General features: G+C 46.8%; 838 protein-coding genes, 6 tRNA genes, 29 pseudogenes, 10 riboswitches and 1 other annotated feature (2 of these 884 only partly in view). Of the genes and pseudogenes, 277 read left to right on the top strand and 596 right to left on the bottom strand.

Annotated features, from left to right (window positions below):
- The 7 genes from PAV_RS01995 to iolC form a co-directional block, all read right to left on the bottom strand.
- On the bottom strand, positions 1-379 hold the 5' end (the start) of the coding sequence (locus PAV_RS01995) for a solute:sodium symporter family transporter (protein ID WP_005543155.1). It extends 1,211 nt beyond the left edge of the window; only the first 379 of its 1,590 coding nucleotides appear in the window; it begins with the start codon at positions 377-379; the stop codon falls past the left edge of the window.
- 97 nt (positions 380-476) lie between these two features.
- A complete protein-coding gene (locus PAV_RS02000) occupies positions 477-1,535 on the bottom strand; it encodes a Gfo/Idh/MocA family oxidoreductase (RefSeq protein WP_005543156.1) in 1,059 nt (352 codons plus the stop codon).
- A gap of 15 nt (positions 1,536-1,550) precedes the next feature.
- On the bottom strand, positions 1,551-2,447 hold the full coding sequence (gene iolE, locus PAV_RS02005; protein WP_005543158.1) for a myo-inosose-2 dehydratase: 897 nt from the start codon (positions 2,445-2,447) through the stop codon (positions 1,551-1,553).
- Between the two features lie 286 nt (positions 2,448-2,733).
- The gene (gene iolD, locus PAV_RS02010) at positions 2,734-4,674 is read right to left on the bottom strand and encodes a 3D-(3,5/4)-trihydroxycyclohexane-1,2-dione acylhydrolase (decyclizing) (RefSeq protein WP_005543160.1); all 1,941 of its coding nucleotides are present in this window, start codon (positions 4,672-4,674) and stop codon (positions 2,734-2,736) included.
- 15 nt (positions 4,675-4,689) lie between these two features.
- Positions 4,690-6,141, bottom strand: a complete 1,452-nt coding sequence (locus PAV_RS02015; protein WP_005543163.1) for a CoA-acylating methylmalonate-semialdehyde dehydrogenase — start codon at positions 6,139-6,141, stop codon at positions 4,690-4,692.
- Positions 6,142-6,218: 77 nt separating this feature from the next.
- The gene (locus PAV_RS02020; RefSeq protein ID WP_005543165.1) at positions 6,219-7,067 is read right to left on the bottom strand and encodes a class II fructose-bisphosphate aldolase; all 849 of its coding nucleotides are present in this window, start codon (positions 7,065-7,067) and stop codon (positions 6,219-6,221) included.
- A gap of 45 nt (positions 7,068-7,112) precedes the next feature.
- The gene (gene iolC, locus PAV_RS02025) at positions 7,113-8,108 is read right to left on the bottom strand and encodes a 5-dehydro-2-deoxygluconokinase (protein WP_005543167.1); all 996 of its coding nucleotides are present in this window, start codon (positions 8,106-8,108) and stop codon (positions 7,113-7,115) included.
- Positions 8,109-8,498: 390 nt separating this feature from the next.
- Between iolC and iolG the strand changes: the two genes are divergently transcribed.
- From iolG to PAV_RS02040, 3 genes are all read left to right on the top strand, one after another.
- On the top strand, positions 8,499-9,503 hold the full coding sequence (gene iolG, locus PAV_RS02030; protein ID WP_040734875.1) for an inositol 2-dehydrogenase: 1,005 nt from the start codon (positions 8,499-8,501) through the stop codon (positions 9,501-9,503).
- Positions 9,504-9,560: 57 nt separating this feature from the next.
- A complete protein-coding gene (gene iolB, locus PAV_RS02035; protein ID WP_005543171.1) occupies positions 9,561-10,367 on the top strand; it encodes a 5-deoxy-glucuronate isomerase in 807 nt (268 codons plus the stop codon).
- A gap of 124 nt (positions 10,368-10,491) precedes the next feature.
- Positions 10,492-11,487 (top strand): LacI family DNA-binding transcriptional regulator, encoded by a 996-nt coding sequence (locus PAV_RS02040; RefSeq protein WP_040735205.1) that lies wholly within the window; start codon positions 10,492-10,494, stop codon positions 11,485-11,487.
- 129 nt (positions 11,488-11,616) lie between these two features.
- Here the strand turns inward: PAV_RS02040 and PAV_RS02045 are convergent, their stop codons facing one another.
- The 7 genes and pseudogenes from PAV_RS02045 to PAV_RS02075 form a co-directional block, all read right to left on the bottom strand.
- A complete protein-coding gene (locus tag PAV_RS02045) occupies positions 11,617-13,335 on the bottom strand; it encodes an adenine deaminase (RefSeq protein ID WP_005543175.1) in 1,719 nt (572 codons plus the stop codon).
- A 211-nt stretch (positions 13,336-13,546) separates the two neighbouring features.
- The gene (locus PAV_RS02050; protein WP_005543177.1) at positions 13,547-14,656 is read right to left on the bottom strand and encodes an ABC transporter ATP-binding protein; all 1,110 of its coding nucleotides are present in this window, start codon (positions 14,654-14,656) and stop codon (positions 13,547-13,549) included.
- 22 nt (positions 14,657-14,678) lie between these two features.
- Positions 14,679-15,470 (bottom strand): ABC transporter permease, encoded by a 792-nt coding sequence (locus PAV_RS02055; RefSeq protein WP_005543179.1) that lies wholly within the window; start codon positions 15,468-15,470, stop codon positions 14,679-14,681.
- A 16-nt stretch (positions 15,471-15,486) separates the two neighbouring features.
- Positions 15,487-16,305, bottom strand: a complete 819-nt coding sequence (locus PAV_RS02060; RefSeq protein WP_005543180.1) for an ABC transporter permease — start codon at positions 16,303-16,305, stop codon at positions 15,487-15,489.
- Between the two features lie 27 nt (positions 16,306-16,332).
- The gene (locus PAV_RS02065) at positions 16,333-17,352 is read right to left on the bottom strand and encodes a nucleoside hydrolase (RefSeq protein ID WP_005543181.1); all 1,020 of its coding nucleotides are present in this window, start codon (positions 17,350-17,352) and stop codon (positions 16,333-16,335) included.
- Between the two features lie 157 nt (positions 17,353-17,509).
- Positions 17,510-18,561: pseudogene (locus tag PAV_RS02070) on the bottom strand (ABC transporter substrate-binding protein).
- Between the two features lie 335 nt (positions 18,562-18,896).
- Positions 18,897-20,291: an NCS2 family permease gene (locus PAV_RS02075; RefSeq protein ID WP_005543182.1), complete on the bottom strand. Its 1,395-nt coding sequence runs from the start codon at positions 20,289-20,291 to the stop codon at positions 18,897-18,899.
- A 243-nt stretch (positions 20,292-20,534) separates the two neighbouring features.
- Positions 20,535-20,635: riboswitch (purine riboswitch) on the bottom strand.
- Between the two features lie 381 nt (positions 20,636-21,016).
- On the opposite strand from PAV_RS02075, the gene PAV_RS02080 reads away from it, so the two are divergent.
- On the top strand, positions 21,017-23,425 hold the full coding sequence (locus PAV_RS02080; RefSeq protein ID WP_005543183.1) for a S8 family serine peptidase: 2,409 nt from the start codon (positions 21,017-21,019) through the stop codon (positions 23,423-23,425).
- Between the two features lie 223 nt (positions 23,426-23,648).
- On the opposite strand, the gene PAV_RS02085 is transcribed toward PAV_RS02080, so the two are convergent.
- From PAV_RS02085 to PAV_RS02120, 8 genes are all read right to left on the bottom strand, one after another.
- Positions 23,649-31,211, bottom strand: a complete 7,563-nt coding sequence (locus PAV_RS02085) for a non-ribosomal peptide synthetase (protein ID WP_005543184.1) — start codon at positions 31,209-31,211, stop codon at positions 23,649-23,651.
- A gap of 562 nt (positions 31,212-31,773) precedes the next feature.
- Positions 31,774-32,196 (bottom strand): YrvL family regulatory protein, encoded by a 423-nt coding sequence (locus PAV_RS37470; protein ID WP_081505654.1) that lies wholly within the window; start codon positions 32,194-32,196, stop codon positions 31,774-31,776.
- 444 nt (positions 32,197-32,640) lie between these two features.
- A complete protein-coding gene (gene guaA / locus PAV_RS02095) occupies positions 32,641-34,182 on the bottom strand; it encodes a glutamine-hydrolyzing GMP synthase (RefSeq protein ID WP_005543185.1) in 1,542 nt (513 codons plus the stop codon).
- A 234-nt stretch (positions 34,183-34,416) separates the two neighbouring features.
- Entirely contained in the window at positions 34,417-35,382 is a 966-nt protein-coding gene (locus PAV_RS02100) for an ABC transporter ATP-binding protein (RefSeq protein ID WP_005543186.1), read from the bottom strand.
- The gene (locus tag PAV_RS02105; RefSeq protein WP_005543187.1) at positions 35,375-36,358 is read right to left on the bottom strand and encodes an ABC transporter ATP-binding protein; all 984 of its coding nucleotides are present in this window, start codon (positions 36,356-36,358) and stop codon (positions 35,375-35,377) included. The genes PAV_RS02100 and PAV_RS02105 overlap by 8 nt, the downstream gene beginning before the upstream one ends.
- A gap of 14 nt (positions 36,359-36,372) precedes the next feature.
- Complete coding sequence (gene opp4C / locus PAV_RS02110; protein WP_005543188.1) at positions 36,373-37,299, bottom strand: oligopeptide ABC transporter permease; 927 nt, start codon at positions 37,297-37,299, stop codon at positions 36,373-36,375.
- Positions 37,300-37,311: 12 nt separating this feature from the next.
- The gene (locus PAV_RS02115; RefSeq protein WP_005543190.1) at positions 37,312-38,268 is read right to left on the bottom strand and encodes an ABC transporter permease; all 957 of its coding nucleotides are present in this window, start codon (positions 38,266-38,268) and stop codon (positions 37,312-37,314) included.
- Positions 38,269-38,337: 69 nt separating this feature from the next.
- Positions 38,338-40,080 (bottom strand): ABC transporter substrate-binding protein, encoded by a 1,743-nt coding sequence (locus PAV_RS02120; RefSeq protein ID WP_005543192.1) that lies wholly within the window; start codon positions 40,078-40,080, stop codon positions 38,338-38,340.
- Between the two features lie 753 nt (positions 40,081-40,833).
- Here PAV_RS02120 and PAV_RS35765 point away from each other — a divergent pair.
- Genes PAV_RS35765 through PAV_RS02135 form a run of 5 tightly spaced genes read left to right on the top strand, consistent with a single transcriptional unit; the run spans position 40,834 to position 43,975 of the window.
- A complete protein-coding gene (locus PAV_RS35765; protein ID WP_005543196.1) occupies positions 40,834-41,019 on the top strand; it encodes a hypothetical protein in 186 nt (61 codons plus the stop codon).
- A 35-nt stretch (positions 41,020-41,054) separates the two neighbouring features.
- Positions 41,055-41,591 (top strand): hypothetical protein, encoded by a 537-nt coding sequence (locus PAV_RS02125; protein ID WP_005543198.1) that lies wholly within the window; start codon positions 41,055-41,057, stop codon positions 41,589-41,591.
- Positions 41,592-41,631: 40 nt separating this feature from the next.
- A complete protein-coding gene (locus tag PAV_RS02130) occupies positions 41,632-42,039 on the top strand; it encodes a BlaI/MecI/CopY family transcriptional regulator (protein ID WP_005543200.1) in 408 nt (135 codons plus the stop codon).
- A complete protein-coding gene (locus tag PAV_RS36780; RefSeq protein ID WP_274517656.1) occupies positions 42,039-42,485 on the top strand; it encodes a M56 family metallopeptidase in 447 nt (148 codons plus the stop codon). Before PAV_RS02130 ends, PAV_RS36780 begins: the two co-directional genes overlap by 1 nt.
- Entirely contained in the window at positions 42,458-43,975 is a 1,518-nt protein-coding gene (locus tag PAV_RS02135) for a M56 family metallopeptidase (RefSeq protein ID WP_274517657.1), read from the top strand. The genes PAV_RS36780 and PAV_RS02135 overlap by 28 nt, the downstream gene beginning before the upstream one ends.
- A gap of 222 nt (positions 43,976-44,197) precedes the next feature.
- Here the strand turns inward: PAV_RS02135 and PAV_RS02140 are convergent, their stop codons facing one another.
- Positions 44,198-45,376 carry a glycine C-acetyltransferase gene (locus tag PAV_RS02140; RefSeq protein ID WP_005543202.1) on the bottom strand — a complete coding sequence of 393 codons (1,179 nt, stop codon included), beginning with the start codon at positions 45,374-45,376 and terminating at the stop codon, positions 44,198-44,200.
- 48 nt (positions 45,377-45,424) lie between these two features.
- Positions 45,425-46,483: an L-threonine 3-dehydrogenase gene (gene tdh, locus PAV_RS02145; RefSeq protein WP_005543203.1), complete on the bottom strand. Its 1,059-nt coding sequence runs from the start codon at positions 46,481-46,483 to the stop codon at positions 45,425-45,427.
- 158 nt (positions 46,484-46,641) lie between these two features.
- Here tdh and PAV_RS02150 point away from each other — a divergent pair, with 158 nt between their 5' ends.
- Positions 46,642-47,211 carry a helix-turn-helix domain-containing protein gene (locus tag PAV_RS02150; RefSeq protein WP_005543205.1) on the top strand — a complete coding sequence of 190 codons (570 nt, stop codon included), beginning with the start codon at positions 46,642-46,644 and terminating at the stop codon, positions 47,209-47,211.
- Positions 47,212-47,484: 273 nt separating this feature from the next.
- On the opposite strand, the gene PAV_RS02155 is transcribed toward PAV_RS02150, so the two are convergent.
- The 6 genes from PAV_RS02155 to PAV_RS02180 form a co-directional block, all read right to left on the bottom strand.
- A complete protein-coding gene (locus tag PAV_RS02155) occupies positions 47,485-50,199 on the bottom strand; it encodes a transglutaminase-like domain-containing protein (protein ID WP_005543207.1) in 2,715 nt (904 codons plus the stop codon).
- Positions 50,162-51,628, bottom strand: a complete 1,467-nt coding sequence (locus PAV_RS02160; protein ID WP_005543209.1) for a DUF58 domain-containing protein — start codon at positions 51,626-51,628, stop codon at positions 50,162-50,164. Before PAV_RS02160 ends, PAV_RS02155 begins: the two co-directional genes overlap by 38 nt.
- A complete protein-coding gene (locus PAV_RS02165; RefSeq protein ID WP_005543210.1) occupies positions 51,625-52,818 on the bottom strand; it encodes an AAA family ATPase in 1,194 nt (397 codons plus the stop codon). The genes PAV_RS02160 and PAV_RS02165 overlap by 4 nt, the downstream gene beginning before the upstream one ends.
- A gap of 273 nt (positions 52,819-53,091) precedes the next feature.
- Positions 53,092-54,681, bottom strand: coding sequence for a polysaccharide deacetylase family protein (locus PAV_RS02170; protein ID WP_338010888.1), 1,590 nt, complete (start codon positions 54,679-54,681; stop codon positions 53,092-53,094).
- Between the two features lie 201 nt (positions 54,682-54,882).
- Positions 54,883-56,232 carry an FtsW/RodA/SpoVE family cell cycle protein gene (locus PAV_RS02175; protein WP_040734880.1) on the bottom strand — a complete coding sequence of 450 codons (1,350 nt, stop codon included), beginning with the start codon at positions 56,230-56,232 and terminating at the stop codon, positions 54,883-54,885.
- Between the two features lie 2 nt (positions 56,233-56,234).
- Positions 56,235-56,567, bottom strand: a complete 333-nt coding sequence (locus tag PAV_RS02180) for a PadR family transcriptional regulator (protein ID WP_005543216.1) — start codon at positions 56,565-56,567, stop codon at positions 56,235-56,237.
- A 247-nt stretch (positions 56,568-56,814) separates the two neighbouring features.
- Between PAV_RS02180 and PAV_RS02185 the strand changes: the two genes are divergently transcribed.
- The 3 genes and pseudogenes from PAV_RS02185 to PAV_RS02195 all read left to right on the top strand — a co-directional run bounded on the left by PAV_RS02185 (position 56,815) and on the right by PAV_RS02195 (position 59,522).
- Complete coding sequence (locus PAV_RS02185; RefSeq protein ID WP_005543218.1) at positions 56,815-57,591, top strand: ABC transporter permease; 777 nt, start codon at positions 56,815-56,817, stop codon at positions 57,589-57,591.
- Complete coding sequence (locus PAV_RS02190) at positions 57,588-58,379, top strand: ABC transporter permease (RefSeq protein ID WP_005543219.1); 792 nt, start codon at positions 57,588-57,590, stop codon at positions 58,377-58,379. The genes PAV_RS02185 and PAV_RS02190 overlap by 4 nt, the downstream gene beginning before the upstream one ends.
- Before the next feature lie 165 nt (positions 58,380-58,544).
- Positions 58,545-59,522, top strand: a pseudogene (locus PAV_RS02195) (ABC transporter ATP-binding protein).
- Here the strand turns inward: PAV_RS02195 and PAV_RS35770 are convergent.
- Positions 59,520-59,702 (bottom strand): annotated as a pseudogene (locus PAV_RS35770) (IS4 family transposase); the annotation flags it as partial. The pseudogenes PAV_RS02195 and PAV_RS35770 overlap by 3 nt on opposite strands.
- A gap of 550 nt (positions 59,703-60,252) precedes the next feature.
- Between PAV_RS35770 and PAV_RS02200 the strand changes: the two are divergent.
- Complete coding sequence (locus PAV_RS02200) at positions 60,253-61,077, top strand: hypothetical protein (RefSeq protein ID WP_005543225.1); 825 nt, start codon at positions 60,253-60,255, stop codon at positions 61,075-61,077.
- A 430-nt stretch (positions 61,078-61,507) separates the two neighbouring features.
- On the opposite strand, the gene bcp is transcribed toward PAV_RS02200, so the two are convergent.
- The 5 genes from bcp to PAV_RS02225 form a co-directional block, all read right to left on the bottom strand.
- Positions 61,508-61,987 carry a thioredoxin-dependent thiol peroxidase gene (bcp, locus tag PAV_RS02205; protein WP_005543226.1) on the bottom strand — a complete coding sequence of 160 codons (480 nt, stop codon included), beginning with the start codon at positions 61,985-61,987 and terminating at the stop codon, positions 61,508-61,510.
- A 154-nt stretch (positions 61,988-62,141) separates the two neighbouring features.
- Positions 62,142-62,945, bottom strand: a complete 804-nt coding sequence (locus PAV_RS02210; protein WP_005543227.1) for a hypothetical protein — start codon at positions 62,943-62,945, stop codon at positions 62,142-62,144.
- Between the two features lie 142 nt (positions 62,946-63,087).
- Positions 63,088-63,873, bottom strand: a complete 786-nt coding sequence (locus PAV_RS02215; protein ID WP_005543228.1) for an ABC transporter permease — start codon at positions 63,871-63,873, stop codon at positions 63,088-63,090.
- Between the two features lie 5 nt (positions 63,874-63,878).
- Positions 63,879-64,673, bottom strand: a complete 795-nt coding sequence (locus tag PAV_RS02220) for an ABC transporter permease (protein ID WP_005543229.1) — start codon at positions 64,671-64,673, stop codon at positions 63,879-63,881.
- Positions 64,666-65,778, bottom strand: a complete 1,113-nt coding sequence (locus PAV_RS02225) for an ABC transporter ATP-binding protein (RefSeq protein WP_040735210.1) — start codon at positions 65,776-65,778, stop codon at positions 64,666-64,668. Before PAV_RS02225 ends, PAV_RS02220 begins: the two co-directional genes overlap by 8 nt.
- Before the next feature lie 226 nt (positions 65,779-66,004).
- Between PAV_RS02225 and PAV_RS02230 the strand changes: the two genes are divergently transcribed.
- On the top strand, positions 66,005-66,994 hold the full coding sequence (locus PAV_RS02230) for an LCP family protein (protein ID WP_157266545.1): 990 nt from the start codon (positions 66,005-66,007) through the stop codon (positions 66,992-66,994).
- A 15-nt stretch (positions 66,995-67,009) separates the two neighbouring features.
- A complete protein-coding gene (locus PAV_RS02235; RefSeq protein ID WP_005543232.1) occupies positions 67,010-68,326 on the top strand; it encodes a glutamate-1-semialdehyde 2,1-aminomutase in 1,317 nt (438 codons plus the stop codon).
- Between the two features lie 112 nt (positions 68,327-68,438).
- On the opposite strand, the gene PAV_RS02240 is transcribed toward PAV_RS02235, so the two are convergent.
- From PAV_RS02240 to PAV_RS02280, 9 genes are all read right to left on the bottom strand, one after another.
- The gene (locus tag PAV_RS02240) at positions 68,439-69,305 is read right to left on the bottom strand and encodes a J domain-containing protein (protein WP_157266547.1); all 867 of its coding nucleotides are present in this window, start codon (positions 69,303-69,305) and stop codon (positions 68,439-68,441) included.
- Positions 69,306-69,323: 18 nt separating this feature from the next.
- Positions 69,324-70,007, bottom strand: coding sequence for a helix-turn-helix transcriptional regulator (locus tag PAV_RS02245; RefSeq protein WP_005543234.1), 684 nt, complete (start codon positions 70,005-70,007; stop codon positions 69,324-69,326).
- 280 nt (positions 70,008-70,287) lie between these two features.
- Positions 70,288-71,733 (bottom strand): PTS transporter subunit EIIC, encoded by a 1,446-nt coding sequence (locus PAV_RS02250; protein WP_005543235.1) that lies wholly within the window; start codon positions 71,731-71,733, stop codon positions 70,288-70,290.
- Between the two features lie 210 nt (positions 71,734-71,943).
- The gene (glcT, locus tag PAV_RS02255) at positions 71,944-72,801 is read right to left on the bottom strand and encodes a glucose PTS transporter transcription antiterminator GlcT (protein WP_005543236.1); all 858 of its coding nucleotides are present in this window, start codon (positions 72,799-72,801) and stop codon (positions 71,944-71,946) included.
- A gap of 249 nt (positions 72,802-73,050) precedes the next feature.
- Positions 73,051-74,784, bottom strand: a complete 1,734-nt coding sequence (gene ptsP / locus PAV_RS02260; protein WP_005543237.1) for a phosphoenolpyruvate--protein phosphotransferase — start codon at positions 74,782-74,784, stop codon at positions 73,051-73,053.
- 44 nt (positions 74,785-74,828) lie between these two features.
- A complete protein-coding gene (locus PAV_RS02265; RefSeq protein ID WP_005543238.1) occupies positions 74,829-75,089 on the bottom strand; it encodes an HPr family phosphocarrier protein in 261 nt (86 codons plus the stop codon).
- A gap of 58 nt (positions 75,090-75,147) precedes the next feature.
- Positions 75,148-75,624, bottom strand: a complete 477-nt coding sequence (locus tag PAV_RS02270; protein ID WP_005543239.1) for a PTS sugar transporter subunit IIA — start codon at positions 75,622-75,624, stop codon at positions 75,148-75,150.
- Positions 75,625-76,159: 535 nt separating this feature from the next.
- Positions 76,160-76,951 carry a DeoR/GlpR family DNA-binding transcription regulator gene (locus tag PAV_RS02275; RefSeq protein ID WP_005543240.1) on the bottom strand — a complete coding sequence of 264 codons (792 nt, stop codon included), beginning with the start codon at positions 76,949-76,951 and terminating at the stop codon, positions 76,160-76,162.
- A gap of 136 nt (positions 76,952-77,087) precedes the next feature.
- Positions 77,088-78,146 (bottom strand): SIS domain-containing protein, encoded by a 1,059-nt coding sequence (locus tag PAV_RS02280; RefSeq protein WP_005543241.1) that lies wholly within the window; start codon positions 78,144-78,146, stop codon positions 77,088-77,090.
- A 90-nt stretch (positions 78,147-78,236) separates the two neighbouring features.
- Between PAV_RS02280 and PAV_RS02285 the strand changes: the two genes are divergently transcribed.
- Positions 78,237-79,106, top strand: a complete 870-nt coding sequence (locus PAV_RS02285) for a class II fructose-bisphosphate aldolase (protein WP_005543242.1) — start codon at positions 78,237-78,239, stop codon at positions 79,104-79,106.
- 20 nt (positions 79,107-79,126) lie between these two features.
- Entirely contained in the window at positions 79,127-80,068 is a 942-nt protein-coding gene (gene pfkB, locus PAV_RS02290) for a 1-phosphofructokinase (protein WP_005543243.1), read from the top strand.
- A 100-nt stretch (positions 80,069-80,168) separates the two neighbouring features.
- Here the strand turns inward: pfkB and PAV_RS32080 are convergent, their stop codons facing one another.
- The 6 genes from PAV_RS32080 to ptsG all read right to left on the bottom strand — a co-directional run bounded on the left by PAV_RS32080 (position 80,169) and on the right by ptsG (position 87,652).
- Complete coding sequence (locus PAV_RS32080) at positions 80,169-81,311, bottom strand: methyltransferase domain-containing protein (RefSeq protein WP_005543244.1); 1,143 nt, start codon at positions 81,309-81,311, stop codon at positions 80,169-80,171.
- On the bottom strand, positions 81,308-82,255 hold the full coding sequence (locus tag PAV_RS02300; protein WP_157266549.1) for an alpha/beta fold hydrolase: 948 nt from the start codon (positions 82,253-82,255) through the stop codon (positions 81,308-81,310). The genes PAV_RS32080 and PAV_RS02300 overlap by 4 nt, the downstream gene beginning before the upstream one ends.
- 78 nt (positions 82,256-82,333) lie before the next feature.
- Complete coding sequence (locus tag PAV_RS02305; protein WP_005543246.1) at positions 82,334-83,554, bottom strand: aminotransferase class I/II-fold pyridoxal phosphate-dependent enzyme; 1,221 nt, start codon at positions 83,552-83,554, stop codon at positions 82,334-82,336.
- Positions 83,551-84,558 carry a biotin synthase BioB gene (gene bioB, locus PAV_RS02310; RefSeq protein ID WP_005543247.1) on the bottom strand — a complete coding sequence of 336 codons (1,008 nt, stop codon included), beginning with the start codon at positions 84,556-84,558 and terminating at the stop codon, positions 83,551-83,553. Before bioB ends, PAV_RS02305 begins: the two co-directional genes overlap by 4 nt.
- Before the next feature lie 83 nt (positions 84,559-84,641).
- Entirely contained in the window at positions 84,642-85,421 is a 780-nt protein-coding gene (gene bioD, locus PAV_RS02315; RefSeq protein ID WP_005543248.1) for a dethiobiotin synthase, read from the bottom strand.
- Positions 85,422-85,948: 527 nt separating this feature from the next.
- Positions 85,949-87,652, bottom strand: coding sequence for a glucose-specific PTS transporter subunit IIBC (gene ptsG / locus PAV_RS32085; RefSeq protein ID WP_005543249.1), 1,704 nt, complete (start codon positions 87,650-87,652; stop codon positions 85,949-85,951).
- A gap of 261 nt (positions 87,653-87,913) precedes the next feature.
- Here ptsG and PAV_RS34405 point away from each other — a divergent pair, with 261 nt between their 5' ends.
- Positions 87,914-88,066 (top strand): hypothetical protein, encoded by a 153-nt coding sequence (locus PAV_RS34405; RefSeq protein WP_005543250.1) that lies wholly within the window; start codon positions 87,914-87,916, stop codon positions 88,064-88,066.
- A 114-nt stretch (positions 88,067-88,180) separates the two neighbouring features.
- Here PAV_RS34405 and PAV_RS02325 read toward each other — a convergent pair.
- A pseudogene (locus PAV_RS02325) lies at positions 88,181-88,757 on the bottom strand (PTS transporter subunit EIIC); the annotation flags it as partial.
- 208 nt (positions 88,758-88,965) lie between these two features.
- Positions 88,966-89,841: an ROK family protein gene (locus PAV_RS02330; protein ID WP_005543253.1), complete on the bottom strand. Its 876-nt coding sequence runs from the start codon at positions 89,839-89,841 to the stop codon at positions 88,966-88,968.
- Between the two features lie 327 nt (positions 89,842-90,168).
- Here PAV_RS02330 and trpB point away from each other — a divergent pair, with 327 nt between their 5' ends.
- Positions 90,169-91,329 carry a tryptophan synthase subunit beta gene (trpB, locus tag PAV_RS02335; protein WP_005543254.1) on the top strand — a complete coding sequence of 387 codons (1,161 nt, stop codon included), beginning with the start codon at positions 90,169-90,171 and terminating at the stop codon, positions 91,327-91,329.
- A gap of 74 nt (positions 91,330-91,403) precedes the next feature.
- On the opposite strand, the gene PAV_RS02340 is transcribed toward trpB, so the two are convergent.
- The 8 genes from PAV_RS02340 to PAV_RS02365 all read right to left on the bottom strand — a co-directional run bounded on the left by PAV_RS02340 (position 91,404) and on the right by PAV_RS02365 (position 99,041).
- Positions 91,404-92,762 (bottom strand): ABC transporter substrate-binding protein, encoded by a 1,359-nt coding sequence (locus tag PAV_RS02340; RefSeq protein ID WP_005543255.1) that lies wholly within the window; start codon positions 92,760-92,762, stop codon positions 91,404-91,406.
- Positions 92,763-92,807: 45 nt separating this feature from the next.
- The gene (locus PAV_RS02345; RefSeq protein ID WP_005543256.1) at positions 92,808-94,160 is read right to left on the bottom strand and encodes an ABC transporter substrate-binding protein; all 1,353 of its coding nucleotides are present in this window, start codon (positions 94,158-94,160) and stop codon (positions 92,808-92,810) included.
- A gap of 80 nt (positions 94,161-94,240) precedes the next feature.
- The gene (locus PAV_RS02350) at positions 94,241-94,783 is read right to left on the bottom strand and encodes a hypothetical protein (protein ID WP_005543257.1); all 543 of its coding nucleotides are present in this window, start codon (positions 94,781-94,783) and stop codon (positions 94,241-94,243) included.
- Entirely contained in the window at positions 94,759-95,004 is a 246-nt protein-coding gene (locus tag PAV_RS35775; RefSeq protein ID WP_005543258.1) for a hypothetical protein, read from the bottom strand. Before PAV_RS35775 ends, PAV_RS02350 begins: the two co-directional genes overlap by 25 nt.
- Positions 95,005-95,025: 21 nt before the next feature.
- Entirely contained in the window at positions 95,026-95,760 is a 735-nt protein-coding gene (locus PAV_RS02355) for a hypothetical protein (RefSeq protein ID WP_005543259.1), read from the bottom strand.
- Between the two features lie 21 nt (positions 95,761-95,781).
- Positions 95,782-96,195, bottom strand: coding sequence for a DUF4367 domain-containing protein (locus tag PAV_RS35780; protein WP_005543260.1), 414 nt, complete (start codon positions 96,193-96,195; stop codon positions 95,782-95,784).
- A 113-nt stretch (positions 96,196-96,308) separates the two neighbouring features.
- Complete coding sequence (locus PAV_RS35785) at positions 96,309-96,554, bottom strand: hypothetical protein (RefSeq protein WP_005543261.1); 246 nt, start codon at positions 96,552-96,554, stop codon at positions 96,309-96,311.
- Positions 96,555-96,746: 192 nt separating this feature from the next.
- Positions 96,747-99,041 carry a sigma-70 family RNA polymerase sigma factor gene (locus PAV_RS02365; protein WP_081505657.1) on the bottom strand — a complete coding sequence of 765 codons (2,295 nt, stop codon included), beginning with the start codon at positions 99,039-99,041 and terminating at the stop codon, positions 96,747-96,749.
- Positions 99,042-99,226: 185 nt separating this feature from the next.
- Here PAV_RS02365 and PAV_RS02370 point away from each other — a divergent pair, with 185 nt between their 5' ends.
- A complete protein-coding gene (locus tag PAV_RS02370) occupies positions 99,227-100,603 on the top strand; it encodes a C39 family peptidase (protein ID WP_005543263.1) in 1,377 nt (458 codons plus the stop codon).
- Between the two features lie 114 nt (positions 100,604-100,717).
- Here the strand turns inward: PAV_RS02370 and PAV_RS35195 are convergent, their stop codons facing one another.
- From PAV_RS35195 to PAV_RS02435, 14 genes are all read right to left on the bottom strand, one after another.
- Positions 100,718-100,885 carry a hypothetical protein gene (locus tag PAV_RS35195; RefSeq protein WP_163974314.1) on the bottom strand — a complete coding sequence of 56 codons (168 nt, stop codon included), beginning with the start codon at positions 100,883-100,885 and terminating at the stop codon, positions 100,718-100,720.
- A gap of 205 nt (positions 100,886-101,090) precedes the next feature.
- A complete protein-coding gene (locus tag PAV_RS02375; protein WP_005543264.1) occupies positions 101,091-103,655 on the bottom strand; it encodes a DUF4179 domain-containing protein in 2,565 nt (854 codons plus the stop codon).
- The gene (locus PAV_RS02380; RefSeq protein ID WP_005543265.1) at positions 103,655-104,182 is read right to left on the bottom strand and encodes an RNA polymerase sigma factor; all 528 of its coding nucleotides are present in this window, start codon (positions 104,180-104,182) and stop codon (positions 103,655-103,657) included. Before PAV_RS02380 ends, PAV_RS02375 begins: the two co-directional genes overlap by 1 nt.
- A 198-nt stretch (positions 104,183-104,380) precedes the next feature.
- Positions 104,381-104,641, bottom strand: coding sequence for a hypothetical protein (locus PAV_RS02385; protein WP_040734884.1), 261 nt, complete (start codon positions 104,639-104,641; stop codon positions 104,381-104,383).
- Positions 104,642-104,696: 55 nt separating this feature from the next.
- Positions 104,697-105,554 (bottom strand): inositol monophosphatase family protein, encoded by an 858-nt coding sequence (locus PAV_RS02390; RefSeq protein ID WP_005543267.1) that lies wholly within the window; start codon positions 105,552-105,554, stop codon positions 104,697-104,699.
- Positions 105,555-105,654: 100 nt separating this feature from the next.
- The gene (locus tag PAV_RS02395) at positions 105,655-106,476 is read right to left on the bottom strand and encodes a sulfite exporter TauE/SafE family protein (protein ID WP_005543268.1); all 822 of its coding nucleotides are present in this window, start codon (positions 106,474-106,476) and stop codon (positions 105,655-105,657) included.
- Between the two features lie 146 nt (positions 106,477-106,622).
- Positions 106,623-107,393 carry an enoyl-ACP reductase FabI gene (gene fabI, locus PAV_RS02400; protein WP_005543269.1) on the bottom strand — a complete coding sequence of 257 codons (771 nt, stop codon included), beginning with the start codon at positions 107,391-107,393 and terminating at the stop codon, positions 106,623-106,625.
- A gap of 152 nt (positions 107,394-107,545) precedes the next feature.
- Complete coding sequence (gene uvsE / locus PAV_RS02405; RefSeq protein ID WP_005543270.1) at positions 107,546-108,547, bottom strand: UV DNA damage repair endonuclease UvsE; 1,002 nt, start codon at positions 108,545-108,547, stop codon at positions 107,546-107,548.
- A gap of 335 nt (positions 108,548-108,882) precedes the next feature.
- The gene (locus PAV_RS02410; RefSeq protein ID WP_005543271.1) at positions 108,883-109,311 is read right to left on the bottom strand and encodes a PaaI family thioesterase; all 429 of its coding nucleotides are present in this window, start codon (positions 109,309-109,311) and stop codon (positions 108,883-108,885) included.
- A gap of 62 nt (positions 109,312-109,373) precedes the next feature.
- The gene (locus tag PAV_RS02415; RefSeq protein ID WP_005543272.1) at positions 109,374-111,050 is read right to left on the bottom strand and encodes a long-chain-fatty-acid--CoA ligase; all 1,677 of its coding nucleotides are present in this window, start codon (positions 111,048-111,050) and stop codon (positions 109,374-109,376) included.
- Positions 111,051-111,087: 37 nt separating this feature from the next.
- Complete coding sequence (locus PAV_RS02420) at positions 111,088-112,872, bottom strand: acyl-CoA dehydrogenase family protein (protein ID WP_005543273.1); 1,785 nt, start codon at positions 112,870-112,872, stop codon at positions 111,088-111,090.
- Positions 112,873-112,950: 78 nt separating this feature from the next.
- Complete coding sequence (locus tag PAV_RS02425; protein ID WP_005543274.1) at positions 112,951-114,132, bottom strand: acetyl-CoA C-acyltransferase; 1,182 nt, start codon at positions 114,130-114,132, stop codon at positions 112,951-112,953.
- 34 nt (positions 114,133-114,166) lie between these two features.
- Positions 114,167-116,563, bottom strand: coding sequence for a 3-hydroxyacyl-CoA dehydrogenase/enoyl-CoA hydratase family protein (locus PAV_RS02430; protein ID WP_005543275.1), 2,397 nt, complete (start codon positions 116,561-116,563; stop codon positions 114,167-114,169).
- Between the two features lie 404 nt (positions 116,564-116,967).
- On the bottom strand, positions 116,968-119,139 hold the full coding sequence (locus PAV_RS02435) for a (Fe-S)-binding protein (RefSeq protein WP_193372975.1): 2,172 nt from the start codon (positions 119,137-119,139) through the stop codon (positions 116,968-116,970).
- A gap of 252 nt (positions 119,140-119,391) precedes the next feature.
- Between PAV_RS02435 and PAV_RS02440 the strand changes: the two genes are divergently transcribed.
- The 3 genes from PAV_RS02440 (at position 119,392) to PAV_RS02450 (ending at position 121,971) form a co-directional block, all read left to right on the top strand.
- Positions 119,392-119,943, top strand: coding sequence for a TetR/AcrR family transcriptional regulator (locus PAV_RS02440; protein ID WP_040734889.1), 552 nt, complete (start codon positions 119,392-119,394; stop codon positions 119,941-119,943).
- Between the two features lie 232 nt (positions 119,944-120,175).
- Entirely contained in the window at positions 120,176-120,934 is a 759-nt protein-coding gene (locus tag PAV_RS02445) for an electron transfer flavoprotein subunit beta/FixA family protein (RefSeq protein WP_005543278.1), read from the top strand.
- Between the two features lie 56 nt (positions 120,935-120,990).
- Complete coding sequence (locus tag PAV_RS02450; protein WP_005543279.1) at positions 120,991-121,971, top strand: electron transfer flavoprotein subunit alpha/FixB family protein; 981 nt, start codon at positions 120,991-120,993, stop codon at positions 121,969-121,971.
- A 228-nt stretch (positions 121,972-122,199) separates the two neighbouring features.
- Here the strand turns inward: PAV_RS02450 and PAV_RS02455 are convergent, their stop codons facing one another.
- A complete protein-coding gene (locus PAV_RS02455) occupies positions 122,200-122,523 on the bottom strand; it encodes a hypothetical protein (protein ID WP_005543280.1) in 324 nt (107 codons plus the stop codon).
- Positions 122,524-122,862: 339 nt separating this feature from the next.
- Between PAV_RS02455 and PAV_RS35200 the strand changes: the two genes are divergently transcribed.
- From PAV_RS35200 to PAV_RS32090, 3 genes are read left to right on the top strand one after another with little or no spacing between them, the layout of a single operon-like run.
- Positions 122,863-123,849, top strand: coding sequence for a hypothetical protein (locus tag PAV_RS35200; RefSeq protein WP_005543281.1), 987 nt, complete (start codon positions 122,863-122,865; stop codon positions 123,847-123,849).
- A 30-nt stretch (positions 123,850-123,879) separates the two neighbouring features.
- On the top strand, positions 123,880-124,623 hold the full coding sequence (locus tag PAV_RS02465; RefSeq protein WP_005543282.1) for a hypothetical protein: 744 nt from the start codon (positions 123,880-123,882) through the stop codon (positions 124,621-124,623).
- A complete protein-coding gene (locus PAV_RS32090) occupies positions 124,569-124,952 on the top strand; it encodes a hypothetical protein (protein ID WP_005543283.1) in 384 nt (127 codons plus the stop codon). Before PAV_RS02465 ends, PAV_RS32090 begins: the two co-directional genes overlap by 55 nt.
- A 127-nt stretch (positions 124,953-125,079) precedes the next feature.
- On the opposite strand, the gene PAV_RS02470 is transcribed toward PAV_RS32090, so the two are convergent.
- The 14 genes from PAV_RS02470 to PAV_RS02535 form a co-directional block, all read right to left on the bottom strand.
- The gene (locus PAV_RS02470) at positions 125,080-126,021 is read right to left on the bottom strand and encodes a hypothetical protein (protein ID WP_005543284.1); all 942 of its coding nucleotides are present in this window, start codon (positions 126,019-126,021) and stop codon (positions 125,080-125,082) included.
- Positions 126,014-127,402 carry a nucleotide sugar dehydrogenase gene (locus PAV_RS02475; protein ID WP_005543285.1) on the bottom strand — a complete coding sequence of 463 codons (1,389 nt, stop codon included), beginning with the start codon at positions 127,400-127,402 and terminating at the stop codon, positions 126,014-126,016. The genes PAV_RS02470 and PAV_RS02475 overlap by 8 nt, the downstream gene beginning before the upstream one ends.
- A 39-nt stretch (positions 127,403-127,441) precedes the next feature.
- A complete protein-coding gene (locus tag PAV_RS02480; RefSeq protein ID WP_005543286.1) occupies positions 127,442-128,248 on the bottom strand; it encodes a response regulator in 807 nt (268 codons plus the stop codon).
- Between the two features lie 28 nt (positions 128,249-128,276).
- On the bottom strand, positions 128,277-129,665 hold the full coding sequence (locus PAV_RS02485; RefSeq protein ID WP_005543287.1) for a glycosyltransferase family 2 protein: 1,389 nt from the start codon (positions 129,663-129,665) through the stop codon (positions 128,277-128,279).
- Between the two features lie 31 nt (positions 129,666-129,696).
- On the bottom strand, positions 129,697-130,890 hold the full coding sequence (locus PAV_RS02490) for a HEAT repeat domain-containing protein (RefSeq protein ID WP_005543288.1): 1,194 nt from the start codon (positions 130,888-130,890) through the stop codon (positions 129,697-129,699).
- 124 nt (positions 130,891-131,014) lie between these two features.
- On the bottom strand, positions 131,015-133,234 hold the full coding sequence (locus PAV_RS02495) for a hypothetical protein (RefSeq protein WP_040734891.1): 2,220 nt from the start codon (positions 133,232-133,234) through the stop codon (positions 131,015-131,017).
- A gap of 403 nt (positions 133,235-133,637) precedes the next feature.
- The gene (locus tag PAV_RS02500) at positions 133,638-135,176 is read right to left on the bottom strand and encodes a PH domain-containing protein (RefSeq protein ID WP_005543291.1); all 1,539 of its coding nucleotides are present in this window, start codon (positions 135,174-135,176) and stop codon (positions 133,638-133,640) included.
- Entirely contained in the window at positions 135,166-135,651 is a 486-nt protein-coding gene (locus PAV_RS02505; protein ID WP_040735244.1) for a PH domain-containing protein, read from the bottom strand. The genes PAV_RS02500 and PAV_RS02505 overlap by 11 nt, the downstream gene beginning before the upstream one ends.
- Before the next feature lie 32 nt (positions 135,652-135,683).
- Positions 135,684-136,532, bottom strand: a complete 849-nt coding sequence (locus PAV_RS02510) for a LolA family protein (protein ID WP_005543293.1) — start codon at positions 136,530-136,532, stop codon at positions 135,684-135,686.
- The gene (locus PAV_RS02515; protein ID WP_005543294.1) at positions 136,493-136,729 is read right to left on the bottom strand and encodes a hypothetical protein; all 237 of its coding nucleotides are present in this window, start codon (positions 136,727-136,729) and stop codon (positions 136,493-136,495) included. Before PAV_RS02515 ends, PAV_RS02510 begins: the two co-directional genes overlap by 40 nt.
- Before the next feature lie 5 nt (positions 136,730-136,734).
- Entirely contained in the window at positions 136,735-138,231 is a 1,497-nt protein-coding gene (locus PAV_RS02520) for a HAMP domain-containing sensor histidine kinase (RefSeq protein WP_005543295.1), read from the bottom strand.
- Positions 138,228-138,935: a response regulator transcription factor gene (locus PAV_RS02525; RefSeq protein WP_005543296.1), complete on the bottom strand. Its 708-nt coding sequence runs from the start codon at positions 138,933-138,935 to the stop codon at positions 138,228-138,230. The genes PAV_RS02520 and PAV_RS02525 overlap by 4 nt, the downstream gene beginning before the upstream one ends.
- A 313-nt stretch (positions 138,936-139,248) precedes the next feature.
- Positions 139,249-140,352: a D-alanine--D-alanine ligase gene (locus PAV_RS02530; RefSeq protein ID WP_005543297.1), complete on the bottom strand. Its 1,104-nt coding sequence runs from the start codon at positions 140,350-140,352 to the stop codon at positions 139,249-139,251.
- A gap of 60 nt (positions 140,353-140,412) precedes the next feature.
- Positions 140,413-141,417, bottom strand: coding sequence for an amidase domain-containing protein (locus tag PAV_RS02535; RefSeq protein ID WP_005543298.1), 1,005 nt, complete (start codon positions 141,415-141,417; stop codon positions 140,413-140,415).
- Between the two features lie 324 nt (positions 141,418-141,741).
- Here PAV_RS02535 and acnA point away from each other — a divergent pair, with 324 nt between their 5' ends.
- From acnA to PAV_RS02550, 4 genes and pseudogenes are all read left to right on the top strand, one after another.
- Positions 141,742-144,465 carry an aconitate hydratase AcnA gene (gene acnA, locus PAV_RS02540; RefSeq protein ID WP_005543299.1) on the top strand — a complete coding sequence of 908 codons (2,724 nt, stop codon included), beginning with the start codon at positions 141,742-141,744 and terminating at the stop codon, positions 144,463-144,465.
- Between the two features lie 481 nt (positions 144,466-144,946).
- Positions 144,947-145,557, top strand: a pseudogene (locus PAV_RS02545) (flavin reductase family protein).
- Positions 145,558-145,766: 209 nt separating this feature from the next.
- On the top strand, positions 145,767-145,961 hold the full coding sequence (locus PAV_RS37120) for a hypothetical protein (protein WP_005543301.1): 195 nt from the start codon (positions 145,767-145,769) through the stop codon (positions 145,959-145,961).
- A gap of 17 nt (positions 145,962-145,978) precedes the next feature.
- On the top strand, positions 145,979-146,851 hold the full coding sequence (locus PAV_RS02550; protein WP_005543302.1) for a glycosyltransferase family 61 protein: 873 nt from the start codon (positions 145,979-145,981) through the stop codon (positions 146,849-146,851).
- Positions 146,852-147,123: 272 nt separating this feature from the next.
- Here PAV_RS02550 and PAV_RS02555 read toward each other — a convergent pair whose 3' ends face one another.
- The gene (locus PAV_RS02555; protein WP_005543303.1) at positions 147,124-147,471 is read right to left on the bottom strand and encodes a hypothetical protein; all 348 of its coding nucleotides are present in this window, start codon (positions 147,469-147,471) and stop codon (positions 147,124-147,126) included.
- A complete protein-coding gene (locus PAV_RS02560; RefSeq protein WP_005543304.1) occupies positions 147,425-147,967 on the bottom strand; it encodes an S-layer homology domain-containing protein in 543 nt (180 codons plus the stop codon). The genes PAV_RS02555 and PAV_RS02560 overlap by 47 nt, the downstream gene beginning before the upstream one ends.
- Before the next feature lie 401 nt (positions 147,968-148,368).
- Between PAV_RS02560 and PAV_RS02565 the strand changes: the two genes are divergently transcribed.
- Positions 148,369-149,775, top strand: coding sequence for a hypothetical protein (locus tag PAV_RS02565; RefSeq protein WP_005543305.1), 1,407 nt, complete (start codon positions 148,369-148,371; stop codon positions 149,773-149,775).
- Between the two features lie 136 nt (positions 149,776-149,911).
- Here PAV_RS02565 and PAV_RS02570 read toward each other — a convergent pair whose 3' ends face one another.
- Positions 149,912-150,625, bottom strand: a complete 714-nt coding sequence (locus PAV_RS02570) for a nitrous oxide reductase accessory protein NosL (RefSeq protein ID WP_005543306.1) — start codon at positions 150,623-150,625, stop codon at positions 149,912-149,914.
- 211 nt (positions 150,626-150,836) lie between these two features.
- Here PAV_RS02570 and PAV_RS02575 point away from each other — a divergent pair, with 211 nt between their 5' ends.
- The 7 genes from PAV_RS02575 (at position 150,837) to PAV_RS02605 (ending at position 157,484) form a co-directional block, all read left to right on the top strand.
- The gene (locus PAV_RS02575) at positions 150,837-151,823 is read left to right on the top strand and encodes a YncE family protein (RefSeq protein ID WP_005543307.1); all 987 of its coding nucleotides are present in this window, start codon (positions 150,837-150,839) and stop codon (positions 151,821-151,823) included.
- An 18-nt stretch (positions 151,824-151,841) separates the two neighbouring features.
- The gene (locus PAV_RS02580) at positions 151,842-152,519 is read left to right on the top strand and encodes a response regulator transcription factor (protein ID WP_005543308.1); all 678 of its coding nucleotides are present in this window, start codon (positions 151,842-151,844) and stop codon (positions 152,517-152,519) included.
- Between the two features lie 4 nt (positions 152,520-152,523).
- Positions 152,524-153,927, top strand: a complete 1,404-nt coding sequence (locus PAV_RS02585; RefSeq protein WP_005543309.1) for a sensor histidine kinase — start codon at positions 152,524-152,526, stop codon at positions 153,925-153,927.
- Positions 153,928-154,007: 80 nt separating this feature from the next.
- On the top strand, positions 154,008-155,459 hold the full coding sequence (locus PAV_RS02590) for a right-handed parallel beta-helix repeat-containing protein (protein ID WP_005543310.1): 1,452 nt from the start codon (positions 154,008-154,010) through the stop codon (positions 155,457-155,459).
- Positions 155,456-155,914, top strand: coding sequence for a nitrous oxide reductase accessory protein NosL (locus tag PAV_RS02595; protein ID WP_005543311.1), 459 nt, complete (start codon positions 155,456-155,458; stop codon positions 155,912-155,914). Before PAV_RS02590 ends, PAV_RS02595 begins: the two co-directional genes overlap by 4 nt.
- Positions 155,911-156,750: an ABC transporter permease gene (locus PAV_RS02600; RefSeq protein ID WP_005543312.1), complete on the top strand. Its 840-nt coding sequence runs from the start codon at positions 155,911-155,913 to the stop codon at positions 156,748-156,750. Before PAV_RS02595 ends, PAV_RS02600 begins: the two co-directional genes overlap by 4 nt.
- Complete coding sequence (locus PAV_RS02605; protein ID WP_005543313.1) at positions 156,747-157,484, top strand: ABC transporter ATP-binding protein; 738 nt, start codon at positions 156,747-156,749, stop codon at positions 157,482-157,484. Before PAV_RS02600 ends, PAV_RS02605 begins: the two co-directional genes overlap by 4 nt.
- 278 nt (positions 157,485-157,762) lie before the next feature.
- Here the strand turns inward: PAV_RS02605 and PAV_RS02610 are convergent, their stop codons facing one another.
- Positions 157,763-158,512 carry an IclR family transcriptional regulator gene (locus PAV_RS02610; protein WP_040735265.1) on the bottom strand — a complete coding sequence of 250 codons (750 nt, stop codon included), beginning with the start codon at positions 158,510-158,512 and terminating at the stop codon, positions 157,763-157,765.
- Between the two features lie 339 nt (positions 158,513-158,851).
- Here PAV_RS02610 and PAV_RS02615 point away from each other — a divergent pair, with 339 nt between their 5' ends.
- The 3 genes from PAV_RS02615 to PAV_RS02625 all read left to right on the top strand — a co-directional run bounded on the left by PAV_RS02615 (position 158,852) and on the right by PAV_RS02625 (position 162,362).
- Positions 158,852-159,874 carry an alpha/beta hydrolase gene (locus tag PAV_RS02615; protein ID WP_005543315.1) on the top strand — a complete coding sequence of 341 codons (1,023 nt, stop codon included), beginning with the start codon at positions 158,852-158,854 and terminating at the stop codon, positions 159,872-159,874.
- Between the two features lie 186 nt (positions 159,875-160,060).
- Positions 160,061-161,347: a Fe-Mn family superoxide dismutase gene (locus PAV_RS02620; protein WP_005543316.1), complete on the top strand. Its 1,287-nt coding sequence runs from the start codon at positions 160,061-160,063 to the stop codon at positions 161,345-161,347.
- A gap of 187 nt (positions 161,348-161,534) precedes the next feature.
- Positions 161,535-162,362: a DNA adenine methylase gene (locus PAV_RS02625; RefSeq protein WP_005543317.1), complete on the top strand. Its 828-nt coding sequence runs from the start codon at positions 161,535-161,537 to the stop codon at positions 162,360-162,362.
- Between the two features lie 62 nt (positions 162,363-162,424).
- On the opposite strand, the gene PAV_RS34415 is transcribed toward PAV_RS02625, so the two are convergent.
- The 10 genes from PAV_RS34415 to PAV_RS02670 form a co-directional block, all read right to left on the bottom strand.
- Complete coding sequence (locus tag PAV_RS34415) at positions 162,425-162,568, bottom strand: hypothetical protein (protein ID WP_005543318.1); 144 nt, start codon at positions 162,566-162,568, stop codon at positions 162,425-162,427.
- 17 nt (positions 162,569-162,585) lie between these two features.
- Entirely contained in the window at positions 162,586-163,431 is an 846-nt protein-coding gene (locus PAV_RS02630; protein WP_005543319.1) for a PhzF family phenazine biosynthesis protein, read from the bottom strand.
- A 176-nt stretch (positions 163,432-163,607) separates the two neighbouring features.
- Positions 163,608-165,965, bottom strand: a complete 2,358-nt coding sequence (gene helD / locus PAV_RS02635; protein ID WP_005543320.1) for an RNA polymerase recycling motor HelD — start codon at positions 165,963-165,965, stop codon at positions 163,608-163,610.
- 223 nt (positions 165,966-166,188) lie between these two features.
- The gene (locus PAV_RS02640) at positions 166,189-166,704 is read right to left on the bottom strand and encodes a YcxB family protein (RefSeq protein ID WP_005543321.1); all 516 of its coding nucleotides are present in this window, start codon (positions 166,702-166,704) and stop codon (positions 166,189-166,191) included.
- Positions 166,705-166,938: 234 nt separating this feature from the next.
- The gene (locus PAV_RS02645; protein WP_005543322.1) at positions 166,939-168,003 is read right to left on the bottom strand and encodes a DUF7309 domain-containing protein; all 1,065 of its coding nucleotides are present in this window, start codon (positions 168,001-168,003) and stop codon (positions 166,939-166,941) included.
- 106 nt (positions 168,004-168,109) lie between these two features.
- Positions 168,110-168,703: a GTP cyclohydrolase I FolE gene (gene folE, locus PAV_RS02650; RefSeq protein ID WP_005543323.1), complete on the bottom strand. Its 594-nt coding sequence runs from the start codon at positions 168,701-168,703 to the stop codon at positions 168,110-168,112.
- A 44-nt stretch (positions 168,704-168,747) separates the two neighbouring features.
- Positions 168,748-168,966: a YneF family protein gene (locus tag PAV_RS02655; protein ID WP_005543324.1), complete on the bottom strand. Its 219-nt coding sequence runs from the start codon at positions 168,964-168,966 to the stop codon at positions 168,748-168,750.
- Between the two features lie 198 nt (positions 168,967-169,164).
- Positions 169,165-170,871: a tRNA epoxyqueuosine(34) reductase QueG gene (gene queG, locus PAV_RS36785; RefSeq protein WP_005543326.1), complete on the bottom strand. Its 1,707-nt coding sequence runs from the start codon at positions 170,869-170,871 to the stop codon at positions 169,165-169,167.
- A gap of 163 nt (positions 170,872-171,034) precedes the next feature.
- Positions 171,035-171,592, bottom strand: a complete 558-nt coding sequence (locus tag PAV_RS02665; RefSeq protein ID WP_005543328.1) for a DUF402 domain-containing protein — start codon at positions 171,590-171,592, stop codon at positions 171,035-171,037.
- 189 nt (positions 171,593-171,781) lie between these two features.
- Positions 171,782-172,219 carry a GNAT family N-acetyltransferase gene (locus PAV_RS02670; RefSeq protein ID WP_005543330.1) on the bottom strand — a complete coding sequence of 146 codons (438 nt, stop codon included), beginning with the start codon at positions 172,217-172,219 and terminating at the stop codon, positions 171,782-171,784.
- A 507-nt stretch (positions 172,220-172,726) separates the two neighbouring features.
- Between PAV_RS02670 and PAV_RS02675 the strand changes: the two genes are divergently transcribed.
- Complete coding sequence (locus PAV_RS02675; protein ID WP_005543331.1) at positions 172,727-173,344, top strand: superoxide dismutase; 618 nt, start codon at positions 172,727-172,729, stop codon at positions 173,342-173,344.
- An 83-nt stretch (positions 173,345-173,427) separates the two neighbouring features.
- On the opposite strand, the gene cysK is transcribed toward PAV_RS02675, so the two are convergent.
- Together cysK and PAV_RS02685 are read right to left on the bottom strand one after the other, a co-directional pair.
- Positions 173,428-174,360 carry a cysteine synthase A gene (gene cysK, locus PAV_RS02680; protein WP_005543332.1) on the bottom strand — a complete coding sequence of 311 codons (933 nt, stop codon included), beginning with the start codon at positions 174,358-174,360 and terminating at the stop codon, positions 173,428-173,430.
- Between the two features lie 45 nt (positions 174,361-174,405).
- The gene (locus PAV_RS02685; protein ID WP_157266553.1) at positions 174,406-175,044 is read right to left on the bottom strand and encodes a TVP38/TMEM64 family protein; all 639 of its coding nucleotides are present in this window, start codon (positions 175,042-175,044) and stop codon (positions 174,406-174,408) included.
- 415 nt (positions 175,045-175,459) lie between these two features.
- On the opposite strand from PAV_RS02685, the gene PAV_RS02690 reads away from it, so the two are divergent.
- The 3 genes from PAV_RS02690 to PAV_RS02700 are packed head-to-tail and all read left to right on the top strand — an operon-like array spanning position 175,460 to position 177,924.
- On the top strand, positions 175,460-176,140 hold the full coding sequence (locus PAV_RS02690) for a chromate transporter (protein WP_005543334.1): 681 nt from the start codon (positions 175,460-175,462) through the stop codon (positions 176,138-176,140).
- A gap of 52 nt (positions 176,141-176,192) precedes the next feature.
- On the top strand, positions 176,193-176,723 hold the full coding sequence (locus PAV_RS02695) for a chromate transporter (RefSeq protein ID WP_005543335.1): 531 nt from the start codon (positions 176,193-176,195) through the stop codon (positions 176,721-176,723).
- Positions 176,716-177,924 (top strand): ROK family protein, encoded by a 1,209-nt coding sequence (locus tag PAV_RS02700; RefSeq protein ID WP_005543336.1) that lies wholly within the window; start codon positions 176,716-176,718, stop codon positions 177,922-177,924. The genes PAV_RS02695 and PAV_RS02700 overlap by 8 nt, the downstream gene beginning before the upstream one ends.
- A 457-nt stretch (positions 177,925-178,381) precedes the next feature.
- Here PAV_RS02700 and def read toward each other — a convergent pair whose 3' ends face one another.
- The 3 genes from def to mutY form a co-directional block, all read right to left on the bottom strand.
- Entirely contained in the window at positions 178,382-178,906 is a 525-nt protein-coding gene (gene def / locus PAV_RS02710) for a peptide deformylase (protein ID WP_005543337.1), read from the bottom strand.
- 347 nt (positions 178,907-179,253) lie between these two features.
- Positions 179,254-182,028, bottom strand: coding sequence for an endo-beta-N-acetylglucosaminidase (locus tag PAV_RS02715; protein WP_005543338.1), 2,775 nt, complete (start codon positions 182,026-182,028; stop codon positions 179,254-179,256).
- 240 nt (positions 182,029-182,268) lie between these two features.
- Entirely contained in the window at positions 182,269-183,363 is a 1,095-nt protein-coding gene (gene mutY / locus PAV_RS02720; protein WP_005543339.1) for an A/G-specific adenine glycosylase, read from the bottom strand.
- A 204-nt stretch (positions 183,364-183,567) separates the two neighbouring features.
- On the opposite strand from mutY, the gene PAV_RS02725 reads away from it, so the two are divergent.
- Positions 183,568-183,945 carry a c-type cytochrome gene (locus PAV_RS02725; RefSeq protein WP_005543341.1) on the top strand — a complete coding sequence of 126 codons (378 nt, stop codon included), beginning with the start codon at positions 183,568-183,570 and terminating at the stop codon, positions 183,943-183,945.
- Positions 183,946-184,084: 139 nt separating this feature from the next.
- Positions 184,085-184,201 (top strand): ribosomal protein L7/L12, encoded by a 117-nt coding sequence (locus PAV_RS33100; protein ID WP_238555729.1) that lies wholly within the window; start codon positions 184,085-184,087, stop codon positions 184,199-184,201.
- Positions 184,202-184,541: 340 nt separating this feature from the next.
- Here the strand turns inward: PAV_RS33100 and PAV_RS02730 are convergent, their stop codons facing one another.
- From PAV_RS02730 to PAV_RS02745, 4 genes are all read right to left on the bottom strand, one after another.
- Complete coding sequence (locus PAV_RS02730) at positions 184,542-185,489, bottom strand: phosphotransferase enzyme family protein (protein ID WP_005543342.1); 948 nt, start codon at positions 185,487-185,489, stop codon at positions 184,542-184,544.
- Positions 185,490-185,507: 18 nt separating this feature from the next.
- Complete coding sequence (acpS, locus tag PAV_RS02735) at positions 185,508-185,909, bottom strand: holo-ACP synthase (protein WP_005543344.1); 402 nt, start codon at positions 185,907-185,909, stop codon at positions 185,508-185,510.
- A 165-nt stretch (positions 185,910-186,074) separates the two neighbouring features.
- Positions 186,075-186,905, bottom strand: coding sequence for an ABC transporter permease (locus tag PAV_RS02740; RefSeq protein WP_005543345.1), 831 nt, complete (start codon positions 186,903-186,905; stop codon positions 186,075-186,077).
- Positions 186,902-187,855 carry an ABC transporter ATP-binding protein gene (locus PAV_RS02745; protein ID WP_005543346.1) on the bottom strand — a complete coding sequence of 318 codons (954 nt, stop codon included), beginning with the start codon at positions 187,853-187,855 and terminating at the stop codon, positions 186,902-186,904. The genes PAV_RS02740 and PAV_RS02745 overlap by 4 nt, the downstream gene beginning before the upstream one ends.
- Before the next feature lie 250 nt (positions 187,856-188,105).
- Here PAV_RS02745 and bioA point away from each other — a divergent pair, with 250 nt between their 5' ends.
- Positions 188,106-189,479, top strand: coding sequence for an adenosylmethionine--8-amino-7-oxononanoate transaminase (gene bioA, locus PAV_RS02750; RefSeq protein ID WP_005543347.1), 1,374 nt, complete (start codon positions 188,106-188,108; stop codon positions 189,477-189,479).
- Positions 189,480-190,288: 809 nt separating this feature from the next.
- Here the strand turns inward: bioA and murB are convergent.
- The 6 genes from murB to PAV_RS02780 all read right to left on the bottom strand — a co-directional run bounded on the left by murB (position 190,289) and on the right by PAV_RS02780 (position 195,856).
- Entirely contained in the window at positions 190,289-191,206 is a 918-nt protein-coding gene (gene murB / locus PAV_RS02755; protein ID WP_005543348.1) for a UDP-N-acetylmuramate dehydrogenase, read from the bottom strand.
- 408 nt (positions 191,207-191,614) lie between these two features.
- A complete protein-coding gene (locus PAV_RS02760; protein ID WP_005543349.1) occupies positions 191,615-192,571 on the bottom strand; it encodes an ABC transporter permease in 957 nt (318 codons plus the stop codon).
- On the bottom strand, positions 192,564-193,490 hold the full coding sequence (locus tag PAV_RS02765; protein WP_005543350.1) for an ABC transporter ATP-binding protein: 927 nt from the start codon (positions 193,488-193,490) through the stop codon (positions 192,564-192,566). The genes PAV_RS02760 and PAV_RS02765 overlap by 8 nt, the downstream gene beginning before the upstream one ends.
- Positions 193,491-193,579: 89 nt before the next feature.
- Entirely contained in the window at positions 193,580-194,608 is a 1,029-nt protein-coding gene (locus tag PAV_RS02770) for a hypothetical protein (RefSeq protein WP_005543351.1), read from the bottom strand.
- Positions 194,598-195,473 carry an ABC transporter ATP-binding protein gene (locus PAV_RS02775; protein ID WP_005543352.1) on the bottom strand — a complete coding sequence of 292 codons (876 nt, stop codon included), beginning with the start codon at positions 195,471-195,473 and terminating at the stop codon, positions 194,598-194,600. The genes PAV_RS02770 and PAV_RS02775 overlap by 11 nt, the downstream gene beginning before the upstream one ends.
- Positions 195,470-195,856, bottom strand: coding sequence for a GntR family transcriptional regulator (locus PAV_RS02780; RefSeq protein WP_005543353.1), 387 nt, complete (start codon positions 195,854-195,856; stop codon positions 195,470-195,472). The genes PAV_RS02775 and PAV_RS02780 overlap by 4 nt, the downstream gene beginning before the upstream one ends.
- A 184-nt stretch (positions 195,857-196,040) precedes the next feature.
- On the opposite strand from PAV_RS02780, the gene PAV_RS02785 reads away from it, so the two are divergent.
- Both PAV_RS02785 and PAV_RS02790 read left to right on the top strand, forming a co-directional pair.
- Positions 196,041-196,955 (top strand): alpha/beta hydrolase family protein, encoded by a 915-nt coding sequence (locus PAV_RS02785; protein ID WP_005543354.1) that lies wholly within the window; start codon positions 196,041-196,043, stop codon positions 196,953-196,955.
- A gap of 90 nt (positions 196,956-197,045) precedes the next feature.
- Positions 197,046-198,419 (top strand): Na+/H+ antiporter NhaC family protein, encoded by a 1,374-nt coding sequence (locus tag PAV_RS02790; protein WP_005543355.1) that lies wholly within the window; start codon positions 197,046-197,048, stop codon positions 198,417-198,419.
- 219 nt (positions 198,420-198,638) lie between these two features.
- On the opposite strand, the gene PAV_RS35800 is transcribed toward PAV_RS02790, so the two are convergent.
- Together PAV_RS35800 and PAV_RS35805 are read right to left on the bottom strand one after the other, a co-directional pair.
- Positions 198,639-199,982, bottom strand: a complete 1,344-nt coding sequence (locus tag PAV_RS35800) for a metallophosphoesterase (RefSeq protein WP_338010896.1) — start codon at positions 199,980-199,982, stop codon at positions 198,639-198,641.
- Entirely contained in the window at positions 199,967-200,899 is a 933-nt protein-coding gene (locus tag PAV_RS35805) for a fibronectin type III domain-containing protein (protein WP_005543357.1), read from the bottom strand. Before PAV_RS35805 ends, PAV_RS35800 begins: the two co-directional genes overlap by 16 nt.
- A 262-nt stretch (positions 200,900-201,161) precedes the next feature.
- On the opposite strand from PAV_RS35805, the gene PAV_RS02800 reads away from it, so the two are divergent.
- Complete coding sequence (locus PAV_RS02800) at positions 201,162-201,584, top strand: hypothetical protein (RefSeq protein ID WP_005543358.1); 423 nt, start codon at positions 201,162-201,164, stop codon at positions 201,582-201,584.
- A gap of 144 nt (positions 201,585-201,728) precedes the next feature.
- On the opposite strand, the gene nadE is transcribed toward PAV_RS02800, so the two are convergent.
- The 5 genes from nadE to PAV_RS02820 form a co-directional block, all read right to left on the bottom strand.
- Entirely contained in the window at positions 201,729-202,538 is an 810-nt protein-coding gene (gene nadE, locus PAV_RS02805) for an ammonia-dependent NAD(+) synthetase (RefSeq protein ID WP_005543359.1), read from the bottom strand.
- 87 nt (positions 202,539-202,625) lie between these two features.
- On the bottom strand, positions 202,626-203,060 hold the full coding sequence (locus PAV_RS02810) for a BrxA/BrxB family bacilliredoxin (RefSeq protein WP_005543360.1): 435 nt from the start codon (positions 203,058-203,060) through the stop codon (positions 202,626-202,628).
- Between the two features lie 197 nt (positions 203,061-203,257).
- Positions 203,258-203,368 carry a hypothetical protein gene (locus tag PAV_RS35510; RefSeq protein ID WP_005543361.1) on the bottom strand — a complete coding sequence of 37 codons (111 nt, stop codon included), beginning with the start codon at positions 203,366-203,368 and terminating at the stop codon, positions 203,258-203,260.
- A gap of 55 nt (positions 203,369-203,423) precedes the next feature.
- Entirely contained in the window at positions 203,424-204,194 is a 771-nt protein-coding gene (locus tag PAV_RS02815) for a hypothetical protein (protein WP_278000066.1), read from the bottom strand.
- A 43-nt stretch (positions 204,195-204,237) separates the two neighbouring features.
- A complete protein-coding gene (locus tag PAV_RS02820) occupies positions 204,238-206,028 on the bottom strand; it encodes an ATP-binding protein (RefSeq protein ID WP_005543364.1) in 1,791 nt (596 codons plus the stop codon).
- A 175-nt stretch (positions 206,029-206,203) separates the two neighbouring features.
- On the opposite strand from PAV_RS02820, the gene PAV_RS02825 reads away from it, so the two are divergent.
- Positions 206,204-207,478, top strand: coding sequence for a BaiN/RdsA family NAD(P)/FAD-dependent oxidoreductase (locus PAV_RS02825; protein ID WP_005543366.1), 1,275 nt, complete (start codon positions 206,204-206,206; stop codon positions 207,476-207,478).
- Between the two features lie 44 nt (positions 207,479-207,522).
- On the opposite strand, the gene PAV_RS02830 is transcribed toward PAV_RS02825, so the two are convergent.
- The 3 genes from PAV_RS02830 to PAV_RS02840 form a co-directional block, all read right to left on the bottom strand.
- The gene (locus PAV_RS02830; RefSeq protein WP_005543367.1) at positions 207,523-207,942 is read right to left on the bottom strand and encodes a hypothetical protein; all 420 of its coding nucleotides are present in this window, start codon (positions 207,940-207,942) and stop codon (positions 207,523-207,525) included.
- A gap of 111 nt (positions 207,943-208,053) precedes the next feature.
- Complete coding sequence (locus PAV_RS02835) at positions 208,054-209,394, bottom strand: ABC transporter permease (protein ID WP_005543368.1); 1,341 nt, start codon at positions 209,392-209,394, stop codon at positions 208,054-208,056.
- Positions 209,394-210,092 (bottom strand): ABC transporter ATP-binding protein, encoded by a 699-nt coding sequence (locus tag PAV_RS02840; protein WP_005543369.1) that lies wholly within the window; start codon positions 210,090-210,092, stop codon positions 209,394-209,396. Before PAV_RS02840 ends, PAV_RS02835 begins: the two co-directional genes overlap by 1 nt.
- Positions 210,093-210,405: 313 nt before the next feature.
- On the opposite strand from PAV_RS02840, the gene PAV_RS02845 reads away from it, so the two are divergent.
- Entirely contained in the window at positions 210,406-210,879 is a 474-nt protein-coding gene (locus PAV_RS02845; RefSeq protein WP_005543371.1) for a MarR family winged helix-turn-helix transcriptional regulator, read from the top strand.
- 71 nt (positions 210,880-210,950) lie between these two features.
- Here PAV_RS02845 and PAV_RS02850 read toward each other — a convergent pair whose 3' ends face one another.
- The 7 genes from PAV_RS02850 to PAV_RS02880 form a co-directional block, all read right to left on the bottom strand.
- Entirely contained in the window at positions 210,951-212,300 is a 1,350-nt protein-coding gene (locus PAV_RS02850) for an ABC transporter substrate-binding protein (RefSeq protein WP_005543373.1), read from the bottom strand.
- 3 nt (positions 212,301-212,303) lie between these two features.
- On the bottom strand, positions 212,304-215,051 hold the full coding sequence (locus PAV_RS02855; protein WP_005543375.1) for an EAL domain-containing protein: 2,748 nt from the start codon (positions 215,049-215,051) through the stop codon (positions 212,304-212,306).
- A gap of 311 nt (positions 215,052-215,362) precedes the next feature.
- Complete coding sequence (locus PAV_RS02860) at positions 215,363-216,901, bottom strand: MDR family MFS transporter (RefSeq protein ID WP_157266555.1); 1,539 nt, start codon at positions 216,899-216,901, stop codon at positions 215,363-215,365.
- Between the two features lie 58 nt (positions 216,902-216,959).
- Positions 216,960-218,642 (bottom strand): ATP-binding cassette domain-containing protein, encoded by a 1,683-nt coding sequence (locus PAV_RS02865; RefSeq protein ID WP_005543379.1) that lies wholly within the window; start codon positions 218,640-218,642, stop codon positions 216,960-216,962.
- Between the two features lie 20 nt (positions 218,643-218,662).
- Positions 218,663-219,280, bottom strand: a complete 618-nt coding sequence (locus PAV_RS02870) for an ECF transporter S component (RefSeq protein WP_005543381.1) — start codon at positions 219,278-219,280, stop codon at positions 218,663-218,665.
- Positions 219,281-219,431: 151 nt separating this feature from the next.
- Positions 219,432-220,169 carry an energy-coupling factor transporter transmembrane component T family protein gene (locus PAV_RS02875; RefSeq protein WP_005543383.1) on the bottom strand — a complete coding sequence of 246 codons (738 nt, stop codon included), beginning with the start codon at positions 220,167-220,169 and terminating at the stop codon, positions 219,432-219,434.
- Positions 220,154-221,080: a TetR/AcrR family transcriptional regulator gene (locus tag PAV_RS02880; protein ID WP_005543386.1), complete on the bottom strand. Its 927-nt coding sequence runs from the start codon at positions 221,078-221,080 to the stop codon at positions 220,154-220,156. Before PAV_RS02880 ends, PAV_RS02875 begins: the two co-directional genes overlap by 16 nt.
- Before the next feature lie 234 nt (positions 221,081-221,314).
- Between PAV_RS02880 and PAV_RS02885 the strand changes: the two genes are divergently transcribed.
- Together PAV_RS02885 and PAV_RS37125 are read left to right on the top strand one after the other, a co-directional pair.
- Positions 221,315-222,565: an MDR family MFS transporter gene (locus PAV_RS02885; RefSeq protein ID WP_005543388.1), complete on the top strand. Its 1,251-nt coding sequence runs from the start codon at positions 221,315-221,317 to the stop codon at positions 222,563-222,565.
- A 7-nt stretch (positions 222,566-222,572) separates the two neighbouring features.
- Positions 222,573-222,941: a hypothetical protein gene (locus tag PAV_RS37125; protein ID WP_005543389.1), complete on the top strand. Its 369-nt coding sequence runs from the start codon at positions 222,573-222,575 to the stop codon at positions 222,939-222,941.
- Between the two features lie 188 nt (positions 222,942-223,129).
- Here PAV_RS37125 and asnB read toward each other — a convergent pair whose 3' ends face one another.
- Positions 223,130-224,980, bottom strand: coding sequence for an asparagine synthase (glutamine-hydrolyzing) (gene asnB / locus PAV_RS02890; RefSeq protein ID WP_005543390.1), 1,851 nt, complete (start codon positions 224,978-224,980; stop codon positions 223,130-223,132).
- A 555-nt stretch (positions 224,981-225,535) separates the two neighbouring features.
- On the opposite strand from asnB, the gene PAV_RS02895 reads away from it, so the two are divergent.
- Positions 225,536-226,600, top strand: a complete 1,065-nt coding sequence (locus PAV_RS02895; RefSeq protein ID WP_005543391.1) for an alpha/beta hydrolase — start codon at positions 225,536-225,538, stop codon at positions 226,598-226,600.
- 72 nt (positions 226,601-226,672) lie between these two features.
- Here the strand turns inward: PAV_RS02895 and PAV_RS02900 are convergent, their stop codons facing one another.
- The 5 genes from PAV_RS02900 to PAV_RS02920 form a co-directional block, all read right to left on the bottom strand.
- Complete coding sequence (locus tag PAV_RS02900; protein ID WP_005543392.1) at positions 226,673-228,415, bottom strand: glycoside hydrolase family 35 protein; 1,743 nt, start codon at positions 228,413-228,415, stop codon at positions 226,673-226,675.
- 182 nt (positions 228,416-228,597) lie between these two features.
- Entirely contained in the window at positions 228,598-229,872 is a 1,275-nt protein-coding gene (locus tag PAV_RS02905; protein WP_005543393.1) for a methyl-accepting chemotaxis protein, read from the bottom strand.
- 35 nt (positions 229,873-229,907) lie between these two features.
- Positions 229,908-230,324, bottom strand: coding sequence for a disulfide oxidoreductase (locus tag PAV_RS02910; RefSeq protein ID WP_005543394.1), 417 nt, complete (start codon positions 230,322-230,324; stop codon positions 229,908-229,910).
- 76 nt (positions 230,325-230,400) lie between these two features.
- Positions 230,401-231,192, bottom strand: a complete 792-nt coding sequence (locus PAV_RS02915; RefSeq protein ID WP_005543395.1) for a DsbA family protein — start codon at positions 231,190-231,192, stop codon at positions 230,401-230,403.
- Positions 231,193-231,547: 355 nt separating this feature from the next.
- On the bottom strand, positions 231,548-232,867 hold the full coding sequence (locus tag PAV_RS02920; protein WP_005543397.1) for a cell wall-binding repeat-containing protein: 1,320 nt from the start codon (positions 232,865-232,867) through the stop codon (positions 231,548-231,550).
- Positions 232,868-233,080: 213 nt separating this feature from the next.
- Between PAV_RS02920 and PAV_RS02925 the strand changes: the two genes are divergently transcribed.
- The gene (locus PAV_RS02925) at positions 233,081-233,641 is read left to right on the top strand and encodes an N-acetyltransferase (RefSeq protein ID WP_005543398.1); all 561 of its coding nucleotides are present in this window, start codon (positions 233,081-233,083) and stop codon (positions 233,639-233,641) included.
- 141 nt (positions 233,642-233,782) lie between these two features.
- Positions 233,783-234,927 (top strand): IS3 family transposase gene (locus PAV_RS02935; protein WP_085981350.1). Its coding sequence is split into 2 segments (ribosomal slippage): positions 233,783-234,056 and positions 234,056-234,927, totalling 1,146 coding nucleotides; the frame shifts between segments, so codons are not numbered across the junction.
- Positions 234,928-235,023: 96 nt separating this feature from the next.
- Here the strand turns inward: PAV_RS02935 and PAV_RS02940 are convergent.
- From PAV_RS02940 to PAV_RS02985, 10 genes and pseudogenes are all read right to left on the bottom strand, one after another.
- Entirely contained in the window at positions 235,024-237,348 is a 2,325-nt protein-coding gene (locus tag PAV_RS02940; RefSeq protein WP_005543401.1) for a heavy metal translocating P-type ATPase, read from the bottom strand.
- Complete coding sequence (locus PAV_RS02945; protein ID WP_005543403.1) at positions 237,320-237,760, bottom strand: ArsR/SmtB family transcription factor; 441 nt, start codon at positions 237,758-237,760, stop codon at positions 237,320-237,322. The genes PAV_RS02940 and PAV_RS02945 overlap by 29 nt, the downstream gene beginning before the upstream one ends.
- 264 nt (positions 237,761-238,024) lie before the next feature.
- A complete protein-coding gene (locus tag PAV_RS02950; RefSeq protein ID WP_005543405.1) occupies positions 238,025-238,963 on the bottom strand; it encodes a PD-(D/E)XK nuclease family protein in 939 nt (312 codons plus the stop codon).
- 288 nt (positions 238,964-239,251) lie between these two features.
- Entirely contained in the window at positions 239,252-239,926 is a 675-nt protein-coding gene (locus tag PAV_RS02955; protein WP_005543407.1) for an SOS response-associated peptidase, read from the bottom strand.
- Positions 239,927-240,016: 90 nt separating this feature from the next.
- On the bottom strand, positions 240,017-243,040 hold the full coding sequence (locus PAV_RS02960; protein ID WP_005543410.1) for a DEAD/DEAH box helicase: 3,024 nt from the start codon (positions 243,038-243,040) through the stop codon (positions 240,017-240,019).
- A complete protein-coding gene (locus PAV_RS02965) occupies positions 243,037-244,665 on the bottom strand; it encodes an SWIM zinc finger family protein (protein WP_005543411.1) in 1,629 nt (542 codons plus the stop codon). The genes PAV_RS02960 and PAV_RS02965 overlap by 4 nt, the downstream gene beginning before the upstream one ends.
- Positions 244,666-244,905: 240 nt before the next feature.
- Positions 244,906-245,961: a PTS sugar transporter subunit IIC gene (locus PAV_RS02970; RefSeq protein ID WP_005543413.1), complete on the bottom strand. Its 1,056-nt coding sequence runs from the start codon at positions 245,959-245,961 to the stop codon at positions 244,906-244,908.
- Between the two features lie 143 nt (positions 245,962-246,104).
- The gene (locus PAV_RS02975; protein ID WP_005543415.1) at positions 246,105-247,424 is read right to left on the bottom strand and encodes a Ger(x)C family spore germination protein; all 1,320 of its coding nucleotides are present in this window, start codon (positions 247,422-247,424) and stop codon (positions 246,105-246,107) included.
- Positions 247,421-248,521 carry a GerAB/ArcD/ProY family transporter gene (locus PAV_RS02980; RefSeq protein ID WP_005543417.1) on the bottom strand — a complete coding sequence of 367 codons (1,101 nt, stop codon included), beginning with the start codon at positions 248,519-248,521 and terminating at the stop codon, positions 247,421-247,423. Before PAV_RS02980 ends, PAV_RS02975 begins: the two co-directional genes overlap by 4 nt.
- Positions 248,522-248,547: 26 nt before the next feature.
- A pseudogene (locus tag PAV_RS02985) lies at positions 248,548-250,078 on the bottom strand (spore germination protein).
- Positions 250,079-250,608: 530 nt separating this feature from the next.
- Between PAV_RS02985 and PAV_RS02990 the strand changes: the two are divergent.
- Complete coding sequence (locus tag PAV_RS02990; protein ID WP_005543418.1) at positions 250,609-251,481, top strand: AraC family transcriptional regulator; 873 nt, start codon at positions 250,609-250,611, stop codon at positions 251,479-251,481.
- Positions 251,482-251,537: 56 nt separating this feature from the next.
- On the opposite strand, the gene PAV_RS02995 is transcribed toward PAV_RS02990, so the two are convergent.
- Both PAV_RS02995 and PAV_RS03000 read right to left on the bottom strand, forming a co-directional pair.
- A complete protein-coding gene (locus tag PAV_RS02995) occupies positions 251,538-252,728 on the bottom strand; it encodes a stalk domain-containing protein (protein ID WP_005543420.1) in 1,191 nt (396 codons plus the stop codon).
- A 180-nt stretch (positions 252,729-252,908) separates the two neighbouring features.
- A complete protein-coding gene (locus tag PAV_RS03000) occupies positions 252,909-253,712 on the bottom strand; it encodes a DUF2935 domain-containing protein (RefSeq protein ID WP_005543421.1) in 804 nt (267 codons plus the stop codon).
- A gap of 168 nt (positions 253,713-253,880) precedes the next feature.
- On the opposite strand from PAV_RS03000, the gene PAV_RS03005 reads away from it, so the two are divergent.
- Positions 253,881-254,243, top strand: coding sequence for a hypothetical protein (locus PAV_RS03005; protein ID WP_005543422.1), 363 nt, complete (start codon positions 253,881-253,883; stop codon positions 254,241-254,243).
- Between the two features lie 168 nt (positions 254,244-254,411).
- Here the strand turns inward: PAV_RS03005 and treC are convergent.
- The 11 genes and pseudogenes from treC to PAV_RS03060 form a co-directional block, all read right to left on the bottom strand.
- Positions 254,412-256,111: pseudogene (gene treC, locus PAV_RS03010) on the bottom strand (alpha,alpha-phosphotrehalase).
- A 75-nt stretch (positions 256,112-256,186) separates the two neighbouring features.
- Positions 256,187-257,587 (bottom strand): PTS system trehalose-specific EIIBC component, encoded by a 1,401-nt coding sequence (treP, locus tag PAV_RS03015; protein ID WP_005543423.1) that lies wholly within the window; start codon positions 257,585-257,587, stop codon positions 256,187-256,189.
- A 256-nt stretch (positions 257,588-257,843) separates the two neighbouring features.
- Positions 257,844-258,560 (bottom strand): trehalose operon repressor, encoded by a 717-nt coding sequence (gene treR, locus PAV_RS03020; protein ID WP_005543424.1) that lies wholly within the window; start codon positions 258,558-258,560, stop codon positions 257,844-257,846.
- A 230-nt stretch (positions 258,561-258,790) separates the two neighbouring features.
- Positions 258,791-259,273 (bottom strand): hypothetical protein, encoded by a 483-nt coding sequence (locus tag PAV_RS03025; RefSeq protein WP_005543425.1) that lies wholly within the window; start codon positions 259,271-259,273, stop codon positions 258,791-258,793.
- A gap of 381 nt (positions 259,274-259,654) precedes the next feature.
- Positions 259,655-260,479: an urease accessory protein UreD gene (locus tag PAV_RS03030; RefSeq protein WP_005543426.1), complete on the bottom strand. Its 825-nt coding sequence runs from the start codon at positions 260,477-260,479 to the stop codon at positions 259,655-259,657.
- Positions 260,480-261,091, bottom strand: coding sequence for an urease accessory protein UreG (gene ureG / locus PAV_RS03035; RefSeq protein ID WP_005543429.1), 612 nt, complete (start codon positions 261,089-261,091; stop codon positions 260,480-260,482).
- Positions 261,092-261,125: 34 nt separating this feature from the next.
- Positions 261,126-261,811, bottom strand: a pseudogene (locus PAV_RS03040) (urease accessory protein UreF).
- Positions 261,804-262,259 (bottom strand): urease accessory protein UreE, encoded by a 456-nt coding sequence (gene ureE / locus PAV_RS03045; protein WP_005543433.1) that lies wholly within the window; start codon positions 262,257-262,259, stop codon positions 261,804-261,806. The pseudogene PAV_RS03040 and the gene ureE overlap by 8 nt, the downstream one beginning before the upstream one ends.
- Before the next feature lie 10 nt (positions 262,260-262,269).
- Positions 262,270-263,982: an urease subunit alpha gene (ureC, locus tag PAV_RS03050; protein WP_005543434.1), complete on the bottom strand. Its 1,713-nt coding sequence runs from the start codon at positions 263,980-263,982 to the stop codon at positions 262,270-262,272.
- Positions 263,979-264,302 carry an urease subunit beta gene (locus PAV_RS03055; RefSeq protein ID WP_005543436.1) on the bottom strand — a complete coding sequence of 108 codons (324 nt, stop codon included), beginning with the start codon at positions 264,300-264,302 and terminating at the stop codon, positions 263,979-263,981. The genes ureC and PAV_RS03055 overlap by 4 nt, the downstream gene beginning before the upstream one ends.
- A 25-nt stretch (positions 264,303-264,327) precedes the next feature.
- The gene (locus tag PAV_RS03060; protein ID WP_005543438.1) at positions 264,328-264,630 is read right to left on the bottom strand and encodes an urease subunit gamma; all 303 of its coding nucleotides are present in this window, start codon (positions 264,628-264,630) and stop codon (positions 264,328-264,330) included.
- Positions 264,631-265,169: 539 nt separating this feature from the next.
- On the opposite strand from PAV_RS03060, the gene PAV_RS03065 reads away from it, so the two are divergent.
- A complete protein-coding gene (locus PAV_RS03065; protein ID WP_005543440.1) occupies positions 265,170-267,581 on the top strand; it encodes a S8 family serine peptidase in 2,412 nt (803 codons plus the stop codon).
- Between the two features lie 353 nt (positions 267,582-267,934).
- Here the strand turns inward: PAV_RS03065 and PAV_RS34420 are convergent, their stop codons facing one another.
- From PAV_RS34420 to coxB, 14 genes are all read right to left on the bottom strand, one after another.
- Positions 267,935-268,330: a DUF4367 domain-containing protein gene (locus PAV_RS34420; protein ID WP_157266557.1), complete on the bottom strand. Its 396-nt coding sequence runs from the start codon at positions 268,328-268,330 to the stop codon at positions 267,935-267,937.
- A gap of 264 nt (positions 268,331-268,594) precedes the next feature.
- Positions 268,595-269,209, bottom strand: a complete 615-nt coding sequence (locus PAV_RS03075) for an RNA polymerase sigma factor (protein WP_005543443.1) — start codon at positions 269,207-269,209, stop codon at positions 268,595-268,597.
- A 122-nt stretch (positions 269,210-269,331) separates the two neighbouring features.
- Positions 269,332-270,141, bottom strand: a complete 810-nt coding sequence (locus PAV_RS03080; RefSeq protein ID WP_005543445.1) for a protease inhibitor I42 family protein — start codon at positions 270,139-270,141, stop codon at positions 269,332-269,334.
- Between the two features lie 372 nt (positions 270,142-270,513).
- Entirely contained in the window at positions 270,514-271,800 is a 1,287-nt protein-coding gene (locus tag PAV_RS03085) for an ABC transporter permease (protein ID WP_005543447.1), read from the bottom strand.
- Positions 271,793-272,698 (bottom strand): ABC transporter ATP-binding protein, encoded by a 906-nt coding sequence (locus PAV_RS03090; RefSeq protein WP_005543448.1) that lies wholly within the window; start codon positions 272,696-272,698, stop codon positions 271,793-271,795. The genes PAV_RS03085 and PAV_RS03090 overlap by 8 nt, the downstream gene beginning before the upstream one ends.
- Positions 272,695-273,600: an ABC transporter ATP-binding protein gene (locus PAV_RS03095; protein ID WP_005543450.1), complete on the bottom strand. Its 906-nt coding sequence runs from the start codon at positions 273,598-273,600 to the stop codon at positions 272,695-272,697. Before PAV_RS03095 ends, PAV_RS03090 begins: the two co-directional genes overlap by 4 nt.
- 21 nt (positions 273,601-273,621) lie before the next feature.
- Positions 273,622-274,014: a GntR family transcriptional regulator gene (locus PAV_RS03100; RefSeq protein ID WP_005543452.1), complete on the bottom strand. Its 393-nt coding sequence runs from the start codon at positions 274,012-274,014 to the stop codon at positions 273,622-273,624.
- A 37-nt stretch (positions 274,015-274,051) separates the two neighbouring features.
- Positions 274,052-274,777 (bottom strand): hypothetical protein, encoded by a 726-nt coding sequence (locus PAV_RS03105; RefSeq protein WP_005543454.1) that lies wholly within the window; start codon positions 274,775-274,777, stop codon positions 274,052-274,054.
- A 354-nt stretch (positions 274,778-275,131) separates the two neighbouring features.
- A complete protein-coding gene (locus tag PAV_RS03110) occupies positions 275,132-275,596 on the bottom strand; it encodes a DUF420 domain-containing protein (RefSeq protein ID WP_005543456.1) in 465 nt (154 codons plus the stop codon).
- 86 nt (positions 275,597-275,682) lie between these two features.
- Positions 275,683-276,591 carry a cytochrome c oxidase assembly factor CtaG gene (ctaG, locus tag PAV_RS03115; RefSeq protein WP_005543458.1) on the bottom strand — a complete coding sequence of 303 codons (909 nt, stop codon included), beginning with the start codon at positions 276,589-276,591 and terminating at the stop codon, positions 275,683-275,685.
- A gap of 118 nt (positions 276,592-276,709) precedes the next feature.
- The gene (locus tag PAV_RS03120) at positions 276,710-277,030 is read right to left on the bottom strand and encodes a cytochrome C oxidase subunit IV family protein (RefSeq protein ID WP_005543459.1); all 321 of its coding nucleotides are present in this window, start codon (positions 277,028-277,030) and stop codon (positions 276,710-276,712) included.
- 4 nt (positions 277,031-277,034) lie between these two features.
- A complete protein-coding gene (locus PAV_RS03125; RefSeq protein WP_005543460.1) occupies positions 277,035-277,655 on the bottom strand; it encodes a cytochrome (ubi)quinol oxidase subunit III in 621 nt (206 codons plus the stop codon).
- Complete coding sequence (gene ctaD / locus PAV_RS03130) at positions 277,652-279,502, bottom strand: cytochrome c oxidase subunit I (RefSeq protein WP_051135070.1); 1,851 nt, start codon at positions 279,500-279,502, stop codon at positions 277,652-277,654. Before ctaD ends, PAV_RS03125 begins: the two co-directional genes overlap by 4 nt.
- A gap of 64 nt (positions 279,503-279,566) precedes the next feature.
- Positions 279,567-280,640: a cytochrome c oxidase subunit II gene (gene coxB, locus PAV_RS03135; RefSeq protein WP_040734902.1), complete on the bottom strand. Its 1,074-nt coding sequence runs from the start codon at positions 280,638-280,640 to the stop codon at positions 279,567-279,569.
- A 546-nt stretch (positions 280,641-281,186) separates the two neighbouring features.
- On the opposite strand from coxB, the gene PAV_RS03140 reads away from it, so the two are divergent.
- On the top strand, positions 281,187-281,936 hold the full coding sequence (locus PAV_RS03140) for a hypothetical protein (protein WP_005543463.1): 750 nt from the start codon (positions 281,187-281,189) through the stop codon (positions 281,934-281,936).
- 500 nt (positions 281,937-282,436) lie between these two features.
- Here the strand turns inward: PAV_RS03140 and PAV_RS03145 are convergent, their stop codons facing one another.
- Complete coding sequence (locus PAV_RS03145; RefSeq protein ID WP_005543464.1) at positions 282,437-282,625, bottom strand: hypothetical protein; 189 nt, start codon at positions 282,623-282,625, stop codon at positions 282,437-282,439.
- A 245-nt stretch (positions 282,626-282,870) separates the two neighbouring features.
- On the opposite strand from PAV_RS03145, the gene PAV_RS03150 reads away from it, so the two are divergent.
- The 4 genes from PAV_RS03150 to PAV_RS03165 all read left to right on the top strand — a co-directional run bounded on the left by PAV_RS03150 (position 282,871) and on the right by PAV_RS03165 (position 286,380).
- Positions 282,871-283,896 (top strand): serine hydrolase domain-containing protein, encoded by a 1,026-nt coding sequence (locus tag PAV_RS03150; RefSeq protein WP_005543465.1) that lies wholly within the window; start codon positions 282,871-282,873, stop codon positions 283,894-283,896.
- A gap of 79 nt (positions 283,897-283,975) precedes the next feature.
- The gene (locus PAV_RS03155; protein ID WP_005543466.1) at positions 283,976-285,151 is read left to right on the top strand and encodes an MFS transporter; all 1,176 of its coding nucleotides are present in this window, start codon (positions 283,976-283,978) and stop codon (positions 285,149-285,151) included.
- 177 nt (positions 285,152-285,328) lie between these two features.
- On the top strand, positions 285,329-285,934 hold the full coding sequence (locus PAV_RS03160; RefSeq protein ID WP_005543467.1) for a TVP38/TMEM64 family protein: 606 nt from the start codon (positions 285,329-285,331) through the stop codon (positions 285,932-285,934).
- Positions 285,935-286,098: 164 nt separating this feature from the next.
- Entirely contained in the window at positions 286,099-286,380 is a 282-nt protein-coding gene (locus PAV_RS03165) for a hypothetical protein (protein ID WP_005543468.1), read from the top strand.
- Positions 286,381-286,489: 109 nt separating this feature from the next.
- Here the strand turns inward: PAV_RS03165 and PAV_RS03170 are convergent, their stop codons facing one another.
- Positions 286,490-287,272: a sporulation protein gene (locus PAV_RS03170; protein ID WP_005543470.1), complete on the bottom strand. Its 783-nt coding sequence runs from the start codon at positions 287,270-287,272 to the stop codon at positions 286,490-286,492.
- A 310-nt stretch (positions 287,273-287,582) separates the two neighbouring features.
- On the opposite strand from PAV_RS03170, the gene PAV_RS03175 reads away from it, so the two are divergent.
- Together PAV_RS03175 and mscL are read left to right on the top strand one after the other, a co-directional pair.
- Entirely contained in the window at positions 287,583-288,506 is a 924-nt protein-coding gene (locus PAV_RS03175) for a diacylglycerol/lipid kinase family protein (RefSeq protein ID WP_051135071.1), read from the top strand.
- Between the two features lie 73 nt (positions 288,507-288,579).
- Positions 288,580-289,059 (top strand): large conductance mechanosensitive channel protein MscL, encoded by a 480-nt coding sequence (gene mscL / locus PAV_RS03180; RefSeq protein WP_005543473.1) that lies wholly within the window; start codon positions 288,580-288,582, stop codon positions 289,057-289,059.
- A 129-nt stretch (positions 289,060-289,188) separates the two neighbouring features.
- On the opposite strand, the gene PAV_RS03185 is transcribed toward mscL, so the two are convergent.
- From PAV_RS03185 to PAV_RS03195, 4 genes are all read right to left on the bottom strand, one after another.
- The gene (locus PAV_RS03185; RefSeq protein ID WP_005543475.1) at positions 289,189-289,500 is read right to left on the bottom strand and encodes a hypothetical protein; all 312 of its coding nucleotides are present in this window, start codon (positions 289,498-289,500) and stop codon (positions 289,189-289,191) included.
- Between the two features lie 241 nt (positions 289,501-289,741).
- Positions 289,742-290,524, bottom strand: a complete 783-nt coding sequence (locus tag PAV_RS03190) for a TrmB family transcriptional regulator (RefSeq protein WP_005543476.1) — start codon at positions 290,522-290,524, stop codon at positions 289,742-289,744.
- Positions 290,525-290,574: 50 nt separating this feature from the next.
- The gene (locus PAV_RS34425; protein ID WP_157266559.1) at positions 290,575-290,811 is read right to left on the bottom strand and encodes a hypothetical protein; all 237 of its coding nucleotides are present in this window, start codon (positions 290,809-290,811) and stop codon (positions 290,575-290,577) included.
- Positions 290,765-291,514 carry a zinc ribbon domain-containing protein gene (locus PAV_RS03195; RefSeq protein ID WP_040734904.1) on the bottom strand — a complete coding sequence of 250 codons (750 nt, stop codon included), beginning with the start codon at positions 291,512-291,514 and terminating at the stop codon, positions 290,765-290,767. The genes PAV_RS34425 and PAV_RS03195 overlap by 47 nt, the downstream gene beginning before the upstream one ends.
- 247 nt (positions 291,515-291,761) lie before the next feature.
- Between PAV_RS03195 and PAV_RS03200 the strand changes: the two genes are divergently transcribed.
- Positions 291,762-294,044 carry an ATP-dependent helicase gene (locus tag PAV_RS03200; RefSeq protein WP_005543478.1) on the top strand — a complete coding sequence of 761 codons (2,283 nt, stop codon included), beginning with the start codon at positions 291,762-291,764 and terminating at the stop codon, positions 294,042-294,044.
- A gap of 252 nt (positions 294,045-294,296) precedes the next feature.
- Here PAV_RS03200 and PAV_RS03205 read toward each other — a convergent pair whose 3' ends face one another.
- Positions 294,297-295,451 carry an IS4 family transposase gene (locus PAV_RS03205; protein WP_005543483.1) on the bottom strand — a complete coding sequence of 385 codons (1,155 nt, stop codon included), beginning with the start codon at positions 295,449-295,451 and terminating at the stop codon, positions 294,297-294,299.
- A gap of 234 nt (positions 295,452-295,685) precedes the next feature.
- Between PAV_RS03205 and PAV_RS03210 the strand changes: the two genes are divergently transcribed.
- On the top strand, positions 295,686-296,369 hold the full coding sequence (locus tag PAV_RS03210) for a GTP pyrophosphokinase (RefSeq protein WP_005543484.1): 684 nt from the start codon (positions 295,686-295,688) through the stop codon (positions 296,367-296,369).
- A 162-nt stretch (positions 296,370-296,531) separates the two neighbouring features.
- Positions 296,532-296,756 carry a small acid-soluble spore protein Tlp gene (tlp, locus tag PAV_RS03215; protein ID WP_005543486.1) on the top strand — a complete coding sequence of 75 codons (225 nt, stop codon included), beginning with the start codon at positions 296,532-296,534 and terminating at the stop codon, positions 296,754-296,756.
- An 88-nt stretch (positions 296,757-296,844) separates the two neighbouring features.
- On the opposite strand, the gene PAV_RS35205 is transcribed toward tlp, so the two are convergent.
- From PAV_RS35205 to PAV_RS03245, 6 genes are all read right to left on the bottom strand, one after another.
- On the bottom strand, positions 296,845-297,717 hold the full coding sequence (locus PAV_RS35205; protein WP_005543489.1) for a M15 family metallopeptidase: 873 nt from the start codon (positions 297,715-297,717) through the stop codon (positions 296,845-296,847).
- Positions 297,718-297,887: 170 nt separating this feature from the next.
- Positions 297,888-299,276, bottom strand: coding sequence for a dicarboxylate/amino acid:cation symporter (locus tag PAV_RS03225; protein WP_040734905.1), 1,389 nt, complete (start codon positions 299,274-299,276; stop codon positions 297,888-297,890).
- Between the two features lie 131 nt (positions 299,277-299,407).
- Positions 299,408-299,725, bottom strand: a complete 318-nt coding sequence (locus PAV_RS03230; protein ID WP_005543493.1) for a DNA alkylation repair protein — start codon at positions 299,723-299,725, stop codon at positions 299,408-299,410.
- A gap of 161 nt (positions 299,726-299,886) precedes the next feature.
- Positions 299,887-301,185 carry an ABC transporter substrate-binding protein gene (locus PAV_RS03235; RefSeq protein WP_005543495.1) on the bottom strand — a complete coding sequence of 433 codons (1,299 nt, stop codon included), beginning with the start codon at positions 301,183-301,185 and terminating at the stop codon, positions 299,887-299,889.
- 250 nt (positions 301,186-301,435) lie between these two features.
- On the bottom strand, positions 301,436-302,272 hold the full coding sequence (locus tag PAV_RS03240; RefSeq protein ID WP_005543497.1) for a carbohydrate ABC transporter permease: 837 nt from the start codon (positions 302,270-302,272) through the stop codon (positions 301,436-301,438).
- Entirely contained in the window at positions 302,272-303,153 is an 882-nt protein-coding gene (locus tag PAV_RS03245) for a carbohydrate ABC transporter permease (RefSeq protein ID WP_005543499.1), read from the bottom strand. The genes PAV_RS03240 and PAV_RS03245 overlap by 1 nt, the downstream gene beginning before the upstream one ends.
- Positions 303,154-303,320: 167 nt before the next feature.
- Between PAV_RS03245 and PAV_RS03250 the strand changes: the two genes are divergently transcribed.
- Both PAV_RS03250 and PAV_RS03255 read left to right on the top strand, forming a co-directional pair.
- Positions 303,321-305,207, top strand: a complete 1,887-nt coding sequence (locus tag PAV_RS03250; RefSeq protein WP_005543501.1) for a cache domain-containing sensor histidine kinase — start codon at positions 303,321-303,323, stop codon at positions 305,205-305,207.
- Positions 305,179-306,897, top strand: coding sequence for a response regulator (locus PAV_RS03255; protein WP_005543503.1), 1,719 nt, complete (start codon positions 305,179-305,181; stop codon positions 306,895-306,897). Before PAV_RS03250 ends, PAV_RS03255 begins: the two co-directional genes overlap by 29 nt.
- A 168-nt stretch (positions 306,898-307,065) precedes the next feature.
- Here the strand turns inward: PAV_RS03255 and PAV_RS03260 are convergent, their stop codons facing one another.
- The 3 genes from PAV_RS03260 to PAV_RS03270 form a co-directional block, all read right to left on the bottom strand.
- Positions 307,066-308,199, bottom strand: coding sequence for a GerAB/ArcD/ProY family transporter (locus PAV_RS03260; RefSeq protein WP_005543505.1), 1,134 nt, complete (start codon positions 308,197-308,199; stop codon positions 307,066-307,068).
- Between the two features lie 267 nt (positions 308,200-308,466).
- A complete protein-coding gene (locus tag PAV_RS03265) occupies positions 308,467-309,660 on the bottom strand; it encodes a Ger(x)C family spore germination protein (protein ID WP_005543507.1) in 1,194 nt (397 codons plus the stop codon).
- A 94-nt stretch (positions 309,661-309,754) separates the two neighbouring features.
- A complete protein-coding gene (locus tag PAV_RS03270; RefSeq protein WP_005543508.1) occupies positions 309,755-311,296 on the bottom strand; it encodes a spore germination protein in 1,542 nt (513 codons plus the stop codon).
- A 199-nt stretch (positions 311,297-311,495) separates the two neighbouring features.
- Between PAV_RS03270 and PAV_RS03275 the strand changes: the two genes are divergently transcribed.
- The 3 genes from PAV_RS03275 to PAV_RS03285 all read left to right on the top strand — a co-directional run bounded on the left by PAV_RS03275 (position 311,496) and on the right by PAV_RS03285 (position 313,315).
- Entirely contained in the window at positions 311,496-311,960 is a 465-nt protein-coding gene (locus PAV_RS03275; RefSeq protein ID WP_005543511.1) for a MarR family winged helix-turn-helix transcriptional regulator, read from the top strand.
- 128 nt (positions 311,961-312,088) lie between these two features.
- Entirely contained in the window at positions 312,089-312,487 is a 399-nt protein-coding gene (locus tag PAV_RS03280; protein ID WP_005543512.1) for a DoxX family protein, read from the top strand.
- 108 nt (positions 312,488-312,595) lie between these two features.
- Positions 312,596-313,315, top strand: coding sequence for a pirin family protein (locus tag PAV_RS03285; protein WP_005543513.1), 720 nt, complete (start codon positions 312,596-312,598; stop codon positions 313,313-313,315).
- Positions 313,316-313,426: 111 nt separating this feature from the next.
- On the opposite strand, the gene PAV_RS03290 is transcribed toward PAV_RS03285, so the two are convergent.
- Together PAV_RS03290 and PAV_RS03295 are read right to left on the bottom strand one after the other, a co-directional pair.
- Positions 313,427-314,059 carry an N-acetylmuramoyl-L-alanine amidase family protein gene (locus PAV_RS03290; protein ID WP_238555730.1) on the bottom strand — a complete coding sequence of 211 codons (633 nt, stop codon included), beginning with the start codon at positions 314,057-314,059 and terminating at the stop codon, positions 313,427-313,429.
- A gap of 194 nt (positions 314,060-314,253) precedes the next feature.
- The gene (locus PAV_RS03295) at positions 314,254-314,967 is read right to left on the bottom strand and encodes a response regulator transcription factor (RefSeq protein ID WP_040734906.1); all 714 of its coding nucleotides are present in this window, start codon (positions 314,965-314,967) and stop codon (positions 314,254-314,256) included.
- Between the two features lie 140 nt (positions 314,968-315,107).
- Between PAV_RS03295 and PAV_RS03300 the strand changes: the two genes are divergently transcribed.
- Entirely contained in the window at positions 315,108-315,872 is a 765-nt protein-coding gene (locus PAV_RS03300; RefSeq protein ID WP_005543517.1) for a class I SAM-dependent DNA methyltransferase, read from the top strand.
- Positions 315,873-316,052: 180 nt separating this feature from the next.
- Positions 316,053-317,771: a phospho-sugar mutase gene (locus PAV_RS03305; RefSeq protein ID WP_005543518.1), complete on the top strand. Its 1,719-nt coding sequence runs from the start codon at positions 316,053-316,055 to the stop codon at positions 317,769-317,771.
- 159 nt (positions 317,772-317,930) lie between these two features.
- On the opposite strand, the gene PAV_RS03310 is transcribed toward PAV_RS03305, so the two are convergent.
- On the bottom strand, positions 317,931-319,787 hold the full coding sequence (locus PAV_RS03310; RefSeq protein ID WP_005543519.1) for a cation:proton antiporter domain-containing protein: 1,857 nt from the start codon (positions 319,785-319,787) through the stop codon (positions 317,931-317,933).
- 196 nt (positions 319,788-319,983) lie between these two features.
- Between PAV_RS03310 and PAV_RS03315 the strand changes: the two are divergent.
- The 3 genes and pseudogenes from PAV_RS03315 to PAV_RS03330 all read left to right on the top strand — a co-directional run bounded on the left by PAV_RS03315 (position 319,984) and on the right by PAV_RS03330 (position 323,626).
- Positions 319,984-321,062, top strand: a pseudogene (locus PAV_RS03315) (M42 family metallopeptidase).
- A gap of 558 nt (positions 321,063-321,620) precedes the next feature.
- Positions 321,621-322,205: a peptide-methionine (S)-S-oxide reductase MsrA gene (gene msrA, locus PAV_RS03325; RefSeq protein ID WP_051135073.1), complete on the top strand. Its 585-nt coding sequence runs from the start codon at positions 321,621-321,623 to the stop codon at positions 322,203-322,205.
- Between the two features lie 95 nt (positions 322,206-322,300).
- Positions 322,301-323,626 carry an SMI1/KNR4 family protein gene (locus tag PAV_RS03330; RefSeq protein ID WP_157266561.1) on the top strand — a complete coding sequence of 442 codons (1,326 nt, stop codon included), beginning with the start codon at positions 322,301-322,303 and terminating at the stop codon, positions 323,624-323,626.
- Positions 323,627-323,725: 99 nt separating this feature from the next.
- Here the strand turns inward: PAV_RS03330 and PAV_RS03335 are convergent, their stop codons facing one another.
- The 3 genes from PAV_RS03335 to PAV_RS03345 all read right to left on the bottom strand — a co-directional run bounded on the left by PAV_RS03335 (position 323,726) and on the right by PAV_RS03345 (position 326,965).
- Positions 323,726-324,700 (bottom strand): diaminopimelate dehydrogenase, encoded by a 975-nt coding sequence (locus PAV_RS03335; protein WP_005543524.1) that lies wholly within the window; start codon positions 324,698-324,700, stop codon positions 323,726-323,728.
- Positions 324,701-324,821: 121 nt separating this feature from the next.
- Positions 324,822-326,261, bottom strand: coding sequence for a sensor histidine kinase (locus tag PAV_RS03340; protein WP_040734911.1), 1,440 nt, complete (start codon positions 326,259-326,261; stop codon positions 324,822-324,824).
- Positions 326,258-326,965 carry a response regulator transcription factor gene (locus PAV_RS03345; RefSeq protein ID WP_005543527.1) on the bottom strand — a complete coding sequence of 236 codons (708 nt, stop codon included), beginning with the start codon at positions 326,963-326,965 and terminating at the stop codon, positions 326,258-326,260. The genes PAV_RS03340 and PAV_RS03345 overlap by 4 nt, the downstream gene beginning before the upstream one ends.
- A 328-nt stretch (positions 326,966-327,293) precedes the next feature.
- Between PAV_RS03345 and PAV_RS03350 the strand changes: the two genes are divergently transcribed.
- Positions 327,294-327,632 (top strand): L,D-transpeptidase, encoded by a 339-nt coding sequence (locus PAV_RS03350; protein WP_005543528.1) that lies wholly within the window; start codon positions 327,294-327,296, stop codon positions 327,630-327,632.
- Between the two features lie 188 nt (positions 327,633-327,820).
- On the opposite strand, the gene PAV_RS03355 is transcribed toward PAV_RS03350, so the two are convergent.
- The 6 genes from PAV_RS03355 to PAV_RS03380 all read right to left on the bottom strand — a co-directional run bounded on the left by PAV_RS03355 (position 327,821) and on the right by PAV_RS03380 (position 334,620).
- Positions 327,821-328,822, bottom strand: coding sequence for an ABC transporter ATP-binding protein (locus PAV_RS03355; RefSeq protein ID WP_005543529.1), 1,002 nt, complete (start codon positions 328,820-328,822; stop codon positions 327,821-327,823).
- Positions 328,819-329,826 carry an ABC transporter ATP-binding protein gene (locus PAV_RS03360; RefSeq protein WP_005543530.1) on the bottom strand — a complete coding sequence of 336 codons (1,008 nt, stop codon included), beginning with the start codon at positions 329,824-329,826 and terminating at the stop codon, positions 328,819-328,821. Before PAV_RS03360 ends, PAV_RS03355 begins: the two co-directional genes overlap by 4 nt.
- Entirely contained in the window at positions 329,793-330,776 is a 984-nt protein-coding gene (locus PAV_RS03365; RefSeq protein ID WP_005543531.1) for an ABC transporter permease, read from the bottom strand. Before PAV_RS03365 ends, PAV_RS03360 begins: the two co-directional genes overlap by 34 nt.
- Positions 330,773-331,741, bottom strand: coding sequence for an ABC transporter permease (locus PAV_RS03370; protein ID WP_005543532.1), 969 nt, complete (start codon positions 331,739-331,741; stop codon positions 330,773-330,775). The genes PAV_RS03365 and PAV_RS03370 overlap by 4 nt, the downstream gene beginning before the upstream one ends.
- A gap of 109 nt (positions 331,742-331,850) precedes the next feature.
- Positions 331,851-333,551, bottom strand: a complete 1,701-nt coding sequence (locus PAV_RS03375) for a peptide-binding protein (protein WP_193372980.1) — start codon at positions 333,549-333,551, stop codon at positions 331,851-331,853.
- 301 nt (positions 333,552-333,852) lie between these two features.
- Entirely contained in the window at positions 333,853-334,620 is a 768-nt protein-coding gene (locus PAV_RS03380) for an N-acetylmuramoyl-L-alanine amidase (RefSeq protein ID WP_005543534.1), read from the bottom strand.
- A 354-nt stretch (positions 334,621-334,974) separates the two neighbouring features.
- On the opposite strand from PAV_RS03380, the gene PAV_RS03385 reads away from it, so the two are divergent.
- Positions 334,975-335,604, top strand: a complete 630-nt coding sequence (locus tag PAV_RS03385; protein WP_005543535.1) for a hypothetical protein — start codon at positions 334,975-334,977, stop codon at positions 335,602-335,604.
- 218 nt (positions 335,605-335,822) lie between these two features.
- On the opposite strand, the gene PAV_RS35810 is transcribed toward PAV_RS03385, so the two are convergent.
- The gene (locus PAV_RS35810) at positions 335,823-335,930 is read right to left on the bottom strand and encodes a hypothetical protein (protein ID WP_005543536.1); all 108 of its coding nucleotides are present in this window, start codon (positions 335,928-335,930) and stop codon (positions 335,823-335,825) included.
- Positions 335,931-336,108: 178 nt separating this feature from the next.
- Positions 336,109-336,216 (bottom strand): YjcZ family sporulation protein, encoded by a 108-nt coding sequence (locus PAV_RS34435; protein WP_005543537.1) that lies wholly within the window; start codon positions 336,214-336,216, stop codon positions 336,109-336,111.
- A gap of 289 nt (positions 336,217-336,505) precedes the next feature.
- Between PAV_RS34435 and PAV_RS03390 the strand changes: the two genes are divergently transcribed.
- Positions 336,506-337,336 (top strand): DUF2935 domain-containing protein, encoded by an 831-nt coding sequence (locus tag PAV_RS03390; RefSeq protein WP_005543538.1) that lies wholly within the window; start codon positions 336,506-336,508, stop codon positions 337,334-337,336.
- A gap of 1,601 nt (positions 337,337-338,937) precedes the next feature.
- On the opposite strand, the gene PAV_RS03400 is transcribed toward PAV_RS03390, so the two are convergent.
- From PAV_RS03400 to PAV_RS03420, 4 genes are all read right to left on the bottom strand, one after another.
- Positions 338,938-339,675, bottom strand: a complete 738-nt coding sequence (locus tag PAV_RS03400; protein ID WP_005543541.1) for a hypothetical protein — start codon at positions 339,673-339,675, stop codon at positions 338,938-338,940.
- Between the two features lie 15 nt (positions 339,676-339,690).
- Entirely contained in the window at positions 339,691-341,475 is a 1,785-nt protein-coding gene (locus tag PAV_RS03405) for a hypothetical protein (protein ID WP_005543543.1), read from the bottom strand.
- 645 nt (positions 341,476-342,120) lie between these two features.
- Positions 342,121-342,195 (bottom strand) — tRNA-Thr (locus PAV_RS03415).
- 162 nt (positions 342,196-342,357) lie between these two features.
- Positions 342,358-342,849, bottom strand: coding sequence for a GAF domain-containing protein (locus tag PAV_RS03420; RefSeq protein ID WP_005543545.1), 492 nt, complete (start codon positions 342,847-342,849; stop codon positions 342,358-342,360).
- A 158-nt stretch (positions 342,850-343,007) separates the two neighbouring features.
- Between PAV_RS03420 and PAV_RS03425 the strand changes: the two genes are divergently transcribed.
- The 5 genes from PAV_RS03425 (at position 343,008) to PAV_RS35820 (ending at position 349,106) form a co-directional block, all read left to right on the top strand.
- Complete coding sequence (locus tag PAV_RS03425) at positions 343,008-343,952, top strand: alpha/beta hydrolase (RefSeq protein ID WP_005543546.1); 945 nt, start codon at positions 343,008-343,010, stop codon at positions 343,950-343,952.
- Between the two features lie 98 nt (positions 343,953-344,050).
- Positions 344,051-345,061: an NADPH dehydrogenase NamA gene (gene namA, locus PAV_RS03430; RefSeq protein WP_005543548.1), complete on the top strand. Its 1,011-nt coding sequence runs from the start codon at positions 344,051-344,053 to the stop codon at positions 345,059-345,061.
- 377 nt (positions 345,062-345,438) lie between these two features.
- Positions 345,439-346,464 (top strand): carbohydrate-binding family 9-like protein, encoded by a 1,026-nt coding sequence (locus PAV_RS03435; protein ID WP_005543550.1) that lies wholly within the window; start codon positions 345,439-345,441, stop codon positions 346,462-346,464.
- Between the two features lie 147 nt (positions 346,465-346,611).
- Positions 346,612-348,204: a transglutaminase-like domain-containing protein gene (locus PAV_RS35815; protein ID WP_051135047.1), complete on the top strand. Its 1,593-nt coding sequence runs from the start codon at positions 346,612-346,614 to the stop codon at positions 348,202-348,204.
- Entirely contained in the window at positions 348,201-349,106 is a 906-nt protein-coding gene (locus tag PAV_RS35820; RefSeq protein WP_051135048.1) for a hypothetical protein, read from the top strand. The genes PAV_RS35815 and PAV_RS35820 overlap by 4 nt, the downstream gene beginning before the upstream one ends.
- Positions 349,107-349,248: 142 nt before the next feature.
- Here the strand turns inward: PAV_RS35820 and mgtA are convergent, their stop codons facing one another.
- Positions 349,249-351,927 carry a magnesium-translocating P-type ATPase gene (gene mgtA / locus PAV_RS03445; protein WP_005543552.1) on the bottom strand — a complete coding sequence of 893 codons (2,679 nt, stop codon included), beginning with the start codon at positions 351,925-351,927 and terminating at the stop codon, positions 349,249-349,251.
- Between the two features lie 603 nt (positions 351,928-352,530).
- Positions 352,531-352,700, bottom strand: a riboswitch (M-box (ykoK) riboswitch).
- Between the two features lie 257 nt (positions 352,701-352,957).
- Between mgtA and PAV_RS03455 the strand changes: the two genes are divergently transcribed.
- From PAV_RS03455 to PAV_RS03500, 10 genes and pseudogenes are all read left to right on the top strand, one after another.
- Positions 352,958-353,686, top strand: a complete 729-nt coding sequence (locus PAV_RS03455) for an amino acid ABC transporter ATP-binding protein (RefSeq protein WP_005543555.1) — start codon at positions 352,958-352,960, stop codon at positions 353,684-353,686.
- 113 nt (positions 353,687-353,799) lie between these two features.
- Positions 353,800-354,605 (top strand): annotated as a pseudogene (locus tag PAV_RS03460) (transporter substrate-binding domain-containing protein).
- 106 nt (positions 354,606-354,711) lie between these two features.
- A complete protein-coding gene (locus tag PAV_RS03465) occupies positions 354,712-355,383 on the top strand; it encodes an amino acid ABC transporter permease (protein WP_005543557.1) in 672 nt (223 codons plus the stop codon).
- Positions 355,383-356,033: an amino acid ABC transporter permease gene (locus PAV_RS03470; protein WP_005543558.1), complete on the top strand. Its 651-nt coding sequence runs from the start codon at positions 355,383-355,385 to the stop codon at positions 356,031-356,033. The genes PAV_RS03465 and PAV_RS03470 overlap by 1 nt, the downstream gene beginning before the upstream one ends.
- Positions 356,034-356,142: 109 nt before the next feature.
- Positions 356,143-357,396: an ATP-binding protein gene (locus PAV_RS03475; protein ID WP_005543559.1), complete on the top strand. Its 1,254-nt coding sequence runs from the start codon at positions 356,143-356,145 to the stop codon at positions 357,394-357,396.
- A 16-nt stretch (positions 357,397-357,412) separates the two neighbouring features.
- A complete protein-coding gene (locus PAV_RS03480) occupies positions 357,413-358,333 on the top strand; it encodes a response regulator (protein WP_005543561.1) in 921 nt (306 codons plus the stop codon).
- Positions 358,334-359,105: 772 nt separating this feature from the next.
- A complete protein-coding gene (locus PAV_RS03485; RefSeq protein WP_005543563.1) occupies positions 359,106-361,457 on the top strand; it encodes a ribonucleoside-diphosphate reductase subunit alpha in 2,352 nt (783 codons plus the stop codon).
- A 242-nt stretch (positions 361,458-361,699) separates the two neighbouring features.
- Positions 361,700-362,731, top strand: coding sequence for a ribonucleotide-diphosphate reductase subunit beta (locus tag PAV_RS03490; protein ID WP_193372981.1), 1,032 nt, complete (start codon positions 361,700-361,702; stop codon positions 362,729-362,731).
- Positions 362,732-362,963: 232 nt separating this feature from the next.
- Complete coding sequence (locus PAV_RS03495) at positions 362,964-364,832, top strand: bifunctional metallophosphatase/5'-nucleotidase (RefSeq protein WP_005543565.1); 1,869 nt, start codon at positions 362,964-362,966, stop codon at positions 364,830-364,832.
- Between the two features lie 316 nt (positions 364,833-365,148).
- Positions 365,149-366,738 carry an FAD-dependent oxidoreductase gene (locus PAV_RS03500; RefSeq protein ID WP_005543566.1) on the top strand — a complete coding sequence of 530 codons (1,590 nt, stop codon included), beginning with the start codon at positions 365,149-365,151 and terminating at the stop codon, positions 366,736-366,738.
- A 252-nt stretch (positions 366,739-366,990) separates the two neighbouring features.
- Here PAV_RS03500 and PAV_RS03505 read toward each other — a convergent pair whose 3' ends face one another.
- The 12 genes from PAV_RS03505 to PAV_RS03555 all read right to left on the bottom strand — a co-directional run bounded on the left by PAV_RS03505 (position 366,991) and on the right by PAV_RS03555 (position 379,685).
- Positions 366,991-367,731 (bottom strand): hypothetical protein, encoded by a 741-nt coding sequence (locus tag PAV_RS03505; RefSeq protein ID WP_005543567.1) that lies wholly within the window; start codon positions 367,729-367,731, stop codon positions 366,991-366,993.
- Between the two features lie 12 nt (positions 367,732-367,743).
- Entirely contained in the window at positions 367,744-367,965 is a 222-nt protein-coding gene (locus PAV_RS03510) for a hypothetical protein (protein ID WP_005543568.1), read from the bottom strand.
- A gap of 462 nt (positions 367,966-368,427) precedes the next feature.
- Positions 368,428-368,574 carry a hypothetical protein gene (locus tag PAV_RS35825; RefSeq protein WP_238555731.1) on the bottom strand — a complete coding sequence of 49 codons (147 nt, stop codon included), beginning with the start codon at positions 368,572-368,574 and terminating at the stop codon, positions 368,428-368,430.
- Positions 368,571-369,320 (bottom strand): extracellular solute-binding protein, encoded by a 750-nt coding sequence (locus tag PAV_RS03520; RefSeq protein ID WP_005543571.1) that lies wholly within the window; start codon positions 369,318-369,320, stop codon positions 368,571-368,573. Before PAV_RS03520 ends, PAV_RS35825 begins: the two co-directional genes overlap by 4 nt.
- The gene (locus tag PAV_RS36790; protein ID WP_005543573.1) at positions 369,317-369,895 is read right to left on the bottom strand and encodes an extracellular solute-binding protein; all 579 of its coding nucleotides are present in this window, start codon (positions 369,893-369,895) and stop codon (positions 369,317-369,319) included. The genes PAV_RS03520 and PAV_RS36790 overlap by 4 nt, the downstream gene beginning before the upstream one ends.
- 48 nt (positions 369,896-369,943) lie before the next feature.
- Complete coding sequence (locus PAV_RS03525; protein ID WP_051135074.1) at positions 369,944-370,819, bottom strand: carbohydrate ABC transporter permease; 876 nt, start codon at positions 370,817-370,819, stop codon at positions 369,944-369,946.
- Positions 370,820-370,991: 172 nt separating this feature from the next.
- Positions 370,992-371,948, bottom strand: a complete 957-nt coding sequence (locus tag PAV_RS03530) for an ABC transporter permease (RefSeq protein ID WP_005543576.1) — start codon at positions 371,946-371,948, stop codon at positions 370,992-370,994.
- Between the two features lie 159 nt (positions 371,949-372,107).
- Positions 372,108-373,805, bottom strand: a complete 1,698-nt coding sequence (locus PAV_RS03535) for a response regulator transcription factor (protein WP_005543579.1) — start codon at positions 373,803-373,805, stop codon at positions 372,108-372,110.
- A gap of 103 nt (positions 373,806-373,908) precedes the next feature.
- Positions 373,909-375,747: a cache domain-containing sensor histidine kinase gene (locus PAV_RS03540; protein ID WP_005543581.1), complete on the bottom strand. Its 1,839-nt coding sequence runs from the start codon at positions 375,745-375,747 to the stop codon at positions 373,909-373,911.
- Between the two features lie 8 nt (positions 375,748-375,755).
- Positions 375,756-377,420 (bottom strand): extracellular solute-binding protein, encoded by a 1,665-nt coding sequence (locus PAV_RS03545; RefSeq protein ID WP_005543583.1) that lies wholly within the window; start codon positions 377,418-377,420, stop codon positions 375,756-375,758.
- A gap of 137 nt (positions 377,421-377,557) precedes the next feature.
- Positions 377,558-379,036, bottom strand: coding sequence for a methyl-accepting chemotaxis protein (locus tag PAV_RS03550; RefSeq protein ID WP_040734922.1), 1,479 nt, complete (start codon positions 379,034-379,036; stop codon positions 377,558-377,560).
- A 91-nt stretch (positions 379,037-379,127) separates the two neighbouring features.
- On the bottom strand, positions 379,128-379,685 hold the full coding sequence (locus PAV_RS03555; protein ID WP_238555732.1) for a hypothetical protein: 558 nt from the start codon (positions 379,683-379,685) through the stop codon (positions 379,128-379,130).
- Positions 379,686-380,065: 380 nt separating this feature from the next.
- Between PAV_RS03555 and PAV_RS03560 the strand changes: the two genes are divergently transcribed.
- The gene (locus tag PAV_RS03560) at positions 380,066-381,109 is read left to right on the top strand and encodes a LacI family DNA-binding transcriptional regulator (RefSeq protein ID WP_005543589.1); all 1,044 of its coding nucleotides are present in this window, start codon (positions 380,066-380,068) and stop codon (positions 381,107-381,109) included.
- Between the two features lie 298 nt (positions 381,110-381,407).
- Entirely contained in the window at positions 381,408-382,397 is a 990-nt protein-coding gene (locus tag PAV_RS03565) for a glycoside hydrolase family 130 protein (protein ID WP_005543591.1), read from the top strand.
- A 177-nt stretch (positions 382,398-382,574) separates the two neighbouring features.
- On the opposite strand, the pseudogene PAV_RS03570 reads toward PAV_RS03565, so the two are convergent.
- From PAV_RS03570 to PAV_RS03580, 3 genes and pseudogenes are all read right to left on the bottom strand, one after another.
- Positions 382,575-384,520: pseudogene (locus PAV_RS03570) on the bottom strand (ABC transporter permease).
- Positions 384,492-385,265, bottom strand: coding sequence for an ABC transporter ATP-binding protein (locus tag PAV_RS03575; RefSeq protein WP_005543593.1), 774 nt, complete (start codon positions 385,263-385,265; stop codon positions 384,492-384,494). The pseudogene PAV_RS03570 and the gene PAV_RS03575 overlap by 29 nt, the downstream one beginning before the upstream one ends.
- A 32-nt stretch (positions 385,266-385,297) precedes the next feature.
- Positions 385,298-386,260: a D-alanyl-D-alanine carboxypeptidase family protein gene (locus PAV_RS03580; protein ID WP_005543595.1), complete on the bottom strand. Its 963-nt coding sequence runs from the start codon at positions 386,258-386,260 to the stop codon at positions 385,298-385,300.
- A gap of 244 nt (positions 386,261-386,504) precedes the next feature.
- Here PAV_RS03580 and PAV_RS03585 point away from each other — a divergent pair, with 244 nt between their 5' ends.
- The 5 genes from PAV_RS03585 (at position 386,505) to PAV_RS03600 (ending at position 390,525) form a co-directional block, all read left to right on the top strand.
- The gene (locus PAV_RS03585) at positions 386,505-386,744 is read left to right on the top strand and encodes a hypothetical protein (protein ID WP_005543597.1); all 240 of its coding nucleotides are present in this window, start codon (positions 386,505-386,507) and stop codon (positions 386,742-386,744) included.
- A 345-nt stretch (positions 386,745-387,089) separates the two neighbouring features.
- Entirely contained in the window at positions 387,090-387,218 is a 129-nt protein-coding gene (locus PAV_RS33125) for an aspartyl-phosphate phosphatase Spo0E family protein (RefSeq protein ID WP_238555733.1), read from the top strand.
- Between the two features lie 173 nt (positions 387,219-387,391).
- Positions 387,392-388,840 carry a helix-turn-helix transcriptional regulator gene (locus PAV_RS03590; protein ID WP_005543599.1) on the top strand — a complete coding sequence of 483 codons (1,449 nt, stop codon included), beginning with the start codon at positions 387,392-387,394 and terminating at the stop codon, positions 388,838-388,840.
- A gap of 268 nt (positions 388,841-389,108) precedes the next feature.
- Positions 389,109-389,738, top strand: a complete 630-nt coding sequence (locus tag PAV_RS03595; protein WP_005543600.1) for a hypothetical protein — start codon at positions 389,109-389,111, stop codon at positions 389,736-389,738.
- Between the two features lie 49 nt (positions 389,739-389,787).
- Positions 389,788-390,525 carry a hypothetical protein gene (locus PAV_RS03600; RefSeq protein ID WP_005543601.1) on the top strand — a complete coding sequence of 246 codons (738 nt, stop codon included), beginning with the start codon at positions 389,788-389,790 and terminating at the stop codon, positions 390,523-390,525.
- 102 nt (positions 390,526-390,627) lie between these two features.
- On the opposite strand, the pseudogene PAV_RS37475 reads toward PAV_RS03600, so the two are convergent.
- Positions 390,628-390,831: pseudogene (locus PAV_RS37475) on the bottom strand (hypothetical protein); the annotation flags it as partial.
- Between the two features lie 49 nt (positions 390,832-390,880).
- Here PAV_RS37475 and PAV_RS03605 point away from each other — a divergent pair.
- From PAV_RS03605 to PAV_RS03630, 6 genes are all read left to right on the top strand, one after another.
- Positions 390,881-391,435 (top strand): SMI1/KNR4 family protein, encoded by a 555-nt coding sequence (locus PAV_RS03605; RefSeq protein ID WP_005543602.1) that lies wholly within the window; start codon positions 390,881-390,883, stop codon positions 391,433-391,435.
- Positions 391,436-391,823: 388 nt separating this feature from the next.
- Positions 391,824-392,369, top strand: a complete 546-nt coding sequence (locus tag PAV_RS03610) for a hypothetical protein (protein ID WP_005543604.1) — start codon at positions 391,824-391,826, stop codon at positions 392,367-392,369.
- A gap of 351 nt (positions 392,370-392,720) precedes the next feature.
- Positions 392,721-393,422 carry a PTS sugar transporter subunit IIB gene (locus PAV_RS32105; RefSeq protein ID WP_005543606.1) on the top strand — a complete coding sequence of 234 codons (702 nt, stop codon included), beginning with the start codon at positions 392,721-392,723 and terminating at the stop codon, positions 393,420-393,422.
- A gap of 2 nt (positions 393,423-393,424) precedes the next feature.
- On the top strand, positions 393,425-393,688 hold the full coding sequence (locus PAV_RS03620; RefSeq protein WP_005543608.1) for a hypothetical protein: 264 nt from the start codon (positions 393,425-393,427) through the stop codon (positions 393,686-393,688).
- 745 nt (positions 393,689-394,433) lie between these two features.
- On the top strand, positions 394,434-395,234 hold the full coding sequence (locus PAV_RS03625) for a hypothetical protein (protein ID WP_005543610.1): 801 nt from the start codon (positions 394,434-394,436) through the stop codon (positions 395,232-395,234).
- 65 nt (positions 395,235-395,299) lie between these two features.
- On the top strand, positions 395,300-395,539 hold the full coding sequence (locus tag PAV_RS03630) for a hypothetical protein (protein ID WP_005543612.1): 240 nt from the start codon (positions 395,300-395,302) through the stop codon (positions 395,537-395,539).
- 494 nt (positions 395,540-396,033) lie between these two features.
- Here PAV_RS03630 and PAV_RS03635 read toward each other — a convergent pair whose 3' ends face one another.
- The 3 genes from PAV_RS03635 to PAV_RS03645 form a co-directional block, all read right to left on the bottom strand.
- Positions 396,034-397,158: a sensor histidine kinase gene (locus PAV_RS03635; protein WP_005543613.1), complete on the bottom strand. Its 1,125-nt coding sequence runs from the start codon at positions 397,156-397,158 to the stop codon at positions 396,034-396,036.
- Positions 397,139-397,843, bottom strand: a complete 705-nt coding sequence (locus tag PAV_RS03640) for a response regulator transcription factor (RefSeq protein WP_268594209.1) — start codon at positions 397,841-397,843, stop codon at positions 397,139-397,141. Before PAV_RS03640 ends, PAV_RS03635 begins: the two co-directional genes overlap by 20 nt.
- 104 nt (positions 397,844-397,947) lie before the next feature.
- Positions 397,948-398,823: a LysR family transcriptional regulator gene (locus tag PAV_RS03645; protein WP_005543615.1), complete on the bottom strand. Its 876-nt coding sequence runs from the start codon at positions 398,821-398,823 to the stop codon at positions 397,948-397,950.
- Between the two features lie 111 nt (positions 398,824-398,934).
- Here PAV_RS03645 and PAV_RS03650 point away from each other — a divergent pair, with 111 nt between their 5' ends.
- The 3 genes from PAV_RS03650 (at position 398,935) to PAV_RS03660 (ending at position 403,935) form a co-directional block, all read left to right on the top strand.
- Entirely contained in the window at positions 398,935-400,047 is a 1,113-nt protein-coding gene (locus PAV_RS03650; RefSeq protein ID WP_005543616.1) for a citrate synthase/methylcitrate synthase, read from the top strand.
- Between the two features lie 535 nt (positions 400,048-400,582).
- Complete coding sequence (locus PAV_RS03655; RefSeq protein WP_005543617.1) at positions 400,583-401,848, top strand: Glu/Leu/Phe/Val family dehydrogenase; 1,266 nt, start codon at positions 400,583-400,585, stop codon at positions 401,846-401,848.
- 272 nt (positions 401,849-402,120) lie between these two features.
- Positions 402,121-403,935 (top strand): glycerophosphodiester phosphodiesterase, encoded by a 1,815-nt coding sequence (locus PAV_RS03660; RefSeq protein WP_005543618.1) that lies wholly within the window; start codon positions 402,121-402,123, stop codon positions 403,933-403,935.
- An 82-nt stretch (positions 403,936-404,017) separates the two neighbouring features.
- On the opposite strand, the gene PAV_RS03665 is transcribed toward PAV_RS03660, so the two are convergent.
- The 8 genes from PAV_RS03665 to mug all read right to left on the bottom strand — a co-directional run bounded on the left by PAV_RS03665 (position 404,018) and on the right by mug (position 412,959).
- Complete coding sequence (locus PAV_RS03665) at positions 404,018-404,344, bottom strand: MTH1187 family thiamine-binding protein (RefSeq protein ID WP_005543619.1); 327 nt, start codon at positions 404,342-404,344, stop codon at positions 404,018-404,020.
- A gap of 21 nt (positions 404,345-404,365) precedes the next feature.
- Positions 404,366-406,003, bottom strand: a complete 1,638-nt coding sequence (locus PAV_RS03670) for a formate--tetrahydrofolate ligase (RefSeq protein WP_005543620.1) — start codon at positions 406,001-406,003, stop codon at positions 404,366-404,368.
- A 267-nt stretch (positions 406,004-406,270) separates the two neighbouring features.
- Complete coding sequence (locus PAV_RS03675; protein ID WP_005543621.1) at positions 406,271-407,464, bottom strand: iron-containing alcohol dehydrogenase; 1,194 nt, start codon at positions 407,462-407,464, stop codon at positions 406,271-406,273.
- 227 nt (positions 407,465-407,691) lie between these two features.
- Positions 407,692-409,575, bottom strand: coding sequence for an ABC transporter ATP-binding protein (locus PAV_RS03680; protein WP_005543622.1), 1,884 nt, complete (start codon positions 409,573-409,575; stop codon positions 407,692-407,694).
- Between the two features lies 1 nt (position 409,576).
- A complete protein-coding gene (locus PAV_RS03685; RefSeq protein ID WP_005543623.1) occupies positions 409,577-411,379 on the bottom strand; it encodes an ABC transporter ATP-binding protein in 1,803 nt (600 codons plus the stop codon).
- 54 nt (positions 411,380-411,433) lie between these two features.
- Positions 411,434-411,886 carry a MarR family winged helix-turn-helix transcriptional regulator gene (locus PAV_RS03690; protein ID WP_005543624.1) on the bottom strand — a complete coding sequence of 151 codons (453 nt, stop codon included), beginning with the start codon at positions 411,884-411,886 and terminating at the stop codon, positions 411,434-411,436.
- Positions 411,887-412,064: 178 nt separating this feature from the next.
- Positions 412,065-412,238, bottom strand: coding sequence for a hypothetical protein (locus PAV_RS34440; protein WP_005543625.1), 174 nt, complete (start codon positions 412,236-412,238; stop codon positions 412,065-412,067).
- 214 nt (positions 412,239-412,452) lie between these two features.
- Positions 412,453-412,959 (bottom strand): G/U mismatch-specific DNA glycosylase, encoded by a 507-nt coding sequence (mug, locus tag PAV_RS03695; RefSeq protein WP_005543626.1) that lies wholly within the window; start codon positions 412,957-412,959, stop codon positions 412,453-412,455.
- Positions 412,960-413,239: 280 nt separating this feature from the next.
- On the opposite strand from mug, the gene PAV_RS03705 reads away from it, so the two are divergent.
- Entirely contained in the window at positions 413,240-413,449 is a 210-nt protein-coding gene (locus PAV_RS03705) for a cold-shock protein (RefSeq protein ID WP_005543627.1), read from the top strand.
- Positions 413,450-413,585: 136 nt separating this feature from the next.
- Here PAV_RS03705 and PAV_RS03710 read toward each other — a convergent pair whose 3' ends face one another.
- Complete coding sequence (locus tag PAV_RS03710; protein WP_005543628.1) at positions 413,586-413,900, bottom strand: YbjQ family protein; 315 nt, start codon at positions 413,898-413,900, stop codon at positions 413,586-413,588.
- A 331-nt stretch (positions 413,901-414,231) separates the two neighbouring features.
- On the opposite strand from PAV_RS03710, the gene PAV_RS03715 reads away from it, so the two are divergent.
- Positions 414,232-415,047: a hypothetical protein gene (locus tag PAV_RS03715; RefSeq protein ID WP_005543629.1), complete on the top strand. Its 816-nt coding sequence runs from the start codon at positions 414,232-414,234 to the stop codon at positions 415,045-415,047.
- 89 nt (positions 415,048-415,136) lie between these two features.
- On the opposite strand, the gene PAV_RS03720 is transcribed toward PAV_RS03715, so the two are convergent.
- The 4 genes from PAV_RS03720 to PAV_RS03735 all read right to left on the bottom strand — a co-directional run bounded on the left by PAV_RS03720 (position 415,137) and on the right by PAV_RS03735 (position 418,147).
- A complete protein-coding gene (locus PAV_RS03720) occupies positions 415,137-415,784 on the bottom strand; it encodes a TVP38/TMEM64 family protein (protein ID WP_005543630.1) in 648 nt (215 codons plus the stop codon).
- Between the two features lie 302 nt (positions 415,785-416,086).
- Positions 416,087-416,287 (bottom strand): cold-shock protein, encoded by a 201-nt coding sequence (locus PAV_RS03725; RefSeq protein ID WP_005543633.1) that lies wholly within the window; start codon positions 416,285-416,287, stop codon positions 416,087-416,089.
- A 239-nt stretch (positions 416,288-416,526) separates the two neighbouring features.
- Positions 416,527-417,234 (bottom strand): ABC transporter permease, encoded by a 708-nt coding sequence (locus tag PAV_RS03730; protein WP_005543635.1) that lies wholly within the window; start codon positions 417,232-417,234, stop codon positions 416,527-416,529.
- The gene (locus tag PAV_RS03735; RefSeq protein WP_005543637.1) at positions 417,224-418,147 is read right to left on the bottom strand and encodes an ABC transporter ATP-binding protein; all 924 of its coding nucleotides are present in this window, start codon (positions 418,145-418,147) and stop codon (positions 417,224-417,226) included. The genes PAV_RS03730 and PAV_RS03735 overlap by 11 nt, the downstream gene beginning before the upstream one ends.
- Before the next feature lie 449 nt (positions 418,148-418,596).
- Positions 418,597-418,684: riboswitch (cyclic di-GMP riboswitch) on the top strand.
- 151 nt (positions 418,685-418,835) lie between these two features.
- On the opposite strand from PAV_RS03735, the gene PAV_RS03740 reads away from it, so the two are divergent.
- Both PAV_RS03740 and PAV_RS32110 read left to right on the top strand, forming a co-directional pair.
- Positions 418,836-420,782, top strand: coding sequence for a VWA domain-containing protein (locus PAV_RS03740; protein ID WP_005543639.1), 1,947 nt, complete (start codon positions 418,836-418,838; stop codon positions 420,780-420,782).
- 35 nt (positions 420,783-420,817) lie between these two features.
- Positions 420,818-422,842: an S-layer homology domain-containing protein gene (locus PAV_RS32110; RefSeq protein WP_238555763.1), complete on the top strand. Its 2,025-nt coding sequence runs from the start codon at positions 420,818-420,820 to the stop codon at positions 422,840-422,842.
- A gap of 79 nt (positions 422,843-422,921) precedes the next feature.
- On the opposite strand, the gene PAV_RS03750 is transcribed toward PAV_RS32110, so the two are convergent.
- On the bottom strand, positions 422,922-423,575 hold the full coding sequence (locus PAV_RS03750) for an anthrax toxin lethal factor-related metalloendopeptidase (RefSeq protein WP_005543643.1): 654 nt from the start codon (positions 423,573-423,575) through the stop codon (positions 422,922-422,924).
- Between the two features lie 63 nt (positions 423,576-423,638).
- Positions 423,639-423,724, bottom strand: a riboswitch (cyclic di-GMP riboswitch).
- A gap of 102 nt (positions 423,725-423,826) precedes the next feature.
- Positions 423,827-423,912, bottom strand: a riboswitch (cyclic di-GMP riboswitch).
- Positions 423,913-424,228: 316 nt separating this feature from the next.
- Here PAV_RS03750 and PAV_RS03755 point away from each other — a divergent pair.
- Positions 424,229-425,191, top strand: coding sequence for an NAD-dependent epimerase/dehydratase family protein (locus PAV_RS03755; protein ID WP_005543644.1), 963 nt, complete (start codon positions 424,229-424,231; stop codon positions 425,189-425,191).
- 178 nt (positions 425,192-425,369) lie between these two features.
- On the opposite strand, the gene PAV_RS03760 is transcribed toward PAV_RS03755, so the two are convergent.
- The 5 genes and pseudogenes from PAV_RS03760 to PAV_RS03780 all read right to left on the bottom strand — a co-directional run bounded on the left by PAV_RS03760 (position 425,370) and on the right by PAV_RS03780 (position 429,661).
- Positions 425,370-425,579: a cold-shock protein gene (locus PAV_RS03760; RefSeq protein ID WP_040734930.1), complete on the bottom strand. Its 210-nt coding sequence runs from the start codon at positions 425,577-425,579 to the stop codon at positions 425,370-425,372.
- Positions 425,580-425,781: 202 nt separating this feature from the next.
- The gene (gene rnhA, locus PAV_RS03765) at positions 425,782-426,429 is read right to left on the bottom strand and encodes a ribonuclease H (RefSeq protein WP_005543645.1); all 648 of its coding nucleotides are present in this window, start codon (positions 426,427-426,429) and stop codon (positions 425,782-425,784) included.
- A gap of 145 nt (positions 426,430-426,574) precedes the next feature.
- Positions 426,575-426,811 (bottom strand): DUF6953 family protein, encoded by a 237-nt coding sequence (locus tag PAV_RS03770; RefSeq protein WP_005543646.1) that lies wholly within the window; start codon positions 426,809-426,811, stop codon positions 426,575-426,577.
- Between the two features lie 149 nt (positions 426,812-426,960).
- Positions 426,961-428,483 (bottom strand): annotated as a pseudogene (locus tag PAV_RS03775) (serine hydrolase domain-containing protein).
- The gene (locus PAV_RS03780) at positions 428,480-429,661 is read right to left on the bottom strand and encodes an FtsX-like permease family protein (protein ID WP_005543649.1); all 1,182 of its coding nucleotides are present in this window, start codon (positions 429,659-429,661) and stop codon (positions 428,480-428,482) included. Before PAV_RS03780 ends, PAV_RS03775 begins: the two are co-directional and overlap by 4 nt.
- Before the next feature lie 145 nt (positions 429,662-429,806).
- Here PAV_RS03780 and PAV_RS03785 point away from each other — a divergent pair, with 145 nt between their 5' ends.
- On the top strand, positions 429,807-430,961 hold the full coding sequence (locus tag PAV_RS03785) for an IS4 family transposase (RefSeq protein ID WP_005543483.1): 1,155 nt from the start codon (positions 429,807-429,809) through the stop codon (positions 430,959-430,961).
- A gap of 583 nt (positions 430,962-431,544) precedes the next feature.
- Here PAV_RS03785 and PAV_RS03790 read toward each other — a convergent pair.
- The 3 genes from PAV_RS03790 to PAV_RS03800 all read right to left on the bottom strand — a co-directional run bounded on the left by PAV_RS03790 (position 431,545) and on the right by PAV_RS03800 (position 434,307).
- On the bottom strand, positions 431,545-432,621 hold the full coding sequence (locus PAV_RS03790) for a sensor histidine kinase (RefSeq protein ID WP_005543650.1): 1,077 nt from the start codon (positions 432,619-432,621) through the stop codon (positions 431,545-431,547).
- Positions 432,614-433,357, bottom strand: a complete 744-nt coding sequence (locus PAV_RS03795) for a response regulator transcription factor (protein WP_005543651.1) — start codon at positions 433,355-433,357, stop codon at positions 432,614-432,616. Before PAV_RS03795 ends, PAV_RS03790 begins: the two co-directional genes overlap by 8 nt.
- Positions 433,358-433,548: 191 nt before the next feature.
- Positions 433,549-434,307 (bottom strand): MBL fold metallo-hydrolase, encoded by a 759-nt coding sequence (locus PAV_RS03800; RefSeq protein ID WP_005543652.1) that lies wholly within the window; start codon positions 434,305-434,307, stop codon positions 433,549-433,551.
- A 134-nt stretch (positions 434,308-434,441) separates the two neighbouring features.
- Between PAV_RS03800 and PAV_RS03805 the strand changes: the two genes are divergently transcribed.
- Complete coding sequence (locus PAV_RS03805) at positions 434,442-434,858, top strand: Lrp/AsnC family transcriptional regulator (protein WP_005543654.1); 417 nt, start codon at positions 434,442-434,444, stop codon at positions 434,856-434,858.
- Positions 434,859-435,124: 266 nt separating this feature from the next.
- On the opposite strand, the gene PAV_RS03810 is transcribed toward PAV_RS03805, so the two are convergent.
- The 5 genes from PAV_RS03810 to PAV_RS03820 form a co-directional block, all read right to left on the bottom strand.
- Positions 435,125-436,189 (bottom strand): serine hydrolase domain-containing protein, encoded by a 1,065-nt coding sequence (locus PAV_RS03810; protein ID WP_005543656.1) that lies wholly within the window; start codon positions 436,187-436,189, stop codon positions 435,125-435,127.
- Positions 436,190-436,352: 163 nt separating this feature from the next.
- Positions 436,353-436,565: a hypothetical protein gene (locus tag PAV_RS35830; protein WP_238555734.1), complete on the bottom strand. Its 213-nt coding sequence runs from the start codon at positions 436,563-436,565 to the stop codon at positions 436,353-436,355.
- 77 nt (positions 436,566-436,642) lie between these two features.
- The gene (locus PAV_RS03815) at positions 436,643-437,527 is read right to left on the bottom strand and encodes a serine hydrolase domain-containing protein (protein WP_005543660.1); all 885 of its coding nucleotides are present in this window, start codon (positions 437,525-437,527) and stop codon (positions 436,643-436,645) included.
- Positions 437,528-437,555: 28 nt separating this feature from the next.
- Positions 437,556-437,768, bottom strand: a complete 213-nt coding sequence (locus PAV_RS37130; protein ID WP_081505664.1) for a hypothetical protein — start codon at positions 437,766-437,768, stop codon at positions 437,556-437,558.
- Positions 437,750-438,727, bottom strand: coding sequence for a serine hydrolase domain-containing protein (locus PAV_RS03820; protein ID WP_005543666.1), 978 nt, complete (start codon positions 438,725-438,727; stop codon positions 437,750-437,752). Before PAV_RS03820 ends, PAV_RS37130 begins: the two co-directional genes overlap by 19 nt.
- A 320-nt stretch (positions 438,728-439,047) precedes the next feature.
- Between PAV_RS03820 and PAV_RS03825 the strand changes: the two genes are divergently transcribed.
- Positions 439,048-440,871 carry a response regulator gene (locus PAV_RS03825; protein ID WP_372515314.1) on the top strand — a complete coding sequence of 608 codons (1,824 nt, stop codon included), beginning with the start codon at positions 439,048-439,050 and terminating at the stop codon, positions 440,869-440,871.
- 80 nt (positions 440,872-440,951) lie between these two features.
- Here PAV_RS03825 and PAV_RS03830 read toward each other — a convergent pair whose 3' ends face one another.
- The gene (locus tag PAV_RS03830; protein ID WP_238555764.1) at positions 440,952-441,941 is read right to left on the bottom strand and encodes a CapA family protein; all 990 of its coding nucleotides are present in this window, start codon (positions 441,939-441,941) and stop codon (positions 440,952-440,954) included.
- A gap of 134 nt (positions 441,942-442,075) precedes the next feature.
- Here PAV_RS03830 and PAV_RS03835 point away from each other — a divergent pair, with 134 nt between their 5' ends.
- The gene (locus PAV_RS03835; protein ID WP_005543672.1) at positions 442,076-442,852 is read left to right on the top strand and encodes a YheC/YheD family protein; all 777 of its coding nucleotides are present in this window, start codon (positions 442,076-442,078) and stop codon (positions 442,850-442,852) included.
- A 55-nt stretch (positions 442,853-442,907) separates the two neighbouring features.
- On the opposite strand, the gene PAV_RS03840 is transcribed toward PAV_RS03835, so the two are convergent.
- Positions 442,908-443,273 (bottom strand): SRPBCC domain-containing protein, encoded by a 366-nt coding sequence (locus tag PAV_RS03840; protein WP_005543675.1) that lies wholly within the window; start codon positions 443,271-443,273, stop codon positions 442,908-442,910.
- Between the two features lie 1,295 nt (positions 443,274-444,568).
- Here PAV_RS03840 and PAV_RS03845 point away from each other — a divergent pair.
- Positions 444,569-445,333, top strand: coding sequence for a DUF6597 domain-containing transcriptional factor (locus PAV_RS03845; protein ID WP_238555735.1), 765 nt, complete (start codon positions 444,569-444,571; stop codon positions 445,331-445,333).
- A 58-nt stretch (positions 445,334-445,391) separates the two neighbouring features.
- On the opposite strand, the gene PAV_RS03850 is transcribed toward PAV_RS03845, so the two are convergent.
- From PAV_RS03850 to PAV_RS03865, 4 genes and pseudogenes are all read right to left on the bottom strand, one after another.
- Positions 445,392-446,183 (bottom strand): exodeoxyribonuclease III, encoded by a 792-nt coding sequence (locus PAV_RS03850; RefSeq protein ID WP_005543679.1) that lies wholly within the window; start codon positions 446,181-446,183, stop codon positions 445,392-445,394.
- A 213-nt stretch (positions 446,184-446,396) separates the two neighbouring features.
- Positions 446,397-446,639 (bottom strand): annotated as a pseudogene (locus PAV_RS03855) (sugar phosphate nucleotidyltransferase); the annotation flags it as partial.
- Positions 446,539-447,051: a GtrA family protein gene (locus PAV_RS03860; protein WP_005543681.1), complete on the bottom strand. Its 513-nt coding sequence runs from the start codon at positions 447,049-447,051 to the stop codon at positions 446,539-446,541. The gene PAV_RS03860 and the pseudogene PAV_RS03855, both read right to left, overlap by 101 nt.
- A 112-nt stretch (positions 447,052-447,163) precedes the next feature.
- Positions 447,164-447,361, bottom strand: coding sequence for a mannosyltransferase YkcB-related protein (locus PAV_RS03865; protein WP_040734936.1), 198 nt, complete (start codon positions 447,359-447,361; stop codon positions 447,164-447,166).
- Between the two features lie 422 nt (positions 447,362-447,783).
- Here PAV_RS03865 and PAV_RS03870 point away from each other — a divergent pair, with 422 nt between their 5' ends.
- From PAV_RS03870 to PAV_RS03880, 3 genes are all read left to right on the top strand, one after another.
- Positions 447,784-448,236, top strand: coding sequence for a hypothetical protein (locus PAV_RS03870; RefSeq protein ID WP_005543682.1), 453 nt, complete (start codon positions 447,784-447,786; stop codon positions 448,234-448,236).
- Positions 448,199-450,151 (top strand): S8 family serine peptidase, encoded by a 1,953-nt coding sequence (locus PAV_RS36795; RefSeq protein ID WP_005543683.1) that lies wholly within the window; start codon positions 448,199-448,201, stop codon positions 450,149-450,151. Before PAV_RS03870 ends, PAV_RS36795 begins: the two co-directional genes overlap by 38 nt.
- A gap of 71 nt (positions 450,152-450,222) precedes the next feature.
- Positions 450,223-452,295 carry an S-layer homology domain-containing protein gene (locus PAV_RS03880; protein ID WP_005543684.1) on the top strand — a complete coding sequence of 691 codons (2,073 nt, stop codon included), beginning with the start codon at positions 450,223-450,225 and terminating at the stop codon, positions 452,293-452,295.
- 144 nt (positions 452,296-452,439) lie between these two features.
- Here the strand turns inward: PAV_RS03880 and PAV_RS37135 are convergent, their stop codons facing one another.
- From PAV_RS37135 to PAV_RS03920, 9 genes are all read right to left on the bottom strand, one after another.
- Complete coding sequence (locus PAV_RS37135) at positions 452,440-452,979, bottom strand: sensor histidine kinase (protein WP_005543685.1); 540 nt, start codon at positions 452,977-452,979, stop codon at positions 452,440-452,442.
- A 5-nt stretch (positions 452,980-452,984) separates the two neighbouring features.
- Positions 452,985-453,926, bottom strand: coding sequence for a HAMP domain-containing protein (locus PAV_RS37140; protein WP_005543686.1), 942 nt, complete (start codon positions 453,924-453,926; stop codon positions 452,985-452,987).
- Positions 453,923-454,606, bottom strand: a complete 684-nt coding sequence (locus PAV_RS03890) for a response regulator transcription factor (RefSeq protein WP_005543687.1) — start codon at positions 454,604-454,606, stop codon at positions 453,923-453,925. Before PAV_RS03890 ends, PAV_RS37140 begins: the two co-directional genes overlap by 4 nt.
- 157 nt (positions 454,607-454,763) lie before the next feature.
- Positions 454,764-455,663: an NAD-dependent epimerase/dehydratase family protein gene (locus PAV_RS03895; protein WP_040734938.1), complete on the bottom strand. Its 900-nt coding sequence runs from the start codon at positions 455,661-455,663 to the stop codon at positions 454,764-454,766.
- Between the two features lie 5 nt (positions 455,664-455,668).
- On the bottom strand, positions 455,669-456,901 hold the full coding sequence (locus PAV_RS03900) for a methyltransferase domain-containing protein (protein ID WP_372515339.1): 1,233 nt from the start codon (positions 456,899-456,901) through the stop codon (positions 455,669-455,671).
- Entirely contained in the window at positions 456,898-457,983 is a 1,086-nt protein-coding gene (gene rfbG / locus PAV_RS03905; RefSeq protein WP_040734940.1) for a CDP-glucose 4,6-dehydratase, read from the bottom strand. Before rfbG ends, PAV_RS03900 begins: the two co-directional genes overlap by 4 nt.
- Before the next feature lie 2 nt (positions 457,984-457,985).
- On the bottom strand, positions 457,986-458,753 hold the full coding sequence (gene rfbF, locus PAV_RS03910; RefSeq protein ID WP_005543691.1) for a glucose-1-phosphate cytidylyltransferase: 768 nt from the start codon (positions 458,751-458,753) through the stop codon (positions 457,986-457,988).
- On the bottom strand, positions 458,750-459,517 hold the full coding sequence (locus PAV_RS03915) for a glycosyltransferase family 2 protein (protein ID WP_005543692.1): 768 nt from the start codon (positions 459,515-459,517) through the stop codon (positions 458,750-458,752). The genes rfbF and PAV_RS03915 overlap by 4 nt, the downstream gene beginning before the upstream one ends.
- Before the next feature lie 201 nt (positions 459,518-459,718).
- Complete coding sequence (locus PAV_RS03920) at positions 459,719-460,786, bottom strand: SGNH/GDSL hydrolase family protein (RefSeq protein WP_040734942.1); 1,068 nt, start codon at positions 460,784-460,786, stop codon at positions 459,719-459,721.
- A 217-nt stretch (positions 460,787-461,003) separates the two neighbouring features.
- Here PAV_RS03920 and PAV_RS03925 point away from each other — a divergent pair, with 217 nt between their 5' ends.
- The 3 genes from PAV_RS03925 (at position 461,004) to PAV_RS03935 (ending at position 463,015) form a co-directional block, all read left to right on the top strand.
- A complete protein-coding gene (locus PAV_RS03925; RefSeq protein WP_005543696.1) occupies positions 461,004-461,297 on the top strand; it encodes an alpha/beta-type small acid-soluble spore protein in 294 nt (97 codons plus the stop codon).
- Between the two features lie 65 nt (positions 461,298-461,362).
- The gene (locus PAV_RS03930; protein WP_005543698.1) at positions 461,363-462,283 is read left to right on the top strand and encodes an NAD(P)/FAD-dependent oxidoreductase; all 921 of its coding nucleotides are present in this window, start codon (positions 461,363-461,365) and stop codon (positions 462,281-462,283) included.
- 81 nt (positions 462,284-462,364) lie between these two features.
- Positions 462,365-463,015 carry a class D sortase gene (locus PAV_RS03935; protein WP_005543699.1) on the top strand — a complete coding sequence of 217 codons (651 nt, stop codon included), beginning with the start codon at positions 462,365-462,367 and terminating at the stop codon, positions 463,013-463,015.
- A gap of 71 nt (positions 463,016-463,086) precedes the next feature.
- Here PAV_RS03935 and PAV_RS03940 read toward each other — a convergent pair whose 3' ends face one another.
- Positions 463,087-464,148, bottom strand: a complete 1,062-nt coding sequence (locus PAV_RS03940; protein ID WP_005543700.1) for a CAP domain-containing protein — start codon at positions 464,146-464,148, stop codon at positions 463,087-463,089.
- A 126-nt stretch (positions 464,149-464,274) separates the two neighbouring features.
- Positions 464,275-464,365, bottom strand: a riboswitch (cyclic di-GMP riboswitch).
- Between the two features lie 231 nt (positions 464,366-464,596).
- Between PAV_RS03940 and PAV_RS03945 the strand changes: the two genes are divergently transcribed.
- The gene (locus tag PAV_RS03945) at positions 464,597-464,899 is read left to right on the top strand and encodes an alpha/beta hydrolase (protein ID WP_262866398.1); all 303 of its coding nucleotides are present in this window, start codon (positions 464,597-464,599) and stop codon (positions 464,897-464,899) included.
- Between the two features lie 209 nt (positions 464,900-465,108).
- On the opposite strand, the gene PAV_RS03950 is transcribed toward PAV_RS03945, so the two are convergent.
- Positions 465,109-466,386, bottom strand: coding sequence for a stalk domain-containing protein (locus tag PAV_RS03950; protein WP_005543702.1), 1,278 nt, complete (start codon positions 466,384-466,386; stop codon positions 465,109-465,111).
- A 210-nt stretch (positions 466,387-466,596) separates the two neighbouring features.
- Between PAV_RS03950 and PAV_RS03955 the strand changes: the two are divergent.
- From PAV_RS03955 to PAV_RS03985, 7 genes and pseudogenes are all read left to right on the top strand, one after another.
- Positions 466,597-468,128 (top strand): annotated as a pseudogene (locus PAV_RS03955) (aldehyde dehydrogenase family protein).
- 233 nt (positions 468,129-468,361) lie between these two features.
- Positions 468,362-468,658: a hypothetical protein gene (locus PAV_RS03960; RefSeq protein ID WP_005543703.1), complete on the top strand. Its 297-nt coding sequence runs from the start codon at positions 468,362-468,364 to the stop codon at positions 468,656-468,658.
- A 108-nt stretch (positions 468,659-468,766) separates the two neighbouring features.
- The gene (locus PAV_RS03965) at positions 468,767-469,939 is read left to right on the top strand and encodes a response regulator (protein WP_005543704.1); all 1,173 of its coding nucleotides are present in this window, start codon (positions 468,767-468,769) and stop codon (positions 469,937-469,939) included.
- A 254-nt stretch (positions 469,940-470,193) separates the two neighbouring features.
- Positions 470,194-474,999, top strand: a complete 4,806-nt coding sequence (locus tag PAV_RS03970) for a SpaA isopeptide-forming pilin-related protein (RefSeq protein WP_005543705.1) — start codon at positions 470,194-470,196, stop codon at positions 474,997-474,999.
- 261 nt (positions 475,000-475,260) lie between these two features.
- Positions 475,261-475,644 (top strand): GntR family transcriptional regulator, encoded by a 384-nt coding sequence (locus PAV_RS03975; protein ID WP_005543707.1) that lies wholly within the window; start codon positions 475,261-475,263, stop codon positions 475,642-475,644.
- Positions 475,641-476,504: an ABC transporter ATP-binding protein gene (locus PAV_RS03980; RefSeq protein ID WP_005543709.1), complete on the top strand. Its 864-nt coding sequence runs from the start codon at positions 475,641-475,643 to the stop codon at positions 476,502-476,504. Before PAV_RS03975 ends, PAV_RS03980 begins: the two co-directional genes overlap by 4 nt.
- The gene (locus tag PAV_RS03985; protein WP_005543711.1) at positions 476,494-477,141 is read left to right on the top strand and encodes an ABC-2 transporter permease; all 648 of its coding nucleotides are present in this window, start codon (positions 476,494-476,496) and stop codon (positions 477,139-477,141) included. Before PAV_RS03980 ends, PAV_RS03985 begins: the two co-directional genes overlap by 11 nt.
- Before the next feature lie 115 nt (positions 477,142-477,256).
- Here PAV_RS03985 and PAV_RS03990 read toward each other — a convergent pair whose 3' ends face one another.
- From PAV_RS03990 to PAV_RS37480, 3 genes are all read right to left on the bottom strand, one after another.
- On the bottom strand, positions 477,257-480,325 hold the full coding sequence (locus PAV_RS03990; protein WP_238555736.1) for an ATP-binding protein: 3,069 nt from the start codon (positions 480,323-480,325) through the stop codon (positions 477,257-477,259).
- A gap of 513 nt (positions 480,326-480,838) precedes the next feature.
- Entirely contained in the window at positions 480,839-481,678 is an 840-nt protein-coding gene (locus tag PAV_RS03995; protein WP_005543715.1) for a protein-glutamine gamma-glutamyltransferase, read from the bottom strand.
- A gap of 25 nt (positions 481,679-481,703) precedes the next feature.
- Positions 481,704-481,826 carry a BBE domain-containing protein gene (locus tag PAV_RS37480; protein WP_081505666.1) on the bottom strand — a complete coding sequence of 41 codons (123 nt, stop codon included), beginning with the start codon at positions 481,824-481,826 and terminating at the stop codon, positions 481,704-481,706.
- Positions 481,827-482,431: 605 nt separating this feature from the next.
- Between PAV_RS37480 and PAV_RS04000 the strand changes: the two genes are divergently transcribed.
- Entirely contained in the window at positions 482,432-483,481 is a 1,050-nt protein-coding gene (locus tag PAV_RS04000) for a hypothetical protein (RefSeq protein WP_005543717.1), read from the top strand.
- A 172-nt stretch (positions 483,482-483,653) separates the two neighbouring features.
- Here PAV_RS04000 and PAV_RS04005 read toward each other — a convergent pair whose 3' ends face one another.
- Positions 483,654-484,373, bottom strand: a complete 720-nt coding sequence (locus PAV_RS04005) for a YebC/PmpR family DNA-binding transcriptional regulator (RefSeq protein ID WP_005543718.1) — start codon at positions 484,371-484,373, stop codon at positions 483,654-483,656.
- Positions 484,374-484,638: 265 nt separating this feature from the next.
- Here PAV_RS04005 and udk point away from each other — a divergent pair, with 265 nt between their 5' ends.
- On the top strand, positions 484,639-485,265 hold the full coding sequence (udk, locus tag PAV_RS04010) for a uridine kinase (RefSeq protein WP_005543720.1): 627 nt from the start codon (positions 484,639-484,641) through the stop codon (positions 485,263-485,265).
- Positions 485,266-485,325: 60 nt separating this feature from the next.
- On the opposite strand, the gene PAV_RS32120 is transcribed toward udk, so the two are convergent.
- The 10 genes from PAV_RS32120 to PAV_RS04055 form a co-directional block, all read right to left on the bottom strand.
- Positions 485,326-487,998: a DUF4855 domain-containing protein gene (locus tag PAV_RS32120; RefSeq protein ID WP_051135050.1), complete on the bottom strand. Its 2,673-nt coding sequence runs from the start codon at positions 487,996-487,998 to the stop codon at positions 485,326-485,328.
- 411 nt (positions 487,999-488,409) lie between these two features.
- On the bottom strand, positions 488,410-488,856 hold the full coding sequence (locus PAV_RS04020; protein WP_005543724.1) for a GNAT family N-acetyltransferase: 447 nt from the start codon (positions 488,854-488,856) through the stop codon (positions 488,410-488,412).
- Between the two features lie 299 nt (positions 488,857-489,155).
- The gene (locus PAV_RS04025; protein ID WP_005543725.1) at positions 489,156-489,914 is read right to left on the bottom strand and encodes a class I SAM-dependent methyltransferase; all 759 of its coding nucleotides are present in this window, start codon (positions 489,912-489,914) and stop codon (positions 489,156-489,158) included.
- Between the two features lie 29 nt (positions 489,915-489,943).
- Positions 489,944-490,687, bottom strand: coding sequence for a LicD family protein (locus tag PAV_RS04030; RefSeq protein ID WP_005543728.1), 744 nt, complete (start codon positions 490,685-490,687; stop codon positions 489,944-489,946).
- Between the two features lie 91 nt (positions 490,688-490,778).
- Complete coding sequence (locus PAV_RS04035) at positions 490,779-491,219, bottom strand: glycosyltransferase family protein (RefSeq protein WP_157266563.1); 441 nt, start codon at positions 491,217-491,219, stop codon at positions 490,779-490,781.
- A gap of 104 nt (positions 491,220-491,323) precedes the next feature.
- A complete protein-coding gene (locus tag PAV_RS34445) occupies positions 491,324-491,512 on the bottom strand; it encodes an NTP transferase domain-containing protein (RefSeq protein ID WP_005543733.1) in 189 nt (62 codons plus the stop codon).
- A 125-nt stretch (positions 491,513-491,637) separates the two neighbouring features.
- Positions 491,638-492,480 (bottom strand): pyridoxal phosphate-dependent aminotransferase, encoded by an 843-nt coding sequence (locus tag PAV_RS04040; RefSeq protein ID WP_157266565.1) that lies wholly within the window; start codon positions 492,478-492,480, stop codon positions 491,638-491,640.
- A gap of 121 nt (positions 492,481-492,601) precedes the next feature.
- Positions 492,602-493,204, bottom strand: coding sequence for a CDP-glycerol glycerophosphotransferase family protein (locus PAV_RS04045; protein ID WP_040734945.1), 603 nt, complete (start codon positions 493,202-493,204; stop codon positions 492,602-492,604).
- Positions 493,192-494,064, bottom strand: a complete 873-nt coding sequence (locus PAV_RS04050; RefSeq protein ID WP_005543739.1) for a hypothetical protein — start codon at positions 494,062-494,064, stop codon at positions 493,192-493,194. The genes PAV_RS04045 and PAV_RS04050 overlap by 13 nt, the downstream gene beginning before the upstream one ends.
- 370 nt (positions 494,065-494,434) lie before the next feature.
- On the bottom strand, positions 494,435-495,082 hold the full coding sequence (locus tag PAV_RS04055) for a 2OG-Fe(II) oxygenase (RefSeq protein ID WP_005543741.1): 648 nt from the start codon (positions 495,080-495,082) through the stop codon (positions 494,435-494,437).
- Positions 495,083-495,389: 307 nt separating this feature from the next.
- Here PAV_RS04055 and PAV_RS04060 point away from each other — a divergent pair, with 307 nt between their 5' ends.
- The 4 genes and pseudogenes from PAV_RS04060 to PAV_RS37485 form a co-directional block, all read left to right on the top strand.
- A complete protein-coding gene (locus tag PAV_RS04060) occupies positions 495,390-495,608 on the top strand; it encodes a hypothetical protein (protein WP_005543743.1) in 219 nt (72 codons plus the stop codon).
- Positions 495,609-495,729: 121 nt separating this feature from the next.
- Positions 495,730-495,865, top strand: a pseudogene (locus tag PAV_RS35850) (GNAT family N-acetyltransferase); the annotation flags it as partial.
- Between the two features lie 170 nt (positions 495,866-496,035).
- Positions 496,036-496,341 (top strand): hypothetical protein, encoded by a 306-nt coding sequence (locus PAV_RS04065; protein WP_005543745.1) that lies wholly within the window; start codon positions 496,036-496,038, stop codon positions 496,339-496,341.
- 383 nt (positions 496,342-496,724) lie between these two features.
- A pseudogene (locus PAV_RS37485) lies at positions 496,725-496,867 on the top strand (IS30 family transposase); the annotation flags it as partial.
- A 185-nt stretch (positions 496,868-497,052) separates the two neighbouring features.
- Here PAV_RS37485 and ribD read toward each other — a convergent pair.
- The 4 genes and pseudogenes from ribD to PAV_RS04085 form a co-directional block, all read right to left on the bottom strand.
- Positions 497,053-498,150, bottom strand: coding sequence for a bifunctional diaminohydroxyphosphoribosylaminopyrimidine deaminase/5-amino-6-(5-phosphoribosylamino)uracil reductase RibD (ribD, locus tag PAV_RS04070; RefSeq protein ID WP_040735413.1), 1,098 nt, complete (start codon positions 498,148-498,150; stop codon positions 497,053-497,055).
- Positions 498,143-498,848, bottom strand: a pseudogene (locus PAV_RS04075) (GTP cyclohydrolase II). Before PAV_RS04075 ends, ribD begins: the two are co-directional and overlap by 8 nt.
- A 134-nt stretch (positions 498,849-498,982) precedes the next feature.
- On the bottom strand, positions 498,983-499,624 hold the full coding sequence (locus tag PAV_RS04080; RefSeq protein ID WP_005543750.1) for an alpha/beta hydrolase: 642 nt from the start codon (positions 499,622-499,624) through the stop codon (positions 498,983-498,985).
- On the bottom strand, positions 499,621-500,043 hold the full coding sequence (locus PAV_RS04085; RefSeq protein WP_005543751.1) for a DoxX family protein: 423 nt from the start codon (positions 500,041-500,043) through the stop codon (positions 499,621-499,623). Before PAV_RS04085 ends, PAV_RS04080 begins: the two co-directional genes overlap by 4 nt.
- Positions 500,044-500,187: 144 nt before the next feature.
- Between PAV_RS04085 and PAV_RS04090 the strand changes: the two genes are divergently transcribed.
- Positions 500,188-500,739, top strand: coding sequence for a helix-turn-helix domain-containing protein (locus tag PAV_RS04090; RefSeq protein WP_005543752.1), 552 nt, complete (start codon positions 500,188-500,190; stop codon positions 500,737-500,739).
- A gap of 167 nt (positions 500,740-500,906) precedes the next feature.
- On the opposite strand, the gene PAV_RS04095 is transcribed toward PAV_RS04090, so the two are convergent.
- Positions 500,907-502,676, bottom strand: a complete 1,770-nt coding sequence (locus PAV_RS04095) for an oleate hydratase (protein ID WP_005543753.1) — start codon at positions 502,674-502,676, stop codon at positions 500,907-500,909.
- A 221-nt stretch (positions 502,677-502,897) separates the two neighbouring features.
- On the opposite strand from PAV_RS04095, the gene PAV_RS04100 reads away from it, so the two are divergent.
- Complete coding sequence (locus PAV_RS04100; protein ID WP_206703589.1) at positions 502,898-503,407, top strand: TetR/AcrR family transcriptional regulator; 510 nt, start codon at positions 502,898-502,900, stop codon at positions 503,405-503,407.
- 116 nt (positions 503,408-503,523) lie between these two features.
- Here PAV_RS04100 and PAV_RS04105 read toward each other — a convergent pair whose 3' ends face one another.
- On the bottom strand, positions 503,524-504,879 hold the full coding sequence (locus tag PAV_RS04105; RefSeq protein ID WP_005543755.1) for a PTS transporter subunit EIIC: 1,356 nt from the start codon (positions 504,877-504,879) through the stop codon (positions 503,524-503,526).
- Between the two features lie 461 nt (positions 504,880-505,340).
- On the opposite strand from PAV_RS04105, the gene PAV_RS04110 reads away from it, so the two are divergent.
- Positions 505,341-506,105, top strand: a complete 765-nt coding sequence (locus PAV_RS04110) for a MurR/RpiR family transcriptional regulator (RefSeq protein ID WP_005543756.1) — start codon at positions 505,341-505,343, stop codon at positions 506,103-506,105.
- Between the two features lie 172 nt (positions 506,106-506,277).
- Positions 506,278-507,711 (top strand): annotated as a pseudogene (locus tag PAV_RS04115) (glycoside hydrolase family 1 protein).
- A 494-nt stretch (positions 507,712-508,205) separates the two neighbouring features.
- Here the strand turns inward: PAV_RS04115 and PAV_RS04120 are convergent.
- On the bottom strand, positions 508,206-508,463 hold the full coding sequence (locus PAV_RS04120; RefSeq protein ID WP_005543761.1) for a hypothetical protein: 258 nt from the start codon (positions 508,461-508,463) through the stop codon (positions 508,206-508,208).
- Positions 508,464-509,084: 621 nt separating this feature from the next.
- Here PAV_RS04120 and PAV_RS04130 point away from each other — a divergent pair.
- Positions 509,085-509,375 carry a helix-turn-helix domain-containing protein gene (locus PAV_RS04130; RefSeq protein ID WP_005543764.1) on the top strand — a complete coding sequence of 97 codons (291 nt, stop codon included), beginning with the start codon at positions 509,085-509,087 and terminating at the stop codon, positions 509,373-509,375.
- Positions 509,376-509,442: 67 nt separating this feature from the next.
- Here the strand turns inward: PAV_RS04130 and PAV_RS04135 are convergent, their stop codons facing one another.
- The 4 genes from PAV_RS04135 to PAV_RS04150 all read right to left on the bottom strand — a co-directional run bounded on the left by PAV_RS04135 (position 509,443) and on the right by PAV_RS04150 (position 511,167).
- Positions 509,443-509,769: a DUF4064 domain-containing protein gene (locus PAV_RS04135; protein WP_005543765.1), complete on the bottom strand. Its 327-nt coding sequence runs from the start codon at positions 509,767-509,769 to the stop codon at positions 509,443-509,445.
- Between the two features lie 150 nt (positions 509,770-509,919).
- A complete protein-coding gene (locus PAV_RS04140) occupies positions 509,920-510,309 on the bottom strand; it encodes a recombinase family protein (protein ID WP_005543766.1) in 390 nt (129 codons plus the stop codon).
- Positions 510,310-510,324: 15 nt separating this feature from the next.
- On the bottom strand, positions 510,325-510,507 hold the full coding sequence (locus tag PAV_RS04145) for a hypothetical protein (protein WP_005543767.1): 183 nt from the start codon (positions 510,505-510,507) through the stop codon (positions 510,325-510,327).
- A gap of 435 nt (positions 510,508-510,942) precedes the next feature.
- Positions 510,943-511,167 (bottom strand): helix-turn-helix domain-containing protein, encoded by a 225-nt coding sequence (locus tag PAV_RS04150; RefSeq protein ID WP_005543769.1) that lies wholly within the window; start codon positions 511,165-511,167, stop codon positions 510,943-510,945.
- A gap of 159 nt (positions 511,168-511,326) precedes the next feature.
- Here PAV_RS04150 and PAV_RS04155 point away from each other — a divergent pair, with 159 nt between their 5' ends.
- Both PAV_RS04155 and PAV_RS04160 read left to right on the top strand, forming a co-directional pair.
- Complete coding sequence (locus PAV_RS04155) at positions 511,327-511,536, top strand: hypothetical protein (RefSeq protein WP_005543770.1); 210 nt, start codon at positions 511,327-511,329, stop codon at positions 511,534-511,536.
- Positions 511,537-511,686: 150 nt separating this feature from the next.
- Entirely contained in the window at positions 511,687-512,016 is a 330-nt protein-coding gene (locus PAV_RS04160) for a hypothetical protein (protein ID WP_005543772.1), read from the top strand.
- A gap of 109 nt (positions 512,017-512,125) precedes the next feature.
- On the opposite strand, the gene PAV_RS04165 is transcribed toward PAV_RS04160, so the two are convergent.
- From PAV_RS04165 to PAV_RS36800, 52 genes are all read right to left on the bottom strand, one after another.
- Positions 512,126-513,535 (bottom strand): N-acetylmuramoyl-L-alanine amidase, encoded by a 1,410-nt coding sequence (locus PAV_RS04165; RefSeq protein WP_005543774.1) that lies wholly within the window; start codon positions 513,533-513,535, stop codon positions 512,126-512,128.
- The gene (locus PAV_RS04170) at positions 513,528-513,806 is read right to left on the bottom strand and encodes a phage holin family protein (protein WP_005543776.1); all 279 of its coding nucleotides are present in this window, start codon (positions 513,804-513,806) and stop codon (positions 513,528-513,530) included. Before PAV_RS04170 ends, PAV_RS04165 begins: the two co-directional genes overlap by 8 nt.
- A 13-nt stretch (positions 513,807-513,819) precedes the next feature.
- Positions 513,820-514,071 carry a hemolysin XhlA family protein gene (locus tag PAV_RS04175; RefSeq protein ID WP_005543778.1) on the bottom strand — a complete coding sequence of 84 codons (252 nt, stop codon included), beginning with the start codon at positions 514,069-514,071 and terminating at the stop codon, positions 513,820-513,822.
- A 79-nt stretch (positions 514,072-514,150) separates the two neighbouring features.
- Entirely contained in the window at positions 514,151-514,306 is a 156-nt protein-coding gene (locus tag PAV_RS33155; protein WP_005543780.1) for an XkdX family protein, read from the bottom strand.
- Position 514,307: 1 nt separating this feature from the next.
- Positions 514,308-514,673 (bottom strand): hypothetical protein, encoded by a 366-nt coding sequence (locus tag PAV_RS04180; RefSeq protein WP_005543781.1) that lies wholly within the window; start codon positions 514,671-514,673, stop codon positions 514,308-514,310.
- Between the two features lie 67 nt (positions 514,674-514,740).
- Entirely contained in the window at positions 514,741-516,057 is a 1,317-nt protein-coding gene (locus tag PAV_RS32125) for a tail fiber protein (RefSeq protein ID WP_005543784.1), read from the bottom strand.
- Between the two features lie 3 nt (positions 516,058-516,060).
- Complete coding sequence (locus PAV_RS04195; RefSeq protein ID WP_005543786.1) at positions 516,061-516,624, bottom strand: phage tail protein I; 564 nt, start codon at positions 516,622-516,624, stop codon at positions 516,061-516,063.
- Positions 516,617-517,669 carry a baseplate assembly protein gene (locus tag PAV_RS04200; protein WP_157266567.1) on the bottom strand — a complete coding sequence of 351 codons (1,053 nt, stop codon included), beginning with the start codon at positions 517,667-517,669 and terminating at the stop codon, positions 516,617-516,619. Before PAV_RS04200 ends, PAV_RS04195 begins: the two co-directional genes overlap by 8 nt.
- 52 nt (positions 517,670-517,721) lie before the next feature.
- Positions 517,722-518,024 (bottom strand): GPW/gp25 family protein, encoded by a 303-nt coding sequence (locus tag PAV_RS04205; RefSeq protein WP_005543790.1) that lies wholly within the window; start codon positions 518,022-518,024, stop codon positions 517,722-517,724.
- Positions 518,021-518,413 carry a phage tail protein gene (locus PAV_RS04210; RefSeq protein ID WP_005543792.1) on the bottom strand — a complete coding sequence of 131 codons (393 nt, stop codon included), beginning with the start codon at positions 518,411-518,413 and terminating at the stop codon, positions 518,021-518,023. Before PAV_RS04210 ends, PAV_RS04205 begins: the two co-directional genes overlap by 4 nt.
- Positions 518,410-518,889 (bottom strand): hypothetical protein, encoded by a 480-nt coding sequence (locus tag PAV_RS32130; RefSeq protein WP_005543794.1) that lies wholly within the window; start codon positions 518,887-518,889, stop codon positions 518,410-518,412. Before PAV_RS32130 ends, PAV_RS04210 begins: the two co-directional genes overlap by 4 nt.
- A 2-nt stretch (positions 518,890-518,891) precedes the next feature.
- A complete protein-coding gene (locus PAV_RS37490) occupies positions 518,892-519,236 on the bottom strand; it encodes an XkdQ/YqbQ family protein (RefSeq protein WP_420798651.1) in 345 nt (114 codons plus the stop codon).
- Complete coding sequence (locus tag PAV_RS04220; RefSeq protein ID WP_005543796.1) at positions 519,146-519,904, bottom strand: phage late control D family protein; 759 nt, start codon at positions 519,902-519,904, stop codon at positions 519,146-519,148. The genes PAV_RS37490 and PAV_RS04220 overlap by 91 nt, the downstream gene beginning before the upstream one ends.
- Complete coding sequence (locus PAV_RS04225; protein ID WP_202950498.1) at positions 519,901-520,116, bottom strand: tail protein X; 216 nt, start codon at positions 520,114-520,116, stop codon at positions 519,901-519,903. The genes PAV_RS04220 and PAV_RS04225 overlap by 4 nt, the downstream gene beginning before the upstream one ends.
- Positions 520,100-520,801, bottom strand: a complete 702-nt coding sequence (locus PAV_RS04230) for a lysozyme family protein (RefSeq protein WP_005543800.1) — start codon at positions 520,799-520,801, stop codon at positions 520,100-520,102. Before PAV_RS04230 ends, PAV_RS04225 begins: the two co-directional genes overlap by 17 nt.
- Positions 520,798-522,999 carry a phage tail tape measure protein gene (locus PAV_RS04235; protein WP_005543801.1) on the bottom strand — a complete coding sequence of 734 codons (2,202 nt, stop codon included), beginning with the start codon at positions 522,997-522,999 and terminating at the stop codon, positions 520,798-520,800. The genes PAV_RS04230 and PAV_RS04235 overlap by 4 nt, the downstream gene beginning before the upstream one ends.
- Positions 523,000-523,147: 148 nt before the next feature.
- Positions 523,148-523,444: a phage tail assembly protein gene (locus tag PAV_RS04240; RefSeq protein WP_005543803.1), complete on the bottom strand. Its 297-nt coding sequence runs from the start codon at positions 523,442-523,444 to the stop codon at positions 523,148-523,150.
- Positions 523,445-523,458: 14 nt separating this feature from the next.
- Entirely contained in the window at positions 523,459-523,983 is a 525-nt protein-coding gene (locus PAV_RS04245; RefSeq protein WP_005543805.1) for a phage major tail tube protein, read from the bottom strand.
- 16 nt (positions 523,984-523,999) lie between these two features.
- On the bottom strand, positions 524,000-525,295 hold the full coding sequence (locus tag PAV_RS04250; RefSeq protein WP_005543807.1) for a phage tail sheath family protein: 1,296 nt from the start codon (positions 525,293-525,295) through the stop codon (positions 524,000-524,002).
- A gap of 102 nt (positions 525,296-525,397) precedes the next feature.
- Positions 525,398-525,910 carry a hypothetical protein gene (locus PAV_RS32135; RefSeq protein ID WP_005543811.1) on the bottom strand — a complete coding sequence of 171 codons (513 nt, stop codon included), beginning with the start codon at positions 525,908-525,910 and terminating at the stop codon, positions 525,398-525,400.
- Complete coding sequence (locus PAV_RS04260; protein WP_005543813.1) at positions 525,907-526,467, bottom strand: phage tail protein; 561 nt, start codon at positions 526,465-526,467, stop codon at positions 525,907-525,909. The genes PAV_RS32135 and PAV_RS04260 overlap by 4 nt, the downstream gene beginning before the upstream one ends.
- Complete coding sequence (locus PAV_RS04265; RefSeq protein ID WP_005543815.1) at positions 526,454-526,798, bottom strand: hypothetical protein; 345 nt, start codon at positions 526,796-526,798, stop codon at positions 526,454-526,456. The genes PAV_RS04260 and PAV_RS04265 overlap by 14 nt, the downstream gene beginning before the upstream one ends.
- The gene (locus PAV_RS04270; RefSeq protein WP_005543817.1) at positions 526,795-527,097 is read right to left on the bottom strand and encodes a hypothetical protein; all 303 of its coding nucleotides are present in this window, start codon (positions 527,095-527,097) and stop codon (positions 526,795-526,797) included. The genes PAV_RS04265 and PAV_RS04270 overlap by 4 nt, the downstream gene beginning before the upstream one ends.
- An 11-nt stretch (positions 527,098-527,108) precedes the next feature.
- Positions 527,109-529,124 carry a prohead protease/major capsid protein fusion protein gene (locus PAV_RS04275; protein WP_005543819.1) on the bottom strand — a complete coding sequence of 672 codons (2,016 nt, stop codon included), beginning with the start codon at positions 529,122-529,124 and terminating at the stop codon, positions 527,109-527,111.
- On the bottom strand, positions 529,090-530,547 hold the full coding sequence (locus PAV_RS04280; protein ID WP_005543821.1) for a phage portal protein: 1,458 nt from the start codon (positions 530,545-530,547) through the stop codon (positions 529,090-529,092). The genes PAV_RS04275 and PAV_RS04280 overlap by 35 nt, the downstream gene beginning before the upstream one ends.
- Positions 530,548-530,555: 8 nt before the next feature.
- Positions 530,556-530,777 carry a hypothetical protein gene (locus PAV_RS04285; RefSeq protein ID WP_005543824.1) on the bottom strand — a complete coding sequence of 74 codons (222 nt, stop codon included), beginning with the start codon at positions 530,775-530,777 and terminating at the stop codon, positions 530,556-530,558.
- The gene (locus PAV_RS04290; RefSeq protein WP_005543825.1) at positions 530,777-532,636 is read right to left on the bottom strand and encodes a phage terminase large subunit family protein; all 1,860 of its coding nucleotides are present in this window, start codon (positions 532,634-532,636) and stop codon (positions 530,777-530,779) included. The genes PAV_RS04285 and PAV_RS04290 overlap by 1 nt, the downstream gene beginning before the upstream one ends.
- A complete protein-coding gene (locus tag PAV_RS04295) occupies positions 532,608-532,913 on the bottom strand; it encodes a hypothetical protein (protein WP_005543826.1) in 306 nt (101 codons plus the stop codon). The genes PAV_RS04290 and PAV_RS04295 overlap by 29 nt, the downstream gene beginning before the upstream one ends.
- Positions 532,910-533,134, bottom strand: coding sequence for a hypothetical protein (locus PAV_RS04300; RefSeq protein WP_005543827.1), 225 nt, complete (start codon positions 533,132-533,134; stop codon positions 532,910-532,912). The genes PAV_RS04295 and PAV_RS04300 overlap by 4 nt, the downstream gene beginning before the upstream one ends.
- A 132-nt stretch (positions 533,135-533,266) precedes the next feature.
- Positions 533,267-533,515, bottom strand: coding sequence for a hypothetical protein (locus tag PAV_RS04305; RefSeq protein ID WP_005543828.1), 249 nt, complete (start codon positions 533,513-533,515; stop codon positions 533,267-533,269).
- Entirely contained in the window at positions 533,512-533,796 is a 285-nt protein-coding gene (locus tag PAV_RS04310; protein WP_005543829.1) for a hypothetical protein, read from the bottom strand. Before PAV_RS04310 ends, PAV_RS04305 begins: the two co-directional genes overlap by 4 nt.
- Positions 533,789-533,953 carry a hypothetical protein gene (locus PAV_RS34450; RefSeq protein WP_005543830.1) on the bottom strand — a complete coding sequence of 55 codons (165 nt, stop codon included), beginning with the start codon at positions 533,951-533,953 and terminating at the stop codon, positions 533,789-533,791. The genes PAV_RS04310 and PAV_RS34450 overlap by 8 nt, the downstream gene beginning before the upstream one ends.
- A gap of 40 nt (positions 533,954-533,993) precedes the next feature.
- A complete protein-coding gene (locus PAV_RS04315) occupies positions 533,994-534,194 on the bottom strand; it encodes a hypothetical protein (RefSeq protein WP_005543831.1) in 201 nt (66 codons plus the stop codon).
- Between the two features lie 15 nt (positions 534,195-534,209).
- A complete protein-coding gene (locus PAV_RS04320) occupies positions 534,210-534,452 on the bottom strand; it encodes a hypothetical protein (protein ID WP_005543832.1) in 243 nt (80 codons plus the stop codon).
- 51 nt (positions 534,453-534,503) lie between these two features.
- Complete coding sequence (locus tag PAV_RS04325; protein ID WP_005543833.1) at positions 534,504-535,259, bottom strand: DNA-methyltransferase; 756 nt, start codon at positions 535,257-535,259, stop codon at positions 534,504-534,506.
- A 224-nt stretch (positions 535,260-535,483) separates the two neighbouring features.
- A complete protein-coding gene (locus PAV_RS04330) occupies positions 535,484-535,999 on the bottom strand; it encodes a hypothetical protein (RefSeq protein ID WP_005543834.1) in 516 nt (171 codons plus the stop codon).
- Positions 535,996-536,352 carry a hypothetical protein gene (locus PAV_RS35855; protein ID WP_005543836.1) on the bottom strand — a complete coding sequence of 119 codons (357 nt, stop codon included), beginning with the start codon at positions 536,350-536,352 and terminating at the stop codon, positions 535,996-535,998. Before PAV_RS35855 ends, PAV_RS04330 begins: the two co-directional genes overlap by 4 nt.
- Positions 536,349-536,627 (bottom strand): hypothetical protein, encoded by a 279-nt coding sequence (locus tag PAV_RS04340; protein WP_005543838.1) that lies wholly within the window; start codon positions 536,625-536,627, stop codon positions 536,349-536,351. Before PAV_RS04340 ends, PAV_RS35855 begins: the two co-directional genes overlap by 4 nt.
- 19 nt (positions 536,628-536,646) lie before the next feature.
- On the bottom strand, positions 536,647-536,940 hold the full coding sequence (locus tag PAV_RS04345; protein WP_005543840.1) for a hypothetical protein: 294 nt from the start codon (positions 536,938-536,940) through the stop codon (positions 536,647-536,649).
- Between the two features lie 213 nt (positions 536,941-537,153).
- Complete coding sequence (locus PAV_RS34455; RefSeq protein ID WP_005543842.1) at positions 537,154-537,321, bottom strand: hypothetical protein; 168 nt, start codon at positions 537,319-537,321, stop codon at positions 537,154-537,156.
- Positions 537,314-537,970, bottom strand: a complete 657-nt coding sequence (locus tag PAV_RS04350) for a hypothetical protein (protein ID WP_005543843.1) — start codon at positions 537,968-537,970, stop codon at positions 537,314-537,316. The genes PAV_RS34455 and PAV_RS04350 overlap by 8 nt, the downstream gene beginning before the upstream one ends.
- A 37-nt stretch (positions 537,971-538,007) precedes the next feature.
- Positions 538,008-538,652 carry an Rcat domain-containing protein gene (locus PAV_RS04355; RefSeq protein ID WP_005543844.1) on the bottom strand — a complete coding sequence of 215 codons (645 nt, stop codon included), beginning with the start codon at positions 538,650-538,652 and terminating at the stop codon, positions 538,008-538,010.
- A gap of 18 nt (positions 538,653-538,670) precedes the next feature.
- On the bottom strand, positions 538,671-539,474 hold the full coding sequence (locus PAV_RS04360) for a DNA adenine methylase (RefSeq protein WP_005543845.1): 804 nt from the start codon (positions 539,472-539,474) through the stop codon (positions 538,671-538,673).
- A 20-nt stretch (positions 539,475-539,494) separates the two neighbouring features.
- Positions 539,495-540,448 (bottom strand): phosphoadenosine phosphosulfate reductase domain-containing protein, encoded by a 954-nt coding sequence (locus PAV_RS04365; protein WP_005543846.1) that lies wholly within the window; start codon positions 540,446-540,448, stop codon positions 539,495-539,497.
- 9 nt (positions 540,449-540,457) lie between these two features.
- Complete coding sequence (locus tag PAV_RS04370) at positions 540,458-541,060, bottom strand: hypothetical protein (RefSeq protein ID WP_005543847.1); 603 nt, start codon at positions 541,058-541,060, stop codon at positions 540,458-540,460.
- 103 nt (positions 541,061-541,163) lie between these two features.
- The gene (locus tag PAV_RS04375) at positions 541,164-541,958 is read right to left on the bottom strand and encodes a ParB/RepB/Spo0J family partition protein (protein WP_005543848.1); all 795 of its coding nucleotides are present in this window, start codon (positions 541,956-541,958) and stop codon (positions 541,164-541,166) included.
- Positions 541,959-541,963: 5 nt separating this feature from the next.
- Complete coding sequence (locus PAV_RS04380) at positions 541,964-542,749, bottom strand: ParA family protein (RefSeq protein ID WP_005543850.1); 786 nt, start codon at positions 542,747-542,749, stop codon at positions 541,964-541,966.
- Entirely contained in the window at positions 542,746-543,111 is a 366-nt protein-coding gene (locus tag PAV_RS04385) for a RusA family crossover junction endodeoxyribonuclease (protein ID WP_005543851.1), read from the bottom strand. The genes PAV_RS04380 and PAV_RS04385 overlap by 4 nt, the downstream gene beginning before the upstream one ends.
- 46 nt (positions 543,112-543,157) lie before the next feature.
- The gene (locus PAV_RS04390; protein ID WP_005543853.1) at positions 543,158-543,949 is read right to left on the bottom strand and encodes a rolling circle replication-associated protein; all 792 of its coding nucleotides are present in this window, start codon (positions 543,947-543,949) and stop codon (positions 543,158-543,160) included.
- Positions 543,950-544,184: 235 nt separating this feature from the next.
- Complete coding sequence (locus PAV_RS04395; RefSeq protein ID WP_005543855.1) at positions 544,185-544,385, bottom strand: hypothetical protein; 201 nt, start codon at positions 544,383-544,385, stop codon at positions 544,185-544,187.
- Positions 544,372-544,509 carry a hypothetical protein gene (locus PAV_RS35210; RefSeq protein ID WP_005543857.1) on the bottom strand — a complete coding sequence of 46 codons (138 nt, stop codon included), beginning with the start codon at positions 544,507-544,509 and terminating at the stop codon, positions 544,372-544,374. Before PAV_RS35210 ends, PAV_RS04395 begins: the two co-directional genes overlap by 14 nt.
- Before the next feature lie 16 nt (positions 544,510-544,525).
- Complete coding sequence (locus PAV_RS36800) at positions 544,526-544,654, bottom strand: hypothetical protein (protein ID WP_005543860.1); 129 nt, start codon at positions 544,652-544,654, stop codon at positions 544,526-544,528.
- A gap of 100 nt (positions 544,655-544,754) precedes the next feature.
- Here PAV_RS36800 and PAV_RS33165 point away from each other — a divergent pair, with 100 nt between their 5' ends.
- Positions 544,755-544,985 carry a hypothetical protein gene (locus PAV_RS33165; protein WP_005543863.1) on the top strand — a complete coding sequence of 77 codons (231 nt, stop codon included), beginning with the start codon at positions 544,755-544,757 and terminating at the stop codon, positions 544,983-544,985.
- On the opposite strand, the gene PAV_RS35860 is transcribed toward PAV_RS33165, so the two are convergent.
- The 3 genes from PAV_RS35860 to PAV_RS04405 are packed head-to-tail and all read right to left on the bottom strand — an operon-like array spanning position 544,951 to position 546,171.
- Complete coding sequence (locus tag PAV_RS35860; protein ID WP_005543864.1) at positions 544,951-545,769, bottom strand: hypothetical protein; 819 nt, start codon at positions 545,767-545,769, stop codon at positions 544,951-544,953. The two genes, PAV_RS33165 and PAV_RS35860, sit on opposite strands and share 35 nt — an antisense overlap.
- Entirely contained in the window at positions 545,766-545,891 is a 126-nt protein-coding gene (locus PAV_RS36805) for a hypothetical protein (protein ID WP_005543866.1), read from the bottom strand. The genes PAV_RS35860 and PAV_RS36805 overlap by 4 nt, the downstream gene beginning before the upstream one ends.
- Positions 545,892-545,904: 13 nt before the next feature.
- Complete coding sequence (locus PAV_RS04405; protein ID WP_005543867.1) at positions 545,905-546,171, bottom strand: helix-turn-helix domain-containing protein; 267 nt, start codon at positions 546,169-546,171, stop codon at positions 545,905-545,907.
- Positions 546,172-546,343: 172 nt separating this feature from the next.
- Here PAV_RS04405 and PAV_RS32140 point away from each other — a divergent pair, with 172 nt between their 5' ends.
- Positions 546,344-547,174, top strand: coding sequence for a S24 family peptidase (locus PAV_RS32140; protein WP_005543869.1), 831 nt, complete (start codon positions 546,344-546,346; stop codon positions 547,172-547,174).
- A 48-nt stretch (positions 547,175-547,222) separates the two neighbouring features.
- Positions 547,223-548,707, top strand: coding sequence for a recombinase family protein (locus PAV_RS04415; RefSeq protein WP_005543871.1), 1,485 nt, complete (start codon positions 547,223-547,225; stop codon positions 548,705-548,707).
- Positions 548,708-548,725: 18 nt separating this feature from the next.
- Here the strand turns inward: PAV_RS04415 and PAV_RS04420 are convergent.
- The 11 genes and pseudogenes from PAV_RS04420 to PAV_RS04465 all read right to left on the bottom strand — a co-directional run.
- Positions 548,726-549,616, bottom strand: a pseudogene (locus PAV_RS04420) (CpaF family protein); the annotation flags it as partial.
- A gap of 80 nt (positions 549,617-549,696) precedes the next feature.
- Positions 549,697-550,827, bottom strand: a complete 1,131-nt coding sequence (locus PAV_RS04425) for a nucleotide-binding protein (RefSeq protein WP_005543873.1) — start codon at positions 550,825-550,827, stop codon at positions 549,697-549,699.
- A 352-nt stretch (positions 550,828-551,179) separates the two neighbouring features.
- The gene (locus tag PAV_RS35865; RefSeq protein ID WP_238555738.1) at positions 551,180-551,707 is read right to left on the bottom strand and encodes a methyl-accepting chemotaxis protein; all 528 of its coding nucleotides are present in this window, start codon (positions 551,705-551,707) and stop codon (positions 551,180-551,182) included.
- Entirely contained in the window at positions 551,704-553,305 is a 1,602-nt protein-coding gene (locus tag PAV_RS04430; RefSeq protein WP_238555739.1) for a methyl-accepting chemotaxis protein, read from the bottom strand. The genes PAV_RS35865 and PAV_RS04430 overlap by 4 nt, the downstream gene beginning before the upstream one ends.
- Positions 553,306-553,436: 131 nt before the next feature.
- On the bottom strand, positions 553,437-553,724 hold the full coding sequence (locus tag PAV_RS04435) for a hypothetical protein (RefSeq protein ID WP_005543874.1): 288 nt from the start codon (positions 553,722-553,724) through the stop codon (positions 553,437-553,439).
- 369 nt (positions 553,725-554,093) lie between these two features.
- A complete protein-coding gene (locus PAV_RS04440; protein ID WP_040734951.1) occupies positions 554,094-554,885 on the bottom strand; it encodes an alpha/beta hydrolase family protein in 792 nt (263 codons plus the stop codon).
- An 83-nt stretch (positions 554,886-554,968) separates the two neighbouring features.
- Positions 554,969-556,528 (bottom strand): potassium/proton antiporter, encoded by a 1,560-nt coding sequence (locus PAV_RS04445; protein ID WP_081505688.1) that lies wholly within the window; start codon positions 556,526-556,528, stop codon positions 554,969-554,971.
- A gap of 564 nt (positions 556,529-557,092) precedes the next feature.
- Positions 557,093-557,737 carry an SGNH/GDSL hydrolase family protein gene (locus PAV_RS04450; protein WP_040735445.1) on the bottom strand — a complete coding sequence of 215 codons (645 nt, stop codon included), beginning with the start codon at positions 557,735-557,737 and terminating at the stop codon, positions 557,093-557,095.
- Positions 557,738-557,858: 121 nt separating this feature from the next.
- Positions 557,859-559,775: a heavy metal translocating P-type ATPase gene (locus PAV_RS04455; protein WP_005543879.1), complete on the bottom strand. Its 1,917-nt coding sequence runs from the start codon at positions 559,773-559,775 to the stop codon at positions 557,859-557,861.
- Positions 559,776-560,046: 271 nt separating this feature from the next.
- Entirely contained in the window at positions 560,047-561,408 is a 1,362-nt protein-coding gene (locus PAV_RS04460) for a DUF4097 family beta strand repeat-containing protein (protein ID WP_005543880.1), read from the bottom strand.
- Positions 561,405-561,725 carry a PadR family transcriptional regulator gene (locus PAV_RS04465; RefSeq protein WP_005543881.1) on the bottom strand — a complete coding sequence of 107 codons (321 nt, stop codon included), beginning with the start codon at positions 561,723-561,725 and terminating at the stop codon, positions 561,405-561,407. Before PAV_RS04465 ends, PAV_RS04460 begins: the two co-directional genes overlap by 4 nt.
- Before the next feature lie 397 nt (positions 561,726-562,122).
- On the opposite strand from PAV_RS04465, the gene PAV_RS04470 reads away from it, so the two are divergent.
- The 6 genes from PAV_RS04470 (at position 562,123) to PAV_RS04495 (ending at position 567,892) form a co-directional block, all read left to right on the top strand.
- Complete coding sequence (locus tag PAV_RS04470; protein WP_005543883.1) at positions 562,123-563,457, top strand: ABC transporter substrate-binding protein; 1,335 nt, start codon at positions 562,123-562,125, stop codon at positions 563,455-563,457.
- A 136-nt stretch (positions 563,458-563,593) separates the two neighbouring features.
- Entirely contained in the window at positions 563,594-564,541 is a 948-nt protein-coding gene (locus PAV_RS04475; RefSeq protein WP_005543885.1) for a carbohydrate ABC transporter permease, read from the top strand.
- 9 nt (positions 564,542-564,550) lie between these two features.
- Positions 564,551-565,381 carry a carbohydrate ABC transporter permease gene (locus PAV_RS04480; protein WP_005543887.1) on the top strand — a complete coding sequence of 277 codons (831 nt, stop codon included), beginning with the start codon at positions 564,551-564,553 and terminating at the stop codon, positions 565,379-565,381.
- 68 nt (positions 565,382-565,449) lie between these two features.
- Positions 565,450-566,622 carry a YncE family protein gene (locus tag PAV_RS04485; protein WP_005543889.1) on the top strand — a complete coding sequence of 391 codons (1,173 nt, stop codon included), beginning with the start codon at positions 565,450-565,452 and terminating at the stop codon, positions 566,620-566,622.
- Between the two features lie 93 nt (positions 566,623-566,715).
- On the top strand, positions 566,716-566,934 hold the full coding sequence (locus PAV_RS04490) for a hypothetical protein (protein ID WP_005543890.1): 219 nt from the start codon (positions 566,716-566,718) through the stop codon (positions 566,932-566,934).
- 88 nt (positions 566,935-567,022) lie between these two features.
- Entirely contained in the window at positions 567,023-567,892 is an 870-nt protein-coding gene (locus PAV_RS04495; protein WP_005543892.1) for a polysaccharide deacetylase family protein, read from the top strand.
- A 216-nt stretch (positions 567,893-568,108) separates the two neighbouring features.
- On the opposite strand, the gene PAV_RS36810 is transcribed toward PAV_RS04495, so the two are convergent.
- Positions 568,109-568,804, bottom strand: coding sequence for a BclA C-terminal domain-containing protein (locus tag PAV_RS36810; RefSeq protein ID WP_005543896.1), 696 nt, complete (start codon positions 568,802-568,804; stop codon positions 568,109-568,111).
- A 226-nt stretch (positions 568,805-569,030) separates the two neighbouring features.
- Complete coding sequence (locus tag PAV_RS04505) at positions 569,031-569,489, bottom strand: hypothetical protein (RefSeq protein WP_005543897.1); 459 nt, start codon at positions 569,487-569,489, stop codon at positions 569,031-569,033.
- 899 nt (positions 569,490-570,388) lie between these two features.
- Here PAV_RS04505 and PAV_RS04515 point away from each other — a divergent pair.
- Both PAV_RS04515 and PAV_RS34460 read left to right on the top strand, forming a co-directional pair.
- Positions 570,389-570,976 carry a chloramphenicol phosphotransferase CPT family protein gene (locus PAV_RS04515; RefSeq protein WP_005543899.1) on the top strand — a complete coding sequence of 196 codons (588 nt, stop codon included), beginning with the start codon at positions 570,389-570,391 and terminating at the stop codon, positions 570,974-570,976.
- 604 nt (positions 570,977-571,580) lie between these two features.
- The gene (locus PAV_RS34460; RefSeq protein WP_005543900.1) at positions 571,581-571,781 is read left to right on the top strand and encodes a hypothetical protein; all 201 of its coding nucleotides are present in this window, start codon (positions 571,581-571,583) and stop codon (positions 571,779-571,781) included.
- A gap of 323 nt (positions 571,782-572,104) precedes the next feature.
- Here PAV_RS34460 and PAV_RS33175 read toward each other — a convergent pair.
- A pseudogene (locus PAV_RS33175) lies at positions 572,105-572,395 on the bottom strand (helix-turn-helix domain-containing protein); the annotation flags it as partial.
- Between the two features lie 179 nt (positions 572,396-572,574).
- On the opposite strand from PAV_RS33175, the gene PAV_RS37495 reads away from it, so the two are divergent.
- The 7 genes from PAV_RS37495 (at position 572,575) to PAV_RS04535 (ending at position 576,094) form a co-directional block, all read left to right on the top strand.
- The gene (locus PAV_RS37495) at positions 572,575-572,763 is read left to right on the top strand and encodes a helix-turn-helix domain-containing protein (protein ID WP_085981352.1); all 189 of its coding nucleotides are present in this window, start codon (positions 572,575-572,577) and stop codon (positions 572,761-572,763) included.
- 407 nt (positions 572,764-573,170) lie between these two features.
- Entirely contained in the window at positions 573,171-574,040 is an 870-nt protein-coding gene (locus PAV_RS04520; RefSeq protein ID WP_005543903.1) for a hypothetical protein, read from the top strand.
- Positions 574,041-574,060: 20 nt separating this feature from the next.
- Positions 574,061-574,234, top strand: a complete 174-nt coding sequence (locus tag PAV_RS34465) for a hypothetical protein (protein WP_005543905.1) — start codon at positions 574,061-574,063, stop codon at positions 574,232-574,234.
- A gap of 21 nt (positions 574,235-574,255) precedes the next feature.
- Positions 574,256-574,642 carry a hypothetical protein gene (locus PAV_RS04525; protein WP_005543906.1) on the top strand — a complete coding sequence of 129 codons (387 nt, stop codon included), beginning with the start codon at positions 574,256-574,258 and terminating at the stop codon, positions 574,640-574,642.
- Between the two features lie 39 nt (positions 574,643-574,681).
- Positions 574,682-574,891, top strand: a complete 210-nt coding sequence (locus PAV_RS04530; protein WP_005543908.1) for a helix-turn-helix domain-containing protein — start codon at positions 574,682-574,684, stop codon at positions 574,889-574,891.
- 52 nt (positions 574,892-574,943) lie between these two features.
- Positions 574,944-575,258, top strand: coding sequence for an Arm DNA-binding domain-containing protein (locus PAV_RS35880; RefSeq protein ID WP_005543909.1), 315 nt, complete (start codon positions 574,944-574,946; stop codon positions 575,256-575,258).
- Entirely contained in the window at positions 575,147-576,094 is a 948-nt protein-coding gene (locus PAV_RS04535) for a tyrosine-type recombinase/integrase (RefSeq protein WP_238555740.1), read from the top strand. The genes PAV_RS35880 and PAV_RS04535 overlap by 112 nt, the downstream gene beginning before the upstream one ends.
- Before the next feature lie 72 nt (positions 576,095-576,166).
- Here PAV_RS04535 and PAV_RS04540 read toward each other — a convergent pair.
- The 8 genes from PAV_RS04540 to PAV_RS04575 all read right to left on the bottom strand — a co-directional run bounded on the left by PAV_RS04540 (position 576,167) and on the right by PAV_RS04575 (position 580,058).
- Positions 576,167-576,252: transfer RNA gene (locus PAV_RS04540), tRNA-Leu, on the bottom strand.
- Between the two features lie 49 nt (positions 576,253-576,301).
- A tRNA-Lys gene (locus PAV_RS04545) sits at positions 576,302-576,377 on the bottom strand.
- A 49-nt stretch (positions 576,378-576,426) separates the two neighbouring features.
- Positions 576,427-576,501 (bottom strand) — tRNA-Glu (locus tag PAV_RS04550).
- Positions 576,502-576,695: 194 nt separating this feature from the next.
- Complete coding sequence (mgtE, locus tag PAV_RS04555) at positions 576,696-578,078, bottom strand: magnesium transporter (protein ID WP_051135077.1); 1,383 nt, start codon at positions 578,076-578,078, stop codon at positions 576,696-576,698.
- A gap of 330 nt (positions 578,079-578,408) precedes the next feature.
- Positions 578,409-578,497: transfer RNA gene (locus PAV_RS04560), tRNA-Ser, on the bottom strand.
- Between the two features lie 5 nt (positions 578,498-578,502).
- Positions 578,503-578,578: transfer RNA gene (locus tag PAV_RS04565), tRNA-Asn, on the bottom strand.
- A 76-nt stretch (positions 578,579-578,654) separates the two neighbouring features.
- Positions 578,655-579,488 (bottom strand): uroporphyrinogen-III synthase, encoded by an 834-nt coding sequence (locus tag PAV_RS04570; protein ID WP_005543915.1) that lies wholly within the window; start codon positions 579,486-579,488, stop codon positions 578,655-578,657.
- 87 nt (positions 579,489-579,575) lie between these two features.
- Entirely contained in the window at positions 579,576-580,058 is a 483-nt protein-coding gene (locus PAV_RS04575; protein WP_040735450.1) for a SprT family protein, read from the bottom strand.
- Positions 580,059-580,291: 233 nt separating this feature from the next.
- Between PAV_RS04575 and cmpA the strand changes: the two genes are divergently transcribed.
- Entirely contained in the window at positions 580,292-580,411 is a 120-nt protein-coding gene (cmpA, locus tag PAV_RS34170; RefSeq protein ID WP_085981353.1) for a cortex morphogenetic protein CmpA, read from the top strand.
- Positions 580,412-580,611: 200 nt separating this feature from the next.
- On the opposite strand, the gene PAV_RS04580 is transcribed toward cmpA, so the two are convergent.
- From PAV_RS04580 to PAV_RS04600, 5 genes and pseudogenes are all read right to left on the bottom strand, one after another.
- Positions 580,612-582,840: a Tex family protein gene (locus tag PAV_RS04580; protein ID WP_005543922.1), complete on the bottom strand. Its 2,229-nt coding sequence runs from the start codon at positions 582,838-582,840 to the stop codon at positions 580,612-580,614.
- 318 nt (positions 582,841-583,158) lie between these two features.
- Positions 583,159-583,508: pseudogene (locus PAV_RS04585) on the bottom strand (type II toxin-antitoxin system PemK/MazF family toxin).
- A 3-nt stretch (positions 583,509-583,511) separates the two neighbouring features.
- Positions 583,512-583,793: a CopG family ribbon-helix-helix protein gene (locus PAV_RS04590; protein ID WP_019422582.1), complete on the bottom strand. Its 282-nt coding sequence runs from the start codon at positions 583,791-583,793 to the stop codon at positions 583,512-583,514.
- 264 nt (positions 583,794-584,057) lie between these two features.
- A complete protein-coding gene (alr, locus tag PAV_RS04595) occupies positions 584,058-585,257 on the bottom strand; it encodes an alanine racemase (protein ID WP_005543927.1) in 1,200 nt (399 codons plus the stop codon).
- A gap of 232 nt (positions 585,258-585,489) precedes the next feature.
- Entirely contained in the window at positions 585,490-586,671 is a 1,182-nt protein-coding gene (locus PAV_RS04600) for an outer membrane lipoprotein-sorting protein (protein WP_005543928.1), read from the bottom strand.
- A gap of 174 nt (positions 586,672-586,845) precedes the next feature.
- On the opposite strand from PAV_RS04600, the gene PAV_RS04605 reads away from it, so the two are divergent.
- On the top strand, positions 586,846-587,589 hold the full coding sequence (locus tag PAV_RS04605; protein WP_005543929.1) for a M50 family metallopeptidase: 744 nt from the start codon (positions 586,846-586,848) through the stop codon (positions 587,587-587,589).
- A 283-nt stretch (positions 587,590-587,872) separates the two neighbouring features.
- Here PAV_RS04605 and PAV_RS04610 read toward each other — a convergent pair whose 3' ends face one another.
- The 9 genes and pseudogenes from PAV_RS04610 to PAV_RS04650 all read right to left on the bottom strand — a co-directional run bounded on the left by PAV_RS04610 (position 587,873) and on the right by PAV_RS04650 (position 597,331).
- Positions 587,873-588,793, bottom strand: a complete 921-nt coding sequence (locus tag PAV_RS04610; RefSeq protein ID WP_005543930.1) for an N-acetylglucosamine kinase — start codon at positions 588,791-588,793, stop codon at positions 587,873-587,875.
- A gap of 41 nt (positions 588,794-588,834) precedes the next feature.
- A complete protein-coding gene (locus PAV_RS04615; protein ID WP_005543931.1) occupies positions 588,835-589,977 on the bottom strand; it encodes an exo-beta-N-acetylmuramidase NamZ family protein in 1,143 nt (380 codons plus the stop codon).
- Positions 589,978-590,011: 34 nt separating this feature from the next.
- Positions 590,012-590,716, bottom strand: coding sequence for a PIG-L deacetylase family protein (locus PAV_RS04620; protein ID WP_005543932.1), 705 nt, complete (start codon positions 590,714-590,716; stop codon positions 590,012-590,014).
- Positions 590,717-590,718: 2 nt separating this feature from the next.
- Positions 590,719-591,687 carry a GNAT family N-acetyltransferase gene (locus PAV_RS04625; protein ID WP_005543933.1) on the bottom strand — a complete coding sequence of 323 codons (969 nt, stop codon included), beginning with the start codon at positions 591,685-591,687 and terminating at the stop codon, positions 590,719-590,721.
- Between the two features lie 336 nt (positions 591,688-592,023).
- Entirely contained in the window at positions 592,024-592,884 is an 861-nt protein-coding gene (locus tag PAV_RS04630; RefSeq protein WP_005543934.1) for a carbohydrate ABC transporter permease, read from the bottom strand.
- A gap of 20 nt (positions 592,885-592,904) precedes the next feature.
- On the bottom strand, positions 592,905-593,807 hold the full coding sequence (locus PAV_RS04635) for a carbohydrate ABC transporter permease (RefSeq protein WP_005543935.1): 903 nt from the start codon (positions 593,805-593,807) through the stop codon (positions 592,905-592,907).
- Positions 593,808-593,897: 90 nt separating this feature from the next.
- Positions 593,898-595,323 (bottom strand): annotated as a pseudogene (locus PAV_RS04640) (ABC transporter substrate-binding protein).
- Between the two features lie 38 nt (positions 595,324-595,361).
- Positions 595,362-596,276 (bottom strand): N-acetylmuramic acid 6-phosphate etherase, encoded by a 915-nt coding sequence (murQ, locus tag PAV_RS04645; protein ID WP_005543936.1) that lies wholly within the window; start codon positions 596,274-596,276, stop codon positions 595,362-595,364.
- Between the two features lie 194 nt (positions 596,277-596,470).
- On the bottom strand, positions 596,471-597,331 hold the full coding sequence (locus PAV_RS04650; RefSeq protein WP_005543938.1) for a MurR/RpiR family transcriptional regulator: 861 nt from the start codon (positions 597,329-597,331) through the stop codon (positions 596,471-596,473).
- Positions 597,332-597,653: 322 nt separating this feature from the next.
- On the opposite strand from PAV_RS04650, the gene PAV_RS04655 reads away from it, so the two are divergent.
- Together PAV_RS04655 and PAV_RS04660 are read left to right on the top strand one after the other, a co-directional pair.
- On the top strand, positions 597,654-598,715 hold the full coding sequence (locus PAV_RS04655) for an oxidoreductase (protein ID WP_005543940.1): 1,062 nt from the start codon (positions 597,654-597,656) through the stop codon (positions 598,713-598,715).
- Between the two features lie 43 nt (positions 598,716-598,758).
- Positions 598,759-599,496 carry a GntR family transcriptional regulator gene (locus tag PAV_RS04660; RefSeq protein ID WP_005543942.1) on the top strand — a complete coding sequence of 246 codons (738 nt, stop codon included), beginning with the start codon at positions 598,759-598,761 and terminating at the stop codon, positions 599,494-599,496.
- A 72-nt stretch (positions 599,497-599,568) separates the two neighbouring features.
- On the opposite strand, the gene PAV_RS04665 is transcribed toward PAV_RS04660, so the two are convergent.
- On the bottom strand, positions 599,569-601,380 hold the full coding sequence (locus tag PAV_RS04665; protein WP_005543944.1) for a flavocytochrome c: 1,812 nt from the start codon (positions 601,378-601,380) through the stop codon (positions 599,569-599,571).
- A gap of 142 nt (positions 601,381-601,522) precedes the next feature.
- Positions 601,523-602,062 (bottom strand): GNAT family N-acetyltransferase, encoded by a 540-nt coding sequence (locus PAV_RS04670; protein ID WP_005543945.1) that lies wholly within the window; start codon positions 602,060-602,062, stop codon positions 601,523-601,525.
- A gap of 116 nt (positions 602,063-602,178) precedes the next feature.
- Here PAV_RS04670 and PAV_RS04675 point away from each other — a divergent pair, with 116 nt between their 5' ends.
- Positions 602,179-603,927 (top strand): ABC transporter substrate-binding protein, encoded by a 1,749-nt coding sequence (locus tag PAV_RS04675; protein ID WP_268598196.1) that lies wholly within the window; start codon positions 602,179-602,181, stop codon positions 603,925-603,927.
- A gap of 62 nt (positions 603,928-603,989) precedes the next feature.
- On the opposite strand, the gene PAV_RS04680 is transcribed toward PAV_RS04675, so the two are convergent.
- From PAV_RS04680 to PAV_RS35885, 3 genes are all read right to left on the bottom strand, one after another.
- On the bottom strand, positions 603,990-605,009 hold the full coding sequence (locus PAV_RS04680) for an alpha/beta hydrolase (RefSeq protein ID WP_005543948.1): 1,020 nt from the start codon (positions 605,007-605,009) through the stop codon (positions 603,990-603,992).
- A 134-nt stretch (positions 605,010-605,143) separates the two neighbouring features.
- The gene (locus PAV_RS04685; RefSeq protein ID WP_005543950.1) at positions 605,144-606,604 is read right to left on the bottom strand and encodes an alpha/beta hydrolase family protein; all 1,461 of its coding nucleotides are present in this window, start codon (positions 606,602-606,604) and stop codon (positions 605,144-605,146) included.
- A 56-nt stretch (positions 606,605-606,660) separates the two neighbouring features.
- Positions 606,661-606,831 (bottom strand): hypothetical protein, encoded by a 171-nt coding sequence (locus PAV_RS35885; protein WP_238555741.1) that lies wholly within the window; start codon positions 606,829-606,831, stop codon positions 606,661-606,663.
- Positions 606,832-607,112: 281 nt separating this feature from the next.
- Between PAV_RS35885 and PAV_RS35890 the strand changes: the two genes are divergently transcribed.
- Complete coding sequence (locus PAV_RS35890) at positions 607,113-607,217, top strand: DUF6254 family protein (protein WP_005543954.1); 105 nt, start codon at positions 607,113-607,115, stop codon at positions 607,215-607,217.
- A gap of 227 nt (positions 607,218-607,444) precedes the next feature.
- Here PAV_RS35890 and PAV_RS04695 read toward each other — a convergent pair whose 3' ends face one another.
- From PAV_RS04695 to PAV_RS04735, 9 genes are all read right to left on the bottom strand, one after another.
- Entirely contained in the window at positions 607,445-607,756 is a 312-nt protein-coding gene (locus tag PAV_RS04695; RefSeq protein ID WP_005543957.1) for a YerC/YecD family TrpR-related protein, read from the bottom strand.
- Between the two features lie 245 nt (positions 607,757-608,001).
- Complete coding sequence (gene nhaC, locus PAV_RS04700; protein ID WP_005543959.1) at positions 608,002-609,378, bottom strand: Na+/H+ antiporter NhaC; 1,377 nt, start codon at positions 609,376-609,378, stop codon at positions 608,002-608,004.
- A gap of 83 nt (positions 609,379-609,461) precedes the next feature.
- Complete coding sequence (gene thiD / locus PAV_RS04705; protein WP_040734958.1) at positions 609,462-610,289, bottom strand: bifunctional hydroxymethylpyrimidine kinase/phosphomethylpyrimidine kinase; 828 nt, start codon at positions 610,287-610,289, stop codon at positions 609,462-609,464.
- Between the two features lie 76 nt (positions 610,290-610,365).
- On the bottom strand, positions 610,366-612,237 hold the full coding sequence (gene tdc, locus PAV_RS04710) for a tyrosine decarboxylase (protein WP_005543962.1): 1,872 nt from the start codon (positions 612,235-612,237) through the stop codon (positions 610,366-610,368).
- Between the two features lie 77 nt (positions 612,238-612,314).
- The gene (gene tyrP, locus PAV_RS04715) at positions 612,315-613,727 is read right to left on the bottom strand and encodes a tyrosine-tyramine antiporter (protein ID WP_040734960.1); all 1,413 of its coding nucleotides are present in this window, start codon (positions 613,725-613,727) and stop codon (positions 612,315-612,317) included.
- A 1,038-nt stretch (positions 613,728-614,765) separates the two neighbouring features.
- Positions 614,766-615,479, bottom strand: a complete 714-nt coding sequence (locus tag PAV_RS04720) for a protein rep (protein WP_005543967.1) — start codon at positions 615,477-615,479, stop codon at positions 614,766-614,768.
- Between the two features lie 56 nt (positions 615,480-615,535).
- Positions 615,536-616,798, bottom strand: a complete 1,263-nt coding sequence (gene tyrS, locus PAV_RS04725; RefSeq protein WP_040735453.1) for a tyrosine--tRNA ligase — start codon at positions 616,796-616,798, stop codon at positions 615,536-615,538.
- 87 nt (positions 616,799-616,885) lie between these two features.
- Positions 616,886-617,110 (bottom strand) — a binding site (T-box leader).
- A 485-nt stretch (positions 617,111-617,595) separates the two neighbouring features.
- Entirely contained in the window at positions 617,596-617,841 is a 246-nt protein-coding gene (locus tag PAV_RS04730) for a hypothetical protein (protein ID WP_005543970.1), read from the bottom strand.
- A 120-nt stretch (positions 617,842-617,961) separates the two neighbouring features.
- Positions 617,962-618,297: a LytTR family DNA-binding domain-containing protein gene (locus tag PAV_RS04735; protein WP_005543972.1), complete on the bottom strand. Its 336-nt coding sequence runs from the start codon at positions 618,295-618,297 to the stop codon at positions 617,962-617,964.
- A 167-nt stretch (positions 618,298-618,464) separates the two neighbouring features.
- On the opposite strand from PAV_RS04735, the gene PAV_RS04740 reads away from it, so the two are divergent.
- Positions 618,465-618,812 carry a hypothetical protein gene (locus PAV_RS04740; protein WP_005543974.1) on the top strand — a complete coding sequence of 116 codons (348 nt, stop codon included), beginning with the start codon at positions 618,465-618,467 and terminating at the stop codon, positions 618,810-618,812.
- A 54-nt stretch (positions 618,813-618,866) separates the two neighbouring features.
- Here the strand turns inward: PAV_RS04740 and PAV_RS04745 are convergent, their stop codons facing one another.
- The 33 genes from PAV_RS04745 to PAV_RS35215 form a co-directional block, all read right to left on the bottom strand.
- Positions 618,867-619,637, bottom strand: coding sequence for an N-acetylmuramoyl-L-alanine amidase (locus PAV_RS04745; RefSeq protein WP_005543976.1), 771 nt, complete (start codon positions 619,635-619,637; stop codon positions 618,867-618,869).
- Complete coding sequence (locus tag PAV_RS35895; protein ID WP_238555742.1) at positions 619,624-619,851, bottom strand: hypothetical protein; 228 nt, start codon at positions 619,849-619,851, stop codon at positions 619,624-619,626. Before PAV_RS35895 ends, PAV_RS04745 begins: the two co-directional genes overlap by 14 nt.
- Positions 619,833-620,093 (bottom strand): phage holin family protein, encoded by a 261-nt coding sequence (locus tag PAV_RS35900; RefSeq protein WP_005543977.1) that lies wholly within the window; start codon positions 620,091-620,093, stop codon positions 619,833-619,835. Before PAV_RS35900 ends, PAV_RS35895 begins: the two co-directional genes overlap by 19 nt.
- Before the next feature lie 76 nt (positions 620,094-620,169).
- Entirely contained in the window at positions 620,170-620,313 is a 144-nt protein-coding gene (locus tag PAV_RS04755; protein ID WP_005543978.1) for an XkdX family protein, read from the bottom strand.
- Positions 620,310-620,861 carry an XkdW family protein gene (locus PAV_RS04760; RefSeq protein WP_005543979.1) on the bottom strand — a complete coding sequence of 184 codons (552 nt, stop codon included), beginning with the start codon at positions 620,859-620,861 and terminating at the stop codon, positions 620,310-620,312. Before PAV_RS04760 ends, PAV_RS04755 begins: the two co-directional genes overlap by 4 nt.
- Positions 620,862-620,873: 12 nt before the next feature.
- A complete protein-coding gene (locus PAV_RS04765; RefSeq protein ID WP_005543980.1) occupies positions 620,874-623,447 on the bottom strand; it encodes a hypothetical protein in 2,574 nt (857 codons plus the stop codon).
- Between the two features lie 11 nt (positions 623,448-623,458).
- On the bottom strand, positions 623,459-624,100 hold the full coding sequence (locus PAV_RS04770) for a hypothetical protein (protein WP_005543981.1): 642 nt from the start codon (positions 624,098-624,100) through the stop codon (positions 623,459-623,461).
- Positions 624,093-625,250, bottom strand: a complete 1,158-nt coding sequence (locus PAV_RS04775; RefSeq protein WP_005543982.1) for a baseplate J/gp47 family protein — start codon at positions 625,248-625,250, stop codon at positions 624,093-624,095. The genes PAV_RS04770 and PAV_RS04775 overlap by 8 nt, the downstream gene beginning before the upstream one ends.
- Entirely contained in the window at positions 625,243-625,602 is a 360-nt protein-coding gene (locus tag PAV_RS04780; protein WP_005543983.1) for a DUF2634 domain-containing protein, read from the bottom strand. Before PAV_RS04780 ends, PAV_RS04775 begins: the two co-directional genes overlap by 8 nt.
- Complete coding sequence (locus PAV_RS04785) at positions 625,599-625,976, bottom strand: Gp138 family membrane-puncturing spike protein (protein WP_005543984.1); 378 nt, start codon at positions 625,974-625,976, stop codon at positions 625,599-625,601. The genes PAV_RS04780 and PAV_RS04785 overlap by 4 nt, the downstream gene beginning before the upstream one ends.
- Positions 625,977-626,765, bottom strand: a complete 789-nt coding sequence (locus PAV_RS04790) for a phage protein (protein WP_005543987.1) — start codon at positions 626,763-626,765, stop codon at positions 625,977-625,979.
- Entirely contained in the window at positions 626,758-627,084 is a 327-nt protein-coding gene (locus PAV_RS04795; protein ID WP_005543989.1) for a phage baseplate plug family protein, read from the bottom strand. The genes PAV_RS04790 and PAV_RS04795 overlap by 8 nt, the downstream gene beginning before the upstream one ends.
- A gap of 8 nt (positions 627,085-627,092) precedes the next feature.
- Positions 627,093-627,740 carry a LysM peptidoglycan-binding domain-containing protein gene (locus PAV_RS04800; RefSeq protein ID WP_005543991.1) on the bottom strand — a complete coding sequence of 216 codons (648 nt, stop codon included), beginning with the start codon at positions 627,738-627,740 and terminating at the stop codon, positions 627,093-627,095.
- A gap of 7 nt (positions 627,741-627,747) precedes the next feature.
- Positions 627,748-630,756 (bottom strand): phage tail tape measure protein, encoded by a 3,009-nt coding sequence (locus PAV_RS04805; RefSeq protein WP_005543993.1) that lies wholly within the window; start codon positions 630,754-630,756, stop codon positions 627,748-627,750.
- A gap of 180 nt (positions 630,757-630,936) precedes the next feature.
- A complete protein-coding gene (locus PAV_RS04810; protein ID WP_005543996.1) occupies positions 630,937-631,200 on the bottom strand; it encodes a hypothetical protein in 264 nt (87 codons plus the stop codon).
- A gap of 58 nt (positions 631,201-631,258) precedes the next feature.
- Complete coding sequence (locus PAV_RS04815; RefSeq protein ID WP_005543998.1) at positions 631,259-631,657, bottom strand: phage structural protein; 399 nt, start codon at positions 631,655-631,657, stop codon at positions 631,259-631,261.
- Between the two features lie 17 nt (positions 631,658-631,674).
- The gene (locus tag PAV_RS04820) at positions 631,675-632,694 is read right to left on the bottom strand and encodes a DUF3383 family protein (protein ID WP_005544000.1); all 1,020 of its coding nucleotides are present in this window, start codon (positions 632,692-632,694) and stop codon (positions 631,675-631,677) included.
- Positions 632,691-633,164, bottom strand: coding sequence for a phage neck terminator protein (locus tag PAV_RS04825; protein WP_005544002.1), 474 nt, complete (start codon positions 633,162-633,164; stop codon positions 632,691-632,693). The genes PAV_RS04820 and PAV_RS04825 overlap by 4 nt, the downstream gene beginning before the upstream one ends.
- Positions 633,157-633,507, bottom strand: coding sequence for a hypothetical protein (locus tag PAV_RS04830; RefSeq protein ID WP_005544003.1), 351 nt, complete (start codon positions 633,505-633,507; stop codon positions 633,157-633,159). The genes PAV_RS04825 and PAV_RS04830 overlap by 8 nt, the downstream gene beginning before the upstream one ends.
- The gene (locus PAV_RS04835) at positions 633,504-634,019 is read right to left on the bottom strand and encodes a hypothetical protein (protein WP_005544004.1); all 516 of its coding nucleotides are present in this window, start codon (positions 634,017-634,019) and stop codon (positions 633,504-633,506) included. Before PAV_RS04835 ends, PAV_RS04830 begins: the two co-directional genes overlap by 4 nt.
- Entirely contained in the window at positions 634,019-634,585 is a 567-nt protein-coding gene (locus PAV_RS04840; protein WP_005544005.1) for a head-tail connector protein, read from the bottom strand. The genes PAV_RS04835 and PAV_RS04840 overlap by 1 nt, the downstream gene beginning before the upstream one ends.
- On the bottom strand, positions 634,585-634,977 hold the full coding sequence (locus PAV_RS32145) for a collagen-like triple helix repeat-containing protein (protein WP_005544006.1): 393 nt from the start codon (positions 634,975-634,977) through the stop codon (positions 634,585-634,587). The genes PAV_RS04840 and PAV_RS32145 overlap by 1 nt, the downstream gene beginning before the upstream one ends.
- Positions 634,978-634,987: 10 nt before the next feature.
- On the bottom strand, positions 634,988-636,148 hold the full coding sequence (locus tag PAV_RS04850; RefSeq protein WP_005544009.1) for a phage major capsid protein: 1,161 nt from the start codon (positions 636,146-636,148) through the stop codon (positions 634,988-634,990).
- A 45-nt stretch (positions 636,149-636,193) separates the two neighbouring features.
- On the bottom strand, positions 636,194-636,799 hold the full coding sequence (locus PAV_RS04855) for an HK97 family phage prohead protease (protein WP_005544010.1): 606 nt from the start codon (positions 636,797-636,799) through the stop codon (positions 636,194-636,196).
- Complete coding sequence (locus PAV_RS04860) at positions 636,759-638,087, bottom strand: phage portal protein (protein WP_005544012.1); 1,329 nt, start codon at positions 638,085-638,087, stop codon at positions 636,759-636,761. Before PAV_RS04860 ends, PAV_RS04855 begins: the two co-directional genes overlap by 41 nt.
- 15 nt (positions 638,088-638,102) lie before the next feature.
- On the bottom strand, positions 638,103-639,893 hold the full coding sequence (locus PAV_RS04865) for a terminase large subunit (protein WP_005544013.1): 1,791 nt from the start codon (positions 639,891-639,893) through the stop codon (positions 638,103-638,105).
- Entirely contained in the window at positions 639,874-640,359 is a 486-nt protein-coding gene (locus PAV_RS04870; protein WP_005544014.1) for a phage terminase small subunit P27 family, read from the bottom strand. Before PAV_RS04870 ends, PAV_RS04865 begins: the two co-directional genes overlap by 20 nt.
- A 111-nt stretch (positions 640,360-640,470) precedes the next feature.
- Positions 640,471-640,695 carry a hypothetical protein gene (locus PAV_RS04875; RefSeq protein WP_005544015.1) on the bottom strand — a complete coding sequence of 75 codons (225 nt, stop codon included), beginning with the start codon at positions 640,693-640,695 and terminating at the stop codon, positions 640,471-640,473.
- 37 nt (positions 640,696-640,732) lie between these two features.
- Positions 640,733-640,900: a hypothetical protein gene (locus PAV_RS34470; RefSeq protein WP_005544016.1), complete on the bottom strand. Its 168-nt coding sequence runs from the start codon at positions 640,898-640,900 to the stop codon at positions 640,733-640,735.
- Entirely contained in the window at positions 640,893-641,045 is a 153-nt protein-coding gene (locus PAV_RS37150) for an HNH endonuclease (protein WP_309145461.1), read from the bottom strand. Before PAV_RS37150 ends, PAV_RS34470 begins: the two co-directional genes overlap by 8 nt.
- The gene (locus tag PAV_RS37155) at positions 641,021-641,182 is read right to left on the bottom strand and encodes a hypothetical protein (protein ID WP_306416484.1); all 162 of its coding nucleotides are present in this window, start codon (positions 641,180-641,182) and stop codon (positions 641,021-641,023) included. Before PAV_RS37155 ends, PAV_RS37150 begins: the two co-directional genes overlap by 25 nt.
- A 233-nt stretch (positions 641,183-641,415) precedes the next feature.
- Positions 641,416-641,964 carry a site-specific integrase gene (locus tag PAV_RS04885; RefSeq protein WP_005544017.1) on the bottom strand — a complete coding sequence of 183 codons (549 nt, stop codon included), beginning with the start codon at positions 641,962-641,964 and terminating at the stop codon, positions 641,416-641,418.
- Positions 641,961-642,122 carry a hypothetical protein gene (locus PAV_RS35215; protein ID WP_167549024.1) on the bottom strand — a complete coding sequence of 54 codons (162 nt, stop codon included), beginning with the start codon at positions 642,120-642,122 and terminating at the stop codon, positions 641,961-641,963. Before PAV_RS35215 ends, PAV_RS04885 begins: the two co-directional genes overlap by 4 nt.
- Positions 642,123-642,455: 333 nt before the next feature.
- Between PAV_RS35215 and PAV_RS04890 the strand changes: the two genes are divergently transcribed.
- Both PAV_RS04890 and PAV_RS04895 read left to right on the top strand, forming a co-directional pair.
- Positions 642,456-642,659, top strand: a complete 204-nt coding sequence (locus PAV_RS04890; protein ID WP_005544018.1) for a type II toxin-antitoxin system HicA family toxin — start codon at positions 642,456-642,458, stop codon at positions 642,657-642,659.
- Between the two features lie 26 nt (positions 642,660-642,685).
- The gene (locus PAV_RS04895; RefSeq protein WP_005544019.1) at positions 642,686-643,102 is read left to right on the top strand and encodes a type II toxin-antitoxin system HicB family antitoxin; all 417 of its coding nucleotides are present in this window, start codon (positions 642,686-642,688) and stop codon (positions 643,100-643,102) included.
- A gap of 61 nt (positions 643,103-643,163) precedes the next feature.
- On the opposite strand, the gene PAV_RS37500 is transcribed toward PAV_RS04895, so the two are convergent.
- The 14 genes from PAV_RS37500 to PAV_RS04960 all read right to left on the bottom strand — a co-directional run bounded on the left by PAV_RS37500 (position 643,164) and on the right by PAV_RS04960 (position 651,888).
- Complete coding sequence (locus PAV_RS37500; RefSeq protein ID WP_051135051.1) at positions 643,164-643,598, bottom strand: sigma factor-like helix-turn-helix DNA-binding protein; 435 nt, start codon at positions 643,596-643,598, stop codon at positions 643,164-643,166.
- A complete protein-coding gene (locus tag PAV_RS35905) occupies positions 643,573-643,713 on the bottom strand; it encodes a hypothetical protein (protein ID WP_238555743.1) in 141 nt (46 codons plus the stop codon). The genes PAV_RS37500 and PAV_RS35905 overlap by 26 nt, the downstream gene beginning before the upstream one ends.
- Positions 643,713-644,342: a beta clamp domain-containing protein gene (locus PAV_RS04905; RefSeq protein WP_040734965.1), complete on the bottom strand. Its 630-nt coding sequence runs from the start codon at positions 644,340-644,342 to the stop codon at positions 643,713-643,715. The genes PAV_RS35905 and PAV_RS04905 overlap by 1 nt, the downstream gene beginning before the upstream one ends.
- Entirely contained in the window at positions 644,333-644,779 is a 447-nt protein-coding gene (locus tag PAV_RS04910) for a beta clamp domain-containing protein (RefSeq protein ID WP_040734967.1), read from the bottom strand. The genes PAV_RS04905 and PAV_RS04910 overlap by 10 nt, the downstream gene beginning before the upstream one ends.
- Positions 644,754-645,230, bottom strand: a complete 477-nt coding sequence (locus PAV_RS37160) for an ASCH/PUA domain-containing protein (RefSeq protein ID WP_005544022.1) — start codon at positions 645,228-645,230, stop codon at positions 644,754-644,756. Before PAV_RS37160 ends, PAV_RS04910 begins: the two co-directional genes overlap by 26 nt.
- 91 nt (positions 645,231-645,321) lie before the next feature.
- On the bottom strand, positions 645,322-646,008 hold the full coding sequence (locus PAV_RS04920; protein ID WP_005544024.1) for a hypothetical protein: 687 nt from the start codon (positions 646,006-646,008) through the stop codon (positions 645,322-645,324).
- A gap of 28 nt (positions 646,009-646,036) precedes the next feature.
- Positions 646,037-647,161, bottom strand: a complete 1,125-nt coding sequence (locus PAV_RS32150) for a DNA-methyltransferase (RefSeq protein ID WP_005544027.1) — start codon at positions 647,159-647,161, stop codon at positions 646,037-646,039.
- A 13-nt stretch (positions 647,162-647,174) separates the two neighbouring features.
- Positions 647,175-648,482, bottom strand: coding sequence for a replicative DNA helicase (gene dnaB / locus PAV_RS04930; RefSeq protein ID WP_005544029.1), 1,308 nt, complete (start codon positions 648,480-648,482; stop codon positions 647,175-647,177).
- Positions 648,475-648,783: a replicative helicase loader/inhibitor gene (locus PAV_RS04935; protein WP_081505648.1), complete on the bottom strand. Its 309-nt coding sequence runs from the start codon at positions 648,781-648,783 to the stop codon at positions 648,475-648,477. The genes dnaB and PAV_RS04935 overlap by 8 nt, the downstream gene beginning before the upstream one ends.
- Positions 648,710-649,672, bottom strand: a complete 963-nt coding sequence (locus PAV_RS32155) for a phage replisome organizer N-terminal domain-containing protein (protein WP_005542756.1) — start codon at positions 649,670-649,672, stop codon at positions 648,710-648,712. The genes PAV_RS04935 and PAV_RS32155 overlap by 74 nt, the downstream gene beginning before the upstream one ends.
- 178 nt (positions 649,673-649,850) lie before the next feature.
- Positions 649,851-650,378: a hypothetical protein gene (locus PAV_RS04945; protein WP_005544030.1), complete on the bottom strand. Its 528-nt coding sequence runs from the start codon at positions 650,376-650,378 to the stop codon at positions 649,851-649,853.
- Positions 650,379-650,406: 28 nt separating this feature from the next.
- Positions 650,407-651,321: an ORF6N domain-containing protein gene (locus PAV_RS35615; protein ID WP_005544031.1), complete on the bottom strand. Its 915-nt coding sequence runs from the start codon at positions 651,319-651,321 to the stop codon at positions 650,407-650,409.
- A gap of 151 nt (positions 651,322-651,472) precedes the next feature.
- Positions 651,473-651,661 carry a helix-turn-helix domain-containing protein gene (locus PAV_RS04955; protein ID WP_005544032.1) on the bottom strand — a complete coding sequence of 63 codons (189 nt, stop codon included), beginning with the start codon at positions 651,659-651,661 and terminating at the stop codon, positions 651,473-651,475.
- A 29-nt stretch (positions 651,662-651,690) separates the two neighbouring features.
- The gene (locus PAV_RS04960) at positions 651,691-651,888 is read right to left on the bottom strand and encodes a helix-turn-helix domain-containing protein (RefSeq protein WP_005544033.1); all 198 of its coding nucleotides are present in this window, start codon (positions 651,886-651,888) and stop codon (positions 651,691-651,693) included.
- 181 nt (positions 651,889-652,069) lie between these two features.
- Between PAV_RS04960 and PAV_RS04965 the strand changes: the two genes are divergently transcribed.
- From PAV_RS04965 to PAV_RS35920, 4 genes are all read left to right on the top strand, one after another.
- Positions 652,070-652,561, top strand: a complete 492-nt coding sequence (locus tag PAV_RS04965) for a helix-turn-helix domain-containing protein (RefSeq protein WP_005544034.1) — start codon at positions 652,070-652,072, stop codon at positions 652,559-652,561.
- A gap of 43 nt (positions 652,562-652,604) precedes the next feature.
- Positions 652,605-652,943, top strand: a complete 339-nt coding sequence (locus PAV_RS04970; RefSeq protein ID WP_326100594.1) for an ImmA/IrrE family metallo-endopeptidase — start codon at positions 652,605-652,607, stop codon at positions 652,941-652,943.
- Between the two features lie 84 nt (positions 652,944-653,027).
- Entirely contained in the window at positions 653,028-653,513 is a 486-nt protein-coding gene (locus PAV_RS35915; RefSeq protein WP_005544036.1) for a tyrosine-type recombinase/integrase, read from the top strand.
- A gap of 80 nt (positions 653,514-653,593) precedes the next feature.
- The gene (locus PAV_RS35920) at positions 653,594-654,232 is read left to right on the top strand and encodes a site-specific integrase (RefSeq protein ID WP_005544037.1); all 639 of its coding nucleotides are present in this window, start codon (positions 653,594-653,596) and stop codon (positions 654,230-654,232) included.
- Here PAV_RS35920 and PAV_RS04985 read toward each other — a convergent pair.
- The 3 genes from PAV_RS04985 to PAV_RS04995 all read right to left on the bottom strand — a co-directional run bounded on the left by PAV_RS04985 (position 654,229) and on the right by PAV_RS04995 (position 656,271).
- Positions 654,229-654,693 carry a phage structural protein gene (locus tag PAV_RS04985; protein ID WP_005544038.1) on the bottom strand — a complete coding sequence of 155 codons (465 nt, stop codon included), beginning with the start codon at positions 654,691-654,693 and terminating at the stop codon, positions 654,229-654,231. The two genes, PAV_RS35920 and PAV_RS04985, sit on opposite strands and share 4 nt — an antisense overlap.
- 111 nt (positions 654,694-654,804) lie before the next feature.
- Positions 654,805-655,803 (bottom strand): DUF3383 family protein, encoded by a 999-nt coding sequence (locus PAV_RS04990; RefSeq protein WP_005544039.1) that lies wholly within the window; start codon positions 655,801-655,803, stop codon positions 654,805-654,807.
- 6 nt (positions 655,804-655,809) lie between these two features.
- On the bottom strand, positions 655,810-656,271 hold the full coding sequence (locus tag PAV_RS04995; protein ID WP_005544040.1) for a hypothetical protein: 462 nt from the start codon (positions 656,269-656,271) through the stop codon (positions 655,810-655,812).
- Positions 656,272-656,626: 355 nt separating this feature from the next.
- Between PAV_RS04995 and PAV_RS05000 the strand changes: the two genes are divergently transcribed.
- The 3 genes from PAV_RS05000 (at position 656,627) to PAV_RS05010 (ending at position 663,890) form a co-directional block, all read left to right on the top strand.
- Complete coding sequence (locus PAV_RS05000; protein ID WP_005544041.1) at positions 656,627-657,091, top strand: ArpU family phage packaging/lysis transcriptional regulator; 465 nt, start codon at positions 656,627-656,629, stop codon at positions 657,089-657,091.
- A 172-nt stretch (positions 657,092-657,263) separates the two neighbouring features.
- Positions 657,264-658,448, top strand: coding sequence for an MFS transporter (locus tag PAV_RS05005; RefSeq protein WP_040735475.1), 1,185 nt, complete (start codon positions 657,264-657,266; stop codon positions 658,446-658,448).
- 333 nt (positions 658,449-658,781) lie between these two features.
- Positions 658,782-663,890 carry a S8 family serine peptidase gene (locus PAV_RS05010; protein WP_005544043.1) on the top strand — a complete coding sequence of 1,703 codons (5,109 nt, stop codon included), beginning with the start codon at positions 658,782-658,784 and terminating at the stop codon, positions 663,888-663,890.
- A 110-nt stretch (positions 663,891-664,000) separates the two neighbouring features.
- On the opposite strand, the gene PAV_RS05015 is transcribed toward PAV_RS05010, so the two are convergent.
- On the bottom strand, positions 664,001-664,765 hold the full coding sequence (locus PAV_RS05015; protein ID WP_005544044.1) for a TrmB family transcriptional regulator: 765 nt from the start codon (positions 664,763-664,765) through the stop codon (positions 664,001-664,003).
- A gap of 355 nt (positions 664,766-665,120) precedes the next feature.
- Here PAV_RS05015 and PAV_RS37165 point away from each other — a divergent pair, with 355 nt between their 5' ends.
- The 3 genes from PAV_RS37165 to PAV_RS05025 all read left to right on the top strand — a co-directional run bounded on the left by PAV_RS37165 (position 665,121) and on the right by PAV_RS05025 (position 668,645).
- Entirely contained in the window at positions 665,121-666,203 is a 1,083-nt protein-coding gene (locus tag PAV_RS37165) for a penicillin-binding protein 2 (RefSeq protein ID WP_338010891.1), read from the top strand.
- A 47-nt stretch (positions 666,204-666,250) separates the two neighbouring features.
- Positions 666,251-667,156 (top strand): penicillin-binding transpeptidase domain-containing protein, encoded by a 906-nt coding sequence (locus tag PAV_RS37170; RefSeq protein WP_338010892.1) that lies wholly within the window; start codon positions 666,251-666,253, stop codon positions 667,154-667,156.
- Positions 667,157-667,418: 262 nt separating this feature from the next.
- Entirely contained in the window at positions 667,419-668,645 is a 1,227-nt protein-coding gene (locus PAV_RS05025; RefSeq protein WP_005544045.1) for an MFS transporter, read from the top strand.
- A 134-nt stretch (positions 668,646-668,779) separates the two neighbouring features.
- On the opposite strand, the gene arcC is transcribed toward PAV_RS05025, so the two are convergent.
- The 11 genes from arcC to PAV_RS05080 form a co-directional block, all read right to left on the bottom strand.
- On the bottom strand, positions 668,780-669,715 hold the full coding sequence (arcC, locus tag PAV_RS05030; RefSeq protein WP_040734969.1) for a carbamate kinase: 936 nt from the start codon (positions 669,713-669,715) through the stop codon (positions 668,780-668,782).
- Positions 669,645-670,655, bottom strand: coding sequence for an oxamate carbamoyltransferase subunit AllH family protein (locus PAV_RS05035; protein WP_005544047.1), 1,011 nt, complete (start codon positions 670,653-670,655; stop codon positions 669,645-669,647). The genes arcC and PAV_RS05035 overlap by 71 nt, the downstream gene beginning before the upstream one ends.
- Positions 670,630-671,889 carry a YlbE family protein gene (locus PAV_RS05040; protein WP_005544048.1) on the bottom strand — a complete coding sequence of 420 codons (1,260 nt, stop codon included), beginning with the start codon at positions 671,887-671,889 and terminating at the stop codon, positions 670,630-670,632. Before PAV_RS05040 ends, PAV_RS05035 begins: the two co-directional genes overlap by 26 nt.
- A 113-nt stretch (positions 671,890-672,002) precedes the next feature.
- Complete coding sequence (fdrA, locus tag PAV_RS05045) at positions 672,003-673,790, bottom strand: acyl-CoA synthetase FdrA (protein ID WP_005544049.1); 1,788 nt, start codon at positions 673,788-673,790, stop codon at positions 672,003-672,005.
- A gap of 130 nt (positions 673,791-673,920) precedes the next feature.
- Positions 673,921-674,970 carry an ureidoglycolate dehydrogenase gene (allD, locus tag PAV_RS05050; RefSeq protein ID WP_040735478.1) on the bottom strand — a complete coding sequence of 350 codons (1,050 nt, stop codon included), beginning with the start codon at positions 674,968-674,970 and terminating at the stop codon, positions 673,921-673,923.
- A gap of 178 nt (positions 674,971-675,148) precedes the next feature.
- The gene (gene allE / locus PAV_RS05055; protein ID WP_005544051.1) at positions 675,149-675,916 is read right to left on the bottom strand and encodes a (S)-ureidoglycine aminohydrolase; all 768 of its coding nucleotides are present in this window, start codon (positions 675,914-675,916) and stop codon (positions 675,149-675,151) included.
- Between the two features lie 68 nt (positions 675,917-675,984).
- Complete coding sequence (locus PAV_RS05060) at positions 675,985-677,247, bottom strand: MFS transporter (RefSeq protein ID WP_005544052.1); 1,263 nt, start codon at positions 677,245-677,247, stop codon at positions 675,985-675,987.
- Between the two features lie 62 nt (positions 677,248-677,309).
- A complete protein-coding gene (gene allC, locus PAV_RS05065) occupies positions 677,310-678,542 on the bottom strand; it encodes an allantoate deiminase (protein ID WP_005544053.1) in 1,233 nt (410 codons plus the stop codon).
- Between the two features lie 332 nt (positions 678,543-678,874).
- On the bottom strand, positions 678,875-680,563 hold the full coding sequence (locus PAV_RS05070) for a PucR family transcriptional regulator (RefSeq protein WP_005544054.1): 1,689 nt from the start codon (positions 680,561-680,563) through the stop codon (positions 678,875-678,877).
- 247 nt (positions 680,564-680,810) lie between these two features.
- Positions 680,811-682,280, bottom strand: a complete 1,470-nt coding sequence (locus PAV_RS05075; RefSeq protein ID WP_040734972.1) for a sensor histidine kinase — start codon at positions 682,278-682,280, stop codon at positions 680,811-680,813.
- On the bottom strand, positions 682,273-682,935 hold the full coding sequence (locus PAV_RS05080) for a response regulator transcription factor (protein WP_005544056.1): 663 nt from the start codon (positions 682,933-682,935) through the stop codon (positions 682,273-682,275). The genes PAV_RS05075 and PAV_RS05080 overlap by 8 nt, the downstream gene beginning before the upstream one ends.
- A 165-nt stretch (positions 682,936-683,100) precedes the next feature.
- Here PAV_RS05080 and PAV_RS34475 point away from each other — a divergent pair, with 165 nt between their 5' ends.
- From PAV_RS34475 to rsgA, 3 genes are all read left to right on the top strand, one after another.
- Complete coding sequence (locus PAV_RS34475) at positions 683,101-683,268, top strand: hypothetical protein (protein ID WP_005544057.1); 168 nt, start codon at positions 683,101-683,103, stop codon at positions 683,266-683,268.
- Between the two features lie 17 nt (positions 683,269-683,285).
- Positions 683,286-683,972 (top strand): hypothetical protein, encoded by a 687-nt coding sequence (locus PAV_RS05085; RefSeq protein ID WP_005544058.1) that lies wholly within the window; start codon positions 683,286-683,288, stop codon positions 683,970-683,972.
- Positions 683,973-684,452: 480 nt separating this feature from the next.
- Positions 684,453-685,679, top strand: coding sequence for a ribosome small subunit-dependent GTPase A (rsgA, locus tag PAV_RS05095; RefSeq protein WP_005544059.1), 1,227 nt, complete (start codon positions 684,453-684,455; stop codon positions 685,677-685,679).
- A 208-nt stretch (positions 685,680-685,887) separates the two neighbouring features.
- Here the strand turns inward: rsgA and PAV_RS05100 are convergent, their stop codons facing one another.
- On the bottom strand, positions 685,888-686,997 hold the full coding sequence (locus PAV_RS05100; protein ID WP_051135080.1) for an MBL fold metallo-hydrolase: 1,110 nt from the start codon (positions 686,995-686,997) through the stop codon (positions 685,888-685,890).
- Between the two features lie 409 nt (positions 686,998-687,406).
- Here PAV_RS05100 and PAV_RS05105 point away from each other — a divergent pair.
- The 6 genes and pseudogenes from PAV_RS05105 to PAV_RS05130 all read left to right on the top strand — a co-directional run bounded on the left by PAV_RS05105 (position 687,407) and on the right by PAV_RS05130 (position 692,836).
- A pseudogene (locus PAV_RS05105) lies at positions 687,407-688,559 on the top strand (virulence factor).
- A gap of 223 nt (positions 688,560-688,782) precedes the next feature.
- Complete coding sequence (locus PAV_RS05110) at positions 688,783-689,175, top strand: GntR family transcriptional regulator (protein ID WP_005544063.1); 393 nt, start codon at positions 688,783-688,785, stop codon at positions 689,173-689,175.
- Positions 689,172-689,888, top strand: a complete 717-nt coding sequence (locus PAV_RS05115; RefSeq protein WP_005544064.1) for an ABC transporter ATP-binding protein — start codon at positions 689,172-689,174, stop codon at positions 689,886-689,888. The genes PAV_RS05110 and PAV_RS05115 overlap by 4 nt, the downstream gene beginning before the upstream one ends.
- Positions 689,889-689,890: 2 nt before the next feature.
- The gene (locus tag PAV_RS05120) at positions 689,891-690,646 is read left to right on the top strand and encodes an ABC transporter permease subunit (protein WP_005544065.1); all 756 of its coding nucleotides are present in this window, start codon (positions 689,891-689,893) and stop codon (positions 690,644-690,646) included.
- 56 nt (positions 690,647-690,702) lie between these two features.
- The gene (locus tag PAV_RS05125) at positions 690,703-691,626 is read left to right on the top strand and encodes an ABC transporter ATP-binding protein (protein WP_005544067.1); all 924 of its coding nucleotides are present in this window, start codon (positions 690,703-690,705) and stop codon (positions 691,624-691,626) included.
- Between the two features lie 58 nt (positions 691,627-691,684).
- On the top strand, positions 691,685-692,836 hold the full coding sequence (locus tag PAV_RS05130) for an ABC transporter permease (RefSeq protein WP_005544069.1): 1,152 nt from the start codon (positions 691,685-691,687) through the stop codon (positions 692,834-692,836).
- Positions 692,837-692,920: 84 nt separating this feature from the next.
- On the opposite strand, the gene PAV_RS05135 is transcribed toward PAV_RS05130, so the two are convergent.
- Positions 692,921-694,207 (bottom strand): Gfo/Idh/MocA family protein, encoded by a 1,287-nt coding sequence (locus PAV_RS05135; protein WP_005544071.1) that lies wholly within the window; start codon positions 694,205-694,207, stop codon positions 692,921-692,923.
- Between the two features lie 315 nt (positions 694,208-694,522).
- Positions 694,523-694,713: riboswitch (Lysine riboswitch) on the top strand.
- Positions 694,714-694,824: 111 nt separating this feature from the next.
- Between PAV_RS05135 and PAV_RS05140 the strand changes: the two genes are divergently transcribed.
- Positions 694,825-696,273: an amino acid permease gene (locus tag PAV_RS05140; protein WP_005544073.1), complete on the top strand. Its 1,449-nt coding sequence runs from the start codon at positions 694,825-694,827 to the stop codon at positions 696,271-696,273.
- A gap of 108 nt (positions 696,274-696,381) precedes the next feature.
- Here the strand turns inward: PAV_RS05140 and PAV_RS05145 are convergent, their stop codons facing one another.
- The 5 genes from PAV_RS05145 to PAV_RS05160 form a co-directional block, all read right to left on the bottom strand.
- A complete protein-coding gene (locus PAV_RS05145; RefSeq protein WP_005544075.1) occupies positions 696,382-697,584 on the bottom strand; it encodes a transglutaminase domain-containing protein in 1,203 nt (400 codons plus the stop codon).
- A 353-nt stretch (positions 697,585-697,937) separates the two neighbouring features.
- Positions 697,938-698,579, bottom strand: a complete 642-nt coding sequence (locus tag PAV_RS05150) for an alpha/beta hydrolase (RefSeq protein ID WP_005544078.1) — start codon at positions 698,577-698,579, stop codon at positions 697,938-697,940.
- Positions 698,566-698,844 carry a hypothetical protein gene (locus tag PAV_RS35925; RefSeq protein ID WP_005544080.1) on the bottom strand — a complete coding sequence of 93 codons (279 nt, stop codon included), beginning with the start codon at positions 698,842-698,844 and terminating at the stop codon, positions 698,566-698,568. The genes PAV_RS05150 and PAV_RS35925 overlap by 14 nt, the downstream gene beginning before the upstream one ends.
- Positions 698,845-698,947: 103 nt before the next feature.
- A complete protein-coding gene (locus PAV_RS05155; RefSeq protein ID WP_005544082.1) occupies positions 698,948-699,646 on the bottom strand; it encodes a bifunctional 4-hydroxy-2-oxoglutarate aldolase/2-dehydro-3-deoxy-phosphogluconate aldolase in 699 nt (232 codons plus the stop codon).
- Positions 699,647-699,695: 49 nt separating this feature from the next.
- On the bottom strand, positions 699,696-700,670 hold the full coding sequence (locus PAV_RS05160) for an ROK family protein (RefSeq protein WP_040735485.1): 975 nt from the start codon (positions 700,668-700,670) through the stop codon (positions 699,696-699,698).
- A gap of 279 nt (positions 700,671-700,949) precedes the next feature.
- Between PAV_RS05160 and PAV_RS05165 the strand changes: the two genes are divergently transcribed.
- A complete protein-coding gene (locus tag PAV_RS05165) occupies positions 700,950-701,159 on the top strand; it encodes a hypothetical protein (RefSeq protein ID WP_005544086.1) in 210 nt (69 codons plus the stop codon).
- A gap of 117 nt (positions 701,160-701,276) precedes the next feature.
- On the opposite strand, the gene PAV_RS05170 is transcribed toward PAV_RS05165, so the two are convergent.
- The 3 genes from PAV_RS05170 to PAV_RS05180 form a co-directional block, all read right to left on the bottom strand.
- Complete coding sequence (locus PAV_RS05170; RefSeq protein ID WP_005544088.1) at positions 701,277-701,981, bottom strand: YkyA family protein; 705 nt, start codon at positions 701,979-701,981, stop codon at positions 701,277-701,279.
- Positions 701,982-702,004: 23 nt separating this feature from the next.
- Positions 702,005-702,856: a polysaccharide deacetylase family protein gene (locus tag PAV_RS05175; protein ID WP_238555744.1), complete on the bottom strand. Its 852-nt coding sequence runs from the start codon at positions 702,854-702,856 to the stop codon at positions 702,005-702,007.
- A gap of 369 nt (positions 702,857-703,225) precedes the next feature.
- A complete protein-coding gene (locus PAV_RS05180; RefSeq protein WP_040735488.1) occupies positions 703,226-705,379 on the bottom strand; it encodes a DNA topoisomerase III in 2,154 nt (717 codons plus the stop codon).
- Positions 705,380-705,522: 143 nt separating this feature from the next.
- On the opposite strand from PAV_RS05180, the gene PAV_RS05185 reads away from it, so the two are divergent.
- From PAV_RS05185 to serS, 6 genes are all read left to right on the top strand, one after another.
- Complete coding sequence (locus PAV_RS05185) at positions 705,523-706,239, top strand: TraX family protein (protein ID WP_005544094.1); 717 nt, start codon at positions 705,523-705,525, stop codon at positions 706,237-706,239.
- Between the two features lie 70 nt (positions 706,240-706,309).
- Positions 706,310-706,603: a TraX family protein gene (locus tag PAV_RS37175; protein WP_338010893.1), complete on the top strand. Its 294-nt coding sequence runs from the start codon at positions 706,310-706,312 to the stop codon at positions 706,601-706,603.
- Positions 706,591-707,031, top strand: a complete 441-nt coding sequence (locus PAV_RS37180; protein WP_338010894.1) for a TraX family protein — start codon at positions 706,591-706,593, stop codon at positions 707,029-707,031. The genes PAV_RS37175 and PAV_RS37180 overlap by 13 nt, the downstream gene beginning before the upstream one ends.
- A 342-nt stretch (positions 707,032-707,373) precedes the next feature.
- The gene (locus PAV_RS05195; RefSeq protein ID WP_005544095.1) at positions 707,374-707,853 is read left to right on the top strand and encodes a glutathione peroxidase; all 480 of its coding nucleotides are present in this window, start codon (positions 707,374-707,376) and stop codon (positions 707,851-707,853) included.
- A 24-nt stretch (positions 707,854-707,877) separates the two neighbouring features.
- Positions 707,878-708,357, top strand: coding sequence for a MarR family winged helix-turn-helix transcriptional regulator (locus tag PAV_RS05200; protein WP_005544096.1), 480 nt, complete (start codon positions 707,878-707,880; stop codon positions 708,355-708,357).
- A gap of 329 nt (positions 708,358-708,686) precedes the next feature.
- Positions 708,687-709,970, top strand: coding sequence for a serine--tRNA ligase (gene serS / locus PAV_RS05205; RefSeq protein WP_005544097.1), 1,284 nt, complete (start codon positions 708,687-708,689; stop codon positions 709,968-709,970).
- Positions 709,971-710,036: 66 nt separating this feature from the next.
- Here the strand turns inward: serS and PAV_RS05210 are convergent, their stop codons facing one another.
- Both PAV_RS05210 and PAV_RS05215 read right to left on the bottom strand, forming a co-directional pair.
- Complete coding sequence (locus PAV_RS05210; RefSeq protein WP_005544098.1) at positions 710,037-710,555, bottom strand: VanZ family protein; 519 nt, start codon at positions 710,553-710,555, stop codon at positions 710,037-710,039.
- 13 nt (positions 710,556-710,568) lie between these two features.
- On the bottom strand, positions 710,569-711,534 hold the full coding sequence (locus tag PAV_RS05215; protein WP_005544099.1) for a copper amine oxidase N-terminal domain-containing protein: 966 nt from the start codon (positions 711,532-711,534) through the stop codon (positions 710,569-710,571).
- Between the two features lie 222 nt (positions 711,535-711,756).
- Between PAV_RS05215 and maa the strand changes: the two genes are divergently transcribed.
- Complete coding sequence (maa, locus tag PAV_RS05220; RefSeq protein ID WP_005544100.1) at positions 711,757-712,323, top strand: maltose O-acetyltransferase; 567 nt, start codon at positions 711,757-711,759, stop codon at positions 712,321-712,323.
- A gap of 90 nt (positions 712,324-712,413) precedes the next feature.
- Here maa and PAV_RS05225 read toward each other — a convergent pair whose 3' ends face one another.
- Positions 712,414-713,373, bottom strand: coding sequence for an MraY family glycosyltransferase (locus tag PAV_RS05225; protein ID WP_005544101.1), 960 nt, complete (start codon positions 713,371-713,373; stop codon positions 712,414-712,416).
- A 250-nt stretch (positions 713,374-713,623) separates the two neighbouring features.
- Between PAV_RS05225 and PAV_RS05230 the strand changes: the two genes are divergently transcribed.
- Together PAV_RS05230 and PAV_RS05235 are read left to right on the top strand one after the other, a co-directional pair.
- Positions 713,624-714,544, top strand: coding sequence for an aldo/keto reductase (locus PAV_RS05230; protein ID WP_005544102.1), 921 nt, complete (start codon positions 713,624-713,626; stop codon positions 714,542-714,544).
- Positions 714,545-714,763: 219 nt separating this feature from the next.
- The gene (locus PAV_RS05235) at positions 714,764-715,387 is read left to right on the top strand and encodes a nitroreductase family protein (protein ID WP_005544103.1); all 624 of its coding nucleotides are present in this window, start codon (positions 714,764-714,766) and stop codon (positions 715,385-715,387) included.
- Positions 715,388-715,450: 63 nt separating this feature from the next.
- Here PAV_RS05235 and pstA read toward each other — a convergent pair whose 3' ends face one another.
- The 7 genes from pstA to PAV_RS05270 all read right to left on the bottom strand — a co-directional run bounded on the left by pstA (position 715,451) and on the right by PAV_RS05270 (position 721,446).
- The gene (pstA, locus tag PAV_RS05240; protein WP_005544104.1) at positions 715,451-716,332 is read right to left on the bottom strand and encodes a phosphate ABC transporter permease PstA; all 882 of its coding nucleotides are present in this window, start codon (positions 716,330-716,332) and stop codon (positions 715,451-715,453) included.
- Positions 716,329-717,282: a phosphate ABC transporter permease subunit PstC gene (gene pstC / locus PAV_RS05245; protein ID WP_005544105.1), complete on the bottom strand. Its 954-nt coding sequence runs from the start codon at positions 717,280-717,282 to the stop codon at positions 716,329-716,331. Before pstC ends, pstA begins: the two co-directional genes overlap by 4 nt.
- 82 nt (positions 717,283-717,364) lie before the next feature.
- Positions 717,365-718,228 carry a phosphate ABC transporter substrate-binding protein gene (locus PAV_RS05250; RefSeq protein WP_005544106.1) on the bottom strand — a complete coding sequence of 288 codons (864 nt, stop codon included), beginning with the start codon at positions 718,226-718,228 and terminating at the stop codon, positions 717,365-717,367.
- A 24-nt stretch (positions 718,229-718,252) separates the two neighbouring features.
- Positions 718,253-719,698 (bottom strand): stalk domain-containing protein, encoded by a 1,446-nt coding sequence (locus PAV_RS05255; RefSeq protein WP_005544107.1) that lies wholly within the window; start codon positions 719,696-719,698, stop codon positions 718,253-718,255.
- 55 nt (positions 719,699-719,753) lie between these two features.
- Complete coding sequence (locus PAV_RS32170) at positions 719,754-719,996, bottom strand: hypothetical protein (protein ID WP_005544109.1); 243 nt, start codon at positions 719,994-719,996, stop codon at positions 719,754-719,756.
- Positions 719,997-720,101: 105 nt separating this feature from the next.
- Complete coding sequence (locus PAV_RS05265; RefSeq protein WP_005544111.1) at positions 720,102-720,731, bottom strand: HXXEE domain-containing protein; 630 nt, start codon at positions 720,729-720,731, stop codon at positions 720,102-720,104.
- Positions 720,732-720,849: 118 nt separating this feature from the next.
- Positions 720,850-721,446, bottom strand: coding sequence for a TetR/AcrR family transcriptional regulator (locus PAV_RS05270; RefSeq protein ID WP_005544113.1), 597 nt, complete (start codon positions 721,444-721,446; stop codon positions 720,850-720,852).
- A 254-nt stretch (positions 721,447-721,700) separates the two neighbouring features.
- On the opposite strand from PAV_RS05270, the gene PAV_RS33195 reads away from it, so the two are divergent.
- From PAV_RS33195 to PAV_RS05285, 4 genes are all read left to right on the top strand, one after another.
- Entirely contained in the window at positions 721,701-722,021 is a 321-nt protein-coding gene (locus PAV_RS33195) for a DeoR family transcriptional regulator (protein WP_081505675.1), read from the top strand.
- The gene (locus PAV_RS33200; RefSeq protein WP_157266573.1) at positions 721,991-722,458 is read left to right on the top strand and encodes a DeoR/GlpR family DNA-binding transcription regulator; all 468 of its coding nucleotides are present in this window, start codon (positions 721,991-721,993) and stop codon (positions 722,456-722,458) included. The genes PAV_RS33195 and PAV_RS33200 overlap by 31 nt, the downstream gene beginning before the upstream one ends.
- 22 nt (positions 722,459-722,480) lie before the next feature.
- Positions 722,481-723,755 carry an NUDIX hydrolase N-terminal domain-containing protein gene (locus PAV_RS37185; protein ID WP_005544114.1) on the top strand — a complete coding sequence of 425 codons (1,275 nt, stop codon included), beginning with the start codon at positions 722,481-722,483 and terminating at the stop codon, positions 723,753-723,755.
- Positions 723,756-723,844: 89 nt separating this feature from the next.
- Positions 723,845-724,423 (top strand): thymidine kinase, encoded by a 579-nt coding sequence (locus tag PAV_RS05285; protein ID WP_040735495.1) that lies wholly within the window; start codon positions 723,845-723,847, stop codon positions 724,421-724,423.
- 209 nt (positions 724,424-724,632) lie between these two features.
- Here PAV_RS05285 and PAV_RS05290 read toward each other — a convergent pair whose 3' ends face one another.
- A complete protein-coding gene (locus PAV_RS05290; RefSeq protein WP_005544116.1) occupies positions 724,633-725,871 on the bottom strand; it encodes a hypothetical protein in 1,239 nt (412 codons plus the stop codon).
- Between the two features lie 331 nt (positions 725,872-726,202).
- Here PAV_RS05290 and pepV point away from each other — a divergent pair, with 331 nt between their 5' ends.
- A complete protein-coding gene (pepV, locus tag PAV_RS05295) occupies positions 726,203-727,636 on the top strand; it encodes a dipeptidase PepV (RefSeq protein ID WP_005544117.1) in 1,434 nt (477 codons plus the stop codon).
- Between the two features lie 86 nt (positions 727,637-727,722).
- Here pepV and PAV_RS05300 read toward each other — a convergent pair whose 3' ends face one another.
- From PAV_RS05300 to PAV_RS05330, 7 genes and pseudogenes are all read right to left on the bottom strand, one after another.
- Positions 727,723-728,088, bottom strand: a complete 366-nt coding sequence (locus PAV_RS05300; protein ID WP_005544118.1) for a YybH family protein — start codon at positions 728,086-728,088, stop codon at positions 727,723-727,725.
- 160 nt (positions 728,089-728,248) lie between these two features.
- On the bottom strand, positions 728,249-729,340 hold the full coding sequence (locus PAV_RS05305) for an ATP-binding protein (protein WP_238555745.1): 1,092 nt from the start codon (positions 729,338-729,340) through the stop codon (positions 728,249-728,251).
- Between the two features lie 11 nt (positions 729,341-729,351).
- Complete coding sequence (locus PAV_RS35940) at positions 729,352-729,708, bottom strand: PAS domain S-box protein (RefSeq protein ID WP_005544120.1); 357 nt, start codon at positions 729,706-729,708, stop codon at positions 729,352-729,354.
- A gap of 212 nt (positions 729,709-729,920) precedes the next feature.
- A pseudogene (locus PAV_RS05315) lies at positions 729,921-730,849 on the bottom strand (siderophore ABC transporter substrate-binding protein).
- 151 nt (positions 730,850-731,000) lie between these two features.
- The gene (locus tag PAV_RS05320) at positions 731,001-731,759 is read right to left on the bottom strand and encodes an iron ABC transporter ATP-binding protein (RefSeq protein WP_005544124.1); all 759 of its coding nucleotides are present in this window, start codon (positions 731,757-731,759) and stop codon (positions 731,001-731,003) included.
- Complete coding sequence (locus PAV_RS05325; protein ID WP_005544125.1) at positions 731,753-732,703, bottom strand: iron chelate uptake ABC transporter family permease subunit; 951 nt, start codon at positions 732,701-732,703, stop codon at positions 731,753-731,755. The genes PAV_RS05320 and PAV_RS05325 overlap by 7 nt, the downstream gene beginning before the upstream one ends.
- Positions 732,693-733,646: an ABC transporter permease gene (locus PAV_RS05330; RefSeq protein ID WP_005544126.1), complete on the bottom strand. Its 954-nt coding sequence runs from the start codon at positions 733,644-733,646 to the stop codon at positions 732,693-732,695. Before PAV_RS05330 ends, PAV_RS05325 begins: the two co-directional genes overlap by 11 nt.
- Positions 733,647-733,761: 115 nt before the next feature.
- On the opposite strand from PAV_RS05330, the gene PAV_RS34480 reads away from it, so the two are divergent.
- Together PAV_RS34480 and PAV_RS05335 are read left to right on the top strand one after the other, a co-directional pair.
- Positions 733,762-733,977, top strand: coding sequence for a hypothetical protein (locus PAV_RS34480; RefSeq protein WP_157266575.1), 216 nt, complete (start codon positions 733,762-733,764; stop codon positions 733,975-733,977).
- A gap of 87 nt (positions 733,978-734,064) precedes the next feature.
- Positions 734,065-734,793 (top strand): endonuclease/exonuclease/phosphatase family protein, encoded by a 729-nt coding sequence (locus tag PAV_RS05335; RefSeq protein ID WP_005544127.1) that lies wholly within the window; start codon positions 734,065-734,067, stop codon positions 734,791-734,793.
- A 316-nt stretch (positions 734,794-735,109) separates the two neighbouring features.
- Here PAV_RS05335 and PAV_RS05340 read toward each other — a convergent pair whose 3' ends face one another.
- From PAV_RS05340 to PAV_RS05370, 7 genes are all read right to left on the bottom strand, one after another.
- Positions 735,110-735,835 carry a MerR family transcriptional regulator gene (locus PAV_RS05340; RefSeq protein WP_005544128.1) on the bottom strand — a complete coding sequence of 242 codons (726 nt, stop codon included), beginning with the start codon at positions 735,833-735,835 and terminating at the stop codon, positions 735,110-735,112.
- Entirely contained in the window at positions 735,771-736,184 is a 414-nt protein-coding gene (locus PAV_RS05345) for a DUF4870 domain-containing protein (protein WP_040734983.1), read from the bottom strand. Before PAV_RS05345 ends, PAV_RS05340 begins: the two co-directional genes overlap by 65 nt.
- 363 nt (positions 736,185-736,547) lie before the next feature.
- The gene (locus PAV_RS05350) at positions 736,548-740,135 is read right to left on the bottom strand and encodes a DUF5704 domain-containing protein (RefSeq protein ID WP_005544129.1); all 3,588 of its coding nucleotides are present in this window, start codon (positions 740,133-740,135) and stop codon (positions 736,548-736,550) included.
- Positions 740,136-740,157: 22 nt separating this feature from the next.
- Positions 740,158-741,375 (bottom strand): S-layer homology domain-containing protein, encoded by a 1,218-nt coding sequence (locus tag PAV_RS05355; RefSeq protein WP_005544130.1) that lies wholly within the window; start codon positions 741,373-741,375, stop codon positions 740,158-740,160.
- A gap of 566 nt (positions 741,376-741,941) precedes the next feature.
- Positions 741,942-742,784: a DNA alkylation repair protein gene (locus tag PAV_RS05360; protein WP_005544131.1), complete on the bottom strand. Its 843-nt coding sequence runs from the start codon at positions 742,782-742,784 to the stop codon at positions 741,942-741,944.
- A gap of 206 nt (positions 742,785-742,990) precedes the next feature.
- A complete protein-coding gene (locus PAV_RS05365; RefSeq protein ID WP_005544133.1) occupies positions 742,991-743,920 on the bottom strand; it encodes a manganese-dependent inorganic pyrophosphatase in 930 nt (309 codons plus the stop codon).
- A 117-nt stretch (positions 743,921-744,037) separates the two neighbouring features.
- A complete protein-coding gene (locus tag PAV_RS05370) occupies positions 744,038-744,670 on the bottom strand; it encodes an NAD(P)-dependent oxidoreductase (protein WP_005544134.1) in 633 nt (210 codons plus the stop codon).
- A gap of 203 nt (positions 744,671-744,873) precedes the next feature.
- On the opposite strand from PAV_RS05370, the gene PAV_RS05375 reads away from it, so the two are divergent.
- The 10 genes from PAV_RS05375 (at position 744,874) to thiE (ending at position 753,787) form a co-directional block, all read left to right on the top strand.
- Entirely contained in the window at positions 744,874-745,968 is a 1,095-nt protein-coding gene (locus PAV_RS05375) for an ABC transporter substrate-binding protein (RefSeq protein WP_005544136.1), read from the top strand.
- Positions 745,958-746,818, top strand: a complete 861-nt coding sequence (locus PAV_RS05380; RefSeq protein ID WP_005544138.1) for an alkaline phosphatase family protein — start codon at positions 745,958-745,960, stop codon at positions 746,816-746,818. The genes PAV_RS05375 and PAV_RS05380 overlap by 11 nt, the downstream gene beginning before the upstream one ends.
- A 129-nt stretch (positions 746,819-746,947) precedes the next feature.
- Positions 746,948-747,793: an ABC transporter permease gene (locus tag PAV_RS05385; protein WP_005544140.1), complete on the top strand. Its 846-nt coding sequence runs from the start codon at positions 746,948-746,950 to the stop codon at positions 747,791-747,793.
- Positions 747,790-748,647, top strand: a complete 858-nt coding sequence (locus PAV_RS05390) for an ABC transporter permease (protein ID WP_005544142.1) — start codon at positions 747,790-747,792, stop codon at positions 748,645-748,647. The genes PAV_RS05385 and PAV_RS05390 overlap by 4 nt, the downstream gene beginning before the upstream one ends.
- A gap of 1 nt (position 748,648) precedes the next feature.
- Entirely contained in the window at positions 748,649-749,665 is a 1,017-nt protein-coding gene (locus PAV_RS05395) for an ABC transporter ATP-binding protein (RefSeq protein WP_005544143.1), read from the top strand.
- Complete coding sequence (locus PAV_RS05400; protein ID WP_005544144.1) at positions 749,649-750,452, top strand: DeoR/GlpR family DNA-binding transcription regulator; 804 nt, start codon at positions 749,649-749,651, stop codon at positions 750,450-750,452. Before PAV_RS05395 ends, PAV_RS05400 begins: the two co-directional genes overlap by 17 nt.
- An 83-nt stretch (positions 750,453-750,535) precedes the next feature.
- Positions 750,536-750,639, top strand: a riboswitch (TPP riboswitch).
- Between the two features lie 130 nt (positions 750,640-750,769).
- Positions 750,770-751,465 (top strand): thiaminase II, encoded by a 696-nt coding sequence (gene tenA, locus PAV_RS05405; RefSeq protein WP_005544146.1) that lies wholly within the window; start codon positions 750,770-750,772, stop codon positions 751,463-751,465.
- A gap of 2 nt (positions 751,466-751,467) precedes the next feature.
- Positions 751,468-752,313, top strand: coding sequence for a hydroxyethylthiazole kinase (gene thiM / locus PAV_RS05410; RefSeq protein ID WP_005544148.1), 846 nt, complete (start codon positions 751,468-751,470; stop codon positions 752,311-752,313).
- Entirely contained in the window at positions 752,304-753,128 is an 825-nt protein-coding gene (gene thiD, locus PAV_RS05415; RefSeq protein ID WP_005544150.1) for a bifunctional hydroxymethylpyrimidine kinase/phosphomethylpyrimidine kinase, read from the top strand. The genes thiM and thiD (PAV_RS05415) overlap by 10 nt, the downstream gene beginning before the upstream one ends.
- Positions 753,125-753,787, top strand: a complete 663-nt coding sequence (gene thiE, locus PAV_RS05420) for a thiamine phosphate synthase (RefSeq protein ID WP_005544152.1) — start codon at positions 753,125-753,127, stop codon at positions 753,785-753,787. Before thiD (PAV_RS05415) ends, thiE begins: the two co-directional genes overlap by 4 nt.
- A 169-nt stretch (positions 753,788-753,956) precedes the next feature.
- Here the strand turns inward: thiE and PAV_RS05425 are convergent, their stop codons facing one another.
- The 4 genes from PAV_RS05425 to thrS all read right to left on the bottom strand — a co-directional run bounded on the left by PAV_RS05425 (position 753,957) and on the right by thrS (position 758,443).
- Complete coding sequence (locus PAV_RS05425; RefSeq protein ID WP_005544154.1) at positions 753,957-754,685, bottom strand: polysaccharide deacetylase family protein; 729 nt, start codon at positions 754,683-754,685, stop codon at positions 753,957-753,959.
- 1 nt (position 754,686) lies between these two features.
- Positions 754,687-755,274, bottom strand: coding sequence for a YkoP family protein (locus tag PAV_RS05430; protein ID WP_005544156.1), 588 nt, complete (start codon positions 755,272-755,274; stop codon positions 754,687-754,689).
- A gap of 267 nt (positions 755,275-755,541) precedes the next feature.
- Positions 755,542-756,480, bottom strand: a complete 939-nt coding sequence (locus PAV_RS05435) for a GNAT family N-acetyltransferase (RefSeq protein ID WP_005544157.1) — start codon at positions 756,478-756,480, stop codon at positions 755,542-755,544.
- 49 nt (positions 756,481-756,529) lie between these two features.
- Entirely contained in the window at positions 756,530-758,443 is a 1,914-nt protein-coding gene (thrS, locus tag PAV_RS05440) for a threonine--tRNA ligase (RefSeq protein WP_005544158.1), read from the bottom strand.
- A 744-nt stretch (positions 758,444-759,187) separates the two neighbouring features.
- Here thrS and PAV_RS05445 point away from each other — a divergent pair.
- Both PAV_RS05445 and PAV_RS05450 read left to right on the top strand, forming a co-directional pair.
- Positions 759,188-759,709 carry a TetR/AcrR family transcriptional regulator gene (locus PAV_RS05445; protein WP_005544160.1) on the top strand — a complete coding sequence of 174 codons (522 nt, stop codon included), beginning with the start codon at positions 759,188-759,190 and terminating at the stop codon, positions 759,707-759,709.
- A 106-nt stretch (positions 759,710-759,815) separates the two neighbouring features.
- Entirely contained in the window at positions 759,816-760,988 is a 1,173-nt protein-coding gene (locus PAV_RS05450) for a YhgE/Pip domain-containing protein (RefSeq protein WP_005544162.1), read from the top strand.
- Positions 760,989-761,090: 102 nt separating this feature from the next.
- On the opposite strand, the gene PAV_RS05455 is transcribed toward PAV_RS05450, so the two are convergent.
- From PAV_RS05455 to PAV_RS05470, 4 genes are all read right to left on the bottom strand, one after another.
- Positions 761,091-762,191, bottom strand: coding sequence for an iron-containing alcohol dehydrogenase family protein (locus PAV_RS05455; RefSeq protein WP_005544164.1), 1,101 nt, complete (start codon positions 762,189-762,191; stop codon positions 761,091-761,093).
- 5 nt (positions 762,192-762,196) lie between these two features.
- On the bottom strand, positions 762,197-763,048 hold the full coding sequence (locus tag PAV_RS05460; protein ID WP_005544166.1) for a MetQ/NlpA family ABC transporter substrate-binding protein: 852 nt from the start codon (positions 763,046-763,048) through the stop codon (positions 762,197-762,199).
- Between the two features lie 105 nt (positions 763,049-763,153).
- Entirely contained in the window at positions 763,154-763,819 is a 666-nt protein-coding gene (locus PAV_RS05465) for a methionine ABC transporter permease (protein WP_005544167.1), read from the bottom strand.
- The gene (locus PAV_RS05470) at positions 763,809-764,822 is read right to left on the bottom strand and encodes a methionine ABC transporter ATP-binding protein (RefSeq protein WP_005544168.1); all 1,014 of its coding nucleotides are present in this window, start codon (positions 764,820-764,822) and stop codon (positions 763,809-763,811) included. The genes PAV_RS05465 and PAV_RS05470 overlap by 11 nt, the downstream gene beginning before the upstream one ends.
- 93 nt (positions 764,823-764,915) lie before the next feature.
- A riboswitch (SAM riboswitch) is annotated at positions 764,916-765,023 on the bottom strand.
- A gap of 191 nt (positions 765,024-765,214) precedes the next feature.
- On the opposite strand from PAV_RS05470, the gene PAV_RS37505 reads away from it, so the two are divergent.
- The 5 genes from PAV_RS37505 (at position 765,215) to gntK (ending at position 770,540) form a co-directional block, all read left to right on the top strand.
- Positions 765,215-765,403 (top strand): putative holin-like toxin, encoded by a 189-nt coding sequence (locus tag PAV_RS37505; protein WP_372515325.1) that lies wholly within the window; start codon positions 765,215-765,217, stop codon positions 765,401-765,403.
- A gap of 365 nt (positions 765,404-765,768) precedes the next feature.
- The gene (gene gnd / locus PAV_RS05485) at positions 765,769-766,668 is read left to right on the top strand and encodes a phosphogluconate dehydrogenase (NAD(+)-dependent, decarboxylating) (protein WP_005544170.1); all 900 of its coding nucleotides are present in this window, start codon (positions 765,769-765,771) and stop codon (positions 766,666-766,668) included.
- A gap of 121 nt (positions 766,669-766,789) precedes the next feature.
- Positions 766,790-767,470, top strand: coding sequence for a GntR family transcriptional regulator (locus tag PAV_RS05490; RefSeq protein WP_005544171.1), 681 nt, complete (start codon positions 766,790-766,792; stop codon positions 767,468-767,470).
- A gap of 126 nt (positions 767,471-767,596) precedes the next feature.
- Positions 767,597-768,958: a GntP family permease gene (locus PAV_RS05495; protein ID WP_005544172.1), complete on the top strand. Its 1,362-nt coding sequence runs from the start codon at positions 767,597-767,599 to the stop codon at positions 768,956-768,958.
- Between the two features lie 34 nt (positions 768,959-768,992).
- The gene (gene gntK, locus PAV_RS05500) at positions 768,993-770,540 is read left to right on the top strand and encodes a gluconokinase (RefSeq protein ID WP_005544173.1); all 1,548 of its coding nucleotides are present in this window, start codon (positions 768,993-768,995) and stop codon (positions 770,538-770,540) included.
- Positions 770,541-770,631: 91 nt separating this feature from the next.
- Here the strand turns inward: gntK and fabF are convergent, their stop codons facing one another.
- A complete protein-coding gene (fabF, locus tag PAV_RS05505) occupies positions 770,632-771,867 on the bottom strand; it encodes a beta-ketoacyl-ACP synthase II (RefSeq protein WP_005544174.1) in 1,236 nt (411 codons plus the stop codon).
- A 332-nt stretch (positions 771,868-772,199) separates the two neighbouring features.
- Here fabF and PAV_RS05510 point away from each other — a divergent pair, with 332 nt between their 5' ends.
- Positions 772,200-772,739: a class I SAM-dependent methyltransferase gene (locus PAV_RS05510; protein WP_420798656.1), complete on the top strand. Its 540-nt coding sequence runs from the start codon at positions 772,200-772,202 to the stop codon at positions 772,737-772,739.
- A 204-nt stretch (positions 772,740-772,943) separates the two neighbouring features.
- Complete coding sequence (locus PAV_RS05515; RefSeq protein WP_005544181.1) at positions 772,944-773,798, top strand: helix-turn-helix transcriptional regulator; 855 nt, start codon at positions 772,944-772,946, stop codon at positions 773,796-773,798.
- 139 nt (positions 773,799-773,937) lie between these two features.
- On the opposite strand, the gene PAV_RS05520 is transcribed toward PAV_RS05515, so the two are convergent.
- From PAV_RS05520 to PAV_RS05570, 11 genes are all read right to left on the bottom strand, one after another.
- Positions 773,938-774,831, bottom strand: coding sequence for a DUF2268 domain-containing putative Zn-dependent protease (locus tag PAV_RS05520; protein WP_005544183.1), 894 nt, complete (start codon positions 774,829-774,831; stop codon positions 773,938-773,940).
- A gap of 132 nt (positions 774,832-774,963) precedes the next feature.
- A complete protein-coding gene (locus PAV_RS05525; protein WP_005544185.1) occupies positions 774,964-776,103 on the bottom strand; it encodes a Ger(x)C family spore germination protein in 1,140 nt (379 codons plus the stop codon).
- Entirely contained in the window at positions 776,100-777,209 is a 1,110-nt protein-coding gene (locus PAV_RS05530; protein WP_005544188.1) for a GerAB/ArcD/ProY family transporter, read from the bottom strand. The genes PAV_RS05525 and PAV_RS05530 overlap by 4 nt, the downstream gene beginning before the upstream one ends.
- A gap of 18 nt (positions 777,210-777,227) precedes the next feature.
- The gene (locus tag PAV_RS05535; protein ID WP_005544191.1) at positions 777,228-778,682 is read right to left on the bottom strand and encodes a spore germination protein; all 1,455 of its coding nucleotides are present in this window, start codon (positions 778,680-778,682) and stop codon (positions 777,228-777,230) included.
- A gap of 168 nt (positions 778,683-778,850) precedes the next feature.
- Positions 778,851-780,500: a methyl-accepting chemotaxis protein gene (locus PAV_RS05540; RefSeq protein WP_005544194.1), complete on the bottom strand. Its 1,650-nt coding sequence runs from the start codon at positions 780,498-780,500 to the stop codon at positions 778,851-778,853.
- A gap of 232 nt (positions 780,501-780,732) precedes the next feature.
- Positions 780,733-781,020, bottom strand: a complete 288-nt coding sequence (locus tag PAV_RS05545) for a hypothetical protein (RefSeq protein WP_005544198.1) — start codon at positions 781,018-781,020, stop codon at positions 780,733-780,735.
- Positions 781,021-781,245: 225 nt separating this feature from the next.
- Positions 781,246-787,980, bottom strand: coding sequence for a non-ribosomal peptide synthetase (locus tag PAV_RS05550; RefSeq protein WP_238555769.1), 6,735 nt, complete (start codon positions 787,978-787,980; stop codon positions 781,246-781,248).
- Positions 787,981-788,007: 27 nt separating this feature from the next.
- Entirely contained in the window at positions 788,008-788,253 is a 246-nt protein-coding gene (locus tag PAV_RS05555) for a hypothetical protein (RefSeq protein WP_005544200.1), read from the bottom strand.
- The gene (locus PAV_RS05560) at positions 788,250-788,726 is read right to left on the bottom strand and encodes a 4'-phosphopantetheinyl transferase family protein (RefSeq protein WP_005544201.1); all 477 of its coding nucleotides are present in this window, start codon (positions 788,724-788,726) and stop codon (positions 788,250-788,252) included. Before PAV_RS05560 ends, PAV_RS05555 begins: the two co-directional genes overlap by 4 nt.
- A gap of 82 nt (positions 788,727-788,808) precedes the next feature.
- Positions 788,809-788,895: riboswitch (cyclic di-GMP riboswitch) on the bottom strand.
- A 555-nt stretch (positions 788,896-789,450) separates the two neighbouring features.
- On the bottom strand, positions 789,451-792,561 hold the full coding sequence (locus tag PAV_RS05565) for a copper amine oxidase N-terminal domain-containing protein (RefSeq protein ID WP_005544202.1): 3,111 nt from the start codon (positions 792,559-792,561) through the stop codon (positions 789,451-789,453).
- Positions 792,562-792,903: 342 nt separating this feature from the next.
- Positions 792,904-793,932 carry a LacI family DNA-binding transcriptional regulator gene (locus PAV_RS05570; RefSeq protein WP_005544203.1) on the bottom strand — a complete coding sequence of 343 codons (1,029 nt, stop codon included), beginning with the start codon at positions 793,930-793,932 and terminating at the stop codon, positions 792,904-792,906.
- A 267-nt stretch (positions 793,933-794,199) separates the two neighbouring features.
- On the opposite strand from PAV_RS05570, the gene PAV_RS05575 reads away from it, so the two are divergent.
- The gene (locus PAV_RS05575) at positions 794,200-795,249 is read left to right on the top strand and encodes a 2,3-butanediol dehydrogenase (protein WP_005544204.1); all 1,050 of its coding nucleotides are present in this window, start codon (positions 794,200-794,202) and stop codon (positions 795,247-795,249) included.
- Between the two features lie 128 nt (positions 795,250-795,377).
- Here the strand turns inward: PAV_RS05575 and PAV_RS05580 are convergent, their stop codons facing one another.
- The 8 genes from PAV_RS05580 to PAV_RS05610 form a co-directional block, all read right to left on the bottom strand.
- A complete protein-coding gene (locus PAV_RS05580; RefSeq protein ID WP_238555746.1) occupies positions 795,378-796,211 on the bottom strand; it encodes a YdcF family protein in 834 nt (277 codons plus the stop codon).
- A gap of 361 nt (positions 796,212-796,572) precedes the next feature.
- The gene (locus tag PAV_RS05585; RefSeq protein ID WP_157266687.1) at positions 796,573-797,223 is read right to left on the bottom strand and encodes a DUF4855 domain-containing protein; all 651 of its coding nucleotides are present in this window, start codon (positions 797,221-797,223) and stop codon (positions 796,573-796,575) included.
- A complete protein-coding gene (locus tag PAV_RS05590; protein WP_005544210.1) occupies positions 797,187-797,678 on the bottom strand; it encodes a hypothetical protein in 492 nt (163 codons plus the stop codon). Before PAV_RS05590 ends, PAV_RS05585 begins: the two co-directional genes overlap by 37 nt.
- Positions 797,679-797,724: 46 nt before the next feature.
- Positions 797,725-799,311, bottom strand: a complete 1,587-nt coding sequence (locus tag PAV_RS05595) for a response regulator (protein ID WP_005544212.1) — start codon at positions 799,309-799,311, stop codon at positions 797,725-797,727.
- A gap of 25 nt (positions 799,312-799,336) precedes the next feature.
- Positions 799,337-801,139, bottom strand: a complete 1,803-nt coding sequence (locus tag PAV_RS05600; protein WP_238555747.1) for a sensor histidine kinase — start codon at positions 801,137-801,139, stop codon at positions 799,337-799,339.
- Positions 801,120-802,364: an extracellular solute-binding protein gene (locus PAV_RS05605; protein WP_005544216.1), complete on the bottom strand. Its 1,245-nt coding sequence runs from the start codon at positions 802,362-802,364 to the stop codon at positions 801,120-801,122. The genes PAV_RS05600 and PAV_RS05605 overlap by 20 nt, the downstream gene beginning before the upstream one ends.
- On the bottom strand, positions 802,361-802,645 hold the full coding sequence (locus PAV_RS35945) for a hypothetical protein (RefSeq protein ID WP_005544218.1): 285 nt from the start codon (positions 802,643-802,645) through the stop codon (positions 802,361-802,363). Before PAV_RS35945 ends, PAV_RS05605 begins: the two co-directional genes overlap by 4 nt.
- A gap of 213 nt (positions 802,646-802,858) precedes the next feature.
- Entirely contained in the window at positions 802,859-804,019 is a 1,161-nt protein-coding gene (locus PAV_RS05610) for an epoxide hydrolase family protein (protein WP_005544220.1), read from the bottom strand.
- Between the two features lie 244 nt (positions 804,020-804,263).
- Between PAV_RS05610 and PAV_RS05615 the strand changes: the two genes are divergently transcribed.
- On the top strand, positions 804,264-804,830 hold the full coding sequence (locus PAV_RS05615) for a CGNR zinc finger domain-containing protein (RefSeq protein WP_005544222.1): 567 nt from the start codon (positions 804,264-804,266) through the stop codon (positions 804,828-804,830).
- Positions 804,831-804,872: 42 nt separating this feature from the next.
- Here PAV_RS05615 and PAV_RS05620 read toward each other — a convergent pair whose 3' ends face one another.
- The 5 genes from PAV_RS05620 to aiiA all read right to left on the bottom strand — a co-directional run bounded on the left by PAV_RS05620 (position 804,873) and on the right by aiiA (position 809,394).
- Positions 804,873-805,490, bottom strand: a complete 618-nt coding sequence (locus PAV_RS05620; protein ID WP_040734998.1) for a TetR/AcrR family transcriptional regulator — start codon at positions 805,488-805,490, stop codon at positions 804,873-804,875.
- A 154-nt stretch (positions 805,491-805,644) separates the two neighbouring features.
- Complete coding sequence (locus tag PAV_RS05625; RefSeq protein ID WP_005544225.1) at positions 805,645-805,836, bottom strand: hypothetical protein; 192 nt, start codon at positions 805,834-805,836, stop codon at positions 805,645-805,647.
- Between the two features lie 29 nt (positions 805,837-805,865).
- Entirely contained in the window at positions 805,866-807,254 is a 1,389-nt protein-coding gene (locus PAV_RS05630) for an amidase (protein ID WP_005544226.1), read from the bottom strand.
- Positions 807,255-807,298: 44 nt separating this feature from the next.
- A complete protein-coding gene (locus PAV_RS05635) occupies positions 807,299-808,621 on the bottom strand; it encodes an MFS transporter (RefSeq protein ID WP_005544227.1) in 1,323 nt (440 codons plus the stop codon).
- 14 nt (positions 808,622-808,635) lie between these two features.
- Positions 808,636-809,394: a quorum-quenching N-acyl homoserine lactonase AiiA gene (gene aiiA / locus PAV_RS05640; RefSeq protein WP_005544228.1), complete on the bottom strand. Its 759-nt coding sequence runs from the start codon at positions 809,392-809,394 to the stop codon at positions 808,636-808,638.
- A 774-nt stretch (positions 809,395-810,168) separates the two neighbouring features.
- On the opposite strand from aiiA, the gene pdxR reads away from it, so the two are divergent.
- Complete coding sequence (gene pdxR / locus PAV_RS05645; protein WP_005544229.1) at positions 810,169-811,599, top strand: MocR-like pyridoxine biosynthesis transcription factor PdxR; 1,431 nt, start codon at positions 810,169-810,171, stop codon at positions 811,597-811,599.
- A 154-nt stretch (positions 811,600-811,753) separates the two neighbouring features.
- Here the strand turns inward: pdxR and PAV_RS05650 are convergent, their stop codons facing one another.
- The 6 genes from PAV_RS05650 to PAV_RS05670 form a co-directional block, all read right to left on the bottom strand.
- Entirely contained in the window at positions 811,754-812,497 is a 744-nt protein-coding gene (locus PAV_RS05650; RefSeq protein WP_005544230.1) for a YggS family pyridoxal phosphate-dependent enzyme, read from the bottom strand.
- Between the two features lie 26 nt (positions 812,498-812,523).
- Positions 812,524-813,852, bottom strand: coding sequence for a glutamate-1-semialdehyde 2,1-aminomutase (gene hemL, locus PAV_RS05655; RefSeq protein ID WP_005544231.1), 1,329 nt, complete (start codon positions 813,850-813,852; stop codon positions 812,524-812,526).
- A 177-nt stretch (positions 813,853-814,029) separates the two neighbouring features.
- Complete coding sequence (locus PAV_RS05660; RefSeq protein WP_005544232.1) at positions 814,030-814,566, bottom strand: pyridoxamine 5'-phosphate oxidase family protein; 537 nt, start codon at positions 814,564-814,566, stop codon at positions 814,030-814,032.
- 252 nt (positions 814,567-814,818) lie between these two features.
- On the bottom strand, positions 814,819-814,959 hold the full coding sequence (locus tag PAV_RS35225; RefSeq protein ID WP_167549026.1) for a hypothetical protein: 141 nt from the start codon (positions 814,957-814,959) through the stop codon (positions 814,819-814,821).
- 4 nt (positions 814,960-814,963) lie between these two features.
- A complete protein-coding gene (locus PAV_RS05665; RefSeq protein WP_005544233.1) occupies positions 814,964-815,785 on the bottom strand; it encodes a GNAT family N-acetyltransferase in 822 nt (273 codons plus the stop codon).
- Between the two features lie 107 nt (positions 815,786-815,892).
- On the bottom strand, positions 815,893-816,648 hold the full coding sequence (locus PAV_RS05670) for a cyclase family protein (protein ID WP_005544234.1): 756 nt from the start codon (positions 816,646-816,648) through the stop codon (positions 815,893-815,895).
- Between the two features lie 169 nt (positions 816,649-816,817).
- On the opposite strand from PAV_RS05670, the gene PAV_RS05675 reads away from it, so the two are divergent.
- Both PAV_RS05675 and PAV_RS05680 read left to right on the top strand, forming a co-directional pair.
- Entirely contained in the window at positions 816,818-817,291 is a 474-nt protein-coding gene (locus PAV_RS05675) for a GNAT family N-acetyltransferase (RefSeq protein WP_005544235.1), read from the top strand.
- Between the two features lie 104 nt (positions 817,292-817,395).
- Entirely contained in the window at positions 817,396-819,438 is a 2,043-nt protein-coding gene (locus PAV_RS05680) for an ATP-binding protein (protein ID WP_005544236.1), read from the top strand.
- Here the strand turns inward: PAV_RS05680 and PAV_RS05685 are convergent.
- Positions 819,432-819,611 carry a hypothetical protein gene (locus PAV_RS05685; RefSeq protein WP_005544237.1) on the bottom strand — a complete coding sequence of 60 codons (180 nt, stop codon included), beginning with the start codon at positions 819,609-819,611 and terminating at the stop codon, positions 819,432-819,434. The genes PAV_RS05680 and PAV_RS05685 overlap by 7 nt on opposite strands.
- A gap of 240 nt (positions 819,612-819,851) precedes the next feature.
- Between PAV_RS05685 and PAV_RS05690 the strand changes: the two genes are divergently transcribed.
- The 4 genes and pseudogenes from PAV_RS05690 to PAV_RS05705 all read left to right on the top strand — a co-directional run bounded on the left by PAV_RS05690 (position 819,852) and on the right by PAV_RS05705 (position 822,635).
- A complete protein-coding gene (locus PAV_RS05690) occupies positions 819,852-820,769 on the top strand; it encodes an ABC transporter ATP-binding protein (protein WP_040735001.1) in 918 nt (305 codons plus the stop codon).
- Positions 820,766-821,515 carry an ABC transporter permease gene (locus PAV_RS05695; RefSeq protein WP_005544239.1) on the top strand — a complete coding sequence of 250 codons (750 nt, stop codon included), beginning with the start codon at positions 820,766-820,768 and terminating at the stop codon, positions 821,513-821,515. The genes PAV_RS05690 and PAV_RS05695 overlap by 4 nt, the downstream gene beginning before the upstream one ends.
- 13 nt (positions 821,516-821,528) lie before the next feature.
- Positions 821,529-822,258 (top strand): annotated as a pseudogene (locus tag PAV_RS05700) (ABC transporter permease).
- 41 nt (positions 822,259-822,299) lie between these two features.
- Entirely contained in the window at positions 822,300-822,635 is a 336-nt protein-coding gene (locus PAV_RS05705) for a YxeA family protein (RefSeq protein ID WP_274517662.1), read from the top strand.
- A gap of 185 nt (positions 822,636-822,820) precedes the next feature.
- Here PAV_RS05705 and PAV_RS05710 read toward each other — a convergent pair whose 3' ends face one another.
- The 5 genes from PAV_RS05710 to PAV_RS05725 all read right to left on the bottom strand — a co-directional run bounded on the left by PAV_RS05710 (position 822,821) and on the right by PAV_RS05725 (position 827,627).
- On the bottom strand, positions 822,821-824,224 hold the full coding sequence (locus tag PAV_RS05710; protein WP_005544247.1) for a sensor histidine kinase: 1,404 nt from the start codon (positions 824,222-824,224) through the stop codon (positions 822,821-822,823).
- 4 nt (positions 824,225-824,228) lie between these two features.
- Complete coding sequence (locus tag PAV_RS05715; protein WP_005544249.1) at positions 824,229-824,885, bottom strand: response regulator transcription factor; 657 nt, start codon at positions 824,883-824,885, stop codon at positions 824,229-824,231.
- A gap of 287 nt (positions 824,886-825,172) precedes the next feature.
- The gene (locus PAV_RS32180; RefSeq protein WP_005544251.1) at positions 825,173-826,003 is read right to left on the bottom strand and encodes a stalk domain-containing protein; all 831 of its coding nucleotides are present in this window, start codon (positions 826,001-826,003) and stop codon (positions 825,173-825,175) included.
- A 62-nt stretch (positions 826,004-826,065) separates the two neighbouring features.
- Positions 826,066-826,599, bottom strand: a complete 534-nt coding sequence (locus PAV_RS32185) for an RCC1 domain-containing protein (RefSeq protein ID WP_157266581.1) — start codon at positions 826,597-826,599, stop codon at positions 826,066-826,068.
- 197 nt (positions 826,600-826,796) lie between these two features.
- Entirely contained in the window at positions 826,797-827,627 is an 831-nt protein-coding gene (locus tag PAV_RS05725) for a nucleotidyltransferase domain-containing protein (protein WP_005544254.1), read from the bottom strand.
- A gap of 230 nt (positions 827,628-827,857) precedes the next feature.
- On the opposite strand from PAV_RS05725, the gene PAV_RS05730 reads away from it, so the two are divergent.
- Both PAV_RS05730 and PAV_RS05735 read left to right on the top strand, forming a co-directional pair.
- The gene (locus PAV_RS05730; RefSeq protein WP_005544257.1) at positions 827,858-829,168 is read left to right on the top strand and encodes a helix-turn-helix transcriptional regulator; all 1,311 of its coding nucleotides are present in this window, start codon (positions 827,858-827,860) and stop codon (positions 829,166-829,168) included.
- Positions 829,155-829,961: a WYL domain-containing protein gene (locus PAV_RS05735; protein ID WP_005544259.1), complete on the top strand. Its 807-nt coding sequence runs from the start codon at positions 829,155-829,157 to the stop codon at positions 829,959-829,961. Before PAV_RS05730 ends, PAV_RS05735 begins: the two co-directional genes overlap by 14 nt.
- Before the next feature lie 80 nt (positions 829,962-830,041).
- Here the strand turns inward: PAV_RS05735 and PAV_RS37510 are convergent, their stop codons facing one another.
- Positions 830,042-830,608 carry a tubby C-terminal domain-like protein gene (locus tag PAV_RS37510; RefSeq protein ID WP_005544261.1) on the bottom strand — a complete coding sequence of 189 codons (567 nt, stop codon included), beginning with the start codon at positions 830,606-830,608 and terminating at the stop codon, positions 830,042-830,044.
- A 221-nt stretch (positions 830,609-830,829) separates the two neighbouring features.
- Positions 830,830-832,821, bottom strand: a complete 1,992-nt coding sequence (locus tag PAV_RS05745) for a methyl-accepting chemotaxis protein (protein WP_005544263.1) — start codon at positions 832,819-832,821, stop codon at positions 830,830-830,832.
- Positions 832,822-833,622: 801 nt separating this feature from the next.
- Between PAV_RS05745 and PAV_RS05750 the strand changes: the two genes are divergently transcribed.
- From PAV_RS05750 to PAV_RS05795, 10 genes and pseudogenes are all read left to right on the top strand, one after another.
- Entirely contained in the window at positions 833,623-834,024 is a 402-nt protein-coding gene (locus PAV_RS05750; RefSeq protein ID WP_005544265.1) for a hypothetical protein, read from the top strand.
- Positions 834,025-834,129: 105 nt separating this feature from the next.
- A complete protein-coding gene (locus PAV_RS05755) occupies positions 834,130-835,350 on the top strand; it encodes a hypothetical protein (RefSeq protein WP_005544268.1) in 1,221 nt (406 codons plus the stop codon).
- Between the two features lie 29 nt (positions 835,351-835,379).
- The gene (locus PAV_RS05760) at positions 835,380-837,293 is read left to right on the top strand and encodes an ABC transporter permease (RefSeq protein WP_005544270.1); all 1,914 of its coding nucleotides are present in this window, start codon (positions 835,380-835,382) and stop codon (positions 837,291-837,293) included.
- A gap of 92 nt (positions 837,294-837,385) precedes the next feature.
- The gene (locus PAV_RS05765) at positions 837,386-837,778 is read left to right on the top strand and encodes a hypothetical protein (RefSeq protein WP_157266583.1); all 393 of its coding nucleotides are present in this window, start codon (positions 837,386-837,388) and stop codon (positions 837,776-837,778) included.
- 5 nt (positions 837,779-837,783) lie between these two features.
- Positions 837,784-838,656, top strand: coding sequence for an ATP-binding cassette domain-containing protein (locus PAV_RS05770; protein WP_005544273.1), 873 nt, complete (start codon positions 837,784-837,786; stop codon positions 838,654-838,656).
- A gap of 499 nt (positions 838,657-839,155) precedes the next feature.
- Positions 839,156-840,421: a threonine synthase gene (locus tag PAV_RS05775; protein ID WP_005544275.1), complete on the top strand. Its 1,266-nt coding sequence runs from the start codon at positions 839,156-839,158 to the stop codon at positions 840,419-840,421.
- 1 nt (position 840,422) lies between these two features.
- On the top strand, positions 840,423-841,088 hold the full coding sequence (locus PAV_RS05780; RefSeq protein ID WP_005544277.1) for an amino acid ABC transporter permease: 666 nt from the start codon (positions 840,423-840,425) through the stop codon (positions 841,086-841,088).
- Positions 841,069-841,723, top strand: a pseudogene (locus tag PAV_RS05785) (amino acid ABC transporter permease). Before PAV_RS05780 ends, PAV_RS05785 begins: the two are co-directional and overlap by 20 nt.
- Before the next feature lie 43 nt (positions 841,724-841,766).
- Complete coding sequence (locus PAV_RS05790) at positions 841,767-842,534, top strand: amino acid ABC transporter ATP-binding protein (protein WP_005544280.1); 768 nt, start codon at positions 841,767-841,769, stop codon at positions 842,532-842,534.
- Positions 842,535-842,539: 5 nt separating this feature from the next.
- Positions 842,540-843,463 carry a transporter substrate-binding domain-containing protein gene (locus PAV_RS05795; RefSeq protein WP_040735512.1) on the top strand — a complete coding sequence of 308 codons (924 nt, stop codon included), beginning with the start codon at positions 842,540-842,542 and terminating at the stop codon, positions 843,461-843,463.
- A 176-nt stretch (positions 843,464-843,639) separates the two neighbouring features.
- Here PAV_RS05795 and PAV_RS05800 read toward each other — a convergent pair whose 3' ends face one another.
- From PAV_RS05800 to PAV_RS05815, 4 genes are all read right to left on the bottom strand, one after another.
- Positions 843,640-844,332, bottom strand: a complete 693-nt coding sequence (locus PAV_RS05800; RefSeq protein WP_040735514.1) for a YjjG family noncanonical pyrimidine nucleotidase — start codon at positions 844,330-844,332, stop codon at positions 843,640-843,642.
- A 95-nt stretch (positions 844,333-844,427) separates the two neighbouring features.
- Positions 844,428-844,919 carry a DMT family transporter gene (locus PAV_RS05805; protein WP_005544287.1) on the bottom strand — a complete coding sequence of 164 codons (492 nt, stop codon included), beginning with the start codon at positions 844,917-844,919 and terminating at the stop codon, positions 844,428-844,430.
- Positions 844,920-844,932: 13 nt separating this feature from the next.
- The gene (locus PAV_RS05810) at positions 844,933-845,634 is read right to left on the bottom strand and encodes a Crp/Fnr family transcriptional regulator (protein ID WP_005544288.1); all 702 of its coding nucleotides are present in this window, start codon (positions 845,632-845,634) and stop codon (positions 844,933-844,935) included.
- A gap of 26 nt (positions 845,635-845,660) precedes the next feature.
- Positions 845,661-846,086: a DMT family transporter gene (locus tag PAV_RS05815; protein ID WP_005544289.1), complete on the bottom strand. Its 426-nt coding sequence runs from the start codon at positions 846,084-846,086 to the stop codon at positions 845,661-845,663.
- Positions 846,087-846,347: 261 nt separating this feature from the next.
- Between PAV_RS05815 and PAV_RS05820 the strand changes: the two genes are divergently transcribed.
- The 3 genes from PAV_RS05820 (at position 846,348) to PAV_RS05830 (ending at position 850,590) form a co-directional block, all read left to right on the top strand.
- On the top strand, positions 846,348-846,998 hold the full coding sequence (locus PAV_RS05820; protein ID WP_005544290.1) for an ArsR/SmtB family transcription factor: 651 nt from the start codon (positions 846,348-846,350) through the stop codon (positions 846,996-846,998).
- Positions 846,999-847,028: 30 nt separating this feature from the next.
- The gene (locus tag PAV_RS05825) at positions 847,029-847,862 is read left to right on the top strand and encodes an MBL fold metallo-hydrolase (RefSeq protein ID WP_005544291.1); all 834 of its coding nucleotides are present in this window, start codon (positions 847,029-847,031) and stop codon (positions 847,860-847,862) included.
- Between the two features lie 118 nt (positions 847,863-847,980).
- The gene (locus PAV_RS05830; RefSeq protein WP_005544292.1) at positions 847,981-850,590 is read left to right on the top strand and encodes a TPM domain-containing protein; all 2,610 of its coding nucleotides are present in this window, start codon (positions 847,981-847,983) and stop codon (positions 850,588-850,590) included.
- A gap of 57 nt (positions 850,591-850,647) precedes the next feature.
- Here the strand turns inward: PAV_RS05830 and PAV_RS05835 are convergent, their stop codons facing one another.
- From PAV_RS05835 to PAV_RS36815, 4 genes are all read right to left on the bottom strand, one after another.
- A complete protein-coding gene (locus tag PAV_RS05835) occupies positions 850,648-851,058 on the bottom strand; it encodes a GNAT family N-acetyltransferase (protein WP_005544293.1) in 411 nt (136 codons plus the stop codon).
- A gap of 162 nt (positions 851,059-851,220) precedes the next feature.
- The gene (locus PAV_RS05840; RefSeq protein ID WP_005544294.1) at positions 851,221-852,093 is read right to left on the bottom strand and encodes a pentapeptide repeat-containing protein; all 873 of its coding nucleotides are present in this window, start codon (positions 852,091-852,093) and stop codon (positions 851,221-851,223) included.
- A complete protein-coding gene (locus PAV_RS37515) occupies positions 852,087-852,434 on the bottom strand; it encodes an AbrB family transcriptional regulator (protein ID WP_051135052.1) in 348 nt (115 codons plus the stop codon). Before PAV_RS37515 ends, PAV_RS05840 begins: the two co-directional genes overlap by 7 nt.
- Before the next feature lie 55 nt (positions 852,435-852,489).
- Complete coding sequence (locus PAV_RS36815) at positions 852,490-852,831, bottom strand: AbrB family transcriptional regulator (protein WP_005544295.1); 342 nt, start codon at positions 852,829-852,831, stop codon at positions 852,490-852,492.
- Positions 852,832-853,058: 227 nt separating this feature from the next.
- Here PAV_RS36815 and PAV_RS05850 point away from each other — a divergent pair, with 227 nt between their 5' ends.
- The 3 genes from PAV_RS05850 to PAV_RS34490 all read left to right on the top strand — a co-directional run bounded on the left by PAV_RS05850 (position 853,059) and on the right by PAV_RS34490 (position 854,150).
- On the top strand, positions 853,059-853,241 hold the full coding sequence (locus PAV_RS05850; RefSeq protein WP_040735008.1) for a hypothetical protein: 183 nt from the start codon (positions 853,059-853,061) through the stop codon (positions 853,239-853,241).
- A gap of 82 nt (positions 853,242-853,323) precedes the next feature.
- Positions 853,324-853,473 carry a hypothetical protein gene (locus PAV_RS33215; protein ID WP_005544296.1) on the top strand — a complete coding sequence of 50 codons (150 nt, stop codon included), beginning with the start codon at positions 853,324-853,326 and terminating at the stop codon, positions 853,471-853,473.
- Between the two features lie 530 nt (positions 853,474-854,003).
- Positions 854,004-854,150: a hypothetical protein gene (locus tag PAV_RS34490; protein WP_005544299.1), complete on the top strand. Its 147-nt coding sequence runs from the start codon at positions 854,004-854,006 to the stop codon at positions 854,148-854,150.
- A 587-nt stretch (positions 854,151-854,737) separates the two neighbouring features.
- Here the strand turns inward: PAV_RS34490 and PAV_RS05860 are convergent.
- From PAV_RS05860 to PAV_RS05870, 3 genes are all read right to left on the bottom strand, one after another.
- Positions 854,738-855,652 carry a DMT family transporter gene (locus tag PAV_RS05860; RefSeq protein ID WP_005544301.1) on the bottom strand — a complete coding sequence of 305 codons (915 nt, stop codon included), beginning with the start codon at positions 855,650-855,652 and terminating at the stop codon, positions 854,738-854,740.
- Between the two features lie 100 nt (positions 855,653-855,752).
- Positions 855,753-857,180 carry a PQQ-dependent sugar dehydrogenase gene (locus PAV_RS05865; protein WP_005544302.1) on the bottom strand — a complete coding sequence of 476 codons (1,428 nt, stop codon included), beginning with the start codon at positions 857,178-857,180 and terminating at the stop codon, positions 855,753-855,755.
- Positions 857,181-857,384: 204 nt separating this feature from the next.
- On the bottom strand, positions 857,385-857,831 hold the full coding sequence (locus PAV_RS05870) for a hypothetical protein (RefSeq protein WP_005544303.1): 447 nt from the start codon (positions 857,829-857,831) through the stop codon (positions 857,385-857,387).
- A 335-nt stretch (positions 857,832-858,166) separates the two neighbouring features.
- On the opposite strand from PAV_RS05870, the gene PAV_RS05875 reads away from it, so the two are divergent.
- Together PAV_RS05875 and PAV_RS05880 are read left to right on the top strand one after the other, a co-directional pair.
- The gene (locus PAV_RS05875) at positions 858,167-859,441 is read left to right on the top strand and encodes a Kelch repeat-containing protein (RefSeq protein WP_005544305.1); all 1,275 of its coding nucleotides are present in this window, start codon (positions 858,167-858,169) and stop codon (positions 859,439-859,441) included.
- Positions 859,442-859,545: 104 nt separating this feature from the next.
- The gene (locus PAV_RS05880; RefSeq protein ID WP_005543483.1) at positions 859,546-860,700 is read left to right on the top strand and encodes an IS4 family transposase; all 1,155 of its coding nucleotides are present in this window, start codon (positions 859,546-859,548) and stop codon (positions 860,698-860,700) included.
- A gap of 178 nt (positions 860,701-860,878) precedes the next feature.
- Here PAV_RS05880 and PAV_RS05885 read toward each other — a convergent pair.
- Positions 860,879-861,352 (bottom strand): annotated as a pseudogene (locus PAV_RS05885) (helix-turn-helix domain-containing protein); the annotation flags it as partial.
- 443 nt (positions 861,353-861,795) lie between these two features.
- On the opposite strand from PAV_RS05885, the gene PAV_RS35955 reads away from it, so the two are divergent.
- From PAV_RS35955 to PAV_RS35965, 3 genes are read left to right on the top strand one after another with little or no spacing between them, the layout of a single operon-like run.
- Positions 861,796-862,179, top strand: coding sequence for a helix-turn-helix domain-containing protein (locus PAV_RS35955; RefSeq protein ID WP_005544310.1), 384 nt, complete (start codon positions 861,796-861,798; stop codon positions 862,177-862,179).
- A 14-nt stretch (positions 862,180-862,193) separates the two neighbouring features.
- A complete protein-coding gene (locus tag PAV_RS35960) occupies positions 862,194-862,331 on the top strand; it encodes a helix-turn-helix domain-containing protein (RefSeq protein ID WP_238555771.1) in 138 nt (45 codons plus the stop codon).
- On the top strand, positions 862,295-863,212 hold the full coding sequence (locus tag PAV_RS35965; protein WP_238555748.1) for a hypothetical protein: 918 nt from the start codon (positions 862,295-862,297) through the stop codon (positions 863,210-863,212). Before PAV_RS35960 ends, PAV_RS35965 begins: the two co-directional genes overlap by 37 nt.
- Positions 863,213-863,351: 139 nt before the next feature.
- Here PAV_RS35965 and PAV_RS05895 read toward each other — a convergent pair whose 3' ends face one another.
- The 11 genes from PAV_RS05895 to PAV_RS32205 form a co-directional block, all read right to left on the bottom strand.
- Positions 863,352-864,083, bottom strand: a complete 732-nt coding sequence (locus tag PAV_RS05895) for an endonuclease V (RefSeq protein ID WP_005544314.1) — start codon at positions 864,081-864,083, stop codon at positions 863,352-863,354.
- The gene (locus PAV_RS05900) at positions 864,040-864,522 is read right to left on the bottom strand and encodes a toxin-antitoxin system YwqK family antitoxin (RefSeq protein ID WP_005544316.1); all 483 of its coding nucleotides are present in this window, start codon (positions 864,520-864,522) and stop codon (positions 864,040-864,042) included. The genes PAV_RS05895 and PAV_RS05900 overlap by 44 nt, the downstream gene beginning before the upstream one ends.
- 96 nt (positions 864,523-864,618) lie before the next feature.
- Positions 864,619-867,318, bottom strand: coding sequence for an RHS repeat-associated core domain-containing protein (locus tag PAV_RS05905; protein ID WP_051135053.1), 2,700 nt, complete (start codon positions 867,316-867,318; stop codon positions 864,619-864,621).
- Positions 867,319-867,427: 109 nt separating this feature from the next.
- Positions 867,428-870,238 (bottom strand): RHS repeat-associated core domain-containing protein, encoded by a 2,811-nt coding sequence (locus tag PAV_RS05910; protein WP_005544320.1) that lies wholly within the window; start codon positions 870,236-870,238, stop codon positions 867,428-867,430.
- Positions 870,239-870,253: 15 nt separating this feature from the next.
- Positions 870,254-873,532, bottom strand: coding sequence for a toxin TcdB middle/C-terminal domain-containing protein (locus PAV_RS05915; RefSeq protein WP_157266585.1), 3,279 nt, complete (start codon positions 873,530-873,532; stop codon positions 870,254-870,256).
- 129 nt (positions 873,533-873,661) lie between these two features.
- On the bottom strand, positions 873,662-874,567 hold the full coding sequence (locus PAV_RS32200) for a SpvB/TcaC N-terminal domain-containing protein (protein WP_005544325.1): 906 nt from the start codon (positions 874,565-874,567) through the stop codon (positions 873,662-873,664).
- A 62-nt stretch (positions 874,568-874,629) separates the two neighbouring features.
- On the bottom strand, positions 874,630-878,217 hold the full coding sequence (locus tag PAV_RS05920) for a Tc toxin subunit A-related protein (protein WP_005544326.1): 3,588 nt from the start codon (positions 878,215-878,217) through the stop codon (positions 874,630-874,632).
- A gap of 30 nt (positions 878,218-878,247) precedes the next feature.
- A complete protein-coding gene (locus tag PAV_RS05925; protein ID WP_005544328.1) occupies positions 878,248-881,550 on the bottom strand; it encodes a Tc toxin subunit A in 3,303 nt (1,100 codons plus the stop codon).
- A gap of 431 nt (positions 881,551-881,981) precedes the next feature.
- Complete coding sequence (locus PAV_RS05930; protein ID WP_005544329.1) at positions 881,982-882,731, bottom strand: hypothetical protein; 750 nt, start codon at positions 882,729-882,731, stop codon at positions 881,982-881,984.
- A gap of 110 nt (positions 882,732-882,841) precedes the next feature.
- Positions 882,842-886,435, bottom strand: coding sequence for a Tc toxin subunit A-related protein (locus PAV_RS05935; protein WP_005544331.1), 3,594 nt, complete (start codon positions 886,433-886,435; stop codon positions 882,842-882,844).
- Between the two features lie 30 nt (positions 886,436-886,465).
- Positions 886,466-889,675 carry a CBM96 family carbohydrate-binding protein gene (locus PAV_RS32205; protein WP_005544333.1) on the bottom strand — a complete coding sequence of 1,070 codons (3,210 nt, stop codon included), beginning with the start codon at positions 889,673-889,675 and terminating at the stop codon, positions 886,466-886,468.
- A gap of 301 nt (positions 889,676-889,976) precedes the next feature.
- Between PAV_RS32205 and PAV_RS05945 the strand changes: the two genes are divergently transcribed.
- A complete protein-coding gene (locus PAV_RS05945) occupies positions 889,977-890,732 on the top strand; it encodes an N-acetylmuramoyl-L-alanine amidase (RefSeq protein ID WP_005544335.1) in 756 nt (251 codons plus the stop codon).
- A gap of 18 nt (positions 890,733-890,750) precedes the next feature.
- Positions 890,751-890,990 carry a hypothetical protein gene (locus tag PAV_RS05950; protein WP_005544337.1) on the top strand — a complete coding sequence of 80 codons (240 nt, stop codon included), beginning with the start codon at positions 890,751-890,753 and terminating at the stop codon, positions 890,988-890,990.
- A gap of 203 nt (positions 890,991-891,193) precedes the next feature.
- On the opposite strand, the gene PAV_RS05955 is transcribed toward PAV_RS05950, so the two are convergent.
- The 6 genes from PAV_RS05955 to PAV_RS05980 all read right to left on the bottom strand — a co-directional run bounded on the left by PAV_RS05955 (position 891,194) and on the right by PAV_RS05980 (position 897,494).
- A complete protein-coding gene (locus PAV_RS05955; RefSeq protein WP_005544339.1) occupies positions 891,194-891,805 on the bottom strand; it encodes an ADP-ribosyltransferase in 612 nt (203 codons plus the stop codon).
- A gap of 75 nt (positions 891,806-891,880) precedes the next feature.
- A complete protein-coding gene (locus PAV_RS05960; RefSeq protein ID WP_005544340.1) occupies positions 891,881-893,125 on the bottom strand; it encodes an anthrax toxin lethal factor-related metalloendopeptidase in 1,245 nt (414 codons plus the stop codon).
- A 131-nt stretch (positions 893,126-893,256) separates the two neighbouring features.
- Complete coding sequence (locus tag PAV_RS05965) at positions 893,257-894,198, bottom strand: hypothetical protein (protein WP_040735011.1); 942 nt, start codon at positions 894,196-894,198, stop codon at positions 893,257-893,259.
- Positions 894,199-894,373: 175 nt separating this feature from the next.
- Positions 894,374-895,528: an IS4 family transposase gene (locus tag PAV_RS05970; protein ID WP_005543483.1), complete on the bottom strand. Its 1,155-nt coding sequence runs from the start codon at positions 895,526-895,528 to the stop codon at positions 894,374-894,376.
- A 236-nt stretch (positions 895,529-895,764) separates the two neighbouring features.
- Positions 895,765-895,992, bottom strand: coding sequence for a hypothetical protein (locus PAV_RS05975; RefSeq protein ID WP_005544342.1), 228 nt, complete (start codon positions 895,990-895,992; stop codon positions 895,765-895,767).
- A 203-nt stretch (positions 895,993-896,195) separates the two neighbouring features.
- The gene (locus tag PAV_RS05980; protein ID WP_005544343.1) at positions 896,196-897,494 is read right to left on the bottom strand and encodes an aspartate aminotransferase type Ic; all 1,299 of its coding nucleotides are present in this window, start codon (positions 897,492-897,494) and stop codon (positions 896,196-896,198) included.
- Between the two features lie 334 nt (positions 897,495-897,828).
- Between PAV_RS05980 and PAV_RS05985 the strand changes: the two genes are divergently transcribed.
- Positions 897,829-898,230, top strand: a complete 402-nt coding sequence (locus PAV_RS05985; RefSeq protein ID WP_005544344.1) for a RidA family protein — start codon at positions 897,829-897,831, stop codon at positions 898,228-898,230.
- A 149-nt stretch (positions 898,231-898,379) separates the two neighbouring features.
- Here the strand turns inward: PAV_RS05985 and hutI are convergent, their stop codons facing one another.
- From hutI to nadB, 6 genes are all read right to left on the bottom strand, one after another.
- Positions 898,380-899,630, bottom strand: coding sequence for an imidazolonepropionase (gene hutI, locus PAV_RS05990; protein WP_238555749.1), 1,251 nt, complete (start codon positions 899,628-899,630; stop codon positions 898,380-898,382).
- Between the two features lie 114 nt (positions 899,631-899,744).
- Complete coding sequence (gene hutU, locus PAV_RS05995; RefSeq protein ID WP_005544346.1) at positions 899,745-901,409, bottom strand: urocanate hydratase; 1,665 nt, start codon at positions 901,407-901,409, stop codon at positions 899,745-899,747.
- A gap of 48 nt (positions 901,410-901,457) precedes the next feature.
- On the bottom strand, positions 901,458-903,020 hold the full coding sequence (gene hutH, locus PAV_RS06000) for a histidine ammonia-lyase (protein WP_005544347.1): 1,563 nt from the start codon (positions 903,018-903,020) through the stop codon (positions 901,458-901,460).
- 224 nt (positions 903,021-903,244) lie between these two features.
- A complete protein-coding gene (nadA, locus tag PAV_RS06005; RefSeq protein ID WP_005544348.1) occupies positions 903,245-904,345 on the bottom strand; it encodes a quinolinate synthase NadA in 1,101 nt (366 codons plus the stop codon).
- A 24-nt stretch (positions 904,346-904,369) separates the two neighbouring features.
- On the bottom strand, positions 904,370-905,203 hold the full coding sequence (nadC, locus tag PAV_RS06010; protein ID WP_005544349.1) for a carboxylating nicotinate-nucleotide diphosphorylase: 834 nt from the start codon (positions 905,201-905,203) through the stop codon (positions 904,370-904,372).
- The gene (gene nadB / locus PAV_RS06015) at positions 905,185-906,954 is read right to left on the bottom strand and encodes an L-aspartate oxidase (RefSeq protein ID WP_005544350.1); all 1,770 of its coding nucleotides are present in this window, start codon (positions 906,952-906,954) and stop codon (positions 905,185-905,187) included. Before nadB ends, nadC begins: the two co-directional genes overlap by 19 nt.
- 172 nt (positions 906,955-907,126) lie before the next feature.
- Here nadB and PAV_RS06020 point away from each other — a divergent pair, with 172 nt between their 5' ends.
- Together PAV_RS06020 and PAV_RS06025 are read left to right on the top strand one after the other, a co-directional pair.
- Positions 907,127-908,272 carry an IscS subfamily cysteine desulfurase gene (locus tag PAV_RS06020; protein ID WP_005544351.1) on the top strand — a complete coding sequence of 382 codons (1,146 nt, stop codon included), beginning with the start codon at positions 907,127-907,129 and terminating at the stop codon, positions 908,270-908,272.
- Positions 908,262-908,804, top strand: a complete 543-nt coding sequence (locus PAV_RS06025; protein WP_005544352.1) for a transcription repressor NadR — start codon at positions 908,262-908,264, stop codon at positions 908,802-908,804. The genes PAV_RS06020 and PAV_RS06025 overlap by 11 nt, the downstream gene beginning before the upstream one ends.
- A 158-nt stretch (positions 908,805-908,962) precedes the next feature.
- Here PAV_RS06025 and PAV_RS06030 read toward each other — a convergent pair whose 3' ends face one another.
- The 5 genes and pseudogenes from PAV_RS06030 to PAV_RS06045 form a co-directional block, all read right to left on the bottom strand.
- The gene (locus PAV_RS06030) at positions 908,963-909,508 is read right to left on the bottom strand and encodes a stage II sporulation protein M (RefSeq protein WP_005544353.1); all 546 of its coding nucleotides are present in this window, start codon (positions 909,506-909,508) and stop codon (positions 908,963-908,965) included.
- A 170-nt stretch (positions 909,509-909,678) separates the two neighbouring features.
- Positions 909,679-909,846: a hypothetical protein gene (locus tag PAV_RS35230; protein WP_005544354.1), complete on the bottom strand. Its 168-nt coding sequence runs from the start codon at positions 909,844-909,846 to the stop codon at positions 909,679-909,681.
- 261 nt (positions 909,847-910,107) lie between these two features.
- Positions 910,108-911,271 (bottom strand): hypothetical protein, encoded by a 1,164-nt coding sequence (locus PAV_RS06035; RefSeq protein ID WP_005544355.1) that lies wholly within the window; start codon positions 911,269-911,271, stop codon positions 910,108-910,110.
- 262 nt (positions 911,272-911,533) lie between these two features.
- Complete coding sequence (locus PAV_RS06040) at positions 911,534-912,133, bottom strand: nitroreductase family protein (RefSeq protein WP_005544356.1); 600 nt, start codon at positions 912,131-912,133, stop codon at positions 911,534-911,536.
- 417 nt (positions 912,134-912,550) lie between these two features.
- Positions 912,551-913,412: pseudogene (locus tag PAV_RS06045) on the bottom strand (AraC family transcriptional regulator).
- A 404-nt stretch (positions 913,413-913,816) separates the two neighbouring features.
- Between PAV_RS06045 and PAV_RS06050 the strand changes: the two are divergent.
- Positions 913,817-914,896 carry an Atu2307/SP_0267 family LLM class monooxygenase gene (locus tag PAV_RS06050; RefSeq protein ID WP_005544358.1) on the top strand — a complete coding sequence of 360 codons (1,080 nt, stop codon included), beginning with the start codon at positions 913,817-913,819 and terminating at the stop codon, positions 914,894-914,896.
- 358 nt (positions 914,897-915,254) lie between these two features.
- A complete protein-coding gene (locus tag PAV_RS06055) occupies positions 915,255-916,616 on the top strand; it encodes an FAD-dependent oxidoreductase (RefSeq protein ID WP_005544359.1) in 1,362 nt (453 codons plus the stop codon).
- A 27-nt stretch (positions 916,617-916,643) separates the two neighbouring features.
- Here PAV_RS06055 and PAV_RS06060 read toward each other — a convergent pair whose 3' ends face one another.
- Both PAV_RS06060 and PAV_RS06065 read right to left on the bottom strand, forming a co-directional pair.
- Positions 916,644-917,516, bottom strand: coding sequence for a CPBP family intramembrane glutamic endopeptidase (locus PAV_RS06060; RefSeq protein WP_005544360.1), 873 nt, complete (start codon positions 917,514-917,516; stop codon positions 916,644-916,646).
- A gap of 107 nt (positions 917,517-917,623) precedes the next feature.
- Positions 917,624-918,418: a MerR family transcriptional regulator gene (locus PAV_RS06065; RefSeq protein ID WP_005544361.1), complete on the bottom strand. Its 795-nt coding sequence runs from the start codon at positions 918,416-918,418 to the stop codon at positions 917,624-917,626.
- Positions 918,419-918,995: 577 nt separating this feature from the next.
- On the opposite strand from PAV_RS06065, the gene PAV_RS06070 reads away from it, so the two are divergent.
- Entirely contained in the window at positions 918,996-919,931 is a 936-nt protein-coding gene (locus PAV_RS06070) for an MBL fold metallo-hydrolase (protein WP_005544362.1), read from the top strand.
- A gap of 98 nt (positions 919,932-920,029) precedes the next feature.
- Here PAV_RS06070 and PAV_RS06075 read toward each other — a convergent pair whose 3' ends face one another.
- The 3 genes from PAV_RS06075 to PAV_RS06085 all read right to left on the bottom strand — a co-directional run bounded on the left by PAV_RS06075 (position 920,030) and on the right by PAV_RS06085 (position 922,424).
- Positions 920,030-920,485 carry a hypothetical protein gene (locus PAV_RS06075; RefSeq protein ID WP_005544363.1) on the bottom strand — a complete coding sequence of 152 codons (456 nt, stop codon included), beginning with the start codon at positions 920,483-920,485 and terminating at the stop codon, positions 920,030-920,032.
- 203 nt (positions 920,486-920,688) lie between these two features.
- Complete coding sequence (locus tag PAV_RS06080) at positions 920,689-921,699, bottom strand: aldo/keto reductase (RefSeq protein ID WP_005544364.1); 1,011 nt, start codon at positions 921,697-921,699, stop codon at positions 920,689-920,691.
- Positions 921,700-922,052: 353 nt separating this feature from the next.
- Positions 922,053-922,424: an iron chaperone gene (locus PAV_RS06085; protein WP_005544365.1), complete on the bottom strand. Its 372-nt coding sequence runs from the start codon at positions 922,422-922,424 to the stop codon at positions 922,053-922,055.
- A gap of 253 nt (positions 922,425-922,677) precedes the next feature.
- On the opposite strand from PAV_RS06085, the gene PAV_RS06090 reads away from it, so the two are divergent.
- Positions 922,678-922,746: the start of a DinB family protein gene (locus PAV_RS06090; RefSeq protein ID WP_005544366.1), read on the top strand. It continues 429 nt past the right edge of the window; the window shows 69 of its 498 coding nt (coding positions 1-69); it begins with the start codon at positions 922,678-922,680; its stop codon lies off the right edge, out of view.

Here is a 922,746-nt window from a genome sequence, read left to right on the forward strand (position 1 = left end):
GCAAGAACAAAATTGAAATTATTTGGCGCGTACGCAAATCATAGCGCTGTTCCAGAAAATCCGGGATTGTCGTAATCCCTGACTTCAAATAACGCGGCAAGAAGATAAATGCCATGAAAATGAGCGCGATCGGCGACGTTACCTCCCAAGCCATTACAACCATAGATGTTGCATAGCTTTGCCCATTCAATCCAACCATTTGCTCCGTCGATAAGTTCGTCAGCAGCAGTGAGAAAGCGATTACAACACCTGACAAGCTGCGCCCGCCCAGAAAATATCCATCCGAGCTGTTCAAATCCACACTGCGCGTCTTGTACCAAGAGTACCAGGCAACAATTCCAGTATACAGTAAAAAGGTGATGACCGTGATGTAAGTCATGAAAGCCCTCCTCTATGCATAGAGAAATCTTGTGCTTATCTTTGCTAGTTCAAGTAAAAGGGACTGCTGCACCGAGAAGGAGTAAGAACCCCCGTTCTTACTTGATGGCAGTCACGGCAGCAGGCATTTGAACGTTTACCAGTTGGCCGCTTTCAAACGACTCCTTGCATGCATAGCCAAGCACGGTCGACAGCACCCCATCCTCTACCGTTACTTCTGGCTGTCTTCCTTCGAGGATTGCCTGTACAAATTCAATTGCTTCATCCATATAAGCCTGTTCAAAGCGTTCAAGGAATCCATTTGCACACTCTCGCACAACACCCCGATCATCGAGAATCATGACTTGATTTTTCTCTGGTACAGTTCCGATGCGCAGCGATCCTTGCGTACCTATAATTTCTGTCTCGATGTGATAGCCGTGAGCACAATTGCGCCCCGCGACAAATATCCCCATCTTATTACCTGCAAATTGAACAAGTGCCGCTCCGGTTTCCGCATCGTTCAGCTCCGCAAGCTCGGTATATCGATGAGAACCGCCGATCGCCCACACGCGTTCCGCTTCTACGCCCAAATACCAACGAGCCAAATCTAAATCATGAATCGCCATATCAAGGAACAAGCCCCCGCTATAGTTGCTCTTGGCAAATTGCATGAAGCCCGGCATCGCTTGTGCCGGATCGATTCCATAGCAGCGAATCAGCACGGGTTCGCCAATAGCACCCGCTTCAATTTGCTTCTTTGCATACGCATAAGAGCGGTCATATCTGCGCATAAAGCCAAGCATGAACACCTGATTCGGGTGCTTGCGCACAGCCTTCTGCACGCGCAGCGCTTCCTCCATGTACAGCCCAAGCGGCTTTTCACTAAATACGTGAAACCCGGCTTCCAGCGCTTGTTCAATCTGTTCACAATGATACGCAGATGGAGAAGCGATAAATATCGCATCTAGTTCTGGATTGCGCAGCATATCCTCATAATTTGTGTATCCGTAAGGAACTTTGAGCTCTTGCTGAGCCTCTTCCACCTCTTCCGGCTTCACGCTGCATACAGCCATCAGTTTGCAGTTCGGGATGCGATGCGCCAAATTGTCCGCATGCTGCCGTCCTAATCTCCCTAAGCCAACGAGTCCTACCGATATCTGCTTGTCCTGTTTCATCTATACGTCCCTCCGTTATACGCCTGCTTGCTGCAAAATGTATTGTCTGGCCTTCATTGCGTATTCGAGCGGATTTGCCCGAGCAGGATCCTGCTCTGCTTCCACCAACATCCAACCACGGTATCCAGCCGCCGCAAGCGATTGGAACACCGGTTCGAAGGAAATGCATCCATCTCCGGGTACCGTAAATACCCCTTCCTTCACCGCTTGCAGGAAGCTCAGTTGGTCTTCAATTACGCGGCGTGCTACATCCTTGCGCACATCCTTCAAGTGAACATGCTTGATTCGATCCATAAAACGATTCAATATGTAAAGGGGATCCTCACCGGAAAATACAAGGTGGCCTGTATCATACAGTAAGGACACCAGTTCCGGATCTGTGCTAGCCATCAGGCGCTCGATTTCCACCGTTGTCTGAACGCCAGTTCCCATATGATGATGGTACACAAGATGCATATCCTTGGCCCGAGCAAGCTCTCCCAATCGATGAAGCCCCTCAGTTAAGCGCTTCCAATCTTCGTCGTTGAATATCGGCTTATTATCAAAAAGCGGAGTATCCATTTCTCCCTGAATGCTGTGCCCCTGCTCGGATACAACGATGACCTTCGAGCCCATCGCATGCAAAAAGTCGCGATGCTGAATAAATGCCTCTACCGTTTCTTCAAGCGGCTTTACAGTCAGGTACGCGCTGAACCAGGCACTCGCTACCTCCAAGTTTCGCAAGTGCAGCGCCTTCTGCAGCACTTCTACATCACGTGGATACTTATTGCCGATTTCCGTCCCCGTAAACCCGGCAAGCGCCATCTCGCTCACACACTGCTCAAATGTATTTTCTCCGCCTAATTCAGGCATATCATCGTTCGTCCAGCCAATAGGAGCGATCCCAATCTTCACACTGTCTGTTGCAAACATGCCCATACCTCCCCAGAAGTCATAATCAAGATTCATGGAGTCAGGCGGCAAAGCTTGGAAGGGCAGCTCGATAACCTCGCAAAGTCATGTTCGAAAAAATCGTCTGCCGATTATTATCCTCTGCTGTCCGTCAAGCGACCCGAACATCGAACATTCCGATATCCGCCTAACGGAATGCTGTGCCCGACTATCTACCGCCTGCTCCATTACTGCTGTTTCCTGCTCTGTGACATGTTAATAAAAGTTATTGCCGTCGAACTTGCCATCGAATATACGAGTGGATTGGCTAATATGGTCGTGCCTGGCTCAAGAATTGGCGCCGCTCATCGTAGGCCTGCGCAATCGCTTTCTTGCCCGACACCTCCGCTACACCGACGTTCCACCATGCATCATAGCCATGGGTCATCGTCTTCGGGAGCACCTTAATATCGATCAACGTCGATTCCTTCTGGCGCTTAGCCGCCATCACGGCCTGTTCAAGCTCCTTCATGGTGCGAACCGAATACGTAACGGCTCCGTACCCCGATGCACTAAGCGCAAAATCGATGCTGACAAGAGGCCCATCCAGCTTGCCCGTATGCGGGTTACGCGAACGGAACTCCGTGCCGAAGCTGCCCATGCCGTTGCCCATCTGCAAATTGTTAATGCAGCCGAAACCATTATTGTCGAATAGCAGAACGTTAATTTTCCGTCCCTCTTGAATGCTCGTCAGTAGTTCAGAGTGAAGCATTAAGTAACTGCCGTCACCGGTAAAAGCGTATACCTCTCGCTCCGGTTCCGCCATTTTCACACCAAGCGCACCTGCAATTTCGTATCCCATACATGAGTAGCCATATTCCATATGGTACGAATGCGTTGTCTCCGCTCGCCACATCCGCTGCAAATCCCCCGGAAGGCTGCCGGCTGCGCCCACAACGATCGCATTGTCGTCGAGCAGTTGATTCAAGGCGGCCACAACCTGTGTCTGCGTCAGGCAGCTGCCAAGCGCTTCCGCGTATTCTGGCAGTGCCTCATCCAAATGCCCCTCAATTTCAGGGGTAAATGCGCCTGTTCCCTCTACGTAATGAATCCCGGCCAACCGCTGCCATTCCTTATCCCAAGCGTCGCGCGCTTCTTGAATCTCCCCTATATATGCTGAACGGTATCCTAGGGATTGAAGCCGCTGATGAAGCTCCTCCAATCCCACTTTTGCGTCAGCCACAATCGGAGTCGCATCGAGCTTAATCGCTTGGAATTCGGAGACGTTCACCGTCACGACATCCATATCGGGATTGCCGAAAAGTTCCTTAGATCCTGTCGTAAAATCGGTAAAGCGTGTGCCAACCCCAATAATGAGATCAGCATCCTTGGCAATCGCATTCGCAGCCGAATTGCCTGTCACTCCTATGCCGCCCAAATTGAGCGGATGGGAGCTTGCGACCGCGCTCTTGCCCGCCTGCGTCTCAGCGAAAGGAATATGGAAGGCTTCCGCGAATGCCGCCAGAGCTTCTCCCGCTTCGGAATAGCGAACGCCGCCGCCGCAGATAAGCAGCGGCTTGCGCTTGCGAGCGATCAGGCGAACCGCATCCTCAAGCTGCGCTGCTGATGCAGGCCGCCGATCGATTCGATGTACCCGTTTTTCGAAGAAGGAGACGGGATAATCATACGCCTCCCCCTGTACGTCCTGCGGCAATGCCAGCGTAACGGCACCGGTGTCGGCTGGGTTGGTCAGCACCCGCATTGCTTGAATCAGTGCCGTCATTAGCTGCTCCGGACGCACGATTCGATCCCAATACTTGCTTACCGGACGAAAAGCATCATTCGTCGATATCGTAAAATCATGCTGCTGCTCTATTTGCTGCAGCACCGGATCAGGCTGGCGGGAGGCGAACGTGTCTCCCGGAAGCAGCAGCACTGGAATTTGATTCGCCGTCGCCGTTGCCGCAGCGGTCACCATATTGGCTGCGCCTGGCCCGACCGAGGAGGTGCAGGCGCAAATTTGCTTGCGCCGCGTCTGCTTGGCAAATGCGACGGCAGCTTGGGCCATCCCCTGTTCATTGCGCCCTTGGTACACTTCCAAGCCGCCGCAGTCCTCTTCGAGCGCTTGGCCTAATCCAAGCACATTGCCGTGACCAAATATCGTAAATACGCCTTTAATGAAGCGCTGCTCCACACCGTCAAACTCCACATACTGCTGATCGAGGAACTTGACGAGTGCCTGCGCCATTGTTAAACGGATCGTTTCCATCCCGAACACCATCCCTTACCAGCGCGTAGTGACCATTTTTTTGCGGGTATAGAACTCTACTCCATCCGTGCCGTTCGCATGCAAATCCCCATAGAAGGAATCCTTGTATCCAGAGAACGGGAAGAAGGCCATCGGCGCAGGAACACCAACATTCACGCCAAGCATCCCTGCATCGATATGCTCACGGAATTGTCTCATATATGCGCCGCTCGTCGTGAAGATGCAGGCACCGTTCGCAAAGCGCGATTCATTCGCCCAAGCGATTGCCTCATCAATATCCTTCACACGCACGATCGACAATACCGGCGCAAAAATCTCATCCTGCCAAATTTTCATTTGCTGTGTCACTTCATCGAAAATCGTCGGCCCCATGAAGAAGCCCTCGCCATTGGTTTCTGCGTCCTGGCGGCCGTCGCGCACAAGCTTGGCCCCCTCCTGCACGCCCGCATCAATGTAACCGATCGCTCTCTCCTTATGACCTTCGCGAATGACTGGTCCAAGGAACACATCATCACGTTCGCCATTGCCGATGATAAGCTCATCGGAAGCCTTCACAAGCTGTGCAACAAGCTCGTCCGCAACCGATTCCTGCACAAGTACGACCGAGCAGGCCATGCAGCGTTCTCCAGCCGAACCGAATGCAGCATTGATAATTTGCGTCGTAGCGTTCTCCAGATTCGCATCTTCCATTACGATCGAGTGGTTCTTAGCTCCAGTTAAGGCTTGCACACGCTTCAAGTTGGCAGTGCCGCGCTTGTACACATACTCGCCGACTGGCTGGGAGCCAACGAAGGAGATCGCCTTCACCTGCTTATGATCAAGCAATCCATTCACGACATCATGCGCACCATGGACGATATTGAGTACCCCCTTCGGCAAGCCCGCTTCTTCCATGAGCTCCGCCAAACGGCAAGCCAGAAGAGGGGTGCGCTCGGAAGGCTTCAACACGAACGTGTTGCCGCAAGCTATCGCTAGCGGGAACATCCAGCACGGCACCATCATCGGGAAGTTGAACGGGGTAATGCCGCCGACGACACCGATTGGATAACGGTACATGCCAGATTCAATGTTGGTTGCAATGTCCGGCAACTGCTTGCCCATCATGAGCGTTGGCGCACCGGCTGCGAATTCCACGCATTCGATGCCTCGCTGCACTTCGCCGTATGCTTCTTTGAAATTTTTTCCGTTCTCAAGCGTAATCAGCTTGGCCAGTTCATCCCAATGCTCAACGAGAAGCTGCTGATACTTGAACATGATGCGCGCCCGGCGCGGCACGGCAGTTCGCGACCATGTGCGGAACGCTTCCGCAGCCACAGCTACCGCTTCGTTCAGTTCTTCCATGCTGGACAACGGAACTTGTCCGATAATGTCGCCTGTAGCCGGATTGTATACCGGTTCCGTTCTGCCTGATGTTGATTCCTTCCATTGTCCCCCGACATAGTTGCGAATGGTGATTGCTTCTGTCATGTTCCATTCTCCTCTCGTCATTTCATATATAGTAAGAACATCTGAAATCCGGATGTGAACCTAACAAACCGTTCCTTTTATACGTTCAAAGCTTGATGGGCATTCAACAGCAGCATCTTCTGCTTGGCGGCTTCCTTCACCGCCTCCATCGGGCGGGCGAATAAGGCAACGCGATCGAACTCATTCGGCTTTTCCTGCATTTCGCTGCGCAGTGTCTTGCCGAATGCCATGCGAAGCGCCGTTCCGATATTGACCTTGCTGATACGTGTGGCTGCAAGCCTGCGCAAATCATCGTCCTTCACACCTGTCGATCCATGCAGTACAAGCGGTACCGATACGACGCGCTCAATCTCCGCAAGCCGTTCGTAGTCGATCGGCGCGGATTGCTCTTCCATCCGGTGCAGCGTACCGATCGCCACTGCCAGCGCATCGACGCCAGTCTCTTCAGCAAAGACCTTCGCTTCGCCGGGCGCTGTCAGCCTAGCCTCCACATTCATGGACGGATCCGTATATCCAACAGCGCCAATTTCCGCTTCGACAGGAATGCCGCAGGCATGCGCCAGCTTCACGATTTCCCGCGTGTTGCGGATATTGTCTGCTAGCGGCAGTTGTGAGCCATCATACATAATGGATGTATACCCGCTCATAATTGCTTCGGCTGCCGACTCGAATCCATCGCCGTGATCCAAATGGATGCATACCGGTACCTTTGCGCGCTCAGCCAAGCTTCTGTACAGAGCTCCTGATACTTGAAGAGGCATATAGCGAAGCGCCACCTTATTCGTTGCCAATATGACCGGCGCTCCAACTTCCTCGGCTGCGGCAATGACCGCCGACGCATCCTCATAACCAAATACGTTAAATGCTGGCACGGCCGCATTGCGTTCCGGCAAGCCCTGCATCATTTCCGTTAGTGTAACGAGCATGAACCGTTCCTCCATATTGATATGACTTATATTCTGTAATCAGTTCTATTCCCCGCGCTCCGCGCTTCTAATGAATTCATCCAATTCTGCGGTCGTTGGCATCGCGTCTGAGCAGCTATGGCGCGAGATAACGATGGCTGCCGAAGCGCTGCCGTATTCCATCGCGCGCGGCAAATCCCAACCCTGCATCAACGCATAAATCATGGCAGATGCATAGGAATCGCCCGCTCCGAACGTCTTGAGCACCTTCGTTTTGAAAATGCCCCCTCTATGCGCTTCTCCGTCCTTTGTATAGGCAATCGAGCCTTCCGATCCGTGCTTAATGAGCACAACCTGCGCGTGATGCCCGAACCATTTCGCTGCAGTCAATCGATCGTCCGCTTGCTGACCAGAGAACTTCTCCATCATATCGAACTCTTCGCGCGTCCCAATGATAAAGTCGCATTTTTCCGCCGCAAGCTGATAATAAATCGAGGTTTCCGCAACATTTTTCCAGGTGTACGGGCGATAGTCTAGATCGAAGAATACGAATACCCCATGCTTGCGCGCATATTCCAAGGCAATGAATACCGCCTCGCGTGACGGGCTCGCAGCGAGCGCCGTTCCTGATATGAGCAGCGCCTTCGTCTGCTTGATATATTCCTCAGATACCTCTTCCGGCTTCAGGAGGAGATCCGCTACATGATCACGGTACATCAGAATGCTGCAATCCGTAGGACTTTTAATTTCAGTAAAGGCTAATCCTGTCATCGCTCCCGTATCATCTACAGCAAGCTGTGACGTATCTATCGATTGATCGTTCAAATATTGTCGTATGTAACGGCCCATCTGATCATCGGACAGCTTGCCGATGAATCCGCTTTTCATGCCGAGGCGTGCCGCCCCAATTGCAATGTTGGCTGGAGATCCGCCCACGTACTTCGTGAACGTTCTTGTCTCCTCCATTGGCCGATTGATTTCGTTCGCATTTAGATCGATGCACAGTCTTCCGATAGCAATCAAGTCGAATGGCCGATCCTTAGGGAATGATAGTGTACTCATATCCAGTCAGCACCTCCATGTTCTCTGCCTCATGCCCTCTTTCTGCAGGACTGAGGCCGCTATGATGCAGTCTCTTTCTGTTGCGAGTCGAGTTAAGCGCTTACCTTGTAGCTAATTATATGCACACCAATTTGGTAATGTAAACGCTTTTTTAATGATTTATTAAGTTCTTTTTTTCACTTGCACATCTTCTTTTCCTATTTAAAATAACTTGCCATTTTCCCTGTTACACAGCGAAATCAAACTCAATTATTGATTTTTTACCTTGCCAACCTCTGGAACATAGCCTATAGTTAAAATATGAGTTAAGCGCTTTCCCTACTTTGCCTAGTAAGTCGTTTTACTGTTCCATATACAGAACAATTTCGATCACACTCAGAGAAAGCAGGGATTATTATGCTGCAAGTAGGAATCATCGGTGCCGGACGAATTGGAAAGCTGCATGCCAGCCATATTCAACAAATGAGCAATATCCGCGTTCGTGCAATATCAGACGTCTATACGGAAGGGTTGAACGAATGGGCTTCCGCACATGGAATCCCCGTTGTCACGAATGATTATCATGACATTCTGCATGACCCGGATATTCAAGCGGTATTTATCTGCTCACCGACTAACACGCATGCAGACATCATTCGCGAGGCTGCCGAAGCCGGCAAGCATATTTTCTGTGAGAAGCCTGTCAGCTTCTCGATCGAAACGACAGAGAAAGCATTAGCCGCGGTTAAGAAGTCTGGCGTAAAAATGCAGGTCGGCTTTAACCGCCGCTTTGACCATAATTTCAAAAAAGCGCGTGACGTCGTACAATCCGGAGGCATCGGAGCCCCGCACCTGCTGCGCATTACGTCGCGCGATCCAGAGCCGCCATCGGCAGAGTATATCGCCAAGTCCGGCGGGTTGTTCATTGATATGACCATTCACGACTTCGACATGGCTCGCTATGTCATGCAAAGCGAGGTCGTTGAGGTATATGCGCAAGGCGCGAATCTGGTCGATCCGAAAATCGGGGAATTGAATGATATCGACACAGCCATTGTTAGTCTGCGCTTTGCCAACGGTGCGCTCGGCATTATCGAGAACAGCCGCAAGGCCGTGTACGGGTATGATCAGCGTCTGGAGGCATTCGGCTCTGACGGCTGTGTCTCAACACAGAATGACCGTCCTTCTACAGCGGTTGTTGCGACGGCTGGTGGCGTTCATATGGACAAGCCGCTGCACTTCTTTATCGAACGCTACACGCAGGCCTATATCCAGGAGATTCAGGACTTCGTCCATGCTATTATGCACGATGGCCCAGTCGTCTGTGATGCCAACGACGGATTGCAGGCGGAACGCATCGCACTAGCGGCCAAAGAGTCGCTGCGCAGTGGGCTGCCTGTTAAGTTAGCCCATTAAAATATAGGATTTGTATTTACAAAAACTATTCTCAACTTAGGCAAGGAGGCAGCCTTTATGTCTAAATTACTCGTATCGCCACAACCAAGAGATGAGCAAGGCAGGGTCATTTCCGTTACGCCGCAAAGCGCAGGCTGGAAGTACGTAGGATTCGAGCTGTATTCGCTGCAGCCGGGCGAAACACTGCAAAACGATACAAATGAGCAGGAAGTATGCCTTGTCCTGCTGAGCGGGAAGGCTGAGGTCAGCACTTCGAAAAAATCATTCGGTATGCTTGGACAGCGCATGAGTGTATTTGAACGCATTCCTCCGTATTCGGTTTATGTGCCGAACCATGATCGATATACCGTTCAGGCCGAGACGGCCTTGGAGCTGGCTGTCTGTGCGGCCCCCGGCAAAGGAACATATCCCGCTCGCGTCATCGCACCTGATGATGTCGGTGTAGAAACACGCGGCTCCGGCAGCATTGAGCGGCATATCCATAATATTTTGCCGGAACAAAAAGAGGCGGACAGCCTGCTCGTCGTAGAGGTGTTCACGCCAGGCGGCCATTGGTCCAGCTATCCGCCGCATAAGCACGATCAGGAAAATTTGCCGCATGAATCTTATTTGGAAGAAACCTATTACCATGAAGTCAATCCTGAGCAAGGGTTCATTATGCAGAGCGTATACAATGACGACCGTTCGCTGAATGAGACGATAGCCGTGCCGCATCGCCACGTTGTCCTAGTTCCTGAGGGATACCACCCGGTATCCGCGCCTCCAGGATACGATTCCTATTATTTAAACGTAATGGCGGGCCCTGTGCGTACATGGAAGTTCCACAATGATCCCGAACACGAATGGCTATTTGAAAAAAAGTGATGCTGCCGCTTATTTCGAGCAGTCTCTTACAGGAGAATGGCGTAGTCCATTCTCCTTTTGTTGTATAATGAGAAATAAAGAGAAGACATACGCAAGAAGTGCGAAGAACGATGAGGAGTTATCTATGAAATCAACTATTTACGACGTAGCCAAGGCGGCTGGCGTATCCATTGCCACCGTATCGAAGGTCGTCAATCAAACAGGCAATATCAGTGTCAAAACGCGTGAGCGCGTCCTTCATATTATGAAAGAACTGCAATACCAGCCAAGTGTAGTTGCTTCCGCGTTAACCGGGAAGAAAACGTCCACCTTCGGCCTGCTTATCTCCGATCTGGCCAACCCCTTCTTCGCTGAGGTTGCCCGCAATCTCGAGGATCAAGCACAAGCCGCCGGATACAGTATTGTCATGTGCAGCACAGACAATAAGGATGATAAAGGAATGAATTATATTTCCCTTCTGCAGCGCAAGCAAATTGACGGACTTATCATTGCCTGCCAATTTACGAAATGGTCGCATCTTGAAGACTATATTACCGAAAGTCTCCCCATCGTGCTATTCTCCAAAGACATCACATCCCTGACCATGCACACCGTGACCGTGGATGACTTTAAAGGCGGCTACGAAGCGATTCGCCACTTGCTCCAGTTAGGACATGCCGATATCGGCATCATTACAGAGGACAGCCCAAGCGGAGAGCATCGGGTTCGCGGCGCCAAGCAAGCGATGAAGGATGCAGGAATCGAGCCGAACGAACAATGGATCACAGTCGTCCACTCGTCTGTCGCAGAAGGATGTTCTGGCGCAAATCAAATACTGCAGCAGCCTTCCCGTCCGACTGCGATATTCACCTGCAACGATTTGCTAGCCGTTGGAGCTATGCAGTCTGCTCACCAGATCGGCTTGCAGGTTCCTAACGACTTGTCCATCATCGGATTCGACGATACAATCCTATCTCAAATCGTTGTGCCGCGTCTCACGACGATTGCACAGCCAATTCCCGATATGGCCAAGGAAACGATTCAATTGCTGCTCCGTCAAGCAGACACTCCGGACATGCCAAAGCAAAAGATCGTATTCCAGCCACAATTGGTCTCGGGAGATTCTACACAATTGCGTTAAACTGACAGGAATGATCCTACAAGCAAATTTCATAGTCGATAGTTTAGCTTAGACACGAAAAGAGTCGTAAGGATTCAACAACCCCTACGACTCTTCACCTATAAAAGACTCCCTAGCAGCCGATACGATTCAGGCTTTTTCCACGATCAGAGGAACAACCCGTCCAGCATGAACATCAATCAATCCCAAATCCGTTAGCTTCAGCGCCGGACTTACCGGCAAGGAATGCGTACACAGCGACATAATCGGGTTGTAATGCTCGTAGCCGAGTGATTCCATCGCCTCGCGCAGCCGCTTCACGGCTTGTCCGAACTCTTCGAATGGCTCCTCTGACAAAATGCCGCCTACAGGCAGCGGAATATGTGCAATCACCTTGCCATCATCAACGACACAGAAGCCGCCCTGATCCGCAATGACTGTATTGGCCGCAAGCGCCATGTCTGCCTGTGAATGACCTACGACAAGCAGGTTGTGATTGTCATGGGAATACGTCGTCGCAATCGCTCCGCGCTTAATCGTGTTGCCCGTAATGAATCCATAAGCACGGTTGCCGTTCTTGCCATAACGTTCGAAGGTAGCAATTAACCCATACGGACTTTCCTGCCACTTCAATTCCCCATCAGCTACACGTACCGGTTCATGCAGTTCCTTTGTATTCGTCGTTCCGTTCAACACCTGCATAACGCGGCAGAGATACTCGCCATCAGCAGCCTCTGCAGCTACCCGGAAATCTTCTGTCGTAAGCTTCTGCAGCTTCACGCTCTCATAGAAATGAGGCGGAAATTGGCGCTCTTCGCGCTCTTGCACATAGTCTGTATCTGCCTCATAAGCCAAACAGCCGTGCTTATATACCGATGCAATGCGGAATTGCTCAACGTCGCTGAGCAGCACGAAGTCCGCCACTTTATTCGGTGCAATTGCGCCGCGATCGTACAAGCGCATCCGTCTGGCTGGCGTATACGTCGCCGCATAAATCGCGCGTTCTGGCTTCATGCCCATTGCCATCGCCTTTTTGACTAGATGATTTAAATGACCGTCCTGAACGAAGGTATCCGCCATGACGTCATCCGTTACGAAGCAGAACAGCTCTGCAACATCCTCATGAATGAGTACATCCATAATGTCCGGTGTCATCGACTTCTCCTGAATCTCCAGGAACATGCCGTTCGCCATCCGATCGCGCATGCTGTCAACGGCCTGCTCGGTATGATCGGAGTCTACTCCCGCAAACATGAAGCGTGCCAATTCCAGATCAACCAGCTTCTTCGGCGTATGCCCTTCGATAACGAGGTTCGGATAATTGGTACGGATATGGTGCAGAATGCGGTTCGTTTTGCAGTCCGGATCGCGCAGAACATCGACCGAGTTCATAATCTCTCCCAAGCATACAACCCGCTCATCCTTCAGCAGCTCATCAATATCCGCAATGTCAATTTCCCCGCCTGTAGTCTCCAGCGGCGTTGCAGGCACCGAGCTCGGAATTGCATATAAGATGTCCGCCGTGCAGCCCTTGCTTGCATTGATCATTTCCTTCACGCCTTCAACGCCGAACACGTTCGCCATCTCATGCGGCTCGGATACAATCGTCGTGACTCCGTTTTGAATAAGGCCATGCGAGAACGTCTGGGGCGTAACCATCGTGCTCTCAATATGAAGATGGATATCGACGAGGCCTGGAATCATATACTTACCCGTTCCGTCCACGATCTGAGCCACCTCGAATGTATCCATTCCGCGAGCGCCAATGTAGAGGAATCGCCCATCCTTAATGGCGGCATTGCCTTGTATGAATCGTTTCAAATACACGTTGTACACACTGACGTTCGTTACCAACAAATCTATCTTCACGTTTCCACTCCTCGCTGTCCTTCGTTGGTATAGAGGTAGTTCAAAAAAACACTTTTGATCACGAAGTGATACGGGAAGTAGCCCCGCGTCGAATCTTGCATTCACTCTCGAAGTCCGCTGCTCATGTAGTCTAGCCTACACTCCGCTGCTCCTTCTTCGAGTTCTTGCAACCTTCTTGGTGCTGAAAAGCGTCTTTTTTGAACATGTACTATTAATTTGAACTTCTCACCAATACGACCTTTTCCTTCGGCAATACAAGCTTCACGGCTGTACCGCGTTCGAATGGCGTCTCCATTTCGCGATTTACCGTGAATTCGCCGAGCGGCGTTTCGACGATGTATTGATAGCTGCGACCGAGGAAGGTGCTGATTTTAACTTGACCGGCAATCAAGTTCCGTCCCGCTTCCACATCCTCAGCCGTTAAGCCGCCAATCCCGGCCGTACATTCGCTATCCGTAACTACCAGGAGATCATCCGGACGAATAGCGCCCTTCATCGAGCTGGACAATGGATGGCCCGAGCGATGGATGACCTGCATTCTCGTCCCTTCTGCGCCATGTATCATAATGGCTCTCCCATCATCATGCATTTCGCCAATGTCAATGAAGTTGTTGAAGCCGATGAACTGGGCAACGAATTCCGTAGCCGGGTATTTATAAATGTTTGCTGGCGCATCCAGTTGCTCAATGACGCCTTTGTTCATGATGGCAACTTTATCTGAGATGGAGAAGCACTCCTCTTGGTCGTGAGATACATACACGCTTGTAATCCCGAGCTGCTTCTGAATGCGGCGAATTTCTACGCGCATATTGACGCGCAGGTTCGCGTCCAGGTTACTGAGCGGTTCGTCGAACAGGAGCAGATCCGGCTGAATGACGAGCGCGCGGGCGATCGCGACGCGTTGGCGCTGCCCACCGGATAGTTCCCCGGGGAATCGCTTTTCGAAGCCTTTCAGGTCTACAACCTCCAGCATCTCATGCACGCGCTTCGCGATGGACGACTTGTCCACCTTGCGTAGCTTTAAGCCGTATGCGACATTGTCAAATACGCTCATGTGCGGGAACAGCGCATAACTCTGGAATACGAAACCGAAGTTGCGCTTATTTACCGGTACCCTTGTATAATCTTTACCTTGGAACAGGAACTTCCCGTCCTTTGCTTCCAGGAAGCCAGCAATCAGCCGCAATGTTGTCGTCTTGCCACAGCCCGATGGACCGAGCAAAGAAATCAGCTCGCCTTCATTCAGGCTCAAGTTGAAGTCTTTCAAGATCAGGTTTTTCTCGTATGCAACAGATATATTTTGAAGAGATAGCAATTCCATGATCGTTGGCCTCCGATGTATGCTAGTTATTTTTCGTGAAGTAGGAGAGTCCCATTAAGCGTTCAATGGAGAACATAAGCAATGCTGTAATGACCATTAGCAGCACCGAAATCGCAGCAATCGTCGGGTCAAAGTAATTTTCGACGTATGTCAGCATTTGAATTGGCAACGTGCTGACCCCTGGTCCTGTCATGAACACGGAAATATCTACGTTGTTGAACGATTCCAGGAACGCGAGCAGAACACCCGCGATAAGACCGGAACGAATGTTAGGCAGTACAACCGTAAAGAATGTTTGCAACCGGCTCGCACCTAAGCTCATGGACGCTTCTTCAACGGAATAGTCGAAGTTCGCCAAGCTCGATGCAATGACGCGAATGATAAATGGCAGCATGAGCACGATGTGCCCGATCAGCAAGCTTGTATAGACGGGCAATTCGAATTTCACAACTAAATACTTCAGCATCGTGAAGCCGAGCACGACCCCAGGAATCAAAATCGGCGAAATAAAGATTGCATTGAGCAGTCCCTTGCCCTTGAACTGATAGCGGCTTAGCGCATAAGCAGCAGGAACGCCGAGCAAAAGCGCAATCAGGTTGCCGACCAGCGCGACGATGATCGTAACTTTGAACGTGGACAAAAACATTTCGACATCAAAAATATTGCGATACCATTTCAACGAGAAGCCTTCTGGCGGGAACTTCAGTACCGAACCCTCTCCAAAAGACGTTGCCATAATAATGATGAGCGGCCCGAGCAAAAAGAGAAACACCAATCCCGTAAATACGGCGAGTCCGCGATGTTGTTCTTTCATAAGAAGTTAACCCCCGTTATCCCTTCGGATTCAATTTGCGAGCGAGCTGATTCATAAGACCGATAATGATGAAAGTAACGACAATCATGACGGTCGCAATAATCGAAGCCATATCCCAATCGTTGAGCGTCATTGCATTCTGATACAGGAACGTGGCGACGACTCGCTGCTTGCCGCCGAGCAGTTGCGGCGTCGTATACGCCGTTAGACTGCCAACGAATACGAGAATGCTGCCGACGATAAGACCCGGCACGCACAGCGGCACGATGACGGTCATAAAGCCCTTCATGCGTGATGCGCCAAGACTTGATGAAGCATTCAACAGGTCGCCGTCAATGTTCTCCATAACACCAACGAGGGAAATAATCATAAGCGGTAAAAACAGATGAATGAGACCGATCATCATTGCGGTTGGCGTATACATGATTTTTAACGGCTCATCAATCAATCCAATGCTGGTCAACAGCTGATTCACCAAGCCGTTCTTACCGAGAATGACCATCCAGCTGAAGGAGCGCACAATCGCACTGGTCATGAGTGGGAAGATTGCGAGCGCCAGCAGGATTCCTTTGATGCGAGCCCTCTGTCTTGAAATATAGTAAGCAGCAGGGAATCCAATCAAAATGCAGGCAAATGTTGTGACGACACTGACCTGCAGCGTAGTGCCCAATATTTTCAGCATGTATGGATCACCGAGCAGCTTTACATAACCGTCAATTGTAAATTGTCCTTCACGGAAGAAGGTTGAGCCAATCGTCATAAAAATCGGGATGATCATGAACAAGGTCAAGAATACGAGTCCCGGAAGCAGCAGCCATACGAATGGTTTTTTCATCAGTTCGTCTCCTGTTTCTCTTGATGTCTAAGCTTGCAATACGGAGATAAAACGATCCATGAACGTTTCTCCATCTACCTCTACACATACATTTGCGTTTGGCTCCCGGCCAAGGCGATTCTGAACGTCGCACACAGTTTGCCCGTCGCACAGGTCGCTTCGTGTCTCAACGTCCACATAATAGCGGCGCATCTTGACGACACTGGTGTCGATCACGATATAGGCAGCGAGCGGATCGTGCATCGCGCACGCCTCTACACCGTTGCGCATTCGGTAACGCTCCATGTACTGTGCCGTACATGTACGGACAAAACCTCCAAGCGGTGTGGAATCGAGCTTCTCCAAATGCTCTGGCCGCAGCAGCGCCTGACGCGTCACATCCAGACCGACGAGGGTCAGGTCGAAGCCCGCGTGCAGCACCATTTTGGCCGCTTCCGGGTCAACGTAGATGTTGTATTCCGCCACCGGCGTAACGTTGCCGAACGTTTGCACCGCGCCCCCCATCACGACAACCCGCTTAACGAGCTGCGGCAATTCAGGGCATGCCCGCAAGGCAATTGCCAGATTGGTGAGCGGCGCTGTCATCAGAAGTGTCAGCTCACCCGGACGCTTCTTCGCTTCTTCAATGATGAACTGTGCTGCATGCAGCAGCCCTTCCTCCAGCTCCGGTGGACTCGTATCGGATAGCGCTCCTCCCAAGCCATCATTGCCGTGTACGGCGTGCTCGAAAAATGTGGAGCGCATCAATGGCTCGTTGGCCCCCGGAATGATTGGAACATTGCGGATGGAGAGATCGGCTATTCCATTGCCCTCTCCTGCATTCGACCGTTCATTTTGAACGTCCAATTGTTGCAGCATATGCATAACTTTCCGTGTATTTAACGTTGCTTGTGAGAGCGAGACATTACCGTTCACTGTCGTCACGCCAACAAGATCTACTTGCTTGCTTTTCCAAATTAACGCTAATGCGAGTGCATCATCTACGCCCGTATCTACATCCATAATGACGGGAATCTGCTTCGAGTTAGCGGTATTCTTCTGCAGCATAATACCAGCCTCCTGACTGCTGTTGGGAATAAAAAAGGAGGGTGCGATAAACGGCAGCCCTCCTCTTTCTGAGGAAGTTCAAAAAAGTACCTTGTCGCCATGAAGTCGTCTTCCCTGCTGCAACGTATACGTTTTTGAACATTCGCTATTTTGGACTTTACTCGATTTCACGGTTCCAGCGGTCAATCCAACCGCTCATTTCTTTGTTCACTTTACGAAGGTCAAGCGTCTTTAGGTTCTCAACGACATCTGGGCCATATGTTAAGCCTTTTGCCTCGTCAGCTGTCAGCTTCACTTCTTTGTTCGTTGGCGAATCGACGCGAGCCTTGGCATTCGCTTCTTGTACTTGCTTGCTCAAGTGCCAGTTAATGAACTTTTCTGCCAGCTCTTTATGTTTCGAGCCTTTTACAATGTTGACCGTGTTCAACAGCGCATACGCGCCTTCTTTTGGCGTTACGTACTTGGCGGATGGCAGAGCTTCCGTCAGGCTGCCCAAGAATGTATCCTGCATTGGCGCAGCTACAACTTCACCTTGTGCGAACATATTTACCAAATCCGCGGACTTGGAGTAATACTTCACGACGCCAGGATTAATTTCTTTCATCGCTTTGAAAGCCGCTTCCGTATCCATGTCTTTGCTGCCCGCTACCTTCGACGCAAAATCCATCATCATAGGCCCTGTCGTAATCGTAATGTTTGGCAGGGCAATTTTATTTTTAATTCAGGCTTCCACAGGTCGCTCCATGATTCAATCGGCGTTTTTGCTTCATCGCTGTTTACAGCAAGCCCAAGCTGCGCTACCGTATGCGCTGGGCCATAGTCCTCACCGATCGGCGCTTTGGCGATACCATATAGCTGCTCGATGTTCGGAATGTTTTTCCGATCGATTTTCTCGAACAAGCCTTCCTCCGCACCTTGCAGCGCATAGTAATCAGACAAGTAGATCAGGTCCACCTTCGAGCTGCCTTGGCGAATTTTGTTCAAGCGATCCGTGTTGTTCCCGATTTCCGTCACGATCTTAACGTTATACTCTTTCTCGAACGGTTCGTACACGTTCTTCTTCATCGCATCCTCGGCAAATCCCCATGTCGAGATGACCAATTCCGTCGGCGCTTCCTTGCCGCCTTCAGCCGCTTTGTCTCCGCCGCAGGCTGCCAGTAGCGTGCCCATCGAAAGTACGAATGCAAGTGTTAACGCTAGTTTTTTCATGAAGTCCCATCCCCCTGATGCCATTCTAAGTTGAGTATTTCGTGTTGTAAGTGATCAAAAGTTCGCTTTTCAGCACAGTTACAATCAGTTCCACTTCGTCATCAAAAGTTCGCTTTTCAGCACCGAGAAGGTTGCTTGAACCCGAAGCCGATGCTTCCGAAGCGAGTTTTGCGATGCAAAACTTGTAAGGAGCAGCGGAATGTAGCTGAAACTACATGAGCAGCTACAATGTTTCCGTAAGGAAACATACGTCGAAAGCATATGCTGTTCGAAGGGTGAATGCAAGATTCGATGCCGAGTTACCCTCAGTTCCACTTCGTGATCAAAAGCGAACCCTAGTGCCCGCCCATTGCTACATAGCGGACAATAACCAGTACGAACAGAACCCACATAAGCCAGTGAATCTTATATTTCTCACCTTTGCCGAATACGTTCGCTACGAACGCCAGCAGAACATAACCAAGAATGCCGAAGGAAATACCGTTCGCAATGCTGTACGTGAACGGCATGAACGCAATCGTCATAAATGCCGGAATCCCAATCACCAAGTCTTTGAAATTGATTTCCGTAACGGCTTGCATCATCAATACACCAACGACGATAAGGGCTGCTGCTGTTGCAGGGCCTGGAATCAAAGCAACTGCCGGAGCCAAGAACAAGGACAACAAGAAGCAAATCCCTGTCGTTACTGACGTAAGTCCTGTGCGTCCGCCTTCGGCTACACCCGCGGAGCTTTCTACGAATGCAGTCACTGTGCTTGTGCCAAGTGCCGCTCCGCCCGCTACCGCAACAGAGTCGACGAACATCGCTTTCCCTACACGCTTGTTGCCTTCTTCACGATTTTTCATGAATCCAGCACGGTTGGCTGTACCAACCAATGTTCCAAATGTATCGAACAGTTCAACGAATGTGAACGTCAGGATGATAGATACGATACCCACGCCCATGATGCCAGCGAAATCGAACTCGAAGAAGCTCAATTGAGTCAAATCAGGAACCCATCTTGCACCATTCAGCGAGTTGAAATCAACGCGCCCCATCAAGATAGCAACGACTGTTGTTCCCAAGATGCCGAACAAAATCGCGCCGCGTACGTTCAAAATCATTAGAACTGAAATAAGTGCCAAACCGATAATCGTAAGCAGCACATCAGGATTGGAGAAGCTGCCTAAGCCGAATACTGTTTCAAATCCTAGAAGCGGTGTGAATGTACCCTTAGGAATATCATTCACGGTCTCAACGGACACGGACAACAGCCCGCTATTTTTCAAGCCGACAATCGTAATGAACAACCCGATGCCGACAGTAATCGCATGCTTCAGTGCATCAGGAACTGCTTCAAGCAGCATTTGACGTACATGTGTAATCGTAAGCAGGAAGAAGATAATCCCGGAAATAAATACAGCCGTCAAAGCCATTTGCCATGTGATCGGATGTTCCGAGCCGGCAGTCGATACGACTACAGTTGCAAAGTAAGCATTCAGCCCCATCCCTGGTGCCAAGGCAACCGGGAAGTTAACGAAGATCCCCATCGCAATGGTGAAAATACCGCCTGCAATAGCTGTTGCAAGAAATACGGGATACCATTCCATGCCGGTCTTGCCGAAAGCCGTTAGAATGTTCGGGTTAACGGCCAAAATGTACGCCATCGCCATAAAGGTCGTAATCCCTGCCATAATCTCCGTACTGATTGTCGAACCGTTCTCCTTAACTTTGAAGAAGCGCTCCATGTGTGTAACATCCTCCCCATGACATTCCATGAATGTGTGTTTACTGCTGCTTCTGTTTCCCCTAGCAACCTGTATGAGCACAAAAAAAGAACTCAGGTTGTGCTCCCGAGTTCTGGCGTCGAAAAGTAAGGCATTTCCTACTCGCACTGCCCGCTATATGGATGCATAGCAAGTTCCCATCCTGTCATTGCACACAGATTATGGGCAGCAAAGCGTACAAGACAAATCTGATATCGATTCATCCGGAAAGCCATTCCTCTTCGTAGCCAGATCATTTACGGTGATCTCGTAGAGACTCTCAGGCCAATTCCCGAGATTATACGAAAAAGTATTGCGTTATTAGATTATCTACTCACATTGTATCGTCACCCTGCCTCACTGTCAACTCTATTTCCGAACATTTAATAATATTTATCAATACTCGTTCGTGTTTTTAGATATAAATGAATCATTTTCCCCCTATATTGAAATTGAAATTGTATGATTCCAAACATACTAGAATCCAAAAAAAATTTCTGGAAATCACAGTAAAACTATTGAATTAATTCATTAATTTTTATAAAATGGGTTCATACATTTTTACCCAGTTCTGAAACTATTATGATTGCTTTATACAAATGGTAATTGGGTAAAGTGTACATCTAGCATTTTGGAGGTGAGGTTATTCGTTAAAAACCAGCTTTGTCAGACTAGACTATACCTTTTATACCGAGGAGGAATAGCATTTGGCGAACAAAAACAACAAAAAAGTGCTTTCAATGATCATGTCGATTGCCATGGCAATCAGCCTGATGTCACCAGCGGTGTCAGCCTATGAGGCCCCCGCGAACAACTCAACCGAGAAGCTTCTCTACTTGCGAACAGGCACCGTCAATCTCCAGAATGAAAATGAAAACTACGGACTGCAGCTTGATGAAGAAAGCACACAACGCCAATTGTACGTTGTTCAATTCAACGACGTCATCACAGATTCCTCCAAACAGCTCCTGCAACAGGCTGGAGCGGAACTCGGAGATTATCTCCCTGACTATGCTTATCTCGTACGCATGAACCCGCAACAAGCCGGCACCCTCGCCGCAAATGATCAGATTTACAGAGTCACCCTCTTTCAGCCGGAATGGAAGAACGGCAACCTCTCCACATCAGAAAACACTGCACCAAGCAACTATGTCATCTCGGTATTCAAGGGCAGTGAGGCAGATGTTGCCCAATCACTTCAGCAGCAAGCCATCCCTGTTACCGATGTGCAAGAAGGCTATATCGAAGCTGTAATAAGCAGTGAAACACTCCCGCTTGTTCTTAATCAGCCGGATGTCACCTTCGTCGAATCTAAGCCCGTCGATGAGATTTTCAACGACTTCGTTACTAATCAAGTTGGGGCTGCTACGTCGAATGGCGTATGGAGCAAGGGATTGACTGGAAAAGGTCAAGTGGTTACCGTAGCCGACAGCGGCTTGGATTCCGGTAATCTAAACACACTCCATAAGGATTTTGAAGGTCAGCTGCATAAGACACCTGTTCCTAACCCCGAAGGAACATGGGAGGATACAATTGGTCATGGCACTCATGTAGCCGGTACCGTGCTCGGCACAGGAGCAATGTCCAATGGGAAATATAAAGGCGTTGCCTATGGCGCCAAACTGTTCTTCCAAACAATCGGCTGCGGCGGTACTTCTATCTGCCCAGGCGACCTGCGCGACTTGTTCGGCTCTGCGAAGCAGCAAGGCACGTTCATCCATACAAACTCCTGGGGCGCACGCTTCAACTACTCCTACAATTCCAACTCTGCTCGTGCTGATGAATATACATTCAAGAATAAAGACTTCACCGTATTGTTCGCCGCAGGGAACGATGGCAGCGGGAACAACACCATTTCTTCACCTGGCAATGCCAAAAACACCATCACGGTTGGTAATCTTCAAAAAACAAATCCGAATCAAATTGCCCCAAGCTCCAGCAGAGGATATGCAGTAGATGGAAGAGTCAAGCCTGACCTCGTTGTTACAGGTACCTCAATTATTTCCGTTCGTTCCTCAGCTTCAACTAGACCTGCAAATCCAAATCAGTACTACACCAACATGACCGGCACCTCCATGGCCACACCAGCTGTTGCAGGGTCGGCAGCCATCGTTCGTCAATTTTATACCGAGAACAAGCATGTAACGCCTTCCTCTGCGCTCATCAAAGCTACGCTCATTAACGGAGCTGAAGATGTAGGATATGGGTGGATGAGCAGAGAGACAGGATGGGGACGCGTTAACCTCGTGAATTCACTCACCCCTACTGACGGAAGAACCAATAGCTTCATCGACAACACCGCAGGTATCAAAACAAACGATTCTATCTCCTACCGCGTCAAGGCCGAAGCCGGCAAACCTCTTAAGATATCTCTTGTCTGGAGCGATTACCAAGGCGCCGTTCAAGCTGGCAAGCAATTGGTTAATGACCTCGATCTTGAAGTAAAAGCCCCAACTGGCGAACTCTACAAAGGCAACTGCTTCGTACAAAATACAGGTAGCACAAGCTGTGCCAATTACGACCACATTAACAACGTGGAAAATGTATATCTTTCAACTCCAACTACAGGCGAATATACAGTTACCGTCAAAGGATACAATGTGCCGCAAGGCCCTCAGCCATTTGCATTAGTAGTATCGGGCAATCGTTCTACTATTCTTGGCCAAGGCCCTGAACAACCAGAACCAATTGTACTGAAGGCACCTGAGCAGCTCGCTGTAACAGCAGTCACGTATGATTCAGCGAACCTGAATTGGATCGATCCGAACACAGGAATTCAAGGTCTTACGTACGAAATCTATCAACAACAGCAAAAAATCGGAACCAGCAGTCAAACCAATTATACGGTAAAAGATCTTAGTCCAGGCAAAACGTATACCTTTACAGTCAAGATCATCGACGGAAAAGGCAACGCCTCGCCTCATAGTCAATCCGCAACGGTTAATCTCCCAAAACCTGAGGGGGATAAAGAGCCATGGCAGGTAGGCAAACCGTACAAGATAGGCGATCTTGTCTCGTATAATGGTGCAATCTATAAGTGTGTGCAACCGCATACAGCTTTGAACGGCTGGGAACCTTCGAACGTACCAGCACTCTGGTCACCTGTACAGCAATAGGTAGCCCCTTCGGACTAACCACCATAATGATATTCGTTTAACTACTTCTTCCTACATCTCGTTCACCACTAACGAGAAGGTTACCCAATTTCAATACCGTAACGCAAAAAGGCTATACCGCGGTTAAACGCGGTATAGCCTTTACTATCTTCTCCTCAGTCGATTCTAATTAACTTTTTTCATCTTTTTCCTGTAAATCAATTGCTGTCTGACGGCCATAGCTCTACACGTGCTGGATCAAGCTTCTCATCTCATTCACTGGTAAGTATCCGGAATTTTGCAAGTAGTTCACGATTTTTTGTACATACAGTGCATCAATTTGCGGCCAATAAAAGCCGGCCTTGCTTAAGACCATCTGTGTTTGTAACGAATCATGCTTGACAGTGGTATAATCGCCTTCAAGCTGTTCTCCTGCTGCCATTAACATTTGAATGTCATGAATGTACTTATCATCCTTGGATAATCGAAGCATAAGATCCTGGAACGCCGCATCATCCAACATAGCAATCGCATGACCCGACTTGCGTAGCAATTGCACGACCTCGCCGAGTCCAACTTTATGATGATTGTACAAATGGAAGACGTAGTTTTCCCCAGCGCTTGCATCTGCCTTTATTAAGGCAACGATGGCTCTGCTGCACGCATCAACAGGAGTAAACTCTATTTCATTTGATATGAATTGGTTTGAGGCAACCCCATATTGCAACATAAATTTGAAGCGGCTCATAAATGCATTGTCCGCGATATTATGTTGATGTTGCCCATCACTGTGCCTGTTGGTCAGATTGCCCACCCGGTAAATGGCAGCGTCCACCCCATTCGAGATCGCTTGGAATAGTGCATGTTCCGCCCAAAATTTACTTTTCACATACACATTATCCTCATAATTTTGTTGTACGTAAAAATCGTTTTCGGTAAATACATGCTGCTCCTTCCCAAATGAAACATGACCCGACACGCTCATCGTGGACATATAGTGCAGTCTTTTATTACGCCCTACGAACGATATAAGCTCTTCCAGCGTTGTCACATTCGCTTTTTCAAAATCAGCGTAATTACCGAAGTGTTTGGTCAACGCGGCAGAATGGATGACACTACTGATCGTACTGTCAAGTTGAGCATATTCAGCATCGCTTAGGCCGAATTGTTTCTCGGACAAATCTCCCTTTACGATAACAACCCGGCTGCTTAGCATAACTTTATACTTCTCAAACTTGTCATGAAAGTAAAAGGCAAGCTGTTCCAACAACCGATTCCGTGGGTCACTTCCCCGAATCAAACAGTATACCCTGCTATTGGTTCCATCCAGCAGCTCCGCTAGTAGATGTATACCCAGGTAACCCGTGACCCCTGTAAGCAATACATCACCGATAGGGTCGTAATTTGCATGAGCGATGTCTTTCTTCGGAGGCTTGAGAAATTGCAGCCTGGATGTATCGGAATGCAAGTAATCTTTGGAACCATGGTTAATCTTTTGCGCGATTTTTTGTATGGTTTGCAGATCGTAGTAATCCTTAACCGTTACATGCCATCCTTCTGTCAGCCCTTTTGCCAATGCCTCCATAATCTTCATGGAGTGCCCGCCTAAGTCAAAGAAGGAATCGTGGATGCCAATTGAAGTTTCCTTCATCCCTAACACGCTTGACCAAATCTGTACAAGTTTTCTCTCTGTTTCATGACGAGGCGCGATATAACTTGCAGGAGTTTGTAGTACACTGTCCATTTTCGGGAGAGATTTCGTATCGATTTTCCCGTTCGGCGTTAACGGCAAACTGTCCAGTTGCACAAAATACGTCGGCACCATATAGCTTGGCAATCGCTCGCTCAAGTATGTCCGCCATTCCTGCGCGCTGCCTTCTCCGACCAGATACGCCGCCAGTTGCTTTTCCCCCGGCCTGTCTTCCCGCACGATAACGACAGCTTGCTTGATTGCCGGCAACTGACTTAGCACCGTTTCAATCTCTCCGAGCTCAATTCGGAATCCTCTGATTTTCACCTGATCGTCGATCCTGCTTACATAGATCAGGTTGCCGTCCGGCATATACTTTACAGCATCTCCCGTTCTGTACATTCTCGCTCCAGACTCACCGCTGAAAGGATCCGGAAGGAATCGCTCCTCTGTCAGCTCTGGACGATTCAAGTATCCACGGGTGACCCCTGCCCCGCCAATGTACAGTTCCCCGGCGACACCGATTGGTACAGGTTGTTGATGGCGATCCAACACGTATAACTTCGTATTCGCTATGGGCCCTCCAATCGGCGGTAAGCCCTCCTGCAAGGGACTGACCTCTGCTGCGGTAGCCACGACTGTACACTCTGTAGGACCGTAGTTGTTGATGAGTGCAAAAGGCAATGAAGCTGGCGGAGACTGCCGCAGCAAATCCCCCGCCGTCAGCAAACAGCGCAACGATGTATGCGGCGGCCAGTGCAGATGAATCATGATTTCGGCCATCGGCGTTGGCATAAAACCGATCGTAATTTGCTGGTCAACGACCCAATCCTGCAACGCTACAGGATCCGTTCTTACGCTTTCCTTGCACACATGCAGACTGGCGCCTCTGCTCAAATAAGGCCATATTTCTGCCACTGCGGCATCAAATGCGATGCTTGCTATTTGACTTGCACGATCTTGCTCCGTAACTTGGAAAAATTGCTGGTGCCAGAACACCATATTGATCAGTGTGTGATGTTCGACCATGACCCCTTTCGGATTTCCAGTCGTTCCTGATGTGTAAATCAGATAGGCCATGTTGTGCGGCGTCGTGGCGATTGGCGGATTCTGATCGCTCTCCTGCGACAGCATTTCCTGATCGGCAGCGCTGTCCAGACAGATGCGCGTGACAGACTCCGGCACCCATCCGCTTGCCTCGCTCTGAGTCACCAGAAGCTCAATTCCCGCATCATGGATCATGTAAGTCAGGCGCTGCTGCGGATACGTCGGATCCATCGGCACATACGCGCCACCGGCTTTCAATATTCCCATGATCCCGACAATCAGATCCGCCGAACGATCCATGCAGATTCCAACCAGCGTCTCCGGCTTCACGCCTTTCTTTCGCAAGCAGTGCGCCAGTTGGTTTGCCCGCGCATTCAGTTCCCCGTACGTCAGCTGGCGGTCTTCGTCAACGACTGCCACCGCTTCCGGCCGTGCCGCCGCCTGCTCCTCGAACAGCTCCTGAATCACCTGATCCCGTGGATACGCCGTCTCCGTCCGGTTCCATATCTCCAGTTGCTGCTTCGTTTCTGCTTCACTAATCAACGGCATCTGGCCTATTGATCGTTCCGGATGCTCCGCCACTTCATGCAGCCATCGCTCGAAGTGTGCCGCCATCCGCTCGATTGTTGACGCGTCGAACAAGTCCGTGCTGTATTCGAAGCTGACGCGCATTCCCTCTTCGGCTTCTTGCATGCCTACCGTCAAGTCGAACTTCGCGACCGACATAAAGCTGCTTATCGTGTCCATCCGGCGTTCCGAGTCCATCGGCAGCTCGCTCGGACGGCTTTGCAGCGTAAACATCGTCTGAAACAATGGCGCATAGCTCGCCGACCGCTCCGGCTGCAGCGCCGCCACGATCTTCTCAAACGGGATGTCCTGATGCTCCTGCGCTTTCCATGCTTTCCCGCGCACTTGCGACACCAACTCCCGGAAGCTCGGATTGGCCGACACATCCGCACGGTACACAAGGGTGTTGACAAAAAATCCGATCATCCCCTCGGTTTCCTCGTAATGCCGGTTCGCAATCGGACTGCCGACGGCGATATCCGTCTGTCCCGTATAGCGGGAGAGGAAACCTTGGTAGGCGGCAAGCAGCGTCATGAATAATGTCGCTCCCTCTTGACGACTGAGTGCTTTGAGCTTGACGAGCAAAGCGGCCGGAAGCTCCACTTCATACCGCTCTCCCCGGTAGCTTTGCTGCGCCGGACGCGGACGATCTGTCGGCAGTTGCAGCACAGGCAGTTCCCCGCCCAGTTCTTCCTCCCAATACGCCAACTGACGGTTCATCACGTCTTCGCTCATCCAGTTCCGCTGCCAATGCGCGTAGTCGGCATATTGCAAGGATAGCGGCGCCAATGCCGCTGGTTGCCCTCCCGCAAACGCCTCATACAGCGCAAGCCATTCCCGGACGAAAATGTCCAGCGACCATCCATCAAAGATGATATGGTGCAGCGTGCACATCAGCACCCAATCGTTCTCTCCCATCGCGATGACCTGCGACCGGATCAACGGTCCCTCGGCCAGTTGGAACGGCTTGTCTGCCTCCGCTTGCATGAGCGACTTCATCTCGCGCTCCCTGTCCTCGCTTGCCAGATGGCGAAGATCCGTCACAGGCAGACGCTCAGGCTGGTGTTCGCGAATGATCTGCACCGGCTCGCCGTTCGCCTCGCCAATGACGGTGCGCAGCGCTTCATGACGCTGGATCAGCGCATCGTAGGCCTGTTCCAACGCGTCCAGCTTCCAGGCTCCCTGCAACCGCCATGCGCATGGAATATTGTACAGCGGACTGTTCGGTTCCAGTTGATCGAGGAACCAGAGCCGCTGCTGGGCATACGATGTCAGCATATGCACGCCTCGTTCCACCGCTTGAATCGGCGGACGTTTCTCCCCTTCTCCCCCTTGAGCTAACAGCGTTAATCGGCGGGATAAGCTTTCGATCGTCGGGTATTGGAACAGGTCGCGCACCGCCACCTCCATGCCGAACACCTCGCGCAGACGCGATACCGCTTGTGTTGCCAGCAGCGAGTGGCCTCCCAAGTCAAAGAAGGAATCATAGATGCCGATCCGCTCCACGCCAAGCAGTTGGCTCCATACCGCCGCAACAAGTTCCTCCGCCGGCGTTTGCGGCGCCGCATAGCCCTCTTGCGACGACACTGTCGGAATCGGCAGTGCCCTCGTATCGATTTTCCCGTTCGGCGTTAGCGGTAAACTGTCCATCTGCACAAAATACGTCGGAACCATATAGCTTGGCAATCGCGCGCTCAGGTATGCCCGCCATTCCTGCGCGCTGCCTTCTCCGACCAGATACGCCGCCAGTTGCTTTTCCCCGGGCTTGTCTTCCCGCACGACGACGGACGCCTGTCGCAGAGTCGGATGCTGGCTGAGCATCGCCTCAATCTCGCCGACTTCGATCCGGAATCCTCTGATTTTCACCTGTTTGTCCATCCGCCCTAAATAAACCAGATTCCCATCGGGCATCCACTTTACCCAATCCCCTGTCCGGTACATGCGTTCTCCCGCAACGAACGGATTGGACACAAATTTGTCTGCTGTCATGTCAGGCTGGTTCAAATACCCGCGCGCCACGCCGTCTCCGCCCAGACAAAGCTCCCCCGGCACGCCGACAGGATTTAAGTGATTTTGCTTATTGACCACATACGCCGTCGAGTTGCCTATCGGTTTACCGATAGGTATGTGTTCCTCATACGCACGGTCAATCAAGAAACACGTTGAGAACGTCGTATTCTCGGTCGGACCGTACCCGTTCCATAGCGACAATTCTGGAGAAGAACGCAGCACCTGATTGACATGAACCGGCGACAACGCATCCCCGCCGATGATGAGATGCTGAAGACCCGCGAACATGGCAGCGTCCTTTTGAACGAGTTGGTTGAACAATGGAGAAGTCAACCACATCGTCGTCAACTGATGACGATGTACAAATGCTGCCAGCGCAGGCGCATCCAGCAACGTTTCCCTTGGTATAGGATACAGCGATCCTCCGTTTAGCAGCGCGCCGAACACTTCAAACGTGCTGGCATCGAACCCGATCGCACCGGTTTGAGCCATTCTATCTTCGGCGCTGAAAGGGATGTAGCCCGCTTGTTTCACTAGACGAACCACGTTGCGCTGCTCCACAACCACGCCTTTCGGGTTTCCGGTAGATCCTGACGTATACATGACGTAAGCTGCGTTTTGTGGTGTCGTCATGACCGGCGGATTCCAATCGCTCTCCTGCGATAGCATCTCCTGATCGGCAGCGCTGTCCAAACAGATGCGCGTAATAGTCTCCGGCACCCATCCGCTTCCCTCATTCAGGGTCACCATCAACTCAATCCCCGCATCGTGGGCCATGTAAGTCAAGCGCTGCTGCGGATATAACGGATCCATCGGCACATACGCGCCCCCGGCTTTCAATATCCCCATGATCCCGACGATCAGGTCCGCCGAACGATCCATGCAGATTCCAACCAGCGTCTCCGGCTTCACGCCTTTCTTTTTCAAACAGTGCGCCAATCGATTCGCTTGCGTATTCAGTTCCCCATACGTCAGCTGGCGGTCTTCGTCAACGACCGCCACCGCCTCCGGCCGTGCCGCCACCTGCTCCTCAAACAGCTCCTGAATCACCTGATTTCGTGGATACGCCGTCTCCGTCCGGTTCCATTCCACCAGTTGCTGCTGCTCTTCATCCTGAGATAAAAGTCGAATGTTAGCCAAGCTTTCTTCAACATTATCCAGAACCGTATGAATAAAATGATCAAAATGACGAATCCATCTTTGAATTGAATCTTCATGGAAAATATCATTATTATATTCAAAATTCGCCACAATTGATCCATTACTTTCTTGTTCGACAAATAAAGTCAGATCGAATTTGGAAACCTTCTTTTCCAAAGGAAACGGAGCGAGCTTTAACCCGTGCAAATCAAAAACATTTGTAGCATTGCCCAGAAAAATAGCCGCATCTTGCTTGCAAGCTTTTTGCAATACAAACCCTGCTTGGAAAACCGCTGGAATACTCATATCACGCTGAAGACCGTGTTCTTTAACCATAAGCGAGAAAGGATAATCCTGATGTTTGGTGCAATCCGTTATTTCTTCCTGTACTTGCAGAAGCAATTGTTTAAAAGAGCAATTATCACTAAAACGCATCCGAATCGGAAGTAAATTCACAAAGTAACCGCAAGAATGATGGAAATCTCGATTCTTTCTTCCGTATCTGGGCGTTCCAACGATAATTTCGGTTTGCCCCGATAACCGATGTAAAAAAGCAAAGTAGAGCGCTAATAACACGCGATTCAAAGACATGTCTTCTTTGTTGCAAAATGCAGACAGCTTCTCGCTCGTTTTCACCTGCAAGGCAAAAGGCGCCAGTCCTCCGGCAAAAGCAGGAACAGGCGGACGCTTCTTATCAGCGGGCAGTTCCAGCACAGGAAGTTCTCCTGATAGTTTATCTTTCCAGAACTGTGCTGATGTTTGCCCTGCTTCGCTCTGTAACAGCCTTTCCTGCCAACTGACAAAATCCGAATACGAGTACTCCACGCATTGCAGTTGGGTATTCTCTTCCAGATCTCCGTTATATAAACGTTTATACAATAAACCAAACTCATCTAATGTCAGAGATAAAGACCAGCCATCAAAAACAATATGATGGAGCACGATGTACAGCACATAATGTTCCTCGCTCAAACACAGCAATCTGACTTTAAACAATGGCCCGTTGCTCAGGTCAAAACTCTCCTGAGACTCTGCCAACAGGTACTGGTTAACTTCCGACTCTCCCCAGTCCCCTACTGCGATCGACTTGAAATCGAGAACTGGTTCGCTGTACACTTTTTGCACAGGCTCTTCTTCCATTATAAAGACAGTTCGGTAACATTCATGACGTTTTACGATTTCAATAAAAGCATTTTGTACAGTTGCTGCATCCAGCTTTGAATAAATATGCCATGCAAACGATTCATTGTAGCAAGTGTTGTTTGGATACATCGACTCATGTGATAAAAACGGGATTTGTCCCTTTGACAACGGAATTGTTTTGATAAACGTTTTACTTGACAAGTAAACCATCCCTTTCCGAATATGATTTTATACGTGTTCCATACTCTGTTTCCTCACATCCGTACAGTACAGTTATTGAATTCATAATCAATGACGCTATTTTCACGATAGAAGGCATCACTTCCTTCCCTTGTAATTTGCTGGCACCTTGTCAGCCGAATCGTGGCGAATGATGGTACCTTTTGTAATTATATAAAGGAATTATTAAGAATCATGTCGAAATGTGTTAATTCTTTGTAATGCAATACTAAATGTTGTTTTTTTGACATAATTGTACAGTTTACAACCATATCCAAAATGTGCATCCACCATCCAAAATATGAGTTATGCACAGCTTCACTCCAGTAAAACTAAAGTAATACATAGAAAGCCCATACTTTAAAGGCACGAGCCGCCGACATTTATGCTTAAGCTTACCTCACTTAAAGAAACACAAGTTTAAGAGGAGCACATGAAGATACTCCCCTTATAGCTGCTTGCCTATTTATCTTTTTCCTAGAAATCAGTTGCTGCCTAATGACCACAACGAAAACAATTGCAAAGAGAAGATTGGATCAAAATGTCCGAATTTTTATCCACTTCTAGGATTACCGGAATCCCTCTTGTTTACAGTCATTGAGATATCAATTGTAGAGATAATAATTGCGAAAACTACCTCGGCAATAAAAGAGATCCGAACCGAAGACATACATTCATCTATCGTGTAAACAGCAGTAAAGTTAAGCACAATTCGTAGTATAAATTCATGCAGTCTCCGAAAATTGCACTCTACTTTAGAGCAATTCATCTTAATATACATGAGAACAATTGTAACAACAGCATCTGCAATCAGTGACAATCCATAAAACAAGAGTATTGACTTCCATGAATCATATTCGATTCCTAAGAGTTCAAAAATGCCGACATTGAAAAAAAGAATAAAGTGATTGATGTAATCACTGCAAATAACAACATTAGACTTACAATAGCAATAGGGATTATTTTCTCCATCAATTCTCTAGCTTGTTTCTTATATCTAAAGTACATCTAGTGCCTTTCATAAGTTCTCCGATTATTTTGTTAACCACTTCATCCAAATCCCCCTTCAAACCGCATTGATTAATCTATCTATATTTTACCATTTTATGAATAGCGTGTAAATATATGAATACTATGGGGTGAAACTAACATGAAAAGGACGAGAATATTCTTGTTTTCTAGCTATATCGGTAATAATTCGCCTTTACCTGTTCAAAATTTGGGGGGTTAACTTGAAAATCATTGTCCGTTCTTTAATTTTAGTCATAAAAAATACTCTCTTTTATTTGCTAACAACGCAAATAAAAGAGAGTATTTATATGCACTCTATTGTTGTATGCCTATTTGAACTCCGACGCCTCTATCGTTGAAGCTCCTTGCATCAAGGGTTCAAGGGCGTTTAACAACTAAATTCCCCAATCTACTCCCACTCGATTGTTGCCGGTGGCTTCGAGGTTACATCGTACACAATACGGTTCACGTTCTCAACCTCGTTGACGATACGTACGGAGATCTTCTCAAGAATATCCCACGGAATACGTGCCCAGTCAGCCGTCATGCCGTCGATGGATGTTACCGCACGGATACCTACTGTGTAGGAATACGTACGAGCGTCGCCCATTACGCCGACACTCTTCATGTCCGGCAATGCCGTGAAGTACTGCCAAATTTCATTGTCCAAGCCAGCCTTCGCGATTTCCTCACGCAAAATCGCATCGGATTCACGAACTATCGTCAGCTTGTCCTCTGTAACTTCGCCCAATACGCGGATCGCAAGACCTGGCCCTGGGAACGGCTGGCGCCATACGATTTCACGCGGCAAGCCGAGCTCTTCGCCGACTTTGCGAACTTCGTCCTTGAACAACGTGTTAAGTGGTTCAATCAGCTTGAACTTCATGTCTTCCGGCAAGCCGCCAACATTGTGGTGGGACTTGATCGTTTGAGCCGTATCTGTTCCGCTCTCTACGATATCGGTATACAACGTGCCTTGTGCCAAGAAGTCGAAATCGCCCAGCTTTGCGGACTCCTCATCGAAGCAGTAGATGAACTCATTGCCGATGATTTTACGCTTTTTCTCTGGATCGGATACGCCTGCAAGCTTGCTCATGAAGCGCTCGCGTGCATCGATTTTAACCACGTGCATATCGAATTTGCCTACGAACGTTTCCATTACGCCTTCTGCTTCGCCTTTGCGCAGCAGGTTGTGATCGATGAACATACATGTCAATTGATCACCAATCGCTTTATGAATGAGCGCTGCTACAACGGAGGAATCCACACCGCCGCTAAGTGCGCACAATACTTTACGATCGCCGACTGTTTCGCGGATTTCGCGAACCTTGTCCTCAATGAATGTTTCCATCGTCCAATCGCCCTTGCATCCGCAGACACGGAACAAGAAGTTGCGGATCATTTCATTTCCGTATACGGAATGACGTACTTCCGGGTGGAATTGAACCGCATAGAAGCGCTTTTCCGGATGGCTCATCGCCGCAATCGGCGCATGCTCCGTACCCGCATCAACGCGGAAGCCTTCTGGAAGTTCAACAACCAAGTCTGTATGGCTCATCCATACGGTTTGGTTCGCTTCCAAGCCATGAGCCAATTCGCTGTCCGGCTGGAATACAACATCAGCTTTACCGTACTCACGCTTGCCCGCACGTTCTACCTTACCCTTCAATTGGTGCGACATCATTTGCATGCCGTAGCAAATTCCCATGATTGGAAGACCCAATTCATAAATGCGCGGATCGACCAATGGTGAATTTTCTTCGTATACACTCGCTGGTCCGCCAGAGAAAACGATCCCCTTCGGATTCAACTCCTGAATACGTTCAATGGAAGTGTTGTATGGAACCAGTTCACTGTACACGCCCATATCGCGAATACGACGTGCGATGAGCTGGTTGTATTGTCCGCCAAAATCGAGGACAACGATCATTTCATGATGTTGCTTTGTCATTGCCGTGCCTCCCTATACATATTGTTCATTATTATAACGAAATCGAAAAACCAGAGTCAATGTGCAATCTGATTAAGATTGAGTACATCGTCCATTTTATAAAAAATATTTGGTAAAGTGTTATTATTTTTCTTCAATTAGGAAAGTATTCAAGTTGTTATTGGATCCTTTTAACCAAAATGAGAAAAGCCCCGAAGTCGCAATCCGACAGCCGGGGCATTTATGGTTATATGTTCAGACGAGGTGGCAGGCGACTTGATGATCATTGCCAACATCCCGGAATACCGGGATCTGCTCGCGGCAAATATCGGTTGCGAATGGGCAGCGCGTGTGGAACTTGCAGCCAGACGGCGGTTTCGCCGGATTTGGAATATCGCCTTGCAGCACAATTCGTTCGCGCTTCAGCTTCGGAATGGGAATCGGCACTGCCGATAGCAACGCCTTCGTGTAAGGGTGCAATGGATTGCGGAACAGCTCATCTCGCGACGCCGTTTCCATCATTGTCCCCAAATACATAACCCCAATCCGATTGCACAAATGCTCTACCACACTCAGATCGTGGGAAATGAACAAATAAGTTAAGCCGCGGGTCTTTTGCAGCTTGCGGAACAGATTAATAATTTGTGCCTGGATGGACACATCGAGCGCAGATACCGGTTCATCCGCAATGATCAGATCCGGGTCGAGAATGAGCGCTCTCGCAATTCCGATGCGCTGACGCTGACCGCCAGAGAATTCATGCGGGAAGCGATCATATTGATACGCTGACAAGCCGCATGCTTCCATGACCTCCAGCACTCGATCGCGAACTTCCTCTTTCGTCGTCATTCCATGATTCAGCAGCGCCTCGCCGATTGCATCGCCTACGCGAACGCGAGGATTCAGTGAGCTGTACGGATCCTGGAAAATAAGCTGCATCTTCGGTCTTATCTTGCGCAGTTCCTTCTCTGGCATGCTGTAGAGGTCAATGCCTTGGAACTTCACTTCGCCTTCCGTTTTCTCCAACAAGCGAATGATCGTGCGGCCGACCGTACTCTTGCCGCTGCCAGACTCCCCTACTAAACCGAACGTTTCTCCGCGCTTAATTGTGAAGCTGATATCATCAACTGCCTTTACATGGCCGACGGTGCGATTGAACAGGCCTGAGGTAATCGGGAAGTACTTCTTCAAATTCTTCACTTCCAGCAATGTTTCAGCCATGTTGAACTCCCTCCTCATACAGCCAGCATGCTACCTTGTGTCGATCAGCCATATCCTTCAGCAGTGGCTGCTTCGTTGTGCACAGAGACATGCAGCGGTCACAGCGATCATGGAAATAGCAGGATTCCGTTAAAGACAATGGATTCGGCACCTGTCCTGGGATCGAATACAAGTCATCCTGACGCTGACCGAGAACTGGCTTAGAACGCAGAAGACCTTGTGTGTAAGGATGCTTCGGGTTCTCGAACAGCTCGACGACCTCACCTTCCTCCACGATCTTGCCGGAGTACATGACGATAACATAGTCTGCAATCTCCGCAACGACACCAAGATCATGAGTTATAAGCAAAATGGACATATTGGAGTCTTCTTTGATCTGACGCAGCATATCCAAAATTTGCGCCTGAATCGTCACGTCGAGTGCCGTGGTCGGCTCATCCGCAATGAGCAGTTTCGGATTGCAGGACATTGCGATCGCAATCATGATCCGCTGCAGCATCCCGCCGCTCAATTGATGCGGATAGCTGTCTAGGATCTGCTCTGCCCGGGATATCCCAACTAGCTCGACCAGTTCACGCGCCCGCTCGCGCGCATCCCTCTTTGACAGCTTCAAATGCACCATTAAAGGCTCCATGATCTGCTTGCCGATCGTAAGCACTGGATTCAACGAAGACATCGGCTCCTGAAAAATCATCGCAATATCGTTGCCGCGAATTTGACGCAGCTCTTCCCGCGAAATATGGAGCAAATCCTTGCCGCCGAATTGGATATTGCCGTTCACCACTTTGCCAGCCGGCCCCTCGACAAGTCCCATAATAGACATGGCTGTGACACTTTTTCCGCATCCCGATTCCCCGACAATGCAGACCGTTTCCCCTTCGCGAATGCGCAGACTAACATCATTAACCGCCTTAACGGCTCCCGCCTCGGTATAAAAATAAGTACTGAGATGATCAATTTCGATTACATTTTTCATCAACTGTCATTCCCTTACTTCTTCTGTTTAGGATCAAGAACGTCCCGCAAACCGTCTCCAAACACATTAATCGCGATTACTGTAGAAAATATCGCAACGCCCGGCGGAATCCATAGCCATGGACGCTTCTCGAAATCCATCAAGCTGTTCGCCGCCTCAATCATATTCCCCCATGTAGGGGTAGGAGGCATAACGCCAAGACCGAAGAAGCTGAGCGCAGATTCACTCAATATCGCTCCGCCAGTGCTCAAAGTAGCAACAACGATAATAAGTGGCGCGATATTCGGAATCATATGATTGAAAAGCTTGCGCTTGTCATCAAGACCGAGTACAATCGCCGCCTGCATAAATTCCCGCTCGCGAATACTGAGCATCTGACTGCGCACGAGCCGTGCCAACCCAGGCCAGCCAATAAAGCTGAGCATGAACATCACAAGATACATCCGATATTCCGTCGGCACTTTCCACTCGGACAGCATCGCCCCTAATATAAACAAGATCGGCATGCCTGGAATCGTTAACAGCAAGTCGGCAAGCCGCATAATAATTTGATCCACAATGCCGCGATAATAAGCCGCGACCGCGCCGAGAATCGAGCCGATACATACTGAGATCACCATAGATGCAAAACCTACAGTCAAGGATATGCGACCGGCTTGCAGCAACCGTGTCAGCACATCTCGTCCAAGCCCGTCTGTACCAAGCCAATGCTTCAACGATGGAGCCTTATTCATCATGGCAAGATTGCTCTTCCCGTCCGCATATGGCGAGAATAAAGGCCCGATGAAGCAAGCCAAGAACATAAAAATGAAAAATATTAAACCGGATACGGCCAGCTTGTTTTTTAATAACTTCTGAAATGCCTGACGCCATAGCGACGTTCGAGCCGCTGCCGGCGCCGTCCGCTGAACCTTGGTTACTCCGCCGGTAATGGATGACATGTTGGTTCCCCCTTAATGCAATCTGACGCGCGGATCGGCGACATTGTACAAAATATCGGAAATAAGCGTCCCGATAATCGTCAAAATGGCGATGAACATCGTAAAGCCCATGAGCAGCGGATAATCTCGCGTACCGAAAGACTGGAGATACAATTGGCCGATCCCCGGCCAGTTAAATATCTTCTCAATGATCATCGAGCCGCTGAACAAGCCCGGCAGTTCAAAACCAACCAAGGTAATCGCCGGCAGCATCGCATTGCGAAGCGCGTGGCGATATAGAACGACTCGTTCCTTCATCCCCTTCGCCCTTGCTGTCCGTACATAGTCCTGCCGAATGACGTCAATCATATTGCTGCGGAAATATCGTGTCAACGAACCGACTCCAAGCAAGACCATTACCGCTACCGGCATAATCATATGATCGATGACTTCCCACACATGCGCCATGCCCGTGGAGTTGCTCCCTGTCGTAATCATTCCTCCAGGAGGCAGTATCTTCAAATCAACCGCCAGCATCTTGATCAGATACAATCCGATGAAGAACGATGGAATGGACATCGCAGCAAATAAAAAGACCATCACGGCGGTGTCAAAGAATGAATACTGCTTGTACGCTGAAACGACACCAATAATAACTGCCAACAACCATGTAAAAAAGGTTGAAACAATCGCCAGCAAAAATGAATTCCACACATAATCATTGAACAGCGTTATGATAGGCTTTTGCTGTGCTAGCGAGTATCCGAAGTTACCAAGGAAGGCATTAGTCAACCAATTCCAATACCGCTCCAATACAGGCTGGTTAAGGCCATATATAGCTCGAAGCTCTTCCTTCCGTTCCGGTGACAGCTTCGTATTGCCCGCTAGAAAATCGCCAGGCATCATTGCAAACAGTACAAAAATAAATAAGGATGCCGCAGACAAAATGAGGATCATGTACAAAAATCTTCGCAGCAAAAAGTTACTCATGTTCGCACTCCTTTTGGAAGTCATTCGCCCCTGGCTGCAATTGAATATGCAGGCCAGGGGCTCCTATGCTCATGATTTCAATTCCCAATCGAACACGCTTCCAGCTACACCAGTCAATGGAGAGATCTTCATCCCTTGAATACGTCCATTGTAGGCATATACCGACTTGCGATAGCTTGTGAAGATGTAAGGCATATCATCATTCAGAACTTGGAAAAGCTCCTTATAAATCTTCTTGCGTTCTTCAATGTCTGTTGCTGCCAAGCCTTTGTCGTACAGCTCTTTCACTTTTGGATTGTCATAGCCCTTCACTTCGCCGTTCACGAAGCGACGAACGCCATCCGCTGGATCTACCAGAACCGGCGTTGAGAAGGAAGCAAGATCATAATCGCCGCTGTCGGCTTTCGCACCTAGCGCATTAAAGTCTGCGAACAGCTCTGGCTCGAATTGAACCCCGATCGCTGCATAGTTTTCCTTCGCAATCGTGACGAACAGATCATTCCCCTTGCTCTTCGAGCCAATAAAGTGAAGCTTCAGCTTTTTACCGTCCTTCTCGCGAATTCCGTCGCTGCCAACCTTCCAGCCTGCTTCATCAAGCAGCGCTTTTGCTTTTTCTGCATCATAGCTGTAGGTGTTAATGCCTTCTTCTGTATAGGCCCAAGATGTCGGCGGGCATGGAATGTTTGCCACTTGTCCTGCACCCTGGTTCGCATCCACAAAAATCGATTGACGGTCAAGTCCGTAAGTCAGTGCCTGACGAACGCGTTTATCTTTGAAAGTATCGTGCTCATGGTTAAATGACAGGAATCCATAGTTGCTTGCTGTAGCTGGCACAAGATTCAAGAAGCCCAGAGCCTTCAGCTTATCAATATTTTCTTGCGTTGCAGTAAATGCACCATAGTCCTGCTCGCCTGTTTCAATGAACTGCCACGTGTCGCCTTCTGTTGTTTTATAGATAAAGTGCTCGGTCTTCGCCTTGCCTTTGAAATAGTTTTCGTTCGCAACAAAGCGTACCTCTTGGCCTGGAATAAACTTCTCCAGCTTGTATGGCCCTGTTCCCACCGGATTCGCATGCAGGTTCTTAATATAGTCCAGAGACTGTCCCTGCTTATAATCCTTGCCGTAATAAGCCTTGGACAGCACGTCACCGCCAAGGATCGAGAGCGCCTGAGAATTTCCTTTTTCCAAAGTGACAGAGATCGTATTTGGATCAATCACCTTGATGCCTGCAATCGAAGTCGCCTTGCCTTCTTTATATTCTTTTGCCCCAACGATGCCGATAAGGGACAAATCTTCTTCACCTGTGTATCCCTTGTCATTTACAAGCGTCCACGTGAAAGCAACATCATCTGCCGTAATCGGTGTGCCGTCACTGAACTTCAAGCCTTTGCGCAGATGGAACGTAAAGGTTCTTCCATCCTCTGTAATTTCCCACTTTTCAGCCAAGCCCGGAATCGGCATGCCTTTCTCATCATTCGTCACGAGAGGTGTATACAAAATGGAGGAAACGTTGCCGTCATATCCGCTTTGCTGGAAGTAAGGAGTAAATGCGCCGCTCGGGTCTGTCAGACCAACAATAATCGTATCTGTACGTTTCTTTGCTTGTTCTGGAAGCCTCGACATATCTGAAGCGCTAACAGGCTCTGTCAACACTTCCACAGGAGGTGTCTGTGTTTCTCCTGAGCTAGAATTGTTGGATGACACCTGACTTTGTCCTTTATCTGCAGTTGTCGCACTGTCATTCGAGCATGCTGCCAATAGCAAGCTGCTAGTCATCGTTAAAGATAAAAGAAGAAGCAATGTTTTCTTCATGTTGACCCTCCTGAAATGAACAAGTTTATTATCAACTATTCCTATAAGCTCAGTAGGAATTTTATAGGCCTTATTATAAGCCAGTGGTAAATTTATGTACACAGTAAAAATGCGTCAATTTTCAATTAAAAGTTCTGATTTTCTGGGAATTACCTATAAAAACCAAGGAAAACTCCACCACACATCCGATTATCTCTTTTTTTGCTTACTGTCTTTCTTTGTGAAGAAAAGGGGCTTGCTGCCAAAATCGTTTATGCTGGGTCGATGATGTTAGAATGGATTGGTCATTGGGTGAGGGCCGATTCTGCGTTGAAAGGGTTCATTCGTTTCCCGTCGAGTGATACATAATTATGCATTTATGAGGTATCGATAACTTCGTTCACGTCTGTCCGTAATGAGAAGTCATTAAGCGGTGTAATTCCACGGATTGTGTACATTCCCCGTTCCTTTATTTCCTCCATAATGCAGTCCTATCATGATGTATATGTATGTATTTCTACGTATTATACTGCACGATTCCACAGAATAATAGTTATTTTTATACATGAGTCTATAATTATTTTGAATTCACTACACAGAAGCATGTTTGAATATACAACGCTTACCTAACAGGCTGTAAGGAAGTTAAGTTCCATGTTTTCTTCGCAAAAAATTTTGCAATAAAGCATGTTGACACCATTAAACTACAGTTGTAGTATATTAGTTAACTACGGATGTAGTTTTTATAAACAAACATTAGAGAGGCGTGACAATGTGAAGGCAGCATCAAAGGTAGCAATCACAGCACTAGGCAGTATTTTATTACTGGGTTCTTCGGTAAACCTCGCGGCGGAGGCGGCATCCTCCCATCTGACCAAACAAACTGCAGCAAAGGAAACTACCAGCAAGGCTCCAAATACCGAAGAAAAAAGTTCGTTGAAAGTGAGAGAAAAAGAGTAAGAGAACTGCCCAAGGAACCGGGTGATCTTTACATCATGTATTACAAATACAAGAACCTGAACAACGGACTGGAATTTGAACCTTTTGGCAAGAAATTTGCATTCTCAACCTATGAGGATTACGTTAAAAAGGCTTCCACTTTGAACGGTCCCATCTTGCAGCAACCTTCCAACTTGCCGGAGGGATATACGTTTTCTAAAGCGGTCATTGAAAATCCAAGGGCGAATGTTAAAAGTGAAATCGAGAAAAAATTCTTTGATGATCTGAGAGCCGAAGGTAAAAAGAGCGGTAAACCCGTTTACACGAAAAGGCTTGATTGGAAAGAGCCGGGAGGCATACGTCTTGAGTATACGAATGGCAAAGACACACTAATCTTCAATCAGTATACGGCCGACGAGGAATTTTCCAAGCTGAAAGGTTTCAGTTACGAAACGCCGCCTACTACTGGTCAACATGTTAACAGATATGTTTTTTGGTATGGTACCGGCAAATACTATTACAGTATTACTACCCATTCGGATATGACAAAAGAGCAGATGACTGAAATATTGAAAGCAGTTGTGAAAAAATAACATTTATAGTCTGATTGAATTGACTTTGGAGGTTTCATGCATGAACCAAATCCCACCCATTACGGATGCAGAGCTGGAAATTATGCGTGTGTTGTGGACGATTCCAGATTGCCCTTCCAGTGAAGTCGTAAAACAAATGACGGATCACATGGGGTGGAGCCCGAATACGACCCGGACGCTTCTCAGTCGGCTGGTGCAGAAGGGAGCGGCAGGTGCCAAGCTTGAAAGGAGAGCAAAGCGTACCCGACTCTTTTTTCCTGTTGTCAGCGAACAGGAATATCTGCAATCCGAAACCAAATCTTTTATAAAAAAACTGTATGGCGGGGCATTAAAGCCGATGCTAGCTAATTTTTTGGAGGATAAAAAGCTGAATGCGCAGGAAATCGAAGATCTGAAGGCTTTATTTGACGAAAACCGCAGCGACGGTGAAGAAAAGAGAGAGCCCTGATGAGTCCTTGCATACATCCAACTTTGTTGTCGGTTTTTGGCTGGGTGATTCGCGGATCATTCATGGCCAGCATTCTGGTCGTACTTGTACTCATCCTGCAATTTCTACTGAAAAACAAGCTTGAAGCCCGGTGGAAATATTTACTTTGGATTCCTGTGGCGATTCGTTTACTGCTCCCTTGGGCACCGGAATCTTCACTTAGCTTGTACAATATTGTATCTTTGGAAGCCATAGTACCCGGTATTCATCAGCAGACTCAAGATCCATCAGCTTGGCGCGAATATTGGATAGATGCTGGGAGAAAAACGAAGCAGAAGTTCATGGAAAGCGGTCTTTCAACTCGGAGAAAAATAGCCCTATACGGGAGACTATCGTATCGAATCCACCTTATGAATCTGGAACCGTACAAGAGAGCCGCTTGGGGTGGAATAGGATCAAGCAAATGAACTTTGCCGATGTCTTGATGCTCATCTGGCTTGCAGGTGTTCTGCTTTTTGCCGCCAAAACGGTATTCGATCAGCTTCGATTGAAACAAGCTCTGCGAGCAGGGCACCCTATCGAAACACCTTATTTATCGGCATCTTTTCACGAGACCAAGCAGTTGTTGGGTGTGACGCGTAAAGTGCAATTCGTGGCTTCAGAAAGGATTTTTGGACCTGCCGTGGTCGGTTTTATTAAGCCTGCGATCGTCATTTCTCCAAGTCTGCTCATCACGTTAAAAGAGGATCAACTTCAGTATATTCTGGCGCATGAATTCGCCCATATCCGGCGGCGGGACGTGGCGGTGAACTGGGTTATGTTCATCATCCTGATCCTCCATTGGTTTAACCCATTATTGTGGCTTGCCGTACATAAAGCGAGAGAGGATCAGGAGATGGCCTGTGATGCATGTGTGCTGGATCGGATGAGTCCGCAGCAAAACAATGCATATGGGCAGACGATTATCCATGTGCTAGAGCATTTTTCAGGATACCGTCCTCAACCGGGACTTGCCGGCTTGTCAGCCACGCACAAACAAATGAAAAGGAGACTTACAATGATCAAACAATTTAACAAAAAATCATATCACCTATCCATTCTAGGGTTGGCGACGATTCTCACACTTGGTAGCGTGACGTTGGTTAATGCAAAGGAAAGCAAGGCAGAGAGCGTACCACAAGCGGCTTCCGTACAATCGGAACTGGGTTCAAACACTGCTGTGAATCATGAGCCAGATATTATCTATCCCGCGGGGGTTATCGATCGCGAGGATCGAGAGCTTTACAAGAAAGAAATGGAGAAGGCTATAAAAAAAGCGGAAGATGCAGCCAAAGCTATACCTGCGGATGAAAGAGAGTTTATCGCAAGTGAGAGAAAGAGAGTGAGAGAACTGCCCAAGGAACCGGGTGATCTTTACATCATGTATTTCAAATACAAGAACCTGAACAACGGACTGGAATTTGAACCTTTTGGCAAGAAACTGGAATTCTCAACCTATGAGGATTACGTTAAAAAGGCTTCTACTTTGAACGGCTCCATCTTGCAGCAACCTTCCAACTTGCCGGAGGGATATACGTTTTCTAAAGCGGTCATTGAAAATCCAATTGCGAACATAAAAAGCGAAATCGAGAAAAAATTCTTTGATGATCTGAGAGCCGAAGGTAAAAAGAGCGGAAAACCCGTTTACACGAAAAAGCTTGATTGGAAAGAGCCGGGACGCATCCGTCTTGAGTATACGAATGGCAAAGACACGCTAATCTTCAATCAGTATACGGCCGACGAGGAATTTTCCAAGCTGAAAGGTTTCAGTTACGAAACGCCGCCTACTACAGGTCAACCTGTTAACAGATATGTTTTTTGGTATGGTACCGGCAAATACTATTACAGTATTACTACCCATTCGGATATGACAAAAGAGCAAATGACTGATATTTTGAAAGCAGTGGTGAAAAAATAACATTGGACTGACCCCATAGAGTGGAATGAATCAAAACACCTTCAAGAAAATGCTCAATATCGGAAGATATAGAGACAACCTTGGAGGTGTTTTTGCATTTACAACAAGAGTGAGCTTATCGCTGAGCTGACCTTTCGAAATTGCATTCATCACATTCAAAAAATGAAATAACCAGTCGCCAATTGAATTTCGACGACTGGCTTCATAAATGGTGTTTTGAAATTAGATCATGCCAAATTCACTGCCCACTCTCTTCAGCGCTTCAAGCGCAAAAACCAAGTCCTCCGCTGTATGCTGAGCCGTCACAATCAAGCGAACACGCCCACGTTCCAGTGCGACTGTGGGATATACAATGCCTTGCGCACATATCCCCTCTTCCAATAATCGCTGTGAAAATGCCATTGTACGAGCAGGATCGCCAACGATAATCGGAATAATCGGTGTCTGGCTCTCACCCGTATCGAAGCCTGCCTGCTGCAAAGACGTTCGGAATGAATTCGCATTACTCCACAACCGCTCAGTTAGCTCTGGTTCATTCTGAAGAACATCAATCGCAGCAAGGCAAGTTGCGGCGACTGATGGCGGTAGAGAGGTGCTGAATAAGAAAGAACGCGCCGTGTGAGTCAAGTAATCCTTCAGCACTTGAGAGCTTGCCACATAGCCTCCAACTGCGCCGATTGCCTTCGATAAGGTTCCTACCTGAATATGCACGCGCCCGTGCAATCCAAAGTGATCCGTGGAGCCTTTGCCGCATTTGCCAAGCACGCCGCTTGCATGTGCATCATCGACATAGACGAGCGCATCATAACGTTCTGCGAGTTCTACAATGCTAGGCAGCGGAGCTATATCGCCATCCATACTGAATACGCCGTCCGTCACAACAATTCGCTGGCGGAATGAACCAGATGCCTTCAATGCCTCTTCAAGCTGATTCATATCTTTATGGGCGTATATTTTCTTATTTGTTTTTGTCAGTCTGATGCCATCGATAATACTAGCATGATTCAGCTCATCACTAATGACCACATCATCTGGACCCAGAATTGAAGATAGCACTCCTTGGTTTGTTGTGAATCCGGATTGGAATACAAGCGTTGCTTCTGTACCCTTGAATTCTGCCAAGCGCCGCTCCAGCCTGTCGTGGATGTCGAGTGTTCCTGTAATAGTTCGAACGGAACCTGCCCCAACCCCATAAGCCTCTATAGCCTCTATAGCGGCTTGCTTGAGCGCTGGGTGCTTCGTCAAACCTAAATAATTGTTCGAGGACATTTGCAGAACGCGTCGGCCATTCTGCAAGGTCATCCAGGAATCCGAGCCTCCCTCCCATACAGAGAGCGGGCGATAGCGACCTTCCTCCTTCAGGCTGTTCAACAGTCCTTCAATCACTTCAAACCCTGCCATTTTGCCAACCTCCTAAATTTGATATTACATACATTGCATTTGCGCCAGCTATATCGCTTGATCCCTGTCATGGGAAAACACAATTTTTCCGCATTTGCCGGAAGCCATCAGTTCGAAAGCCTCTTCATATTGATCAAGCCGAAAATGATGAGTCACGAGCGGCTCTAAATTCAAGCGACCACGACTCAACAGTCCCTTAATTTGATACCAGGTATCGAACATGCGCCGTCCTGTAATGCCTTCAATATGCAGGCCTTTGAAAATGATATCCCGTGCCAGGTCGAATGGCACTTCCTGTGTAGGTATGCCTAGCAGTGATACGCGCGCTGCCTGTGCAGCCGCTTTCAAAGCATCGCGAATCGCTCCAGGATGACCTGACATTTCAAGCACGACCTCGACGCCTTCGCCGCCTGTATGCTGCATCAAGCTCTCGACCATCGGCTCTTCCGCGCTATTAATGACAACATCGGCTCCCATTGCCTTTGCCATTTCCAACCGATACGGATTAATGTCAACGGCAAATACCGTTCCACTGCCGCACGCCTTCGCCACCGCAATCGCCATCATTCCAATCGGACCAACGCCGATAACTGCAACACTCTTACCGACAATGTCCCCGGATAGTGCGGCCTGTACCGCATTGCCAAGCGGATCCTGCAGACAAGCAAGATGCGGAGGCAGGTTTGGATCATTATGGATAACGTTGCTGTCCCGTACGACCGCATATTCTGCAAAGCAGCCCGGGATCGTAATGCCGAAGCTGCGCGTATTCGCGCACACGTGCGCATTGCCTGTTCGACATGCCTTGCACATTCCACAGACCACATGCCCCTCGCCAGACACGTAATCCCCTGGCTTCACATTCGTCACTTCACTGCCGACAGCAGTGACGATTCCCGCAAATTCATGTCCAAATACATTAGGTGTAACGACCGTACGGGCCGCCCAATCATCCCACTTATAAATATGGACGTCTGTCCCGCATATCGATGAAGCTTTTACTCGAACAAGCACATCATGGGGTCCATAAGTAGGTATAGGCACCTCTTTTAGAATTGCCCCAGGCTTGCGCTCTGCCTTTACTAATCCGATCATCGTTTGGGTCATAAACCGATTGCCCCTTCCTCGATTTTTTTTACAATAGAAGCAGCAAATATTTCTAACTTTTTCCTGTATAATATATTATACGAATGTGCGTTATATTGTATATGGTGATTTGTATGATTTTGGAATGGATCGTATAGACAACCAGAGAGGAGTATCCAATGCAAGAACCGATACATAAGAAAATCGGCAAGAATCTGCAAGAAATAAGGAAATCACGCGGCTTAAGCCTTGATCAAGTGTCCGAGATGAGCGGAGTCAGCAAGGGGATGTTGGGGCAAATCGAGCGCGGAGAATCGAACCCAACCATTTCCGTACTATGGAAAATTGTGAATGGCCTTCGTATCTCATTTGCCACCCTAATGGAGGAATCCACGCCAAATGTTACTGTTGTCCACATGGAAGAGACAACTCCCCTGGTAGAGGAAGAAGGCGCATATCGGGCATATCCGATTTTCCCGTTCGAGCAGGACAAAGGATTTGAAGTGTACAGTGTCGTCATTGAACCTGGCAGCAGCTATACCTCAGAACCGCATTACGAGGGGGTTGAGGAATTTATCTGTGTCATGAACGGGCAGCTTCAAGTCAGCATTGGCGGCGCAACCTATACCCTTGAGCCGAACATGGCGCTTCGTTTCACCGCGAATGAGAACCACACGTATACGAACAACACCAATGTTGCCATCCGCTATATTACACTGCTCCATTATCCAACTGTGGGCAAATCATGAGAGACCAAGCCCGCGTTTGGTCTCTCGCCACCTGCTGATGTCTTCTGGGCAGGGACAATGAATGCGGCTGGCAAGCGTGTCATACTCTGTTTTTATGCGGGTGAATCATCATCTGTTGCTCCCCTTTCACGATTACCCCCTTCGCTCAGGTGTCTTCCTATAAAAAAAGAACCTCCCCGATATGGGAAGATTCATCATTCATTCATTGTTTTGAGGTGGGTTTCTATTCGGTCTGCATTAGATTTAGCCGGTTTATTGCCGGTGATGGTCGGTTTATTGGCATCCGCATCTTTTCTTTTCTCTTGCACAGTCTCGAAGCACACCGTTGCAACCGTCAATAAACTGCTGCTGAACCGCCTGATCAGTAGGTCTGCCTGCGAAGAACAGGACGTTGCAAGCGGACACAAATTGGCTGATAGCTTCACGCGACTGTCCCGCGTCAACACGTTCCGTTATGGTAACCTCGCGATGTTCTTGTCCTGTACGATTAGACATTTTTGTCTGGCTGACATATTCCGTCCATGTCATTCCACAAGGCTTCGCGCCATACTTCCGCTCAACTAGCATCCAAGCGATACTCCCCATCTCCTGTACCCGGCTCATGCGAAACTGATTCTGCTGAGCTTGAACAAGCCTCCGCAGCCTGCGCTGTAGTGCATGGCGTCTCGAAATATAGCGTATCGCGAACAGAAGCAATAGACCCCCGGCAGCACCGCTGCATAGAAGCAGCGGCATACGAGTAACTACGTGGTAACTAACCACCATTATGGCCGTCCCCGTACCCTCCCGCTCCACGATCGCCTTCCAATCCGCTGAGAGATGCCGAAGTGCGAGCCATTCATTTGCCAAATAGGTGTTGATACTCTGCATACCGATATTCCACCAACGCGCTATTGTGCAGCTTATGGATCGAACAGCGTCCCAACTTCTTCCTGTATCCGCTTCAGGAGGATTGTTCAGCAGAGCAGCTACCTCAGGTGTTATACGGTATTGGGATAGCTTCTGTTCGCTCCCGGATATGGCTTCTCCGGATTCACTTCCCGCTTGGATTGCCGATGCCGCTACAACATCCGGATTGGATGCTGCATCCCCTCCTGGCACTCCAACGGGCGGCGTCGCTTCGAACGGCACCCAGCCTATTGCATCGAAATACACTTCCACCCAAGCGTGCGCATCTACACCCTTTATCGAGTATTGACCTGGCGAGGTAGCCTCTCCCGGCGCAAATCCCTTCACCCAGCGGGTGGGTATCCCTTGTGTGCGAAGCAGTACAGCCATGGCCGTCGAGAAGTGATTGCAATATCCTTGCCGAGCGTCAAAAAGAAAATAATCGACGAAATCTCGCCCTGACGGGGGCACAGCCGTGTTCACCTTAGTATAGGTATATTCCTGCTGTAAGAACTGCTGCACGTTGCGAACCTTGTCATATTGACTGTCCGCCCCTTCAGCAAGCCGCTTGCCAAGCTCGCGCACCCGATCCGGCAAGGTGCTTGGCAACTGTAATCCATCTCTGCCCACCATTTCCGGCCAATTTCCTTCGGCAGATGACCGCAGCAGACTTGCATTGAACCGAAATACTCGCGTATCGTATTGATAAGTTAAGGGAATCGCTTCTGATTGTCCTTCTGCCATGCTTGTATCCGTGCTATATCTCCCAGATGCAGAATCAAAGCGTATAAAAGATTGTGAATCAGATAACGCTCCCCCCGCACCAGCTTGCGGTGACCAAGAAGTTATTCGTTCGGGAATTCCGCCGAACAACAATGGATAGGCAGGACGGAACGACTTCCATATGACTGTCTGCTGGAAAGGCGCTGACCATCCTTGAGCCGTGTCCGCATGTTCCGGCTGCAATGCCCCCGATACATCAAGACGCTCTATTGCCGATTGTGACGACTCCCAGCCCCGGCCTGTGTAGATCGACTTGCTTTCTCCCCGCCAATACGTTGGCTCAGGGGATATTGCGGTGAACCATTCTGTATCATTGTCTTGAAGCGAGCCCCCGAGCTCCGAATCATCCATACTGTAGCCTGTTATTTTATCGATCGAGCGGTTATGCTCCGCTAGCTGACCGATGGCATCACGTTGTGCACGGCTCCCCCCGCCTGCTCGGGCCCTCGATTGTTCGGGAGACAGGGACTGCGTCAACGCTGCAAATGAAGCGAAAGGAGACGGCTTCGGCCAGGGATACACTTGTTTCATTCCTTCTGCCAAGCCCACAACAGCTAGGGACAGGAGCAGAGCGCATACCAGCCATCTGAGCGGCCATTGCCCTATTCGTGAATGTTCTGTATCCGATCCAAGCTGCTCATCCAAGTAGAGCGAAGCGGATAGCAGAAGTCCCCAGCCGACTGTACGTGCGATCGAACCTGTCACATCAAGTCCGAATCCCCATTCAAAGCCAAACAAGTACACGATCGTCGATATCGCAAAAAAGAGAACGGTTCTGCGGCTGAGCATGAGGGATTGAATCGAGGAAGCTAACATCGCCCACCCAATCAGCAGCAGCAAAGTCCGAAACTCCCCGCTTGTATGCAGCCATTTCCCATCCACCCAGCCATTTATGTCAGAACGAAGCGCTGACGCGATTCGCGCTAGTCCTACTAGCAGAGAACGAACAAATCCCTCTCCGGCCAACCAAGAATCGGAAGTATGAGGGAGAACGCGAATCGATCCAAACATCCAAGCCGTTGTCCCGAGAGCAACCATGCCATACAGCAGGGTAGACAGCACCGAGCTGCGAATGATCAGGCCGATAAGCAAATAGATGGCTACCGCAACAAGAAAAGGACGTACATCATTCAAATCAATATTTCGTCCTACCTCCTGCAGCGGATAGAACCATTCTGCGAACAAAGCGTACAGCAGCACCGTGAAGCCAGCTGCCTTCCAGCGCAGCAACCAGGTCCCCCGGACGCTCACAGCGGCTTCTGGAGTCAGTGAGCGTCCGTTATCCTTGCGCTGACGTCCAGTTATCGGAATATACATGATACTCACCTCGGTTTCCACTATCGTTCATTTGCCCATCAGACATCCGGGCCTCTCTGTTCATCGCCTCGGCGGATGTCACTTCCGTACGTTTCACGGTACTTCTAACGGATCGAGGAGCACCGATTCCCACCTTCTCCATCTGCCAGTCATCCACATGCAACCATTGATCGACTTGACCTAAACCTGCAAAAGACGTAACAGCCCCCCGCATTTGGGAAAACCGCTGCGCGCTCACAACTGCCAGCCGCCTATGAACCGATGTATCCGAGTGAAGCGAGCTGGGAAGTGTCTCGTCATACAGCCACCGCAGCTCCTTCCGTGTGCCCAACTGTTCAGCCGCCAATGCGATCATGGCATTTCGAGCTCCCTGTACAATCCTACCGTCGCTGATCCATATTAATCGAACAGTACGTCCGGCTTCTGTTTCACGCTGAATAACGGATGCTGCAACAGCAAGCGTCTCCTCCATCTTCTGTACAAGCTTTCTATGCTCGTTTTTCTTTTCACCCCTATCATCCATAGCATTCTTGCTGTTCTCGCCATTCTTGTTCTTGTCATTCGTGTTCAGATTCCATTCCAACCGCCATAAGGAATCATCAATAGCAATATCCCATTGTTCGCGCTGGCCTGATTCAGGAACACGAACCGATAGCGTTCGCCGTTTCGCATACACTCTCCAATCAATCGATCTCAAAGGATCGCCAGCGCGGAATGCCCGCAGCTCCGCGCTTCGATAGCCGCTAGCAATTTGTGCGTTGGGAATGCTTCCTGCGATATGGCCGCTCTCTGGCAAAATCATCGGATTGGATGCCTGATCATACAGTCCTTCGCCGCAGTCGTCCGCCTCTTGACCAGTACTTCCCTGGCTGGACTGCCACGCCTGCTCGCTTACGAATATATTCGACTGGGTCATCGCTGGCGGCATAATACAGATAGGAGCCGTATCCGCTACCGGGCGAATGATGACGTGATGCTTGAACCAGCCGAACAAATCCCCGTGCTGGAACTCAATACGTTCCAGTTCATACACACCTCGAGGAGCACCGACAAACGACGAGGTGAATGCTAATGTCCGGCGGCGGCGGGGGAACAGTAACCTCCGACACATCCATGTCCCACCCTCGCCTCCGGTTCGCGTCCAAAACTCCGTTACACGCAGCCATAATACGGGAAAAGGCCGATCCAGCTTAAGGGTGACGTGAAAGATCATATCTTCTCCATTTCCCTGCTTGGCGCTTAATGGCTGATGCTCAGCCCGAATGGAGCGCAGTCTCTGCCCTATCCAATAAAAACGAATGCTGCTTATCAGCATGACGGCTAGTATGGCTGCAAGAAAAAATCCCGCAGCGCTTGCGCGTACAACTCCCATCCATACTAACGCAATGCATCCGCCAACTGTAAATAGGTATCGCAGCGCCTGCTTCATCGAAATAATCCTCCGAACCATATTCGATTGTCAGCTTGGCGAGGAGTCGACTCAGCTCCATAAACAGGAGGAATAGACATCCCTCTGGAATCCGAAGCGCGATAGGCAGTTCCTTGCCTTGATCGTCCCGCCTTGGCCGCCGAAGCGTTGGAGCCCCCTCCCCCAGCTCTTCTGCTCACAGAACCAGTGGGGAAGCCAGGAACAGCAGTATGCTGAAGCACCTCAAGCACAATTTCCTCGGCCAGCACGCCACTTCGAACGGCCTGCGGCTGAAGCAGCAGACGGTGAGACATCACATGAACGGCCACCGCTTGTACATCATCCGGCACCGCATAGGTTCTGCCTTCAATCCATGCATGCGCCTGTGAGGCTCGCATTAAGGCGAGCGTCCCTCGTGGACTGACACCAAGCGTTGTTGCTTCATGGACGCGAGTTGCGAGCGCCAGCTCCGCCATATAGCGGCACAGCACCTCATCCACATGTACGGATTGAACACGCCGTACAAGCAAGCGCCATTCCTCTGGAGTCCAAAGCGGCTTCAGGCGCAGCAGCGGTTGCTCATCCTGATGACGCAGCAGCATATCCGCTTCCTGCTCAGCATGCGGATACCCGATAGACAAGCGCATCATGAACCGATCAGCTTCCGCTTCCGGCATGCGATAAGTTCCTTCAAAATGATGCGGATTTTGAGTTCCAATCAACATAAAAGGATCCGGCAGCGGACGTGTTGTGCCGTCCACTGTAACCATGCGCTCCTCCATTGCCTCAAGCAGAGCAGACTGTGTCCGGGCAGGGGCACGGTTCAATTCATCAGCCAGCACAACATTTGCCTGAAGGGCGCCTTCACTATAGCGCAGCTCACCCGTGCTTGGCTCCCATACCATACTGCCTGTAATATCTGCCGGCATCATATCCGGTGTCATCTGAATGCGGCGGAAGGTTCCGCCCGTAATCCGCGCAAGCGCACGTGCAAGCACTGTCTTCCCTACGCCTGGCACATCCTCAAGCAATATATGTCCGCCTGACAGCATCGCGATCCCTGCCATTTTCACGACCTCTCGTTTGCCGATAATGACTTGTTCCATGCGCTCAAGATAAGAAACCCAACCCCGCTGCGCGAACTCCGTCATCCATACATCGTTATCCGCCTGCGGACGCTGCCCGCTTCCTGCAATCCATTCATTCGTCATATGATTCCCTCCCTATCAACCACTATCAACCCTGACTTGCTTATATGATTCTTATTCTTCTGCACATTCATAGACAACAACACGACAAAAAGCCCGGAACGATTCCCGCGTGCAGCTGCACGTCTGTCATCGTCCCGGGCCGTTCTATATATCAGTGTCGCCCAAGCTGCTAGTTTTCAAACCTATCATGTCCGCAATCTCTTACATCATCTTGAATCTTTCATTCTTTCAATTGGATCTGCTTCAAAATGAACCTAATTCTAATGGAGAGCTCTATTCCTGCTTATTTTTATCTGTTAATTCGATCGGGGAAAGCGTATAGCTTGTCAGCTTCACACCGAATGCATCCAGCACTTGCCGCAAAGGAACCCATGAAACATACTTCTGTGTCACGACTTGGAGAGGCTGCACCTTCACTTCCCCATCCTCGCCTGATTGTCCTATCAATTCCAGCTTGCCCGCCCGTACATTTATGCCAACTGTGGTGTTATTCCACTTGATATTTACTCGTTCCCATTCCGTGTTCCATTCTACCGAACCATTTAGGCGCTCTACCAGCATGCGCAATGGAACATAGGTAAGATCCTGATAGCTCATAAATTGATCTGGAGTGAACTCGATCTCCCCTTGATCCGTCGTTATCTTCAGCAGCCTATCCAACTTTACGGGCTCTGCTGGTTTTGGATTCACCTTCGGATCCGTTGTACCGTCTGCTTTCGTATCTGGTTTTGGTTTCGGCTTCTGCTCTGGCTTTGGCTGCTTATCATGATTCGCCGTCTCCATCGGTTTCACATTTGCCTCAATCCATGCAGTGCTTACAGGTGATCTAGACCAGCGTTTTTTGGCAGCTAGCTTGAACTGCACGGGCTTTACATAGGAAGAAAGCACATCGAATGTATATCCCTTTGTTTTATAATAACGAATGATTTCTGGAAGTGCCTTTACAGTCTCCCCATGCCCTATTCCATCATGCATAAGCACAACAGTTGACGGGAGCAATCCCCCGTCCTTCACCCCTTGCACAATTTCCTTGGCAGGAACGCCGCGCCGCTTAGAATCGCCACTGTCTACATGCCAGTCGTATACGAGATACCCCGCTTGATTCATCAAGTCGAAATATTGCTTATCAAAGTTCAAAAAAGTACCGCCAGGCGCACGAACTAATTCGGGCTCAAAACCAACGATTTTCTCAATAATTTGCCCAGTCCGCTTAATCTGACTCCAGAAATTCCGGAAATCGCCATACAGCTCTGAATACTCATGATTGTAGCTATGATTGCCAAGCGCATGGCCTTCCTGCACAATACGCTCCACCAGCTTCGGATTCCGTTCTGCCTGCTGTCCCAACACGAAGAATGTCCCCTTCACCTTCTCTTTCTGCAAAATATCGAGTACATCCTTCGTATGTATGCTAGGGCCATCATCGAATGTCAAATACACAACCTTGTCCGGCTTATTGGCAGGCACCTCGGATTTGCCCTTGCTGCTTACTAGAACTGGCGCAGCCGCCGCTTCAACGCCAACTCGCTGACCCGCGAAATGTAAGGAATCAGTTGCAGACAATTCAGGAGTTGGGTCACTGGAAGATTCCAATGTATGAGAGCTGGATGATAGATTGCTATCCTGAACATGCCCCGATGAAGCATATGCAACATGTTCCGTTGACGAACGTCCATCAACGGAGGCTAAGCATCCAACCAGAACAAGCAAGGCGCTCAGCGCCGTAATCATTAACGTTCTTAACTTGCCATTCATCATTATCATCGTCTCCTTCTTCCCTTTCGTAATGCATTCAAGCGTGAACTTGTCCCTGTTTCTATTACCTATTGCTAGATTATATGGCGGAAATAAAAAAGATGACACCGAATGGCGCCACCTTTTTTCTAGTTTGCGGCTACTACTTGATCATACGATTTCACCAGTCGAATAACAACATTTTCCTATTCAAAAAAGGGGACATCGATTGAATGTCACCTTTTCCTCATTGCTGCTACTACGAGCATATGTAATTCTTCAACTCAAACTCTCTTAAACGCAATAGCCCACTTACTCTCACAACTCAGCTCATCGATTTAGAACCGATACCATGTCTTTGTTCCAATGTGAACTGGAATACAACCCCAGCAACAGCATCCACAGTACAATCTCACTCCAGTCGGATCCGAGCAGAGGAAGTCCTGCACCACCGTTCATGGGAACGACCCCGATAATTCCCCCGATATACAGCAAGCTCTGAATCCCCATCATCCCGCTCACCAAAAGACCAATTCCTCTAGCAAACGGATCACGAAATAGCAGCGCTGAATTGTACATCGTAACGATAATAACGCCAAGGCAGATTATTAATACCAAGCCTCCTGCCCACCCAAACATATGCACGATCGTCACAGTCAAATTTTCGCTATCTAGGTAAGGAAGAAGTCTGCGAATATTATTAACTCCGTTCCCGAACCATCCTGCTTCGCGAAATAACTGCTGTACCACTTTTTGAGTGTAACCCCCGTCTCTCCAAAAGCTATGAAACCATACTACTAATCTGTGATTGACCATAAAGCGAAGACTCTCTATAAGCCAATAGCAGAGTCCGCCTGCTATGAGTGTCACACCAGCCGCAATTGCCATATTCTTTCCCTTCACTCCTGCCAGCTTGAATACGATTATACCTCCGACAAGATAAGTGGACACTTGCAGCAGATTACAATTTACAAGAAATACAATGATCGGCAGTATAAAAAGAACGATTTTCAGGAAAATTGCACGATGCATGTTCTCTGGTTTTCTGCTCCACATCGAATACAAAGAAAAGAGGTATAGATACGGACTCATATAAAAGATATCGATGGGAATGTCACCAAGGATTGGGATTGCCTTTAGTCCAAATTGAGGGTACCCATTTATGGTGTAAACGGGAAATATAACAGTATACACACTAAGACACAACGTAATGCCATATATCCATGCTGCTTCTTGTTGCAATTTCTGATAACCTACCCATAATGCAAACAGAAAAGCCACCACCCCCGGTACTAGACGCCATGCATAACCTTCGGCAGATAAGCGATAAAGATCTTGAGGATTTCCAGCTTGCACGGCGAACAAGCTAACTACACAAATAGTAATCCACACCAATATGGAAATCCACAGCTTCCAAGGGGCCTTAGGACGATGCACCTGATTGAACTGCGCTGCTACAACGGAAGGCTCTCCCATGTTGCGCACCGCCTGCTGCGCAGACACTGCTTCATCCATACCATAATCCATCCCTGATTCCGTCTCATTCAGCAAATGATCCAGCAGTTCAACTCGAATCTCACTGTGCATCTGCTTGGCCTTCACGTGAGCAAGGACGTCGCCCACGAATTGTTCAAGGATCGAGCTGTGCTGCGTATCTCTAGATTTCTGATCACATGGCATCCCTATACCTCCCCAAGCACCTGATCGAGCGAACGACGGAATAAGCGCCATTCCTCCGTCTTCTCCTGCAGAAGCCTACGTCCTTGATCGGTAATCCGGTAATATTTGCGGGCTCTGCCATTTGCCTCATTCCAATAGGCTTCTACCTCGCCTTTGCTCTCGAGCGCATGAAGAATCGGATACAAAGTTCCTTCCTTCAGCGCAAACAATCCCGACGACGCAGCTTCCAACCGCTTGGACAGCTCGTAGCCGTACATTTCTTCCTTTTCCAGCATGGACAATATGAGCATCGCCGTACTGCCTTTTAACAGTTCCTTGCTCACCTTTGGCTGCATGATATCGATCATCCCTCCCACATCTATGTAATACCTAGATATACTATATATCGTAAATCTAGGTATTGGCAAGTATAGGAATATGAGCAATGGCTTTAAGCCGTTCCATCGAATCTCTTATGTTTGCTAAATAATGCTTGCCTTTCCATCATCCCATCTGGTATTATGTTCCTCGCTCTCTTTTTTTATTTCACCCAGCATCACTAGTATGGCACGCCGCAATACGAGAAGATGACGGAGGTGGAGAATGCTCTTTTTTACTTTGGCTCGCAAAAAATATCTCAGTAATTTGCAGTACCGAAGTGCACATATGGTGCACAACATCGCCAGCTTCATGTTCGGATTTATCTACATTTCGATCTGGACAGGAATTGGCGAAGGAAGGCCGCTTGGCGAGTACGGCTTGAACGGCATCGTAAGCTACGTCGCCTTCAATCAGGCAAGCTTGTGGGTCGCCGCCTTTCTTACAAATGGACTTGGCATCCAGCAGTCCGTTCGGACTGGGCAGATCGCCCTTGATCTTGTTCGTCCCGTTCATTTGTTCTATCAGCTGATGAGCAAGGAATGGGGGCAAATCGCCTACCAGTTTGTTTACAAGTTTTTACCGATCTACATTTTATATTTCTTCGTAATGCCGCTTCACGTCCCCTCTACGATTATCACTTACGTGTGGACCGCTGTAGCTTTGACGCTGGCCGCGTACATTTCGATATGCCTGAACTATCTGATCGGAGCCGCTGCGCTCTGGACGACAGAATCTGTCTGGCTGTACTGGGTCAATTATGCGTTCAGCATGCTGCTGTCGGGCTTTCTTATCCCGATCGAATGGCTGCCAACTTGGCTTGGCGATATTAGCCGTGCTTCTTTTTATCCGTTTTTGCATTATGTCCCTACCCGGATCTATCTCGGCATGGAATCTCCGTCCGCGCTGTTAGGTTCGCTGGTGTGGTGCATTGTATTCACTGCTGCATGTCTCGCCGTTACCGGGATTATGCGACGCAAGGTGGAGGTGCAGGGCGGATGAAGTGGATTCGTATGTATGTGCTTCTCGTTCGCGCAAGCATTCGCAGTCGTATGCAATACAAGTTTAATTTCTGGTTCTCTACGCTAATGGCGACCGTTATCAGTGTCGTCGAATTTCTTATGCTTGCGGTCATCCTGTTGAAATTTGGCCATATCCAAGGCTGGAGCTTAGCGGAAGCCGGGTATTTGTATGCCATTTTGTCCTTGTCTAAGGCGATGTACCGCATGGTTGCTTCTGACGTACACCATTTGGAGCATTATCTCGTAAATGGAGCACTAGACGGACTTCTGCTGCGCCCTATTCCTGTTCTGCTTGCGCTCATGTCCCAGAATTTCTCCATAAGGCTTGGAGAGTTCGTGCAAGGGACAACCATATTGACCATTAGCATGAGCACTATGATGCAGAACGGACAGATCGGATGGACAGCCGTTCCTTTGACAATCATCGTCATCCTATCAGGTGCCGTACTGTTATTTGCCATTGGGCTGCTCACCGCTTCTGCGGGCTTCTGGGTAACCCGGATCGAGGAATTGCAGAACATTACGGAGGATGCTGCCCGCACAGCAGCGCAGTATCCAATGACCATTTATCCGAAATGGATGCAAGGCGTCCTGCTCAGCATCATTCCGGTCGGGTTCGCGAACTATATTCCTTCGTTGTACATCCTGCGTCAGCAATCTGGAATATGGCTAGTTGGGCTGTCTATCGCAATTACGGCTGCCGTATTTCTGATTGCCCTGCGCGTATGGAAGCTTGGGATTTCCCGCTATCAGAGCACAGGAAGCTAAGCTGACGTCCATATCGAGCCGATATGGAGCCCATATGGAACTCGATATGAAATTCGAATGCAACTTGATATGAAGCTAGGCACAGAGCTAACTACAATAACGCCAATAACCAACCGGAATAAGAAGCTGCATCACACGTAACGATCGGAATAAAGGGGGATTTTCGTGATTACCGTAACTGATTTACATAAACGATTCGTCCGTCCCGCACCGAAGGAGGGGGCCTTCAAGGGCATCCGTACTCTTCTCTCGCGCGACAAGCTCGTCAAAGAGGCTGTCCAAGGCATCAGCTTTACCATCAACAGCGGCGAATTTGTCGGGTACATCGGCCCGAATGGTGCAGGCAAGTCAACGACAATTAAAATGCTGTCCGGCATTCTGCACCCGACATCCGGAGATGTGCGCATCTTCGGATTAAGTCCGTACAAGGCACGGCGCCAAGTAACCCGGCGACTTGGCGTGCTGTTCGGACAGCGCACGCAGCTGTGGTGGGATCTCCCGACACGAGATTCCTACGATATCTTGTCAGCCATGTATGGTCTTGATGCCGCAGATAAGCACAAGCGAATTCAACAGTTGACGGAACTGCTGGAGATGGATGAATTCATGAATACACCTGTACGCCAGCTCTCACTCGGACAGCGAATGCGCGCCGATATTGCGGCCGCGCTGCTGCATGATCCAGACATTCTGTTCCTCGATGAGCCAACGATTGGCCTTGACGTCATCGCCAAGCGGAATATTCGCCAGTTCCTGAAGACGATTAATTAGGAGCTCGGCAAGACGATTCTGCTGACAACGCATGACATGGACGATATCGAGCAGTTGTGCAATCGCGTCATCGTCATTAATCATGGCAAGCTCGGCTTCGACGGCACAATCGACGACCTGCGCAAGCGCATCGGCTTGCCGACTGTCATCTCGGTTACCTATCGAAGCAGCTGCCAAATCTCTGACCAATCTAAGAATATACCCAGTCCGCTTCGCTTCCGTGAGTTGAACGGCCAGACTTTAACCGTGGAATGCAATCGCGAGGAATTGAGTGCCATGGATGCACTCCGTATCCTGGGGCAATTCGGTGAAGTGGAAGACGTTCACATGGAAGAACCGGATTTCGAGGATGTTATCCACCGTGTGTACTAGGCATATGGCTTCATCAGAAATCACAAAGAACAGCCCGACTAAGAAACGACTATCTTGTTCACAGCGTCGTTCCCATTCCTTGACTAAATATCGTGCGAATACAATCGTGGTATGGCTGATGAGCATGTCAAAGGATCTACCTTGAAATTCTGTACCTAGCTTCAAGTAAGATATCGCTATTATTTAAAGGTGCAAGTTTTTATAAGAAAGCTCGCAAAAAACTTGCACCTGATCAAATTTCGAAACCCATAGTTTTCTTTGAGTATCTCATGATTTTCCGCGTTTATGCATTATTCAGCAATCCCTAGTTAGTAAGGGTTTACCTCGCTTTTATAGCTGCGAAAGTTGAGTTATTAGAAATAGTTTTATAAAGATTTTAATACTAGATTTTCGCTGGGGATTTAGTCGCTCATCCGAATACGCATAAAAAAATCCCCTACGTCTACAGTATTGAATTCAAAATAGCTTGAATTCTTTATTGCTGTCTGCGATTAGGGGAGCATAGTAGATAACATCACTTTGTATTGTTAGGTTTTAAGTCTATTAAATTACAGAGACACAATAGAAAAAACAACAAAAGATGAATAGGTTGCTTGCCTGACTTTATGTTGGAAATATATTGATTTAAATTTGTTCATTTATAGTTCATAGGTAGAAGCTATATTTCCACCCTAGAGTATAAGACATCAAGTATATGGTCTTACACTAAAACAAATTTCGGAGGTGGCGAATGTTTAAAAAATTAGTAATCTCAGTTCTCATTATTTCTTTAATCGGTAGTATTTCTGGACAAGTATTTGCTAAGGAATCAATTCAAGTTACAGAACATTCAATACAAAACATCTTAGCAATGCCAAAGAAGGATATCACCTTCATTAAGGGTGGCTTTGACGATCTGAGTGATATGGAATATACGTATACTAGTAATTCAAAGAAATATAAGGCAATTGAGAAAACTTCCCCTGATCTCACACATGTTGATAGTGAAATCTATGAAGAAACAACGACTGGAGAGTTTGAACTCATTGCTAATCTAATGGTCGAGGTAAATGGGGCTGTCGTTGAAACCACAATTACCCCATCCAATGGAGAGCCCAAATTTGTTGATACCTTTATTAAGCCTGAACCAACTGATGCTAATACCTTTTCACCGGAACTAAACACTCTTGGTGATCGTGGTGATTATCCAATTTCAAGTTGGACTCATTATGGAACCTTTAATTATTCCACAAAAATCAAAAAATATACCGTCGCTGCTGTGACTGCAGTAATCTCAGGAATTGTAGGTGCAAGTACAATGGGAGCTGGGGCTGCTGCAACAATTAGTTCTACCACTGGGTTAATTGCTTATATCGTGGACGATCAAATCGAGGATATTTGGTATACTGATTTTGTATACTATAAAACTTTGCTTCCACCAGACCCGAAAATGTTTAGAATGAAAGTAGCTGAAAAAACAGTTCATTATTTTTATTCTGACTCCAATAGAGATAATCTTATGAAAGGAAGCCCTATTACTTCTGAATTTTGGTTGGATGGGTATAAGAAAAATTAATTAATGATTTATCAAATTATGTTAAGCATTTTCCTAGTATCTATTGGTTTTACTAGTTACCATTTAATAAGTGGAAAAGATTTAATGTCAATTGATTGGTATGAAATGTTGTATCTGATCATGTTTTCAGTTGTCCCACAAGTTATAGGAAGGATTTTAAGAAAATTCAAGAAAAAACAATGAAGATAACTCCAATAGGCTATTGGTGAACTGTGACCCGAGAGATGGACACTTAAGAGTGCCCCTCTCGGGTTATTTACGTTGCTTATAATGATCCCCAAGTATGAAAAACAAAGCAAGAAAAAATAAATTAACTGAAACCATGGAGAAGAGCTCCATGGTTTTGGAAGCGTCTTTTCCTTACTTGCCGGACATATTCATTTGTAGCTCCCCTGATGGGGGCAGCCCTTCCTATATAGATGAAGCGACGTTATACGAGCTCGCGCACCGCTTCCAGCACTTGATCCGTATGTCCTTTCACTTTCACGCTCCGCCATTCCTTGATGAGCTTGCCTTCTTCATCAATGAGGAAGGTCGAGCGAACAATGCCGTAGTATTCGCGGCCGTACATCTTCTTAAGCTGCCATACTCCGAACAGATCCGCTACTTCATGCTCCGTATCAGACAGCAGCGTAAATGGCAGGCTGTGCTTCTCAATAAATTTGGTATGCGACTTGATCGGATCTGGGCTAATGCCCAGTACGACGGCGCCATATTTCTCAAAATCTCCATGATAATCACGGAAATCACATGACTCCTGTGTACAGCCTGGCGTCATATCCTTCGGATAGAAATAAATCACGACTTTCTTTCCCCGATAGTCGCTCAGCTTCACTTCCTGTCCGGTAGATGCCGGCAGCGTAAATTCAGGGGTCACTTGTCCAAGTTCAACTTGAGTGGATTGTGTCATTCGTATGAGGCTCCTTCCCGGCAGCCAAGACTGCCGTTCTATTGCTTTAAGCTTATCATCCCCCACTCTTTTTTTCAAAAATGATCAAGCTATCCCACTAAGAAAATACCTCTCTATATCATTACCAATAGGAAACAGCATACTCCTCCATTGACTAAAAATAGATCGTAAATAGCGGCGTTTCCTCTGTCACTTCAACAATTTTGGCTACTTCACTGCCGTATCGATCCACATTGAGCCAGTCGATAAAGTCCTCTGCCCCATACACATTGATATACCCCTTATATGAGAGCTCCCCAAATTCGATACACTCATTATGCTGCCTAAATGGATGATTCCCCGTAATATTTTGCAAAAAATCTAAAAATTCACCTGACAAAGCCTTGATGTTCTCCCCTACACACTTGGGAACATCGATATAAGTAATAATGTGGCGCGCTACTATGATTTCAACTAAAACAGAGTCTTCTCCTTGCGGATCTGCATGTTGATCCAACACCAGTAATCCCTCTGATAATTGTTCAGAAACTTCACCATGCCTCGAAAGAAATTCAATCATCCGCTCCCTCGTATGGTATCTGAAATATTTACTGTAGCGAAGCAGCAATTCTTCTGACGTTGCATGAATCGGAATATCATATCTGTTAACCATAATCAACGCTGGACCAGTTTCGGGAGATTCATAATGATACCCTCGTTCAGAGGAGCCAATGCGGAATACGGTTAGAATCAGCGCCAGCTCCTCTCTCGTCAGACTAATCAACAGCTTCATATACGGCTCAAGCAGATTATTGCACTCGTACTGGTGGTCTCGGATTGCATGACTGCCATTCTCTTCTGATACATACTGCCCCATTTCTATACGCGTATCATTCGCTATCTCCCATGCTCGAATCGATGCACTAAAATGAATCACTTGATGTATGATTGGCTTCAATCTAACTACTTCTCGGTACATGCCCTTGCCTCCCTCTACTTCTTCTATTTCTTAATTCGACTCCTGTGCAAACGCGACCTTTATCCTGCCCTCATATCTCGGCGAAAACAAAAAAATCGCCCTCCAAACCCATTGCTGAATTGGAAGGCGATAACCTATTCGATTAAGATCCCGCCCCGCGGTATCGCTTAACACCGATGTTCCACAGCGTTAACCCAAGGGCGAAGAAGATAACCCCCACAACCGGAGTCAGGAGCGCCATCTGCTGCAGTCCCTTGTCCTTCATGAAGTAGGAGGCCGGAATGATGCCCACGAATGCGAATGGCAGAATCCATGTGAGCAGCACTTGAATGAACCGATTGTAGATCGTTAACGGATAACGGCCATAGCTCTGAATGTTCCACACGAGCGGTAGAATGCCTGTCGGCGCATCCGAATAGAATGAAATCGATGTTAGTGCAGAATAAATGCCGAAGTACAGCATCACCGATCCGATCAGCATCACGAACAGCATGAGCAGCTCCATGATGCCGAAGTCGAGACCTAGCCTGTTCCAGCATATGCCCATCATGATTGCACCAACGATAGAACCGATAATGGAGGGGGGATCTACATTTTCAAGGAGAATCTGAAATAGATTATGCGCTGGACGCGTCAATATCCGATCCATTTCCCCCTTTACGATATATCGCTCACTGAACCCCCACAAATTGAAGAAGCAGCTAAATATGCCATATGGAATCATGAAATAGCCATAGACGAACACCATCTCATCACGCGTCCAGCCAGCCAATGTCGGCGTATGCATGAAGACGATGAAGATGAAGATTAAATTCGTGACCTGAAATAGCAGATCCGATGCGATCTCTATCCAGAAGTCTGCACGATAGGTAAGGCGTGTTTTGATATAGTTTTTCAAATACTCACTAACAAGTCCGAAGTAATACATCGTGATCAACCTCCCTGCACGAACAAGCGTCTGCGCGCGGAACGCCACAGCAGCACAATTGGAATAACGAGCACTACCGCCCACAGCAATTGGATGCCGAGCGCTGCCCACACTTGATCTCCTGCCACTCTGCCTGTAAATACAGAGCTCGGCAAATACGTGATCGCTTGGAATGGCAGCCATTCATTCAACGCGAGCAGCCAGCCTGGGAAGAAGCTGATCGGTACAATAACACCGGAGAACAAATCGACGACAACCCGCTTCATACGAATCATGCCCTCATTATTTTCGATGAAAAAGGCCGTCAATCCCGTCAGCATATTCAACTGTGAATTAATCAGGAAGCTCATAAACAGCATGACACCGAATACCGCCCACTGCTTCGGATCCTGTGGAAGCTTCACTGGGAAAAGAATGCATGCGATGACCATACCCGGCCCCATGAAGAGCAGCAATCGGAACAAGCCTTCGCCGAACGCCTGCATCAGCTTGACGAATAGGTAATTGTAAGGCCGAATAAATTGGATCGCTACGCTGCCATCTCGAATTTCCATGGCAATATCACGATCCATGTTGTTGAAGTAAAAGGCGCGCGCCATCCAAGAAACCGCGATGTAAGTCGTCATCTGGTCAGCCGTAAAGCCTGCAAGTGTTCCTTGTCCGCCGTAAATCGCCTGCCAGGTGAAATAATACACGCCGATGTTGAGCGTATAGATGAGAATACCGGAATAGTAATTAACTCGGTAAGCCAGCATCAACAGGAAGCGAATGCGGATAAATTCAAGATATGCGCTAGCCATGAGTCACCGCTTCCTTCTCCTTGTCGTTCTCTTCCTTGCGCTCAGCGTCGTCTGTCTCCGGCTCCTTCGATTGTATGGACAAGAGAGGGCTTAGCCCTTCTGGCTTCTCAGCCGTGCCCGCCTTGTAAATCTCACGAACGATATCATCGGTATTCGTCTCAATAATGCTCAAATCCGATATCGACGCACCGCCAACCACTCGTCCTATGACTTCCGATACATTCGTGGCAAATGGCACAAGAATCCCCGCTTCATAAGGAGATTCAACTGTCCATTCCACGTCAAGGCCGGAAGTAAGCGCCTCAACATCACCCGCTCGCATAGGCTTCGCAAATTGGAAACGAACCTCTCGTCCCTTGCCCCACGTAGACTTGAGCGTGTCCAATCCGCCGTCATAAATAATGCGCCCATCATCGAGCATAATGACACGCGTACATAGAGCTTCGATATCCTGCAAATCGTGGGTAGTCAGCAAAATCGTCGTGCCATGCTCTGCGTTCAGTTGCTTCAAAAACTCCCGAATTTCCGTTTTCACAACGATATCGAGGCCAATCGTCGGTTCATCCAAAAACAGCACGGAAGGCCGGTGCAACAGGGATGCCACCAATTCACAGCGCATGCGCTGACCAAGGCTCAGCTTCCGTACAGGCCGGTTCAGCAGCTCTTGCAAGGAAAGACGCTCGACCAGCTCATCCAGCCGCTGCTTAAATTCCTTCTCTGGAACGCGGTATACCTTGCGCAGCAGCCGAAAAGATTCGATGACCCCAATATCCCACCATAGCTGGCTTCGCTGCCCGAATACAACGCCGATGCCGCGAACGAACTTCTCCCTTTCCTTATGCGGGATGAAGCCATTTACATGAATATCCCCAGCCGTAGGTACTAAGATACCAGTCAGCATCTTAATCGTTGTCGACTTGCCAGCTCCGTTCTCCCCGATATATCCGCATATTTCCCCTTGCGGAATCGTAAAGGAAATATCCTTCACTGCCATGACCTCGTTGTATTCCCGCTTAAATAGATCAAGCAAGGCCCCCTTCAATCCATCGCGGTTTTTTTGTACTTGGAACGTTTTGCGCAAATCCTGCACATCAATGGCGTTCATATATGATTCAGTCACCCTTTCCCTGATCATTGACCCGATACGCGAGTACAACTCATTCAATTGATTCGATTCTGTAAAAATTCTATAATTGGTTAGACAAGATGCGGAGCATTTGCCCATAACCTTTACTATAGCACGTAGGACGACTTGAAAGAATGCTGAATGCACCGGATTCGACATCATGATTCTCGCCGCTTTGCCGCCGGATGCGGAAAGGACGATACATATGTTGAAAAAGTATTGGAAGCATGCCCTTATCTCTGTTTGTGTATTCCTTCTGGCAGGCGCCGGTTATTATATCTGGTCCATGTACAGCAGCTTGAGCACTTTGCAAAAGCCGCCCGAAGCATCCCGCTTCACTCCTGTTGTGCACCGTGTGCCGGAGAAGGTTAATATCGAGCCTCCCAAATGGCAGGGAGAGGAGCGAGTCAATATTTTGCTGCTGGGCGGAGACTCTCGTGGCTTGGAAGCCAATGAAGTGCCCCGTTCAGACTCGATTCTGCTCGCCTCCTTCGATCCGAAGACGAAGCGCGCCAACCTGTTCTCCCTTCTGCGGGATACATACGTTGACATTCCTGGCTTCGGCAAGGATCGTCTCAATGCCGCCCTCTCCTACGGCGGGCCGGAACTAGCAATGAAGACGGCAAGCACCTTAACGGGACTAGACATTCAATATTATGTGTATACAGACTTCGTTGGATTTATCAAGCTCATTGACGCTCTCGGCGGCGTGGAATTTGAAGTTGAGAAGGATATGAAATATACGAGCAAGGCAGATAAGCACCAATACGATATTGATTTGAAAAAAGGAAAGCAACTGCTGAACGGGGAAACAGCACTCATGTATGCCCGCTTCCGCTATGATGCCATGTCCGACTATGCCCGTACCCAACGGCAGCGCGAGCTGCTCGGGGCAGTGGCTGATAAGCTTAAATCGACTTGGAACCTGCTCCAGCTCCCCTCTCTCATTAAGGAAGTGTCGCCCTATGTGGAAACGAACCTATCGGCAGATGACATCGTGAAGCTGGCTGCACTGGGCTATGACAGCACGATTGGAGCGAGTCATCAGCTTCCGCCAATGGACAATGTTGCCGATGCGCGGATCAACAATGCAGCCGTGCTCAAGGTCATCGACGACAATAAGCTCAAGCTATACATTCAAGAAGCTTTGGAGGTCACAGACAAGCCCTCCGTATCTGAAACTATTTCACAATAAAGGGGATTCATCAACATGACAACGAATCGGAACCGTTCGGGACAATTGTACGAAGAAGCGCTCCAACATATCGTAGGCGGGGTCAACAGCCCTTCCCGTTCATTCAAGGCGGTCGGAGGCGGCGCTCCGGTCTTCATGGAACGCGCACAAGGCGCGTATTTCTGGGATGTTGACGGCAATCGCTACATTGACTATCTAGCTGCCTATGGCCCTATCATTACAGGCCATGCCCATCCGCATGTAACGAAGGCTATCGTTCGGGCAGCACAGAACGGCACCCTGTACGGCACACCAACCGAGCTTGAAATCAAGCTTGCTCGGATGCTGAAGGAAGCCGTTCCGTCCATGGATAAAGTCCGCTTCGTCAACTCGGGCACCGAGGCGGTTATGACAACAATCCGCGTAGCCCGCGCTTATACAAAGCGAACGAAGATTATTAAGTTCGCTGGATGCTACCACGGACATTCGGATCTCGTGCTCGTTGCAGCAGGCTCTGGCCCTTCTACACTTGGTATTCCAGACAGTGCGGGGATTCCAACCACGATTGCTAACGAAGTCATTACAGTTCCATTCAACGATCTCGGCAGCTTGAAGGAAGCATTGGAGCATTGGGGAGACGATGTGGCTGCCGTTATGGCCGAGCCTATCGTCGGCAACTTCGGCATGGTTATGCCTGCAGAGGGCTTCCTTGAAGGCTTGTGCAAGCTCGCTCGCGAATATGGGGCGCTTGTTATTTATGATGAGGTTATCAGTGCATTCCGCTTCCATTACGGATCTGCCCAAACATACCGCGCCTTCCCTGACTTCGCGGCAATTGAGCCGGATCTGACGGCAATGGGCAAAATCATTGGCGGCGGCCTGCCGATCGGCGCCTATGGCGGACGCAAGCACATCATGGAGCAAGTAGCTCCGCTCGGCCCTGCATACCAAGCAGGTACAATGGCAGGCAACCCTGCTTCGATCTCTGCCGGCATTGCATGTCTGGAGGTTCTACAAGCAGAGGGCGTATACGAGCAAATGGAGGAATTGGCGATCCGTCTGACGAACGGCATTCAAGAAGGTGCTGACCGTTATGGCGTACCGCTTACAATCAACCGTATTCGCGGCGCATTCTCAACGCACTTCTGCGATCATCCGGTCACGAATTATGCAGAAGCACAGGAAACGGACGGTGAAGCATTCGGCGCATTCTTCCGTCATATGCTTGACCAAGGCATCTGCCTTGCACCTTCGAAGTACGAAGCATGGTTCCTGACTACCGAGCATACCCCGGAAGACATCGAGCGTACGATTGAAGCCGCGCACGAAGCATTCCGCCGCATGAGAGGCTAGTTCGGCGAAGAGACGAATAAACAAAGAGCTATCTCTATCATCTAAAACAGATCCGTTATAGCACAGCGCCCCAACCAATGCAATAATCACAGGTCGGGGCGCTTCTTCTTTATCATCGTACAGTGTGACTTTCTCGACGAAGCCGGCTTGCTTGATACATGTCGTATGCTTCCTTTACCCATGTGAACAAATACGCGCTCCCGCCGTGATCGGGATGCAGCACCCGCAGCAGCTTGCGGGACTGCTTCCTCACCTGCTTCGCATCCGCTTCTTCAGGGACACCAATTAGCGTATGAAAGGACAAATCCTTACCGGCGGATGGTGCGATCCCTGTTGAACGCGAGCTGTCTCCATAGGTTCGGTTGTATGTATTCCTCTCACGAGATGCCTCTTCCTCCCATGCAGCCAGTTCCCGCAGCCATGTTGAAAGCACGCGCTCCAGCTCATTTTCATCTGTAGGCAGCATGCCCTGCCAGAAGTCATACTCCATTTGCCTCATTCGCTGTTCAAGCTGCTCCATAACATCATTTCGAGTAATTAGTACAGCCTTCACACGCTCTGCTTTGCGGAAAAGCTGAAGAATTTGCCGGGTCGCCCATTCCGGTATCTCGGCAGCAAAGGCATGCAGCACCTTCGGCATTTCCTGATCCCGAACATGAAAGTCCTGAAGAAACTCCATTAGCCACTCCTGTTGGCTTACGTTCAGGCTGGAGCCGATTTGAACGGCAAGCTGAAGCTTGATGCCGCCATTCTTCAGCTTAACAGACCAAGACTCTGTCAACTGCTCTAATGCATTTACAATGGAAATCAGATAAGGATCCGTAACTTCTATAGCTTTATTACCTTCTGTATCTTTATTGCTTTCATTACTCTTGATCCCGACTGTTGTCTCAACTCCGGCATCCTTCTGTTCACCCTTCCGCTTCATCATCATGCTCCTTTCCCCAGCAAGCTTCAACCCTACACTAAATTGATTCATGCTTGGGTGCCTGTATCCTTACACATCCGGTTCAGGTCTCTCAAGCAGTCCTCCTGGAACTGGCTCAACGATACGGAACATGCATTTCGTACCACCTTCCACGATGCATTCCGTCCGATCGACATCCGCATGAAGCACCGTGGCAAACATCGACTGCTCGCATCTGCAAGGAGAACCGAACTGAGCCGCAACTTGCGAAATCGGGCAATTGGCTTCTTCCAGCCAATAGCTTCCGTCCTCACATCTGCCCCATCTAACCATATAGCCTTCCTTGTCCTGTAGTGCTGCCAATGCACAGATACGTTCCTCTAAGGTGGCTTGATTTAATAACGGAGCATACCGTTTCTCTTGCTTCTGCCTGCGATAATGGAAAAGCTGCTCCACCGTATCTTCACCGGACTGTTCCTGCAGTTGCTCAAGAATATCGATGATCAGCGCATCATATGCACTGACGAACAGCATGCTTGCTTTATCGGTCAAACTATACTCATAGGTAGGTCTTCCTAGCTGCTGACGAATCAAATGAGCGTGTACATACCCGCCCTTTTGCAGCGCATATAAATGCCTGCGAACGGCTATAGCCGATAGTTGAAGGTGCTTCGCGATAGCGGGCACCCCGACTGTTCCCTGCTGCTTTAAAAACAATAAAATATTACGACGGGCTGAATGATTAATCATATTGGCTTGCTGCGTAATCGTCATCTTACAGCCTCCCTAACTTGCAGGCGATGCGGGTCTATTCTTTTCCTTTGTCCCAATTCCACCATCTCCTTATCTTCGGTCTGGAACAGCGGTTTGATTTACGCTCGATTCACGTATAGTATAGAAAATATTTTTCCTTAGATCAACTTTGTTTCCTCAAACAGATATACACCCAGCTTTATTGCCTGCTTCATCGAAATACGAAAAAGCCAGCGGAACGAATCCGCTGGCTTTCTGCCTTGCCATCTGGCTTATTTGAATGTACCAACCAAGAGGGTACTTACAGCTTTTTAATTTCTTCCTTCAAGAGCTCAGACTGGGTACCGAATACAACTTGTACGTTGCCTTTGCCCAATCTCATAATGCCTGCTGCCCCCAACGCTTTCAAACCAGACTCGTTAACCAAGCTGTCATCTTTCAGCGTCAGACGAAGACGAGTAATACAAGCTTCGTTTGTAATGATGTTATCTTTTCCACCTATATTTTCCAATACCTTAACAGCCTTTTCTTTGATCGTGCTATTAGCTGCACTGGCTGTTGCCGCATTAGACTCCTCTGTCTCTACTTCGCGTCCAGGTGTCTTCAGGTTCAGCTTCACGATAAGGAATCGGAATAAGAAGTAATAAACAACGAAGTATGCAATACCGATTGGAATGAGCAACAGTGGCTTAGTCGCAAGCGGGAAGTTCAGCGCATAGTCGATAAACCCTGCCGAGAAACCAAAGCCGTGCTTGATTCCCCACAATGCTGTAATTACGCCGGAGATACCGGACAACACAGCATGCACTACGAACAATACTGGAGCTGCAAACATGAACGCAAACTCAATCGGTTCTGTAACACCTGTTAAGAAAGAAGCAAATGCAACTCCCATAAAGATCGATGCTACAGCTTTGCGTTTTTCAGGACGTGCAGTGTGAATAATGGCAAGTGCTGCACCAGGCAAAGCAAACATCATAATCGGGAAGAAACCTGTCATAAACATACCAGCCGACTTGTCTCCTGCGAAGAAACGAGTAATATCACCCTTCACGACCTCGCCAGCGGCATCTGTAAATGTACCGAGTTGGAACCAAGCAATGTTGTTAAGGATATGATGCAAGCCTGTTGGAATAAGCAAGCGATTAGCCAGCATAAAGCCGCCAGAACCGATTGCACCTAAACCAACAACCCAGTTACCAAATGAATCGATAGCTTGTTGTACCGGACCCCAAACAATCGCAAAAGCAAGACCGATAATAATAATCGAAACGGATGTTACCATCGGAACAAATCGTTTTCCGCCAAAGAATCCTAGCCAATCAGGCAGCTTGATATTATGATACCTGTTGTACATAAAGGCAGCCAAACATCCTGCTAATATACCGCCTAATACACCCATATCCAATTTCAAGTCATCTGGGATGAAACTGAAAATACCAGGAGTGATCTCCAATATTTTCATAAGAATGATATGAGCAAGCACAGCTGCTAATGCAGCAACTGCATCTCCCGCTAATCCTATTGCAATGGCTACTGCAAATATGAGCGGTAATTGTTTAAAGATGGTATCCCCACCTGCAAGTAAAAATGGAGCTACATAATGGTTCAAAAACTCGCCTGCAGCGCCCATGTGAAAATCTTTCACGTAGTCAATAGCGCCGAATCGAAGTAAAATTGCCGCCGCCGGAAGAGTTGCTACCGGAAGCATCAATGCACGACCAATTTTTTGCAAAAAGGCTAGCATGTGTCGTTCCTCCTTGTGGTGAATAAGTAAAGTATGGATAAAAGGTCAAAGATTTATGCTTCGACCTGTCATCTCCATCGCCCAAATGAAAGCGCATTAGAGAAAATAAAAAAAGCATGAGCTTGCGACGAGCCGACATCCCAAATTGCCTTGGATGTTGTCTCTCAGCAAGCTCATGCCTAGTCGAACTAGTAACACGCTTGTATGGCTTTATTCTGAATCTTTATGGAACAAGCGATATAAATGCATTGCGATGTATGCCGTTTCATCTTCGGGGACTTCAATCTCCAGCTTCTTCGACATTAAGTCTGCACATTTCTGTGCTACGCTGAATTCATAGGGCGCCATATCCTTCAAATTTTCTCGGAATGGGTTCTTCGTCGCCTCCCCTTGGCGAATGCGTTCCATCGCAAAGCGCAAATGCGTTATCAACCGTAAGTAATCAATACTGTCCTTCGGAATGGCCCTGCTCCGTTCACGTTCGATAAGAGCAACCAAATCCTTCAACAGATGATTGTATTGTACAAAGCTCCCGACAGGGACATGAGCAACGGCAGATTGGATATGGATTGTCAAAAATCCAATTTCATCTTCCGGTACTACAACATCGAACGTCTTCCCGATCAGCTCAGCGGCTTGGGAAGCAAGTTTGAATTCCTTCGGGTTCAATGTGCGAATTTCCCATAGAAACGGATTCTCAATCGCAATATCGTTGCGAAGACGATAAAGCGCATATTCAATATGGCTCGGCAATGCGAGATGAATATGCTCGTTTAAATCCGGCGTTAACTGCTCCGACACCATCGAAATAATCTTCTCCGATACGACAATGACTTCTGCATCAATTTGTTCGAGCAGCATTTGATATTGCGATAAATGCTGCTTATCTTCAATCGCAAAAGTCTTCTCGATTCGTGTATCACCCATCTCCAGCGAACCTCCGGGCTTTGCGCCGAAGCCGAGCCCCTTACCCATAAGAATGGTTTCTTTGTTCGCCAACACATCGTTTGCCAATACGACATTGTTGCTTAATGCCCGTACGATTTCAAAGCGACGTTGTTCTGACAAAGTAAGGCTCCTTTCCCCTGAGAGTGCACATCGAAGATCGCGTTTTGAAAACGTTTTCGATTCTGCGTCAACTGTATCATTTATTCTAGGTGAATCTACAATCCTTGTCAACGAAATAAATCTAATTTTGTCGAATATGTACGAAAATTGCAGAATAATAATTCTTTGTCATTTTATAGACACATATGGAAAGGATGATGCAGCCAAGAGAGAATCTGATCCTCCCCCAATTGCATCATCCATTATATTTTAAATAGACATTTCTTGAACTGCAGATACGCGGTCAACGACCAGAACTTGAATCTCTTCAGCCGTCTCCAGCATCAGTGCTTCTTCCGCAAGCTTGCGCATTTCTTCACGGTTCAAGCGGCTGAGCAGCACACGTACCGGAAGCACAGAGCTTGCGCTCATGCTGAACTCATCCAGGCCAAGGCCTAGCAGAATTGGAACAGCCTTCAAGTTGCCGGCCATTTCGCCGCACATGCCGGCCCATTTACCTTCCTTATGCGCAGCATCAATAACCATCTTGATCAAGCGCAGAACGGCTGGATTGAATGGCTGAGTCAAGTGAGATACTTGCTCGTTCATTCGGTCAGCAGCCATCGTGTACTGAACGAGATCGTTCGTGCCGATGGAGAAGAAGTCAACTTCTTTTGCCAGCTGATCTGCAATAATTGCCGCAGCCGGAACCTCGATCATCATGCCGACTTCCATCTCTTTATTGTAAGCAATGCCTTCTGCATCCAGCTCTGCTTGGGTTTCCGCCAAGATTGCGTTCGCTTCGCGGAGCTCGCTTATCGCCGAAATCATCGGATACATCAGCTTAATATTGCCTTTCGCACTCGCGCGAAGAATTGCACGAAGCTGTGTCTTGAATAGATCTTTACGATCCAGGCACAAGCGAATCGCACGGTAGCCGAGGAATGGGTTCATTTCCTTCGGAAGCGGCAAGTAAGGCAGCTCCTTGTCCCCGCCAATGTCCAATGTGCGGATAACGACAGGCTTTTCTGCACCAAGCGTTTCACATACGGCAACATAAGAGTTGTATTGCTCCTCTTCAGATGGGAAGTTGTCGCGACCCATGTAGAGGAATTCCGTCCGATACAAGCCAACACCCTCAGCACCGTTATTGCGCGCACCAAGCGCATCTTGCGGGTTACCGATGTTCGACACGAGCTCAACCTCGTGACCATCCGCTGTGATTGAAGGTTTGTCCTTGTACAGCTTCATTTCTTCCTGACGCTTCTCGAACTTCATTTTCTTCTCTTGGTAAGTCGCAACCGTATCCGCATCTGGATTGATGAGGATAATGCCGCTAGAACCATCGAGAATGATCATGTCGCCGTTCTTAACGGTAGATGTAGCATCCTGCAAGCCCACTACTGCAGGAATCTCCATCGAACGAGCCATAATCGCAGAGTGGGAAGTACGTCCGCCAATGTTCGTCGCGAAGCCTGCTACCTTGCTGCGATCCAGCTGGGCTGTATCGGAAGGAGTCAAATCATGCGCGAACAGCACAACTGCCTCTTCGAAATCATTCAGAGAAGCAGATTTCTTGCCGGACAACAGACCCAATACACGCTTGCTTACATCGCGGAAATCCGCCGCACGCTCACGCATATATTCGCTGTCCATGCTGCTGAAGATGTCAACCAGCTGCTGAGTCACTTCCGATAGAGCAAACTCTGCATTGACTTTCTCACTGCGAATCTTTTCAATTGCCTGTCCAATAAACTCTTCATCCTGCAACACAAGGATATGTGTAGCAAAAATTTCAGCCTGATGCTCGCCTAATTTTTTTGCAGTATCTTCTTTAATCTGTTCCAGTTCGTTCATCGCCAACTGTACAGCTGTTTGCAAACGAGTTGCTTCTGCCTGCACATCGTCAATCTGCTTGCGCTCTACCTCGGACGTATCGTGTTCAAGGATGAAAGCTTGACCGATGGCGTAACCGGATGCAGCTGGGATACCTTGAAGTAGCATCGGTTCCTCCACTCCTTTTCCGCGTTAATGATTTACTGAATCTATTAGTCCAATACGGATTCGATTACTGCGCCTACCGCTTCAACTGCTTCAGCAGCCTTTTCGCCTTCCGCAGATACGGTTACGGTGTCGCCAGCTTTCATACCAAGCGTCAATACGCCCGTGATGCTTTTTGCGCTTACTTTGCGGCCGTTGAATTCGATTGTAATTTGCTCGCCTGCGAATTCGGCAGCTTTCTTCATGATTGCGCCCGCTGGACGAGCATGGATACCTTGTGGGTTTTTAATTGTAAATTGTTTTTCCATTATTATGCCCTCTCTTCTCATGTGTAGTAGAATGCGTTTTTCTTCTTTAAAAAACAATCTATTTCAATACAATTTCCAACAGCTCATCGGAGTCTGCTTTTACATTGCCTGTGTTCGCTTTCAACTCAGCGACAATGTCGCCGTTCGCGACAATAATCGGAGTAATAACTGGAAGACCTGCTTCTTTAATTTGTGCAATATCGAACTCGATAAGCGTTTGGCCTTTTTTCACTTTGTCACCGGACTTCACATGCGGCTTAAATGGCTTACCTTGCAAGGATACTGTGTTCACGCCGATGTGAACAAGCAATTCCAAGCCGGACTCATGCGCAAGAACCAAGGAATGGTGAGAGTCGATCAAATGCACGACATGACCGTCGAATGGAGAGACGAATACGCCCTCTGTTGGCTCAATAGCAATACCGTCACCAATAATTTTTTGTGAAAATGCTGGATCCGGTACTTGCTCCAATGGTACTGCTTGACCTGTAATCGGTGCTGTAATGGAAATTTTCTTTTCTTTTACCAAAACCAAACATATTGAGTTCCTCCTTGTAATTAACCATGTGAACTTTCGTCCGTCATTGTATTTGTCGTTATGACGTTTGAAAAAATGCCAATTTCTCTTATGAGAAAATAAAAAGGCATGCGCTAAAGCATGCAGTTCACCCCCGTGAACGGCCGCTTAGCTCATGCCTAGTCGTACTAGTAACACGCTAACTTCCTGTGTAAAATTCACACCCATTGTATCATGGTGGCTGCGCGGGATGCAAGCGAGCGGGCTATTGGTGAAATCTAGTCGATTCGCACCTTCCTCAAATGGCTGCTGAGTTATGCGGTATCCATAAGATGTGCGTTCTGGATACAATTCATACCGTCCGCACCTCATTATGACTACATTACATATATACCCACTATATCCACAAATGCCGCAAATGCACCACATGATTTATGGTCGATTATGATCTTATTTTATTCATACGCAGTTCTCGCCATAACGTTTCAAACTGCATATGCACAACTTTTCTCCTACTATGTACAATCCGAGATTCATTACGGGACATCATTGCTTATTCGCTTTGTTCTGCGTAGTAGCAAGAAACGCCTACTTTCAGCAATTTGCTGATCATATCGTCCGGCAGCGGACTGTCAGTGATGCATCCTGTCAATCCTTCAACAGAAGTAACCGTAAATAAGGAGGCCTTGCCTACCTTCGTATGGTCAAATACGGCAAAGGTTTGCTGTGCTTGGCGCATCAGCATGCGGGCCGTTTGCGCTTCCAGCTCCGAGTACGTTGTAATGCCCTTGGTTATGGAGAAGCCATCGATGCCCATAAATAATTTTTCAATATTCAAATGCTCAATTGTTCGTTCCGCTAAGGGCCCGCACAGCTCGAAACTGTTGCTGCGCATAACGCCGCCAATCACGACAACCTGTATTCCTTCACAGTCTGACAGCTCCATCGCAATATTTACAGCGTTCGTCACGACGGTAATGCCTTGACGCTGCTTCAATAACCGGGCAAGCAGGAATGTAGTTGTTCCCCCGGTCAAGCAAATACTGTCGCCTTCTTCAATGAAGTCCAAGGCTCGTCTAGCGATTGCTTCCTTCTCCAGCCACAGCAATTGTCTCTTCTCATCGAAGGAAACCTCTCTCACTGTGCCCGGCCCCTCAAGCAATGCTCCGCCAATCGTACGAATCAGCTCCCCCTTGCGCTCCATTAAATCCAAATCCCGTCGCGCTGTAGCTTCTGAGCATTCGAACTGCTCAATAATCTCTGCTATCGTAATGCGTCCATTCTGCTTCATCACTTGCAAAATTTGCTGGCGCCGCAATTCACCCTTGGATAACGATTCACTCATGCGTTACACTCCATCCGTTCCATATTCATACCTGTGTCGGGGTTTGCTTCTTTTGATGAAACGCGATCCTAACGAAAGGCGCCAGCTGCTTATAGTCCTTGGCTCTCAAATTCCAGACCAGAACAACTCGCCTACATTAAATAGATACAAACTGCGTCAGGTTCCGCGGATCGTCCGGATTCAAGCCCCGCTTGATCGCTGTATAATATCCGTTATATTGAACAAAAGGCAGGTACAACACCGCACGCGCTTCATCGCACGCATCCACATGGCCAAGCTCAATGACCTTATCTGCGAATGCCGTGTCGGCTCCCGCTTTTGCCGTTACAATCACAATCGTCGCTCCGTACTGCTTCATCTCTTCCGCTACCTTGAGCTCATAAGCACGAGCACATTCCGACAAGAGCAATACGACCTGCGCTCCCGGCTCCACAATCGACTTCGGGCCGTGTCGGAATTCCAGAGTTCCATATGCCTCTGTCCACATATAGGTCATTTCCTTCAGCTTCAAACAAGCTTCAAGAGCCAATCCATACAGCGCCCCCATGCCCAAATATATCGTTTTCTCAAATTGATGATTGTTCACCCACGCAGATGTCGTTTCATCCGCCATTGTAACGAACGCACTGCTGGATTGCAACACTGCCTGCAGCTCGGCCAATTCCTTCTCGCGCCCCGCACCAAGTGCAATAGCCGCCTGCATCATAAATGTCATGCTGCTGAGCGATTTCGTCATAACCGTACTCTTCTCTGCACCTAGTGGAGATACGAGGCATGGCGTCATTTGCGCCATCTTGCTGTTCGGATGACATGTAATGCCGCATGTTGTCCAATGCGTCAAGTCCTTGGCTGAATCCAGCGCCAGAATAACCTCATGGGATTCACCAGAACGAGACACCCCGACGAGCAAAGTTTTCTTCGATGGCGTTACGGTCTGCTCACGGAACAAGAACAGATCAGAGGATGGATGCGCAGCCGCACTTCTCCCTGTCCACTTGCGATATGTAGCCGCCATTGTCATTGCCTGGTACCAGGAAGAGCCGGAACCAATGAATATAACCTCTTCAAATTGATCGTTTCCTATATATTGATCTACCCAATCCTTCTGATTGTGCAGCTGATCCCAAGCCGCCTGGAGCGCCGCCGCTTGCTCGCTGATTTCCCGGTACGTATGTGTATCAAGTTGGTTTGACATCTCACAATTTCCTCCCTTATAATCAACTTAATGAAATTATAAATCATAATTATGATCGTTTCAATCATTTATATGCAGGAGGTTACGGAAATGGGACATCTTATCAGCTCTACATCCATGCTTCAAGCTGCACGTGAACAAGACTTCGGAATTACTGCATTTAATGTACATACACTAGAAATGCTGCAAGCGGTCGTAGAAGCAGCCGAGGACACGAATACACCGCTCATCTTGCAAACGACGGTAGGAACGGTTAAGCATTTAGGACCGGAATATATCGTTGCCGCTGCTCAGACAGCAGCGAAGCAAGCCTCTGTCCCGATCGCACTGCATTTGGATCACTGTACGGATTATGAGCTTCTCGTTCAATGCATCCGCGCAGGCTATACGTCCGTCATGATCGATGCTTCGATGTATCCTTATGAAGAGAATGTTCGCCGCACGCAGGAGGTTGTGAAAGTAGCGCTCGCTGCAGGCGTCAATATAGAGGCGGAACTGGGCAAAGTTGGCGGCGTGGAGGACGACATCGTCGTCGAGGAAGAAGATGCGCGTTTGGCTGTTCCAGAGGAGTGCGCTGCATTCGTAGAAGTTACAGGTGTTCCTACATTGGCCCCTGCCATTGGAACTGCACACGGTATATACAAAGGCGAGCCGAAAATTGCCTTCGATCGGTTGGAACAAATATATAAGCAAGTCGGCGTACCGCTCGTTCTGCATGGCGGCTCCGGCATCCCTGAGGAGCAGGTGAAGCGCTGCGTGAAGCAGGGCATGGCGAAGATGAATGTTGCAACTGAGCTGCGCATCGCCTTCTCGAATGCAATCAAAGATGTATTCACAGCGAATCCAAATGAGAATGACCCACGTAAATATATGGTGCCAGCGAAACACGCCGTAAAGGAATTGGCGATTCGCAAAATGGAAATGGCAGGATGCATCGGCAAGGCAAACGCCGTTCGCTAATGGCAATTGGAGGAACAAAAATGATTACAACGGTTACCCTAAATGCAGCGATTGATAAGACCTATTACATTCCCGGCTTCAACAGCAATGCGCTGTATCGGGTCGACCAGACGCTCGCAACAGCGGGAGGCAAAGGCATCAATGTCGCTCGTGTTATCCATGCCCTAGGAGAAATGGTAACGGCTACAGGCTTCGTAGCTGGCTACAATGGGATGGCAATCACGGATATGCTTCGAGAGGAAGGCATTGGAACAGACTTCATCTCCGTTCCCGGAGAGTCGCGTCTCTGCCTGAACATCATCGATCCAACGGGAGGCACACAGACGGAACTGCTAGAGGCTGGCCCATCGATCACCCCGGAATCAATAGACGCGATGAAGGCCAAGATTGAGGAGCTTGCGGCAAAATCTTCACATGTTGTCTTCTCGGGGAGTCTGCCGAAGGGCTGTGGCACGAACCTATACGCAGAACTCATCGACATCGCTCGCGGTCAGGGTGCAATTCCTGTTCTCGATACAAGCGGCGATGCGTTAATCGCAGGGATTCAAAGTCGGCCTTACTTGATTAAGCCGAACGAACATGAAGTTACGAAGCTAACAGGCGGACTAGCTGACAGTGAGGATGAGATTGTGCGTGCTGTACAGCAGCTCATGCAAAACGGAGTCGACAATGTCATTGTCTCCCTAGGGGAACGAGGTGCGCTCGCTGGCTGCGAAGAACAGTTATATGGCGTGTCCATTCCTCGTGTGGAAGCCGTGAATGCAGTCGGCAGCGGCGATTCCATGGTGGCTGGTCTCGTTGTGGCGGATCGTCGCGGTTTATCTCCTGAAGAAAAGTTAAAGCTTGGCGCAGCTTGCGGCACAGCCAATGCGCTTATGCCCTCAGCAGGTATGGTAAGGATGGCTGACGTAGAGTCGCTGCTTCGCGAGATACAGGTTACACCATTATCTTCATTCCTTTAACGCTTGTATCATTAAGTAAAAAAGTCGTGCGCTCCGTTTTAACGGCCAAAGCTGCACGACTTTTTATTTGCGGAATCAGCAAAAGTTATCTTAATCTCCCCTACAGGATTGGCGCAAGCACCTTGCCTTTTTGAACAAGGCAATAAGCGACCTCATAGGTAAGCGGAATAAGGCCATTCTCCTGTTGAAAGGTATCGGTATATGCTCGCTTCATGGCTTGCATCAATGTTCGATGGCTCGTTCCTTTTTTTCTGTCCCCACTCTCCGCTCCATTCCCTTGCTCGCTATGAACCGCATTTCCAGCACCAACCCGTCTCACCTGCGCAAGCGCTGCATGCACGTCTGGAAACGTGCAGCAATAGCTTTTGCTCTCCCATTTGATTGTTTGATCCTTGTTGCACTCTTTGCTATTCATAAGCCATGACACCCAATCATCCTGATTCGGATAACACTGGCCTCGCGGAACAAATGGGATCCCTAGCGCAGCTTCAGCTTGACGGAAGGACTTATGCAGTTCCTTCACCGTCCCCGGCAAAAAGGTCGAAAACGCCAGCATTCCGTCAGGCGCAAGCAATCGAAGCATGTGCTGGACGGTAATAGCTGGATGATTGAACCACTGAAAGGCGGCACTCGATGCAATCAAATCGAAGGTTGGCTTCTTCATCTGTGATTGCATCTCATCGAGCCATGCCTCGACATCTGCCGCTATGGGATACACCCTGTCAAGTGATACTCCCGCTCGTTCCAGCTTCGTACAGGCATGCTCCAGCATCCGCGGCGAGAGGTCAATCAATGTAAGTTCTACGTTGGGGAATACCTGCACTAATTGCTCTGACAGCATCCCTGTCCCGCATCCTACATCAAGGATGCGCATGGTGCGAGGTATTTCGCCGCCGCTCTGTATCGATTCAGCCGCATGGCTGCCTTGGGGATAAGGATGAAGGGATGGATAAGTAGGATTTGGAGCGTACTTTGGAACGGACTTTGAAGCGGATTTAGGGACATATTTTGAAGCAGACTTATGGGCAGACAGCACAGCTCCTTGACACGCCCCCCGCAAAGGTGCGAGCTCCACGGTGCGGCGAATCTGCTCTACAAGCTCATCCGCCATCACACGCTGCACTTCGGCATAGCTGTCATACTCCTTGGCATGTTTGTCAAATCGCCGTTGTACGAGCTTTTTGTCTACGTTTGCTCCCTGAAATCGCTCGGTATGTTCAACCTGTTGTTGCTTCCCGTTCATTCCTGCCCTCCTTCCCCATTGATGTGGTGGTAATGGGGGATATCTGTAGACGGTGCGCTGCACCACGTACGCACCGATTGTATCCATTGCGCCGTCTGCGTAGCGAACGGCGCGTGTCCGGCAAGCGGCAGCACCACGCAACGCGCAGCGTTCCGGCTGCCGCTTGCCGCTTGCGCCCGCTGCTGTGCAGCAAGCGGGCATACGCTGTCGTCCGCGCCATGCAGCCAGAGAAGGCGCGGACCATCCGGCGCGTCGGTGAGACGCGCCCAAGCCCGCTCCAGGTCGGCCTGCTGCAAGTAGGCCAAACCCGCATCAAGCCCCGCGGGCGTGAAGTCCTTGCCGATAGCTGCCGTGTGCTGCGCCAGCCAGCGACAGCTATCGGCGCTCGCGCGCTCCGCCGCAGATGGGATACACTCCGCGAATGCGCAGAGTGTATCCGCTGGCGCAGCTTGCGCCAATCGGCGGCGCATGCGCCGCACGACACGGTCTGGCCAGCCAGCCCGACCGGTGTCGTCAATAAAGCGCAGCGTCGTTCCCGTCAGAATGACGCTGCGTACAGCCGGCGGGCAGGAATCAGCAGCAATGTGCCTGCTGATTCCTGCCCCTTGTTCCTTCCGCATCCGCTCCTGTCCAGCATCCGCTTCCGCTTGCCAAACTGCCAGCGCCTCCAGCAGCAGCATCCCGCCCATTGACCAGCCGACTGCATGCCACTCTCCGTCAGGTTCTTCCAAAAGAGGGCGGTAAACCGCATCAAGCAGCGACGAAATCGAACTGGAACCCGCATATGATACATAGCGATGTTCAAATTCCGGAAGCAGCTTAGCGAGCCTCGACCATACAGAAGATGACATCCCCCAGCCATGCACCCACAAAAGCTTAGGTCTTGGCGACGGTGCAAGCTGTGCATCTCTCCTCTCATTCGCCGGCTCTTGTCTGTCCATCATGCCCAACCCTCTCTATCTTGCTTCGTAAAATATAACGAATTCAATTTTTCCCCAATAGTCCAACGCAAGCTAACCATCCTACAGCTCATCCGCAATACGCACGACTGCTTCTGCCGCTGTTGCCAAGTCCTCATCCGTATGCAGCGGAGACGGTGCAAATCGTATGCGCGCCGTGCCTTCTGGCACAGTAGGCGGTCGAATGGCCAAGCCCGCAACGCCCGCTTCAGCCAAGCCTTCACTTACCGCTACCGCCCTTCGATCAGAGCCCAGCATCACCGGCACAATATGACTGTCACCTTCCCCTGTATCCAGACCTCCTGCCTGCAATCGCGCACGGAAAAGCGATGCCTTGCGCATTAACGCCGAGCGCGCCTCTTCTGCGGCCCGCACCTCTTGCAGCCGCGCACGTACTAGCGCTGCAACGAGAGGCGGCAAACCCGTATTATAAATAAAGGTTCTCGCCTGATTCACCAAATAACGAATGACAATATCTTCAGCGGCAGCATAGGCACCGACCGCACCGAAGGCCTTGCCAAACGTTCCCATCATAATATCTACACGCTCATGGATACCAAGTGCATGACAGAGCCCTCTTCCTTCAATCCCATATACGCCGCCGCTATGCGCCTCATCCACCATAAGCATGGCACCATAGCGTTCCTTCAACGTTGCCAGCTCTGCCAGCGGAGCAAGCGTTCCATCCATGCTGAATACAGCATCCGTCACAATAAGCTTGCGCGCCGCCCTGCCTGCCCCTAGCGCGCCAACTGTCCATTTCTTCAGCTGATCCTCCAGCCGATTCAAATCACGATGGGGATATCGAATATGTTCTGCACGACTGAGCACAATCCCATCTACAATGCTGGCATGGTTAAGCCGATCACTGAACACCGCGTCATGGCGACCGACGAGCGCAGGGATAATTCCTGCATTCGCCATATAGCCGCTCGATAATACGAGACAGGCCTCCGTTCCCTTGAACTCCGACATTTCACGCTCTAGTGCTGCATGATGGGGATCATGGCCTGTAATGAGGCGCGAGGCTCCGGAACCGATCCGCAAACCGGGCTCCCCTAGCAACCTTGCTTCCTCGTTCAACGAGTTCCACAGAGCATCGGATATCCATGGGTACAGTCCTAAGTAATAGTTGGAGGCTAGATTAAGCATCCTCTTCCCTTCACGCATCATCCAGCCGTCTTCCAGCCATACGGTCTGTGATAACCAACGAAGTCGTCCTGCCTGTTCCCGTTCCGATAATTGATCCCGCATCCATGACCAGCGATCAGAGCTGACGGTCATAGGGCGCATCGTTCAATTTCGAAGCCCAGATCCTCGATCATCCGATGATCATCCGTTGCTTCTTGTCCTTCTGTCGTCAAGTAATCCCCAACGAAGATGGAGTTGGCTGCATATAGAGCCAGTGGCTGCAAAGAACCAAGGTTTACTTCACGACCGCCGGAAGCACGAATCTCCTTCGAAGGACAGACAAAGCGGAACATGGCGAGCGCCTTCAAGCAACGGCGCGGATCCAAATCATGCAAATGAGCTAGTGGCGTACCTGGAATAGCATTCAAAAAATTAACTGGTATCGAATCCGCATCCAGCTCACGCAAGGAGAAAGCGACATCAACCAACTGCTCGTCTGTCTCCCCCATTCCCATAATGACCCCGGAGCATGGCGACATGCCTGCCGCCTTGGCTGTACTCACCGTATGTACCCGATCCTCATACGTATGTGTGGATGTGATATGAGAATAATGATCAGAGCTTGTATTCAAATTGTGATTGTAGCGATCAACACCGGCCTGCTTCAGCCGAGCTGCTTGTTCGGGTGAGAGGATCCCTAGGCACGCGCATATTTTCATCGGCATCGTCGATTTAATTTCCTCGACAGCCGCTACGACCTGATCCAATTCCCGCTTCGTCGGCCCACGCCCACTGGCTACGATGCAGTAGGTTCCCACCTTCATCTCCATCGCTTTGCGCGCACCATCTATGAGCGTATCCTTTTCCAGCATGGTGTACTTCTCGATAGGCGCATCGGATCGAATCGACTGCGAGCAATACCCGCAATCCTCCGGGCAATGTCCGCTTTTTGCGTTAATAATCAGGTTCAATTTCACTTTGTTGCCAAAAAAGTGGCGCCGCACCTGATACGCCGCATCCATAATGGCTAGCAGCTCATTATCATCCGCACGGAGCACAGCGAGCGCCTCCTCACGCGTCAATGCCTTTCCTTCGATAGCTTGATCTGCCAGCCCGCGCCAATTTATGTCCTTCACCTTCACCAACTGCTCCTTCATAACCATCTCTCCCTTACAGATCATTATCCCGATATGGATTTATCCTTACATTCGTCGCTTCATTCCCGTAAAAATCCCATTGTTTATGCCCGTTCCTGAAGCCAAGCTGTCATCTTCTTCATGTGGACAAAGGATGCAAGCCAACGCTGCCTCCACGCCGTCCAGGCTGCCGTTTCCATGGCACGTGCATGGCTAGGCTGTACCAGCCAAGGAACAATCCCGCACACAGGTACTTCAGCCATTGCCTCAATCATTCTTGCATTTTCCGCAAGCTCACGGTCATCCGCCAATGTCGGTGGGCCGCTGAATACGACTGCCAGATCTGTAATTCCTCTTTCCCGTGCATACTGCACCGCTGTTACCGTATGACTTACTGTGCCTAAGCCCGATGAAGCCACGAGCAGCACGGGGAGACCTAGTTCACGAGCAGCATCAGCCATCGTATGCGCCGCATTGAACGGTACAGCAATCCCGCCAGCCCCTTCGACTAGCAAAAAGGAATCATCCTTCTGCCGTCTGCGCCCTTCCTCCAGCAAACAGCCGAAGGAAAATTCAATTCCTGCCCGCTCAAACGCCATCCATGGTGCCAGCGGGTCTTGCAATGTCCAAGTCGCTACCTCTTCTTCTGGAATATGTAACAGTCCACTCCCCAATCGCAGGCGATAGCTGTCTGCTTCCGGATCCCCTAAGGTCACGCCGCTCTGTACGGGCTTCCAGATCCGAATTCGGCGCCGGCAGATTTCATGATAGTACGCTCCGATTCCTGCGGTCACGATGGTCTTCCCTATTCCAGTTCCTGTGGAAGATACAAATAATCCTCTTGCGGTATGTTGTTTCCCGTCTGTATGCGAATGCGAGCTCATAGGTAGAACCTCTCTTGTGTAAACCATATTATAAATTATTAAGTTAACATTTCAAAAATACATTTTACATGATCATTTGTTGAAGGACAATCATTTGTTAACTATTGAATAAATTAACATAGTTAACGTTATCGTTATATTTCGATCCCCCCATTCACCCCCATTCCTCTATGGATTAACCTTGTTTCACTATCCCGCTTGCTCAGTTGCCCAGTTTGCTCTTTTGATGATTTCCTCCCCTGAGTGAAGGGGATAGCGCCGGCCGCAAAGGATTTACATACTGAAACGATGAGAAAGGCTGTTCAACTCTTGCGCAACATAAATACCCCCACAACCATGTTGTGAGGGTATAAACACTGTTGAACAGCACAGGAACATGCCTGCGATCCGATTGCAGTGGATAAATATAGCCGCAATCTTTGAGAGGATGCAACCGTTAGTCTTCCAATATCCTTTTCCGTGCTGATTTCTTCCGTATCCTTTTCTGTAGACACTACCGTCTTTATCCGTATCCTTCTCCGTTGATTCTACTGTTTTCCTTCTGTATCCTTCTCCGTTGATTCTACCGTCTTTCTTCTGTATCCCTCTTCGTAAATACTAACCTCTTTTTCTGTATCCTTTTCCGAGGTTGGCTCACCCTCTTTATCCTCGCGTCCGATTTCCATATCACGTCGATTTGCTGCACCGACATCGTCAGGCTTAAGCTCCATCGATTCCTGCGTAATGAGCTCATTAATCTGATGCTTAATGGTTTCAGAGCGCGTGCCGAATATCGCCTGTACGCTGTTGCCGACCTCAAGAACCCCTGAAGCTCCAAGCTCCTTCAGTCGATCCTTGTTCACATCGCCGGAATCCTTCACCTGTACACGAAGCCGCGTAATGCATGCATCGAGGGAAGCGATGTTCTCCTTGCCGCCAAGCGCATTCAGAATGCCTCGCGGCAGTTCATTGGAGGCGGTGGCTCCCGGTGCAGCGGCTGCTGCTGGAGCAGTAGCTTCACGTCCGGGTGTTCGCAAATTGAACTTGCGAATCGCAAAGCGGAAACCAAAGTAATAGATTACGGCAAGTACAAGCCCGACCGGAATAACGAGCCAGTAAGGCGTCCGATTTTGCAAGACGCCAAACAGCAGGTAGTCAATGACTCCGCCCGAGAACGTCATACCAATTTTCACGCCAAGCAAGTGCATCGTCAGGAACGAAATGCCCGCAAACAACACATGTACTGCAAATAAGAGAGGAGCTACGAATAGGAAGGCGAACTCGAGCGGCTCTGTAATTCCTGTCAAAAAGGAGGTTAGCGCTGCCGAGCCCATCAAACCTGCTACTATGGCTTTGTTCTCCTTGCGCGCCTCATGATAAATCGCCAATGCAGCGGCCGGAAGTCCAAACATCATGAACGGGAATTTACCTGCCATGAAGGTACCAGCTGTTAAGGGCACTCCATCTTTCAACTGGGCGAAAAATATTTTCTGGTCGCCGCGAATGAGCTGTCCCGCCTTGTCCATGTATTCCCCGAACTCGAACCAAAATGGGGCATAGAAAATATGATGCAGCCCAAACGGGATCAGTGCCCGCTCACAAATACCAAATATGAACGCGGCCAGCGCCCGGTTCGAATCAAGAAGCGAATGCGAGAAGGTATTCAAGCCGTGCTGGACAGGCGGCCAGATGAATACCATGATAATGCCGATAATGAGCGAGGTAACAGCCGTTATAATCGGAACGAAGCGCTTGCCCGCAAAGAAGCCTAAATAAGAAGGCAGCTCGATCTTGAAAAATCGCTGGTACAGTACGGCGGCGACGATCCCGATTATGATCCCGCCGAACACGCCCGTTTGCAGAGTCGGAATACCTTGAATCGTAGCATAGGCCGAATTGCCAGCCACAACGTCAGGTGTAACGTTCATCATGACCTTCATCGTTACGTTCATAACAAAGTAACCAACGATAGCCGCCAACCCCGCTACCCCGTCTCCGCCGGCAAGACCGATGGCAACGCCAACCGCGAACAAGAGAGACAAGTTATCGAATACGATGCCTCCCGCTTGCTCCATGACGTTCGTGATGACACTGACTACACTATTTCCAAGCCAAGGCAGTCTCGCAATCATATCCGGATTGCGCAGCGCATTGCCGATGCCAAGCAGAATACCTGCCGCTGGCAGGATGGCAACAGGCAGCATAAGCGCCTTGCCGACCTTCTGCAACACGCCGAACGCTGATTTGAACATAGATTTCATCCCCTCATCTAATCAAGGTATGTAAGTACACTAAGTACGCCTTACCTTTCCCTAGTGCAGGAAAAAGTATGCAATCCGATGTCAAGTGCCATGGAAACGCTTAATAATTTCTTCAAAACAAACACCTCTTCCATATGTATAATTTATACAAATCTCATAGTAATGAGAGTATAACTAAGCTATCATTACTAGTTAATATTAGAATATGATCAATAGCACTTAAAATAATTTAAAAGTCAAAGGAGGCTTTTTATGAAGATTAGAACCAGAATTTGGGATTATGTTGTGGTGTTTGTGGTTATGCCTGTACTGCAGCGCAAAGAAGCCCAGGGATTTTTCATCCTTGGGCTTCTTGCAATTAGAGGTTTCTCAATAATCTCCTTAAACGGAAATTTATCCCGATAAATCTTTTTTCATTCAAATTAAGAATGCAAAAAGTACAAATCAGACAGAAGCGCATTTAAAATGGGCGGAGAGTATGAAACTTTTATCTCTAATACCAAAAGGGTCTAATAGAAGCGAGAAGGTATTCAAGCCGTTCTGGACAGGCGGCCAGATGAACACCATGATCATACTGATAATGAGTGAGGTAACAGCCGTAATAATCGGAACGAAGTGCTTGCCCGCAAAGAAACCCAAATAGGAGGGCAGCTCTATCATAAAAAATCGTGGGTACAGTACGGCTGCGACGATCCCGATTATGATCCCGCCGAACACGCCCGTTTGGAGGGTCGGGATGTCCTGAATCGTAGCATAGGCCGAATTGCTTGCCACAATGTCGGGTGTCACGTTCATAACGAAATAGCCGACGATAGCCGCCAAGCCGGCTACCCCGTCACCGCCAGCAAGACCAATGGCAACGCCAACTGCAAACAGCAGGGACAAGTTGTCAAATACAATGCCCCCCCGCTTGCTCCATGACATTCGTAATGACACTGACTGCACTATTTCTGAGCCAAGGAAGTCTCGCAATCATATCCGGATTGCACAGCGCGTTCCCGATGCCAAGCAGAATACCTGCCGCAGGCAAGATGGCGACAGGCAACATAAGCGCCTTGCCGACCTTCTGCAACACGCCGAATTCTGATTTAAACATAGAATTCATCCCCTCATTGGACAAGGTATGTAAGTACATCTCACCTTTTCCCAAGGAAGCGAAATGTATGCAGCCATTGCCAATGAGGGGACAATCTCATGCTCATACAATCAACCTCATCTACAAAAAAAGCCGCCGGACACGGTTGTCCGACAGCTTTGCCATCTCACTTCTATGATGCGGCATGTATGGATGAATCCATCACATCCTATTTCAATGCTTGTACTGCAAGTGCTAGCGCACCTGTAATTCCTGCACGATCCTGCAATGCTGGAGGCACGATGTAATCCTCGTTCACTTCCAAAATAGCAGGATGCTGAACGTATCCGTTCAACAGTGTCTTCACCTGCTCGCGAATGCGCGGGAACAGATGAAGCTGCTTGGAGACGCCGCCGCCGAGAATGATTTTTTCCGGAGAAATCGTCAAAATATAGTTCATCAGCGCTTGCGCCAAATAGAAGGTTTGAAGCTCCCAAGCCTTATGATCCTCGCCCAATTGATACGCCTTCACGCCCCAGCGCGCTTCGATTGCCGGACCTGCAGCAAGGCCTTCCAAGCAATCTTTATGGTACGGGCATTTGCCCTCATACGTATCTTCTGGATGACGCTTCACCATAATATGACCCATCTCTGGATGAAGCAGCCCATGAACCAGCTTGCCCTCCACGACAGCACCTGCGCCAATGCCTGTACCTACTGTGATGTACAAGCAGCTGTTCAAGCCTTTGGCCGCTCCGAATGTCGCTTCGCCCAATGCCGCTCCGTTCACGTCTGTATCAAAGCCAATCGGCACATCGAAATGGCGCTTCAAATGCCCAACAACATCGTATCCGCTCCAATGCGGCTTAGGTGTTTTTGCGATATGTCCATATGTAGGACTGTTCGGATTCAGATCTACTGGCCCGAAGGAACCAAAGCCAATGCTGCTAACTCCTTTATCTTTAAAGAACGCAACCGTACGATCCATCGTCTCTTCCGGTGTCGTCGTCGGGAACGATTCGATTTGTTGAATTTGTCCATCTTCGGTACCGACACCAACGACAAACTTCGTGCCTCCGCCCTCAATAGCGCCTAACAATTTCATGTTTTCTCCCTCACCTTCTCAAGCCTGACTTTATCTGTCTCGTTCAGAGGAGATCCCTCATATGCCAGCTTATGATCGCGCTTACGAAAATCGAAAACGCAAATCGCAAGACAACGTTTTCATCATATTGATTATATCATTAGGTCATTCATGTTCCAATCATATGTCGCACATCATCTAAGATTCGGACACACATCCTGAGCTTTATACCCTTTTTCGTCTCTGTAAAGAGCTGATGCATCAGAAATAACATTAGACTTTAACACGATAGTGCGATAAAATATGAACAAATTATTGCTAATCATTGGAACCGAGGGGGTAATTCACATGACCGTATCAACAGAACAAGGCAGGTTCGGGCAGTTCGGAGGAAGCTATGTACCGCCCCAATTGCAAGGGGTATTGGAGCGTCTCGCAGAAGCCTTTTTCAAGTACAAGGACGACCCGGAATTTATCCAAGAATACAATATGTACGCACGCGAATACGTAGGTCGTGACAATCCGCTCACCTATGCGAAGCATCTGACAGAGAAGCTCGGCGGTGCCAAGATTTATTTGAAGCGCGAGGATTTGAATCACACCGGTTCCCATAAAATCAACAACGTGCTTGGGCAGATTCTGCTCGCTAAGCGCATGGGCGCACACCGCATCATCGCGGAAACAGGAGCAGGCCAGCACGGTGTTGCGACAGCAACGGTATGTGCCATGTTCGGCATGGAGTGCATCATTTACATGGGAGCAGAAGACATTCGCCGTCAGGCACTGAATGTATTCCGTATGGAATTGCTTGGAGCCAAGGTCATGTCGGTCTCAAAGGGGCAAGGACGATTGAAGGATGCGGTGGATGTAGCACTGGATGATCTGGTGGAAAACTACGCATCTACGTTCTATCTGTTAGGTTCTGCTGTCGGGCCGCACCCGTTCCCGTCTATCGTGAAGCATTTCCAATCGATTATTAGTGAAGAATCGAAGCGTCAAATCGTGGAGAAAGAAGGTCGTCTCCCAGATGCCGTTATCGCCTGTGTTGGCGGCGGCAGCAATGCAATCGGCGCTTTCGCCCATTATATTGAGGAGCCATCAGTACGTCTAATTGGAGTCGAGCCAGATCAAGCGCCAACCTTAACAAAGGGTGTGCCTGGTGTACTGCATGGCTTCAAATGTCTTGTCTTGTTAGACGAGGAAGGCAATCCTGCTCCAACTTACTCCATCGCAGCAGGCTTGGACTACCCGGGTATCGGACCCGAGCATAGCCACTTGAATGAGTCCGGCCGCGCGGAATATGTGACGGTAACGAATGAAGAAGTGCTTGAAGCCTTCCAAGTGCTGTCAAAGACAGAGGGCATTATTCCTGCACTCGAGAGCGCACACGCAGTTGCTCATACATTAAAGCTCGCGCCAACGCTTAGAGAAGAGCAGATCATCATCGTCAACATCTCCGGTCGCGGGGATAAAGACGTCGAGCAAGTATTCCATATGCTGAATAAGTAAGACTAAGGTAGGATACCTATCCTACGCAAACAAACAGCCATAGTCCGTTCTCTACGGCTATGGCTGTTTCTGCTTTATTTGTTCTTGCGGGCAAGATCCAGCTTCGCTTGCGCCTGCTGCTCCAGATCCGCAATCGCCTGATCCAATGTCATCTTATCTCCGGCTACAGCATGCAGCGCTTCATTCAACAGCTGCTCATACGCCTGATAGAAGCTGTCCGGAATGTTCTTCTTCCACTGCTCGTTCGTATGATGCTTCGATGGCTTCAGCATATAAATGGATTCAGCGCCTCTTTCCAAACTTCTCGGGATATATCCCGTCCGCGCTGGTAAATCACTTCTTCCTGAACGGGATATGATCTTCGCCATCCCTGTGCCGTTCATGAACTTGACGAGCTCCCAAGCATCATGTTTATTTGCCGAATCGGCAGCAATGGCGAATATTTGCGTGGCAGAGATTCTGTTGGACTCATCTGCGTGCGCCGGATTGATTGGGGCGGTCACCATGCCCCAATTTATCTTGGAAGAAGACCCGCCAATGTGTGCTGCAAAGGACGAATCATTGAGAATCATCGGGGATTCCCCGTTAACGAATTTGTTCATGGCCAATATATAACGCGATCCCGGATCGCCGCTCTGCTCTGGCGGGCGAACGGATACCGCCTTTTTCTTGATCGCATCGACCGTTAACTGAAACGCTTGCTTCCAGCCTTCGGACTGCAGCAGCACCTTCTTGCCTTCCGCGTCGAATAGCTGCAAATCCCTCGTAGCTGCGACTTCCTGCAATACATCAGAAGCTTGATTATCAATCAATCCATAGGAAGCATCTTCATCCGTCCTGCCGTTATGGAATCTTGCAGACAATTCAAAGAGATCCTTCCACTGCATTTTATTGACCGGCAGATCAATACGTTTCTCCTGGAACATATCCGCATTATAGTATAAGTACCGAGCCCTGAGCGTGGGAGCAAGCCCAAATAGAGAACCGTTTCCCTTCTCGCGCAGCATGTCGATCAAACCGGGCATATAACCATCCAAATCGAATTGCTCCTGCTTGATCACCGATTCCAAATCATACAGCTTGCCCATGCTGGATAAATGCTCGTACTCATCCAAATTGAGAACAAGGACGTCCGGCTTCTGGCGCTCCATCATGCGCTGCAACTTTTCCTGCGGGCTTAATTTGTCCGATGCGTCTTCTCCTTCATTCCCCGACTGGATGATCTCAATTTCAATGTCCGGGTACTGGCTTTTAAATAACTGGCCGTACTTGTTATGGAAGTCCTCCACATAGGGATAATACACCTTCAGCTTCCCGTTGCCTTCACCGCCAAGCCCATCTGGTACGGACTTACTCCCGAAGCATCCGCTTATGACCAGGACGATGCTGAGCAGAAGCAGTATAGCTGCCTTTCGTTTTCCGGTTCGCCTCATTTCTCCACTTCACTTCCCCTTTACATGCCTATTCATCGATCTCTTTTATTTCAATTTGTCTTGGCGCACCTTCTGAAGCGCTGCCTGTGCCTTCTGCTGTAGTTCTGCCAAGGCCTCATCCACGGTTTTCTCTTTGTCAATGATGGCCTTCAATGCTTCCTCCCGCAAAGGAGAGTATGCAGTGTTAAAGTCACTTGGAACTCGCTTTATCGCCCACTCGTATTTCTTATTTTTTATTTGCAAGGCATAGAAAGCTTCTGTACTCTTGCCCTGAATCGACTTGACGAATCCGGTTCGCGTCGGCAGCTTATAGTAGATGGCAGAGCTTGCCTTCGCCATCTCCGGTCCGTTGACGTACTTTACAAATTCCCAGGCGGCCCGCTTATTGCTCGAATGCTCGTTAATGGCAAAATACTCATAGGGCCTTGCACTTGTCGTTTCATTTGGGTGGGAGGGATCAATAGGAAACTGAACCATGCCCCAATCCATCTTGCTTGCCTTCTTGTTTTGCGGATCGCTAAACTCGCGAATAAAGCCTGAACTGCCGAAGGTCATGGCCGCGTTGCCTTGCAGGAAGAGATTGTCGGCCGCTAGGAGAAAACTCGAATCTCCCGGTTTCTTAACCTGCAGTGCGCGAGTGCGTATTGCATCCGCCACCATTTGATAGGCCTGCTTCCAACTCTCTGATTCGAGCAGGATATTCTCCCCCTTGGCATCGAATTCCTGTAGGCCCCATGTGTCCGCTATGCGATTCAGCATCCCAATTGCGTCCTCATCGCCAGCATATAGCCCAGGCATTCCCGTATCTTCGAAACGCACAGCCAGATCGAACAGATCCTTCCAGGTCATGCCGCCTTTGGGCAGATCTATTGCATTCGCTTTGAATAAATCGGCATTATAGTAGAGCACTTCCGTAAAGAAAAACGGCGGCAGGCCAAATAGTGCGCCTCCTCCCTGCTCTCTCACCATATCAATCAAGCCTGGCATGAACCCTTCGAGATCGAATTGCTCCTGCTTGATGATCGACTCTAGATTGTATAATTTGCCGTCCAATGCGTACTCTTCATAACTTGGAGCTGATAGAGTCAACACATCTGGCTGCTGTTCATCAATCAGCTTCGTTAATAGCGTCCCATAATCAACACCTTTTTGGATTTGCATCTGCTGGTATAATCCCTTGGTCTCGACCACTTCGATGTCGATATTCGGAAATTTGAGCGTAAATACATTTCCGTATTCTCGAAAGAAATCACCCTCATCAGAGTAAAGCACCTTTAATTTGCCATGGCCATCTTTTCCGAGCTCCTCCAGCACAGGCTTCGGTCCGAAGCATCCGCTCACCAGAGCCATAATGCTTACTAGAATCGTACCTTGCTTCAACCACGAACCCCATCGCATCTCGCCTATCATTCTCCTTTACTTCCGAATCCAAAGCCGCAGGCAACCCGTCCTGCAGCTTCTGCCGGCCTTAATCCCTATCATTTTTTAATCATCGTTTTCGCGAGCTCGATCAGCTCTTCCTTCGTCAATGGATTACCGGGATTCGTGGCAATGGTAAATCTTATCCCTTTCTCCGTCCATGACACCGAATTTCTAACGAATTGAGGATACTTCTTCTTTGTTTCTGCATCATATTCGTCAGCAGATTTGTAATTGAACCCTTCGTCTTTGGCATCCTTTCCTAGCTCTAGCGTGAAGAGTTCCATGAACAACTTATCATTTCCTTTGGCGTACTCCAGCTTGATCTCTCCCACCTCTGGCGATTCTATCTTTTTGGAATACACCACTTTGCCTTTAGCTTCCGCTTTCACTTGTGCCTCAAATTTCTTACGATCGATTGAATTCTCGATTTCTCCTTTGACAAAGGCATATCCCTCCGGCATGCCCTCTGGCTCCTGTATGATAGGCCCTTTTAATTTAGAACTATATTTTTCGTAGTCTTCATACTTGGAGAATGTCGGGAAATTTGTATAGTATAGAAACTCACTTCCGCCATTCAGCTTCTTATCGCTGACATACACGAGATAAACATCACCAGGATTTTTTTGAGCTTTACTATCCTTGCCTTCTCCGCTTCGATCATTTGCTTTTTCTCTGCATCAGTCGGCGCTTTGGCTGCTGCCGTCTTGAGCGCGATGCTGTTGCTTGATTGCGACGACGCTGCCTGTACAGCAGCGCTCATGGAACCTAGCAGCAGGATGCTGCAAAGTGTAGCGATTGTTACTTTCTTTGTGTTTTTCATGGGTAATGCTCCTCTCCAGAACTATTTTTTAATCATCGTTGTCGCAAGCTTCATTAAATCTTCCTCCGTCAATGGATTCTCGGGATTCACAGAGAGGAAAAATATTTTTCCGTTCTCCGACCAGGTAACTTGATTTCGATCAGTATGTAAGCTATCTGCGGCGGATTCGTATGTGTATTCTTTAGCCTCCTTCTCTTCGCTATAATCCGTTTGCATGTGGAGAATGATATTATCTTTTCCTTTTTTGTACTCCAGTTTGATCTCTCCCGCTTCCGTCCATTCCATCTTTTTGGAATATACCACTTTGCCTTTGGCTTCAGCCTTCACTTGTGCCTCGAACTGTTTACTGAACGAATTTTGGATTACTCCTTTAACAAAGGAATATCCTTCTGGCATCCCCTCTGGCTCCTGTACGATTGCTCCCTTCAATTTAGAAGTCCATTTCTCGTAGTCTTCGTATTTTTTAAATGTCGGGAACTCCACATAATACAAAAACTCACTATCGCCATTCAGCTTCTTATCGCTGACATACACGAGATAAACATCACCAGGATTTTTTTTGAGCTTTACTATCCTTGCCTTCTCCGCTTCGATCAGTTTCTTTTTCTCTGCATCAGTTGGAGCCTTGGCTGCCGCCGTTTTGAGCGTAATGCTATTGATTGATTGCGACGATGCTGCCTGTACAGCAGCACTCATGGAACCTAACAGGAGAATGCTGCAAAGTGTAGCGATGGTTACTTTCTTTGTGTTTTTCATGGGTAATGCTCCTCTCCAGAACTATTTTTTAATCATCGTTTTCGCAAGCTTGATCATCTCTTCCTTCGTCAAAGGATTCTCGGGATTTGTGGAAATCGTGCATCTTACTCCTTTTTCTGTCCATGACAGTGAATTATTGATGTCTGGAAGGATTTCATTCTTTGGCTGTTTAGCATTTTCTTCGGCCTTCTCGTCGGCAGACTTAAACTGGAATCCTTCTTTAGATTTCTTTTCCTCTCCGTTTTCTATCTTTCTCAGACTCAGCACCAATTTGTTTTTGCCATTGGCATATTCCAGCCTGATCATTCCCGCTTCATCCCATTCTATCTTTTTGGAATACACCACTTTGCCTTTGGCTTCAGCCTTCACGTGCGCATCGAACTGTTTAAACGGATTTTGGATTACTCCATTTACGAATTTATATCCTTCCGGCATCCCTTCTGGCTCCTGAATAACTGCTCCCTTCAATTTAGCTGTCCAGTTCTTGTAGTCTTCATATTTTGTGAATTTTGGAAACTCCGAAGAATATAAAAACTCACTTCCGCCATTCAGTTTTTTATCACTGACATATAGAACATAGAAATCCCCCGGATTTTTTTGATTTGAAATATCTTTTTCTTCTCCGCTTCGAACATTTTCTTTTTCTCTGCATCAGTTGGAGCTTTGGCTGCTGCCGTCTTGAGCGTGATACCGTTGAATGATTGCGACGACGCTGCCTGTACAGCAGCACTCATGGAACCTAGCAGCAGAATGCTGCAAAGTGTAGCGATTGTTACTTTCATCGTATTTTTCATAGGTTATTCTCCTCTCTAGTTCAAACGATATTGGTTGTTAGTCAGGCCGCACGATAGCGTTTATGGGATCCCTTAGGCGCAAGCCTCTATCCTAATTAACACAGCCGCCCTCATTTAGGTTCACTAATTTGGAAGGAATGCAAAAAAATGCTGCCCTTACGTCATATCCTGACGAGGACAGCATCGTTCATCCTATTGCAACTTTATTTTCAAATTCCGATCCCAATGTCGAATGTAGAACTCAAATAAGTAAATCTCTGTTTCGTTTCCCTTAAATCCACGATACACGTTTACGTACTTGTTGGAATTCTCCCAATCTAGCCAGTTCTCCTCCCATTGGAAAAACAGGACTTTCCCAAATATTCTCTCGTCTCCCTGTTTCATATACGTCTGAGAAACGCCGCTGAACTTTAAATTCTCGCTCTCGTTCTCGACATACAGATCACCGTTTTTGGTATAGTAGGTTACTTTGACCGGATAACCCTCTACGTTCACAAGCGTTTCTTTCTTTTCATCTGTAATAGCTGTCAACTTGATTGGCTTCTTATAGTCATTTATCTTCTCAATCTCACGTTCCAACAACAATTCTACCGGCATATCCGCGGTCAACCGCAGATCGGGCCTTACCGGAAACTCGAACACTTGCCGATATCCATAGAGCGGAGTATCGAAGTATTCCAATGTCAACTCCCACCCTTCAAGCTTACGTCCGTTCACCAGCAATGAAACTGATCGGTATGGAATTCCGTGGAATACTTTCTTATTCTCCACCTCCAATTTTATCGCTGTCGGCCTGATAATCAGCTTGCGGAGGATCGAGTCCCCTTGCGACGTGTGGAGCGGAATGTTTAATTCCCGGGTCACTGACGCCTTCATCGCCTTCTCCTTGTTCAAGGTGAACATGCCGATATTCCATTCTCCCTCGATATGACTTCCCTTCACGCCGTACACAAATTCGAATGAATTGCCGCCCTGCAGTAGTTCGTCCGAGCTATAGCCTTCTTGTACACCCCATTCTGGATGCCCATCAATCTCGATCGTTCTAGTCGACTTATCGCCTGATCGATTTACCACTTTCCCTTCCTTTTTCACCACAATTTGAGGCCCAACGATGTTGAAATTCGAATTATCCGTGTAGGACACAGAATATTTGAGGAGTGCTTGCCCTTGTCCGCCTTTTACAAACTGCACCTTCAATTCCTCAATCCCACCATCATGAACCGGAAAAGTCTGTACCTCCGCCTTGTGCGGATCCAAATCGATTGGTACACGAACGTAGTCATACGCTTGCAGCCCACGCGCAGACAATTGCACATTCGCTTCATTGCCGGGAACCGTCCAGGACGTCTCGAAGAAGCCATTGTAGGTTCGGCTTTCTTCATCCCATTTATCCCAATAATATCCATCCCTCCAGTGGTAGTTCAAATTCACTCTCTTCACATAATCCAGGCTTTCAATGGAATTTCCTTTCTCGTCTTTGAAATCAAATTGGTCGAATATCCATTTCCGCTCCTGCTTATCCCCTGTATTCAAGCTGTATAACAGCGTGGTTCCATTATCGTCGGACACCGCCGTATCGATAGCGAATGTGACGCCGCTATTCGTAACCTTCTTATTGATCGGTTGCCCAAATCCATGCTGGATCGCTGATTCCACACCTTTCAGATTTTTAAAATCCCACTTCATGGTAATATAGGCGAGAACTGGAGTAGCCAACAGCACAAACGCAGCCAATGACAGCACAGCCAACCTGCGCCCGCGGAACAACGGCTTCGTCTGTAACGGTGTGGCCGACGTTCCTTGTTCGTCCTGCTCACTTCTGGCCGCCTCAATCCGCATCCACATCGCCTCGAAGTCCGGGTAGGAATGGCTGCCTTCATCGCCCAGCTGCTGTGAAAGATTTGTTGCTTCGTTTGTTTTTTCTCCAAGTTCCTCACCTTCCTTTCTTCCCAAGCTACTGTTCCGCTTGACTGATTGCTCATCCGGCAGCTTTAAATCATCGTCCAACTCGTCCAATATGACCCTCATCATCTTCAATCCTCGGTTCAACCGGGATTTCACGGTTCCCACCGGAATATCCAGAATATCCGCGATGTCGGCAAGCGGCAGATCATTTGTATACCGCAGGGTGATGACGATGCGGATTTTGTCCGGCAGCTTCGCGAGGCGCCGCTTCCACTCGTCCTCTGACTCCTTTTGTTCGACTACCGTTAGGATAGAAGGTTCCACCTGCTCCCGTTGGAACAAGAGCAGCATCTTCTCCTTCATCCATCTCGACTTATTCTTGCGCAAGTGATTTAAGCAATGGTTGACCGTAATTCGCATGAGCCACGTCTTGAGAAACTCCACCTTGTCCCATCCCGACGTGAGCGCCTTCATGAACACCTCTTGGCACACGTCTTCCGCATCCGAGGCATTGCGCAGCATATAGTAGCAGGTCCTGTACACATCTCTGTTGTATTTTTCGAAAAATTCCCTGTCCGTCAACAGGTTCTCCACCTTTCCTACACATCGCTAGTTGCTGCTCCCCTTGAACATGCACTACTAGATTAACAACTATCTTCTATAAAAGGTTCATTTATTGGATAAATGGGGTAAAAAATTTAGCACCTAATGAAATCTCGGCAAATTGCCGATATAAGAAGGGAGTATGTCTGAGGAGGGTTTGAACTTTGCCGCGAATCGTCAGGCAGCTGAATCGATGGCTGCTGTTTCTTATATTGCTAGCTTTATGTGCATTTCCTTTTCAAAACTTTATTCTCTCTAAGCTCAAGGATGGCTCCTTACCCTTCTCCTTCGGGCTGCCCTCGGACGACATTGTACTGATGCTGTACAGCAATACCGCACGGGTAGGACGCTATCTGGTTCCACTTGCAGAATCCGAGCCGAAGGCTGCTCCTTATCAGGAGAAGGGGGAGACACTCGTACCTGTCCGCTTCCTGGCGGACAAGCTTGATGCAGATCTGGCTGTCGATAAGGGTGGCCGCACCCTTACGTTGTCAAGAGATGAAGCAAGAATTACGTATTCGCTCGAAAAAGGCAAGGTCAGCATCGCGACTCCATCCGGCAGCAAATCCGCAGCCTCTGTAAATGCACTGCCTGTTCAGAAGGACGGAGTTACCTACGTCCCGCTTCGGCCGGCTAGTGAAGCGCTCGGGCGGCATATTTATAGCAGTGGCGGCGTAATCGCACTGACCACGACTCCAAAAGCGCCTAAACAAGAGAAGTGGAACGAATGGAGAGAGGAATTGTCCTCCTATCTGGCCTACGATGCGTTTGGTTCGTATGCAGTCAAGATGGGAACAAGCTATACCGCACTGTTCCACCGCTGGGAAGACGCCGTCAATTATGCGAAGCAGATACCTGGCCGCAGAGTAACCTACCGCGGTCAGCATGTGATGTGGGATCCGAAGAAGCCTGCGCCGAAGTCGATTCGCTTGAATGGAGCTCCGCTTATTTTGCAGCTCCCTGAGTTGCCGCGCGGCTGTGAAGTGACTGCCCTAGCCATGCTCTTGCAATCCGCAGGTCAGAAAGTAGACAAGATGGAGCTGGCTAAAAATATCCGCAAAGATACAACGCCGTATGAGAAAAAGAATGGCGGCATCTATTTCGGCAATCCGCATCGCGGATTCGTAGGCGATATGTACACGTTCGCCAATCCTGGTCTCGGGGTATATCACGAGCCGATAGCAGAGGTCGCGGAGAAGTATTTGCCGGGACGAATCATTGATATGACCGGGACATCGTTCGGGCATCTGCTGTGGACGGTCGGGCAAGGAACGCCAGTATGGGTTATCCATACGACACTGTACGATTTCGTCCCAGCAGGAGCTTGGATAACGTGGAATACAGCAGATGGGCCAATCCAAGTGACCTACTATGAGCACTCCTTGCTCGTGATCGGCTATGACGAGCAATATGTATACGTACATGATCCGCTTGGTCGCCGCGATCGCATCTCCCGCGCCGCCTTCAAGCGCGGATGGGAGCAAATGGGCAGCCAAGCGATCACCTATACGAAGGCAGCGCCAACTGCACAAGCAACATAAGCGCACCGGCAATACAAAAGGAACTGTCCTCACTGCATCCAATTATGCAGAGAGTCAGTTCCTTTTTTCTGGCGTATTCAAACTTTGCCCCAATGATTCTTAGATAAACTCTCCCTAATCATAATTGCGTAAAATGAGGTAGAGGATGATCCCTACCGGACCAAGCAGGAATACTACGAGCGCCCATAAACAGCCAATCTGCTTCCCCTTGCGCGCTGATGCCTCGCCCCATATCCAGAACAGACACACCCAGCTTAACACCCATATCAGAAAGCCAATCAACCCGCATCCCCCCGTTTCAATTAAGAAACCTGGTCGTAATTGTTTATGCTGCAGCATCTATAAACTACATTTGATATGTACGCAGGAATCGCTGCAATTAGGATTTCTTTTTCATCATGCCTGGCTTCCCCTATGAACACAGAAAGCTGACCCACAAAGCGATTTCTGCTTCGCGGGTCAGCTTTTCTAACCTTTTTTCTCTTGTCTAATTTAGATTTATGTCGTTATTAGTATCAATATCCAGGCGGTAGAACTTCGAATAACGATTCATTTGCCCTTCAATCGTCAGACTGCCTTCTCTTTTGAAAATATACCAGTTTTGACCGTTATATCGCTCAACCGAATACCCGTTCAGATCAATGCTGAACAGCCTTTTCACGTCAGGCGCCGCTACGTCGAGCACCTGCTTATTCGAGAATTTGTCGAAGAGGGCCTCGGTTGCATTCGTTCCCGTTTCTAAAATGTCGGAATCATAAACGGACAGTATGCGTCCAGTGTTATAGCCAACCTGAATGGACAAATCACGCTCCTGATCCTCTAAATCGTAATAATCCTTCGCAATTCCGATACGGCTGTCATAGCGATACGTACGGCTTGCAAGCGCCATCGGGGTTTCTTTCCCTCTAACGGTGAGGGAAGCTTTCTTAGCCGACTCAAGCGCCTTAGCACTTACTTGATCCATCGGAATGTCATAAGACATGCTAAGGACTCGTTCTCCCTCCATCTCGATGTCGATATCTTTTCCTGTAATCCAGGTATGCACATCCCGATCGACCCTTGTCTTTGCCCGAGTAATGTCCTGAATACGGGCAGCCAGCTGTTTTTCATCCAGTCCTGTTTGCCCTTCAACAATCCGCTTAATCTTATCTGGCAGCTCAGCGTAATTCATGGAGATGTGAACATCATAAGTTCCACGTTTCACATCAAGAGCGGCATAGCTCTTGTTATCCTTGCTATAAACGGTAACATCATGATAAGACGATCCACGGTATTCCTCGACTCCATATAGCTCAATGTCACGACCAGCAACTTCTCGTACTGCTTGCTTCATACGCTCCACTATGGAAGAATCCAAATCCTTCACCGTCTTGCCATGCTTCGGCTCCGTCAAGCTGCCTACTTGATCGTGTTCTCCTGCGAGCGGCGGGATGGTAAACTCAATCTTCTGATTAACCTCAATCGGTTCATTGTATCTCCGTAGCGATATTTCATATTCGTCCAATTTCGGAGCCATAATCGCAATATCATAAACATCTTGCTTCTGCTTCTCCTGCCCCCATTTATCCTTATCTTCAAAAATCGTTCCCAATACCCAACTGAACGTAATATTTCTTTCATATTTTTCGTTTAATTGCTTGCCTGTCATTGGGATAGCTCTCGTCTCCGGTGTATCCAGATTCAAGTCATATTGCTTCCAAATCTCGTTCGATCCTGATCCCTGAAGCTTCAAGTAGTAAGGCTCATACGTCAAGAATGTACCCTGAAACGGATTATTCCCCGCTTGATCTGGCTGAACCTTGAGATGGAGGATTCCCTTATTGTCATACTCTGTGCCTAATATCGTTATATCCCTGCCCTGATATTGGATCTTCTTTGGATATTTATCTTCCGTGCGAAGACGGAACGTACGATTTGGCCGGGCTTGAGTCACATACAATCTCTTTAATCCCAGAGTCATGTGCTTCGGCTTGTTCTCGAAATAGACAGACGGGATAAACTCCCACTGGTTGCGGCTGACCCCATTCACCAAATCTCTGAATCCTGAAGACTGTCGAATCGGATACACTTTACCGGTCTCGTCTTTCAGTATAAGATTTTCTCGGACAATCTCATCCCAATCGTAACCTGGATGCAGCTCTGCCTTTCCTTCATCTTGAATTCGAGTTCGAGTCTCAAGCAGCATACGGGTAGGAGAGATCGTAATATCCTTAAGAGCAAACTGCTGCACAATCGAGTCTGCCTGCTCTGCCGTCCGCTCCAGATTGACCACGCGAGTTGGTTTTATATTATTGATACCGAGCGGAACCTGAATATCCTCTGATTCGGAGTAAATATTTTTATATTCGTCATTGCGCTTAATTTTTGTCAGCCGGATCGTAATTTTCCGATCCTTATCTTCTCGTTTCAACTGCTCGACGTATTCTGGCGGCAAAGGAATGTCATGTTTCCAAGTAACAATACCATCCGCTTTTGCTTTAGCCTGTTTACGCGACTCATCATCGGATTCAATATGATAGGAAGTCGTATGATTGCTTCCATCCGAGAATCGGTGTTCGTCAAATTCAGGGAGCGTAGCCGTATAATCCTCGAACTCGTCATACAATCGGCGGGAACGCTGCGCCTCGGCAATATCCTCGCCCTTGATTGTAACCGTGACGAACAGACGATCATCTTCCAAATACAAATTATCGACGCTTACTTCCCGCTCTCCCCACTTCGTACGGTAGGTTTGTACCGGAATGTAGCCATGCTCCTTGGCATTGCGGATGCCCATAAAGCTGCCTGCCCCTTCCAGCCACTTGACTGCGGCCTCCAGTCCGGGGATTTGCTTCGCATACGCGGCAAAGGAAGGCACAAACATGATCGAGCCAGAGAACAGCAAAACGCCGGCCGCAACCGTTCCTATGCTGCGCTGTACAATCTTCGTCCGATGGCGGCGGCGATCCATATTCTCGATCCGCTCCGCAATCCGTTGAGACAGATTAGGTGGAATAGGCACTTCGGGCAATTTTGCGAACATTGCTTCGATCTCCTCATCCCTAAATTCCATCAGCATCTAGCCTCCTTCATTTCTGGCATCATTTGCTTTTTAAACAACTTAATTGTGTTATATATTTTCGTTTTAACCGTGCCCAGCGGCATATCTGTCATCTCTGCAATTTCTTCTAGCGTATATCCTTGAACATACTTCAATTGGATGAGCATCCGCGTCATTGGCGGCTGCTGCTCCATAAGAGCCTGAAAATCCAGCATTTCGTCCGTCGGCGGACGCTTTGCGACTCCCATAACCTCTTCGTCCTCTATGTAGACTATCGATTTATTTTTACGCAAATAGGTTTTGCACTGATTGATGACAATCCGAGTGAACCAAGTGTTGAATTTTTCGGGGTCTTTCAATTTCTGTATATGAATAAGGGCCTTCTCCACAGCATCGCATACTGCGTCCATACTGGCGGCCTCATCGTGTAAATAACTATATGCGATTCGGTACGATCGGTCTTGAATTTGCTGTACCGCTAGTGCAAAGCTGTGTGTATCGCCCTGCTGCGCGCGGACAATCAGCATCTTCTGATCCATAGTTCCTCCCCCTTCGGTCACCACTATGATGCATGGAGGCCCTAAATAGTTTTGGAAACTAAAATATTATTTTACGTTGACGCTCCTTTAACAGTTTCATACGAGTTCATGATTATCGTTCCTCCTACTTTTGATGTCAATTTCAATAGTAAGATGCCTCACTTCGGTCAATTGTTTTGGTGCAAAAAAAATCCCGGACTAATTCCGGGACTCTCCATCGCGCTTAGCGCGTTTCATATATTGGTCATAACGGTCGTCTACTTCCTCAGCGATAGAGCGATACCGATTCGTTTCTTCTACGATTGGATCCAGCGTCGTCTGAATACGGATTTCGGTTCGCGGCGCTATTCGACGTCTAACAGCCTCGTCCGGCTTCTCTGTATCCATCTCTCCTGCCGTCAGCCGCTCGTGCAGCTCTGCCTCCAGCTGCTCTTGTCTTCCCTTGTCCCGTTCAGTCACAGGAACACCTCCCTCAAGCACATTCTCCCTCTAGTATGAGCTTGAATGACACTCTCTAGCCTTGAGCTTTTGCTTCTCTTAACGCTTCAATGAAGGAGCCGTGAATATGTCCGTTCGAGGCAACGACGTCCCGCACGCCTAGATGATATGGTCTGCCGTACGTATCTGTTACCTTGCCGCCGGATTCCGAGATGAGCAAGCTGCCCGCGGCCAAATCCCAAGCATTCAGGTTCAATTCCCAGAACCCTGTCAAGCGGCCTGCAGCCACATAAGCCATGTGGAGAGCGGCCGAGCCTGCGGTACGGATGTTGCGAACCTGCGGCGCAAGCGCGGTAATCCCCGCCAAATTCGCGGGCAACGCATGTTCTCGCTCCGTAGGGAATCCGCTTGCAATCAAGCTCGCCCCGAGCTGCTGCTCTGGTGCCACCTGCATTCGGCGTCCGTGCACATAGGCACCCTTTCCTTTTTCCGCCACGAACAGTTCATCTCTCGTCGGATCGTACACAATGCCGACAATCACTTCTCCCTTATGCGCCAATGCGATCGATACGGAGTAGAATGGGAACCCGTGAACATAATTTGTCGTTCCATCGAGCGGATCAATAATCCACACATATTCCTCCTGCAGCGCCTTCTCCAATGCCCGCTTGGCCGCATCCTTTCCAGGATCCACCGATTCCTCGCCGAGAATAGTATGCTGCGGGAAATGGGTCAGCAGCAAACGGCGGATCATCTGCTCGGCTCCTTTGTCAATTTCGGTAACAAGATCGTGCATAGAAGATTTTATATTCAGCGATATGTACTGCCCTAATTTACTCTTAATCCATTCACCCGTCTTAGCCGCACAGTTGACTGCTACCGCTGTATAACTTTTACTGGTGACCACATGAGGAGTCTTGTCTGAAGTATTCAAGGCTTCACGCTACTTTCTATTAAAAATTGCTTCCTTTTCTTCCAATATACGTAGTAATCCCTTAGAAGTTTCGTTCGAATATCCAAGCTATGCAAAATGTTCATGAGCCTGCAAATCCGCTCACAATCATGCGAATCGCAAGTATCAACAAGGTAATTCGCAGCACCAGCAGCAGCCCTTTGCCCGACATTCGATTCGCGATTGCTGCACCTAGCCTTCCGCCAATCCAGGCGCTCGGCGCCAATATTGCAACCAGCATCCAATCGACGGAACCATTCCATGCATGCACGGTTGTTCCCAGAATGGAGGACAGGAAGATAACGAACATGGATGTCGCCGAAGCAACATGCGGTGGGTAGCGAAATAACAGTACTATGAGCGGAACGAATAATGAACCGCCGCCTATGCCAAACAGCCCTGAAATGAAGCCGACCGCAAACCCGATAAACAACATCGGCACCACGCTGTACCCGTATTCGGTAGCTTGTCCAGACGGATCTACATATGTGCGAGTACTTCGCCATGCGATGTTCACTGGCTTCAACCGTTCCTTGACGACCATCAGGATCGCCATCCCGAGCATGAAGAAGCCGAACACTAGATTGAATACATTGTCCTTGAAATACTCTGTAAGTGCCGCGCCCAGCATGGAAGCAGGCCCGCTTGTAATGAAATAGATCGCCCCGCTTCGCCAATCGACACGCTTCACCTTCATATAGGCAATTGTAGACGAAAGAGCTGTAAAAATAAGCACCGCCAGCGATGTCCCTACTGCTGTCTGTGAGGTAACGGCTTCTCCCAGCAGGTGCGGGCCGAAGAAAATGAGCCCTGGCACAATAATGATTCCGCCGCCTAGTCCTACAAGGCTGCCGAACGTTGCTGCGATTAGTCCGATAAGAACAAGAAACAGAATGGTTGCCATCAAATGCTCCTACTTTCCTCGCAATAGTAAGTCCCTATTTCTGAACGATATATAAACTGTCGCCCATACGAATAAATAAAAATCCGCCCGCAGGCAGCTGCCGATTCAAGCAGTTTGCCAAACAAGGCGGATATAGAAGTCGAGTGTTACACGCCGACAATGTGATAACCGCTGTCCACGTAGATCACTTCACCCGTAATACCGCGTGAGAAGTGGCTCATCAGGAACATTGCAGTATCGCCAACTTCCGCCGTGTCTGTTGTGCGGCGCAGTGGTGCCTTCTCCTCAACCTGCTTCAAGATCGAGTTGAAATCGCTGATGCCCTTGGCAGCAAGCGTACGGATCGGACCTGCAGAAATTGCATTGACGCGTATGTTGAACTGTCCCAGATCTGCCGCCAAGTAGCGAACAGAAGCTTCAAGCGCAGCTTTCGCGACACCCATGACATTGTAGTTCTTCATTGCGCGCTCTGCGCCGAGGTAAGTCATTGTCATAATGCTTCCGCCTTCTGTCATGAGCGGATGCAGGCGCTGAGCTACAGCTACCAGAGAGTATGCACTGATGTCTTGCGCTAGCGCGAAGCCTGCACGGGATGTATCTGCATACAGTCCTGTTAATTCTTCTGTCTTCGCAAATGCGATACTATGCACCAAACCATGCAATGTACCGAATTCTTCACGAAGTTTATCTGCCAATTGATCAATCTCTTCATCTACCGTAACGTTGCATGGAAGAATGACTGCATTCGGAATCGTTTCAGCTAGTTTGCGCACACGTGCTTCCACACGGTCGCTTTCGTATGTAAATGCCAATCTTGCGCCTTGTGCGGCGAGTGATTGCGCGATTGCCCACGCGATGCTGCGATCGTTCGCGACACCCATAACCACGATATTTTTACCTGCTAACAATTGAGACATTACTAAATTTCCTCCTCTCGCCATTTCGCATCATCAATTTGGTTTCACGAACTATGCATGTCCCTTTTTGACTGTTGCGGAAAAGCTCTTTTTTCAACGTATCCTATTTTTGCTTGATTTTCAAGTAGCAACTAGCAATCTGCGACTAGACACTACGGATCAATCTTCACACTCGCTTGATTAAGAATCGTTACCCCTTCTCCCGTATAGGGTACAAGATCTTTCATAAGCTGGAATAAGGCTCCGTCCTTCTGCTTTGCCTCCAGCATAACATCAATGCGCTCTGTATAAGAGGCAATCGCTCTGAGGAAGGCGAGCAAAGGCTTCACTTCCACGTAGTCAGCGTGTCCTCTTATATCGGAGGAGCTTTTAGGGCTGGACACATGAATCTTCGGCGGAAGCGGATTTTCGTTTGTCGCATCTGCCTGTCCGTAAGGCGTAAGCCATGTCTTCAATATGCGCGGCCACAGCTCATCCCATGATTCCCCTTCATTATTCACCCATTGATGATGAATATCGAGAACCATAGGGACGCCGAGCCGTTCACTAATTTGCAGTGTCTCCACTGCATTGAATGTTTTGTCATCGTTCTCTAATGTCATGCGCTTCTGTATAGCTTCAGGCAGTGCCTTGAAGTTCTCGATAAATCGTTCGCCCGCAATCTCCTTGTTGCCATAAGCACCGCCGACATGAATGTTGTTCTTCGCCCGGGCATCCACTCCCATTGCCTGCAGCATGCGCACATGATGCTCTAAATCCTTCACGGACTTGACAAGCACATCCTCGCGCGGCGTGCTCAGTACGGTAAAGTGATCAGGGTGGAAGGACACGCGCATGTGATGCTCGTTCACATACTGCCCAATCGCTTGAAAACCCTTCTGCAAAGCGGGAAATGGATCCCAATCATTCAGCTCCGGATGCGTAGCCAGCGGAATTAACTTCGAGGAGAAGCGGTACAACTGAATGTCGTGTGCACGATTATGCTTTAGGAGCCGCAGCGTATTGTGCAGATTTTCTTCCGCTATGCGTTCCGCCTTGCGCAAAGCCGCAGCACGATCCTCCAGTTTGCGAAATGATGCGTATGTCATCGTACGCGAGGGCGAGGCATTCGCCACCGTGACCGACATCGCTACATATCCGAATCGAACCAGCATACTTCGGATTCCTCCCGACTGCTATTGTCATGCCGGCAAATACTTCTGCCCAATCTGACAAGCGTTTTCTCCTTCTAGCATTACCTTACTAGCGTGCGCTTAATCGACTAAACTAGGAGATGTTCGCCATTGTGGACATAACGCGCTTCCTTACTGTACTTTGTCGAATACTCTATCTAAACCTAAAACTATCTAAATCCTTTAAAGATTGCTTCACTATCGGCTGCAAGAAATAGATATGACTTATACAGATTAACCGATTTTGGCAATGCAAAAACCCCTGACCTATTTGGTGCAGGGGCTTGCTCTATTAAGTTAAGTATGCCTGAACACAGTCATATCACCCGGAACGTCGCCAGCGCAAGGGAACCAAGCTTGCCTTCCGCATCAATTACCCGTCCTGTGCAAGTGATTGAGCGGCGCGTTTCATGCACGATTTCCGCCGTAACTCGAAGTTCTCCGGCCTGCAGCGGCGCAACAAAGTTTACGTTCAAATTGGATGTAACCGTATTTTCATCGGGTCTAGCCAACATCGTAGCCAATCCCATCGCGTTATCTAATAGAGAGGACAGTACCCCGCCATGAACGATGCCTATGGCATTCAAATGATGCCGTCCAGCATCAAGTTTTAGAACGACATGCCCCGGCTCTGCCGTCAACGTTTCGCAGCCAAGGTAATCCCAGAAGGTTCCCTTCGCTTGCGCATACAATTGGTCGAGTCGCTCGCTTACGATGGATACAGGGGTTGCTGCCAGCTCCTCCATAGAAATTCCCACCTCCAAGCACTTCTTTATTCAACTTCATGCCAGCAACAAATACAGCCTTACTACTTTTTCACCAATTCATCCTCTTCCAGCAGCATGCGGCGCAGTACCTTGCCCGCAATGGTCTTCGGCAGCTCACTGCGGAATTCATATTGGCGCGGCACCTTGAAGGAGGCCATCCGCTCGCGGCACCAGACATTTAACTCATCTTCGGTTACTTGGGCTCCAGCGCGAGTCACAATATATGCTTTGACCGTCTCTCCTCGGTAAGCGTCGGGCACACCCACAACGACGGCTTCCTTTACACTTGGATGCTCGTACAGCACTTCCTCCACTTCCCGCGGATAAATATTGAACCCGCCGGCAATGATCAAATCTTTTTTTCGATCAATGATGGAGAAAAATCCTTCCTCATCCTGCCTTCCCAGGTCCCCTGTATACAGCCATCCATCCCGAAGCGCCGTTACGGTCTCCTCCGGCTTGTTCCAATACCCCTTCATCACCTGTGGGCCGCGGACAATCAGTTCTCCTACCTCGCCCTGCGGCAACTCTTCTCCCGTGTAGGAATCAACGATCTTCGCCTCCGTATCGGGGAACGGAATGCCAATAGAACCATTTTTGCGTTTGCCCCACAACAGGTTCGCATGCGTAATCGGCGATGCTTCCGTCAAGCCATACCCTTCGATAAGCACGCAGCCCGTCAACGCTTCGAACTTCTCCTGCACCTCCAGCGGCAGCGAAGATGCGCCGCTGATGCATGTGTGAATGGAAGACAGGTCATAACGGTTCGTATCCGGATGATTAATCAGCGAAATGTACATCGTCGGCGCCCCTGGGAACACGGTCGGACGCAGCTTATGAATAATCTGCAGCATTTCGGAGGCCTCGAACTTCGGCACAAGCACGTTCATCCCCCGACACAGCGTGCACAGATTCATCAAAATAGTCATCCCGAATACATGGAAAAATGGAAGCGCTCCCAAGAAGACTTCTTCTCCGCGCTTCACCTTATAGAACCATGCCGCCGATTGCATCGTATTGGCGACCAAGTTTCTATGGGTCAACATCACCCCTTTAGGTGTGCTTGTCGTCCCTCCGGTGTACTGCAGCAGTGCCAGATCGTTTTCTCCGTCGACTTCCGCACAGATAAATTTTGGCGGAACGCTTTTGAGCAATGGCGCAAAGGCATGAACGTGATCATCATACTTTACCCCGGCCGCCTGAACGTTTTTCTTCATCTTTAAGGAAAACAGCACGTTTTTCGGAAAGGGCAAGTAATCCTTAATAGAGGTTACGATCGCGTGCCGAAGCTGTGTGCGTGCCTGAACGGCACGCACACGCGGATATAATACATCAAGGGTTACGATCGCGGCTGCTCCGGAATCGGATAGCTGGATCGCCAGTTCACGTTCCTTATAGAGCGGGTTTGTAAGTACAGCTATACATCCGGCCATCAGCGTACCATAATACGCAATGACGGTCTGTGGACAGTTGGGCAGCATGATTGCCACTCGCTCCTTGCTGCCAATTCCAAGCCGCACAAGTGCATTTGCGAATCGGCAGCACTCTTCAAGCAATTGCTCATAGCTCAAACGCTTCCCCATGAATTCAAGCGCGGGCCGTTTCGGGTATTCCCGTGCCGCATCGATGAGGAATTGGGCGACATTATGTCGCGGGTAGTCATACGTCGGGTCAATTTCCTGCGGGTAATGACGGAGCCATGGCTTTTCCAATGGCATACCTAACCATCCCTTCCTCGCGGGGTTCTCCCGCGTATTACGAGACCACGTATTTTTCCGCTTGAATCACGCGTGCCGCTATCTCACGCTTTATGCCTACGCCGTCAATTGGCGAGCTCTTCGCCAGCTTCTTCAGAATCGACAGTTGTGTGCGCAATACGTCGCCTGACTCCATTACCGCCAGCGTTTCCTTGGCTGTACGTTCAATATCAGCGAATGCCTCATGCATGTATACAGTTGTCATTTGCATCGCAAGTTTCGCCTTTGCCTCGCCCTCCTTCGCCATCAGCTTGCGAGTGCGCAGCAGCGCGCTTTCCATTGCGTATACGGCAATCATTAAATCAGCAAGGTTGCTCAAAATTTCCTGGTGCTGCTCAAGCGATGTTCCGTATTTTTGAGCTGCTAATCCACCAAGCATAAGGAATATCTTTTTCGCCATCTTAACGATATGTTCTTCCTGCTCCATTGCTCCACCTGATTCCGGCATGGATACGATCGACATCAGATCGGCTTGGAGCGCCTTCGCCTTTTGCAGGAGCGGCAGTTCTCCCTTGGCAGCTCTCTTAAGCAGCGTGCCTGGGATAAGCAATCTGTTAATTTCATTTGTTCCTTCGAAAATGCGGTTAATGCGGGAGTCGCGGTAGATGCGCTCGATTTTATACTCCTGCGTAAAGCCGTAGCCGCCATGAATTTGAACGCCTTCATCGGCTACGAAATCAAGCACCTCTGAAGCGAACACTTTATTAATGGAGCATTCAAGCGCGTATTCGGTAATCGCCTTGGCCATTAACTGACCTGAATCCGGCTGCTTGTAATCGATGTCTTTCAGCACATTGTCCACCAAGCCAGAAGTCCGATACACCATCGACTCCGTTACATAAGTACGGATGTTCATATCTGCCAGCTTATTGCCGACAAGAGAGAATTCTGTAAGCGCCTTGCCGAACTGTTTGCGTTCGCCAGCATATTTCACGCTCAACTCGATCGCTTCCTTCGCTGCTCCGAGACATCCAGCCCCCAGCTTGAAGCGGCCGATGTTCAAAATATTGAACGCAATAACGTGCCCGCGGCCTACCTCTCCGAGTACATTCTCCACTGGAACCTTGACGTCCTCGAAGAAGAGCGGACAAGTGGAAGAACTCTTAATTCCCATCTTCTTCTCTTCCGGTCCAACCGTGAAGCCTTCCATTCCCTTCTCAACAATGAATGCCGTGAAGTCCTTGCCGTCTACCTTCGCATATACGACAAAAATATCGGCGAAGCCCGCATTTGTAATAAAAATTTTAGAGCCATTCAGCACGTAATGACTGCCATCCTCAGACAGCTTCGCTGTCGACTTCGCGCTAAGCGCATCTGATCCAGATGACGGCTCCGTAAGGCAATAAGCAGCGATTTTAGCGCCTGTCGCAAGGTCAGGCAAATATTTGGCCTTCTGCTCTGGCGTGCCAAAGAATACGATCGGAAGCGTCCCGATACCCACATGCGCGCCAACGGAGAGCGCGAAGCCAGATGCTTTGGTCAGCGTTTCGCCGATCAGCGTAGAGCTGACCTTGTCGAGCCCAAGACCGCCATATTCTTCTGGAATGTCCGCGCCGAGCAGCCCGATTTCCCCGGCCTTGCGCATCAGCTTAACCGTCAAATCGTAATTCAATTTTTCCAATTCTTCGTCGTGCGGCAGCACTTCTCCTTCTACGAAATCACGAGTTGTATCCACCATCATGCGCTGTTCTTCGGTGAAATCCTCCGGAGTAATGATCGCATCCGGAGTGATGTCATCAATGACAAAGCTTCCGCCTTTGATTTTCTGTTCCAACATGGTCATGGTAATCTTCTTCCTTTCGAAGTGGATTAAGAATGGATAAGTGACTCTGAACAATTTGAACAATACGATGCAAAAAGTTTAAGCAAACACCTCGAACACTCCGGCGGCTCCCATTCCACCACCGATGCACATGGACACGACACCATAGCCGCCGCCGCGGCGGCGAAGCTCATGCAAGAGTGTTGCCGTCAGCTTCGAACCTGTGCACCCAAGCGGATGGCCGAGCGCAATCGCGCCGCCGTTCACATTCACCTTGCTCTCATCCAGCCCCAAGTGGCGAATGATATGCAAACATTGCGAGGCGAAGGCTTCATTCAATTCAAATAGATCGACCTGATCCTGCGTAATGCCTGCCTTGCGCAGCGCCTTCGGAATCGCTTCTACAGGCCCGACGCCCATAATGTCAGGCGCGACGCCAGCCAACGCGAAGCTGCGGAAGGCCGCAAGCGGCTTCAATCCAAGCTCCTTCGCTCTGTCGGCGCTCATCATCACACAGGCTGCAGCCCCGTCATTCATCGGTGAGCTGTTGCCCGCCGTTACGCTGCCGCCCAAGGAGAACGAAGGCTTCAGCTTCGCAAGCACCTCCTCCGTCGTGTCCGGACGAACGCATTCATCCATATCGAAGGTCAGTTCCTTTTCCCAAGGACGGCCGTTACTGTCGACTCCTCTTTGTACCGTTGAGACAGGCACGATCTCGTCACGGAATTTGCCTTCAGCGATAGCTGCCGCAGCCTTGCGATGACTGTCAGCAGCGAATCGATCCTGTTCCTCACGGCTAATGCCGAATCGCTTCGCCACATTTTCCGCTGTGTATCCCATGCCCATATATACTTCCGGCATATCTGAGACCAGCTTCGGATGCGGCGCAAGCTTGAAGCCGGTCATCGGCACCGCGCTCATGCTCTCTACTCCGCCGGCAACAATCGTGTCCGCAGCGCCGGCCATAATCCGTTCTGCAGCGAACGCAATCGACTGCAGGCCAGAAGCACAAAACCGATTAACCGTAACCGCAGGCACCTCCTGCGGATAACCTGCATACAGCGACACAATGCGTGCCATGTTCAAGCCTTGCTCGCCTTCCGGCATTGCACAGCCGAGTATGACGTCCTCAATGTCCGATTTGTTCAAGCCTGGTGCGCGTCGAACAACTTCCTCCAGTACAGTTCTCCCCAGATCCTCGGCTCTCGTCTGCGCGAGGCTCCCTTTCTTCGCCCGGCCAACCGGCGTACGCGCTATAGATACAATGACTGCTTCTTTCATTGCGATCTCCCCTCATTCATAATTTGGAAGGATATTAATTGCGCAGCGGCTTGCCCTTGGAGAGCATGTGCTGCATGCGCGCCTGCGTCTTCGGTTCGCCGCACAGGCTTAAGAAAGCTTCACGTTCCAGATCGAGCATGTATTGCTCGCTCACCAAGCTGTTCGCCGGTACGTTGCCGCCCGCAAGCACATGCGCCAGCTTATTGGCAATCAGCCGGTCATGATCCGAGATATAGCCGCCGAGCTGCATCGTATAGGCTGCCAGTTGCAGCACAGATTTGCCTGGTTCACCAACGACACGGATGCGCTCCTCTTCTCTCGGCGCATATCCGGCCCGATCCATTTCCAGTACAGCCATCTTCGCCTCATGGATACGGCGATCCGGGTTGATAACGACGGAATCGTTAGGTCCCATATAGCCGAGCCGCTTCGTGTCATGTCCGCTCGTCGACACCTTCGCCATGGCAATGGTTTCGAAATAGCTGTTCACGTATGATTGCAGGTCTGGATTCGTCTTGCCGACGATCTGGCTTGAGCGCAAGGCCATCTCTTTGCAGCCGCCGCCCCCTGGAATCAAGCCAACGCCCGTTTCAACTAATCCGAAGTATGTTTCTGCGGAGAAAATGATTTTATCTGCCGGCAGGCACGCTTCTACCCCGCCTCCAAGCGTCATTTGATGCGGCGCAGCTACGACAGGCTTCTCCAGTCTCTTCAGCGTCAGCATCGCATTCTGGAACTGGCTGATGATGAGATCAATTTCATCCCATTCCTCTTCCTGAGCCTCCATTAGAAGTAGCATGACATTTGCGCCCACGCAGAAGTGGCGCCCTTCATTTGCAACAACGAGTCCGCGATAATTGCGGCGAACTTCCTCCACGCTTTTCAGAATCATCGTCAAAATGTCCGCGCCGATAGCATTGTTCGGCGAATGGAACTCCAGACAAGCTACGCCGTCTCCGATGTCGATCAAGCTAGCACCCGGATTAGACAGCACGACCTTGTTCTGCTGCTTAAGCTGCTTGAGGGAAATATGCTCCGCTGCCGGCTCCAGCTCAGTCCACGCCCCGCCATGAACGTAAAATTGTTGTGCCTCACGCTTCTCATAGAAGTGAGTATGTCCCTCAGCAATCCAGGCACTTACCCAATCCGGCAGCACGTCGCCCTCAGCCTCCATGCGTTTGGCTGCCGGCACCAGGCCGATCGCGTCCCACACTTCGAAAGGCCCGAGCTCCCAATTGAAGCCCCACTTCATCGCATTGTCGATATCGACAATCGAATCGGCGATTTCGCCCAGTTTGTGCGCCGAATAGAGCAGCACCGGCTTTAGCGTGTTCCATGCCAGCTCGGAATAACGATCCTTTGTTCCGAGCAGCGCCTTGATTTTATTCGCTGCACCCTTGGCAGACTTCGATGCTTCCAGGGAGGCGGATGAGATTTTACGTACCGGTTCATATTCCATCGTATCGAAGCGCAGTGCCTGTATGACCTTCCCAGAATCGGTTTTCACTTTCTTATAGAAGCCTTGGCCCTGCTTTTCGCCGATCCAGCCCAGATCAACCATCCGGTTAAGAACGTCCGGCGCACTGAATACATCCTTCTCTACTGTCGCTGCCGTTTGATCATGCACATTCGCCGCAACATGCACGAACGTGTCGAGCCCGACCAGATCGAGTGTGCGGAAGGTTGCGCTCTTTGGACGGCCAAGTGCAGGTCCAGTGACAGCATCCACTTCCTCTACCGTGTATCCAAGCTCCATCATATTCCGCAATGTAATCAGCAGCCCAAATGTGCCGATTCGGTTGGCGATAAAGTTCGGCGTGTCCTTGGCTACAACGACGCCTTTGCCGAGGCGACGCTCGCAGAACTCGTGCATGTAGGACACGATTTCCGGATCAGTCGTCTCACCTGGAATGATTTCTAGCAGCTTCATATAGCGTGGAGGATTGAAAAAATGAGTTCCTAAAAAGTGCTTTTTAAATGACTCTCCACACAAAGAAACCATTTCGTTGATGGATATGCCTGACGTATTCGATGTTACGATCGTTCCCGGCTTCCATACTCCCTCGATTCGCTTCAGCAAGTCGCGCTTAACGTCCAGTCTCTCGACGACGACTTCAATAATCCAGTCCACGTCTGCAAGCTTCGACAGATCATCTTCCAGATTGCCCGGTGTAATTCTGCCTGCGAACTCTTCACTATAAAGCGGTGCCGGCTTCGTCTTCTTCAGGCGTGCGATGGCATCCGTAGCTAAGCGATTGCGCACAGCAGGATGCTCCATTGTGAGCCCTTTTTTGGATTCAGCTTCTGTAAGCTGTTTCGGAACGAGGTCGAGCAAAAGGCAGCGAATGCCTGCGCCCGCCAAGTGAGCGGCAATAGCCGCACCCATTACGCCAGAGCCGATAACGGCGGCGTTTTGAATCGGTTGAACCATATGCGAGTTCCCTCCCAATTTGAAATGGTCTGTGTCACATGATGAGAACAACAAGAACCATATCGATATGAAATTGTTGGCTGATGACGCTACTCTGAGGTGTTCCCTGCTTCAGGAATGTTGGGTGCACTTCGTAAGATGTTCCCTGCTTCAGGGCTTGTAAGTGTGTGTACTTCGTGAGGTGTGTACTGCTTGAATGGTGTACTTCTGAGATGTGCAATGCTTCAGTTCAGGTCACTGCTCTAAGACAGGCACTTATCTGAACTTTGCTTGTCGTTGTGGTTGCAGATTCATAGAAGAAAGGTTTATGGAGTAGTTCATTGATGGTGAAATTAATGATATTTTGACCCCTGTTCAAAAAATGTGAAGCTGCTACTTTGATGTCTTTATTACAGGTTGTCTGATTATACTGATATCGGCTGTCTGTCATCCGTCTTAACCGAACCGAATACGGCTAGTTCAAGGATTTCAGCGATGTCGCGCGTCTGAACGGATTCATCGGCCTCAAGCAGCTTGGTGCCATCCTCCATCATCGTGAGACAATACGGGCATGCCGATGATATAACGGTCGGCTTCGTGGCCAGTGCCTGTTCGGTGCGCGCTAGATTGACGCGCTTACCTGCGGTCTCTTCCATCCACATCATGCCGCCGCCGGCTCCACAGCACATGCCGTTCTCGCGGCTTCGCTCTATCTCAAGCAGGGTAACGCCTCGGATCGCCCGCAGTATATTGCGCGGCTGCTCGTAAACGCCGTTATAGCGCCCAAGATAGCAGGAGTCGTGATACGTAATTCGTTCGTCCACTTCGTGCTGCGGCACAAGACTTCCCGAACGTATCAACTCGTCAAGCAACTCACTGTGGTGGAGAACTTCGGCTTCCAGCCCGAACTCGGGATACTCATTTTTTAACGTGTTGTACGTATGAGGACAGGCCGTAACAATTCTGCGTACCTTATATTTTTGGAATGTGGCGATGTTTTCCTCGCATAGCTGCTGGAACAAAAACTCATTGCCCATGCGCCGCGGAGTATCGCCCGAATTCTTTTCCTCATTGCCGAGTATGGCAAAGTTCACGCCAGCTTCATTCATTAGGCGCACAAGCGCCCTCGTCACCTTCCGGCTGCGATTATCATAAGAGCCCATGGAACCGACGAACAGCAGAATATCGAACTCTGGATTCTCCTTCACTGTCGGTACATGCAGCACTCCCTCAGGATCGACTTCCTTTACCCATTTCACCCGATCACTGCGGCTGATGCCCCACGGATTGCTTTGACGCTCAATGTTCTGCAGCGCCCGCTGTCCGTCATGCGGCATGCTGCCTTGCGTTAGCACCAGATAACGGCGCATATCTACGATCTTGTCGACATGCTCATTGCCGACCGGACATTGATCCTCACAGTTGCGGCAAGTCGTGCATGCCCATATTTCAGCTTCGGACATGACGTCGCCAATAAGCTCTAATTCTTCCGGCGGATGCTGTGCGATTTGCCAAGTGGCAGCCTGTGCCTGCATTGTCGATGCAATGTCGGTCATTCCCTGTCCCTGCCACTTCCCAAGTTCCGCTCCCTCAGGATTCATTCTGTGCGTGCCCGATGACTTGAATGCAAAAGCAGGGGCCCACGGCGATCGTGATGTAACGGCCGCCCCTTTCTCTGTCAGGTGATCGCGCAGCTTGACGATCATGTGCATGGGCGACAGCCATTTCCCTGTGCCGGCAGCCGGACATACATTCGTGCAGCGGCCGCACTCTACGCATGCGTACAGATCCATCAGCTGCTTCTGAGTGAACTCCTCCACTTTGCCCACACCGAACGATTCCGCTTCCTCATTTTCCAAGTCAAGCTTGCTCAAACGTCCGACCGGCTCTGTGCGCCGAAGCAGTAGATTGACCGGCGCCGACAGCAGATGGAAATGCTTGCTCTGCGGTACGTAAACAAGAAATGCAAGCAGAATCACCAAGTGCGCCCACCAGAATGTCATATAGAGCGCCTCGGCCACTCCGTGAGAGATGCCGGTAAATGCCCCTGCAATAAGAGAAGAAATTGGCGCGTATCCCGATGCGCCTTCTCCTTCGGCTAATCGATGGAATCCCATCGTCAATAAGACAGACAGCATTAGAGAGTAAATGAAGAAGACGACAATAGACGGCTTCCATCCACGCTTCAGCCTCCCCAGCTTCTCGCCGTATCTGCGATAGGCGGCATAGCCCATGGCGATGAGCACCAAGGTCACGGTTGCTTCTTGCAGAAGCTCGAATGCCTCATACCCGGGAATAGGCAGCGGCTTGCCCGACAGTCCTTTATAAATAATATCCAGCGCGCCGACTTGCAAAATGATAAATCCATAGAAGATGATAATATGCATCAGACCGCTTTTCTTATCCTTCAGCAGCTTCGTTTGCCCGAACACTTGAGCGGCAAATGCATGCAAATTGTGCTTCACACGTCCGCTCCAATTCACCGGCTGCCCAAGCTTGACATACATGAATCGGTGATAGACCGCTTTGGCAAACCAATACACGCCGAGTCCCGTGACGGCCAAAAACAGGACGAGCTGCACGATCGCTCCCGGCATCGGAACCATCCCCTTTCTCAGTATTGAAAATGAATGAACTACCCATAGGAAGCGTTTACATCCCATTAGCATCATGAGCTTATCATGTGCTTATCTACTGCCTAAACCCAGATCGATATCCAATGATTGACAATGATCTCAGTTCTATTTTATGATAGCAGCAGAAACTGAATGAGCATTCATTCATTTGTATTCCATATTCTAGCACCGAGGTGATTCCATGACAAGTCAGAAAAAGAAAAATATTCCCAAATCCTCGAGGCAGCGGTCAAAGTATTTGCAGAACACGGGTTTCACCGATCACAAGTTTCTAAAATTGCGAAAACAGCTGGGGTCGCTGATGGTACGATCTACCTGTATTTCAAACGAAAGGAGGATATTCTGATTTCGTTGTTTCGCGAGAAGCTTGGAGAGATGATCGCCAAATTTCACGCAAGCCTCGAAACCACGACCGGAGCCAAGGATGCGCTGCGCAATGTATGCCAAATCCATTTTACCGTGCTGGAAAACAATCCAGATTTAGCGTTCGTCACGCAAATCGAGCTGAGACAAAGTTCTCTTGAGCTGCGGAAGGAAATCGGAAAAATTATTAAGCCCTATATTGTACTTATTGAGCGTATTATAAAGCAGGGCATTGAAGAAAAAGTGTTTCGCGACGATCTTGACGTCAAGCTTACCCGCCTGCTTATTTTCGGTTCCATGGATGAAGTTGTGACGTCATGGCTCATTTCTGGACAGAAGTATTCCCTGGTCGGGCAGCTTGATGGCACAATAACATTTTTTCTAAAGGGGCTTGAGCCTTAGCTCTCTCCCCTTGATTTTCCGATTGCGCAGCCTGTCTTAGGTTAGACTTTTGTTCTGCCAAGCCTCGTCTTGGATTCCTTATCGTTTGATCGCCATAAAGGAAATGGACATCGATGTTGTCAATTCCCCTTCTTAGAGCTGCAGTTCTTCCAAATTTCCTGCATGGCAGTCCACTTGTTCAACAAGTCCGCTTTAGATTACAAGCCAAATAAAGCGAAAGGGGCAATGAACGATGAATATCATCGTATTAGTCAAGCAGACATTCGATACGGAGGAAAAAATCATCATCGAAGAAGGCAAGATCGCAGAAGACGGAGTCAAATTCGTCCTCAATCCCTATGATGAATATGCGGTCGAGCAAGCGATCCGCATTCGCGATGACCTTGGAGGCAAGGTTATTGTCGCCTCTGTAGGCCCGGAGCGTGCTTCCGAGGCGCTGCGCACGGCACTCGCCATGGGCGCTGACGAAGCCATACTGATCAACGACGAGCGAATCGGCAGCGATGAGCATGCCGTAGCGCAAGCTCTGCACGCATTTGTCGGAACGGAATCCTACGATCTCGTTCTTGGCGGCAACTTTTCCGTGGACAACGGTTCCGGCCAAGTGGCCGTCAGACTTGCGAAGCTGCTCGGCATTCCGCATGTATCGTCGATTACGAATCTGGAGATCGCAGATGGCCGTGCTGTCTGCACTCGGGACGCTGAAGGGGATGCAGAGGTGGTAGAGGTGCCGCTCCCGGCGCTGTTCACCGCTCAACAAGGGCTGAATGATCCGCGCTATCCTTCGCTTCAGGGCATTATGAAGGCGAAGAAGAAGCCTTTCCGTGAGCTCACGCTCGATGACTTCGGCGTAAAAGTCGAAGCTCGCACAGCCCAAACAGAGCTATTCCTTCCTCCGCAGCGTCAAGCAGGCAAGCTGATTTCCGGAGAGCCGGCGGATCAAGTCCAGGAGCTGTTCCGACTGCTTCGAACGGAAGCTAAGGTCATATAGTTCTGCATCGAATGCAACGAATCCGGTAAGTTCATATTCCAAGGAGGCGTATTGATATGTCCAGAACGATTCTTGTCGTAGCCGAAGCGAAGGGCGGCAATCTTCGCCAAGTGTCCTACGAAGCGATTGGGGCGGCTCGTATAGCTGCAGGCGATGGGGGCTCTGTAGCCGCTGTGATCATCGGCGCAGATGCAGCCCGCTATTCCAACGACTTGGCAGCCTACGGCGTTGATCATATTTATACTGTTGAGCATACCGCACTCATTCATTATCATCCGGAAGCTTATTTTGCTGCGCTGCAGGCTGTTGTGCAGGCTGCGAACCCGGACGGCGTGTTTTTCGGCCACACCGCATGGGGCAAGGATCTGGCACCGCAGTTGGCAGCTTCCCTGCATGGCGGGCAGATTTCCGATGTAATCGCAATCGAAGCAGACAGCAGCGGCAACGTATTATTTACGCGTCCGATCTATGCAGGCAAAGCCATGGAAAAGAAGAAGTTCCTAGCCGCACCGTGGATAGTTACCATTCGACCAAACAACATTCAGCCTCCAGCAGCAGAAGCTGGCCGCACCGTGCCTGTAACAGCTATTGCTTACCCGGAACCGCCGCTTACGGCCATTGTTCGCGAGGTCGTGCAAAATACGGTCGGGAAAATGGATTTGAGCGAAGCGAAAATCATTATTTCCGGCGGACGGGGCGTTCGCAGCGCCGATGGCTTCAAGCCGCTTGAGGAGCTGGCCTCTCTACTGGGCGGTGCTGTTGGAGCTTCCCGCGGAGCATGCGATGCAGGTTATTGCGACTACGCCTTGCAAATCGGACAGACGGGCAAAGTCGTCACGCCAGAGCTGTACATCGCCTGCGGCATTAGCGGTGCCATTCAGCATTTGGCGGGAATGAGCCAATCACGCGTCATTATCGCGATCAACAAGGATCCGGAGGCGCCTATTTTCCAGATTGCCGATTACGGCATCGTAGGCGACCTGTTCGAAATCGTGCCGCTTCTAACCGAGCAATTCAAGCAGGCGCTGCAAGCTTAACATAAAAGCTGTAAGCAGGGCATTCCGATTGCTTAAGACGATCGGAGTGCTCTTTTTTACGCAAAATGCCTGATTAACCATCCCCCAAGCTCCATCTCCATAGAATTTATTCAGTTCCTTCAACTTTAACTACCTATATAAATGTGTATATAAACGTCCATCACCGCATGCAGCGAAGATGCAAAAAGCCCCAATACCTCATGGTAATCAGGGCTTCTACTGACTTATTTATTTGCGGTCCGGATTTCCGAAGAACATTTCATCTGCCAACGCTGTCTGAACGCGTGATTCTTCCTCGTTCAGCTTGCGGACTAACTCCATTTCAACCTCGGTCACTTCATCCCCTTGGAAATTGATTTCCGCGATCGAAGCAACAATCTTCACGATAGCTACGGCCACATTATCCGGCGTGTACGCAATGACCTTCTGTCCTGTCGGAAACACTCGAAAGCCCTGCTTCGTCATTTTGCCTCGCCCGTACTCCAGCAGCTCATTTAGCTCCTGCTCTGTCTTAAATTTGCATACCGAATTGAACTCTGTTTGAAATCCCATGTTATCCGCTCCTTTGCCTGTAAAGTTTGAAAATAAAAGTGATTGCACAACCTAATATGCACTACATCCCCCAGAGAAGACGGAGATAAAGTCAGTCTTAATTCCGGGGGTTTATTATTTCGAAAGCCCCCTCCAAAAAGGATATATTTAGACTGCTGATGAGGCAAGACAAAAGTTAGAACTAGAATATCGGAACAGTCCGCAGCACAACACCTTCTAAGACTAAATAATAGTGATGATGTCACAAATGAGCGGATTGATATTGTTATATATTGTAGGCGATAGTAGGTGATACACCAGTGGTACACAATGAGAATATGAAACATAGGAGGATTTAGTATGAATTTAAAGAAAGTCATTCTAGCATCCCTGATCGTATCTAGTATGTTGGCCACATTGGCCGGCCCAATTCCTGCCGGAGCGAAGGCAGCGCAAGAGAATCAGCAAGAGCAGCAATCCGATAATAAGAAGGTTCCCATCGATAAGAAGTTGGCTCCCAAGCTGCAAAAAGCGGTAAATCAATATGCGGGGAAAGAGGTTAAGCTTAAGGATACCGGTGAACATATCAATAACAATGAGAGTTTGGTCACGGTTCAATCTGCAGATGGAAATTACGGTGTTGGCTTTGATCCCAAAAGAGGAAATATATGGTTTGTTTCCAACAAGACGACAATCGACAAAGTCGACAAAAAATTTCAAGACGAAGCTTTAAAAGAGTTAAAGAACGCCTATGCAAAGAAGAAATACGTATTTAACAAAGACGTTACACAGTCACGATCCTACGATAATAGCAAGGGCAAATTTGGAGATTATATGTTTTATGAGTTTTCCGGGAAGGATTTTACTGTTTCAGTAAATGCTAATATTTCAGAAGGTTATGTCATCCCCGTTGCGAGAATCGATATTGACAAAAAAGAACTTGATCTGAATTTGCTGAAATCGGCAACGGAAGCGATCAAAACGGCGTTCGATCATCAATTCGACGTGACGAAGGCGCAGATTGAGCAACGTACGTGGGTGCTTGAGGACGACAAAGTGACGGTTTACATGGAGAAGGGGAAAGCAATCAGCCTGATCAATAAACAAGGCAATCAGGTCACGACGAACAAAGAGATGACAGAAAAAGAAGCCAAAGAAGCGGTCGCCCCGCTCGCGAAGAAATTATTCAATATCGACATTACGGGATATGAAGTGAAATGGGACAGCTTATTTAAAGATTACCGCTTCATCGAAAAAAATGATGTTACGGCGGTGAGAGCGGCATTGGATGCCGAGAAAAACGTCGTGTATATAAAGTCCGGGAGCAGAGCGGCCGCAGGGAATTAAAAACACAAACAGATGCATAGGAGGATGATCATGTTTATGAAAAAAGCTATCATCGCAACATTGGTCGTATCCGGCATGCTAGCCGCATTGGGAGGATCGATTCCTGTCGAAGCCGCGGCTGCACAGGAACGGAAGCAACCGGAGAAGGTGAAAGTTCAAATCGACAAGAAGATGGCCGACAAGCTGAAAAAAGCAATGAAGGAATTGGCAGGCAAAGAGGTCAAGATGCAGGATGTTGGCGAGAGCTACTCCGGTTCGGGTGGGAGTGCAACAATCCGATCTGTGGATGACAAATATTCAATTGACTTTAATCCGAAAACAGGTGGAATATGGTGGGGTTTTGCAAAAATCTCGATCGATGAAGTCAGTAAGGAGGATCGGAATAAAGTCCTTCAAAGATTAAAAGAGCTGTATCCAAACAAAACCTATGTGTTGAGTAATGAAGTGGAAATGCAACGACGATATGATGACAAGCAGGCTAAATTTGTAGATACGAGATATGTTTTCACAGAGGAAGACTTTTATATCTCGCTCTATAAACCAGGTGCTGGATCTAAAGCAAATGATCAACTCAATGGGTACTCGATTACAGTTGATGCCAAAAAACTTGATCCAAAATGGACAAAAGCAGCAGCAGAAATCGTGAAAACAGCCTTCAATCATGAATTGAAAGAAGTGACGGAGGCAACACTCAGACATGGTAATTATGACTATAAAAAGTGCTGGCCATACCGAAGTGGGTATTGCAAGGTGACGGTATTTACGTTGAAATAGACACAAAGTCAGGAAAGGCGATAGAAGTCATTCACAAATCGCGTCTAAAGGAAAAGGTAACGACCGACAAGGAGATTACGGCAAAAGTTGCAAAAGAAGTGATTGCTCCACTGGCCCAAAAGGTGCTGGGTGTCGATATTAGCGGATGTGAAGTGGAGTGGGATAACAGACTGAAAGAGTACCGCTTCCACAATGACTATACGGACAAAAAGGACGGAAAGGTAGTTGCAACGAAGCTGAGAGCTGCATTGGATGCTGACAAAAACGCAGTGTATCTGGTGGGTGGGGAGCACGCGATACACGGTTCGATGGAGACGATGGTGAAGTAGACGTTACAACCTTTTTACCTTACACAGTAACGAGACGGTACGAGCCTGTGGATGCAGATCCACAGGCTCGTTACGTTTTCGATAATATGAAGGTTTTACTGCCGTTTATTGAATCGCGAGCAGCTCTTTACTTCACTCGGTCATACCACACGCGCAAATGATGAACCGCTGCTCCTGCGAAGGAGGAGTGGCTTGCGCCCAGTTCCTTCACATCGCGCAGTTGCTCCTCGAAATAGTCCAGCGGCTTGCCGTGGAAGGACAAGTAGCCTCCTTCATTGGTCTTGCCCAGTTCAAGACCAATAATAATCGGCTTGCCAAGCTCGTCCGCCTGTGAGAGCAGCTTTTTGGCCGAATCATAGATTGAATCGGAGTTGTCCCGGTACGCCATAATCGTCAAGGAGTCGAACTGGTCCAGCATCCAACTGCTTACCTTGCCGTTCCCAGTCGGCATGTCCACACGAGGCAGCCAGAAAGGTACATCAGCGGCCATGTACAGACCAGCCCTTCTCCCCTCCTGCAGCCACGTCTCCATGTTGTCGATCCAGCTTCGGACGATGCGTGCTTCATCTTGCTTCCACTCTGGCAGCAAATACGGCTCTACGTCCAGGTGAATGCCGGCAAAACGCTCCTCTGCCGCAACCTGCCGGTTGTAATCATTTACCCACTGAATGAAAGATTCCCCTTCTTCTTCATGCCGTTCCTTCGCCCATTCCGGCGCACCGTTCAATGCATGAACGTCAATTCCGGCTTCATGCGCCTTGCGAATGAACGAACGATACGTATCCGAGCCTACAGTGGAACTAGTTTGCAAATAGATCAGATTCACATGATTCGAGCGGCAGAATGAGACGATTTCCTCCCCTGAATCACGTATCCACTCTGTGTCCCAAAGCCATGTTGCCTTCGTTTTCCCCGCTTCAGAGGATCGAAACGTTAAAAGGATTAGTATTCCCACACAACAGCATAGCAGCAGTGCGATCAGCATCCTCCGTGAACGGAACGCTTGGCGCGGAATACTCAGCTTACGTTCTGCTTGTGCGCGAAACGATTTTTTGTCTGTTTTAGACAAAAGCCGCTGCCTCTTCTACTTCTCTAACAATCTCCTGCTCTCTTACAATCTCCTGCTCTGTATGCCCAAGCTTATGAATGTTCGGGCGTTGAATACCTTTGAACGCATTGCGCGTATCCAGAATCGGAATATTCAAATCCGCGAGCTGTTTGTAATCGAACGATTGATGGTTCGTAATCAGCACCATGCAGTCATATGTTTGGAACGTCGGCAAATCATAATCGATCGTATTCACCGTCTTGCCGGCCTTGTCCTTGAAGTGTGTCGCATGCGGATCATAATAATCGACCTTGGCGCCGCTCGCCTTAAACAGCTCATAGATTTCAAGCCCCGGGGATTCGCGCAAATCGTCAATATTCGGCTTATAGGCCATGCCCAAAATTAAAATTTTCGAATTTTTAATCGACTTCGAGCTTTGATTCAAAATACGCGATGTTTTCTCCATCACATGGTACGGCATATTGGCATTGGTTGCCTGAGCGATATCGATAAACTTGCTGTAGAAACGATACCCCTTCGCCTTCCAGGATAAATACATCGGATCAAGCGGAATGCAGTGGCCTCCAATACCCGGTCCTGGATAGAACGGCATAAAGCCGAACGGCTTCGTTGCTGCAGCGTCGATCACCTCCCAAATGTCGATGCACATCCGATCGCACATCATCGCCATCTCGTTAATGAAGGCAATATTTACGCTGCGGAATGTATTTTCCAACAGCTTTGACATTTCCGCCACCTTCGTTGAGGATACGGGTACAACACTTTCCACAATATTTCCATACAGTGCAGTTCCCAGCTTGAGGCATACTGGCGTTGTTCCGCCAATTACCTTCGGCGTGTTAAACGTATTAAATTTCGGGTTGGACGGATCCACACGCTCCGGAGAGAAGCAGAGGAAGAAGTCCTCTCCTGTCCGGTATCCTAAAGAGGCTTCGATTTCATGTTGAATCAGCTCCTCTGTCGTGCCTGGATACGTTGTACTTTCCAGTGTGATCAGCAGGCCCTTCCGCATATATTTCTTAATTTGTTCCACAACGCGTGTAATATAGGAGGTGTCCGGATCTTGATTCTCACTAAGCGGTGTCGGCACACAAATACTGACTGCATTCAGCAACTGAATATGACTGAAGTCGCTCGTAACGAACAATCGACCTGTGTTCATGCACTGTGTCAACGTGTCATCGCTTATATCCTTAATATAGGAATGTCCGTTATGGATACTCTCAATCTTGCGTGAATCAACGTCAATTCCGACAACCTGGAAGCCCTGCTTGCACATTTCAATGGCAAGTGGCAGGCCGACATAGCCTAACCCGATGACTCCGACTACAGAAGTTTTGTGTTCAATTGCGTGTTGTAAATTTGCAGCATACATGTTCACAGTTGTTCACCCTTCCATCCACTAGTTAATTGTATATAGTTATGACAAACAGCGGCTAAGCCGTTCATCAAGTTCTACCGGCGAAAATGGTTTTGTAATATAATCGCTGACGCCCTGCTCGAAGCAATAATCAATCGTCTTCCCTACCCGCTGTTCGGACAAAATCACGATCTTCGGCTGCTTCTCCAAATTCATCTTCTGAATGTGCGAAATGAACGGCAGACCGTTTATTCCATATAAATTCAACTCCGTTAAGATTAAATCGAATTGCCCTCCATCAATGAGATTCAACGCCGTCAAAGCATCCTCTGCCTCGTGCACCTCGTAGCCCTGCATCGTCAGCCATATATTCAAAAACTCTCTTACACTAGCATCATGATCCACGACCAGAATCCGCTTCGCAGCTTCGAGTTCAAGTTGATCATGGAGAATCCGAATATGGGAGGAGTCTGTAGCCGGCCACTCATTCCAGCGACCAAGAATAATGAGGTCTGCCTCCTGAGAATCCGCCACTGCTGCAACCGCACATACAATTGGCGTTCCTGCCAATTGCTCTTCTACCATGCTCTTCAGTACAAGCGCATAGTAGTGGGTCTGATCCAGCGTCGCGCGCGGCAGCATTACAGCAATGACTTGCTGGGCATCGGCAATCATTAGCTCGAATGGGATCTGCTCTCTCTCCAGCGCAGAGCGGAGCTCCTTCTCCCACGTCTTGCCGAGCGGATTCGCATGGATGAAAATAATGCCTACGTCATGTCCGGGATAGCTCATCACCAGATGATTTACGGTTTGCTTAAATGTCGGTACAAATCCAAATTCCGCATTTCGTTCCACCAATTGCAGCATGTGCCGTTTCCACCTTTCCCATCGCCTGTTAGGCGGTTTTCTTTTGTTCTCCTTCTTCCTTCCAGCTTTGGCGCGTCATGGCGCCCCAAGAATTGTTCTTCTGGAAAAATTGAATATGTCCTTGAATGCGCCACAGGCTGCCGAGCTGCCGGTATCCGAAGAACATCAGCACGCTGAACACAAGCATACGCACGAGATCACTGATGCGCGGATATCGCTTGAACGCAATCTCCTCCAACAGAAGTGAGCCTACAGCTAACAGTAAACCTGATAAGAAGTTTATTAGCATAAATATCAAGACAATTTCCCAATGGGTCATGTCATACAGCGCATAACCGATCAGGGACATCAATCCCGTCACTTTAAAATAAGGATTGAGCGCTTCAAAAATAATCGTGTATGGCATCGACAGAAGTCCAAATACCTTATATTTCGGCCTAAACGTCATATCATAGTTTTCGATCATGTTCTTCAAATTGCCTCGACCCCAACGCTTCCGCTGGTTTGATAGGATATGATACGTATCGGGCGCTTGGGTCCAGCAGACTGCCTCCGGACAGAAGGCAATTTTATAAGGCAATTTATTTTCCAGCATATAGCGGTGAAGCTTGATAATGATGTTCATGTCCTCGCCGGGATACCCATCTCGGTACCCGCCAACCTTGATTACGTAATCCTTGCGGAACAGCCCGAATGCCCCCGATACAATAATGAGTCCATTGAGCGCACTCCAGCCGATCCGCCCCCCAAGGAACGCCTTCAAATACTCCAGCGTTTGAAACATTGGCCACCATTTCTTCGGCAAACGAACTTCCTTCACCGTTCCATTTTCGATCGTGCATCCGTTGGCAATGCGCACATTGCCCCCAATCGCTACATATTGTTCCGGATCGGACATATACATGGTCGTCATTTGAATCAAAGAATCTTTCTCCAACAGCGAATCCGCATCAATTGAAGAAATAAGCGGATAATGCGAGAAGTTAATCCCTGCATTCAAGGAATCCGCTTTGCCCCCATTCGCCTTATCAATGACGTACAGGAACGGATATTCCGGATTATGATAAACCGCGTTAATCTTCGTGCAGTTCACGGCGTACCGAATAGACAGGTTATCCATCCGATATAAGCCAAACTCTTCAATCAGCACGTTCAAGGTCTCATCATTGGAGCCGTCATTAATGACAATGACCTCGTATGTCGGATAATTAAGTGTCATTAATGACTTCACATTTTCAATAATAGTCAGCTCTTCATTATAGGCAGGCACGAGCAGCGAAACAGGAGGAACATGCTCCGATCCCGCTATCGTTCCGCTTAGTGCGTAGCGCTTCCTGCGAACGATCGAGAATATATTTTTAAAAGAGAACAGCATAATGCCGAAATAAATACTATTAACGACGATGACATAATACATGGCGAACAGACCATATATCAGAAGCAAATCTCTAAGCAGAATAATCGCCTCCTACACTTCGGAATATCGGTGCGGCCGCTGCCTTGCCGAAATACTGTTCATACAGCATCCGCTTTGTCGCTTGGCTCGCCTTCTGCTTGCGTCGCTTGGCAAAATAGTGCTCGCGCAGCAGCTCCTCGTGGATGCGGTCTTTGGCCATATCCGATTTGTAAGGGTCGTCTTTTTCGAGCGCCGCCTCACACAATGCCCGGAAGCCCTCATCCCCCATCGTAGCTAAGCTCTTCGAACTGTAGTAACGAACCCACCAGTTGGTGTCGGTCAACGCTTCCTTCAAAATGACAATACTAACAACATGGTGGTATGTACCGAGCGACTCCGCAACCGCCGCCCGAACCTCCCATTCCGGATCCTTGAACCAACTGCATAATCTATCTTTCGTCAGTACGCTGCCAGTGCGAACGAGCAGTTTAATTGCCAAGGAACGAATATCCTTATCTTTGTTGTCCGCAAGCTTGAGCAGCGCCGGTGAAAGCTCCGGTCCCGCATGCCCGCGCAATGCAAGCAGAACCGTTTTGACCAAACAATTATTGTTATCACCTAAGCATTTGACAAGAAGCGGAGTAACATCTATAGATGATTCCTCTAATATTTCAGCGGCAAACAGCTCATTATGCTGCTCGCGACCCGCAAGCTCACGCAGCATCACTTCCAAGGAAGTTGCATCGTCCGCACATTTGGCTATCGCCCGGGCAATGACACGCACCAGTTCAGCCGCCTTCTCTTGTCTTAGCAGTTCCAGCAGCTGTGGTACCGCTTGGGGCGATCTCATGCCTCCCAAGCGGAAGGCTGCTTGCATTTGCTTCGCGTAGAACATACTGTTCAGTTTCTTCAAATCTGCTTGAACGAGCCCCATATCCTCACACAGCCTCGTCAGCTTTTCCCGCTGCTTTCCACGGAATCTCTCTATCCATTCCATCAGTTTGTCCTGGATGACCCTAGCCTCCAATTGAGTTACCGCCCCCTTCGGCGGCTGGAAGGAGCCTTCGTCCCCAATATGGCGCTGCAAATAAATGAAATAGGGTTTGAATTTCTTCATAATCGCGTCCTGTTGCTGCATTAGACGTATATTCCTAGCTTTCATGATGAGCAGTATGAATACGCCGACACTAATAAGGCCAAGGCAAACGTAGATGAAAGATACAGCAAAGTCCAACTTGGTATACATGTAACGTGTGCCTCCTTTGTTTCACGAAAATGACAGTCCTAAAGCTCCCTGTTGGCCTTGCAAGCTGCATGGAACTCAGAACATCATTAGGAAATCGTGTGCAGCCTACATATGGCCGCTTATGTCATGGAAGACGATGAAATATTTCCTTCATGTCGTAATAACTTTGCTTCAAGCGTTCAGTGTAACCAACTTTATCCCACTGTTTCCATGTGTAAACTTGGATATTGTGTAAGGAATAGTTCTTCAGTGCACGTGTCTGTGCCCCAGCCATGGATTTCGTTTCTTTGTCGACTACCCAAGGCAAAAATCGAATGCCTTCTGTCTGTATCGTTGACAGATCGCGCTTACGCTCTACTTTCCCGTAAGAAATCACTTGTTTCGTACTTGGGTCGGCGAAGCCAAGCAGCATCCACGGGATTCGAATTTCGACGATGTTATCCTTCGCATTCCAAGTTGCTAACGAATTGTATGACTTACTGTTCGGATCGTTCGTCCCTCTTATCAGCTTGCCTACGACGATATCCTGGAATGGATGGGCAGATCTCGTATCCGGCGGCTCCATTTTCAAACTGACGGCCAGCTTCCATGGATTGAACAGTCCTGAGTTATCCTTCATTTCCTCCGGCTTCGGTTCAACCATCCAATAGCCGGAAGGGCCATATAAACGGTTGTTAAAGTCATAATTTGAAGCGATGCGCACCTCGCTATTTTTACCGATAACGGTCAGCGTTTCCAGCCCTTCATCCAGCTTCAAGCCAGGAAGCTCCTTCATCGAGCGATTGCCGCCAGTCTGCGTATGCGCTCCGATGTACAAGGTCTGCTTCTCTGGATCGAACGGCTTATCCAACTTAAGCATCGTATATACATAGCCTTCGTCATGGGTCGCCCACATCTCCTGGACACCCGGCAAATCTGGCTTCAGCAGCATCTTCTCTTCGTCAGGAATTGCATCCCAATCCTTCGCGTCGCCATCAATAACAATGGCGTCTTCCTTGCTCGGATACATTCCTAGTAGCCCGAACATTTTCTCATTCGTCAATACGTTGAGCCAGTATGGCCTGCGATCAGCTGGAACTTCGATTTTCATCGTATTCCATGTCTTCTTAAACCACTCGTCCTGCCACATGAACAATATGGCTCCCGCATAATGCTCATCATAAATATCCTGCGTGAGCGAAGCATCGATACGCCCTTGTTCCCGCTCATCATGGCCGCCTTGATTGCGCCCACCCATGCCTAAATGGGAGATTCCAATCGAAGACGGTACGCCATATTCCGTTATCATGACTGGCAAGTCCTTGAACTCCGCCTTCAGCTTGCGCAAATAAGCCTTATACGTATTGAACTGTCCCTGCTTATCGCGTATCGTCTGCAATGAAGCATCCAAGTGGAAGAAGTCCGGGTAATACGGATAGACGTGATAGGCAGCAAAATATCCCGCATTCCAAGCCTTCGGCTGAATATGTCTTGCATCGACACTTACCATATCTTCCTGAAACAAGGGCTCTCCCGGATGCTTTAGCACATCCGTCGTCACCCAATTCGTGAATGTCATCGGATGATGCCAACCATATTCGTTCTCCACCGCGGCAGTGTAATCAAGCATTTCGGCGAGCCAACTCTCGAATGGACTCGCTTGCCTTGTGGCGCTAAAATGAGCGCCGGTATAGGCCTCCACTTTGTTATGCTTCTTATTCGTCTGATCAACCATCACAGGATCCCACTCTGTGCCGATATGCCAAGCCATCAAGTAGTCTCCTGCATTTGTTCGGTACTTGCCCTTCGCTGTCCCGGCATTGTCGGGGAGCGTGACATCTCCGTATACGGCGCGAACGACCTTTTCGATTTCACGCTTGAACTTATCCTTGATGTTCGGCAAATAAGCATCCTGAGATTCGATAAGCTCTTCTTCAGGTGACCATATGCCTTGAATAAAATAGAGCGGGCGCTCCGCCTTATCGCGGTTAAACTTTACAAGCGCTTCGTAGAATACCGGATTATGCACCGTGTATACCCGAATCACATTCGCGCCCATATCATGTATTTGTTGGAACCAGCGCAGATAATCCTCCTCTTGAATCGGGAATTCCCCGGGGAAGTAACCTGGCAATGTTGCGCCTAAGTTGACTCCCTTGGCAAAGATCGGCTCAAAGCCGCCTTCTTTGTATTCCAGAATGCGGTCGCCTTCCGTCTTGAATTTCAGCTTGATGCCATCCTCACCAGCATAGGCAACAGGCTTGGAAGACAGCAATTCCGGCATCCAATACAATCCGCCTGCAAGTATGATCACAATCGGCATCAGTATGCCTATTATTAGATTTCGTTTTTGTCTACGGTTCATGAATATTCGCCTGTTCACCCTCTCTGCGAGTGTTGTCCGCAACCTTATCTACTATCTAACCAAGTTTTTTCTGGAATAACATGGTTATTTAGTCGCGTTTTGAAAACTAGGACCCTGATTTTCCATGATTAATTGCAGCGTTGAAGTAGTGAAAAAGCCTATTGTAAAGCGATTTATCCCCTCCTTTCTCGATATGATAAATGGATCGTTTGGAGAATTTGTAAATCGACTTCATTTGTCATCATTAGACGCTGCAAAAGCAAAAAAGTTTCGTTTTTGTAACCATTTTACCAATAATATGTATTTCTCTCGGACTTTGGTCACCCCTTTTCGTAAAGATCCGTCCATCTGTACCACAGCCATTTGGTGCACACAAAAAAACAGGAGGACAGATCCTCCTGTTTTATTCACCCTTTTTCCGGCTGTACCACAGCCATACGCGCGCAACGTCCTGTTCTGAAAAACAATTCGCGGTATAGGAATGCCCGCTCATAATCGTAACCCGCAGAGAGCGGATGCACCGCTGCCGCTGAAAATAATTGTCCTTCGCCGAGATAGATACGATATGCGGTCTCAGCATGTAATGCGACTTTCTCGCGATCGCGCGAGTACGAATCATGAGCTGCTTGTCCTGAATCCCCATTCCCGCGTCCTTTAGTCGCAGTGTCCCCATTCCAAGCAATATCGGCATCAGGAGCCACAGCCAATGGGCCATCGTCCCCTGCCACCAATAGAGCAGGCCATAAGCAATGAAGAAGAGCAGCAGTTCCATGCGAACATAGTACCACCAAGACCGTCCAGGAGGCCGATGCTGCACTGTATTCTGATCCATATTGACTTGGGGTACAAAATGAGCTACTAAGTCCGGGATATCCCGAACTCGCACAAGCGGATGAAGCAACAGCGATTCCTTCTTGTCCGCCGACAGAACTCCTACCTCCACCTGCGCATAACCGAGCAGTTGCCGAAGCATGCCCTCTTTCACGATAATCTCTTGTACACGTCCTGGTTTAAAGGCGTTCACCTTTTTTTCGAACAGCCCATAGGAAATGACGATTTCCTCTCCCTGTACAACTGCCGTAAAGCGGTAGTATTTCGCAACGAAAAGCAGTGTTGAGATGAACCAGGCAAGGATAAAGCCCCCAACTCCGAGCACAATGTAAGTCAGGTGACTTGGAAGCAAGGACATGACCTGATCCATAATTTTTTTGAGAAGTCCTTCGGGCAAAATCAACTTCAACAAATCATCTGCGAAATTCGTAATCGCCACATAGAAGGCAAGCAGCATGCCCAGATGGATCGTTGTCGCCGAAGAGAGGAATAACGTTCCTATCCCCAGCCTTATGTCCCGTGCCGAGAAGCCCGTGCCCTTCGTCTGCCTGTCCTGATCCATCTGATCCACGCCCGCTGTCGCACGGACATTGTTACTAGACCGCGAATCAACGGCTTCCGCTATCGTCATAGTTGTAGGTACATCGCCGCGTTCCAGGCCGATATGCTCGGTTCCTTGCTTGCGCAGCATCAAGACTGTACGCAGCTCCTCAGCATGTGCAAGCGACAATGTAGGCAGCACGCCGTCTCCATCCGCCTCTCCGCCAGGCGTTTCGATCTTTAGTTGAGCCGTACGGCTTAAGCGCTGCAGGAAGGACTGCTCCAAGCGTACCGAGTGAATGCGCCGATAAAAAATCGTTTTTTCTTCCCGAACAAAAATTCCTTTATTGATGACGAGCTTATCTTCCTCAAAGCGGAAGGTAAACCTTCTCCAATCCAGCACCGCATCTATGAGCGCATAGACAACAATGGCAGCAAAAAGCATCTGTATCCACAAATGATCCTTAGCCTTCCATGCGTAGAGAATGAGGAAAGGCCATATGGCCTTGGCTACCTGTAGAATCGAAAATCCCATGTGCAGCGGATGAAGGCGCATCTCCTTATTCTTCATGGTCATCCACCTTCGCCAACTGTGCGATTCTTGCTTTCAACCACTGGGCCTCCTCCTCCTGCACTGCAAGAATATGATGCGTAGTGGCTGCCGTCACAACAGATACCTGCGACAGTCCAAACTTGCGGAGTAGTGGGCCGCGTTCTGTCTCCACATGCTGTACCCGATTCATAGGTACAATCGTATGTTTCAAATAAATGACCCCTGACTGAATATGCAATTCTTCCTCAAACACTTCAAATGCAAAATAACGATAGGTTAATGACGGCTCAATCCATACGAACCAAACGAATGATAATCCCCATAAGCCTGCTGCAATCCATGCAGGATACAATATCCAGCCCTGTATAGAAGCAATTATGGCATATGCAGCAATAATCGCAGCCAGTATGACGTGGGCAATTACACCTGCAATTCGAGATGCTTTCTTATAATCAGGATGCAGCCTGTGCCGTAGCTTGATGTCCATATCCATATCCATATCCATCCCCTTCACCAGCAGGAAACTTATTTGCTCATACCCTCTGCAATCTTGATCAACTCTTCTTGTCCCACATCCGGATTTGTAGGAATTAATGTATATCGGAAGCCGCCTTCATCCCAAGTTAGCGAGTGTATTTCATCCCAATACCATCCCGTCGTACCGCGTACCTCAACTGCCGTCCCTCGATCCCTTTTGGAGTCGGCAGGCGTTTTGAACAGACTTTCATTTATATAAGACACATTGTTTTTGTCATACTCCAAGGAGATTTCCGTGCGCTTCATTTCTCCCTCCAACTGCGTCAACTCCGTCTTCTTTAATGAAAATTCCTTATCTTTTATTTGTAGAAATGGGGCTCCTGCCGCTTGCTTCGCTTCTTCCAAGGATACCAGCTTCACCGGATTCAGCTCATTAATATCACGTACCGGAATGTCTTTCGGTATGCTCAACTGGAACGTACCTGCCGTAAACTTCGGCGCCATATCCAGCTTCGTATATTCGAACATGGATTTGACCGCACCGCTATCGATTTTGCTCTTTATCACCATCCAAGAAGACTGATCGACCCATAACTCCATTTGCTTCAGCAGGGCATCCTTCTTCTTGGATGCAGCCTTAATATGAACCGTTTGATGCTCGCCGACTTTCTCTTTCCCCATCGATTCAATATGATATGATTTGTTTAAATGCTCCAGCATACTTTTCAACTGCTCCCGCTGTGACATCGGCCGCATCCCGTCGCCTACTTCCATTTTGAACGCCTGCTGATTGTGCTCATCCCATACCGTAATCAGCTTGCCGTCACTCACAGATACAGCCCGTTCGTTATCCTTGATTACTTCTTCTCGTTTTTCTTCGTCTCTGCATCCGACCACTCCTTAATCGCATAACGCTCTGTTTCCTTCCCGTTCTCGTACGTGACCATGACCCCTTCCGCATAGTACGATAGTTCTCTTTTTCCTGCTTCCAGCGCCTGGCTAACGAGCTGCTCTCCGCTCCATTTCGCACTATCGGCACATCCGGTAAAGATCAAGCTGCTTGCCAGCAATAAGCTTCCTGTTATTCGGAACATCTGCTTCATCCTTCCTCTATTTCTGATTCCCGTTCGGACGAAAATCGACATGCTAACAACGTGCCATGCGGTGCGGCCGACCAAACGCCAATGCACCCGCCATGCCGCTCTGCAATCATGCTTGCGATACTAAGTCCGAGCCCCGATGATCCCCCAGTATGAGATTTTGTCCTTGCCCTGTCAGCCTGGTAAAATGGCTGGAACAGCTTCTCCAAATCCTGCGGCGCGATCGGCTCCCCTTCATTCTGAACGAGCAGCACTAATGAATTTCCTCGCCAAGCTTGTACACTGTCTGCAAATTCCGGGAACAACCATTCCGGCAATGCCTGATTCTCTGAAAAGGCCCCCAGCCAAATCCTCTGTTCGCACGGTGTATAACGTATGGCATTGCCCATCAGGTTATCTGTCAGCCGCACCATCTGCTTCGCATGGAACGGGTAGACACCCGACACCTCATTGCTCACTTCAAGATGAATGCTGCGCTGCGCGCATATCGCATCATAACCCGAAAACAGCATATCGAACAGTTCTTCTCCATCGACGAAAACACGCTCCTGCTCATTTCCTCTCTCTGAAGTACGAAGCGCTGTGTAGGTTGCCAAATCGTCCAGCATCTGTTGCATGTAGCCGATTTTGTCGAACATAATGTCGAAGTATTCCCGCTTCTCTTCCTCCGTTACCTGCTTGTCCTGCTGCAACGATTCTGCATACGCTCGAATCGAGGTAAGCGGCGTCTTCAAGTCATGGGACAACGATGCGATCATATAGTCCCGCTCCCGCTGTTCCGCAGCAATTTGCCCTCTGGCCTGCTCAATCTGCTCCTTCATGCCGTGAAAATGTGCGATCAAGGCCCCCATTTCGTCCTTTGTAGTGCGGCCCATATCGGGAACCGGTTCATTGCGGGCAAAGGCTGTCATTTGCCGCATCAGTTGCTTCATCGGCTGATTCAGCTTTCGCTGAATAACCACGAGCGCACCGCCATACAGGGCAATAAAGAACAGCACGGCACAGCCGATGACGGTATACGTGCGGTACTGGAAGGCATTAAGCCACTGTTCGCGCACCATCGTGATTTCATAGAACCCAATGAGGGTTCCTTTCTCGAACACCGGCTTTTTCACCATATACGTATCATGGCTTTGCTCCAGCTTGTACAGGTTCTCGTACAACTGCTCCGGATTAACACGGTATATAGAAGGAAGCAGCCTGTTCTCCATTGAAGTGAATACTTGAACACCATCTGCTCGATACAGCGTGATCTTAAGCGAGTGGCTTGCGGCTCTACTGACCGTTAGGAACTTATCCTGCGGCTGGATGTGATACAGCGAAGGTGATTCTATCACCTGCTCTACTTCACTTAGGCGCTTCATCACATCCATATATTCGGCTAGTCCCTTCGTCTCATCATAGGACTGCAGCAGCCCAAATAAAGCAGCGAATGCCACAAGGGGCAAAATCATAACGACAAGACAGGTGATCATCAGCCAATGAGTAATTTTCATGTGCACCGCTCACCAATGAATCGATAGCCCGTTCCCCATACCGTCTGTATATATGTGGGATTGCGCACGTCATCCCCGAGCTTCGTGCGCAGGCTCTTAATATGAACGGACACGGTATTGTTGCCTTCCGCATCTGCCTGCTTCCATACATGTTCATACAATTCCTTCTTCGTAAAGGCGCGCTGTGGATGATGAGCAAGAAGTACTAGAAGCGCCCATTCCTTGACTGTTAAGGCGATGGGCTGACCTCCCACGCTAGCGAGTTGCTGCTCTTCATCAATGGCGAGTCCGCCTTCGAAGGACAATCTGTTCGTTGAGACCTCAGACCCATCCGCGTACCGTTTGAATCTTCGCAGGTGCGAATCAATTCTAGCCGTAAGTTCGGACAGGCTGAACGGTTTTGTTACGTAATCATCTGCTCCGAGCTTCAAGCCCTGCACCTTTACCTCATCCTCAAGCCGGGCACTTAATATAAGAAGCGGAGCGTCGCTCGACAGCCGGATATTTTTACATAATGTGAACCCATCCATCTCCGGCAACATCAAGTCAACGATAGCCATGTCATACGCACCGCTGCGAAAGTCCTCCCAGCCCTCCAGTCCTGTGGAAGACCAAGTAACTTTGAACCCTTCCCGGCGCAAATGATCTCCAACAATTCTCGCGATTTCTCTATCATCTTCGACAAGTAATATGTTCGCTTTCATGTGTCCCTCGCTCCTTGTCTACATTATAGTTGTCTCTGTGCGCATTCTTTCGGATTTTATACTTTCTTTATAAGCGGTCCGAATTAGATGCTGACATAAATACCTGCGATCTCTTTTACTTTCGAGCAAAATAATAGATATAGCAGATCCAACTTTCGGTTCCTATTTCTGTAATTCTCTGATTTCCATTTCCAACCATAAGATATCCATACTTCCTATCATAAAAAATGGGCCCGCCCAGCAAGTAGATTCTCTACTTACAAGACAGCCCATTCGTATCTTCCTATAAATATGTTACATAAGTGCCGTATGCTTACACGTTCTCAAAATAAAGCTGCTGCTTTACCTCATAGCGTTCAAGCGCCAGTTGAATCAAGCGATCCAGCAGCGCACCGTACGCAAGCCCTGTTTCCTTCCACATGAGCGGATACATGCTGAACGGCGTAAAGCCTGGCATTGTATTTACTTCATTGATGAACACCTGCATATCTGAACGGCGTACAAAGAAGTCTACGCGAGACAAGCCGGAGCCATCTATCGCACGGAATGCGGTAACTGCCATCTCGCGAAGGCGATCCAACAGCTCTTCGTCCAGCGGCGCAGGAATGACAATTTGAGATTTGCCGTCGAGATACTTTGCCTTGTAATCGTAGAACTCACCCGAGGACACAATTTCCCCTGGCACGGATGCGTCTGCTTCGTCATTGCCAAGCACGCTTACTTCTACTTCGCGAGCATCTACGAACTCCTCTACAATAACCTTGCGGTCATAACGGAGCGCAACCTCAATCGCTTGTTGCAGCTCCACATCATTGCGCGCCTTCGAAATGCCTACCGACGAGCCCAGGTTAGCTGGCTTAATGAAGCATGGGAAGCCAAGCTCTGCTTCAATATTAGCCATAACATCAGTCTGATGATTCTTCCATTCACTGCGAATGAAATGGACATATTTGCACTGAGGCAAGCCCGCATGCGCAAATACCTGCTTCATCACGGCCTTATCCATACCAACAGATGATGCCAGTACGCCTGCGCCGACATAAGGTACGTTTGCCATTTCAAACAAACCTTGGATCGTGCCATCCTCTCCATTCGTTCCGTGAATCAGCGGGAACATGACGTCGATTCGCTGCTCCGCTATCCCATTGCGATCCACTCGAGCGAACAGCATTTCCATTGCATCCTTCGTGTGCCCAGCAGCCTCTTCTAATGTAAGTTCCGATTTATCGCTAAACGGTTGATGGCGCACTTCTCCTATGCGCCATTCCCCTACCTTCGTAATATAGAAAGGAATAATTTCATATTTCTCGTAATCCATTGCTCCCATAACGGCAAATGCCGTCGATAATGATACTTCGTGTTCTCCTGATTTGCCGCCGTACACCAAGCCGACGCGCATCTTCTGCTGTTGTCCCATAATTCCCTCCGTCAGCGCATCAAGCGCCTGTTGTCCCCCTACGCTGTCTTCATTGTCCTTTTATAAGGCATCGACAATATGAAGGAAGCGATATTGCGTCGCCTCTGTCCACGCGTAAGAATCCTGATAGTCCCAATAACGGTGGCGGCTATTTGTCGTATGTGCATTGATGAGCGGCATGCCGTTCACATCAAATGCGGTAACGATCGTTGTATGTTGGTAATGGCCGTTGCCATCCCAGTCATATGCGATAATATCGCCGAGCTGCAGCTCTGTTGGCTGTTCAACCAGTTCCGCCCGCAAACCAGTTCCACTATTCGCAAGCAAACGCTCCAGGCTGTTTGCAACTGCCCAGCTATAGCTCCAACCTTCTTGACCGTTGACCATCCCTTTATACCACCAGCCCGCTTCTCTTCTACCAGTATAGTTCATAGGCACTCCCCCTGCAAAGAGACATTGGGAGACATAATTGGTGCAATCGACCTCAAACGACAGAAAACGGGGATTGGGCTCATTCCACCACTGCTCTGCATATTGTACAGCCTTCTCCCGGCGATACGGAACTGATTTCTGAGGCCGCATATTACCTAACACATCACGATTTAATAAAGGTACAGAGCGGCTCTGCTTTTCGGCGTAACTTCTCGTCTCTACTAGTTCGCCTTCTACTTGATTGCCATGACGCTCATAGGCCGGTGTTTCTATACGAGTAATAATCCACCTGTCACCGTCACGGTTCAAAATTAACCGCTCGATATCGATTCGCTCATCGAATAAGGTCACGCCCTGCTGGTCATATTCGCGCTGGACATGAAACTCTAAATCAACAGCTACCTCTCCGTCGCCTTCATGCTTGCGCACAATCTTCGCCTTCGTCTCACTTTTCAGCGGTGTCGTTCCGCGTTCGCGATACCACAATTTCAATCTTCTAGCCCGCTCGCTTGCCTTCATGACATAATCCATATCTTCAATAGGAGCCTGAACTGCGTAATTCCGATCATCCACTTCAGATCGATTATGTTGATCTACATATAGGTACAGCGTATTCTTCCAATCTTGCCGCATGCTACTGCCTCCTTGTACGGGCGCGCCTCCGGCGGACAACCGTCCTTGAAAGCCGCGGTATATTGCTACCATTATATGCATCTATCACATCGCTCATGTCGTGAGGATATTTGAAGCAAAGAGCACGTACATTTAGGCATTTTTATGCAGAAAAACCTCTTTACGCTCATACGGGAACACGCTATACTGGAGATGTGAAGCAATTATGAAATTATGTTTCATCTGGTGAAACAGAAAGAAAACAACTACCTGTAATACCTACCAACATACTTTGATTCAGCATCACCAAGCAAGAGAACACAGAACCAAGAAGGAGGTTTCTCTATGGCAAGAACAGATGCTTTTTCTACAGCACGCGAGCTAACCGTCGGCAATCATTCCTACCGTTATTACAGCTTGGAGGCGTTCGAGGCGCAAGGCCACGATATTTCCCGCCTTCCATTTTCGATCAAGGTGCTGCTTGAAGCAGCCCTGCGCCAATTCGATGGCCGCGCCATTACGAAGGATCACGTGAACCAAATCGCCAATTGGGCAAATGGCCGTGATGAGAATAAAGAGATTCCATTCATTCCAGCACGTATCGTGCTTCAGGACTTCACGGGCGTACCAGTCGTTGTCGATCTTGCAGCGATGCGGGATACAGTGAAAAAAGCCGGTGGAGATCCGAAGCAAATTAACCCGCTTGTTCCGGTTGATCTCGTAATCGACCACTCTGTCATGGTTGATGCATTCGGCTCAAAGGATGCTCTCGAATATAACATGAACGTGGAATTTGAGCGCAATGAAGAGCGCTACCGCTTCCTTCGCTGGGCGCAAACCGCGTTCGACAACTTCCGTGCAGTACCGCCTGCAACAGGTATCGTTCACCAAGTTAACTTAGAATACTTGGCTTCCGTAGCTGCTACGAAGCAGGTCGATGGCGTTACCGAAGTATATCCTGACTCGCTCGTTGGCACAGACTCGCATACGACGATGATCAACGGTCTTGGCGTTGTAGGCTGGGGTGTCGGCGGTATTGAGGCAGAAGCTGGCATGCTCGGACAGCCGCTCTACTTCGTTACGCCAGAGGTAATCGGCTTCAAGCTGACAGGCAGCTTGGCGGAAGGCGCTACGGCGACTGACCTTGCGCTGACGGTTACCCAAATGCTGCGCAAGAAGGGCGTAGTCGGCAAGTTTGTTGAATTCTTCGGCCCAGGCCTTGGAAACATCAGTTTGGCCGACCGCGCAACTGTAGCGAACATGGCTCCAGAATACGGAGCAACGATCGGCTTCTTCCCAGTTGACCAAGAGACATTGAATTACATGAGATTGACTGGCCGCTCCGAAGAGCAAATCGAGCTCGTTAAGGCGTATTATACAGCTCAAGGATTATTCCGCACGGAGGCTACAGAAGATCCGGTGTTCACGGATGTCATTGAATTGGATCTCGGCTCGATCGTACCAAGCTTAGCAGGTCCAAAGCGCCCGCAGGATCGTGTGGAACTGACGAACATGAAGCAATCCTTCCTTGATATCGTGCGTACGCCGATTGATAAGGGCGGATATGGACTCAGCGACGAGAAAATCGAACAGCAAGTTACTGTTGCTCATCCGAACGGTGAGACAACACAACTGAAGACAGGTGCTGTTGTGATCGCGGCGATCACCAGCTGTACGAATACTTCCAACCCTAGCGTAATGATCGGCGCAGGACTTGTTGCGAAGAAGGCGGTAGAGCGCGGCTTGAAGAAGCCAGCTTACGTGAAGAGCAGCTTGACTCCTGGTTCGCTGGTCGTTACAGAATATTTGAACAAATCCGGCTTGATCGAGCCGCTCGAAGCGCTTGGCTTCCACGTTGCTGGCTACGGTTGCGCTACATGTATCGGTAACTCTGGTCCGCTTCCTGACGAGGTAAGCAAGGCGATCGCAGATGAAGATATGACCGTTGCAGCTGTCTTGTCCGGTAACCGCAACTTCGAGGGCCGTGTCCATGCACAGGTAAAGGCGAACTACCTTGCTTCTCCTCCGCTCGTTGTGGCATATGCACTCGCAGGTACAGTCAACATCGACCTTGCGAGCGAGCCACTCGGCTACGACAACAACAATGAGCCTGTATTCTTAAAGGATATTTGGCCTACATCTGAAGAAATTAAAGAAGCTGTTGCCCAAGCGATTTCGCCAGATATGTTCCGTGCCAAATACGAAAATGTATTTACGCAAAACGAACGCTGGAACTCCATTCCAGTTCCAGAAGGCGAATTGTATGAGTGGGATGAAAAGTCCACGTACATTCAGAATCCCCCGTTCTTCTCGAACCTCGGTTCTGAATTGAACGATATTGCAGATATCCGCGACGCGAAGGTATTGGCGCTGCTCGGCGATTCCGTAACAACTGACCATATTTCTCCAGCCGGCAATATTAAGGCAGACAGCCCAGCAGGAACATACTTGATCGATAACGGTGTTGCTCGTCAAGACTTCAACTCGTACGGTTCCCGCCGCGGCAACCACGAGGTCATGATGCGCGGTACATTCGCGAATATCCGCATCCGCAACCAGATTGCTCCAGGCACAGAGGGCGGCGTAACGAAGTACTTGCCTACGGATGAAGTCATGTCCATCTATGATGCTTCCATGAAGTATCAAGCGGAAGGGACGAACCTGATCGTTATTGCAGGTAAGGAATATGGTACAGGAAGCTCCCGTGACTGGGCTGCTAAGGGCACTTATTTGCTCGGCGCAAAAGCTGTTATCGCGGAAAGCTTCGAACGCATCCACCGTTCCAACCTTGTCGGTATGGGCGTGCTCCCGCTGCAATTCCAAGACGGAAACAGCTGGAAAACACTTGGCTTGACGGGAACAGAAACCTTCAGCATCGTTGGCTTGTCCAACAGCGTAGAGCCGGGACAAACCCTGCAAGTGCAGGCGACACGCGAAGACGGAACGCAATTCGAATTCCCGGTTACCGTTCGTCTCGACAGCATGGTTGATGTAGACTACTATCATAACGGTGGTATCCTGCAAACGGTGCTCCGCCAAATGATTGCGCAAGAACGCTCGCACGCATAACCATAAATAAGATCGGCCCAACATTGTAAATGAAAGAGCACCCCTTACAGCAATATTGGCAGGGCACCTTATGTGTTCATCCAATAAAGTGTAAGGGGTGCTTTTTAGTTCAAAGAAAAAAGAGAAGTATAACTCAACAATTTACGGCTGTAATGATGGTAATGAAAAGCTCAGCAATGGCAGCTTCAGCTATCTCCCTCTTCTGCAAGTTTTCTCTGTATGGAGAGCTGTTCACGTCTCAACTCCATCTGTTTTCTTTGAGAGTCACACACATCTAAACGCCGACCGAATCCGAAAGGAATCAACCTACGCCTTCTCGTTTCTATATAAACGTCAACCTGAGATTACTCTGTAGGAATCGTTAGGTCGATTCCGAGCGTTTCTTTCAAGCCTGCCGCCCCCGACTCCGTTATATGAATGGCCCTCGTATCCGGCAGCCTCTTTATCCAGCCCAGCTCCAGTATTCTTTCCGCATCAACCTATGGAAACGAGCAAACAAAAAATCGCAATAAAACACATTCAACCGAAAATCCTCTATTATGGAACACCCGTTATTTTATTAAGCACCTTAAATGAAGATGGAACTGTCAATATTAGCCCCCTGTCCTCCTCTTGGGCGTTAGGGAAATGCGTTGTGCTCGGAATCGGGCTAGAAAGCAAAGCAATTGAAAATCTACAGCGTCATCAAGAATGCGTCATCAATGTGCCAAGTCCTGATTTGTGGGGAAATGTCGAAAAGCTGGCGCCTTATACAGGAAAGCAGCAGGTTCCTGAATGGAAGCTGCCGGTAGGGTTTTCTTATTATAAGGATAAATACGAGGCAGGTGAACTGACGCCGATTGAGTCATTTGCCGTACAGCCTACACGCATTGTGGAATGCCCGATTCAAATTGAAGCACGGGTGAGACATATCCGTATCCCCGAGCATACTTCATTGTCGAGACGGAAGCTGTTCATGTGCATGCCCACCAGCATATCCTCATCGACGATAATCATATCGATCCTCGGAAATGGAGTCCTCTGATTTATAACTTCCGCCATTACTTCGGATTGAGTGCTGAGCTGGGTAAGACATACCGAGCAGAAACATAAATCAGCAAAAAAAGCCGCCGTACCGGAAAAGTAAGATCCTTTTTCCTGTCAGCGTATTTATCATTCCAAGTTGAACATGTATGTGAAAATTGTGCATCTTCCCCTTTGGAACTGCCCTCGCTGCCCCTTGTTCTTTTGCATACTCTATTCATAGAGTCTATTCACGGCATATTGCAACTGAAACAATCTGCAAAAGGAGGGCTGGAGTGATGAATATATTTCCGAATCAGACTTATAAACGAACCCGAGACTGGGCTGCCGGAACCGCTCTTAACCTTCAACAATTTCAAGAACGATATCGTGTGATTTATCCTAGTGAAACGATTATGCTGCCCCGCCCAAAGGAGTGGACACGCCTCGATGGGGATCTACCTGTCACTTTGATGAGGCATTCGTGGCAGTAATACCGGGAGGAAGGGTCATGACAGGGAGCGGTCACGTCGTAACCCCCGACCATTTCCGGCTTCAAGACGTTGAACTTCCCCCTTATCCTTACCCGTTCAATGAGCTTCCTGAGCCGCAATATACGCCAGAAACTGTAGCCACATTAATGTGGGGCTGGAATATTCCCGGCTATGCATATCACCAAGCTATTTTTGGGCATTGGTTTTTTGATTATTTGCCTCGCATTCATTTGCTGGAGCAGAGCGGAATCGCTATCGACAAGTATTTGGTTGGCCAACTGACGCATTCTTTCCAATATGAGTCGCTGCAAATGATCGGCTTTCCGATGGAAAAATTAATTCAAGTTGACCGCAACGATTTCCATTTGGTCGCAAACAAGCTGGTCGTGCCGGCCATCCCGTTCCTTATTGGCGGGTGTCCACGCTGGGCCAATCAATTTATTCTCACCCGTTTGAAAGATACTTCCATCGCTCCCCGTCCTGGCTATGAACGAATCTATGTCAGCCGCCAAGATGCATTCGCTCGTCACGTCATCAATGAAGAGGAAGTCATGCAGGTTTTGGCCGAGAAGGGCTTTGTCCGCATTGTGCTTACACCGCTGTCCACGGCGGAGAAGATTGCAATCTATTCATCCGCGCAAGTTATCGTCTCGCCGTTCGGAAGCGGAAGCATTAATACCGTGTTTTGTAATCCAGGCTCTACATTGATCGAACTGACGCCGATAACGGTTATGGATGGATACTTTTGGAAGATAAGCAATCATGCAGGGATGAATTACTATGAGGTTCTATGTGATATCGAGCAGCCGCCAAAACCGCTCGCTGGCTTTGATAATCTGATCGTCAACATCGACAAGCTAAAGCACGTGCTTCATATGGCAGGCATTTAAGTATCTAAGTATTTTAGTATTTAAGGCATGCCTGCCATATGGTGGGCCAAGATCCCAGTGAGGATTAGGGGCCAGCACAGGACAAGATCAATAAACGCAACATCCTTATCGATTACAAAAAAGAAAGCATTGCTTTATACCCACTGTGTGGAATGAAGCAATGCTTTCTCCTCTAATCGGCACCTTTCCGTTTCCGATCCTGAATCACTCATTAAAGAATGGGAACGGAAAAAACGTAATGCTATTAATCCGTAATTTCTACCACGACAACATTACCGCCAAACGGATCCAAGCGATATTGCCCTGAAGCCAAGCCCTGGGTTATGATCCCCGCCGCCATATACGTATGTATTTCCTTTGACCTTCACGTTGTTCAAATGAACATCGCCTTCACCAACTTGTTTGCCGATAATCAGGTCCCCGTCAATAACGGTGTTTTGCAGTGTTACTCCTGCCGCATTGATGAAAACCGTGCCTTTCAATTGCTGCTCTCCCGTTGTGGGACCGTGTACACCTTCCGCACCAATCCATGTGCCATAAGCATCGAAGACACGATCGAGCAGTGTAATTGCTTCAGAATCGCGTGATTCCTTGATTCGGGCGGAAGGAGCTATCTGCATATCCCTTCATCAGCCCTTGTTCGGTTACCGCGGCAACCGCCGCTTGCGCCCATGTCGCGATCCGCTTACTGTCCTTCCAAGGCAAGTTGCGCTCAGAGGATGCGAGCTTCATTATCGTTTGCAAGGACACTGCCGCCTCTAGGCGCGTTAATGTCTCTTGCGGTTTGAATTGCTTAGTGCCATGCCCTTTCATATAGCCTGCGTTGACAACTGCCGCTATATCTTGGGTGTACCATTTCTTCTCTGCCACATCGATAAAGCCCGGCTGCTTGCCTGGCTGTGGCTGGAACATGCGTCCTAGCAGCGCTGCCCACTCCGCTCGCGTCACCATTCGATTTGGGACAAAGGATTGCGCCTCATTGCCTTGCACAACACCGCGCTTGCTCCATTTTAGTGCCGTCTGCTGCGCCCAATGGCCTGACAAATCCGTGTACAATACCTTCGAATTGTCATTGTCCTCCTGAATGCCCCCCCATCCTACTATCCTTCGAGTCATTCATTGCCGCATGTGCCGGTGCAGCCATTGGTGAAGAGCAAGCTGCTGACTAGCAAGCTGGACAACCATGTTCTCCAATTGTCTTTCAATTCTTTCATCCCCTAACGTATATCTAAGCTGCTATATTAGTTCCAAATACTCATTTCATTCTTTTTTAACATTTATGAATAAGTATTTAGACCTTCTCACTCCGTACAGGAAGAGGTTCTTTAGATCTACCCCTTTTTGCCTTACTTGTTATTGGAAAGTAGATTGAAAATGTTAATATGATCGTTAAAATTTCAACCATTATCATGACCATATGATAGGTATTCGCATAGGATAAAACACATAATTCGAAGTGGCTTCACGCTTCCGAAATCTATGTTAACGCTTGCAATATTTTTTGGGGGGCGATTCCATTGGATGTCACGCTTGTCGGGATACACTGGTTGTATCTCTTGTTCATTGGGCTTATTATTGGCTTTCTCATCATGCGGAGGGATACAACAATCGTATGTATGGCGGGGATTTTCCTGCTGGGCTTGCTTGCGACTGCCTCAGTCAGCTCAGCGGTCAGCGGCATTTTCACCAGCTTCATTTATGCCATTAGAGAATTACTTGGCACCATTCTTATCATTTCTATTATTGTTGCGATGAGCCGCGTGCTTCTCGCATCCGGCATTAATGAAACAATGGTTTCACCGTTCACCAAGCTTATGCGCGGACCCGCGCTTGCCTACTGGACGGTCGGGATCGTTATGGTTGTCATCAGCACCTTCTTCTGGCCCTCTCCCGGCGTTGCCCTTATTGGCGCTGTCCTGCTGCCTGCCGCGATTCGCGTAGGGCTGCCGCCGCTAGCTGTAGCAATGGCTATGAACCTATTCGGTCACGGAATCGCGTTATCCGGTGACTTCATTATTCAGGGAGCTCCGAAGCTTACCGCCGATGCTGCCGCATTGCCGGTGAAAAGCATCCTTGAAGCAAGTGTCCCGCTCGTGCTCGTAATGGGAATTGCAACAACATTCGTTGCTTTCTGGATGATGCGCCGCGATATGGGACTCGGACGTCTGACTATGAGCACGGGAATCGCTAAAAACAACGACCGCAGCAGCTTCGAAGTGACCCGTATCCCCTTATCCCCTGTCGCAAAAATGATTTTAGCCATTCTTATTCCCCTCCTCTTCGTTATCGACCTCATCATGTTGTTCCAGCTAAATCTTCAGGGCGGGGAAGCAACTGCGCTTGTCGGCGGGACGGCTGCAATTATCCTCATCACGGTTACTCTACTTACGCATCGCTTGCAGGCATTAGAGCAGACGACCAGCTATTTGGTCGATGGCTTTCAGTTCGGCTTCAAGGTGTTTGGCCCCGTCATTCCGATTGCAGCCTTCTTCTATTTAGGCGACTCTGCCTTCTTCGAAATCTTCGGTAAAACCCTGCCCTCCGCTTCACACGGCATTGTGAACGATTTAGGGATTGCGCTTGCGCACAGTGTTCCTCTCCATCCGGCTGCCGGCGCAATTACGCTCACCATCGTTGGCGCAATTACAGGACTGGATGGCTCGGGATTTTCAGGCATCTCGCTCGCTGGCTCCATCGCAGCTCTATTCGGTACCGCCATTGGCGGCGGAACCGACACCCTGACTGCTCTTGGCCAAGTAGCTGCAATCTGGGTCGGAGGCGGAACACTCATCCCTTGGGCGCTCATTCCCGCTGCAGCTATATGCGGAGTCAGCCCATTCGAGCTGGCGCGCCGGAACCTCGTTCCGGTTATCATCGGTTTAACCGTGACGACATTTGTTGCGATGCTGCTGCTTTTCTTATAACAACAAGTCCCGCCTGCCACCACTTTACAGCAACGACAGGCGGGACTATATATATGTCTAATCCAGCATTATCTAGACTCTTTTCAGCGTATTCATTTCAATTATGCCTGACAGATTCCCAGTTTACTGTTCATCATCATTTATTGTGCTTATCCTCGCTTTTGTGTTTGCCATCCCCATTACTTCCATGATCCATTGACTTGTTCATACTGCCATTATGCATGCCGCCATTTTTCATTCTCTCTTTTCGCTTCAAATAGCGTTGGTGGGATATTTCATCAATTTCCTTCCACGTTGCTTCCTTGCCCTTTAGCGCTTGATTGTCCGACACGAACTTCTTTGCCGCGTCCTGTGTAGCGAACAACGCATAGCCATATTTCATCGGTGTCTTAATTTCCGCCTTTACCGGAGTTGAATCCTTCGCTGACACCCATTCCAAGGTACTATAATCTCTTACCCAGGATGCGGCCGGCTTCTCTTTCATATCTCGCTCATAATTCAATAAGCAGCCGACATCGTCAAAATAGAGATGCTGGCCATCTGCTGTCTGCATTTGCGCTGTAAACATCCCCATATCTTCTTCTCTCAAATAGATTTTCATTTGGCAAAAGGCGCATAAGTCCTCATGAGTTGGCTCCTCCGTATGTGGTGCAGCCAGCTCTTGCTTGGATTGTGTCTTATTTTCAGTTGATTGGCTAGCGAGTTCCTTCCCCGTATTCGAAATCGCTGCTCCTTCAACTGGTGCCGCAGCTTGTCCGCCCTTCTCTCCCGCATGGTCTGCACCGCCGCATCCAGCCAGCATACTCAGCATTATGATCGAACAAATAAAAATAGTTAACCCCTTTTTCATATAACACCCTCCACGATGGAATTCATTGACAAAACAAATGCTAGCAAGCAATTGTGAGGAGATTGTGAAGGAAGTGAAATGAATTGTTGAACTTTATGTTGCAATTTTCCAAAAAGAAGTACAAAACTTCATAGATTTGATCAGATTTTATGTCTAAAGCCGCTATAATGTTGCTATATTCCATTTTTTGAATAACAGGAGGAAGCGCCTTATGCGCCCTGCATCTCTCATACTCAAGCTGCTGCCTATGCTTGTGCCGCTCGCTCTTGCTTTTGTTCTTGCCGGGTGCGGCAAGGAGCATTTCCAGCCCGTAGAGCAGCAGCCTATTATCGCCAGCGCCAATGTGAAGGATCACAGTCTCACCTTCCTTGATCCTTCCCGTAATAAAGTGTCTGCAACCTGGCAGCTTGATTTTCCGCTAAGCGGCGCCCTATTCCTCGGACAAGATCAGTTACTTGTCTACGGCAAGCAAGCGGACAAGGCCCTTATTTATCAATTGTCTACAGGAAAGCAGATCAAGACGTGGAACGTAGGCAAAGGTGTGGCTAATGCGCTGCTGTCCCATTCGAAGCAGCTTGTCTATGTTGTCGATCAGCACCATAAATCCATTCGTGCTTTCCGCCTGGACGGCACGCTTGAGTACGAGGTGCCTGTCGGCAAGCAGCCCCTGCATATGTATGAAGCGAAGGACGGAAGCAGGCTGTACGTCATCAATTTTGATGATACGACAATGTCCATTATCGACACAAAATCACACAAGGTTGTACAAACTTTCGGCATTAATGAATCTTCAGCTGGCGGACTGCTCTTGGACGATCGACGTGAGCTGTGGGTTGGCGGCCACGGAACCGGAGCAGAGGTCGAGTCGGACATCCATGTGTACAACATGGATACTGGGTTGCTGATTCGACGCATCCCAGCTCCTTATATGCCCGTAAGCTTCGCTCAGACGAATACAGGCATATTTGCATTGAGCCACGGTTCCAATACGCTCCGCAAGTTCGATCGGAGCGCCGGCGCTGAGCTTGGCACGCTCAAAATTGGCGCCAATCCTTTTGAAATGAAGGCCATTGGCAGCTACTTATACGTCGCTAGCTATGACAGCAACGAAATCTATATTATCGATCCCGAGTCACTCACCGTCAGCTCAATCATTCCCGTGGGTCAGGGGCCATTCCAGATCCTGTCCAACTCATAAGCACAAGGAGGAGCAAGCATGAACCAAACTCGATTGCTCATCATTGATGATGAAGATGATATGAGAGCACTCGTGCAAATGTACTTAAAGAACTCCGGATTTGAGGTGCATCAGGCCGCGAACGGCGAGGAAGCACTGGAAGTCCTGTCTGCCATGCCCATCGATCTAATTGTTGCCGATGTCATGATGCCGGTACTCGATGGCTTTACGCTCTGTCTGAACATACGCCAGTCCTCTAACGTCCCGATCGTCTTCTTGACCGCAAGAGGAGAAGAATGGGATCGCGTCTATGGCCTAAAGATCGGCGCCGACGATTATATCGTAAAGCCGTTCAGTCCAAGCGAACTGATAGCACGTATCGACGCGGTTCTGCGCAGAGTGCACCGGGAATCCGCAGAAGACAAAACGGTTCAACAGTACGGCCAGATCGAAATTAATGAACGAGGAAGAACAGTGAAGGTATGCGGCGAACCCTTATCTCTTACCTTGAAAGAATTTGAGCTGCTGCTCTTCTTATGCCGCCACCGTGGACAGGCACTCAGCCGTGAGCAGCTTCTGGAGCACGTGTGGGGCATCGATTACGAGGGCAGTGTTAGAACTGTAGATACGCATATCAAAACACTGCGCATTAAGCTCGGCAATGTGGGGGAATTCATTCAAACGATGTGGGGCATCGGATATAAACTTGAGGTGTAAACGCATGAAGCAGCTTACCTTAGCACAGAAAATGTGGCTTATTGTGTGCGCGGCGATTATCGGAACCGTGTCTTTTTCGTATGCGCTCACTCACTATTTCTATGAAAAATACTATGTCGAAAAGGTAGACGAGGGACTGCGGCTGGAAGGGCTGCGCCTTGCAAGCAACTATAGCGGCGGAGAAGTAACCGCCAAGCTGCGCGATCAGATTGATTGGTACAACAAGATGTCAGACTCGGAGGTGTTTCTTGTCACGAATCCTCGTGAGTTAAGCGCCTGCCTTCCTTTTGAAATTGAATACGACTCTCTCATCAGCGAGCAGGATCGCCAGCAGCTCCTTCAGGGAAAACCCGTTACCAAATCGGGGTTCGAGGAACGATTCGGCCGTACGATTTTATCTGTCAGCATCCCGCTTCTGGACGAGAATCGCCTACAGGGCATTTTGTTCCTGTACATCCCGCTTGCAACCATTACAGAGATGAATAAGGAACTGACCAGTATTTTCATTCCGATCACCGTCTGCTTCGTGCTCCTGTCTCTTGTGCTGGGCAGAACATTAATCAATCGCATCACGCAGCCTCTTCGCCGCTTGGAGGCTGCCGCCCATGAGATGGCTCTCGGCAATTATGAGCAGCGCGTTCCAATTACGACACATGACGAAATCGGCAAGGTGGGACAAGCCTTCAATCAGATGGCGTGCGCTGTTGCCCAGGAGGATAATCGAAAGAAAGAGTTTCTCGCAAACGTATCCCATGAGCTGCGAACGCCGATCAGCTATGTGAAGGGTTACAGCGAAGCGATTCTCGATGGGGTTGTAGAATCCGTGCAAGACCAGCGCAGCTATCTTGGACTGATCCATCGTGAAGCTGGCCGCATGCAGCGGCTGGTTCATGATCTGCTAGAGCTGGCCAAGCTGGAGAACAATGCCTATCCGCTTGCCATCACCCATCTTGTGTATGCACAACTTATTGAGGACGTGCTGATGACATACAGGCCCTACCTGTCCCAGCAGCAAATTACACTGGCAACTGAGCTTGATCCGGAGCTTATCATTGAGGCCGACCAAAATCGAATTGAACAGGTTCTCCATAACCTGCTGGACAATGCCATAAGGTATACGCCTAAGCACGGGACAATCAGCATCGGATTGCGTGCAACCTCGAACACCCATTGTGAGCTGAGCATTAGCGATACCGGCATTGGCATTGCCCCTGAACATCTGCCTCACATAAGCGAGCCGTTCTATCGAGCCAATAAGGCGCGAACCCGCAAGGACGGCGGTACTGGTCTGGGGCTTGCCATCGTGTCTAATATTGTCGCTATGCATGGCGGCACGCTGGCTTTGCACAGCATCGAGCATGAGGGCACGACCGCGACGATTGCACTGCCGCGATACAGAGAGACATGAAGACTTGCGGGTTGTCATGCTCCGTTCACACATTCTTTCATCTTTTCACACAATTGTGTCGTAATGTAGGAGCCAAAGGAATGAAGATGGGAACAGGATGGTGGCCAATTGTGACTAATTGCAGGCAAATGAACAGAAAGACGCTGCTAGCCGCTCTAGCATTGCTATTGTTTCTCCTCACCTGCTTCCCAGGCACAAGCAAGCTGTATGCCGCTAACGCTAACGGGAAAATGCTAATCGTTCGTGCCGGAGATTCGATCCAAAAGGCCATTAATGAAGCTGAACGAGACGCAACCATTACCGTACAGGAAGGCAGCTATCATGAACAGCTTGTCATTAATAAGCCGTTGAAGCTGCAAGCTGCCAACAATGCCAAAGTTATGCTGAGCGGCAATCATCAAGGTCATGTCATCACGATTACCGCCTCCGGCGTTTCCCTGAGCGGATTTCAGATTAACCAGAGCGGAAATAAAAAGCAGGATGCTGGTATTTATATCGCCTCCTCGGACAATTTGATCGTGTCCAATACGCTGTCTCGCGTCCAAAATGGCATCTATGTCAACAAAGGACACGGCAATCAGATTAAGAACAACACGATAACGAGCAATAACAACCGTATCTCTAAGCGAGGCAACGGCATTCACCTGTTCTACGGAAGTGGCAATGTCGTGCGAGGCAATGATATTTATAATGTGCAGGATGGCATTTACATTGACTTCGCGGCCGACAGCACGCTAAGCAACAACACGATATCCGATTCGCGCTACGCTATTCATCTCATGTTCGGCAAAGGCGGTCTCGTATCGGGCAATCAATTCACGTACAACATTAATGGAATGATGGTCATGAGCTCCTCCTCCTTTCGAATTGAGCAGAACATCATGCAGAAGCAGCTTGATTATCGTGGTTATGGAGCGCTCCTCTATAACACCGATCACATCACTATGCGGGGCAACCGCATAATGGACAACAGCAACGGTCTCGGGCTGGAGGATGCAAGAGACAGTATGATTGCAGACAATGTCATTGCAGGCAATCATCTTGGCCTTAGTCTGCTGAAGGGCAATACCGGAACTACCCTATCAGGCAACCAGTTCATCGGCAATGTCGTACAAGCACGAAGCTTGGACGACAAGCAAGCCATTGATGACGGCACATTAGGAAATTACTGGGACGACTATTCCTCCTTCGATCTTACCGGTGATGGCATCGGGGAGCTTCCTTACTATGCAAGCTCCATCTATGACAAGCTTCTGCCGAAGCAGCCGCAGTTGCAATTCTACTTCGAGAGTCCTGCCATACAGCTGTGGAACGCTGTCAATCGCATGCTGCCTGCCACTAGCACTGCGAGTGGAGCAGATCGATTTCCGCTTACACAGCGGCCCGTCCCTCAACCGATTGCAGACGGTACAGCACAAGCAGGCCTGGAAGGGGAGCTTCCTGCAGACAATCGCCAACTTATCGGCATCGCGGGATGCTTGTTCCTAATTGGCGGCATATTTATTCTTGCACAAGGGAGGATTCGGAAATGACTTGGAGATTCGGGACAATCGTAGTGGCAATCGGCCTTATGCTCGTCACTTCATGCGGTAAGCCAAGCTATGAACCGCGACCGATTAACCCTGATATCGATGTATGCATCGTATGCAATATGAGCGTAGCGAACGAAAGCTACGCAACAGAGGTTGTATTAACAGACGGCAAGATTATGACCTTCGATGACATCGGCTGCATGATGGATTATATCCAAACGTATCATAATGCAGATAATCCAATTGCTAAATCCTATGTATACGCCGCAAGCAATTGGGTGGAGCTGGAGCAGGCTTGGTTCGCCTACCATCAAGACTTCTGGACACCAATGGCGAATGGCGTGCTGGCCTTTCCAAGCAAGGAAGAAGCAGAGCACTACGTGGCACAGGAAGGCAAAGGCAATGTGTTGTCATTCCCTGACCTGAAGCAGCATAAATGGGACGGTCACCAATGAAGCACATAGGTTCAATTGCGAAGCAGGAAATGAAGCTGATTATCCGCAGCCGCTGGCTGGCAAGCTTCTCATTATTATTTACATTACTGGCGCTATTCATCGTATTCTTCGGCAGCGCCGGTTATCAATCCGGGTATGAAGGGTTTACGAGAATGACAGCCGGACTTTTGAATTTGTCCCTGTTTCTCGTTCCGCTGCTCACCCTGTTAATGGGCAGCACAATGCTCGCGGGAGATAAGGAGGACGGGGGCTACCAGCTCCTGCTCACCTATCCGGTATCGTCTACCTCTATTGTACTCGGCAAATATATAGGCATGCTGGCAGCCATAGGAGCCGTTATCCTAATCGGCTACGGCATTGTCGGAACTGTGCTATGGATCACGAACCGCACTGGCATATTTGCCGCTTCCTTGTTTTTTCTCTTCATCGCCCTGACCCTACTGCTTGCAGCCGTCTTTCTGGCAATAGCTTCGGTCATCGGCGTATACGCCGGTACGCGCTTCCAAGCGCTCGGCATCAGCATTCTGACATGGGCGCTCTGCGTGCTCCTGTACGAATATATCGTGATGGGTATCTCCAGTGTTGTCCCTTATAATTGGATCATTACGCTCTTAACCACGTCCATCCTGTTCAATCCAGTCGAGCTGATACGGGTGTGGAGCATCGTTCAAATGAAGAGTGGCATGATATTCGGGCCGACGCTTTATGACTTTACGATATGGGCTGAAGGAAGCGACGGACAAATTGCCCTCTGTCTGGCGGCTGCAGCGTGGATCATTGTCCCGCTTGTCTTATCCATCATCATTGTGAAGCAGGGGGTGCGCATCCGCGAATGACCACGAATGCGATGATTCAATTCGATAACGTATCCAAAATTTATTCCAAGCAGAATCAGGTGCGCAATATCCACTTCTCAGTTGGTCAAGGCGAATGCTTCGCCTTATGTGGAGGCAATGGCGCTGGGAAGAGCACGATCATTCAGATGATGATTGGAATCGTAAAGCCGACGTCAGGCAGCATTTACTTGAACGGGCGCATGGTATCGTCGAAGGACAACGCCTATAAATCCACATTCGCCTATATGCCGGACAATATGGTATTTCCCCGTTCCTTAACGGGATACGAGGTGCTGCACTTTTTCTCCAAGCTTTTGCAGGTGCCGCGGAATCGCATCGATGAACTGCTCCGCCTCGTTGGATTGGAACGGGATAAACATAAAAAGGTAAGCCACTATTCCAAGGGAATGCAGCAGCGGCTCGCTCTCGCACAAGCGCTGCTGCCTGAAGCACCGATTATCATTCTGGATGAGCCAACTAACGGACTTGATCCTTATTGGGTACATACGTTCAAGGAGCTGCTCCATGCAGAACGCAGGAAGGGAACAACAATCCTGTATTCGACTCATATTTTGTCTGTCGTGGAGGACACGGCCGATACTGTCGCTTTCATGAACGAAGGAGTCATGGTCGCCTGCGATTCAGTTGCTAGGCTTTGCCGTACAGAGAATGGACATCGTTCCTTGGAAGCCGTATTTTATGATACGTGCCAGCGCGTAGCCACTAGTTCGTAATTCGTGCTTCTTCTCTTGTAGTAGAACGATGTCGGTACTTGCTTTAACTGGCGTAAGGTTTGTATCATTCACAGTGCATGCTTAATCATACAATCCCTTAGAAGCATTTCGCTAAGGAAGACCGAATCATTCGCTGTCATTCAAGCCCATCGGCCTGATCATTCCGATAAATGGAATCTCCTTCAGGTTCAATAAATGAATAGGCCCCTCTTCCGCGTCAATCAGAAGAGGGGCCTATTTACTTTCGTGTACGCTGCCCAAGTTCGATTACCGGAACATTACTGCATCGTAAGCAGCATTGTCCCCATACGCCGAGCTGTCTCCATCATCTGCGGAGCAAAGGAAACAAGTGTCTCTGCCGACATTCGGCTAACTGGCCCCGATACCGATAAGGCCGCCACAAGCCGCTGGTTCCGATCCATGATCGGAACAGATACAGCCGCCGCCCCAGGCTCGCGTTCTTCCAAGCTCACTGCATAGCCCAAGCGTCGTACTTCCTCAAGCTGCTTCATATAGCTGTCCTTATCAATGGACGATGGCCAGCGCGGATCACGCAATGCGGCTTCAATCTCATGCATTTCAGCAAAGGCAAGCAGCACCTTGCTGGAAGCTCCCACGAATAACGGCAATCGTACGCCTACCGGCGCTACTCGACGAATTGCCTGATTGCTCTGAACAGCCTGAATCCGTATCCGATCATTGCCATCTCTCACATATAAGCTAACAGTCTCATCGAGTTGATCACGCAGATGCTCCATTTCCGGCTGCAGCAGTTGGGCTGGATCATCTACCTGCGTCAAATTCGCTGCCAGCTCCCATATCCGATAGCCAAGGCGGTATTTATCGCCATTTTTAAGTACGAATCCCCGATCCTCCAGGGTTGTCATCAGCCGATGAACCGTGCTTTTATTCAAGCCAACACGAGTGGCGAGCTCCGTCAGACTCATGTCCCGCTCATTGGCAAAGCACATTAATATATCGAGTGCGCGCTCCACAGCGCGTACAGTTAGCTTTCCTCGTTCTTCCACCATGTATCTCCCTCTTTAGTTCCATAGTATGGAACGGCGTTACAACTAGTATAACTCTCTTCCTCGTTTTCGTAAAGAATCTCATGCCCTGCACTTATCTCCTACGAACGTCCTTTATTTCGACATGATTTTACAGGGAGATTGCAATGTTACGGTACGATTACAAACACCTTACAAATCACGCAAATTCGTTGACCCTATGCGGATTCCCGCATACGATGATGATATGAAGATACCGATTACACGAATAAGCTCCTATCGGGACTTTTGTTCTATATAAATTTCTTTTGCTCGACATTGTTCTTCATTGTTATTCCATCATCGAAGGAGGTCACCCCCATGAGCACACCTGTCATTACATCTCCCGCGCTTCAGCCTGAATGGCTTGGCCCTTCCGGGGCCGCTCCTGCCGCGGCCCGCAGACTTCGAGTGAAGCATGTAGCGATTGCGCTGTCCTTATCGACCTTCTTCGCTGCAATAGTCATTTTTCTCGCCCTGCATGGATTCATTGCCTGGATGTTCGCCAATCCGCAGGTGCCTCCTCTGTTTTCGAATCCGATGGAGGCCAAGGGCATGAAGTATGAAACAGTATCATTTCCCGCTCGTGACGGTCATACGCTAATCGATGGCTGGTACATTCCATCCGAAAAGCCTTCCAAGCGCACCTTGATATTCAGTCATGGTTACGGAGCCAATCGCGAAGAATACTGGGTTCCGATGTACGATCTTGCCAAGTTCGCCCATAGACTTGACTACAATGTGATCATGTTCGACTACGGCTTTGCGTCCGAACAGCACCCTACCAAAGCTACAGGCGGCCGTTTGGAGAAGGAACAGCTACTTGGCGCAGTGAAGCTGGCGAAGGAGCGCGGCGCAGAACATGTCGTCGTTTGGGGCTTCTCCATGGGAGCCGGAACTGCGCTTCAAGCGGCCCTGCTCACGCATGATATTAATGCTATGATTCTGGACAGCACCTTCTTGCTGGAACCGGATACGTTATATCATAATTTACAGCAGTACACTTCGCTGCCGAAGCATCCATCGCTTGACTTGCTGCGTACGTTCTTCCCAGCGGTAAACGGCACGAGCCTACAGCAGATTCCATACAATGAAGTGAAATCAACGAACTATTCGATACCGATTTTCTTCATTCATGGTACAGCCGATTCTAAGGCGCCATTCGAAATCGCAGAGGGTATAGCTGCTCACCAGTCCAACAAGCTGTCAGAGGCATGGATCGTTCCTAATGCGCAGCATGAGCTTATCTATCGTACCCAACGCAAGGAGTATCTGTCGAAAACATCCGCATTTTTGAATGCGGCCTATCATTCTGATCCTGGCTTCTATATTGCTCAGAACTAAACTTTCAGCTAACTCGTTCGGTACCAGGTTAAGGTTTATCCTGTTTAGCCAAAATCGAAGCTGATTATAAAAATGAAATATGAACCGCAAGCAGCCAGCTTGCGGTTTTTTATACCCTTTTACATAGGTCAACCTATGAGGATAATACAATAAAAAGAACCACCTTAATCAGAAGGAGGGAGAACATTGCAGCTCATTTACGGGCCGCTTATGCCTGTTCGTGTGTTAGAAGAGAGCACGTACTGGAAACAGCAGGAGAAGAGAAATACAGAAGTTATCCGGGCTGCTGTGCCGCAGCTGGAACCCGAATATGTGCAGCTGCTCGCCCAATGGGAGCAGGTGCTGTCGCAAACGGAGGCGGCGGCCAAGGCCCAATTGCGTACCGCATTACAGCGGCCAGACGCCCTTCAGCCCGAACAGCTTCAACAGCTTCAGGAATTGCTGCGCGCCTCTGTCTATCAGTCCGAGCAATTTGTCCAGCATCTAGAAGCCATCAAGCACAGCAGCCAAGCTGTGCAGCTCACCGAGCACGCCCCTGTCGTCTTGGATCACATTGCAGAACGGTCTCAATATTTCCTCCAAGCAATCAAGCCTGTATTTTACCCAGCACAAGAACAAGGGAGCAGCAGTCCTGTTCGCTCAAGCCATAACACTGAACCACCCGCTCGTATTCACTCTACCGATGTGAACGAGCCTTCTTCCAATTGGCCTCCATATCCACCTCATCAGCATCAACAATATCCACAGCACCAGCACCAGCAGTATTCCATGCAGGGCATTCACGCATTTATAGGCAATTCTCGCAGTTCACAGTTTGAACACAGTGAAGAGTCAGATGATGAGTCCTTCGTTCCTATTGGCGGACACAAGCTTCCACCGCTGCCCTATCCGTATAATGCACTAGAGCCATATATTGATGAAATGACAATGCGTATTCATCACGACAAGCACCACAAGAGCTATGTCGATGGCTTGAATAAGGCTGAAACGGCACTGGCAGAGGCTAGACGCACGAATAAGTTCGAACTCGTGAAATATTGGGAGAATGAGCTAGCCTTCAACGGAGCAGGACACTACCTGCACACTATATTTTGGGATGTAATGAGCCCACAGGGAGGCGGCAGACCAACAGGCCCGCTGCTCCGCCAGATCGAGCACGACTTCGGCAGATATGAAGCCTTTCGGAAGCAATTCACGAACGCTGCTGAGAAGGTAGAGGGAGGCGGCTGGACGATACTTGTCTGGAGTCCGCGCAGCCGCAGATTGGAAATATTGCAGGCAGAGAAGCATCAGAACCTATCCCAGTGGGATATCATCCCACTGCTGCCAATCGATGTGTGGGAGCACGCCTATTATTTGAAGCATCAAAATGAACGGCCGAAATATATCGCTGATTGGTGGAATGTTGTGAATTGGCCTGTAGTTTCTGATCGATTTGAGCAAGCTCGCACCTTAAAGTGGACTCCATTTTAAGTTTGCAACACTATTCGATGAATGAGGAGCATACTTCCTATTTTTCGAGCTTATTCGCCGTTGCGCCGCGCCCTTTTCGTTCTATACAATAATAACTGGAAAATAATTGGGTCATGTGCGGTTCTGCGCCGTGCTTTCCTTTTGTACCAGAACTATGGGTTATCGACATCGAAAGGGGTGAGGCGAATTGCTCAGACCTATTGTGAAATGGGCTGGCGGCAAACGCCAATTACTTCCCTGCATCCGTCCCTTGCTTCCTCCGGCAGACTGGACGCGAGCAGCCTACTTCGAGCCGTTCATCGGCGGAGCGGCGTTATTGCTAGCATTAACGCCAGACAACGGGGCCATTAACGACGTCAACCAAGAGCTCATCAACGTGTACCAAATGATAAAGCAGCAGCCAGACCGACTTATTGAAGAACTGCGCAAGCACCGCAACGACGAGGACTATTATTATGAAATACGGGCCTGGGATCGGAACTCAGAAGCATATACCTCCATGTCCCCTATTAAACGTGCTGCAAGACTGATCTATTTGAATCGGACATGCTATAACGGATTGTACCGAGTCAATGCAGGCGGACAATTCAATGTTCCATTCGGGAAGTACAAGCGGCCAAATATTATACGAGAAACCGCCATTCGCAGCATGTCCGCTTATTTGAATCGCGCTAATATTCGAATGATGGATGGAGATTTCGCTGACGCTGTGCAGGAGGCACGAGCAGGTGATTTTGTCTATTTCGATCCGCCCTATGACACCTTGACTCCAACTGCTGCCTTTACTTCTTATGCCAAAGGTGGATTCGGCCGCCCCGAACAGCAGCGGTTAGCCAATGTATTCAAAGAATTAAGTGAGCGCGGCGTGTATGTCATGCTGTCCAATCATGCAACAGACTATATTCAAGAGTTGTACAAGGGATATCGGATACATACGGTAAAAGCGAGGCGAAGCATTAATTCCAAGGGCGACGGGCGTGGTGTAATTAATGAGGTCATTATTATGAACTACTGAAGTGAATAACGTGATCTGGATATAGGTCTACTTGATGTGCACGTCCCAGCATCATGCCGGCATCAATCCATCTCGTACTTTTTCTTCGCGCGTTCGTAAGCTTCCTGGGCGCGATCCCGCCTAGGAAGCTTACTGTCAATGCGCAGAAGGAGCAAAAGATTGCAGCAGAGCAAGATAAGAATGAGCAGTTCTAACATAATTCCCATTCAGCTCCCTCCTGAACTCATATTGATAACGATGAAAAAGTGAACTGACCTTCCATAATGGATACGGCCGTTCCTGTTAATTGTACGCGCTTCTCTTGCAGTTTCAGCTTCACAATGCCTTCTCTAGCAGAGCATTGACGACCGACAAGCGATGATTTGCCAAGCTTGGCGCCCCAATACGGCCCCGTTGTACAATGTGCAGACCCCGTAACCGGATCTTCATTCACACCAAGTCTTGGGAAGAAGCAGCGTGATACAAAATCAATCCCCTCATGGGCCGATTCATCTGCTAGTGCTGTAACAAGCACGCCTATCTCTTCATGACCGCATGCCTTCAGCTGCTCCCAATTGGGCTGTAATGATCGTACGGTCTGCTCCGAATCGACGGCAGCCACCAGTTCATTCCGGCTTCTGAACACCTCATGAACGGAGCAGCCTAGCGCCTCTTCCAGACGTATGCACAATGCTTCGTCGTCAACAGGCGTTAGCGTAGAAGCAGAGAAATCCAGCGTAATTTCACATTTGTCCCCGTCCTCCTTATATTCTGCATGAAGTATCCCGCTTAGGGTATCGAAGGAGATGCTCTTGCCACGAGCAATTCCGCATTGCCGCAGCACATGAGCCGTTGCAAGCGTTGCATGTCCGCACAAGTCAACTTCGACCTCTGGCGTGAACCAGCGCAGTCCGAGGATGTGTCTATCCCCCTCAGGCGCAATACGAACAAATGCCGTTTCTGATAAATTCATTTCGGATGCAATATGCTGCATCAACGTCTCATTCCATTCCTGCTCGACGAGACATACCGCAGCGGGATTGCCGCGGAATGGCGCATCTGTAAATGCATCTACGATGTATACCTTCATATCCATACCTCCCTAGCTAAGATACCATAGCTTACGATTGGGAAGGCCCGAAACTGTTCTATTTCTGTTCTATTTCATTTCTATTGTTGAACCTATTCCATGCTAATGCTTTTTCGATTCACAGCGTCGTCTCTTGCTGCGCTTATCGAATGGATCAGGCTCGGAATCACCTGATCTCATCCTTTTTGAAAGATGTATGTCTCCTGCGGAACCTCTGCTATCCATGGACTTGGCTGGCCTACACTGTACACATGCAGCTCATGCATCGCCCGCGTGCAGGCCACATACAGCAGCTTTTGCTCATTTGCTCGCCCATAAACCGCTTCTGAAGCATCATAAATGACGACGGCATCAAATTCTACACCCTTGGCCAAATACGATGGAATGACAAGCGCTCCTTCTTCGAACGAAACCGTATCTTGTTCCACAAGATAAATAGGAAGCTCGTTCCGCAGTGCCTCATACGCCTCTCTGCTCTCCTGCGCCGTCTTGCAAATAACAGCCACATTGCGATGTCCATTCTGCAGCAGTTGACGTACACGATCCGCTGTCATTCGATTACGCGCTGCACCATCCTTCGCTACAGTTACGGTAGGCTTGCTTCCAGCACGATCGAACGGTTCAATATGCTGACCATCAAGCGCAAGATAGCGGGCAAATTCCATAATCGGACGCGTTGTTCGATAGCTGCGCGTCAAGTGGAAGGTTTCCGTTGGCGAGGATCCTCCTATGTCCGATGCTCTCCAACTGCTGTTCATATCCCCTTCCCCGGTATGCGGATATATCGCTTGCTCCCAATCTCCAAGCAGTGTTATGCCGCAGCGCGGAAACATCCGTCTCAGCAGAGCGAATTGGAACGGTGAATAATCTTGTGCCTCATCAATGAACAACTGCCGGATTGAGGTATTAACACGAACCCCCTTAATGCATTCATTCAAATACAAATATGGCGTTGCATCCTCAAACGGCATCTCTCCTGAACGAAGCCGCGCTTCCGTGGCATCACATATCTCATTCCACTCCGCAGGCAAGATTCCAGCAGGCGCACAGCGCTGCGATACTTCTCGTTCTGCAAACAGCTGCCGATATGTGCCTGCCATATCAATGAATTCAAGCTTCTTCACCATCGCGTACAGCGACTTGAATTGCTCATTCACAATGGCAGCAGCAAGCCAATTGCGCTCGCGTTGGAAGTCATCGAATGTCTCCTCCGAGAACTTCTTCTTGCGCTGTAGCTGCGTGTAAGCCTCATGGTATGCATCATCATCGAGCATCTCTACTTCCTCATCCACCCACGGCTTCGAACGTTCTTCTTTGGCTGCTCGATGCAGTTCCCCACGCAGCCATTCCGCCAGCAAGCGCAAGCGATTCGGCAGCGGAAGCGATGCATCATAACGGTAGAGCTGGTCGCATATTTGCTCAGACGTGATCAACACCGCATCGCGGAAGCGAATATCATGGAACTGCAGCCCTTCTGTCCCTAGCCACTTCACATATGCATGGATCATCTCCACATAGCCTCGACCCGCCTTAAAGCGAATCGATACCATACGTGCCGAATAACCCGGATCTCCTGCAGCTGTTAACGAATATTCCATTTGCTCGAATGGATGCTCCAGCTTGAAGCTGTTACTTAAGCGATGCTCTAAATAATCCTGGAATGTCGTCTGCTGCATGTTCCGTTCCCCAAGCTCCGGCAATACGGTCGATACATAACGGTTAAACAAAGGGTTCGGAGAGAACAGGACGATCTGCTCTGCTTGTAGAGTATCCCGATAACGGTAGAGCAAATATGCGATACGCTGCAGCGCAGTCGACGTCTTGCCGCTTCCCGCAGGTCCCGTCACAATGAGTATGCCGCTTCGTTCATTTCGAATAATTCGATTCTGTTCCTGCTGGATGGTCGCGACGATACTCTTCATATGCTCGGCAGAAGGCTGGCTCAGCATTTGCCGCAGCAGCTCATCGCCAATGGTGACCCCTGTATCGAACATCCCTCGGAATCGTCCCTCCGAGATGAGAAATTGCCGCTTCAGCTCCATCATTCCATCGATTTCCCCTACCGGAGTCGAATAATGAGCAGGTCCTGGAGGGTAGTCATAATACAAGCTGGATACCGGCGCACGCCAGTCGTAAACGAGAAATTCACCTTCTGAATTGCGGAAGGATCCGATACCTAGATAAATCTGTTCGCTTCTTGATTCTCCCGTTTCATTAAAATCAATCCGGGCGAAGTAAGGCGACTTCGACATGCGAGTCAGCACATCCAATTGACGAGCGGCATGCCGATGTCGATGCTCGCGTTCTGTCAGCACCTCTGCTTGCTGCTTCATGCTGGCAAAGGTTTCGATAGCCTCATTGACATCATCCATGTTGATTTTGACATCGTCCCAAAATGTCTTGCGGAATTCGACTACCTCATGCTTGATAGTGCCGATGTCCTGCTGCAGGGGTTCAATGTGCTGCTCAATAGCCTCCATCACTTGAACCGCTCGTTCCTCTTCCAGACGCCATTGTTCTTCCTTCGTACTCATGCAACCACCCGCTTCTTAGAAATATAATAAATTTAAGTTGACAGCATGCGATTCGATATGATATTATATATTTGGGATAAAATATTTTAATTACATATACCCATATCGCATATTTGATCATAACATAACCGTCCTCTGCTTACAAGACGTTGGTTTGGCAATTGCCTTGTCAACTTTTGTCTGCAGAGGACGATTTTATTTGAACGATACAATTGTCTGAATGCTATCCATGTACGATAATCTTTTTCTTCGCATACTTCTCAAGAAGCTGTATGAGCTGCGTTTGCTCTGTTGGGGTGGATAAGCAGGCTAGAGGGATAATATGCGCCTGCATCGAGCTGATGAAGATATACAAGTAGTCTTTGGTCATCCGAATCTCCGGTATCGCATCCCAGTTGTAATGAGCGTTGCCAACTGGAGTCGTCTCATCAATCCCCTGCTCCGTAATCTCCATCGTATGATCTCCAAGCCAGGCCGCATTTTCTTTGGAATCAGCCCATCGCATCACTTTTCTTTTAATCGAAAAATACATAAATACGTTCAAGAGTGCACCCAGCGCTACCCCTACGAGAATCGAGTAGGCCCATGTTTTGCCGATAACTTTAAAAATAATGCTGCAAAAAATAGGCAATCCAATTCGATTTAAGAGCATGATCTTCCGATATTTCGGCATGCTGTACATGACGAATTTATTGAATCTCCAGTAGTCTTCCTTCGTAATATGCATCGAAATTTTCATAGCATAACTCCTTTGTCATAAAAGAATAACTTGAACGCCTGTCCCTCTCATTATACATGCAGCGATAATGTTAGGACACCCAACCTTGCTGACCTGGCAAATCCCCCAACCTAACTTAACTAGCTTAAATTAACAAAAAAGAAGACATCCTCCGCCTTACAACGAAGAAATGCCTTCTCTCGATTCTCGATTCCTTTAGGACATATAACATGTATAACGTTAATAAATGAATTCCTATCCTTCTTGCTTGGAGAAATAATCGAACAAATCTCCACGCGCTTCTTCCAAATACGCAAGATGCGGCTCGCGCTCGATACGAATTTTCAGGCGTTGTGCCGTTTTCTCGAATAAATCAACGCATTCATTCGTGCGAATAATAAGCTTTTGCGGACGCACGCCCTGCTCTTCAATGAGCTGCAGGAAGTGATTTAGGAATTCCTGTTCAAAATTGTCATCATAGGCGACATGGAAACCAACGGCCGCACGTGTAGTACGGTCTACCCACAAGCAGAGGCGCGGATAGTACGGACGCTCTCCTTCACCCTTAACGGCAACAGGAGCATAGAAGTATTCCGTTTCCCACTGGCCCTTCTTATTCGGGAAACGGTTCATAACATCATTCAGGCGGTCTCGATCTTCGATTTCGACTTTCACAGGACGCTCCAATACGAAATCAGGATCCATCCAACGATCAGTCCATTCCCCATTTTCCAGTACACGAACCAATACTTGGCCGGATTGCGGCGCAGCCATCAATTCATTATCCTTCTTCACACGCGCTGCCAGATCCATCGCTTGTTCTAAGGCGATCGCCAAGAAACTGACCTGCTTCTCATCAAGCGTCCATGGAACAAACCCCGGGTCATACGCGCGGAACATTGGCCAAGCATTGCGACCGCGGAAGCGGAACCCGAGCTCCTTGATCTGCGCTAAATCGTGCTTTTCCAAATCCGTACGGTCTTCAAAAGTAACCATAATGCATTTTTGGCGGTGCAGCCATGCATTCTGCTCATGATTATCCAGCATCATGCTGTTCAGGCTCTCCAGCCCTTCGCCGCCGCGGAACAACGACAAGCCGAATAAGTAGTCTGTCCCATTCATAATCGTGCAATAGCCTACTTCTCCATCCTCCGGGTTGCTCACGCCAAAAATCACGTTCTCCGGCATCCACTCCCAGCTCGCCTGCTTCTTGAACGCAGAGGCTGCTTCATATAATCTAGCCCACAGCATCTGTTCCGCAGTCAATTCCACTTCTTGTTCTGCATTCTTTTGTTCCGGCTTCTTCTTTGCTTCTGTCATGTGACTTGTAACTCCTCCTGTTCAATTTCCTGTTCTTTCCGAAAAAAACCCCGTCCCATGCCCGGAACGGGGTTCATCAGTTCTCAGTTCACCCACATGCATCACATTACTGCTTAATCAGTGACAAAAATTCCGCGCGCTGCGCTGCATCCGTTCGGAAGCTTCCGCGTGTTGCCATTGTTACCGTCTTGCTTCCTGGCTTCTTTACGCCACGGGCGCACATGCACAAATGCTCGCCTTCCACGACAACCATGACACCGTGCGGCTTGAGCACCTCATCCATAATGTCAGCAATCTCGCTAGTGATCCGCTCTTGCACCTGCAAGCGACGGGAGATTGCTTCCACCAAGCGAGCGAACTTGCTAAGTCCAGCAATCTTGCCGCTTGGAATATATCCGATATGCACCTTCCCGAAGAAGGGCGCCATATGATGCTCACATTGGCTATAATACGTAATATCCTTTACTATGACAAGCTCTTCGTGATTTTCATCGAATGCAACCCCGAGCGCATCACGAGGATCTACCTCATAACCGGCGAAGATCTCCTCATACATGCGAGTTACGCGTGCTGGCGTGTCCAGCAATCCTTCGCGCTCAACATCTTCTCCGACGAGCCTCAAAATTTCCTTAATATGATGCTCAATCTGCTCGCGATTCGCATCAACCTGTGTATTCACATAGTCCTTCAAACCAGCCACGAACGTTCCTCCTTCCGCCGCGCTTGTGAGCATATCTCGTTAACTTAGCGGGATTTCTTGAAATTCTTGTTCTTCATCATTTGCTGTGCTTGCTGCATCTGCTTCGAATTCAGATTGTAGCCCATTTGCTTCGCCATTTTCTGCAGCATTTGAGGGTCGGACTGCATCTTCGTCATTTGGTTACGCAGATAATATACGCCGCCAGCAAAGCCGATGATAATGCCTACAATTAGTGTTACGATCGCCGTAATTACTGTCCACATCTTCCCATGGTCACCCCAACATCGTCAAGTTTTGCTCATTGCTTCTATATTTCAATAGGTACAGATTCATTGAATGATCCACCGAAATCCTCATCTAGAAAAATAAAAAGGTATCGATGTGCCGTTCCACTTCAAATTTACCGTACCGCCACTATGATAGCACGTACCATCAATCGTGACAAATATCCCCTGTTCCAATTATGGAGCAATCAGCAACCGCTCTTCATTCGCCTGCATGCCCTCCAGCTTGAGCAGCGTAACCTTCTTGTCCATTCCGCCGCCGTACCCGACTAAGCGACCGTCCGCACCGATTACGCGATGGCATGGAGCAATAATCGGAATCGGGTTGCGATTGTTCGCCCCACCGACTGCACGTACCGCCTGAGGGCGTCCAATTGCCTCTGCGATCTGCTTATACGATCTTGTCTCCCCGTACGGAATATCCATAAGAGCGCGCCATACATCACGCTGAAATGCCGTCCCTTGGAAATCAAGCGCCAAATCAAACGATTTCCGCTCTCCTCTGAAATATTCCTCCAATTGGTGAATCGCCTCCTGCAGCCGTTCCGGGTGGCGTTGTAAAGCTGCGCGTCCATATGTGCGCTGTGCCCATGCGTTTAAGCGCGCCGATGTATCAAGCACACTTCCAAACTCAATGGAACAAAGTCCCGTTGCGGAAGAGGCAATGGTTAGCATCCCCAGCGGCGATTCCATCTCCTGAACATAGATAGGCTCCACATGATTGTCGAATTGCTGCAATGCAGCTTCTATCGCTTGCACAACCGCATCCTCCTTTTCACGATTCAAGCCTGACAGCAGCGCCTGCTTCGCTTCGAGGCCGCCTATCTGGCCAAGTGCCCAAGCGGCTGTCGCACGAATATCGTAACGTGTATCCTCCCGAAGCAGCGATCTCAGCTCGCCTACCGCGCTTCGGTCACGGAAGTTGCCGAGCGCAACGATCGCATTGCGCTGAATCGGCTTCTTGCCTCTCCAGGCCGCAGATAACGAGCCAAACTGCTCCTTGAACTCACGATTTGATAATTGCAGCATCGGAACAAGAAGAGGCTTTGCCTTCTCAGGATCGGGCTGCATCTCAGGGTGGTGCGTCCAGTTCATGCCTTTATTTTTCGGACATACGATCTGACATGTATCACAGCCGTACAGCCGATTCCCCATCTTGGTCATCATTTCATGACTCAAGAGATCCTTAGATTGGGTCTGAAATGAAATGCACAACTTTGCGTTCAGCTGTCCTGGGCCTACGAGTGCGCTCGTTGGACAAGCATCGAGACAGCGCGTGCATTCTCCACAGTCTTCTGTGACAGGATCGTCTGACGGAAATGGGATATTCGTTATCATTTCGCCCAAGTAAATCCATGATCCCCACTGCGGTGAAATAATGGAACAGTTCTTGCCGCTGAATCCAATTCCTGCACGTTCTGCAACTGCCCGGTCGCTCAGCTCGCCGGTATCTACCATACTGCGAACCTTCAGCTCTTGATCCGGCACACGCTCACGAAGGAACGCTTCCAGCTTCGCAAGCCGATCCCGCAGCACAAGATGGTAATCGAGCCCCCAAGCCGTTCGCGCGAACATTCCCCGATAGGAGCCCGCCTTCGACTTCGGCGATTCCTCCAGCTTGGAAGGATAGGCAACAGCGATTGCAATTATCGAGCGTGCATCCTCCAGCAGCAATTCAGGGCGGGTACGCTTGTCCAAATCAGGCTCTTCAAAGCCCGAGGCATAGCCTTGATCGATGGAATGCTGCAGCCGCGCCTTCAATTCAATGAATGGGTCTGCCGTCGTAAAGCCCACCTGATCGATCCCCAAAGACGGGGCTGCTTCAATAATGTCCTGCTTCAACTTGCGCCATCGGTCCTGGGTATGAGCTAATTTTTCATGCATCCCATTCACCTCCTTGTCGTCACATGCTCCATACATTCTTAACATCCATTACTTGCACTGCAATAGCCTGCTTACACCAGCCGCTAACATCGGAAACGGCACCTTGCATTCCAGAAAACGAATTCTTGGAACAGGCGCCGTTCACCGAGCGTGATACCCGCTATTATTCACGAGCTTCGTCTAACAACTGCTTCCATTCTTCGTAATACCAACGTACCGTGTCATCATGGAAAGGAGTACGACTCTCCTTAATGTACTCCAATACCCGATCCAGGCCAGCCTTCACCTTCTGCTCGACAAGCTCTGGGTAATGATAGGCTAAGCGATTGTGCTCATACTCATCCTGATCTACTACCTGAACCTGCCCATCCGTCATGCGAATGACATCCAAATCATAGTCAATATAAGTGAAAATATTGCCACACCGATACGGAGGCGATGCTATATTGCAATAATACCGAACACCGCATTCCTCAATTAGAGCAACTACGTTGAACCACTGCTTCGGGATAAAAAATGTAACAGCAGGAATCTTGCTAACCCACTGCTTCCCATCCGACTCCCGAATCGGCGTCTGACTGTTGATGAGGACATACATGTCTTCCTTCACATGATCAGGATGCCGCATCGTTGCAGGCACAAGCCAATTTTCGAGCCATACCCGATGCAGGTGACCGTCGTGCTTGAAACTTTTCACAAGAGCTTCCTCATAACGATTCATGCTAATTCCTCGGCTTTGCGTTCATTTCGCTTTATTAATAGAAAAGCATATCTTTCACCCGAATGCAACGGTTGAGAAGATATGCTTCCTTGTACAATGTTTGGCTATAATCAATCGTGTATCGCCACTCTGTTCCGAGTGAGGCCAATTGCAACCTCGCAATTCATCTGCAAGTAGAATTGCGCAGCGTTAGCCTGCAACAATACGCAACTGTGAAAGGGAGCGCAGCATATCCTTTGCTCCGTATCCCAAAGCCTCAAACCATGGCAATACGACTTCTGTATGCTCGTCCACAGCAATCATAATGTTTTTGACGCGGCGTTGTTGGAATTTCTGCTCCAATCCCGCTACCAATGCTTTGCCTACTCCCCGATTGCGATAATCCGGATGTACGGCAAGGCGGTAATAGTAGCCGTTGTTACGATCAACGGTTCCGATGACAAGTCCGACAATGGCTTGCTCTCCGCTAGCTTCTTCATGTTCTGCGATGAGCACAAGCTCTCCGTCCAACGATAACTGACGCGCGAATGCTTCCAGCGTCTTCTCACAACATTCATCTGACAGCGATTCCTTCAACAACTGGGTTGCCGGAAGATAATCCGACAAACGAAAGGATCGAACATTCATGACTTACTCTCCCTCATCCTGAGCTTGGTTTCGTGATCGGTTGTCTCTCTGTCTAACACCTTTCTACGCCTTTACATTAAATCTGTATCTTGTGGGTTATCTACAATAGATTGTGCAATACCTTTACAAATACGACAAAAATCGCGAAAATCCTTCTTTATCATGCAACTTCCATAAAAAAGATCGAAAAATCTCCCGAATTCTCTTGTAAACGCTTTATTTAAAGCGTTTACATTACATAAAGAATGAAAACATTATAGAAATTGTAAAGAATTCGCATTCATTTCAAGTCATAATCAACCCTTCCCCAACAGAACATTTGTTTGAAACCACCCATTTTCGGGTAATATGATAGCGGTGGCGGTCAAACAACAACTGTTCGCTATCGAAGGCCTTTTTTTCAACGCCTACTTTTGCAACATTTATGTTGATTTATTCTTCCGGTTCATGTTTAATTAGGTTAGAAGTAGATAAGATGCTACATAATTAATTAGGAGGTATGACACAATGGCACATCAATTACCAGCTCTTCCTTATGCCAACAATGCTTTGGAACCACATTTCGACGAAACAACAATGATGATTCACCACGATCGTCACCACAACACCTATGTGACGAACTTGAACTCAGCTTTGGAATCTGCTCCAGAATTGCAAGATAAATCTGTAAACGAACTGATCGCTAACTTGGATGCTGTTCCTGAGAACATCCGTACAGCGGTACGCAACAATGGCGGCGGCCATGCGAACCACTCCTTGTTCTGGGAAATCATCGGCCCTAACGGCGGCGGCCAGCCTTCCGGCAAATTGGCTGATGCCATCAACAATGAGCTTGGCGGCTTGGACAAATTCAAAGAAGATTTTGCAAAGGCTGCAGCTACACGCTTCGGCAGCGGCTGGGCATGGCTTGCAGTAGATGCTGACGGCAAATTGTCCGTATACAGCTTGCCTAACCAAGACAGCCCGGTTATGGAAGGCAAAACGCCTATCCTTGGCTTGGATGTATGGGAGCATGCATACTACTTGAAATACCAAAACAAACGCCCTGACTACATCGCTGCATTCTGGAACGTTGTGAACTGGCCAGCAGTTGAAAAACGTTACGAAGATGCTTTGAACAAGTAATCGGGAATAAAAAACAGCCGTCCCCTGGCAGTCTTTTGCCTCAGGACGGCTGTTTTGTTGTCTATAGGAAGCCGACTCAACTCTTAGTTCTCGAACAGCGGCGTTGACAGATATCGCTCCCCCGTATCCGGAAGAAGCACCACGATCATCTTGCCTGCATTCGACGGTCGCTTTGCCAACTGTGTTGCTGCTGCCAAAGCAGCGCCGGAGGAAATCCCAACTAAGAAGCCCTCCTGCTTCGCCAACTCACGCGCTGCAGCGAATGCTTCTTCATTCGTCACGCGAATAATTTCATCAACAATATTGCGGTCGAATGTATTTGGAACGAAGCCCGCGCCAATCCCTTGTATCATATGCGGCCCCCGATTCCCACCTGATAGAACCGGTGAATCAGCAGGCTCAACCGCTGTAATTCGTACCGATGGCTTGTTTTCCTTCAAAACACGGCCCACACCGCTGATCGTACCGCCAGTGCCGACCCCAGCAACGAAAATATCCACTTCTCCATCTGTATCGCGCCATATTTCCTGTGCTGTTGTCTTCTGGTGCACTTCTGGATTCGCCTTATTATCAAATTGTTGCGGAATGAACGAATTCGGGATGCTTTCCGCAAGTTCCTCCGCCTTCCGAATAGCACCCTGCATGCCTTCTGACCCAGGTGTAAGCACTAACTCCGCCCCTAGCGCCTTCATCATCTTAATGCGCTCTACACTGTACGTATCCGGCAGCGTTATAATAATTCGATATCCAAGTGCAGCCGCGGCACTCGCCAATGCAATGCCCGTGTTGCCGCTCGTCGGTTCGATAATAACCGAGCTGCGGTCGATAATCCCCTGCTCTTCGGCAGCCTTGATCATCGCATAGCCAATCCGATCCTTCACGCTTCCGCCTGGATTGAATGCTTCCAGCTTCGCGACAATTCTCGCCCCAAGGTCATGCTTGCGGTTATAATTGTTTAGCTCCATTAAGGGTGTATTGCCAATGAGCTGTGTAATGTTTGATACGATGTTGGACATGTTCCACTTTTCCTCCATAACAATATAATCGCGATTCTTATGCCGCTACGTGCGACTACGCCTTGTCCGGCTTCTCTCTACGACTCGATGTATTCCATAAATGCCAGCTACATACACGGCATATAGAAGCAAAACGACCGGAATCCTTGTCCAGTCTTGAAGCAATTGCTCCCCGACATAGGCAAACAAGAACATAACGGGCAGCTTCCCCAGTACCGTTGCCACCATGAAGGTTCGCAGCGGGATAGCTAGCATCGCCGCATACGCATTAATTGCCACAGCCGGGATAATGGGAATCATCCGTCCGATAAGCACAGCTGCGAACGCGTTGTGTTCCATTAATTGATTAAAGCTTCGCAACAAGTGAATTCGTTCCATAGCTTGTCTTCCCTGCTTAGACATTCCGCATCGCACAGCCAGGAACATGAATGCAGCACCTAATGTCGAGGCCGCCACATTGATCCAGCCCCCGATCCAGAAACCATAAGCGGCGCCAATAATTCCTGCCACAACACCGAAAGGAATCACAGGAACTAAGGATATGGCGACAGCAGTCAAAAACAAAATGACGAGCGTACCTGTACCAGGCTCCAAATGGCGAAGCATAGCAAGCAGCTTCTCATGGTACATCAAGATGATTACAGCAGCGAGAACATACAGCCCGAGAGATATTCGTTTATCCAATGTACCCCCTCTGGCATCGGCTCCCGCTTCCGGTTGCACACGCTGCCTGCTTTCTTACGTTAATAATTCCATATTAATATATAGAAGCCCCCTGCCACAAGTTTACTGAACTTTCTACAGCCTTCCTTATATACGTAAACAATGAAGGCGGTTACATCAGAATGCAGCAAAAACCTTCATTTTTTAACATGAACGAGAATTACACCCGCATCTCCACATTTCCCATCCCCTAATCGCAAGCCCGTCATCATAATTTCAAAATAGAATAAACTCCTTTTAAGAAACCATTCCCCTCAATTTATCGCACTCATCACATACAGTCAATTATACATTTTCGAAAAGTTTATTCCAAAATGAAATTAAGTACGATATACTAACGCTATAATACGATTGAAACGAAGGGATGAGGAACTCCATGAACCAACACGATCACCGTCCCGCGCTGCACGTGAACAAGCGCTCTCTTCTCCTTCAGCTATTCTTGACCTTTAGCAAAATTGGGCCGACTACCTTCGGTGGCGGTTATGCGATATTGCCCGTCATTGAGCGAGAAATTGCGGAGAAGCGTCAATGGCTACAAGAAGACGATATGGGAGAGATTACAGCTCTTGCAGGGGCGGCCCCTGGCGGGATAGGCGTTAATGTCGCCGCTCTTGTCGGCTACCGAATTGCTGGGTTATCTGGCTTAGCTGCTGCAGTTATCGGCATCTCTTTGCCTACCATCGCAATTATTCTGCTTTTATGCATAGGAGCAGCTGGATTTCGCGACCAACCGTATGTTCAGGCTGCGTTGACCGGTATTAAGCCTGCTGTCGTTGCACTCATCGTGTATGCAGCGATTCGACTTGGCTCACGCACTTTGCACCATGGCTTCGCTTGGGGAATCACTCTCACCTCACTTGCGCTGCTGTTTTGGACATCGATCCATCCCATTCTTGTCTTAGTCCTTGGCGCATTCGCCGGTATTGTACTTGAATGGGTGAACCGCGGCAGCTTTCTGCGAAATCATCCGCATGACCACTCCAAGCCCCCACGTTCAGGCAGCAGTGCATCTCGCTCCCGCCAGACTAAGCAACGCAGCAATCGAGCGGTATAAGACGCTGTATCAGCCTCCCATATTCGAACGAGAAGGAAGGATGCACCATGCTATGGGAATTATTTTGGACTTTTTTAAACTCGGATTCGTCTCCTTCGGCGGCGGTTATGCGATGCTGCCCGTCATTGAGCATGAGGCATTGTCCCATCAATGGATGACAGCCGAACAATATACCGAGGCTATCTCGCTTGCCGGCATGGCTCCCGGACCCATTGCCATGAACAGTGCTGTATACGTGGGGTATACTGCATCAGGCTGGATCGGCAGCATCGTCGCATCGCTTGGCGTAGTCTTGCCTTCGGCCATCATCATGCTGCTTATTGCCACTATTTTCTACCGCGTGTATGATAATCATTGGGTGCAGTCTGCACTTGACGGCATGAAGCCAGCCGTAATTGCCTTGATCGCTTACGCAGCGGTCAATATGGCGATGCCTTCCGGGCTTGCAGCAACGTGGACATTGTCTTCACTTCTTCCAGTCGCAATTTTCGCTTGTGCGCTGCTTGCGCTGATGAAGTTGAAGCTCCATCCAATAGCCGTCATTCTATTGTCAGGAATAGCGGGGATTGTTATTTATGGATAAATCTTTGGAACAACATATCGCTTCCTCCAAAGCGAAGGAAGTATTTCAATTCATCCGACGCACAGATGAAATATCAAAGCTGGATTTGCTCCAGTACAGTGGGCTTACCGTTAGTACGCTGACGCGTGTACTGGAGGAACTGACTGCGCTCGGGTTAATCGCGGAGTGCGGCTTCGGTGCTTCTACCGGCGGGCGCAGACCCATTCTGTACCGTGTCGTTCCTGACTACGGATATGCCTTCGGTCTGGATATTTCCCGCACCTCTTCCCGTCTTGTCATGCTCAATGCAGCAGGAAACAAAATCGACACGGCGGAATGGCCTATGACTGCCCATATGACGCCGGAATATGTAATAGTGGAAGTAACGAAGCAGATTAAGCAATGGATGAGTACGCATAAGCTCAGCACGGACAAAATTATCGGTTTTGGCATTGGCGCTGTCGGTCCGCTGGATCGATTTGCAGGAACGATTCTGCAGCCAAGCTTCTTCCCGTCTTCAGGCTGGGAGAATGTCTCTATTGTCAGTGAACTGGAACGTCAATTGAACATCCCCATTATGCTCGATAATGGAGCAAATACAGCGATAAAGGCAGAAGCATGGGCCAATCGTTCCAGAGATGTACAGCATATGCTGTATGTGCATGTTGGCATTGGACTGCGCTCTGCAATGATGTCTGAAGGGAAGCTTATTTACGGTGCTGTCGATATGGAAGGCTCGCTTGGACAAATGATCATTCAGGCTGATGGCATTCCCCCTCGTACTGGAGACGGCAACTACGGCTGTCTGGAGTCCTATGCCACTATATATGCCATCGAACGGGAAGCGAATGCGCTCATCCGTATGGGCCGCCGCAGTCTGCTTGAGCAAATAGCCGGTTCAGGGAACACTGTCACCTATGCACATATTATGGAGGCTTTGCAGCGGCGTGATCCGCTTGCCACAGAGATCGTTACGCAGGCGGCTACTTATTTCGGCATCGGGCTTGCGAACCTGCTCAATATACTCCATCCGGAGAAGGTGGTATTAGGCGGGCCGCTCATGAGCGCGAATGATTTATTTTTCTATACTGCAACGCAAACTGCGATTCGCAAAACCTATCATTATCCGCAGTATCAGGTCGTATTCAGCAAGGGCAGCTATGGCGATGAGGCGCTGGCCATCGGTGCGGCCTTGATGATACTCGATAAAATTACTGCATAAGAAGACTTGCAGCAGGTATATAAGATACTCTCCCAAAGCTGATGCGGACTAAATAGTTAATTCATCCTTGCTGCTCTTGCAAAGGTTCATTTCACCATTCACTTGAACGGAGCAGCAAGCCTTGCTCTATCGCTAGCAACTTGCAAGAACGATACAAGAGCGATGTTCCGCTTCCATAGTGGGGCTGCTGCCAACTTCTATCCCAGCTTCAAATTTCCCATGTTTAGGAACGGATTGAATAATGGGTTACGGTCGGAAATCCCCGTATGGACGAAAAAAGGACAGTGCTCCCGCACCATCCTCACCTCAACCCTTCCGTGCTTCTTTATATATAACCCCGCCGCTTCAATAATGAAAGACACCTTACATAGTACTATCGTTATCCAACGTGCATACTTCGGCAATGAGTTTAATCGATGAGTTGCTTGCCGATATTTGAAATGCATGAACGATCCCCTTAGGCATGCTGTTCGGGTGATGCCAGCTTTAATGCATGGAGCAGCGGCAAATGCTGATGATTCGCTCCATGAACAAGATAGTCATCCTCGACCCGATCAATGAACAGCACGCCGTCCAAATGATCCATTTCATGCTGGATGCAGCGTGCGAGGAAATCTTCGCCTTCTAAAGTAACGGTCTCACCGTCTCGGTTCATCGTTGTTATTCTAATATACTGGTATCGCTTTACTCTGCCGTAGTATCCAGGATAGGACAAGCAGGCTTCCATCCCTTCTTGCTCGCCGGCCGTCTCTACCACCTCAGGGTTAATCAGTTCGATCAAGCCATCTCCAACGTCCATGACGATGACACGACGCAAAATCCCGATCTGGGGTGCAGCGAGTTCCGCTCTCCCCTTCTTCGCATATAAAGTATCCTTCATATCATTCAGCAGCGATATCGTGCGTGCATTCAGCTCCGTTACCGGCTTGCACTTTTTGCGCAATATCGGATCTCCGAAAGGAAGAATAATACGCTCAGCCATTTCATGTCGCCCCTTTATCCTCTGTCATTTCATTAATCAAGCTAATCGATTCGATAGAGTGCATCGCCTGCACACCTCGTTGTGCTGCGATCCATTTTCGATTAGTTGCTCTTTCAATTCTTATTTATGTGATGCTTCTCGCTTCATTTTACGCTGTTCATCAAAGTACATGATAATCAGAATATAATCAATATAACATAAATGAAACGTTATTATATTTTAACCCAATTACATTCCTGCCCAGTGCCTTGATAAATCAAACAAACATGGCATAAAAAAAGCCTCCCAACTTCCCACCGACCAAAGTCGGCGGGAGTCGGAAGACTCGATTAAATCTTTGACACCTATTATTGGGCAGACACATTCTTAATGCCTTGCACCTCGAAGCCGTAAATACGAGCTGCTGTATCTCCGCCTTGTGTTGCTTTCTCTACGTTAAGGCGTGCATAGCGTGCTTTTGTTTTGGCAATCGCATGCTTGGATGTACCCTTCTCGTTGTCCGTTACCTTCACAGCATCCGTCCAATTCTCGCCGTCTGTGCTGAGTTGGATCGTAAATGCGCGTGTGTTGAAGGAAGCGGATTCACCGCCTGCTTCCGCATGGTGCACGATAAATTGCGTTACATCGTACTCCTTGCCCAAATCAACCTTCAGCCAATGCTTTTCATCGCCGACAGCACACCATTTTGTATGCATTTCGCCATCAACGGCGAACTGGGGCGCCTCACTATCATTAACGAAGCTGGATGCTTCCGTTTTTGCACCCTTGGCCAAGTCCTCAGCACGGAAAGCTGCATCCTTCGATATTGTAATAAGCTGCGACTTCGTCATCACATCTTCACCGACCGCGTTTTTCGCGATCAACTTCACTTCGTACGTGCCTTCTTTCGCGAAGCTTACCTTCGGATTGCGTTCCTTGCTCGTTTCAGGTGTTCCTCCCGGGAAGCTCCATTCCCATTCTGTTGTCACTTCAGAGGATTTATCCGTCAACTGAACTTCTTCCCCTGGCGCCACGAACGTCTTATCGGCCTCGAAGTCTGCCTTAGGGGACGGGTATTCAGGCCAATCGAACGAAGTCATTGCCATTCGTCCTTCTTCATAGTGACGGTTCACAGGAACAACTGCCAGTTGTGTCGTCTCCTCCATACCGTTGCGCTTCATTTCAGACACATAGTAATAATTGTTGCCTGTTGCGCCCATGAACTCACGGGAGCCGTCCGGCTTCACGCGATACACTTGATAGTACTGCACATCATCGCCAAGCGCTGTCCATGTCAAGCGAGCATCTGCATAAATGCCGTCGCGAACGTCATTTTCGATCACACGAACATCTGATACTTGACCGAGAGCAGGCGCCTTGTCATTCTGATCACGAATTGTAAGCTCTCCTACATTCGCTTCGTATAGATTGTCATTGACCTTGCCCTCTACTTGAATGGATACGCCAACGATTTTTTTGCCAGCATATGGGCTCAAGTCATAGGTAGCCTGAGTCCAGTCGCCCTTCGCGCCAGCAGCCTTCGTTGTAGAAGGCTTCACGAATGTATACGTATCCGGTGCTCCCTCAAACGCAACGCCAATGTTCAAATTAGCAGATTTCGGATCGTTTGACCGATATGTAAGCGACATTTGCAAAGTAGAAGTTGCCTTTACATCCGTCTTGTACAGCTTCACATTGGAGGATGCGCCTTCTGCAACCTTGCCTTGAAGCTTCAAGGAACTGCCGCCATAGAAGGAATCCGTGAAGTCGAAACTAGGTGCAATCTTCTGACCTGATTCATCCACCATCCAGCGCCAAGTCGGTAAAATGTCCTGCAAACTGCGGTTAAACCATTCACGGTCGCGAACCTTCTTGCCGAACACGCTGAACTGCGTTCCGTTACCCGTATTGAAATGCGTCACGAAATCCGATTTCGTAATGACCGTCTTATCTACGATATCATGCGCAATGCCGCGCCAAGCCCAATCATTGGCCTTCGTCTTGGAAGGATCGAGGCTGTCGCCTACCCATAGACGCTGCTCCTTTTGCATGAATTCATCATTCGTCTTTGTCGTATTGAACGCCCAGTCCGGGCGATACAAACCAAGCGATGTCACCGCATCCTGTCCTTCCGGGAACAATACCGGGAAGTTGTACTCGCCTTGATATCCGCCGCCGCCTTCCAAGTCCATGCCCGCAAACAATTCATGGCGATCCCGCTTCAATTGCTCAGCTATCTTCGGCGAGTTCTGGAATGGCGTTATGAAATCATACTTGCCTTCCTTCTTGAACTGCCAACGGAAATCGATGAACATATTGTCCGCTACGCGCTCTTCCCCGTCTTGGAAGAACATTTTATTATTGTCCGTCAGTCCACCTTGCCACTTCACAGGACCATCCTTCACCATGGAGTCATACCAGATAATTTCCATATTAGAAGGCTTAATTTTCTGCAAATATTTCAAAAACTTCTGCATGTTCTGCGCATCTTCCGGTGTGCCGCCCTGTGTCTCCTGGTTAATGAACCAGCCATCGAAGCCATAATATTTTGCAACTTCAATCAGCTTATCTGCAACCGGGAATGTTCCGTCCTCACGCTGCTGGATCAGATCACGCATCCATTCGATTTTTCCGCCGTGCTCCTTTTGTGGAAGAAATACAGTGCCATATACCGGTACACCATTCTTGTGCGCTGCATCAATTACGTCCGCACTCGGAGGAACGATCAAGCCTTCCCCGGCAGAGCCGCCCCACATAATCAGCTTGTCTACATACTGCCAGTAGCTGAACGCATAGCCATGGAAGTTGTCATTGCCTTGCGATGGCGCACCGCTCGTATTTTTGTACATCGAAGCAAGCGCCATAACTTTCGCGTCTGTCTTCGCATTCGGGTTCACCTTCGCTCCCTGCACACGGGAAGTGTCCAGCTTTACAGAGCTGCGGTTGAATGCCGCATCCTTGTCAGTCTGTGCCGACCACGACAAGAGCGTATTCGGATACCAGTATGAGGAAAGCGGCTGCGCAGCCTCCGCCTGACCTGCAAAGCCTACAAGCGACCCGGCGATCATCGCCGTGCTGAGCATCAAGGCAAATTTGCGTTTTATCTGACCTCGGGAAAGTATAGTCGGTTTCAATCGTTTCATTTAGAATCCCCTCCAAAGTGACGATCTTTCTCTTGATGTCGACAAATCCAATGTCTCAACGAGCGTATCCGAAGTATCTCCTAACTTTGGTAACGCTTCCACAATGTTGTCGTGACCATTGTAAACGTTTACGAAATAGAAAAAAGGGAACTTCCGCCTAAACGGCAAGCACCCTTTAATTTGTCTAGTAAATCTTTAATATTTACACCAGAATATATGCCACGAAAGTAACTAAATGGATTACTGAAAGCGATTTTTTAACAATCGGACGAATACATTCGGAAAAGCAAGTTCCTCCATCTCTTCCGGGCCCGCCCATGTATATACTGTATTGTCCTTCGGCTTCAAGCTACGCAGAGTACAGCGATATACGCGCATCTGCCAATGGATGTGGCTGAACGTATGCTCTGCGTCCATCCAATGCTCAATCGGCACAACGTCTAACCCTTCTGCCAACAAAGAATGATGCAGAATCGCGAACGACTCTGTGTCGCTCATCCCGACAATGCCCACCTGCTTCGGCACAAGAATATGAGGCAGCTCCCACATTTTCGCCAGCAAACCGGTATCCGGCCGCTGACGCACGAGCACCTTGCCCTCATGCTCCCCTGTACCCTCGATCAATACTGCATATCGCAGCTCCGGTTTCGGCGGCTTGGCTTTTGTCTTGATCGGCAGAATGAGTTCTTCTCCAGCCATGCGGCCTTCGCAATGCTCCATAACCGGGCAGAGCAGACATGAAGGGGATTTCGGCGTACATACTAACGCGCCAAGCTCCATCAATGCCTGGTTAAAGTCCGATGCGCAGCCTTCCGGAATAAGCTCCTGCGCTAAATGCTCCATATGCACGCGCGTAGATGGCTTCGCAATATCGTCATGCAGACGGAAATAACGCGACAGCACCCGCATCACATTGCCATCCACGGCCGGCTCCGGCCGATTGAAGGCGATGCTCATAATCGCACCGGATGTATAAGGCCCAATGCCTTTTAACGCGGACACCTTTGCTTTGTCATCGGGGACTTGTCCGCTGTATTTTTCCTTCACTTCCCGTGCCGCAGCCTGTAAATTACGCGCCCGGGAATAGTATCCGAGCCCTTCCCATGCCTTCAGCACTTCCTCTTCAGGCGCATCCGCCAATGCCTCGACGGTAGGGAATTTCCCGATAAAACGTTCGAAATACGGCTTTACTGTCTCTACACGCGTCTGCTGCAGCATAATTTCAGATACCCATGTGTAATAGGGATTCGATTGACGCCGCCAAGGCAGATCCCTCTTATTCGCCCGATACCAGAGCAGAAGCTCGCGGCTGAAATATCTCTTTTGCTCGTCCATGACGGCCTCCTGTCTCTTATCTCTTTTCTATACAATTTCTAGCAGGTCTATATGGTATATTCGTAGTCTCCCTGCCCATTATACATGAAGGGAGCCAGTTGTGAACGTTCTGCCAACAATCCACATCAGAGCTTGCAGGAGGGGTACTGGAATTTCTATACTTATAGTAAAGAAATGTCCCAATAGAAATGGAGGGCATCGTTCGTGCCAAAACGTCGAATGTACACACGCTTCATGCCAATCATCGCTGGTATTGCCCTGCTTGGACTGCTTGCCGGATGCGGCGGTGGAGCAAGCGGCGGCAATGAGAGCAGCTCAGGAAATGCCAAAGAATCAGCGGCGCTTGAAGGGCCGGAAGAAGTTGTCACGCTATATAAAAACAATTGCATGCAGTGTCACGGCACTGAGATGCAGGGGATGATGGGGCCAGAGTCAAACCTACAAAAGATCGGCAGCAAGCTGACGAAGGATGAAATTGCAAATACGATTGAAAATGGCGGAAAGCTCATGCCTGCACAAGGCGGACGTCTGGAAAAGGAAGAGATCGACAAAATTGCCGATTGGCTCACCAGCAAAAAGTAGTTCATACTTCTGCACTAGAAATATCTTGGCAATGTAACAAGACGGCGGAAAGCCGTCTTTTGCTTTGATTGGCCTTTATTTTCAACTATAATAGTAAAGAGGCCAAGAAGGCCTGCCTCCCCACCCCGCTCACGATGAGGTGATACAGCTTATTCGCGAAGGCAAGAAAGTATCCGCCATCAAAAAAGCGAGAGAAGTGCTCGGCATGTCACTCGTTGAAGCGAAGCAGTATGTAGACAATCTTGAAGCGAAATGATAAAGCATAGAGCATTACTTGTATACATAACATGATGAAATTAAAATAAAGTAAGGGAGGCTCCTAAGGAGGCTCCCTTATCTATTGATTCTCAATTGTTGCCCTGATTGATCAGAATGGCCAGCCTCTACCTGTTTAGAGCTCATCGCAAATCTAGCTGCTGCTGCGGCATCCTCCCTGCCAATACCATAAACGAGATACTTATCATGCTCACAATGAATTCGATTTCATTTATTCTTTATAATTGCTATGCATTGTTATACAATTGCTTTGGTGCACTGCATCACGTTCTGTTCCTGATCATGCATGCTTGGTATGCTTGAGTTCTACGCTTTTCCAATCATACAAGTATAAATCCTAGGTAGCTCTTGTGCTCGCCAATGGATTGTCTCATATCGTTCAAAAAGTGGGTCTGCTTGTCAGTTAGCTTGCTGAAATCTGCATAGGTACAATGGTATATATAGGAATATACATGTCGAAAATCAATGAAGTCATTCAATCGTGGTGTAATTAGGTTTGTGGAGCGAAATCGTGAATAGCCTTCCATCAATGCGTGATAGAACTGTTCGGCGAAGTTTCGCCTCTCTTCTGGAGCTTGCACAGTGGAGACTGCATGATAGATGGCAATTGCCACATCATAGGCGTACCAATGATACTCGCTGTCTCCGAAGTCTATGATTACCGGGGAGTTCCGTTCGACGAGAAGATTATTCTGATGAAGATCCCCGTGAATTAATCCATATTCGGCTGAGGTAACAGGCTGCTCAGACATCCATCTGCAGCATTCCTTCCATTTTGCCAGTACAATGGGATCGACTTGCAGATCCTCCTTCTTGTACAGTTCATGCTCATGCCAATGCGGGCGTACAAGAGAAGGCCCTTCATAGGCTTCTGCAGCCGTATGCAACTGCGCTAGAGCTGCTCCCCAATCTTTGAAAAAGCGTTCGTTCCACAATTGTTCGTTCTGGTGTTGGATAGGCTGGCCTAAGGCTTTTTCATATATAGTAAAAAAATGAGTCGGCAAAGAATGAACAAGCTGGCCTCGCAGCAGCACCGGTGGAGCAACAGAAATGCCGCGTTCATGGAGATATTGCACCCATTCGACTTCAGACTGAATTCGCTCTGCATGATGAGTGCCATACTCATACACCTTCACAATAACGGGACTACTCCCCACTATAGCGGCCTCAAAGACGTTATGAAAATATCCTCCAATTTGACGCAGCTCCGATCTGTCACATCCAATGTAGTCGCATACCTCCAGAAGCACTTCTTCCTGTATCATCATCTTGCCCCCCCATTTTCACTATGTATCAGACGTACGCCATTCTACTATAGCCTGTGCCGACGCAATGCTCGGCTGATGCGAGATGCTGAGGTGAATTCGATATTCGCTGCTGGACAAGCCAAGCCGCTGCCATGCAGCCTTACTGAGACGGGCTATCGGCTTGCCAAGCTGATTCGGCAAAATTTCGATATCCTGAAAGGAGATCACTTCCCCGATACCTGTGCCAAAAGCCTTGACGATCGCTTCCTTCGCAGCAAAACGACCAGCGGCAAATTCAACCTGACGTCCACCCTTAGCCGCATAAACTGCCTGTTCCCGCTCTGTTAGTATGCGAGCAATAAATCGTATACCTATATGATCATGCAGCAGCTTGTTTACACGCTCGATTTCGATAATGTCATGCCCCAATCCATGTATCATCCTGAACCTCTCCTTCCATGCAGCTTCTAGATTTAATATTCATCGCAAAACATGAACTTCCAAATCTATACACAACATCATCTATGCGGTAATTGTATCACATGCAAGAGGCGCTGCCCAACCTATAACGGTCGTCAGCGCCTCTTGCGGAACAACATGTGAATCCTATTCTCCGACACGCCATTTCACTAAATAATGGATGGCAAGAATCGATGCAATGCTGTACCCCAGCAATACGATGCTGTTCTGCATGACATCTGTCGTCCAGCCTGTCAAAAGCACGCCCCGCATCGCCTCTGCCGCATAGGTTGTCGGGAAAATATAGGACGCCCACTGCAACATTGATGGAAGCTGATGCATTTCGACCATGACAGGCGACAGAAATGTAACGAACATCATAAGTACCTGCACAAGCATATTGGTCAGTTGATGATTCGGCGACCAAAAGCCGATACCTACGCCTACGCCGACAACACTGGTCAAGGACAATAACACAACAATCGGCAGCGCCCATGTAATTTGAAAATCAATGCCGTACCCCCATTTTCCAACTGCTGCAAGCAATACAAAGGAAGGAAGGGTACTCATTAAGCCTTTCAGCATATTGGCGATTACGAAGTTCAGCTTGGATATCGGCAATGAAGAATAGTACGTAAAATGACCTTGATGCTTCTGCCACGATATCTCCTGCCCCATGGAGTTCATCCCCGTGACGATAATACCGAAGATGAGGTTTCCGGCAACGATTCGAACCAACGCTTCATGACTCGGATTGTCTGTAAAAGAAATCATGAAAAGCATGGTCGTAAATGGGAATACCGTTGCCATCAAAAGGACCCACGCCCACGAATCGCGAATGTTGGCGTATTGAATTCGGGTAAGGATCATGAACTCTGTCAATTGCCGACCAATTCCTCTTGTGCCTTCCAACGGGACTGCCGCTTTGACCGCAGACTGGCTGACGATATCAGGTCTGCTTGCTACTTCTGATTTCATACTTTCTGCACCTCCTGCTCTGCTTGACGATCTATATGGAAATATACATCCTCCAAGCTTGGCGGCTTTACCGCGTACTCTTCGATCGGTAAGTGAGGAGAACGAACAATATAATCAAGCACAAGGCTCGCTTCTGATTTGTCTACGAGCAAACGAAGCCGGTTCTCGCCATCAACATGAAGCTGCCCCCATTGTCTCAAAGCCTGCTCAGCAGCCTCACGGCAGCCGAATTCCGTGGTCAGCTCGAATTTGAGCCGCTGATCGACCTTCTGCTTCAGCTTCGCAACCGCATCAATTACTAGCAAGCGTCCATGATTGACCACTGCAACTCGATCCACTACCTGCTCTGCCTCAAGCACGTTGTGTGTAACGAGGATAATGGTTGCTCCTTCACGATTGCGCTCCTTAATTAGATTCCATACGAGGCGGCGGTTCGTGGGATCCAATTCATTCGTCGGCTCGTCGAAAATAAGGATTGGCAGGCGGCCGATCAATGCAGTTCCGATGCCAATCATACGCCGTTGCCCGCCAGACAAATGCTTTAGCTGCTTATGGCGAGAGTCAAACAATCCCATCATCTCCAGCAGCTCCGCTGACTGTCTTAGGGCTTCCGATTTTGTCATTCCCCGCAGACGTCCAGTAAACTCCAGCGCTTCTTGTGCTTTTAGCGCAGACAAAACATGCGGATCCTGCGAAAAATAGGCAACCTGCTGTGCCACATGCTTCGTATGGCGCGATACATCCATACCCTTGAATAGCACCCTTCCTTCCGTTGGCTTCAGGTGCCCGATCATTTGCTTAATCAACGTCGATTTACCTGCTCCATTCGGACCCAGCACGCCCAAAATTTCTCCGTCCTGTACTTGCAAAGAAATATCTATATTTGCTTTTACCTTGCCGCGTTTATACATTTGACTCACATGGTCGAGTTCGTAAATAACAGGGTTCACGATTCATCCCTCCTCATATGTCAAATAATACCTAATCATCTCTACGACAACAAGCGCCCCCCGAATGATCTTTCATTCGTTCTCCAGGTGAATAAGCTGCTCCGTCTGTAGATGTAGTCTAGTCTGAATTGATCTTTCTTCCTCAAGGGCATTGCTATGAGGGGTTACTTTTGTTAACCTTTAATTTATATAATAGGTTAACAATTATGGGCGCTGCATGAACATTCGTTGCTAAGGAGCTGGTAAGAAAATGGAAAATGAAAGAAGGAGAGCGCTTCTGCACAAGGATCGAATCTATGTCTGGCATCCATTCACCCAAATGAAGGAGTATGCCGAACGCGATCATGTGCTGATTGAGCGAGCTGAAGGCATGTACCTGTATGATGCGGAGGGGAGGCGTTACTACGATACCGTGTCTTCATGGTGGTGCAATTTGCACGGACACGGGCATCCCCGCATCAAGGCAGCTATTGCTGAGCAGTTGGAGCAATTTGACCACATCATGTTCAGCGGATTAACGCATGCCCCTGGCATTGAGCTTGCGGAAAAGCTGGTGCAAATCAGCCCGGAAGGACTCAATAAAGTGTTCTATTCGGATAATGGCTCGACTGCCGTGGAGGTGGCCATTAAGATGTCCTTCCAATATTGGCAGCAGATCGGACGCTCGTCGAAGACGAAGTTCGTCTATTTGGAAGGCAGTTACCATGGAGATACATTGGGTGCGGTAAGTGTAGGCGGCGTACCGCTCTATCATTCGCTGTTCAAGCCGCTTCTGTTCCATGCCCACCGTGTGCCTGCGCCGGATATGCGCGCCGCGCGCATGTCCGGGCCTGCTGGCGAACAGGAGGTCGCAGAAGCGGCACTCGCGCCGGTGCGCGAGCTGTTCGAGCGCGAAGGAGATACGATCGCGGGTATTCTCGTTGAGCCGATGCTGATGGGTGCAGGCGGCATGATCATGACGCCTGCAGCTTATATGCAGGGCTTGCGCGAGTTGTGTTCGGCGTACGATGTCCATCTCATTGCGGACGAGGTCGCAACAGGGTTCGGGCGAACAGGCAGGATGTTCGCCTGTGAGCACGCCGGGGTCAGCCCCGATATTATGTGCCTCAGCAAGGGGCTGACCGCAGGCATCATGCCGCTCGCGGCTACGCTGTGCCGCGACAGCATCTACGCCGCGTTCTATGATGATTACGCGGCGCAGAAAACATTTTTCCACGGCCACAGCTTCACCGGCAATCCGGTGGCGTGCGCCGTGGCCCTTGCCTCCCTGCGCCTGTTCGAGGAGGAGCGTACGCTCGAACAGGCGCAGGGCGCCATAGCCGCGCTCAGCGAGGCTATGCGCGGCATTGCCGATCTGCCCCACGTGGCAAATGTGCGGCAGATCGGCCTCGTTGCGGCGTTCGACCTGTACGAAGATGCCGAACGCCGCAAACCATTCCCGCGCGAGCTGCGCATCGGGGCGCGCATGTACGAGGCGGGCTTCGAGGAGGGACTCATCCTCCGCCCGCTCGGGGACACCCTCTACTTCTGGCTGCCGCTATGCGCCACGCCAGACGATGTCCGCGACATTGTCGCACGAACGATCCGTGTGCTCCACCGCGTACTGCAGCCTGCTTCCTTCTAGGATGCATAGCTACGTCGGATAAATAGCTACATCGGATAGTTTCACGAGCAGACATAGCGGAAAATCGCCTTAAAATGAACGTAAATAGACATCGATTAGAAACCATAGACGGTTACGCGATTAATGTACAAAATAGATGCCATCGACAATTACACCGTTAGTATGCAGAAGAGCACCATATACTCTATAGACGAACATGCCGATAGTCATCCGAATAGGTATGCAGACAGTTACGTGGTTAGACACAAGATTACCGTCGAAGCAATTGAGCATTTATTAACTATGCGAACATATCTAGTTATATCAAGATATGTAGGTATTCATTTTGTTTGTGCTATGTATCTATAGGGAGGACAAACCACAAAAATGTCCATACAAAGGTGGACATTGTAGCATATGTTATTTGAGTAAGGAATTTTTCTATATATTGCGCATAATTAAAACAAAAACACTATATATAGAAGTCAAACTGTAAGGAGAAGTTTATCTCTTTTCTAAAAGTGTGTCCACTTTACAATGGACATTCCGCCACTTTTTCCATCAAATGAGGACAACGAACGGAGAACAAACTTCATTACACATGAAGAGCCCTATAGGTGTGCCAGAGATATTCCATTCAAGCTGAAATTGCACTCTGGTGTCCCATAGGGCTCCATCCATTTAAGTATTCAGTTCGCGATGCCGTACCTCTTCTGCTGTTTTGGCTGTTTTGGCTTTTGGGTCTTTGCAACTCTTTGCAACACCTTGTAACATCTTGCAACAGAAAAGGGGCGAGATACTGTTTACACACAATTTATCGACTGATCGATCTATTCGTCTTCGCCGATAATGCGCACTTCGGTTTCGAGTTCGACGCCGAACCGTTCGTTGACTGTTTTCTGCACGTGGCGAATGAGCGAGATATACTCACTTGCAGTCGCGTTGTCTACATTGACGATGAATCCAGCATGCTTAGTTGATACTTCCGCACCGCCAATGCGCGTCCCCTGCAAACCGGATTCTTGAATGAGCTGACCGGCATAATGCCCTGGAGGACGCTTGAATACACTACCGCAGGACGGGTACTCAAGCGGCTGCTTAGACTCGCGCAAAAATGTCAGTTCATCCATTTTTGCCTTAATTGCATCATAATCCCCTGGCGTAAGCGAGAATGTCGCTTCCAGAACCATATATCCATTCGAGCCGATGTTGCTGCGACGGTAACCCAGTTCGAGCTGCTCCTTCGTGAGTCGAACCAGTTCACCTTCAGGAGTAAGCACTAATGTACTTTCCAATACATCTGCAATCTCACCGCCATAGGCTCCTGCATTCATGTACAATGCTCCACCTACGGAACCCGGAATGCCACAAGCGAATTCCAATCCAGACAGATGATGCTCTCGTGCCGCACGCGACACGTCGATAATCGCCGCACCACTTTGCGCAATGATCTGATCTCCACTGCGCTCAATCTTGTTTAACTTGTTCAAATTGACGACAATGCCTCGAATTCCTCCATCTTTGACGATTAGATTGGAGCCAAACCCAAGAATCGTCAACGGCAGATCGTGCTGTCGCGCATAGTCAATGACAACCTGCAGTGACTCATAATTATCTGGTGTTACATACAAATCAGCCTTGCCACCCATTCGGGTATAAGTATGTTCCTTCAGCCATTCACCTTGTTTGATCGAATCTTCCGCAATCCATTTCCGTAATTCATGATACCGTTCTATGAGGTTATTCATGCGATTCCATCCTTACCTATCTTTTTCATACAGCGTTCATATTTCATTCATTTACTTTACTTCCATTATAGCCAGTAACATCACTAGAGCGTTCATTGATGCCAAGCTCTTTGCCATTAATAATCTATACTTATCCTTGCATACACTCCAGTATAACAAATTTTCGAAGACAATTAAGATGGCAAAAGTCACCCCTTGTCCGAACCTGTATTTATGTCCCTAGTCTTATGAAATGGAGCTTTGCGGGATGCCTCTGCTTCAGCATATGCACGGACATGGGCGAATGGCTACAACAATTACTGCTGGTATCACACAAAACCAAGGGGCAGCAAGTTGAAGCAACCAAAATATGCACCTATAAAAAAACCGCCTATCATATAGGCGGACTTGATAATTGCAGTTGCTTTATTATCCTGCTACATCTCTCTTGGTAAAGGTGAGCCATGAAACGACATGGAAAACAACAAAGTAAACAAGCAGTACGGCTATTGAAAATCCGAGCGTCATATCCGGGCGCAGCGGCGTCCCCTCGAAATACGGTCGTAAATTGATGTTTGCGAACAATATATATTTCCCCCAATTGTAATGGGCGAACAATGCCGCCATATTGCCTCCAACGATCAAGAAGCACAAAGAAAAGGCGATAGCCATGGACGAGCTGCGGAATGCGGCAGATATCATAAATGCCAATGTCGTGAACATCACTAGCTCAATGATACCGAAGCCATAATCTTGCACCAAGGCAAGCAGCCTTGGGTTTTCCACAATCGCACCCTCTTGTCCGATGCTGATGAGAGGTTGAGAGAATTCGCCGAATCCCTCAATAACGCCGCCTACCAAGAAGGAAAACGCAATGTTAACGATAGTAAGCATTACTGCGAATAGGAGAGTCGCTGCATACTTACTACATAATATGCGAGTGCGCGAGGCGGGCCCGACTAGCAGCAGCTTGATTGTCCCCCACGAATACTCTGCGGCAAACATGTCTGCCGCGACTACAACAGTGAATAAAATGACAACAAACATCAGCTTCGAAGAGAGATTCACGATGCTCCATATGTTCAACGCATACGGATTGCTCTGATGCTCCAAATGGTATTCATTAAGGCGAATCTGATTCGCAATCTCCATCTTCGCTTCTGGATCTATCTCTCCACTATTATCCGCCAGCTTCTGCTTCAAATGTTCATTTGTTTGAATCAAATTTTGCTGCCAGCCCTCTCCCCTGCGCGGATCTTGGTCAATTTCCATAATGGACGTCAGCAGCACAATGGCTGCCATTAATAGCCCAATCATGACCCACGTACGCGGACGGCGATAGATTTTCATATTCTCGTTCTGAATGAGGCTGTAGTAGCTAGACAATATGCTCTCCTCCTGTCAGCTCCAAGAATTGATCTTCCAGTGACTGATTCGCCGCATGAATGCCATAGACATCGATGCCTGCATGCACAAGCGCCCTTGTCAGCTCTGGAACTTGCTTGCGCCCCGCTGAAACGTGAAGCTGCCCGCCATCGATCTGCATACTTAGATCGGCCATCATCATCGACAGCAGCGCTCTGGCTTCCTTCGGATTGTCGACATCAATCACGATATGTTGATTGTTCGCCTGCTCCTTTAATTGCTTAATAGATCGAACATCAATTAACTTGCCCGTCTGAATTATTGCAACTCGATCGCACATCAGTTCCATCTCAGACAATAAATGAGAGGATACGACGATACTGATGCCTTCCTTATGCGCCAAGTTGCGCAAATAATCACGCAGTTCGCGGATTCCCGCAGGATCCAGGCCATTTGTCGGCTCGTCAAGAATTAGAATGGAGGGCTTGTGCAGCAGCGCTTGAGCAACCCCAAGCCGCTGACGCATGCCGAGTGAATAGCGCTTAACTTTTTCATGAATGCGATTTTCCAACCCTACGAGCTTCACTACTTCATGAATCCGTTCGGTTGTTACGCCAGAGTGCCGTCTGCCGTAATACACAAGATTTTGATACCCTGTTAAAAACTTGTACATTTCTGGATTTTCCACAATTGCGCCAATATGGGTCATCGCCTGCTCGAATTGCTTATGTACAGGAATTCCTTTCACATAGATTTCGCCAGATGTCATTGAGATTAAGCCTACAATCATACGAATTGTTGTGGTCTTGCCAGCACCGTTGGGCCCGAGAAATCCAAATACCTCTCCTGCCGGGACATCAAAGGACATCTGATCTACAATCGTGCGCTTGCCAATTCGTTTGGTAACATTGCGGAGCTGAAGGACTGCTTCTGTGCTCATACGATACGAACCTCCTGTCAGTGAATCTCTTTTATGGAATTCTGCCGCGAGATGGAAGTGTAACAACTTACCATCTCATTCCCTCCAACCTAGAGTCTAACTCGCATATGAGTAAGGGTACGAATGATCAGGTAACCAATAGCACCACCAAGTGCTGCTCCAACTATATAACCGGTTCTCCCTGGCGACAGCGCATCATATCCGATACTACCGCCAAGCAGTAAAGCACACAGGACAAAGCATAAAATGAATGCTTTCTCAATAAACGGGAAAATAATGAGTTTTCCGTTATTTTCAAGTCGATTACGCGAATAAAACAACGTCCCTATGATAAAAAGGACGATACTGATAGCCGCCACTACTGTGTAAGGGTAGTTACCATTTTCAAATAAAATCTTACCATTTTCATGTAAAACCCAGTTTGATATATTGAAATTCTCCCACACCGTACCTCGAGTCTTTAAAGTGGTATACGACGGAGTAATCATGAAAATAAAAAGGAGTTGCTGCAGCATCATTTTGAAGAATTCAAATAGGAACAAGCTAATAATTGAAAGTGAAGCCTGCATCGTCCATGAACCTGTAAACGAACCAATAAACATTGAAAACGTAAACGTAGACACTGCAACAAAAACCATATGAAATCCGCGTATAATGAAACTTCCAACGTTCACATACTCCCCTATTTCCGACAGCTTGATTATGGCAATATCGAGTGCAAGGATAATCGCGACAACAAATACAATATATGTGCAGCCAACCATCCATTTCGTTATATACTGCAACCATCTTGGATAAGGAAGCGCAAAAACCTGTTCACTGGCATAATTGCGTCGTTCATAGCCTAATTGCCAAATTGACAATAAAAATCCTCCAAATACTAAGAACAACAACATGGTACCACCATAATCTCTCAATAGGTCCCAAGCAACGTCATCAGGATACCTTTTTATAAATCTTACAAATGCATCCTTTTCCTTAGGTGTAGAGAACCACAGCATCCGCATGTGTGGATATACAATTGACATAAAGCTTGCCAGCAGCATGAGCCACAGCAATACCCGCGTATGGCGATACTCCTTCCACCAGAGCGCCTTTACGAACAGCCTATGCTTCATCGTCGTTACCTCCCGCCTTTCCGATAAACCAATCCTCTAATGTCAATGGGAGTTCATCGACGAGAAGCGGATTCAATTCCTGCAATGCGGCCATCGCCTCATCGGTTTCCAAGATGACCGTATTTACCCGACCAACCTGCTGTAAGACGAACACATCCGCTCGATGCAGCCACATTGGAGGCTTATCTCCATTGAATACGACCTGCATCTTTTTCATCCGCTCACGCAGTCGCTCCAGCTCCCATACATCATCCGTTCTTCCCTCCTGCAGCAGCACTACAGTATCCGCCATCCGGTCGAGCTCACCAAGCATGTGTGAGGAAATCACAATGGAGTTATGTTCATCAAGCGAGTTCACAATTAAGCTTAGCAGCTGCTTTTTAGCCACAGCATCCACACCATTGGTCGGCTCATCAAATAAGATTAATTTCGCCTTGGTCGCCAGTCCAAGCGCCGTGCTGAACAGCATTTTCATCCCTTTGGACAAGGTGCGAACCCGCTTATTCATCGGCAGCTTGAATCGTTCCATTGCCGACGTGAAAAAGAACAGATCGAAGTTCGGATAGATCATTCCATACCACGCAGCACATTCACGTATCGTATACATTTCGAGCGCAGTGGGGGCATCGGGTACGAATACCACCTCCTGCTTGCATGCTGCGTGTTTATGAATATCCGTGCCATGAAACAAGACACTGCCATGATCCGGATCGTAAATCCCGACCAAGGTACGCAGCAGCGTAGTTTTTCCAGCACCATTGCGTCCTACTAATCCAGTGATCTTTCCCGGTTCTATCGTAAAGCTTGCCCCGCGAAGGATCGGTTTCCCATCAATCGCTTTATGGACATCTGTCACTTGCATCATGATTCATCCCTCCACCATTCCACAGAAGCTTGCTCCACCATCTCTATAAATTCTTTCCGAGCAAGCCCCAAATGCTTTGCTTCAACGGCAATGCGGTTCAACTCATCCTTCAGCTTCGCCATTCGTTCATGAGCCATGCGAGGAGCAGGTGTATCCGCAATGAAAGTGCCCTTGCCCCGAACCGTTATGATGACTCCTTGGCGCTCCAATTCTTGATAGGACTTGCTTACTGTATTTGGATTCACTAACAGCATTGTTGACAACTCCCTTACGGACGGCACCTTGTCTCCACTTTGCAGCGCTCCCTGTGCAACCAGAGCTTTCATCTGTTCGACGATCTGCTCATAAATAGGGGTAGCGCTGTGTTCTTGTAATCGAAACATGGCGGCCTCCTTTCATATATTCAATCGATCCTGATTAAATTTTAGAGTGTACTACTGAAACTAGTACACATAGTACACTCTTCAGCCTAAAAATGTCAAGACATATATTGGAATGACATGCTCCATTCTTCTAATTTTGTGTTACAATATGGCTGGATATAGTCAGACCAAGGGGGTCGGATTAATGAGACATTCATTTACGCTCACATGGGAAGGGCAGGATCGCATATTGCGCGGCGATGCCTTCGTTCCTGGCAGCACCTTCGTTCCGAAGGAGAAGTCAAAAGCAGGTGTACTTCTTGTAGCCCATGGCTACAAGGGATTCAAGGATTGGGGCATGTTCCCTTACGTCGGCAAGCAATTGGCTGAACGCAGCGGACTTCTGACCCTAACCATTAATTTTACATATAACGGTGTGGGCCCCTCACTCGATCGATTCGATGAGCCTGGGCGGTTTGCTGTGAACACCTATCAGCGAGAGCAAGAAGATATAGACGTTCTTTTCAACTGGATTCGTTCAGAAAAATTTGGCCAGTGGATAATATCTGAGGGGATTGAATATGATGTATTGCCAAATACACCTATTTACCTGCTCGGCCACAGTCGTGGCGGCGCCACCTGCCTGCTCTATGCACTTGATCATCCCCATGCAGTTAGCGGCGTGATTTCGTGGAACGGAGTTACGAATATGGATCTGTTCACGGAACAGCAGAAGCAGGAAATGAGGCAATCTGGACGTTCTGCCGTAATTAATGCCCGCACTAAAGAGGCTTTGCCATTAGATCGAGCTATGCTGGAGGATTTGGAGTCCAACGTGGAAAGATACGCACTGATAGAACGTATCAAGGATGCTGATTTTCCGCTTATTCTTGTCCAAGGTTCCGATGATCTGCCTGGATTCCGTGAAGGATCGGCGAAGCTTGTTCAGAACTATACCGGGGCAAAATGGATAACCATAGACGGCGCCGGGCATACCTTCAACACCGTCCATCCCTTCCAAGGCACGACCCCAGCGCTTGAAGCTGCAATCGAAGCCACTGTGGAATGGCTTCACCACTGTGTATCCGGCCAGCCGGCAAGGAACGACAGTACAACTTGAACGTAATCTGCTAAAAATCATTGTGATGTATGATTTGGTTGCATCATTGATGCAGCATTAGAGTGATAAGACAGGAGTTGCCTAATAGCCATGTTATCCAAACAACAGCTGATTACGGTCATTATGACTACTATTGCAGGACTGACTGCAGCTTACTTGCTTCATATTCCACTCCTTATTGGATTTGCACTCGGCTTCATCGTTCTTACATACTTATCTCGCCGGCAAGGCAACGCATGGACATCCCTGCTTCGTTATATGAGAGATGGCGCCAAGCACACACTGGGAGTAGCCTGGATTCTTATTATGGTTGGTCTCATGATCCCGGCATGGACCATAAGCGGAACAATTCCTTATCTCATTGAACAAGGATTGTCTTGGATTGAGCCTGCTTACATGACAACACTTACGTTCTGGTTCTCCACGATCTTCTCCATGCTGCTCGGGACATCAACTGGAACACTTAGTGCCGTGGGCATTCCTATGATGGGTGTGGCTGCTATTGCTGGCGTTCCCTTACCGCTTATGGCAGGGGCACTCATTTCAGGTGCATTTGTCGGAGACCGGACTTCGCCATTCTCCAGCACGCACCGTCTTGTTGCGGATTCAACAGGAACAAGTGTCGGTCGGCAATATTCAGCTCTCGTGCCTACTACGCTGCTTGCGTTGGCTTCAGCTACCGTATTCTTCATGTGGTTCGATACCCAGGGCAAGTGGACTGTACCCGAACAAGCTCTGCGCATGGAATCATTCCACAGCCACTTCACCTTTAGTCCGTGGTTGTTCGCACCTGCTGCTGTCTTAATTATTGCGATCGTATTCCGACTGCAAGCCCGCATCGCCTTTACCATGTCCATTATTGTCGCGCTCGTGATCGGTACATGGCTGCAAGGCGCGACGCCTGCAGAGTGGCTGAATGGATTCTTGTTCGGATATGAAAATGCCGAGCTCCCTTCTCTTCATACGAAGGGCGTGCTGCAAATGATAGAGCTTGTCCTATTTATTATGATCGCTGGCGCATTCAATGGCGTTTTAGAAGCTACTCGTTCATTAGAGCCATATATCGCCGCCTTTATCGGCCGGAACAGCTCCCTGCCAGGAGCAACCGTCCGGGTCGGCTTATTTGGATTGTCATTAACCCTTGTATCTTGCACGCAGACACTGCCGATTATGATGGCAGGACGGAGCGTGATGCCGCTGTGGTCGGAGCGTTTTCCCAAAGAACAACTGGCAAGAGTGATCGCGGACAGCGCGCTCGTCTTTGCCGCAATTATTCCTTGGAACTTGCTTGCAGTACTGTGCGGTACAATATTGGGCATTCCTGTCCATGCTTATGCACCGTTTGCAGTCTTCCTTTGGGTTACTCCAATTTGGACTCTGCTCGTGTCATGGATGATTCGGCACAAACGTCCACGCAAGCTGACGTCCGCACCTGCTTCAACGGTGCAAGGATTACAACCGTGACTCTATTGTAAGATCATGGCGAAGAGAATTGTCTAAAAAGCGACAACAATACAAATAAACCGGTTCTACTATGCCAGTAGGAACCGGTTTATTTATTTCTGCTTTTATCAGTTCAATACAGTGTGATATCGAATATGTGACTAAGCTTGCCTGCAGCCGATGTTCACGCTCTCTTGTCTTTCAAGCCGCAATTCCAAAGCTTCCCAATGTTCGCCAAGCTTATTGCTTGCCATGAGTAACCTGAACGGGATCCGAATTATTTCTTGCTCCGACCGCCTTAATAACAAAGCGGTAGCTTTGTTTAGAATCCACCTTCTTAAGCACATAACTATAATCGGCTTGACTTGGAAGGGCAGGGACATACAGACTCCAATTTTTCCCCACCTTATCATCCTGCTCATAAATTCGAAAACCTCTTACATCCGACGTAACAGCAGGAAGACTCCACGACAGAATTGCATTTCCGCTTTCGAACTTTAGGCTCGCTTTCTCTACTTTGGCAGGCTTGACGTCCGTTCTCTTGATGCTGTACTCATCGTACTTCTTAATTCCCTCGTTCTTTGCCGCCGTATAGGACGTGAATTTCAGAACATCATTCGATATCGAAACATCAGTGAACATCTTTTTGAACGGTTGTGCGTCAATGACTGCAAAATAATCGTCATACCCCGGATGTTTTTCGTAAAATTTTCCCCCTACTGAGTTTGTCATGAGGTATACGGTGCCTTTTGGATCGACAACATTTCCCTCTTTGTCCTTCACCACGTTTTTGATCGGCTTATCATTGAGCATTTGGTAGGATCGCATATACATATGGTCATGGGCTTCGAACACAATATCAATTCCCATCTCATCCAAAACGGGGATCAAGTATTTTTTGTAGAATCGGATACGGCCGTCTTCCCACTGTCCCGCATTGTCACCTGCCGAGTAAGGACCTTTGTGGAGCGAAACGAATTTCCATTTCTTATCGGTTCTCGCAACCTGATTTCTCATCCAATCCAATTGGGCGTTGAATTCGGGATCTACCCATTCCAATTCTCCTTTTTTATTCAATCCTCCCTCAAATTGAGAGTTAAATTGCATGAAGAGCGCGTCCCCGTATTCGAACGCGTATACAGAACCGTCATGAGTACCTTTTACAACATCCTTCGGCAAATGAAAATGGTTGTAGAAGTTGTTATTGTCCGTAGTTTCGTCTCCATCGTAGTCTTTCACCTCATGGCCGCCAAGCACAGGCACGAACGGCACTCGAGCAAATTCCTGTTGAGGGAGACCCAGAAACCACTGCCACTGCGATTCCAAATCACCATTGTCGACTAAATCCCCAGTTAATAGAAAGAACTTCGGATCCCCAATATGCTCGATCGCTCTGCGGAATGTATCCTGCCAGAGCTCGAATGTCGATTTGCTGGAGGCTTGCGAATCCGATCCTACGATAAAATGAAATTCCCGATTATCCGCTTGATCCGTCGTAAATGATCCGAGAGCCCCCCATCCATCCGCATCTCCGTTGCCTGCCCGATAATGATATAACGTTCCCGGCTTTAGATTATTGGCAATGACCTTATGGCTTGCGAATTTCGTTTTTTATTGGAGGATCGATCGCCTTTTACCATGAATGTCTCGATAATGTCGGAACTCCCGGTATAAGTAATCGCCTTTGCTTCCGGAAATGCGCCGTTCACCATTTCGGAGGCTTCGACCACCTGCAGCTTTGTGCCGGTTATCTCCTTCGGCGTATACCAAGCAAACGCCAAGCTTGTCTTGGTATCTCCGTTAAAAGTCATGCTTAATAACTGCGGCGCCTTGAAAGAGCTGTTCGTTTTGGGTACCCCATAAACAACGATATCCTTGATCCGGCTTGAACCGGTGTCGCCGATCGAGCCGCTGCCTGCTACTCTGGAATCGGAGTTTACAACCCAACGAATATATAATTGCTCCTGATCGGCTGCTCCGCTTGGCAGCGCAATACCGTTTAACGATCCGGCAGAACTGTATTCCGTGCTAAGTACAAGCGCTCCTTTTTCAACGTCTGTCCATTTGGCCAAATCCGTGCTGATTTGAAGCTTGAAGTCCTTAGGCCCAGTACTGGAGGACTTCTGTTGCGAAGATACCGTAATTTGCTCCAGTCCTTTCGTCGACAAGGAGGCTAACCAAGCCTTCTTGCCTTTGCCCTTGTCCCATCCTTGATAACGGATGCTCTTTTCGCTCTCATCAAATGTAAATCCTTTTCTGGAGCTCCCGCCAACCTCTTGGGAAAGCGTAGCGGAGCCTTTGAATAAACCGGACGATGCATAGAAGGTGCCCGGATCGTTCTTTATGTTCGCAAATTCCCATTTGGCCGCAATCTCTGCACTTGCGGACGCATTCAATTCTTCCTGTGCGTAAGCAGAGCCCATGCTGGAAACTACCAGCATAACCGCTACCCATACCGAAAACACGCGATAACCATTCGTTAGCAAAAAACGCTTCCCCATTCCATCGCCTCTTTCCATTCAATAAATGAAATGCCTCGATATTGAATAAACAACAGGAAAATGCCAAAGCCAGTCACTTATATTATACATATTATGGAATAAATGGGCTATTGATTTATTCACTGTGCTGCCACACCGACACATCCTGTTCACTTGTTTTTTCGGTTCAATCTGATAGAATACGGGTAATTCTCAGATAACGCTCTTCATCGCAACAGCGCACAAACGCTGTATGCAGACACAGTCAGCAAGGAGGATACCTATGACTACTCTATATTCGGACACACGCGCGAACGCTAATGTCAAACAATCTATTTCCACACTTCAGAATCTTCTGGTGTCACTCACTCATCAAGAAGTCATTTCATGTCATCTCCCATTCATCGAGCATACGCTTTATCCTGAAAATTCGATTTTTATATATACAGAACAGCAGCTTCTTCATCCAGAATCCCCATTTCGTCTGAAGCGCAAGCTTCAAGAAGATGAGATCGTCATCGCCTATCTGGAATCCCGCGGATTGCTCGTAGCCGCAGGCTCAGAATCTGCATTGTCTAAAGCTTGCCTGAAGCTAGGCAGCTTGCTTGCGGAACAATGCGCAGCACTGACGCAGGCCGCGCGTCCTCGCTTAAAAGGAGTATTCTGGCGGGGTGTATCCCAAGATGTACATCCTCGCGCGATATAACCGGAAGTGAAAGCGCAATAAAGTTGGCATGCCGTATATCGTAAAGTCCGGAAAGCCCAATAAATACAAGAAGGCAAGCATCCAGAGCGATGCTTGCCTTCTATACGTAGGTAACTGCTTATCAGCGGTTTGCCTGTTATTCCGTTAGATGCCCGGAATCGGAGAGCGCTTGTGCTCTGTCTTCCGGTATTGGCGCTCGATTTTTTCACGTACGTCATCTGGAATTGCTTTGCCTTCGAGATAATCGCTATTATGCTCGTACGTAATGCCAAGCTCTTTCTCATCAGTTTGACCTTCCCACAAACCTGCTGTTGGCGCCTTGTCGATCACACTTGCTGGGACACCGATATGCTTGGCAAGCAAGCGAACCTGACGCTTGTTCAAGGATGACAATGGCGTAATATCCACTGCGCCATCTCCCCACTTCGTATAGAAGCCAGTCAACGCTTCAGATGCATGATCCGTACCTACTACGAGCAAGTTCATATCAAATGCAAGTGCGTATTGAACCACCATTCGCGTACGAGCCTTCATGTTCCCTTTATTTGGAACACCCAGTGTGCGTGCATTCGGCAGCTGCTTAAGCGCTGCTTCTACCTCTTGAGCGGCTTCATCTACCGCTTTCGCAATATTCGTTTCTACCGTGTGCTGCAAATTGAATGCTTTCGCAGTAGCGTAACTGTCGGAAATATCCGCCTGCGTGCCATATGGCTGGAACACGCCAAGCGTCATATATTCCTTGCCCGTCTCCGCAGTCAATTCATCTGTCGCCTGCTTGCACAGTCCAGTTGCTACCGCACTGTCAATCCCGCCGCTAATCGCGATTAGAAGCCCATTCGTCCCTGTATTCAACACATACTGCTTCAAGAAGTCGACCCGCTTGCGCACCTCGGCATCTGGATCGATCTGTGGCTGTACATTGAAACGCTTAATAATCTCTTGCTGCAAACTCATGATTCCGTCCCCTTCCTACAAGCATCGGTGCTTGGCCTACAATTCTATAGAAATCCCCGCATCAGCTAGATGCGGGGCATTGTGAACTTAGCGGCAGAACTTATCGTACGCAGCTGTCAGATCAGCAGCGATCTCTTCAGCAGAACGATTCTCCACATTATGACGCTCAATAAAATGCACCAATTCGCCGTCCTTCATCAACGCAATCGATGGAGAAGAAGGCGGATACGGCGCAAAGTATTCGCGAGCCTTAGCCGTCGCTTCCTTGTCTTGCCCTGCAAATACCGTAAACAAGTGATCCGGTACAGCATCGTGCTCTAGCGACTTGCGCACACCTGGGCGGCACAGTCCAGCGGCACAACCGCATACTGAATTGACAACAACAAGAGCTGTTCCCTTCGCTGTAGCAAGCTTCTCTTCCACTTCCTCTGGTGTACGCAGCTCAATGCAGCCGATGGAAGTTAACTCGTCACGCATAGGTTGAACCATATCACGCATATATTGCTCAAAAGACATGGACATCCTTACTTCACTCCTAACTCTATAAATAATTCCGTTGCCAGTGGATGAGTACCATCGGACACTGTCGCTACTATTGTAACCACTTGTAGGGAAGTAAAGCAAGGGAAAGCCGAAACCGATATCGGTTCCGGCTCGCTGACTTCTGCCAGTTAGGCCCTCATTGCTGAGGAAGCTTGAAGCCCTTGGACATATCCTTTCTACGTAGAAGGACGGTTCGGGCCGTTCAACTTCTTATCGACTCCGCAGGTATCATTTGCAGCGCTGTTTTGCTTGTCTTGCTTGCGCTGTTCCTTTGAATCTTGGCTCATCGCATAGGCCTCCTTTTCACAAAGTCGGTTCTATTATGCGCAAGCTGGAATCGACCTATCCTTGTGAAGCTGGGGGCTCTCTCATTTCTGCCATCTTAGAGGCTTCATCCTGCACATCCTGATGCTGTATTTCTCGTTCCCTATAGCGAGTTACGAAGTATCCTGCCACTAGCATCGCACTGAAAATCCATTGATCCACAGTCAGGAAAAGCCATGGCGTTCCCTCCCCGTATGCATAACTTCCAAGCATTCCTACCACTCCACACACCACTAAGGTGATTTGCGCGTCAATTAACAAGCCTAACTTTCGCTGACGGGCCCATAGCAAGGCAAGGAGTACAATGCAGCCGAGTGTCTCTGCCGGCGGTATTCCCCCCACTTCGAAGCCGCTAATTTGCAGAAGCGGTGTAAATCCGGGAGCATGCCCGCCATTGATCGTATAGATCCAGCCATAAGCTGCAACATAAGTCAACATACTATGCGCTAGCAGATCGATCAGAACAGTATAAGACAGCTGATGTTTGCGTATGTATAAGGTCGTCCACACGATGATGCCGAGGATAAGCAGAATATTCCCCTCTGTGGAAGTGCCTGTTATGTACAGCAGCGAACGTGGCTGCTGCCACAAGATTGAAGGCGTATCCCACAAAAATCCGAATTTCTCATTGAGGATGATGACGAGGATAACTGTCATTGTCCAGTCTCCATAGCGTCGAGAGATGCCGCCTTCCGCCCGAGCCCGAAGCGTCATAGCCCCAGCTGCCAGAAGCAAAGCCAGCAGGCTGACGAGCAGTCCCCAATGAATCGTAATATTGCCAAGCTGCATGACGCTCACCTGATCCACCTCCAAGCTTCATATTAACGAAAGTCTATACGGGGTTCAATGCCTCTTCTTTATCCGGCTGCTGTAAATGATTCATCTGCACCTGTTGACTCCTGTTAGCGGTCTGTTCTGTTGCAGGAGTATGAAGGAATGAGCGAGCCTTCTCTGCGAGGCTAAAATTCACCTCAAAAACTGTTCCACCCTCTCCCGTATTCACCTTAATCGTTCCATCATGCTGCTCGACGATGCTCAGGCACAACGGCAGACCGAGACCAGTTCCTTTCGATTTCGTTGTATAGAATGGCTCGAACAGACGTCCGACGATATCGGCTGGAATACCCGGCCCTGTATCCTTGATACGAAGCTGTACGTGGTCTCCGTCTAGCCGCGTTTCGAGCGTAAGCACGCCTCCGGACATCATTTCCTCCATAGCTTCCATCGCATTGCGGGACAAATTGAGGATAAGCTGCTTCATCTCCTTTACATTTACTGGGAAAATCGGCACATCCTCTGAAAGCTTCAATGCTACTTCTTGCCCCCTCATATTGGCATCCGCCCATAGCAGCGGCGATAACTGACGGATAATATCATGAAGATGAACATGCTCTTTCTCTACAATTCGGTTCTGTGCTAATGCAAGAAAGTCATTAATAATGCTGTTCGCTCTATCGATCTCCTCCATAACGATTCGATAGTATTCTCTAAGATGGTCTGGACTTTTCTCTTGCAGCAGCTGCATGAATCCACGAATTACCGCCATTGGATTGCGAATCTCATGAGTGATGCTTGCTGCCATCTGCCCGACCAGACTCAATCGTTCCATTCTGCCCAGCTCTGCACGCAGCTTCGACAGTTCTGTTATATCATGCATCATTCCGACAGCACCGGTAATCGCTCCAGTTGCTTGACTACGAATTGCGCCGGCGCTCACTACGTATTCCCTTTCATCGAACCTAACCACGATACCTTCTACCTTCTCACCGCCGAGCGCACGATACATGCCTTCATATAAGGATGGAAAGTCTCCCACCTGCGTGACTAGACAGCGGAACGGACGACCAAGAATATCCCCCTTCGTCACGTAAGGCGCGGTATTCCGCATGCTGCGCAGCATCATATCATTAACTGCTGTAATATTCGTTTGTGCATCAACCGCAATGACACCGAGCGGTGTTGTATTAATCAGTTGATTCATCTTCTCTGCTTCCTCGCGGTATTTCGCGGAGACGATTTCATACCCTTGTTCAAGGAACAGCTTCTCCCTCGTTTCCTCCATATAATACACGACTAAGTAAGCAGTAAGAATAAAAGCCGCTCCCAGCATAATCATCAACAGAAGCACGCTTCCATTTATCACTCTTTCATGACTCCATAGCAGAACACCATAAACCACTGAATATAGAATGATTCCTGCAAAGGAAAAAGACAAAATAATAACGACGCGTTGACGGAAGCCGGAATGACGGAAAGAATTAATAAAAGCAAACATTAGAGGGATCATATAAATGAGCGCATCGCTCCATAACTTCTGAGGATGTCCATCTTGATAAAAAAATCCAAGCATGCTCAAATAGAGCCCGATCATGAGCAGTCCAATTCGGTGCCCGCCATACATTACACCAAGCATAAAGGGTAAAAATCGAAAATCAAACGGCTGAGGTGTTTCCGTATAAAAGGAAAATACGATACAAAGCAGCATGGACACGGCAGAAGACAATCCAATGACGAGAGGAGCGCGTGGCACTCGCTCCGGCTTCATGGAGCATACTTGATAAGCAATCGCGGGTATGCAAGCAATAAGGCTTTGCAATAAGATTTCCTTAAGTGCTACGTACATACAGTTCTCCTCTTGATATGATAGAGATGGTAGGATTGGCTTGATTAAAGCATAAAATATTTGTCTTTTCAATGGAGCTGTTGAACGTTTTAGCGAAGTTTTAGTTTTTGCGATACAATAGGCTTCAGTACCCGAATACGCAGAGCGTATTTTAGACCTGTCAAAGGAGTATGAAATGGAAAGAACCGATGTTATCGTCGTGGGCGGCGGCCCCTCTGGTCTTATGGCTTCCATCTCCGCTACGCGCAGTGGAGCCAAGGTGGTTCTCGTGGATAAGGGAGATCGACTTGGGCGCAAGCTGGCCATATCCGGCGGAGGACGCTGTAATGTGACGAACAATAAACCACTGGACGAGCTGATTCAGCATATCCCTGGAAACGGGAGGTTTTTGCACAGCGCGTTCAATCATTTCAATAATAAGGATATCATTGCGTTTTTTGAAAAGCTCGGGATTGCTTTAAAGGAAGAGGATAACGGCCGCATGTTCCCTGTGTCAGATAAAGCCAAAACGGTCGTTGAGTCGCTGCTAGGCGAAGTACGCCGATTAGGTGTATCGATTCGCGTTAATCAGCCTGTAGCCAATTTGTTATTCGAGGATGGCGCCGTCCAGGGGGTTTTCTTCAAGGATGGAACAACACTATATGCGAACGCAGTTGTATTGGCTACCGGAGGCAAGTCTGTTCCACATACAGGCTCTACAGGAGACGGCTACGCGTGGGCAGAAGCTGCCGGTCATACAATTACAGAGTTGTATCCGACAGAAGTACCGTTGACCTCCAACACGTATTTTATTCGCGAGAAGCTGCTGCAAGGCCTATCCTTGCGCAATATTCGCATTGCGGTATGGAACAGCAAAGGGAAGAAATTGATCGAGCATGAGGGCGACCTCCTCTTTACCCACTTCGGTATATCCGGCCCCGCTGCCCTTCGCTGCAGCCAATTCGTAGTGAAGGAATTGAAGCGCTCCGGACTTCAGACAGTCCAAGTCACTATCGATATAAAACCAGAGCTGTCGTTGGACGAGCTTGTCCGTGATTCGCTTCACATCTGTGCCCAAGAGCCGAAGAAAGCAATCAAGAATGTGCTTAAGCATATACTCCCTGAACGCATGATTCCACTGCTGCTTGAACAAACCGGTATCGATGAGGGAACAACCTATGACCACATTCCGAAGCAGCCATGGCAGGATATGTGTCGATTGATAAAGGCTTTCCCTGTGAAGATAAACGGGACGCTATCTATAGAGGAGGCCTTCGTAACTGGAGGCGGTGTGCATCTTAAGGAAATCGATCCGAAGACAATGCAATCAAAAATAATGCAAGGACTATACTTCTGTGGAGAAATACTAGACGTGCATGGTTATACGGGCGGCTATAACATAACAGCAGCCTTTGCAACCGGATATACAGCCGGTATGCACGCTGCCGTTCAAAACATGCATCAGTTCTAATCATGCGAACAGCCTGCTCAAGGGAGCAGGCTGTTCATCTTCTATCAGATATGGATGCCGCCCGGAAAATGATTCGTGGGCTCATCATCAAACATTCCATAAGCTTCCTCATCACGATGCGACAAGTCATCATGACTCGGGTTGCGTCTAACGGAAGCATATCGATCATCATCCGCCCAATCCTCATTGACCATATGAGCGGGGATTGGAATGTAATTCATACCATAGGCTTGATCCATCACAGACATCTCCGTCATATTCGCTTCATCTACAAGCTGACCGCCATGCGCCTCTGCTATTTCGAGCGCAGAGGTCAAATCCTGTTTATCGACATGAATATGCAGTACTGTGCCGCTGGCACTGTCGTAAGCAGGTGTGTAACCCAGCTCCTCCAGCGTATCAAACGCCAGTCTTGCACCTGCTGGATCCGAGAATCGGAACCGAATTGCAGTCGTATCTTGCATCCTCGTTCCTCCTATTCGAATATACTTCCTTTAATATACCCGTCCGCCAGAAGGAACATGCACATAATTTGGCTGCAATTGGCTGAACTCAGAAATGGAGGTAAATGGCGTCTATTCCTTAGAAAATACATTTCCTTCCGTTTCTTTCTCCTCCGCCAGCTTTTTCTTCTCCTTCCAGCCACGCATCATTACAATTACGGAGCCGATATAGGCAGCCATTAGACCACCGCCCGCAATATATAAAGGCAGCATAATCGGTGAGGCGGCAAGACCTGCCGCAAGCCCCCACAGCGCACCCGGCACCGCGCATAATACACGTGCCATATGTGCCGATGCCTGCTGCAGACTCTCCGAGCGAAAACGGAACATCGACGCAACGTCACCTTCTATGAACTCCTTCCAGTAAAGACTTAGCCAGTATCCAAGGATGACGCACAATACTGGTCCAATCAGTATGAACAGTCCATGAAGCGATGTGATGAAGGATGCCGTTACTCCAACCAACAGCAACTGCAAATAAAACTTGCGCTTTGTTCCGCTTCGAAGAAGAGATTTGACGGCAATTGCCCCAATGAGGCGCCCTGAATCGTTGGTGCTCATGATGTAGCCTGATTTCGGAAACAGCAATGGTCGTGTCCGCTTGCGCCGCTGCGGCTTCTCCACACTTCGCGATAGCAGCAAGGCAGTCAGGCGCATCTTGGCCTCCCCTTCCCGCTCGACATCTTGTTCGAATGTATGCTGGACATGGATACGCCAGCGAACTAACGGAACGCTGATGAACAAAAGCACCACACCATAAACGAACACGACACTGATATTAAATTCCAGCGAGTACAAGATGATTCCAAACAATACGATAGCAACTAAGGCTATAATCAAATCGATCAACAATCGCTTCCATCCTGAATAGACGGCATTATTATAGTTGCGTATAAGTCCAGCTAAGAAGGACAAACAGCAGACCGTAAAGCCTATCACGATTAAGTCTATAGGGAGGAAAGCATAACCGCGAATGAGCCAAGGTGCAAGCAGCAATAGGATAGCTGCGGTTATGATTGCACTTCGCAACAGATATTGACATAGCCCAAAGCGAACAAGCGGGTACCACCAATGAGGACGCTGTCGCAGAAATAAAATATCTCCACCCTCAACCCATGTACGAAGTGTCCCGCTTAAGATGGGCAGCACAAGTGGCAGCAGCCAGACTACAATAGACAGCTTCAACCACGCGGCGTCCAGTGGTTCAACCCACCAGCCCCAATAGAATTTCATCCCAAGCAGCAGTATCGGAACAACAATATATAGCCATACTGTCCAATCCAATGCGATTCGCAGCGCTCTCCACTGATACACTGTATTCGCGCAAAATCGACGGAAGGCAAGCGTTCGTGGTGATGTTACCTTCATCGTAGACAATGGGCGAGTTGGAAGAATCCTTTCCTCATTGTCCATTATGTCAACACCTCAAAACAATCGAATAATGTCCCATCCGGCAGGCCGCTCATTTGCCGCACTTCTTCAAATGTTCCCCGTGCCACAACACTGCCTTGATGCAGCAGAATGAAGCTGTCACACACACGTTCTGCGGTGTCGAGTACATGCGTACTCATAAGCACACCCGCTCCACGCTTGCGCTCCTCCTCCAGCATACGTAGAAATTTCCTTGTTGCACGCGGATCCAAGCCAATGAAAGGCTCGTCTACGATGTACAAAGAGGGTTTCAGCATGAAGGCGATTATCAGCATCAACTTCTGCTGCATTCCCTTCGAGAAGCTCGTCGGAAAGTGATGCTTCACCTCTGTCATCTGAAATTCTTTCAGCAAATACTCAGCCTGCTTCTCAAACTGTTCACGCGGCAGATCATGTGCAGAAGCAGCAAGCTCTATATGCTCCCATAATGTCATAGAATCATAAAGTACGGGTTGTTCCGGCACGTATGCATACGTGCCATTGCCATCCCCTATCCGTACAATCCCTTCGACATCCCGCATAATGCCTAGCACAGACTTGATAGTGGTGCTTTTCCCCGCTCCATTAGGTCCAATAAGACCAACTAATTGTCCCGCTTCTACTTGAAATGCAATGTTATTTATTTTGGATTCGCCCTTTTCATATCCTGCAGATCGTATCCTTGCATCAAGAACAACCATGGGATCTCCCCCTTATTCTTAGATCTAGCCCTGTTCCCCATCATATCTTACTCCTAGCCATCAGTTTACTCTATCAACGAGAATCTTGCACATATCCATATCTCGATGAAATGCCATAAAAATTCATTCAAAATGGCCCTCAACAACCATTTTGAAGTCTGAGCATACCTGAGCAAGGAAAAACGCCCACCCTAAATTTGAACAATTCAAAATTTTTTTGTTCAGTCTTTCACAAGTGTGACAAATGACATTTAATCTCCCGTCACCTTCGATATACGATGATAGGGTAAACCAAGTAATGAGGGGGATTCGTATGTCTGAACGAATCGATCACGAGACCGAAGCTGCCTTGCACCTATTCCGTGTCTTCTCCAAAGCATTCAAAAGCGTTACGGATCACTCAGCCGCCGGGTGCAAAGTCGAAGGATACAACCCAACTGATTTTGCTGTACTTGAAATGCTTTATCATAAAGGGCCTCAGCCCATTCAACAAATCGGTTCTAAGCTCCTGCTTCAGAGCGGCAACGTTACGTATGTCATTGATAAGCTGGAACGCAACGGCTTGCTTCGCCGCCATCCTTGTTCGACTGATCGACGTGTCATTTTTGCCGAGCTGACAGATAAAGGACGTGAGGAAATGCGAGGGGTATTCCCGAAGCATTCCATACTGCTGAAGCGTGCCATGAGCGGTCTGACACTTGAAGAAAAGAACGATGCTATTCAACTGCTCAAAAAGCTTGGGATACAAGCTGAACGGCTGAGTCTGGTCACAAAGAAGGGGTCATAATCACCCATTGCAATAATGGGCTACAACAACAGGCAAAGGCGGAAGAGATTATACTCTTCCGCCTTTGCCATTTATGACGTAATGTCCATTGTTTTGAACAACGCACGTGAATATTGTAATATGACACGCCTCTCTTGCTGCAGTCCCTGTTCAATCAATTTCTCAATCTGATTAAGAATCACATCCGGCAATGTATTATTCTCAATTCCTCTCTGCTTTACACTGCGGTACCATTCGGCTGCCTGCTTATCGAGAGGGGTTGGTCGGAACTCTTTCATCTTCGAAGCCAGCTCCATATATAATCGGTCTGCCTGCTGCCCACCTAGAAACTGACTATGGCGTTCTTGATCCAGCAATACCTTGCGAGAAGGCAAATAAGCAGCCACTGTCGAATCATCTGTCACTCCGTAAAATACACTCTTCATGAACGACCATGCCAGCTCCTTATTTCTAGCCTGTTCAGGCATAATGAGCGACGAGCCTGTGTAATAGCCATACAGTTTCATTGGCAGTCGTGTCGCTCTCCACAATCCTTTCGTATGCGGAGCCCACTCCTCCAATTGCCGCTCCCCCCAAGATCCTAAGTACACCATGGCCAGTTTCCCTTTCCCAAGCGCTTCGGTTCCCGCTTCTGTCCACACCCCTACATTGGCATCCAGCCCTTGCACATTTACACGCTGTGACAAAAGCAACCCTTGGGCAATCATTGCATTGTTTCGATTAAATTGAAGGCGGCTGTTTAATAGCGGGAACATCGACTCATACCACTGCAGCGGCTCACGATCCCATTGCAGCAGGTAAATTCCATGCTCCTTCAGCCGCTTCGCCATTGCAAGCCATCGATCTGGATCCTCCATGTAAAGAGCTAGCTTTTCTGGCTCTGAAGGGAACCCGTAACGCTCCATAATATCCTTGCGATAAAAGGTGACGAGCGGCGAAGTTGTAATCGGAAGGGCAATGAGATGCTTGTTATCATAGGATAATCCCGTGTCCCATAAGTCTGGAGATATATCAGGCTTCAATTCGCTCGCTTGAAAAGGGGGGGCGTTTAAGTCAACCAAGCCCTGTATCCCATTGAATTCCCCCAGAAATTCATGGCCTACCTCCATCACATCCGGTGCATATCCCTGCTCCAAGGCGTCCAAGTAGGCTTCAGCATGATCCTTATATGAGAACCGCTTCACATTTACGGTTACCCCTGGATGCGCGGCTTCAAATTTCTTGGCATAGTCGGCGTACTGTTCTTCGAAGCACCATACCGTAATCGATAAAGGCGGCTTAGCCTCCGCGATGTGCTCATCATCAGCCTGCACCTGATGCATAATCGAAGGTTGTTCATCACACCCGGAAGCCGTAAATAGAAATAGGATCAAAAATGATAACATCTTAATTTTATGAAATGATAAGCCCTTTCTTTTCACGAATCAACCCCCATATGCTGCAATTGAGTCTGGGCGACTTCTTAGCTGGCTAGAAAAGTCAGGGAATCTGGCAGCGAACTCATCGGCCGCAAGAGGAGGGCTAATATAATAGCCTTGAAATTGCTTGCAGCCTAGCGCTATCAACTGATCGAGCTCTTGGGAGGTTTCAATTCCTTCAGCGGTTACTTTCAGATTCATGCTGTCTCCCATTTGAATGATCGCCTGTACTATCGAGGCGTTCACTTTATCGGCGAATAGATGCCTTACGAAGGAACGATCAATTTTCAGAACATGCACTGGCAATGTTCTTAGACGATGCAGCGAGGAATAACCGGTACCGAAATCATCAATTCCAATCTGTACGCCTCGCCTCTTCAAATTGCTTAATACCTCATTGACCTGTTCAATTGATTTACTCATATATCCTTCGGTTATTTCTAAAATCAAATCACTCGGATAAAGTTCATAGTCTCTAATAATTCGATCAATGGTACTTACAAAGTCCTGTGCGAGCAACTGCCTTAATGAAACGTTAATCGATAATTGAAAGCTGGGCATGCCCGCATCCATCCACATTCGATACTGCATGCAAGCAGTCCGCAGCACCCATTCGCCAATCGGCACAATGAGACCTGTTTCTTCTGCGACCGGAATGAATTGTGCCGGCGAGATGAAGCCGCCCTCTTCAGGTAACCAGCGAAGGAGCACCTCTGCTCCCGTGACTTCTCCAGATACATCAACAATCGGTTGATAGTGAAGCAGCATTTCTCGACGCTGCAAGGCCTTATACAATCGAGTTTCCATAAACATGCGCTCAGGATGCAATTGCGGCTGCAGTTCATCATAGAACACTACTGAATGGCCTCCTCCGTCTTTGGCCGCATACATGGCTGTATCAGCCTGCTTCAGCAGATCCGTATAGGCGTGTCCATTATCCGGGTATAAGGAAACACCGATGCTGGCGGAGACGAACAGCTCATGACTCTGTACGTGGAAGCTTTCCCGAAGCCGGTGCAGGATCCGATTTGCTACTGCGCTGATCTCCTCCCTGGAGCTGTCCTCCAGCATAATGATGAACTCATCCCCTCCATATCTCGAAGATAAATGACGTCCGGACAGCTTGGACAGACAATCAGACAAGCGCTGCGCAACTTGTACGAGCAGCATATCCCCCACATTGTGGCCAAGCGAATCATTAATATGCTTGAATCGATCAATATCGATGAACATCAGTGCCAGGGAGCTCGCCTTGTTCTCTGCAGCGTCCAAAGCTCTCTCCACATTCATCGTAAAGAAATGACGATTGGGAAGCTGGGTCAATGTATCATAATATGCGATATGCTGCAGCCTCTCTTCCGATAGTTCCAGCATCTTTGTTTGATCCAGCAGCTTCTCATTCATGCGCAGCAATTCCTTGAACACTTCAGTTAAGCGATCACCCATCGCGCGGAAGTTGAGTGCCAAGGAGCGAATTTCCCCGATTCGAATACACGGCCACTTAACAGAAATATCTTTCAGCAATCGATGGTGCATGCCCGCTGTCGCTTTTTCCAGATCACCGAGTGAACGGACAATGAAGCGGCTTACAGCAAGAGATACCCCGGTAGCAAGCAGGCAGACCATGAACAGCATAAGAAATTTGCGCAAATACACATCTATCGTCGTTTGCAAAAAATAGGAGATTGGAATAAAGCCAACCACCTTGGCGATCGGATGATCTGTCAGCCTATCCTCCAGTACATAATAACCGTCATTCCACCTCCTTGTTCCATAATCATAATTTCGATCCGGAGGCAGTATGCGGGAAAAGGAAGATCTCACTCCATAAGCATCTGTTCTCATCTGCGAATGATTGGCAGGCACGCGGACAGGAGACTTGTTAGGGACATTTTCACCCACATACCCACCATTTCGTTCGAACCATACCTCATCACTAGATGCGACTAACTGACCCCTTTTATTATAAGCAGCCAGCTTCAACAATCCGTTCTGGGAATGGAGCTTTAGGTTATCGCGAAGCTTTCCCGTCTCCATAATCGATCCGAGGTTAATGCCTTGGCGCTCCTTCTTCCCCATCCCCAATAAAGTATCCGTAATTTGAGCGGTCTGCAATTCGATTCTTGTGATGGAATCCCGCTCGATATCTCGCTGCATATCACGGCTATCGATTAACATATTCAGCAGGAATGGAATAAATACAATTGCGACGGAGAGATGCATCAACAGTTGATTGAGATACACTGACTTCGTTCGCAAGTCAGGCATCAGCCGCTTCCATGGCATGTAAGTAACGACCACATCTGCGATTAAAGCATTCAATAGTCCGCTCATCGCGAACATAAAATATTGAAGCAATGCCTCTGCATTGAATTCGTTCGTCTGCAAGTAAAATAACATCACTGCAAGCGGAGCACCGATTCCAAACCAAAACAGACTGTCCCAAAGGAGAAGAAGTCCTCTCTTCCGTTCATACATATATCCAACCAAAATCATTTCCAATCCAATAAGCAGCAATATAAATGAGCCATTACCAGAAAAATAGAAGCCTAGTCCAACAATAAGCGCCATAATTGCCGCCCAATGCGAACCGTACAGAACAAGCATAATGAGCAGAGTGGCTCCGCACAGCATGAATTCTGCACCGTATGAAAATTCGAGTCCAATGACAGAGAACACTGCAGTGAGAACGGTCAGTATCACGAACAGCATACTTGTGCGCAGCGAAGCCAACGGGTGTAACGTACGTGACATGGCAGAGTGACTCCTTTACAGTTGGAAGCAGTTCATTTCTCCTATTCCGAAAATACTTCGACACAAATCCAAAATTTCCTACTTTTATGGAGAATAATGTAGAATGATTTATTTGCAACGTACAACAAGCACATTATTCTTGACTACCGCCGCGATCAATAACCGCGTATGATCCTTTAAATAACAAATCTTAAATAAAAAAATCCGCCCTCCCATACAGTTCAAGCTGCAGGAAGAACGGACTTATTACCGTTTTTGACTAAAATGCCTGGGAGATCAGACCCATTGAATTTAGTATCAACGCATTCACTCTAGTGAGACGGTGCAGAAGGTTGGTTATGCTTGGATGACTTCTCCGATGCAGCTGGCTTTGGCATGAACAGCATGCACACGAGGCAGATCACGGCAATGACTGCCATTAAGAGAAATACTTGACCTAGACCCGTTTCTAAGAAAGATCGCAGCGTACTCATTAAATCAGAGGACAGCGAGTGTGCGCTTTCTGGATTCAACAGTTTGCTCAAATCATCACTTGAGACACGCGAGGATATGTCTGAACCTGCACCCGATACCATTGACGCAATACTCGCGTTCAAGAATGTACCAAAAGCAGCAATGCCGAGTGTCTGCCCCAATGCCCGCACGAACGTGTTCAACGCAGTAGAAGCTCCTCTCATACTCCAGTCCACAGATGACTGAACGATAATCGTGAACACCGTGAACGACAAACCAAAGCCCAGACCCGCCAATGACATGATTACGACAATGATGAAGATCGATGTCTCTCCTGTAATCGTTGCAAGCCATATCGAAGCCATTACGATCAGAATCATTCCGAGCGTCGAGGTCACACGTGCGCCAATTTGGATCAGCATACGGCCGCCTACAATAGAGCCAATCAACCAGCCAATCGACATAGGGGTCAACGATAATCCCGAGCTGGAGGCATTTTGCCCAAGTACGCCCTGTGTCCACAGCGGCATGTAGGAGCTAATTCCAATCAGCACGGCACTTACAAGGAAGCTGACGAGATTCGACACTGCAATGTCGCGAATGCGAAACAGCTTAAGCGGAACCATCGGCTCCTTCGCCTTGACTTCAATTCGGAAGAAGAGAATAAGGAACACTGCCGCTACGCCAAGGAGCACGAACATCCAAGGAGAATTCCACGCAATCCCCTGACCTCCTGTAATAATCGCAAACAAAAACGCCGTCATTCCAATGGAAAATGTCGCTGCACCCGCATAGTCAATTGGCTTGTCCTTGCGTTCCACCTTCTCGTGGAAGCATACGATGATCATCCACACCGACACGATGCCGAACGGAACATTGAAGAAAAAGATCCAGTGCCAGGATAAGGAATCGACGAAAAATCCGCCAACTAACGGACCGACCAGCCCCGCAATCCCCCATATCGAGCTGAATAGGCCTTGGATTTTGGCCCGCTCCTCATAGGTGTAAATGTCTGCTACCATCGTAAAGGTAACAGGAAGCACAGCCCCCGCCCCTATTCCTTGAAGAGCACGGAATATGATCATTTGCGTCATATTGCCCGACAATCCACACAGCATCGATCCGCCCACAAACAATGCGGAGCCAATGATAAATATGTTCTTGCGGCCATACAAATCAGCCAGCTTGCCGAACAGCGGCGTTGAAATCGCAGTCGTGAGCAAATACGCTGCATATACCCAGCTAATCAAGGAAAGTCCACCTAAATCAGCAACAATCTTCGGCATTGCTGTACTTACTACGGTTACCTCAATTGCCGCCAAAAAGGTCGACAATAAAAGCGCGAGCGTGACGAGCTTACGACTTCGTCCCGCTTGCATAGAAGCCTCGTTCCCCATGAATACCCATCCTTCGTGTTCTAAATCGTACTGCTTTTCCGAATAAATAAAGTTCCCTTTATACGTCAATATGGAGCGAACCCCGATCCATCTTAGCATGCACCAACCGAGGGTGATTTACGTCTTGCCAAATGCCATCATGTGTTGCAACAAGCAGCGCTCGCCCCCGCTCGGCTTGACTCAGACACCAGTCGCGAACGAAGGCTGCATGCGCTGCATCCAGTGAAGCTGTTGGCTCGTCCAGCATAATAATCCCCGGTTCGTGCGCAGATGCGATCGCCAGACTCAGCAGCCGCTTCAATCCAGCAGGCATATCATGCGGATGCACATGCTTCACATCCCATAAATGATATTGCCTCAACCGGTACCCCACTTCCCGCTCAACCTGTTCATATGCATATACGGCTTGCCCTTCCATCATCTCTTCCTCAATCTGCAATTGCCCGCACTGATTCGCTGTAAGGAGTGCATCTCGCAGCTCCTCCTGTACAGATGCTGCAAAAAATCCGGATTCCGGCTGCTGTGCGGCAAATCCTATAAGCCGCGCCAATTCATAGGTACGAAGCTTCGATACAGCTTTCCCTACTATTTGAATTTTTCCCTCTATCCTTCCCGAGCGTTTCAACAAGCTGCCTGTAAGGATGCGGAATAACGTCGACTTCCCCGATCCATTCACTCCGGTCAGCAGCATGCACTGCCCTGCCTTTAGTTGGAAGGAAACCTTATGGAGCGCGTTCGTTCCGGAATCTTTCCTATTCTGGTCCGCATTTCGATGATAGCAATAGTTCAAGTTGGATACGGACAGTACCACTTTGTCCTCGCATGCAGCGCGATGATGTGTTTCTATCTTACGATCATGGCAAAAATGTTCGCCTTCATCTTTCTGTATACCACATGGCGCCTGTATCGTTATATCCAATGTAGTTGCGCTCCGTCCCCACTGGGGGGGAACAATTCCTGCCTCACGGCAAAGTTTCAGGATGCGCAAATCATCCTTCATACGTGGTTGATCATTCAAGCCAGTTCCTGTTGGATACGCAGGCATCTTTCCATCATACACCATTCTCCCATTGTGCAACAGTAGCAGATGTGCCTCCCGAATCCAACCATGCTGCCATTCCGCAGCAAGCTCATCCAAACGCGACACGGCTAATATAATTGTTCTGCCTTGGCCATGCCAAGCTTGAAGCTGCTCCGACAGACGATTACGGGATTCCTTATCCATCTGGCTCCATGCATCATCAATAAGAAGCACATCTGGCTCCATTGTCAGAACAGACGCTACGGCTGTCCTTTGCTGCTCACCTCCGGATAGCTGCTGTACCTGACGCAAGCGGAGATCACGTAAATCAGCCCTTTCAAGCTGCTCCTCCACTCTATTTACAATGACTGTGCGCGGCAAGCCAAGATTTTCAGGAGCAAAAGCAAGCTCATCCTCAACGATCCCAATGACAAACTGCTCCTTGGCCTCTTGCAATATGAAGCCCATCATAGGCGCCGTCCCATCTTGATGCATGCCATAAGTGATTTCACCCTGCAGTTGGCCCTCATGAGACTGCATTGTACCTGCCAGCAGCTTGAGAAGCGTTGTTTTGCCGCTTCCATTTCCTCCTGCCACCAACACAACTGAACCCGACTGAATACAAAAACTGCATGAATGAAGTGTAAGCTTAGACTCGCCAAAATAAGTAAAGGCCACACGCTCAGCGCGCATGACCTCATTAAACTGTTGAATTCCCATTACAACTGGCCTCCTCTACACTACTGCCCACGATACGCTCTTCCTAGCGCAAATGGACGCAAAGCTCTCGTCGAGGCTAATCGGTCACCAATGATTTTGGTCAGGGCGCCGCACAGCAGCATACCACTAATACAACGGATTATAAGGGTAGCAATAAGTACCCACGTCTCATAGTGGATATAACCGAACATAAAAGCCGACACGACGAACCACAGCGGCACCGCGGCCGTACCTACGAATAGCATGGATAACCAATTGTACTGACGATATCGGAATAAATAAAACAATGGCTCAATAATAACTGCATAACAGGCTGCGGCGGCAATACAAGACCATGCCCCATATGCCGAACCAATCAGTATTTGAACACACGCTCCAAGTGCATATGTTACCAATGCTGCCCCTGGCTTGCGGATAACATATATAGCAAGAAGGCCATATATCATGTACAGCCCTACAATCGTAGAAGTCAGCATTGGTCCTCCAACGGAGTGAAGCAGCTTATTAACCCAGGATAATCCGCCCGTCATAACACCATTCACTGCTGCGAGAAGTGCCATAAGCACCCAGTCCGCCAATGTAAGAGACCGCAGCGAGAAGCTATCATTCACTGCGGTTGTTCCATTTTCCATCTTCATAGATGACTCATCCCCAATTCTTTCTTCAACTTATGTAATGCTATTGTTAATCATATGTTAACCCATAACACATGAATCATCATTAACGTTACAAGGGATAGCCCGGAAATGCAAGTCAAATCTCTCAACTCCGTGAATGATATTTTTGGAGTTATCCTATTAAGATAGTCACAGTCATTGCAGCAACTGATAATGCTGCAAAACAAATGCCAAGCCCAGTAAAACGCAAGGTTCGCCATGACGTTCGTGCATATTTCGATCCGAATTGCTTCGCCTCCATTGCCGTTGCTACATTTTGCACACGACGCATCGCTCCAGAGATGACAGCCGCTGCATATCGATTCGTTAGGCGCAAGCGTTCACCGATTCCCTGAGGTGCAGCAAGCTGACGTAGACGCTGCGCCTCGCGGATGCTGCGCGCCTCTTCAGCCAGCAGGGGCACAAATCGTAGAGCAATCGCGACGGAAAATGCGAAACGATCCGGCAGGCGCATATGGTGCGAAAGCGCAGTAACAACATCGCGTGGTGCAGTTGTTGAAGCGAACAGCAGCGATGACAAGAACAATGTCATTGCACGCAGTGTGAGCGTCAGGGAATTACGGTACGCTTCCTCGGTTAACGTCATACCGAAAATCTCCAACTTAATACTCTCCCCCGGCAAAACAAGACATTGGAAGATGAACAGCGGTAGTGCGAAGCCAATCAGCAAAGTTATTACCATTCTCCAGCGAGAGATTGTCCAACCAGATCCTGTCAGACCGATAATTAGCAATGATGAAAACCAGCCACATTGCCAAGCCAGCTTCATACTCACCATCACTGCAAGGCCTGTCCCGAAAAGCCATATTCCCTTCGTAATCGGGTCAATTCTGTTCAACCACGCTTGCATGTCCGTTCCTCACCCTCTGTACTGCAGGTGCGCTCCAACAAAACGAGAATTTCCCGTGCGGCCTGCTCAATGCGGGCATCCGGCATCGAACACAGGAACAATGCCATCGCTCGAGCATTTACCGTTTTGCTGCCTCCTCTTAATATTTCCGACTCCAAAGCCGTATACGCCTGCTCGGCTTCTTCGCGCTGCTTCAAATTGAAAGGTGCGCTCATCACCACTTCCTTCAGCACCCATACCTGATCCAATAATTGCTGCTGGGAGGTGGACATGCTTACATGCCCAGAACGCATAAAATCATTCATGAGCGCCATCGTGAGTACGGGTTCGGACTGTTTGTGGACAAGTGCTTCGGCAGTCGCATCCAGAATATTCACAATAAATGTGCATACTCGATCAAAGTCCACATTTTTCCGATCAAATGTCGCATAACTCATGAACTCGATGGTCATACCACTAATAATTGTTGCTAGGTCCATCCAATACGGTTCTGCTTCCTGGCCGTATACTTCAGCTACTACTTGGCGGAAGGTAAAGAAGCGTTTAGCACGAAAATCGAACACCATATCCCGAATTTCACGCTTCTTGTACAAATGCGCCTCCTTGCGCTGCAGTGTAACGAACAGCTTGAATCTGCCGAACTGTTCAAGTGAAATATGGATAAGCTTGCTGAGTTTTTGACGAGCCGGCAAATTATCTGCCAGCGTGTCGCGTGCAAGTTCGTACATCATCTGATGATAATGGTCAAATATCGTGAACAAAATTTCTTCCTTTGAACGAAAGAAGGAGTAGACCGATCCTTTGGCAATGCCGATTCGCTCAGCAATTTCTTGGATTGATGTTTCATGGTACCCTTTTTCGGCGAACAGCGAGAGCGCTGTTTCCATAATGAGTCGTTTTTTCTCTTCCATGTTCCGTCCTCCGTATGTCATGACTTTCGGTTCAATCTTTTTTGACCGTCTAGTCAGCATCGTGTGATACGTTATTCCTACCATACCACAAACATTATATTATGAAAAATATTTTAGTTCCAAAACAATTGACTTCGCGGTCAAACCGATTTATAGTATCAACATGCTATTTTTTGACCCGAAGGTCAGTCACTCAAAAAATAATAAAAGGGCATGAAAGAAAGGTGATAATAAATGGCCACAGTGAAAGACCATGCGGCATCTCGCCGCAATATGGTGTTATTCGGTCTGATCATGGGGATGTTCTTCAGCTCCCTAGAGCAGACGATCGTCGGCACGGCCATGCCAACGATCATTAAGGATCTCAACGGATTCGCTATCTTCGCTTGGGTAACGACCGCCTACATGATCTGTTCAACTGCAGTCATTCCGTTAGCCGGGAAATTAGCGGACTTATTCGGCAGCCGGTTCATTTACTTGACCGGATGGCTTATTTTCGTCGTCGGTTCAGGCTTGTGTGCAACTGCCGTAAATATGGAACAATTAATTATTTATCGGGCCATTCAAGGTATTGGCGGCGGTATGCTGATGCCAATGTCCCAGACGATTATCGGAATGATGTTCAGCCCGCAGGAACGCGCCAAGTGGCAAGGAGTATTCGGTGCTATATTTGGTCTTAGTTCCGTTATCGGTCCATTCTTCGGCGGATTTATTGTTGATCATATTAGCTGGCACTGGATCTTCTTGATTAATGTCCCGTTCGGCTTGTTGTCAACAGTCTTAATCTTTATCGGTATGAAGTCACTTGATGAGCCGCGAGATAAGAGCAAAAAGATCTCGATCGACTGGCTCGGCATTTTCACTCTTATCCCCGGTATTGTCTTACTGTTGCTCGGGCTTTCGCTCGACCATGACAAATACGCTTGGGATTCTCCTACGAGCATTCTAGTCTTTGCAGGTGCACTGCTTCTGTTCGTTCTGTTCGTATTCATTGAACGTCGCGCAGCAGAGCCAATTATCGATATGTCGTTATTCAAGAGCCGTATTTTCAACGTATCTGTCGCACTCGGCTTCCTCGTAGGCCTCGGCATGTTCGGTGCTATTATGTTCGTGCCAATGTTCATGCAAGGAGTGCTTGGTGTAACTCCAACGCAAGCAGGATCTACGATGACGCCAATGATGATCGCTTTGATTATCGCCAGCATCTTGGCAGGACAGCTGGTTCTACGCATGCGTTACCGTGTGGTAATGGCGACTGGTATGGTTATTAGTGCCGTTGGCTTCTATCTCATGAGCACGATGGGGGTCAGCACTTCAACTTGGATGGCATATTCGTTCATGGTCGTACTTGGCTTCGGTATCGGAATGGTTATGCCAATCATTACACGTGCAAAATGCATTTCCACGCGAGCAGCTTGGTACAGTAACTTCCGCTACGACGTTCTTCCGTTCTATCGGATCAACAATCGGGGCGACATTATTTAACGTTATCATGAATAGTGTTATTGCCACAAATATTGCGGATGCAACAGCGAAGGCTGATCCAGGAACGCAAGCAGTTTTGAGCAAAACCGGTACAGATTCGAATACACTGTATCAAATGCTCATTAACAGCGATATGCTGAAACTGCCTGAAGACTTGAAGTTGAATGTGTTGAATACGATCAAGGATGCTTGGTCTTCTTCCTTCTCCACGGTGTTCCTGACAGGCCTTGGCTTCATCGTGTTCGGTATCTTTGTTGCACTGCTTATCGGCAACGGACGCATTTCCCGTGAGGCGATGCAGAAGCGCAAACCAGGCTCCACTGGCGAAGGATCGGATGACACATTAAGCGCACAGCCACAAGCTTCTTCGAATTAATCATAAGATGCAAATAAAAAAGCAGCAAGCCTTTCCCGTCAGGGATCTGGCTTGCTGCTTTTTTGCTTGTGGCTAAATAGAGCGCCATTAGTTATACAGAGGGTGACATTGTAAATATTTCTTGGTAATACACAGCATAAAAAGGACAGCCCCTTTTAATTGGGAACTGCCCTCGATAATTGACTGATTTATTGCTGCTTCATGTAAGTGCGGTACCATAAAGCGAATACGTGCAATGTCCATATTTTACGGGAATAATCGCCTTGTCCATTCTTATGGCGGCGGAACATATCCTCTACCGCTGTCAAATTGACGAGGTGGTCAATGCCGCTAGCGGACAGCTCTTCCCACAAAATATTCGCACGATCCGTGCGCAGCCAGTCGCGCATTGGAACCGGGAAGCCGAGCTTCGGACGGTTCAATACCGAATCTGGGATAATGCCCTGCATCGCTTTGCGAAGCGCATATTTTGTCGTGCCTTCCGCGATACGATAATGTGCGGGAATGCTGCGGGCAACGTCGAATACTTTGCGATCCAAGAATGGAACGCGCAGCTCAAGCGAATGCGCCATCGTCAGCTTATCCGCCTTCATCAAGATATCACCAGGCATCCACAGGTTCATATCGATATACTGCATCCGTGATACCGGATCCAGGTGGCGTGTACGGTCATAATAAGTACGTGCGATATCGAACGGCTTCGTAAACCCGGCAATCTCCGATTGCGTTGCGCGCAGAAGCTCTACCTTCGCATCGTCTGTCATAATATTCGCGTTGCCAAGGAATCGCTCTTCAAGCGGCGTCGTTCCACGGAGCAAGTAGTTTTTACCGTAGAAGCTGAACGGAACTGCCTGCACCATCTTGTGTACGGCGCGCTGCATGCCTTCAGGCATCCAAGACAAGTAACGAAGCGAATGCGGCTCGCGGTAAATGCGGTATCCGCCGAACAATTCATCCGCACCTTCACCGGACAATACGACCGTGACATGCTCTTTCGCCAAACGCGCAACCTCATACAACGCGATTGCTGACGGATCCGCTACCGGCTCATCCAAGTGCCAAATAGCACGCGGCACAGCGTCGAAGTACATCTCCTGTGTAATGATGCGGTCATAGTGATCCGTGTCCAGTTGTTTTGCCGTATCACGCGCAATAATCGTCTCATTGTTCGCGCCCTCAAAGCCGACACTGAATGTCTTGATCGGTTCCATCGAACGCATCAAAGTCGACGTAATCGTCGAGTCAATTCCACTGGACAGGAAGCAGCCGCGTTCCACTTCACTATGAAGGTGGTGCTCTACGGAATCACGCATAACATCGCGAATTTCCTCGATTATTTGTGTCAATGGACGATCCACAGGCTCGAACATTGGATCCCAGTACTTCTCGATAACCGGTTGTCCGCCAAAAGGAATCGTAATGCAGTGTGCAGGCGGCAGCTTATGGATTCCTTGATACATCGTGTTCGGATCCGGCACGTACTGGAACGTCAAATAATTATAGAAGCTGTTCATGTTCACTTGGCGCTGAACACCAGGAACCGCGAGCAAGCTCTTTATTTCCGAACCAAAGACGAACATCTCGTCATTTTGATAATAGTATACAGGCTTAATTCCAAAATGGTCGCGCGCAATAAACAGCTCCTGCTTGTTGCGATCCCAAATGGCGAAGCCGAACATCCCCCGCAGATGATGAACGCACTTCGAGCCATGCTCTTCATACAAATGAAGAATAACTTCCGTATCCGTATGTGTTTTGAATTGATGTCCGCGATGAATGAGATCCTCGCGCAGCTCTTGATAGTTGTAAATTTCTCCGTTGAAAATAATCCATACCGAATCATCCTCATTGCTGAGCGGTTGCGCCCCAACAGCGACGTCGATAATGGACAAACGGCGGAAGCCTAGTCCAACACGATCGCCAATCCATAGCTTCGCGTCATTCGGCCCGCGATGGTGAATCAAGTCCATCATCGAGCGGACTACTTGTTCAGAAGGTTGTTGATCATGAAAATGATATATTCCAGCAATGCCACACATAATTGTTCCAAATCCTTTCGCTCGTTGCATATGGCGTGAAACGTCTCAAGTTCCCGCTCAGAACAAGGCAATACCCCGCAAAAGGCGGGGCTTGTCCATGCAATCATTATAAACGTTTTTGACGAAATGCGACACAGGCTTACAGTCAATTCGACGCATTTCTATGTTCGATACTTATGAGGATACGATATAACCGCTTGGAGCAGCTACCGGCTTTCATATGTATACAATTTCAAGTTAACCACGACATTTGCATTCGTTACTAATTACCACGTTCCATTGTAACGGACAATGGACTCAAGTACAAATAAAGAACAGTAGACAATACCCATTTAATACAGCTCGAATCTGTATCTGAATCTGACCCTCACCATTCAAATGATATTTTCGACAACCTGAGCCGTCAATTTTATCCTACACCCTCTATGCACATCCTACATTCCTTCGTAATGATTGCTCCAGATTCGGTTAATAAAAATCCATAATGCACATCCTAGATGTATCCGCGGACAACCTGCTTGAACCCAATGATACGTGATTGGAGGTCTGCCAGCAATGCTGACGCCGATTGTATCTGGAATTATCATCTTTTTAGCACTATCTGCCTGGCTCATTCCGCATTATGCCGTTCATTATATGACGCGTTCCAAATGTTCCACCTATGAGCGATGTCTGGAGATGCTTGAGCAGCAAGGCGTACTTACCCGTCAACAATTCGAAGCCTGCAACAAGGAAGAAGTCAGCATTCGAAGCCATGATGGCATTATGCTGTATGGTTGGTATGTGGAAAAATATCCACATTCACGTCGAATTGCTTTAATTGTTCACGGCTACACAGGAGCCCTTCCTTGGTCGGCGCAATTCATGGATATGTTCATCGAGCAAGGATTCAATATTTTGCTCGTCGATCAGCGGAGGCATGGTCAGAGTGAAGGAAAATATACCACTTTTGGCTACAAGGAAAAATACGATTTACAAATGTGGGTGGATTGGCTCATTTCCCGGAAGGGGAAAGATTGCATCATTGGATTGCATGGTCAATCGCTTGGTGGAGGCACTGTGCTTGAATATGCGGCCATCCGCAGGCCACAAATACAATTCATTGTCGCAGACTGTCCTTATTCCGATCTGACGCAGCTCATTCATTATCAAGTAAAGATACTGAATCAAATGCCTGCTTGGCCAACCATGGCTCTTATCAATCGATTACTTCAGCGGAAGGCAGGATTCCGTATGGAGCAAGTCAGCCCAATTCGCATTATGAGAACATGCAACTTGCCCGTCTTATTCATTCATGGTAAGGAGGATCGCTTCGTGCCTACATGGATGAGTGAGCAACTGCATGAAGCGAAGCGCGCTACTTCCTCCCTGATTCTCATTGAAGGCGCTGGTCATGGTACTGCTTATGCTACGAATAGAGAACGTTACTGGCAAGGAGTGACGAGCTTTGTTCAAGCAATAATCGGGTCGCCATCTCCTGAGGAATTGACGCAGCCATTCCATGAAGTGTATGAGACAGTCGACGTCATCGAGGAGCCCGACCCACAGCCAGAGCTCGGAGTTGATCTTATTCCTGATCTAGTTCCTGCAGAGTCCGAGGGGATGATTCCTGTAACGTAAAACAAAAGAGAGCAGCCTTTCACTTGTTAGAAGGCTGCTCTCGCTTACCATCGCGATTGAATGAAAATTAACTTATAAAGACGGTTCTGCCACAAAGCTAATCTTGTCACCTGGACAATGCAGTTCCAACACGACAATGTGATTTTCACCCTGACGAAGAATAGGGGCTGGCACATATAGAGTCTGCTGCGGCCCTACCTCCCAATAACGCCCTAGGTTAAAACCATTAACGAACACAACGCCCTTCTTCCATCCATCAAGGCGAAGGAAGGTATCTTGCGGCCCATCCTGTATCAACAATGCTGCCTCACAAAAGACAGGCTGCTCACCCTCTAAGCCGGTATTAGTTGCCTCGAAGTGCAAGCCATCTAATGTATCCAGTTCAAGATTACGTACTTCCCAATGGAAAAGAAATTGACCGTTCAAACAGACACCATGTGTAATCCCTTTCCGATCAAGCAGCTCCGATCCATAGTTGATTCGCCCCATATTCTCTACAAGAATATCCAGCTGTGCTCCGCCTTCCGGTATCATAATCGATAGCTGCTGCGGATCCCAACGCTCAACAACCCCGACCAGCTTCCGATTAAGGAATACATGGGCACGATCACGGACATCCTGAATCGTTAAGAAGCATTCTGAACGAGGACCTGAAACCCGTGTGGAATAAAGAATGAATCCCTGATTTTGCCCATACTTCTCCATTGGCTCTGGGCAGACACTCGTCTTCACATCAGTCATCGAAGAAAGCGTATCGAACAGCTTCACAGAGCGGTTCACCTTCACCTCTCCATAAGCTGCCTTCGGCGTATTTTGCGGCATATCATCTTCCGAAAGAGACACATATTTCCCAATCACTTTTCGGAAAAGTTGATATTTAGGCGTAATATCACCTGCTTCGCTAATCGCGCTATCATAGTCATAGCTGGTTACAGTTGGCTTGTATCGTCCGCCATGGTTAGCGCCGCTGCTAAATCCGAAGTTCGTTCCGCCATGCAGCATATAGAAATTCACAGACGCCCCCATACTAAGCATTTCATCCAGCACCTGCGCCGCATCTTCCGCACTGCGGGTATGATGTTCCTCGAACCAATGATCAAACCACCCGTTCCAATACTCCATACACATAAGCGGTGCATTCGGCTGGTATTCCTCTAGCTTGCCAAAGGCTTCCTTCGGTCTGGAACCGAAGTTGACGGTTGCCAGCACGCCCTCTGTCATACCTCCCTGCAGCATATCATCAGCAGGGCCATCTGAAGTGAACAGCAGGACATCAATGCCACGCTCTACGAGCATATTGCGCAAGGCTTGCAAGTAAGCCTGATCGTTACCGTAGCTGCCATATTCATTCTCAATCTGCACCGCAATAATAGGCCCTCCAGAAGTCGAAAGCAGCGGCTTCAACTGCGGTATAAGCGCATCATAGTACGCGGATACCTTCTCAAGGAATCTGGGATCACTGCAGCGCAGCCTTATGTCTTCCTTTAGCAGCCATGCCGGCATGCCACCGAATTCCCATTCTGCACATATATAAGGGCTTGGACGAACAATGACAAGTAAATCAACCCGCTGTGCAATCCGGATAAATTCAACAACATCCGCGATTCCATCAAAGTTGAACTGCCCATCGCGCGGCTCATGCACGTTCCAAGCAATATATGTCTCTACACAGTTACAGCCCATCGCCTTCACCTTTCGGAGTCGGTCTTCCCAATATTCGGGCACAATGCGGAAATAATGAACGGCACCAGATATAAGCTGGATAGGCTTTCCTTCAAGCATAAAATGCTGATCCTCGTACGAAAGCGCTGTCATGAAACGTTCTCCTCCTGCCTTTTACCGTGAATTAAGAACCAAACAATTAAGCATACTTACCTCCATCATACCGACTTCTCTCCAAATGAACATACATTTAACAGACCTGTTTATGAATAAATGTCACAAAAAAAAGACTTGCATCAATTATTGATGCAAGTCTCAATCCGATAATCTATAAACTAGCTTTTAAATGCAGCTGTCTGTACCTGTAAGCGCTGCGCTTGGTCACGCAGCACGTCAGATGATGCAGCCATTTCTTCCATTACGGCTGTCTGCTCTTGGGTTGCACTTGCTACTTGACGAGTTCCTTCTGCCATTTCATTGACGATGGAAGCCATTTTGCGCGTTTGCTCTAACGTGGAAGCGAAGCGCTCCGTCTGCTCCTCGACTTCATTTGCAATATCATGAACAGCCTTCGATGCTTGCTTCGTCACATGAGCGATGGCGCTGAGGGCATTCGCAGCTTTGTCCTTCTTTGCAGCCTCCACGCTTACGATATTGACTTGCTTCGTAATCAATTGCACAGCCTGCACGACCTGAGACTGCATAAGCACGATACGGTCGTTAATATTGCTTACAGCAGAAGCACTTTGCTCCGCCAGCTTTCGTACCTGTGAGGCGATAACGGCAAATCCCGCTCCATGCTCGCCAGCTCTGGCAGCTTCAATAGAAGCATTCAAGGCGAGCAAATGGGTTTGATCCGCAATATCCCGAACCGCGGTCGATATATCGCCAATTTGCTCTGCCTGCTCACTAAGCCGCTGGACGGTATTGATCGAAGCCTGCCCCGATTCAGCCGCCATTAACATACCGTCGATGATCGATTTCAACATCCCTTCGCTCGCTGCAAGAGTTTCCAACATATCTTTGGTCATTCGCTCAGTCTCTTCCGCTCGTGCTTGTACAGCACCGGCAGAGGCATGTATCTGTTCAACTGACTTAGCAGCTTCTGCAGTCCACATCGCTTGCTGCTCAGCCCCGCGATTCATCTCATCTGCCGCACAGGAGATTTGTTCAATCTGGTGAGCAGCTTGCGTCATTGCCCCACTTAATGTCGATGTATTTTGCGTCGTAATATCTACACTGCTTTTAATCTCTGTTATCATATGCTGCAAATTGCGTACCATCTGGCCGAACGAGGTAATCAGGACATTGACCTCATCATGGAAGCGGTATGTTGGCAGTACCACGTTCAGTTTACCTTGCGCCGCCTCATCCGCCGCCTTCGTTAATTGAATAATCGGCTTTACGACCAGTCGTGCCGCAAGCCAGCCCAGCAGGCACGTCCAGAATACGCCAAGCATAAAGATGATGCCGTCATACAGCAGTTGATTCATGCTAGGTGCTAGATAGGGCTTCAGCACGAAGATAAATAACCCGCTTGTCGCATAGGTAACGCCAGATACCACCAGCATGCCGACAACCATTTTCATTTGCAGTCCCAATTTCATCATTTCATTCTCTCCCATCTCGTTGACAACACTATGCCTTATTCCTCTGGTTCGTTCTTGCGTCCGATAATCAGTAGAATCGTGATGAGTAGAAATGCGATAAACGCTAGCGACGGAATTGTAATCCAACCTTCCATGTAATCATAGTTGCACGGAACTCCTGATCGACAAGGAGTTAAGCTTGCCATTCCCGGTACCTTTTGCAGCAAGTAATGATAAATAGATACAGATCCGCCAATGATCGTAAGCGGAAGCGTGTATCTTACGATGCTCCGATCATTGCGGTATGCAGCTATGCCAAGCAAGAGAACAAGCGGATACATGAATATCCGTTGAATCCAACATAGCTTGCATGGTTCCCATAACAACACTTCACTCATATACAAGCTTCCACTGGTTGCAATCAAGGAGATGATCCAAGCAAAATACAATGCGTAACGCCGGATTGCGGACATATATCGTTCCTCCTGATTTAAATATTACTCTCAATACATCATGAATTACGTACAGCTTGTATACTCGTTGTATATGCTATTTCGCTTCATTCAATGCTTGTTCGATGAACGCTTTCAATTCACTGTAGCTGTCCCACTGCCCTGTGAACTCCTTGCCATTCACATATACAGATGGAGTTCCTGATACTTTGGCAAGATCCTTCAGCTTCAAATCTTGGCTAATTGCATCTTTATGTGTTTGCTCGTCAATTGCTTTTTCTAATTTCCCAAGATCAATATCCGGCGACACCTGCTTCGCAAGGTCTAAGAGCAATGGGGTTGTTATCCAGTTGTCTTGTTCATTGCCTTGCGCATGATAAATTGCCTCATGATAGGGCCAGAAGGCTTCTGGCTTCTGAAGGAATACTTCCTCTGCGGCATTCGATGCCATGTAGGAGTTCCCAATAAATGGATAATTAATAAAGGAAAACTTTGCCTTACCCGTATCGATAAAGTCCTTTTTCAGCTGCGGAAACACGGTTGTTTCCCAATCCTTACAAGCAGGGCATTTGTAATCCCCAAATTCTACAATCGATACCTTCGCCTCTGAAGAACCTAGCGTTGGCTGGCCTGTCAGATCGAACTGTACGGCAGGTCTGCTCACCATCTCATCCTGCTTGATCTTCTCCCCTTGCTTGTTCAATACAAATATGAGCCCAAGAAGCACAACTATGGCTACAGGAATCATGAATAAGAAGATGCGGTCATTCCGTTTCTTATTGCTGCGTGAAGTTGGCACTGTCCGGGCTTGTCCCTCAGTAGATGCTGAAGTTGACGGCCTAACCTGCCCAGGCTGCTTGTTACGTTTTGATTTTGAAGTTTTTCCCAATTCATTCACCTCTTCTAACTTTTTTCACCTTCCTTAAATGTAATGGAAAGCTGCCCATTTTTCCATTTCTTTTGTGCAAAATAAACGACTATTTATCAAAAAATTTCCACAAGTTTCTAAACACCCTGCATAATCGATAATTAAAACCTATAAAGAATATAGATGTTATATATTAGACCTATATAAGTACTTCTGTCATACTTTGACACCGCCATTCACTTCGAACGCCCTACTCCACTTGCTAACGAGGATGGAGCATCCTAACCTCTGATTTTCCGGCCATAAAACAGCAGCTTCCTTCCTCTAGTGATCACGTAAGGGGAAGGAAGCTTGAAAATTACCGATTCACTGTAAATTATGAGCTATGGTGATGGGCGGCTCCATGCGCTGTGTCTCTCTTGGACTGAATCTCAAGCAGGGCATCTAACTCACTCTGTATTCGAGGGGCAACGGACACTTCAGCTCCAGTTAACCAGGCAGCATTATAAGGCCCTTCTGCTGGCGTATGCTCATAATGAGGCCGTATTGACTGCACATAATCATACACGGCCATCGGCACCTGATCGCCTTGCACCCACAACAGCGGAGCATGCTTGCCCAAATGAGCAAATGGAGCTTGAGCAATTGCCAGCCGCTCACTCCCTTGCTTCACAAAGGAGAAATTATGTCCTGGCGACGTAATTCCCCAACCGAACCCAGTCTTCTTATCTTTGTATCGAGCAAAGGCAATAGCTTGTTCTATCGGAGATGCTGCAGGAATGCGCTCAACTCGTCCGAACACCTGCAATTCATCGGTGACTTCCTGTGGAATGGTGTTCTCTGAGCCAAGTACATACATGACCGCCTTCTTACGACGCTTCGCGAGCACGTCAGCTGTTGACTGCGGAATCCCCTGCTTGTTCACGTACAGTACGGGCTCTGGCATATGTGCAATCCAATTAACCGCAGGCAGGGCATAGGACGGATCATCGGAAGAAGCAATAATGACTGACATCGGCCGATCTTTGCTTACTCTTGCGTAATAATCGTCGATAGCAGCTGCAACGGCTGCCGGATTATCGCCAGCAATTACATCTACTTTTAGTCCCAACTTCTTCACCTCGTCTACCACTGTCGCATCCACCTTGCCTACAACGATCGCTTGCACTCCTTTATTGTCAGGCGAGCCTTTAGGCTTGAGACGCTGCAATTCTATTCTAGTTTCCTCCGGAATGCGGTCGGACTTAATATAGAGCAGCGGGCCATTATTGGGGAAATGAATAAGATCGGCAGCCGCCATTGCAACCGACCACTGTTCATCCGGTACAAGTACAACCCCATTAGGCCGCTGTTCGTCAATATACCCGGGCCATACTGTTCGAGATACAGTGACTGCCGCCTTCACGTGATCATCTGTATTAATACGCGTCATATTTTTCGTAGCAATCCAAGGTGCATGTGTCGCCTGCTCGTTCACTAGAGGCTCTCCGGCATAGAACGCTGCTTCGTCGGAGGCGACAGTCATCGTTGATCCGCACCCTGCCAGCACTATGCATAACAACAGCACTCCCCAGGAAGACGCGCGCATTAAGCGCGATCTTGCCCCCAATTGCCATGGACACATCCCTGTGGTCTGATCCCATTTTCTATCGTCCCTGTTACTCGTCTGATGTCTTGATATCCATGACTCATTCATGAACATATACCTCCCGTCAATCCATCCATATCTTGTAAGATGCCCGACAGATCCGGTTCTTACTCTTGATTTGTTTATTGATAGGAACGAGCAACTTTGGTACGTGCAAAGAAATACGTCAATGCGATACAATAGCAGCAAAATGAAATTCGCCTTACAACAAACGAGATTTGAACTACTAATACTAGGCGTGAAAAAGGGTGGGATATTGCTGTGAATGAGGGAATAATTCAACAGAAAACGTTGCCTAACGGACTTATTGCTGTTCGTGCGCTTTCAACTGATACTGAACATGTAATGGCACTGCTGCACAACACCGCCAAGTGGCTACAAGAACGAGGCTCTACCCAATGGAATGCATTGCTTCAAGGACAAGACACCCACAATACAGCGGACGCGATTCTGAACGGCGATGTCTTCTTATTTAAGCAGGAGGGGCAGATTGCCGGCATGGTCATATTGCTAACAACGCCAAGTCCATGGGATCGCTTGTTGTGGGGAAATGATTCCGTAGAGGAATCCGTATATGTGCACCGTCTCGCCATCAACCGTAATTATGCAGGTCAGCATGTCGGAAGTGGAATTCTAGCATGGACAGCAAGCGGCATCGCGTTTCCGAATAAGCGCAGCATTCGTCTTGATTGCATGTCCGGTATTCCAGCACTGGAGTCGTTCTATCGTGGAGCGGGCTTTGCGTACCAAGGTCGTACAGACAATGGATATCTACTATTTGAGAAGAATCTTGCGTTATTCCCCCCGGTCAATCAATCCTAAAAAGCAAGCCGACAAAAAACCGCCTGCCTCCTCCACAGATGGAGGGGACTGACCCCATAACGTGAGACAAATCAAAACACCTTTAAGAGAAATATCCTTATATCGTAAGATAAGGGAGACAATCTTGGAGGTGTTTTTGCGTTGGCAACTAGAGTGAGTTACCCGGCGGAAGTGAAATTGAAAGCAATCGAAATGAGATTAGCTGGTATTCCTGTGAAAGAAGTAATGAACGAGCTAAACATCAAAAATGAGACTCAGTTAAAAGTCTGGATGAAATGGTATCGGGAAGGTGAACTCTATCGCCTGGAGCAGCCAGTAGGTAAGCAATACAGCTACGGCAAAGGCCCAGAATATCTATCAGAGCTTGAAAAAGTGAAAGCAGAGAATCATTTTCTTAAGCAGCAGTTAGAGGTTCTAAAAAAGTACAAGGATTTGGAAAGGAGGTGTCACCTGAAGTAGTTATCGCTTGGATGGAGTCCATTCGAGGAGAAATAAGTATTACTCAAGCCTGTGCATGGTTAGGGATTCCTCGATCTAATTATTATCGTTGGAAATCATCTTGCAGAGCTAAGCGTGTAGATAATGCCGTAGGGAAAATTCGAGAGCTCTGTACGGAACATAAATTCCGTTATGGGTACCGAAAGATCACGTCACTCCTTCGAATGGAACAACAAATTAATCACAAACGTGTACAGCGAATTATGCAACGTGAAGGACTACAATGCCGAGTTAAAGTGAAGAAACGCAAACCTACTGGACAGCCAGCACATGTCGCGGAACACCTGTTAAAGCGTCAATTTCAAGCAATTGCTCCGATGCAAAAACTCGTGACTGATATTACGTATTTGCCTTACGGCGGAAAAACACTATACTTATCAAGTATTTTAGACTTGTATAACGGAGAGATCGTGGCTTACAGTATAGCAGACAAGCAAGACACTTCTTTTGTTCTTGATACGCTGAATCAGCTTCCGCTACGTTCAGATATGATGCTTCACAGCGATCAAGGAAGTGTATATACGTCTCAGGTTTATCAAGAAGCAATAAAAGCAAAAGGCATTACCATGAGCATGTCCCGCAAGGGAACGCCCGCTGATAATGCCCCCATCGAATCGTTTCATTCCACACTAAAGTCTGAAACGTTCTATCTCGAAAAAATTACCTGTACAACGACCGCCATCGTTGAGCAGATCGTTCGAGATTACATTACTTACTATAACTCAATTCGCATTCAAACGAAACTAAATAACCAGTCGCCGATTAATTTTCGACGACTGGCTGCTTAAACTTGTAAGGTGTTTTGATCCCTGTCTCACAAACGGGGGTCAGTCCCGAGAATACAGGCGGTTTCTATTTTCGGATGCAGCTATGATGATTTTACGTTATTCTTCATGATCTCGTCCGAGAAGCACAGTCATACCAAGCAAAGTAACTACGATGGTCGCCCCCATATCGGACAAAATTGCAATCCAAAGTGTCAGCCATCCCGGGATCGTAAGCAGCAAGGCAATAATTTTCAAGCCAAGCGCGAGCCCGATGTTCCAGCGCACGATGCGGTTCACCTTATGCGAAATCCGAATTGCGCTAGGCAGCTTCCCGAGATGATCCTGCATGAGGACGATATCCGCCGTTTCAACGGCACTGTCTGTTCCTTTGCCCATTGCGATTCCCAACTGTGCAGAAGCTAATGCAGGCGCATCGTTAATGCCGTCGCCAACCATAGCGACAGGGTATTTCTGACCAAGTTCCTTAATTTTATCGACTTTCTGCTGCGGCAGCAACTGTGCATACCAGTCGGTTACACCCACACTCTTAGCTACTTGTTCCGCAGATTGAGCATGGTCGCCTGTCAGCATGACCGTATGCTTCACACCAGCAGCGTGGAGAGCCGCAATCGTCCGCTTGCTTTCCTCACGAATCTCATCGGCTAATCCAAATACCCCTAACGGCTTACCGTCTTGTTCAGATACAACAACCACTAAAGTAAGCCCACGCGACTTCATTTGCTCCGCAGCTTTACGTGCCTGACGCACTCTTTCAGCCGAACCACCCTGCAGCTTATCCAGTACGCGCTCACTGCCTACCCAGTAGACGGCACCCTGAATTTCAGCCCGAATTCCTTCTCCCGCCACGGTCTCACTGTGTGCTGGTTCTTCGAAGGAAGTGCTTCCCTTCGCCTCCAGATGCCTCATAATGGCCTTGGCAAGCGGATGTAAGGAAGCCTGCTCAATGGAACCAGCGATCTGGTAGAAGCGATCTTCATCATATATCGCCTCATCTTGTACCGCAGGCTCCCCCTTCGTCAAGGTACCTGTCTTGTCAAAGGCCAGTGCCTCAATCTTGCCAAGCTGCTCCAGATGGACGCCGCCCTTGATCAGAATTCCGTTGCGAGCGTTGCGTGTAATCCCGCTGACAATAGCAATTGGCGATGATAGAATAAGTGCACATGGACAGCCGACAATCAGAACGGCAAGCCCTTGATAGAACCATTTATACCACTCTCCACCCATGAATAGCGGCGGTACGAGCATTACAAGTGCTGCAATTACCATAATGATTGGTGTATACACACGGGCAAACCGATCAATGAACAGTTCTGTCGGTGTTTTCGTATCCTGTGCTTCCTGCACAAGATGCAAAATTTTCGCCAGTGACGAATCTTCATACGCTTTATCAATACGTACCTTCAGGATGCCGTCGGTGTTCACACTGCCTCCGTATACCACATCATCAGCCGCTTTGGATACCGGCAAAGATTCTCCTGTAATAGCCGCCTCATTGACGGCGCTGTTTCCTTCAACGACCGTCCCATCGGAGGGAATCTTTTCCCCGGGACGCACCAGTACAACATCGCCGACTACCAATTGTTCAATCGCAATTGTTACACTTTGCCCATTGCGAAGCACGGTAGCCTGCTTCGGAGCTACTGCAAGCAAGGCTTCCATCGATTGACGAGCCCGCTCCATGCCGTAGCCTTCCAACATTTCATTCAGCCCGAATAAGATGGCGACGAGCGTCGCTTCTTTCCACTCTCCGATAACAACCGCACCAGTGAGCGCCACTGTCATCAGCGTATCCATATTGAAGCGCAGCCGCAGCAGGTTCCGAAGCCCTTTCATGAAGGTGCCATATCCACTAAGCAGCATGGCGAGCAGATACATGCCAATCAATACGCCGTAAGGTGCAGCATTGTCGAGTACGAATGTAGCAACATACAACAAGCCGGAAGTGCCCAGCAGCCACTTCATCCGATTCATATCCCCGTGGCTGTGATCATGTCCATGGCCTTCTGCATCATGGTCGTGATCATGTCCATGATCATGCTGATGTGCCTTACCGCTTGAATGGCTATGCGAGTGACTGTGAGAATGTCCTTCGTGACCATGTCCCTCGTGGGAATGCCCATGATCATGACCATCGCAAGCACACTCTGCGTGCGCATTGGCTGATGCATGCGCCGAGCTTGAAGCAGCCCCGCCTGATTCCACCAGCTTCGCGCCGTCTGTTCGCAAGATCCGCTTCACGGCAGTCAAGTCGATATTCTTATTCAGCTTCAATGTTCCACTATTATAGCTTAATGTCGCATCCTCACCATGCTTCAACCGGCGAATCTCGCCTTCCATCTCCCGTGCACAGTTCCCGCACGACAATCCTTGCACTCGATATGCAATTCGTTCGTCAGCCTTCTCTATGCCCCGCGTCGTCATGGCAATGCTCCTCTCTCAAATGTTCTAGTGTCATTCGAACGAGCATCCGAATATGATGGTCATTCAAGGTATAAAAGACATTCTTGCCATCCTTGCGTGATTTCGCGATTCCTAGATTCTTCATGACTCGCAAGTGATGCGAGGTAGTCGCAATGGATTGACCTGTTAATATAGCCATATCGCATACACACAGCTCTTCCCCCTCATCCAGCAAGCATGCCATCTTCATCCGGGTCGGATCCGATAAGGCCTTGAACATCTGAGCCATCCCTTGTACCTCAGTGTCCTCAACGCGGCCTTTCAAGGCATTAATTTTTACGGCGTCATAACATACAATTTCACATACATCTTCTTTATTGTGTGTATGCGATTGGATGTTCTCCAAATCATTCGTTGATCGCTGTGCTACCATTTTGTTCACCTCTTAACTATATTGTTGTTAATTTCATTGAAGATTAAGCGCATTAATCACATTCGCTTGAAAGTTGAATCATCCTTTGCTTAATCGTAATCATTACAATATTCAAAAGAATGTTTGAATGTTATCTGTAGTTGTAGTATATCTTATCCCATTCATAAATTCAAACGATTATTTTAATGTTCATAAAAAATGGGCTTCTCCCTACTATAACTAATCTCCTTATTGCTGCAATCGTGAGCGAAAATGCTTTCTCATCTACGATACTGCTTCCTCACGCCGTCCATACTCACATATGTCCAAATACGGACAACGACGGCAGCGCTTCACCTCTTCTGTCGGTTCGAACGCATCGATGGACATTGGCTGATTGCGCAGTGGCTCTTCCAAATAATCTCGCATAAGCAGCATACTGTCGACGACATGACGTTCCAATTCCTCCATCTCTTCCTCATACACAGCATCCTCTACACAGCTCCCGCTAAGCAAATATTCCGTCCGGATATCAAGCTTTTCATAAGGCACCCCATACACACGATGCACATACAATCCATACAAGCGAAGCTGTGTCTTATTGCGCTCATCTTCCTGACCGGTCTTCCAATCTACAATGATATAATGGTCATGATGACGGAACATAACGTCCAGCTTAACAAATACGTTCGTGCTGGCCACCTCTATCGTGTTCAATCGCTCTAACTCCATAAGCCGTACATCCGAATCTTCCCGATATTGCTGCACACTGCGGCTGTTTAGGAACCGGTCTGCCAAAATGGGAATGCGAGTTTTAATCATTTCAATCGTCCGAGCTGGCAACTGCCCGCCATAGTACATTTCATGAAGCATCGTACGCTGCTTCGGCAGCTCCTTCCATGCTTCTACATCAAGGGAATCCGTATATGCCTGATTAAGTAGATTACGCACGCGACGCACGATATCCTCCGCATCCATCATTCGACCGGATTGATGCATCTGCATCAATGTCGCTTCTGCCATCTTATGCATCGCTTCCCCGAACACAAGATGCAAGTTGGTCATCTGTTTCAACTGATAAGCTTGTCTTGCCAATGGCGGCGCATCTCGAAACCAGCCATTATGCGAGGCATAATAATGATAATAATATTTGCGTCTACACTCTTCGAACAGCACATGCCGCGAGGGTGACCATGACCATTCCGGGTAAAGCTTTCGCTGCAAAGAAATCTCCCCCTTCGCCAAATCTTTCACCGAACAACGGTTTAATTAAGCTATTATAGCATGTTCACGAGTAGGGAAAAGAAACGTACCTCAGTGAATAAATGTTCTCGGTAACCAAGAAAGACAATACATGCTGAATAATGCAGAACAACAGGAACAGCCTTGACCCGTAATCATTGAGCCAAGGCTGTACATAATATCTTTCTATCTGAACCACCGCATCTGATCATTCAACGATTCCCTAATGATGTGATGATGTTGTATCCCCACTGTAACGTGCTCGTTAATTCATGGCTTAACCCAGCCAAGTCTCATATCCAATTCCTGAACACAGTCCGAATGGTCATATTGTTCATCCTCGATACGCGGTGTAACTGGGTAGAACATCATTCGTTCCGCTGCATATGGACGCAGCAATCGAGCAAGCGACTCGATCTCAGTAGATACCGGTCGAAGCCAAGCATCCACTTCCACAGGATCCAATATAGCCGACATGCGTGTCTCGAATTCAGCAACAAGCTCATTTGACCGCGACATTAATAACGTGCATGTCTGCTGCACTCTTCCTTGTGCATCGCGCCATACCTCATACAGTCCTGCTACCCCGAAGACGCCCCGCGAACGCAGCACCATATGAACAGGAAGGCTTTTTTTCCCTTGTTGCCTCCAGTAGTAGAAGCCGCTGCACGGAATAACGCACCGTTGACGCTCCGTTAGCTTCCAATAAGCCGAATTGCTATGAACCGAATAAATATCGGCATTCAATGAATCCTTGCCCCAAAAGGGCACCATTCCCCACCTGAATTTATCCAGTACACGCCTGCCCTTAAGCTCTAAAATTGCCGGCACCGCTTGTGTCGGGCTAATATTATAGCGCCGTTGATAGGGATAGAGCACTTGCTCGATCTCAAATACCCGTTCAATCTCAGATAGATCTGCGGAAATTGCATATTTCCTGCACATGCCCATCATCCTCCTCATGGACAATATTGTCTGTAGAATGAGGATATTTATGCAGACAATTCCATCTGGAAGGATCGAGCTTGACTCCGCCTACTCCATTACATGTCTCCGCAATGCAAACAGCTCCCGCAATTCGGTTGGAGACAGCTCTGTAATCCACTTCTCTCCGCCGCCAATTACTTGTTCATTCAAGGTTTGCTTCTGCTCAATCATATCATCAATCCGCTCTTCAAGGGTTCCAAGGGCAATCAGCTTGTATACTTGCACATTGCGTGTCTGTCCGATTCGATACGCCCGGTCAGACGCCTGATTCTCCACCGCTGGGTTCCACCAGCGATCGTAATGGAACACATGGTTAGCAGCTGTCAGATTCAGCCCTGTGCCGCCAGCCTTAAGCGATAAGATGAAAATGCGAGGCCGTTCTTCCTCCGGCAGCGATTCATCCTGAAATCGCTGAACCATGCGATCACGTTCAGCCTTCGGTACACTACCATGCAGAAATGGAACTGATTCCTTCGTGTTTCGCTCAAGTACTTCTTGCAGCAACTTTCCCGTCTCGGCATATTGTGTAAATATGAGACTTCGTTCCCCTGTCGAACGCAGTTCCTCCAGCATTTCCAACAAGCGCGTCAGCTTGCCCGAACGAGTGGAATCCCGTCCCGTTGCCCGATCTCGCAGCACAAGGGACGGATGATTGCATACCTGCTTCAGCTTCGTTATTGCAGCCAACACTCTGCCCCTTCGTTCCATTGGATCAAGCTGATCCAGATCCTCGAACAACGCGTGCAGCGTCTGCTCATACACCGAAGCCTGCTCAGCTGTTAACGGCACATAGACCTTCGATTCATTTTTATCCGGCAAATCAAGCTGAATCTCCGGATCCCGCTTTAGCCTGCGCAACAGAAACGGCTGCACAAGCCGCTGGACGAGCTTCGTCCACTCCGCATCTCGACTGCGCTCAATCGGATTGACGTAGGTTTTCCGGAACTGGGCCAGTGTACCCAAGTACCCTGGGTTGACGAAGTCAAAGATGGACCACAGCTCAGTCAAATGGTTTTCCATTGGCGTACCCGTCAGCGCTATTCGGTGCCTAGCACGCAGCTTCCGAATTGCTGCCGACTGCTTCGCATAGGGATTCTTAATATTCTGTGCCTCATCCAAACATACCGAATTCCACATAACCGGCCATAGCAGCTCGCGATCCATTAATGCCAGCGTATAGGTTGTAATTACTACATCGGCACTTTGAATCTCCTTTGCAAACCTTTCATCCCGAAGCCGATCAGCCCCATAATGCAAATATACCTGAAGATCTGGAGCGAATCGCTCCAATTCCTTCTGCCAGTTGCCGATTAGCGAGGTCGGGCAGATTAACAGGGAAGGCCCGGAATCCGGTTCAACTTCCCTCACTCTTAACACGTAAGCAATCCATTGTATGGTTTTTCCTAGTCCCATATCATCTGCTAGACAAGCGCCAAGCCCGAAACGGCGAAGGAACATCAACCAAGAGTACCCGTCAGCCTGATATTTCCGCAGTGTTCCGAGCAATCCTGCCGGCATAGCGCTTGGCGGAATCGATTCATGATGCTGGAGCATGGCAAGCCAGTGCTGCAACTGCTCATTCAGCTCTAATTCAAGCCGAAGACGATTGTCCCGCTCCATGTCCTCCTCCAGCAAGCCTTCCTCCAGCCGCTGACGCTCCATAGCCATATGATGTTCGAGCACCTCGCCGAATGTCATTCCGCCGCCATCCACCTGATTCATTAGGCGACGGATTTCCTTTACGTCGTCAGGATTCAATTGAATCCATTGGCCATTCAGCCGGACAAGCCTCCGATCCTCTTCAATCAGTTGGCGGAATTCTGCTTCACTTACGTCTACATCCCCGATTGCAAGTCTCCAATCAAACTGAATCATCTGATTAATACCCATCGTCGAAGCAGAGAAGGATCCTGCAGAGGATGGAACACGCGCTTTAAGCCGTGTTCTCATTTGACGTACTCGCTGCCACCAAGCGGGGACGATCACTCGAAATCCTGCCTCTGCAAGCAACAAGCTTCCCTCAGCTAAGAAGCGCCATGCTTCTTCTTCCCCAAGCCTCTCCTTCAATCGGCACCAAGTAGCATTAGCCGTTTTTTCTACCGTATCTATCTGGCCAATTCCGCTAGTTTCTTGAATTTTGATAAGTGGTTCATTATCGGAATCCTTCAATTGGCTGTTCGATGTCTCTTCAAGCCACGGGACGATCCGCAGCACCTTACGAATATCCCGAGACAGTCGTTCTTGCAGAAACGGCTTCCATGCCTCCGGGAAGTCTCCTGCTGCTGCCTTCACTTGACAGGACGTGTCACTCTCATCCATGCCTTTGCTCCATACGCATGCCACTTGAACATCGGGATCTCCTTTTTCCTGCAGCAATATGCGCAATGCCCACGGCATACGTTCCTGCTCCGGCTCATCAATGCGAAGCACAACACGAAAAGGAGTCTCGTCAATCGACCATCCTATCATTTCCAGCCAATCCTGCTCGCTTGTCCACTGTGACCGCTGTGAAGGTATCCGCATCTCTTCCAGCTCCGGACGCACTCGCAACACTTCCGAGCGCAACAAATTCCGATCCTGATTGTCAGTCAACAATTCGGCCATCAGGTCATCGAACCAATCGACTAACTCCGGATGCTCTATTTGTTCAGCTTGATAAAGCAATTTGTCTATCGTCTTCTGCTCAGACTCGCTCAGCAGCAGCTCCCAGCCAAATGATCCCGCCTTCCATTTCTCGAAGGACGGCTCGAATCGGCCTTCGCGCAGCACCTCCATATACAGCTTCGCCATAGTACAAGCAATACGGAAGCTATCTCCCTGCTTCAGCTCCGTCCAGCGCACGCCTGGCGCCATCGCGACCGCCTCCAGCATTTCAGCCGCAGTAACCACAATTCCTTCGATCCGTCCCTCATTCTCTATGGGAAGCATCGTGCCATAGAAGGAAGGAGCATGCCAACCGAACAGCAAATGCTTCAGAGCACGTACGTCTCGCCGTATTCCACTATGGAACAACAGGAATGTCCCGTCACCTCGCTTCATGCATTCTACAATCCAAGGCGATTGTTCGATCATGTCAGCAGTGCCCCTCCCCTCAACTCTTCTTGAAATGCTCTTAGACGGGAATACCGTTCATGTAAGCAATCCATGTATCGTTCCCACGTATGAAGTGAACCACTGCGCTCATACATAGAGCGCAGCTCATGCAGCAAAGTGACGGCAATCCGATAATGATCTCGATTGCGCTCTTCAATATGCCGCTCAATGGCTTGATGGTATAACGGCAGCAGCAAACTTGGCGCAGCATCTGCAACTCGTCTCCATTCCGCCACATCCGCTTCCGCTGGCGATATGCGGCGTACCATTTGAATATCCGCCCAATCCCGGTACCTGCCCTGTTCTAATAGGAATGTGGACAAATACGGATATATGCCGGGCAGCAATACAAGCAGCAAATCATCAAGCTCTTGATGCATATCGGCATGGGCATCGTATGACCGCTTCCACAATCCCCAATATCGCTCTAAAAGTTCACGATGACGCGCTTGACTGACCATTGGGGCCAACGCCTTCAACCACATCAGCAGCTTCTCATGATCGCCACTGTCCATCCGCTCATCGGCATACTGCAAAAATCGCTCCGGATCATTATAGAAAGTAAGTGCATGCAGATGGCCAATTGCCCGTTCATCATAGCCTAACAAGGACTCGATATGGATGAGCGCAACCCGTATGGCGTCACGAAGGCGAGGCCGAAGTTCGGACAAAGGCTTCAATCGTTCCTGCAGACGCGTTCGCGCAAGGCGCAATTCATCTGGATGGTTCAATATTTCCGACCACACGAGCGCAAAGACTGCAAGCCTATCCACAGGCGACTCCTCTTCAGATAGGGCAATCTGCTCCGCTACTATGCCCAAATATCGGACATGCTCCCTATAATTTGTTGGAAGCTCTGAACGTTCAAATTTCTTACACAGTTCCTTTAACTCCTCCATGCAAGGATGTACGGCATCATCCGCCGAAATATCCCGGGAATGGTATCCGCGTGCAGCCTGCGCATAGCGCTCTGCCATCTGCTGAATCAAGAACAACTGTACATGCATCCGCAGCAGCGTTTGTATCGATTTAGGCATCGCCTCGCTATCGCGATACAGCTGCTCTTGTACCCATTTCGTAATTTCCGTTACGGATGATTGAAAATCGGTGAAGGGCTTTGCATATTTTCTATGAAAAAAGAGATGCCACTCCTTTGCAGAAGCATCCTGTGAGAGTGTCATCTGGCTGGCGCGGATACGGCGTTCCCGCTCTGCCTTCTGTGCTTCGCGCTTGCGTGCAGCAGTGCGTTGTCTCTCGAGCTCGATGTAGGCATGACGGAAATCAGATAAATACAGCTCCGGCTTTTTACCCGCCGCTTCGCATAATTGGAAAAACACGGCCGCCTTATGCTTGCACCCACTTCCAGCCTGACACGTACACGTACTCTCCTCGACCCGCTTCATATGAAACCTTACATGATAGTGCTCTGTCTCATGTACATCAGCCTGAATGATCCGAGTCCGTCCCTCAGCCTTGCGCACACGGGACACTGCATGCTTGCGATAATATCGCCAGCCTTGCTCCAGCGTCGCGTACGTAAAGTGCTCCTTCATTTGACCGGCGAGCCGGTTGATGTCGTCCACAGTGACGTCCGGTTGCAGCAACGTGATTACCCTCCATTACTACGGCTATACTTCTCCAGACCTGTCCGATCGCAAGCAGCCGCAAAATTCTGTATCCTTTCAGTTTACACAAAAAAACCGGAATATAGAAGAAAAAGAGCGTCTCCAATATGGAAACACTCTTTACATCCTCTTGTGCGGGTTCATTCCTCGCCTAATTCAGTTCATTAAAACGTCTTGTAGAAAGGAACCCTCAAAGTTATGAAGAATGCTCCTTCCTGCTCATACAGTAGACTCCAACGTCCCTTCGGGTTCTTGGCTGTTCGATCCGCGAACCTCCGCTACCGTTCGAATCGGATAGCGGCGGAATACAATCGAGCCGAGAAGCCCCGCACCAGCGCCTGCTAATGCACATAGCACAGCTGCAATCGTAACGATTACAGGATCATTGAAGCCGTACATCACCATAAGACCTGCTATCGGCGTTGCCGTACCTGTCGCATTGTTGATGAGACCAAAGAGTGCCACAATCACGCCTGCAGCCGCCCCTCCGATAAAATTCGTCACATAGACCGGAATCGGATTGGCCGATATTAGATCCGCCTGGGTCAGCGGCTCTATGGCGACCGCAAGCGTTGTTCTGCGGTCACCAAACTTCATACGATGGAAAAAGACGAAGTTCATGAATGAAGAGCCCATAACTGACAAGGCTCCAATCGCCATAGGCAAACCGGTTAAGCCGAGCATGGCCGTTAGCGCCATCGAACTGAGCGGTGCTGTCGCCACTACAGTGATCACGCCGCCCAATATAATGCCCATAATAATCGGATTATTGGTAGCCGTAGCCGAGATGATGCTGCCAATGTTGAGCAATGTTGCGTCAACAACTGGGCTTATAAGCTTGGCCAAGCAGCGTACCAAGGGCGCAGCTACTACAATACATGCGATTAGATCAAGTCCTGCCGGCACCTTTTTCTCGAACATCTTTACGAGAAACGAGACGATGTAGCCAGCTATAAAGCCCGGCAGAAGCCCTTGCCCCCCGCAAGCGACACCGAGCATTAGCGCATACACTGGCGATACTCCCATAGCCAGGGATACGAGCGATGCTGCGGCAACACCGCCGAGCCCCCCTGCCGTTATTCCTACTTCCCCTAAGAAATCCAGCTTCAGCATGTCTCCCCCGACATAACGGTGGAACGCTTCAACCAAAAAGCTGGCCACGGCAGCATTCGCCAAGGCTCCCATCGCCTTCATCCCGTTAGGCGCCTTGAAGCTAAATAAACTAAATAAAGATAGTACAAGCAGCAGCAATGCTATTCCTTGAATGATTTGCATCTTCTCTCCCCCAATGCATGTACTGCAAGCAAATCATGTAGGTTTCGAAATCCGTAAGACTATATGTGCACTCATTGTAGCAATTGAAGAGTAAGGTTGCACTGTATATAATACCCATCCCAGACTATGATTACATTATATACTTAACTTTGTGCCTCCGATTGTCGTTCCCGCATATTGGATGTGCCGTACTCTCGAATCGTCACTTTGACATCATATCGGATCACTGCTGTACTGAAAGTTTCATCCCAATTTTCCTTTTCTTGCTCCCACAGTCGAGGATAGGCGATGCGCAGCTTATCTCCGAATCTTAATACATCGGCACGATACTCCTTTTGCAGCTTATTAAGCAGCTTCGTTACGAGTTCTTTAATTCGTTTCTCCGTATCTGCTTCCAAACGCTTTAAGAACTTGTTATCAAAGTCATTTCCTCCACTCATTTGTTCCCCAAGACGGCCATCCGACTCCACCCGCACATCGTATGATATTCGTCCATTTTCGACATGAGGAGTAATATGGCTCTTCACGTTTGTGATTTCGTATGCAGATATTTGGCCTGTGGCGTTATCCTTGCTTTTCACTATCCCCCCCTTGGCACCGCCCAGCACCCAGTTCACAGCCTCCATATCCTCCTCATTAAGGTAACCTAACTGCTTGCCTGTTTTGCCAGATATGACGGAAGCTCCCGACAATTTCAGCTCTTCATTAGCCGTGACTACATTTTGCAACAGAAAGCTGGTCATCGAATTCAGCTTATCTTGCAAATTGGTGAGGGACATCGGCTTCAGCAAACGGTTAGTCCGATAGTGATTATCTGATATTCCTAACAAACGGAGTGCAGGAATCTCCCCAGAGGTGTTGGTGTCCAATATTTCTTGTCCCGTTCCTTTACTGACATACACTAAGCAGCTTGGGCGAAACTCTTGTTCCCGCATGAAAAAGTCCAGCACTTCGCGAAAATTCATTTGTTTCGCCAACTCAGAGCCAATCACCAATGCTTTATAATGCTGCCCGAAAATCGGCTTCGATTCCTTGAGCGATATTTCTCTTGATATCTGATAGATCGAGTCTCCTGACAACGAAACATTTCGATACTTTTTCTTGTTTCCTGACGCTTCTTGACCTGATGACTGCTCCGGCTTCGCCATTTGATAAGTTAACACAAGTCTTCGTTCACGAGGGTAATCCGCATCTTTTTTTTCAAATTCCTGTTCCTGCTTCACGGCATGACCGAGATCAATCGCCGCTGCTACTGTGAAGTTCAAGTCCTCAATTTCCCGTCTGCTCCAACAGCCGCTCAGAAGCAGAAGACTGCAGGAGATAGCCATAATTCTCCTTGCTGTGCGCAGCCAACTTCCATTCTGGTGGATTTGATCGGTTAGTCGTTTATCTGCACCATTCACAGCCGGAACAGCAATGCACTGGCAATTCGCTTGTGCCTTATTTCCATTGTTCCTGCTCATTGCGCGCCAATTCTCCTTCTCCACTTCACAATGATGAGTAAAATAGCTGGCAAAATCCCAAACATGATCATGGCGACATCACTAATCCGATCTCCCATAGAGAACAGATCATTAATATTTCTTGGCGACATTGAGGCAAGATAGATGACCGGAATAAGCGCGTACAGCATCGGACGAATATCCTTGTTCACCATTCGCGCAATGCCAAGTGCAGCCGCATAATGGGTGATCGCATACGTTGTAAAGATTTGAATTACCCAAATAACCAGCAGCAAGGATTCATAGCGTTCAAATAGAATCCCTGGGTATTCGAAGCTGCGGAACAATGTTATCGTCGGCCAGGTTTGGCTGACTACACCGCTAATCGATAAGGCTCCAACTACCATTACTACTGTCACAACGTAGAAGAGCATCGGAATGAGTATCCCGATTACAACCGCACGGACAGCCTTTTTCGGTGTAGACATGTACGCCTGCAGAACAAGCAGTATTTCAAAGCCGGAGAAGGAAAGCCCAGTTGTCTTTACCCCGTTCAATACAGGGCCAATCCCTTGTCCAAGTACTGGCCTTAAATTGTTAACATCAAATATTTTAAAGCTCAATAGCGCCAAGAACAGAATGGTCAATATCGTCAGCGGAAACACAATTTCGAAAAAGCGGGCAATCGCGGAAACCCCACCGACTATGATGTACATCCCCACCCACAGAAAAGACATGATCACAACCCAGCGCGGGGTTCCTTCAAGCAAGTACAGGTTCATCACTTCCGACATAGCCCGCACCATATTGCCAGATGTAGCTATGAAATAGATAATAATCGACGCATTCAGCACGATCCCTAGCCATTTTCCAACAATAAGCTGACTGTATTCATAAAAAGTTTTGCCTGGGTATTGCTGGCTAAGCTTCGCTACAATAATGCCGGCCACCATAGCTATAAGACCGCCGAGAATGACGGTCAACCAGATATCGGGCGTTTTAACCTTCTCCGCCGCTGCCCGGGGAAGCGTTAAAATGCCAACTCCTAAAATATAATTAGCCACAAATACAGCCGCCTGCTGTGTCGTTATTTTCTCATTCGACCCAATTTGACTCAAGATACTCCACAGCTCCTTCTATCAGCTTAATCTTCCCGGGTTGGATTACGTGTCCCCAGCATCTTAGGACGCTTCTTCATCAACCTTAGCGGTGCGCGCAAAATGAAATCCTTCCAATCTGACAACCGATAAGGTACAGCAGGACTCATATATGGTACACCGAAGCTCTTCAATTTAACTAGGTGACTGCATAGTAATAAGAAAAACAACACGACACCATACAAGCCGAGTATGGATGCGGCAAATATCGCTAAAAAACGCAAAATACGCAAGGAAATGCCTGCACTGTATTGGGGAATGGCAAAAGAGGATATCGCGGTTACAGCAACTACGATGACCATGAATGGGCTGACAATGCCCGCCCTGACTGCCGCATCCCCGATGACAAGACCGCCCACAATACCGACCGTTTGGCCAATCGGCTTCGGCAGGCGCAGCCCCGCTTCACGCAAAATCTCTAGAGACACTTCCATAATGAGCACCTCAATAATCGAGGGGAACGGAACACCTACTCGGGTACCCGCAATTGACAATGCCAGCTTCGTAGGAATCAGCCCTTGATGAAACGAGATTAAGGAAATATACAAGGAGGGGCCGAAAGTCGATACAAAAGCAGCAAAATACCGTAGACAGCGAACTAGTGTCCCTGCAATCCAGCGCTCATAATAGTCCTCTGGCGATTGGAGCAGCATCGTGAACGTCGCAGGGGCAATAGATGCAAAGGGGCTGCCTTCAAGAAATATCGCAACCCTGCCCTCTAACAAGGCACACAGGGCGATACAGCCGTTCCGTACTTTGCAGTTGCGGAAAGGGAGACAAATAATTGTCTTCAATAAGCTGTTCAATATAGCTGGAATCAGGTAGATCATCAATATCGATTTTGCTAATGCGATCCAAAACCTCGGTCACAAGCTGCTTTTCCGCTATATCCTCGATGTAAGCAAGAACCATCTCTCGCTGTACCCTTTTCCCTACTCGGCGATGAATGAAAGTCAATTTTTTATTTCCACCCTGCTGCCTAAGCAGCGTCATATTGTCAACGAGACATTCATTAAATCCTAGCCTTGGCCCCCTTACGAGTACCTCGGATGGCGGCTCATCCACGCCGCGAACTTTCACTTTCCGCGTATTGAACATGATTGCGCCGAGATGCCCTTCAATGAACAGAGCTGTATCCCCTTTTAATATGTCGTACGTGCAATCATTCACAATACGATTTTCCTTCATCGAGCCTACAGGGAGAGTATGCTCAACCAAGTACTCCTTCGTATACTTATAATCCGGGGATGCAACCGCTCCTCCTTGAGAAGGAGGCTGTAATTTCCCCATTAAGGATTCCAGCAAATGGGTATCAATGAAGTCTCGGTCGCTTATGCCTCCTACGAACACAAGCGCAGCACGTTGCGTTGTATAGCCAAGCTGGAACATACGTACATTGAGATCTTCCAGCTGTCCGAGATCTGCCTTGAGCATATCAAGATCCTCATCAAAATTGCCGATGAAGCCTTCATAAGCCGATTCAGGCTTCTGTTGACTCTGATCGGATTCCGCCTTCATCGTGACGGACATAATCTTCGATAATATATACGGCACAATGCCTGCAATCGCCGCTTGTGCGAACGCTTGCCAACTTGGTATATAAGGCGTAATCGCCTGCCACATTTTTCATCACCTATCCGTAATATGCCCCGCCCATTTTTGACTATGCATTTCATGGAAGACGATGATGACGATTGGGGCAAAGCAGATATTTCGACCTTTTGCGGCTTTATTAAACCTATTAACGTAAAGAAGCGCAAACCATGTTGTTTGCAGCATCAAATGTTAAGGAAGTCTAATTTAAAGTAGACAGCTATATTTTAGAATTAAATATTTATATAATAAAATTCGGCATTCAAGGGTTGTATTCGGCCTGTACTTGCTGCTATGGAGCAAGCCATCTTCAATGAACATTCGCAGCAAGACATCTGCGTCAGTCAGTGTAGAAGATGTAATTGCTTCACTACCATTCCGACCGTTTCCATACGCGAAATGTCGGATGTCAATCATTCAACCTCGATACAATGAAAGGGAAAGGAGGTCATGACATGGATATGCTGAAGGATATGAATCAAGCTTTGGCCTATATTGAAGAGCATTTGGATCAGGACATCGATTACGCCAAGGTGGCTCAGCTTGCAGGAACCTCGGAGTATCACTTCCGAAGACTCTTTTCCTACCTAGCCGGTATTTCTTTGAACACGTATGTCCGCAACCGAAGACTGTCCCAAGCTTGTCAGGAATTGCACATAAATAACATGAAAGTGATAGATATCGCAATCAAGTACGGTTACCATTCAGTAGACGGATTCACGAGAGCGTTCAAAGATTGGCTTGGGATCGCTCCTTCGGAAGTAAAAAGCGTTCAAGATCTGAAAGTATTCCCGCGCATGACTTTCCAACTCACCATTCGAGGAGGAATCGACATGAATTACCGGATCGAACAGAAAGACGCCTTCAAGCTTGTCGGTATTAAGCGTCGTGTGGCCATCGTATTCGAGGGCGAAAATTCTGCAATTGTGGAACTGGCGCAATCGATAACCGAGGAGCAGCGAAGAAGACTGCAAAGCTATCGAAATACCGATGTCACCACTGTGGTCAATGCTTCTTATCATTTTAGCGAGGATCGATATGAGGAAAAGGGGGAGCTGGATCATCTCATCGGATCGATTACGACGCTTGATGCTGATTTTGAAGGCTTTGAGGTTGTGGAGGTGCCTGCCTGTACATGGGTGATTTTTAACTCGGTAGGCCCCTACCCCCATACATTGCAAGAAACATGGGCAAGAATCGCTTCCGAATGGCTGCCTTCATCCTCCTATGAATTGATCGAGGTTCCCGAAATTTGTTTTAGTGGGAATTTGTCCGACCCCGAGCGGGTGTACAGTGAAATATGGATCGGCGTAAAAGAAAAAGCATAATAAGCAGAAACCCCTTGAATCGGTTTTATAAACGGATTCAAGGGGTTTTTCTATTGTCATTTATACACTTCAACAACGATTTCCGCCCAAGCACCACGATCAAATGCCGGAACATTGTCGGCGCTATAGAGTGTAATCAAATAGTATCCTTTATTTTGAAGCTTCACCGATCCTTTAAAGGCTTGTTCTTGGATAGGCATTTTTCCTTCCTTGATATCCTTATAAGGATCAGATTTTATAGCTTGCTTGTCATCATATTGCTGCACGGTAAAATTAAGCGCTCCAAGCTTCTCATTTCCAGCAAGAACCCGACCGGCAATATCGATTGAGCCTCCTTGCGGGATACGGAGATAACCGGACGCAGACTGATCGAACGCGATGTATTTTTTCCCCTCATCAGACAGACGGACAGGGGTGGCGCCTTCCTTCGAAACTTTCCGCATTACCGAAATAAGCTGTTCTCCACCCGAAACGGCTGTAATTTTCAGCGCATTTGGTCCGGGACGAAGAGGTAGGGTAAACTCGATTCGGTTATACTTTTGACCATCAAGCAAAATGTCTTTTTTCAAGACCTTAGCATGATCATTGCCCCCTAACCAGCCTCCTCCACTCAAGGCGGTCGCGATCGATGGCGTGTTCATATCCTTTTGATAAAGCATCGTAAAGGTTGTGCTGTCCTTATCTGTTTCCCACTTCGGCTTTAGAAGTTCGATGATTTTATTGCTCCACTTCAGCGATACCTTCTGGTTCGCTGTAGCCGGGGTAATGCCCAGGTAGGTCAAAGCTTGAATCGGTATGTACGTGACACCCTTGGCAACGAATGGCTGTGCAATGGTTACGTCCGGCAGCGCAGAGCCATTCTCCATATAAACCTTATCAGAGCCTATCCGAAAGAATAGCTGCTCAAATGGTGGCTTAAGCTCACTATTCATGACGACCTGGACTTGCTGTGAAGACGCGTCGAACTTCAATACTTTAACGGCTTCTGTCGCACGCAATGTGCGAAGAGGTACAAAGACACGCCCGTTTTTCATGATCGGCTTATCAAGAGACAAGGACTTCCCGTCAAGTACGGCCTGTCCGTTATTCAAATCAACAATAAGCTCATGGGAAACACGATACATCTTGGCCGCATCCAGAGTTCCTTGTTCTGTGTCGGCTGGAGGAGCAGACTCCTTGGCTAATACATTCGATCCAACACCAAAAGCTAACGTAACAGCCATCAGTAAGGCTATGCATTTTTTCATATAATCATCTCCTCATTGTCTTGTCTCTTAGTTAGACGTGTCGATAATCTAAATGGTTTCGTAATTGAGAGTCTTTTTTACGACGCTCTCAAAGATAATTGAAGAAAGTCATCACTGCGTTAACCTTAATGAAATTTGAAACTTGGCACCAATAAGTAAAAGCCGCTTTGCAGCGGCATATTAAACCTTCTCTTCTATTCGCGGATGATCTGGATTGCATTCCGGATCGGGTACTAAGCCTATTTGAGCTAGCTTCATTAAATAATAACACTCTTCCCTCATCATATGATCTGGTATGAGCGGGGAAATGCGATCAAGCACCTCGGCCGACAGTTCTAAATCCTCCAGTTCCTTCAAGAAAGCCCTAAACAAATTCATCTCCATATCAATGTCAGTGTGAAATCTGCGAAAGGCGGGGAAATCCCGAAGTTGTGTCCGCATGTATCCCGCCATTTCGATGCTCTTCAAATAAAACTGTTGAAAATGATCCTCAAAATCTTTACTTTTCTGAATCAACCGCTTTTCTACAAAATCCAAATCACTGGAAATGGATGCAGCATGACCCGCTGCGTCAGGCAGCCACAGGAAATCGTGGTGCAGTGCATCAAATTGGGGAACCGGCTTCCCTTCCAATAAGTTGGTTAAAATACGCAAGTATTCCTCAAGTTCATTCACCATGTGATTGATGAAGGTTGGAGTGAACGCAATTGTAACCCGACCAAGGATTAGGCGTTCAAGTATGCTCAGCTTAAATTGCCGCAGGTTGATTGTTAGCGTGTAGGCTTGTTGATTCAGTGTTCCGATCTCTGTATCCGATTGCAGTCCTCGAGCTTGTTGAAGAAGCTGATCGAATGCTTGAATAAATTGTTGTGCAGTCTGTATATCTGACGTTTCTTTCGGTGAAAGCGCATTGAAGATGAATCTCGCATGATCGCCTAAAATTTGCAGCCAGAAACGATGCTCAAACAGCGCTGATTGATTCAACGGTATGACCTCCTTTGTCGTTCTTACAAAGGTTTATGAAGGAGGCTTAAAATTAATAACTTAGAGATATCCCCGCATTTTAATTCATTGCGCATAAATAACATAAAGGCTAGACAACATAAGGAGGATGGAACATTCTAAACTATGGATGAAAAGGAGCAAGTCCCCATGACAAATACAAATACGACGATGCAAATCGAACAGCTTGCGCAACAATTGATTCAGCAAACAAATGCGGCAACGCAAAAATACCAACAGCTACTGCAACAAGAGCAACAAAACGCTGCGCGCTTACAGGAGCTTTCTAAAATTGAACAGCATGCGGCTCATGTGATTCAAACTGCGCTTCAAGGCCATCAAACAGCTGTACAACAATTGCAGCAAATTATCAACCTTGCTCATCAGACACATACGGCACCAACCAGTTATGCAACAGGGTATGTGACTCATACGTATCCACAGGTAGGCGCTATGCAACAGTCCGTCTCCAATGTAAATACTACTCCTCAATCGGGATATAGAGGCTATTAATTAACTAGACGTTAACAACTTAATTTAACCAGGAAAGTAGACAGCCGACTGACAAGATTATGTCTTAACTAGAAGACGTCAGATGAAGCTGTCTTCTTTTTTCTACTTTCGAACTCCAAAAAAACAATGCTCGGCAGAAATATACGCCAAGCATTGCAGTTATTTTATCTAGTTATGGGTTTCGATAAGAAAGGCTACAGATTCATAAGGGCGGAGCGTAAGCTGTTGGAACATGCTCGGTGTATCTTTATAATTGCTGATAAGGATGTGTGCTTCGCCGCTTGTAGTCGCTTCTCTTGGAAGCGCAAACTCCGCCTCTTCGCTGTAGAAGTTGCTGATAACGAGCAATCGCTCTGATCTGTATGTGCGCATGTAAGCAAATATGCGCGGATCGTCCTCCAGCAGCAGGCGGTAGTCGCCATGTACAATAATGTCGTGCTGCTTGCGCAGTGCAATCAATTCGCGATAATGATGGAAGACGGAATCCGAATCGCACAGCGCTGCTTCGGCATTAATGTCTCGATAATTCGGAGCCGAGCCGATCCAAGGGATGCCCGTCGTGAAGCCCCCATGCTCCGAAGCATCCCACTGCATTGGCGTGCGCGAATTGTCGCGCGACTTCTGTTGCAGTGCGGCCATTATGTCCGCTTCAGGAACGCCCTGCTTCTGTAGCAGGCAATGTGCATTGATTGATTCGATGTCCCGATACTCGCTAATACGTGAAAAATGAGGATTCGTCATGCCCAACTCTTCCCCTTGGTACACGTACGGTGTGCCCTGCATCAAGTGCAGCGTCGTGGCGAGCATTTTTGCCGATTGTACGCGATAGGCGCCATCATCACCGAAGCGAGATACTACCCGCGGCTGATCGTGGTTGCACCAGAACAAGGCGTTCCAGCCGCCGCCTTTATTCATGCCGACCTGCCATTCGCTCATGATCCGCTTAAGCTGAAGGAAGTCGAATTCAGCCTTGACCCATTTCTCCCCATTCGGATAATCGACCTTCAGATGGTGGAAATTGAACACCATACTCAGCTCATGCTCATCTGGGCGCGTATACTTAATGCAGTTATCCATCGTCGTCGACGACATTTCGCCAACCGTCAGCATATGCGGATATTGCGAGAAAACGCGAGCATTTATTTCCTTCAGGAACTCATGAATGCGCGGACCGTCAGTGTAATATTTACGTCCATCGGCCGTTGCTGTTGCCAGCGTATCATTCGGAAAGCCCTGATCCTTGGATATCACATTAATGACGTCCAATCGGAATCCGTCGACGCCCTTGTTCAGCCAATAGTGCATCATGTCGTACACTTTATCCCGCAGCTCCGGATTCTCCCAATTCAAATCAGCCTGGGAAACGTCATATAAGTGCAAATAATACTGCTCCGTTGTCTCGTCATACGCCCAGGCGCTGCCGCCAAATTTGGATTGCCAGTTGTTCGGTTCCCCCCGTTCACGCCGTCCTTCCAAATATAGTAGTTGCGGATCGGACTGTCCGTGCTGCTTGCAGCCTCCTTGAACCAGGCATGCTCCGTCGAGGTGTGGTTAACGACGATGTCCATAATGATGCGGATATCTTTATTGTGCGCTTCGTGCAGCAGTTTCTCGAACGTATCCATCGTGCCATATTCCGGCTGGATGCTATAGTAATCGCTAATATCATACCCATTGTCCTTCTGAGGAGACTCGTAAATCGGCGTTAACCAAATGACATCAATTCCGAGCTCCTTCAAGTAGTCCAGCTTGTCGATAATGCCCTGCAAATCCCCGATTCCGTCACCATTCGTGTCGTTGAAGCTCTTCGGATAAATCTGATAGATGACGGATTTTTTCCACCACTCCTGCTCCAATTGTTGTATCATTGTCTTGCACCACCATGTAATTCTTATTTTTTGTACGATATAGAATCGCTCTGTGTATTGTTATTAATGCCCCAATTATGCCTGACGCTTCGTCTTCCCGATAATAAGCGTAATGACGAACGGCACAATTAACGCCACTGCCATGCCGAGGAAGAATGGAACCCACTGCTGTGGGAAGATCGACAGGAAGCCCGGCAATCCACCGACGCCGATGGACACTGCCTTTACCTTAAATGCTGTGATGACGACTGCTCCCAAAGCGGAACCGATCATCGCTGAAATGAATGGATACCGCAGCCGCAGATTCACCCCGAACATCGCCGGCTCGGTAATGCCTAAGTAAGCAGATATTGCTGAGGTCACGGACATTCCTTTTAGCTTCTCATCCTTGGAGACGAACACCATCGCAAGCGCCGCCGAGCCCTGCGCAATGTTGGACAAGGCGAGAATCGGCCACAGGAACGTGCTGCCCGTGCTTGCAATGAGCTGCAGGTCGACAGCCAGAAATGTATGATGCATACCCGTTACGACAAGCAGCGCATACAAGCCGCCGTAAATAAGTCCACCCAACACAGCCGCGTGCTCAAAAATTCCAACGAAGGCCGATGTGATGGCATTGCCGATTGTGAAGGTCAACGGCCCGATCACGATGAAGGACAAAAACCCTGTAAGAAGCAGCGTAGTCGGAGCGACCAACAACAGCTTGAAGCCATCCGGAACGCGCTTGTTTAGAAAGCCCTCGATCTTTGCCAAGCAGAAAGCGGATACAAGTACTGGAAGCACTTGCCCTTGATAACCAATTTTTTCGAATTCAAAACCGAACAAGTTCCAGTGCGGAACCGTACCCTTCGCGATTGCATCTCCATATGCCCAAGCATTCAGCAAATCTGGGTGAATAAGCATCAAGCCAAGCACAATCCCAAGCAGCTCACTGCCGCCGAACTTCTTAACAGCCGACCAGCCGATCAGCCCCGGCAGGAAGACGAAGGCGGTATTGGCGATCAGGTTGATCATCTCCGCGAAGCCCTTCCACTGGGCATATACGTCAATGAAGGCTTGATCCGCGAAGAAAATGCCCTTGCCGGTCAATATATTGTTGATCCCCATCAATAGACCTGCTGTAATAATGGCCGGCAAAATCGGAATGAAGATATCTGCAAGCGCCTTCACAGCACGCTGCAGTGGATTTAGTTTTTTAGCGGCCACATTTTTAATGTCCTGTGTGGAAGCCCGTTCCCCGCCGCTAATTTGAAGCAACTTCTCGTATACCTTCTGTACGAGTCCTGGGCCGATAATGACTTGGAACTGCCCGTTCGTCGCAAATGATCCTTTGACAAGCTCATTCTTCTCCAATGCTTGCTGATCAACAATACTCTCGTCGTTCAATGCAAAGCGGAGTCGCGTTACGCAATGCGTATTATCTTTCCCACCAATGGCCTCTAAAATCTGCTCAACCGAACGTTGATCAACTGCCATATCGATGTACCTCCCTAATGGAATCGCTTCCATGTTGTTTGTTGAGACCATTATAACTTGTATAGACAGGTTTGTAAACACTTGTATAGACAAGTTGGCTTGTAATTAGTGGTAAAAAACAGCGGTCGATCTAGGACTTCTTTTTCTCATCCAAGACTGCCGCTGTTTCTTATAGTTAGGTTACGTCTAATTTAAAATTCTTAAAATCTATCCGTTTTATCATTTGTATCGGAGTTCGATCTCGCTTAGAACCTTGTTAGCGTCTCCGCGCAAAGTCAGTAAATACGAATCGTTCAGGATGATGACGTGATTCGGTATACTCAAACAACGAACCGTCGTGCATATAAACATAGTTTTTTACCACGACGACGAAGCCATATGATTTCATAATCAAGTGTTCCCGATCCTTTGCCGTTGCAGGCTCCACCTGAATCACGCGCTGGGCAAATCCTATTTTGTGCCCTAATTGCTGCTCGATATAGTCGTATATGGAGCGCTCGGCGATTTCCTTCGTAAGGCCCTCCACCTTTTCCTTCAAAAAATAATTGATATCCAAAATAATGCGCTCTCCGCCGAGCTCGCGCACCCGATGCAGACAATATGCCGTTTCGCCCAATGGCAGCTTAGTCCGCTCATGCAGCTTGTTCGTAATCGTTATTTCCTCAAAATAAGGTACGGTCGTCAAGAATTTCTGCCCGCTGCTTTCGCTTGCTTCCTTGAAGCTGACCAAACCGCCGAACGAGAACGTGATGGCATTATTGTCAAGCACATATACGCCCTTGCCAGGCTGGCGATTGACAAGCCCTTCCTCGACAAGCAGATCGAGCGCATTACGAATTGTTCCCCGGCTCGTGTCATAGATGACGCAAAATTCATGCTCCGAAGGAAGCTTTGTCCCCGATGCATATTCACCCGAAGCAATCTTGCCCTTAATATCTTCATAAATGGTCATGTACAGCTTACTTGTGTTCATAATTAATAGCTAACCCCCAATAATGCTTCCGTGCCTATCCTCCATTGCTTGCCTATATCATATCACGATTGCCGCAGCAGTTGAAAAGAAGGACGCCACCTCCGCACAGGTACCGCTAAACCAACAAAAAGACACTGCCCGTGCAGCGTCTTTGCAATAAGCCAAATCTATCTCAGATATCACGTTTCCTTTATGGCACGGATATTTTCAAGCTGCATAAGTAATACAGCCTAATAGCTTGACAGCCCTTCTAATCCTACCTTTAACTCAGATAGACTAAATTGTTTAGGCAAATGATCTAATATATTTTGAAGTTTCTTTTTAATGATATTAATCATATTCTTATCAACTGTATTAGAACCGTGCATTTTATTAAACTCCAATATTATATCCGCATTCGAGTTAAGTACTGGCTCTATATTAATATCACGCTTCTCTAAATCACGCTTAATTAATGATAATTGAATTTGCGTATCATATAATCGATTCAGAATATACTTAAGATTGGGATCCTTCCATTCTGTTCTCTCATGTTCATTCCAATTTGCTACCTTATCTACGTTATTCTCATATATAACTTGAATACCATCCCGAGCTCTTTCATATGCTAGGGTTACTTCCCTGTCTATTTTTATATTCTGAAAATAGAGTCCACCTAAAACTACGTTTAAAATCAGAGAAGCTGTGAACAGGAGTTTTTTTAAGATTTTCATGTATCCTCCACAGAAAAAGGAACTGCCCGTATTCATCTAGTTAACTAGAAATGTTAACTTCCTTTCTTTTTAAGCAAACCCACTTTTCTATTTACAATTTTTTATAGCAAATGAAATTATACACTTAATTTTCTAGAATTAAACAGGTTAATTTTGGATGGGAAGGAGATTGCCCCATGAAGATTGCTTCATTTATTTACAATGACATATAGAAAAAGAACAGATTTCTTACGGCCTATCCTTTAAGATATCTATACAATCAACGCACTATCTGATAGAGTCAGTTGTTTTTTGTAGAAAAAAACCTGATAAACCAAGGTTCTTGGCTTATCAGGTAATTGATTGTCTCATATATATGCCATCTTAAAATGGGGATTTAATTTAGTATTTTCTGAGGAAGCTTGGGGTCGTATTGAAAATTGACTGATTTATAAACCGGTGGCAACACGCAAAAATTGCCTCTATCGTTTGAGTCGAGTTTGCTAGTACACGCGCCATCAGCCCGGACACCGGAAGCAAGGATAAGCCGATTCGGCAATCCTCATATTTCCCATCGATCTCAAGATAAAGCCGATCCAAGAAATCCTGATCAACCTGTTCCGAGATCATCATCATCGACCCGAGATGCGAATACCCTTCCATAAATCCAAGGGAAGTCATACGATGCGCCGCAGGATCCAATTTGATATGGTCATGAATCGCTAATACGCCATCCAAATAAATTTCGTTCATGAATTGCAGCAGGTCATAACTGAATTGCCGCCCATCGGGGGACCATCCGGAGGTGACGATTTCGGAATATAGCAGATTAGCTCCCTTTTCCATCCAAATGACCGTTTTTTGCTTATACCGCGCATGTTCATACCCGATGATCGGATCGGTAATATATTCGAGATAGCTGCCCTTCTTCAACCTGATTTCAACTTCTTGATAGGCGGGTTTCTTCGGCGTTTTATAGATTTTGGTCGCCGCTTGCGTCGTCAAAGTGAGCCGGGCACCTTCCTCCAATGAAACCTGCATCAGATAACGATCCCCGTCCAGATAACCTCCGCCCGGATTCAATATATAGTAACACGCCTGCCCCGAATCATCGTGATAAATTGGCCGCATCACTTTAAACGCGCCGTGGAAATACACGTCTCTGGCGACGGTTTTACCGTTTCTCTCCTCAGCATTTAGCCGAAGAACCCCCGTCCACTCCTCCATTTATTCTAGATCCTTCAAGAACACATTTCTTTTGATCCAGTGGATGACTTGATCCAATCCTTTGTTATCCTTCAAATTGGTGAACACAAACGGTTTATTCCCACGGAAAACCTTCGTATCCGATTCCATCACTTCCAGGCTTGCCCCGACATAAGGCGCCAGATCGGTTTTGTTGATAATGAACAGATCCGATTTAATCATGCCTTGTCCGCCCTTGCGCGGAATTTTCTCCCCTTGCGCTACGTCGATGATATAAATCGAAAAGTCAACCAGTTCAGGACTGAAAGTGGCCGCGAGATTATCTCCGCCGCTTTCCACAAAAATAAGCTCGACATCCGGATGGCGCCCAATCAGCTCGTCGATGGCCGCAAAATTCATCGAAGCGTCTTCGCGGATGGCTGTGTGCGGGCATCCCCCGGTTTCGACGCCGATAATCCGATCCGCGGGCAGAACGCCGTTTTCCATTAAAAATTTGGCGTCTTCTTTTGTATAAATATCATTTGTAATGACAGCCATGCTGATTTCCCCTTCGAGATGACGGGTTAATTTTTCAACGAGCAGTGTTTTGCCTGCTCCGACCGGCCCACCGATTCCGATTTTAATAGGCCCCATAATTCACACGCTTCCTTCTGTTATGAAATTTTCACTAAGACATGAAAATCCGAATATTGACGCGCTCATGTTTCATTTGCGATAATTCCAGACCGGGTGATACGACGCCAAAATCCTCCTCATCCAATCGGACGATTTGTTCTACCGCTTGAATCAATCCATCCTGACATTGCTGCAGTACCTTCTGTCCTGCCGTTTGACCTAACGGAATTGCGCGCACCGCGTTTTGGACCAAGCTGGCGACGACTGAATATAGATAATATAAAAGGGTGGCCGTTCCGGAAACGCCGAGATGGTGCCCGACCATCGTAAACACGATGGCCGGATGTCCAAACTCAGCTTAACACGGATGCGCTCCCTATAGATGGAGAAGACAGACGACTCATACAAAGATTGCACGAGGTTTAACATCCGGTCTCCCATCTTTTGCGTACCTTCCCTTGTCTCGCGGGGCAGATTTTGCACAAACAGCATCCGATCCAGTTTCCATATGGTGTCCATATCCCCAGACTGCAGCGCGTTAAAGACAAGGCGGGACGCAAGCCCGTCCGAGTAAACAAGCTGTTCATGAATATAGGTATCGAGCCATTCGGCAAATGTGTCCTGATCCCTAACCCGATCTTCCTGAATATACGTTTCTAGTCCGTAAGAATGGCTGAAAGCTCCGGTAGGAAAGTTGGAATCGCAAAGCTGAAATAGAGCCAGAGCTTGCTTATCCATGACTGTGGCCAATATGACGAAACGCCTGCTTCACTTTCCGGTTTTCCCTTACATAGGGAATATGCAACTGTACCAGTAATTCTTCTACAAGATAGTCGTATTGAACAAGCATTTCGTCTCCTTCGAATTGAGCAGGCAAATGCCGGTTGCCTAATTGATGCGCGATATAGCCCATTTCTTGCAGGCTGCGCGGACGAATTGCAAGTAAATCATCGGAGTGGACATCCACAATAATCATGTTCTTGTCGTCCATGTATAACACGTCGCCGGCCACCAAATCGCGCTGCTCTGAAAGACGAATCCCGATTTCATTCCCATGGTCGGTTGTTGCGCGCTGAATCCGTTTGACGAGATCGCTGCTTTCCAAATATACTTTCTCAATATGTCGGTTCCCGATTTCTTCCTTGTCCATTTGTTCGATATTTGCAATTACCTTTTCGATAATCATCGGCTTCACCTCAAAATAAGAAATAACGCTGTCCCATCGGCACTTTATCTACCGGTTCGCAGGTCATGAGTTCTCCATTGACCCGAACCTCATACGTTTGCGGATCAACCGTGATCTCAGGTGTTTCAAAATTCAACTTCATATCTTTTTTCGTTAATGTCCGGATACCATGCACAGGCAAAACGATTTTTTCGAGCCCTAACTGTTCGTGGACTTTGTTGTCAAAAGCGGACTGCGAAATGAAAGTGATGGAGCTTTGGGAACGCGCTTTTCCGTATTGCCCGTACATTGGACGGTAAATGACCGGCTGCGGCGTTGGAATGGATGCGTTCGCATCCCCCATCAAGCTATGGGCTACCATCCCGTTTTTGATGATCATTTCAGGCTTCACACCGAAAAATGCTGGAGACCAAATGACAAGGTCGGCGACTTTCCCAACTTCAACCGACCCGACATACTCAGAAATCCCGTGCGTAATGGCCGGGTTGATCGTATATTTAGCTACATATCGTTTAGCGCGGTTATTATCTGAAAGCTCACGGTCACCCGGAAGCGAGCCCCGCTGTTTTTTCATTTTGTCGGCAGTCTGCCATGTTCGTAAAATAACTTCACCGATGCGGCCCATCGCCTGCGCGTCTGAACTGATCATACTAAAAACGCCCATATCCTGGAGAATGTCTTCGGCAGCAATCGTTTCGCGTCGGATGCGAGAATCCGCAAAAGCAAGATCCTCTGGTATCGACGGATTCAGGTGGTGGCACACCATCAACATATCCAAATGCTCGTCGATCGTATTAATGGTATACGGCAGCGTCGGATTCGTGGACGAAGGCAGCACATTCATATAACTGGCGGACTTAATCAGGTCAGGAGCATGTCCTCCTCCTGCCCCTTCCGTATGATACATATGGATCACCCTGCCTTTGATCGCCGCCATGGTATTCTCCATGAAGCCGCCTTCATTCAAAGTGTCGGCATGAACCGCAACCTGCACGTCGAACTTGTCGGCTACGCGTAACGCATGATCCAGCGCCGAGGCGGTCGCTCCCCAGTCCTCATGCACCTTCAGCCCAATCGCTCCGGCCCGTACCTGCTCGGCAAGCGGTTCTTCTGCCGCAGCTTGTCCTTTCCCAGTAAACCCGACGTTAATCGGCAGCCCCTCCGCCGCCTGCAACATGCGGTGTATATTCCATTCCCCAGGAGTTACTGTGGTTGCCTTAGAGCCCGCAGCCGGACCTGTTCCGCCGCCAATTAATGTGGTCAGACCTGAAGATAGCGCCGTCTCGACCTGGCCTGGATTAATAAAATGCACATGCGTATCAATGCCGCCGGCGGTGACGATCCTGCCCTCCCCTGCAATAATTTCCGTCGCCGCGCCAATGACGATATCCACATGATCCATGATCAAAGGGTTGCCCGCTTTGCCGATCCCAGCTATCCTGCCGTCACGGATTCCAATATCCGCCTTATATATGCCGGTATAATCCAAAATGATTGCATTCGTAATCACGACATCCGGAATATCGTCGCCGCGAGTCGCAAGCGGATGCTGACCCATACCGTCACGGATTACTTTTCCTCCGCCAAAAACAACCTCATCGCCATAGGAGGCAAAGTCCTTTTCAATCTGGATAAAGATATCCGTGTCCGCCAAGCGAATCGAGTCTCCCGTTGTCGGTCCGTACATTTGTGAATATTGATTTCTGGACATTATAAAACTCATGATTGGCTTCCGCCTCCCACAGATCCATCCGTCTTGTTATTAAATCCATACACGCGGCGCTCCCCTGAGTAATCAATCAGTTCTACTTCTTTTTCATCCCCGGGCTCAAAACGTACCGCGGCGCCTGCAGGAATATTCAGACGCTTCCCAAACCCACTATTACGATCAAAAATGAGAGCTTCATTAACTTCATAGAAATGAAAATGCGACCCGACCTGTACAGGACGGTCGCCGGTATTTTTAACAGTACATCTCAAGACGGTTTTGCCGGCGTTGCATATAATTTCTTCCTTCTGCAAAAAGATTTGTCCAGGTATCATTAGACTCTCTCCCGTCGCAGTTCATTTATCGTATCGGATGGTGTACAGTTACCAATTTCGTGCCGTCTGGAAAGGTGGCTTCAACCTGGATATCGTCGATCATTTCGGGAATCCCGTCCATCACATCGTCGCGGGACAAAATCGCGGCCCCATATTCCATAAGCTCCGCAACTGTTTTCCCGTCCCGTGCCCCTTCAATAACTTCATAAGTAATCAGCGCAACAGATTCAGGATGGTTTAATTTAAGCCCCCTTTCCCGTCTGCGCTTGGCGAGATCCGCCGCAACAACGATGAGAAGTTTATCGATCTCACGGGGTAACAATTGCATCGTATGTGCCTCCTTCGATTTTCGAAACCGGTTTCGCACTGAAGAGAATGAGTCAATCCCTTGGTGTACACCTTCCTTCTGATTCAATCCGATTGATTAATCAATCAAAAAAAATGAAAGAAAGACCTAAATTTCACAATCACTGTCTGAATATTCAAGCAACAACTTGGTGGTATTTTTTACCTATATAATATAATGAAAAAACAGTAGAAACAAGAAATTTTGCTTCTACTGGCCCTATAATATATCAAAAATTCACAAAAAATATATCAGTTAGCAACCAAATCTATCTCCGCTATAACGATTACTCATAACTCGTAATTGTTAATCCAACACGCCATAATCACAAAAAATATTATCTGGTAATCACAGTAAAACTATTATAAAATGGGTTCATTACATTTTTGCCCAGTTATTATGATTGATTTTACAAATTGGGGGAAACATGTAAATCTATCATTTTGGAGGTGAGCTTATTCGTTAAAAATGCTAGCATTGTCAGACTAGACTATACTTTTTATACCTAGGGGGAATAATATTTGGCGAACAAAAACAACAAAAAAGTGCTTTCTCTGATCATGTCGATTGCAATGGCAATCAGCCTGATGTCACCAGCGGTGTCCGCCTATGAAGGATCCGCAAACAACTCAACCGAGAAGCTGCTCCACTTGCGATCGGGTACCATCAATCTCCAAAATGAAAATGAACAATACGGACTGCAATTTGATGAAGAAAGCACGCAACGCCAATTGTACGTTGTTCAATTCAACGACGTCATCACAGATTCCTCCAAACAGCTCTTGCAACAGGCAGGAGCGGAACTCGGAGATTATCTCCCTGACTATGCTTATCTCGTACGCATGAACTCGCAACAAGCCGCCATCCTCGCCACAAACGATCAGATTTACAGAATTACCCTCTTTCAGCCAGAGTGGAAGAACGGCAATCTCTCCACATCAGAAGACATTCCAACAAGCAACTATGTCATCTCGGTATTCAGGGGCAGTGAGGCAGAAGTTGCCCGCTCACTTCAGCAGCAAGCCATCCCCGTTACCGATGTACAAGAAGGCTATATTGAAGCTGTAGTAAGCAATGAATCACTCCCGCTTGTTCTTCATCAACCCGATGTCACCTTCGTCGAATCTAAGCCTGCCGATGAGATCTTCAACGACTTCGTTACTAATCAAGTTGGGGCCGCCACGTCGAATGGCGTATGGAGCAATGGATTGACCGGAAAAGGTCAAGTGGTTACCGTGGCCGACAGCGGCTTGGATTCCGGTAATCTAAGCACACTCCATAAGGATTTCGAAGGTCAGCTTCACACAGCGCCGGTTCCTATCGCAAGCGGAACATGGGCAGATACGAACGGACATGGCACGCATGTAGCGGGCACCGTGCTCGGTACAGGAGCAATGTCCAATGGGAAATATAAAGGCGTTGCCTATGGCGCCAAGCTATTCTTCCAAGCGCTCGGCTGCGGCGGCGACTCCATTTGCACAGGCGATGTACGCAATCTGTTCAGCGCCGCAAAGCAGCAGGGTTCAGCCATCCACACCAACTCCTGGGGTTCCCGCTTCAACTACACCTATAGCGCCAATTCTTCACGCGTTGACGAATTTACGTTCAATGACAAGAACTTCACTGTATTATTCGCCGCCGGCAACGACGGCCGGGGCGGCTACAAAACCGTCAATGCACCCGGTAACGCCAAGAATACCATCACTGTCGGCAATCTTCAAAAGTCAAATCCGAATCAAATTGCGGTGGGCTCAAGTAAAGGCTACACCTTGGACGGGCGGGTCAAGCCTGATGTTGTCGTCACAGGCTCCAACATTATATCCGTTCGTTCATCGGCTTCATCCACTCCTGCTAACCCGAATCAATATTACACCACCATGTCAGGCACCTCTATGGCAACTCCGGCAGTCGCGGGATCGGCAGCCATCGTTCGCGAGTTCTATACAGAAAACAAACACATAACCCCTTCCTCCGCGCTTATCAAGGCTACGCTCATTAATGGAGCTGAAGATGTAGGATATGGATGGATGAGCAGAGAGACAGGATGGGGACAGGTTAACCTCGTGAACTCACTTACCCCCACTGAGGGAAGAACCAATGACTTCATCGACAATACTACAGGTTTAAAAACAAACGATTCTATCTCCTACCGTGTCAAGGCTGAAGCTGACAAGCCTCTCAAGATATCTCTTGTCTGGAGCGATTACCAAGGTGCCGTTCAAGCTGGCAAGCAATTAGTTAATGATCTCGATCTTGAAGTAAAAGCACCGACTGGCGAACTCTACAAAGGCAACTGCTTCGTACAAAATACGGCTAGCACAAGTTGTACCAACAACGATGATATCAACAACGTGGAAAATGTATATCTTTCAACTCCAACTACGGGTGAATATACCGTAACCATCAAAGGACACAATGTTCCGCAAGGCCCACAGTCATTTGCATTAGTTGTATCAGGCAATCGTTCCTCTATTCTTGGTCAAGCCCCTGAAAACCCAGAACCGATTGTACTGAAGGCGCCTGAGCAGTTGGCTGTAACGGCAGTCACGTATAATTCGGTGAACCTGAGCTGGAGCGATCCGAACACAGGAATTCAAGGCCTTACATACGAAATCTATCAACAGCAGCAAAAAATCGGAACCAGCAGTCAAACCAATTACACGGTAAAAGATCTTAGTCCCGGCAATACGTATACCTTTACAGTCAGGATCATCGACGGACAAGGCAATGTCTCCCCCGACAGTCAATCGGTAACAGCTAAACTTCCAAAACCGGAGGGGAATACAGAGCCATGGCAGATAGGCAAACCATACAAGGTAGGCGATCTTGTCTCATATAGCGGTGTAATCTATGCATGTATGCAACCGCATACTTCCTTGGACGGCTGGGAGCCTTCTAATGTAACTGCACTTTGGTCGCCTATACAGGAATAGGGTAGACCCTTCAGACTAACCACCATCATGAAATTTGTTTGACTACTTTTGCTTCATCTCGTCACTGCTAACGAAGGAAGTCACCCCATTTCATTACCGAATGCGCAAAAAAGGCTATACCGCGGTTAAACGCGGTATAGCCAATTATTCACTTTTCGTTTGGCCCATAATCGATTCACACGCTTTACGTACCATCCATTTTGAAGGCCATCTCCGCCTCTCGGGCACACTTACATACGGATGCGTTTATTATGACCCAAAATGAACGCAGCTCTGCATTTCAAAAAATAGTTCAGCCCAATCGCTCTATCACGGGGAACGAAATGATCTATTTTTCAATAAGTTTGAAGGTATTACCTCACTGACTTGATCATGGACAACAATTCTTCTTCACTGACGCCTTTCTTCAGGCTCAAGGAATACGAAAATCCTTGCGAGTTCCATATTGCCAGTTCATATTTGCCTTGATTGCCTTTGATGGTCGCCTGTTCATTTCCGATTTGAATGATGTTCGCGTCACCATACTCTTCATAGTTGCCGCTATTATCGTTCGTGCCGGGCGAAATCCTAAACGTCAGGCTGTTATTGGCACCGCTATAACGAATTTGAGCCGTCTCTACCCCTATTGAAAAGTAGCTCGTGTCCTCCACTTCAAACGGAATTCCCCCAATATCAGTTACTTCAAACCCGATACCAGCCACAAGTTCCTGCAGCGACGAATACTCCTTAATGCCAGGCGATACTAACACAGGGCCAGGGCCCTGGACGTTGGGGACTGTATCATCCTGATGATAATAATACGTAGTCACTAGGGTACCGGTGAGGAGAACCAGGCAGCAAACAGCCACGCAAGTGACTCTTTTGGTATGATGAAACAATCTCAGAAATCGTTTTTCTTGAGGGGTTAAGTCCGCGCTGCGAATGTTTCGCACGATCCGCTCGTGCATATCAGGAGTGACTGTTACCCTGTTCATGATCTCGTTATATTTATTCGGCAAAGTCATAATCCTCCTTCAAAACGATTTTGAGCTTCTCTCTGGCTCGGTGCAAAAGCGAACGGATCGTCGTTTCTTTTTGTCTAATATCCGTGCAATCTGCGCGGTCGAATACCCTTCCTGGTAAAACAGATGCAGCACTTCGCGATAGATGACCGTCAGGCTGCTTACTGCCTCCCATACGAACTTCAAATCCTGCTCATCGTCTGAAAGTAGCCCTTCGTCCAGTTCAGCGTCGTCGAGCTTCTCTTTAGACTTGATTTTATTTTTGCTGATGTTGATTGCCACCCGCAGTAGCCACGCTTTTTCATGTGCAGCATTTTCGAAACGAGGGACAGACCGCATGTATTGTAACAATGTATCCTGCAGTACATCTTCGGCATCGGTAAGATTGTGCAAATACGAATACGACAAACGCAAGATGGCCGTTCCGTGTTCCTCAAATAGCCTTTCTGTTTTGTACTGGATACCTTCCTGTTCCTCGGTTGAATCCTTGGCCACGGCATGTGCATATCCACAATTCCATCTTGAGGTCAATTTCCGAATCTGTGTCAGCAGCGTACTGCTTAAAGATAAAATATATCGCATATAGCGATACTTCGGATTGCTGTATACTTGTTCAATGATATCCAATGTTGACCTCCTACCAAGCCTTCCTCCTGATTCGATGATTAGACGAAATCGTCCCCATTCCTAAGAACAGGGACGATCTCCTTTTATTTTTTGCGGAACCCATGTTGTGAAGCAACGGAGCATTAGTTTACTTTTACCGTATAAGTTAACATTTTTGCAGGCTTCTGCTCCTTTTCCCATGGCCGGGAGTAGGTGAATGTCAACGTATACGTACCTGGCTTGGTGGCTTTAAACGCCCATGTTTTTTCATCCCCCGCACCTAATGCGAAAGGTTCGCCCTGATTAGGCTTTCGGCTCTTCTCTGCCACAAGTTTAATTCCGTTTTGATCGGTTACATAGCTCCAGGAGTATCCAGTCGATGTGTTCTCTTCCATGTTTACGCTGAAACATTGCCCCGTTTTCACGCTGTTTACCTTATCCACTCCCAACACAGCCGGAGACTGCTGTTTTTCAGCTATTTTATCCTGTTCGGTCACTTTAATCATGTACACTTTCGTATCCGCAGCCTTCTGCTCCTTTTCCCATGGCCGGGAGTAGGTAAATGTCAACGTATACGTACCCGGCTTGGTGGCCTTAAACGTCCATGTTTTTTCGTTCCCCGCACCTAATGCGAAAGCTTCGCCCTGATTAGGCTTTCGGCTCTTCTCTGCCACAAGTTTAATTCCGTTTTGATCGGTTACATAGCTCCAGGAGTATCCGGTCGTCACATTTTCCTCTAGCGTGATATCGAACGTTTTACCCGCTGCAACATTAATTTCTTTTAGATGATCGTTCTCCTTTTTCGCAGGCTTGATTGCATCCGTGGCCTTGTTGCCGCCTGCCGACTTCACGGAGGTAATGCTGGCATAAGCATTACCCTGAATACTCATGCTGCCAACAGACAAACAAGCCGCTAGGCTTGCAACCGTGATCATAGATTTCGTAATTTTCATTGCACTTTCCTCCCATAATTTTTATTTTAAAATGAAAGGGTACAGAAAGAGCCTCATTTACCATTGCAAATATATCAGCATTCCTTCTGTTTTTTCGACATTCTATTATGTATACAAATGACGAAACGAAATTGTTGCAAACCCTCAAAAAAAAAAGAAAACATGCTTTTATAACCTGCTTTCTCAATCACTTGCCCCCAAACATGATATACATAAATAAAGGTGGATAAATAGAAAAAACCTGATAGACCAAAGGTTTTGGCTTATCAGGTAAATATACATTGTCTCAAACATATACCATCATTTGTCTCTTTTATTGTTGTAATCAGTCCCAATTATAACTGTTACTCGCATCACAGTAATCATGTATCTCTAAATCTTGTACGCTTTCATCGCCTTGCGGATTTCTTTCCACGATGGACGCTTGCCATACATAAGGACGCCTGTGCGGTAAATCTTCGCAGCGAGCCAGCCAAAGAACAGAATGGATACAATCAAAATCGCAATGCTCACCCAGAATTCCCACCATGCTGCACTGTCTGTCCCGATGCGCAGCAGCATCGAGGTCGGTGTGAAGAACGGGATATAGGAACTTACCTTCACCAGTAATGTATTCGGTGTCGAGACGCTAAAGATTGCAATATAGAATGCCGCCATCGTGAGCAGTGAAATCGGCATAGCCGCCTGTGCCAAATCTTCCGTCCGGCTTACGATCGAGCCTACTGCCGCGAATAGTGTTGCATACAGGAAATAGCCAAGTACATAGAGCAGCAATCCGCCGCCTACTACCGTCCAGTCAATCATCGAAATATCAAAGTTGAGATCCTTCAATGGAGCCGCATTGTGAGGCAGCAGGAGGTTAATAACAACCACTGCGAAGAACACAATAATTTGCATCAGTCCGAGTAGGAACATCCCGATAATTTTCCCGAACATTTGCGCCAGCGGAGAGACGCTCGTAATGAGTATTTCCATAATACGCGAACTCTTCTCTTGTGTAACCTCGGATGCGATCATGTTGCCTGTCATCGTATTTGTCATGAAGAACAGCACAATTAACACCATCACGACAATAATGGAAATTCCTTTTTGCATCGGATTCTCTTCCGTCGCTTTCTCGCCTTCCTTCACGATCTTCTGTGTATCAATCGTAACTGGCTTGCTCAGTTCTGCCTTCTGCTGTTCGGTAAGTGAATCCTTAACGAGCCACTCTGTCTTCACCGCGCTTAAAGCGCCGGTAACTGTCGCTTCATCGCCATGTCCAAGCTCATCCTTGCCGTGGAACACAACCTGCGGAAACGCTTGCTTCTCTATATTGCCCGCTGCATCCTTCTTCGGATCGAACTTCAGATAGCCTTCCAAATCACCGGAGTCCACCTTCTTGCGCAGTTCCTCCTCAGAAGCAGACGGAACAAGCTTCAAGTCGCTGCTGCCGTGCTTCGTCAGTTGCTCCTCGAATGACTTCGCAATTTCCGCATAATCACCGCCCTGTACAAGACCAATCGATGTTGGCTCATTGCTCGAAAATTGAGAGATCAAAAATGGTATGTTAACCCCAACTGTCATAATGAGTGCTAATATAATTGTCGTAATGACGAACGACTTCGTCATCATTTTCGTCTTCAACGTGAATCTGATGACCGTCCCCAAGTTATGCATTAGATTCGCCTCCAACTGCTTTAATGAAGATCTCGTTCAAAGTCGGCTCTTTCAGCTCGAACTGCTGCACCGTCGCTTGCGCCATGGCCAGCTGCAGGATATCCTGCGCGGCGGCTTCATTGGAAATGCGCAGCTTATAGCCGTCTCCGATTTTGGATACGGATTGAACACCTGCAATGCGATCTAAACCATCCACATCTCCACTCGTACGCAAAATGACATGTTCACGCGGATATTGAGATTTCAAATCGCGCAGCGAGCCTTGAACCACTGCATTCCCCTTTTGCAAAATAGTAAGGTTCTGGCACAGCTCCTCTACATGCTCCATCCGGTGCGTAGAGAACAAAATGCTCGTTCCTTGATCGCGCAGCTCCTTAACCGTCTCCTTCAACAGTTCCACGTTAACGGGATCCAACCCGCTGAATGCTTCATCCAAAATAAGCAGCTTCGGCTTATGCACAATGGCGGCAATAAAGCCTATCTTCTGCTGATTCCCCTTAGAAAGCTCCTCGATCTTCTTATTGTAATTCTCCGGTACATTGAAGCGTTCCAGCCAATATTTCAGATTTTTATCCGCTTCCGCACGCTTCATCCCGCGCAGTTGTGCTAAGTACGTTACTTGCTCGCTGATCTTCACCTTCGGGTACATTCCACGTTCCTCTGGCAAATATCCGAGGATGCGAGTCAACCCTTCATGATACGGCTTGCCATGATACGTAATAGAACCGCCATCCGGATAAATAAGACCAAGCACCATCCGCATCGTCGTCGTTTTCCCGGCGCCATTCGCGCCAAGCAATCCGTAGATTTCTCCTTCTTCTACCTTCAAGCTAAGACCGTTCACGGCTGTCTTGTCACCGTACTGCTTCACAACTTGCTGCAACTGTAATGGATTCATTGCGCGTATACGCTCCCCTCAATATGCATCTCAATCATATAAGCTAAAATGTCATCCAGCTCCAAGGCATGCGTCTGAACGACCTCAATTCCCTCATCCTGCAAAAATCGTTCTAAGTGAGTTGCATCATATGCAATTAGCCTTGCTCCAAAGCGCTCTGATACAGCCTTCATCAACCCTGGCGCACCCTCGTAATCTGCTGCCTCACCGTTTACAACGAACAACTTCCAGGCATCGAATAAGGCATCTTTCTCTATAAATTGAAGGATCTTGCCCTTATGCACGATCAGAATATAATCCGCTAATCGCTTCACCTCATCTACGATGTGCGTGGCGATAAGAATAGTGCGCTTCCCATCCTGCAAAAACTTATGCAAATCGTCGATCATCATGCGCCAAGACAGTGGATCGAACCCAGAAGACGGTTCATCAAGCAATAGCAGCTCCGGCTGTGGACACATGGCGACGATCAAGTCCAGCTTGCGCCGCATGCCCTTCGACATCTTGCCCAGCCTCTGCTTCGGTGACAGCTCATACTTCGCCATTAGCTGGTGATAAAGCTGCCAATCCCATAGCGGATACCATTGCGAGATAAAGGATACAAGCTGCTCCGGTGTTAAATCATCGTACTCTGAATCGGAACTTTCACCTACATAGCCAATACGCGCCTTCACAATTGGGCTTAGCTCCGGCACTGTTTTCTGCTGCATGACATCTACCGTTCCTTCATCAGGTTGAACAAGCCCCATGCTCATTCCGAGTATCGTCGTCTTGCCAGATCCATTCGTGCCGACAATAGCAGTGACACAGCCCTGCGGAATGCTTAGATTTAGTGGGCCGATATGGAAGTTATCGCGCTTCTTAACTACCTGCCTCATCTGTATCACATCTTGGTTGTCCAACGCTTCTCCCTCCTTGTCCCATTAGCTTCCGCTACGCTTGCGCTCGATGATTTCACGGAGCATCATCATCAGTTCCTCTGTCGATACATCCACATGCATCGCAGCCTCGACAGCCTGTTCAAGCGCACGCTCAATCGCTTCCTTCCGATACCTGTCACGCTCTGCCGCTTGAACCGGTGTTACAAATGTCCCTGTGCCCTGCTTCGTTCGCAGCAGCCCTTCATTCTCCAAGTCTTGATATACCCTTCTTACTGTAATAACACTGCATTGGAGCTGATTGGCAAACTCGCGTATGGACGGAAGCAGCATTCCCTCTTCTACCTGCCCGCTCAGGATAAGTGCGCGAAGCTGGTGCTTAATCTGGGCATACAGCGGCTCAGAGCTGTTCTCATTAATTTGAATAGGGATAAACACCGCTCCTCATCACCTCCTGATTTATTGCTGTTCTCCTTTATATCCAATCTCGCTTCAAAACGATTTTGCGCAATCGGTTCATTCCGATTACATTCGAATTGACAATGACGACTATAGACAATACGATACTGATCCAAGGATGCGATTCTGCTACGCCTACTGCACTCTGCAAGATGCTTTCATTGGCTGCCCCTGCCAGAACGGACACAACCGTTATAATACCTAGTAGAATAAATGAGTATCTCATATATAATCGCCCGCTCAGGCTCACCTCAAGCGAGATATACACCCAGCTAATAGTTATAGCGAACGCTATCAGCATAAGTACATAGGAGATGCTGCTGATCCAGCCCAGGCTTCTGATTTTCTCACTAAGCATGTATTGCCCCACTAACATGACGCTCATATTGATGAACAAAGCCACGAGCATCTGCATTGTACGTGAAAGCACTACGGTCTTCACATCGATTGGGAGTATGCGCAGCTTCCGTATCCACTTCGTATACGAGTCATCCTTCATATAACGCATCGATCTTCGGGTGAAAAAGAAGCCAAAATTCGGGATCGTTACAAGAAACACAAAATCCGTCATCCCTTTAAGCGCTTTCGATGCAGGCTCAACGCCATTCAGAAGCGCTTTCAGCATCAGACCGCTCATTACGGCCATATAAGCACTGAACACGATCGTCATGAATATTCCCCACTTGAATCGGATCAGATCGTTCCTTACAATTTTCCACGCATCTCGATAATGCCCACGCATCCCAATATCCCCCCTCGAGCTCTATTTACAGCCCTTCCCCACTTTAAACAGGAGATGTGCTTATCTAATGATCACTGTGCTTACTGTGTATATCTTTATACACAGTATAGTGAGTAATTCCTCCATTTGTCAATCCATCATTAGGGAAATCTCAACACTCCTCCTCGTCGCCTTCAAATTATACCGTTCACGATCTGTTCTCCTTTGATGTCTTTTATCACGTAAAAAAAGCCCGTTCACGAGCACAAGGTGCACATAGAACGAGCTTTTATCACACAACAGCCTAGAGCCTATGTAAAGTAAATGATCCATGAAAAGCAGCTTGGCTCCCTTCATGGATCGGATTCAGATCGATTACAGACCAAAAATTGCGTCTAGTACCGGCTTCGTATGGCCGCCTGGGTACAAGATATACAGTAAGATATATACAGTAGCCCCTGTAATAGCGGTAATGAACCAAATTACAGAGGTGAACTTGCCCAGCTTGCGATGCTTCGCATAACGCCCTTTATAGCCCGTATACAATGTCGTCAAGCCGAACACAGCCGCTACAGCCGCGAGCACGATATGGAACAACAGGAAGACTAGGTAATATACCTTGAGATCATCCGGGCCGCCCCATGCGGTATTGCCTACAAAAATCGTGCGGGACATATAGATAATGAAAAAGATTAACGCAGCTACAGCTGCCGCGAACATCGTTTTCTTGTGCTGTTCCCGCTTGCCCTTAATAATTTGAGCCCAACCGATAGCGACAAGAATAGCACTGACGACGATGAAAGTCGTACTGATAGTTGGCATAATAAAGTACAGATCCACGAATGAAACGCCCTCCTCATTTGCATCGGCAATGAAGCAGTCCAATTTGATCTGCTTCTGCTTACGCTACCCATTATAGAGCATTTTTACGAATTCAACTGCCCTTCTACTGCGGTGTCCACAAAATCGTCATCATCTCTGCTCTCACGTCTGAACCAATGAACGAACACATAGAAGAGGATGCAGCCGTACATCGTTTCTTGAATCAGCTTCATTAAGATCCCGCCGAGCTGTTGATCCTCAATTGGCTTGAACCAATTAAAAAAGTCGGGGCCATCAAATGCGGCAAGCATTTTTACCGGATCACCGGATATACAATACCCCATCGCTTGTACCCAGGCTTCCTTGTCCACATAGGTGGCATAAAGAGGCTCGCTCGCAAATATGATTAACGCACACGCAGGGGTAATTAAAACACCATTCAAAAAGACATAGCCCATCTTTTTCACATCTGATAATGAGTTCCACTCCGGTACCGGAACAACGATCGGCCACCACATAAGCATCGAAGCAATAAACAATACAATATAGTAAAGGATATGCTCCGTGTAATGAGTCATGACGTAATCATGTACAGCTGGCACATGATAGAAAGAGAACAAGGTATTGAATAAGACAGCGCTGAGAATAGGATTCGTAAATAGCTTCAAGCGCCTCAGCGGCTTGCGATCCAATACATAACGCCATAACCAGGACGGAACAGCTAATAACAGAAGCGGCGGCACAATAATATACGACAATGCCATCATCGCCATATGGAAGGTGAACATCATATGACTCATCATGTTAATAGGCCCGCCTTGGGCCATATAGAGTAAGCCTGTCCCAATCACGAACATCAGCTTCTTCGAAGCTGGCACCGGTTCAGATGAAGGGAACCGATCCCGAAATGGCCCCGTCAGTCCGAAGTACAACACATTGATTAGTACCGTCGCTGTTAGGAACAACGGACTCCAAACATCATAGAAACTGAAGTATTCTGTCAATCCAAACATCTATGTTCAGCCCTCCTCTTCCTGCAATCCCCTGAGACGCCACTATTTCGCCACATTTATCCCTATTACGGAAAAAGAGGCGACGCTCCTTCGCGTCCCCTCTTCTCTCCTATCCGACTTACCACCATACCCAATATACGGCCATAACAATGGCTGTAAAGGCTATGATGGCTCCGAGTATCATAAACATGATCGGAATCATATGTCCTTTATCTTTCATGTGCATCCAATATCCCATCTGAATGACGACCTGCAAGACCGCCATAACAAGAAGGAGGATAACTGTGAACGTTGGGTTCACTTCACCCGCTGCACCTACAGTAGCAAAAGCAATCAGGGTGAGCACAATAGAGAAGATGAAGGCAATAATATGCTTCTGCTTGCCTTCGTGCTTATGCCGACGCTTCGAGTTGTCTGATGTTACTTGGTGTGTTGTCACTTGGTTAACCCACCTTTCCCATGAGGTATACAACCGTGAAGATGAATACCCATACAACGTCGATAAAGTGCCAGTACAGCGCGGAAACGTAAATCTTCGGTGCTGTCACCAGATTTAAGCCTTTTTTCATCGTTTGCAAAATAACGAGTGTAATCCATACGACACCAAAGGCAACGTGCGCGCCGTGGAATCCGACGAGTGTATAGAAGGATGAACTGAAGGCACTCGTTGTAAACGTATGCCCTTCATGAACATATTCAACGAACTCGTAAATCTCCAAGCATAAGAATCCCAATCCCAACGCGACAGTAACAGCGAGCCAGCTGAGCATTGATTTTATTTCTTTGCGATGCATCGCTTGAATCGCGAATACGCTTGTTAGGGAACTCGTCAACAAGATCAGTGTAGCAGCTGCTATCATCGGAAGCTTGAACAGCTCGGAAGCGGCAGGGCCATCACCAATTTGATTGCGCAGTGCAAGGAATGTGGCGAACAGTGTACCGAACAATACAGCCTCTCCACCGAGGAACAACCAGAAGCCAACGACCTTGTTGCGGCCTTCTAGGGTTGCCTTCTCCGGCTCATGAGGCCATTGCCCTTCTGCGTGATGTGCTGGTGCACTCATGCTTTAACCCCCTTCTGCTCCAGCTCCTCAGGTTCGATATGGTAACCGTGATCGTCCTTGATCGAACGCAGGAACATGCAACCGAATGTAATCAGCAAGCCGAAGCCTGCAACGATATGATTATGGAACAGACCGTTCAACAATGCGTTGTTAAACTCATCCTTCGCGAACATGAAACCAAAACCTGCAACGAATAAGCCTACTGACATCATGAATGGAAGAATGGATGGCGAAGGCATGTGGATAGAACCGATCGGTTCTGCAGCTTGCATCTCCGTGTTGCCTTCCATCTTTTCTTTCCACCAAGCATCGTAACCGCGAACAAGCGGAGTTTGCTTGAAGTTGTACTCTGGAGGTGGAGAAGGAATTGTCCATTCAAGCGTACGTCCATCTTCCCAAGGATCGTTGCCCAGATTTTTTGGCTTTCTTGACGTAATTGCGATGTTGTACAAGAACATAAGAACGCCGATACCCATCATAATTGCACCTATTGTACTTACCAGGTTCATTAGATCGAACCCCTGATTCGGCAAATACGTAAACACCCGACGCTGCATGCCAATCAAACCGAGGAAATGCTGTACGAAGAATGTTAACTGGAAACCAACCCAGAACATCCAGAACGTAGCCTTGCCCAATCCTTCATGCAGCATGCGCCCGAACATCTTTGGCCACCAAAAATGGAGACCAGCGAACAAGCCAAGCACCAAGCCGCCTACGATAACGTAGTGGAAATGCGCTACAACGAAGTACGTATCATGGAACTGGAAGTCAGCAGGCGCGGAGGCCAGCATGACGCCCGTAACCCCACCCATAACGAATGTTGGGATGAAGCCTACTGCATACAGATTGGCTGCGGTGAATTTAATCGAACCGCCCCACATCGTGAACAGCCAGTTGAATATTTTAATACCGGTTGGTACGGCGATAAGCATCGTTGCAATCGAGAACAGCGCATTCGCTACTGGCCCAAGGCCAACTGCAAACATATGGTGCGCCCATACCATGAAGCCCAAGAATCCGATCAAGATCGTAGCGAATACCATGGAGCTGTATCCGAATAGCCGCTTACGAGAGAACGTACTAATAACATCGGAAATAATACCAAATGCCGGCAAAATCAAAATGTAAACTTCAGGGTGACCGAAAATCCAGAAGATGTGCTGCCAGAGCACCACGCTTCCCCCATTCGGTACATAGAAAAAGTTCCCGCCGAACAAGCGGTCGAACATCAGCAAAATCAAACCTACCGTTACAGCAGGGAATGCAAACAGAATCAGTGCGGACGTAATGAAAGACGCCCACGTAAACATCGGCATGCGCATGAAGGACATTCCCGGCGCGCGCATATTAATAATCGTCGCCAAGAAGTTAATCCCCCCGATGAGTGTACCGAGACCTGATATCTGCAAGCCAATCGTGTAGAAATCGACGCCATGCGTTGGACTGTAATCTGTATTAGATAACGGTACATAAGATGTCCAGCCTGCATCAGGAACGCCGCCCATCAGCCAGCTCAGGTTCAGCAGCAGGCCGCCGAAAAAGAATGTCCAGAAGCCTAATGCGTTCAAGAATGGAAACGCAACGTCGCGAGCCCCAATTTGTAAAGGAATAATTGCATTCATTAAAGCAAAAATAATCGGCATAACACCAAGGAAAATCATCGTAGTACCGTGCATCGTAATCAATTCGTTGAATGCTTTTGCACTGACAAAATCATTCATTGGCTTAATTAATTGTATCCGGATCAAGATGGCTTCAATACCGCCAATACCGAAAAAAAGCGCTCCGGCAAGAAGGTACAGAATGCCGATCTTCTTATGGTCGACCGTCGTCAGCCAATCCATCAGGCCGCGATGTCGCTTCACCGTGTGAGCCAAGGTCGTTACCTCCCCTAGAAGATGCTAAAATCTACTGCTTATTGATTGCTTTCAAGGAATCAAGCTTGTATTCTGCCAAGTATTTCACGATGCCATTGAGCTCTTGCTCGGACAACTTATCTTTGAATGCTGGCATCTTATTGCCTGGCTTCACTTTCTCAGGATCCTGAATCCATTGGCGAAGATGCTCTTCAACCTTCTTCTGATCCAGTGTCTCATCAGCAGTTTCCCGGTTCAGCATGATACCAGCAACTGCTTCACGGCTACCAAACCCCTTCAAGTTCGGTCCCATGGACGGCTTATTATCGATAGCATGGCAGGACAAGCAATTTTGCTTGAAGCTTTCTGCAACTTGTGCGTCACCTTCGAACGGTTTTGGTTCAGCCTTCATTTCATTAACCCAAGCCGTGAACGTGTCTTCGCTGACCGCCTTCACTTTAAATTCCATAAATGCGTGGGAGTATCCGCATAATTCGGCACACTTCCCGCGATACACGCCCTCTACGTACGTCTCTATGTACATCTTGTTGACGTTACCGGTAGGGTTCGTATCCATCTTGCCCGCAATGGATGGAAGCCAGAAGGAGTGAAGAACATCAGCTGTCTTCAGCTCTAGCGCAATTTTCTTTCCATTCGGAACAATCATGTCCTGAGCTGTTGTAATTTCGTACTCAGGATATTCGAATTCCCACCAGTACTGGTGCCCTATTACCTTAACCTTAATTGCATCCTTGTCTTGGCTGTAATCCTCAGCGAAAGCAAATACATACTTCACTGTCGGAACTGCCAAAATAATGAGGAGGATGATCGGAATGACCGTCCAAATCACTTCAAGCTTGTGGTTCCCTTCGACTTGCTTCGGAATTTCGTTCTGTCCCGGTCGTCTGCGATAGCGAAGGACGACATAAATGGAAATACCGAATACGACAATAACAACTAGCGTCATAATCGTAATCGCCAACTGCATTAATCCGAACTGCTTGTCTGCAATGGGCCCCTGCGGATTAAGAGCCGATATATCAGCACGACCGCAAGCACTCAGGAGCAAGACGAGTCCGGCAAACAGTGGAAGTAGTCGCTTCACTGCGTGCCACCGATTCATCATTGATCAACCCCACTTTGTACGTTTTCGCTGATTACCCCATCACATGCTGTGTCGAAATCTAATATGCAGGTGTGCCTTTGGCCCAGAAGTGATTCAAGCTGCCGTTCATCCAATTGAGCCAATATTAACCATTCGATCATCGCGCAACTCGCCCATTACGCAATGAAGGCGCATGCATATTCGATTCGAACCGGTAATATTTCTCCATCAGAAGCCATTCTTCAAAACGAAGGCCTTTAGGCAAAACCCGGTTTTGAACACGGATGTCGTAATCCTGTCAATTACTACAATCACTTACCTAAATATAATTTCCATATATTTATTTGTCAATGTTTCCCGGTCAGTTCACAAAGTGTTCAAAGACTGCGAAAAACGGCTTTATATCAGTATTTGTAAACGGTTTCAACAAGTGAGATGAGTCTCCTTGACTGTGTCGAAACCACTCAATTTCTGGCAGTTAGTTGCCTGTTATGAACACAAAAATCTATAAACTGCATACTCGAATGTTGAATTTTGAACACTAAGGGAAGTAAACAAGGAGGTTGAATGGAGTTGTCAAATGATGTTCACAACAATAAGCACTGCGTTCACCGGATTGTCACAATCAGTATCATTGCTGCCCTGTTTCTTACATCCGCTTGCGCTGGCATGGAGGCTGAGAAGTCGAAATCGCCAAGCGGCAACACGAAGGCCAACTACGCTGATCGGAAGATAAGGGAGCAGTCCACCCCCTCCCCCAATCCATTGCCGCAGATGCACAGTGAGGGACAAAGCCAGCAGCAGCAATCAGGGAACTATTCTTCAAAGCAGATCACGAAAGCAGATCACCCTTCCCTGTTCATTAACCAATCCGTCAGCGATGCCGTCGGACATCTGGATGGGGTTAGTGTAGCCTATGTCCTGCAGCGCAAAGATACAGCCTATGTGGCGCTCACGCTTGACGGTGCAGGTCTCGGCACGATTGGCAGCGGTGGCAAGCATGAGCAATCGCAAATCGGCGCACCGGATACGGCTCGATATATGGAGCATGAAGCGAATCGCTGGCCGCCAAGGTTCATTACTTCCGACAGTCCAGTCCGCACTGTCAAAGAAAGCAATAAATTATCAGACGAGCTTTTGCACACCATTGACAAGACAGTTCGAAGTAAAGCTACGGGGATTAAGCATGTCAGAATTAGCGCCAATATGGAATTATTCAACGGTCTGACCCCGTACGTCATGCATGCTTACCCAGGAGATTCACTACAGTTCGCTGAGGGAGACATTATGAAGCTCATTCATCGCACGATGCGTTGATCCAGCTAAAGATCTGCTTGCTTAGAAAAAGACCAACCTAATGCTGTGCGAACGCTGCTGTCTCGTAGGGGAGAAATGCGGACTGCATTCCTCCCCAAGTTTCTTCCTTAATATATATGATAAATATTTGAACATTATTGCCTAGTCGTTCGTTGAGCGTTTTCTACAAATCGATCAATTTCTAAGGTTGTAACGCCTGGCGCAAGCCTTGCCGCTACTTCCCTATGACAGCAGGTCGCTAAATGCCCTGCCTTCTACATAAGCTCCAGTTGTGCAGCAGTTTTCGTAATCGCCATGATCCGCCTCCTTCCTGCACTACGTGTCCAATGACAAGTATATGCGTGGAACTAACCATTAAGACATCATGCTCATGATGTCATTCTTGTAAACATGCAAACAAGGCGCCCCGTCTACCGGAGCGCCTATTCTGTACGTATTGTCAGTTATTCCTTACATTTGCAGGATTGCATTCAGTACTTTGTAACATCCAAGATAAACAGTTACGACGCACTGGTATCCATTTTGCACATTTCCAATTCTACAAGCTGAGTTAATTCATCTTCATAGCCGCCCATAATCCGATACTTCCGGATGTACTCTTTCACGAATTTCCGAGGATTTTTCGGACGGAAAATACGTGTCATCTCCAACAAGCTTTCTTTCACTTCGTTGTGACCTTTTGTTGCCATGAAAATTCCCTCCCAAAGCGTTGTAGATCGTGCTCCGCAACGGAGAATCAATTGGACTATCGCTTCACTTACTGGAATTCGCAACCTTTTAGTCCTAGTATATCATATTCAGCCGAACTGCAAAATCACACCAACATATCTTAATCATTTCTCCATTGGGCATGCTAGTAACAACATACAACGCATTATCTAGCTGTCGTAAGGCTGGCATTCCATTATTACTACAATAAACAGGAGCGATTTCAATGAATCAGCATTCCCTATTTTCGATTCATATTGACGCAGCCGAACGAGCCGGTATTGATCCATATCGATTGCAGCAGGCTTTGGATGAACTTATAAGACTGTTTCCACGCATGTATTATTTTGCTTGTGCGAACCAAGGGCAACTAATCGCCGAAGTAAATACAGAAGGTACAGTTCCGGGTCAGCTATATGACCTTCGCTCCGCTACAAAGAGCTTCATTTCTGTTCTTGTGGGCATTGCTGTTCATCGTGGAGAGATGCCTCCTCTCCATGAACCGATTGTTGATTATTTGCCGCAAAGCATCGGTCAACGGCGCAAACAGGATCCAGATTGGCGGCGAATTACCTTCAAGCACCTGCTTACAATGACTTCTGGCCTGCTCTGGGAGACAGGTAATCGGCTCGGTGAGCGCTGGATTCGTCGTTTTCATCATAGCAGCAGTTGGCTTAAATACGCCCTTCGGCTTCCCGTTCATCCAGAACGAATTGGACATTTTCAATATCGGAGTATTGATTCGCATTTATTATCTGTTCTGCTTACCTCCTGTACAGGAATACGAGCAGATGACTATGCAAAACAACATTTGTTCGCACCGATCGGAATTGAACATTATCGCTGGGACATATCGCCTGACGGACATGCTGCTGGCCATATCGGACTCTATCTATCAGGACGTGATATGCTCCGATTCGGCCAGCTTATTCTGGATAATAGAATTCATAAACCATCCAACCATGAAGGATCAAAAGGGATTGATCGCGTCGTACCAGCAGAATGGATAATCGAATCCCATTGTCCCTATTCGTCCGGATTGCCCGCTTACGGTGCTTACGGATACCAATGGTGGCTTCATCGCCTTGGCAATGAAGATGCAGCCTGTGCCGTTGGACATGGCGGACAAGTCATCTATGTCATACCATCACGCTCCATGACTGTTGTGTTCGCCGGCTGCCCCCGGGTATGCCGCTGGAGACATCCAAGGCGATGGATGGAGGACACGTTGCTGTCAGCTACATATTCTTAATATGCAATCCGAACTGTCGCCGCTGGCGACAGCTACTTCCGCACGATATAATGGTATAATCAGGAAAGGAGCGTTGTATGTGAAAGGAATTCGTGCATTAAGCATGGGGAAAGATATTTGGCTGCTCGCTGTCATTTTGTTCTTCGTGGAGTTTGTGCGTGGAGCAGCGCTCGTATCATTCATCCCCATTTACGGCGAACACACGCTGCATATCAGTCTGGCGATTATCGGAACAGCGATTACTGCACACTACTTGACCGATACTGTACTCAAAACAGCCATTGGATATTTGCTCGATCGCTTCTCGCCTAGACTGATTATCAATATTGGCCTGCTCATTTCACTGGCAGGTGTTGGTCTATTTCATTACGGAAGTATCCCATGGGTTTTCATCTTCGCCGCCGCCCTATATGGTGTAGGAATATCCCCTGTATGGATCGTATGTCTAACCAAGGTAAAGGAAGATCAGCGCGCAGCGCAAATGGGCTTCCTCTATATGATATGGCTAGTCGGAATGGGAGCCGGTCCTGTCGTGTTAAACTTCATTTTAGACTTTCAGCCAAACCTCTCTTATTGGCTGCTGGTAATCTTGTCTACCTCCGCTTGGCTGCTGAGCTTTTTCATCTCTGGCGACAAGCAGTCGGAACGCATCTCTGTTCCTTTGCGTGAGCAGTGGCAAGCATTGCGAGAGAAGCTAAAGGCTATCAAGCCGCTGCTGCCGGGTATGATCCTACAGACACTAGGAGCAAGTATGCTCGTACCGATTCTGCCTACATTCGCAGCAGAGGCGCTTTCCTTTACCGAGCACCGTGAATATTCGCTTCTTTTATTGCTTGGCGGGGGCTGTACAGTGCTAGGACTTGTTCCGATGGGCAAATGGTCGGATAAAAGCAGTCGCAAGCCATTCCTCGTTGTTGGATTCGGTATCTTTGCCTTGACGCTTGCGTCATTGTCACTGCACCCTTCAAAATGGGTTGCTTATGGACTCGCGGTGCTGCTTGGTCTCTCTTATTCTGCTGTGCTGCCTGCTTGGAATGCGCTTCTCGCCTTATATGTTCCATCAGGCCAGAAAGGATTAGGATGGAGCCTACTATCCACAGTTGAAGGCATCGGCGTTTTAATTGGTCCCGTACTTGGCGGGGTTATCGCGAGTGCCTTTTCTGCCAGTACAGTAGTATGGATCAGCGCTGCTTTATTCGGTATCGTTTCTATTGTCTATTTACTATTCCCGTCACGATGGTTTGCAGAGCAATAGCTTGCACTGATATTTGCAGCGATTGGGTCTATATTCATCATGTGGGAACTGCGTGATTCTTAACCGCATGAAGCAGTACGTCTAAAGCTGCCGAAACCAATAGGCCGCTAATACGTTACATGTACTAGGATACTGAGCAGATATATAGTAGCTATCATCAACGGGGAGGAACTTATTTTGTGGGAGTGGATACATAACACCATTAACTGGCTTAAACATTTGGATCTTAATCAAGTCGAGCATTGGATGCAGCAGTATTCGAATCTAGGACCGTTACCTGGAATCATGCTCCCGCTCGTAGAGGCTGTTCTACCATTTTTACCACTCATCGTATTTGTTATGGCTAACGCAGCAGCTTACGGCCTGTGGCTTGGTTTCCTTTATTCATGGATCGGTGCAAGCCTCGGGGCATGCTTGGTTTTTTGGGTGGCACGCAAGTTCGGAGGGCGGTTCAGTACCTACCTACAGAAAAACCTGCCCTCGTCCAAGCGCTTCTTTACATGGTTAGAAACAAAAGGGTTTACTCCGCTGTTCATCTTATATTGTTTCCCATTTACGCCGTCAGCGCTTATTAATATCGCTGCTGGAATTAGTACAATCCCATTTCGCACCTTCGTGTGCGCCGTATTTGCCGGCAAGTCGGTCGTTATCTTCATTATGGCCTTCATCGGTCATGACTGGCAGGGATTTATCCATCATCCTTGGCGCATTCTCATTGCGGCTGCTGCTCTATTCCTGTTATGGCTTGGCGGGAAGAAGCTTGAGGCACATTACCAACTATGAACGAACATGATGCCGCACTTCTAATACGTCTCTCCTGTACGTATTCATACAAGGATATTTTTAAGTTGGCGGGGCACCTTAATAAGAGCTTTTGATGAGGTGGATATCCATCACTTAAAGCTTATCGCTTTGCACGCAGCAAACGTGAAAGGAGCTCATGACCCATGACAGAAAATGAACATAAGATGAATCCGATATCAAGAGAACGTGTTGAAGTAGATGGCATTTACGCTAATGAATGGGGACGTGAAGAAGTATTGCATCGGGGCCAAACCTTCCCTTCCGATCCTCAGCTAGGCGCTTCAGAATGGGAGCTTCAACAATATCTGTTCGATAATCATCATACTGGAGGAACCGATCAGCGGCTCATAGCCAAATCCGATGATGCCGAACAGCAATCCAAGCAAACAAGTCCGCGCAAGCATACGGATCGTGGTGACAAATAAAGCAGCGCATATTCATACGTGTATGATCTCTATAGGGAGAGATTTTGGGCTGAATCCAGCTTTGAACCTCTCCCTTCGTCATGTTACAATGCAGCGTTACAGCAATCGCTTACAAGTGCTGCCGGATCATTTCTGCTAATTCACCAGCAAACCCTTCAGCACCCATCTTGCGCCATTCATTGTTCGTTAACGGAAAGCGAAGAAAATGATCAACTGTAGTGGAAGCATCTACCAGCATCCCCCGCACATTACGGGCACGACCATTTAAAAAGACAAGAAGCTCTGTCTGATGCTCTGCTGCTAGAAAAATAAGCTCCATCTCTTCAATTTCCCCACGGAAGTAGGAGGTTGGGACGAATTCAAATTGTTGTACAAATGGGAATCTCCCGCCAATTCTCGGGGCATGAATACAATCCGCAGCCCGTAGACGGAAGCCAAGACGGTTCACTCCGTCGATGACAATGCTTTGCTCAACAGTAGGGATAATTTCGATTCGATCGTGGTCATTTGGCTCTATAGCACAGGTGCGTTCTATGCCCATATCTATCATCAGCCATACAGGGGTGTTATCGATCGTTAATGGAACCCGATTCGGAAGTACAATGGAGAACGGCACGTCCTTCGTCTCATTCGTACCCAATGAGAAGGATTCATAGACAATGTAGCGCTCGAGTTCACAATAGCTCCGTTCACTCCGTCCATCTAACTGACGTGCATAATTTGTCATTAATACAAGCTCAAGGCACTCGACATAGTGTGGAACATGACCTCCCCGCAGTTTCACAATTCCACGCGCTTCCTCGCCCGGCGCATATCTTCCACGTTCCAGCAGCGTATCGATCTGAGCTGTGCCGAGACCGATGCTTCCAAGGAAACGATTGAACATGGACATCACATTGACCCTCCCCTGAACTATTTGCATGTACATGAGATGTAAATGGAAAATGTTTCATATACCCATTCGACAGCCTTCCTCTTTTCCCTTTTCCGTCAGCGGAAGAAAAACTAGAATAAAGCGATGTTTCTCGTTATTCTCTCAAACATTTACAATTGATATAAACTTCCTGCTCAAAAATCCCCCCAAACTGTAGACGTTCTGCTATTATGGAATAGCAGAAAACAGCATAATGGTAAGTTGCAATCTCTATTTATACCTGTATGAACGTCTTTGATTCGGCAAACATGGGAGAGATGGAATCTTGATGCTCTTTGTAATCAATCAATATGCAGGCAATGGAAAAGGGCTGCTTACATGGCACTTGGTAGAATCGCGTCTAAAGCAGCTTGGTACGAAATATATCGCCTGTGTTACAGCAACGCCAGAAGAAGCAGAGAAGCACGTTCGTGCACATCTAACACAATATCCCCATTCTACGATTGCAGTACTCGGCGGAGATGGAACCATCCATCGTCTACTGCCTATTCTTTTAGAAACCCAAGCTGCATTAGGAGTCATTCCCGCCGGTTCAGGCAATGATACCGCCCGGGGTTTCCATATACCTATTGAACCATTGCAAGCACTGAATACCATTCTTCATGGGCAGCGAACTGCTGTCGATCTGATACAGGCCAACAATAAGTGGACATTAACCGCGCTCGCGACAGGCTTTGATGCGGAAGTGGCAGAAGCCGTCAACGAGAGCCGCTACAAGCGCTGGTGTAATCGACTCGGTATCGGCTCCGCTGCCTATGTGATTGGCGCGCTGATCACAATGTTCAAATTCAAGCCTTCGAGAGCAACGATAACAATCAACGGTACTATACATCAATATGATAATGTCTGGTTAACGGCTATTGCCAATTCGACCTCCTATGGAGGGGGAATCCGAATCTGCCCACAAGCTGACCCTGGCGATGGCGAAGTGGATGTGTGCATCGTACACGGCTGCAGTCGTTGGACCTTAATGAGACTATTCTCAACTGTATTTTCCGGCAATCATGTAAACCTGCCATATGTTTCAATGCTGCGTGGATATGATGTTCATATTACATCATCCATTAATCGCGTTGCATACGGTGATGGGGAACGGACAGGCACTACTCCGCTCCGGGCTACAATCAGGAGACATAAGCTATTCTTGATTCAGTCAACAACAAGCTATCATCATGAATCGAAGATTGTGTAAACAAGCTGTTTCTGTATTACGTATAAGGGTAAGTATTACATGGTAATGCCTACATGAGAAAGGGGAACCATTCGTGGGAGAATCTAAAGTCAAATCATTTTTCGCAGAATTTAAGCAATTTGCAATGCGAGGCAACGTTATCGATCTTGCAGTCGGTGTTATTCTCGGCGGCGCCTTCAATAAGATCGTCACTTCTGTTGTCAACGATCTCATTATGCCGCCGCTTGGATTATTAATGGGTGGAGTAAACTTCAAGGATCTGTTCATCAATCTGAGCGATCAAGACGTAACGTCATTGGCACAAGCACAAGCCGCAGGACTTCCTGTTATCGCATACGGCCAATTCATCAGCATCATTATCGACTTCATCCTTGTTGCCTTCTCTATCTTCTTGCTTATTAAAGGCATCAATGCATTCCATCGCAAGAACCCAGAAGAACCGGCAGAAGAAACAACAAAGTCTTGCCCATACTGCCTATCGGAAATTCCTAAGGCGGCAACTCGCTGCGGACACTGTACTTCTGTACTGAGCGAATCCGAAGCGAAAGCGTAACGAACAACATACGCTGTTCCTGTTAGAGAACAACGATAAAAGGCCTTCTTGCTGCACCACACCATCCTAATGATGATGTCTGCAGGAAGAGGGCCTTTTCCTTTTTCATTCGAACAGAATAGAGCCGACTTAGATTGAGCGGTTCGGCTTACTCATTAACTGTTCTGCAATCGCACGGAGCTGCATATCAGGTGTATATACTTCTTCGCCCGTGTCTATTTTCTTGATCCGAATTTCCTCCACATCGGTACCTGCGCGATCCGGCTCGAATCGAAGCGCATCCTCATCCGCGATATGAACCTCATATCCCATCATACGCAGCATATCCTGCATATCATCCACAGTGGGCTTTTCTTTATCCGGTGTCATAACCAAGCCACGAAGCTTTGCGATATCATCAGTTCCGCGATGAACGACTTCAAAATGTACAATGCACTCCATACGATGTCCTCCTCTTGCTGTCTCTGGGCGCAGCTGTCTTCCCTCGTATCTTCTCCGAAAGAAGATCGGCGCATACCATGCATATGAGGGTTCTTCAACATACATGTGTAATTCATCTAATTACCGATTCTCCTTGCCGGTATTTACGCATGTAGATATACTACTTTACGATAAGGTGCATTGACCGGTTTCACATTTCGGTCATTTTTAGCAAGTTGTCGCAATTTAGACAAAATTAATACTAATCGAAATAGGATGAAATCACCGATTGCATCCGCTTATTGAAGGACTCAACATCTTCTGTGCCCATTTCACTTTTCCACTCGTATAACACCAGATCCTGCACGAATTTGTCCAATACAAGCCGGGTGATGGCCGCGTGCTCGGTCAACAGCGCCTTCGTTGCTGCACCTTCCCCCATGGAACCGACAAAAGCTTCCTTCCGGTCTATAATAAAGGCAAATGGCCGCGTTCGGCGTGAATCCCCGCAATTGAACAAGGACGGCATCCGAACGCTTGCATTGTCATCTGTGCCCGCTATGGACCAGAGAACCTTGACTCCTCGCGACTCCGCTAATGCCAAGTGCTCCCGTATGAGCGCAGCATCCTCTGGCCATACATCTGCAATAATCTCCAGCTTGGCCTCCTGCAATACCCGCTTCATCGTTTCAACTACGGCACGCTCGCCTTCGATACTAAAGAACGATGATTCATCGGCCTCTGTGACCGGCATATGCTCCCGAACATAGTGAAGCGAGGCATCCAAGCGCGATGCTAATATTCGTGTTAACTCTTCCGGCTGTAATGCGGTATATTGCGAGGGGTCGCCATTCCGATGCAAAATAACCCCCTGATCCACCAGCCGCTGAAGTGCAGCATATACATTGGAACGCGACACCCCCAATTTCTTGGCAACCTCATATCCCGTCATCGCGCCTTGCTCGGACAAGCTAACAATGATCTTGCCTTCCATTTCAGTAAATCCCAATGAACGTAAATGTGAAATAAGACCTTGACCTTCCATCGTACTCCTCCTGCTCTAGGTGTCTTCTTCTCCTGTAGTTCAAGGCCATATCACGAAGAAAAGAACCTCTTAACGAATCTGCGATACAAACAAAAGAGGCCGCCGTATTCCATTACGGACAGGCCTCTTTTATAGCTCTGTTCATATATGACGATACACAACCCGACACTTCTTGTCCGTGAGCTGCTGCCTGTCAACAGGCTGCCGCCAATCACTTCGAGCATGTACGTCTGTTCGTTCTTATACGAATGGTGTCCCACATCGTTCACACCATTTTGCTTCGTCATCTGCCACACTGTTGCAGTTCGAGCAGCGGCGCTGGGACAACTCTTCTTCTTTCATAATCGTAATTCTGCGTCCGCCGACCGTTACATTTAAGTCCTCTCGATCCAGATTGACTGTCCCGCCTTGCTTATTTTCGCTTTGTTCGGAAGCCGTGCTATTCTTAGAGGCTTCAGCAGTCGACTTCAATACGATCTCTTCTTCCTCATCATATTCATAGTCATGTTCGAAAGTGGGATGAACCGTATAACGCAACTGCTCCTTCGCAGCTGCCGCCTCCTCCTGCTCTTCCCGCTTCGCCTGCAGGAAGGCCATCCCAAGTTCATCAATCTCTTCTTCCTCAATTTGCGGCGGTTCTGGCAGCTTGCGTCCACATACTGAACAATAATTAGCCGTGAATGGAGCAATCTCGCCACATTCGCAGCGTTTCTGCCTGCGAAGCTCGCTTACCTTCCAATCGAGCATCTTTATATCCTCTTCAACGAGCATATTCAGCTTGGCAATTTCCTTCAAGCCTTCCTCAGCCAGTGTTAAGTCGTTCTTTTTATAAGCATCATATACGAGTTCGCCAATATCATAGACATTTTGCTTCCATTCCTTGCGCTTTGCGGCAATTTGGGCTTGAACCCGGTTCATTTCCATTAGGTTATGCGCTTTTTCCGATGCCTTGGAAGCACTATCTTTTATTTTTTGTATAAAGCGGTTCATTCCCAAGTCTCCTTTCAACTGCCAGTAGGGCAGAACTTCTCTGTTACACTTATTAACACAGACTAAGCGATAGTGAAACGTCTCTCGATAGCCATATGCCCTGTTCTTTATATGCTTGTCATGAAGGATGCCTTCAACAACAACGTATGCATGGCTCAGGCAAAACATGTATTCCTGTCCGCTTCCGTGCAGGAACATGTATAATAGCAATTATCGCTTATTTCTATCATAAAGGAGATACACCATCATGACCACTCCTTCTTCATCAGAAGCGGTCAAAGCCCAGTGGCGTTCCCGCCCATTAGGTATAAAGAGGGAGCAGCCTGTTCCCACAGCAGATTCGGCAGATCCGTTCGTAGGCTCTAATCACAATCATTCTCACCATCGTTCCGGTGGCGATTATGACTCAACTGCATCAGCAGACTTCTTTGCAGCGCTGGAGCGCCAAGGCATACGGCTGCACAACGCACAGAAGGATGCAGTATGCCACATCGATGGCCCACTTCTGTGCTTAGCAGGAGCCGGATCAGGCAAAACATCCGTGCTGACCGCGCGAGCGGCCTACTTAATGACCGTTGGCGGCGTGTCGCCGGAGTCTTTGTGGCTGGTCACCTTTACCAATAAGGCCGCGCAGGAGATGCGTATACGGCTTGCCAATCTGCCAGGCGTGACACGCGACATGGCGCGCCGGGTGCAAGCGCGCACCTTTCATTCGTTTGCCCTGAGGCTGCTGCAAGCGTATGCGCCTCCTTTCCAACTGCTGGCTGAGGAACGCAGACGCCACGGTATGATGAAGCGCGTACTAAGAGAATTGGGACTGCACGACACCCTGCAAGCCGAAACGGCACTGGCCGCATTGTCCTCGCTCAAGTCGCGCCGACTTATGCCTGCTGACTGGAGAACCACGAATGCAAGTGAATTGGATATGAGACGTGCCTTGCTTCGCTTCGAGGAACAGAAAGTCCAGCAGGGCTGCAAGGACTTCGATGATCTGCTTATCGATCTGCTGCAACTGCTGGAGGAGGACTCCAATTTGCTCGAGCGTCTTCGCCGCCGTTTCCAATATGTCCTGGTTGATGAATTCCAAGATACGACGCCAGTTCAATATGAATTACTTCAACAGATTACCGATAAGCACCATAATTTAGCCGTATTCGGGGATGATGACCAGACCATATTTACTTTCAATGGAGCATGTCATCGCTACATTACTGAATTCAAAACGCAATACCCTACAGCTAAACAGATTACGCTCGATTTCAATTTCCGTTCCACCCCCGCCATCGTCGGACTCGGCAATGCGGTTATTTCCCATAACGAGGAGCGGCTGCCAAAGCGGATGCGAACCCCGTCTGAGGCACAAAACATATCGAGAACTGTTAATACACCGAGCGTACCGCAGTATCTTCGCCCTCGTGACGCGGAAGAAGAAGCACAGGTCATTGCAGATCGTATTCATGCAGCCGTGAGCTCCGGTACACATTCATGGCGCGACTTCGCCATATTGTACCGCACTGCAAATACGAGCCGCGCATTAGTTGAATACTTCACCATGAGCGGTATTCCGTTTCGTCAGTTCGGTGCAGAGCCGTTTTTCTATGACCATAATCTTGTTCGGCCGCTCATCGATCATCTTCGTCTGTCTCTTGCGCCACGAGAGTTCGATGCGCTGGGCAGTGCTGTGGCAGCATTATATATCCCGCGGGAGACGGGTTTGCGCTACCTGCTGGAGGCAGAGCGCAGCAAGGCTAAGAAATACCCGCTTATTCATTTGCAAAGCTGGGACAAGCTGCCCTCCTTCCAACGCGAGGCAATAAAGCCGCGCATTAAGCTGATCAAGAAGCTGGCTGCCATGAAGCCTTACCTCGCCATTCGGGAGATGAGGCGTGAATTTTATGACAAGTTCACGGCAGCCGCCTCTGGTGATCGTGCAACCGCCCATCAGGAAGGGGCTGCGGATACACTCGAGGAGCTGGAATCGTCAGCGAAGCGCTTCGATACTGTCGAGGTGTTCCTAAAACATATTGACGAATTGAAGGAAAAATATGTTGCCATGCATCCTGAATATGCAGCACAGCACCAAAATGGCACAGACTTGGCTTCCGCGCATCCGGCGAGACAAACAGGAAGGCGGTCACCAGCCGCTATACGGCAAGCAGAAGAGAACGATGTGGATGATTCTGTCACCTGCATGACGATCCATCGCGCTAAGGGTCTGGAATTTCCTGAAGTTTTTCTAATCGGTGCAGCCGACGGAATCCTCCCTCATCGCACTGCCCTTCGCAAGGGAGCTCCGCCAGATCGTGCGGCTGCACTGCGAACAGGTGCAAATACGGAAGATGCACATTCCTCTCCCCCTCAACAGGCATATGACCTCAAAATGAATGATGCATTGCTGGAAGAGGAGCGCAGACTTGCTTATGTTGCCGTGACAAGAGCGCGTGAGCAGTTGTATATCAGTTCTCCAGCACTTATTCACGGACAGAAAGCCGAAGTGAGCCAGTTGCTGCGCGACGCTTGGAAAATATAAAGTTCGGTACAAATACCATAGGGTGTGTTTTGAAATCATCCCCCTTTTTCCGGTACAATAAGATCAGTTGAAATCAATAGCGTTGCATAAAAGAATCCCACTGCAAATATTAAAGGAAAGATATTGTTGCAGATAAAATAATTTACAGTTTTCTTGCTTTCATATAAGCCAAAAAGTTAAGGGTTCTATGAAAGCAAGTAGCCGCGCCCATTTGGTAATATCTATCATTTCAAGGAACTATTTTCCTGAATCTTAGGTCTTTACGACTTTCTGCCGACCTTTGGAAGTGCGAGCAGGCTTCCGAAAAACAGCTTCTCTGAACGTTTCCCAGGGCTGATACAGCATTGAGATAAGTAGTCGATGTAGATCTAATAAGCTCTTCGTTGTACCAAGCTCCATTTTCATCAAGAGCTGAAGGCTATATGCGATCAAACAAATGAGGATCTGATTCCATACCGCGTTCTCTTGCTCTCCATAGAAACGCGTCAGCTTCAGATGCTGTTTAACCCAACGGAAGAATGTTTCTATCTTCCAACGATTGCGATACAGCTCACTGATCTCTTCTGCTGTTAAATCAAAGCGATTGCTAATGATGCGGATCAGCTTACCCTTTAAATCGGTCGTTTCTACAAGTCGCAATGCCTCTTCCATCTGTTTCTTTCCTTTACCGATTCGAACCATTTGATCCCGATGGATCAAGGAGTTTTCGGCTACTGGAAATTCGGAGAGCGTCTCCACGACCGCGTTGTTCTTCAAACGAGTTACGAAAAAAATGCCTTCCCTGCAGTAATGATCATACTTCTTGTAATCGACATAGCCGCGATCGAACACATAGGTGGCTCCGGTTTCATCAATAAGAGCATCCATTTGAGTACGATCCGCAGGCTTCGCAGGTGTAAGCACTGCCTTTTCTGGATAAACCGTGTCCGGATCGCAAAAGGTTACTCGCAAATGAAGTTTGACACCGGATTTTGTTTTTCGGTACGTTGCCCATTTGTATTTACTTAAACATAGGCTCATCGTCGTGGAATCTAGCAATTTTACTGTGCCGATTCGCCCTGAAGCAGGACGGCTGTGCTCGCTGATTTTCAAGACCAGATCCGCAAATATGCTTTGCAAAACCTCACTGGAAAGCTTGTTGTTTTTCCTTGATAGCTGTGAGGTGCTTATGGACGTAATTCCAAGTTCTTTCTGGAACGCTTCGTTACACTGCAATTCAGTAACGATAGTTCGTAAACAGTCTCGCTGCTGCAGCTGTGCATCCATAAAGATCAAGAGATAGGCCAGTGAATGCAGCTTTTTAACGTACTTATCTTCGCCGGTTTTATCCGTCCAATCTGAAATGATTTGTGCATTTAGTGGTGCGACCCATTTACCAAATGATGAAAGTAGTGTATCCTTGTCCATGTACGATCTCCTATGATTAGGGATTTGGACAGGACTACCTGCTCCCCTAATTATGGAGATTTTTTCTTTGAATGGACGTCGATAATTTAACATTTTTAGTACAATTTAGAATTTGTAATTAGGTCTGAAATTTAATGCAACGCTATTGAGTTGAAATGTTTTTAATTATGAATTGCATTAAAAAAATCTACGAATAGCAGATTACGATACCGTGCTATATTGAGGGGATATTTCATGTCCAAAACCGATATGATTATGAAGCAATATGAACAGGTAAAGCAGCTGCCTACCTTATATCAGCTCGCATTGGAAGAATTGGAGACCAAGATTAAGGTTATTCAAGCCGAATGGAAAATACGCAATGGCTATCCGCCAATCGAACATATTAAGACACGTCTGAAGGAGCCGAACAGCATCTTCAGCAAGCTGCAGCGCAAAGGATACCCGCTTACATTGGACTCCATCGTGGATAAAATATATGACGTAGCAGGCATGCGTATCGTCTGTGCCTTCGTTAAGGATATTTATCTCATTCTCGAGCATCTGAAGACGCGTGACGATATTCGCATCGTGGAGATTAAGGATTATATTAAAAATCCGAAGAGCAACGGATACCAGAGTCTCCATGTCATCGTTCAAGTGCCGCTTGTATTATTCGAGGATACACGCTGGATCTACGTTGAAATTCAGCTTCGTACGCTCGCCATGGACTTCTGGGCAAGTCTTGAACACATTATTTACTACAAATTCGAACAGCAGGTTCCGGCTCATGTAACGGAAGAGTTAACCGAAGCTGCAAGAGCAGTCGATGAGCTGGATCGAAAAATGCTGGAGCTGCGCAAAGAAATATTATCGTACAATCATGAGGATTGGGCGAACACGATTCAGCGGGGCTTGCCTTGGGAGGATGCCCAATAGTAAACTCTCAGCGGCTCATCATGTCAGTTCACTGTAGGTCAAAATGGAGCTTGGATAAAACCGGCTCTATTTGCGCATCGTAACGATGACGCCGGAGAACGTGGCCTGCCATATTCATCGGCGTCCATACGATAACTGTCATGACGAAGGAGGACCACGAACATGGCCAAGCCCGATGATCGCTCTAACAATGCAGCTCGTCTGCAGAATGCCATTGACAACACATCAAGCAAGCTGCATAAAACCGAGCAGTATTTGACAGAGCATGCTGAAGAGATTAGCGCGAATGAGCGTCATGCTTTGCAAGCCAAGAATGAACGCCGTCGCCACAGCATCGAAGGGTTTGCCGCTGAGAAGCGCGACGAGCAATCGAACGCTTCCTCGTAGTAAGCCAATCGTTGACAGATGGATCGCAAAAAGAGGCGGAGCTTGAATCAAGCTCCGCCTCTCTTTATAAAATGGTTATGATTTTAAATTATTGCAATAGTTGCTCCAACGTTAGCTTGCCGTCATAGATGGCTTTGGCTGCTTCTTTGCCGACATAGCGGACATGCCATGGCTCGTACACATAACCGGTAATGCTCTCTCCATCCTTCGGATATCGAATAATAAATCCGGATTCATGAGCGTGCTCAGCTACCCACTTGCCTTCTTTCGAATCACCAAATACCTCTTCCAGTACATCGCCTACACTTGGACTCGACAAGTCCATCGTAAGTCCCGTCTGATGCTCACTCGTTCCAGGAACTGCACTCACGCGAGCGGCATATTCCTTGCCTTGCGTATCCACATAGTGATTGAACAAGGATTGCTGACGCTTGAAGGAACGATAGCCCGATACCGCATGCAGTGTAATGCCTTCATCCTTGGCCTGCTTAAACATCTCCTCAAGCGCCTCTGCTGCCTCCTTGCGCAAATGACGCTTCTCATGCGCTTCCTCGAAGGAGAACTTCACATTCGGCTCTACAAGATCCGGCGGCTCATAGCCATCAGGCAAGTAGCGCTCCTTATTGACTACAACCAGAATAGACTCTGGATTGGTAACAACAGCCTTGTCGCCCTGCTGTTCAATCGTAGAACTAAGTCTATATTCCGATTTCAGCTTGGCTGCAACTGATGCTGCGTCATCTGTGCTGGCAGAGCCTGCTTCACCTTGGCCCTCACCATTTGCTTCTCCCTGCTTATTATTATCCGGCGGCGATGTTAATGCCGGGTCGACTTGTTCTTGTCCAGATGTTACTGCTGTCTCGTCTCCGCTCTTCGGGTCTGCGCTCTGGCATCCACTGAGCAGAATCGCTGTCCCAAGTGCAAATACGAGACACTTTGCAGCCATGTTGTGTTGACTCATTGGTATTTCCCCTCTCCCAATCTATGACTAGTAGATTGAGAGTCTATTATATCGCAATAGATTGCCTATTGCGAATAGTAGAGACCGTACCAGAGCAACCCCCGTCTAACCCACGATAGGCAACGGGCGCCTGCTAGCTGTATGCTTGCTGACGCCCGAATCCTTAATTCCTATACGGTTACGGTACTGGACTTATGCTTCACTTCTTGCCCTACTTCAATATCAGCATCTTCATCCCGATTGAAGGCTTCTCGATCGAACTCGCCTTCACTTTTACCGATAAGCAGGGAGGCAACAGTCGTTCCTGTGGCATTGACTGCTGTACGCGCCATATCCACGATTGCATCGATCCCAAGAACAAGTCCAAATCCTTCGATAGGCAAACCTGCCTGAACGAGGACGACTGTCGTTGAAATGGACGCCGGCCCTGGAACACCCGCCACACCAACAGATGCTAGTGTTGCCGCTCCAACGATGAGCAAATAATCAGCAATATTGAGATCAATGCCATACACTCTTGCAATGAAGACAGCGACAATCGCTGGATAAATTCCGCCGCATCCATTCATATTAATCGTTGCGCCCAGCGGGGCAACAAAGCTTGCAATTCGATCCGATACCTTCATCCGCTTCGTGATCACTTCCAAATTCACGGGCAGTGTTGCATAGCTGCTTCGTGTCGTAAAGGCAACCGCAATCGTTGGATATGCCTTCTTGAAGAAACGAATCGGATTCACACGCGCACCGAAGGCGACAAGCGAGCCAAAGGTTACAATCATATGAATCAAGCACGCTGCATAGACGGCAATAATGAACCAAGCAAGCTCCTTCAGTGTAGACAGCCCGTACTTGGCTGCCATCGACGTCATTAATCCAAACACACCGTACGGCGTTAACTTAATAACCAGCTTCGTTACACGGAACATCACATGAGAGAAGGACTGGAAGAAGGCGCGAATCGGCTGCACCTTCTCTGGATTGCGCAATCCCTCCAGTGTAATCGCCACTGCAATAAAAGCTGCAAATATAATCACCGGCACAACCTTGCCCTGTGCCATCTCATTGATCGGATTAGAAGGCACAAGATCAAGCAGCACTTGCTTGAAGGTTGGAATTTCACGCTGCTCGAAGCCCTGCGCCGCTTCTGAGCTCTGGGCGATACCGGAGCCAGGATCAATGACCACAGCAGTTCCCAGGCCGATAACAGCCGCAATCGCAGTCGTAATCAAGAACAGCGCGATCGTCTTCGTTCCAAGCTTCTTCAAAACATTTGGATCCTTCACGGAAGTAATACTCGATATAATTGCTGCAAAGACGAGCGGCATGACAACCATCTTAATCAAGCTGACATAGATCGATCCGAGAATACTGACATCTGCAGCAGCCTTGCCAAATACGGCACCAAGAGTTAAACCAAGCGCCATAGCGAGCAGTACGCGAAGTCCGAAACCAACCTTCTTCTTCGCCAACCACCATAGCAAGATCACAAGCAGCAGTGCAGCCCCCCAGCTCGCATAGACATTCCAGTCCTGCAGAGTGATCCAGTTCTGTTCTTTCATCATGACAACCCCTTCGTCTATTTATTCTCATAATTCCAACTTGTTTTATTGGTATTATAAAAATGGGGACGGAACTCGTCAATACTTTTTTATAAGAAGGATGCTATGGGTGTAAGATATGTCTTCAAAATTCAAAGAATCCCCGTACGGTTCAGCCACATCTGATCCGCATGGATCCACCGATTCGCATATTCCTCCCAAGCCTCAGGGTATCGCTTCATCAGCCCTCCTACTGTACAGGTCGCCAGCCCATCCACCGTATCCCACCAAGAACGTATTATGATAAATTGCTCAATTCTATGTATATGTGACAAATTCAAAAACTTAACTCCACCGTCCAACAGCCCCATTGCTAGATAAGCGAACTTCCACTCCTCCAGCTCCCATAAATATTGAGCAGCATATAAACGGAAGGCATCAATAAGTGGCTCGAGCGGATAAATATTCATAAGCGACTCTCCCCAGTGCTATAATTTATAATCATTGCGAGGTACAATGAGCTATACTGCAATTCCAATGATGTAAAAGTCCTTATAGATATTCTCCGCAAAGCTGGTTCCTAAAACGACAACAAAGCGGCCTCTACCTTCGTAGAGACCGCCCATGCAACTTACTTTTTCAAATTATCCCATGCCTTCTGGAAGTCAGCGAACATTTTATCCTTATCCGACTTGCCAGCCATGTAGGCTTGAATCGCATTGCCGAATTCTTGCGTTGCGCCATCTGGGTACTTGAACCAGTTCCAGCTTAGCACTTTATTGTCTTGGCTGTACTTCACTACTTCTGCAGCAATGTCGCCAAGATCTTCCGCTGTCGCTTGAATCGTTGTCATCGCCGGGATGAACTTGAACTGCTTCGCAATGTATTCCTTGCCGATATCGGAGGATACCATCCAGTTCAGGAATGTCTTCGCTTCTTCCTTCACCTTGGAGTTCTTGTTCACAACCCAGTTGTTCGGCACGCCAACGAGAAGCTTATCATTTTTCACCGCATCATCATCTATTGGCATCGGAAGCACGCCAAGATTCAATTTCGGATCAATACTGTCAATTTGCACCTGTGTCCAGTTGCCTTGTTGCATCATAGCAGCCTCGCCCTTGGCAAACAGAGTTACTTGAGTATTATAGTCCGTTGTCAGTGGGTTCTTATTGCCGTATTTCACCGTCAGATCGAGCATCTTCACCCATTTCTCGAATTCCGAATTTCCTTGGAACTTCGCGCTGCCATCAGTGAGTGCCTTAATGAATGCATTTGGATCCGCTTGCTGTGCAAACGCCACGTTCAAGTTGTGAATACCGAGGATCCACCATTCCTGATAACCGTCAGCGAATGGAGTAATGCCTGCTGCCTGAAGCTTCTTCGCTGCATCCTCAAGCTGGGTCAGCGTTTTTGGTATTTCGGTAATGCCTGCCTTCTGAAACAAATCCTTATTGTAAATGAAGCCATAGCCTTCCAAGTTCATCGGCATGCCGTACAGCTTGCCATCCTTCGTCATTGGCTCCTTGGCAAGAGGGATTACATCCTTCACCCATGGCTCGCCAGACAAGTCTTCCAAATGATCCGCCCATGTGATCATTTCTTGATAGCCGCCATTATTGAAAATGTCCGGCGCATCGTTGCCAGCGAACTTCGCCTTCAATGCAGCGCCATAATCAGCACCGCCGCCGACTGTCTGGATATCCAGCTTAATATTCGGATAAGTCTTCTCGAACTCGCCCTTCAATCGGTTTAGCGCTTCAGCAATTTCGACTTTGAACTGAAAAATTTTAACGGTCTTTACTTCTTGACTGCCGGTTCCTTTATCGTTACCGGAGCCAGATGCACCTTCATTGCTCTTTGAACCACAGCCCGCCAGCATAACAGATACCGCCAACAGCATTAACAAAGACCATTTCGCGACTCGCTTCATTGCAAAGACCTCCCTTTGTCTGTGTACGCTCTTCATTCTGTTCGATCCCTGATCCTATCTTCTTCGTGTACCATTTCCACATTTTTCGCAAATCATACGATGGAACTGACTCACTGCTACCTAGTGGAACTAGCCATTCATCCACCATATTGCTGTTTGCACCTCGATTATAACCCCTTTCTTGCAAGCGGTTACAGAGAGAGTATTGACCAATCAGGTGGAATTCGTTGATCAGTTCTATTTGATTCGATTATCCCTTTACCGAGCCTGCTGTGATTCCTTCGATAATATATTTCTGCATAGAAAGAAAGAAGATGATGATTGGCGTAATGCCGAGCACTAGCGCAGGAAGCGCCAAGTCCCATTGTTTTGTGAACTGGCCAAAGAAGGCATAGGTCGCCAACGGAATCGTCCGCAGACTTGCACTTTGCAACATCAGCGAAGGAAGCAAATAGTCATTCCATATCCATAAACTGTTCAAAATCGCCACCGTTACGAACATCGGCTTCAGCAGCGGGAATACGACCTTCCAGAACACGCCGTAGGGCGTACAGCCGTCAACGACCGCCGCTTCCTCAATTTCAAGCGGAACTGATTTCATAAATCCATGGAACAAAAAGACCGACAGCGGAGCTCCAAAACCTAAGTAACATATAACCAGTCCCGTCATACTGTCCATCAGATTCAATGTGCCTGTAACCTTAACAAGCGGGATCATAATAGATTGGAATGGGATGACCATCGCCGCCACGAACAGCATGAACAAGGTCCGATTGAACCGCGTATTATGACGCACCATCCGATATGCCGCCATCGCGCTGGTCAACCCCACCAGCAGAACACTCACCACTGTAATGAGCAGTGAATTGGTAAACGCCTGTGGGAATTTCGTTATTTCCCACGCTTTCTGATAGTTCCCCCATTCGAACGATGCGGGCCAGCTTGCCGCGTTAGACAGCAAATCCCCGAAGGACTTCACAGAGTTCACTAGCAAAAAATAGAACGGGACAAGAAAGATAAGACCTACAATGACCATCACAAATTCTAATATCAATGTTCGAACATGATATGATTTAGTCGCTCCCATTACATTTCAACCTCCTTGCTCTTCGTGATGCGCACTTGGATGAGCGTAATGGCGGAGACAATCAAGAAGAATACGAGCGCCTTGGCTGTACCGAGACCGTATCGATTATTCTGGAATGCCTCCAAGTAAATATTAAGGGCAACCGATTCGGTTGATTTGAACGGACCGCCCTTCGTCAGGGACAGGTTCAAATCGAACATCTTGAATGACCAGGAGATAGCTAAAAATAAACATACCGTTACAGCCGGCATAATCAGCGGCACAATAATGTTGCGCAGCACTTGTCCACGGGTTGCCCCATCTATTTCTGCGGCTTCCAGCACGTCTTGGGGCACATTCATCATCGCTGCAATATAGATAACCATCAAGTATCCGGCAGTTTGCCAGACAAATACGATAATAATGCCCCAGAATGCTGTTGTCTCGTCACCAAGCCAAGGCAGGTTGAAAAATTCAATTCCCGTCAAATCTCCTACTGCTGCAAATCCCTTAATGAAAATAAACTGCCAGATGAATCCGAGCAGCAATCCCCCGATTACATTCGGCATAAAGAATACGGTTCGCAGCATATTGCGCAGCTTCAGTTGTCTTGTCAAAATATAAGCAAGACCAAAGCCGAACAGGTTCGTCAACACAATGCCGACGATTGTAAAGCGTGTTGTAAACCAGAAGGCCGGGAAGAAATCTGAGTCCTTCGCAAATATTTGAATGAAATTATCGAGCCCTACCCATTTCACAGTTCCGGAAACTCCATTCCAATCCGTGAATGAGTAGAACATGCCGAGCAGGAATGGAATGATGATAATAAGGGTGAAAAAGAATGCCGCAGGTCCGATGAAGAAGACTTGCTGCAGGGCTTGAGATGCTCGTTTGCGCGACATCCGAATCTCTCCTTTTCAACAGAAGTTATAGAGATTATGAAATCTTGTTGCTTTCAGTATGCACGCGAATGTAAACGGTTACCACAGATGGTCTTGAACGAAAAGGTGGAATATATTGACCCTCTCCTTATGTAAGCGTTACACTGTGGATCTGAGGAGGCGATTGTATGAAATGGAACAGTATTCGCACCAAACTTATCTTATTTATGCTCATTGCGACCATAGTCCCGACTGTCGCTACAATGATCATTTTGTACAGCTACACGACCGATTCACTGAAGAAGCGCGCCATTGAGCAGAACCATCAGCTCATGTTCCAAGGGAAAACGAACTTAGCCAATTTCATTGATAATTTGAACCGCGCCTCCTTGACCATTTATACCGATTTTGAATTTTATCGCCAACTGGACAGAGGATATGACGACTATACGTTTGATTCCTACACCTATATCACCCTGCAAAATATCGCATCATCTATGAATGGTATCTGGCAGGTATACTTCTACCGTACCGAAACGAAGCGAGCATCGCTGGTCATTCAAAGCATTCCGCGGCGCATTTACGATGCAAAGGTACATGAGGATACAGCCCGCTATACGAAGGACGGCATTCAGATGCAGCCTACGCATTTGAGCCATACGTATGGATTTTCTTCATCACCGTTCTTCTTCCCGAGTGTCCAGGTGTTCACCTTACATCGGCCGATCTACCGCATTCCTTCCAATGAACGCTTAGGAATGCTGTCCGTTGATGTGAAACTTGATTCACTTGCTCAAATTGTGGATCAGTTGTACGTCAAGGAGCAGGAAAGCATCTATTTGCTTGATGATTTGGGGCACGTGTTTTATGCGGACGACCGGCAGCTCATTGGACAACAGCTGCAGGACAGCTGGTATGATCGAGATCAATTCAACAAACAGGAAAGCGGCCATTTCGAGCAGGATGGGGCCATCTTCATTCATGAGCGCGTCTCAACACCGCTGACAAATTGGACGATCGTGAAAAAGATACCGAAGTCGTATTTGCTTCAGGGGGCGAACCAAGCGGCAATCATTAATATAATGCTCATTGCCTTGTCCCTTATCGTCATTATCATTGCCACGATTATCGTATCTTTCCGCATTACGAGGCCGGTACGTCAGCTCGTTCGCTACATTAACCAAGTACAGACCGGGAACTTGCGTGTAGATATTCAACCCGTCAGCAATGATGAGATTGGCGTCGTCTTAAAGCGGTTCCGCAATATGATGGACATGATTAACAACCTTATTTTGCGGGAATATCAGCTTGAGCTCGCGAACAAGTCGAACCAGCTTAAGGCGCTGCAAGCGCAGATTAACCCGCATTTCATGAATAATGCGCTGCAATCGATTGGCACACAGGCGCTGCAGCATAATGCGCCACATATTTATAAACTTGTTACCGCACTGGGCAAAATGATGCGCTACAGCATGTACACGGATCAGAGTACGGCAACTGTCCAAGAAGAGATTGATCATGTGAAAGCCTATCTGCAGTTGCAGGCACAGCGATTTGAAAATACGTTCCAAGCTGTATTCGACATTGACGAGCGAACACTGGACATTCATCTGCCGAAGATGACGCTTCAGCCTCTCGTAGAGAATTATTTCAAGCATGGAATAGACCGTTCTGTACCGAGCGGACAGCTTACGATCCGTTGCAGTTGCATGCAGCGAACGGAACAACAGCAAGACGAAGCAGAGGTTCAATATTTGCAGCTTGTGGTAGAAGATAACGGGCGAGGCATGACCTTGATGCGCCGGATTGAGCTGAACGAAAAGCTTCAAGAGGTGCATCCCGAGCTGTTGGGTACACGGACAAGCCATGCCATATCACGAGATGAGTTCTTATCGGACAACGCTGCTGGCTCCTCGTCCAGTATTGGACTCGTCAATGTGCTTGCCCGACTACAGCTATTCACGGATGGCCGTTCAACAATGAAGGTGGAGGAAAAGGTACCTCATGGTACTCGCATTGTCATAGAGATGGGATTGGAGCGTGAGAATGAACATGAAGGCACTGATCGTAGATGATGAGAAGCATGTGCGGGATGCAATCCGGTTGCTTGTCGCTTGGGATACGCATGGAATTGATACGATTATGGAAGCTGCAGACGGCGAGCAGGCAGTCCAATTGATTAAGCAGCACAAGCCCCAAGTAGTCATGACCGATATGATGATGCCCGCCATGAGCGGAACAGCTCTTATGGAGTGGATGAGCCGTCATGCTCCTTCGAGCAAAATCATTGCCATCAGCGGACATGATGATTTCGCACTCGTTCGCCATGCAATGCAGCATGGCGGCATGGACTATATATTGAAGCCGATCGACCCAGATACAGTGAATGCTGCCATCCATAAAGCGGTAATCGCATGGAAGCGCGAGGAGGAGAACCGCCAGTCAAGCCAGCGGCAGCGTATGCAAGCTAATGAATTCAAGCCTATGCTGGCTGAGAAGCTGTGGTCTGGATTGCTGGACGATCCTTGTGTATATGAGGGAAATGTACGTAGGCTGCAGCAAGAGCTCCACCTGCCTGCCGCCATTACGAGCGCTCGGCTTGCAGTTGCGCGGATCAACGCGACACATGCCAGCCTGCGCGGAAGGTTCGGCGACAACAGACAGCTTCTATTCTATTCGCTCGTCAATATCGCCGATGAGCTGCTGAACGGTCACGCCTGCGCATCGAATGAACCGCGGCAGTATGCTTCTGCAAGCGGAACCGCCTTCCGCTATGGAGCCGCTTCCGATGAGCTTGTCATCATTATGTGGGACTCCCCGCAACGACTGGAATCGTTCTTGGAGCAATTGAATGCAGGATTGGAACAGACCTACAAGCATCGACTGCACTTCGGGATATCGAAAACGTTCTCCCTGCCCTTAGGAATAACAGACGGGTATTCTGAGGCCAAGAGCGCGCTGATGCAGCGCAATCTGCTCATACACGGAGTTCATATCCATACTGTACAGAATAGCGCTGGTGCGGAGGAGTTGACTCGAAATGCCCCTCCTACCTTACATGGAGGAACAGGCAAGCAGATACGGCTCGCCTCCTTCGAGGAAGAGTGGAGGCTCGCCCTGTTAAGCGGGCATGAAGAGCAGCTGCGGCAGGCTGTCCACGCCTTCATTCAGGCGCAGAAACTGCTGCCTCAGTTGACACCCGATATGCTCGTCGGCTGGATAAAGGAATGGGAAGCCCTGCGTGTACGTATGACTCAAGCCGCTGCTCCCGATGCTGACGCAGCCGATAAACTTCTGGTTGACTCACAAGACCAGTTGTTCATTCCATATCATTGCCCAGAATGCTTGGATCATTTCGCATGGCAGGACTGGGAGCAATCGTGGCTGTCAGCGATGAAGCAGTTGGCTTGCCTCCTGCTGCAGCAGAAGAAGGAAGCACAGCATATCATCTATGATATCGCCAAGTATGTGGAGCAGCACTATCATGAGGAGGTATCGCTGCAGGATATCGCTCAGCGCTTTTATGTCAGCCGCGAATACATTTCCCGCAAATTCAAGCAGCAGTTTGGCATCAACCTGTCCGATTACATGACGAATATTCGCATGAACAAGGCGCTTCGCCTTCTGCTCAACCCTCACCTTCGTATTGCCCAAGTAGCCGAAATGGTAGGGTACCAGGATGAGAAATACTTCAGTAAAGTGTTCAAAAAGACACAAGGCATGTCACCGAACATGTATCGCAAGCGGCAAACGAATATGCAGTAGTGAAAAAACACGACAACAAGGGCGTCCTTATGGGCAGGCTGTACAGATTGCTCATTGGGACGCCCTTTCTTATGTCTAATGTTATGAAGGAGGTACAGAGAATCAATGCCGTAGATCCGCTGCGACATTATTTCTACATTGCAGCGGCATGATTAGAAGTATGTAACTTCAATCGCTTTTTTCATCGAAATTGCGGCTTGAATCTCTTCTTTTCCAATGTTGGGCTCGTCTCCTCTTCCACCATGCGATGATCAGAAGCAACAGCGGATACAGCAGCAGCATAGTTGCAGAAAATAACGGTTCTGTGGTCATAAACAAATCCACCATGTCCTGTAAATTATCGGAAATCCAGAAACTCATCGCGATGATGAGAACGCCGATCGGAAAAATGATTGGCCGATAATCCTTTAGCCTCAGCCACTGAGCGGTTCCAAGCACAAGCACGTAATACCAGGCGGCAATTTGCACGAAGCCGCCCATTACCCACAGAACGACTACTATCGCTTCCACATGCTCAAAGAACCCTGCAAGGCTGATATAGCGAGATGCCACAAATACAGGGAAGGTAAACATCGATGTCAGCGGGCCAAATAAGAACAAGCAAACTAAATTGGTAAGTACCATGGTAAGCAGCGTAAGGATTAGCGGTGATAAGCTCCATTTTATACGGCTGCGGTTACCGATTGCATAAGGAAGGAAAAATCCGATTAGCAAAAATCCCAAAAACCAAGTTGCTGGTGTAATCGAACCTTCCAGAACAAGCCTCCATCCATTGTTCAAAATCGGAAACATCTCAGTCGCACTTAATTCGGGAAGAAGAAATAGCGGGATCGAGAGCAACAAAATCATAAACAACGGAGCAATGAGCAGGGCAAATTTGCCGATGACTTCGATTCCTCCACGGATTGCTACGGCGCATACAAATATAAGGGCAGTATTAATAACCGTCTCAGGGGTGCGAATGAGCAGGGATCCAACGATAAATTCTCCATATTCCCTTACAATGAGCCCTACATTATGCAGCAGAAAAAATAGAAATACTCCGTTCACTATCATACCGGCCCAGCGTCCAATGAGCTGGGGTGCGTATTCGACCATCGTCATTTCGGGGTAGTACCGATTTAGACACATAGCAATAAACAATGTGATAAATCCCGCCACTGAGCCGATGATCGATGTCATCCACGCATCTCGGCCCGCGATTTGGGAAGCTACCGTTGGAATCACGAGCACGGCTGTGGCGCACACCATCAAATAGGTCAGCATGCACAGCTGCGGCCAAGTTATTCGTCCTCGTTCCATACCCTTTCCAACTCCTTCTTTTAACAGGATCATGCTGGATGCTTCAACCATAACAACAGCGGCTTGTATACGAAATCAATCCATTGTCGGGGCGACGTCCATGGAGGGAACTGGCTTATAGAGATGACAACGATCCAGGCGAGCCCCCACAACACAAAAAACGCCTTTTTTCTCTGTCACTCCGCTTGGAAAAAGTACCGATCTTCCATTCCCAGATCAAATTGATAATCAACAGCAGGCTCATTCCCGCTAGAAAATGGTTCCCCATTAATGCACACCCGCCTTCTGCTCAATGGTGCTTGTGATGCTGCCTGGCCGCTCAATCAGAGCATGTACGCGAATTTCAATTTTCATATTGGCATAAATATGATCCCAATTCGGCCCTATCTGCTCTTTCCATTGTGATGGGTACTTTCGGTGTACGCGCGCTGCGAAATCGAACACATCGGTGGACAGCTTCTTTTGTGACATTGAAATGGATTGCTTAATGATCTGTTCGATGTTCGCTTCTATCTTGGTTTCTGCTTGACGTGCTTGATCCGAATCGGATACGTCCAGCTTGGTGCTATTTTGTGTCATATCCATGAAGGCAACCAGCTTCATCCGCATTGTCAACTGCTTCCCATCCCAATACGGATCGAACGTCAACGTATTGTGGCGAACCCGAAGCGACAAACAGTCCTTTCCATCCCCTTCCTTGCATAAAGAGACCGTTAAACGCTTCTTCTCCCCCCGCAGCCACATCACGCCAATCACATCTTTACCGCCTATTTCGCCAACATAATGATCCTTTTTGAAGACGGACAGCTTATCTATCGAAGGGACACGGACACCAAGCTCGCTCGTCTTCCATTCCACAAACGGAGCAAACCCCATCGATGAATCTCCGGCCATCATCTTCATATAATCGAGCAGCGTAACATCCCATATAGAACGCGACTTGCCAAGATCCTTGAACATCTCTGCGACGTTCTGATGGAGTTGAGGCATTGACTTAAGGAAATCGCTTGCTTCCCCATCTGTAATAAATATAAGGGCATGCTCACGCGGATTCTGATATCGCAGGAAGAAGTCGAAATGTTTGAGAAGCCCCTCTTCTGCAAGCTTTTTGCTAATCACGTATACTTCGGTTTGTCCCCAAAATATATATCGTGGCATCTTATTTTGCAGCTCAAATACGGCCTCGCCAAGTGTTTTGCCATTCGCCGAAAATACAGTTGTTGAGCCACCTTTTCCACCCTCCTTGCCCCCGCTGGAAGAAGAAGAAGCTCCTCCTTCTTTAGGGACGTATACCTGCAATGTCGTCTTTATTCCCCCATCCCCGTCCTGATCCAATCCGGCAGCAAGAATAATGGAGAGCTGCTCAATTTCAGTCCGATCCCAGCAGCTTGCAAGCAGGGGCACCAGCAGACAGAGAAGAATTGTGCTGGCTATATATCGAATCATTCGAGTCAAACGCATACTCCACCTCTATTCTCCATGAGAATGATCAACCCTATAGGATTACCTACACGGCAGTATCCCGCTTCTTATTCTCTGCCTATCAAGCTACCTTCTAGGTACTGGCACCCCCTCTGCCTCTGCTATCCCCGACTTCCATTCGCGCAGATACACCACGCTCCATTTGGGTGTCCTCCGTCCATACGGGGACACGAAGAAAAATATCCTTAAGCTCTTCTTTGCGCATTGGTGCAATTCCTGACATATAAGGGATACCGAACGATCGCAATGTAAACAGGTGTGTCATCAGCAATATGATCCCCATCATTAATCCCAACATGCCCAGCATGCCCGAGAGGATCATCATAGGAAAGCGCAGCAGCCGCACAGCGATTCCCAAATTGTAATGCGGAACTAAGAATGAGGATACCCCTGTAATCGCGACAACCATAACCATCGGAGCAGAGACGAGCCCTGCAGTTATTGCGGCCTGACCAATAACGAGAGCGCCGACGATGCTGATTGCAGAACCAACCTGCTGTGGCAGCCGCGCGCCCGCTTCACGAAGCGCCTCGAACATAATCTCCATTAAGAGCGCCTCTACAAGCGCCGGAAATGGAACTTGGCTGCGGGCTTTAGCCATCGTTAATATGAGAGCAGTTGGGATCATCTCCTGATGGTAGGTGATAATTGCAACATAAAGAGATGGCCCAATTAGTGAAATCACGAGGCAAATGTAGCGCAGCCAGCGGATGATGGTGCCGAAGTGATGGCGCTCATAGTAATCCTCAGGAGATTGCAAGAACGATGCCCACAATCCTGGCGCAATGAGGGCAACTGGCGACCCATCAACTAGAATGACGATACGTCCCTCAAGCAAATGGGAGGCAGCTACATCTGGACGCTCTGTAGTAAGTAGCTGGGGAAATGGAGATGCTGGCATATCCTCCAAACATTCTTCCACATAACCGCTATCTAGCACGCTTTGCAACGACATGCCTTCCAGACGCTTCCGTACTTCAGCCAGCAATTGGGGAGCTACAATGCCTTCTATATAGGCATACCGGATTTCTGTAAGAGTCAATTCGCCACGCTTCAGCGACTCCATCTTCAACCGCGGTGTTCGAACACGCCGACGAAGCAAGGCTGCGTTTGTTTGCAGCGTTTCTACGAATCCATCCCTTGGGCCGCGTACCACCGATTCCGCAGATGGCTCTGATACGCCACGCTTGTCGAACTTGATCGCATCAATCGTAAATCCGGCAGATGAACGGTGAGGAATAAGCAGGGTTAAGCCTGCTAATATTGCTTCCATTGCCGCCTCCATCGAGTGAGTCGGCGTCACCTTCACAGCTGTAACGGTTCGCAGGATATCCTCTACCAGTACATTAGCGGAGTCAGGCTTGTCCGGATAACGCTGCTTCAGCGGTTCAATAATATGTTCGTCCAGCATCGCCGAGTCCGTCAGCCCGTCTAGATAGCATAAGGTAGCCTTCTTGCCTCCCTGTAATTCGAAGGTGTAAAAAATCACATCTTCACACTGTTGAAAGCAATCTTTTAAGAAGGCAACATTGCTCCTTCCATTGGAAGACCATACTGCATTTTGCGGCATGCCTGCTTGTGCAGTTCCGTTATGTTGTTCTTCTGTTGTAGGCATATACTCCTACCTCCTTCGAAGTTCCCCGCACCGAACATCGACTCTGTAACGAGTCTCCGTCTTCTCCCAATATAGGTTTGCATGTACAACTGAAAATTATGAGTTGACAGTTGAAAATCATCATGATATAGTTATCTCGAATTAAAGATATTATTTTTCGAGACATTAAGTTCCTTATCGTAAAGGTGGTGAATGACAGATGACCAACCCTCGTACGGATGCATTTGATCCCGAGATTCAGCAGTCGCTAAAGCTATTCATTGTATTGTCCCGCGCCTCTAAGGCCCTTATGGACTATGCCCAGCAGGACATGAAGCATTATGAGCTTAATCCGTCCGAATTCGCGGTCATGGAACTGCTCTACCATAAGGGGGCTACCCCTATCCAGCAGATCGGCGGTAAAATATTGCTTGCCAGCGGCACGATGACCTATGTAATCGACAAACTTGTAAAGAAGGGATTCCTGCAGCGAAGACCTTGCGAGAAGGATCGTCGCGTCATCTATGCAGAGCTGACGCCTGAGGGAGAAGCTGTTATTGGCGACATCTTCCCTCGACATGCGAAGGCTCTTCACGAAGCGGTTAACGGAATGCCTTTGGAAGACAAGGAACAACTCATTGGCTTGTTGAAAAAGCTGGGACAGAACATCCCTTCACCAAAGTAGCCCTTTAAAGTAGCCCTTTTCAGTAGAGAAGGGTATCCCTTTGGCCATATATCTCGAATTCAAGACTCTCATATTACGCATTTTATTTTAAAAGTAGTTTACTTCATACCTATTAGGAGGAATATTACATGTTGGCAGATTACGGATTATTATTAATTCGTCTCGTTATTGGATTGACGATGATGGGACACGGAGCACAGAAGCTGTTCGGTTGGTTTGGCGGTTACGGTATTAAAGGGACAGGAGGATGGTTCGAGTCTATCGGTATGCGGCCTGGGCCACTTATGGCACTTATGGCTGGATTGACTGAGCTTGCTGGAGGCTTGTTGTTCGGTCTCGGATTCCTGACTTGGCTAGGCGCAGCTTTCATTGTCGGTACGATGCTTGTCGCCATTGTGAAGGTGCATGGCGCGAACGGATACTGGGTAACCTCGAATGGTATTGAATACAACGTAATGCTGATTGCTGCCGCAATTGGAGTAGCTTTAATTGGTGCAGGAGCTTTTTCTCTAGATGCATTGATGTAACCCTTTTTTCAAGAATTCGATCATTCGAACTTATTAACGACGTATACACTTACGAAATGCAATGGCACGACGATCATAACATACGAATCATAACAGGAGGACTATACAATGAATTCAACAATGAAACGTTCCATTCAACGCGCTGGCGATCGTTATCACAATGATCATGGCTGGCTGAAGACATCCTTCAGTTTCTCCTTCGCTGATTACTATGATCCAGACAATATGCACTTCAGCTCACTGCGTGTGTTGAATGACGACCATATTGCACCTGGAACTGGATTTGACCTTCACCCCCATAAAAACATGGAGATTGTTACGGTCGTATTGAAGGGTGAGTTGGAACATCAGGACAGCACTGGCAATCGCGAGATTATCGTCCCAGGCCAAATTCAGCGCATGAGCGCTGGAACAGGTATTTACCACGGCGAAGCTAATGCGTCCAGCTCTGAGCCGCTTGAGCTGCTGCAATTGTGGTTCATGCCGGAACGTCTTGGCATCACACCATCATATGAAACGCATACGTATGGATTGGAATCCATCCAGAACCGCCTGCTTCCAGTCGCATCCAATCATGCGAAGGAGCTTGGCACAGCCCATATTCATCAAGATATGACGATGTACTTGGGTCACTTCCAAGACGGTGAGGAAGTGACGATTGAACAACGCCCAAACCGCTCCCTCTATATATTCGTAATGGAAGGTGAAGTCGGCTTTGAGGATGGTGAAATGCTGAACCGCCGTGATGCAGCCCGTATTGAAAATGCTGGTTCTCTAACGCTCCAATTCAAGCCTGGGACACATGTCATGGTTATTGATTTGCCTTAATAACATTTTATCCCTGAATATTTTCTCTTTCTTGCACCCCCTTCCTATATATAAAAAAAAGAGATGCGCGATAATCGCGCATCTCTTTTTTGTGGAAGCTAATTACTTCTTTCATGTTTCCAAATAATCAATGATACCATTGACGACCGCTTCGGCTGCTTGCTTCTGGAAGTCCTGCGACTTCATTCGCTGTTCGTCATTAGGATTGGAAATGTACCCGAGCTCAAGCAATACAGACGGTCTCGGATTTCTCCGCAGCACATAATAATCCCCAAATTGGACGCCTCTATCTCTCATTTCCATGTTCTGCTGCTCAAGATTAGCATGTATCGTATTGGCAAGCTTCTGATTATTATCTTGATAATAATAGGTCGTCATTCCTTCAGCCTCAGCCGTATCGAATGCATCATAATGGATACTCACATAGAGATCTGCTGATTTCCGTTCAGCTATGGCAACTCGTTCCTGCAAAGATACCGTGTCATCCTGTTCACGCGTTAGCACAACTTGTGCTTTTGTCCGACGCTGGAGCTCCTGTTGTATCGCCTTGGCCGTCTGCAGGGTCATCTTCTTCTCCAGCGTGCCTTGGCTTCCCAAGGAACCCGAATCTATTCCACCATGCCCCGGATCAATTACAATCGTTTTTCCCTTCAAATTTTTTGGGCCTTCTGGCGCCTTCATCATGGCATGCACCTCAGTTGCCCCATAGTCATACTGCATATACACATAAACGGAGAGCCCCACAGACAGGAGCACCGATAAACCTATTGTGGCTATTTTTTCATCTATTGCATTCCTCTTCCCTTCATTCAATCTAGTAATGAAGCTAGTTTACTAGCTTCATATCAAGATGAGATAAAGGCGAAGCCAATGCAAAGAGCCACTTTCTTGGAGAAAATGGCTGATTTTGCGCTTTCCTTGTTATTGCTTCCTCTTGTTCAACTCGAAGTCGGACATTCGAATTTATATCCAATTCGTACAACAGTCGTAATTAGCTTGCCCTTATCGCCTAGCTTTTGGCGAATATTGCCCATATGCGTATTTATCGTCCGATCGTGGCCCACATACTCATATCCCCATATTTTCACAATTAACTGTTCTCTTGTGACGACGATTCCTTGATTCTGCATTAAGTGCAGTAAGATCTCGAATTCTGTATAGGTTAAATAAACACGTTCCCCATCCACCATGACCATTCGTGAAGGGAGATGAACATAAATGCCGCAACAGGATATTACATCTTCCGATCCTTGCGCCGTTTGCTCCTGAACTGGTGATACCATTTGCCGTGGCCTGCTGTTCAGCAGCCGTTTCGCTCTAGCCATCAATAGCGGAGGGCTGTATGGCTTCGTAACATAATCATCAGCCCCTAACTCAAATCCAAGCAGCGCGTCCTGTTCGTCCTCCCGAGCAATCAGCAAAATGATGGGTACATCAGATATTTTTCGAATATGTCTGCATAAATCCCAGCCGTTCAGCCCAGGCAGCTTCACATCGATTACGACTAAATCAATGGCATGTGCTTGGAACAGCTCCAGACCTTCTTTCCCGTCTGATGATTCCCACACACGATGTCCCTCATTCTCGAAATGATTCTTCAATAATTTCCGCAATAGCGACTCATTCTCTACGACAAGTATCGTACGCTGCATCATATCTGCTCCTATAGGTGCCGCCACTCGCAGCAATCGTGTTTATGCGAACAGCTCCACATTCATTTGACACACCTGCTAACAGCGATTTACAATCCAACCATATTTATAATTATATTTTGTATATTAAGGAGGATATTATGAGCTTCACGGAATGGGATTTATCTGAATATGAAAATCCTTCATTATATGATAGGGAAAATCAGGGCTGTCCAGAACTCCCCCTGCTTCTCTCATGGCTTCAAAAACAAGAATCCGGTGCAGTTCTTGATCTAGCCTGTGGAACAGGAAGACTGACGCTGCCTGTCGCTGAAGCAGGATACTCAGTGATCGGTGTAGATCTTCACGAAGGGATGCTTGAACAAGCTCGTGCGAAAGTTTCGCCAGCATTTGATATTCAATGGATTCATCAGAATCTGACGACATTAAATCTGCAATGCAAAGCACCACTTGCCTATATGGTAGGCAATTCATTTCAACACTTCTTAACGAACGAGCTTCAAAATCGTTTGCTTCAATCGGTTCACAACCAACTTGCAGATACCGGAATCTTCATATTTGACATGCGCTTCCCTACTGCGGACGAACTGCTTCAGCCGCAAGTGGAAGAATATTGGCGCACCATACAGTTGGATTCACAGCTTCATTGCGATGTATATACGATCGCTGCTTACGATCCATTGGCGCAAATACAGCACTATACAACGATTCGCCGTTTTCGGGAGCAGGATCGTCTCGTGCGGGAACGCACAACAACCATCGATCTTCGATACACTTATCCGCAGGAGTTGTCGAGATTGCTCGAGCTTAACGGATTTGAACTGCTTCATGTGCACGGAAGCTGGTCTGCGGAGCCGCTTCAATCCTCTTCCTCATCGATGGTTGTCATCTGCCGCAAGGCTTAGGTGCCGATACAAAAGCATCAAGTCGCTTGGTAAATCATATATTGGTTCCATTGTTCAACTGATCATACACATACAGGAAGGAACAGGAATATATGATTTTTACACATGCAGGAGGCTTCATTATCCAGTACAATAGGGTAAGTAACCATCAGGTAAATGAGTTAGAGGAGGATGTAACGAATGGACACTGCACTGCGTGCACAGCAGGCTTACGATGTGTGGTTGAACGATGCGCACATCGATGAGGCGACAAAAGCGGAATTGCAGCAGATTGCTGGCAACGAACGAGAAATTACTGACCGTTTCTATAAAGACTTGGAGTTTGGTACAGGCGGCTTGCGCGGCGTCATCGGCGCAGGAAGCAACCGCATGAACGTATATACAGTAGGCAAGGCGACTCAAGGTCTTGCGCAATTTTTGAAGGCAGAGGAAGACGCTCCTTCCGTGGCAATTGCCTACGACTCGCGCCATTTTTCTCCGGAATTTGCGCTTGAGGCAGCATTGGTTCTGGCCGGCAATGGCGTTAAGGCGTATGTATTTGAGAGTCTACGCCCTACCCCTGAGCTGTCCTTTGCCGTGCGGAATTTGAAGGCAAGCGCCGGCATCGTAGTCACAGCAAGCCACAACCCTCCGGAATATAACGGATATAAAGTGTACGGCAATGATGGCGGTCAAATCACTCCGCATACAGCTTCACGCGTCATTGCTGAAATTCGCGGCATCGAATCATTCGCCAATATTCAGAAGCTTAGCCGCGAGGAAGCCGAAGCACAAGGTTTGCTCGTATGGCTCGGCCAAGAGATGGATGAAGCATACATAAGCGCTGTAGCTTCCGTCAGCCAGAATGAAGACATCATTCGGGCATCCAGCGATTCATTCCGTGTGCTGTATACACCGCTGCACGGTACAGGTAACAAGCCGGTACGCGCCGTTCTGGATCGCATTGGATTCCAGCAGGTTCGCGTCGTGGCAGAGCAGGAGCTTCCAGACGGCAGCTTCCCTACGGTGAAATCGCCGAACCCAGAAGAGCGCGAAGCCTTCAGCATCGCAATCGAACAAGCAAAAGCTTGGGATGCTGACATTATTATGGGTACGGATCCAGATGCAGATCGCATGGGCGCAGTCGTGAAGGATGCGGCAGGCGAATATGTTGTACTGACAGGCAACCAGTCTGGTGCCATTATGGTACATTATTTGCTGGATGCGATGAAATCCAAGGGCACCTTGCCAGCAAACGGAGCGGTTATTAAAACGATCGTCACCAGCGAGCTTGGCGCAGCTATCGCTAAGTCCTTCGGCATGACAGTGTTCAACACGCTTACGGGATTCAAATACATTGGCGAGAAAATGACCGAATTCGACCGCACAGGCGAGCATGCCTTCATCTTCGGCTACGAAGAAAGCTACGGTTACCTGGCAGGCAATTATGCGCGCGATAAAGATGCAGTCATTGCCGCTATGCTCATCTGTGAAGCTGGCGCTTATTACAAAGCACAGGGAAAAACACTCTACGGAGTGCTTCAAGAGCTGTATGCCCAGCACGGCTACTATCTGGAAGGCTTACAAACACGCACCTTAAAGGGAGTGGAAGGTGTGGCCATCATTCAAGGCATTATGAACAATTGGCGCGAAGAAACGCCTACTACTGCCGGCGGTGCCAGCATTACGCTGACTGAAGACTTCGCACAAGGTCTGTACGACCTGCCGAAGGAAAATGTACTCAAGTTCCACTTAGAAGACGGTAGCTGGTTCTGTCTCCGTCCATCCGGAACAGAGCCGAAGATTAAGATGTACTTTGCAGTAAAGGGCTCGTCCAGCACAGATGCTGCGGATCGCTTGCAGCGTGTATCCGAGGACGTCATGTCACGCATAGACGCATTTATTGAAGCACAATCGTAATCATCATCCATAAATTATGGCTACAGACATCTGTCACGCCGTCCCCATGATTTTTTCTTGGGACGGCGTTGTTTATAGGGATGGGGAATAAACAAACAGCAGTTCCAGAAGCCGGCTATCACTTCCTGGAACTGCTGTTATTCATAGCGGCTGCTTTCGCTACATACTAAGCTCCAATTCCCTCTTCAATTCTTCCACATACTCGACTGAGCCCGTGACAATCAAGCGATCTCCAAGTCGAAGCGCTGTATCCCCGTGCGGAACGATCGAATCCTGCTCCCGGAATAAGCGAACAAAAATAACATCTCCCGTGAATGGGAACGAACGAATCCGCATGCCGTTATACTTGCGGTTGTTCAAATTGATCTGATACAGTGATGTCTCCTGATTCGTCAGGATCCGAATGACACTTGGCGATTCAATTAATGCCTGAAGCAGCGTCTTCGCGGAGAACAATGCAGAAAATACGTCGATATCGCGATTGCGCAGCGACTGTTCCAATTGCGGTGATGCTACTGCCGCGATAACACGTTCAACTCCTGCAGCCTGTGCCCATACCGCCAGCTCGGCATTGCGACGCTCCTCGCCGGTCGCAAAGACGATAAGATCCGCATCCAAAACTCCGGATCTCTCCAGCGTATGCGGAGAATAATCCGGAATATTTGCAACAGCCTGCAAGGAAGACGAATGACCATTCATTTCTTCATCGGTATCCTCTGCCGTGCGATACATGGCTGCTTCATACAGGTTCTCGTTCAGATCCCGCATGGCCAGCATCGTCATCTGGTTGGCTCCGACAAAAGCAATCTTCTTCCGTGTCTCCACCTGCTTTACGCCCGGGAAGATCTTCTTGAAGCCAATGGGTGAGATGATACTCGCAATTACTGCGACAAGGATAAGCGCTCCCGACATGCGAGCATCGATGATTTCAAGCCGCTCGCCGATCTTCGCCGCTGCAATAACAAGCGACAGCGTGGATGTCAGCAGGAACCCGGCTGCAAGAGTTGTTCGCATATCATACCAGCGTTTCAGGACGAGCGATGGCAATACCTTGGACAACAACAGCGCCAAGAACAGCAGCGGAATTAAAATGTAGATCGACGTATCGCCGAACAAGCCGAGAAGATCCATTTCCGCTCCAACCATAACGAAGAAGATCGGAATAAAGAAGCCATAACCAAAGGAATCCAGCTTTTGCACCAAATCATGGTTCGGCGACAACAGGGAAACTAGTACCCCTGCTAGGAAAGCTCCTAAAATATTTTCAGCGCCAAGTGTTTCCGACAATGCTACAAGCACCATCATTAAGGTGAAGACGGCACGAATGCCAATCTGCACTGTTCCTGTAGACAACGCTGCAAGGAACGAGCGGTTTTTGAACCGTTTGCCGACAAAGAAGAACAGCACGCCCACCGCAAACAACAAAAGAAGCAGCCAGGAATTCGTTCCTTCCTCTCCGTAAATCGCTGCAAAAACCGCGAGCAAAACCATCGTGACCAAGTCGGCAATAACGGCAACAAGGAGAATTATTTGCCCAATATTGGTCTTCATAATATGAACATCCTTCAAGGTTGGCACGACGACGCCAAGGGATATAGTCGAAATAATCAACGTCATCAAGAAGGCATTATCAATGAATCCGGCTGACACGAATAAATAGGACAGTCCCAATGACAATACGAACAGCAGCGCAAATATGATGAACGATGTCCCTAGCGGATGCGGCGCTGTTTTTCCGCTCTCAAGCACCTCACGCTTTTTGTTCCCTACAAATGCTGCGAAATCGATCTCTAAGCCGCTCAAGAACATTAGAAAAATAAGCCCGAGTGTGGATAGCATAGACAGCCATTGATCCGGCTGAATGATGTCAAGACCGCTCTTCCCGATAATAAGCCCGACAACAATTTCCGCGACGACGACAGGAATAATCGCCAGTCTAAGCCGATGCAGGACGATTGGCGTCAGGAAGGCAACAACTAGGACAATAACTAATGATGTTAACGAATGATGATCCAATCCAGTTCCTCCTTACTCTAAAGCTTCATGCGTCCCCTAGTGCAACATCATGAAACAATGATTGAAAATGTACATTTTTGCTTTCCATTTCATAGATCAATATGAGCTATGACCTCTTGTTGCACGCTTGCATCCTGGATCAAATCGGTTCATACTTAAATGATGAACATGCTTTACTGATGAAAGGAGCAACCCCATGCAACAGGAAACGTTAGAACTATTCCGCACGCTGACGGAATTCCCTTCCGCTCCCGGCTTCGAACGGGAACTGCGTGCCTTGGTAAAAACCGAATTATCCAAATATACAGATGAATTCGTGCACGATGCGCTAGGCAGTGTCTTTGGCGTTATGCGCGGCGACGAGCAAGGCCCTCGCGTCATGGTAGCCGGACATTTGGATGAAGTCGGCTTCATGATTACGCAAATTACACCGAACGGTATGTTGAAGTTTCAACCGCTCGGCGGATGGTGGGGACAAGTCGTCCTAGCCCAGCAGGTTGAGGTTATTACTCCTAACGGCCCGCTTCCAGGCGTTGTAGGCTCTATTCCGAAGCATCTGCTTGATGAAGCTACAGCGAACAAGCCTGTAGATGTGAAGCATATGTACATCGACATCGGTGCAGACAGCCGCGAAGAGGCTGAACAGGCAGGCGTTCGCCCAGGTCAGCAAATCGTTCCGGTTTGCAAGTTCACTCCACTGCTTAATCCTAAAAAATTATGGCTAAAGCATGGGACAACCGTTATGGCGTCGGCCTTGCTATTGAATTAATGAAGGAGCTTCATCGTGAGCAATTCAAGCTGCCGAACACCTTGTTCTGCGGTGCAACTGTTCAGGAGGAGGTTGGTCTTCGCGGTGCGCGCACATCTGCCAACTTGATTCAGCCGGATATCTTCTACGCGCTGGACTGCAGTGCTGCGAATGATATGACTGGAGATGTGAATTCCTTCGGCCATCTCGGCAAGGGCGCATTGCTTCGCATTCTCGATCCAACGATGATTACGCATCGCGGCCTAGTAGAGTTTATCCAAGATATTGCGGATACGTATCGCATCCCTTATCAATATTTTGTCTCCCCAGGCGGAACAGATGCAGGCCAAGTGCATTTAAGCAATAAAGGCGTGCCTTCTACCGTAATTGGCGTATGCGGACGCTATATCCATACACCAGCATCCATCGTTCATACTGACGATATTGATGCAGCCAAGGAACTTCTTGTTCAATTGGTGAAGCATACAGACCGTACAACATACAACACGATCGTGGAACGTTCGTAACGCTATTTCTTAAACCAAATCGGCTGGATGTAAACGAGGTTGTACATAAGTCGATGCAACGAGAGCGCAGCCCTGTTCCCTGAACAGCAGCTGCGCTCTTTGTTGTATGGCCTCATTCCAGCCCAAGCTATATAGTTCATTTCGCATAATGAAGCTCGTCCAGCCCTGAGAAATAGTTCGTACTGATCTCCTATTCCACTCCTCTCCCAGACTGGCTATGCATAGTATATGGGAATGTTCATATGCCCATTCACATTCTGATATGCTGTATATTCGAATCCCCTCTTCATTCAACTGCCATATCTCCACATTCAGCTAAATAAATATTCATGTGCTCGTTCCTCCTTGGCAGGTGAATCGTCTCGCGGTACACTGAAACATAAAGCTAGTGTTCCATCGATATATACTGAAACATAACGGCGTTCGCGTGGTTATGCTCTACACGCATCGGTCTATGATTTCAAATCATCCAATGCTCCATATTCATTTTTCTTCTTATAGCAGACTTCAAAAAGACAATCACATAATCTAATAACTAGAACCGGGAGGGCAACTATGATGACAACGCCTGCTGATCAATCTACATTCGGGGAGTCGAAAGCACAAAATAATAGGACGGAAATTGCCACCTTCGCTGGTGGATGCTTCTGGTGTATGGTGAAGCCATTTGACCAGTGGGATGGCGTACATCGCGTCATATCTGGCTATACAGGAGGACATATTCCGAATCCGACGTATGAGCAGGTCAAATCACAAACGAGCGGGCATCTGGAGGCGGTACAAATCACATACGATCCGGACATCATCTCCTATCATACAATGCTGGAGCTGTACTGGGCACAAATCGATCCAACCGATGAGGGCGGCCAATTCCAGGATCGCGGTGAATCGTATACAACAGCTATCTTTGTGCATAGTGAGGAGCAGCGCCAACTAGCTGAAGCATCCAAGTTGGCTCTTGCGGAAAGCGGGCGCTTCGACAAGCCTATCGTGACGCCAATACGTGATGCTGCCCCCTTCTATCCTGCAGAAGACTATCATCAAGACTACTATCGCAAGGATCCGGAGCATTATAAGGAAGATCGCGCCAAATCAGGACGCGACGAATTCATTTCTCAATATTGGATAGCAACGGATAAATAAGCGTGTTCTAGAATTGAAATCATGTTGGTTCGATATGTAATGAAACGGAGGAACGAGCGATCGATACGGAACAATTTGTGCGGGACTTTACCCAATTGGTACCACGCCAAACAATGGCCGATGGCGCGGGAGCAGAAGATTTCAAGCCTATTGAAAGCATTACAGGATACGTGCTGCCCGATAATTTCAAGCAATTATATAGCATGCATAACGGCGAACGGCCTGGCGAGCATCTGTTGATGCTAGGGTTCTACTGGTTGACCCTGCAAAATATTGAATATGAAATCCGTCTTCAACTAGAGATTGCCGCCGATTATGAGTTTGACACGATCTCGTACCAGAAGGATCATATCCAAGAGGTCACTTGGAATCCCGGCTGGATTCCGTTTGCTGCCGATGGTTCTGGCAATTTCATCGAGCTTGATCTTGCACCTGGCCCAAAAGGCACAAAGGGACAGATTATTAGCTGTGGCCGTGATGAACAAGAAATGGTCGTCATTGCCGATTCGCTGGAATCCTTTTATTCCTTTATCCTTGAGCAGTTCCAGGCAGGGCGCTGCGGTTACGATCAAGAGAATCAGCACGTTCTATGGAAAACAGGCCATTTGTTCGATGAATTGAAGGAGCTTCTACTTCCCTCTGACGGTACGAATGAAGCAGATTTTACTAACTGGTGGAGTCACTTGGATGCACAATGGAAACAGGAAATCATGCGCGTCCTCGGCAAAGAACCAAGCTCCTTCACACAAATCAAGGCTGTACGTTTCTTTTTTGTATGCGACGAGGAAATTACTGACCTGTCGCCCCTCTCTACATTCAAAAACATCAGAGAATTGTGCCTGCTTCGCCAATCGATCCAAGACATCAGCCCGATTATGACTTTGGTAGATTTAAAAAAGCTTAGTCTAGCGCAAATGCCGTCGATTACGGACATTTCGCCATTGGCATCGCTTCCTGCATTGCAGGAGCTCAGCTTGTATAAGTCTGGCGTATCGGATATTCAATCACTGTCCCAGTTCCCAGTTCTTAAGAAGATAGGGCTGGAAGGCTTGCAGCTGGATTCGCTGGAACCACTCTCTCAGTGCAAAAAATTGCAGGAATTGTCCCTCTCCCATATCCCTGAGTCTGCGTATGAAGTGCTCTCTCGCCTCAAAAATATGAAGCAGTTGGAGATAGAGGGAACGGTCAGGAACATTGATTTCTTAGCAAATATGAAGAAGCTCGTGTCGTTGAAATTAGAAAAGGCGGAAGATGGCTGCTATGATATATTGGCGACGCTGCCGAAGTTGAAACATATTACTTGCTCGTATGAGATGTTCCAAGCGACGCATTCTCTATTCGGGCAGAAGATCCATTATACGTTGATGGGCAACACGACAGAGTCTGAATTACAAGAATATAGTGATTACGTCTTGAATTGACAAGGACGACTGAATTTCATAGAGACGAAAGAATATAAAAACAGCAGTCCGCATGTTCATGCTGGGACTGCTGTTTTTTGTAGATTCCTATCCTATATATTACAGCAATTCCTTGCGGAGCTGCTCTGGAGACTTCGGAGACAACAAGCCGAATGGAATGTCGAATACAGTGCGAGCACCGGATTCACCGCGTTTTGCCAGACGAGATACGGCACGTGCATAAGCAACGAGCACGCTAGCTGTGAACTCAGGGTTGCTGCCCAGATTCAAGCCGAACTCCATAATTTGTGACGTGCCTTCACCTGTTACGCCGCTGCGGAATACGAGACCGCCATGCGGCATTGCAGAATGGTTCGCCTTCAACTCTTCTTCACTGATGAAGTTCACGATTGTATCGTAATCTGCGAAGTAGTTCGGCATAGATTTGATTTCTTGCTCGATGCGAGCTTTATCAGCGCCTTCTTCTGCTACAACAAAGCATTCACGAAGGTGCTTCTCGCGAGTGGACAATTCAGGGTTTTCCCCTTGGCGTACCCTCGTTACAGCTTCCTCGGAAGGAATTGTGTACTGCACACCGTTCTTAACGCCCTCTACACGGCGGATCGCATCGGAGTGTCCTTGGCTCACGCCACGTCCCCAAAATGTATATTCATTGCCTTCTGGAAGCACGGATTCGAACAACAGACGGTTCAAGGAGAATACACCTGGATCCCAGCCTGTCGAAATGACAGCTACATGTCCGTTCGCTTGTGCAGCTTCATCTACAGATGCAAAATATTCTGGGATACGCGCGTGCGTATCAAAGCTGTCTACGGTGTTGAACATGCGTGCAAGTTCAGGACCTTGCTCTGGAAGATCTGTTGCAGAACCTCCGCACAAGATCATAACATCTACTCTATCTTTGTAAGATTCCGCATCGTTGAGCGAGATGACAGGAACCTCTGCTTGAATGGATTCTGGGCTGCGACGAGTGAAAATACCTACAAGTTCCATATCTGAATTTTGGCGGATCGACTTCTCTACGCCCTTACCTAAGTTACCGTAACCTACAATACCTATACGAATGGATGACATGAGGTTGCTCCTCTCTATTTCTGAAATCATGGACTAGTATAATATATAAAGCAGATTTGCACAAAATGACATAGATTATTCGCCAAACTTGTTGCATTCTGCTGCTACTTCTCTGTAGCTGTCATTTCGTAGGGAAGCTAAACACAATACGCGCTCCCCCGCCTGGCACGTGCTCTGCTCGTATTCGCCCGCCATGCTTGACCATAATCAGCTTGGCCATATACAGCCCTAGTCCTGAATGCCCTTGATATTGCGAGCGCGAGGCGTCTCCTTGAACGAACTTGTCAAATATGGAGTCCAGCATATGTGCCGGGAATCCCGTTCCCGTATCCGTAATCGACATCTGCAGTTCACGTGCTCTCCATTCTGCCTCCCAGATAATTGCGCCTCCCGCTGGAGTGAAGCGAAGGCTGTTCGCAAGCAGGTTGTCCATAAGCTGTCTCAATCGATCCCCGTCGAGGAGCAGCGTTCCCTCCGCCTGCCGATCTGCAGGTGGACGACAGCAGAATTCAATCTGCTGCTCCGCGCACATTCGGTGCATATCCTGTGCAGTCTCCTCCATGAAGCGATTAATATCAATTGGCTTACAATTCAAGCTGAACTGTGGAGACTCCATTTCTGATACCAGATTCATTTCCTGCACGAGACGGACAGCCCGCTTCGTATTCTTATCGATCGTAGACAAATATCGCTCCAGACGATCAGGGCGATTCATCCCGCCATCCAGCAATCCTTCTACATGACCTTGCACGATCGCAAGCGGAGTACGCAGATCATGAGCCAGTGCAGCAACCATCTCGCGCCGCCGCTGCTCCATCTTCCACTCGCGCTGCAATGACAAATAGAGTTCACGCCTCATCTCGTCGAAAGCCTTCATAAGTTGTGCCATTTCAGAGGTGCCTTCATAAGAGAAGCTAAAGTCTAGATCCCGCTGCTGTACCCGCCTGGTGCCTTCAATTAACTCTTCAATCGGGCGGCTCAGCTCACGGCCAAATCTTTTGCCGAACAACCAAGAAAATAAAATAACAAAAAGAAAGGGCACAAATAGAACTCCTATAACTAGGAATCCAAAATAGGGTCTTAGCTTGGATTTCTCAGTGACACCAGCAGACAGTATATAGTTGAGGATGACCGCACCTTGCAATTCCTCCTCTTGATTTATGATCGGCAATACGTTGCGGGCATGTCCCATACCTGTCATTCCACTTGCCTTGAGAAGCTGAATCAGCTCCCGCCCACCGCGTACTTTCGGGTCGGTCAGCGACCCATACACATACTTCCCTTTACGATCAACAACCGCGTAGCGCATGCCCTTCTCATCTATCAGTTGTTCGAGGCGCGCCTGATTCCCCTTATTCAGTAAGCGATCTCCTTCTGTTTCTACTAACTTACGTATGGACGGAATTTTCTTTTCGTAGTAATTGGCCGGCCTGAATGTGCCGCTATCATAGGATTGAAGCCATATGAAGCCTCCCCACACGACAATTGTAAATACCAGACTCGCTCCAATTACCCATACAAAGTAAGTAATAAACTGACGCTTAAAGGAGTGCATCCTCATTCCTGCACCTTCCATTTATAGCCGATGCCCCATACGGTTTCGACCCAGCGGGACTGTGCATGGGCTGCTGCCATCTTCGCTCGAATGTTTTTCACATGCTCAGTTACAGTTGTATCGTCTCCAAGAGCTTCTATGCCCCATATTTGCTCATAAATATGCTCGCGAGAAAATACTTGTCCCGGATGGAATGCAAGCAGCTCCACAATTGCAAATTCACGGTTCGTTAGCGGCAATCGCTTCCCTTCGCAGCGAAGCTCCCTACCCTTTGCATCGACTATAAACACACCATATGTAAGTATCCCCTCATGATGATCCTGCCTCTGCAAATGACGGCGTTCCCTTCTCAGATGCGCTTCGATGCGAGCCTTCAACTCACGCATGCTGAATGGCTTGATCATATAATCATCGCCGCCTGCTGCCAACCCGTATATCCGATCCGCCTCACTTACTCTCGCACTAACAAATAGAATAGGACAAGTGACAATATCTCTAACCTGCCTGCACCATTCCACCCCATCCGTACCCGGCATCATCACATCAAGTACAATCATATCCGGCATCTGTTTCGTAATAAGCTGCTGAGCTTGCTCGGCATGATGTGCCGTGCGTACCGTGTATCCGGCATCCTCCAGTGAATCACGCACGAACACCGTCATTTCTTCCTCATCATCTACAAGCAATATATTGATTTCTGACCGTTCCATGCTTCTGCTCTCCCTCTTCCTTGCAGTACAAGATTGCATTTCTGTACGAGTTATCTCTATTCCTCTTCAGAAATTACTCCTGTTAATTATGATCCTCATTAAATAGGAGCCATATTAAATAGAGATCGATATTAATCATATTCAATATAAATCATGATCACTAATAAGTATGATCTCCATTAACTATACTCCCTATTAATCAAGATTTTATAAACGAATCACTGTATTATCATTCTTTCTACATACACGTTGCGTCTTCAGAGCTTTACTTACAATATGAACCCCTATCTCCGCATCTGCATATGCTGATCAAGAGGAGTTGGGCGATATGCCGCAATATCGAATTATTGTCGATCTGACTGCACGCAGGCTGTACTTGCTGGATGGCGACACCGTTGTCCGAGAATATCCTGTTGGTATCGGCAAAATGCTCACACAAACCCCCACAGGGGAATATACCATCATTAACAAAGCCCCGAACCCTGGAGGGCCGTTCGGCGCCTTCTGGATGGGGCTGTCGAAACCCCATTATGGCATTCATGGCACGAATGATCCTGCTTCTATCGGCCATCTCGTATCTCACGGCTGCATACGCATGTACAATGAAGATGTTCTGCAACTCGCTGCATTGGTTCCTATTCATACACGGGTCACGATACGACCATAGTGCCTACTGTGTGAACTGTATTTTCCCTAACAACCGCACCTTCCCTAATAAAATAATGCCCCTTTCCTGCTGCAGAGAAATAAGTTCTCGTAACGCAGCAAGAAAGAAGCATTATTCACAATAACCCCATCAGCACTTTCTCGTATTTCAATATTCGATACTTTAACTCGATTAAGTTCTGAGTTTTTCTATTGAGCCGCAATAGAAGTTGGATCTGCCTCCAACGGAAAATGGCAGGCTACTTGCCGATCAGAGCCAATATTCTCTAACTCTGGTGATACAAGCTTGCACTTCTCTTGCGCAAATGCACACCGCGGATGGAAGCGGCAGCCCGAAGGCGGGAACGCCGGAGAAGGCACATCCCCCTGAAGTACGATTCTTTCCTTCTTATGGTGCGGGTTCGGTCTAGGAATCGCTGATAGCAGCGCTGCGGTATAAGGATGCTTAGGGCTTGCAAACAGTTCCTCTGTGCGGGCTACCTCAACCAATTTTCCTAAATACATGACGCCGACTCGATCTGAAATATGCCGTACCACATTCAGACCATGTGCAATAAAGAGGAAAGTAAGGCCAAGCTCCTTTTGCAGCTTCATGAGCAAATTCAGCACTTGAGACTGAACCGACACATCTAGTGCAGATACGGCTTCATCCGCTACGATAAAGCTCGGATTAAGCGCAATCGCCCGGGCGATGCCTATCCGCTGACGCTGACCGCCAGAAAACTCGTGCGGATAGCGGTTACGTCTAGCTGGATCCAATCCAACCAGTTCCATCAATTCGACTACACGCCTATTAATCTCTTTAGAAGATGCCTTATGATGTACGCGCAGCGGTTCTCCTATGATGTTCTGGATATGAATGCGTGGATTCAAGGATCCGAAAGGATCCTGAAATATAATTTGCATATCCTGCCGCAGCCGACGCAGCTGCTTCGTATTCATATTCTGTATTTGCTTTCCGTCAAAAAATACAGCTCCGCTTGTTGGCTTCTGCAATTGGAGAATGGCTCTGCCAAGTGTTGATTTGCCGCAACCCGATTCCCCAACAAGACCAAACGTCTCCCCTTTGTTAATAGTGAAGGTTACATCATCTACAGCCTTAACGTGGCCGACTACTCGGTTGAAGAGACCTGTCTTGATCGGGAAATACTTCTTCAGGTTGCGAACTTCAATTAATGATTGATCCATCATGCTCGCTTCACCTCGGATTGTCCGTCATTATCGCTGTGGTACAACCAACATGCCACCTGATGATTGCTCCGGATTTCTCCTAACGCAGGTTCGTGCTGTCGGCATTTGTCCTCCACCTTCGAACAGCGTGGATTGAAGCGGCATCCCGAAGGCAGGTTGTTAATTCCCGGAATTGTCCCTGGAATCGTGTATAATTCCTCGCCTCTTGCTCCTTCCAAGCCTGGAATCGACTGCAAGAGACCAATTGTATAAGGATGAGAAGGATGGTCAAATATTTCTTCTACGCTTCCTTCCTCTACAATTTTACCGGCATACATAACCGCGATGCGGTCAGCAATTTCCGCGGCAACACCCATGTCATGGGTAATGAGCACGATCGCCATGCCGAGCTCCTGTTGAAGGCGCTGCAGCAAATCCAAAATTTGTGCCTGCACCGTTACATCCAACGCTGTCGTCGGCTCATCCGCAATGAGCAGCTCTGGTTTGCATATGAGCGCCATCGCGATTACAACCCGCTGCCGCATACCGCCTGACATCTCGTGCGGATACTGCATGGAACGCATATCTGGATCCGGGATTCCAACCATACGCAGCATGTCAATCGCCCGCGCCCAAGCTTCCTTCTTGCCTATCTTCTGATGAAGCTGCAAGCTTTCCGCGATTTGATCTCCGATCGTAAATACCGGGTTAAGCGCCGACATCGGATCCTGAAAGATCATCGAAATCTTTTCCCCGCGAACGTTAATCATTTCCTTTTGCGATTTGGCTGACAGATCTTCGCCATTAAAATGAATGCTGCCTTCGAAAATGGTTCCTCCTGCGTAATCAATTAATCGCATAATTGAAAGAGAGGCGACACTTTTACCGCTTCCGGATTCACCTACGATACAAAGTGTCTTGCCCTTTTCCACGCTAAGGGATATTCGATCTGTTGCCTTCGCAATGCCCTGCTCTGTCACAAAGCCTGTCGTCAGATTTCGGACTTCAAGAAGTTTTCGCGCCATTGCCGCATCCTCCTACGTGGAATTTTCTCTTTCTTGCGTGGGTCAAACGCATCACGGATTCCGTCTCCAATAAAATTGACCGCCAGCACCACGATAAAAATGCATGCTCCTGGATAAAGCGCTTGCGTTGGATCAACCAGCATAAATTGCTGCGCATTGCTCAGCATCAAGCCCCAGCTCGTATCAGGAAGCTGTACCCCTAAACCGAGGTAAGATAAGCCTGATTCAGCAAGTATCGCTCCGCCTACCATTAAGGTAGCGTTTACGATAATAGGAGCCGTCGCATTGCGAAGCAAATGCCTGCCGATAATCCCCCAACTGGACACACCGATCGCCTTGGCAGCTTCTACATATTGCATTTCCCGCAACTGAAGGAATGTCCCTCTCACAAGCCTTGCCGAGCCCATCCAACTCGTAAAGCTTAAAATCATGATCATATAGCTGAACTTTGCGCCAAAGATAGCCAGTACCAAAATATTCAGGAACAAGGTTGGAATAGAGTTCATAACGTCAACGAGTCTCATAAAAATCGTATCGATCCAGCTACCAAAGTATCCAGAAATCGAGCCGATAATGGTTCCAATTACAACAGAGATAAAGGCAACAGAGAAGCCCACCGATAACGATACTTGGCTGCTGTAAATAAGCCGTGACAAGATGTCTCGTCCCAATTCATCCGTTCCAAGTGGATGACCAGGACTGCCCGCTGGCAAACTTGACTTCAACATATCGATCGCGGCTGGGTCATATGGGGCAATATATTTGGCAAATACAGCAATGGCGACAAAGAACAATAGAACGATGGCTCCAGCCACTGCAAATGGATTGCTCATAAATTTCTTCCATGCCATTAAGGTCATACTTGTCGGCTTCTCCGACTTAGGGTCAATCTCTCTCGTCTTGCCGCGTCCAGGCTCGAGCTGAGCATCCTCCAAACTCGTTACACTCATGCTGATGCGCCCCCTTTGCCTATTTGTACACGCGGATCAACAATCGCGTACAAAATGTCTGCAATCAAGTTGCCAAGGACAACGATAACCGTTGTAATTAAGGTAATCGCCATAAGCACCGAGTATTCCCGTGACACGGCCATATCGACGAACAGCCGCCCCATTCCCGGCCAGTTAAACACACTTTCTGTAATGGCTGCTCCCGCTATGAGTATCGGCAAATCCAGACCAAGTATAGTAATGATTGGGATAAGCGCATTCCGCAGAGCATGACGGGTAATGACTCTTCTCTCCTTCATTCCCTTCGCTCTCGCGGTTCGAATGTAGTCCTGTCCTAGTACCTCAAGCATGCTGGATCGGGAATATTTCACATAGGAGGCCAGGAATCCTAGTGTAAGAACGGTGACAGGCAGGATCAAATGCATGAATAAATCCTGAATATCGCCTTCCTTCCCCATCGTATACATGTCGGATAAGGGCAACCAGTCCAACTTAATGGAGAAAAAGCTTTGCAAGAGAATACCGAACCAGAATGTCGGCATCGCAAACCCAATATAAGAAATTAATGAAGCAGTCTGATCAGATAGCCCATACTCAGCCGTACTATTGTATATTCCCCACGGGATCGCAATGATTAAGGCCAGCAGCCATGCAACCCCCATCAGAACAACGGTATTCTTCACCGTAGGCCAGAGTATTTCACTTACCGGCAGGTTATTCTTGAAGGTATGTCCTAAATCACCCTTCAGCAACCCGCCCACCCAACGAATATATTGAATATAAATCGGCTTGTCTAAGCCGAGGTTCTTCGCTTGAATTTTGCCTGCTTCCTGAGACAGTCCCGGCGAAAGAAAAATTTGCGTTGGTCCACCCGGTGCCGCGTGGATAAGTCCAAAGGTTACGATGGATATAAGAAATAGCACCAAGAGTGACTGCAATATACGGCGGATCAGATACTCCGTCATGGGAATCCTCCTAAATCATCGTGTGATATATAAGCACTCTCATACATAAAAGAGAGAAGGGGCAAGTACCCCTTCCCCTCATCTTGCATATTCAAATATGCTCGGTGCCTTATTCTACCCACCAGTTAATCATGCGGAACATGTATCCATATGCGAGTCCAGGTTCAGGTCGGTCCTCTTCCGCATATTTCACCCGAGGGTTCAAGCCCTGTGGTGTACCATATTGATACATGAATACATAAGGAAGATCCGTTGTGATTTCTTTACCGATCTCTGCGTATACCTTCTTGCGCTCGTTCTGATCAGCGACAGAGTAGCCTTTTACCCACAATTGATCAATTTTCTCGTTTTTATACCAGCCCGCGTTTTGGTTCGGCGGGAAGAATTTCGAGGAGAAGATGCTCTCCGCGTTCGGATCTGGATCATTTAACGACCATGCCGCCAAGACCGCTTGGTATTTACCCGGATTAATGTTCTGTTCCTGCCAAGCAGCGAAGTCAATGCCTCTCGGTTTCACTTCAATGCCCACATCTTTCAGGTTTTGTTGAATAACAGCCGCAACCTGCTCACGGCGACTGTTACCTGTATTGTATTGAAGTTCAAAGGAGAACTTGCTGCCGTTCTTCTCCAAGATGCCGTCAGTGCCAGCTTTCCAGCCATCTTCAGCCAACAGCTTTTTCGCCAATTCTACATCATAGTTATATACAACAGCCGTTTCAGCCGGATCAGCCCATGATCCAGGCAGGAATGGCGAGTTCAACAGCTTGCCCGTTCCCTTAAGAATATTGTCAACCATGCCTTGGCGGTTAAGCGCGTGAGCAATCGCCTGTCTTGTTTTCTGTCCGGCAAAGAAGCTTTCTTTATTGTCAAAGTTCATTTTGTTAAAGTTGAAGCCCATGTATTCGTATTGTGGTCCTGGAGCTAATATGACTTTGAGGTTATCGCGAGCTTGCACAGCTGCGAGTTGGGTGACTGGAATCGCTGATACAGAATCGATATCTCCCTTGATGAGAGCTTGCACTTCTGTATTTTGATCTGCGTAGATTTTGTAGATGACTTTCTGGATGTGAGGTTTTTTCGCTCCCCAGTAGTTCGGGTCTGCATCGAAGCTTAAAAATTGCTTTTGCTTCCATTCTGTCCATTTCCATGGACCGTTTGTTACGGTTTTCTCTGGTTTGGAACCGTATGGATGCTTTTTCAATTCTGTAATCGGAACATCTTTCAGGATGTGATAGGGCACTGGCTGAAGTCTAAGAGAGTAGAGGAATGGGGCAAATACTTGTTTTAACTTGATCTGAACCGTGTGGTCATCGATCTTGGTGACGGTGTCAACATGTTCGAATTGGCTAATTCCTGGGGAGCCTGCTTCTGGGTTGCGAACTGTATTAATAGTAAAAATCAAATCATCAGCGGTTACAGGTTTGCCATCGCTCCATTTCGCTTCCGGCTTCAATTTGACTGTATAGGTCTTCGAATCTTCGCTGATTTGAGGAGGTTCAGCAGCCAGAGACCACGGTTCAACGACTACGTTCGCTTGCCGATCAAGATCGTACAGGCTGGAAAAGATCAAGTTGATAGCGTCTCCAGAAGAAGTGTCACTAGTGAATAACGGGTTGGATGACACGATATCGGAGAAAGTACCTAATGTGATCGTGCCTCCATCCTTCGGCGTCAGTGCCGTATTGTTGTCCTTCGATCCTTCCGTTTTCGCTGGTTCGGCAGTTTTCGGTTCTTCTTTAGGCGGATTCGCCGTATTGCCGGAACCTCCGCACGCTGATAACAGCGATCCCATTAGTACCAAAAGCAGCATGAATGAAATCCACTTCTTTTGTGCCACATAATTCCCCTCTCTCATTTTCGATTTTTTTGTGAAGGATATATTTTCCTACACATTGTATCACCAGAATCATTGCGCAGGTAGTAAAATGATGGAAAATATTTATAATTACCGATTATATTTTTCATTTTATTGATTACTTTTTTAATTAGACTATATAGAAAGAAAAAAGAGGCGAAATCCGCCTCTTTACCACTTTACCCCAGTAAATCAACCTTTGGTATACGAGTTGCTTACAACTTCTATCTGCCGCTTCAACGAATGCCCTTATTTCTTACACTTGGATGCTGACGCTTCTATCATTTCCATTCCAAGTCACTTTCGCACCTATCGATTCAGCGATTGCCCGCACAGGTACGTAGGCGCTGCCGTTTATAATCATATTCGCAGTCTGAGGAATTTCATTGAGATATGCGACCTTGCTCGTATTATCCCATCGAAAAGGGAGACCCAGGGCAGAAGCAATATCACGAATTGGCACGTAGACAACATTGTCCTTCATAATCCCCTTCGTTGCTTCATGACCATTTACAATAATTTTGATTCCATTTTGAGCTTGAAGCTGCTGTACTTGTCCCTTGATCTGGTTTATAAATTGATCCCAGTATGGCAAAATCTCAGAAGGGCACTGCTTGCCTGACCATTTCTTGTGCGGCACGACCTGATCGATGGTTAGCTTGTCGCGCAAAAGCAAACTTGCCACGAGCCACGCAGCGTTATTCCATGCCACGTCTTTGTTCATGCCCGTATACATACATACTTCAATGCCAAGGCTTGTTAAGTTGCCTGGTCCATTTCCATCTCCCGCATGCCATCCCTGTTCGTTCTCACGCAAATGCTGGTAGATATCCTTATCATCCACGGTATAATGCCAAGATGCTTGTCTCCCACCGCTTCCATCTAGTATATATCTCGCGTGCGATTCGGCTGTGCCGCTCAAGTTGTCCGTGTTGTGGATCGTAATCCATTGCGGAGCCATGGGCTTGTTCGGCTTGTTCGGGCTTCCGTCTGGAAGCAACCTTTGTTGAATGACGATGCTCATCGTTCATCAGCTCGCTTCTGCATAGTGTACACATAGAAGACCTGCCAAGCGTGCTGTGAAAGCTGATCTATCACCAAAAAGCGTTCAAATCCGTTGAACGCTGCTTGGATTTTTGCCGTTTATGAATATCATGTTCGTCAATTCCCCTAGTTCAACGAGCCGTCGCAAAAATCTTCTATAGTAAAGAATATGTACAATGCTAGAATCTTGGCTCTGGCAATCGCCTGAGGGAAATGCTTGTTTTGGTTAAAATTTCACTTTTAGTAGGCTCCGGCCCAAAAGGAAAATGATACAATGATTTCGTGCTTTCAAGGTGTTTACTTCATGTGAATTTATTATTTAGGAGAGATACATATGGATCATGAATGGATACTAGGTAAGGAAACGCCTAATACCGGAAGAAAGTCACTCTCTACCGGCATCGTCATCATCTCTATCTTTGCAGCATGCTGTGCGATCGGCTTGTCTATTTTTACTTTGGCACATAGTAAGAAGGCGAATGATACAGCAGAGAAACTGCAGCAATCCCTCTCTAAGTTGCAAGAAGACTATGAGGAACTAAAAAGAACCAGCAGCAAACAAGGCTTTACAATCAATCAGTTGCAGAACAATCTCTTGTATGCAAATATCCAGCACGACATGGAGGAGTCTGTTGCATCCGAGCATTTGATATTGGATAAAATCTACTTTGATGATATAGCCTATCGAAAAGGAACGAGCGGTGCGACCATAGATGTTCGTAATCAGCCTGACTTTGCAAATAAATATTCAGGATCCGGTAAATTCTCTATATCAAACAAGGAATTAAGCACTGTTATAACCACATTCATGGAAGCAGCCGAGGAGCACTATGCATGGTGTTTGGATAAGTACAGCATGGAGGCCGTCGCACCAGATTGGAATGATCTTACGCACACGATCTCCGTAAACAACTACGAGATTGGAACGTATCACAACGGTGTATTTACGCCTCTTAAAAAATGAGTCATGTTATAGAAAAAGCGCGATCTCCGATTGCTCGGAAACCGCACCGTTATCAGACATTACATTAATGCTGGAGGGATTTGAATCTCCAGTCCACGGAGCCGTGGGGCGCCCCCCTCAACGGCCCTTTTTGCTTACCGGCGTTCCGATTCGACACTAGTAGATCAAACATAAACGCAATGTAAAGATACAGGGCTATGAAATGAATCGATTAAATGCTAAAAAACAAATGCACGAGAAACGATAACCAACAAGATGAACAAGACCAAGATTACACCAAGAGAGGTGAAACCTCGAAATCCACAACCTCCAACAACTTCACCCATATGAGTTAGCCTCCCTTCGTTAGTTAGCACATATACATAATATAGGAGTTACCTTCATTCTGACTCAGCTATGTCCTATACTGAAATTAATTAGGCAGTGTTAAGCGTTCAGATATAAATTTGATATTCATGGGCTGCGCCAATGACGAGCATTGCTGATTCAGATCCTTCAAATCAATTAAATAAAGCAACTACAAGCTACGATAACCAACAAAATAAACAGAACCAGTATAACGGCTGTAGAAGTAAAATGATGATGATGACGGCGATGTTCAAATTCACCCATTGAAATAGCCTCCTTCCGCTAGTACATTCATATCATATTAGGGTTGTTAAATATATGACTCGGCTGCGTCCTATTCGCGTAGAAATAATTCGAGCAAAGAGTTTATGATTACAAAAAAGAAGTCGTGAAGACAAGCAGCACAAAGTAAAGGGACAAGCCATATAGGTTTGTCCCTTTACTTGCATGCGAGAAGAAGTACACCCCGGTTCATACGCTGCCTAAATCATAAAAATGATTTGTCATTATTATATATAAACAAAACGGCGTTTTTTACCTGGGAGGGGTGCTTTTGTCAAACGGATTTGTCATTCGTTCATTAGACGAAATCAGATTTTGGTCTCGAATCATGAAAGAGCATTCACTTTTTTTAAAACTAGGCTTTAGGTGTGAAGATACTCAGCTCATTCAAGAAGCGAATCATTTTTATGCTATTTTTGAATCAATTAAAGCCAGGTCTCACACCTTTGATGCTGAAGCAGATCCCCAGATCATTCTAAGATTCAATGCGGAAGTGCATTCAGCGGTCTCCCATATTTGGGCATTCAAACGAAAGGTCCTCGGCTTAATTTTACATTGTCAGTTGCCGGGACAGAACAATTTCCCTCTGCTTGTAGATCACGTCAGCAGAGAGGCTTTTTACTTTAGAAATCGCCTTGAACAACTCAATACTGGTAATTTAGACCCCCTACCAGATGCGATTATCAATGAAAATGTTTTTTTCTTAAGAATAATGGCGGATCATGCCAAGTTTATCGGTCATCTGCTCGATCCTTCTGAACGTAAGCTTGTTGAACAAGCACAACAATTCAGTCATGAATTCGATCAGTTATTATTTCAAGCAAGAGACTTGGATTCCATGCGGCCTCAATCTCAAACGGCTCCACTTCTCGACCAATTTTTAGATCAAAATAGAGTTTCCGTTAAATCATTACGTGATTTCAAGAAAACAGCTCGCGAATTAATTGAAGCTTGTCGAATAAAAAGCATCATTCATCCACTGCTCGCCGATCATGTGTTCCGCGAAGCAGAAAGATTTCTGGTCATTATTGAAATGTTTGAAAGCACACTCACAGGAACTCCGGTGTCACCCCAACAAATGATGGAACTTGATGGACATTAAATCTATGCAATGCTTGCGCGGAATCGACGATTTGGCCATAGTCCATACGATCATTGTTGAAAAAATATGGGATAAGCACTCCATCCGATTGAGTTAGCGAGTACAATAGTCTAATAAGCAAAAATGAAGAGATCACGCATGAGATCGTCAGCCTTCAATTTTTTGTTTATGCCGACTTATTACAAGTCTGCATGGACATCCACATCCATGAAATCATAGTCCCGCAGGAATGTTTGAATCTGAATAACGTCCGAATCGCTAAGCTGTCGAGGCACGTCTGTCCGGACAAATACAAACAAGCTCGCAATTGTATTCGGTACTTTTGATCCTTGATCCTATTACTGTTCTTGCCCTCTTCCCTCTCTGTCACATCACCCAAGTTAAGATCCCCCGGCCAGAGGGGAGAACCATCAATACATTCTTATTAATTTTATGTACAAATATCATTTCTGCAGTTTTTTCGGTTTTGTTGCCTGGTTGAACTACAAAACAGCAATTGTGAATACTACGAACAAGAAGTAATGCAAAAGGGACAAGCCATATAGGTTTGTCCCTTTTCTTCATGCGAGTATACCCCGGTTCATGCGCTGCCTATATGCAGCCGTGTGTGCATCCCCGCCTTTTTCTATGTTTCATGCTATCACGCGAATACCGTCATGTGGTACTCAACTTTGTATCAAGGTACTTTCCATACATGTTCACTTTCCGATCAATATCCCTTAATTTGCTTATCCTGTTTAAAAGAAATTGATGATTGTTAAGTTAACGAGCGTGGCAGTGAACCTTGTCTATTAAATGAGGTTCACTGCCAGAAACTATTTTTAGCGGTGTCTTCTGTGCTTTCTACACTTAACTATTACTTTTTGTCCAGGTCTGAGGATCACAACAATCACCTTTTTATGACGATGTACCATGCAGCATCCCCCCCTTCGAAGAAGAGTTAATACATAATATGCAGGTCGCTAAAAATGAAGTGTGCTAACAAGCAAATGGAATGGCTCAATTTTATTCAATTAGCTCCAATCGCGAGCGAGCCGTTTCTCCTTCCTACAAAGTGGAAAACCCCACTTTATCTGAATAAAGGGTAGATGAATGGTAGATGAAGCTCCTAAAAAGGGAAAAAGCGCGATCTCCGATTGCTCGGAAACCGCGCCGTTATCGACATTACATGGTGCTGGAGAAGGGAATTGAACCCCCGACCCACGCATTACGAATCGTTTACCGATAATCCTCGTTAATCCCAGATGATCTTCTATGCGGCTTTAGCTGTGTGTTATTCATTTGAAGTATTTGGCCACATAACCATCATAAAGCACAAGTCTAAGAACTTATTATCTTTAAAATCAAATATGTAAGCAACATCCCTTTCGACTATATACAGTTAGCGTAAGCTTTATGGGTGCACCAGTTGCCGGGAGTCTTTTGATACTGACAAAGTAAAATTCCCCCTTCACGATTTGCCGGATTTACTAACACCTCCAAAAATAACAATCAGTAATCCGATAAACCCAAAAATCAAAGCTACTAAATCCATTCCTGATGTGCACAACTTAAACAAAATTGAAAAAAGAATTATACCAATACCTACCATAAGTCTTTTCCTAAAAAACACTGAATTTAATATAGGTTACAGGACGGTATACTCTGTTATTAACGTAAACATCCCCGTTTTCACTAAAGGAAGTAGCCCAGGAAGTTCCACTAACTTTCATTCCTGCAAAAGATGCTCCAGCTACATTATCTTTTATGGGTTGAGATTGCCATGATCCTGAAGTAGAACTACCCGATACACCTGGGGGCCATGATACTGTAACACCTATTCCACTTACGGAAATATTTTGATTTAATACTATGTAGCTCGCATTTCCGCTACCGTTCCAAGCCGAGGATTGACCTCCTTCAAAATTGTTATCCCAGTTACCGGCAGTATTTATTTTCCATGCATATGACATTGCATTACCATCTGTTTGAGTATCATTTTGATACTCCGATTCTCCCGGCAGTAAACCAACCGGCTGAAAGACTGCCCCTGTATCGCCAGTTAATTTATTTATATACGACATGGCCGCCTGTCGGTATGAAGGATCTTCCACATCAAAACCGTATACCGTAACACCGTTGTCATTATATTGTTTAAGCGTGAATTCTTTGCTTTCAGTGCTTGTTGTTGCTAAACTTCTTGTTGTTTCATTTGTTGCTTTATTCGTGACTGTAAGCCGAACCATTTCTTCTGAAATTAGCTGAGTCTCATTAGTGTCAGTGCTAGCAAAAACTGAACCCGGAACCATCAAAACGGTACCTAAAGCTAATGCTGATAACGTCTTAGAAAATTTCTTCAAAATAATCATTCCTTTTCATTTTTGATAGATAACCTTTTGCAGAAACAGCGCATCGTAGGTACTTCGGAAACTTACTACGTCCTCAGTGGCATCACCTCCTTTAAATAGGCCAGATGTATGTTGTGCATTAATCAGTGTGTCTCCCACAATTTTTGTTACATTATTTGGAATCTTATAATCCAAATCCTGCAAAAGATTTAATGCCTTACTCTGTACATGCAATTTATTACTCAAATCAAGGTCATTAAGATGTACTATATTACTAATTATCTCGTTACATAAAGGTTTGATTTCATCCCGATCCGGATTAATTAAGTTTATAAATGTAGCGAGTTCAATTAAGTTCATAGTATTTTGAGGCACGTTGTCGATCTCAGTAAAACTATCAATCATTTCATCTACTTGTGTTTTACTAAATGACCAATTTCGTTCTAAAATTTCTAAAGCACGTATAATAGCATTGACATATGGCAACTTCTTTGCTGTTAAAGTTTCTTTAGCTAATATATCATCCATGGATGAAAATAATCCGTCTACTAGTTCTTGCTTTTTATTGTCTATGATGTGCAACAAATTATGTTTCTGCAGTAATTCCAAAAAGTTATTTATGACTATTGGATCGCTCTGAAAAATATCATCTCTTTTTTCATAGAGATACAAATCAATACTATTAGGAGATTCTATTTCTAAAACATTGGTTATTGCATCTACAAAATAGGTATCAACAAAGTTCGATTCAGTATATCCTGGGGTAATGTATGTTGATTCATCCAGCAAGAATGAATTATATACATCGAATACATCACTGAAATTCGGACTGGTTTTAAAATCATAACCTGCTAATTTTAAGGAGTATATTGCAGCATATAAGCCTAAGGGATCATAGGCCTGTATGACTCCATCTTTAATTTCATTTTCATCAGTGATACTGTCTATTATTAGATCGTGATAATCTGAGCTATCGATATTCAATAATAAACTAAAATCCAAATAATCCATTAAATATATAGGTAAATAAACTTCATTGCATTTAATTAATTCTGCTATATTGTCTAAATCATTCTCAAACATAGTCTTTACCAGATCAGATGATATTTTTGATAACTCTATGTGATGAGATTGCATCAATTTCATCATCATTACATAAGCGCTAGAATTTTTTCTAGTAATAGTATTAGGTTGTAGCAACTCTGTTGATGCTTCTTTTAACCATTTGTCAACAGATTTTGTTTTTAAATTTAGCAATGCAGCTACTTGCTCAACTAAAAATGTTGGATACATATTTTCTGCATATATTTCACTGTTATTACTATTAGGCAAACGGTAACATCCAATTCTATCGTCGTACAAAGAATCAAAATACTTAGAGATATTCTCCTTTGCTAAATCAGATATACCTTCTAAATCATTAACTAGCATTACTGTGGTAAAAATATCTGTAAGATCCATCGCTGATTCATTTTCAAATTTCCTCAAAAAATCTGGTGTCATTGTTATGTAATCATCAATAGAAATTAACCCCGAATTTTTTTGGGCTTCACGAATATAATATGTCGCAAAGGAACTGATTTGATTAGAATATTCAGCATTCGCAAATCTATACCCAAAATCCGACATTTTACTGCGCTCAATTTGCTCGACAATTCCTTTTGTATTTATAGTTAATAGTTCTGGCAAAATGTTACCGCTTTCATAACTAAATGAGTTTAATTTTGCAGTACAACCAACAAGAGATAAACTTAATAAAAATAAAACTATTCTAAAAAAATGTTTATTACTATTTTTTCGAGCATATCCCATTGTGTTCACGTCCCTATTTGCATTCTTCTAATAAGATTACTTACTGCTTTAGTAAGCACCAAAACAGTAGAACTGAACCATAAAAAATCTCACAGCCTCACTCCCAATTCTGAATATATTAAATAATCTATACCAAGCTTTAAAGCTTTAGTTAATATTTCTTTTAAACAAAAAATAGAGGAGATTAGCTCATATAATGAACTAACCATCCTCTATTTACGTTACTAAAATTACCCCGGTCTAATACTTTTTTTCTTCAACATCAAAAACTCAAGAATGAAGCTACGCATAAGGAAAATATCGAAATCGAAGGTACGCCCGTTAACCAAAGGAATCTGATGCGCAATTATTATCGAATCATAAAAGAAATCTAAAAAGATTATCCGGACTTCCCTAAAATACGATTCCATGATCTTCGGCATACTCATGCCACACTATTACTCAAGGCGGAAATACATCCAAAAATGATTAATGTTACCTTGGACACATACTCGCATGTACTACCAAATCTTCAAGAAGCCGTACTTAAAAACTAAAACTTCACTTTACTAGACTAAAGGTTAGAAAAAATGTTAGAAGACGCCCTAAAAAGGGAAAAAGCGCGATCTCCGATTGCTCGGAAACCGCGCCGTTATCGACATTACATGGTGCTGGAGAAGGGAATTGAACCCCCGACCCACGCATTACGAATGCGTTGCTCTACCCCTGAGCTACACCAGCAAATTTTGTTAACACCAAATATTATAGAGAAGTTGAAAATTTGTTTCAACCCTAAAATAAAATTACCTATATTTACTATATGGTGCTGCAGAGGTATTCTAGAACGATAATCCGCTCCTTCATGCAGCACCATACCCTATTTTATGCATCCACTCATATTTTCTATAGTTTGCTTTCGGCTAAAATAGCGCTCACCAGTTGCTCCAACGCTTCCTGATCCTGTTCGTTGAAGCGATCCGTAATCGGGCTATCGATATCCAACACACCGATGCACTTGCCCTCCTTCATCAGAGGGACGACAATTTCAGAGCGTGAAGCCGCATCACAGGCAATATGTCCGGGGAATGCATGGACATCCGGAACGATTACTGTGCGCTGTTCCTTCGCTGCTGCCCCACATACTCCTCGTCCAAGTGGAATTCGAACACATGCCGGCAGCCCTTGAAACGGCCCAAGCACAAGCTCCCCTCGCTCATCATCCATCAGATAGAATCCAGCCCAGTTAATGTCCTTCAGCCCCTGCCATAATAGCGCGGACGCATTGGACAAATTGGCAATAAAATTCGGCTCTCCTGCAATTAATGCGGACAGCTGCCCAATAATAACCGGATAATCCTTATCCCGCTCGCCTGTATAAAGTGTTTGTGTGAACATCTGACCGCCTCCTATTTTCGTATTTGTAATGTATCATACCATAGTCAGGCGATTTCGGCGCAACGCCCTGTTCAGAAAATAACGTGGCTTTCGTTTCAAAGCTCTCGATATAATGTAAGTAAAGGATAACGGAACAATAGCCGATAAGGAGGCTTCTCATGAGAACGAACACCTTTCACTTTCTAGATGAAGAAAACGTGCGTATTCACGTCTACCACTGGTTGCCCGATGAAGCCATTGAAATCCAAGGCGTTGTACAAATTGCTCACGGAATGACTGAAACCGCGCTTCGTTACGAGCGCTTTGCCGAGGAACTTACTGCCGCCGGGTATGTGGTATACGCCAACGATCATCGCGGACATGGCCGCACAGCAGCTACTGAGCAGGACTTAGGCTATATCGGCGAGAACGGCTTCATATGGATGGTGCACAATATGGCGCAGCTCACTAAGATAATCCGCGAACAACATAGCAATCCCCCACTGTTTCTGTTCGCGCACAGCATGGGGTCTTTTCTGGCACAGCAATATATAACAGAACACGCGGACTTGATTGATGGCCTCATCCTATGCGGAAGCAACGGCCCTCGTGGCCCGGAACTGCTCGCAGGCGTCAGTGTCACGAAGCTGATTGCCTCGATGAAAGGCTCCCGCCATCGCAGCGCCTTCATTGATAAGCTGGCTTTCGGCAGCTTCAACCGTAAGTTCCAGCCTGCCCGCACACAGGTAGACTGGTTAAGCCGAGATCCGAAGGAAGTAGACAAATATGTGGAGGATCCATACTGCGGATTTCTGAGCACAGTAGGATTTTATCGGGACTTTTTCAAACTGCTGCGCAATATTCATCGCCCTGAAGTCATGAGCCGTATTCCGAAACAGTTGCCTATACTGCTCATTGCAGGCGACGATGATCCGGTAGGCAATTATGGCAAAGGTGTGCGCAAGCTGGCAGATCAATATCGGCAACTTGGTCTGGAGCAAGTGGAATGCAAGCTGTATGAAGGTGCGCGCCATGAACTGCTCAATGAAACGAACCGGGATGAGGTTACGGCGGACTGCCTTGCATGGCTTCAACGTCAGACCCTGAGTTCGGCTGACTCCTAAAGTTTCGCTAGTCTGTCATTTGTACCCACAATCTGGATCAGCGTATAATAGACTTGAGTCATGATTTAGTCCAATGGAGATGGAAGGAGATTTTACATATGTCACGCTTGTTTGAACCGATAACAATTGGAGGGGTTACAATCCCGAATCGGATTGCCATGTCTCCGATGTGCATGTATGCATGTGATGAAGAAGATGGCAAAGTAACAGACTGGCACCTGATCCACTATGCCTCGCGTGCAGTTGGGCAAGTCGGATTGATTATCGTAGAAGCCACTGCCGTCACACCAGAGGGTCGAATTAGTGCTCGTGATTTAGGAATTTGGAGCGACGATCATATTGATGGGCTGCGCAGGCTCACTGATCTAGTGCATTCTCACGGCAGCAAGATCGCCATTCAGCTTGCCCATGCAGGGCGCAAAGCTACTGTTCCCGGCGCAATTGCTCCATCGGCGATTGCGTTCAGTGAAGACTACGCAGTACCAGAAGAGATGTCGCAGGAGCAAATTCGCCGGACGGTGAAGGCATTTGCCGAGGCTGCCCGCAGAGCAAAGGAGGCCGGCTTCGATATCGTCGAGATTCATGGTGCCCATGGCTACCTGATCAATGAATTCCTCTCTCCGCTCACGAATCAGCGGATGGATAGCTATGGCGGGAGTACCGAAGGCAGATATCGCTTCTTAAGCGATGTCATTGACGCTGTTCGTCTCCAATGGGATGGGCCGGTATTCGTGCGCATTTCCGCGAATGAGTATGCAGATGGAGGCAACACACTAGAGGCTTATATTGATTATGCGCGCCGCATGAAGGATCAAGGTGTCAACCTCGTTGATTGCAGCTCTGGTGCAGTTGTACCGCATCCGATAGACGTATTCCCTGGATATCAAGTGTCTTATGCTCATGCAATTCGACAATCGGCAGGCATTGCTACTGGAGCCGTCGGTCTTATTACCGAGCCAGCTCTCGCAGAAGAGATTGTCCGAAACGACCGGGCAGATCTCGTTCTTCTTGGACGCGAGCTGCTGCGTGATCCATACTGGCCGCTGCGCGCCGCACGAGCGCTTCGTTCTGAACTGCCGAAGCCGAAGCCATACGAACGCGCTTGGTAGGATGCCAGATTCACAGATTGCTTCTCCGGCTTTATAGTTGAGGCATTTCTCGCTTAGTAGGCTGCCTTCTTCACGATTAGATTTTATAGGGCACTACTTTATACTTTGTCTATAACACCAGATCGAACATATAGTTGCGAAGAGAGAGTATCCTTAACGGATGCTCTCTTTTTCCGTTATTGAATAACGGGTCGAAGAGCAGCTTTTACAAATTTGAGATACCGATAACTTTTTTCGCTGAAAATCGTGTTTTCCTATTGAATATCCCATTATATCCATCTAGTATAAGGATAAGTTTTATCTTCATTACCAGATTTGCGTATTTTGTGTGTTCTCCAACACCTACCACATGCATTCATCTAGAGGAGGATGGAACGATGGACAGAAGCAGTGTTCCCGAACCAAATATCGTGTTCGACCCGAAGCATTACATTTGCCACCGAGCCACAGAACCACTGCAGCTTGATGGACGATTGGACAAGTCTTTTTGGGTTCATGCCCCTTGGACAGACGAATTCGTCGACATCGAGGGAGACTTGAAACCGCTGCCATTTAAGCAGACCCGGGTCAAGATGCTATGGGATGACGAATATTTCTATTTCGGTGCCGAAATGGAAGAGGAGCAAATATGGGCAACATTGACGGAGCGCGATTCCGTCATTTTCTATGATAATGATTTCGAGATATTCATTGATCCAGATGGCGACACCCATAACTACTATGAGTTCGAAATGAATGCCTTCAACACGATCTGGGACTTGCTGCTGCCCAAACCATACCGTGACGGCGGTCCGCCTATCAATGGTTGGGACATTCGCGGCATTCGCACCGCTGTCCATATTGATGGCGAGGTCAACAATCCGAATGCAGTCAATAAGGGTTGGAGCATTGAAGTCGCAATGCCTTGGAGCGTATTGAAGGAATGCGCGCCCGAAGGACGTATGCCGCAACATGGCGAATATTGGCGCGTGAACTTCTCCCGTGTTGAGTGGCGTACTGAGGTAAAGGACGGGCAGTACGTCAAGATGATCAACCCGGATACGAACACCCCTTACCCAGAGTATAACTGGGTATGGAGCCCGCAAGGCATTATCAATATGCATTATCCAGAGATGTGGGGTTTTGTTGTCTTTGCAGGCGAAGGACAACCAGCACCTTCCTTCCAATTGCCGCAGGACGAGCTGATCAAGTGGGAACTGCGCAAGATCTATTACCGTCAGCGCCAGCATTTTGCGAGCCACGGCCGTTACGCTTCCAGCTTATCGGAGTTGGCACGCGAAGAGGTATGGCGCATCGAGCCTGTGATTGAAACGACAAGCGGTTCCTTCTTACTATCTGCCAAATCGCATGATGGACAGCAATGGATTCGCATTCAGGAAGACGGGAAGGTATGGCGCGAATAGCATCGCAGACTAACAACACATGGAGCTGATGAATGAGATGACGAGCACAATTGGCTATGCAGATGATACATTGCTTCAACAAATCGAAGAGAAGTTTCAATATAAAAAAAGCTGGCTAAGCACCGGGAAGAGGAACTGTTCAGCGTATTGAATCAAGAATTGACCGACGAGGAGCGTCTGCTCCTGAAGTATTTATATGCCTACATGCCCATTCACGATCTAGCGGATTATGGCGGTGAATTCTTCCTAGCTCATGTGCGCCGTACGTTGGCTACGCGTCAAGAGATGCCTTGGGGCAAGCAGATTCCAGATTACATCTTCATGAACTTTGTGCTCCCCTATCGCGTCAATAACGAGAATATTGACGACAACCGCGAAGTGATCTACCATGAGCTAGTCGATCGGGTTAAGGATAAACCGATGATGGAAGCGATTCTGGAAACGAACTATTGGTGCCATGAAAAGGCAACTTACGTTGGCACCGATCAACGTACTGTCTCGCCATTAACGCTGGTGCGCACCGCTCTCGGCCGCTGCGGCGAACAATCGACACTGGCCGTTGCTGCACTGCGCAGTGTCGGTATTCCGGCACGCCAATGCTACACGCCGCGCTGGGCGCACTGTGATTCGAACCATGCTTGGGTAGAAGCTTGGGCAGATGGAACCTGGTACTTCCTTGGCGCATGTGAGCCAGAAGCACGCTTGAACGAAGGTTGGTTCAAGGCTCCTTCCCGCCGTGCCATGCTTGTTCATACACGTGTGCCCGCAGATTACAACGGCCCGGAAGAAACCTGCTCCAGCCATCCGTGGTATACGGAGATTAACCTGCTTGGCAACTACGCTCCGCATAAAACCATTACGATCCGGGTTGTCAACGAGCAGGGAGAGGCAACTTCGGCAGAGGTCCACTTCCAAATGTACAACTTCGCCGAATTCTACTCTGTAACGACACTGCCGACGGATGACAATGGACAAGTGGCGTTTACAACTGGATACGGCGACCTGTTGATCCATGTCCGCAATGCGCAGGGATATGGCTTCCGCCATATTACCGTTGGCGATGCAGATACATTTACCGTAACACTCCAATCCGAGCTGCAAATTCACGACATGATGGAGTTTGACATGGCACCGCCTCCTGAGATACCAGACAAGAGCGAGAATCGGATGACAGATGAAGAACGACAGGCAAACGACCGCCGTGTTCAACACGGAACGGCAACGCGCGCAGCTTATGAAGCCACCTTCATGAGTGAAGCAGAAGCGAACTCATTGGCCGGTAAGCTGTCCTTGGCGGCGGATCGGGTATGGACGGTGATTCGCAACGCGCGCGGGAACAGCCATGAGATTGCTGCCTTCCTGGAGACCAACATACCGAAGCACGGTGAATGGCCGCTTCGTCTGCTCGAAGCGCTTCATGAGAAGGATACGCAGGATACAATGAACGAGACACTGACGGATCACTTGGAGGGAGCTCTTTCTTATCTGGAACAAGTGAAGGATGAAGATCTGTTCACCGCTTATGTGCTCTGTCCGCGCGCTCATTATGAAATGATTAAGCCGTATCGTACATACTTCCAAACGAATCTGACTGCCGAAGAGAAGGCAGCCTATGCAGCCAATCCGCAGCGGCTGGTCGATCGTTTAGCGAATGACATTACGATTGAGAGCCGAATAGACCGCTATAACGGCATGATTACACCAGTCGGCGTGTTTCAATTAAAAAAGCCGATCGCTTGAGCCGAGACATCTGCTTCGTAGCAATGGCACGCAGCGTCGGCATACCTGCACGCCTCGAACCGCTGAATATTCGTCCGCAATTTTGGCAGAACGGCATCTGGCAGGACGCAGTGTTCCATGGTGATGCCACAGAACCTGCAGCATCTCGACCGGCAGAACCGTCGAATAATGCGGAAGCCGCGAGCGGTGCGATTGTATTTGCACGCAGTGAAGGCGAGCAAGAAGCTTCCTATTACTTGAACTTCACGATCGCTCGCTTTGAGAACGGCACTTATCGCACCTTGACGTTCCCATATGGCGAGAAGGATATGTACAATAAGCCTTACGAGGTATTGAGCGGCAACTATCGGATGACGACCGGAACACGTCTTAGCGATGGAACCGTGCTCGTGCGCCTATCCTTCTTCACCGTACATGCCGGCGATACAACAACCGTACCTGTCGTATTCCGCAAGGAGGAAATTCATGTTCCGATCCTCAATACAGTATCGGCAGAACAGTGGAGCCGCATGACCGATAAGGTGAGCCTAGACATTACGGAGCAAGGGCTCGTCCTTGCATGGCTTGATCCAGAACGCGAGCCATCGAAGCATCTTGCGCGTGAACTGCGCGAGTTGAAGATAGAGCTCGATCAGTGGGGGGGCCGTATTGCGCTTATGGTTGAAAGCCAGCGCAATCGCAGCGAATTCAAGCTTGAGGGTATGCCGGAGCATACAACGTATAGCGTAGATGAGGATGGACTGTCCTTGCAGGCACTTCTTCCCTCCCTTCCAGAATGGAACGGTCAGGAATATCCGCTGGTTGTAGTCATGGATCAGCAGCACCGCATCCGTTACCAGCTCCAAGGCTACAAGCTTGGCACTGGTTCGGATATTTTGAAGACTGTGTGCAACATGCAGTAGGCAGCCTAAGGTTCCCATTTTCATTTCATACTGTTAAATAAGATAAGGAGGCTGTACGCTTCATGGTGCAACCTCCTTCTATTTTTGCGCGCATTAAGTCCTTACATCATTCCTTGCATTGTTGGCCCTTGCATCTCAGCTCTTACAACCAGTCGTTGAAGCGGCGAATGTACCATTTCTTGACGGACTGCGTCAGAATACAGTACCCCAGCAAAATCGCAGCAAGCCATGGGAAGTAGGACATTGGCAGCGGTACCAGACCAATGCTCTCACCGAACTCGGAGAACGGAATCATAATGCCCATCAGCATAATAAGCACCGTCAACAGCATAACAGGCAAGCTTGCCCGACTCTGGATGAACGGCACTTTCTCCGTACGGATCATGTGGACGATCAAGGTTTGTGACAGCAGCCCCTCAATGAACCAGCCCGAATGGAACAATGCCTGATCTGCTGGCGTATTTGCGGCAAAGACGAACATCATCAATCCATACGTGAGAAAATCGAAGATCGAGCTTGTCGGACCGATGAATAGCATAAAGCGGCCAATCGACTTCGCATCCCATGTGCGCGGCTTTTTCAAAAATTCTTTGTCCATGTTGTCCCAAGGAATCGACAACTGCGACATATCATAGAACAGGTTCTGCACGAGCAGGTGCAGCGGCAGCATAGGCAGGAACGGCAGGAACAAGCTTGCTCCCAATACACTGAACACATTCCCAAAGTTCGAGCTGGCCGTCATCTTGATATACTTAATCATGTTGCCGAACGTGCGGCGCCCCTCAATAATCCCTTGCTCCAGTACCATAAGCGATTTTTCAAGCAAAATGATATCTGCTGATTCCTTCGCAATATCGACCGCAGTATCTACCGAAATACCGATATCTGCTTCCTTCAAAGAGATCGCATCATTAATTCCGTCCCCCATAAATCCGACAGTATGCCCCTTCTCCTGAAGCGCACGGACGATACGCGCCTTCTGCATCGGATTCAGCTTCGCGAAGACAGTTGTCTGATCAGCCAGTTCCGCAAGGGCCGTATCATTCAAATCATCAATTTCCTTGCCGAGCACGATACGCCCTGTTTCGATGCCAACATCACGGCACACCTTGCGCGTTACCGCTTCGTTATCTCCTGTCAGCACTTTCACCGCTACGCCATGCTCAAGCAAGGCCGAAATTGCTGGCGCCGCACTACCCTTCGGCGGATCAAGAAATCCGATGTATCCCGCGAACACGAGACCTTGTTCGTCAGCAGCACTGTAGGATTCCTTGCATGTTCCATCCCGCATCAGCTTAATGGCTACGCCGATAACACGAAGGCCCTCCTCGTTCATTTCATTTGCTTTGCGCAGCAGTTCCTGCTTCATGTCCTGTCCCATGCCAAAGACATTTTTTCCATCCAACATGGAATCGCATATGGACAGCATCTCTTCCATAGCCCCTTTGCAGACGAGAAGATGCTCGCCTTGTTTTCTGGACAGCACCACTGACATTCGTCTACGGTTGAAGTCAAAGGGAATTTCGTCGACCTTATTGTAATCATGATCGATGCTTGCAAGGTCGTTCTCCTCCGCCCGCTCGACGACGGCACGATCAAGCAGATTGCGCAGCCCTGTCTGATAGCGGCTGTTCAAGTAAGCATACCGCAGCACCTGTTCGCTTTCTTCTCCATGGATGTTCAGATGCTTCTCCAAAATAATTCTATCCTGCGTTAAAGTCCCTGTCTTATCTGTGCACAGGACATTCATCGCGCCCAAGTTCTGTATCGCATTAAGCCGCTTCACAACCACCTTCTGGCGCGACATTGCCATCGCACCCTTCGCGAGATTCGACGTCACGATAACAGGCAGCATTTCCGGTGTAAGCCCGACAGCCACAGATAATCCAAAAAACAGTGCACCCCACCAGTCGCCTTTCGAGAACCCATTAATGAAAAAGATAATTGGCACCATGACAAGCATAAAGCGAATAAGCACAAAGCTGACACTGTTGATGCCGCGCTCGAAGCTAGTTATTGGCCGAGCCCCAACCAGGCTGTGCGCCATCGCGCCGAAATATGTCCGCGCTCCAGTCGCAATAACGACTGCTGTCGCAGATCCGCTTACCACCGTCGTCCCCATGTACCCCATATTATCGAGCTCTAGCGCCTGCTTCGTTTTCTTAACACTCTTCATCCGACGCTGTTCAGGCATGACGCCAATATCGCGCTTTTCTACTGGCATTGCTTCACCTGTCAGCGCCGATTCCATGACAAGCAGATCCTTAGCCGACAGGAGCCGGACATCTGCTGGAACCAGATCGCCTGCAGCAAGCCTGATCATATCGCCCGGAACGAGCTGCTCCATGTCTATTTCACGGCTTTGTCCGCCGCGTATGACAGCAGCAGTCGTCTTTACCATCGCCTTCAGCTTCTCTGCCGTGCGCATAGAGCGGAATTCCTGTATAAAAGTGATGATGATGCTGATCGTTACCATTGTCGAAATAATAATGACCGCCTCTGTATCATCCGTTAGTGCAGAAAAAACATCCAAACCGAGTAGTACCAAAATAAATGGGTTCTTAAAACATCTCAGCAGTTGAATATACCAAGCAGGCGGCTTCTCATACGCAACTTGATTGTGGCCGAATTCCTCCAAGCGGCGCATAGCCTCCATCTCATCCAAGCCGTAAGGCTTCGTCTTCAGTTCCTCCAGCACATCATCAACATGAGCCTCCGATGTCTCGATTAAGCGCTGCTCCAGCTTCGCATTAGTCAGATCCGCATCTTTGCGGGACATGACATTCCATTTGCGTTTCCCTTGATTGACCTTCATTTCCATGTGAATTCCTCCTTCTTGTGCACCAAAATACGCAAAAAGACCTCCCTGTCTACAGGGAGGTCTGCATGACCCGAACCGTGATTTCCTTGCTGTCACTGCATACGCATACTTGTTCCGCACCAAAAGGGGGAATCCCTCAATTCACGGGTGGTTACACTTGCCTGCGAGCATGCTTCCTTCAACCGGGGCAGGAATACAGCGTGCATATGCACACACGAATCCCTCCAATGCCAGCATGAAATGACCTTGAATTCTCATTCGAGGCTCATTCGCCCACAAGTAAACACCCGTTACTGTACCGTGGATACTTTTCATCTGCTGATCAAAGCACTCGTTCCAGCACTTCAACCTATTCGCATGAAAAAAGAAGCCACCCCATTTATTAGTGTCGGCAAGTGAATAGCGCATAGGAAAGCAAGGAGAATCCAGGTTCTCCCGTTCCAAGGTTTCACAATGCTATGCAGTTGTGTCTTCGGACTCGGGCTTCCGTCCATGCGTAATCACCGCCTTCTCATTTCTGTTTGCAAATCATACGAAAAAACCCTTCGGCTCGCCGAAGGGTTACGCATGCGCAAATAAAGAACTGGGATATTGCCTATACCGTTCTAGCCCTCCTCGTCGAGCTTCAGCACTATACAACGTAAAGGTTACATCCCTTAGCCACCTTAAGAAAAGCCTTAATCCGACAATTCCTGTTCTACCCATGGGCATCTCTCGATATTTCTGGGCAGTGGCCTCTGTTCGTATAGGAGCCTCACCTAACAAAGCTTGGTTTGGTTTTCCTCATACAATGTATTACGGGCACTTCTAGTTTGTCAACCGCAAAACGCAAAAAGGGAAATTTAGGCATCCCTACGCAAATAGATTATATCGCGGAAAACGTCGCCCCTCCCCCCATTTTCATGCAGAACAAATAAATTAACTTCAAAAATTTTTTGCATCAATTTTGTCGGATTCGGTCATTTTCGGTGATTTCTCTATTAAGCTGATTGCTATACCGATTCCGCTAGGCGGCGAAAGGAGGAAAACCATGATCCATTTTCATCAAATCAACAAGCATTACGGCAGCTTTCATGTACTCAAGGACATTAATTTAACGATCAATCAAGGCGAAGTCGTCGTCGTCATCGGACCAAGCGGCTCGGGGAAAAGCACGATGGTTCGCTGCATTAATCGACTCGAAACCATTACCGATGGCGAGCTGATCGTCGACGGTATACGCGTAAATGACAAATCCACTGACATTAATCGACTGCGCCGAAATATCGGCATGGTATTCCAGCATTTCAACCTGTATCCCCATAAAACGGTGCTGCAAAACATTACGCTTGCACCTATGAAGGTAGCCGGCATGTCCAAGCAGGAAGCGGAGGAAGCGGCGAGACTTTATTTGGCCAAAGTAGGCATTGCCGATAAAGCCAATTCCTACCCTGCCCAATTGTCTGGCGGACAGCAGCAGCGTGTTGCTATTGCAAGAGGCCTTGCAATGAAGCCTAAAATTATGCTGTTCGATGAGCCTACATCAGCATTGGATCCCGAGACAATCGGCGAGGTGCTTGACGTAATGCGGACACTTGCGAAGGAAGGCATGACAATGGTTGTCGTCACTCACGAGATGGGCTTCGCCAAAGAGGTAGCCGATCGCGTCGTGTTCATGGATCAAGGGCGAATTGTCGAGGAAGCAGAGCCGACCGCCTTTTTTACCAAGCCGCGTGAAGAGCGTGCCCAGGCATTCCTCAGCCGGATTTTGAACCACTAAGCGATAGGGAACTATCACCCTACACTGCACATGCACATGATTTCTCCGCTGTCAAACCCGATGACCCTTCGAACCTTTTGGACTTTTTTAAACTATGAAAAGGAGCGTGTCACATGAAACGTTGGATGAAACTGATGAGCATGGCAATAGTAGCCGCATTTGTTGTAAGCGCTTTATCCGCATGCGGCAATCAAGCCTCTGAAGGCGAAGGAACACTCGCCAAAATTAAAAGTAGAGGGAAGGTTATTGCCGGCGTTAAGTACGACCTAAATCTCTTCGGCCTGAAAGACCCTGCTACCGGCAAAGTGCAAGGCTTGGACATCGACATCGCAAAGCAAATTGCGAAAAAGGTGCTGGGCGACGAAGATGCGATTGAGTTCATGGAGGTCACATCCAAAACTCGCATTCCGATGCTGAAAAACGGAGACATTGACTTCATTATCGCCACGATGACCATTACCGATGAGCGCAAAAAGGAGATTGATTTTTCCGATGTATATTTCACTGCCGGCCAATCCCTGCTTGTCCCTGCTGACAGCCCTATCAACTCCATTAAGGATTTGACCAAGGATTCCAAGGTGCTCACTGCCAAAGGCTCAACATCCGCCAAAAACATCCGCGAATCTGCACCTGACGCTCAAATCCTCGAATTTGAAAACTATGCAGAAGCATTTACAGCCCTGAAGGCGAAGCAAGGCTCCGCGTTGACGACCGACAATGCGCTCCTGTACGGCATGGCCAAGCAGGACAACAACTTCCGCGTCTTGGATGAGACATTTACAGAAGAGCCTTATGGCATCGGCATCCGCAAGGGCGACACAGAGTTCATCAAAGCGGTCAACGATACCTTGAAAGAGCTGAAGGAAAACGGGGAATACGAAAAAATGTTGAAAAATGGATCGGCAAAAAGCCAAATTAACAGGCGACATGTTCGTACGACTGAGTTGAGGGGATAAGCGCTGGGCTGCTCGTCTCCTCTTTTTGATTCCAAAATCCAAAAGACGATAAACGAGGGAGGAACATGTATGGTTATTAACTTTTCGATTCTTAGCGAGCATTTGGATCGCTACCTGGCCGGGCTAGGGGGCACACTGGCCGCCAGCCTGATTTCGCTCGTGGCAAGCTTTATCCTCGGCGCAATTATTGCCGTATTCCGCATCACTCCCTTCAAGCCGCTGCAATGGATTAGCGCGATTTATGTTGAATTTTTCCGCAATATCCCGCTTATGCTCATCGCATTTTTTACGCTGATCGCCCTTCCTCTTCTAACCGGGGCTGTCCTCGTACCATTCGCGGCAGGGCTCACAGCACTGACCGTATATACTTCCGCCTTTATCGCAGAGGTCATTCGCGCAGGCATTCAGGCTATACCTAAAGGTCAAATGGAGGCAGCCCGTTCTTCCGGACTCACCTATGTTCAAGCAATGTGGCATGTCATCCTGCCTCAAGCCGTCAAGGTCGTCATTCCCCCGCTGGGCAACCAATTTTTGAATTTGGTGAAAAATTCGTCGATTCTTACGGTATTATCGGCATCGGACTTAATGTATCAGGCAGATCTTATTAACTCTGACACATTCGACACATTCAGCACCTACATGTTTGCCGGATTATTTTATTTGCTGCTTACCGTTCCGCTCAGCTTCGGCATTCGTTACCTTGAGCATAAGTATCAACCTGTGAAAGGAGTGCGGGCATAATGGATTTCATCGGGGCGCTATCCTCTGCCAATTTGCAATTTTTGCTGAAGGGATTCCTCATCACCATCGAGGTCGCTTTGCTGTCCATCGCTATCAGTTTTATTATCAGCGTATTGGTCGGTACTGTTCGCTATGCCAAAGTGCCCTTTCTCGGCAAATTATTCGCTGTGCTGGTAGAAACCATCCGCAATCTGCCGCTGCTTCTGATTATCTTTTTTATTTATTTTGCGCTACCGCAAATTGGAATCAAGCTCGATAAGTTCACCGCGGCCGTAGTCGCGCTCGTTATTTTTGAATCGGCCATGATCTCCGAAATCGTGCGCGGAGGACTGAACTCGGTTGAAAAAGGGCTCATTGAAGCAGGACGCTCCTCTGGACTGACGAAGACGCAAACGCTGTGGCATATCGTACTCCCTATCGCACTTCGACGGATGGTGCCGCCAATCGTCAGCCAATTCATTTCACTCTTGAAGGACACTTCACTAGCTGTCGTTATTGCCCTGCCAGAGCTCATGAATCACGTCCAAATTATTAACGGGCACAATATTAATTACGTTATTCCGACATTCCTATTTGCAGCCCTGTTGTATTTTGTCGTTAATTACCTGCTTTCCCTTGCTTCACGCAGACTCGAAAATAAGCACACCTGAAAATGGATAATTTAGGAGACAAAATACTCCCTTTTCCGGTACGATAGAAGAGAAGATGTCTTGACCCTATTTTCGTCGACGAAAACGGAAAGGAGCCGTTCTTATCAGCTTGCGCGACCAAAGGCTGCTTATTTGGAGCATCATTTTATTGTCCACGGGACTGCTCGGTGAAATGAAGATCACCCCGTTCGGCGATGATTTTCGATTTTCACTCGGCATTATGGCTTATTTTTTCGGATTGCTGTTGTTTTCGGTACCCGTGCTTGCCACGGGTATCTCAGTAGGGGCATTCGTTGTATTATTCCGGATTTCACTTGGATTACTGCTGTATGACACCCCTGTCCTCACCGGATTTACACAGCATATGCCCGTATTTTTCTACTATGTCACATTCGCAGCCATCATCTCGCTGCTCAAAATCAAGGCGAATGTAGAGTATCATGTTAAGGTTGCTTTGTACGGCGCGCTTGCAGATATGGCATCCAATGTGGCAGAACTGATCGTTCGCATTGCCTCCGGCGCTCCAGCCAGCATGAGCTATCATGAAGGTCTGCTTATTATTCTTGTCGGGCTGCTGCGCAGCTTCTTTGCCGTAGGTATGTGCAATATGCTTGCGATTCGGCAAGTGCGGGCACAGGCCGAGCAGCGTCGGTTGGAGCTGGAACGCCTAATGATGATTAATTCGGATTTGTTCGAAGAAGCGTTCTATCTCCGCAAATCGATGTCCCATATTGAAGAAATTACGCGTGAGAGCTACCAACTGTATCAATCGCTCAAGCAGAGGCTTTATCCAGATGCAACACAAGCTCTGCAGATCGCCAAGCATGTACATGAGCTTAAAAAGGATTCCGAGCGTATCCTGTCTGGCCTATTTAAAATCATTCATCAGGAGCGCATGCTCTCCAAACGTATCCAGATCACGGAGCTATGCGCCATGGTCGTAAGAGCCAATACCAATTACAGCCTGCTGCTCGGAAAGCAAATTCAATGGGGCCACTGTTGCAACATCAATCTGTCTACCACCGAGATCTACCCGCTTCTCTCTGTGCTGAACAACATCGTATCCAATGCCGTTGAGGCGATCCCGCATGATGGGAAAATCGACCTACAGGTTGATCTTCAGGATGATTCCATCCTGTTCGCTGTCGTCGATAATGGGCCGGGCATCTCAGCAGACGATCTGGAGCTGATCTTCCATCCCGGATATACGACCAAGTTCGATGCCGAGGGAAACTCTTCTACAGGCATCGGCCTATCACACGCCACTGACATCGTCCAACTGTTCAAGGGCGACATTGACGTGACCAGTGCACCTGGGTACACTTGTTTTCACATTCGAATTCCTGTAGAGCGTTTAACTTGAAGGGAGGATGTTCGTTTTGTTAAAATTTTATCTGGTTGAAGACGACCCTGCCGTTCGGAAAATGCTAATACGCATCATTGGTGAAAGTGGTCTTGGCGAAGTAGTCGGCGAAGCCGACGATGGTTCCTATGTATCGCCGGCGGATATTAGCCATGCGGATATCGTTATCATTGACCTGTTAATGCCAGGCCGCGATGGAATTGAAACGGTAAAGTCGCTGCGGGAGAATGATTACAACGGTCGATTCATCATGATTTCTCAGGTTGAAAATAAGGAAATGATCGGAGAAGCTTACCAGCAAGGGGTTGATACTTTTATTCAAAAGCCGATCAACCGCTTAGAGGTGCTGGCTGTCCTTAGACGGGTATCCGACCATTTGCTGCTCGAGAAATCCATGAAGTCCATTCGAAATTCGCTTCGCTCCCTCGAGGTACTAGGAACGGGAGCCCTGCATGCTCAGCAGGAGTACGCTCCTGTACATCAAGAGAAGCTTATCGAGCAGCGAGCGAGATCCCTACTCCTGCAGCTTGGCGTTGTTGGCGAAGCAGGGGCTTCGGATATGATTCGGATTGTGAGCTGGCTCAAAACTCAAGAGCAGGAGCAACAGATCCTTCAAGATTTGCCTCCGCTCAAAACGATTTATGAACAAATCACATTGCGCGGCCAAGCTGCGGGAGAGCATCTCAAGCGGGATGTCCGTGCAACAGAGCAGCGAATTCGACGCTTGACATTGCAAGCGCTTACCAACTTGTCTTCTATCGGGTTAAGCGATTACGGCAACCCTACTTTCGAGTATTTTGCCGCTCGCATGTTCGACTTTCAGGAGGTTCGGCTCCGCATGCGAGAGCTGGAGACTTCCTGCAAATCGACATCCTGCAAAATAAATTTAAGGAAATTTCTATATGTATTTTATATCGAGTGCTCTTCTACTTCGTGATCGGATAAGTGGCAAAATGTGAAATGCACATGGAAACATGGAATGCTGGGCACACTTTCCTTCCCATGCGTACATGCAGCCAGTACATACGAAATTCGATGTAATATATCTGGCTGCTGCCCCCTATCCTTCCTGCATTCGACATCGTTCGCGATCAAGAATTGTCCACTGTACAAGGACATTCAGCGCCCTAACTTCCATAGAATAGCCGCCTATCTTATCCTTCTTTTTTCGGCATGATCTCGTACCTCAAAAAATTTTTTATCCCCCGCCTTCATCCCTTGGACAAGCCTGCTAATAAGGAAAACCGCCATTCTCGCACCTCGCAAACCGTGACAATTATCACCTTAAGCCTATTTACTTGCCCAATATGTTGTAGTATATTTACGTAAGAATATCTACATGTTGTGATTATTAAGAAATTGATATGATAAGCAGGAAAGTGCAAACAACCTCGAAGACAGCCACACAAGACAACCCTTGCGCTGTATTCGAGGTTCGTTTTTAGAGCCGATTCACGAATCGCTGGATAAATGGCAACTTGTCTAAGCCATGTCGGAAGATCGAGATTGATGAAGGTGTGCGTCCTTGTCTGGCGCACGCGTTGTTCTTATGCGCTCGAACAGAAGAGTGCTCCATTTCAGGCGTTTTGCCAACACCCTTTATGTTGGATACATACTTAGCACTCGACGAGAAGCTTCCCTTTTGCGCGATTCCGACACATATAGCGAGGCTCCATCCCAAATCGATATTCGAGGAGGAATATTTACGAATGCAGACGACAACACCTATCGTCCATACTGTTCATAAACCTAACAACCGCTCCTTGGCATTCGATGCTAACCGCATCATGCGCTATGGCGAGAGAATGATGGCACCATACCCCCAGCTTGACCGGGATCGGTGGCACCGCGGCGTATTATCCAAGCTGCGCAGCAGCAGCGTACAGGCTTCTGATATTATCCAAGCGAGCATCATGACGGCATTAGAGTTGGTGACGAAGGAGGAGCCAGACTGGAAGTTCGTTGCTGCACATTCCTTATTAACGAAGCTCTATAAGGAAGCTGCCCTCCATCGCAACTATAAGGCTTATCCAGATAAGCCCTATGGGGATTTCTACAAGCTTATTACTCGCCTATGCGATCTTGGCATCTACCGTCAGGAATTGCTTGAGGCATATACGCCTGAACAGATTCGAGAGCTTGGTCAATCCATTCAAGCGGAATATGATCAAATCTTTGACTACATCGGCCTGCTGACATTAGCAGAACGATATCTCGCAACTGACTTCGAGGGCCGTACGATGGAATTGCCGCAGGAGCGCTACATGATCATTGCCATGTATCTGATGCATAAGGAGCCTGCAGAGCGCCGGGCAGAGCTGGCGAAGGAAGCCTACTGGGCGATGGCCAATCTCTATATGACCGCCGCTACACCGACCATGGCGAATGCCGGGAAGAAGGTTGCCGGCCAGTTGTCCAGTTGCTTCATTGACACGGTGGATGACTCACTCGAGGGGATTTTTGAATCGAACACCGACGTTGCCCGCCTGAGCAAGATGGGTGGCGGCATCGGCGTATATCTAGGGAAAATTCGCGCCCGCGGCTCCGATATTCGCGGACATAAAAATACGAGCTCAGGCGTTATCCCTTGGATTCGCCAGTTGAACAATACCGCCGTCAGCGTCGATCAATTAGGTACGCGCAAAGGCGCTATCGCAGTATACTTGGACGTCTTCCACAAGGACATTCTCTCCTTTCTCGACTTGAAGCTGAACAACGGGGACGAACGCATGCGGGCCCATGACATTTTCCATGGCGTGTGCTTGCCGGATCTGTTCATGGAGGCAGTTGAGAATCGGGATGACTGGCATCTGTTCTGCCCGCATGAAGTGAAGAAAATCATGGGCTGGAAGGACGAGAAGGGGCGCTCTCTCGGCTTAGAGGATTTCTATGATGAACTGCGTGGTCAAGGACAGTTCCGCGATAAGTATGCCGAAGCAGTCGCGAACCCAAGCCTGCCGCGCATTACACTGCCAGCGATTGACATTATGAAGCGCATCCTCAAATCTCAGCTAGAGACCGGCACACCTTACATGTTCTACAAGGATGCGGCTAACCGCGCCAATCCGAACAAGGCGCATGGCATGATTTATAGCTCCAATCTGTGTACGGAAATTATGCAAAACATGTCGCCTACTCTGATCGAACAAGAGGAGCTGACCACGCAGGATGGACAGTCCCGCATTATTATTAGCAAGCTTCCTGGCGATTTCGTCGTCTGCAACTTGAATTCCATTCATCTGGCACGCGCAGTGCGCGCCGATGTCCTAGAGCGGCTTATTCCGATACAAGTTCGCATGCTCGACAATGTCATCGACATCAATCGAATCGAAGTGCTGCAAGCGCAGCATACGAATCGACGCTATCGCGCCATTGGCCTTGGCACCTTCGGCTTGCATCATCTGTTGGCCTTAGAAGGCATCGCATGGGAATCCGAAGAGGCTGTACAGTATAATGACACTCTCTATGAGAAGATCAACTACTTGGCAATTCAAGCCAGCATGAAGCTTGCAAAGGAAAAAGGAGCATACCCGCTCTTTGCCCAATCAGAATGGGAGAACGGCCGCTATTTCTCCGAACGGGAATATACGACGGGCACCCGAGAAGGCAAATTCGTAACGACCGAGCAATGGCGTGAGCTGGCTGCACAGGTACAGGCGAACGGCATGCGCAATGCGTGGCTGATGGCGGTAGCACCGAACGGCTCAACTTCCATTATTGCCGGCTCTACGGCCAGCATTGATCCGGTCTATGATCTGCTCAGCTATGAAGAGAAGACGACCTACAAAATCGCGAACCCCGCTCCAGATCTATCGGAGAAAACGATCTGGTATTATAAGACAGCTTTCCGACTTGACCAGAACTGGTCGATTCGAATGGCCGCTGCTCGCCAGCGGCATATCGATCAAGCGCAAAGCTTTAACTTGTATGTGCGTCCCGATATTCGCGCAGTAGAATTTCTATCGCTGCATCTTCATGCGTGGAAGGCAGGACTGAAATCTACGTATTACGTACGCAGCCAAGCATTGACGGTCGAAGAATGCGAGGCTTGCAGCTCATAATAAGAAACGTTGAGGTTAAGCTCTCTTAAATGAATAACTCATCATCAGAACGCCTACCTGTCCATGGCTAGGCACTGGTACCGAAATAAGAACATAAGATCTGGAAAGGCAGTAAGTACAATTGCAACATGCGCCTGCTTACTGCCTGACAGATTCGCCATAAATGGTTTAGTTTCATAGAAAGTGCATGGGAAATAGGGAGTATAGAAAGGAAGAGTCTCATGACATTGTTAGATCGCGAGCTGAGTCGTCAGCTCATCTTCAATACAGAAGCACCGAACAAGTCTACTCGTATTATTTTAGGGGAATGCTCCGGTATATTGAACTGGGACGATATCCGTATGCCGCATATGTATAAATTGTACAAAGTGCTTCTGCAAAATCATTGGATTGCAGATGAAATTCCAATGGCTAAGGATGCTCAGCAATTTCCGCTGCTGGATGAGCAAGAGAAGCATGCGTTCAAAATTAATATCTCGCTTCTAGCTGTGCTCGATTCCATGCAAACCATGTTCGTTGGTGATGTGAAGAACTATTTTACGGACTCCTCGCTTGAGGCCATCTCGGCTATCATTGCACAGCAAGAGGTCGTACACAATCAATCCTATTCCTATGTGCTGTCCTCGCTTGTGTCGGAGCAAGAACAGAAGGACATTTTCGAATATTGGAAGCATGACCGCGTGCTACTCGAACGGAACCGATTCATTGCCGACATTTATCAAACATTCCGGGATAATCCGACACCGCAGACGTTCTTTGAAGCGCTCGTTGCGGATTTGATTCTGGAAGGAGTTTTCTTCTATAGCACGTTCGCTTTCTTCTATAATTTGGCCCGAGATCAGAAGATGATGGCGACAAGCCAAATGATTTCGTACATTCAGCGTGATGAGAACCAGCACTGCTACTTCTTCGGCGAGGTATTCAAGCAACTGCTTGCAGACTTCCCAGAGCTGAACACCGATGCGAACCGCCAATTCGTATACAATACGATCGACCGTGCCGTACAATTGGAAACGAACTGGGCGCATTACACCCTTAAGCAGGTTCGCGGCATTGATCTGCGGGAGCTGTCGGATTACATTAAGCATATCGCGAACCGCCGCTTGAACTTGCTTGGCATGGAGAAACTGTATGAAGGCGTAGACGTGAACTGTATGCCTTGGATTAAGCCATTCTCAGATGAAGCCTTGAATGCGACGAAGACAGATTTCTTCGAAGCGAAGTCCCGAACTTATGGCAAGGTGGGAGACGACAACGGTTTTGACGAGCTATAAGTTACGTTCTAAGCTACGGCTTGATTTTTTCGGACTCCTACAAGAACCGCCACATCCTTCACAAGGGTGGAGGCGGTTTTCATTTTCTGCCTCTCGCATAGTCAAGCAGCTGAAATTTACAAATTCTTATGTTGCAGTTAATAATCTCCCAACCCCCATATCCTACGATACCTATATATCTCATATCTATTACATAGACATTTCAAATATGGAGCAAGCATGGAGGTCCGTTATGAACAAGAAAAAGCTAGGTACAGCAGCAGTTCTGACCACATTGATCAGCGCCCTATTTGCTGGATCATTATTCGCAGCACCATTGAATCCGATTAATCATGTGGATTGGATGCAGTCGAAGAGCTACATAACCGGGTCGAATGACGGTCTCGCACTCGATCGTCCCATTACGCTCGTTGAAGCAGTCGCGATGATTGCACGTGTACAGGACAAAGAAAGGGAAGTCAAAACAGTTGACCCCGCTATCAAGGGCTGGGCATCCAAAGCGCTCACTTGGGCAAAGCAGCAAAACGTCGTTGATGCAGTGCTGTGGAAGGAGCTTCACCATCCGGCAAATGCCGCTGCTCTTCAAGCTTTAGCGAAGAAGGCGGGACTGAACTTGGAGGTATCCGGTGATACCGTAACACGCGAAGCGTTCTTTACAGCCCTCGGTAATGCCATTACCACGCATATTACGATTGGACATACGAACGATACGCACGGACATATGCTGGAAGACGCCAAGGCCAAGGAAATGGGCTATGCCAAGCTGGCCACCTTAATGAAGGAACTGCGCGCGGAAAACCCGAATTCCATGGTGCTTGATGCTGGGGATATGATCCAAGGTACGATATACGTGAACCTGTCCAAAGGGGAAACCGCGACAAAGCTGGCAAATGCGCTTGGATATGACTTCATGGCTTCCGGCAACCATGAATACGATTTCGGCTACGAACAGCTTGCAAGGTTGACCAAAATATTCAAATTCCCTGTCCTTGCTGCGAACGTATTCGACGCACAAGGCAAGAACCTGCTGCAGCCGTACGTCATGAAGCAGTTCGGAGATAAGAAATTCGCCATCCTTGGCCTAGTAACCGCGGACACGCCGATTGTCACTCACCCAGACAACGTCAAAGGCTTGACGTTCAAGGATCCGATTGAAGTTGCGAAGGAATGGGTGCCGAAACTCCGCAAAGAAGCTGACCATGTCATCGTCCTCTGTCATACCGGGCTGTCTTATGACCGCGAAATGGCCAAGCAGGTTCCAGGCATCGATATCATCGTAGGCGGACATACGCATACACCGGTTGATCAGCCTGAACTCGTCAACGGCACGTATATTGTACAAGACTGGGAATACGCCAAGTCGCTTGGCCGAGTCGATCTCTACTACCATGGCAAGGATCTGGTTCATTTTTCAGGCGGACTGATCAAGTACGATGAAGCTACAAAGCCAGATTCAGAAGTGGCCGCGATTGTAGAATCATTGAAGAAAGAAACCGACACCCTGTTGAATGAAAAAATCGCTACTGCAAGCGTAGACCTTGACGGCGATCGCACCAGAGTACGGAAGCAGGAAACGATTATGGGCAACCTGGTTGCCGATGCGATGCTCTCTCGCACACGTACCATGCCTGGTTTCGAGGCGGATCTCGCTATTACGAACTCAGGCGGTATTCGCACAACGATTAGGAAGGGCGACATTACGAAGCGCAACCTGTATGATGTGTTGCCATTCCCGAACACGTTGGCCGTAATTGAAGTGAAAGGCAGTGAGTTGGTAGCAGCCTTGGAAAATGGCGTTAGTGAAATTGATGCCGGCTCTGGCCGCTTCCCGCAAGTTGCTGGCTTGTCCTTCTCCTTCGATATTAAAAAGCCAAAAGGAAGCCGCGTATCAGACGTGAAGGTTGGCAACAAGGCAGTAGAGGCTGACAAAACGTACCGTGTAGCTACGAATGACTTCTTAATCGCCGGAGGCGACGGTTATGCCATGTTCAAAGATAAGAAGTCACTGGACACTGGCGTTACCCTATATGAAGTCGTAGAACAATACTTGAAAGAAAAGAAAGATATTACAGCGAAAACCGAGCAACGCATTAAGCAGTAATGGCATAATTACGAATTCTATATGGCATGACAAAATCCCCCCGAAATAGACACGCTTGCGAGCACCCACCTCTTCTCGCGTAGCGTGTCTTCTTGTATCGACCAGTATCAATCTCCGTGCTTCTTTCCCTTACCTATATAGGGTTTATCCATTCTTATGCATATCTTGCTCCTATCCCATTCCTAAGCATCTATCGTGTCAAAAAGTATTCAAACTACCAACAATAGCAATCAAATTATATGGGATAGGTATTGTTTCTTCCCTATACTAAATGGTGTAAATAATAATTGGAAAATATTTCGAAGGAGCTGATCGAATGTCACCCTCACCGAAATACGAGAAGCATGCCGACCTCATTATCATTGGAGGAAGCATGGGAGGCTGTGCAGCTGCGCTCTCTGCTTGCCGTTTAGGCAAGACAGTCATTCTTACGGAAGAAACCAGCCGTATCGGCGGTCAATTGACAAGTCAGCTTGTCCCGCCAGACGAGCATCCGTGGATAGAGCAGTTCGGCTGCACGCAGACGTACAGACAATTACGCAACGAAATACGTCGCTACTATCGGGAGTATCTACCCCTATCTATGAAGGCGCGGTTGAATCCGGAGCTGAATCCTGGGAGCGGCCTCGTAAGCCGTCTCTGCCACGATCCGCGTATCGCGCTGTTCGTATTGGAATCGATGCTGTTCCCTTATGTGCACAATGGGCAGCTCACGATGATTACACAATGCCAGGCTACGAGTGCAGAAGTTGATGGCGACCGCATCGCAGCAGTAACCGTTCAAGATGCGGAAGGCAACTCCATTCACCTGACAGGTTCCTACTTCCTTGATGCAACCGAGTGTGGGGATCTGCTCGCTCTCTCAGGCACAGAATACGTTACGGGTGCAGAATCCCAGCGTGATACGGATGAGCCGCATGCTGTATCCGGGGATCCTCAGCCGCAAAATATGCAAGGCTTCACCTACTGCTTCGCTGTTGATTACATGAAGGATGAAGATTATACAATTCCAAAACCGGAACGCTATGATTTCTGGAGCCAATATCGACCTTCGTTCTGGCCGGATCGCTTGTTAAGCTGGACTGCGGTCAAGCCAACAACGCTGGAGCCGATCACCTATTCCCTCTTTTGGGAAAAAGGGAAGTTTCCGCTATTCCACTATCGGCAAACTACGGATCCTTCCCTGTTCGATGTATCTTCAGGAGTGCTTCCAACGCCAGTGTCCGTCATCAATTGGCCGCAAAATGATTACTGGCTTGGCTCGATTATTGATGTCAGCGAAGAAGAGAAGCAGCGCCATCTATTCGATGCAAAGCAGCTTAGTCTGTCATTACTGTACTGGGTGCAAACAGAGGCGCCTCGCCCAGACGGAGGCGCAGGCTATCCTGGGCTGCGATTGCGGCCCGACATCGCCGGCACGGCAGATGGATTTGCAATGTATCCCTATGTCCGGGAATCCCGAAGAATACAGGCGGAGTTCACCGTATTGGAGCAGCATGTTGCTACTGATTGCCGCCCCGATAAGACCGCTGAAATTTTCGCTGATTCCGTAGGCATTGGCTGTTATCGAATTGACCTCCATCCTTCAACCGGAGGCGACAACTATATCGATATTTCTTCTTTACCGTTCCAAATACCATTGGGCAGCTTGCTCCCGGTTCGCATGAACAATCTGATACCAGCCTGCAAAAATATCGGCACTACTCATATTACCAACGGCTGCTATCGCTTGCATCCGGTCGAATGGAACATTGGGGAAGCTGCCGGCGCCTTGGCTGCATATGCGCTGAATCAAGGAATATTGCCGCGTGCTGTAAGAAGTGACGCGCAGCACCTTGCCGCATACCAGCAGCAGCTCAAGCAGCTCGGCATTGTACTGCAATGGCCTTCTACAAGACCTGTATAAGCAGCCAAGGAAGAATCGCATCGGTTCTTCCCGCAGCATAGGAACCAGGACTTAATCAACCTAATGACATAAATAAAAGAACCCTCCAGAATTCAAGTTTTGGAGGGTTCTTTTATTTAAATAATTTTGATATTATTGGCTTAAATTGGGAAAAAGAGGCAGTTATGGACTAGAGTTTCTTTTTGATACTTATGGTGGTCTTATCTTTTATTATCTTCATCCGAGTCCCCAGAAGGCCAGCCAACCTCTTTATTAATTATATTCTTCGACTGGACCACAACGATAAGGTTGGCAAACCTGAATTGTCGAAGCAGTATCAATAAATTCAGTATAATCATGATATTTATAATAGTGGTGGTCTTTCCTAATGGTTAAAATCGCATAATAATCACTTGGCCTATCTTCTTTAGTGTATGTTTTTGTTATCCAATAGGCTCTCTTTGCCTCCAGAGAAAGATAATAACCACCAACACTTACAAGTACTCCTAATATTTTTCCACCTACAGGTCCGCCTATAAAAGAAGCAAGTACACCTGCTATTGCAGAGGCAGTGGCATATTCTATCTCAGTCGAATTCTTTTCTGCTCCTTTATATTCAAAACCATCTGCTGCTATCTGTGCATCAGCAAAAAAACCATTTTCTTCTTGAATGGGTTCAACTTCTTTAATTGCATAATTCACTTGTCCGGTTTGCAGGTTTTCATACTTTACTTTATTATCATCTACTTTTGTGATTTTCAACTCTTCTTTTCCATTTGAATCTGTTGCAATATAGTAATTGTCGTATTGAAATAATGTAGAACCATCTGTAAAAGTGACAGAATTACTGGTTGTGCTTTCAACTAAGTCTAAGAGGCTTTTAGCTTGATCTATTTGTGATACTGGCAGTGGAGATTGTAAATTTTCCCGATCCTGAGCGAAGGCTGGAATTGAAATGGATGTAGAGAGCAGAACTCCTGCAAAAAATGTTTTGGCAATTTTTGATTCTATCATTTTTTCCTCCATTCATTCTTTTTCATTCTTTCTTTTTCTGAAGAAATCGAACAAATCGAACTTGATGACATAATCAAAGAGGAAGGTAATTACAACAGCTCCAAGTGGAATCATTGAGTATACCCATAGCGGATTATTTGGAGCTTCACCAGGGGGTGCATCAGTTAAAATCACAAAAAGGACAATACAATAAATTATGGCCAATACAATACCTGTTACATTTCTATTTTTCATAGCTGTATTTCACCTCGGATTCACTTAAGAAATTCAAAGTATTGTAAATAAAGTATAACACTGCCCAACAAAAAAATGGAATAGTTTCTATCTTTTTCAGTGGCGATATTTGTTCTTATATGTACCAAAGCTGGGATTTTGTGCAACAGCCCAGCCCCCAGGCCGCCGTATTCGGCCAAATTCAGCCTTGGGCGGCGATTTCGCTTCCGTGGAACATCAAAAAAACGGGCGAATCGCAACATTTACGATCTCTCGTTTTCTTTGTATTTCTTTGATTCATGTATTAATCCATTTTCCTTCAATGAATGAAATCACTTCTTCGGTCGATGAACTTCCTTCCCCATCGAATTCTCGTTCACATCGTGAGGACACAGTAATAAGCTTCCCCAACCATAAAAGGGGATGGCCCTTGAATCTCGGGCCATCCCCTTTGCTTGTGTACACAGGTCTCAGTTTTCATGTTTAACGCTTCGCATACCACTCATTTGCTGCCTTCACCATATCCGCGCCACCCTGTGCATGCCATTCCGCAAGGAACTGGTCATAATTGTCGAGCGATTCCGTTCCGCTAATATAATTAATGAACGTATCTTCTTGATATTTGTTCAAGCGCTGTACGTTTTTCGAAATATCCGGCAGTGGAGGTGCCGAGCCAAGCGGATCGGAGACCAGCAAGCCCTCCGCATTTTTTGGAATGTGTTGAAATAGCTTTCTACGAATGGGTTCTTCTTCAATCTAGCCTGCCAATAAATCGGATAGTTCTTCTCATCTACTCCCGTCAAGAAGGCGCTTGCATTTGTGCGCTCATCCGAGAACTTAGGCATAACAGGCGAGTAAGATCCGTTCTCATACTTGTGGTGCACTCCTTCCTCACCAATGGCAATGCCTTTAAAAATATCCTTGTCGAACTTCATGTCGAGCCACTTTATCGCATCTTCCTTATGCTTCGCGAACTTCGGAATTGCAATGTAGTAATTAATTGTATTGCCCGGCGTTCCAACGCGCGCCTTACCTGATTTGTCCTTCAATACAGGCACGATCGCAAGCTTCGCATTTGGGAAGTTCTTTGCAACGGCATTCTCCAGGTTCGGTGCAATCCACCATCCCGGACTGTACATCGCAGCCTTGCCGCTAGCCATCTTCTCTATCGATTTGTCCGCCGTATTAATGCCCCACTCCGAGTCAATAAGTCCCTCTTTGTACAGTGTATTCATAAACTTCAAGTATTCCTTCATCTCCGGAGTCTCTACAGCATGAATGATTTTACCATCCCGCTCCAGCCATGGTGTCGTTAAGCCAAATACACTTGCGATGTCAGGATGTACAGGAACCTTGCCCCCTGTCAGGGGTATCACATTCTTTTTTCCTTAAATGCGCGCAGCACCGTTACCAGCTCATCTAAATTCGTTGGCATCTTCAAGCCCAGCTCATCCAGCCAATCCTGACGAACTACGAGGGCATTGGATGAGGTTCCGCCTCCGCCCGTTTCAGGAATTGCGTAAATTTTGCCGTCATAGCGGGCGCCGTCCCAGGATTCCTTGCTGATCACCTGCTTCATGTTTATTCCGTACTTCTCGATCAGATCATCCAGCGGCTCTAGCGCACCGGACGATACAAGCTGATAATATTGAGCTGACGCCAGCTTCATTACATCATAAGATTCCTTATTTGCCATGAGCAGGTTCAGCTTCTCGTCTGCATTCTCCGCCGGAAGCATCTCATACTTGACCGTATATCCTGTCTTCTCCTTCAAGTATAGGGCGACCGGATCACCGTTCGGCTCAAAGCGATCGAACTGCATCAGCTGTCGCAGTTGCTTGCCTCCTTCCCCTTCTTCCGCACCTTTCCCTGATCCCCCGCTGTTACAGCCAAGAAGCGATAATACCATAACGATTGAAATAATCGAGAACCAAATCTTTTTCTGTTGCATGAACATACCTCCACTCTTTTTGATATCCCCCGCAATTTCTTCATGGCGTCACCCTTTTACAGAACCGATCAGTACCCCTTTCACGAAATACTTCTGCAGAAACGGATACACAAGCAAGATAGGCAAAGTAGCGACAAGAATCGAAGCAGCCTGAATGGCCTGAGGCGTCGTATTCATGACAGCATCAATGTTGGTCACATGGCCGCCATCCTGATACGTAATATTGGAATGTGCAAGCAGCTCCTTCAAGTATAATTGCAGCGGCTTCAGTTCTGCGGTGTTGATGTAGATCATCGAGGCAAAATAATCATTCCAGAAACCCACTGCAAAAAAAAGCGCAATGGTTGCGAATACCGGCAATGATAATGGAACGGTAATGCGAAATAAAATCGTCAGATTAGAGGCCCCATCCATTTTGGCGGATTCCTCAAGTTCATCAGGCAGCGATTCAAAGTAATTTTTAATAATAAGCATATTGAACACGCTAATCATGCTCGGCAAAAAGAGCACCCACAGCGTATCAATCAAGTTCAGCCGCTGCATCAGCAAATACGTGGGAATAAGGCCGCCGCTGAACAGCATCGTGAAGACATACATCAAAATGAAGAACTTGCGTCCGCGCAGGCGAGGCTTAGACAAGGGGTAAGCAGCTAATGCAGTCATGAGCAGACCCATAGCTGTGCCCGCTACCGTAATCGTGACTGATACGAGAAAGGCATTCATAAATTGAGAGTCGTTCAATACATATAAGTACGTACCGAACTGAATGTCTACCGGGAATAAGGATACACTCCCTGACATGACCGCCTCCTCACTGCTGAGCGACTTGGCAAGCAAATTAAGAAACGGGAACAATGTCGTCCAAGAGATAAGGGCAAAAAAGAGATAGTTCAGCACATGGAAGATTCGTTCTCCGACCGACATACGAATTGCGCTTCCCGTTCTTCTTCCCGCAGTCAATGAATGTCTCACTTTATGCCAAACCTCCTTTCTTCATGCATTCATGTTCAATAGTGTGATAAGTCGACCATTCAACCCCACAGAATTTGGAGTTTTTGATCATCTGCAGCCGCTTCTATGCTAACCAGCTTCTTCTTTACCAGATTCCTCGATTCAGGAAGCGGCGGCTCAAATAATTCCCGCCAATGATCAATACGAAGCCAACGATAGATTCGAACAGCCCCACAGCGGCAGAGAAGCTGTAATTCTGCTCGCCTAAGCCTGTGCGATATACATAGGTGCCTATGACATCCGACACGTTGTAAACGACAGGATTGTACATGACGAGAATTTGCTCCGTTCCGGCCTCCAAAATATTGCCTAGCCGCAGGATGAACATCAGCAAAATGACGGGAACGAGCCCTGGCAGCGTAATATGCAAAATCTGCTTGAACTTGTTCGCCCCATCGATCTTCGCTGCTTCATACAGTTGCGGATCAATAGAGCTTAACGCAGCCAAATATACGATGGTGCCCCAGCCCGCTTCTTTCCACCCTGCCGTTCCGACGAGCAGCCAGCGGAAGACACTGTTGTCGAGGAAGAACTTGATCGGCTCTCCTCCCAGCCATTCGATCATCCGGTTCACAAGCCCCCCATTGATAGACAGCAGATCCATGAACAGCCCGCTCACGATAACCCAAGACAGGAAGTGCGGCATGTATATAATCGTTTGTACCGGGCGCTTGAACCACATTTTCGTCAACTCATTCAGCAGGATCGCAAGCACAATCGGCAGTGGAAAGAGAAGTACGATTTTCAGAACCGAGATTACGATCGTATTCCAGAACACCTGTGCAAACTTCGGCGATTGAAACAACCGTTCGAAATGCGCGAATCCTGCCCAAGGACTCTCCTCAATCCCGCTAAAAATGTTGAAATCCTGAAAAGCAATCACGACGCCATACATTGGTGTGTACTTGAACAGGAGAAGAAAGGCGATTCCAGGCAAAAGCGCAATGTATAAGTCCCAATCCTTTCGAATGTCGCTCCACAGCTTCCGCCTGTACGATCGCGAAGACGAGCGAGGAGCATTGTCCAATTCCAGCCTATCCATAGCTCCCATCCTTTCTGTGGCATGAACACTTGGCATGCATTCTTTGCTGTATCTGCTTCTAGCCTACGGTATCCATCCTCATTCGAACACGGGAGAGCCATGACTTCTTCTGGTAAAATGATTTCCAAGCGCAGGGCAAGAGCAGCTAACTACACACCTTTATCCCCGTTTCCAATCACTAGGCGTAACTCCCCAATATTTGCGGAACACCTTCGTAAAGTAGCTCACATCGCGGAAACCTGCCGCTTCCGCCGCTTGATAGACCCTCTCCCCTTGAAATAGCGCCTCCTTCGCTCTCTCCATACGGCGCGTAAGCAAATAGGAAGAAAAGGGCTGATCCATCTCCTGCTTGAACAGCCTGCTCAGATATGAAGCATTGATATACAGCCGATCGGCCACGTCCTGCAAAGTCAGCTCGGTGTGAAGCTCGCTTTCGATCAGTTCCTTCACCTCCGCGACCAAGCGATTTCCGCTGCGCCTGCGCACCATACTGGCTTCCATACTCATTCGCCGCATAACACGCCGTATCCACTCACTCCATTCCTGCTTTGTCCGCAGTTCAGCTGTATGACGGAACCATCTTGCATCCTCTCCCATAACTTCCGACATCGACCAGCCCTGCTTGCGCAGCCAGATCATGATCCACGATTGCAGATACATCGTCTGTTCCTTGAACGCCTCTGCCTCTGGAATGGCGCATACCGCCGTGATCCAAGCCTCTGCCTGCTCCATGGCAAGCTGTTCTTCCGCCGTGTTCCAAGCGATGTCTAAATCACGTTCCCATTGCTCGCTACAGATCGCGACGGATGAGGATTTTCCCTGAGCAGCAATTCTATGATTGCGGTACGGAATTACAATATCGCCCCCATGAACAAATCTCTGACTAAGCGCAAACTCCGCTTCCTTATATAGCCGCGGTACATCAACGAGCCCTCCACACCCCGAACTAATGCCGGCACTGGCTGTCAGCTTTAAGGAAGTCTTAATATATTCCAGCATCTTGCCTGCCAGCGCATGAATCCCAATCATCATATCTCCGTCTGACATCCCGCCAAGGCTGGCCGTCGATTGCGCAGCTTCTGTCATAATGCTACTGCCGCCGTCCTCAGGTTCAGGGCCAGATACAGATGGGTAACGAAATAAGAGGGCCAGCGGCCTGCCTGCCTCACGACAAATATGTATAGAACCATACTCTATTCCCGTCATCGCCTCCTCCACAACTTGGCCAACCGCAAAATGCATCAATCCGCGATCCCCGCCGAATGCTTGTACCCGTTCCTCTGGATAGGGATCGGGATCGATCACCATCACGACGTAGCGTTCATTGTTCTTTAAAACGACGCCGAGCTCTGCCATGCGTTCCATAAATGCCGCTGTCGACAAGCTCCCCTCCATCCCTTGCCGCAATATGCGCTGACGCAACACCGGCAGGTGGCTGTTCCATTGCTGGCGCAGCATGTCATAATCATGCTTGCGCTGAATATCCTGACGCCGCTCAGAGACAGCACTCGCAACCGCCTGCAGGATAGCATCCTGACCCGCCGGCTTCAGCAAATAATGCTTCACGCCCATAGATAGCGCTTCTTGAGCGTATGGGAAATGATCATGGCCGCTGAGCACCACCGCTTTTACCTCGGCATTCCATTCCAGCGCTTGCCTTACCAAGGATAAGCCATCTCCGTCCGGCAATTGGATGTCCACCAGCATAATGTCCGGCCGCTTCAACTGCATCCAGCGCTTCCCTTCCTCTGCCGTAGCCGCTGCCGTCACTTCTGTGATGCCTGCCCGCTCCCAAGATATCAGTTCAGTCAAGCTATGACGAAGCCGCAGTTCATCCTCTACAATTAATAAATTCATCTCTTGCTTCCTCCTTCCATACCGAGTGCGAAACATGGTGATCTATCTAGTATCAATTGATCGTGAATTCGATAATTCAACATAGCCTAGCCGTAATGCCTGATTAACCTGCTGCTTCTGTCCAAACTCCGGCTCTACTCTTGTACGGCTCTGACAAAGGGAGAACGAGCGTTACGGTTGTTCCTTCCCCCGGTACGCTGGAAATATGGATATGCGCTCGAGGCCCGTAATTTAGGCGCATTCGTGCCGCAACATTGCGGAGCCCGTATCCAGACCCTGCTTGATTGCTCACCTTTAGCCCCTGCTCTGTCGGCTCCCGCAATACAGCAGACAGCTCCGCTTGCAAACGCAAGCTTACGTCCTCTGTCATACCGGTTCCCGAATCGATAATGGCAATGATGAGGCATCGTCCCCCTTCTTTTTCTTCGACACGCACCGCAATCCGCAGCAGCATCTCCTCTGCTTGTGATGATTTCTCCAACCCATGGATGATTGCATTTTCCACGACCGGCTGCACAAGCAGCTTCACAAGGGGAATTCCTTCTGCTTGCGGTTCGACTTCATACTCGATGCGGAATAGATCCATAAAACGGATTTGCTGAATACGTATATAAGCATGCAAATGCTCCAGACATTCCTTAACAGTGAGTACATCTCTGCCTTTGCTTAGGCTTAATCTGAAAAACCGCGACAAATGAAGCACCATCTCGGAAATATCCTCCGCCTCTGCGTGCTGAGCCATCCAATATATCGAATCTAGTGTGTTATATAAAAAGTGAGGATGAATTTGAGATTGAAGCAGCTTCAATTCTGTATTGGCTAGCCGCAGGCTCTGTTCGTAGTGATCATGAATGAGGTGTTGCTGCTGCGATGCCATGTGATTGAATAAGTCCGTGACGAGACCGAATTCATCCTGCCGATTTGAGTTCAGCCTGACATCTAGTTTGCCAATCGTAATTGCTCTCATGCCGCGAGCAAGCTTCCGCATAGGAGCCGCAATGCTCGTATAGATGCTGTAAGCCATGACCAGCGCCAGCACAATGCTTAGTACGATCATGAACACGGCGTAATATTCCAGTTGATAGGACTGTGCGAACAGCTTCTTTTTGGGCTGAGACAGTGTAAGCGTCCATCCGTAGTAAGGCGAGGCAGCTTGGATCAGCACATGATCGCTTGCTTCCGCGCGGCTCATGTAATCTTGATACGACTGGGGGCGTTCAGCCGTCCCTGTTACCCATTTCCCATCTGCCGTATACAGATGAAGTTCGGCCTGCGGCGAGGGTGTAACAGAACGTATATATTGCTGTAAGCGCGCCATGTTCAAGCTAATAATCAGTGCATGCCGTTCCCGGTTCGGGTTGTAAATATCCATCGCCCGCACAACCGCCAGACTATCTGCGCCGAATGCCTGCCCGAACGGCTTTCCCGCTCCGATTCGTTCATCCGGTTGGATGAATACGATGCCTGTTCCCATTCCATTCAGCAACTGGCGCAGCCAAATGCGGTCATTTGCGCGATCAACGGGCAGCACACCATGCAGTGTGGAAATCACCGAATTGGAATGGTCGTGATATACGGCAATTTGTGAGAACATTGGATGAATCGACAAGAAGTTGGACAGCTTATGCTTCATGTCCGCGAAAGCCATGATATCATTCCCCTTCAGCTCCCGCTTGGCGTGCGTAAGCGCCTCGTTCATCTCCGTATCGGTTGATAACATTGCGGACAGCTCTTCCACGTTCTGCAGCACGAGCTCAATGTTGTCCATTAGCGCATGCATCGCACTTTCTGTACGAGCGGTCGTTTCGGATAACAGCAGCTCCTGAGAACGCTTGTTGGAGAACCATCCGGTCAGCAGCAAGGGAATAAGAATTAGCACGAAATAAATGGTCAGGCGCCACTGGATCCGCTGACGAATTTGATTGCGTACATATTTCAGCATAGTCGCAGTTACCTCCCGCCTTCTTGATTACGCCCAGAATGCCCATTGTAGGGCTGGCTCTGATTGTTCATCTGATTCCAGCTAAAGTGATACCAGTCATTGGCTTCTTTCGTCATTTCTCGTCCGCCTTCATCCATCCATTCCGATACATACCTCTCGAAGTCTTCCAACGGTCGATTGCCAAGTATGATGTCGATGAGCATGTCATTCTTTTTCAGCAAAAGCGGAGCATATCGAGTCATAGCTGGTGTGGGCAAGGAACGGAAAGCACTTGTTCGTGCATTTATGGAAGCAAAGCGAAGATTATCGTACAGACGGTATCCAACACCTAGTGAGTCAAGCCGGGATTGGGTATAAGCCTCATCTGGAATATCTGCCAAATTGGCATAAAGTCCGCGATAATGATGCTGAGTATGACGTTCCATATCGGTTACACGCTTCCCATTTTCCCACCTCCATACCTCTCCTTCGATTCCCAGCTTGAGCGTATCACGTCCCTCTCCGGCAATATAGTTAAGCAGTTGCAGCACTTCTACCGCGTGCGAGCTGGAAGCAGGTATAACCTGATAGCTACGGACTGGCGGCAAGGCGTAGGTCCCGCTTCCACCCGGCCCCTTGGGGAAGGGAATCGAAATCCATTCTGCCCGCGAATCTCGGGCCTTGCTCTTCTCCAATACGCTGCGGGTATCGTACCACGTCCCTGTGAACAGCCCCAGCTTTCCATCGATTACCTGCTTCTCTATACCACGCTGCGTTTGAATCGGGAAGAGCGGATCAGCGAGTCCCTCCTGCACCATCGTTCGCATAAAGGCAAGTGCTTCTTTCATCTCTGGCTGCACATTAGAGTAAACCAATTGACCATTACGCTCCATCCATTGATCAAGCTGTACCCCAAAAGCGCCGAACCAAGGAGAAGTGCGCCCCAACTCCTCGATAAAGCTGATACCAAATGTATCGTGTAAACCATTGCCGTCTGGATCAAGCAAAGTGAAGGCGCGCATCACACTCATCATCTCCGCAAGTGTAGTCGGTGGTGTAAGCCCCAATCGATCCAGCCAATCCTTGCGAATATACATCATTTCCAATCCTTGACCCTCATGCAGACTCGGGATAGCATAGACTTGCCCGTTAAAGGACACCTGCTCCCATATGTCAGGCGGTATGCGCTCCTTCAGCTTTGGCGCATATCGGGTAATCAATTGGTCAAGCGGCGTCAGCATTTGCTTGCGGGCATAGTACGATACCCAATTCGCATCTGCAATACTAATCAGATCTGGCGTATGATTCGACATCATCATGACTCCGACACGATCCTCATATCGATGCGAAGGGGGAATGATCATCTCTACGCGCAGGCCCGTCTTGGCTTCGATCTTGGATAAATACGGATTGTCATTCTCCGTAAACGGTTCAGGAAAGCCTATGCCAAGGCTGTTCAAGACAACTGTCACTTTAGGCAGCAGGGATCTCTGTGCCGCAAATTCAGACTGGGCAGTCCCCCCACTGCACCCGACCAGTACGAACAGGCATGCAACAAGAATTCCTGTCATTCTGATGGTACCCCTGTAGGGCAGCATCGTTCGCTGAACGACTGCGGCCCAGTTATTTGTAAGCGTATACAACAAATTGTTTATTTTTATCTTTCTTCTAACACCCATCTGCTGATTGTCCAATAGGTTCTTACCTCCCCTTTTTATACAATCCGCTTTTAGTACCTGCCTGCTGAGGCTAGTACTTTGCCGCTTTCCCTTAATCATACAGAAAAGGCCTATCAGATTGTATTCTCTGATAGGCCTTTTTTTCCATTTGTTTATTCTTCTTCAGACAAACGCTTCAAATCACTCACATGCTTGTCCAACCGGTTATACCCCTCGACCAGTACCTGAATATCCATATGCTGCTGCTCCATATTCGCCAATACCTCTTCGACAGAGGCCATGTGCTCCTCCGTGCTGTTCGTAATCGTAACAACACCTTGTGCCATATTGGAATACTGTGTCTGGAGGTCACGAACCGCCTCATGCATCGCTTCCGATTGACGGTTCACCTGATCGGTATTGTCCGTGATCGTGCGCATAATCTGCTCCACTTGCCCCGTAGCCTCTACACTCGATTTCACTGCAGATTGACCGCGCTGTACTTGCTCTGCCGCGACACTAATCTGAGCTTGTATCGCTTCCAGTATCGACGCAATATCCTCTGTCGCCTTCTTCGCATGATCAGCCAGCTTGCGTACTTCTCCCGACACAACTGCGAAGCCCTTGCCGTGCTCGCCTGCGCGAGCCGCCTCAATCGCCGCATTCAGGGACAGTAAATTCGTTTGTGCAGAAATATCACTGATTGTGCTGACGATGTTACCAACCTGCTCAGTCTGTGCATTCAAAGCATCCATAACCTGTACGGTCTGTTCCACTGTGCGCTTCACCCGATCAATCTCTCCGACAAGGGTATCGATTTGACCGCTGCCCTGTTCCGCCAATTGCAGAGTAATCGCTGCTACCTGCTCCAATTGATTCGTCCCAGTTGCTACGTGGCTAACTGAACGCTCCACAGATTCGACAGAGCTGCCGATGTGCTGCAAGCTAATCGTCTGCTCCTCAATGCCAGCAGATATTTGCGCGAATGTCTCCGTAACCTCGCGAGAGATTGCTCCTGTCGACTCCGCACGCAGCTTCTGCTCATGACTGAATTCATTAAGCATCGTAACAGAAGACTGAATTTGGCCGAGCAGTCCAACGGCCTGCTCCTTCGACTTCAATGCTTCCGTTCCCCGCTCTACGACTTGGCGCTGCAAATTCTGACTGAACACAGCAGAGGCGCTGAGCGCAATCGTAACGAAGAGCAGATACATAAGCAGGTACAGAAGCGGTTCCCGCGTGAACAGCTTCTCATGCAGGAAAGGATCATAGAACAGATACACCGTCATCAGCATGCTGACAACTCCAGTGAATACGATAGGACGATAGTTCTGATATAAGGTCATTAAGCTGATGACGACATAGAACAACAAGTACGTGCTTAATATCGGATTCGGATCCGACTTCATCAATAGTAGAACGAGAGAACACAGAAATACCGGAATCAGATACATCACATACTTTACACCAATGCGCTTGTAGGTTAAAAACGTCGCTAACCCGCAGGCAACTGCACCAAAACCAATTAGCACATAAAGCATCGTACCGACAATGCCCGCAGCCACGTCTCCGATGATGCCGATTGCAAGCATTGTCCATATGATCTTGACAAACAACCGATTGCGCCTGTCAAGAATCGTTAGTTCATTCACGCCATCTACCAACTTTCTATGTATCGAGTGATCGTAGTTAACGGCTTGTCCGGCTGATTCCGTTAACTTCCCTGCCTACTAAATATATCGGTTAACAAGTGACGGGAGTTGAGCTTCCCCCTACTTGTTCCTGTTCTGAAATGAACCAGTCAAACTTTGCAGGATTTCGCCATATTTCCCCCACGTGAATAAGGGTAGGAACTACGTCATCTCCCTTATAAAATGTCTTCTTTCCAATCTTTCGCATAGGAACATGGAAGGATACGCGCAATGCTCGGGCGAATACCGGCTCCAGCAAACATACGCAATGCACAATACCATGCTTGTGCGAATAATGGACAATCGAAGAGAGCAGGCGGTCAATATTATGACCACGATACTCTTTCAACAATGCTACCTTGTCCACTTCCGCCACCTGTTCTGGGGCGTTCATCACCTCCGGTTGTTCGGCAAACGGCGCAACTTCTTCAAGCTTACATGACCTCTCTCTATACAGCGTCAGCTCGAATGTGCCTACAGCCATGCCTGCTTCGTTAAAGACAATGACTTGCTCCAACGGATGCGCTGATGACTCCAGCTCGAAGCCCTTCTCTTTCCAGACCGTAGTCCAAATGGATCGATACAGCTGCAATTGTTGTTCGCTTTTCACCGAAATGTGCATCTCCCTGTAACTCCTTTGTATGTATGTAAATATTTATGTATTCTTGTTATCGGTCACAGGTAAATCCATAATTAAATTGAAAGTATTATAAGCGTTGAAAACAGAAAGGTATTTTCTGAAATCTATACGTCTAATTTCCATTGTAAAAACGTTCGTCCCTTATGCCAACTCTTCTATTTAAAATTCGTACTAATGTCCCAATTTTATATGAATATTTACTCATATTTTAATTAAATTCATTTGGTATTGACTTTCATTTGTTCATCTTCATACTTGCAACTTTACATTTGTCATAAATGTAAACCTCCTATATACTTGTAACAACGTTAACTTAGACGCAATTCAATCGTAATCGGAGCGATGCATAGATGTCACAATCCAAAGTAACTCAACAACATATTGCCGACGCGCTGAATTTATCTCGCAATACGGTATCGAAGGCACTGAAGAACGACCCCAGCATGCGCGAGGATACGAAGCGCCGTATTATGCAAAAGGCCGTTGAGCTCGGCTATACAAAATTCCATCAGCTCGAGGCAGACGAGGATACTATTCGTTCGGCCAATCGCATCGTATCCTTGCTTACTCATTCGGATTATATGGGCAACCATTATTGGTCTACCTTTATAAAAGGATTGAATACAACATTAAAAGAAGCTGGCTATTCACTCGCGATGACAATTATTGATATAGAAGAGGAACGTGAACAAAAACTGCCTTCCCTGTTCGCACAGCAAAAGCCTGCAGGTGTCATTATGATCGGGCCCTTCCTGCGCGAGTATTATGAGCTTATTGAGCGTTCCGACATTGCTTCGCTATTCATCGACACGCACGCTGACTTTAACTTCGGCATGCTGGGCAGCGATGTTATGCTCGTGGACAACGCATACAGTGTATATGCCCTCACCCGAGATCTCATTGCACGTGGACATAAGGAGATTGGGTTCGTAGGCGATATCGGCTCTTGCCTCAGCTATCGAGAGCGCTGGGAAGGCTTCAAGCGTGCAATGAATGAGGCAGGAATAGCCCTCAACGAATCCTGGTGCATTATCAATTCCATGAAGCGACATTATTTTAATGAAGAAGAATTGACAGCAGCTTATTCTCAAATGAAGCATAAGCCATCTGCATTTGTATGTGTGAATGACAACATTGCCGTCGATTTCATGCAGATCGTAAAAGGCAGCGGCATGCGTGTACCTGAAGATATCTCTATTACCGGATTCGACAACATTGCAGAATCCATGCTTGTTCATCCATCCATTACGACCGTGCATGTGCCTAAAGAAGAGCTGGGAATGCGCGCTGGAGAGCAGATTGTATGGCGCATTAATCACCCGCACCGGCCGAAGGAACTGATTCGCATTGGAGTGAACCTGGAATGGCGCGATTCAGTGCGCAATTGGACGTAGTTTACATTTGCACACTATGTAAAGAATAATGACATCATTTTGCACATCAGTTTGCATGGAAAATGCACAATAATCACTTGACATTGTAACCTTTGTGTTTTACTCTTTAGGTATTCGGAAACGCTGTCATCGCGTTCTGTGAAACAATGATACATGCTGTATCAAACCAGTCAGTTGACACTGTACACGACATCAATAAAGAACAAGGCTCTCACCTATTCTTTTGGTCTCAACTTCCGTCTCCTGCACCTGAACAGCATAGGTTCCATACTTAATTACGTAAAGCGAGGTTTGCATCATGAGCCAAATTAAGATCATCGGTCCAGATATCCCGAACATGCCTTGGGAAGAACGCCCTGAAGGACATCGTGACGTATTGTGGCGCTACAGCCAGAACCCAGTAATTCCACGCGATTTGCTGCCGAACTCCAACAGTATCTTCAATAGTGCTGTCGTTCCATTCGAAGGCGGATTCGCTGGCGTATTCCGCTGCGACGATCGCAACCGCTACATGCGCTTGCATGCAGGTTTCAGTAAAGACGGCATCAACTGGGACATCAATCATGAGCCGCTCACATTCGAATGTGACGATCCGGAAATCGGCAACTTTATTGAAGGCTACGACCCACGCGTATGCTGGATCGAAGACCGCTTCTATGTAACTTGGTGCAACATCTACCACGGCCCAACAATCGGCGTGGCATACACATATGACTTCAAAACATTCCATCAGCTTGAAAATGCATTCTTGCCTTACAACCGCAACGGCGTAATGTTCCCGCGCAAAATTAACGGTAACTATGCAATGGTAAGCCGTCCGTCCGATACAGGCCACACACCGTTCGGCGACATCTTCTATAGTGAAAGCCCAGATATGGAATTCTGGGGCCGTCACCGCCACGTAATGGCTCCAATGGGCGGCTGGCAAAGCAAGAAAGTTGGCGCAGGCCCAATTCCAATCGAAACAAGCGAAGGATGGCTCATGATTTACCATGGCGTACTGAACTCCTGCAACGGATTCGTTTACGCATTCGGTGCAGCTATTCTCGACTTGGATGAGCCTTGGAAAGTAAAATACCGCAGTGAACCTTACTTGCTGCAACCTTCCACATTGTACGAGTGCGTAGGCGACGTGCCTAACGTTGCATTCCCTTGCGCATCACTTGTGGATGCGGCAACAGGGCGCATCGCAATTTACTATGGCGCGGCTGATACCGTTACTGCACTTGCTTTCGGTTATGTCGATGAGATTGTTGACTTCGTGAAGAACAATTCTCGTGTAAAATAAGTTATATTGTTAGCGAAGACTGCTGAAGGGCAGCCATACTTTACTAGTGCTCTTCCTTTCTTTGCAACCCCAAATACCTATGATAAAAATCCCCTTGCATCCAATCGCGCTAAGCGATTGTGCAAGGGGATTTTGCTTCATTTTTTTGCTTCATTTTCTCATTATTTGCACATCTGCTCACACCATTGCTCCGCGCAGTTGCTTCACATAGCGCCAGCGAATGACGAGGAAGTATATGATTTGAACGATAGAGAAGCAAATGAGCACTTTCATCGTGCTCTCCCCTACCGAGAAACCAACTAGCTGCTGCAGCGCAGCAAAGGCCACCCCGCTATGCACAATTGCAATGATAAGAGGCAAAAAGAACATGACCAGCAATTGACGAGTAACGACGCGGTTCAGTTCCCTGCGAGTCAATCCCATCTTGGACAGCATCTCAGTCTGCTGCTGATCTCTATTGCGATCCGTATACAGACGGAAATACAAGAAGCTTGCTGCAAATGTAAAGAACACAACGCCAATAAGCACACTCACCAGCAGCAACAATCCGTTCGCCTGCTTGGCTGCTACCCATTGCGGATACAGCGCCCTGAACTGAAACTTCTGCTCCTCGCCATGCTGTCCTTCTTGGCCAGCATGAAGCTGCTTCATTAATTGTTCAGTTGCATCGCCTAGCTTGTTCCAATGCTCCATGGCAAATCCATAGACTGTATAAGAACCTAGACCCGACTGATCCTGATCTGGAATCTGCTCATAGGCGTCATCGGTTACTACAGCGAGCTGTATAATTCCATAATCCTGCGGCAGCACTTGATAAGGTACAGCCTTCATAATTTGAAAAGCAAATCGAGCATGCCCCTCGTTTAACTGTATGACTTCTTGAAGTTCTTCCTTATTGTAGATTCGTTCCCCCATGACCGAAGTAGGCACAAGGAACGCTTCATTGTCGCCAGCCAACTCCTCCTTCTCATAGCCAAGCGCGGAGGCAAGCTTGTTATAATCCGACAGCTTCATTACCGTTACAACATCACTGGCATTTTTCAATGCTGCTGCCCCTACACGATATGACAGCTTCGAATGATCAAGCTTCTGTTGAATAGCCGCTATATGCTCCTTCTCCTGCTTATTCCCTGAGTACGAATAATACGTAAATGCATATGGGTTTGTCATTTCGGCTAAGCCCTGATTGCCAATCGCCGTACACGTTCCAATGGCAGTAAACGCCACTGCAGAAATAACAGCAACAATGAAGAATAACCGCGAGTTATCCTTTAACCGATACCCAAGCTCAGAGAGCGTCAAGAGATTCGTCTTATGAAAATAGAGCCGCTCTCTGCGCTTCAGCATGCGCAGTGCATATACTGCAAGCTGCGTGAACAAAAATAGGTTCCCGTTACGGTCAGCACCACTCCCGACAGAAGCTGCAGGAAGGAATAGCTGACACCTGTCGCAAAGGAAAATACCGCAGCATATCCTGCTCCAATCAGCAATATCCCAAGCAGCGACAGCCACACCGATGCCTTAGGCTCCGGCTTCGGCTTGTCCGACCCTTTGAGCAAATCAATCAGCCGGTTGATTCGAACCATTCGAGTTGTCACGACGGAAATAATCAGGAAGAGAACAAAGAAGGCAATACCAGTGATCACAATCGCTTTCCAGGGTATATAGAACGCCAAGCCTTCATTTATCGCCAGCAGTTCTGAAATTGCAGATAAGATCAGCTTTGAGAAAATAACGCCGAGCAGAACACCCGCTATAATAGAACCGCAGCCGATCAGCATATTTTCCATGAAAACCAGCTTGCGGAACTGATTTGGCGACATTCCATGTATGATCAGGATCCCGAATTCCTTGTTCCTTGTCTTTAAAAATGAACCCACCGAATATAAGATGAAGAAAAACGAAAATACGACGAGCAGCACCTGCGATACACGCAGCCCCATCATCCCAAGCATACTTAGCGTCTCACTTGATGAGCGGATATTGCCGTCCAATTCAGGATGGAACAGGAGCAGAGAATAGGTAAAGAACATAAGTACAGAAAAGGAGCTGCTCCAAAAATGTGCCGCGTACATCCGCTTGTTGCGAGCGATATTATGAAAGGCTAGTTGCGAGAATGTCATTCGGGTTACCTCCAATCACAGACAGCACATCCATAATGCTGCGCATGAACATAGATCGACTGCCTCTCCGAGTTATTTCATGATGCAAACGACCATCCTTAATGAAGATAACGCGATCACAATAGCTTGCTGCCATCGTGTCATGCGTCACGAGCAGCATCGTCGTTCCCTCTTCCTTGTTCAGCGTATACATCGTATCCATCACATCACGTGATGATTTCGAGTCGAGATTCCCCGTCGGCTCATCCGCAAGCAGCAGCTTCGGCTGGTGAATAATTGCACGGGCGATTGCTGCACGTTGAGCTTGGCCGCCAGAAATCTCGTAGATGCGCTTATTCAGCAATGCGGTGATTCCCAGTCTTTCCGCCAACGCTTGAGACTTGCGGTGCAATTGTTCTACGCCCACGCCATCCAGGGTCAAGGGGAGCACAATGTTTTCCTTCACGGTCAACGTATTTAATAGATTAAAAGACTGGAACACAAAACCCAGCTCACGTCGGCGGAACAGCGCCAGCTTCTCCGGTGATAATTGAAATGGATTATTGCCCTGAATCAAAACCTCTCCCGATGTCGGCGCATCAATCGTTGCAATCATATTCATCAATGTCGTCTTTCCGCTCCCGGAGGGCCCCATAATCCCAACAAATTCCCCCTCCTCAATCGCAAGATTGATCGTGGACAATGCCTGATAAGATACCTTTCCTTCGTATGTCTTACTAAGATTTTTTACTTCTACCATAGCCATCTTATATTCAACTCCTATAAACGAGATTCATTTCATCCTGCATATTGGGCAAATCCATAATCGAGAAGCTCTCTTGCATCCGTCCAGACACTGTTCGAGCCAGAATGCAGCACAACCGTAATAATTCGGTGCCCCTCTCGCTCAGCAGCAGAGACCAAGCAATATCCAGCCTCGTCAGTAAAGCCTGTCTTAATGCCTGTCGAGCCTTCGTAATAATATTCACTACCCTGCTGCAGAAGTCGATTCCGATTCGTATACGACTTCATCAACTCTTCCATATCCGAGTTGACCAGCTTCACATCTGCTGATGTTTGACCGACAATGCTGCGGAACAATTTGCTCTTCATAGCCTCCTTCGCAATTACGGCCAAGTCATGCGCTGAGCTGTAGTGATTTGCATGGTGGAGTCCATGCGGATTCATGAAATGCGTGTTGCGAAGATCAAGCTCCTCCGCCCGCTCATTCATACGCTGAACGAACACGCGGATAGCTTCCTCCTCCTGTAAAGAGGGATTCGATTGAAGCTGACGCCCTAACTGAACAGCAATTGTTCTTGCCGCATCATTTCCAGAAGGCAGCATCATCGCCTCCAGCAAGTCCCTCCATGACAATAGCTCTCCAAGGCGCAGCCCTGCTGAACTCTCCCCAGGATTTGCGAGCAGCACTTCTTTCCCTACCGTTACTTGCTCATTCATGTCGGCCATCTCAATGGCCAGCAGTGCAGTCATTATTTTCGTCGTACTTGCCGGTTCCAGTCGCTGATTATCATTCATTCCATACAGTACTTCGCCCGTATCTTGATTCATCACGACAGCAGCATGAGCATCAAGCGTTCCTGAAGCCAGAACGTTCTGCCCAGTCACGGTATGCACACCATCTGCCACAAGCTTATTTATCCTATGTTTGATTTGCCCAGAATAAGGCTGCATCGCGAACCATATGCCTGCAGCTGCAATACATCCAACGAGCATCCATTTTTTCATATTTAATTTCACATGTATCCATCCTTATCTTGTTGTCACGCACTCACATCTCTTTATGCGATATAGCTATAAGATAAAGGAATGGATTTAATAATGTGCTAAGTTGAGATGAAGATTCATGAATGAAAGATGAAGAAAATATGAAGTTGAAGCTGGCACATCCAGACTAGACTTTAGTAGGGGGCATTATTCGAACAGAACCTTTATAATGGAGTTATGGTTGTGAAAAATGTAACTTAATGAGGAGGTATGCCTTGTGAAACGCAACATCTTAGCCGCTGTTCTCATCTTAGGAGGAAGCCTCTTGCTTGGCAATACGGTATACGAGGGACTTGCAGATGCAGGAGAATCGAATTCCCGCACAGTACCGGATCGCGGCATGCACGATTTGAACGATTCTCGCATGCCGCATATGCAGCGTGCACACATGCAGGGTTCCATGGATGGTTCGCATATGGATATGCGGGCATTTAATAAATCGGACAATTGCCAGTAATATATATGGTGTCTTTGAAGAAGGGGCTGTACCACAAGTCATTACACTTATGGTACAGCCCTTCCTATTTCGCCAAACCGATATCCGCTGGCAAAATGATAGGCTATTGGTTTTCTCCCTTTTGAGAGAACCTGCTAAATTTTTTTAAGTATGAAATTGTTGCGAAATAAACCAGAAATAAGTCGAATTTACCAACTCCATCTATAATCAAGCTTAATATGAAATTTATGGATGAGGTGTGAAAATGATCCGAAGATACTTGGGCGCCGCTGCTCTTGAGCCTTTTTATTTTGTCTACGACAAATCGACCTGTTTAATTAAAAAATTGAGATGACCCGACAGAAAATGATAAAAGCTGCAAACGAAAAAGAGAGTTTTACGGACGAAGCTGTTGTACGGCTGAGTCAAGAGTTGGACTACTACCTTTTGGAATATCAGAAATGCAAATTGCGCAAACAAAGCAAGGCTGTGTAAAGCTGCCTATATACCACATCCCTTGTCGTCCCCTAATTGATCATTTCTTTAAGAGGGATTGTAGATAACAATCTTATTGGATATGCGAGGGGTAAATGATAATTTATGTAATATCAATACCGCAGAATGTTTACATGATTTTTACGATATAGTAAAATATAGGATACGAACTGTTGAAGGACGGTGAAGAAGTGAGTACCGTTGCTGCGAAGCCAAAAAGCTTGGGGGAGCTCATACAGTACCATCGGCTAAACAAAAACATAAGCTTATCAAAGCTGCAGGAAGCGGTCGGTCTGGATAAGGGCAGCTTGTCGAGAATTGAAAGAGGAGAAGTCAAACGCCCGGATTTTCATATCCTATTATCCATTGCTGCTGCATTAGATATTCCCCATCATGACATCGTAGAACTGTACATCGAGATTGGCCATAAATCCGAAGTGATCTTCTCTATTTTCCAGCATGAATTGGCGACACTTGAGCATCCGTTGCTCATATGCAAAATAGCTGCCAAGTTTCTTGAATCGCCAAGCGAAGACAGCTACGATCTGGTAGAGAAATTGTATCGAACCATCGAATCCATCGAAAATTCCGCCATTCAATTATCTTTGTATCATCTCATCATCGATTACTCACGATCCCACGGAATTATGCCCTATATTGCCAAGGGATTGTATCGAAAATATATGATTGAACGAAATGATTTCAGCAGACTGAAAGAAACGTATCAATCAGGGAAAAATGTGTTGGACTATGTTAATTTTTTGAGTGATAAAGAAAAAATATTGCTGTATTATGGTTTGAGTGTTCATGCATATAGTCTAATAGATTATGAGGATGCTATAAGATTTGGGGAATATGTTGTTAAGAATGGGACTGGGGAGAGTCAAGCAAATGCAACACATAATGTTTGCAATGCTTATTACCATCTGGGGGATTTTGTCGCTTGCCGGTCATACCTAGAAAAATATAGTCAATATCCTTATCCTTTTGTTGCTGATAATGTTTGTCTAATGAATGGCTATATTAATGGAAAAACGGGGAACATTGAATTAGCAATTTCACAGTTTAATGCATACTTAACGAACCCGTCCTCATACAACCTGATACATGCAGTAACTGAGTTGTTTCATCTTTACCTTTCTATACACGACTTTGTTTCAGCAGAAGATCTCTTAAAATATGAAGATTCAATGTTGGAAAGCATAAATAATGAGTATACGACTCCATTTAAAAGGTCGAGATTAGCTTATTTTTATTTGCTTAAAGGAATTATGATGTTTAATACACGACGATGCGAGGAAGCTTTTAATTGTTTTATTGAAAGCACATGTGAATATATGGATATTGGAGTGCACGATAAAGCACTAGTAAGTTTGTTGCATATTCAGCAATCCGTAATAGATAATAATCCCCTTCCAAAATCCGAACTTGTCCAAAAAATTAACTCGTTGCATGAACAATTATGTAAGAAAGCTTCAAGAGACCCCGACCTTGTCAGTAAGATGGTGGCTGCGTTAAGCTGGGCTAGGATTGAAATACCAGATTGGTTGATGACAATGTCAATGACTATGTCAACAAGCGGTATTACAATTCAAGAACTTCCAGGCTTTCGCGCAAAGTAATCTGGGACAACTGTATATTTTAGTAGATATATAACTTACCGTATTAAACGCCAGACATGGCGTTTTTTTATATTATTGTACCCCAAATCGTTGCATAATATTTGTAAATAAGTCTATTATACCAACTCCATCTATAATCAAATGTGAGAAGAAAAAAATGCGAGATTAAACATTGCTTGTACTCTAATTCGTTTTTTAGCAATTAAATGTTGGAGTATTAAGTTTACATTACAGAAATCACCTACTATAAGTTAGGAGGTTTACTTGAATGTGTGATCAAATTATATACCGCCGTTACATGGAGTCTTTGCAATACTACATCGGAATAAGTGATTTGACTTCGGATAGAAAGCAGTCGCTTTATCGATATGTTGAATCTGTTATTGAGAAAAAAATTAATTCTGACAGTCCCCCGCATAATATCCGTTTGTTTCTAATGGATCTAGGAAATCCCAAGAAGCTTGTAGATGAAGAATTAAAGAAACAAAATGCACAACCTTCTGGCGCCTTTCTTGGTAAATGGAAACGTGGAATCGGGTTTATGCCCCTTATTTTAACGGTTAGTTGGACATTCAACGATGATTTATACAGGCAAATGTCAGTATGGAAGTTCGAATCTTCTATCTGGTTATTTTTCATCATTCTTATATTACTGCTTGCAGGAACTATTATATCTTTTTACAAATATCGCTATGATCAGTTGTTTAGTAGAGAAGTATATATCATTAATTTTATGGTTTATCTCCCAGCATCTTTGCTCTTCTGCCACATGATATTACATCGTTTTTCTGTTGTTGCATTGTCCATTCCAATTCTACTAATTGCTTTTACTTCAATATTTGCATATATTTTGCATCGTAATTATTCCTCTCTAATCAAGCGATTGTTTAAAAAATGAGCCGTATTTTTGTTGATTGTCAACAATTAAAATAAAGGTGGGATAAACTATGTTACAAAGAATCGCATCTATTGTTATTATTTTCACATTGTTTCTGAGCACTCTCCCTTCTGCATATGCTGATAAGGAAACAGCTCTACAGACATCGAATAATGGATGTGGGTGTAGCACGAAACTTTCCAAAGATTCGTTAGAAGCCGTAAAGCAAACAACAAAATTGAATCATATTCAAATTTTATCTCCTGTCGAGTCACTTGTTTTTTTTGAAAAACATATTAAGAACAATGAGACCTTTAGAACTTTTACCTCAAAGCAACATGTCAATATTGAAAATACACAAGAGATTAAAGTAATTCAAACTGAGAAGAAAGGTTTAATCAACTACACATTCAGCATACCAACGTCTAACAAAAATACAGAGATAAGCGGTAAAACAAATGAACAAGGAAAAATAGAAGAGATGCAATATGTCAAACTTGAAGACGTAAACATAGATGATTCCGAAAATATCAAGTTTCGTATTATTGATTTACAAGACAAAACTTCGGAGATCTCATTAAAGGAACTAACCTCACTTAAAATCGAAGTGGCAAACAAATTTGGACTAATTAATGATGATGAAATGTCTACAGCTGATGTTAACTGGAAGAAATTAGCCTGTTCATTAACCGGCTCGTTAGCTTGCCCGACTGCTTGCCTTGTTTTTGTTGAATTGCCGCCAGTTATGGCAGCTTGTAATATTGGATGCAAAGGTGCATGGCAAGCAGGTCTTTGTTCAAAAGCTTAAATAATTTATTGTAGGTTTCAGTCAGCAAAAATACGGAAATATTCCTGCGGTTAACGCAGGTTTTTTCATGGATAGATTTAAAGCTAAGTGCGAGTTATCTGGTCAAGTCCATAATTGTGTGTAAGTTCTCGCAAGCAAAATTCGTTCTATCCTAAATGCAACGACCTTAGAAGAGGTCTTTGCATGCGCTTTATGCCATTCTAAATCATCCGTTATATCCAATTACTCGCAACGATTCCTCGTTTAACATTCTTGGCAGTTCGTTGTAAGCAAACCGCTACGATACTTCTCTGGAATCGACAGCACCGTTAGAAAAGGAACTGCTCAAAATTACATACAGGAGTGGTTGAACGTCTTGAAAACTATCAAAACATTATTGCAATCTTTCGAAGATTATTCAAGTAAATTTACGAATCAGGAATTATACACCTTTACAGAGGGCGGAACCGAACCGAGTTTAATAAAATGGAATCCTTCCGTTTCAGAAGATGAACTGAATCAATTCATCAAAAAAAATGGATGGTACTTCCCTTCTGACTTAAGGGAGTTTTACCTTCTTCACAATGGAGGCGTTTTGTTCCAACATCCATATTACGGTGGAGGAATAAATATTTACACTTTAGAGGACATACAAGGCATAAGCGACGATTCCAAGAAACTACCCAAGCATTGGTATCCTATTGCCAGGACAGACCTCACAACAGGGGATATATGCATTGATTCTGAAAGATGTCGCTCGGGGCAGTATCCATACATGTTTTTTCTAGGCAGCATAGATCAACTTGACGAGGCAATTCCAATACACACCGACTTTACCACGTGGCTAACCAGACTGTTTATCTGCCAAGGTGAAGAATATTGGGTATGGGATTATGAAGACAAGTTAACGTTTAAGTCTTTAAATAATTAAAGATTATAGTCAAATTTATAAAAAAAGACGCTTCCATCCTCAAAAATATAGTCGGTTTGGAGGCGTCTTTACACTTTGGAGTGAACATAATTTGAAAAACGATTAAAACGTTGCTGCAATCGTATGAAGACTATTCAAAAACATACCCGAATCAAGAGATATATGATGACCGATTGACATTTAAATAGGTGTAAATCCAAGCAATATCCCTACATGTTTTATCTGGGCGGTATAGATCCGATTCCTGAGATGGGACGCTAGAGAACTCCTGGATAGCTTGCTTGGCAGCTAGCAAAAGGTCAGTTTTGTTAAAAAATAAGGCCACAATAGAGTTAACACAAATATCTCTAGTGTGTCCTTTTACTATTTGGTGAAGGTGGAACCAGAAATGATCTATTTGCTTTTTGTTCTAGTTATCTTTATCGGTTTCTTACATCTTGTAAATTACGTTGTCAGTCGCGAGGACAACGACCCCAAGCCGCCTTTTAAAGTAAAGCTGTGGCTCGTTCCGGTATTGGCACTTCTATTACTCACAATCGTTTCATTGTTGGCTGGATTATTCACAGTATTATTAACCGGAATAGGAGCATTGAACCAAACACTTTCATTTCCAAATCGTTATGCCGCATTTACGGTATCGATGTACATCATCCTCTTGTTTCTGCTCGTGGAATCGTTTATACATCCGTTTATATATGCGGTATTATATGCCTTCTTTAAAAAACAGCCTACTCGAATGATGAGTCTCATTGTCAATGTGATTGGAGATACGTTAATTATTTACTTTGTCTTTAACATTTTCCCGTATGTATCCATTTCAGGGTTGGATACGGCTTTTTATATCTCCGTTCTCCTCTCCATTCTTGGTCAAATATGCATCGGGTTTGAGTACTGGATTAAGAAATATATGAGTAAGAAAAGGAAGGGCGATTAACGAGGACATTTGCTAATCCGGTTGTATCTATTCCACTTACTCCTCTATACCGCAAATTGCATTGCGAATAAGAAACTAAATGCAACGCAAACTTATTCTATTCGATTACTCTGACGGTTGTCTTAATTTAATTTGCACTATAAACATTCTTGTGGAATAAGCTTCTTTACTTTATTGCTACATAGTACTCCACTACTTTTCCATTCGTGTATTATCTATTCCAATTCTGCTAATTGCTTTCACTTCAATCTTCGCATATGTCTTGCATCGGAATTATTCCTCTCTGATTAAACGATTGTTTAAAAATTGAACCGTATTTTTGTTAATTGTTAAGATATGGAGGGTGAAATATTGGGAAACAAGATGTTTAAGCACAAAAATAAAATTCTTATTACCTTGTCTATTGTTTTAGTGTTTGGCCTTTCCTATTATTTCTTTATGTTCAATTCATATCATGGAGTAGTAAACGCACAGTCATTGTATATAGGGGCAGATAACGCGAGTGATTTGGTTGATATGTCGGATTTAATTATTGTTGGTACGCCAATTGAAGAATTCGATGAGAGAGAACATAAAGTTACATACTTTTATACAAGTGCAATTCAAGATTTTTATACGATCACTGAGATGAAAGTTGAGCAAGTCCTTAAAGGGAATTGGGATGAAAGCACCCTTCCTGTCATTGAGCCGATATCCTACATCCAAAGTATTGATGGGAAAAGAAAATTGACATCTAACGATTACACTGAAATGGAGAAGGGAAAGAAGTATCTTGTTGTGCTCAGCAAAAACACACAAGGGAATTACAGTGTTATCAATATGGAAAATGGCAAGTTTGAGCTGGATGAAAATAACATCAACTATCATGAGTTAAATCCGGAAAATAACGAACATGTTAAAATTAGAGATGAATTATTTGAAATGTTTAATTACGTGTTAGCTGCTTACAAAAAGCAAAAAGACCCCGAAAAGGGACTCTGTTTGAAAGATAATAGCAGGGCGGCGTATCCTAATCTCTGGATGATACTACATGTTAAGGGAGATGAAAAATAGCTATGGTAAAAAAAGATAGGAACGTAACAGGTATTGTATTGGCCGTAATTTACTGTTTTGTCCTTTTTGAGATTTTAATTGATGCCCCTCCTGGTGAAGCTCCAAATCATCCACTATGGGTATACTCAATGATTCCACTTGGAGCTGTCGTAATTACCTCTCTCTTTGATTATGTAATCAAGTTCGATTTGTTCGATTTCTTCAAAAAAGAAATAGAAAAATGGAATGGAATCAAGGAGACTAAAACAGCTATACCTACAAGATAAGGAAATCTTCATTTACACAAAATTCTTGACGCTACCGGTGGAACCGGTTTATTAGCTATTTGCTGTTTGTCATAATTATTTTTATTGGTTTTTTACATCTTATAAATTATATAGTTAGCCGTGATGACAACGACCCTAAGCCGCCCTTTAAAGTGAATCTGAGGCTCGTTCCGGTATTGGCGCTTCTTACAATCATATCGTTGCTTGCCGGTTTATTTGCTGTATTATTAACCGGCATTGAAGCATTGTATTGGTGGTAATAACTCTATGTCTAATTTAATTCATCTGCCTAGAGCGCTTCATCAAAGTGGAACAGGCTGATTCAACAAATATTAATTAGTTTATTACCCTATCCTTTGGGTCATATTTTTTTTGCAAAATTTTTTAAATTTTAATTAGAGATAAAGATGAAGCTTTTACAACTGGAGCGACCCAGCAATCAACTGAGATAGAAGAATTAATAGCTGTTTTTTTGCTCCCATTGATTATCGCATATTTTATATCCCCTAGTCTTATTTATATTCCACCATCTTTTAAACTTAAATCCCAAAATATGTCTTTCAATCCACTAAATTAAAAGTTATAATAGCTATGTTCCAAAATAAAGCTGAAGGTAATTTATAGAATTGATGATTATTTGGTATTAGTGTATATAATTGGCGCCAACACTTAATACATAAATAAGAATCACAACTATTCCAATCGTACAAGAATTATCTTCTAGCAAATTGAAGGAGATGTTTTTTTGAAAAAGATATTAAGTTCTGTAATCGCTCTCACTATGACTTTTACATTGACTACTTCTGCTTTTGCTTCACCTGATGAGACAAATATTAAGCCAATTGACAATCAAGTACAGTCCACTACGGTAGACATTTATACTGATAACGATGTTCCATTGGGTAAAATGACAACTACGCTAGTATATGAGAGAGAGCAAAAGGGAGACTCGGTAGAGGTAACAATAACTACGAATAAGCACTATGAACTTAATGAAGGGTTCCAAAATGACCCAGTTTACAACAATTTTTTCAATGATTCCTCAAGTACAACGACTATTGAGGTGACCGATGAAAAAGAATACTTTGTTGATGGTGAAAAATTGTCTGACGCAGAACTGAATCAATCATTCAACGGTTTTGAGAAAAGAATGGCTTATGCTAACGATTCAGGTGGTGTTCCTAAACTAGGTCATTACTATAGTTCTGATGGAACTACCAACTATTATTTCGCTACATATTCGGGCATGACTATGGGCGGAGATGCAGATGGTAGTCATGTCTCCAAATATACAACACGGACTAATTCATACTTTAGTCAAGCTGCAAATACCTTGGATATTCTTTATGGAGATCACCAATCATATCTTTGGGCAAAAGTGCAGATTAGTGCTGCGGTAGTGGCATTCCCGTTCACTTTGGCAAGCGTTATAGGTGCTATCGCAGATGGAGGCGCTATCGCAATATCAGCAGCACAGCTTTATTCTGCTTACAAAGACTGTAACTCAGACCTGAGTAAAGCCTATAACTTAGTTAGCCAAATGTAATATAATTATTATATAATGAACCTCATTAATATGGGGTTCATTATTTTTAGGGAGGAGCTGAGATTGTGACAGTTGTTTTATCAATCGCTTTTATTATTTATAGCCTTTTTATTGCAGGTTCAATGATTTACAGAATAAGAAACAAAACATTCGATACAAACGTAAAAGAAATGGCTATAGCATTTGCATGTATATCAATACTGTCGTTAAATTTAAAAATAGATATCATCATTAAGGCAATCGCTTTAGGTGTAGTATTTATATTATTTTGTTACGGTTCAACAATAAAAAAAATGAAGTTCTAATTTGGTTCTACTGGTATGAAACACCGGTGTAGCTTTTTTGCCAGGGTCCAACCCTATCCTAACTTCCAGCATTTAACCAGGGGTTATTTGACCTTTTTCTTTTCTGACTACCAAGAAAGGGCACTGGGGCTATTATTTATACATACGAAAAGGAACAAATAGAACAATATGCATGACAGAACTCTCATTCAATTAGGTGGAAGTTGAACCAATGTTACAAACGACCCGCACACGCTCCTTATAGACGATTGGATAATAAATCGGATACTCTTCCTGAAACCCGTATTTCATGAATTTAGGTTGATTGATTTTTTTGGGGTAATCGATATATAGTTCGAAATAGTCTCCAATTCATCCAAAACAATCTTAGGAGGAGACGTAACACTGCACATGCAGCAGATTCATTCTTCATCATGTACAGTATTCGTCCCAGCCAGACATTTTTCGCCAGTATATTGTGCATTTCATAAAACATGTCTTATCGGATCATCCTATCAGACGGCCCCTTCATGTCTCTCTGGAGGTGTCGAACAGCATGGCAGCTCCACGACAAAGTAAGTGCCTTCCTGATTGCTTATCGCTTCAATTGTGCCTCCATGCAGCTCCACGATCGTCTTGGAGATGGCAAGACCTAATCCAGAGCCGCCGGAATGTTCCGATCTTGATTTCTCCACGCGATAAAAGCGATCGAAGATGTGCGGCAAATCATGAGTAGGAATAGGCTCCCCGCTATTGTGCACAGAGATCATAATCCGTTGCCCCCGCTTGCGAAGGAATATTCCCACTTCGGATCCACGCGGCGCATATCGCATTGCATTCGTTAGCAGGTTGTCGAACACCCGCACCAGCTTGTCCGGATCCGCCTCGATCCAGTACTGATCCTCATCACTATGCATGGAGATGGTCAGACCCTCCTGCTCCATCGGATAGCGATAGTGTACACACAACTGGCCTGCCATCTCTACAATATTGAGCGGTCTCGTATGCAGCGTCATTCCACCGTTCATGCGGGTATATTCGAATAGGTCATTGATCATAACATGTAAACGTTGAGCCTTCTCATAAGCAATATTTGTATAATGCCGCAGCTCCACTTCATCCCTGTATCGATCCTGCTCAACCAAGCCTAAATACCCCATAATAGAGGTTAAGGGTGTACGAAGATCGTGGGACACACTGGTAACGAGTTCATTTTTGGTGCGCTCTGCAAGGCGCTCTTCTTCTAATGACAGCTTAATCTGCTCGGCCATTCGATTAATGTTATCAGCAAGCCTGCCAATTTCATCATCCGAGGCAACGGTGCAGCGGGCATCAAGATTGCCATCAGCCATACGCTGTACGGTTGCCGTAATTTGCTCCATACTTTTGATCAGTCTGCGATTCAATAAGAAATAGATGCCGACGAACAGGGCAAGCCCGACTACGATCAGCGGTCCAACAACCCCAAACAGCCTTTCTAAGAACCGAAACAGATCGTTAAGCAGCTCGATATGAAAGTAACTATACACAAATAGGGCAAAGCCTAGTAACAGGTATGCAGTTATAGATGCTAATATTATGCTAAACATAAATGTGAACAGCATCTTCCACCGAATACTTCTATACCATGGTGTCTTCAATCTTATACCCTACTCCCCATACGGTCTGAATAAGCTTGCCCCCGCTGGATTCCAGCTTGTCCCTAAGCTTGCTAATATGAACCGCCACCGTATTGTGCGATCCATTAAAGTCTTCCTTCCATACTCGTTCGTACAATTCTTCCGCACTGAATACCCTGCCCGGATGACTCGCCATTAAATAGAGAATGTCGAATTCCACACTTGTTAGATGGATCGGCTGCCCATCCACCTTCACGGAATGCGTCGCTTTGTTAATGTCCATCGCCTGAATGCGAATCACATCCAATGGCTGCGCTTGGGATTGAAGCTGTGAATTCAATAAATAAGCACGGCGAAGAAGCGATTTCACACGCGCAACCATTTCAAGCGGATTGAACGGTTTCGTCATATAATCATCCGCCCCGGTCATAAGGCCCATGATTTTATCCATATCCTCAGATTTCGCACTGAGCATCATGACCGGCGTCGCTTTCTGCTCGCGAATTTTACGACACACAGCCAAACCATCCAGCTTCGGCATCATGACGTCAAGGATGACGAGATCAATCGATTCCTGCTCAAGCACCTCCAGTGCCTCCAAACCATTGAAAGCCTTAATTGTATGATAGCCTTCATTTTTTAAATAAATATCGATTAAGCCTGCGATCTCCTTATCGTCATCCACAATTAATATATTGGTCACAATCGGTGTCCTCCCCGTTCCCTGTCACTCCACTATTCTTGGCACTAGCATACCGTTAATGACGACTCTGTTCAAATCCATATTAGTAAAGTCAGGCTCATGCCCACTTATATAAATCCCCGGAAAAACTCTAAAAAGCGACGACCCTCCGTTACATCATGCTTCATAATGGCATATGTTCTTGCTGTTGGCAGCACCAATTCCGGGCAATCCACCTGAAGCAATCGGCCTTCCGTTCGTTCACGGCGAATTGTAATTTCAGGCAAGAAGGAAATGCCCAACCCTTCTTCGATAAACCGCTTCGTCACATGAACTTGGGTAACCAGCATAGTGCGAATATATCGATACCTCGTTTGAAGCTCCTGCATCAACGGTTCCCAATATTCCGGATGATTATAAGTAAGCAGCATATGCGTCGCCAGCAAATCGCCTAAATGAAGAGGGGCAGCACTTTCCGCATCATACCCATCGTGAGGTGCGACCAGCACCACCTCATCTTCCCCCAATATATCGCAGGTAAGCCGTGCATCGCTTGCCCATAGGCGGGACAGGCCAAGATCCACCTGATCCTGCAGCACTGCATCGGCAATCTGCTTCGATTCCAGCACTTGAACTTGAACTTCCACGTCAGGATTGGCGCTTACATAGCGATTCAGCACATGGGGAATGAGATAAGCCGCTACGAGCGGAGATACCGCAAGATTCAATCTCCGGGAATAGCCCTGCTTGAGGCGATGCAGTTCCTGCAATCCTTCCTCATGTACAGACAACAGATGCTTCGCATGCGGAAGAAATCGGCGTCCCTCCTCTGTCAGCTCTACTCTACGCCCAACCCGCTTGAACAAGCGCGAACCCAAATATTGCTCGAGCTGCTTAATCTGGATCGTGACTGTCGGCTGAGAGATGAATAATTCCTCTGAGGTGCGGCGGAAATTTTCATGCGCAGCTGCATGCACAAACGTTTGAATCCACTTCAAATCCATTGTAATCAGCTCCCATTGATTAGGATTCCCTATCAAACCAATAAAAACGTTTCAATATTTTTAATCAAATGCCATGTATATAATAATACATAATAAAGGAGGAGGGAAATGATGGTTGACAAGGGATTAAAGGGTGTTGTTGCTGCGGAAACCGAATTGAGCTTCATTGACGGAAATGCCGGTATATTGCTATATCGTGGTTATGATGCAAAAGAGCTTGCTATTCGACATTCCTTCGAGGAAGTGGCTTACTTGCTCTGGTACGGCTCTCTGCCGAACTCAGCAGAATTGCAATCCTTCAAGGCAGCCTGGGTACGCTGCAGACAGCTTCCTGAGCCTGTCATCCAATGCTTGAATCAGCTTCCTTCAGACATGAACTTGATGAGCCAGCTGCGCACCGCAGTATCTGTACTAGGAACGACAGTATACGAAGGCGCTCCACACGTCGAGCAAGCGATGGCGCTAACAGCGGTAATGCCTGCCATTATCGCGAATCTATATCGCAAGAAGAATGGACTGCCCGTCTGGGAGTCGATTCCGTCTAACAGTTCTTTGAGCCATGCGGCTCATTATTTATATTTACTTACCGGTGAGGTTCCATCCGATATTCATGCCAGTGCTCTAGAAACGTACATGATCCTTACGATGGAGCATGGACTGAATGCCTCTACCTTCACTGCACGCGTCATTACCTCCACGGAGTCGGATATGGTTTCCGCATTAACAGGAGCGCTCGGCGCAATGAAGGGGTCGCTTCATGGCGGAGCACCATCCGGTGTAACCGAAATGCTAGAGCAAATCGGAACTGCTGATTGCGCGGAAGACTGGCTGCGCGGACAATTGGAGCAGCATCGTCTGTTGATGGGATTCGGACACCGAATTTACCGGACACGCGATCCACGAGCAGAGGCATTGAAGATGCGCATTGCACAGATGGAGGAAAGTGATCACTGGCTGGATCTGGCCCAATCCGTTGAGGACACTGCCGTACGATTGCTCGATGAATATAAGCCGGGCCGGAAACTATATGCGAATGTTGAATTTTATGCAGCAGCCATTATGCGTGCTATCGGCTTGCCTAGTGAACTGTTCACACCAACCTTCTCGGCCAGCCGCACGGTTGGCTGGACTGCCCATATGATTGAGCAGGCAAAGGATAATGTCATCTACCGTCCTGACGCCAAGTATATCGGTTCTTTTCCTGCTACCGAATACGTATCCTAACGAAAAGAATATACGAGGCGCCGCTTCTGTCGGATTCGAATTACCGACAAGCAGGCGCCTCTTTTTTCATACAAAAAAGCCGTATTTCACCAAAAGACGAACAATTACAAATTTGGACTATCTTCATTCGTATCCCCCAAAACTACAACTCCCCTCTGCCCCCATGGTTGAATTAACCAGTGTAACTTTTTAGACTTGGTCAGATTGTACTCTTGGAATAGACAAAACAACATATATTTTTCTATTCACCATCCTTATAATTCATGGGTTTATGAGCAAAATACTTATGAATATACACAGTATATGTACACTCATAAAGGACACAAAAATGACGGGGAATTGTTAAATTTTTTCTATAAAAAGGTTTTATGACCATAAAAGATTATATTAATGTAATAAATTTTATCACCCTGTGTAAAATCTTCTTTTACGGAAACGGTCGTATTTGCGACAATTCGTATTTCAAAAAGCGCACATTGTCAGTATAATGTGTGAAAAGTGTTCCTATATTGCAGAGAGGTTAGGTGGAAGTCCTATGGAAACCATACAACGCGAACAAACAGAAGTACTTAACCCATATGAAATCGTTAAGAGGCAAATTGATACTGCTGCTGCTAAATTGCAATTGCCGGAGCATGTAACAGAACTGCTGAAAAGACCAAAGCGTGTTCTGTCGGTCAGCTTTCCGGTTCGAATGGATGATGGCTCCGTTCGTATCTTTGAAGGCTATCGCTCGCAGCATAACGATGCAGTAGGACCAACAAAGGGCGGCATTCGCTTCCATCCGGATGTAACAATTGACGAGGTAAAAGCACTTTCCATGTGGATGACATTCAAGTGCGGCGTTGTTGGCTTGCCATACGGCGGCGGCAAGGGCGGCGTTATTGTTGACCCACGCACATTGAGCAAAGGCGAGCTTGAGCGTCTAAGCCGCGCATTCATGGAGGCAATTGCCGACATCGTAGGCCCAGAGCGCGATATTCCAGCTCCAGACGTATATACAACACCACAAATTATGGGCTGGATGATGGATACATTCAGCCGCTTGCGCGGACACAACTCCCCAGGAGTCATTACAGGCAAGCCAATTATTATTGGCGGCTCCCAAGGTCGGAACGCAGCAACTGCACAAGGTTGCGTATACGCGATCCAATCCGCATTGGAAGATATTAAGCTGCCAATCGAAAAAGCAAAGGTAGCCGTTCAGGGCTTCGGTAACGCTGGACGTATTGCAGCTCGCTTGCTTACAGATCTGGGCGCGACTGTTGTCGCAGTCAGCGATTCCCGCGGCGGTGTTTATGATGCAAATGGCCTTGATTTGGATCGAGTAGAGCAGTTGAAGGACGAAGCAACAATCCTGGACTACGGCGCAAGCTACCATATCAGCAATGAGCAGTTGCTTGAACTGGACGTTGATATCTTAATTCCGGCTGCATTGGAAAATGTCATTACGCAGGAAAACGCACCGCGCGTTAAGGCACGCATCATTGCAGAAGCCGCAAATGGCCCAACAACACCTGAAGCGGATGCAATCCTGAATAAAAATGGAACGATTGTTATCCCTGACATCCTGGCGAATGCCGGCGGCGTAACCGTATCGTACTTCGAATGGGTACAAAACCTGATGAACTACTACTGGAGTGAGGAAGAAGTTCTTGAGAAGCTTCAAGTGAATATGGTGAAATCGTATAATGCTGTTCGCGATTTGGCAAAAGAGTACGGTACAGATCTTCGTACGGCTGCTTATATGATTTCGCTTCAGCGCGTTACTGAAGCTATGCGCGCAAGAGGCTGGGTATAAGCAATTTAGCCACAGACAGCCTAATGAACGATAACCCGGAATATACAGCCCTCTTACCTTCTGCTTGAAGTGAGAGGGCTGTTTCTTTGTTTCCTAGAATATATTTTCTATCGTCAACATGTATTGAGTCTATTCATTCCACGCACAATATCAACTATATTTTACTAATTAAAACTGGCCGTTTTCATCCCCAAGTGTTGGTAACAACCGAAGCTTCGTCTATAATGAATACTATAGATTAACGATACCGTATCTAAAGGAAAACCGAAATCATGAATGCGAAGCATACCAAAAAGCACCGTTCCCGCTTCATCCCCTTTCGAATGACACGGGATATTGTGAAGGTGTGGAAATATGCGTATCGTCCCTTCCTCCTATTTGAATTGGTGTATAAATTGTTGACGATAGGCGTATTCATCCCGCTGCTCACTATACTGTTCAACAAAATACTCGATGTTGGGGGCTTCAATGCAGCCGCCAACCATGACCTGCTGCGCTTCGTGTTCAGCAGATATGGCCTAATCAGCCTCCTGCTCATGGCACCGATCGCAATAATGCTCATCTACACCGAGCTCGCGGTTCTCGTCTACATTGCCTATTATGGAATTCAGGAAAAGCGAGCACGAATTCGGCCTGTATTGCTCAAGGCGATTTCTCGCCTTCCAGGCTTATGGCGCATCGGGATATTCGGTCTCGCTCTCTATTTGCTGCTGCTGTTCCCTTTGCTTGACGCTGGCATCGGCGGATCACTGCTGCCTAATGTAACGATACCAAACTTCGTTACCGGAGAGCTGATGAAGACAAGTATTGGAACGATCGCCCTGGTCATTGTTGCACTGATTATCCTTGTTCTGAATTTGTTTTGCATTTACGCCCTTCCGATTATGGTATTAGAGGGGAAAAATCAATTTTGGAACGCTGCTCGCAGAAGCGGCCGATTGTTCTGGCGGAGCAAGTGGTCTTTAGTTAGAGCAGTATTAGAATGGGCCTTCATTTTCCTAATCCTGTTCATTCTGCTTATCTGTTTATTTATTTTCATTGGAATGATGCTTCCTGATGGAGGCGGCGAGTCTACCTTATTCATCACATTCGGTATAATGCTCAGTCTAGGCTTGTATATCGCTACCCTTGTCATGACGCCGCTGTTTATTACCGTTATTACATTGTTGTACGTACGTTATCAAGGTGTTCACAATGTGAACATCGATATCGATGGAGTTGATGCATCTGTATGGGAAGGCCGCGATATGCGGCGCTCACTCCTACGGCGGTACCGTTCAGCAGTGACTACTTTCGGGCTGCTCATTTTGATCGCTATCGGCTGGGGTGCAACCACCTTACTGACTGATTGGGGAGAAGCCAATGATAAGTTCATTATTATGGCTCATCGGGGCGCTGTTACCTCCGGTGTGGAAAATACGATGGGGGCCTTCGAAGGAGCTATTCGAGCAAGGGCCGATTATATTGAGCTCGACATTCTGCAAACGAAGGATGGCAAGCTTGCCGTCATCCATGATGAGAACTTGAAGCGGCTGTCCGGCAAAAATGTGAATGTGTACGACCTCACTCTCGCTCAGTTACAGCAAATTCCGCTGCGCGTTGGAGAATTTAGTGACTACGTGCCATCCCTTGACGATGTACTGGAGCGAACAAAGGGAAAGATCAAGCTGAATGTAGAGCTGAAAACACATGGGCATGAGAAAAACCTTGTTCCTATCTTTGTCGACACGATACGAAAACATAAAGCCGAAAAACAAATTATCGTGCAAAGCCTCGACTATGAGCTCGTACAGCAAGTGAAGAAGGCTGCACCAGACTTAACGGTTGGATATGTTATTTTTGCAACCTTCGCTCCGCTCAATCGATTCGAGGCAGACTTCTTCGTCGTAGAAGAGTCATTCGCTCGACCTAGGCTGATTCGCTCCGCGAAGATGAGCGGCAAGCCTATTTATGTATGGACCGTAAATGATGTGGATAGTGTTGAGCGCTTCTACACACTAGGGGCAGATGGGATTATTACAGATATCGCTGCCGAGGCAATCGATACGATCCAAATCTTGCATCAAGAAGAGAAATTGGAACAATAAATGACGGAGCTGCCGCTCCTTCATGCACGAACACCCGGTATGCAGCGCTAGCGGCCATCATACCGGGTGTTTTTGTCGTCATTTATATTTGGGCGTCTTCGTTGTCCTTATTCAGCTTTTCTCGTACGGATTGAAGCTTTTGAGCTACCGAAGAAGGCTTGTCTCTTCGATCATCTATTTTTAGCACAGTAGACACTCGCTGCGCTCCCGCTTCAAATGGACTCTCATGAAGAGCTTGCACCGCTGCAAGCAGCCGATCCAGCGGCCCTTCTATAATCGTTCCCATCGCGGTGAGCTCATAGGTAATACCTTCGACACTCTCCAGTGCCTTCTGCATCCCTGCCACATACCCGCTCAAGCTTGTAGAGCCCGTGCCCACAGGAATTACAGTAATCTCTGCTATTGCCACAACGATCAATCCTTTCTTGAACTAGCTCAGGCCCGTAATTCGGCCCTGCGAGTCAACAGATAAGCGCTCAGCAGCGGGCTCCGTCGGCATTCCCGGCATCGTCATCACTTGCCCTGTATGCACCACAATGAAGCCAGCCCCAGCAGACAAGCGGACATCCTTCACTTCAACGGTGAACTGCTCAGGTGCTCCAAGCTGACCTGCACGATCCGAGAAGGAATATGGAGTTTTCGCCATACATACAGGCAATCGGCTCACACCAAGCTGCTCTAACTTGCGCAGCGCACGCTTCGCTGCAGGATGATAATGAACGCCTGCACCACGATAAATGCGTGTAACGACTGCTTCAATCTTCTCCTCAATAGAGAATTCATCTGGATACAACAGTTGGAATTTCGCTTCTGTTTCGGAGGAATCAGCTAAGTTTGCTGCATAATGTGCCAGCTCTCGGCATCCTTCGCCGCCCTGTTCCCAAGCCTCCGACAAAATCGCCCGTACTCCCGATTCCCCGCATAATTCTATGACAGCCTCAAGCTCGGCAGGCGAATCGGTGGCGAATCGGTTCACTGCGACAACTAGCGGCACCCCAAATTGCTTCATATTTTCAATATGGCGCTTCACATTTACGAATCCGGCCCGAACCGAATCCACATTTTCAACAGCAAGCTCCTGTTTGGGAACACCGCCGTTATATTTCAATGCCTTTACTGTAGCAACCAGTACAACTGCCGATGGGAACAATCCCGTCTGACGGCATTTAATATCCATGAACTTCTCTGCTCCAAGATCGGCCCCAAAGCCCGCCTCCGTTACTACATAATCAGCCAGCTTCAGTGCAAGTCGCGTGGCCCGAACACTGCTGCAGCCATGTGCGATATTCGCAAAAGGCCCGCCATGCACCAGCACCGGATCTCCCTCTCCAGTCTGCACTAGGTTCGGGTGGATGGCATCCTTCAGCAATGCACACATCGCTTCCACTGCATTCAAATCCGCCGCAGTAACCGGTTCATCTTCTTCATTAAAAGCTACCACAATGCGTCCCAAGCGGCTGCGGAGATCGTCCATATCCTCAGCCAAGCACAATACGGCCATAATCTCCGAGGCCGTCGTAATCATGAACCCATCCTCGCGAACTGCACCATTGCCATCTCCTAGACCAATTACGATGCTTCTAAGCGCACGGTCATTCATATCGACCGCCCGCTTCCATACGATACGCGAAGGATGAATACGCAGCGCGTTTCCATGATAAATATGGTTATCCAGCATAGCAGCCAGCACACTATGCGCGGATGACACAGCATGAATGTCACCAGTAAAGTGTAGGTTAATATCTTCAGCAGGCACAAGCTGCGCTCTTCCGCTGCCTGTAGCACCGCCCTTCATCCCCATGCATGGGCCAAGAGATGGTTCCCGCAAAGCCGCTACCGCCTTGCGTCCAATACGATTTAGACCCTGCGTCAGCCCAATTGTCGTCAATGTCTTCCCTTCTCCTGCCGGCGTCGGATTCATTGCGGTGACAAGAATGAGCTTCCCGTTCGGTTGATTAGCTACGCGATCCCATACCTCTTGCCCCAGTTTGGCCTTGTACTTCCCGTACTGTTCTACCTCTTCCTGTGGAATGCCTAATTGCGCTGCAACATCTACGATACGCTTCATAGTTACGCCGTCTCCCCCTGCATCCGGTAGTGTTCAATCTGGAATACATGTGATATTCATTCCTAAGTTCCTATAATACCTAATACCCCTATTATACACGCCTATTCCGCCACTTACATGTGATCCTTACAACTCAATTGTGTCAAATGAAAAAAGAGCCTGTTTTCCCAGCTTCCACGTCTAAATGGATGCATGAGAAGCAGACCCTTCCTTCTCTATATAAATGGTTTTCTAATTATTGGCTCTAAGTCCCTTACCGCTGATGGTTCATGGCTCATGATGAATCGGAGCTGCCTCTGTCGGCACCCCTTCGAAAGCAGATGAATACACACGTCGAATATCGTCTTCCGTCAGCAGCAGCGGACTGCGAGCGAGCAATCTCCGCTGCTGTATGCCATCCTTCACGAGCGAATCCAATGCATCACGAGGTATCTCAAAAGCATCCAACGTATGCGGAATTCCTGACTCTTGAATCAACTGCTTCATCCGTTCGACCGCTAAGCAAGATGCCTCTGCATCCGTTAATTCCCGAGTATCTGCGCCCATCGCCTCTGCAATATGTCGAAGACGAGTCATACAAGCGCCACGGATATAATTCATCACATACGGCAGCAGCACAGCATTCGACTCACCATGGGACAAATGGAATTGTCCGCCCAATGGGTATGCAAGAGCATGAACGCCGCCCACTCCTGCGTTGAAAAAGGCTAGGCCGGCTAGATAACTGCCATAGCTCATGTCAGTCCGCGCTTCTTTGTCCGTACCATCCTTCACTGCCCGGACGAGCGAACGACTAATCAAGCGAATCGCATGCAGCGCTACCCCGTCCGTAGTTGGGCTGGCGTGGATCGATACATAAGCCTCAATCGCATGTGTTAGTGCATCCATTCCCGATGCCGCAGTAACCCGCGGCGGCACACTCACAGTCAGTTCTGGATCAATAATCGCCGCATCAGCCAGCAAATAATCGTGAGCCACAACATCCTTGGTCGTGTCCAATGACAGCACGGAAATATCCGTTACTTCCGAGCCTGTTCCTGATGTCGTGGGGATAAGAATTTTCGGCAGGCCCCTTACAGTCAATGGACGAGTCCCGCTTAGATTCAAATACTCCGCTACTGCTCCCTCATGCTGCGATAGAACTGCCGCCAGCTTCGCAAGATCCATCGCGCTTCCCCCGCCCAAACCAATGACGAGGTCGAACTTCCCTTCACGCGTATACTGGACGAGCGCCTCGCCTGCCGCAAGTGGCGGCTCGGGCATCGTATCCGCATAAATGTCAATCTCATAGCCTGCTTTCTTGAGTGGTTGAAGCACACGCTCCACAGTGCCGTTGCGATAAACCGACTTGCTTGTAACGCATAATATCCGTTTTGGCGCATGACGCTCTACTTCAGGCAACAGCTGGGCTACCGATCCCCAGCCAGTATATTGATAGGGTGCAAATCTGTGTGTAAACATTACTTACCTCACCTCTTCTTTAACTTGAACCTATTTTGCTAATGCTCACATGGATCCGGAAGTATGATCGTAACATCCTTCAAGTCCCTGATCAACCTACATCCATGGACAGCCCCCGCAAAAAGTGCTTGCAGCAGACACAAAGAAGAGCCGCCTCCTCGATACAAGCAGCTCTTCCTAACAAGCCGACATTGGATTAAAATGCCAATTGTAAAACTCCGATTGCATTAGGACACTTCTTGGGCAAGAGGGTTCATGCACAATCGGTAATAAAATCCTTCCATCTTCAGCAATTCACTATGCGTTCCACGCTCTATTATGCATCCATTCTCAATAACAAGGATTTGATCCGCTTCTCGGATAGTGCTTAATCGATGCGCGATCACAAAGCTCGTACGTCCCTTCATCAGGATTTGAAGCGCCCTCTGAATATGCATCTCTGTCCTCGTATCAATGCTGCTCGTCGCTTCATCCAAGATTAAGATGGCCGGATCGGCCAAAATAGCCCGCGCTATCGTCAACAACTGACGCTGGCCTTGGCTTACATTGCTTCCGTCCTCTGTCAGAACAGCATCATAGCCACCAGATAGACGCATGATAAACGAATGTGCGTTAGCCAGCCTTGCCGCCTGCTCAACCTCTTCCTCTGTCGCGTCCAGTCTTCCGTACCGAATATTATCCCTCACAGTGCCAGCAAACAAATAGGTATCCTGCAGTACCATGCCGATAGAGGCGCGCAGCTCGTCCTTATCCATATCCCTGATGTCTTGGCCGTCGATGAGAATAGAGCCATCATTGACATCATAGAAGCGCATCAACAAGTTGACAACCGTTGTCTTCCCCGACCCTGTCGGGCCTACAAGCGCTATTGTTTGTCCGGGACTCGCCGTCAGTTCAACATGCTTCAGCACTGGCACGTCCGGCTTATACCCGAAGGATACATTGCGAAAGACAACCTCTCCCTTTATACCCGTCATAGGCAAACTCATCTGTTGATCCGCATACTCCGTCTGTTCATCCATAATCTCAAAGATACGCTCCGCACCCGCAATCGCCGCTTGCAGCATATTGTATTGATTGGCCAGCTCATTTATTGGACGAGCGAACTGTTTGGAATAATTCAAGAAAGCCGTAATAATGCCGATTGTAATGACGCCTTGAACCGTCATATAACCGCCGACTGCCGCCACTAAGGCAAAGCTGATATTGTTGATGGCATTCATAAGCGGGGGAATGAAGCCTGAGAATGCTTGCGCTTGAATGCCTACCTTCTTCAACTGCATGTTCTTCTTTGCAAAGATAGCAATTGCCTCTTCCTCACGACAGAATGCCTTAATCACTCGCTGACCCGAGATCATTTCTTCAATATATCCGTTCATGTCTCCCAGCTCGCGCTGTTGATCGGCAAAAAATCGGCGTGTACGCTTGGCAATGCTCCGTGTAACAAACAGCCCAAGCGGAACGACAATAAGGCTGATTAATGCCAGTACAGGACTCAGTGCTATCATCATAGTGATAGCCCCAGTCACTGTGATAACGCTAGTGAAAATCTGAATGGTGCTCTGTGTTAAAGAATTGTTGATGTTTTCCACATCATTCGTCAATCGGCTCATCACGTCACCGCGAGGACGTTCATCGAAGAAACGAAGCGGCAATGTTTGTACCTTATCGAATACATCCTTCCGAATCGCCTTGACCGTCCGCTGCGATATGCTGGCCATCATATACGTATGAGTCCATGACGTGAATGCACCGAGCGCGTATATCATAATTAATCCCGATACCAGTGTTCCGAGCAGCGCGAAGTCCGCCGTACCGCGGCCAATTCCAAGACTATCTATAGCCTTGCCAATCATGTAGGGCCCAATGAGTGCACATATGGAGCTTGCGACGACGAGCAGAAAAACAAGAAACAGCGGCGTACGCTCTGCACGCAAGTACCTCCACAGCCTTAACACCGTCGCCTTGGATTGCTTCGCCTTCTTGGGGGAACCCATGAGATGCATGCTTCCGCCCGAACCAGGCCCTTTATGTCCCATCATTTTTATGGAGGGCTCAGTGGCGGAACCTTGCTCTTGCTCTCTCCTTGAACGAGAATGATGTTCTGACATGCTATACCGCCTCCTCTCCTACTTGAGAACGATAAATATCCTGATACACGTCACAGTTCTCCATCAAATCCCCATGAGTACCTATGCCAACAATACAGCCGTCATCCAGCACAATGATTCGATCCGCATCCAGCACGGAACTAATTCGCTGGGCAACAATGAAGCATGTCGTACCCTTCAGTTGTTCACGGAACGCCTTCTGCATACGCGCCTCCGTACCTGTATCCACCACACTCGTGCTGTCATCTAGTATGAGGATGGCGGGCCGCTTCAGCAGCGCCCGTGCAATGGACAAGCGCTGCTTCTGCCCGCCTGACAGATTGACACCCCGCTGGCCAATTATCGTATCGTAACCATCGGGCAGCTTGTGAATGAACTCAGTGGCTTGCGCGGCTTCAGCAGCGGCCTGCACCTCTTCTTCCGCCGCATCCGCTTGCCCCCAGCGAATATTATCCCGAATCGTCCCCGAGAACAAAATAGACTCCTGAAGCACCATGCCAACCTGTTGCCGCAGATAGCGCAAGGGAATATGACGAATATCTGTCCCATCGAGCAGGATACGACCTTCGGTCACATCATAGAAGCGAGGGATTAAATTGACAAGCGTCGACTTACCCGCACCGGTCGACCCCAGAATGGCAATTCGTTCTCCCGGTTGCGCCGTGAAGGAAATTTGCTGCAGTACCAGTTGTCCCCCTCCCCCCGCATAGCCGAAAGAGACATTATCGAAGGAGAGCTCACCGCGCGAAGCCGAATGTGTTGACGACCTATCTTCCAGATTACATGCTTCACCATCTGCACAGCTATCTGCACTGCTGTACGAGGCATCAGCGACGTTGTCAGCAATGTTATCAGCAATATCAGTCTTCGTATTCAGCACCTCTGCGATCCGATCAGCAGATACCTTGGCACGAGACAACGTCATTAGCATCATTCCAACCATCATGAGGGCGAACAAGATCTGCATCATATAGTTTGTAAATGCAATGACCTCGCCCACCTGCATGCTACCGCCGTCGACCTTCATGCCGCCAAACCATAGAACAGCTACAATACTAAAGTTCATCACCAGCATCATGACAGGCATCATGAGCGCCATAACTCGAGCTGCCCTTACCGTCATCTCTGCCAAGTCTTCATTTTTCTCTTGAAACCGTTCTTTCTCATAATCAGAGCGAACAAATGCTTTAATTACGCGAACTCCTGCAAGGTTCTCACGAATGATGCCATTCAATTTATCCAGTCTTGTTTGTACATGTTTAAATAAGGGAATGCCTTTACGAAAAATGAGGATTAATGCCCCAAGCAGCAGCGGCACTGTCACGAGGAAAATAAGAGCCATCTGCGCGTTTAGGGCAAAAGCCATGCCAATTCCGCCAATAAACAACAGCGGAAAACGCGTCAGCATGCGAAGCATCATAAGAACCACGTTTTGGACTTGAACCACGTCGTTCGTTAATCGAGTAATTAGAGAGGAGGTATGGAACTGATCCAATTTGTCGAAGGAGAAAGTTTGAATGTTCTTGAACATGTCCAAGCGAATATCCGCACCGACGTGCTGAGAAGCAGTGCTGGCGAAATAGACGCAGCCCATTCCACCTGCGATTCCAACCAAAGCGATCCCGACCATCATGAGCCCTGTTCTTGCGATATATCCCATATCCTGATTCGCTACACCATAATCAACAATATGAGACATAAGTGTCGGCTGCATTAAATCACACATGACCTCAACGAGCATGAGGAGCATGGCGCATAGTGCCGCTTTGCGATAGGGCAGTATATAAGCAAATAACTTTTTCATGGTATTAGCGCACACCTTTCACATTAGTTTGACAACTAATAATAAATGTCGAACTTATTCGTCTGTTTCCTCCTCATCATAAGGAGATAGATTATGATGCATATGCAGCAAAAAACGGCGAAGCAGTATTTTTTCCTCTTCTCGGAATCCCTGAAAGCACTGCTGTTCAACTTCCTTCACTGCCTCCTGCACATGTCCGACTGCCTCCTTGCCCTTTGGCAGCAAATACACCCGCGACACGCGCAAATCTTCCTCATCTGACCGCCGCTCAATGAGTCCCGCTTTCTCCAAGCGGTTCAGCATCACTGTTACGGTTGCTGGCTTAATTTTCGCCTTCGCTACCAGCTCTTTCTGACTGCGGCCATCCTGATCACTGAGCAAAAATAGCATTGGCAGCTGACCAGGATGAATGCCTACGTCCTGAACCTTCTTCATCATTTCATTGTTGTACGCCCGAACAACCTGCGTGAGCAGCACCTCTAGCGAATCCAAATATGTATCATCCATCGCTTGCAAACACCCTCCCATTTATTTAGCCGACTACCTATTTTGTGACAGTAGTCTATCATAGTCATGAATCCGATTCAAGCACCCTATCCATAAGTGCTTAAATGCACACAAAAAAGCGCCTGCTGAAGCAGACGCCTTTATTCCTCTTATATTCAACCTCATCCACCGAACTGCCTTATTTATGGCTGGCATGAAGATCATGCATATTCTGGTGAAGCTCCTTAATCATATGATTCATCAAGTATTGTTCTTGTGAATTCAATCCGTGCTGATTGTCCTGCGCAATATATTGCTGGATATTCCGTTTCAACAGTTCATTTCGTCGATCTAACATTTGTTCGTAACTCAAACAGAAGTCACTCCTCGCTTGTTGTACGTGCACAATTTTAGCCTATTTAAGTATACGGAGTAGACTCATGTTAGAAAAATGTGGTGACAGCTCCTCCTGCCGCTTTTGCCCGCAAGAAAGATCATCCACATGGCAAAGTACCGTTCGTTTGCAGTTATCCTCGCAAATGCTCTTTCATCGTCCTCCATGTTAAATGAGGAGTCTTATCCTACTCTTAGATGGAGAGATAACTTGCTAATTGAGCATAAATGCTTACCATCTCGTCAAGCTTCATCCGCACAAGTCCGCTAGAGGAAGGAGCCACAAATTCACATACTCCCTCAATAACCGGTGTATGTTGTATTCCCCAAGCAACACCCTTGCGCCCGCTGTACTTCTCATATACGCCCTTGCCCACAAAGCATACAGCTTGCGGCTTATAAGTATCAATCTTTTGTCGAAGCAACTGTCGGCCCTCGGCGTATTCCTCTGCCGTGATTTCCGCAGCTGTTCGCGTTGGTCGAGCGACAATATTCGTAAATCCATAACCCAGTTCAATAAGATCCCCATCTTCCTCCGGCCGATATAAGCGCGGGGTCAGCCCCGCCTGATAAATGATTTGCCAAAATCGATTGCGTGGATTGGCATAATGATGCCCTGTCGCCCCTGATCTCAGACTGGGATTATAGCCAACGAACAAAATGCGCAAATGCGGAGCAAGATGATCTGGGATGGCATTCATGGATTTGACCTCCTTCATTCATTTACAGCATCATGTGAAATTAGAAAATTTCGCATATTTTTCGAAGTTGCCTCACATAATAAAAGAGCGGCAACATGCAAAACGGCATGACTATGTGATTTTTGTTATCACCGTGCCGACTGCGCTCGCAAACATACTTGGAACTTGCCGAGTCAATCGTGAATAGAGGGGCTGTCCATATGGGCAGTTCTTTTCATTCAGCCCGCGCTTTTATTTATCCCATCTCATCAGCGCGCACAAATAAAAGGAGGGTTCTACCATGTACTATGCAAAAAAACAACCCGAGCCAGTTCCCGAGGAGCAAACATCCATTTGGCAATGCAGTCAAGACGGCTGCTCTTGCTGGATGCGGGAGAACTTCACATTCGACGAAACCCCAACCTGCCCGATTTGCCAATCCGCCATGGTTGAATCAACGCGGATGCTCCCTACACTAACGAACAACACCAATTACGCCCACACGAAGTAGAACGCTCAACTTCGATGACCGCGGCTGGCTTCACCGGTTCATGGACTGGAGGCTGGCCGCATTTTTTTCTATAGCGAAAGGGGTCTGTCCTGCTCGCAATAAGCTGTCCAGACCTCTTAGTTATTCCACTTCTTAATTAACGAACAACAACTGCGGTGCCGCTTACGGCAACCATCAGCATTCCTTCACGCACAACTTCATAATCCACATCAATGCCGACAACAGCGTTGGCTCCGAGCCGTCTTGCTCCATCCTTCATTTCTTCCATCGCAATTTCGCGCGCTTCCTTCAATTTGCTTTCATAAGCGCCAGCGCGTCCGCCCACCACATCACGCACAGATGCAAGGAAATCTCGAACAACGTTAGCGCCCATGATGGCCTCTCCTGTAACAATATCTTTATATTCTACGATTTCTCTTCCTTGAATAATTGATGTTGTGGTAACGATCATAGCTTATTTCCTCCTAAGGCAAAGTTGGGATGATGAAGTATTCACTGTCTTCTATAATCTCCAGTATACAGGGTGTCATTCATTGAACCCATCGAATTACATGACAATCTGCTATCTTTTACTTACATTTTCGCAACATCCATCGCTACGAAACCCGTCAGCCTGATCAGTGATCGTCTTGACAAAGACACAACCGATTGGTTATATTTTACATAAGGATTGAATAACAACATTTCTTGCGACGGAAGCACCCGTAGGAATGGGCAGAAACGCCCTTCTTGCGGGTTTTTTTGTTGCCTGGAAAATGAATGAACGATTAAGGAGGTTTAGAATGAAAAGAAGAATTGGGAACATCATAGCTATCATGCTAATCGCATTGCTCCTGCATCCACCATTCTTAGCTATATCCCATGCAGCCGGGAAAGAATTGTCTCCCTCAGCCAAGTCAGCAATGACGAAAATGACGGAATCGACAGCGACTGTACAAGCAAGCTCTATGAACACCATGTACAGTGAATTGATTGCTCTGCAAAATCAAATCCTGCAGCGTGATGGTTCATTAAAAAAGCTGCAAGCAAAAAACAAGGGGACCTTAACCAATATCCGCAGCAGGCTCCAGCAATGGGATACTGATAAGATTAACAAACTGGAAGCCTCTCTAAAGCAGACAAGACAGCGCTATGAGCCCCTGTTCGCTTCTTATCAGCTACTGAACGATCAAATTTCCCGTATAGTCTCCAAAAAAGACGAGAGAAAGGAAATGCTGCGCAAGCAGCGCGATATTGTGAAGGCCGCTGTACAGCTAGCCCGAATGGATATTAAAGCAAAGGTAGGGGCTGTGAAGAAAGCGCGAGACAGCAGATCGAAATTCGTCAAACGTGTACGTGAGATTCTGGCGGGCATTCCTTCCGTCAATGCGCAAATGAAATCTGAGCGGAGCAGGGTCAGCGAACTCCATAAACGCGCTACACCTCTATGGAGCTCACTCCATCGAGCCGTCAAGAAGGGGGATGCAAAAAGCTCGCTCCAATCCCTAACATCGCTTGTCTCTCTTATTCGTCAAATTGATCAGTCCAAGAAGAAGCTGGAGCAGCATGAGGCACGCATTACCGAGATCCTGCACAAAGCAAGAGCAGCGTTTGCTTGACGTTCATTAGGTTTTTATTATGGTTGTCATGTAATGAGCCAGATTTCTTCTGTAAAAATGAAAATCCCCGGAGTTTATCCGGGGAACCTTTATACCGATTGCTTATGTTGTTCTATGATGGCAGCGCTGCGTTCATCTTCATTAGCATAACGTGTAAAGCGCGCTTCAATTTTTTTGCTAATATACAAGGACAGACCGATAAATAAGACAACAAAAATAAGCTGCAATGGGTGATCAATAAACCGTTGAATATCGTGGCCAATATAAGATACGGTGAACACCATTAGCGCCTTCCCGAATGAAATGGCGATGAAGAAGGAACGAATGCGCATACGCGCCACGGCCGCGACCATATTTATGAGGACGAACGGCCCTACAGGAAAAATACTGAGCAGGAAAACATAACTGAAGGCGTTATGACGCACCCACAACATGCTCTTCTTCACCTTCGGCTTTTCTGCCCAACGAGACAGCAGAGGGTGGCCTGCTATCTTGCGAACGATGAGGAACGTCAACATGCAGCCGCTCACAATTCCGATCCAAGAATAAAGGAACCCCCACCACAGCCCATATACCGCAGCATTGACACCAACAATGACAATGGTAGGCAGCGGAGGGATAAAGGATTTCATGAATGTTAACAAGATGCCGGGCAGCGGCCCGAAGGAACGGAATTGCTCCAACAGCGCCGTCAAATGTTCTTCTGTAAAATAAGAGGTAATCTCGGATAATTCCATGTTGTACGTATCCACCAGCCTCTATATTAATCTGTCTGAAAATGGTTCTATCCCCTTGCAGTCATGCAAATTGTTAGCTTGCTTGCAAATAGCATAACATAATTTAGGAAGCTCATACGCTTTCCTGCACAAAAAAAGATCGACAATTACATGGCACATTCCAAGCTCACTTCGTACATAATCATTACCAATGCATATGAAAAAAGCCGACCCTGAGGGTCAGCTCCTTGTTGTACAGCTTATTCTGAATACCTATAATAAATGCCCCAAACCTAAGGTTTGGGGCATTGTATTTACGTGTCTTACAGCTTTACAACGTTCTCAGCTTGTGGTCCACGGTTGCCTTCAACTACGTTGAACTCAACGCGTTGGCCTTCGTCCAACGTTTTGAATCCGTCGCCAGTGATTGCGGAGAAGTGTACGAATACATCGTTGCCGCCTTCAACTTCGATGAAACCGAAACCTTTTTCTGCGTTGAACCATTTAACTGTACCTGTTTGCATGAACAAATACCTCCTAAAATTTACATGACCTCTTATTTACATTAATAAATAAAATTCACATATTGGACAAGGTTATTCTGTTTCAAAATAACCCTCTGCAATATGTGAATCAGGTCAAATTTGAATATAGTTATCTTACCACAGGATTACCTAAATAGCAATTCCTGTTTTTTAATTTGTTTTTGAATCGCGTTGTCGAAGCCGTACCTTCAACGAACTTGGACACGACAGCAGCTGCGCTAGTTCACAACGTCTACTCGATCAACCTTCTTAATCGTCATATATATAACGAATACACCAATTAGTGCCAAGCTAATTGGAATGATAATGATGGAATTTAACGATATACCGCCAACTCCTACATTGTTGGAGCATACAATAAGCGAAATAAGCAAGGAAGAAGTAATCGTTACCGGCGTCGAATATTTCTTCATGCCAAAATATAAAGGAATGAGACTCATCAAACTCGCTGCCAGCGCGTTCATCACGAATTGGAATGCCCCTTCCCCGATAATCGACAAGGTCAGCGTCTCTTGAATGCTGGGTTTCACGGCATTAGCCGTCAGCAAAATCGCACTGAGCACGATTTCAGATAAAATAATGCTGACGAATGTAAATGTACAAACAATGAACAGCTTACTGATCAAGAGCTTTTTCCGGCTTATCGGGTACATGAACAAGATGTTGATGGTCTTAGATTTATACTCCTCGATAATATATCGTGATAATAGCACAGCTGCAAAGGTAATAAACGTCAGCCGTACGATTGAATCCACGCCCGCAAAAAGGGCATTATATTCGGGAAAAGCAATATCATCTAACGGTGTCCGGGTATATAACATTAAAAATAGTAACGCCATCATGACGACGTTAGCTATGATCGCCCCACGTATGTATCCGCCAATTTTAAACTTTCGAAGCTCCAATTTTACTAGATTAAGCAACATGATCGCCTCCATCCAATAACGATAAAAAGTACTGCTCCAAGGAACTGTTTTTCTTGTGGATCGATTCAATTTGGATATCATTCAGGACCAATTCCTTCGTCAACACTCCTTGCTGGATATTCGGATCATATACCCGGATCATCCGCTCATCCATAACCCGCAGATTGTGTATGCCTAACTTATCTTCTAGCAGGAATGAAGCTCGCGTGCAGTCGCTTGTCACAATCTCAACATATTCACAATTTTTCATTCGAACCTCATCCATGGATACCTCTTTAATTAACCGGCCATGATTAATGACGCCAATCGTATCTGCGACAAGCTCAATCTCACCCAATAAATGACTGGATATCAAAATTGTCGTGCCATATTGCTTGCTCAGCATAAGCAGCAAATCCCGGATCTCCTTAATCCCTATCGGATCCAGTCCGTTAATAGGCTCATCAAACATAAGCAACTCCGGCTTCGTCGATATTGCTCTCGCGATACCGAGGCGCTGCTTCATTCCTAATGAAAAGTCCTTGACCGATTTATTTCCAACATGATGAAGCTTCACAAGCTCCAGTGCCTCATCAATGGAATGCATATTGTGATACCCCATATATGCACAATGCAGTTCCAGATTATCTCTCGCCGACAGCTTGTCATAAAATACGGGGTATTCGATAATTGTCCCCATGCGGGATAGCAGATGATAGGAATCAGGAGCTAATGTTTCTCCGAACAATTCGATTTGACCAATCGTAGGCTTAATTAGGTTCGTGATCATCTTCATGATCGTTGTTTTGCCGGCCCCGTTCGGCCCTAGAAATCCATAGATCTCTCCCTGGCGAATATTCATATTTACATTCGAGACGACCTCTTTGCCTTGGAACGTCTTCGACAGATGATGTGTACGTACTAGATACGTCATGGCAGTATCTCCTCTCACTCAGTTGCCAATTTCCCGATGTCTTCATAGTTATTGTATAAGACAGTGTTCTCTTATTCCTTACTCAATCCTTACAAAAATCTTAAGCCCTATGGGGTGATTGTTTTACCGGCTGTATACACCATATGTGAATTTGCAAATCAGTCTTTTAACTACTCTAATTATTATCATATGGACATGGCGGCGATTCAAATGAATATTTATGTTCTATATCTGAATTCACTAGCATATCAATTTCTCGTAATAGAGTAAGATACGACACTCTGTCCGATGTATGATTCAACTCTAGTAGGTTAATACTTGTAGTATGTATACCAACTAGTATTTTCTTATCATTGACAAATTGTTCCTCTTAACCTATATTGAGCATGATAGTTCCCTATGCCTAGGATCTCAGTCATCTACGCTTACATTTACGAAGCACTTAATTAAATCTCATAGGGCACACTAATCGAAAGATTAGGCCGCAAAGCTTCGGAGTCTAACGGTCTTATGACCTATGACAGTCCGGCTGCAACTAACGATCGCGTTATTGCAGCCGGACTTTTTTTATTTATGTGAGGTTCCGACGGAATTAACTTTCCGTTGAGCTATATAAATAAGAATGAGGAGGCATGGACTCACTGTAGTTAAGGGAGGAATAAAATGAAAAAATGAGGTGGCGAATTGAATGAAACGTAGAGTAAAGTTAGCTGTAACATGGCTGTGCGTATTTGCCGTGTTCTTCGGGTTTATTCCTCACACACTGCAAAGTGCAGATGCAGCCGCACAAGATCCAATCTGGCCAGAACCAGGTGCTGTGAAATTAAGCAAGACAGCGAAGCCAACCGGGACGCCGGGAGAATGGCAGATTACTCTAACCGCCGAAGGGAAGAACGTTGAAGCCGGTGACACCGATGTCGTACTTGTCTTAGACAAGTCAGACAGTATGAGATCCTACAAACGGTTAGACAATGCCAAAAAGGCAGCAGAGAAATTTGTAAATACGCTGCTTTTTTCCAACGTCAAAACAAGAATTGCTCTTGTCACGTTTAGCACCAGCTCAGAGGACACATCATCCGGATTCCTTGGCCAGAATGATAAACAGCAGCTCCTGAACAATATTAAGGGTATCTCGGCTTCCGGAGGGACAAACATACAAAGCGCTCTCTACACAGCACATCGTTTATTAGCTACCAAGAGTTCAGCCAAAAATAAATTTATTGTGCTGCTCAGCGACGGTGCGCCAACGTTCAGTTCTCCTGCAAAAAAAGCTGCCTCTTATTCATGGCCCAACAATAAGTACAACTTTGTATTATCAGATTTTGACTACACCAAGACTATCGGTTCAGGCAACAGCTATCAATTATCCTCTGGCTTGTTCGGGGATCGATACACGATAGGCAACTATACGGTTAAGGACAATGGAATTCCTACGATATCTCAAGCCAAGGCATCCAAGGATGCAGGAATCAACATTTATTCGATCGGGCTTGAGGTCGGCAATGATGCTAACGCTGTATATGTATTAAAGAACAGCGCTTCAGCAAACAACTATTACCCATCTGACAGTGCGGAGCTGGAGAAGGTTTTCTCTGAACTGGCAGGGAAAATCTCTTACGCGGCTGAAAATGCTGTAGTCAAGGATCCGATGGGTGAAATGTTTAACCTTATTTTCAAGGGTAATGCGCCTGTTGAAAATCAAGACTATAAAGTATCTCAAGGGACAGTGAAATGGGATGCAGCTTCTGAAACGTTTGTATGGGACGTTGGCAACATCGTAGAAGGAAGTCCGGCAACCTTGACATATACCATCAAAATGGACTCTTCCAAAAATCCAAGCGCCGATGTCAATTACCCGACAAACGGGCGAACTACCATGGAATACACAGATGTGAATCAACAACGTACATCAAAAGAGTTTGAAGTGCCGCAAGTCAGCTTCGGCAAAGGCTCCATACTTGTGAAAGGCTACAAGGTAAATGACCAAGGCGAGCCTATTAACGCAGACGGCAAGGTTGTTGAACGTGTGGATCTTGCAGAGCAGTTGTACAGTGGATCCTTCACCGTCAACGGCAAGGACGCGCTGGACATAGGGCCGAAATACAAGGTGCCTGCTCCGAAGCTTGATAACTATGTATTGAAAAAGGGTACTGATCCTACAGAAGAAACGTTAACGATTCAGGAGCCTAATAAAACCATATGGTTCGGATATGCGCTAGCTCCACATAAGTTAACGATTAAGTACGTAGATAGAGAAACAGGTAAATCCATCGCTAACGACGACTCTTCTCTCTCCGGCACAATCGGACAGACGATTACGTTGAAGGCTCTGGACATTCCAGGTTACACACCTGAGAAGACTGAGGTTCAGTACACGTTCAAGGCCAAGGACAACGAATACACCTTCTTCTACAAGAAGATGGATCTTCCTATCACCATCAAGTTCGTCGATAAAGATACGAGCAAGTCCATTGCTGACGACGACACTTCTCATTCAGGCAAAGTTGGCGAGGCCGTTACGTTGAAAGCTCTGGATATTCCGGGTTACACGCCTGAAAAGGCGGAAATAACCTATACCGTCAAAGCTACAGACAACGTGGTTACCTTCTTCTACACCGCGAATCCACAAAAATAACCATCCACTACATTGACCAAGACACCAAGCTACCTATCGCAAAAGACTCTTCGAAAGACGGCAAAACTGGAGAATCAGTAACACTGACTGCACTTGAAATCACAGGCTACACTTCAGTGAATCCGGAAGTCAAATACACATTCACGGCTGAGGCTAACCAAGAGCATACCTTCTTCTACACCAAGAATGCTCCTGTAGAACGCACTGTTCACGTCCACTATAAAGAGGCGGATACTGGTGCGGTTCTGAAGGAATCTACTTCGACAAGCGGTAAGGTTGGAGAAACGGTTACGCTGAAGGCGGAAGATATTACGATTAATGGTGTTGTCTACGTTCCTAACGCTTATGAACATGAATACACCATTACTGACAAAGAGGAGCAATCCTATACCTTCATCTACACCAAGAAGGACGTTATTCCTCAAGAACGCACCGTGCACGTCCACTATAAGGATGCAGCTACTGGCACAGTTCTGAAGGAGTCCACTTCAACAAGCGGCAAGGTTGGGGCAACCATCACACTGAGAGCAGAAGATATTACAGTTGATGGTGTAATCTACGTGCCAGCTTCCTATCAGCATGAATACGCAGTCACTGAGCAAACTGAACAATCCTATACGTTCTTCTACAGCAAGAAAGAGCTGCCAACCTATTTCGTAACTGTTCATCATCTTGAAGAAGGCACTGACGCAGTGCTGCATGAACCTACTACGGTCAGTGGAAAGTCTGGCGAAGTCGTTCATGTAACAGCTGAGCCAATTTCCGTCGCTGACGCCGTGTACCAGCCAATAAAATTCAACCATGACATTACAATTGAGGGGACTCCAGAACAACTGTATACGATTTACTACAAGAAGGGCGAACCAGTAGAGCCATTGCTGCTGACGGTATTGCATCTGGATAAGGAAACTCTTGCACCGCTGGCAGAACCAACTTCACTGAAAGGCAAAGCCGGGGAACACATTACGCTGAAACCTACACCGATTACTGTGACAGATGCAGTCTACAACCCGGAACACGCTGCTTATGACTATGTCTTCACGGGAGAAGCGACTCAGACCTTCTCTATCCTCTACATTAAGAATCCAATTACTCATCCAGATCAACATGTGACAATTAAGTATGTGGAGCAGGGAACAGGCAAGCAGTTGGTGAATCCAACGACGAAGAACGGCAAGGCCGGGGAAAAAGTAGAGCTTACAGCACTGTCCATATCAGGGTACACACCTGTGAAATCCACTGACACTTACACCTTCACCGATAAGGAAGGGCAAGAATACATCTTCTATTACACACGAAACTCAAGTGGCGGAGGCAGCAGCAGTGGCGGCAGTAGTTCCTATTATCCAAGCTCCAAGCCATTACCACCAGTTCCACCAGTACAACCATTGCCGCCGGTACCAAAGTTAGAAACCAGCTATCACTACAATTACATCAATGGATATCCGGACGGTAAAATCAAGCCGGAAAATCTAATTAGCCGCGAGGAAGTAGCTGTTATTTTCTATCGCCTAATGGAAAATAGCACACGGGCTAACTTCTTGAAGGGCACGAACTCCTATAAGGACATTGCCGAAAAACGTTGGTCGAACAGGCACATCTCCACCATGGAGAATGCGGGCATTATCAAGGGATACCCTGATGGCTCCTTCCTGCCGGAAAGACCAATTACAAGAGCAGAGTTCGCCGCGATTGCTTCGAGATTCGATAAGCTGAACGAGCAGCCGAATACGATGTTCTCCGATATCAGCGGTCACTGGGCGGAGAAATACATTGTATCCGCTGCGAACAAAGGTTGGATTAAAGGTTATAAAAACGGCACATTTAAGCCAAATCAATACATTACTCGCGCCGAAGCTATGGCCTTCATCAACAGCGTGCTGAACCGCAAGGTTCACAATGATGAAATTCATAAGGACGCGAAAAAATGGCCTGACATTACTCCAACGAACTGGTACTATTCCGATGTGATGGAAGCCACGAACTACCATGACTACCACCGCATCAAGGATAACTTCGAATCGTGGGATAAAGTCAACGCCGATGTTGTCTATCCATAATCGCAACAAAGCACGATTATGCAGCAAAGCGCCTATTCGACGCATGTCGAGGAGGCGCTTCTTCTTCTATGTAAGGCTCTCAGTTGGCAAACAGCTTAGCCATAAACTCATACGTTAATGGCATGCTGTCCTTCAAATCGCTCCGAGTCGCATCGCTATACAAGTACAAACTTGCCGCTTCAGCGAAATATTCCGTTGGGTATGCCGATACATAGCCATCGCCTTTGTATTTCACACTTGCTTCTTTGTTGAAAATATTTATGAATTCGTCTGTGCCGCTTACTTCATTGAGTACAAGACGATCAACAGCATGCAGTGTTTCGTGAATTTCCAGATTGAGCGAATTATGACCCTTCCCTTTCTCGCTATATCCAATGCGAACTGCAACTACTCGCTCACTCACTCCGGGAACATCATCCCATGTTAACCCAGTGCCTTCCCATCCTCTAGGTACTACCCCTTTCAGATAAGCAAGCTCCGGCTCGTTCGTTATGGCGCCTTGTGTAAGCTTAATTTTAACCCCTTTGCTGTACAAGGCGTCCAAGATCGATGTTGGAATCTTCTCCAGCCGCTGCTTCATTGCAGCCGCCTCACTATGGTTGTATTCACCGCTAGGCAACACAACCAGCTTGTCCAAAATGGACTGCTCCTGTGCATGAGCCGGAGCTGCAAATAACGGACATACGATCATAACTGCAAGAATAAGTGCGACAACACGCTTGTCCCATTTCACGATACATTCTCCTCCCGAAGCGAAAACAACTGAATGATCGATTCAGCACTGCCCTGCTTCATGATTGGTAACTGGCTGGCTTAGCAAGATACGCTGTAGCCCCTATAGCTTTGCGTCACCATTTTTCAATGGCTTTGCCTTTATACAAATACGGAGTGCGATATGAAGTTTACAAGCAATAAAAAAGATCCCCACTTACCGAAATAAGAAGGGATCGTAACGTGCATTTTCGCTGCCGCTATTCCTCTATACCCGGTAACTGGCTGGCTTAGCGAAATTCGCCGTAGCCCCTATAGTTTTGCGTCGCCATCTTTCGATGGGTTTGCCTTTATCTATATAGACTCTATCAATTTGGAAAATAAATCTATTAGTTCTATATCACCAGATTAATGCTGCTAGAATCGAAAGTCAAGCAAGAAACGGCAATTTCTTACAAGAAAATTAGCTCCTTTTGCCCAACCTAAGGCAGTATTGTGCCTAACCCTGTCTCTATCACGCACAACGAAAAGCTTCTATTACTATTTTATTGAATAGTTACTATACAAAATAACCGTACTTTTATTAGAAAAGCAGTTCGATTATGATAACAGCACAACAGGGCGCACCTTGGATGTGAAGGAGCTATTGGGGTAAGACAGAGGGGGAATAGATCTATGAAGGCAATTGTATTCGGAAGCACTGGCTTTATTGGAAGCCATGTCGTTGAACAGTTGCTGCTTGCTGGACACGAAGTAACTGCTGTGGCGCGCCATACAAGCAACACCTTATGGCTTGAGCAAATGGGCGTTCATGTAACTCGACTTCAATTGATGGATCCAGCAGAGGTGGCCAACGTTATTAAGGGACATGATGTGGTGTACAACTGTACGGCAGATGCGAAGCTCCATACGATGATACGTGCAGAAGCGCCTGTAGAGATTCAATTGACGAGATTACTGGCAGAAACTGCAGCTGCCCAAGGGGTAGCTCGTTTCATTCAACTGAGCACCATTGTTGTCTATGACTTCCACAGCAATGAACCAATCGATGAACAATATGATACGCAGCCGATATACCCTATTCAGCAATTAGGACTGACAAGGGAACAGATTGTGAGGGAAATTGGCGACCGAACCGGAATGACGTCCATCATTTTGCGGCCAGCCAGTGCGATCGGCATTCGAGATAAGACATCATTCTTTGCACGAATGTTCAAGACTCATCAGAGCGATCAGTATCCTATAGTTGAGAGTGGAGCAGCCAAGGTATCGCTTGTAGATACCCGCGATATCGGTCGCGCAATGGCATGGCTCGGAACCTACGATCAGCCCGCACAAGACAACGGTATCTATGTGTTAAAAGGGTTCGACACATCCTGGAAGCAGTTGAAGAAAGCCATTGATGACGCTGTAGGGAAGTCAGCAGCTGAACTCCATATTCCCGCAACTCTAACAGAGAAGCAGTTGAAATCGTATCACATGTCACCTTTTGCACGGGATACATTAACGACCAACCGCATCTGGAACGATAACAAGATCCGCATGCTGGGCTTCCATACCCAATATACCTTGCAGGAGGCCATTACAGACGCAGTTGAGGATCTAATGAACCGACAGCAGAAAACACCTTATCACTAACTGGACTAATTGAAACTGGTCTGAAGTAAGAAAAGGCAGTCCTAACTTAGTCAACAACTTAAAATTGCTGACTTGTTAGAACTGCCTCTTCTCTAGGTATTGTCATCATCTAAAAAAGAAACACGTTATCCGTGTCCCCAAAAGCTAAATAGTACTATAAAGCATTTTCCTTCAACCCTTATTTGGATTGAACTGGACTTGTGTTAGCAAGAACAGCTATCTTCTTCTCGCCCTTGACCATAGCTGACTTGCATTGCGGGCATGTCGGTTCATTGGAAAACGAGAAATTGTCTCTCATCCATCCATTACATTCTTCGTTCGAACATATCCACACCGATGTCATTTCCATCGGCACATCCTCCTGTGATTTCTTCCGCGAGCTGTACAAACCCCATCTCTCCTCACATGATATGTTGATACGCCGACTGTAAATATAAAAGCCCCAAACGTCACGTTCGGGGCACGATATTGCGACTACAGCCGAATCAGTATTGTTCCATTATACCATATTTCCAAATTAATCTGTATGAAAAGTGGTTCTCCATTCCAATTCCGCACAAATCTAAGCAAAAGGAGTTGTTGAAAAGCTTCTATTTTCTGCCGTAATCAGCCTTAATCTCGCCCCAATGCTCCGTTTCCCATTTCAAGATTTTGTTGCTGTACGTATTCGTTTGCAGCCAGTGAAGCGCCCGGTCGACCAGATTCCATACTTCCTGCGTTGACTCATTGCGAACCAGTGTGGTCGCCACCTTCTTCTCCCGAACCCACTTCATGGCTGTCCGAGAATCGCTGTAAATTGTTTTATTACTGCCCTGCTGCTTAAGATAAGCCAAGGAATGTACAATGGCAAGAAACTCCCCTAGATTGTTCGTGCCATTTGGAATTGGGCCTTTTGCAAAGAGCACCTCTCCCGTTTTCGTGTCTACGCCCTGATACTCGATTGGGCCTGGATTCCCCCTCGTCCCTACATCTACGGAAATGCTATTATAATCAATTTCCGATTTGGATACAGGAGCTGAGGCTCCCTTCGATTTACCGGTCGCTCCTTTCTTTGCCGCACCTTGTCCCCAATGCTTCTTCCAGCCTTCCTGATAGGCCTTCTCCGCTTCTGCCTTGGATGTATAGGACTTATATTTTGCATCCTTATAATTGCTCACCTGTGCCTGACATTGCGGCCAGCTCGTATAAATTCCCGGCTTACTGCCTTCCCATACCACATAGTATTTTTGCTGCGCCATATATCATACCGCTCCTTCACCTTCTACTTCTCTATTGACGGCGAATCGCCTGCCATCCACCAGATGCACAAAAAGCAAATGATGCCCCTTATTATCCAGCGTTCCCTCATCACATTGACGTCCATTGACATCCATTGACGTTCGTTTACGTCCATCCCCAGCAAAATCCGTCTCTGTCCCACGCAATTTTGCCGCGATGGAGCTTGCGGAACGCCTTCTTGACTTCCTTGTCGAGTGAAGCATTTCCATTCTCGTTCACATATACAAAATGCTCTCCGAAGTTGGCCTTCACATATTCAATGACATCGCTCTGATAAGCAACGCCCTTTGTTCTGATTTCATCGACCATCCATTCCGCTACCTGTTGAGCCGTGTATTCCACCAACATTCCACTCCTAATTCATATCGATACTTTCAGCCTGTTCTCATTATAATTGAGCCCGCATCATATTCCTAATGTGCTCCGCAAATTATCCCTAATAAAAAAGCCATCGGTATCCGACAGCTTTCCCATTCTTAATACGTAATCCATTATTCCGTTTTCTTCGTAACGATTTTCAAGGCACCGTATACAAACCATCCTGCAAACATCGCTGCCAAGCAGTATGCAGCAAGGAGAATCGTCGGCGGAGACCATACGGCGATAAACGACCATGGCATGCCCCCAAGGAATAACTTCGGAAGCGCAAGCACCAAGCAAATCCCCCCTGCACACACAAGCAGCAAGGCTACAAATCCAATTAATCGCATAACACCAAGCGAAACCAATACACGCTTCCGCTTCGCGATATTCCAGGCGAGCCTTCCACCTGCCAGCCATCCCAGCAGGGCAAGCCCTCCTGTAATCCCGACTGCGCTCACTGCTGCTTGATCCAGGGCCTGCATCCGATCATTCGGTACCGTATCGCTGAGGTTCTCTCCCTTCCACAGCGTCAGCACGCTTTGGCCAATAGCAGCCGTAGCATCGCTCATCCTATTGGCCATGACAGCAACCCCAAGCTGCCGATCCTGCTGTAAAATGATATAAGAGGAGAAGGTCGGGTTCGCACCTGCGTGCATAATAAGCTTCTGATCCTCTCCGATGCTCCACCCGCTTGCATAGTAGGTATCATCGATCGGATCCACGGATAGATCGGGCTTCTGCGATTCTTGCACTAATTCTTTGCTTACCTGCTCATTCAATCCATATCCGAGCTGTGCGTTCATCCATTTCGCAATATCAATGCTGTTGCTTACCAGATATCCGGCTGGGTTATTGCCGCGATAAATCGGCGGAAAATACGATCTCGGCTTCAGAAAGCCCACTCGGTATCCAGTCGCCATCTCGCTAGGCAGAACCGGCTGGATGCCGACAAACGAAGCAGTCATGCCAAGCGGCTCCAAAACATGCTGCTTTATATACGTTTCATAAGACTGCTTCGTTACCTGCTCGATAACTAGTCCCAGTACATCATAGTTAATCGTTGCATACTCATGTGAGCTGCCCGGCTTGCGATCCAATTCTTGTCCCAGCAGCATCCGAATCGTTTTTTCCAACGCACGATCCGTATCGTCTTCGGGAATTGAAGCTATCGTCCGGGCCGAAATGCCGCTTGTATGGTACAGCAGCTGGCCAATTGTAATTGCAGCCGGCTTTCCTTCATTGTTCATGGTGAACCATGGCAGGTACTTTCTGACGTCATCCGTCCGGTTAATCAATCCTGCCTTTTCAAGCTGTAAAATGGCTAGTCCCGTAAAAGCCTTAGTCGTAGACCCTAATTCGAACAACGTATGTTCTGTCACAGTTTTTTTGAATCCAGATCGGCATAGCCAAATCCTTTTTCAAACACCGTCTTTCCCTTCTCAACAATAACAACGGACATACCCGGAATTTGACTGCGCTCTCGTTGTTCTTCAATAAATTGCTCAATTTTTTTGGTGCTGGCTGTGTGTTCTGCCTCCGCTTGTTCCGCTGCAGCATAGGGCAGGGCACAGGTTGCCATTACAGATATGGCTATCATCATACAACCAACAATTGCGGCTATTTTCTTGCAAACGATACGTGAAATGTTCATAACTTTCTCCCCATTCTATGCCCAAAGGCACCTCGCAGTATGCTATTCATGTAGTCATGGCAAGTGATTAAAAAATATATCGTGTGCAAGACCAGGTAGATGCCGATAACGGCGAACGAATAGCTCCAGTTGGATAGCATCAGGAGATTGTCCAATGCCTTCATAGCAATCAAGGCATGAATGGTACCGATAATACAGGGAGCAAAGAAGAGAATACCGATTTGGGCCATAACAATGCCTCGAATTTCGCCTTCCGTCAAGCCGATCCGAGACAGTGCCTTGCAATGCGCCTGATCCTCTCGAAGCTCGGTAAATAGCTTGAAATAAATCACGCTGCCCGCTGCCATAAAAAATAACAAGCTAATGAATAGGCCAATGAACATCGTCAACCCCATCAGGCTCTGCGCATTCTCGTACTGCGTCCGATAGCCGTCGACCTGGACGGCCCGCTTCATCATGTAAATTGCACCCGACGCCGTCACCATGACCGCACTCAGCATTGACACGAGAAACAGCATCATTGCATTACTCTTCAGTCTGGATCTAAGCTGGCCAACGATAATCATCGTGGTTCGATGATAATAGAATCTTGGGCTTCGCTGAATGGAGTGCAGTACTAACAAGCTGAACTGGGTGAAGAATAAGTACGTACCAATCGTTACTGAAATCATAACCGGCAAGGCCAACAACGGGAAATTCCTTATATTTATGCTAAGTGCCAATCCATAAGCCGTTCCTAAGCAGATGACTGCCAGAGCTGCGAGTCCATGAGAAAAGGCAGCTTGTTCGGCCGGTTCTCTTGAAGCCCCAAGCATATCAACGATCTCGCCATGGCCTGTCTTGCAGGCAGCCCATGCAGATATGACCGCAAACAACAATGCAAAGCAGACAACGGTCAAGCCTAGCGCTTCCATTGGCACAGCAAATAGGATCGTCACCTCTCGATCTAGCAGCACTTCCATCGTCATGAAGAACAGCTTGCTAAATGCGATGCCGAGTCCAATACCAAATCCAATGGCCAACATGGCAATGCCTGCATGCTCGTATACAATCAATTTGCGCAGTTGCCCTCGTGTCATTCCAAATAAAGTGAGCAGGCCGAATTCCTGCCGTCGCGTCCTGATGAATGCCGTACTAGAATACAGTACGAACAGTACCGAGAATATGATGATGATCAATAGCGTTGCATTAAATTTCAGACCTAATTACAAATTCTAAATTGTACTAAAAATGTTAAATTATCGACGTCCATTCAAAGAAAAAATCTCCATAATTAGGGGAGCAGGTAGTCCTGTCCAAATCCCTAATCATAGGAGATCGTACATGGACAAGGATACACTACTTTCATCATTTGGTAAATGGGTCGCACCACTAAATGCACAAATCATTTCAGATTGGACGGATAAAACCGGCGAAGATAAGTACGTTAAAAAGCTGCATTCACTGGCCTATCTCTTGATCTTTATGGATGCACAGCTGCAGCAGCGAGACTGTTTACGAACTATCGTTACTGAATTGCAGTGTAACGAAGCGTTCCAGAAAGAACTTGGAATTACGTCCATAAGCACCTCACAGCTATCAAGGAAAAACAACAAGCTTTCCAGTGAGGTTTTGCAAAGCATATTTGCGGATCTGGTCTTGAAAATCAGCGAGCACAGCCGTCCTGCTTCAGGGCGAATCGGCACAGTAAAATTGCTAGATTCCACGACGATGAGCCTATGTTTAAGTAAATACAAATGGGCAACGTACCGAAAAACAAAATCCGGTGTCAAACTTCATTTGCGAGTAACCTTTTGCGATCCGGACACGGTTTATCCAGAAAAGGCAGTGCTTACACCTGCGAAGCCTGCGGATCGTACTCAAATGGATGCTCTTATTGATGAAACCGGAGCCACCTATGTGTTCGATCGCGGCTATGTCGATTACAAGAAGTATGATCATTACTGCAGGGAAGGCATTTTTTTCGTAACTCGTTTGAAGAACAACGCGGTCGTGGAGACGCTCTCCGAATTTCCAGTAGCCGAAAACTCCTTGATCCATCGGGATCAAATGGTTCGAATCGGTAAAGGAAAGAAACAGATGGAAGAGGCATTGCGACTTGTAGAAACGACCGATTTAAAGGGTAAGCTGATCCGCATCATTAGCAATCGCTTTGATTTAACAGCAGAAGAGATCAGTGAGCTGTATCGCAATCGTTGGAAGATAGAAACATTCTTCCGTTGGGTTAAACAGCATCTGAAGCTGACGCGTTTCTATGGAGAGCAAGAGAACGCGGTATGGAATCAGATCCTCATTTGTTTGATCGCATATAGCCTTCAGCTCTTGATGAAAATGGAGCTTGGTACAACGAAGAGCTTATTAGATCTACATCGACTACTTATCTCAATGCTGTATCAGCCCTGGGAAACGTTCAGAGAAGCTGTTTTTCGGAAGCCTGCTCGCACTTCCAAAGGTCGGCAGAAAGTCGTAAAGACCTAAGATTCAGGAAAATAGTTCCTTGAAATGATAGATATTACCAAATGGGCGCGGCTACTTGCTTTCATAGAACCCTTAACTTTTTGGCTTATATGAAAGCAAGAAAACTGTAAATTATTTTATCTGCAACAATATCTTTCCTTTAATATTTGCAGTGGGATTCTTTTATGCAACGCTATTGGATGATGATATACTGGCAAAACATCATGCCCTGCCTAACTTTGTCAGCGCCTAATATATGGCCGTTCAACACATCAGGATGGAATCGAAACGCGGCAAACATGTAAAAGACCATAACAGAAAATGCGCTGCTCAGGAAAAAAGCACAGCATGAGCGCCAATTCCCGCGAATGTTGCGCAAAGCAAGGGATCGAATCGTCATGACCGCTTTCCCTTGGAGGTTTCCCTATTCCCTCGCCGCTTGATCGTACTCATAACTCCTGGCCTCCCATGCACAATCTCTTGATGTATCACAACAACGCAAGTATATCCCTGCTAACCGTATGCATCCCATCGATTTAGGTGACATTGCGGCGCTCGGCAACCTTACAAGATTGTCACCTTGCGAGAATGAGTTGAACGGCAATCAGCGCCGCTCAAGTAAATGGATGCCCCTTGCTTGAAACGTCACCGTCATCGTTGTCCCTCCATGAAGCTCTGAAGATACCGACAATTTATGGCCTAACCGGCCGCAAACTTCCTTGGCTACATATAGTCCCATTCCCGTCGATTCCCCAAGCGCCCTTCCATTCTCCCCCGTGAAGAATGGATCGAATATGCGAGGAAGATCATGCGGCGGAATTCCGGTTCCCTCATCCGTTATACTTAGGCGGCACTCCCCTTTATCGTCATTCATGATGCGGAAGTGGAGCTGCTTCGCGCCCGGCTTGCTCTTACTGTATTTGATTGCATTGCTGACGAACTGACTCAGTACGACACGCATCCACTTTTCATCCGTTTCCACCCAAGCCTCACCCTCGATAAGCGGAAAGGTAGAATGGCGAATGCAGAGACGCTTATGTCCGTTCACCACCGAACGAACAAGATCATGCAGAGGTATTCTCCGTATATGGAGATCCATTTCGAACTTATCGAGTCGTGCTGTATACAACAGCAGCTCCAAGCTGCGGGACATGCGATCCGTTTCCTCCTGAATGCTTGCGGCAAGCTGCCTCTGCCCCCCCTTGGATATCGGAATCTGCTGCATCGCCTCCTGGCACAGCATGTCCGCCGCAGATATCGGAGTTTTCATCTGATGCACCCATTGAAGCACGAAATGATTATGCATCTCCTGCTGGCGGCGGTAGGCTCCAAGCTCATTCAAATAGATACGATGTTGGCGCTCCAGCACATCCGCAACGAGCATCTGCTCCCTTGTGATGGGGGATTGAACGAGTATGGCTGCATTCACGTCGCCGGAATCTGTGCATGCTTGCATCAGTTCCTTGTAATAGTTTTTCTGCCGAATGTAATCTACGACTAGCCATAGGACTACAAATAATAGTGAAAGCACGATGAAGTAGACGATCGTACCGTCATCCATCGCTTCCGGATAGCGCGCCTGCTTCAGCAGCATCAGGCTGGTTCCAAGTCCAATGATTAGAGCGCTTGCAAGCAGATAAAGCAGCCGGTCACGAACAAACACTATGGGGTATTTATTCATCAAGATTATGCTCCTCCTTCGATCCCTCGCTTTCCTCGCCGAGCACCAGCTTATATCCTATCCCTCTAACCGTGCGAATTGCATCCGGCAAACCAAGCTCTCCTAGCTTATTGCGCAGCCTCTTCACATTTACCGTCAATGTATTGTCGTCCACGAATTGAGTATCGTCCCAGAGCGCTTCAAGCAGCTGATCTCGGGTCACGGCAATACCACAATGTACGAGCAGGCATTCGGCCAATAGCTGCTCGTTCTTCGTCAGCCCGACTTTCCTCTGCTGCCATATAAGCTCGTTGCGGCTAAGACTTAATATTAGTCCTTCCGCGACTATGTCCGCCTCCGGCGGCGGGGGAAGCTCGGAGACGGAGGCATAATCCCCATATACTCTGCGCAGCACGCTGCGCACCTTGGCAACCAGCAAATCGAGCATGATTGGCTTTGTAATATAGTCATCGCCGCCATTCTCAATTGCCATTACTTGATCCATCTCCCCTTCTCTCGCCGAAATGAACATGATCGGCAGATTGGATCGGGCGCGTATCTGCCTGCACCAATAATAGCCGTCAAAATACGGCAAATTAATATCGAGCAGTACCAAATGAGGATCGAAAGCGGTCAGTTCGGACATCAAATCTCGAAAATGTGAAGCGCACAATGCTTCAAAATGATATTTTTCTAAATTTCTTTGTATGACGGAGGCGATCTTCTCATCGTCTTCTACTATCAAGATGCGGTACATATATGCAATCCCTCCCGTTAGTTATACAAGCCATCAAAATTTCCCTTTTGCCTAAATAGATAATAAAAATGATACCACCTCCGCCATTTTCCGTATAGAAATCGAAAAGGCTGCCGAACCAGTCGGCAGCTTCTGTAGCATGAAATTCCCCTATTAATTCTCAATCTCGCACTATAACACCATCGTAGACATCACAACTTTATGACCTGACCATCATCGGGAACGATAATTTGATCTGCAATCCCTTTCTCTTGAGCAAAGCTGCGCAGCTCCTGTCTCGACAGCAGACAGTGATTCACTGCCTCCATATGAGATGAAATAAGGATAGACTCTGGCGCTGCCTGATGCGTCCGATAAATATCCTCCTTCGTCATAAGGATTGGGTCGCCTATCAGGAACTGTGCTGCACCTCCGTTAACAACAATGACCTCAGGGCGATGCTGCTGGATCGCCGCGTCCACCTCATCGCACCATATCGTATCCCCCGCGACATACAAGGTCTCCTCTTCCGAATGCGACAGAACGAAGCCGGATACCGTACCCATCCGCTCTCCAATTTCTCCAGTGCCATGCCGGCCAACTGTACGCTGCAAACGAACTTCACCTATGGAGGTATGATCATTCATCGCCTCGACATGATAGAACCCTACATCACGAATCGCTTGAGCATCCTGCTCATTTTGAGCAATAATGTGAATTTCCTTCGGCAGCGTCGATTTGGCTGTATCATCAAAATGATCAAGATGAAGATGCGTTATAATGACGGCATCCGCCTGAATGATTTCTTCTATATTCATCGGCAGATCAACTAGCGGATTATTTAGTTCTCCATGTGGGGTATTCGGAAATGCAGGATAGGTCTCCTTAGGAGCTAAAAACGGATCAACCAGCAATCTTTGACCTCCGTATTCCACAATCAGCGTAGCGTTGCGAATTTGGGTAATTTTCATTTTTATATTCCTCCTATGGCAGCAATTCTCTTTTTCTCGTCCTGCGTATAGGATAATATGAAGGAAGAAAGTTAGACATATGCTGAATCAAGAGTTATCCCCCATTTACTTGATTTATGAAAGAGGTTGTTACGATGCTTGATTCTACTGACCAACACATTATCGAGGAATTGTCCCGCAACGCTCGAATATCCATGAAGGAGCTCGGTCAGAAAATTCATATGACAGGCCAAGCAACAGCGAATCGGGTGCAAAAGCTTGAGGACGAAGGCATTATTGAGCGGTATACGATTCAACTGAATCAAGCCAAGGCCGGTTATCCTGTACAAGCGTTTATCCAAATTTATACGAAACAGCCGGATCATCGGCCATTCCTGTCGTTTGCCGAGACACAGCAGACCTATGTTCTGCATAATTATAAAATTAGCGGCGAATGCTGCTATCTGATGGAGTGCCGCTTCCCCTCCAATGAGGAACTAGATGCGTTTCTCGTGGAATTGAATCAATATGCGAATTACAAGCTGTCCATCGTCATTAAGAAAAACCCTTAAGTAGAATCTCACCAAACTTCAACCCATCATTCAACGTCAAAAATAGCCAGACATTCTAACCTCCTTCCGCCAATGCTGATCGTAACATAAAGAATACAGCCGTCTTTAAGACGGCTGTATTCTTTGTCCCTTTGTCGGACATGACAATGATTATTTACGGCTTATCGGCACCATTAAATTCGGCACGAAAGATTTCATCATGGGGATTAGTCTTCGATCCTGCAAACTGAAGTATATTGACGTTAGCACTCATGACGTGCTTGCCGTCAAGCGTCCCCCCCGCTTTGTGAACCGAATCCAGGAATGCCACCGCTATGGCCCCACACCGACTCTCCATCCGCACGCTTCGTTATTTCGTAAATCCCCAATCCATACCGCCCTACAGGGGCCTCCACACCATCCAGCATTTGTGTCAGCGATTCATGTGACACTAGCTTTCCACCTAGCAGTGCACTGAAAAACGTATTCAAATCCTTGGCAGTCGAAATCATGTCGCCCGCTGCGTTCGCCCAGGATGGATTTAACTCCGTGATGTCAATATACTGCTTGTCTTCCAATCCCACGTATCCCCGCGCATGCGGATCCGCCAAAGAGGATTGCGTGCCTGCAACGAAGGTTTCTTTCAAGCCTAATTTGTGAATAATTCGTTCTTCGATATTGTCGCTGTACGTTTTACCTGTTACCTTCTGGATAATGGCCCCTGCCAATACATAACCCGTGTTGGAGTAGCTCCATCCCTTCCCGGGCTCGAACAGCGGCTTCTGCTTCAGGCCAAGCCGAATCAATTCATCTACTGAATACATACGATAAGGAGTCTCCACAATCCGCTTTGCGAAATCTTCCGTTGTATAACAGGCAATGCCGCTCGTATGATTCAGCAACTGCCGAATTGTGATGTTGTTCCCGTTGTATCCGTTGCCTTGAACCACGCCCGGAAGCCATTTTTCAACAGAATCATCCAGACTTAATTTCTTCTCCTCCGCCAATTGAAGCATTACAGTTGCGACGAACGTCTTCGTGATGCTGCCGATTCGATAATGGAATTCAGGCTCCATCTTGCGATCACTATAAATACTTGCCTGGCCCGCTCCATAGGACCACACCTTACCATCCTTTACAACCTGTGCAAGGACACCGGGAACCTTCTTACCCTCCACAAGCTCGTCCATCGCCTTTTTGACGCCCGAATGCTTCTCGTCTAACATATGCGCTTGGGTTTGTTGGGCTGCTTGATTACTTTCTCCTTGTGCTTGAGCTGCCGGGGCATTCAGCAGCATAGATCCTCCTATCAGTACAGCAAAACTCGCCAATAAGCATTTTCGAAATAACATAGAATCCGCTCCTATTCTTTTCTTCTAAATCACGGCATGTACCGTACACTCAGGTGAATTTAGCAAGCTGTATGTCCGCGACCTAACTCCAAACTATCTGAATAATGTCATATTTCGTAGTGATGGAACTTCGTTTCAATTGATGAACATTGCAATAAATACTCTACGGCTTGTCGATACCACTAAAGGCTGCACGGAAGATTTCAACATAAGGATTTGAAGTGGATATTCCAACCTCCAGCGTATTGATGTTAGCGCTCAGAACGAAATTTCCGCCAACTGTCCCCCCGCTTTGTGAATGGAATCCATGAATGCCACCGCTATGGCCCCACACCGATTCACCATCCGCGCGCTTCGTTAATTCGACAATCCCCAATCCGTACGGCCGCCCTAAAGGGGTCTCCACACCATCCAGCATTTGTGCCAGCGATTCCTGTGACAGCAGCTTTCCACCTAGCAGTGCACTAAAAATACATTCAAATCCTTGACAGTCGAAATCATGTCGCCCGCTGCATTGGCCCAGGATGGATTCATCTCCGTGATGTCAATATACTGCTTATCTTCCAATTCAACATATCCCCGTGCATGCGGATCCGGCAAAGAGGATTGCGCGCCTGCAACGGAGGTGCCTTTCAAGCCTAATTTGTGAATAATTCGTTCTTCGATATTGTTGCTGTACGTTTTACCTGTTACCTTCTGGATAATGGCCCCCGCCAATACATAACCCGTGTTGGAATAGCTCCATCCCTTGCCGGGCTCGAACAGCGGCTTCTGCTCCAGGCCAAGCCGAATCAATTCATCTGCTGAATACGTACGATAAGGATTCTCTACTACTGTCCGCTTTGCGAAATCTTCCGTTGTATAACTGGCAATGCCGCTCGTATGATTAAGCAGCTGCCGAATTGTGATGTTGTTCCCGTTGTATCCATTGCCTTGAACCACGCCCGGAAGCCATTTCTCCACAGAATCATCCAGACTTAATTTCTTCTCCTCCGCCAATTGAAGCATTACAGTTGCGACGAACGTCTTCGTGATGCTGCCGATTCGGAAATGGAACTCTGGATCCATCTTGCGATCACTATGAATACTTGCCTGTCCCGCTCCATAGGACCACACCTTGCCTTCCTTTACAACCTGTGCAAGAACACCGGGAACCTCCTTACGCTTCACGAGCTCGTCTATCGCTTTTTTGATGCCTGCATGCATTTCATTTAACACATGGGGTGCTTGGTTTTGTTGTATCGCTTGATTACTTGCACGAGCTGCCGGAGTATTCAGCAGCATGGCCCCTCCTAGCAGCATAGCAAAACTCGCCAACAAGCATTTTCGAAACAACATAGAAACCCTCCTAATTATTTTTTAATAATTACGGCTTGTCGATACCATGAAACGCTGCACGGAAGATTTCAGCGAATGGATCTGGAGTGGATATTCCAATCTTCAGCAAATTGGTGTTGGCGCTCATGACGAATTTTCCGCCAACTGTCCCCCCGCTTAGTGAACGGAATCCATGAATGCCACCGCTATGGCCCCACACTGACTCTCCATCCGCACGCTTCGTTATTTCGTAAATCCCCAATCCATACCGTCCAAAAAGGGGGTCTCTACACCATCCTGCATTTGTTTTAGCGATTCTTGTGACAGCAGCTTTCCACCTAGCAGTGCACTGAAAAATACATTTAAATCCTTGGCAGTCGAAATCATGTCGCCCGCTGCGCTCGTCAAGGAAGGATTCAGTTCCGTAATGTCAATGTACTGCTTGTCTTCCAATTCGACATATCCCCGTGCATGCGGATCCGGCAAAGAGGATTGCGCGCCTGCAACGGAGGTTCCCTTCAAGCCTAATTTGTTAATAATTCGTTCTTCGATATTGTCGCTGTACGTTTTACCTGTAACCTTTTGGATAATGGCCCCTGCCAATACATAGTTCGTATTGGTGTAGCTCCATTTCTTACCGGGCTCGAACTGCGGCTTCTGCTCCATGCCAAGCCGAATCAATTCATCTGCTGAATACGTACGATAAGGATTCTCCACCGCCCGATTTACGAAGTCTAGCGATGTATACTCTCCGATGCCGCTCGTATGATTCAGCAGCTGCCGAATCGTGATGTTGTTCCCGTTGTGTCCATTGCCTTGAACCACGCCTGGAAGCCATTTCTCCACAGAATCATCCAAACTTAATTTCTTCTCCTCCGCCAATTGAAGCATTACAGTTGCGACGAACGTCTTCGTGATGCTGCCGATTCGGAAATGGAACTCTGGATCCATCTTCCGATCACTATAAATACTTGCCTGGCCCGCTCCATAGGACCACACCTCTCCATTCTTTACAACCTGTGCAAGGACTCCGGGAACCTTCTTACCCCCCACAAGCTCGTCCATCGCTTTTTTGACGCCCGTATACTTCTCGTTTAACACATGGGGTGCTTGATTTTGTTGTGCCGCTTGATTACTTGCACGAGCTGCCGGAGTATTCAGCAGCATGGCCCCTCCAAGCAACATAGCAAAGCTCGCTAACAAGCATTTTCGAAATAACATAGAATCCGCTCCTATTCTTTTCTTCTAAATCACGGCATGTACCGTACACTCAGGTGAATTTAGCAAGCTGTATGTCCGCGACTTAACTCCAAACTATCTGAATAATGTCACATTTCGTAGTGATGAAATGTCATTATGATCCAATTTTTTAACAACAACACCTTAATGGGGGACGACACGGTCTCATATGACATAATGTCATGATGCACCAAGCGTCCTATTCGCTATTAAATCTAACCAAATGAATGACGTAGTTGCCTCTTGAACGTCGTCATAACTGTTATCAATACATTGCAGAATTTATCTGGATATGAAATGAGGTGCTGACATTGAATATAGCAATACCGTGGACGAAACAGCGGGCGTGGTACGATTGGGCGATTCTGGTCACTCGAATCTATTGGCTGTTCAGCGCGTCAGTCATCATACTAGCATTCCGTGAAGAATTCCCTCACGCGGTGTGGATGCTCTGTGCGCTAGCCTTGTTCGTCTATCCTCTTCCGCTGCTGCAACGCTTCGGAAGGCAATGGTATATGCTTGCAGAAATCGTGCTTTGTGGGGTTTCTAGCATTTGGATAAGTGCCTACTTGCCTTTAGCCTCTTGGCAGTTCCTTATGGCTGCCTTTGTATTCGGCTTCTTAAGCAGCCAAAATTGGCTGTGGTGGACCGCTCCCCTGGTCGTGATCTGTATTCCCTTCGGTATCGGCATGGTCACGAATTCAGCAATGGATGTGATTATGCTACAGTACTTGCCGAACAACGGGTTGGCATACTTTCTAGGCTTCGCTTTCCAATTATTGGCGCTCACTCATAAGCAAAGCCTAATCATTCAAGAGCAGAATCGCGTCCTCGAACATCATGTAACCCAAGTAGAGCAGCTTACTCTGATCGAGGAGCGGAGCAGACTGTCCCACGAACTCCATGATACAATCGGGCACACGTTAACATCCATCATTATGGGATTGGAATCGATACGTCCCGCTATTCCTGAACCACACAGCGATCAATATGGGGAAATTATAGTGCGGGCTCGCAAAGGGCTCGATGATATTCGCAAACATCTGCATGATCTGTCTCCGGATCAGATGGATGGAACCCTAAGCGAATCGATAAACCAGCTGTCGAACGACTTCTATACATCAACAGGCATCAAGGTAAAGCTCCGTATGTTGGGAACAGAGTCTCCTGTAACGAAGCACGTTAGTTACTGCCTATATCGGTGCTTGCAAGAAGCCTTGACGAATGCTGCACGTCACGGGCAGGCTACCTCCATTGATATTTCGCTATTTTACGATGAAGAATGGCTCCGTTTACATATTGAGGACAATGGGCAAGGGATGGAGCAGGTACAACACGGCTATGGACTGTCGGGAATGAAAGAGCGTTTGCTCGCACTAGGCGGCAATTTATCTATTCATTCACGTCCTCAGGAAGGCACGGTTGTCGTGTGTTCGGTACCGCTTAACATGCCAACCTCCAATGCCGCAATCCGAATCCTTGTCGTAGACGATCAGGAATTGATCTTGCATAGCTTGCAAGATTTATTGATCAAGCACCCTGAATTCGAGGTGGTTGGAACAGCCTCCAATGGCCGCGCTGCACTTGAACAATGCGAACGGCTCAACCCGGATCTCGTGCTTATGGATGTAAAAATGCCGGAAATAGACGGGATTAGCGCACTGCAAACGATGAAGCAGTCATGGCCAGACTTGAAAGTCGCGATCCTAACCACTTTTTCAGACGTCGAGCAAGCGATAACGGCCCTTAAGCGCGGAGCCAACGGCTATATGCTGAAGTCTGTCCATCCTAGAGAACTGACCGAGGCTATCAAATTAATAAATAATGGCGGGACATGGATTGCAGAGGGCATTGCGGAGCAAGTATTTGCAGGCATGAAGCAATTGAAGTCGAGCAAAATGGAAAATGGCGCAAGTCGTATTCAGGACGATCCATACGGACTTACACAGCGTGAACAGCAAATTTTGCAGCATCTATCGCTGGGCTTGCGTTACAAGTCTATAGCGGAGAGATTGTTTTTAAGCGAAGGCACGGTGCGGAATTATTGCTCGGTTCTCTATTCCAAGCTACAGGTTAGCAATCGGGAAGAGGCCGTACTGAAGGGGAAACTGGAGAATTTAAGTTAAGGCCTCTACTTAGAGGAACGAAGGAATAGAAGGGAGGGGAAAGTGCGCGATCCTTATCCCTTCCCATTTCTGCAAATCCATTAATGCTCTTGGCGCCATGGCCGTTCCGGAACGACTTTGAACACTGTTCGTCCTTGTTCCTCATAGCGTTGCACGGAAGTCTTGATCCGGTCGATTTTCGTAATGTCCGCTGTTCCTCTTTTATCTCTCGTTATCGTGAGAGACAGAATCATGCCTTGCAACGTCTTCGGCTCCTTCTTCAGCCGTGTTGTCAAAAAATTGCCTAAAGACGAAGCTGCCACACGCAGCCTTGTTTGTCCGTAAATGTCCTTCGTTCTGGCCGAAGTCACAGGATGGAGCACATGGGGATGCGCTCCCAGCACGATGTTCACTCCCTGACGAAATAGCAGAGACATCAGCCTGCGTTGGCTCGGTGTAGGAGAGGTGCGGTATTCCCGTCCAAAATGCAAACAAACGATCACGATATCCGCACTCTTTCTCAACTCGCGCACATCTGCAAACAGCTTCTTCCGATTCAGGCGACTGACCTGCCATGGATTCGGCACGGGAATGGAATTGGTTCCTTGCGTATACGCGGCAATTCCAAGTTTAATCCCTTTTACGGTTAGTATCAGCCTGTTATTCGCTTCCCCGCGCGTGCGAAAAGTACCGGTATGTTGCAGCCCATGCCTATCTAATACGTCGAGTGTCCGTACAAGCCCCTTAATTCCGCCATCCATACAGTGATTGTTCGCTGTCGTGAGCAGGTCGAAGCCCGAATGCTGCAGTGCAGGCGCCAACTCATCCGGGCAGCTGAATATAGGATATCTCGTTTTCGGATGCCTTTTCTCTATCCACCGATTGCTGTCTGGCCGCTTTAAAATACCCTCATCATGCCAGTTGGTTCCTAAAAATGTCGTTTCCAAATTGCCGATTGTAAGATCATGCTCCTGAAAATAGGGCGCAACCTGTTCGAAAATAGGCTCGAACCGATAGCCATCATCTTCCTTCACAGAGCCAATAATCTCACTTTTCATCAAAAGATCCCCTACAGCCGCAATTCGAATCATTTCCAAAGCATTCATCCTCCTTGCCCATAGTGTATTCCGCATTCGAACAATGTGTAAAAAAAGCAGAGACTTGAAAAGCAAGTTCTTTACCACACGAATAGGATAAGGTAAACATATGGCAAGGAGACGATTTCATGAAAAGCCGAAGAAAGAGAAAGAGTGCATCTGTCACTCATTCTGTCGTAAAACCTAAGGGCCCTAAATTGGAGCATCATACGGAATTAATGAAGGACAATGAACTGCGCGGACATTTGCCGGAGACGATGAAGCTGGATAAGGAATCGTTGTTTTTTATGCTGTCGTTATATCCATCTGTCTATGTGAAACCCAATCAAGGCGCCTTTGGCGAAGGAGTCATGAAGGTAACTAAGTCCAGTGATTCATCTGAAACGGAGCAGTTCCATGTTCATCGCGGAACGAAGCAGCATACCTTTCACTCGAAAGAACGATTGTATTCCTTCATTCTCTCCAAGAAAACAAGCAAAAAGTATATCGTGCAGCAGGGCATTGACTTATTGCACTGGGAGGATCGCCCCTTCGATCTGCGAATTATGGTGAAGAAGCAAGAAGACGAAAGCTGGAAAAATGAAGGCATCTTAGGACGTGTAGCCCAATCGAACAAAATCGTTACGAACATCCGCAGCGGTGGAAGTCCTGTATCGATTGAGAAGCTGCTGTCCTCTCATACGAACTGGGTAAGTCTGCGTAATGTGAAAGAGCAAATAGATCGTATCGGGGTTCGTGCAAGCGAAAAAATCGAAAGCAAATATCCGGGAGTGAAGCTTCTAGGCATTGATATCGGACTTGATCAGCGACTGAAGCCTTGGATTATCGAGGTCAATATGAAGCCAGAAAAAATATGTTGGGACTGTATTGAGAAACTGTACCAAGAAAATGAATCTGTATCATAGGCCCCAAAAAGAAATGAGCCGACATTACGTCGGCTCGCTCTTGCTCTATATGATTTTACCAGCCAAAATCCAGTGTATTCCCTGTTTCGGCCAGTGTCTTAATATTGCTCAGAATCATCCACCAATGCTCCTTCGTACTCGCATAGGAAGGATGCCCTTCTGTCCAATTGTCATTGACCAGCGTCAATTTCGTACAGCCCCCTACCTCATCAATGGAAAAGGTAATTCTAGTCTCCAACTCCGCATGATTCTCTCGATAAGATGGACCCGGATGCTCTGTATAGCTCAACACTTTGTTTGGTTCATAAGCTAATATGTGGCCATATACATGTACCGTCTCATCCCCATCATTGCCGGGGCCGACATACTGATACCTCCACTTGTTATATCCCCCTTTTGAAATGATACTCGTCATGCACATTCGGTAAGTTCCTCCTACCGCTACTATGATTATAGGTATTGCCCTAATACTTGTATTGTAAAAACGCGACATTTCAGTTACGTGCGATGTTTATTTGACTGAACAGCAGCGACGTGAACTAGCTGAATTAAGTTAATCATAAAAAATCCCCTTTGGAGGTATCTTAAGGGGATTTTTTCTTTATTAGGCAGTAAAGTGCAAACGAAATTTTCATAAGAAGCACAGAGCACACAAACATTACAAATATTAAAACGAATCCGTTGTTTAGATATCCTCTTGTTATTCCAAATGAGAGAAAAAATATAATGAGGGCAAGATTGATGACAAGATTTACAATATTATGTGATCGTTTTCTTTGCGATACTACTTGTAAGTAGTTTTTGAAAAAAATTCCCCATATTCTCCTCCCATTAATTTCAAGTTTATTACCACATATACTCCGCCAAGCCACTACGTATTCATTCGCTAATCCTTTCATCTATTATGCTTTACGATTTTCAAAGATATTTTCATGTAATGTAGATAGGCTACTCGTCTATCTACACTTCCGACTTTAATCAAATGCTTTCGTAGGAATCAATTTACCGCTTATATAAGGAACTATTCGTTCTGTGTTCTATTTTTTCCTCCCAGTACCTTACAAAGTCCTGAAGTTTAAGAGCCGAGGCTCCTAGAAATCCTCCCATATAAGGCAACCAGGGTAGGCTATGGTTTTGAGAAGGTCAAGACAAAATGCAGCAACGATTGAAAGATGAAAGTACCAAAGGGATAAGAGAAGACAGCTAAGACATTTCGAATGATCAATACAAGTGCGCATAGATGGCTACAGGTATATCTATGACAGCAATAATAAGTATGTAACAACCTTTATTCGTAGTATGCACGATGACGAATCTACGGATAAGCAACAGGAAAACATTTACTAGATTCGCAGGCAGTGCTAGAATTCTTTTTAAGAACGAAAAAGACGCCATGACTTTGCCCGGTCAGCGGTTTTTATTCACATAGATATATGATACGTATATCCTTTTTAGTTGTATTCTATTTTAGAAAATGAAAATGGTTAGGCCTGCCTTCCCCTCCTGCTGGAGGGATTTTTTATGAGTATAGCAAAGGCACTAGAGTATATTGAGACTTTCACCATCAATCTGTCGATGGCTATATCATGTTAGTCAAAAAAGGAAGCGCGGTTCCATCTGTTTCACTTAATGACTCCACCCATCTTGATCACAGGAGTGATTCCCATCGTACATATGCAACCCGCTCCCTCTAAGCCCAGCATGGGCATTCTGAATATGAAGCAGGGTGAACAGAAATTCACGCTTGCGCGCCATAGTCCTTCTGGGGATTTATGTGATGTCATGAAACACTTCTGGGTGATTCATTGGGATTTGACCGGACAGCCCCCCTTCGAACAGGAAATCGTCCCAAATCCATGCGTTAATATTGTCATCGAACCCAATCAAACGGCCATTTACGGTGTTGCACCGAACCGCTATTCCCAACGCCTTGAGGGGAAAGGGAAGGTGCTCGGTATCAAGTTCAAGCCAGGAGGATTTTATCCCTTCGTCAAACAGCCCATCATGCAAATTACAGGACGCTCCATGCGATTTGAAGAAGTCTTCCAAGTCGACATAAGGCAGTTTGAACAAGTGGTGTTGTCAGAAGAAGAGGATGAGGGCATGATCGCGGTGGCCGAAACTTTCTTCAAGGCACATCTCCCCGCAAGAGATGGCAATGTAGCTTATCTCAATCGGATTATTGGCCGCATTCAAGAAGATCGCTCAATTACGAAGGTCGATCAAATATGTGAACAATTCGAGGTAAATAAGCGCAAGCTGCAAAGGCTGTTCCAGCAGTATGTTGGTGCAACACCCAAATGGGTCATTCGACTTTATCGCTTGCAAAATGCCGCAGAATTGATTGACAATGGAATTTATGAGGATATACTCGGTCTCTCCGCAGACCTTGGCTATTACGATCAATCCCATTTCATTAAGGATTTCAAAGCTATTATTGGAGCTACACCTGAGGAATATATGAAGGGAATTCTGCGATAGACATATGGAAGGCCGGATATCCTTATCTACTAAGGAGCCCGGCCTTTGTCATGCAATCCTATTCCTTCGCCTTATCCTCTGACTGCGGCGTATCACAATCATTCATAATCAAGTGAATTGGGCAATGGTCACTGCCTAAAATATTCGAGTCAATACGAGCATCCACCAAAAAATCGCGCAAACGTGAAGATACGAGGAAGTAGTCAATGCGCCAGCCGATATTCCGCTCGCGTACCTTCGGCATATATGACCACCAGGTGTACGCATCCGTTTGGTCCGGATAGAAATGACGGAATGTATCCGTGAAGCCCGCGTCCTGCAAAATCGTCATCTTCTCCCGCTCCTCGGTGGTGAACCCGGAATTGCCATGGTTCGACTTCGAATTTTTCAAGTCGATCACTTGATGGGCAACGTTCAAGTCTCCGCACACGATAACTGGCTTGCAGGCATCCAGCTTCTGCAAATAGAAGCGGAATCGCTCTTCCCACTCCAGTCGTTCTTCCAGACGGGATAGATCACGCTTCGAGTTCGGTGTGTACACATTGACTAAGAAGAAAGATTCGAATTCAAGTGTAAGGATTCGGCCTTCCGGCTCCTCATTCTCCTCAATTCCATAGCGTACGGATAGGGGCTTCTTTTTCGTAAATACGGCTGTGCCTGAATACCCCTTCTTGAGCGCATAATTCCAATACTGCTCATATTCCTCGCCGAGATCAAGGTCAATCTGTCCTTCCTGCAGCTTCGTCTCTTGAACACAGAAGATATCCGCATCCATCTCTCGGAAATAGTCCAAAAATCCTTTATTCACACAAGCCCGCAAGCCATTCACATTCCAGGATATAAGCTTCATTGTTCTATATCTCCTTGCCATAACTAGTAATCGTTAATACTCTCTTAAATAGTGTAACATAAGAAAGTACGGCTAGTAGAATGATCTGACAAGGAGATGGTTGGATCCCGCTTCGTCCCTCATGCAAACTAGTAAAACTTAATCTCTTCTTCTGCAGTAAGATGCAGCAGATATGATAACAGCTATGACAGCTCTTCTCGCGTGTCTCCCCGTTCCCTGAATTAACAGTGTTTGTTCCAACCCGAAGGAGTTATCGAAATAATCCTCAATCGAGCGTTTATTCCACCCGGTTACGACAATAATGCTTTCAATGCCGGATTGTACGGCTTCTTTCACAATATATTGAATAGCAGGCTTATCCACAATCGGCAGTATTTCTTTCGGCTGAGCCTTCGTGGCTGGAAGGAACCTGGTTCCCATGCCGGCTGCGGGGATTACAACCTTCCTGATTGCCATTATCCTCCTTCCTTGTCTCTTGATAATGTGCAAATACCCAAAATCGACTGCCGCTATAATTCACGAACATCCCTCCTGTCGTAGCCACCAGCTTGTTGATCCATAGCGGAAGCCCGCTCCAGTCAATCAGCATCAGCAACAGACCGGAGGAAAGCAGCATCGAGATTCCGTTCAATAGCGCAAATTTCATGATTTCGTGTGTCCTGATTTTATCCGACACTTGAAACGTCCATTTCCGATTGAGGAGAAAGCTATTGATCATTCCGGCACCGGAGGAGGCAACTTGCGCCATTACATACGATGCTTCCCCCGCGATAAGCAGATAGAACACGGAAAAATCTACAATCGTGTTGGCAAATCCAACTTGGCAGTAGCGCATAAATTGAATCGCCGCTTGCTTATCGACCCTCATGGCATTCTCTCCTCTCCTGATATGACTTCTATTCATTGTCTTGTGTTTCCTGAATTTCATAGAGGAATTGGAATCTCTCTCTCATTTCTCTTGATTGATCCGATCCATTCTGCTACAGGCTGTTACTCCATTCTGTATTCGTTATCTCTTTCCCGTTCTCTCGAATCCACTCTATAACCCCGTTACTTCTGCCGTCTGGGCCGCCAAAGCCTCTGCCCGAAGGAATCAAGAAATATTTCACTTCTTTATCAGTAATTAACTTCTTCAGCTTCTCTATAGTAAGAATCGGATCTGAGCCTGAAAAAATCATTTTCTTTTTATAGAACCCATGGACGTGATTCCCCTTCTAAAAGATTGCCGAAGATGCCCCGCGTTTCCCGAAGACATCTGATAGCAACCATCATACCCGGGCTAGCTGAGCACAGGCTTAAGCGGAACTGAACGAAATATGAGGGCTAGCTGAATATATGCTGAAAATGAGAAATCCGATCTGTTTAACAACGAAACTCTGATTTTCTCAACATTTCCTATCACTCTAAGCCTACTTAATAGCCTTTCTAAAATATGATTTAGGACTAAATACCCATGTTTTCAAATAAAGTGTGCGCTACAATATTCACTATCACCTATTGGAATGATATGGAATCAAATACTGAATTAAGGAGGTTAGTAGAATAAGAGATTCCGGAGGTTCACAAAAACATCATCAATCATTTAAAGGGAGGCTACAGCTTGAATCTACATACGATACGTAAAAAATTAGCGGGAATCCTTAGCATCGCTTTAGTAGCCGCCATGCTATTCCCCACCTCATCACACATTTATGCACAAGATGTTCAATCGCAAGAACAAGTCACACCAAAGATCGAATCGAGTTTGTCGTCACAGCTCCAACTCTCTGATCAATTCCAAAACTCTTTAGCTCCTACTCAAACAGGGAATCTCGTCCCTCAATCCGACAACAACAATCCAATAACGGTGATCGTCGAATTAAAGTCAGACCCCGTAGCTCTGCACTCCGCTCAGCAAGGTCAAAGCCTGGCACCATCAGCCAGTAATCAGGAACGGAAAATTCGCTTAGAGCATACTGCCTTCAAATCACAAGCCAAAAAAATTAAATGTTGTATTCAATCGCGAGTACACGAAAGTGTTCAACGGATATTCCGTACGCATTCCAGCAAATGAAGTGGATCAACTTGCGAAGCTTCCTAATGTAAAAGCTGTTTATCCGAACCTGGAGTACAACACATTGCCTGTCGACAACGGGTATGTATACAAACCTCTAATGGATGAGAGTGCTCCACACATCGGTGCAAACCAATTATGGGATATTGGTGTCAAAGGGAACGGCATTAAGGTTGGGGTACTAGATACAGGGGTCGATTATCGCCATCCAAGCTTAAAAGATGCATTTAAAGGCGGATGGGACTTCGTCGATAATGACAATGATCCAATGGAAACTCTCCCTGATTCGACGAAGCCGAAAAGACCAGACGGCAAGGAATATCATACAACTCACGGTACACATGTATCCGGTACAATTGTCGGCCGGGGTGATCCGAACAATCCGAACGGTAAAAACGGCTGGGTCAGAGGGGTAGCTCCAGGTGCTGATTTATATGTATACCGGGTGCTCGGCCCATACGGAGGTGGATCGACTGAGAATATTATTGCAGCTATCGACCGAGCGGTAACAGACAAGATGGACGTCATCAACCTCTCGCTCGGAGGAACATTCAATAACGCGTATACAGCTGATTCGGTGGCCGTTAACAATGCGGTACTGGCAGGCGTGACCGTTGTATTAGCGGCAGGCAACGATGGCCCAATGCCTGGAACGATTGGCACTCCAGGTGGCGCTCATCTTCCTATATCCGTAGGTGCTTCCACGCCTCCGATGATTACGTCTTTTTTCAAGGCCAACGGTATTCAACCATTATTGTATGCTCAACTGGCTGAATACGCTCCGGAAATCTCTGAAAAAGGCAAAGAATTCGATGTGGTATACGCCAACTTCGGCACATCTGAGGATTACAAAAACATTAACGTTTCCGGCAAACTGGTGCTCGTTTCGCGCGGCAACCTCAGCTTTCATGACAAAGCAAAAAATGCAACCGAAGCTGGTGCGGCAGCAGTTATCATCTTCAACAATGAGTCGAGTGAACTGAGGGCTAAACTTGAGGAAGCCGGCACCTACGCGCCTACCTATACAATTTCCCGGTCCGCTGGACAAGCCCTCAAAAAGAACTTGGAGCAGGGAATTACCAAAATCACCTTTGATACGATACTAGAAAAGGATCTATTAGCGGATTTCAGTTCCCGCGGGCCAATCTATCCAGACTATACCGTTAAACCAGACATCACTGCCCCAGGCGTCGCAATACGCTCCTCTGTTCCAGCATGGGATGGGAACTATACGAATGCTTATCAAGATTCACAAGGCACCAGCATGGCTGCCCCTCATATCGCAGGCGCGGCTGCCTTGCTGCTGGAGAAATACAACCACAAGATTGCAAGGGATGAGCTGAAGGCGCTCCTTATGAATAATGCCTTGCCGATAGAAGATCGCAATCATACCTCTTATACTATAACCGAGCAAGGAGCTGGTCGAGCAGACCTCAATAAGTCTATTGAGGCCACAGCCATTGCGCTCGTTCAGGCTACTACAAATGCAACAAAGGATCGACAAACTATCTCCTATGAAACCGGGAGCGTATCTTTTGGACTGGTTCCATCAGGCACTTATACTCGAGACATTACCGTGAAGGATATCGCCAATAAGAATCAAACCTATACGATAAGCAGTATATGGAACGGAACAAGCAACGGCATTGATCTGCAATTCAGCTCTAGTTCAGTAACCGTGCCTGCAAATGGGAAAGAGAGCTTTACTGTTCAGGTGGTAATCCCGCCAGATGCTGCTAAAGGCAACTATGAAGGAACCATTACTCTAACCGAGCAAACTACGAATCATCAACTGCATTTGCCTGTAAGTTTGTACGTTGGAGGTCAGTATGAAATTGCTTCAATTACGAATCTAACAGTCAAACCAAAAACTTATCACCGGGCGGAAATGCTGAGGAAACCGCAGCGGCTTTAGCTTCGTTTGATTTAACACAACCACTGGAAGACTTCAAACTATCGGTAACAGACCTTGTATACGGAACATATATGGGGGACTTCTATGACAGCAAGGGCAAGCTTCACCTTCCAGATATATATGGAGAAAGAAAATGGGGAGGAACAGTAACGAAAGATGGAAAAGTTGCTGCGTTGCCAGATGGATCTTATGAGCTAGCGCCGTTCGTCAATGGCAAGAAGCTTGACAAGCAGGCAGCAGAATTCGTAATTGATCGTCATGCACCTGAATACACGTTGAATGATCCTCCGCTTATCATTGATCGAGAGAATCCGGGTAAGGGGATTATTCGAGGAAAAATTACAAAGGATTTGTTTATTGATCTACACCCTGGAGATTTCGACCAGTATATTGCCACAGCTGTAGTTGATGAATCAAGAAAACAACTCGACGGTACCATTAACGTCAAGGATGGAACATTTGAGATACCGGTCAATTTGAAGCCAGGTCACAACGAGTTTTATTTATTCGTATATGACATTGCTTTAAATGGTTTCACTGAGCCTGCCGAACATATTGTTTTTGATAATAAGGACATTGTATATGCGGGCAGCAGCAGTTCTAAAGTATTCACTGGAAGTCCATTTGATGTCAAGGTCAACTATTCTGTTGCAGAAGCCGTCTATTCCGCTTCATTCAGTCTTACTTATGACAGTAAGCTAACTTTGCTGGATGTGAAACCAAGCGTTACGCTCGCCACTTATCAACAGAAACACTATCCAGATACGCCACTGCTTGTTCATCAAGAAATAACCGAAAAAGATGGCTTGAAGACATTGAACTATAGCATCAGTCTAAGCGGTGGCGCCTATGAAGGCGAAGGTGATCTTGCAACATTCACCTTCACTGGAAATCAAGAAGGAACATATGAGTTTAAGCTTGAGGCCGTGAAGCTGCTTAATGAGAGCAGTAATTCAGTTCCAATAGGTGCGATTTTGTATCCTAAGATTGAAATCATCAAGCCAACCGTTCCAAATCCGAAGCCAGAGCCGCCGACTTATCCTGCCTCATCAGGAGGTTCCGCAGCCTTGACTGCCCCGACTCCATCAGGAAAGCAATTGAAAGCAGGGTTGCTGACGGAGACGAAGAAGGATAGTACGGTAAATGCCGTGTTCAAAATTCAGGCAGACGCTGTTCAAAAACAGCTGAAGGACAAAGATGCCAAGCAAGTCCAACTCGATATCAGCGATGTTCGCTTGAAGGAATATGGCGAAGTTGCGTTCACGCTAGATAAATCGACAGTTAAGCTGCTGCAAGAATCAGGCAAGGATCTGCACCTGGCTGGAGCAGATTATGCCATTGTCATTCCGAATAAGTCCTTAACTGAACTTATCGGCACGAACGGACTCGAGCTGGTGGTGTCCCTATCCGATCATAAGGATAAAGGATTCAGCAAGGAGCGCGGCGAGGCGACCTTCACGACACCAATGATTACAATCCGCGGTCCTAAGGACGCGAAGGGCGTAACGCTCGAAATCACCCTGAAGTTATCAGATGCTTCGAAAGATATCCGCAAAGCGGGTATATACGCTCGCACGCAAGATACGACGCCTCCTTGGAGCTATGTACAGACAGGAGCCAAGGCTGACGATAAAAAGTCTGTTACGTTCGAAGTGACTCAATTTGGTACCTATACAATTGCTGAGCATGTAAGAACATTTAGCGATATTGCTGCACATTGGGCTAAGGAGGAAATCGAAGTCATCGCCGCTCATGAGCTGCTGCGCGGCAAAGATAGCTTAGATACCTTCAAGCCGAACGATGTTATTACTCAAGCCGAGTTCTCTTCCTTGCTTGATCGCTTGACGAACAGCGGAAAGACATGGGAACAGCGAATTGCTGAGCCTGGCGCACGCAATCCGATCACGCGTGAGAAGATGGTCGTCTTGCTGGCACAAGCCCTGAAGGCCGACCTGTCCCAATCGAACGCATCGCTTGGGTTCAAGGATGAAGCGCGCATCTCCCAAGATGCGAAGGCAGCCGTTGCGTATGCAGTCAGCAAAGGACTCATTAAAGGATCGGACAACAATACATTCAATCCGGCTGGAACTTCTACTCGTGCACAAGCAGCTATCATTTTGTTCCGCGTATTGAACGAGCTGTAATCCACGTTTTTTACACACAAGAAGCAGAAATCCCACGATCATTTCCGGGATTTCTGCTTCTTTCTTCTATTTTATAAGAGCAGCAGTTATCCAGCCCAAGTTCTCCTGCCCGTCACTCTATGAAATGCTATTTAAAGCAAAGGGTTAATGAGGCAACCAGATCAGGAATGTACTCCCCTCTCCTACTCGGCTAATGACGTGAATCGCCCCCCCATGCGCTTCTACAATCGACCTCGTAATGGCCAGACCTAGGCCAGAACCTCCTTTTTTACGATTGCGCGAGGACTCACTGCGATAGAACCGATCGAATAGATAAGGTATATGTTCCGGAGCAATCCCTGTCCCATTATCACGGACAGACAATTGAACGCCATTCTCTTGATGAACTCCTTCTATATGAATGCAGCCCAATGCTTCATCCGTATGTTGAACAGCGTTATGCACCAGGTTCAGTATGACCTGCTTCATCTTATCTGGATCATGCCTGCATATGAGCTTCGGTTCTATGGTGAGTGTAACCTTCCTATACCCTGCCAGCATTATAAGCTGCGGCTCCATGCTGCGAATGACCTCGTCAAGAGGCATGTTCACCAACTCAATGGATGGTGCTCCATCCCGATCGAGCTTGGCAAGCAGAAGTAAATCATGAACAAGCTTATTCAAACGCTCTGATTCGCTATGCATGCTGGTTAACGCCTTATGAAGCTGTTCTGGATGCTGTGCTGCTCGCGAAGCAGCACCTCCAGAAACCCATGAATTGAAGTTAGCGGTGTGCGAAGTTCATGAGAAGCATCAGCAACGAATCGCCGCATCTGCTCCTTCATTTCCCGCTCCGCTTCGAATGAGGTTTCTAATCGCTGCAGCATGCCATTGAAGGAATCGGCCAAGCGATCTACTTCGGATTGCCCCTGCTCGGTAGAGAACCGCCGAGCCAGATTGCCCGCATCAATTTGTCCAGCTGTCTTCACCATAGTAGACAGCGGACGGAGTGTCTTCCGTATTACAGGCTGCAGAACAATGATGCCGAGTATCATCGCAACCGCAGAAACAATGAGAAAGGTTAGCGTTTGCCCAAATAGCAAGTCGTCAAGAGGAGCCGTTGGGGTACTGATCTGCACAATGCCGGATGTCCGTTCAGGCCCGAGAACAGGATGCAGCACAACCAACTGTTCCTTTCCATTCGAATCCTTCGCTATATGGTAAGCAGGCTTGCTCTCAGGGGGAGTCCTCTTCACCTTCTCATATTCCGAAGACTCCAATCGTACGGTAGCCAGCTCATCTTTCCCATTGGGCATTGGCTGATATTCCCCTTCCGAATTGATATAGGCAACATGGGTATCCGGGATAAGAAACATCGGCAGGGTTGACTTGGAACCACGCTGCCCCATCGATCCAAGTTGGTTGCGATGCTGCCCCATCCGCTTCCACACGAAACCTGGAATACTCATCGCATGACTTTGGAGACTTGCTGCTTTATTTTGATATACAACCTCGCGCATGAAGAAATATTGCAGCATACCGATGATGACCAATAACACGGCGATAACGAGTAAGGAACGGTACAGCAGTTGCGCCCGCAGCGAAGATAGATTTACCAGCCTATTAAAACATATGCGCCATCGATTCCTCATGGAATATCTACCCGATAACCTGCCCCGCGCAGTGTGCGAATTAACTGATGCTCCTTGTCGTTCAGCTTATCCCGTAGGGAGCGGATATACACCTCAACAATATTGTCCTCCCCGCCAAAGTCGTACCCCCACACCCGTTCCAAAATAACAGCCTTGCTTAGCACCATACCCCGATTCAGCACAAGAAACTTGAGCAAATCATATTCCGTTGGGGAAAGAGCAAGCACGCTGCTGCCATACGAAATCTCCTTACGCTTATCATCGATGACGAAAGGACCAATCTGCACATCCCCGAACATCGTCGGGAACTGGTTGCGTATGCGAGCATGAATGCGGGCTAACAACTCAGCGAAGCTGAATGGCTTGACCATATAATCATCAGCTCCCAGATTCAAGCCCTTCACTCGATCATCGATCTCATCCTTGGCTGTTAGCATAATAACAGCTACATCTTCTGATCTTTTCAGCATTTGACATACTTCGTATCCATCCATGCCTGGCATCATGACGTCTAATATAACCACATGAGGCCGAAACTCGGTATAACGAGCAATGGCAGCAACACCGTCATGTGCGGTCTGCACTTCAAACCCTTCATTCACCAAGCCCAACTCAAGAAATTGTACGATATTCGGCTCATCGTCCACGATGAGAATTTTAATTTCTTTACTCCGATTCATCTGTGACCACCCTCACTACTGCGTTATGTCCCCTATTACCATCTATTATCCTATCAGTAGCTGAAATAAAGCTGAGTGTTGGCTTAAAATTTATTGAGGCGGCCGCAAATGAATAAAATCGATAATAAAATCCGAGATCCAAATCGGAATTGGCAACTTACTTGAAGCTCCTATACCATTCGATTGTTTCGCGTATTCCTGCCTCCAAGGTATACTGAGGCCTCCAGTGCAATTCCTGCCTTAGGCGCCCAACATGAGCACCGACATACAAGGGTTCGTCTGCAGGATCAGGAAGCGCCCCTAATCGAAGCAACGGTTCACGCCCCAACTCCTTAGCGACCATAGTAGCAATCTGTTTCACCTGAACCGGAATCCCTGATCCGATATTCAACGTCCCCTGCACCTTGCTCAAGAGAAAGGACACCAGCGCATTTGCCACGTCCTTGACATACAAAAAGTCACGATACTGCTTGCCTTGTGAGCAAGCAGCCTCTCGTCCATCCAGCAACGAGCGAATGATCGAGGATACCAGGCGATTCCCTTGCTCTTGAGGACCATAAAGATGGAAAATTCGTGCCCAGCCGCTGCTCAATCCCGATTGTGAAGCATAAGACTCCAGCCAAGCTCGTAGTGAATTTTTACATATCGCATATAGTGTCTTTGTCGATAAAGCAGAAGCTTTTTCTGATAATAGTCCCTGCGTCCATTCATACTCGGCACAAGAACCTGCAACAATTACTCTTCGTCCACCACATTGAACGAAACGCTCGATAAGCATTTTGCTTGACTGCATCCAGTTATAATTGCGAAGCGAAGTATAACATTGTGGAGGAATTGCATCCCAGGCAAGATGCATAAGGTGTGTAGGTCTTACTCGATCAATAAGCACCTCCACCTCTTTCTCATCGAATAAATCGGCTTGATGCCACGTACATAAGAGATCCGTTCGGGATGATCTGTGATAAAGCGCATGAACGTTATACCCCTTCTCGAGCAGCAACTGAACAACGAATCCGCCAATCCACCCACTGCCGCCAGTCACTAGTATTGTCTCCATATCTCCTACACCACTTCGATTTCTGGAACTGGAACGACGAATTTGCCGCCCCACTCTCGGATGTAGTCGCATTGCTCCATGATCTCCTCCTTCAGATTCCAAGGCAGGATAAGCACATAGTCTGGACGGGCACGTTTCAGTTCCTCAGGAGCCCGGATAGGAATTCGCGAACCTGGCAAATACATGCCTTGCTTATACGGATTCTGATCTACAGTAAAGGGGAGCAAATCCGGATTCACCCTACAATAATTAAGCAGCGTATTGCCCTTCGCTGGTGCACCGTAGCCCACTATTAACTTGCCTTGATTATGGACGTCCGTCATAAACCGGACAATATCCTCCTTCATTTTCTCTACCTGCTGAGCAAACGAGATATATGTCCGCCAATCATGCAAGCCAAATAGCCGTTCCCGTTCCTGAATCTCCTGCACGGCGGATGCAGCCGAGCGGTTGGCTTCATCATGCATGACATACAAGCGCAGTGAACCTCCATGTGTGGTTAATTGTTCTACATCAACAACTGTAAGCCCATGTATTGAGAGCAGATGCTGGACGGAGAACAAAGAGAAATAAGAGAAATGTTCATGATATATCGTATCGAACTGCTTATATCGAATGAGATTGAGTACATGCGGAAACTCAATCGTAATGGTGCCTTCCGGATGGAGCAGCCGCTTTAAGCCAGCGACAAAATCATGTACGTCCGGGACATGGGCCAGTACATTGTTCGCTACGATTAGATCCCCGTATATTCCTTCCCTCATAACGAGATCTTCCGCGAGCCGTTGCCCGAAAAACTCTGTCTTCGTCGCAATTCCCTTATCCCTCGCGAGCTGAGCGACATTGCTTGCTGGTTCTACTCCAAGTGTTCGAATGCCTCGCTGATGGAAATATTGCAGCAAATAACCGTCATTACTCGCAATCTCAATGACCTGTGATTCGGCATTCAACTGAAATCGTTGAATTGCCATGTCCGTATATTGCTCAGCATGCCTCAACCAGCTAGTGGAATAGGAGCTTAAATATAAATAATGCTTGAAAATACTCGCCGGGCTCGTGATTTGATCAAGCTGTACGAGACAGCAAGTGTCGCATACATACGTATGAAGCGGATAAAAGGGTTCCGTGCGCTCCAGTTCATGTGGTGCCAGGAAGGCATTCGCGAGCGGAGATTCCCCTAAATCAACAAATGTGTGCGCAAGCAGGGTACCGCATATCCGACAATGTGAGTTCATTATCCTTTGCTGCCTCCCTCTCCGTGAATGTAAGCAGCAATCTGCCGCTCTGATGCCGCTCTCGCGTTTACTCCTGAACGATACTGTTGATGCCAGGACAATGTCCATGACACAGCCTCTCTTATAGACAGCTTCGGACGCCAGTTCAGCAGTTGTGCCGCCTTACTGCTATCCAGAGATAGTCTAGGTGCTTCGGATGGCGACACAATCTGTTCCTGCACCACCTTCATATCCACCTGCCATAGATCTGCTGCCATCCGAATGATATCCTGAACTGTTGTGTCTGACTGTTCAAGCGGACCAAAGTTCCAAGCATCTGCATATTGCGGACTGTCCCACAGCTTCTCCGCAAGCAGCAGGTAACCATGCAAGGGCTCCAAAACATGCTGCCATGGACGAATCGCCCCAGGATTCCGAACAACAATCGATTCTGATGCCGTAAAAGCCCTTATTATATCAGGCATTAAGCGCGATTCGGACCAATCTCCGCCGCCAATGACGTTGCCTGCTCGAACCGAAGCCATGTTGGGCCCTTTCCCTTCCTCGGCATGAAAATAAGACTGTCGATAACATTCTGCAACGATTTCAGCACAAGCCTTGCTTGCGCTATAGGGGTCATGTCCGCCAAGCGGATCTCCCTCGCAAAATGGAAGCGCCTCTTTCCCCGTATTGCGATAGCACTTGTCGCTCGTTACATTGATAACAACGTGAACGCTTGATGTATGGCGAACCGCCTCCATCAGATGTGCCGTTCCCATTACATTGATATGAAAGGTGCTTACGGGATGTACATAGGATGCTTGTACGAGCGGCTGCGCAGCCAAATGGAATACAATCTCCGGCTCATATGCCAACATCATCTTCAACAGCGCTGAATAGTCATTTACATCTCCGATAACGTATTGCCTGCACATAGCTTGAATATCCGCAGCAGTGAACAGGTTCGGCTTCGTAATCGGGGGCAAGGCGTATCCGAGAACTTCGGCGCCCATTAAGGACAGCCACATCGTCAACCAAGAGCCCTTGAAGCCCGTATGTCCAGTAATGAGCACCTTCTTCCCTTGCCAAAAAGCTTCATTGACCATGCTTACCACACCTTCCACGGCGCTTGGCCCCGTTCCCATAATTCCACCAATCTTTTCTTATCGCGCATCGTATCCATCGGATGCCAGAAGCCATGATGCTCGTAAGCCATGAGCTGCCGCTGGCGTGCAAGCTCAGTTAGGACGTTCGTCTCCCACACGGAAGCATCATCGACAATGTATGGGAACACCTCCGGCTCCAATACAAAGAAACCACCATTTATCCAGCCGCCATCTCCTGCAGGCTTCTCTGTAAAGTCAATAACCTCTTGTTGAGCCAAGGCAAGTGAACCGAATCTTCCAGGCGGTTGAACCGCCGTGACTGTTGCATATTTGCCATGTGATTGGTGATATGCAATCAATTCCGCAATGTTCACATTGCTAACCCCATCCCCATAGGTGAGACAAAAGGTAGAGTCCCCAACATACTCCTGAACTCGCTTAATCCGTCCTCCCGTATCTGTCCCTTCGCCAGTGTCGATTAATGTGACCTTCCATGGAACAGCATTTTCCCCATGATAATGAACAGTGTGGCTCTCCATATCCAAGGTGAAATCCGTATGCCGCATGAAATACTGGAAGAAATACTCTTTAATAACATAGCCTTTGTACCCCAAACAGATGACGAAATCACGAATTCCATAATGGCTGTACAGCTTCATAATGTGCCACAGTATCGGCTGTAAACCGATTTCGATCATCGGCTTCGGCTTCACCTGCGTTTCTTCTCCAATTCTCGTACCATAACCGCCAGCAAGAATAACCGCCTTCATTGACTCTCACCCCACAATCGCTGATAAGCAGGGTTATTTCGCAAGTCTGACGTCAGCTTGATAAAATAGGCATACATTTGCTCCAACTCCTCGCGATTCACATGGTGTTGATGCCCCATTCCCCGACTTATGCTGTTGGCCGACAAGGTTGATCCAATTTGCAGTTTCCGCAGCCGCATTTTCTCCGTCCATGGACTGAAGATGAACTTCATTACAAAGGCAGGAAAGGGATTATCTACGAACGGATAATCGACATACGGATGTGAGGACCAATGTCTTCCTGGTGCATAGTTTCCATGGGGGTAGCGATGAATATATCGCCCTAGATCTGGTAATATATATCCATGGTGACGCTGTCTGACGAGTGGTTGTTCTGGATCGGGCTCTCCATATGAATAGGCAGGATCATCGATTAAATAGATGTGGCGTACATAATAAATTGAACTGCCAAGCATATCTAATGATGCGAAAAAATGCTCCTTATTAGAAACACACAGAAACTCCGTTGTATTGAGCGTCATTTTCCAACCCATACATTGCTGCTCTATTTCCATTACTTCTTGATCCACCAGTATTGCATCAAACTCAGGTACACGTGAATTTCGAATCTCCCAATGGGGAACCAACTGTTTGCAAATATCAACGGATCGATCTGTTGAGCCACGATTAATCAAAATACCATGATCAAATAGTGGAGCATGATGTTTTAACCACCATGGCAGCAAATATTCCTCATTGTAGAAGTGAGAAATTAGGATTCTCATGTCAACCCCCCTCTTTTTCTATTACTATATGAATCTTGAATGATAGAAGTCTCCCATAATCGTTCCTCCGTTCAAACCTATTTTTCTTTCAGCAATGTCGTTCTCCACATTTCAAACGGCGCTAATCGTCAAATAGAGGACGCCTGCTGGGGGCCTCCTCTAAATCATTTCTATGCAACTCTTTTCCTTGCTTGTGTAATGTTACGAATTCTTCGCCAGTATTTCTCTCAGCACAAGCTCCAATCCGTTTGCTATCTGTATAAACCCTAGATCAGTAGGATGAGTACCGTCAACATAGCATTCATGGGCATGCAATGGCAGCAGCTTTTCTCCGTCATAGAAATGGATATTGCCATCCCCTGCTTGATGCAAGGATTCCACTAATGTCATCTGCATATGCTTGCGCGCTTGATGCAGCTTGACATCCTCAGGATCGAAGCTTGTGTATGAAAACGGAAGTCTCGAAAGGACCAGAATCGGGACAATTGGATGCTTGTCTCGATAGATTTGAATAAATTGCGGGAGTGTCTTGGCATATAGCTCAGGAGAAACACTGTTTGCTTCATAGTCCAGCACAAGACAGGCTGGATCAGAAATGGAAGCAATGATATGAGCCAGGTCCGGCTCCCCCTTTCCGCTCCCCGAAAAGCCAAGATTAATAAACTCCCGATTCATTTTACGGCTTAGTATGTTCGTATAGCACATGCCGGGCCGGGTCGCACATGCTCCTTGTGTAATTGAGGTTCCGTATACAATAATCTTCCTCGCATCCTCATAGCTCGGTGGAGGCTCTACTAGAGCGCCCTTTTTCAAGCCTACTTGGATTTCCTTTACCCCCTGATATAACGGGAAGTTCAAGACAACGAGTCTCCTCTCTTGTGCGTCACGGAAAAATAAAACAGACTCATACTCGGATTCTCTTGGACTCCATCCTGTCGTACTTCGATAGTGCAGCTCGCCATCTACTTCGACATAGCAATCAAATCCACACTGTCCTGTCGCTGCCATATGATACATATCTCCTGTTCCGGACAATGTAACACGGAGAAAAAGCTTGGAAGAATTCGTCACGAATCGAATCTGTCCGCCTGCTGTATGATTTGCCAATATGTCCACTGCCTCTGGAATTGAATACTCCGGTGATACAGGGAGACGGCGATATCTCCCCTCTGCGGCAAACCAATGAAATCCTGAGATCATAAATGGCTCCTCGAGTGGAGAATACCACACCACATCAGACGTATCTGTCCTCTGCTGCTCAATTGGCATTTCTTCTTTTTTACCGGCATAACATCCTGTACAACCTGATCGTCAACGTTCATTCCCAAACTCCTCTCAAATGGCTTGTTCACCCAATGAAACGCATGGTGATGGATGATTTATCCATCACCATGCTGCTTTCCTTTTCCTTTCCACATAAATTCTAGTTTAGAGGGAAACTTACGAAGAGCACTTATCTACAAGTTCTAAACAGGAGGTTATTTGTATGTCACGAAGAAGCCGCCGTAAGCTGCTGGTTACAGGTGCGGAACAAAGCGTCAATGCCTTCAAAGCCGAAGTCATGCGCCGTGAGGGATTTGCCGTCGATCCGAGTCGGCCGAATGATGTGAAATATGAGGTGGCCAAGGAACTAGGCGTCCCTTTGCAGGAAGGCTACAATGGGCAACTGTCTACTGAAGACGCGGGTCGAGTAGGAGGAAGAATTGGTGGATCGATGGTGAGAGAGATGATTCGCTTGGCACAGGAAAATTTGACGAAGCAGAATGGAAGCAATGAATAACTGCCAGAGCATAAAAGAAACCATCCATTCGCTTCAAAAGCTGAATTATAGAAAGGTGTCCCAACATGTGCTATGAAAGCATTATTATTGGTGGTGGCATTGCAGGTCTTCAAGCTGCCATTCAGTTAGGCAGATATCAGCATCGCGTACTGCTCATTGATAATGAGAACGGCAGGTCGACGATCTGCCGTTCCTACCATAACATTCTTGGATGGCCTGATGGAATATCTGGCGAACAGCTTCGCCTTCTCGGGAAACAGCATGCTAAATCTCTCGGCATATCCTTCTTGAAGGATACCGTGATACAGCTTTCGCGCGATGACTCACAGGGTTTCCTTGTGAATACACTGGAGAATGGTCAATTTGCAGCATCAACACTGTTACTGGCAACCGGAATTATGGATAGACTCCCGCCCTTGCCTCATCTCATGCCTTGTCTTGGGCTTACCGTATATGTATGCCCAGATTGCGACGGCTATGAGGTAGCTGGCCGCCGCACCATCGTAATGGGTTCAGGCCCTACTGGGGCGAATATGGCGCTAACGCTATCTTATTGGACTTCCGACCTCATTTATATTAATCATGAGCAGAAGCCCTTATCCATGGAACACATGGAGTTGTTAGCTGAGCATCATATAGAGCTAGTTAATGAAGGTATCGATTCTATTTTATGCGAGGAAGAAGGTATCTTCAGCGGCGTGAAGCTCACCGATGGCAGAACGATAAACGGTGAGCGCGGGTTCGTTGCTTTTGGCGGCAATGAAGTGCGTTCCTCGCTGGCTGAACAGATCGGCGTAGAGCGTCTCGAAAATAAGCATATCATCGTAGATCCCCGTACAAAAATGACCAATGTACCGAATGTATGGGCGGCCGGAGATATAGGCGTGCATTCCGAGCAGGTTACAATCGCATTGGGCGAGGGATCACAAGCTGCGATCTGGATACATAAAGCACTCATGCAAAAACGAGAAGGAAAGAACAAATAAATCTGTATTTCCTCATGGTCAGTCGTGGAAAATAAGTCTTCGCATACGGTACAATAGAGGCACGAATGCAACAGTAAGGGGGTGCCTCTTATTTCAAAGAAGAGATTAATACTATCACGGTTGATCGGCGCTGCAGCGCTATTGTTACTGCTGACCGGATTAGCTCTTATCCTGTTTCCCAAGTGGAACGAATACAATGAACAGCAAAGAGAGCTTCGCTTGCTTACCGAATGGGACAATCTCCCTCAGGATATCATTCCTGTGTCCTCAACATCAGAGAGCGATCCGGCCGCCGGGAAGAAGAAGCTCCAACCGAAAGTCATAGATGGTCTGCATGTGTACGGCACGATTTCTATAGCGAAAATTGATTTGCGCGAACCTATGGTGGAAGGGGCTACTCCGGCTTCTCTTAAGGTGGGAAGCGGAATTGTGGTGCCTGGACGAATGCCGGGAGAGCTCGGCAACTTCGTATTGGCAAGTCACCGCAGCCTGACCTTCGGCAGGCATTTCAATAGACTGGATGAGTTAACAGCAGGGGATAAGATTCTGCTGGAAACAGCCGAGCAAACGTATACCTACACCGTACAGTCGAAATCCGTCGTCGTACCGGAGGATCTGTCCGTTCTGGATCAGAATCCGGATGCACGGGAATTGACATTGATTACTTGCGAACCGATCGATACGGCTACCCATCGACTGATCGTCAAGGCTGTTATGGACAACACGCTGTAATAAGTTTGCAGAAAAAAGCGCCGCCTTCAGTATATGAATGCGGCGCTTTTCATGATTCATGATTCTATTAACTAGCTTTGCGGCGTAAAGAAGTTCTGCGTATAGTAAACTTTCGATGGGCCTCCGAAATATACCCCCACACCAATGCTAGAGAAGCCTCCCAAAATATTGGCTCGATGGCCCTTTGAATTCATCCAGTTCTCATGGACAAAAATCGCGCTAGTCTGCCCGGCTGCTATATTCTCTCCTGCTGACTTATACACGATTCCGTCTGCCTTTATCCGATCGAATGGAGACTTGCCATCTGGATTGTTATGATCGAAAAAGTTTCTCCGTCCCATGTCTCCACTATGCTTGCGCGCTGTTCCGGCAATTTTATCATTCCACTGCAGCGGCTTCTCACCATTGCGGACGCGAACCGCATTTGCAAGATCGAAAACCTGCTGTTCGAAGCTTGTCCGCAATTGCTCGCTAGGCGTACCAAAATAGCCTTTGAATGACAGCTCCACCTCTTCAGAGATAAATTGGACAGCCGTTACTGTACCGCGCTGATTCAAATCATAGAACACGGTTGCATACGCATTGCCAACCTTGTGCAGGCTGTATTTCCCACCGTTGTCCCTGTAATGATAGATCGTATTTCCTTTTTTAATACTGCTAAGCGACGTCCCAAAGGCTGCTGCAACTTCCTGCTTCGTCGCACCGAATCCAATGCCGCCATAGCTTCCCTTTGCATTTGTGTATAGGGCCACAACCTCATGATTGCGTACACCTACCTGTACATACTGCTTATAATCCTGATTGTAAATATACCACTGAAAGCCATATTCACTAAGGTCTTTGCGAGCAGGTTGGCCCAATCGCTCAATGAGTTGCTTCTCGCTCATGCCCATCGAAACGCCTTGGACATTGATTGCTGCTGTCTGAGGCGCATTCACTTTTTCCAAGGAAGGGGTCCCGCTTCCGCTCAGCTTATCTGCTGCATAGAGGGCAGGCTGAGAAATGAACATCCCGAACAGCATTGATGCGCTAACCAGCATCGTTATTCGGCGCTTTCCGCAAGCTAGCCATGGTTTATTTTGTTGTTGAATCGTTGCGTTGTTGTCTTTTGTTGCTGTACAACGTGTCCGCATCCTTACCATCTCCCATTCTTTGACGTTGTCCGCTCGAATGAGATGAACACCAGGGGCGCTTCTTCATACGTACAAAAAAGCGCCACCCTAATGGCGGCGCACTTAAATAGACGCTCATATTGCAATTAGGGCAACCCGGCTGTCATCGCATTGTGTAAATGCATTAGACCCGTGGCTTTGCGTCCCCTGCTTTCGCTAGGGTTTGCCATTATCCAAATGTAACAGTTATATGTCTATGGTAACATGCAACTAAATGGCTTGTACACATCTGATTCATAAAGATCCCTTGATTCGTCAAAAAAGTGACATTAGCCGTCTTTGTTCTAGATTCTGAACAAATATTGAAATTGCTGAAACACAGACTTTTAAACGAATCTTACACCAACTGCCGGCTTCTTTTTAATCTTCATTACTTAGGCTGAACTTTGTCATTCGTCAGTTTGACAGCTTGAATGCCGGTCATATTTCAAGCCCGCTAACAGGAACTATCGACATGGACAAGACTGTCATGGGACATTCCTTCGGGGGCGCAACTGCCTTCAACGTGCTGAACATAAATGGTCGCGTAAGCGCAGCTGTTAATATGGATGGCTCCCTCTATGAGCTGGACATGAATCCACTTAGCAGCAAGCCCGCCATGTTCCTGAAGGCCGATAAACTCGCTGAAATGAAGGAACAGCAGCGTAAAGGAATCGGGGGACACCTTCTAAAGGGTGCCAACAATGAGTTCCCCGAAGTAACGTGTCATTAATCGTACGAAAGCAAACCGGGAGGGCAACTTTGCTTCCCGGTTTCGTGATGATACAGATTACACGGCTTTTATTTGCACCTGTATTGCTAACGCTGCCAACGCAAATAACCGGCCATAAGGCCGGCTATTTTGAATAAATCAGCTATCTTCAAGTAAATACATTTATATCATAAGCATAAATAATGGCTATTTTTTCTCGTAACTAGAATTTAGGATTTTAACGGAATCACATTTTTGTCAATCTGCGCCTTGGATGCTTCCCCAATGAGCCCTAATCTCCACAATGCCGTTCCCTTCAACTGATAGCGTTTAGCTAGTCCAATCACGCTGCTAATCGTCTTCTCATTCTCACTCCAAGTGGAAATGCCTAATATCAGCTTCTCCTTCGGCACTTCCTTCAGAGCAAGCTTAATTGCCTCATTCACCTTGTCCAACGGCTCCGGAACTTTCCCTCTCGTATATTCATACGCCATAATAATGAGATCATCCGCCGCTGTCGAAAGTGTCTTGTAGTCGTATCCTTTATAAGCTCCATTCAACGGATGAAGCGCCAGAGACAGCTTGATGTTCGCTGCTTTGGCCTGTTTGGACAAGCCGATAACGAACTCATTATAGTCCCGCTTCGCTTTTTCGATATCGCCAGACAGACCCAAACCTTCGAAGTCGAGCACAATACCGGAAAATCCCTTGTCTGCGACAAGCTTCATAATGTCTTCAATCGCCTTGTCTCGCAGCGCCGCATCTTCAAGCATTTTCGTCAGCTCATTTTTCCTGTCAGTCGAAAATACCATCAAATACGGACTCGTTCCATCCTGCTTGGCCTTATCCAATATACTCTCAGGAGTGATATCCCCTGCAGCTTGAGGCCAGTTGTACTCGGAACCGCTTGTTGTAATCGTCCCATCGTCCTGAAGCCGTGCCCAGCCAAATGCAACCGAGTCAAATTGAGGAATGTACTGACGCTCGCCGAAGGATTTCAGCGCATAGAAAGCCAAGCTGTACATCTTCTTCGGCGGGGATTGAAGTGCAACAACCCGACTCTTCTGATCCCAAGATACTTGTGCACCGAACTGCTTGCTAAAGAAGCTAAGGGGAATATACGTGGTGCCTGCTCGTGAAAATGGCGCCGCTGCCAATTCTACCTCTTTTCCGCTGATCTTAGCTTTCTTCTGATTTAATTGAAGAACTACTACCTTTTTCCCCTCAGCAGTCGCTTGATTCGCTGTTACTGTCTTACTCTTGGCATTCCACAATACCTCAATATTAAGCGCCTCAGCAATGCCACGGAACGGAACCATCGTGCTTCCCTGTACAATGACGGGTTCAGCAGCAAACTCAAGCGGATAACCATCCAGCATAATTTTGGTTTTCGTCGAAGCCTGGCTATTTCCTGCCGCCGCTGCTGCAACCTCTGACTGCTGCGGGAACAGCAGTGTAGAAGCTACCAGCATAGACATCAACGAACTGATAAGTAATTTCTTTTTCATGAAGCTCCCTCTTTCCCTGCAAAATGACAAGATGGTGATCGAAAATGATTATCTCTATCACTCTCTCATCTCCCTTAATAATAACTCATTTTTTCATAGAAAGCCTGTTTTTCCTATATTTATGTACACGCCACAATCAGGTAAAATCTACCTCCTTGACGTACATACCAGCAATGGGCATGATTCGCACAGCACGAGAATACATATGTAATGTACAAGTTATTAACCAATGTACCAATTCCAAGTAGAAGGAGTGATTGCGTCTTGTCACAGATTCAGATCAGTCCTAAGGTAGAAGCATTCTTGCAAGGCACGAAAAAGCTGTTCATCAACGGGGAATGGGTGGAAGCCGCACAAAATAACGTATTCTCCTCTCTTAATCCTGCAACGGGAGAAGTTCTTGCTGTCGTGGCTGAAGCGCGGGAAGAGGATGTCGATAGAGCCGTTCGAGCGGCCCGCGACGCCTTCGATCATGGACAATGGTCGCGTCTAAGCGGAGCAGATCGCAGCCGCCTCATTTACAAGCTGGCAGACTTAATTGAAGCGAACAAGCAAGAACTCGCGCAGCTAGAAACGCTGGACAACGGCAAGCCGCTGCGTGAAACACTTGCTGCCGATCTCCCGCTTACGATTGAGCATTTCCGTTACTACGCGGGATGGGCGACTAAAATCGTTGGACAAACGATTCCAACCGCAGGCAACTTCCTCACCTATACAAGACATGAGCCTGTCGGCGTCGTCGGCCAAATCATCCCGTGGAATTTCCCGCTGCTGATGGCTGCTTGGAAGCTGGGCGCTGCTCTGGCTACCGGCTGCACCGTCGTTCTAAAGCCTGCTGAGCAAACGCCGCTGTCTGCTCTATACCTCGCGCAGCTGATTCAAGAAGCTGGATTCCCGCCAGGCGTCGTGAACGTCATTCCAGGCTTTGGGGAAACCGCCGGCGCACCGCTTGTCCAGCATAACCTCGTCGATAAGATCGCCTTCACAGGCTCAACCGTTGTAGGAAAATCCATAATGCGCGAATCTGCCAACACCTTAAAAAGGTGACACTTGAGCTTGGAGGAAAATCGCCGAATATTATTTTGCCTGACGCTGATTTGTCGCGCGCCGTGCCGGGAGCACTTCGCGGCATTACCTTCAACCAGGGACAAGTATGCTCTGCCGGCTCGCGCCTCTTCGTGCAGAAAAAGCTCTATGACAACGTCGTTGCCGATCTCGCTTCCGAAGCGAAACGAATTCGTGTAGGTGCCGGCTTGGATCTCGAGACGGAAATGGGGCCGCTCGTATCCTCTGAGCAGCATGAGGTTGTCCGGCGCTATATCGAAGCAGGCAGGGCAGCCGGCGCCGAATTAGTGACGGGCGGATCAGTCCCTTACAATCAAGGTTACTTCGTCGAGCCTACCGTCTTTGCACAGGTCGATCCGAAAATGACGATTGCCCGCGAAGAAATTTTCGGTCCAGTTGTGGCCGCACTGCCTTATGATACACTGGATGACTTGATTGAACAGGCCAATCAATCAGACTATGGGCTGGCAGCCGGCGTATGGACACAGGATTTGAAGAGTGCCCATTACATCGCAAGCAAGCTCAGAGCAGGCACGGTATGGGTGAACTGTTACAACGTATTCGATGCAGCCGCTCCATTCGGCGGCTACAAGCAGTCCGGCATCGGACGCGAAATGGGTTCCTACGCCCTAGACAATTACACCGAAGTAAAGACTGTATGGGTTAATCTCGACTAATTCGCCACTGCAAACATCGCCGGATATAACCCATATTCCATTTTCCAGCAGCATATCAAGAGATAGAGCCGGTTCTTGGGGAGCCGGCTCTTTTGTATCTTCGTTGATCAAGCAAGTTAGCCATCGTCTCGCTATTTCTTGATATCTCGATCCTTCGAATTCAGATTTTGTTCAGCCTCATATGTTCTAATAGAAGTATCGAGTAAGACTATGATTGCTGGAGGAATACGAACATGCTATTATCCATCATTCAACAAGAAGCACTTGAGCAAGCACGTAAGCATGGCGGACGGCTCATTCGCTGGAGTGGAGGATGTTGGACATTTCAAGGTGCCGCTATAATCGAAGGGGCTTCTGGCAGTAAAGCAATCCCCGAATGGCATTGTACCACTAATACGATCTTTGCATTAGTGCGGCGCGGATACATACTGATGGAAGATTGGAAAAGCTGCACACTTGTCGAATCTCTTCCCAGCTTGAAGTCTATTAATATGCGGGATATGCTGGAACATAAGCACCTGAACTTTTAAACCGCCGTTTTTTATTTGCGAAGTCTTCTTCATATTCTTACGTAGATATTCCGAGTATTCTTCCTTCTGCATGTTCAGTATAGAAATAGAATGGGGGCTATCTTGACAATGGGACTGCATGCCATAATTGTTGATGATGAGCGACTCGCTCTAAAGAAAATGGAAAAGCTGCTTACCGAACAAATCGGACGAAATAAAATCGAGCGAATCATCACCTGCTCCAACCCCTGTGATGCAATCGATATCGCTCAGCATGAGTCGCTTCACGTCGCATTCTTAGATATAGAAATGCCTGAGATTAATGGATTCGAACTAGCAGAACGTCTGCTGCAAATCCATCCCCAGCTTCATATTATATTTGTTACTGCCTATCAAGAGTATGCGGTCAAAGCATTTGAGCTCAATGCACTTGATTACTTATTAAAGCCCGTGCATCACAATCGGCTTGCCTTAACATTACAGCGGCTCACGCTGTCCAATCCCCCTGCTGGGGAACGTACTGCTGCCAGTGTAAATACTCCCAAACCAACACTATGCTGCCTGCAAAGCCTCCACTATGTGAATGCAGCAGGAACCGCACAGCGCTTCCCCTGGAAAACACTGAAGGCTCAAGAACTGTTCGCATACCTGCTCTATTACCGAGAGAAGACCGTGAATAAGCAAATACTAATGGATTTGCTCTGGCCGAAGTATGATACGGAACGCGCCACGACGCAGCTGCATACCGCTATTTATCAGATCCGGAAAATGATCAAGTCCGCAGAGCTTGATTTAGAAGTGAAGTATAAGGACGATGGATATCGTCTGGCTTGGGGTGCGCTAAAGCTTGATGTAGAAGAATGGGAATGCTCTGTACGTGAGGCACCTCCCTTGGATGCGGATAACTTGCCCCGGCATCTTGCCATTATGAATGCATACGCTGGTGATTATTTAGAAGAGCACCGCTATGCATGGGCTGAGTATGAATGGGAACGTATCCGTACCATTTGGCTGAATCATACGGAAGCAATCGCTCAATATTACGTATCTCAAGGTCAGCACTCAGAAGCCATACTGATCTATCGCCAAATAATAGACAAATTCCCTTACATGGAGCATGGCTACTTCGCACTGATGAACATTTATGCGTCATTGCATCATGCGTCTGAAGTACGCAAGCAGTTCAATCTCCTGACTTGCAAGCTGGAAGAAGAGTATGATGCAGCTCCCAGCAAGGAAATTGTAGATTGGTATAAGCATTGGCTAAGGGGAGCGTTTACGTCTAACGAATCCGCCATCTAGCAAGCTTGATCGAGTATTTGATAGATTTCTTTATCGTCCCGATGATTTATCGGGACTTTTTATGTTTCTCCAGCTCCTCCTTTTTTGCTTTTCTCCATAAAAAAGTGAAATTAAATCTGTTTAACATCCCATTTTGCTGGGTAATTTCACATGTCAGAAAACACTTTCTGAAAGTTTCATGAAGTTTGACAAAACTGAATCATTTAGTAGAAAATAATTCAGTTGCAAAAATTTAAAAATAGGAGATTCTAAGCATGAACTACCTTAGAAAGACATTATACGGTCTTTTCATAGTCGCTATTATGTTGAATCTTGTTCTGCCTCCCACGCTTGTTCAAGCGTATGATGGGTTGCCGAATACATTCTTCAATACCGGAGATCGTAATGTCGCAAGCGTAACCGACCTTACCTATGGCAAGGATCCTAACAGTGGAAAAGATCCTAGCAGCGTGACGAAGGTCACCTACGGGGCAATTACGGACAATATCCTTGCTTCTGTATCCATAACAGATGCGAAGGGGAATAATATTTCGTCTATTCGTCCAAATCTAAATGAATACGTGAAGATAGACTATACTTGGAAGCTTCCAGCCGGTCACCATTACGGCGCTGGCTCAACCTTCACATTTCAGCTTCCAGACAAGTTCCAGTTGTCCGCTCCGATTACAAATCAACCTTTGAATAAAGGCGGAATCGAATACGGTACCTTTGATATTACACCGAATGGACAAGTAACGTTTACATTCAATGATGAAATTGAGGATGGCCAGGAGCTAGTCGGCGATTTCTTTGTATGGAGATATTTTGACGAGAAAAAGTTTGAAGGCGGAACCCAGCAAGAAATCATCTTTGATATTCAAGGGGACTCCAGCTTCGAAATCCCTATTCATTTCAACAAAAACCCAAACAGCAAAGAAATCACGAAGCGCGGAACGGCCAATCGCACAATCAATCCTACGGAAATTGAGTGGGTTGTGGACTTCAATACGAGCGAAGGCAATATGAACAACGCTGTCTTTACCGATATGCTGCCAGACGGCTTGGAAATCGATATGAGCTCTATTACGGTACATAAGCTTGACGTTCAATTGAATGGAACCGTTAAGGAAGCCGAGAAAGTTGCTTACCTACCAGTCCGCGAAGCCAATGGCTTCAAAATCGAGCTGGGCAATATACATAATGCCTATCGCGTGAAATACAACACCAAGATTACCAAGACAGAAGATAAGCGCTATACCAATGCTGTTCAGATCACTGGAGACAATCATAAGCCACTAACGATTTCTTCGAATGTGGATGTAAGATTCAGCAAGCCGCTAGAGAAACAATCTACTGGCTATGCGTCATCTACGCAAACGATCAATTGGAAAATTGAATATAATTACAACGAGCGTGAAATCGAACAAGCGAATGCTTGGATTGCCGATGTTTTTGACACGTCCGTTCAAGAATTAAACGAGGATTCATTCGTCGTAAACGAAATGTCTATTGACGATAACGGATACGCAACTGTTGTCAGAAAAGTAGGCAAAGATGAATATACAGTTGTAAAAACAACCGACGGATTTAAGCTTCAATTCAAAGATAAAGTAATGAAAGCTTATTCCATCGAGTATTCGACGAAATCCATTAACCGAGTTTATGAGAATGGAACAATTAAAAACAAAGTCACGATTCACGACAACACCTCCAAGGAGGCGTCAAGGGACATTTACCCTGTCATCTTCTTCAAGGGGCATGAACGTATTGACTATGCCAAGAAAACAATCGATTGGTATCTCAGCTTGAATCAAGACAACAAGGTGATGGAAAATGTCACCATTGAAGATACATTCAAGACGAACGGCTTAACTATAAACCAGCAGAGCCTCGAGGATAGCTTAAAGGCTGCTGGATTTACCAAAGATAAAGATTATACGATAAATTATGTAGCAGATCCTACAAATACCCGCTATCATAGCGGATTTACGATTACATTTAAAACGAACATTACTTCGAGTCTAGTCATTCGGTATCAGACTGCATTCGATCCAGTTCTAAATAACGCTAGCTACACAAATGGCGCAACCCTGAATTGGAAAGAAAACAATAAAGATATGAAGCCTATCTATAAAGAAGATACCGTAACTCCGGATGGCTATACGAAGAACAATGGGAATAAAACAGGTAAATATGATGCCCGCTCAAAGGAAATTACGTGGACGATTGATATCAACTACAACCTTCATCACATCGGGCAAGCTGTGCTTCGCGACTTCTATACAGGCGAGCAGACATTTGTTGACGGCTCCTTGACTGTACGCGAATTGATCTTGTCAGGCGGCGCGAATGGAGTTCAAGAAGGCAGCACCATAAACGATTATACAATCGAAAAGAAAACTGAAAATAATAAATCGGGCTTCGAATTAACGTTCAACAACCCAATCAACAAGGCTTACCGGATTACGTATAAGACAAGCCTTAAAAATCAATCTGTCGTCAAGACCTACAGCAACGGTGCTACGTTGGAGGATAAATCTACTTCCAAAAAAGTGTTCGACGGCAAGGCTTCCGTGACACCGAAATACGGCGATGAATATGTATCCAAAACGGGTGTCCAAGGTAAAGGGGAAAAGTCGGACATCGCGTTCTGGACCGTCAACATTAACCGCAGCCAATCGCATATCAAGGCCGGTTCTGTTCTAACGGATACGCTGTCAAGCAGCCAAAAGCTTGTGCCAGAGTCGATTAAGCTGTACAAAACGACCGTGTCACAGAATGGAACCTTGACTAAGGCTTCCACTCCAATGGATTTGGAACAAATCGCGGAATGGAAGACCAAGGGCAACAAACTTACTCTTACCTTCAAGACAGAGCTAGATAAAGCTTACGTATTAGAGTATCAATCCTTTATCGATGCCGATAATGGCGAGAATGTAAGCAATAAGGTATCCTTTGAAGGCCAATCCTCCGGAACGGTGAACGGCAACGGATCATCAAGCATCAAAGTTGAATTCGCGGGAGCCGGAGGCGGAGCAAGCACCTCCAGCTGCGGTAAGTTGAAAGTCCAAAAAGTCGATACTGCTACAGCAGCGCTGCTGGAAGGCGCGAAATTCGGGCTGTACGATAAATCGGGAACAATCCTGCTGCAAGAGGCTGAGACAGACAAGGACGGAATCGCGACATTTACCGATTTGCGATTTAGACAATACAAAGTTAAAGAGATGGCCCCTCCTCCAGGCTACTTGCTGCCGCAAAAACCGGAGCAGGTCATCACTCTGAGCAAGGATGGTCAGGTCGTCACAATTAAGAACACCAAAATCGTAAGGGATTATGAGCTCACGAAGGTAGATGCTGAAAATAGATCCAAGCTCCTTGAAGGCGCTGTGTTCAAGCTTCAGCGTTTTGATGGGGTCGGATATGCAGATGTTGTTGGATATACGAACCTTCCTACGAAAAAGAACGGTAAGCTAAAGCTTACGGATCTTCCGCCAGGTCAATATAAGCTGGTGGAGGTTCAAGCTCCTGCCGGCTATAAGCAGGAAGATAAGGAAATTCCATTTACAATTGATGAAAATCAAATCGTGCAAAAAACGGGTACCGTGACAAACAACCGAATTAAAGGCTCTGTTGAACTGACAAAGGTTGATGACAACAAACCTGCTTCTCCTCTTGCCGGAGCGGAGTTCGAGCTTCAAGATAGGAAAACGGGTAAAGTCGTACGCAACAAACTGATTACCGGCATAGACGGTAAGGTGAGCGCGGGCAATTTGGATATCGGAAGCTATCAATTTGTGGAGAAGGCAGCACCTAAGGGGTACAAGCTCAATGCGACTCCACTGAAATTTGATATTATAGATTCGACCAAGATCGAACTCACATTCAAAAATGAAAAGTTTCCAGGTTCCTTAAAGCTCTTGAAGATTGAAACCGGTAAGACTGATAAAAGACTTAAAGGGGCTCAATTCCGCCTGCTCGATGAGAACCAACAGCCGCTACTCGATAAGGACGGAAAACCTTTCTCGATTCAGACTACTGATAAGAATGGACTTATTCTCATTCCGAATCTGAAGGCAGGCACTTACTATATCGAAGAGATTAAGGCTCCGACTGGCTATCTCATTGATAAGAAATTGACGATGTTCACCATTACGAGTGAACAAGAAACATTTGTTACTGTCGAAAATTCACGCGAACCCATTCCAGGTTCCTTGAAGCTCTTGAAGATTGAAACTGGCAAGGCTGATAAAGGACTCGAAGGCGCTCAATTCCGCCTGCTCGATGAGAACCAACAGCCGCTACTCGATAAGGACGGAAAGCCTTTCTCGATTCAGACTACTGATAAGAATGGACTTATTCTCATTCCGAATCTGAAGGCAGGCACTTACTATATCGAAGAGATTAAGGCTCCTAATGGCTATCTTATTGATAAGAAGTTGACGATGTTCACCATTGCGAGTGAACAAGAAGCACTTGTTACTATCGAGAATGCTCTAAAGCCAATCGAGCCGATCGATCAAGAACAACCAATTGATCCAAAGCCTCATGTCGATGAGGAGAAGCCGAAGGAACCGACAAGTAATGAAAATGAGAAACCTATAAAACCTGAGGAACCAAGTAAGCCAGAGAAGCCTGAAGATAACAGTATCCCAGGCCATATCATTGACGGCTCCGATAAAGAACCTGGCCAAGAAACGGGCAAGGAAACAGGCGACAAGCCTAATAAGGAAACGGACACAGGCAATCAACCTGATGATAAACCCGGCAATAATGAGGATTCCGGCAAAAAACCAGGAAACAATTCGGATAACGATTCGGGCAGTACCAAAGGTGATAATCCAAGCAGCAACAACGGCTCAAAAGACAAGTCAAAAGATAAAGAAACATCTGACAAAGTAAAAGATAAGAGCGTCAGCGATCAAATCAACACTCGCGAACCAAACCGGAAACAGGATAAACCCGGCAAGGTTCTCCCGAAAACAGGTGAAGACAGCCCGCTGCCAATGCAGCTTGCTGGTCTGGCGCTTGTGATGCTAGGCTCTGTATTATTCGCCATTCGTAAGAAATGGATGAAATCATAATAGCAAGTAATGAGACAAGAGGCCTGCTGAGTTTATCAGCAGGCCTCTTTATTTCCTCGACTAACATGGCCCTAACACACCTTAACAACCACTTTCTATTATTTCATAACTTCTTAACTGAATACGGCGCGGAGATGAATGATCTCATTCTACACAGAGAGGAGTTGATATTTACTCCATTTTCGAGTAAAGTAATAACTGTGCATACTGTGTATTCAATAAATACACAGTATGCACAGTTTCGAGCAAAGAGGGTATTTCATGAACATTATTATTAAGAACGTATCCGATGTTCCCTTATATCAACAGATCAAGGATCAAATTAAGGATGCGATCCTGCGCGGCGACCTGAAAGAAGGCGAACTGCTTCCCTCCATTCGCTCGCTTGCAAACGACTTGCATGTCAGCGTGCTGACGACAAAACGAGTATACGCCGAATTGGAGGGAGAAGGGTTTATCATGACGAGAGCCGGTAAGGGCTCGTATGTGGCGCCAGAGAGCCAAGAGCTGCTGGCAGAATCCAAACGGCATCTTGTGGAATCAAAGCTGGCTGAAGCATGGGAACTGGCCCGAACACTAGGCATTCCTAAGGAAGAACTAAACGCAATGATGGAACTGCTATTTGTAGAGGAGGAAGAGCAATGAGCCATTTGGAAGTTAAGAATCTAAATGTCCAATTTGAACACTTTCGTCTAAATAATATTAGCTTTGCCCTGCAAGAAGGCTGTATTACCGGCTTCATTGGCACAAATGGTTCTGGCAAAACGACAACCATTAAAGCAATTTTAGGACTCATTCAAAAGGACGGCGGCAACGTATCGTTTTTAGGCAAAGAAATGGACAAGCACGAGCGCGAGCTGAAAAATCGCATCGGCATCGTATTTGATGAAGGCTATTTTTATGATGAAATGACGCTGTCGGAAATGAAGAGCATCCTAGCTCCAGCCTACACCAACTGGGATGAGTCCGTGTTCCAACGTTATATCCAGCGCTTTAACCTGAAGCTTAATCAGAAAATATCTACCTTATCCAAAGGTATGCGCATGAAATACGCCATAGCGCTCGCGATGTCGCATCATGCAGATCTGCTCATTATGGATGAGCCTACAAGCGGCCTCGATCCACTCGTCCGAAGCGAACTGATGGAGCTTCTATTGGAATTCATGAACGAGGAAGGAAAGAGTGTATTTTTTTCCACACATATTACGTCTGACTTGGAGAAAATCGCTGACACACTCCTGATGATTGATCAAGGGGACATCCTATTTCACGCGGGCAAGGATGAGCTCCTGGATTCGCATGCACTTGTGAAGGGAGACAAAAAGCTGCTCAATGAACAGACGGAACCGCTCTTCTTATCCCTGCAAGTAACTGCATATGGATTTGAAGGGATAACCCGCAACATTCAAGAGGTTCGACAGCTCATGGGCAATGTGCATATGGAGAAGCCGTCCATCGAGGCAATTATGCTGGCTTATATAGGAGGACATCGACATGCTCATTAATCTTGTCAAAAAGGATCTCATTCTTGCGAAGAAGTATTTGCTGTTCATGCTGCTGTTCGCCGCTATCGGGCCGCTCTTCCTATCCTATCGGATGCAGCTGCATGACAGTGGAAGCATCAGCTTTCTAGTCACTGTACTCTTTATGGAATTTATCTTATTCAATTCGGTATCAGTTTCAGAGGAGAAATATAAAGGAGCTTCGCTTCTGTGCGCCACTCCTTATACGCGCAACGCTTTAGTGCAAGCAAAGTATCTGCTTATCTGCACCATATTTGTGATTGCTTTCGTTATTTATACGATTGCGTCTCTTGTCGTACCGCAGGTCTTGAGCCGTTTGAGCCTGTCGGGCATAGGAACCGCCTTGTTATTCATCAGCTTGTACTTCGGCGTGTTTATTCCGATGCAATATAAGTACGGTTATGAGAGAACGAAGTTCGTGTCCATGATGGTGGTCTTTGTAACGCCATTTATCGTTCCCGTAGTGATGAAATGGTACCAATCCCGACCTGCTTCGCTTTCATTCACACTTCCTTTGCCGCAGGAAATTCAACAATGGATTCCATGCATCCTTGCATTTGTGATCGGTATTGTGTCGATGAAAATATCCATGCGTATTTATGCAGGGAAAAACTTATAAATAGCACCTGTACATTTCATAGAACGTCCAATTAAGAAGGGCTGCCTACAGATCAATGAAGATGACCCTCTGGCAGCCCAGTTATCAACTACTAGTCACTTGTATCTGCAAGAGATTACTTCACAATAACAAAGGATACACTTGTCCCTTCATTCACCTTGCTTCGAATTAGGAGACCTGTACCATACAGCTGCTTCAATCGCCGATCCGTGTTGAGCAGCCCAATCCCCCGCTTCTCAATGCCGTGGAATTCAAGCAGGCTGTCTACCCGCTGAGCATCCATGCCTACACCGTCATCACGTATTTCCACCTGGACACACTGGCCATCCTGTACGATCCGAATCCATACCGTTCCTCCACGAGCTCGGCTGAGCACTCCGTGTCGAATCGCATTCTCGACTAAAGGCTGAATGGTCAGTGGCGGAATCATAGCCTGAATGCTATAATTCAGTTCCCATACGACTTGGATTCTATCTTCGAAACGAGCGTGCTCAATGAATAAGTAGGAACGAACGAGATCAAGCTCATGTTCGATTGGGACAAGCTTGGACGAGTTTAAAAAATCAAAGCTGATTCGCAAATAAGAGCTGAATGCCTCGATGAGATCATTCATCTTGTTCGTATCAAAATCGCTGAGCGCCGTAATCGTGTTCAATGTATTGAACAGGAAGTGCGGTTGAATCTGTGCCTGCAAGTAAGCCGCCTCCATACGAAGGCGTTCATTTACCGCCCGCTTCAGTTCTGTCAGCGCGTGCACACGCGATCGTAATTCCATCGCATCAACCGGCTTCGTCACATAGTCATTCGCACCGGCCATAAATCCCGAGTGTATGTCCTCAGCATTGCTTCTAGCCGTTAAAATCAAAATTGGTAGCTCCAAAATGGAGAATCGCTCGCGAATAAGCCGCGTCAGCTCATACCCTGACATATGCGGCATCATGACGTCGGAGATGATCAAATCCCACTGGGCTGTATCCAACTTGCTTAAGGCCTCCTTGCCGCTCGCCGCCCTCACAACCTCATATTGATCGGCGGACAAGATGTCCCCGAGTATTTTTAAATTCACGCGATCATCATCGACAATCAATATCATTGGTTTATACAGAGTGGAGGCCGTCTGCTGTTGCACCACATGAAGCTCGTCAGAGATCATGTTCATATCTCTTACAGCCTGAGTAGACACAATAGCCTCGACCGGGTTCTCCTCCTGCACAAGCGGAATTGTGCCCGGTTCGGCCAATTGCAGGGTGAAGGAAAATACGGATCCCTTCCCAAGTTCCGATTCCACCTCCAATACTCCGCCATGCAGATGCACCATTTGCTCACAAATGCGAAGTCCAAGTCCGATTCCCCCGGCACTTGCAGTTGTATCTGCAGTTCCTTGTTCATAAGCATGGAATGCCCGCTCCTGCAATTCCTTAGTCATGCCAATGCCTGTGTCAGCAACAGAGATATAGGCCAGTCTCTCCCGAACCTCTGCGGAAATCGTTATTGAACCTTCATCCGTGAACTTGATTGCATTATGCACAAGATTGGACAACACTTGAACTAATCGCTTCTCGTCCGCTATAACAGGCGGAAATGTCTCTGGTATCGCCATAACCAGTTGGATCGGCTTGCCCTCCATCATGAAGCGGAGCATGTCCAGCACGCCAGACACCGCCGATTGCACACGAAGCGGAGCACACTGCAAAATGACTTTGCCTTCCCGCAGCTGCGCCAAGTCAAGTAAATCATTGATTGTATGCGACATGCGTCGGCTGATCGTAATAAGCAGCTCCATATCTTCCCTGCTCTTCTCATCCATCCGCTGCTTTTCGCGTGCGACGACGGACTGCGCAATGTTAATGACGCCGTGCAGCGGCGTACGCAATTCATGCGACGTGTTTGCCAAAAATAGATCCTTCTTCTCATCAGCCTCCCTCAGTTGCTCGTATAATCTTGCATTCTCTTCAGCATTGCGAAAATATCTTTTGAACCAATACGCCGAAAATCCAACGATCGATGCGATGATGTTGATCGGATAGTAAATCATATTTTTCGTTCCATTATAAATAAAAATGCTCCAGGTAATCCCTGACATGACACTGACAGCCGCAAGCAGTAAAATATAGGCTTCCCTACGATTTTGATAGACCATCTGCACAATCAGGGATGATAACCAAATAATTGGGAAGAGATAAAGCACGCTGAAAATCTTATAGGCCGTCGTGAAGAAAATATACGGTGCAGGGGCAACAAGCACAAAAATTGTAAACAAGACTAAGAAGCCCATATATCCGTAGAACAGCTTTCCGCGCCGTGTAAATTCGGAAAAGTTCCTTCCCATAATCATCATAAAGCAGGCATGCCACAAATAAGCAAGAATCTTGATTCGAAGCGCCCAGGTATAATTGATTGGAAGCCATAGCAGCAGGATAGAGTCATTGTCAGCTATGACCAATATGCCTGTCATTGTCATTAATAACCCGAATATAATAAACGTCTTCTCTCTCGGATTAAAGCAAAACAAAATGACGGCATATAGGCCGTGCAGCATCAAAATAATAAAGGTAACTAATTGAAACCCGATGGAATACCAGCGTTGAAATTCAACCGCCGCCTGCGTTCCGAATCGTATAGAACGGGCGATGCCCCCTTTAAAGGGATTATCAAAGTTGGATACCTGAAGAAGAACCTCGATAGCGCCTTGTCCCTCTGCCTTAATCTCGTGGGAAACGGTAAAGGATGCCCGCTCGGGTCGATACAACTCTTTATTGGTGGATACTACCCCCAATTCCGCTTCGATCTGCCCATTGGTCAGAAAGACGGTGGCGGCTTGAATTTCTCTGATCCAAAAAGTGTAGGGCTGATTTACCGGCTGATCGACCAATACGCGAAGCCGGTACGTCCCATAACCATATGAATTGCTTTTATGCTGCCGCCACCCCTCTCTCCAATCCCCTGGAACCTGCACATAGCTGGATTGGCCTTGGAATTGACGAATCTCATCTTCATTAGATATCAATGCATCCGGATAAAACTCCCACTGCCCATCCAAATATACAGTATGCTTGTTGTCCAGCTTCATCCCGCGCAAATCAGCTACCCCTTTAGTTACCCTGACATGCTGTGATGATTCCAAGGTTATAAGCCACGTTACGTGGATACCGGCAAGCAGAAGCACGAACAATAACGTACTCACGATAATTCGTTTTTGTTCATCATAATATGGGGTGTCGACAGCAAGCGCCCCTTCCCTGCCCCCTTCAATTGCTATCTTTCGCCAATCTCTGCAATGATAAAGGCGAAGGACATTACCCTTGCTTTATCTACCGTACCTGCTAATCTTCATTTGATATTCGATTACGAGCGCACGTATACAACTCAAAAACTTCCTTGCTGTCGATATACACCTTGAAGGTGGCGGCTGTCTCCTATTGTGCTGCCAGCTTACTTGTAGCAGTGAATGACCAGAAGTCTTAGCTCCCTCCGATTGGAATATAGGCTTGTCCTATTTACACACGAATTCTATGTCCACTCTATTGGATCATGATTGCTTGACATTCTCGCACTACATGGGTATTCATCCATATTTGTCCATAATCTCTACCATTCTATAGCAACAGTCAGAATTGCACAACGGACATAATGGCGAACGACGGCAGGAGAGCTTCCCAATCCAGCTTGACTTTTTGCCGCCGCCTGCCTTCAGAAACTATGCCCCTCTGCCCGGGTAAATGTATGTCTTTGTACCGATTTTCGCAGAGATACTCCATCCATCATGATCTGTAACAGCAGCTGTGATTGAATTGCTTCTGCCATACTGCAATTGCCGCAGAGCATCAAAATCCGGATTTACAACCTCATTAGAGAGATAGGCGGAAATCTTGCTGCCCGGCTTCCGCGCTTTATTTAACGCAGTAATCATGCCCTGCGATGAGGTGATGCCGATGCCATGCCCGTAATAGAGATCATTGCCTAGCTTCACTACATTTTCCCCTTGCCATTCCGGCGTACGCGGATTATAATCGGGATTCTTAAAATAGAGAATATCCCCTACATAGGCATCTGCGAGATTGGGATTTGAAACGAGGCGCAGGTTGCGGTCGTAATTCCAATCCCACAGCAATAAATCTTGAAAGTAACGATTAAACACTGCCTCTCCAAGCGTATCAATTACCGCCTTATAGAGCACAATGACAATCGCGGTCGCACATTCGAAAGCATACTGATCTCCATTATGAAAAATATCGTTGATTGCAGTCGATGGCATGACACCGCTTCGTAATTGAAAGCCTCCCCTGTCCGTACGTATCCAGTACCTTTTATTGCATCTGGAATCATCAAATCCAGCAAAGTCAGCCCCACTGTTATGCAGCGCCTTCGCTGCTTTGACAATATTGGAGCGCATCTTCAACTCAAATTTCAAGTCGTCCAGAGAATTGTAGGAGTACACGACAGGGCTCTTCTGCTTCGCTGTAAGCACACTTCTCTCCAGCTCCGTTAATCCCAATGCAGCAAGTTGCCCCGTATTAACACCTGCAATCTCGATCATCTTATCTCCCCCTACGATCTACTGATTATCGAACGCTTTGCGGGAATGGGAACCCATGAAGCGGATCATACTTCTGACTAATTGCTTGTAAGCATGCAGCGTTGCGTCCAAGGTAAGCTTTTTCGTAGTTTCTTAATTTACTTTTCATGTGGCTCCCTTTTAACAACAGGTAACATGATCCCTGTTACCTCTTCTGAATGGTGATTACATTTTACGATGCGCCCGCTCAATACTAACTTTGGATGCCCCTACAGTTAACCCTCCAGCCTCCGATTGTCATCGTATCTGTGACTCCCTGATTGCAAAAAAAGACATTCACCTACTGTACTCTATGCATACTCTTCCGCACACGTTCATGCAGAAATGAAAGTCGAATGGAGACAGCACATAAATCATTTTCACAAAAATTATAGAAGGCGAAACATCTTCTACAATGTGGAAATTAAAGCGTTTATCGGCTACAATAGTGGTTAATATCTTGACCAGTGTTCACCCCTATTTCTGTTCTTCTACTTTCCCAGATCACTCCAACCACACGACATCCGAATCCCTTATAGTGAAAAAGCTCTATTCAATTATCCCGACGGATCTTCTCGACTGTCTTATTCCGGTATAAGAGCGTGTAAGATACCGCCGTTTAGCATACACCACACCGTTACCCACTTCATATGAAAGGAGGGGTCGCTGCTTTCTGCATATACAGAATGTGTGATTACGAAACGAATATGTACCATCATTGGAGGAGGAATATTGATGAATTTTGGAATGCAGTATGGAAGTAGATTCTATTTGCATGTCAAATGGTTCGCAGGCGATCTTGAGTGGACTCCGCAACCAATAGGCAAGGTAATTACCCCCGCCTTCTTATTCTGGTTCAGCTTCACGCTTGTCGTATTGCTGCTTGTTTCCCGGTATAACGCAGCCTTGGATCATATTTCGGCGGTTCGGAAGGTACATTCTTTTCTCAATAAGTTAAAACGTTTTCATCTTTCGATCATGCGTGTCGGTCTCGTAATTGCACTGCTGCTTCAACTTATTACCGGGGCTTATTTGGCCCCTACCTTTCAAATTGAGACATGGTGGATCCATGCGCTGCTTATTATCGCGATACTTGGCCTGCTTCATCGAGCAACCCTCGCAGTAAGCGGCCTAGCGATTGGTATCCTATATGTGATAGCACTGACGGATTACGGAATGTTCCATGTGCTAGACTACATGTTCTATCTCGGCATCATCTATTATTTGCTTGTGGCGAACACGAGATGGAAGCGTACTGGTATACCCATTCTCTATGTATGGACCGGATTATCCCTTGCTTGGCTCGCAATGGAGAAGCTAACACTTGCGAAGCTGGCCTGCTCGCTCATGCATGAGTACGGCATTCCGTCACTGGGCTTTACTGTGGAGGATTTCGTACTCATTAGTGCCTTTATCGAGCTTGGATTAGCCTGGGCCTTCATTGTCGGCATTATGAATCGCTTTACGGCGCTGCTGCTGACTGGATTATTTCTGCTTACTACAACGGTGTTCGGCTTCACTGAAATCGTCGGCCATATGGTCATGCATACGATTCTGCTAATCTTCCTCATCGTCGGACGAAACGACATATTTTCTATCCTGCATACTCGACGTCCTCCCAAGCTGCGCAGCTTCTTTGTGGTACTTCATTTCTCCATTATGATATTCAGCATGATGACCTTATACATATGGATGGGTCAGCCTCGCAGCGGTTTTTCCGTTCCTCTCCCAATGCCACAAGCAGTGCAAGCGAGTAAAATACCGGCATTCTGCCCAATCAAATGACATAGCAAAGAGCATTCCATAAACCTCGTATATAATGTCGACCTAAAGTAAAAGCGTTATAACTTATTGACCGCTGGTGCCTACACGTTAATAAATGTATTCTTGCTAAAGAAATAAAAAAGACACCATTCAGGTGTCTTTTTTCATGATGCTGCATCGTATTGTGTCTTGATTATCCTTCCAAATCCACGTTATGGTACACTTGCTGAACATCATCAAGGTCTTCAAGCGCGTCAATCAGTTTCTCGAATTGTACCTTTTGATCCTCTTCCAGCGTGACTTCAGTCTGAGGCAGCATTGTAATTTCAGCTACACTGAATTCGCTGATGCCTTCATTCTTCAGCGCCTGCTGTACAACATGGAATTGATCAGGCTCAGCATAGATAATTACGGCTTCGTCCTCTTCCAAAATATCGCGCGCATCCACATCTGCGTTCATCAGGATCTCCAGTACATCGTCCGCGCTCTTGCCTTCCAGACCGATTACGGCTGTAGGACTGAACATGTATGTTACGGAGCCGCTTACTCCAAGGCTGCCGCCATTTTTGTTAAATGCAGCACGAACCTCGGAAGCGGTACGATTCACGTTATTTGTCAATGCATCCACGATGATCATGGAGCCGCTTGGACCAAAGCCCTCATAGCGAAGCTCGTCATAGTTCTCATCGGAGCCGCCTTTTGCTTTCTCAATTGCGCGATCAATGATCGCCTTTGGTACATTGTATGTTTTGGCACGTTCCACAACAAATCGTAATGTTTGGTTCAGCTCAGGATCAGGCTCGCCTGACTTCGCTGCAACGTAGATCTCTCTGCCGAAACGCGCATATATACGACTCGTATTCGTGTCCTTAGATGCTTTTTTCTCCTTAATATTGTTCCATTTACGCCCCATACTGTATCTCGCTCTCTTTCCGCATAAAGTATGCATACTCCTAATAATTATATCTTTTCAGGGGAACTTGGGCAAATATGAAAACTTTTGATTTTCAATTCTTAGCTAGTTATACGGGCTTATTTTACGTCAAAATTCGAACATTTCGAGGACCTAGAGGCCCCTTTCACTTTGCCCAATCGTACAAAGGTGTAAAAAACAGAAAGCTGTGATAAAATACTGTAATTGCACCCGCTATTTTGTTAGGGAGGTTTAGTGAATCACCATGCTCATTATCGGTATCACCGGAGGCACCGGATCCGGCAAAACAACGGTTGCCAAGTCCGTCATTGACCGTCTTGGTTCAGAAAAGGTTACATTCATTTCCCAAGACAACTACTACAAAGATCATTCTCACCTCAGCATGGCTGAACGCGAAGTGATCAACTTCGACCACCCCCTCGTGTTCGACAACGAGTTGCTGATTGAGCATGTAAATTTGCTCAAGGAAGGCAAGACTGCATATGCACCGGTATACGACTTTACGATTCATGCCCGTTCCAAGGATGAAACGGTAGAGCTGAAACCGAACAATATCATCATCATCGAAGGGCTCCATGTGCTGTTCGATGAAAATTTGCGTCATTTGCTCGATATTAAGGTATTCGTAGATACTGATCCTGACGTGCGTATCCTGCGCCGTGTACTTCGCGATATTGAAGAGCGCGGTCGGACGATTCATTCGGTATACAATCAATATTTGACCTCGGTCAAGCCTATGCACGAAGCATTTATCGAACCTTCTAAAAAGTACGCTGACTTGATTATCCCTGAAGGCGGTCAGAACGAAGTAGGCATTCACATGCTGTCTGTGCTGACAGAAAAGTATTTGACGAGCGAGTGGAATTCATGAGAAAAAGCCGATCAAGTGACAGACCTGTGTCTGCCATTCGATCGGCTTATTTTCTGCGCTCTACTTCGTAGATTCAACATTTTCAAGCGTCTTCATGCCATCGGCTCCAAAAATGTTGTATATACCGAATTCATAGAAAGAATAGCCATAATCCGTATTTCTTTGGATGCCTTCAAATTTCACATATCTTGCTTCTGTTGGCGTGAAATGAATTGTATCTCTTCCATCCTGTGCCGTAATGACGCCGTCATTCTTCGACGTTACATTTACCCACTCTTTCTTATCTTGAGAGACAAGAATTTTATACGTTTTGGCACGAGCATACTCCCAATCGATGCGGATCGTATCGAATTCTTTTACATCGCCAAGATCAACCATGAACCAAGAAAGATCTACATAGTTGCTTGCCCATCTCGTCGCAGGGAGGCCATCTACTGCTTTTTGCGGCATGTAATTTGGATTATTTCCTTCTACGGAAGATGCCTCTACTGTTTTATTTTCCGCCATATTGCCAAGAAGGTAGTAGGCATGATCCTTCAGCGTGTTATAGGCGCCATCTGCAATTTGACCTTTGATCTTCTGGAACTCCAGCATCGCATTGAAGATCTTAATGTGCTTTTTGAACTCTTCTGCACTACCTTCCGCTTGTTTTGCATTGTACAAATGTGTCTGCAAAGCTCCAGCCGCCGCATCATTATTGAACTGATTCTCTTTCTCGAATTGGTCTACAAACGTTTTGATCAGATCCACATTTGTGCTAGCCTCTATCACATAAGTTGTCTTTTTCGACTTGCCCGAGGTCACCGTAACAGTCAGCTCATGCTTGCCAAGCTTGCCTGCCAGGTTAATCGGTGTACCCGATGTGTAGGGCTTGCCATCAAACGTAGCTGTAACCTTTGCAGCCCCGCTTCCATCGTCATCCTTCAACTTCCATGTAAATTGAACCGTTTCCGTTGCTGGTACCGTTGTATGGCTTTCAATCGGCTGCCCGTTCATTTGTACTTCAGCATCAGAAGGAATACCGCTATTCACGCTATATGTGCCCTTTACGAATTGGTACAGCCAATCATACAGAATTCGGTTGGATGGATCCTTGCTTACTGCTGAATGATATACAGCGTCACTGCCTTGATAGTAGGCATTGTAGCCATTTTGCATAAACCCATTCTCTGCGCCATTATTCAAGTACTCGATATACTTTTCACGGAAATGATTGTCTGTCAGCATCCGATCATCGAACTCCAGCTCATTGCCCATGCCGTGCCGCTTCGATAAATACGCTGCATCCTGCAAGCGCTCAGGGTCGATATCTTCCTCGAAGAAGTAGTTCGGCTGGTAAGCTACGTTGTCGATGCCAACATCCTTCCACATGAATGTCTTGTATCCTGAGAAGAACGGAATCCAGAACAACTTCATGCCCATGTCATGCACTTTCGCGCTTGTCTCACGAAGCATGTCTGGCCCTTTACGATGCGTGCTGATCTGCTCATCCAGCCAGTACATGCCGACAAGCTCCAAATTAGAGTAGTTGGCAGCGTCCCACATCTGCTTCACTTGATCCAGCCACCAGTGAACGGCTTTCACTCGGTTAGCGAAAGCTTGTTCCACGCCAATCGAGTCGCTGAAGCTTAAGTTGCCGTCGCCAATATCGCCGAAGTCTGTCGTACCTTCAACTGGAAACGGGATCATATACACAACTTTCGTTTTGTGGTTAGGATCATTCAGCTTCGCCCCAACTTCTTTGGTCGCTTCATTTAATTGATACATATCGCCTTGCGCTGCAAATGTCTTTTCCAAGTACCATTTCCAGTCATCCAGCTTACCATTCAGCCCCAAATTGCGACCTGATGGCGTATCCAGACCGAGATAAAGAATTCCATCGAACAACCAATCCTTCGGATTGCCCGTCTCATCTACATAACTAATATTCGGGATAATGCGTTCCTTCGTCCAATCTCCCTTGTTATTCGCATAATGTCCATTGTACAGCAGCCCAAGGTCGCTAATTCCGGCTGTTGCCTCTCCCGGAGTTTGGTAAGCTGGGGTCTGCGTAGGAACGGTGTCTGCTCCTTGCACCTTCCCGTCTTCGCCCATAATTTCGATTTCATCGACTAACGTCATGGCCCTAGGATGCATCATGAAGCTAACCTTCACATACCGTGCATAAGCGATGCCTCCGTAAGCCAATCCTTCTTTGTTCGGATCTTTGATTCCATCTTTGTTGCCCTTCCATTCGAACGTCTCTTCATGCTGTCCGTCTATCCATAACGTTTGGAGCGCATTATGGGATAATAGGCCCCAATTATCCTTGTCGTCGGATACGTAAATGGATACTGTCAACGGCAGAAGGACATTATTGTTCGGCCAATCCTGCATGAAATGAGCCTTAACGGATGAGATTGATTTATTCTCACCGAGATCAAATACCACTTCACGCGTTCTTTTCTTCAAATGACCGACCCAAGCTGGATCGGATTTGTCCATTTTTCCATATTTGCCATCTGTCAGCTTATAGCCGTCGTCAGCATAACCTGCCTCTGGTGCTTGTGACCATTCATAAGGAAGACCCAGTGCTAGATTGCGTACCCCTTGCTGAGGTTCAGCTGCCTGCTGGGGTGAGTTCTGCTCTCCCGCCTGCAACAATGACTTCGCCTCCTCCGCCTGTACAATTGGAACCATTATCGATAGAGCTAGTACTGTAGACATTACGATAGATAGCCACTTCTTCTTCATCATCCTAACTCCCTTTCTATCTATAAGAATATAATGATCATCAAATACCAACGAATTTGTGATTTGATTGAAGTTATTCCGTTGTTATTTCCTCCTCTCTTTTCCCATGAACCTTAGAATTAATTGTTGATAACGCTTACTTCTAACCTTAAGAGACATATCGCTAGAATCAAATAGATTAATCATTACTTTTGTATACTTTTGTTTACCTGTTCGTCAGAGCGAATGAAGTTTCCCTTATCAGTTATTATCTATTCCTCTATCAGTAAAAATATTGTTTTTTTAAGCAATGTACTTCTCTAAGATGTTTCACCCATTTACAGGCCAAAAAAATAGTATGGCCGCAACTATATAAAAAGGGGCTTCCTCCGTAAGGAGCAGCCCCTAATAACAATCTTACTCAATTTTTTATTACATATATTGTGATGAGCTAGTTGAATACAGCTTTACTTCCTCGTTGCCACCAGGAAGCTGGACTACCCCTTCTAGCCTCATACCGATTTTCTTAAGCAGATGGCCGGATCGTTCGTTATCTAACGAGGTAATTGCTACAATGCGTTCTAAATCGAGCTTTGTCAGGCCATATTCCAACGTGGCGGCAGCCGCTTCATAGGCGTACCCTTGACCGCGGAACTCAGGGAGAAAGGCGAAACCAATGTCTACATCCTGCAAGGAATCCCTCTTAATTAGGCCGCAAATGCCGATGGGAACCTTTTCTCCTTTCAATACCGTCAAAAACAAGCCAAAACCACGCCGCTGATAACTTTCCATTGGACCATTCACATTATAATCACGCGCACCCTCAACAGTTCGTATTCCTCTATCGCCGATATACCGGTGCCAAGCTTCATCATTCAAACCTTTAACATATTAGTAAAAATAGAGGATTCAGTCACTGATGAAACAAAAAGGTCGAGTTTAGGAGGTAATGTAATCCCTAGCTCAACCTTTATAAAGTAAAAACCATCTCATTTATGATAAAAAATGACATCATCACCAATTTGCCCAAGTTCCAAATAACATGGATTGTCCAATCCTTCGTTGATATTTGTTCTTTTTAATCTGAACGCATGGAACTCCCCAGTCCCGTAAATAATTAAAAAACTGCTTAAAAGGGCATAGGATTACTGTGTTTCATAGATAGAATTAATAATCAACTACTTATTCCTATGTAAAATAAACATCCATTGTTTCGTTTCTTTCTGGGCTTTAATGTCATCGTAAAAAAACTCTTCACTAACTTTTGATGAAAAGCCTGCTCTATAGAATATATCAAAAATTTCCTGGTACTCTTCTTCGGTTCTATAGATTGCACTATATTCATTTGCTAAATCTTCAGAATAATAATTGTTTAATGTCAATCTTTCTTCCAATGCAATCGGCTCAGATATATAGATAATACATTCTTCATCGAATCTTTCGATAAGTTCGCCAAGAACCTCTTTTACTTCATCATCATTAATGTACATGAATACTCCGCCCGATATAATAAAACGGTTAAATTTCTTTTTAACCGGAAACTGGACAGTACCATTCGTTAACTCTTGAATCGACGAATGAATAAAATAGGTAGATTCCTTTTTCTTAATATCTTCACGTAGCTGTATAATATCGATAAATTCCTTTACATAGTCTACACCGACATAAGTATTGACCACAGAAGTAATGTATTTGGATATACGACCTGTGCCGCATCCAACTTCAAGCACAACACTATCGCTATCTATATTCAAAAGTGGAAATCTGTGCTCCAGTTCAAAGGCAGTCCAAGCCCCAATCTTGCTTTTGTCCCTGTCTCCACATAGGACTACTGGTGCATCTATATCAATGGATATTTTCTCTCTTGCTCTTTTCTGGTAAAAGTCTTTTAAACTTTCAGGATCAATATGAACTTGTTCATTGTATACTCTGCTCAATTAGTTTTCTCCTCCAGAGGACGAATTATTTACAATTTTAATTCTGATCCATCCAAAAATTTAATATATGAGGCATATATATGCCCTTTTTGCTTTTCTTTTGGTGGCAACTCCATATATTCCCCATACATGGAGGATAATATATCATCATAACCCTTAGGTATTTGAAATAAAAAGCCTTCAAACTCAGCCATTATCGCCTCGTCATACCATTCACGTTTAAAAACATGGCCTGCCACATTATTACACACTAAAAATGGGGTATCTTTTTTGTTGTCTATTCCAGAAAAATAATTAAAAACAGAGATGGTTAGTGCACGAGGGATCCATGATAATACTTTAAATAATAACCTACTGTAAGCATTCCCTGCACATTTTTTCCCTACCTGCGCCCATAATATTTTTCTACACATCTTACATATGGAAACAGAAATCTTTTGCTTATACTGTCTGGACGACAAATTATCAATTGGACAGATATCAATAAATATACCATCCTTTTGTTTAATGTGTTCTTGCCCTGCACGGACAAATGATGTGTTTTTCAATCTCAACTTCCCATAAACCCAATTATAGTGTTTGTCTGAGCGCTGATTTTGTAAAAAGAATTTCTCACCATCTAATTCTTTTTTGCATACTTCGCAAAATCGTTCGTAGTCTTTTCTAAACATATGGATATCTATGTCGTCATCCCATGGAATAAATCCTTTATGTCTAATTGCTCCTAGTAACGTTCCTCCTGCGAGAAAATACGGTATGTTATTTTTTGGCATATCTTATCCAATTCTATAAGGAGTTGCAACATCTCCTCATGTAACTTTTTCAAATCCTCATCATCTAGTTTTATATAATCTATTCCCTCTATCATTTTATATCACCGCTTAGTACGTTTTCTCTCTCATTGTCCTTACACGTATAAGCCAAAATTCTTTGATAATCATCAAAATAATCTATTTCAGACCAAAACATTCCTTTTATATCAATCGTATCAATGTTCTTTTCTTCTACTAACGAATACAAAATATTTTCCCACCACAATTGGTGCTGCTGATTCCCTATCAAATGATCAAGCTTTTCTAGAAACTCAGACAAGAACTTATCCTTTATTTTGCCAATGCCTACATATTCGCAAGTCCGATCAATTAAAGGCAAATCTTTCCCGTACTTTCTTATAAAGCCGTTCTCTAGCTTCAAAAAATAATCTCCCTCAGCCGTTCTTCCGGTATCAACCATTAAAGCACAGTCTTTCTTCGTTTCTATTATGAGATTCAAAATTCCATCATCAATATAAACGTCGCCATTCATAATAATAGAATCTTCGGTTAATTCCCCTCGAGCAAACCATAATGACGCAATACTATTTGTTACATTATAGAAAGGGTTATAGTAATAGGTGACATTCAGCCCGTCTAATGCTTCATAAATTTTTTCTTTACAGTAACCCACGCATACAATTGGCTGAATATTTTTTCTAATAGCATCATGACGCTTCTTCTGATTAATGGTACTCCATCAACCGGCAGCACGCATTTTGGGATTTCTTTTATCATTCTTGATATTCTAGTTCCTCTACCTGCTGCCAATAATATAGCTTTCATATTTCACCTCTCCCCTCAACATTCATCGATTTTTTCAAAATGCTCCCAAAATAAACGCATTACTTGAATACTTCCCGTCGTTACTCGAATCCAGTTGGACAAGATAGGGGCAGAGTATGTTTTAATTAGTATATTTTTTCTTTTAGCGCTGAAAATACTAGCTGAGGCTTCTTGTTGCTTTTAATCAGCACATAATTGCCATGATTAAAATGATATTCATAATTGTGTTTTTTGAGCTGATCCAATAGGTACTCTCTACCCAGCCGTTCTCTCTCTGTTAAATCATCAATGATTTGAGGATTATCTAGTATCTTTTCAGCAAATTGAAGTGCAAAACAATTGATAGGATACGTCGAGCAAGCCTTTTTGATTTCCGTAATTATTTCATGATTCGCGATAATATAACCTATCCGGCATCCGGCAATAGAAAGCATTTTTGAAAAGGTCCGAAATATCATGACATTATCGTATTCGTTTATGAAATGCATGAATGTGGTAGGCGAAAAATAATAGTAGGCCTCATCGATAACGACCAGCGCATTATTTTCTCTCGCTTTTTCAATGATTGCTCTTACTTCATGTTCTAGCCAGGATGTACCGATAGGGCTATTCGGATTCAACAAGACTACAATTCCTGTATCGCTGTCAATTTGATTTAACGTATTTTCCACGCTTACGTTGAAATTTTCATCATAGGTTACCGGCGAATGGATCATCCCGTACATATTCATGTACACCGCGTACATTTCAAAGCTGGGACTTACCGAGACTACTTTCTTGCCTGGCTCCCCGAATACTTCAAACAATAATCGGATAGCGTCATCAGAACCGTTGGTCAAAGAAATGTTCTCCGGTTGACAATGCAGGTATTCCGCCAATTTTCCAACGACTGTGGTCATTTCCGGATACATTGCTACATAATCCGGCGTTATGCTTTTCATTACTTGTTCAAAAAAAGAGGCAGGCAACCCCTCCGGATTTTCATTCATATCTAAACGAACGTAATTTTTTCTGCTTTCGCTATATGACGTTCTATATAAATTCTTTATGTTAGGATTTACGTAATACATGTATTATCACCTTTCTGCATCAAATATTCAGGACTTGCTGCATAAGTTCGTTTTTGATGCTCTGATGAATCTTTTGCCCGCACGTGCCATCCGCATTACTTACGCTCTTTTTAAATCTAGAAACGCGTTCCTCTCTCTTGTAATCTTCCCCGCGTTCTACCATTTCAACAAACTGAGGCACAGTAACATCTTGATTTACAAAATAACATCCTGAATAGTCCGCATGATAATACCGATCCGTTGCTATCATTTCACTGTCCAATAACCCCAAAATAGGTTTTTCAGTTACAATGCATTGCAGCATAACGGAACTATAATCACTAATGATACCGTCAGAAGCAGCCACAGCCGGATAAATATCGCTGCTGTTATCAACAATAACGTTAGCAGCTTGTTTCAGCTTGTTTTCCAGTATTTCAAAAGATTCTAATAGCTGCGGGCGCATTGTTTTAATTGTAATCTCTGTAAGTGGATGCGGGCGCCAAATAACGGCAAACTGCTCATGATCCATAAAATAATTTAGGACTTGCTCAACTTGCTCAAACCAAGAATCAATGGATAACAGATCGGCTATTCCCGTGTTTAACAAAAAGGCCTTTTTATCGCCAATTATTTTTTCCAATAAAACGGTATTTCTTTAGGTTCCTTTATCGCCTCAAACATGGCATCGAGTTTTGGGGATCCTAAATCTAATAACTTGTGAGCATCAATTCCATTAGCTATAAAAGAATGAAGTGAGTTTTTAGATTGAACAATAATTTTTGCTGCATTCATATAAGATGGGAATACGCTAATTTCAGGAGTAGCCGTACTTCCGGCCAGGTAATAAGGGACATATACTAACATCTCCGTATATTGCGCAAGATTACCAGAAAAGAATCGACTGTTGACCATTGTAAGTATATTATAGTTATCGAAAGGGTTATGAATGTAAATAATATCCGGTCTTCTATTCTCAAAATCATACAGTTCGAACGGTATGGTAGTTACATCTTTCGGGAAGTCATTTCCCTCATAACAAAACTTTATGATTTCTCCCTGTGCATTTTTTTCATAATACGGAATTGGAACGACGTAACATGTGCAGTTCGGATCTTGATTGGCCTCTCTATATATACTTTCTAGTGCATCCCACATCGAAGCTTTGTACGGCATGAACGCGATTTCTATGTCTGTCTTTACGTTATTTATAATTAAGGTTTTCACATCAACCATTAAGTGCTTCAATTTATTAATATGTAACGAATATTTGTGTTCTTCTTTCATTCCTGCCATTAAGGATTGGACTGCTTGAATAGCTTGATGAAGAAGCCCGATAACTTCTTCCTCCCCATTCATTAACTTCAGCAAAAATTGTAATCCATCGTTGCTATCTTGCAATATAACGCTCGTTCTATCATCATTAGTATGACTTGCGTAATCAATGCCTTCTTCGATCGTAGCAATAAAATCCATAATCTGGCGCTTTTGATTTAATCTCATGACTTCTCTCCAATGCTCAGTGCAGTTTGTATTTCGATTCCGTTCAAGTTTTTTTGTCTCAAAACCTTTTGGACACGATAGCCATTTCTCCATTGTAATTAATTAGTATATTTGTGAATTGGGATCACAATAAGATCAATGATTTTCAAGGATATCGACATTTTTGGACAATATATTCTGTATATATTCTATCGTCATAATAAAAGAAAAGATTAATAGTTAAAACACTTGAGCCGCTTACAGGAATCACCTTTAATTTCCACTTTCGCAAAAGCAAAAAACCGACCTCATGCAGTCGGTTTTTCATGCGTTTTTCTGAACTTGTGTTGGTATAAAAAAGCTCTGACTTCGTTACGTAAACAGTCAACAACTATGAGACGCGAAAGGTTTGTCTTCTCATCCACATCGTTGCAACCCACTTTTCTCCTTTTCTCACCGGTGCGCCTGCATGCAGGGTTCGTTCGTTTAATTCATGATTACTGTAAAAATATTCGAAGTAGACGGCCATGCCCTTGCTAGGGAACACGGATAAATTAAGCATGGGGAATGTCGTTTCTCCGCCTTCCTCCACATCATTCAAATACATAACGAGCGTACTAATTCGATTGTTCGCACTTGCTCGACTCGTGTCAGCGAAGAAATCAAAATGAGGCTTATACTCCTGGCCAGGGGCATACAACAGCACCTGCAAGCCATCACCGTGCTCGATCGGAATATTCATGATTTGAGAGATCCGTTTCTCGATCTTTGCAACCGTCTCATTTTCCTCACAGAATACCCCACTGCTCGTTCTAATTTGATTGACTGAACGCTCTTCTCCAATTTTAGAACGCTGCAATCGCTCCTTAGAGTGCTCAATCAATTCGTCGCATTCCTCATTACTAAGGACATTTCCTAATATGACAATCAAAGGCTCCTCATACTTGGCAAGGATACGAATTTCTCGATCTTCTGTCTTAATCGTGCTTCCGACATGATCAAAAATGGTACGTTCTTTCTCCGTCGCGTTCCCAATCATCCTTATGTATCCTCCATAAAATGACATCCACCACAAAATAAGATACCATAAAATGGTCATTTTCCTCTACTGATTTTTAGGCAGTATGTGAAGGAAAGGCACGAGCATTCAGTCAAACGTTATCATTGTTATTGTTTCTTCTGGTGGTTTACGTTGTCTTTATGATAAAGAGTGGAACGGGTCATATCATTATGATCTATACAGCTCTTGGGGATTCCATTTCAATCCCCCGTTTTTTACTTAAAGAATAAGTTTTAGTATAATAGCGAAGAATGTAATTAGTACAACTCCTAAGGAGGGATTGCACATGGATATCAAAGCAAAAATTGAAGAAGTCGTTGCTAAAGTCAAGAACGATCCAGACTTCTCATCTAAATTTATGAGTGATCCTGTTTCGGCAATTGAATCTGTTATTGGAATTGACCTCCCGAATGATCAGATCAATGCATTAATCGAGGGTGTAAAAGCGAAATTGACCGTAGATAAAGCCAGCGGCATTTTTGATTCGATCAAGAAGCTGTTCTAATTTGATACATAACAAGTTGAGCGGTTCTTCGTGCAAAGGGGATATACATGATTAGAAATGACATGTATATCCCCTTTTGGCATTCAAAAACGTTTTACAGCGATTTAGATTTAAAAAAGACAGAAGGAAGGGCTTAGCAGCAACTGTTGCCCCTACACTGATTTTAGATTGCCTGGATAGAGAAAAATACCCGGGTTGGGATGCGCTAATGCTGAATCCGTCCTAAAAAGCTGGGATACACGTTCAAGGAATCTTATCCCCCTCCCTATAATCAAGCCTCTCACTTGCGCCTGCTATTTCTCTATGTTCATTTCATCATTTTTATACAATCTTCTTATGCTGGTGTAGTCATAGTTAAATGTCACTCCTATATAGGCTTCTGCATACGATGGAGAAAATGATTGAATCTAAAATGGAGGCCACGACCATGAGCTTGCAGCAACAGGGGCAACAAGAACAAACACTGTATCGAATGGATCCAACTACTATGCATAACTTAAGATCCATTCAAGATCACATAGGGAATATATGTAACAACCATATGAACAAACTTGTTCTAGTGGAGACAGTGGATGGCGATGTTTTTGAAGGGTTACTTATCCACTGTGAAAGGGGAATTTTATACTTAAGACTTCTAAACCATGGAACTAATCGCGGCTTTGTTCCTGGTTTCCACAATGATTTCGTTTTACCCCTAGTACTGTTCAATTTACTCGCCATTTCATTATTATAGGCCTGATCAAGCCTAATCCTCTAATTAAGGAGTGAAATCTTATGGCATTTACACCGCCTCAAGGGCCACAAGGAACACAACAGGCACCCTCCTCCCCTCCTCCACAATTCACACCACCGCAACCCGCTGCTACAGCGTTTGCCATCGACCCTGGAGCTATTTCCGGTTGTTTATTCCGCAACACATTTGTGTGGCTAAGAAATGGGAACTCATTCTGGTTCTTCCCAACCTTTGTAGGACGCACATCCGTTGCAGGTTTTAGATGGACCGGTCGAAGATGGGTGTATACTGGAGTCGATCTAAGAAGCATTGTATCATTTACATGTTTTTAGAGGGGAAAATAACGGCCCAGTACCAGTACCTTATCGGTGCTGGTTTTTGCTGCCTGTGTAGCCACTTATATTGAGCGTAAACCACGGCACTACTTAGCTTTGAAAATGCCCGATCGTTGATTGCCTTTGGTATAATTGCAAACCAGTATCCTCAAGCCGCCTCTCGAACCGCTATCATAGATCGCGGGAAGGAGTTGCTTGTTATACAACCTTCTGGACAGTATCGGGCCAGCTACGTCCAACAGTACTTTGATATCATGAAGCCAAATGGCCGTATCATGAAGTTTGGAGCTTACCCAGAATATCCCTCAACTTATGCCATGATATAATCCAGAAAATGTGAAGCAGGTGTCATCAATATCGAAAACCAAACTTCATATTATTCCCCCCTGTATACCGGGTAACCTACAAATTTAAAATCTTTGCCTAATGGCTGCACACTGACATTGTGAAGCTCTACAGCGCCACTCATCTTTTCGACCCCTGCCCCACCGAGAAAGGACGATGCATTCCGACCACCTATCAGCTTCGGAGCCATGTAAACAATGAATTTGTCGATGAGTTTATTCTCAAAAAAGGCTGCATTGATTTCACCCCCGCCTTCTATCAAAACGGAAGAAATCATCTCCCTACCCAAAAGCTGAATAACTTCGATTGGATTGACCCTGCCCGTCTGTTCCGTAACAAAAACTTTAACGCCTGCCTTTTCTAATGCCGCCCTCTTCTCGATATCGTGAGAAGTTGTTGTGAACACCCAAGTGGGAGCTTCTCCATCTATAACCACCTTAGCATTCAAAGGTAACCGTAAAGAGGAATCCAAAACCACGCGTATCGGATTCCTACCGTTAGGCAACCTTGTTGTAAGCTCGGGGTCATCTGTAAGCACCGTATTAACACCAACTAGGATCGCGGCATTCTGATTGCGAAGAACGTGGACATCTTCCCGAGCCGCTTCTGAAGTAATCCATTTGCTATCGGAAGAGTAGCTATTGATTTTCCCATCCATCGTGATAGCTGTTTTTAAAGTTACAAACGGAATATGCTGGACAATGAATTTATTGAAAACCTCATTTATTTGGAAAGATTCTTCTTCACATACTCCCGTGATGACTTCGATTCCTGCTTCCCGGAGTATATCTACCCCTCTGCCCGAAACGAGCGGGTTAGGGTCAAGTGCTGCGATCACCACTTTTTTAATGCCTGCTTCAACAATGGCAACTGCGCATGGCCCTGTTCTGCCATAATGGGAACAAGGCTCAAGCGTCACATAGATGGTCGCTCCCCGCGTAAGCTCTCCAGCCATGCGGATCGCATGGATTTCAGCATGGGGTTCGCCTGCCTTCATATGAACCCCGATGCCCACGATGCGGTTTTCGTTGACAATCACAGACCCTACAAGCGGGTTTGGATCAGTCTGCCCCTTCATGGCCTTTGCATTCTGTATGGCCAGCCGCATATAGAATTCATGGTTATTCATCATTGTTGCAGGAGCCATTCCCTTCGTTTATATGTCCCGACCGCTCGATTTTGGGTTTTTAAATATTTTTCATTATATTCCGATATATCTCCCCAAAGCTGTACGCGATCTTCCACTGCCATGCCTGCGTTTCGAAGCGCATCAATCTTTTTAGGGTTATTGGTTATCAGTGTAACCGGTTTGGTCCGAAGGACATTTAATACTTGTATCGCATCACTATAGTCACGGGCATCGTCAACAAATCCAAGTTTAAGATTGGCATCTACGGTATCGTAACCATTTTGCTGAAGGATATAAGCCAGCGCTTTACTGAAAAGCCCAATCCCTCTGCCTTCGTGGTTGGCAAGGTAAAATAGCGCGCCAGTTCCATGCTCGGCAATATGCATCAATGACTGTTCTAGCTGATATCCGCAATCACAGCGTTTGCTGCCGAAAATATCCCCGGTGTGGCAAATGGAATGAAACCGGATTAAGGCATGTTCTGCATTCTCGAAGTCTCCGTGCACCAGCACGCTCGATTGTTGATATTCAGCTAAATTCACATTCGATAATTTGGCAACAATATGCTCAAAATCATCCGTTACCTCGCTGCAATTCAACCAGCAATACCATTTAAACTGAACGGTCTCCCCCCGCAAATTAATCGGAAGATTGATTGGTCCGACTAGATAAATGGCACCGTTTTCCGTGTTGATCATTTTAATTCTCTCTTGCAGAAGAGAAATGACTTTGGGATCAAACTCCTTAACAGAAGGCATTAACACAACTCCTCTTTTAACCAATGTTTATGTCTTATTGTGAACGAAACAACTTTTCATTCCCTGTTAATGGTTTAACCAGCATCCTGCCTAAGCCAATCCAGAACATCACGTTGATTTTCTTCCGAAACGCCATGGTCGGTCGGGTATATCTTTAATGTGATTCGTTGCGTGTGTTCCCTTAAATATGTCGCCGTTTCATGCACGATCCTGACCGGGAATACGGAATCATACTCACCGTGCGAGACAAATACCGATACATTACTCAGACTTCGGAGCGAATATCCCGTCTTTACAAAGTCAGGAATGTATCCATTCAACGCAACGATTCCCCTTAGCTGATCGCCCATTGTGAGTGCAAGCGTCATGGATAAAATGGCGCCTTGACTGAAGCCGAGCAAGTAACATTTGTTCGGATCGATCGGATACTTTTCCATCGCATATTGAATGAAAGCTTCGAGCTGTTTTACCGCCTCATCAAACATCTCTCGAATGGGATTACCCAGACTTTTCAGTTCGTAATACTGATATCCTGTACCAAGCGGAAGATTACCGCGAATCCCAATGACAATGAAATCATCACTTATAGGTTCAACCAAGCCAAACATATTTCTTTCATTAGAACCTTTACCGTGCAGCGTAAAAATAACCGGGTATTTCTTATTCGGTACTACATTGACAGGCAGGTGAACGTCATATTGGTAAAACGAAGTCATTTGAACCACCCTTTTTGAGACGCTTTTCCTGCCATAATCATGCGGTCAAGCGAGAATGGCGACCGGTCGGCCACTGCAAGGTATAAAGAAATCATCATAAATCCAAGATCCAACTCATAGCCAGCCATTTGAGCATTGCCAAGAAGTCCGGCGGAGAGTTTTGCAGTCAGTATTGCACCCATAAGCATTACTACGAATAACGCCGATACATAACGGGTGAACAATCCCGCTATCAGCATAATACCGCCCACAAGCTCAAGCAGCGCCACGATATAAGCCGCAAATCCAGGAATACCAATAGAACTGAACCACGCCTCAACATTAGTCATGCCCATTTGGAATTTCGCGATACCATGGAACATAAATATGATTCCCATCACTACACGCATAATAATTGTTACTGCAGCTGTCTTCGTCACACTAATCACCCCCAAAATAATATTAGTTATAAAGAAATAAAATTCATATTAGTAATACTAATCAAAAGCAAGTAGCGTGTCAACAAAAAAATTGCTAATATATAATTATATTTGTTATCACTAATATTGAAGAGGTGCAGTCCTATGGATATCGGCTCCACAATACGTGCTATCCGAAAACGAAAAAATATTACTATTGCTCAAATCTGCGAAGAAACCGGTCTATCTCAAGGATTCATGAGTCAAGTGGAAACTAATAAGACTTCCCCTTCCATATCAACTCTAGAAAACATCGCAAAAGCACTAAAAGTACCTTTAGCTTACTTGCTGTTAAAGAAAGAAGATCGGATGAATATTGTTCGTAAAGATGAGCGAAGCATTACGACAAGCGGTTCTGATAAGTTAACAGTGCAGCACTTAAGCTCTACGAAGAACGTAAGGATGATGGTCGTTGAGTTTCCTCCAGGGGCTTCGACGGGGATTGCTCCACATGCGCATGAAGGTGAGGAGGTTCATGTTGTCATTAAGGGAAGAATCTACGCGGAGCAGGGAGAAGACGCGGCCGAATTTGAAAAAGGCGATTCCTTCAGTTGGAACGCATGTACACCCCATTTGGTGAAAAACATCGGTGATGACACTGCCATCGTTCTAATATCCATCTATACGGAGAACGACAAAAATCGGGAGCTCATCTAACTATAAGCTATGTTCGTAGGACATAAAAACGAGGAGTCTTGTCAGTGGCAGAACTCCTCTTCAAGAACAAAGGCTAACTGTTAATTAAAAATGAGGCTGAAGCACGGCGATTTGATTCTCTCACCATTGTGCAACAACCTCATAGCTATACATCTAATCGTTTTCGTTTAGATCAACTTATACTCTTTAAGCAGTTGCATGATTCTGGTGTGAGAAACTTTTTGCACACCCGTCACTGCTGCTAATTGGATTGCTGGAGGCAGCTCCATATCGGTTAGTTTCTTGCCGTCCATCATTTTCGCTGTGGAATCCAACAACACACGGACATCATAAGCGGATCCAAATACTTCTGGCACGCCGCGGTCAATGTCAAGAAGCGTGTACACAGCTTCCATGGCGGTACGCACCGAATACTCTGTGGTGAATACCGTGTCTCGCGGTGTTTCGGCGAAGTTACCGATAAAGGCAGCGTTGACACAATCATCAGGAACAACATTCGGGCGATCTCCCGCAGCTCTTGGCATGAAGTAAGATGTAACATAAGGCATCATGCAAGGGACACAGTTTGCGGAGTTTACGGCAAGATCATGAATCTCTGCTTCTGGTACGCCCATGTGGTAGAGCCATTCTTCCGTGATCTCGATACCCGTGCAGTCCTTCATCGGTTTCTTGATGTAGTCACCTGGCACGTCGCAATACAAGCTGTATACCCATACGACGAGCTGATCTTTTGGCTGCGATTTGAAGTGAGGCTGCCGGTTCAAGGTAAAGCTCATCAGCCATTTTGAATCTTTTACCGTCACGATACCGCCGGTAACGACCCTTCCGCTGAATGGATCGCGCTTGCAGATTTTTTCGATATAAGGCGGAATCCGGCCATCTAGCGTTGTAATGGTGGCAGACTCCCAGTTGCTTTCCGCAATGTTGCCGCAGAATTTGTCTGGACGGCCAAAGGCAGGATCTTGTTCCGCGATCTTCTTCCAAAGCTCCCAGCTTCCTCCGAGGGAGGTGTTCATGATGGCAGGAGTGTTGTTGTCGCCTAAAGTGGAGCTTTCGGTATTGCTGCCATTGGTGATGAACACCAGATCATTTTCAGTCAGGTCAATGTGTTTTTCTTGTCCGTTTTGAACATAGACCAGCTTGTTAGCAACTTTCTTGTTCTCCGTAATATCAAATTCTACATTCGTCACGGTCGTTGCATATTGGAAGGTAACTCCATGGCCTTTCAAATACTTCATAAGCGGCAGTGCAAGAGACTCGTATTGATTGTATTTTGTAAATTTCAACGCTGAGAAATCTGGCAATCCCCCGATATGATGAATGAATCTAGCGATATATCTGCGCATTTCCATGGCGCTGTGCCAAGGCTCAAACGCAAACATCGTCTGCCAGTAAAGCCAGAAATTCGAGTTGAAGAAATCTTCCGAGAAGACATCTGTAATTTTCATATCTTCAAGCGCTTCTTCTGGAGTAAAGAACAACTTGATAATTTCCATCGAAGCGGTTTGAGTAAGTGTGAATTTGCCATCGGTATGTGCATCCTCACCACGATTGAGGATAGCACGCTGCAAGGAGAAGTTTGGATCCTCCTTGTTGAGCCAGTAAAATTCATCTAATACCGATGCACCCTCCGTTTCAAGTGAAGGAATAGAGCGGAATAGATCCCAGAGGCATTCGAAGTGGTTCTCCATTTCCCGGCCACCGCGGATAATGAACCCCCGACCATCATCATAGATGCCGTCTAATCCACCTCCGGCAATATCGAGTTCTTCAAGAATATGAATGTTTTCCCCCTTCATCTGACCATCCCGTATGAGAAATGCGGCTGCGGACAGTGATGCAAGACCAGAGCCGATCAGATAGGCGGATTTTTGATCAACACCGAGTGGTTTCTTTGGACGGGCAAAAGCTTCATAGTTACCATTGCTATAATACATCCTTACAACCTCCTTTAGTGGTCCTGACACCTCCACTTTATAGGAGTATGAATGGAATAAAAATAGACAGGTAAAGCCCTGTGTCTAAAATTTAAACTTCAAGTGCTATATGTCTAAAAAATCTATAGATTATGGTAAAATAGTAAGAAACATTGCACCCTAAGGAGAGGTTTCCTATACATCCATACACCAAGCATGCATTGGCTGATGCATTGAAGGATATGTTGGGCACCAAGACTTTAGATAAAATAACGGTTAAAGACTTAGTGGAAGCCTGCAAGTTGAATCGCCAAACCTTTTACTATCATTTTCAGGATATTTACGACCTGCTGGGATGGATATATATAACGGAGGCACTTGGCGCTATTCAGAATAACAAATCCTATGCGACTTGGCAGCAGGGGCTATTAATCATTTTAGAATATGTGGAAAGCAACAAGGCGCTTTGTATGAACACATGTCGTTCTCTTGGAAAAGAGCATTTGGAGATGTTTTTAAATCAGGTTTTATTTGAACTTCTAAGCAATGTCATCAATGAAGTTTCGGATTCCCGTGCGATTTCGGAAAAGGACAAGACGTTCATCGTTCAATTTTACAGTCATGCCTTTGCAGGAACGCTTCTGGATTGGATTGAGGATGGGATGAAAACACCTTGTGAGGCGATCGTAAACCACATCATTCGATTGATGGATGGGCGTTTTATGGATGCAGTGGAGCGTTTTAAAAATTAGCACACCTATTTATCATGGAATGTCAGGTGTTTCGCTTGTTGTTCCCTTTAAACCGACGATAAAAAACAAACCCCGACTTTCATGTCGGGGTTGTGGCTGAAATACCTTGATTGTGTTTATGAAGTCTTTACTTTCTTTCCTTCATATCCAAATACGATTATGAAAAAGGCTGCAGTCACTAGTGTAATAATTGCAGAAACCAAGTACACTAACATTGGACTATATGCCGGGATTCCTAAGAAACTTGCAAATGCATAAGATACCATTTTGACTTGGAAAAACCCATTAATTCCACCACCTATTGCTCCTGCAATCATAATGTAAATGAAAGTTTTGCGATATGGAACAATTAAACCATAGATAATGGGTTCTGTTACACCGCTTAGTACGGCTGGTATCAAAGAAGAACCTGCTAGAGTTTGCAGCTTTTTATTTTTTGAACGTAGCAAGAAACCTAACGCAATTCCCATTTGGGCAAATGCACACATTCCTCCCATTGCATATAATGGATCACCGCCAGCGCCTAAGTTAGCTAATACAATCGGTACGAGTCCCCAGTGAAGCCCCATAACAATTAAGAAGGTATAAAAACCACCTAGGATAGCACCCGTCAACATTCCACTGACACCACTCAACATTACAACAAAATTAGCAATGGCTTCACCAACCAAAGTGCCAAAAGGACCGAAAATCAGCATAGTTAACGGTACAATGACAACAAGAGATATCATTGGAACCATGAACATCTGTAACATTTTTGGTATAAATTTGATTAATAATTTCTCGAATTTTGCATAAAAAGCAATGGCTATGAAAACTGGAAATACACTAGAAGCGTAATCAATCGCTATTAATTTAATTCCTAAGAAGTCTACATTTCCATTTCCAATTAACCCCATAAATCCTGGCTCTAACAAAGATGCTCCAATTGCTGCACCAATGTATACGTTTACACCTAAGCGTTTAGATAATGAGAAACCTAGTAGAATCGGTAAGAAGTAGAAAACAGCATTCGAAATGGAAGATAATACTATATACGTACTATTATTTGTGTTGATCAGATTGAATTCTAGTAATAAATTCAAAATTGCCTTTAGCATTCCAGAACCAGCTAACACCCCCAATAAGGGCAAAAAACTTCCTGAAATAATGTCAAATATCCCTTGAACACCTTTTTTAGTTCCCGTCTCATTTTGTACATTGTTCGCTATTTCTTCCGAGGTGTTTTTATCTTTTAGTTTCATAATTTCTTTGTATACATCAGCTACTTTACTGCCGATTATTACTTGATATTGCCCTCCTGCAACAACCGTTCCTAGAACTAAGTCAGTTCCTTTTATTTTCTCATCATTTACTTTATTTTGATCTACTAATTGAAACCGTAATCTAGTTGCACATTGGGATAAATTGCTAATATTCTCCATTCCTCCAACTTGATCAATCAAGTTTTTAGCAATTTTCTCGTAACTCATTTCTATATCAACTCCTTCTACTGCTTTGATAATTTGAGTCTAGCAGCAAATTAAACGCTATACAATTTGATTCATTTTCTAAAATCGGAAAATAGAATCCGCGTAACATCGCGTTTTTTCGCATTTAGGTCTTGCACGTTCCCTATTCCACATTATAATTATCCCCAATCCACATCATAATTATAACTTGGATTGGGATGCTGCTTATATATTAGAAATACAAACAAAATGCCACTATATATGGGTTCCATTCGTTAAAAAGCCCAAGAATAGTATGGTATGTTTATGGTGTTTCCTGTTTATAATAAAATCAAAAGATTTTCACTTTTTTCGTTTGATCCGTTTCCATAAATGGAATTCTGGTGCTTCTATTCGGTGAGCAGTCGAACTTGCCTTTTACTATCATAAGCTACCGGATTCTGTACTTTTGAAATTCATTTTTTATAAAGGAGTTCATTCAATTGCAAGATCACTCAATTCCTTCTAGTCCAGTGTATATAAGATTAACTGAGTTCTTTTTTAAGTGCACTAAACCCAGTGTGTATTATACAATTGTTAAAGTATTAATTAAAAAAATTCATGAATTTCCAGATATTTATATTGAAGAAATTGCCTATGTAGCAAATACAACACCTGCAAGCGTAACTAAATTTTGCAAAAAAATAGGTTATTCTTCTTTTAAGGAAATGAGGACTGATTTAGCTCCCTACTCTTACAAAAATCCGTTTAGTACGATCGATTGGAGTAACTCCCCACAAAATATGATAGAAGCGATGAAAATAGAAGAACAAAATCTAAACGAGAAAATTTATGAATTAATAGACCTAGAACAGTGCAAGAGAATTGCTCAAAAGTTGGCTTCTACAACTGAAATTGCTGTTTTATGTAATACATTTAACTTTGCTTCTGCTAATATTTTACGAGAATTACTTAGTCTTAAGGGTATTACAGTTTTTGAAATTAATCGCAAGGCGGATATTTCTGTTATAAAACAAATGCTGCGCGAAGTAGATCGTTGTTTCATCTTTTCTCTTACCGGTAAATGGTTGACAGAAAATCCCGATGTTCTTATGGAAATACAACAATCCGAAACGCCCACGTTTCTCCTGACATCTCAACCTGAACCATTCCATGCTCACATTTTTGAAGAGATTATTTCTTTGGAAGCATTTAATTTTCTTTTTATTCTAATTATTACTCCCAAAAAGTTATTCATACTATTTTGAAAGTTATTGCCAATTACCTAACGTTGGTTTAGGTTTTCTATTTTTAGAAAACGATAAAGATAGTCAATCACTTGGTTTCCATTTATGATAAAGCTAAAGCTTAAGCTAAATCATGGTGGTAAAAATTATATTTTGCTACAGATTAATTTATCATTTGAAAGGAAGTAAGCAGATGAAAAAGAATCCAAAGACATTTCCTAAAAATTTCTTTTGGGGAGGAGCTGTAGCAGCTAACCAGTTAGAAGGGGCATATTTAGAAGGTGGAAAGGGACTGAGTGTCGCTGATCTCAATCGTTTTCGTGATGATATTAACATTAAGAAAAAGGAAATAAAGAAGTCAGTACAACAGATATTGAAGAAGCACTAAATGATAAAGTCGGTATTTATCCAAAACGGACAGGAATTGATTTTTATCATACGTTTGAACAAGATCTAGCTTTATTAGCTGAAACAGGAATGAACTCTTTCCGAACCTCTATTAGTTGGGCGCGTATTTTCCCTAAAGGGGATGAAATAGAGCCAAATGAAGAAGGATTAGCATTTTATGATCGATTAATCGACGCAATTATTAAAAATGGTATGGAACCTCTTATTACTATTTCTCACTATGAAATGCCAATTCATCTAGCAACGGAGTATAATGGTTGGTACAATCGCAAAATGATTGATTTCTTTACTACATTTGCTGAGACATTGTTTAAACGATATCGTAATAAAGTAAAATATTGGATATTAGTTAATCAAATGAATTTGATTACTCATGAGTCTTTTAATCACTTAGGTATTCCTTCAGATCGAGTAGATAATCTTACGGAGGCGAAGTATCAAGGGGTACACAATGAATTAGTGGCATGTGCAAGGGCGATTAAAATCGCTAAGGAAATTAATCCAGAATTTCAGCTTGGTATGATGTCTTATTATGGAAATGTCTATCCTGCAACATGTGATCCAAAAGATGTCTTAGCCAGTTTAAAATATAACCAAATGGAGTTTTTCTATTCAGATATTTTGGTTCGTGGCAAGTATCCAAATTACGCTTACCGCTTTTTTGAAGAGAAAGGTCTTCATATTGAGTTTGGTGAACAAGATGAAGAAGATTTCAAAAATACAGTTGATTTTGTTTCTTTTTCTTATTACTACACTCAAATTACAGATTCTCAACGTATTCATACGGACAGCCCAACAGCACTGAATCCTTATTTGAAACAAAATGATTGGGGCTGGTCAATTGATCCTATAGGGTTACGTACTGCATTAAACGAATGGTATGACCGCTATCAATTACCAATTATGATTACAGAAAACGGTATGGGCTTTTATGAAGAATTGAATGAAGAAGGAACAATTTACGATGACTATCGAATAAATTTCTTCAAAGAACACATCACACAGGTAAAAGAAGCAATCAGAGATGGAGTTGAAGTGATAGGCTTCTACCCTTGGGGACCCATTGATTTAGTAAGTTGCTCTTCTTCTGAAATGAGTAAACGTTATGGTTTTATTTACGTGGATTTGGATGATTATGGAAGAGGTAGCGGTAAGCGATATAAAAATCTAGTTTTGATTGGTATAAAAAGTAATTGAATCAAACGGTGAAAATTTATAATGTTGTAGTTAATCTAACCCGAATAAGATTTGTGTAATAATACTTTGCACAAATCTTATTCTTTTTTAATGGTCGGGGGAGCCTTTCCTTCGAAGCCATTCCTTCGCTTCCTGCGCGCGGAACGTACCCCAGGGGTTCTCATCCCGAAACTTTGCCTCCAATGCAAAAAGCCGACCTCACGCGGTCGGCTTAATGATGGTGGAGGCGAGGGGGTAATCAATTTCTTTATTGAACTTGCTTCGATGCTTATCCTTCGATGACTACCTTAATGGTTGAAATCGATGCCGTGCTCGTCCGCTGTTGTCTTTCTTCGAAGCTGCTTCTTCGCTTCCTGTGCGCGGAGCGAACCCCAGGGGTTCTCATCCCGAAACTTTGCCTCCAATGCAAAAAGCCGACCTCACGCGGTCGGCTTAATGATGGTGGAGGCGAACTTACACTTTTAAAAACCCTGCATAGCAGCTACAAAAATTAAAACAAAACAGCCCTATAAACACTTAGGGCTGTTTCTTCAGACACGCTACCGCAAATCCATCCTCGAATCCCGAAAGATATACCTTCTCTATGATCGATAAATTTTCGTTCATTCTCTCTTCGAAATATAACAAAATTTCTGCCACCGTTGGATTTACGTAATTAGCCTCATCACAAAAGATTGAGTAAAGTTTATAAAACTCATTTTGTTCATTACAACATTTGTCAATCATCTCACGAATCCGTTGTTGAATAAATGCATCCTTCCATTTTGAACTCATATGTATCAACACTCCCAGTCTTATGATGTAAGTTTAATTTACCACGTAATAAGCCGGGGCGATACGACCGATTGTGTATACAGAATCGGTCGTATATGTTCATATGTTTAGGTGTTATAATATATAGTTATGCATCTTTTTCAGACGCTTCAAATCCCTTTTTGCTTGCCTTGTCAGGTATACATCCATTCCGTTTACCATCTTAGCCCAGTTCCCTGTGATCTTCTTTACACACCTCGGATTAATCAAGAAATTATCGCTTCGAAGATACCCCTCCATGCTCATGGCCTCGCTCAAATGATTCCAAGATGTAATGTTTCTTTTGAAACCATTCATAGTATGGTAGAGAAACTTTCTCCCTTTGGGCTTATATTCAATAAGCACAACCTCATGTATTAAATCTAATTTGCCAACTTGCCCAAAAGCTACAGCATGTATATACATCATTAATCCCCTCTTTACTCGATTAGAGTGTTTATTTTAGTATGCCCATATTCGACTTACTAGAATCAAAATATAACATCCCGTAATGAATCATTTTTATTAATATTTCCCTTATCGCAACAACCATTCTTTCCTGTTTTCGCCATAGCTATACTGGTGTTTGAAAGGGTGAAGTATATGTTTCGGGAAAGATTAAAAACTCTTCGGGGGATAGCCAACAAGAACCAACAGGAAGTAGCCGACGAACTTGGTATCAATCGTTCTACATATGGCGGTTACGAAAGCGGCCAACGTGAACCGGACTTTGAAACGCTAAAGCAAATTGCAGAATATTTTAATGTGACTACCGATTACTTGCTTGGGGTATCTGTTTCGCCTCCATACATATTGACTGCATTGACGAATGATGAGGTCACTTTTATTAAAGGGGCATTAGATGTATACAGAGAAGCAAAAAGTAAAATATAATCAATACAAAAAGCCCCGGGCGTGAGCACCGAGGCTTTCATACGTTGATTATGTATGCTGTATTATGTTATGCTGCAGCAGCTTTATTTTTTGCGAATATTCCCATGAATCCCGCTACAATGAAAAGCACACCAGACAGAATGTAGAACATTGAGATGCTTATAAATCCGGCGATGCCACTTACAAGCATTAACCATCCCGCTACTTTAGGCTTGCTTTTTGAAAGGGCAGCTCCAACAATCCCTAAGATACTAAACAAAAGTGCGGATATCGCCAATCCAGTAACACTGGATGTTCCTGTACTAGAGAGTGCGGCGTCTACCCCTCCAATAAACATAGCAATTAATGATGCGATAATACCAAAAATACCTCCAACTAACCCCATTGCAAACATTTTAAAGCCTCCTTGATTATGTAAACTCACTTAGATTATTCTCCATAATTCGCCATTATCCTGCTTTTGAGATGAAAATTTTAGTTAAATAGCACTAGGTAAACACTAGTATTAACGATGCATTATAGCTACTATAACAAAAACCCCGGATTACTCCGAGGCTTCTTGTTCTTTTCTTATTTTATCAATACCGCAGATAAATTCTAATTCCTTCAAGCTCCTATCATTGGCGTTTGCCGATACCACGTTATAATTTGCATTCTTAGCGAATTGAACGAACTCATTCATTTTCGTCAAATCTCGATATAGTCTATCGAACGATTTCACAATCAGTGTTTTCCCATGGTTCGCTTTGATGTATTCCTTCATTTTACCAAGTTCTGGCCGTACATCATTCGCGCTTAACCCGTGATCTTTAAAAACTAATTCCGGCTTGTATCCATGCTCATCAGCATACTGTTTACAAAGTTCTAGTTGGGCGTTAATATCTTGTTCAGTCGTTGCTGTACGGCAATACACTACAGCTTTCTTATCACTCATTCGGATCAGCCTCACTTATTTTTGAATTGTTTCAATTATCTCTTCTACCTTTTGCTTTAATTCAGGCCGACTATCCATATATTCAAGAAACGCCTCTTCTAAAAGATCTTTTTGATCTCTACCCGTCACAAAGGCGGCTGTTCTTAGTCGTGTTATAAAGTCTTCATTAAATCGAAATGCAGCAGGTTTGTTCGCCAACCGGATCACCTCTTTTTATTTTGTAACGCTGTAAATAAGGCAACCAGCGACACAGCTAGTCCAACAACGGAGATGATGAGGGTTAAGGTTTCCATTGGACGGCCTCCTTTACAAAGTAGGTATGCAGAGGGTATGATAAGCGTAAGATGATAGGGAGCAGGAGGGGACTTGCGTCCCCGCCTTGCTTGGTTCTTCGGCCTCTTACGTTCGCGGCGTAAGGGGCTTTTACTTTAGACGGCGCTTATCTCGCGCTACTTGGTAATTGACCCAAGCAGTTGCAAGATTGACAACCGCCGTCAGGAAGAGAATAATTGCAATCCCCATCTCTTACCTTCTCCTTTCCGGAGTGCTTAACACACCCTCTATTTAGTATAATATACCATTATCGTATTGCTGTCAATACGTTTTATGATAAAAAGAAACAGAGCCGCTAGGTTATTCCTTTGGCTCTGTTTTTTCTTCTGATACATGATCCAGTATTTCATCTAACCTGCAATCAAGTGCAATACAAAGCTTGTCTAGCGTTTCGAAATGAACCTGTTTTGCTCGACCATGATACAGTTCCGTAACAGTGTTGCGAGCAAGCCCTGTCATATTAACGACATCTGAGATTTTCAATCGCTTTCGCCCCATAACCTCACTCAATTTGTTTGCGATCATGTGCTCACCTCTTTCCAACATAATAGCAATGGTGAACAAAATAATCAATAAGTTGAACATTTTTGTTGACTAGTTGATTAATATGTTCTATATTATGTATAACAAGTTGAACATTTAAATCATCATGTTGATTATTGAAGTTGAAAGGGTGACGACGATATGAGGTTATTTTCGAGCCGAGAAAGCATCCAAGACTTTGTTGAATTGTTCCAAGAATACAAAAAAGACGGCAATTCATTAGAAATTGATGTCGTATACGTATTGACGCTTGCTTGGATTGAATCAATCTTGCTTTTGTGCAACATTGAAGACAATCAAAAATTTTACCGCATCAAAAACTTGATTGAAGCGTCAAGACTTAGCATTTAAGCAAGGAGGCATTTCATGACTTGGGCTGGGTAAAATCCCAGCCCTTCGGGGCGATGGTCGCGGATATCCGCTGAATAATTTTGTGATGGAAAGAGTGTTGTAGTGTAGTAACATATACTGTAAACAGATCAGTGCGAAGGAGTGTAGGAAATGAAAATTGATGTTTATGAGGAACGTTTTGGAAGCAAGTTGGTTGCTATGTTGGTGGCAGACGATGGATCTAAACGTGAATTGGTAAGATCAGAAATAGGCAATGATGATCTGCTGAATAGAATTGAGGCTATGAATTTATCACATCTGACAGTTACATTTCATTGGGCGGCTGATAAGTGTAAGGTGTGTGACGGTACTAAATCGTATGAGCTGGAACAAGGCGGGATTGTTACTCCTGTATCCTGCACTTATTGTGACGATGATGGTAATTGGTTGGGGATTGGAGACAAAGATGCTTGCAGTAATCAGCGACGGCAAAACAATTAAATTTGAGATAGCAGAGTAACCAAACACGAGCCGCAGGGATGCCCTCCCATACAGCTCGTGTTTTTGTGTAGGCACAGCCTAACACGGTTCCACTGTACATCAATCTATATCATTTTGAAATACTAACCTTACGTTGAACTCTGTCCCAACTAGCAACCCGGTATCCCGCTGCCTCTACTACCTCTCTGACAGGGGCAATGGCTCGTTCATTTACTACCTGTGTCCCAACAATCTTATTCCCGTTTACCGTCGCTATTTTCTTGATGTTGTCCCATACAAGTTTAGCACCTATTGCTTCGGCCATGTCTCGTATCGGCACTGTAACAAGCCCGTTCGCGAAAGTCCCGGAGGCAATTACTTTTCCATTCAATTCTACCGTTGCGGTTTCTCCTCTAGGTTTTGCGGTTGCAGGCTTTTCCACCGCTGCCACACCGCGCAACTGCGCCAACTTATTTACCAAGTTCGTGCCATATGACGACGAGGGCGCCCACTTCGCACCCAATTCTTCCAATGTCTTCGCCGTACCATGCAGATATGCGAAGTGTCTAGGATCTGGTGTATCCTTTTTCGGGTATCCACTTGCGCCAGCGTACAAGGCCAAATGGTCAAGGTGGGCGGTAATCCCTTCTTTCCAATCTTTGAATCGTTTATGAGCTGATGCCTGGTAATCTCCACCTCCAGCGGTGATTTTCAGGCCACACGGGTTGTGATAGCTGGCGTCTATACCAGCTGCACTTTCCCCCTTTTTATAGAGGTACCCAGTTTCGTGTGCAAACTGCACATAGGCAATGGCTGGATCGATTCCGCCCCGAAGTGGCGCAAGCTGCCAGTATAGATCGGCCAGCTCTACAAATTCATCAGGCGCTTTATTCGCTTTTGCCCAAGCCTTAGCCTGCTCGACCGTAGCAGACGCCGCGCCTAAGATGTTCGTCCCTCTGGCTGCTGGCTGCTGCGCTTTTTTCGGCTGCAGCTTTAAGTAACGCGCCACGCCCGCGACGTGGCCGGATATAATCGCCTCAATAACTTCCGGACGCTTGAGCCGCGCCGCATCTGCCGCGACATCGACAAACAGGTTTTCTGTCAAGACTGCCGGCATGCGCGACTCGCGGCACATGTGCAGATCCTTTTTGCGCTGCCCTCGATCCTTAACACCGAACTGCTGTAGCCGGCTCATGATCTCTGAATGAATAGCATCTTGCAGCGCCGCCGTGGCTGCATCCTTTGTGCCGGAATATGTGTATGACTCAAAGCCTCCTGCGCCGCCCCCGGCGTTACAGTGGACACTGATAAGCACATCAGCTCTAGCAGAATTGGCCTTGTCTGTCCGCTCTTTCAAGGACAAGTAAACATCTGAAGAACGAGTAAGAAGGCATTTAACACCTTCATAATCACGCTCCAAGCGCCGCGCCGCTTCTGTGGCAACGCGTAGCGCAACGTCCTTTTCGACGACTCCATTTCCGCTGCCGCCTGGATCTTTACCGCCGTGGCCGCTATCCCATTCTACAACAACCTCAGTCATTCTTAGCACCACCCTTCTTTGCTTGCTTCACTGTTTGATGCCCAAATACAGCAACAGCACCACACAAAATACCCTGAATTACAGATTCAGCACTAAGCCCAAGGATCGATGTAGTAAATACAATTGCAATCGCTGTTACGAAAAAGATAATTGTCCAGTCTGGTACCAACGGCGTATGTTTCAAAGCAAATCCAATCACCCAACATGCAGCAACAACAACGATTAATGCAGGATTAATCAGTTCAAAAATCATGTTCCATTCTATAGGCATAGTTAAGTACCTCCTAAGTTAATTTAATTGCTGCGACGATTACCGCTACCACAATGCCAATAAATGACCCAGTAACGGTACGCCACAACCACTTTTGATTGTCTTCGATTTTGTTCAGGCGGTGATGAGCTGAATCAGCAGAACTTAACGCTTTAATCGCCATATCTCTGCCATTAATAGCGTCATCCAATTTTTCCTCTATACCGTCGATTTTTGTTTCAACCCGTGTTAGTCGCTGCAATGTTTCAAGCTGTGGATCGGGCATGTCTTCACATCCTTTGTAATAAAATAGCCCCCACGCTGCCGTGAGGGCATAAAAATGGCACCACCTATGCGGTAGCGCCTTATTTTTTCGAATATTCGTCTCCAGTGATGTCCTGATATTGCTCTGGCGTAATCTTGCCATACTCGCAAAACTTGCCGATATACAGCGGATCTTTCAAATCCTTTTTGTAAATCCCCATGTCGTAGTAGCGTTTAATCGTTGCGAACCAATCCATCTTAGATCACTCCTTTTTCAGCTAATTGTAATAGCAATGTTGCGTGGTCTTGCGTGAGCTGCTGGCTTGACGAGTCAATGCCTGCCACCTGCAGCAGCAGCGCCGCATTTTCCTTTTTCAGATTTTCGTTTTCTTTTTGGAGATCCTGAACACGGTTTTCGATGGTGTCAGGCTTTTCATAGTCATAAAAGAGCTGCGCCTTTTTAACATCTACCTTTAGAACTGGAACCATTCCAGAAATGTTAATCGGTTGCGGCATCTCTCCCTCAATTTCGATTCCCAGCGCTTCCATTTGTTTGGGCGTAGGATTAAAATATAACGTCTCGACGCTCAATCCTTCGGATGTTTCTTTGTACACTACGTACATGTTATCCCTCCTTTATGCATATTGTAACAAACAGAAACCCCGTGCCCCTACTACATCGCTCTTCCCCCTATGCCGTTGCAACTATGTGCATCTCTTGCCCAGCAATATGAGAGCTTTGGCCAACTGGCATTATGAAACCGTCACCCGTGATAGTCGGGCTTATAGTAGAGCCGTTTACAGGAGGTAGATGATCTGCATGAACCGCTTCTAAAGGGGTGTAGATAGATGTTTCCGTGTAGACAAAACTACTTCTATTCCCGTCATATGCGCTTCTGAATTGCGGCGCGTAGTTGCCACCAGACCAAAAGTCTATCGCGATGAATTTGGCGCGAAAACCCAAGCCAGTAACTATTACATAATATTCTGGTCTGCCGCTATTTTTATCTACCAAGAAATACGTGTAGTCGGACGATGCTAATTGAATGATGATCGCGCTTGTACGAATCTGTCCAATCTTCCACTCTAATGTCCCCCATTCATCGGCTGCGGATGCTGGAACCCCCTTGGCGTTGATTGCACCCGCGATTCTACCTCTCCACTCAACGCCAGATTGAAAAGCCTCATTCGCTTTGTCCATTGCCGCCTTAACAGCACTTTCTGTTGCAGCTACATTCGTCCGAGTGCCGCTCGTTGCTGTGGATAGCTGTACAATTCCAGCAGCCGATACAGACGCACCCGGTAATCGATCGGCTGCCATAGTACCAGTTGTAATATCGCTTGCATCGTGTTTGTGTGATCCTGCAGCCTTACTGTTCCAATCATCCCGTTCGGCTGCTGTAATGTGCTTCGTCATGTCTTGGACGTGCGCGTTAAGGTCTGTTTTTTTAGCAGCTCCGATCGAATCCGGCGTAATCTTGGTCAAGTCGATGTCCGCGACTTTCTGATCGGTGTATACCTTTGCCCTTGCTTCCGCCGCATCTAAATCATCATGTGATGCCCACACAAGGGATTCGTCTATCCCAGCTGTTACATTGGAAGCATTACCAACGATCGTACTAATGTCGATCGGCTCCTCGATGATGTTTGATCCGCCTTTTGCGGGGATGTAATCAGCCGTCTCACCAGCATTCCCGTAGCAGTAAAGGATTTCACCGACATCAGGATCTTGAGCGAAAATACCGATCTCACGGAGGTAAAAGCCATTTGTTACGTTTTGATTTGACAATACAGTTCCAACTACCGCTCGCCCTCCTGGGCGAGTTTGTAGCTTTAAAACGGGTAGCGTCAAAACTGGATTAATCAATCCGGTAAGGTCTGAAATTGGTCGCCCTCCAAGCTGACCGTCTCCAACACGGAAACGAGTATAGCGCAACTCTGCACCTGTCTGCGCTTTGGCTTGAAGTGCCTTCCCCTTGTTGGTGATCATAAATGTAAAAGCACCCAATGCTTACACCACCTGTTCAATAAATAGTCGTTTCCCTGAGTGATATACGAATCCAAAATTAAGATCCATTGTCCCATTCCTGGTCAACTCGATTTTTTCAAGCCAGCTGCGCGTATTCTTGACCGAGTTAATAGCTGCAAGAAGCTCCTGCGCCCTCTCATTTGTCGCAGCTGGATCGGATGTTGATACTTTGAAGTAACCTGGCTTGCCTCCGTACTCATACCATTCCTCTACACGACCACTGCCGAATATAGTTGTAACAAGTTCGTTCACCGCCGATGGCGTGCCTTTTCGCTTATGCCAGGCTAAGCTATTTTTAACGAGCTCCCGCTTTTGTTCGATGGGAAGTTCCGGATCGTAGAAGTCAACATGAAACTGGTATGCGAGCTCGTCCACCCATTGCTCATTTAGTTGGTCTATATGGTGGAGTATCGCTACGGATGGCATGAGCTGCGTTACTTGCTGCAACTCTGCGTCGATTGCTTCGGCTGCTGCACGCACATTTTCATCCTCCTGTAGATTCGGAGGAACCAAGTCTATAAGCCGGATCTGCCCGATATTAATCATCCTCAATCCCTCCATACGTCACTTTTGGCGCGGTGGCAATGGCGACCTGAGTTTTTTCAATGACTGTATATGCTGGCGAGGTGACGGCTACACGTCTAGCTCCGGCATTCATGGCTAAACGGATAAGTTCCGATGGATTAATATCGCGACCTATGCGCGCTTTTTGCCATTGAATGTATGTCGTGACGGCCTGTTGTACTCGGTTCTGAATACTCGCAGCGTCCGTAGCGTTGAGGCTGTCGATCCAGTACGTCATGTCGATGTCATAGCTGACAGCATCCGGCGCAAGCACCGTCACCTTGTCCGTCAACGGCCTGATCCGGTCGCTGTTACAAGTGGCGTGCACTGCCTGAAGGATGTCCGATGACGGCAGCTCACCGTCCCGCATAAGCACGCGGATTTCTACCTCTGCTGGAGCAGGCGACCATACCAAGACATCCATGATGTCCTTGTTTGCTGATCTCGCCCAATATTGATACGCTCCAGTAGGACCGGCAACTGAGAAACGTTCTGGCGATGTGTATATGCGCTCACGATAGTGGTCGTCATCTTCTCGATCTGTGCCGCCTGCGCTGGTAGTTAAGTTCTTCACTTGATCGATCCAAGGTAGCGGATCAACGAGTGTTGATATCTGACCTGGGATAAAACCATTGCCACCCTGTCCAGGAGTCAGGCAGCGGCATGAAAGATCGATGTGCAGAGCCCCCGGTTTTATTTCACCAACATTGCTCGTTGCAAAAAATATTTCACTACCTGGGCTCACACGCGTACCTGCAGGAATCAATACCGCCTCTGCCAGCGGAACGGACAAATGAAAGCGAACGGTTGTCAGTGCCGGAGAAGCTGCAAGGCGCTCCGTCTCGACCATCGCGCCAAGGTGATCCAGGTAATCGCCCTGAGCGTAGCGAAGAAGGTTTTGCTTGGCGGTCTGATTTATCACCACTCGCTGTTGCACAATGATCTGAGCGATGCTCAAAAGAAAGAGGCGCACCGGATCCGCAGGGTACAGCTTGCGGTTAGTGATCGCCTCATACGTAGTTATCATGTTTTGCACGGTTTTGTTGACGTCAGAATCAACAAACTGTATATCAGGAAGGTCATTCAGTGCCAACGTCTTTCCCCTCCTCTACTATGTTGTAATCCACCAGTGGAAATGCTTTTCCGTTCTCTCCAGTCTTTACAATTACCTTTGTGACCTCTACTCGTGGCTCACATTCCTGAATAGCTTCGGTCACTCGGATCGCAAGCTGCGATTCCAAGAATGGCACAGGCACATCCTGCGGAGTATCAAGTCCAAAATTGCGGAACAAAGGAACAGTACCCAGAACGGTATCGATTATGCATTTTACATTCTGCTCTATTTCTTCAGCTCGTGTGGCTGGATGAAAGTTCGCCTTCATTTCAAGTACTCCTTTAATCGCACATCGATGTCAGCCGTGAGTAAATTACCTTTGGCGTCGATCTTCTCCCATACTTGCTCATGGCTTTCGATTACCCAGCGATACCGTCCAATGGGTAGCCCGCCAATAACTAGCGCATGCGGCTTTGCTTCACGCTGCAACGTAGACAATCGGCTGACTTCCCAACGAACATTGAGTCCAAAAAGATAATCAAATCTCATGGTGAATCCGATATCGTCGAGCCCTGGACCAATGTGCTGCAGTACAGGGCTTTTTCCAAGGACATCGATCTCGGCAAAACGGGATGCGCTTGATCGAGTGAAATTGTCGAACGTCCTGATCTTCGAACTGGTCACTAGGAAGTTGATTGGTCCCAAACTGCCGATCATACAACCGCCCTCCCCAACATTACCGCCGTTAGAGTGCTATCCGGCGGAGCTTCGATGTTGATGCCGCTTCCGGTGTATACAGCCTTGTAGTTGGATATCTGCTGCAGTTGGCCGTTAATTGTGCCTTTCATCCCAATGATAAATGTATCCTCCGACTCCCAACCATCCGGATATTGCACACTGGCGGCCGTACCGCTCACCTTGGCGACGTGGACAGCAGCAGGGGCTGCATCTGGCAGCTGCTCACCCTGGATGTAGTAGCAACCACCCAGGCAAAAGCCGTCATTCGTTCCCGTTGAAAGAAACACACAAACGACGCTATCCTTTACCTTCGGCATCATGGTCACGCCTGGCGGCATGATTACAGGGAGCTGAGCGGATACAGCGTCATCCTCATCGAAAAAGGACACGCGTACCGCGCCTATATCCGATGATACCGCCGTAACCGTTCCTGTTTTAATCGTTCTCTGATTCATAATTACCACCTTAATGCCTTTCTGATTTCCAGGCTTGTTGTATAGCCACCGGAATCAATTTGATGCGTGGCCGAATCGATTATATAGATGCCAGAAAACTGGCCGGAATTTACGATCTTGATCGTGGTTGCCGTCATCAACCTCGGATCGCCTACTAGCGTCAATCGTGCGCGGCCTGCCTCTTTGTTCTTGTCACGAAGCGCATTGCGTGCAACCCTAAGTCCTTCCGCTTCAGAATCAACCTGCTGATTCAGTTTTAAGATAGGTCCATTCTGTGGGGCTCCTGGTGCTCGATACGTAGCGGATATGGTTTTCTTTTCTTGGGCGTCGTGTACGCCACCTGACAAGCAACATATCTGGTATTGCTACTTGCCCAGCGGAATGAGTAATCCGCTACCTGGCCACCGTAAAGGTCTATGTCGAGAAGAGGCGGTTTCTTCTCGTATGTCGCTACGTCAAACAACACGAGCATTCCATTTGCCACCTTGATAGCGACGCCTTCCTTCGCAGCCTGTGCATACAAAAATGCGGTATCCGTCTGTTCCGTTTGGTCGATACGGTCGTAAGTCGGGTTAAATCCGACATCATACTTTAACTTTAGGCCGCCACGCTTTGCCACGTCTTCCGCGATGCGCTTCAACGTGACCTTTTCCCATACCTTCGTCCGCTTCGTTTGCTTGATCTCCGCAGCAGCTGGATGCGACGTTGCTCGAATGGTAACGAGAGAGGGCGGTCCCGTAACCTCCAGCTCGTCCAGATAGAACTTGCCTAGCTTGAACTTCTTAACAACGCCTGAGCCGAGTTGATCCGTCGTCTCGATAGCAACCTCAATCGCGTCCCCTTCTTTCGGTGCCCAGGAAGCGATCCACTGGCCGGCGCGATCCTCGATAACAAGAGAAAGATCGTCCAGCTCTCCGCTCGTGCCGTCGGTGTATGTCGCTGAGACGATCTTTCCTGTGAATATCTTCGTAACTTGTTTCCCATTGTATGTTACATGGACGACTGTCTTTCTCATTCAACATCCCTCCAAGGCGGAAGATCGGCGTCCACTTCTGGCTGCGGCTCCGGGATCAGAAGCTCGACGCCAGAACCAAAAACGACGGTCTCAATGTGGCCGGAATTGGCCTGCATCAGTACCGTCATTTGCAACTCGCTGCCCATCTGCTGCAGCGCTATAATATCCCAAGTGTCTCCCTGGGTGGTTACATATTTACGCAAGTCTGACACGTCCTTTCTGGCGAGTAGCTTCCTGCACAGCAGCAAGTATGTTGCTCTTGTATTGCTCCATCTTGCGCTCTAATTCTGCTAGCGTTGAGTCATCAACACTGCCCTGTACGTTTACAACAAAATCACCTATAGAAATATTAGCAGGGCTAGTTTGTGGAGCTGACACACCAGAACCCTGCAGTTTTGCTTTCAGGCCGCCAGAAGCATAATCCCGAACACCTAATGCCTTGCCAACCTTATCATACAAGGACAACGCCTGATTTCGCTTGTTAGCTGCCAATGGAATAAATGCTTCAGGTCCTTTCTCAGCAAATATACCCATGTGGGGACTTGTGGCAATACCACCGTCAGCATATGCCCGAATCCCTCCTGGTGCTGTCGGAACGTTGCGAGAGGATGGAGGTTGAATGTTTGGCGGTACTTGTCCAATTTGCTTAAACAAGGTTGTGATTTCTACCGCCTTCTCACTAGGCAGCCCGTCAAGTTTTTGAGCAAACTCATTGACTTTTTTAATGACTGCTTCTGTCTTAGCCTTCTGTTCCGTTGTGAGCTGATTATATTTTTTAGCCGCCTCTTCAAGCGGCATGTCTAGCCCTTCCTCAATCGTAGTTAATTCCTTGAAATTAGTAAAAGCCGCTGCCGCCGTATCGGAAAGCTCCTTCACGATTTGCTCGGCTTCCTTCATTTTTTCAGTAGCTTCTTCGGTTTTTTATTTACATTTTTGAGGGTATCCTGAAGAGCTTCCGCACTTGTAGAAACACCCGTAGACAACCCAGTCTTTTCATTCAATTCTGCATTTATTTGCTTAAATAGCCTGTCTTCTTCTTCTTTGCTGATTTTCCCAGAATCTCTATCGGCGTTTACTTTTTGCGCTCTATCTCTTAACTCGGTTATTGTTTTAGCGTTGTTTACACTCGTGATCCGTTCCCGCTCCCACTTCTTCTGATCCCCGACTGCTTCCTGATACCGCTCTTTCTGCTCGGGCATTTTTGCCTGTGCCTCATTCACAGCGGCCTGCAAGTCAATCTTGGCAGATTGCTGCTTCAAGGAAAGCCTATCTCGCTCCAATCCAGCTTGCTCTCGCAGTTTACCACTCTTTGCATCCTCGGCTTTCAGGATCTCCGGATTCATATCGATAAGCTGCCGTTCAACCTTTCTCAACTTCTCACGAGCAGCTGCTAACTCACTCGCTGGCGCTTTAGCTTGATCGATTTTAAGCTTCAACCGATCGTATTCAGCCAGGAGCTGTTCCATCCTCTTGAGTTGTCCATCAGCTTGCTTGTAGTTCCCTAAGGCTGTTTCCATCTTCTTTCCAAGCTGAACAAGGTCTTCCCTAGCTCGTCGGCTACGTGTGGAAATAAGGTAAATGCCACCGGCAATAGCTCCGGTTGCCGCCATAGCCCAACCCACTGGACCAGATAGGAGACGAACAGCAACACTGAATCCACCTACAGCACGAGTCAGAGCAATCACGCCGCGCGTTACCTTTGTAATTGGATAGGCCGCTAACGCTATCCCGCCAAGTACCATAGTGGCTTTACCGTGCTTACTTGCGATTTCGGTTCCTAGATCGGCCAACTTCTTGAGCGTCGGACTCAGTACCTTCATACCAGTTATCTGCAGCGTCTCCATAGCACTTCGGAACAACTCGACCGAACCTTTCGCATTGTCCAGGCGTGTTGTGGCCACGTCCAGAGCTGTGACGCGTGATGCCTCAGCGTAGAAGTCCCGGACACCTTGTGCACTCTCTTTATAGAGAATGTTCGCGGCACGAACAGCATCCGTTCCGAACATCGTTTTCAAAGCAACTTGCCGCTGCTGATTCGTTAAGCCTTTGAGTGCTTTGTTCAGCTCGCCAGAAATGATTTCAAGGTTTTGCATATTTCCAGCTGAATCGTAGAACACGGATGACATTGCACCAGCGTTAAAGGCCATCTCTCGGAATGATTTATTGGCCTTGTCGCTTCCTACTTTAGCGCCTGCAACTTTAGCCGAGTATTTCATAAATGAATCAACAATGTCCTTCGTCGCTGTAGATGCAGGCTTTACGCCTTGGGATTGCAAGAACTGCAAGGCCTTGGTTGCGTCGAAGGTCATCAAACCAAGTCGTTCGAACTCGCCTATAGCATCAGCTGTAACTGGCGTAAGGTTCAAGAGCATAGTTTTCAGCGACGTACCAGCATCCGATCCTTTTAAGCCGTTGTTAGCGAAGAGCCCAAGCGCGGCATTCGTGTCGTCAAAGCCTAAACCAACACCGGATGCAACAGCTGAGGCCTGCGAAAGCGCCATTTTGAGCTCCATGACGTTTGTCGCGGAGGCGTTCGCCGTACCTGCGAGCATGTCTGCTGCATGGGATGCTTCCATGGCGTCGCTTCTGAATGCGTTCATGGCCGTGGACATGATCTCTGCAGCGTCAGCCAACTCCAAGTTACCTGCAGCAGCAAGGTTGAGTGCCGCTTCAATGCCACCGCCTTTGATCTTGTCGATCGATAGGCCAGCTTTTACGAGCTCTTCAATGCCTTGGGCAGACTCTAATGCGCTATACTTTGTCTTTGCTCCCATGTCCAGCGCTAGCTGTTCGATCTCGCCCATCTGAGACTTTGCGATACCGCTGACAGCTTGGATACTTGAAATTTGCTGTTCAAAGTCGATTGCCTTTTTGAAACTGGCCATTGCGAAAGCACCAGCTCCAATACCCGCAGCAGTTCTGGTCATTTTGGACTTGAGCTCATCAAGCGTATTGGCTTGCTTCCTCATGCCCTTATCTACTTTTTGCGTCTGGTTGTAGAGCTTTTGCATCTCTGCCCCAGCTCCTCCCATAGAACGCAAAAAGGAGGCCTGCAACTGGCCTCCCAAACGGTACGCTATTTCATATGTTTTCATCGGCTTTCACCGCCTATATCCTCGGATATGCCTACCCACTCCTGGAGCTCATCCAGCGGTAACGATAGCCAGTACGAGATGGGGGAATGAAAGTGAACAGAAAGAACGGCCGCCCGTTCCCGGAGCAGCCGTGTTAAACTAGTTCCCTCTATTCGTCCCCCAAAATAAAAACTTGTACCAGGCGTGTTACTTCCGCCGCATCCTTAAGCCCCAAGGATAGAATTAGCTCTGGTGGACACTTGGCTGCTAGAGCTGCAATGTACGCTTGCATTTCTTTCATTAGCTCCTTCAAATTGGCCATTTCGTTACCAGGAACAGAACGAACATATTGCCGTTCTGCAGTAATTAGATCCTGGCCTGTCAAGGACTCAAAATCGAGAGTCAGTTCTGTAACTTCCTTACCTTCAAACGTGATAGGCTTTTTTAGCTTGTAGACTTGTGCCATCGTCAATTCCTCCCTTACAGTCCTAGCATCCGGCGCCGGTTTTCGCTCCAGTCTCGACCGTTGACTTTGTAGATATTGTTCAACTTATCAACTTCGAAAAGAACCTTGTCGTCTTCTTCCGATTTTATATATAACACCTCTAGCTCGGTCGAAGCGTCCATCGTTGCCAAATTGTCTGCCTGACCCATATCAAAGTTTTTGGTGAAACACTTAACAGTGATTTTTTTACCAACGTCGAAGTAGTTAATTTTTGTCTTATCGAAACGCTGGATGACTGATCTAAAAGTAATAAGATGCGCCACCGGCTCCATGAGGATAACAGCTGCTGGTTCCGGAGCGGTACGCCATTTGAAACTCATTGTCATGGAGCTAAAATATCCCGGCGTGATGCTTTCAAATTCACCGCCGATACCTGCACCTTTAATCTGAGTCGTGATCCCTTGTAAGTTCGGAAGCTGCACAGTAGCTGTTCCTAAATAAAGATCCGAGTCCTTGAAGACGCTGTATTCTATCAATTTTTCGTCAATCTGATTACGCATATCGTTCCCTCCTTAATTAGCCTGCCAAGGCCTTCAAGTAATTAGTATCGAATTGCAGCGTGAACTCGATATCCTCCGCAATTGGTGTTAATCCTACGAAAATCTTAAATCGAATAATTCCATTCAACAGGGCGGATTCCGGATTCTCAGTCGGATCGTATTCGATTCGGCCGCCGAGAATTGCGCCTGCAGATACCAGACCGTTAAATTTAATACCGATTTTGTCGACAATCATCTGTATGAAATTGCGATTTACTTGACGATCGACATCCTCGAACGTGTCCGTAATCACAAAATTGTTGATCCAATACATAGTTCGCTTTGAAGCGAGCATGTTGTCTTTCATGTCCTTATTTGCAGGGAATGCACTGGTTCTATTGCCCCACAATACGAACCCGTTAACAAACCTCATTGCTGTAGCGATACCTTGCTCATTCAACTTGTTAGCCTGATCAATTCCTAGCAGCACAGTTTTTCCATCTGCAAGCACGCAGCCGTCTGCAACCATTTGACGGTTTGATGGAGATGCTGTTGGGATACCCCCATTGGCGGTGTCCATCTGCCCGATGATGCCCGCGACATGCGTACTCATGTGGTACTGGAGGCCGTTGCGCACCACTTTCGGCCAGCACACGTATGTGCCCGGATCGTTTGCCTTTTTCCCTTCGATGGCAGCTGTAATCGTTTTGGCCGCATTCGTATCGATGTCAATCAGTGTTATTGCCTTGAAAATGCCGTTGATGTTCTGTGCCTTTGATGCCATTGCATCGGCAACTATCGGATCCGTACTAAATTTCGGCGCAAGAACCAACTTAGGGACATCGCCCAAAAGTGGCATCATGATATCTAGGAGTTCCAGGCCTGTCCGAGTGTCATCCGTAGCTACCCCTATAATGTCTGTACTCTTGACCTTGCTGACATCTGGCATATCGCAAGTGAGTGTCAATCCAGTTACAGGTAACTTTACACTGGATCCGGATGGAATTGTGATAACCAGGTAACCGTCTTCGTTCAGTGATGCCTCGTAATCTTTGCCCTTTGCTAGATCGGCTTGGTCTTTGAGAGAAACGGATTCAAGGATTGGATACAGAATAGCCGTCTCCGTTTCCGGCTTAGATAGGTCAATTGTGGCTGTGTTGCTCTTCTTGGCCTTTGTCATGTCCATCACATTCACGAAAATAGCGTCGCGTTGCTTGTACAGTGTAAAATGCGATTCCATAGCCTCATGAAGTGTATAGCTATCGAAGTCAATCGAGTAACCAAAAATGGTCTTTGCCTCAGCTCTTGACGATAAGCGAACCGGTTCATTCACCGGTCCTTTTGGCGCAGTGCCAAAAAAACAGGCAACGACGTTGATACTGTCGTGCCTGTTACTGGTGTATCCTTCTCGCGAACTCGCGAGCCGTGAAAAAAATCAGCCATATGCTTTTATCGCTCCTTTTTCGTCGATTATATTGGGTAGATCCCATTGTGTGATAGCTGTGCCAAGGAAATACGGATACGGCTGTTCCTCCGGAATTGTCCATTCATATTCTGGACGTATCCGGAACCGTCCACCAATGACTGGCTGACGGAGCAGTTCAGTCTCTACATACTCCATTAGATTAATTAGAGCGTACGCTCCGGGGCTCGTGTTCTTGGTACCATTCGGTTCTTCTTCGGCACGGCCAAATACGCCACAAGTGAGTTCTATGGACACGTACCGTTCATCTTTATTACGCTTACCGTGATATGGCCGCACCTCGATAAACGGATAATCCGATTCCCGTCGTTTTTGATCAGGCAGGGGAACGTACCATTCAAACACATTAACTGGCTTGTATTCGCCATCCAGCTCACCTGCTTTTGCGCCTTGGGCTGTATGGTATGTCGCCAACACTTCCCGAAGGTGGTCAGCCAGGTTACGTACTAGCAGTGAAACAGTCAATTAAATCCGGCCTCCTTCATAGCTCGATCCATCTCATGAGTAAGACGTTCTTCAAGCTTCTTTGTCATTTCATTCTGTAGCTTGTCCCGGATCTTTGCTGAGTTGAGCATGATCGGTACACCAGGACCGTACAGCTGCTCGATTGGCAACCTGCTCTTTCCTGTACGGCGATATACGCCCAGGCTGCTGTTTCGCATATTTTGAACAAAAGCCCCGCTTATTGGCTTTTTGTTGCCCCTCTTAACGGCGGCCTTCAAGACTTTTGGTCGTCGCTTAACAGGCCTCGTCGGTGTTGTTTTGAACTTGATGAGCCGTATATTTTGACCTTTCGATTTGAACACGAGCTCATCATTTGTCTGAGTCAATTTCAAGTTACCGTACTTTTTCACGTCGCCAGCTCGGATAAGGTATTCCTTGCGGACTTCCTGTACGGCCACTGTCTGGAGCCGCTGACCGGTTCGTTTGAAAGCCCGGTTAACGGCTTTTGGTGCTTTCTGGGCAAGCTTTTTCACGGCTACTGCTGCCTCTTTAAAGGACTTAGCATCAGATGTAATCATGACCGTTTCGCTCCAATCTTACGGTAACAAGCCCTTTTTCCTCTCCAGCCCCGATGACTATATATTCCTTCTCGTTCACAATCATGGGCTGCCCCTTAACCGGCACAAAGCCAAGATCAGACAGTCGTACATACATCGTCATCATGACGTTGTATACGCCTCGTGGGTCGATGTCGTACCCCCTAGAGATAAGACGCTTGCGCTCGTCGATGGAGTTGTGCGTGATAGTCACACACAACTCCTTGCCGTCGACGATAGCCTTTTCGCCCATCTCGGCTGGATTAACAAAGATGAGCAAGTCATCATTTAAGAAATCATTGAAACTCTTCATTTTTTCTTCTTACCAGTAGCTGGCTCTTCTGGCTCTGGTGCCTCCTGAGCTTCTAGTTCTGGCTCCTCTTCTACCGGTGTTGGTGTCTCGGATGCTTCTGGTTCCTGATGCTCTAGCTCCTCAGCAACAGACTGTTCAACTTCCAGCTGCTCGTCCACTTCTATTTCCTCGGCATGGCCACCTTCGATAAGCAACTTGATGAACTCTTCATCATGAATGTACTCTCGAACGTTATCGCCTCGGGAAAGCAGGTGACCAGCATAGCCAATCGGTGTTTTCGCAATCAGTTTTTTAGTCATGTGGATCCTCCTTATTTACCGGCATTCATGTACAAGCCCCGGCTATCCAGGACTGTAACGCCGTAGTCGAAGTAGATACGGAATTCCATACCGAGACGGTCGAAAGCAACATGTGATTCGAGAGTAGGTTCTTCTTTACCTTGTAAGTAAGTAACCTCAATCGTATCTGCAGCCATTGGATCTGTGGCTAAGTACCACGCTGTTGTACTATATTCATCCAACTCAGCATCAACAATAAGTTGTGTAGCGTTACGGAACACGTTAACTATGCCGCTATTGTTGCTCTCCAAGCCCGCCGGAGAAGCGATAAATTTACTTGCAGCCGTTTCTAATGTAGCTGGGATTAGCATGAACTTAGGCTGAAGGTTAAGAGTAGATAAGCCTCTGATCGCTTTTTGTCGACGCATTGCCGTGCGTGCTTCATCCATAGTTGCCTCATTCGGTACCCCGAGGATGCTAGCAATATTCTTATGATCCGCATGAAACAAATTCTTACCGTCTGAAATAACCGGATTCGCTGCTAGCATCTTATATACAAGTCGGTTTAAACCGCGTTTGGCCGCTGCAACATACGCCCGTGGCACGCGGTTGAGCATGGATAAGTCGTCATTGATGAAAGCTTCACGAGTAAAACCCCAGCGTTTTGAATATGTCAGCACGCTCTTTGTAACCTTCTCGTCCTTCATCGGATCATCAAACGGGATTACTCCATTTTGCGGTGTCTTCTCCAGTTCTCCCGCCTCTGAAATGCGATAGTGCTCGGCTGCCTTAAAATCCGGGTTGCTCCCTCTACTTGTCCATTGTTGGAAAGTCGTAGGCACTTCCTGGTAAGCGTTTGACAATGTTTTCGTTACTGCGTTTGAAACAATGCCTTGGAACGTACTGTCAGGAGACATATTGTTTCCGTCGCGTTTAAGTGCAGTACGCATTAGTTGCTCAGCATCCATACGGTGCGCGTTTGTTACTCCCTCCCGCTGCAAGCAGTCGATGGCGATATCGCGAAGACTCATTCCCCGGAACTCATGTGCTCCTGGTGCCGGACTCGCAACATGAACCCCGGAACGCATCAACAAGCCATCGGAAGCAGCTGCGCGGATCTTGTCTGTTTCTTCTGCAGTTACCTGAATTGTACCCAATGCAGGTGTATGCGGTTGTCTCGTACTGCGCATCTGCTCAAGAATAGCATCCTTTACGGAAGCAACTGTTGATTTATTCCGGATATACTCAGCAGGATCAACGGAGAATTCCCGACATAAGTCCATAATCTCCAATGTACGAGCAAGCTCCGCATCAGTTGCTGCTCTAGCTGCTTCTCCATTAGGTTCTGTTGCTGTTCCAGTCGTTGCGCCTGGCACTCCTCCTGCATCTGGTGCGTGTACAAGCCCCTGAGCTGCAAGGGCAATATGCTTCAATCCTGGCATATGTTTGTCATCTCCTTCATTTATTTGTGGCGCTGGCATCGGCTCAGCGCTTCTACCAACCCCAACCGTTGGATCGGCCGGGGTAGGCTCGATACTAATTTCAAATGGCTGCCACTTCAGAGCCACATATGCCGGTCCTTGATGGCGTCCATTTGCGGACACGCTGCCTGCTTTCACTTCCTCCCAATTGGTTACGCTGTAACCAACAGAAACGCCCTTGATTACGCCTTTAACGACTTTTCGGAATACCTTGTCGGAATCCTCATCATCGTCAAAGCGCACAAGGGCGCGGGCTTTTCTGGTGCTTGCATCCACCCATGACTTTTCTACCGTTCCGATAGGCATTCGTCCATATTTGGCATCGCGACCGTGGGAAAAGAGTAGAACGCCAACATCCTGCAACCGTGATAAATCAACAGCTCCATTGTCATGGCTCAATATTTCATTTCCAAACCATCTGCGGTACGGCTCCTCTGAGCTGAACGACAGTTCGACGGTGCGTTCCTCTTCGTTGATCGTCGATCCGTCGATGCTCCAGGCGCGCGTCAGCTCGCCTGTTTTCGGCCCGCTTCTATGCAGCACCGCCGGAATTGCTATGTTGGTCACCTTTTACACCTCCCATAAGTTTTTGTTCGAGCAGCCGTTCGGCAACGCGCTGCTCGATGACTTCGCGCCAGTCTTCCCCGTTTTCTGCGCAGATGCGGGCTAATGTGGTCTGACTGGTCTCAAGTGCTACCTTGTTGGCTGCGACTTCCCGCGTCGGGTCAATCCAGGCGGAGCCCGATGGGATCCATGCATGTTTGGCAAGCGCCGTGATGTCCGCCTTTGGCGGTACCGGCAGCGCTCCAACAAGAATCTGTGACCCTACAAACTCGTAAAAAATCGGCGTTAGAACCCGGTTCACCAAAGATCGAATATAGCGCTTGTACGTCTTCCGATCCTCTACGACACCTTGCCGGGCACTGGAGTATGTCACATTGCCCAGGTCCCTGCTGATTGCTTCATAGCTCAGCCCTACGCTGGCCCCGATCAGGCGCAGCATGGTCATGACGTGCTGCGCGGTATTCGAGGACTGTCCGGACGGTATGACCGTCTGAACCTCGTCCCCCGGGTTGAGCTCGCCAATCATGCCAGGCTCAAGCGACATGCCATCATATCGCCCCTCAACTGGCTTGATCATATTGTTCAGACGGCCAGCCGGTCCCGCTGGAAGAGCCTTCTTTATGAAGACACTGAGACAAGCCAGTACTCGTTCCTTGATATTCACCGCTTCAAGAAATTCATTTACGTCTTTAACCCGGTTGAGTGATGTCGCCAATTCGGATATTTCCCGGACTTGACGCGGATCTGACTTGTGGTGCCAAAAAATCACGTCTTCTGCCGGAATTCGGACGAATTCACCTTGCACCTGCAATGTTCCCTTGTATTTTTTAAAATAATAGGCAACATGCTTGCCGTGTGCGTTGATCTCCACGCCGTCGATAACCTCGTTCCCCTTTGTCGGCTCGATATTGGTTACGGATAACGTTGTGTCAAGCTCATCCACGGTCCGCAGTTGAATCTTAAACGGGAACCTTTTGTCGTCGGTGAAGGCCTTGTAAATAAAAATCCCGCCGTCAACAATACGGCGGGTTAATATCGTTTCCAGCATCTCCGTAAAGTCTTGAGCAGCTGTGACATCGCAGTTTTCTGCTTTTGTCCAATCCTTCCAAAGCTCTGTAATCTTTTCGGCTGTGTCACCTTCTGCTTTCGACTGCAGAGCAAGGCCCTCTCCGATGACGCCGCGCTGAAAAGCAGCAAGAATGGCCTTGCCGATGTCGCCGTTTCGTTCCATGTCCTGGGCACGGGCCCGGATCAGTTCGCGCTCCATCCTAACGCGCTGCTCATTCCAGCCAGATTGCGGATTCCAGTTGAGCGAGAGGCGGTCAACGCTGCCTGAGTCAAACACGGACATGCCCCGCCGCCAGGCTGCACGCTTGTATGCCCAGCGCGGGGACACGGCGGCAATCATCTTATCCAGTTTGTTCATTTCGTTTGTCACCTCCTCCAGAAGACGGCAGCCGTGAAGATGCCGTCATTATCTATGATCGCGAGCTGCCTTTCGAGCCGGTCCCGCTCCGCAAGAAGTGTCGACAAATCTGCCCGGCGCAAACGCCTATTGTCGATGGTGTACTCCTGACCACCGAACATAACAGCATCAATCGCTTCGTTTATCTTTTTCAAACGTTCTCTGAGCTGTTCCTTTTGCTGGTCATCCATCAGATTCCTCCTTTCACCCAACTACTTCTATGGACAACCGGTCCCGGCCGTATGGGTTTTACCGCAAGATTCGGTTTAGCAACTGGTGGTGCAGGCAGTGCCGCTCGTTTTAGATACCGAATACCCAAGTGATCAGCAGCAAAGGCGGCATAAACCTCACAATCGAGATAGTGGTTATCAGCAGATGTAGTTTTTTTGCGCCATACTTCTATCGTTTTATTGCCTACTTTCTCTTTAACCTTATGTTCGGCAGTTACCTGCGAAGTATAATCCTCGTCGCATCCGTCATAGACTAACCACGCTCCAGGTTTGTCTACTTCTCGATTTATACGATTTGCAATGAAATCCTTGTAGTATGAGGTATCAAGGATAAACAAACTAATACCAAAAAGACCGCGTTCTATGCGGTCTAATGTTGTAAGGGTGTATTTCGTTTTCAGTTCTCCTGATGCACCTTTAACTGCCACAGCCCACTCGCTGTTCATGCTGCAAAACGTGTAAGTATCGTCAGCGTTATAGCCTGAATCAATAGCGCATAACGCTACAAAGTGTTCAATGCTATCTGGTGTATAGTACGGCAAGTTCATAACCTCTTCGATAAAGTCCCAGGTCTCGCAAAAGCCATGACGAACGTTCCAACTTGTCATCCCCTCGCCCCAGGCACGGATCGTGTAATAGAATCTATCTTTCTGGACGTCGACGCCTCCTGTAAGAAGTAACGCATCTGGAGGAACAACACCATCTACATAATCACTTGATCGCTGTGCCAACTCAGAACTATTCATCTTGACTGTCGTTTGTTCCCAAGGCTCAGCCAACCAGCTATTAATAAAGTTCATGAGCAAGTCTGGATCGTTTTTCGATGTTACAAACTCATAGGCAACATCACCAAAACGAAGCCACGGACTATAAATGGCATTAATCCGGAACGATGTCTTACTAGCGAGGCGGTGCTTACCGTCTTCATCTTTCCATTCACCTGCTCGGAGCATTCCGGGCTTGTGCATGTCGCGGATGATTCCAAGGCATTTTTCACATTCATAATAAGCGGTCATTCTGATTTCGTCTGGCGATAGCGTTGAATCGTAGACGATTCCGCCGCCTGTTTTACGCCGTTTAAAGACGAAAGTCTGATAATGTCCACAGTGTGGACAAGGTACAAAGTATTGAAGTTTTACTGAACACCCTTCATGAGCGGACCATATCGGCCCTGAACGTACCGTAGGCGTCGAAGTCTGGACTATCTTACGATTGAATGTGAAAGTCCTAGTACGCTCCCGTGCTAACGCTCTTGGATCTGCTTCTTTTCCCGCATTTTTAGGAAACTTGTCTACCTCGTCCATAAAAAGATACCGGATAGGTCGGGAAGCAAGGGATGCCGGACTGTTGGCACCTGATAATACTACATACATGCCGTCAAGTTGGATCTCAAGCAGTTTACTTTCGTCTGGCCGATGTTTATCAGCAGTTGCCGGACTAAGTTGTATCATAGGTGTGATCCGGTTTTTGCTGGTATACTCGGCAAGCTCCAATGTCGGGTAAACAATTAGTGCTGGATCCGGATCCTGAGCTATTATATACCCCAGCATGTTATTCAACGATTCCGTACCGCCAACCTGCGTGGGCTTGACGAATACGATCTCTTCAACGCGATAATCATTCATCGCGTCCATGATTCCACGTAAATATGGAGTACGATCCGCATTCCATTGACCTGGCTCAGAATTCTTCGAATCCAAGATACGAAACTTGTCTGCCCACTCAGAAACGGTAAGCTTTTCAGGCGGCCGTAGAATTGCTGCAGCCTCTACAATCCACGGCGCAACCTCTTCAATCTGTTGCTTCTTTTTTCGCGTCATAGACGCCCCTCACTGACATTTGCAAGAGCACACCATGCACAACGTCCGCAATGTTTTGTTCAATTTGCCTAGCTTGCTCTGGCGAGACATAGGGAGCGATCTCAGTAGCGACTTTACGGCTAAAACCCGTTAGGCTGCGTCGCAGTATTACAAAGAATCGCTGCAAGTCGCCTATGGCCTCATCGCGACGTATGTACTCGCCGCGCTCAACCTCATTCCTCAATGTAGCTGCCTCGGCTTGTTCTTTCTTCAAAAGCGCTTCATACCGGAGCTTCATTTGTGCAAGTGACTCTTCGCCGTCTTCCGAATCTGCACCCTTTTTTCAGCCATGAATTCAATTACAGCTGTTAGTTCGAACCAACCAGTTTGCACCCGCTCCAATCCTTGTTTTACATAGTTGTTTAGCGTGTTCCGGTGGATACCGAGCACCGTCTGAACGCCCTTTGAGGAAATACATACTTTTCCATCTATACCTTTGAATAACTTCTCGATATCCAACGCAAAACACCTCCTAACATGCACATGCACAATGATTTTTAAATTTCATACTCGGCCGGATTTCGGGGTCGCGAGCACCCGCATAGCCCCCACCCCCCTGGAAAGAACCTACCGCCCGTATAAACTCTGCTGTCATCCTTTCATCCCTAGCCATTCTTTCGGTGATGTCTCTAGCGCCCCTTTGTACATATCGAAAGAGTTCTTTACCTTCGCTTCCCTAATGAACTTAGGTTGTGGACTGTCTCTCAGTAGCTGTTCTCTAAGCTGAAGGTGCTCGATGTTCATCATCGAAACATAAGCAAGTAGTGCAAACTTTAATTCATCGTACTCCGGTTTCCCGCCATGCTTGACCAGCTCAACAATGTCTCCTAACTTCCTCAATGCATCACCTCCGCTCCACGGTTCTTGACCTCTTCTTTAAGAGTTGCAACCATCTCATTCACTTGGCGTTTGAGCTTATCCCTACGTTTTACATGGCCGTTTATAATGGCCTTCTGAATCTGCATTATCTTTTTTCGAATGTTCGCATTTGTAAACGTGTTGTGATAATGCTCGGAACAGTTAGGACAAGTGAAATACACCTCTTCTACGTCATCGTAAAGTACACGGGTCTGAATATCGATATCAAATTCATGCTTGCATTTGTTACATGTGTTATTCACGACTTTCACCCCTCGCTTTATCCAAATGGTATTCAACCATTTTCAAATGCTTATGTGCTGACTTGGCGGCTTCTTCCGCTGTCGGTAGCAGATTGTTTAATTCCTCGACGTTTTTCTGGATGCGTTTAAATAGGTCATCAACACTAATACCTGACATGATATCAACTCCATTTTTCTATACAAAAATATAAGAACAGCTAGCTACTACATTTTGGATTGCCGTTATAGTTCAACAGTTGATTCAAGTACAATACACGTCTCAACAAATCTATCCGTTCCTTTGGGTTTGCACCTGATTCACGTAGTTGTGGCAGCGCGACTTTCAATATGTGATCTCGTTCCTGCGCTATTCTCTTAGCCCCTTCTGGTGTGAGCCAACTCTTATATCTTCGATCCACGTCCAACCCTCCTTATTAATAGATAATTCGTTTTGCATGTTGATCAGGGGCGCAATAATCTTCTGGTTCTCTTACGGCCATCCGATCACGATGAAGTGCGTCCAAAGCATCTTTTATAAACGCTTCTGACACTGTATAGAGAGAAGACGGACGGAATCCAGATTCAATAAGCTGCTCAACTCTTTCCTTGGTTGTTATTTCTCCATTCACAGCTACATACGAACCTGGTTTCAAATCTTTGAGTTCAACGGTTCCCATTGTCGTTCACCCTTTCTGTACAAAATAAAAAGTCGTCGAATAATCAACGACTCATCTCATCACTTCCGCTTTCTCCCCTGTTTCTTGCTCCCAGCGCTTAATGATTGTCAGACAATTCTCTGGTTCCACTTCCATCATGTAACATACACGTTCCGTTTGCTCCGAAGCTATAAGTGTTGTTCCCGAACCACCAAAAAGATCGACAACCATATCGCCTTTGTCGCTCGAATTTTCGATTGCGTCAATCACCATTTGCAGCGGCTTTTCTGCGTTGTGCAATTTCTCGGATAGCTTCCGAATGACCTTATTGTAAAACCACACATTCCCCCGCCCGTTTACCCGACGAGCGCCGCTCTTTTTGTCTTTCATGGCGATTTTATTGATATCTGGTTCCCGATGAAAGAACATCACAAATTCGTGACAATGCGTGTAATGCGATCCTAGCCCGCCACCTCGCGTTTTCACCCATACAATTAGGTTTTTCAAAGGCAAGAAGAGCACATCTGCACTTTTTCGCCATGCCGGATAACTCCGGTAATCGCAACATACATAGATATGCGCAAAGTCTTTCGTGATCGACTTTATCCCACCTAACACCGCACGCATAAATGGTTCGACCATTTTCGTATCTACAATTCCGTTGATCATTCCGTTGCTGCTGCCAAAAGCGGCATATGGCGGATCGGTAAAACACATATCGGCTTGCTGCCCGTCCATCAATTTCGCGACATCCTGAGCAAGGGTGCTGTCTCCACACATTAATCGATGTCGCCCCAATTTAAAAATGCTTCCATGTTTAATTTCCATTTAATCACCCTGTCTAGTCTTGATGTTAACTATGGGCATTGATCGACGAGCACATTCATAAAGTCGCCTATCGCCACCATCCCTTAATGATATGAATAAAAATGCCGCCCCCGAAGGAGCGGCTATATTGAGGATGAGAGATAACATAATTGGATTGCAGTCACTATTTTAAATTATTTCACACTACCATACTAACATCTTATGAATCGTTAAACAGTGGCAATTTAGTCGCACGACTGCCAAACACCGTCAACCCCAAAAAACAGCGCCGTTAATGCATTTGTGGCTGCTTTCAAATCCCTAAAGACTGTACTCCTGTCGCAGGAGTGGCATTCTGCTATTTGATCAGCCGTCTTTTTCTCCTCTGCGATGTACATCTGGTACACAGTTTCATAACGTCTCATATCTTCTGCTCGTCCAGTTGATTCACATAATACTTTATAAACCTTCAACATTTCATCGACGAATTTTACGATTGCTATAGTCCGTTCCTTCGAACGCTTGATTGATTCAATGGACTGATCTTGATCCAACATATCTGCCTGTTCCAGCATATCAATTTCGCTCAACTCGGTTTTAAGATTAGTAGCGTGAACTGCGAAACGACGATAGTTTTTCAGCAGCAGCCTTGTGTTGCGCAAACGTCTATCTCGTTGATTCTTCCGTTGTTTGTCTTGCTCCTTCTGCACAGTCTCTACAGCAACACGTGCGGCGATTTCTGCAACCTCTGCATGGTTCACACTGATTCCTCCTCGTCATCTTCATCATCTGGAATCATGACATTACATTCTTTACAGTCGTAGATCCCTTGGTTCCAATGTTCCATTTCATCACCACAGAATGGACATATCATGACTGCTCCCCCCCCTTCCAGGTATTCGAATAAGTCCATTTGTCCATCTGCTGGGATATAGTTCTCAGCATCACAGACATACCCGCGAAGCAACCATGCTGTATTAACCTCGCGTGAGTCCTCTACCTTGTCCTTTATGGGCTGGCCTGCTACCCGCTTCCGCCCGTTGTAACGGTTGTCCCAATTGCTCGCCGCCTTCTCCGTCCAAACCCAGTGAGTTCGTGCAATCGCTTTGCTCATATCTCAACTTCCCCATACAATTCCTTGAACGTCGATCTAGTCCAGAAATGAATGTATGCAGCATCCGTAAATGCTTCGGATTTACTTGTGTATTCCAAAATTTGATGAAGCAAGTTTTTTAACTTCTGTTCCCGCTCTTCTAGTTCTTCGTTCCTTGCAATTGTAGAAAAGTATTGCTCCTTTAAATCATCGTACAGTTCCCGCTTCTTCTGACATTCTCTTTTCCAATTCGGTTGATACCCTCTGGAGAAAAGTTTATGCCAACTTACCTTCATGACTGTTCCCCTCCTAAGCCTAGAGTGTCGAAAATACGATAAATGGCTCACCGTTAAAATATGTTTCTATGATTTCTCGAAGAGTAATTCGTTTTGATGAATCTTCACTTTCATAAACCTTGACATCTTGCGGCACAATCTCGATTTCCCAATCCGGGTATAATCCGCCATCGCTTATACCCGTTAGTTCCAAGTACCAAGCTTTCGCTTCCTCAAGTGAATACGCTGCTACTGCATCACATTCACACAGTTGATATACATGTACATCTTTCAATCCTTTTTCATCGGCAATATCTAATTGTCCGTGCCGCATCTGATCCCCTCCTGTATGCGTTGTCGGACGCTTGCTGCACGTCTCCAAATTGTTGCAAGTTCGGCAGGACAATGCGGCTCCCATGTACAAACACCGTCGTTATACCACTTCTCCAACTCAAGCAATGCATCGTGAGCATCTTGGAGTTGTGATTGGAGCAATTCAACCCTTGCGGAACTTCGCGCATGCAACGCGACCTCGTCGGTAAGCTGCTCAACCAAAATCTGTTTGGATGTTTCTATGGAGTTGCCCTTTCAGCCGTTCTACTTCTTCCCGAAGCTTTCCATTGTCCTCTCTATGCTTCCATAGTGCCTTGCACACTGCGTCATATGCATCCTGTGTGGGGTGCTGCTTGAAAGCTTCTGTTAGCCGCTCACTCATTCCCGCTTCCCCCTAACCGCTGACGCTTGATGGTCTTGATCTGCATCAAATACAAGTCAAAGTTCTCTTCTATCTGGCTCCGTGCTATCTCTACGGCCTTCTTGTAGCGGTCATGGCGAGCAATAGCCATTCCGGTAAGTACATCTGTAACGACATAGTGGGTGTACGGATGTGCCTGACGATATATAAAGAAATGGAATCCCTTGTGCTGGAATACTCTCTCTCCGATTACGATGTGAGATCGTCCGCCTCGGATAGTGATGCTGAACTGTTCCGGCCTTTTAAACTTCCTAACGGGCTGCTCTTTGACCTTACAGCGTCGCAATTTCTTGGGACCATATACGCGGCGTTTCTGTTCCAATCTCATCTTGTTGACTTTATCGAATACGTCCATATCAATCCCGGTCATTCCACCAAATCTATCCTTGATCCCATTGGCGAATCGTTTTAGTTCTTTCGAGAGGCTCAGTTCTTCTTGCATTTCCAAGTGATCGTACCACCACGACCTGAATACCAAATTGTACTCTCGATTAAAGAATGCTGTGAGTTCAGCCCGTACCTTGTCTATATAAAAATCCGGTATTGCAGAACCTGTCCGCAATCCGTTTGCCACCCGCTTGAAATACTTCTTTTGCAGCCGTCTTTTCATATCCCGCTTCCTCCTTGGAGGGCACGAAGCCCTCATTCTATTCCGTTACTGGACGATCAGCGATGAAGAAGTTCCCCCACTCGTTACGCTCTGGAATCATTTTGGCGAAGTCTTCATATTCACCAGTTGCCAGCCTCACAACAAGCTTTTGGCCGCATTTGTGACATGTAACCTCTGAATCGTCAGAATGGATATATACATTTCTTTTGTCCTGGCATTCTGGATTCTTGCAGTAGTACCGGCAGCGGTAATGTGGTACGCCGTCCTTATACTTAATGCCTGTCGTCCACCACTCGGATTTTTCCTTGGCAGTTTCCGTAGCTGCAGCAAGTTTCTCACCAACCTGCACCGATAAATTTCGTTCTGAGTTGATGAGAGGCGGTTTTATAACTTCTTTCAGTGCTATCGGGGAAAGAGATGCAACGAGTTTGGCCGATGCTTCATTCATGTTTGTAACTATATCTTTCAGTGGAATGATCCTTTCACGATCAGATGTCTCAGACTTGACGGGAGAAACTTTCACAGTCGCGCTCACATTTGATACATTTGACTTCACTTCATCTATCCCAAATGCCTTGAAAAACCCATTTATCAGAGCTGCTTTGTTTTCATTGCTGAGCTTATCCAACTCCAAAACGCCATTCATCTCACCGTTATTCATAGTCAACTTAATCCAATTCATTTGAATACACTCTCCCTTTTATAGATTCAAAACGAGCTGGCCAACTTGTGCTGCAGCAACGGGATTGATCCAAAGCACTTCTTCCCTACTAGCTCCGTTTTCCGCCTTCGCTTTCTTCGTTTCCCGCTTCCAATGATTCAATCTATCGTCATATATTTCATGGGCATATCCGGACAGCAATACGGGTCCAGGATGCTTATCTAATTCGTCCAGCAGTTCTATATGGTCGCTTTCCGTCATCTCGAAGCGATAGCTCGAAGTTGTTCTCGTTGCCATGATGTAAGGTGGATCGGCATATATAAGGACATTCGGCCGCCGATAGCGTGGAAGCAACTTCAATGTTGATTGATTTTCTATCTGTACACCTATTAGACGTTCCGCCACCACTGCGATCTTTTCCGGGAATTGAATCCACTCTTTGCCTGGTAAAGGTCCATTCGCTTCTATCATGCTGCGCCATCCTGTGCGGTGTGATGTTTTTCCGCCGCGACCCTGCCAGAGCCTCACTAGCAGCCTGCGCGCTCTTTCAAGTTCATCCTCTATTGCTTCATAGCTGTGATAGTATTCCTCGCGGCTATGTGGAGTCCATTGAACCACATATGCCAGCTCGTCCGGTCTTTCGCGGATTACTCGAAACAAGTTCACTATTTCCCCATCTATGTCATTTACCGTTTCCAGCCGGCTGCGTTCCTTCGAGAACAGAACCGCACCCGATCCAAAGAACGGCTCTAAATACGTCTCATGCTCCGGCATGTTTGATATGATCCAGTCCGCCATGCTCCACTTCGATCCCGGATAGTGCAATATTCTTGGTATGCTCATGCCCTCTCTCCTTCCTTGCGTTAGTATTCTAGGAAGCAACCGCAGCCGCCGATGTCAAATAAATCTATTTGCATATCATTTTCGATCTCATAATGTAGATCCCTGATGGTAAAAGGCTTACCATCACGTTTCATAAAGCTATATCTTTGGACTTCCATGTACACACTGCTAGCAGTCGGATGAATGTATAGTTTCGGCCGAACTGCTCGGTCGTAAAAGTAATCACGATATGCATCATCCAGACGCTGCAACTCCATCTCTTCTAATTCTGGCGGCAGTTCCGCAGCCTTGATGTAACGGTAAGCTGATACGCAATTCCAAAGGTAGTGTTCTTGCTCCATAATCCTCCTAAAGACTGCTGGCATTCGCTTTTTAAGCAACTTATAATGCCCTTGTCCAGCCTTTACGCAGCGCCCATTACAGTTGTTATGCGAAAAGCCGTAATCATACATTTTCGGCTGCCGGATGCCGTGCTTCAGTAGAATTTTATCTGTCCATATGTTGTGGTCTATCAATGGCATTTCCACCCGGAACGGTGCCCAGTTCTTTACTATTGCTGGCTGCCGGTGCATCTCGTCGAAACCAATTCCGAAGTAAAGCGTGGCGCCAGTGATAAAGTCCTCTTGCCTCAGATACTCGCGGTTCCGCCATTTCTCGATGGCTGGCGGCCTTCCTTTCATGAGAAAATCACGGGCTACCTTCATTTTCAGGAGTTTCGAGCAATCACCGATCCGGGAATTGAATACAAGCTTCTTCTCGAACATGAGCTGCAACGGATTCAATCCGGCGCTGTGCGTGAGCATTGGCAAACGCAGCTTGTCCGATGCCTCATCAATAAAGCGGTACAGGTCTTCGTGCTCCCAAAGTGTGTCTGTAAAGTACAACAGGATATTGTCTTCCGGGTACTGAGTTTGAACCCAATCGGCCGCTGCAAAACTGGCCTTTCCGCCAGAAAAGAATATGATGTGGTTCATGCTCTCCCCCTAGTCATCAAACCACCCGTAACCGAACGGTTTTTCTTGTGTCGAAGCGCTCACTATATCCTTCATAAGCTCACCGAAGGTTATCGCGTTCTTTTCCGAGAGTGATTCTATGAACCGCTTTTCCTGCGCTTTCAATCTTCGGCCTGCTGCCGTTGATAGCAGTTCCATAATCGGCTCCACCCGCTTCATTTTCAGTCGTTCTTCTATCTCTGCCTTTTTCAATTCGGCTTGTCTTCGGTTGTGTTCTTCCCAATCTTGTTCATCAAACCAGAAATGGTTCCCGTGCCGAGTTCTGTATATCAGAATCCATTTCTGTAGCTCTTCCTCGTTATCTTGGATTCTCGTGTGGCAAAATCGATTGACACGCATCCCGTTTGTTTTCACACCTCTGCCGCCTCTCCCGCGTGGCATGACGTGGTGGGTATCATCATCCGGTCTTCCGCAGCCACATTGACAAATTCCGTCCGCTTCCTCGATTAGCTCTTTAACTACATCATGCGGAAACTCCGCCCGATCTGCGCGGGTTGGCGTGTGTTGATGATGAGCTAGGATCTGTTTCCTCCACGGTTGAATCTCTTTCTTTTTCTTCTTGACGAATGCCAATTTCCGACCCTCCTAATCGTGGTGTCTTCTGTTCCAACGTTCGAACGCTTCGTTTATGTCAATAGCTAGTCCAGTAGCAGCAAAACAGGTTTTGCAGCTGATTCTATACCCGCCATATTCCTCTATCACCTTTGGAGAGTCTCCGCAAAAAAGGGCAATCCTTTGTACCCGCTTCGCTTGTTCCGTTATTCAATGGCTTTTCCCGCTTCCGTTGCTTGGCATCCTTGATGGATACACTTCCCGTGGAACGATATACACTGTATGCCTCCTGTTGCTGCTCCGCTGGTAGACCGGATAGTTCATAGGCGGTAGACATATTTACATTGCCTTCTTGCAGCTCTGCCTTAAACTCAGGAGCGAGGTTCTTTGATATTGCTTCCATCCTCGCAACCTGTGTTGGTGATACGTCCAATGTGCTTGCAATGAGATCCCTCAATCTTCCTGGTATCTTGTCCCGCTTCTTGATCTGTTCCAGAATTGTTCGCATCTCTTCTGCCTGCTTGATTTTTTCCCAGTCGGATAGTTGTCTCGCTGTTGAATTGGTTGTGATGAGCAGCAGCTTTTCGCGTAGCTCATCCTCTTCGGTTTCTATGATGCAGGGCACTTTCTCAAACTCCCGCTTCCCCTCTTCTGCCAGCGATAAGGCTGCGAGACGTCGACGGTGGCCTGCAATTACTCTGTATTTGTCACCGACGGGCTTCACGATCAGGTTTTGCTTGATTCCAAATGTGGCAATCGATAGTTTCAGTTCCTCGATCTGCTCCGTCGAGTAAAAGTTATCTTCGGATGGTTCTAGATCGTACACGGATATGTGCGATATTTTGTAATTGCTTACTGGCTGCTGTTCCTCTGATTTCCCGCTACCATTCAACAATTGGTTGAGGTTGAACTTTGCCACTATGCTCAACTCCCATTCGTGTCCGAATCGGACACGTTCAGATATTCGGATACGAGTTTCAGATAATCCATTGCCGCCCCGCAGCGGCGTGAATATTCGATTATCGGCATAGCGGCGAACGTGCTCTCGTCCACCTTTTCCGTTTTGCGGATATGAGTCTGGAACAGAGGGAAATCCTTTTGGTTATGCAGCCATTCTTCGCCCTGCTCGTTTACGTCATTCTTTTGGTAGCAAGTGACGAAACAACCTCTCAGGCTGATGCTTGGGTTCAAATCTTCGCGTGTATTGTCTATCTGTTCTTTCAACTCTGCCAAGCCGTCGAAAGCGAATTTGTCGATCTTAACGGGAATCAGAACGTCATCAGATGCCACTAGTGCATTGATAACAGATATGTTGATGTCAGGCGCGTTATCTATGATGCAATAGTCATAACGATCCGCTACTTGGTTGAGGGCGTTTCTAAGCCTTGTCTGCTGCGGTCTTGTAGTGTCTAGTAATACTTGCAGATTGGCGCGAAGCAGATTCATGTTTGCTGGGATAACGTCCAATCCCGCATAAGGAGTGGACATGATAATTTCATTGATGTTCAAATTCCGCTCTGTCATGACTTCGGCAATGCTGGGCTCGGCATAATTGTGAAGGCCGAACATCTTTGATGCATTTCCTTGCTTGTCATTGTCCACGAGCAGTACCCGCTTCCCATGTACTGTTGCAAGGATGTGGGCAATATTTACTGAGGAGATCGTCTTCGCCACCCCGCCTTTAAGGTTGATGATGGATATCGTTTTCATGTCAGCACCTCTTCTATTTCAATTTCGATTCTCGGATTTTTCCGATCCACCCGAAAACGGTGGGTAACATCCCCGATCTGTTTCCATTCATCGTTTTCAATAATCCCCGCTTCCTTCAACCCATCGAATATGAACTTTTGCCCCGCCATGATGTTGTCCTTGTCCCTACGCTTGTCTTTGCAGTACCAAATGATTGTCACATCGATTTTTTTGGTTCTCTCAATACATGGCAGTCGCTTCGCAGTCCACGCCACAATACTCGTATTCGTCTCTTTCATTTCCCTATAGGACGACCAATGCGATTTTGCAGCATCTATAATCTCGTTTAGCGATGGCAACTCGCCCTCAATTTCGATCTTCATGCCTTTACCCTCTTTTCGAATGTGTATAGTTGGCATTGAAATATGATCATTCCCTCGCCCTTCGGAATTTCAGGTATATTGCCCACCCTGTGATGTCGTTGTAAGCCGCTTTAGCCTCTGTAACATCCCATTTGGGGTATATCTTTTTCCAGTAGCGTTGGTTGTCTATTTCATCTCTGACAATCCGTTCTACTTGCCGTCTTGAATATTTGTGATCATTGGTTCTATATTCTGGCTTCTCTAAATTCTGCGAGCAGCTCCAACGCTTCTTGCCTTTTGGATCTTTCATGAGGTATCCTGACAAGTCTTCTAATCCGTTGTCATTTGGCTGCAATCTTTTCGTATTGGCGTATCCAATCCAGTCACCCTTTTGCTGCCCTTTCTTCTTTGGTCTTCTCCACAGATTCTCCACCACATCCCGTTCCAACCCGCCATTCATGATGATGTGATGATGGAACCTCTTCTTCTTTCCCCTCGTCTCATCTCCACCCTCTGTGATGAGAACGTACTTTAACGGGGGCAATCCTTCCTTCTTTCTTTTGTGCGCTACTCTCCGTAAGTAGTTCGCCACTTCCTTCATAGCCTCTTCCAATGTCTCTGGTTCTATGGCATAGGTAAGGATTACGTGCAGATCCTCTTCCCCAAAGTTCGTTTTTACTATCAGTTTGCAATATCTCTTTGCGTTTTTATCATTAAGGTTCTTCTGCTTGGGAAGGCTCTCTTTCTTCTTCTTCGCCCTTCCTCTTTTTAAAGGAGTGAGGATGGTGTGGTTGTAAATGTCCACCTCCATATACTCCTCGCCACAATATATCTTCTTCTCTCGCATGACATTCTTCACGGCTATATTCCCCCAGCTGTGTTTTGCCCGTATATCTATTCCTGTGTATAGGGTTGTACTACCCCATCGTTGGAATGATAATACCCATTACAAGCTCGTAAACGCTACAAGCGCGTTGCTTTGTCGCCGCGAAGTTTGCTATACTTAATAGGAGTTTATTAATAGCATTCCGCTTTGACTTCGCCCCGTGGTCGCTTCTGCAAAAGCGTCCATCGGGGCGATTTAATTTCTATATTCATTTCTCATTCACTCTCTTAACTTCGCTCGCACTTGCTATGACGACTGAATTTTTGCTACGATCCAACAATTCCACTTGGATGTACGGTTTGTTATCGACATACCTATAAATGACTGCGGTGACTTGACTGTATGTAATTCCCCGATGCTCCACAGGCTCCCCGTTGGTCATGGCTGCTTTTAATTCATCGTTTGTCACGCCGCAGTCTCCCTTTCAGTTGTTCGTATTGCCTCCGGTACATTTGACGGGCGCTGTGCGCTTGAGCGGTATCGGCCATTTGTAACAAGTTTAAGCAAACACGCAAACGTTGCTTTCGCTCCATCGCTTCTACCTCCTTGCTAGAATTTAAATCCTAACTTCTCGGCTTCGACTGCTGCCCAGCTCACAAATGGATAACGCACTGAATCGATAGATTCACGAACGAATCGATCTGCCAGATGCTCCAGGAGTTTGTCTGGAATAAGCATGTTGTGCCCCCTTACCTTTAATTGTCTGGCTATCACTCTCCCCCATATGTAGAATGTAAGTGTCCAGCTTACAAATCTAGTAAGGAAGGAGGTGAAACCATTGAACGAATCTATGTTGCTCCAAATCCTACGCACTCTTCCCCACAAAAATCACAGGGATCATGGTTCCGTAATTTTACGAGGAGACATTCTTGAAACCTACAAGCATTACAGCGATTTGCCAAAGGAATTGCTTGATACGTGCCTAGAGAAATTAGAAGTACAAGGTGCGATTGAAATCTTCAGAATGGATGATTTCATAACCGCTGTTCGGTTGAAAAAGCCTGAATGAACGTATGTTTTTTGATCCATTTACCGATTTCATGCAGTTCTTCCCACGTCCGCCCATCTTTCACCATGTAATATAGAAGTCGGGCGGTGTTGAATGTTCCCATTCTATGTAGCTCTCTTTCGGGAGCTACTTTTTCATAGCCTGAATTGTCCTTTACTCCGCATTCTATGTTGGCGGCGAAGCAAATGAAATCTGCTCCGATCTGAACTAACTCCTCCGTTATTCTTCCTTTTTCAACCTTGCAAAAAAGTTCCCACGCGATTTCTGCCAGTTCTGGATTCTCCGGTTTGTCTTGATGCACATAACCGATTTTCTTGCCCACTGACATATAAAATCGATGGCTAACTCCATAAATGAAATTCATGGCTTCTTCGAAGTCATCTGGCGTATAGTCGATGAGTTCATAAGATAGCTTAAGCTTCCCCTTTGTGCCATTTGGCATGGTGAATTCTGATACTTCTTCTATGATCGGAAGCGAATTATTGAGTTTCTCTTTTTTCGGCCTCAATGAATTCCTATCTCCGTGTATCTTTTCTGCCGAAGCATGCAGCCCGGCATATAGCGGCCACCCTGCCGAATCAACCTTTTCAATGATTTGTGAATACGGTGCTGGCTCGTATTTCCCGCCTCTAAATACTTCAATACGATCGTTCTTGCTTAATTCGATCATGCTGCCGTCTTCACGCTGCAGCGATACTTTGCCGTCTTCTACAACCAATTGACCAGTTACAAACTCCTGCTTTCTTGACATCCTTTCCACGCCCTCTTCCATTATTCGGTTCATGCAGGTTTGTTCTCTTGCTTCTTTTGAAGCTCTGATGCGTATTTGATGTTTAGCTTAGAGATATACTTGTGAAGTTTCTTCCACGCTTCTTCGCTCATCCCCGGATTGTTTGGTTTTTCCATTACGCTCTCTCCTCTAGCCGATTTTTTTGATGAGTTGATAAAGATCAGGACTAATCTTTTCTCTCACTGCAGCAATTCTTAATGTTGGTGGATCAATACCCAGAACCTCGGCAAGAGCAATGTTTACTTTGTCAGATGCGGGATTTTTTGTTCCGTTTTTCAACATAGATATATAAGAACGATCTAACTTAACCCCCTTCTTCTTCATCATGTCTGCAATGTTTTGGTAAGACATTCCGCTATTCTCAATGTGGTGTTTTATCAATTCTGCATAGTTCAAATCATTCACCTCCCGTTTGTGATTATTTAGTCACTAGTGAACTTCTTGTCACAATAATAGCTTTTATAGCATTTTTCGTCAATGACTATTTAATCACATGTTCAAAATAAGTGTTGAATAAATAGTCACGCATATGGTAATCTTATACTTAAGAAAAGGAGAGATGATCACTGTGGACTATGGGAGACTGGTGAAAAAATACATTGAAGAAAGCGATTTAAGTTTAGGCGAAATTGCTGCGAGTATGGGGGAACTAGGAGTCAAAACCGATAGGTCGTACCTTTCGAAATTGAGAAACAATCCTAAATATCCAGCTTCTGAAGAAGTTAACAAGGCTCTTGCGAAAGTCACCGGGGGCGATGAAGACGCTTTGATATTTGCCGCATTTATGGAGAAGGCGCCCGAAGTGGCTAAAAGATATTTTTCAAAAATTAGCGATTTAGATTCTTACTTAAGTAAATTTGCAGATGCTATAAACGACGATAACCTCAAAGAGCTTTTGGAAGTTATTAATGTAGATGAAAAGATTGAGTTATTCAAAATAATTGCCGAAGACGCAACGCAACAAGGAATGAATATCAACTCATTTATTATCAAGGAATCAAAAACCCCTTATTCCTCTGGCACTGACGACATCACCCCTTACATCATGGACAATATGAAAAGAATACCTCTAATTGGTCAGATTGCAGCTGGGCAACCAATTGATTGTGCAGAGTATTATGAGGGCTACACTTGTGTTGATCCAGCTGTTTTAAGAGGGCGCGATGGATTTGCGTTAAGGGTCAAGGGAGATAGCATGATTGGGGACAGAATATATAATGGAGACATCGTTGTAGTTGTTATGCAACCCGAAGTATTACCATCTGACATAGCTGTTGTTCGAATAGATCGAGGGGCGGCCACTCTTAAAAGAGTAAAAAACAAGGCGACTTTTGTATATTGTCACCTTCTAACCCTTCTATGGAACCCATTTTGGTGCCAGCTAAAGATGTTGAAGTAGTAGGCAAAGTTGTAGAAGTTAAATTCCAATTGTCATAGGAGAGTAACTATGAAGACCGCAATATATGTACGTGTATCGACTGATGAACAAGCGGAAGAAGGATACTCAATTGAAGCTCAAAAGAGGAGACTATTAGCGTATATTGAATCTCAAGATTGGACTCTTTTCGATATTTTTATCGATGATGGATACTCCGCCAAAGATCTCGAAAGACCTGAAATGAAAAGACTACTTCACTGCATCTCTGAGAACATGATCGATGTTGTTTTGGTGTACAGGTTAGACAGATTGACTCGTTCTGCTTCTGATTGCGATAAACTCCTTAAATTATTCGAAGAACATAGCGTGAAATTTCAGTCTTCGACCGAATCATTTGAAACTAGAACCGCAGCAGGAAGACTATTTATACGATTGATAGCTGATATTGCCCAATGGGAACGCGAAACTATAGCAGAACGCGTTCGTTTTGGCATGGAACAAAAAGTAAGAGAAGGCAAAAGACCAGGAGCAAAATTCCCTTATGGCTACGACAAAAAAGGAATACAGGTAGTAGAGGAAGTAAAGATAATAAAACGTTTGCGTTATATGTACATGGTGGAACGCTTAAGCTACAAAAAGATAGCTGAACAATTATATATTGAGGGTGTTGATCGTCGTGGGTATGCATGGACTGCCTATACAGTTCAGTTGACACTTGAAAACCCTTTTTATGCAGGGATCATTCGTTTCGGGTCGAAACTACCCAACGGAAAATATACACAAAGAAATGTAGAAGAACGGGTAGAATGCGTTTACGGTGATAGTCAGTATGAGGCTATTTGGACAATTGAGGAGTTTAAAGAGCATACGGAACGCATGAAATCCCGATCCAGTAATGGTTATTCACGAAAACTAGATTATTGGTTCACAGGGTTACTGCGTTGCGGACGCTGTGGCGCTGCAATGTTTGGTAGACTAACTACCAAAAGAAGTCTCAAAGATGGAACGATCGTTAGAAACCCTTACTATTGGTGTAGTAATAGAAAAAGCAATAACTCATGTGACATGCCTATGTTTAGACAAAGTCATGTTGAACATTTAATAATGGAACATATCAACAAAATAGTTTTTGACCAGGAATTAATGGAATCTGGGCATCATGACTTTGAAGAGGAAGCCAAGAAAAATTCAAAAGAAATCGCAAAAATCAAACGGAAGCTTGATGAATTTTCGAAACGAAAAAAGAAATGGCAATATATGTTCGTTGAGGATTTAATAACATTTGAAGAACTGAGAGAACGACTTAAAGAAGAGGATGAAAACACTGAAATAGAAAGCAAGAAACTCAATTCACTAAATGTCGACTCTGGATTTATTATCGACACTCCTCGCTTAATAAGACTTAGAGACGCGTGGAATTTTGCGGACGATTCTGAAAAACAGGAACTCTTAAGAACAATCTTTAACACAATAACACTAAAAACAGAATGCCGGAATGTCAAAGGGGTCAAAAACAAATTTTTCGATGCAGAGATCGAAGTAAAATACAATTAATGATGTGCACTTTGTATTGCTAGGTGAACCATCATGGCCTGTGTTCATCGCCTGAAGCATATCCAATGCTTCAGCTCCACGCACTTCCCCCACGATTATGCGGTTCGGCCGCATTCGAAGCGAGGCGCGAATCAGGTCTCGCATCGCAACGGCTCCCTTGCCTTCGGAATTGGCATTTCGCGTTTCGAGGGATACCAAGTTTGGAACTGAATGAATTTGCAACTCTGCCGCATCCTCGATTGTAATCACCCGTTCATCAGTTGGAATAAACTGGGACAGTGCGTTTAGAAATGTCGTCTTTCCCGAGCCCGTACCCCCGCTGATGAACAAATTGTATTTCCCCTTAATCAAGGTTTGCAGAAATTGAGCCGCATCGTCACTCAGCGCGCCATAGCAGATAAGATCCAACATGTGAAGCGGCTTCGATGGAAACTTTCGAATCGTAACTGCTGGCCCCTTCAGTGCAATCGGCGGAAGGACAACATGAACCCGCGAACCATCCCGCAATCTAGCATCAACAATTGGCGAAGATTCGTTCACCGTACGATTTACTTGAGAGACAATGGCCTGAATAACATCCTCCAGCTTTTCCTCACTTTCAAAAGAAAGATTCAGTTTTTCCATATAACCTTGGCGCTCTATGAATAATTCTCGATGGCTGTTGACCATAATTTCCGTTATTTCGGGATCTTCTACAAGCGGCTGAAGCGCGTCAAGACCACGGAAGGAATAAAAGACTCTGCGCACCACAGTTCGAAGATCAGCCGATGCCAAGTGTGCAGCCTGCGAAAAAGTGAACAAAGCTTGCTCGATTCGCTCCATCAAAGCCTCATCAGATAGCGGATCTCCCCATTCCATACTCTCACGCACCTTCTGCCGTATCGTGATATACAATTCATCAAGCGACATGCGATCCGTTTCTATCTGCAAATGCCTTTTAGTCTGGACTGGCTGATTATCCTTTCCCCGTATCATTACAAATTCACCCCTTAGCGGCCCAAGCTGAATAGTCCCAACTCTGTTCCAGCCCATTCCTCCAAGGTTGAACGAAATACACTGGATTGGAGCCATTGATCGAATCGATAAATTTGCTTCCATGCTGGAATGTAAGGTAAATATCCTGATATGCCTGCTTCTCGATGCTGCCATGCATTTTGCATGGAACCCATATATCGATTCAATACCACGCGTATTCGCTTCATTCGCTGACGAAGCACAGTCTCTTCAGCGCTTTCCCACTGCTGTAACAATATCCTCGTCTTCTGTAGATAGGCCATATCATCAAGTAGAAGCCATACAACCTGATCTGCCATGTCCCATACAGCTTCAAAAGCAGGATGAATATAGGCCCCTTCAACAATAATCAGGTCGTATTGTCCGCTGTCTTGAAGCGCAGTCAACAATGAACGCAGCAGGCTCGCATCCAGCCACTTCCACTCTTCAGCCAATTGAACTGGATGAAGCATTCGTGCACCGAGCATAGGAATAGTCAGCATAGATGACTCTATGAACAACGACTCGGACACATGCCCCTCCCCAGCCTTCTTTAAGTAATAAAAAAGCTGAGCCAAGGGGATTCGCCCTTCAGTCTGATCGACCATACCTTGAAGGAATACGCTGTACTCCTGAATCGGGTCAATGTTAAGTAGAAAAGGCCTTAATCCGGATTTAACAGCAATTGCTGCCAAGTGAAGCGCCATAGTGGTTTTTCCTATTCCTCCGGACGTTGAGGAAATGCCAACTATGCGACATGTGCGATTACCTCTCCATGGTTCCTCATTGATATCCTCCGATTGACAATATTCAATAATCGACTGCAGCAGCTGAGGGATCGGCTGATAAGGATTTTGTAAGTGGCATGGGAAGTCTATTGCTAGCGCTTGAGCAGATTGCTCAATAGACAATGCAACCACGATGATGCCTTTAACATCCTCCTTAGACAAGGTTCGAAGCAAATCTGGTTCAGCGACAAGCACATGTAGGCCTGGCTTCAGCCGCAAATAATGGCCTAGCGTATCGGACTGAGTAAATACGCGTAAATTCATCGACTCATAGTACATGGATTGCTTCCAATAATCCGTATAACCGTCCAGTATGCGCTTTTGCGGATGAGCAATCACAACATCCCATCTGCTAATACATCTCTCCCCTTCCTACTTCACGGTTTAGAACGCCCCTACACCATACCTGGACAAAACAAAAAACACCGCCATCAAACGGGCATTAATGCTAATGCCTCGCTTAATGACGGTGCTTCCGTACATTTTCCGTGTGAAGTTAGTTCAACAATAGCACAACAACATCCATAATTCAACATATTTTTCATTTCTTGAACATTACACTCTAGGTGTAGATGAATACATCGCAGGCTGCTTCAATTGGGCATAAAACTACGATAAATGAACGCCTTCTCCAATCCCCGCACAAAATAAAGCCCGTATCTCTAACAGATACGGGCCTTCGCGAATGATTCTAATATTTGAATTGAGATAAGGTTTCCTTGAGGTTTGAGGATACTTCCTCAAGCTGTTGCGACAACTCAACTAAGCGGTTCGAGACATTCAACTGTTCCGTACTTAATGATGCCACCTCTTCGGACGTAGCAGATGCCTCTTCAGCAACTGCACTTACATTGCTCATCGCTTCAACTAGAATGGATTGAGCCTCGTTCAATCGTCCAATCGAGCCCGTCACATTTCCAAGCTGTTGAATCATGCCATCCATTTGCTGCTGCACAGTCGAGAAGATTACATCCGTTTCCTGCACAGCTTCTGCTTGCTTCTGGAAGAGCGGGAACGCTTCCGACAGCGCCGTAACCGTCTCTGTAATCTCCAGCTGAATTTTCTCTGTAATTTGTCCAACGACATCGATGGATTGACGAGATTGGTCAGCTAGGTTGCGTATCTCATCTGCAACAACCATGAAGCCTTTGCCCGCAGTTCCTGCACGCGCAGCCTCAATGGTAGCATTCAAGGATAGGATGTTCGTTTGCTTCGTCATGTTATGAAGTACGTCCAATATTTACGAATCGATTGTGTACTATCGCTAAGTGTATTGACCTTCGTTGCAAGAGATCGCATCATATCTCCTGTTGAAGTCGTGCGGCTCATCAAGGAGGTCATATTTGCCGCCCCAAGCGTGCTCGATTCCGCAACAGCCTGAACAGAAAGATCCATCTGTCCATTTGCATCAATAACAGTCGTCATCTGTGAAGCAATATTATGCGTCAGATCATGACCGCGTTCTGCTTCAACAGCCAGAGATGTAGCACCTTTAGCTATCTCTTCAGTCGCAATCGCAATTTCCTTCGCGGAAATGGCCGTGCTGCGAGATGCTTCCGATAAGTAGGCAGCAGTATCCAAAACAGCGCGAGCACTTGCATCTGTGCTTTTCACGAGATCCGTAATTTGCTCCATCATCGTATTAAATCCATTTGCAAGCTGGCCAATCTCATCCTTGGACTTGGATACCGCACGAACTGCCAGATTTCCCTGTGCCCCTTCATTCATTAAATTGCGGAGCTTCACGAGCGGAGTAGCCACCCACTGGATAACCAGCCAGCCGATCACAACCGCGATGACAGCAGCAGCAAGCATGGAGATGAATGTAAGAGTCAGAATGGATTTCGCTTCTTTCACTAGCTCAGCCACAGGAACCGCTCCAACGAGCATCCAACGGCTCGATGGCATCTGATCATAGACAAGAAGCATGTCACCATCAGAATCAGAAGCCACCTTCGTGCTGCCGCTAACGACACTCGCCGTATCCTCAATATGAGGCATGAGCCACTTTGGAGCTTCCTTGGTCAGCTTATCATCATCTTCAAAATAAATATAATGTCCACTGCGGTTCATCACTTGAACCGTAGATCCGTCACCCAGATTAATTCCTTCCAGCGATTTCGAAAAAGTAGCGATTCGAATTTCCATCAGTACAATGTATTCGGCCATGCCAGAGTTCAAATCCCGCATCGGACGCGCAATTCCAAATGTAGCTTCCGGCGCCTTATCCACCCCTTTCGGCATAGTATCTACCCAAATAGATTGTCCATTGCTCTTCGTCGCTTCTTCGAACCATGCCTGTTTGCGCAAATTATCCAAATTGCCGCGCAGGCCAAGTGCAGCCATTGTGTTGCGCTTCGGATCGATCGGTATAAGATAAATATTTTCGATTAGCGGATTGCCTACGCTGTAGGTTTGCAGCGTTTTCGTAATCGCTTCCATCGTTTGAATCTTTTCATATGCGCTAATCTGATTGTCCTTCAACGTTTTGAGCGAGGCTGTTAAGTTAGGATCGAACATGATCTGCATCGTCATATTGTTGAACTGGGTCAGCTGAAGATCAATTTTTTGCGCGGCCTGAACCATCGTTTGGTAATTGGATTTAGATGCTTGATCTTCAATTGCATTCTTGGAGAAGAAATATGAAATCATGCCTACACTAAATACAAACACAATAATACTGATGACAAACACCAGAAATAGCTTCGTTCCTACGGAACGCGATGGATTCTGAAATACGGAGGAAACGAATGATTTCCAATTCAAATTCCACTTCCTCGGTGTCGTCCCTTGTGCTCTCTTAATCCCCTTGAACAACCGATTCATCTCCTTATCCCTATATGTACCTTTCCTGCTATCGAAAGCTCGTCCCCTTACATGCGGCTGCAAAAACGCACCTAAGGGGAGAACTTAGCATCCGTAATAACAAATGCTTGCTGCTTTACAACCTACTGCAGTTCCAAATCGAACGCCTGCACGACATCAAGCTTTGCTACCTGCACCTCGCGGAAAAACTGAAAATCAGGATGTTCTTCCATCAACTTCGTGCGTGCCTCCACTTTTAACTGCTCTTCTGTCATTGGTTCTTCTGACCCAATAACCAATTGATCTACGCGTTCTCTGTCCCTATGATCAAAATCAACAGCCTCAGTCGTAACATCCACGATATGGACATAGCGATATGGGCTGTATCCAACGTGTTTAAACGCATCATTCAGCTTCTCGTACTTCATCATCTATTGCCTTCACCTTTCTTCTCTTAACCTTGCTGTACTTTCACGTACTACTATATAATATCGGTTAATTAGTCCTATTTCACAATAGCATTATGAAACATTTTCCTCATTTTTTTATTACTCAATCTGTCAGTATTCCATTTCTCCGCGACGCAAAGACGACCATAAAGAGCAAAAACGCACCTGCTCGCAAGCAGATGCGTTAATCGCTTTAAGAGTCCCGCCCTACCTGGAGTTGGGGGGCAGAAGGACGGGCACCTTGCATGACATATACGTATTCCATATCGCATACACCACACCTGAATCTATTGTGCAGCATCTTTCATACCAATAAAAGGAGATAAATCACATCAATCTATCGTAAACCAGCTAATCCGCTAAAAAATGTACGACTGCCTTACATACCTGCTTCGCATGCTCAGACAAGGAAAATACATGATCCGAACCATCTATCCACGTGATGCCGGCTCGCCCTTCCATTGCGGCAGCTAAGCGATGCGAAATATAAGGAGGCACAGCGCCATCAGCGGTTCCATGAACGAACAAAGTCGGACACTGGATGCGAGATGCGGCAGCATACATATCGTGCTGAACAGTATCTTCCAGCAGCCCTTGACCTACGATGAAGCCGTTCATCTCCATGCGGCCTTCCTCCATCAACTGCTTAAAGCGAGGCCCAGACGCTTCCCTAGCTACAATATCAAAAATATTTGCAGCAGGACACAACCCCACCAAGCGATGCAGCTCATCTCCCAGCTGTGCTCCCGCCAGAAGCGATACCGCCCCACCCATACTGAAACCCAATAAGCTGACACGATTCGGATCGATGCCATCCATACTACGAACAGATCGGAATACTGCTAACGCATCAGCCAGTTCAGAAGACAGCGTCATTTCTTCAAACGTTCCGTCGCTCTCCCCACTTCCAGCAAAATCGAAACGAATGGCCGCCACTCCCGCTTGTGCAAGCTGTTCGCTTAGTCTACGAAAAAATCCCCTTCCTTCCAACATATGTCCTGTAAATCCATGACACATGACGACCGCTGCAACAGGAGCGCTTGCAACCGGTAGCGTAATTAGTCCACGCAGTGTATTGTCGTCCCGTTTCCATTCCGCTGCCTGCTTGCGAATACTGAAGGTGTGCTGCTCCATCCCTAACATACGATTTCTACTTCCCCCTTGAAAGTCACTATAATCGTATCTATTCGCCCTTAACCGTTCATGTTCCTTTTTAGCAGACAGGTTCATTTCGTTCTTTTTTCTAAAGCTGAACTTTTAATCTGAGCCACCCCCGCTTGTTCTTCTACTTCTATAGCTTCATCCGCTGTCTCTAGCGGCGACTCAGCATGATTGCTGCTGGTTACTGTACATCTCCCATCTGCAATCTCCGTGAACAATCTTCTAACTTCATCCCTTTGATTTTTGGCAACAAGCACGTACGCCACATCCCCAGCTAGCAGCTGCGTGGTTCCTTTAGGCGCTATCATTTCTTCACCGCGAATAACGGCAGTGATCAAGGTATCTTCCGGCAATTTGAGCTGATGAAGATAACTATTCTCCACGCAAGCCCCTGGTTCAATCGTTTTCTTGACCAAATCCATATTCGTCTTGCCGACCGATACCAGTTCAAGTGAATGTACTTGCTGTCCGCCTGGCTCCCCTGTCAGCCCAAACCGCTTCGCAAGCGGAGAAATGGTAGCGCCTTGGATAAGCGCAGATGTCAGAACAATAAAGAAAACAATATTGAAGAATAGCTGTCCATGCTCCAATCCTGCAATAAGCGGGTAAGTGGCCATGACAATCGGAACCGCGCCTTTCAAGCCAGCCCATGCGATAAGCGTCTTCTCCTTGCCCGTAAACTTGCTGTACATCAGACTGATAAACACGCCGATCGGTCTCGCCACGAACATGAGGAGTAGAGACAGCACCAAGCCTTGCCATGTAATCTCCAGCAGTTGAAAAGGGAATACGAGCAATCCCAGCATAATGAACATCATAATCTGCATCAACCACGAGAAGCCTTCATTGAATTTTACGATTGTATAGCGATACTGTAGATCGGAATTGCCTATAACTAGCGCCATTACGTATACGGCGAGGAAGCCGCTACCCTTCAGCAGCCCGACTCCACTATAAATGAGAATAGCGAATCCAATCGAAAGTACAGGATATAAGCCCGATGTATCGAGGGCAATCCGATTCAATACTTGAACAGCAATCCAGCCAGCGAGCAACCCTAATCCAAGTCCAAGCCCCATTTGCCACACAAATGAAAACAGCATTTCCCAAACCGATAAGTCCGGAATTTGAATCCATTGGATGAATGATATCGTCAAGAAGACCGCCATTGGATCATTCGTGCCTGATTCTGCTTCTAGGGTAGACGTTAATCGCTTTTTTACATTTTGACTGCCGAGAACCGCGAAGACTGCCGCAGCATCCGTTGAGCCGACAATCGCACCAATAAGCATGCCTTCCTTCCAGTCAATGCCCAAAATAAATACGGAGCACACTCCGAATATCGTAGCGGTAATTAACACGCCGATGGTCGCAAGCGACACAGATCCGCCAATTACGGGCTTGATGTCACGCCAGCTTGTCTGCATACCTCCATCGAACAAAATAATGATTAGAGCCAAAATCCCGAATAACTGCGTCAGATTCGCATTATCGTAATAAATAAGGGGATTCAATGCCATACCTACAATAATAAACAATACAAGTGATGGCACATTGAATCGATTCGAGAATTTGGCACTAACCACTCCCGCCAGAAGCAAACCACCAAATAAGAAAATAATCATATCCGTCGTCCACAAATTCGCATCAGCCCTTTCCGTCGTGTAATCGCTAACAGCATCATTTTGGGCAATCAATGGGAGGATTGCATGGGTATACTGCTAATACTCTTATTATAACGTATTCCGACCGAATAAATAAGGAAAACTTATGAACAGGCTGCGAAAAATAAGACCGACAGCAAAACAATGCTGTCGGCTTCAAGACGTGATCATAAGTATCATTTATAATTGTCTGCCCTTCTTCCCGGCACAAACAACACCTTGTGCAGTAAACTCTTCAACATTTCTGTTAATCCATACGTTTTCAACACATGCTTGACTGTAGTGTACGGACATCTTCTTCCCTCTGATTCATTGAAAAAATCGAATAAGGAAAGTTTGTTCGGTTGTAAACGTTTGCATTTGGTGCGGTTCTTTATTCCTTGATCAAAGATCGTACAACAATGGATAAAAAGTGAATACGAATAATATGCGGCAGCCATAAGGAAATAGTTGACAGGAAGAGATGGCAGCATCTCCTTGCTCGTTCACTTACCACTTACCTATAACTTCCTGTCCGTATGAGGATTAGTTAGAAAAGCAGACCTTATAAAGCGCCTTAGCCAGAGCCATATGCCCCACAATGCTCGGATGGACTCGATCCCAAGCTAGTGCAGCTGGATAGAAATGCTTGAGCAGATTATCCATAACCTGTTGCGTATCAACAAGCACTGCTCCATGAACATTCGCCAAATCCTTCACGATCCGGCCATATTCATCCATGGTCTGACGCATGGCATCTTCTTTGTTCGGTTCTATATAAAATGGCGTCATAAGAACAATCTCGCGCACATTTGGCTTGGAGCGTTCAATAAGATGAGTGTAAGTATCGGAATACCGCTCTGACCCTACATGTTGTTCGGACATGTAGGGCATGTCGAACTGGCGCCACACATCATTAATACCGATGCAAATGACGAGAACATCGGGCTCCAGCTCTTCGACATCTGTCTCCCATCTGCTCTCTAAATCAACAACTGTATTTCCGCTAACACCCATGTTTACAATGCGAATTTCCATTTCTGGATGCTCCGTTTGAACCAATGCATCGAACAAGGATACATATCCTTTTCCATTGGCTCCGAAAAGCCCCTCTCCATATGGCCTTGCCCGTTCACAATCCGTAATGGAATCCCCAATGACAACGACCTTATCCCCATGCTGCAGCATGATGCAATAACCTCCCCACACAATATGGAAACCATCTCCAGAACATACCCCGAATAAGGAGCTTTTTTCCTCGTACATAATTCAATAGAGCGATCATTAATTCCTGCTGGCTCAGGAAACCCTTTTAGGACTTCAATAATCGCAACCCATTTAAGATAACAAGAATCGTGCTCCCCTCATGTCCGACAACGCCAAGCGGGAGTGGGATGCCGAAAATAAAGTTCGTTGCAATTAGCCCCATAATGACCACAGCAGCAAAAATAATGTTCTGCTTCACAATGGATTGCGTTCTTCTGCTTAATACGATCGCACGGCCAATGTTAGTAAGGTCGTCATTCATCAGAACAACATCGGCTGTTTCCAAGGCTGCATCACTGCCTGCTGCCCCCATGGCAATTCCGACCGACGCACTCGCAAGTGCCGGCGCATCATTGACGCCATCTCCTACCATCGCTATCTGACCGTACTGCGTCTTCAGTTCCTTAACTATGCTCAGCTTATCTTCGGGCAACAACTCTGAGAACACCAAGTCAATTCCTGCTTCTGTCGCAATGCTGTTAGCTGTCTGCTTCTGATCGCCTGTCAGCATCGCTACCTGTATTCCTTGGCGCTTCAATTGCTTCACCATTTCAATCGCTTCCGGACGAATGCGATCTTGCAGTGCAATAACTCCAACCACTCGCCGGGACTTCTCTATCACAATAACCGTCTTGCCTTGATATTGCAGCGTATCAATCTGTTCGCGGATGTCCCCATCTATTTCCTGCTCTGACTGGATATAAGCAGGCTTGCCGATTCTCCACGACTCTCCTGCCCATACAGCCTCAATGCCTTGCCCAGCATGTGCTTGAAATTGAGAAGGACGTGGCCCTAATTCAGAATCGACCACACCATCACCGCTTCGCTGCGCTTCAGCAACAATTGCCTTAGCAATCGGGTGTGTGGACAGCTTCTCCAATGCCCCTGCAGCAAGCAGGAGCCCCTGTTCATTCATCGATTCATACGGAATAACATCTGTTACTTCCAGCTTTCCGCTTGTCAGCGTTCCCGTCTTGTCAAAGGCAATCACTTTCACATGTGAAATATGATCCAAGTATGCACCGCCCTTGAACAAGACACCCTTACGAGCACTATTTGAAATCGCAGATAGCGTAGCTGGCATAATCGAGGCAACTAAAGCACATGGGGATGCCACAACGAGAAAGACCATTGCCCGGTAAAAGGCCTCTGTCCATGTTTCTTGAAGCAGCAATGGCGGAAAAACTGCAAGCGCCAAGGTTGCGAGTAGAATCACCCTTGCGTAAATATGTTCGAATCTTTCAATCATTCGCTGTGACTTTGGCATTTCACTTTGCGCTTCCTGTACAAGCCGGATAATCTTTGCAAACAAAGACGATTCACTCGTTTGCGATACAATAATATATAAAGCCCCCTGCCCATTCACTGTTCCTGCATACACGTCGTCACCCTTATTCTTATCGACTGGAATGCTTTCGCCGGTAATCGATGATTGATTCACTGCAGATTGACCATCCTGCACCGTTCCATCTGCCGGTATACGTTCACCTGGCTTTACCAGAACGAGATCCCCGACCAGCACCTCCTCTACAGGCAGTACATACTCCACTCCGCTGCGAATGACATGTGCTTCTTCAGGCTTCAGATCCATGAGTGCGGAAATATCTTTTGAGCTGCGATTCATCGTAAAGGTTTCCAGTGCACCGCTCAATGCAAAAATAAAAATAAGGATCGCACCTTCTGACCAGTATCCGATTGAAGCTGCACCAAGTGCGGCTGCAATCATCAGCAGGTTGACATCCAAATCCTTATCACGTATTAGCGTAACAACGCCATCCTTTAGCTTTAGCCAGCCTCCACAAATATAAGACAGCACGTAGCACGCCAACACCCAATCATCCGAAACTGAACTGCCGAACATAGCCAACAGCAGGAACAGCAGACTGCCTGCTGCCGCACAAGATTCATTATGTGTATCCAGCCATTTCTTCCATGATGCTGTCATTGAGATCGTATTATTCATTTTCATTCATCCTCTCTTCAATTGAAAATGACTATCGTTGTTAACCCCCTAAAAATGCATCATGCTGCTTCCGATGAGGGAAGCAGCATGCATTGATAATGAGATTAATTTTCACTATGGTCATTTTTTTTGAATTGAGGCAACATTACTATATTTAGTATAATCTGATGAATGAAAAATGTGAATACCGATCGCAGCAAAATTAAGGGCTGTGTTGAAATTCGGAATTAGGCTTGCTAAATTTCAAGTACGCACTAGAACCCAGCTTAATTTATGCTCTTGTCGCTCGTAGTTCAATATCTCCACTTGCAGAAACAATTCGTACTATTGGCCCATCATATCCAATGCTCCCCCGATAATGATCTCGATGTTCCGTCTCTGTTTGTACATGCGGAAGCTTCACGGATAAATCACCACTGCTGGTGATCGCTTCAATATTGATATTTGCCACTAACGAAGAAATTCGGACGTCAATATCTCCTGACGCACTTTCAATCACTGAAGGGCCAATATCACGCCCGAAAGAGCAGTCCACATTACCACTGCTCGATTTGAGCATAAGCGAACCGTTCAGTTCATCAATCTCCACCTCGCCAGATCGGCTAATGATCTCTAGATTGGAACGAATATACTCTAGCTCCATATCTCCTGAGGAAGAAGACAGTGCCCAATTAAGACCGACTCCTTCGCGGATCGAAAGATCGCCGGACATCACCTCTGCACGCAGCTCATCAGCACTAATTTGCCCGACTTCCACATCCCCCGACGACGTTTGAATCGCCATCGATTGAGTCTTGCTGCGGCGGACATCTACATCCCCTGATGATGCTACCACACTCATTTGTTCTGCTGAGCAGCCATCCAAGTGGATATCACCCGACTTGCTCGCTATCCGGACAGATTGGAATATCCCCTGCCGAATATCTGCGTCCCCAGACGACAATTCCATATCAAGCTGGCTCGACCGAACTTGCTGCATATCAATGTCGCCTGATTCCGATGTAATTTGAAGATGACCTTGATAGCTGCTTGGCACACGCACATACAGCTTGTGCTCACTATAACGGAGCTGCTGAATAGTAAGAAAGGAGAAGAAGCGCTTGGCATTGTATCTCAATCGAGCTGAAATCGTGTAGGTATCGCCATCCAAATGATCACGAATATCGAACTTCTCCGGCTCATCCGATTCAAGGCGATAGCCAATCCGATCCCCTTCATACGACTCAATGGCAACATCCACCTCACTTGTCTGGATGCGCAACACACGTATCGATGAAGTATCATCATTCTCCTGATTGTAAGGTGATGAAGATGACCGGAATGATTGTCCAGCAGCGTAGGCTGCTACATGCAACATCCCATTGTCACTATGTGTTCTTTCAGCGCCAGCCTGTACATTTCCTTCACTCTGTCTGGTCTGAGTAGGATGTTCACGATGCTGCTCAAGAATTTCATTGGCGATGGTCTGTACGTTGCCTAATGAATTCAATATCTCTTCTTCGGACTTACCAGCCTCCATTGCCTCTTGGAAATGAGCCTCAAAGTCACTCATAATTTCCTTACGCTCAGTTGGCGGAATTTCCTCCAGTTCCCGCTCCAATCTCACAAGAAACTCTAGTTTTTGCAAGCTCATTGTGACATTACCTCCTTAATCATCTCATTTACCCCTTGGGAGAACAGACTCCATTCCTTAAGCATTTCTTGCATATAGGTCTTTCCTGTTTCGGTAAGTGTATAATACTTACGCGGCGGGCCCTCCGGCGACTCTTTCAAATATGTCTCAAAATATCCCTCTTGCGTTAATCTGCGAAGAAGCGGATACATCGTGCCCTCTGCAACCTGAAACTTCTCTGAGATGCGATGAACAAGCTCATAACCGTAGCGATCCTGCTCATAGGTAAGTACAAGCACACACAGCTCCAATACGCCCTTTTTAAATTGTACATTCATACCATCTGCACCACCCTCCCCTTTTCCCTTTCGTGGTAATTTTCTACATTGTATCACCCACTACTATGTAATGCAAGATACCTTTTTATACTCACTCTATTAAAAATTAAAGCGATTTTTCTTTTCATAGAAAATTTGAAATAGGCCGCTGACTGTTGTAATTATTGAAAGCGGATTCACATAAGATGATGTAAGTTATCCCCGCGAAGTCCCAAAAATCAACATTGAAGTTATTTACAATTCCTTATCACTCACTTAACGCTATGTTTAATCTTTCCATTTACAATGGGGCTTGTGCACAGTTTCGACGAATTTCAACAAAATAAGGGTTGGTTAGCTAACAAGATGAATCATGAATGGGATCTACTGAAATCTAAATCTACTAAGGAGTGTAACTATGAAAGCAAAACGTTGGTTTGCCCTGCTTACTATCATCTCTCTACTATTTATATCCGTTATTGGATGTTCGAGCAGTTCATCATCTGGCGAAGGCCAAGCTAACGAGTCAAGCGCTGCTGCTCCTGCTGCCAAAGAAGAGGACAAGACACCTGTCAAAATTCATTATTGGCATTCTCACGCTGAGGCTCAAACCGAAGGTCTTAACTACATGATCGGAGAGTTCCAAAAGAAATATCCATACATTACAGTTGAACCGGTATATCAAGGCGGATATGAAGACTTACATAAGAAGCTCCTCGCAGCTGTAGCTGCCGGCGATGTTCCTGCGGTAACGAATGTTGAGGTATCTTCTTTGCCTATCTTCTCTCACGATGGTATTTTCGAAGACTTGACGCCATATGTGGAGCGCGACCAAGTAGATACTTCCGACTTCTCGGAGGGCATGCTGAAGGCATATGCGTATGAAGGCCGTCAATTCGGCTTCCCGCTTATCGTAAGTACGAGTGTTATGATCTATAACCAAACATTGCTAGATAAGCTCGGTGCTCAGCCTCCGCAAACATGGACCGAGATCGAAGACTACAATAAGAAAGTTACAGAGAAGAAAGATGGAAAGACAGTTCGCTATGCGCTTTCCGTTCCGGGCTGGGATAACTGGTACTACGATCCTTGGATGATTAACGGCGGCGGTTCCGTTCTGAACGCTGACATGTCCAAGGCTGCAATTGATACACCGGAGAGCTTGCGCTACATCGAGAACTTCAAGCGCTGGGTAGATGAGGGCAACATGCACATCGGCTACGGCAAAGGTGCTTCCGGCACAATGCGGCAAATGTTCCTCGAGGGCAAAATCGGTATGATTGAGCACACTTCCGCTATGATCAAGACGTATGTAGAAAATGCGAAGTTTGAAGTGGGCGTATCCTTTGTGCCTGGCGACAAAACACGCATCTCCAACATCGGCGGTGCCGGTATCGTCATGATGAAAGGCGCAAAGGACAACCAAAAAGAAGCAGCTTGGAAGTTCATTCAATTCATGACGGGCAAAGAAAACAACTTGAAGTGGGCAGAAAAAGTAGGCTATCTCCCTACTCACAAATCAGTTATTGATACAGAAGAAGGCAAAGCGTACATGCAGCGTTGGCCGCAATACAAAGCCGTGCTTGACAACTTCGACCAAGTACAAGCGCGCATGCAGCATCCGTTGTACCCTGAGTTCAGCAACTTCTACATCGAAGCAATGGGCAAAATGGTTCTTGAAAAAGGAGACCCTGTGAAACTGATGAAGGAAGCCGCTGAGCAAATCAACAAAGTACTCGAAGATAGCAACTAACGTAATGCGCGGGTTGCACATTGCACATCTATGGTCAAGCAAGGTCGTATCCCCTATCTGCCATATGGGAACAGGGCATGCGGCTTTGACTTGGCCTTTCTTTATCATGGTTCCAAAGGAGAGGGCGATTTAACAAATGAATAGTAACTCCGGAATTACGACTGATACGCCGGCAGAAGCTGTAAAGTACAAGAAGCCTTGGTCATGGTACCGCTTTTCCGAGAAGTTAAAGGATTTCAGCTTCGCGCTGCCGGCTCTGCTGTTCCTGCTTATTTTTACCTATGTACCACTTGTATTCTCGATCTATATCAGTACGACGAACTGGAACATGTCGCGTCCAGTGATGAAATTTATCGGGGCGGATAACTATACGAAGCTGTTATCCAGTGAAGACTTTTGGAAGGTTCTTACGATTACGTTCAAGTATACGATTTTCGACGTATTCTTTACGATTGTCATCGGACTTCTACTGGCACTTCTATTTAACTCGAAATCGAAGATTTACAATTTCATGCGCGCGATCATCTTTATGCCCTATTACATTTCCATGGTCGTTGCAGCCATGATCTTCTTATGGATATTTAACGGTGAATACGGCCTTGCCAACTACCTATTGGAATTGGCAGGATTCGATAAGATCAATTGGATGACGAATCCGGACACAGCGCTTGGCGCACTAATTACGGTGTCCCTATGGAAAGGCGTCGGCTTTGCAATGCTGCTCTTCATCGCTGGCTTACGCAGCATTCCTGTTGAGTACTATGAGGCATCCAGCATCGACGGTGCTTCTCGTTGGAACCAATTCCGCAACATCACGATTCCATTACTGTCACCGATGACACTGTTCCTAGTTATTACGAACTTCATCGGATCGATGCAGGTCTTCCAATCGATCAATATTATGACGAACGGCGGACCGTTGAACGCAACGAAGGCAATGGTGTTCTGGATTTATCAGATGGCATTCTCCGAGTTCCGGACAGGCCGCGCCTCGGCTCTCGTCGTTATTTTCTTCATCATTATTATCGCCTTAACTGTGATCCAGTTATGGATTTCGAAAAAAAGAGTTCATTACGAAGGGTAGGCTTAGCGGATGTCTAAAACATTATTCTCAACCATCCGGTTGGCAGCAGCCATCCTTATTACGATTGTGATGTTCTTTCCAACGTATTGGCTAGTTGTCACTTCATTGAAAACACCGTTTGAACTGCGGCTCGCGATTCCGTCCTTCTGGCCTGAATCGTTCCGCTTCCAGAACTATATTGATGCATTTCAGGCTTCACCATTTGGCCGTTACTTTTTCAATACTGCCGTTCAGACACTGGGCATTATGATCCTCCAAATCAACGTGGCAATCTGGGCTGCCTTTGCCTTCGCGAAAGGGAACTTCTGGGGCCGTGACAAATGGTTCATTCTTGTCCTTGCTGCCCTGATCGTTCCGGAACAGGTAACATTCGTGCCTGTGTATGTGATGATGTCCAAGATTGGCTGGCTGAATACATTTCTGGCCTTAATTGTGCCTCATGGAGCTTCCGCCTATGGTATCTTCCTGCTTCGTCAGGCATTTAAGTCACTAAACAATGATGTACTGGAAGCTGCCCGTGTTGATGGTGCCGGCCGATTCCATCAATTGTATCGAATACTCGTTCCGATGGCGATGCCGACGATTGCAACCTTAATTGTCTTAACATTCATCGGAAGCTGGAACTCGTACTTCTGGCCACTTATTATGACGAACTCGGACAGCATGCGCGTATTGACGGTAGCGGTTGCGATGATGCGCGATGCAGTAGCAGGCGACGAGGCCCTTACGTTCCACATGCTCAGCGCCGCAAGCGTAATGGTCATCCTGCCGATCGTTATTGTATTTACTTTTGCACAGAAGCACATTGTCTCTGCTCTCGCGAATTCTACCTTTAAATAATCGTTCAAGTAGGTGTACAGCCAACCTATAGGCTTTCCCATATTCATATACTTCAAGGAGGCTAAGTAATGAAATCTTACTCTACTTCTTCACGTTATCGAAAAGGTGTTCAAGCGCTGCTGCTTTCCTCGATTCTGTTGTCATCTGCCGTTGCCTGTGCCAATAGTGAAGAAGAGCCGGCAGGCGCGAATCTTGCTGCTGCACCCGTCATGCAAATATCCAACACCAATCCGAGTGCAGCAGAGGCTGCTGGCAAGCTGACGCAACAAGAGGTGAACCCGAAGCTGCGCATCGATAAAAAAGAGTTCAAACCGCTGCTCAGCATGGCAAAGGATGGCCCTATTATTCCAGGCTTGCACGAGCTTGTTATTCCGCAGGGGCTTGCCTACTCTGCTGAACAAGGATGGCTTGTGATGTCAGGATATCGCGACAAAGGCGTCAGCGTCATTGCCATTATGGATTCAAAAACTGGCCAACTGCTGAAGTCTCTCGAACTGTATGACGCAGTCGGAGATCCGTATACAGGTCATGCTGGCGGTGTTGCCATTTCAAATGGCTATGTATTTATTGCTTCTGGCAGCAAGGCAAGATACGTATCCATTGATAAAATCAAGCAGACCGGTGATGGCGGGCAGCTTATTTTCGAGGGTCAATTTAAGGTGAACACAAATGCTTCCTTCATCGCATTCGAGGATGGAAAGCTATGGGTTGGCGAATTCGCTTATGGCACAAGTTATCCAACCGATGCGTCGCACTATATAACGAACCGCGATGGCGACGAATATCGCGCTTGGATCGAAGGATTTACGGTAGATACGAAGACAGGGCTTCCTGCACAATTGAAGAAATCTGGCGATAAGCTGGTTCCAGAGCAGCTCCTCTCGATTCCGAATCGAATTCAAGGTGTATCGTTCTGGAATGGCCATTGGGTATTAAGCGATTCTTATGGGCGTAACACCAACAGCACGATGCTATTCTTTAATGACCCTCGCAGGCAAGCACCTCACGCAAAAGTCACGCTTAACAACAAGGAAATCCCACTTTGGTTCCTTGATAAAGCAGAGCTCAAACTGAAACTTGACGGTCCGCCAATGGCTGAAGAGGTGGTAATCGTTGAAGATTCACTCTATATCAACTATGAATCCGCCTCTGACGGGATTGCGATGACCGGAAGCTATGCGATGGATCGCATGCACATCCTCAATATGAAGCAAATCGAACAAATGTGGGGCAAAAAGTAATGATGTCCTGAAGGGCCGTCAAGTGACGGCTCTTTTTTTTGCTTTATAATGGGTACAAATAGATGAACGCAATGGAATAGGAGACGTATGGTGATGAATGAACAGAAGTGGCATGACTTGCAGAATAAAGTAACCGCGCATATAGAAGGGAATCCTGATAGTTGCTCCCAATTGCTGCAAGAGCTGTTTGATGAGATGAAAGAACTTCGCGCTGAAAATGACCGATTGCGCAAAGCACTAAATACCGCTAGAAAGCAAAACGGAAACTACAACCATATGTCCACCAAATTAAAGGATGCGTTGTACGAATAAAAGTCGTGTCAGATGGATAATTTACGCACTTCCTCCGAACCCTATATTCATACTTAATTCGATGAATATTGGTTCAGGAGGTTCTATCATGATTACACGTCTAGTTCTGCTTGGATTATGTACCATGCTAAGCGTATACGTATCGGGCTGCAGCACGGCAAGCACGTCCCCTCAACCCCCTACAGCGAAAAAATCGCATGAAGGATATTCGATTCAACAACGACAAGTGCACGTCGCAACGAAGGAAGCCCCTTCCTTCGTTGATGGCAATGAAAGCGATGTCCGCAAGCCTAAGCCGCTTACTCTATCTGAGCTGCGTCGAAAATACCGTTCCCATTTCATCATGCAAGGCCCATCTGACCAAAGAAGGGTTGCACTGACGTTCGATGATGTTCCGGACAATCACTTTACCCCACAGGTTCTCGATGTGCTGCGACAGTATGGTGTTAAGGCGACGTTCTTCGTGGTTGGCAATCGTGCCGAGAAATATCCTGACATCTTGAAACGCATATTGGATGAAGGACACATTATCGGCAACCACTGCTATGATCACGCCAACCTGCCTAATCTGTCAGATGAAGCCTTTCACAACGAGATAAATCGAACACAGGATATTCTGCGAGCCGCAACTGGTCATACCGTTACCTTCATCCGACCTCCTTACGGCAATATAAACGAGGAGCAAATCAAATGGCTAGCCTCTCAAGGCATGCTGATCGTGAATTGGAATGTCGATTCTTTGGATTGGAAAGGACTTACCGCTGAACAGATTGAAGCAAATATTATGTCCCACCTTACCCCAGGCGCTATCGTGCTTCAGCATGCTGCTGGCGGCAAGGATCATGACTTGAGCGGAACCATCAAGGCACTGCCGCGCATTATTGAGGAACTGAATCGTCAAGCCATCGAAATGGTGACGCTGGACAAGCTGTTGGATAAACCAGCATATCGGAAATAATCCCCTTAAAAAATCGTACAAACTAAGGACGGCTGATGGTGCGAAAAATCACAATCGGTGATCATTTGTTTGAAGCGCCGTATGCCCTACGCCAAACACTGAAGAAGACAGAACTAAATTTAAGTGGTTCCAAGACGGAGTTCAGGAATGAAACAAGAGCCGTAGGAATTTTTCCTTAACGGCTCTTGGAGGCGTCCAGAAAACACAAATGGCCTTTTAACTCAATCGAATAATGGTTAACGCCGCACCAGCAGCATTGTTAATAAGCGTAGCTGACCCCAAAAGTCCGTACAATTGTAGGGATATTGTCGTATTGGCCGCCAATGTAAGAATAACGTCATTGTTAAATGCAGATGACGTCAGAACGGGAGCTATCGATGATGCTACATTCGCTGTGCCATTGATCAGCAATCGAGAGCCTAGCAACAATCCCGCCGTTAAATTGATCTGGTATGTGATATAGTATCTTCCCGCTGTTGATACGGTAAAGGTATCGTTTGAACCGTTTACGGTTATTCCTGACCCGATGTTTTGAGCGCTAGGAAGTGGAACGAGTGTACCTGTTAATACGACCGCAATGGTTGCTCCGGTTGTATTTGCAGCATATGAGGATGTCGCAGTAATACTCGTTCCAGTGGCCCCAGTAATGCCAGTATCGCCCGTAGCACCTGTCACTCCAGTTATTCCGGTAGCCCCTGTAGCGCCGGTAGAACCAGTGGTTCCAGTGTCACCAGTTACTCCAGTTGGGCCTGTCGCTCCCGTAGCTCCTGTCATGCCTGTCGTTCCAGTGATCCCAGTTGCTCCAGTAACTCCAGTAGCACCTGTTCCCCCCTTTGGGTATACAGGTACAATGATGCCAGATATTTTTGCAAGCCAAGAAGAAAAAGAATGAGAGTTTAAATTATTGTTCATAACCAAACCCCTTTTTTAGACGCCATCAACTTACCATCATGTAAAAATATATTCTATTAGTTCATATACTCATAATATTGAAACTTCTTTCAAAATGATTTGGCTATATCCTAAACAAATAGATTTAGACTGATGGGGGTTTTCACGAGAAATATGACTATGAGTTTACCGATATAAAAAACAAGAGCCGTGAGGATTCTTTCCTCTACGGCTCTTATTTATGAACCTAGTTATGTTTTTCAAAAATCAAGTTGTAATATTGTGAAGAACTATAATCATTGTATCCGTGCGATTGTACTCTAATATACATCTTATACCCAGCCTCAAGATGTGATGATAAACCATCTGTCCCCCCTGTGCCTGTATCGTACACATTTTTTACTTGTACAATCTGTCCACGTCCATCTTGAATAATAAGCTGTAAATCATAATTAAGTCCGGGAGGTGATTTCAAAATTACGGCGTAACTTAAATAGTCACCGTGAGTATTGTCCACCAAATAAAAATCATTGTCATTAAAACTTTCGATCGGTTGTGTTGCAGATGCGGCACTCGTACCAGGCCTCCACAGCAAATCTGCGTCTGCGATAGTATCTGCAAAACCATGTTTTGCAAAGACTGAAGGAGAAGCTACTACCATCAAGGCTGTCACTAGAAACGCAATAAACATTTTTCTCGCTTTCACAGTATCACTTTCCTTTCTTGGTATGTATAGAGGCATTTTCCTCTATACCAATATATTACATTGAGAGGTTATATTTGTAAACTATATATTTTTAATGGAAACCTTTTATCTGAACCGATTGGTATCTTTGCTACTTTTTTTGGCTTTGTCATTATATCCTCCAAATAAAGAAGAGAGAGCGATATGTGCCCTCTCTCATTTGTTATTACTTATTTTTTCTATGTTCGCCCTGTTATCGAAAAAAGAAGCTAAGATTCAGATTATGATTCTTTTTCTCATGCCATCTAATTCCCTCTATTCTATATAACTCCGTTGAGTCTGTTCCCATTTTGTCCCCATGGGGACAGATTACTTTTGAAGCCCAATTGGAATCAACCTTTATGGAAGGATAAGGGATTATGATGTCGAATACATGCATATATCATAACTAGGGGTGAACAGTGTATCGCTATGTTATTAAGAATGTTGGGTATTGGCGTTATTCTGTGTTGCATATTAATAGGGTATGAAGCAGGGAGTGTTTTCGAAAAGCTCGGTGGAAGGTTCGAATTTATACCAGCTTTGGTATGGTGGGTTAGTGGAGCTGCGTCAGCAGTTTTATTTTTTGCAATAGGGACGGTATTGGAGCAACAGGAAGAAATGCAGACAGCACTACAACAAATTACAGAAGAGGAAATGTGAAGTGAAACAGAACCTGCGGCATCTACTTAGGAGTAGTTTTTATTTCTTAGGTTTTTATAGTTTGAAAATTTTGACCGATGAAAGTCTTATCTAATAGGGTGGCTTCGTATTTATACGGAGTCATTTTTTAATATTTTCTGGGTTGGATAATTTTGTGAACTTTGTTAATATAACGTTATCTGAAAGATACGCAAATCTTATATGTGAGGGTGATTCGTTTGAAGCAAGGAATTATTGTGTTGATGAACGGAACTTCTAGTTCAGGAAAGACTAGTATTTCTATTGAACTGTTAAATCAGAAAGAGATTCTTTTTCATCATTTATCAATAGATGATTTTGTCAGGGATTTTTTTAATAATAAATTTTCAGATATTGAACCTACAAGAGAAGTAGATGAGCAAGTTATCGCACAAATAATGTCTGATCCCTTAACCTCAATGTACTATTCGACAATTAAATTGTTTTCAGAAATGGGATTGAATGTAATAGTAGATACTGTAATCGACAATGACAAGTCGTTTAATGAATGTCTTGATCTATTTTTCGATCAGCCTACATTATTTATAGGTGTAATATGCTCGAAAGAAGAGCTCATAAGAAGAGAGCAAACAAGAGGAGATAAAAAAATTGGACTAGCAGCTTCACAGTTCAGCAAAGTATATTGCATAGATGAATATGACCTCGAAGTAAATACTGAAGAGATGAATCCAATAGAATGTGCCGAAAAGATATTAAGTTTTATTAAGTCCAATCAGGAATACTCGGTATTTAAGAAATTAAGTAAAAGAAATGTTAGTGTTTCCTAGATGCCGTATCCATTAGATAACACCCATATTCAAGCCTTGGGGCTATCGCCCCTCGGCCTGCCCGAGGGATTTCGGAATTAAGCAACGGGACACGTTAGTTCAATGCAACAGCGACAGTCTAGGACTTTATTTTCTCGTCCTAAGCTGTCGCTGTTCCAATTTCTCAGGTCAGTCTAAAACTTATTTTATGGAGTCTGGTGGTATACAATTCTAAAGTCGCATGGAATAAGACACGTAGTCAAATACTTTATTTTCCTAGTCTAAATCTTTATTTTCTTCTGACACTCGAATCTGAAACGTAAAAAATATAAGATCGTAGCGGTATGTGATTAGCCGCATTTCTTCTTAGACAAACAAAAAAACCCTTATATGTATCAAGGGTTTGTAGCTCTTAGATTATGGTGCGGTAGAGAGGACTCGAACCTCCACGGGCGTACGCCCACTACCCCCTCAAGAAAGTGCAGAAGGTTCCTGATGTTACCTAGTGTTTTCTAAGGTGCTGTAAAACAAGGAAATACGCATTCCCCGTTACCTCTTGTTTCCGTGCATTATTTATAATAAGTGACCGAAACCGTGACCATAACATGATAAAAGGAGTCCAGCCATGTACATAAAATCATTAGAGGATTTTGAAGAATACGAGCCTTATTGCAGTGTTTGTCATAAAGATTTAAATGATGTCTGGGAGCTAGTTTTAGAAGGACATTGCAGAGGTGAAATATGGTTTTGTATTGATTGTAGAAGAGGATTATTGCAACTTCTTCAGCAATCAACTTTAGTGAATCAAGGTGTAATCCATGTATAGAGTGGTCGTTATCCCTCATTGGAGTGGTTGTTATCACTTATCTTGGGTATTATCTGGACAAACTATATGTGTTTTACCTGGTTTCTTAAAAAAGGTTATTGGTACTAAGATAGCCTCATTAAGTGAAAGTTATGATTTAAACATTTTTCAAATGACTGAATTAGGATTCCAAATATACTCAATCAGAAACCTCTAACAATTTCGTCATTCACTTAATAATACCCACCCTATTAGAGCAGGTATTATTAATCAAAATTTTTATTAATATGACTTGATAAATACGTATTACTCATTGTTTTTACTCAACATTTCATCTATCACCTTTAAGATTTTTGTTTTTCCTTTTCACTAAGAACCCGATCATTATATGCAACATCATACTCTTGGGTTTTTAATAAACTATCAAGGCTAATACTAGTTCCATAAAAAACGATAATATTTTTTGATAGTTCAACTAAATCATATCCGAATAAAATCATATCCGAAGAACAACCAAGTGCTTTACTTAAATTAGAAATGTCATTCGAATTCGGGGAGCTATAGTCACGTTCCCAATTAGAAATAACCTGTGTTGACACATTGATCATTTCAGCAAGCTGTTTCTGAGTAAGTTTTTTTCTTTGCGATACTTTTTTATTCTAGCACCAACACCAAGACCAACTTGTGGGATCATTTAACCACCTCATTATTAAATTTCACACAATAATTACTATTTCACTCTTGTAATATAAAAGAAAGCAAGATAATATATAACTAACGGATTCCGTTATATTATTTAAAGGGCGGTGAATCTATTTTAGAAAAATTAAAACAGATTCGTGAAGAAAGAAACCTATCCAAAACGTACATGGCGAAAAAACTAGGTCTCTCACTGCAAGGTTATAGACATCTCGAAAATGGAAGTGTTCGAATGTCTGCAGATAGAATTCTTGCGATTTCAAAAATATTAGGTGTAGATGTGACCATTTTTTTTGAACAATAACTAACGGATTCCGTTATAAAGGAGGTTTTTCTATTCCTCATAAGCAGCTACTACAAAGTATCAATGATTTCGAAAATTATTTCAACAATTTATCGAAAACAAGAGCCATCCAAATTCAACAAGAAAAAAGACTACTCCGACAAATATCAGAGCTTCGGCGTAGCTTGAAAAGCGTAGCCGATACCGGGAAGGAGCGATAGCGACGCCCGGCTTGGCCTAGATATGGAGGGGCAAGATATGCAAGGCTGTTTTAGCGGACAGGCCACTCCGTGGCATGGCCGATAAGCCTGTCCCGCATATCTTGCAGAGGCTCCATGTCTAGGCTGAGGCGTTGGACTAAGTCCGACGTCACCCAGCATCTATATAACATGCTGGGTGCAAATTACATCGAAAGGAGTCCCCACCCCTTGTTGTTAAGAGGAATTGACAGTCTAGAATTTGGTTTAGAAATCGATCGTTATGAGTTAGCCATAGAACCATTCTTAGAAACTTTTAAGAAGCTTAAGGAAGAGGCTCAAATAAATAGGAAAGAACAATCTATTCGAATTGGTGATATAGAATTTGCTATTCATCCAACTGGGCAAAAGTTTTATGCTTACCGCTTAACTTGTAAAGATTTCTTGATTGCGTTTATGGACAAAGAAATGCCGAATAATGCACCAGTACATGTTAGATTTTTATCTAGTTACCTCTGGTCATTTGGTTTACAGGACGCTTTATCAAAATTTATGGATTGGTTTAGTTGTTTTTCGGTTCGAGTAACCAAGAATAAATTGTCTCGAATTGACACTTGCGTTGATTCTGATGAAATACGATTTGTGCAGAATGACGTAAAAAACTTAGTCACTCGTGCAAAATGCAAAACTGAACACTTTGTAAATGAAGAATACATAGAAGGACGAGTTTTTAGTGGCTTAACTGTCGGCAGAGGTAACCCACTTCTAGCTAGGATATACAATAAGTCTCTAGAGATAAATAAATCAGGAAAGGTGTGGTTCCATCAAATTTGGTTAGAACATGACTGGGATAAAAATAATGAAGTATGGAGAGTCGAATTCCAGATAAGAAGACCCGCATTAAAAGAACTTGGAATCACATCTTGTGAAGACTTTCTTCAAAAACAAAATGAGTTGTGGAGCTATTTAACTGAAAATTGGCTGTCATTAAGATCACGAACAGATCAAAATGTAACTCGTATGAAAGTTAAAAGAAAGTGGCGATTAGTTCAACAAGCAGGTATGGATTATCAGCCTTCTCCACTTATCAGAAAAAAATAAAGGAAGGAAATATTCAGAGATTGCTAGACCAAGCAGCCGGATTAATGATGTCCATTGCTTCAGTAAGTGATCACAACAATATTGAAGAGACAACTGAATTATTAAATTCATGGTTTGAATTAAAGCTTATTAGCAAGGACAAAACATTTGAAGTTGAAAAAGAACGTCGTCGACACGAATTCATGAACAAATAAATTATGAAAGAGGTATGATCCATGAAAATTTCACTCGAAAGAAAAGTTAATTATTTCAAATTGGAAGAAAATGATATCGAAACCGGAGAAGGTCTGGTCACCGTTTTCCTTCAAGGACAAAACAATGAACAACCTTTAAATCAAATCATTTTAAATGCTGTTTTGCTTCTACTTCGAAGCATCGATTTTGATGAGGCTTCGACAGAGCAACATGGTGCAGAAAAAATAATTCTTCCGATTTTAAATTCTTTAGGTGTAAGTATTGAATTTGCTCAACTATGGCTTACATTGCAAGATGATGACTTTAGATATCTGAGTGTTATTGAAGAGTACATCAAGGAGATCAAGCAAAAAGAACATCCTGAAGCTGCTGAGCTAATTAATATCCTTCAAAGTGATGAATATTAATCAAATCTAATAACGATTTCAATATGAAAGGAGAATACAATGGATACCTCTTTAGAGAAATTCCCACCAGTACTTGATGTCGTTGATATTCAACGAATACTTGGCATTGGAAGAAGACAGTCTTATGAGTTAGTAAACTCAGGAGAATTCCACACTGTTCGTGTTGGAAAACGTATTAAAATAGCCAAAGATGTCTTTGTCCGATGGCTAATTGGTATCGAAAATGATAATGAAGTCAGTACAACATAAATTAAGCGCATTTATATATTCTATTTCTCACATCAATAATAAGGAGAAAGTAATGGCAGGATCAGTAAGGAAAGAAGGAACTACATGGTATTACGTCCTCGAACGCTATGAGAACGGCAAAAGGAAGCAGCAGAAGCGCAGAGGATTCCCTACTAAGAAAGAAGCCCAGAAAGCTCTTATAGAAGCTCAGAATGCCATATTAACAGGCACATTTGTAAAGCCTACATCAATGCTAGTGCAAGACTATCTTATTGAATGGATGAATGCAAAAAACATACTATTGGACGAGAAACCGCAAAAGCAAACTTATCCTTTATTAACAATCATATTATTCCGGAAATTGGCCATGTGCAGTTATCTAAATTAACTGCACATGACATCCAGAACATGATAGGAAGATTGTTAGAAAAAGGCCTTGCTTCATCAACTGTTAAAAGAATTTACAATATAACCAATACTTCGTTGAATAAAGCGGAAAAAATGCAACTCATACAAAAGAATGTAGCTGCTCTGGTTGATAAACCTAAAGTTAAAAGAAAAGAACTAAGTGTTTGGAGTATTAACGAAGTAAATCAATTTCTAGAAGCAGCGAAACAAAGTCGATATTACATTGCATTTTACCTGGCAATAATGACTGGGATGCGCCAAGGAGAAATTCTTGGTTTAAGGTGGCAAGATGTAGATCTTGATAATGGTAAGGTATATATTCGTCAAACTTTGAGTCACGATGGAAAGGAGTTTAACGTAGGAGCTAAAACAAGGGCTGGTGTACGTTCTATAACAATAGATGCCGTTACATGCGAAGAGCTTGCTAAACATCGAACAATTAACGAACTCGAGAAAAAACATGCTGAAGCTAACGGAATTTATACGGATAAAGACTTGGTTATCTGTACATCTACAGGGAATCAACTAACTCCAAGAGATTTAGTAAAGGCTTTTCGTAGAATTTTGCTTAAAACTAATCTTAGTAGTATTACATTTCATGACCTTAGGCATACCCATGCTTCATTGTTATTGATGCAAAATATTCATCCTAAAATCGTTTCTGAGCGATTAGGACATTCATCTATCCAGATGACGTTGGATACGTATTCTCACCTTATGCCTAATATGCAAGAAGAAGCAGCTAACGAACTTGCGAATGCTTTATTTAGAAAAACTAATGGTGACCATTTCGTGACCAGTAAATCAAATCCGTAAGAGATAATTGTACAACAAGTAATTGAATACTAAAAAATCCCTTACTACGTAAGGGATTGCTATTAGTTAATTTGGTGCGGTAGAGAGGACTCGAACCTCCACGGGCGTACGCCCACTACCCCCTCAAGATAGCGTGTCTGCCATTCCACCACTACCGCACGTATTTTGGGAAGGATGTCTACCGACATCTCAACCGAGGAATAAAACTGGTGAGCCATGAAGGACTCGAACCTTCGACACCCTGATTAAAAGTCAGGTGCTCTACCAACTGAGCTAATGGCTCATGGTGCAAGAACATTGCTGTTCGCCATGTCACTCCAACAAGATTGAAGTGGTGACCCGTAGGGGATTCGAACCCCTGTTACCTCCGTGAAAGGGAGGTGTCTTAACCCCTTGACCAACGGGCCATATCGTTATTGTTTCTTACTTTTTTCTCATCACCTCTCGGCGACAATTAAGAGTATATCAAACGATACGACCGTTGACAAGCCTTTTTTCAAAAAATTTTATTACCACATTTAGGTATGATTTTTGCTGGGTTTTGCAGCTTATTTCTAAGAGCAAAAGGGAAGCTGGTCACCCTTTTACTGTTCCCATTTTTTTAAAGTAAATATGACAAAAACAAGGTAGCTGTTCCGAAATATACAGTCAGTGAAAAGATATCATTCAATGTTGTAATAAGCGGCCCTGACGCCACAGCTGGATCCAACTTCAGTCGGTACAACAAGATAGGAATGACGGTTCCCGCCATTGTACCGATAATGACCGTCAGAAATAATGAGCAGCCCACAACAAGTCCAAGCGATAAGCTTCCCTGCCATATCCCCGCTACTAGCGCAACAGCCGAACCACAGACGGTTCCAATAATAAGACCAACAAACAGCTCACGCCACAACAGCCTCGTAACTGTCCCCTTATCTAAATGCTCGGAGGCAAGTCCCCGAATTACGACCGCCAGCGATTGAGTTCCCGTATTCCCTGTCATCCCCGCAATCATCGGCATAAAGAAAGTCAATGCGACAACCTTCTGCAGTGTCCCTTCAAACCAACTAATAATGCTTCCTGACACAAGACCCAGAAACAGTAGCATGATAAGCCAGGGAAGCCGACGCCTGGCCGCAGTGAGTGGATTCGTGCGGAAATCGATCGTCTTATCGGTCGCGGACAACTTATTAATATCTTCATGCGCTTCTTCACGCAAAACATCAATGACGTCATCAACGGTTACAATCCCGAGCAACTTATCATCCGGATCTACAACAGGCATCGACAAGAAGTCATATTGCTCGAAAAGTCTCGCCACTTCTTCCTGATCCGTATCCACGGTGACAGAGATAACCTTCTCATTCATAAGCGATTGAATCGTGTCTGTCTCAGGCGCCAGTACCAGCTCGCGATAGGTCAGCGTGCCGACAAGCTGTTTTTGCTCATTAACCACATATAGATAGTGGACGTTCTTTGTCATCTCCGAGAACGCTTTTACCTTTTCGACCGCTTCACGCACTGTATAACGCTCATAGAACCAAACATAGCGGTTCGTCATCAAACCGCCGGCTGTTTCCGGCTCATAGGTCATCAGACGGCGTACAGTGTCGCTCTCCTCACGCTCCATAAGCGACAACAGGAATTCCTGCTCTTCTACACTTACCGCAGCCATCATGTCCGCCAAGTCGTCATTGTCCATCCGGTTCAATACATCTGCCGCACGCTGACGGCCGAGCATCTGGAACGCTTCCAATTGAAGCTCCGGAGTCAATTCACGAATCATCTCGGTTAGCTGGCCGACATCAAGTGCCTCAAGCAGCCGCGAGCGCTGTGACAAATCCACATGGCGATAGACAACCGCCAAGTCATACGGGTGCCAATAACGCAGCGCATATTTCACTTCATCAACAGATCCTTGCAAAATGCGTGCTGCTTCATCTATGATCTCATCAATATCATACGATGCTGAATCCTTCTCTTTTCCCGAATCAGGCTTCATATTTTTCTTTTCATCCCAAGCTTGTTTATTACGTTTGTTACCCATTCGTTTGTTTGCCATTACCTCACCCCCCACAACCTCAAGCCGTATATGGTGTTATTCGATCGGATGCACCTCATCCGCTATTAACTACAATAAACGCTCCGCTCATCGACCGAAACATGATTGGTTCATCTGCGCACTCCCATAGCCTTAATAGTGTATGAAAAAAAGCAAGGAATAAACGTGAATATTCACGTTTATTCCTTGCCTTTATACATATCAATTCAACGATTCAATTTAGGTATTATAAAACAAAAAATCCCTTACGGGATCTTGTCTGTACCATTATGGCGGAGAGAGAGGGATTCGAACCCTCGCGGCTGTTACACCCTAACGCTTTAGCAAAGCGCCCCCTTCGGCCTCTTGGGTACCTCTCCAGAAATGGCTCCCCGAACAGGACTCGAACCTGTGACAACTCGATTAACAGTCGAGTGCTCTACCAACTGAGCTATCAGGGAATGACATGTATTAATTTATCATGAATTCAGTAACCTGTCAACACATAATAAAAAATTATAGCATCTATATCTTAAATTAAGGATTTACACTCCGTACATTTGAATCAAACCAGCGAGATAAGGCTACGATTAAAGCGCCCATTCGCTCTTCCTCTGGAACTAACATACGTGTTATCCCCTCATCTGCTGCCGCTGCTGCTGTCACTTTGCCCACCATAGCCAGCAAGGTCCGCTCTTGAAACACTTGGCGGAGCTTATCAGCGATCCCCGCTTCCTTCGCATAGGCGAACAGGAAACGAATTTGAGGAGCACTCGTGATAGCAACTGCATCAATCCGACCCTCCAGCAGCTCCGAGGCGAACTGCTTCAACACCGCTTCATCCGGCGGAATATGACGGTAAGGCATCAATTCTATGGGTTGTGCGCCCGCATGATGTAGAAATTCATTAAGCAGAGGTGCAGGATCGCCATGAAGCTGCAGTGCAACGCATGAATCATGCCATTGCTCTACTCCATGTGCAGTCATCGCTCGTACCAACCCGACCGTAGATCCGTCATCGTCGCGCACGTCAGGCACGATCCCAAGCCGCTTCAGTGCATTAACGGTCTTATAACCGCGGGCAGCATGCTGAATTTGCCTCATTTTAGCTAGAAATGCCTCTTCCTTCTTGGCTTCACGCGCAGCCTCCAGCAGCTTATCAAGCCCCATGCCGGTCGTCCAGATTGCCCATTGTATTGGAGACTCCAGCAGCTTATCCACTTCAGCAGCTAAATGCTCAAACTGTTCGAATATCGTCCCCTGCGTCGGTCGAACGAGCGGCGTTCCTCCTTGCTTGACAACAAGCAAAGACATTTCCTCCGCTTTGCGTGGTCCTGTAAGTGCAATTACTTTTCCCTCACATTTCGGCACGGCAATACCTCCTCAGAATCTGAATCTGTATTATGAATCCACAAGTCATTCAACCTTCCGATCGCATTATAGGTCTATATACCTCGATTACCGCTTCTTCGCTTGTTCCGTGAGAGGCTGCAGCCTCAGCTTGCCATGACATCGACCACATACATACTTGCGAATATCAACCTTCCGCTTGCGCATATAAGCCTGTCCACACTGCACACATTCCAGTCGGTATCGATAAGGGGCTTGACGCCTGCGTTCAACATCCGGAAGCGATTTGCAAAATCTTGAGCCACCTACCGCTTGCAGCAGTTGGCGAAAGTCTGCATCCCGGTGCTTGTACCCTTTCCCTTCAATATGCAAATGATAGTGGCACAACTCATGCTTAATAATACGTTCTACCTCATCTGTGCCATTTTGCTCCAGCTGCTTTGGATTAATCTCAATATCGTGCGTACGCAGCAAGTAACGGCCTCCTGTTGATTTCAAGCGCGAATTGTAACGCGCCTTATGCCGAAAGGGTTTCCCAAAATCACGAAGCGATATGAGTTCAACCCATGCTTGCAGCTTCTCATCTGTCATCTCCATTCTCCCTTTCAGCTTGCCGATCATCTGTATCGTTCCTAAGCTAGCTAAAATCTATAATTTGCTTCGGGGTATGCCTACATTGTATCGAGAATGGAGGTGCTCCACAACAAGAAGACCGAAGCATGACATCCTAGGTGCAAATTGCGGACCTGCACCAAACGTGGCCTTCGCCCATAAGATAGCGTTACAACGACGAATCTCTCGTCCCGGTCGAAGGAGGGATACTCATGCCGCAATGGTTATGCAACCAGTTAATGCGCGCCTTCAATAAGAAGGATCGCCGTCAAATTAAACTGTTGAATGAGTGTTGGTTTTTTTACCGTTCGAAGCCGCGTACGCATATGTAGATGGCTCCGTTCTTTACGTAACTTGCCGAAACAGAAAGCCAAGCCCTAAACCTACCATCGCCTATATGCAAAAACCCCCGATCGAGTACAAAACGACGTCTGCTTGCAAAAGCTGATACTGTCCTATTTCTCTCATCGGGGGCTAATCATCATGTTGTTACCAATATATACTTCATTGCAATGCTGTGATGTCTGTCTGTTTATTGCTGCGGCCCCTTCATCGTAAGACCGACACGGCCCTTCTTCGTGTCCACTTGAAGTACCCATACTGTAACGTTGTCGCCAACAGACACAACATCCAGCGGATGCTTTACATAGCGGTCGCTAAGCTGTGAAATATGTACAAGCCCATCATTTTTGATGCCGATATCGACGAACGCGCCAAAATCAATGACATTGCGAACCGTTCCCTTCAACTCCATCCCCGGCTTCAAATCCTCGATTTGCAGCACGTCTGTGCGGAATATAGGAGGCGCCAGCTCCTCGCGCGGATCGCGTCCTGGCCGCAATAAGCTGTCAATAATATCTTTCAAGGTAGGGATACCAACCTCCAGCTTCTCCGCCAGTTCTTCTACATTCGCCCCACTTAGCGCTTGAGAAAGCGCAGGCGTGCCAATGTCTTCTGCTCGGAGCCCGGTAAGCGCGAACAGACGATCGACTACACCATACGACTCGGGGTGAATCGGCGTCCTATCAAGCGGAAGATCGCCATCCGGAATACGTAGAAATCCTACACATTGCTCAAATGCCTTCGGCCCCAAGCGCGGCACTTTCTGCAACTGCTTGCGAACCGTGAACTTCCCGTTCTCTTCCCGATACTTCACAATATTCTTAGCCAGTGTCGCATTAATGCCAGATACATAAGACAGCAGGGACGGTGAAGCTGTATTTACATCGACACCGACATGGTTAACCGCCGATTCCACGACTGCCCCCAAGCTTTCTTCAAGCCGCTTAGGCGCTACATCATGTTGATATTGGCCTACACCAATCGCTTTAGGCTCAATCTTAACGAGTTCTGCAAGCGGATCCTGCATGCGGCGAGCAATGGAGACAGCGCTTCGCTCCGCAACATCCAGCGCCGGGAATTCTTCCTGAGCCAGCTTAGAGGCTGAGTACACACTCGCACCAGCTTCATTGACGATAACATATTGTATCCCCGCTCCTCCGCCTGGACGAGACTTCATCCAATTCGCGACAAATTGCTCGGTTTCACGAGACGCGGTTCCGTTTCCAATCACGACTAGCTCTACCCCGTATTTGTCTGCAAGTCGGCTGAATATCTGTTCAGCTTCGGCTGTCTTGTGGTGAGGGGCAGTTGGATAAGTCACAGCCACCTCCAGTAGCTTGCCGGTATCATCCACGACACACAGCTTGCATCCTGTCCGGAAGGCGGGATCAACACCCAAAACAGTCTTTCCCTTCACTGGAGGCTGCAGCAGCAGGCTTCGCAAGTTCTGTGCAAACACTTGAATTGCTTGCTCCTCCGCTTTATCAGTCAACTCATTACGAACATCACGCTCAATTGACGGTGCAATAAGACGCTTATATGCATCCTCAATTGTCGTCTTCAACAACGAGGTCACGACAGAGTCCCGCTGTATGACTTTCCGCTCCATAAAAGCCAATACCTGCTCCACAGGCACATCTAATGACACTTTCAATATATCTTCGCGCTCACCGCGATTAATGGCCAATATCCGATGTGAAGGCAGCTTCCGAACCGGCTCTGTATAGTCATAGTACATCTCGTATACCGATTCCTGATCCTTATCCTTCGCTTCCGTACGAACCACGCCTTGGTCAAATGTGAATTTGCGCACCCAAACTCTTACATTGGGTTCATCACCAATCATTTCCGCAATGATATCAAGTGCGCCTTGAACTGCATCCTCCGGTGTCGGAACACCGGCTTCTTCATTCACATAAGCTGCTGCTTCAGCTAACGCACTGCCCTGCTTCGGAAATGTCATAATCCAGCTCGCTAGTGGCTCCAATCCTCGTTCCTTCGCTACACTCGCCCGCGTCTTCCGCTTCTGGCGGTATGGACGGTATAAGTCTTCGACCTCTTGCAGCTTAGAAGCACTGACAACCGCTTGCTGTAGGTCAGCCGATAGCTTGCCCTGCTCTGCAATAAGCCGCAGCACCTCACGCTTGCGATCCTCCAGCCCACGGACATATCCAAGCCGCTCTTCGAGCGAGCGAAGCTGATTTTCATCCAGTTCACCTGTCATTTCCTTACGGTAGCGGGCGATGAACGGAATCGTATTGCCTTCATCAAGCAAACTAATCGTAGCGTCTACCTGTTTCGGGCTAAGCGCTAATTCTTGAACCAATTGCTTGCGCAGCCGCTTCGGCTGTTCCGCAGCCATCTGTTCAAGCAAGGGTTCCAATGCAGTAATATCGATAACGGTATCTTGTCCTGTCATTCGTTACATCCTCTCTGCAATCTGAATCTGCCCTTAATCTCTTGCAAGACACATCCAGATATATATGTATCGCCGGAATGGAACTCGTCCTACATTCCTGTTCTCGAGTGTGTTTGTTCATTCTGCTTCTTCTATTGTCGCAAAAATGAGCCCTATTTTCCAGAGCAAAGCTTGCATCGGCCAATTCCCCCGTTCCGCTGCACAAGTTCACTTTTCACCATATCCTCCAGTTAGAATATCTTCTTATTAGGATATCTTCCAAGCAAAGCAAAAAAGAACGAGGTAATCCCCGTCCTTCACTCATTCCGACTATAGATGTTAGAAATCAATCAAGCCTACACTAATCTGCAACCCTTCATCAACCTTGCGCATCGTTTCCTCATCTAAGTGCGTTATCTTATCTGTCAAACGCTGCTTATCGATCGTACGAATCTGTTCCAGCAATATGACCGAATCACGATCAAAGCCGTGGGTTTCCGCATCAATCTCGACATGGGTCGGCAATTTCGCCTTCTGGATCTGGGCTGTAATCGCCGCAACGATCACCGTTGGACTAAATCGGTTGCCAATATCGTTCTGTATGACGAGGACAGGTCGAACTCCTCCCTGTTCCGATCCAACGACGGGCGATAAATCCGCAAAAAAACGTCGCCGCGCTTCACAATCAATGTTTACACCCCGCTAACCAAACGGCCGAGAGTGCCATCCGCATCTTCTTCCGCATAAAAAGCCTCCGATGCCATTGTGAGATTGATTTTAGCCATTTCCATATAACCGCGCTGCATCGATTCACGAATGTGCCGCTTCTTGCGTTCGTTTAAATATAATTTCATCGCTTGTCGGATGAACTCGCTCCGATTGGATTTCTCCATAGCGACGATGCCGTCCACTTCTTGTAATAATTGGTCGGGCAAGCTGATCATGATCCGTTTGGTGTTCTGAATATTAGCCACCTGTCCTCGCACCCCCAAAACCTTTCCTGCCTAGTTACCATTATGTCGATTCCGTAGAAAATTTATACAAAAGAATATATATGCCCAATGCAGACGAAGTATGTTGCAGCCTGCAACATGTTCATCTCTATAATCATCCACAGAGAGCCTCTCCATTTCATTCGCCCTTGATACACCAAAATCCTTCAAGTTCCGCAAAAAGTTTCGCGGTAAATGGTTCCATATGCCGAATCATTGGATATACAGCTCTGCAATCGGCTGTATCTATCCGATAAGGAGCGGATTCGACACCTTCACAACCTGACCATTTTCAATATATACGCGCGGTACACGATGTGCAATCATGCATGTCACCTCATAGTGTATCGTGCCAAACCATTCCGCTACCTCATCTGCTGATATACAGCCTTCACCCTGACGGCCAATAAGCACAACTTCCTCGCCGGCTTCAATTGTAGATGCCTCTTGACCTAAAGACAGCAAGGACAGCATGCATTGATCCATGCAAATATTGCCCACAACAGGAACTCGCTGCCCACGAATCAGCATCAAGGCTTTGCGCTGCAGCAAGCGTGAATAACCATCCGCGTAGCCGACTGGCATCGTTGCAATCCATTCCCCTTGCTTCGTCCAGTAATTCACTCCATAGCTGATTCCCTCTTTCTCAGGGACTTCTTTGCAGTGGCTGACAGCACTTTTCAAGCTAAGCACCGGCTCCAGTGCAATATACTTCTGATTCACCTCAGCGGATGGGTACAGACCGTACATACTAATACCTACACGCACCATATTGTCGCCCCAATTCGGCATATCAATGGTGGCTGCACTGTTGCTAGAATGAATGATCGGAACTGGAATTTCGTGTTCCTTCAATAAATTAATAACCAAGGCAAAACGATCGCGCTGTACTTGCGCATACGACTTATCTGCCTCATCCGCTGTCGCGAAGTGAGTAAATACCCCTTCTACCTCGACACCATGAATCGCTCTCAGCCGATTTATCACTTGGACAACATCCTCTGGATTGCGAATGCCTAAGCGACCCATGCCGGAGTCGACCTTGACGTGAACCTTCAATTTACGGTCATCATATTTCACCGACCATGTTGCTGCATGCTGCTCCAGCATTTGGATACATTCTTCGGAGAATATATTCAAGCTTATACCATACCTGAATGCCGCTTCGATTGCTTCGGGCGGCGTATATCCAAGTATCAATATCGGCGTATGGATGCCTGCCTTGCGCAGTTGAATCGCTTCCTCCATAAATGCCACATTCAAATAATCAACACCAAATTGTTCTGCGGCACGAGAAACTTCTACCGCACCATGTCCATATGCATTTGCCTTCACACATACGCTAAGCTTTGTAGAAGCAGGTACTGTGCTGCGGAATGCTTGCAAGTTCCGGCGCAATGCGTCTAATGAAATTTCTGCGCGCGTCGGGCGAAAATACGTCTCCAAGTCAACCACCCTCACCGTCTCTCGTTTCTCCCGTTCAATCGTCAATATCCTATGTTACTTGCCGTTCGGAAGACTGTCAACCAATGCAGACGGCGATTACCACCCTTTTCTAAGGAAATAAACACTTGTCTAGTCAGAATCATCCGATTCCTCTGCTGCAATGGCCGATACGCATGAACGCGGCCCCTATTCCATCAATTAGAATACGGACCGCGCACCTCAATACATTCGCCTATTTTCCTGGCTGGTCAACCATGGATTGTGCTATTTTTACCATTTCAGATGCCGGGAGATCGCTGCTTACGATGCGGTATTTGACGCCGTCATACATCCATGTGAGAGCCTTTTGCTCCTCGCCTGACAGCTGTCCAACCGTAAAGCCAAGGTTGAGACCTTCGCCAATTGGCATACCGGTTTCCATATCCTTCGGACGGGATTCCATAATCGTGAAGTTGTAAGTTCCTGAATATCGAATGGCAACAGCGTGCTCCTTACTGTCCGGAATTGCAGGTTCATCCTTCTTTGTTACCCCTTCCGGTAAATAAGATGGCTCAATAATACCGAACGGACCAAGCTCAGCCTCATCATTGCTGCGATCACTCGCTCCTGCATCAGAACCTGTCGTTTCCGAACCTGTTCCATCTGTCGTCCCAGATGAAGGCTCATCTCCAGGCTGTTGAGGCTGCTGTTTAGAATCATCCACTTTCGCAGTCGTTTCCTTTGTATTTCCATCCGGAATCTTTGTTGCGTCTACAGTCGTGTCTGGAAGCGAGGAATTTTTCATACTCGTCATATTGCGCTGCATATCAAAGGAATCCTGATCGAACTTCTTGCTGAAGTCGAATTGATTGAATTTCATTTCCACGACAACCTTGGCTTCCGAATCCGTCACCTGTACTTGCTTCGGTGCATAACTGTCCTTGCTCAGCCATATTTTCTGGCGAACAAGAGAATCCGTCTGGTAATTGGCGGCCACTTCGAATACATAGTTATCTCCATCTGCAGTAAATTGACGCGCGTTATCGGACAGGATGCTGCGTACTAACGTTTGATACAGATATACCTGGCCTTGATTTTCCGGCCAATCGCTTTGGAAGCGGAAAATTTTATTCAAGCTTGGTGTCAAAACGAAGACGCCCTCTTTGTTGCGGAGTACAATTTGCGTAATATCCTTCTTTTCATTTTTCAGCTCGATCCGGTAGTACGACGGGTTTTGATACCATACCTCAACCCGGTATTCAAGCGGCTGCTGCCCTGAGTGCAGCGTCATCGTGCCGATGCCTGCATAGCTTTCCAATTTGCTCATTACCTTGTCCAGATCTTGAACCACCGCAGACGCATCCTTTTTGCCGCAACCAGCTACTAGGATCGCTACGCTCATCACGATGGCCAATACCCATGTGATCCGACGCATGAGATCATCCCCTCTGACATCAATATTCTTCGATTCGGTGTACTCCTCATCACTGATAACATGTCTATGTGGGAACTTGACCGATTATGCAGACTAGCATGACAAGCGTGACAAGTTATCTACATGAAATTTCCGTTTGCGGTTCAAGGAATACAGAATCAGGCGTCGAATATCATGAAGGAGGATAAAGAGAAGAAAATCATGCAGGATCAATTGAAGATTCAGGGAGAAGGGATTGCCATACGTTCTTGGACAAAAGTCATCTTATTTATTGCTGCTACCGCTTGCTTGACCCGGTTTATACCGTTCTCAAGCTTCTTTCGCAATGTAGATACGTTAATTCATGAGCTGTCTCATGCACTCGTTACGCTTGTACTCTCTGGTAAAGTGATGTACATTCATTTATTCAGCAATCAAAGCGGTGTTACCTATTCCGCATATACGTCAACATTGAAGGCGATTCCGATATCGCTCGCCGGCTACATCGGCGCTTCGTTATTTGCTGTACTGCTGTTCTATTTGCATGCTCGTAAGCAGGAGGCCGCGGGGCTTATCGCAATTGCATCCTTAGCGCTAATCAGCCTAATTCTGTTCGTTCGCAATGGGTATGGCATGATGTGGTGCGCAGGCTTCGTTGCACTGACAGGCCTCATCTGGCAGTTCGCTCCCCCATGGCTTAGAAGCGGCTACTATTTGCTAATCGCGTTCATCTGTCTCGTGGAATCGGTCATCAGCTCCGTATATCTGGTCTTCTTGTCCATAAGAATGCCGAATGGGGCAGGAGATGCCGCCAATCTCAGCCATGTCACCTACATTCCAGCCATTGTGTGGGCACTGCTGTTTGCCGCTATATCGTTATGGTGTGCCAGATGGTCCATGAGCATCTTATTCCGCGGCACACGAAAAGGAAGCATGTAATCTATTTCAATCAGAAAGGAGCTTCCAAGCATGAGTAGAACTCGATGCAGGAAAGCTCCTTTCTTTCATTAAATTGCTGCCTGACCGTTCTGTTTACATATAATATTTTGGATCTTTCTTGAAATTAGCTGAACGAACAGCACGGTGGTTCCCCGCCGCGTCCACATTGCCACATACAACAATAGAAAATCGCAGCTGCTTGCATCCTCTCATTAATAGAAGACACGATTCACCGCGATTTTGATACGATTGCATATGTTGCATTTCTAATAAGCTCACCCTCCTAGGAGCAGGCCGCAAGCTTGGATAATGCCATCATTACTGCGCCATGCGCAGCATCCTTCTTCGGTGTAATGCAATCCATATTCGGATAACGTTCTTTTAGTATGTTTACGAAAGCATCTCGCACATTGCTGTTCTTCAGCAGCACGCTTCCTGCCATGGCGACCGTCCCTGACTGTAGAGACAGCTTCTCTACCACCGGGATAACAAGCTCACAGAGAGAGCTTGCCGCCTTACGAGCAATCTCTAGAGCTGCAGAATCGCCTAGCTCACATGCCTGCGATAGTATCGGAGCAAGAGCTGCAATATCCTTCTTATTTGTCTGCTTGTCGTATACGAATCGAATTAATTGCTGCATCGATTCAATCCCCAACTGCTCCATTACCCTATCTGTAATCGGCGTTGCAGGTATGCGCCCGTCGTACGCCCGTACAACGATGGATAACAAGTCACGTCCGATGCTGTAGCCGCTGCCCTCATCATCAATGAGATGGCCATAGCCGCCAGCGCGATGAGACTGACCCGCTTCATTTCTCCCATAGCAAATAGATCCCGTGCCTGCAATGAGAATGATGCCATATTCACGGTTATGGGCGCCGTACAATGCCGTCTCTTGGTCGCCGGTAATGATGAGTCCGCCTTCATATCCGCAATCGCGGACAATGGCTTCGAGCCGAGTTACGACTGTCGGATTGCTGACTCCGGCTGCTCCGATGCACACCTGCGCACAGTTCCCAAGCCCGCCGCATACGCTTGCGATCGTCTCGAATATTTCTTGCAGACTTGCACGTACACTCGCTTCATCCTGACCATTAATATTAATAGCTCCAGATGTAAAGGCATGCACCGCCGTTCCTCGATCATCCGCAATCATTACTGCTGTCTTCGTACCGCCGCCGTCTAAGCCTGCTACGTATGTCAACGTACTCTCACATCCTTCATCTTCCTTGTAAAAACTGTTCTCTATTTATATAAATGATACTGCTGCTTCAGCATCGTAAATTCCCGACTTTCCTCACGGAATTGCTCGAGCATCGCTGGTACATCCAAAGATTCCTCTCGATACAGCTTGTCTCCGCAGAGCAAATCGATGAAAGGCCTGGAATTCTCCTTCACTGGCGGCAAAAAGGCAAACTGCTCATAGTTGTTCTTAATCGTGAACATTAGTTTAACGCCAGCTTCAAATGACTGAACCGCGCGATTGTCGAGCACATGAATTTGCACCCCGCCGCACTGCTCGCCTTCGAACTTCGAAAAGGACGGCTTGAAATAAACAGGCCGGAAAATAACGCCCGGCAGCTTCTGGCGGTTCATTTCATCTGCCAGCTTTTCTGCCTCAATGAACGGCGCCCCGATGATTTCAAATGGCGCTGTTGTACCTCGGCCTTCCGATATGTTCGTCCCCTCAAATACACATGTACCTGGATAGAGAAGTGCTGAATCATAGCGCGGCAGCCCTAAAGATGGCATAACCCATGTTCTTCCTGTATTCGGGAACTGCATCGACCGCTCCCAGCCATCACAGCGAACGACATGCAGTTTGGCGTTCCAGTTCATCTGCTCGTTCGCCATCAGGGCAACCTCGCCTGCAGTCAAGCCATAACGAACGCACAATGGATAATTACCAACAAACGACTGAAAGCCCGCCTTCAGAATATTTCCTTCTACTGTATTACCGTCAAGCGGATTGATTCGATCCAATACGACGAACTCTTTGCCTGCCTTCGCGCAGTCTTCCAACGCATAGAGCATCGTGTATATGAACGTATAATAGCGTACGCCAACATCCTGTATATCGTAGACGACCAAGTCGACTTCGTCCAGCATCTCCTGACTGAGACGCTTGGAATCTTTGCGATATAAGCTATATACAGGCACGCCTGTAAATGGATCTGTATAGGTCTCAACCTGTGCCCCTGCCGCTAGATCACCGCGAACCCCATGCTCTGGCGAGAACATCGCCACTAGGTTGAAGTTGTCATGTAAAATTTGAATTGTGGATTCAAATTGATTGTTCAATCCTGTTGGGGAGGTAATAAGGCCGACGCGTTTGCCTTTGAATATTTCAGAATATTCTCCAATACAATCAATACCGTTGCGGATCATAGGTGCCTCCTTATATGTGCGATTACTAGTCAATTTACAATTCCGATTTCCGTATGCACATCGTTTCTGCTGGAACCATAAACGTCTCCGCATATTGCTTCCGAGCCTCAATACCGCGTACCCGCGCCAAATGCTTGTAGTATTCCAGATACGGGAATGATTTGCTGCCTGTCACGAACCAATGCAGGGAAACTGCCTTGATCCACAGATCATAAGCCTCCTGCGAGAAATCGACGTATACATATGGCTTATAATCAACCGCATCTTCCCAATTTTCTGCATAATAGAGTGTAGAAGCGAAGAATGCGGGAAGTTCCCGCTCGAACGATGCCAGCCCAGCGAAGAAGCGCGCATCATTCACGATGCGATGGGTCGTCATATGATCCTTGTGCATGCTGTTTTTAAAATGCGTAATAATGATGTTCGGACACATCTGACGAATAACGTCGCAAACTCTCAGACGCATTTCTTCATTGTCCTTCAGCTCGCCATCTGGAATATCGAATACTATCGCTTCACCGCCCAGCATTTCCGCGAACGCCTTCGCCTCATTCACCTTCTGCTCGCGATATTCCGCCATATTCTGTCCGGCCGGAACCCCTCGTTCCCCTGCTGTCAAAGCCAAGGTTACAATGCGGTCGCCCTTGAGTGCGTGGCTTGCCAATACACCACCCGCCGTCAACTCCATATCTCCCACATGACCACCAATTGCTAAAATCGTTCGTTGCTGCTCGCTCATACCTACAACTCCCTTCTCATGATTGAAAATTGTTTGACGGTCTGGAATCCCGCCTTCTCGTAAATGCGAAGCGCGGGGTTGGTGCTTCCTGTGAATAACGACATGTATTCCGTCCCAATGCTGCGGAATGCTTCACAAAGCTTGAAGAATAAAATGGTGCCAAGTCCATGTCCTTTATGATGGGGACTCACGCCAATGCCAGCAAAATATCCCCGACCGCTCTTCTGGCGAATGACTGGACCTGCGAAGCCAACTGCTTGGCCTTGATGCGCTGCAATCACTACGGGAACACCATCCGCAGTTGCTTGCCCAATCTCCTTGCGCCACAGCGGGTTGTTCAGCTCATTCAGCATGGCTGCGATCCCATTATGACGTACCCGATCATACAAACCGACGGTATAACCATCTGCCACTGCCGCTTGCTCCTTAGTAACGATTTGCTCAGGGATTTCGAACTCAGCCAAAGGCAGATACATCGCTTGTTGAACAGCTCGTTCCATGTAGCCTTGCCGCAGCAGAAATTGATGGAATTCACTGCCGATGGGTACTCCCGGCGCATTGTTATGCTCATGATGCAGCGTATTTGGAATATACCAAGGCAGCTTCATCGGGTTGAAGAACAGGATATCTGCCTGCTTCTTCCCAAGCTCACGAAAACGATGCTCTACCGCGTCCAGCAGTTGCTTGTAATGATCGTCTGAACTGCATTTGCGGGACAATACAACGCATGTGATATATCCGGCTGTATCGCCAAGCGGCAAGTCATCCCCAGTACAACCGCAGGCAAAGCCTTGCATACTGCCTTCATCATCAAGTAGAACGAATGTGTTCGCGGAATCGAAGTAAGGGTTAGAACGAAAGATGTCCTGGAAACTCACTACAGTAAGCTCTTTATATCCATCGCGAACTGCCTCTTCATTCCATAATGCAATAACGTCTTCCCTATATTTGTTATCCCATGTGACAAGCATGATCGCAGGACCTCCATTTAAACATTAAACCTTCATCGCAGCGATGAAGGTTCAGGAATAGATTGCAGGAGACTATAATCCAGTTCAAAAAGGTCGGTTTTCAGCACCGAGAAGATTGTCAGGAACTCGAAGCTAATGCTTCCGAAGTGAGTTTTGCTAAGAAAAACTTGTAAGGAGCAGCGCAGTGTAGGCGAGACTACATGAGCAGCTAAGATGTTTCCGAAGGAAACATCCTTCGAAAGCAGACACTATTCGAGAGTGAGTGCACGATTCGATGCCGAATTACTTTCCATACACCCTCGTGATCAAAGGCGACCTTTTTGAAATTCCTCTTTATTAGCCTTTCACCGCACCTACGGTTACCCCTTGCAGGAAGTACTTCTGCAAGCTGAAGAAGAGAATAAACATAGGCAGCGCTGAGATTGTAGCACCTGCCATCATCGGCGCAAAGTATGTCGTGTTGGCAAATCTGAAGTTTTTAAGGCCTACCTGAATCGTCTGCATATCCATTGTATTCGTAACCAAGAATGGCCAGAAGAACGTATTCCAGCTATCCATAAATGTAAGAATCGCCATTACCGCGAGTACAGTCTTAGACAGCGGCAGAATAATTTTGAAGTACACTTGAAACTGATTGCAGCCTTCGATCTTCGCACATTCCAATACTTCATTCGGAATGCTGCTCATGAACTGCTTCGAAAGGAAAATATTATATACAGTAACGAGACCAGGCAAAATCAAAGCGCTGTACGTGTTTTGGATTTGAAAAATATTAACGATCAAGATGTACAACGGCACTTGTGTTACCTGATACGGAATCATCATCGCAACGAGAAGCAATGTAAACAATGCGGTTCTGCCCTTGAACTTAATTTTAGAGAAGGCATAGCCGGCCATACTTGCAAAGAACACGTTCGAAACTGTAACAACAGCCGCTACAAATAATGAGTTCAATAACCAGCGCAGTGAGTATTCACTGTAATCGAAGAAAAACTTATACGATTCAAAAGATATTTTAGATGGGAAGAGCGAGTAGCTCATCGCCCCTGCTTCGACGGGATCCCCGAAGGAAGAAATAATCATAAAATAAATAGGGAAGATCGTGGCCAAAGCAAATAACAAAAGTATGAATATGATGGCAGCGTTTCTCGTATGTTTAGCCGCCGGTTTTCCATTATGCGGATTGTAGAGTGACATCGTTGGCTTCTCCCCTTTCCTTAATACTCCACGTCTTTACCCATAAATTTAAATTGCATGAATGAGATGACAGCAATGATTGCAGCCAACACGAGAGATTGTGCCGCAGCTTTACCGAATTCAAAATATTTGAATGCGTTGTCAAAGATGAGCAATCCGACCATTGTTGTCGAGTTGTCCGGGCCGCCGCCTGTCATCAGATAAGCGTTCTGGAATACTTGGAAAGAGCCGATAACGCCAGTTACCAACAAGAACAAGGTTGTTGGCTTCAAACAAGGAATGACAATGTACCACAGCTTCTGCAGGAAGGAAGCCCCGTCCAGCGCTGCTGCTTCATAATAGCTATCATCAATACCGAGCAATGCTGCCAAATAAATAATGATGCTTGTACCGTGGCTTGCCAGCCAGGACATCAAAACCAAAGAGAACATCGAAGTCGAGCTTGAGCCGAGCCAGTTCAAATTGCTGATGCCGAACAGGCCTAGGAGCTGGTTCATAATACCGGTTTCCATCGGATCGAAGATCCACAGCCATACAACGGACATGGCAACGCCTGATGCAACTGCCGGCAAATAGTAAACGGCCTTGAACGTCGTTTGCAGCTTCTTGCTAAGCGGCAAGATGAGAATGGCGACCGCAAACGAGATCATCAATGCAACAGGAACGGTGAGTATCGTATATACAACCGTATTCTTGATAGACTTCCAAAAGAGCGGATCTTTAAAGGAAGAAATATAGTTATCGAATCCTATCCATGTAGATCCAAGCGGTTTATAATCCTGAAAACTGATGATAAAGGCACTTACGACCGGATATGCGGTAAAGACTGCAAATACAACCAATGCTACCGCGATAAACGCATATCCCCAACCGGAATCCCCTCTAATTTTCCGTCTTTTCAACGGCTTAGCTAATTGGGCCATAATGCGAAACCCCTTTCAATACGCAATGTCATAAACATTTTCGGATCGCCGTATGTTGATCCATGCAGCGATCCGAAGCTGACTACATTCTTAGTCCTTCACAATGCCGTCTTCACCAAATGTTGAAATGGCTGCTGATTTCACAGCATCATACATTTGCTCAGGTGTAATTTCATTGGCAATCAACGCTTGAAGCTTAGGCACAATGACTTCCGTTTCCATTTTAATCGCTTTTGCACCCAGGTCTGTTGGGATGTCTGGACGTGCAGGCGCTGCATGGCTAAGCAATGTTTGTACAGCCTTTTCATTGAACTCGTCTCTCTTGATTGGCATCTTTTCTGCTTCTTTTCTTGCCGATTGTGTAATGTGCGCTGCAAAGAGATCATTATTCGTTGTCGCTGCAACTTTACCGCTTGCAAGGAAGTATGCAGCTTTTACTACGTTCGCTTTATGCTCAGGCGTTGGCTCATTTTTTCCACGGAAGGTTACATAACCATCCACCGCGACAGTAGATTGCTGCTTCTGCCCTAAGAAGGTTGGAACTGGCAGAACGGTATATTGAACCGGAATACTGCCTTTTACTTCACTGCCATCTTTTTTGCAATTTTTCGTTGTTTTCGTTCGCGTTATTTTCGAAAGTTGCAAGACCTTTACCTGTAATCATGGTTTGCCCTGTCAGGAACATGTTCCAGCGCTTACCTGCGTCTACAGAGCTGAGCTCTTTCGGCATAGAGCCGTCATCAATGAGCGTGCGAATATCCTTCAGTACTTCCAAGAAGTTCTTGCTTGTGTATGCATACTTCAAATCTTTATCGAACGGATCAGGCATGCCTGCATTCTTAACCAGAATCCCCAAGTAGTCCTTTGAAGCTACGCCAGCCGTAGCGAATACGAAGCCATAGCGGGAAGTCTTGTCGCCTTCTTTTACGACACCTTTCTTCACAGCTTCGCGGAATTCATCAAACGTCCAGCCCTCTTGCTGAACTTTCTTCCAGTCGATTCCGGCTTTCTCCAAGAACTCTCTGTTGCCGCCCAATGCGTGAACCTCCATATATGCCGGGAAGCCATAGAGTCCGTCTCCGTTCTTCATGTATTCAAGCGGAACCTTATCATAATCCGCGATCATTTCAGGCGTTGCTACATCCTTAATATCCATCATCATTCCTTGCTGGATATATTTTGGAATACCGGCAGAGCCGATGAATGCAATATCCGGCGGGCTGCCCGCATTGACTTGTGTATCGAGCTTTTGCGTCACATCTTCCCAGCTTGCTGGCTCAATCTTCAGCGTCAGATCAGGATACAACTCGCTAAACTCCTTCTCCATTTGCTTGAAGTTGTCTTGGAACTTACCGGATACTGGCGGAAGCAAAGCTGTAATTGTGTCTTTGCCGCCCTTGCCTCCATTCGCCTGTTCTCCCGATTTTGCATCATTGGAACTTCCGCATGCCGACAGTAGGGAAATTGCCAAGGTAAAAGCACAGATGGACGCCAATACACGCATTCTTTTTCTCATTGATAAAGCCCCCCTCAAGGATATCGAATGAATGATTTCTATACCGCTTTTGTAAACGTGCCAATTGCTTTTTTTAAGCTGCCTTCACTTTGCTCTAATGCCCGTTCCGCTTCAGCAGCGTCAAGTCCTGTCTTAATCATCATGATGGCAAGCTTACAGCTCATGGAAGCGCTTTCTAAATAGCTGGTCGCTGTCTTCGCATCAACCCCTGTAGCCGCTTGGATAATCCGAACAGAACGATCACGCAACTTGATATTACTCGCTTTAAGATCCACCATCAAGTTATTAAAAGTCTTACCGAGTTTAACCATCGTGCAAGTTGTCAGCATATTCAGCACCAACTTCTGGGCTGTACCCGCTTTCAATCTTGTCGATCCCATAATGACTTCCGGTCCTACAACAGGTGAGATGCATACATCGCAGACGCTCTCTAGCTTGGATTGCTTATTATTCACAACGCCAATTGTCGCCGCTCCAAGTTCGCGCGCCTTTCTTAGGGCCGCTATGACGAATTGTGCGCTTCCGCTCGCTGTGATGCCAATAACCACATCCTTGTCCGTCACGCCGCATCTCTCAATTAACGCCATTCCCTCCTCTGCATCATCCTCGCAGCCTTCAACGGCCCATCTCAGTGCAGTGTCTCCCCCAGCGATATGTCCTTGCACTAACGAAGGGTCAGTTCCGAAAGTGGGTGGACATTCTGAAGCGTCGAGGACGCCGATTCTGCCGGAAGATCCAGCCCCGACATAGAACATTTTACCGCCATTTTTGAGCGCATGGTGCAGGGTGTCAACCGCTTTCGCAATTTGCGGAATCTCTGCTGCAACCGCTTGCGGAACTTTCGAATCCTGCTCATTCATCAGGCGCAGCATCTGATCGGTTGTGCACTCGTCTATCACCAATGTCTCTGGATTGATTTCTTCTGTCGTTAGACCCGCCAGATACTCATCCATAGCCATCCTCCTATCCTGTTTTGTATAACTTTCTTATACACCCATCTTAGACCTAATTTTCATCATGGTCAACAGTTTTTGAAATAAAATTTTATTATAAAATAAATTATTGGTGTTTTATTTTTGTTTTTCAACAAAAAAAGACACCGGCGGTTATCCCCTTCCGATGTCTGTCATTACATCCTGATGCTGCATCAACGATGTTTGCTGGCCAATATATTATGTGTTTTCGTCAAATATTTCTTCACATTCTTATATTCCGCACTTGCTACTCCCGCAAAGAGAATATCGATTACCGTCAGCATGGCGATCCGCGATCCCATCGCACCGCTGCGAATCGTTACCTCGGGTGTTGAGATGCTCAACACGATATCGGCGTTCTCTGCCAGCTCACTCTTCGTATACTTGGTTATTGCGATAACGCAGGCGCCATTTTTCTTGGCAATCTCTAAGGTATCCAAGATCTCGATCGTATCGCCTGAATTCGAGACAAAAATCGCAACATCGCCCTTATCAAGCAGTGTAGCCGCTGTTAATTGGCTGTGCCCGTCTGTATAAGCATGGCACATTTTGTTGATGCGCGAAAACTTCTGCTCGCCGTCGATTGCGACAAGTCCTGATGCGCCAATACCGAAGAACACAACCCGATTGCTCTCGCGCAGCACCTGCACGGCACGGGCGATTTCTTTCCGATCAATTACGCAAAGCGTATCCTCGATGGATTTACTATTGTTGCGCGAAATATTCGAGATGATCGTATCTAAATCATCCCCTGGTTGAATGTCCGTATACTGATCCTTTTGTTCATCATCCATCGATCCAATCGATGCGGAGATGCTGACAATAAAGCTGCGGTAGCCCGAGTACCCCATCGTTTTGCAGAAACGGAGCACGGAAGCATCACTCGTCTTCGTCAGCTGAGCCAAGTTCTTGATCGACAAATGCGGTATTTCTTCTAGGTTGGCGAGTACATACTCAGCCACGATTCGTTCTACTGGTGTAAGGCTATCCTTCATATCACGGATTTTGATTAAAATATTATCATGTATCGACATATGTCTATCCCTACTTATTCGGAAATTTTATTTCAAAATAAATCTATCATTTTGGTATTATATTTTATTCTAGCTTGCATCCAACCAGAATGCAATGACTTTCATCGCACAATTGTAAAATTTCCGAAATTTATACAGGTAAAGGTTTCAAAAAAGGTAGCCTTTTTCATCCATTGCCTTGTTCACCATTTATATCGTTTTAAGTAACCAAAATAATTAGGTTTACCTTATTTATATAATTTCAAAAACAAAACTATATACTTTTATAAATATATATATATAATAAACATAAATAATATTTACGAAAAGGAAGTTACACAACATGACATTAACAATGGGCTTTATCGGGTTTGGTAAATCAGCCAACCGTTATCACTTACCTTACGTGAACACGCGTGAGCATATAAAGGTAAAAACAATTTTTGCTCGGCACGTGAACGAAGCATTAGCTGCTCCATATCGGAAAAAGGGGGTTAATTTCACCACTGATTTGGACGAATTATTGAACGACAATGAAATCCAATTAGTGACGATCTGTACGCCTGCACATACGCACTACGAATTGGCGAAAAAAGTGATACTTGCTGGAAAATCAGTTATCGTTGAAAAACCATTTTGCGATACAGTTGAACATGCGAAAGAATTACTAGCTTTAGGCCACGAAAAAGGTGTGGTCGTTATGCCTTACCAAAACCGCCGCTTCGATGGTGATTTCTTAGCTGTGAAGCAGGTTATTGAACAAGGTTTCCTTGGTGACATACTTGAAGTTGAATCGCATATTGATTACTTCCGTCCTGGTTCAATCAGCCGTGAAGGTTCGAAAGAAGAAGGTTCATTCTACGGTTTAGGGATTCATATGATGGATCGCTTGATTTCACTATTTGGCCGTCCGGATACGGTGACCTACGATATTCGCAATAATGAAGTGGAAGGTGCGGTTGATAACTATTTCGATGTTGATCTTCATTACGGATATCAATTAAAAATTAAACTTAAAACCAACCATGTTGTAGCAAAAGATTATCCGCGCTTTATCGTTCACGGAACAAACGGCTCATTCATCAAATACGGTGAAGATCAGCAGGAAAATGATCTGAAAGCAGGCATTATGCCTGAAAGTGCAGGCTTTGGTGAAGATTCGCCGATGTACTATGGTATTGCTAAATACCGCAACGCAAACGGTGACTGGATTGAAAAACAAATCAAAACTCCACTTGGCGATTACGGCCGTTTCTATGATGCAGCGTATGAAACTATCGTAAATGGCGCTTCAAAACTTGTAACAGACGAAGAAGCGATAACGAATATTGAAATCTTGGAAAACGGATTTGCTGCACCATCACCTTCCGTTTACAAGCTTGAGGCTCTACATGTGAACTACTAGAGGGCAGTTAAGAAAGGAAGTCCAGCTCAAAGGAGGCAGGGAAATGGCAAGCGGGTCAACTCAAGTAAAATATCTCGCCATTTACCAAAAAATCAAACAGCAGATTTTAGACGGCGAGTATAAAATCAACGAAAAAATCCCAAGCAGCCCAATCCTTGCTGAAAAATTCGGCGTTGCGTCTCTTACCATCAAAAAGGCACTGGATCTGCTGGTTCGTGATGGCTACATCATCCGCCGGCGCGGCAGCGGAACGGTGGTTCAAGACTGGCATCAGCAGGAAAAGGCGCGAATGATTCAGACCTTAATCGGTACCAAAGCTGTGTACGGCAGTGAGGTAGAAAGCAAGATCATCGAATTCGCGATTATCGGCGCGGACGAAACTATGGCCAGAAAATTGGGGATTGCAGCCGGCGATTTTATCTATAAAATCATCCGCCTCCGTATTATTCACGGTATCCCGACGATAATGGAGCATACATGGATGCCCATTTCGGTCATACCTGGTGTTGATGTTACGGTATTAGAGCAGTCGATATACTCGCACATTCAAAATAAGCTTGGTCTTCAAGTGGGAACATCGATTGTACGAGTCAAGGGAATTCGTCCAGATGATAGGGAAAAGCAGTTTCTGGACGTAACGGATCAGGACTACCTGATGCGAGTCGAACAGGTAGCCTACCTGACTGACGGACGCACCTTTGAGTACTCTTACGCCGACCATCTGCCGGAAACCTTTGAATTTGAAACCGTCATTACCGCAAAGAATTATAAAGAGTCATAAAAAAGGAAGCACGACTCTCCACCTATTTTGGTAAATGAGAAGTGCTTCCTTTTTTGTGTTCATCTATTACAGCTACTTCACAGACTGTTGTCCTGCAATACGACCGAACGTAATGGCATCCGCTACTGCGTTGCCGCCGAGACGGTTCTTGCCGTGGATGACGCCAGTTACTTCACCAGCAGCGAACAAGCCTGGAATCGGCTGTCCCTTCTCATTCAATACTTGGGTCGTCTTGTTAATGACAACACCGCCCATCGTATGGTGAACGGATGGAACTGCTTTTTCAATATAATAAGGGCCTTTACTCATATCCTTCAAACCTGCACGATGATGGAAGTCCTTGTCATCGCCCGCCTTCGCGAAGCCATTGACACGTTCAATCGTCGCCTTCAATGCAGCCGGATCGATATTGAAGAACTTCGCAGCTTCTTCCAATGTATCTGCTTTATACAATACGCCTTCTTTTACAAGCATATCATACTCGTCCTTGTGTACCTCATGAGTCTTGCTAATATTCGCAATATCTTCATTCCACAACTGGTAAGCGTATTTTCCCTCTTGCGCCAAAATTGCTTTGGAAATAACGTCGCGACGTTCAAGCTCTTCTACAAAACGTTTGCCGCTTTGATTCACAAGGATTGCGCCATCGAAACGGCTGTCCGCTACCAGTGAAATTACACCGGTCTTCGGATTGCAAATTGGATACGTTTGAATGCTCGCCATATTGGTCAGTGCCGCCCCTGCAGCTTGTGCCATTACAATACCGTCACCCGTAGAACCTGGGGCGTCTGTTGTCATGTATTTCTCATCATACTCTGGATTGTACTGCTTACGCATTTCTACATTGGAGCCAAAGCCCCCGGATGCAATAATAACGCCCTTGTTCGCATGGAACGTCAGCTTGCTGCCGTTCTCACCCGTTGCTTCGACGCCAATCACCTTGCCGGATGCATCGGTCAACAGTTTATCTGCCTTTGTATTCGTTTTCAACGGAATGCCTGCTCCGTCTAAGTGCTTCTTCAGCTTCGTAATCAGTTCTGCTCCTGTATGTCCCTGTGGTATAAGCGCTCGCTTTACCGAGTGCCCACCAAATTGGAAGAGGTGATCCGGCAAAAATTCAACCTTGATCTCATCCTTCAGCCATTCGGCTGCTTGGGTAGCATTCTCAGCCATCGTGCGCACCATCTCTGGATCGCCGACGTTGTCGCCGCCTTTCAATGTATCTTTAATGAACAATTCGACATCATCTTTAATGCCAAGTTTCTGTTGAACCCATGTGTTCGCTGCATTCATTTCCCCGCCGGAAATTAGCGTGTTGCCGCCTACTGTAGGCATCTTTTCCAACAGGACGACGGAAGCACCAGCCTTCTTCGCTTCGATGGCCGCACTGAATCCCGCTCCGCCTGCACCAACTACGACGATGTCATAGGTTTGTTCAGCAGGCTCCTCGGATTTATTGGAGGAATCGGCTTTCTTCGCAATTAGCGTAAGTCCTGCCTTGGATACGGCATCTTTAACTGCATCAATGAAACCATGGCTTGTCATACTGGAGCCGCTGATCGCATCTACTTCAGCCGTATTGGTGCTGATCATATTTTCTTTAAGCTGTTTATATACAGGTTCGGCCAGAACTTCATTCTCTTTCTGTTCGAGTACCTTAATATCTTTGATTTCATTATTTTCAAAAGTTACTTCTACCTTAATCGCACCGTGCTTCCCATCACCTTCCCCGACAGATGTAATGGTCTTGCCCTGCTGTTCTTGCTGAGATGCCGCATCCGAGCCTTGCGCTCCCTTGCTTCCATTCCCATTACCACAAGCTGCTACCATTGCGATAAGACATAAAATCAGCAGCCAGGTTCCAGCCTTGCGAATGCTCTTCATGTTGTGATACCCCTCGTCTGTGTATACTGGTTCGCTGCGCATGCGAAAGATGTACCGTACATGGATAATGGTAGCATATACTTTGATTTTTAAAAGTGAAAGTTATCACTTTCACCAAATGAATAGTTATATTTTTCACTTTCTATGTAAATTTTACTGTGTATTCCGATTGCAGCAGTCCCATATGAATAACATCGTGCCAAGCTCCATTGCGGAATAGGGCTTCTTTCCCGATCCCCTCTTGCTTGAAACCTATTTTCGTGTACAGCTTAATCGCTCTTTCGTTAAAACCGAACACTCGTAAGGATAGCCGATGCAAATTCAACTCGTAGAAGGCATATTGCAGTAAAATCTGCAATGCTTCCTGTCCGTATCCTTTCCCCCAATAATCCGGTTCTCCGATATCGATAATGAGCTCTGCATTGCGATTTTTGCAGTCGATTGAAATAAGTGACATAATTCCGATGGGCTTTTCAGTGTCTGCATCAGCAATGATGTATGATTTCGAATTCGCTGATCCGAGGATAACGCTGCGAACGAATGCATCGGTATCCTCAGGGGTATATAAATCCATGCATGGATTTGTGGTCTCCATCACCCTTGCATCGTTTCTCCAGCTATGATACACCTGTACATCCTGCTCTGTCATTTTGCGCAATCGGATTCTTTGCGTTGTGAACATAGGAACGTCTCCTCCCATTTCCTCTTAGTAGATAATTGCCTTATCCCTATTATCAGTCTTGCAAAAAGAGGAAAAAAGGGTATAATCCTTGCTTACATGTCCCCTTTTAGAGTGAGGTGAGCGAATTGCTTCAATTGGATTATTTGTCATTACGCGCTTATCTCTACGAGCGTGAACGTAACCGTACCGCAGCGCTGCGGTTGCAAGAACTGGAACATGTATGGCATTGCAGCCGCAAAAATGCCAAGCGAAAGCTGCATAAGCTAGTTTCTGAGCATTACTGTACTTATACTCCTGGACGAGGCAGGGGAAATCAATCCGAGATATGCTTTGTTACGGATTTTTATGATGATTTGCTTGATTCCATCCAGCACAGCCTTCAGCATCAAGACATGGAACAACTACTTCATGTCCTCCAGCTTCCTTTTCCAAGGCAGTGGATCGGTGATTTGCAAAAGCCTATTCAAGAGCAGTTAGGGCTGCGACCTGCAACGGCAGACAAAGATGTGTTACATGCCATTACAACCTATCCAGTAACAAATCTTGATCCTGCGTTCGTATCAATCACCTATGATTCAATGCTTGCCTCGTTAATCGGAGATACGCTGCTCCGTTTTGATGCAGATCAGAATGAGCTTGTGCCTCATTTGGCTATTGGATGGGAGGTTGATGAGCAAAGGCATACATGGACGATCTATTTGCGCAAGCAGGTATGGTTCCATCACCATCGCGCTTTGACAAGTCGGGATGTCAAGTTTAGCATGGAACGGCTCATGCATCTAGCCTGTCCCAATCGCTGGCTAGTCCAGGATATCGCATCCATAGATTGTCCTTCGCCACTTATGGTTCGCATTGTGCTTCAACGCTCGAATCCTTTGTTCGGACGCTATCTAGCGTCAACGCCGATGATTATCCTCCCAGAGGATAGTGCGACTGCGGATAGGCTGTTTATTGGCACTGGACCTTATCGAATCGTATCCAGCCAGCAAAATCGAATTGTGCTGCATGCATTTGATCCGTATTTTCGCGAGCGCGCTTATATGGACGAGATTCATTGTTGGCAAATGCCGCCGGAACGGGCTCATCTTATCCAATATGACATTCCGAGCACTGGAACAGTTCAGTTCAATCCAGCAAATGATCGTACCGCGGAGCTCGGATATCGGTTTGCTATTTTCAATGCGAAGCACTCCCCTATCATGCGGGATCGAATGTTGCGATTAGCATTGATCGAATTGCTGGACATGGAGGCTATGTGGAAGGAGCTAGATCGAACTGAGCTTTTCCCTGCCTCTCATTTTTTCCCGTGGAAAAGTACTCTGATCAGGAAAAGTCTGGCTAGAGCAAAAAGTTGGCTTACCGACAGCTCCTATAACGGCGAAAAGCTGCGGTTATATATGCTGGATGTCCCAGAAGCATGGGAGGAAGCAGCATGGATTCAACAAAGGGCGCTTTGTATCGGGATTTATATCGAACTTCACCCCTACTCTTTCGACGATGTCCATAATCCGACAAACGATCAAGACATGGATATCATCCTGTCCGGTGAGGTCTCTTCGCTTGATCCGCATCTTTCGGTGCTGGCTGCTTTCCGCAGTGAGGCATTGGCTTTCCGTCGTTATTTGAGTGTTGAACAACTGGAATGGATTGAATCCCAGTTATTTTTGTTCCAGCATGAAAATACAGAAGATAGGGAAAAAAGGATTGATTGTATCGTTCAATACTTAGTTGACGAAGCCTGCATCGGGTTCATGCACCACCCGCAGCACGAGCATCCTATCCATCCTATGCTGCAGCATATTCAATATGATTCATTTGCATTTGCTGATTTATATAAATTATGGACTCCACAAGTTGTGAAATAGTAAAAATAAACACCAGGAGCACAGTGCGCACTGTCTTATTCGTTCGTACTGTCTCCTGTTTTTTATTTGCTTGCGTATTGTTTCAAAAAGGATAAGCTCTGTTCCAACGCCATCATTCCAGGCTCCGTATCCAGCTTGAATTGATATTCATGCTCAGTAATGGCTTCATTCTTAGCAAAGAATAGGGTATGAACGGGAACATTTACAGCTTCGAGCCGCGCAGCCAACTCTTTTCCGTGCTCCTCGAACGAGTTTTTGTTCCCGTCTGTAATAAAGGCTGGTGGATAATCCTTGGTCACAAAGTTGACGACTGAGGCTAATTTCACCTTCTCGACTTCGTGCCATTTCTTCTCTCCAATATAGCTCCAAGCGATTTGATTCAGGAAAAATTGAATGGGCAATGCGTATTCCGCACTGTGAAACTTCTCTAAATCAAAGGGGCCGCAATACAGCAGTACTCCTTTTATAGTATCTCGCGGTACTGCTTGCTCCATTCCCATTTGACGTGCCAAATCTGAGTGTGTCTGAATGGCTGTATAATTGCTGGCAATCTGTGCTCCTGCCGAATCTCCGGCAAAGAACAGCCGATTGGCATCAATCGGGAAATGCTCCGGATTTGCCTTTACATATTGATAAAATTCATCCAGCTGCAAAATAGGCGTAGGATATTTGGCTTCTGGCGCTCGCTCATAATTCATCGTCAATACCGCATAGCCATGACTTGCTAACATAGTGGAGAAAATCGCAAGATCCTTCTTATCCCCTCCCACATACGCGCCACCATGCACCCAGATAATGGTCGGGTATGATTTCGTTCTTTCGGACATTTTCGGCAAGTATATATCGAATCGGTTATCCTTATACTTCGATGGATAAGTCAAATCACGCTGCGCCTGCACTTGGCTGCTGAACGATTCATACCCTTCAGGCTGGGTTGCAATTGGGGTTTCAAATAACTTTCTCACGAATAGGGCGGTTAATGAGGGTGTGCTGTTCACCAATATGTAGGGAATAAAAATAAGGAGAACGAAGGTAATAAAAATACTGATTATAAATTTTCGTGGTTTTTTCGTACGCCTCATGCTGTAAATCCTCCTCTGTGTACATCATTTATCCAGAATGACGTACAACGTACAAAGAGCGCACCGCCTTGAATCAGACAGTGCACTCTTGTTCATAATAATCAATACTAAATGCGTGTGTAATGAACATTACATTAGGATTGAGATTTTATCCATTTCGACAGGTCATTGATAACCTCAAGCGGCACATTGCCCGGCAGCATATATTCTTCTCCCGTAGAGGGCTTATCATACGGTACAAAAACATGGTTCAGCTTTGGATATAGCTTATACGCTACATTGGTGCGAGCCGCTAGCGCCTTCTTCCAGCCGTCCAAATGCTCCTTGCCTACTTGAACATCATTGTCCCCTTGAATAAGCAACATTGGAACCTGTTGATTTTTTGCAATTTTCCCGCCGTAATAGTCACGGAAATCAAACCACCAGGAAGGCGTCCCCAGAGGCAAATTCGCCGGGTAGTTGTCTACTGTGTATTCTTTATTTTTAATGATTTGAAGCGACTGTTTCCAAGCCGCTACTTGCGCTTCCAGTTGGGCAATCGATTGTTCAGGCAGCTTTGCTTCCTTCGCACGAGCCACTTGTCCTTCGAATTGTGTCAACATAAGATCTTCAAGCGGACCTGAAGGGCCTGCTGCAATAACAGCCCCTCGAATCGACTTCGCCGTATCCTGAGCAAGAATTCTAGGTACGAGCATCCCGCCTTGACTATGGCCAAGCACAAATATTTGCTGCTTGTTTAGCCGCTTATCTTGGGCTGCCCATGCAACCGCATGCAGGGCATCATCTGTCGACTCTTCCTTCACTGTAAAACGCGGAATCGCACTCGACTGATACGGGTATTCGCGTGTCCGCTTCTCATACCGAATCGTTGCAATTCCTTGTTTGGCAAGGCCAACGGACAAGTCACGGAACATTTTGGTTCCGCCGATCCACTCATCGCGATCATTCGCACCCGATCCATGAACGAGCACAAGTACTGGATAGCTGCCTTCACCCGATACAGGCAAGGTTAATGTGCCTGGCAGCTTGAATTGCCCTTCTCCAATTACAATCGACTCTTCCCGATACGCGTTCTTATCCTCGTAGGACGGGGCTTGATATTGACCTTGCGGCGTGAAGTTGAAGTACATATCATCCACCAAACCATCCTTGGCATAACGAAGCACCACGGATAATACCGCACCCTTATCAGTCTTGAATGAGATAGTAACATTGCGATGCACTTCATTTTCGCTTTGCAAGGCTTGAATCATTTGGGTTGGCTTTCCGAGCATGGTTGTGACTTGTTTAGCGAACATGCCAATTGGATGAACCTGTCCTGCCTGTTGAAGCGCGGGAGTAAGGTGTGATTGAATCTGTTCTGCCGCTTCTGGATGATCCGCGGCTGCAGCAAACTGCATAACGAATTGGGAAGCAAGCGTCTTCCAATCCGATTTGTCTGCTTGCATCTCCCCATTCATCCATTCTGCTTGAATTTGCAGCGCTTCGCGCATACTGTCCAAAGGAACAAGCAACATTCCCTGCTCCAATTTAGGTGCCGCTGACAGCTTCCAAGATTGCCCGTTCACCGTAGATTCAACACTTCCACTGCGCACTATCCATACTCGATCTGAAAAGGCAACCGTTGTTTCTTTTGTACCCTGATCCCATTTTAAATAGCACCAATTGCATTCGCTGCTTGACGAAGCGGAACCATAATAGCCCCATCCTTCTTCTCAGACACTGCTGCTTCATGCTTCATCTCTTCTGCAAATGCAGTAGGCACGGCACTTCCAAGCAGCAAGCATGCTGCCATCATCCATTTCCATGCTGATTTATTCACCTGAATCATCCCCCGACCCTTGGAATACAGATCATTCAACATTAGATATTTAGATAAACATCTAAATAAAGAATATCATACAACTTATTCCTCTGTCAAAACAATCCACATGCGTTCACCACCTAACATTGGCGGGGATAGCCGCTGTCAATACAGCTCATATTAATGACACATTCGGTTCACATTCAAATCGAATGCTGCTGGCTAGACAGATGCTTGTATCTATCTAGCCATGATCTTATGATGCCTGATTGGCTAATCTCAGGAGGAGGCTATCATTCATGTCCATTCCGAAACATCGCCGGGAAAACGCCGATAAAATTCGCAAGCAAACTCCGCATGCGCATGGCAAGGTGAAGTCATTCAAGGAGCTCGTTGAGGAGTAGCATGCATTGGTTGGGGGTGACTAGAGCAATCCGCTTACTCATATGACTGAGCGAAGCTAAGTCTCCCCCTCCTTCTCCCCTAATTGGTTGTTGGGCATGGAAGTTGCTTTACATGTAACTAAAAGTAATTGATGTGAAAGTTGAACCTTCAAGGTGCGCAAGCCTGTATGGAGAGGTTTTCCTAGTACGAAGATACATATATTCGTAAGAAATGATGATTGGTAAGCTTATTTTGAACCTTTGTCCGCTTGTTCCTTCATCCGGGCGAACATCAATTCATAGCTATGGTTGCCGTGATTCAAAGAACGCTTAACACGGGAAATGGTAGCTGTGCTTGCGTTTGCTTCTGCTTCAATCTCACTGTAAGTGTTATGGTTGTACAGCATCTTGGCAACCTGAAAGCGTTGAACCATCGTCTTGATCTCATTCACTGTACACAAATCATCAAAGAAAGCATAGCATTCCTCAATTGTCTCTAAAGACAGAATTCCTTTGAAAAATTCATCTAATGATTTGCCTTGCAGTTCTTCTATTAACATATGTTAACCTCCTTGAGTCATGGCTGATTCCAATCTCATCGTGTGTGAAGGTGGGATTAGAAGGTCATTTTCATGTGACAGAATCCAGTTTTGTGATTTTTTTCTCCAGATATTCTGAAATAGGTATAACATATTATAGCATTGATTTTCATTAGTAATTAATTCCACGCATTTCACAGAAGCGATGTGCTCTATCGCAGAAAAAAAGCTGGCTGCACACCAACTTTTTCTCTTCGACTTTTCGATTAGAGCGTTTTAGACGCTTGTTTAGACTTTCTCAAGAAACCATAAAGAATATTGAGCAGTGGTGCTGCAATACAGAATATTGCAAATGGTAAGTATTCAAGTGTAGATACGCCGAGCGTCCCCGTAATAAATACTCCGCTAACCCCCCAAGGAATAAGCGCATTAAAGGCCGCTCCTCCATTTGCGAGGATTCTTGTCATTTCCTTGCGCTGGACATTGATCGCATCATATTGTGACTTGAACGCTTCACCTGGTAAAATAATGGACAAATATTGCTCCCCAAGCAGCAGGTTAATCCCCATGGAGCTAACTGCTGTCATTAGAATGAGCTTTCCTTTTGTGCTGACAAAGGAAGAAATACGAGAAATAATTGTTTTAATGATGTTCATTTCCACTAATAATCCACCTAAAGACAAGGCAAGCAGAATAAGTGAAACAGACCACATCATGCTTTGAATACCGCCGCGAGACAATAGCTTGTCCACACTCTCAACGCCTGTGTTCGCTACATAACCATCCTGCATAAGCTTAGACAAACTAGCCAAGCTTGTCTCTGGATGATAAATGAACAGAATTCCAATTGTAAAGACAATGCTTAGGAGCAAAGTCGGAATGGCCGGAATTTTCCGCCAGGCACATAGAAAAAGTACTAACACTGGTATTAGGGTCCAAGCAGAAACAGTAAATGACGAATTTAAGGTTTGAACAAGTTCATTAATTTGTTCGCCTGTCGTCAGCACCTTCGCGTGACCTACAATTCCAAAGAATAAAAGTGAAATCAGAAAGGCGGGAATGACAACCCGCAGCATATAACGGATATGTTCGAACAAGTCAACCTCACCAATAGCCGAGGACAGGTTCGTTGTATCTGATAAAGGCGAGACGTTGTTTCCCAAGAATGCACCTGAAATGATTGCCCCAGTCGTAATGGCGGGATGGTATCCCATAATCTGCCCCATTCCGAAGAAGGCAATACCTACAGTCGAGATCGTAGTGAAGGAGCTCCCTACTGTAATGCCAACGACTGCACAAATGATAAAAACAGAAGGCAAAAAATATTTAGCGGACAAGATGCCAAAGCCATAAACCATAATCGTTGGAATTGTTCCTGCTGCAATCCACACGCTGATTAAGGCTCCAATTAGCATAAAGATGAGAATAGGGATTAATCCGGGCGTAATACCGTTCGAAATTCCTTTATGAACGCGATCCCAAGATATGCCCTTTATTTTAGCGAAGACGATAATAATTCCCAAGGAGAATAATATCGGAATTTGTGGATCCATGCTTAAGCCGATAATGCAAAATCCTATAATGGCTAATAAAACAACTAAAAGAAATAAGCTTTCTTTCAGTGTAACCTCTTCCTTTTTCATATAAGCCGAACTCCTTCATGACCATCTATTGCAATGCTGCGCTCGCAAATGGGGTCTATAGATTGGACATATACCATGCTGTCTTAGCGATTCATGCGTTGTTCAGCCTTATTGTACGCACCATGCCATACAGGGCCTACATACTGGTTGAAGGCAAATCCGCCTCGAATCCCCTCTGTAACAAATTGCTTGGCTGCTGCTACAGCGTCCTTGACCAGCATACCTTTGGCTAAACCAGCCGCTATCGCTGCTGCAAACGTACAGCCTGCCCCATGATTATGGTTTGCTGCCAGTTTATCCGCCTCATAAAGCGTGAAATCTTTACCATCGAACAGCAAATCAATTGCTTTCTGATCTTCTAACGCCTTGCCGCCTTTAATTACAACGTGTTTTGCCCCAAGTTCGAAGATCTTATGCGCGGCTTCCTTCATGTCGTCCAAGGTACTTACCTTGCGCATGCCTGCCAATTGTCCCGCTTCGAACAAATTCGGCGTCACAACCGTTGCTCTAGGTAGTAAAAGCTCTCGAATGGCTTGGCCGTTTTCCGGCTGCACAACTTCGTTTTCGCCTTTGCACACCATAACAGGGTCAATGACGACATTCGCGATATCGTGTTGATCAATAACTTCTCTAAGCAACTCGATTACGGGAATCGAGCCGAGCATGCCTGTTTTCATCGCATCTAGTTTGCCCCCAGAGAGTACGGTTTTAATCTGGTCGCGCACCAGTTCTGGATCGATGGGATATACAGCGTGATGCCAGTTCTTATCTGGATCCATGGTTACAATGGATGTAATAGCTGAGAAGCCAAATGTTCCGTATTCTTCAAAAGTCTTAAGATCCGCTTGTAATCCAGCGCCGCCGCTAGAGTCCGAACCTGCAACCGTTAATACCTTTTTGATGTTTGTCATATCCGGCACCCCTTGGATAAAGAGGAATGCGCAACAACCTAAGATTGTTACGCATCCCATTTTATAAATTTGAATCTTACATTTCGTACATGTAGATTTTTTCAAGCTTGTCTTGAATCGCTTTCTCAATCTTAAGCGCATATTCTTCAAATACGTCTTTGTCATGAGCATATGGAGACAAGGCACAAGCACGAAGGATTGTAACTTTTTCAACACGATCCCATTCTTCTCTGCTGAATCCAAGACTGTTGACGAATTCCAATGGGCTATTGCCATAGTCAGGAATTGCGAAGTCTGTATGCGAAGTGATGAATTCGTTGCTGTACAATCCGCCCTTCACATAGGAAGCATAGTCGAAGAAGTCATGGTTCAATTTGTTCATTTTCTCCAAATCTGTGTTGCCTTCTTCGTTAAATACATAGTCAACCATGTTGAAGTCTGGTTTAGTCAACGGATGAAGTTTAATCACTTTGCCATTCACGTTGAATGTTCTGTCCTTCAAGAAGTTGTAGAAGCGGTAAGCACCTTCGATGCTTGCGCCCATCAACTTACCAAATCCTGTTACGTTAAGCGGCAATACTTTGTGCGCTGTCCATACAGCCGCTGCTGTAGCACCAGCTTTGGAACCTTCGAGAATGTACGCACCAAGCAATGCTGGGATGTCTGCACCCTTCTCGAATACATAGGTTGCGAAGTAAGAAATCGCGTCGCGCATTCTGATATCTTGAATAACGATTGCACCTGCAGAATATGGGATATAGCCCATTTTGTGCGGGTCAATTGTAATGGATTCAACTTTGCTCATTGCCTTGAATGCTTCATAAACGTCTTCTGTAAGCCATTCGTTCTTCAAGTTCATATCTGTGAAGACATTGTGTTTCTTGAATACTTCATCGATTTTGTTGTATTCGATGAATTGATCATTTTCATCCAAGAAGATAGAACGTGCATATCCGCCGTAAGCTGCATCAACGTGGATATAGAAGTAGATGCCTTCTTTCGCCAATTTTTCGCGAAGAGCAACCATTTTATGAATATGGTCGATTTGACCTTCTTCTGTACTTCCGACTACGCCAACAACCCCAAGGACTGGCGTATTTTCTGCTGCCAGTTGACGAATGCGTGTTTCCAGCTTCTCAATATCCATGTGATAAGTGCTGTCTACATCGATTGCTTCAACTGCATCCAAGCCGATACCGATAATGTCGGCTGCTTTCAGCCAGGAATAGTGTTTTGTTTGTGGAATCAACCATTTACCAAGCTTGTTCAAATAACGGCCGCTGCGTGCGGATTTTGCTTTGATATCGTCCAATTTATCTTGAACTTTGTCCAAGATGTCCATAATTTCTTGCGTAGGCATGTTGAGCAATTCCCATTCGGATTTGCCTTCTACATGCTCAGGTGCGACTTCTTTAATAGCAAGCGGCAAAGATTTGATGTTACGTGCATACCAGAGACCTTCCAAGTTCGCGATGGAACCGTCAGCACAGATGTGTCCCCAGCTTTGTCCTTCGCGATAGCTCATCATTTTGCACAATTGATGTCCCACTTCTTCTTCCATTTGGGATGTACCTGGAGAAGATTCATAGGCTACGTTGTTACCGTTCCACAGCATTGCTGCTGTATAAGCGATAATCGCTGGCATCAATGTTTCGGAGTTCATATGACCCCAGAAGCGACCTGCTGTATGCCATGGCAACGATTCGGAACGAAGCTTAGAAGACAATTGGTCGAATACGCTGCGCATATGATCTGCAGTATCTTGGAAGCTTTGAGAGCTTTTATCGAAAGGAGAGATGACTGGCAAATCTTGCGGTTGATAGTTTTGTCTCCAGCCAACATGCTCGTCCACAATTTTATTCAATACTTCTTTGAAAAGATTAACGTTCTCGCCTTTAGAGCCAAGGAACAATGCTTTCAAGTTAACTTCCGGAATTTGATAGTTCATGTTCTATTCCTCCCGATGTGTATGAAATCGAATAAATGAATTACTGAAAATGATTGCTGAAGGTTCAAACTGTGAAATTATTCACTTTTTTTCCAGCTTGGCTTCTTGAATTTATATATGATAAGGGCAATACCCACCATAACGATAGTTGCACTAACTTGATAAATGATGTAACCCGTTGCTTGGCTTGGATCCAGGACAGATGGCGGAATCAAGCTGACAACCAATGTAATGCCTACACTAAGCAAGGCCAACAAGGATACGAACCACATCAAGCCATTGCCTTTGCTGCCAAGTCGGAAAGGTCTTTCGACTTCCGGCATTTTGTAACGAAGACGAACTGCCGACATTGCAATCAATGCGTATACGATACAATAGAGAATTGTTGTTGTAATCGTGATAATCAAGAATGCACTGTTAACATCTGGTACTACAATATAAAGAACGGAAACTAACGAGATGACAATCGCTTGAATCAATACGAACGAAATCGGAATGCCTTTACTATTTCTCTTTTGGAAGAATGGAGGCAAGTTACCATCCTCTGCAACCTTGATCATCGATTTACTTGGTCCAAGTACCCATGCGCTCAACTGAACGAGTACACCGATAAGAATCATGGCCGAAATAATATTAACGAAGATGGATGGAATACCTAAGTCTTCACAGAAGATCAGGTAAGGCTGCGTAATGTTCGCAAGCTCCATTTTACCCATTGGAACACCGTTCGCTACTGTAAGACCTGCAATCAGGTTGAAAATAACGAGCAGGATAACGGAAGCGATTACCGCGATCGGATAGTTGCGTTTCGGATTTTCAATGTTATTCGCATGAACAGAAGAAATCTCTACACCTGCGAAGATAAAGATGATACCAGACAAGAATGCCAAGCTTCCCAAATCACTTAGATTCGGCAGCAAGTCGCTTGCTTTGAAATTGCTCAAATATCCTTCAGGACGAATGCCGTTTTTCATCATATACGCTACGCCAAGGATAACGAGGATAACGAATGGGATATATACCCCGATAATCGCGCCCCAGTTACCGGCAATTTTGACCATATCGAACTTTAAGTTCAATAATGTTACGCCCCAATATGAAATTAGGATAACTGCGAATATGAAGTAATTGTTTGATGATAAATCGGGAACATTAATAACGTATCCGAATAGAACACCTACTGTGGATGCGACCATTACCATCCCGAAGAACATTTGTACCCATAAGAGCCATGAGGTAACGAAGCCCCATTTCTCGCCTAACGCATTTTTAACCCATACTTGCGGCCCGCCCTCTTCAGGGAACCCTGTTGACAGCTCGGCTGACATCAACGCGATTGGCAAGGCGAATAATACGGCTGCAACCAACATATAAAAGATTTGAGTCCAGCCTGTGGCGGCAAGTGTCGGCACACTACGAACAGTACCAAAGAACGCCATCGTGATACCAATCAACCCGAACAGCGTCAATTTTTTGAATTGGCCATAGATCTATCCTTCTTTCTCTCAGTTGTCTAACCTTTTCAATCTTCCTAAATTATTCAAATCAATGAATAAGGTATGAATTGAAACTATAGGAAATCAATTGAAACGCTTCGAGCTCACCCCTTGATCATATGGAATTATTTATATAGTTTTGTTAATCGATTAACTTGCACCGTCAGTATACGCCTCATTTTTTGTTCTGTCAATTCGATTCAACACCTTGTCACATAAGGTTTTTTCGTCATTTTCCAAAATCTTGTTAACAGATACTTTAAAGCTTTTTCCAGCAATTCGATGAAGGCTTTAAAGGTTTTGCGCTTCTATAGATAAAAGCATTTTCAGGGTGAATTCATGAATATAAATGCGTTTTGCGGTATTTTTATATGATTCCTTTTTCATCAATTCTACTATCTATCTTTTGTGATTGGCCCCACATCCTTTCCATGATGAAATGAGATCACACCTAGGGGCTGGTTGCCTACCATGCGATATCACTATCATGCGTTGCGGAACTTGTTCTTATTCCGTAAGGTTGAACGCAATTGAGGACAAATCTGGAATGGCAAATCGCGATTGAGGAAAAATCGAAAGGGAATACTTATACATCATGGAGGATAAGCTTACATGGATGATAGAGAATGGTGAATCTCTCAGAAATTGATAATCCCTTCTCCATTTCAAATATTTATCAATTTCCATTGAAACAATTGAATCATTTGGAAGACATACGGACAGGTTTAATTTGGTAATCCTTCATTGAAAAATAGACTGATCTATGCGTTAAAATAAACTCTAATCTTTGTTTGATATGACAATCGTCATATTTTAGTTGTGAAATAAATCATAGCTAACTTTTCGATTGTTTATCTCTTTCTTTTGTTTTTTCAAAAAAACGCTCGTTGCGCAAAGCTTGATTTGAATGTTCCCCCTCTACATCCAGTTTTTATTAAACAGTTACATGCTCCATAGAACAAAAAAAGAATCGGATAAATTTCAAATCCGATCCTTCTATCTAATTGCTTCTTCTCATTTTGCTATTCTCGTTCAAATTCCGTTTATGAATGGATGAATGCGCTCATTTTCATGTCGTATTCCTGGGTACCAATCGAGCATTATTTCAAATACAGCATTCGCAATCGTATCTTCTGTATCATACTGATTTATATCGACCACGACAGCAGGATTCAGCCTTTCCATATATTCCTTCATCATTCTGCTATACCCGATAAGCCGACGCGATGCGAGATGGATACTTGATTCGTTCTGAATTTGTCTTCGTCGACCTGTATCCTCTACCAGCCTGCTTAATCCTTGATCCATCTTACGAATAACCGTCTGTTGCTCTCCCTTCGCACTTACGACCTTCACGTTCACAGTCACATTATCCGTAGAATCCATATCCATTGCCTTGCACCACAAGGCAAGCCACGACTCGGCCTTAATATAATATCTGCCTTGAAAGTAACTCTTAATCGTTGGCAGCAAAATGTGAATTGTGGGATGGCATACATTCTCCCCGCTCACGATATCCAACATACGAAAGTAACCAAGCGATGCTTGCTTCACACTCTTGTACTTGCACAAGCGATTGAATCCAATTAACATCCGATCTAACTCTTTATTTATCCGTTCGCTAGCCACATCAGCAAGTCCAAGCTCGACGATGAGCCAGTTAACCTGCTTTTCTCGATTAACAGCTGTTATAATGCGATGATTTACATAAGCGCTTTGAAGCGTTTTTTTCCATGATTCTGGCATTTGGTTATCCCGCCCCCTACATAAAGGAGATAAAGGAAAGAGAATAGCTGTAGCAGCTATTCTCCCAACTTTACGAGGCTGTAGCTCTTTTTCCCTTTACGGATGATGATGAAACGGCCGTCGAAGGAATTGTCTACGGTAACTGTCATCTCGAGATCTGTTACTTTCTCACCGTTCATGGAAATGGCGCCATTTGTAATATCTTCACGCGCTTGACGCTTGGAAGGTTCAATACCAAGATCAACGAGCCAGTCTACAATATTTTTCTCTTCTTTAGAAGCATGGAATGTCGGCATGTCTTTGAAGCCTTGCTCGATTTCATCTGCAGTCAGCGCTTTGATATCTCCGCTGAACAAAGCAGCTGTAATTTTTTGAGCTTGTACCAATGCTTCTTCACTGTGCACAAATTTCGTCATTTCTTCAGCAAGCACACGTTGTGCTTCACGCTTATGCGGCTCTGTTTTCACCTTTTCTTCCAACTCGTCGATTTGTTCCTTCGTCAAGAAAGTGAAGAATTTCAGGTATTTAATTACATCGCGGTCGTCTTGGTTTGCCCAGAACTGGTAGAACTCGAATGGAGTCGTTTTGTTCGGATCAAGCCAGATTGCACCGCCTGCTGTTTTACCGAATTTCGTACCATCTGCTTTGAGCATGAGCGGAATCGTCAAGCCGAATGCTTTGGCTTCTGGGCCTTCTTTTTTGCGAATCAGATCCAGACCGCTTGTAATGTTACCCCATTGATCCGCGCCGCCGATTTGCAATTGAACGTCTTCATTGACGAACAAGTGATGGAAGTCCATCGACTGAAGAATTTGGTACGAAAATTCAGTGAAGGAGATCCCTGTGTCGAGACGGCTCGCTACGATATCTTTTGCCAGCATCGTGTTGACGCTGAAGTTTTTCCCGTAGTCGCGAAGGAAATCAAGAATCGTTACGTTATGAGTCCAGTCGTAGTTGTTCACCATGCGCAGACCCGTTTCGCCTTCGTTCAGGAATAGCTTTTTCATTTGTGCAGTCAGCGCATCTACGTTATTCTGTACTTGATCCATCGTCTGCAAGGTACGTTCTGTTGTACGGCCACTTGGGTCACCGATTGTGCCTGTTGCTCCACCAATCAAGATTACTGGACGGTGTCCCGCAAGCTGGAATCGTTTCAGCATCATAAATGGAATCAAGTGTCCGATATGCATGCTGTCGCCAGTAGGGTCAACACCGCAGTATAACGATATCGATTTCTCGCTTGTTAATTTACGCAAACCTTCCGCATCCGTTTGTTGATTAATGGCGCCGCGCCATTCCAATTCATCGATAATGTTCATCATTGTGATTCAGCTCCTCGGTGTAATTTTATATGTTATAAAAAATGGATTAGAAAAACAAAAAATCGTCTCCTTGTCTATTGTAGACATAGGGACGATTAATTAACCGTGTTACCACCCAGCTTGTATGAACAGTGCTGCAGCCACTATTCATACCACTCTCGGCAATGATATCGATTGCCAATCCGCTTAGCGTTACCTAAGAACCTCCAGAGTGTAATTCGCAATTCATTGTGTGTACCAGGTCGCATCAACCCCTGGCTTTCTGAGAACAGGGACAATATTGCTACTTCGCTCTTTCATCGGGTTATTCAATATTAGATTACTGACAATCTTAGAACTTATAAAACCGTTTGTCAACACCATTTTTTTGTAATTTTAAAAATTGAAGGAGTTCGGAAAATGAATAACTCGGGACGAAGGCTACAAAAAAGACTTCCCATGACGTTCTAAAAGAACGTATGAGAAGCCTCTTTCATCCGGTATGTTACCTAGATTGCCTCTTGTAAGGTGGGATGGTAACCCGATGCGATAAAGTTACCCCATTGAGCGTGAGTCATTCAATCAGAAATAGAATCTTCCGCTAAAGCGCGGTCGTTCATCTTCGATTTAACTTCGAAAATGATTCTATTACATCATGCCGCCCATTTTAGACAAAACTGTAACATCTATAATATATGTGCATGTGAGCGCGTAAAATCTGTGTTTCTTCCTATTATAAGTGTAACATCTTACACTTTGAAACACTTGGTTTCACGCGCTTGCGTTACCCTTTTGTTACCCCTTGCCCAATCATGTTACCCCAATCCAATGAATGCCCCATCAACAAAACCACTGCGATACTCTTGCAGTGACCCGTAAAATGTTTCATTCATCATTTCTTCTATTTCTAGGCAGACATCAGCCAATAAAGGATTAATTTTTTCTACCTCATGACAAAAAATATTGAATAAAATGAAGAATTTCTCACGCTCCATTTCTTGTAACCCGATTTCAATTTCGCGCATTTGCTTATATTCGTTTACCCATTTAGTGGATGACATATATGTTCATCTCCTTCTAAAGATGTTATATATGTTCATTTATACCACCGTTTTAATTATAACAGGTATACCATTTGCGCTCCTAAATGGTCAATAAAAACGTGCTTAAATATGTTATAATTATTGTTTTCTCTTCTTTATAGCTTCTTGAATATTCTTTAAATTCCTTCTCGAAACTGTTACATGCTTGCCATTGAACCATACAGTTCTGTTTTCATCATCTAACTTGGTTATCTTGTTTGTATTGACCAAGTTCACCCTATCCAACAATCTGAAACCGAATGGGTGAAGCCAAATCCTCAATTCCTCCATTGTGACTACCTGATAGAAGGATTTTTCCGCTGTGTAGAAACGAGGCAACTTCCCATCAACCGCGATCCATAATACATCTTCAAGAAGGTTGAACTTTTCAACTTCCACTATTCCAATGTTTGCATCTATCCCGTTTAGCTCCATGCTCATACCCCTATATGCTCATCTACGTTGTTAATTTGCCCGTGATTGCTTCAAGTTATGCCGAAGGATGAAAAAAGCATATAGTGAAAAACACAAGGCTTTTTTTCATGGTACAATCTGTCACCCTCTGCTAAAATAAAGGTAACAATAACCAAAGGGTGATGATCATGGGAGCGAAAAACAAAGTCATTGCGGGAGATTATGAAGGAAATCAGGTGTCGACCGCATTAGGGATAGTCAATATATCAACTGGCTTCTGGTCAGCTATATCAGTTGATAAAAACACGGTCGAAAATTATGAAGTGATGGACGAAGAATCTAGGAAGAGTGCTACAAGCGCAGTTGGTCGCGGTCTTGTCGGAGGATTACTATTAGGGCCTGTTGGGATGTTGGCTGGACTTTCTGCCAAAAAGAAAGGTGTTTACATAATCGCTTTGGAGTTCAAAGATGGGAAGAAATCATTACTTGAAGTGGATGACAAGATTTATAAAGCGCTACTCAAAAGGTTATTTTAACGAAAAGAGCCGAGGGATGCTTTCCCATACGGCTCTTTGTCATTATATAACATTTTATGATTTCTGGATAGATACCTTGCGTTCCTTGCCATTCCATCCTGTTACTTTCGCTCCGCAAGCTTCTACCACTTCACGAACTGGCGCATAAGTGACATCACGAACCAATCGACTGCCAATGATAGGCCGTCCGTTTACAATGGCGTATGTGCCATTGTAGCTCACCTTCGCCCCAAGCACTTCAGCCAATTTGCGCACCGGAACCGTAACAAGGCTATTCATAAACGATCCTACGCATATCGTTTTGCCATTCATTACAACTAATGCTTCCGCGTTAGGTTGTTGCAACTTTCGCAGCTCGTCGCGTACCATTTGCAGGAAACGATCCCAGTATGGAAGGAGCTGCGATGGGCATTGCTTGCCCGACCACTTCTTGTGGGGCACAACTCGACTGATATCGAGTTTGTACTTATCCAGCAGCTTCGCAACTAACCAAGCTGTATTACGCCAGCACTGCTCTGTGTTCATCTTTAGGTACATACACACCTCAATGCCGATGCTTGTCCGGTTTCCGGGGCCGTTACTATCCCCCGCGTGCCATCCCTGCTCATTATCACGCAAATGCTGGTAGATGCCCTTGTCATCTACGGTATAGTGCCATGAAGCTTGGCGACCGCCGCTGCCATTCAAGATATAACGAGCATGGGATTCCGCTGTTCCCTGTAAGTTGTCAGTGTTGTGGATTGTAAGCCATTGCGGCTGTTCCATTAACTTATTCGGCTTGTTCTGTCTTCCATCAGGAAGTAGGCGTTGTCTAATTTCCAACATTTTTAGCATCCTTTCTGCTCGTTGCTCGAGCAAGCTTATTTTCGAGTTCTGACTTTGCCCATTCCATCAACTTTGTAACGATCCAGTCCGGGAAGTAACCGCCCCAGCCTGCCCGCAGCGCATTCGCCGTCATTGACTGAATTGTGTGGTACAGTACACCGAATGCGAATAGACCAAAGACAATATCGGGAATGCCTAATGCAACATCGAGCAAATGACCGCCTGCAGGAAGCAACAGGATAAAAAAGTACGTGGAATACCTGCTAAACCATAATTGCTTGCATATGAACCATCTTTACGTGCAGCACTAATTCCAGTGAGCCAGTCCAATGCAATAAAGAAGAGTAAGGCAAACATTGCCCCTGTTACTATTTGGCCGCTCCCATACAAAAATTGAAGCGAGGGTACGACGATTGCGCCGACACCAGAAAACCAATTCAAACTTTTTACTTCCACTTCATTTCCTCCTCGGATTAAAGTAGCCCTTGGAATCCCAAGGGCATAATAAAAGCGCCACCTATGCGGTAGCGCCTTATTTCTTAAAGTCTTTCCCCGTAATTTCTTTGTACTGTTCTGGTGTAATTTCTCCGAACTGATTCGCATCTGTCTTTACGGCTGCACATAGTCCATCTGCATCTATCCATTTACAATCAAAAGCAAGCTTCCAAAAACTCATGCTGTTTGTCCCCCTTTTAGCTGCATGATTTCGAGTTTGGCCTTTGTAAGCTCCCGGCCAAGCCCGTCGATAATGCTCTGCTGCTGGATATTCTTAATCTTCATCTGTGTGAATTCTTGGCCGAGTACATCGGTCTGTGAAGGCTGCGGTTTCGGCTTTAGTGCTTCGATTTCCTCGCCAGTCAATCCATTCCGCCAAAAGCTTGAGCCATCAACACTCTTAGGCGGTTGCGGAGTTTGATCCTCACCTTCTGGATCGTGCAAAGCCATTGCGTTGAGGTATTTCGCATATGCTGCCTCGTACGCCTTCATAGCCTTACGATATCCGGTGACATCGAATATCGGCTCGTACAGTCCGTCAGGCAACGTAACGGCCACCGTATATCCGATTAGCACCGTTTCCGGCTCGTCAGACTCAGCTGCAGCCTGTGGCGTTTCATCCTCCGTTTTGACTGGTTCCAGCCTATCAAAAACGCCCGTCACGGAGTCCGCAACGAGCGTTGGTTCGATGTATCGACCGTTAAGGTCAGTTATGATTGCTTCTTTCACTTTGCGTCCTCCTTATTGTTCTGCTTGGAAAATAGTCGAAACGATTACCCAAAAGTTCCCGCCACCATCCATCGATACAACACCATTACGATTAATATCCAGACGATACGGAACTTGAACATCTCCGTCAAAAGACAACGATGATTCCGATACTGGCGCGTTTGGTCGGTATCCTTTTGGCAGATTAAAAATTGCCTTGCCTACTACGCCAGAGGAAACCATCCCTCGGATGTGTACGAATCCATTTGGATCTTTTGTATACTCGACCTTCCCTCCGCTAAAACCTTTCCAGTCGTTTAGCAGTGTAGAGGTAATCCACTGAGGCGCGTCCTTCTCCGCTTTCTTCGTCTCAACTACGCTCAACCGCCGCTCTGCATCACTTGCCCACGATACCATATCCGTTACCGTGCCGCGTAGATTCACCGCTATGCTACCGCTGATTGGTGCTGTTAGCGTTGAGTCTAGCATCGTGTATGTGACGTGGTAGACTGCGTTTGGGTCGTAATCTGATGTCTTCGCGAATCCATACCCTAATGTTCCAACATACTCTGATTTCGGATTCCTGCGTTCAAGCGAATACGTAACATCTCTCATGTTGTTTCGGAACACAGATGACATAGAATCAACTCGATACTTTGTCGGGTTCGATAATGTATTTATAGAATATGTACCGTCACCGTTTGGATATGGATTCGTCTTCTCACGGATCACAATGCCTCTGCCGACTTCAACCATATTCCAGCCTTTTAAGAACGTCAGACCAGTTTCGTAATTCTTGACGGCCTCTACGGTTGGCTTAGCTTTTAGATATTGGAGACGGTATGGCTGCCATTGACTGTTGATTGGCGCTTGTGTCGTTGGTACAGTTGTATGCGTGCCATTACCATACGTCCCATCATCCTGCCTCATTACCCATGCTTTTGTTCCAGTTCCTCCGTTAAATGTTCCGCTTACATCCTTGCCCCACTCAAACATCTTCCAGCCGTTAAAATACGCCTTGATTTCGTCGGCTGTCGGCGTGTAGCTGTCGCCCCATCCGCTGTCAGTGTTGGATACCGTCAACTGAATCCTGTTAATATCAACGGCAAATTCATCTTTTCCCCAACCATTATTAGTCGAATTAAAAAGATTTAATTTAGTACCGTCGTATTTAATGAGTTCCCCAGACCAGTTAGTATTACTATCAGGATACGACGTCTTATTTTTCGCTATAGATACGACTTTAAAAGTATTATCTCCATAAGAAACATGCTCCCACGGTAGCCATCCGTCCAACGTTATCTTTGCCCACTTTTCCAGCACATACGGTAATCCATCGTCACCCACGTAAAGCACGTCTGTATTCGTCCCGTCCACCGGATTAGCAGCAAGCTGGCATTCGGCTGCCCACATGCTTCGAGATTGCGGCGTAAATGGATGCGGTTTATCGCCGGGAACGAGCATCGGGTTTTTGAACGTATAGGATCCAGCTCCTTTCGGACCGTTACCTATGATTACATTTACGTATTTTGCATTTTTCTGCGTGGTAATGTGTAACTCCTTATCGACAACATACCCGGAGTTCTGAAGCAGGTTCCCGTCGATGTCCATGTCCTGTAAGGCAACCGCACCATCATGTTCAACCGTCAGCGTATATTGGGAGTTTGGCACGCACGGTACGCGGAATGACCACCCCATACTATCTGCTGTTGCATTTAATACCGCCTGATATGAACTCGATGGCGACTGACCTATACCGTGATACAGCGTTGCTTCCGTAAACGGAGGCAATAGGTTTCCACCCGTCGCGATAGCATACGGATTCGTGACGTTGGTCATGCTGTCTACGTATGGGTAGCGTGCTGCTACTTGTTCGGCTGACATGGCGTTTACTTTTACCAAATCTGACGAGGTGATTTCATAAACGCGTACTAACTCAAAGTTGCCACCTGAGATGTTTTTACTCCCACTTGGCGCGGTGATCGTTACCTTGATTGTCATACTCGTGGCGTTTTGGTCGCAAAGTAGCCCCTTAAAGATGGTTAACGTTTTTTGACGATCGGTAAAGCTTCCGATTTCTTTAGCGGTAGTTCCCATTATCGCTTCTATTTTGATATACGCCGAGTCCCGATTATAGAGTTTCCCTACTACGAGATAAGCCTTCCCCCCAGTAACCTTAACTGGGTCGAAGCTGAACGATGCGGTAGTGCTAGTTTCTGTTGTTTCTAAATTTCGTTTCTTACCACCGGAGCTCCCGAGTAGGTTGATCAACGTGCGACCGCGAATCTCACCCACGCGAAACGGTACAGTATCCGGTGCATCTACTATTTGGATACCTGGTTGTAATTCGATTTCTCGCTGTTTCGATTCGATCACTGACGCGTCAAAATCTGCCTTCTTCACCGCGCCAATTTTATCAGCTGTTAAGTCTTTTTTTTCAGCTGCATTCTCTTGAAGTTCTTTCAGCGCCTCGTAAGTCGTGTTCATTTGCCAATTTAGCCAATCTGCGGGTGGTCTGTCTTCTACTTCCCATCCCTTCGCCCTCTTGGATTCTGGCGGTTGTATCCCTGTCGCTTTCCATTCTGGAAGTTGCTTTTCAAATCCCATGATGTCCCTCCTTAAATCGGCAACTCATAATCATTACCCGGCACAAATACCGTGCCAAGCTTGCCCCCAGTTGTCATTCCAATATCTGAGAGGCCGAATTTACTCTTTTCAACTTCTGAACGCCTAGAAGATAATAAAAATGTACCGGATAAATCAATCTGCGACACTCGGACTCCCGCGGCTACTGTCTTCTGGATTACCTGCGCAAACTGATACGGAGACATTCCAACTTCATTTAGCCGCATTATCGGCACACGTAGCAAGGAAAGAGCTGCTGGTTCGGGTTCGTTTTGATCGGTATACTTTTCCTCGATCCGTATTTCCTGATAGTCGCAATCAAGTGCTAGTGCTAATACTTCTATAATTGTGTTAATGTCTGTTTTTGATAGGTTTCTGGCAACCTTTGATTTCAGCAAGATCCGATAAATTTCATCGGTAGAAGCCCCGCGAGGCTGCACTATGTTTTCCCCTATCTTATCTAATGTTGTACCTTGTGCCTTGTCCAAATCACGCCATTCATCCACTTTTACAAGAGTTTGTTCGACGTTTTGCAATTGATAATGCAGGATGGAAACTAACTTTCCTAGATTGCTGTTGGGATCTTTGTTGTACACGTCCGTAAATCTTCTCAACATGTCCTTAAAACTAAACATGGGACACCTCTATATTGCTGTCTTTGATTCTCGCTACTTGATGAGCTGCTATATCAACGTTTTTTGCGTTGCCATTCAATAACAACTCAACATCATCAACACCTGGCACTTTGTATAACGCACTAATTAGTTTGTTATAGACCACATCCGCACCCATTGACAAGCCGTTATAATACTTGCCATCAAACTCTCCGCCGATGTATTGGACTATTTCATTCTTCACCCTCTCGATCCCATCTGCCGGAAATTCAAATGTTCGTTTAATCTTGACTTTCACATCCATAGGAACTTCTTCTGCGCGGCTAAATTTCACTTTATGAATGTAGCCAGCAACGTCAGTTACATCACGGATTATATCCCCGTGCGCTTCTATTCCCCCTGCCTTTGTTGCAAAGATGGTGTTCGCTATTTCCTGTTCGTCTCCGCCAAGCACATAGCACTGGAATGACTTACCCGGCCTACCTGCTACATCAGTTGTAAGTGAGCTATTTTCAATGACGGCGACTGCCCGGACGCTCGGGAGCCGTAACAAAGCTCCTCGCAAAGCATCGACCGATGCAGCACCTCCGCCAGCGACAGAAAGTTGGAATCGTGTGCGGAACTCCGAATCCGTTTCCCTCTCTCGCCCGCCAGTGGTTGGACGCTCGTTTGTGATACTCTTAATATTTGTGTCGGGGTTCAGCAACATGATCACTGTTCCGGTCGCTACGTTCCAACCACTACCCGGCTCTTGCGCCATGATTTCTCCAACGCCCCGTCCTGTATCATCAAGCGTGATATCATCAGTGAGATTAAAATATTTGCCCGATGTCGTCCCGAGCACTGTTCCTTCATAGATCGTATATCCAGGAGTGCCAGAAAACGATACCTCGCCATATGCGAATTGCTCCTGAAATCTCTTGATTCCTACTAACGGAGCAATTCTATCAAGCGATACGCCAGTGGCGGTGTCACGGTAACCGCTATAATAAACTTGTTCTGCCCCTTGCCAAACGTGGGAAAGGAAGAAGGCGAAAATTCGCAAGATCATCCCGAGCGGAGATAGTGCCGATGTATTCACCGTTTCCCCATATTTCGCCCTAGCCTGTTCCTCCATCTGCTCCAATAGATCGCTATATCGCATGCGTTTGAAACCTTTTTCATCAAGCATCTAATATCACCTCGCTTTCAATTTTTTCTCCATCTGTCGCAGTCGCAGAGAAGGATATATAGAGCATACGGTTTGCACGGTCAAATCTAATTTCGATGTTATCGACTTTCTGTATTTGTTCCACCTGCTCAAGAGCGGCGTACACAGCCGCGCGAATGGCCTCCTCGTTCGGTTGCTTCTGCAACAGAACATCATAATCCGTACCCGCTTCCGGATCTAAAAACCACTCATTCAGATTCGTGCCCAAAACGATACGGACTTGCTGAACAACTTCATCCTTCCCGGATACCATTTGCATATCATCATTGACGATCACAATGTCGCCTGTTTCGTCTAACTTGAAGTTGTTCACGATATCACCCCGACCACGACCGCATCCGTTAAGCTATGTCTCCGGCGCGAGTCAGGAAACGCTATGCTACCGGATAAGCTCTGATCCATAGCTCGCTCCACGCATACGAGTAGAACCACATCGCCTTGCTTTAAAACAGGTATGCACTCCCTTTCGGCTCCATCTATTTCATAACGTTGGAACATTACTGGCACATCAGTCAGAACCGCGTGTGGTGACGGCTGCTTTCCCATCATCTTTTGCATGATAAGCGGCTGAATAGTTGCCCGTCTCCGCACCCTGTCGTATGCCTCCACTTTCCCAATAGTGGACGTGTGGAGCTGCCGTAGTGCATTTTCAAGCCACCCATTCAAGCTTTCATCTAGCTTCGCCATTTAGAACACCGCCTCCACTTCTGTTGTGAAGTCACTTCCAGTGTAAGAGTGTCGTCCGCTTCGGACTCGCATTGAAGCCTCGACAACACGGCTTTCTATTGTAATCAAGCTTCCGGTGGTCAACCGATGGTTTAACAGACATCGAGCTTGGAATCCTGCCCCGCCATCATCTGAAAAGAAGGTGGGAGTGCCTAGCAGCCCTGTTTTCGGAGAAAGAACAAAATTTGTCACATCTCCTTGTGATAGTGGACGAATATACAAGCGACCTTTCAAAATATAGAATGACGTTTGACAGTCCGCCGCTATCCTTTTGATAGCTTCAATAACAGAACCTTCAACCGTCATTCCCTCGCTGTATGTGACATCCTTTACTAAATTCATTGCTGCAGCAGACAACTTGCCTCGCTTCATCAAGTCTTTGATAATGGTGGATGCTTTTGTGTTTTTGGCATAGGAGATACTGGGCACTGTCCGTTCATCTAAAGGCTCTGAATCTAATACAGTGAACGAAGTTACTTTATCGGGACCATCCCACCGCGTTTCATAAAACGCTATGAACCCGGATAGGATTGTTCCTACATCCCCTTTATATCCTGCATTCAGCACAACTTTTGAGTAATGGGCGATGTTGTTTATCGTGTTATCGCTCAGATTGTAAATATCAACCCGCGCCTCATTTGGATCTGGCGAGTCTGAAAATGGAACATCAAAATGAATTTCAAGATCTGGTGTCTTTAATGTTTTCCCGCCTACTATTAGCTCAACAACACGGCCATATGATTCACTCATCTTCTTCCCCCTCTCCTTCTCCATATGCAAGGAACACAGTTTCTCCGAAGTTGTCCCATGTCACGGCCGTTTCCTTGCCAGCTTCATCAAACGGAACGATCAAAGGGACAGGGAAACGATGATCTTCAATTCCAGTGAAGACAGGAACACCATATACGAGCTTCGCACCCTGAACTAAAACATCATCGTCTTTGATAAGATCAATTGTGAAAAAATCAAAACGCTCGTTGTAGTTAACTTCGAATGAGAAGAGATCTACGCCGAGCGCTATGTCAAATTGATAAGGTATGTTCTCTTTTTCAATCGGGATGAACTCCATAACGCCTCCTATCCGACTATGACAACCATACCTGGTTTAAGTCTCGTTCCTTTTGGTATCTGTGGATTCCATGAGCGTAATGTTTTCAAGGGAACTTTGTACGTATAAGCAAGCGCCTCCCATGTTTGATTGTCCCTTACAGTGTGCTTCTTGCCTGTTGGTCCTTTATTTTTTGATTTCCCCTTGGCTCCAGTCGACTTCCCTTTTCCTTTGCTCTGGTTCTTGCTCTTTTTTGTTGTCTTGGTTTGCTTGCGGCCTGACTTATTCAAAACCTTTACAATCGTTTGCGTCTTTGTGGGGAGCTTCTTCGAAAACAACGGTTTTACTTTTTTGATCTCCTGCAACTGCATTGTAAATCCCATGCCGGCTGCATTTGTATATTCGTGCGTGCTCTCGAAGGAGACGATAACACAGTTTACAAAGGAGTTACGGCCAATATACTTGACTGTAGCCCCTGCATTCATTTTTGCAAGCAACTCATTTCGTATTTTGGACGCGTCATTTATAAGTAGCCCGGTAATGTTCAATGTGATCAATTGCGGTTCTACGTGATCCGTAATTGCCGCCCCGCCCTCGATAGGGTATGTAGATACCCTAACCGAGTATGACGGCTTCTCGCTCGTCACATGGATGCTAATGCCGTCGATAGTCGCCATGTATCTATCACCCCTCGATATATTGCGGATTCTTTATACCAAATGACTTGAATAGTTGTTCCAACTCTTTCTTTACCTCTTGAGCCACATCTTTTGCAGCACCAGCGCCTTGCCCGCCTTCGATTTTAATTTCAATCTTTGGCGAAATAACGTTCTTGCTTTGCGTTGAGCTATGACTGTATGTTGGCGCCAGCCCCTGCGTATCCGGCTGTGATACTTCCGGTGAAGTTGCAGCCGATGCCATACCATTCACCGCGTGCGTGATTTCCGGGATTTTATCTTGGATACCTATCTGGAATCCCTCGGATGTATATTGTCCAAGCTTCTTCATCACACGGGAAGGCGAATGAATATCTAGTGCGCCAGTGATACCGTCCTTGACGGTGTTCGCTACATTTGATACCGCATCACCCACAGCACTGACAGTTCCCTTCACACCATCCACAAAACCTTGAATCGCATTCTTGCCCATTTCCCACATCTTGTTTGGCAAATCCGCAACCCAATCAATAGCGCCTTGTATAGCTTCTACAATGGCATCCCAGATTCTAGTGCTCGTGTCCTTTATGCCGTTCCATGTGTTTGAGAAGAATGTTTTTATTCCATTCCACACAGTCTCTGTTGCTGTCTTAATGGTTTCCCATGCTCCGTCAAGGCCGCCTTTGATAGCCTCAAGTGTACCGGAGAAGATGAGTTTTATTCCTTCCCACGCCCGTCCAATTGCTCCCTTGATGTTTTCCCAAATCTGTACGGCGTGTTCCTTCATGGCGCTAAAGTTGCCCGTGAACAGATCCATTATCAACAGGATTGCGCCGAGGAAGATGTTTTTAATCACTTCCCATGCCGCACTAAAATATATCTTCAACCCTTCCCAAATCATCCGGACACCACTTACGACTCGGGCGAATGAAGCTCGGATATTTTCAATGAATGGTGAAATTATCGCCACAACCATGCTGACGATTGAATTCCATAAGGTTATGGCAGTGGTTTTGATTGAATTCCATGTATTTGTAAGGAAGCCCAAGATTGAGTTCCAAGAATCCGTAAACCATTGCGAAATAGACGTCCAAAGGTTTTTGAAAAACGCGGTTATTGGCTTCCAATACTTAATAATCAAATAAGCAGCTGCAGCGACCGCAGCAACCACTGCAATGATTCCCAGCATCGGACCCGATAAACCCATGATGATTGGTCGAACTGCCGATAGCATTTTGAACCCGGCGACAACATTGGGAATGAATGATACTAGAATCGTTAAAGCCCCACCTAATAACAGAACTGCTCCAGCGATTGCAGCGAAAATAGCAATGCCTTGTTTTAGGCCATCCGGCAATGCGTTGAATTTATCAACTAAGCCATTGACGTATTCGGCTAGTTTTGTAAGGACTGGAATAAATGTTTCCCCGATGGATAACCTTGCGCCCTCCATAGCAGAGCTTACCTTTTCCATTGCACCATTGAGATTATCTAGCTGTTTATCTGCGATTGTCTTCGCAACCCCGCCGCTCTTTTCAAGATTTCCGCGAAACGCTTCCAACGCTGGTTGTCCTGAATCCATCAGAGCAAGGAAGGCACTTGCTGCCTCGGTGCCGACTACTGTAGATACTGCGGCCAATCTTTGCGCGTCTGTCAGACCTTTTGTCTTCTCCACAAACTGCCCGACCACATTAGAAAGCGGCAGAACCTTTCCCGCTTGATCCGCGACACTGACGCCTAATTGATCCAGAACGTCTGCCGCTTCCTTCGACGGCTTTGCCAATCTAATCATGCTTGCTCGTAGTGCTGTACCCGCTTCACTACCCTGAATACCAGCATTACCGAGCATCGCAGTTGCTGCGGCCATCTCTTCAAGCGACTGACCGGACGCTTTAGCGATAGGAGCAATATATTTCATGGTATCGCCCAGCATGTTCAAGTCCGTGTTTGAGTTGGTGAATGTGGCGGTCAGGATATCTGCTACCTTTGTTGTATCCTTTGCTGCAATACCAAAGCCCGTAAGGATGTTGGAAGTAATGTCTGCCGCTCGTCCGAGGTCGATCTGTCCCGCCGCGGCAGTATCAAGCAGCCCTGGCATGGCTGCAATCGTATCATTGGTTTGAAATCCAGCCATAGCCAGGTACTGCATGCCTTCTGCTGCTTGGCTGGACGTGAATACTGTTGCGGCGCCGAGTTGCTTTGCGGTATCAGTAAGGCGCTGCATTTCCTCGGTGGATGCCCCTGACAATGCACCGACACGTGACATAGACGATTCGAAATCTGCTGCCAATTTAATCGACGAGCCGATCCCAGCGGTCAGAATGCCGCCAGCAGCCCCCATTGCTACACCAGCTACTCGAACATTACCCGATGCTTGATCGAGTTGATCTAGCGCCTTTAAGGAGCCTCTTGAGAAGTCACCGTACTTGTCACGCAACTTAGACATTTCTTGAGCTGCGCGGGAAGCCGCTTTTGATTGTTTCTCAACAGCTGCCGTAACGCTTGCGGCTGACTGTTTAACCCTATTGCCAGCAGCCGCCGCTTGTTCTTGAGCAATCCGGAATTTTTCTTCTGCTTTCTGTGCGCGAACGGCTGCGGCAGTAGCTTTTTCATTGGCTGACTGCGCACGCTGAACAGCTTTGACCACTTTCTCTTGGGCGCTCGTCGATACCATCGCGATATCAGCAGCCCGTGCAGTCGCGGCTCTAGCCTTCTCGGTCGCCTTGGCTGCTGCTTCGTTAGCAGCTTTAACGCGTTCAGATGCTTTTGTCAGTTTTTCATTGGCCGCTGCTGCTTTCTGTGCCGCCTTTGCCGCTTGCTCAGATGCCGCTTGCGACTTAGAAACCGCCGTTGTCATACCGGAAGACTTATCCGCCATGCCCTGCATGGCTTTGCCAGCCTTCCCCATACTTGTATCCATTCGGTCAAAAACTTTCGAGTTTACACCAGATAGCTTGTTTAGCCTTTTGTCCAGCATTTCAAGAGGGCTTGTGCTGATGTTATATCCAACGTCTACCGTCATTTTGCGGAGTGACATTATCTCGCCCCCTTCTTGCCTTTTGGTTTCTGCTGCTCGGCTAAGATGTCAATTGCTGCGTTTGCTTCATACAGCTCATCCCAATCCATTTCGGCTGCATCGCCGTAGCTGATCCCTCCGTCGGAAAGAACAACGCGCCAGAAGATCCAATTCTCCTTGGCGCGTTGTTTATATTCTGAATTACTTGTCGCTGGGCGGATTCAAGAATTCAACCGCCGCAAGCATCACGTCATCGAATGCTTCTGGATGCTCATCGAAGTAATCCCAGCTTACTTTCGGCTGCACAATTACGTGTGTCATCAGTTCGTTGTAGTATTTTTCCTCTACCAATTGCCCTGCTTTATTTTTGGAACGGTCACGCAGTCGCACCGACTCGCGCACGCCTGGATGCTGGAATGTATACTCTACACCTTGAATTGTTTCAGTTGCTTGCTTCTTTGCCATGTAAATCACTTCTCCTTTTGTCTAATTGGATTAAAAAGAACCGCTGTAATGGCGGCTCTTAGTTCTCTACCGTATAGTCGAATACTTGTAATTCAAATTCTCGATCCTCTGCCTCGTTGCTGTAACTCGATGTAGCCGGCTTCTTAATTCGCGCACGGCTGCCACCGAACTTCTCCTTTGGTGTCCCGTTATAAATGACCCATACCGGAACTTCTTTTTTCGTATTGGCAAGCTTATTCAAAAAGGAGACGGATGGAGATGTTTGCTGCAACGTGATCGTAATCGTTCCAAGTGGGTTGTTTACCTCACTTACAACCACATCCCCTTGAGCTCCGACCGAAGCAGAAAAGTTTTCCTCGTCCTTCTCCCCTTCGACCATGCTCCCGTCAGCAAAGCCCGTAATAAACGTCTCGTCCACCATCACCGTTACGTCCATTGCATCATAATTAGTTGACATGTTCTATTTCACCTCACTTAGAATCTGATCGACCCTTTGATTTTCACGCCATGAACAGCACCAGCCAGCTCAAATTCGAACGAACCCTCGTTGTATTCCCGCTTCGCTCGAATATCAGCAGGAATCTCGCTGCGCTTCTTAAAGTTCACCGAATACAGAGGAAGCCCATTTTCATCCGCTGCAATAACCCCATTGTTAAATGCTTCTTTCAGCACGCTTGTACATTGCGCTTCGATAAGGGCGATCCCTGCATCTGTATATGGGATCTTGGGTGTATTGTTGAGTAATTGCTGCAACTTATATTCCATGTTGAACTTCACGTAATCTTTAGCGTGAATGATGTCGATGTACACACCAGTTGATGTTATCCCCTCACTGGTTCCACCACGCCCTGCCTTCTGTACATAAGTGATTGCCCCAGCTTCATGTACGGCCGTTAATTCACCAGTAGAAAGCTCCATAGGTGATAAGCCTTTGATTTCTTTAAACTTCCAAGTAACCGAGCCGACGGGAGCCGCAGCGACTGCACCGATCAAGCCCGCTTCCGGGTACTTATTTACTTCTTTGTGGTAGACCACAACGGTTCGTTCCTTACCCGCTTTCTTGATCTCTGCGGCATCCTCGACTTTATCCGTTCTCGTAAAAAACATCTTCGAACCATCAAGCTCAATCATTTCTGAAATCTTCAAAACATCTTCTTTTACGGCACTAGTGCTAATCAGGAAATACCAATCTTTATCGAGTAGTGTTTCGAGCGCATCCGTAACAAGCCCATCTTTCACCACTGAATCACGGCATGCAATCGCGATTTTTGCAGGGCGGTTATCCCCTTGTTCGAATATCGCTTTTGCCGCTTCATACTCGGGCGTTTTATCTGTGAAGTCCTTTTTGATTTCTTCCAGTTCATAATAATATTTCAGGTCATGCCCCTTTGCCTTAGAGCCATAAATCAATGGTGTACCAAATCCCAATCTCCCGATTGGTTGGACAAGATCGATTGTAACTGTAACGTCCTTGAGTGTACCCAAATAACTCACCCTTTCGTTTTGATTTTTGCGATCATGTCTTCCTTGTACTCAATTACATCCATCATTCGCAGTTGAACATCAAAGCCAACTTTTCGCTCGTATTCGTAAGTAAGCAGCGTATCCCGCGCCGTCGTCTCTTCCAATTTCACAACTACAATACCTTGATCCTTGAGAGATACACGGCCATACCCCTGAAACCAGTCTCTCGCCTGTCCAGATATGCGAAAAGCATCTTGCGCCAACTTTGCATAACAAGTGATCGAAATCGTTGTTGCTGCTATTTTCTCGATCCTGTGACGATCGTTCGTAATGGAATGGTTGCCGTACGGTGACCTATCGATATATGGCGCTACAAATGTAAAGCCAATGAAAGGATATGGAGGCTGTGGCGCTGCTTGATCCGTCATGATAACAGGTATTCCAAGGTGCTTATGCAAATGACCGACGAACGCCTCTTTAATCTTCTGGTGATCAATCATGCACACTCACCCGCTTCAGCACATATCGGTTTACAGTCGTGTACCCGGCGTAATCGTTATCGTCTTGAGAGGTGTATTTCACACCTTCGTAAGTAACCTCGGTTTGCGATGGAATTTTGCGCTTCGTATACAAGTGACGATCCGCTTGGGTGTACATACCACCAGAAGCAAATACCACCCGTTCTGGCAGGGCGACAATCGCCCCGTAATCTGTTACTGTTTCCGTCTCGCCTCCAGCAATCCAATCACCCGTTGATTGATCCCAATGCCCTTCTGATTCTACAACCACTTGAAACGGCTTGCGAAAGCGGCGCAGTAATCCTTCAAATTGCCTTGGATTCATTTCATATGCACCTCATATTCCAATGTGTCCATCAATTTCTGTTCGTCAATCAATGGATGGTTGCCACCTTTGAGCTTTTGCGTTAGCTCCGCATTGGGTGCGAATGAACCCTTCTCGATGTGCGATTGTATATGCTTCTTGAGTTCCTTGGCCGCACGTTCCAATGCTTTCTCAGGTGTGATGGTTCCGTCAAGCGCCTGTCCCACCAGTGATTGCATGAGCTTGTTCAGCTCTCTCTCGTATGCATCGTAACCGGCGCGTAAGAAAGGACGCTCCGGGATAGAAATGAAATGGGTGTCATCTCGAAGATGAACACCCATCGTAAGTAGCTTTTTTCTCATTTTGTCGGTCACAGGTATATTGGCGCCGTATTCGTTAAAGACGGCTTTCAATACCTGCTCCCTATCACCTATCCATCCAACTTCTGCACGGGAGCGTGAAAGCTTCTCAGCCTGTTTCTTGTGCTTACGGAACTCTTTCTTGTCTTCTTTTACCTTAAGCTTGATGCGCATCAGTACCACCGCCCCACATAAGGATTAATTAGTGATACAACTGTTGGCGGCATTTGACTACTCTTGTCCGTTTGATGTTGGGCATAGGTGACTGACATTTCCCCTAATCGCTCCGTCTGGATACCAGTCGGTATGAATTGACTATCGTATAATGACTGAGCGTAAATAATACAAGCAAATTCCAATGATTCAGGGAGCGTCCTAGGTTCGTCTTTGGTTTCCTCTCCTGGTAGTACATACCCGCCAACATACGTAATGGTTAGGTTATGCTTCCCGCTAGGCCATCCACAAGAGCGATAGAGACGGCCTTCACCAACACTTTCAAAACCAGTCACAACCGAGTTGCTAGATTTCACTGATACCACATCGTGAACGGGGTAGTTCCTCAAATTGATATAAGGCGATTCGCCGTAACCGTTAAGCTGCTCCGTGTATGTTTGCTTTCGAAATGACCGTCTGCAATAATTCTCAATCCCTTGACTAGCAACCATTAGGTATAGTGTTAGCTCATCATCTGTCCCGATATCACCCATATGTCGTCTGAACTTTTCAAGGGTGGTGAGCATCACGTCTGCTCCGCCTTACTCTTTCCATTTGCCCCTTCAAGCTCTTCTACACGGGCAACTAATTTGTCCCATTCTTCTTTAGTAGGAAATCCGGGGTCACCTTTTGCCCCCGCTGAACCCTTAGCGCCTGTTTCTCCCTTTTCCCCTTGCACTCCCGCTTCGCCAGTCGAGCCAATCAGAGAAGTGAGCCATTCTTCCTCGGTGCCTTCAAAACCATGTTTCACTGCAATTTCATATGCTGATTGCCCGGCAGTTCTATCAGATGGAAGGCCTACACCAAAAAAGACTTCTTCACCATCTTTTGTAATGCGCCCGTCACCTACCAAGGCCAATTCGCCTTCGATTACCCAACGGCGGCCACCGGGTTCCTTGTAGTTCTTTGTCGTGTACATGCTATCACTCCTAGGCAACTGTAATTTGGCCGTAAACAATGGCTTCCATATCAAATTCTCGAACATCTTCGCGTTGGATAGCGCGAACATCCGTAGAATTACGAGCGAATGATTTACCGCCTACATTTGTTGATGCAATGGAATATTGTTGGCGGTCGAACAGAACAACCGCTTCTTTCAGGTCACCGATAATAATAGGAGCCTTTTTATCAACCGTCTTCAACCAACGGTTCGAGACGACAATAATCGGCTTGCCTTTGAGCATTTTCTGAGTAGGGTTCGTCGGGTTTGTTTGCAACAGGTCACGCCCTTCACTGTCCTTTTGCATGTCCAAGAAATGAAACCCGTCTTGATTGGTTAAAATGACAGCGTTGTTGCTAATAGCAGGATCTAGCTGTACATTCAACACGCGCTTAATGTCATCAATCCCCGTGATGGCAACCTTTGTTTTCTTGTTGAGCAAAGATAGAATAAGCTCATTCCGCGTTACAACAGATTTTTTCGCAATCCATTTTGCTATATAACTCATCAAATTTTGATCAGTATCCTGCAATAAACTGTTACTGATTGGAAGGATGCCACCACGATCTTTAATGAGGTATGCGAGTGACGAAAATTTCGGATTATCCATGTCGTCCAAATCTGTCAATTCGTTGATTTCCGTGAACGATGTAATGTCCGCATTTTTTTCGATTACTCGTGAACCACTACGCGTAGAAACTGGCTCTACTGTAACAAAGCTCTCCAATTGTACAAATTGACGTTTGAATTCGCGGATCATTGTGTCGATATCTTTCGGCACTATTAAGCCACCGTCTTCATCAACTCCGCCCTGCATTCCGGAACGAATCTCCTCAATGCCTTCCTCAATCAGCGCACGTTCTTCTGTATTTAGCGGTTTATTCCGAAGTGATTTAAGGAACGCCATTCTATACTGCGTTGCCTTGTTCTTGTCTCCATCTGTGCGAGCCTCCGGCTCAACAACAGGATCTGTTGCTACGGGCGTGTCTGTCTCACGCAATTCTGTTAAAAAGTCAATCTGTTTTCTTAGCTCTTGAGCTTCATCCTTTGCAGTTCGAGCTTCATTCAATTTCCCTTCTGCAGCAAGGTTGCGCGCTTCATCCAATTTTGTTGCCAGCTGTTGGCGTAGTTCACGTTCCTTTTGATCCATATTAATTCCTCACTTTCGAATTTTGGGTATAAAAAAATCGTCCTCCTAGATTCCTAAAAGGTCGATTTCGAGAAGTAACTTTTCTTGTTCTTGTTTCCTGCGCAGCTCGTTTTGATAACATTCCAAACTGCGGTTGGATACCAGCGATTCAGCTTGCGCATAAGCAGGGTACGTGACCACACTTACATCAAATATTCGTTTAATCTTGCGGACTGTTCGAAGGTGGATTCCTTTTTCCTCATCGTAATCCCACTCGTCACCACCGTTTTCATAATCGATTCTAAACGCGAAACTCGATTGATTAACATCCCCGCGTTTCATAACTGTAATCAAGTCATTAGCGTATGTTGTATCTGGCGGATCTGCATCATATCTAAGACCGAATTCATCTACGGATAGTTGGAGTGTTCCAGACGTTGTTCTTCCGATTATTTTTCCACTCTCGTGATCAATCAGACAACGAACATCGGACATATCCGCGCCATTAAGAGCCTTGGGATCTATCCTTTCAATGAATCCGCCCAAATCCTGTGACCAGACGTTGAACCGCAACCCGTATCCAACAATTCGCGGCGATGAGTCATCATTATCTGTTCTAAATTCAACCTTATTAGTTAGCAGCCGTCGTTCCTTGTCCATCGTCCTCAGCATCTTCACCCCCTTCCTCAATGTCAGCATCCTTAATCCCTGCCTTCGTGAGCTGGTACTTTTCTAAAATATCAAGCGTTGTGAAATTAAGGCTCATGTAATGCTTGTCCCCTAATTCACCAATGCTGTCCTCGTCTTCCAGCTCAAGCACTTTATTGATTGAATAAGGACCCATTTGGATCATATTTTTATAGAATTCTGCTCGACTCTTTGAATCGCCGCGCAATTCGCTTGTAACATTGAATTTCGCGTAATAAGTTCGCCTTTCTGACTCAACGAACAACTTCCAATCTATTTCTTGCTCCCAGTTCGTAAAGATTGGTTGTAAGGTGCTTTTTACATACTCAAGCGACAAGTTTTCCATATTGCTATATTTCATGTCAGTAAGACCAAGTTTGTAAGGCGGTATCTTATATATCTTCGATACTTCCGATATACCAAATTTCGCGGTTTCAATAAACTGAGCATCTGCCAACGGCATCCCGATACTTTGATAGTCAAAACCAGCATCCAAAATAGCCACGCGGTGTGCATTGGTCAGACCTGAGTTTACCTTCTGCCATTCATCCCGAACTATATCCTTTGCTGACTTGTCTAGCGGAGTCGGAGTTTTCAGAATTCCGCCTGTTGTTGTCCCGTTGCCGTAGAAACTACCAATAAATTTCTTTTGAGATTGTTGGGCGCCAATTTCCTCGCGAATAACTTGGATAGGAGTAATCCCCTTAAGCCCAGATTTACTAATGGACTTAAAATGAAGGACATCCCAATGCTTGAGTTTTCGCGTTTCGCCATTCGGCAACGTTGTAACATACCATACCTCGCCAGTCACATTATCGACATGAACATCCGTTTTAGATGGATCGAGAGGCCATAATGCCTTGGGCTTTCCGTTATGCACACCGCTTGTATGCCATTCGATGTTGGCATAGCCATTTCCCCAAGCCACCATATGAACCATCATCAATTCTTTGAATGTATATGCCGACATGTAGGGATTAGCTCGAACTCCAAGTATTTGCGCTACAGGGTGATTTCGGACTCTTTTTCGGCCTGTTTTCGTCTTCTGGTATACTTGGATCGGCAATTTACCAATGTCTCCACCTAGGATGCTGGCACAAGTATAAACGTTACTGTTCATGAGAGATGATTCACTAGTTACCCATTCCCCGCTAGTTGTCTCGCTCCCCCGAAACAAATCCAAAAACCACGACTTAAGATTCCTCAAATCTGACGTATCGGAACGTTTCAACAAGGAAGGGAGCCATCCCATACGAAACTTTTTTATCCGCAAACTTTCACCCCCTCCCTAGAATGAAAATTCATCATCCTTGATATGCCCATTCAAGTCGATCCGACCATCTCCAACCATTGCGCGCACCATTGCATTGATGATTGCGGCTATCAGGTCGATACGCTGACTATCATCTTTGTGCTTCTTGCTCAGTTTGATATTGCCGTTACTGTCGATTATTTCAACTGCATTTGATAAGCACCAAGTCAACAATGGGCTGCCGTCATGAACAATCAAGCCTTTAAGCACAAGCTCACGGAAAAATTTCGTTGGCTCTGATAACGTTTGAACGCCCTGCCTGATTTCAACCCGTTCGTAGCCCTCAGCCTCAAGCTGCTGCGTGAAATGAGTTGCGTTATATGGATCGTAGCAAATCTCCTTTACAAACCAATCCTGATCCTGTTCCATCTTCTCCATGTGTGAGCGAATGAAACTATAGTCCACAACCTCACCGGGCGTAAGTGTACACCAGTCTTCCTTCGCCCATTGACGATATGGCACTCTATCACTATGTTCATGCTGTTTTGCTCGCTCCTCAGGCATAAACCCATGAGCAGTAACAGCATAACGCCCCTCTGGTAATCGGAACACATAGCCTACAGCGGTTAAATCTGTTGTTTTAGATAAATCCAAACCGCTCCACGTCTCATAACCACGAACCAATTCAAAAAAGGCATCTCGCGACACTGCGAGCACCTTCCACTTGTCCATAATTCCAGACATATATTTATTCTCAGAATCTGACTGCCAAAGATTCACGCGCTTGGTCAAAAACTCACGTATTTTAGCAGAATCACCGGAGTTAAAAGCCGCATCATGTTCAGTTCTAATCTGCTTCCGCAGAACTCGGGAATATTCGTTGTCTTCCTGCAATATCGGATTGGCTTTCACCCACTTTTCCTCATCATGTGGATCATCGCCTTTGTCCAATGTCCGAATCATAACAAAAGTTGTTTCAATCATAGGAATTGTTCCACGCAGCATCTTCTCCAATGAATCGCGTTCTGTTTTGCAAGGATTATTTTCAGCGTTTTTTCCCGCTGTAGTGATGATAATCATGAGTGATTGGAGCCGCTTCCCGAATCCAGAAAACAACACATCTACAATTTCACTAGTTGGGTGAGCATGATATTCGTCGATAATAACAATGCATGGTGCGCCAGAATCCTTGTTTTTGGTGTCCTTCGATAGTGGACGCAACCAGCCGCCCCGAGTCGCATGTTCAATATACGTTCGTTTAATTCGCAAGCGCTTAGCTATATCAGGGCTACCTTCACCCATCTTCTGTGCATCGCCCCAAACCCGCTTAGCTTGTTGCTTATCAACCGCTGCGCATTCCACTTCTGGCATATCCTCATATCTTTTAAAAGACGGATCACCGGGTGGATAGACACAATCACTGCACATTCCGTACAAAGCTACGCCCGACATTTCAGTAGATTTTACGTTCCCTCTGGCACGCTCGTTATAAGCGAGAGAAAAACGGCGTTGACCAGTATCTTTATGAACCCAGCCAAATAGACATCCTAGATCAAACTTTTGGAATGGAAGAAGTTCTATCAGTTGCCCGGAAAATGGCCCCCTAACATGACGGCAGCAGCGTTCGAACCATTCAAAGATTCGATCCGCTCTACTCTCGTCGAAAACATAAGGGAACTCCGGCGTTGCTTGACGCTGCAAATCATCCAAATGTCGCTGACAGGAAAGGCGTTCTAATTCGCAGCTCATTCGAATCCCTAGAACTATTTCGACTGCGTAGCGGTTGGTTGGATGCACGTCCTCCCAATCAATCGAAGAGGTCTGCATTTCCATCCGCCTCACTGTCCGCCTCACGTTTTGCCAGTCGAGCGCGTGATTCTGCATTAAGTCCAAGCTTATTCGAATACTGCAACGCTATATTCGCGTAACGTTGAGACATTTGGACGTATGCATTAGGTACTTTTACGCCTGATCTATTGATTTCCGTATACCCATATTGATCAATGAGGCGATTGGCTTCTTGCACCTTTGAAACTGCGTCACAATAAATGCCTAGCACATCCTCATCCACTTTATCAAGCACACTGAACTCTTCCATGTCTTTGACTGTCTTGCGCCATATCTTTCTTGCTGAATCATCCAGCCAATCAGGTATGCGCAATTTGAGTTTTTTCTTACGCGTGAATTTTTTAGCGGCTTCTTCCCAGGACTCGACTTCCTTTTTCGTCCAGTTCTTACCGCCGCCTTTTTTTCCCACTCTCATGTGGTTGAAATTAATAACAGGATTGCCCAACTTAACACCTCCACTCTCCCAATTTCTTCACGGGGACTTTTTTTCACGAGCGAGGGGCACGCGGTCTACGCTGAGACACCTCCACTTTTTCGACCCCTGGGGGGCTGCTGCCTAACCCTCGACCGAAACTTTTTTGTTTCCGGTTAATGACTTGAGAACGCCCATAAGCTCACTTGTGAGCGCTTGAACCGAATCGTTTGAAACCTTAACTTGAGGCGTATTAACTACGGTCGTTTTGCGCCCTGCATCTGCATCTAGCAAGTCACTCAACCGTTGGAACTCCACAAGCTCATTCGGCGTACCTTCCAGCACAATAGATCCAATGTGTATCTTCATTCCGTCTTCCTCCATTCCATTCAATGCGCGAGATTCTTCACTGACTGATATCTATTAGACATAGATCCTCTTCAATGGAATTGCATACTACGTCAATTTTATCGAGGAGCCTAGCCCTCCCCATACCATTTAAGAAATCTGCATTAACAAGCTTGACTAACTGTTCCAAGTAATGCAGTTTAGCCCCTAACTTAAATTCATCCATTACCAAACCCTCCGTCCTCTCTGGCTGTCTTCTTGTCGTGACAGCGCTTGTTCATTGGCTGGTGGTTCTTTGGGTTCCAGAACAATTTGTAATCTCCCTTGTGAGGCTGGATATGGTCTACTACATCGGCGGGCAAGGGAACCACTTTCCTTCTGCATTCATCACATACACATAACGGATGGCGTGCAAGGTAATCTTCCCTATACTTTCGCCATCGGCGGCCATACCCACGCTTGGATGATGATTCGCGAACGCAGTCATACTTCCTTGCTGACTTGGCATGTTCGGAACAAAATCCCTCTCTCGTAAGTTCACCGCACCCCGGTTTTTTGCATGGTTTTTTGGGTGACAATCCCACCAAAATGCACCTCTTAATTGTGAACATTTTCCCCTGTTTGAATTACACATACTGTGGGTTTTGTTAAACTCAATAGATAACAGAAAAGTCAAGCGTATCACGGTTTTATTACTATTCAGTTAAACGAGTTTAACCTATTCCATATATGAGGAACTGATCACCTTCTGTGCCGTTTAAGAGCCATGTCCATCGTGTCCTGTGTCATCCCGATATAACGAAGTGTTTCCTGTGTAGAGGAATGATTAAAATAGTTCATCAACAGAGCGATGTCCTTCTTCGTCGTGACATTGTAGAAGATATATCCGAATGTTTTTCTAAGCGTGTGACATCCGATCTCCGACAAACCAAACTCGTCGCCAACAGCACGGATGATCTTGTACGCCATTTCGCGCGTGATTGGCCTGTTAAGCCCTTCGCGACTACGTATTAGAAACTCGTTCGGCGGCTTGCCTTCTATATATGGGGCGAGCTTTTGTTTCAACTCTGTAGTAATAAGTATCCTTTTCTGCTTTCCTGTCTTCTTTTCTCGAATAGAAATGTGTGAGCCTGTAACGTCCCTGACTCGCAAACGCAATATATCACTAATCCGAAGCCCGGTGTCGATACCTATAAGGAACATAATGAAGTTTCGATAGTTCGTGCTCTCCAAGTAATCAAGGATGTCCTGTAATAGTTCATGGTCGCGAATCGGTTGTACTGTGTTCATTTGCGAACACCGTCCTTGCGCGGACATGGGATTGGTCTTAGACAAAATTGTGCGACGCCATCCCATCTACCCCATTCACAACCTTTGCAGCCTTCGGGCTGTTCTCTCTTGTCTTGCTTTTCTGCAAATAGCAATATGGTGTTACGTTTTCTTGCCATGCCTACGTTCACCCCGATTCCTCGGGATGTCCCGATTACGGAAAGCGGTGACTTTCACCAACCACGCCAATAGATTCAATGGTTTCACACCCTTTCTGTACAAAAATAAAAAGCCGCTCGTATTAAGCGACTAATAGAGGAGCCGCCCCCGAAGAGACGGCTTATAAAAAGGTTATGTTGTTAATGATTTTAGGCTTTCACATATAGGTGGCAACCGTACGACAAAAAAGGCATATATTCGCCCGCGCCACATATACACGTGTAAAAACATGTGTTATTTCTATTTACACGTGTTATTACATGTGTTATAATGAATATAGAAAGGAGGTCAACATGGTCAACCTAGATAAAGCATACTCATCACGTGAAATCATCAAAATCCTAAAAGCTGATGGTTGGGTACATAAAAATACAGAAGGTGACCACTATCACTTCAAGCATCCAACCAAAAAGGGTAAGGTTTCCGTCCCTCACCCGAAGAAAGACATTAGACGGAAAACAAGAGAAAGCATCTTCAAACAGGCGGGGCTAATATAGCCCGCCTTCCAAGGAGGTTAATATATATGAGTAAGTACATTTACCCTGCTGTATTCAGCCCTGGCGAACCGGAAGAAGGCGGTTATACTGTCACATTCCCTGATCTTCCTGGATGCATCACAGAAGGCGACACAATCGAAGAAGCTCTCCACATGGCTAAAGATGCCCTTGGTGGTCACCTGTACCTTATGGAAGAGGATAAAGACAACATACCGCAATCATCGAAGCCGGACTCTGTTCAACTGGAAGCTGGTGAATTTGTGTCTCTAATCCAAGTGAATACCGACTTTGTTCGCGAACGCATCCGTAATAAGGCTATAAACAAGACCGTCACCCTTCCTAAGTGGTTAAATGATGAAGCTTCGCAGGAAGGTATCAATTTTTCTCAGACGCTGCAGGATGCTTTGAAAGAAAAACTCGGCATTAAAGACTTCTCTTCATGAGGAGTCTTTTTTGCAACCGAAAGAAAAAAGCCGCTGATTAATTCAGCGACTTACTACCTCATTATCCCGTTAGGAAGAAGCTGTTTTGCTTCTTCCTAGTTATTTTTTCTTCTGCTCGTTCTAAGCATGTTTGAACCGAACTCTTCGTCAAATCCATTTCGAGAGCAATTTGTCTAAGGGAAAACCCTAGCCCGCGATGAAGGGTGAATACTTGCCGTTCTTGTTCGGTCAGTTCAGACATTGCGTCCTCGATCTGAAAGCGTTGATAGTCTGAAAGTGTTGTATAACTCCCACACGATCCGGGTGAAGCGAACGATTGCATGTAAAGTGGATTTATTGGGATTGTCCTTTGTGCAACTGATCTCCGATGAATACCCCTTCTATTTTCGGGGTGAAACCCCTTTGTAATCCAATCCAACGAAAATTGCGTACTGGATATCATTTCGCCAATCATTTTTTTCTCGACTTCGTCATGCGCTGACTCTTTCGCCAGCATTAACTTTTTGATCGTCTTCTTGTACTTGGGAATCAAGTCTTCCATACTCTTCGTCCTCCCCACCTTCGATAATGAGAACGCCGTCCTTAATCACCATTTCGATTTGCTCTTCCATCAAGACACCTCCCTAGTTAAAACTGCACCGACTAAAAAGCTGCTGGAATCACCATTTATTATTACTGGGCCATTTTTTCCTACGAATCCAAGTGCTACTTTTGCCATATCTGCCGCTCGTAGTGCATGGATTAGGTAACCCGAATCATAAGCACAAACCATTTCCTCGCCATGTGTTTCTGCGCTTATGAAATCTGTTGTTTTCCCCAGTTCGTTACGAGCCGCTATTTCTATGCCACCATCAACAGTTTTTATTGATACGGCTCTAATTCCCTTGGAAGCCTTGTCTGCCGTAATAGTTGCCAATTCGATTGAGTTAATTAACTCCGAGGACTCTATCTCGACCTGGCACTTTGGCTCCTTACTCAAAACGGGTGGCGCTGGTGGGTAATTCTCGTTCAATAACCTTGTATATAAAACATGTGTCTCTGTAGCAAACACTCCAAAGTTGTTAGAAACAACGAAACTAATCTCTTTCTCAGTTAAAATGTTTTCAATTAATTTCAAATGCTCCTTCGGAATGATGGCGACGAAATTCTCTTGACTCGGCAATTCTACGGTGTACATTGCGAATTGCTTTGTATCGCATCCCGAGAATGTAAGAATAGAACCATCTGCTTTTATGCACATCCCTTTAAGGGCATTCGGAACTTTTTCGGTGATGATAGCGTGCGCCGTTTTTTAATAGCTTTCTTTAGAACATCTGAATCAATGGTGAAGCTCCATGTATCAGGTTCGGACAAATTAAATGGGAATGATTCAACGTCCAACAACGCCACTACAATCTGAGCGCGATTCCCCTTGATGCACAAGTTCCCTTCTTTTACCTCAAGATCAATTTTGTCGCCCCTGATTTTCATCAATATATCTAATAGAATCGGAGTTGCCACGCAGCAGGTTCCAGCTTGGGTAATCTCTGCGTCCACCTGTGACTTGATTACAACGGTATCATCTGAGCTAGATAGCTTTACGGTGCCGCCTGCCGCCTCGATAAGCAGCTTTGACTTAGGAAATGTCATACACCGAATGGATTTTATCAGGTCATTTTTCTTTGCGCTCAGTTTCAAAGATATCACCCCCATATGCTTCCTTAATGACCGTTCGTAGTCTGTGGTGAATGGTTGCGGATTCTGTATACGCCGCCGCCTTGCTGGTAGCTCCCAGCGTGTTCATAACTGCATCGAACAGCTTCTGTTCTCTAATCATCGTAGTTCCGAAAGCTTTGATAAATTCAGACCAGGAATCGAAGCGCAGCGTGGTTAGCTGCCCGACATCGTTCAAGTGAGAAATACCCAATACTACGAATCCATCTTGCAGATACGGCGAGTCTTTGAGGATGTAAGTGACTTTGCACCAGAACACTTCCCCTGTGTACTCTTCTTTCAATGAATCCCATTCGCGCAATACCAATACATCACCAGTCCGATAACCTCTATCATTTTTGCGAACCTCGAACTTTTTATTCCCTTCAACTACCTCGGAAAAATACTCTGGCAGGATTTTAAGATCATGCAGCATTTCAGTACCTCCCCTAGAGGGCTTATAAAAGCCCTCAACGAATTCAATTCTCTTTTTCGTCGTACCAAAGTTGATTCAAATGTTTTCCCTCTTACCAGTCTTCGCGTGGGTAATACATGTCCACATTGTCCTCGTCCACAACCAAATCAGCACCAATTGTAAACATTTTGAACAAAGTTGCTTCTAGCCCATGCAGCCCACCCATAATCGCGTTGTTATTAAGTTCTTTGTCATGGATTTTAACCGTGTTGATTTTTCCAACTTTCCCGCCCTTAGGCTCTAGAATTGAAATTTGGTATTTACAATCGTAAGGTAGCTTGTCTTCTTCTGGATCGAAATCTATGAACCATAAAACAGTTCCTTTTCTGACATGAAGAGAAACTTCATTATCATCAACGTCGCCATACTCGGTTGCCTCATTCTTCATGGCTTCAATAATTTCCGAAAGACGATATTCTTTCTCTGCTCCGCACAAAATCTCATCCATATGAGCCTTGATCTTTTCGACACCTTGGATTGTAACGGCTTTATCCAGTTGTTCCTTGACAACATTCAAGACCATTTGATTGTAAGTTGGGATATCCAACTTTTTAAGGTTGATATCGAGTTGAGATTCAACTTCCTTCTTGAGTTGTTTGCCAAAATCGCTGTAGCTGCTCAATACGTCGTCAACAACACTAGCCAACGTCTTTTCCAACTTCTGACGAACTAACTGCTCCACAACCTGTTCCTTTTGGATACCAGCCAATGCGTCTTGCACCATTTTGTTCAAGTCCATTTATAAACACTCTCCCTTTTGTTTTGAGTTAGAAATTCAGTACAGTTTGAACAACCGCATTTCTCTTTTCAGCAATTTCGATGTAAGCAGGATTTATCTCTATAGATGTACATTTTCTATGATGCTTGATTGATACTTTCTCCGTAGTGCCGGATCCCCCGAATGGATCGAACACTTTTCCTCCTGCCGGCGAACCTGCAAGAATACATGGTTCTATTAACATTTCTGGAAATGTTGCAAAATGTGCATCTGTTGTCTTAGATGTTGCTACCGTCCAGACTGATCGTTTATTCCTTTTCGTACCTTCCCACGGAACGGACGTGCCAAGATGTGAATTGGGACGATCTCGCTGATCACCATATTTCCTTTCTTTGTTACCACTTCTATTCCTAGATTGAGGCTGTCCAAATGCCCCTTTCGAGCCTCCAACGGCTTTCATATTGCCGTTCTTTTTAGCTCCGCCATTCGCCCTTGTGGATCCGGCCTGAGAAGCTATATCTTGCGATAGTCGTTTTATACTTGAAGATGCTAGCGGCTCTTTTATCGCTTCTGCATCGTAATAATAGCGATCTGATTTCGAGAATAGAAAAACATATTCATGCGCTTTCGTAGGTCTGTCCCTGACGCTTTCCGGCATACAATTCGGCTTGTTCCAAATGTTATCCATTCTCAGATACCAACCATCAGCTTGCAAAGCGAATGCAACGCGCCAAGGAATTCCAACTAGGTCTTTAGATTTTAGTCCGCTTGGTAGTTTAGGAACCTTGCATTGTGGGCTGTCTGGATCGGCAATGTAAGTTTCCTTTTGACGTTCTTTGTTTCTCCAAGCACCTTTCCCACTACCTGCGAACGAATCCCCGAAATTCAACCATAGCGTTCCATCTTTTCGTAGGACTCGCCAGACTCCCCTGAATATCAGAACCATGTGCGCAACAAACATTTCTATGGTTGGTTCTAGTCCTAGACAGCCCGTCCAAGATGGAACAGTTATAGAATGCATTCCCGTCATAGGTGTGTAAGTCACTTCTGGCCAATCACTAGGAGGAACACCATAATCACGTAGTGCCCAATAAGGGGGCGAAGTGACACAAGTATGAAATTGTTCGGGATTCATACTCTGCATTACCAGTCTGCAATCCCCCTGTATTATCATTTCATGCCCTCCCTTACGAACCGCTATATTCGATATCAGCAAATTTACTGTAGTTTTTGAAATAGACCATCTCAATCAAACCCGTCCCGGTGTTTCTTCCCTTTGCAACAATGACTTCAACAATGTTTTTCTTCTCGGTATCTGCGTTGTAATAGTCATCGCGGTACAGGAAAATTACCATGTCGGCATCAAATTCGATCTTCCCAGATTCCCGAAGGTCGGACATCATCGGGCGCTTGTCCTGCCGCTGCTCTACGCTTCGACTCAATGAGCTAATGACGACAATAGGACAATCATTTTCCCGCGCTATCTGCTTCAATTTTCCGCTTATGTAGCCCACTTCCTCGTTTTTATTCGCGAAACGTTTCCCGCCGTCGATAAGCTGTAGATAGTCGATGAAGATGATTACTCGTCCATGCTGCTTGCGGAACGCTTTCACCTTGGCGGCAATCTGCTGGATCGTTACGCCCGGGGAATCGTCAATCCATAGCGGTAAGTCAGCTACTATCTGGCGCGACATTGTGTATTTTCCCCATTCATCGTCTGCCAGCAATCCGGTTCTAATCTTCATGCCATCGATATGCCCCACAGCCGATACAACTCGTTCAGCTACGGGCATGTCTGGCATTTCAAGGCTAATTATGCCGACCGCATCCACCGTCTTAGAACGAGCCGCCGAAATTGCATCGTTCAGCATATACGCCGTTTTTCCGATGGAAGGCCGAGCCGCGATAATAACCAAGTCTTGTTTCTGGTATCCACCAGTAAGCCTATCCATTGCAGAACTCGCCGTCTTCACGCCTGTAAGACCCTTTTGTTTCTGGCGCTCGATTATGATGTCTTCGTGATTGTTTAGGACATCACCCATAGATTTGAATGACTTGGTCGGCTCGGTTTGCTTCGCTAGGGCTTCTATTTCGTCCTGTATGGACGCTAAGAACTCTTCTGGATCATTTACCCCTTTTCCCTCATCAAACTTCTTCTTGAGGGTTTCTAGCGTCTTACGGCGCATTGATGATTCCCATATGATAGTTTCATAGAAATCAAAGTTCGAGATGGACGGAGCGGCGTTGCTCAGTTGTGTCAGATATGACACGCCACCCATCCCCATCAATTCGTTGCCCATCCTATCAGCGAGTGTAATTGCATCAATGGGCTTTCCTTCGTCGTTCAGCCCTTGCATAGATTCAAAGATGAATCGATGTCCAGCGTAATAATAGTCTTCCGGTTTCAAACGGCTGCTTTCTATCAATTCCGGTTGGACAAGGATGCAACCAAGTGCCGACTGTTCCGTTTCAATACTCGCGAATTGACTAATCATTCCGGTTCCCTCCTGCTGGCAAGCAAGCGGCGCTATTCCAGCCCTCAAGCATTGCCAGTCGTTCGATTGTCTCTTGCTTCTTTCGCTCTGCGTTTACACTACCTGACGAAGCCGAAACCTCGGCAATCGTAGGCGGATATTTTGAATTTTGAATATGGTTAGTAAGGTTATTGATAGCTACATCAAAACGAACGTTGCGCATCATCATTTCCCAAAGCTTGATATATTCATCCGTTAGGGTTACCGTCGGGTACGCCGTTGAGAGCAAGGAAAGGATTTGAAGTGTCTCCTTCGGACTCATTCTGTACCTCCTCCATTCTGCGCCGTAATAAATCTTTGTTGGCATCTGTCCGGTTCGCTGTATTTGAACTAGGCTTTCGCTTCATCTGCAAGCCAAGTTCCGTGTATTTCTCCCTGAGCTTCTTGGGGCTTAGAACAACAGAACTCCAAAATGAATTTGTTGTACACCAGTCGATAACGGTTTGAAGCTCCTTGGTATCACGTTTATCTAATTCGATTATCTTTCTGAAATCATCCGACCAATTTTGCATATTGGGTTTTCTTATCAAATGAGCAACCTTGTTTGCTTCTGCATGCTCCATCACTTTCCGATGAAAATATAATGCCATTTGAAAGTAGACATTTCCCTCATCATATTTTTGATGAGATAAGGTATTATCTTTTTCTATATCTATATCTATATCTATATCTGTTGCGTGACTGTCACGATTTGTCACGTCTGATTCTGTGACTTGTCCCGTGACTGTCACGTGACTATTTCCACTCTCTTGAAGAAGTAGCGCGCGTTGCTTTTCACGTTGCTTCCTCTTTCGATTCCGGTCTAGCTCTCTAATGCGCTCCATACCGTCAACATTTTGGTGTTTCTCCCAACTAGATAAGTAAACCCGACCATCTTCCCAAATCTCGATCATTCCGTATTGTTTGAACAGATTGAACGCAGCCCTTACGGTTGTGATTGGTCTGTTCATCAATGAAATGAGTTGGTCTTCTGTATAAGGAATGGTGTCGGTAAGCATGATTGAACCGCCAGCGTTAGACTTTCCAGCCATAGTAAGGAGCTTTAGCCAAATAACGATGAGCGTATCTGCTTCTGGAAGGGTTTCTATAACCTCTATTTTCTTGTTGTCAAATAACCCGACACTTAACTTAATCCACTTGATTTCTGACACGTGATTTCTCCCTCCTATTGCAAAGGAGCAAAATTTTGTATACAATTGCCGTAACTTTTGTTTTCAAGCTGACCCTCTGCAAAGGGTCTTTTTTCTTTCTTCTCGCAGATATTGCGAACGATGATTGCATGTTGCAGCGGACTACGGTAGAACCATAGGCGAGCAAGTTCGGGTAAAGTCATGACTCTTTACCGTTGATGTATCCAACAGTTAAAATTTGTTCGCCGCCGCCCAATACTTTCGCGTTCTTAATGACTCTTCCTTCAACTAACAATTGATTCATGTAGTTTAGTGATTCATCGAAATCTGTTGATAATACGTTCAACTTGATTACTTCATCTTCTGTATCATCGCAACCATTAGCTAATTCAATAGCTTCTTGAGGTAATGCATCACTGTTAAACCAGGCTGCGTATTCTTCATTCACTATACATATAAGGATCTGGCAGTCAGTAACTTCCTTGGCGAACGAATGAGAATCAACATCAAACGTTAAATCGGTTTCCCCAAGACTTACGACTAAGACTTCCCCTTCTTCTTCTACGAAATATTCCGTTGATACAGGCTCTTGAGCAATTGCGACAAAAGGATCATTGTGTTTACCGATGTTTATTTCCAAACTGCATTTTGCATTGTACTTCTTCATCACCTCGAATAAATGCATAACTTCTCTAGCTTTTGATTCTTTCAATTGGATAGTTGACATATAAAAAACTCCTTTTCTATTTAGTAAATCAGTAATGTTGTCGGATACTGGTGTTTGCACTCTTTGCTTTGGCTAACATACCAACCAAAATTGAATGAAATTTGTCCAGAACACCCATACGAACCATTACGTCGATTCCGCTTACCTTTTGCTTCAGTGTCTTTTCGGCATAATGCCGACCAGTACGTTCGAAGTAATCTACATCAATACGTTCACGCTCATTATTCAATCTCCGTGGTATATCCAAGCCGTGTTGGTCTAGCATAATTTCATAGATTGAACAATATATTTGGTCATATTCAAGCCTTGTCCATCGTTGGTACTCGTTTATCAGATCCTTGACCTTCGCTGGATCCGGGACTGCTGTAAGATTTTCTGTCAGTGTATCAAGCCCATTCTGTAAAGTTGCGACATCTCTTTTCAAGGCTTTTTGTTCAAGTTCATTTTTAATCATGAGTTGAAGAATTGGGCTAAGTTCATCAACGTTTGGGGTAGTACCTCTCTTTCGAAAATATCCATCAATGATCTCCTCGTATTTGTCCCAAGCAAGATCATCATCAAAGATTTTTAGAAGTTTGGCATATCCGCGCTCCGAAAGGATAAAGATATTGTTGGCTGCGTTCACTGCATTTTGAGTCATTATTCCGCTATCCACCAAAAGGATAGCGAATTCTTTATACTCTGGACGCTTTACATCAATAATGTCCACTCGATACACAAACCTCTTCTCATTGTTGTTGATAGCTTCATTGACTTTAAACAACTGTCTACCATGAATCGCTGCAATGTCCTTGACAAGCATTGATTTTTTGTCATCTCCAAAACCTCCAGAGATGTTTGGCACCTCAATACCACCTATGTTTGTTGTACCATTAATAACAGGTTTGTTTTGCTGTGCCTTCATCCAATCATTCATGGATGAATTGAATTTATCTTTGTTCACTGACTCTTTCCTCCTCTGATAATTCAATTGAATGTTCAATAGTTCAGATCTAACCACATGAACGCTTGACCACTAGCTTAGAGTCAAGTCCGCTATCGACCATAACGATAGTGAATTAACCTCGTTACAGAGTAGATACCAATCATGACGATTACCCCATCAATCGATGTTCGTATTCAAGTAGCCATTCTCGACGAATGCGATGTTCCTGACCTTCCTTGTAGCTGCGGAGTTCGCCAGACTTTATTCGCCGTCTTATTGTTTTGGTGGAGCGTTGAAAATACTCTGCAGCATCCTTAATGGTTAGAACAAGGGGCAAGTAGTTTGTCGGTGTCTTCATCGGATGTCCACCTCCTTCCTTGCAAAAAATTACCTTACAAGTTCATCTACTGTTACATCTAAAGCGTTTGCTAACTTCACCAACGTTTCTGCGTTAGGGCCTTGCTTTTTCGCACCGAGACCATACAATACAGTTAGAGATACCCCACTCTCTTTTCCAAGACGGTAAACAGTCCATCTTTTTTCTTCAAGAAGCTTATGGACGTTTTCTGCGATTGTCATTCCCATCTGTCGTTCACCTCCTGAACATATCTTATAACTCATACGGGTTATATACAATCCCGATAATAACCCGTATGAGTAATACAACACCCTTTTTTCTCCATCTTACTCTTTTGTTCTTGACATATCGCACTATCTCCATGTAATATAACCGTATCGGGTTATAACTCAATTAGGTAGGTGTGGAATGGTGAGCATTGTTGAAAGAATCGATGCGCTGATGAAAGCTAAAAAGATAAGCCGTTATCAGCTAGCAAAAGATACTGACATACCTTACACGACGTTAACAAATATCTTGATAGGCAGAACAAAAGACCCTCAGATCAGCACTCTCCAGGTCATTGCAGACTATTTTGGCGTCCCCTTAGATCGAATCACAGGTAATAAACACCAAGAAGACCACCCTGAATGGGCCAATCAAAAAGACAAAAGAGACTTCAAAAAGATGCTCGAAGATGATGCGAGTCTAATGTTCGACGGCGTACCAATCGAAGGGGAGGACAGGGAGAAAGTTATGCGAGTTCTTGAAGCCCTCTTCTGGGATGCGAAGCATAGAAGCAAGGAAAAGTTTACAAACAAGCGCTATAAAGAGAAATCAGACGATACAAAAAATAACTGTCTGAGGAGTGTTTGTATACATGATAAATCGGGCTATCAGGATATTGATGCAGAAATATAAGACAAATTGCCCTTTCGAGATAGCAAAACTAAGAGGAATAATATTGAGATTCGAGGATCTAGGGGATTCTACTTTCGGAATGTATTATACAAAATTCCGGCAGCGCTACATTGTTATCAATAACAAAATTAGCGAGGAATGGCAGCGTGTCGTATGTGCACACGAGTTGGGACATGACCTCTTGCATTTTGGCGTTAACCGATTCTTTGTTGATAGCCATACATTCTTTTTGTCCGCCAAGCAGGAACGACAGGCTAATATTTTCGCAGTACAGTTGCTCACGGCAAACGATACAATTTACGATGGTGAATCTGTTTTTAATTATTTTTGCCGTATTAAGATCCCAGATGAAATGGTTTCTTACTACAAAGGCGTTTCATAGTCACCACGCCTTCGCGCTTTCCAGCCGTAAGGCTGTTTATTATACGCATTTAACCGAACATACATTCTATGCGGAGGAAATGAGATGGAAAAAAAAGCTCCAAAGAAGAAGAAACTCCCGCCCGGAGTCCGAGAACGAGATGGTCGTTACACATATAGGTACAGTGTGCCTGTCATCGTAGACGGAAAAAAGAAACGGAAACAAAAGGAAACGGAAGCATATCCAACAGCTCAGGAGGCTTACGAGGCTGGGATATTAATAAGAGCCGATCAGTTACGGGGAAAGTTGGTTGATGAGAAGGAAATTACATTAGAGAAGTGGCTGGAACGTTGGTTAGAGAACTACATTATAGAAAATGACCCCAGGGGAAACACAATAAGCAACAAAAAGACTGTAATCTCATCGTTAAAGAGGTTTCTAGGTAAGGACACTAAAGTCAAAGAAATAACAGGCGATGATTATCAGCAGTGGCTGAACGACTTGAAGAAGAAAGGGCGAGAGGAGGGGACATTAAAGGAATACCATAGTAATGCACGTATGATGTTTGGAAATGCCGTTCACAAAAAATAATTACCAATGATCCCACAGAAGGATCGAAAGTCCCCGTATTTAAACAAACACTCGAGGAGATCGAGTCTGGAGAAACAGACTTGCCAAAATATTTAGAAAAAGAACAATTGAAACATTTACTGAACACCGCTAGGTTTCGAGGTTCTACCCAGAACTACAACCTGTTCGCTGCCCTTGCCTACACAGGACTACGGATCGGGGAGTTGTTGGCACTCAAGATAGATGATTTCAACGAAAGTGAACGATTCATTTCCGTCACTAAAACATTAACCGATATCGGTGGTGTCCGAAAATATACGCTAGGACCGCCTAAGAATAAATCGTCCATCCGCAAGGTAAGTATCGGTGAAACGGTAATTAAAGCTATCAAGTCTCAGTTAGCTTGGCAGGAACGGAAAAGGAAGGAAGTAGGGATTAAGCACGACGTGGGGTTTATCTTTTGGAGTTCGAAGTTTCCGGGATACCCAGGCAATATAAACATGGTAGAGTATCATTTCAAGAAATTGCTTACGCTCGCAGGACTTCCAACGTCCCTAACACCGCACAGCCTGAGGCATACACACGTAACACTATTAGCTGAGGCGGGTGAAGATCTAGCTGTCATCCAAGACAGATTAGGACATAAAAACGATAAGATTACTACTCAGGTCTATCTGCACGTTACCCAATCGCGGAAAAAGCTTGTTCCTGATAAATTTGAACGACTCATGAATTCCTAGATCATTGTGGGTAACGTGTGGGTAAACCACTCCTCAGAAAACGGAATATCCGCTTTATTACAGGGTTTTCTCTTTTCGTCCAGCACTTGGATTTCAAATTCACGATCCTCAAGCTCCGAGCCGTACGTAGCCGCCGGAACCTTTTTCACAACAGCCTGCGTACCGCCGATCGTTTCATTTGGTTGATTGTTGGACTTCACCCAAATTTGGAACAACTTCTTCTCGCGTGCAAGACGATACAGGAGCGGAAGCTGAGGCGACGTCGACATCAATGTCAACTTAATTGTTCCGAGCGGATTGTTCTTATGGGCAATCGCTACCTCGCCGCGCGCACCAACATGCGCAACCGTCTGCTCCTCGTCCTTTTCACAGGAAACGAATGTATTTTCGCCGAATCCCGTAAGGTAACCGTTGTTGATTGTTACAGAAACTTGCTTTGCATCATAAATACCGATACTCATAGATAAGCACCATCCTTTAATAGAAAATGTTTTGTGATAAACAAATCACTTTTAGCACCAAGAAGGTTGCAAGAAATCGAAGCGTCATGCTTCGTGATGGAAAGTGATCCACTAAAAGCGGATAACACCGTTCACCTTCACCTGATGCACCGCGCCCGCGATCTCGAACCAGAACGAGCCGCCGCGGTATTCGCGATTCGCGCGATCGGTTGGATTCACCTCATTGCGCTGCAAGAAGGACGTACCGAACAACGGCTCGCCGCTGTCGTCTGTCGCGATGATGCCCATACGGGAAGATTCCAACAGCACATTAATGACCGCACTCTCGATTTGGACAATTCCTGCATCCGTGTACGGAATTTTGCTCGATTGATTAAGCAAATTCTGAATTTGCATTTCCATGCGGGCACGCACATAATCACGCGCCATAATGACGTCGATATACTCACCGGACAGCGTCTTGCCTTCCGAAGTGCGGGCCTCACCCTGCTTGTTCACGTACGTAATCGCGCCGCTGTCGTGGATTTCCATCAACTCGCCAGCCGTTACCTTCATCGCCTCGATTCCTGTGCACTTCTTGAACTTCCACGTCACAGAGCCAACTTCAGCGGAACCAACCGAACCTACGAGCGCAGCTTCTGGGTATACCGCGGCATCCGTGTGATAGAACACGACCGTTCGCGTATAGGCCTTGGACTTCAGCGCTTGAAGCTTTGTCTTATCAGCAGCACGGGTAAAGAACAGACGGTAATCTTCCTTCTCTATTTCTGCGGCCAATGCCTCAACTACAGCTTCACTGTTATCGGAGGAGAGCAGATAGTACCAGCCGTTATCGAATACAGAACGAAGGCGAACTACCGGTTCTTCATTCTCATCACAAGCTGTAATCGCAATGCGAGCCGGTGAGCGGTCACCTTGTCCAAAGAGCGCCTCCGCCATTTTGTATTCCACCGTCGTATCCGCGAAATCATCCTTGACTGCCTTTAGATCCCCATATTCTTTATAGGCAGAACCTCCGGTCTTTTTCCCGATAATAAGCGGCATTCCGAAGGACAACCGACCTGTAGGCTTTTGTAAATCAATCGTTACTTGCACATCTTGAATAGACATGAACAATCACTCCTTCTTTTCGTTTCGTTGTAATTCCACTTTTTCAATGAACGTAATGGTTCGCTCAAAGCGATCCTTCATTCGGAGCCTAATGTGGAGACCTAGTCCGGCAGTCGGCTCCGTCTTCCACTGCGCGGGCCCAATATGCACCTGCACGGCTGGGATTGTCGTCAAGCACTCCAACCCTTCCGTCCACTGCCAGCCGAGCAAATCTCGGCAGCGTTCCGCCATATCCATGCGTTCTTTGGAGCAAATGAGAAGAAGCCACTCCATTTCGATGACCTTCTCGATCATCCCCTCTGACTCCGCATGATGCGGCGAGCAATCAATGTAGGGCTCAGCCACGTCATACGCGATAAGCGGTTCCGTCTGATCCGCCCTTAGGCCGTCCAAGGGAACAATCGGCATGTTCAATGCCTTCCCCATGGGCAAGAGCCATCGTTCTACGATGTCGCGATATACAATCAATTCACATCACCTCCCTTCATCTACTGGGAAAATTGCTAAAGTTTTTATTGCTAATTTTGCTAGTCGGACATCTGAGTTGAGCGTCATACTGCTTGCTTGAAAACAATTAATGCAGCATCCTTTCTGCTCACGATGTCCACGTTAATAGTATAAAACGGCGAACATGCGTTTGCTTTAAACTCGTTTTATAGTTTCTTTTTGATTTGTTTTTAATTATTTATAAGAACACATGTTCCTGTTTTTGTGGTATAATGGGAATACCTGCCCACGGTGTTCCATTTCGATGCTGGACCCAATAGATAAATAGGAAGTACACAACCTCGAGTATGAATGGAAACGAAGGAGGCCTTGCCTAATGATGATGGGGTTCTTGGACATGCCAGAGCATGAAGCGATGGATGTGAAGCAAGCAAAAGCACGAATTGATGAGGTATTTGCCAAATACAGAATGTGTAAAGTGATGAGGTTCACAGTTCGCGAAGCGCGCATTACAACGAATTATGAAGCGAGAGAAAATGGCGCGACCAACCGGTTCGGCGACCCAACTGCCGCTGTAGCGGTCTATAATACAGATAAAGCAAGCGAATGTCTGGCGTTTTGCGAATTGATTGAATCCATCGTGCACGAATTGGAGCCGGACGAGCAACTGCTTATCCGCGAGCGATATATGAAGGAAGCCCGCATGACGGATACGAAGGTATACAATTTCCGATTCGATCCCCCAATCAGCGCCGTAACCTACGGACAAATCCGCAAGCGCGCATTCGCCAAGCTGCTGAATGCCTTCCAGTACGCCTTTCGTTCAACCAGGACATCGTAATGAATGCAATCGATGCTGCAAATAAGCAAGCCGGCCAGGATGCTTCATCTTGGACCGGCTTGTTCGCGTCTTATAGAGCACAACAGATTGGACACGCAGGAATACTTTTCTGTTGCATACAATCAATAAGGTTACTATAATAGTAGTAACTTTTTATTCAAAACAGAAAGGAATGTCTCTTTTGAATTTTCGTGTATATATTTTAGCAGTAGCGGCATTCGTGGTCGGTACGGTAGAACTCATTATTGGAGGAATCCTCGATCAGATTGCCTCGGATTTGAACATTTCCGTCAGTGCAGCCGGGCAGCTGATTACAATCTTCTCGATTGCTTTTGCTGTATCGGCGCCTATATTAATGAATCTCACGGCCAAATTTGAGCGCAAAAAATTGTATATTGTCTTTTTGTTCATTTTCCTGATCTCGAATCTTATCGTAGCGTTCAGCTCGAATTATGCAACATTGCTCGCGGCCAGAGCCTTGTCTGCATCCAGCGGCTCGCTGCTTGTCGTGTTGTCGATCACAATTGCCTCGAAACTCGTCCAACCGGAATATAAAGGACGCGCCATTGGCGTAATCTACATGGGCATCAGCGGTTCACTTGTCTTAGGGGTTCCTATTGGCATGGTTATTGGGAATGCGTACGGATGGCGAGCACCGTTCCTGCTTGTTGTGGGATTAACGGCAATTGCGATCATCGGGATTTACGCCTTCTTATCGAAGGTACCTCCTTCCGGGGTTACGACATTGCGCACCCAGCTTGCATCTCTGAAAAGTGCGAAGCTAGTTAGCGGCCATCTCATTTCGTACTTGATGCTGACAGGACATTTGACTCTCTATGCATACTTGACTCCTTATTTACAGAAGACGTTCCAGCTTAGCCCAGGCATGACCAGCATCGTGTACTTCTTGTTCGGCTTGGCAGCCGTATCTGGCGGAGGACTTGGCGGCTTGCTGGCGGATAAGTGGGGAACAAAACGTTCCATTCTGCTTATTGTATCGAGCTTCGCGGTGATTATGTTTGTCCTGCCGCTAACGGCACAAGTATCGTTCTACGTCTTCTTGATCTCTATGGTGATCTGGAGTGCGCTCAGTTGGGCATTATCCCCGGCGCAGCAAAGCTATCTCATGCAGTCTGCTCCCGATACGGCTGACATTCAGCTTAGCCTGAACTCATCAGTACTTCATCTTGGTATTGCAAGCGGTTCTGTCGTGGGCGGTCTTGTCATTGAACAGAGCTCAGTAGCCAATAATGCATGGGTTGGCTGTCTGTTCGTCCTGCTGGCGCTGGGTAGTGCCATGTTCTCTCTGACTCGTTCTTCCCAAGTTAAGGCAACTACAGCTGCTGCAGCTGAATAAATGAAGCAAGCCGAAGGCAGCCGATATGATGCAAATTCCACGCGTTTATATTTGGTTAACCACCTGGTTAATTGGAAGCGAATTTATATTCAATGCAGGAAATAAGCCCAAAAAACGACACTCTACTCCGAAAATTGGTATAGAGTGTCGTTTTTACTTTTAATTTTACGAAATTTAATTTTAGTTACATTTCGTTAACATGAAAGCGTTGACACGATACAATATATATCATATATTCTTAGTTGTACCGCCATCATTTTCAGAATATGAAAGGAGGTGTAAAAAACCTGGTAAGTGCTATCTATAATTTATAGAAGAGGAGTGTAAAGCCGGTTGAAGAATCTACGTTTATTTGTAAGCCATTTGCTAGTAGTCGTATTGACGCTATTTTCCCTCCTGTTTCCGATTTCCGCATACGCATTTGATTCATACACAGAATTGACGGGGCAGGCACTGAGTCCTGAAGTGCGCGCAAAAATGCAGCAGATTGTTGATCAGAATACATTTACAGAAGGTCAAGAGCCAGTACTGCATCCCGATTTACAAAACCTTACCGACGACAAGGAAATTTCAGTTATCGTCCAATTATCCGAAGCCCCGGTAGCTCTAGCGAAGGGTATGAGTATGCTTGAGGGCAAATCATTTACTGCAGCCTCAGAACAGAACACGAAACAAAAAATCGCTAAACAGCAACAAAGCTTTGTTAGCCAATTAAGCAGCAACAAAATCAAAGCTAGCGTAGGCTTTACATACAAGTATGCATTTAATGGAGTCTCTCTTAAGGCAAAAGCAAGTCAAGTGGAACAGTTGCTTAAGCTGAACGGTGTACAAATGGTAGAGCCTGACGTGGAAGTCCACGCTCTAGGGATAGAGTCCTCAAAGCTGCCGGATAGTGAAGTTCATCCAATGATGAACACAAGTAATCCATTCCTTGAAGTTCCAGCCGTATGGGCCTTAGGCTATACAGGCCAAGGAGTTAAAGTAGGCGTTATTGACACCGGAATCGATTATTATCATCCGGAATTAAAAGACGTTTATAAAGGCGGACATAACTTTATTACGCAAGTAGTAGATGGTTCTGAGACGGGATACGCTCGCGCTAGAGCGGATGACGATCCGTATGAAACAACACCGCTGGATCACCCTGATAATAGACCGTGGGTGCACCCTACTACTGGAGAACCTTTTAATACCCAACATGGAACCCATGTTGCCGGGACTATTGCTGCTCAAGGCAAGAACCCTTTTGGTATAAAGGGGCTTGCCCCTTCGATTGAATTGTATGCCTATCGCGTGCTGGGCGCGTACGGGAGCGGCTCGAATTCAGGAGTTATTGCGGGTATCGATAAAGCCGTAGCCGAGCAAATGGACATTATTAATCTATCTTTGGGCGGACCTAACAATAGCCAAGTTGCTTCTGACGCAATCGCCATCAACAATGCGGTTCTAGCGGGCACGGTAGCAGTCGTTTCTACGGGTAACTCAGGTCCAAACAGAGGGACCATCGGCAGTCCAGGCACGGCAGCTTTTGCGATATCGGTAGGCAACTCTACTGTTCCGGAAAAAACGATGGCTGGAAAGGCTTCCGTAACTCTAGACAAAGCGGGAACCAGCACACCATATATCATGAATTTGATGGCATGGAAATTCGGCACAGAACCGAAAAATATTTTGACGGGAACGTATGATGTCGTTGCAATCCCTGGCGTAGGCCAAACGACGGATTACACAGGTCTGAATGTGAACGGCAAAGTCGCTCTCGTTGCCCGCGGAGATATTGCCTTCGTGGATAAAATCGCAGCAGCAAAAAGCGCAGGTGCCGTAGCGGTTATTGTTCACAACTCTTCGAGCGGAACGAATACTCCAGGGCCAGCGGGGGTTCTTGTAGGAGATTCCTTCGCGTCCATCCCAACGTTTGATATGTCCTACACAGACGGAAGCGCGCTGCGAAAGGCTCTTGCGAACGACACAGGAACCGTTACCTTCGGAGAATTCACTACCGGTTCGACTTTAGGCGACGATATCAATAATTCCAGTTCGCGCGGGCCTGCCAATCCGGTCTTTGATATTAAACCGGACGTCTCCGCTCCAGGAACCAACATCATGTCATCGATTCCTGCCTATGGCAAAGATTATGCCGATCAAGGACAGCCTCAGCCTGACTATACCGAATCCTACGACCGTTTTACAGGAACGAGTATGGCGGCTCCACACGTAGCAGCGGTTGCAGCTTTGCTTAAATCGCAGCATCCGGATTGGACTCCGTTCGATATCAAAGTCGCGATTTCGAATACGGCTAAGCAACTGGACGTAACCAAAAACGACGTATTCGCTCAAGGTCCGGGACGTATTCAGCCGCTTAAAGCAGCGACGACCGAAGCGCTCGCGTATGAATCGGAACCGACCACCTTTTCCAATAAGACCTATGACAATATCAAAGGCACGATCACCTTCGGCAACGTGTTTCCGAATGCGAATAATCCAACAACGGTAACGCGGTCTATTCTAGTCAAAAACGTAACGGGAAGCCCAAGCGACTATACGGTATCCGTCCAAACGACAAAAGCGGCAACAGGCACGTTAGCGAGTTCGAACGTAACGGTCGACAAGTCCAGCTTTACGTTAACAGATGAACAAAATTTAACCGTGACGCTAAACGTTCCGAAAGGGACTGGAACAACCGGTAACGAAATGCTGGGTTACGTGAAGATTACAAACGGAACGACAAATCTAATTCTTCCCTTCGCGGCGAATTTCACCCCACCTACGGGATTGAAGACCTATACGATCGACAGCAACCATATCTCTCCAAACGGGGATGGCAAGCTGGACAGCACGACTGTGAGATATGAATTCTACGATAGGCAAGCAGCTACGTACATTGAACTTTATGATCTAAACGATCTAACTGGCGGACCTTACGGAGACGGTTCTATCGGATGGATTTTGAACACCGGCAGCACGACAACGGGAGCAAAAACGTTAAACTTTACCGGTAAATATCATCCGTGGGGACAATCGGGATCAACCCTGAGCGCGTTGGCTCCGGAAAGCGTCTATGCCATGCAGATTACAACGCTAAACTCCACCCAAACGGCGGTCGTAGCAAGGGGATTTCTTCCGGTATATATCAAGACGAGCACGCCTAAAATCGTTTCGTCCGACAGTCTGAATGTCACAGGTTCGAATTTGCAGTTCTCCGGTTCGATCGACGATTCTTACGTGAAATTCGGACCCGTCGTTGAAAAAGAATTGAACTTGGATTACAACATTAACGACAACTTGCACATGAAATACGAACTATCGGACAGTAACGACAACTTGATTTCTTCGCAACCGGTAACGCTTGATCAAAATGGAAACTTCGGAATCACGTTAAACGGTTTAACAACCGGAATAAATAAGCTGAAATTGATCGTAGATGATGCGGCGGCTAATCATGCGGAGAAAGTCGTTACGATTACTAGCGCAGATCCCGTGTTAAGCGGAATTAAAGTACAGCCAGAGGCTTTAACCTTAGGCGTCGGTTCCACTGCGGATCTTATAGTAACGGCTCAATATATTGATGCGGACGGCAAGCCATTCCCGGTAAGCGTTAGTGACGTTACGTATGGGGCCATCTATACCGATTACGATCTGAGTGTCATAGACGTTGTCTATGGTAAAGTAACGGCGGTAGGTGAAGGCAGCACATCGATAACGGTATCTTATGGAGGGAAATCGGCTTCGGTACCCGTTACCGTCACTACAACTCCAGTCGATCCTGTATTAACGTCCATTTCGGTATCGCCGAACAGCGTGGCTCTAAAAGTTGGGAAGGATGCTCAGCTTACGGTTAACGCGGTGTATAGCGACGGAAGCAAGAAAGACGTTACAAACGATGCTGATTATAGTGTAGCTCATTCAGCCATTGCTACGGTAAGCGACACCGGAAAGGTGGCAGCCATAGGAAAAGGTGAAACGACAGTAACCGTATCTTACGAAGGTAAAACCTACGAGGCACCTGTTACTGTCACAGAAGAAACGACAACCCCAGTCAAATTAACGTCGATTTCGGTATCGCCGGACAGCGTGGCTCTAAAAGTTGGGAAGGATGCTCAACTTACAGTCTCCGCGGCATATAGCGATAAAAGTAAGAAAGACGTTACAAAGGATGCAAAGTATAGCGTACCTGGTACGAACATTGTTACAGTAAGCAATACCGGCAAGGTGACAGCCGTTGGAGCAGGGAAAACGACAATCACTGTATCTTATGAAGGCAAATCTTACGAGGTGTCAGTCACCGTAACCAAGGATTCTAGCACAACGAATCCAGGAACACCGACTTCTCCAAGCTCGCCATCGACTTCCACACCAAGCTCACCATCGACTCCTGCACCATCGGGTAAGAAAGCAAAAGCGGGCACGCTCTATATGAAGAAAAATGATAAGGGTATGACTTTCGCAACGATAAGCGTATCGACTGAGGCCTTGATCGCCCAGTTGAAAGATTCAAAAGCGGCCGACGTCACGCTGGACCTTACCGATATTGGCTTCAACGACTACAACAGTGTAGATGCAATCTTCGACAAAGCAACGGCCGACAAACTACTGGCATCCGGCAAAGGGTTAACCCTTACCGGCAATGGATTCACTATCAGAGTCCCTGCGGATGCATTGGCTGATTTTATTGGTGAAAAAGGTTTTAAATTAATCTTATCGGTAAAAGATCCTGACAATGGTGAAGTGAAGATCCTGTCGGTAAATCAAACAACCATCGTATCGAAGATCGTAACGATCGGCAACGATAAAGGAAAATTGAGCCATCCGATTGAAATCGGCCTTAAGCCGTCCAACAAAGTAATCGATTTGCAAAAAGTAGGCGTATACCAGCAAGACGGAAGCGGGAAATGGGGATATGTAGGATACAATGCCGCGCATCAGCCGGGGAACATTCAACTTACGACGTCAACGTTCGGTTCCTTCGAATTGATGGAGGTTCAAATTTCGTTCGACGATATTCAAACCCATTGGGCAAAACATGAAATCGAAGTTATCGCGGCTCAACACGTAACCAACGGAAAAAGCGAATCCAAATTCGTTCCGAACGATACGATAACGCGCGCAGAATTCGTGGCGCACTTGGATCGTATTCTTGGCCAAGAGAAAGAATGGAGTCATTACGTCACGATGGCAGGGGCAAATGATATCCTGGGCCGCCAAGAAATGGTCGTATTGATGGTCAATGCCATGAAAGTCGATCTGCAAGGCGAGAAAGTGCAATTAAACTTCAAGGATAAAGATCGGATTTCGGCGAATGCCCAAGCCGCGGTAGCGTATGCGGTAAATAAAGGATTGATCAATGGCATGTCTAACAACACTTTCGCTCCCGATCAAAGCTCCACTCGCGCGCAAGTGGCTTCTATTCTCTATCGTATGATGAAACTCTTAGGCACAATTTAATCTGAATAAGTAATATCAGTTCCATAGGATGAATAAAAAGCAGACCTCTTCGGAGGCCTGCTTCTTACTTCCTTTCACTTGAGGCTCTTCATGCAACAGTTTAATCCTCTTTAATAGCGCAGCCGCATAAGCAAGGATTTCATTTCTTCGTCCGCTAGTAGCTCTGCATTATATTTTTGCGAAATTTTCGCCAATGCAACATCATGGTAAAAGAACTCAATGAAGAATTTAACGAACGGCTGCGCCCCGGTGCGCATGGCCTGCCATTCCCCCTGCTCCATCCCCGCGAACATAATTTGCGAAGAGTCGGCTGCGACCAGCATGTATCGTTCCAGCGTATGATGCTCTTCCGTGGGCGATAACGTATGCAGCTTCGATACTTGTGCCTGCGGCACGTTCTTCCCCATTACAAAAGCCTCTACGCGTACACCATCCCGCTCCCGCTGTTCGAGCAGAGGCACATATTTTCTGAATTCATCGCTCCACATCGAGACGATAATCGTGTCTGCCGCCTCTTCGAGGATATGCTGGCAGTACGCCGCAATCGAGGCTTCGGACTTCAAGCTCCACACTTGATTGTCCGTGACGATTTTGCGTTCATTCATCAGCTTCAGTTGCTCAATGCTCTGCTCAAATTCCTTGGACAGCTTGTCGATGACAACCTGAAGCGGCAGCGCTAAATATGTCTTTTTCTTTTCTGATATGGAATCCGAAATTAAGCCTTTATCGATAAGGCGCGACAGCACCTCATATATTTTCGCCTTTGGCACACCCGAATATTTCACTACACTTGTAGCATCCATTGGGCCATCTCCTGCCACCAGCGCCTCATATACCTTGCTTTCATATTGTGAAAAACCGAATTTCTGAAGCATGGCTCCTCCTTCGCATTCCTGCAACGTATTGGAACTTGTCCGTATCATGATGATGTTAGGATTATCTTACTCCAGTCGATTCAAAATGAAAAGTCGAACACTAAGCGAAGCCGCTGAACAGTTACATCAATTTGTAAATTATTACAAGAAACCATCGCAATCGCTGCTGCATCTAATAGACGTATAAGTCTGCTTTTTCTCATATTGAATATTAATTTGGACAATAATTATATTCTTGTTGTATATATGAATATATGATCATTAACAAACAAAGGATTAGGTTCACTTGGACAAAATAAATGACGAACTAGGTAAACGGAACAAGATACGCAGATGCAGAAAGGAAATTAGTGTTTTGAATCTATCGAATGAAACGCACGCAAACAAACAGAAATCAGAAAATGAACGCAAGTTTTCTGTCCGGCTGACTGGATTTTTCTTTCTTACATTCGCCTTATTTGCCATACTTATTATACGCTTGGCGTTACTGCAATTCGTAGATGGTCCCGCCCTCAAGCAAAAAGAAACTTCATTGGGCTACCGGACTACAGCTATCGCACCGATTCGCGGCACCATCTATGATGCTGGCAATCATAAGATCGCTTATTCCACATCGAGACAATCTCTTTACTTTAACGTGAACAAAAATTACAAGAAGAAAGAAAATATAGCGGAAGCCAAGGAGCTCGCTGAAAAGCTCGTCGAAAGATTTAAAAGTAATACCAAAACGGGAGAGGAAAAACAATCTGTCGAGGATATCGTAAAGCGTATGGATTTGAATGCCAATGTAAATCCCGTACATGTCCCCCGCTTGATCAAAACGGATCTATCTCCGAAGGATATTGCTTACTTTTTGGAGCATAAGTCCGAATATAAGGATCTTGAGATTAGGGAAGACAGCGTCAGAAACTATGATCAGGATACAGTCGCGGTGCAAACGATCGGCTATCTGAAAAAGTTCAGAGGTGTCCGAGAGTCTTACGATTATTATAAGGAGATATACGAAAATAGAAATTCCCGGCTCGAGGAACTCAAATACCTTGATTATGAGGATGTCGGCGTCGACGGGCTTGAGTTCATGTTCCAGGAAGAGCTCCGCGGCAAAAACGGACTCAAAAAGTTCCCGGTTAACGTAACAGGACGAATTATGGGCCCAATGGAATTGACAAAGCCCGAGCGCGGCAACAATCTTCACCTAACCATTCACAAAAGCATTCAGATGAAGACCGAAGACGCGATTACGAATACGCTGCAGAAAATACGCAACTCCTCCAATTCCGTGGAGCGAGCCCCTAACGCACGTACGGGCTATGCCGTCGCCATGGAAGTAAAGACGGGCAATATCGTCGCTATGGCCAGCATGCCGGATTATGACAGCAATGTCTGGAAGAACGGCTCCATCAGCGTTGAGGATTACGAAAAAATAAATCCTTTATGAACAACGGCACGATTAAAGCAGCCTACGGCCCATACGAGGAAAAAGAAATGAACAAGCACCCGAACTCCATCGTGTATCTTGGCTCTACAATCAAGCCGTTGTCCGTCCTTATCGGTTTGAAGGAAAAGCTGTTCAGCGTGTACGATGATTATCCTGACATCGGCTATGCCGAAATCGGACTCGAAAAAAGGAAAATCCGGAATGCGAACAACAAGTCGCATGGTCGCATCGATGCCGCAAAAGCGCTGGAATTCTCCTCCAATGCCTTTATGATCGATATGATCGGCAAACGTTTATATTCCCGAACGGATGTGAACGGACTGAAGACATGGGACAAATATATGGAAATGTTCGGACTTGGTGTAAAAACCGGCAGCGGACTGCCTGGAGAGATAGCCGGCCTAAAGGACTACATGAGCGAAGCCGAGCGCGCCAGCGCGCAATCCGCTCTTGCATACGCTTCGTTCGGCCAGCAGGGCAAGTATACAACGCTTCAGCTCGCCCAGTATGCGGCTACGCTGGCTTCGCATGGCAAGCGAATGAAGCCGCAGTTCGTCAGCAAAATTACGGATCCGGACGGAAAGGTAGTAAAAGAGTTTAAGCCGGAGATGCTAAACGAAGCAAAGTTCGATAAAGCCTATTGGGACTTGATTGAGCTTGGCATGAGCCGAGTGAAGGTACAGGGATTTGAAGGGTTCAATTATGACTATTATCGGAAAACGGGAACATCCGAACAGGAAGTCGCAAAAGGCATCAGAGTAGAAAATGGAGTGTTCATTGCGTACGCTCCCGCGCAAAATCCGACCTTAGCTGTCGCAGTCGTTGTTCCAGAGGGCAATTACGGGGCTTATAGCGCAGCGCCAATCGCGCGAGCTATATTTGATGCGTACGACGAAGTTGTCGGGCTTACGGGTACGCCGCGCCAAACTTCGACTAATCAGCAAGTTAAATAGTAAATGACAAGCGATGGCCTTCGATTAAATTGGGGTCGTCGCTTTTTTGATTAGGCTGAAGCTCGCTATCAGACTAACTTACCTAGTTTTCGATAAATTTTATGACCAAAATTAGCTTTATTTGTTATGATAAAGTCCATACTGTGAATGGTGTCACACGAGAGAGAAAGTGGCACCTCATTAAAGGATGTTCTAGAGTTCGCTTGTGATCTTTTGAACAAACTCATATCCAAACTCATATCAAGTGGAGGCAGATAATGAAATGAATACGGTGAAAACGTTGGATAAGCCGAAGCAGCGCAAGCTGCTGATGAGTGCCGGACTGAGCTGGATGTTCGACGCGATGGATATCGGCATCATTTCCTTTATCGCGGCTGCACTGGCAGCCGAATGGAGCTTAACCCCGCAGCAGACGGGACTATTTACAAGCATGAACTCGGTCGGCATGGCAGTAGGAGCCTTGCTGGCCGGGTCATTGGCAGACAAGTATGGCCGAAAATCTGTACTGCTCTGGACGCTGGTCATCTTTTCAATTGCCAGCGGGCTATCCGCGGCTGCAACGAGCTTCACGATGCTGTGCATATTACGCTTCATCGCCGGAGCGGGCCTTGGCGGTGAATTACCTGTCGCTTCCACACTCGTCTCTGAATCCGTTCCCGCGAAGGAGCGCGGTCGTGCCGTCGTTCTGCTGGAAAGCTTCTGGGCGGCTGGCTGGATCGCTTCTGCATTGATTGCTTATTTCGTCATCCCTACCTATGGCTGGCAAGCTGCATTTCTCATCTGCGCAGCCCCAGCACTATACGCACTGTACTTGCGGAAAGCCATCCAAGATCCACCGCGCTTCACCGAACAGGCCAATCGCAGTAAGCAGCAAAAGCTGTCCTTCCGCGACCGCTTCGTATCGGTATGGTCCGGTTCGCACCGCCGCTCCACGATCATGCTATGGGTATTATGGTTTACCGTAGTTTTTTCCTATTACGGCATGTTTCTGTGGCTCCCCTCTGTCATGGTGCTGAAGGGCTTCAGCTTGGTCAAAAGCTTCGAATACGTGCTCATCATGACGCTTGCCCAGTTGCCCGGATATTTTACCGCGGCTTACTTCATCGAAAAGTTCGGGCGCAAGTTCGTCCTTGTCGTCTATTTAGTATTAACTGCGGCAAGCGCCGCCTGGTTCGGCAGCGCGACAACGGAAGGAATGTTGATCGCAGCCGGAATTTGCCTGTCGTTCTTCAACCTCGGCGCATGGGGAGGCATGTACGCGTATACACCTGAACTGTATCCAACTAAGGTGCGTTCAACCGGCGTTGGTCTTGCTGCATCCTTCGGCAGAGTCGGAGGCATCGTCGCCCCTTACCTCGTCGGCATGATGGTTGCACGCCAAGTCGCCGTCAGCGCGATCTTCTGGTTGTTCTTCGTCACCATTCTGATTGGTGCGATTGCCGTACTTTGGCTCGGTACGGAAACGAAAGGTAAAGAGCTCGTTGAATAATATGAATGACATACCTACATACAATAGCACCAGCGTCCCTCTAACGAGAGAAATGCTGGTGCTATTTCTTCAATGCAACTGCAACAGAATTGATAACCGTCTGATGCAATCCTCTCTTTAGCGCCAACTTAGGATTAGGAAATATGCGTTCCCGACGTTCCCTGGAGAGCCAAGGCCGCTTCCTGAAGGGAACAAATGATAGCATGCTTCCCTTGGTCGGCGAATGCGACGGCTGCCTCCATCTTTGGTCCCATGCTGCCTGCGGAAAAATGGCCCTCCCGGACATATTGCTTCGCTTCCGCCGTGCTGATATGATTTAGTGCCCGCTGCTCCGGCATGCCGTAATGGATAAAAACATGATTCACATCGGTTACCATCATGAAAATATCGGCACTCGCTTCATGAGCAAGCTTGAGGCCGCTGCGATCCTTGTCCACGACCGCCTCGACGCCGGAAATCGTTCCATCCGCTGCCTGCACAACCGGAATGCCGCCTCCGCCGGATGCAATGACAATGTTGCCGTCTGCAGCCAGCTTCATGATCGTCTCCGCTTCCATAATGGATTGCGGCTGCGGCGAGGGAACGACGCGCCGCCACCCTCGACCTGCATCCTCCATCATGTTCCAGCCCTTCTCCCGCATCATGCGCTTGGCCTCCTCCTCACTATAGAAGGTGCCGATCGGCTTCGTCGGTTGCCGGAACGCTTCATCTTCTGGAGACACTTGCGTTTGCGTCAGCACGCTAACAACATGCTGCGTTAAGCCGCGCTTGCGAAGTTCATTTTTTAAGCATTGATCAAGCATGTATCCGATCATCCCTTGAGACTTTGCATTGCATACGTCCAATGGGAAGGGAGAAACGACATCCTTTGCCTCCTCATTCTGTTGCAAAATCAAACCGACCTGCGGACCGTTGCCATGCGTAACGATCACCTCGTAGCCTTGCTGCACGATATCGGCGATGATCTCGCTGCTTCTGCGCACATTTTCAAGTTGATTCTCATAGGTCGCTTCTTGATGAGGCCGCAAAATGGCGTTGCCTCCCAATGCGATCACAACTCGTTCTGACATGCTCATACCTCCTTAGTGCCATAATGGAATTAGCGATTCCGAATGCTGTATCGATCCCGGAGCTATGTCCGGAATGCAGCAATTGTACAAGCTTGGCTTGAAAATAAAGGGCATCCTCCATCATCATCGCGTTCAGCACCTTAACCACCTTGTCACTAAAGCGCCCGCGCAGCGCATGTCGCAAATAAGCCTTGCTCACATCCGTCGTAATCTCTTCTCTTTCTATAATATGATGCAAAATGCTCAATAACGCAGGGTGAAAAGCTTGCGTCAATGCCTGAACGGCCAGTATGCCGACCAGACAATCGTCTCCCGCTGGCGTCAGTCCTTGTCCGCGGCCAAGGAAAAAGCGCAAATGTTCTGCAATCGCCTGAACTTCGCCGCATACCAAGCTGATCATCAATTGTTCCATATGCCGTAACGTGATCGATTGCAGCTCATCTGGGTAATAATCCTCCGCAAGAAATCGGTCCCACTCCACGCCAAGCCCGGTTGATACGCCCCATGCCCGGCATGCATGCAGCATCGTGTCGATATGAATCAAATTACGATAACTGCGGTAATGTTCTTGTTCGATATGATATTGAAAGGGTTCTGCCTGAGACAAGTCTAGAACGAGTGGACGAGATGGATGCCGGAATAGCAGCATATCCGGCGTTGAGGCAATCACGGGATCGCCACAGCGAACAGAGCAGCGCAGCCTTCTTACGCGTTCCACTCCCATATGGATGCCGAATGGTAATCTGCCGTTCTTCGTCGTCCCGATAAAGACGAGTTCCTCACCCTCTCCTATCGCCAAATTGATGCCGTTTTCGAAAACGCTGTGGACAAAGCCAAGCCGCCTCTGGGATAGGAGCGCCGGCAGTTCCGCATGAATCTCCTCTCCCCTGAGGCAAGACGTATACAACGGCGCGCTATAGAAGTCCAAGTCTGGCCGCATACGCTTCAAGCGCCTTCTCGAAGCACTCGACTGGCGGACGAACCGTGCCTGCTCCGATCTGCCCGACTCCCGGCTCCTTATGGGCGATGCCGGTATTAATAACTGGCGTAATTCCGGTTTCGACGACTTTTCGGGCGTCAATGCCGAGACAGATGCCGCGGAAGTTCCATGTCGGAACGGTAAAATTCGGGTTCTGATCGATGGAGATCTCGATCATCTCATTGCTTGTCGCCAAGGCATCCTGGAATCCACCAGCGCCGACGAACCGCGTAACGCCCGGTGCAGCAATCATCGCCATCCCGCCTACGCCGAATGTTTCCGTAATTGCACTGTCGCCGATATCCGGGTTGGCATCATCCTGCGAGTATCCCGTGAAGAACAGCCCTTGCGGCGTATTGACGGGCGCAGTAAACCATTCATCGCCCATGCCGCTTATGCGAATGCCGAATTCTTTGCCGTTCCGGCACATCGCTGTAACGACCGTGCCTGCTTCAATTGTGCGGGCGCCGTCCATGACTGCCTTGGCCGCTGCCATCATGATGTTCAAGAAGAATTGGTCGGTGTCCGCCAAAAACTTGATGACGCTCTGTATCTCCCGTTTTTCCATGTCGAGATTGACGATATAAGGGCTTATCTCCTTCAAGAAGACAAGCGAAGCCGCGATATTGCGCTGGTGGAACTCGTCACCCATCGTTATGGCCTTCGCGATCATGACATTCAGATTCAGCCCGCCCTTGGTTGCTTTAAGCGCACGCGACAGCGTCGGACCCAGCACATCCTTCATCCAAGTCAAGCGAGCAATCACTTCCTCCGAATAAGCGCCGAAGCGAAGCACCTTGCCGATTCCCTCATTCATAATACAGTAGGCCTCATTGCCTTCGGTGCGGTTCTGCACGACGAATACCGGCATATTGCCCGACGTGATGCCGCCCATCGGACCTACGGCTTTCACATGGTGACACGGAATGAAGCGGATCTCGCCCTGCTCCAGCATCGTACGGGCCTCCGCTTCCTCCTTCGCCCAGCCTTCGAATAGCACGGCGCCTACGCAAGAGCCCTGCATGGGGCCTGTCATGTCCGCATAAACGATCGGCGGTCCCGCATGGAGCAGCGTCTTGCCTTTCAGCTCTGGAATAACGGTATGGGCCGCCACGACATCGACGAGGAACGGCGTACCGCCGGAGATTTTATCAATAACCGCCTGATTGGCTTCATCAATGGTGTTATAATTCATGCGAATTTCCTCCCAGTTGTTTGTTCTGCAGGATCCATAAAGGTCTTGGCAATTGCAATACAGACCGCTTGTTAGTTCCCATTCACTAGTTCGCGCATTTCACTGGTCATCGCTTATGCATGAACCAATCTTATTCGCCCGTTAAATCGGTATTGATTCAATTGCTTCAAGATATGCTGCATCTTGGCGCTGCCGCCCGCAACCGGACGCCAGTCGTACTGCACCACCGTGGCGCCGCTGCCGCTCGCCGCAATGGCTTCCGCGAACTTGGACAGTCCTACGTTAATAATGGATGGCTTTCCGTTAAGCAGTTGCTGAACGAATGAGGAAGATTCACGGTTGTCGGCAGAGACCGTAGCTGCCGGACGATATGATTTCGGTACATCTTCAAGGCTAAGATTCATCATCGCTAGCACCGTGCGCACTGCTTGATTGTTGCTCTCTTTCACGAGCACGCCCGCCTGCTCGAATCTGCGCTTCTGTTCCGCATATGACTGCGGATCCTGCAAAGTCCCACATAATGCAGCTACAAAATAAATGTTGCGCCCTTCCGCCTTCGCCTTGGACGAAGCTTTCTCGACTGCTGGCGCCAGCACTCCTGCCATGTCGTCATGACCGCCGTAGCCGAGCACGACATCGAATAAAATGACGGCCGTAGCGGGATCGGCCGCAGCCTTCTCGATATGTTGAATTCGCGTGGCCGGGTCAATCATCGGATGCGGCTTGCCTTGGGTGTACATGTCATCCCCCAGATCGACAATGGCATGGCCGTTCGAGCGAAGCACATAACCCGCTTCGTGGATAAGTCCATCCTGCAACTGAAGCGCATCCGCAATGAGCATGGCCGCCTCCGCAGCCAAAGTGCCTCCGGCATATAAACCTTGAATCGAGGTTTGATCCGATTGCAATTCCGTCTCCGGCACTTCAAGCGGCACACTGTACAGAGGCAGCACCGGGTTGCCTTTCCCCAAATCAATCGCGATCCTCGCCGCTTCCTCCAACGTGTATGCTTGATACATATTACCTTCATGCGCGGAAGGCTTTTCTCCCAGGAATAGGGCAACTACCGGCTTTGAGATCCCCTGCAGCTGGTGAACGACCCGATCGCGCACCTCCTTCGCCGGCGGCTTGGAGATGACGACAATGACGTCGGTTTGGTCGCTATGCTCCAATCCGTGAATGCCATCCAGCATCGTAATCGCGCCAATCCCCTCCGAGAGATCGCGCCCGCCTGTGCCGATCGCGTGGCTGATGCCGCCGCCCATGCGATCGATCAATGTCGATACTTCTTGAATGCCGGTGCCCGATGCGCCGACGATGCCGATATTGCCTCCCTTTACGCGATTCGCGAACGCGAGCGGAACGCCGGATATAATCCCGGTACCGCAATCCGGCCCCATGACGAGCAAGCCTTTTTCATGCGCCTTGCGCTTCAAATTCAATTCTGCTTCGATCGGCACATTATCGCTGAAAATGAATGCATGCAGACCAAGTTCAAGCGCTTTGTCCGCCTCTTCGGCCGCGTACTGTCCCGGTACCGAGATCATCGCCAGATTGGCGCCCGGATTCTCCTTCAAAGCGCGTTCCCATGAGCGAACGCTCAACGTGGAAGACTGGCTGCCGCTCACAGATTGATCGCTTAAAAAGCGGTCAACGGCGGCGAGCATATCGTCCACATTCCCGTTCGCCTCTGCATCAATGACAATGCACATATCGTTGGCTCCCGCCTTCTCCAGTTCATCCGTATAGAGTCCGGAATTGCCCATGATATCCTTGTTGGCTGGCGTCCCCATCATGATCGAGGCTTGGACTACGCCCTCTAATGCTGATATATGATTCGTCAAGAGCATCAAATTGACGGAATCTTGATATGAATTCGGCTTAATGATCGTATGCAGCATCTTGATTCACCCCTGGTTGTCCGTAATGTTGGCACGATTGCAAGTACAGTTGCTACAGTTACTAATGCGAGTTCAGCGAGTTCAGCGAGTTCGAATGTTCATCAGAATCGTCATTGAATAACGGATTGGTTTACGTGGCAAACGGATCTTTATGATCATACTTGTTGTAATGAATAACGTCCGATACGAGATACTCGTAGACTTCGTCTACAATCTCGATTCCGTTCGCCTCGTTCTCCTGCTCGATCAAATCGTAATTTTGCCCCGGATACAGTACCTTTTCGAAGCCCGGTGCAGGCTGAATGCTGTTCAGGTCGCGCATCGTCTGCGTGATGTTGCGGCGAAATTCCTCCAAATTGGTAAAGAAGGACGGATCAAGCACGATATGGAGTTGGCCCAGATTTCTGCCTTCGGTCAAATCGTGATACATCGAGCTGACGCGATTGCCGAACGGCAGGCCGAGCAGAATGCCTGACAGCACATCTACCATCATCATAAGGCCGTATCCCTTTGGCCCTGCGATCGGCAGGAGCGCATGCACTTGAAATGGATCGTTCGTCTTCACGCCTTGATTATCGACCGCCCATGTATCGGGAATCGCCTCGTGCTTCGAACGAGCGTGCAAAATTTTCCCCCAAGCCTGTACGGTCGTCGCCATATCAAAGGTAATGAGCGTATTTCCTTCGCCCGGAGCAGCAAAAGCAATCGGATTCGTGCCGTAATAAGCCTCAGCTCCGCCATAAGGAACAACCATCGGATCGGATTGGCACACTGAGATGCCGATAAGCCCCTCGCGAGCCGCTTGCTGCACATAGTAGGACAAGGCGCCGCTATGTCCAATTCGTCTCACGCCGACCACGGCGACTCCGTTCTCCTTGGCCATGTTCACCGCATGCTCCATTGCTTGCCTCGCTGCAACATGCCCGGCCCCGTTATCCCCGTCTAATACGGCAGAACATGGGCCTGTCTTTTCAAACGTAAAGTTCGGACTTACATTCGTACCGCCTTTGGAAATGCGTTCCGCATAGTATTCGACCCGCATCGCGCCATGGGAATGGACGCCGCGAACATCGGCATGAACAAGCACGTCCGCCACCACGTCCGCATGGCTTGCGGACAGGCCGGCACGGGTCAACTTCGTACATATAAGCTGATGCAGGTTCTGCTTGGTTACTTTCATGTCAGCACCTCTCTGCAATTATTCCGCCTTCCTCCCGCTGCCATCAATCAGCTTACGCATTGCTGCACCAGCAGCGGAAGACGGTTCATTATCTTAATCCGTATTGCCGTTCAACCGTATGTTCTATTTCTGTTCTATCTCTTGCATACCATTTATGGTTCAAAAAGCGCCTGACCACTTACAAGGAAGCGTCACGGTTGCAGTCTTTCGAATACAAATAAGCGAAAGGCTCTCTGCCTACTGCGTAAGTCGCTTGGGGGACGTAAGGCCCCATGTACAGGTAATCGCCCTTTTTGATCGGAATCCATTCATTGTCCAGATTGTAGACGCCTTCGCCGGACAGCATAATGGCTCCGTGTTCCTGGTAATGCGTCTCGACGAACGGATGGCAGCCGCCCGGTTCGAACGATAAAATATGAAAGTTCATGTCAAATGCCAGATCTGTCGGCAGCAAATCCTTCAGCTTGACGTTTGTCATATTGTCGTAATCCATCGCTTCAAGTTCATGCACATTTCCGGATACGACCCACGGAGCATGCTCGCTTCCATCGAGCGGGACATATTTTTGCTTGTACAAGAACAATTTCGTATCTTGCACCTGTTCATTTTCCAAATACAGCTTCACTCCCGGAGGACAGTACAGGTAGCCGCCTTCTTGCAGTGAGAAGGACTGCTTATCCGCCGAAGCTTTTACGCGTCCTTCCATGCAGTACACGAACGTTTCGACGCCGGCTTCGCCGAAACCCTGCACGTTTTTGCCGCCTTCATGCATCGTCACCACATAATCGACGAATTTGGCGCCCAATCGTGGTGAAGCCAGTATCGTAAGATCACACTGTTCAAAGCCCGGCACGACATTTTTGACCAAGCCTTCCGGCGGGATCAGTGCAAAATTGCCTCGTTTAATAATCGAACGACTCGCTAACAAATCTTGTGGGTAACCCATGGTATACACGCTCCTTTAGAAATTGAATTCGCTTGCAGAGGGAAAAGCAATAAATACGTATCCTAACATCATGCAGACTGCTTATGTTCCTCGCCCTTGGTTGCTTGCGGCTCCTTCTTCAAATTCGCCAGCACCATAACCGTCGAGCCGATGACAATGATGACCGTGGCCAGATAGAAGCCCAATACTTTACTGCCCGTTGCGTCCGATATGAGTCCCGTAACGAACGGAGCCACAACCGAAGACATCATACCGAAGAAGTTGAAGAAACCGAATGTTGCCCCGACTCCCTGCTTCGGCGCAATATCCGCCACATACGAGATTAAGAGCGGCTCGACCGCCAGCTTCCCGAAGAAACCGTACAGAATGAGGCAAACGATCAGCAGCGTATTCGTGCTTACGGAAACCGTCAAGTACAGCATGACCGCAGCCAGCAGCTCCAATAGAATAATGAACGTAATCTTCTTATGCATGAATTTGTCGGACAGCCGACTGAAGAGCAGCGCACCAGGCACGGCGCTGAATGCGACCAAGGCAGCCGCAAAGCCAATCGCAGTTCCGTGGAAGCCCCGTTCCTCCTGCAAATAAGAGGGAAGCCAGGTCACGATCATGTAATAGCCGTAGCAGGTTGCAAAATATAGCACATAAGAAGCAATCATCTTCGGATTGGCAAGCAAACGTTTCAATGTCGCCTTATCTTGCGTATCGCCCTGCGCGTTGGCCGCTGCATTGGATGGTGCAGTGCTTTTTTTAATGTTCTTGACAAATACCAGCATTAATAGAAATGCCAATCCTGCCGTAATGAAGAGAAGCACCCGCCAATTCCATCCGGCATCCTTTACGAGAAAGCTGGAGCCGATCAGGCCAATCGCCATGCCGATGGCAGAACCGCTGTTAATAATCGCGGTGGAGACACCCCGCTTCTCCTTCGGGATCGTCTCCGAAGATATCGAATAGGCTGGCCCGTAGTAGGTTCCTTGCCCCAATCCCGTAATGAAGCTCGCCACTAAGATGAACATGAGTGAACTGGAGAACCCGACGAGAATTGCGCCTAACGTGAATAGAATGAACCCCGGAATAATTATCGTCTTTCGTCCGAACTTATCCGCCAGCAAACCCGACGGAATTTGCATCATTGTATACGCGAAGAAAAACACACTGAAGATGAGACCCATGCTTGCATCTGACGTCACATTCAAATCTCGTTGTATTTCGGGAAGAATTGGATTCAAGATGGTGCGGTATATCCAAATGACCGTCCATCCGAGACAAAGCATCACGATGACCTTTTTCCAATACTCCCACTTTTCCTGTTGGCCCGTGTCCCTCACAATTTCACTCTCCTCAGCGTACCTAGTTGTATGTCTGCCTGCTTGTCCGGCTCACGATGTTCTTATGCCTCGTATGCCAGCTCATACAGCGCATGGGTCAAGGCTTGAACGCCGGCTGCCAGATGCTCAGGGCTGGTATACTCGGCCGGATTGTGACTGATCCCTTTGCGGCTCGGTACGAACAGCATCGCTGTCGGCACAAATTTCGCCATAATTTGGGAATCATGTCCAGCCCCGCTGTGCATCAGCTTGAACGGGATGCCATGCTTCTCGCATTGCCGCTCCAGTACATCGAGAATTCGGGGATCCATCGGAACGGGATCCTCATCCATCCACATCTCGATCTTAAGCTCGACTCCGATTGCTCTGGCGGTGCGCTCCATCAATTCAGTAACCTCATCGCTGAATCGAACCAATGCTGACTTGTCCGTATGACGGATATCCAAAGTGAACAGCGCGCTGCCCGGCACGACATTGACCACGTTCGGCTTTACTTCGATCTTGCCAACCGTCGTCACTAACGGATCGCCGTGGGCTTGGGCAAGATCCAGAATTTGTTGAATCATGCGTCCCGCCGCATGCACGGCATCTTTGCGATATCCCATCGGCGTAGTTCCCGCATGATTGGCTTCCCCTGAGAGCTCAATCGTGAAGCGCCGCTGGCCGACGATGCTGTGAACGACGCCGACCGGCAAGCCTTCATGCTCCAGCACGCTGCCTTGTTCAATATGCAGCTCCACGAAGGCCTGAATATCGCTGCGCTTTTCCGTCTTGCTATCGGGGAATTGAAAACCCGCCTGCTCCATCGCTTCAACAAAGCGAACGCCTTGGAAGTCGGCTATATTCTGAACATCCTCCTTGTTTGCTGTGCCCGCAAGATTTTTGCTTCCCCAGAACGTAAAGGGGAAACGGCTGCCTTCCTCTTCCGCAAATGAGACCACTTCCAAGTTGCGAAGCGGTTGCCCGTGCTTCTGCTTTAATGTCTTCATAGCCAGCAAAGCCCCTATGATGCCATATTGCCCGTCGTATTTCCCACCGTTGCGCACCGTATCTACATGAGATCCGCTCATTATCGTTTCTTCCGGATACAGGCTGCCTTCCAGCCGCCCGTACAAGTTGCCGATCTCGTCATAATACGTAATGAATCCTTCCTCTTTCATGCATTGCTCCAATGCTTTTTGCGCAGCCGTCCACTCCTTGGAATACAGCAGGCGGGAAACGCCTCCATTCGGGTCGTTGCCGAATTGGCTCAGCCACTCGACAAGACGAACGGTTTCCGTTTGGATATGATCCATAGTCGTATCTGTCCTTTCTGCAAGATGTGTGTGCATGACCCAAGCGAGATAAACGGCGCACGCGTCCGCCTATCCGCGGTGCAATAAAGAGCGTTCTTTCAGCGGCCTTATGTACTTGCTGCCAAGGCCGTTTGTGCTTTCACCTTGATTGTAAACGCTTTAAAAATGAATAACATCGAGGCAACTCGATAAAAAACGGGGTGTCTTTTTATCCATTTTGGATAAGCGAGGAACAAGAGGAGCCTATAAAAAACAGACTTAGTCTCATGAACGTACTTTGCATTCATGAGACTAAGTCTGAGAGCTCAAAACATAATTCGATTGTTATCCGATTATCCGATTGCGATATGGGGCGCCAACGGTTTGTCCTCCAACAGCACAAGAATCTTCAACCCGACCTGCACGGACAGCATCTCATCCGGATCGTCCATGTCCATGCCGGTAATTTCCTTGATGCGCTCCATGCGATACGTCACCGTCTTATAATGACAGAACAATTCCTCGGCCGTCTTGGCCGCGTTTTGATGGTGCTGCAAAAACGTTTGCAGCGTTTTAATTAAATCGTTGCGGTTCGGCTGCTTGTAAGCAAGCAATTTATGCAGCGATGGCGGAATGAACTTCGCCAGTTCTCCGGCATCTTCGATTTGACAAAGCAAGCGATAAATTCCCAAATCCGAAAAAGCCGCAATGGCGGACCTGCCGTTCATCATCGTGCCGAGGTGCAATGCATCCTGTGCCTCCTTGTAGCTCCGCGGCAGCTCCAAAAGATCCGCCGCCGCGCTTCCGATTCCGACCTGCACCTCTATTTGCTGAACGCGCTTACAGAAGATCTGTTGAATATCGCGAACCGCTTCCTTTATCGAACGGATACAAGCTGTTTTATCCCCCTGCTCACTATCCGCGCTCCACAGTACGACTAGCTGATCGCTTCGGCTCCGTATGATTCCTTCCGGCAGCCGCTGCTGAATGAGCTCGTACAGCATGCGTTGATTCGGATTATGAAGACCGTATCGTTCCGCATCATTTATACGGCCATGATCCGGACTCTGTAGGCGAAACAGTACGACAATGTGCGTCTTGCTTAGATTCCAGCCGATTACATTAGCCCGTTGATATACACTCTGCAGCGATTCAAACTTCGCGTGCAGCAAATCGTCGATTAAGTCGTCCTTGAATTTCATTTCCACCTCGGCGACCGCATATTGCTTAATAAGCTCAAGCGACAAGGAGGTGGCCGCATTCTCTATCGCGATGAAGTCTAGCGCCTCCACCTGTTTGCATGTCTCATGGATAACCAGATGCACTTTAATATGATTGACTGTCTCAACCGGGATCACGAGTTGATGGGCGGTGCTTCCATTCCAGTCCGGATAATTCACGCGCTGCCTGAAACAAGAAAATTCGGTATCGATTCGAACGTTATCGTCGTTCTCCTCCTGTTCCAGCACTACAAACGCCGCCAACCGCGGATCGGTCGCCGCTATCGTCCCGAAGTTCCGGTCATACAACGTAACCGGATTCCCGATGAGCTTCGTTAAGGAGGCAATCATATTGTCCGAGCCTTTATTCGCCAGCGTCAGCGCGATGAAGCGATCATGAACCTCCTTGAAATATTTGAGCTTGACCACTTGACTGTTGAACAGTGATTCCATGACCGGATACATAATTTCGCGGTAAGGAACCTGCTTCGGAATTTGAATGACGGGAATATGGTATCTATCCGACGCTTCGATGATGCCTGACGGGATATCATGCACGAACCGACCGGTTTTGATTACTAAAGCGCTTACATTCTTTTCAGACAATTGAGTCATAAAGGCTTGCTGTTCGCAGTCATCATATGATTGCAGCGGGTACAGGCTGCTTAACAGCAATTCTCCTCCGCTAATCCATTCCGCAATATCCGGCGCCTCAATGATGGTAACGCCCCGAATCGGGTTGTGCAATCCTTGCTTGCCGCTGACCACGAATGCTTGCTTTAATGTTTCGATTTGAAATAAGTCCTTTACTCTGAATTCCATCTTTCCAGCTCCCATCGATGTAGAAGTAGATTCAGTCGAGTACAGAATAAGAGCTAACTTACATATGATTGCTGTTCTACTAGATTACCTTACTTTTGCAGACAATTCATCCGCTATAACGTTAGCGCCGTGAAAACTTTGTGACCTTATAATAAGAAAAAGGCCGATCATGGGCATGTCTGACCATCAATCGACCCAACGCTCGTCATGAAATGGCATTCATTTAGCTACGGTTGCGTTCCCGTCTCTAACTAGTGATCCCTTGTTCCGATAACGGAATCACAGCTTCAAATAGAACCCCTTGTCCGATATTGTGCATAGAGAATGAGATGCCAAGAGCATCAAAAATCTGCTTTACAATATATAACCCTAGACCGCTTCCTCCTGTATTGCGGTTTCGTGATTTTTCGATGCGAAAGAAAGGTTCGAAAATATGCTGCAGATCCTCCTCTTTTATGCTCACTCCCGTATTAACGACTTGAAATTGGAGGCAGCTCCGCTGTAAATTCCGAGTTAGTCGAATGAATACTTTTTCTCCCTGCGGCGAGTACATAATCGCGTTATGAATAATATTTTTGCACGCCTTTTCCAACAGAATGCGATCAGTATGGATCATGATATTTGAATCGATCTGCTTCAGAAGCTGAATATCCCGTTGACCGGCAAAAAATTCAAGGTTTTCAGTAACGGTATCCACAAGCTGCGAAACATTTACTTCTTCCGGCTGCAGCTTGAACGTATGTCGCTCCAGCCTCGACATACTTAAAATCTCGCGCACCAGCTTCTCCATTTCCTCAATAATTTGGTGATTTTTACGCAAATATTGATCGCGATCCTGATAAGGGCCGATATGATAAATCATCCCTTCCAAATACCCCTTCATCACGGTTAGCGGTGTCTTCAACTCGTGTGCTGCAATCGCGAAAAACTCTCTGCGTTTCGTTTCTGCCTCCCTTTCTTTTTCTATATCGCTTTTTAGCTGCCGATTCGCAGTTTGCAAATCCAGCATCGATTGCTGCAAATTAACGGACATTTCATTTAAGCTATTGGACAGCTCCCCCAATTCATCCGAGGAACGAACCTCGATTTGTTCGCTAAAATCCAATTTCGCCATCTTCCGCGCGCCCTGATTAATGTAAAGCAGCGGCTTGGTAATAAACCTGGAGTACAAATAAGCGCTCCCTATGCCAATCACGATCACGATAATACTCATATAAGGGAGGAAAAGAGCCAGCACCTGCGAAGCCTCATCAATCGGCTGAAAGGTAGCTGATACGACAAGCGTGGCAGCCATATCCCGATATTGAATAGGAACGTTGACATTATAGGAATTTGTACTTATAGACGTCTTGGCCGTTCCAGCTCTTATTTCCGCCGATAGCGTCGATAGCGGATAAGCTTTATGAATCGAAGGAAAATATGGCGAGTATATGATGGCTCCCTCTTTATTTTGAAGATAGACGTTTGCATTATTTTTTTTGGAAAAAGTATCAAGAAGCAGCACGCCATACTGCAAATCAAGCTCCTTCGATTTCGTTATGATTTCTTCAATCCCAGTCTTTAGCTGATCCGTCTTGTACTGCTCGTAAAAGGTTGGCAGAAAAAAGTACAACGATACATAAATCAGGACGGCAAAGGATAACAAAATGAGCGAGGTAATCACAAAAAGCTTATGAGTGATGCGCTTCATCTTCAGCATGTCCAACCATTTACTCATCAATTTTATAGCCGATCCCCTTTACCGTTTTAATGTAGGGTATGTCTAATTTCTTTCTAATATTTTTAATATGCGTATCGATAACGCGCGTCTCTCCGTAATAATCAAAGCCCCATACCTTCTCGACAATGCTTTCTCGGGTGAGTACTTTTTTCTCGTTTTGAACCAGCAGCTGCACGATTTCAAATTCTTTGGTCGTTAAAGGGATATCTACCTCATTCACAAACACTTTATAGGCGTCGCAATCTACTCGAACCTCCTTGAAAACCAAGCCATTATTCGTTCCTTGATCCTTGCTTCTTCTCAGCACGGCCTCAACTCTCCGTATCAATACGTGAAAAGAAAAAGGCTTCGTAATATAATCGTCGATCCCGAGATCGAACCCCTTCAATTGATCCTGTTCTTCCTCTAATGCCGTCAGCAAGATGATCGGAACATTGGACTCGCTTCGAATCATCGTGGCTACCTCAAATCCGTTTAAATTGGGCATCATGACATCCAATAAAATTAAATCGAAGGCTTGCTTATTAAATTGCTTCATGCCCTCTATTCCATCACATGCAACTTCAACACCATATTGTTGAGTCATCAAAAATTGTTTGATGAGTTCCCGAATCTCTTGATCATCCTCGATTACTAGAATTCGATCATTCATTGCCATCTCACCTCGTAAACCAGTATAGCTGCGGAATCTGAAGTTTATATGAAGACGTGCATGAAATCCCCACTGAAACTCTACACGAGCTTCATCATAACTCCAGATACAAGCCATACAATGAGGCTGTCAACAAAAATACGACTGCAAAGGAGATTGACGACAATGAAAAAGACATTAACTACAACTGCTTTAGGTGCTGTACTTACCTTCGCCTCTTTGGGATCTGCATTCGCGGCTGAGGTTCCAGCACAATCTATCGGACAACTGGCAGCAACTGCTATTAAGGTAAAGGCAACAAGTAATCTTGATGAAACTTCTAAAGAAAAGTAAAAGCGATTTTCGAGCAAATGCAGAAGGGAACGCTTACGAAAGAGCAAGCGAAAGCTCAGCTGCAAGAGCTTGGCGTCGATGTGGAGTTTGGTATCAAAGGAGATCATGACGGCATCAAGTTTAAATTAGGCAAAGTGAATTCTGTTAATCTCGATGACGCCACCAAAGAAAAGGTAAAAGCGATTCTTGAGCAAGCTCAAGCCGGTTCCCTTACGAAAGAACAAGTGAAAGCTCAACTGCAAGAGCTCGGCATCGACATGGATGTGGATTTCAGCAAAGCAACTCATGGCGTAATGGTAAGCGCAGCAAAACTCGATAACCTTGACGAAGCTGCGAAAGAAAAGGTGAAGGCAATTCTTGAGCAAATGAGAACAGGAGCCCTTACGAATGAACAAGTAAAATCCCAACTGCAAGAGCTTGGCATCGACATGGATGTGGATTTCAGCAAGGGTCATTACTTCCAAGTAAAGATGGATAAATCGAAGATGGATACCCTTGATGAAGCAACCAAGGAAAAAGTGAAATCCATTCTTGACCAAATGAAAGCGGGGACGCTTACCGAAGAACAAGTAAAAGCTCAGCTTCAAGAGCTTGGCATCAATATAGAAGTGAAGTCCGGCATGGTTAACGGCATGACGAAAGACGGAAATAAAGTGATGAAGGTAGTTAAGTTTGATGATGCTGCTGCCCAGCAAAAGATGTAAGCCCGTTTTGATCAATCAAGAGAAGGGCTTCGTGGTTAGAAGCGGGATTTTTGAACTACCTCTTCAAATGAATGTTCAAAAAGATCGGTTTTCAGCACCAAGAAGGTTGCTTGAACTCGAAGAAGGAAGCGCGGAGTGTAGGCAAGACTACATGAGCACTGGACTTCGAGAGTGAATGCAAGATTCGACGTAGAGATCCTTCCTGTACAGCTTCGTGATTAAAAGCGGGCTTTTTGAACTACCTCTAAAAAAGAAAGCGAGGGATGTTAGATGGTAAAAAGCATTGTATATAACGTTCGGGAGGAACATTTCAGCGCCTAGCGCATGATGCAATGGATTGAGCCCAATACATGACGACGCTAGAGTCGCTTGAAACGTCTGTCTCTCCCGAACTTGACCATGCCGCAATGTCGTTCATTCGCAGGTACAACCAAGTTCACTATGAAGCGGCTAAATGCCGCATACAAGGGAGAATTCAGATTGGAAACAATAAAACCTAATGACAACACACTGGATACACAACTCATGGTAGATACTTGCTCACAGCAAGAGCCTCTGCTAGAGAGCAGCACACTCGATATCGAAGATGGATTTCATAGCACAATCAAGGATCTGCGTGATCTTGGTTTCGATGAAGCTTGGAACAACACGTGGGAGTCTTGGCTGAATGAGCTTTCAGAGTCTGCTGCACGCCGTTTTGCAGGACAGCTCGTGCCCGCACGCGTTGCGCTGGCGCATAAGCATCTCTATCGCGTTATTGGCACCGATGGAGAATGGCTTGCAGAGCTGTCTGGACAGGCACGTGCCGGAATGGCAACACTTAGCGATTGGCCGACCGTCGGCGATTGGGTCGCTGTGGCGCCTCGGCATGCAGAAGGACGCGCAACGATTGTAGGCGTACTGCCTCGCCGCAGCATGTTCGGACGCAAGGTAGCCGGGGGCAGACGCGATACGCAGATCGTTGCGGCGAACGCAGACCTCGCCCTGCTCGTTACCTCCATGTCTCGCGACTTCGAGCCGCGGCGCTTGGAGCGTTATGCCGCTCTAGCATGGGACAGTGGCGCCATGCCTGCTGTCGTGCTGACGAAAGCGGACGAGGTGGACGACCCTGAGCTCTTCGAGGCACAAGCGATGCAGGCCGTTCCCGGCGTCGATGTGTTCTGCGTCTCTGCCATGACTGGCGAGGGCATGGATGATCTTCGCGCACGCATTGCCCCAGGCATGACTGTCGTGCTGGTTGGCTCCTCCGGTGTCGGCAAATCTACACTTGCCAACGCGTTGACGGGCACCGAGCAAATGCTGACGCAAGCTGCGCGTGCAGACGATGACCGCGGCCGCCACACCACAACGCATCGTGAGCTTCTGCGTTTGCACAACGGCGCCTGGCTCATTGACACGCCAGGCATGAGAGAAGTAGCTATGACGGCTATCGATAGTGAGGGCTTGTCGCACACCTTTGAGGATATCGAAAGCCTTACTGCACAATGCAAATTCAGCGATTGCAAGCATGAGCGCGAGCCCGGCTGTGCCGTACGCGGGGCTATCGATACCGGCGAGCTTGATGCAAACAGGCTGCGCAGCTATCATAAGCTCCAGCGGGAAATCGCATACATGCACCGCTCAGAAAATGCCCAGCTTGCCCGTCAATATGTGCAGAACAATAAAAAGCTGTCAAAATGGAGCAGCCGTGTAAGCAAGCGCCGTTGATAGCAAGTATCGAACATGAGAATGGTATCACTGCAAGTATAAAAAGCGTCAGCGCAAATACAAAAGGGAAGCCTCTGCAAAAGAGACTTCCCTTTTCTAGTTTATTCATTTATATAACTGCTCGTATTGGTCTGTTTAAAATACTGCGCGCAGTTATAACGAATTCGTACCAATTAACGCAGGAGGCATACTGCCGCGAAGCGTGGTCTTACTGCGATTCCAATCGCACGCGTGAAGACGAGGATGGTACAACAGATACGGATTTTCCGAACGCTTCTGCGAAGTTCCATATCTCGCCATGCGCTAATACGCATACTCGCTCTTGGGCAATCCCCCGTTTTACCCGTTCTGCTTCCAGCCGATCCAGCGCCTCCTTCGGCGTATCGTCAGCCAACTTAAAGGCCCCATAATGCATCGGGATCATCTTTGCCGCCTTTACATCCTCGAAAGCTTGCAGCGCTTCTTCTGGCGAGACATGCTGCTGCGACATGAACCATTCCGGCTCATAGGCTCCGATAGGCAACAAAGCGACATCAATGCGGAAGCGCTCGCCAATTAGCTCAAACCCGCGAAAATATCCACTATCGCCCGCAAAATATATTGTTTCATATGCGGCACCCTGTTCCTCTTTATACGGAAGGGCGTCACTCGATTTCCTGCATGAAGAAACTGAAAGTTCTGAAGCACCTTTAGTTGTACTTCGTTTCGTCGCCTTTGCATCCCTCGATACATGCTCCAAAACGTACCCGCCCCAATGAGAGCGATTCATATCCGTCAATGTCCGCCGTGTCCAGTGCTGTGCCGGCACGAACGTAATTTTCACCCGTTCTGCGATTGTCAGATGCTCCCACCATGCCAGCTCATGTACATTGGAAAAGCCTTTGCGCTTCATCTTCCCAAGCAGACCATCCGGTACAATTACCTTGGTTTGAGGCCCTGTCAATTTCCGTAATGACTTTATATGCAGATGATCGTAGTGAGAGTGTGAAATAATAACGATGTCCACAGGAGGCATTTTTTCAATCGGAATGCCCGGCGGAGCAAGTCTGGCTTGCGTCGCCATTCTTGTGGCCCAGATTGGATCCGTTACAATATTCAAGCCGCCTATTTGCAGCAGGAAGGTCGAATGACCGATCCACGTAATCGTTGTCTCTGTTTGATTGGTGTTCAAAAATGCTATGTCCGGCTCTACATTCGGTACGACATAGGAATAATCCTTCGTCTTTAATCTATCCTTGCGCTCAGCTTGCCAACGCCGAAATTGATTCCATGCTTTAACCGTTGTCACATCGTCCATGTTGACGTAATAGCGCTTCATAAGCACCACCTCATTTGCGAATAGTTCGGATCGAATGACAAGGGCTATTCTGTTCCCTTGCAATTGGAGCAAATGTCGATCAAACCGCATCCTCCCTTTAGCATACCAGAACCTTTCTACAGCACCAAATTTACAGCAGAAGCCCTTCTTCTCATGCCGATATGTTAAGCTGCTCACTTCCTGACGACATCCTTCCATCCTATGCACGTTATTATCTGTTGGTCGAGTGATGAAGACTATGTATTGCCCTAAATGATTAGCTCCAACACTATTTATGAAAAATGTCATTTTGCTTTCGCTGCACCAGTACTGGCATGTTGACACTATCAAGCTTATCCCTCTTCATTGTTCCTCACACTCCGATACGATACAATAGAAGCAAACCACACGCCAACGGAGGTGCATGTCAATGAACTTAATCACAATTGAACCGACTCCAAGTCCGAATTCTATGAAGCTGCACTTGGACGAAACACTGCCTGCCGGCATTCGACGTACCTATTCAGAAGATAACCGACGCTCCGCTCCTCCGATTATCGCCAAGCTTGCTTGATATCGAGGGCGTAAAGAGCGTATTCCATACTGCCGATTTTATCGCACTTGACCGTTTTCCGAATGCCGACTGGGCTCGCATCCTTGAAGAGGTGCGCGGTCTGTTCGGACAATCCCAAGCGGATAGCACGCAAGAGGACGATCTGGTTTCCTGGACATCCTTCGGGGAAGCACAAGTATACGTTCAATACTTCCGCAGCATTCCGATGCAAATTCGGGTTCAAGCCAATGGACAAGAAGAACGCGTAGGTCTGTCCGATCGCTTCGTACGAGCAGTAACCGAAGTTGCGAGCGCTACCCTCATTAAGGAACGCAAGCTTAGCGACTACGGCATCCGTTACGGAGAGCTTGCCGATATCGCTCGTGAAGTTGAACAGGAGCTTGAGGCCGCCTATACCGAAGAACGAGTGGCCTCCCTTGTAAAGCAAGCCATTGCGAAGGGTCGTACGGATGAGCCATTCATTGAGGAACGCCGAGAATGGTCGGATGAAGAATTGAAGCAGCATCTGAACAATCCAGATTGGCGCATGCGGTATGCGGCCTTGGATCGGATGGAGCCGACACCGGAGAGACTGGAACTTATTGCGAAGGCTCTTCATGACGAGCAAAGCCAGATCCGTCGTCTCGCTGTAGTATACTTAGGAGAAATCAAAACCGAAGAATGCATGCCGCTCCTTATCGAAGCGCTTCAGGATGCATCTGTAAGCGTTCGACGCACAGCTGGAGATACGCTATCTGATATCGGCGATCCAATCGCAATCGAGCCGATGATTATAGCTTTGCAGGATAAAAATAAACTCGTCCGCTGGCGCGCAGCCCGCTTCCTCTATGAAGCCGGCGATGAGCGTGCGCTGACAGCACTTGAGCAGGCCGCACAGGATAACGAGTTCGAGGTTGCCCTGCAAGCACGCATGGCAATCGAGCGCATTCGCTCCGGCGAAGAGGCAGTCGGCACCGTATGGCAGCAGATGGCTCGGCTGCGCGGACTAGACAATCAGTCATCTAAATAATTGATAAGGCCATAGGGCAGCAATCCGTGTGCAAGCACTGGAAAGCTGCTCTTTTTTATTTATTCAATCCTATCGGCACATTCCTGATCAACATACTGTTTAAATGCCCCAATTTCCAGCCTCACGCAAGATTTTTAACACTTTTTTCATTTGCCTATTGTATTAAGTGTATCAAGTGATATAATACACTACATACAAGTGATACACCGAAGGAGGGAGCTCATTGAATGACGTGATTGTTGGCGGAATGCGATTCACGTTGGACTTAAGCAAACCACTATACGAACAAGTACTTAATCAAATCCGAAGCTCCATCGCGAAAGGGGAAATCGCATTGGGTGAGAAAATTCCTTCTGTCCGAGAGCTTGCACAAGCTCTGAAGATTACACCGAACACCGTCATGCGCGCCTACCAAGAACTCGAACGGGATCAATTGACGGAGACGCGCCGGGGACAAGGGACATTTATTACGTCGAATGCTGAGGCAGTTGCAAGCATACGCACTTCTTTGGCTGAAGAAGCGATACAAGAGTTTTTATCGAAAATGTACAGCATTGGATTTACATTGGACGATATTCAGCACCTATTAACGCATAAGGGAGGACAAGAAGGATGAGTCAGTCCATTGCAATACGGGCCGAACATATTACGAAGCGCTACGGAAAGAAGCTGGCCCTGCACAATTTCTCGCTCGAAATACCGGCAGGCAAGGTTATCGGTATTTTGGGAGCGAATGGAGCGGGCAAGTCCACTCTATTCCGCATGATTACCGGACTCATACAGCCGGATCAAGGCAAACTGGAAGTTCTTGGACGTACGCCTGGATGGCAGACGAACCGTGATATCTCCTATTTGCCCGATCGTGCCCGCTGGTTCGAGGGGCATACCGTGAAGCGCGCTTTGGATTGGGCCGAGAACCTTCTTCCGAATTTTGAACGGGAGCGGGCCGATGCGCTTGTCGCCTTCATGAAGCTGGATCAGGATATGCCAACGCAGGGCATGTCACGCGGGCAAGAGGCAAGGTTAATGCTAACCATTTGCATGGCACGCCATGTTCCGTTGCTCATCTTGGATGAACCGTTCTCCGGCATCGATCTACTGTCCCGCGAGCGGATCATTGCATCGATTATCGACAATTTGACCGTACGCGATCAGACCGTTCTTATTAGTACCCATGAGATTCACGAGACAGAAGGGATATTCGATTATGTCGTATTCATAGATAACGGCCAAGTACTGCTTCAGGGCGACGTTGAAACACTGCGCAGCGAACATGGCTCGATGGAATCGCTGTACCGCAATTTGTATCGTCACAAGGAAGGAGAATAGAAATGGATTTACGTGCAATGTTTTTCTTGGCCAAAGATGAGCTTAAGCGCCGCAGTCATAAAGCAAAATCCAACAATAATAAATGGGCTCTTGTATACTGGGCGATTGGAATCATCCTTTTATTCGTGTTTATCACTATGAACGCCAAGCATTTTGAACCGAATAGCATTCTGATCATCACCATCGGGTTCCCTTATATGACATTCGTGCTGGGATACGGGCTTGTAAAGCGGGAATGGAAAAACGGAACCATCGGCTGGTGGCTGACGCTTCCTTATTCGAGAAGCACACTGATCCTATCCAAGTGGTTTGTCAGTTCATTCATGTCTTTCATGTTCTATGTAATGGCTTGGCTCGCTATGCAGTTGTTCGTTATCTACGCACTGCTCGTAAAAGGGACTTTGAGCTTAGCCATGTATGGCGTATTTCTGGAGGAATCTATGATTTGGTACGGCATCATCATGCTGACCATTCCCGTTATGAGCGCGTTCGGCATTCTAACGAGTATCGTATCCCGTTCCAGCTTGAAGCCATTAACGCCTATTCTATGGATCGTTTACGGATTGACGGGTAACTCCATCTTCTGGTTAACTCGGCTGGATCGTGCCCAAGTTTCTGGGGATAATGTCACTTTCAACATACTATCCGTGTTATCAGCAGATCAAATCGGTATAATCGCAGCAGCATTCTTAATAATGACTATTCTGTTTATTAGTGCCTCTTCTGCATTAATGAAAAAAGAACTCATTTCCCAATAATCTGGGATTTTCAACTATCGGAATTTGGAACTCGCTTGAATTAAGGAGGAACCTGTATGTCATTGGCAATTGAAGTATCGAACTTGCACAAAAAGTATGGCAGCCACACTGCATTGAACAATATTTCATTTCAAGTCCGTCCGGGAATTTGCTTCGGCCTACTCGGCCCCAACGGCGCCGGCAAATCGACAACGATGAAGATCATCTCTGGCATTCTCCAGCCGAATAGTGGCGCTTTGCATGTATTTGGGATAGATGCAGTCAAAGAAGCCGCAAAGGTACGGAACATAATCGGTTATGTCCCCCAAGGCATCACCTTGTATGAGAAGCTCAGCGCGTACGATAATTTGAAGTTTTTTGGAGAAATGTATGGCTTAAAAGGAAGCCCGTTGAAGGAACGCATCTCAACCGTTTTGACACAGGTCGGGCTTCTGGATCGCGCCAAGGACGCCGTTGGCACCTTCTCTGGTGGTATGATGCGCCGCGTGAATATCGCTGCTGCACTCCTCCACCGTCCGAAGCTGCTTGTTCTTGATGAACCTACTGTCGGCATTGACCCACAATCGCGCAATCATATATTCGAAATGATCCGCAAGCTGAAGCAAGAAGGGGTATCCATCATATACTCGACTCACTATATGGAAGAAGTCGAAGCACTCTGCGAGGAACTCGCCATCATCGATCACGGTTCTGTTATCGCCCAAGGCGGTCTGCATGAGTTGCTTGCGCAGTATGGAACTAATTCCGTATATGTCGAAATGGATAAACAAGCTGCGATTTCCTTCGACTCGATTCCCGGTACAGTGACTGCCCAAGAAAAGGGCTGGATTATTGATACCGACGATACACTCAAGACGATGAACAGCGTGTCTGCACATTGTCTAGAGAATCATGTAAAGGTTACTCATCTCGAAATCGTTCAACCTTCATTGGAGACCGTGTTCTTGAATTTGACGGGAACGTCCCTTCGGGATGCTTAATAGAAGCTCAGACCGAGAAACATGTATAGGAGTGTAACTTTCAAGGAGGAGAAACCGAATGATTACCAGCTTTACTCGCAAGGAGATTCAATTGCTGTTTAAGGAAAAGGGGACATTTTTCTGGCTGATTCTGATGCCGATTATCTTTATTGTTGTGTTTGCTTCTGTTTTCGGGAATATGGGGAATTCCAGCATCACGTTAAATTATGTCGATCAGGATCAGTCCCCCGCTTCGAAAGCGATTGTAGCATCGTTAGCCAAGGTGCAAGGTTTTCAACTGAAGGAAGATACAGAACGCACGATTGATCAGCAAATCGCAAGCATCCGTGACGGTAAGCAATCTTCACTGCTTCTAATTCCGCAAGGCTTCGAAGCAAGCATGAAATCGGGCAAGACTCTAGCTGAATTGACGCTTTATCGCGATGAGAATGACAACACATCAACAGCTCCTATTAAGGCTCTGCTTGGGCGAATCGTCGATGAGCAGCGTCAGGCGAGCGCTGCGGAGCAGCTTGCAGGCAAAGGAATTACGGGCGAGGAAATGAAGCAAATCTTTACTCCCCCAATGACCGTTAAGGAGCAAATGGAGAATGTTGTTCCCGTAGATATGATTAGTCAAGTGGTTCCTGGTTATACCGTTATGTTCGTATTCTTCATTATTATCTCAATGGTGCGCCGCTTCATACGCGATAAAGAAAGCGGAATGACGGCGCGTTTGTGCAGTACACCCATGAAACCTTTGACTTATTTAGTCGGCATGTGGGTTCCTTATATTATCGTCGTACTCTTCCAAAGCGCGGTGCTGCTGTCGTTCGGGCATTTTGTATACGGCATGCGGCTTGGCGATGTGCTGGCAGTTGGGCTTATCATTGCGGCGCTTGGTATCTGTGTAACTGGCCTCGGCCTTCTGATTTCCCTTATCGCAAAGGGAGAGAATCAAGGCCTTGCTATGACACAATTAATCGCGCTTGGCGGAGCCATGATCGGCGGACTCTGGTTCCCGCATGAGATGATGCCGAAGTTCATGCAAACGATCGGCCACATGCTCCCTCAATATTGGGCGCAGGATGCACTGAAGCGCATTATCTCGCATGGTGCTCATGTACCGGACGTATGGCTGAATGCTATCATCCTGCTCGGTATCGGAATTATCGCACTCGCACTCGCTTGGGCGCGTTACCCTCGCTTCATGAAGCAATCGATCGGTTAGTCAAGGTCGAAATACGAGACAATCCTGAAATAGAAAAAGCTCTCCGCGATTAATACGGAGAGCTTCTGACTTTCGTATATGGAATTAGTTTATTGCAGGCTCCGCCTCGCCAGCCAATTGCTCGCGGACGAACTCTTCAATCGAAATGGTACGCTTCTCCAGGCGCGCCTTTTCCGCAGCGAAGGACATCATATGGCTTTGTACCGAAATGTCTGCCGATGTGCGCCCCTGAATTGCACCTCCTGCTTGTACCAGCTTTAGGAAGTCCTTCACAAGGCCTTGGTCGCCGCCGCCGTGGCCTACATGTCCGCCTGGCGCTTGCAGACTGAGCAGTTCTCTGAAACCATTTTTAAAATGGATAATTTCAATTTCGTTCTTTTCCATATGAGCGCGGATTTCACCAGTCGTTCCCATCAACTTCAACGTGCGGCCAGAGTCATACGTGAAGGCCGTCATCGTGAATACCGCGGTTACCTCATTCGCGAATTCCATATTCACCACTTGATGGTCTACCACATCATTGTTGCAATGGTAGACGCAGCGGCCGTACGGGCCTTCCTTTAAGGCTTGCAGGCGGGATTCATAACTTATATCATCTGCAATTACTGATGTTGGCCAGCCGATATCATCTGTCAAATACCACTTTGGCGCATAATACGGGCACTCATCAGCCACAGCGCATCCATCCAGACAGCGTTTCGTTGCGCCTTCTGGAGCCTCTTCCGAACGAAAGTGAGACAAGGCACCGAAGGAGGATACATGGGTACATTCAGCACCAGCCAGCCACAGCAGGATGTCCATATCATGACAAGACTTCTGCAGGATCATCGGTGAGGACTCTGCGGAATTGCTCCAATTCCCGCGGACGAAACTGTGCGCCTGATGCCAGTACGCCACATTTTCATTATGCTGAATGGACATAAGGCGGCCGATTCTTCCTTCCTCCAGCAGCTGCTTTAGCGTAGAGAAGAAGTTCGTATAACGCAGTACGTGACAGATAGAGAAAACGAGGCCTCTCTTCTTCGCTTCTTGTCCCATCTTAATACATTCTATTGGCTCAGGAGACATTGGCTTTTCTAGCATAACATGATAGCCTGCGCCCAATGCTGCCATAGTAGGCTCATAATGCATCTTATCCTGTGTGCAAATAAATACAGCGTCAGCAAGCTTTGGCTGCGAGAACAGCTCTTCCCACGAAGAAAATTGGCGTTCTGCCGGAATACCGTGCTTATCTGCAATGCGCTGACGACGAGCTGCACTCGGATCCGCCACAGCGACAACTACCATTTCAGTTGAGCGGCCAATTGCGTAATCGGTATAGATTTCACCACGTTGACCTGCCCCTAGCAATGCTACAGTAACCTTCTTCATTTCCTATGCCTCCCTACAGTGTCTGTCGATGGTTAATACGGAAGTTTCCCAACTTGCTTTCTCTTTGCATCCATCTTATACCATGTGCGAAACCGCTTGCAAGGAGTAAAATTCCTTTTTTAAATATATTTTTGGATATTTCAGCTCAAATGTTTGATTTCATACACAACTCTCTCTCTACTTGCACTTATACTTTCTGCCTATTTCTACTTTTTAACATTGAACTTACAACCTAGTTTCTTTATACTTAGCGAATATAGGCAACAATGATGGCTATGCCATCTTCATAGTGCAACAAATCCTCATCCTATTCCACGATGAGGTAGAGGTTGCGGTTGTTAAGAGTACATTCGCGGAGGCAGGAAGAGCCGATGATTCGAATGAAAAGGAACTACCGCCGAAGTTCGCGTTATCCGCTTCCGGTACGCGTGCTGGGGTCGCTGTCTAATAGGCACGGCACTGTCATATGAAGATTACCCGTCTACGTATGATGCGCTATCTTTAAGGAAGGGTATGATGGGGACGGTCAGACCGTTTGAACGTATACGCTTCAGCGGTTTTTTTATGTTCTCCGCTCCTTTCCGGCAATACTAAGATTTAGAACAGGAGTGAGTGACTTGAGTCAGCAACAGAAAGAGCAAGGGCTTCGCAGAAGCCTGAAAACACGCCACCTCACCATGATTGCGCTCGGCGGCTCAATCGGTACTGGTTTATTTCTTGCCAGCGGCGGAGCTATAGCGCAAGCAGGTCCCGGAGGTGCGCTGCTCGCATATGCAGCAGTCGGCATCATGGTATATTTCTTAATGACGAGCCTTGGCGAACTTGCAACATACATGCCGGATTCCGGCTCATTCAGCACATACGCCTCACGATTCGTCGACCCAGCCTTCGGCTTCGCGCTCGGCTGGAACTTCTGGTTCAACTGGGCGATTACAATCGCCTCTGAATTAGTCGCAGCTACATTGATCATTAAATATTGGTTCCCGAACAGCAACTCCTTCCTATGGAGCTTCCTGTTCCTAAGCATCATCTTTCTGTTAAATTATATCTCTGTTAAAGGATACGGAGAGTCTGAATATTGGTTCGCCATTATTAAAATAACGACAGTTGTTATCTTCCTAATTACAGGCGTATTGATGATATTCGGCATCATCGGCGGAGAACGCATCGGATTCGAGAACTTCCATATCGGCGACGCACCGTTCCATGGCGGATTCTTTACGATTCTTGGCGTATTTATGGCTGCCGGATACTCCTTCCAAGGAACCGAGCTTGTCGGTGTTGCTGCAGGCGAAAGTGAGAACCCAAGCGAGAGTGTGCCCCGTGCCATTCGCCAAGTATTCTGGCGCATTTTGCTATTCTATATCCTGGCGATCTTTATTATCGCAATGATTATTCCATATACTCATCCAAGCTTGCTGTCCAGTGAAGTAAACAACATCAATGCGAGCCCATTTACGCTCGTATTCGAGAAGGCCGGTTTCGCATTCGCCGCTTCGGTTATGAATGCAGTTATCTTGTCCTCTGTGCTGTCTGCGGGCAACTCTGGCATGTATGCATCAACGCGCGTGCTCTGGGTACTTGCGAAGGAAGGCAAAGCGCCTAAGTTCCTTGGCAAGCTGAATAAGCGCGGTGTACCTGTCAATGCCTTGATTATGACGAGTATTATCGGTATGATGGCGTTTCTAGCCAGTTTCTTCGGAGATGGAATTGTCTATACATGGCTGTTAAATGCATCTGGCATGTGTGGATTCATCGCTTGGCTCGGCATTGCGGTCAGTCATTATCGATTCCGTCGGGCCTTCAACACGCAAGGCCATGATTTGAAGGAACTGCCTTATCGTGCCCGCTTCTTCCCGTTCGGACCGATCTTTGCCTTCGTACTGTGTATGTTCGTCGTACTGGGTCAGAACTACCAAGCCTTCCTTGGGGAAGCAATCGATTGGAAAGGGCTGATAATGACCTACATTGGTCTGCCGCTCTTCTTGATCGTATGGTTCGGCTATAAGTGGAAGAATCGTACAAAGGTGATCCCACTTCAGGACTGCAAGTTTGATCACAAATAAATTACATTGCATAGAATAAGGCCCTGCCTCACGCGTTAGTCACGTGTGAAGCAGGGCCTTTTATTATTCTACATCAAAATCTTTACCTCGGTTGCGACTCCACCCTTCTTATTTCTGGAGCTCAATATCAACAAGAAGGTCGTCACTGTTATTCAACACAGATACTCTATATTCGAACGGTGTAGACAACCCTAGCTTGTCCATCATATCATGCAGATCAGCGCGAAGCTGAAGCTCGCTGCCTGTATAACGAACCTGGAACTGCTCCCGCCTCACCTTCTGTGCAGACTGATAGCGTTCCACAAGGTCACTTACATTCTTGACCTCCCGTTCTGGAAGCAGCACGTCCGGACTCCAGCCGCGTTCCAGCTCTTTAACAAAGGAACGCATGCCTTGATCTGTCCCTTGATGCATTTGCTCTAGCGCTCGCTCATATGGGACATCAGCCTTCGGAAGCTCCGCACTTTCGTTCCAATCGTGATCGGTTCTCATTTCCGCATCTGTACGCATATAGTACGTGTAGCGCACCAGCTTCCCGCGATCCGGGAGCGGGTCATCCCATGTTGCATCCACATGATACCACTGCCCATCCAGTTCAATCAGGTTCCACGCATGCAGCAGCCCGCCCGCCTTGCCTTCGACGATCTTGGAAGGAATATTAGCCTCTTCAAGCATAGCCTGCATAAGCAGTGCATATCCTTGACATACAGTTGTACCCTCGGTTAACGCCTCATAGGCGGTGAATTTCGTCATACTTTCATCATAGGCAACGTGACTGACAATATAATCATGAATCGCTTTTACTTTTACATGTGGGGATTGTCCCGCATTCGTAATTCGGCTCACAATTTCTTTCGCTTGCTGCCTTACATATTGTGACTGCTCGTACGTTTCGCGATAGTCTACATACACATTGACTACAGCGGAATCTGTGCTCCCCTTCCATTGATAAGAGTATCTGCTGACATTGTACCGAATGAACGGATCCGAATATAAGGCAGCCGATAAAGATTGACCGGCCATTTCGGTTAACGACTTCGTGTCACCTTCATATCGGAACGAGATTACCGTTTCTCTTCGTGTAAATTGCTCGCTTAGCCATCGGCTCATTTCTGCTTGACTATGTAAGGCAATCATCGAGGAGCGAGCCTCAACCGTGGGCCATAAGGCAAAGCCGACCACTATTCCTAGCAAAACACTTCCGAGCATAAGCAGCCGGAAGATAGAGAACTTTGGGAATCGAATCCATTTCCTCACTTGGCCCCGCCTTTGCCGCTCCAAGCGGGATGGAACCTCTGAATCAATGTACATGCCTTCACCACCTTCGCATCAGCGGAACAGATCCGCCTTTGTGTGCTAGGTAGCGTAACATAGTGCTATCGCAAATACTGTCTAGTTATAGCACTCTAGTAGCGAGTGAGAATTCGCTGCCTTTCTGTTGTGCTCGACAAGCTGCGGCAGCAAGAGCCGGGAATTGCATCGTATTGCGGAAAATCATAGCGATGAAGACATGAGGAATATGACGAGTGGTAGCGAACAGATGGAGCATTTGCCTATAAAAAATTAAAAAGTTACATAGAATCTGTTAAAAGTGAAAAACGAAGAAGCCCACTCTGCGCCAAGAAGCAACTTGGATGACAAAGATGGGCTTATGAGCTTGCTAACTATTCGTTTATTTTCAATTGGCGCTTGAAGAACGGGATTACTTCCGTCCAAAAACGTGGGTCCGTCTCCGAGCAGCTATGTCCGTTCGTATCGACAATCAGATGCGGCTGCTTATAGGGCAAGCGCTCAATAAGCTGCTCCAATTCCGTTGGAGGAATGAATCCATCCTGCCGTGAATGAATCATGTAGACAGGAGTATCCCCTTGCGTGCGCTCATAGTGTGCCGCTAATAGTTGTGCGACATCCAATCTGTCATATACGGAAACCGGAATGCGAGAACGATACAGCCAAATACGCGGAATGACCACTGCAAGCGGGAACGCCGGCAGCTTGCGCCGGCGAAGCTCAGCCTCCACTAAGGATAATGGACGGGATGGCATGGAATCCGTTACAATCGCCCGTACATTCAGTCCTTCCTCCAGTGCCAAAACAGCACCGAATCCCCCTAAAGAGTGCCCGAGAACTGCAATTCGATCTGGGTCTGCATCTGGCCGTTGGCGCACGTATCGAACCGCAGCCAGCATATCATCACGGAACAACAGCGCCGAAGGAGCCTTTACAGATCCACTCTCTCCATGGCTGGTCACATCATATACCAATACATTGAAACCCGCATCTGCCAGCGGGTCAGCGTATCTCATGACACGCGCTCGATTCGATCCCCACCCGTCGAGAAATGACGATAACCGGAGCACGCTTCGCAGGCGTATTCCCTTTGCCCCAGATGAACCAGCCTTGCAGTGTCGCAGTCCCTTGGAACACTACTCGATCAAAGGGACGGTCCGGTTCCTTTTGAATGGGAATCGGGCGCGGGGACTGGCTCTTCACAGCGAGCATCCAGGCACCGCTTGCCGCACTTCCAGCAAGAACAAGTGAACCTACTCCATATGTCCACAGCATTGTCATACATGATTCACCTCTCTTTACACACCATACCCACAGAACCGGCTGGATGTAAGCTGTATGTATATCATTAACGTAATCCTATAATCTCACACCCGATCATTCTCTATCGCTCTCTGGTTGACGGTAAATGAGAGCAGGGGAGCTTGCGCACCATGTCAACAAATTGACTTGCATTTACAGCCAGCGCTTCGTCATTGCCCGACAAGATATCATCCTTCGGAAGAAGCTTGGAGCCCAATCCGAATGCAGAAGCACCAGCGGCACCATATGAAGCTAACGTATGCAAATCAATTCCGCCTGTTGCAATCATCGGAATGTGCCCGAGAGGACCACGAACCTCCCGAACATATTCTGGACCAAGTGATCCTAGCGGGAACAACTTGACTGCCTTCGCACCCGCCTTCCATGCGCGCACGATCTCCGTTGGTGTCAATACCCCGGGCCATACATCGACGCCTCGTTCCGCCGCATATGCGATTACTTCCTCGTCCAAGTTCGGAGAGATCAGAAACTGTGCCCCGCACGTCAGGGCTTCACGAGCAGAGGCAATATCAATAACAGTGCCTGCACCGATATAAGCTCGCCCTGCAAATCGTTCACGCCAATGGGAAATGATTTCCGCAGCATCTGCTGTATTCATCGTTACTTCCATAAAGCGAATGCCGCCTTCCACAAGTGCCTCTGCGGCCATATTAGCCTGTTCAGCCGTTAACCCACGAAAAATCGCGATAATACGCTCTTGAAGCATCCGCTCAGTAATATCCGTACCCGAGAAGAAATCTTGGACATCCCGTACTGTCATCTGATCTACCTCCTTCTGCTTATTTCTCGTTTTTATTGGTACCATACATTTATAACGACACGTGACCAAGCTTCTCTGCACGACTCTTAGCAAATGCCGCACTGCCAATCACACCGCCGTCATCAATCAGTTCGCCCTGGCGAATCGTCAACCGTTCTAAATATCCATGATACACATACTGTTTTAGCGTATCCCGCAACGGCTTCAAAATTCGTTCGCCTGCAAGTGCACCTCCGCCTCCGATTACGATTACATCCGGACTGAGCAGGGAAATGGAATACGCTAATCCTTTTCCTAGCACCTGTCCGGTATAATTCATAATCTCGATCGCGAGCTGGTCGCCTTCATCGTATGCTTGCGAGACATGAGCTGCTGTCAGTTCACCGCGCTCATAAGGAGTGCGCAGCAAGCTCTCGCGACCCTGCTCAAGTGCTTCCTTCGCTTGACGAGCAATACCTGTAGCAGATACGACGGTCTCCAAACATCCCGTCAAGCCGCAGCCGCACGGCGTAGTCTCGCCATCAATGGCCACGTGTCCCAATTCACCCGCCATGAACCCGCTTCCATAGTGCAGTTCGCCATGAACAACCGTCGCTGCAGCGAGTCCTGTACCGATGGTGACACCATGAACAATCCCTGCACCTCGCCCCGCACCGCTCATCGCTTCTCCGAATATATACATTCGGACGTCATTATCAATAAAGACTGGCACCCCTACCTTTGCGCCAAGCCGACCAGAAACATCTACATTGTTCCACTTCAAATTCGATGCAAAAATACTTACGCCTCGCTCTGGATCAATAAAGCCCGGAATTCCTGCTCCTACCGCTACGAGAAGACTGCGATCTACCCCAGCCTTAACGAACAATTCATCGACCATCTCAGACATTTTGCTCAGGACATGCTCTACACCAAGGTCTGCTTCAGTTGGACGCTTCACCTTAGTTACCAGCTCATACTGCTCATTGACCAATCCACATACAATGTTCGTTCCGCCCAGATCAATCCCAACCATATACTGCATCATTGATCGCTCTCCTCGCCTTCCTATTCTTTCTGTTTGTCAGTACCCACATCGTACAATCCTCGCTTTGACCCTGTCAATGATTGCCTGCACTCTTTTAGCCGTCATGAATTCGCCTTAATTTCGCCTTAATATTGGAAATGAAATAACAGACGAACAGCCGTGAAAACGCTATAATAGATACTGTGATATGTATCACACGCCAAGAAAAAGGATAATTTCAGAGCCAGAAGATACCTGTCCTGTTTAGAGTCAACGTTTATGAAGAGGTGTATATCCATGACGTATGTAGATATTAGTTCGATCTCGCCACAATTATTCGTTACGATTTTATTTTTCCTGCTCATCGTTTGTCCACTGCTTAGTCTCGGCGTAGTGCGTTTATTCCAGCAACGTATAAAGGTAGGGATAACGTATATTGCATCCGCTATTATCTCTTACGTTATCTTTTTACTTGTGGCCGATTTCGTACATCGAACATGGAGCTAGCAGGCAGGAACTCATTCCACATGCGAAGACTCCTGCTATCTCGCATAAAAAAGACCGTTTTGAAGCAGTTCATCTGCCTCGAAACGGTCTTTTTTCTAATTATGATTTTCATGAATCCTATGAATTCGACTCTGTCTTGGCACCTTCACCATCTGTCTTCTCTGTGCCAGTTACGTGCATGCCCGCCTGCTTGTAAAACTCTGACTTCTTCACATTGAATGAATTCGTATATTCGTTAAACTTAATTTTCAACTGTTCGACTGCACGATAGGCCTCGTTGCGTTCAGAGACAGCTTTCGTAATAGTCTTCAGCTTTGTATCCTTTTGCTTCAACTCGTTGTACAGCGCCTGCTCTTGCTGAATCCATTTGCCGTACTTTTCATACATGGAAGTGAACGTTTCGTAGCGCTTCACATAAGCGTCGTACGCTTCTGTTGCCTGCTTCTTCAAGCCCTCTTCCTTCAGGTTGCTGATTGCGCCGTCAAGCTCGCCCATTTTCTTGCGAGCGTCATCAAGCGTATTTTTCAGCTGTTCCATTGCCTGCGTACGCTCTTCGAGCGCCTTGCTCGAATTGTCGATCAGCGTCTGTACATTGCGATTGTCCTGCTTGCCTTGAGACAAGATATTGTCGTATTGCTTGCTGTCCTTCGCTTCCAGTGTGCTCAGCGTCTTCACTGCTTCCGCAACGTTCGCTTCTGCAGCAGATGCCTTCTCGAAACCTTCAAATATTTGTGTCGTCGGTGCAGCACCGCATCCAGTCAAGCCAATAAGCAGAACGGATGCCAGCGCGGCAACGGCGGTTAGCTTTTTCCAACTTGCCAATGTGTTAACCTCCTATCCCCGTGCTACAATCGTTTGTCGTGATGGAAATTGCATACGAAATGCGCATTCGGGTCGTACACTTCGAACTCGTAACCCTTGCTTTGAATGTAATCAATAATAGCTGGCAATGCATCCAAGGTCTGCTGGCGATCATGCAGCAAAATAACCTCTACGTCTTCTGTCAAGCCCGCCTTAACTTGCTCCAGCACTCGATTCGGTTGTCCGATATATTTCCAATCCCAAGAGTCGAGTGTCCAGTCCCACATTTTAAAGCCCGCATCTGCAATATCCTTACGGAATGACTCGCCAATTTGCGGTGCGCTGCCGTATGGAGCACGGATCAATGTTGGCTTGTAGCCCGTTAACTCGTCTACAATGCCCTGCGCCTCCTTGAACTCGTCAATGAAGTTTTTGGAGCCGCCACTCTTATACAGCTTAGCGTAATCATGCGTCATGCTGTGCAGACCTGGATAATGGCCTTCCTTCACCATGCGCTTCACCGCATCCGGGTATTGTCTCATGTTATCGCCCAGCATAAAATAAGTAGCTTTAATATTATGCTGCTTCAATAAGTCCATCATATCATTGGAATATTTGCTCGGCCCATCATCGAACGTCAAATAGGCAACCTTGCGAGTTAAGCCGTTGTACTCCTTCGGTGATTCTTTCTCTTGTGCTGCTGTTCCAAAAGGAACGACTTCTGTCACAATCAACTCGCTTCCAGATGCTGTATCTGTTCCGAGCAGGCTCTTAGCTCCAGCGTATATTCCGACGCCAATGACGACAAGAAGCATGAGCAATACGGTGCGTCCAATTAACTTTTTGCGTTTCTTACGGCGACGGTTGCCGGCCGACACCATACCTCGATCCATCATTATCCTTATCCACTTCCTTCTAGCGACTTGTTTCGACAACTACTATAATATAAATCTAGCATTAGGGCATTACAGAAACATTACAACTCTATTGATTTTATCAAAAAATAGATACAATGTTGTTACCATCTCAAGAAAATGGTTACAAATACATGAAAAATATGACAAAAAAAGCCCTCTGTCCACCTTTTCCACAGTACAGAGGGCCTATTGAAACTAGAAAAAGCATATGCTCACTAGGTCATATGACCCTGTTAGCCAGCTTTGTTCTACTTGTAATGATTTTGTCATCACCGAAGAACGTTACATGATCGCTGTCGTGTTCATTTCATTTTCTGCTGTACATTTTGACGCGTATTTTCGTTCGTTTTACTGTTTATCCTGCTTCTCCATCGCTGCCTTCAGCAAGTCGCCCAAGCTGTTGCCGATTGATTCCTGCTTCTCGTATTTCTTGAGCAAATTTCGCGTTTCATGCTTGCGTGCCTTGCCTCCGCCCTCATCCAGCTTTTCGGTTATGTTGCAAGCGAGACACTGCACATACTTGCCTGCCTTGCCAATCTTAAATTCCATTTTCTTATGGCATTGCGGGCAGCGGCGATTTGAGAGCTGCTTCTCATCAGAACGCTTGTATTCACAAGACTTGCTGGAGCAAATAAGACGCGTACCGCGCTTCGACTTCCGCTCCATTAGGCGTGAACCACATTCCGGACAATGGCGATTCGTCAAATTATGCGGCTTGTATTCCGCGCTGCTCGTCTTCACTTCTTTTACCAGTTGCTCGGTCATCTCCCGTATCTGATTCATGAACGTTGAAGTGCGCGCTTCGCCCCGTGCGATACGCTCCAATTCCCGCTCCCAGCGAGCGGTAAGCTCTGGAGATCTCAACTGATCCGAAGTAAGGCGAATTAACTGCTCCCCCTTGCCTGTCGGTTGAAGCGATGCGCCTTGGCGCTCAATGGTATCAGAAGATACAAGTTTCTCAATAATATCCGCGCGTGTGGCTGGCGTGCCGAGTCCATGCTTCTCCATCTGCGTCAGCAACGTAGCTTCTGTGTAGCGGGCCGGCGGCTTCGTGCGATCTCTGCGCGTTATTACTCGCTTCACTGCCAGCTTATCGCCATTCGTTAAGCTCGGCAGGCGTTGTTCCTTATTCCAAGCCGACTGATGATCCTCCTCCTGATCCTCATTTGAGGATGTATCATCCCAGTCCCCTTCATAGGCTTGACGCCAGCCGATGTCAAGCATCGTGCGTCCCTTCGCATAGAGTCGCTCACCGCCAAGCTCAATTGTAACCGCAACCTGCTCATACTTCGCTGGCGGCAGGAATAAGGCGATATAGCGCCGCGCAATCAAATCGTACAGCTTGCGTTCATCTGTAGACAACGCCGACAGTCGCAGCGGCTCATCGGTTGGAATGATGGCATGGTGATCTGTAACCTTGCTGTCATCCACGATGCGCTTCGTAACAGACAGATTGCGGCTCCCGCGCAGGAGCAACTTCGCAGCTGCTGCATAAGGCCCCACAGCCATCGCGCTCAGTCGCTCTTTAAGAGTACCGACCATATCCGAGGACAAGTAGCGGCTGTCTGTGCGCGGATAAGTGACAAGCTTATGCTGTTCATATAGACGCTGCAACACATTCGATGTTTGCTTGGCTGAGAATCCATAACGGCGGTTTGCATCCCGCTGCAGCTCAGTAAGATCATATGCGAGCGGATGCGGTTCATTCTTCGTAGACTTCTTCAAATCCGCCACAATAGCTTGCCGACCGTTCTGCAGCTTGGCAGCGATGGCTTGGGCTGCTTGTTCATTGAAAATGCGTCCGTCTCCGTTGGCCCCACGCCATACTGCTTCGAACCCGCCGCAATCCGCGTGTATCGTGTCGTACTCCTCGGATTGGAAGTTCTTGATCTCCTGCTCCCGCGACATCATCATCGCAAGTGTCGGCGTCTGCACACGTCCCGCAGACAGTGGAGTTTCGAACTTGCAGGTTAAGGCGCGAGTTACATTCAAGCCGATAAGCCAATCCGCCTCTGCCCGACAGCGCGCAGATTCATACAGGCGATCGAATTGATTGCCTGGCTTCAGTTGGCGGAAGCCTTCCTTGATTGCCTTATCCGTCTGCGACGATATCCATAGGCGGCGGAACGGCTTGTTCCACTTCACCATTTCCATGACCCAGCGTGCCAACAGCTCTCCCTCACGCGCCGCATCTGTTGCAACGATGAGATCCTTAATATCCTGACGCTTGCACAACTGCTGTACGACCTTGAATTGATGCGATGACTCGCGCAGCACCTTCAGCTTCATCTTCTGCGGAATCATTGGCAAGTCTTCCAGATTCCAAGTCTGATACTTCTTGTCATAGTCTTCTGGCTCCGCCAATCCGACCAAATGGCCTAATGCCCATGTTACGACATAGTCAGGCCCTTCAAAATATTGTTTATGAGACGTGCGGCATCCAAGTACACGGGCGATCTCGCGACCAACCGATGGCTTTTCCGCAAGTACGAGTGATTTCATACATCCATTCCTTCCCTTCATTCTGCTGCTCCTATTATAGCATGACCTTCAACCGCCTTTTGGCTTCTGATATGATAAGGGTATAATCGTATTGGATTCCGACTATCGCAAGGTATTTATAGGGAAAGGGGAAGCTGCGCCTCATGTCGTTCAACGCCTTCCAACTGAAGCTGCTGGCAGCCGCGCTCATGACACTGGATCATATACAGGCATACTTCCCAGACTCCGTCCCGCTCGCCTTTCACTGGCTTGGGCGGCTGTCCGCGCCAATCTTTTTCTTTCTACTCATTGAAGGGTATGCATTCACTCGTAATCGAAGATGTTATTTGCTGCGTCTGGCTGCAGGCGCTGCCGTGATGGCTGCCGGAAGCACGCTGCTCCTCTATTTGCTTCCTGGGGGATCGATCCCGAACAATATCTTTCTATCCATGCTTGGGGCGTTATTATTACTGACAACCTATGATTGGGCACTGCGTACTGAATCGGGTGTGGCAGGATGGGTGCTGTGTTGTGCTGTAGCATCCTTAATGATAGTTGTAGTAGAATTCAGCTGGCTGTCCGTTTCGATGGCACTTGTATTCTACCTGTTCCGGGGACGAGGGCGCGCAATGGCTGTCGCTTTTATCATCTCTTCCCTAGCACTCACTATCGGAATGGATTTGTTCGCTTACCGAGAACCGGCATTGTGGAGCTTAGCGTACGATTGGCGGATCAACGCTCAGTGGATGATGATTTTTGCTATTATTCCGATCAGTTTCTACAATCAACAACGTGGGTATCAATCCATATGGGGAAAATACGGCTTCTACCTGTATTATCCGCTTCATATCTGGATATTGTATGCAAGCAGTACGGCATGAGAATAGAAGGACGGTTTTGTTTTTAACCCTTCCAACAACATAAGAACCAACAGAATTTGGAGGATGTAATGTGCGTTTGGATCGTTTTCAACTAAAGCTGCTCGGCATGACGCTTATGGTGCTTGACCATATGAACCAGTTCCTGCCGGGTATGCCCATATGGTTCGGGTGGTTCGGTCGGATCGTCGCTCCGATCTTTTTCTACTTTATCGTAGAGGGCTTCTACCACACCCGGAGCCGCGTCAAATATATGCTTCGCCTATTCAAGTGGGCAGTTATTACCAAGCTTGGCAGCACATTGCTTCAGCTCGCATTGCCTAGTGAGACTGTCAGCGTCATGAATAATATTTTTTGTCCCTATTAATGGGACTATTGCTCTTAACTGCAATCGAATGGACGAAGAAAACACGCTACTACGCCCTTGGAACTCTATACATCATCCTCGCCGTAATCGGCGGGACATTTACAGAGGCGTCCATACTCGGCGTCGCGATGACGCTGATTTTCTATCTTTTCCGTGAACGTAGGAGTCTAATGGCGATCGCATATGTAATTGTAATGCTGCTGATTGCCGTAGGTCTCGGCTCTCTCGGCATTCCGCCCGATGAAGTCTTCTCCTATGACAATTTATTTGTCCTGAACTATCAGTGGATGATGATATTCGCCATAATCCCGATTCTGCTGTATGACGGAGAACGCGGGTATCATGCCAAGTGGTCCAAGTATATGTTCTACGTATTTTATCCGGTACATATTTGGATTCTATATACCATTGGCGTTCTAGTTCGATAATGAGCGGCGCAGTGCTGTCTCTTCCATGGTTGTGCAACCAGCAGAAGGGATGGCCCTTTTTCTTTTTCCGAACCCCTGAGCTTCAGAGGTAGGCAAATAGCATTGATTCTCAGAGTATACGCATGATTTCCTCTGTTGTATAGAGATAATATAGATGTCATACCACGCCATAACACCTCATTTAAATTGTGCACAATTTAATTTTATAAAATATAATTGCACAAATGATTATTCCATGATATAACGATTACAGCACTATATTTGATAAACAACCGAAACAGAAGATGCAGTTTCATTGCTTTACGATATTGCAATTTTTTATAAATAAAGGAGCGAAATAATATGACCACGGTATACGATTATTCCGTCAAAAAACCAAACGGAGATGAAGCGTCGCTGTCGAGCTACGAAGGACAGGTGCTCGTAATCGTTAACACAGCCAGCAAATGCGGCTTCACCCCTCAATTTACTGAGCTGCAGCAATTGTATGACCAATATAAGGAGCAGGGCTTGGTCGTTCTCGGCTTCCCATGTGACCAGTTTGGCAATCAAGAGTTTGGAGATATGAAGGAAACAATGGAATTTTGCCAAGTAAACTATGGCGTTTCCTTCCCGATGTTCGCCAAGGTTGATGTGAAGGGCGATCATGCAGAGCCATTGTTCCAGCATTTGGTGACCGAGAAGAAGGGCCTTCTTGGCAGCACCGATATTAAGTGGAACTTCACGAAGTTCCTCATCGATCGCACAGGGGCCGTCGTGAAGCGTTACGCTCCGCAAACCTCCCCTTCCAAGCTGAAAGAAGATATCGAAGCCTTATTGTAAGGTGCAGCAGGAGATGAGAACATCATGACATCAAAGCAGGACAACACGATACAGCCAGACGACCTACTCAAGCTGGACAATCAGCTCTGCTTCGCCATCTATACAGCATCCAAGGAAATTACGAAGCTGTATCGGCCTATGCTGGAGAAGCTGCAACTGACCTATCCCCAATACATTACCTTGCTTGCACTATGGGAAACGGACAATCTCACCGTGAAAGAGCTCGGTCAACGACTATCTCTCGATTCCGGTACGCTAACACCAATGCTGAAGCGAATGGAGCAGCAGCAACTCATTGAGCGTAAGCGCGGCGCACAGGATGAGCGGCAAGTTTTTATTACCCTTACGCCAAAAGGGCGCGAATTGAAGTCAACTGCTAGCTGTATCCCAGCAGAGCTGGTCAATAAAGCTTCTTCCGCACATATTCCCGTGGATAGTCTGATGCGCAGCATTCAAGAGCTGACCGCTCATTTGCGCCGACTCCATGATGCAGCAACGGAGTAGAACAAACGAATGATGCATTGACTTTCAGGGAAAAAGCTATATAATGATATCAACAATTCAGATACGGAAATTTGCCAATGAAGAGCATCCAACTCGGAGGCGTTCTCGTCAAGGCGTCGGCTTGCCCGATGTGCCCTAAGTGAACCGGCACCGCCCGTTACCGCGGAACCAAGAGGATCTTCAACCTGCTTCCTGTAAGCTACCGCTTACTTGCAGCACTGATGATCAAGTTGGGTGGCACCGCGAGCTAGCGCTCCTCGTCCCAATCGGATGAGGAGCGCTATTTGTATTTTCTACTAACAGGAATCGCGGTAAAGGAGACGGTGACTATGCTAGACATGAAATGGATTCGCAATTATCCAGACGAGGTGCAGTTGGCAGCTCAGCAAAAAGGCATCCCCTTCGAAGTAAAGGAACTGCTCACTTGTGATCAGGTTCGGCGAAATTTGCTGCAGGAGACAGAAGCCCTGCGCCAGGAGCGCAACACAATTACGTCCCGCATAGCTGCTGCCATGCGGGACGGTGAACGACAAAGTGAAGCGGAAGCATGGAAGGAACAAGTTCGCCAGTGCAATGATAAACTTGCGCAGTACGAAGCGAAGCTGGCAGAAACCGAACAAGAATACAGCCGCCTGCAGCTTCTTGTGCCAAACATCACTTCGCCAGATACTCCGATCGGAACTTCGGATGAGGATAATGTGGAAGTGCGGCAGATTGGCGAGCTGCCCAACTTCGATTATCCCCTGCTTGATCATGTCGAGCTTGGCGAACGATTAGGCATCATGGATATACGTCGTGGGGTTAAGGTAGCAGGATCCCGAGGCTATTATTTAAAAAATGCCGGGCTGCTGCTGCATCGTGCGGTACAGCAGCTTGCACTTGATCTGCTCATGGATCACGGCTTCACCATTATGGATGTGCCGCTCATGGTTCGTCAGGACGCGCTGATTGGTACCGGCTTCTTCCCGCTTGGCGAGGATCAATGCTATGCCATGCCGGAAGATGGTCTGTGGCTCGTGGGCACTTCAGAAGTTAGCCTCGTCTCGTACTGCAGCAATGAAATCGTAGATGTCACCGAACCGATCCGCATGGCTGGCGTATCCGCCTGCTTCCGGCGCGAAGTAGGCTCTGCAGGCCGTGATGTCCGCGGCTTGTACCGTGTCCATCAATTTGCCAAGGTGGAGCAAGTTATCATCGCCCCGAATGATGCCGTACTGTCGAATCAGCTTTTGGAGGAAATGGTGGGCTATTCGGAAGCAATTTTGCAAGCGCTGGAGCTTCCCTATCGTGTCATGGCAGTATGTACGGGAGACATGTCGCAAAAGACATATAAACAGTACGATATCGAGACGTGGATGCCATCCCGCCACCAATTCGGTGAAACGCATTCCGCGTCAAACTTGCTTGACTTCCAAGCCCGCCGCTGCAATATTCGCTACCGTGATGAAGCGGGACAGCTTCAATATTGCCATACGCTTAACAATACAGCGGTAGCCAGCCCGCGAATTCTCATCCCGCTGCTGGAGAATCACCAACAGCCGGATGGGACTGTCCGTATTCCACGGGCACTGCAGCCTTACATGCGCGGCATGGAAGTCATTAAGCCGCAATAAATAAACAATAAGGCCGCCGGAGAACATATCTCCAGCGGCCTTACTAACGTATCCTTGCCTATAACATTACGGGAAATGCAGCCCTCTTCCCTTATTCTTGCGGCGGCTGAACCTTCCCACAATGAGGAATAACAGCACAACAAGCACAACTCCAATCGAGTCTACTGCGACATCAATCGCGTGTCCAGTTCGATTCGGCACGAAGCTCTGATGCCACTCATCCGATGCTGCATAGGCAACAGAGATGACAGCTCCGGCAGCAATGGCCATCCATCGTTCCCATCTCAAGGCAAGCAGCGCACGAATCACCAGAAATGTCAATAGCGCATATTCAGCTACATGCGCTCCCTTGCGAATAAAAAACTCTACAAAATCATAGGGCTGCTTCCAAGTCACCAAGCCCCCATCATACGTAAATTCAATAGACGGAAGCCAATGCTCAAGCATAGATAGCGGCAGCCACGCAGCGAGCGTAGGTCGCAAATCCTGCTCTCCATACGACTGTGAAGACTTATAAAAGATAAAAGCCATCCAGGCCAGCGTGGCGAGCAGCCACCACACAAACCGTTTATTTCGTACCTTCATGATTGCTCCTTCCTTACTTTCGATCCTCCTGAGGTGGGCGTGCATCCGTCCGCTTCTCTCCTCGAATAGATATCACTGCGTCCGCATTCGAGCGCAGCTTCAGCATCACGTCGAACTTGCCAAGCTCGGTCGTACGACCTTGCGCATCCATTTTACCATACGTTACGAAGTTCTCCACCGGGAAGGAATGACGGAAGTATACCATAGATGTGCCAAAGTCAGGTTTGCTGCCGATTTCTTCAAACAGCTTGTCCGCGCTTGTTCCCGTTCTTCCCTGCCATACGACCTCAGCCAATCCGTCCTCTGTGATCGCTACAACACTGGTAACATCCTTAATATGATAGCGGTAGCGAAGCGCCTCCCCTTCCGGGAACACGATGGTCGCCTCGAAGCCTTCCGACCGCGGCTTAATTTCTCGGTTCGGATAGACAAACGGGAGACGGAGCGCTTCCTGTCGAGCTGCCTCTAATTCACCCGTCCGTATGATCTCGTCACGCTTCACCCGTTCCGGCGTGCGGATGATCGCAGCCTTCTTCTTCGCATCCCATTTGACCTTGCCGCCTAGCGCTTCACTAATAAAACGCAGCGGCACATACGTATGGCCCTCTATAATCCGAACAGGCGCGTCCAATGCTACCTTTTTTCCATTTACCCATGCGCTGGGCTGCTCTGCAATGAGTTTAATCGTACGTGATTTATCAGCAGAATATACCCATACCGTTTTAGCAGCTGCATCCCATTTGTAGGTAACGTCCTGCTTGCCTTTACTGCCATCTTGATTGAAATAGCTATAATCATCAAATGCAAACAGCGGAACGACAATATGCTGCTGATCCCACTTCCACTCCGAAATATCGTATCCATTAAAGTAAACCTTCGCCTGCTGCATAGCGGATGGCACTGCTTGTTCGGCCTGTGCTGGCATCGAGAATCCCGCCCATACCAACATATTCATCATGATAAGCAGCCACTTTTTCATATTCGTCCCGCTCCTTTCACAATCATGTCCTTTCATAGGGATTCTATTTATTTAGACATTTCCCTGCTTGTAAAAGTTTCAAATTTCGACGGATATCGCATCGTTTTCCCTATTTACCACAGAAATAGAGATGTCCCCTTCCCTTGCAAATGCAGATGCCTCCATCGATAATAACGGTATTACCCCCTACTCGACAATGGGATTGGAGAGGAGATATTCACAATGACCTTACGCACTGAGAAAGAGAAAATGATAGCAGGCGAGATGTATATGGCCGCAGATGAAGAACTCGTTAAGGATCGTGAATTTGCAAGGCGCCTTACCCGCATGTATAACCAAACGTTAGAAACGAATTACAGCGAACGGACAGAAATACTACAGAAGTTGTTCGGCTCAGTAGGCGAAGGCGTGTACATTGAACCAACCTTCCGCTGCGATTATGGCTATAATATTTATCTTGGCAAAGGGGTCTATGCCAACTTCGACTGTGTGATGCTGGACGTATGCGAGATTCATATTGGAGACAACTGCTTCCTTGCTCCAGGCGTTCATATTTACACAGCCACTCACCCTTTGGATCCAATGGAGCGCATCTCCGGCCTTGAATTTGGCAAGCCGGTTACGATCGGGGATCGCATATGGATTGGCGGCCGTGCGATCATCAACCCGGGTGTTACCATCGGCAGCAATGTTGTCGTAGCTTCCGGCGCCGTTGTCACCAAAGATGTTCCAGACAACGTAGTCGTAGCGGGAAATCCTGCACGAATTATTAAGCATATCGAAGTATAACCGATAAGTATAACCGATAAGTATAACCGAACAGCACGAAAAAAAGCCTTTCCTGAACGGAAAGGCTTTCTGTGTCATGCATCGATTCTCTTAAACCTGCAGCAGCGTCAGAATAATGGACGTTAAGCCGAAGCACAGATTAACCAAGCAGAGCACTGCCACAACCTGCTTCTGATTCAGACCTCCTGCCAGCAGCCGGTAATGCGCTTGTGTCGCATCCGCCTTATATACAGGCTGGCCATTCAGCATCCGGCGAATAACAACGAATACGTTATCCAGAATCGGTACGCCTAAGGCCAATATCGGAATGAACAAGGACAATACAGTGGCCTGCTTAAATGCGCCATCCAAAGCGATAACGCCGAGAATAAAGCCAAGGAATGTCGCGCCTGCGTCGCCCATAAATACTTTTGCCGGTGGCTTGTTGAATCGCAGATAGCCGATAGAAGCTCCGACGAGAATAATCGCCATCATCGCAGATACACTCTGACCTTGAGCCAGGGCGACTGCGAACAAGGTTCCGCCCGATATCGCAGTTAATCCTCCTGCCAAACCATCCATCCCATCTGAGAAATTGATGACGGTAGTGACACCGAAGATCCACATGACGGTCAAGATGCATTGGAGCCATGCAGGCAGGCTTACAAATTCATGCGTGAATGGATTCGTAAAGCCTTCGAAGGTAATCCCGGATAAATACACGATTACGGCAGCGCATATTTGCACGAGAAGCTTCGGCAATGCCGGAAACTCTTTGCCGTGCGTCTTGTACCAGTCATCGATTGTTCCGATAGCGAGAATCAGCAGCCCACCACATATGATGGCAATTGATTCGATCGCAGAATTTCGAACAAAAATCACATAAGAAACGATGAATGCAACAAAAATGGCGATGCTCGCCGTAAGCGGGATCGGCTCCCGATGAATTTTACGCTCATTGTCCGGCATGGGCTTGTCAACAAAATCAATCCGGAACGCAAGCTTGCGCAGCGGAGGTATCAAAAACATCACGATACATGAAGAGATCAGAAAAGCTAAAAAATAATACATACTTTCCTCCTGTAATCATGCATTATAAAGACAAAAAACGTAATAATGATAGGGCATACATTGCAACTATAACTCATATTATCATGAATAATAGCGGATTATGAAATTAAATTTTTTCATATATCGTTCAGCTCAGGTCGCAATATGCTCCATGATTAGGCTTGAATTGGCTCCCTATGCTATGATTACGATAAGCATCATCCACTTTATGAAGTCAAATTTTTAATACATAAGAAAGGTGTGTTCTTCCATGCAATATCGCAAGCTTGGCAAGACAGGAATGAAAGTGTCTGTAATTGGTGTAGGCACTTGGCAATTCGGCGGTGAATGGGGACATGACTATACACAAGCAGAGGTCGATTCCACCCTTCACAAAGCGAAGGAGCTCGGCATTAATTTCATTGATACAGCTGAATGCTACGGCGATCACCTTTCGGAATCCTTCATAGGGGATTATTTGAGCAGGGACAATCGTGAGGATTGGGTAGTCGCAACGAAGTTCGGCCACCATTTCCACTCCCACCTGAATCGGACAAATGAATACGGTGCTCCAGAGGTATTGAAGCAGCTGGATGATTCCTTGCGTGCGCTCAAGACTGAGTATATCGACCTGTATCAATTCCACTCAGGTGATGACGATGCCTTCAATAATGACGCGCTCTGGACAATGCTGGATAAACAGAAGCAAGCCGGGAAAATTCGCCATATCGGTCTATCCCTAAATAAAAGCAACAGCATGCACCAGACGGCAAATGCAGCAAACGTGGGCGCAAGTGTCATCCAAGTCGTGTACAATCGACTTGACCGTGGCCCAGAGCAGGATGTATTTCCATCCTGTATCGAGCAGAATCTGGGCGTTCTGGCACGCGTTCCGCTTGCTAGCGGCCTCTTGAGCGGCAAATACAAGCCAGGTGCTTCCTTCGCCGCCAATGATGTGCGTCATCGTCATGAGCAGCAGTTCATTGATGAGCGTTTGCAGCAAGCCGAGCACATTCGCCAGACCGAAGTGCCAGAGGGTGTCAGCATGGCGGAATGGGCACTTGCTTGGTGTCTGCGCCACCCTGCTGTTACATGTGTCATCCCTGGATGCAAAAACGAAGCCCAGGTCGAGAGCAATGCTCGAGCTGCACAACTTGTATCCTCAGATCATCCACAGTTATGGACGGAATAAATCGACATGCGATTATCCCGCAAATGCACCACATGGTGGTCGGTTTGCGGGTTTTTTGCTGATATAACAAGGACGAGCAATCATTTGTAAACGCATGGCTAATTATTTTTAATATTTTTTCGTAATCCACTTACTTTTTTATAGTTGATATGGTATGATCTTTTTACAACAATGAATACCCGAACATGCTATCATAAGACGTAAGAGGAGATGACACCTATGCATGATATCGAAACCATCGTCAAACAAAGACGCTCAGCCAATAAATTTATAAAGGATATCGAAATTTCGGAAAAAGAACTGAGTGACATGTTCTCACTTTCGAAGTTCGCTCCATCCGCCTACAATCTGCAGCATACACATTATGTTGCTATCACGGATAAAGACAAGATGAATGCGCTGTATGAGGCTGCTTACAAGCAATACAAAGTCTTGACCGCTTCAGCCGTGATCGTGGTGCTGGGCGATATGAACGCCTATACACATGTGGACACCTTGAATGAAGGTTTGTTGAATCTGGGTGTGATTAACAAGCAGGAGTATGATCACTTTGTAAGCAGTACGAAGGATTTCTACATTAATCGCGGGGAGTCCTTCCGCCGTGAGGATGCCATTCGCAATGCCAGCCTATCTGCGATGCAGTTCATGCTTATTGCCAAAGACAGAGGCTGGGACACTTGCCCAATGATTGGCTATGATCCCGAAATGGTTCGAACAGCGCTCAATATTCCAGACCATTACGTTCCCGTTATGATTACCCTTGGCAAGGAAGATACATCAAGCCCGCGTCCGCGCGGCTATCGCAAACCCGTTCACGAATTCGTCACCTTCCAATCCTTCTAATTCATACAGAAGAGTAAAGCTTCCCCAGATTAGCCATCTTGGGAAGCTTTATTTATGCTTGCGTTATTTTTTCAATTTGCGGTTGTTGAACCAGAGCGGAATGCGGAACACCAAATTGATGAATAGAACGACAAAGACAAGGACTGCAGCCGCCTTGTCAGCAATCTGACTAGCGTCCTCAACAATCGCTTCGGATTGCACATACCAGAGATGAACAGCGAGTGTCTCGCCCGGCGAGAATAGGTTGAAGTCCCACATTTCTCCGGAGGTGCTCAACCCCGCAGTCAAAATAATAACCGCCGATTCACCGAACGCACGGCCTGCCACCAAGCATATTCCAGTAATAACCGCTTGCAAGGCTACAGGGAGAACGACCGTGCGAATCGTCTGAAACTTCGTCGTCCCGAGCGCATAAGCTGCATTGCGCAGCTCGACCGGAACATCTCGAATGGCCTCTTCCGTAACCCGGCACAGCATGGGCAGATTCAAAAATGCCAAGCTTACCGCCCCGCCCAATATTGTGAGTCCAATTTGGAAGTATTCTGCGAAAATCGCGAGCCCAAGCAGCCCGAACACGATAGAAGGAACGGATGATAAGGATTCGACACACATGCGAAGACCTTCTGTAAAGCGGTTCGCAGGCGCATATTCCGCCATATAAATGCCTGCCCCTACTCCAATAGGCACGGAAATAAGCAAGGACAGGATTAAGATATAGAACGAGTTGAACAATACGGGCCCGATGCCACCGCCCGCATCTATTTCTTCTGGAACCCTCGTTAGAAACTCCAGCGTGATGCCAGACAACCCTTTGCTCAAAATCGTATACAGCAGCCAGAAGATGAGCAGCAGAACGGCTGCTCCAAGTGCGTAAAACAGCACCGTAGCCGTCTGATTGTACAGCTTGGCTCGATTGTTTTGGCCTGTTGAGGAAAACGAACTCATGCGCGTGCGCCCCCTTTTTTGCCTATAAAACGAATGACAACAATAAGCAGGAAGGAGATAAGCAGCAGCAGAAACGCCATCATGTGAAGCGCATAGTTCCAGGTTGAATCGAACTCTACGTTTGAAATTTGCATGACAATGTTGCTCGTCAGCACCGCCGTCGGCGTAAATAAAGAGCCGGCAAGCTGAGCGGTATTGCCGATAACCATGACAACTGCCATCGTTTCGCCAATCGCACGAGTCATCCCCAAAATAATCGCTGCAATAATGCCCCGCTTCGCTGCCGGAAGCACAACCCGCATAATGACCTGCAAGCGGGTAGAGCCCAGCGCATAGGCCGCTTCCCGATATTTCTTCGGTACGGCTGCGATAGCTTCATCACTTACCCGACATATGGTCGGCAATATCATAAGGGACAGAACGAGCGCGGCTGCAAGCAGGCCGTCTCCCAAGTTCTCCCCTGTCCATTCACGAATCAGTGGGATCAATACGGTTAACCCCAAATAGCCATACACTATAGAAGGAATACCAACCAACAAATCAAGCACTGGCCGAACGAACTGTTTCAACCACATTGGAGAAATCTCTACAAGCAGAACTGCCATGCCAACAGATATCGGAACTGCAATCAGCAGGGTAAGTCCTGTCAGCAGCAGGGTGTTGATAATAAATGCACCGGCCCCGAATTTTCCATCTTCCGGCGTCCAATCGAGTGATAAAAAGAAGTCTGCTAGAGAAATATCGCGGAAGGTCAATATCCCCGTCTTGCCGATGAAGAAGATGACCAATCCGAGCACAGCACATAAGGCTAGAATGCACAGCAGAAATAAGTAATGGAACAGGCGGTTCGCAAATCGTACGCGAGCATATCGGTCGAACTTGCTTTTTTTCGTTGTAGTAAGGATATTGGCTCCGCTAAGCGGTGCTAGTTCATGAACAGGCGTGCTCATTCTCGTTCCCCCATAGAACAACCAGCCCCCGACTTCCTGAGGGCTGGCCGTGAATGAAATCTCTTACAGCGAATCGTTCCGTTTACTTCATTGCGGAAATCGGGATGAATTTCAGCTTTTTCAGCGAACCTTGTTGGAATTTCGCACTTTGAATATACTCGATGAATGCTTTTGTAGCACCTGTAGGCTGACCTTTTGTCATATAGTAACCGTAAGCCCATACTGGATACTTGCCTTTGATGACATTGTCAGTAGTAGCTTCTACGCCGTTGAATTTCACAGCTTTTACATCGCTGTTCACATATACAAGGTCAATGTAGCCAATTGCGTTCGGAGTTGTTGCAACTGCTGTTTTCATGTCGCCGCTAGAACCAACTTCTTTGTAGTTGTCCTTTTTCTTCGTGATGTCGCCGCCATCCAATGCTTTCAATTGATAGTTAACGCGCGTGCCAGAACCGAAGGAACGAGTGATGACAACGATGTCTGCATTGTCGCCGCCAACCTCTTTCCAGTTCGTGATTTTACCGGAGTAGATCCCTTTCAACTGTTCCGTTGTCAGGTTATCCACCTTCACATTTTTGTTTACGATGGTTGCAAAAGGAATTACCGCTACTTTGTGAGCAACTTGACCTTCGAATGCTTTGAAGCCTGGAACGTCTACGCTTGCATCCCAATCGCACGCGCCGATTTCAGCGATGCCTTTCTTAACAGCTTGCGGTCCAGTGATGGAGCCTTTACCGGAAGCTGCAACTTTCACTTTTGGATGCAGCTTTTGGAATTCCTTCGCTGCTTGCAGTGTCATTGGCAGCAAGGCTGTAGATCCATTAATGGTTACTTTGCCTTTCAAGTCCTCCTTAGCAAGAGCGGTAGATGCTCCGCCGAAAGCGGATGATACGAGGAATAAAGAGGCTAAAATAGCCAAAGATGCAATTTTCAATTTTTTCATTGTGATGTTCTCCCTTCGTAATGGTTATTTCGTTAATGCAACTGCTTGATTATTTGCAACCCATTTCACTTGACCATTTTCAATCACGGCAATTTGAGAAGCGTCCGCGGATGGAAACAGTTCCGTAATTGTGCCTTCTGTTGTGTACAGCTTCGACTTGGCGCCGTCTGCTTTCACCGCATAGATGCTTGACTTTCCGTCCTTTTCCGTCACTGCGATGATCAATTGACCTTTAGCGGAAGTAACCGCCAAGGACACGTCTACATCAACTGCGAAATCAGACACTTTCTTTTCCTTAGCCTGAATAACCTTCAAAACATTGTTCTCAACCGCTCCATCCGTATCGCCACTTACGTATACAACTCGTCCATCTGCCAACAGGTTCGGATACAGCTTGTTGTCTGGCGTCGTTGTCAACTGAACTGCCTTCGCATCCTTTGCAGTCAAATCCAGCGTAAACAATTGGGAGCCTGCTCCAGAGAAGTCGATGGACAAGGAATCTTCTGTGCTATCCTTGTCATTTTTCGCCACCCCCGTAATGTTCACCGCATAGAGAAGCGTCTTATCGTCTGCAGACAAGCGGATATCCGACTTATTCTCAACTTTGTCAGCCAATACAGTCGTAATTTTGCCGCTGTCTATGCTCACGCAAGAAATTTTCTCCTGCTTGTCCCCCTGTACAAAGTACACTTTTTTGCCGTCTGCCGACCATGTCAGATCTGTTTTCACGGAAGTATCTTTTCCAATCGCTTGCGCCGTTCCGAGACTCATATTCATCAAAAACAATTGGCTTGACTCATCTGTGAATACCCCCCACTTTAAATCAGGGGAAACTGCTGTGTTCGCTGCGTTTTCATTGAAAGTCAATGCATCATATACCCGGTATGTAGGATTCCATTTATACAATTGAACCGATCCATCGAATTCGCGAGCCGCTATCACTTCACCGTTGCTGTTTACACGTGGTGAGCTGAAGTCGCCTTCGAGGGGCTTCACCCTGATCAGATTCAGCTTGCTTCCAGACCCCGTTACGTCTCCACCGAATGCTTCCACAAGCACGTTAAGCTCAGCGTAGATCACACCTTTTTGCTCTTGCGGCGCAACTGTGAAGCTCTTCGCTGCGCTGTCTTCTTGATAAGCATTCGAGTTTACTTGGATCGTAATCGTTTTTGCTGGATTTCCTCCAACCAGCGTAATCACGCTTTTGCTCTCAGCTTGGATGTGCGCACCAAATATATTGGCAATGTCGCGAACGGAGTACAATACCTTCCCTTTTACATTCAGCGTGCGGATATTACTGCTAGCACCGTCAACCCCGATAGATTGACTGGATGCTTTCGCTGCTTCCTTCGTCACTGCTGCGATGCTTACTTGCCCTTTGTTTACTTCCGCTGCACTGACAGCACCTGTAGATATGATCGTGGATAGTGCTAGCGACGTTGCGATGACCGTTAACATGTTACGATTCATGTCTTCACCCTTTTCTCATGGCAATAGGTATTGCAATAGGCTTCTGGAAGTATTTTCACATACGAATGTTAACGGGAATCGTGCGTATTTTTTTGGATTTGTAAATTTTGCAATTTACGCAAATAAAAAAAGCAGCCTTGATCCTATCAAGGCCGCCGCGCATAAACTCATAAGGGACTTCCTTTTCTTGTACGTCGCAGCCCCTATTTTGCACCAAATGAATCACTTCGTCCACCTGAGACGACCGCTTGCCTTCCAAATCAATCAGCGGGAAAATTCTCACTTCCTCCTTCGCCACTCGTAAAAGCTCCTCTATCGTTCGACGATGAAATTCCGTATCCAACCGGTCTGCATACATGAAGAGAAAGTGCGCAGACAAAATGATATCAAATTCCCCGCTCGTTTACATATGTTTGGCATAAGGCCCTAATTGCTTCACCGTAAAGCAGTATGGAGAATTTGGATTTTTGAGCCACATATTCCCCTTCACGATAAGCACATATACGGCTGCCGCAAAGTAAATCGTCCCGAGTATCCAATCCGTTGTATGAACAAGGCCATTCGATACGATATGAAAAACATACCAACCGCCAACCGGAATATGCAACACCAATACGGAGAAAAGTCCTGGATTATACAGCGTTTTTGCCTTGATATTTGCGAAAATGCCATGCCAAATGAATTGGAAAAATCCCATCAGCATAGGAGCGAGGCCAAGCCATATCACGTCAGGGAAGAGGAGAGGAAATAAATAGAACCCATAAGCGATAATCAGATTAATAATCATTGCGGATTGGGGATTGAGCGGAAATTGCCGCGGACTTTTGCTCTTAAAGAGAACAGCATTAAATAGACCGCTGAAGTAGCCCGGCCATCGATATTCTTCAACTTGATGGACAAGTATGGCCACGAAGCTCAACCAGAGCATCACCTTGATGTCGGGAATTTCCGTTCCCCTAAGAAACAAGTACACACAGACCAATGCAGCGACAACCAACCCAAGATCCTGCCAATACTTTCTGAGAAAATTCATAACTCTTTCCTCCTGTTCGCAGTGGCAGCGCCACTGCATGCGTAATGGTCTTCATTTTACATACAAGAATGCTTGGCTTCATGTAACCGGTAATCCATCAATTCGAACAATCCTCGACTCAGCGGTTAGCCGTATTAAAATAACGCTCAAACAACAAATCAATATGGGCTTCCACAGATGCAACCGCAACTCCCGTTCCTGATTCCAGCAGCGGCTTCATCATGACAGGGAGAAATACAGCGCCGAACAGTTGCATCATCATCATGGTCAGTGTTTCGGAATTTCCCTCTTGCGTAATCTCTTGAAGGGTATGTTTGACTTTAACGAATCCAACAGCTTGCAGAAATTCACCATACTCCTGCTGGGAGGCGAACATCGCAGCGCCAGCGGTCATCGTACGCGTGATAATCTCTGGATATTGCTGAATGACCTGTACATATTGGATTAAAAACGTTCGCAGCCGGGCAAGAGGTGATATGCTTCGCTCATCAAGGACGTCGAAGGCGCTGCGAAAGCCAGATAATAGCTCCTTAATCGCCTCGTTGATGAGCATGTCCTTCGATCCGAAATAATAATTGATTAAGGCGATATTGGCGTTAGAGCGGGCTGCAATTTTCCGGATCGTAATATGCTCGAATCCCTCCTGCTTCAGGATGTCGAGAGCCGCGCTCAAAATTTTGCCCTTCGTGTCCAGCGATATATCAGTTTGCTTCATCTAATCCCCCTCACTATTATTAAACATCGTTTAAAACATTGTTTAACTAAATAATACCATCCCTGTTTCATTCAATCAACACCACCTCAGCCAAAATTTCCACAAAATAAAAGACTCTAATCTCCCTATGTGGCACAACGGAAAAAACAGAACAGTCACAACAAATATTGACTTATATATGCGCATTTTACTTATATACACTTGAAATATTACTTATATATACTTATGATTAACGTCATGAGGTGATAGCAAAAATGTACCAAGAAGAGCGCTTGCTGCGCATCTTGACGCATCTTGAGCAGCATGACACGATGACGGTCGGAGAAATATGTGCCATGTTCGGTGTATCTCGAGATACGGCGCGGCGCGACATCGTGAAGCTGACAGAGAGCGGTGCCGTTTCACGTACCCATGGAGGGATCACGCTTCCGCGGCTGGAGCAGAAGATCGAAGCATATGCGACAAGGCTGAACAATGAAACTGACGGCAAGGGACGAATTGGGCGACAAGCAGCGAAGCTTGTCCATGATCACGATATGGTTTTTTGGATGTATCGACTACCGTGCACAGCATGATTCCCTATTTGAAGGCTGCGCGTGCAACAGCCGTTACCCATTCCATTGATAACGCCATCTTGCTGGCCAATCATGCAGCCGTTCAGACGCATCTGCTAGGAGGGATTGTCCAACCTAAGACAAGGCATCTCTCTGGATATTCGACGATAGACAAGCTGCGCGATTTTCAATTCGATAAAGCCTTTTTAGGTGCAGCGGGAATCTCGGAAGCAGGCATTTATTATCACTATGAAGAAGACATATATATGAAAAAAGAAGTCGCTAGCCGCTCTAGACAGACTATCGTCCTTGCCGACCATACGAAGCTTGGACACACGCATTATTATCGAGGCTTGTCTTTAACAGACATCGATATGCTCATTACGAACCAACCGCTCTCACCTGAATTAGACCATGCAATGAAGGCCAATCATGTGCAAGTGCTCATAATCTCTTAATCTACCAAGGAGGATGAATGCAATGATCAGAGCCGTTCTGTTTGACTTTGATGGAACATTAGCCGATACGCTGCCCTTGACTCTTCACGTGTTCCAAGACATTTTTAAACGATATGACAATCGGATGGTGTCCAAGGAACAGATTATAGCCATGTTCGGCCCAACAGAAGAGGGTATATTAACTGCGAATATGAAATATAGAGGCCTCCTGCCGACCGCTATCGAGGAATATTTTGAGCTGTATCACAATTGGCATGCCAGCCTTGTTCATTCTTCACCCGCTATCATTCAGATGCTGCAAGCCCTGAAAGAGCAAGGCATAGCAATCGGCATTATTACAGGGAAGGGCCGCCGTGCCTATCAAATTTCTAATGAAGCGCTCGGCTTGTCTCCATATGTGGATATTGCAATAACTGGCGATGAGGTAACGAAGCCGAAGCCGGATCCTGAAGGCATTCATGCTGCACTTGCCGCACTTCATGTTCGTGCAGACGAGGCGATCTGGATCGGTGACAGCAATGCGGATATTGAGGCTGGCTTAGCTGCTAACGTGCATACAATAGGCGCCAAATGGTTTGGCACGGTTCAGTCTGCGACCTTTGAGAAGGCACCTCATGATATTTTCTCACAGCCATCCGAGCTTACGGAACTTGTGCAGCAATCGCTAGCGCATCCAGCCATTGAATGGCGCCAGCTCCACTGGGCCAAGCGGATTCAAGCACTTGCCCAAATCGGATTGACCTATTCAGACAATCCCTACGACCGCGAGCGTTATGAGGAACTGCGCGATATTAGTGTGGATATGATGACATCCTGCTCAGATGTTGATAAGGAGCAGGTTCGCGTATCTTTTGCCAGCGATACTGGTTATGCTACGCCGAAGGTTGATGTGAGAGGCGTCGTCTTCCGCGACGGAAAGCTCCTTCTCGTGAAGGAGAAAGCAGACGGAGCATGGTCACTGCCAGGCGGCTGGGCGGATATCGGTTTTTCTTCATCTGAAGTTGTTGTGAAGGAGATTCAAGAGGAGTCCGGGTTCCAAGCGCGGGCCATTCGGTTGCTTGCCGTGCTTGACAAGCGCTTCCACCAGCATCCGCCGGAACCGAACCATGTTTATAAATTGTTCATCCTGTGCGACATTATCGGAGGAGAAGCAATGAGCGGCACAGAAACAAGCGGGGTGGGATTTTTCGCCGAGAACGAGCTCCCGCCATTGTCAGCAGAACGCAACACGGAAGCGCAGCTTCGCTTACTATTCCAGATACACGGCCAGCCTGATCACGCTGTTATTCTGGATTAATAAGCTAAACCACTTCTGTTTCTGTACCTGAGACGCTTCCTATGCTATTCTATAATCTCATCAACATAGAATGGAACGGAGTGGCGAAGTTGGCTCAGTTATATTTTCGATACGGCGCAATGAACAGTGGGAAATCTATTGAAATATTGAAGGTCGCCCATAATTATGAGGAACAGAATAAATCGGTGCTGATTTTCACCCCTGCTGTAGATGATCGAGACGAGAGCGGGTATATATCTTCTCGAATCGGTTTGCGCCGCAAGGCAATTTCGATCTACGAAGACACCAATTTATTCGAGATTGTACAGCATCATGAAGGCCCTATCTCTTGTGTGCTTATTGATGAAGTGCAATTTTTGGATCATGCTCAAATTATGCAGCTTACCCGCATTGTCGATGAGCTTGATATTCCGGTTATGGGCTTTGGATTAAAAAATGATTTCCGCAATGAACTGTTCGAGGGCAGCCGTTACATGCTGTTGTACGCAGATAAAATAGAAGAAATGAAAACGATTTGCTGGTTCTGCGAACGTAAAGCAACGATGAATTTACGTGTTGACACAAATAACAGGCCTGTCTATACAGGAGAACAGATTGTAATCGGAGGCAATGATACCTATTATCCGGTATGCCGCAAGTGCCATAAAAATCCGCCTTTGCAATCGTAATCGTAGAGCAGCCCCCCTGAATGACATGTTCTTCAGGGGTATTTTCTTTTCTCATCGAACCGCCTTCGTTCAAGCCAAACATTCGGAAAATGAAACAAAAAATAGGCTACCCCGTCTCTATTGCAGACAAAGCAGCCTGTCATTCGGCTCCCTCAACGTATAGCAAAACCTGTTGATACTAAATTGCTAAAAGTCACAGCCCATCTCCTTTATTGAGTTAAATAAGCATCGCAAAGTGCAATTCCCTCCTCGATATCGAAGCTCATCCGCAGCTTTACTTCCTCCTCGATGCCACGATCACGGCTTATATCCTCTCTAAGGTTATTTAGAATCCCGCGTATCGACTGCGCACCATTTTTGTCCCACTTCTTCATCCCATAGATGCTCGATGACAATTGATCCAACTGACCTTTATAACGCGTCGCAGCGTCTTCTCTTATGCCATGGAGCGGGACATAAATCGAACCGATCTTGCGTGACATCTGTTCAAGCAGCAGCCCTATAGGCTGAGCAGAGCGATAGTCAGGAAGTACTGCCGGGCTGCGATACACCCCCATCCACCACTGCCAATCCACAGTTCCATTGAAGAAGGATTTCTCATCAATAATCACGAGCCCTGCTCCATGAAGCGAGCGCTGCTCTTGAAGGAGCTTCTCAGCTGCCGCCTCATGCTCACCAAGCTTCACAACAGCAACCGTCCAGACGGGATGATCCGTTATCGCTACTCCCAGCGTGCCAATTCCTCCAGTGGACAAAATCCGCCCCTTATCCCTGTTGTCTACAGCAAACACTGCCACACCAAGCTTGGCTCCTTCCGCTCCATATACCTGCACCGGATCAAATGCTGAAGACTTCACATCCGTAGATTGGGCGATCCTATGGGAGTAAGCGGCTGATTCCGCTGCTATATATATTGCATTCAAATGTGCGGACTTAATTCGCTGTATATGCTCGCGCACTTGTTCGACATTCGTCTCTTGGGGCTCAATCCAAATGCCGCGTAATTCTACCTTGCGCGACTCTGCGCTCAAGTTGTATGCCTCCTGAGCAAAGCGTTCAAGCTCCTTCAGCTTCTTGCCGCGTTCCTTCAAACTGCGCTGCTCATTCCCCCATTCCTCGGCTGCCAAGGCAGATCTCGCCATCATAAGCTTGCTATCTATGCTAGAATACGGCACATCACGAAACTGACTTTTCACTTCCTTCAATCGTTGTTCTGCAGCCTTCAACAGCTCCTTGACCTTGTCCACTCTTTCTTGTACCTGAGCTGCATCATACGTGTTCCATTCCTCTTGTCCGACGTTTAATTTATTTACTGGCGACATGACCGTACCATTCACTGCCATGGAGTCGGCGCCATTTCCAGCCGCATATCCAAATGAACTCAAGCCACTTGCTGCCAATATCCCCAGCAGCAAGCTCATTCCCATTTTGTTCGTAAGCGATTTCATTTCATTGTATCCCCCTTATACATCATGTAATGAATGGGTTGATAGATAATATGCAGCTACCGTCTCGCCAATTCATTGCTGCACAAGCTTTTTATTCGAATAGACTTTATCTGAAATAGAGTGACCGTGTTTGATAAAACATCTAATCCTAATATAAACAACAGGCACAATATCCCGGATTTCAATACTGCTTCTATGTTGTTACTGGTCTGCACCTGCTATAATTAGGCTCAGGCGGCAATCATATGTTCATGGATGAAACGTCGCTTCTAATCAACACTAATCAACCACTAACACATGTTCAATTTCAATACAAAAGGAGTGCGGCTTGATGAATTGGATGGAAGAAGTATTGAAGCGCAAGAACGATCTACTGCAAGATCTTAATGGATTGCTTAGCATCGAGAGTGTAAAGGATGCCACCACGAGTGAGCCTGGCAAGCCAATGGGTCACAATGTAGCGCGTGCGCTTGATTATGTACTGGACATGTCTCGTCGTGACGGATACCGTGTGACAAACCTGGACGGCTATGTAGGCTACGCGGAATACGGCGAATCGAAGAGCGGTGAATATGTTGCAGCATTATGCCATGTTGACGTAGTCCCTGCAACTGGACATTGGACAACCCCTCCTTTCTCCCCAGACATTCGTGAGGGCAAGCTGTTCGCACGTGGCGCCATTGATGATAAAGGGCCCACGCTTGCTGCTTATTACGGTTTGAAAATCGTGAAGGAGCTTGGTCTGCCCTTAAAGCACAATGTACGCATCATCTTCGGTGCAGATGAAGAAAGCGGCATGGAATGCATGAAGACCTATACGAAGCGTGAGAAAATGCCGCTTTACGGCTTCGCGCCAGATGCCGACTTCCCAATTACACATGCGGAAAAGGGACAAATCAATACCCGCTTCCTGCTGCAGCCGGACAACAGCTCTGCTTCCGATCGTCAAGCGGGACAGCTTGAATTGGTGTCCTTCCATGGCGGCGGTGTTGAGAATATGGTGCCTGAATCAGCGACTGCAACCATCTCTGGCGACACTGCTGTTCTTGCAGAATTGGCAGCCAAGTTCGAAAATTATTACACTGAACAGCAATTGAAAGGCTCTTCCGAAGTAAACGGCGGCCATATTACACTCAGCCTCAAAGGTAAATCCGCGCATGGCATGGAGCCTCATCAAGGCATTAATGCTGCACTAAAGCTGTTCGGATTTTTGCGTTCGTACACGTTCCAAGCAGATGCCGATCGTTATATCCGCTGCGTAGATGCTTATTTGACGGATGATCACTTGGGCAGCAAGCTGGGCATCGCTTATAAGGATGACATTACAGGTCCATTGACGGTAAATGCGGGCATATTCGAATACGGTGCGGACAAGCAATCGTTCTTCCATCTAAATATCCGCTTCCCAGTTACGCAGGATTTACAGTCCATCTTGGACACATTGGCAACGAAGATGGATGCATTCGGCTTCGTCGTAGAAGAACCGGACTTGAAAAAGCCGCACCATGTCGATGCAGAGCATCCGATGATCAAGGTGCTGCAAAAGGTGTATGCGGAAGAAACTCAGCTTGAGCCTACCTTGCTGACTACGGGCGGCGGTACATACGCTGCATTCATGGACTACGGAGTCGCGTTCGGCGCCTTGTTCCCAGGAAGAGAAGAAATGGCTCACCGTGTAGACGAATACATTGAGATCGATGATTTGCTAAAGGCAACTGCCATTTATGCGCGTGCCATTTATGAATTAGCGAACTTAGACGCATAAGGATTGTATCTAGAGGGATGTCGATCTGCAGAAGGGAAAAAGGCAGCCGACCTCCCTTTTTCCCTTCTGTTCTCATGGGTGCTTTCTTATTTCAATGCACTTAGATGCTCATGCACCAGCTTCCATTCTCCTGCAATGAGCTTGAACACATTCGTCGCTCTCCCGCTTCCCTCAGCCTGTTTCCCTTGATAAAGTCCGCTCCAATGATAGGTATACAAGCATACAGCCGTCTGTTCGTCCACTGCAATCCACTGTACATCGGAGGCTGAATACACTTCATCTTGAATAACCTCCCAGGCATGTTCAAAATATGCCCGAATCTCCTCAAGCGTCTTGCATGTACGATCCGAGAACCAATATACGGCGCTTGTATCCAAGCAAGCTTGCACGTTCTCGAAGTCATGTGTATTCGTTGCCTTCATATAGCGTTCCAATGCTTTTTGATAACTCATAATGCCCCCCTTTTTTCATCCCAAACCCTGTATTTTTCAACATGTAAATTCGCTGGATATACGGTAGTCGCATCTCCTGATCGTAGGCGTGCCTTCATTCAGTGTAGTATGAAGCGGGCATCTTTAAGCAGCTCCAATTTCACGATGACTTGGTACCGATTCATGTAGGAAATGCAGGGATATCCGACCTTAGCGGCAAGCGGATGATAAATGTGGTGCCTACGCCAAGCACACTGTCCACCTCAATTTTACCACCATGCTTTTCAATAATATTATAGCTGACCATCAGCCCTAAGCCTGTTCCCGTATCCTTCGTTGTATAGAACGGTTGCCCGAGACTGTTCACCTTATCAGCTGGAATTCCACAGCCTTCATCCTGAATGGATATGGCTGCATAATCGCCATCCAGCTTGGCGCGTACATAAATATTGCCTCCCCCTGACATCGCTTCAAGCGCATTTTTTATCAAATTAATGAACACCTGCTTAATCTGATTTGGCTCGCAATCAACCCAAAGCGCCTCTTCCGACAGCTCGGTTATCATATTGCTGTTCTTCAATGTCGATTGTACGCTCATGAATGCAATGATCTGCTCCATCAGTTGAACGAGATCGGTTCTTCGGCTGTTGACCACATTCGGCTTCGCTAGAATCAGCAGTTCATTTGCAATTACCTCAATGCTCTTCAACTCCGATTCCACGATATCAAAATATTGATCCTTATCCGTCTTCGTCGTACGCATCAACTTGAGAAAGCCGTTAATCGAAGTCAATGGATTCCGAATTTCATGTGCGATGCCTGCGGCCAACTGCCCGACGATGGACAGCTTCTCAGACTGCAGCATTCGCTCTTCTTCCTTGCTTCGATCGCTTATATCCTGATATACACCGATGGTCGCCTTCTTCCCAACAAAGGTGGTAGGCAGGGAAAAGCCTTCTACGCATTTGATTTCACCGTTCAAGCAGCGAATATCATATTTAACAGGCCCTAAGCGTGTTCCCTCCTGATATCTGCGTCTCCGCTCATACACAAGCTTATGATTCGAAGGCTCGACAATATCGATAACCGGCATGCCAAGGATGTCCGCTGGGTCAGTAGCACAGATCAAGGCAACGGAAGCGCGATTCATATAACGAATGATGCCGTTATACGTAACAATGACAGCAAGCGGCAATTCTTCTAATAAGGATTGAAAGGTCGCTTCCTTCTCCTTCAAAATCGCTTTCGTCTGGAGATGCACCTTCTCTGTCAATTTGCACGACGTTATATTTTGAAACTGAGAAAAAAGAAAAGCGGCTTGCCGCACTGATCATGAACAAGCGATACGGTTAAGAGCATCCATATGACTTCTCCAGACTTGCCTATGTAGCGCTTCTCAATATGAAAAGATGGGATCTGCTTGTCCAGCAGTCGTTGAATATGTATAATACTCTCTTCCAGATCGTCTGGATGGGTAATATGCATATAGTCCAGAGAGAGCAGTTCACGTTCTTCATAGCCAATCATTTCGCATAAGGAGTGATTTGCTTTCATAAATTTCCCCTCCAGCGACACGATTGCCATCCCGATCGATGCATTATTAAAAGCCAAATCGAACAGATCAATTTGCTCCAAATGCATGTAATCTCCCCTCCAATTCATTATCACTTCCACATATACCCAATAATCATTATAAATCTCCCTTCCGGCCAGCATCAATTAAAATCTTGCCAAAGCTTTCTGTCCGCTTCGCTGTTGTGGGAAATAAAAAAAGTGCACGAGAACATGCGCAACATTCGCACGTCTCATGCACTTTGGTTCAATTCATGCTCTTGTTTCGCAGCAGAACTGAATTATTTCATTGCTCCGTCTACTTCCTTCACCATTTCCTCTACAGAAATGAGACCGCCGCCGGACAAGTACCAGTAGTTCGGATCCAAGTAAACAATATGGCCTTCTTTATATGCCTTCGTACTTCTCACAAGATCATTTTCAACGACTTGCTTCGCAGACGATTCACCGCCGACAACTGCACCGCGGTCAACAACGAACAAGTAGTCTGGATTTTTTCAACAATATATTCAAAGGATACTGGATCACCATGCGTAGATGCTTTAATGTTCGTATCTACAGGCGTAACCCCGAATACATCATGAATGATACCAAAGCGGGAACCTGCACCGTAAGCACTAATTTTTCCGTCATTCGCCAGAATTATAAGTCCGTTCTTGTTCGCAGCTTTCGCTTTTTCGTTCAAAGCCTTAACGGACTCTTCAATCTTGGTCAGCTCTGCTTGAACTTCAGATTCCTTGTTGAATATTTTGCCCAATGTTTGTGTGTTTTCTTTGAAAGAATCCATGTAGCGTTTCGTATCAACGTCCATATAAATCGTTGGTGCGATTTCAGAGAACTGATCATACGATTTTGCTTGACGTCCTGCAATGATAATCAGGTCGGGCTTCATACCATGAATCGCTTCGAAATCCGGCTCCTTCAAGCCGCCTGCATTCACATATTTCGCATCTTCGTATTTTTTCAAGTAAGGAGGCAGGCTCGCCTTCGGCAAGGCTGCGATTTCAACACCCAATTTGTCCAAAGTATCCACAACGCCGTAGCTGAATACAACGACCTTGGAAGGGTTTTTCTTCACTTTCGTTTCGCCAAGCTCATGCTTAACAAGAATTTCTTCCGCTGCTTGATTCGCTTCTGTTCCCGTAGATGCCGAACCATTGCTGCTGTCTGACTTATTGGAACCACATGCTGCAACCAGCGTTGCCATCATGGCAATGAGTAGGATTAATACTGTTTTTTCACTTTTTTCACCTCTACAACATATTTTGAACCTTATATATTTTCGCCGTTAATATCGCGTTGCTGCACAGATGCATGCTGCATTGCAACATTACCGAACGGTGTAACCGATGTCGCCTTGCTTAGGCAAAATACACACAAATCTTATTGTCGTTAATGCATTCAATGCACATATCCATATCATAAATGTCTTGCAGCACCTTAGTATCGATGATATCCTGCGTCGAGCCTTCCTTGACTACTTTGCCGTCTTTTAATGCGACGATATAGTCCGAGTAACAGGATGCGAAGTTAATATCATGAATTACGATCACGATGGTCTTGCCCATTTCGTTAACCAGTCTGCGAAGGATTTTCATAATTTGCACGGAATGCTTCATATCCAGGTTGTTAAGTGGCTCATCCAGTAAAATGTACTCCGTGTTTTGTGCGATAACCATAGCAATGTAAGCTCTCTGCTTCTGACCGCCGCTCAGCTGATCCAGATACTTGTGCTGCATGCCGGAAAGGCCCATGTACTCAATTGCCTCATCTACGTACTTCCAATCTTCATCATTCAAGCGCCCTTGCGAATAGGGAAACCGCCCGAAGGAGACAAGCTCCCGAATGGTCAAGCGCAGATTGACATGATTGGATTGCTTCAGAATGGATATCTTCTTGGCCAGATCCTTGCTGTTCCATTCGCTGACTTCTTTGCCATCGATATGGACTTCTCCCGAATCCTTCGTAATGAGCCTGCTTATGATAGAGAGCAGCGTACTCTTCCCTGCACCATTTGGACCGATGAAGGATGTGATTTTACCCTTGGCAATTGTAACTGATACATTCTCAACCACATTTTTGCCACCGTATTGTTTGGATACGCCTCTTACTTCTACCATGATTTATTCTCCTTCAATAGAAGATAGATAAAGTAGACGCCACCGACGAAATTGATTATGACGCTTAGCGTGGTGGAGAACGTAAATACCCGCTCCACGATAAGCTGACCGCCCACCAGTGCAATAATGCTGATAAGCACGGAACCTAGAATTAAGTAACTGTGTCGGTACGTCTTCAAAAATTGATACGTAACGTTCACGACGAGCAAGCCAAGGAACGTAATCGGTCCGACTAGCGCTGTCGAGATGGAGATGAGAACCGCTACTACAAAAAGCAGCCTTCTCACGACGTAATCATAAGGAACACCTAAGTTAATCGCCTGCTCTCTTCCGAGTGCAAGTACATCTAAATACTTAACGAATCTAAGGAAATAGAGCGTAACGAGCAATGTCAGTATCCCACCGATAAGCAGCAGCTTCGTATTGACGTTATTGAAGCTGGCGAACATTTTATCCTGGGCAATTAAGAATTCGCTCGGGTCAATCAGCACCTGCATGAAGGTAGATACACTTCCGAAAAAAGTACCGAATATAATCCCGATGAGAAGCATGAAGTATACATTCTGACCTTCGCCCTTAAAAATAAACCGGAATAAGAGTCCTGAGAAAATAACCATGATGCCCACTGACATTAAGAAATCCATGTTGCTGCTCATCATCATCAATGTCTTCGAACCGAACATGAAGATAACAAATGTCTGGATGAGCATGTATAGCGAATCCAGTCCTAGTATGCTAGGCGTCAAAATCCGGTTGTTCGTAATCGTTTGAAATACGGTCGTTGCGAATCCAATCGCCGCCCCAGTGAGCACAATCGCCAGCACCTTCAGCGTACGCTTTGGAAGCACATAATCCCAGTTGTCACCCAGCTTCAAGAATAGAAACAATCCGATTAAGGCAAGTGCCAGGAGAGCCAGAATACCCGTTTTCGCTTTATAACCCATGTGCCCTTCTCCTCATCAACATGTACACGAATATGGCGCTTCCTATTACCCCGACCGTTAAGCTGATCGATAATTCATATGGATAAATGATAATACGCCCCAAAATATCGCAGAACAGAACGAACACAGCACCGAGCAGCGCCGTATGCGACAGACTGTTCTTCAAGTTATCACCACGGTACATCGACACGATATTTGGAATAATCAGTCCGAGGAACGGTATCGTTCCTACGGTCAGTACGACCGTGCACGTCACAAGCGCAACGAGAATTAATCCGATATTGACGATGCGCTTGTAGTTCAGTCCCAAGTTTTTCGAAAAATCCTCACCCATGCCTGCAACCGTGAATTTGTTCGCATACAGATACGCAATGATGATGAGCGGAATGCTGATATACAGCAGCTCGTAGCGACCTGTAATAATCATGGAGAAGTCACCCTGCAGCCAGGAGGACATGTTCTGAATCAGATCATACTTATATGCAAAAAAGGTAGAAATCGAGCTGATAATATTCCCAAACATCAATCCAACAAGCGGAATGAAGATTGTATCCTTAAACTTGATTCGATCTAGAATCTTCATGAACAGCAGCGTTCCCAGCAATGCGAAAACGAATGCGACCAGCATCTTCACAATCGGGCTCGATGTCGTGAAGAGCATTAAGGATACCAGGATTCCAAGTCTTGCGGAATCGAGTGTTCCGGCTGTCGTTGGCGATACGAACTTATTGCGGCTAAGCTGCTGCATGATGAGACCGCATATACTCATGCTGACACCTGCAAGAATGATACTGATTAGACGCGGAATTCTGCTCTTGAGCAAAATTAACGTTTTCTCATCGGTCATGTTCAGCAGATCAAGCGGCTTAATATCCGTAACACCAATAAAAAGCGATACGATTGATAATATGACAAGCGCGATGGCTAAATATCTCTTTTTCATAGACCATCCTTACCTCTTCTCGATGTGAGAAAGTTGATATGTAAGCGGATAGAATCAATTTACATTTTCAATAATGATATTCATTATCAATTAGACTGACAGTTGTTATTATAACATGACTGATCCGTCTGTCAAACAATTATATGGAAAATGGGTAAAACTCATTTTTCGGCGCCGAATCTGGAATGGATATGCAATTACGCTTATTTATACGATAATAGGAACAGTTATTAATCTAGCGATGACGATTGCTGCCGCCTACCCGCTCACACGAACAGATTTAGCAGGACGGCGGTTGTTCACGACGATGATTTCTTTGCAATGTTTTTAGCGGGGGATGATTCTGCTATTATATCTATTTTTGCAAAGTGTTTTGTAAAAAAAGGCGTCATGATTGGCGCAATTAAGGGGTGAGACTATGTCCACATCGCAAATTTCGTTGACGGTCATGTCGTATAACATCCAGCATGGTGAAGGAATGGATCACGTATATGATGTGAGCCGCATCGCAGGAGTGATTAGTGCGTCCGGGGCGGACATCATCGGCTTGCAAGAGGTCGACCGTTATTTTTCGGCTCGAAGTAATTACGAGGATACCATCGCGATGCTTGCTGAACAATTAGGGATGCACTGGTGTTACGGGGCAAACGTGGTTCGAGCGCCTGAACCAGGGCGAACGCAGCAAAGAGAATATGGGACAGCGATATTGAGCAAGTACAAGATTCTGTCGCATCAAAACCATCTGCTCAGCAGCGACGAGAGCGAACAACGCAGCCTGCTTGCTGCTGTTCTGGATGTCGGCGGGGAAATTCTGCATATGTACAACACACATCTGGGATTGGAACAGCCTGAACGGGTCGCCCAAGTGAGAGAAATACTTTCCATCGCAAGCCGCAAATCAGAACCGTGCATCGTGACAGGAGATTTCAATGCACATCCGGATTCTATCGAAGTTGCCGAAATGTCGTCAGCATTCCGCAGCGCTTTCGCAGGTGAGCTTGAGACCTACACCTTCCCTGCAGGGGATGCAGTCGAGATGCTTGATTACATCTTCGTCAATGATTGTCTGGAGCTTAGCAATGATAGAACAGTCATTCAATCGCTTGCATCAGATCATTATCCGATTGCCGCCAAGCTGCTGCTATAGGGAGCGCGGCTAACCTTTTGTTGTTACGCTATGAATGTGCGCACTGCACAGGGGCTGAACCGAGGGATCGGATTCTCATCAGGAGCAGCCCCATTTCCGCGAAAGTATGTACATTAGATGCTGCCATTGTACTAATCAACGCCGAGGAGCATCCCCCCCTGTGCCATTGCCCAAGCCGCAACACTAATCGTTTGCCAAGTCATAAGCCGCTTCTTGTCCACATTGGCAAGCACACATATCAGCGCTCTGATATGATCGGCTTCAATGACAGGCCCAATAAGCGACGATCCCGGAACCCCATAGGAATGGAAATAGCCTAACTCTCTTGGTTACAAGACATCACTTGGAACGCTTCTTTTAGAAATTCCTGTTCTTCTTCTGTAAATGGAACGAGTATGTTAGAGTGATCCATTGGTGGATCTGCCTTCGCCGCCGATGAGGAACTGATTTTCGCTATGGTATATTCATACAGCTCCATAAATCGCTGCATGAACCTCTGCGCTTCCTCCGAATCCGGACTTGCTTGGCTCGCAACCAGTTGTTTCATATCTGTGAGCAATGCGAAATACTTCCGATCCAGTTCAGCCCGTGCCTCATTGCGAAAATTGTGAATTGGATTTCCTCCTAGGTTATGCGTCTCCATGTGCTCTTCCTCCCATAGAATCGAGTGTACGATAAAGCAAAACAGACGCAAATCAATGATTGGATGATGGCAAATGGTTGTATCCATATGATCCAATTGGTCAAGCATGAGCTGAATTCGTTCCTGTTCTGCAAGAAGCTCTTTCTTTTTGAACGCCATCACCTTCCGAATATACTGCTGCTCTGCTTGCTGCATCTCTAATAAATCGGCAATGTCTTTGAGTGAAAACCCGATAAACTTCAAAGCCTGAATTTGCTGCAATCGGCTGAGGGCGTCCGCATTATAGAGCCTGTGCCCGCCTTCCTTGTAGTCGCTAGGCGTTATGTCATAATATCTAAGCGTTCGAATCGTGATTCCTGTTCGTTCCGCCAACTGTCCGATTGTCAGCATGCCAGTCATGATAAGCTCGCCTCGATTCTGTCTGTTTTTTGATGTAAGGAATGGCTGGATAACGGTATGCCTTATTTCTAGCAATCTGTATCATTGCATACAAAATAATTATTGTCTCGATCATAAGCAGGATGTATTTGTACAACGACGGCAAAGCATAGCTCGCTACGAAGAGCGGGAAAATGGTCAAGTGAAAGTTCAGTGCTTTGCAGCTAGCTTCACGATAATACGATGTTGACTTCCTTGTCACGAAATACATCACAAGCGGGGGAAGAACCCCAAGCACTAAGGAGATGGCCAGCATCAGTTGGACGATTGCCATTTCTTTGCGTGTCGGCCTGCTCATTGGCTCATTCATTGTTGTCACCTTCCTATTAAATTCCTCAAATACAGCATAAAAGGTGACGCGAGTAGAGGTTCAAGCCCTAATCTGCAAGCCATTATCAAAACATCGCCGTCTTCTAGCTTGAAAGTAATAGGGCGCTTGGTTCGGCTGCCTTCTGCTTGACGGTGCATAGGGGCTACAATCTCTGCCGTTGGCAGCAGCGCTGGTCACACTGCTCCGATTCCTCATTACCAGATTGAGTAACAGACTTAAACATCTTCACATTACAATACAAATAACCCGCAATGAACTCTAGTTATCTGAGTTTCTATGACGGGTTATTGTTTAACCGCAAGTATATTTGTGATGTAAATATTTTAGTCGAACTGCAGCACTTTAGTGCGTGCCGGTCACCCCAAAATCATCTACAGACGATTGATCTGCCTGATAGAACATAACATCTCCATCACGCAGTTGGAAGGTGACGCCGTACGGATCCGTGAACTGGGAGCGAGAGCCTTCGTGCTTCCATTGATTCGTTAGCGGAGCCTTGATGTATTGCAAATGCGGCCTGCCCTTCTGTCCATCACGAACGGTCTCGATGTCGAAGTTCACGATGAGAAAGCCATCGCGCAGGAAGAACGGGGCCTTATCGTTAAAGCTGAACTGCTTCGATAAATCAAAGCCCTTAGGCACGATATACAACTTGGCAGGCAAATTATACTCGCCGTACCATTGCTGAATGGATGCATAGGCGCGTGCCGCAGAGACGCCTGACGGCACATTTGTCGGCCCGTGTAACGTGCGGACATTGTACGGCAGGAACAGGTCACTGTAGCTGCCAATCATTGTAGGGTCTTTCGCCGCTCTTACCCATGCGTCGATATATGCCTGACGATTCACCATCATACTGCTTGCGAACAGCTCGTAAAAACGAGCCGCGGCATCCGCGATAAGCTGCCCTGGTATGTTGCGGAGGCGCGCATTCAGCGCCATGCTCCGCTTTAACTTATCGTCTGCCGAACCAATGCGAATGAATTTTTTTGCCTCTGTATGATAGTACACATCCACTTCCTGACGCTTCTGCCCCTTACTGTCCGTAAAGTAAAATGTCGGCTTCAGATGAATGCCATCGCCTGAACCGAACATATTTCCCTTTGTCTTTAGGTCAAACTTGAAGGCGTATCCCGTCTTCACCGCTACATTCTTGAAGGATGGATCCGGGTGACTGCCTTTGCGCACAGGCAGCTCGTAAGGAAATGCATGGCCTCGAGCTTCGCCATCGATGCCATTCGCTCCGACCCAATAGGAATTCCCTGTCGGCTCACTGCTTCCTTTCTGCTTGCGGAACACGGTTTCCCAATTGAAATCCATAATGTCCGTCACATGAAAATCATACACCCTGCCAATGACCTCCACTGCGATTTCGTGAGTCGCCACATGATGCTGCCAATCTGTGTTGGCTGTTGGCTGATGCGTGAAGGAATCCGGTGTATTTTCAGCAACATTTCGAAATAAGACTGTGTAATCTCCTTCATCCACCCAGACTGGCAGAAAGAACGTCGTATCCAGTTGGGTAACGGGAATATCTGTCCATGTACCTTTCGGAATGAATGCGGCCCGATTTGCTGTGTAGACATCGAATGGGAACCATACCTGCTTCGTACGGAAATATTTCGCATAGTCGCGGTTGCCGTATCCCGGATCGTTTACATGCTGACCGCTCGTCGGTATGCGGATCGTAAAAGGCCGATCCAGAATTAACGCCGCACGATTATCGTTTGGTATTGTCTTTTGATTATGTTCTCGATCGTCGGTAATCGACGAGTAATTCACGACAGGCGTATGTACGGTTACGGTGTTGATGCCGTTGATTGGGAATTGCTTGTCACCGCCGCCATTGATATTGCCGGGTATGAGACTGTAGTAGATTGTGCCTGAGCTTGGGGTATTGGCCTTATTCACAAGTGTTTTGCTGATCATGTAGTTTTTCCCGTACAATACATCTCGTTCAATTACAGGAGAAGAAGGAATTGAACCTGGAGCCGGTGCGGATTGATCCACCCATCCGTTGTTCATGATTGTAGAGCCATTGAAGACAACATAATCATTTCGAACTTTATTTTGTCCGACACTAGACTCAGCCCTAGAACGGAATTCACTCATTTCATCAGGAACAGAAGGGCGTGATGAACCTCCATCCTTGGTCTCTGTTCCCAAATCTATAGATTGACAAGGAGATGGCTGCACATGATCGTTAACATGGACACTGTTGGAAGATGTAAGATTCGGCGCCGTATATCCTGCTGGATTAAGGGTTACGTTTCCACTCGGAAGCGCATAATTCGTAACCGTTGCCTTAGAAATCTTGTACGCTTCAAGATTGTCGATTTGCCAATAAGAATAAGGTCTTTCGACTGTAATGTCTTTGGTTACGGTCACTGTATCGCTCTTGGAGACTGGTGGTGTTGGAGGGTCGCCAGGCGAACCAGGTATGGTCCATTTGAGAATATACGTCTTTTTTACCTGAACCGTGTACGTAACCTTGCCCGTCATATTGGCAAACTTGTTTTGGAATAGATAGTTCCTGCCAAAAACATTTACGTAAAGGAACTCTGATGTTGGAATGCCTTTTAGAACATTGAAATGCTCGCTGCCTCGCTCATCGGCATGCACTAAACCACTGAAGGAAGGCTCCATTTCCATTTTGTGATTTACGATTCCTTTCGAAGGAGAGCTAATAACCGGAGAGCAGCTGCCTCCCCCCCCATCATTCCCGTCATTGCCGCCACCGCTCGTACTGCAATCCTTGACTTTAAAAGTTTTGGTATCCGTTTCGTCAAGATTTTGAGTGGGATCATAAAAATGAGCGGTTATGTTGGTGTTTCCCTCCACACCCGTGATCGTTATTTTTCCATCCGGCGTGATTTTTGCAATACTTTCGTTTGAGCTGCTCCATGTTAATTTAGGGTGACTCTTCAATAGATATGTTTTTTTATCGGGTTTTGTTAGAGCCGCTTCAGCTTGCTTTGGAATTGCCGTATCAGATGTACACGCGTCTGGCAGATTGACAACAAGTCCAGGTTGGGTGGTGACCGTAATCTCAGCAGTGTCTGAGATCCGGTATGTCCCATTGTCCCAAATGGCTCGTACTCTGGCTTTCCCCGGTGCTTTGCCGGTTATCTCCCCTGTACTGCTAATTTCCACGATAGCTGAATCTGAACTGTACCACCTTGTTTCTGCTGCTCTGGAAGCGACGGAAACCCCATTGCTCCAACTATCTTGTCCCCAGTTTTTGGTTTTAACGCTTGCGTCCATTTGTACTTTTTGCCCTATTTTGATTGTAGAGTCAGGATTTACATCGATCTCTTTCGTTTGATGAATTGTCCCTTCCCAAATTATTCGAACTGGGGTTAAATACATAACGGTTACCTTTGGACATCGATTTGGCCGCTTCATGAATTCCGTAGGTCCATCAGTCGGGAGCTTAGATCCCCCAGTTTTTGTTTGGAGAATAGCTGTGCTACTGCTTGTAATTGTAGGATCTCCAACTGCTTCATATGACGGAGCTGGAGACCATATAACTTGCTTTAGATGTTTACCAGTGACTCCATCTGGAGAAATGCGCCACCCCTGATAATTCCCCCAATCTGTAGCCGGGTACTTCGATAGATCTACATCATCTGGAACTACCTTTTCATCCGCAGGAAAAGGATTATTACATGAACCTGCATTCGAGACCGTTACCGAACCTCCAGTATAGTCGGCCTTGAAATCCCCGTTGTCCAATTGGTACCAGTAGGTTCCCGGGTTTCCAGGTACAGGTTCAGCTTGGATAGTCTCATTAATTGTATGAGATTTCGGCGGATAGGTGTCTGCAGCCTGCACAATGCTGTTACTGATATTACTGACCAAAACATTGCAAGATAAGATCACCAGCGACATAAAGAAGGAAAAGGATGCTCCTCGCTTTCTATTGTGCATGTATGCTCACCAACTATCTATTTTAATCTTTTTGAAAGGATGCAATTCCCCCGTTATCATTTCGAATACTGAACTTCCCTTTAATGTCTAAAAAACCAGTAGTCCATAGTGATTTCGTTTCATTTTTCTTAAAGTAGTTTGCAGTGCTTTGTGGGAATGTTTCAATACCAACTGAATCCACATAATTTTTATCTGCGATTCTGTAAAAAGTAATCAGAAGTGTCTTTAATCCCTGACTATAGGTCAGAACACTCGGTTTATCGATAAGAGATGTAAAATCGAGTTCCGCATAAGCTATGAATTGTCCTTTTTGATAATTTTCAATTTTGGGATAGAACAGAGAAGAATAAACACCTTTTAAATTACCTGCTCTAGCATCAACAACAATATAATGTTTAACTTTAAGTCTCGCTGATTTGTTCGACAGAGTTATTGGAGTGTTAACTATATCTGCAAAACTACCTTGATTGTATTTGTAACCTGCAAGGGTAATCACATTCGTACCTGTCGTTCCGACTTCTCTCAGCTCATTAAGATCACGATAGGCATCCGCACTTTTCCCCTCTACGTCCATATAACGCAATAGAATCGCAGCTACTTCAGCTCGTGTGGTCGTGTTTTGGAGTTTTATGGTTCCGTCCTCGAAGCCGCCAGCAATACCGGTGCCGCGAACAAGTGCAATGTAAGGAATCTTTTCAGCGCTAATTTCCCCACGAATTGCCTCTGGTGCGGGGATTAAAGTATTCTGGGTATCTTCGAAGGCCTGTTTAAACGTTTCGTTGGAAGCAATAAGACCGTTTGCAATCCACTTTATCATTTCATACCGAGTCAGTTGGCTGTTTGGCTTAAATCCATTCGGATAGTCACCAGGTTTAATAAAACCCTGAGCTGTCAACTGCGTGACTGCTGCTTCTGCCCAATGCCCCTTCATGTCTGTAAATGGATTTTCTCCAGCAGATGCAGTAAGCTTTGTAGCTCGGCTGAGAATAGAAGCGAATTCACTTCTAGTAATTTGACCGTTTGGTTTAAATGTTCCGTCTTCGTAGCCTGTTATCAGTTTCAACTCTAGTGCCCTAGCGATAACATTTTCTGCCCAATGACCCTTCACATCCTTGAACGTAGAGACAGCCTTCAAATTGACTTTAACGGTATCCACACCTGCTTCAGCCTTAACCGGCGCAGCGGTATAACCTGCCAAGAATGTGGCTGCCGCCAATGTCGAGAGTATAACCTTTTTCATAAGTATCTTCTCCTATACTGAAATTTGGCTTGATTATGTGGATGAGCCACTTCATCTCTTATCTCTCTTGTATAAATCTCTAAGGTGCGAAAATTATGGAACATATCATATATATCGGAAAAATGTAAGATTTCAACACAAAATTCGTAATTTTATTCCAATTCTATCCTCCTCCTTTATTCGAAGTCAATCAGAAGTAGATCTATACCTCCCCCCACACCTTTGCACAAAGGCCACCTCTTCTGACTTTTGCTAACTCATCTGCCTTCACTAGCAGCAGTTCACTTGCAGAGCACACCACAAAACAAAAAAGCACGCTAATTGCCGATTGGCAAAAAGCGTGCTTCGCTCTTTAAGACCCATAAGGTCATACTATTTTTACGGATTGTAATAACAATATTAGATTGTTTTACCTATCCCTGTCAATCCATTTTGAATATTTATTGTGAGATTCCCTAACCATGCACCTAAGCATAGGGCAGAAAATCTGGGATTTTAGTGATTTGGCATCTAGCTAATAGAGTTATCAGCGGATCAGCCAAATATAAGATATAGTTCCCTTGCGCTTACTGGGCCTGCTTCAGCAAGGTACGCAGGGACTTGCTTACAATTCGCGCTGTTGCCTTCGTATTAGATTCTGCGCTCCAACGATCGCACAGCTCTTGAACCCACTCTGGGTTCGTCTTGCTCGCATCATTCAGCCAATTGCCGACCGAATCCTGTACGTACTTAGCCGAATCTGACTTGAGCGGTTCAAGCAACGGCAGCGCCAGCCATGGGCTTTGCTTCAATGCTTCAATATGCTTCGTCCATACCCCTCTCGGTCTTGTCGCTTCTGTTGCGAAGCGGCGTACATTTGCATCGTCATCGGTTGCCCAAGCAATCAAAATCGCTATCGCTTCAGATAAATTCGAGTCAATATGAGAGCGCACTGCCATCCATGCAATTTCCCTAACGCCAAAATGCGGATCCGCCGCGAAACGACGAATGCGGGACAACGCCTCTTCCACGGATAACTGTGCATCACCGCTTGCCATGTAGGCAGCCCAGCATCTAACAGAATCCGAGCGATGATTGGCTACTCTATGAAATTGTTCAGTTTCTACTACAGGAGTATTCTCATTTTCGCAATAATCGCACAAGCGCTGTCCTATCAAACGTATCGCCTTCATGCCGCGTCTGCTGTCCGTTTCTTTTATTTCCATAAGCAGCTTAGGAAGATGGCCTTCTAAGTCGATTTCCGGCAGCACATGTTCAAGCAGCATAACGTGATCCACAGCCAGCCATTCTGTTAAATTTACACTTTCAATCGCTCCAGTGCAAAGGAGCTGCTGAACTTCACTCGGAATATTCGCCTCTTTCGATGCACCTTTTCGCTGAATTATCGTTTCCGAAATAGAACGATCCAAATCCATTTCCTCCTTCAAATAGACAGATAGACAGTTAAAGATGAATACGATGCCATAACTCCGTAATCTATTCAACAGTTACTACATAATTGCTCCTATATGTATTCCCCAGACTTATTGCCTTCTAATCAAAATAAAAAGACGACTGCCCCTTACAAAAGGAAACAGTCGTCTGACACAGAGAAGCTCATCTGCTGCGAATATTATTATTTGCTAAGTGTATCTGTCAGTATCGGAACGATTTGTTTCTTACGGGAAACAACGCCCTTCAGCAAAGCTGTGTTATTTTCCAACGAAACATTGTACGCTTTTTCAACCGCCTCTGATTTGGAACCAAGCGCAAGCGCTACGGAATCACTGTTCAAGATATCGGTTACAACGAATACGAACAGGTCGAGCCCTTTTGTTGCAATGATATCGGACAAAGCTGCTTCCAATTCAGCTTGGCGGGACAATACGTCGTTCACATCAACCGCATTGACTTGCGCAATTTCAACCTTGGAGCTGCCCATGGAGAACTCCTTCGCATCAAGGGAGATCAGCTCTGCAATTGTTTTCTTGCTCAAGTCCGCGCCTGCTTTCAGCATGTCCAAGCCATACTTCTCTGCATCCACGCCTGCAATTTCAGCCAATTCGCGAGCAGCGGCTACGTCTTGATCCGTGCAAGTCGGGGACTTGAACAGTAAGGAGTCGGAAATAATTGCAGACAACATCAAACCAGCAATGTTCTTGCTGATTGTTTTGCCGTTTTCTTTGTACATCTTGTTCAAGATTGTCGCTGTGCATCCAACAGGCTCAGCACGGTAGTACAAAGGACCGCTTGTTTCAAAATTCGCAATGCGGTGGTGGTCGATAACCTCAAGCACTTCCACTTGCTCGATATCATTTGCGCTTTGCTGGCGCTCATTGTGGTCAACGAGGATAACGCCTTTTGCTTCATTTGCTACTGTTTCTACCAAACGTGGCGCTTCTGCTTGGAATGTATCCAATGCAAATTGTGTTTCTCCGTTCACGCTGCCAAGACGGACGGGTTCAACGTTAAAGCCCAATTGTGTTTTCAAGTCTGCATATGCAATTGCGGAGCAAATCGTATCTGTGTCTGGATTTTTATGTCCGAAAATAAGTACCTTTTCCATTTCGCTAACTCCCTTTATACACGATATTTGTAGTGAGAAAAGTATAACGTAGATCATCTTGTTCAATCAAGATTATACCGCAAATGTTGGTAAAATCCCATTCCATTAGTAGGAATATCATTGCGAAATAAATGGGGTTTGGCGCAGATATGCTGCGTCTTTTATTTGATCCACTAGAAATTGAGCAATGCGATGATTTGAGATTCTCATCCCCGGCATATCATAAGGACTAACCTTCACCGGCTTATTGACATCACCTTCGTGCACGAATGGCAGCCGTACAAGCGTCCAATCCAACTCATATGCACGTAAAATGTCCAGCTCCCGCTGCTTATCCCGAATCATATCGCCGTAGAATAGACGGAACAAGCGTGCACCGATTCGATTCATCCACGATTTGCGGTCTCCTTCGATATCAAGCGATCCCCCTGTAACCCCAATATATCTACGAATACCTAATTCATTCATTATCTCTACCACTTGCTTGGTCACTTCACTATAAATCGGCTTGTCTCGCATCGGCTGTCCAAATGCATTAATAACCCCATCCGTTCCCTCTAAAAGAGAACGAATGGCAGCTTTATCTGATGCATTTCCTTCTACTATAATCGCGTTCGCTGATTTCAATTGGACTCGCTCCGGACGGCGTGCCAAAATACGTACTGAAAATCCATGTTCAATTGCGGTTGCAGCTACATGCCTTCCTACTGTCCCTGTTCCTCCAATAATCGCAAGCGTTTGCCTAGACAATATTCTTCTCTCCTGTTCTGGTAGCTTCATAGAAACATTCATTCTATAGTACGGTTTTATGGTTAAAAGGAAGCACTTTCCTGCAACCCTTTACAATACCTTATCAACCGCTTGATGTTGGTTTAACTTTGTTTGTTTATGATTAGAGACGTAAACGGAAGGAAACCAAAATGAAAACTAATTGAAAAAGGAGTCATGAACTCATGCGAACTCATCGTTTCATGAAATGGACAGCAACGGTACTTGCTTCCGCATTTTTACTTACGGGCTGCTCATCTGGACAAGCTGCGAATGAAGTAATCGACGCTTCCAAGTTGACCTCGGATCAAATTGTGGAGAAGGCAAAACAAGAGGGGCAAGTCAACTCGGTGGGCATGCCTGACACTTGGGCGAACTGGGTGCAAACGTGGAACGATTTAGGAAGGAAATATAGCTTGAAACATATCGATACGGATATGTCCAGTGCTGAAGAGTTGGCGAAGTTCGAGTCAGAGAAGGAGGACGCAACCGCTGATATTGGCGATGTCGGCATCGCGTTCGGACCGCTTGCGAAGCAAAAGGGACTCACGCTGCCCTATAAAACGTCCTACTGGAACGACATTCCGGACTGGGCCAAGGATGATGAAGGTCATTGGCTGCTCGGCTACACGGGAACATTGTCCATCATCACAGATAAGAACAAAGTAAAAAATCCGCCGAAATCTTGGGCTGACATAAAAAATGGAACATTCAAGGTCGCTGTTGGGGATGTCATGAAGGCGAACCAGGCACAATTCGCAGTTCTCGCTGCTGCATACGCATTCGGCGGTGATGAAACGAACATTCAACCAGGCATCGACTTCTTCGCTGAGCTGGCGAAGCAAGGCCGCCTCGCTTCCAATGATGCAGGACTTGCCAACCTGGAAAAAGGGGAAGTTGAAGTCGGATTCCTGTGGGACTTCAACGCCTTAGGCTACCGTGACAAAATTGACAAGAATCGCTTCGAGGTTGTCATTCCACAAGAAGCCTCTGCAACGAGCGGCTATGCGACCGTCATTAACAAGTATTCGAAACACCCGCATGCAGCAATGCTGGCGCGTGAATACATCTTGTCTGACGAAGGACAATCCAATCTGGCTCGCGGCTATGCTCGTCCAATCCGCTCCAATGCGAAACTCGCAGACGATGCGAAAGCAATGCTTCTTCCAGATGAAATGTACAACAACGCTAAGCCTGTAAAAGATCTGAAGGCATGGGAAGAGACAACGAAGAAGCTGCCGCAGTTATGGCAAGAGCAGGTGCTCATCCATGTCAAATAACAGCATGAACAACGTGCAGCATGACAACAAGCTCATCTTCATCATGCTGGATGGCTTACGCTATGATACAGCTCTCACGCAAATGGGATACATGCAACACTTGGTGGAATACGGCAAGGCGGCGCGCTATAAAGTGCGCTCCGAGCTGCCGAGCCTGTCCCGCCCGCTGTACGAGGTTCTGATGACCGGCACTCCGGTATGGCGCCACGGCATTGCTACGAATCAAACCGTGCGATTATCGCACGAACGCAGCTTGTTCCATTTAACCCGGGAAAATGGACTGACAAATGCGACCGCCTCTTATTATTGGGTAAGCGAGCTGTACAACTCTGCTCCGTTCCATCTGGCAGCGGATCGCATACAATTGAATACCGACAAGCCGATTCAGCACGGAATCTTCTATTTTGAGGATTACTATCCAGACTCGCATCTGTTCGCGGACGCGAACTTTTTGCTCACGCAGTACGCTCCAGACTTCTTGTACGTCCATTCGATGAACATTGACGATGACGGGCATAAGTTCACAGGAGATTCTGCTCAATACCGCACTCGCGCACTGGCGGCAGATATTATTCTGGCGTCTGTGCTGCCAGCTTGGACGGGCGCAGGCTATCAGATCATCGTCACTGCTGACCATGGCATGAACAATGATGGGAATCATGGCGGCACAACAGATGCAGAGCGGCATGTTCCACTGTTCGTCATTAGCGGCAAGATTACACCTGGCATTTATGAACAGGAAATACCTCAATTGCAACTGGCGCCGCTCGCCTGCCGCTTGCTCGGCATCGCTCCATCTGAAGCGATGCAGCCGCTGTCTATGCTGGAGTTCAGGCCGGCGTCTCCATAAGGAGGCGCCTTTCTGGAATGGAAAAAAACATACCTTGAGAGACGCGGTCGCTCACCAAGAGTTACCTCGATAGGAGTTTTTTATCACGGTGTGACTTAGGAAATAACGTTACAGGAAAGGAGCACGTACATGAAACGGATTAACAGCATGCTGTACATCACGATTATCCCGTTATTCATCTTTGTGGCGCTGTTCATGTTCGTCCCACTCTTTACTATGATTTCTGGAAGCTTTCAGGAAGACGGCGGCGGGGCATTTACGTTTAATCAATACAAGGAACTATTCACGAATCCGTATTACTGGAAGGCATTTGAGAACAGTATTCTCATTTCCCTGCTGTCCAGCTTCATCGGCATCATTGCGGCTATATTTGCCGCATACGCCCTTACTCGCTTTCCGCAGCGCGTGCAGGAACGACTGCTCGTCATTACGAACTTAACATCGAACTTCGCAGGCATCCCGCTTGCCTTCGCCTTCATCGTGCTTCTTGGCAACAGTGGTCTGTTCACGATGCTGTTCCGCCAGTTCGGCATTGATATGACGGCTACGTTCAACCTGTATTCATGGTCTGGATTGACGATTATTTATGTGTATTTCCAGCTTCCGCTGGCCATTATGCTGCTCTACCCGTTGTACCATGCCATTCAAGACAACTGGAAGGAAGCTGCTTCACTGCTGGGCGCTTCGCCGTTTCAATTTTGGAAACGCATTGGTCTGCCAGTACTTCTGCCAGGGATCGCAGGCACATTTAGTATCTTGTTCGCGAATGCGATGGGTGCATATGCATCTGCCTATGCCCTGACAGGCAGCAACTACAACCTTGTGCCTGTTCGTATCGGCGCTCTCGTGTCGGGAGATATTTTCGCCCGTCCAGAGCTAGGGAGCGCTTTGGGCGTGCTGCTAGGCTTGACGCTGCTAGCCGCCATGCTCGTCAATGAATGGCTGACGCGCAAAGTTCGGAGGGATTTGCCATGAAACGACTGACTCGCTCTTTGCCAACCCTCGCCTTTTCCGCAGTATTGCTCTATCTGTTCATTCCGGTCATTGCCACCATGCTGTATTCGCTCGCGACGACATGGAATCAAACGATTTTGCCGGAAGGGTTAACGCTGAAATGGTTCGGCGAACTGTTCCAGGATACCCGCTTTATGGAGGCGTTCGGACGATCCCTGATGCTAAGCAGTGCAGCTACCTTGACAGCGGTTATCGTCATCGTGCCGGCTACGTTCGCCATTTCCTTATATGCACCGAAGTTGGAGCGTTGGGTGCAGACGCTTGTCATGCTCACCTATGCGGTTCCCGGTGTCATTATGGCCGTCGGCTTGATTCGCGCTTACTCGGACAAAGGCTTCTCCATGATCATCATCGTCTTCGGAGCCTATGTCGTCGGCATGCTGCCGTTCATGTACCAAGGAACACGCAACAGCCTGCGCGCTGTTCAGGCCGAATCGTTGATGGAAGCAGCAGAGCTGCTGGGAGCAAGTCGAATGACGGCATTTCTGCGCGTCATCGTGCCGAACATTATGCCAGGCATTCTCGTATCCGCGCTCCTCTCCTTCTCCATTCTGTTTGGAGAGTTCGTCCTCATTAACATATTGGTCGGCGGACGTTTTGAGACGATGCAGCTCTATTTATATGCTCAGCTCAACAAGAGCGGACATATTGCAAGCGCCATTACTGTTACCTATTTCATTCTGATGGCCATATTGAGCGCATGGATCGTAAAGCTGACCGGGCGGACATCCAAGCCATTCGCAGAGCCAGTTGAAGATACCTTCAATAATCCCGTTCCGACTACCCCAGCTATGATAAGCAAGGAGGCTTCCTAAAATGAGCTATGTACAGATGAACCAAGTTGCCAAGACATTCAATAAACAAAAGGTGCTGAACAGCATCAACCTGCATATTCAAAAAGGTGAATTGGTTACCCTGCTTGGCCCTAGCGGCTGCGGTAAAAGTACACTGCTGCGCATCCTGTCCGGACTAGCCCCATTGGATAGCGGAACAATTCATATCGACGGCAAGGATGTCACCGCTGTCGAGCCAAAGGATCGGGAAATCGGCATGGTGTTCCAGTCTTACGCTCTGTTCCCGAATATGACGGTATCTGATAATATCGCATTCGGCTTAACGATGAAGAAAATGCCGCTTGATGAAATCCGCCGTTCAGTTGGCGAAATGCTTGAACTGACCGGACTGCAAGGCAAAGAGAAGTCTTTCCCGCGCGAGCTCTCTGGCGGACAACAGCAGCGTGTCGCACTTGCCCGCTCACTCGTTACCAAGCCTAAGTTACTTCTGCTGGATGAACCGCTTAGTGCCTTGGACGCCCAAATTCGCAAAAACCTGCAGCAACAGCTTCGTTCCATTCAGCGCGAGCTGAATATGACGACTGTGCTCGTTACGCATGACCAAGAAGAAGCGATGGCGGTAAGCGATCATATTTACATCATGAATGCAGGAAATATTGCGCAGCACGGTTCTCCGCAAGAGATCTATACGCAACCGAGCAGCGAGTTCGTAGCACGCTTTATCGGCAGCTACAACGTATGGAGTGCCAAAACGCTGGGACAGATTGCACCGGAGTACAGCCTTTCAGGCAGCAAGCTGTATGCGATTCGACCTGAGACGTTCTCCGGGCAGCCGCTCGTTGGCGGGTTGGCCGTAACGGGAATCGTGCGCAACGTGACGATGCTTGGCAATATTATGCGCATGGAATTATGCGTGCATGGAGAGCATGTCGTCATCGATCAAATTCATCGGAATTCCGATTGGATCAGCGCAGGTGCGACAACGACGGTGTATCTGCATCCGAAGGACGTGATTCCGCTTCATGACGCTACTGCCTGAAGAACGTAGACAGCATATTTTGCAGCAGCTACAGCGGCATGGCAAAATACAGGTTGCTTCCTTGGCCAGCAGCTTGGAGGTCACGCCAGAAACAATACGACGAGATCTTGACGAGCTCGAAACGAAGCAAATGCTCAAACGAGTATACGGCGGGGCCATTGCCTTTTCCCATATGCAGATAGAGCCTCGATTCGGTAAAAAGAGCAGTATGGAGCAAGCGGCGAAAAGAGCTATCGGGGAAGCTGCCGCCGCACTCATTCAAGACGGAGATACGATTGTCATTGATGTAGGCACGACGATGATCGAGCTTGTGCGGGCAATTCGAGGAGTCGTCGGCGTCACCGTCGTGACGAACTCCATACCTGCCGCGGAGCTGCTTATGGAGCGACAGGAAGCCAAGTTATTTGAAGGCAAGGTCATCATGCTTGGGGGTGTCGCTCATCCCGAGCAGAAGTCGATTGCCGGAGCTATGACCTGCGAGTTGTTGACACGATTTCATTTTGATAAAGCATTCATCTCTTGCGCAGGCATTACCCCTGCGGGAATTAGCGATTATGACATGGAAGAGTCGTTTTGCTCGACCCTAATGATTCAACAATCCAAGTATGTATACGTGCTTGGCGACCATACGAAACTGGGAGTCAATCAGTTATGCCGAATTTGCGACTTGAACCAAGCAACGGCTGTCATTTGCGATCACCCCATGCCGAACAATTGGAGACGCGATAACGTGAATATTGAATGGATAGCAGCAGCACCCCTCTCTTCCTCCATAACTAGCAGTTAACGGGAACTTGCACCATTCACACAGCCCATCATTTGACAAAATATAAAATGGAAGATACAGTAACTAGTAGATGAATTTAATATGAAATCCACTAGGGGAGCCGCAATCGGCGGCTGAGACAAGAATTTTTGGACCCTTTGAACCTGATCCGGGTAATACCGGCGGAGGGAAGTGGAGACGGCCGGTTCATAGCTTTTTTATGCTGACATGATGAAGCCGCTCCATTTCGGGGCGGCTTTTTTTGCTGCCGCGAAGTGCTCCCTGTCCAGATTTCAGTTTGCATTCATCCACTATCCAATCATGCGGAGGTGCTGTTCATGCTTACATTTACGGAGGAACTGAGAAACGAAGCGGAGCCGATATACCGGGCAATCATGGAGCATCCGTTCGTTCGGGGAATTGCTGAGGGTACGGTTAAGAAAGAGCAGTTGATCCACTACGTCAAGCAGGATTTTGAATATTTGAACGCCTTTATTCGTATTTATGGCATTGCGATTTCCAAATGCGACAACCGTGATACTATGGCTCTTTTCAACGAGCAAATTTCGTTTGTGCTGAAAAGCGAGACACACCCCCATCGTAATTTTTGCGACGTAGCAGGCGTGACGTTCGAAGAACTCCAAGGCTACCCGCTTGCTCCATCCGCAAGCCATTATGTGTCCCATATGCTGACCGTCGCTCACGAGGGCACATTGGAAGATATTATAGCAGCTTTGCTGCCGTGCCCTTGGACATATGTGGAGATTGGACAACACTTGCTAAAAGAAGTAAATCCGGATGAGACACATCCGTTCTATGAGTGGATTCATTTCTATGGAGACCTCGGCGGCGGGATTACGGACAAAATGCGCCGCATGCTGGATGAATGGGTAATGCCGCTTTCACCAGCACGCAAGCAGCAGCTGAAAAAGCATTTTCTGACCAGTTGCCAACTGGAATATATGTTCTGGGACATGGCTTATAAAGAAGAGGACTGGCCGGTACGCTTGGCGGAGAAGGCAGAGGTGAAGTAAGGATGAACGGCATGCAGCTCCTCCCCCTGCGCATTAAGGAACGACGCCCCCTCATCCATAATATTACGAATATTGTCGTCGCCAACTTTACCGCCAACGGTTTGCTTGCCATTGGCGCCTCCCCTGTGATGGCTTCGGCCAAGGAAGAGGTCGCGGACATGGCTAAGGCAGCAGACGCGCTCGTGCTGAACCTTGGTACACTCCATGCAGATATGATAGAAGCTATGCTTATCGCAGGTCGATCGGCGAATGTGCACGGCATTCCGGTTCTTCTCGATCCGGTAGGTGCAGGCGCAACGCCTTATCGGACGAAGGCAGCGCTGAACATGTTAAAAGAATTGCGCGTCTCGATCGTGCGCGGCAACGCCGCGGAAATTGCCCAGCTAATGGGTGAAGCCGGCGCAATCAAGGGCGTTGATTGCGTAGAGTCCCAAGCATCCCCTCGCACCCCGGAAGCGTTGTTCGATCTTGCTGCGCGGGCAGCCGAGCGGTTTGGCACAATCGTTGCCATTTCGGGAAAAGAGGACGTCATTACGGACGGTACAACGGGCTACATCATTGCGGGCGGTCATCCGATGTTAACGAGCATAACGGGAAGCGGGTGTCTGTTGACATCTGTAATCGGGGCATTTGCCGCGATAGAATCTGATTTATTGCTGGCAGGAGCCTCAGCGATGTCTTACTATGGGTGCGCAGCCGCAAGAGCCTATCGAACGGCTGGCCACCGAGGGCCCGGCAGCTTCCAGACCGCATTTCTTGATGCATTGTCTGAAATCGGCCAGTTCGATACGGCAACCTCGACTATCACCCCTCGCCAAGCTGCTGCAAGAAGGAAGGTATGGCTATGACGGTTGCACGAGCATTGACGATTGCCGGCTCTGATAGCGGAGGAGGCGCAGGCATTCAAGCCGACATCAAGACATTCCAAGAGCTGAAGGTATTCGGCATGTCAGCGATTACGGCCGTGACGGTACAGAACACGCTCGGCGTTCATGGTGTGTACCCGCTGCCTCCTGAAGCCGTTGCCGAACAAATGAACGCCGTCGAAGAAGATATCGGTGTTGATGCTGTCAAAACAGGCATGCTGTTCAGCGCAGACATCATTGAGACCGTGGCGAATCGTCTTGAAGCATTCGGCTGGAACAACGTTGTCGTCGACCCGGTCATGATTGCCAAGGGAGGCGCGCAGTTGCTCGAGAAAGAGGCCATTGAGGCCATGAAGAGCCGCCTGCTGCCGCTCGCGCTGATTGTCACCCCGAACATCCCGGAGGCAGAAGCGCTTGCGGGAATGAAGATTGTGTCCCTGCAAGATCGGTGCGAGGCCGCAACGAAAATTGCCGATTGGGGCGCCAAAATGGTCGTCATCAAGGGCGGCCATGACATGACTACCGAGCTTGCCGTTGACCTGTTCTTTGACGGGACTTGCTTTACAATGCTGGAAGACCGGAGAATCACGACCAAGCATACTCATGGCACGGGATGCACCTATTCGGCAGCTATTGCGGCAGAGCTCGCGAAAGGCGCTGCTCCCAACGAAGCGGTTCGTACTGCGCGTCATTATATTCAGGCAGCAATAGAGGAGACGCTTAGTCTTGGCGGCGGCAACGGCCCGACAAACCACTGGGCATATCGGCAGCGGCAGAAGGATGGGGTGGTCAGATGACAAGTATAGAAAGCCGTATTGACGAAGGCCGCATGCGTTCCTATTTGCGGCTGTACCTCGTGCTCGGCAGCTCCAATTGCAAGACAGACCCGGCATCGGTTGTCGAGGAAGCCATACGCGGAGGAGCAACGATGATCCAGTTCCGGGAAAAAGGCTCTAAGGCGGCGAGGCTTGCAGCAAAGGAAGATCTTGCAAGACGTATCCAGGCGATATGCAGAAGGCACGGCGTCCCCTTCATCGTCAACGATGATGTGGAACTGGCACTTGCCTTGAATGCGGACGGAGTTCATATCGGTCAGGACGACGAGCCTGCGGCCCAAGTCAGGGAACGTATCGGCGACAAAATCCTCGGTGTATCCGTTCATTCTACAGCCGAGGCTCGGCTGGCAGAAGAACTGGGCGCCGATTATCTTGGCGTAGGGCCGATTTATCCGACTGCTTCCAAAGAAGATGCACAGCAGCCGCAGGGCACTGAAATCATTCAGCGGCTAACAAAGCTAACATCCATGCCGATCGTAGCCATTGGCGGCATAACGGCAGACCGTGCGCCACATGTAATACAAGCAGGTGCAGATGGGGTCGCGGTCATCTCTGCCATTACCCATGCGGAAAATATATATCAAGCCGCCAAAATATTAGCTTCTAGGGCAACTGGCTGACTCGATTACGAGAAAGTTTGCCGAACCATTTTTAATCTCCAGTAAGTCCATGAAACGAATCGATATTGAACCGATTTTTTAGTATTTTCTACGAATAAAAGCAAAAGAATCCGCTGGTAGGCGGATTCTTTTTGCTTTTTGACTTTACTGCCTTTAAATCCCGTCCCTTCTACATTGCATGCTCAAGCTTCAGTAACTCATCCGTGCGCACACATTTCAATCCACGTTGATTCGTCTCGGATAACACTTCTCGCAGCACCGTGATCATTTGCTTGGGTGCCTCCCTGTCAGCGCCAAATGTATCGCCGCTATCATGCAGCACAATGACCGCACCTGGCTCGATGCGTTCGGAAAGCAGCTTGCGCAAGTTGCGTTTCCCTGTATCCAGCTTCCAATCCCGCGCAATAATCGACCATAGCACAACTCGATAAGATTTGCGCAGCAGGAACAAATCTCCGATATTCAATATCCCCCACGGCGGGCGATAGAAGGTTGGGCGCTCGCCTGTAATGCGTTCGATAATATCCGCAGAACGCTCCACATGCTCACGCCGAATGTTTCGTGGACTCATAATCCAGTTTGGCATATGCGTATAATTGTGAATGCCTATCTGATGGCCTTCCTCGTGCATGCGTTTTACGAGCTCCGGATACTTTTCCGCCTTGCTGCCCAGAACGAAAAAGGTTGCTTTCACGCCCCGTTCGCGCAGCAAGTCCAACAGCTCTGGCGTATAGTCCGGATCAGGACCATCATCGAACGTAAATGCAATATGTCGACGTGCCCGCTTCCGTCTCGCCTTGCGGAATACGCCCCAGCCGCATATTCGAGTCAGCAAAAAAGGAAGCCCCATATATATGATGATTACTAATAATAGAACCCCAGCTATGATATTATCCATGTTACACCTTCCCCCCACTCGCATATCGATTCACAAGAGCTCCCCTTGTCATCATAAGCATCTTCGGCACAAGCTTGGAACGCTGCTGCTTCAGCCGCTTGGCGCCATCCGGGTTGAGCATGCGCAGCAGCAAGCGCAGATATATGGTGGATACTTGATTCATCCACTTCGTTTCCAATGGATGCAGCTCGAAGCCTAACCCATGAATAATGCCGCGATGAAGCAGAGTGATCCCCGTCAGCGCCCTCACCTTCGCTAATTCGGGTTTCGTGTCAACCGCATGGCCGATATGCTTCAGCGCATCGCGCAGCCTGCGCGCCGTAACAAGTGCTGCACGATCCGCACCTACCGTACGTGACAGCTCCAGCACCTCCCGATTATCAAGATGGATCTCACAGACATAATCCCCTTTATGAATACAGGTTCCATCCTCACAGCGAATAGAGGAGCCCCGATGTGTTCGAACGACAATTTTGCATATTCCGTACTGAGACTGATATACGCTCCGCAGAGGAGTAATCATTTCGAATACAGCCTCCCATGTCATCCACAGCGATTGCAGCATCTTGTTGCCCAAGGCGGATATCATGCACAATCAAATCCTTCCTATAAGAAAATTCATTTCTTTGTCTTGATTACATCGTACATGGCAGAATTCTCTTTTTCTTACCCCATTCTTACAAGTTCCTTAAATAGACAACACGAGCAAAGAATAATACCTGCCAATTTTTCTCATTAGACAACAAAAAACAGTGCAGCACTTCAATTTCTGTGCCACACTGCTTTTTCTTCCGTATTCATTAGCTGGACGGATACTCTTTGGATCATCCGATTTATTCTTACATGTAATAGACTCCTAAACCATGCAGCTATCTGACGACCGTTCGGCCGGCTCGGACGCCAGCTCTAATACGTGATAGTCGTTCACATTGCGCACTTGGAAGCCGCAAGACGTATATAACCCAAGCGCCCTATCATTCTCGACTGCAACCTCTAATTCGATCATAGCGGACGGCTGATGCTCCCGAATATGCCGAATCATGCTCTCCAGCACCCAACGGCCGTATCCTTTGCCTCGATGCTCAGACAGAATACTGAAGCCGAACAGAAATGCATTGCCTTCCTCCTGCATCACATGAATTTTTCCGATTGGCAGCCCTTCCCCGTTGTCCTGCTGAATCTCGATAACATGAATGCGATCAACAGAAGAGCTCAACGTACCTTCTACGTACCCTCTTGCTTCTTCTTCCTTCAAATCAAAGCCATCCATGTTCACCTTAATCAGCATATCTACGTCATCCGCTTCCGCCGATCGTAAACGAAGTGGCGCTGAGCAGGCAGCGAAATCGCTGTTAAGCTCCTTCCCACCGTCAAGCTTCATCCAGTATTCGGCGAAGCTGTACTTCGACCCAATGCTCTCCAAAAATCCCTTCCCAGATTGGGCAGAACGAGCACAGATAAAAATAAGCTTCTCCACTCGGCGTTTCCTGCACTCCTGCTTCGCTTCCTTGACAAGCTGACTGAATATGCCTTGACGCCGGTACTTGGGATGTACCATCCCGCTAATCTCCACTTCCGACGGACTGAACTGAAATATCCCAAGGAATCCGACGATCTCGCCATTAGCCGTATACACATAGTCATTAGCAAGATTATCCGTACGTGCAGTAAGCATATCCCAATTCAGCTTCAAAAAAATTTGATCATGCTCATTGCATATGCCTTCCAAACGGCGCAGTCCCTTAAGCTGTTCATCATTCATTTGGGTATAGGTTCGCAAGCCTGTGAAGTTCATCTCTACTCATCTCCTTCGCGTTCAAAATGCGAATTCATGAGATTTTATTCTACACCTTGGCTATTATTTCCTTTTCAATCCACTCAGCAATTTGTTGAATTGGCTGCATTCCTAGATCGCCCTCGCCCCGCTTACGGACGGACACGCTTCTGCTAGCCTGCTCTTGCTCTCCTACAATTAGCATGTAAGGAACTTTGCTTTTCTGCGCTTCGCGTATTTTGAATCCTAAACGCTCATTGCGCGCATCCACTTGCACACGAATGCCCGACTGTTCCAGCGACTCCTTCACTTGATATGCATAATCGGCGAAAAGATCCGACACAGGCAGTACCGCCACCTGAACGGGCGCAAGCCATGTCGGGAATGCTCCTGCATAATGCTCTGTCAATATGCCAATGAACCGATCAATCGAGCCATACACCGCGCGGTGAATAACAACAGGCCGATGCTTCAGGCTATCCTCTCCAATATAGGACAGGTCGAATTTCTCCGGCATTTGGAAGTCGAGCTGAATCGTACCGCATTGCCAGCTCCGCTTGAGTGCGTCCAAAATATGAAAGTCGATTTTCGGCCCATAGAAGGCACCGTCCCCTTCATTGATCCGGTATGCGACACCGCGCTTATCCAATACGGTTTGCAGTGCGCGCTCCGCTTCGTTCCATAATTCCTCGGAGCCCATTGAATCCTCTGGCCGCGTGGACAATTCAATTTTGTATTCGAAGCCAAATACGTTATAAATATGATCAATCAGCGCCATAACCTTGCCGATCTCTTCTTCGATCTGATCCGGGCGGACAAAAAGATGCGCATCATCCTGACAGAACGTGCGGACGCGAAGCATGCCATTTAAAGCGCCGGACATTACATGACGATGCACTTGACCGAACTCGCCAAGTCGAATCGGAAGCTCGCGATACGAGTGCATTTCATTTTTATAAATCAGCATATGTCCCGGGCAGTTCATTGGCTTCAGAGCGAATGTTGTATCGTCAACCTTAGTGAAGTACATATTGTCCTTGTAATGATCCCAATGCCCGGACTGCTCCCACAAGCGGTTGTTCATCATAAGCGGCGTGCGAACTTCGTCATAGCCGCGTCTTCGCTGAAGCCCGCGCGCGAAATCTTCCAGCTCTGTGCGAATGATCATGCCGTTCGGCAAGTAGAATGGCATGCCCGGCGCCTCTTCAGAGAACATGAACAGTCCGAGCTCCGTTCCAAGCTTGCGGTGGTCGCGCTTCTTGGCCTCTTTGAGCATATGCAAATAGTCATCCAGTTGATCCTTCTTTGCAAAAGCTGTGCCGTATACGCGCTGCAGCATTTTGTTGTTCGAATCCCCCCGCCAATATGCGCCAGACACCTTCATCAGCTTGAATGCCTTAATGCGCCCAGTCGATGGAACATGGGGTCCGCGGCACAGGTCAAGGAATTCCCCCTGCTTGTAAATTCGAATGACCGCATCCTCCGGCAGGTCGTGAATCAGTTCCAGCTTCAACGGCTCCTTCAATTCTGTAAACAGGCGAATGGCTTCTTCTCGGCTGACTACCTCGCGCTGAATCGGCAGGTTTTCCTGAATGATGCGGGACATCTCTTGTTCAATGGCCGCAAGGTCTTCGGTCGACAATGGCTTTTCAATATCAATATCGTAATAAAAGCCATCCTCAATGACCGGTCCAATCCCGAGCTTAACTGCATCCGTTCCATATATGCGTTTCATGGCTTGCGCCAAAATATGTGCCGTGCTGTGTCGAATGATGGCAAGACCATCCTTGCTGTCTGCTGTGACGATCTCAATGAGGCTGTCATGCTCGATCGCAGTGTCAACATCCATGAGCGTACCGTCGATTTTTCCGGCAAGTGCTTGCTTCTTCAAGCTTGTGCTAATCGATGCTGCAACTTCTTCGATGGTCGTGCCTTGCAAATACCTCCTGTTCGATTCGTCTGGAAATGTTACCTTGATCTCCATGCTTCAGCCTCCCTTTCCTCATAGTCGTTATTGAATGGAGAACGCCGCCCTGAGAGAACGCAAAAAAACGCATCTCTCCCCGTAAGGGACGAGTGCGTTCTGTCTCGTGGTTCCACCCTAATTCAATCCTGCATTGTGTGTTGGAACGGGCCAAGCCGCCATTCCCTGCAATTGCAAGATCCTTCATTGGTCATCCGATAACGAGGATGGGACGGTGCTGCTTACTATCAAGTCGCCGCTTGCAACTGCTTGGATCGCAATTGCGGCCTCTTGAGTTCAACACCACGGCTGCAAAGGGGTAATTTCACAACCGTAGCTGAAGAAGCTTGCACCAATCGCTTCTCTCTCTGGACAGCTCGTGCAGGAAATCATGTCTTTGGTCATCGCCTGATGAATATGGAGATAATGTTACCCACATTTCGCAAGAAAAGTCAAGATAAATTTTTAAAAGATAAATTTCCTCGCTCTTCCAAAGGAACCCCATTGATCTGCATATAGGGCTGTGCTAGCATAACGTCGCAGGTAAATTGTCCATATTTTACAAAGAGGAAGCATTCCGGCTTCATGAACTACGTACAGAAGGGAATACATGCCTTAAAAAGGCATTCTGCTTGGACTAAGGCAGACCATGATCTTGGCTTGAAAGTACCCATCCCTTTTTGTTATATTCGCTTGACAATTCGTACGAGAAGCATTAATTTATTGATTAATAAATAACTAATTCAAGTAAGGTGTTGAACCGACATGTCGCCAAAAGAAGCCTCTCCCTCTCGCAAGGATCAAATTATTGACGCCGCTGTCGCATCCTTTGCCGAGCACGGTTTTTACAAAACTACAACCGCTAATGTCGCCAAGGCGGCTGGTGTGACGCAGCCCTATGTGTTTCACTTTTTCAAATCCAAGGAAGAATTATTCATTGCTGTTCTCGAACGCGCTAAGGGGAAAATTGAAGAGGCCTTTTCCAGTGTGGATGCCCCCCCTGAACAGTTAGTGGAGACGATGGGACGCGCCTTCGGCAAACTTATCGAGACGCATCGCGACGAGATGCTTGTGACAATGCAGGCATTTACGACATCAGAGCCAGCGGTGCGAGATGCGGTGCGCGACCATTTCACCTTGATTCATCAGACCGTCATTCGACGCTTTGAACAAGCTGGAATTCCGAATGCCAAGTTCGCTGCCAGCATGTTCATCGGCTCCGGTCTAATTATTACGATGTCAGAGGTGCTAGAAGCGCCTAATTTATCACCGTGGCCAAAACAATAAACGGTATAAGAACCTGCTTCACTGCGCCTCTGCGAGGTCGCACTTTTTTTGCGTTATATTTATTGACTGATAAATAAATAAATAAAGGTATGAGGTGTATGTATTCATGAACAAGATGTCTGTAAAATCAGCTTATTTTCACCTATTGAAGTCGCCGACAATCATAATCGGCATGATAACTGCGCTTATTTTTCAAATGTTGTTCAGCCTAATCTGGCTGACGGGATATGACCATTTGACGGACAATGTGAATCGGCTCGCCATAGCGGTTGTGAATGAGGATCAAGCGATCGGCACGCAAGCCGTGCAAGCGATGATAGAAAAGCTGCCTTTTCATATGACGGAGGAAGCCAGTCTGGAACAAGCGATGACACATCTTAACGAACGCAAGCTGCAAATGGTCGTGCACATCCCAGAAAACTTCTCTAAGCAGTTGATGGATCCAGCTCAGAAGGCAGTCGTCACCTACTCTGTGAATGAATCCAATCCAAGCATGGTGAAAAGTGTGATGCAATCGGTCGCAAGTCAACTTACTGCCTCGCTCAATGAACAAGCGGTTCGTACGGGTATGACTAATGTACTGGAGCAGGCACAAATTCCACATATACAAGCGAGTAGTCTCTCAGAGTCAATGGCTGCGCGCATCGTAGCCGATATGAACAGCCTTCACCCCATCTCTAATTTTTCATGGTCGATGGTACCTATGATGATGCTGCTTGCTTCTTTTGTCGGCTGTATGCTGCTCGCCATGGAAATGAATAAGGCCGCCAAAACAATCAAGCAGACATGCGGCCGCTGGACTTTGCTAACGGCCCGCTCATTGCTTACTATTACAGCCTCTATTGTGATCACAACTGTTGGCACAGGCATGGTTACACTTATGGGCGTTCATTCTGAACAAGGTATTGCCTTGATGTGGCTGTTCCAGCTCGTCTATGTCATTACATTTTTATATGTCGTGCAGCTTTCATTTTATATCTTTAGTGATGCAGGCGCATGGGTCAATATTGCCCTGTTGTCGATTCAATTGATTACATCTGGAGCCATGCTGCCGCGCGAGCTGCTGCCGACCTTCTATCGGACGATAAGTGATTACTCTCCTGCCACCTATGCGGTCAATGGGATTATGAATTTGGTGAACGGCGGTCCAGCCATAACGAATTCAATCTATTCGCTCTTGCTCATCTTGGCAATTGTTATCTTACTGACAGTCGCTATAGTGGGAGGCATACAGTTACTGAAGCGCAAGCCGAAAGAGCATACTCAATTGGCGTCGTAGCCCGTACGTAAACTCGTCATGATTGTAGAGAGCGTGTAATAAAATCCAACGAAGCGCCGTCCTCCGCATTATGCGAATAGATGGCGCTTCACTCGTTAATCGCTATACCATTTGCTCCAGCTTTACGATAGCCCCGTATACGTCTGCCGCGGTTACGCCTTCTTGCCTCATCAGGTGAATGGATTCCTGTGGAGCAGCAGCTTGCCGTGCAATGCTCTCCAGCGTTGCCCGATCTTCACCGGACAAACCTAAATCACGAAGATGATACGGCAAACCTAAATCCTTGTAAAATTGGAGAAGCTGCTTCACTTCCTCTACATTGTCCTCCAATACTAACTGAACGAGGATGCCATACGCGACCTTATCGCCATGCAGCAAATGATGCGTAGCTGGCGCAGCGGTCAGGCCATTATGGATCGAGTGGGCCCCCGCAATTCGGCCAAGATGATCGCCGAAACCGCCAACCAGGCCGCCCGTCATAATGATTGTCTCCGCTACCTCTACGAAAGCATCGGATAGCTGCTTCTGTTCCGCGTCGAAAATGCTCTGACGTCCATGTTCCAGAAGAGCAGTATGGCATAGACGAGCAGTAAGATGTGCTACCTGTACTGCGGCTGAGCGGTGCTGCAAATTGCGAATGAGCACATCCGCCTCATACCATTTTGCTAATGTATCGGCTATCCCTGCGCGCAGATAATCAACAGGTGCATGCAAAGCAATGCGTGGTTCAAGCAGCACCATAAGCGTGCTTTTCGGAAATACGGAATAGTGGGTGAATTGTCCTACTTCGTTATAGAACACGCTAAGTGGCGTCCATGCTGCGCAATTCGAAGCGAGCGTCGGTACAAGAATCGTATCCAGCCCCGACGTATTGCCCGCCGCTTTAACCAAGTCCATCACCTTGCCGCCGCCGAGACCAAGAATGGCATCCGCTCGTTCTGCCAATGCATAGCAAGCAATGCGATGTGCTTCCTGCAATGTGCATTCCCCTTGATAACGCAGATATAACAACGTTATGTTCGATTCTTGTGGCCAATACGGCTGTGCTGCTTCCAAGGAGCGATCGCCATGAACGACGATTACTCGCTTGTATTGAAATGGTGCCAATAACGCGTCCAGCTTGCCCAATATACCTGGCTCACAATGATACACGACTGGTGTGCCTCTAACGACGATAGATTGCCCTTCCTTTTCCTTCGGCATTGATTTCACTTCCTTTTCAGCATCCATTCTGGCTTGCCAAAGCCCTTGAACTGCTCATCCATCGTTTTTTCAAATTCTGGTGATTCAACAGCTTCCCTCAAATCCTTGGCGAACTGCTTATCCAAGTCAGTTGTGTTCACCACGACGCGGTTGCGATAATCATCCGGCATATTCTCGAGCTTTAATGCATCGAGCAGATTCATCTTCGCTGCAAGCGCGAAGTTACCGGGAACAAGAGACAGATCAGCGCTATCTACTGCCCGCGGCAGCTGAGCAGCCTCAATTGGCTGCAGAACAAGCTGCTTCGGATTGTCCTTCACGTCCTTCTCTGATACACGCAGCGGGTCGATTTCCTTGTTCACCGTAATGAGTCCTGCGTCTTGCAGCAGTCCCAATGTACGAGCCAGGTTGGTCGGATCGTTCGCAATTGCTACTGTGCTCCCGTCTGTGATTTCGTCCAATGATTTGAACTTGGTCGAATAGATTCCCATTGGGGCCGTTGGCACAGAAATGAGCTCCGATAAGCCAATTTTATTTTCCTTTGCGAAGTTCTCCATATAGATCTTGTGCTGGAACAAGTTCGCGCTCAAGTCGCCGTTGGACAGCGCCAAGTTCGGCTGTACATAATCTCCGAATTCAACAAGCTCGACACGATACCCCTTCTTCTCCAAAATCGGCTTGATCGCTTTCGTTACCATATCACTGTAAGGGCCTGCTGTCGCCCCGATTTTCAGCACCTTACTTTCAGTGCTCACATTGCTATTTTCGCCTAAAGCTGTTGATGTATCTTTGCCGCCGCATCCGGCCAGCAAGCCAATTGCTAGAATAAGAGAAAGAATAAGAGCTGTTTTCTTCATGATGATAACCTCCGTTTGACGATATTTTTTGTATAGACTGCTAATCAAACAGCAGTCCTTGCTGGATTCAGCAGTTAGTCTGAAATAAGCATCGCTGAAATAGCATTATCGCTTGTCTACTTTCTTCGCTATAAAGTCTCCGCCGTACTGAATGATCTGCACCAAGCAGATCAGAATGATTACCGTGGCAAACATGACAGTGTTGTCGTAGCGATAGTAACCGAATCGAATCGCCAAATCGCCGATTCCGCCTCCACCGACTGTTCCAGCCATTGCCGAATAAGCGACGAGGCTGATTGCTGTAATGTTCACGCCTTGAATGATGCCTGACTTTGCTTCAGGAAGGAGAACATCCTTAATGATCATCCACGGTGTTGCACCGATGGAAATTGCCGCCTCGATGACGCCTTTGTCAATCTCGCGCAGCGCCGTTTCTACCAAGCGGGCAAAGAACGGAATTGCCGCAATCGAGAGTGATACCGAAGCAGCCGTCGGACCAATCGTGGAGCCGACAATGAGCTTCGTCAGCGGCAGCAGTGTCACCAGCAAAATGATGAACGGAATCGACCGTATCATGTTGACGATAAAACCCAGCACATTTTTCGTAAACGCATTTTCAAGGAACAGCCCCTTATCGGTTACAAATAAAAGAATTCCAATGGGAAGACCCAGAATTATGGCAGCAAACAGTGAAATTCCAACCATATAGAGCGTCTGGACAAAAGCCTTGCCCAAGTCTGGCAGCAGTTGGATGATCGAATCACTCAGCATGATGAAGGACCTCCAATCGATAGGTTCGTTCTTTGATGTAGTCGAGTGCCTGCCGCAAGTCTGACACTTCTCCGTCCAGTTCTAACATGAGAATGCCAAGCGGTTTGTCATGGATATATTCAATTTTGCCATGCAGAATATTTGTTCTAATTTTAAAGTGCGCCATCACATCGGTAATAATCGCCTCCTCCGCTTGTGGTGCCACAAATTGAATTTTCACAATCGTTCCCTTGCAATGCTGAATCAGCCGTTCTGGAAGGTTGAACTGGAACAAACTGCTGATGAACGAGCGCGTCATCGGATGCTGTGGATCAGAGAAAATGTTGTAGACTGGCCCCTCTTCTACCACTTTCCCGTTCTGCATAACCGCCATCCGGTCACAAATGTCCTTCACGACTTCCATCTCATGCGTAATCAGCACTATCGTCAGGTTCAACTCGCGATTGATGTTTTTCAGCAGCTCCAGAATCGACTGTGTCGTCTCCGGATCTAACGCAGATGTTGCTTCATCGCACAGCAGCACATGCGGTTCATTCGCCAGCGCTCTGGCGATGCCTACTCTCTGCTTCTGACCACCGCTGAGCTGGGCAGGATATACATCGCGTTTATCAGCCAACCCAACCATTTCAAGCAGTTCGATTACCCGCGGCTCAAGATCAGCCTTCGACTTATTGTTGGCCTTTAGGGCAAAGGCGATGTTCTCGAATACTGTTTTGGAGCGGATAAGATGAAAGTGCTGAAAGATCATGCCGATCTTTAATCTTGCCTGCCTTAAGCTATCCCCGCGCAGCTTCGTCAAGTCAACTCCATCGACAAAAATGCTGCCGGATGTAGGCTCCTCCAACAGGTTGATGCAGCGCAGCAGCGAGCTCTTCCCCGCCCCGCTTCGTCCGATAATCCCGTAAATTTCTCCCTTGCGAATCGTAAGGGATACGTTATTTACGCCGATGACGGTCGATGACTTGCTTCGATATTCCTTTACCAAATTCCGAATTTCGATCATATGATCCCCCCGCCATTCCTGTTGCTTAACCCTGGATGAATACTAAAAAACCTCTTTCCCTAAGAGAAAGAGGTTGAATTGGCAGTATCGCCACACTTATCTCTCAGAATGGAATCATTCCGTAGGATTTAGCACCGTTTACTCACTAGTAAGGTTGCCGGACGTCATAGGGCCTAGTCCCTCAGTCACTCTTGATAAGGTAGTATGAAGTTGTCATTTGTTGTTGAAAATATTACATCTGAAAATATGAGTTGTCAACAATATTTTCATTTCAATTTCAAAGTGATTCTTTATCTGCTCTCTTACATTTCATTCAGCTTTGAAGGCATATATATGGAACATACAATAGAATGGCTTACAAGGGCAGTCGGCTATCCTCCGGAAGGGAGGTGATGCCTGTGAGCGTATATGAAGCGTTATCCGCCATGCTCCAATTCGGTCTATGGATACTAGCGTTAATTACATTGATTATTACACTGCTGATGTACCTCAATAAACATAAACAGACCGCCCTAGGTCAAAGGATGCGGTCTATTTATGCTCCAAAAAGCCTTCCGCCCTTAAAAGCGGCTATTGTGTAGGGGTCGGTTGCGCCGACTCCTTATTTATTCTTAATCATATCACTGGGAATATATACATGCAATGTGATCGCACAGGAGCAATTCACACCGAGTCATACACTTTCATATCATCTAATATTTCTTTATTCTTCGCAATGGATTTCCTTAAGCTGAAGTAATATATATGGATGCAACTTGGGCAGGAATACATAACTTTCTCCCATTTGAACCACCCTAATAAGACTGCATCCTAGTATGCAACTTTGATACAGCGCTTACAATTTCCACTTTACAGATCAGCCAGAAGACAGTAAGATAAGATCACATTAAGTTGTATACAAGTATACTTGTTGTACTTACAGCATGATCACAGGAGTGAATACAGCATGAAATTAGGCATGATTGGCCTTGGCAAAATGGGTTTCAACCTCGTAGATAACATATTGCAGCATAAGCATCAGGTAGTCGCTTACGATGTAAACGCAGAGCAGCGTCAAAAAGCAGCGGCACTCGGAGCAACTCCTGCAGATACGATCGAAGATCTCGTATCCAAGCTGGATTCGCCTAAAATCATCTGGATGATGGTTCCAGCCGGCGAAATCGTCGATCAAGTAGTAGAAACATTGCTCCCCCTTCTTTCTCCAGGGGACATCGTCATTGATGGCGGCAATTCCCACTACAAGCAATCGATCGCTCGAGGCGAGAAGTTACAAGCGCAGGGCGCTCATTATTTCGATGTAGGCACATCCGGCGGAGTATCCGGCGCGGCTGAAGGCGGCTGCTTTATGATTGGCGGCGACGAGAAAGTGTTCGCTACACTTGAGCCTTTGTTCAAGGATATCGCAGTAGATCAAGGCTATTTGTATGCAGGCAAGAACGGCAGTGGACATTTTCTGAAAATGGTTCACAACGGAATTGAGTATGGAATGATGCAAGCCATCGCAGAAGGGTTCGAAGTATTGGACAAGAGCGACTTCAATTTTGATTACGAACAAGTTGCACGCGTATGGTCGAACGGATCGGTTATACGCAGCTGGCTGATGGATCTGACGCAAAACGCTTTCTCCAAAGATCCGAAGCTGGACAGCATTCGTGGAGTAATGCAAAGCTCTGGCGAAGGCAAATGGACAGTGGAAACTGCATTGGAGCTGCAAGCAAGCGCACCTGTTATCGCGATGTCCCTCTTCATGAGATATCGTTCGCTTGAATCGGATTCCTTCCACGGCAAAGTAGTTGCTGCGTTGCGCAACGAGTTCGGCGGACACCAAGTCGTTACGAAGGACTAATTTAAACATTTATGGAATGACGATTAACCCGATGGTCGCGTCGTGCAGCACTGTGATACAATCAGAACCAAATCTTATGCAAGATATGGTTCAGAAAACCATTCATGGGGAGAGTTCAAAAATGGCACACTATCCAAAGCAGTGGCTGCAAGGCGCAACCCTTGGGGAATCCATCGCCTGTGAGCTGCGACTACAAATCATTAATGGGACGATTAAGCCAGGCGAAATTATATCGGAGAATCGAGTGGCGACCGACTTCGGCACCAGCCGCTCTCCTGTCCGCGAAGCGTTGAAAACGCTCTCTAACGAAGGCCTTATCCGCTTAGAACGAATGGGAGCTGTTGTATTGGGATTAAGCCTTACCGATGTTGAGGAGTTGTACGACGTTCGTTATCTTATTGAGAGCTTTGTTCAGCAGCGGCTCGCCATTATGAATATAGATGAGCTGAACAAGAAGCTCTTGCAAATGATCGATAAGATGGAGCTGGCGATGAAGTACAATGATCCTGTTGAATTTGCTTATCAGGACTTGGCTTTCCATGAGGCGATTGTCACTGCAGCGGGACATAAGCGTATCCTTCATTTGTGGACGAGCATCCGGCAGATCGTTATGACCGTCATGCTCCTGACCACGGAAGAAATTTTCTCTGAAGGTGAAGCGAAGCTGTTTAGCGTAATTGAGAAGCACCGCACGATTGTAAGAGGGCTTCAATCGAAGAATACCTCTACGATTCAGCAGGTTGTATCTGCATACTTCGCCGATTCAAATCGCACTTTGCATGTCAGCTTGCCGCAATCCTGACGGCAAGCTGCAACAAATATAGGTTTTTGTATCACCAAGTTGTCGACAAGTATTCAAGTTTGAATGAAAGCGCTGTATTTGGAATATAACGCATAACGTGCACTTTTCAAAGGAGGCTACTACATCATGAGCACATTATTCGGAATGAGTCACAATCTAACATTACTAGTATGGACATTTATTACGATCGTATTTCTTATTGTGTTCATTGCCAAGCTAAAATGGAATCCTTTCGTAACCCTGCTCATATCCGCACTTATGCTTGGGCTGCTGACCGGCATGAAGCCGCAGGATGTTGTGCAATCGATTACACAAGGTCTTGGCGGCACACTAGGCACCATAGCAATCGTCATCGCGCTCGGCACGATGCTTGGCAAGATGATGGCTGAGTCCGGCGGTGCTGAACAAATTGCTGCTACGCTAATCGATAAGTTCGGAGAGTCTCGCGTTCACTGGGCAATGCTGCTAGTGGGATTCATAGTTGGCATTCCGGTATTTTTTGAAGTCGGAGTTATTTTGCTTATTCCAATCGTCTTTACCGTTGCGCGCAAGACGAACAAGTCCCTGCTCCAAATCGGCATTCCGATTCTGGCAGGTCTATCGACTGTGCACGGTCTCGTACCGCCGCACCCGGCACCAATGATCGCCATTGACGCCTATCAAGCCGATCTTGGACATACAATTTTGTATTCCTTGCTGATCGGGATTCCTACAGCAATTATTGCTGGTCCTATATTCGGCAAATTCATTGGTAAGCGTATTCAGGTGCAGCCGCCAGCCAAGCTGGCTGAGCAATTTGCACAAAAGAGCGATCGACCGCTCCCTGGCTTTGGCATCACATTGTTCACGATTTTACTGCCTGTTATTCTCATGCTGATTGGTTCTGTTGCAGACATTGTCGATCCTCAGGGCGTAAGCAGCTTATCTGTATTTTGCAAATTCATCGGTCATGAAATTATCGCACTTCTAATCGCAGTCGTTTTCTCCTTCTTCTCGCTCGGCTATACACGCGGCTTCAAGAAGGAAGACCTATCCCGCTTCACAAGTGAATGTCTGGCACCAACCGCAACGATCATCCTGATCATCGGCGGCGGGGGCGCATTCAAGCAAGTGCTTATCAATAGCGGTGTCGGCAGCGCAATCGCTGAACTGGCTACTCAAGCCAATATTAATGTTATTCTGTTCGCTTGGTTCGTTGCAGCATTGATTCGTGTCGCAACTGGTTCTGCAACCGTTGCCATGACGACAGCAGCCGGGATTGTTGCCCCGGTACTGGCGATGAATCCGGGAGTTCATGTAGAATTGGTAGTGCTAGCAACCGGCGCAGGCTCCATTGTACTGTCCCATGTGAACGATGCCGGGTTCTGGATGGTGAAGGAATTTTTCAATATGTCCGTGCCTGAAACGCTCAAGTCCTGGACTGTCATGGAGACGATCTTATCTGTCGTCGGATTAGCATTGATATTACTGTTAAGCACAGTATTGTAATATACAAGGCAATGAAGGAAAGAAGGTTAACCCTATGAGTAATACAGCATATATGATTGGAATTGATATGGGAACAACAAGCACCAAGGCAGTCCTGTTCGAGGAAAACGGCAAGATCGTCTCCTCCGGCAGCCAAGGTTATCCGCTGCATACGCCAAACGCTACAATTGCCGAGCAGGATCCCGAGCTTATTTTCCAAGCCGTAATCTCTTCGGTGAAGCAAGCGATGAACACAGCACAAGTACAAGCTGATGACGTGCTCTTCCTGTCCTTCAGTTCGGCGATGCACAGCCTTATCGCTGTCGATGCAAACGGTAATCCGCTGACACCATGCATTACGTGGGCAGACAATCGAAGCACCAAATATGCTGCTCGGCTAAAGCAGGATCCGAAGGGACATGCCTTGTACCTGCGTACAGGTACTCCGATTCATCCAATGTCCCCTCTGACGAAGCTGATGTGGATGCGTGATGAAGCCCCTGAGCTGCTGAACAAGGCTGCCAAGTTCATTTCCATCAAGGAATACGTGCTGTCCAAGCTATTCCATACGTATGTTGTTGATTACTCGATTGCTTCTGCTACGGGCATGATGAACTTACAGCAACTGGCTTGGGATGAAGAAGCGCTTGAACTCGCAGGCATAACGGCAGACAAGCTCTCTTCACTCGTTCCAACCACGCACCAACTAACTGGGATGGACGAGAGATACGCACAGGAGATGGGTATCTTTCCAGAGACACCAGCAATCGTAGGTGCGAGTGACGGCGTTCTATCCAATCTGGGAGTAAATGCTATCGAACCTGGCGTCGTGGCGGCAACGATCGGAACGAGCGGAGCGATCCGCACGGTTGTCGACCAACCGCTTACCGATCCAAAGGGCAGAATATTCTGCTATGCACTGACTGACAAGCATTGGGTCATTGGCGGCCCCGTGAACAACGGCGGTATGCTGTTCCGCTGGGTACGCGATGAGCTCGCGGCTTCCGAGGTCGAAGCTGCAAAGCGCCTTGGCATTGATGCCTATGATTTGCTTACAAGAATCGCTGAACAAGTGCGGCCCGGTGCGGATGGGCTTCTGTTCCATCCTTACTTGACAGGTGAGCGCGCTCCACTCTGGAATGCGAACGCGCGAGGTTCCTTCTTTGGCTTAACGATGCACCACAAGAAGGAGCATATGATCCGCGCCGTACTGGAGGGCGTTATCTTTAATATGTACACCGTATTGCTTGCCATGGAAGAACAGATGGGACGACCAAGCAAAATTCATGCGACAGGCGGCTTCGCCCGCTCACCGCTTTGGCGGCAAATGATGGCCGACATCTTCGACCAGGAGGTCGTTGTGCCTGAAAGTGTTGAAAGCTCTTGTCTCGGGGCAGTCGTGCTCGGTCTCTACGCTACTGGAAGAACCGACTCGCTTCAAATCGTAGCCGACATGGTAGGCTCCACACACAAGCACGAGCCAGATCCGGATCATGCTGCAACTTATCATGAGCTGCTGCCGATTTACATTTCCATCTTCCGCAAACTCGATGAGGAATATGAGGCGATTGCCCGTTTCCAGCAAAAGCAGTTTGAATCGTAAAACCCCAGAAATCTTTAAGCCCCTGACTATGCGAAATATACGCAGTTCAGGGGCTTTGTACGTTTAATGTTCATACAGTTATGCAACTTAGTTATTCAGCCTTTTTCAACACGATAACCGCGTTATGTCCGCCGAAGCCGAAGGAATTAGATAGACCCACCTTCAAGTTTGCTTTACGTGCTTCATGAGGGACATAATCCAAATCACAATGCGGGTCTGGGTTCTCCAAATTAATCGTGGGTGGAATGACGCCATCCTGTAAGCTTTTTACGAGCGCAATCGCCTCCGTTCCCCCAGCAGCCCCCAGCATATGGCCCATTATCGACTTGTTTGCTGTAATCGGAATACGACTGGCATATTCGCCGAACATTTTTTTGATAGCCATCGTTTCGGCCAGATCGCCAACCTCCGTACTCGTTGCATGTGCGCTAATGACATCAACATCCTCGGCAGAAATTGATGCATCATGCAATGCCGTTCTCATTGCGAGATAAGCACCGCGTCCTTCAGGGTGTGTAGCGACAATATGGTATGCATCGGAACTTACCCCGTATCCGAGAACCTCTGCATAGATTCGCGCTTCTCTTCGCAAAGCGTGCGACAACGATTCCAAAATGAGCACGCCCGCACCCTCAGACATGACGAATCCATCCCGATCCATATCGAAAGGGCGGCTTGCCTTCGTCGGATCATCATTCCTTGTTGATAATGCCGTTGCATTACTGAAGCTGGCTAATGACAAGTCAGTAACCGCCGCTTCCGTTCCGCCTGCAAATACGATGTCCGCCCCACCAGAGCGAATGAGGCGGAAGGCCTCGCCAATCGCCGTATTTCCGATCGCACAAGCAGACACATGGGACATCGTTGGTCCAAGTGCTCCCCATTTAATGCTGATCTGCGCTGAGGCTGCATTCGCCATCATGGCTGGCACCAAGGTCGGACTGACTCTGCCGGGACCTCTGCTGCGCAGCACATCGACATTTTCAATCAAGGATTCAATTCCGCCAATGCCTGATCCCACATATACGCCTAAGCGCTCTGGATCAATCTCATCCAACACCAGCCCAGAATCCGCCCACGCCTGTTCTGCAGCCGCAAGTGCATATTGAGTAAATCGATCCAACCGTCTTGCTTCTTTGCGCCCGAAAAGCTCATCTCCATCAAACTCACGAACAAGACCGGCAATTTTCGTCTTATGGCCGCTTACATCGAATGTATCTATAGTGGAAATCCCCGACTTTCCGGCAACTAAGTTCTGCCAAAACGTTTCTACATCATTTCCTACTGGGGAGATTACCCCTAATCCTGTAATGACTACGGGCTCCATCTATATCCCTCCTTTAGTAATGTAATCGTATAAGCCTATGTCTCTACTGTCTTCTTGTAAATGTGTATCTGCTCAACATTTTCAAGAACCATCTCATGGATCATGCCACTCAACGGTTTACGATATTGTCACACAGGTATTATCCTATTACAAGTTGTTGGTTATACTAGTATAATTAGTACCTGAATCTACTCTGTATCCTAAATCAACTACGGCGTTAAGACGTTAGCAGTGAGCGAATTAGAACGCTATCCACTGTATCTCAATTGCATCTATCGTTGACAGCATTAGGAATCTATTTCTATAATAAAGGAAACAAACGTTCGCAATTCATGGACAGAGAGGTTAATGTCATGACTACCTTCAAAGCAGCTCTAGCCCAAGCTTATGATCAGGATGCTCAGCGAAGATCCAGCAAGTCGTTACGTTCTTGGAAAATAAATGAGCGGGCAGCATTTTGTGATCTTGTAAAACACGAGAGGAAATCGACGCTGTTAGAGATTGGTGCAGGAACCGGTATCGATAGTGCTTATTTTCAGCAAAACGGAATACAGGTTACCTCTATCGATCTGTCGAATGAATCCGTAAAAAAGTGCGTTGAAAGAGGATTAAATGCGAAAGTGATGGATTTTTATCATATGTCCATCCCAGAACATAGCTTTGAAGCGATCTATGCATTGAACTGCTTACTGCATGCTCCGAAAAAAGATCTTGCACAGATTTTACAGGGAATAAACCGAGTGCTTGCTCCAAATGGTTTACTCTTTATTGGCTTATATGGCGGATATGACTCAGAAGGAATGTGGGAGAAAGATTGGTGCGATCCGAAGCGATTTTTTCTTTTCACACAGACGAATCCATTCAGCAGGTGATTTCCCGCTGGTTTCAAATCGAGGATTTCCACACTGTTCCTGTAGATGATGATAAATTGCATTTTCAATCATTTACGCTGCGTAAATGTTAATCAAGGATGCAGCATTGCTAGGCGTTCATCTTTCATAACCCGACGCTAAGAGAATCGATAATTCTACATAAGCGAAACAAATGTACTACTAGCTTGTATTAGGAGGATAGCCATGTCAAATCAAACTAGATTGGAAGCCCTGTCTACCTTCCTCAAATCCAAGCGCTCGATCATACAACCTCAATCTGTTGGATTGCCGGCTGGAACCAGGCGCCGAACACCCGGCCTGCGCAGAGAAGAGGTAGCCCAATTGGCGGGAGTCAGCACGACTTGGTATACCTGGCTGGAGCAAGGGCGAGATATTACGGTATCTCCATCTGTACTGGATGCTATAGCAGCCGCCCTACAATTGAATCAGGATGAGCGCAAATATTTGTATGATCTAGCACTAGAGAAACATATGAACACCCCGCAGCAAGAATTTAGCATCACGAAGATACCACCGTCGCTTGGGAAAATATTGAGCGAGCTGACATATTGCCCAACGATTATTACGGATCGGCACTTCCATATTGTCGGTTGGAATGCCGCCGCGGCCTACGTATTTCTCGATTTCGAACAGCTTCCATTAGAGCAGCGCAACTTAATCCGGCTCGTCTTCACCAGAAAAGAGCTGCGCTCGTTAGCTGTCAATTGGGACCACTTTGTTAAAGGCTTCTTAGCTATGTTCCGAGCTTACTACGGTCAGTATGTAGGAGACGAATGGTATACGAATTTCGTGGAGCAAATGTCCAAGCTTCATCCCGAATTCCATGCATTGTGGGAAGCGAGCCCAGTCAGCATCGCCCCTGATGTTACCATCGAATTCCGGCATGCGAAGGCTGGCAAGATGCTGTTCAACCTTACTTCACTGCTCTTGCAGGGGAACATGGACTTGCGCTGCAGCGTATTTACCCCGATTGAGCATTCCTCTACCGAGGAAAAGCTGATCCGATTTATGAGAAAAGATGAACTACAGCATGAGTAGCGACCAAGATACAATAGACACAAGAGCAACACCCAACAAGGTCGATGAACAATAAAGGATAAAGACCCTAGGCAGAAGTCCTTTGCTTAGGGTCTTACATGACCTAACTAAGGGGTCAAGCTTTCCATCCCATAAAAGTTTACAACAGTCCGCTCCCTTGGATGATGACCTCCGTGGGCAGCAAAGTCGCTTCATAAATAGATACATGGTTCCTCTTCAAGAAGGACTGAACAAGGTGATAGCCAACCGCATATCCGGCACCCGCAGGCAATCCGACCGTTGGATAACCTTCACGCTCAGCCGCTTCATCACCGAACATATAGCTGCTCACCTCGGCAAACCCCTTCGTATCCAATGCTCCACGGATAACCTCAAAACAATTATCCAACTCCTCGCCCTGTATATTTGTGACCCATGGACCAAGCAGTTCCTCTCCATACATCACAGTTGCGAAGGAATCTGCCAAGCCTTCAATGATCATATAATCGCCCACCGTTACATCTCCATGGTTCCAATCGAAATAGGAGAAGCGGATGTTATGATGGAACTCGTGAGCGATTAGCGCCGGCAGTCGCGGAATATTGTAGCTGTTCGGATCCAGGATAATGAGAACATATCCCGGAATTCCGCCAAATCCGGTATAGCCCTGCTGGCTGCTAAGCTTGTCAGGATCAGCAATGTACGCGCCGAGTCTCACTTCCTCTGCCCTTACTGCCAGCCCCGCCGAGTCTATGCGGTGGATACATTCCAACAAGGTCTCCTTCGCAACCTCCAGAATGCGGATTTCCTCTAGACACTTCCTTGCCTTCTCGATCCCTTCCTGATGCTGAAGCGAAAGGAATCCCAGCATTTGAGTGGCCATTATCACATCATAGCCGTTCGGCTGCTTCGCTGTTATGGGTACATGAATGGTCTCCCACATCGACTGAAATGGCTTCATCATCGCATGCCTGAAATAGTCATCTCTCTTCTCTGGCGGCATCGCTGCCAATGCTTCATACTGACTTAACGTGTCTTCAACGTGAATATTCATAAGGTTTCACCTGCAGCTCTTCATGGTATACTCCTTCCCGATAGGGCGGAATACCATCAGGCTACATCATCACGTTACGTGAGAGTCAATCGTTCAACTCGGAAAAAAGGTAACCAAAAATCGCGAACTCTATTATTCAATCGTACCTGTTCGGACAATGTTCACCTCGACTTGAGGTTGAATGCTCGCCTCTGGGAACATCTTCTTCCACTTTTCATATGTCAGTTCGGAGTGCCTTACTGAGCTGCGGTATACCTCGCCGAAGCCAATTGCATCCGATCCGATGCGCTGGAGCTTTTTAATGAGCCTGTCTGTTTCCTTTGTTAATGTCTCCCCTATTTTCTGTTGAAGCAGCTTACTGGACTGCGGTTGGCTTAAATCATATTCATCGGTAATTTCCTGCAGCTCCACATTGATGCGTAGATTGGCTTGGAATTTCAGTGGAGAAGTCGAGAGGAGACGGATATGTTCCTTGCTTCCAAGGTTAGATATGATTACTCGCACATGACCATCCGCCTTTCGATTTTCATGTAGATAAGGTCGAAGCTCATCGCGGTCAATTTTGATCTCTTTTAAAGTTGCTGTTCTCCCAAGAAATAGCTTAAGCAAAAAACCTTCTCCCGCTCCGATCGTTCCAACGACCCTATCATCTTGAAACAAAGCCAAACCTAAAATTTCAACTCCATTTGACAGCTTGCGCAATATCGGCAGTACCGGATCCCTGCCGGCGCTATAGAAGGCGCTCCGATAATCATGGACCGTGCAAGAAGGCACCCAATCATCTTGAATATGCTGCTGCAGCATTTCATACAAAAACGTTCCGATGTTCGGAATTTGATCATAATTATGATTCAGCAGTTCATGAGACGGTCCTTCACTTATGGACAGGAAAATCATATCTCCGAAGAATGGATCCCGAGTCAAGTTCTCGACAACATCTGTTATTCCTTGCTTGCCCAGCTTGTCATCAAAGACAACGACACGAACCTGCCCGTTTACAAGTGTATGGGACAATTGGCGATTATTGTTGATTCGAGCTCCCTTGCTGCTGCTCGCAATACAAGACACAATCTTGGTCTTCTTCTTCGCCTCGGGCTCAGGATTTGTAAGAACTGAAGTAACTGTCAGCTTGCCTTCAGGCAATGCATCATACCCGATCGCCACACTTAGCCCCAGCTTCTCCAGTACGCTAGTCTGTACACAGCTTGTAAGAAGCACTAGCATCAAGAACACACAAATCATCTTGAATATACATTGGTACAACAACTTCACTGAGCATCACTCCCCTTTTCCCGTTTTCGCCACTGAACTACATACGTCATTACGTACAAGAGGAGAGGATAACAATACGATAGTATAACAGAGTAGAGGCCAATAAAATCATTCAGCCGATTTACTTGCTCCCGATTATGCAGAAAGCTGGATACTACCATGACAATGGCGGCCAAGCCATATAACGTCAGCTTCTCATTCCAGCCGAACAGCTGTACAGTGCCGCGCAGTATATTCCAAGCCAGCTGCATAATACCAGGCAGCACAACTAACATCCAGAAGGGAATGGCGATGAACTCAATCCGCTCCAAGAAAGGATATTTGATAATTTTCAATAGATTGATGGAACCCCAGATCGTGCGCAGCATCTGATTCTCACTGAAGTAGACGATCGACACGATCATAATAAACAAGTACAGAATGTTGGTGAAAAGCACGCTCGCTTGGGCGTAGCGCATCACCTTGTCTTTATCCTTCACATGACGGTACAGCATAAAAATAACTTCGAACCCAGTAATCGTAAAACCCATCTTAATAGCCCCTACGACAATATGCTGAGCAGTCGTATCATAAATCGGCAGTATCCGGCTCCACTCCACATATCGGATTGGATAATTGAACAAGAGGGAGGTAGTGATAATTAAGAAAAAGCTGATAAAGCAGGTCTGCAAAATGACCTGAATCCCACCCAAGCTGCCATACACCATAAGCACAACCAATATGAGCGAGAGCAGCCATGTCGGAAAATCAGGGAAAATCCACGACTGAATGGCTTCAATATACGTCCTGACAATTGTTGTCATATTGTTAAGAAAATAGAGCATCATGCAAATACTCAATACTCCGCCAACCCACTTGCCGAACAGCACTTGTTGGATGCCGTACAGGTCGAGTGTTTGATGCATATCCAAGGTTTTGACCATAATCCAAATAATCAAGTGGGTGGCGATCCCTACAAGCAGAACAGACATCCATGCATCATGTCCCGCCTCCTTATATATATACCGTTGAAATCCGAAAATCCCTACACCAATCTGCACGTTGCATACGAGGAACAGCAGCATGTAGGCCTTGAATTGATATTTGTGGGGTGTCCCGATATTCATCTTATCACCTACAAATGACTAATTATCGATTTTTCCCGTCCACAGCGAACGGATGGAGATGGATCGGATAAATTTACGAAGCTTTTGCCCGTTTGGGGTCAAGCTATCCGGTTCAGGAAGCAGTACCTCATCATAGGCTAAGTCGGAATGCTTAATAGGGTGAACTGGTGAAAAAAAAGGTCTGCCGAAGCTCGTCTGGCGAATCAGGTGCATCGCTACCAAGGCTGTTACAAATACAATACCTATGCTGCCCCAGATGCCAGCAAAGAGAACCAACGGATACCGGACAAGCCGCAGGCTGCTGCTCATCAAGTAATCTGGTGTTGCGAAAGAGCCAAGTGCCGCAAGGGCTACCAGCATAATTAGAATATTGCTTGTAAATCCGGCTTGAACCGCTGCTTGCCCAATGACGATACCGCCAACAATACCCATCGTCTGTCCAACCTTAGTCGGCAGCCGGGCGCCGGCTTCCCGCAGCAGCTCCATCGTTACTTCTAGGATCAACGTCTCAAATAAAGGAGGAAACGGGACTCTGGATCGTGATTCAATCAAAGATACGAGCAAGGAGGAGGGAATCATTTCATAATGAAAAGTAAGTGCAGCAACATAGGCTGGTGTTAAAAATACAGAAATAATTAATGCAACCATTCGCAGTGCACGAATAAATGTCCCAATTCCCCATCCTAAATAGCGATCTTCCATCGACAAGAAGAAATCAATGAATTCGCTCGGACCTACGATCACAAGCGGACTCCCATCCAACAGAATGATGATTTTGCCTTCAAGCAGAGAATGGCTCGCCAAATCAATACGTTCTGTCAGCATCAATTGCGGGAATACACTCAAATCATTATCTTGGATCATGTGCAAAAACTCCGAGCTGCCCGTCACATCATTGAGGCGAAGCCGCTTAATACGTTGACGCACCAGTTCAACCCTATCCTGGCTAACTCGATCCGCCATAAACATAAGATTGACCGTCGTATTTCGCTTGTTGCCAATTTTATATTCTTCGCTGCACAGATTCTTATCCGGGATGGAATTCCTCAGCAAAGCCGTATTCGTTCCAATTGACTCTGTAAAGGCAAGCATTGGACCTAGGATGGTCGTTTCATTCTCTGGCGAAGTAAGAGGGCGTTTTGGCAGGTTCGCCACATTCGCCGCAATTCCAGCCTGCGGCGTAGCGATATAGACCCACCCCTTCACGATCAGAGGGATGCAATCCAGAACGGAAGTTATATCAATGAGCTCTCCAACGGGAAGAAGACTGTTCAATTCCTCGCGTGATGGCGTCTCATCAAGCTGCTGCAAGGGAATAATAATGGAGGTATGAAGCTGCTGCAAATCTACATGCTCAGGCATATAGCATAGAGCAACACTAGGCAAAATACTTCTTACAACAAGGTTGACGCGATGATGAAATTGTGCCGATACTTGTTCCTGTAGGTAAGCTGCAAAATCGAAGTCCGCCATGAATCTACCCTCCTGTAATCACATTGATGAAATTGGCAAGCATGCTGGATGTAAGACAAATTATTCCCTGCTAGAAGCAAAATCATGCGATTATTGCCAGCCAATAAAAAACCGATACCTGAGATAGGTACCGGTTCAAGCACTGTATAATCTAGTTGTCAAAATAGATTAAAATTTAAATTTCGTCAACGATTCCTGCAATCCCATTGCCATGCGCTTGAATTCCTCAGCCGAGCTTGCCAGCTCTTCCATAACCGCATTCTGCTCTTCGGTAGCAGCAGCAATCGATTGCACACTTGAAGCGGATTCCTCCGAAATGGCCACAACTCCCTGAACACGCTCAAGCATGTCTTGAGAGCTAATATTGACCTCCTGGACGATTGCCTCGACCATGCTGGCTAGATTGGATATTTCCTGCATCATCGCCACAATGGCGTGGAAGACATCGCCCGTCTCATTTACACTTTGAATGGCAGATTGGACGAAATGATTGCTCTTATCCATTGTCTCGGCTGCATTTCCCGTTTCGGACTGAACTTCTCCAATAATCTGCTGAATTTCAAGAGCGGCCTGATTCGATTGATCAGCCAGCTTGCGAACTTCATCCGCTACAACCGCAAAGCCTCTGCCATGCTCCCCTGCCCGGGCTGCTTCAATCGCAGCATTCAATGCAAGCAGATTTGTTTGCCCCGCAATATCAGTAATAATCGTTAGAATTTCGCCGACCTTATCGGATTTTTGCTGCAAGCTGTTCATCATGCCCGTGCTTGCTTCCACATTATCAGACAGCTGCTTCATATGGCTGATCGTTTCATTGACGATGTCGTTGCCATGCACAACCTTATCATTGGCTTTCGTGAATTCGCCTGTAATCGTCTTCACAGTTTGATCCACTTCGCCGATTGCCATCGTCACATCCTCGATCATTTGACCGACCTCAGCAAGCTTCTTGGCCTGCTCGTCCACGCCCATTGATATATCTTGCAGCGAAATTGTAATCTGCTCCGATGATTTGCTCGTTTCCTGCGAGCTGATTGCAAAGTCATTCGAGGTCGTATTAATGTTCTCACTTGTATCGACAACATGATCGACCAATCCCTTCAGATTGACTCTCATGCTTGTAAAGCTGCGCGCTACATTGCCCCAAATGTCTTTGCGTTGTTCCGTCATTCCTACTTGATGCGAAAAGTCACCCGATCCTATATGTTCAACAGCACGTGATACTTTATGTATCGGCTTAATAAACAGGCGATCCACCAGTACCCAAGTTACGCCACAGATGGCGAGCAAGGAACTAATAATCACCGCCAACATGAGCCAATTATAAGAGGCAAGACTATTGTCAAAATCATCATAATTCGAAACGGCGACTACCGTATAGTCCCCTGCTTTTGCCGCATATGCATATCCGCCGAGTCCATCGCTTAGCTTGACTTCATTCTGCTCGCCTGTAATGAGCGGCTGCAGGCTGCCCTCTGTTTCCTTAGTCAGACCCTTTCCGGAACGGGCTATTACCTTGCCATTCTTAACAAGCAAGGAAGAGCTGTTCTCCTTATAAGCGATCAAATTCAATACCGCCTTCGGATCATCCTTGCCCTGCTGAATGACGAGCTTTCCAATTTGCCGAACGGCTGTATGGGTATCTTCGACCATGATGTCGTTCACGACATTTTTAATAAAGCTTGCATTCACCATGCTGGTCGCCACAATGACAAGCAGAGTAATAAGACTGATAGGCAATAATATCCGCGCTAACAGTGATTGAAAACAGCGATTCCATAACGCACGTATTCGTTCGTTCATAGATTGAGATTTCATTCCTGTCACACCTTTTATGTAATAGGGTATTCTTATATACTACGCGTAGTTGGTCATTGCACTTGCTCTAGTTACTCGTTACAAAAAGACCTGCCCGTCCGAAAACGGGCAGGTCATCCCTTTATTGTCCTTGCTTATGAAGAATAAAGAATAAAGACGATATTACAAGCTATCCAAATAGCGATCTGCTTCTTCGTAGCTTTGTGCTACGCCATAAGCGCCGCCAAGATCTTTAACCAAGCGGGACAATTGCAGCTTCGTCAATGCAGAGCTTACGATCATGGAAGATCCTTTGTTTTTTGGTAGCCATGTAATCGCGCAAACCTGACAAATAGTCATTAACGTCAGCTGGTGCTGGTTGTGCCTTTGCCATGTCGATGCAGAACGTATAGCCTTCTTTCGCTTTATCCACTTCTTTGCGAACAGCCATATCGTACTCTTTCGCTTCCTCAATTGTCATCATGCCTTCAAGCTTCACATACACACGGTTTTTAACTGCATCAAATTTTGTTTCGAACATAGTAAATCTCCTCCTAGATGTAAATGATTCATAGTATGTTGTTCAAACCATTGCTCAACTGCTCATACTGAATATTACTCAATATGTCGCCTCATGCCAATGCTTATTGCTATTTTTCCTGTTACATAAAATCAAATTATCTGATTGCCGACTATCCGCAACCAGACTCTTCCAGCTATGCTCGATGTCCATCCCCCCTGCACAGAATATCCCCAGAACGATTCTCTACTTCGTGGAATGCGTCAGGAAGCCAACGTCGAATCCGTGTCTCAGCAAGCTTGACACTTGCTCTGAACCCGGTATAGTCCAAGCAAAGCCTAATGCTCCCAATAAGGCTGTCGTCCGCTCTGCGGTATGCTCAAACGCTGTAAGTGCAGATCCCTCATCCATCCAGCCGTTATGGAGCATCACATTTTCCACGGCTTCAAGATCCTCGCCCTTTTCATATCGTTCGAACAAATAAGAGAGGAACTCAGCCATTGGCAGCTTCTCTACCTGAACATCTTCCCGCGCAGACAGCATGTCAGACATACTGATTCGGTGAGGGTTGTAGATATGGAATATGTCATTATGCAGTGCTGGTTTGTCATGCAGCGTAACAATGGCTCGGCTTACCTGATTTACGAAGGACAGGTCTGTATCTTGGCCTGAAGCCGGTACAGCGCCCAATTGAATGAAGGACTTGATCGTTTTATAGAACGCATTGTCCTGAATATTTTCTTGGAACTGGCCGCTAACCGAATGGCACACAATGTTTCCGACTCGATAAATATTCGTGCTTATCCCCTTCTGGCGCGCCTGTTCAACTAGCTGCTCTGCTTGGAATTTCGTCTGTACATAATAATTGTCATGCACCTGACCGATATTCAAGTCATCCTCCGTAAAGAGAACATCTTCCCTGCCCTCAATCGTTCCCATGCCGACTGACATCGTGGAGACATGATGGAATGCCTTCTTCTTCCCTTGCACAGCCAATTCGAGCAAACGCTCTGTTGCAGTGACATTATTCAAAACGAACTCCGAATAGTGTCCATAATGCTTGACATTAGCCGCAGCGTGGATGATGCATTCGACTTCATTTGCCAGCTTAGCATACTGTTCTGGTGCAAGTCCGAGATGTTCATCACTCAAGTTGCCATTTACGATCTCGATCCGCTGCCCGTACGTTGCTGCCAGATCGGCGCCGAAGTAATAAGCCAGCTTCTCATTCAGTCTGTCGCGTGCTTGTTCAGGAGATGTGCCGCGCACAACCGCTACAACCGTGCTGGATGTATATTGCAGTAAATCACGAAGCAAATATGCACCCAAATATCCTGTAGCACCTGTAAGCAGAACCTTGGCATATGTCAACTGCTTCGCAATATCCCGCTTACTGTACGCTTCGTTGCGGCTCCGGTATTGCTCCCATGCTTCTGTGTGAGTCTCATTTTCTGTTGCGGTTACAGCATCAGAATAAATCGCGCGAATGCGCTCCAGCTTATCCTTCATATGGTTCGGACGATACTTCATCCGCTGTGCCAATTGCCGGATAGTTGGATAAGCGAATACGTCACTCACATCGACTTCATACTCCTGCTTCAACTGTGCGACAAGCGTGATCGCCTTCAAGGAATGGCCGCCCAGCTCGAAGAAGTTGTCACATACGCCGACAGTTGCTATTCCCAAAAGCTCCTGCCACAGCTCAGCGAGCTTCATCTCCATTTCGCTCTCTGGGGCCACATAGCCTGCTCCAGTCCACTCCTGCTTCGCTGGTGCAGGAAGCTTCGAGCGGTCGATCTTGCCGTTCGTCGTAAGCGGCATTTGCTCAAGAAATGCATAATAGGTCGGTATCATATAATCCGGCAAATGCGTGTGCAAATGCTGTCGGATGTCAGCTGCTGTTACTGTACCTTCAGTTACGATGTAAGCACACAGTGCCTTTTGTCCTGGTGATTCCTCGATATCGGTCACAAGCGTTTCCTTCACGAGCTCATGCGTACGTATTTGCGCCTCAATCTCGCCAAGCTCCATGCGATAGCCGCGGATTTTAACTTGGTGGTCTTTGCGTCCTAGGAATTCAACCGTACCGTCTGGCAGCCAGCGTACAAGGTCACCGGTCTTGTACAGCTTTTCGTCCGCCTTGAATGGACTGTCGATGAACTTCTCCATCGTCAAGTCCTCGCGATTCAAGTAGCCGCGCGCTACCCCGTCGCCGCCTACCCACAATTCGCCGGCAACGCCAATTGGCTGAAGCTTGCCATAGTTGTTCACGACGTATGCCGTCGAGTTTGCAATCGGTGCTCCGATTGGAATAGAACCATTCTGTTCAGCTGTAATCTGATGGCAGCAGGAGAAGGTTGTATTCTCCGTCGGTCCATAGCCGTTCACGATTTGAATCGGCGCACAATGATGGAGCACACGATAAATATGCTTCGGCGACAATACATCGCCGCCAACAAGCAGCGTACGAACAGGCTTGAACAGACGCTCATTCTTCTCCACAAGCTGCGTGAACAATGGTGAGGTCAGCCACATCATCGTGATGCCATGCCGTACAATTGCCTGTTCCAATTGATCTGCATCCAAAATCGTTGGCTTGTCCACGAGCACGAGCTGAAGGCCGTTGAGCAGCGCTCCCCATATTTCGAATGTCGAGGCATCGAATACAAGAGAACCGGTCTGCAAAATACGATCATTCTCTTGGAACGACACGAAATTCGTGTTTTTCACAAGACGCACGACATTGCGATGGGTTACCATAACCCCCTTTGGCTTGCCGGTTGATCCGGATGTATACATTAAGTACACGAGGTGATCAGGTTCATTAACGATCTCGATATTGTCCTTTGGTTGAGCTGACAGTGCCGAATCTGTGAAGCCAATGCTTCTTAGTCCATCAGGCAATCTTTCTGCCAAGTGGTCGCTCGTCAATACAATGGCAACACGGCTGTCCTCCAGCATATATTGAATGCGTTCTTGCGGATAGTCAGGATCGATCGGCACGTAAGCCCCGCCCGCCTTCAAGATCGCAAGCACACCAATAATCATTTCTGGGGTACGCTCCGTGAATAGCCCTACAGGCTGCTCTGCCTTTGTCCCTTGCTCCCGCAAATAATGAGCTAATCGATTGGCTTCTGTGTTAAGCTCCGCATACGTAAACTCTCGTTCACCGGCAACAAGTGCAATACGATCAGGCGTCAAACGAACCTGCTCCTCGAACAAGCTGTGCACAGTTGCATGACGCGGATAGTCCGATGTCGTGCCATTGAACGTATGAACAATTTCCTCGCGTTCCTGCTTAGTAAGCAGATCAAGCTCGCCAATAATGCTGTCCGGTTGCTGTGCAACCTGCATCGCAAGCTGCTCGAAGTGGCTCGCTAATCGCTCAATCGTGGTGCGTGCAAACAGCTTCGTGCAGTACTCAAAGTTACATGCGAGCTCCTCTTCCTGCTCAATTGCTTCCAGCGTCAAATCAAACTTCGACGTGCCGTTATGGTAAGGAAGCTGTGTAAAGCTCGCATCGCCTGCTTGCAGCGAAATGTTGCCCATATTCTGCATAACAAATACCGTATCGAACAGCGGGTTGCGGCTCAAGTCCCGCTTTAGCTGCAGCCGTTCTACTAGACTGTCGAGCGGATAATCCTGATGCTCATAGGCGAGCAGGAGCGTATCCTTCATCTCGTTCAAATATTGTGCAAAGACCTTGCCGCCCTCTGGATAACTGCGAATTGGCAGGGTGTTGACGAACATGCCCATCATTCGTTCAACATCTGTATGCGTCCGCGCGGCAACCGCACAGCCTACAATGACGTCTTCTTTGTCCACATATTTGGACAGAAGTACATTGTATACCGATAAGAGCACCATATAGAGCGTAGTGCCTTGACGAAGAGCAAGCTGCTTCAAGCCTTCCACCGTCTCCGCGGACAACGCAATGCGTACCATGTCCCCTTCAAACGATTGCACCTGAGGACGCGGATAATCAGTTGGGAGATCAAGCAGTGGTATATCACCCTCTAGAACGCTCAACCAATAAGGCTCATGCTCTTGCTCATCTTGCACACGTGCAGACTGCCACTCTGCGTAATCCTTATATTGCAGCGTTATTGGCGCAAGCTGCTCACCCTCATACAGCGCCGCCAATTCTTCTGCAAAGACGCTGAGTGATGTCCCATCAAATACGATATGATGGATATCCAGCATCAGCACATAGAGTTCAGGCGCGAGCTTCGCAATAGCAGCTCGCAAAAGCGGTGCCTTATCCAGCTCAAATGGGCGAACGAATGCTTGCGCCAGTTCGCCGGCCGAACGGCCTTCCGCTTCCATGACCGGCACATCCAGTTCGATCGCTGCATGCACTTTCTGCACTACCTTATCCTGCTCCCAGTGGAACGAAGTCCGGAACGCTTCATGCCGCTGGACTAATTGATTCAATGCCTGCTTCAGCCGATCAGTGTCCAACTGGCCGTTCACTTCATACACAAGCGGGATGTTGTAAGCCATGCCGACACCGCCACGCTGTTGAAGAGCGAACATTCTCGTCTGTGCTGGAGCGAGACAATAGTGCGACTTCATTTCAACAGGCGCAATCGACTCAAATTGAGCTTCCGCTCCTCCATCAATCTGTGCAGCAAGCTTGCCGACAAATGGATTAGAGAACAAATCCTTAAAGGATAACGAGACATGGAATTCAGCCGAAATACGCGCCTGCAGCTGCCCCAGCTTCAAGGAGTGTCCGCCTATTTCAAAGAAATGATCCTCCGTACCGACTGGGGATATTCCGAGCAATTCCTCCCAAATCTTCGCCAGCTTCTTCTCAGTCGCCGTTGTCGGCGCTTGATAGTTAGCGGACATGCGCTCCTGCTTCTCAGGCTGAGGCAGCTTGGCCCGATCGATCTTCCCGTTGATCGTCAGCGGCATCCGCTCCAAGAACATGAAGTAAGCCGGCACCATGAATTCCGGCAAATGCTGGGCTAAATACTCGCGCATTATAGCGGCTGTCATATCTTCATCTGCGACAATATAAGCACATAGCGCCTTCTGACCAGGCGCTTCCTCGAAGGCAACAACCAATGCTTCCGTTACCTGTTCATGCGTATGAATTTGCGCTTCAATCTCGCCAAGCTCCATGCGATAGCCACGAATTTTCACCTGATGATCCTTGCGTCCCACGAACTCCAGGTTTCCGTCTGGCAACATGCGAACAAGGTCACCCGTCTTGTAGATGCGCTCACCAGTCACAAATGGACTATCGATGAACTTATCGCGCGTCATTTCTTCCTTGTTCAGATAGCCGCGTGCTACACCTTCACCACCAACCCACAGCTCTCCTACAGCTCCAATCGGCTGCAGCATGCCATAATTATTTACGACATAGGCAGTTGAGTTCGTGATCGGCGTACCGATTGGGATCGTGCCCTCTCCTTCCTCCTTCATCAGATAGGAAGTCGAGAAGGTGGTGTTTTCCGTAGGCCCATAGATATTCGAGATGTCGATCGGTGCACACTCCTTGGCTGCGCGATAGAAATGCTTCGGCGACATCAGCTCTCCACCTACGAGTAATTGACGCAAAGGCGCAAAAATGCGTGGATTGCGATCCACCAATTGAATGAAAAGCGCTGTTGTTAAGAACATGGTCGTTACACCGTGGCGAACGAGTGCTTGCTCTAATTGTTCTGCATCTAATATGACTGTCTTGTCTATGAGAACCAGACCTAAGCCGTTCAGCAGCGAGCCCCATATTTCAAATGTTGAGGCGTCAAACACCAATGACCCCGTTTGCAAAATTCGATCGCCTTCGTTAAACTTCACAAAATTCGTTCGCTTAACTAGGCGAACAACATTGCGATGGGTAACCATAACGCCCTTAGGCCGTCCTGTCGATCCAGATGTATAAATAATATAAATAAGATCTTCCGGCTGATTGCTAGATGCCAAATTATCTCCTGACTCATCAGCAAGTGTCGGGTCATCAATATAGATAAGCTCCATGTTAGCAGGCAAATCAGCCTGTGATGAACGGCTTAACAGCACATGCTTCGTGCGGCTGTCTTCCAAAACGTACTGAATGCGATCTTGAGGATGATCCGGATCAATAGGTACATAAGCTCCCCCTGCCTTGAGGATAGCCAATATCCCTATAACCATCTCCGCACTTCGTTCTGCCATAATCCCAACGGAATGCTCGCGGCCAATGCCCCGACTCTGCAATCTGCACGCTAATTGGTTCGCGCGCACATTCAGCTCGCGATATGTCAGGTCACGGCCATCTTCCTTTACAGCCACCCGGTCAGGATGAAGCTGCGCCTGCTCCTCGAACAGTGCCGGAACTGTAAATGTATGCGGGTAATCTACCCGAGTCTGATTCATTCCTTCGATCAACTGGTGCTTGTCCTGCTCCGTTAACATCTCCAGTTCGCCAATGCGCTTCTGAGGATGCTTAACCATTTCCTGCAGCAGTTGCAGGAAATACTCCGCCAGCTTCTCCACCGTCGATAATTGGAAATGATTTTCCTTATAGTACATGGTAAACAGCAGTGTCGAACCAATTCCATCAACAGATTGGATGCAGCAATGCAAACCGCATTCCTGTGTCCCCTCCGGAAGCATCGGTTGAGCATCTGCTCCGTACCAGCAGTATGTTGCTACATCACTGTCTATTCCTATTTCAGAGCAAGTCAGGTTACGCCCTTCTGTGCAAGCCAACAAACGGTTGTGAATGTTCATAATTCCTTGCATGGTCACGTCATCCTGGCTGACTACGGTATGATTGCCATTGCCATTACTCGATTGAACGGCATGAAGAGTTACTTGCTGTGAGTTGTAGAAACGAGACAACAGCGTTGCCCACGCTCCGCATATGACGGATTCCAACTTGACCGAATGCTCGGTCGAATGATCCTTCAGAAGACGCAACGTCTCCTCAGGCAGCTCAATAGAATGTGCGTCATAGCCTGTCAATCGTTCTACTGTCAATTCCATGAAAGCCAATCTTCGTCCTCTCCTTTATCACGATCCAACCCATTTCATAAACCAATGAGTCAACTGCTCCCATGTGATGTACTCTATTTGCTTGGCAAAATCCATATGCTGTGCGCACACAGTCATACAATAGCCTGTTTCAGGAACGACATATTGCTTTACATAATAATGATCAACTTTCCATAATTGATTACGCTGTACAGGTACGGCTGTCTCCTGCACGATTTCGAAAGTGCTTGGAAGCTGACTGAGACCTACACCAATTGCCTTCAACACACTTTCCTTAGCCGTCCATATGTAAAAAACAATTCCTGACGCGCACGGCAGTCGTCCGTATTTGCAAGCAATTCCAGCTCACGCGGCGAGCATATCAGCCTAGCCACATCCATGCTCCATTCCCCTGCTTGCTCAATATCAATCCCGATTGGCGCTCTATCCAATGCCACTGCAATGAATGCACCGGCATGAGAGATGTTGAAAAATACCGGGTCGCCCTCTATATACGGCTTGCCGAATGAATGAGTATGAATAACAATCTCGTCGTTCGATCGGTTCAGCGCTCGAGAGAGCAGGATGCGAGCCAATATATCAGCTGCAACCACGCGGTAACGGTCTTTATGCTCTCGAAGTCTGTCTAACCGTTTGTATTTTTCAGGCGTAACATACGGGATAAATCGATCCATCAACGAAGCTATGTTTTTATAGGAAGTACATTCGTCCCACATCAGCAACACAATTTCCATCATTTACCCCAACCTTTGTGCGCAAAAAAAGGCCATTGGGAATAGCCTTGTCACCAAATAACCGTTGTTTGGTTACCGCAACTCGAATGGCAGCCCGGCTGCCATAATCCAATAGACGTTAGGCCCGAGGCTTTGCGTCCCCAACTTTCGACTGGGTTTGCCTTTTAATCCTGATGTTGTTCTTCTTGATGTCTCCATTGATTGTTGCAAATCGATTACCAGGCAAGAATGTCATAACATTGTTTACGCACTAGTTCTTGTGACATGTATCGCGTGATTAGGTCTAAAGTACATATTACATATCAGCATGCTGGATACCTGTTCACAATTATCCAACTCAAGACCCATATTTTATATCGGCTGCTTAAATGAAAAGATTAATACCTTTTCATATCAATTTTCAAATTTTCGACACAGGCAATCATTATCTGTCATTTTTTAGTTGTAATTAAGTGTTTTTTCGACTTTTTTCCGACAAAAACACCCCTAAACTGCGTTTTTTCTAACATTTCCATTCGTTTCCTCTTCTTTTTTATTCGACAAAATTGTCGATTGAAGACCTAATGTTAAAATCACTCCTTATCATTGAATACCAGCATAAAAATCCCTATTATCCCTAAAATTTTTCCCTTATGAATGCATAAGAGCCTCGAAATGCATTCGAGGCTCTTATAAAATGCTATTATTCTATGCCATTCAGTCTGTTTGCCATTGGTTTGATTTACTATCAGTTTCCAACAATGATTTCATTGGAGGCATTTGAGAGAGCATTAACCGTTGCATATCGTCCATCCGCTACGGACACCACAAATACTTTATAGGCAACACCAGTGCGAATTGGATTTCCGTATACATCATTATCGGACAACGAGAACATGGTCGATCCATCGCCCGACACGCTTACCAATTTATAATTATTTCCTCCCACACGATTCGCCTGATCCAGGTTGAATGAATCTGCCGATCCGGAAGGAACGACCATTACTCCATAATAGGCAATTCCGTTGTCACTGCTCGGCTTCGAGAAGTAGGCCTTGAATTCATTCGCTCCTTCTCTCGCCACAAACACATTCGTAGGGGCCTGCACGGATTGATCTACCAAGGAAAATTCACCAGAAGGCGAAGACAAAGCATTCGAGGAGCCGCTTCTATTGTCAGCTACCGTAAGCACAAAGACCCGGTAAGCAACACCTTTTTGAATAACATTCCCTTGAACATCACGCAAGCTGCTTGTCAGCGATTGTCTCACATAGCCGCTTTGGCTTCCTACCCGAATATAGCTTGATGAACTCACAAGTCCCGCACTATATGTGTCAAAGGCATAAGACTGATCAGCACGAACGACCATAATGCGGTATTCATTTACATAAGAATTGTTGGATGATGCAGCAAAGCCCACTTCAATATCGCTGGCATTGCCGTTTCCGCCAATAATCTTCGCTTCTACATTCGTTACAACATCAACTGAGGCATTGCTTCTGAGCGTAACCTCAGGAGATGGAGCAGACAACGCATTGTTCGCTTGATTATTCGCGCTTACAGAGAGCACAAAGACCCGGTAGCTAATACCGTTGCGAATTGGCGCACCATCCACATCTCTTGCATCCGAACCAAGTACTGTTGACAAACTGCTGCCATTACGATTCACGACCGTCGAGTTCCAACTGTTTACTCTGTTCGCTTCCGTCAGATTAAAACGGCTTGCATTGGAAGACTTCACAACCATGACACGATAATGATTCACATTCGATTCATCTGCAGCACGGTTGAATGTTACCCCCATGTTCCGTCCATCATTGTAATTGCCGCCCATACTGCTCGCCGATACGTTCGTTGCTGGATAGACCGTCGAATTGTTAGACAATGTAATCGAATCTGAAGAGCTGGACAAGGAATTCACATAGCTGCCGCGTCCAACCGAAAGCACGTATACTTGGTAGCTGATTCCATTGCGGATCAGATCGCCATCTACGTCTCTAGCAGTAGAGCTCAACTTGAGGCTGATGTCTCTTCCATTCGTGTTCACTGACGTGTAGTTATAGCTGGATACGTTGTTCGCTTCAGATACATCAAAGCGATACGATCTGCTTGATTTCACAACCATGATGCGATACTGGCTAATATTCGATTCATCCGATGCACGATTAAAGGTAACCATCATGTCGCGGCCGTCATTATAATCTCCGACATCGCTTACTCTTACATTGGAAGCATTGTATACCGTTGAGTTATTCGAAATATTGATGGAATCGGATGCGCCCGACAATGCATTGTAGTCAGAGTTGCTATTCGAAACTGACATGACGAACAGACGGTACGTTTCCCCTCTGCGGATTAATGAGCCATTCACATCACGCATATTAGATGGCAATGTTGAAGTAATGCTATAGCCATTCTTCGAGACATCATAATAATTGCTGGATGAAACTCGGTTTGCTTCAGTCAAATCAAAGCGATAAGCATCCGAATATTTCACTGCAAAAATCCGGTAGTAGCTTACGCGCGATTCATCGGAAGAGCGATTAAAGCTGATCTGAATATCGCGGCCATCTCCATAATTGCCCACTTGGCTAACTTTCGTAATCACTGGAACACCAGCTGATTGTCCAAGCGTGATCGAAGATGAGCTGGAGGACAGCTTGTTGCTATACGAGCTCGTATTGCTGACAGATACGACAAATACGGTATAGGACACGTCTTTACGGATATAGTCGCCTGATGTATCTCTTGCCGTCGAACTCAATGTTGTCGTCAACGTATAGTTACTGGACTTCGATACAGTGGTATAATTTTGGCTGGATACGCGGTCTGCTTCATAAGCATCGAAACGAGATGCATCCTTCGTTTTAACGACCATAATCCGATAATTTTGAATTTGACTGTCGTTAGATGGACGAGTAAAGCTAACCTGCATATCGCGGCCATCGTTATAATTCGCCACATTGCGCACTTGCACATTCGTCGCCGCTGCAACTGCATTATCGCCTAACGTAAAGGTAGAAGATGCGTTAGAAAGCACCTGATCGTTACTCGATCTGCCCACTGACAATACATAAGCTTCATACTTCACATTCGTGCGAATATAGTCTCCATCTACGTCACGGGCGCGAGAATCCAATTTGACTACAGGATCGTCAGCGTTTTTGTTCACTACGGTATAATTGCTGGAAGATACGGAGCGTGCTTTGTTCAAATTAAAGGAGTTTGAAGCTTTAACAATCATGACGCGATAATGATCAAGATTATATTCATTTCTCTCCTTGGAGAAGCTCACTCGAATATCGCTGGCATCTCCAGACTGACCGGAGGTTTGAACCGTAACATAGTTTACGCCTTGAAGATTACCGGAATAGTCAGGCGTTGTTGGACGATCCGGGTACGTCGGGCGATCCGGGTATGTCGGCGAACTGCCAGAAGTCACGCGAACGACTCTCGTTTTGTTGTCATAAGTGATTGTGGCACCCAATGATTCACTTACGAAACGTACCGGAACCATCGTTCTGCCACCCATTGCTCTGGCTGGAACATCCATATAGACAGTTCTTCCATTGACCGTTGCCGCTTTGGAGCCCAAGGTCAAAATTACCGAGGTTCCTCCCTTGTAAGCTGACACCTTCTTCGTTTTGTAATCGTAACTTACACTGGCGCCAAGCGCCTGGAAAATAGCCGCCATGGGAAGCAGCACACGGCCTTGCGTGTAAACAGGCGATTGACCTGTACTAATACTGCTCCCATTCACGTATACGGTGTAAGCTGCAGGCGCAGCTTGCGCCGGTACAGGCATGACCAGCGTAAAGCCAAGTGCTGCCGCAACAAAACCTGATATTAGCTTTTTCACATTTTCACCCTCCTAAGTTGAAATCATATCCAAGTATGAATTTTCCGCCTTTATGTTAGATGATCCAATAGAGGAAAATGTTTTATGGTTTCGCGCTGAAATGTGACAAATTTGTGTCAATGTTTCGAATACTGATTTTTACAGCATAAAAACAAAAAAACCGCTAGACATGGTTATTACAACCCATGTTCCAACGGTGTATTACAATTGCTCAACCGTGCATATTACGCGGGATCACTCATCCACTCTGCACAGCCGTCCGCCAGTCGCTGTATTTCCGCAATTGGCCAGCATGATACCCATCGCATCATCCGCCTTTACCATATCTTCCTTATCCAAATCTCAATCCAATTGCTGTGAGCTGCGCGTCATCGCCACACTCGACTCTCTTACAATAAGACGGGGTTCAAACTGTACACGTTCATATACACCGCGTTTTTGTTCAATGATTCGGTTCAGCAGCAGCTCTGTCGCTACCCTAGCTACTTCGGCCCCCATGATTGATACTGAACTGAGCCGAGGCGTTGTAATCGTCCCCCATAAAATATTATCGATGCCTACGATTGCAATGTCCTCTGGCACACGAATTTTCAATTCTTTAAACCGGTTCAGCAGACCCATTGCAATCATGTCATTGCCCGCATAAATCGCATCCGGCATCTTCGTTAGACCTGCAAAATAATCTGCTGCTTTTAATCCGGTTTGCATTGAAAAATCATCTCCGAAATAGATCAAGGAGCTGTCTATTTGCGGAAGGGCATCTTCATAGGCAAAGAAACGCTCCTCAATGATGTGCTTCGGTGCTCCAGCGTATGCAATTCGTGTCCGTCCAATATTCATAAAATGCTCCATCACTAGCTTGCCTTCCTGTGTCGATAAACTGACAATATCCGCCTTCACATCGTCCCCGAGCTTCTTCCCGTAGTTAATTACGGATATCGGAAGGCTCGACTTGTTAATCAAGTCAGGCAGTGTGGCAGGATAAGCAAGCGGAAGCACAATCAGGCCATCCACATGAAGCTTTTTTACTTCCCTTAATATCTCCAGTTCCGCTCTCGCGTTGCCCAGCGTATTAATCTGTACAACCCGGTAGTCATAATGTTTAGCCGCCTGCTCTACGGAATAGGCAATTTCCGGCACGAAGGCATTCCGAATATCGGGAACTGCTAGCGCAATTTGCTTTGTCTGCCGCACCTTAAGGCTTCGTGCAAAAGAGTTTGGTACAAAGCCGAGCTCTTCGATCGCCTGCATCACCTTCGCCTTTGTCTTCGGGCTTATGCCCTCCGCGTCGTTAATCGCACGCGATACGGTTGCCAATCCAACTCCTGCCCGCCGCGCAACGTCCTCAATCGTGACCTTTTTCTGAACCACTGCTGTCTCTTCCTCCCGTAACTGTTGGAATTGCTTCCACCATCTCAACCAACCTTATGCCTGTATCATACCATCTGGATTCACATTATTCACCTGATCTCCTTACAAAAAATTACTGTGATTGACATCACGATAATAGTGTGACATATTTAATATCGGAAACGTTTCCGAAAAGAATTCCTCGTTTCCAATTCATATATTCGATTCGTGTTCAAAACGTGCGTTTTGAACAACCTTTTATCCATATACTTCTGGGGAGATGAACATATGAAGGCATTAAGATGGCATGGCGTTAAAGATTTGCGCGTGGAGAACATTGCAGAACCAGCAGCCGGCAAAGGCAAGGTAAAAATCAAAGTCGAATGCTGCGGCATCTGCGGCAGTGACCTGCATGAGTACACAGCGGGACCGATCTTCATTTCAAATAGCGCTCCCCATCCCTTAACAGGAGAACAAGCTCCTATCGTTATGGGACATGAATTTTCCGGACAGGTCGTCGAGGTCGGCGAAGGCGTAACCAAATTCCAAGCAGGCGACCGGGTTGTTGTAGAACCGATTTTCGCGTGCGGCAAATGCGAGGCCTGCAAGCAAGGCAAGTACAATCTGTGCGATAAAATGGGCTTCCTTGGTCTGGCAGGCGGCGGTGGCGGATTCTCGGAATATGTAGCAGCAGACGAGCACATGGTGCACAAGATTCCGGACAGTGTATCGTATGAGCAAGGCGCGCTTGTTGAGCCTTCCGCTGTAGCGCTCTATGCGGTTCGTCAAAGTAATCTTCAGGTCGGGGATCGTGCAGCCGTATTCGGCACAGGCCCAATCGGGTTGCTTGTTATTGAGGCATTGAAAGCAGCCGGCGCATCGGAAATTTATGCGATTGAATTGTCTGAACAGCGGAAGCAGAAAGCAGCTGAGCTGGGAGCTATTGTGCTTGATCCATCGCAAGTCGATGTCGTAAAGGAGCTTCGTGAACGGACAGGCGGCGGTGTAGATGTCGCTTATGAAGTAACTGGAGTTCCTGCAGTGCTGAACAATGCAATTGACGCAGCAAAACTTGGCGGCGAGGTAATGATTGTCAGCATTTTCGAAAGAGAAGCTGCCATTAAACCAAATGCCATCGTGACGAAAGAACGGACGATGAAAGGCATCATCGGTTACCGCAATGTATTTCCTGCGGTTATCAAATTGATGGAGCAAGGCTACTTCCCAGCAGAGAAGCTGGTGACGAAGCGCATTCAACTGGATGAAGTCGTCGATCATGGCTTCGAGGCACTCTTGAAAGAGAAAAACCAAGTGAAGATTATGGTAAAGCCGCAATAATACGTCATTACAGAAGCGATTTATGCCGGTACACTTCAAAATCATGATTATGAAACATAAAAGATCGAGTCAGGGTACTAAGCGAATTAGTTCCCCGGCTCGATCTTTTTTCATATCGCACCCATCATTTACAGCACTCTCAGCAACATGACGGTAAATAATACGATCAGCGATACCACTGCGAGATGCCACCATTTGTACATCATGATGATGCCAATATACTCGCGGATGAAAGCACTTGGCATATAATATCTTGCCGTCTTCGCGCCTACCCCCTCGCACTTCTTCAATCCCGCGAGCCGCGCAAAAATGCTTGCCCGGAAGACATGGTAATTGTTTGTAACAAATATACTTTTATGATCTGGTTTGATGGAGTCCATAATCGCCTTCGAGAACAGCATATTTTGCATCGTGTTGCGTGATTTGTCCTCGATCAGCACATCCTGCTCGGGTACTCCTTTCCCCACAATATAGTTCTTCATGGCTTCCGCTTCACTGAGCAGTTCGTCCGGTCCTTGACCGCCAGACACAATAATTTTAGGCTCTTCATCATACTTCCGATATTGCTCGATACTTTTGTCCAAGCGTGACGCAAGCAGCGGGGGAACACGATCCCCTCCGATCAAGCCGGAGCCAAGCGCGATAATGAAATCAGGCTTGTACCATATTCTCCAGTAGTGATAAAAAATTGCATACGCTAGGAAGCTGACGAACACAAAGGAAAAATACATGAAGATAAGCAGCGTCCCGATATAAAAAATCGCAAATTTATCATTATAAGAAATAAAGAAAATGTAGAAAAACATCCCGATCATCGCAAATATCAGGAGACTCAATAATAATGACAGCATATTCGCGAGCTTCTTGCTTTCCTTCTTCAACATGATTCGTCCGTTAAGCAGCAAATATATGGTCACAAACAGTACGCTCAAAGGAACAGAGGCGAGGATAGCCGCGGCCACAATTAGGTTCACCCATGGAATCTGGTTGGAGAACGCCACTAGACTCAGCGCTAAATTCGCTAAAGCTGCTATGAATAGGAATGAAAGACTAATACGCCTTTTTCCCTTATAAATAAAAAACAAACAGGGCAAATAATATCAAGCTAAAAAAACTCATCATACACTCCTTTCCCAACCTTACTATTGTAAGCAATTCATTCCTTCTTGCATACCTTTTTCACCATTCAATATCGAAAATGAATCGCTCTAAAACATACCCAGCATCATCATCCCTTAACAGTATGTTGGAAGTCCCAGCTATCTTCTGCCTCAAAAATGAAAAAAGCCGATTCCTTCAATAAAAGAATCGGCTTATATAAACTCAATTTGTATAGAATTCGTTCACTTTATCTAGTGTTTCTCTGAAATATGGATTACTATATTTATTTATCAAGCCTTTCGATCCTATGTAAAAGCTGAATCGCCCTTTTTCGCCTAAAAGATCCTTGAATTTATCAACTGTCTGGTCATACCTTTCTCTGTGCCCTGTATCGGTAAAATACTTATAATCAATCTCCATTTGAATTCCGATTTTCGTTTTATCTAAATGATTCTTTGCAACCAACCGACCGCCATCCCCATATATTCTTCCTTCTTTCACGCTATCGTAAATCGGCTGCAAATTTATTTTGTAGTCATTGTCAAAATAGTAGTGGGGTTGAATATACACGTAATCAAAGACCGTTGTCTCGTCCACGATGTATGCAATTGTTTCCACTATTTTTTCTCTGTTAGGACCAAAACCATAATAAGGAGCCCATGCAAAAGAAGTTGCTTTGTCTACATCGTCACTGTTCTTTATATACTCCGAAAGTTTTTTCAACAATTGAACTTGCGATTGATTTTTAAGCTGCGAGTAGCAGTAATTTTGAGTCCCATAGAAGTATATGGCTTCGTTAGGATAATAAAATCCCGTTACCGAGTCCCAATTTGAACCTATTTTTGTTTTAATGCCTTTATATAGCTTACATATTCATCGAATAACTTATCAACGTCTAACTTACTCGATACATCGTGTGCCGGAAGAGGAACCAGCACGCTATATTCGCTGTTCGTATCCACGATTGTCCGCAGCGTTTCATTTACATCATCAATCAAATTTCTTTCTCTATAATTATCAATTTTATTTGTCTTATTATCTATCGCAATAACAAATTGCCTCACCGTATCCAACCGATCGAGCTCTGTCGATTCATAGGGAATGTAATGTTGACCGTCTCCAAAATGACCGCTGTATAAAAACACCATATTGCTTGTTGACAGGTCACTTCGAGCCATCGCAGTGCTATCCATTTCATTCCCTTCTGCGTCCTTGGCCGCTTTAATCACTGGCGTTGAAAATAAGTTGACAAACAAGCTTAAAGTAAGCGTGAAGGTAAGCATTACAGTAAACCATGCCTTTCTTGTTTTTGCTAGCTTCGTGTTCATAACATCGACTCCTTAGTTAATAGTTTTCGATTCACTAGAGACCTATTCATTTATTTTTTACACTGCTTGGCGTCACGCCCCAATATTTTCGGAATATTTTGGTGAAATAGCTGACGTCTCTATATCCAATCATGGCGGCTGCATCATACACTCTTGCACCATTCATCAGTGCCGTCCTCGCCCGTTCCATCTTGTGTTCGAGAACATAAGAAGTAAATGGCATTCCTGTTTCCTGCTTGAATAAACGACTTAAATACGAGGCGTTCACATAAAAACGGTCTGCAATCGTATGTAACGTAAATTCCTGCTCCTGTTCCGTCTCAAGCAGCTCGATAATGGCTTGAACAGTGGGATGAGTAACCTTTCTGTCATGACTCTCGGCATAAGAGATTATGCTTCTTACGGCACGATGCAAAACATCGTACATACGCTCGGGAGTCGTAAGTGATTGTACATTCGAGAGAAAATCAAAATCCTCTCCCGTCACATCCTGTACGGACCATCCGCGTTTACGAATAAAGAGTGTCAATACGCCAACGATGTACATTAATTGTTCCATCATGATTTCGTACGACGCTGAGTTGTTCTTCACCGCCTCACACATGTTCGAAATCATTCGCATGGCAAGTTCTTGATCCAACGCCTCCAAAGCCATCTCCAATTGCTTGTCCTCATGTTCATAATTTGGTCGGTTCGTGAACTCGACTTGGAGCGGATCATCATATGGAATTGCGATACCTGTTCCATAAACGACCCGATTTTGCAGCGCCTTTTTAGCTTGAATATATAAGGGCAGCAGTTCGTCTATCTTTCCCGTTCCTCCACTAATTCCCGCACTTACGACAATGCCTAGACATTGCTTAATGTTGCGAATAAGCTTCTCCATGATGATGTGAATTCCGAACAGCTGCTGCTGATTTTGTTCCAGCGCTCCGGCCCTTCCAATTACAATAATCGCCTTATCCTCTTCCGTGCACACATAATAATCAGGAATCGGCAAATGATTTCGAATAAAATGCACAAGCTTGTCCATGGTCATGCTGTTTTCATTGCTAGAATCGGTTTGTTCATCCACGTCTAGAACGATTACTGCATAACGAGAATGAATATCTATATGAAGTCCTAATGAAGCACAGGACGCTTCTAGATCTTCTATTTGATATTTTCCATATGCTAAATTGCGAAGCGTATGCTGATGTAGGATGGGAAGGTATTGTGTCCATTGCTCCTGCATCATTAGCTGACGCGTTCGCTCCATTAACTCGGCCTTAATGCATCGGGCTGCATCCGTCACAGTCTGGAGAATGTCCATTTCAGCAGCAGGCTTGAGCAAATATTTGTATACACCAAGTTCCACCGCTGTCTGCGCATAGGAGAATTTATCATGACCGCTTAAAATGATGATTTTCGTACTCGAATAATCTCGAGCCACTTGGCAAGCCAAGGAAAGACCGTCCATTTCGGGCATTTGTATATCCATTAAAATAATATCGGGCTGCTTTATTTGGATCTGAGCAAGAGCTTCAGCCCCGTTATTCGCCGATCCTACTACTTCGATATCGTGATCTTCCCAAGGCATGTGAAGTAGATTTTGCAAAAATCTAGTCTCGTCTTCCACAATAAGAAGATTCAAGTGATCCTCTCCCTATCAAAAGTATTCATCTGTCGTATTCGGCAATAGGCAGCTCAAGAGTTACTGTTGTACCCACTCCTAACTGGCTTTCGAACCGGATGTGTGCATCATGGCCGTAGAACATCTTCATTCTGGAACAAACGTTGCGCAAGCCGTATAGCTCCTTTCCCGGGGATTCCAAAAAAGAAAAAGGAGCCGTCTTTCCTTCGATTTCCTGAATAACTTGATAAATGGATTGTAGGCGCTGCTCACTTATTCCACTCCCGTTATCTTGCACGGTAATCATCAATTTCCCCTGCTTCAAGAAGCTCGAAATGATTAACAAACCATCGCTCTTCATCTGCTCCAGTCCATGAATTACCGCATTTTCAACCAAAGGCTGCAAAAGCAGCTTTAATACGGGGATCGTTTTCGTTGCTTCTTGTATCTCATAAACGACCTGAAAGCAATGTAAAAAACGGATCTGTTGAATGCGTAAGTAGTAGCCTAGATGTGTAATCGTTTCTTCTACCGTGAATGTATCCTTCCCTTTATGAAGACTTAACCGAAAAAAGTGGGACAGGTTCAGCACCATCTCGCTTATTTCCTCTGCCTCGTAGTTTTGTGCCGTCCAGTAGATAGAGTTGAGCGTATTATATAAGAAATGCGGATTAATTTGAGATTGCAAAAACGTAAGCTCGGTTCGGGCAATACGAAGCTGCTGCTCATAGTGATCTTGAATCAAATGCTTTTGATGCTCGGCCATTCGATTATACGAATCCATCAAATAACCAAATTCATCCTTCCGCCTTGTATGCAGCCGTATGTCATAATCTCCACCGATTAAGCCCTTCATTGCATTCTTTAATTGGTCTAAAGGGGAAGCGATGCGGTTATAAATTCCCCAAGAAATAAGCATGGAAAGCACGAAGCTGCACGCTATGATCAAATAGGTAAATTGCCTCATCGTTTTTGTTTCTTTATAAATTTCTTCGATCGGCCGAAAAACCTCCAACCGGATTGGGTAACTAGACGATTGCACGCTGACTTTAAGCATATCTCCATCGCGTTTTTCGCCTGGATCGCCATTGGGAACGGATAGAATGGACTCTCCTTCTCTGTTCGTGATTTGCAAGCTGGTCAGCTCGGCACTCAACAGCGGGCTTATGAGTGTCTGGAGAGCATTTTTATGTAAAGTTACAACTAGTAAACTTGCTTTGTTCTTATCCGGGAAGGCATTCAGCCTTCTGACTAGAGATATGGAATTGGTCTCCACTAAATCTGCGATTACAGATTCTTTCCCCTCTTTGGGTTGGGACATCAAGAACGTACCCACTTGATCCGCAAGCCGATTTAAAGAGGCGAAACTTTCTCGCTCGGTCGCAGATTCAATTCTCTTTCCTCCATATTTCGTAGATATCATCGTATGGGTTTCCATCTGATAAATCGTGATCTGGGAAGCCACCAGACTCACCGCCGAAATATTCCACAGCTCTTGCAGCAGCTCAGAGTACTGAACAATGGTACGAGGCGACATCCCCGATCCATTTACCTTCAGCTTCTCATTTATGTTATGGTTCGTTGCAATTAGATTGGTTAACGTCTCAAAATGGTGCAACGACAATTCAAGGTTATTCATAACAGACTCCACCTTCTCTTGAGTCTGTTCTGTCGTTTTTTGAATAATAATTTGGTTCGCTCTGTTATTGACGTACAAGCTAATGATAACCAGCGGCAGAAGCACGATGAAGAAATAGATGCTGAGCCGTAGTTGCGAGGTTTGCAGAAACTTATGATGCACACGTTGGTATCGTTTCATGGCTACATCCTTATTTTTTATGCGATTCATGCCAATCGTTTACTTCCTGCGTAACTTGTGTGCCTCCGCTCTCATACCATCGTTTCACGTAGTCGTCGAATGAATTCGTGGATTCTAGGCCGAGAATGATTTTTACGAAGACTTCCTGCAATGAATAAAGTTCATTCCATTTTCTTACCATGGTAAGAGGGGGCGGGCCGCCGTATGCATCTTGCACGACATTTTTTTCTATTTTATCAATGTTATCGTTGAGACGAAATTCTTTGCCATAGGAATCATTGCGTGCCCGCAACAGCCACCGTTTGTCCACATTCACCAGTGCAGAATACATGCCTCTGTACAGGTGCTTGTCATGTTCATTAAATTTGCTGACAATTTTCCCGTCTTTCCAATCCCACACTTGATTGTGAAATCCCAGAACTATTGAGGTTCTGCCTTTACCTGCAATGAAATTTAAAAATTGAATGACTTCGCGAGCATGACTGCTCCCTTTTGGAACCACTTGGTACCCGAAAACTGGATTCAATGCACCTACTCCCTGCTTCCCTTTCTTGCCTATCGGATAGTCAATGGTTATCCAATTCGCTTGCGGATCTTTCTTCAGGCTTTGAGCAATAACCCCGCGCGAATCATACCAAGCTCCGGAAAACATTCCGACCTTTCCTTCTATTATTTTTTCGTTCATAACATTACTGCGGTAAATAGGGAAATCCGGATCAATCCATCCTTGCCGGTAGAGCTCGGCAAAGAATGAGAGCGCTTCCTTCATTTCCGGCAAAACGTTGCCATAGACGAGCTTTCCCCCACGTTCTGTCCATTGGTTCAATTGAACTCCGAACGCCCCAAAAAGCGGGGAAGAATGATACAAATCCTTCATCATCGTAAAGCCGTATGTATCTCTCTTTCCGTTTCCGTCGGGATCACCTTCCGAAAATGCTTTCATTGCTTCCTTATAATCTTCCAGCGTTACGGGTATCGGCAGGTTCAGTTTATCCAGCCAGTCTTTGCGGATGTAGATGACTTCATTCCCCTTCACCAACTGGCCACTCGGAATTGCGTAAATCGAGCCGTTATACCGAACGCGGTTCCATAATTCTTCCGGTATGAGACGCTTCAAATCTGCTCCATATTCGTCTATCCAATGATCGAGAGGCTGGAGCTTATTTTGCGTTACGAATTTGGCAAATTGGATCGGGGAATTGATGTTGATCATATCGGGATGATTCTGTTCCTTCGAAATGATGGTGTCGATCATTTTTTCATAACTGGGTACAGGCGGCAGTTCGACATGGATATTGAATCCGACACTTTTTTTATATAATCCAAATAAGGATTATGATTTTCGTCCAAACCAGCCGGAAACGGAAAACTCAAACTGTTGATCACAATGGCTATGTCTTTCCCATTCTGCAATTCTTTCTCAGGACTGATTGAAATCGGACTCAACTTAGGTATAAAAAATAGGCCTAACATAAGAAAGGTTAGCATGTAAATCATCAGCATAAATCTATTTATTAATTTACCGCTGCGCAACATAACAAGAACCCCCTTTCGCTTGTATCCATTCCACGCGCCATTGAAAAGGCTGTATGATTCCTCCTAAAGAACTACGGCGGTAGTGATATAAGTCCTCCAATTATAGTATAAAATTTGAACCCCACACAATATTTCTCAACAATATTAATAGATTTATGTAATTCATACAAATAAAGACACCTTGAGTTCAGGTGCCTCCGCTTGTTCCCTCTTTTATTTTTGTTTATCTATTTTCGAAAAAAATGACCGAATCTGGCTTGCAACTAATTCCGGCTGCTCGAGCGCTACAAAGTGACCTCCTGCATTCAGCTCATCCCATTGCAGGATGTTCGGGAACAGTCGTGCTACATATTCCCTCGGCGGGCGCTCGTGAGGCTGCGTCTTCGTCAGCGATACGCCATGCGGCACAGTGCAGATGTCCCCTTCCCCCGGCCACTTGATATGCCTGCCTTCATAATAATAACGGTTCGCTGCGTTGATCGTCTGGGTAAACCAGTAGATCGATACATTCGCCAGCAAATCATCCTTTCTGAACTGCTCCATCGATTCCCCTTTTTCAAATACCGTCCAGTAATACCACTTTTCCAAAATAAAGGCTGCCAGACCTACTGGTGAATCATGCAGCGCATATGCCGCAGTCTGAGGCTTCGTTCCCAATAGATGCGCATATCCCCCCTCTTCGCGATACCACTGATCGCCACATGTCAGAAAAGCACGCTCCGCCTCGGACATCTCCATGCCCTGGCCTATACAAGGACTCGGATTCCCCGGTGATGTCGTATGATACCCAATGACCCGCTCCGGATGATCCAAGCATAACAAGCCAAGCACGCTTGCACCCAAATCATAGCCATGTGCCCCAAACTGCTCATAGCCCAGCCCCTCCATCAACTTGACCAACACATTCGCAACCTGTCTATCCTCATATCCTGACTCCAACGGTATACTTGAGAACCCATGCCCCGGAATCGAAGGAATGATAATATCAAATGAGATGGATTCATCGCCCCCATCGTTATCCGGCTGTATCAAAAACGGAATCAAATCTAGCATCTCATAAAATGTGCTCGGCCAGCCGTGGGGAATGAGAATCGGTATAGAGCGACTTCCCTTCCCTTTTTCGTACACAAAGTGAATGTCTTTCCCGTCAATCATTGCTTTGTAATGAGAGAAGGAATTGATATGCCGTTCCACCATGCGCCAGTCGAAATCGTACAGCCAATAATGAACCATATCCTTCATATACGATATCGGAATCCCGTAATCCCATTCTGCTCCTGGGATTTCATCCGGCCATCTTGTCATTCGCAATCTTTGCTTCAATTGTTCGATTTCTTCGTCAGGTATACTCACTGTGAAAGGATTCAAGTTCATCGTTATCTTCGCTCCTTGGCAGAATAAACGCGAGAATAAATAGAAAGGACTTGGGGAAGCTAGGCCGCGAGTTCATCAAATCTATAATTTAGAACGACCTAGTGATACACTGATATTGAAGTCATGAAGCACGAATAAGACATCACCAACAAACATAACCAGTAAAATAATTTAAACAGTTAGCTAACTGGTAAATAAATCTTAATGGTTAACTTGTGATGTGTCAATAGGAGTGGTTGAGCAGATGACGAGTGGATATGATCAGCTTGAGATGGTTGCTGATTTCTTCAATACACATGATAGACGAACGCGGTACGAGGGAGATCCCGGGATCGAGCATTTAACGGAGCCTAGCCGCTTAGTCGAGTGGCTCTTGCAGCACCAACTTATTGCAAAATCAGATGATGCTGCTTCAGCAGAAGAATTGCAATTGGCGTGTGTGCTTCGAGATGAACTGCGCAAAACAATAGTGAACAATGAGCATGATGGAGTTGGGGAACAGGTTAAGCTGGAGCAGCTTACGAAGAGTTTCCAGTTCGGACTCATGTTCCATGAGAATGGAGAGCGGCTTGTGCCTCTGCATGAAAATGCAGCTAAGGGATTAGCTCAATTACTCATTATCGTGTACGAACTAAGACGAACAAAGATATGGCATCGCATACGTGTATGTACAGCGAAGGATTGCCAGTGGGTATTCGTGGATCGATCCAGACCCGGAACGGGGAGATGGTGTTCGATGAAGGCATGCGGCAACCGAGCAAAAAATAAGACCTTCCGGCACAAACACCATAAATCCGAAACGACGATTTAGTAGAGTAGAACATAGGGCTGGCTTCCCAGCCCCTCACCTCAATTAACGTCTATGAGCTTTTAAACCTTCAATAAATATGCGTTGTAATCCATCAAGAACTCGTTGGCTCGTAAAGCCTTCTTCTTGGAGATGGTAATCGATATTGTGAAGCACGGCCAGCAGGGCTTCAATGGTATATGGAATGTCCACCCCGGATACGTCTCCCCGTTCAACGGCCTCATTTAGCAGATTTCTGCTTATATTGCGCATCCATTGACATAACGGAGATTGTAACGGACGATGCCCGGTTGAGGCCCGACTGACCTCACAGAGCCAAGGAACTTTCGCCTCTAAAAAAGAAACATATCTTACGATTACATGGTAAAGCCGGTCCAAGGCCGCGGTTTCTGGGGATTGATCAAGAAATATTTGAACTTCATCAAACAAGGGTTGGTATTCTTCACACGCGATCTCCTGACAGATGTCGCCCTTATCCGAGAAGCGGCGGTATAGGCTTGCTTGTCCTACTCCAGCAGTCTTCGCAATCTGATGCATATTGACATTGTCAACACCGTTTTTGATAAAAAGTTCTCTAGCTGACGCCAAAATTCGTCTTCGGTTTAACTCCTCTCTGGGAATTTTCGTAGAGGCAGATTGCGATTCTGAATTCACTATAAACATCTCCCTTCTTCTTAAATTAACTGTTATTTAATACGAAAAAACGGACAATGGTCCGTTTTTCGTGTATAGGACATGTTGTCCGTCAATTCATATTATAATACATTTCGTAAAAAAAATTAAAGATACTTTCATTTGGGTGACCGATGAACTTTTTTTATTTCTTGGTATAATACTTTTTGTAAATTGGAGGCAAATGCGGTTCAATGCCCGTTAGGTCCAGTTCCTTCAAACTTGCGATCGTAGGAATAAACTGCTCGTAGGCTTTTTTGTTGTCGCTCGTCGTATCTGTTCCGGTTTCGGTCAATGCTTTCCTGTTAACTTCAGAGTTAAGTTGCTTCTGTTCCATAGGATACCCTCCATCAAATTTAGTCAGGCTTACAAATCCGGATGTCTCTTGTGCCAGCCGGTATTCATCTCATAAGTATTGCCGATGCCTAGTACTGTCGCTTCTTCGAAGGGGCGGCCAATCAATTGCATATTAATCGGCAGACCGGAAGGTGAGAAACCGCAAGGCATGCTCAGGCTAGGCAAGCCGGTCAAATTGGTCGGAACCGTAAATGAGTTCAATCTGAATACACTAGCATTATCATCTGCACGCGGCGCGGTGATCGGTGTTGCCGGCGTCAATAGGATGTCGATTCCGGACAATGCATTCAAAAAATCATTGACAATTAATTGTCGGGCCCGCTGAGACTGGAGGTAAATGGAAGCCGGAATATCTCTGCTGCTTTCAAGAAACATTCGGACATCCGCACCATACTGTTCCAATTCTGTCTCAAGCCACTTCTCGTGGTTCGAGTACATCTCCGTCATCATAATGGCCATCGTCGCGCTTTTAACATGTTTGATCATGGGCAGGCTGACTTCGATGATTTCCGCTCCCAGTTCTCGGAATTTATTGATAGCGGCCTTCATCGCAGCTTCCACTTCCGGCATCAAATCCTCGTAATAGTAACTAGTCGGCAATCCGATACGTACACCCCTGAGACCATTCGGATACATTTTGATACCTGGCGCAGGCAGATCGACCGTCGATTCATCCTTTGGATCGAAGCCTGACATCACATCCAAGCACAGGGACGCATCCATGACGCTTCGGGTCAACGGACCCGAGTGATCCAATGACCAGGCCATTGGAATGATACCATACCGACTGACCCGACCGTACGTCGGCTTCATCCCTACGACGCCGCACAGGGCGGCGGGTATGCGGATAGAGCCTCCGGTATCCGAGCCTGTGCCCAGATAAGCAAGTCCAGCCGCTAAAGCAGAAGCAGAGCCGCCGCTTGAACCTCCCGTTACAAGTTCAGTGTTCCACGGATTGAGGCAAGGACCGAAGTGCGGGCTAGTTGTTGTCAATCCCGCAGCGAACTCGTGAGTCTGAACTTTGCCTAGCAGAACTGTTCCAGCCTCATGTAGCTTAGTTGCAACCGTCGAATCGTAATCGGGGACGAAGCTGTTCAATATTTTCGAACCGGCAGTTGTTCGGATCCCTTTCGTGTAATATAGATCCTTATGAACGATGGGAATCCCGTGAAGGGGCCCTTTGTACCGACCATGCATAATATCACGTTCCGTTTGCTTTGCTTGTTCAACCGCCAGCTCGGACGTTTGGGTAACGAAAACGTTCAGTTTCGGATTCAAACGTTCGATGCGATGAAGCGCATGTTCTGTAATCTCTACCGGGGATATTTCCCTTGTTCGGATCCCTTCGGCCAGCTCATGAATAGCAGCAAAGGACAGTTGGGAATTTAATTGACTCATCTCGTTATCCTCCCTATCTTTCGGACAAGTCGTCCGTCTACCAACTAATTACCATAGCTTTCGCTAGGATTTGTTTTTCTTGCGAATAAGTATGTCAGGATTGCCAACAGGACAATGGTAAAATAAACAACAGAAAAGGGCATCTTTAGATCAATCAGTCGTCCGACCAGCGCAGGACCGAATGCTCCGCCTAGCAGATAGGCCAGTGTGAAAATACCCATCCCCACACCCAGCTCAGCCGAACAGAGTGTCGTCGAAACTAAATTGCTGCTAGAGGTGAGGACACCGTTGAATCCAATCATAAGGATAATGATCAATAAAGCATCGATCCATGGCGGCAAATGTACGGATACACCCAGCAGTATAAATCCGCCGATGACGAGACTTTGCGATATGACAAGCACGCGGGAGCTTCCGAAACGATCCGTCCAACCTCCGATCCGGGATCCGAGCAAAGCTGCGCAGGCGGCACCGGGAAGCATCAGCAGACCGATTTCGCTAGTCGGTAAATGAAAAGCGTTCTTCATCATGACAGGCAGAGTAAAGGTTAACCCCGTGTTGCAAACGAAGGTAAGAAATCCAATCCCTAGAATTCGTCGGTAAGGAGCGTTTTCCATGAAAGATGCATCGATAAATGGATGTTCCTTTTTCTGAACATGAATACCGAACCATAGAAGAAATGCTGCTCCTGCAATGAGCATAAACCAATAGTTCGTAACCCCTAGCAACACAAACGCCAGTCCGGCGGAGAACAAAACAGCTCCAAGAAAATCGAATGAACCTCGGTCGTGTTTCTTGCTTGGAACATATTTAAATACCAAAGGGATAACAAATAGGCTTAGACTGGACACGATGAACAAAGCACGCCAGCCAAAGTATTGCTCCACGAAACCGCCGAACACAGGCCCGAAGCCGGAAGCAAAGGCAATTGTGGCCGATAACGTTCCCAGTACCCGTCCCTTGACGGAAGGCTTAAAATATAGGGTTACTGCCGCATAAGACAGGGGAGAGATGGATGAGGCCCCTGCTGCTTGCAGCAGTCTCCCAATGATGACTTGCAAGTATGAAGCTGCAAAGAAGCCGATCATAGAGCCGAAAGCAAAAAGGATTAAACCAATGACATACAGCTGACGGAAGGAAAAGGACTCCGTTAACTTGCCGTAAGTACCAGCGCCGATGGCCATCAAAATGCTGTAACCGACCATGACCCAGCTCACCTGTGAGGAGGTCAGGGCAAAGTTAGCGGAAATCGACGGTATAGCCAAGTTAAACATGGTCATATTGATGTTTCCGAAAATAATGAGCAAGCAAAGTGTCCCCATTAATTTCCGCTCATTGCCGGATAAAGCCATTGATTGAGTATCCATAGCCTATTCCTCCATTACAGGAAGTCAGGAAAGGTACGGCATTTTTGCGCTTGATCTCTATCGTGTCCCAAGAAAACATAGGACGGCCGAACATCCTGAATCAACTCCTGCATACGTATAATCGATTTGGCAGCCATCTCTTGATCGAATGTCAAGAACGGTATGTTACTCTCGAAGTTCTCCCGCGTATAAGCAACATCAATCGTCAGAAGCACTGGACCCGACTTTTCCGTCGTAACGAGGACTGATTGATGCCCAGGGGAATGACCCGGAGTGGAGAAAATTTGAACTCCCGGAATCAATTCATGGTCACCCTCAATGATTTGATATTGTAAATCGGGTAGCCTGCACTCTAATGGAGAGTAATCCTCGTTGCCTATGGCCGCATCATACTCTGCCCTTTGAATAAGGATCGGCGTATTGCGGAAATGCCCGTTTCCCCCAGAATGATCCAAGTGTAAATGGGAGCTAATGACCATCTGAATATCGTCAGGCCGATAACCGACACGTTTTAACACATTCACGATCGAGTCGCCGTCCGACATATTGGGGACGACGCGCCCTTCACGTCTAGTCCCCTTGTAGTAATCGGGATTGTTGATAAATGCGTCGGGCATTCCCGTATCGATGAGTATCGGCCCGCTGGTCGTTTCCAACAGAAAAGACCACACAGGCATTCCGACTAATTTCCCGGGGGCAAGGGTTCGATTAACAGCCGATTGATCTAGGAAACATTCACCTACAGGTAAAAAATACAACTTCTTGACATACATCCAGTTTTCACCCTTCACATTACAAATTCGGACAACTTGTCCGTTATGGATTGATTGTAACGGACAAGTTGTCCGATGTCAATTCATCACCAGAAAATAAGGCCGATCAGAACAGTATGAATTACCTAAAACTTCTCTTACTGTCACTAAACTGCCCCGTTAGCTTAATGACTGACTCTACAGCGGCATGACATATGTACCGCTAAAATAAAAAAACCGCGTTTTACGCGGTTTTTAATCGGTACACCTTTTTTGTCACTCAACATATTTAGTAGTTAGTGTCAGTCAATCATCTTGTCATACACCATTTAACGTGATTCATAATAAGGAAAAATAAGTTGGGGTCTTTTTATTACGCGCTCCTTATTTGATTTACGCTTCGTGACTATCTCTCCTTCGGATATTGATCGGAAAACCAGAAAATAAATAAAACAGTTGATGATCTTGCCTCGTTAATTTGAGAAATGATAAGCTTGTTTATTTGAATCCCTATCGGTTAGGCTGCTTTGTATTAAGCTATCGTGTCCCCGTTAGCTTACTGGCTTCTCACAGTCTTCGACTCTATTTTCTCAGTCTATATCTTTATTTTTTGACAACTAACAGGCTGGCCGTCATTATTGAATTCTGAAATTTTCTCCCTAAGAAGAGATTTCTGTTGTATTGCACAATCAACAATTGTCATGCTAGTATACCAATCAATGGATTGTTGATTAATATCCATAATTAGGCATTATAACAATCCATAATTACGCCAAAAACGCGGGAGTTGTCTGAATGTTACAAGTAAATCGAAATGACAAACGGCCTATCTGGCAGCAGCTTCTGGATCAAGCGATTCAAAATATTACAACCGGAAAATGGCCGCCAGGCGAATTACTGCTCCCTACCCGTGAACTCGCTCCATTGATTGGTGTTTCCCGCTCAACCATACAGATTGTTTACGAGGAATTATTCAGCCGCGGGTATACCGTAACCTCTCGTCGCGGCGGGACAAGAGTTAGCGATTGGACATATGCGACTCGTCCTTCTGAAGATGCTGCCACACAAGGGCCGATCCCTCCTGAATTGCCATCATTGCACACAGGAATCGGCCATTTACACAGTTGGTTCGGAAACAAAGATAAGCGTGAAGTAGAAATTGATTTCAGTCCTCATGAGCCATACATAGACGAGCATTTTCGAAAAAATTGGAGACAATCCTTTTTGCATGCCTCTTCAGAATCAGACCTGGACAATTGGGCTTACGGAAACGCCTATGGATTTCTGCCGCTGCGAGAGCAGATTCAACGTTATTTGTCGCTTGAACGGGGCGTTCATGTGGATGTCGATCAGATCATCTTAACCTCAGGCGCCCAACATAGCATTGATTTGATTGCCCAGGCTCTGTTACAGGAAGGAGAAACAGTTTCGGTTGAGGATCCCGGCTTCCCTGCTGCCTGGATGGTAATGAAGTATCGGCGCATGCAGGTTGAGTCCATTCCGGTCGACGAACACGGACTATGTATTGATCGCATTCATCCTGGGTCCAAACTTGTATATGTTACACCATCGCACCAGTGTGCGGTTGGAGCAATTATGTCGGAGCCGCGCAGGCAGCAATTGTTGCATATGGCTGCTGGGCAGCGTTTCTGGATTATTGAGGATGATTACGATAGTGAATTTCGGTATCGCGGTGACCCGCTCCCAACGCTGTTCAGTCAACGGCCTCAGAACACGTTATATATGATGAGTTACTCCAAAATGGTCGCTCCTGGCATTCGGTTATCGGCAATTGTCGGTCCCAAAGAGGCCATTCGTCAAATTGCCCAAGTCCATGAATTAACCTATCGCCATCTGCCGATTATGGAGCAATTAACACTAACTCATTTTATCGAGCATGGCCATTTTATGCGTCATATGAGACGAGTTCGAAATGTATATCGTCGCAGACACGAAGCCATGACGAAGTCGATTATCGCGACTGGTCTATGCGAACACTTCACACTCAGCGGCGTAGAAACGGGATTGCATATGCTTCTTGAGGCTGATAAATCGTTTGACGAGGAAGCCGTGACTAAGTTAGCGCTCGAAAATGGAATCCGCGTTTATCCGCTTAGCACGTATTGTTTGGAAAGCGATCGAAAAGGTTGGGTACTGGGGTTTGCTAAAGTAGATGAAGCAGCCATTGAAGAAGGGATTTATCGTCTAGCGGGGATGCTTTTATAAGCCAAGCATCCCCGTCACGACATTAGCTTGCTCGGCATTGAACACGTCCATAATGACAATGCCTTTCTGCGTTTCGCCAATCTTAATCTAACGCGTTAAAATGTCGACAACCATGCAGAAAAGTTGGGTTCATAAGCGTTATCCGGCCTTTCTCCTAATCGTCCTGGCGCGCGTTTTCGTTCCAGTAATAGCTGTCCGGCAAGTAACGCTGCCCGAATACGCTTGTCCCTACGCGAATGATAGTAGCCCCTTCTTCGATAGCCACCTTGAAATCACCGGACATGCCCATCGAGAGGATATCCATTTCAACACGCGGGAACTTTTTCTCCCTAACTTGGGTTTGAATCGATTTTAATAATCGGAAGCAATGCCGGGTCTCATCGTTTGTAGCATTTAGTTTTCCAATCGTCATTAAGCCTTTCACGTTTAACGTTTCGAACTGGGACAATTGCTCCACCAACTCCAGTGCCGTTTCCGGAGAAGCGCCAAATTTACTTTCCTCGTAGGAGGTGTTGATTTGCACCAGAATATCCATAGTCTTGTTCTCTTTGACGAGTTGATGATTCAGGTCCTGCCCCAATTTCAAACGGTCTACAGAATGAATGAGCGTAACATATTTGACAACGTCCTTCACTTTATTCGTTTGCAAATGCCCAATAAAATGCCATTCTACCTGATTAGATTGCCGCATAAGCGGAAATTTGTCCCGAAGTTCTTGCGCTTTGTTTTCTCCAAATAGAGTCTCTCCCATCTGTATCGCCATTTGCAATTTTTCAAGCGGTACGGTTTTGGTCGCCAACAACAATTTCACGTCCTCTATCTTGCGCCCGGATGTTTGACAAGCCAAATCCATCTGCTGCCTAACGGCTTTGAGATTCTCTTCTACTAGATGTTCCATGTCTTCTCCCCTCTAACTGCTCCCGTTTACGTTTTTATTATCTTTCCGCTATTGCTTAGCTTCTTCAAGACTTGGTAATGAGCCTCGATTGTCATTTCAATATCTTCATCCGAGTGGGCAAGCGACACAAACATCGCTTCATACGGCGTTGGTGCTAACAAGATTCCGTGTTCCAGCATCCATGGATAATATTCCTTAAACAAATCATTATCGGCGGATTGAGCCGTTTCGAAATCGATGACTTCTCTATTTGTAAAATAAGGGCACAACATAGACCCTACTCGGTTGATCGTCAACGGTATGCCCGTCCTATCCGAGTTTCCCTTAAAACCTTCAGCCAGTCTTGCCGATTTTCGTTCCAATTCATCATAAACGCCTGGCTGCCCAAGTAATTGTAAGGTCTTATAGCCGGCATTCATCGCCACAGGATTGCCTGATAATGTCCCTGCTTGATAAACGGGGCCTTCAGGCGCAACCATGTCCATGATTTCTTGTTTCCCGCCATAAGCACCAACTGGAAAGCCACCACCAATAATCTTACCTAAACAAGTGAGATCGGGATCAATCCCATAGAAGTGTTGTGCGCCTTGATATGCGACACGAAAGCCGGTCATCACTTCATCAAAAATGAGAAGACTTCCATAGTGCCTAGTCAGTTCACGCAGCGCATGTAAAAATCCCGGTTGCGGCGGAACAACTCCCATATTCCCCGCTACAGGTTCAACGATGACGGCTGCAATCTGTTCCCCAAATTGTTCAAACATGCGCTCTACGCTTTCTATATGGTTATAAGGAACCGCCAGCGTATCCGCGACTACAGACTTCGATACGCCGGGACTATCCGGCAGCCCAAGTGTCGCGATAGCCGATCCCGACCTGACGAGATGCGCATCCGCATGCCCATGGTAACCGCCTTGAAATTTAAGTATTTTGTTCCGCTTCGTATACCCCCTAGCCAAGCGCAGCGCGCTCATCGTAGCTTCTGTCCCCGAATTGACCATGCGAACCTTTTCTATCGAAGGGACAATTTTACTGATCAGATTGGCCATTCGGGTTTCGATCTCTGTGGGCAAGCCAAAGCTTGCTCCGCTAGTTATTGCGCTTGCAGCTGCCTTATTCACTTCAGGATGTGCATGCCCCAATATTAGCGGCCCCCATGATCCGATATAGTCAACGTATTCATTCCCGTCAATATCCATTATTCGTGACCCTTGCCCGCTAGCCGCGAAAACGGGTGTCAAGTCCACCGATGAAAAAGCGCGAACAGGGCTATTGACTCCTCCAGGGATGACTCGCTTGGCTTCTTCATATGCGGATACAGATTTTGAACGCGAAACTTCCAAAGCATTCTTCATTCACTTTCCCTCCATTTCATCTGGTCCGGCTCATCGAACTCAAGAACAACGATTGAGCGAGCTATCAAAAAACGCTAGTTAATAATGCAAATGCTGCCGCATGAGTAACGGCAGCATTCATTTTATAATTCGATGATTTCGAAGAGCTTTTACAGGTTCTTATGTATAAAAAACAGCTTACACGGTTTTTCCGGGAGCAAACATTTTCCCCTCATCAATCGGATTTTCTTTCGCGGTGATATGATGTGGATCTATTCGGTACACCTCAACCGGCCCACTGAATACTGCTGACCGGTATTTGTCTACGTGCTGCTTGGGTAACGGCCGATTATAGTAACCAGGCACATACTTATACATCATTTCCTGCAACATGTGTGTAGCTTCATCCAAATCGACGACGGGCTGTGCCTTGCCAAAAATCATTACGCTCATATACGCTGTGTCCGTCTTGGCTGGCACCGGATCAGTAATCGTTCCATATTCTTCACAAATCGCAAAACAGACCTCCGGATTCGCATCCATAACGTGATTTCTTCTCCCACCAGTGGCTCCATGAAAATAAAGCTTTCCATTTGTCCAAACGAAATTGAGAGGAACAACATACGGCAGATGACCATCGACCATTCCAAGATGTCCAATTCGAGCTTGCTGCAAAAATGTCTCAATCTTGTTTTTGTCCAACACTTCTCTTATTTTGTAACGCACTCCATTCATGGCTTCACCTCTATTGAATTGAAAGATTATGATGTGAGTTTACCAGCCATTGGAATGAGGATAAATGTCCATAATCATGGAATTGATGCAATCCATATTAGACAGTAAGCGATGCTCCTCTTACCAAACTAATAATGAACGCATTCGTGTTTAGTCTGTTCCACCTCGCTTGGCTAGGTGCACTTCATAACAAAAACCGGAATGAAGGCCATTCATTCCGGTTTCCTCTGGCTCCACATTAACTGGAGCTTATTATATTTGATCTCGCCCCAAGCTGATCTGCGCATTCTTCATCATTCCAAGTGCCAAGCCAATGAACATAAACGCTGCATAGTACAGCCCGATAGCTTCTGTAGCGGCAGGCTCACCGTAATCTAGCCATTTGGCCTTCACCTTGCTAAGTTGCCTTAAATAACAATAGCCGATGCTCTTGCTGAAAGCCTGCTTTTTGATAGAGAGAAATCGCCTTTTCATTCTCCTCCTGCACACATAATGAGATTTCATCAATCTCCTTCTCGATGAGCAGGAAGCGCAGCGCCTCTTGCATGAGTGAAGTGCCGAGCCCTTGGCCTTGTGCCTGCGGCGATACGGCAATGAATTCGATATTTCCTTCTTGTGCTTCAGGATCCGCCTCCACGTAGACGTAACCGAGCAGACTCTCATTTCGATCCACTGCAATAAAGATACGATGGTCGTCCTGTAGCCGGCTAATGATCTCTTGTCCGTTGTAATACGTATTTGGGAACGAGGCATCATGCAGCCCAATAAAGGCCTCAACGTATTCTGGCGTGATCTCCTGCAGCGTCGTCTGGACTGGAACATAGCTGAATGCGATGCGAGAGCATTTCAACACCAAATGAGTATGTAAAAATTCCGCCTGCACCGCAACTGTGAACTGCAATGCTCGCTTGTTCTCCTCATTATAGAAACAATAGAAAGTCGGCGCCTTGCCACCAAGCTGATTCATTCCCGTTTCCCAGAGTTGGTTAGCGATCTCATTCCATTTTGAATCCTGGTCAATAAATGGCCCCCACACCTCTGCCACGCCACGTTCAAGATCAACATCAAAGCCAAGCGCACCAACTATTCGTTCATTTTCACAGGCAATAACGAAGGAGGATTCCAAATCGAGATCTGAGAAATCCTCTCTTAGTGTGCTTGCAATTTCCCCTGCCTGATCTCCGCAAAATCCAACATGATGCTGCTTCTCGCGATTCAATCGTGCGATTAAGGCTGCTAATTCATCAACATGTCATATGATATGGCATGAATTATGATCGACATGAAGTAAATTATCTCCTTTTGTCTATCGTACATTTTTGGGGTTTATTCAAAAATAGCAACTGGACGCGACCAGCCTGCGCTCGCCTTTTCTACCTTTACCGGGAAGCAGCACACCTTAAATCCGAATGGCTTCGGCAGCTGTTCCAGATTCGCCAGCTTCTCAATTTGACAATATTCATGGTCTTGGCCAACGAAATGAGCTGCCCACAGAACGCCCGCCTTCGGCTCGCGCTTATATGCCTCAGCTTGCAGGTTCAATGGTATATCCCACCCCCAGCCATCTGTGCCTACAACCTTAATGCCCTGATCAATCAGCCAGCGCGTCGCTTCCGCTGACACCCCAGCATGCAAAGACACATAATGCTCCTCATAGAGGCGCTTGTCCGCATCCGTACGGATTAAGACGATGTCCAGCGGCTTCAGCTTATAGCCGATTCGATCCAACTCAGCGATTACATCGTCCGTCGTAATCTCATAGCCGGAAGACTTCTGACTGAAATCAAGCAGCACGCCATCAGAGAAGAACCATTCCAACGGGAGCTCATCAATTGTCCTTGACGGCTTGCCTTCCGAGGTTGGCCAGTAATGCCAAGGCGCATCAATATGGGTGCCGGCATGCGTATTCAAGGTTACCGTTTCGGTAGCCCAAGCTTGGCTTTCCGGAAAATCTTCCGGCTTTAATCCAAGTATGGCGGCTGCCTGCTTCGCACCCTCCTTGTGACTGGAATATTCATTCTTGGCCGGAAGCAGTTCACGAATACGAGGACTAATGGATACACTCAAATCAATGATTTTCATTTGCGTACCTCTCCTTTGAATGAACGATTAACAATGAATTCAACAAAGAGGGAATATTCCCCTTTCCGATATCCAAAGATTCACATTTCATTGAGAACAAACAAACGTACTGCTACACTATAAAAAGGATTTTTCTAATTCTCGTAAAAATCGAGGTGCGAAAAGAAAAATGAAGGCCCATTCAATAGAACTGCAATTTTACAAGCCCGAATACTTGAAGGCCCTCCAAGCCTATCAGCTTCCGGAGGAGCAGGAACAATATACTGCACTGCCAATTCAGCGTCTGGATTCGTCGGATGGCAAGCACCCGATCGTCATAACAGCTAACAGCAAGCCGGTCGGCTTCTTTGTCTTGCATGAGAATGCATATATTCATGAGTACACCACGAATCCCCACGCATTCATGCTCACAGCCTTATCCATCGATTATGCGCAGCAGGGACAAGGATACGCCGCAATTGGGTTGGGGCTTCTCAAAAGCTTTGTATCTCAGCATTTCCCCGCATGCAATGAGATTGCGCTGGCTGTGAATCACAAAAATATTCCGGCGCAGCGTTTGTACATGAAGGTCGGGTTCATAGACACAGGCCGAAGACACAAGGGGTTTATTGGCGAGCAATTCATTCTTCGTTTTTCCCTGTAATAACTAGCCCCATATTCTAACTTCTACTATCCGATATTGCCAGATAAGAAGAGAATCGCTAACATGGGAAATAAAATAAATCGCAAGGAGGCGCATCCGATATCGTGCAGCTCCATTGGTTGGAACAAACCAAGCCATTCGTCGGGCGCAGTAAAGAAATGAGTCATGTTCTCGATTGGCTCGACAATCCTCAAGCCCCTTCCCACATCCTATACATATCCGGCATGGGGGGCATAGGCAAAAGCTCCCTAATGACAGAGATGATGCTAGCGGTTCAGCAGCGAAAATGGCCAAGCATCTGGCTGGACGGACGCTCAAGCATCATGACGCCAGTAGGGTTTTTGGAGTATATTACATCCGCCATTCAATTCGAATTATATAATTACAATCCTGCCAATCCACTCGAAGTGCTAATGTCTGCTCACGCCTCCTGTCGCATCGCTATCTTTATTGACAATTGCGAGAATATTTCACTCCTGGAAGGGTGGGTGATGAATGCATTCTGGCCGAAGCTGTCATCTCAGGGCGTCCTCATTGTATTCGCCTCTCGATCCCCTATTCCACTTGTATGGAGAACACATCCGCATAGGGGAAGGCATATTACCGAACTGCCACTGGCTCATTTTTCTTATACGGAAACCATGGATTATATCTCACATGCAGGGGCATTTTCGAAGGAAATCAGCGGGGAAATTGCGCGAAGCTCAGACGGCCACCCACTCGCTCTAGCGCTTGCTGTAGAAGCTGTTCAAAAAAAGCGGGAGTTGTCGAGAATAGATACCAATATTGTATCTCAAACAATTAGTGCCCACTTACTGCGTGAGCTTACGACTGAGGAGGTTCAACCGTGCGTTGATGCCTTAATTGTCTTGCAGCAAGCCAACCAAGAAATGCTCTCCAAGTTCCTGAATCGCCCAGTAACGATTCAACAATATCGGCTGCTGCAAAGCATGTCATTTATGCGAACAGGCCCTGAGGGCATTGCTCTTCATGATATTGCCCGCATGCACCTGTACCGGGATTTCCGTGCTAGGGAGCCCCAGCGATTAGAAGAGCTGAGAACGAAGGCGGCCATGCTTCTATATCAGAAATTTTCCCAAGCAGAGCTTCATCGACGACGCGAGATTGCTGCAAAATTACTCTTTTTGTGCAAGGATACCCTTCACTCCGATCGATTGTATGCAGACTGGACGGTAGACTCGCCGGATTCATCGCTCGAAGTTATGACCGAGACCGATTTACCCGCCCTTCATGAGCTTCTTGATCGATGGTGCGACTACAGCATTGATCCATGGCAGCGAAATTCCTACCACCAATTTATGGATGATCTCGCGTTCCAATTCCCGGAGAGCATTGTTGTTTTGCGTGAAACGGACGGAAAGCCAATTGGCATGTTCATCATGCTCCTTGTACATCAGGACACAAGCAGACTCATGCAAAAGCACTTCCCTTCCGAACTGCGCGAATGCTTCACATCTAAAGAACTAGCTTGCAGAGCGGATCAAGCTGACACATACTTTCCTGTCTTGTGCACAGCTACGGACAAGCATCCCATATTCACCCGTGAAGAACTGGTCGGTCTGCTCACCCGAGATCGACTCTCCTTGCTCGGACAAGGCTCTCGCGCAGTGCTGGTAGCGACCAATCCGAATTTAAAAACCTTCCTCCAGCAAGTCGGATTCCAGCTTCGTCCCACACGTACAAGGGATTGTGATACTACATATGCAAGAGCGGACATACTAGAACTAGATCTTAGGCAGGAGCGGTTTGGGAATTGGATTATGTCCTTCTTCTCCCAGCAGGCAAGCCAATCCAGCAGCAATCAGTACGAGATTACGATGCAAGACGTCCGCAAAATACTGTCCTTCTTGCACGATCCGGGCAAGCTGAGTTACTACACCCGCTTTTTCCCCATGATTACAAATGGGGTCGATTTACAAGCACGCTTACTGCCCATCCTTGAGAAAAACACACTCTTTCTACAAGAACAAGACCTGCTTCTCCTGAATACGGCATATAACCTGTACCCCAACAATCACATTGCGGCTGCGCTTGCTTGCAATATGAGTCGCGCAACTTACTATCGCCACTTGAACAAAGCAATTCAAAACGTTACCGAAATGATTAAGTGCAAGGGAATTCATTGACAGCTCAACAGGGCCTTGGCTGACGGTTCCAAATACATCTCAGCCTTCAGGCCCTTCTTATGTATCTCAATCCCTCCGTGCAATATCTGCCGTACAGCCTCCTCATGTAACCTTAGCTGCTCGATAATATCTTCTACACGAACGTCCACTTTTTCCTTTGAGATTAGATCCATAACTATTCCCCCATTTTCGCCCCTCATCATCCAACTGGACAATTTGCTGGCACTGTCTCGTTGTCTTTCACTATAATCCAGAAGGCTTGTCTCTTCGTCTCAACTTTTTCTCATATTGGGATGTGAACACCATCATTTAAGGTTGGCGTAAGGTAATCTTCAACCTTATGAAAGGTGCAGGACTTACAGTTGAAGCATGAAATCATAATTGGAAATAGTGAATGGAGTGGATGATCCTTGATGAATGCCCAGCCCGTCGTTGCTACTCGCGGACTTTCAAAATTTTATAACCATGTATGCCGGGTGAACAACATTAACCTTGAGGTTCTAGAAGGCGAAATATACGGCTTCCTTGGCCCGAATGGGGCGGGGAAATCCACAACCTTGAAGATGCTGCTTGGTCTAGCCAAGCCCACCGATGGCCGCATTACCCTATTCGGTCAGGAGCTCGGCAAACATCGGCGAACTGTTCTCAATCAGATCGGCTCCCTGATTGAATCTCCTTCTTATTACGGTCATTTGACTGGACTTGAAAATATGCGCGTCATGCAGAAATTACGCGGGGTTCCGAGCAAAAATGTGGAAGAGGCGCTGCGAATTGTCCGACTTGAAAACCAGAAAAACAAACAAGTAGAGCATTACTCGCTCGGTATGAAACAGCGGCTGGGCATAGCCATGGCTCTTATCTCCTACCCCAAGCTGCTCATATTGGATGAGCCGACGAACGGATTAGATCCCGCAGGCATCGGTGAAATTCGCGAACTGATCAAATCACTGCCGCGGCAATACGGAATTACCGTACTTCTTTCCAGCCACCTGCTCTCCGAAATTGAGCAGATCGCCACCTCCGTTGGCATTATTAGTGACGGCAATCTGCTATACCAAGGAAAGATGGAGACACTGCAAGAGCGAAATAGGTCGTCCCTCGCAATTCGAACGAGCAATAATACTGCAGCAGCAGCATGGATGCAAAATCAGGGCTATATGGCCAGCCTACGGGACGAATGCTTGCAGATCAAGCATATGAGCGATCAACAGGTGGCAAGGCTGAATAAGGAGCTCGTGCTGAGTGGCATTGATGTTCTACGGATCGAAGAACGCAAAAGAACACTGGAGGATATTTTCTTGGAGCTTACCGGAAGGGAGAGAAGCTTATGACAAGAGCTTTGTCCCTAGAATATTTCAAACTTCGCCGTAAGCGCATCTTCGCTATGATGGTCTTATTTCTGGGTGCTGAAATGCTATGGGCGTTGGTATCGACAACGATGTCGATCGCTCGAAATCCCAGCAGCGCGGACTGGAAAACGGTAATTGCAACTACAGCCTCCATGAACGGATTATTTCTCCCGATTATATCGGCTATCGTCGTATCGCGCTTGTGCGACATGGAACAAAAAGGAAACACATGGAAGTTGTTAATGGCAACAAATATGAATCGGAGCAGCCTCTATGCGGCCAAATTCATATGCGCTGTCTCGATTATCTGCCTGTACCTTGTCCTGCAGGCAGGCATAGTTTTTACGTTCGGCGTGATGAACGGTTTCGATTCGCTCCCATTGCGGCTTCTCATTCTGCATATTGGAGGAGCGCTTCTGACAAGCTTAGCCATCATTGCCTTGCAGCAGTGGATTTCCCTTATTTTGAAGAATCAGTCCTTTGCCCTGTGTCTAGGAATGATAGGCGGCTTTATAGGCATGACAGCAGATCTATTTCCTGCATTTGTGCGTCGAATATTCATATGGTCTTACTATTCCGGACTGTCTCCTGTTACCTATCTATATACAGGGAAATCCGCAACTTACGTGATGCAGCCACCAAGCTTCGGTCTGACCGTTGTGGTGCTACTCATCGCAGTCGCATGTTACGCGGCAGGTAATATACATGTTTCTCGCAGGGAAGTATAGGAGGTTAATCGATATGTTACGAAGCGTTTCCGCTGAAGTCCTGAAGCTGCGGCATTCTCGAATTTGGATCATTCTTGTTGTTCTTCCCGTTATTAGTCTCGTGATTGGCTGGTAAATTATTATTTAAATCGAGAGGTTCTGCAGCAGGAATGGTACAGCTTGTGGACGCAAGCTGCTCTTTTTTACGGCATGTTCTTCCTCCCTGTGCTAATCGCGATCTGTTGTGCCTATGCATGCAGACTAGAGCATATGAACCGGAACTGGAATGCTGTATTGACGGCTCCCGTATCCATCGCCAGCGTCGTCATTGCTAAGCTGATTGTCGTTGGAGCACTCTTGTTTTTGTCCAGTTGATATTTTTTACTCTGTATCTATGTATGGGATACTTGCTTGATATCTCCTCGGAATTTCCTCCCGATGCGATAGGATGGATATTCCGAGGTTGGATATCTTCTCTCTCAATAGCTGCCATACAGCTTGTGCTCTCGCTTCGAATCCGCAGCTTTGCCGCACCGATCGGCATCTGCTTATGTGCTGTTTTTCTGGGTTTGGGGCTGTATGTCGCGAAGTTCGGCATGCTGCTGCCGTATTCCATGCTGACGATTGGCATGGGTGTACTCAGCCAAGAGAGTCTGAATGGAGCGGAGCATATCCAATTCTATGTGATGAGTGGCATTTATATTGTACTGTTCACTAGTTATGCCATTCGCAGCTTGCAGAGGAATGATGTTATTCAAGCCTAATTCACTCTGAAAGGGAGATCTTCAATGAAAAAATAATCCTTATTGCCGCGCTGCTGCTCGCAGCCGTCGTCGCATTCGGTATTTTCGTACTTGCTCCGGAACGACTAGCGCCGGATGACCCTGATGGGAAGACGTTGTATTATACACAAATCCACAGTAATGAAGCGATTAAAAACAAGAACGGCAGATATGAATACAGCCTCCTTGCTTTTGACAACCAAGGAAACCAAAAACAGCTGGACTTTACCACCAGCAAGCAATTACGCAAGGGAGCTTATCTGGAGCTGTATACGACAAGGCTCCGAGGTGTTACCTATTGGCATGAAGTCCGATATGACAGTCTTCCTGAGAACATAAGAAGAACCTATAAGCCATAGATGTATAATCCCAACAAAGGGCCGCTCTCTGGATCATACGCTGATCAGAAAACGGCCCTTTTCGTCATTATTTATTTAAGAAACATATTCTTTATATCATGAATGTGAGAACGTGATGACAAGAGTGACATTCCATAAATACCCTTACATGCAAAACTACTGATCCGGTCTATGTTCGTCTGTTGTTAGCTTAGATTAGCTTCCTTGGCCGAACAGCTTGACAGTTCAATTGTAGCGCACATGCCTTGCCCCGTGTCACTCTCCAGCAACAGATGTCCGCGATGTGCCTCGGCAATTCTAGCAACCATAGGAAGCCCCAAACCATGTCCATTCTGTCGCAAATGTTGTCTCTCCGCAGAGTATGGCAGTTTCAACAGATCCTCCAACGCATCACGCTGAATCCCTACTCCGTTATCCATTACCGTAAACTGACAAGCCGAACCATCAGTTGATTGATTTACAAGCAGCGAAATGACGCAGCCATCTGGATTATGGTCGATGCAATTCTGTACCAGATTCGTGATGGCTCGAAGCATCAGCTTGCGATCGACTTCAGCCTGAATAGGCTCTTTCTTGATCTGCAAGTCAATCGTATACCGATCATCCAGCCCTTGATTCAGGAAGTCTGCAGCAACCTGTCTGGCTAGAGCCGCCAATCGTATCGGCTCCATGTTCAAGGGCTGCATCTCATACTCCAGCTTGGAGACTAGATTCAAATCACTGACGAGAGACCGCAGCTTCTCCCCCTGCTTGCGAATGATTGCCGCCTGCTGCCTCTGCTCCTCAGGCACCTCCGCATGTTCCTCCAGAGAACTGGCATAGCCAAGAATCATGGACAGAGGCGTGCGAATGTCGTGGGAAATTCCTGCAATCCAATTCGACCGCGCCTCATTGCGAGTACGAAGAGCCGCCTGCCTTTCTCGAAGCATTTCAGAGGTATCATTGATGCTTCGCGCGAGCTTGCCGAATATCCCCTTCTCCTCTGCCCGAACGGCCTCTTCCTTGCCAAGCGCGTGAACAACGCCTGTGAGCGGCTTCAATGAACGGACAAGCCGAGTACCAATTATAATAGCCAGCACGCATCCCAGTACGATGTTGCCTAGCAGCAGGAATAAGGCTCTCTGCGGTAAAGAACGTATCCATGGCACGAGAAAATAGAAATGATACTTCGCATAGCTGTTCTTCGGATAACCAAGCACGATCAGTCCATCTGCATGCTCCCACACAAACACTGGATATTCAAGCAAAAAATGACGGGTGAATTTCGCAACCTCGGTTAGAGAATATGAACGAGGGACTTCCCCAGGCAGCTTGTAATCCCATATGACTCGGCCGCCCTTATCAAGCAGCATCGCCCATGCTTCAGTACCCTCCAGCATCTGGCGGGAGGAGGCATCTAATGCATATGTCTTTCCCATCCGTTGCAAATGGTTCGCTACATACTCCACGACATGCTGTGGAGATTGTCCATCATTAATTTCCTTGAACACGAAAACACCGAGCATGGCCAAATTCAAGGCAACGATCCCGGCAAAAATAGCAAATGTAATGCCCGTAAACCGGCGAATAATGCGGATAATGTCTTCCATTGTCCTATGGCTCCTTCACCATAAGCTTATATCCGAGCCCTCTCACGGTTAGCAGGCTGCTGGGATTAGAGGGATCCGCTTCGATCTTCTCCCGAATTCGCCGTATATGCACCATTAACGTATTCTCGTAGCTAGTGCCCTCATCGCCCCAACCGGCCTGGAACAATGCATCAGTCGTTACGATACGCCCTCTATTCTCATAGAGCTTCATAAGAATCGCATGCTCCTTGGCCGTCAGCGGCTGCTCACGTTCTCCAGCACCATCGGCCTTACGATATACCACAGCGCTCTCTAAATCCACCGTGCATCCTTCCAAATGAAAGGTCGGCAAGCTATCCTCCTGATGCGTCTGATATACTCGCTTCAAAATGCCGTTCAGGCGAAGGATCAGCTCCCTTGGCAAAAAAGGCTTCACCATATAATCATCGGCTCCAAGACCTAATCCGAGCAGCCGGTCCTCATCTTCGCCCCTCGCAGACAAGAACAGCGCCGGCATGCTGGAGAATTGGCGGATGGCTGTCAGCAGCGCAAAGCCGTCCTGATCTGGAAGCATCACATCCAATATGGCGATGTCAGGCTTGTCTCTGCGGCACACAGCTATTGCTGATTTGCTGTCGGATGCCGTATAAATTCGATAATAGCCCTCTTTGCGCAGCAGCATATCGATCATGGTCCGAATGTCAGGTTCATCGTCCACAATAAGTATTTTTTGTTTTTTAGATTGTCCACATACTCCCCTGCCTTCCCTTACAATAGTAGTTCATTAAACATTTGGTTTTGGCTGGAATCGACCGAGGGAAAATAATGTATTCGACAAGAAGATGCACATAACCTGCATCTAACAGAGTATCAAGGACTCTAGAAGGAAGCTTGAGAACACGCTAATTATATAAAAAAGAGCCTTGACCGGTAATTGCCATAACCGGAGCAAGCCCCTCTTCATACTCTCTATTTCATCGTAATCGAAATTTTGTCTTCCTTCTGACTCCAGTCTACCTTCGCTCCCAGCTTCTCACTAATGAAGCGGAGCGGCAAATAAGAGGTTCCCTTAATTGCAAAAGGCTTATTTTCCAGTTGAACTTCCTTTCCGTTCAGCGTCGTTGTCCCCGTCTTATAGTTGACAACGATGGTCAATTCCGCGCTGCCGGTGCCAGCATTGGAGCGGCTGATCGTGACTACCTTGCTTTCTTCATCATACTTGATCGCGGCGCCAAGCTTCTCGAAGATCGAACGTATAGGGACAAAGGCCTGATCTTTGCGAATGACAACGCCGTTGTTCAACTTAACGGCCTCTCCATTCAAGGCAAGCGCTACGGCGCGTTGTACCGGCACCGCCTGCTCATGCATGAACTCGTAGTCGCCATATCCTAAATCCGCATCCTTATTGACGCCCCATCCCCATAGGGAGCCATCTGCTTTTTGCATAATTATATGCCGCCAGCCTGCTTTAAGAGAGCTGATATTGGATGCAACAAGATCAAATTTGGCGTTGTCTGACATCGATTCGGTATCGATGGACGTACGATATACCTTGCCGCTATTTGTGTACGCTATGATTGAACGCTCTACAATATACGCTGCTTTCACATCGGAGATATTCTTTAGTTGAATCGGCTTTGGATGGTCATGCCTTTTCGTGCCATCGGACATTCCCGTCACTGTGGCACCCCAGAACCATAGGCGAGATGCACCATCGATTGCCAGATTCGTTTCTCCATTTGAATGAATTGATTGAATCCCCGTCACCCCTTCTACTTTCGTAGGAGTCGACTCAGGCAAAGAAGCAACTTTTTTAAAAGAGGTACGTTTATTTACCCCTTCCCATATAGTACCGTCCTTCTTCAGAAAGAACCATCGTTCTTGGTTCGCTTCACCGGGATAGTAGAAAAAACGATTTCTTCAACCTGATCGATGCCGGGCAGCTCCTTGAATTGAACATGTTTATAGCCTGATAGAACATGTTTATAGCTTTCGTTGTCCTCGTCCTCAGCGACGTATACTTTTCCGTCCGCATCGAGAGCTAAATCGCCGTAGAAATAAACCATGTCGCTGATGCCGGACACAGGGTGAATTTTGATTTCTGGCGATGTGTTGTCATCCTCTAAGAACCATACTTTCTTATCATCCGTTACCACATAGGAGCCGATGATCCGTTTTACAGGGCCTATTCCATGCAATTGAGTCGGTACGGCTTGAAAGTTTCCCCACACCCAATATGTACCGTCTTTCTTGATCAACGAATGCAATCCATACTCTTGAATTGCGTTGTCCGATTGCGGCGCTGCTGACGCCGCAGGCAGATTTACGGTTCCCAGCAAGCCTATGCTCAGCACAACCGCCAGCATCCATTTTCCCGCGTGTACCATTCTTTTCATCTTTGCGTTTCCCTTCTCTATCAAATTGAAAGTTCCTCCATCTATTGGAGAACCATAGTCTACCATTACTGTAGCATGATTTTCCATAGACTTTATGGCACAATTTCATAAAACTCTGCCTGCTTTAGCGGTAAAAAGTGTACTCTGTCCTTCTTACCTATTGCCTCCACCTTGACCGGCGCATGATTAAAGATCAGTTACAATGTTATTCTATTCTCTGGTATTTCTCGCATCTCTATTTCTCTCCTTGTGTCTGATGCGGTTATCGACCAGCGGAATAATTCGTCAAGCCGTCCATCATAACCGCCTGCTGCAACAGGCTGCTGCGCGGCAATCTGTTCATAGTACCCAATGGACTCCTCAATAAAGGCATTGATGACCTCAATTCTAGGCTCATGATCCAATTCTTCTCCCGCGATCTTTCGTGCGAGCAATTGTTGAATGGCGGCATGAAGTTCACCGTTCGTCGGAATGAGCCAATCTACCAGCACCGGAAACTCGATAGGCGGCATCTCGTTATAACGCTCGATCCATTGGCAGGCCAGCAGCGGGCGCAGCACGTAAAAATACTTTTTGATTTTCACTTGATCCCTTTGCAAATACTCCCTGTAGTTTCCTTTGGCCATATGCAAATAGTGATACATACAGGATCTCGGCGAAAAGGTATGGGAGGATAGGACACGTATCTGCGCCACCACATCCGATGCTTCTGCATATACAATCGGAGATTGCAGCCATTCAAGCAAAGGAGGATTCGACTTGCGAAATAAAGACAATGCTTTCTTCATATCCCATCCGTTGATATCCAGCATATTGCTGATCGGCCGCTCAATCACGTCTCGCTTTTCGAATAAGGATAAATAGCTGTCCATCGGTCTTACGTAAATAAATCGGACGTCATAATCGCTGTCCATCGATGGAAATCCCCATGCCCTGCTGCCCGATTCGCAAGCATACAATATGCGTACTCGTTCCTCTTTCTCGATCGTTTGTAACGCATCTATAATTTGCTGACGTATATTCGCCATGTGTGACCACTCCTTCTGACATTCGGATAACCCTTTACGCATGATTTGCTTCGACATTAGAAATCTCTGTTCATGAAGCTCGAGCCCGTTATTTCCTGTATTCATCATCCCTTATTTCCGGTGCTGTGAACATGGCGAATGTATTACGACTTACCGAGATTATTTCGTGCTTCCGCTCATGTTTACCTGATACAATGAAAGAGAACTGCTTGGGAGAAAGGAGATTAGACGTGGCGAAGGAGAGCTTCGATAAGGAGATTCAATATTTGCGCACACTCATGCTGATGAGAGGTGCATTCAACAGACAGCAGTTGGCAGATCGGCTGGGCATTTCCGTACATACTTTGGACAAAACGGCACGGCGCCTGAAGGAAGTTGCCGCAGCCTCCGATTTACAGTCTAAGCACGCGTCGGAATTGGAACTGGCGGAAGCTGTTCATCCTCGCAATTACGATTCATCCGATCCCGCCCTATTGTTCTTGTTTCGAGCCAAGTCGCTGAAGGAATCCGAATCGGTTCGGATATCGACTATTTTGGAGGCGCTGCAGGAGCAATCCATGACGGCTATGGAGCTTATGGATGAATGCTGCGGCAAAACGCCGGAAGAGCTGCCGATGCCTGATGAGAAGACAATTCGAAGCGACCTGAAATATTTGGAATCGGTCGGCGTCATTCGCAAAGCGAATGCATCCCGCCCATATCGCTTCCGCTTGAACGATGAGCTCATTCAGCAATTGTCGGATGAGGAACTGCTGGATTTATACGATTTCGTAGATGTTATGGCAAACACGCAGGTGCCTTCTGTCCATGGCTATTTGCTGCGGGACAGCTTGAAGAAGCAATTGCTGCTCGACCATAACGGCCAACATCTTACCGACATCTTTTTATATAAATATCATTATCATTCACGCATTTTGGATGAAGCCCATCTGTTTACCTTATTGGCCGCGATCCAGAAACGCTGCAGAGTGAAATTCCAATACTTCACGCCCAAGGCGGAGAAAAGCTATGCCGCACAGCAGACGAATCCGCGCTTCGAGCGGGAAGCCGAAGGAAGCTGGCATAAGGCTCTGCCCTTAAAAATCGTGTACGATCATCAATATGGCAGATGGTATATGCTGAGCAGCGATAGAGAAGGTATCCGCAAGTTCCGCATGGAGGGCATGACCCACATTGAAGAAGCGGATGCTGTGTCCGAGGACGTGTTCCAGATGAAGACAGCGGCGCTGATGGAGAAGATTCAATACAGTTGGCTCATCGATACCGGCCGTCCCGTGAAGGTGCGTGCCCGCTTCTTCAGCCCTCGCCCGGGAGACCCGGACTTCATTAAGCAGCGTGTGCTGCTGCAAGGGCAGTGGGGAGAAATCGTCGAAGAAGATGAGCATTCCTTTATATATGAAATTACGGTAAATGGAATTACAGAGATTAAGCCTTGGCTGCGCAGCTTCGGTTCAAGCTGCGAGGTGCTGGAGCCCAGATATCTGCGGCACCAGTTGATAGAGGAATGGAAGGAGATCGCTGATTACTATGAACCCATTTGAGAAAATCTTTGGCTATCAGATTTTGACTCGTCTCGAAGGAGCGGGAACATTCGTCGTTACCTCTCATGAACGGGCATGGTTGAAGACGATGCTCGCACATCCTGCAGCGAGCGAGGCCTTCTTGGAAGATACGATAACCAAATTAAATGAAATCCTGTCCTCAGAGATACTCATGGATACCTCCCATAATCTCATTGAGAAGGCCAAAAGCAAGGAAAAGAATGTCTATCATCCGATGCTAAAGCCGCTCCGTAGGTACATCTCTTCCGGGACAGGGATACGCATCAGTTACGCGATCAAGGGCGGGCGTGTCAACGAGGAACATGAGGGCTTTCCATATAAATTAGAGTATTCCATTATTAAGCGAGAATGGTACCTGCTCTGGTACCATCGTCAGCACCGCGGGCTCATGAGCACCAAGCTGCGCAATATTACGTCTTTGGCAGCAGAATCAATCCCGCCAGCGGAAGCGGAATATATTCTGGCGAAACTTGCCCGTCTACGCGATCGCCACAAGTCCGAGGCAGTGATTGAGGTCATCCGTGATTATCATTCCGAACTATCGCGCATCCTGTATGCCTTCTCTTGCTTTGAAACAGAGGTAATGTACGATGAGGAACAACGCAGCTACCAGATTCGAATCCGGCTGCCATGGAATGAGCATGAATTCCTCTTGTCCAAGATACGTTTTCTCGGCAAGCGCGTCCGCGTGAAGGAGGGGTCATACCTGCAGAAGCGCATGCGCGAAACGGCCGCCATGGCACTGGCAAGGTATGAGGAAAGCAGTGTGTGAGTCTATGCGATGGTGTGGGGTGGGCTCTCGTTAATCCTACACCAGAAGGTTTTGGTTTATATAAATAAGCTCAGGTATATTTAATCTCTCAGTGAGAATAAATAGAAGATACACGACAAAGTATAGATGTCCATTTCATCATCGAAAAGCTCGATCGTAAACGTCCGAGGAGGAAAGATCCTATCATATGTAATCAATGCTGTCACTCTGTCAGATGAATTTTTTAACGTAGTGGTACGATCCATGAAGTCCCTTTTTAACGAGTATACCTTATTATCGATAGCGAACTCCATGCAAGGATTTGTTTTGATCATCGTCTTATCTCTCAGTACAAATTTCCCCAAACGATTAGAGTCTACTTTCCACTCCGACCTAATCATCGTTTTAAGAAACCAAACTTCAATGGCCTTGCTCATTGTCCTACCTTCCGTATCAAAGACTTCAACATTAACTAAGTAATCGCTAAAAATATTATCTACAATATGATGAAGCGTACTATTATAGTGTCTTTGAATATCACCTATTCGGTTCCCGTTAGCATCTATTAATGCGAATTTCTTTCTACTTTTACGATAGATAGGGGCTACATAATGAAAATGAGTCATTGAATCACCACTTTGTAGTTTATAATCGACATTCAACAGCATAGCAGCTACATGTAACAGCTAGAGAATGATTCCTTTTATTTACTATCCCCCGGTATTAATGAATTTGTCAATCCGCTGCCAACCATGTACTTCCCCCGTATTTCTCCAATCATCTCCATTTATCCAACATACAGACTTAAGGCTCCCCTAATAAAAAAACGGCGGTACGCCGAGTCCATAGAAGATCCCGGCGTACCGCCGCATAACATCACAATGATTGTCTATATTTTAAATTTCTTCACTAACAATTCCAATTCGCTGCTGGAATTACTTAAAGCTTCCGCCGATTGCGAAACCGTATCGATTGCTTTCAACTGATCCTGTGTCGAAGCGCTGACTTCTTCCGCGGCGGCTGCGGATTCCTCCGAGATTGCGGATAGATTTACAATGGACTGAACCACGTTTTCTTTCAGCTCAGACGCCGTCTGTATTTCGCCCGACATTTCCTTGATCGCCTCGATCACTTGCTGCATCAAGCTTTGAATGCTTGCAAATGCGATCTCTGTCGACTGCACAGCCTCATTTTGTTCCGAGGTGATTTCCTTGGTCCGGCTCATCGCCCGAGTGGCATTCGCAGCCTCTTCCATAATGCCCTGAATGGTGCTGCTGATTTGCTCTGTCGAACTGGCGGATTGTTCTGCAAGTTTACGCACTTCTGTGGCGACGACCGAAAATCCCTTGCCAGCCTCTCCCGCTCTTGCCGCTTCGATCGACGCATTTAAAGCAAGCAGATTGGTTTGAGCTGAAATAGCTTTGATCATTTCGGCCACGGCCTGGATGTCGTTGATTTTGGTCACGAGCAGGTTCAATACTTGTTCGATCGATTGAATTTCACGGAACGATTCATCGGAGCGCGCTTGCAGCACTGCCAACGTTTCTTTTCCATCGATGCTTGCCTGCTGCGTCTGGTTTGACTTCGCCTGCATGGAGGACATCGTTTTTTCCACCAATACAAACTGCGAGGCCAATTGGCTTGTGACATGCTGCATCTGATCCAGGTTTGCTGCGCTCTCTGCCGATCCTTGTGCGACATCCGACATGGCGTGAGCAATTTCTTCGCTTGCCGCTTTTGTTTCTTCCGATACGGCACTCAGATTTTCAGCCGACTCCGAGAGATGTTCGGAGGAAACGATCACGCGGGATAAGACTTCCCGCACGCTTTGAACCATATGATTAAAGTGGCCTGTTAATTGGCCAATCTCATCCTTCGAACTTACCTTCCCTTCCACGGTAAAGTCTCCATTAGCCATTAGCTGCACCTGATCCGTCAATTGAACGATTGGCTTCGTAAAGAAGCGGGCGACAAAGTAGATAATAACATTTGAAACGACAATAGCACATAAGGTTATGATTATGTTTATGTATTTAATATGGTTCGTGAGCTTTAACAGTTCGTCTTCTTGATAGACAGCACCGATTTTCCACCCTGTAAGACCAGACGTCGTATAATACAGAACTTCCGATTCGCCTTTATCCGTATAGTTAACCTTCCCTGCACTTTCATTTGCAGTGTATATTTTGTCAACATAAGGTCTTCCCCGTTGATTTTTTCCTTGTGCATCTTCTGTATCCGGCAGCACTACCGAGTTTCCTTCTGCATCCAAAATAAATCCAAATCCGTTATATCCTACATTCGTTTCACTGATTTGCTTTGTCAATTGATCCAGGTTCACATCAAGCGAAATAACCCCAAGAACCTTGTTGTTTTCCACAATGGCCTTAGAGATCGCTATTTTCATCTTCATACTGACACTATCCTTATACGGAGGGCTGAATTTCACGTTATCCTTGTCATCGTTAGCCAATTTATACCACGGCCGAGTATGAGGATCATAATCTTTTTTGTATACATTAGCTTCGGGATCAAACATCTGCTTCGATGAATTCCCCATATAAATAGCAGATACTTCAGGATTGATTTTTGTATAATCCTTCATCATTTCAATCATGTTAGGAGTTAGCTTTTCTCGGTTTTTTACAATGTCTTTAATTTCAGAATTTTCACTAAAATGCAAAATATCTTTTGCATAATTATTTAGACGCAAATCCGTAACTTGCAATAAGGCCACCGCTTCTGCGCTTCCTACTTCGTCCAGCTCTTCTTTAAAGCTGTTAGTCATCTGCAAGTTAGTTGCCAGTTGCAGAATGACCATAGAAGCAACCAGCAATAATGCAAAAATGAACATAATCTTGTTCTGTAACTTTTTAAACATGATGACGACCCCCTATGAATTGTAAACGTTACAAAACTTACACTGGAACTAAATAAAAATGCCAGATTCGACGTTATAACGCCTCTAACGTAAAAATTCTAGCATATGTTCAGTATGTATAAAATGACATAGTTACGAACGACTTTGTAGAAAGCATAAATTTTTGTGCCGATAAATCCGTTATTTTGGAAGCATGCTAGTGATAAGCTAGGCACCCCATAGCATTTACGTTTCGTTATCAAGAAGTAAATCTGTTTGTGTCTGCGTCGCCCGAATAATAGTTATAAAACAATTGAGCAGCTTCTTTTGCCGTAATTGGTTTCATCCAATCATTAGCATCTCGTTCTAATATCGGCAAGAAACAGTACCAACATTAGCTCTTGCGAATAATGGTGCTCTATCCTTATTACCAAACAATGCATTCGGCGAATATTATGGAGATTTGGAAAAAGGAACTGTTTTACTCTTAAATAAGTTTTCAAATTTGAGAGCTCCTTTATGACCTGATAATGTTACAATGTCAATAAAAAATGGTAAAATATCCACAACAGAAACACTATCAACATTCGTTACATTTACCCTTACCGTTTTCATCAATTGTATGGTTTTTATATAAAATTACACTTAATTTTGGGAAAATATAAAAATAAAAACTTTCACATAAAAAATATATTGCATTATTAATGTTACCATGTTAGATTACCATTGGAAGTATATTACATATATTGAAAACATACCATCGCTTCCTTTCATCAAGAATGACTCGCATAATCACTATATTTGAGATTAGGAGGATTCTGTATGAAAGAGAAAACGAAGAAACGTTTTGCCCTAAGCGCTTTAGTGTTGTCCGCAATGCTGGTGCTGCCTACTGGAGCTTTTGCTTGGAAAAGCGATAGTACTAGTGGTAAAGTGGGTGATTTGACCACATATGGATCAACAACTATCAGCTCGGACTCTGCAAGTGCATATACATCAGCTTCGGATCAGGCATTCCAAAAGGTTAGTCTCACATATGAATATGGTTGGGGCGATATCAGTGATGTATATTACGCTTACGGATCCGACAATGGCTACAAAACAAGTGTAAGTGCAAATGCCAAAGCAACGAAGCGCAATCCTACGTCACTTAAAGCATATTCTTCACACTTTGTAGCTAGTGGACAAGCCTCTTGGTCTGACAACACTAGCGTTTCGTACTAATACTCCATCATGATCTCAATGCTGCATTAATGATATAGGACTCTGTTCAATGGATGAAGCGATTCTCTATAAACAGAGTCCTGATCTTATTTTAGGAGTGATACGATGAACAAGTCTTTCACCTTGCTCCCCATATTATTCATTCTTATATTCCTTAATTCTGGTTGCTCCTCATCAGAGCAGTCACTCAACGATGAATATAACGCTGAAACCGATTATCCCTATATGTTTCATGCACAAGGGATAGGTGCACTAGTAACCACTACTCAGAATGGATATTATATGTTGGACGGAAGTTATATCTATTATGCCGATAAGCCAACAATGAAACCCGTTCTATTAGATAACCGCCCCGATCATTCCTGCTTAATCAGTAAAGAGAAAAGTGATGAAAATTGTAACGCTTATGTTGCCAACATCAACCCTTTACAAACCAAATTATTGCAATACTATAAAGGACATTTGTATACGATAGAAAGTCGTCTAGATAAAGAAGGTTCCTCAATCTTTCAACTTGTTCAGCTCAATCTCGATGGAACCAATCGCAAAGTAGTAAAGACATTTCCTAACGCAATGTTGCGTGGAACTGCGATTCATCGCGGCAATATCTACTATGGAGCTATCGACTTCGATCTCCATAGCCAACAACAGTATCAAGTGCTCCGCCTCCCGATAGACAATTTATCCCAAGAACCTGAAGTCTTATACAGCGGAAAATTCAAACAAGGGAGCATAACGGATATCGTACCTTATGGTTCACAAGTTTATATGAATGAGTTCACAGACAAGGGATATCGGGCATTGCGTTACGATCTCGCCACATCTATACTGTCATCACTATGGGAAAAGACGGACGGTGGATTTGCTTCTCTTGGCCCCATTCATAAGAATAGAATGTATTTCAATTACTATTACCCTGCAGATCAGAAGGATGATTCGGACATTACTGATCCACGAGGATTAAAAATCTACAGCTCTGATCTGAAGGGAGAACACATCCAGGAAACAGACATCAAGTCTTCTCCTATTATTTCAACTTACTTTATTGATGATCGATACACCTACGTTCGACCCGTATGGTTCCAAGCAAGGAATGCAAAGAACATTTCTAACGAAATGAAAATATACAAGAACAAAAAAGAGGTTCATAAAGTGGATATGTCGCTGTTCTCCTCGCCTCATTATCATTTTGTAGGTGATGATAGATATATGTTTGTCATTGATCGAGGAGATGAAAATTATACAATGTACCTGCTGGATAAAAACGAGATTGAGACAGGAAAAGCCTCCTTTCAACCGTTTATTGAATCTCCTTTGCATTTTTAATCCAACTTACATCGATGTGGGGGACAAACATGAGGTTACTCTACTACGAGCTGTATAAAATAGGGAGAAAGAGATTGTTCATTGGATTAGTACCTATCCTGCTCTTGATGAATATTTCCCTGTATACGTATACGGAATGGCAACAGAATTCACCACTTATTCGTAACATGCAGCATTACCAGCTTGTTGAATTAACCTATCAACACCTTCCCTTCCAAGAAGGACATCAAACTGCAAGCAGCAAGGTAGAAGAACTTGAATTCTATATGCTGCTTGCATCCGAAGCTGTCATTGCAACTCATAATCCCGAGTGGAAGAAGGAAATTGAAGAAAAGAAACGGCAGCAGCCCGAAGCTGTTGCATCGTATTTATCCAGTCCATATGCGAATGACAACACTATACTAAAACGTGACCTCTTACTACATAGTAAAATCGCAAAACAATACGAAGCCATAAACAACTACCGTTCACGTATGCAAAAGATGCAGCAGCGTGCTACAGATATGTTATCTGTCTCTATTTTTCAAGAGAATGCATCATCTCGCAATATTCACAAAACGTTGAAAGACTTTGCACCACTACAACACTTACCGCTTTATATCGGCCTTGAAGAAGGGATTGTATCTTCCACATCCTTTATACCATTGGATTTAACTATAGTAGTGCTGCTATTTCTGGTCACCATATATATCTTTCATCGCGAACGAGAAGCCGGTCTTCTGCCTTTATTACAGTCTACCCGGCGTGGCAGAATAGACACTGCTGCTGTCAAGCTTGGCACACTCACGATTGTGACGTTGCTATTAAGCCTATTATTCTATGGGTCTATTCTGTTCGTTGCCTATTATTTATACGGTTTTGGAGATTGGGATCGATACATTCAGTCGATGACATCTTTCCAAAGCGCGGTACAGCCCCTAACCGTGTTCGAATTTCTTATTCAATATCTCATTTTGAAATCTCTCGCTTGCTTGCTTATCGCCATTGTGATGACCTTGTTATTTATTGGGTCTCAACGTCCGACTCCGGTGTACGTGACTTTGTTCGTTCTCATCGGAATTAGCTTTATTTGTTACACGCAGATTCATCCAAATTCATATATGAATAGCTTGAAGTATCTCAATCCCGTTGCCTTTCTCGATGTGTTCCACTTCATTAGCGACTACCGCAATATTTATTGGTTTGGCTATCCCGTTTCTAAAACAACCTTGTCTTATATAGCGGGCGGAACATTCATCGTTCTCGGCACATTAGGTGCTCTATGGCTGTATACATTTCAGCGCAACCTGATGATTCATCTTCCATGGGGGAATATGGGGCAAAGAATTCGCATTTGGACTTTCCGGTTTCGTCGTTCTAACAGCCTATTCCTTCATGAATGGTATAAATTGATGATCACCGGAAGAGGATGGATCATATTAGGGTTCGGAGTCTTAATGTCTCTGCAGATGATCCAAACGGAGGCGCGAACATACAATCTGGAGGAAGCTATCTATAATCAATATCTGATGAACTTGCAGGGCCCTCTGACATCAGAAAAAAAGGCCTTTATGGAAGCGGAAAGACAACGCTTCAATCAATTAGGAAGTGAGCAAGCAAAGTGGAAACAGAAGGTTGCTAACGGAGAAATTACACAATCAGCGTATCGAGACAAAGAATTGGAATGGAAGATATTTTCAGACAAGGAGAAATCATTCCGTCTTGTAGAAGAGCAATATCAATATTTGTTAGCCGTGCAAGCGCAAACCGGACATACTGCTAGTTTTGTTAATAAAATTACAAGCGATCAACTCTTTGACCGCCCTTCAAGAGATATTGTACAGGGCGTTTTCTATCTATCCTTGTTATGTGCATTGATAAGCCCCCTTTTCACACAAGACTATCGCAATAACAGTATTTTCTTGTTGCGAGCGGTAGAGGCAGACTATTCACATATAAAATAGCAATCGCTCTCTGTTCGAGCCTTGTTCTGCTAGCGATGATATACAGTCCCATCTATATCAATCTAATTCAGCATTACCCTGCTATCGACTGGATGGCATCAATTCAGAGCGTGAAGCTATTCGAGGCATTGCCTTGGAATTTGTCGATCATCGAATATGTATGTCTTGTAAACATATTGCAAACTCTCGGTTGTATGCTGATTATTCCTGTTATCCAGTTGTTTTCAATTTACGTTCGCAAGCAGTCGCTTAGTTTAATGCTACTAACGGCGATATTCATCAGTCCGCTTGCACTTGCATATATCGGATTCAAACAGCTTGCTTCTGTTACGTTCAATGGACTGTTCCTATTGACTTCGTTCCTTCGCGATGAGAGCGCCACAATGATGGCAGTAGCCTATTTTAGCAGCATATTTGTCATAAGCGCTGGGGCCGTTGTACTAGGTTGGAGAAATTATAATGGACAGTTTACACGAAAGGAGTAAGCGATATGGAGCTATCTTTACAGCATGTGACTAAACATTATCAACGAGGTAAGAAAACAGCTATCTCTAATTTTAGCGCTACACTAAAGCCGGGCATTTATGGCATATTAGGACCGAATGGAGCGGGAAAGTCAACGCTGATGAATCTGATTACCGATCAGCTTCGACCTGACGAAGGAACCGTAACCTACAATCAACAGCACATTCGGAAGCTTGGACGTACCTATCGCAATGTTCTCGGGTATATGCCACAGCAGCAAGGAATATTTGGAGAATTTACAGCAAGACGATTCTTATGGTATATCGCTTCTCTTAAGGGTCTAACAGCCAAGCAAACCAAACAACAGATAGAGCATTTGCTCGACACCGTTAACTTAGCTAGTGAGGCAGATCGACGGTTAAGTACATACTCTGGAGGGATGAAGCAGCGAATCCTCATTGCTCAAGCACTGCTCAATGACCCAGAAATCCTTATATTAGATGAACCTACCGCCGGGCTTGATCCGAAGGAACGCATTCGACTGCGAAACTTTATTTCTACGATTGCTATAAATAAGATTGTACTTATTGCTACACATGTCGTCTCTGATATTGAGTCTATAGCCAAAGAGATCCTTTTGATAAAGAACGGTCAGCTTATCGCAAAAGATACTCCGCAACATATTGTTACAACGTTAGAAGGAAACGTATATGAGGACTATATTTCGATCGATCAACTCCATCAGATACAGACGAACTATAAAGTAAGTAACATTATGACGACACCAGAAGGCTTACAAGTACGCTTCATAGATGGGGCGGGCAAGCTACCTACGAATATCGAATCCAGGCTGGTTAAACCTAATCTAGAAGACCTGTATTTGAGTCAATTTGAATAATTTAGATTGAAGTTGAGTGAAAAGAGGAAAATGTCGGTTACATACAACAGTTTATTGAGAAGCAGGGGATCTATTTTTGTTTTTTATATAGGCCCCCCTGCTTTTTTCATTATGCTTCAAATTGGAATCGAGATAACTAGCTGTGACCACTGCCTCGAAGACGTCCATTCCTCCTTGGGCAAATAATCGACCGCATTGCAGAGGTTGTTCATCCATCCACCGCTTGCCATATTAATCCAGGTGATAGGTTGACCGAAAAACGATATTGTCCCTAGCCTGTTCCTGCTTGACCTGCGCAGAATCATCATCCTACCCGTTCGAGAGCCATTAAGAAGTGGATTACTAATTTCATAGTTGACAAATCGGATTACCAGCATTTAGTATTAGGTTAACTTGTTACCTACTTTGGATGTAACCTTGTAAAGCATAATGAATTTGCTGACCGTACGAACGGAGGCCCCTATTACAATCGCTGCAACCGCAGAAAGGGGAGCATACCGTGTCATTCAGTTATATATCCCACTTGTACTGCCCGAAATGCGAGGCAAGTTATCCCCCGCACAGGCAGGCACATCTATGTGCTTGCGGTTCCCCATTACTTGCAGCCTATCGGCTGGATGAGTTGAAAGCATCCGTCCGCCGCTCCGAACTGGCTGCAAGAGAACCAAGCCTATGGCGTTATCATGAACTGCTCCCTGTGGAGCAAGCTCAAAACATCATCTCCTTGGGGGAGGGCTTCACCCCTCTCCTCCCCCTGCCTCGGCTTGGACGACGAATCAGCATTCCACACTTGTACTTAAAGGATGATGGGCTTCTGCCGACCGGCTCCTTCAAGGCCCGCGGCGCGGCTGTTGGCGTATCGAAGGCCATGGAGCTGGGGGTCCGCGAACTGGCATTGCCCACGAACGGCAATGCGGGAGCAGCCTGGGCACTCTATGCTGCACGTGCAGGCATACGCTCCACGGTTGTCATGCCTGTGGATGCGCCGGCCATTACCCGCAGCGAATGCACGATTGCAGGAGCCCGACGACTGCATCTGGTCAAGGGCTTAATTAGCGATGCAGGCAAAATTGTCGCGCAAGCGATCAGCGACGATGACGGCCTTTACGATGCTTCAACACTAAAGGAGCCGTATCGGATCGAGGGCAAAAAGACGATAGGCTTCGAAATTGTTGAGCAATTCGGCTGGAAGCTGCCCGATGTCATCGTCTATCCAACAGGGGGCGGCGTTGGCCTCATCGGCATTTATAAGGCATTAACGGAATTGCTGGCACTTGGCTGGGTTCAAGGCAAGCTTCCTCGATTCGTCGCCGTCCAATCTGCCGGTTGTGCTCCAATCGTTGAAGCTTGGAAGAACAGGCAAATTGAATCTACATTTTGGCCCCAGGCCTCAACCATTGCGTTCGGCATCAACGTACCGAAGGCACTCGGGGACTTCCTCGTATTGGATGCCCTCTATCAAACCGAGGGCTGTGCGATTGCCATAGATGATCGCGCAATACTAGAAGAACAGCGCCTTATTGCGGAACTAGAAGGAGCATTCATTTGCCCAGAAGGCGCGTCTACGTTAGTTGCCGCTCGCCGCTTACGGGATAGCGGATGGATTCAGGATAGTGACAGTGTCGTTGTAATAAATACCGGACTAGGCCTTAAGTATCCGCATGTCATCCAGACGAACATTCCTGTCATCAAGCCCGGAGACCGCTTGAACAGCAAAATAGATGCTACCAGCAGACCTCCCACTCCGTGGGAGGGAATTGGCTAACATGACACTTGATACAACCTTCATGCTGAAGCATGTGCCCGACTTCATTCATGCAGCCCTAGTAACGATCGGGATTGCTGGAGCGGCCATCTCTGCTTCCCTGCTCGTCGCCGTGCTCAACTCCATTTTGTGCTATTTTCGAGTGCCTGTGTTCACTTCTATCGTGCGTGCTTATATCGAGTTGGCTCGCAATACACCCTTGCTCATTCAATTGTTCTTCTTGTACTTTGCACTCCCAAGCATCGGAATTCGCATGTCCAGCTACACCACAGCCTTACTGGCAATGACGTTTCTCGGCGGCGGATATTTGACAGAGGTATTCCGTGCCGGGATCGAAGCCGTTCCCAAGAGCCAGCTCGAATCGGGATTAGCACTCGGTTTGTCCCGTTGGCAGCTGTTCTGCAACATCGTTCTGCCGCAAGCGCTGCGGATTGCCGCGCCGTCCTTGTTCGCCAACTTCATTTTTCTGTTGAAGGAAACGACAGTTGTGTCTGCCGTTGCGGTTCCGGAAATTTTGTACACAACCACGAACTACATTGCGCTGTACTACAAAACTTATGAAATGCTGCTTATGATGACGGCCTTCTATTTGCTGTTGTTTCTGCCATTATCTTTTGTCCTCTCTTGGTTGGAAAGGAGGTTCCAGCATGGACAGTTCGGGACTTGATCTGCTTGCTGTATCGCTTCCCCAGCTTGCCAAGGGTTTATACCACACGCTTCTTATCGCCATCTGCAGCATTCTGCTTAGTACGATTGGAGGCTTTCTTTTCGGCGCTCTGCGCACTTCTCGAAAGGTAGGAGTGAGGATCTTTGCCCGTGTTTATTTGGAATTGTTCCGCTCCATTCCGATTCTCGTGTGGCTGTTTTTTCTTTTTCGGTCTCCCAATCTTCTTCAATCTGGATATGCCAAGTTCGGTATGTGCAGTGCTTGTGCTGTCTCTTTGGGGAATTACAGAGATTGGCGAGGTCGTGCGAGGGGCTCTCGTCTCGCTGCCGAAGGGGCAATTGGAGGCGGGCAAAGCGATTGGACTCAGCACGGTACAACTGTTCCGATACATTCTGTTCCCGCTAGCGCTGCGGCGCATGATCCCGCCCACGATTAACGTGTACACACGCATCCTAAAAACGACTTCGCTCACCGTTCTGATTGGCGTAACAGAGGTGATTAAGACAGGGCAGCAAATTATTGAGCGGACAGGAGAGGCTGTACTGATTTACGGAGCGTTATTCCTGCTCTATTTCATCCTTTGTTACCCGTTATCTGCTTTATCGCGGAAGCTGGAGCGCCAGTTGCTGTCTTAATTTTCAAAATCCCCACTGGTTACTAAGAAAGGAGGAAGCATTCATGCCCGACGCATTGCTTGAACTCTCCAATGTCGGAAAGTCGTTCGGCAAGCATTGGGTGCTGCGGGACATCAACCTGCAGATTGCCCGAGGAGAAGTGACCGTCATACTCGGCCCAAGCGGCAGCGGCAAAAGCACACTGCTCAGATGCCTGAATGGACTCGAAACGACGCAGAGCGGCAGCATTCAGTTTCATGGTCAAGAATTGACCCACTCTGCCACGCGCTGGCAGCATATTCGTCAGCAAATCGGAATGGTATTTCAAAGCTATCAATTATTCCCCCATCTGACCGTATTGGACAATATCGTGCTCGGGCCTGTAAAGGCCCAGCGCCGCCCCCGAGCGGAAGTTGTCTCCCAAGCGGAGAAGCTGCTTGCTCGTGTAGGTCTGCTGGACAAAAAGGATGTCTATCCCCGGCAGTTGTCAGGCGGCCAGCAGCAGCGGATCGCGATCGTGCGGGCATTGTGTATGAATCCCGAGGTCATCCTCTTCGACGAGGTTACGGCCGCACTTGATCCCGAGATGGTGCGCGAGGTGCTGGAAGTCATGCTCATTTTGGCGGATCAAGGCATGACGATGGTTATCGTCACTCATGAGATGGGGTTCGCCCGGGCGGTAGCCGACCGGATTGTCTTTATGGATGAAGGTCGAATAGGCGAGACAGGTGTGCCGGACGCTTTTTTTACAGAGCCGAAAACCGAACGAGCTCGGCGTTTTTTGGATAAGTTTATGGATATTGAAACCTGGAAAAGGAGAGAAATGGGATGAAGAAGATGAAGAAGCAACTGGGATTCACCTTATTAGTCGTATTGCTAGCGTTAGGATTGCTGTCCGCATGCGGCACGAGCAGTAACAATGGGAATAATGCAGGCAATGCCTCGAAAGATCAACCTGCAATAGCCGATCAGCAGGAAAGCGGAAAATCAGCGGGCATAGACGCTGGCATACTAAGCAAAATTAAAGAACGCGGCAAACTTATCGTCGGCGTGTTCTCCGACAAGCCCCCATTCGGCTTCACGAATGAAAAAGGCGAGCTGGTTGGGTTCGACAATGATTTGGCAAAGCGTTTCGCCAAGGACCTGCTCGGAGATGAAAGCAAAATTGAGTTTGTTGTTGTAGAGCCGGCAAGCCGCATTCCGTATTTGCAAAGCGACAAGGTGGATCTCATCGTAGCCAATATGACCGTAACGGATGAACGCAAGGAAATCGTTGATTTCACGAACCCAAATTTGAAGGTCACTACACAGGTGCTCGTAAACGATAAAAGCGGCATTAAAACGTTAGATGATTTGAAAGGGAAGAAAATTATCGTAACAAAGGGAACGACAGCCGATATTTTCTTCACGAAAAACTACCCTGATGTTGAACTGGTTAAATTCGAGAAAAACACCGAATCGCTGCAAGCGTTAAAGGATGGGCGCGGCGTCGGGTACGCACAGGATAATTTCATTCTGCTTGCTTGGGCAAGGAAAAATCCCGGCTTCTCCCTTATTCCAGAGAAACTAGAGAAGGAATCCCCAATTGCACCAGCCGTCAAGAAGGGCAATACCGCGCTTCGCGATTGGGTGAATCAGGAACTGGAGTCGCTAGGAAAGGAAAAGTTCCTGCTTCAACTATATGATACATATGTAAAAGACGAACTCGGTGCAGATGTCACCCCTGACGACATTATCGTGGAAGGCGGACATTGGAAGTAACGCCATCACCGTACAATTGAATGAGAGCACAAAACGGGGCTGTCTTTCCATCATGATTAACATGACCGCAAGACAGCCCCGCTTCTATTATTCCACGGCGAATAAATACGCCTGCAGACTATCAGCAGCACACTCCATAATCAATTGAATGAAAGGCTTCAATTGACTCTGAACGCTTACTTTAGCCCCAATATTTGATTCAACTCCTGGAGCCTAGAAATCTCATAGGTAGGAACAATATCCGTCGTATTCACTTTCCACTCTGGATTGAACCAGCAGGTATCCAGGCCTGCGAGCTGCCCGCCCTTCATATCCGAGCTTAATGAGTCCCCGATAATCAATGCCTGCTGCGGGTCAAAATTAGGAATGCGTGCGAACACATAATCAAAGAACTCCTTCATCGGCTTTTGGTACCCTGTATCCTCTGATACGAAAATGCTCGTAAACATCGGATGCAGTCCAGAATCACGAAGCCTCCGATCCTGTGTCTTAGACACACCATTCGTCACAATGTGCAGATCATATGCGCCGTGCAGTCCCGTAATCATTTCCAGAGCCCCGTCTACAAGCTGGTGTCCCTGTTCCAAATAACTTCGATATTGTTGCTCCAGCAAAACGCCGTCAACTTCATGCCCATACTCCTTCAATAACAAAGAAAATCGCGTATTCACGACTTCATCGCGATCAATGCGTCCTTCCTCAAAAGCCTTCCATAGCCCTTGATTCATTTGCTTATAATACGCTTCAATTTCTTCCGAAAGCTCGATCCGCTGTTCCTCGAATAATAAGCGCAGCGCCATCCTTTCAGCTGCCTGAAAGTCCAGCAATGTATCATCCACGTCAAATAATAAGGTTCGATAAGTTCTCATTGACATTGATATTCCCTTATCCTCTCCGCTGATCTCTTCAACTTCACTTCATTTAAACCGATATAATAATCAAATTTGTGTACCGCACACATGTCTTATATGCCTTCCGAAGCAGCCGGCTGGCTCGGCACCGCCTTGCGTACATCACTGCGCTTGCCGCCTGTCTTAAATACGATAATACCTCCAACTATGATCAATACTCCAATCGCTTGTTTTCCCGTAAAAGGAACCTTGTCTAAGCCAAGCAACCCCAATGAGTCGAATAACAAAGCAAAGCTGATCTGGGACGCCATCACGATCGAGACGGCAAACGTCGGGCCAAGCCGCTTCACTCCCTGTACGACACTAAGAACGACGCCGACCCCAATGATGCCGCTGAACCAGTACCATGTCTTCATATTCGGCAAATCGAATAGCTGCTTGCCTTCAACGGCCAAGCCAATCGCGAATGAAGCCAGAAATCCCATGCCCAGCACGATCGTCGTAGTCGTCCACGTTCCCACGCCTTCGTTTACTCGGCTGTTGAATACATTTTGAATGCCCACAAGCGAGCCGGCTATGAGCGCCAGTACCAAGCCTGTAATCATAAACGTTCTCCTCTCACTTTTCATATATATTATGGCCAGCCAATGCCCGCAATCGCTCCCTGTTCTTTACAGAAATGAAGCCTCGATTGCGCTCGACCAAACCTTCATCACAAAGCTTATGAATAACTCGATTCAGATGCCTATAGCTGGTGCCGATGAAATTGGCCACGTCCCGTAGACTTACGGCACGAAGCTGTCCATTAAATCGCGGATCCGATTCATCGTACGAGATGGACAAGAGGTAACTTGCCAAGCGCGCTTCCACCGGATACATCAGATTAAAACTTAAGAAATCCGATTTCATGCAAAACTTCGTTGTTATGATTTTCAACAGAAATTGAAGCAGATTTGCATCATCTTTCGCATACTGATGCAGCCAACGGTAATGGACGGCGATCATATAAACCGGAGACACCGCCTCAACCGTGTTCATGAAGTCGATGCCTTGCACATATTCAATGTCTCCGACTGCTTCAAGTGCAGTTTTGAACGACACGATCAGCGCTTTGCCCTCCGCCGAGGTGTTATACACCTTGACCTTTCCTTTCACGAGCACACATAAATACTCGGCAGGATCGCCCTGCGAACAGATCAGTTCCCCCTGCTCATAACGGTACAATGTCAAATGCGGCGTTATATTCGCATTAAATATCGAGGATATCTGATGAATCTCCATATAGTGAGCCAGTTGTTCACGATCCTTAATTTCTTTCATAGCGCGCCTTCACCCCTGCCGCAAAATTACATCTTTAATATAATCACTCCGGCGATCATCATCCCAATGCCGATGAACTGTGCCAGCTTCATTTTTTGCTTCGCTACACCGAACCAACCTTTGCTATCGACGATAAAGGTTACGCTGAGCTGAGCAATCAACACCACAGCAATTGTCAAGGTAACGCCGACGTGATGAATAGACGTAATATTGCTGGAAATGATGATTGCCGCCAAGGCTCCACTCGTCAAATAGAGCGGCTTCACCTGCTTGATTCTTCTCCATTTACCGTCGCGAACAAGCAGTAGAAGAATGAAGGCCAGTACGAATCCCGTAAACTGGGTAATCGTTGCCGCTTGCCAAGTGCCAATATCTTGACTGATTCGGGAGTTTGCCACACCTTGCAGCGTAATGAACGCTCCGCCTAACAATGCAAATAGGATTCCTGCCATTTTTCCCGCTCCCCTAAGTTGGATTTCGATTTCATTATTATTTAAAATCAGACCCATGCCTCCGGGGAAGGACATATGTCCCAAGTGTATCAAAAAAGCAAAAATCAGCGTAGAGGCGGAATTATATTACATCAGGATCCCAGCTCAGTTTATCTCCCCGATATCGAATGGAAGGATTGTCCATCGCGGCGATTCATGTTAGTATTATGAACAATCAACAGTAAATTTTAATTTACCGGTAAATCGTAGTGAGGTGATTGGATGAATGTGACTAGCGTCTATAAAATCCAGACTCATGAGCAGCTAAAAGCAATCGCTGATCCTCTCCGGACAAAGATGCTTATGAACCTGGTCAAGCAAGAATATACTGGGCAGCAGCTTGCCGAAATGCTTGGTATAACGCGAAATAATATTTATTTTCATCTGAAGGAGCTAGAGAAGCATCAGGTAATTCAAGTCGTACGGAAAGAAGAGAAGAACGGTATCGTGCAAAAGTATTACCGTGCAGTTGCGAGCCGCTTTATTCCGGAGGATCATTTGCTGCCGAGCATGGATCTAATCGATACATCGCGTCAAGTGTTCATGGAAACTGTCGAGGCAACCCGCACAAAGATCGAGAGCGCGCCGGCTGCATCCTTCGCTCTGAACAGCAGCAACCTGGAGCAACGGAAGAACATCGCCTCCACCTATCAAATGATGGCGACGGAAGGAAATTTCCACGCCTTCATCGAGGAATTCAAGCTACTGCTGGACAAGCATTTTATGCAGCATACGGGGAATGAAGGGCAGAATCATAGTAAAAATGAACGTAAACAACATGCTTTACAGACAGAGAAAACAGAAGAACAAAAAAGCTACTATTTGTCCTTAATTGCATTTCAAGATGACAGCGAAGATATTGCCATTCCATGATTACGTTTTCACTTTCTGGAGGGATACCACATGCTAGCTAACTCAACCAAGCGTGAGCAGCGCGCAACAAAATATCCAATCGTCATAGACGATGCTTGGTTCACCGTCTCCAAGCTGGACGATAGCACGTTCGCAATTAGCGAATACGGCCATTGGGAGAGAGTTCATTCTTTTCTGCTCATCGGCAGCGAACGAGCCGCTCTAATTGACACGGGCCTCGGCATTGATGATATCACGCGAATGACTAATCAACTAACCAGTCTGCCCATCACAGTGCTTACCACCCATGTTCACTGGGATCATATCGGCAGCCATGGCAAGTTCGAGCGCATTTACGTCCACGAGATGGATGAAGATTGGCTTGTCAACGGCATTAAAGGATTGCCAATTGAGCAGGTTCGCAAAGATGTATCGCGTGATATTACGAGACCTTTACCGGCTACCTTCGATCCTGCTGCCTACACTCCCTATCAAGGCAAGCCGACTGGCCTTCTGCGAGATGGAGATGCAATTGATTTAGGAGATCGCAAACTCATCGTTTATCATACGCCAGGTCATTCTCCCGGACATATCGTGGTGCACGATACAAGCAGAGGATACTTATTTGCTGGCGATCTGCTGTACGATGAGACACCGATCTATGCGTTCTATCCTTCAACGAGTCCGGAAGATCTTGTGTCCTCATGGCAGAAAATCTCGGAGATCGAGGGCATTGTGCAAATATTCGGTTCCCATAACCGGCTTGGGCTGGAGCCCGAATTATTAGGTGCGGTGAAAGATGCAGCAGCAGAACTGCGAGAAAAGGAGCTTGTCCGCTTCGGAACAGGCATTCACCAATTCCATGGATTTTCAGTTCAGTTCTGAATAGAGGGCCGGCATAAGTTGTAAGAAAAGTCCTTCCCGCTCCCCCAATCGCCCCTTATACTGGAAGTAGCATGATAGGTGACAACACATACAACACGAATGGAAACGGAGGATCACTGTGAGGAATGCAATGCGATGGCTATCCGCCATCATGATGATTGTGATTTTGCTTCACCCAGGAATTGTTCAAGCTGCTTCTATGCCGATAAAATCCGGCGTTGTTCAGGATACGGCCAAAATGATCCCTAAAGAATCGATTCCATATATCGAACGGGCCGCGAAAGGGAATCCGTATACCTTTTATCTCCTTACCATCAATAGTCTAAATGGACAAGATGCAGCCGAGTATGCAACCGCAGTGTATCGTAAATGGAAGCTGACAGCGGATGACATACTTATCGTTTTATCCAAGGAAGATCGGCGCGTAGAAATGAACTTCAACAATCCTGCCCTGCAGGAGAAGATCGATGCGCTTCCCGATGATTTTAACGGGGATGGCCAGTCCCGATCCAAACTAAGTGAATTCGTCGATAGGCACTTTATTCCGAAAGCCAAGGAAGGCAATTTCGCCAGAGCCGCTATTACCTTGATAGAAGCGACTAAGCAATTAAAGCCCGCAGCTATTTCGATTCCGGAAGAACCTGCTGGAAATCTTCCATCCGACAAGCATCCAAACACATCGAATAGCGATAGCGGAGCTCCAATAAAGCCGCAGGAGCCTGCCGGACCCGGAGCATTCGAACGATTTTGGAATGGCATCCCTTGGCCGACCGTGGGAGTCATAGCGGGCATTATCGCATTATGCATACCATTATGCATATGGACATGGCGCCTGCAACGACTACGCAAGCTGCGTAATCAAATTCCTGTCGTGATGGCTGCTGTCAGCCACGCGCTCGAACGCGTTCGTCATTACGCCGAGTTATATCAGGGCACGACCCAGCAAGAGGCGTCGTCCATCGAAGGGCAGTTAACGTCATCCATAATCGAGCTCGATTCTAGCTTGAAGGAGCTTCAACAAATCAGCTTCGTTCGCACGATGCTGCCTACGTTAAAAAAACAACTCGATTCCGCTGAGAACGTGCGGCAAACGAAAGAAAACGAAGTTGCGGAGCTATCGAGGCAGATTGAACAAATCGAGTCGATTGAACGGCAGCTTGTGGACAGCATACGCGAAGCGCGTACGCGCCTTCAACAGCTCGAATATGAATATCGTTCAGAAACCAATGCGCGGGGCTGGTCGCTGGACGGGATCGAGCAGCGCCACCATGACCTTGTGAATCGCATCCAAACTGTGGACGATATGGACACATTCGATCCGATCGGCGCCAATGCCATCATGGACACTTGCAAGACTGGAATCGAGCAGTTGTCGCAAGATATCTCTTCCATCTCGCACTATGCGAACCTATACCAGCAGTTCCCAAACGAGATGGCCAGCAGCCGTTCCCGCTTCGAAAGCATCGTACAGGAGCATAGGCTTAAGCTGATCCGAATCGATCCTTACGGCTGTCTAGAGCAAGCTAGGGACACGAATGAACGGATGCTGGAGCATCTGCAAATCGGCAATATTTCAGAAGTTGCCCAATTGGCAGAGCATAGACGCCAGCTTCTGGCGGAGGCCGTTCAAATGACGCAGCGAATAGCTGATTTGAAGTTAAAAAATGCCGAAGACATCCAAGCTATTGCGAAGAGATTATCGAATTTTATGGATCAAGAACGACAGATGAATGAGCTTCATAACCGAGTCACCCATACATATCGATCTACCTACTGGGAGCATGCTTGGGAGCTGTATCATAACGGGCTTCCCGAAATTGCCCAAATGCGATCGAGGCTGAACGATGTTCGTTCGTTATCTTCCGAAGAGGTGCAGGAATACGAATTGGCTCGTCAGGAACTTGACGGAATTTTGCAAGCTCTGCAGGATCAGGATCGCAATCAAAGGCAATATGAAGGACTCGTCACGAAATTAGATCAGGCGGTTGATCTGATCAACAGGCAGCTAAAGAGCGGCGAACAAGCATTTTCCCGAGGCCGGGACGTCATCGCCCGCAATCGACTCGTTCAAGTATGGGGCCCTGCTGAAGCGTCTCTATTGAAGCTTGACTCTGGACTGAAGCAGTTGATTGCTCAGCCTCCTTATGACATCGACTTCATGTCGGAGCTAAGCTCCCGATATGTGCGGGAAGCAGAGGCCTACCTCCAGGATGTGGAGCGAACCGCGATTTTGAAGCGCGATGCGGAACGCAATATTAACGATATGGAAGCACGGTATCGTTCAACTTACAATCGTACACGAAGAAAAATAAAATTGTCCCATTTTGATTATCAATATTCGCAAGTGATCTCTAATGCCAATGATTATATGCAGCGGGGAGACTACCAGCGCGCAAGTCAGGAGGCTGCCATGTTGGCGGGCATCATTAATGCCATGAACGCAGCCTATGATGCCGTACTGGCAGAAGAACGGCGCCGCGAAGAAGCTCGACGTGCGGAAGAACGAAGACGCGAGGAGGCCCGCCGCGCCGAGGAGCGCAGAATCGAGGAAGAGAAGAGACGCCGCGAGCAAGCCAATTCGAGCAGCTCAGGCAGCTGGGGCGGCAGCTCCAACTCTTCCAGCTCCAACAGCTCCGGCGGTTCCAGTTGGGGAAGCAGTTCGAACAGCTCCGGCGGCTCCAGTTGGGACAGCAGCAACAAAAATTCCTCAGGCGGCTCTAATTGGTAGATCTTACAGCCAGCAAAAAAACGCTTGGACAGAAGTCCAAGCGTTTTTCACGTTGATTTAGTCAGGACTTCCGGACTGCATGCGGTAATTCCGGAACATCATCCCGTTCGCCTTCATCATGCCGAAATGCTCATAATAAGGAACCAGGTCATCGTCACAGCACAAATCAATTATATAGATGTCATCCAACTCTTTGAGCATCTGACTGACTAATTGCTTACCAATTCCCTTGCCTTTATATGCAGGCAATACTTCAAGCAGTGGAATATATGCAGACAACACACCGTCACTTATCGCTGTTATAAATCCTACGACTTGACCCGTCTGCTCATCCATCGCCAGAATCACTTTGCTGCTGTTCTTCAATAACCGAAGGTGAGTTTCCGGACTCGGCGGATTCGGCCAATTCACAAAAAAGCCTTCTAACATTTCAGCTGTAATTCCATCGACTGAGTACTTGTATATCATATTCGATCATCTCCTCATGGACTTGTCTGAGATAAATGATCGATATCAATAATAAAGTAAAAACAAACCAATAACCTCCGTATCCTCAAAAGAAGCACTATACCAATATACGGAAGTCTAATATATTACGCATTATTTTCTACGCCAGCTTGCCTACTGCTGCTATGGTGTCCAATGTGCCGGGCGGAACAGCTCTCCAGGCAATTTAGTATGCGCATCCCCTTTCGCAGCGTTAATTTGCACCTGAGTCAGAAAAATACTGTCTCGCAAATCCGCACCGCAAAGATCAGCATCTCGCAAATCCGCTCCGATGAAGTCGGCTCCACGCAAATCCGCATGCTTCAAATCAGCAGCGATCAGATAAGCGCCTCGAAAGTTAGCCCCTTTGAGATCGGCTGCTGTTAATTTGGCTCCCATAAGATCAGCGCCGCGATAATTCTTTCGTTCTCCATTCGAACTGCCCTTTAGATTGTGGCGTACCTCCAGCCATACCAGTTCGCTAGTTTGCACTAACAGCATATTTACATTTGCGCGATGTGTAGGAACATCCAGCTTCAGAAGTTCATCTGCACGGAGCTCTGTCAGACGTATCGTCTCTGTCAGCGCCATGCTAAGCTCTTGACGAATAGAACGCACTGCCTCCCGCATAAGCGCTTCATGTAAATACCATAGCATTTCGTGGAGCTGATGCATAATCGGAAAGACGTTATACATCGTTTTCGCTCTCTCTGAGCCTTCCCGCCAATCGATTCCCTCAAACGTAATCTGCGACACCTTCTGTCCTGCGCCGAAGCATTCAAACACGGTGCACCCTTTACATCCTCGTTCTCGTAAATTCGTGTGAATGCCGCAGCGATAATTAGCCTGTAAGTTCGAGCAAGGCACTCCCGCATCCTTGTTCATGGCAAAATCAACAGATGCAGCAAATGGGAGCGCAACACAGCAAAGCCCGAAGCAATTTTCGCAATCGGCGCGCAGGTCGTCCCAATGAATGTGGTGAAGGGTATGAGAATAATCTCGGTTTCCTTCTAGCAAGTAGAGCACCTCCGATGTGCTAGCAATCTGAGATGATTATAACGGAATGAATTGGTTCTATCTATTAAAAAAAATGTGTCCACGCTACAAATGATGATGTCTGCCTGTCTCTTTCTTAGCATGATGCGGAACAAGAATTGTAAGAGAGGAGGAACCGCAAAGGAAATAAACAGAGTACGGAATATCTGATAGCCTGATACCATCGAGAGGTCAGCCTGAATCTCATGTGCAATGATCCCCATCTGCTCCATGCCTCCGGGAGCGAGACTAAGCAGCGCCGTCGACTCGGATACAGATTGCAGTGCCGCTAGCAACACACTTAATGCGAGAGCACCAACCACCAGCGTGAGTCCGCTGGCAATCGCAAGGCCAATCGTTCCTCAACTTGTTCGTCATCTAACCTGGTTTTAGCGTCATCCCTACATAAGTGCCGATGAGAAGCTGAGCCATATGAATCACAGAAGGAGGAAGAGGAACTCCGTCGACTCCGAATCGTTGAACAAGGGCAATGCCGGTTGCAGGGCCTAATAAATAAGCTGTCGGCAATTTGATTTTGGTGCCGATACGCGCACATGCAATACTGATCGCAGCGAACAATATCAGTTTCAGGAGCATTTCGCTTGTATAGGCTGCTGTCGCTACTTGTTGGGAAGTTTCGAGTGAGTGTGTTGTTGATCCACTCATATTGCCGAATAATGGGTTCAAAAGAAACAAGGGAGTAGCTGTAATAATCGTCATTAGACCTATGGGGAAATGCATCTTTCATACGCGAAGGCAGCACGACTCCGGAAGGAACCCATGCTCTATCGATCAATCAGCTGGCGGCTGCGTATTTTGGTAACGTAGAGCAAGCAGCGATGGCAAAATGAATCGAGTCTCTTGAATAGGAAAAATAAAGAAAGCCAACTCATATTCGGCAACACGACCATCACCTGCAGCTGCGTAAGCGGCATAAGAGTTATGTGTTGGCTGCAGCTAGAACGCCTACGATCAGAACGGTGAACGATGTAAATGATAATGGTGGCCATGTGACAGTAAATCTGGCGAAAGCTTTATCTGACCTACAAAAAACGGTGAACGAACTGAGTGATATGATTCGCGCGCTCGGTCACATCGTCCAGCAACAAAATCAAGCTGCAGCTTCATGATCTGAAGTCGAGTCAAATAGATCCGGATAAGTTCGATCATGGGCTAATTTATCATTACCCTGAAAAGTAAGAAGATGAGAACATGATATTAAACAATGTGCAGAAAGAGACAATCCGCCAGATGGATGTAGGAGATAACGTGACGTTCGGCGGAGTAGCAACGGGTACGGATGATCGGTACGAAGTACATAGAGTGACCGAAGGAGAATATAGAGTTGGGAAGCACTCATGATTTGCTTGAAGATGGATTATGTATCATCGACCGAAGAAGAAAATCCCCGCTCAAGGCTGAATTTGCCCGAATACGGCGTTCGAGAGGCTAGACTATTTCACAAAATCCGGGATTATGTGCACAGTCTTTACAAATTGTCTGAATTCGTACAATATGGTCAGTCCTTTTTTTGAAAATATTTTTAATTGAAGAAAATATTTTATCAAAGAAGTTACTTAGATATTTTTTGACTAGAAAACCTACCAGAGCAAAGAATAGTGAAATACCTATTATAAAAACAAATAGTTTTAGTCCTATTTCTATAAATTCCATTTAGATACAGCACCTCCTTTTCTTTTATGATTATATACTTGTTGGACTAGTTAACACACACAAATCGCTGAAATGGAATCGTGTTGAAGGCGCATTTGAAGCGAAAGGAATATAGTCATTTCCAAAAGTCTATTTACAATTTATTTCAATTAATTGAAAAATATACTGGTAAATATGTATATAGTATGGTGAAGTGAAAAAAGGAGGATGATAGTCCAATGGTAAGAAAATCTATTAGTTTATGTATCGCTCTATGTCTTTCTATCGCTCTAATTTTTGGTGGACAGGCGAGCGCAAGTGGAGCATTATCAACGGACACAATTGTAACTGAAGAGAATGTAAACCAAGTTATTGAATATGATTAGATCCTAGAGATCTGAAAAAAGCTGATGCTGTTGCTTTTTCAGATGATTCCGTTACTGTTACTGTCGGGGAATTGGAACAAGCTCTTAATCAATTAAAACAACTTCCTAAAGAAGTTACATCAACAGAAAGTCTTTACACAGAATTTGCTGACGGAATAACAACAAACAGCTATAGCTGCTCAAGTCCTGAAAGACTTGCTTGCCGTGCAAGATATGAATGACAACTTGCTGCGTCAGCTTGTCTTTTCTGATAATAGGAAGGTTCCATCTCAACTCTCTCCTATGAATACAGGACAAGGTGAACATATTGTCATCGTACTGAATACATCAAAAAACACAAATATCGGCACCTGCGCCTGAATCATTCGAGAATCAACCACATCATTAGCAGCAGTAACTTCGATGCTGCTATTACCGTTCAAACAGGTGGAATGCCCATCGTGTTAGGCGATGTGAAGGATGAGGTCATGTCTACCATGGCACTTATGCTTGCAATATCCGTAGTGCTTATGATAATCGTGCTGTTCCTAGTCTCCCCAGTTCGCCGTCGCGTCATGTCGCTTATGGTACATACTAATCGTAGGAATCTATGCCCTGATTTCCTCACTAGCTACTTGCGGCACGACTGAATTTCGCTGCTGTAATAAGAAGACCGCAAGTCCAGTCAAAATGAGTGCAATCCCAATGCCTTGCTGGAGTGTGATGCCCTCATCCAATATAAAATAAGCAAGGATGCATGTTCCGACCGTCTCTCCTAAAATGCTCATCGAAATGACGGACGTACTAAGCCATTTCAGCAGCCAGTTGAATATCGTTTGACCTAATATCGTTGCAATGAAGGCGAGTCCAAAAAAGGACCACCATGTTGGAGCGGAATAATCGAAGAAGGATGCTTGCTGACTCAAGGAAAAGAAACTTAACAAAAGCGCACTGCTTGCATAACCAATGATGGAGTAAGGGATGAGTGACAGCTGTTTGCGAACATGCTGCCCAATAAAAAAGTAAGCCGTAATTACACCCGCCGCAATAAAAGCAAGAATATCGCCGAATAGCGCTTGTCCACTAATTTGGAAGTCCTGCCATCCGATGACCAAGCTGCCCGCAATAGCCACCAGACAGCCAAGAATAGCCCCTGTTCGAAAGCGTTCCTTAAATAAAAAGTAGCCTCCAGCCATAGAAAACAGCGGCTGCAGTGTTACGATAACTGTCGAGCTTGCGACCGACGTGTAATTCAAAGACTCAAACCACAACACATAATGCGCGGCTAGAAATAAGCCCGACAGCATTCCAAATCCCCATTGCTTCTTCGATAGTGAACGCAATTCTCTCCTATTCTCTTTGTTCACGAGAAGAAACGGCAGCAGCATAATCGCTGCAAAAAACATCCGATAAAACGCTATAATACCCGCAGGCGCATCGGCTAACTTCACAAAAATCGCAGAAGTCGATAAAGCAAGTACGCCAAGAAATAATGTCGCATAAGACATAAGCGGTGATTTCAATGCTGCTCCCCCTAAACAATGTTGATCAACCATACAAAAGTTCTTGTCACATGTAAGTATAATGAGAAGGGCGCATAAAAAATAGTAGGGAGAAACTGAACTATGGAACAATTTCGAAAACAGTGCCTTGGTTAACGTCGGTTACTTTTGTAGAGCCATAAACCCCTAGATATAACCTGGATTGACTCAGATTCGTGCCTAAACTTACATAATAAGCGGATTGAGACCCAAAATCATAATCGGTTTCAATAACACGAAAATCACTTAGTTTGCAATCCGTTCTAGCCCTGGTATAAGCTAAAACCCCTTTAATTGGAGGGGGAGATCCTTCATTCCTGGCAAGATCGGTAAACACAACGCTTCCCGTTAAACCGGGAATTTCATTTCCCAAATATGCCTGGACTCCAGTAAGTGCAGTTCCTCCAAACTTATCGGTTCGGGGATCCTTATGAAAATAACTAATTAGAGGCGGAAGACGCCGCACTGAAGTTGTTATTGCTTCATCATAATAAGAAATTGTTTTCTCATCCAAAGCCGGATCTGCAGAACAGCCTGTTAGAAGCGAAGTAGGAAAAGCGCCTTCCCACCCTCTCCAGCCAAAATTAATAAATCCTTCTTGATCAAGTACAGAATTCGCTAAAGAAGCTTGAACAAGCTGAGTAACCGGTATTGGTTTATAGTGAATGAATGAAAAAATCGACTCTACGAGATCCTGTCCGACATTTCCTACGTATTTGATATACTGATTATGATAAAGCCTTTGAAAAGAAATGCCCGGTATATTGCGGCCTCCTTTGGCCATTACCGTAAGCGTTTCTTGAATAGATGCGGGTAGCTCATTAAAACGTGTAACGACGGGCGGATTATCGATAAATGTAGGTTTGGCGACATCGATTTCAATGATTTTTCCCGCGATTTCCATATTATTTTGGCTTAAATGAAATGGATCATAGCCTGATCCGCCATCTCCGGTTGTCAGAACAAGTTTTCCTGTTTCAGGGGAAAAGTTTAAGCTATTGACGCCGTTATGATTTAAAAAGGGTCTTCTTATATTCAGTAATGTCCGGCGTCTTTGAGGTTCATCATTCGAATGTAGAATCCATTCTTCAACTGTATCTATATGATCATATTGAGTTTCTCTATTAAGCCACTTCAAGTGTAAGGTTTTAGAATCACACGGGTTCGGCTTAAAAGATTCAAAAGAACCTGGAAGAGCACCTGAACCTTGGGTTCCAGCTACTGAATAATGGAGATAAAACAGGCCATTGTAATAAAATTCGGGATGAAATGCCAGCCCTATCAACCCCCGTTCATCATACCCGCCACTAGAGGCACCTAATTTTAGGATTCGTGAGCGAATATCTAAAAAAGTCCTTACCTCCCCGTTTCCTATGTAAAAAATCTCTCCTACCTGGGTTGCAATAAATAATCTTTCCATTGAGTCACCCGGAAGTATAGCCGTTTTCAAAACAGTGGGCATATTCAACTTACTTACAATGGGGCGTAAACGAACCTTAACTTTTTCCAAATAACTGTACCCTCCTTCTTATTATTTTCTTTTATAAGAATATGATTATAACGGTTCTATTAGTATCAAATTAGAGCAGCCTCCGATCGAAATACATCTTGCATGGTAAAACCAATATGTCGAGGATTTTTTTACACCAAAAGAAAAGTCCCGATGAATAAATCATTCATCGGGACAAACGAGTCGATATTTTTGATGTTGCAATTAGTTTCTTTTGTAGACTTCTAAAATATAATCATAAAATCTACTGGAATTGTTCTCTACACGAATAAAATATTCATGGTCTTTAGTCAACTTTTCACTAAATTTCAATTCGTTGCGCGAGTCCACTTCTCCGCTCGTAATCTTCTTTCTATTGGCATCATACAGGGTTACTTTTGCTCCCTCAACAGGAAGCTCAATGTTAGCAGCGCCAAAGTCAAATGTAAAGAATGCAGTCTCGGGAGCCTTAAACTTAAAATAGTCGTACTCGTCATCACGGGATGCTTTACCGTTAATCATGGTATGGGTTTTTAGAGGGAATTCATTAGCACGCTTAAACGCATCGTTATTTTCAATCTCATTAAAAAAATCGATCGCTGCAAACGCTGGCGTGGACATGCCAGCTACCATAGTAAGCCCCAAAATACCTGCTATGATCTGTTTTTTCATAAATTAATAACCTCCAAAAATAGTATGAAGCGCAAGGAATCTGAGGTGTCGTTCTACCTATCATTTTATGATTCAATTAGGCAGCCAACTAGGGCAGCATTATGACATGATTCACTGAACATTTTTACTTTTTTGATTTTTCACTGGAACCTAGGTTTAAGCATGATGTCCGCATAAGGCACTTCCAATGGAATGAATCACCTTATCAGTAAGGTTCCCACTTTTTTAGTATATAACAAACATTTATTTACATATTTTCATATATACATATATATAGACAATCATATTCCAATTTCATATAATCGTTATACAGACTGAATTTAAAGGAGAAGATCATGAAAAAACCTATCTTATCGGCTCTATTGTCGCTACTTTTACTGCTATGTTTCATTCCAAGCGCATACGCCTCCACTGGCGTGGAAAAATGGGAACAAAAAAATGATTTCCCGGTAAACAGAAGCTATCCTCATGTAGCTGTAGCCAATCAGACCATATATGTAATCGGGGGTTCTTCCTCTGGATATACCGGTTTTGCCAGAAATGTATATGCCTATGATCCTACTAATGACTCATGGATCGAAAAAGCTCCCATGCCGACAGCGAGATACGGAGCAGCAATAGCTGTCGTGAATGATATCATTTACGTAATCGGGGGCAAAGATGCATACGGGTACACCGAAGTAGTTCAAGCGTATGACCCTAAAGAGGACAAGTGGTCATACAAAAAAAGTTTGCCCGAAACGAGAAGTTACACTTCAGGGATTGCAATCAATAATAAAATTTATGTAATAGGTGGATATACTCCATCAGGTTCAAACTCCAACACCGTGTATGAATACAATCCGGAAACCAACAGTTGGGCTACGAAGGCGAAAATGCCTTCTTCTAGATCCGGTATTGGCCTCACTATATTAAACGGAAAAATTTATGCAATCGGTGGGGAAAATTCAGCTAATTCAAACTCCCAAAGTAAAGTTGAAATCTACGATCCACAAACAGATACCTGGGAAAATGGAGTTCCTTATCCGGAAACCGCCATATATATTGGGACGACAGAGCTTAACGGAAAGATCTATGGGATCGGAGGCGGCAAACCTGAAGGTAATACAAAAATAAACTCTGTCTATGAATTTGACCCGGCAAAAAATGAATGGACAAAAAAATTAGATATGCCTACTACAAGAAGAGCAGGTGTAGTATCCTTTAATAATGCGATTTTTGCAATAGCCGGCGAAACGACTACTTCTATTAATAAAGTTGAAGTTTATTATCCTGGTACCAGTGAAGAACCGACAGAACCGACAGAACCGACAGAACCGACAGAGCCGACTAATCCAGAACAACCTAAAGGTAATCGTGCCATCCTCACGGTTACAATGACGACAGGGCTGGAAAAAGAATTCGATCTTTCGATGGAAGAAGTCAATTCCTTCATCTCGTGGTATGAAAACAGAAACGCGGGAGTAGGTACAACATCTTATGCCATCAATAAACATAACAACAATAAAGGCCCTTTTACCAGCCGTAAAGACTATGTAATTTACGATAAAATTTTAACGTTTGATGTCAATAGCGTTGCATTAAATTTCAGACCTAATTACAAATTCTAAATTGTACTAAAATGTTAAATTATCGACGTCCATTCAAAGAGAAAATCTCCATAATTAGGGGAGCAGGTAGTCCTGTCCAAATCCCTAATCATAGGAGATCGTACATGGACAAGGATACACTACTTTCATCATTTGGTAAATGGGTCGCACCACTAAATGCACAAATCATTTCAGATTGGACGGATAAAACCGGCGAAGATAAGTACGTTAAAAAGCTGCATTCACTGGCCTATCTCTTGATCTTTATGGATGCACAGCTGCAGCAGCGAGACTGTTTACGAACTATCGTTACTGAATTGCAGTGTAACGAAGCGTTCCAGAAAGAACTTGGAATTACGTCCATAAGCACCTCACAGCTATCAAGGAAAAACAACAAGCTTTCCAGTGAGGTTTTGCAAAGCATATTTGCGGATCTGGTCTTGAAAATCAGCGAGCACAGCCGTCCTGCTTCAGGGCGAATCGGCACAGTAAAATTGCTAGATTCCACGACGATGAGCCTATGTTTAAGTAAATACAAATGGGCAACGTACCGAAAAACAAAATCCGGTGTCAAACTTCATTTGCGAGTAACCTTTTGCGATCCGGACACGGTTTATCCAGAAAAGGCAGTGCTTACACCTGCGAAGCCTGCGGATCGTACTCAAATGGATGCTCTTATTGATGAAACCGGAGCCACCTATGTGTTCGATCGCGGCTATGTCGATTACAAGAAGTATGATCATTACTGCAGGGAAGGCATTTTTTTCGTAACTCGTTTGAAGAACAACGCGGTCGTGGAGACGCTCTCCGAATTTCCAGTAGCCGAAAACTCCTTGATCCATCGGGATCAAATGGTTCGAATCGGTAAAGGAAAGAAACAGATGGAAGAGGCATTGCGACTTGTAGAAACGACCGATTTAAAGGGTAAGCTGATCCGCATCATTAGCAATCGCTTTGATTTAACAGCAGAAGAGATCAGTGAGCTGTATCGCAATCGTTGGAAGATAGAAACATTCTTCCGTTGGGTTAAACAGCATCTGAAGCTGACGCGTTTCTATGGAGAGCAAGAGAACGCGGTATGGAATCAGATCCTCATTTGTTTGATCGCATATAGCCTTCAGCTCTTGATGAAAATGGAGCTTGGTACAACGAAGAGCTTATTAGATCTACATCGACTACTTATCTCAATGCTGTATCAGCCCTGGGAAACGTTCAGAGAAGCTGTTTTTCGGAAGCCTGCTCGCACTTCCAAAGGTCGGCAGAAAGTCGTAAAGACCTAAGATTCAGGAAAATAGTTCCTTGAAATGATAGATATTACCAAATGGGCGCGGCTACTTGCTTTCATAGAACCCTTAACTTTTTGGCTTATATGAAAGCAAGAAAACTGTAAATTATTTTATCTGCAACAATATCTTTCCTTTAATATTTGCAGTGGGATTCTTTTATGCAACGCTATTGTTTGGCAATGTAAGGCATGATTCCATGGGCGCGTGAGTAATTGACAATGAGGTTGAACAATGATAATTGAGTGGGGGCATGATCTATGGAGTCTACAGTGTGATACAACTTCTCTACTGCATCCAGGCTGTCTTCATTGGGCGCTTCAAGAAACTTGGCGGCAATTTTCGGTATGAGCGAAGGATGCTCGAGTGTTGTCAATTCATTCTGTAAAATAGTGTATATGACTTCCGATTTATGTCCGATCTCGATGTACTGTTCTACGATGGCGTCATGGGGAATGTCCAATACCGCAGCGATCGACAGGATAGATTGAAAATCAGGGCGCTTGACCTCGCTGTTTTCAATTCTCGACAGGCTGCCTTTATCTATGCCGACCGCTTCTTGCAGCTTAGACAGACTCAATTCCTTCTTCTGCCGATAGTACTGTATTAGCTCCCCCAACCTCTGTGGCTTCGCAGCAACGGTACTCACAGCCTCACCTTCCTTTGGGATTGCATATATTTGATTATCGATAGATTACCATAAAATTTGATTATTGTAAACACTATCCAACAAATAAACCCAAATTTCGTTAATCTCCTTCCTTTTCGATACCTCTATCTTATATCTTTCTTAGCTCCCCCTCGCAAAATAATATCTCTTAACCTTCCATTAACCGCATTAAGCCGACCTTTACAAACATTTTAAAAACCATACATATTTTCATCTATTAATGAAATTATGTATCGTTTTTCATTACAAAATTACGTTACTTTCTAATTGGAATATAAATTGTGAGAAGGAGAAAAATAATAAAGATTTTCATTAAGAAGACAAACATTAGAAAGATATGTTTAGGGGAAATTCGTAAATCCATAGCACCAGACAAAGGATTTGCACTTTAACCATTTATCGCTTTTCGAGGGGGAGACTAAATGGATAAATTCACCGCCCACTTAATTCAAAATCATTCAATTATTCGAAAAATCCAAATATTAGAATCCTTAATAGACAGCGAAGGTATCGTGTCTTCAAGTTCTTTAGCCCGTAAGCTGCAATGTACAAGCAGAACGATTATAAGTGACATTTCTCAATTAAAACAAACTCTTCCAAATAATTGGGACATAATAAGCATTAATTCCAAAGGTTACGTTCTAAAAAAAGATCCTTTAGATCATCTTTCCACTATTATAGCTACTTATCTAATAAACAGTGAGCTTTACAACATTTTAATGGGAATATTCAATCAGAAGTATTATAGCCTGGAAAAATGGTCTCAAATATTGTACTTAGATAAATTAACATTGAAGAAAAATTAAATAATTTCAGAAAAATACTTAGACATTTTAATCTTGATTTTAATTTCAGAACAACGATTCAAATAATTGGAAAGGAACTGAATATTAGATACTTCTATATGGTTCTTTTTTTAACGTGCAAAAGTATAAACAAATTTTTAAACCGGAGCTAGACTTGCAACAAAAAATTGAGAACTATATTCGTTTTTATAAAATTGAGATCGATTATAATCTATTAACCATACTCATCAATGTGTCTGTAAATCGAAATATATATAAACATTTTATTTCCAAAAGTTTTAATATGGACTACATATTTAGCTCTCAAAAGTTAGATTGCACCTATGCCATTGTCTCTGCGATTGAAAATTTCTATAAGGTCAGCTTCCAGCAAAATGAACTTAAGTTTTTTACACTATTTTTTTTCCTCATCTCCGAGGGGGATGATAATGAAAAAAGTAAAATCAAGAATTACTATCGTGGATCCTGTAAACAACTTTACGATAAGCACCTTGCTTTAATTGACATGATTTCAAGTGAAGTAAATATGAATGCCAAAGTAATAGAAGAAATAAGACATAACATCCATTTTTCTTTCCACAAGATCTATATATTTAAAAATCTCAATTTACCGTTAGAATACTTTTGGGGTAAATTTAAGACAATTCCTCTTGAATTAATAGAGGGCTACAACATCATTCACCCTCTTATTATCACGTGGAATAAAGAAATAAATGAAAATAGATTATCTGAAGATGAGAGCTACCACATCACGTTTCAAATTTTATCTATTCTCCTGTCAAATTATAAAAAAAAGGTTTTACTGCTGTTATCCGGACCAACCAATTGGAAAAAATTCATCTATCACAAATTAAATAATGAATTAGGAAACGTTCTAAACCTTCAAACCGAACCAAGCAATACGGTCAAATTCGATTTCATTATAACCAATTACAAAATCAATAAAACTCAAATTCCTGTCATTTGGATTCCAGATAAACTTATCCTGAAAGATTTAAAGTCTATTAAACAACTGCTTAGTCTATCCTTATAAAAACGGGGGTATCAACAATAACAATACCGTGCTCCATTCGTACTTGCAGAGATTTCGTTCGGTCCAATAAATAAGCATCAGCAGCCGACTCATTCAGCTCTGATGCTTTTTACATTTTATGCGCCCGGCAGGCTTGGCCCTATAAGCTTTTGTGCTCTCTCATGAAGACTTCTCTCATTTTCCTGGTTTCAATATCTGCCAATCTTATTGGTATCGGTTGTCTGCTCTCTTGGTTAATACAATTCAGCACAATATCTGTAGCCGTATCTATGTCTATCCAATTCCCGCAAGAAATGAAAATGGGTTTTACTCCTTTATGTGGTCTCAATGTTCTGCCATAGACTGTACTATGAATAATAATGTCTGTAAAAGCTCTATCCTCATCTAAAGGCATATGGTACTCAACATTTTCGATCTTTAAGTAGCTTTTGGCCACGCCAATCGTTGGTTTATGTAAATAAAAAGAAGCGTGTGTGGCGATACCCATATTTCTGTAGTGCAAAAAGCCATTGCCATCGAACATTATTATGTCTGGTTCAATTTCTAGTAATTTATAGGTTTCAAGAATCAAAGGCAATTCTCTAAAAGAAAGATACCCGGCAATATAGGGCACCGTTATTTCACCTGATAAATATTTTGTTTCGACAATTTGGTGACTTTCATAATCAATGGTTACGATACAGCACACGGCATAAGTTTCATTATTGTTTTCCCAATATGCTAAATCAATGCCTGAAATGAACTTGATTTTATTCTTATCAAAACCATTTTCAAGCTTTATCCCTTTTTTTAATTTATTTTGTTCTTTTTCAAAATTGGCAAGATATTCACAATAGTTCGGATTTTGTCCATCTTTTTTCATCTTCATCATATTTTTCTATCATTCCTTTTTCGAAATCAGACAGTTCCATTTTTTCTTTGATTAACTTTCCACTTTCATCCCATTCTTTATAGGTTAAGTCAAAACCATATTTACTGTCTGCTACGGACATAACATTTCCATTTTCATGCCAACAAACTGTTTTTCCATGTGTTGTTCCTCTATACATATTTGAGACGCTTTTTATTTTACCGCTTTCATAAAAATGTACCGAGATACCATTCATAATGCCATTTTTATAGTAAGTATAGTATTCTAAATTTCCATTTTCAAATTTTTCATACACAATTCCAGTAATAGGTTGGCCCCCCTCTTCAATAGGGGCGCTACAAACATATTGTCCCCATTCTCCGGAAAAACAAACATCTCCTGCAAATTCAATTCCTTCTTCCAAAACCTTTTCGATTGGCAAAATGTTATAGTTATCCATATACTATCTGTCCTTTCTCATCCTCTTCAGACTTCGAACGATTCAAGAGGCAGACATACCACTCGTCATCACGAAGTGAGTATGCTGCCTCTCCTATTAAGCGGCCCTTTGCCATTCGCTGTTCGTGTTGTTGCTTTGGTTTGGCATCCATTTCCCAAATTTATTTGATACAACATTAAGGCCTTCCAGTATATATTCACAATGCGGACAAGTTATAAACGGCCTGATTTCTGCGGGTTTCGCTTTGGGCTCATTCACTCTATTCACATAAATAATGATATCTTCTGCTCCTGTTTCCGTATGATCCAGAAGTGCACGATTCGAAGCATATACCTCCGCATGCGAACCTGCTCCTCGCGTCATTTCTTCATATGACTTTCGAACATCTTCCGGCATATTCCGAATTCGTTCTTCTATTATAGGATGCATTTGTTCCGGCAATTTTCCTTCCGGGTGGTTAAATGCGGTATGAAGATTTTCCGTTTTCTTATTATATACAACCGCAATTGCCGGGCCAAGTTCCTTTCTTGAAAGTATAGGTTTATACTTCTTTTCAAATTCTATCGCAGTCTCGATCAGACGAGTTTCTATTGGTTCAAAGTTTTCTTTTATATTTTCCCATACCGTTCCGTCATTGTCCATTTTTATCGAAGAACGATTAAGTGTCATTGAAGAAAGATGGAGGTCTTCTTCCCCACTAGCAACAGGTTCAGACAAGCTTGTAGTGAAGGTATAAGGTAATTCCGGTTTCAAGCCTTTTTTTGATTTTTCCGGTTTTAAACCCTTATTATCAAGGAATGTAACGGGATTATTCCTGACCATGCGGTACATGTTTAATCCATCTACCGTTCCGGCCGGGTCCGGATTCAACCAGCGACCCAGCCATGGCATATAGTAGCGGTATCCGTAATAATACAGGCCTGTGGCATCCAACTCTTTGCCTGAATAGCGCATGGTCTTGTAGCTAGCCTCCACCTCTGACCGGGCTGTCCACAGGGCTGTCCCGCCATAGGGATAAAATTCTTCCTTACTAATGATCCGACCTTGCCCGTCGACTTCCAATAAAGAGGAGCTAAGATGATCGTTCAGGCTGTACCGGTACTGATCATTGGCGATGCCGCTCGGCTCGGTTCCATCCTCCCAGTGCAGCACCCTCACTTGTCCCGCTCCCTCATCCACGGTAATGACCTGCATTGCTTCCGTGACCAGGTCCCCGGTCTGGCGGATTCGCAGCTCCAGGCCCGGCAAATAGATGGTCGTATCCGTTTGCGTTGTGGTCTGTGTCTTGCGGGTAGACCGTTTCACGATGCGCATCCCTGAGCTATCATAGAGATAGCCTTCCCAGTCGTTATCTTCGTCTTCACGTACGACCATATGGACACGGCTTAATTGATTGCGCGTATCCCATTCCAATGGTCTCCCCGGGAATAAAGCTCTTTGATTGCCTGCCCTGTCAAAGGAAGCCGCGATATCTGGGTTGTCTTCCCCTTGCCGCCAAATCCCCCGGTTTGAACTTTTGTCCACATACACATTCGTTGTATATTGACTTGCCCCGTTATGGCTAAGCTTGATTAAATTGCCCGCCCGATCATAGCTGTATTTTTCAGCGTAATTGACGTATTGGCTATCGTCCAGGGGAATAGGCGTGATTAAGGGTGGAAGGGACGGCTGCTGACGAAGCGCGTCGGATTCCCGTCCCGAACTGGATACAAGCTGATACAAGGCATCGTAGACATACTGCCTTTTCGGAGCAACGACCTGATTGCGAAAATAACGAACCGGCTCCGCTTCATTGCAAATAGACAAGATATTGCCTACCGGATCATATTCATAACGATAATCCTGCAAGACTTCTCTTCCCCCGGAGGACAGCCCGCGGGAATCTTTTTTTCGGATTAACCGCTGCGTGCTGTCCTCGTAAGTATATTCCGTTATGATACCATTCCCGGCTTCGGCGGTTTGCACTTGGCCCGCCGCATTGTATTCGATCCGGTTCCAAATGCGTTGCTCCGCTTGGCCTTGCAGCGTGAGGCTGACAGTCTGTGGCTGGCCCGCGGCATTGTAAGTCAGTTGCTGGATATTCCCTTTGGCGTCGGTTTGGGCGAGCACCCTGTCCTGGGCGTCATACCGCCAGTTCGTCTCATATGATTCAGCCGCAAGCAAATGGGCCCAAGCGCTTTCATTATCCATACTCCAGTCGCCAGGTTGATCCATATTTTTTAACAGTTGACGATTTTGTTGCAGCGGTCTTCCTGCCAACGAGAAGCCGCCTGTCTGTATCCGGCCCGCGGTATCGTAGTGACGCACCAACTGTCCGCGCAAATTGTTGGCTTGGGCATCCGTTTCATTCTCGCCATAAATAAACCGATCCCGGCACTGAGGAACTTCCTTGCCTTCCTGCTGCTCGAATACGGCAGTTGGCCTGCCTAATCCATCATATTCGAGAGTCGTCTGTGTGCCGTTGGCATCGATAAGCCAGACTGGCCGCCCCTCGATATCAAAAAGCTCCGCCTTGCGGCCGGCATCCACGCTTTCCGAACGCAGCGCTTCGCCTCTCAGGGAAGCTATGGCTCTTAGATTCGGCGGGGTGCCGCTATCCTCCTGATACTGCGCGAACAGGCGGGGATCCATGCTGCTCTCAAGATTGCCTAACACCGTATACGTGTTCCGCAGGATATACTCATCTGCCAGATTTTCAGCCGCGATACGGTTATACTGAAGAGTGCGAATCTCCAGGTTCCGGTTATCTATTACCGAAATCGTAGGCGTGCCGCTATATATAGATTTTGTTTTCATTGGTTTAGCCTCCCAACAGAATTCAACATGAATGACGTTGAACCGGAGTGAATCACACTCCCCATTAGTTTCCATAGAACCAATGGGGAGCAATTTCATTGGAATCCTACTATCTCCTCATTGATAATCGGCGGAAAAAGTTCCCGATCCCTCGTTCTTTCGCTCCTGACGTGCTGCTTCCTCTAAGACTTGGCTGATACTGGCTCCATAGCCCAGGATTTTCTTGCCATGGAGCTTGATCTAGCCTTTCATTATTTCTATAGAAAATGACACGCCCTTCTAATCTGTCGCGATTCCGGTAAATATAGCGAAGTTCAGAAGCTGTGATTGACTGGCCGCCGCTCCCCTCTTTCGTAACCACCTGCTCGATATTTAGATTGTCAAGCACAAAATGTATTTTTGTTCTCTGATTTGTAGCGGCGATTTCTAGGCCGAGTTTGCTGCCTCGTTTCCACAGCAATTTTGGTGCCAAGCCAATTGCACTCCCTGTCTCCCACTCATGATATTGATCGCTTCCATATTTTTTCGCTACATCTTTAAAGATACCAGAGATATTAAATTTGGCATTTTCCTCTGCTAATTTGAAATAATCCGCCCACAAAGGAAAGTTCGCTTTCTCCGCATCCAGCTTTAAATTCTTTGGAACCTTAATTTTACTTGCATATTTTTTAGGTTCCTTCATAAGATTTCCAAGCGTTTTCAGAGGGTAGTTCTTCAGAACACTTGATACTACTTTATTGTTATATGCATCTATAATCACGGGATACTGCGTTTTTTCTTCGGTTGTACGTAGGTTCGCAAAATTTGAATCGAATATCTTTATATATCTTCCCCTTTCCCCGCTTAGTCCATAAAATAAATCGCCATTTTCGGTTCTATAATCCGCCTTGTTTATTGGCGCATTCCCATCCGGATCCATCAATCCTATAGGATTGTTCCTGACCATCCGGTACAGGTTTAATCCATCTACCGTTCCGGCCGGGTCCGGATTCAACCAGCGTCCCAGCCATGGCATATAGTAGCGGTATCCGTAATAATACAGGCCTGTGGCATCCAACTCTTTGCCTGAATAGCGCATGGTCTTGTAGCTTGCCTCCACCTCTGACCGGGCTGTCCACAGGGCTGTGCCGCCATAGGGATAAAATTCTTCCTTACTAATGATCTGACCTTGCCCGTCGACTTCCAATAAAGAGGAGCTAAGATGATCGTTCAGGCTGTACCGGTACTGATCATTGGCGATGCCGCCCGGCTCGGTTCCATCCTCCCAGTGCAGCACCCTCGCTTGTCCCGCCCCCTCATCCACGGTGATGACCTGCAATACTTCCGTGACCCGGTCCCCGGTCTGGCGGATGCGCAGCTCCAGGCCCGGCAAATAGAGGGTCGTATCCGTTTGCGTTGTTGTCTGTGTTTTGCGGGTAGACCGTTTTACGATGCGCATTCCTGAGCTGTCATAGAGATATCCTTCCCAGTCGTTATCGCCGCCTTCGCGCACGACCATATGGACTCGGCTTAACTGATTGCGCGCATCCCATTCCAGCGGTCTCCCCGGGAATAAAGCTTGTTGATTGCCTGCTCTGTCAAAGGAAGCCGCGATATCCGGTATATCTTCCCCTTGCCGCCAAATCCCCCGGTTTGAACTTTTGTCCACATACACATTCGTTATATATTGACTCGCCCCGTTATGACTAAGCTTGATTAAATTGCCCGCCCGATCATAGCTGTATTTCTCGGAGTAATTGACATATTGGCTATCGTCCAAAGGGATAGGCGTGATCAAGGCTGGAAGCGACGTCTGCTGACGAAGCGCGTCGGATTCCCGACCCGAGCTGGATACAAGCTGATATAGGGCATCGTAGGCATATTGCCTTTTCGGAGCGACGGCCTGATTGCGGAAATAACGAACCGACTCCGCTTCATTGCAGATAGACAGGATATTGCCCACCGGATCATACTCATAACGATAATCCTGCAAGACTTCTCTTTCCCCGGAGGACAGCTGGCGGGAATCTTTTTTTCGGATTAGCCGCTGCGTGCTCTCCTCGTAAGTATATTCCGTTATGACACCATTCCCGGCTTCTGCGAGCTGCACTTGACCCGCCGCGTTATACTCGATCCGGTTCCAGATCCGTTGCTCCGCTTGGCCTTGCAGCGTGAGGCCGACCGCCTGCGGCTGGCCAGCGTCATTATATGACAGTTGCTGGAGATTCCCTTTGGCGTCGGTTTGGGCGAGCACCCTGTCCTGCGCGTCATACCGCCAGCTCGTATCATAGGTTTCCCCAGCCAACAACGAGGCCCATGCACTTTCCTCTTCCATACTCCAGTCACCAGGATGATCCCAATTTTTCAGCAGTTGACGGCTTTGGTGCAGCGGCATTCCGGCCAACGAGAAGCTGTCTGTCTGTATCCGGCCTGCGGTATCGTAGTGGCGCACCAACTGCCCGCGCAAATTGTTGGCCTGGGCATCCGCTTCCTTCTCGCCATAAATCAACCGCTCCCGGCACCGGGGAGAATCCGTGCCTTCCTGTTGCTCGAATACGGCTGCCGGCCTGCCTAAGACATCATATTCGAGAGTCGTCTGCGTACCGTTGGCATCGATAAGCCAGACTGGCCGCCCCTCGATATCAAAAAGCTCCGCCTTGCGTCCGGCATCCGCGCTTTCCGTGCGCAGCGCTTCGCCTCTCAGGGAAGCCGCAGTTCTTAGATTCGGCGGTGTGCCGCTATCCTCCTGATACTGCGCGAAAAGACGGGGATCCATGCTGCTATCAAGATAGCCTGACGCTGTATACGTGTTCCGCAGGATATACTCATCTGACAGATCTTCAGCCGCGATACGGTTATACTGAAGAATGCGAATCTCCAGGTTCCGGTTATCCACAACCGAAATCGTAGGCGTCCCGCTATATATGGACGTTCTCTTCATAGGTTAACCTCCATCTCACCGCGCTGGGCAGAACAAATCATTTTCATCCTCATTCACTGTAAACCACGGATAAAAGTTATTTCTTCTCTCATATCCTTTGGCGTTGACCATCCTTATTTGGCGTGCCAGAGCATCATAGTAATAGATCGTTGCATACATCGAGCTGCTGACGGCCTCATCGCTCACATAATGCCAGTCAACATGATAAAAAGGCTGAAAGCTTCGGATTACGGCTCCGGTTCCGTCATAGTCCACCCGTTCCGCAACCGTCCATCGGGTATCTGCTCTTTTAGCAGTTTGTATCGTTCGCCCAAAGCCATCGCTAAACACGATGCTGGCCTGAATTTGCTGGGATGGGTCATCCGGGTAACGATCCGCTGCCAATATTACCGTATGAGGCGGCTTACGGTCCGCATCGCTTAGCAGCTTGGCCACAACAGGCTCCAATAGCCGTTGACGCGACCATGGCTCCCGGCCGCGGGCTCTTATCCTGCCGTCCGGCATAATCAAGCGATTGTTTATCAAGAACGACCATTGCTTTTCACTATCTGGAACCAGCGCTGACAGCTGCCCAAGAGTTATCGTTCCCATCCAGCTATGCGCATCATAAACACAGCAGGATGCAACCGGCAGGGGAGACGCCAAGGCAAGCGCCTGCTCCACTGTCTCCGGCGGCGAGAAGTCTGCCTCCGGGCGGAACCCCGTCTCTATCCCTTCCTCCGTGCCCCAGGTCCGGCTGTGTACGACCCGGCCGAGAGCATCCAGGGAGACCTGATTCACATTGTTATTCGCATCGGTAATCTGGATAGCCTCCACAAAGCGGTAATCATATGCAATCTGAATTTGATTGCCAAGCGCGTCTTCGATGGATGTCACCGCACAGAAATGATCATCCCATGTTAATACTTGTTCCCCGGTCAAAAGAGAGGCTTGTTGTCCCAGAATACGGAAAAAACTCTCTTCATCCGCATAACGGGTAAATCCTTGTTCCGCGACAAAAATGTCCGCTTCATCGCCGGAACCTAATATTCTTGCGCTTCGTTGATAGCCGGAAGAGGCAAGAAGTGAATTCAATTGGCTATCGCTGAGTAGGCCATCATAGGCTTGTAAACAGGCTTCATCAAGAACCGCGCTTCTGGTGTAGTGGACCAGGGCTCGCAAATCCGGTTCGCCCCCGCCCGCATAGATGATCTCGGACTGGCCGCCATAAGCCTGTTCCAGCGCCGGAGATCGTAACGTGCCATCCATCTCCAGCAGCTCGGCGCTTATTCCTTCGGCAGGCATGCTGTCAGCTGAATAAATGAAAGCATCCAAGCGTGTCTGATGGGGAATATTCAAGCGCCAGCCTTCAGGATCTGCAAGGTGGTACGCTTTTTGCCTTTGCCTGGTCAAGCGCAGCAGCATTTGCTGCGAATCATAACTGCTGCTCCAGCTCGTATCCGGCAGCGTGTGAGGGTACGGATTGTCCTCCGGCTGTGCCCGGCGCGGATATTGAATCGTTACACTCTGTGACGCCACGCCGTATTCGTCGAACCGTTGCTGTATCTGCTGTGAACACTGCGGATCAGAGGCGATTTGCTCATAGTTGTACGTAAGCTGCTCCAACTGCACGGGCAATGTTACACATTCCGAATTTGTGTTCCGCACCAAGCGCACTTGATAACGGAAGCTCTCCACCTGATAAGGAGGCAGCCCCGCAACATCTCCCGCAAAAATTTCAGAACGCAGGGGCATTCCTCGCAACGAGCGATACAGCCAATACTCTTGCCGCCCATTGGGGGAATCTAGCGCTACATCCTGGGCCGCTGCCGCATCGAATCGAGTAAGCCGGGCGGGTTTAACCTGAAAAGCGGCAGGGTCGCCTTGCCAATATTGCTGCACGGCACGCTCCTCATCCTGCTGTTGCCCGGTATGATACCAGGTCCGCGTCAGCACGGGCGGAGTGCTGACGCTCAGGGTTCCCTCGGAATCCCGCTCCTCTTCCCATGTGTCAATGCGGCCGAACCCGGCAAATTCCTTTTCGGTCCGGTCATACACGCCATGGCGGTAAGTATACTTCTGAATCCTGGCGCTGCCGCTGATTTCATCCACCGTGTGCATGTCCGATACCACGTTGATCGGGAATGGCACACCGCAGACAGTCGATGAGGCAGCCTGTTTCTCATCCAGCCAATACTGGGCGGAGCTTCGGTACAGGAACGAGCTGGAAGCGCCGAGATTGTTGCTGACGGTTTGCAATAAATACGGCTTCGCCGCAAAGAACTCTAATTTCCAACTGCGGGGGGCCATATAGGGCACATGCAGTACCAGACTGGCCGCCCCCAATCCGCGGATGTCAGCGGGGAGCAGCCGGCACAGATCATCAAACCGTACGCCGTCAGGCAGCGGAACCCGCAGCGGATCAGCAAATCCGTTGCCGGAAAGATTCCGGTAAATGAGAAGAGCGTCACGAGAAGCATAAATCATATCGGAAGCGCCAGATCCATCAAGGTCGGCAAGATATACGCGCTCAGGGTTGAATTCCCGCTCCGATGCCGTGAACCCGGGAAGGGCCAGCGGCGCCCCGAACGCGCCGTTCCCGAGATTAGGCCAGCAGGTAACGCCATCATGCCGGATGCGCACCAAATGAGACTGACCCGATCCCAGCATATCGCTGAATGCTACCAGTTCCTTTTTATCTACGCGTTCCACAGGCAAAGTAATGCCCGCTTGCTGCCACACTTCACATGCGCGCTTGAAGCCCGCTTCTTCTCCGGCATAAAACCGGACGCTCTTCGGTCCGATCATAACCAGATCGGTTAATCCTGATCCCGTTACATCGGCAAGCTGTGCCTGCGGATGGAAGAATTCCGTTGGCAGTGCCTGGAGCGGCACAAAACCGGACCAGCTCTTATCCGGATTCATGCTATATTGCCCCGCAACCCCGGGTTCTGCAAGCAACCATTCCAGATACCCGTCGCCATTCAGATCCACCAGCATCCCGTTCCGGGAGTTCGCGGGAATATGAGGCAGCGGCCGCCAGCTGTCATAGGCGATCCCATCCGGTGAATCGCCCCGGGCGGGAGAACGGTAATGCCAGTGGTCATTATCCTGATATAACAAGCCCGGTATGCCTTCTCCGTACAAATCGACCAACTGATAATGTTCTTTATCCGCCAATTCAGGCACAGGCAGAAAAGACTGCCAATCGGCCGTTGCCTCGATGTCAAATGAAGTATAATCGAATTCCAGCGGCGGCAGGCTCCGGATGGTCCCGTCTGCTTCATAAGCCAATTGCCGGACCGCGCTCAACATGGACGCCGCCGGGTTCTCGTCGTATTCCAACTGCATCCGCCACACCAGCGCCGGCTCCTCGCCAAGCTCCTTAAAGGCGTGGAACATCAAGACCTGGCGGCACAAGCGGCAAGTCCGGACCTCAAATCCTTAGTCATAGCGGGAAAAACGGTCCTGGCGCGCCAGCCACTCCCCTTGGGGCACGTATAGGGGAGGAACATCCGCTGACGTATCGTTCTCGCCATAATCCAGGATGGCGGTATACAGCCATTGGCCGTCCGCAGGGATTTCCCCCTTCCAGACATAGAGAGAAGGAGAGGCAACCTTATTTCCATAGCGAATCGATTTAAGATAGCGGTTCGCCCCATATTGATGATTGTCTTGCTCCAGATTCACGCCTTCATTGTCTTCTTCTTTGTATTGATAATAAATATGCTCTCCGAAGGGAGAGACGGACTCCTCCACTAACCATTCCGCGATCTTGGCGGAATCGTCAGGGGCGGCAATCCGCGCTTGATCAGTCTTGCCAAGACAGTGCAGCACCCCGTCGGCAGCATGAAGCAGCCAAAACGGCCTTGTTGCGCTTCCTGCTTGCGCTTCCCAGTATTCCAGCAAATGAAAGGCGCTCTCGATCCGGGGAAAATAGCGGGTAACCGTAAACGTCTCGCCTAACGTTATCCCCTGGGCAATATCGGTGCGGCGGGTAATGACCTCCCCTTGTTCGTTGCATTCCGGAACAAGCACTTCCCCATCCGGACCAAGGAACTGATCTTCGGCTGTATAATGGGGGATCCCGTTGCTTGTTCTGCGGCAAATGCGCATCACTCCCATCGCCCAACCCATTCCACAAACGCCGTTGCCGTTGCCGCTCGCATAGGACAGGCTTATATCAGGAGTAATAGAGCGGCCGGAGGTTACCGGCATCGGCACGTTACAACGTGCCATGCCGTCGGAGCCGGGAGCCGCGATGTTTTCTTCTATTCCTTTCATCGAACCGCCGCCCTTTGGCAGCGTTGGCGACAATAGCTTGATATCCGCATTGCTAGATTGTGGCATAATCCAATTCCTCCTTGGAGGGGCTTGTCAATACAAGCCCCGGAATATATCTGACTGTAAAGCTATTTCATAACATATCGAATGTGGAAGATGACGTCATTGAGACTTTCCAGCAGGAGGCGCTGGTCGCCGTCTTGCCCGGCATGGAATATCGACAGGACGAGTGTGCCGGATAACGGATCCATGCCCTCGAAAGGCAGGAACCGGCTGTCGTTGAGATCCGTGGTGAACAAGCCGCTGTCATCCACGCCATGGGACAGCGCAACGGTCTCGCCGCCTAGCGATAAGGTTGCTTCTATATCCTGATAAGGTCCCAATAACGCCGGCAGGGTAACCGACAGGTTTTTGATCCTGCGGGTCTTTTCCGCTTGGTTGTAGGAGCGATCCAAGCCAAGAACGGTGAGGTCAAGGGTTGCGCTGAAAATATTGTTTTGCAGCTGTACGCCGACTCCGCTCACCGGGTCAGGCGTCTTTCCGTCCAGAACTTCCTTGACTAGCTCTACGAAGCTAGACTCTGGTGTTTCTTTGCGGAGAAGGGTGTCTATAGATACCGTTTTCACGGCTTCCATTCCGCGCTTGTCTTCCTCCAGCCACAGATTCTCCAGCTTCTGAAGCTCTAGCAGCAGCGCCTCGCCCGCCAGCAATCCCTGATACAGATCATTCCAGGCCGGGAGGGACAAGACTCCGACCGTTTTATCCGAACCGATTTCTTTCTCTAAAGCCTGCTTCGCCATCAAGCAGAGCGGCAATGCGGCGTCATACATTTGATAGTATAGAGACGACAGACGTCCAGCCATCCAGTTATACAAAGCTTGATTCGTAAAACGGGTGCTTTGCAGCTCGTAGACCGCTTGCGCGTGCGCCTGTTCCGTCTCCGCCAGCGCAAGTTGTTTTCGCGCCATATCCATTTGTTCCCGCAGGGCCGCAATCTGCGAATCCAACTGCGCCGCTTCATTCTCGGCAATATCCCGCTGCAGCAGCCAATCCTCCCGGCGCCGGCGGTAGCTTTCGCTGATGTCGATAATATTGGCCGTCTGCTCCATGACACCGGCAGCGATTTGCAATCCTTGGGCTACAGCCGCGCTGGCTGCTCCCCAGCGGGAACCTCCAACTGCGAAACCAAAAATGTTCGGAGCCATATCCAAGCCGCCGGTGATGGCGATCGGCACGGTTGAGCTGGTATTGATGATTCCCGCGGTGGTACGCAGTGCGAGTGAGGCGGTTTCATTGTCCGACATCCAGTTGTCCGCCAAGCCGGCAAAATGGGTCTTCCGGGACTCCGCCCCCGCTTTCGCTGTCATCGTTGCTTCCAGACTTGCTTGCAGCGCGGCCAGGTTCTTCTCCTGAATATCGCGGGTTTGCTGCAGGACAATCTGCTGCTGGGACTGCAACAGTATGGTCATTGCTTCGCTGTCCTGCTTTGTCAGTGCGTTTTCCAGGGCATTGCCGAATTGGATGACACTGTTGGCCGCATTGCGCGCCTTATCGATGACCAGAGGGAAACGATAGACACTCTGACGGCTTTGGGCGGAACCCGCGCTTCCCCCCAGGCCATCGCCCGGGCCATGCTGAACCTGCAATTCACGCGGATTGACCGGTTCGGCAAAGAGCGGCAAATGAAGCGGCTGACCGTCCAGACTCAAATTGTGGCGCAAATTGTATAAACGCAGATCGATTTTGTCCCAGAAAGCGAACAGTTCATCATTATAAGGCGGCAGGAAATGACCGTTTTCGGCTGTCACAAGCGCTCGCATGGCCAAAATTGGCGCTGCCGGCGAATCGCTTCGCGTCGGTACGGCGGTTACCGCGTCTGCTTCGCTTTGCAGGGTCGGATTAGGCCAACTGTGATTGATCCGGATCTCGGGGCGCGGACCAAGCAGTTGGCTGGCCTGGATATAATACATCTTGGCTTCGGTCAAGGTATCCCGCTCCAGCATCCGGTACAAGCTGTCGCCGCGGCTGATCAAGAAGTCCAAGGTGTGAATAAAAATAGCCAGCTTGTATTGCATCGGGTCGGCCATCGCAATCTCGTCCGGGTCGGTCGTTGCCAGGGACAACGTGTCGTCCCACTCCGTATCCTCCTGCAGCGGCATCACGTTCCAGTAGCGCACGTTGCCTTTGCCATCCGTCAGCAGATTGCCGAAGCCATCACGGTATCCTGCGCTGTTGAAGATGAATTTAAACCAACGTTCCGCCAACTCATACCGCTGCTCGGTGTGGAAGCGAACCGCCATTAAAAAAGGAACATGGAAGAAGATTTCCCACAAGTAAAGTCCGTAAGGCCCGTTAAAGGCAGCTAAGCCGCCCAATTGGTTATTCCCCTGAATGGTGTAGTCGAAGAGTGCGTCAAGGCTCTTGTCCAACAAGGCCGACAGGTCGATGTTATTTTTCAGGGTAAGGTCGATAGGACCTTTGATATTGCTTCCAGAAGGAGGGGTGTATTGACTATTGTTAATTGATCCGTATTGCTGGACGAATTCTCCTAAATAGCTAAAGTAAAAGGTTAACTTCCCCAAAGAATCAGCAGAAACATAAACTTGGTATTTCTTATCAGAAGCAACAGATAGGTCCTTATTTTGTCCCGGTTTTACCTCTTCGTTACCAATATTGACCATATTAATAAAATAACTAGGAGAATCATTCCTTACATTTATTTTTGAATTTGAAAGTGCTGTAAAGGTTAAATTGAGGTAACTAGTCTTAATGCTCATCTTATTGAGAGAGAATTTTATGTTTAATTCCTCATCGGACGTCTCGCCATGGAGGGTATAGCCAAGCCATTCGAATGAATTAAATACCTTCTCCTTACTGTATGAACACCACACCCCAGCACTATTTAAAAACCAATCATTGATGTACTCTGCATCGTCGACTTGCCCATCCCCCCCTTGTTTTTTGTCTATAGTAATCCACTTGATATGCAGACGGCCGTTCTCCCAGAAGGGGAGCACATAGTTATCAAGCGCTTCTCCGATATTGGCAGTGATTTTTTTCCACCCAGACCAGATAGCTGGTACCAGTTTATTGTTATTGTCCTTTTTCAGTGTTAAGCGGCGCCAGTAATATTCGTAAGGCATTGTCTTCGTGCGTCCAACAAAGAGTAAAACACTTTCGTCGCCACCTTTATTTACGCTGATATACTCGAGATCCGCCAACACTTCATATTCAGTCAGGTAGTGCTGCAGTGCGTTCTTAACTGTGTCATCGGTAATTCTTCCCTGGCTGATATTCTGTTCCAGGTTCAGGAACGGATCGGTTTTGTTATAGCGCAAGGACGGGTCAATATAGCTGCCTGCATAATATTTCAGACGTTCTTTGCCTGCCCAGGTGGAATAACGCTTGTTATAGGTATCCCAATTATTCAGGAATTTTCCCGGCGCGAAATGGCTGTTGCTTTCCGGAGTCAACTTCCCTTCATAGCCTTCGACGCAGCGGTTCATATATAACTGTACGCTGCTGATGGCCTCCGCTATCGGCGATGTTTTCACCAGTTCACTGATCTTAGTATCCAGCAGCAAGTACTCATACAGACTGTCCGCATCCGTAATCTTGTCCGTAAGCTCGGTCGGAACCTGACTGGCGATATAATGCTTGACCAAAGCATCCCGGCGGGCTTCTTTAATGGATTGCATCAGGGTTGAAGTAGACATATGTTTATCACCTTCCTTGGTCATGTTGGTTCAGGCTTGCGCCGCAGCCATCAGGCTGTGGGCTACCGAAGTAATCAAATCCATGTTTTCCGCGGTTTTATCCTCTTCGGCCATGTCAACCAGCTCTCCCAGCGTTCTGCTGCCCACGTTCAGTTGACGGCCCAGGTTGACCCAGCTTTCCAAAGTAAAGATCTGATCAAAGTTCTTGGGATATTCGTTCTCTCCCAGCAGGTAATCATTCATCGAGGCGGTATCCGCTTCATTCCAGCCATGGATATGGGCCAGCAGCTTGACCGCAGTGTCGCGTGTGATGGTTGCCGAGTGAGCCTGGGCAAAATATCGCATAGCCTCCTCGCTGGAAACCTGGACGCGCTGCTGCCATTCCTTCAGGCGGGTCAGCACCAGCAGGAGATGCAGCGAGGGTACGGGCACTGTGTGTTGTCCGTCCAGAAGCTGCTCGGGATGCCCGATCAGCAGCGCCAGATCCTGCTCGCTTAACCCGCACCAACGGACAATCAGCGCATACTGGCTGATCTGCTGACACCACTGCAGCAGGGCGGATTCACCTTCCAGGGCCATCAGTTCATCCTCATGATCGGCGCTGAAATACGCTTGAAGCTTGTCCCAGAAAGCCCGCAGCGTAAACGTTCCGTCGGTTTTGTCCATCCAGTCGATTACTCGCGCCATCACGTTGGCTTTCAGTTTGAAGCCCGCCGCCAATGCCCGGAGCAGTTTGTCCGCAGGCAACGTATCCTGAGCATCCACTCTGGCCACGTTCGCGGCACTGCTTGCGGATTGATGCACCTGTGCCAAAAAGTTGTACAGCTCAGGCGTAGCCGTATCGCTGTACCGGTTGGTAACCATGGCTTGCAGGGAGACAACATCCAGCTGATGGGCGTCCATCCAGTCCAAAAGGACCTCCGTACGACGAATAATCTCTAACGCTTCTAAACTCCGAGGGTTCGTGCCAATCGTGCGGAGCAAGGTATCCTCGCCGCCAGCCATCAATTTCCACAACAGCTCCGCCTCGGTAAAACGCAATCCGAGCATGTGAGGAATTCGGCCTAAACGATAAAGCTGAGCAACGGTTGTTTCATTGGCGGTGATTTGCTGCGCTTTGTCGCCAAAGCAGTATTTGCCGATACGGGAGAACTCATCGGCGGTCACCCCCATGGCCCCGCAGCAAATCGATTCATATCGATCCTGCTTGCTCACCTCGAATTGCAAAGTAGCGCCCAAGGGTAAGGTAGCCGAATGGTCGGCCGTGCTGAACATCGTCTGATAAAAGCTGTCCTTGCCTGCTTCCGTATACGTATTGACATCGCCGATAAACGCGGCGAACATATCCGATGTGATGCCATAACGCGTCTGGAGCCTTGTGAATTCGGCCACAGCATCCAGTACGGACCTATCCAGAATCAGTTCTCCACCGTGTTCGATTACGGCACGGCTGGCATTAGTAATCAGCCAATCCAACTGCTCAAAGGAAAGACCCGTGCTGCGCGCCAGCCGGACAATCTTTTCCGCCCTTCCGGCCAAAGCCACAACATTATCCGGCGTAAAGTTCAAAACAGGGGTGTCTGTTGCAGCGCCCGCGCTGTTATACTGTTTTACCCACAACGGAGTTTCTTCCGTACCGGTCAAAAACACAGCTCCATAGGTTGAAACCGGAACATTGGCCTCGCCGCCAAATTTTACAAACCGGCTTTCGTACTCACTGCTTTTTGCCTGATAATCCTTCTGCATCGTTAAATCCAGCAATTCATTAAAGCTCAAGCCGGTCTTCAGGCAGAAATCATCGACAACATTTAAGACGGCGGCCAGATCGGCAGGAGCTCGGGTAATGGCCGTCGTGATGTTGAAGTGCTTGGCGATGTCCTCTGCTGTCGGCTCGGGGTTGACCAGCAGACGGAAGCTGTTTGGCGTCAAGGAAAGCGTTTCCCTCGTCGGCGGAGACGGGGTCGTGTCGGCAACAGGCGGCATCATGTCGATGATAGAAATGGTGTCATTCCCCGTCTCATTCTTCCTTAGGGTAAAGGTCAACGCTTCATCCAAGTCCAGATTCAGCGCCAACGGCTCATTCCAGTTGCTGGCAAGGCTTTTGCCTAGCCCCAAATAGCCGTGATCCGGGACAAAAATGCGGATGGATGTATCGGTCACTCTTTCAATCTGAACTGGAAGGTGAGTGCCGCTAGGCATACTGCCGGTGCCTCGATTGATCATTAGGCAGTATGGCCCGCTAATATTGTTGCTCTGTCCATCGTCGCTGGTCAGATAACAATTGGTCAGCAGCTTTCCACCGAGGGACACATCGTCTGCCACGCGCAGGAAGTAGTCCCCTCTGCCGCCTCTGCCGTAATAAACGAGTTGCAACCTTGCCGGCGCGATATCGGCCGCTTGCGGCGGTCCAATGTTGATTTTGGCGCTAATAGTTGAGCCTATTTCGAGTTTATGCGCCAGAAAAAGCCGTTTGCCGCCGGTCTCCAGGTAGAATTCCTCTCCCGTGATGAATACCGGCTCATCATCGGAGGCTTTCTGATTGGCGTATTCCGAGTGCCGCGTCTTGCTAATCCGGCGGGCAGCGGCGGAATCCTGCAGGATGGAAGTCCGCTGCGTGTCCAGCAGGGTATCCCATATCCCCAGCAAATTGGATGAGCGCGCCTCCGCCACGGCATTGATTTGCGCAAGGTCGTCATCATAGGGAAGGTTCATCGGATAGTAGGTATCCTTCAAGGATGCCAGCGTGCCGGAGCCTTCGGGCTGCAGTACATCCAGCAGGATATCGAGAGAAGACACCTCCCGGTTCATATTGTCATTATTGAGGATCAGCGACTTCAAATCTGGACGGCGGTTGTCAATATGCAGTTTGTCTTTTGGGTCGTGGAGATCCCGCGCAATTTTATACAGTACCGTCAGGTAACGTCCCGGCGAAAAAAGCGACTGTATAGAGGAGGCTTCCGCATAGCCCTCTGGCGATCGCTCCGGGAACAAGTCTCCAAAATCGGCTCCGCCTCCAAGACTCCGCTCCAACGCGGCACGCATGCCTTGCAGGCCGGTATCCGCAGATAATTTGGGAAGGCTCTGGACGACCGGATCATTGTGCAGTTGCCAGGCCCTATAAAGCATGTATAAGTTTTCTGTCCTCTGGACGGCTAATTGATGAATCTCCTTCGCGTCGGAAGAGGGAATCTCCGGATTGCTTTTCTGAAATTCCGCAAGATTTTCAGATGCAATATCAAAGACGGTCCGATAACCGGACTGTTTAAGCGCTTCTGTTAATTCTTCGGTTCCGAGCCGGAATACGCCGGCCGTGTTGTCTGTTGTTGACACCATGAACTCCTCCTCTTGGGTTCGGAATGATGAGTACTCCGCACGGTCAATATGACCGTAGACATCAAAACAATAGAAGAATATCCTTACCGTTTGTGGTTATTCCCCATGAACAGGTACCCCCTTTCATTTACAATCCAAGCATACCTCTCACCTTCCAAAAAAAAGCATAGATATTTTCATTGATGGGTGAAAATATGTTTCATTCTTCAGGCCCTTGCTGGAGGTAGATTTTACGTAAACTACAAGGAAGATTAGCAACGACGGAAATGATAAGTGGAACTTTTTATGGCCTTTTAGGAAGAGGGGATCAGGAATGGAAGTTGAGAGGGAGCTTGAAAGAGCATCTGACAGAAGATAGAGTGTAATACCATAATAAAAAATGAAAGAAGCTGCTTCTTTATTCTTAAGAAACAGCTTCTCTTATTTGACAGTTAGTTAATAATTGTCACAAAACATACTCCTTTAGGATAGAAAGCCATACCGTCTCCAATCTTTTTGTTGTATATTAGACCAGCTTCCCATATTTCAAAGGTATTGACATCATACTTTGGATAAGCAATAATTCTTCCTCTTTTCTTGTCCGGTACTTTAATATTTTGCTCCTCTTCAACGGCATAACTCGCTGTTACATCATAGTTTAAGGCAGTTGAAACGATTTTGGCATCGATAGAAACCGTCGTTGAGTGTGTAGCCTGTATCCCTTGTTTTATTATCATTTTTCCACCGGGAGAATCATAATCAGAATCTCTAATCGATTTTGATCCGCACGCTTCATATGGATCACTTACGTTCGCAATATACTTTGCAAGTTCAAGAAATGGTGCAACGTTGGGGTTCGTACTGAGGTAATTTTGTTCGCTATTTTCATTGGAATTATTACTGGAGTAATTGGGTTGGTTATTGTCACTTGAGTCAGGAATATAAATTGTAACTTTAGAATCCGGATCCAACCTGAGATTGGTTTGTTCACTGAATTCACTAACATTTTGTACTTCGATTATTTTAGTAATTGAACCATCCGGAGCGGTTTTGTAGGTTACGTTACCAGCTACATCAAAACAGTTCATTAGTTTCGGGGAAGAAGTTAAATCAGTTGTTTTTGCTGAAGCAGCTGATGTAACAAAAAACAAACACGCCAATGATAACATCATCGCTACTTGAAACATTTTCTTTATTCTCACCAATAACAACCTCCTACTCTTCCTTCAACATACTATTGAAGTATATTTATGTCAATAATTATGGAAATAAAGAACTCCCGCGGTTGCAGTATTTCGCGGGAGTTTGTCTTCTATTTCATGACATATCGAATGTGGAAGATGACGTCGTTCAGGCTTTCCAGCAGGAGGCGCTGGTCACCGTCTTGCCCGGCATGGAATATCGACAGAACGAGTGTGCCCGATAACGGATTCATGCCCTCGAAAGGCAGGAAACGGCTGTCGTTGAGATCCGTGATGAACAAGCCGCTGTCATCCACGCCATGGGACAGCGCAACGGTCTCGCCGCCTAGCGATAAGGTTGCCGCTATATCCTGATAAGGTCCCAATAGCGCGGGTAAGGTAACCGACAGGTTTTTGATCCTGTGGGCCTTTTCCGCTTGGTTGTAAAAGCGATCCAGGCCAAGGGTGGACAGGTCAAGGGTTGCGCTGAAAATATTGTTTTGCAGCTGTGCGCTAACTCCGCCCACAGGGTCAGGCGTCTTTCCGTTCAGAACTTCCTTGACGAAATCTGCAAAGCCGGTCTCTGGATTTTCTTTGCGGAGAAGGGTATCTAGAGATACCGTTCTTACGGCTTCCATTCCGCGCTTGTCTTCCTCCAGCCACAGATTCTCCAGCTTCTGAAGCTCGAGCAGCAGCGCCTCGCCCGCCAGTAATCCCTGGTACAGATCATTCCAGGCCGGGAGGGTGAAAAGTCCAACCGTTTTATCAGGGCCGATTTCTTTCTCTAAAGCCTGTTTGGCCATCAAGCACAGCGGCAAGGCGGCGTCATACATTTGATAGTATAGAGACGACAGACGCCCGGCCATCCAGTTATACAAAGCTTGGTTCGTAAAGCGGGCGCTTTGCAGCTCGTAGACCGCTTGCGCGTGCGCCTGTTCCGTCTCGGCCAGCGCCAGTTGCTTGCGCACCATATCCATCTGTTCCCGCAGGGCCGCAATCTGCGAATCCAGCTGGGCTGCTTCATTCTCTGCGATATCCCGCTGCAGCAGCCAATCCTCCCGGCGCCGGCGGTAGCTTTCGCTAATATCGATGATATTGGCCGTTTGCTCCATTACAGAGGCGCTGACCTGCAATCCTTGGGCTACAGCAGCGCTCACGGCTCCCCAGCGGGAACCTCCGGTCGCCAAGCCGAACACATTAGGAGCCATATCCAGGCCGCCGGCGATGGCGATTGGCACGGTCGAGCTTGTATTGATAATTCCCGCAGTGGTGCGCAGTGCGAGTGAGGCGGTTTCATTGTCCGACATCCAGTTGTCCGCCAGGCCGGCAAAATGGGTCTTCCGGGATTCCGCACCCGCTTTCGCTGTCATCGCAGATTCCAGACTTGCTTGCAGCGCGGCCAGGTTCTTCTCCTGAATATCGCGGGTTTGCTGCAGGACGATCTGCTGCTGGGATTGCAACAGCATGGTCATGGCTTCGCTGTCTTGCTTGGCCAATGCGTTTTCCAGGGCATTGCCGAATTGGATCACACTGTTGGCCGCATTGCGCGCCTTGTCGATGACAAGGGGGAAACGATAGACACTCTGGCGGCTTTGGACGGAATTGACGCTTCCCCCCAAGCCATCGCCCGCACCATGCTGCACCTGCAGCTCACGCGGATTCACCGGTTCGGCAAAGAGCGGCAGATGAAGCGGCTGACCGTCCAGACTCAAATTGTGGCGCAAATTGAATAAACGCAGATCGATTTTATCCCAGAAAGCGAACAGTTCATCATTATAAGGCGGCAGGAAATGACCGTTTTCGGCTGTCAGAAGCGTTCGCAAAGCGAGGATTGGCGCTGCCCGCGAACCGCTTCGCGTCGGTACGGCGGTTACCGCGTCCGCTTCGCTTTGCAGGGTCGGATTAGGCCAACTGTGATTGATCCGAATCTCGGGACGAGGCCCAAGCAGTTGGCTGGCCTGAATGTAATACATCTTGGCTTCGGTCAGAGTATCCCGCTCCAGCATCCGGTACAAGCTGTCGCCGCGGCTAATCAGGAAGTCCAGGGTGTGAATAAATAGAGCCAGCTTGTATTGCATCGGGTCGGCCATCGCAATCTCGTCCGGGTCGGTCGTTGCCAGGGACAACGTATTATTCCACTCCGTATCCTCCTGCAGCGGCACCACGTTCCAATAGCGCACGTTTCCTTTGCCATCGGTCAGCAGATTGCCGTAGTCATCACGGTATCCTGCGCTGTTAAAAATGAATTTAAACCATCGTTCCGCCAATTCGTACCGCTGCTCGGTTTGGAAGCGAACCGCCATTAAAAAAGGAGCATGGAAAAAGATTTCCCACAAATAAAGTCCGTAAGGCCCGTTAAAGGCAGCTAAGCCGCCCAATTGGTTATCGCCCTGAATGGTATAGTCGAACAATGCGTCAAGGCTTGTTTCCAACAAGGCCGACAGGTCAATGTTATTTTTTAGGGTAAGGTCGATAGGACCTTTAATATTGCTTCCTGATGGAGGTGTAAATTGATTATTGACAATTGTGCCGTATGAGTTTTGGAGTGTATCTTCATAATATCCAAAATAATCAACCCCAAAGTAAGGCTCAGGATGGACCCCTGACTTTAGTTGCACTGTGAAATACGTATATCTCCAATCATCGACTTCTACTTGTTGCCCCTCTAAAAGTCTAATATCACCTAAAGTGAGATAAGAATCTGAATCAATGTAATTTTTTTCAAAATTAATGTGTACCCGTCTATATGGCATTGCCGTTAGTGTTAACTTAAAGGCACCTGGTGCATCACAGAACAGTTGATTCCGAATAACAGTGATATATTTGCCATCGATGATTGCACTACCACGAGATTCAAAACTATTTTTGATTGGTAGAGACTTTCGGAATGAAGACCAGACTCCGGAACTATTCATTAACCAGTCATTCAGATACTGTTTCTCAACGGTTTCTCCAGCTTCATTTTGAGTCTTTTCTGTAGAACACCATTGTACATGTAGGCGATTTTTATACCAGAAAAGCACTACATAGTTATCAACCGCTTCGCCGATATTGGCCGTGATTTTTTTCCACTGCGACCAGATGGCTGGTACCAGTTTATTGTTATTGTCCTTTTTCAGTGTTAAGCGGCGCCAGTAATATTCGTAAGGCATTGTCTTCGTGCGCCCAACAAAGAATAAGTCACTTTCATCGGCGCCTTTGTTTACGCTGATATACTCCAGATCCGCCAACACTTCATATTCAGTCAGATAGTGTTGCAGCGAGTTCTTTACGGTATCATCGGTGATTCTTCCCTGGCTGATGCTCTGTTCCAGGTTCAAGAACGGATCGGTTTTGTTGTACCGCAAGGACGGGTCAATATAGCTGCCTGCATAGTATTTCAGACGTTCCTTGCCTGCCCAGGTGGAATAACGCTTGTTATAGGTATCCCAATTATTCAGGAATTTTCCCGGCGCAAAATGGCTATTACTTTCCGGAGTCAACTTGCCTTCATAGCCTTCGACGCAACGGTTCATGTATAACTGCACGCTGCTGATGGCCTCCGCTATCGGCGATGTTTTTACGAGTTCACTGATCTTGGTATCCAGCAGCAAATACTCATACAGGCTGTCTGCGTCTGTAATCTTATCCATAAGCTCTCTCGGGACATTGTTGGCGATATAATGGTTGACCAACGCATCCCGGCGGGATTCCTTAATTGATTGCAACAGGGTTGAAGTAGACATATGCTTATCACCTTCCTTGGTCATGTTCGTTCAGGCTTGCGCCGCAGCCATCAGGCTTTGGGCGACAGAGATAATCAAATCCATGTTTTCCGCGGTATCATCCTCTTCAGACATGTCAACCAGCTCTCCCAGCGTTCGGCTGCCCACGTTCAGTTGACGGCCCAGGTTGACCCAGCTTTCCAGGGTAAAGATCTGCTCAAAGTTCCTAGGATATTCGTTCTCTCCCAGCAGGTAGTCATTCATCGAGGCGGTATCCGCTTCATTCCAGCCATGGATACGGGCAAGCCGCTTGACCGCAGCATCGCGTGAGACGGTTAGCGAATCGGCCTGGGCAAAAAAGCGCATGGCCTCCTCACTGGAAACCTGGACGCGCTGCTGCCATTCCTTCAGGCGGGTTAGCACCAGCAGGAGGTGCAGCGAGGGTACGGGCACGGTATCTTGTCCATCCAGAAGCTGCTCGGGATGCCCGGTCAGCAGCGCCAGATCCTGCTCGCTTAATCCGCACCAGCGGACAATCAGCGCATACTGGCTGATCTGCTGACACCATTGCAGCAAGTCGGCTTCTCCTTCCAAGGCCGTTAGTTCATCTTCATGATCGGCGTTGAAATGTACTTGAAGCCTGTCCCATAAATCCTGCAGCGTAAACGTTCCGTCGGTCTTGTCCACCCAATCAATGACCTGTGCCATCACGTTCGCCTTCAGGTTGAAGCCTGCCGCCAAGGATAGGAACAGCTTGTCTGCGGGTAGGGTAGCCTGAGCATCTGCTCGGGTCACGTTCGCGGCGCTGCTTGCGGATTGATGCACCTGTGCCAAAAAGTTGTACAGCTCCGGCGTGGCTGTGCCGCTGTACCGATTGGTAACCATGGCTTGCAGGGAGACCACATCCAGCTGATGGGCATCCATCCAGTCCAAAAGGACCTCCGTACGGCGAATGATCTCTAACGCTTCTAGACTGCGAGGGTTAGCGCCGATCGTACGGAGCAAGGTATCCTCGCCGCCAGCCATCAATTTCCACAACAGCTCCGCCTCGGTAAAACGCAATCCGAGCATGTGAGGAATTCGGCCTAAACGATAAAGCTGAGCAACGGTTGTTTCATTGGCGGTGATTTGCTGGGCTTTATCCCCAAAGCAGTATTTTCCGATACGGGAGAACTCATCGGCGGTCACCCCCATGGCCCCGCAGCAAATCGATTCATATCGATCCTGCTTGCTCACCTCAAATTGCAAAGTAGCGCCCAAGGGTAAGGTAGCCGAATGGTCGGCCGTGCTGAAAATCGTCTGATAAAAGCTGTCTTTACCCGCTTCTGCATACGTATTGACTTCGCCGATAAACGCGGCGAACATATCCGATGTGACGCCATAACGTTTATTGAGCCTCGTGAATTCGGCCACAGCCTCCAATACCGGCTTATCCAGAATCAGTTCTCCACCGTGTTCGATTACGGCACGGCTGGCATTGGTAATCAGCCAATCCAACTGCTCATAGGAAAGACCCGTGCTGCGCGCCAGCCGGACAAGCTTTTCCGCCCTTCCTGCCAGAGCCACAACATTATCCGCCTTAAAGTTTAAACCAGCACCCGTACTCGCCTTGATTTCCATAGAAGGCCGTAAAGCTTTTTCATGGTGTTCTCTTGAGGCATAAGAGACATCGCCCTGACTGCCGTAATTCGCACTAGAACGAATAACAAATGATACTTTATCTTGACCTTTTGCGAGCGCATCATTCACTTGCCGGGTCACATCAACCTTTACATTCCTGCCAACTTCTGGAACACCCCAGCTTGCGATGATCGCTCCTCCCGCAGGCTTGTTATTCCATGTGATTTTCAATTCATCCCAACTGTTTTCACTGACCAAATGAGCTTGGTGTCTTAAGTTAGACAATTGTTTCGCTCTAGTTGTTAGAGAAATTTTAGCTTCCTCCACGGCTCCAGAAAGACCTCTTAAATCAAACCTGATGTATGCTTCTCTACTGTATCCACTAGACCCATCCTGCTTCACCACAAGACTATTGTCTGATCCATAATTCGTGTTTGCATATGTTCCATTTCGAACATAGGCGTCCGCTGCAGGGCTTATCACAGCTCCTTTTCCTACCCACAACGGAGTTTCCTCCGTTGCTGTCAGAAAAGCTGCTCCATAGGTTGAAACCGAAACATTGGCCTCGCCGCCAAATTTTACAAATCGGCTTTTGTAGTCGCTGTCGATTGATTCATCATCCTTCTGCATCGTTAAGTCCAGCAATTCATTAAAGCTCAAGCCGGTTTTCAGGCAGAAGTCATCGACCACATTTAAGACGGCGGCCATCTCGGCAGTTAGGGTAGTCGTGACGTTATAGTGGTTGGCGATATCCTCCACTGTCGGCTCGGGGTTGACCAACAGACGGAAGCTGTTTGGCGTCAAGGAAAGGGCTTCCCTCGTACGCGGAGACGGGGTAGTATTGGCAATTGATGAGGCCGATTGCCGCGTCTTGCTTATCCGGCGGATAGCGGCGGAATCCTGCAGGATGGATGTGCGCTGCGTATCCAGCAGGGTATCCCAAATCCCCAGCAAATTGGACGAGCGCGCCTCTGCTACGGCATTGATTTGCGCAAGGTCGTCATCATACGGAAGGTTCATCGGATAGTAGGTATCCTTCAAGGATGCCAGCGTGCCGGAGCCTTCGGGCTGCAGTACATCCAGCAGGATATCCAGGGAAGAGACCTCTCTGTTCATGTTATCCGTGTTGAGGATCAGTGACTTCAAATCAGGGCGGCGGTTGTCAATATGCAGTTTGTCTTTTGGGTCGTGGAGATCCCGCGCAATTTTATACAGCATTGTCAGGTAACGTCCCGGCGAAAAAAGCGACTGTATAGAGGAGGCTTCCGCATAGCCCTCTGGCGATCGCTCCGGGAACAAGTCTCCAAAATCGGATCCGCCTCCAAGACTCCGCTCCAACGCGGCACGCATGCCTCGCAGGCCGGTATCCGCGGATAATTTGGGAAGGCTCTGGACGACCGGATCATTGTGCAGTTGCCAGGCCTTATAAAGCATGCATAAGTTTTCTGTCCTCTGGACGGCTAATTGATGAATCTCCTTCGCGTCGGAAGAGGGAATCTCCGGATTGCTTTTCTGAAATTCCGCAAGATTTTCAGATGCAATATCAAAGACTGTCCGATAACCGGATTGCTGAAGCGCTTCTGTTAATTGTTCGGTTCCGAGCCGAAATACGCCGGCCGTGTTGTCTGTTGTTGACACCATGAACTCCTCCTCTTGTGTTCTGAATGATGATTGGCCCGCACAGTTAAAATGACCGTATCAAAACAATAGAAGATATCCGTACCGTTTTTGGTCATTCCCCATGCACAGGTCCCCCTTCATTTACAACCCAAGCATACCTCTCGCCTTCCAAAAAAAAGCATAGACATTTTCATTAATGGGTGAAAATATATTTCATCCTTCAGGAATCTCGAAAGGTATATTTTAGGTGTAACTGCAAGGAAGATTTGCAATGCGAAAGGACATCAAAAGATCACACATTGTTACAAAGGGAGAGAGAAACATGGGATATAAAATGATTACAGTCCATGCGGGGCACAACGCATTTGTTCCGGGCGCTACCGGATGCGGCTACAAGGAGCATGAAGTCGCCAGAGAATTTGCAGCCATGCTCATCGATGCCTTCAAGCAAGCGGGTCAAGCTGTTGCCTGCACCACGGATGACATGGGGAAAACGCAGAATGAGAACCTGGCCAACATCGTCCGCAATTGTAACAGCTATGATAAAGACGGAAGATTAGACATTTCCTTGCATCTTAACGCGGCCGCATCAACGGCTACAGGGGTAGAAGTTCTTTATTACGATCAACAAGCCTTGTCCGCAAGCGTCAGCCGGGCAATCTCTGAGGCGGTTGGAATTAGGGACAGAGGAGCTAAGGAACGGAAAGAGCTTCGGGTGCTTAATTCCACGAACGCTCCGGCCATATTAATAGAACTGGCTTTTATCACGAATCCTGACGATATGCGGAAGCTTCTGAACAATAAACATAATGTCATTTCTTCCATCGTGAAGACAGTAATTGGCCGAGAAGCGCCTGAAGCCTCTGGCAAAAAGAAAATCGTTACAGGCGGATTGAGTGCAGCCGCTATTCATGAGCTCTCTCAGATGTTCCTGGAGAAGAGATTTTGGGCACAGATTCAGTTTTTAAATAATGGCACGTCTTATGCGGTTACAGGAGCGTTAAGCGGCGAAAATTTGGCGCGTGCGGAGACATGGTTCCAAGAACACGGATGGAACTATGAATTGAGAGATGCGTAAATCGGAGAGGAGGATTAGATGAATATGGAGATTACTGAGGTTATGATCGTGGCCGTCATTGTCGGATTAGTGGAAATAGCAAAAGGTGTCGGCCTGCCGATTCGCCTGGCTCCGGTACTGTCGATTATCCTTGGTATCGCGGCAGGCGTTGTCTATCTCGCTCCAGGCGATTTGAAAATGGGCGTCATGTATGGAATTATCTGTGGCCTCACCTCTTGCGGATTGTACAGCACGGGGAAAAGCGCCTTAAGGAAATAACAATATAGGGTTGAGCCGCAAGCCGACTGCATCCAGCATGCAGCCGGCTTCATTATTATCTTCCGATGTCTCAAAGCCATCTGTAAATTCCACCATCGCGAAGTTATCATTTGCGGCTGCAGCACTTACTCCTTCAGGACGCTAAAAAACATACAAAGACCCGAGATGTACTCAGGTCTTTGCGAGTTCCTGCGAGTGAAGATTTACTTTATGATTCTAGCTTCAACTTTTAATCTTTGTGATCCGCCATTAACAATCGTCCTTATATTATCAATATAATATTGAGTATTCCTGGGCAGTAACATCTCAAGTTGGCCAGGAAAATAGCTAATTGGATCTACATACCCGGCACTCTCTCCTTTAGGAACCTTTAGTTCTATAAGAACGTTTCTTGCCAGAAAATTGTTCCCAAGAACGATTGATGTGCTTAAGTAACCCCGCTCCAATAACATAGTGCCTTCGAATTGTCCTTTGATCTTCCTGGCCACCTCCTCATTAACTTTATTCCCCTTCATTAAAGTAGTCTGGAATTCTTCTCCGAAAATGATGCCGTCCGTCCCGCGATATACGGTTATGGTATCATTTAATTTTGACTTATTTAATGCTTTGTCCAATAATTCAATTTTCTCGTCCATATTAGGATTGGCCCCTAAGTTGCCGTTATTTTCTCTAAGATAACTGTTTATAGGATTGGCGTTTTTGGTATAGTCCGTAATTTGTCCTTTTTCATTCTCCGTTAGTGCGGATTTCCAGCGGGAATATTTTTTCTCTCCCCATTTTTTTGCTTTTACTGTGTCAATACGAAAATCTATCATATTGCGACTCACCTACTCCCTACACAGCATTTTGGCAGGAAACATGTTCGAACCCAAATTTGCTTGTTCTTTTACTTAATTATCCTCTATATATTCCTTTATTTTAGTATTTATATAATCAATAGCTTTAGGTGCTTCTTTTTTAACAGCATCTTGTTGCTTCGGATCTGTGGAGTACATTGCCTTGAATATTTCCGCAAAAAATTCTACCGAGTCTTCCCTGCCATAATTGTTGTGTGTCACTAAACTCGTCAGATTATCTTTTTCTTCATTATAAATATCAATAAATTTTCTATTTTTTGAAGTATCATTCAATAACATTGAATCCACTACATGGCCCATTTCGTGTAATAACACGGCAGACTGATTAACAATTGGATCTAATTTTTGAATCAATATTTCGTGTTTCACTCTTACAAACACATTCATCGAATCATGATAACCTAATGTTCCATCATTATTATTAAGTTTCACATCCGTAAATGTTATCGAATCTAAATAATCAATAGCATCATTTAATAACTTTGATGGTAATTGTTTGATTAAAGTAGAAATGGCTTCTTTCGCATGATCTATTGCATAGGATTCAAATCCCCCGCCAATATCTAATTTGACAACAAAAGAACCATTCTTGAATAATTTAGTCAAGGTAGTTTCCGTAACTCGTATTTTGCTTTCAATTTTCTCTTTTTTGATTAATCTTGCGTTTACTTTAATAAGTTCTTTTCCATTTTCTCTAATAACCTTCGGTCTACTAAACATGTTATTCGTGATTTCTATCGCATAATCCGTTGGCAATACCGTTTGTCCATCTTCAAAATGGCCTACATAGGTGCCTTTCGGCAGCTCTAACTCCGCTACATAGTATTGTCCTGATTCTCCCCCGGAAAGTGTTAAATTTCCTGTTTTTAAATCGGTCAAGTTGCCATATTTATACTCATTTACGACAGTTTTAATTTTCCCGCGATCTAACTGTCTGCTCTGGCTTCCAACCAACATTTGCAATTCATTGGAATAACCTAAATCTTTGGGATCAAAATGGGTATAAATGATTTGTCTTTCCTTTAATAGATTAACGGGTTGTTTAATCATGATGTTCATATCTTTTATTTGCTTTTTTAATTGTTCATCGGTTATTTCATCAATATTTCCGCGAACTTCATTCAATTTTCTATTTATTTCTTTTGATGATCTTTTAAATGCCTCGAGTGCTTCCTGTCGATTTTGTGGTAGTGTCTTAATCCAAGCCGAATAACGCTTCTTACTCCATGCTTCGGCTTTACGTTCATCTTTCTTGAAATTCAGAGGTTTTTTTTCCATGAGTCATTCCACCATATCTTATTTTATTCATGTTAGCTGATATCGGCTATAATGGAAGGACAAACCCGCCATAAAGGAGAAGTTTGTCCATGAAAACCAACTTCGATCTTTCGATTTGAAGCTAAAGACTATTACTTTACGGGCGATAACACAAAATATTGATTAGCTTTTGCTTCGTCTAATGTCGCAATTTGTAGTGGTGTTAAATCTGGTTTTGAAATGTCATAAGCCAATACTTTACTTCTATCTGCGGCGCTTACAATGTTATACCCATTGTTTCCTGATTTTTGTAAAAACCAAAGCTGATATCGTACACCCAAATCACTCATAAATATTAATTTCTGATTTCTTCTGTCCCATGTCAGAACTTTCTTTGCCGGTATGTCATAAATGTAAAAGGCTCCCCTATACACATGATAGACCAGCTTAAAGTCTTGTTTGGAATTAACATCCCATTTTTTTATAAATGCTTCATCCTTATAATTGGTAATATATTGTGTTAAATCGGTAGATGCAAAATAAAAATCCTTTTGATCATTGATTTTGGAGAACTCTTTGTTTTCCTCTTTCAATTTATCCCATGCAGTTCCTACCTTTACAATTGAAAAATTATCAATATATACCGTACTATTCGTTGAAATCGTGAGGCTTCCAAAATCATCTGGAAATTCGAATATTTCAAACATCATCTTTTGCCTTTTGTATCCGTTAGAAATATCAAATTCACGTGTTGTTCCGCCAAATTCAACAGTGGCCTTACCCGTACCGTTTCCTTTGACATCCATGATAATAAGATATTTAGAATTTGCTTCTAAGGTAATTTCACCCATATCGCAGGACACACTTTTATTCGGATCTATCTTGTAACATCTTCCATTATTTAAACCATTACTTTGGTCGTACGAACCTCCGTCCCAGTTTCCATCATCATTATTGAAATCATCCCATACTACCGGGATACTGATTTGAATATTCATTCCCGGCCGGATTATCATATCGTAAATCGTTTTTATATTTTTATTCCCTTCGAGTTCTTTTTTGATCTTTCTTTCTGTTTTTCTATCATAGATCAATAGCGTTGCATAAAAGAATCCCACTGCAAATATTAAAGGAAAGATATTGTTGCAGATAAAATAATTTACAGTTTTCTTGCTTTCATATAAGCCAAAAAGTTAAGGGTTCTATGAAAGCAAGTAGCCGCGCCCATTTGGTAATATCTATCATTTCAAGGAACTATTTTCCTGAATCTTAGGTCTTTACGACTTTCTGCCGACCTTTGGAAGTGCGAGCAGGCTTCCGAAAAACAGCTTCTCTGAACGTTTCCCAGGGCTGATACAGCATTGAGATAAGTAGTCGATGTAGATCTAATAAGCTCTTCGTTGTACCAAGCTCCATTTTCATCAAGAGCTGAAGGCTATATGCGATCAAACAAATGAGGATCTGATTCCATACCGCGTTCTCTTGCTCTCCATAGAAACGCGTCAGCTTCAGATGCTGTTTAACCCAACGGAAGAATGTTTCTATCTTCCAACGATTGCGATACAGCTCACTGATCTCTTCTGCTGTTAAATCAAAGCGATTGCTAATGATGCGGATCAGCTTACCCTTTAAATCGGTCGTTTCTACAAGTCGCAATGCCTCTTCCATCTGTTTCTTTCCTTTACCGATTCGAACCATTTGATCCCGATGGATCAAGGAGTTTTCGGCTACTGGAAATTCGGAGAGCGTCTCCACGACCGCGTTGTTCTTCAAACGAGTTACGAAAAAAATGCCTTCCCTGCAGTAATGATCATACTTCTTGTAATCGACATAGCCGCGATCGAACACATAGGTGGCTCCGGTTTCATCAATAAGAGCATCCATTTGAGTACGATCCGCAGGCTTCGCAGGTGTAAGCACTGCCTTTTCTGGATAAACCGTGTCCGGATCGCAAAAGGTTACTCGCAAATGAAGTTTGACACCGGATTTTGTTTTTCGGTACGTTGCCCATTTGTATTTACTTAAACATAGGCTCATCGTCGTGGAATCTAGCAATTTTACTGTGCCGATTCGCCCTGAAGCAGGACGGCTGTGCTCGCTGATTTTCAAGACCAGATCCGCAAATATGCTTTGCAAAACCTCACTGGAAAGCTTGTTGTTTTTCCTTGATAGCTGTGAGGTGCTTATGGACGTAATTCCAAGTTCTTTCTGGAACGCTTCGTTACACTGCAATTCAGTAACGATAGTTCGTAAACAGTCTCGCTGCTGCAGCTGTGCATCCATAAAGATCAAGAGATAGGCCAGTGAATGCAGCTTTTTAACGTACTTATCTTCGCCGGTTTTATCCGTCCAATCTGAAATGATTTGTGCATTTAGTGGTGCGACCCATTTACCAAATGATGAAAGTAGTGTATCCTTGTCCATGTACGATCTCCTATGATTAGGGATTTGGACAGGACTACCTGCTCCCCTAATTATGGAGATTTTTTCTTTGAATGGACGTCGATAATTTAACATTTTTAGTACAATTTAGAATTTGTAATTAGGTCTGAAATTTAATGCAACGCTATTGGTTTGATGTAAATGAATACACTGCGAAATAACATACAAGGAGCTGCTAAAATGCAGCTCCTTTGTAATATCTTCTTAGTGAACGTCAGTCATATCAATGCGATAGCAAGCAGTGTGAACAAGCTCAGCGTTAAAATTTCGTTATTAAAGAAAGGAAAGAAGCCAGATGTTCTCACTCCTCCATAATTCGCTTCGGGACGCAAATAGACATTTTGATAATCTACCTTGACTATCGTCCCTCGATATTCCTTGCGATCCACCGTCAGAATACGAACTTTCTTGTTCATACAGTGCAAGCAATTATAATATGCTTCCATTCTTGTTCCCCTCCCTCCTATACCTTATGACACGAATCCTTGTAGGACACGGCGAATATGCATTCTAGCGAGAGATTTTTCGACCCCTTCGCTGAGTTAGAATAGGTAAAGGAAGGCGGGCATACTGCTGAACCCCTATACTTATCCCTTCATTTTCTTCTTAAAGCTTACCACTGCAAGCATGAACAGCACCCACCAATACACTATTGTCTAGCGGTCTTGGCATTCATATTGTTCAACTTCTCAATCGTTGCTATCTTGATACATAGGCATACGATCGTGATTGCCAGTTCAAGCTCTTGTATGGTCGGGAATGAAGGCGCAATTCGAATATTACGATCCCGCGGATCCTTCCCATAAGGGAATGTGGCGCCCGCTTTCGTTAAGATAACGCCTGCTTCAGCAGCTAAAGCGACAACACGATCAGCGCAGCCGTCCAACGTATGTAAGCTGATAAAGTAACCGCCGTTGGGCTTGCTCCATGTGGCAATATCCAAACCGCCCAGTTCAGCATCGAAAATGGTTAGCGTTTTTTCAAACTTCGGTCTTAGAATCGCCGCATGCCGCTGCATAAGCTGCATCGTTTTTTCTGTATTTTGCAGAAATTGAAGATGCCGGAGCTGATTGATTTTGTCTGGACCAATGGTCTGTGCGGCCATTTGCTTTTTCATATGATTGATATTCGTGAGACTCGCAGCCATTGCGGCCACGCCGGCGCCTGGGAATGTAATCTTGGAGGTCGAGCAATACATGAAGACACGATCAGGGTTCCCGCTAGACTTACAGGCAGACAGAATATCTTGAAGCTGATCGGGCGTATCCGTTAAATGATGAATGATATAGGCATTGTCCCAGAAAATGCGGAAATCATTTGCCTTTGTGGTCATGGTAGCCAGTCTATGGACAACCTTATCTGAATACGTAATCCCTTCCGGGTTGCTGTATTTCGGAACGCACCAGATTCCTTTTATCGCATCGTCTTGTCTAACAAGCTCCTCAACTCGATCCATGTCGGGACCGTCCTGATTTATATCGACTGGAATCATTTCGATACCGAGAGTCTCACATATCGCAAAATGCCGGTCATAACCAGGACTCGGGCATATAAACGCAATTCGAGGCAGCTTCCCCCATGGCCGATCACTGCCGCATACACCGAACAGCATGGCTCTGCTTATCGTATCGTACATCATGTTTAGGCTTGAATTGCCGCCGACAATGACCTCATTCGTCGCAACCTGCAGCAGCTCGGCAAACCACCTTTTCATATCCGGAAGCCCATCAAGTCCGCCGTAATTCCGCAGATCTGTATTTCCATCAAAATACGCTTCCTTCGTCAATGGAAAAAACAGTTCATTCGATAAATCCAGTTGTTCAGAGCAAGGCTTGCCCCTCGACATGTCTAATGAAAGCTTTTGCTGCTTAAATGCTTCATACCTGGCCGTGAACGAAGTGAACAAAGCTTCTCGTTCCTCAAGGCTTATGTTGGCAAATTGGTTCATGCAAATCCCTCCCTATAGTAACCATCATAAAAATAATCGAAGCGATATATGCTACTGTTTTCTTCTTCGATATCAATTCAAAAGTCTGTTATTTCCCCAAGTGAAATTCCCTAGTATTGGAGGAAATTTAATGCTATAATTTAGGTGTTTTACATCAAATGATTAACTTTTAAATGGGAAGGAGTGAATACCTGATGAAAAAGAGAGCTTTGAAAAACCTATCCTTCGGTATCGGGTATTCTACTGCTGTTTTCTTCTAGAATTCATGGGGACGGGATACGTCTGTCCATTTTGAAGGAAATGAACGAAAACCATTTAAAAGGAGATATGATTAATGACACAAACCAATTCTATCGTTTCCAGATATAATCCTGAATCGATTGCAAAGCCGGTTGGAGAGTACAGCCATGTAACCAAAATTAGCAGAAATTCAGAACTGTATGTTTTTTCTGGTCAAATTGGAATCGATCCAAGCAATCACATTCCCACTGACTTCAACGAACAAGTCACGAACACGATGAGCAACATTGTTGCCATCCTTGCTTCTCAGAAGTTGACGCCTGATCATGTCGTGAAAGTGAATATTTGGGCGACGGAAGAAATCGACTGGAATCATTTCGATGCGGAGTGGAATAACGTATTCGGCGCTACCCCTCCTTCCATGACGATCGCCTATGTGGCTGGATTGGGTCTTCCTGAATTAAAAATTGAATTGGATGTATGGGCCGCAGGTTGATAGCCGGCTCCTCTTATTTGAATATGACAATCCCCCTCAATGAGGGGGATTTTTTGTTGCGTGTGCTCCGCCATTCCGCTCAAAAAGCTCAGCATAAATGATACGGCGGGCCTTGATGTAATCTATGCGCAAATAAGAGAAGTTATCGTTTATCGTACACCTTCACCTTGCACTGCTTTCGTCTTCAAAGTACGGTTCCATACAACCTGCGTTCCGTTCTTGATCACACCAAACGTGTGGTTAATGCCGAAGTGATATGGCAAGTAAGCTAGATTCGGCGCATCGAAAATGGTCAAGTCCGCCCGCTTGCCGACTTCGATAGAGCCGATGTCTGCTGCACGTCCGATCGCAGCGGCTGCATTCAACGTGCATGCCGTCAGAATCTCTTCAGGCTGCATTTTCAAATTCAAGGATGCCAGCATGATGATGAGTTGGATCGATTCCGTCGGGCATGAGCCCGGATTGTAATCGGTTGAAAGAGCGACAGGCAGCCGGAACTTGTCGATCATGTCGCGGGCACGGGCATGCTGGTCCAGACCAAGATTGAAGGTCGTTCCCGGAAGCAAGACCGGAATCACATTACCTGCGGCCAGACTGGATAATCCTTGATCGGTTGTCATTACCAGATGCTCTGCTGAGATCGCTCCCACCTCTTGGGCTAGCTCAGAACCGCCTAATGCTACAATTTCATCCGCATGAATTTTCGGAATAAGTCCATAGCGCTTGCCTTCCAATAAAACTCGACGCGACTGCTCCACATCGAATACGCCTTCTTCGCAGAAAATATCGCAAAATTCCGCCAGTCCTTCTGACGCGACCGTTGGAAGCATATCTCGAATAATTATGTCTACAAAATCATTTGTTCGACCCTTGTACTCTGCCGGAATGGCATGCGCTCCCATGAAGGTGGATACAACGTCTACGGAATGGTTCTCCTGCAGCCGACGCGCTACACGCAGTTGCTTCAGCTCCGCATCCAGAGATAAGCCATAGCCGCTCTTCGCCTCAATCGTCGTTACGCCCTGAAGCAGCATTTCATCCAAGCTTCGATGCGCCTTGTCGTACAGTTCTTGTTCGCTCCATTGCCGCGTCGATTTGACGGTGCTTAAAATTCCGCCTCCTTGCGCCAAAATATCCAAATACGGCACGCCCGAGCGCTTCATCGCCAGCTCATGCTCGCGCGATCCTCCATGGACGAGATGAGTATGAGGATCGACCAGCCCCGGTGTCATAATGCGGCCGCCCACATCAAGCGTTTCCTTAATCATTGCTTCTTCAGCTGTTAAAGCTGCCATCACTTCATCCTTCTGCCCAACCATTACGATTCGTCCCTGGTCAATGGCAACAGCCGCATCTTGTATTTGACGAACGCGGCCCATTTCTTCTCCGCACTTCGGCACCCTGCCTTCTGGCGTGTATAAGCATCCGATTCCCGTTAGCAGCAAATCCGTTTTTTCAAAGAAAGCAACCTCCCTCGTTGTGCAGCATGTTCGACATTGACATGTATGTGTATATTAAGACTGCTGGCGCATTGGAATGCTGATTCCGTGCAGATCCGCAGTCGCAACCGCTTCATCATACCCTGCATCTACGTGGCGAATGACACCCATGCCCGGATCGGTTGTCAAAACGCAGCGCAGCCGTTCCGCCGCTTCCTCCGTCCCGTCGGCAACGACAACCATGCCGGCATGCAGGGAATACCCCATGCCGACGCCCCCGCCGTGATGCACAGATACCCAAGAAGCCCCTGCCGAAGTATTGATGAGTGCATTCAAAATCGCCCAATCGCCTACTGCATCGGAGCCGTCCTTCATGCCTTCCGTCTCGCGGTTCGGAGATGCGACTGAGCCGCAGTCAAGATGATCGCGGCCAATCACGATCGGAGCGCTCAACTCGCCAGATTTGACCATCTCATTGATCGCAAGGCCGAACTTGGCGCGTTCCCCATAGCCAAGCCAGCAAATGCGGGCCGGCAAACCTTGAAAAGCTATTCTCTCCTGCGCCATCGTAATCCAGCGGCGCAAATGATCATTTTCCGGGAATAGCTTCAATACGAGTTCGTCTGTCTTGCGGATGTCCTCTGGATCGCCCGATAAGGCAGCCCAACGGAACGGCCCCTTGCCCTCGCAGAACAGCGGACGAATATAGGCGGGAACAAAGCCCGGGAATGCAAACGCATCTTGCACGCCTTGGTCGAAGGCAACTTGCCGTATGTTATTGCCGTAATCGAACACGACAGCCCCCTGCTTCTGCAGATCAAGCATCGCCTGAACGTGAACTGCCATGCTGGCCTTGGCCAGCTCGATATAATGCTTCGGATCGCGGGTACGCAAAGCTGCCGCTTCCTCCAAGCTGTATCCAGCAGGAATATATCCGTTCAATGGATCATGAGCAGACGTCTGGTCAGTTACGAAGTCAGGCTTGATGCCGCGGCGGACGAATTCGGGAAAGATCTCAGCCGCATTGCCAAGCAGCCCAATCGATAACGATCTTTTCTCATCAATTGCATGCCGAGCAAGCTCCAGCGCCTCATCTACATTTTCAACAAGCACATCGCAGTAGCGCGTTACAATGCGGCGCTCAATCCGAGAACGATCTGCCTCGACTGCGATGACAACACCATCATTCATCGTTACAGCGAGAGGCTGAGCGCCGCCCATGCCGCCCAGGCCAGCCGTTAATGTCAGCGTGCCGCTCAGCGAACCCCCCGCATGCTGGCGGGCCGCTTCCGCAAACGTTTCATATGTGCCTTGGAGAATGCCCTGCGTCCCAATATAAATCCAGCTGCCAGCAGTCATCTGGCCGTACATCATCAGCCCTTTGCGTTCGAGCTCACGGAAATGTTCCCAATTCGCCCAGTTCGGCACAAGCACTGAGTTGGACAAAAGCACGCGCGGTGCCCGCTCATGGGTGCGAAATACACCTACCGGCTTACCGGATTGGATAAGCAGTGTTTCATCGCTCTCCAGCCGCTGCAGTTCGCGGACAATAGCTTCATAGGAAGGCCAATTGCGGGCCGCTTTGCCAATTCCGCCATAGACAACCAAATCCTCTGGCCGTTCTGCTACCTCTGGATCCAAATTGTTCATCAGCATGCGCATGGCCGCTTCCTGAACCCATCCTTTGCATGTCAGCTCCTTGCCGCGTGGTGCACAAACGCTTCTCTTCACTTGATTCATCTTGTTACGCCTCCTTTTCATATGAAACCATTTTTATAATTAAGCAGATTAATATAATGGTCCGGTTATGTTCTCTGCAGCATGCAGGAAATCACCCTTGCTAAGTGCGGATGCTACTGCTTCAATTTCCTTGCCAAGTGAGCGGTCTATCATTACCGGAGGTACGATTTTGCGCACCAAGTCGAATAGTGAACGCGTCGCTGGTGCCAGCTTATCAGCCCCTCTGAATTCAGCGGCTTCCGCCGCGCAAATCAGTTCAATCGCCAGCACCTTGGCTGCATTTTCTACGACTTGGGCTGCATGCCGTGCGGCTGTCGTACCCATGGATACATGATCCTCCTGATTGGCAGAGGACGGAATCGAGTCCACACTCGCTGGATGAGCCAGCACCTTGTTCTCAGAGACGAGCGAGGCGCTGACGTACTGCGGAATCATCATGCCGGACGCTATTCCCGGCTGATGGCTTAAAAATGCCGGAAGACCGCCGGATAATGCTGGATTGACAAGCCGCTCCGTGCGACGCTCCGCAATATTGGCCAACTCGCTCATGCCGATTTTTAAGAAATCCATTGCAAACGCCATCGGCTGCCCATGGAAATTGCCCCCGGAGATGACCGTTCCCTCTTCTAAAAATAAGAGCGGATTGTCTGTTGCCGCATTCATCTCGACGTTCAGCTTATCTTCCACATAGGCAAGCACCTGACGCGATGCGCCATGAACCTGAGGCAGGCAGCGCACGGAATAGGCATCCTGCACACGAATATCACCTTGCCTCGTCGTCAATTGGCTGCCTTCCAGCAATGTTCGCAAATTAGCTGCAACGCCAATCTGCTCCGGATAAGGCCGGACTCGCTGAAGTTCATCCGCGAAGGCATCCGTAATTCCATGCAGGCATTCCACCGTAAGGGCAGCAACGGCATCCGCCGTCTTGGCAAGCCGCAGTGCTTGCACATAAGTCAGTGCTCCGATTGCCGTCATAATCTGTGTCCCATTGATGAGTGACAATCCTTCCTTGGCTTGCAACTGAACCGGCTTCAAGCCTGCCGATGCCAATGCCTCATGGCCTGACAGGCGTGTCCCGTTATAGACGGCCTCGCCTTCTCCCATGAGCACAAGCGCCAAGTGTGACAGCGGAGCCAAATCCCCGCTAGCGCCTAACGAGCCTTGTTCGGGAATAACCGGATGCACGCCCCGATTCAGGCAGTCGACAAGCAATTGAAGCGTTTCCAGACGAATGCCCGAAAAACCTTTGGACAAGGCATTTGCCCGCAGCAGCATAATCGCGCGTACCGTCGACTCTGGCAAAGAAGAGCCTACCGCACAGGCATGGCTGCGAATTAAGTTAGCCTGCAGCTCGGCAGAGTCCTCCGGTGAGATCATGACATCGCTGAACTTGCCGAACCCGGTCGTAACTCCGTACACCACTTTATTCGCATCGACGAATTCCTCGACCATGTCCCGGCAGCGCACGACACGCTGTACCGCGTCAGCAGCAAGCACAACTGGTGCATAATCATAGGCAATCGCAACCAGTTGGCGAAGCGTCAATTGTCCTCCATCCAGCGTAATAGGCCCTGTATGCTCCTCTTGATGCAAATGTTTAACCGCCAAAACCATCCCTCTCCTTTCTTGCTTTACCAAAAGAAAGAGGCTGTGCGGAAGTTCTTATCTTCCACACAGCCTCTTGTTCAAAAAGGGCGACCTATGAAATTGCTTATCCCAGTAACAATGATGAACGCGCCTCACTCTGCATCGCCCTTTCATTCGAAATAGATAGGCAAATATATCCATTCCCTTAACTATTACATTTGTATGCAGTTCTGTCAAGAAAGTTCTTACTGAATGTGCAGCATTCGATCCAGTGCCTTGATGGCATCGACCTTAATTGAGTCTGGCACCGTAATGACGCCTACCGGCTTGCCCGTTTCAATTTGCTCCAGCGACCAGAGCAAATGAGGCAGGTCGATCCGGTTCATCGTCAAACATGGACACATATGCGGATTGAGCGATTCAATCTGCTTATCAGAGTGAGTATGAATGATGCGGTTCACCAGATTCATTTCCGTGCCAATAGCCCACTTCGTACCGGATGCCGCTGCATTGATCGTATCAATAATGTACTTTGTCGATCCCGCATAATCGGACAGCTCGACGACTTCGCGTGAGCATTCGGGATGCACAATAATCTGCACCTCTGAGTCCCGCTCCCGGATGCTGCGAATATTGTCTACCGTGAACTTCTCATGAACCGAGCAATGCCCCTTCCACAAAATGACCTGAATGCCCTGGACATCCTCACGATCCGTTACCAGTTCATTGCCCTCTGGATCCCACACCGCCATATCGTGAAGTGGAATGCCTAGCTCATAGGCCGTATTGCGGCCAAGATGCTGATCGGGCAGAAAAAGAATGCGCTCCTTCTGCTTGAAGGCCCATTCCAGCACTCCCTTGGCATTGGACGAGGTCACTGTCGCGCCGCCATGGCGTCCGACAAATGCCTTAATCTCAGCCGAGGAATTGACATAAGTCAACGGAATAATGGTATCTCCATAAATCGCTTGCAGACGCTCCCATGCCGCTTCCGTTTGCTGCATGTTAGCCATATCAGCCATCGAGCATCCAGCACGCATATCCGGCAGGACAACCGTCTGGCTCGGGGCCGACAGCATGTCAGCCGTTTCCGCCATAAAGTGTACGCCGCAAAATACGATGTACTCGGCATCGGTTATCTGCTGAGCCAGTTGCAGCGAATCGCCAGTAATATCCGCAAACTGAATGACTTCATCCTTTTGATAATGATGACCCGGAATTAACAGTCTGGAGCCGAATTTCAGCTTAATGTCACGCACCCGACGCTCCATTTCTTCCACGCCCAACTGCTTATAGCGTTCTGGCATCATTGCAGATCCAACAAGTAGTGCGTCTAAAATAGACATTGTCTCTCTCCTCCTCCTGATTACTTATCCAAGCTCAACATTCATGCTGATGTCCAAGTTGGATACAGAATGTGTTAAAAATCCGAGCGAAATATAATCCACGCCGGTTCCTCGGAACTGCGGAAGTGTGTGCAGTGTTATCCCGCCAGATGCCTCGGTAACGATGCTTGATGGCGTTAATGATGCAAAATGCTTCACCTCTTCCGGTGAGCGATTGTCGAACATGATGACGTCCGCCTCTGCGGCAACGGCCTCCAGCAGTTGCTTTTCCGATTCAATTTCCACTTCAATTCGAATCATATGTCCCGCACATGAACGCGCCCGCTTGATTGCTTCCGTGATCGAGCCGCAGGCCGCGATGTGATTGTCCTTGATCATAATGCCGTCATACAATCCGAAGCGATGATTGTAGCCCCCGCCTATGCGAACCGCATATTTATCCAGCATCCGCAGGCCCGGCATTGTCTTGCGCGTATCACAGATTCGGGTATGCTCGTCATCAAGCAGTTGGATCGCCTTATGTGTCTGTGTCGCAATAGCCGACATCCGCTGAAGCAGGTTCAACACAACCCGTTCTCCGGTCAATAGTGCGGCAGCGGGCCCTCTCATAACTGCTATCGCTTCTCCGTCAGACAACGAATCGCCATCCTGCTTCTTCAAGGACACTTGAATGTCATCCGACATCAATCGGAAGCCTTCCGTAATGATTTCTGATCCTGCGAGCAAGCCTGTTGCTTTGCTGCGAATGACAGCTTCACACTGTTCACCGCCAAATAGGAAAGATGAAGTCTGATCCCCGCTGCCGATATCCTCTGCATAGAAGGACTCCAGCAGCCTTCTCAACTGAAAACGTTCCATGATGGCATGATCCTTTCATTTACAATGATTTGGGTTCCTGATTGGGAATGCACAATCTGCTTGCTGCCCCATCGTCTATCATCCCGTTCTGGGAAGTCGCTTCGGAAATGAGCACCACGACTTTCCTCCCGCAGCAGGGCTGATTTCGTAACAAGGCGAGCCAACTGCCATAGGTTTGTTAACTCCAGCTGATCCCTTGTGATTTTTTGCACTTTGATTGCCTGTGACGGCATATTTTCCAGCCACTGCTTCATGTTTCGCAATTGATCCTGATTCCGTTCAATCGCTACTGCTGCGGTCATCCTGCGTTGAAGCTCAGCAAGCGTCATCTCCGGAACCTGAATGGATATCAGTTGAGATGTCACCTCGCCACCAGCCGTTTCGACGAATTCGGTTGCTGTTGTTGTAGCTACGCTATCTGCTTCAACTGCTGTTGTTGTAGCTGCGCTATCTGCTTCAACTGCTGTTGTTGTAGCTGCGCCATCTGCTTCGGCTGCTGCATCTGCTGTATCTGCTCTAGCTGCACCAACCTCGGTTGCTCCAGTTCTAGTTCCCGCTTCGCTTGCTTCTGATCCCTGTCCCCCCATCTCACTGATCCTTCGTGCTGCTCTACGGCCTGAAACCAGTGCTTCCAATAGCGAATTGCTTGCCAAACGATTCGCCCCATGCAGTCCGTTGCATCCCGCTTCTCCAATTGCAAACAGTCCGCGAACCGCGCTCTCTCCCCATGCATCAACTTGAATGCCACCCATTAGAAAGTGCATGCCCGGCGCAACTGGAATGCGCTGTTCCTCTAGATCAATTCCTGCCTCTTCACATAGACGGGTAATGCTAGGAAACCGACTTCGAAAATCATTGCATGCCTGAATATCAATAGATACGTGATGCCCAAGCTGCATTTTTTCATAAATTACCCGAGCAACCACATCGCGCGGAGCCAGATCCTCTAGTTCATGTCGGCCCTTCATAATCCGGCGTCCATGTTCGTCAATCAGCACGCCCCCTTCGCCGCGCACCGCTTCAGACACGAGCCCATAGCTGCGCCCATCCTTCACGAGAAGCGTCGGATGAAACTGCATAAATTCGAGATCTGTTAAGGCAGCTCCAGCACGATAAGCCAGCATTAATCCATCCCCGGTTACAACCTGATGATTGCTGTGATGACAATAGAGACTGCCGCAGCCGCCTGTTGCCAGCACGACTTGATCGGCATACAGCGTTGCGATCTGCCCCTCCTTGTCTATGAGCACAACACCTTGGCAACGTCCATTCTCCACCAGCACATCCACAACCGTAACAAATTCACGGAACTGAATATGACTAGGCAGCTCCCGCAGCAAATACTCCACCAGCCTTCGGCCAGAAGCATCACCGCCAGCATGGAAAATCCGATTTGCACGATGAGCTCCTTCACGCCCAAGCATCAGCTTGCCATGGTGATCACGGTCAAAAGGGAACTGTTCGTCCACTAGCTCCATCATGATCTTCTTGCCTTCTTGAATGACAGTCTTCACCATGTCCAAGTCGTTATGCCCTGCTCCAGCCGTAAGCGTATCTGTGATATGACTGAGCTCCGAATCATCTGGCAGATAGGAAGTCGCTATTCCCCCTTGCGCAAGGAATGAATTGCTGGCTAGCACCTTTTCCTTTGTTAATACGGTTACCTTGATATGCGCAGGCAACGAGGATGCGAGAGACAATGCCGCTGCTCCTGATCCAACTACAATGACAGATTGGTCTACGATTTTCATAGCTCTTCACTTCTTTATTTATTGGATTACGTACTAAGGACATTTACAATGATAACGTTCATACTTTTACATGTGTCTTTACACCTGTATTGACAGTGAATCTGATACCACCTTACAATAAGCTCAATCAGTTTGCAAGCAAGGATTTGCATATAAAAGGGGAATCAATACGTTGATCTACTTGGATTACGCTGCTGCCGCGCCTATGGATGAACGTGCAATTCGCATGCTTAACGAATTGAACCGCGAAGTGTACGGCAACAGCTCTAGTCTTCATGATGCTGGCGGCCATGCAGCATATATATTGGAATATTGCCGTGAGAAGCTGGCGAACATGATCGGCGGTGTTACTGAGGGGGTATATTTTACAAGCGGAGGATCAGAATCGAACCTACTATCCCTTCAATCGATCCTGAACGGCTTGCCAGATTGCAAGAAACATCTGATCACAACGACAATGGAGCATGCCTCTATTCGCAACGCCATTCCATATCTAGAACGGCTAGGGTACCGTGTGACCCTCATTGAGCCAAATGAAAGAGGCATCATTACGAAGGAAATTCTTGAAGCGTCCTTGGAATCGGACACAGGCTTGGTATCCATCCAGCACGCCAACTCCGAAACGGGGATTGTTCAGCCGCTGGCCGAGCTATCGCCTCTTCTCAGCACCCGAGGCATCTTTCTGCACAGCGACATGGTTCAAACCTTCGGCAAGCTTCCGATTGATATCCGGAAGCTTGGGGTGGATGCTTGCTCACTATCCAGTCATAAAGTACATGGCCCTAAAGGTGTGGGAGCAGCCTATCTTCATCCACATGTTCCTTGGCAGCCCATCCTTCCAGGAACCCGTCATGAACGCGGCTTCCGTGCGGGCACAGTCAATGTTCCCGGTATCGGCGCCTTTATTACAGCGGCTGAACTTTGCGTGGAGGAACTGGCGCAACGGACGGCACACTTCCGCTCGCTTCGCAGCTATCTGTTCACGCAGGCAGAGCATCTCCATATTCCGTTGGTCTGTGTAATGAGTGAGAAGAACGTAGACATTGTCCCCCATATCGCCGGGTGTCTCTTTGACGGAATGGAGGGCCAATATGTTATGCTAGAATGTAACAGGATCGGAATCTGCATTTCTACTGGAACGGCCTGTGCAGCAGGCCATCATGAGCATTCGCCTTCCCTTGCGGCTATTGGGTTAAGTAAGGAAGACGCGCTCCGGTTCATCCGCATTTCCTTCGGCAGATCCACGACGATCGAACATTTGGATCGCATGCTGACATTGCTTGCATCCTTGAAAGGAGCGAAGCCGATTGGCGAATAACACGAAGCTGACAGGCGACGAGCGACGAGCCAAATTGCTGGATTGGCTGAAGTCCTCCTCCCCGCTAACGGGAACCGAACTGGCCCAACGAGCCAAGGTGTCACGCCAAGTGATCGTACAGGATATGACCTTGCTTAAAGCGCGTAATGAGCCTATTCTCGCGACCAGCCAAGGGTACGTATATATGGATCATGACAAAAAGGATAACGCCGCGTTGTATGAGCGGGTGATTGCGGTTCAGCATACGCCGCAGCAGAGTGAAGAAGAATTGCTGCTCATTGTCGATTATGGCGTGAGTGTTCAGGATGTTATTGTAGAACATCCTATATACGGACAAATTTCAGCACAAATCCGTGTAAACACCCGCAAAGAGGTATATGACTTCATGCGAAATATTCGCAGCAGCGGAGCAGCCTTCATCTCTGAGCTGACGAACGGCGTACACTTGCATACATTGACCTCACCAAGCGAAGAGCGATTGGATGAAGTGTGCGAGGCGCTCAAAGAAATAGGTTTTCTCATAACGGATTAGAAACAGAATCCAGCGCCCAAACGAATAGCGGCATAACAAGGAGCAATGAACCTTGTTATGCCGCTATCACTATTTACACTTTTTTCATTACCGCCAAGCGAACTTTCGAACGAACTCCTTATTATAATGCAGGCAATTGTGATCAATTTCGTACGTCATTATTGCAGCCAACTCATGGTGACGGGAGATACATACGTCTCGATCAAGCTTGCAACAATAAACAATGAGATCATTAGGCCCAGCAGCCACGCAATCCTCAACCCTTCCTGCTTCCAATCAACCGATTGCTTGGTTCTTACGTATCGAAGGAGCCAGTTAAAGGGCTTCAATCCTATGGTACAAGCTAATATGATCGCCGGAAGCTCGAAGATCCCGTGAGGGGCCAACGCCGCAATAATTGCCGCCGCAGAATAATGAGAGGCAGACAGCATGACAAGATAGCCTAACATAAAACCATTGAATAGCGTAAGAAGAACGGAAGGAACGGATAATAGAATCCCGCTGGCTGCAACGAGAAGCCCTGCACCGATATTGTTCGCCGCAATTTGGTACCATTCATAGTGAAAACCAGTCAGCAGATTTGCTTCCAAATGAATCTGATTTCCAATGAATAGACTGAGTGCAATGCCTACGGAGAACCATATTGCCGAGGCTCGGATTAGCGTCTTCTCTTCTTGCCAAATCTTCTTCCAGAATGTTCGCACTTAACCCCCCTTCCTCTTCCATTGTTCCAACCAAGTACATCATATGTAGAAATACGTGAATGCGTGTTAGATAAAACTGCAGCTAAGCTAGCTATATAATCGGTCGTCCCAGCAAAAAGAAGCGCACCCGATAACGGATGCGCTTCATATCGTAGAGCCTGAAAATGCCCTTACAATACAACGGCAATGTTGCTTAAGCCTGCGTTTACAAGAAACAGAATCAGATCTTTGACAGGCTCAAGAATTGGCGGCACAACGCCATTCAGGATCTCTTCCAGCACCTTCTGGGCCTCTGCGAGATTAATTCCCAAGATAGAAGCGATTTGAAATACTGCCATGAGTATCACCTCCTCTTGCCTTTCTGAGATTACTATATTCAGAGGTTGTCCCTTTGGTTACTGAAAATATGAAAATCAAACGAGTTTACATAGTTTCAGGGATTGGTATACCTCAACACGGGAACTAATGATCACAAAAAGGACTGTCCATAGTAGATGAACTACTATAGACAGCCCTCGGTCTTCACATCATATTCTCAATATTAATGAAATGGAGAGTAAAACGAATACCTTTTCTTCACCTAGCATCAATTGTTCATGCTACTCTATCGTGATGCGCAGTGATACCTTTTTGCCGCCGTATGAAAAAGTAATGACGGACTTCCCTTTGCTGACTGCGGTGATCGTACCATAACTCGCGGTTGCCTTGCCATTTGACTTCGACTGAGCAAGTGAAGTTACATCAGACGTGTTGCCGCTGCTGTAGATCGCCTGTACTCGATAGCTTGTCGTGTGATTCGGAGCAAGCTTCGTCGCAGATGGCACAACCGTCAGCTTCTTCAATTTAGGCGTGACTTGAACCGGAATTTCAAAAGTGCGATCACCGTACACACCAACGATTCTCGTCGTGCCTTCTGCAATTGCTTTTACACCCGAAACCGTCGCCTTTGCAACTTGATCATTGCCGGATTTCCACGCTACCTTTCCTGAAAGCGACACTTTTTTGCCGCTCGACAAAGTGCCGATGACTTTGATAGGCTTCGTCGTTCCCGCTCCCATTACGATAGACGAAGGTTGAACATCGATGTTTACCATGTTCTCCTGCAGAGCAACGGGAAGGGTTGTCCCTTTGCCCCCGTAATACAGCTTTACACTGGCGCTTCCTTTTGGCTGTCCCACCGCTGTTACGACACCGTTGCGAACCTCAATGCCTTGGCCTGATGCTTTCGCCGTTACCAGTGAAGTAACATCTCTTGTACTCCCGCCTGCAAAGACCGCTTGAACGGAAAAAGTCGCAGACTTCCCGGGAGACAGCGCCATCTTCGCTGGGGTTACGATTAGCTTTTTAACCGTAGCGGTAACCTGTACGGAAATATCGAACCTTTGCGAACCGTACACGCCTGTAACGATCGTGCTGCCTTCCGCAACGCCCTTGATCGTTGCCCCGCTCATTTTCACAACTTGCTCGTTGCCTGACCGCCATTGAACCTTCGTTCCGAGCGATACTTTTTTCCCATTAGAGTTGTATCCGTATACCTTTATCGCCTTAGAGGAACCCGCACCTAAAGTGACTGATGTGGACGGATCCACGTCATATCTCGCAAAATCCTGAACGGAACCAGTCTGATTGCCGTATGTTGCCGACACCGCATTGCTCAGAGCTTGTATACTTGTTGGGTATGATAATGCCGAGATAATCATCGAACAAACGACGAGCCACCCCATACCGATGCGTCCTTTTCTTAATTCAAATACTGACTTCATAACTTCTCCTCTCTCTCAACGTTTCTTTATGTATAGCTAACGATTAGACTATAATGGGTTCAAAAAAGTTTACCCGTCCAATTATTTACTATATTACTTATAACGGCTACTTGTAAGAAAAAATGAACATACCGAAGTCCTGAGCATGTCAAAAAGTTGATGAAAATTACTTGTTGGCACAAAAAAAGAACCCATTTTGAATAAAGACAAATTCAAAATGGATTCCTTATTTTAATGAACGTTCCGTTTACATAGTAGTTAATTACTTATGAAACATTACACGATCTTCTAACGGTTTAAATTCTTTGTCGCCTGGTGTGGCTGTTGGATTACCAAATGGCATTTGTGCAATAAGCTTCCAATTGTCAGGGATATTCCATTCTTTTTTCACTTCATCATCAATTAGTGGATTGTAATGCTGTAAAGATGCTCCTAACCCCTCTGCTTCCAATCCTGTCCACACTACTAATTGGTGCATAGCTGATGCTTGGTTTGACCAAATTGGGAAGTTGTCAGCATATGCAGTAAATTGTTCTTGAAGTGATTTCACTACAGCCTCATCTTCAAAGAATAATACGGTACCATAACCTGCTTTGAAGGAATCCATTTTTTGTTGTGTTCCTGAAAAGTCTCCATCACCAACTACTTTTCTCAATGCTGCCGTCGTAATGTCCCATAATTTATTATGTGCCTCACCAGACAATACAACCAAACGTGAAGATTGCGAATTGAAAGCTGACGGAGTGTGTTTCACTGCAAATTCTACGATTTCTTTAATTCTTTCATCTGATACTTGTACCTCTTTATTGATTCCGTAGTAAGTACGTCTTTCTTTAAGCGCAGTGTAGAAATCTTTTGTCATCGTTTTTTCCTCCTAAATTCGAATATCCTTCAATATCGATTATCTTGTGAAAACATTGTAATTGAATTGAATACATCATTTTCGATACTTTTTCATCGATCCCCAATTAATGTATCCTGCGTGTTTCACATTTATACAAATATGAAGAGCAGCTACTTGGATGACTACACTTTATCTTGGGTTAAAGTATCTCTAATTCGAGATAATTATATAAAATAAAATGAATTTAGTCAACAAGAAAGAAAAATGACTTCTGAATTTGAATTTTAGGGTCTAACGTCTTGCAAAAGTGGAATACAAAAAGACATCTCTAGAACGAGATGCCTTTTTGATAAAAGAATCTATTCGCCGACCCAGTCGAGTTTCACTTTGCCGTCATATTTTTTGACGAGGAGATTAGTAGATATTGAATCACTTTTATTTTTTCACTACCGGAATCCATACCTCACAGCGGTAGTCGTCCGACCATGGATCCCCTGGAGGATACAGTTCGAAATCTGGAATTTCGGCTTGCTCATAATCTGTAGCAGGGAACCACTCCTGATAGATGCGATTCCATACTTCTTGAAATGGCTCCAGGCATTGGACCAATCGAGGTAAATACGGCCCACGTCGCAGCTGGAACTTGAATACATTCAAACTCACTGTCTGATTCCGTCCAATCGGTCTCTACTGCAATTGCATAGTGAAAGACCTCCCCACCCTGCTGCGCGCCATAGCACATGCCTAGAGTATCTTGATTTTTGCCCAATGCAGCAACTTTTGCGACGGTTCCATCCGCGTGACTATCGCGCCAAAACTTCGGAATCTCGATCAAATTCTCTCCCTCTTTCGTGGTCGTCTGGATCGATTTCCCTACAACGGTGAACGACTTTCTCTGTACAATTCTATATTCCATTTCTTTGTCTCCCTTCAGTGATAGGTGAAAGGAAATACGAGGAAAGGCCTTCAGCTGAACACCCGAATTTCGAGCCTCAGAGGGCGAGATGCCGTGCAGCTTGCGGAACGCCTTAGAGAACGATTCTGGCGAATCGTAGCAATACTTCATCGCGACGTCGATCACTTTAGAACCACTCATGGCTAACTCTTGAGCCGCCAAGGTTAAGCGCCTTTTCCGTACGTACTCGGCCACGGTCATACCTGTCAGCATATAGAACATTCGCTGAAAGTGATACGGAGAGGAATACGCCGCCTTCGCAAGTTCCGCCATATCCAAAGGCTCCTCCATTTTCGCTTCGATTAAGTCAAGCGCCGACATCATTCGATTTAGCCATTCCATTCGCAATAGCTCCTCTCTGAGTACAGAATATCAAGGCTGCCCCTTGCTATCCTGTCATTCTGTGCGATCATGTGACAGATCTATTATCTGTCCGTATCATTATCCCTGCTTAACCCCAACGATATCAACTTATACAATGCCTGAATCATCGAATTAGCTGCAGACATGAGCAAAGGTTCGAATTTAGTTTAGCCTGCAATCCATCATTTTGCGAACGTATTTGCGTGGAGTTAATTGTTCTCCGCTTTGCACCTTTTTCTCATAATTGGATTGGAACGCAGGCTGACGGGCAAGATGAATTTAGCGTTTGATAGTGGGAAGGATAATTATTGTTCCTTTGAAACTAATAAAAGTTATGTTACTTTATATTATATAGTATCATATGAATAAAGGAGGCGAACACGATGACCGATAAACCGGTTGTTGATCTGGAAATTGGAATCAGCACTTTTTTGGAAGCGTCGACGGATCCGGTGACCGGTGAGCGCATCAGTCATACCGAGCGACTACAGCGAGCAGTTGAAGAGATGGTACTCGCCGATCAAGTTGGACTAGATGTCTATGGCATTGGCGAACATCATCGGTATGAGTATGCTGCTTCGGCCCCTGCAGTCATTCTGGCGGCAGCGGCAGCCCAGACGAAGCATATTCGGCTGACCAGCGCCGTTACTGTCCTGTCCTCAGACGATCCGGTACGCGTTTATCAGCAGTATGCTACACTGGACGCCATCTCGAATGGACGTGCTGAGATTATGGCAGGCCGCGGCTCATTTGTCGAATCCTTCCCGTTGTTTGGGTACAGCCTGAATGATTACGAACAATTGTATGAAGAGAAGCTGGAGCTTCTGCTCGCTATCCGGGAATCGGAGAAGATAAGCTGGCGTGGAAGCCGCCATCGCGCAGCCATTGATAATCTTGGTGTGTACCCTCGAGCTGTCCAGAACCCTCTTCCCGTCTGGATTGCCACCGGCGGCAACGCGGAATCATCTGTCCGGGCCGGTACACTTGGATTGCCGGTTGTTTATGCGATCATAGGAGGCATGCCGGAGCGCTTTGCGCCGCTTGTCCAGCTCTATAAGAGATCTGCCGCTAAGGCTGGACACGATGTAAACAAGCTGCAAATTGCCACTCACTCGCACGGGATTGTAGCTGATTCTGCAGAGAAGGCAGCCGAGCTGCTGTTCCCGGGAACACAAGCCATGATGAACAAGATCGGACGTGAGCGTGGCTGGGGAGCTCAGTACACACGCGCAACCTTCGATGAAGACTCCAAATTGCGTGGTTGCTTATATGTTGGCGATCCAGAGCACGTCGCTGAAAAAATCGTACTGCTCCGCCGCAACCTGGGTGTGACGCGCTTCTTCTTACACTGTGACGTCGGTTCAATCCCTCACCGTGATATCCTGCGTTCGATTGAACTGCTCGGAACCAAGGTTGCGCCGCTCGTACGCAAGGAACTGGCACGTACCGAGGGCAAAGCGTAAGACTTAATGGCGATCCGCTCTATAGTCTTTTTAACGAATGATAAGGAGGCTCGCCCGGAAGAATGCCGGGCAGCCTCTCTTTGCATTTCTTCTTAAGTATTTGGTTCCTCCAGTTGTTTAAATAGTGGCGAAGGCAAATCTTCGGGTTTAATTCTATATTTGATCATAATCCCCTCTCGTCTCCAAGGGGGATCTCAGTTATGCCTCGACCGGCATACAATGCATTTTGTGAAAAAAAGAACAATTTGGCTATTGATTTGTGAAATAAATCACAGTACACTGTAATTGTGAAATATGTCACATTGATATTCAACCATTTGGTTTTTCACTAGATGTTACAGCTCAGGGAGGAATTACGATGAAAATTGCAGTAATTGGATGTACCCATGCCGGAACAGCAGCGATAGTCAACGCTGCCAAACTTTATCCCGATGCCCATATTACCGTTTATGAACGCAACGATAACATATCGTTTTTATCTTGCGGGATCGCTTTGTACGTAGGCGGGGTCGTGAAGCAGCCGGAAGGGCTCTTTTACTCCTCTCCACAGCAACTGGCCGATTTGGGGGTCATTGCCCGCATGCGTCATGAGGTTCTTTCTGTTGATACGGATGCGAAAACGATGCAAGTGCGCAATCTGCTGACCGGAGAAGAATTCACGGATTGTTTTGATAAGCTGATTGTCACGACGGGATCTTGGCCGGTCATTCCACAGCTCCCTGGCATGGAGCTTGACAACATTCTACTGTGCAAAAACTATGAACATGCCAATTCCATTATTGAAAAAGCAAAACAAGCAAATCATATTACAGTAGTTGGTGCTGGATATATCGGAGTAGAGCTTGTAGAGGCATTCCAGCAAAGTGGCAAGCAGGTAACGCTGATTGACAGCGCTGACCGGATTTTGAACCGTTATTTGGACGCTGAATTCAGTTGCAAGATCGAAGAAGCATTCCGCGACAAAGGCATAAATTTGGAGCTTGGACAGACTGTAGAAGGTTTTGAAGGCAAGGACGGCCTAATAAACCTTGTCATTACTGATAAGGGCAAAATTGAAACGGATATGGTCATTCTCTGTATCGGATTCCGCCCGAATACCCAACTGCTGAAAGGCCAAGTGGATATGCTGCCAAATGGAGCGATCATCGTCGACCCATATATGCAGACTAGCAAGCAGGATGTATTCGCTGCCGGCGACAGTTGTGCTGTACATTACAATCCAACCGGCAAGGCCGCTTATATTCCGTTGGCTACAAATGCAGTACGGATGGGGATGCTGGTAGCACGCAATCTGATACAGCCAACAACAAAATATTTAGGCACGCAAGGGACGTCAGGCCTTAAAATATATGATTTCAATCTCGCCTCGACCGGACTTACCGAAATCGCATGCGCCGACGAGAAGATCGAGGCCGAAGCGGTTATGATAACAGACGCCTACCGTCCGGAATTTATGCCTACGGCAGAGACGCTAACCTTGAAGGTTGTATATGAAAAGGAAAGCCGCCGTCTGCTGGGGGCACAAATCATGTCCAAAGTCGATCTGACCCAAGCGATGAACACAATGTCGGTATGCATTCAAAACGGGATGACAATCGACGAACTGGCTTTTGTCGACTTCTTCTTCCAGCCTCACTTTAACAAGCCTTGGAACTTTTTGAATACAGCCGGCATTGCCGCGCTTCCTCAGATCGTAGACAAAGAACTGCAGCACGCCTAAACGGACAAAATAAAAAATGCCATCGGGTCATCTTTCCAGATGATCCGGCGGCATTTTTGGTGCTATTAGACCAGTATCCCCTATGTGTAAGGAATCTTTAACATCTCTCTTTCCATACAATACGTTTTTGGGATTTATCACGACGAGTATAACAGCCACTATCGAATAAAGAATTGCGCTATACATAATTAACTCCATTAAGCTTTCATTTATTAAGCCGATAAAGAAATTAAACAATTGGTGGATCAGGATTGGAATCGTTAAATTCTGATTTACGTTATAAAATGCGGTCATCACAATCTTCGTAGCGATGAGTGCAATCATAAAGAATGCGATATATTTGATTAAATCCATGCCCGCGTATCCTATAGTAAACCATACAGGCAGATGCCACATCCCCCACCAAAACCCGATGATAATCGAAGCCTTTAATGGTGAGTGCCTCTTTTGGAGCTCAATCTGTGCGAAAGCCCTCCAGCCTAACTCTTCTCCCAATGGCCCTGCAAAAAGATTTTTTACGAAAACGTAGATCAGCATCCCATACGAAGAGATTGTAAACATTGAGCCTGCTTCGCGGTGATAAGATACGAGAAACAAAGTCAGCAAAAATAAGAGGACTTGAATCATACCGGCAATAAGAATTACGATCCAATTAAGCTTATTCTTGAATGTATCTTTTACAAATCGCATAAAACGCTGACCAGGATAGATTTTGCGAAATAGCACAACAAAAGCAAAGGTCGATGACCAAGCCGAGATACAAAACAGGACGTCAATGACCCATGCAGGAAACCCTAGCATGCTTACTGCTCCGACAAGGCAAAAAAATGGCCAGAAAATGATATTGGTTAAGAAAATAAAACTTGCTACCGGTTTTTTGAGTTTCTTTTCTCTACTCATGCATAATCCCCGCTTCAACTAAGTATTTCGTAAATAGCAACACGTTCCATTTACGAACACCTTCAGCTTAAACCTGGGGGTAACTCACAGGTCAATACCCGTCTGTCTTACTTTATAGGTGCATAAATTTCCAAAAACACACGTTCGAGTCCATCCTCATAAGTAGTAAGCAATAGATTGATGTAAACGAGTCCCAAAAGCTCATACTCCTTTTCCATTGCTGCTTTTCGCAAACTAGCTTCTACCTGATGATCAATGCTTTCTTCCCCCGTTGCCCATCTTCCATTTTCAATAACGGTATACAAACATTTAGGATGAACTAGGATTTCCCCTTCTATATCACGCTTATGTTCCTCTACTCTTCTAACAATGATAAACTTATCTTCAATCATACCTTCTTCATTGAATCGTATAACTCTTCTTAAAGAGGTTAGTGTCACTGCTTTTTTTACGTTTTCTGTATTCTGTTTTAAAGCTTCATATTCTTCGTACGCAGTGAAATGTTCGATTTCGCCCGTTATTTCTAAAGGCTTCATTTCTTTGAGTATGTATTTCCCTAAGAACTGTTTAATTTTCCCGCAGTCTTCCTTAACAAGCTGGAGCTTTTTTAACAACAGCTTTTTATATTCGATTTCCTCCCATACATCCCGCTCTTTCTCTTCTAATAAGGACTGTATCCCCTCTATACTCTTCCCTTTTCTTAATTCCTGGATTTTTTTAATTTCAAAATCGATTTCTCTATAAAAATTAACGGTTGCAATATCATAGATATCAAAATGATTATATGTTCTATACCCATTCTCCCTATTTTGCTCCGGCTTTACTAATTCCTTCTCTTCATAAAACTTCAACGTATCTCGAGATACCCCTAAATATTTTGCTACTTGCCCAATGGTGTACATGATACTCCCCTTTTCTGTGCTACAAACCTGAATACACGTTCCCACAGTAGATATTCGTTTTTTAACATAAAAACTGTCTCAGACAATCTTATCTAAAGGGGAAAATCGCCACAACCTGCAACCGTACATTTCGATTTCAAATCAGTATCATAAAGAAATTCAAAGTCCTCTCCCAACCACGTACTGTTGAATAACAATTGGGATTTTATAGTATTTTTAAAATCAGTCTTGACACTCCTTAGTTGTTGTAACTATAATGGTTACATCAAGAGGGTGCTTCTAAAGCACATAAGCAATAACAATTCCATTGCGGTTCAGATTCATTTTTCAATATGAAAAGCGAACCTCTTTTTTTGGAATTGTTGTAACTATAATAGTTACAACGAAAGATATCGAAATACTTCGAAAGGAGAATGTCGCCTACGACCCGCTTGATATGCCGGTTGCTAAATACGCAAACACAAGATAAAACCGCATGCATATGAGCTGTGACGGGCATACTTTACCTACTTTAGGAAGTCACGAAACGTTTCTGTTTCAACAATTATTATCAGCATAAGAAAGAGGGAGATTTGTGATGTTTAGTAAGAAATCATCTATAGGAGTTATTTTGTTGCTTAGTTTCACGCTATTGCTAAGCGCATGTGCCGGCAGGGCGAATACGGCGAACAATGCAAGTGAAGAGGCTAAGAAGCCTGCACCGACGACTGAACTGAAAATCACGCCGTTCAACCCTGGAGAAAATGGTCTTTTCCCTGTCAGCTCAAGCCTAATCGAAGGACCGAACGAGGTATTGCTCGTTGATGCTCAATTTGAAAAAAGCAACGCCGAAAAACTGGTCAAAATGATCCGTGACACGGGTAAGAAGTTGTCTACGGTGTATATCAGCCATCAAGATCCGGATTTCTACTTCGGCTTGTCAGCGATCCGCAAAGCCTTTCCTGATGTAAAAATAGTTGCTACCCCCGCCACTGTGGAAGGGATTAAGGCGACAATCAAGCTAAAGAATGATTTCTGGGGTCCAATCCTGAAAGAAAACGCTCCGACAGAACTGATTGTGCCTGATGTCCTAGACGGTGATAAGCTGACAGTCGATGGTGAAACCGTACAGGTAGTCGGTCTCAATGGTTCTGATCCGTCTCATACCGTCCTTTGGGTTCCGTCTAAAAAAACCATTTTGGGCGGCGTACCTATCTATGAAAACCTGCATGTCTGGATGGCAGACAACCAGACCCCAGAGAGCCGTGTTCACTGGCGGGAGATTCTGAATCAGATTCTTGACCTGAAGCCAGAACGGGTTATCCCGGGTCATTACCTTGGCAAGAGCTCTGAGAATACATCCAGTGTCACCTTCACTCGTGACTATATTGCAAAATTTGAAGAAGCGGCTAAACAGTCTAAAAATTCTGCTGAACTGATTGCAGCGATGAAGAAGGCTTACCCGAACTTCAAGAACACAAGTGATCTGGAAATGGGCGCACAAGTAATAAAAGGCGAGCGTTCATGGCCTTGATTTAACGTTTGTTTCATATAAATAAAAGGCCGTCATGCCTCCTCTGGAGCATTCCATCATCAGGTTAGCTTCAGTGCAGCGATACTGACGGCCTTTTTCTATAGAGTCACACTCGAATCTGTCAGTTCAAAATACCACTCTAGGAAGGAGTTAAAGCTTTTCCATTGCGAATTCAATTTACCAGCAAAAAAATCCTCCATCTGCCGGCCCAATCCTAAGCCCAACACTTCGTCTGTGTTCTTATTATAAAAAAAGCCGAACTCCCCTTCAAAGCTGTCCAACGGAATATATTCTTCAGGCAGGTTTAAAACGTCATGAGTTCTCTCCATACCTAACATATAATCCGAAGAATTGATCATAAACCAACAAATCTGATAGATTTCACGTCGTCTACTATAGAAAGTCGGCCCATCCTCTGCATGCAAATAAAACGCAGCAAAATCTGAACCCAAATCAATGCCTAACTTTACTAATTCATGTTCATACTCCTCTGTAATGTCTTCAAACCACCAGTTTTTGCTTTTGCAATAATTGATCACTTTTTCCGACAGCATATCGATTGCTCCTCCAATATAGTTATAAACTGTCTAAATTGTTCCCCTGAGTATATCACATCTCCTTTCGTTATCGTTGTTCGTGGCTTGCCTAATTGTGCTTCATTACAATGCGGGTACAGTCGATAAAATGGGCGGGGAAAGATGGGTTCGGATATAGTTAAATGATTTCTCTCCTTTTTACTTCGTATATGATTTCGTTTTTATTTCGTAATGATTGGCAGTGGTGCATCAGGTGCCACAAGGTTTTGTTCGCGCATTTCTTCCCAGAACGCTGCCGGAATCACTGTGTTCAAGGCAGCTTTGTCTTCTGCAATTCGCTCAGGGCGGCTAGCACCAGGAATGACAGCGGCAACCGCCGGATTCGCCAGTGAAAATTGCAAAGCAGCCGCTTTGATGCCGATGTTGTGACGTTCTGCAATGCTCTTGATTTTCTCAACTTTAGCCATAATTTCAGGTGATGCTTTTTGATACTCAAAGTGTGTTCCTCCAGCAAGAACACCAGAGCTATATGGACCACCAACGACAATGTCCATATTGTGTTTTGCAGCCGCAGGCATTAACCGTTGCAGCGCACGCTTATGGTCTAATAATGTGTAACGACCAGCCAGCAAAGTTACATCTGGTTTAACTTCTTCCAAGTCCAGCAAGAGTTCAACTGGTTCTACTCGGTTTACTCCGAGTCCCCAACCTTTAATGACTCCTTCTTCACGCAAACGTGTTAGCGCACGGAATGCCCCTGTTTGGGCAGTTTCAAATTGGGAGATCCACTCATCACCATAAAAGTCTTGCGCCACATCATGAATATATACAAAATCTATACGATCTGTTTGTAAACGTTTCAAACTATCCTCGATCGAGCGAAGGGTTGCATCCGCGCTATAGTCATTAATGATTTTATTTTTACGGCCGAATTCGAAAAGCCCGCCTTTTTCTCCTAAATCACGAGCTGATGGGTCTTCCAATTCATCCGAAATGATTCGACCTACTTTTGTACTTAACACGTAATCATCACGATTTCGTTTTGACAGAGCTTCACCAAGACGCATCTCCGCCAAGCCAGATCCATAAAGGGGGGCAGTGTCAAAGTAACGAATGCCACTTTCCCATGCAGCATCTACAGTCGCTAATGCTTCCTCTTCTGGGATATTGCGGTACATATTACCTAGCGGCGCAGTACCAAAACCTAGTTTACCTTGCAGTATATTTCTCATTTGAATAAACCCTCCTAAGATTTGTTCTGCCTCGAATTGAAAATTCGTTAGTCTGTAAGAATGGTTACTGACATGATTTATTATTGATCATGTAGACCAAAAAGAGAAGTACGTACTTTGTAGTGACATAGGGACTAAAAAGTAACCTATAAGGTACACCTCCTTTCCGACTCCTTGTACCTTTTTTAGAACCTCTAGTTGCCAACCAAAAACACCTCCAAGGTTGTCCCTCATATCCACTTACGATATAAGAGCATTCTCTTGAATATCATTTTTTTCTCTCGTGTCTTACGCGAGTAACATAGCATGTTGCTTACAAACACAACTTAACTTCTAAGCAGTAAGAAAATGCTTTACTTTCGCCAAAAGGTTGAGCAGTTTGCCTTATCCAACATATTAAACTCAATCATTTTCTCAAGTAATGAGAAATGAACCGGACTGCTCCACGGAATACGAAACAACTGCTTCGTCTGTTCGTAGCCAGCCTGCTCAATTTCATCAGAAAAATGAACGATCCCTGCTCTTTCGGGGCCAACAGCCAAATGATTTTTGGATACGCTAAAGCCAATAATAAATGTGCCATGATCGGTAAACATAGGCTGATTCCACGCGATTTTAGGCACTAAATTTGGAAATTTCTGAATGATCCAAGCCAAAACCTCTTCTGTTCGATCCCGATGCTGCGGGTGCTCAATTTTCTCTAAAAAGTCTGCAAAAACATCCATGTTGTTCTCTCCTAAAATGAATACTTATTTTCACATAACATTATTGTCGCTGTACACCCATTCCTATTCCTTCAGTTAGGTTGCGTCCTTTTAACGTTAGGGATTATTGTTCTAATAGACAAAAACACCCTGCTAGATAATCATATCCAACGAGGTTTGATGGTGCAAATGTATGAAAATCAGCTCATAAGAAATCTTTTCCACTCGACTGGTTTTATAGTATTCTAGCCATAGGAGGGGTGAGGAAAAATCCATGATAAAACAATTAATCGTCGGAGATGCCTTGCACGAACTAGCCACAACGCGCCGCATCCTAGAGCGT

The organism is Paenibacillus alvei DSM 29, from assembly GCF_000293805.1.
GTDB classification, from domain to species: Bacteria; Bacillota; Bacilli; order Paenibacillales; family Paenibacillaceae; genus Paenibacillus_B; species Paenibacillus_B alvei.

Coding starts and splice junctions, on each gene's coding strand:
- PAV_RS06055 (WP_005544359.1), top strand. CDS start 915,255: ATGAAAATTGCAGTAATTGGATGTACCCATGCCGGAACAGCAGCGATA.
- PAV_RS04480 (WP_005543887.1), top strand. CDS start 564,551: ATGTCTAAAACATTATTCTCAACCATCCGGTTGGCAGCAGCCATCCTT.
- PAV_RS03715 (WP_005543629.1), top strand. CDS start 414,232: ATGAAAAGAAGAATTGGGAACATCATAGCTATCATGCTAATCGCATTG.
- PAV_RS04440 (WP_040734951.1), bottom strand. CDS start 554,885: ATGTTAGGGATGGAGCAGCACACCTTCAGTATTCGCAAGCAGGCAGCG.
- PAV_RS06080 (WP_005544364.1), bottom strand. CDS start 921,699: ATGAGAAATATACTGCAAGGTAAACTAGGTTTTGGTACTGCGCCGCTA.
- PAV_RS02340 (WP_005543255.1), bottom strand. CDS start 92,762: ATGAGGCGAACCGGAAAACGAAAGGCAGCTATACTGCTTCTGCTCAGC.
- PAV_RS02940 (WP_005543401.1), bottom strand. CDS start 237,348: ATGACGACGCGGGGCATAGAGAAGGCTGACGAACGAATTGCATATCGA.
- PAV_RS05515 (WP_005544181.1), top strand. CDS start 772,944: ATGTCAAATCAAACTAGATTGGAAGCCCTGTCTACCTTCCTCAAATCC.
- PAV_RS02065 (WP_005543181.1), bottom strand. CDS start 17,352: ATGCTGCAGAAGAATACCGCTAACTCGAAGCAGATTCCCGTCATTATG.
- PAV_RS04475 (WP_005543885.1), top strand. CDS start 563,594: ATGAATAGTAACTCCGGAATTACGACTGATACGCCGGCAGAAGCTGTA.
- PAV_RS04380 (WP_005543850.1), bottom strand. CDS start 542,749: ATGAAAACGATATCCATCATCAACCTTAAAGGCGGGGTGGCGAAGACG.
- PAV_RS02995 (WP_005543420.1), bottom strand. CDS start 252,728: ATGAAAAAATGCATAGCCTTACTGATGGCTGTTACGTTAGCTTTTGGT.
- PAV_RS34455 (WP_005543842.1), bottom strand. CDS start 537,321: ATGAGTGAGCGGCTAACAGAAGCTTTCAAGCAGCACCCCACACAGGAT.
- PAV_RS02130 (WP_005543200.1), top strand. CDS start 41,632: ATGAACCAAATCCCACCCATTACGGATGCAGAGCTGGAAATTATGCGT.
- PAV_RS35865 (WP_238555738.1), bottom strand. CDS start 551,707: ATGACGAAGCAAACGAACATCCTATCCTTGAATGCTACCATTGAGGCT.
- PAV_RS03280 (WP_005543512.1), top strand. CDS start 312,089: ATGTTGGCAGATTACGGATTATTATTAATTCGTCTCGTTATTGGATTG.
- PAV_RS35925 (WP_005544080.1), bottom strand. CDS start 698,844: ATGACAATGCTGTGGACATATGGAGTAGGTTCACTTGTTCTTGCTGGA.
- PAV_RS02765 (WP_005543350.1), bottom strand. CDS start 193,490: ATGAGCACAGAAGCAGTCCTTCAGCTCCGCAATGTTACCAAACGAATT.
- PAV_RS05770 (WP_005544273.1), top strand. CDS start 837,784: ATGGAGCTATCTTTACAGCATGTGACTAAACATTATCAACGAGGTAAG.
- PAV_RS02445 (WP_005543278.1), top strand. CDS start 120,176: ATGAATATCATCGTATTAGTCAAGCAGACATTCGATACGGAGGAAAAA.
- PAV_RS03970 (WP_005543705.1), top strand. CDS start 470,194: ATGAACTACCTTAGAAAGACATTATACGGTCTTTTCATAGTCGCTATT.
- PAV_RS05695 (WP_005544239.1), top strand. CDS start 820,766: ATGACAAGAGCTTTGTCCCTAGAATATTTCAAACTTCGCCGTAAGCGC.
- PAV_RS04195 (WP_005543786.1), bottom strand. CDS start 516,624: ATGATTAATATCGGGCAGATCCGGCTTATAGACTTGGTTCCTCCGAAT.
- PAV_RS02190 (WP_005543219.1), top strand. CDS start 57,588: ATGAAGTGGATTCGTATGTATGTGCTTCTCGTTCGCGCAAGCATTCGC.
- PAV_RS35945 (WP_005544218.1), bottom strand. CDS start 802,645: ATGTTGCGCAGCGGTAAATTAATAAATAGATTTATGCTGATGATTTAC.
- PAV_RS04165 (WP_005543774.1), bottom strand. CDS start 513,535: ATGACTGAGGTTGTTGTAGAATGGGATAGCGGCCACGGCGGTAAAGAT.
- PAV_RS05670 (WP_005544234.1), bottom strand. CDS start 816,648: ATGAAAATCATTGATTTGAGTGTATCCATTAGTCCTCGTATTCGTGAA.
- PAV_RS02555 (WP_005543303.1), bottom strand. CDS start 147,471: ATGCAGATAGCTCCTTCCGCCCGAATCAAGGAATCACGCGATTCTGAA.
- pdxR (WP_005544229.1), top strand. CDS start 810,169: ATGTTACAAGTAAATCGAAATGACAAACGGCCTATCTGGCAGCAGCTT.
- PAV_RS05470 (WP_005544168.1), bottom strand. CDS start 764,822: ATGATCGAAATTCGGAATTTGGTAAAGGAATATCGAAGCAAGTCATCG.
- PAV_RS03190 (WP_005543476.1), bottom strand. CDS start 290,524: ATGGAAGGTCAAGGTCTTATTTCACATTTACGTTCATTGGGATTTACT.
- PAV_RS05395 (WP_005544143.1), top strand. CDS start 748,649: ATGAGCTATGTACAGATGAACCAAGTTGCCAAGACATTCAATAAACAA.
- PAV_RS03140 (WP_005543463.1), top strand. CDS start 281,187: ATGGAGTTGTCAAATGATGTTCACAACAATAAGCACTGCGTTCACCGG.
- PAV_RS05185 (WP_005544094.1), top strand. CDS start 705,523: ATGTCGTTCAACGCCTTCCAACTGAAGCTGCTGGCAGCCGCGCTCATG.
- PAV_RS34445 (WP_005543733.1), bottom strand. CDS start 491,512: ATGAAAGCTATATTATTGGCAGCAGGTAGAGGAACTAGAATATCAAGA.
- iolE (WP_005543158.1), bottom strand. CDS start 2,447: ATGTTTGCAACAGACAGTGTGAAGATTGGGATCGCTCCTATTGGCTGG.
- PAV_RS05635 (WP_005544227.1), bottom strand. CDS start 808,621: ATGGATACTCAATCAATGGCTTTATCCGGCAATGAGCGGAAATTAATG.
- PAV_RS06060 (WP_005544360.1), bottom strand. CDS start 917,516: ATGAGTAGAGAAAAGAAACTCAAAAAACCGGTAGCAAGTTTTATTTTC.
- PAV_RS03435 (WP_005543550.1), top strand. CDS start 345,439: ATGGACAGAAGCAGTGTTCCCGAACCAAATATCGTGTTCGACCCGAAG.
- PAV_RS05015 (WP_005544044.1), bottom strand. CDS start 664,765: ATGCTTCAGAAATTCGGTTTTTCACAATATGAAAGCAAGGTATATGAG.
- PAV_RS32200 (WP_005544325.1), bottom strand. CDS start 874,567: ATGCCACAATCTAGCAATGCGGATATCAAGCTATTGTCGCCAACGCTG.
- PAV_RS03995 (WP_005543715.1), bottom strand. CDS start 481,678: ATGATCGAGATTGCAGGTGTTAATACGGGGCAACTTGCTGCATTGGGA.
- PAV_RS05715 (WP_005544249.1), bottom strand. CDS start 824,885: ATGCTGCTGCGCAAAGAGGGCTATTATCGAATTTATACGGCATCCGAC.
- PAV_RS04765 (WP_005543980.1), bottom strand. CDS start 623,447: ATGGGATTTGAAAAGCAACTTCCAGAATGGAAAGCGACAGGGATACAA.
- PAV_RS32185 (WP_157266581.1), bottom strand. CDS start 826,599: ATGAAAAGAATGGTACACGCGGGAAAATGGATGCTGGCGGTTGTGCTG.
- PAV_RS03385 (WP_005543535.1), top strand. CDS start 334,975: ATGGATCATGAATGGATACTAGGTAAGGAAACGCCTAATACCGGAAGA.
- PAV_RS34435 (WP_005543537.1), bottom strand. CDS start 336,216: ATGGGTGAATTTGAACATCGCCGTCATCATCATCATTTTACTTCTACA.
- PAV_RS04105 (WP_005543755.1), bottom strand. CDS start 504,879: ATGAGTTACGAGAAAATTGCTAAAAACTTGATTGATCAAGTTGGAGGA.
- PAV_RS03500 (WP_005543566.1), top strand. CDS start 365,149: ATGTCACCCTCACCGAAATACGAGAAGCATGCCGACCTCATTATCATT.
- PAV_RS04635 (WP_005543935.1), bottom strand. CDS start 593,807: ATGGCCCAATTAGCTAAGCCGTTGAAAAGACGGAAAATTAGAGGGGAT.
- bioA (WP_005543347.1), top strand. CDS start 188,106: ATGGAAAATGAAAGAAGGAGAGCGCTTCTGCACAAGGATCGAATCTAT.
- PAV_RS04775 (WP_005543982.1), bottom strand. CDS start 625,250: ATGCTTGATGAAAAAGGTTTCAAACGCATGCGATATAGCGATCTATTG.
- PAV_RS05800 (WP_040735514.1), bottom strand. CDS start 844,332: ATGAGAACTTATCGAACCTTATTATTTGACGTGGATGATACATTGCTG.
- PAV_RS04435 (WP_005543874.1), bottom strand. CDS start 553,724: ATGATGAAGTACGAGAAGCTGAATGATGCGTTTAAACACGTTGGATAC.
- allE (WP_005544051.1), bottom strand. CDS start 675,916: ATGGGTTACCCACAAGATTTGTTAGCGAGTCGTTCGATTATTAAACGA.
- PAV_RS02875 (WP_005543383.1), bottom strand. CDS start 220,169: ATGCAAGCGTGGTTGAACAGAATTGACCCGATTACGAAGGGAATATGG.
- PAV_RS04160 (WP_005543772.1), top strand. CDS start 511,687: ATGAAAATTGATGTTTATGAGGAACGTTTTGGAAGCAAGTTGGTTGCT.
- PAV_RS37510 (WP_005544261.1), bottom strand. CDS start 830,608: ATGCTGTTGAATGTCGATTATAAACTACAAAGTGGTGATTCAATGACT.
- PAV_RS02220 (WP_005543229.1), bottom strand. CDS start 64,673: ATGGCTAGCGCATATCTTGAATTTATCCGCATTCGCTTCCTGTTGATG.
- PAV_RS02055 (WP_005543179.1), bottom strand. CDS start 15,470: ATGAAAGAACAACATCGCGGACTCGCCGTATTTACGGGATTGGTGTTT.
- PAV_RS02815 (WP_278000066.1), bottom strand. CDS start 204,194: ATGCAGCTTGGCAATATTACGATTCATTGGGGACTGCTCGTCAGCCTG.
- PAV_RS02275 (WP_005543240.1), bottom strand. CDS start 76,951: ATGAGTGAATCGTTATCCAAGGGTGAATTGCGGCGCCAGCAAATTTTG.
- fabI (WP_005543269.1), bottom strand. CDS start 107,393: ATGTCTCAATTGTTAGCAGGTAAAAATATCGTGGTTATGGGTGTCGCG.
- PAV_RS03560 (WP_005543589.1), top strand. CDS start 380,066: ATGTCACAATCCAAAGTAACTCAACAACATATTGCCGACGCGCTGAAT.
- PAV_RS05625 (WP_005544225.1), bottom strand. CDS start 805,836: ATGGAACAGAAGCAACTTAACTCTGAAGTTAACAGGAAAGCATTGACC.
- helD (WP_005543320.1), bottom strand. CDS start 165,965: ATGAGTACGAAGGAAGAACAATGGCGTCTGGAAGAGGAACGAGCGGTT.
- PAV_RS05605 (WP_005544216.1), bottom strand. CDS start 802,364: ATGATCGACACCATCATTTCGAAGGAACAGAATCATCCCGATATGATC.
- PAV_RS02425 (WP_005543274.1), bottom strand. CDS start 114,132: ATGAAAGAAGCAGTCATTGTATCTATAGCGCGTACGCCGGTTGGCCGG.
- PAV_RS03240 (WP_005543497.1), bottom strand. CDS start 302,272: ATGGGAGCGACTAAATCATATCATGTTCGAACATTGATATTAGAATTT.
- PAV_RS04885 (WP_005544017.1), bottom strand. CDS start 641,964: ATGAACACAGTACAACCGATTCGCGACCATGAACTATTACAGGACATC.
- PAV_RS02040 (WP_040735205.1), top strand. CDS start 10,492: ATGAAATCAACTATTTACGACGTAGCCAAGGCGGCTGGCGTATCCATT.
- PAV_RS05690 (WP_040735001.1), top strand. CDS start 819,852: ATGAATGCCCAGCCCGTCGTTGCTACTCGCGGACTTTCAAAATTTTAT.
- PAV_RS04580 (WP_005543922.1), bottom strand. CDS start 582,840: ATGACAGGACAAGATACCGTTATCGATATTACTGCATTGGAACCCTTG.
- fdrA (WP_005544049.1), bottom strand. CDS start 673,790: ATGCTGCATACGATCATTAAGCCGAATTCATATCAAGATTCCGTCAAT.
- PAV_RS05380 (WP_005544138.1), top strand. CDS start 745,958: ATGTCAAATAACAGCATGAACAACGTGCAGCATGACAACAAGCTCATC.
- PAV_RS02210 (WP_005543227.1), bottom strand. CDS start 62,945: ATGTACCGAGAAGTAGTTAGATTGAAGCCAATCATACATCAAGTGATT.
- PAV_RS02975 (WP_005543415.1), bottom strand. CDS start 247,424: ATGAGCAGGAACAATGGAAATAAGGCACAAGCGAATTGCCAGTGCATT.
- PAV_RS03335 (WP_005543524.1), bottom strand. CDS start 324,700: ATGTCATCCATTCGTATAGGTATTGTAGGTTACGGTAACTTAGGTAAG.
- PAV_RS04220 (WP_005543796.1), bottom strand. CDS start 519,904: ATGAGAAAGACAGTCGTCCATGTAACATACAATGGGAAACAAGTTACG.
- PAV_RS03355 (WP_005543529.1), bottom strand. CDS start 328,822: ATGATGGATCAATCATTAATTGAAGTTCGCAACCTGAAGAAGTATTTC.
- PAV_RS04260 (WP_005543813.1), bottom strand. CDS start 526,467: ATGATTACATCTGATGCTAAGTCCTTTAAAGAGGCAGCAGTAGCCGTG.
- rfbF (WP_005543691.1), bottom strand. CDS start 458,753: ATGAAGGCGGTTATTCTTGCTGGCGGTTATGGTACGAGAATTGGAGAA.
- PAV_RS03200 (WP_005543478.1), top strand. CDS start 291,762: ATGACCACTCCTTCTTCATCAGAAGCGGTCAAAGCCCAGTGGCGTTCC.
- PAV_RS03300 (WP_005543517.1), top strand. CDS start 315,108: ATGAGCTTCACGGAATGGGATTTATCTGAATATGAAAATCCTTCATTA.
- bioD (WP_005543248.1), bottom strand. CDS start 85,421: ATGAGCTCGCATTCGCATACAGACGGGAAACAACATACCGCAAGAGGA.
- PAV_RS02920 (WP_005543397.1), bottom strand. CDS start 232,867: ATGAATGAGTCATGGATATCAAGACATCAGACGAGTAACAGGGACGAT.
- PAV_RS03485 (WP_005543563.1), top strand. CDS start 359,106: ATGCAGACGACAACACCTATCGTCCATACTGTTCATAAACCTAACAAC.
- thrS (WP_005544158.1), bottom strand. CDS start 758,443: ATGGAGATCAAGGTAACATTTCCAGACGAATCGAACAGGAGGTATTTG.
- PAV_RS02015 (WP_005543163.1), bottom strand. CDS start 6,141: ATGACAGAAGCAATCACCATTCGCAACTATGTCGGGGGACAATGGAAG.
- PAV_RS03285 (WP_005543513.1), top strand. CDS start 312,596: ATGAATTCAACAATGAAACGTTCCATTCAACGCGCTGGCGATCGTTAT.
- PAV_RS04755 (WP_005543978.1), bottom strand. CDS start 620,313: ATGAGTTTTTGGAAGCTTGCTTTTGATTGTAAATGGATAGATGCAGAT.
- PAV_RS03425 (WP_005543546.1), top strand. CDS start 343,008: ATGAGAACGAACACCTTTCACTTTCTAGATGAAGAAAACGTGCGTATT.
- PAV_RS02155 (WP_005543207.1), bottom strand. CDS start 50,199: ATGTATATTCCGATAACTGGACGTCAGCGCAAGGATAACGGACGCTCA.
- PAV_RS05970 (WP_005543483.1), bottom strand. CDS start 895,528: ATGGACAAGGATACACTACTTTCATCATTTGGTAAATGGGTCGCACCA.
- PAV_RS03805 (WP_005543654.1), top strand. CDS start 434,442: ATGCTTGATTCTACTGACCAACACATTATCGAGGAATTGTCCCGCAAC.
- PAV_RS03205 (WP_005543483.1), bottom strand. CDS start 295,451: ATGGACAAGGATACACTACTTTCATCATTTGGTAAATGGGTCGCACCA.
- PAV_RS03145 (WP_005543464.1), bottom strand. CDS start 282,625: ATGGCAACAAAAGGTCACAACGAAGTGAAAGAAAGCTTGTTGGAGATG.
- PAV_RS05365 (WP_005544133.1), bottom strand. CDS start 743,920: ATGGAAAAGGTACTTATTTTCGGACATAAAAATCCAGACACAGATACG.
- PAV_RS03720 (WP_005543630.1), bottom strand. CDS start 415,784: ATGGAATTATCCGAGATTACCTCTTATTTTACAGAAGAACATTTGACG.
- PAV_RS03165 (WP_005543468.1), top strand. CDS start 286,099: ATGACAGAAAATGAACATAAGATGAATCCGATATCAAGAGAACGTGTT.
- PAV_RS34460 (WP_005543900.1), top strand. CDS start 571,581: ATGTACATAAAATCATTAGAGGATTTTGAAGAATACGAGCCTTATTGC.
- PAV_RS33155 (WP_005543780.1), bottom strand. CDS start 514,306: ATGGATTGGTTCGCAACGATTAAACGCTACTACGACATGGGGATTTAC.
- PAV_RS37135 (WP_005543685.1), bottom strand. CDS start 452,979: ATGCATAGCGAATCAGAGCGTTTGAATAAGCTTGTTCATGATTTACTT.
- PAV_RS02695 (WP_005543335.1), top strand. CDS start 176,193: ATGGGAATTATTTTGGACTTTTTTAAACTCGGATTCGTCTCCTTCGGC.
- PAV_RS02235 (WP_005543232.1), top strand. CDS start 67,010: ATGACAACGAATCGGAACCGTTCGGGACAATTGTACGAAGAAGCGCTC.
- PAV_RS02180 (WP_005543216.1), bottom strand. CDS start 56,567: ATGCAGCCAAAGGTGAGCAAGGAACTGTTAAAAGGCAGTACGGCGATG.
- PAV_RS03755 (WP_005543644.1), top strand. CDS start 424,229: ATGAAGGCAATTGTATTCGGAAGCACTGGCTTTATTGGAAGCCATGTC.
- PAV_RS03360 (WP_005543530.1), bottom strand. CDS start 329,826: ATGGCGCGAAAACTTCTTGAAGTCCGAAATCTGACGACAGGCTTTGTG.
- PAV_RS05085 (WP_005544058.1), top strand. CDS start 683,286: ATGCAGAAGGGAACGCTTACGAAAGAGCAAGCGAAAGCTCAGCTGCAA.
- serS (WP_005544097.1), top strand. CDS start 708,687: ATGCTAGACATGAAATGGATTCGCAATTATCCAGACGAGGTGCAGTTG.
- PAV_RS05920 (WP_005544326.1), bottom strand. CDS start 878,217: ATGTCTACTTCAACCCTGATGCAATCCATTAAAGAAGCCCGCCGGGAT.
- PAV_RS03405 (WP_005543543.1), bottom strand. CDS start 341,475: ATGGGATATGCTCGAAAAAATAGTAATAAACATTTTTTTAGAATAGTT.
- PAV_RS05080 (WP_005544056.1), bottom strand. CDS start 682,935: ATGAATGATCGAATTCTAGTAATCGAGGATGATCAAGAGATTCGGGAA.
- PAV_RS05160 (WP_040735485.1), bottom strand. CDS start 700,670: ATGCAGTATATGGTTGGGATTGATCTGGGCGGAACGAACATTGTATGT.
- PAV_RS35940 (WP_005544120.1), bottom strand. CDS start 729,708: ATGCATTTGGAGCAAATTGATCTGTTCGATTTGGCTTTTAATAATGCA.
- PAV_RS06035 (WP_005544355.1), bottom strand. CDS start 911,271: ATGAAGTCAGTATTTGAATTAAGAAAAGGACGCATCGGTATGGGGTGG.
- PAV_RS05750 (WP_005544265.1), top strand. CDS start 833,623: ATGAAAGAGAAAACGAAGAAACGTTTTGCCCTAAGCGCTTTAGTGTTG.
- PAV_RS02250 (WP_005543235.1), bottom strand. CDS start 71,733: ATGCTAGCCTTTTTGCAAAAAATTGGTCGTGCATTGATGCTTCCGGTA.
- PAV_RS04205 (WP_005543790.1), bottom strand. CDS start 518,024: ATGAAGGCGAACTTTCATCCAGCCACACGAGCTGAAGAAATAGAGCAG.
- PAV_RS04265 (WP_005543815.1), bottom strand. CDS start 526,798: ATGAAGAGTTTCAATGATTTCTTAAATGATGACTTGCTCATCTTTGTT.
- PAV_RS03980 (WP_005543709.1), top strand. CDS start 475,641: ATGAGCCATTTGGAAGTTAAGAATCTAAATGTCCAATTTGAACACTTT.
- PAV_RS04465 (WP_005543881.1), bottom strand. CDS start 561,725: ATGAATGTACAATTTAAAAAGGGCGTATTGGAGCTGTGTGTGCTTGTA.
- tdh (WP_005543203.1), bottom strand. CDS start 46,483: ATGACCCAAACGATGATCGGATTAGTAAAGGCAGAGCGCAAGCCTGGG.
- PAV_RS02265 (WP_005543238.1), bottom strand. CDS start 75,089: ATGGAAAAACAATTTACAATTAAAAACCCACAAGGTATCCATGCTCGT.
- PAV_RS02670 (WP_005543330.1), bottom strand. CDS start 172,219: ATGAATGTTCGATCCTTTCGTTTGTCGGATTATCTTCCGGCAACCCAG.
- PAV_RS03865 (WP_040734936.1), bottom strand. CDS start 447,361: ATGATTTTTTCAGGCTCAGATCCGATTCTTACTATAGAGAAGCTGAAG.
- PAV_RS02640 (WP_005543321.1), bottom strand. CDS start 166,704: ATGAAAATTTCGATGCATATTACGAAGGAAGACTACTGGAGATTCAAT.
- PAV_RS04295 (WP_005543826.1), bottom strand. CDS start 532,913: ATGAAGCTCCGGTATGAAGCGCTTTTGAAGAAAGAACAAGCCGAGGCA.
- PAV_RS02285 (WP_005543242.1), top strand. CDS start 78,237: ATGGGACATCTTATCAGCTCTACATCCATGCTTCAAGCTGCACGTGAA.
- PAV_RS04060 (WP_005543743.1), top strand. CDS start 495,390: ATGGATATCAAAGCAAAAATTGAAGAAGTCGTTGCTAAAGTCAAGAAC.
- PAV_RS04155 (WP_005543770.1), top strand. CDS start 511,327: ATGAGGTTATTTTCGAGCCGAGAAAGCATCCAAGACTTTGTTGAATTG.
- ptsP (WP_005543237.1), bottom strand. CDS start 74,784: ATGCTACTTCAAGGTATCCCAGCTGCATCCGGTTACGCCATCGGTCAA.
- PAV_RS04130 (WP_005543764.1), top strand. CDS start 509,085: ATGTTTCGGGAAAGATTAAAAACTCTTCGGGGGATAGCCAACAAGAAC.
- PAV_RS02375 (WP_005543264.1), bottom strand. CDS start 103,655: ATGGAATTTAGGGATGAGGAGATCGAAGCAATGTTCGCAAAATTGCCC.
- murQ (WP_005543936.1), bottom strand. CDS start 596,276: ATGGATGAGTATCTGGCGGGTCTAACGACAGAAGAAATCAATCCAGAG.
- PAV_RS34415 (WP_005543318.1), bottom strand. CDS start 162,568: ATGGGAATTATGTTAGAACTGCTCATTCTTATCTTGCTCTGCTGCAAT.
- PAV_RS04850 (WP_005544009.1), bottom strand. CDS start 636,148: ATGGATCAAAAGGAACGTGAACTACGCCAACAGCTGGCAACAAAATTG.
- PAV_RS03225 (WP_040734905.1), bottom strand. CDS start 299,276: ATGAAAGAACAGAACTGGATCACTCTGCAGGACTGGAATGTCTATGCG.
- PAV_RS02880 (WP_005543386.1), bottom strand. CDS start 221,080: ATGGAAGAGAAAAAACGACTCATTATGGAAACAGCGCTCTCGCTGTTC.
- PAV_RS05100 (WP_051135080.1), bottom strand. CDS start 686,997: ATGAAGCGCTATTACGTCAACATGGACGATGTGACAACGGTTAAAGCA.
- PAV_RS02330 (WP_005543253.1), bottom strand. CDS start 89,841: ATGAAATTGTTAGGCGCTATTGAGGGCGGAGGCACGAAGTTTGTCGTT.
- PAV_RS02860 (WP_157266555.1), bottom strand. CDS start 216,901: ATGGGGAACGAGGCTTCTATGCAAGCGGGACGAAGTCGTAAGCTCGTC.
- PAV_RS03815 (WP_005543660.1), bottom strand. CDS start 437,527: ATGTTGTTTCGAAAATGCTTGTTGGCGAGTTTTGCTATGCTGCTAGGA.
- PAV_RS04210 (WP_005543792.1), bottom strand. CDS start 518,413: ATGATCGGCAGTTTGGGACCAATCAACTTCCTAGTGACCAGTTCGAAG.
- PAV_RS05880 (WP_005543483.1), top strand. CDS start 859,546: ATGGACAAGGATACACTACTTTCATCATTTGGTAAATGGGTCGCACCA.
- nadB (WP_005544350.1), bottom strand. CDS start 906,954: ATGAAAATCGTAGACCAATCTGTCATTGTAGTTGGATCAGGAGCAGCG.
- udk (WP_005543720.1), top strand. CDS start 484,639: ATGCTCATTATCGGTATCACCGGAGGCACCGGATCCGGCAAAACAACG.
- PAV_RS05230 (WP_005544102.1), top strand. CDS start 713,624: ATGCAATATCGCAAGCTTGGCAAGACAGGAATGAAAGTGTCTGTAATT.
- PAV_RS02305 (WP_005543246.1), bottom strand. CDS start 83,554: ATGACCGTCAGCTCTGATCGCTGGTCATGGATGCGGGATCAATTATCG.
- PAV_RS05125 (WP_005544067.1), top strand. CDS start 690,703: ATGTCATTGGCAATTGAAGTATCGAACTTGCACAAAAAGTATGGCAGC.
- PAV_RS04695 (WP_005543957.1), bottom strand. CDS start 607,756: ATGTTAATAGAAGAACTGCAAGGCAAATCATTAGATGAATTTTTCAAA.
- PAV_RS35855 (WP_005543836.1), bottom strand. CDS start 536,352: ATGAGCAAAGCGATTGCACGAACTCACTGGGTTTGGACGGAGAAGGCG.
- PAV_RS02105 (WP_005543187.1), bottom strand. CDS start 36,358: ATGAAAAATGTAATCGAAATTGATCATCTCAGTACTTATTTTTATACC.
- PAV_RS04665 (WP_005543944.1), bottom strand. CDS start 601,380: ATGAAGAGCATTCGCAAGGCTGGAACCTGGCTGCTGATTTTATGTCTT.
- PAV_RS03510 (WP_005543568.1), bottom strand. CDS start 367,965: ATGAAAAATAGAAATGTAACAGGTATTGTATTGGCCATAATTTATTGT.
- PAV_RS02300 (WP_157266549.1), bottom strand. CDS start 82,255: ATGATGGACAGACAAGAGCCGGCGAATGAGAGGAGAGATGCACAGCTT.
- PAV_RS04005 (WP_005543718.1), bottom strand. CDS start 484,373: ATGGGGCGTAAATGGAACAATATTAAGGAGAAAAAAGCATCTAAGGAC.
- PAV_RS05130 (WP_005544069.1), top strand. CDS start 691,685: ATGATTACCAGCTTTACTCGCAAGGAGATTCAATTGCTGTTTAAGGAA.
- cmpA (WP_085981353.1), top strand. CDS start 580,292: ATGCCGCAATGGTTATGCAACCAGTTAATGCGCGCCTTCAATAAGAAG.
- PAV_RS03340 (WP_040734911.1), bottom strand. CDS start 326,261: ATGAGGATGCACTCCTTTAAGCGTCAGTTTATTACTTACTTTGTATGG.
- PAV_RS02160 (WP_005543209.1), bottom strand. CDS start 51,628: ATGAAGCAGGCGCTGCGATACCTATTTACAGTTGGCGGATGCATTGCG.
- PAV_RS02480 (WP_005543286.1), bottom strand. CDS start 128,248: ATGCTGCAATTGGTGGAACGAAATGCGGAATTTGGATTTGTACCGACA.
- PAV_RS03845 (WP_238555735.1), top strand. CDS start 444,569: ATGAAGCAGGGTGAACAGAAATTCACGCTTGCGCGCCATAGTCCTTCT.
- PAV_RS02500 (WP_005543291.1), bottom strand. CDS start 135,176: ATGAAGAATAAGGAGATGCGCCTTCATCCGCTGCACATGGGATTTTCG.
- PAV_RS04600 (WP_005543928.1), bottom strand. CDS start 586,671: ATGCGTCGGATCACATGGGTATTGGCCATCGTGATGAGCGTAGCGATC.
- PAV_RS35210 (WP_005543857.1), bottom strand. CDS start 544,509: ATGGAGCGAAAGCAACGTTTGCGTGTTTGCTTAAACTTGTTACAAATG.
- PAV_RS02050 (WP_005543177.1), bottom strand. CDS start 14,656: ATGGAATTGCTATCTCTTCAAAATATATCTGTTGCATACGAGAAAAAC.
- nhaC (WP_005543959.1), bottom strand. CDS start 609,378: ATGAAAAAGGAAGAGGTTACACTGAAAGAAAGCTTATTTCTTTTAGTT.
- PAV_RS02140 (WP_005543202.1), bottom strand. CDS start 45,376: ATGGCAGGGTTTGAAGTGATTGAAGGACTGTTGAACAGCCTGAAGGAG.
- PAV_RS35775 (WP_005543258.1), bottom strand. CDS start 95,004: ATGAAAAACACAAAGAAAGTAACAATCGCTACACTTTGCAGCATCCTG.
- PAV_RS03880 (WP_005543684.1), top strand. CDS start 450,223: ATGGGGGACTTCTATGACAGCAAGGGCAAGCTTCACCTTCCAGATATA.
- PAV_RS03540 (WP_005543581.1), bottom strand. CDS start 375,747: ATGCTGAAATATGTACGCAATCAAATTCGTCAGCGGATCCAGTGGCGC.
- PAV_RS32150 (WP_005544027.1), bottom strand. CDS start 647,161: ATGATAATACAGGGGGATTGCAGACTGGTAATGCAGAGTATGAATCCC.
- PAV_RS04200 (WP_157266567.1), bottom strand. CDS start 517,669: ATGATAACTACGTATGAGGCGATCACTAACCGCAAGCTGTACCCTGCG.
- PAV_RS04230 (WP_005543800.1), bottom strand. CDS start 520,801: ATGAAGGAAGCCGAGCAAATCGTGAAGGAGCTTTCCGATACGGCGGCA.
- PAV_RS03030 (WP_005543426.1), bottom strand. CDS start 260,479: ATGGAGGAGTGGACGGGGGTTCTTCGGCTAAATGCTGAGGAGAGAAAC.
- PAV_RS02775 (WP_005543352.1), bottom strand. CDS start 195,473: ATGATGCAAGTGACAGATGTCCATAAAGCGATTGATGGGAAACCGATC.
- PAV_RS05510 (WP_420798656.1), top strand. CDS start 772,200: ATGGACAGAGAGGTTAATGTCATGACTACCTTCAAAGCAGCTCTAGCC.
- PAV_RS02530 (WP_005543297.1), bottom strand. CDS start 140,352: ATGGGACAACAGCAGAAGATGCGCGTCGGCTTGGTGTACGGCGGCAAA.
- PAV_RS03685 (WP_005543623.1), bottom strand. CDS start 411,379: ATGAAAAAGTTATTTGCTTATATACTGCCCTATCGCAAAGCGGCACTA.
- PAV_RS02450 (WP_005543279.1), top strand. CDS start 120,991: ATGTCCAGAACGATTCTTGTCGTAGCCGAAGCGAAGGGCGGCAATCTT.
- PAV_RS35780 (WP_005543260.1), bottom strand. CDS start 96,195: ATGCCGGAAGGATATAAATTCGTAAATGGAGTAATCCAAAATCCGTTT.
- PAV_RS02230 (WP_157266545.1), top strand. CDS start 66,005: ATGTTGAAAAAGTATTGGAAGCATGCCCTTATCTCTGTTTGTGTATTC.
- PAV_RS02420 (WP_005543273.1), bottom strand. CDS start 112,872: ATGACCATGTTGGAACAGAAAATCAAAGGCGGAAGCTTTGTCATTGAT.
- PAV_RS02075 (WP_005543182.1), bottom strand. CDS start 20,291: ATGGAGCGCTTCTTCAAAGTTAAGGAGAACGGTTCGACAATCAGTACG.
- PAV_RS05340 (WP_005544128.1), bottom strand. CDS start 735,835: ATGACTGGCATGCTGACAATCGGACAGTTGGCGGAACGAACAGGAATC.
- PAV_RS05685 (WP_005544237.1), bottom strand. CDS start 819,611: ATGGATCTAATCTCAAAGGAAAAAGTGGACGTTCGTGTAGAAGATATT.
- PAV_RS03965 (WP_005543704.1), top strand. CDS start 468,767: ATGGGACTGCATGCCATAATTGTTGATGATGAGCGACTCGCTCTAAAG.
- PAV_RS02780 (WP_005543353.1), bottom strand. CDS start 195,856: ATGTTTCGATTACAAGAACACAGCGCTACCCCTATTTATGAGCAGATC.
- PAV_RS04790 (WP_005543987.1), bottom strand. CDS start 626,765: ATGAGTGAATCATATGGCCGTGTTGTTGAGCTAATAGTAGGCGGGAAA.
- PAV_RS05040 (WP_005544048.1), bottom strand. CDS start 671,889: ATGAATTATAACACCATTGATGAAGCCAATCAGGCGGTTATTGATAAA.
- PAV_RS37185 (WP_005544114.1), top strand. CDS start 722,481: ATGATCAGAGCCGTTCTGTTTGACTTTGATGGAACATTAGCCGATACG.
- PAV_RS02165 (WP_005543210.1), bottom strand. CDS start 52,818: ATGACGAATGAATGGATTGCAGGAAGCGGGCAGCGTCCGCAGGCGGAT.
- PAV_RS02715 (WP_005543338.1), bottom strand. CDS start 182,028: ATGAAACGATTGAAACCGACTATACTTTCCCGAGGTCAGATAAAACGC.
- PAV_RS35880 (WP_005543909.1), top strand. CDS start 574,944: ATGGCAGGATCAGTAAGGAAAGAAGGAACTACATGGTATTACGTCCTC.
- trpB (WP_005543254.1), top strand. CDS start 90,169: ATGACCGTATCAACAGAACAAGGCAGGTTCGGGCAGTTCGGAGGAAGC.
- PAV_RS04920 (WP_005544024.1), bottom strand. CDS start 646,008: ATGGACTTGAACAAAATGGTGCAAGACGCATTGGCTGGTATCCAAAAG.
- PAV_RS04270 (WP_005543817.1), bottom strand. CDS start 527,097: ATGACTAAAAAACTGATTGCGAAAACACCGATTGGCTATGCTGGTCAC.
- ureG (WP_005543429.1), bottom strand. CDS start 261,091: ATGGGGCCTATTAAAATCGGAATCGGTGGGCCGGTCGGAGCAGGCAAA.
- PAV_RS36790 (WP_005543573.1), bottom strand. CDS start 369,895: ATGCAACAGAAAAAGATTTGGTTCTCGATTATTTCAATCGTTATGGTA.
- PAV_RS02630 (WP_005543319.1), bottom strand. CDS start 163,431: ATGAAGGTATACATCGTAGATGCATTTACAGATGCGCCATTCCGCGGC.
- PAV_RS05005 (WP_040735475.1), top strand. CDS start 657,264: ATGTCTCTTTTGAATTTTCGTGTATATATTTTAGCAGTAGCGGCATTC.
- PAV_RS34490 (WP_005544299.1), top strand. CDS start 854,004: ATGGTAAGAAAATCTATTAGTTTATGTATCGCTCTATGTCTTTCTATC.
- PAV_RS04735 (WP_005543972.1), bottom strand. CDS start 618,297: ATGGAGCTAAACGGGATAGATGCAAACATTGGAATAGTGGAAGTTGAA.
- PAV_RS05790 (WP_005544280.1), top strand. CDS start 841,767: ATGCCCGACGCATTGCTTGAACTCTCCAATGTCGGAAAGTCGTTCGGC.
- treP (WP_005543423.1), bottom strand. CDS start 257,587: ATGGCAGTTGATCAACGTTCGGTTGAGCAGATTTTAGAGGCCATTGGT.
- PAV_RS02560 (WP_005543304.1), bottom strand. CDS start 147,967: ATGACTCGAAGGATAGTAGGATGGGGGGGCATTCAGGAGGACAATGAC.
- PAV_RS35915 (WP_005544036.1), top strand. CDS start 653,028: ATGGAAAAAAAAGCTCCAAAGAAGAAGAAACTCCCGCCCGGAGTCCGA.
- PAV_RS03710 (WP_005543628.1), bottom strand. CDS start 413,900: ATGATCGTTACCACAACATCAATTATTCAAGGAAGAGAAATCGTAGAA.
- PAV_RS04810 (WP_005543996.1), bottom strand. CDS start 631,200: ATGGCAAAGAAGCAAGCAACTGAAACAATTCAAGGTGTAGAGTATACA.
- mgtA (WP_005543552.1), bottom strand. CDS start 351,927: ATGGAAATGAAGGTCAATCAAGGGAAACGCAAATGGAATGTCATGTCC.
- PAV_RS02770 (WP_005543351.1), bottom strand. CDS start 194,608: ATGAAGCATAGGCTGTTCGTAAAGGCGCTCTGGTGGAAGGAGTATCGC.
- PAV_RS37160 (WP_005544022.1), bottom strand. CDS start 645,230: ATGCTGCATGATCTTAAAATCCTGCCAGAGTATTTTTCCGAGGTAGTT.
- PAV_RS03260 (WP_005543505.1), bottom strand. CDS start 308,199: ATGGAACGAGGACGAATAACTTGGCCGCAGCTGTGCATGCTGACCTAT.
- PAV_RS02200 (WP_005543225.1), top strand. CDS start 60,253: ATGTTTAAAAAATTAGTAATCTCAGTTCTCATTATTTCTTTAATCGGT.
- gnd (WP_005544170.1), top strand. CDS start 765,769: ATGAAATTAGGCATGATTGGCCTTGGCAAAATGGGTTTCAACCTCGTA.
- PAV_RS02740 (WP_005543345.1), bottom strand. CDS start 186,905: ATGAAATCAGAAGTAGCAAGCAGACCTGATATCGTCAGCCAGTCTGCG.
- PAV_RS04235 (WP_005543801.1), bottom strand. CDS start 522,999: ATGAAAACATATGAAATAGCGTACCGTTTGGGAGGCCAGTTGCAGGCC.
- PAV_RS05765 (WP_157266583.1), top strand. CDS start 837,386: ATGGCATCAATTCAGAGCGTGAAGCTATTCGAGGCATTGCCTTGGAAT.
- coxB (WP_040734902.1), bottom strand. CDS start 280,640: ATGATGAATCGGTGGCACGCAGTGAAGCGACTACTTCCACTGTTTGCC.
- iolD (WP_005543160.1), bottom strand. CDS start 4,674: ATGGAAACGATCCGTTTAACAATGGCGCAGGCACTCGTCAAGTTCCTC.
- PAV_RS03495 (WP_005543565.1), top strand. CDS start 362,964: ATGAACAAGAAAAAGCTAGGTACAGCAGCAGTTCTGACCACATTGATC.
- PAV_RS03705 (WP_005543627.1), top strand. CDS start 413,240: ATGTACTATGCAAAAAAACAACCCGAGCCAGTTCCCGAGGAGCAAACA.
- PAV_RS04945 (WP_005544030.1), bottom strand. CDS start 650,378: ATGTCAACTATCCAATTGAAAGAATCAAAAGCTAGAGAAGTTATGCAT.
- PAV_RS05925 (WP_005544328.1), bottom strand. CDS start 881,550: ATGGTGTCAACAACAGACAACACGGCCGGCGTATTCCGGCTCGGAACC.
- PAV_RS03105 (WP_005543454.1), bottom strand. CDS start 274,777: ATGCGTGGGCATTATCGAGATGCGTGGAAAATTGTAAGGAACGATCTG.
- PAV_RS02380 (WP_005543265.1), bottom strand. CDS start 104,182: ATGGATCAGAAGATGCTGATTGTCCGCGCGCAGCAGGGCGATACACAC.
- PAV_RS03375 (WP_193372980.1), bottom strand. CDS start 333,551: ATGCTGCTTTTGGTACTAATGGGATCGCTGTTATCAGCGTGCGGAGGT.
- PAV_RS03595 (WP_005543600.1), top strand. CDS start 389,109: ATGTGTGATCAAATTATATACCGCCGTTACATGGAGTCTTTGCAATAC.
- PAV_RS02840 (WP_005543369.1), bottom strand. CDS start 210,092: ATGGTTGTTCTTGATGCAAGGATACGATCTGCAGGATATGAAAAGGGC.
- PAV_RS03985 (WP_005543711.1), top strand. CDS start 476,494: ATGCTCATTAATCTTGTCAAAAAGGATCTCATTCTTGCGAAGAAGTAT.
- PAV_RS03930 (WP_005543698.1), top strand. CDS start 461,363: ATGTGCTATGAAAGCATTATTATTGGTGGTGGCATTGCAGGTCTTCAA.
- PAV_RS04240 (WP_005543803.1), bottom strand. CDS start 523,444: ATGGCACAAGTCTACAAGCTAAAAAAGCCTATCACGTTTGAAGGTAAG.
- PAV_RS05540 (WP_005544194.1), bottom strand. CDS start 780,500: ATGAAATCTCAATCTATGAACGAACGAATACGTGCGTTATGGAATCGC.
- PAV_RS05450 (WP_005544162.1), top strand. CDS start 759,816: ATGAACAAGATGTCTGTAAAATCAGCTTATTTTCACCTATTGAAGTCG.
- PAV_RS04890 (WP_005544018.1), top strand. CDS start 642,456: ATGGTCAACCTAGATAAAGCATACTCATCACGTGAAATCATCAAAATC.
- PAV_RS03890 (WP_005543687.1), bottom strand. CDS start 454,606: ATGAATCGGAGTAAAGAAATTAAAATTCTCATCGTGGACGATGAGCCG.
- PAV_RS05825 (WP_005544291.1), top strand. CDS start 847,029: ATGCTAGCTAACTCAACCAAGCGTGAGCAGCGCGCAACAAAATATCCA.
- PAV_RS05530 (WP_005544188.1), bottom strand. CDS start 777,209: ATGAATATCGGGACACCCCACAAATATCAATTCAAGGCCTACATGCTG.
- PAV_RS05780 (WP_005544277.1), top strand. CDS start 840,423: ATGACACTTGATACAACCTTCATGCTGAAGCATGTGCCCGACTTCATT.
- PAV_RS06065 (WP_005544361.1), bottom strand. CDS start 918,418: ATGTACACCATTGGGCAAGTAGCAAAATATTTAGGGGTATCTCGAGAT.
- PAV_RS02505 (WP_040735244.1), bottom strand. CDS start 135,651: ATGGATATGGACATCAAGCTACGGCACAGGCTGCATCCTGATTATAAG.
- PAV_RS02115 (WP_005543190.1), bottom strand. CDS start 38,268: ATGAGTAACTTTTTGCTGCGAAGATTTTTGTACATGATCCTCATTTTG.
- PAV_RS05945 (WP_005544335.1), top strand. CDS start 889,977: ATGGGATATAAAATGATTACAGTCCATGCGGGGCACAACGCATTTGTT.
- PAV_RS04385 (WP_005543851.1), bottom strand. CDS start 543,111: ATGAAGATCGAAATTGAGGGCGAGTTGCCATCGCTAAACGAGATTATA.
- PAV_RS03960 (WP_005543703.1), top strand. CDS start 468,362: ATGCTATTATCCATCATTCAACAAGAAGCACTTGAGCAAGCACGTAAG.
- PAV_RS05575 (WP_005544204.1), top strand. CDS start 794,200: ATGAAGGCATTAAGATGGCATGGCGTTAAAGATTTGCGCGTGGAGAAC.
- PAV_RS02665 (WP_005543328.1), bottom strand. CDS start 171,592: ATGAATCGTTATGAGGAAGCTCTTGTGAAAAGTTTCAAGCACGACGGT.
- PAV_RS02345 (WP_005543256.1), bottom strand. CDS start 94,160: ATGCGATGGGGTTCGTGGTTGAAGCAAGGTACGATTCTAGTAAGCATT.
- PAV_RS02585 (WP_005543309.1), top strand. CDS start 152,524: ATGAAGCAGCTTACCTTAGCACAGAAAATGTGGCTTATTGTGTGCGCG.
- PAV_RS02355 (WP_005543259.1), bottom strand. CDS start 95,760: ATGAAAAACACAAAGAAAGTAACCATCGCTACACTTTGCAGCATTCTC.
- allC (WP_005544053.1), bottom strand. CDS start 678,542: ATGGATCATATCCAAACGGAAACCGTTCGTCTTGTCGAGTGGCTGAGC.
- PAV_RS35805 (WP_005543357.1), bottom strand. CDS start 200,899: ATGGGGAAGCGTTTTTTGCTAACGAATGGTTATCGCGTGTTTTCGGTA.
- pstA (WP_005544104.1), bottom strand. CDS start 716,332: ATGAGTTCGTTTTCCTCAACAGGCCAAAACAATCGAGCCAAGCTGTAC.
- PAV_RS04525 (WP_005543906.1), top strand. CDS start 574,256: ATGAAAATTTCACTCGAAAGAAAAGTTAATTATTTCAAATTGGAAGAA.
- PAV_RS02600 (WP_005543312.1), top strand. CDS start 155,911: ATGAAGCACATAGGTTCAATTGCGAAGCAGGAAATGAAGCTGATTATC.
- nadE (WP_005543359.1), bottom strand. CDS start 202,538: ATGAGTTTGCAGCAAGAGATTATTAAGCGTTTCAATGTACAGCCACAG.
- PAV_RS04080 (WP_005543750.1), bottom strand. CDS start 499,624: ATGACTTCGTTTTACCAATATGACGTTCACCTGCCTGTCAATGTAGTA.
- PAV_RS02215 (WP_005543228.1), bottom strand. CDS start 63,873: ATGTATTACTTCGGACTTGTTAGTGAGTATTTGAAAAACTATATCAAA.
- PAV_RS05520 (WP_005544183.1), bottom strand. CDS start 774,831: ATGAATATTCACGTTGAAGACACGTTAAGTCAGTATGAAGCATTGGCA.
- PAV_RS05745 (WP_005544263.1), bottom strand. CDS start 832,821: ATGTTTAAAAAGTTACAGAACAAGATTATGTTCATTTTTGCATTATTG.
- PAV_RS03025 (WP_005543425.1), bottom strand. CDS start 259,273: ATGAAAATCTTAAAAAAACTCCTGTTCACAGCTTCTCTGATTTTAAAC.
- PAV_RS03790 (WP_005543650.1), bottom strand. CDS start 432,621: ATGAATAAATACCCCATAGTGTTTGTTCGTGACCGGCTGCTTTATCTG.
- PAV_RS04955 (WP_005544032.1), bottom strand. CDS start 651,661: ATGAAGACACCGACAAACTACTTGCCCCTTGTTCTAACCATTAAGGAT.
- PAV_RS03725 (WP_005543633.1), bottom strand. CDS start 416,287: ATGCAAACAGGTACAGTTAAATGGTTCAACGCAGAAAAAGGTTTCGGT.
- PAV_RS05115 (WP_005544064.1), top strand. CDS start 689,172: ATGAGTCAGTCCATTGCAATACGGGCCGAACATATTACGAAGCGCTAC.
- PAV_RS02120 (WP_005543192.1), bottom strand. CDS start 40,080: ATGAAGAAAACATTGCTTCTTCTTTTATCTTTAACGATGACTAGCAGC.
- bioB (WP_005543247.1), bottom strand. CDS start 84,558: ATGAAGGAGCAGTTGGTGAAGGTGAAGGACATAAATTGGCGCGGGCTG.
- PAV_RS03295 (WP_040734906.1), bottom strand. CDS start 314,967: ATGCAGCGTACGATACTTGTCGTAGAGAATGAGTCGCTATTGCGGAAA.
- PAV_RS05660 (WP_005544232.1), bottom strand. CDS start 814,566: ATGAATGGAGTGCGTTACAAAATAAGAGAAGTGTTGGACAAAAACAAG.
- ureE (WP_005543433.1), bottom strand. CDS start 262,259: ATGATTATCGAAAAGGTAATTGCAAATATCGAACAAATGGACAAGGAA.
- PAV_RS02645 (WP_005543322.1), bottom strand. CDS start 168,003: ATGACAGAAGCAAAGAAGAAGCCGGAACAAAAGAATGCAGAACAAGAA.
- PAV_RS05535 (WP_005544191.1), bottom strand. CDS start 778,682: ATGGCGGACTTCGATTTTGCAGCTTACCTACAGGAACAAGTATCGGCA.
- PAV_RS05150 (WP_005544078.1), bottom strand. CDS start 698,579: ATGAGATACGCTGACCCGCTGGCAGATGCGGGTTTCAATGTATTGGTA.
- tyrS (WP_040735453.1), bottom strand. CDS start 616,798: ATGAACATTATCGATGAATTGGAATGGCGCGGCGCCATTAATCAACAA.
- PAV_RS05550 (WP_238555769.1), bottom strand. CDS start 787,980: ATGGAATTGACAGTAGAACGATTGACAGGCTATGACGCACATTCTATT.
- acnA (WP_005543299.1), top strand. CDS start 141,742: ATGGCAAGAACAGATGCTTTTTCTACAGCACGCGAGCTAACCGTCGGC.
- PAV_RS02280 (WP_005543241.1), bottom strand. CDS start 78,146: ATGTCAAACCAACTTGATACACATACGTACCGGGAAATCAGCGAGCAA.
- PAV_RS05795 (WP_040735512.1), top strand. CDS start 842,540: ATGAAGAAGCAACTGGGATTCACCTTATTAGTCGTATTGCTAGCGTTA.
- PAV_RS02150 (WP_005543205.1), top strand. CDS start 46,642: ATGCAAGAACCGATACATAAGAAAATCGGCAAGAATCTGCAAGAAATA.
- PAV_RS04180 (WP_005543781.1), bottom strand. CDS start 514,673: ATGTACGTAGTGTACAAAGAAACATCCGAAGGATTGAGCGTCGAGACG.
- tenA (WP_005544146.1), top strand. CDS start 750,770: ATGCTTACATTTACGGAGGAACTGAGAAACGAAGCGGAGCCGATATAC.
- PAV_RS02175 (WP_040734880.1), bottom strand. CDS start 56,232: ATGCCATGTGATCAGAAATCTAGAGATACGCAGCACAGCTCGATCCTT.
- mutY (WP_005543339.1), bottom strand. CDS start 183,363: ATGGACGAGCAAAAGAGATATTTCAGCCGCGAGCTTCTGCTCTGGTAT.
- PAV_RS04285 (WP_005543824.1), bottom strand. CDS start 530,777: ATGGATGACCAGCAAAAGGAACAGCTCAGAGAACGTTTGAAAAAGATA.
- thiM (WP_005544148.1), top strand. CDS start 751,468: ATGAACGGCATGCAGCTCCTCCCCCTGCGCATTAAGGAACGACGCCCC.
- PAV_RS04630 (WP_005543934.1), bottom strand. CDS start 592,884: ATGTCACTCTACAATCCGCATAATGGAAAACCGGCGGCTAAACATACG.
- aiiA (WP_005544228.1), bottom strand. CDS start 809,394: ATGTATGTCAAGAAGTTGTATTTTTTACCTGTAGGTGAATGTTTCCTA.
- ptsG (WP_005543249.1), bottom strand. CDS start 87,652: ATGTTCAAATCAGCGTTCGGCGTGTTGCAGAAGGTCGGCAAGGCGCTT.
- PAV_RS03370 (WP_005543532.1), bottom strand. CDS start 331,741: ATGACGGAGTATCTGATCCGCCGTATATTGCAGTCACTCTTGGTGCTA.
- PAV_RS36805 (WP_005543866.1), bottom strand. CDS start 545,891: ATGGAAAAACCAAACAATCCGGGGATGAGCGAAGAAGCGTGGAAGAAA.
- nadC (WP_005544349.1), bottom strand. CDS start 905,203: ATGGAACGTTTTCAGTTGAGAAGGCTGCTGGAGTCCTTCTATGCAGAG.
- PAV_RS03185 (WP_005543475.1), bottom strand. CDS start 289,500: ATGGAGTGCATTGTACATTTTGAAGTCGTTCATCGCGGAACTGATGAT.
- PAV_RS03820 (WP_005543666.1), bottom strand. CDS start 438,727: ATGTTATTTCGAAAATGCTTGTTAGCGAGCTTTGCTATGTTGCTTGGA.
- PAV_RS02605 (WP_005543313.1), top strand. CDS start 156,747: ATGACCACGAATGCGATGATTCAATTCGATAACGTATCCAAAATTTAT.
- PAV_RS04280 (WP_005543821.1), bottom strand. CDS start 530,547: ATGAACAAACTGGATAAGATGATTGCCGCCGTGTCCCCGCGCTGGGCA.
- PAV_RS03125 (WP_005543460.1), bottom strand. CDS start 277,655: ATGAGTGCACCAGCACATCACGCAGAAGGGCAATGGCCTCATGAGCCG.
- PAV_RS05590 (WP_005544210.1), bottom strand. CDS start 797,678: ATGAACACGAAGCTAGCAAAAACAAGAAAGGCATGGTTTACTGTAATG.
- mug (WP_005543626.1), bottom strand. CDS start 412,959: ATGAATGCCATCCCAGATCATCTTGCTCCGCATTTGCGCATTTTGTTC.
- PAV_RS02900 (WP_005543392.1), bottom strand. CDS start 228,415: ATGACAGCGCTTTCGTACGAGGATCAGCATTTTATGCTTGAAGGAAAG.
- PAV_RS02060 (WP_005543180.1), bottom strand. CDS start 16,305: ATGAAAAAACCATTCGTATGGCTGCTGCTTCCGGGACTCGTATTCTTG.
- PAV_RS04795 (WP_005543989.1), bottom strand. CDS start 627,084: ATGGAGTTCATCCCGATTGAAAAAGAGAACATACCTTATCAATTTGAC.
- PAV_RS02245 (WP_005543234.1), bottom strand. CDS start 70,007: ATGACGATTACGCAGCAAGCCAATATGATTAATCATTCAGCCCGTCGT.
- PAV_RS03535 (WP_005543579.1), bottom strand. CDS start 373,805: ATGAATTTATTAATTGTAGAGGATGAACTGCGGCTTCGTCATAGCTTG.
- PAV_RS04365 (WP_005543846.1), bottom strand. CDS start 540,448: ATGAACCACATCATATTCTTTTCTGGCGGAAAGGCCAGTTTTGCAGCG.
- PAV_RS03730 (WP_005543635.1), bottom strand. CDS start 417,234: ATGTTGCTTAATCTAGTAAAATTGGAGCTTCGAAAGTTTAAAATTGGC.
- PAV_RS33215 (WP_005544296.1), top strand. CDS start 853,324: ATGATATTAAACAATGTGCAGAAAGAGACAATCCGCCAGATGGATGTA.
- PAV_RS04680 (WP_005543948.1), bottom strand. CDS start 605,009: ATGAGGCGTACGAAAAAACCACGAAAATTTATAATCAGTATTTTTATT.
- PAV_RS37120 (WP_005543301.1), top strand. CDS start 145,767: ATGAATATATTTCCGAATCAGACTTATAAACGAACCCGAGACTGGGCT.
- PAV_RS02465 (WP_005543282.1), top strand. CDS start 123,880: ATGTTTATGAAAAAAGCTATCATCGCAACATTGGTCGTATCCGGCATG.
- PAV_RS02435 (WP_193372975.1), bottom strand. CDS start 119,139: ATGCCGGGAGCGATCGTGCAGCTCGTCCTGTTTTTGGCCGTCACGGGA.
- PAV_RS04495 (WP_005543892.1), top strand. CDS start 567,023: ATGATTACACGTCTAGTTCTGCTTGGATTATGTACCATGCTAAGCGTA.
- PAV_RS04140 (WP_005543766.1), bottom strand. CDS start 510,309: ATGAGTGATAAGAAAGCTGTAGTGTATTGCCGTACAGCAACGACTGAA.
- PAV_RS04620 (WP_005543932.1), bottom strand. CDS start 590,716: ATGAGCGAGCAGCAACGAACGATTTTAGCAATTGGTGGTCATGTGGGA.
- PAV_RS04800 (WP_005543991.1), bottom strand. CDS start 627,740: ATGGCGACTATCGACGGCATTAGCATCCATGTGACGAGCGAGAAGCCG.
- PAV_RS04355 (WP_005543844.1), bottom strand. CDS start 538,652: ATGAATTGGATTAAGTTGACTATGAATAACGGTGAGATGAATGGCGTT.
- PAV_RS04985 (WP_005544038.1), bottom strand. CDS start 654,693: ATGAGTATCGGTATTTATGATGCAAAGCAAGTTTCTGTAACAATCAAC.
- PAV_RS05290 (WP_005544116.1), bottom strand. CDS start 725,871: ATGAAATCGCTTACGAACAAAATGGGAATGAGCTTGCTGCTGGGGATA.
- PAV_RS03670 (WP_005543620.1), bottom strand. CDS start 406,003: ATGAAGCGTATCGTAGATGTTGCAGCGCAATTAGGCATTCCACAGGAA.
- PAV_RS05350 (WP_005544129.1), bottom strand. CDS start 740,135: ATGCACAATAGAAAGCGAGGAGCATCCTTTTCCTTCTTTATGTCGCTG.
- PAV_RS03950 (WP_005543702.1), bottom strand. CDS start 466,386: ATGAAAAAGAAATTACTTATCAGTTCGTTGATGTCTATGCTGGTAGCT.
- PAV_RS36815 (WP_005544295.1), bottom strand. CDS start 852,831: ATGACGATTATTACAGCTACTCCCTTGTTTCTTTTGAACCCATTATTC.
- nadA (WP_005544348.1), bottom strand. CDS start 904,345: ATGTCTATTTTAGACGCACTACTTGTTGGATCTGCAATGATGCCAGAA.
- PAV_RS05180 (WP_040735488.1), bottom strand. CDS start 705,379: ATGAAATCACTCGTACTTGCGGAAAAGCCATCGGTTGGTCGCGAGATC.
- PAV_RS03465 (WP_005543557.1), top strand. CDS start 354,712: ATGGTTATTAACTTTTCGATTCTTAGCGAGCATTTGGATCGCTACCTG.
- PAV_RS04670 (WP_005543945.1), bottom strand. CDS start 602,062: ATGTTCACAACGCAAAGAATCCGATTGCGCAAAATGACAGAGCAGGAT.
- rfbG (WP_040734940.1), bottom strand. CDS start 457,983: ATGGTCAATGAAGCTTTTTGGCAAGGGAAGAAGGTGCTCATTACTGGA.
- PAV_RS04095 (WP_005543753.1), bottom strand. CDS start 502,676: ATGTATTATAGCAATGGTAACTATGAAGCTTTTGCCCGTCCAAAGAAA.
- maa (WP_005544100.1), top strand. CDS start 711,757: ATGACCTTACGCACTGAGAAAGAGAAAATGATAGCAGGCGAGATGTAT.
- PAV_RS04135 (WP_005543765.1), bottom strand. CDS start 509,769: ATGTTTGCAATGGGGTTAGTTGGAGGTATTTTTGGTATTATCGCATCA.
- PAV_RS03470 (WP_005543558.1), top strand. CDS start 355,383: ATGGATTTCATCGGGGCGCTATCCTCTGCCAATTTGCAATTTTTGCTG.
- PAV_RS06085 (WP_005544365.1), bottom strand. CDS start 922,424: ATGGATGTTTTTGCAGACTTTTTAGAGAAAATTGAGCACCCGCAGCAT.
- PAV_RS05600 (WP_238555747.1), bottom strand. CDS start 801,139: ATGAATCGCATAAAAAATAAGGATGTAGCCATGAAACGATACCAACGT.
- PAV_RS04730 (WP_005543970.1), bottom strand. CDS start 617,841: ATGTCATCCACTAAATGGGTAAACGAATATAAGCAAATGCGCGAAATT.
- PAV_RS03645 (WP_005543615.1), bottom strand. CDS start 398,823: ATGGATTTGAAGTGGATTCAAACGTTTGTGCATGCAGCTGCGCATGAA.
- PAV_RS02225 (WP_040735210.1), bottom strand. CDS start 65,778: ATGAACGCCATTGATGTGCAGGATTTGCGCAAAACGTTCCAAGTACAA.
- PAV_RS02955 (WP_005543407.1), bottom strand. CDS start 239,926: ATGTGCAGGAAATATGCAATTTCCGCAGATCTATCTGAGATTGAACGG.
- acpS (WP_005543344.1), bottom strand. CDS start 185,909: ATGATACATGGATTGGGGCATGACATTATCGAAATCGAGCGTGTAAAC.
- iolB (WP_005543171.1), top strand. CDS start 9,561: ATGTCTAAATTACTCGTATCGCCACAACCAAGAGATGAGCAAGGCAGG.
- PAV_RS05725 (WP_005544254.1), bottom strand. CDS start 827,627: ATGGCGAATATACGTCAGCAAATTATAGATGCGTTACAAACGATCGAG.
- PAV_RS03810 (WP_005543656.1), bottom strand. CDS start 436,189: ATGTTATTTCGAAAATGCTTATTGGCGAGTTTTGCTGTACTGATAGGA.
- gntK (WP_005544173.1), top strand. CDS start 768,993: ATGAGTAATACAGCATATATGATTGGAATTGATATGGGAACAACAAGC.
- PAV_RS04415 (WP_005543871.1), top strand. CDS start 547,223: ATGAAGACCGCAATATATGTACGTGTATCGACTGATGAACAAGCGGAA.
- PAV_RS37500 (WP_051135051.1), bottom strand. CDS start 643,598: ATGCTGGCGAAAGAGTCAGCGCATGACGAAGTCGAGAAAAAAATGATT.
- PAV_RS02415 (WP_005543272.1), bottom strand. CDS start 111,050: ATGCCATTGGAAAAGCCATGGCTCCGTCATTACCCGCAGGAAATTGAC.
- PAV_RS03420 (WP_005543545.1), bottom strand. CDS start 342,849: ATGTTCACACAAACACTTTATACAGGCGAGCGGGATAAGGATTATCCG.
- PAV_RS02825 (WP_005543366.1), top strand. CDS start 206,204: ATGGAAAGAACCGATGTTATCGTCGTGGGCGGCGGCCCCTCTGGTCTT.
- PAV_RS03735 (WP_005543637.1), bottom strand. CDS start 418,147: ATGACGTATCTAGTACGTACACATCATCTGTCGAAGACGTTCCAAGGC.
- PAV_RS04150 (WP_005543769.1), bottom strand. CDS start 511,167: ATGATCGCAAACAAATTGAGTGAGGTTATGGGGCGAAAGCGATTGAAA.
- PAV_RS04895 (WP_005544019.1), top strand. CDS start 642,686: ATGAGTAAGTACATTTACCCTGCTGTATTCAGCCCTGGCGAACCGGAA.
- PAV_RS04245 (WP_005543805.1), bottom strand. CDS start 523,983: ATGCGTAATCAGATTGACGAAAAATTGATAGAATACAGCGTCTTCAAG.
- PAV_RS05455 (WP_005544164.1), bottom strand. CDS start 762,191: ATGCCGAAGGAAAAGGAAGGGCAATCTATCGTCGTTAGAGGCACACCA.
- PAV_RS02515 (WP_005543294.1), bottom strand. CDS start 136,729: ATGTTCCGAATAACAGGAAGCTTATTGCTGGCAAGCAGCTTGATCTTT.
- PAV_RS02240 (WP_157266547.1), bottom strand. CDS start 69,305: ATGAATCAATTTAGTGTAGGGTTGAAGCTTGCTGGGGAAAGGAGCATG.
- msrA (WP_051135073.1), top strand. CDS start 321,621: ATGACAACGCCTGCTGATCAATCTACATTCGGGGAGTCGAAAGCACAA.
- PAV_RS04470 (WP_005543883.1), top strand. CDS start 562,123: ATGAAAGCAAAACGTTGGTTTGCCCTGCTTACTATCATCTCTCTACTA.
- PAV_RS03650 (WP_005543616.1), top strand. CDS start 398,935: ATGGTTGACAAGGGATTAAAGGGTGTTGTTGCTGCGGAAACCGAATTG.
- PAV_RS04360 (WP_005543845.1), bottom strand. CDS start 539,474: ATGAGCATACCAAGAATATTGCACTATCCGGGATCGAAGTGGAGCATG.
- PAV_RS03195 (WP_040734904.1), bottom strand. CDS start 291,514: ATGAACCGCTTTATACAAAAAATAAAAGATAGTGCTTCCAAGGCATCG.
- PAV_RS05835 (WP_005544293.1), bottom strand. CDS start 851,058: ATGATATACAAGTACTCAGTCGATGGAATTACAGCTGAAATGTTAGAA.
- PAV_RS05250 (WP_005544106.1), bottom strand. CDS start 718,228: ATGAAAAAATTGAAAATTGCATCTTTGGCTATTTTAGCCTCTTTATTC.
- PAV_RS03860 (WP_005543681.1), bottom strand. CDS start 447,051: ATGAGGGTCGATAAGCAAGCGGCGATTCAATTTATGCGCTACTGCCAA.
- PAV_RS02845 (WP_005543371.1), top strand. CDS start 210,406: ATGTCTGAACGAATCGATCACGAGACCGAAGCTGCCTTGCACCTATTC.
- PAV_RS04290 (WP_005543825.1), bottom strand. CDS start 532,636: ATGACGCGAAAAAAGAAGCAACAGATTGAAGAGGTTGCGCCGTGGATT.
- mgtE (WP_051135077.1), bottom strand. CDS start 578,078: ATGAAGCCTGATTCGGGAAAAGAGAAGGATTCAGCATCGTATGATATT.
- PAV_RS02855 (WP_005543375.1), bottom strand. CDS start 215,051: ATGTCACGTACGTTACACCCGTTGGCTTCGCTGCGCACAAGTATGCTG.
- PAV_RS03345 (WP_005543527.1), bottom strand. CDS start 326,965: ATGGAACGGTCAGAAATCAATATATTGCTTGTAGATGATGAGGAAGAA.
- PAV_RS05400 (WP_005544144.1), top strand. CDS start 749,649: ATGACGCTACTGCCTGAAGAACGTAGACAGCATATTTTGCAGCAGCTA.
- PAV_RS02085 (WP_005543184.1), bottom strand. CDS start 31,211: ATGGTTTACTTGTCAAGTAAAACGTTTATCAAAACAATTCCGTTGTCA.
- PAV_RS03085 (WP_005543447.1), bottom strand. CDS start 271,800: ATGCATAACTTGGGGACGGTCATCAGATTCACGTTGAAGACGAAAATG.
- PAV_RS05355 (WP_005544130.1), bottom strand. CDS start 741,375: ATGAAAAAGGTTATACTCTCGACATTGGCGGCAGCCACATTCTTGGCA.
- PAV_RS03005 (WP_005543422.1), top strand. CDS start 253,881: ATGACAAATACAAATACGACGATGCAAATCGAACAGCTTGCGCAACAA.
- PAV_RS05200 (WP_005544096.1), top strand. CDS start 707,878: ATGACATCAAAGCAGGACAACACGATACAGCCAGACGACCTACTCAAG.
- PAV_RS02960 (WP_005543410.1), bottom strand. CDS start 243,040: ATGATCGAACAATCGCCTTGGATTGTAGAATGCATGAAGCGAGGTGAC.
- PAV_RS03505 (WP_005543567.1), bottom strand. CDS start 367,731: ATGATAGAATCAAAAATTGCCAAAACATTTTTTGCAGGAGTTCTGCTC.
- PAV_RS05755 (WP_005544268.1), top strand. CDS start 834,130: ATGAACAAGTCTTTCACCTTGCTCCCCATATTATTCATTCTTATATTC.
- PAV_RS05630 (WP_005544226.1), bottom strand. CDS start 807,254: ATGAGTCAATTAAATTCCCAACTGTCCTTTGCTGCTATTCATGAGCTG.
- PAV_RS04965 (WP_005544034.1), top strand. CDS start 652,070: ATGGTGAGCATTGTTGAAAGAATCGATGCGCTGATGAAAGCTAAAAAG.
- PAV_RS04815 (WP_005543998.1), bottom strand. CDS start 631,657: ATGTCAACTAATTATGATGCAATGGACGTAACGGTGATGGTGGACGAG.
- PAV_RS05375 (WP_005544136.1), top strand. CDS start 744,874: ATGCGAACTCATCGTTTCATGAAATGGACAGCAACGGTACTTGCTTCC.
- PAV_RS02410 (WP_005543271.1), bottom strand. CDS start 109,311: ATGGAGGAGCTGGCAGCAACCCCTGTATCCATCGTAAGCGAGCGACTC.
- PAV_RS03230 (WP_005543493.1), bottom strand. CDS start 299,725: ATGAATATTTATCCGCTCGAGCCACTTATTGATGCCTTCCGTTTATAT.
- PAV_RS02910 (WP_005543394.1), bottom strand. CDS start 230,324: ATGTCCGCAATCCGGCGTTACGCATTGTATTTTGCTTGGATCATCTCC.
- pstC (WP_005544105.1), bottom strand. CDS start 717,282: ATGAGCACGCCTGTTCATGAACTAGCACCGCTTAGCGGAGCCAATATC.
- PAV_RS35860 (WP_005543864.1), bottom strand. CDS start 545,769: ATGAACCGAATAATGGAAGAGGGCGTGGAAAGGATGTCAAGAAAGCAG.
- PAV_RS05385 (WP_005544140.1), top strand. CDS start 746,948: ATGAAACGGATTAACAGCATGCTGTACATCACGATTATCCCGTTATTC.
- tdc (WP_005543962.1), bottom strand. CDS start 612,237: ATGAACTATCAAATTCCGGAAGTTAACTTGAAAGCATTGTTCCTTGGC.
- PAV_RS04990 (WP_005544039.1), bottom strand. CDS start 655,803: ATGTCTATTCAAGATGTGCAAGTAACGATTGATTTACAAAAGCCTACA.
- PAV_RS05905 (WP_051135053.1), bottom strand. CDS start 867,318: ATGAAAACAAAATCTATATATAGCGGCACGCCTACGATTTCGGTAATA.
- cysK (WP_005543332.1), bottom strand. CDS start 174,360: ATGTCCAACATCGTATCAAACATTACACAGCTCATTGGCAATACACCC.
- PAV_RS04050 (WP_005543739.1), bottom strand. CDS start 494,064: ATGAGATTAAATCAAAAGCGCCAGATTATGGATTTTATTGCTACGATC.
- PAV_RS04615 (WP_005543931.1), bottom strand. CDS start 589,977: ATGATCCGCAACGGTATTGATTGTATTGGAGAATATTCTGAAATATTC.
- PAV_RS02570 (WP_005543306.1), bottom strand. CDS start 150,625: ATGAAAAAGGGGTTAACTATTTTTATTTGTTCGATCATAATGCTGAGT.
- bcp (WP_005543226.1), bottom strand. CDS start 61,987: ATGACACAATCCACTCAAGTTGAACTTGGACAAGTGACCCCTGAATTT.
- PAV_RS36810 (WP_005543896.1), bottom strand. CDS start 568,804: ATGAACAATAATTTAAACTCTCATTCTTTTTCTTCTTGGCTTGCAAAA.
- PAV_RS34425 (WP_157266559.1), bottom strand. CDS start 290,811: ATGACGAAGCAAAATGGTGTGAACGATGTGGGACACCATTCGTATAAG.
- PAV_RS02185 (WP_005543218.1), top strand. CDS start 56,815: ATGCTCTTTTTTACTTTGGCTCGCAAAAAATATCTCAGTAATTTGCAG.
- PAV_RS05560 (WP_005544201.1), bottom strand. CDS start 788,726: ATGATGGAAATTGTGTTGCTGATGTGGGACGAATGTACTTCCTATAAA.
- PAV_RS04535 (WP_238555740.1), top strand. CDS start 575,147: ATGGATGAATGCAAAAAACATACTATTGGACGAGAAACCGCAAAAGCA.
- PAV_RS03055 (WP_005543436.1), bottom strand. CDS start 264,302: ATGATACCTGGACAAATCTTTTTGCAGAAGGAAGAAATTATATGCAAC.
- PAV_RS03255 (WP_005543503.1), top strand. CDS start 305,179: ATGAACATGAAGGCACTGATCGTAGATGATGAGAAGCATGTGCGGGAT.
- PAV_RS35215 (WP_167549024.1), bottom strand. CDS start 642,122: ATGGCAAGAAAACGTAACACCATATTGCTATTTGCAGAAAAGCAAGAC.
- PAV_RS05710 (WP_005544247.1), bottom strand. CDS start 824,224: ATGGAAGACATTATCCGCATTATTCGCCGGTTTACGGGCATTACATTT.
- PAV_RS36800 (WP_005543860.1), bottom strand. CDS start 544,654: ATGCTTATTCCAGACAAACTCCTGGAGCATCTGGCAGATCGATTCGTT.
- PAV_RS02675 (WP_005543331.1), top strand. CDS start 172,727: ATGGCACATCAATTACCAGCTCTTCCTTATGCCAACAATGCTTTGGAA.
- tlp (WP_005543486.1), top strand. CDS start 296,532: ATGGCCAAGCCCGATGATCGCTCTAACAATGCAGCTCGTCTGCAGAAT.
- PAV_RS35205 (WP_005543489.1), bottom strand. CDS start 297,717: ATGAGTCAACACAACATGGCTGCAAAGTGTCTCGTATTTGCACTTGGG.
- PAV_RS03835 (WP_005543672.1), top strand. CDS start 442,076: ATGAAAAGCCGAAGAAAGAGAAAGAGTGCATCTGTCACTCATTCTGTC.
- PAV_RS04445 (WP_081505688.1), bottom strand. CDS start 556,528: ATGATTATTTTCTTATTTGGTGGTTTGCTTCTGGCGGGAGTGGTTAGT.
- PAV_RS03915 (WP_005543692.1), bottom strand. CDS start 459,517: ATGAGAATCCTAATTTCTCACTTCTACAATGAGGAATATTTGCTGCCA.
- PAV_RS05985 (WP_005544344.1), top strand. CDS start 897,829: ATGACACAAACCAATTCTATCGTTTCCAGATATAATCCTGAATCGATT.
- PAV_RS05345 (WP_040734983.1), bottom strand. CDS start 736,184: ATGAATGAGCCAATGAGCAGGCCGACACGCAAAGAAATGGCAATCGTC.
- PAV_RS02535 (WP_005543298.1), bottom strand. CDS start 141,417: ATGCGGCAAGATTGGAAGAATACGCTGTACCTATATGTAGATCAACAT.
- PAV_RS03610 (WP_005543604.1), top strand. CDS start 391,824: ATGATCTATTTGCTTTTTGTTCTAGTTATCTTTATCGGTTTCTTACAT.
- PAV_RS05545 (WP_005544198.1), bottom strand. CDS start 781,020: ATGTTCGAAACAAAATTTGATGCAGTTAAAAACCGTGTGTATGTGAAG.
- PAV_RS06075 (WP_005544363.1), bottom strand. CDS start 920,485: ATGCTGTCGGAAAAAGTGATCAATTATTGCAAAAGCAAAAACTGGTGG.
- PAV_RS03680 (WP_005543622.1), bottom strand. CDS start 409,575: ATGTCAGAACATCATTCTCGTTCAAGGAGAGAGCAAGAGCAAGGTTCC.
- PAV_RS05300 (WP_005544118.1), bottom strand. CDS start 728,088: ATGAGTTATCAAAAAGCATTGGAACGCTATATGAAGGCAACGAATACA.
- PAV_RS03920 (WP_040734942.1), bottom strand. CDS start 460,786: ATGCCAATTGAGCAGCAGAGGACAGATACGTCTGATGTGGTGTGGTAT.
- PAV_RS05210 (WP_005544098.1), bottom strand. CDS start 710,555: ATGAAGGTACGAAATAAACGGTTTGTGTGGTGGCTGCTCGCCACGCTG.
- PAV_RS04120 (WP_005543761.1), bottom strand. CDS start 508,463: ATGAGTTCAAAATGGAAGGATGCATTTATTCAACAACGGATTCGTGAG.
- PAV_RS06050 (WP_005544358.1), top strand. CDS start 913,817: ATGACCGATAAACCGGTTGTTGATCTGGAAATTGGAATCAGCACTTTT.
- PAV_RS04625 (WP_005543933.1), bottom strand. CDS start 591,687: ATGCTTGTCACATGGGATAACAAATATAGGGAAGACGTTATTGCATTA.
- def (WP_005543337.1), bottom strand. CDS start 178,906: ATGGCTGAGCGTATTATTCTTCCTTTCGGAGATCCGATATTGCGCAAA.
- PAV_RS37505 (WP_372515325.1), top strand. CDS start 765,215: ATGCCTGTGAGCGTATATGAAGCGTTATCCGCCATGCTCCAATTCGGT.
- thiD (WP_005544150.1), top strand. CDS start 752,304: ATGGCTATGACGGTTGCACGAGCATTGACGATTGCCGGCTCTGATAGC.
- PAV_RS33125 (WP_238555733.1), top strand. CDS start 387,090: ATGATAAAAGCTGCAAACGAAAAAGAGAGTTTTACGGACGAAGCTGTT.
- PAV_RS02905 (WP_005543393.1), bottom strand. CDS start 229,872: ATGATGAAATTGGGACTGCAAATGAAAATGGTTGTCGGCATGCTGGTG.
- PAV_RS05135 (WP_005544071.1), bottom strand. CDS start 694,207: ATGAAGAAGGTTACTGTAGCATTGCTAGGGGCAGGTCAACGTGGTGAA.
- PAV_RS03785 (WP_005543483.1), top strand. CDS start 429,807: ATGGACAAGGATACACTACTTTCATCATTTGGTAAATGGGTCGCACCA.
- PAV_RS02580 (WP_005543308.1), top strand. CDS start 151,842: ATGAACCAAACTCGATTGCTCATCATTGATGATGAAGATGATATGAGA.
- PAV_RS03895 (WP_040734938.1), bottom strand. CDS start 455,663: ATGGAGACAATACTAGTGACTGGCGGCAGTGGGTGGATTGGCGGATTC.
- PAV_RS02785 (WP_005543354.1), top strand. CDS start 196,041: ATGAGACATTCATTTACGCTCACATGGGAAGGGCAGGATCGCATATTG.
- PAV_RS05490 (WP_005544171.1), top strand. CDS start 766,790: ATGGCACACTATCCAAAGCAGTGGCTGCAAGGCGCAACCCTTGGGGAA.
- PAV_RS04530 (WP_005543908.1), top strand. CDS start 574,682: ATGGATACCTCTTTAGAGAAATTCCCACCAGTACTTGATGTCGTTGAT.
- PAV_RS04065 (WP_005543745.1), top strand. CDS start 496,036: ATGAGCTTGCAGCAACAGGGGCAACAAGAACAAACACTGTATCGAATG.
- PAV_RS04605 (WP_005543929.1), top strand. CDS start 586,846: ATGAAGGAGGATAAAGAGAAGAAAATCATGCAGGATCAATTGAAGATT.
- PAV_RS04090 (WP_005543752.1), top strand. CDS start 500,188: ATGGATATCGGCTCCACAATACGTGCTATCCGAAAACGAAAAAATATT.
- asnB (WP_005543390.1), bottom strand. CDS start 224,980: ATGTGTGGCATTGCTGGAATATATCATTTTCATGATCAACAACCTTCT.
- PAV_RS03090 (WP_005543448.1), bottom strand. CDS start 272,698: ATGAATCCATTACAGTTGCAGCAAGTTGTGAAGCAGTACGGTGACAAG.
- PAV_RS03655 (WP_005543617.1), top strand. CDS start 400,583: ATGGAAACCATACAACGCGAACAAACAGAAGTACTTAACCCATATGAA.
- PAV_RS05610 (WP_005544220.1), bottom strand. CDS start 804,019: ATGAACTTGAATCCTTTCACAGTGAGTATACCTGACGAAGAAATCGAA.
- PAV_RS05735 (WP_005544259.1), top strand. CDS start 829,155: ATGAACCCATTTGAGAAAATCTTTGGCTATCAGATTTTGACTCGTCTC.
- PAV_RS02490 (WP_005543288.1), bottom strand. CDS start 130,890: ATGTATACCAAGTTGGACTTTGCTGTATCTTTCATCTACGTTTGCCTT.
- PAV_RS04655 (WP_005543940.1), top strand. CDS start 597,654: ATGACATTAACAATGGGCTTTATCGGGTTTGGTAAATCAGCCAACCGT.
- PAV_RS35810 (WP_005543536.1), bottom strand. CDS start 335,930: ATGGGTGAAGTTGTTGGAGGTTGTGGATTTCGAGGTTTCACCTCTCTT.
- PAV_RS03525 (WP_051135074.1), bottom strand. CDS start 370,819: ATGTCGGTCGGAGAACGAATCTTCCATGTGCTGAACTATCTCTTTTTT.
- PAV_RS04350 (WP_005543843.1), bottom strand. CDS start 537,970: ATGAAAAGACGGCTGCAAAAGAAGTATTTCAAGCGGGTGGCAAACGGA.
- PAV_RS05875 (WP_005544305.1), top strand. CDS start 858,167: ATGAAAAAACCTATCTTATCGGCTCTATTGTCGCTACTTTTACTGCTA.
- PAV_RS03150 (WP_005543465.1), top strand. CDS start 282,871: ATGAATCAGCATTCCCTATTTTCGATTCATATTGACGCAGCCGAACGA.
- PAV_RS02700 (WP_005543336.1), top strand. CDS start 176,716: ATGGATAAATCTTTGGAACAACATATCGCTTCCTCCAAAGCGAAGGAA.
- PAV_RS02495 (WP_040734891.1), bottom strand. CDS start 133,234: ATGAACCGTAGACAAAAACGAAATCTAATAATAGGCATACTGATGCCG.
- PAV_RS02590 (WP_005543310.1), top strand. CDS start 154,008: ATGAAGATGGGAACAGGATGGTGGCCAATTGTGACTAATTGCAGGCAA.
- PAV_RS03840 (WP_005543675.1), bottom strand. CDS start 443,273: ATGTGCATGACGAGTATCATTTCAAAAGGGGGATATAACAAGTGGAGG.
- PAV_RS02830 (WP_005543367.1), bottom strand. CDS start 207,942: ATGCAAGATACGACTGCAATTCGGTTCCGATTCTCGGATCCAGCAGGT.
- PAV_RS03940 (WP_005543700.1), bottom strand. CDS start 464,148: ATGCGGACACGTTGTACAGCAACAAAAGACAACAACGCAACGATTCAA.
- PAV_RS03690 (WP_005543624.1), bottom strand. CDS start 411,886: ATGGATGATACATATTTGGATTCGCTAGAGGTGCTGCTCACGCAGGTT.
- PAV_RS05330 (WP_005544126.1), bottom strand. CDS start 733,646: ATGAAAAAGAGATATTTAGCCATCGCGCTTGTCATATTATCAATCGTA.
- PAV_RS04825 (WP_005544002.1), bottom strand. CDS start 633,164: ATGATTGATCACCAGAAGATTAAAGAGGCGTTCGTCGGTCATTTGCAT.
- PAV_RS05675 (WP_005544235.1), top strand. CDS start 816,818: ATGAAGGCCCATTCAATAGAACTGCAATTTTACAAGCCCGAATACTTG.
- PAV_RS05025 (WP_005544045.1), top strand. CDS start 667,419: ATGAATACGGTGAAAACGTTGGATAAGCCGAAGCAGCGCAAGCTGCTG.
- PAV_RS05145 (WP_005544075.1), bottom strand. CDS start 697,584: ATGTACATTGATTCAGAGGTTCCATCCCGCTTGGAGCGGCAAAGGCGG.
- PAV_RS02455 (WP_005543280.1), bottom strand. CDS start 122,523: ATGGGATTTCAAACAGAGTTCAATTCGGTATGCAAATTTAAGACAGAG.
- PAV_RS04035 (WP_157266563.1), bottom strand. CDS start 491,219: ATGAATGGCGACGTTTATATTGATGATGGAATTTTGAATCTCATAATA.
- rnhA (WP_005543645.1), bottom strand. CDS start 426,429: ATGGCGCAGCAAAAATACTATGTGGTATGGGAAGGCAGTAAGCCGGGA.
- PAV_RS02125 (WP_005543198.1), top strand. CDS start 41,055: ATGTATTACAAATACAAGAACCTGAACAACGGACTGGAATTTGAACCT.
- PAV_RS05760 (WP_005544270.1), top strand. CDS start 835,380: ATGAGGTTACTCTACTACGAGCTGTATAAAATAGGGAGAAAGAGATTG.
- PAV_RS03210 (WP_005543484.1), top strand. CDS start 295,686: ATGTCCAAAACCGATATGATTATGAAGCAATATGAACAGGTAAAGCAG.
- PAV_RS05955 (WP_005544339.1), bottom strand. CDS start 891,805: ATGATAGATTTTCGTATTGACACAGTAAAAGCAAAAAAATGGGGAGAG.
- PAV_RS03305 (WP_005543518.1), top strand. CDS start 316,053: ATGGACACTGCACTGCGTGCACAGCAGGCTTACGATGTGTGGTTGAAC.
- PAV_RS03455 (WP_005543555.1), top strand. CDS start 352,958: ATGATCCATTTTCATCAAATCAACAAGCATTACGGCAGCTTTCATGTA.
- PAV_RS03795 (WP_005543651.1), bottom strand. CDS start 433,357: ATGTACCGCATCTTGATAGTAGAAGACGATGAGAAGATCGCCTCCGTC.
- PAV_RS03850 (WP_005543679.1), bottom strand. CDS start 446,183: ATGAAGCTTATATCCTGGAATGTGAATGGCTTGCGGGCTTGTGTGAAT.
- PAV_RS37125 (WP_005543389.1), top strand. CDS start 222,573: ATGAATAGTGTTATTGCCACAAATATTGCGGATGCAACAGCGAAGGCT.
- PAV_RS05935 (WP_005544331.1), bottom strand. CDS start 886,435: ATGTCTACTTCAACCCTGTTGCAATCAATTAAGGAATCCCGCCGGGAT.
- PAV_RS05445 (WP_005544160.1), top strand. CDS start 759,188: ATGTCGCCAAAAGAAGCCTCTCCCTCTCGCAAGGATCAAATTATTGAC.
- PAV_RS05215 (WP_005544099.1), bottom strand. CDS start 711,534: ATGAAAAAGTGGCTGCTTATCATGATGAATATGTTGGTATGGGCGGGA.
- PAV_RS04000 (WP_005543717.1), top strand. CDS start 482,432: ATGAATTTTGGAATGCAGTATGGAAGTAGATTCTATTTGCATGTCAAA.
- PAV_RS03350 (WP_005543528.1), top strand. CDS start 327,294: ATGCCGCAATATCGAATTATTGTCGATCTGACTGCACGCAGGCTGTAC.
- PAV_RS35905 (WP_238555743.1), bottom strand. CDS start 643,713: ATGGAAGAGCAAATCGAAATGGTGATTAAGGACGGCGTTCTCATTATC.
- PAV_RS02000 (WP_005543156.1), bottom strand. CDS start 1,535: ATGAAACAGGACAAGCAGATATCGGTAGGACTCGTTGGCTTAGGGAGA.
- PAV_RS05195 (WP_005544095.1), top strand. CDS start 707,374: ATGACCACGGTATACGATTATTCCGTCAAAAAACCAAACGGAGATGAA.
- PAV_RS03175 (WP_051135071.1), top strand. CDS start 287,583: ATGCTCTTTGTAATCAATCAATATGCAGGCAATGGAAAAGGGCTGCTT.
- PAV_RS05870 (WP_005544303.1), bottom strand. CDS start 857,831: ATGAAAAAACAGATCATAGCAGGTATTTTGGGGCTTACTATGGTAGCT.
- PAV_RS05225 (WP_005544101.1), bottom strand. CDS start 713,373: ATGTATTATTTTTTAGCTTTTCTGATCTCTTCATGTATCGTGATGTTT.
- PAV_RS05820 (WP_005544290.1), top strand. CDS start 846,348: ATGAATGTGACTAGCGTCTATAAAATCCAGACTCATGAGCAGCTAAAA.
- PAV_RS02730 (WP_005543342.1), bottom strand. CDS start 185,489: ATGATGATACAGGAAGAAGTGCTTCTGGAGGTATGCGACTACATTGGA.
- PAV_RS02615 (WP_005543315.1), top strand. CDS start 158,852: ATGAGCACACCTGTCATTACATCTCCCGCGCTTCAGCCTGAATGGCTT.
- PAV_RS03245 (WP_005543499.1), bottom strand. CDS start 303,153: ATGTCGCGCAAACGAGCATCTCAAGCCCTGCAGCAAGTCTTCTTCATC.
- PAV_RS37170 (WP_338010892.1), top strand. CDS start 666,251: ATGAACAAGCACCCGAACTCCATCGTGTATCTTGGCTCTACAATCAAG.
- PAV_RS04175 (WP_005543778.1), bottom strand. CDS start 514,071: ATGCCCGATCCACAGCTTGAAACATTGCAGCGACTAACACGGGTTGAA.
- PAV_RS05265 (WP_005544111.1), bottom strand. CDS start 720,731: ATGAATTTTCTCAGAAAGTATTGGCAGGATCTTGGGTTGGTTGTCGCT.
- PAV_RS02990 (WP_005543418.1), top strand. CDS start 250,609: ATGGATATGCTGAAGGATATGAATCAAGCTTTGGCCTATATTGAAGAG.
- treR (WP_005543424.1), bottom strand. CDS start 258,560: ATGAACACAAGTAAGCTGTACATGACCATTTATGAAGATATTAAGGGC.
- PAV_RS35230 (WP_005544354.1), bottom strand. CDS start 909,846: ATGGCAGTATTTCAAATCGCTTCTATCTTGGGAATTAATCTCGCAGAG.
- PAV_RS04345 (WP_005543840.1), bottom strand. CDS start 536,940: ATGCGGCACGGACAATTAGATATTGCCGATGAAAAAGGATTGAAAGAT.
- PAV_RS04740 (WP_005543974.1), top strand. CDS start 618,465: ATGGGAGCGAAAAACAAAGTCATTGCGGGAGATTATGAAGGAAATCAG.
- opp4C (WP_005543188.1), bottom strand. CDS start 37,299: ATGTCATCCATTACCGGCGGAGTAACCAAGGTTCAGCGGACGGCGCCG.
- PAV_RS04805 (WP_005543993.1), bottom strand. CDS start 630,756: ATGTCACTCCGCAAAATGACGGTAGACGTTGGATATAACATCAGCACA.
- PAV_RS03830 (WP_238555764.1), bottom strand. CDS start 441,941: ATGATTCGAATTGCGGCTGTAGGGGATCTTTTGATGAAAAGTGAGATT.
- PAV_RS05270 (WP_005544113.1), bottom strand. CDS start 721,446: ATGAAGCAAACTGATATATCGCTGGACACGAAGGGCAAAATTTTGAGC.
- PAV_RS04835 (WP_005544004.1), bottom strand. CDS start 634,019: ATGCGCATCAAGCTTAAGGTAAAAGAAGACAAGAAAGAGTTCCGTAAG.
- PAV_RS05495 (WP_005544172.1), top strand. CDS start 767,597: ATGAGCACATTATTCGGAATGAGTCACAATCTAACATTACTAGTATGG.
- PAV_RS05465 (WP_005544167.1), bottom strand. CDS start 763,819: ATGCTGAGTGATTCGATCATCCAACTGCTGCCAGACTTGGGCAAGGCT.
- PAV_RS33195 (WP_081505675.1), top strand. CDS start 721,701: ATGTACCAAGAAGAGCGCTTGCTGCGCATCTTGACGCATCTTGAGCAG.
- PAV_RS04720 (WP_005543967.1), bottom strand. CDS start 615,479: ATGCCAGAATCATGGAAAAAAACGCTTCAAAGCGCTTATGTAAATCAT.
- guaA (WP_005543185.1), bottom strand. CDS start 34,182: ATGACAAAGCAACATCATGAAATGATCGTTGTCCTCGATTTTGGCGGA.
- PAV_RS03265 (WP_005543507.1), bottom strand. CDS start 309,660: ATGCGTTTGACTCGAATGATTCGATATATAGCCAGCACAATTCTTCTC.
- PAV_RS02690 (WP_005543334.1), top strand. CDS start 175,460: ATGAACCAACACGATCACCGTCCCGCGCTGCACGTGAACAAGCGCTCT.
- PAV_RS03235 (WP_005543495.1), bottom strand. CDS start 301,185: ATGAAGCGAGTCGCGAAATGGTCTTTGTTAATGCTGTTGGCGGTATCT.
- PAV_RS05430 (WP_005544156.1), bottom strand. CDS start 755,274: ATGATATCCGCCTTGGGCAACAAGATGCTGCAATCGCTGTGGATGACA.
- PAV_RS02835 (WP_005543368.1), bottom strand. CDS start 209,394: ATGGACAATGAGGAAAGGATTCTTCCAACTCGCCCATTGTCTACGATG.
- PAV_RS04905 (WP_040734965.1), bottom strand. CDS start 644,342: ATGTGCATAAAAGCAGATGGTTCTATTCTTACATTCTCGGGATGCGAT.
- PAV_RS04325 (WP_005543833.1), bottom strand. CDS start 535,259: ATGGAAATTAAACATGGAAGCATTTTTAAATTGGGGCGACATCGATTA.
- PAV_RS02395 (WP_005543268.1), bottom strand. CDS start 106,476: ATGGCAACCATTCTGTTTCTTGTTCTTATCGGACTAATCGCAGCAACG.
- PAV_RS02870 (WP_005543381.1), bottom strand. CDS start 219,280: ATGAAGATGGAAAATGGAACAACCGCAGTGAATGATAGCTTCTCGCTG.
- PAV_RS02865 (WP_005543379.1), bottom strand. CDS start 218,642: ATGGGAATTCAACAGTTTAATGAGGTCATGCGCGCTGAGCGTGTGGCC.
- ctaG (WP_005543458.1), bottom strand. CDS start 276,591: ATGTTTGGATTGACAGAATACTTCAGTTTCTATGATGTTTGGAGTCCG.
- PAV_RS05975 (WP_005544342.1), bottom strand. CDS start 895,992: ATGGAAGCATATTATAATTGCTTGCACTGTATGAACAAGAAAGTTCGT.
- PAV_RS34405 (WP_005543250.1), top strand. CDS start 87,914: ATGAAGATTAGAACCAGAATTTGGGATTATGTTGTGGTGTTTGTGGTT.
- PAV_RS05255 (WP_005544107.1), bottom strand. CDS start 719,698: ATGAATCGTAACATGTTAACGGTCATCGCAACGTCGCTAGCACTATCC.
- PAV_RS05915 (WP_157266585.1), bottom strand. CDS start 873,532: ATGTTGAGCGCGGTCCGGCAATTGGCTTATGAAGCAGACGGGACCATC.
- PAV_RS32205 (WP_005544333.1), bottom strand. CDS start 889,675: ATGGTGTCAACAACAGACAACACGGCCGGCGTATTTCGGCTCGGAACC.
- PAV_RS37155 (WP_306416484.1), bottom strand. CDS start 641,182: ATGCCAAGTCAGCAAGGAAGTATGACTGCGTTCGCGAATCATCATCCA.
- PAV_RS05165 (WP_005544086.1), top strand. CDS start 700,950: ATGACGTATGTAGATATTAGTTCGATCTCGCCACAATTATTCGTTACG.
- PAV_RS02970 (WP_005543413.1), bottom strand. CDS start 245,961: ATGCAAATCATTCAAGGAATAGCATTGCTGCTGCTTGTACTATCTTTA.
- PAV_RS32130 (WP_005543794.1), bottom strand. CDS start 518,889: ATGAATCAGAGAACGATTAAAACAGGAACGGTTACGGCGGTATCATCG.
- PAV_RS03740 (WP_005543639.1), top strand. CDS start 418,836: ATGAAACGTAGAGTAAAGTTAGCTGTAACATGGCTGTGCGTATTTGCC.
- PAV_RS32120 (WP_051135050.1), bottom strand. CDS start 487,998: ATGAAGAAGAAGTGGCTATCTATCGTAATGTCTACAGTACTAGCTCTA.
- PAV_RS03380 (WP_005543534.1), bottom strand. CDS start 334,620: ATGAGCATCGTCATTCAACAAAGGTTGCTTCCAGACGGAAGCCCGAAC.
- PAV_RS04770 (WP_005543981.1), bottom strand. CDS start 624,100: ATGTTTAGTTTTAAGGACATGTTGAGAAGATTTACGGACGTGTACAAC.
- PAV_RS04855 (WP_005544010.1), bottom strand. CDS start 636,799: ATGCTGAGGACGATGGACAAGGAACGACGGCTGCTAACTAATAAGGTT.
- namA (WP_005543548.1), top strand. CDS start 344,051: ATGTCACGCTTGTTTGAACCGATAACAATTGGAGGGGTTACAATCCCG.
- PAV_RS05120 (WP_005544065.1), top strand. CDS start 689,891: ATGGATTTACGTGCAATGTTTTTCTTGGCCAAAGATGAGCTTAAGCGC.
- PAV_RS34470 (WP_005544016.1), bottom strand. CDS start 640,900: ATGGATGAATTTAAGTTAGGGGCTAAACTGCATTACTTGGAACAGTTA.
- PAV_RS05175 (WP_238555744.1), bottom strand. CDS start 702,856: ATGATGGATCGAGGTATGGTGTCGGCCGGCAACCGTCGCCGTAAGAAA.
- PAV_RS35955 (WP_005544310.1), top strand. CDS start 861,796: ATGGATAAATTCACCGCCCACTTAATTCAAAATCATTCAATTATTCGA.
- PAV_RS04455 (WP_005543879.1), bottom strand. CDS start 559,775: ATGAATAATACGATCTCAATGACAGCATCATGGAAGAAATGGCTGGAT.
- PAV_RS02020 (WP_005543165.1), bottom strand. CDS start 7,067: ATGCTCGTTACACTAACGGAAATGATGCAGGGCTTGCCGGAACGCAAT.
- PAV_RS02945 (WP_005543403.1), bottom strand. CDS start 237,760: ATGGTAGCACAGCGATCAACGAATGATTTGGAGAACATCCAATCGCAT.
- PAV_RS04840 (WP_005544005.1), bottom strand. CDS start 634,585: ATGCTCACCACCCTTGAAAAGTTCAGACGACATATGGGTGATATCGGG.
- PAV_RS02595 (WP_005543311.1), top strand. CDS start 155,456: ATGACTTGGAGATTCGGGACAATCGTAGTGGCAATCGGCCTTATGCTC.
- PAV_RS03800 (WP_005543652.1), bottom strand. CDS start 434,307: ATGAAAATTACCCAAATTCGCAACGCTACGCTGATTGTGGAATACGGA.
- ctaD (WP_051135070.1), bottom strand. CDS start 279,502: ATGGATTGGCTGACGACGGTCGACCATAAGAAGATCGGCATTCTGTAC.
- PAV_RS05425 (WP_005544154.1), bottom strand. CDS start 754,685: ATGGATAATATCATAGCTGGGGTTCTATTATTAGTAATCATCATATAT.
- PAV_RS03575 (WP_005543593.1), bottom strand. CDS start 385,265: ATGGCTATGGTAGAAGTAAAAAATCTTAGTAAGACATACGAAGGAAAG.
- PAV_RS04745 (WP_005543976.1), bottom strand. CDS start 619,637: ATGTTGGAAATTAGACAACGCCTACTTCCTGATGGAAGACAGAACAAG.
- PAV_RS03600 (WP_005543601.1), top strand. CDS start 389,788: ATGTTACAAAGAATCGCATCTATTGTTATTATTTTCACATTGTTTCTG.
- PAV_RS05075 (WP_040734972.1), bottom strand. CDS start 682,280: ATGAGTAAATGGTTGGACATGCTGAAGATGAAGCGCATCACTCATAAG.
- PAV_RS04575 (WP_040735450.1), bottom strand. CDS start 580,058: ATGACAGATGAGAAGCTGCAAGCATGGGTTGAACTCATATCGCTTCGT.
- PAV_RS03565 (WP_005543591.1), top strand. CDS start 381,408: ATGAGCCAAATTAAGATCATCGGTCCAGATATCCCGAACATGCCTTGG.
- PAV_RS02895 (WP_005543391.1), top strand. CDS start 225,536: ATGCTGACGCCGATTGTATCTGGAATTATCATCTTTTTAGCACTATCT.
- pfkB (WP_005543243.1), top strand. CDS start 79,127: ATGATTACAACGGTTACCCTAAATGCAGCGATTGATAAGACCTATTAC.
- thiD (WP_040734958.1), bottom strand. CDS start 610,289: ATGACAAACATCAAAAAGGTATTAACGGTTGCAGGTTCGGACTCTAGC.
- PAV_RS04830 (WP_005544003.1), bottom strand. CDS start 633,507: ATGAATCCAAGGCAATTTGAAGGATTACTGCGCCGCTTTCGCAAGCCG.
- PAV_RS04865 (WP_005544013.1), bottom strand. CDS start 639,893: ATGCAGACCTCTTCGATTGATTGGGAGGACGTGCATCCAACCAACCGC.
- PAV_RS03975 (WP_005543707.1), top strand. CDS start 475,261: ATGAACATTATTATTAAGAACGTATCCGATGTTCCCTTATATCAACAG.
- hemL (WP_005544231.1), bottom strand. CDS start 813,852: ATGAAGAATGCTTTGGAAGTTTCGCGTTCAAAATCTGTATCCGCATAT.
- PAV_RS05320 (WP_005544124.1), bottom strand. CDS start 731,759: ATGGTAGAAGTAAGAGGCGTATCCAAACAATACGGTGGCAAAAATGTG.
- PAV_RS04485 (WP_005543889.1), top strand. CDS start 565,450: ATGAAATCTTACTCTACTTCTTCACGTTATCGAAAAGGTGTTCAAGCG.
- PAV_RS05000 (WP_005544041.1), top strand. CDS start 656,627: ATGATGATGGGGTTCTTGGACATGCCAGAGCATGAAGCGATGGATGTG.
- ureC (WP_005543434.1), bottom strand. CDS start 263,982: ATGAGTTTTATAATGTCCAGAAATCAATATTCACAAATGTACGGACCG.
- PAV_RS03925 (WP_005543696.1), top strand. CDS start 461,004: ATGTCACGAAGAAGCCGCCGTAAGCTGCTGGTTACAGGTGCGGAACAA.
- iolC (WP_005543167.1), bottom strand. CDS start 8,108: ATGAGTACACTATCATTCCCTAAGGATCGGCCATTCGACTTGATTGCT.
- PAV_RS05070 (WP_005544054.1), bottom strand. CDS start 680,563: ATGGAATTCAGAGTAAAGGACTTATTTCAAATCGAAACATTAAAGCAA.
- PAV_RS04030 (WP_005543728.1), bottom strand. CDS start 490,687: ATGCCAAAAAATAACATACCGTATTTTCTCGCAGGAGGAACGTTACTA.
- PAV_RS04055 (WP_005543741.1), bottom strand. CDS start 495,082: ATGATTGGGAACGCGACGGAGAAAGAACGTACCATTTTTGATCATGTC.
- PAV_RS03270 (WP_005543508.1), bottom strand. CDS start 311,296: ATGCCTACAACAGAAGAACAACATAACGGAACTGCACAAGCAGGCATG.
- PAV_RS02800 (WP_005543358.1), top strand. CDS start 201,162: ATGACTACTCTATATTCGGACACACGCGCGAACGCTAATGTCAAACAA.
- PAV_RS04650 (WP_005543938.1), bottom strand. CDS start 597,331: ATGTCGATACATGATAATATTTTAATCAAAATCCGTGATATGAAGGAT.
- PAV_RS06040 (WP_005544356.1), bottom strand. CDS start 912,133: ATGACAAAAGATTTCTACACTGCGCTTAAAGAAAGACGTACTTACTAC.
- murB (WP_005543348.1), bottom strand. CDS start 191,206: ATGAATAACCTCATAGAACGGTATCATGAATTACGGAAATGGATTGCG.
- PAV_RS04875 (WP_005544015.1), bottom strand. CDS start 640,695: ATGAAGATACACATTGGATCTATTGTGCTGGAAGGTACGCCGAATGAG.
- PAV_RS34450 (WP_005543830.1), bottom strand. CDS start 533,953: ATGTCAGGTATTAGTGTTGATGACCTATTTAAACGCATCCAGAAAAAC.
- PAV_RS05620 (WP_040734998.1), bottom strand. CDS start 805,490: ATGTTTATAGTGAATTCAGAATCGCAATCTGCCTCTACGAAAATTCCC.
- PAV_RS02525 (WP_005543296.1), bottom strand. CDS start 138,935: ATGAAAGCGAACATATTACTTGTCGAAGATGATAGAGAAATCGCGAGA.
- PAV_RS35890 (WP_005543954.1), top strand. CDS start 607,113: ATGTCCATTCCGAAACATCGCCGGGAAAACGCCGATAAAATTCGCAAG.
- PAV_RS02430 (WP_005543275.1), bottom strand. CDS start 116,563: ATGGTTCAACCGATTCAAAACGCCGCCGTTATCGGCTCTGGCGTAATG.
- PAV_RS03530 (WP_005543576.1), bottom strand. CDS start 371,948: ATGGATAGGCTGGAATTGGACAATGCTCCTCGCTCGTCTTCGCGATCG.
- PAV_RS05815 (WP_005544289.1), bottom strand. CDS start 846,086: ATGGCAGGAATCCTATTTGCATTGTTAGGCGGAGCGTTCATTACGCTG.
- PAV_RS05035 (WP_005544047.1), bottom strand. CDS start 670,655: ATGCGGCCAGACTTGGACTTCTATAGCGCGCCGTTGTATACGTCTTGC.
- PAV_RS02575 (WP_005543307.1), top strand. CDS start 150,837: ATGCGCCCTGCATCTCTCATACTCAAGCTGCTGCCTATGCTTGTGCCG.
- PAV_RS34475 (WP_005544057.1), top strand. CDS start 683,101: ATGAAAAAGACATTAACTACAACTGCTTTAGGTGCTGTACTTACCTTC.
- PAV_RS05155 (WP_005544082.1), bottom strand. CDS start 699,646: ATGACAGTACGGGATGTCCAAGATTTCTTCTCGGGTACGGATATTACT.
- PAV_RS05335 (WP_005544127.1), top strand. CDS start 734,065: ATGTCCACATCGCAAATTTCGTTGACGGTCATGTCGTATAACATCCAG.
- PAV_RS34480 (WP_157266575.1), top strand. CDS start 733,762: ATGACTGATCCGTCTGTCAAACAATTATATGGAAAATGGGTAAAACTC.
- PAV_RS32145 (WP_005544006.1), bottom strand. CDS start 634,977: ATGTACACGACAAAGAACTACAAGGAACCCGGTGGCCGCCGTTGGGTA.
- PAV_RS05950 (WP_005544337.1), top strand. CDS start 890,751: ATGAATATGGAGATTACTGAGGTTATGATCGTGGCCGTCATTGTCGGA.
- PAV_RS05615 (WP_005544222.1), top strand. CDS start 804,264: ATGACGAGTGGATATGATCAGCTTGAGATGGTTGCTGATTTCTTCAAT.
- PAV_RS02550 (WP_005543302.1), top strand. CDS start 145,979: ATGACAGGGAGCGGTCACGTCGTAACCCCCGACCATTTCCGGCTTCAA.
- PAV_RS04960 (WP_005544033.1), bottom strand. CDS start 651,888: ATGGGAATGACAATCGCAGAAAACGTCCATAAGCTTCTTGAAGAAAAA.
- PAV_RS35200 (WP_005543281.1), top strand. CDS start 122,863: ATGAATTTAAAGAAAGTCATTCTAGCATCCCTGATCGTATCTAGTATG.
- PAV_RS02790 (WP_005543355.1), top strand. CDS start 197,046: ATGTTATCCAAACAACAGCTGATTACGGTCATTATGACTACTATTGCA.
- PAV_RS03365 (WP_005543531.1), bottom strand. CDS start 330,776: ATGAGTGTAACGAGTTTGGAGGATGCTCAGCTCGAGCCTGGACGCGGC.
- pepV (WP_005544117.1), top strand. CDS start 726,203: ATGAATTGGATGGAAGAAGTATTGAAGCGCAAGAACGATCTACTGCAA.
- PAV_RS03675 (WP_005543621.1), bottom strand. CDS start 407,464: ATGTTTACACACAGATTTGCACCCTATCAATATACTGGCTGGGGATCG.
- PAV_RS03620 (WP_005543608.1), top strand. CDS start 393,425: ATGGTAAAAAAAGATAGGAACGTAACAGGTATTGTATTGGCCGTAATT.
- PAV_RS03275 (WP_005543511.1), top strand. CDS start 311,496: ATGACCAACCCTCGTACGGATGCATTTGATCCCGAGATTCAGCAGTCG.
- dnaB (WP_005544029.1), bottom strand. CDS start 648,482: ATGATTAGTCAATTCGCGAGTATTGAAACGGAACAGTCGGCACTTGGT.
- PAV_RS04785 (WP_005543984.1), bottom strand. CDS start 625,976: ATGGCGAAGCTAGATGAAAGCTTGAATGGGTGGCTTGAAAATGCACTA.
- PAV_RS04320 (WP_005543832.1), bottom strand. CDS start 534,452: ATGGGAACCGTTGAACTCAAAGATTTGAAACCAGGTTCGTATGTAGCT.
- PAV_RS35510 (WP_005543361.1), bottom strand. CDS start 203,368: ATGAGCCAAGATTCAAAGGAACAGCGCAAGCAAGACAAGCAAAACAGC.
- PAV_RS04660 (WP_005543942.1), top strand. CDS start 598,759: ATGGCAAGCGGGTCAACTCAAGTAAAATATCTCGCCATTTACCAAAAA.
- PAV_RS05910 (WP_005544320.1), bottom strand. CDS start 870,238: ATGAAGAGAACGTCCATATATAGCGGGACGCCTACGATTTCGGTTGTG.
- PAV_RS05960 (WP_005544340.1), bottom strand. CDS start 893,125: ATGGAAAAAAAACCTCTGAATTTCAAGAAAGATGAACGTAAAGCCGAA.
- queG (WP_005543326.1), bottom strand. CDS start 170,871: ATGCATGAAAAATTAGCTCATACCCAGGACCGATGGCGCAAGTTGAAG.
- PAV_RS02820 (WP_005543364.1), bottom strand. CDS start 206,028: ATGTACGTAGCACTTAAGGAAATCTTATTGCAAAGCCTTATTGCTTGC.
- PAV_RS05980 (WP_005544343.1), bottom strand. CDS start 897,494: ATGAACCAATTTGCCAACATAAGCCTTGAGGAACGAGAAGCTTTGTTC.
- PAV_RS05435 (WP_005544157.1), bottom strand. CDS start 756,480: ATGAACTTCACAGGCTTGCGAACCTATACCCAAATGAATGATGAACAG.
- fabF (WP_005544174.1), bottom strand. CDS start 771,867: ATGGAGCCCGTAGTCATTACAGGATTAGGGGTAATCTCCCCAGTAGGA.
- PAV_RS32080 (WP_005543244.1), bottom strand. CDS start 81,311: ATGAACGGGAAGCAACAACAGGTTGAACATACCGAGCGATTTCAGGGA.
- PAV_RS37140 (WP_005543686.1), bottom strand. CDS start 453,926: ATGAGGAATCGATGGCGCATATGTTTTAATAGGCTGGTAAATCTATCT.
- PAV_RS06070 (WP_005544362.1), top strand. CDS start 918,996: ATGTTTAGTAAGAAATCATCTATAGGAGTTATTTTGTTGCTTAGTTTC.
- PAV_RS02100 (WP_005543186.1), bottom strand. CDS start 35,382: ATGGCTGAAACATTGCTGGAAGTGAAGAATTTGAAGAAGTACTTCCCG.
- PAV_RS05900 (WP_005544316.1), bottom strand. CDS start 864,522: ATGGATAACTATAACATTTTGCCAATCGAAAAGGTTTTGGAAGAAGGA.
- PAV_RS03660 (WP_005543618.1), top strand. CDS start 402,121: ATGAATGCGAAGCATACCAAAAAGCACCGTTCCCGCTTCATCCCCTTT.
- hutU (WP_005544346.1), bottom strand. CDS start 901,409: ATGAATCAAGTGAAGAGAAGCGTTTGTGCACCACGCGGCAAGGAGCTG.
- PAV_RS02485 (WP_005543287.1), bottom strand. CDS start 129,665: ATGTATTATGTCATCGTCGTTAATAGTATTTATTTCGGCATTATGCTG.
- PAV_RS03170 (WP_005543470.1), bottom strand. CDS start 287,272: ATGTCCATGTTCAATCGTTTCCTTGGAAGCATCGGTCTCGGCACAGCT.
- PAV_RS04170 (WP_005543776.1), bottom strand. CDS start 513,806: ATGCCTATAGAATGGAACATGATTTTTGAACTGATTAATCCTGCATTA.
- PAV_RS04490 (WP_005543890.1), top strand. CDS start 566,716: ATGAATGAACAGAAGTGGCATGACTTGCAGAATAAAGTAACCGCGCAT.
- PAV_RS35785 (WP_005543261.1), bottom strand. CDS start 96,554: ATGAAAAATACGATGAAAGTAACAATCGCTACACTTTGCAGCATTCTG.
- PAV_RS05460 (WP_005544166.1), bottom strand. CDS start 763,048: ATGAAGAAAACAGCTCTTATTCTTTCTCTTATTCTAGCAATTGGCTTG.
- allD (WP_040735478.1), bottom strand. CDS start 674,970: ATGAAAGTAACCAAGCAGAACCTGCATCAGCTTATATGTACGAAGTTG.
- PAV_RS05895 (WP_005544314.1), bottom strand. CDS start 864,083: ATGATGAAGATGAAAAAAGATGGACAAAATCCGAACTATTGTGAATAT.
- PAV_RS03060 (WP_005543438.1), bottom strand. CDS start 264,630: ATGCAATTGTTACCCCGTGAGATCGATAAACTTCTCATCGTTGTTGCG.
- PAV_RS02810 (WP_005543360.1), bottom strand. CDS start 203,060: ATGTCCATGTCTTTTGAGCAATATATGCGTGATATGGTTCAACCTATG.
- PAV_RS04460 (WP_005543880.1), bottom strand. CDS start 561,408: ATGAGCTTGCAAAAACTAGAGTTTCTTGTGAGATTGGAGCGGGAACTG.
- PAV_RS05390 (WP_005544142.1), top strand. CDS start 747,790: ATGAAACGACTGACTCGCTCTTTGCCAACCCTCGCCTTTTCCGCAGTA.
- PAV_RS37480 (WP_081505666.1), bottom strand. CDS start 481,826: ATGAAAAGTAAATTAAGAAACTACGAAAAAGCTTACCTTGGACGCAAC.
- arcC (WP_040734969.1), bottom strand. CDS start 669,715: ATGTCAGAACGAGTTGTGATCGCATTGGGAGGCAACGCCATTTTGCGG.
- ribD (WP_040735413.1), bottom strand. CDS start 498,150: ATGAATAACCATGAATTCTATATGCGGCTGGCCATACAGAATGCAAAG.
- PAV_RS02885 (WP_005543388.1), top strand. CDS start 221,315: ATGGCCACAGTGAAAGACCATGCGGCATCTCGCCGCAATATGGTGTTA.
- thiE (WP_005544152.1), top strand. CDS start 753,125: ATGACAAGTATAGAAAGCCGTATTGACGAAGGCCGCATGCGTTCCTAT.
- uvsE (WP_005543270.1), bottom strand. CDS start 108,547: ATGCTGGTTCGATTCGGATATGTAGCGATGTCGGTCACGGTGGCGAAT.
- PAV_RS04340 (WP_005543838.1), bottom strand. CDS start 536,627: ATGAAGGTAAGTTGGCATAAACTTTTCTCCAGAGGGTATCAACCGAAT.
- PAV_RS05805 (WP_005544287.1), bottom strand. CDS start 844,919: ATGATTACAGGCTTGGTACTGGCGCTCATAGCCGGCTCGCTTGTGGGC.
- PAV_RS03250 (WP_005543501.1), top strand. CDS start 303,321: ATGAAATGGAACAGTATTCGCACCAAACTTATCTTATTTATGCTCATT.
- PAV_RS02655 (WP_005543324.1), bottom strand. CDS start 168,966: ATGTGGACAGTAATTACGGCGATCGTAACACTAATTGTAGGCATTATC.
- PAV_RS02520 (WP_005543295.1), bottom strand. CDS start 138,231: ATGAAAATTACTCATTGGCTGATGATCACCTGTCTTGTCGTTATGATT.
- PAV_RS05235 (WP_005544103.1), top strand. CDS start 714,764: ATGCATGATATCGAAACCATCGTCAAACAAAGACGCTCAGCCAATAAA.
- PAV_RS05810 (WP_005544288.1), bottom strand. CDS start 845,634: ATGAAAGAAATTAAGGATCGTGAACAACTGGCTCACTATATGGAGATT.
- PAV_RS03080 (WP_005543445.1), bottom strand. CDS start 270,141: ATGAAAATTACGAAATCTATGATCACGGTTGCAAGCCTAGCGGCTTGT.
- PAV_RS05650 (WP_005544230.1), bottom strand. CDS start 812,497: ATGGAACATCTAGTAGAAGAGAATCTCAAAGCCGTTAGGCAGCAGATG.
- PAV_RS04935 (WP_081505648.1), bottom strand. CDS start 648,783: ATGAGTCCGAAGGAGACACTTCAAATCCTTTCCTTGCTCTCAACGGCG.
- PAV_RS04100 (WP_206703589.1), top strand. CDS start 502,898: ATGTTGGGCACCAAGACTTTAGATAAAATAACGGTTAAAGACTTAGTG.
- PAV_RS05325 (WP_005544125.1), bottom strand. CDS start 732,703: ATGGGTTATAAAGCGAAAACGGGTATTCTGGCTCTCCTGGCACTTGCC.
- PAV_RS36780 (WP_274517656.1), top strand. CDS start 42,039: ATGAGTCCTTGCATACATCCAACTTTGTTGTCGGTTTTTGGCTGGGTG.